The following is a 922,746-nucleotide window of genomic DNA, read 5'->3' as shown; positions in this document are numbered from 1 at the left end:
GTACCATTTTTTATCATCGCCCATTACATAAAGTGTTTTTTCATATTCACCAGCCGAATTAACCAAAGAAACAACGATATAAGCGCCTTCTCCCATATAGTTGTTCATTTGAAGCATGATTTTATATTTGCTCGATTGTGCTTGAGATTGGAAAGAAACTAAAAAGATAAAAGCGCTTGTAAAAGCAATTTTTAATATTGATTTCATGAAATTTAGTTATAAATTATAAATAATTAGTTATGAGTTTTGAATTATTTATGAGCTTCATTTTTAACTCCTAATTCATAACTCAAAACTCATAACTATGTAAAAGTTATTTTAAAAACTCAACTGAGATATTATTTTTGGTAAGCACTTCATTTTCTTTAGCCAAAGCGTAAGCCGTTTCGTCAAATTCTGTGCTGATGTCTTTTTTAGCTCCAGCAGAAACTAAATATTTTAAAATAGCATCATCTTTAGAAGTCATCGCCGCTCTGTGTAAAGCCGTTAAACCATCTTTATTTTTAGCATTGATGTCCACTTTTAAATCGGTAATTTTTTTAAGAAGCGAAACATCGTTTTTAGTAATCGCTAAATGATATAAAGTGTTTCCATCGTTTTGAGGAGCTGCTAAGTCCAAACCTTTTTCTTGAAGCAGTTTTGCTTTTGCATCAAAAGGATCTGTTGCAGCTTTTTCTCTTCCTGCCGGACGATAAGATTGTACTAAATAAACGCCTAAGTTGTTTCCGTCTTTGTCTTTTACATTTACATCAGCACCTTTAGCCAAAAGTAAATTTACAGCTTCTGGAGATCCGTTTTTTACAGCAAAAGTCAAAGCCGATTCTCCTTTCAGATTCTGAGCATTGATGTTTTTAACTTTTGGAAGGAAAAGTTCTAAAACTCCCGTTTCTCTTGCAGATGCAGCAGCCATTAATGGAGTATTTCCTTCTTTGTCGGCTTTGTTTAGATCAACTCCTTTTGCTAAAAAATATTGAATAATCTCTGTCTGATTTGGTTTTCCAGCCAAAAGATGCAATACGTTTTGTCCTGCTTTGTTTTGAGCTGTAGCTTTAATTTTTACTTCTTCAACCAAATATTTATAAGTTTCAAGAGTATTTGTCTCTCTTCGGCTTCCTTGTGCAGCAAATAAAAGAGCGGTGTCTGTTGGTTTAATTCCTTTTTCTAAAAGTTTTTTCAGAAGAGCAATATTTCCAGATCTTGCAGCATAAGTAAAAGCGGTGTTTCCGTCGCTGTCAACATCTTTTAAAGACATTCCTTTAGTAGAAAAATATTCTGCAGCTTTTAAATCCTTATCAGAAGCAATAGCCAAAAGCAAAAGGTTTGCGCCATTTGCATATTTTTTCGTCGGATTAAGACCTGCTTTAAAGAAAGCATCATACATTGCTGGATTTGACTGGCCATTTGAAGCAGCAAAATCAGCTGGAGCTGTTCCGTGGCTGTCTTCAAAGTTTACATCAGAGCCTTTTCCAATTAAATATTGTACTAATTCAGTATTGCCTCTATTGGCAGCCCAGTGCAGATAAATGCGATTATCGTGAGTCAGTTTTGTAATTGAGTTTCCAGGCTGTTCTACTAAAAATTTGATTGTTGCAAAAGGAGCATCGTTATTTATGGCTAAGGTAGTAACGTCAAACGCATTGGCATTAGCTTCAGCTGGGTTATTTCCTTTGGCGATTTCCGCCTGAACCGTTTCAACAGTTGGAGAAGTTTTCCAGAAAGCAGCATCTAACAATGAGTTTTTTTGCTGGGCACTTACAAATAAAGTAGCAGCAAATGCAAAAGAAACAAAAAGATTCTTTTTCATATTTTGATAATTTATGGTTTTTGAGTTGTACAAGATTAATTTAATTTGTTGGAAATTCTTATTCTATTTAGAATAAATAAAAATAAAAGCAAATGTAAAAATTTATATTCTTAATGCAAGAATAATTTACTGTAAAAAGGCATTTTAACTTCAGTTTTGCCCAAAAATTAAAAATTGCTTAAGTCCATTTTAATTTTGTTTTATTTTAATATGTTTTTGGACAATAATTGATGTCAGTTTTTAGGATTGTTTTCTTCTTTTAGGCGTTATGAATTTTGAAATGTTAATTTAGTTAAGCATTATAGTTTTTTATGCTGATTTTGCTGTGTTTTGAAAGCTTTTTGCAGATGTGTTTGTTTTAAATATCTGTAATAAAGAATGTTATGTTTTTCCGGTAAATGATATTATTTAGAATTATTATCAATAGAAAGCTTTTTTTCAATTGAAATTGTCTTTCAAATTTCTATTTTAAAAAAATTAAATGTTGATAACTGCTTTTGCTTTTGATCTCAAAAAGCACCTTTTTTCATGTTGATAACTTGACTTTAATTTTAGTGAAAATGCTAGTTCATTGCGAATTAGAACTTATTATTTTCATGTTGATAAGATTTCTAAAATCACTGTTTTTTGAAGTTTTAAAACTGTTGATAATTGGACAGATTTTTAACATCTAAAACTAGACAAAAGAATAACTCTGGGCTAAATTTGTAATTATAGAAATCACGCTAATACCACTCCCCAACTTGAGCGCTCGTATTTCTATTTCAAAGTAGTCACTTAAAACTCTATATATTATGTCAATTTTCGATAAAAGGATCAATTATAAACCTTTTGAATATCCTGAGGTTCTGCAATTTACCGAAGCGATTAATAAAGCTTACTGGGTACACACTGAAGTAGATTTTACTGCCGATACGCAAGATTTTCATGCGCATTTAAATCTGGCTGAAAAAACGGCAATCAAAAATAGTTTATTAGCAATCGCTCAGATTGAGGTAGCTGTAAAAAGTTTTTGGGGCAATATATATGAGCATTTTCCAAAGCCAGAATTCAACGGTTTGGGAACTACTTTTGCAGAATGTGAATTTAGACATTCTGAAGCGTATTCTCGTTTGTTGGAAGTTTTAGGTTATAATGATGAATTTGAGAAATTATTGGATGTTCCTGTTATCCGCAGACGTGTAGATTATCTTTCTAATGTATTAAAAGACACTAAATCTCAGGATAACAGAAAATATATGGTTTCGTTGATTCTCTTCAGTATCTTAATAGAAAACGTTTCGTTGTTTAGCCAATTTGCCATTTTGTTGTCTTTCACAAGATTCAAAGGTTATATGAAAAATGTGAGTAATATTATTGCTTGGACTTCAATCGATGAGCAGATTCATGCCAATGGCGGAATTTATATCATCAATAAAATCCGTGAAGAATTCCCAGAATATTTTGATACAGAAACTTTAGAATTGGTAAGAGAAACGGTTAAAGAATCTATTGGTGTTGAAGCTGATATTTTAGATTGGATTTTTGAAAATGGTGCTGTTGAAACTATAAATAAAGAAGATTTGGTAAACTTCATGAAATTTAGAATTGACGAGAGTTTGAAACAAATCAATATCGAAACTATTTTTAATGTTTCTCCAGAAGAATACTCAAAAATGACTTGGTTTGAAGAAGAGGTTTTTGCAAATAGTCTAGATGATTTCTTTGCAAAACGTCCTGTAGAATATACAAAACACGATAAAAGTATCACTGCAAACGATCTTTTTTAATACAAGCCTATAATACATTATGAATACAACAGACATAAACCCTGAAAACAACAATTTTGAACCACAAAACGGCACTAAAATGTGGTGGAAAAATTCTGAAAGTGAACAGATTTTAAACCGCGGTTATCTTTTAAAAGGAGAAACTGTAGAAGGAGCAATTGATAGAATTTGTACAGCCGCAGCTAGAAGGCTTTACAAACCAGAATTGAAAGAATCTTTCATGGAAATGATCGAAAGAGGTTGGATGAGTATCAGTTCGCCAGTTTGGGCCAATATGGGAACAGAAAGAGGTCTTCCAATTTCTTGTTTTAATGTGCATGTTCCAGATAAAATTGAGGGCATTACACATAAATTGGGTGAAGTAATTATGCAGACCAAAATTGGAGGCGGAACTTCTGGTTATTTTGGTGAACTACGCGAACGCGGAAGTGCTGTAACTGATAACGGAAAGAGTAGTGGAGCAGTGAGTTTCATGAAGCTTTTTGACACGGCTATGGATACCATTTCTCAAGGTGGAGTCCGTCGTGGTGCGTTTGCTGCTTATTTAGATGTCGATCATCCAGATATCGAGGAGTTTTTGAAAATTAAGAGTATCGGAAACCCAATTCAAAATTTGTTTACCGGAATCTGTGTGCCAGATTACTGGATGCAGGAAATGATCGATGGAGATGCAGAAAAAAGACAAATTTGGGCGAAAGTATTAGAAAGCCGTCAGCAAAAAGGATTGCCGTATATTTTCTTTAGTGACAACGTAAATAAAAATAAACCACAAGTTTATAAAGATCAAAATCTTAGAATCAACGCAAGTAATTTATGCAGTGAGATTATGCTTCCATCAACTCATGACGAATCATTTATTTGTTGTCTTTCTTCAATGAATTTAGAGCTTTATGAAGAATGGAAAGATACTGAAGCAGTAAAATTGGCGATCTTTTTCTTAGATGCTGTTTTACAGGAATTTATCGAAAAAACAGAAGGTAACTATTACCTTTCTGCAGCAAATAAATTTGCTAAAAGACACCGTGCGCTTGGTTTAGGTGTTTTAGGATGGCATTCTTATTTGCAGAAAAATATGATTCCGTTTGAAGGAATGGAGGCTAAAATGAAAACAACTGAAATTTTCAAACATATTAGTGATAAAGCCGATAAAGCAAGTCAAGAATTGGCTAGAATTTACGGTGAGCCAGAATTGCTAAAAGGTTACGGAAGACGTAATACAACTACAATGGCAATTGCTCCAACCACATCTTCTTCCGCAATTTTAGGACAGACTTCGCCAGGAATTGAGCCTTTCAGCAGTAATTATTACAAAGCTGGATTGAGCAAGGGTAATTTCATGCGTAAAAATAAATACCTTAAGAAGCTGTTAGAAGAAAAAGGTTTAGATAACGAAGAAGTTTGGAGAGGAATTATGTTAAACGGAGGAAGTGTTCAGCATATGGAACAATTGACTCAACAGGAAAAAGATGTTTTTAAAACATTCAAAGAAATCAGTCAGTTAGAAATTGTACAGCAAGCAGGAATTCGTCAGAAATTTGTAGATCAAGGACAAAGTTTAAATCTTAATATTCCAGCAGAATTGGCAATTAAAGATGTAAACCGTTTAATGATTGAAGCTTGGCAACAAGGAGTAAAAAGTTTGTACTACCAAAGAAGCCAAAGTGTTTCTAAAGAATTAGTAACAAGCCTTGTTTCTTGCAGCAGTTGTGAATCATAAAAATCAAAACCGGATCTTAAATTAGATTCGGTTTTTTTATTTAGAATGTGTCAGAAAGTTTCACGCAGATTTTACAGATTTAGCGGATTTTTAAGTAGAAGCTTTTACGTACTGTTTGTCATGTCGACGAAGGAGACATCTCCACAAGTCGCTCCGCAATCAAAATAAAAGATTTTATACTTGGAATTTCATACTGTTTGTCATTCCTGTAAAGGTTAGATAATTCGGTAACAAAATTTAACTTTAATAAATTTTGTTAAGATGAGAAATAATAGTCAAGATTCGACTTTAGAGCGAAACTATTTAGAGAAGTATCGTTTTTTAATAAAAGAATATGAACAGGTAAAAAACAAAACACATCCATTGTATAAAAAGGCAATGGATTTTTATGCAGCAAATGACACGTGCAGAAAAAGTTTTTTAAAATATTATAACCGCTATAAGCAAAGTGGCAAGGCTTTAGATTTATTGCCTCAAAAGCGGGGTCCAAAATATAAAACCAGACGTCCTTTGCCTTTTATAGAGCAAAAAGTAATTGAATTAAGAGAAAAAGGAAACAACAGATATGAAATTGTTAGTATCTTAAATCCCAAATTAGGAAAACATACACCATCATATTCTGGAGTTTACAATATTTTAAAACGACATAAAATAAATAGATTAACTCCGAAGATTAAAAAGAATCATCAGAAAATAATCAAAGAAAGAATGGGACAGCTGGGTCATATTGATTGTCATTATTTAAGTAAAAGCATAATTCGCGGAGAAAACAAAAAACTCTATTTAGTCTGTGTAATTGATGATTACAGCCGGATTGCCTGGGCAGAATTGGTTCCTGACATTACCAGTTTAACTGTAATGTTTGCGTCATTAAAATGCTTAAACATCCTAAGCAGCCATTATGAAATAAAATTTGAAGAGATATTATCTGATAATGGCGCTGAATTTGGAATAAAAACAAGTAAAGTAAAGCACCAGCATCCTTTTGAAAGAATGCTGATGGAACTTGGAATCATACACAGATATACAAGACCTTACCGTCCGCAGACAAATGGCAAAGTAGAAAGATTTTGGAGAACTCTGGAAGAGGATTTATTGAGAGATACAGATTTTGATTCTCAAGAAGAACTAAAAGAAGAATTGCTGCAATATTTATATTATTACAATCATGAAAGACCACATCAGGGAATTGATGGAAAAAAGCCAATCGAAATGATAAATCCGTTACCGAAATAAGTAACTTTTACAATTCCGAGGAACGAGGAATCTCGATAGTAGCTCCGCAATCAAAATCAAACTTTCGACTTCAACCGACTCAAAGTTTCCTGAGAAATATTAATATAAGAAGCCACAATTTTATTCGGCAATCTTTTTACAATCGCTGGATTTATTTTCAAAAGCTGATTATATCTTTCCAAAGCATCCATCGTGGTAAATGACATTAATCGATTGGCATTATTCACGTACGCTTTTTCCAGATAATTGCTGTAAAACTCACGCCATTGCGGAACAATTTCCATTAAATGATTAAAATCTTCATGGGAAATGCTCAGCAATTCTGATTTCTCCACAACCTGAATGTTTTCAAGCGCTGGCATTTTAGTTATAAAACTTACTAAAGCCGTAGCAAACTGATTTTCAAAAGCAATATATCGGGTGGCATCTTTTCCTTCTTCATTAATAAAAAAGATTCTTAAACAGCCTTTTGCAACAAAAAAAGTTTCTTGGCTAATTTGGCCTTGAGCCAGCAAAATCTCGTTTTTTCCTTTTTTGATAAGTTTAAAATAGGAGAGAATAGTTTCTAAATCTTCATCAGAAACATTTATGCTTTTTCGAATGGAATTGCCAAGTTGTTCGTATATCATTTAATTGTAATCTCTAACGAATTTGCGATAATAGATAATATCTTCAATAGATAAAACCGCCAAATCGCGTTCTTGTGCAAAGCTAATGATTTTGTCTAGTTTCGCAATGCTTCCGTCTTCGTTCATTAATTCGCAAAGGACAGCTTCGGGTTGCAAACCTGCTAATTTCATTAAATCGACACTTCCTTCTGTATGGCCGTTTCGTCCTAAAACGCCATTATCATTTGCTCTAAGCGGGAAAATATGTCCAGGTTTAGCCAGATCTTTTGGTTTTCCATTTTTTGCAATTGCAGTTTTTATAGTTGTAATTCTGTCTTTTGCAGAAACGCCTGTTGTTACTCCATTTTTTGCTTCAATCGTAATGGTAAAAGGAGTTTGAAAGCTGCTTGTGTTTTCTTTTACCATATAAGGAAGTTCCAATTCATCGGCTTTTTCATTCGTCAAGCAAAGACAGACAATGCCACTGCATTCGCGAATCATTAACGCCATATCCTGAACATTTATGTGTTGCGCAGAAAAGATAAGGTCGCCTTCATTTTCGCGATTTTCATCGTCGGTTACCAAAACTCCTTTTCCGCTTCTTAGCTGTTCCAAAGCATTTTCAACACGCTCTTTACTTGAAATTCCAAATTGCACTAACGGACTTAATTCTGTACTTATCATAAAAAGTTTTTAGAAATAATAAGAAACAAATCTAAAGCGGTTTAAAACCAAAAAGTTTGATATAAGTCAATAAATTGATGTTCTATTTTTTTAAGGTTAATCTAATTTAGTTGTCATAAAATCTTAATTTAGTACCCGAATTCTATCATCCAAAATCCAATAAATACCTTCAAATGGAGAATATTACTGTAATCATAATGCTGCTTTTCGGTGTAGCTTTTCTTAGTCTTGTTAGCAAAAGATACAATTTCCCGATTCCGATTGTTTTGGTCTTATGTGGCGTTGTAATTAGTATTGTTCCAGGACTTCCTGTAATTGCTTTAAGTCCAGAAATTGTATTTATAATATTTTTACCGCCTCTTTTATATCACGCCGCGTGGCACACTAGTTGGTCCGATTTTAAGCAATCGATTCGTCCGATAACTTTTGCTGCTGTAGGTTTAGTTTTTTTTACCACAGGATTAGTCGCTGTTTTTGCGCATTGGCTTATAGATGATATGTCTTGGCCATTAGCTTTTTTGCTTGGTGCCATTGTTTCGCCGCCAGATGCGGTTTCGGCAACAGCCATTACAAAAGGTTTAGGGCTTAATCCGAGATTAATCGCTATTCTAGAAGGAGAAAGTTTAGTAAACGACGCTAGTGGTCTTGTGGCATATAAATATGCGCTTACGGCAATTACAGCAGGGAATTTTGTTCTGTGGCAAGCTGGATTAAATTTTGTATTGATGTCGGTTTTGGGAATCGCAATAGGTTTGGCTGTTGGATACATCATGTTCTACATTCATAAAAGATTCGTTTGCGACGATATTATCGAAGTGACATTGACGTTATTGACGCCATTTGCTTCCTATTTGCTTGCAGAACATTTTGAAGGCTCAGGAGTTTTGGCTGTAGTGACAACAGGTCTTTTTCTGGCAGCAAGATCGGGAACCATCTTTTCTCACGAAAGCCGAATTATGACCAATACGATTTGGGATGTTTTAAATAATATTCTGAACGGTTTAATTTTTATTTTAATCGGACTTCAATTAAGACAGATTATTGCAGGAATCAGCAATTATTCTGGCAATTCTTTATTTATCTGGGGAGCGGTTATAAGTATCGTAGTGATTTTAGTTCGTTTCTTATGGGTTGTTCCTGCAACGATGATTCCGAGAATGCTTAGTAAAAGAATTCGTGAAAAGGAAGCATTTGACTATCGAAACATGATCATTTTTGGCTGGTCGGGAATGCGTGGAGTGGTTTCTATGGCAGCAGCTTTGGCGCTTCCGCTAATGTTGAATAAAACAGAAGAATTTCCGCTTCGAAATTTAATCATATACTTAGTTTTTTGCGTTATTCTTTCAACTTTGGTTATACAAGGTCTTACACTTCCGTGGCTGATTAAAAAGCTTAAAATTGAGCGTTATTCGATACTTGCAGAAGAATATAACATTCGAAATGTGATCGTCTCTGAAACTATCGCACATATTGAAGATAATTTCTCACTACTGAATGACGAACTTTTACATAATATTAAAAGCAAATATGAAGTAAAATTCAATCGCCTTCAAAAAACCGAACTTCCTGCTAATTTCTTCGGAAATGGAAAACTTCTTGGAGGAGAAATCTTTAATGATTTCACGAAAATTCAGATCGATTTACTGAATGTAGAACGTGCAAAATTAGAATCAATGCATAAATCGGGTTCTGTAAACGAAGAAATCTTCCGTAAAATAGAAAAAGAATTGGATTTGGAAGAAACCCGTTTGTGGATGGAAATGTACGAGGAAAATTAATTGTTAATGATTAATGGTGAATTGTAAATGGCGAATTGTGAATTAAGCTTTACGCAAAGTGTAAATTAATAATTCACCATTTACAATTAATAATTAAATAACCCCCATTTTCTGCATTAGGAAAGTTGCGCTTTTGTTTTTGCAGATTCCGTTTCGGAGTTTATAATCGAAATGTAAATCGTTGTTTCGAATCTCAACTTCGAAACATTGATTGGTTAAAATTTCAGGATATTCATTTGTGGTCAGACAAACTTCGATGTCGTGAGTTGCGATGGCGCCAATTGCTTTTTTAGAAATTATCTTTTTTACCACTTCTATTGTTCCATTTCTTTTATCATCAGAGTTTGTACCTCTTAAAATCTCATCCAATAAAACAAATGCAGGCTGATTTTCAAGTGCATCCATAATTTGTTTTAAGCGTTTGATTTCAGCAAAAAAGTAAGACTCAGAATCAGATAAAGAATCAGATAATCGCATTGAAACCAATACAGGAAGCGGATGCACTTTAGCTTCTGATGCACAAACTACAGAACCTATTCCGCTAAGTACCATGTTGATACCTAAACTTCTTAAGAACGTACTTTTTCCAGACATATTAGATCCAGTCAAAATCACAAAAGATTGTGGATGAAATTGAGTGTCGTTTCCAACTCTTGTGGCAGGATTCAATAATGGATGGCTAAGATTTTTAAACTCAATTTTATAATCAGAATTGATTTCAGGAAAAACGAAATCTTCATTGTTATACGCCAAATTTGCCAGACTGTTTAGCGCTTCAATTTCGCCAATAATAGAAACCCAATGATTCATTTCTGAAGCATAATCTTCTTTCCATTTTAATAATGCTTTTAAAACATGAAGATTAAATAAAAATGTTCCGTTGAATAAAGTGGCTGTTACAAAGTTATTTACCGTATCCATTCTTGAAAACAACTCAGAAAGCTGTTTTAAATGCTGGCTCGCTTTGGCATTCTTGAAATTCAATTGTTCTTGTAAACGAAGTAACTTTTTAGATTGGAAAGATTCACGTTCAATTTTTTCAATCAATAAACTATATTGCTTTATGATGTTAGCGACATTATCCGCTTTTGCAATTTCCGATTGAATTCTCTTTACAGCTCTTCCCAAAACAATTAAATTGGCAATAAAGACATACGTCAAATAAGAAAGTATAATGGTTTTTGATGTAATAAAATACGCAGCTAGAAATCCAAAAAAGGTTACTGGAAGAATAAATGATAGTGCAACTAAAACTTTAGGTAGCGAATTGTTTGTAAAAGAAGTCCAATGTTTTATTGCTTCGTAAGATTGTTTAGAATCTTCACTTATAATTGCTAAAGCCTGGAATTCCTGTCTCCAATCTACTTTATTTTTCAATTCGTTTATTGCTTCCTGATTTTCTAAAATTTCAGCTTCTGGAAGCGTATGAAGCAATAGTTCTGCAAGTGTTTTTTTTCCGATAAAAGAAGCTGTTCGGTTTAGATTTTGAAATAAAGAATGTTCTCCAAAAATATCCAAATCATAAGCATAAGGATGATGAAAATCGATAAATTCGGCTCCATTTTCAAAAGGTGTTTTTTCTCTTTTTAGAAAAGAAATTTCATTCTTATTGATTTTTAGCAGCGTTTCTGCAAGCAATCTTTGAAATGACACTCTCGAATGTATTCTCATAAAAAAAATAAAACCAGCAAAAGACAAAACAGCTAGAATAACATAAAGTATTTGATCTGTTTTGATGTAGTAAAACATAAAAAACAAGAAAAGGGCAATACTTAATAGCCTTAAAAGACTTATGCTGTTGTATTTTTTGTTGGTTTTATTGTAGAGTTCTGAGTATTTTGCAACGTTGTCTGGATATGCTTTCATTCTATTATTTTGCTTGAAATACAAATATAGCTTTTAAGTCACAAAATCGTCAATATTGTTGTTTAATCTTCGTGCATAACCAAAATCGGAATCGTAACTTCTTTGGCTATTTTTTTTGAAAAACTAGAATCGAAAAGGCTTTCAAAGAAAGAGCGTTTGTGTGTTATAGTAGTCAGAATATCGATGTTTTTGTAAAGCACAAAATCAAGAATAGTTTCTTTCACATCATCACTTGGCAGAACTAAAAACTCAACATTTTCTCCTGCGAATTCCTTTTCAAATTCTTTTCGTGTTTCTTCGGTAACATCAGAATTAGATGTTTTTACATATAAACTTTTAACCTTAGCATCAGTTTTTTTAGCAATCTTCAAGACTTTTTTCAGTTCTTTTTTGTCTTTCTCTCTGTAACGTGTGGTAAAACCTATTGTTTTGACCTTTTTGTATTTAGCATCAATAGGAATACATAAAACAGGAACTTCAACCCCTGAGATAACAGATTCAGTATTAGATCCCGTGAAGAATTTCGTCCAATCAGAAACGCTGTTTGTACCCATGATGACAAAATCGATGTTATCTTCTTCAACTGCGTTTTTTAGATTATAAATGAGGTCACCATCCATTAGGCGGTGTTTGATCACAATATCTTCTAAATTACGTTCTGCGGCAATAGTTCGTAGTTTCGGAATTTCATCCTTAAACATTTCAAATTTTGCTAGTTCGATGGAACTGTATATAGAAGCGTAATTCTCTGGGAAGAATTGGCTGTCGTAAACAGGAATCTCGAATGTATGAAGTAAGATTAATTCGGCGTTTACAACTTTAGCAAATTCTAAAGCATGAACAAATGCATTGGTAGCAGCGTCAGAGAAATCGGTTGGAAATAATATCTTTTTCATAGTATTTAAGATTAAGGTTTGTCTCTCAAATTTACTCATTCTGCGAAGAAAACAACCTGATATTTATCAGTATTTTAACACTTAATGATTTATTAATCTCAATTAATTTAAAGATTTCTTGTTTGAATGGAGTTGCTTTAACGCTGAAAAGAATTTGAGCGTTTTTTTATACCTTTGCAGCATGATAAATCAAGATTCTATAGTTGCTTTGGCTACGCCTTCGGGAGCTGGAGCTATCGCCATAATTCGTATTTCTGGAGCCGAGGCTATTACCATTGGTAATTCCGTTTTTAAATCTATTAAAAACAAAGATTTAACTAAGCAGAAAACGCATACGCTTCACCTAGGACATATTGTAGACGGAAGCAAAACACTAGACGAAGTGTTAGTTTCTGTTTTTAAAGGACCTAACTCTTACACGGGAGAAGATACAATTGAAATTTCTTGCCACGGATCGACTTATATTCAGCAACAGATTATTCAATTGTTATTGCGAAATGGCTGTAGAATGGCCGATGCGGGTGAATTTACTTTAAGAGCGTTCTTAAATGGAAAATTAGACTTATCACAGGCAGAAGCGGTTGCAGATTTGATTTCCTCAGATAATGAAGCTTCTCATCAAATTGCGATGCAGCAAATGCGTGGCGGATTCAGTAATGAAATTGCAAAACTTAGAGAAGAACTTTTGAATTTTGCTTCTTTAATTGAATTGGAATTGGATTTTGCAGAGGAAGATGTAGAATTTGCTGATAGAACGCAGTTTCATGAATTATTGAATCGAATTGAATTTGTTTTAAAACGTTTGATTGATTCGTTTGCGGTTGGAAATGTAATTAAAAACGGAATTCCAGTCGCGATTGTTGGCGAACCAAATGTTGGAAAATCAACTTTATTAAATGCTTTATTAAATGAAGAACGTGCCATTGTTTCTGACATTGCGGGAACCACTCGCGATACAATTGAAGATGAATTAGTGATTGGCGGCATCGGATTTAGATTTATTGATACAGCCGGAATTCGTGACACTAAAGATGTTGTAGAAAGCATCGGAATAAAGAAAACCTTCGAAAAAATCGATCAAGCTCAAGTTGTAATTTATTTATTTGACGGATTGAAATTCCAAACTTCAAGTTCAGAATTTGTAAATGAAATCGAACAGATTAAGAATAAATATCCGCTAAAACCGCTAATTATTGTGGTGAATAAAAAAGATATTTTATCTGCTGATGAAGTAGCGAATATTACCAATCAGTTAGAAAAATTAAATGCGAAACTGTTATTGATTTCTGCGAAAGAAAAAATAGGGGTAGAGGATTTAAAAAATGAATTATTGTCTTTTGTAAATACAGGAGCGCTCCGTAATAATGAAACGATTGTTACTAACACAAGACACTACGATTCTCTATTAAAAGCTTTAGATGAAATTCAGAAAGTGAAATTTGGTTTAGAGTCAGGTCTTTCAAGCGATCTTATGGCACTAGATATTCGCGAAGCTCTGTATCAATTCGGACTGATTACTGGGCAAGTATCTAATGATGAGTTGTTGGGGAATATCTTCGCCAATTTCTGCATCGGCAAATAGAGGACGCAAAGAAACACAAAGTAAAAATAAGTAAAAGAGCTAAAATGTTGGTAATTAACATTTTGGCTCTTTTTTTATTGAAATGTTTTTTGGAATATTTAGGTGTTGTTTTGCTAAAATTTGTACCTCATTTGTACCTCGGGTTTCGAGGTACAAACTTTGTGACAAAAAAGGGATGAATTATGGCACAGACCTGCAATTATGTTGGGTTGGCGAAATACGGATTTCTGTTAAAGAAGTTAGCAAAAACATTTAAAGCAACCATATCGTTTGTTATGTGTCCACAGATATTTCTATTGAATATATTAGAGAAAAAGATTATTTGGGAGATGATTGCGGCAGTTCAAAGAGCTTTTAGGTAATGTAGGAAACCTAAATTTTAAAATTATGAGTTCAAACATTAGGATTACCAAAATCTGCCAGTTCTGTAATAATGAATTTACGGCAAAAACAATCAAAACAAAATTCTGCTCCCTCGCCTGCGGGAGTAGGAGCTACAAAAAAAGGAGCAGGGAAAATAAAAAGGAGGCAGAAAGACTGCAAAGGGAATCGATTAATAATCCTGAGATTCAAAGGCTTGGAGAACTTGACTTTCTCAGCATTGATGAAGCCAGCATTTTTATAGGAATAAGCAGAAGAACACTTTACAGAGCCATATCTAGAAAAGAACTTAAGGCAGGTAAGTTTGGTTCAAGAACTTTTATCAAGCGGTCAGATATAGCTCAGTTTGTAGAAAATATGCATCAAAGCTGTACAGGCGAAGGAGCCGAAAGGATATTTCCTGGAATTGAAAATTGCTATACCATGTACGAAGCGCAGATAAAATTTAAGGTTTCCCCTTCGGCTTTGTATGGTATACTGAAGAGAAAGGGAATCTTGAAATACAATGAAGGCAAGTTTGTGTATGCTGCCAAGAGAGATTTAGATGAATTATTTAACATTGAGGGCCATGAGTAAAAGTATCGTAACACTTAGAAAAAAAAGTATTTCTCAGGGGAGGATGTCTCTTTATTTAGATTTTTATCCTCCTGTATGGAATTCGGCAACTAACGATTATACCAGACGCGAGTTTTTAAAAATCTACGTACATCAAAAGCCAGTCGACCAGTTCCAAAAAATGGCCAATACCGAAAATCTGCATACTGCCGAACTAATACGTGCAAGAAGACAGAATGAAATCAATAAGACTGAAATTTATTCTTCATTTGAAAAAGAGCAGTTGAAGGTTCTTGCAGTGGGAAGAGAATCTTTTCTCCAATACTATAAAAATTTGGGAGAGAAAAAGATCGGCAATAATTTATCAATATGGTCTTGCGCTATTATCCACTTTGAGGCCTTTTTAAAGGGGAAGGATTTAACATTTAAAGAGGTGACGGTTTCTTTAATTGAAGATTACAGGGATTATCTTTTAAAAGCCAAAAGTTTAAGAAAGAATAAGAAGCAGCTCTCACGCAATACTGCGTTGTCTTATTATAACAAGATTAAAACTACTTTAAAAGCAGCCTATAAAGATGATAAGCTGAAAACAGATATTAATGCAAAGATAGGATCGATAAAGGAAATGGAATCACAGCGGAATTTTATGACTATGGAAGAAACCCGAAGGCTGTTTGCAACACCGTGCCCGAAGTTGATTGTCCGAAGGATTTCGATGTTTTCGGTACTTACGGGCGTAAGGTATTCCGATATTGCCAAGCTGACGTGGTCAGAACTGCACTATATTAAGGGGGATGGCCACTATATCATTTTCAGGCAAAAGAAAACAGAAGGTACGGCATCCATACCGATCTCCGATGAAGCTTTCGAACTGCTTGGCAAGAGACGGGGAGAAAACGAGAAGGTATTTAAAGATTTAAATAAGTGGGATGTTGACCGTACGCTTCCTGTATGGGTGGCATTGTCAGGTATCAATAAGCATATTACCTTTCACTGTTTCAGGCATACTTATGCTACATTACAGCTGACGGCTGGAACTGATATTTTTACCATATCTAAAATGCTTGGTCATAAGAGTGTTAAGACAACGCAGATATATGCGAAGGTAATTGACCAGAAGAAAAGGGACGCAGCAGGCAGAATTTCTTTAGAATAAAGTTTTTTCTTTAGCAATTTTTTTAACGCTTTACCCAAATAGAGGTAAGGCGTTTTTTATTTTTTTTTATTAAATGATTTTTAGATTTTTTAGAAATTATTATTCAAAAAATTGCAGGTTTTACAATAGGTTATCTTTTTAGTTGAACACTTTAGCTTTATTTTCTTGTTTTTAATTTCGAGATTTTCATGTAAAGCTTCTTCTTTTGTAATTTTATTAGTTTCCTGATCTTCTAAGATTTTTTTAACGCTAATTCCAGCTATTAGCCTAAGAAATGACAATATTTCGGTTGCTTGTGCAAGACTAACATCCATTCCTTCGTCAGTTAACATTTTTAGTGCTTTTTCAGGTGTGATTTTTCCAGTATGATTTTGATTAAATTCCATTTTTCACTTTTTTATATTTTGTAATTAATGTAAAGATAGTCAATTGTTTATGTGGTTTTAGGAAGTGGTTTATTTTGTCCTGTTGGGGGACGGGGACAGGACAAATTTCAACATCATTTTTGGATGATTTGAAGAGATTGGCTTTCTAAATGTAATGTCTGTCTTTCATTGGCGTTAAAAAATTGGTTCGGATGTCCTGAGTAGGATTGATGCAAAAATTGTAAAAACTCAATTGATCCATCGCATTAAACTGATATATAAATTTACAATTTACAAAATTTATGCAGGATTTTAAAAGATTGTTTAAGTTAAGGCAGGATTGTCTTTCTTTGGCTGTATGAATTATTTGATTGTTGTTCCACTGGAGCATTTCTATCCTAATTGGTGCTTTTAAATGAGTTTTTCGTAAAAGCAATAAGCCCGAAACAAATCGGGCTTATTGTCTTCAAATTTAATTATAATTCTAAACTTTTGGATGCATCGTAATTAAACTAGTTTTTTGCAAGTTATGCAAGACTTTCTCCTATTCGGAGATGGGTACTGAGAACAACCCTGTTCCAAAGATTGATTGTTATGACGGCCGTTATTATATCTGCTATCTGGCTTTCACTGAAATACTGTAAGGCCTTTGTATAGGTTTCATCCGTTAATCCGTTCTCATGAATTAATGTTATCTCTTCAGTTACCGCGAGCACCACTTTTTCCTCTTCTGTAAAAATGTCCCCAGCTTCTCTCCAAGCACTTAAGAGAAAAATGCGCTGGTTTGACTCGCCGTTTTTAACGGCGTCCTGAGTGTGGATGTTGATGCAGTAGGCACAGCCGTTGATCTGCGAGGCACGTATCTTTATGAGTTCTTTGGCTGTCTTGGATATGGAAATTTTTGAAAGGTAGCTTTCAAGTCCTATCATCGCTTTTAGTGCATCCGGAGCGGCCTGCTTAATGTTAAGTCGTTTTTGCATTGTATTATTCTTTTAAAATTGTTCAATGCAAAATTCAATAATAGGGAAAGGAAAAAACTTAAACTGGTTTAAGAAAGAAGCCTTTTGCGTATTTCGCTCAAGTATTCGGGCGTGAATCCTAGATAGGAAGCGATGAGGTATTGGGGAACACGCTGGATGAATTCGGGGTGGTTTCTGACTGCCTGGAAATAAAACTCTTCCTTAGAGAACGAGAAAAGAAATTTGATGCGTTTCTGTGCGGCTGCATAAGCCCTCTGGTAGACAAAACGGAAATAGCGCTCCATTATCGGAAACTCTTCCAGCAGCTTCTGCTGCTTCTCCAAAGTGATGTAAAGCAATGTTGATTTCTCTACTGCCTGAATATAAAATTCTGTCGCGAGCTGGTTCTCGTAGGCAAAGTTATCGGTAAGCCACCATGTTTCTATGGCAAATTCCGTGGTTTGTTCGGTACCTTTCTCGTTAATATAAAACTTTCTAAGCAGGCCGTCCAAAACAAAATAATGATGACGGCAGATCTGTCCCTCCTTTAGCAGGTTCTCTTTTTTACACGTTTGTTTTATGTCGAAGAATTTTTTGATTTGCTCAAAGTCATTGTCTGATACCTGTGCAAATTTGGCTATATGGTTTTTGAGTATATTGGACATCTGGAGTAAATGACATATTGGTTTTGACTGTTCGGCCAGCTTTTTTAATCGGAATGGCATCGCTGGCAGGCTCTTAAGCAAATATAGCAATAATATACTTAAATACGTTTTGAAATCAGATTTCATTATTTGTCATTAAATAGTAATTGAAAGCAATTTGGAGATTATATAGAGTCAATTTCTATTATATTCTGGGGGTTCGAATCCTGTTAGGTTATCGATTGGCAGATCAACTATTTGTGCTGTTTTTTATATAATATATACTTTAATGCAATTTAGCTATTGTTTGAAATAAAGAAAAATAAAAGCAAAAATGATTGAAAGTTAGCGTATTTATTAGTGTAGATAAAAAAATGGCTCCAATTGTCTTCAATTGGAGCCATTTGGCGTTGTGACGGGGACGGGACAAATTACAACATCATTTTTGGATGATTTGAAGAAATTGGCTTACTATATTTAGTGTCTGTCTTTCATTGGCTTTGTAAATTTGGTTTAGATGTCCTGTTGGGGATTGATGTAAAAAAATATAAAAACTCAATTGGTTTATGGCATACAATTCTACAAATATTTATGGAGGATTTGAAAATATTGTTATCGTTAAGGTAGGATTGTCTTTCTTTAGCTTTATGAATTACTTTATGCGATTTAAGTTTTGTGGTACAAAAGTAATCCCTTTCATAGTATCAAGTCCAAAAAAAGTTTGGCACCAATGATACTCTTAAAATTCGTGGTTTTATAACCTATGTACGTGTAAAAAAAATAGAGCATAGTTGAAATACTTCTAGTAAATACTAAAACCTAACTTTGGTTGATTAAAAGCCTTTAATTCGATTAAAGGCTTTTTTATATAGCCAATCCAAATTTTTTACTGAGAGCTGTAATTGAATCGAAAAATGAAACAGCATGTTTTCAATAAAATACTTCGAAGGTTATTTTAGTAGTTCCTCAATTCTATTTTTATTTGATAGCCAACAGGTGTAAAATAATGCAGACAGATTATTTCTCCTTCTTAAGTGTGCCAACAAAAAGAATGCATGGCAAAACAGTATTTAGTTTTTATTTATTTGGAGCTTAAAGTGCAATGTTTTTTAAATTTATTGTTTTTTCCGATAGATTTGAACTTTCAATTACCCATCATGTATAATATGATGTTCCCGGACAGCACTATTTACAGTATAGCTACAAGTTTTGCCAATGTATTCGAATATTATTAAAGCGAAGCGACAAACCATAATTAGAAGGAGGGATTAATACCTAATGTGCCAGCCATAAAAATCCCTCCGATTCTGATTGCTTCGCGGCAAAAAACTGATGTTTTTTTGAGCTGGCATAAAAAAACTAATTTTAAATAAAGCGGTTCAGGCTAAATTTCATTCCCTGCACTTAATCGGCTATTGCTTTGCTGTTAGATAAAAGTCATATGAATATACATTATAAGGAAGCAGTTTTTTTGAAAAAAAATACGAAATTACAGTTCCAAGCGCAATAGGGACAAACAATAAATATCCGTTTGGAAGCAGATTACAGATCAGAACCAAAGAAGTTAAGGGAGCGGAAAGAGAAGCCGATAAAGCAGCCGCCGCCCCTACCAAGGCAAAGTTTAAAGGGATTAAATCTGCTGAAAAATAAGCATTGCCAATAGAGGCGACAAGCAGCCCTAGAAATGCTCCTGAAACAATGCTGGGCGCAAATACGCCTCCGTCTCCGCCTGCTCCAAGTGTAAGGGATGCCGCCAGGGGTTTTAGCATTGTAATGATTAATAAGAAAAAAAATGAAACGCCTGGTGCCTTTATGGATTCATGCAGCACCTCATGAAGGGCATCATAACTATCGCCGTATAAGCCTGGGTACAAGTAAATTAATGCACCAACAGTTAAAGCCCCTAAATTAACGCGTATGAAATTGTTCGAAATAGTCCCGAAAAGGCCTTTAATCCGGGTAACTAAAAGTGTGAAATAAACTGCCAATAACCCTGAAAGAAGGCTTAAAATAATAAAAAACGGAAAAGCCGTCCAATTCCAATCTGCAATGGTATATAAGAGCAAAGGCTTATTATCAAACAAAGAAATAAACAGCCAACTTGCCAATGCTGAACAGGTACAGGCGATAACCAGTGTTCTGTTTATTTTCCTTGCAATAACCTCCATGGCGAATAGCCAGCCGGCTAGAGGGCTGCAAAATAAAACAGCAACTCCCGCGGTCACTCCCGCGCAGATTAATTCCGTTTTATATATTTTTGCACACAGATCCTTTTTGTAGGCAAAGTTCCCAATAGTGGCCGCAGCCACTACAGTGGATACTTCTATACCTGTTGACCCTCCAAATATTACTGTTAGAAATCCATTGATGTAATGCGAGGGGATTTTAAATAGCGGCAAATGGTCTTTGCGCTGATCAAGTGTTTTATATATTTCGGTTATTCCTTTGTTTTTCCTATTCTTGAATGCATATTTTCTCAAAAAATAAATCGCGGTAATTCCAATGGTAGGAAATAAAATTATTCCTATTGAATAATTGCTGGCAATATTAAACAGGAAGCGTTCAAAAAATTCTGTCAGCTTTTTTAGTGAAAATGCGAGCAATGCCCCACAGAGCCCAACAAAAATAGATATAAGCATAAGTTTAAAGTAATTTCGATGAATTATCTTGTGTCTTTCCATTGAGCGGGTAAATATTTTTTGTTTAAAAAAAACAAGGTTATGTATTAAAATATGTTATTTATAATTTCTATTTTTTACGTAGAAATTTAGTAGTAGATTGTTAAAAGATTTTTTTAAAGCCAAAAGAGGTCTTCACATTCTTTATTATTTTATTTGTAAAAAAACCTTTCGTGTTTACTGTAATTTGATTAGATGCCATATTGTTTCTGATTAAAACAAATATATTTTTCTCTTCGAAACGTATTAAATATTTCAAGATCTTCCTCAATGCGGCTTAATGATTTTTCAATTTCAAGATTTTTTTTAAAATGTTTTTTTATTCTTCTGGCAGAGATAATGCTTTTTTTATGAGTTCATTTTCCATTCCTAATATAGGAAAAATAAATTCTTTCTCTATCTCAAAATGCTGGGCCAATTCATTGCTGTAATGCCAGTCGGCGTAATTTTTAATTCTTTAAGGGGCAATTTTCTGCCACGGATTGCCCAGCATAATTCTAACGACTGCTGGTGGTCTATATGCAAAGAACTAAGCAGATGCCGTAAATCTCTTGGGGCACCTGCATTAATTATAACTTCTTTAAAACTCATTTTTTTATCAATTTAATTAAAGGGTTTAATATCTCTAATATAATGCAGCAATTTCCATTCCGAATTAAAATAGACCTTCACAAAAGAAGGCCTATTTTCTGATGGAAATATTTATGAAAACTACTAATTCCAGCCGCCTCCCAATGCTCTGTAAACATTAACAAAGGCGTTCATCTGCTGTTTTTTGGTTTCGATAAGTTCAAATTTAGATTCTAAAGCATCTTTTTGAGTCAATAAAACTTCCATATAATCTGCTCTGGCAGAACTAAACAAATTGTTAGATATCTGAACAGATTCGTTTAAAGCATCAACTTGCTGTGACTTCAAGTCATAGCTTTTTGCCGTATTTTGAATTTTAGACAATTGGTTGGCAACTTCAACATAAGCATTTACCAATGTTCTTTCATAATTGTATACAGCCTGAATTTGCTTAGCTCCAGCGGTAAGATATTCTGCTTTTATTGCATTTCTATTAATTAGAGGAGCAACCAAATCGCCTGCTATAGAATACAACAGAGATTCTGGAGAAGTCAGTAAATATTTGGTATTAAAAGCTTCATATCCAATCCCTGCTGAAATGCCTAGCGAAGGGTAAAATTTCGCTTTAGCGGCTTTAATATCCAGTTTTGCGGCAATTAGTTCCATTTCTGCTTTTTTAATATCTGGACGATTTTCTAAAAGCTGGGAAGGTACTCCTGCGTGAATATCTGCCGGAGTAATAGTGCTGAAAGTATTGCTGCTTCTAGCAATTTTTTGAGGAAAACGCCCTAATAAGAAATTGATTTTATTCTCCGTTTCGGTAATCTGCTGCTGAATATCAAACTGAAGACTTTGCGTACTCAAAATCTGCGCTTCAAATCTACGTACAGCCAGTTCGTTCACTCTTGCAGCTTCTTTCTGTATTTTAACCACTTTTAAAGCATTGGTTTGAATGTCAATGTTTTGTTTGGTGATTTCTAGTTGATTATCTAATGCTAAAAGTTCATAATACGAATCGGCTATTTCTGCAATCAAATTGGTAATCACAAAATTCTTTCCTTCAATAGAACCTAAATAACGGTTTAAAGCGGCTTTTTTTGCATTATGAAGTTTGTTCCAAATATCTATTTCCCAACTTGAAGTCAGTGCAAAACGATAATTAGGAAGCGGATCAGGTGTTTCTTTGCCAGGCATAATATCTGTTGTTGCTTCGCCAGAACCTGTGCTGGTGTATCTTCCAGATTTGGTTAAATCGGCACCAGCGCTAAAACCAACAAAAGGCAAATATTCTCCTTTTCGTGCTTTTACTTCGCTTTTAGCAATTTCAATTTCCTGAAGCGTAATATTCAATTCCTGATTGTTTTTCAATGCAATATCAATCAGATTCTCCAAATTTTCATCTGTAAAATAGCTTCTCCATTTAACTTTTCCGGTATTTAGAGTGTCTAAACCATTATCAGCATAGTTTTCGGGTACCGTTTTATTTTCTGTTTTTTCTACAATAGAAGTTGTTTTACAACCCACTATAGAGAGTAATACGCAGATAAGACCTGCGTATTTTATATTTCTGTTATTCTTCATTTTCCTCCGTTTGATTGTTTTTTGAAAAATCATCTACATGATGTATGAAATCATCAGATAAAGAGCTTTCTTCTTCTCCTTTAATTAGTTTTCGGCCTTGTGCCAATGAACCAAAAATGTAATATAGTCCAGGAACTATGATTACTCCGAAAATGGTTCCGAAAAGCATTCCGCCAAGCGCAGATCCTCCAATAGTTCTGTTTCCAATTGCGCCTGCTCCAGAAGCAAAAATTAACGGTATCAAACCAGCAATAAAGGCAAATGATGTCATTAAGATGGGTCTAAAACGAACTTTGGCGCCTTCAATTGCAGCTTCGAGAATTGTCGCGCCTTGCGAATGTTTTAATACAGCAAATTCGACGATCAGTACGGCATTTTTACCAAGCAATCCGACCAGCATAATCAATCCGATTTGAGCGTAAATATCGTTTTGCAAGCCCATTATTTGTAGAATGACAAACGAACCTAAAATTCCAACAGGAATAGATAAAATTACAGACAACGGAATAATAAAACTCTCATATTGTGCAGCCAATACGAAGTAAACGAAAGCCAATACCACTAAAAAGATATAAAGCGATTCGTTGCCTCTTCCAGCTTCATCATAAGAAAGACCTTCCCATGCAATATCATACCCTTTAGGAAGTGTTTTAAGAGCGGTTTCCTGTACCGCTTTAATGGCATCTGCAGTAGTGTATCCTTTTGCAGGCTGACCCTGAATAGCAGCAGAATTATACATGTTGTAACGCGTGATCTCATTAGGTCCCTGTGTTTTTTTAAGAGTCATAAAAGCAGAATAAGGCACCATTTCTCCATGATCATTTTTTACAAAGAGATTCAATACATCTGATGGGAGTCTTCTAAATTTCGGGTCAGATTGCACATATAATTTAAAGAAACGTCCAAATTTGATAAAACCTTGTTCGTAGGTACTTCCAATTAAAATATTTAAGTTTTCCATTGCCTTACCAATAGAAACGCCTTTTTGCATTGCTAAATCATTATTGATCTCCAATTCATACTGCGGATAATTGGCGGCAAAGAAAGTAAACAAACCAGAAAGCTCTTTACGTTTGCCTAGTTCTGCCATAAACTGCTTGTTGATTTTATCAAATTCCTGATAATTGGTGCTGGTAGTTTTGTCTAGTAAACGCATAGAAAAACCGCCAGAAGAACCAAATCCTGGAATTGCAGGCGGTTCAAAAAACTCTACGACAGCACCTAGATCTTTAGATTTCTTTTCTAATTCTTCCATGATTTCTGTTACAGAATGTTTTCTGTCAGACCATGATTTTAAGTTAATCAAACAGGTTCCAGCATTAGAACCACGACCTTCTGTCATGATTTCATAACCTGCCAAAGAAGAAACAGATTCAACGCCTTCGACTTTTTCACAGATTTTCTGCAATTTTTGAGCAACCTGATTGGTTCTTTCTAAAGTAGCGCCAGGAGGCGTTTGAATGATTCCGTAAATGGTTCCCTGATCTTCACTCGGAATAAATCCAGAAGGAAGTACTTTATTTTCTATAAAAATAAAAGCACAGAAGGCAATTAGAATTCCGAAAGTTAAAACTCTTCTGCTTACAATTGTTTTTAAAACCACAACATAGCGGCCTGTAAGTCTTTCAAACCATCTGTTAAAAGCATCTAGAGATTTTGTCAGGATATTTCCTTTTTTCTGTTTTCTATGATTGTTTTTCAAAAGAATGGCACAGAGAACAGGAGTAAGGGTCAAAGCTACAATGGCAGAAATAATAATTGAGCTCGACATCGTAACCGAAAATTGTCTGTAGAAAGTTCCCACGGGACCAGACATAAACGAAACAGGAATAAATACAGAAACCATAACGGCTGTAATAGCAATAATGGCACCTCCAATTTCGCCCAATACTAATTTAACGGCATGATAGGGCGTAATATGCGGGAATTCTTCAAATTTGGCATGGACGGCCTCGACGACGACAATAGCGTTATCGACTACAATTCCGATTGCTAATACCAATGAAAAGAGAGTAACCAAGTTGATTGACATTCCAAACAGCTGAATCACAAAGAAAGCGCCAATTAAAGATACTGGAACGGCAATAATTGGAATTAAAGTAGAACGCCAATCTCCTAAAAATATAAATACAACCAAAGCAACCAAAATGAAAGCATCTCTCAAAGTATGAACAACTTGGTCGATAGAAGCATCTAAGAATTGCGAAACGTCATAACTAATTTTATAATCCATTCCTGGAGGAAAACTCGCTTTCATTTCTTCCAGTTTCGCTTTAACATCATTAATTACGTCACTCGCGTTACTTCCGTAGTTTTGTTTTAATACAATTGCTGCAGAAGGATGACCGTCTAGATTGGAGTAAATATCAAAGAATTCGCTTCCCAGTTCTACTTTTGCAATATCTTTTAATCGAATGCTTTCTCCTTCAGAATTGGCACGTACAATTACATTTTCATATTGTTTAGGTTCATCATATCTTCCTTTATACGTCAGCACATATTCTAAAGATTGTGCAGCAATACCAGAACTTTGTCCTAATCGCCCAGGACGACCAATAATGCTTTGTTCTTGAAGTGCTTGCATAACTTCTTCAACAGAAATTTTATAAGCTCTCATTCGATCTGGATTCAACCAAACGCGCATGGCGTATTTACGGCTTCCAAGAATCTGAGTTCTCGCAACACCTTTAACACGGCTGATTTCTGGAATCATTTTTACATCGGCATAGTTGTAGAGAAACTTCTCATCCATGCTTCTGCTCTTCGAGTAAAGGTTGATATACATTAACATACTCGGTTGAATAGGAGTAATAACGACTCCTTCACGCTGAACCAGTTCAGGCAGTAATGGCATTACCTGATCTACCCTTGTTTTAACTCTAATTACAGCTTCATTAGGATCGGTTCCTGGTTCAAAAATTATTCTAAGTGTTGCTTCTCCGGCACTCGTTGCATCTGTAGCCATGTAACGAACACCTTGTGTACCATTAAGCGAATTCTCTAAGGTAATTAAGGTAGATTTTACCAGTACATCGGCACTTGCACCTGGATAAGCGATAAAGATATTTACGGTTGTGGGCGCAATTTGTGGAAATTGCGATATAGGAAGCTGTTTGATGGACAGCGTACCTATAAAGACAATTATAATCGAAATTATAATTGCAAAAACGGGTCTATGTATAAATTTATTAAACATGTGTTCTTTTTTTAGATTCGGTTATTCTGCATACAATTCTAAATTGGACATAACCGATTGCGGTTTTACCACTTCGTAGTCTATTTTTTGATTTTCTTTTACAAGACGAAGCCCCTCTAAAAGTATTTTATCATGAACAGACAAACCTTCCTTTATTACAAATAGGTGAGGCATTTCGGCAGCAATAACAACCTCTCTAGATTTTACAGCATTATTTTTATCAATTACATACACATATTTTTTGTCTAAAACTTCAAATGTCGCTTTTTGAGGTATTAGCATAGCATTTTTAAGTTCGATAGGCATTTGAATGCTTCCTGTTTCTCCATGTCTCAATAATCTTTTTGGATTAGGAAAAACGGCTCTAAATGGAATATTTCCGGTTTCATTATCGAAATCCGCTTCGATAGTTTCAACCACTCCGGAATAAGGGAATTTTTTGTTATTAGCCATCAAAAGACTGACTTTCATCTTGCCGCTTTTTTCAGCCTTTTCCTGATAATCCAGATATTCAGATTCTGGAACGTTATAATATACCCACATTGAGCTGTTATCTGCCAATTCTGTAAGCAATTCTCCTTCATCAACTAAACTTCCCTGACGTACGTGAAACTTGTCAATGATTCCATCAAAAGGCGCTCTGATTTCTGTAAACTGAAGATGAACTTTGCTTAAAGCCATTTCAGCATTTGCTTTTTCTAATTTAGCTTTTGCCATTGCCAGTTCATTTAGAGAAACCACCTTTTCATCAGCTAACTTTTTAGCGTTTTGATATTCAATTGAACTGAAACTTACTTCAGCTTTTGATTTTTTCATTTCGGCTTCATAAAGAGCAGGCATGATTTTAAATAGGAGCTGGCCTTTTTTTACCATTTGTCCTTCGTCTACATATATTTTTTCAAGATAACCGCGCTCTTGAGCTCTTATCTCAATATGTTGAATAGAATGTATTTGTGACACGTAATCTTTTGTAATGGTAGTATCTTTTTCGATTGGATTTGTAACAAGAAATTTGGTTTTTTCTTCTTTTTCTTCTTCTTTTTTAGAATTGCAGCCCGCAAAAACTAAGGCGCATAAAGTCATGATCATGAAAATTCTCTTCATAATTATTTCAGCGTTAAAATGTAATTTATTTTTGATTTTAGATAAAAAGGTCTTTGGGAATAGACTATAGAAGTTCATATCCGTCTATTATCTAACTAAAGAACACAGAGGATAAAACTATAAAGTGATTGGCTATTGGCAAGCAATAGCGTTAAAAATCAAATTCTAAAAACCTGAAATAACAGATATACTTTATTGTCAAGTAAACTGAAAATTTTGCAGTTATTTACTTTTTGGGTAAAAGCAATCGCAGAAACGACAAAATGATTACTTGTATGAAAAATTAAAAAGTAGTTGTTTTTTACAAGCTGTTTTTGGGTAGCCGAAAAATTATCCTCGTTTTCTTCATTATCGAAAAGGCATATTTTTCTTTTAAAAGATTCAAATGAACGTCCTCGATTTAATTTGGATTCACTTTGAGTATGATCTGCAAGAGTACAGAACGAAAACTTTTTATATAAAACAATGTTATTGTGTGCATAAACATTCCCATATCCATTTAAGAGAATGACTATTGAAAGTAAAAATTTAGTGCACCAATTTTTCATAAGAGTCACAAATTTAAACAAACGATGCCATAAAAGCAATGGTTTGACTTTATTTATTAGAAAATTTTATTTGATATCTCCCGATTATCATGATTGAGAAGGATGGACAAAACAATTTTTGACTGCAGCTGGGCTGCAATAAATGTGTGGAAATAGGTGGGCGGTAAATGAGGTTATAAAGCTTAAATCTTTTTTGTTGCGATCAAAATAATTGATGAAATTTTGAAATTCTTTTCGTTTAGCCCAAATTGTAAACAATGACTTTTTTAGGGCTTCTTTAGTAATAACTCCTTTATTAATGTTTTTTTGCGCTTTCCAAACATCATAAATACCAGACTCAAATGAGATGGTATTAAAACCCATTTCTTGATGCAAGGACTCAACAATCTTGGTTTTCATTTCAAAAACATTTCCGTCAAAATGTGTTTTTTCGCCAAGCATTACCACTTGAGCTTCTTTTATTTCTTCCTTTAAAAAAGAGAAATCTTCTACCGAAGTGTTTTCAGGTAAAACAATAACTTTCTGATTTAAACTCTGCGCTTTACCAATCTGGCAAATTAAAATAACCAGTAGTAGAGTATTTTTCATTTAAATAAATTGAAATTATGTTGAATGTAGACAAAGAGAGTTATAAAGATCGTTAAAAACAAAAAAAAGCTTCAGGTTTCTTTTAAGCTTTTTGCCTTAGCGGGAAAAGGACTCGAACTCGTTCGTAAAAAAATATTTCGGATTTATTGGATGGACCGTTTCGAACCTAAATCTGTCACTACCGTATTTTTCTGAGCTTCTACTTTTTGATAACATGACGCGGCCAGATCATCCGGAAATGAATGCGGAGTAATCAAGAGCTGTTTTTATTGGGAAAACTACAATTTTTAACATACTTCACTATCTCGGAAAAAGATTAAATTTTATATTTGGGATGAGAATACAAAAAGTTTCAAACAACAGATCTTTTGCTATGGAAAAAGCTATACGATTAAAAGTGAGAAAAGATTTGGACCCCCGCCAGCAGCTCACCTTTATCAGATTAAAGGGCAGCCTTATATCAAAGGGCTATACAGAAATTATCCACATTATGGACCAGGACGATGAGTTTCATATTAACAGCTTTGAAACGCTACCCGAGCATCGCAGGGAAGTGGAGGAATATATTTCGGGATTCATCAGCTCGGAGAATCTTGCCGATACTATTTCCATAAACAGCTATTAAATTTAAAGCTGAGAAGAGTTAAACTGCCAGACAGGGAGAGATGAGCCTGCTGTCTGATGATGTGGTATGTTTTTTTATTGCAACGGAATTTTTTAAACCAAAATTTTAAGCACTAGGCGAGATTTGGCCTGCAAGCAGGGGTTGTCTTTTATTGGCATTATGAGTTTGGTGTGGGTGTACTGTTTGGGATTGATTTAAAAATCAATATGATTTCTTAAATTATTCCCGAGAAAATAATATGGGATAATTTGTTAAGTAAAATAGGTATTGTGAATTCTGTATTCTGAATAATAGAGTTTAAGGTAATTTAATGAATTCTATATTCCGGGCTCTGGACAGGCTCACTTTCATTGAGCTAATTTTATTTTTTTGTCTTTTAAAAAATAAAGACTTCCACCATAATCCATAATATTATAAGCATTTTGGCAAGTTGAAACTAATTGATATTCGTTCTATGGCTTTAATTGAAAAAAATAGTTTCCCTTCTTTTTGAAAGATCATTAGAGAAGCAAACCAAATTTTAGCTTCAGTAGAACAGTAGATTAATAAGTAGTTCAGTAAAAAAAAAGCAATCTGCCTATTCATTGAATGGTTTACATGATTTCTGATTTTTTAAAAAAGACGCTCTGCCATTCAAATCTCAGCGGTGAAGAGCTTGATTTTAAGGAACTAGGTGCAAGGTAAAGGCTTAAGGGCAGGATTCTGCCATAAAATTTGAAATGGAAAATTCTTTGCAAATCCGCCTAAACTTTTTGTGGTACTTTTGAAGGCAACTCCATATTTGATTTAATTCCTGTTTTTTATTTATTTTCTTTATATTTGTTAGGTAGGTCTGTTATCTTCTCTGTCAAAACTTCATTTGTAACAGCTTGTATTTAGTTTTATATTTCTTTGGAATTTAAAGTTAATATCGGATTTTTTCTGATTATTTTTCATTTAACCTAATTATTAGAAATTATATGCAGCAATTTCACAAAAAAAAAACAACACTTAGTATAGGTGTTACGGTGCCCAGTTTGGTTTTTATTATAGGAATTTGTGTGCTGTCGGCTATTTCTCCAGGCTTTACTGAAGATCTTCTGAATGTCATGAAAAATTTCATTTTTGTTAATCTGAACTGGGTATACGTTTGGTCAGTTACCATTTTTGTTTTGTTCTTGATTTATCTAATGATAAGCAAATACGGAAATATCCGGCTTGGAAGGAATAATAGCAAACCAGATTATTCTTTTTTCTCGTGGATTTCAATGCTTTTTGCTGCAGGAATGGGAATTGGTTTGATGTATTTTAGCGTTGCGGAACCGATGCAGCATTATTCCAATGAAATTTTTGCTGGAAAAACTCTTGTTCAAAGAACTCAGAATGCCCAGCTTTATACCTTTTTTCATTGGGGAATCCATGCTTGGGCAATTTATGGAGTGGTCGGGCTTTCCTTAGCTTATTTTACATACCGATACAGATTGCCGCTCTCGCTTAGGAGTTGCTTTTATCCTTTATTGAAAGATAAAATTAAAGGCAGGTGGGGAAATATAATTGATGTTTTTGCGCTTTGCAGTACATTTTTTGGAATTACTACAACGCTGGGCTTTGGTGTGGTGCAGATCAATTCAGGGTTACAGATGTTGAATGTTGTGCCTGAAAACAGTTTTGTTTATCAGGTTATGATTGTTGCCGTATTAGTTTCTTTGTCCATTTTTTCAGCGGTGAGTGGCTTGGATAAAGGAGTTAAAATTCTCAGCGGAATCAATATTGCAAGTGTAATACTTTTGCTTCTTTTTGTATTGATTCTGGGTCCGACGGTCTATCTTATTGGTAGTTTTACAGAAGGAATCGGGACTTATATCAATAGTTTTTTCAGCCTTACTTTTAATACGCACATTTATGAAGAAAATACCCAGCCTTGGTTTTATAACTGGACCATTCTTTACTGGGCTTGGTGGATTTCGTGGTCGCCTTATGTTGGACTTTTTATTGCTAGAATTTCTAAGGGCAGAACTATTAGAGAGTTTGTTGGCGCTGTTTTGATATTGCCGACCTTGTTTAATTTTATCTGGATGTCTGTTTTTGGCGGAAGCGCCATTTGGTTTGATTTGCATACAGCCAACGGCGCACTGAGTGCATTAGCGGGTAATCCTGATGCTTTGATGTTTAGTTTTTTGGAATATCTTCCTCTGACAAGAGCGTTGAGTTTCATTGTAATTTCGATCATTATTATTTTCTTTGTAACTTCAGCAGACAGTGGAATTTTTGTAATGAATAGCATTGCAACCAAAAATGCTGAAAATTCTCCTAAATGGCAGACAATAAGCTGGGGAATTCTTTTGGCAGTGCTTGCATTGATGCTTCTTAATGCCGGTGGTTTGGCAGCACTTCAGAGCATGACATTGATTACTGCACTTCCGTTTTCAATAATAATGCTGCTCTTTATAGTAAGTCTTATGAAAGCTCTTTCTATAGATAGAAAGTATTATGAAAAAGATTTTTCCCGCACTACCGTTCCCTGGTCGGGAGCATCTTGGAAAGAGCGCCTAAAGCAGATTGTTTCTTTTCATGATAAATCATCTGTTGATGAATTTATCAATACCAGTATACATGAAGCATTTATAGAATTAGAATCCGAATTTGCAAAAAGTAATATCCAGGCCAAAATTAATTCCTATGAAAACCCTCTATAGCACTTTTATAACATACCCCTGTAATAGTAATGGATATTACATCCATAAGAAGTGGAGTGGAATCGACAGAAATCAGTGGTAATTATGTAAAGAATTTAAGATACGAGATACGTATGCATGATAAAATCTTCCGATAGGCAATTGCTTATTTTTGATATTGACAATACTAGTGCTGAAGCCTGTTATTTTATTTGTTGCTACTAAAAATGAACGATGAATTCTACAGAACAAACCTTCAGGCAGTTTCTCTTGCATTTCAGTAATGGATTGGTAGGTCTTATAACATTCTGTAGTGGTAAAAATCAACAAATAATTGCCTTGAGATTCAAAATAGCTTATTTCTTCCAGAAAAAGTTTCACCATCTTTCTTTCACATTTCACAAAAATAAACGGATTTTCTTTCTCTTGTTTTTTAGAATGTAATATCGTTTCATTGAACTCTCTGGCTTTACTGTATTTATTTATAGCTTTCGTAAAACGTTCTAGAGAAATTGGTTTTAAAATATAATCGAGAGCATCAATCTCAAATCCTTGGACAGCATATTCTGTATAAGCAGTTGTGAAAATTACAGCGGTTTCTGCATGCAGACTTTTGGCAAATTCTATTCCTGATTTTCCCGGTAAATTTATATCTAAAAAAATAAGATCAATTTTGTGCGATTTTAAAATATTCTGCGCATTGGAAACACTGGTAAATTTTCCTTTCAAATCCAGAAAATCAAACTTCGCAATATGAAGTTCCAGTAAAATAGAGGCCGGTAATTCATCTTCAATTATAATACAATTAATTGCTGACATCTTTTATCTTTATTTTTAAGGAAACAAAAAAACTTAACATCTCATTTTTTATGGTCAAAGTATGTTTTGCAGGATATAGCAGCTCTAATCTCCTTTTTACATTTGCAATTCCAATTCCGCTGCGCACATTATCTCCTATAGTATTATAATGCTCAGGCAGGCTATTTTCAATTTTAACCACAAGCCATTCATCGCTTGCATTAATAGCAATTGTAATCCAGCCCTGATTGTTCTCATCTAAACAATGCTTATAGCTGTTTTCGATAAATGGAAGTATCAAAAAAGGCTCAATAAAATGATTCTCAACATTTCCATAAACGCTAAAACTCAATTGAAGCTGATTTTCAAAACGCAGCTGTTGTAACGAAATATAATTTTTGAGATAATCTATTTCGTTTTGCAGAGAGATACTTTTATTGTTCAAATCGTAAATCGAAAACCGAAGCAGATCCGATATTTTAATCACAATTTCAGCAGAATCATCTGATTTGTTCAAAATTTTAGAGTATAAGCTATTCAGGACATTGAATAGAAAATGTGGATGGAACTGGTTTCGGAGCGAGGATAATTCTGCTTGAAGCTTTTCGGATAAAATCGTCTGGACCTTATTTTTTTCTTCTGCTAAATAATATAAAAGTTTAAATGCAATTGGCGTTGTAACTACAAATTGTAATTTACTCACATTGTACAAAAAGACTGGTGCCGACAAAAGAGGTTCTCTCTTCCAGAAAGTCATATAATAACGTAATATTATATAATTGTCAATTAGTCGCTGCAAGAATGCAAAAACTAGAATCAGAAGAACATAGCAACCGATAAAAATGGCAGTTTTTTTCTTAAATAACAAATTAGGCATTAAAAACTCAACAATAATAGTCACGAACAGTATCTTAGGCAAAACGCTGTACCATTCGTTTCGCCAAGCCATAATGAAATCGTCTTCCGGAAGTCCCTGGATCATACTAAACAGTAAAATATAACCCAACCAGTACAAGGTATAGAGTTTTATCTTTTGAGATTTGTTTTCGGGATTGTAGCTGATTTGCCCCAATTGGTCAAGTTTTATATTAATGCAAAAATAAGGCTTTATTTCAAATCAAAATTGTTATCTGCAATGCAAATCATGTTGTTTAAATAAATTCTTTTTTTGGAATGAAAAAGAAAAATAACTTTCGTTCAAAAACTAACTTAAAAAATAACCAAAGATGAAAAAAAAAATCTTTTTTTTCTTGATTTTAATGTCTTTAGCATTTATTGCAAATGCTAGAAATTCTACAAGTCATAAAAAAAAACTAACCAAACCGAGCATGAAGCCAATGTATTTAATTGCAGTAATAGGAATTCTTTTTGGAATAAGCAGTTTACCAGTTTTTGGACAGCAGAAAAAAAACACAACTGTAAGTGTATTTCAAAATCGCGTTTTTAACGGAGATAAACACATGCTATTAGGCGATTTAAAATGGGCTTTTAAAACAAGTGGAAAAATATTTTCTTCACCTATTATTTATAATGGTATTGTTTATATAGGTAGTGAGGATGGCAATCTTTATGCTATCAATCAGAAAAGGGGCAAAACACATTGGAAATTTAAAACGGGAGGTGCGGTACACAGCTCTCCGGCAGTTTTCAAAAACACTGTCTATATTGGAAGTTTTGATGGCTACTATTATGCTCTTGATATCCACACAGGTCATATGAAATGGAAATTCAAAACAGGTGGAGAAAAGTGGTTTGACGAAATAGGTTTTCTGAGTTTTAAGCCTGTGGACAAATGCATGGATGATTTGTGGGATTTCTTTTTGTCCTCTCCTGTTATAAAACCCGACGATAAAAATCCAAGAATTTTCTTTGGCAGCAGTGATGGGAATGTATATGCACTCAATGCAAATACAGGAGAGTTGGAATGGAAATTTGCGGCAAAAGGATCGATTCACTGCAGTCCTGTCCTGTATAAGAACACACTCTATATTGGTAGTTGGGATGCTAATCTGTATGCCGTAGATACAGAGACTGGAAAAATGCAATGGAAATTTGCAACAGGAATGCAATTGGGCTTTAAAGGAATTGAATCTAGCGTAGCAGTTGCTAATGATATGGTTTATTTTGGCGCTCGTGATCCTTTTTTATTTGCGCTCAATGCCAAAACCGGAAAATTGGTTTGGAAGTATGACGCGGCTTATTCCTGGATTATCAGTTCGCCAGTTGTAGCGAATGACGTTCTGTATGTCGGCACATCCGACACTTTTGCACTGTTGGCCCTGGATGCAAAAAGTGGAAAAGAATTATATAAGTTTAAAGCAAACGGTTATGTATATTCTTCTCCGGCGATTGCTGGTGATACGGCTTACTTTGGAGATTTTACCGGTAATTTCTTTGCAGTAAACGTTCAATCTTCGGGCAAGCAATGGAACTGTTTCAGCACAGATAGCAGAATGTTATATGCCTCTGAAATATTAAATAATGGCTTCCTTGACTTTTCTTATGCTGCCAAAGGGGCTGATTTTTCTTTTTACGATGTCAATAAAACCGTGATGGATCAATTTTATAAATTGGGCTCCATTGTTTCTTCTCCTTTTATTTCCAATAACACTGTTTATTTTGGAAGCGCTGACGGGAATTGTTACGCAATTGGGCTAAAATCAAGAAATAATTCATACCCAAAATTCAAATAATTTAAACCCAAATAAAATTGTACGGCTATACAATGAAATGCGGTTTTTTTTCTGGCATTCCTATTCTCTTTTTATTTGTTTAGGATAGGATATTTCCAAAATCGAAAAGAAAGTTAATGCCATAAAATCATTAGGAACACGATGCCTGTTTGGATATTGAGGGGGCAAACAGATTTTATAGGAAATCTTTCTGATGAGAATACACCGCCAACAGAGCAGACGAAATCTAAAATACTCTGTGATTCCAAATTCCTGTACTTTGCTTTTAGATAATATGGTAATGAACCGGATAATCATAAAACGTTTGTCGAGAAGTGATGGCTTTGATGGCGGTCGGTTGACGTTAATACTGACAGCTACCATGATAAAAGACCGGGGTTCTCATTTGCCATAAATATCGAGAGTAAAGAGTGATTAATTTAAAGAACGGTTGGTCTCTCGGTATTCTGGAAAGTGTTACGGCAGACGAATATGTCAAAATCGATAACGGTCAAGAACGACAAGAAGTGCATATAGAACCGCTTACCAATAATCTTGTTGGTTATGTTAAAAGGATTTTAACGGCCGAAATAGTTTTTTGGGAGCAATTGTAACGGCAACCAGCAGAAATACGGATGAACCGCAATTTCTGCTTTTGCGAAAAGCAGCGTATTCCGGCGGATTGGATTTCAAGCACAATTGGAAAAACAGGAAATATTTTATTGGTGGAAATGCAATCTCCAGCCATGTCTTAGGTTCAAGAGAATCGATTACGAACACGCAGAGAGAAATTTCACATTTGTTTCAAAGAGTAGATGCTGATTATATTTCTGTTGATAAAAGCAGAACGTCACTTACGGGGACGGGAGGAAAGATTGAAGCAGGAAAGGCCGCTGAAGGACACTGGCGATATAATGCGACACTAACCTGGCCTTCGCCGGAATTGGAGCTCAACGATATTGGCTTCTGTGTCAGGGGGATGAAATCAAGCAGATTTTTTATGTAGTGATCAATCCTTAAAATCTTTTCATGATGATGCGTTTTGAGCCACGACTTTTGATTTTGGTGGATTTCATAATGCAAGATAATAATATTAAACTATAAACTTAATCTAAACAAAATAAACACAGAATGAATAAATTTTGGACTTTATTCCTTATTATCTGCCTTCCTGTACAACTATATTCTCAAGATGAAATTAATTCATTGTTAGATGAATTAGATGCTGCTATTGATAAAAGAGAAATCTATCATAATAAAAAGGAAACTGAAATAAGTAAACTTGTCAGTTTGAAGAAATTAACTTCTACGAACGTTCAGAAATATGAGATATTTGAAAAGTTATATAATGAATACAGGGCTTATCAGTCAGATTCAGCTTTAAATTATGCCCGTAGAAGTTTAATAGCGGCTAACATCTTAAAGGATTTAACCAAAATTAATACTGCAAAATTGAATTTAGCATCTATTATGGGAACTTTGGGGATGTATAAAGAAGCAACCGATATTTTGCAAGGGATCGATATACATTCTACGCCTGAAATTAAGAGCTTCTACTACGGCGTACAGAGTTCCCTGTATCTGTATATGTCCATATATGCCGCCTCCAAACAGGAAAAAAAAAGCTACGAACAATTGAGCGAACAGTTTCGGGATTCCGTTTTTAAGTACGAGTCAAAATCGAATGTTATTACTCAAGCGAATATTTTGTTTGAAAAAAGGCAATATGACAAGACCCTTCAAATGTTACACGATTATTTTTATAAAATGGATAAAAATGATCCTGATAGAGCAATCGTAGCCTATATTATATCTAGAACCTACCAAAAGAAGAAAAATTTCCATCAGGAGAAAAAGTGGTTAATCAAATCGGCAATTTCAGATTTGAAATTAGATAAAAGGGAATACATTTCACTTCGATCTTTGGCTTTTATCATGTATAAAGAAGATGATGTAGACCGGGCCTATAAATATATCCAACGCTCTTTGGAAGATGCGCTTTTTTGCAATGCCCGTTTGAGGACCTACGAAATTTCTAGAATGCTGTCTATCATCGATCTAGCTTATCAAAAACAGAATGAAACCAACCGTTGGCAATTGATAATGTTTTTAATAAGTGTGAGTATTTTATCTCTATTGTTAATGGTTGCTTTGGTTTTGCTATTTAAAGAGATGAAAAAAAAATCCGTAGCCAAAAGGGAAATTAGTTTGGCCAACAGTAAGCTCGTTGAATTAAATAAAGAGTTGAACAGTTTTAATGAAAGATTAAATTATGCCAACTCAACGCTTATAGAGGCTAATTTGGTTAAGGAAATTTACATTGGGCGTTATATGGATCAGTGCTCGCTATATATTAGCAAGTTAGAGGAATATCAGCGTAGATTGAATGTTATTCTTTCCAGTGGAAAAACAGCCGAATTAGTCAAAGCCGTGAAATCTAAAGAATTCATTGAAGTGGAATTAAAAGAATTTTACAAAAATTTTGACAAGACTTTTTTGTCTCTTTTTCCAAATTTCATTGAAGAATTTAATGAATTGCTTATTGATAATGAGTGTATTAAATTAAAACCCGGAGAGTTGATGAATACTGAATTGCGAATATATGCCTTAATCCGACTAGGAATTTCAGATAGTGTAAAAATTGCGGATTTTTTGCGCTATTCTTTATCTACGATTTATAATTACAGAACCAAACTAAGAAATAAAGCTTTAGGTCCTCGGGATAAATTTGAAGCAAATGTGATGCGAATAGAGACTAATATATAGTTTTTTTTAAAATTTGCCGCCTTTTTACTCTTCTTATAGTAAAAAGGCTTTTATTATTCTACCAAATTACTACTTTTTCGTAGGATTAAGTATCGTTAAGTTATTTAAAATAAATTCATTATGCTTTTTAGGGCTGACTTTTTGCTACCAAACCATCATAGCAAGAATTGTGGCCGAAAAAACGCTTTAAATTTGATGGAACTAAAAAAGCTAAAACAAACCATTAATTTTATTAACTCAATTCAAATGAAACATTTCTTACTATTGACCTTGCTGTGCCTGGCATCTAATAGCTTGTTGGCGCAGCAATTAAAATCTCCCAATCAAAAATTTCAAATGAAGTTTTCTTTACAAAGTGATGGCACACCCATTTATAGCTTGAATTATAAGGACAAGGTAGTTATTAAGCCGAGCAAACTGGGATTGGAGCTGAAAAATGATTCAAAATCATTACTGAATGATTTCACAGTTATTGATTCTGCCAAGAGTACTTTTGACGAAAACTGGAAGCCAGTTTGGGGAGAAGTAGCCAGCATTCGTAACCATTATAATGAATTGGCGGTAACCCTAAACCAAAAAGGAACCGATAGACAGCTGGTTATCCGTTTCCGATTGTTTGACGAAGGTTTAGGCTTTCGCTATGAATTTCCTTTGCAAAAAAATCTAACTTATTTTATTATTAAAGAAGAAAAAAGCCAGTTTGCAATGAATGGAGACCATACCGCTTTCTGGATTCCAGGAGATTATGATACTCAGGAATACGATTATACGACTTCTAAATTGTCTGAAATAAGAGGTTTGACTAAAAAAGCCACTACCGAAAATGTTTCGCAGCAATCTTTTTCGCCGACAGGAGTCCAGACGGCCCTGATGATGAAAACAGCAGATGGGCTTTTTATCAATCTGCATGAAGCCGCCTTAATTAATTATTCATGTATGCATTTGAATTTGGATGACAAGAATATGGTTTTTGAATCGTGGTTAACGCCAGACGCCAAAGGTGATAAAGGCTATATGCAGGCACCTTGCCAATCGCCTTGGAGAACTATTATGGCAAGTGATGATGCCACGGAAATTTTGGCTTCAAAAATGATTTTGAACTTAAATGATCCTTGTAAAATCGAGGATACTTCTTGGATTAAACCAATGAAATACGTTGGGGTTTGGTGGGAAATGATTACAGGGAAAAGCACTTGGGCCTATACCGATGAATATCCAACAGTGCAATTAGGGCTTACCGATTATGCAAAAGCTAAACCCAACGGAAAACATGGCGCCAATACGGCTAATGTAAAAAAATACATTGATTTCGCAGCTGCAAATGGGTTTAGTGCGGTATTGGTAGAGGGTTGGAACGAAGGCTGGGAAGATTGGTTTGGCCAGTCTAAAGATTATGTTTTTGATTTTGTAACCCCTTATCCTGATTTTGATGTAAAAGGAATTCAGGAGTATGCCAAATCGAAAGGGATTAAAATAATCATGCATCACGAAACTTCCGGCTCTACACGCAATTATGAACGTCATATGGACAAAGCTTATCGTTTTATGAAAGACAATGGTTATGATGCTGTAAAGAGCGGCTATGTGGGGCCAATCCTTCCGCGCGGTGAAAATCATTATAATCAATGGCTTGTCAATCATTATCAGTTTGCAATTGAAAAAGCGGCAGACTATAAAATCATGGTCAACGCACATGAAGCGATTCGTCCAACAGGGATTTGCAGAACTTATCCAAATTTAATTGGAAATGAATCGGCTAGAGGAACAGAATACCAGGCTTTTGGGGGATCCAAGCCTAATCACGTTACAATTTTGCCATTTACCAGATTAATTGGCGGCCCAATGGATTATACTCCTGGAATTTTTGAAATGAATATCAGCAAAATTAATCCAGAAAACAATTCGCATTTAAACAGCACCTTGGCAAATCAATTAGGATTGTACGTAACAATGTACAGCCCATTGCAAATGGCTGCTGACTTGCCGGAAAATTACGAGCGTTTTCCAGATGCTTTCCAATTTATTAAAGATGTTGCTGTAGACTGGAGTGAGAGTAAATATTTAGAAGCTGACCCTGGAGAATTCATCACAGTTGCAAGAAAAGCGAAAGGAACGGAGGATTGGTTTATAGGTAACGTAAATGGTGAAAAATCAAGAACTTCATCTATTACTTTGGATTTCCTAAAAAAAGGTAAAAATTACCAAGCAACCATTTATGCAGATGCAAAAGAAGCGCATTACAAAACCAATCCGCAGGCTTATATTATTCGAAAGATAAAAGTTGATAGTAAATCTAAATTAGCGCAATATACTGCTCCGGGAGGCGGTTATGCTATAAGTATTATTGAATTGAAATAGAGACTAATGACTTTGGAAATTAATTTTACCTATTTAATTGTTTAAATAAAATCAAAGCTGTTTTATTATCCCTAAACCCCTCAAAGCAATTTGAGGGGTTTTTATCTTCATTGTGCAAACAGTCCTATTCATATTCTTTTTACTTCAACTCGGAAAATTTCAATTCCAAGATGCATCCCCATAAGTACTTCCTAGAGTGCTTTCTTTCAGTTGAGCCTCCAACGATTATGGTGCTGAATATTTCTAGAAGTTTAGTCTCCTTCAAGTTTTTAATGATAGATGGCTTTTTAGCCATCAGCATTCAAAAGCGGACCATATTCACAATTAAAAGATATATTCGGTATATCAGCCTCAAAAGATCCCGCCATTTCGGCAAGGATGCTACTCTGAAAATTCAATTTCTGATCTGCCTTTGCGTATTTAGGCTGATAACTTAAAGTTTCTCCTTCCTGTTTTGTGACTTTTTTTTTGGAGATTCCTAGCAAGAAAAAACTATTGAAACAAACCTTTGGCGGTGGGCAGAATTAAAAATCTTCCTGCATATTCTGCATTATCAACACTTAAGGATCAAATCAGAAAATCTTCTACAAAATATATTAGATTTTGTGCCTTCAGGATTATTGAGAGAGATCAAACCAATTAGTTTTTTTAAGGCATTTTAATTTAAAATATTTCGATTGAAGCGCAGAGCATTAAAGAATTAACAATTTTTACTAGCGTAATAAATCTAATGTTAAACTAACTTTTTTGCAAATGCGATTTGCCTAGCTCAAATCTGATTTTTTACTACATAGGCACTACTTTTTACAGGTGTTAAATGGTGTTAATTGTTTGTTTTTAAGGTGTTTGCGCGTATGTAACAACTCGTTTAGCTACATTTTTTTTATTGTCAAAATTAAGACTTTAAACGCTTCATAATTTTGTGTCAGCGAAATCGAAATAATCTCTCCTTAGATCATAGCGATATTTGCAAAAACAGTATTACTAACAACCAAACTTATTTAAACCAAACTTATGAAAACAATTTACAGAAAGTTGTTATTTTTATTTCTATTGGTGCCTTTTACAGTATTAGCCCAGAACACGTTAAGCGGTACTGTTGCTGACAAAAGGACGGGTCAGCCAATACCGGGAGTAAATTTAAATGTACAAGGTGCTCCAAACGGTGCATCTACGGGATTTGACGGTAATTTCCAACTGTCAAATGTTAGAAGCGGAAACAAAATTGTTGTTTCTTTCATTGGATACAAAACCCAGACCATTGATTACATAGGACAAAAAACATTAAATGTTTTTTTAGAAGAAGATGCAAACCAGCTCAAAGAAGTTCTAGTTCAGGTAGGTTACGGAACTGTTAAGAAAAAAGATGCAACAGGTTCTGTTTCACAAATTGCAGCAAAAGACTTTAATAAAGGGATTAACGTTACTTCTGAGAGTTTAATTAAGGGTCGTATTTCAGGCGTGAATATAACAGGCGGAGGAGCGCCTGGAGCAAAAGCGGACATTAGAATTAGAGGAGGCTCATCGTTAAATGCTTCAAACGAACCTTTAATTGTAATAGACGGACTTCCCACTAGTAATGCGGTCCCTAACGGAGCTACAAGTATTTTGGCTACAATAAATCCTAATGATATTGAGTCGTTTACAGTTTTAAAAGATGCATCTGCGGCTGCAATTTATGGATCTAGGGCTGCAAATGGTGTAATTGTAATTACAACAAAGAAAGGCTCTAAGGCTGGAATGAAGGTTTCATTCAATTCTCAAACCGGCGTAGATACTGTTGCTGATACAGTCGATGTATTGAGTGCTGATCAATTTCGGAATTTAGTAAATGAAAAAGGTTCAGCAGCTCAGAAGGCATTGTTAGGCACTGCCAATACAAATTGGCAAGATGAAATTTTTCATACTGTACTGACAACCAACAATAATGTATCCGCAAGCGGTGCACTATTTGGCAAGCTTCCTGTTAGGCTTTCTTTAGGCAACACAAACAACCCTGGAATATTAAAAAATACAAGCTTTGAGAGGACTACTGCTTCATTGACTATGAATCCTGTTTTATTTGATAATCATTTAAAAGTTGATATTAACGGTAATTTGTCTTTTGGTAAAAATAGATTTCAAAATCAAGGCGCTGTGATTGGCAATGCAATAGGATTTGATCCTACGCAGCCAGTATACCAGACGGGATCTCGTTATGGCGGATATTTCGAATGGTTAGAAGCAAATGGCAATTTACCCTTATTGCCAGGAAGGAACCCTGTGGCTTTATTAGATCAGACGAACAACAGTTCAACCTCTACTAGAAAATGGGGAAATGTAAGGTTAGATTATAATTTGCATTTCTTTGAAGATTTAAGGGCTGTGCTTGAATTGGGCATTGATAAATTTGATAGCAACGGATTTATAGATATAAGCACTGAAAGTGCCACTGGATATCAGCCTAATGTTTTTAGCTCAGGAAATTGGGTGAATAAAGGAGGAAATACGCATTATACGGACTCGCGCCAAAATAAAAACTTAAATGCCTATTTTAATTATAGCAAAGATTTAGGAAAGTTTAAAACTGATGTTACGGCAGGCTATAACTATCAAATGTTTCAAAGAGAAGGATTTACAACTAATAATATAAGAGTTCCCGGTACTGAGCCTGATGTTCAAACGGATCCAGATATTAATTTGCAGTCTTATTTTGGTCGTGTAAATCTAGGATATGATGGCAGGTATTTATTAACATTGAATTATAGAAGAGACGGTACTTCGCGTTTTTCTGAAAAAAACAGATGGGGTAATTTTTCAGGCGCTGCTTTCGCATGGAACATTTCAAGTGAGTCGTTTTTGAAAGATAATAGTGCTTTATCAAATCTTAAATTACGATTAGGGTATGGTGAGACTGGACAGCAGGATATTAGTGCTTCGTACGATTATCTAAAAAGAGTGACTTTGGGCACGGTGAACTCTCAGTATATTTTTGGAAACACTATCTACAGGGTAGCAAGGACTGAAGGTTATAATCCAGACATTAAATGGGAAGAATTAGCTGAAGCCAATATAGGTTTAGATTATGGATTATTCAATAATAGAATAACAGGATCCATCAACTATTTTAATAAAAAGTCAAATGATCTTTTAGCTTTTATTGCTTATCCTGATGGCGCGAATATGAGAAATCAGGGTTTTTCTAACGTAGGCAGCGTAAAGACAGATGGTGTTGAATTTAGCATCGAATCAGACATTATAAAAAATGATAATTTAAACTGGAATTTAGCTTTTAATGCAACTTATATTAAACAGGAAATAACCAATTTAGGCTTTACTGTTCCGGGTTTTCAAGGATATACCACTGGAGGTATTGCAGGTGGTAATGGTAATCAGATACAAATTAACTCTGTAGGATTTGCTCCCAATACCTTTTATGTTTATGAGCAGCTATATGATGCAAACAAAAGACCGATCCAAGGAGCTTACGCAGATAGAAATAAAGACGGGCAAATTAACACCGAGGACCGTTACAGGCTTCACAAAGCGGCACCGGATTATACGTTTGGCTTTGTCAGCACATTGAATTACAAAAATTTTGATTTTACAATGAATTGGAGAGCTAGTTTAGGAAATTATGTTTTTGACAATATAAGCTCTGATAAAGGATACCTGCAGGCAGGCTTAAGAAGAGAAACTGATTTGGCCAATGTTACTATAGATTATTATAACACGGGTTTTGATGCTGAAACTAATTCAAATGGAACCCAACGCAACTATTCTGATTATTTCATAAAAGATGCATCTTTCATAAAATTAGATAACCTGACAATAGGTTATGCATTAGGGAAAAAGATATTAAAGTCTGCCGCATTGAGATTTTCTGCAGGAGTTCAAAATGTTTTGACTTTCACAAAATACGACGGTTTGGATCCTGAACAGTTTAATGGCATTGATGGTAATGTTTATCCAAGAGCCAGAACTTACTTCTTTGGAGTTAATGCCAATTTGTAATAGTACATTCATGAACAAATTTTAAAAAAATAAAAATGAAAATATCATTTAAATATATAGCTTATTTTCTTCTATTCATTTTTGGATTAAATATGGTGCTTACTTCGTGTACAAGCGACCTAGAAGTGACCCCAAAAGACGATGATGAATTTTTATCAGATTCCTTTTTTAAAGACCCCTCATCCTATAAACAAGGATTGGCTAAGCTGTATGCAGGTTTATATGTCGGAGGAAATGATGGTGATGGAATTGCTGATATTGCTGGAATTGGAGGAGATTTTAGCAGCTATTTGAGGTTATTGTTTGCAATGCAAGAGTTTACAACGGACGAAGCTATTGTATCGTGGGGAGATGATGGTCTGCCAGCATTAAATTTTCAGACGTGGAGCACCAATAATCAATTCTTATATGGATTGTATTCCAGAGCTTTTTACCATATTAGTATTGCTAATGAATTTTTAAGGCAAACCACAGATGAAAAATTAGCAGAAAGAGGTGTTGATGCCAGCCTGAAAAGTGAAATTACCACCTTTAGGGCAGAGGCCCGCTTCTTAAGAGCATTTTCATACTATAATTTGATGGATCTCTTTGGTAATGTGCCTATTATCACGGAGAAGGACCCAGTTGGTTTTTTCTATCCCGAACAAAAAGCAAGAGCAGAAGTTTTTGCATTCATTGAATCCGAATTGAAAGATTTAGACAAAAGCCTTGCCGCTTCAAGAGCAAATGAATACGGAAGAATAGATAAAACAGCTGCTAAATTTTTATTGGCGCAAATTTATCTTAATGCAAAAGTATATAGCGGAACGGCAAAGAATGATGAGGCAATAGCGGCCTGCAATGATGTTATTAATTCAGCTTACAGTTTTGCAGATGTGCCATACCGATATTTATTTGCAGCTGACAATAATGTCAATGGAGCGCAAAATGAATTTATTTTCCCGGTGATCAATGACGGTAATGCTATTAGAGCTACAGGCGGAGGTATGAGCTTCATTTTGCACGCTTCTATAGGAGGAACAATGGATGCCGCGACCCAAGGGATGGATGGGGGCTGGTCAGGCATCAGAACAAGAAAAGAATTTGTTCAATTGTTTCCCGATGAAAATGCTACTGGAGATGTCAGAGGCACTTTCTATACCAATGGACAAACCTTAGATATTGCTAACGTAGGTGCTTTTTCAAACGGTTACGCAGTTACCAAGTACACTAATGTAAATTCTGATGGAAGCGCAGCGCAAAGAAATGATATTCCAGATACAGATTTTCCGATGTTTAGATTATCAGATGCATATTTAATGTATGCTGAAGCAACTTTAAGAGGTGCATCAAACGGCAATATCGAAACAGCTTTAGGTTACGTGAATAAAATCAGAAAAAGAGCTAATGCAACTAGTATTTCAACTTCCGATTTAACATTAGATTTTATTCTTGCGGAAAGGGCAAGAGAATTGTTTTGGGAATGCCACAGGCGAACTGATTTAATTCGATTTGACAAATTTACCGGTTCAAGTAAACTATGGCAATGGAAGGGAGGCATTCAAAATGGGACTTCTACACAATCCTACAGAGATATTATGCCAATTCCCAGCACAACCATTCAAGCTAACCCGACTTTAAAACAAAACCCTGGATATAACTAACATATAAAAGATAATAAAATGAAAAATATATATAAAATTCTGGCTGCATTAATTGCCATATTAATAGTGTCATGTAATGCTGATGATGTTGAAAACAGACCGGTAATCACTGAGGGGATTGCGCCAGTACTGCTCACTCCGCAATCTAATTTTAATATTGTGCTCGAAAATGCCAATGCTACAAGCTTAGCGACTACTTTTGTTTGGAATGAAGCACATTATGAGGGAACTGAAACAGTTATTAATTATACAATTGAAGTGGCAAAAGCTGGTACCGATTTTAAAAATCCTACTATAGCGAGTGTAACCACCGCTACATTTAAAAGCTTTACAGTTGAAGAATTAAATGCCGTCGCTTTAAATGCTGGGCTTACATCTTTTGTCGAAGGAAAGCTGGATGTACGAATTAGATCTACAGTCGGTGCAGTTAACGCACTGCCGCAAACATCTAATTTTTACACTATCACCGTAACGCCATACCCTGCATGGCCAAACTGGGGCATAATTGGCAGCGCGACGGCAGCAACAACAGGTGGTGACGGTTGGACAGCCGATGCTGACTTAAATTATAATTCAGCTTCTAAAAAATATTCCATCACGATGGATTTAGCCGCGGGGGAAATCAAATTTAGATTAGATGATGACTGGGCAACAAATTACGGCGATAATGGAAGTGATGGAACTTTAGATGCAGGCGGCACGAATATTCCAATTGTAACAACAGGAAACTATACTATTGTAGTTGACTTCACTGCAAAAACTTACACTGTTACAAAAAATTATTAATTTTCCATTGTGATAAAAGGCCATCTTAGGATGGCCTTTTTTAATAATGCTATCGGGACAAATCGAAATTACTGCCAATCAATAGTTTGTTCGTAGTTAGGTTATATTCTTTTTTTTTTTGATAGCCCTCACTGCTGTAGCTACAATATTTTGAATCATAATGCTCACTTCTCGATCGGCTTCGCTGATTCTTTTTGTCATGTTATTTTCAGAATCAGGCAAGAAATTATTTTAACAATTTTTCTATTTCTTGATAGTAAATTTTATCAAGGGATAAGTGTAATTATTCTTTAATTGCATATCCTTTCTTATAAAAATCTTTGCCTTTTAAAAAAATCTTTGCCTTTTAAAAAAATCTTTGAACAAACTTATATTGCTCTCTTTTTTGTATGCTAATGCTAAATAGTAATATGTTTCCGCTAAATAGTCATCTATTATAAGTTATTTTTTTTCTGCTTTCAATCCGCAGAATTTTATCGAAATCTTCGAGGTCAAAATTTGACTGTATGTCCTGTAAGTTTGAATTAAGAACAGATTTTATTTTATTGATCGGTGTCTTTTTTTGACTAATGTTCTAAAAGCGTGTATCATAGTTCTGTAATTTTCTTCTGTAAGGATAAACCGCAAAATTAGCAAATCACTAGACAGACTATCGATAACAATTGTTTTAAAAAAAAGTTTTTATCGCCTGTTGAGAACCCTGATGAGCGATATAGATGTGATGCCTAAAATAGGAAGCAATGTAATGTTGTGGGATGACTTGTATGATTTAGGTACAGGTTCTAAGACATCCTTTTTCAATGAAAAACATTGTTTTTGAAACACTGCCTTCTTCCAGCAGTATGGTTCTGGCAGGAATCTCTATTGGAGCAAAAATCGGTATTAGAATACACCATCTGTCGGTATTGGTTTGTGTTTTTTCTGGCATGGCTGCATCTTTACTTGACCGAAAGGGTTATATTATATAACTGATGTTGATTTTTACTAAATTTATTGAAAACAGAATGATTATCTGCAGGGTTAAATGTACTTGTAATCTTCTGAGGTGCTATACCCGTGAGCTGCAATAGTTATATGGATGAGCTACTGACGTATTTGGACTATTGGTTTTCCGTACCCAAGGGTGGGCTTTCAAAAACTATGGCAAGGTTTATGTGCTTATGCATGGATGGTCAATAACTCGATTTATTATATATACAAAAAAATCAAGATGGATTTGTAAGAACCTCTTGTTTTTATTTTTAAAATTCTTGCCATCATGGCCGACATTTTCCGGTAGATCTGTGTTGCCATTTTATTTTTTTAATTATTTCTACTATTGTTTTTTGGAGGAAGGTTTGGACCAGTTATGCGGGTAACGCTTAAAATAGCTATCAGATAATCTGGCCAGTAAATTAATTAGGTATCAGCAATGGTCAGCGGAATCTAATTTGGGTGATCAGTATGATCAAGTGTATTTAATGTTTTTTTAGGTTTAATATTGTTTTTCATGAGCTTTTCCAACTATGCGTTCACAAAGGGATTTCCACTGCACATTAGCAAAACGAACTGGCGAAGCAATCGAGGAATAGCTGGTGGCATAGATGGTTTTGCGTCAATTAGCGGTGCATTCTCATGTACCGCTATTTGTAAAGGCAGCATTTATGCAGTATGACTTCGGTTAGATAATGTATGGTTTCTTGCAAAGCGGTGGCCTGCTATGAAATAGGGATTTTTAATTTGAATGCGTTTAACCTCAATACTTGTCTACCTCACCATATTTCTTTGCAATATCTCCATATTCCCGAATCTGTTTCCAATATTCCTCCATGTTTTTTGGCCTTGGCCTCCAATCAGGATCTGCTACATTTTCCTGGGCTTCATTCCAATTGCTCGCAGTTAAAAATTTCGGATCAATATCGCAACCAGAAAGTTTATTTATTGGTGCCAGAAATATATAGCCATCATAAAAATTTTCCAAAGTAAAGTCCTGATATCCCATTGAATAATAACTATTATCCTTAAGCTTTCCAAGTGGAGTATCAGCCAAATCGAAACCAACTGGTGTATTATTGATTTTCTCCATTATAATTTCGATTTTTCCATCTGCCGGAGAAATCAAATTCGGTTTTGTATCAGGACGATTACTGAAAGGTTTATGCAATAAAACAGAATAAACTAATCGTGGATATTTAGCATAAAGCTGATTCCCAAAATAGCCATCTTCAAATCTTATAAAATCAGTACCCAAAAAATCATAAACTGGAAATTTATACTTTGTAAATGCATGGACATCTCCGGTGAGAATCAAAATTTTCTCTCTCTTAGTAACAATTTCTTTCTCCACAATAGAGAATCGATATGTTTCAGTGTTTCCTTTGTAAAAAACCTTCTTCATTTTTTCAGAAGTTCGTTGTCCAGAAAAGGAAGACCAATCGTAACGATAGCTTAAATTTAAAATACGAAATTTTTTCGAAGATTTAGGAAGGGATCTATTAAATGACCATGCAGCCTCATACAAATCGGTATACCCCTTAAAAGCCCACCCTGAATTGTAGTTAAACATTAATTTTCGAGCTAAATCCTTGTTATATTCAGGAGCAGAAATTAAAGAATCTAATTGCGCTTGATTTTCACTTGCGCCAAATTCCATTCCTAAATTATATACTTTATTTTGATATAAAACAGGAATCAAATTCTTTACAAATTGAAGATTTTCCTTAACCCGATGCTCTTCTGACAGAAGGATTATATCCTTTTGAGCAAATTTTGAAGCAATATATTCCTCTGGCGTATTTTTGTTATTGGATAAATATTGGACTGATTTTTCAATCTCATCCGATTGCGAAAAGATACAAAGAGGAAAAAGAATCAGAAGTAAGAGTATATTTTTTTTAAACATTTTTTATTTTTTAGAGATTAGTTTTTTCTTCATAGCAAAAAGCGATAGGTCATTTTGAAAATAAATGTATTCTGCGGTTGTTTGCCTAAAATTTGTGTGTCCAGATTAACAAATAAATCGTCCATAGGATTTCCCGAACCATTTGTTCCTTGCGACCAAACCAAATAAATTTCTGAGCCTGGTATATATTCCCATCTTAAAACCAAATTGGAGCGGAACTGAACAAATGAAAAGTCAGGATTACGAAAGGAATAGTCTTTGGTCCCATTTTGATTTTCGTCAACATTATAAATATTTGTTGCACTATCAAATGAAATCTGCTTTTGATTGTATGTTACAACTCTATCTGCAAAATAGGCTGCACGGGGGTTGGTAACGTAATTAAAATCTGAATATTTTCCAGTTGACACAAATGGCTGTCCATAATACTGAATAGTAAAATTGGGATTTATGCTATAATTGAGCCGCAATGAAGCGCTTAATGTCTGCTGTTCCAAATGCGAAGTTATATATCGAATTCCGTTTTCATAATTTGATTGCGTTACATATTGTGTTTTACTCTGATTAACATTGAAATTTGGATTCAAAGTAATCGACAACGCATTTGTTGGCTGATACGTCACACTAGGATCTATTGCCTTATACGAGAAAGAATTGTTTTTTCCTTGGGCGAAAAACACTCCAGCTTGAAAACGAAGCTTTTTTCGCGGATCCGAACCAAAAGTATTATAGCTTACAAATTCTTCTGAAAATCTAAATTTTGGCCCGCCCTGCAAATAGGCATTATTATAGATTCTAGGTTTATAAGAAAAACCGATATTCGCCCACCAATAGTTCTTAAATTCTGATTTCCCCAAAAGATCATAATAAGTCCGATTGTGAAAACCTCCAAAATCGTAGGTTACAAAAGGTTCTAAACGCACCATTCCGCTTCTGAAAATCCCAAAAGGTTTTAAAGATTGATAGCTTACATAGAAAGTCTGCTTGATTTCATCCGCCTGACGCAGAAAGCCAATGTCATTGAGCTCCAATTCCGGCGAACGCCAGGTTAGTGTCGCATTATATCGCCAGTGTCCCTCAGCTGCTTTTCCTGCTTCAATCTTTCCTCCCGTCCCCGTAAGTGACGTTCTGCTTTCATCAACAGAAACATAATCAGCATCTGCTCTTTGAAACAAATGCGAAATTTCTTTCTGCGTGTTCGTAATCGATTCTCTTGAACCTAAGACATGGCTGGAGATTACATTTCCACCTATAAAATATTTCCGATTTTTCCAATTGTGCTTGAAATCCAATCCGCCGGTATATGCTGCTTTTCGCAAAAGTAGAAATTGCGGTTCATCTGTATTTCTGTTGGTTGCCGTTAAGATTGCTCCCAGAAAACTATTTCGGTCATTAAAATCTTTTTGAACACGGCCTACAAAATAATTGGTAAGCGGTTCTACATGAACTTCTTGTCGTTCTTGACCGTTATCGATTTTGACATATTCGTCTGCCGTAACGCTTTCCATAATTCCTAATGACCAACCATTTTTTGTTTTCCCGCTAAATTTTGCGGCACCCAAAATGGTTGTATTTTGAGGACGTTTGATAAAATCTTCTTTTTGAGTTGTAATTATCCCTTGCGGACTTCGACCGATACGTCTGGAATAAAAAAGATTGTCTTCATTGTTTCCAAAATTGCAATCGAAAATGTTTTTGTTTTCGATAAAAAAAGGACGTCTCTCTTGAAGAAATATCTGAAATCCATCCAAAGCAATTACAGCAGGATCGGCCTCAACCTGACCAAAATCAGGGTTTATAGTCAAATCCAGCGTCAAATCATTTGTAACTCCAATTTTAGCATCAAGTCCCGCATTTAATGTGAGATCTTCCCCGTCTCTAAATGGATTTCCGTTTTCTTGTTCATATGAATCAAGCTGCGTTAAAAAGTAAGGCTGAATTTCCAATTGTTTTTGGGGTTTAAGATTGGCTAAACCCTCTAAATTTCCAAATTCACTTACCCAGCCCGGCGCATCAGCCGGGATACGTTGCCAAACCGATCGCTCCTGTTTTCGAAAATACCTGCGCGTAGCTTGAAAACCCCAAATTTGATCTTTGCCCGCACTGAATTTTAACTGACTGAGCGGAATTTTCATTTCAGCAGTCCAGCCTTCTGAGTCAATATTTGTTTTTACATACCAAATCGGATTCCAGCTTGCATCCCAGTTATTCCCATTATCTGCAATAAATTCATCACTTTTAACTCCCGATGCCGAAATAGTAAACGAAAATCCAGTACGCTTGTCGTGATAACTATCAATATTCACTTCGACAAAATCGCCGTCAAAACCATCTCGTCTTGACAAACGTTTTACAATTTTTTCGGGCTCTTTATCATAACACTTGAAAGCAACATATAAAAATTTAGCATCGTAAAGAATTTTAAACTTAGTCTGCTCTGTTGGAGCTGTATTTTCATCGGGAAGATTCTCTATAAAATCGGTTTGCCAATCTACGATATCCCAGCTTGAATCGGTTAAAATTCCATCAATTATTGGAGCTTTATTATTTTCTAATGATTTTGTGGTATAACTTCTTTTTTCAATTTTAGACTGTTCCTGTGCTAAACAATATTGAATTGAAAAGAAGACTGTCAGCAAAATCTTTATTCGCTGTAAAGCCATATTGGTTATTTTTGCCGATTTTTTTATTTACTTAATTCCAGAACCCACATTTTTGTTGCTGGAATAACTGTTTTTTGAGAAGTCGAAATTTTTTCTTCTGTAATAACATTTTTAGCAGAAGCAAAACCGGCTGTCCTTTCATTATATTTTTGAAAATCAATTTCTTTTTCAGAATTGCTTGTATTCATCACACACATTATTGTTTGGCTGTCATCATATCTAAAATAAACATATAAGCCATCTACAGGCGTATAATGCATCATTTTTCCCGTTTTTATTGCTGATGCATTTTTTCTAAAATTAGCCAGCTTGCGAACCAATTCCTGTGTCGATTTTTCGTCATCAGTCATTCCTTTTCCTGTAAAAGCATTTTTCTCATCTTCTTTCCATCCTCCTGGAAAATCAGCTCTTAGTAAGCCATCTGGATTTTTAAATCCCTTCATCAAAACTTCAGAACCATAATATAGCTGTGGAATTCCTCTGCAGGTCAGCAGCCACTGAAACCCAATTTTTTGCTTTTCTGCATTTTCTCCCATTAATGAAAAAAATCGAGCCTCGTCATGATTATCTAAAAGCAATACTTTCTGCATTGGATTTTTACTCAAAAAATCACTGCTCAAAGTATAATACAATTGATTGACTCCGCCTTTCCACCCAAAAGGTTCTGTCAAAGCTGGAATGATTCCGTAATACAGACTCTGAAAATCTACAACTGAAGGCAAATTGCTTTTGAACGGTGTATCTATATTATTCTGCTCAAAATAAGCCTGATTTGCTACCCCGTGCACCATTATTTCGCCAAAAATGGAAATCTTTGGAAACTCATCCATTATAGCTTTGTTGCAGCGGTTGGCAAAATTCAGGTCATTATAGGTATAAGTATCAAGGCGAACTCCATCAATACCAAACTTTTCAATATGCCAAATGCAATTTTGGATAATGAAATTGGCCATAAACGGATTATCTTGATTAATGTCTGGCATTATTTTATCAAACCAGCCATCGCTCATTTTCTTTTTGTCAGATTTTGTTCCGTAAGGATCAAAAAGCGGAATCTCTCTATAATTGGTTTGAGTATATTCGGGCCAGCGGTGAACCCAGTCATTTGCAGGAGGATCTAATTCTAGAAAATGAAATGACCCAATATGATTATAAACAGCATCAAAAATAAGCTTCATTCCTCTTGAGTGAAGCTGATTGCTCAATTTTTCATACATCGCATCTCCGCCATATCTTTGATCAATTTTGTAATGATTTGTAATTGCGTAACCATGCTCTGTTCTTTTCTCCATATCATTTTCCATAACCGGAGTAAACCACAATGCTGTAACTCCAAGCCCCTGAATATAGTCCAGATTATTAATCACACCTTGCAAATCTCCTCCATGACGATCATACATTTCTTTTCGGTTAAGGGACTGGTCACGCATTCCTTTGATTTTATCATTGGCAGTATCTCCATTACTAAAGCGATCAACCATAATCAATTCGATAAAGTCGCTGGAAGTCACTCCCTGCGCATATTGTATTCCGTTACCAGCTCTTCGGTTGTATATAGGCCATTTTATTTTCTGTTTCCCAGATTTTTGATTCAATTCAATAATTACATCACCAGCAGCAGTTTCGGGTGAAATAGTAATATCTACCGCAATGTATTTTGAATTTGGAAAGGAATAAGTTTTGTTTATCGTTATTCCCGGATAATTGATGTTGATTTTATCTGTAGTAAAAGAGTCATCAGTACTTCGAATTAATAATTGAATGGAATTGGTCTTCATTCCTACCCACCAATTTGTTGGATAAACTTCTGTATTTTTAGCATTAATTGCTAAAGAAAAGCAGCATAGCAACATTAAAATAAAAGAGGTATTCTTCATAATATTTTTTTTAAAGTTAGAATAGTCGGCGAAGATATTATGCTTTTTAGCAATCAAAAAGGCAATTATTTAAACAGCATGATTTGTGTTGCAGACAGCAATCCAGAATCAATTATGCCATTTACAGAAGAAAACTGTTTTCTGGATCAGTCCAGTTTTTATTTTAAAACAAAAACATTAACTTTAAAATAAATGACAAGTTAAAACCAGCTTACTTATATCAAGAGGATGTTCGAGAATATTTTATATAAGCCGAATTCATAGAGAATCTTTGCACATTTAGAGTATAATTATACAGTGCGCAATTTGAAAAGATTTTTTTTTCAATAAACATGTAAAGCTGCATGTCCCAAAGAAATAAACAACAAAAATTTTTGTCTTTGCCTTATATTATATTTCTATAAACTGCAGCATTGATGCTGCATTCAAATATGGTCAAAGCCATTACGGCTTCATGACGGAGTGATGTTTCTATTGCTTCAAATCAGGTTTTTCGCATCGAAAGGATTGATATTGTTATTTCTAATAACTGATATGCAAAATGCTGCAATACACAATTCATTTTGGATCTTGTAGCTAAACAGACGGTTGCTTTAACTGATTAAATGCGAATTATCTCAAAAGACAAATGCATATATTAAACCTTATCACTTTTAACTGCATTGTTAGTTTTGGCTACAATAAAACTATTTTTGGATACATTTAGCGGTATAAGAACCCTGAACTTTGCTTCATAAATAATATTAGAGATGAAAGTATTTGTTACAGGCGCTACAGGATTCGTTGGAACAGCTGTAGTGCAGGAATTATTAGGAGCTGGTCACGAGGTTCTCGGACTTGCAAGATCGGAAGAATCTGCAAAGAAGTTAATTAAAGCAGGAGCAGAGGTTCACCATGGTGAGCTTACTGATTTTGAAGGTCTAAAATCGGGAGCTAATGCCGCTGATCCTGTTATACACTTAGGATTTGTTCATGATTTTGGCCGCTTTCAGGAAATGTGTGAATTGGATAAGCAAGTAATCGGCGCCATAGGAGATGCTCTGACCGGTACGGACAAGCCCTTTCTGATCACTTCAGGCACCGCGCTTTTTTCAAAAGATGGCATTACAGCAGAGCAGGATCGCAGTGTCAATAACGCGCATCCGAGGATTGCAACTGAAAATGCAGCAGACGATCAGGCCGCGAAAGGCGTGCGTGCCGCCGTTATTAGGTTACCGCCATCTGTGCATGGCCAAGGAGATAAAATCGGTTTTGTCCCGCTATTTATTAAAATTGCAAGGGAAAAAGGCGTTTCAGCAATCATTGCCGATGGATGTAACCGTTGGCCAGCTGTGCACCACCTGGATGCGGCAAGGCTTTATCGTTTGGCGCTGGAAAAACCATTTGATAGCGGAACCAGATATCATGCAGTATCGGAAGAGGGAATTGAGCTTAAGACTGTGGCCTCTGAAATTGCGGAGCGTTTAAATATTCCATTGATCTCACTGAATTCTCAGGAAGCTGAGCAGCATTTTTCGTGGTTTACTCATTTTGCAAAGCTTGATAACGTGAGTTCAAGCAAATGGACAAGAAATACGCTGGGCTGGAACCCGGTACATCCAACTTTACTGGAAGATTTAAAAGGTTCGTATTATTTTTCGGAAATCCGATAATCTGTATTTTTGTTCTCATCTATTTAACTGTAAAAGCAGATAATTCCATGTCCGATAATAAGCCCATTCGTATTAAGACCATTTCCGATTTTCACAAACTGCGCGGTTTGCCCGGACCTAAGCATCCGCTGATCAGTGTGATCAATTTTGATGATATGGCCGAGCATGCAAAGACCGGAAAACAGAGCCTGCTGTTTGATTTTTATATGATTTCTGTAAAACGTGACATGGACCACAAGTACAGGTATGGACAGAATGACTATGATTTTGATCAAGGCGTGATGTTCTGCATGGCCCCGCATCAGGTTTTAAGTGTAATACGTCAAGAACAGGGAAAGAATCCTTCCGGATGGATGCTGATGATCCATCCGGACTTTCTTTGGAATACGGCGCTTTCCGCTTCGATCAAAAGATATGAGTTTTTTGATTATTCGGTTAATGAAGCGCTGTTCCTATCAGAAGAAGAGGAACAAAAAATGCAGCAGGTCATCGAAAACATCCAGCAGGAATATCAGAGCAATATAGACCAGTTCAGCCAAAACATTATCATTTCCCAATTGGAGACCCTGTTTAATTATTCTGAGCGTTTTTATCAGTGTCAGTTTATAACACGTAAGAAAGGCAGTCATCAGTTTTTGGAGAAGCTCGAAAATTTCCTTTCGGACTATTTTGAAGGAAAAAACATTATCGAGCATGGCCTGCCTACGGTACAACTGCTTTCCGAAACGCTGAATATGTCTCCACAATACATGCGGGGACTGCTCAAATCGCTTACAGGCAAACAACGCAGCAGATCATCCATGAAAAATTAATCGAAAAAGCCAAAGAGAGACTTTCCACAACTGAACTTACCATAAGTGAGATCGCCTATGAATTGGGTTTTGAGCACCCGCAGTCATTCAATAAACTGTTTAAAGCAAAAACCAATTTTTCACCGCTTGAGTTCAGGAATTCATTCAATTGAGTTCATATTCGCCGTCTAAGAACATCATCGGACTTGATCAATGATGGCCTAATCATTATACTTCATACGCCATCGTCCGTTTGCCTTGTGTCAACCGTCTGACTTAATATCCCCGATGGGCATGGCCGAGCGCACCCCGAAACGTTGCGCCTCATAGGAGCAGGAGGCCACGACGCCCCTTTCGCCGCCGCCGATGATCAGCGGAATGCCGTTAAGCTCTGAATTGGCAAGCCTTTCCCAGGATACGAAAAACGTGTTCATGTCGATGTGTACAATTGCCCGGTTCATAATCTTGATCATTTTATGCTTGCCAAAATTAGTACAGGTAGTGACAATTTTTAAAAATAAAATGTTTTAAATGATAACAAAATTCAAAAACCCTTGTTTTTCAGGGCATCCAAAAAACAGCTTTTTGATGCATGAGCCGCTTTATTCAGAATTTTCAGAGGAGGGAATAATCAAAGAAAAGCCTGTGCTTATTTGAAGATTATTGCCTGCAGTTTTGGTTTTTATTCAATGGAATCGGAAGATCGTGTTAAAAAACTCAGTTATTACGCATGCAATGGTGTTTTGTTTGGATAAAATTCGTACATTTACAAGATATCAACCGCTCCACGGATATAATTAAATCGTTTATCGATTTACAAAGGCTTATATTTCTATATAGGCTTTTGCAGATTATTGGATTCTTGTCTTCTGTACTGCAAAAAAATATAGGCCATGTCCAAACTCCATGATTGCCAGAAAGTCATATTTATAGCTGCTGACGATGAAGACGACAGAATGCTGTTTTTGGATGCTGTCGAGGATTTAAATCTGCCTGCTGCCGTAAAGGCCGCGCGTGACGGACAGGAACTGCTCCATACCCTTGATAAGAATAAAGACTGCCTGCCTGATATGATCTTCCTGGACATCAATATGCCGATCAAGAACGGATTCGACTGCCTTGCGGAAATCCGAAGCAGGGAAGATGCCCTGAAAGAAGTGAAGATCATCATGCTCTCCACCAGCAAGAATGCTGACAATATAGAACTCTGCCATAAGCTCGGCGCTGATTTCTATGCCGTGAAACCCAGCTCTTTTCAGGGGCTGAAGGACCTGCTTCAGAAAGTATTTGAGATTGACGGGGGCAGCATCCAAAAAAGCGGCAGCAGATTCCAGCTTGCTTAAGCAGTATATGCGCATTACTTAGGGAATGACAGCTTTAGGTTTGTTTTTAGGATTGGTTATTTATATTAAGAGTATTTTTAGATTTATAATATTTTTTGGGAGCTTATCCCGCTATACGCTCCAATCTTCTGCGCCGGACCCCGGCGCAGAAGGATTTCCGCTGCTATCGGGGCTAAAAAAAATGCTGAAGGCTGTTGGTGGGAATACACAAATTTTTCGCGTTATCAGAACAACAGATCTATAGTTCTCAGTTAGTTAGTTAGTTAGTTAGTTAGTTAGTTAGTTAGTTAGTTAGTTAGTTAGTTAGTTAGTTAGTTAGTTAGTTAGTTAGTTAGTTAGTTAGTTAGTTAGTTATTAGTGTTTTGTGCGGAAATGCTCAACTTCGTGCGATTGAAAATGCTTATTAATTATAGAAGCTGTTTAAGTTTTTTTGGGAGCTTTTCCCGCTATTCGTTTCAATCTTTTCTGCCAAATACCGGCACAAAAGGATTTCGACTGCTATCGGGGCTAAAAAAGTTAAATCCATTTTATGGGTTTTGGCTTTTAGTTGTTCAATAATAACTTCAAAAGGTGTTGACAAAATGGTAATACAGTTTCGAACCTAAGGTTGCCAGACCTTGATTTTACTATTCTTATCGTTTCCTAAAACTGCAGGTGCCACGATTTTGCCACAAAACTCAAAGCTCTCATATAATATATTTTTAGAGTTCTACAGTTTCAAATAAACAGCCCTGCCGATGAAAAGCAGGGCTGTCGTTTTATAATAAAGCAGGTGAATTTTCAGGTCTTTTTTAGATGGATGTTTCGACTTCCGCTTTGGAAATTTCTTCGCTGATGACTTCGTCCGAATTGTTCTGCACAGGAGACTGTTCTTCGGCAATTTCTCCTGCAGCGCTTTCTTCCGATTCATTTCCTTCTGCAGCGGCCGTCTGCGGTGAGTTTTTTTTCATCAGGATATAAAAATCCCTCAGATGCCACCATGCCGGACATCTGTCCACAGGGCCGTTGAAGTTTCTGATGGTGCTGTAGCAGCTCCTCAGAAAAACCTGCGTATCGGTGATATTTGCCCATTCAGTGAGTCTTACTTCCTTGGGCGGGGGATTGTTCTCAAAATAGCGTTTTATTTCTTCGTGGTTCATGCTGCAAAATTAGATAAAAGCAGCACATAAGACAAGGCGGTTTAGGATGTTTATGCCTTGATGAGATTGGATTCCTGTTATAATTCTTTTCAATTTTTTTGAAAGCCAGCGGGCTGCTGTCAGATTTTTTTGTTGCGGTCTGATTTTTTGGAGCTTATCTCGCTATTCGCTGTAATCTTCTTCGCCGAACCCCGGCGCAGAAGGATTTCCGCTGCTATCGGGGCTAGGGGGCTTAGATTGCATAATTTTGTGAAGTATGATTCTAGTTAAGCGGTGATTACAAAACTGGCATGCTATGGGGATAAATTGTAATTGAAATGAAAAAAGTAAAAAGAGTATGACTGTGATGGAGAACAACAAAAACAGGCTTGGTATATGTCAGAGCTGTCAAATAAGCTGACAAATGTTCAAAATCAACTATCTCTTATTTTATAAAACCTGATATCTATAGAGCGTTATCATGAAATATGGTAGCAGGATAATGTATGGCACAGATTTTGAGTTATGTAAGTGCCTTCAGAATAGTCTGGAGGGTTGAATGTTTAAGTTGACTATTCTGCCTATCGCGACAGGCAGAATGTGATTGATGACATATACTGCAATTTCTGAACCAAAGGGAAAGAAATATTCCACTAAGATACGAAATATCAGCCATAATGTCAAGATTAAAGTTGCTTTCATAACATTTCTATTGTTTGTAAGATTTCCCAGGCTCTGTCTGGTATGTCCGAGCAGGTGTAAAACATTTCTGCAAGGTTTCAAGGTCCACAAAAGCAGTTCAGTCAGACTGCCGGTAATCTTGGGAAGGTTGGAATTAAAAAGCCAATCTGAAGTGCTGAGAACAAAATTCTATCAGCCAATGTGAGGATTAAGGCATGAATGGGCGTAAACCCCAAGACGATGGAAATCGGTCGTCTGCCAAGCAATGTTTAACATTGTACATCAGCAGGTATTGTTAATGACTGATACTGCTTTCCTGCTGGTGTCCCTATAAAATTGTAATGAAGCAAACTTCACTTTTTAATGAGGGTTTATGGGAGCGTTTTGTGGCAAAGACTGCCCAGAGCCAGGAGAGTTTTGAGCTTAAAACTTATCCCCATCTGGATCCGTATTTTAATTTCTTTAAACATAGCAGCGACATCAAAAAGCTCGTTTCAAATTTGGAGCTGATGGCAAAGCATCCTTTTCTTCCTTTTGTAAAAATACTTACTAAAACACCCAGGTTCAGATATCAGGAAAACGAAAAAACTTACGGACTGGAAACTAAGATAAGACCAATCGCTTTCGCTTCGCATTTCGACTCTTATATTTATGGCTTTTATTCTTTTGCTTTAACCGAAAAGTACCAAGAGTATATACACGAGAAAGGTTTCAGTGAATGCGTGCTGGCCTACAGGTCGGATCTTGATGGCAAATGTAATATACAGTTTGCTAAAGAAGCATTTGAAGCTGTAAGAAAAAAGACGTCGGCTAATGGACACTGCACTGCGATTGCACTTGATATTACCGGCTATTTCGATAATATTGACCACGCGATTTTAAAAAGCAAATGGTGTAAAGTATTAAACATTCAGGAGCTGACAAAGGATCAGTATAAAATTTTCAGATCTCTCACAAAATACAGCTACATGAGCGGTGATAGTATATTGAAGCATTTTAAAATAGATTTAAAAACAGCACCGCACTGGAATTCGCTTTTAGATCTTATACCTGACAATGCTGCCGGTCCAACGTTCAGCAATAAGTTTGATCTGTTTAGAAAAAGAAATCTTTTGACTGTCAATCTACCAAAAATTTCCCAGAGTGGTGAAAAAAGTTTGCGGGGAATACCGCAGGGGTCGCCTATGAGTGCACTGCTGTCCAATATTTACCTGATTGATTTTGATGAAAAAATATTTAATCTCAGCATTGAGCTTGACTTTACCTACCGCCGTTACTGTGATGATCTTCTGATAATCTGCGATTCTGAAAAAGCGGCTCATATCAATGAAACCCTTCTCAAGGAAATAGCCTCCTATAAGCTTGTTATCCAGTCTAAGAAAACAGAAATAATCCATTTCAGACCTGCGTTATCAGGCAAAGTCAGAGGATTTAACCAGAAGAAAATTGACAGATTTGCTCCTGTTTTCACTCCCCGGAATGAGCAGCAGTTTTATAAGAATCTGCAGTATCTAGGTTTTGAGTTTAATGGATCTTCCATTTATATCAGACCTGGAAGTCTTTCCCGCCATTTCAGGAAAATGAAGGGAAGGATTGTAAAGACTGTAATGATGGCCTACAGTGATAAATCAAAGAGGGATAAAATACTCAAAAAGCAGATATTTGAAAGATACTCGCATTTGGGAAAAAGGAATTTTCTTTCTTATGCCGTTAAGGCATCAAAGAAGCGTTATTATTCTAAATCAATGAAAGTCTATCGGGAAGGGATGGATTCCAAATCCATAAGAAAGCAGCTGTCTGCACATTTCGCAATTTTAGAAAAAGAGATTTTAATGAAATCTCTCTCGCGCCATGAGTTTAAAGAATATATATACACCAAAAAGAAAGAGCAGGGACGTAGGGTGAGCCGGAAAAATTTGAAGTATTGAATTTTATCAGTTCCATGCTTGCATTGTATTTTTTTTAAGGAGTTGTGGAAAAATTGAGTAAAAAGGCTGTTATCGGTTCGGCATTTTGTACTAAGTTAAAGATCTTACGTTTAACAATAATCAAGTTATAATCCTTTCATATAGTTATCGAATAATTCTTCTAACTCTTCCGTTGGATGGAAACCAGTTTCTGCCTTTCCATGTATAAATAAACCATCTTCATAAGTTACCTGTGCAAGTGAGTGGGATAGTTCGTCATCAGAAACTTTTTCTGCAAGATCAGCTATAGCTACGGGCTGCCATTCTCCATCTGCTTGCTCCAGATATACATAATCTGCCTTTGTCAGAACAAAAAGCATTCTCTTGTCTTTGGAAAATCCACTTTTCACAACTATATATTCTCCGTTATGGTTTCGGAAGAAAACAGCTCCCTTAATCAAACGTTCACTATATGCTGTTAACGGATCGCCCTCAAACACCTGCGGAGTGCTTGGGTATTCGTTTGGTTTATCCTCGAAGTTGAAAACAATGCGCTGCGCTGCATTCGGAGTCTTGGCTAGTATGTAATTAGGTCGTGCGGCAGGTGGATTCTCAGCAATCTCACGGTTAAAAATCCATTCTCCCAGCGAACCTCCCTGTGATGCCTTGTCGCTTTTTGCCCAAGTCAGCATCCGTTTTAAACTTGCCTGAGCTTCGTCAGCTGAAACAGCACACATCCACCCGTAGTTTGGCTCTGGGAATTTGTCGCGGAATTTTGAAGGGTCGGCAAGAAACTCTTCAATGCTTCCGCAGATAAGTTCTATTCGTCTTGCTGTAATAGGGTTCAGCAATATGTTTTCTAACCTTGTTACCCACCGTATATTGCTTGGCCGATTATTTTGTCTGTTGGTGTCAATATGGTCGGCAACATGCTCTTTTGTCGGCGGTTCCCCATGAAATGCAGTTGCGATTATTCTGTGGACGCGCTCAGAAGCAATATCTAGATACCCCGTCTTGATATTTAGTTTTCCAAAAGTCCAATTATTGTCGGTTGGACGAGGGCGTTTTCCTTCTGGCGGATGGCGCAATACTGCTCCGTTGTCACGAACAGAATAAAGTTCGTCTTTGTAAATGCATTCACTTTCTTCTTTAAAATCTTCCAAATCAACCATATTTACTCTTAATCTTTGAAGTTAGATGTTCATTTAGTATTAGCGGCAGTTATGGTCGATCGCTTCTTGAACTAAAATCTCACTTGTTCTATTCATTAATTCTTCATCCTTATCTCGAAAAATATTGTAGAAAAAATTAAGGATGAGCGGGCTTTTTTTTCTATGCTCAAAGATTTCGTCCTGAAGTCTTCTTGAGTCGATTATCATTGTATTATCGTCGCATGAGTTCTCCATGGCGTTATTCCATATTGTAACAGAATATAGGACAAGCTCATTTAACCTAGTAGCTGCATCCATATTGTCATTTCCTTGTTTAATGCAAAATTGAAAGAACGGTACCAGAGTGCTCAAAATTAAGGTAAACTCGAGTAAAGTTAGATTAATAATGTAACTCAAAAGAAGTAATAACGAAAAAGCTAATATAGAACTAAATTTTAGAAAATTTGATAACCGTTTTCTTAATTTAGAATCCCACCAACAATTTGTGCGTTGGCATAAAATTCGAGCAGTTTTAATTGATAATTGGCCTACACTAGGTGAATACCAATCTTTAATTTTTTCTACGTTTGTTTTAATTTTAACATGCGCATTATAATGTGTAAGTACTTCTTCGACAGTAATATCATCTACCGTTTTTAGAGGAGATTTTGGGATTTTTAAAACATCACAGTCAAATAACTCCTGAATTTTCGCCGCTTTAGTTTTCTTACGTGATATTTCAGGCTCAATAATCGAAATATCGAGGATAAAAGCCAATACACCAAAAATTGCTGATAGAGTAGCTAAATCTGTGTTTAATATTGAAACAATTGCTAAAATTACTGGAATAGCAACAGTGACTATAATTTGAATGATATGCAGTATTTTAGCGGACGAGTATAATTCTCGTTGTGCAGCAAGACGCTCTAACTGTTTTTGAGTATTTTGCTCAGTAGGTATTTGATTCATCGGCTTGGAAATTCATAATTAAAAAATAAATTCCACCAATAAAAGCAATCGTCTAAATTTGAAGTTCTGTTATCATAAGCTTTATCAGCGCGACTAAAAGCCGTTTTAACTTTTGATAATACATCTTGCCTTTTAGCTTGTGTGCTGCAAGCTGCAATGTAACCTGAAATCCCCATGGGATCATTTATGCTTGGTAAATCGTTATTATAAAGATATTTGATAATATGATGTAAGTCAATATCATAAACAATAACCGATTCGCCCTCTGCGTATTTGGTTGTCCGCAATTCTAGATAAAAAGAACTGATAGGTACATTGTTATAGAATTTCCACGCTTTTACCAACTGGATTAAAGGTTTTAATTTTCCATTTAGGCGATCGTTTTCTCTATTAACATAAGCAATATGCGCTCCTGGACTAGATTTCATCCAACCACCGCTATTGTTTGGGATGGCATACGAATATTTACTGCCAACAGGAGTATCTGATAAGCCATTCCGATAAGCTGGAGTTACTTCTAAGGTTTCAGATGCATATGTTCCAAAAGGGATTCTAACAGCGGGCCTGTTTACACAGATACCGCTTGTTCTCCAAAAAGTTGATTGTAGTGCTTCTTTTACTTTTGTGAGTGTATAAGCTGAATCTGTCCAAAGCTCATTGGCAGGACAAACTGCAAAATAGTCTGTATCACTATGATGTCTAACACCTGTACCATTGCCAAATGAGCCGGTTTCAAAAAGAGATGAGCATTTGAAGTTATTTTCCATACAACTCTTTACTGAATCTTTATGAGAACTAGCTTTGTTGTGTTCAGATGTTAGTGGTTGTAGCCAGCTAATAAAAGTATCGAATCCTTGTTCTAAAGTTTTTGCCATTGAGGTTATTTTGATAAACAAATATAAATGAATGTTTTACAAAAGGCATATTACGATTCGATAATTTCCAATTGCCGCTAAATATTATACCAGCCATAAAATGACACAATACAAATTTTTGTAGTTGGTTTTGTGCCATTAGTAAGATTTTTAAGCGAATATAAGAATAATATACTGAATCTTTTTAGCTGTGACCAATTAGCTGTCGCTAAGTATTTTTTAGCCCGTGTCCTTTACAATACTTTATAGGTTCATTAGGCAGCCTCATATATTCATGCCGAAGCTCACTATTTTTCTTGCTTAATGCCTTTTGTTCCAGGATCCCAATTGCTCCCCTCTTGCTTTTTATCCCATTTTTTATTGACTCTGTTATGGACGCTTTCAGAAGATCTCTTCCACATAAAATGCTTTCGACTAAAAAGCCAATTGAGTTTAATCCCATCACAAAGTTCGGGCACAGAAGGGCGGTTCGCCGCAAAAAATTCCCCCATAAATGCAGGACATCCGTCCTGCTTTATTGCGTTGCTTTCTGCGCTCGCTTTCCTCTGCCCGGTGCAGGTGCTGTTATTAATCTTAAATAGTAAAAGCCATGAAAGCAACAGAAAACAGCAGCTGGAAAACCGTATCGGAAATAGACCTGATCTATAAGACCAAAGTGAAGAGTGCCGACAGGCCCAAGATCACTTCCTCCAAATCCGCTTATGCCATCCTTATGGACTGCTGGGATCCCGACAAGATAGAATTCATCGAGCAGTTCAAAGTCCTGCTGCTCAACCAGTCCAACAGGGTGCTTGGCGTTTACCAGGCATCCTCCGGAGGCATAGCAGGAACTGTTGTGGATATCAGGCTGCTGTTTGCCTCCGCCCTTAAAGCCAATGCAGTAGGCATCATCATATCCCACAACCATCCCTCGGGTAAGACCGTTCCTTCTGAGGCAGACAAAGCCATCACCAGAAAGATCAAGACGGCAGGAGAGCTGCTCGACATCCAGCTGCTGGACCATCTGATCGTTACCGAACAGAAGTACTATTCCTTTGTGGATGAAGGCGCCTTGTAGGCGCTTTTTTTCTTTTTATAATTTCTTTTTTGTATTTCTTTTTGGATATTTTTTCCGCTTTTGGCATACAGGGTTGGAATACTGTAAGAGCAACGGAAGATCCTGTAAGACATAGCTGTTTATATTGTTGTAAATTTGCTTTATACTGGTAATGGCACTATAAAATCAGTCAGAAAAAACAGGGGACCGGCGGGGTTCGTCTGGAGGTTCTGTCCCAAATGATTTAGTTAATTACCTTATACTTTTCAGGCAACCGCCGGCCGCCTAAGGACTCCCTTTTTAAGGGAGTTTTTTTGCTTGGTACAGGCATTCCATATCAGAAACTAAAAGCTTATGGCAAGAGCATTCTCCATATCTAAAATCTCATAATTGGCAGACAGTCTGCTGCAGAATATGATTTTATCTTCGTACATGATGTAGTGCTTATAGGCAGGCTCCACAATGATTTGGTTTTTGGAATTGATGAGCCCCCAGAGCCCATCCTTGGCGCACCAGACACCATCTTCCTGTTCGCCCTGATAATAATACATCAGCCCTGTGGGGTTGATCAGAAATAAATCATCCTTAAAAGTATGCCCGATCCAGTTGTATTCGACAGGTATAAGAAGCTCTCCCTCATGATCGAAAGCGCCCCATTTTCCGCCGTCCAGCGTATAGTAGCATTCAGAGCCTTCTGCCTCCTGTGATTCGTAGTCGCGCCCTATGACTGCATTTCTTTTTTCGTAGGCCAGAATAAATTTTCCGCTTTTTAAAATCAGATCGTAAACGGGCGGTATTATAGTTTTAAAGCTTTGGTCCAGAAGTCCCTGCCTGCCGATCATAGAGGTCTGGTCCACATACTGGCCGTAGAATGCTCCGATGTCATAAACGGTGTAATGGGAAGGACTGTTTGCAAAATTTACCAGCCCGTATTCAAGTTTTTGGAGCATTATGCCGTTCCGGTCGTAGATCCAATATATGCTGCCTTCCGGATTTTCATCTTCGTTTTCAGTTTCTGTATTGATCTGTTCCCTGGCTTTGAAGATTTTCAGGGTTTTATTGTACTCGATTTCTCTGAACTTTAAGGGAATGATGATTTCAAATTTGGAATCAAGTATGCCAGCATAATCATCGATTACGGCCAGATAGCTGTCCTGGTTGATGTCATGCAGGGAGTCATATCGGGCGGGAATCAGTATTTCAAAATTCTCATCGAGCACGCCGGCCCTGGTGGTCTTCCAGCCGTCCGGCTTGTCCCTGAGCTCGCTGTAAAAAAGCACGTTTTTTTTCGTCTGGGACTGGTAGACCGAGTAGTATTCATGGGTGTCGATAAGAATCTCGGCCGTTTCGGAAACCTTCAGCACTCTTGTCTTTGCTCCCTGATCCTTGTAGATATTCAGTACAACGAATCCCCTGGTATCACGGAACCCGAAGAATTCACCGTATTTCAGGTTCAGTGTGCTGCAGATGAGATCAAAAATGCCTCTGGTCTGCTGCATTTCAGCCTGTCTTTCTTCAAATCCTTTTAATTCTTCAGCGGTCATGTTTATTTATTGGCTTCTTCAAAAATAGCATAAAAATAATAATGTTTTTGAAGCAATGCATAAGTGAAACATACCAATAAAAAAGCCGCTAAACTTTTCTCTTGGCGGCTTTCTTTCTGTTCTTCTACTGTTTTTTTTCCGCGGCGAGGCGGGCCAGTTTTTCATTGAGTTCAGCCAGTCCCGCCCTGCCGAGACAGTCTGCTGAAAGCTGTCTAATTCGTTAATATTTTCCTCTGCCGTGCGCTTTAAAAGCACCGAAGGGCTGCTGTCGTTTTCAAACAGTCCGCGCTCGATCACATGATGCAGGAGCAGCACGTTTTTTCTCGAAAACTTCAGATCAGTCCTTACCGGTTCGTTCATGCCCGGGATACTCATTATGGTATCAAAAACCTGGGCGGCATCATTTTCTGTCAGCATAATTCCTCGTTTTTAAATTAATAATCTTCTGTTTCAAAGATAGGCAGAAGCGCCTGAAACACCCCGTTCAAAATATGGACGGGATGTGAGGAATCCGCATGGCTTTTCTAATTTCGTTCTGAAGATGGTTTGGAAGAGGCTTTTTTAGGCTTTCCTGCTTAAGGAGGCTCAAAGACTTCCTCGTTCCTGCAGTCTGCCAGATGTCCGTTTGTTAAACAAACGCATCCGGCTGCCCTGTGCTCGGAACTCGCGGCAGTGATTTTGAAAATGAGGAATCTGGAAAAATGATGCTTAAAGAAATGAAAAGAGAAAGAAGATGGAGAAAGAAAATTCAAACCGGAACCGCATTGCGGCGGTGCGATTTACAGCCGCCGAGTATGCGCAGCTGGAAAGACGTTTTAAGGCAACCGCCTGCAGACAGATGAGCGAATACCTTAGGAAAAGCCTTCTGCATAAACCCGTTATCGTCAATTACAGAAATGAATCCCTTGATGAGGTTATGCTTGAATTGGTGTGCCTGCGCAGAGATTTAAACGGCCTTGTAAACAACTTTAACCAGACTGTCAAAAGGCTTCATACCCTGGGGCAGATTCCAGAGTTCAGGGACTGGATTATGCAGACGGAAGCCCAAAGGGAAGAGCTGGTGGAGAAGGTGGGATCCATTCAGAAATTTATGGACAAAACAGCCGTGAAATGGTTGCAGTAATCAAGACCGGACATTCGGTGCGGTGCATTTTCAATTACAGCGAAAACAAGGTGAAGCAAGGCAAGGCGGTGTGCATTGGGGAAGGCGGTTATCCGATGGCGGTTTCGCGTATGAACCCTTCGATGAAACTCAGCAGGCTGCTGCACCAGAATGCCCTTAATGGCAATGTGAAGAGGGGCAGCGTGCATATCTCGCTGAACTTTCATCCATCAGAGAATTACCCAGAGAACAAACTCATGGAAATTGCCCGCATCTATATGGAGAAAATAGGCTTTGGGGAGCAGCCCTATCTGGTGTATCAGCATCATGATGCAGGGCATCCGCATATCCATATCGTGTCGATAAAAGTAAGATCGGACGGCTCGAGAATCGACATGCAGAACATCGGAAAAAACCAGTCTGAGAAAGCCCGGAAAGAGATTGAAAAAGACTTCGGTCTGGTGCGGGCTGAAGATGCGGTTAAGCAGGTGGTTTCTGCACTCAAACCAGTTTCGGTTTCTAAAACTCAGTACGGGAAAATGGAATCCAAAAAAGCCATGGCGGGTGTTCTTCAGACCGTTGTTTCAGGTTATAAGTACACCTCCCTGGCAGAGCTCAATGCGGTGTTGCAGCTCTACAATATAAAGGCAGACAGAGGCAGCGAACAGTCTAGGATTTTTAAGGCGGCAGGGCTGGTATACAGGATAACGGACAAGAGCGGAAAACCGGTCGGTGTTCCCATTAAGGCAAGCGATTTTTCGATGCGTCCGACACAGGCTTTTCTGGAGCGGAAATTTGCTTCAAACAATACCGAAAGGGCCTTTGAAAAAAAGAGGATCCGCAGCGCAGTGGACAGCGCTTTTTTCGACAGGGAATTGAGTCTTGATACACTGGTTTCTCTGCTTCAAAAGGAGGGAATCAGCACGGTGCTGCGAAAGAGCGATGCAGGACAGCTTTATGGGATCACCTATGTGGATCATGCCACGAAATGTGTCTTTAACGGCAGCGGGCTGGGAAGAAATTACAGTGCTAAAGCGGTGCTGGAAAGATGCGCCGGGGGATCAGAAAAGGAAAAGATTTTGAACAGTGGAGAAGTACTGCTCAAGGGGATGAACAATGGACTGGATGAGTCTGATCAGACTGGGGTTCAGGGGATCAATATCAAAGGACTCGAAGAGCTCATGCGGCCCGAATGGCAGGGTGATTATGTATCCGGAAAGTTCAAGGGAAGAAAGAAGAAAAGAAAAAGAAAAGGACGTTCGGATCTGAACTGATCCGGAATGATCAATGGTAAATTTTGACAGTTATGCAGACGGGAGAAAACGAACAGGCGCTGAGAAAAATACTCGACATGACAAGACTGATGAGCATCACCATGCTGATGCTTCATTTTTATTATTACTGCTACGGGGCATTCCGGTCATGGGAGATGACGGGAGCTTTTGGCGATAAAATTTTAGATTCGGTTTATAAGACTGGACTGTTTAATAGTTTTCATCTCTCCAAGCTTTTGGCCTTGGGACTTCTGGCGGTTTCCCTGCTTGGGGCAAAAGGGAGAAAGGATGAAAAGCTGCAATTTAAAACAGCATTTTGTTATGTGATTTCAGGACTGCTGGTTTATTTTCTGAGCGGTCTGGTTCTGTTTTTTTATGGTTCTGACGTGTTGTGCGCGGTGCTGTATATGGTTATGACGGCATTGGGATTTCTGCTGGTGCTTTCAGGCGGCGCTCTGCTCTCGCGCATCATTAAAAACAGGCTTTCGGCTGCAGATGTTTTTAATGCGTTAAACGAGACCTTTCCCCAGGAAGAAAGGCTTCTGGAAAATGAATATTCCATCAACCTGCCGGCGCGGTATTACCTCAAAGAGAAAGTGCGAGCGAGCTGGATCAATATCATCAATCCCTTCCGCGGCCTGCTGGTGCTTGGAACGCCCGGATCGGGCAAATCCTACTTTGTCATCCGCCATGTCATCACCCAGCACATAGCCAAAGGCTTCAGCATGTTTGTCTATGATTTCAAGTACGATGATCTCTCGAAAATTGTCTACAACACCTTTGAAAAATTCAAGCATGCGTATGCCGTAACGCCTGAATGCTACTTCATTAGTTTTGATGATATCATGCACCGCTGCAATCCGCTGGATCCCTTCGGGATGGTGGATATTACGGATGCCTCCGAGTCGGCGCGTACCATTTTACTGGGGCTGAATCGGGAGTGGATTAAAAAGCAGGGAGATTTTTTTGTGGAGTCGCCGATTAATTTCCTATCGGCCGTAATCTGGTATCTCAGAAGATACAACGGCGGGGAGTTCTGCACGCTGCCTCATGTCATTGAGCTCATGCAGGCAGACTATGACAGCCTCTTTACCCTGTTGCGCACCGATAAGGAAATCGAAGTGCTCATCAACCCTTTTGTCAATGCATATCTCAATGATGCGATGGATCAATTGGAGGGGCAGATCGCCTCAGCTAAGATTGCGATGGCAAGGCTGTCGTCGCCCCAGCTGTACTATGTGCTTTCGGGAAATGATTTCACTTTGGATATCAATAATCCCGAGGAGCCTAAGATTGTCTGCATGGGGAACAATCCGCAGAAGCTGCAGATTTATGGTGCCGTGCTTTCGCTGTATGTTAACCGTCTGATAAAGCTGGTCAACAAGAAAGGAAAGCTCAAATCGAGCCTGATTTTTGACGAGTTTCCGACCATCTATCTCAACAATATGGACAGCCTGATCGCCACGGCCAGAAGCAACAAGGTCAGCACCTGCCTCGGCGTGCAGGACTTCAGCCAGCTTAGAAAAGACTACGGGCGCGAGCAGGCCGATGTGATTATGAACATCACCGGAAACATCATCTCGGGTCAGGTGACGGGAGATACTGCCAAACAGCTTTCGGAGCGTTTCGGCAAGATCATGCAGGACAGGGAGAGCTTGTCCATAAACAGTTCCGATACTTCGGTCAGCCGTTCCAGACAGCTCGATTCAGCGGTGCCTCCATCGAGGATTTCGTCATTGAGTTCAGGGGAATTTGTGGGGATGGTGGCCGATGATCCGCAGTGCAGGATCAAGCTTAAGACATTCCATTCTGAAATTTTAAATGACCATGAAGCGATTGGAAAAGAAGAAGAGAATTATAAAGAAATACCGCCTGTGAGAAAACTCGACAACGGGATGGTCCAGCAGAATTTTGCGCAGATCAAAAGGGATGTGCAGGAGATCATCTACACGGAGATGGACAGGCTTTTGAATGATCCCGCTCTGAAGCATCTGGTGGTGAAGAAGAAGAGGTGATGCGTTTTGGATTTTTCTGCGGAGCCTGATATAAAGGACTATCTGTATTTTGATTTTTATGGCGACAGCCTAAAATGTTATTTGGGTGTTTTAAGTTTATGAAAAAGAAGGTATAGCTGCCAGGCCAATTGCAGCTGAATTAAGAAAAAAAGCTTCAGAGGAATCTGAAGCTTTTTTTAGTAGCGGGAACAGGACTCGAACCAATGCTTTTCGATGATGATCTTAGAGTGCTGCAGTAAAGCTTTTTTTCTTTATTGGATGGTTTAAGTATGATTATCTAGGCATGATTTTGGACGGTGAGCGGGGTGGCTGGAATAAGATCCGATTTGATTGGAGATTATTTAGCCTTGCTCTAATTTCTGTTTGTGGCATGGAACATGCGGCATATTTATAATAATCCCCAATCATGTCTGATTGGGGATTTATGGCAACTGAATTTTTACTCTCTGCCTGTAATTTTGATGCGTGTGACAGTAAGGTTTCCATATCTTTCAGCATCTTCTTTAGTCCACTCGTATTCTTTTCCTTTGGGCCTTTTTTCAAAGCTCCAGTCCAGGGGCTCTTTCACATAAACATGCAGCCATGGTGTGCTGGACTGCGCAGAGGCATTGGCAAATTCCTCTCTGCTTACAAAACGGAAGGAGAAATAGGAAGGCGAGTCCACTGTGCCCAGAACAAATTTTATTTCGGGTTTTATCTCCTTCAGGAGATTTTTTAAAGGCCTGTTGATGAACTGCTGCTCGTTTGCTTTAAGTTTGGATACGTCAGCAGGCACTTGCACCATCTGCTGAGCCTTGCAGCCTATGCTTAGAAAAAGAGCTATGGCCGCTATAATTTTTACTGTATTTTTCATATTCTTTTTTATTTTCATTTCATCTTATTTGCAGGGAACCGGGATGAATGTCCCCGCTGCGTTTTTCTCTAATTTGAATCTGTTGAATTTGCCGGCAGCATCCAGTTTCATTAACGTTATTCCGGCATTGTTCTGGTCTAAAGCCCAAGCTATTGCCGCTGTGCGAGCCTCCAGCGAGTCTCCTAATTTTGACCTTACATCCAATACCTGGTCAAAGATGGCATCGGGGAATTCGGGCGGGTAATTTGGGGATATGTCGGGCGGAAAGTTTTTTACGAATTCCTTTGCGGCGGGCAGATTATTAACCACTATTGCATAAGTTTCTCCGCCTGTGAGGATTATTGAGGTAGAGAAGCCTGCGTTTTTAATGTTTAGCGATACTGCAGCATAGATGTCTCCTGTCGATAACGGAGTGTTGTTGGGGTGGTTATGCATAGCTGCAAATGCTCCCGGATGGGTTTCGTTTACAGGCACATCGTTTGGCCCCCCATTATTCATTTTTGCCTGCGAGTACGCCCCGCCAAATGGCGCCCCTAAAGTGATGCTGTGCTCGCGCCCGTCAGAACCCGCTTGCAATATGGCATTTCTTGCGTTTAAAAAGCCAGCATTTGCAGCCATGCCCGTAGCTATTGATGCGGCAACGCATGGATCCATCGGGGGGTAAACGAAGGCAGGGAGAGGTCCGGATATTCCAGGCATGTAACCAGGAGGCAGCGTTGTGGGATTGCCCGGGTTATAATCGGGAAGCCAGACCCAGTTGCTGCAGGTGGTGTAGTTCTCCACCGTCACATAGTAGGTGCAGACCAGCCTGCTGGTCTGATTTTCTCCGCTATCATAATTATGAAGCCCCGAGAATTCTCCATTTTGATATTTTCCCGAATAGGCAATGCTTCCGCCGATTTTCTGAATGGTGATATATCCCGAAAATTTGGTTCCGATATCCAGGATGTTAAATGACCTGTCAGTATTGTCAAATGACCGGTCGTCGGTGGTATAGTCAATACTGAAGGCCTTATAGGAACCGTCGGAGTTTTTGATGAGCAGCAGTCTCATAAAAGGCTTGTAGGCGCTGTCCTGCACAACGTTTGTGGCGGTATTGCCCATAAGGGACAATGGCACCTCTATTGCCTGCTCTCCATTGTTGTCAAGGACAATTGCATTATTCCAATTGATGGACTCGGTAAATTTTAAGGCTTCCAAATCCGGCGGGCTGCTTTCGAGCCATTCCCTTGCGTCAGAAACGGCCGATTTCTGTTCTGGGCTGCCCGAGTCGTCACTCTGGCAGCAGGCAAAAAATAGAGCGGTGCCTGCCATAAGAAATGAAAAGGGCTTTTGAAGTTTGTTTTTCATAGGGTTTAAAAAATATTGATATGCACTTATAGAGCCACGATATTGCGGCATTTGCCCTATTTAAGAATCCGTTGGCCATTCGGATTGGAAAATGTAGGGCAATAGAATCAGGAGTGCTGATTTAAAGGGCAAACTTAATTATATATTCTTACAATTTAAAAATTTTCCGGGTATTATTTATAATTATTTTAAATAATAAAAATAGATGCTTTTATTTCAGTGTTTTATAAAGTGCATTTTTAAATGACGGCGAAGATTATGAGCCTTTTTAGAAGGCTGCGGCACCAGTTATGATTGCTGAATCAATATAATGGCTGCAAAAAGATGTAGCAGACGGCACTTCTTCGGTATGAAGAGGAGAGCGGTGCCGAAGCGTTAGTTTTATTTATTTATTTATTTAGTTTTCTTTTTTTTAGATTGATTTCTTTTTTTTGTTTTGGCCGGCGATTTGGAGGTTGGTTGGAAAGGAAAATATTTTAAAGAGGTCGGAGTGTTATGCTGTTTGATTTCTGATGAGAGATAAACTGGAAACAATGAATAGGCATACTGTTTTTTTCTTATTGGAATTTGTTCGCTGCAGCTCAGCTGCGGTAAAATAATTCGGAAATTTTCATTTTTAGGCTTTTGTTTTTTCATGCATAGCAGGAATGTATTCATGCATTTTGAAGTTGCATTTTATAATCTGCAACCGCTTTTTTTTGAGTTTTAAAAACATGCTTTTGTAAATTTATGCTTCAAGATAAACCGTAAGCATAGGATGGTAATTTAAATAAAGCCATAACATGAAAAAGAAATCGCTGCAATTAGCCGTACTATTTTTGCCGGTAATGGGAATAGTGTCTTCTTGCAGAAAAAAATCTGGGAGGGAGAAGCGGTTAAAACAGAAGAATCATCAAGCTGGCGCTGCGCGCCATCCAAAAGAATAACATATATAAGCTGGCAGGCGGTATGATCCGCTTGCTGGATAATTCCGCATTGCGCTATGAAAACAGAAAAAAAATAGACAGGGCATCTTTGGAAGCAGTAAATAGGATTGTAATTTTAAAGGGACTTTTTCTGCAGGCAGGCTTTTCGCTGGTCCAGCTGGCATTGGAAACGGGAATTCCACGCAATGCGCTTTCACATTTAATCAATTCGCAAGCCGGACATAATTTTAATGAGTACATAAATTTGATGAGAATACGGCATTTCAAAGAAAAAGCGCTAACATCCGAATGGGACGGCTTTACAGTCAAAATGATGGCGAAAGCTTCGGGATTTTCCTGCAGGACTACCAGTTACAGAGCCTTTAAGCGGCACTTGGGGCTGGGGCCCGAGGAATATTTGAAAGCAATAAAAGAAGGGCAGGAATAAACGGCTTTTTAGCTGCAGTTGGGCAGCAGCTAAAACATGAAGATAGGGGCGTCAAATTTGGTTATGCGCTGATTTCTGAATTGTATTTTATAGTTAGCCGCCAAAAATTGGTTAGGCATAATTTATGAAAAAGTTAATCTCCGCATTATCCCATTCAGGGTATTCGAATTCTGCTGGATTAGAGAAAGACAAGCTTGAAATCATCTTGTTTTCTGCATAAGAGGTTCGCGGCTTTAAAAGGCATTTTATATAGAATCAAGCGAACCTTCTTGGTTTATGGATGGATTTTTTGCCTGTTTATTTATGATTTGATGTTTCATTTTATAATATGAAACCATTTTGGGATTGAAATGCTGCCATTTATGGGAATTGGTTTTTAATTTTATGATATGCTAATCACAATAAACCATAATTATGAAACAGAAAGCCATACTGTTAGCCGCCGCTTTAAGTGCATTTGCCTTTTTTTATGCGGAGGCCCAGACCAAAAAGAAGCCCAATATTATAATGGTCATCTCAGACGATACCGGCTGGGGAGACTTGGGAGTTTACGGAGGAGGTGTCGGGCGCGGAATGCCAACGCCTAACCTGGATCGAATGGCCAGAGAAGGGATGCAGTTCTGGTCCTTTTACGGTCAGCCAAGCTGCACGCCAGGAAGAGCCGCGATGCTTACGGGACGCATTCCGAATAGAAGCGGTATGACCACAGTTGCTTTTCAGGGACAGGGGGGCGGACTGCCAAAAGAAGAATGGACTCTGGCTTCAGTGCTTAAAAAAGCCAACTACAAAACGTATTTTTCTGGAAAATGGCATCTTGGAGAAGCAGATTATGCCATGCCGATAGCGCATGGTTTTGACAAAATGCAGAACGTGGTGTTGTACCATTTGAATGCTTATACGTATGCTTTCCAGTCTTGGAATCCAGAGATGTCTCCAGAAATGCTGGAGCTTTTCAAAAAAGTGACTATAGGTGTGCTTGAAGGCGAAGCAGGCGGAAAAGCTCGTGAGATAAGTAAAGTTACAGAAGAGAATATTGCCGAGCTGGACATGATGATGGTGGAAAATAACTTGAAGCAGCTTGATGAATACGGAAAAAGCAAAGATCCGTTCTTTATGTGCATCAATTTTGCTAAAAACCATCAGCCGAATCTTCCTTCAAAACAATTTGTGGGCAAATCTCCAGGCAAGAGCAAATATTCAGATGCTGTGGTGGAAATGGATTACAATGTAGGGCGTATTATGGATAAGATCCGTTCTTTGGGCATAGCAGAAAATACAATTGTCATTTATACAGTAGATAATGGCGCTTGGCAGGATGTGCATCCTGATTCCGGATATACTCCTTTTAGAGGGACCAAAGGAACAGACAGGGAAGGCGGAAGCCGCGTGCCTGCAATTGCTTGGTGGCCGGGACAGATTGAGGCGGGAAGCCAAAGCCATGATATTGTGGGCGGACTTGATCTTATGGCAACATTTGCCAGTCTTGCTGGCGTAGAGCTTCCTAAAAAAGACAGAGCAGGAGCTGACATGGTTTTTGACAGCTATGATATGTCAAACGTATTGTTTAAAAAAGGAACGCCGCTTCGCGATAGATGGTTTTATTTTACAGAAGCCGAATTGTCGCCAGGAGCAGTGCGAATCGGAAAATTCAAAGCAGTATTTAATACTCGAGGAGATAATGGCGCAATAGCGGGCAGTGACGCGCCAGGACAGCAGCTTGGCTGGAGAGGCGATGAAACTTATGTGGCAACAGTTCCCGCTATTTACAATTTGTGGCAAGATCCACAAGAGCGATATGATTTGTTTATGAACAGCTGGACAGAGAAAACTTGGACAGCCATAATTTTTAATCAGGCCATTGCTGATCTGATGAAAACCTATGCCCAGATGCCTCCAAGAGCGCCTCAGAGCGAAACTTTTACAGGCGAGATGCAGATAGAGCGTTTTAGGACTATAGAACAGGTGAAAAAAATGATGAATGAAAAGAAAGTGAATCTTCCGCCGCTAAGCGTAGATTCTAAGTGATCACACTTTTTAATTTTTAATCGGAAGAGACGGCCCTGGCCGTCTCTTTTCATTTCTGCAGGAAAAGTTTTTCTTTCTTTCTTTCTTTCTTTCTAAAGTTTTTTTAATTGCGATTTTGGCAGGCGATGCAAAAATTGATCCGGTTAGCGAATTTGTTTAAATGTATAGACTATTTAAAAGTTAGTTAGTTAGTTAGTTAGTTAGTTAGTTAGTTAGTTAGTTAGTTAGTTAGTTAGTTAGTTAGTTAGTTAGTGTTTTCTCTTTTTATTTTTTTTAGATTGGTTTAATTGTTTTTAGTTTTTTTGTTTTGGCCGGCGAGTGGGAGGTCGGTTGGAAGGGGGAGGTTTATTAAATGAAGAATTGTTTTTTAGAGTTTATTTGATGGGAGATGATTTAGTAAGATTTGCAAGAACTCTTTAGAAAGAGATTTTAAGTTTTCTCTATAGTTCTTTTATTTTTACTTTCAATTATTTTACCACAATGTGATTGTAAATCTTTACTTTGCCAAACGAACCTTGAGTGGAATTGAAGTTGGGCATATGTGAGGAAGAATCAGATGGTTAGTGGGCCAGAGATAACTATGTTCAAATCATTGTCTAAATTGGCGGCCTAAATTTTAAAGTGCTTAAATTCTTGTGTCTGATTCTGACAGATGCGACACAACCAAATCTTTTATTTATATACCTGAGACAGCGCAGTATAGTTTTTATCATAGCGATTGTTTGTCTTTTTCTGCAAATGCACAAATGATTGTAAAGAGAAACGCTGCCATTCATGGTACTCATGAAAGACAGCGTCGGTTAATAATAATGGAGTGTGCTAAACTGCGGATCGCTTATTGCTTAAGTTCTTAAACTAGCCACTATTTCATCCACTTTTCTGATAGTGAAATTAATATCCTCCTCAGTGGTATATTTGCCTATCGAAAAACGTATGGTGGACTGGGCTGTTTCAGGCTCCACTCCCATTGCTTTGAGCACATGGCTGGTATCCAGAGAAGAGGAAGAACAGGCTGAACCTGAACTGACAGCCACAAACTTATTTAAAGTTTTCAGCAGCCTTTTTCCGTCAATGTCCAGAAAAGAGATATTGGTCACGTGTGGAAGCCTTCCTGCATTTTTTCCGTTTAGCTTTGCGCCCTTCAGTTCTGTCAGATGTCCTTCGAGTTTATTGCGTAGGCGTATTATTTCGTGGCCGGCATCAGAACTGAGTTCTTTAGTGGCAATTTCTGCCGCTTTCCCAAATCCAACAATTGCAGGAACGTTCAGCGTGCCGCTTCGCATGCCGTTTTCATGCCCGCCTCCTGTTATCTGCGGCATGATATTCATTCGGCATCCTTCTCTGACATATAAAGCGCCTATCCCTTTAGGACCGTACATTTTATGTGCAGAGAAAGTCAGGATGTCGATGGGGTCCTGCTGAACATCGATCACAGTTTTACCGGCTGCCTGCGTGGCATCACACATGAATATGATATCATTTTTTCTGCAGAACCGTCCAATTTCTGCAAAGGGATGCAGCACTCCTGTCTCATTGTTGGCATACATGAGGCAGACAAGAATCGTATTGCTATTGACGGCATCTGCGAGTTCAGAAATGTTTATGGCGCCGTCAGTGTCAACATCCAGAAAAGTGACCTCCGCACCATTTCTGCGCAGGTATTCCAGAGTGTCAAGCGTTGCTTTATGCTCTGTCTTGCAGGTTATGATATGGTTTCCCCTTTCCCTGCAGGCTTCAAAGACGCCTCTTATCGCCAGATTATTGCCTTCCGTTGCGCCCGACGTAAATACAATTTCCTGAGGCTGCGCATTGATGAGTTTTGCAACCTGCTTTCGGCCGTTATCCACTGCTGTCCGGCTGTGCCATCCGAGCTGGTAATGCACGCTTGAAGCATTGCCGTACATACTCGTGAAATAGGGAAGCATTTCATTGACAACATCCTGATCGCAGGGTGTTGTTGCGTTATAGTCCAAATAAACCAGCTGATTTTGATTATCCATTTTTTATATGTTTTGGGTCTGGGGTTTATAAACTGCTTTTTTAATCGTATACTGCTCTGCTCCGAAATCGGTCATAAAGACATTGATAATGCCCACATTTGAAGCCGCATCCATTTCAGGCAGATAGACATTAAATGCCGTTTCAACCCCTCTGGTAACTTTATTGATGTCTTCAATTTCAGAGAAATCGATAATGGTGATATCTTCTGCCTCAGGAAACCTTTTAAGTATTTTGCCTAAGGTTCCGGTATAATGCTGCGCCATGATGGACGGGCATTTGGCAGTCCAGGTCACCGTGTTTTTTATCTCTGCAAGCTGGATCTGCTGCTGGTCTTCCGCCAGATAGTTCACCGACTGAGTGTCGCCGCTGTCCTGAACGGAAATGTTTGGGTGGGGCGTCTGGATCAGTTTTTTCAGAAAAGAAATCGTTTTGTTTTTGCAGTTTCTTTCGTTGGAAATGATAAGCTTGTCCCTTTTTACGATAAAATACTCTCCGAGTATGTTTTCTATTTCTGATGGAAGCTCTTGGGATAATTCCGAAGGTTTTTCCGCACCGCTGATCTCACAGCTGTTCTCCGTGCACTGGAGCCCAAGATTATCTACAAGAATGCCGATTACTATTCGGACTCTTCCCTTATAGACGGTTATAAGATTGTTGGCGATGTGCAGCACGTGGCGGAGCGAGTCTGTGGAAAATTCAGAGATCTCATAGCGTGGATCGTAATGCCCTCCTTCAAGGTAGATTACGGGAGCGGACGCAGTTTTGCTGTCTTTGATGTGCTGTGATGCGGACTGGAAAACCTCGTTCTCCAGTCTGCTGAGTTTCATAAGCGCTAATTTCATTATGATGCCGTTTTGAATTTATAAAGGTCAATAACAGAAATCAGCAGCGCTGCGATAATGACAAGTGCCCCTCCGACCGCAATCTGCGCATTTATTTTGTCTGAAAGCAGCACCGAACTGAAAATGACCCCTGCAATGGGTTCTATGTTGGCATAGACCCCGGCCTTGGCCATGGAGATTTTTTGAAGCCCGTAGTTCCAGAACAGATAGGCGCATGAAGTGCACAGGATTCCCTGAACGGTGAGCGAAATCCATACGGCTGTATCCAGATCAGTTGGAGGCATGCCGTAAAAAACAACCACCAGAGGAACCAATAGGGCAGTTCCCATCCAGAAGGTAAGTATAGTGGTTATTAAAGGGGAATAAGTATTCATTATTTTCTGGCTCAGGATAGTGCTGATGGAAAGCGTAATGAGGGATATTATAATTAGCAGGTTTCCTATCCAGCTGTTTCCGGCAGTCGGGCTTCCCACGACAAGCGCGATTCCAATAATGGACAGCAGCACAGAGAACAATACTGCTTTGCTTTCTTTTTTCTTGAAGGCAATGTAAGAGACCATGATAAAAATCGTTGGTGTCATTCCGATAATCAGCGAGGCATTGGTGCCGCTGGTAATCGAGATGCCTGCAAACTGCAGCAGGAAGGTGCAGGGAACCGTAAAGAATGCCGTAAGCAGGAATACCCTAAAATCTGCTTTTCCGGGCACTGCTATTTTTTTCTTAACCGCAAAGGGAATAAAAAACAGCGATGCAATCAGGAAGCGGTACATGGCAATGTGGGGGAATTCAAGCTGTTCGGTGGTCTGCTTGGTGAGAATGATAGCCAGTCCCCAGAGGATACAGGCCGACACGATTGAAATAATCGGCAGTAGTTTTTTGGTCATTTTAATAGTCGTTTTTTTGTTAGTTATTTTTTCAAAATGTTCCTGCTGCTCCAGCTGCGATGTAAGAAATAGATCAGGAAGTTTTGAAGGGTGTTGATTTTTTGCTAAAATATTTAAAAATGTAATATTTTAATTACGGCTTTCCGTAATATTGCTTTAATAGACAATAATTTACGTTTTTTGTGCCTTAAGATCTGTGCAATTGCCAGTATAGGAAAGGGCTTACGAGTTCGTAACTTTTTGATTCTTTTTTGTGAGAAAATAATAACAGAAATAAAATTAAGATGTAAATGCCATTAATGACGGGCTTTAAGCCGCTTTTAAGCATTTGCAATAGTATAAACTAATGTCAAATTTATTCTAAACTGTTGATCGTTCAATTTGGGATTGGAGCCACTATGTCACTTTAGATGCCGTTTCTTTCTTTCTTTCTTTCTTTCTTTCTTTCTTTCTTTCTTTCTTTCTTTCTTTCTTTCTTTCTTTCTTTCTAAAGATATATCTAATTATGATTTTGACCAGTGAAGGTAAAATTGATTAGGTTGGCGAATTTGTTTAAATGGATAGACTATTTAAAAGTTAGTTAGTTAGTTAGTTAGTTAGTTAGTTAGTTAGTTAGTTAGTTAGTTAGTTAGTTAGTTAGTTAGTTAGTTAGTTAGTTAGTTAGTTAGTTAGTTAGTTAGTTAGTTAGTTAGTTAGTTAGTTAGTTAGTTAGTTAGTTAGTTTTCTTTTTTGAGATTGTTTTTCTTCTTCTTCTTCTTCTTCTTCTTCTTCTTCTTCTTCTTTTTAGATTGTTTTAGATTGTTTTAGATTGTTTTAGATTGTTTTTTTGGCCGGTGAGAGGGGGGTGGTTGGAGCGGGAAGTTATTTGATTGGAGGATTACCGTAATCTTAATGTTTTTTGTCATGTAGCTTTTCAATAGACAAAAGAAGTATTAGAACCATCCTTCTCTAATTGCTTTTGTGATAAGTTCTGTGGTGTTTTTAGTCTGGGTTTTTCTAAGAATGTTCTTCTGTGGGTATTTACCGTTTCTATGCTAATAAATAGCTTCTCAGAAAGAGATCTTCTGTTATGACCTTCAATGAGTTTTTTTAGGATTTCCTTTTCCGTCTTGTTACGATTTCTTTGGCAGGCTTAAACACAGCCTGACGTTCAACATTATAATAGATAGATATTATATAATTTATTGCTTATATGATTTCTTTCTAATTTCAACTATAGTTGTAAATGCCTGCGAAGGCATTTTTTTTGAGCAAAAACAGGTAATTATACGTGATTTGTTTTTTTATTAAAGAGCTATTTTTCCACAAATGTTAGGGATTACGGAATGCCGTAATATTAAGTAATGTACGTTTTGTATGTTTGATGATTACGAGTTTGAATTTTAGATATATCCCTTAAAGATAAAAAGAAAAAAAGCAGAAATGCATTAAAAAGGCTGGATATGAAATTCATTCTAAAGGAAGCCGGCTATTTATATTCAACCCCGGCTAGCGGAACCGTAACCGCTGATGCTAGTATAAAAAATGAGGTAGCTTCATTAAGATTCCTGCCTATTTTATAGTTAAAACCTTTTTTTTGCTTGTTAAAAATAAATGACTCAATAAAAATAATGATTTAGAAATGGAGTTTAATAATACTGAAGAACTTATTAATAAGGTAAATGAAGCACTCGGAGAATTCTGTAATGAATTTGGAAGAGCAAGAAAAGAATTGGCAGGATTAGGAAAAGTGCCAAAACGTGGAATTTTATTTACCTATGATGCTGATAAAGGGAAAAATTGGGCGATAAACGAAGGAGGGGGAACGGAAGTCCAATATCACATTGTTTTTGATGCCGATAGTTTGGAAGTCCGGTACGGTTTAGGCTTTAATACACAGTATGTCCCTTTTGCGAACGAAATGGGTACAGTTGAGTATATGAAGCCATTCATGGATGGTTTTTTAAAATATGAGGATGAAATAAAAAAAATATTACCGGACTATTACTTCGTTTATGGAACTTTAAATAACCTAATAGATCCTAAGCATAATGAATATACTTTGTTTGGGAAAGCATTCAGTTTACAGAAAAAAGAAGATTATTATTTCATCGAAGATCCTGCTTTTGAAACAATCATTCAAGATTTAAAAAAACAATTTGCAGCCTATCAGATAATATTTAATGAGAAAGGAAATTTTAAAAAAATGAGTATGGATATTCAGAATAAAATTGAAATATTGAAAGAAAAAGGTCAAATCATTTTACAGGGGCCTCCAGGAACAGGTAAGACATTTACAGCTAAAGATATGGCCGAACAAATGCTTTTTTCAAAAGTTTCAGATAGCAAAAAGGAGCAGAAAGAGAAACTTGAAAACACAAGTCAATTCAAAATCATTCAATTTCATCCTGCATATTCATATGAAGATTTTGTGAGAGGTATTGTCGCTGAAAGTGATGATAATCAAATTAATTATATCACTAAGAATAAAATCTTTTCCAATTTTGCACTTGAAGCATATCAGAATTGGTTAGATCACACAAAAAGCCCGGAATTAATATCTAAGGAAGCTTATTTTAAAAAAATGCTAGGTGATTATTTGCAAAATGCTGGCTCAGCAATTGAAGAGGAAGGAGAATACATTTTAAATGGAACAGAAACTTATATAAGAAAGATTTTAAAAGATAGATTGTATTATTACAATAAAAGCTATGCGCCTCATTCATTTGGCTTTGATATTTTATTTTCTGACTTTCTGTTTATTTTTTTAAACCTCCCTTTTGATGCTGATTACAGTACAGTTGCTTTACCGGCTCGGCATTATAGAAAATTATTAATACCGCTGCTGGAGGACTTCAGATCCTTTATTAAAGAAATTCCTGAAAATTTTAGCGATCAAGGCATAGAAAATAAACTTTTAAATTATGTATTGGTTATCGATGAGATAAATCGCGCAAATTTGCCATCAGTTTTGGGAGAGCTTATCTATGCACTAGAATATAGAGATGAAATAGTGGAAAGCATGTATCCCATTGATGATAATAATCAGCTAATAATCCCATCAAACTTGTATATAATCGGAACAATGAATACTTCTGACCGAAGTGTGGGCCATATAGATTATGCTATTCGCAGACGATTTGCTTTTATAGATATTTTGCCTCAAGTATTGGAAGGAAATAGTTTCGAACTCGAATTGTTCAAAAAGGTTTCAGCATTATTCATTCAAAATTTTGATGAGTATAGAGATAATAGCCAGGTAAGATTAAAAAGGTCAGAACATTTGTCAGAAGAGTTTAGGCCTGAGGACGTGTGGCTTGGCCATAGCTATTTTATAAACAAAGGCAAAGGCTTTGAAATCCGCAGAAAGTATGAAATTGTTCCTATACTAAAAGAATATGTCAAGGATGGTATTTTAAAGGAAAGTGCGGAACTCATAATCAATACATTGTAAAAATGATAATATTAAATGAGCAGTATGGCTATAAAAATCCGAAATCAATAGAAAAAATTGAGATTTTTGCCGATGTTCTGAATAAGAAAAATTACGAAAAAGCTATCCACAAAGGAGATAATAGGGCCTATTGCTATAAAATCCATTACAAGGAGGAAGGATTAAATTCTTATAGGTTTGAAACATCTTATTTTGTAGGCATTGACTGGGTGGTAGATAATGTGCTTCCCATTTATGTTAAGCCCAAAATTGACAATGGTCTTTCCGAAGTTAATTATTTGAAAATGCTTTTTGATATTTTAAGGGAGCAGGAAAATTATTGCCATTTGGATGATTTATGTGAAATTAATTTTGAAAAGCCTGCAATTCCAATTCAGCAATCGGAAGACCTTCTAACGCCGCTATTGGTTATTCAGTATTTGAACGTATTAAAAAAAATCGTCCAAACCGGCTTGAAGAAGTCCTATTATACAATGAATGAAAACTTGAATAGTGCAATTAAGGGGAAGGTTCTTATTAATAAAACAATAAAAAAAAATCATTTTAATAACAGAAAAAATGTCAGCTATTGCCAGTTTACAGTATTTGGAGATAATAATATTGAAAATAGAATATTAAAAAAGGCTTTGAAATTCTCCGTTGCCGCAATTGCAAACATTAATGGTGTCAATACAGCAAAATTAAAAGAATTAGTAAATTATATAAAACCTGCTTTTTCAAATATCGGCGATGAGGTAAATATTGAGGAATTAAAATATGTGAGGCCCAATAAATTATACAAAGAATATGATCAGGCGCTGAAGTTTGCAAAATCTATTTTAAAGAGATTTGGCTACAATGTGTCAAATGTAAACTCAAAAATAATCAATACTCCGCCTTTTTGGATTGATATGAGCAAGCTGTTTGAACTGTATGTGTTCTCAAAATTAAAGGAGAGGTTTCCCCTTTACAAAGAAGTTAGCTATCATAAAAAGTTTAACTATCTAGAGCCAGATTTTATAATAAAATCTCAAGATGGTAATATCAAAATGATAGTTGATGCAAAGTATAAACCGCAATATTTAAATTCCAGCATAAGCATTGAGGATATTAGGCAAATTAGCGGTTATGCACGGCTAAAACAGATTTATGATTTTTTAGAAGTTGAAAAGGATAAAATTATTGATTGTCTTGTTGTCTATTCAAGCCAAGAGGCAAAAAGGGCAGATTTTAAAAACAGCAATTTTATGATTGAAGAGGAAAAAGAGTATGTGCAATTTTTTAAAATTGGAATTGAATTGCCCGTTAAATAAAGCAATTGGTTTCTTTAAACTTTGGTTAGTTAGTTAGTTAGTTAGTTAGTTAGTTAGTTAGTTAGTTAGTTAGTTAGTTAGTTAGTTTTGTATATTTTTTTTCTGAGACTTTTTTTAATTGTTGTTTTGGCCGGTGAAGGAGAGGTTGGTGAGAAAGGGTGTTTATTCAATGGAAAAGCGATTTAGTATCGTTTGTTGTTTTAGATTTCTTTTAGTCTAATTTTGAGTGACCGTCAAGTAGGCCGATAGAAGAAGAATTGCTGGATTGCAAATAAATAAATAAATAAATAAATAAATAAATAAATAAATAAATAAATAAATAAATAAATAAATAAATAAATAAATAAATAAATAAATAAATAAATAAAGCTCCAGATTAAATTCCAAGTAAGAATAAAGATTGGTAAAAAGACTTTAAAAGTAATCTGTAAATGGAATTCTCGATCAATTAAGAATTCATTTTACAGAAAAATTCTTTCTTATCAAAGAGAGCTTGGGCGCTCGTTTTGTAGATCAGTTCAGTTTCAGATACGATTTGCCAGTTTTGGTTTAAAGTTTCCATAATTTCTATATTTTTTAATTATGGAACATTCATTGGGAATCACTTAGCAAGCGCAAAAAGCAACCTAATAAAGCAAGATTTTTTTCCTGCATTTATGCGGGAATTTTTTACTATCGCCCGCAGGGAATTCTCGAACTTTGTGACAAAATTAATAATAGCTGCTGCTTACTCCGAGTATTTTGCACATGTTTGAAACTGGATAGTAGTCTGTCAGTCACTTACTGTGAAAATTATAACGTTTACTAATTCAATCAATTCATTTAATTAAAATATATTTATATTTATCAAATGATTAAGACCATTATTGTTGACGATGAATACAATGCCAGAGAGTTTCTGGAAAAGCTTTTGATTCGCTATTTTCCTGATAAATTTCTAGTACTTGATAAATGCGAAAGCGTAGATGAAGCAAAAATTGCTATTGAAAAATACAATCCTGAATTAGTTTTTCTGGATGTCCAAATGCCAAATAAAAATGGTTTTCAACTTTTTAAAGAATTAAATAAAGTAAAATTTGAAGTCATTTTTACGACTGCACATTCAGAATTTGCTATAGATGCTATAAAATGTAGTGCGTTGGATTATTTGTTAAAACCAATCAATTATATCGATTTGTTGGAGACTATCAAAAAATACAATGACAAACAAACTAAGGCATCACAACAAGAAAAACTAAGATTACTTTTAGAAAACATTGATACGGGAGGTTCAGAATTTAACAGAATAGCACTACCAACAGAAAAAGGATTTGAATTAATTAAAACTAATGCGATCCTGTACTGTGAAGCCGATAGTAACTATTGTAAAATTGTTTGTCTTGACGGAAGAAATATTGTCTTGTCTAAAACATTGAAATATATTGAAGATCTTCTTCCAACTTCTATTTTTCAAAGAATTCACAAATCATATTTAGTTAATCTTAATTACATTATTCGATTTAATAAAACAAATGAACTCCTTGTGGAATTAAGCAATGGAGAAACTTTACCAGTATCTGTTAGAAAAAAAGAAGAATTTATAAATGCTATTATTCAAAAAAAATAATCTATTATTGATTCTGCTTTTTGTTGTTAAAATAGCTTTTTCACAACAATTTCCATCAAAGAATTTTTCTACAATTGATGGATTACCAAACAATAGCGTTTATTCAATTTACAAAGACAGCCGTGGAATTCTTTGGGTAGGAACAGCAAATGGATTATCTGCTATCCAAAACGGAACAGTCAAAAACTATTATATTTCAGACGGTTTAGCGCACAATAGTTGTTGGGCAATTGTAGAAGATGCTTATCATAATATGTGGTTTGGTAGTCATGGTGGTGGTTTGACTTTTTATGATGGTAAAAAATATGAAGTCATCAATCAAAAAAAAGGACTTATTCATGATAAAATCAGACGATTATTTATCTACAAAAATCTTCTTTACATAGGAACTGAATTCGGTATTACTGTTTTGGATATCAAAACTCATAAAATCCTTTTGAGCAAGAAAATTATTGGTTGCAGGAACTTATTTCAAGTCATGGATTTTGTTGAAATAAATTCTAAAATTTATTTCGGAACTTTTAACGATGGTTTTTGGCGGGTTGATTTAGAAACAAAAAGTATAAAACTGATAAATCATAAACAACCTGATATATTTTCAATTCATAAGAAAAATGATAGTCTTTTTATTTGTCATAGTGATGCAATTGGTAAATCCATAAGCAAAATTAAAATTATCGATTATTTAAAAAATGAAGCATCCAACACTCATTTTGGGAGTAGCGTTTTTTGGAATTTTGTAACGGATAAAAGAGGAGTGACTTATGTAGCGGGTAATGGAATTAATTTTGCTACGGGGGGAATTTATAAGGAAGCAAATAATAAACTCGTTAATCTTAATAGAGAGTTTGGTATCGAAAGTTCTGAAGTTTGGAGTTTGTTTTACGATTCTTCAACTGACAACTTATATGTAGGGACTATAAATAAAGGACTATTTAAAATTGATTTGAAACAAGAGATTAAATATTATCCTTCATCATTTTATAATAAATCAAAACTAGATATAGTATGTCTTAAGAAGATGGGGAATAATGGGCTTATTCTACATAAGGATGGGCTACTATTTCTTAGCGGAAAAGAAATTACTACTGAAATCAAAAATCAGATGTTTTATAATTTTGCCAGTAAATGGTATAAAGAAAATTCAGCATTTCGATATTTTGAACATGATGTGTCTTCGGATGCAAAAGCGCTAAAAGGTATTGAGTTAAGAAGTATTCAGATAGTGAATTCAGTTATTTGGGTCAATTCGACGATTGGGTTGTTTGGAATTAATTCTAAAGGGCAAATAACACTTTATTTTCCATATTCCGTAAGTGCTTTTAATTTTTTAAATCAAAAGGCAATAATTTTCCAAGTTGCTTATGGTAAGTTTTATAAATCAGAAAATTTTAAAAATAATATAGATTTTAAAACATATGAGTTGACAGACGAAAATACTCCAAGGGATGCTTTCGCTATTTATTTTTTATATGGTAAATATTATATAGCTTCTTCATCAGGTGGGTTGTATATCTTTCAAAATGATAAATCCGTTTCTTGTGCTTTAAATAAAATATGGAATGAAAAAGAACTTGTTCAGGCTAAAGTTAATGATAAAAGTGAACTTGTAATTGCAAACTCTTTCGGAGATATTTTTTTTATTGATGTTTCAGAAGGATTTAAATTAATTAAAAAAATCAATAGGACAGAGTTAATTGGTAATTCAATTTCATTTTTAGAATGTTACAAAGACATTTTGTTTATAGGTACAGAAAAAGGATTAAATATTTATAAAAATGGTACTATTAGATTAATCGATGAAGAACAAGGATTAATAACTAAAGCCTTCACTTCTTCAAATATTGATGGAACTGTTTTGAAAATGGGAACTCAAAATGGTTATTATGAGTTTGATTTTAAGAGCTATATTAGAGATGAAAATGCTTCTGCAAAAATTAAAGTTACAGGAATTGATGTTAACTTCGAGAAGATAAGTCAACATCATTTTAAATGGTTAAAATATAATTCGGATAAAATTGAATTACCATATAATAAGAATACTATTTCAATTGCATTTGAACCTCAATCCATCATATACCCAAATAAGTTGGAATACCGTTATAAGGTATTCGGACTAAGTAATTCTAATTGGAGTAAATGGACAAAAGATAAAAATATCAATCTTACTTATCTGCCAAATGGGAGCTATGTAATTAGATTACAAATCAAAAATTTTTATTCTGGTAAAATATCTTCAGATGATATTTTAAATATTGTAATAACGCCTCCTTTTTGGAAAACATGGTGGTTTTTACTAAGCTGTTTTATTATTGTTTTTATTTGCAGTTATCTAATTTATATTAATCGCATACGTACTGTAAAAAAGCAGGAACGTGCAAAGTCTGAAATTCAAAAACGTTTAGCGGAAACAAAAATGGAGGCGTTACAAAGCCAAATGAACCCCCATTTTATCTTTAATGCAATGAACTCTATTCAGAACTATATCATTGATAATAACACGGATGATGCTCTTATGTATATGGGAGAATTTTCGAAGATAATTCGTCAAACATTAAACAATTCTTCAGTTCAAAAAATTGCATTATCCGATGAAATTGAATATCTAAAATCTTATGTTGCCCTAGAAAATATGAGATTTAGAAATCATATTCAGTTTGAGTTAATTGTAGATGAAGAATTAGATTTATTTGAAATTGAAATTCCTCCAATGTTAATTCAACCATTTATTGAAAATGTATTTGTTCATGCATTTGACTCTCATTCAGCAAATCCAAAATTAACTCTTTCGTTTACTAAGCGTAATAACTTTTTGTTATGTAAAATTATAGACAACGGAAAAGGAATGCAATTAATGAATTTAAATAAACTTCACACATCAAAAGGGATTGACTTAGCCAAAGAACGTATTGCCCTATTCGATGCTCATAATTCTAATCCTATAATAATTACTTCCAATTTAAAAGAAGGAACTACAGTGGAATTACGTTTTCAAATTCTATAATTTTTTACGATTAGTCATAAAACCTGTACGAAAACTAGTTGTTCAAATTTTAATTTTTTCTATAGAGTTAGTTTTGGATTATATTAATCTTAAAAACAATACAATGAATAATTTAAAATTACTTATGAAGATTTTTTTCTGTACTTTTCTTATAGTGCTATTTAATAGTTGTAGCAGTTCTGATGAAGATAATTCAGGAGACAATTTATTTTTGCAGGTAAATGTGTCAGGAAAAAATTACACAAGTGAAGGACTTTACGCTACAGGTTTTGGAGGACAGGAGAATTGTTTGGATGATGGGGATTTGTTTTTGCAATATGTTGGTGAAGTGGAGAATTCATCTTTATTTATTGAAGTTAGTTTTGCCCATTTTGAAAACTTAATTGACTATTCAAATACACAAAAAAACAACATTCTTAGCAGTAGGGTTGTTGATACTAATAGTATATGGACATTTTCTACAGCTGGAAGTAATAGTAATTTTTGTAATTTAAACAATGATTTGAGTATTATTTATGAAGATAAAAGTACCGATACCTATCTAAATTTAAAACCAAATACTCAAAGTACGCACAAAATAACCAAAGTTAATTTCTTGTCTGAGGACTCGCAATCTAAATTTTATATTATTGAAGGGAATTTTAACTGTACTTTCCTTAATAAGAATATTGATGTTCCTGTTAGTGGTAATTACAGAATTAAAATTGAAGTTTTAAAATAAGATATAAAATTGGAAATTAATCTAATGACTATAAAATACAAAGTCACAAAACTATTCTGAAAGGAATAGTTTTTTTATTTATTGTCAAACGTTAAAGCGATAAATCTATACGATAACTAATTCTTAATTTTTTGATAATTAATTTGCTGTAGGTTTGGGACTTTATTGAAAAACTAATGCGTTCTGGTCGTTGAAATAGCTTTAATAGAACATTACAGTTTTATATATAAAACATTAATTTATGCTTTGTAAAAATGCACAATTAAGGGAAGAATTTATCCAAAGAATTCTTCTGCAAAATCCAAATTATTCAAAGAACTAGTTGGAAGGGCAATAATTTTCTATTGCTCAAAAAGCTTCTAAATATTGAGGCTTGTGCGTCTTGATTAAACAACTACAGGTCATGAAATATGAATGAGAAGAAAAAAAATACTGTTCACAATCACAGTTCTTATAACTGTAAATTAATACTAAAAAAACACTAGTAAAAACTATTTAATGTGTTTATGCAATATAAAACCAATCCAATAAAAATATGAAATTTAAATATTCATTAATTATATCATTAATTCAATTACTCAGCTTCCATCTAATAACAGCGCAAACGGTTTATTATGATAATGCCAGCAAACTATATGGAATTATTGATAAAACGGGTAAAATTATTTTGAAACCGACAATTGAAGAAATGACAATGTTTGAATCCGGATTAAGCAGATTCAAAAAAAATGAAAAATGGGGATTGATAAATGAGACGGGAATGGTGGTTTTTCAACCTAAGTTTGATGACGAATATGCTTTTTGTAATCTTGGATTTAACGAAGGGCTAATTTCTGTTAGTATGAATGGAAAATTTGGATATTATTCTGAGAAAGGGATTCTTGTTATTCCCCATAAATATGATTCCACTGGACAATTTTGTAATGGGATAGCATGGGTTGAATTGAATGAGAAATATTGTTTTATAAACATGCAGGGAAAGTATATTTCTAATAAATGGTTTGATAATGTTAAGATTCTAAATGGTATCACTTACGGTATCGATGAAAAAAAGATTTTTGACAAAGATGGTGGTTACTATAATGAAGGTAAGCCTGATTATTATATAATAAATAAGGATGGCAGTATGTCTATTGCTGAAAACCAAGATTATCTACGTAATTATCAATCATATAATAGAACATACTGCGATATAGCTACCAAACCGTTGCCTAATATAGTCAGTTATGGTGATAATGGTAGAGATGGCTTTGGTTATAAAAATAGTAAAGGAGAAATTCTTAGTGAAAAAATATATTCGTTTGCAGGTGATTTTGATAATGGATTTGCAATAATAAGCAAAAAAGTACTGGATGGTTATAAAATTGTCAATGATGGATATTGTATAATCAATGAGAAATTTGAAATTGTTAAGGAATTAGACAAAGGTTATGAACCAATTTGGGGATCAGCGATAAAATTTGAAAATGGATTAATAGAATTAAGTAAAATAATTAGTAATCCTGATGATGAAATTCAGAAAAAAGAATATTATTTAATTAATAATAAAGGAGATATAATTAAAACAATGAATGCAGCAGTGTTCCCCGTTTCATCTGGTGGTTAATCTATTGTATTTCCTTTGATAATTAAAAAAATATAAAATGAAAGAAAAGCTATTTAGCATCATACTGTCACTGTTTTTATCATATGCCTTAAATGCACAAGTAAATGCATTCATTGGAAAAAAAACTAAAGCCGATTATAATGAAAAATTAAAGTTTGAAAAATTGATTTGCAAAGGGGATTCAATAATTGGATTTAATGCAAATTACTATTCTGTATCTTATAACCGAGGACATGACTGGCAATCGTTTGAATATAATGAAACAATTTTACCTTATAACAATATATTTCATGAAGACATTGACGAAAGTTTATTTATTAGAGAAAATGATTTGATAATTTTTAATTCAGAATTTTTAATTTCAAAAGATTTTGGAAGAAGTTTTAAAAGAATCAGCAAAAACAAAAAAGTTCAAGAGCAAAGGAGATTCTATAAAGGATATATATTTAATGATAATTATATAGGACTTTCAAATGAAGGACTCTATATATCAGAAGATTGCACCAATTGGAATAAAATAAAGACACCAGAAGGCATCCAAATAACCAAATTTACATCTTCAAATAACCAAATGTACATTGCTACTCTTAAAAACATTTATAAATCTACTGACAAAGGAATATCATGGTCAAAAATAGATGAAATTGTTTTTAAATATGATGTTGAAACAATGAGAAGCCTTGGTGGTATAAGTAGATTTTTAGCTTTTGATAATAAATTATACATTGACTATAACGAAAGTCGTAATGCACTCTATGATTGTATTAGTTATGTATATGATTTACAGCAAAAAACAGAAACAAAACTTGAAAAAGTCAGAAATGTATTTTTAAAAGACAATATTTTATTCATTCTTACTAATTCAAAAATGGATGAGAATCAACGAACAATTATAGAAAATGGCAAAATAGTATATTATAAAAATTCAATTGAAAATTCAAAAATAGATACATCTAAATTATGTAAAAGTAGTTTACGTTTACATTGTGGTATTTCTAATTTTTATATTAATTCAGATTATATAGTAATAGATGGGGAATTAAGTATTCCGAATTCATCAAATTTAGTCAGGTAGTATTAAATTCTTATACTTTATAAATTCACTTTTTCTTAATATAAATTTTGAAATAAAAAAAAATTATGGATAATGCAATATACTGTTCTTCCTGTGGGGCGTTAAATCAATTACCTGACGGTAAAAGCTCAATGTTTTGTGCTTTTTGTGGGAATCCTATCAGTAAACCAATTCCAAATCATTCAGTAATAAACAAAACATTAAGTACTGCCAAAATAAAAAAGGAATCTTCTTTAGCTTATGAAAATAGAGACATTCATAGTATTCAACAAATCACAGATTTATATCCTGATTCAGAATTAGGTAAGGCTAAGTATATATTTTTAAACAACAACAATATTACTTCAATAAAATATATTTCCAAGTTTAGAGCTGTATCATATAATTTATCAAATAACAAAATAGTAAATATTTCTGATGATGATATTTTAGAATTAAATAGTTTAAAATTTTGTGTTTTAGAATCAAACCTAGGAATTAATTTTATAAATAATCCTTTTAGTTCGCTTGAATGGTTAAGAAAATTCGATTATAAAAGAATATTATCTACTGCTACTGTAAATGCATCTCATTTGATTGGTGATAATAGAAATAAAGATTTTGACAATGTGGAAATTAACTTGTCTTTTTCAACAATAAAGGATTATAATGTTGATTTTTTAAAAGATGATAATATTAGAATAGTATCTAATGATAAAACAACTAAAATAACTTTTTATCATCCTGAAAATAATTTGAATCCTAAAAATCGTGATAAATATATAGAATCTATAGAGAAACAAACAACAGGTTCTTGTTTTATTGCAACTGCTACAATGGGAAACTACAATCATCCGTTGGTTATGGAATTAAGATATTTTAGAGACAATTGGATATTGCAAAAATATTGGGGAGATAGTTTTGTTCATTGGTACTATCTACACGGAGCAATAGTTGCAAAGTTTATAGAAAGAAGTTTTGTATTAAAGAAGTTGAGTTACATTTTCATTGTTAAACCCTTAGTTTGTTTATCTCGATTTTTAAAAAAACATTCCAATTAACCCGTTCTACTTTTTAAAATAAAAAATTATGAAATTAAGTTTTTGGAATTGGCTTCATTTAGCAGTACCCTATGTTATAGCATTATTTTGTTATTATAATTGGGAGGAGAATTTTTTAGCTTGGCTATTTTTAGGTTGTTTTTTAACTGAAATAATTACCATGGCTCCTTATATGGATAGAGAGGTGAAAACAGGCAGGTCATTTAACACCAGATATGGTAAAATTGTAGAATATCAAACTGTTAAAGGTGAAAGTGGTAGTGACATGGGGAATATAACGGAGAAAATTCATATGGTTCATTTCTTAGTATTGATTTTGATAATTATTTATGCCATATATTCCCTTTTTTCTTCTATAAATGTTGATAAGTCAAATACCGAAGGCATAGATCTTTTAAATAATAATGATAATAAGACCGAAATCAACAATCAAATTAATGAATCTGAAATTGAAGTAATTCCAGATGCTAATGACACTTTGTCAAAGGTTAAAGTGAGTGATGATAATTATTCTTCTAAAGATATTTCAGAAGGAGAAAATTCGACAGAAATTCAAACACCGAATAATGAAAACAAAACTAATAATAGTACTTATAATGCAAGTGAAATAAGTTATAATATTAAATCAGAAGACGAGCTTAAAATAGCTGATAAAAAATTGAATATTATTTACGAACAAGTTATGGCAGTCTTAAACGAAACTGAAAAAACTGCATTAAGACTTGAACAGAGAAAATGGATAAAACATAGAGATGTTTCTTGTGAAGAAGAAACTAGAGATTTGAGAGAGGGTAATCTTTACAATGGTTTTTTAAATAATTGTAAAAAAGAGGCAACAGAGAAAAGAATAGGTGAATTAAATGACATTCTGGAATCTAAAGAATAGGCTAGTGTTCTCATAAAAGATTATTGGGTTGGTAATGTTACAGATTAGGTGTTTTTATAAACTAATCATTTAACTAGCTGAAAAAGAATATTAAATTTAAATTATTGAAAAAAGAAAGAGACGACCTGATGGTCGTCTCTTTCTTTTTTTTGTCTTTTAATAAGCCTTAAAGTGCTTTTACCTCACCTTAGTGTTCCAAATTAGGTCATGAAAATAAAATGTAATTTTGCAGTGGTAAATGCATAAAAAATGGATTTCAATCTGTGGGTAATCAGCGATATAAATGTTGTGTTTGCAAAAAAAGACAGCAGATTGAGTATGGCTGCAACGCTTACAAAAAGGATATCAATCAGGAAATTTAAAGGAAGAATTATTAAATAGTTAGTTAGTTAGTTAGTTAGTTAGTTAGTTAGTTAGTTAGTTAGTTAGTTAGTTAGTTAGTTAGTTAGTTAGTTAGTTAGTTAGTTAGTTAGTTAGTTAGTTAGTTAGTTAGTTAGTTAGTTAGTTAGTTAGTTAGTTAGTTAGTTAGTTAGTTAGTTAGTTAGTTGGTTAGTTTTGTTTTGATTAATGTGTTTTTTCTTTTTCTTTTGGATTGTTTTTCGTTCTTTTTCTCTCTTCTTCTTCTTCTTTTAAGATTGTTTTCTTTTGTTTTTTGATTTTGGCCGGCGAGAGGAAGGTTGGTTGGAAAGGGGCGTTTATTTGAATGGAGAATTATTTTTAGGTTTCTTTGATTGGAGATGATTTAGTAAAATTTGCAAGAATGGAATAGACTCCTGTTCACACTGTATAGAGGTCTTAAGCTTTCTCTAAAGCTATTTTATTTTTACTTTCAATTATTTTTCGAAATATATGTTGTAAATGTATACCTGAAGATTATTGCTAAACTGAGATTGAAAATTGATTCGTTTCTTGCTGCGGGTTAAAATCAATCGACTCTTGTTTTTAAGTTGACAAGCGGTATGTCAATTTTTATGCCGATGCTCAGTATAAAAGCGTCAAATGTCTTATTGTTCACCAATATGCCTGTTTCGGATTTAGATGCTTTTAAAGGTAGAAATTTGGCGCTGGCAAAAGCGACAAATGGCGTTTTCCTAAGGCTGTAGATGGCACTTACGGCAGGACTGAAAACTTCTGAAAAATGGACATCTTTAGGATAGTTTGCGTCTGGTGAAACCAGATAATGGTTGACAATATTTCCCAGATCGATAATATCGGCGGTGAAACCAAAATTATCAGATTTTGGCCCTCTTCCAGACCATGTAAAGGCGAAGCCTATAGGTGCGGTTATTCCCGCCGTATATTGCTTTTCCAATGAGGAATCTTTGCCATTTGGAAAAATTTTGGAAGCTTGCGCGCCGACATACCCATTAAGATCGATTGATTGTCTGACTTTTCTTTTGAGTTTGTAGGATGTTGGGGGAAGAGCGTGCGAATCAATCACATTTGCTAAATCCTGCTCATTTTTCGCGGCCAAAATATCGCTGAAGAAAGCAGTAAGTTTGAACAGCTGGTCCAGATATTTATTTTTTGCTTTATCAAGATCGCTATTTGTAATTTCACTATCTCTGCCAGAATTTTGCTGGGAAGTGGACAAAGATGCCAATTTATTGCGATTTAAGGACAGCTGTTTTGAATTTACATCAACATCAGTAATTTCGTAAAGACTCAGCGCTTTTAAAAAGGCTATTTTCGAGTCCTTGTCCAATTTTAGGTGATCGCAGAAATCAGAAAGCCTTTTATTAAAGGAAGTATCCAGTTTTGTTATAAGGTCATAATTGTAATCTTTTTTTGCATTTCGTACAAAACCCAAAAAAGGCTGTATTTTTATAAAGTTTTCGATGGTCATGCTATTTTTGGAATCGCCATCTATTTTAATTTCCAGCTTTTTCCCGGACAAATTCAATGTTATGTGCTTTTGCACTCCTTTTTCAACAACAACAAAAGAGTCTGCTTTAAAGGAAATTTTTTTGCCCTGCATGTAAAAATCATTGCTTATTGCATTGGCGGAAATTTTTTCAATTACGCCCGTGAGCCCCTTAATTGCAGCCGAATAGTTTTTGGCTTGCATATGGTCATAGATGCCGATGCTGTTTTTGATGAGCGAGACGTCGAAATCTTTTGGCAGGCTGCTCAGATTTGCCGGACCGGAAAAGGAATAATTTTTATAGTTTAAATTGTCTATAATTTGGGAAGCAATCTGCCAGATATTGTAAAAGCCGTAGTTGGAGAGATCGTTTTTGTTTTCAAGGGCTTTCTGAAAGTCTTTGTTGACTTTGTCAAACTGGCTTAAAGACAGCAGCATATTGCCCAGCCATTTTGATATCTTATCCTTATTTGAAGCGATAAAAACGGGGGTAAAAAAAGCACTTCCTTGATCAAATCTGTCGCCATATTTGGCTTTTACAAGCTGGCCAAGCGCAATGAGCTGATTTTCGTTAAGGGAATTGATTTCCTCATAGGAAAGCAACCTGAAATTTTTTTCGCCTCCTACCGAATCGATACTGAAGAATTCATTGGTCAGGATGTAGAGCATGGACACCGATCTGTTTAAAGCCTTTTGGAAGGAATTATTTTTTTGCAGGTCGGAAGTGCTGCCGTTATAGTCAAAATTAGGGTTTGTATAAAAATATCTTATGATGTCTCTGTAGCTGTATTTTTCGGCAACAAGCCTGTTGAGATCGTAGCTGAAATTTACGCAGCTTGAGAAAATGGCGGCCTTTTCAGGGTTTTCCTCAAATAGCAGGTTTTTAACCCATGCGGATGCGGCAAGATTCTTAGGCATTCTGACAAAATCAGAAGAAATTGCATATCTCCAAGAAGCGCTGAAATTGGGAGTTTTATAATCTTCAAGGCCTTCTATGAGCTTTAATGTCTCGGGAAAAGCCTCAAAGATCAGGGGATTATTCATGTTTTCTCTCAGCTGGTCCATAAACCAGATTGCAGCCTCTTGTTGGGCCCTTTTGGCAAGGAAAATAGCCATGGCATTAATAAGGTCAGATTCGCTTGGTATGTTTATGGAATTTGTCCCGGCTCTCTGCTCTATGGGCTGCACGAAAGAATTTATTTGAATCTGCGTTGCGCTGTATTTTTGTTCGGAGGACTGAAGATTGCCGGATATGGCGGTATTCCCGCTTGGATAGAAGGGCAGACTGTTTACATAAAGCACTACTTCTTCGTCATATTGGACTTTTTCAATGGAATCATTTTTTTTGATTTCCTTAATTTTATCGGTAATTTGTATTGCCTCTTTTTTTATGGAATCTTCTGTTCTTCCGAGCAGCTCCTTGCTTTTTTTTCCTAATTTGATATAGGCTCCGCTTCTTTTTTCCAAACTTTGCAGCGTATCGATATCTTTCATTTTTTCAGCGTGCCTAGCGACATAAACATTATACTTTTTCTCGAGTACAGGCATATTTTTGTAAATGATGAAAGTTCCCGATTTTAGGTTTGTAATCATCTCCTGTTTTTTTATTTCTATGTTTTTTGTCCTGTTGTCAAGAAATGCGCCCAGAAAGTCGCGTGTTTTATCCGCATCGGATGCTCTGTGATAGTTTTGGAGCGCCTCATTGGCTTTGCTGGTTCCTAGACAGGCTATAAGCGCGTCATAAACCAGGTCTGATTGCTGGGCCTCAAGATTTGTGGGAATGTATCTGCTCAGATAGTAGAGGTTGTAAGGGGGTAAAGCCAGCGGCGTTTTATCGCCTTCGGTTTGAGAGAATATATTAAATGGTGCCAGTAGCAGTAAAATTACCGTTAGAATTGCGCGATCGTAAAAGTCTTTAATTTTCATGGTGCAGATTTAGGTGGCTAAAGAAAATTTTTTAGGCAAGTGTATGCTCGTGATGCAATATTGGAAAATTAGTACAATTTTAGTAATAAATTAGTTATTAAAAGTAGGTATTTATACTGTTTTATTATTTTTACAGTATTGGCGCCATGTTTATTTAAGGTGGTGATGCATGAGATTAGGGGGAGGTTTGCATATTAGCAATTTAAACTGCGTAAAGAGAATATAAATTTGCAATTTTTGAGTTTAAGGCTTGGCTCTAGACAGGACTAATCTGTTGCCATACAAGCTCGGATATTCAAGGAAAACTGCAAAAGAGCTTACCGTGTCGGAGATATTTAATTTTGAAGACGACAATAACTGTAAGACGTAGCTCAGAAAGGCGGTTGGATTCGGTTTGTGATTGGAGAAGGGAGGGAAGAATCTTTCTTTCTTCCTTTTTGTGATTGTTTTTCTTTTATTAGTTTTTCTATTTGATTTTGGTTGGCGAGGGGGTAGTTGGGAAAAGAATGCGGTTGATTTTATTGGGGAAGTATATTTGACAGTTATTCGATTGCAGATGGTTTAGTAAGATTGGTAAGATTATAATTTGAGTCATGTTTCCGATACAACAAAAAAAGCTTCAGAGAAATCTGGAGCTTTCGATATATTATTTTTGAGTATTGGCTTCAGGATTTATCTCAGTACTGTTGGTTGTTTTTTGTTTCCAGAATAGTATAGCGTATAAGAATGAAGCTGCATTGCAAAATGAAAATGCAGAGGATTTGGAGCAGATAAATTCTTGCGTCTTTTAAGCTGATAGCTCTCAGAAGATCAAACCCGCTGTGCTGCAGGCTAATTTTTAAGCTTTGCTTTCTTTTTTTCAGTTTTCTTTTTTATTAGTTTTTTCTTCTGGAAAAAATCGCTTAAAGCTTTTTCTTCGGTTGGTGTCAGAGGGTTTAGTCCGCCGATGCTGTTTATTTCCAAGTCTAATTTTTTTTGTTTTTATAATTATTTACTTTGAAAATATTTTTGTCATGTGCTTTGAAAGCAGCAAGCCACTGATCTAAAGAGTTTTTTTATTCTAAGTTAGTTAGTTAGTTAGTTAGTTAGTTAGTTAGTTAGTTAGTTAGTTAGTTAGTTAGTTAGTTAGTTAGTTAGTTAGTTAGTTAGTTAGTTAGTTAGTTATGTGTTTGTTTTTTTTAGATTTTTTTATTGTTGTTTTTGTTTTGGCCGGCGAAGGGGAGGTTGGCTTGATTGGAAAGTATTTTTAAAGTGTAGATTATTTTTGAATATGGCTTAAAAGAGTTAATGAACTATTAGTGAAACAGGAGTTGGATCTTTACTATACAGTTTCAAACCTAAAGTTGTAATGTGTTGATTTTGCTGGGTTTGTAGTTTTTAAAAACTAAAGTGCCACGATTCTTCCATAAAACTATTAATATAAAAAAATTAAAAAGGATATTCTTAATTTTTACAAAATAGTTAATTATATTGACTGATCGATGTTATTTTTATTAATTGAAAATAGTAGTTTAAGGGAATTATCGAATAAATTACTAATGATATTTTTGTAAGTTTTTTTTCATAATAAAAATAGCTTTGTAAAAATTATAAATTAATTGTATTTCAACGAATCTTATCTTTTATGAATAAAGGGGATTAGGTTTCCGCATCGGAAATTCCTCTTCAGATATAAATATGATTTTCTGCTTTGAATTAGCTCTATTATCTTCTATCAATTTTATTAATGCTTTTTCTTTAGAGGATAACTCAGTAAACTTTTCTCTATATACCAATTCTATCTCTTCTCTGCTGTTGCTTGATAATAGAATTAAACTTGTAATAGGAAATTTTTTTTGTATGAAACAGCATAGAATTGCATATTCTTTGAGCAAATGAAGGCGTTCTAAATCTGTATCATCTGGGTAGTACATGAATAAAATGCCAACACCATCAATTTCCATGAAATTGCTTGGTAATATAGAACCTTTAAAACCTTTGAAATGATCTTTAAAAGAGAAGTAACGTGCTGCAATGCTACGCCTTTTTAAGCGACTGAATGAAAGCAGTTTTTTTGCCACAGTTACTTTATCTGCTGGCAGATTTTTTAAAGTATTATTTTCAAGGATATCGTCTCTGATCAGGTCGTCTATAAAATAACTTACCTTATCAGCTTCCTCTCTGTTTTTTTTTTCTTGAGTCGCTGCAAAAGTTTCCCACTCCCTGTCAATTAGTAGGCTCATTTGTTTTTCATTTTTCTTGAGAACATTTGGAAAATTGTGGCCTCCTTTAAAATAGTATGCCAAAAGATCTTTTTCGCTTCCCGAGATCAGAATAGTAACCTTGTCAGGGTCTATGCCAATCGTGAAGAGCTCTTCTTTAGCGGCATCTGTAAAGTCAGATGTAGCTCCAGGGATAATAATCGTGTTTTTAGTTTTAAAGACCTGTTCCCTTTTTTCAAGATACTCTGTAAAATCAGGTATCGTATTCAGTTCGCTTATGATGGTTTCAAATGAAGATTTGTCAAAAAGTGTTACATAATCATTGTTTTTGGTCAGTGCATTGAAGGGATAAAAGCTGACGCCTTCTCCGAGATTTACCACAATTCTAAAAACTTTTTTTATTTTTTCACGGGGAAAAATTTCCTTATCCCTTTCTGGATGTTTTATGATAAGCTCTGGTGTCGCAAATAAGACTTTGCAAGCGCCATGAATCTGATTTACTGCTTTTTTTATAGTGTTGTTGAAGTACCTTTCATATTTTCCTTTGAATTCATAATTTTTGACTGAAATTATTATAACAGTCTCATGGAATATAATCAGTAGATCGCATATCTCTTTTTTGTCGCCGTTTTCAAATTTTGGACTTGGATAGCACCAGAATTTCAAAAGTGAATTATATGCCAGTTCGTTTACAAATTCTTCTCCTAATTTTCCTTTGTCATCCATATTTTTAACTTGATTGCTATTATGAGTTTAAGAAACATATTCCCGCAAAAGAATATGATGTTTAGATATTATATCAGATTGGCCATTGGATTGAATAGAACATTTTAAAGTACTTTTCTCCTAGTTCTTTTTCCACTGAATATACGAAAGCTATATTTCCAAAGAGCCAGTCTTTAAAATTTCTATTTGCAATATTGGATTTCAGTATATGATGGTTTACCCCATTCTTTATGCAATGGTGAAGATGATGCTCGATTTCCACTTTCTTCTTTCTTGGCACTGTTACCGTCTCATTATTTACAGAAAGCCCGGTTACGAAAAATGGACTTCCTCTTTTTAGAATTTTTGTTTTAGATAGATTTACAAACAGCTTTTCGTCTCTGACGATCCTGTAAATTATTTTTTTTACGTTTGCTAAAGTGTCGTAATCTCCAGAAAAAGTAAGATCATCAGCATATCTGGAGTAGCTTAGGCCGTGCTTCTCTGCAAGTTTCTTTAGTCTACTGTCAAGACTGAGGCAAAATAGATTGGAGAGTTTGGGACTAGTTGGTGCGCCTTGTGCAAGTATCCCGATCCTATGTTTTTCAATATGGTTTTTTAGGTGTTTTTCATGGTTTTTGAGTGAATCTAAAAGTAATCTGTCCGGGACTACGGTACAAATTTTTGCCATTGCAAAAGCGACGTTTCCGTGGTAGCCAATAGTTTTAAAAATTCGATAAACCTGCTTTTCGTCTATAGAATCAAAAAATCTTAAAAAGTCAATTTTTAGAATTGCTTCTTTCTTCAAATGCATTTCCGCATTGCTTTTAATGCTGTGATCTAAATCAAAGCCTTTGCAGGACTCATGCGACTGTTGCTTTTCAAGAATATTTTTTAATATCCATCTCTGCAGGAATTTTAGCTCGCTTTCAGGAGTATGTATAAGACGAAAGCCACCTTTCCTTTTCCTTAATTTGAAAGTTTTGTAAAAATAGCTCCTTGAACTTCCACATAAATTTACCACTTGCTGGATATTGACTCCAGCAAGCATGCAAAGGTGGGGTACAGAATAGATCACAGGCAGATCTTTTCCTGCCAATAGTTCTTCGTACTGTTTTATATCTTCAAGAAATTCTTTTGAATGGGAAATATTAGACATATTTTTTTCTCGAAATGCTGATTTGATTTGTAACGGAATGGTCACAATGGCAACTCTTTTATTTACTCGGCGACAGCATCACTGCACGAACCGGAGCTTGCGAGGATTTTGTGCAGTGAAGTTTGAAAAGTGACTTCACTAAATTCTTGGATAACTATCCAGGAAATCAAGTCTTGAATCTATAAATTGGACTTGAAACTGCTTGCCATTTATGACCTTCCATTAAATTGTTTGGGAATATATTGAATCTCCTTTATTTCAAAATTGATTTCTGAATCCAAAAGTAGCATTTTTTTGTTTCTATTAATGCATTTTTTCGCATCATAGAAAAGATTCAGTCCAAAGTCTGTTAATTTGCCCTGCTGGTCGAACAATCCCTTTGAGGCCCCTTTTTTAATATAGTCATCATAGTCTTTCTGCATGATTCCCAGTTTATGGCAGATATTGACAGGTAGGAAGCCTTCTCTTGAAAGTTTTATGATGCTGTAAATCGAAAAATCAGTGCTTGAAACTGTTGAAAACTCTTTTTGCCCTTTTTTTACTTTGAAAGTAAAAAAGCTCTCTTGCAGATTTTGGCTGCCATATTCTTTCAGGATTGAAAGTTCATGCGAAATATTCTTTCGGAGTTCTCTTGCTATTTCCACTTTATCGAGGGAAAATCGGGGAATCAAAGGAATCCATTTATCATTGCTGGCCCATATTATCGGCAAAGTGTTATTTGGGCTCCCGTATGCAAATGATACCAATGCCTGAGAATTTTCATAACCCAATGCATTAACAAACTTCTTTATTTTGCCAATTTTTTTTCTTTTGGGACTTAGTATTTTTCCATATTTAAATGCGAGGTCCCTATATGGAGCGTACTTCCGATAGCCAAAGTAGCTGGCGTCACGAGAAAAGGCCTTCTTAAAAATATTTGATTTCGGTACAACTATTTCTGCAAATAGGCTATTTAGATTTCGTATTCCCTTGTCCATGCCTGCAATTCCAATTAAATATATTTTTTGAAAGGCCGTCATGTGTTCACGGCTGATATTCCAGTAATCTCTTATGGAATCGCCTGAACCTACAAAATCATCCAGCATGATGAGCGAATAAGTATGTTCATCATCATATTCAACATTCGGCAAGCTGCTGGTAAGCTGTATGAAGTCAGAATTGTGGCTGTAAAAGGAAGTCTTCTGAAAAAAGTAAGTAATCATGCTTCCGCTTTTGCCAAATTCCCCAACTGAATTAACGATAAGTCTATGTCCGTCGGGAAGATTATCAGGAAATAAATGCTTGAAAGCATCATTTAAGGTGCTTTCAATTTCAAAAGTTGTATACAGAGTAAGATTAGAAATGAATTTTTTTGCAAGCTCAATTTCTGACTCTTCGAAATTTCCTAACCACTTTAGGATTTCAAGCGGACTGACTGCATGTTTGAGCCTTCCTGATAAAATTTCAAGTTCCGTATTGTCGATATCTATTTTAAATGGCATTTAATGAAAATTTTAATGATAAATAAACCAGCTGTCTATGTACAAAAAATAACTTTTATGTACGTTACAGATCAGCAGAGTCCAAATGCAAAACTTGATAAAATCTGAAATTCGCGAATCAAATTGCCAATTTACAGCTGGAGCTTCTGTCTGTCATCATAGGATCGCATTCAGATTTTGAAAGTAACACAATTATATGAAATTTTAAAATAGCATTTAGCAAAAAAAGGCCATCATATTTTGTCAAATTGAATTGAACTTGATATTGCAGTCTGGCATATTGTAATTGATATAGGGAATTTTTGCAGTAATAAGCCAATTTTAAATGCAGTTGCTAGATTTTATTAATTCAAATATAATTTGGCGATTCTTATAATCAAGGAGATTTTATTTAAGGCTGTTTAAATGTTTTCTTCGTACTTTTATGATCTGCAGAAACTGCTCTTTTTACTATTAGCTAAGAGCACATTGGCATAAGATAATTTAAGAACCCATATTGTATGTTTGATAGCCGTAGTAAAATGTTTTTAGAAATGGATAAAATAAATTCTCAAATGAGGGTTGTAGCAGCTGTAACGGGCCAATTTTCAAATTCATTTAAATTAAGCGAATGGACAATGCCTCGCAACGAGGCCACGATGCTGAAAGCCGTATTTGGAAATGCGTCGCATATGGTCGATTACATGTATTCCATGCCAAAAGCATCAGATTCAGTAAAGACAGCTTTTGGTAGTATAGCAGAGCGAAGCATGGCGATAATGCAACAGTATCAAAATTCTGTCAAGACTTCCATGCTCCAGAGCAACATAGCCCAAATGATAAATGCCACTGCATTGCAAGGCTCCACTGTGAGCAATTCATTAGCTGCTATGGCAGGTCAGCCCTTGATGAATACGAACTTGAATGAAAGCATCAGATTGGTTTCGCATACTAATGTAGCAAGGAGAGGTATGGTATCTCTTCAGGGGGAGGAAATTTTAAGACTCAAAAGCTACTTAAGAAATGGTGAAGCCGTTGGAAATCTAGAACAAGAAGACAAACTTGATAGCATAGATATTCGAGAAATGGTTACAGAGTCAATGGACCGCTATATCACAAATGTAGGACATGCAATCTCGGAAATTGCTGAGATGCATGATGATGATCTGTCGGATGTGAAGTTTGATATTGAGACAGCAATAAGGCAAGATGCCGCAATCGGTGCGGCGGTGCCACTAACTCTTTTCGTTCTTGATAGCGTATTGCGGACGTATAATAAAGTTCTTGAGTTATTGTCTGGTACAGGTCATATAAGTGAAGATTTTCTTCGTGAAGTGCTTCGCACCACAAATCCTGATTCCGCAAACTTCTCCGCTGTATCCTATATTTTTGTGCAATTAATAGTGACTTGGTCCTTAACTTATGGCTATGATGTTGTAAAGGGTATAGGCACAAAAAAGGAATCGATAAGCAGTTCTCCGATTAAGGCGTGCACTATTGTAAGCAAAACTGTCTTTACCAAGGCGCATGCCAACAGCAAGCCATTATGTGAGATATCTTGCGAGACCGAAGTGCAGCTGCATAATAAAAAAGGAAAATACATTTATATCAAATTTATCCACGATACGGAACTAAAGGAAGGATACACCTTAAACAAAGGCTTTAAATTGATGTAGGATTAGCCTTGTGATGTGAAAATTCTGAAAGTTGCCAAAAGGTTCTGTACTTTTGGAAAATGAAAATTCCTTTTTGTATTTAGATTTGTAATATGGCAGATTCTATTTTTTATGGCTCGCAGACTGATGATGTTCTATTTGAAATTAGAACTTTCAGCGATTTTGTAATTGAAAAGGATTTTGAGGGGCAGCAGGATGTTATATTTAATAATTGCACTTTCAAGGAGTTCGCTTCATTTGATAACATTACGACGAGCAAGCTTACCTTTAATGACTCCCATTTCGAGCAGGGACTATTTATAGGCAGATGCAATTTATTATATCAGCTTATGTTTTTAGATTGCGTACGAGGTAATTATAAAGCTGCTTGACCATCTGATAATTACAGAGGAAGTATTCTCCTTTGTGGATTAAGGCGTCTTATAAGCGCCTTTTTTTAAATGATAAATATAAAGATCAGGCAAAGCTTATTTTTTTAATCGTAATACTCTTCAAAATCTCTTCTCTGTTCATTTTGTATGTCTTTTTTCAGCCATTGAATATGCTGTTCCAGATACTTTACATGCGCCGCATACTTCAATATGTCAGGAAGCCCTTTTACCATGGAAAGAATATCACCTATAAATTCAATTTCCTTCTGTATGTACGGAACCCTGCTTCCTGTTGTAACACCTGATTTAGTAAGCCAGATTGATTTGAATAGTTTTATATCTTCATTCAAGAGTAAAAATTGTTTCAAAAAGGCTGCGAATTTGCTGTTAAAGCAATATAGGACAATGCTCAGAATCATTAAAGTTTTCTGAGAATCCTTAAAATTAGCATTTATGTAATCAGAAATATAATTGGATGCTTTTTCCAGCAGTTCCTCATTTTGCGATCCAAAAGTGAACAACACAGCAGAAGGATGTTTCCAATTGGAATATACAGGCATCTTATTGATTATTATATCAAGACACTTATCGATAATTTCGCTGTAATTTGGAAGCTGCCAGAGGCACTCAAGTTTATAGTTGTCAAATCGGAATGATAAGAAATCCGTGTCAGCAGCCTTTTGCTCCAAATATTCAATAAAGAAGAAACTGTCTAATTTTAAAACAGCCTCAAGCTCTTTGCCATCATAATCAAAATGCCTATCATTCTTTTTCAAAGCGATATATGCGGATTTTAGAAGATTTGCATGATTACTGAAATAAGTATGGCATTCACGGCAGAAATGGAATCCAAGCACATGGGCTCTTTCTGATTCTTTTTTGAGTATTATTTCTGTCAGACAGGTAATTATGTTATGGCTTCTTAGGTTTGCGCAGTCAGAAGAATTTTTGAAGTGCTCGAATTGGCTTTCAAATTTCAGATAATCCGTTAAGCGGTGTATGTATATTGGATCCCCTGATTTAAAAGTGTTCAGTAAAAGTTCTATTATTCCTGAATTGATTTGATTTTCAGGAACAGCCTCAAGGAGCGCTGTAATGCATGTCGTTTTATAGTGGCAGTTTGATTTTGCTATTAATTCTACAAGTTCCTCGGCATTTAAAATATTATTTGCGACAATATAATAGATTACCCTTGGCTGTATGGAAAATGAAAATGTATTATCGAAAACGGTAGACAGAGCTTTTTTTATCTGAATTTTGCTTTTGATAGCTATTCCTATAAAGACCTCTGATATTCCGCCTTCAATAAGATAGATATCCCTATCTTTCTGCTGTGCAAATAAAGAATCGATAGAATATAACAAGTTCTCTATTTCTCTCCAAGGTTTGTTTTTGATGAATTTGTGTATTTTCTGCCTCTTTGTCTCTTCTCTTTCCTGCCAGGATTTTCCATTTCTACCTTCCAGATAGTCGGTTTTAAGCAGTTTTGAAAGCCTCATCGCTTCTGAATTTATGAATATGCTCCATTCATCAGGAACATTAAGCCCCAATGCTGTTATTTTTTTTGTAAGCTGCTTTACAAATATACAGTGGGAGTATTGGTTGGCAGATAGTTTTTCAGAAATCAATCTGGTGAAAAATGGCAGTTCATCAATGAGGAACTGCTTTTGGATATTGCCGCCTGGAAAGATGATTTTATTCAAAATTTTCTCGGACTGCTCAGCATGCTGGTAAAAATTTTCAAGTAGAACCCCGTAAATTCTGGACCTTAAACTGTTAAGCCGTGAAGAATATGATAAATTGAAATTTACAATTTTAATGCCTATTCCTTTTGATCTAAGCTCTGTAAAATGGCCTCCCAATAAAACTTCGCCTATATTTAGGAATGTTCCGACTGCAATTTGCCTATGGATTGGAGTTCGGTTTTCATTTTCTAAAGCATCAAAAAGGATGTTTTGCCTTTGGTACGCGTCGTTTAGATCTTCAATTTTATAGCTGAAGTAATCGTTGATGAATTTTAGAAATTCTGGAACTCTGGAAGGCTGTTTGGCAGTTAATTCTAAGGCTAGATCTATTGATGGCCTTAAAAGCTCATTGGAATGGTTCCAAAAGTTAACCAACAGTTCAAAATATTTGGAAGCCTTGCTATGATTGTTATGCTCATAAATAAACCTAACTTCAGCCGGATTGGTTTCTGCGGGAAGATGATCAATCCATTTTTTCAGATACAATAAGGTGTCATAACCTGTGTAAAACCAGAATAGAGAATGGAAAGCATATAGTTTTTCTGCGCTTTCCTCATTGGAGATTATGCTCTCCAGCTGGGCAGCTACCAAGCCCTTAACGTGATGGTATCCAAAAGTATTATTTGCGTCAATTAAAGTATTTTTAATCCTGTTCGGGTATTTTCCTATAAACGCGGCAATCCAGTCTTTATAGGAAATACTTTTTGAAGTGCTGTCGATAAAACATTTATAGAAGGCATAGGAGGCAAGCACCTGATCGGAAACCTTCACTATCTCATTTGAATAGACATCTAAAATTTCATTCTCATGGAGCTGGAGAATGGCCGTCCATAACTCATCCCAGTCAACATCAAAATCTGCCTTTAGTATGTCTTGGAGCCTAGGGCTGTTTCTGTCCAGGGCTCCAAAAAAAGAAACTATGGCGAGAGCCTTAAAAATGATTGGTTTGCCGAACGATTCAATTTCTTCCGCCACTCTCTCAAAATATTTTTCATAAAGGAGAACAGGACTGTCCAAATAATTGATTTCGGAACCGGGAGTCACAGAATAGGTTGCCATTAAGGCTACCCTCGCATTCCCCTTTGATAGCTCAACAATCTTTCTCCTTATATCGTAGTAATATTCAAGATTAGGGAGCACATTCAAAATGATTTTTTCAATCTCATCATCTTTTAGCGTATCAATTGTTAACTCTTTATATGAAAAATCTTTTAGCTGCTGTGACACCAGATGCTTTACATAATCTCTTACCGTTATGATGACCTTTAATTTATTAGCTTTGGGTTTCTGGATAAAATTAAGCAGGTATATGAGGTTATGGACTGATTTATTTGCATCATCAAAGAGGATAATGTAATTCTTATTGTTCTGAAACAGATGTACAAAATCATCCCAAAGAGGCACAGCTGAACTTTGGATTACTATTGGAATAAAATTTTCTTGAAATTCCTCCAGAATTTTAGTAGCTAATTTTGATTTCCCTGCTCCAGCAGGACCCTGGAGAATTAGCACATCAGTATTTTGTAGATGTTCAATAGATTCTTTTAGTTCTTCTTCGCGTCCAAGAAAGAGATTCGTGAGTGAAGGCTGAAGACCTTTAGCTGTTTTGGCATAGAAATCAGGAAGATTATAAATTTCTCCCTTTATGATCCTGACGCCCAAATATTGTTCCGCCAATCCCGGAAAGTCATAGATTAGGAAAGGCAGATTTTGAATATTAAGAATTTCGATAGCTGTTTCTGGATTGAACTGTTTTACCTTATTGTTTATTTTGTCACATTCTTCTGCGGTTAGCTTAGAGGTGCAGGCCAAGATTATTTTCTGTATTTTTTCTATTGGAATATTCGTTTTGCTTTCATCAAAACAATGTTCAATATCTTTTTCCAGTTTCTCATTAAAAGACCTGGCTCCATCAAGCTTGTCTTTTGTCGTGCATTCTACAAATATGTACTTTCCATCCTGCTCAAAAAAGGAGTCGGGCGCACCTTTGCTCGTTTTTTCCTTGGCAATTGCCGAACCGGGAGCACCTATGAAGGTATTGCCCTGCACGTGGAGGAGATGGTTTATGAGATCTTGAAATCTTGCTTCATTGACTGCTTTTAAAGCACTTTCAATTTGTTTGATGAAATTCATCTGTTGTATTTTTTTATTTTGTAAATCAATTATTTTAGATCAGAAGATGAAACATCATTCAGCTCATTCTTTTTTCTTTGGTTTTCAAATTCATTCTGAATAATTATTTGAACCATAGGTGTAGCTTTTTTCCATTTTATTATGGTTTTAAAGATGATTCCCTGCCATACAGATTTGTGAAGATTTTTATCTCTTTCTGAAGGTTCATTTTCAATCAACAATCGTAACGTAGTATTTTCGTGAAGGTCAGAAACCGCTGCGTACACATTAAATTTTTCAATTATCGGTTTTGCTTCGTAAAGGTCAATGTTAGTTTTTTCAATATTTGCATATTCAATTTCAGGCAGTGATGATTTTGCAAGTATAAAAAGGGAGTTGGATATGCCGTACATGCGTCCAGGGAAGAACAGTATTTGTATTTTGTTGTAGTGATCCTTCTCCAATCCTGTTATTTTTAAATTTTCAATATAATAATTAATATTTATGAAACCGTAAGCTATTATGATATGTTTCTCAGGATCAAGGCTTAAGTTATCGACTGCCTTAAAAACATTTTCTTGATCAAAAACATATTTTTTAGTTGCAGCGTTATTGAAAACCTGAAAAAATCCATCGGAATGATTCTGCCTCACAGATTCTGCAAGAAAAGAATCAAAATTTAAATGCGCCACACCATCATCAGCGAAATCCGTTTTGGAAGTGATATTGACCAATCCCTGAATATTGAATATCAATCTATAATTACCAGGATCAGTGACAGTAGCATTATTAAGTTTGTCAAAATGCTCAAATGCTGGTCGCAAAATTTTTGAGGATGTTTCCATGAACTGCTCGACTTTATCCTTCTCAGGAATTAATTCCTGCTGGCTTTTTTCAAATTCTTCCAAGATATATTTCTCAACAGCATCTAAATGATCTAAATACAGATTTGAATCTGTTTTATAATTAAGATTTTCAAGAAGAGTAGGATTGTTGGACAAGACTTTCTCCAGTATCGGCTTGAAATATTTTATGTGCTCCGCCCAGGATCGCTTTTCCCTGAGAGATTCTGGCATGACTGGCATATCCATGGGATCCCAGTTGACATGAAAACTTTGCATATTAAGCTGCCTCATAAATAAAACAGCTATGTACTGACAGATCCAATCCTTAATGGTATGATCAGCATTTAAGCCTTCAAGACCAGGGAAGTCATATTTGTGCGTTATCCAGGGGAAATTACTGTCATAAGGATCAAAAAATTTGAAAAACATTTTTAAGATCTGTCCAAGATGCATTGGAAGTAGGGGATAATTAGGCGGACTGCTGGTTGTATAGTGAAATATTCTTTTTAGTAAATCAAGTCTGTCCTTGTAAAGCAGCAGGCCTCCAAGTGCATAATGAAATTCTAAAAATGACTCCCGCTCTTCATTTCTTTCATCGATCTCTTTCTTGTTTTTAATTTTGATTTCTTGAGCATCAAAAGCATAATCAGGGCGGATGTAGTCTAGATTAAAAGTAATGAATTGGTGTGTAGTGTGCCAGAAAGTTAAAATTAAATCCCCACGGTTACTGTTTACGCAGAGAGCTAGATTTTTCCAAAGCCAGTAGTAGGTTTCAGTACTGATTTTTTTAGCCTTAAATTCACTTAGAAGCCAAGTGCCTCCAGCAGTCTTAGTTTCTAGAAAGAGGAGGTTATTACGGTCCATTCCCACAATTTTTTCGGTTGCCCGATATACCATAAAATAAAGTTTGTCAGGATAGATAATACCATCTTTGGTAACATGTTTATTTTGGTAAGATTGAAACATTTTTGAAAAATAAGTGGATAGCTGTTTTGAAGCATTGGAATCTTGATTTTGAATGGACCAGCGCAGAAGATCAGACAGTCCTTCAAATGACGAGAAATCATTTTTCTCAATTACATTTTTTGATTGTAAATCTAAATGTTTTATAAGTGAGGAAGTTCTGTAAAAAATGGTAATGAGATTTGTGATAAGAAGAAAATTAATAATTAAAAATATTGTTAAGATAAAAACAATAATTCCTGCCGAGTTTTCTAATATGGAATTTAAAAAGTTATTTTCTGTGGAAAAAAGCACAGGTAATTTTAAAAGATAAATGCCGATGAAAAACAGAACAGCAATTAAATTCGGTATAAAAAGTTTTCTGCATCGATTTTTTTCAAAAAGATCTAAGATTTGCTCTGATGAATATTTATCATTGCTGGTTATCTGAATAAGTATGGGATAAGCAATCCCTAATAAAACTGAAACCAGAGTAAGGCAGACACTAAATGAATCCATTAAATAGTAATTTTTTGTTAGTAAAAATTGTTTAAATTAAGCAGTAAAGACTATAGTCAAATTTATATAAAATTAATCTTACTTTCTTAGCTGTTTTTACTAATTGATGTTTAAAAAATAATGAATGTAGCTTGGAATATTTTTTTTACATAAAAATAGACCAAATAATTAAGACTTTATGTAGACGAATAACTAAATCTGGGTCTATTAATATATGAAAGATGGCATAGCTATCAAGATCAATTGTAGCTGTTTAAGAAAAAAAGCTTCGACTTTAGTGAAGCTTTTTTATTGTTAACTTAATTTAGTTTTTTAAACCATTTTATGGCGTTATCCAATTAGGATTTCCTTTTTGTTCTCTATAATAATATCGTACTGCTCTAGTCTTTCAAAAAACTGATTGATATATAATACACTGTTGAGTTTATCTTGTATTACGCGCGCTTTGTCAAAAATAATATCAGGATTTGTTTTGAAATAATACAATTTCTTGATTCTCTAAATCAAATTTGATTGATAAATAACCGGGTAGTAAATCTAAAATTTAATTTGCACGCGTTGGTACGGTTTTCCGTAAAGGAGGATTAGATTCTGTTTTCATTCGAAACGGATAAAAAGGCAGCCAAGATAGCGCCAGCAAGTCTGCTGTATGCGCATAACGGATTCCACTCTCTTTCCATCCGCCCTTCGGGACTTATAGCATTCCGCGTCCTTTAGCTGCCTCTTGGTCTCTTGCTTTCTTTTTTCCGTTTTTCTTTTGAAAACAAATTTTTTAAAGGCGGAGCGGGAGTTAAGGGAAGCAGGCAGTCTGAGCATGGCTATTGGTTAAATGTTTCATTGGATTAATCATGAGCGGTTGGTCGGCTGGCAATTATTTATTCATTATTAAATTTTTAGGTTATGGAAATTACAGGAAGGGTTACTAGGGATTCGGCAATAAGAAGGGTGGGCGAGAAAGAGGTTTTGAGCTTCACCATAGCGGTCAATGACCGCTATAAGCCTGCGGGAAGTTCAGAGTATAAGGAGGTGGCAACGTTTATCAGATGCTCGTACTGGATAAGCATGAAGGCGGGGCAGTGGATTAAAAAAGGGGCTGTTGTGCTGTTGAGCGGCAGGTTGGGCATGCATGTGTATATAAACAACGATGGAAATCCAATCGGAAGCATTGATTTTCATGTCAATGCATTCAATATTCTGGCTTTTGCCAAAAGAAGCGCGGATAAGGAAGATCAAGGCGAAAGCGCCAGTATTGCTAAGAAAGGAAACGGCAGAACTGCCATTAAAAAGGATAATGGCAAAGTTGGGGATGAAATGCCTTTTTAACGGCGTGCTTAATTTAAAAATCAGAAATCATGGCACATCATATTTATTTTAATGATAATACAGGAAGACACAGCTTTTTCAGCGTGAAGGAAAAGCCTTGGCACAATCTGGGGCAGACAGTGAAAGAATATCCGACAAGCGCTGAGGCGATAGCTCATGCGGGGCTGGATTTTGAAGTGGAGAAAAGAAGGCTTTTTACGCCTTCAGCTCCGATTGTGACGCAGGACTTTATAACTGCTGGCAGGCTGGATGTTCCAGATTACTGCAGTACGGTGCGGACTGACACCGATACTGTGCTGGGCGTTGTGGGGAAAGATTACCATATCGTGCAGAACAGGGATGCATTTTCGTTTTTTGACAGCATAGTGGGCGGTGACGGCATCCTATATGAAACCGCTGGCGCTCTTGGGAACGGTGAGAAGATCTTTATCACGGCTAAGCTTCCCGATTATATCCGCGTGGGAAAGGATGATCTGATCGAGAAATATCTTTTTCTCAGCACCTCGCATGACGGGAGCGGAAGCATTACGGCAGCTTTTACGCCGATACGAATCGTATGCGCCAATACGCTTAACGCTGCCATGCAGTCTAAAACCAATACGGTGCGCATCCGCCACACATCAAATGCTAAAGACCGTTTGGAGCAGGCGCATAAAGTAATGGGGATATCAGATACATTGGCACACAGTCTGGAAGCTGTTTTTAACTACTGGACAAAGGCACGCATATCCGATAAGGAGGTTAAAAAACTGATCCAGCATGCTATGGCTCCCAGCAGTGAAGTGCTTAAAAAGCTGCAGGAAGGGCGAAGCGAAGAGCTCTCTGCCTGTTTCAATAATATGGTGGACAATGCGTTCGAATATGCGATGGCTCATCCCACCCAGCAGACAGCTACAACCAAAGGGACAGTATTTGGGGCTTACAATGCCGTGGCGGGCTATTTTCAGAATGTGAGAAAATATAAGGATGATGAGGCAAAGCTTTCTTCCATTTTAATGGGAGGAACGGCGCAGCTTCGCGGCCAAGCAGCCTTTAACTTATGCCTTGACTTTGCTGTTAAAGGGGTTGGCTCTTATATAATGCAGAATTGATTATGCTTTAAATCTGGAGTGCAGGTAGTTTATGCTGTCTGCATTCCATATATTTTAAGCGCAAGAATTGAGTTACTTTTTTTTGGCTCGGGCTATTTTTTTACGCGATTTCTATTTATCTTTCCAATGCAATTGATTTCTTTGATTGCCTATTTAGAAATAAAATTAAAATTAGCCGTAACCACTTAATTAGACACATGAAACACACTAAGATTATAATGCTTTTTTTGCTATTGCTTTCAGGATTCGCGCGTGCCCAATCAGGCGATACGATGGAAGAAGAGAAAAGGCTTACCAAAGCTGAATTGGCGGAAGCAAAACAGCTGAACATCAAAATGTCAAAAAGCGCAGAGTTTATCCGCAAAAATGAAATCTATAAAAGCATAAGCCCCATGCTTCAGAGCAGATCGCAGGACATAAGAGAATTTTTTAATGGGTACAAAGATTTAGACCAAGGCAAAATCCAAAATTGGGCGCAGAAAAATGCGCAGCCCGAGAAGCTTGATGAAGTGGTGAAGCTCATGGAAGAACAGGCCGCAGTGCTTAAGAAATTGGATAAGGACAATGTCAGGCTTAATGAGCTCTACCGAAAAGCCAGCTTTGATGAAGTTCAGGAAATAGCAATGTCGGCTTACTGATGTTAAGCTGATATTGGGATAATAGTGCGCGGCATTCAAGACGCGCTGTAAATCTAGCCGATTTACAGCGCGTCTTTATTTTTTTAGACAAACGGATTCTAAGTTAGCCTGTTTTTAAAAATTTTACGCATGATTTGGAAACGCTTTGTTAGAAATGGCTAATCTAAATTTGCATATGCTCAAATGAAAAGCAGAACTATTTAACTTAAATATTCAAAATCATGAATGGTAAAACCTTGCGCAAAAAAATAGCCGTTGAGATAATCTGTATTCTTTTTGTGATGCTGTTTGTGTACGCTGCCGTAAGCAAGCTGGCGGAGTTTGAAAAATTTCAGGTGCAGCTCGGGCAGTCCCCATTGCTGAGTGTGCACGCAGGGTGGGTATCTTGGGCTGTTATAGCCAGTGAACTCTTAATAGCGCTGCTTCTCTCCATTCCGAGATTAAGAACGGCGGCCCTGCTGGCCTCTCTTGGCATTATGGCAATGTTTACGGTCTATATATTTATTATTTTAAACTTCAGTTCTTTTGTGCCCTGCAGCTGCGGAGGAATACTGGAAAAAATGAGCTGGAGCGCCCATCTGGTTTTTAATGTTGTTCTGATGGCGCTCTCTGCACTTGGAGCAGCATTAAATGCCCAGCTTAGCCCAAATGCAAATCATCAGATTGCAATGGGAAAAATGATTGCGTTGGAAGCCGGCATAATAACGGCGGGCTGTCTGGCAGTTTCAGTGCTCTACCTCACATCAGAGAGTATGATGCATGAGAATAATCCCTTCTTAAGAAGATATCCGCAGCATCCAGTGGAATTCGTGAATTCGGTGGATTTAAGGCACAGCTCGCAATACATTGCAGGCACGTCAGCAGATAAAATTTATATAGGCAATTACGAATATCCCACCTATATGCTTCTGGTAGATAAGGATCTGAAGCGCAGAAAGCTGGAAAAAATGCATTTTGAAGCGGACAAGTATCCCTTTAAAATGATTACGGCCACAGTGCAGGAACCTTATTTTTATCTCTCTGACGGCATTGTGCCAGTTCTTTTGCGGGGCGATGCGGTAACGTGGAAAGCTACTAAGGAGATGGCTGGAGTTCCCCATTTTACAAGAGCCGTTCCCATTGACAGCACAAAGGCTGTCTTGAAGTCCAATAATTCAAAAAAACTGGCCAATGTGCTGGGGATTTTCAATTCAGATTCCATCCCTAAAATAGCCTACAAAAGGGAACTGCTGCAGGCGCAGGGAGATGGGATCTTTGATACGGACGGCATGCTTCTATACAGCAGGGAAACTGGGAGAATAGTCTATCTCTACTATTACCGCAATGAGTTTTTTACAGCCGATAAAGACGGGAAGCTGTTGAGCAGAGGGCATACTATCGATACAATTAGCCATGTGAGATTTAAGGTCTCAAAAATGAATAAGGGGAGAGAGTATACTGTAGCTTCTCCTGCTCTTGTGGTAAATGCCAATGCGGCTGTCTATAGAAACCTGCTTTTTGTGCATTCCATAGTAAAAGGAAGATATGAGAATCAAAAGCTTTGGAAGAAGTCTTTTATAATTGATGTTTATGATTTAGATACTAGTACGTACCGTCTCAGTTTTCCCATATATCATACCTCAAGCAGCCAGCTGAGCTGTTTTGCTGCAGACAGCGATAATTTATACGCCCTTATTGGCACTGATCTGGTAATATACAAGCTGAAAGATATTCTTAAAAAAGAATTTAAATGAATCATTTTATACTATTGATATACCGGCCGGTTTCAGGAAGCAGATCGAACACCTGTAGAAAAAAGTAGATCAGACTATTATTTAAAATTAATTACTATGAAAACCTTATTTATTAAAAATGTGATTCCAGCTGCCGCTGCAGTTCTGGCAATTGCAGGCGCTTTTGCAACCACTTCGATGCAGAGCGCAGAAAAAAGTAAAACAGCAGCCATACAGCAGGGGTATTATCCTGACTTTAATGGCAAATGTACCCAAGGTCCAGTAAACTGTTCGGATATTATCAAACCGCAGCTGTGCCGACTTAATGTTACTACGGGGCCTATTGTTTATGAAACCGATGACCAGGACAATTGCGTTGAGCCTTTGTATCGTATTATGAATGGGCAGTAGGTTCATTTTAAATCGGGAGAATGCAGTTCCAGTGATGGAACTGCATTTTTTTGTATTCTCCTGCGGGATTATTTTGTGTCTGCCATAATCCATGCAGGCTTATAATTGCCTTTCAAATAATAATTAAACCATTCCAGGATGCGGATTGTGATGTCCTTCTGGTTTTCTGGTTTGATTAGAACATGGCCTTCATCAGGGTAGAGAATCAGAGTGCTTCTTTTCTTCTGTCTTCGGAGTGCGAGATAAAATTCCTGGCTCTGGCGGAAATCGATCTGCGGATCATTTTTGCCAGACCAGAGTAGCACGGGGTTTTCAATTTTTGACACATGCCTGATTGGAGAGTTGGCATCATAGCGGTCAGGATAGTCGGCAGGCGATCCTCCCATATTGATCTGTTCCGCTTCAAATCGCCACATATCCGGTTTGCCTCCTCTGCCTACCGTATAATAAAAGCGGGAGAGGTCAGTCGGGGTGCCTCCGGCAGCAGATGCGGCAAACAGCGGTGTCTGCGTTACTATAAAAACAGATTCATATCCTCCGAAGGAATGGCCGTTAAGCCCTATCTTCTTTGGATCAACAAGATTTTTATCAATGACTTTTTTTACTGCTGATGCCACACAGTCCAATGCTGAAATTCCAGTGTTATGATTTTCTATTCTGATATCGGGAAGCAGCACAAAATAGCCGTTTAGTGTCATAAAGGTAGTGTTAAAACCACCCCCGTTGTATAAGGTAGGATTTTCATAGATGTGGAGTTCATTGGATTTTTCCTCGTAAATATTTACGATCATTGGATATTTTTTTTCAGGATGGTAATCGGCTGGATAAACCAGCACTCCATGCAGGGTATCTCCTTTGGAGTTCTGGAATTCAATAAGCTCTGATTTTCCCCAGAAATATTTTTCCTGCTGGGGATTGCTTTTATAGAAAACAGTTTCGGAGGAGGCGGAAGCGTCTACGGATACCAATTTCGGGGGCTGGTCAAAATTCTGCTCCCTGAATATAATCCGTTTTTTATTTTCCGTGAAGTGAAACTGATCAATGCTGCTGTCCCTAAAGGCGAGCGGCTTTACTTCGGAATTCTTTCTCCATATGAAGCAGCCTGTTTTTCCATCCGGGCCTTTTCCGCGCAGAAAGAGGGGTTTGGTGAGATCATATGTTTCGAGAAGCGGACCGTTGTAGATTACTTTCTGATGCCTGGTGTCGGGATTTATAATGCGGTAGACTATTTTTTTTTCCCTGCCTTTTGTCAATCTCTCTGCTTTTCTGTTCACAGGATTTATGCTCCATATGTCGTATTGGTCATAGAGTATAATTTCTTTATCGCCGGCAGTCCATCCAGGATTGCCGTACACGGATTCAGGAACAAGCTCCTGCTTTTTGCCATTGAATCGGACTCCAAGTCCAGCTGTGATGTTGGCATGGGAATCCGTATGGGGATTATAGGCCCACCAGCAGTTTTCTTTAAAATAGGCAAAGTACTTTCCTGCAGGAGACGGATTGAGGGCTTCAGTGTCCCACGGCTGTTTTTTAAGGAATACTTTTTTTTCAAAAGTTTTTAAATTGACGGCCTGAATGTCTCTTGGCCCTTCGTATTCAAACTGGGGCTCATATGCTTTCGGATTTGAAAGATAGGCATATTTCATGGCGCCGTCCATCATAATGGAAGGCGTTTCCTCAGAGGTCAGAAGATGGGCATTTCCTGAAAAAGGATTCCAGACCGCAGATTTTGAAGTGCCGCGAAGGCTCTTTTGCGATTTTTCATAGGGATAGATCCATTTATCCTCAGTGTTCCAAACTTCGACCGCAATTTTCTTTTGTCTGTCAATAGAATTCGTATTTTCCTTTACGGCAAAGAAGACATTCTGAAGATCGTCGGAAATTACAATTTTCCGCTGCGTATCGGCTGTGATATGCCAGTTTTTTAAGAACGCCGAATCGGTCTCATGGCCGAACTGGAATTTTTTTTCTGTCTGCGTGTCGAAGTACAAAAGCATATTTTGGCTCGGATCAGCATTTTCCTTTATGCACGCAACAGCCTGCCCATGCTTCTGCCATACCGGAGAGGTGAAATTCTCTGAAGAGTTTTGTTCCATCCAGACGGCCGCATCCGGGTTTTTGAGGCTTATGACTGCCGCGCCTTGACAATCGGCTGACGAAACCGTGTACCATAGTTTGTCCTGCTCGGGACTGAGCAGAAAGACGATTCCATTGTCAATCTTTTTGGTTCCGCCGCTTTTAAGGGAAAGGATTCCAATAAAACTGCTCTGGCCAGCTGCGCTACAGCGGTAGATGAGCTGCGCGTGCCTGTCACTGCACGAATAGGATTTTACATTTTTAATTATTTTTTCCTTTAGGGTTTTTAAATCAAGGATATGGAGGTCTCCGTTAATCAGGCATATAAAAGCGTGACCCATAAACCTGCCGTCTTCGCCGTCTGGAAAGGCAAATGAAGTTTTATTAAGAATGTTTCGGACAAATAAGGTATCGCTGCCTTGTTCATATTCCGTCTTAAAAGAGGCCCATTTTTCATCGGGGCTAATATTCTTCAATATAAGCTCGCTCCATTGGCTGTAGTCTTTGGGTGTGAGCATTTTTTTTTGCAATGCCTGCCCCCAAAGGGGACAGGCCACCAATGGCAAAATAAATAATATAAATAAAAAAAAGGTGCAATGCATCCTGCAGAATCTTTCGGTTCGGCAGTGCTTCTTTATGGTATTTGCTTGCATGATTCTAATTTTAATACCCCGGATTTTGAGGCAGAAGATTTGGATTTAAAGTAAGTTCGTTTTGCGGGAGGGGCAGCAGGCTATCTGTCGGATTCCAGCCTGGCTTAACGCCTTCCAGAACGCTGTCAAGCTTTCCGCTGCGCTTAAGATCAAAAAAGCGGTGCCCCTGTTCAGTGAACAGTTCATGCCTTCTTTCCATAAGCACAGCATCGATAATTTCCTGCTGTGTGGAGGCTGAAGTGTCATTCAGGCCTGCACGGCTTCTGATTCTGTTGAGGTCCTCTTTAGCTCCGATAAGATCTCCCTGATAGGCTCTTGCTTCCGCACGTATTAAATACTGTTCTGCTATCCTGAATACGATTGAATATTCCTTTGATGCGGGCGTGGCATTATTTTCCCTGTATTTATAGGCATGATAATAGACTGATGCATTTTTGGATACGCTTTTTATCCAGAGAGACCTGCGCAAGTCTCCAGCCTCAAAAGAATTCACAAGGCTGGCGGTAAGCGACACCTGAGGCGGGGGAACGGAAGTAAATGTAAAATATGCTGCCTCGGCGGTATTTTTCCCGGCAGCTCCTGCCTGAAGCTGCCAGATGGTTTCACGGGAGGCCAGCAGAAAAGCCTGATCTGGATTTTCAAGAGCATAAAGCCCTTCCTGATTTAGAACCGCAGATGCCGCATTTGATGCTTCGGCATATAATTTAGCATAGAGATAGATTCTGGATAAAAGAGCCTGTACTGCGTATCTATTGGGACGGACACGGCTGGGGCCGTTAGGCTGGGCAGGAAGAAGCTCTAGTGAATTTTCCAGATCAGAGATTATTTTTTTATTAAGAGCAGCAGCAGGAATCCTTAAAACGCTGCTGTTCTTTTTATAGTCAGTATCGGTAATATATGGAACATCCCCAAATAATTCGGACAGATAAAAATGGAGCAGCGCTCTGATAAAATAGGCCTCTCCCTGAAGCTGGTTTTTCTGGATCTGGCTCAAAGCTTCTGATTTCTGTGCGCCTTCAAGAATTGCGTTTGCGGCATAAATCTGGTTATAGGAGGCATTCCAAAAGCCGGTAACGGTTGTGTTGGACGGAAGCAGGGAATTTTTATAGAAATCCAGACTGAAATTGTTAGGCGCCTCGTTGCTGGCGAGCTCATCAGCATAATTGCCTAGAGTATTGGAGATTCCTTGGCCAGTGCCTGTTAGGATCCCTTTGTCGCGGATGCTGGAATAAATATTCAGAAGCGCAGCTTCTGCTGTGCTGTAGTCTTCAAATACTGCAGGTGCGGCAAGCTGCGATTTCGGGAGATCCACTTCCAGAAACGATTCGCAGGATGAAGGACAGATGCCCAGCATGCATAATAGAACAAAAAGCCTTATTTTAGATAATGGTTTCATAATCGATGGTTTAAAAAGTTAACTGTATGCCTGCAGTGATTACTTTAAGCGGTGGCAGAAAGCCGTAGGCGGTAAATTCAGGATCGCCATCAGGGTATTTTGTAAAAGTCAGCAGGTTCTGTCCCTGCAGCATGATTTTAAACTGCGTCTGTTTTAGGCTCAGGGGAAAAGTATAGGTGAGAGAGATGTTTTTCAGCCTGATGAAGGAGGCATCAGCAACAGAAGAAGTGCTCTCGTCATATAAATAGTTCCCCATAAGGGCGCCATCATTATAGCCGGTTGTATAGATCTGATAAGGGGCGGAGTTTCCAGCCTGCATCCAGCTGTCCGCTATCCGCTGCTGCTGGTTGGACATCATTCCCGCGGGTCCCATCGGATAGAGTTTGTTTTTTTGCTTTACAAACTGGAACAGGAAATCTAAAGCAATGCGCTTATAGGCCAGCTGGTTCTGTATGCCTCCGTAATATTTGGGGCTTAGATCTTCTGCTGTCTGTTTGTCCTCGGGAAATGTTATGAGCCCGTCTGCATTGAGGTCCTGAAATTGGTAAATGCCTGTCTGGGGATTGACGTCCTTGAAATTGTACAGCAGCTCAATGGTAACGGGTTTTCCGATTCGGTATCTCTCACTGTAGGTTGACGTTTCAAGATCTGGAAAAGAAAGCAGCTTATTTTTTGCAAAGGTTATATTGAAGTTGGTTGTCCATGAAAAATTGCTTCCATTAAAATTGACAGTGCGCAAGGTAAATTCCAGCCCGCTGTTTTCCACCACAGCGTTCAGATTGGCCTGTACGGAGGTAAAACCTGTCGTGGCAGGCAAGGGCATTCCAACCAGCTGGTCTGATGATCGGTTCCGGTACCAGGCTGCTGTTAAAAAAATGCGGTCCTGTAAAAAGCCAAGCTCTGCGGCGGTTTCAAATTTTTTATTTGTTTCCCATCCAAAATTGGCATTAAATAGGCGTGAAGGGGAAAGTCCAGCTGTGCCATTATAGATTACTCCCAAAGAGGTATAGGTGTCGAGATACTGGTAATCGCCAATCTGGTCATTTCCTGTTGTCCCGTAGCTTAAGCGCAGTTTTCCGAAGCTGAACCAGCTGCTATCCTTTAGAAAATTTTCTTTGGAAAAGAGCCATGCAAAACCTGCAGCTCCAAAGTTCGCATACTGGTTTCCAGGGCCAAACCGGCTTGATCCGTCTCTTCTTGCCGTTAGATTCAAGATGTAGCGCTGCCTGAGATTATAATTGAAGCGGCCGAAGAATGCCTGATATCTGTATTCTGTTTCGTCACTGCTCACTATGCGCACTGTTCTTGCTGCGGCCAGATTATAAATCAGGCTGTTAGAGCTGAAGCCTGTACCCGAAATTACGTTTCTTGTGCTGGTCTGGCTTTGGAAAGTTGCCCCAAAAAGAATATCCAGGCTTCCTGATCCCATGTCTTTCTTCCAATTGATCTGCGGTTCGGCAATCCAAGAAAACCTTTGTGCATCATTAAGAAACAGAATCGAGCTGGCGCTGGTTACATTCAGTGAGGGATTGTAGATAGTGGAAGGCACAATGCGCGTTTCTTCATTGAAAAGTCTTGTATAGCCAATATTGGCTTTAACGGACAATGCTTTTGAAAGATCATAAGATATTATTGTATTTGCTGTCAAGTCGCTGGTTTTGGATTTAAATTCAGCATTGAGATTCCTTAAAGGATTAGTCCACGTTCCATTCTCCCAGTTCAGTTCCCCTTCCGGAGTATAAAGCGCGGGGGCATTTGGAGGAAGCGATCTTGAATCATAGGTGAAGTCAAAACTCGGCTGGCTATTAGACTGCATATTGTACCCTGCTGAAAAGGAGAATCTGAATTTTGAATCTGAGGACTCATGATTAACGCTTATATTGCCGCCCGCTTTGCGGTACATAAAGTCACCGGGAAAAACGGTAGACTGCGTATGGTAAGCGCCTCCTGCCAGAAACTGCGTATTTTCGAAGCCTCCCGATATAGTAGCATTCAGATCTGTGATCTGCGCTGTACCGCCAAGAAATTCTTTCTGCCAGTCGGTATAGCGGTTTTGATCCCAAGTTCCATTGACATCATAATCAAGCGGGCCATATTCAGTGAGCCCATCATTTAAGAATGCCTGCTTTCGCATCTTGATGTACTGCTCCGTGTCCATCAGCTTTAAAAAACGGGTTACGGTTCCGGCTCCTGTTGAGGAATTCAGAGTAAATTTTGTCTGGCCTTTTTTTCCTTTTTTGGTTGTGATTAATACCACGCCATTTGCTCCTCTCGAGCCGTATATGGAAGTTGCGTCCGCGTCTTTTAGTATTTCAATGCTCTCTATGGCATCCGTATTGATTCCGTTAAGGGGACTGGTCTGCATCGGAAAAGAGGTTCCGGTTTGGGGAGAGCCGATGGTTTCGGAGGAAAACGGAACACCGTCAATAATATAGAGCGGAGCATTGCCGTCTGCGCGCAGGCTATTCTGTCCGCGGATTCTGATATCAAAACCTCCTCCGGGAACCCCTGTATGCTGGGTAATGCTGACTCCGGCCATTCTTCCCTGCATTGCGGCCAATATATTGGTTACTGGCTGGGTTTCTATATCTTTTGATGTAATGCGCGAAATGCTTCCTGTCCGCTCGCTTTCCTTTACGGAATAGTAGCCTGCATTAATTTTTACTTCCTGAAGTGTGGTGGTGTCATACTCGAGCTGGATATCAATTTTAGTGCGTCCCTGAACTGGCACATACGCTTTTTTGAATCCGATAAAAGAGACCACCAGCGTGTCATTGGAAGAGGCAGAAAGCGAATAGTGACCGTTGTAGTCAGTAATGGAGGCACCGTTAGTTTTGTTTTTTAGGGCAACAGTTACTCCAGGAAGAGGTGAGCTGCCATCTGTGACAGTTCCCTGAATCTCTATCTGCTGAAAAAATGACTTGTAGGACCGCTTTAAATTATTTGCGGAAGACGATGAAAAAGACAGCAGGATACCTGTAAAAAATAGGCAATAAAGAGCTTTTCCATCCTTGTAAAATGAAAAATAATTCATAATATTGGGATTGGTTAGTTAAATATGATTTGATTAGCTAAGGTCCTCTGCTCTAGTTTGGTCGCTGCAGCTGAGGGCCATTTTTTATGCTGAAATATTAATTTCTATGTTATATAACAAGATTTTTATTTGATCATAGACAAAACATATTGGTTAAACAATAATTGATTGCGAAGTTTGAAAGTTGAAGTAGTTATACTTAGAGTCAAGCTGATGGTAGCATCTTAAAATAAAAGAGACGTGGAACTCAACATATCCGCTTCCGAGGTACTGCTAAGAACCTTTTCACACGAATAAGTGAGCCCACGCCCTTTTTTTATAGGCGTGAGCATTTACACTTAGTCATCTCGCGTGATTAAAAATTAGCAGTTTTCGGAAACGAGACTCCAAGCGAATGCTTCAAATATTTTATTGGAAGTATCGCAAATATATTAATTCAAATACAAATATAACAAAATAGTTTGAATTTCGGATTTTAGTCCGAATTATTTTAAACTATAAAAAGTTACTTTGTTAAGTATGAAGGACAAGAATCGTATTATAGTTGACTATTTAGCAAGTGAATGGGTGGCGAAAGCAAAATCTCAAAGTGCTTTCGCTAGTGAACATAATATTGATGAAAAAACTGTTCGAAATATCAAGTATAATAAAGATTATAACATAAGTTTAAAAACATTAGTTAGAATTTGTGAGGCAAGGGAAATAAAGTTGTATGATTTTTTTAAATTACTTGATATTTAGTACAAGAAGGTAGGATTATTACTTAAAAGAATATAAGTTTAATATTAATTAGTTCATATTTGTATAACGCCCTTATATCCTTTCACTAGAATAATATAAGCATTTAAGGCTAGTGAAATGTTTAAATTTTTAATGCCAAAATTTATTTAATGTAGTGCTTATATAAGACAAAAGCCTTCGATATCGAAGGCTTTTTGAAATAATTATTTTTTAGATTCTTCAATAGAAACTTTTCTAAACTCTTTTAGTAGCTTTTCGATTTCTAATGATGATTTGCGGGCTCTTGCCCCTGCAGCTTTAACTCCTTTTTCTGATAGTGACTCAGATTCTGTTTTGAATGTTTCAATTTCAGCAGTGATTTTTGCCAATAAGTCTTTCATAAATGTCAAGTTTTTTTAATTACGTGACAAAAGTAGAAACTTACAGATGATTTCCAAATATGGGTTTTGAGAAAACTATTGCGTATTTTCTTTTTTTATTTCTGCAATAAAATAGGATGGCGCTATCCCGGTTTTGGCCAGAAAAGCTTTTGTGAAGCGTTCCGTAGTGCTGAAACCGGCTTCTTTGGCTAGCGATTCATATTTATAAAGTCTGAATCTAGGCTGTTTCCGCAGCAGCGATATGATATAGTCAATGCGGAGTCCGTTTATATATTCATTGATTCCTTTATCTCTGGAGTGGTCAAGTATGATGGATAAATATTTCGGATTGGTTTTAAATGCAGCGGAAAGAGTGGTGAGGTTCCAGTCTTTTTCTAGAAAACTTTTGTTTTTTTCAAAATTTTCTAAGTGCTTAAGAAGCAAAGAGACTGTCTCTGCATTTATATTGGTTATAGGGGATTTTTCAGATTTTGCCTTAGAATGGTTTTTCTTTGCATCAAGCTCTTCCATGAGCATTTCATAATTCTTTTTATATATTCTTCTTGTTCTGTGATGATACCACGTAACGCCAATAACAGCAAAGAACAGCATCAGTATCGCACCGGTAAAAATGCGGTCATAATGTTTTTTCCAAATGAGCTGTGCCGTCATGGTTTCATTGTCTTTTGCGATCCTTTCTTTTTCCAGCAGAAGTTCTTTTGTATCATACTGTTTATGGATTTTTCCTACGATGTATTCTTTGCTCTCTGTAAGCAGCGTGTCAGCCTTCAGCAGCTGGTCAATGTAATATAGCTGCCGTTTAAGGTCTTTTTGGGTTTTATAATAGCTGATCATTAGTTCAAAAGCCTGCCTCAAATCTCGTCTTAATATTCTTTTTTCGCTGAAGATTTTATCTACCAGTTCAAAATAGCTTGCCGCCTTTTCTTTTTGATTGAGCGCCCAGTAGCTTTTCCCAATATAAAAATATGCTATTTCCAGATTGGCATAATCATTATTTTCTTTTATGGCATAGATAGATGATTCAATATTTCTGATTGACGAGCTATAATTCTTTCTGGAGTATTCATTGATCCCTTCAGAATGCTTAAAGTAGGGTATCATTTCCTTAATTTGCAGCCTCGTGCTTTCCGAAATGCCCAAAGAATTTATTTTCGAACATTTATCATAATCTCCGAGCTTGCTATAGCAAAGTCCCAAGGAATGCAGGGAATTTAAGTATGGTCTCGATTGGCCGTCTTTGTAATAGTCTATGCATTGTTTGAGAAGTGAGACAGCCTCATCGTAGAAGCCAATGTAAAATTTGGTTTGGGCGATGCAGTATTTCACTTTATGGATTAAATACTGATTGCTAGTCTGCGAGATATAGCGGTTCGCGGCCAGATATTGATCCATTGCCTGCTGCTGCATTCTCTGTCCGTAATATACAGTCCCTTTAGTGAGATAAGAGCTTCCGATAAGCTCTTTGTCCTTTGATTTAGTGGCGTTATAGATCATGCTGTCTGCATATGCTATCCGCTGGTTTTGGGGAGACAAGTGGAGAAGGTTCTGATAGGCATTAATGATTTCTTTGCTGTTTTTCTCTTTTTTAGCCTTATTAAGAAATACATACGCATATAGCGAAGCGCGTGCGCTATCTTTTCTCAGCTCGTAGATTTTATTGTCGAGATATTCATAGCCCTTCAGCTTTAGGGAATCGGGAATGCTAAAAGCATGTTTTTGGGGAGAGGCTAGGACAGGGAACAGCAGAAAAAAAAGAAGAGCAATTTGAGTATTCATGGTTTGGAAGTTTTGGGGATAGTTTTGGATAATAGACAATAGAGCTATTTATTGTCGGAATTATTCTACTTTAAATTAATATAAAAATAGCATAAAGGATTGGATTATAGTTAATTGTTTGTTATAAATGCACTAAGGATTTCTCGAAAATCCATAGCGGAATTGCCGAAAACCCGCAGATATTGGCTTGCGGGAGATTTTAAAGCAGAATAGTTTTGCTGTGAATTCAAAAGCAAAATGTCCGGCAGGGTGCCGGGCAGAAGTTCTGCTTATCCGGATGAAATGGACTGGAAAGAGATTTCCATTCACATTCAAACATCAAAATCATGAAAACCATTCTATTATGCATTATCACATCAGTCTTTTTTTCTTCATGCTCTTCTGATTCAGATTTTAAAGGAGCTGAGAATCCATCCACTTATGCTCAGAACAGATCTGAAGAGCTTCTGTATCCTGCAAATCCTCATAATCCTTTTGACTTAAAAGGGAAGAAAGTTTATGAATCGCTGAAGGAATTCTATCGCGATAAGCCTGTTTCTAATTCTATTTCAGAACTGGCGGAGCAGATCAGTTACGTTTCGAGCAGGTTAGATGGAAGAGCTGCCGCGACCAGTAGGCTGATACCTTTTACCGATGAAATGGTACAGTCTATAATGTCTGATCCTGATAACAGCATGATTGCAATAGTGCAGAACAGCGTACTGCAAAGCTATGCGAAAACAAGCCTTATTGCTTTTCTGCAGGAGCTTATGGCTAAAAGGCAGGAGGAATTCAGCATTACCTATAACTATATTGGAGGGTATGAATCGGAAGTGGTAAATGACGCGATATTTACTGCGGAAGAAGCTGAAACAATACTGACAGTGGCATCTATTTCGAGGTATTCGCTGTATTCTGAAGAAGAACGCAAGGATAGGGATTGGGAAGTGCTGGTTGGGGGAAAACCGGTTGCGCCGTTTTTCGAGCGCAATGAATCTGCTATTATTTCGGTAATTGCTTTACTGGAAGGAGCCATTCGGAATTAGAAATACCGATATCTTTAAAATGAAGCTGCCCATTGTATTGTATATACTGCTTGTCTTGTTTAATCTGCTATGCCTTTATTTTACGATAGACTATTTGGGATGGGATGTAAGCGAGGATTTTTTTATGGATCGGCATCGAAGCAGATTGGCCAGATGCATAGCCTATCTCTTTTATGTCACCCTACTTTTGAATCTTTGCGGTTTAGCCTATATCGCAATAAAGAGAATATTTGAAGACTAGCCGGCAGCTTTTTCTAAAGTATCTGTCAAACAAACTGTGCTATGTTAAAAGATTTGCTTAATACCGAAATGGGGAGCCCTTTTTTTATGGGAGATGTCGCCGTTTGCTCGGTCAAACAATATGGTCCGAGATTTCCGGGAGGAAATTCTTTTGAAGTTAGAAACGCTGCAGTACTGCTGATGAAGTCAGGAACATTTAAAATACAGTCAGGAGAAACCGTTCAGGATTTGAAAGCGCATGATCTGTTCGTTTTCCCAAAGAAATCTTACTGCCATGAGATAGGAGCTGGCGGTGAGCTTCAGTTTTATTTGATACGGTTCTCCGCAAATGGGAACAGAGGGCGGAATGACTGTTTGCACAATAATTCTTTACTGGTTGCCGCACGGAAAGAGGCGTTGAAAATAAGTCTTGACAAGAACGATTATCTTGTGCTTTCGCTGATCTGCAGGCTGGTGTATGCGGAGGAAAATAATATGGAGGCGACTGATTTTGAAGCTGATTTGCGGCGGATTAGCTTTAATTTGCTTCTTTTTGAGCTGAAGTTCATTCATGCCAAATATTTTATTTCATCAGCACTTCATATGCCAAGAGCGGAAAAACTGGCTATTCGATTTTTAACCGTGCTTTCCATTCACTGCCGAAAACACCATACTGTGAAGTTTTATGCTGGCGTGCTGTATGTCACTTCAGGCTATCTGAACAGGGTAGTGAAGCAGGCTACTGGAAAGACAGCTAAAAGGATGATCGCTGAGGCAGTGCTTGCGCAGGCTGTAAATCTGCTGGAAGACTCTGATTTCAGTATTGCTGAAATAGCGGAAGAGCTGGAGTTCAGCTCCGCTTCTGCATTTGATATCTTTTTTAAGAAATTGATGCTTTGCACCCCATCTGAATACCGTTCGAAATGCCCTTAGAGATTTAAGAGTCGTTAGTTTTTAGTATTAACTGCAATTGAAAACATGAAAATGAAGAACAATAGATATCCTTTAGAATGGCTGGATAATCTGATATTGGAGCGTTTTGGCTCCAATACAATGGATGGCGAATTAACTCGAGAGCAGCTGGCTGCGATTTCAGAAGATGCGGCAAAAGAGTCGGTGAAGATCCAGGTGAGGATCAAAAACGAAATATTTGCCCTGAGGCGCAAAAGGCAGATTCGCCTTCTGGTCAGAAAGTACCATTCGACATTGATTTTCCTATTGGATGCAATGGCGGACAGGCAGAAACAGGATGCCTTTCAGAAGGCCGATGCGCAGCAGTGCGGCGAGGCGGTCATTGGATGTCTGGACGGTCTGCTGTCATTTTTGGAGCAGCGGTATTCGGGCTATTTGAGTTTGGATGAAAAGATGCCCATTGTGTATCTGCTGGTCTGCAGAAAAGAGGCGCGGCTCAAGCTGAAAAGGCTTCAGAAGCTTCAAATTGGCAGCGGGCAGGCGCAGCAGGCTTTAGGAGCGGTTGTGGAGGAACTGGCCAAATCTATTTCTATGCAGGGCAGCAGCAGAGCGACTTTCCGCCAGGCGATTTACGAGCGGACCCTTTTAAACGAGCTTTTGCAGATTGACTATTCCAAGGACGAAGCGATTATTGCCCTTTTGGACCGGAAGCTGGTCAGCCTGAATTTCAACAGCGCCGTTTATATCAATCTGCTGATAAGCCGTTTTATGTCCGGATTGGAAGAGAGGCAGAGCCTTTCTGAAAAGCTCGGTTTTTTATCCTATTATCTTAAAGAGGTCAGCCAGATTCCTTCCAGCGGAGAGCTGTTTTTTAATGCAGGCCTTGAGCCTGTAAAAACAGTATTGGAGAACTGGTTCAGACGCGAGCTTGAGTATCTGGAAAAACAGATGGAGCTTGCCGGGGGACAAGGCCTTGCCGGTTCGGCCCAGAAGCCTGAGAATAAGCTCGAATGCGATCTCTCGGCAGATCAGATCGGGATTATTCTCAGAGCTGCCGATGAGGCGCACGTGGTGAAGTCCAGATCGATGAGCCTTGTTTTCCAAAGGATAGTGCCCCATCTCTCCACCGCCTTTAAAAGGGATCTGTCCTACCAGTCGGTGCGCAGCAAATCCTATAATGCGGAGGAGAATGACAAGAATATTGCCATACTCACTCTGGAGAAGATGATCAGGAAAATCAGATCGTATTGAATGCCTATCGATTATCTGCTGCTCTTTTGAAACAAAATCTGCTAAGAGGCGTCTTACTTTTTAGAAATCTGAATTATTTTTTATCTACCATTAAAACCAAAAGACCATGATGACCTTAATTGCCATATTTTTTCCCTCACTGTCTTTTCTTCTGCGAGGAAAGCTTCTTACGGCTCTTTTATGCCTCATCCTTCAGATCACGCTTATCGGTTGGATTCCCGCGGCCATATGGGCTGTAGTGTCGCTTCAGAATTCAAGGGCCGATAGAAGGACGGCTAAAGTCATTAGGGCAATGAAGGCAAAGTAGAAGCTGTTTGATATTTTATGGACTGTATTGGGCGCTAATTATGGTTTGGGCAGTGAGGCTCCGCGTGATTGAGGTATATTATATTATTTTGGGATAATAAAATATAAGTTTATCTATCAGCGCAAGCATAAATTTATAACCTAGTTATGGATGCATTCCGCCGATTGATAAGCTGTCTTTTGGCTGGGGGCTTCATTGGAAAAATACGCTTCTTTATATGAAAATACTTCTTGTAGGGCCAGGAATAATGCCTATTCCTTCTAACGGATGGGGTGCCGTTGAAACCTTAATCTGGAACCAGAAAATCTATTGCGAGGCCCTTGGGCATACGGTTGACATTTTAAACGAAAGGGGGCTGGCTGCGGCACTGGCCGCAAAACCGTGGAATTATGACTTCGTTCATGTGCATTTTGATTCATTGGCCGAATTATGGAATACGCTTTCGGTCCATCTGGGTTTTAAGCTGGCGGTCACAAGCCATTACGGTTATGCAGCCTTTCCGCAAAAATGGGGCAGCGCATATGGGGCCACCTTTGGCTTTCTAATGCAGAGCCATCGGCTGATTGTATTAAGCGAGGACATACGCAAAGTGTTTGCTGAAAGGGGCTTTAAGGGTGAGATTAAGGTGCTGCCCAATGGAACCGAAACAGAGCAGTTTGCGTTTAAAAAAGAAGCATCGCTTAAGAGCGCAGTCTGCTTAGGCAGGATTGAAACGAGAAAAGGCCAGATGGAAGTGGCCAGGAAGATTTTAGGCAGAAGAAGCATAGCCTGCGATTTTGTGGGTCCGTCAGGCGGCCTTAAATTTAAAGCTGACAATAAACATGTCAGGTATTTGGGGGAATGGGACAGGCAGACGGTTCATGAGAGGCTGACGGAATACTCCTGTCTGATTCTGTTCAGCGATGGGGAGGCGCATCCTCTAGTTGTGCTCGAGGCGATGGCCGCCGGACTCTCGATTGTCATTTCAAAGCAGGCCTCAGCAAATTTGGACAGAAGCCTGCCGTGGATATATTTATGCGAGAATGCGGATGAAGTGGTGCAGCATGCAGAAAAGGCAATAAGGGAGAATTATCAGTATCGGGAGCAGATACGGAAATATGCCCAGGAAAATTTTGACTGCTCGGTTATAGCCCAGAAATACATTGAGATGATCAGTTAGCCGCCTCTGCTATATGAAGCTGCAGTGCTGGCAGAAGTTTAGACGCTATCTGCCGCAATTTCCTGCCAGGCAAAGCAGGCGAGAGCAATTGCGGCAGATCTTTGCTGCAGGTCCAAAGCATTGAATAGGATGTGCGCCATGGCGGAATAATCCTCAAAAGACAATTTTGCCTTTTCTGGCTCCATTAGGGATTTTTGGCAGTCAGCGGCTGTTTTGTGCCATAAAGCCTGCCATTTTTCTCTGTAGCCTTTTGCGCTGCAGCTTCTGCTTTCCATCAGGCATTGCGCGATGGCATTTTTATTGTCATCAAAGAGAATGGAATTTTCCAGTTTCATGTCCTCTGCGGTTTGGGGATCATATTTGAGATACTCATCCCTTAAGAGGGCGCCCAGCGCCATTTTGGAGTCTGCGGCATCCATCTCTAAAGCGTTGCAGAATATGAACAGGAGCTGAATGCCGATTTCGGCCATATTCTCCGGGGTTTCTTCCCCATAATGTTCAAAGAGCGCAAAAATCACTTTTGAGATCTGGCTTTCATATAGCAGAAAAGCATCGCTGCGGCGCGCATTGGGGATGTCCGAGGGGTACTCGAATGCGCCGTAATGGACGCTGTTGTTCTTAAAATTTAAAAAAATGCTGTTTTCCTCCAAGACCCTATCTTCTGGGGCGGATGGGGCTTTTAAAAGAAAAGCTCTAAGCCATGCGTCAATTTCAGATGCCAGCCGCATTCTGTCGGAATCAGTGCTGGGGATTATGACCATTCTGATATGGGAGCCGCCCAGATGGCTCAGCCTGACAATAAAGGTTTCGATGCCTTTTGCATTGTGGGGCAAAGGCATTATGGCTTGGCTGATGGCGTGATGCCACATGGCTTCATTATAATATAGAGAGATGCAGAAGGGTTTCATATGCTTTTAATCGATTAGTTTTATTCTGCCGAAAGAGCCATTGTTTGCTGAAATCTTTTTTTCCTTCAGATTTTTTTCCATAATCAGCCTGTTGCTGATTTGGGAGAAGAACATGGCCATATCGCTGAATGTTTTTTTTTCAGTGATGGGGTAGAATTTTTCCAAGGCGGGAGAGCGGGGAATCGGTCCGCTGCCTAAAGGCAGAATTTGCAAACCTTCTTCAGTGCAGAATCCGACTCCGTCTTCGGAACTCGTCCATGTCCCTTCTTTCCATGCATTGCCGTAAAGGCTATAGGAGAACTCAAATGGGGGCTCTTCGGCAAAAAGGCGGCTGGGAGATTCCGAGTTATATGTTTTATTGCATATTATTTTGCCTAAGTAGCACTTTCTGTCTCTAAAGAGATACAGCAGCTCAGATGCCGCATGGTCTATAAACCGGATATGGATCGACTCGATCCCTTTGGAGTTGCCTTCGTTTTGGGTCCGCTCTTCATCGCTGTGCGGCAATGCCCGGAGGAACCTGCGGTCTTCTATATAATGGGCCTCCCTGCCCAAGAGCTCTAGGCGGCCGCATAGGTCAAAATCATCAAATCCATATCCGTTCATAGTCTCATCATAGCCCCCGACGGCTAAAAAATCTGCTCTTATTGCGGCAATCCTTCCAAAACAGCCCTGCGGAGCATCTCTAGGGGCGCTTAAATAGATGTTTCTGTTCTCCATAAAGGCAGCATTGATATATGCTGCAAAACCGGCTCCGATGAAATTATCGGCATCCAAATTGCATATGATGTCCCCTGTGCTGAGCCTAGCGGCGGTATTCTTTGAATGGCTCATGTGAAAGTCTTGCGGCTCTGTGGTGCGGTAGTATTTTAGAATGCCTTTGTCCATGTAGCCTTTCATTTCTGATTTTATCCATTGGTCAAGAGCATCGGCTGAGTTGTAGTTAAGGACGACAAACTCGATGTTTTGATATCCTATATTGTCTTTGATATTTTGCGGAAGGGTCGCTTTGAGGTGGTGAAGACGGTTCATGCACACCGTGCAGAAGGAAATTTTCAAGCTTTTGCGTTTGATTGGATCCATGTTGTTTTTGATGTTCTGATGGCGCTTGGTTCGGGGCAGCTTATGGCATTAAGGCAAATAAAATTCTGGCGCTCGGTTCTAGATTGCCAGCTCCTGCATTTGGTAATGCTGTATGGCATTCTGCTTTAGCGGGCTGGAACTCCAGTCTTCCCAAACATTGGTGTAGGGGTCATAGCCGCATTTCAGCGGCTTTGAATAGGGATTTTCCGCATTCTCGACATAAGCCCTGCAGTCTGTGCAGATGTGGCGGAATTCGCAGTCCCTGCAGACCTCTATTTTATCTTTGCCGATATTCCAGTGTTTTTTGAAATCAGGATGGCTTAGAGCAGAGATCAGATCGGAAGACCGAATGTTGCCGAAGCTTTGCGCCATTGACGGGCAGTTTTTTATCTCACCGTTTGTGTCTATCGAAATTTTTCGGTTCAGGCAGGTGTTGTGGTTCTGCGATTCGGAAAAAAGCCTGATATTGGAATAGAAGTATTCCGGATTTATGATCCCGCAATGCTTTTCATTAAGGATGTTTTTCTTGACCATCATCACATATCCCATCTTCTGCCTTATTGGCTCATAGCTCTTCTCGGCTGGGGAATTGAACAGTATGATGGAATGCACTCTTCTGTTTTCTGCCAGAAACGAATTTATTGCCTTGAGATCAAACTCTTCATAGTAGGGCAGTATAAAATCAATTGAGGCAATTCGCGATTTTTCCCGGCTGAGTTTTGCGGCAATGCTTTTAAGATAGTCCAGACTGGCATGCTTATAGAAGCGAAGCTGGATATGCGAGCATTTGAGCTGTTCGAACTGGGGCACCAGACTCTCAAAATCATGCATGGTCTGGCCATAATCTATGATGATGTTGGTTATGGTCGAGGGCGAATCCCACTGAGGATCTATCTTGGGAAACAGATCCGGCTCGGCTGTAAAGAAAATAAGGCGGTTTTCTATCAGAAACTCAAAGTATTCATCAATTATTTCATCATACTGATGCTCAAAATGATTTTTAACCTCTTCTATAGTCTTCCCGCCGTAGATTTCCAGAAGGTCAAATAAGGCGTTGGGAATGAAATGGTATGCATTGCTTCTGGTGTCGCAGATTATGCTTCTGCTGAATCCTTTAACCGGGATGCAGTCTGCAAAAAGAATAAAGTTTGATGGCTTCAAATTATATTATTTTAGAGATGGGTTTTACAAATGGCTTGGAAATGTTTCGGGAATTCTGATAAGCCCGGATGGCAATGAAATTGCTTCTTTTTTCTTTTTCTGCGGCTGCTTCATTTTTTTGCATATCAGGCCCTTTCGCGATTTCGGCTTTGAGCCCGTTGAAAATATTGGCGGGTTTTTTATTTTCCATTTTTTAAAATTTCAGCTAGTTTTCTTTCGATGCGATAATTGCAGGCGTTATTGATAAAGCTGGCCTGCCCAGTTGGATTTATTTCAAGAAAATAGTAATCTCCCCCGCTGTACATAAGATCAGCCGATCCGTAATTCAGATTGAATTTTTTAAAGACTTTCTCCAATTTTTCCTGAATGGCTGCTGGAAGCCTAAAAGGGACTATCCTTGATCTGTCCGGCTTGGAAAATACGGTTCTGATGTCATCGGCATGCTCAAAAACATGGATGGCGGCGCAGTAAAAGTGGCCGTCAATGTAAATTGCGCGTATCTCAAAATCGGCAATGATTCTCTCCTGGAAAAGAGAGATGGTGAAGTCTTCGGAAATTTTGGTGAGGATCTCTGGGGTTATTGAGAAAGTAAGGTTGAAATTATAGGCAAAGGACTCGTCGCCATAGTGGAAGCTGTCCAGAATCCTTTTGCATACGATTCCATTCGCGCCAGAGAATCGGCCGTAAAAATTCTTCAGTTTTTTTTTGTTTCCCGTAATTACGGTATGCGGAATTTTTAACCCCTGCTTTTTCGCTTCAAGCATGATGTCAAGGCGGTTGGTCTCAAAATCGGCGATCCTTTTTCCTATTTTTTTTATGCTTTTCTGAAGGATAAAGGCATCGTTTAGAATTTCATGGCATTTTTCTTCGTAATAGCCGCCTCCTGAATTGATGCATCCGCCATTAAACCAGACGCTTTTGGCATTTTCCAATTCTGCGCTTTCCAGATAGGCGGTCCTTATTATGCAGGAATTGGCATCATTGCTGAAATCCATTGATTCTATGCTGGCTTGATCGGCTTCGCCTATCCTTATGAAATCTGTATCCAAATAGTCGATGACATCATTTACAAAGTCATCGACATCCTTGCTGTATATTATGACCATATCGTTTTTAATTTTCAAGCTGCTTCCAGTTATCGGTCAGTTTGGCAATAAATTCATAGTTTTTTTCATAGTAGTCATCCCATTGCTTTGGATTTTTAGAGTCATACTCCGAAACAATGAAATTGCCGTAGTCCATCACAAAGCTGTAAGGGTTATTGAAGCTGAAAATTATTTTTCGGACAGCCAGGCCGTCTTTGGCGCATGATTTCGAATTGTACAAATTGCCTTTATAAATGTGAAGGCAGGAATTGGCGGGGTCTACACCAATCAAGCTTCTTTTTCGGTCAAATTCAAGAGCTTTGGCGCTTTGGTCCAAGAGCCCATTTAGAGCAGTCAGATTCTTGGTTTTCTGCTGCAGGGCATGCGTGATCAAAACATAAAAGTCGGGATGGGTCGCCAGAATGGTGTCCCTTATCACAGAACAGCCGATTTTTTCTTCGGAAGGATACCCGTCTTTTTTTAGCAATTCAATAAATCTGTCTGTAATCTTCTCTGTGGTTTCATCCAGTTTTTTAGGATCTTTTCTATTTTTTAGCCCATAATCAGACTGATCTTCTCTAACTAGGCCATTTAGCTCCTCTTTCAGCTTGATGTTCAGCTTGTCCTGGGTGAGCTTTTGGATGGAATCATATCTTGTACTGAAGCTTTTCCATTGCGGATTTCTCTTTAGGCCAGTGAACATTTTGGAGTTGAAGTAAGGAAGGGCAACATTTTTATAGGCTAGCTTTTCAGCCCAATGAAAAGCGCTTCTGAAGTCCCTTGCGAGCATGGCGCATCGGATGGCGTTGTGGATATCGCGGGCAAATAAAGGCTTATGATTCTGCTGAAGCAGCTCATACTGTTCTTTTGCTTTATGGTACTGTTTGGCCAGGATATAGTTTTCAGCCATTTCTGCAAAAGAGTAATAAGGGCTCTGCTCTTTTTGGGAGTCTTCCTTTCCGGTATCGGAAACCATTCTATTTTTAACCATCAGAGTCCTGCAGTCGGGCCGCTCCTGTTTTTTTGTCTGGCTGTTCCTGCTGTTTTTCTCCGGATGGTAAACCATAGACCCAACATCAAAAATCTCAGAGTAGTGCGCGCGCGAGCCAATGGCAAAAAGAGTGTTTTCATTGGCTTTTCCGCTTATCTTAAAGTAATGCGGGCCTCTAGGGTCGGTGGTGCTATGCGAATAATTTTTCAGATAGAAGGCAGGAAATCTATCCAATGGCGTAGATTCGTCGATTTCAGAGCCATTGAGTCTTGCCACTGTAAGCTTTTTGTCTGCAATGCTGCGGTAGCATGCATTGCCGAAATAATAGGTGTTTATGGTGTCTTTTTTTTCTCCGAGAAACAGATCGATATGGTTTTGAATTTTTCCATTTTGCAGCTGCTCATTCATGTGGCCCGTCACAAAGCCTTCAATGCTTATTATGCTGTCTTTTGGGCTGTAGGTGCATTTATTTATCTCTATTTTGAGAAAGCACATGGAGGTGCTTTCATAAAAGTGGAAGTTTGTATAGTCCCTGTTTTTGAATGTTACCCCATAATTGACAATCCCTTTATAGTTTCTGTCATCCACAAAGTAGGCCAATGTGTCTTTAGCATTGGGTAGCCATATGTTTTTATGCCATCTCAATTGGTATGTTTCCTCAGATATCTTATTTCTTTCAAAGCTGCTCTGATTGTATCTGATCCCTTTGGAAATGTTCTGCCCCAAGGATATATTTATAAATGCGATATTTAATAATATGGTTAGCGATATTATAGCTGTTTTCTTCAAGATAAATGGTTTGAGGTTTAGTTGTCAGGCTGGATGAAAGAATGTTGATGGGAAGTCTGAATTGCGTGATGCAATTCAGACTTTGGAAAATTTTTAAAAGGCGGCTATCCGCCCTCTTAGCATGGAGTCACGTTGCTTCTGTTGTGAAAAGAGGTGTATGTTCCAGGTCCCGGATATCCTCCATATGAACCGTCTCTTGTGGAATCGTACCCGTAGTCATAAGACAGGCACTGCCCGGTAGCCCAGTCACTGATGTGTCCCGGTTCGGTATAAATGCCGCCTCCATTGAGCTTAAAGAGCTGGCTTCTTTTTAAAACGCTTTCTTTGAATTTTCCTGATTTCAATTTTTCCAGTTTCATAAATTTAAATTTAATGGTTAAAAATATTAGTCTTTATATGTATGCCTCATTGGGCTAATATCTGTGGGGTAATGCCTGCCTTGCAGTTATCATTGCCATACTGCTGAAAATCGATGTCTTCGGACAGATCATCCATAAAATGGATCAGGTCTTTTTTGTTGCAGTATGGCGGCACGTGATAGCCGCCGATAATTACTGCCGGCGTGAAATTTATAAGATTCAGCCGATTCCATTCAAACTGCCTCTGCAGTATTGACTCTGATTTTTCTGCATTATTTTGTTCTGCTGCCTGAATGGAGGCATTGGCTTTATTTTTATTTCTGTTTTGATATGCATTAGTTGTTAAGTCGGAATCGCTTCTGTATCTGTACCATTTATCGAGTGCTTCCATAAATAATTGACTTCCTTGAGTGAGATAGATTGAAAGCAGCTCCAAGTGGATTTTTTTTGAGTATTCATCGCTGCGAGTGCCATCAAAGTTGAAATGCAGGTCAATGCATGCCCTGTCAGAATATCTATGGAGGATTTTTTTGATCATGGCATGCGTTTCTGCGCAGAAGCTGCAGAAGGGGCTGATTATGAATGTGATTTTTAATGGGGCTTCAGGATTTCCCAAAGCAATGCTTTCTTCTAAGGGAATCTTGCAACCATCTTTTATCTTTTTTGATGCCAGCAGGTTATTTTTAAATGCCTCATAGCTGCGCGCAAAACGATTCAAAACTATGCTATGCTCTTTGAGTTTTTTATGGCTTTCCAATGCCTTTTTGAGCAGATGCCAGATGCAGCAGAGAGCTGATCCGATAAAACCGAGAAGGATTAATGGTTTTGGCTCGAAGTCATAAGAAGATTCGGTAAAGAAAAACAGATAGGCTGATTCAGACAGAATCAGGGCGATAATGGATAGGCATATTGGGCACCATTTGCGCTCTATGAATTTTTGGAAGCAGATTGAAACCAATAAAATGGGTAGGGAGCATATCAATGCTATTTTAAGAATGGCGATATAAGCGGGAACATTGCCCAATAGAAGAAATGCCGGCAGGCTGAGAAATTGGGAGATGAAGAATAAAAGGCTAAGGTCTGCAAAGTTTATTGCTTCAAAAAGTTTCCACTTCTTGGAATGCAGCACGGCTTTGCAGTCTGAAGAATCGCCTGCAGCGCATAACCTGTCAAGAGTTTGGCTCTCGATTGCAAAGAGGCCTTTTAATGCCATTGCTGAAAATAGAATCCCAAGAATTGAAAATGAAAATAAGAGATAGATTTCACCATTGGCTTTAAATTGTACAAGCATCAGGACAAGAAATAGTACGGATAAAACGCACAAGAAGAGAAATTTTCTGCTTATGGCTGATTTCTTTGAAATATTGCCTTCAGGCTCTTCTGCCAGCAGTACAATCTTTTTCCATTTTATGGCAAGTTCCTCTTTTGAGAGGCCGATCTTTCCTTTCTCTGCAACACAGATATAGGCATTGCCTTTTCTTTTGACGAAATAAAGCTGGGGCTGGTTATTCTCCATTTCAAGCAGCGCCAAAAAATGATCAGGCAGCAACTCTATCTGGTCTGTTTCTATAGATAGCGCGGCATTGCCGATGTTGAAAAAATTAAGCGTATCGGTGATTGAGATAAGATGCGGATAGTGCGGATGGGACTGGATCTGAAAACGAAATTCAGTTTTATTGATATAAATCTGCTCTGCTTCTAAATATCGGAATAGATGATTTAAATTTTCAGACATATTTAATTTTTTCGTAAGGCGTTAAACATTGCGCATCTGGCTTGCGGCGGTTAGCATCCATTTTCATTTTAAGGAAAGCATGTTTCATATTGTATCAGCAAGTGGCCTAAAGCCAAATGTAGCTTGTTTCTGGTTTTTTATGTAATGGTATGTTATCCATAAATTATATAATCTTATCCTAAAGAGGGGGGAAGCAAGAAGGATATGATGGCATGCCGCGTTATCATGATATGTGATGCTTATTTGCAGGTGCAACTGAAAGTAAGCGGTTTGCTTTTAGGATAAGATTGTACATTATAATGGTAACATATGATAAAAATAAGTGTTAAAAGCGATTGATATTTGCACTATGATCAGGCCTGTAGAGTTTTAAGACTTCCCAGCTATAAAGAATTCTGAAAACTCCGTCCGTGTTGGGAAAGGACACTGTCTTTATAGGCAATTTGTTTGGGAATCTGGAACGGCTTGCCGCCCAGGCTCCAGATTTATCAATGCAGTCCAAAATGACAGATAGAATGAATGCTTTAAAAATTATATCAATTCTCACAATTTTGACTTGTACACCTGTTTTTTGTCAAAATAAACCTATAGCAGGGGAGACTATAAATCAGGCGAAAAATGACACAATTTTGCTTGTCAACGGTTTAATGGGGGCAAAATGCTATGAATTGCCTGTAATAGTATCACAGGTCATAAACGGTCAATTCAAGATCGATGCCAGCCTGGCCTATCCGCAGATGTATTTTCTGTCATGGGAAAATGAAAAAGGGAACGCGCTCTTTTACGGGAATCCTTTTTTTATAGACAATTCTTCTTCGAAAATAATTGCTAGGGAAACAGGCTGCGAAACAAACGGAAATTCATCGTTAGAGTATAAAAAAGATTTCATTCCTTATATTTTAGCTGGGACCGGCTATGCTGATGTTAATGATTATTTCTTTGCCGATGTAAGCGGATTTGATATAAAGCTTGCAGGCTATGCTTGCCATAAGCCTGACTCCTATGTGGCTTTATGGTTTTTGGCCAGAAGGTTTTATGAAAATGGATATTCAGGACAATATATAGAGATTTTAAAGGTGTTTTCAAAAAAAATAAAATCTGAAAGGCTATGGATGGTTTTAAATGAGGAGTTTAAAAACATTGCAATTAGGGAGGGAGAAAAATTTCCAGCTTTGCCTTTGAAAAAAACTGATCTGACAGAAGAGATTCTGATCATTCCAAATTCAAAATATACTCTGATTGATTTTTGGTTCAGCAGATGCCGACCTTGTCTGGAACAGCTGCCGTTATTGAAGGAGATTTACAGCAGTTATAGTTCAAAAGGCTTTAATATTATTGGCATTTCAACCGATAAGAGCATTGACACGGAAATATGGAAAAAAAGGATTGCTGAAAAAGAAATTCCATGGGAGAATTATCTGGACGAAAATGCGGTTATAGCGGCCAGAGAAAAAATATTTTCATATCCCACCAATTTTCTGCTGGATGGAAACGGGAAAATTTTGAAAAAAAATATTAAACCCGATGAACTGCAGAGGTTATTGCTGGAAAAATTAAAAAAATAGCCTTCCATCATGTTGGATCCGCAAAAAAAAAACAGTTTGTCCGGGATGTAAAATAAAATACTTTAAACGCTTCGTGAGAAATTCCAGTTTTTTGTTTGAGGCAGATTATTTTAACGCAGGCAAATTTTTTCAGTTAATTTTTTCTTGCCATCTGTGGAAGCTTGTATCTTCCATGTAACGCTTTATTTTTAAAACGCGGCAAGTTTAAAAAGAAATATTATTAGGTACGCATTTAAAAAAAAGCAGCCATCGCTGAAAAGAATCACTGCATGCAATTGTCGTATTGCTTTGTGGCTGGTTCAGTTTTTTATTTAATAATGCTGGAGGGAGAACCGCCTAAATCTCTGCAGTTGTGAAGCAGCTTAAGCGGCCATTTTAAGCAGGAAATGAATGCTAAAAAGCTAATTGTCAGAATGTGGCAGCTCGTCAGGTTTTTGGTATAAATGTTAAAATATTGGTTTTCAATATATTTTTTTTATTTTTGTAAGGCGTTTAATACTATTTATGCTTTTTAAAATGTAAGAATTTATTTTGAGCATTTGGATTCTCGCAGGTTCTTTTTAAGAGATGCTGGAATGTCCGACTGGTTTTTATGGATCAAGCCTGGCATTAGACCCTCTTATCGGAACAAAAGCCTTTTTCCGTCTGATCAGCGGATAAGGCCATGTAAAGCCGTTTTCTGCTTTGTATTTATTTGCCAATTCTGCGCCCATAGTCAAATACCAGCCTTGTTTTTCTTCTTTGCCCTATGCATTTTTTCTGTTGTTTCCATTCTATTTTTTAGGATCCGTTTTTGGATCTGCTATACGCCAGACCTTTTGACAGCTTTACGGCTGAAGCGGCCAGACTGGATTGCCGGTCTTTTTTATTCTTTTGGCCGCCCCTGCAGAAAGCCTGTTCCCGCCGATATTCAAGATGCCGCATTTGAAGCCTCTTGAATCGGATTCCCCATTTATCGGTTATAATGCTAGAGAATATGTTCTCTATCAAGACCTAATGCCTATATGCGAACCATTAAAAGATGAGAATATGAGTCGAAAAATACTTTTAGTTTTCCTTTTGTCTGGGTATTGCGCCGTTTATGCGCAGCAGGATGCACAGTATACCCAATACATGTACAATACCATAAATATAAATCCTGCCTATGCCGGCTCTCGGGGCGTTTTAAGCATTTTTGCCCTGCATCGGGACCAGTGGGTAGGATTGGACGGCGCCCCGAAAACCAATTCCTTTTCTGTGAATGCGCCCATAAACGGCAGCAAGCTCGGGATTGGAGTGTCTCTGGTCAATGATAAGATCGGGCCCACGACAGAGAACCAGTTCTCGGTCGACCTTTCCTATACGGTCCCCACTTCAGAAACTTGGAAACTTTCATTCGGTATTAAAGGGACTGCTGATATTTTTAATTTGGATGTTACCAAACTAAATCCTTCAGATCAGGGAGATCCCCAATTCCAGAACTTGGATAATGATTTTTCTCCTAATGTTGGAGCCGGAATTTACTGGCATTCCAATAAAGCCTATATCGGATTTTCAGTTCCAAATTTCATTCAGACCAGCCGCTATGACGACAATGATGTGGCCATCTATAAGGACAAGATCAATTACTACCTGATGGGAGGCTATGTTTTTGATTTTTCTCAGGAAGTCAAATTCAAGCCCGCCGCGCTGATGAAAATGGTTGAAGGGGCTCCGCTGCAGCTGGATGTTTCCGCCAATTTTCTATTTTTCGAAAGGCTGACTCTGGGAGCTGCCTACAGATGGGATGCCGCGGTGAGCGCCATGGCCGGATTCCAGATTACAGAAGGCTTATATGTGGGCTATGGCTATGACAGCGAGACTACCCAATTGAGGCATTACAATTCAGGCTCGCATGAAATCTTCCTGCGCTATGAATTCTTCTCAAGCAAAAGCAGAATCACAACTCCCCGTTTCTTCTAATAAAATCAAGTGCCATGAAAAAAACAATACTTATCCTATTTGCAGTTGCCGCTTTTTTTTCATTCGGACTCCATGCGCAGCAGGCAAAAGTCAATTCAGGCGACAAGAAATATGACAGCTATGCCTACATCGATGCCATAAAGACCTATGAAAGGGTTGCCGCTAAAGGCTATAGGTCTGAGGACCTGTTCAAAAAGCTGGGAAATGCCTATTACTTCAACTCCGATTTCCAAAACGCCGGAAAATGGTATGCAGAGCTCTTTGCCATGAACGCGGATGCCGAGCCGGAATACTGCTATCGTTATGCGCAGTGCCTGAAATCGACGGGAGATATTGCCCAAGCCAAGAGATATCTGGATGAGTTTGATGCCAGATCAAAAAATGACAGCAGAGCAAGGCTTTATAAGGAAGATGTGAATTACATGGACCAGATTAAAGCCAATTCAGGACGGTATAATATCCAAGATGCTGGAGTGAACAGCAGGTACTCGGATTACGGATCATTTGTTTACGATAACAAACTGTACTTTGCTTCTGCCCGCGATACGGGCAGCTTCATCAAACGCAAGCATACCTGGACCGGGCAATATTTCACCAATATTTACAATGCCGATCTGGATCAGCAGACCGGAACTGCGTCAAAGGCGAAGAAATTCAAGTCGGCCATCAACACGAAATTCCACGAGGCTTCCCCTGTTTTTGCCAGCGACGGAAAAACGGTGTACTTTACCAGAAACAATTATATCGGCGGAAAAAGGGGCAGAGATGACAACAGAACCACTTTAATAAAGATTTACAGGGCGGAGCTGGGAAAAGACGGCAGATGGACAAACATTGCCGAGCTTCCCTTTAACAGCGATAACTACAGCACGGCCCATCCAGCCTTAAGCCCCGATGGGAAAACGCTGTATTTCGCTTCCGATATGCCCGGATCTGTCGGACAGTCCGATTTATACAAGGCAAGCATTAATCCAAACGGAGGATTTGGAACGCCAGAGAATCTCGGAAATGCCATTAATACGGAAGGGAAGGAAACCTATCCGCATGTGACTTCAGAAAACGAAATTTATTTTGCCTCGGATGGGCATCCCGGCCTAGGCGGATTGGATGTTTTTGCCGCCAATATCGACAGTGGCGGAAAAATAAGCAATATCCAGAACGTCGGAGCAGATGTCAATTCTCCCCAAGATGATTTTGCCTACATCATTGATCCCGAAACAAGAAGGGGCTTTTTCACTTCCAACAGAGACGGCGGACAGGGTTCTGACGACATCTATGCATTTTTGGAAACCAGAAGGCTCAAATGCATTCAGGAGCTCGAAGGAATCATTAGCGATGCCAAAACAGGAGCTATTTTATCGGGAGTGAAAGTCACGCTGCTGGGCAGCGACATGTCGGTTAAAGATGCCGCCGTTTCTGATGCATCCGGCAGATATAGCTTTTCTGTAGAATGCGGAAAAATGTATTATGTGAGGGCAGAAAAACCGGATTACAATACAAAAGAAGCCAATGTAACCATTGGAACGCAAAGCGGAAAAACGACTCTTCCGATCCAATTGGAAAAATCCATCTGCAAAGTTGCCGTAGGGGATGATTTGGGAAAATGCTTCGGCATCAAGATGATTTATTTCGATCTGGACAAATCTGACATCAGAACGGAAGCGGCTCTTGACTTGGAGAAAATATTGGATGTATTGAATAGCCATCCGACCATGAAGCTGGATATCCGCTCGCATACGGACAGCAGGGCATCGCATCAATATAACGAGGCCTTATCTGAACGCAGAGCAAAATCGACCGTCCAGTGGCTGGTTAAAAACGGGATTGCGCCAAACCGCTTAACCGGAAAAGGATATGGGGAAACGCAGCTTGTAAATAAATGTTCGGATGGCGTTCCCTGCACAGAAGAAGAGCATCAGGCAAACAGACGCAGCGAATTCATCATTACGGCTTTGTAGCATGAAATTGCTCTTAAATGATATATCTGTTATTAAAATTTTTAGATGATGAAAAAGATAAAGATAATTTTAGCATTTAGCGCCTTGCTGCTGATAACGGACGTATCGGCGCAAACCAATTACAGCTTTTCCATTGCCGATATTTTAAGCTCCATGCCGGCAGGCAAAAGGCTTCCAGACGGGACGGTGGTAAAAGCGCAGCTCATCACTACAGGCGGCGCGACGCATTCCACGGGGCCTTCAGGTTCGGGAACCGCAGGGCCCGATATAGGAGGGCTTTTTACGGGCAACACCCTTCCGGCATATGTCGGAGACCGCACCCCGACCAATTTTACGAAAATCCAGATGGCCAATACGCAGAATGCGGATAACGGCATGGGAAACAACTGCTCCTCAAGCATTGGCTTTAGGATCTATTTTGACAGGCCGATAGAAAGCATCAATTTTCTTGCTCTGGATATTGACGGGGTCCATGGAACTCCAAACGGAAATGCCGAATGGGTCGCCTTTTTCGGCTACAACGGGAACACTTTTGTGCCTTATGCCATCAGCGGGCCGACCACGCAGCTGGTGAACCAGTCCATCAACACTTCTTCGGCAACCCACAGCTGGAGGACACTGGTTGGAAACTCAATAGGCGCAGCCGCCGCGGCGGCTTTTCCCACCGCGATGACCATCAGAAGACAGACCGTAAACGGAGGTTCGGGAACCCCGGACGATTTAAACCATCAGGTGCTTTTCACGCCTCCTTCATCCAGTACCCATGTGACAGATTTTTTCCTGATGACGGGCATTTGGAGCGTTACGGGCCAAGCCAACGTCCAGGCATCGGGATTAAGCCCGATTGTCATAACCATCAGCTCTGATTTTGGAGATGCGCCGGACAGCTATAAGACGCTTCTGGCATCAGGGGGGCCTTCCCACGGCGTGGTGGGAACCCTTCTGCTTGGGGCCGCCAATTTCTCTGAACCGGACGGACTGCCTTCCGTTTTGGCTGATGCGTCCATAGACGATGACGGAGTTCCAGTTATTCCGCTAATAGCCAATAACGGCCAGACTATAAGCAGCTATACGGTGGCGGCAAATTTCACCAACAATACGGGTCTTCCTGCCAATTATGCCGCTTGGATAGATTGGAATAATAACGGCATTTTTGAAGCTTCCGAAGCGGCAACAGCGACTACTCCAGCGGGCACTGTCTCAGGGAGCGTGAACCTTACCTGGAATAATGTCGCCTTAACCAATACGGCCGGGCATGCGCAGACTTATCTAAGGGTAAGGGTTACTACAGAAGCCATAACGGCATCAGATTTTGGAGGCGCTTTCATTAATGGTGAGGTAGAAGATTATGCAATCGGCATTCCCGCGGCAACGCCTGATTTTGCCTGCTTCAATGCCGGGCTTTCCTCAGGATGGCTAGATGTTCTGGCAAACGATACAACGGGAAGCGCGATAGTTCCTGCATCTGTGGGCCTTGTAGATCCAGGCAATGGAACTAATCTTGTCATAGACGGTTTTGGCGATATTGTCGGGATAACAATTCCCGGAGAAGGAACATGGAAAGCAAATTCGGCTGGCCAGGTAAGTTTCGAACCCTTGTCGGCAAGCGTTATAAGTCCGACGCCAATGGCTTACCTGGGCAGAGATGCGCAAGGAAACACCTCAAACAGCGCACTGGTTACCCTGACTGCGGCAAGCATTCCAATTAACACTACTGCGGCAGCTCAAGGATGCTTTCCGGCTGTATTGGCCGCAACAGCCTCTGTTCCAACAGGACAGTCGGTGGTATGGTATGACGCTTTAACGGGAGGAAATGTTGTGGCATCTCCCGTTTTGAGTGCGGTGGGTACCGTAACGTATTATGCGCAAGGAAATAACGGAACATGCACCAGCGCCAGAACGCCGGTCACTTTAACCGTTACGGCACCGCCGATCCCAGGAAACCTGTCGGGAACACAAAATATCTGCCAAGGAAGCACAACTCCTTTTGCTTCAGACGGAGACGCAGGAGGAACCTGGTCAAGCAGCGACACCGCAGTAGCAACGGTTGACGGCAGCGGAATTGTGACAGGACTAGCGCCGGGAACTGCTATTATAACCTATACGGCAATTGGAGCTGGAGGCTGTTCAGATGTCTCGGCAACCCGGGCAATTACCGTTGAAGATGCCGCTGAGTCTGGCAATTTATCCGGAAACCAGAATATCTGCGTTGGCGGCACATCTGCCTTTTCATCAGATGGGGCTCCTGCCGGAATCTGGTCAAGCGATAATCCGGCTGTAGCTGCTGTAGATCCCGTAACCGGTTTGGTGACAGGGGTTTCCCGAGGCACTGCAACTATTCAATATACAATACCGCAAACGGGAAGCTGCGCCGTAATTCCTTCAGCAGTAACGGTAACTATTATAGAATCTAATCCCGGGACTTTATCAGGAAATCAGAATGTCTGCGTTGGAGAAACAACAGCATTTGCCACTGATGGAGATTTGGGAGGGGATTGGACTTCAGATAACAATGGCATTGCTTCTGTCGATGCAAATGGCGTAATAACGGGTAATGCGACCGGAACCGCAACCATAACCTATACCGTAAACGGTTCAAGCGGATGCCCTTCGGCATCCACTACAAGAACAGTAACGGTAAATGTGAATGCGCCTGCCACGGCAGCCGACATTACAGGCTCGGATAGTGAAATTTGTCCGGGAGCCGCCGCCATATTAAACGTGAGTTCTGCTACGGTAACCAATCCGATATTTACCTGGTATGCCGACCAGACCACTGCAGCAGCGCTTAATAGCGGCGCTTCCTATAGCGTTTCGCCAGCAGCAACCACAACATATTATGTGAGCGTAAAAGGAGATGGGGTTTGCGAAAATGATCCAAATACAAGAAAAGCAATTACAGTTGCGGTTAATGCGTTAGGAGCAGCTTCTGATATTGCTGCTGCGGATGCCACAATCTGTTTGGGCTCTTCGGCATCTTTAACGGCTTCTTCATCTACAGTTGCCAATCCCGTTTTCAGATGGTATGCCGATCAGACTTCGACAACGATTTTAAGCACTGGAGCTTCATACAGCCCAGCACCATTAACTGCAACAACCTATTATGTGAGCGTGAGCGGCGATGGGGTTTGCGAGAATGCCATAAATACCAGAAAAGCGGTGACGGTCAATATTACTCCGCTGGCAACTCAAGCAGAGATAACTGCCGATAGCCAGACCATATGCAATGGTTCGCCGATTTCGCTGACCGCTTCATCTTCTAATGTGACAAATCCCGTTTTCAGATGGTATGCCGATCAGACCAGCGCAACGGTTTTAAGCACTGGAGCTTCGTATACTGTCGCGCCAGCGGCTACGACCACCTATTATGTGAGCGTGAGCGGCGATGGATTCTGCGAAAATCCCATAAATGCAAGAAAGGCGGTAACAGTAACTGTAAACCCATTAGCGCAAGCATCAGATGTGACGATTTCAGATGCTGCGGCCTGTCCGGGTTCAGGAGCTGTTCTTACAGCTTCATCTGCAACTGTAACAGCGCCTGTTTTCAGATGGTATGCCGATCAGACCAGCACGACGATTTTAAGCACAGGCGCAACATATAGCCCTTCGCCAACCGTTACTACAACCTATTATGTAAGCGTAAGCGGAACAGGAGTATGCGAGAATGCGCCTAATGCCAGAAAAGCGGTAACAGTGACGATGAATCCGCTGGCAACAGCGGCAGATATCAATATACCAGACCAGACCATCTGCCAAGGCAATACAGCATTGCTCATTCCAACATCGGCAATTGATAGTCCAGAGTTTATCTGGTATTCAAGCCAGACTTCAACCGATCCGCTTTTTATTGGAGATTTTTATGATCCTGCACCGACGGCCACTACAACCTATTATATAAGCGTAAGAGGGACTAATGTCTGCGATAATGCCATTAATGCAAGAAAGGCAGTAACAGTAACAGTAAATTCTTTAGCAGCCGCTTCAGATATTACTGCAGCAGATCAAACAATCTGTTCGGGTTCTTCCGCATCATTGACAGCTTCATCTGCGACGGTTACAACGCCTGTATTCAGCTGGTATGCCGACCAGACCACCGCAACGGCATTGAGCACGGGAGCTTCGTATACTGTTTCGCCAACTGCTACGACCACATATTATGTGAGCGTGAGCGGAGACGGGTTCTGCGAGAATCTTCCGGGCACAAGACAGCAGGTGACGGTAACGGTTAATGCTTTAGGATTGCCTTCAGACATTGCTGCAACTGACGCAACAATCTGCTTGGGTTCTTCAGCATCATTGACAGCTTCCTCTGCGACGGTTACCACTCCAGTATTCACTTGGTATGCCGACCAGACTACTACGACAGCTTTGAGCACGGGAGCTTCATATACCGTTTCGCCAACGGCTACCACAACGTATTACGTGAGCGTGAGCGGAGATGGGGTCTGCGAGAATCTTCCGGGCACAAGAAAGGCTGTGACGGTAACGGTTAATGCTTTAGGTTTGGCTTCAGATATTGCTGCTGCTGACACGACAATCTGCTCGGGCTCTTCAGCTTCGCTTACGGCTTCTTCTGCGACGGTTACAACCCCAGTATTCACCTGGTATGCCGACCAGACCGTCGCAACAGCATTAAGCACGGGAGCTTCATATACCGTTTCGCCAACGGCTACCACAACGTATTATGTGAGCGTGAGCGGAGACGGGGTCTGCGAGAATCTTCCGGGCACTAGAAAGCCTGTGACCGTAACGGTAAACACTTTAGGATTGGCTTCAGATATTGCTGCGGCTGACGCTGTAATCTGCTCAGGCTCTTCAGCCTCGCTGACAGCTTCCTCTGCAACGGTTACAACGCCAGTGTTTATCTGGTATGCCGACCAGACCACCACAACGGCATTGAGCACGGGAGCTTCATATACCGTTTCGCCAACGGCTACGACCACGTATTACGTGAGCGTGAGCGGAGACGGGGTCTGCGAGAATCTTCCGGGCACTAGAAAGCCTGTGACCGTAACGGTAAACACTTTAGGATTGGCTTCAGATATTGCTGCGGCTGACACGACAATCTGCTTAGGCTCTTCAGCTTCGCTGACAGCTTCCTCTGCAACGGTTACCACTCCAGTATTCACTTGGTATGCCGACCAGACCGCTACGGCAGCATTGAGCACGGGAGCTTCATATACCGTTTCGCCAACAGCTACGACCACGTATTACGTGAGCGTGAGCGGAGACGGGGTCTGCGAGAATCTTCCGGGCACAAGACAGCAGGTGACCGTAACGGTTAATGCTTTAGGTTTGGCTTCAGATATTGCTGCTGCTGACACGACAATCTGCTCGGGCTCTTCAGCTTCGCTTACGGCTTCTTCTGCAACAGTTACAGCGCCAGTATTCACCTGGTATGCCGACCAGACCGCTACGGCAGCATTGGGCACGGGAGCTTCATATACCGTTTCGCCAACTGCTACCACCACGTATTACGTGAGCGTGAGCGGAGACGGGGTATGCGAGAATCTTCCGGGCACAAGACAGCAGGTGACCGTGACGGTTAATGCTTTAGGTTTGGCTTCAGATATTGCTGCTGCTGACACGACAATCTGCTCGGGTTCTTCAGCTTCACTTACGGCTTCTTCTGCAACGGTTACCACGCCAGTATTCACCTGGTATGCCGACCAGACCACGACGACAGCTTTGAGCACGGGAGCTTCATATGCTGTTTCGCCAACGGCTACGACCACGTATTACGTGAGCGTGAGCGGAGACGGGGTATGCGAGAATCTTCCGGGCACAAGACAGCAGGTGACCGTGACGGTTAATGCTTTAGGATTGGCTTCAGATATTGCTGCTGCTGACACGACAATCTGCTTAGGCTCTTCAGCTTCGCTTACGGCTTCTTCTGCAACAGTTACAGCGCCAGTATTCACCTGGTATGCCGACCAGAGCGCTACGGCAGCATTGAGCACGGGAGCTTCATATACCGTTTCGCCAACGGCTACCACCACGTATTACGTGAGCGTGAGCGGAGACGGGGTCTGCGAGAATCTTCCGGGCACAAGACAGCAGGTGACCGTGACGGTTAATGCTTTAGGATTGGCTTCAGATATTGCTACAGCTGACACGACAATCTGCTCAGGCTCTTCAGCTTCGCTTACGGCTTCTTCTGCAACGGTTACAACGCCGGTATTCACCTGGTATGCCGATCAGACCTCTGCTACAGCATTGAGCACGGGAGCTTCATATGCTGTTTCGCCAACTGTTACTACCACGTATTATGTGAGCGTGAGCGGAGACGGGGTCTGCGAGAATCTTCCGGGCACAAGACAGCAGGTGACCGTGACGGTTAATGCTTTAGGTTTGGCTTCAGATATTGCTGCTGCTGACACTGTAATCTGCTCAGGTTCTTCAGCTTTGCTTACTGCTTCATCTGCGACGGTTACAACGCCGGTATTCACCTGGTATGCCGATCAGACCTCTGCGACAGCATTAAGCACGGGAGCTTCATATACTGTTTCGCCAACGGCTACGACCACGTATTACGTGGGCGTGAGCGGAGACGGGGTCTGCGAGAATCTTCCGGGCACTAGAAAGCCTGTGACCGTAACGGTAAACACTTTAGGATTGGCTTCAGATATTGCTGCGGCTGACGCTGTAATCTGCTCAGGCTCTTCAGCCTCGCTGACAGCTTCCTCTGCAACGGTTACAGCGCCAGTGTTTAGATGGTATGCCGACCAGACCGCCGCAACGGCATTAAGCACGGGAGCTTCATATGCTGTTTCGCCAACGGCTACGACCACGTATTATGTGAGCGTGAGCGGAGACGGGGTATGCGAGAATCTTCCGGGCACTAGAAAACCTGTTACGGTAACGGTAAATCCGCTGGCAGCAGCTTCAGATATTGCGGTTGCTATTTCGAATGCAGCTGTCTGTACGGGAGGCACTTCCACCATTACCGCATCCAGCGCCATTAGCAATCCGATATACAAATGGTATCAGGATGCCAATTTATCAGTATTGCTTTATACGGGAGCTGTATTTGTGACGCCAGCTCTCACTGCAAGCACCTCTTATTACGTTACCGTTCAGAGTAATGCGGTTTGCGAAAACCCTATTGGAAATGCGCTTAAAGCAGATATTAATGTTATTTTGTGTTCTGATATTGCACTTTCTAAAACAGCCGGCAGCCTTTCTCCTTTTGTTGGAGACCGGATTGATTTTACAATTACGGTAACCAACTTTGGACCTGATAATGCAACAGGGGTAAGCGCCAATGATGCGCTTCCTTCCGGATACACTTTTGTAAGCGCAGACAGCGGAGGCGTGCTGACGGGCAATACCATTGCCTGGCCTGCATTGGAGATAGCAGCCGGAACATCAGTTCCGCTTAAATATACCGTGAGAGTCAATGCTTCTGCAGGAGCGGCGGATGAATATAAAAATGTGGCTCAGATCACTGCTTCAGATAATTTCGATCCAAATTCGACTCCAAACAATAATGACCCTTCAGAGAACGATCAGGATAGCGAAAATGTAACGCCAATTGTGCCAATGCCTGCAATTCAGGTTCTTAAAGATGGCACATTTTCGGCGGCAAATGACACAAACGGAAATGGTTTTCCGGAAGCAGGCGAAACGATCACATATGCATTTAGCGTAAAGAATGCCGGAAACATCAGATTGGAAAACGTAAAAATAAAAGATTCTTACATTGGCGTTACAGATCTTGCGGTGGCGCCAAGCACACTCGAGCCTGGCCAGACTGGAAGCGCGCAGATAAACTATATCATCACGCCGGCAGATATTGCAAATGGCGCAGTTTATAATAGCGCAATCGGACAGGGAAATACGCCTCCTACGGCAGACGACCCTTCTGGAACTATTGTCAATGACACTTCAACGGATCCCACAGACCCGACTGATCCGAGTGATCCATATTATGATCCCGCCTGTCCGGACTGCACTGTAGTGCCATTGCCTAATAATCCAAAAATCGCACTTGTAAAACAGGTGGAATCTTTTAGCGGAGACCTTAGCAATGCAAAAGCTGGAGATGTGGTAAGCTATCTCTTTACGGTTACAAACATTGGAAATGCAGCATTGGGCAATGTGCGGGTAAGCGATCCGATGCCCGGATTATCAGGTCCAGCGCTTGATCCTGCAAATAATGCCAATGGCACGGGAGATCTTAATGGAGACGGAAAACTAGATGTAAATGAAATATGGCTGTACAGGGCAAACTATGCCATTACCGCAAATGATATAGCCAAAGGCCAAGTGGTAAATCAAGCCCTTGTTGAAGCTGTAGGGCCGCCAACTCCTGCAGATCCAACTGGAAAAGATGTTTCAGACCTTTCTGATAATTCTTCAAAAACAGACAATGGTCCAACAGTGCTTGATATCCAAGGATGCCAGATAATCGCGCACAATGCGCTATCTCCAAATGGAGACAGCCGCAATGATATTTTTAAGATTGACGGAATCGAATGCTATCCGCAGAATACCGTTGAGATTTACAACCGATGGGGGGTTATCGTTTTCCATACCGACGGCTATGATAATCAGACCAATGCATTTAACGGCTATTCCAACGGAAGAGCGGTTGTAAAGCAGAGCGCAGGGCTGCCGACGGGAACCTATTACTACATAATCAGATATGTCGATTCTGACAGCAGGCAGCAGAGCTATGCGGGCTATCTTTATTTGAGCATGCAGTAGAGGCCCTCTTATATTTAAACTGCCATCCAAGCATTGGAAACAAAATAAAAATAGGAGGTGACGGGGGATTTTGGCTTTAGGCCCTTATGAGCCATGGTGCAGATTATGATCTGTGCCATGGCTTTGCAATTTTTGCCCGCATAGAAAAAAATGCAGTTTTATCCGGTTTATTGAAAGCATAATTCAGCGGAGTGTGATCCTCGGGATAAAGAATGTCCTGTTGCCGCAGCACAAGGATCATCAGGGAAACCTTCGGCGACGCTATTTTGCAGAGCCTAAAGGTTCCGTTAATGGCTGCAGCTATCGGCTGGAGGACGTTTTGCTTCGCAGCTGAAGAATGGGGTCTTTTTGTAAGATGCTGAAAATCTTAGATATATGTTTGTTTTGGGAAATGTTTATTTGATTTTAATCAAATTTTTAGCATCGCATTTAATTGTATTTTGGTCTTTGGAGACTCCTAGAATTGAGCGGCGGCTATTATCAGGATTTTAGCAGGATTTATTTGTTATGGAATTTTAGGGCCAGAGATTAGCCGCTAAATCTCTGGTTTTTTATTGGGACAAAATATGATATTGATTTTTTAACATGGCCTGGCTATTTTAAGCGCAGCGCGATTTTCCCCAGAAGGTTTTTTCTCAGTTTCGGCAAGCTATTTGAATTTCTGGGGGCTTGCTGCATTTTCTGTTCCTTTTTTTTGATTTAAATCAAATTTTATAAAGATATTAATCAGTTAAATATATTTTGACTCTCTATATTTTTGCCACTTGTCAAATTATTCCATTTAGCAGGGGAAATTAAGCCAACTGCAGCAGATGCAAAAGTATTTATAAAATGATTTTTGAACAGCTCAAGCAAAATAGATCCATTGATGATAGCGAGTTTAACCAAGTGTACCCTGTTAGGATAAAAAAGCTGGCGGCCCGCCATTGGACACCTGTAAAAATAGCCGGAAAAGCGGCTGGTTTTTTGGTGGACAAGCCCGGTAAAAGGGTATTGGATATAGGCTCGGGGGCTGGAAAATTCTGCCTTGTGGGGGCGGCTTTAACCAATGGGATTTTTTATGGGATCGAGCAAAGGGAATCGCTTATAAAATTATCGCGGAAAATTGCCGAAAAATATAAGATTGAAAATGCTGAATTCATACACTCGAATATTATGGAGATATCTTTTTTGGATTATGACGCTTTCTATTTTTTCAATTCATTTCAGGAAAATATAGATCTGACGGCCCGTATTGACAAATCAATTGATCCAAGCGAGGAACTGTATAATCTATATACGGCTTATCTTAAAGACCAGCTGGAGAAAACTCCCATTGGCACAAAACTGGTAACCTACTGGAGCAATTGCAGAGAGGTTCCAAAGAGTTTCAGCCTTGAATCCGTTTCGTACGGCGGGGTATTAAGCTTCTGGAGAAAAACGGCTTAAATTGGAGCATGAAATCTATAAGCGCTGCCAAATAAAATCAATTAAAATAGAGAGGGTGAAGAATATATGGATTTAGAATATGTTCTGAGAAGCCTTTAAGTTTTATTTCCAAATACAATAAAATGAAATTAGAGGAATTATTAAAAAAGAGAAGCGGAAATGTCTGCGAATTGAGCGACATCAATAAAAATCTAGTGGCTTATGAAGTTCCGCCGGCCCAAAATAAGGGGGCGGACGGTTGGATTTTAATCAATGAGAAGTGCCTTCGCCAAATTGAAAAAAAAGAGGAATTGGATGATGCTTTCTGGAAAAATTTTCTGCCGATATCAATGTGGAGCGAAGTGCCGGCAGTACAGGTGGTATCATGGCGCATGCTTAACCGGTTTCGCAATGAAAGCTGGGCATCCGATGCGCTGGATATGATGTATTTGGATGATGAAAATCTGCAATGGGCAAAAGCGACCGGAGACCATACCGGTGACGGGGCCATTAATTTGCACAAAGACAGCAATGGCAATATCCTGCAAAATGGCGATACGGTGACCCTTATCAAAGATTTGGATGTAAAAGGCTCTTCTTTAAATGCGAAAGTCGGCACGGCAGTTCGAAACATCCGTCTGGTCCATGATAACCATGAGCAGATCGAAGGGAAAATAGAGGGGCAGGCAATAGTGATTTTAACCAAATTTGTAAAGAGATAGCCCCTAAGGCATCAATAAAATTAAACCATGGCTCATGGATTCGGAGCTTTAAATGGATATTTCGAAATGAAGAAAGGAAGCAGATTAAATAGCATTTTAACGGGAAGCTGCCCTAAATGCCAGAATGGGAATATGTACGCGGATAAAAACCTGCTGCATTTGGGTTCTGTTTTAAAAATGCATGAGAAGTGCGGCCATTGCGGGCTCAGATATCAGATAGAGCCTTCTTTCTTTTTTGGCGCAATGTATGTAAGTTATGGGTTGAATGTCGGTGTTGGAATTGCTGTTTTTGCCATCTCATATCTTATTTTTGATTCCGGAATAAAAACATCGTTTCTTGCAATTACCGCAGTGCTGGTTGTTTTGTTTCCGATATTGCTGCGATTATCCCGAAATATTTATATCAATATGTTTGTCTGCTATGATCCGAAAGCGGCAATAAAAAAAGAATAATTAAAAAAACTCCCGGCAGGAAAAGGAAGAGCGTTTAACTGATGCTCTTCCCTTTTTTTAGATTATCTGATATGGCATTGGCAGTGGCGGCAGCCTTTCGCCTTATGCGCTATGATAGCGCACCTGTTTTGCATTGCCGGTTGCCAAGTTTTATAGCTATAGCGTTTGCACTGGCTGTTTCTTCTGTTTTTTTATCGGCCAGCATCCAGATTAGATAGGATTTCTTTAAATGCCCTTATGGCTCTTTGATTGGAAAATAGGTGCGCCGCTGGAGATTTCTTCATTGGCAGATTCTGTAAAGCTTTTAAAATTTGCGGCGGACAAGTCTGCAAGGCTCCGCGGCACGGCGGCATATGCCAGCTTATCATTTCAGGGCAATACTGTGAAAGCAAAGGGGTTTGAAATGGATCTAGCGGATTGAAATGGCATCTAAACTTGATTTAAATCAAGTTTTATATGGGGTAGGGAAAAATATTGTAGCTTTGAGACAGCTATGATTTCAAAATTCATCTTCAATAACCAGTATATTTTAAATGAGCTGCCCCAAAGCGATAGGAACCTGCTTGAAAAGGTGATGCAAAGCAGAAAGTATGCTAAAAGCCAGACAGTATTTACCGAAGGCACGCTGCCTACAGGCATTTTTTATATCCAGTCAGGCAAGATCAAAAAGCACAAGGTCGATAATGATGGAAGGGAGCAGATTATTTACATCTACAGTTCGGGAGAGTTTTTCGGCTATACGGCCATACTAAGCGAGAAGGCATATGGAGATAACGCTGTGGCCATTGAAAATTCAGTCATTTCATTTATATCCAAAGAGGATTTTTTTAATGTTCTCAATAATTCTGCAGTGTTTTCGCGCCTGCTTTTAAAATGCCTCAGCCATGAGTTTAGCGTAGTGGCAAATCTAATGGCTGTTTTATCGCAGCGGACCGTAAGGGAGCGCGTAGCGCTTAGCCTATTGATTCTGCATGATAAATATAAAACAGATGATGGCCAGAAAAATGTTTTCATTACCCTTTCCAGGGGGGATCTGGCCAAAATGGTAGGCACTGTAAATGAGACCCTGGCAAGGGTGCTCCATGATTTTAAGAATGAAAATCTTATATGGATGGAGGGGCGCAAGATCCAGCTGGTTAATTTCCAGCAATTGATCCGCATAGCCAATTTTTATTGATGGCAATGCTATGAAGATTAACCGATTTGGCTAGGCTGGGACAAAATTTTGCTTGAAGAGAGGAAAGCAGCCCCCTCTTTGCAGCGATATGTTAAGGCGGGGCAAAGAGAGAAACTGTCCTATTTATAAATGAAAGGCATTTTTAAAAGTAATGCTTCGCCAACTTATAAAAGCACTGCTGGAAATGTTTAAACACCAAGGAAAAAAAAGAAGTTTGAGGCACAATCTAAAAATTGCCGCCCTTCTCTCGTCTGTTGCCGGGATGGTAAATGTGGCAGGTTTTTTTTCAGTCCAGACCCTTACCACCAATGTGACGGGCCATTTTGCATTTTTCGTAGATGAAATCTTCAAGCTTGATCTCTTAGCGGCATTGATGTGCTTTGGCTATATATTTTTCTTTTTTATGGGCTCTTTCACATCGAGCCTTCTAATGGAGCTGGTAGTGCGCAAAAGAGAAAATATCGTGCATCTGGTTCCTGCATGCATTGAGATTGCAATTTTATTTTTTATTGCCTTCTTTGGAGATGGCTTAAAGGACGGTTTTCCAAATTTAATTGCCTTTATTCTGCTTTTTGCAATGGGAATGCAGAATTCTTTTGTTACAAGAATCTCAAATTCCGTAGTGCGGACCACACATTTAACAGGCCTGTTTACCGATTTGGGCATTGAGCTGTCCCAGCTTTTCTTTTATAGGGAGCAAAAGAGGAAAGCTGAACTTTCCTCTTCAATTAAGCTGCGGATAATTATTATCAGTTTTTTTTTCATTGGAGGCATTACTGGAGGCGTTTTTTATTCAAAAATAGGACTGCAGGCATTATTTCTTGGAGGGCTTATATTGTTTGCTGGCTTAATTTATGACAATATTAGGCTAAATGTAATTCTGCTTGCGCGCAAATTAAAAAGAAAACAATAGCAGATCAAATCCAATCCAATCTAATCTAATCTAATCTAATCTAATCTAATCTAATCTAATCTAATCTAATCTAATCTAAAATATAAGCTCTATTAAATCTTACCAAAATGGAATATAAATATTATATCAGCAGCCATAACGGCATCGAAACGCTCTATAGAATTAAAGAAGGCAGAATTGGAGATTCTGCAGGCACTTTGGAATCTTTCCAAAACGGACGGTGGAATGGCGATTTGAGCTCCTTAAAATCTTTTATGAGCAGGTATGCTTCGGGCTGGCTCGATGAAGGCGACGCCATGGATTATAAGACAGCCATAAGGGCATTAGGAAAAAAAGTGGATGAGGCCAGAAGTTTTGCGGCTGAAAAGCATGGAAACCAGAAATATGGAAAATACCCCTATGAGACGCACCTTATAAATGCAGTTAGCGTATTGCTGCGCAATGGCATTTTGCCTGACACTGAAATGAATATCGATTTATGGAGCAGCGCTTGGCTGCATGATGTGCTGGAAGATACAGATACGGACAGGGATGAAATAATTGACAGGTTTGGGATACATATTTTTGAAATAGTATGGTCCCTGACTGATGGCAAGGGGGAAAACAGGAAAGAAAGGAAACAGGCAATGTATGAAAAAATAGTCCTGAACCAGAATGCAATCATAATCAAACTCGCTGATAGGATTGCGGATCTGGAATTCAGCATCATTGGCAATAATCAGGAAAAAATCAAGCTGTATGCCGATGAAAATGATGAATTGAACAGCTATTTGGCCGGCAGGATTACTGAAAAAGATGGACTGGTGCTTCTGGATTATCTCAATGGCCTGATTGGCAGAATGAAACTGCAGCACTATAGCAGATTGGCTCCATAAAATCTTCACTAGCAAATTCATATCGGGGTGTGCCTGTTAAATCATCGGAAGGAGGGAAATCCAGAGAAGCGATGGCTCAGATTTTTTAGGCATATGCAATGCTTTTTTATGAGCTCTTCCCGCTATACGCTGCACGTGAGCGCTAGCGGACTGGTAAAGCAAGTTCCGGCGCACTATTTTGGGCACGGATCAGGCAAATGTGCCGGGCCGAAATTGGTTGGCGCAAAATTTTCAGCCGTTTATTTTGTCTATATGGTAGCGCGAGAGCCATTTTTCCATTTTCTGGAGCAGCTGTATTTCTTCAAGGTTGCCCATCGGATCTGAAAGCCCTGTTATGGTTCTGCTGTAATGGAATTTCCTGTCTTCAAAGAGGCAGGTGAACTTAGGCATTTCGTTATGGGAAACCATCCAGCTGTCTGGGGCTGTTTTTTTTATTTCAAACTTTTTCATTTTTCCTGATCTTCCGGGGAGCTGCATCTGCTTAGGCATTGCTGCTGTTCTGTGGTGTGTGTGCTTGTGGGGTTTAAACTGTAAAAATAGAATATTATTGCAGGTTGGGATCGTATAATTTTAAAGTTTAAATTTTTTTTGGAGCTCTTCCCACTATTCGCTCCAATCTTCTGCGCCCAGCCTCGACGCAGAAGGATTTCTGCGGCTATTAGGGGCTAGGTGGGTAATTTTATGGTTTTTATTAATCTATGGCATTCGAACTTCTATTGTGTTTTTTGCCCGTACAGAACGGAAGGGAATAAATGGACTTTTTGCTTCAGTCGAGCAACAATTATATATAATAAAAAAATGGCGCAAATTGTCTTCAATTGGCGCCATTTGGCTTTGTGAGAGGGACAGGACAAAGAAAAATTGGCTTGGGATTGAATGATTTTTCGGCAGAAAAGCCATCAGTTCCAAATTTATCTGCCTCAAAATCCAATCCTGCATTTTAATAAATGTCCTCAAGTTTGCTGGCTAAATTAGAGACAGCTCAAGCATTTTGCCTTTATAAATCCTAAGTTAGAGACATTGTTTTTTATTGGATAATATAAAAAAAATAATACAAAAGACCCTTTTCTCTGATACAAAACGAGACTATGCAGGCGCTTTTTTTTTATGACATTCGTGATAATCTGCAGCAAGCTTATTGAAGCAGTTTTTCGCAATCCAGCATAGATGTCCCTTGCTCATCTTAAAAGCATTTTTGGATTGGATTTTAAACTGTTGCCTGCTTTTTGCAAAAGTATTTATCCTAAAAATTAACCCGATGAACAAAACTTTTATTTTTCTGCTGTTTTTCTGCTGCAGTGTCTCGCAGGCGCAGGACAGAATCACTTTTTCTTATGATAATGCAGGCAATCAGATTCAGCGATTGCTGTGCATTAATTGCGCCACCTCAAAAATGGCTGATGAGAAAACGAAGGAGATTACTGCATTAGAAGATGAAGATTTACAAAAATTCTTCCCAGAAGATCTCATTTCATATTATCCCAACCCTGTAAAACAAGAGCTTTACCTTAAATGGGAACTCGTTGCAGACAAAATGGTCACTTCTGTCTATTTGTATGCCATGAATGGACAAGTTTTAAAAATGTACAATGATCTCAGTAAAGCAGATACTCTAAATATCCCTTTTTCATATTATCCTGCAGGAACTTATCTAGTGGTGTTGGTTTATAATGATGGAGAACAAAAAACAATAAAAATTTTAAAATAAAAAATGCTGTTGAGGAATACTCAAATCCAAAAACTTTAAAAATATTCTATGAAAAAACAATACATTTTCATTCTGCTTTTTGCCACCCATTTGATTTTAGGACAAACCCCGACAGGAAATTCAGCAGAAGTAGGCATTACCGACGGGCAATTATCCGTTTCCCTTTCAGGAGCAGCGACTTACAGCATTCCTGTTATAGCTGTTCCCGGAATTAACGGCATTATGCCCCAAACAAGTTTAGCTTACAACAGCCAGTCAGGAAATGGCGTGGCAGGATATGGCTGGAACATTACGGGAGTTTCTAAAATTACCCGAATAGCCTCAACAAAATACCATGACGGCACAATAGATCCGGTTGATTTTGATAATTTAGATCGTTTCGCTTTAGACGGACAACGGTTAATGGTTAAAAACGGCACTTCCGGTGCTTATGGAGCCAATGGAACCCAATATGAAACCGAAAGCTTTTCGAATGTGAAAATAACCTCTTACGGTGTGCATCCCAGCGGGGCTGCATATGGGCCTGCATACTTTTTAGCGGAATATCCTGACGGCTCTAAAGCCTATTATGGCAATTCAACAGATTCGAGAAGCATAATGGAATACGGCATAACATATTGGGAAAACCCCCAGGGACTCAGAATAAACTACACTTATATATTAACCAATAATGTTCTCAATATCTCTACTATCGGCTATGGTTCCCAAAATGCAGATCCTTCTTTAAGTTTCACAAAGTTTATTTATAAAACGCGCATAAGGCCGGAGCAGTACTATATAGGAGGACAAAGTTTTACTAACGGACAAATACTTGACAAAATTCAGGTAACCAGTCTGGGGGCAACTTTTAGAAGTTATCAATTGGCATATAATGCCAATGCTTCAGGCTATGAACGATTGATAAGCGTGACCGAAACAAAGGGGGATGTCAGCTATAATCCGACAGTTTTTACTTATGAAGACACGTCCGATTCGATATCTTATACTAATATTACAGCAAACTTAAATCTTGGAAGTATTACGACATTAAACACAGGGACTATTTCTGGGGATTTTAATGGGGATGAAAAAATGGAGTTTATACTTTATCCCACTGCAGGAACGGGCAGCAGAGCAAAATATTGGCTGTTTTCGAATATTAGTTCCGGTAATTCCACAAACATAGGCTACGAACATAATGTAGGCGCATTTGAATCTGTTTTTCCTACTATCTGGCTAGGTTTGAATAATAAGCTGATGCCTAAACAGGGATGGACTGTCGCTAAAAAAACAGATGCCAATTATACTTTCACTGTTTATTCAGCCGATCCTGTAAATACTGCTGCAATTGAACAATATAGCAGAATTGTAAATTTTCCAATTCAGCCATCCGGGAGTGGCTGTTACGATAATAAAATTATTCCTAAAAGTATTCTTTCAGGAGATTTTAATGGCGATGGGCTTACCGATGCGATTGCCATTGATAATGCATGCAGTTCTAAAAAAGTCTATTTTGTTGATTTAAAAAGAGACAATACGGCTAATTTTTTAGTCTATTCGGGAGAATTATCATTTGCAATAAATTCCTCTTCGAAAGTCGAAACAGCCGATGTGAATGGTGACGGAAAATCGGATTTCATGGTTTTTGAAAACGGAAAAGTAACCGGCTATACTCTGAATGATGCCAATCAATTGGTTTTATTATGGAATTATAGCGATGCAGACATCTCGATAGATAGCAGCAAGACAATTCTAATAGGGGATTATAACGGCGACGCAAAGGCCGATTTCATTATCCCCTCCGGATATGGATCTGCCACCTGGTATAAATACACTGCGACAGGATCCGGCCTAGTAAAGGCAACAGACACCTATTCCGGAATTTCTTACTTGCAGAATAGCTCAACAGTTACCTATAGCTATACTGCATCCGATTATGACAAGGACGGGAAATCAGATCTGATTTTAACAAAGAATGACCGAAATGCAGGCAACACGGCAGGCAGCTTAACAGTCACGTCCTATAAAAACAGTAATGGGATTTTCAGCAGCAGCAGCTCGACTGCAGCCAGCAGCCCTTATGTGTCTGATATTAGTCTCAATTCACTGCCTATATATCTGCCTACCGGCAAGGGAATCACAACAAGGGAAAAACCTTATAATCCAGCCCTGGAAATTGCTTTTCTGGGCAATAATAAAATTTTCTATTTTAATTCCAATAAGGACAATGCTAAAGACCAATTGCTCAAATCAATTACGACAGGCAATGGTGTAAAAGAATTGATTTCATATAAACCGCTGGATACAGGTTCCAATGAGGGCAGCAATGCGATATACAGCCACAGCGGCTATACCGAAAATTACCCCAATGCAGATATCCAGTCAGCCTCATCAGTTCATGTCGTGACCAAACTGGAAAAGCAGAGCGCGGCCATCTATAAAAAACGACTGTTTAGCTATTATGGGGCCGTTTCCAATCTGCAGGGATTAGGCTTTCTTGGTTTTAGGGCGGCCATGAGCACCAATTGGCATGATGGCAGCAATCCAATTATTTCTACCGTTGCTAAAAACGACATCAATTTGAGAGGGGCAAATATTGAAAATTACACAGCATTGGGATATGCATCCCCTTCGTCCGATACGCCGGCTGCTTTTATAGCAAAATCGGTTCTAACATACGAAAGCCAAGTATTGGGCAATAAGGTTTTTATACTTAAAAATACCATTGCGCAGCAGTATAACGGTTTAGAGAATACCAGCACCCAGACTACGGTTGTTTATGATAATTATAATAATCCCACACAATCGACAACTCTTATAAAAGAAGGGGGGACAACCCAACAGACTGCCATAAGCAGCATAACTTATGCCGCCCCTTCGGGTTCGCCTTATGTAGTGGGAAGGCCAATAAACAAGGCCAAAAGCGTAACAGTGCCTGGAGATGTGATGACTTCTGAAGAGCAATACGCATACAGCACAGGCGGCTTATTGACCCAGGTAAAGAAAAAAGGGCATAATACCAGCTTTATTACCGAAGATAATGACTATGACGGATTTGGCAATATTGTTAAAAAAACAATAACAGCTTCAGGATTGGCGCCTAGGGTGCTTAATTATGAGTACAAAACAGCGATGCCTTATTCCGGACGCTTTTTGACCGAAACCACAGATGCGGAAGGATTCAAAACAGCATATGAATACAACATAATGGAAGGGACCTTAACATCAGAAAATAGGCAGACCGAGCTCAGTTCCTGGAACAATGCCATCAAAACAAGCTATGCATATGATCCTTGGGGTAAAAAAACAAAAATCACCGATTATTTGGGGAAAAGCAAGACTTACAGCTACACCAAAATCAGCGGAAAATCAAAAACAGCAGTTACGGGAGATGACGGCAGCTACAGCGAAGAGCTTTATGATGACCTGGGACGAAAACTGACAGCCAGCGTAAAAGATCTCAATGGAAATATCTCCAGCATATCCTATCTCTATGATATTTATGATAGAAACTTTAAGGTAAGCGAACCGTATTCCGGCAGCGGTCCGACACAGTGGAACGAAACCCAGTACGATGTCTATGGCAGGCCAATTCAAAATAGCAGCTTTACCGGCAAAACTGTCAATATCATTTATTCCGGATTGACCGCTACGGTAAATGATGGCACTAAAATCAAAACAACAGCTAAAAATGCTTTAGGAAATGTGGTAAGCATAACCGATACTCCCGGAGGAACGATTACCTATAGTTATTTTGCCAATGGCAATCTCAAATCATCAAATTATGATGGAGTAGCCACAACAATTGAGCAGGACGGCTGGGGCAGAAAAATTAAATTGACAGATCCGTCAGCTGGTGAATATACCTATACCTACAATGATTTTGGGGAAATTTTAACGGAAACCTCGCCAAACGGAACTACAACCTACACGCTCGATGCGGTGGGAAAAGTAATAAAGAAAGCCATAGCGGGAACGAATACAAGCACTACGACGGCCTACACCTATGACGGCACAACAAAATTATTGGCGCTAAGTTCTCTGGTAAATGTTTCAGAGAACAATGCGGCCACAAATACGGCCTATACTTATGACGCTAATAAAAGGCTGCTTTCATCTGTTGAAACCATGCCTTATGGCACTTTTACAAAACAATTTACTTACGATGCTTTTGGCAGAGTGGACACTGAAACTTCCACAGCCGGCGCAGCTGGAAAAACAAGCAGCAAAACCGTTGTGCATACCTATAAAAATGGTTCCCATTGGCAGCTGAAAGATAATGCAACGCAGCAAGTGTTATGGCAGACCAATACGGTCAATGCTAGAGGACAGCTTACCGGCGCAACTATGGCTAATGGAAATATTGCTATTGCCAACACCTACGACTCTTTTGGTTTTGCCTCTCAATTCAAGAGCGACAAAACAGGCACCACCCCAATAAACATAATGGCGCTCACAACTGTATTTGACGCACAAAAGGGCAATTTGAGCAGCCGCACCAATAGCCTCTTTAATCAAATTGAAAATTTTGAGTATGACAGCCAGGACCGATTGACTGCCGCCACTGCGGAAAGAGTTTTTCTTCAGCAAAACGCTAACGATAACAATATTTCCGGTTATGAAACAGAAGCAGGTGCAACTGCAGCATATTCTGGGCCGGTACTTGTGACGCAGGCAACAGCTGCAGGGGCTGCCCTAAAAAAGACGCTTCTGACGGGAGCCGCAATTGGCGATAAAATCAGTGTAAATTTAATGATTTCCAGAGGAGCAGGTTCTGACATCTTTAAAATATACATTCAGGAAGTAGGCGCAGGCTCTACACTTTACTTCAAAAAAGAGCTCGCATCGGGAACAAATACATTTGAGCATACCGTAACGCAATACACAACGCTGGTTCTCAGGATTGAAAAAGCAAACACCACAGCAAACAATGTCTTTGTTATAACCGGTCTTACCGCCAATAGATTATTCAAACCAATCCAGGCTTATGATGACCGCGGCAGGATTACTCAAAATGAGCTGGGAACTTACAATTACGCCAATACAAATAAAGCGTATCAAAATACGTCGGTGACATTAAGTCCTGAAGCCCTAAGCCATTATCAGACATATCCGACACAGAATATTGCTTACAATGCCTTTAAGGCGCCTTTTCAGGTAGAAGAGGCAGGAAAAGACAAGATAAGCTTTATGTACAATGACAGCAATAATAGAAGCGCAATGTTCTATGGAGGCATACAAGCCGATAAACTGCAGCGCCAATATCGCAAATACTACTCTGCCGATGGCAGTATGGAGGCAAAACAGAATATCACGACAGGCGCGGTAGAATTTGTAACCTATATAGGAGGCGATGGCTACACTGCCCCTATAGTATTAAAAAGTGATGGCACTGTCCAAAATTATCTATATTTACATCGGGACTATCAGGGAAGTATTCTGGCAATTACAGATGCCGCAGGAGCGATTGTGGAAAAAAGGCTTTTTGATGCCTGGGGCGCTGTCATAAAAGTGCAGGATGGAGCAGGCAATACATTAAATGGTCTTACCATATTGGATAGGGGCTATACGGGGCATGAGCATTTGCAAAGCGTCGGTCTCATACATATGAACGGGCGATTGTATGATCCTAAACTGCACCGTTTTTTGCAGACGGATAATTATGTTCAGGATCCGGGCAATACCCAGAACTATAACCGATATGGGTATGTGCTGAATAATCCGTTGAAATATACAGATCCTAGCGGCTGGCTTACGGAAGAAGAGAAGGCTAAAAAAGCACAAAAGGACGAAGAGGAGCGATTAAAAAACGAATATGGCAGAGCGTATGCCGAATGGTATGGCAGGCAGTACGGTATTGGCGCAGATGGGATAAGCAATCAGCAATGGATGAGTCTGGGAGGTCAAGGATTAAATTCTCAAATGTATAATAGCTATGTCAATCAAAATTGGGACGGTATTAATAGCGGGCTCAATCATGGGATGCAACAGATAAGCGGGATTAAAGAAAAATATCCTGGTTTCTACAGAGTTCTTTCAAACTTGAAAACCTATGTAAATGATCATCCATCTGTTTTGGAGTCTATGTCTTTGTATAGTGGCTATTCTAACAAAGAAATATTAAATTTATTATCTGTAGTAAACCTTGTCAGTATGGTGAAAGTTGGTGGAACAGCTGAATGGGGACAGTTTTCTGGTTCGGGAGATAACAAAAATATTCATATCAGTGAACATTTAGTGTCAAGCTTAGACAAAGGTGGATTTGATTATGCAAAGTTTAAAATTTACGAAAATTTGAATGGAAGATCATTTTTGGCAGGTGTTACAGTTTTGCACGAATTGGTCCATTATGGCAGATACTGGAATGGATTACCTTCATTAGTTGACAAATATGAAGCAGGACAGATGTTTGAAAAAAGAGTTTTTGGATTAGTAAATGGGATTATAGGTTCAACAAAAATTGCCGAAATGTATGATTGGAAATTTTAAAGTATTAACAATAGTAATTATTTTATTATTGTTAGGTTGTAAAAAACAGAGTGAAACAATAGAAAACAGGAATTTAGTAATACAAAATATAAATATTTTAATTGATTCTGTTGAAAGTTTTGACATTAACAAAATGCCTGTTTCACAAGTTTCTCATAAGGATTTTAAAAATTATAAACCTGTCAGATTGAAACAAATGAGAATTAGTTTGTTAGATTCAATTTTAGTGACAGAGGATAAATTAAATACAAATGACGAGGTATCTTATTTAAGATTTAATTTGCGAAAAGAAGATTTGATTAATTTTAAATCAAATTACAGAATTAAGATTGTGAAAGTTGATAATTATGATACAAGTGCTTTGTTTGTAACTTTTTTTAATTTTAGTGTTCAAGGGAACAAATCAAGTATTGAAGTAAAAAAAAGAATGGGAATAAGTATGGTTCATCATAGATATTATTTTGAAAAAGAAAATGATGTTTGGATTTTTAAAAAGAAAATTTTAATTGGTCTGGGATAATTTTTGACAGAGATTGGAGAGACATCTGTTGTCAAATTCTTCAAATGATAATTTATATCGCTGTCGCATTCTATGACATATATAAAAAATAGAAATTTTTCAATTTCAGGTTGAAAAAGAAAAGTTAAAAGATGGTCAAGAGGTAGATTTAGAAGTTGTATCTCTTGAGAACAGATAAGTCCTTGCCTTCGGAAAACAGATTTCCTAGCGGCTGGCTTACCAAAGAAGAGAAGGCTAAAAAAGCCCAAAAGGACGAAGAGGAGCGATTAAAAAACGAATATGGCCGAGCGTATTCCGAATGGTATGGTAACCAGTTAGCAGATGGGGCAGATGGGGTGACCAGCCAGCAATGGATGAATCTTGGCGGAGCGGGAGCAAATTCACAGCTATATAATAGTTATGTTAATCAAAATAAGGTTGCGTATAATAATGCATTCAATTATGGGATACTACAGATTGATGCATTTGCAAAAGAGAAATTTGGAAATGACTATAAAGCAAAGTATGGTGTAACATCTCTTAAATGGGGAAGCCAGATGAAAAAAGGAGAAGTTGAAGGCTATAGTTATAATAGCAAGGAAATGATGATTGTTGGACCAGAAGGCCCCACAGGAGGGATTACTACTTCTGATCGTAGAATTTATATTTCTGACTATCATAAATTATATCCTGGTGAATTTTTGGAAGTTACTATGGGGCACGAATTCATACATTCATATCACCGTATGACATTTGGCAGTAATTATAATTTTTCTTTTTCTGAATATGCGGCATATCAGTATTCAATAGATTTTTCATTAGAACATAGTGACGTAATAGATGGAAGTATGGTAAAAGGATATATGGGGAATCAGTCTCATTACAGAAAAGATCCGACAGGAAGATATAATTATATAAATGTACCAGGTTTTTAAATATAGCAATATGAAAACAATTAATCTATTTAGGTTTTGTTTATTTCTTTTTATTTGTGTTGGGATGCAAAAAAAAGAAAATAAAATAGATATCTCTTATTTGGAGTATAGGTCAGATTCAATGGGATATATGAATTTTTTACTATTTGAATTGAGGAATAACACTAAAGACACTTTATTTATCTCTTCTGATAATATTTCAATGAATGTCTCTAAAAATGGGAAATCAATAAAAGAAGAACAAATACCTTGCCTTCCTTTTATCAAACCAAGGGTAAGAAAAAACTTCAAATGTGAAGAAAAAGAAGAGTATGATAAATTTTTAACATCTCTTAAATTAAGGTATGCCCAAAAATTATTTAAAAAGAATAGTATAATTAATAACAATCTATATGATAAAGAAAGTGTAATTGAAGGTATTGCTCAAAGAGTTATAGTATTAATGCCAAATGAATCTATAGACTATGAAATATTATTTTATAGTAAATTGTTTGACAAAACTTGTAAAGTGGATGTAAAATATTTAGATAGTAAGAGATTTATGTATTTTATAGATGATCGTGGGAAAAAGATTGATATTGACTATTGATAGAACCATCTAGTACTCACCGTGCTGCTTAAATTGCAAATTCCGAAATTTAAAATATACAGACTATAATTGGGTTCAAACAATTAGAACTGACCATCCTTTGTGCGGTACTTCACAAATATATACTGACCCCCCAAGACCTAATGATGATAATTTACCTTTTTATTACACAAGGTGAGAATTAGCGGGACAGACAAACACTTCTAGGGGTTATATTGTAGAGTTCTATGATAGTCCGAATAGAGGTGGAATTCGTAATTCTTGGTGGCAAGGAGAACTTTCTTTAGTGGGTAAATTTAATAATGCTTACCATGAGTTGCATACATTTAGTTATGGGTTTGATATGAGAAACTACCAATCTTTTGTAGCACCGCTTATGACAATAAAACCATCAAATTTTCTACTAAATTCTTTTTAAATATGAAGTTTCTAATTTTTTTAATGTTTTTTCATTGTAATACAAATATGAAAATGACCGACAATAATATTGATTCTAAAAAAGTAAGTATTGAGTGGACTGGGAATATTGACAAACCAATTCCTAAAATTATAATTTGTGCAAATTGTACAGATGAAAAAAAAACACTAAAAAAACATCAGTATAAAGTGAGCTCAAAATCTTTAAATGAAATTAATTCCATTTTTTTAACTGGAAATAAACCCGAAAGCGAGATTAAAATAAATGAAAAAAATAAGAAAATTTATTTATCTAAATTAAATGATGTTATATTAATTCTTATAAAAAGTAAGGAAAATGATTTATTAATAAAAGATATTAAAACCTTTGTAAATAGAATAGATTATTAAATAGGAACAGCAGATTATATGGCTTTATTCTGTAGAGAGTTTCTTAAAATTAAGGATGTTGTGAGAATAAACTCGTTGAAATACACAGATTCTAGCGGCTGGGTCTTGTTAGTGAGAACAGGTGTTTTATACAATAAAGAAACACCTGTATTGCCTTATCCGGAGCGTCTAACCTGGCTTGGGGCAATGCCGAACTTTTTCTTAAATGCATTGCTAAAGTGCTGCAATGAATAGTAGCCCAATTCAAATGCGATTTCAGAAGCCAGTTTTCTGCCGTCAAGCAGATCGTTTTTTGCCAGCTCTAAACGCAAGTCAGACAGGTAGGAGAAGGCTGTCTGATTAAACATTTCTTTAAAACCCCGCTTCAGCTTGTATTCGTTTATTCCTGCTATTTTGGCCAATTCAGCCAGTGTGGGAGGCGACTCAATATTTTTACCCAGATAATCGCGGGCAAATACGATCCGCTCTTTGTCGTAATCATGTTTTATGTATTGGGATTTTGAATTTTGAAAAGCATTGAATGATTCCGCCTGCAGAACAAGCAGCTCAATTGTTTTGGATAGAAGAAACAATCTTTTTAATCCGCTGGAGTACTCGCAATTCAAAATAGAATTGATGCAGGTCTGTATGGGCAGATTGATATTGAGATTGGAATTTGAAAAAGCCGAAGGGGTTCCCGAAGCTATTTTGCCGGCAAACCTTTTAAGGGATTCATTCCCGTCTTTGGACATTCTCAAAAAAGAATTCTTTTCGAATTGAATCATAAATGACTTCATCCGCAATTCATCAAATTTCATTTTGCCTTCAGCATTGGTGCCATAGAATAAATTATGCTGATTTTTATTCAGCTCAAAAGAATTGTCCATTCCATCCTGTTTGATGGAGGTTCTTCCCTGAAGGTTAAAATGCATGGCTACCAATTCCGTATCTCCTTTCCAGTCCAGTTCGGCAGGGTTGTCAAGATTAGTTTCAGAATATAGAATCTTGATGCCGTCAAAAAGCCATTGCCTGCCCATTACTTGCCCAAAAGGCAGGTTCATTTCAAAAACGTCTTCTTTGAAGCCGTGATTGCTAAAATCATTTTCATCAAAGGCTATTTCAAGCGCCTTTTTATCATTTTTTAATTCAAATCCCATTGCTCCTTAATTTGCCAGCCTGACTCCTTTTTTTGCAACTCCGTTTTCTGCAAGCTTGATAGTTTTGCATAGTGGGACAAAGCGAGGAACAGACCATAGCAAATTTAGAAAAAACTCTGCAGACTGATGCTTCACAGAAGGATTATTGAAGCTATGGCTTGCAGGAAAAGAGATACAATGGGGAAACTCAGGGTATTGCTGGATCAGTGTTTTGCGCTAATTATTTAAGGAATAAAACGGATTATAAATCAAATAGAAAAGCAATGGATAAAAAAGCGATTATAATAGGCGCGGGCGCAGCAGGGCCAATACTGGCTCTACAGCTGAAAAAAATAGGCTTTGAGCCTGAAATATTTGAATCGAGATCAGAAGAGAATATAAAAGAGGGCGCCTTTTTAGGCGTCACTCCCAATGGTCTTAATGTATTGAAAGAATTTGTTGATTTGAAGCTGCTCAAAGAAGATTATACTCCCGGTTCGATGAAGTTTTTTAATTCCAAAGGAAGACAGATAGCAGAACTGGGCACGGCCTATCAGAAGCAGCAGTATGGAGCAGAGACCATTCAGATTAAAAGGGCAAACCTGAACCGATATGTCCGGATGGCGGCAAAAGCTGCAGGTATAAAAATAAACTATAATAAAAAATTTCTAAGGTATAGTGAGGCAGACAGAAAAGTGACCGCATATTTTGCTGACGGAACTGAAGCCGTAGGCGATATTATGATAGGCTGTGACGGAATGTTTTCCGAGGTTAGAAAACAGCTGTTTCCTGGAGTTTCTGCTCTCAAATACACCAAACTTATCTCAACTGGCGGCTATGCGAAGATTTCTGAACTTTCAGAGCCGTTGGATTCAATACAGATGACTTTTGGCGAAAGGGGATTTTTTGCCTATTCGGTTTCTGATAAGGGGGAAGTCTGGTGGTTCAACAATTACTTTAGAGAGCTGCAGCCAATGCAGCAGGAAATGGAAAAAACGCTAAAAGCTGAAATTCAGAAACATTTAATGGATATCCATAAAAATGATGATCCTCTGTTCTCTAGAATAATAAAGAATAGCCATGAGATTATTGCCTATCCGATTTACGATGTGCCTAAGCTTCTGCATTGGCACAAAGGCAGGGTCTGCCTTATTGGAGATGCGGCGCATGGCATTTCTCCTCATATTGGGCAGGGAGCGTCATTGGCTTTAGAAGACACAATTGCAATTGCCGAGTCATTAAAATTGCATGGCGACTACAGCACTGCGTTTCGGATTTTTCAGTCTGAACGCCAGCCCAGAGTAGAAAAAATAATAAAAAGCGCCAGAAAAACAGGCGATTCTAAAACCAGGAGCAATCCAGTGGGAGCATGGTTTCGTGACCGCTTAATCGGCTTTTTTATAGGCAGACAGATCCAAAGGCTTGATTGGATTTATGGCTGGACCTATTCACGCAAGAATTAAATTTGAAGCGGTTAAAGACTGATAAAACGGCCATTCTTTTTTAGGATTAAAGCAATTTCAAGCTAGGATAAGTGCGCTTCTGGGGCCAGCTTTTAAAATAGGTAGAACTACTTGCGCAGGCTTGGCTTTAATTGCCGTAATTTACTTATGTTTAATGAATTAAAAACGGCTGGAATATGGAAAATGCAAACCAATCTGACGGACTGGAAACTTTTGAGCATATCGTGGTGCTTATGCTGGAGAACCGCTCATTTGACAATCTGTTAGGCTATCTCTACAAAAACGGCGAGCTGCCGCCTGAAAAGCCTTTTGACGGGCTTCATAATCCCAATATTGACTATGCGAACCCCATTCCCCCCAGAGCGGAGGGCTATCCAGAGAAAACGGGCATTTCCCCTTCGCGCGCGGTGAGCTATTCGATGCCCTATCCGGATCCGGGTGAGGAATACCCCCATGTCAATACCCAGCTTTTCAATTCCGTCATCCCTGAGAGCAATATAGGAGCGGCTGACTATAAAATGGCACGGCCCTATAATCTGCCGGCTTCTCCGGGCGCGCCAAGCATGAATGGCTTTGTCAACGATTACGAAAATACGCTCAGGTCAGCCTACAGCATTGATAATCCTTCCTATGAACAGTACAAGGTGATCATGCAGTGCTTTGAGCCGGACCAGATTCCTGCAATGGCCACTTTAGCCAAAGAGTTTGCGGTTTTTGACCACTGGCACTGTTCGGTGCCGAGCCAGACCTACTGCAATCGGGCATTCTGGCATGCGGCAAGCTCAGGGGGAAAAGTGATTAATCCCCTTGGTGAGGATGGAACAGGTTTTCCAGGCATTGATGGCGATCTGCATGGGATGGATTCGTGGATAAGGGATGTCTGGTCGCTGCCGACCATCTTTGACCGCATGAATGATAATAATATTTCATGGAAAGTCTATTCGCCTATTGCGCCTTTAAGCCTGACCTATATAGTCAATGGAACCGGTGAGGGAAAAGACAATACGCACGGGCATCTCGATTTTTTCTTCGATCTCGAGTTTGGCACCCTGCCGCAATACTCCTTTGTGGAACCCCAGTTTCTGCATAAGCACAATGACCAGCATCCATCGGCAGTGAACCATGAGTTGGCTGTCGGGACGGTGAAACTGGGAGACGAGCTCATCGGCGAAGTGTACAATGCCATCAGAAAGAGCCCTAAAAGGGACAAGATACTTTTGATCATCACCCATGACGAACACGGAGGCTGCTATGACCATGTGGCGCCGCCGGGTACGGTGCCGCCTGCTGCAGGCATGAAGGGGGAGTGCGGTTTCGGCTTTGACCGTCTTGGGGTGCGCGTTCCGATGATAATGGTGTCTTCCTATATCCAGCCGCAGACAATAGTCAGCGGACAGTTTGAGCATGCATCATTCATAAAGACGGTCTGCCAGAAATGGCAGCTGGATCCGCTGACCGATAGGGACAGGGATCCCCAAGTATTGCCCTTTACAGAAGTCTTTTCCGATCAGAAAAGGGCAGATTGGCCCGAAATTCCATCACAGATGGATTTAAGGGAGCTGCTTCCCGAACCGGACACCAGCGGCGATCCCTTAAACGGGCTTCAGAAAGCCATGCTCAATAGCCTTCTTCATATTGAAAAGGTGAAAGCGCTGGGCAATACCCAAAAAGAAGAGATACAGACCATTGGCGATATGATGGAATTTATAAAAAGGTTCCAGTGAAACCGATTGCCGGATGTTTTTAATCTGTCAGGCCCCTGAAAACGTATGTTTTCAGGGGCTTTTTTATTTATGGGCCTCATGGCGCATGCCGGTTTTTCTATGGGGTACAAAAGGGTACGGAAAAAGTTGTGCTTGCAGGGGCCCTTGCATAACTGTTCCTTTGTCCTGCAATGAAATCGGAATGGGTTCCGGTTTTCTGAAAGGATGTCTAATGTTTAAATGGGATGGTTATGCTTGGAGATATTTCATGGAAGGCTTTTATGGTTGCGGCCGCTGTTTTTCTTTTTTTGTGGTGCGGGTATGTGTTTTTTCGGTATTATCCGAAGAATTTCATTTCGAATTTAAGGGGCGGCTTCAGGCGCCGATCTTCCGCTGCAGAGGACATGAAAAGCGATAGCCCCTTTGCAGAATTCAAAGAGTCTTTCAGTACGCTTGAAGATGCAAAGGAGCTGTATTCCAAATTGTTGGATGCATTTATTGAAAGCGATGATAGAAATATATCTAAAGCCGAGTTCAAGCATTACGTGCAGTTTCTGCTTGCTGAATATCCCTATGTGAGACAGTCCGTTTTGCGGGATAAGATCAATTCTCTCATGGTGCTGCATAGCGATAGATACCCTTCGCTTCAGCTCAGCGCTCAGGAGATGGACAGCTTATGGGAAGAGGGGCCATAAATCTTATGCAGAGAAATTTCCCCTGTTCGCTCTAGTGCGGTATGGCAATTGTGACAAGGAGATAGCAGCTGTAACAGCGGTATTTCTCTGCTTTTAATTCAAGTGACGGTTTAATTTAAATGATGGGAGATGAAAAGGTGGAATTGGAGATTGAAATTCTTATGGAGAAGGCTTAAGAACATATCGGGCGCTTTAGCGCTGTCCCTGCTGATGCTTTATTCAGGGGCTCTTTACAGCCAAGACGGGGTGGCGGGCATCAATGAGGCCAACCAGAAGGTGCGCAGCTATTTTGATGCGGGCACCGAGCTGATGTATGCCGTGGGGGCCATATTGGGGCTTATCGGAGCGGTGAAGGTGTACCAGAAGTGGAATGCGGGAGATCCCGATACGGGAAAGGTTGCGGCCGCCTGGTTTGGCAGCTGCGTATTTCTTGTGGTGGTGGCTACGGTCATTAAATCCTTTTTTGGGGTCTGATGGCAAACAGCGTCTACAGGATCAATAAGGGCATTAATCAAAGCATTGAATTCAAAGGCCTCAAAGCGCAGTACATCTGGTATTTAGGTTTTGGCATAGTGGCGCTTTTGATACTCTTTGCCGTGCTTTTTATTGCGGGTGTGCCTTCGCTTGCTTGTGTGGGCATTATCGGAATTGCTGGCGGTTTTCTTGTCTTTAAGATATACAGGATGAGCGCCAGATATGGAGAGCATGGCATGATTAAGGCCGTAGCCGCAAAACGCATTCCCAAATGCATGAAGGTGCGCAGCAGGGGCGTTTTTATAAAGTTATAGCTATGGAACGTTAATTTATGGAAAGGGATGGAGAAGAGGATGGAAGAGCTCCTGCCTATTATGGCGGTGGAGCATGACTGCATATTGTCAAAGCAGGGGGACATAACTTTAGTTTTTAAGGCGGAGCTGCCCGAGATTTTTACGCTTTCAGACCAGGAATATGAGGCTTTCCACCAGTCGTGGATAAAGGCCATAAAGGTGCTGCCGAAGTTCTGCGTTTTCCATAAGCAGGACTGGTTTTTAGATAGGAAATATAAAGCTGATTTCTCAAGCGGGGACAGCAGTTTTCTGACCCGAAGCAGCGAGCGCTTCTTTAGCGAGAGGCCCTATCTGGATCATTCCTGCTATATTATGCTGACCAAGAAGCCTCAGGGAAAAAAGAATGCAACCTCGCTGTTTTCCAGTCTGCTCAGGAGTTCAATAGTTCCCGAGGAAACTTTAAAACCCCAGCTGCTTGAGGATTTTGTGGATGTCTGCGGCCAGTTTAAAAGGATTATGGAGGACAGCGGATTTATAAAGCTCGTTCGCCTGAAAAACGAATCGCTTAAAAGCGGGAGCAGAAGTATCGGGCTGGCGGAAAAATACTGTCTGCTATCAGAGCGGGAAGATTCATTTGTTTATAAGGACATCAAATTTGATGAAGGGCTCGAAGTGGGAGATAAACGCTGCCAGCTTTTTACTCTTGGCGACGCGGCCGATCTTCCGGGGCTATGCGGATCCAGAATCAATTTTGACCGCTATTCGACTGATAAAACCAAATTTAGCGTAGGGTTTGCCTCAGCTTTAGGGCAGCTTTTGTCGTGCAATCATATTTACAGCCAGTACATTTTTATTGAAGATGCGCAGAAAACGATCCAAAAGCTGGAGAGCAAAAGATTAAGGCTCCAGTCGCTGTCGGCTTACAGCAGGGGAAATATGATTGCCAGAGATGCCACTAATGGTTTTCTGAATGAAGCCGTGTCTGAGCAGAGGCTTCCCGTAAAGGCCCATTTTAATGTGCTGGCGTGGAGCACGGATAAAGAAGAGCTGAAGGACATTAAAAATAAGGTGTCATCAGCGCTTGCCCAGATGGATTCGGCGGCCAAGCTGGAAACGGTTGGGGCTCCGCAGATCTATTGGGCTGGAATTCCAGGCAATGGAGGGGATTTTCCAATGAATGACACTTTTGACACTTTCACAGAGCAGGCGGTCTGTTTTCTGAACATGGAGACAGGCTACAGATCTTCGCTGAGCCCTTGCGGCATAAGGCTTGGAGACAGGCTGACCGGAAAACCCGTTCACGTGGATATCAGCGATGAGCCTGTTAGGATGGGAATCTGCACCAATCGCAATAAGTTTATACTCGGGCCTTCAGGCAGCGGCAAGTCCTTTTTTACCAACCATATGGTGAGAAGCTACTACGAGCAGGGAACACATATCGTGCTGGTGGATGTCGGGCACAGCTACAAGGGGCTTTGCGATATGGTGGGAGGCTATTACTTCACTTACGATGAAAAGAATCCCATATGCTTCAACCCTTTTTATATTTCAGAAGGGGACTCTCTGGATACCGAGAAAAAGGAAAGCATTAAAACGCTGCTTTTGGCCCTTTGGAAAAAAGACGATGAAACCTTTAACCGAAGCGAGTATGTGGCGCTTTCAAATGCCCTGCAGCTGTATTATGAAAAGCTGGATGCCGATTCGGATATTTTTCCATGCTTTGACAGCTTTTATGAGTTTCTGAAAGGGGAGTTTGTTGTGATCCTATCGGATGATAAGGTAAAGGAGAAGGATTTTGACGTGAATAACTTTCTATATGTGCTGCGTCCTTATTATAAAGGCGGCGAGTTTGATTATCTGCTCAATGCAACGCAGAACCTCGAGCTGTTAAAAGAAAGGCTTATTGTCTTTGAACTGGATAATATAAAAGACCATCCGATTCTTTTTCCGGTTGTGACCATCATTATTATGGAAGTTTTTATCAGTAAAATGCGAAAACTCAAAGGCTTCCGCAAGATGATCCTCATTGAAGAGGCGTGGAAGGCCATTGCCAGGGAAGGAATGGCGGAATACATTAAGTATTTGTTTAAAACGGTGAGGAAATTCTTTGGAGAGGCAGTTGTGGTGACGCAGGAAGTCGAGGATATTATTTCTTCTCCTGTGGTAAAGCAGGCCATTATCAATAACAGCGACTGCAAGATTCTGCTTGATCAGAGCAAATACCAGAACAAGTTTGATCAGATTCAGGAGCTGCTGGGGCTGACCGAGAAAGAAAAAGCGCTTGTGCTTTCGGTAAATAAAGCCAATGATCCCGATAAAAGATACAAGGAGGTTTTTATCTCGCTTGGAGGCATGCTTTCCAAAGTTTACAGAACTGAAGTTTCACTGGAGGAATATCTGGCATACACTACTGAAGAAAGCGAGAAAGTGAAAATGAATGCCTACGCGAAAAAATTTGGCGGAGACATCAAAAAGGGAATAGCCGCAATGGCTCAGGATATAAGGGAAGGAAAACAATTAAATGAAAAGGGAAAATGAAAAAGAAATTAATTTCCGGTCTGGTCTGCCTGCTGCTTGTCAATGCTCCGGCAAGACCTGCAGAAAAAATGGCGGCATTGCCGATACTGGAGATTGTAAAGGCGGTTACGAAAAAAGTGATCAAAGCAATTGATCTGAGGATTCAGAAACTGCAGAACAAAACAATATGGCTTCAGAATGCGCAGAAAAAAGCGGAAAACGTGCTCTCCAAATTAAAGCTCGATGAGATCTCGGATTGGACTCAGAAACAGAAAGATCTTTATAAAGGCTACTATGAAGAGCTGGCAAAAGTAAAGTCAATTATTACCTACTACCAGAGGATAAAAGAGATTACCCAAAAGCAGACAAGGCTTATTCAGGAATATGAAAGAGCGTGGAATCTTTTCAGGCAGGATACCCATTTTAAAGACAGCGAAATCCAATATATGGAGCGTGTTTACACTGGAATACTAGAGGAAAGTGTGAAGAATATCGACCAGATTTTTTTAATTCTGGATTCTTTTGCCACCCAGATGAGTGATTTGAAAAGGCTGGAGATTATCAATAAAGCCGCAGATCAGATCGACGCCAATTATGATGACCTGATGCTGTTTAACCGGCAGAATGTAATGCTTAGCCTCCAGAGGGCTAAAACAGAAGCTGATGCGGATAAAGTCAAAGAATTTTACGGAATTCCCTAATTCAAAGAAAATATCATGAAAAATTTAATTCTACTGATGCTGGCTTCAATATTAATAAGCCATGGGAGTCAGGCTCAAGCAAAACAGAGAAAGGAACTGCTGCTGCAGATTGCTGCCCTTCAGGTTTACATGGATTATGCCAAGAAAGGATATTCAGCCGTTTCGAAAGGCCTTAATTTCATTGGTGATGTAAAGAAAGGGGAAGTTAATCTCCATGGCGATTATTTTGCATCGTTATTGAAGATTAATCCGAGGGTAAGAAACTATTATAAAACAGCGGAGATTATCTCCTTGCAGCTTAAGATAATGAAAATGCATAAAAGCACTTATGCCAAACTCAAGACTGATGATTTATTTCAGGGAAGCGAGCTCGATTATATTGAGCGTTCATTCGAAAGGCTAATGGAAAGCTGCGATGAAACTTTAGGCCAGCTTCTGGTTCTTACTGCTGATTCAGAACTGGAGCTTAAAGATGACCAAAGGATAGAGCGTATAGATGAGCTATACAAAACGATGGTTAGCAATTACGATTTCTGTCTGTCTTTTAGCAATGAAGCAAAGTTATTGTCATTGTCAAAATCTCATGAAAAAAGAAGTGCTGAATCCGCACAAAGCATTTACGGACTTAAAAATTAACGCCATGAAAAGGATATTGATTTTAGCATTTCTGGTCTTTTTTGGATTTGTCCCAAGCAGCATGAATGCACAGTCGGCAGAAATCCAGCAGCTGGTCTTGAACATTGAAAAACTCTCGCAGTTCAAAAAGATTCTCAGCGATATGAAAAAGGGATATGAGCTGCTTTCAGGAGGTTACAAAACAGTTAAAGACATGTCCGAAAGCAGCTTTAGCCTTCATAAAACATTTTTAGATGCCCTTATGCAGGTGAGCCCAACGGTAAAGAATTGCAAAAGGGTAGGAGATATCGTGAACTATCAAATACTGCTGGTAAAAGAAAGCAAAAAAGGACTTTCCAGATTTATAAAAAGTGAAAGTTTCAGTCTTCAAGAAATTTCATATTTCGAAAGGATTTACGGAAATCTTTTAAACCAAAGCCTTAGAAATCTTGATGAGCTGGCCACAGTTATGACTGCAGATAAACTTAGGATGTCCGATGATGAAAGGCTTCAGGCAATTGATGATATTTATATGGAGATGCAGGATAAACTTTTGTTTTTGAGGGATTTTAATAAGTCATCAGGCATACTGGCGCTGCAGAGAGCAAAGGAAAAGAAAGATGCATATGCTTCCAAAGAACTTCAGGACTTAAAAAACTAATGCTATGGATTTTTATAAATCTTTAAAGAGAATTCTGTTTTTAAATGCAGCAGTGTTTATGCCTTCTGCTATTCATGCTCAAGGACTCGGCGATAATATGCAGAGCATGCACTCGGTTTTAGACCGGCTTTATGATGAGATGATGCCTTTGTGCAGCAATCTTTTGGCTGTAGGGCAGGGAATAGCAGGTTTTGGAACAATCTGGTATATCGCTTCACGAGTCTGGCGCCATATTGCAAACGCTGAACCTATAGATTTTTATCCCCTGTTCAGACCTTTTGCGATCGGGTTCTGCATCATGATTTTTCCATCTGTCCTTGCTCTTATCAACGGGGTTATGAAGCCGGCTGTTACTGCTACGGCCGCTATGGTTACAGGTTCCAATAATGCTGTGGCCGTTCTTTTGAAAGAAAAGGAAAAAGCAGTCAGAGAAACCGATCCATGGAGGATGTATGTAGGGGTTTCCGGTACTGGGGACCGTGAGAGATGGTATAAATATACCCATGATGAAGACCCTTCCGATGAGGGCATGCTTGCCGGCATCGGAAACGATGTCAAATTTGCCATGGAAAAAGCATCCTATAATTTTAGGAACTCGGTGAAGGAATGGATGAGCGAAGTGCTTAGGGTATTATTTGAAGCGGCGGCTTTGTGCATTGACACGCTAAGGACATTCCAGCTTGTGGTGCTTTCCATTTTAGGGCCGCTTGTATTTGGCATAGCCGTATTTGACGGGTTTCAGCATACGCTCACCGTCTGGCTTGCCAGATACATAAACATTTATTTATGGCTTCCCGTTGCCAATATTTTTGGAAGCATCATTGGGAAAATTCAGGAACTGATGCTCAAACTTGATTTATCGCAGGTGGAGGCGAGCGGAGACACTTTTTTTAGCCGGACCGATATGGCTTACCTCATTTTTATGATAATCGGAATAATAGGCTATTTCACTGTTCCATCAGTTGCCAATTATATTGTCCATGCAGCTGGAGGCGGAGCTTTGGGCCAGAAAGTTACAAGTATGCTTGGCAGTTCTGCCAATTCAGCAATTGCCAAAACCTCGCATGGGGCCGGTATGGCAATGGATGCAATGGGAAATGCCGCGGGGCAAATCTCGCAGAGCATGTCTTGCTCAGCTGGCAATGCCCACTATTTTAAAGAGAAGGGTAATTACATGAATGATAAGCTTAAAGGAAATTCAAAACAGACTTAAAAACCAACGTCCCATGTTTACGAAAATGAAGAACATAGATGCCGCTTTCAGATATGTGAGAGGATTTACGATGCTGGTAATTGTTGGGTGTATGGCAGTGTGCTGTTATGCACTGTATAAAAGTTTCCAGACCGTAAGGGTGATGCAGGACAAAGTGTATATTCTGGCAAACGGCAAGGCGCTGGAAGCATTCGTCTCAGACCGAAAGGATAATGTGACTGTCGAGGCCAGGGATCATGTGAAAACCTTTCACAAGTTTTTCTTTACCCTTGACCCTGATGATAAAGCCATTAAAGCCAATATCACTAAAGCGCTGTATCTGTCAGACGAGAGCGCAAAGCGAATTTATGATGATCTAAAAGAGAACGGCTTCTATTCTGGAATCATTTCAGGAAATATCAGCCAGACCATCCTGATTGATAGCGTTAGCATTGATATCCGAGAATATCCCTATCGTTTTAGATGTTATGCCAGACAGAACATTATCCGTACAACGAGCATTATAAAAAGAAGTCTTATAACCCAAGGAAATCTGCGTAATGTTTCGAGAAGCGATAATAATCCGCATGGTTTTTTAATCGAGAGGTGGAATACCATCGAGAACAAAGATCTGGCTGTTGAAAATAGAAAATAGACAGCTATGAAACCATTAGTTAAAAAGCGGGAAGGGCCATTTGTCTACAGTAAGCATTACTTGTCTGTCCAAGACAAGTGGGTGCGAAAAATGGAATCTTTGACTGACAGGCTTTCTAAAAAGGCCCTCATTTGTCTGCTGGTTTTGTTTGCCGCTTTGGAGGGAGGGTATTTTCTCTATAATATATACGCAGCATTATCAAAGAAAAATTCTGAAATAAATAAAAACCCGCCAGCTATTTCAAAAATTAAAACAATCAATTTTAAAAAGTAATGTCATGGAGCAGAAAATAATATCACTCAAAGAATCTAAAAGAAGAAAAATGCTTTTGGTGCTGCCTGTTATAGCACTTCCTTTTATAACCATTTTATTCTACATCTTAGATGGTGGAAGAATGGAAGCGGAAATGGCCAAAAGTAAAGTCAAAAAAGGATTTAACTTTAGTCTTCCCTTTCCTGCATTTAAAGAAGATTCATCATTTGACAAGATGAGCTACTACGATCAGGCGGCAGTAGATTCTATCAAATTGCAGGAACAAATTAAAAAAGACCCTAATTATTCCAATCAAAAAATATTTGAAGAATCAATAGATGATTTTGCAGATAGCGATTTAGGTGGAAGAGGACTTACCGGTATTAATAAATCCGCCTATCAAGATGCTAACGAACAGAAAGTTTATCAAAAACTTAAAGCACTTCAAAAAGTAATCAGCCAGCCTGCGGTCTCTGATAATTATGGTCAGGATATGAGGGTGTTTGAAAATTATGGATCATCAAAAAGCGAATCAGATGCGATAAAAAACTTAGAGCAGATGATGTCGCAAATGGGCACTTCCGAGGAACCTGATCCAGAACTGAAGCAGCTTGGAGGGATGCTGGAAAATATTTTGGATATACAGCATCCTTCACGAGTGCAGGAAAGACTGAAGCAGATCGCTGACAGCAGAAAAGGAGAAAGTTTTGCAGTGAGCCGCAAAAAGGAAGCGGATAATATCACTTCGCTGCAGCAGGATGCGCTGTCTTTGGCTCCATTGAAATCAAATGCATTTTATGGCGCAGATTCGGTTCAGGCTTTGGAAGAATCTGGAAATTCCATTGAGGCGGTGATGCATGAAACGCAGACCATTGTCGATGGATCTCTGGTAAAGCTCAGGCTTATGGCTGACATGCTGCTTCAAGACGTCTTGATTCCAAGGAATGCTTTTTTGTATGGTACGGCCTCTTTAAAAGGGGAACGGCTGATAGTGAAGATTGTCAATATTAAGTTTAGGAGTTCCATTTTTCCCGTTGAGCTTTCGGTTTATGATATGGATGGGATTGAAGGGATCTATATACCGGGAGCCATCAGCAGGGATGTGGGCAAAGCTTCTGCAGACCGTTCCATTCAGAGTCTCGGGCTTTCTGGCGTGACGGACTCCTGGGGATTGCAGGCGGCGGAAATGGGAATAGGGGCGGCCAAGAGCCTGATAGGCAAAAAGGTAAAACTCGTTAAGGCTGTCGTAAAGGCCGGATATCAGGTATTGCTGCATGACGAGAAGAAGAAGAATTTGAATTGATTGGATGAGATGAGTATGAAAAAGATGAAGAGAATCAGAAAAAGGAGTTGGATGGTGGCACTGTGTCTGCTTTTAAGTGCTGCGGAAGCTTTTGGACAGGATAGCAAGGATGCTGCATTGAACCCCGAGCAGCTGAAAAACCTTCACATTGCCTATTCCAAAACAACAAGCATTATTTTTCCGTATGCTATTAAAAGCATAGATAAAGGAAGTGCGGATGTTTTAATCCAGAAAGCCAAAGGGGTAGAGAATATTGTGCTGGCCAAAGCGGCCATAAGGCATTTTGTCCAGACCAATCTCACCGTGGTAACGGCAGATAACAGGCTGTATGTTTTTATGCTGAACTATGATGAAGCATGTCCCGATTTAAATGTAAAGGCTGATTATTCCCATGCCGTAAATGAATCGGTTCTGTTTTCAAAGGAGTATGATAACCAGAAGGAAATTGAACAGTATGCCGCATTGGCCCTGTCTAAAAAAAGAAGTGTCGCAGGACTGAACAGCGCCAGGTTTGAAATGGAGCTTCGAGTCACTGGCATCTTTATCCATCGGGATGTATTGTATTTCAGGCTAGTGCTGGGCAACAGATCCAAAATCAATTATGATGTAGACCAGCTCCGCTTTTTTATCCGTGACCAGAGGAAGTCAAAACGGACTGCCTCTCAGGAAATAGAGATATTGCCTTTATACTGCACCTCTCTGCTCTCAGCAGTTTCGGACAGATCGGAAGTGGTTCTGGTCTATGCGGTATCCAAGTTTACCATCCCCGAGAAAAAACATCTCACGATCCAGCTCATTGAAAAAAATGGCGGAAGACAGATTGAAGTGGATATAGGGAATAGGGGCATCAGAAATGTGCATATACTGGGCAGCATGTAAAAAGAACACTAATTTTAAAATATTATATCATGAATCAGAAGAATTTAGAATTTTTGGCAGACCAGATCAAGTATGCTGGTTTTGGCGAAGCGCTGCAGCCCCTATTGAAAGAGCAGCTGGAGAAGGGCGGAAAGGAATTTACGGTGCTCCATGAAGCGAATTTTGAGAAGAGCGCCTTTAAATGCGAGCTGAGCTTTAAGAAATCCGACCGGAGCGATATGTATTTCTTCAACTCCTATAAGGCCATGCTCTCCAAGGAAGGGGCTCCCCATGCATTGGAGCAGATCTTCTATATGGGAAAGGATAATAATTTTACAATGAAGGAGGCTTTTAATCTGTTGGAAGGAAGATCGGTCAATAAAGATCTTATGGCCAAGGAGGGCGAGAAATATAATTCTTGGATTTCTTTGGACTTTAAAGATGCCGAGCCAAACGGGAACTTTAAGATGAGCCATTACCATCAGAATTACGGCTATAATCTGGAGGCGGCTCTTGAGAAGCATTCCATTAAGGAGCTTCAGACGCCCGAGTCCAAAGAGAGCCTGCTTGGCTCGCTTAAAAAAGGGAATATCCAATCGGTCACTTTTGTTGTGAGCGGCGAGGAAAAAAGAAGGTTTGTGGAGGCCAATCCGCAGTTCAAGACCATCAGGGTATATGACGAATCGATGCTCCGCATCAATGACAGACAAAGCAGGGAGCAGAAGCAGAAGGATTCCAAGGAGGATATCTCCAAAGGAGAGAAGAAGAACGCTGATGGGCAGGGAGATGATGATTTGGGGGAGAAGAAGGAAAAGAAGTCGAAAAGAAGATCCCAGTCGATTTAGTTCAAGGGATCATTGATGGATTATGGAAAGCGTGAAACCCTTGGCAGACTTCTTTTCTGCCATTGAAAAGGACGGGCGCATCGGCACGGCGCATATAGCCCTTTATGCGGCTCTTCTGAAGTTCAGGTCTGCCAAAGGCTTTGCCAATCCTGTTGAAGTCTTCAGAAGGGAATTGGCGCCCATAGCCAAGATATCCTCCTCATGCACTTACCATAAATGCCTGCGGGAGCTAGATGAATACGGATACCTGCGCTATGAGCCTTCTTTTAAAAAGACAAGGGCAAGCCGGATATATTTTTTTGATTTTGAGATGCGTAAATTAATGAAGCCGTGAAGCCTTTTGCTTTTGAGGATCTTCCCAATATACTCGGAACCCTTATGATGCGAATGGAGAGCATTGAACGAATGGTAAGAGAAATTAGGGACAATAAGCCTTCTGAGGATTTTGATCCGGGCCTAATGACCATCCTGGAGGCTTCAAAGCTTGTGAATCTCTCGGTGGCCACCATCTATTCGAAAGTATGCCGAAAGGAAATGCCGGCCAGCAAGAAGGGCAAGAAGCTCTATTTTATAAAATCTGAGCTTTTGGAATGGATAAAGTCTGGCAGGATCAAAACCATGTCGGAAATGCAGCGGGAAGCGGATAAGAGATTTAATAAATAGGATTATTTTGGAAAGCCTGCAGAAAATTTGCAGGCTTTTTGTTTTGTATCTTATTTGTGCCAGATGCTGTTGATTGCTTATAAATGCTGCTTTGTGAATTTCTGGAACTATTTCTCACTGTTATAGAAGTGTAAATTTATTTTGGATTTTATGAATGATTTTGAGAGATAAAATCGCTCACTACTGAATTTTACGGTTCTATCTCGAGTAGTCCCTTTATCTTATCTGCCTATTTCATTAAATGGATATCAGCAATTGGCTTTTTCGTCTATTTTTAATTCAATCATCTTCTTTGCATTTTCCCATTCAGAGTCGATAATGCTAAAAAATGCAGTATCTCTAGGATATCCATTTGGCTCAATCTTGTCTTTACGGAAAACGCCTTCGAAAACACCGCCGATTTTTTCGATAGCTTTTCTCGAGCGAATGTTATCAGCTTTAGCTCTAAACTGAACCCGATTTGCATTTAATACATCAAAAGAATAAGAAAGCAGAAGCAGCTTGCATTCTAAATTAACGATTGAGCCCCAATACTCTTTTTTTATCCACGTTACGCCAATTTCCAGTTTTTTATCCGATGGCATGATATCCAGAAATCTTGTTGTTCCGATAATTTCTTTTGTTGATTTATCAATGATTACAAAAGGGTAGACAGTCCCATTTTCCCGACCTTGCAGAGCAGCATTGCTATTGGAGTAAAATATCTCTGGGACAGAATAATTTACCGATGTCAATTCCCAAATTTCCTGATTTGAAGCAGCTTCCAATAACTTTTCGAAATTTTCAGCTTCTAATGGATGAAGCTCTACTGTCTTGCCTTGTAATACTATCGGATGATTAATCCATAGGTCATTCATAACATTTTATTTTGCGATCTAATTAAGTTTTATTTCAATTTCTAAAGCCAATGCTTGATTTGTTCTCGGAATATTTTTTTTAATCGGTACTCGTGCGCCTGCCTGTCTGCTTCAGTGGGGCTGTTTATCTGTTTTTTTATTTGAAAAAAAATAAATATCTGATGGTCAAAAGTACAAATTCTTAGTTAACGGCAGGGCTATTACAGAAATTATATTAAAAAATAAACAAGGGTATAGAAGTGTGGAAAATTTAAGAGATCCAACTTTTTCCGCTCAGTAAAGAGTTCATGATGAAAAGCTGTGCAAATGTCCCAGCTTGCCGAAAAGTTTATATTGGAGAGCTATGGCAATGTCTGTGACTCGGATCGGTAATCTAAATCAAATTTCAGTATAAAAAGAAAAGCTTCAGATTTCTTTGGAGCTCTGTCTTAGCAGCGGGAAAAGGACTATAAACCAGTCTAAATAAAAAACGGTTTTATTTCAATCGAGGCGATGCCTAATAATTCGAAGTAAAGCAAGTTGGATTAGGGTTTATCCAAAAAAAAGGAGAATTAGCACAATTATTAAATCTTTTTTGGCTTTATTTATTCAAATCACTGTTGCATCCTTCAAGTTACCTGAATTCAGGTAATTTATTTATTTAAGTTTCTGGTTATTAGGTTTTTGATGTTTTTTAACTTTAGTCTAAAAAAATAAAAGAAAAGTTTTTCCTACTTTTATGCCGATTTTTTAACAAAAAGTATCTTCTTAATATACTGGCATTTAAACATTAATCTATGGAGAGAAAACTACTTATGGGATTGCTATTTTTATTTGGCAGCCTTTCTTTATTATCGGCAAAAAACAGTGCTAATATTCCCATTCCGGATTCAGAATATCAGGCATTGGTAGATTTTTACAAAGCTACAGGAGAAGCCAACTGGACCAACAAATGGAATACAAAAGAAAACAATCTGCATGAAGTGCCATGGTACGGGGTTACAGTTGAGGACGGGCATGTTACAGCTATTAACCTTAATGGGACAAGCAATATTTCTGGCTCAATTCCGGCATCTTTTGGGAATTTAAAATTTCTTAGAACGCTTTCCATATACGGAGGCAATTATGCAAAAGATCTCAGCGCAACCGATTTAAATGTTTTTTCCGAATTGGAAGCTTTAGAATCTCTAGATTTAAGATATGCCAAGTTAAAAGGCATAATTCCGGCATCATGGGCGAAGTTAAAAAAGCTTAAAACCCTTTATTTGAGCAGCAACGCCATTACAGGTTTATCTCCAGAATTTGGCCAGCTTGAAAGTCTTGTAACGGCCGAACTTTCAGATAACCAGATCCCAGTTTTAATCAAAGAGCTGGAGAATTTAACAGCATTGAGAACCTTAAATTTAAGCAGCAATAAAATTGCTTCAGTTTTAGCTCTATTGCCGAGTACAGTAAATCTCAGCCTGCATTATCAAGCAGTAGACATTGAAAATATTATTTACAAAGGAGTAGATTTAAAAATAGATAACCTGCCTAATATTGTTACCTATAATAGAACTAAAAATGATTTTTCTGCCAGAAGGCAATTTGCAGTTTATGTTCGCGGCAGTGAAATTGGTAATGCCGTTATGGCTGCAGATGGCAGTTTGACAATTCCTGCAGCCTATTTATCTTCTTTAAAAAATGGCGACGAAGCATATTTGTACCAGCAGTACGACTCTTCAAGCGGAAGCGTTTCTTATTACAGCAAGGTTTATTTCACAAACATAAAAGTAAATCAGCCCGCTGTTTCTAATATAGAATATCAGGCATTAGTAGATTTTTACAATGCTATGGGAGGAAGCAGCTGGAATAATAAATGGGATATAAACGAAAACAATCTAAATGAAGGCGCATGGACAGGTTTAAGTATAGAAAATGGCCATGTCACAGGATTAAACCTTAATAATACATCTAATGTTTCCGGTTCAATTCCGGCTTCCTTCGGTAATTTAAAATATCTGAAAAATTTATCTCTTTACGCGGGAAACTATTCTAAAAACCTAACTGCAACTGATTTAAATGTTTTATCAGAACTGCAGTCTCTGGAAACATTGGATATGAGATACTGCCGAATACAAAATGCCATCCCATCTTCATGGATCAAGCTAAAAAAATTAAAAACGATTTATTTTTACAATAACTCAATTACCGGATTGCCTGAAGAATTAGGAGAAATGGAAAGCCTTGTTACTCTAGAAGCGCCATACAATCAGATAAAAACCATCCCAGCTTCTATTGGAAATCTTCAAAATCTGGTTACGCTCAATTTATCAGACAATCAGATTCAGGTTATGGCAAAAGAGCTGGAAAATGTTTTAACATTAAAAACATTAAATCTTGCAAGCAACTATATTTCAAATGTTGCGGCATTGCTTGGCAGCTCGGTCAATTTGCAGCTCCATTATCAAAATATCAATGCTGAAGGACTGGTTTATACAGGTTCTGATTTAACGGTTTCCAATCTGCCAAACACTGTTTATTACAACAGAAATCAAAATGATTTTTCTGCCAGAAGGCAATTTGGAGTCTATGTTGGAGGCAGTCAGGTTGGAAATAATGTAACAGCAGCTGCAGACGGAAGTGTAGTGATTCCTGCGGCTTATCTGGCTTCGCTAAAAACAGGAGATTCGTTTTATTTATATCAGCAGTATGACTCTTCAACAGGAAGCGTCTCTTACTATTCAAAAGTTAATTTTGTAAATGTAAAAGTAGATCAGCCAAAAATCCCAGATTTAGAATATCAGGCTTTAGTGGATATTTACAACGCAATGGGCGGTGCACGCTGGAATAATCAATGGAATATTGCCGAAAATAATCTGCATGAAGGCGCTTGGTATGGCGTAAGCATAGAAAACGGACACATCACTGGGCTTAGTTTTAATAATATTTCGAATGTTACGGGAGCAGTTCCAGCTTCAATCTCCAACTTAAAATTCCTTAAAAATCTTTCGTTTTACGCAGGAAACTACGGTAAAGATTTAAGCACAACAGATTTAAATGTTATTGGAGAATTAGAGTCCTTAGAATTTTTAGATTTTAGATACAGCAAAATCAAAGGTGATATTCCTGCATCGTGGAGTAAATTAAAAAAACTAAAGACACTTTATTTAGCATATAATGCTTTAACTGCATTGCCAGACAATATTGGCGCAATGGAAAGTTTGGTAACGCTTGAAGCTCAGAATAACCAAATAAAAGCGATTCCGGCATCGATTGGAAATCTTACTAATCTCGTTACTTTAAATTTATCTGATAATAAAATTCCAGTTTTGGTAAAAGAGCTTGAAAATATAGCTTCTTTAAGAACGCTAAATCTTTCTAGCAATAACATTTCTGATGTTGCAGGATTGCTCAATGCTAATGTTAGTTTGCAGCTTCATTATCAAACCATAAATATTGAAGGGCTTGTGTATACCGGCGCCGATGTAAAAATTGAAACACTGCCGAATATTGTTCATTACAACAGAAACCAGAATAATTTTTCGGCAAGAAGACAATTTGGCGTGTATGTGGGAGGCAGTCAAGTCGGCAGCAATATAGCCGCATCAGCAGACGGAAGCATTCTGATTCCGGCTTCTTATCTGGCATCAATAAAAACGGGAGACAGTTTTTATCTGTATCAGCAGTATGATTCTTCAACAGGAAGCATTTCGTATTATTCAACTGTAAATTTTGTAAATGTAAAAGTAGACCAGCCCAAAATTCCAGACGAAGAATATCAGGCTTTAGTTGATTTTTATACCGTTATGAATGGTGCAAACTGGACTAATAAATGGAATGTTGCCCAAAACAATCTTCATGAAGGCGCTTGGTACGGAGTAAGCATAGAAAACGGCCATATTACAGGTATTAATTTAAACAATAACAGTTCGGTTACGGGGGCTATTCCTGCCTCGATTAAAGATTTAAAATACCTGAAATCTCTGTCACTTTACGGAGGCAATTACTATAAGGATTTAAGTGCAGCAGATTTAGGTGTTTTATCAGAACTTGCCAATCTTGAATATTTGGATTTAAGATACACCAAAATCAAAGGCGATCTTCCAGCGTCATGGAACAAGCTGAAGAAAGTAAATACACTGCATTTAAACAACAATGCACTTACAGCGCTGCCTGAAGATTTTGGCGGCATGGAAAGTTTAGTAACCGTAAATGTATCATCAAATCAGATAAAATCAATTCCAGCATCTACAGGAAATCTTTTAAAGCTAGCCACTTTAAATCTTTCTTATAATCAGATTGAAGTGCTTGTTAAAGATCTGGAAAAAAATACTGCTTTACAGACTTTAAGCATTACTAGCAATAAGCTTTCGACTATTCAGGCATTGCTGCCAAGCCAGGTAAATTTAGAATTAACATCTCAAACGCTAACTATTCCTAATTTTTTATATGAAGGAAACGATGTAAAAGTGAGCGGCCTGCCAAATATTGTGCTTTACAACAGAACGGCAAATGATTTCTCGGCACAAAGGCCATTTCGACTGTTTGTAAAAGGAAACCAAGTTGGAAATAATTTAAGGGTGGCTTCAGACGGAACCATAACAATTCCTGCCGATTATCTTTCGACTTTAAAAACGGGAGACGAATTGTATTTGTATCAGGATTACGAAGGGGGTTCTTCTGCTTCTTACGATTCCAGAATTTATTTTGCCAATGTAAAAGTAGATCAGCCAAAAATTCCAGATGCTGAATATCAGGCTTTAGTTGACTTTCATAATGCTATGAATGGGGCAAACTGGAATAATAAATGGGTGACAGCAGAAAATAATCTGCATGAAGGCGCTTGGTACGGAGTAAGCATTAAGAACGGACACATTACAGGTTTAAACCTTAACAACAATTCGAATGTTTCTGGGACAATTCCAGCTTCGTTTGCCAATTTAAAATACCTGAAGAATCTTTCTTTATACGGCGGTAGTTATACAAAAAACTTAAGCGCAACAGATCTAAATATTATTTCAGGATTGGAATCTTTAGAATCTTTAGATCTTAGATACACAAAGTTAAAGGGAGTTATACCATCATCATGGAATAAACTGCAGGCTTTAAAAACGTTATATTTAAGTAACAATAATATCGAAGACGCAGATGAATCCTTGGCTCGTTTGCCACTTTTAAAAACAGTTGATTTTACGTATCAAGATATTACAATTCCAACTATCGAAGTGGGCGCAAACGAACTGGCAATTAATCTGCCTGTTTTATCAACGTTTTTATTTAATGCAAACGGAGGTGCTGTTAATAACAAAAACCATTTTACGCTTTACATTAATGGTGTAAACAAAGCATCGAATTATTCTAACAGCGAAGGAAAATTAATTTTTAAAGACATAGCTTTATTCGGGATTAAATTAACGGATAAAATTAGAATTGTCCAAAACGACGGAACAGCACAAGGAACAGCAATTAATTATACCCAGATTGTTTTTGGAAAGCCATTGGCAGACGAAGAATTCGAAATCCTGAAAAAAATCTATGCGAGTACAAATGGAGCGCAATGGACGCAAAAATGGGATATTTCGCAAAACAAACTTCACGAAGTAAGCTGGTACGGGGTAGGAACAAAAGACGGGCATGTAGTTTCGCTAAGTTTAGCTGCGAATAATTTATCAGGAACACTTCCTGCAGAATTATCCGGTTTGACTTATTTGGAAACTTTAAATCTGCAGTCGAATGCAATTGAAGGAACGCTTCCTTCTGATTTAGGAAGATTGGCAAACCTAAAAACGCTTAATTTGCAATCGAACAAATTTCAGGGAACACTGCCTGTTTTATCTGGAGTTTCTGGATTGAAAAAACTTTCAATTGCCGGAAATGGATTCAAAGGAACAATTCCGGGGCACTTCAACGATTTTGAAAATATCGAACAGATTGATCTTTCAAACAACGGTTTCGACGCTTTAGAAAAACCTTTTACCTACGATCTGGCCAAAGTGTATATTAACCTGAGAGGTCAGGTTATCGCAAAAGAGGAATATTTATATCTAAAAGGCGACGAAATTATAGCTGATCTTCCAGCGCTTGCAACCTACAACGAAACAGCACAGGATTATACAGGACAATACCAGTTTGAACTGCAGGCCAACAATTTCAAAATTTCTGAAGCGACGGCTGTAGGCAATACCATTACGTTTCCAAATATTTCTGTGGCCAGTGTTCCGGCAGGTGCTAAAATTGCCATTTGGCAGAAAAATGGGACGTCGCAAGGAACTTATATTCAGTTTAAAGGAATTGCAGACGGTTCTGAAACACCACTAATTGCAGAAGAATATGATGCTCTAGTTGCTTTTTTTCAAAATGCAGGCGGAACAGGATGGAAAGAAGTTTGGGATACATCATCTAACAATCTTCATGAAAAGAAATGGAAAGGCGTTACAACCAACGACGGACATGTGGTTTCAATCAATCTTCCCGACAACAATTTGACTGGAACGATAAGTGCAGAAATTGGAAAATTTAGCGAACTGCAAAATCTGAATCTTTCCAAGAACAAACTAAGTGGAGCCATTCCGGAAAGTATATCAAAAGTAACCAAGCTAAAAACGGTTGATCTTTCGGAAAATGAATTAACAGGGATCGATGCGGCATTTTTACCGGCGGTAAGCTTTAAAATCGATCGCCAGAAAATCAATTTAGGAGAACTGACTTTAACGGTAAATGCAGTTTTAAAAGATCAGAAAATCAATCATTACGACCATACAAATTCTATATTTAGTGCAACCCAATCCTATAACATGACTTTAAAGGATTATTTCCAAATGGTAACAGTTCCGGAAGACGGCATTAAATTAACGAATATTTTGAGCGAATGGAATGTTCCAAATAACCAGACTTTAGAATTAAGGCAAATTGCAGGAGCTGCAAGAAACAGTATTCTAAGTTATACCATTGCCTATAGGGAAGGAGATTCTAATTTAGACGGAATTGTAAATATTCTGGATATTCAGTCGACTTTAAATTATACTTTAAGCCAGAAGCCAAAATTCTTTAATTATGGTGCGGCCGATATCAATAAAGATAAGAATCTGAACGTATTGGATATTATTTCCTTAATTAATAAAATCCAAGCAGGAACTCTCGAAAATTCTGGCAGCACAAAACGCATGGCTTTGGCCAGCAATGAAGATGTGGTTTTAAGTATTGAAGATAATATGCTTTATATTGACAATCAGTCGGCTATAACAGCAGCATTTGACATTCGTTTAAAAGGCGGAAGTAAAACTGAAGTAAAAGAACTTCTTTCTGGCATTGGTTATACGGTTTCAATTGCAGAACATGAAGGCGAAATAAGCATTATAGGTTTTTCTATGAATAAGTCACTTTCAGGCAAGCACGCCATTGCTTCCTTATCTTCTAAAACAGCGATTGCTTCTGCCATGATTTCTAATGCCGATGCCCAATCATTGAGCTATAAAATAGCAGGAACTTTAGGAGTTGGCGATATAGATCAAGAAACCGCCGCTGTACTTGCAAATTATCCAAATCCATTTACTGATAAAACGGTGATTCAGTATCATGTTGCTGAAAACGCAGATCAAGCCATCTTAAAAGTTTTTGATGCAGCAGGAAGAACCGTTTACACAGAATCGGGTCTCGATGCATCGCAAGGAAAGCATGAATTTACTTTCCAGCGCAGAAATCTTGCTTCTGGAATTTACTTCTACAGCATCGAAGTGCAGAATAGGGTAAAACCTGTGTTTTTTAAAGGAAAAATGTTAATACAATAAACTTCACCATAATGATATCTAACGAATTGAAAACAATGAAAATAAAACCGTTTTTGGTGTTTATCTTCCTATTTATGGCTGCGTTTGCACAAGCCCAGAATAGTTTAAAAGTATTAAATGCATCAGCAGGACCAGGCGAAAAATCAAAAATTGCAATTGATCTGGCTAATGCCGATGAGGTCGTGGGAGCTGAGTTTACCCTTACGGTTCCGCCAGGATTAATTGTAAGCGAAAAAGACAGTAAAATTATCGAAAGCCGTAAAGGCGATCATGCTATTTATGTGAACATCGAAAAGAATAATCCGCGCAATTATCACTTTATTCTTCTCTCGCTAACAAGCACTTCTTTTAAAGGAAACAGCGGTGCTTTATTAGAAATTCCGATCGAGATTCCATTGAATTATACCTCGGGGCAGATACACAATTTAGACTTAAGCAGTGTTGTTTTAAGTTCTAAAAATGCTGTCGATATAGGGGCAAACCACGTAAACGGAAAGCTGACAATTGCCGCAGCACAATATCCTGATTTGACAATTTCAGGGATTAGCACAGCAGAATCTGCTATTGCTCCTGACGGCAAAATTAATGTATCATGGAAAGTAGACAATATTGGAGACCGAATCGCTTCTGGCGGATGGGTGGAGCAGATTAGCATTGTTTCGGATCAAACAGGTTTAGAATACAATTTAGGAGCCGTTTCGTATAGCCAAGATCTTGATAAACAAAATTCTGTAAACAGAACGGCAGCTTTTAATCTTCCTAAAATTTTAGGTCTTGACGGCAATATAAAAGTGAGAATCAATATTATCGCCAATACAGCGGTAAAAGAACCAGAATCTCTAAAGAATAACAATAAAGTTACTGCGGCAAGTTCTATTTTGCTTGAAAAACGTTTGTTTTTAACGCTTGACAGAAAGAGCATCGATGAGAACTCTACCGAAGTCATTAGAGCAACACTGCTGCAAAGCGGTGACCGAAGCAGTGATAAAATCTATAATTTAACCGCTTCTTTGGCTTCGCAGCTTCAGTTTGATTCCCCACTCAAAATTGTAAAAGACCAGTCTTCGGCAGTTTTTTATATCACACCGATCGATAATACAGAGAATGACGGAAACAGAACTGTTTCATTATTAATTGCAGGAAACGATTATCCTGCCGTCTCCGATAATATCGAAATTATAGATAATGAATTTTCAACCATTACGCTAAGTCCTTCAAAAAGTACAGCAACGGATGGCGAAACGGTAACGGTTACTTTAGAAACTGGTTTTGCCAAAACAAAAGATGTAAAATTTGCGATTACGGCAGACCAAAGTTCACGATGGACTGTTCCTGCAGAAGTTACGCTTCTGGCAGGAAGTAAAACAGCTTCGTTTACTGTAACCGTAAAAAACAATAAAGTTCCTGAGCAGACCGTAACAGGGAAATTAACGCTTAGGGCTGAAGGTTTTCAAGCAGGAAATGCAGAAGTAATTTTAAAAAGTTCGAATGTTCCAGCTTTCGAATTGGAGATTGCACCGCAAACTATTTCTAAAGGCGATGGAGTTTACGCAACTTATGCGACATTAAAGCGGATCAATAAATCAGAAATAAGCACATCAGTTCGCTTAAAAGCAAGTATCGCTAATGCTTTGATTTTACCAGATGCTGTTGATTTTCCTGCCAATGTAAATTCGAAGAAATTTAATATTGGAGCTGTAAACAATGGAATCGTAGATGGAACAAAAGTGGTGAGTGTAACAGCGGATGTTTATTCTGCATCATGCAACTGCACTATTTCTGCAGGAGACGGAAGCAGTGCCAGCAAAGATATTACCATTCTTGACAGCAATGGACCGGCTTTAATTGTAAAAGCAAATCCGGCAACAGTTAAGGCAGGAGTTCAAAAAGCGGCAAAAATTACCATTTCCAGAAATACAGTGGACACTTCTAAAGCCATTTTAGCAAAATTATCGTCAGATTCTCCAACTATTGTTTCAATTCCGACAGAAGTTTCAATTCCAGCCGGACAGCAAAGTGTTGAGGTAGAAATCAATACAATTATAGATCCGCTAAAAACAGGAGATCAGACCGTACGAATTCAAGCTGAAGCCGATACTTTCAGTTCAGGATTTGCTTGGATTTTGGTTACAGATCAAAACAAGCCAGATGCTGTTGCTAACTCGGTAAATACTGTAGCAGAAGCAAATGGTGAGGATACTATAGAAGTGACAGTTTCTATTGCCAATCAAGGTTTTGCGCTATTGGCAAAAGGTTCAAAAATAGAATATTTTCTATCTAAAGATAAATTAATTCAAAATGCAATTCCTGTATTTGCCTCACAGCTTGACAGCGATATCGAAGCAGGAAAAGCGCTGGATCTTGTAAAATCAATCAAACTCCCTCAGCAGGCCGGCGATTATTATTTGGTGGCAGCGGTAAATTCAGATCAAAAGATAAATGAATTATCGTATGCCAATAATCAGGCTTATTCGGCTATAAAATTACTTTCGAGTTATAGTGCCGTAAGTTCGGTTTCTAAACCGGTCTACAAATCGGGAGAAGTTGTTGCAATTACAGGATCGGCCAAAATGGCAAACAATTCTCCTGCTATAAATAAAGAAGTAGAAATTATTGTTGCGGCTGGAAGTTTTACACGCTCTTTTAAAGTAAAAACAAACGCTTCAGGAAATTTTGCCTACGATTTTGAACCCTTACAGGCAGAAAGCGGACATTATACGGTAAGTGCAGGATATCCTGGAACAAAAAACGCAGTTCAGGCAGAATTTGACATTGTTGGTTTTGAATGGACAAACAAACCTTCTGATTATTTAAAATGGGAAGTGGCAGCCAAAGCTCCGTATAAAGGTGAATTTGTCTTAAAGAATAACAGCAAGACACCATTAACCAATATTAATATTGAATTACCGGCAGAGGCAGGCTTCGCCATACAAACAGATCCCTTAACTCTGGCATCGGGGCAAGAAGCCGTTTTAAGTTATACGATATTGGCAGAAACAGCATCGGCAGAACAAAAATATTATGAAATCAATTTTAACATAGTTTCAAACGAAGGAGCAAAACTGCCTGTCTTGGCGTATTATCATGCTAAAGCGCAAACACCTAAATTGGCAGCAAATCCGGTAAGCATCAATACTACGATGATTAAAGGAAACTCTCGTTTTTATGAACTTACAATTTCGAACACGGGAGCAATAGACGCAGAAAACGTAAAAGTGGATGTTCCGAATCTGGAATGGATGAAGCTTAAAAGTGCAGCTGTTATTGATAAAATCGCGCCAAACGAATCTGCAAAAGTCATTTTGGAATTGGTGCCAACAGATAAGCAGCAATTAAATGTCCCATTAACCGGAAACTTAGCTTTAAATCCTTCAAATGGAGGAGGAGTAAGCATTCCTTTTAAAATAGAAACCGTTTCAGAAGCAACAGGTTCTTTAATAGTTGACGTTGTTGACGAATATACTTATAATACAGAAAAAGCTCCTCACGTAAAGGGAGCTAAAGTAACAGTGCGCCATCCGTTTTCTGGTGCAGTTTTGGCAGAAGGAATTACAGATGAAAATGGTTTGTTTGCCACACCTCAAATTCCGGAAGGATATTATACGGTAACGGTATCGGCAGATAAGCATGCCTCATATCAGAATAATTTGTTAATAGATCCAGGTAAAGTAACGACTCAAAAGGTATTTATTTCGTATCAGGCAGTAAGTTATGAATGGGTTGTAAAACCAACAGAAATTGCAGACGAATACCAATCTGATTTAGTAGTTAAATTCGAAACAAACGTACCAAAACCAGTAATTGTTATCGATATCGACAATCCTGTTCTAGATTTAAAAGCGGGCGAAAGCAGAATGAGTTATGCAACGGTTACAAATCACGGTTTGATCGCATTATCAAATGTGACTTTTAATGTAGATGCTCAGGGAGATTATAAGTTTAAACTCATGATCGATAAGCTTGGCATCTTAAATGCAAAATCGAGTATCATAGTGCCGATATTAATCACAAGACCGGCTTCGACCGCAAGAAGCGCAGCGGCAGCGGCGGCTGGGCAAAACTGCAGTTACAATTTAATTACAAAAGGAACTTATGTATGTGAAACCGAACAAGATTTAGCGGCGTTTAAACCGTATTATGTGCTGACTTGTTCTACACCAAGCACTCCCGTAGTAACCGGTATACCTAATTTTAATGGAAGCGGTTTTGGAGGATTGATTCCTATTGGAACAGCAATTGGAAATATCGTAACATCGCTTCCAACTATTTGCACTAATCCTTGCCTTACTTCGGTATTTGGTATGGTTATAGGATGTGCAGGTGGGCCGGCAGGAGCTGTTGCAGGATGTCTTCTTGGTCTGGCTACCATGAATGGAGAAACAATTAATCAAGTCATTGCCGTTGCTGGCTGTATTCCAGGGCCAATAGGCTGTGTTGCCAGTATGGTTGGAACATTAAAAGCTTGTATTTATGATCCTTTGGCATCAGGCAAAAAAGCGAACAGCAGCAGCAACAGTTTCCTTGAAAGCATGTATAATGATTTCTATGTCATGGATAATGCGCAAAAAGCTTTGAGCAGCAGGCTCAATGCTTATTTAGGGAATGGCAGAATTATAGACAGCCCTAATTTTCATGATTTTATGAAAGAAACGGCTCTAAATTTAGATACTCAGAAAGCATTTTCTGTTGCTGATATTGCCAGAATTAAAACGAATCTTTCCGGTTCTGATATTACAGGCCAGGAAATTGAAGCATTCTGTGCCAGATGGAATAAAACGGTAGAAGCATGGAATAAAAATATTAAAGCTCCAAATGCTGAATATCCGAATATTGTAAACAAAAACGATATTGAAGAGTATGACAGAGTAAGACAGCTATTAATTGATCTTGTAAAAAATAGAGGTTTTGCATCTGCTGAAAAAATGTATAATCAGGACATGGAAGATTTAAAAGAATATATTGAAAGATTGGCTTCTCAATCTTCCGTTTGCGCAAGCGTAACTGTAAAATTCTCTCAAAAAATCACCATGACCAGAGAGGCTTTTGAAGGTACTTTAACTTTAAACAACGGTAGCGAGACAAATACAATTAAAGATCTAAACTTAGATTTATTGATTAGAGACGAAGCTGGAAATGATATGACGCATCTGTTCCAGATCAACAAAGATGCTTTCCTTAGCGGAACAGGACTTGTCGGGCCAAACAGCAGCCAGTCAGGAACAGTAATTTTTATTCCTACTAAAGATGCGGCGCCAACTGTACCCAAGTCATATTCTTTTGGAGGAACTTTATCGTATTTAGATCCCAATACAGGCGACAGGGTGACGGTGCAATTATATCCGGTGACTTTAGAAGTAAACCCAAGCCCAGATTTGGTAATGCATTATTTTATGCAAAGGGACATTTTAGGAGATGATCCGCTTACAGATAAAATAGAGCCGATTGTTCCGGCAGAAATGGCTTTATTAATTAAAAATGAAGGATACGGAATCGCTAAAAATGTTCAGGTAGAATCTGTTCAGCCTGAAATTATAGAAAATAAAAAAGGCTTATTAATAGATTTTGAAATTATTGGAAGCAACTTTAACAACGAACCAAAACAATTAGGTTTGCTGAATGTTGATTTCGGAAACATCGAAGCTCAAAAAACAGCACTTGGACAATGGTGGTTTACCAGTACTTTGTTAGGCCATTTTGTTGAATATGATCTTAAAATTAAGCATTTAAGCAGCTATGGCAATAAAAACCTAAGTCTGATAAAAGCATCGTATGCCCACGAATTAATTAAGAGCGTAAAAGCATACGGTGCAGGTCAGGATAATATCAACGATTTCTTAGTAAATGATGCAGTCGATTTAAATGATACTCCAGATGCTATTTATTATTCAAACGGAGAAAGCGATGAAGTGTATAAAGCAGCAGCAGGAACGGTTTCGAATATTATTTCTCCAAGCCAGCTTACAACGACTTTAACCATGGATTCATCTAAAACAGGATGGAACTACGGTAACACAGCTGATCCAGGAGCAGATAAGTACAAACTCGAAAGAGTAGTCAGAATCAGCGATAATCTGGAACTGCCAATAGAAAACTTTTGGCAAACGCATGTAACGCTGAGAGACGGACTTGAGCCAAAGTATGAAAACAGACTTCATTTCCTTGATAAAATATCAGGATTAGAAAGATATACTTTGTATTACAGTGTCATCAATACCAACATTCCAAAAGTAGCATCTTTTGAAAGTTTGCCTGCGACAACCACAAAACCAGTAGAATCTGTTCAGGTAAACTTTAATAAAGCAATTAACCCAAGTACATTTGCAGCGCAGAATGTCAGTTTGATCCATCAGGGAACAAAAATTCCGTTTAGCGATAGTTTTATTGGAAAAGTAAACGATTCGACTTATGTTTTAAATATCAAAACACTATCACTTGCTTCTGGATATTATGAGTTAGCAGTTCAATGTGCCGGAATAAAAGATTTGGAAGGAAACGAAGGAAATGAAGGAAAAAGCATTTCATGGATTCAGATAATCGGCGAACTTGGGATTGTTCAATTTAAAACAGACCAAATAGAAGCACAGGCTGTAAATAGTGTCGAAATTGTATTTAACAAACCTGTAAAACCTGTTCAGTTTACAATAGATAAACTGACTCTGAACGGGAAACCGCTGGAGAATGTTTCTATTGTTACCGATGATAATCTAAAATATACTATTGTCGGATTAAACGGGTACAACAAAGAAAATGGCCAATATGAGCTGGCAGTTGATCTTCCGTCAATAAAAGCAGAAGACAACACTTTGGGATTAATTGTGCAAACCCAAAAATGGAAAGTGGATACCACTATTCCAGAAATTGATGCGTTTACTCCTAAATATCAGGGAGCAGTACACAGCCAGAACGTAACAGATATTTTCCTAACTTTAACTAAACCAATAAGCAGTTTTGAGAAAAACTGGGTTACACTTTACAAAGGCAGCATTAATTTAAATGCAAATCTAAATGTGATGAAACAAGACGATTTACATTATTTAATTTCTGGTTTAGGAGAATTTACTCAGGCCGAAGGCGGTTATAAAATTGTAGTAGACCAAACTGGCTTTAAAGATCTTTCTGGCAATTTTGGAACAGGAAATTCAAGCACAATGTGGGAAGTGAAGTTTGGAAAACCTTCTGCACCTTTCAACATGCGTATTGCGCCGGACAGAGGATCATCGGCTTTAGATAATATTACTTCCGGCAATGATTTATCGATTGCCCTAACCACTACTGGAAACAAACAAACTATCGAGCTGTATGCTGTAACGCCGACTGGAAGAACTTTGGTAAGCAGACAAAAACAGGAAACGGCAAAAGAAGTTTTAATTCCTATAAAAGGATATTTCGGGAAAAATACTTTTGAAGCGGTAGTTCTCGATGAGTTTGGAAACTCAAGCGATGTAAGCAGAATAGATGTTTATATTGACATTGTAGATCTTAATTGTACAGTTACTCCGTTGAGCGATGCAAATAATAATTGTTTTGAAACAGATATTTTGAAAGTGGTGTTTGCCGATGAAATTATGGCTTCGTCATTGAATAAAAATGATATTATTGTGAAATCGGGCGGAATTGCAGTTTCTAATGAAAACATAACTTTAACTAAAGTTTCGGACAAAGAATTTGAAATTGGAAACATAGAAAAGTTTGCAGGAGATCATACTTTTGGAGTTGATTTAACAAAACTGAGTAAAAAATCAAGTGGCCTGCAAGGAAAAGGAATTGTCTCTGTTAATGTTGAAACTGCTTTAAATAATACAGCGGCGATTACTGGTGACATACTTATTACCAATGATAATACAACAATAACGTATACAGCTACACCGTCTATGCAGCTTTATGCGTGGAATGTTACCGGTGGAGAAATTATAGAACAAAATAACAATATGGTAACCATTAAATGGACAGAAAAAGGAAATCAGACACTTTCTCTGAATTATTTAACTCAGGCATCATGCAGTAAAACAACAGCATTGGAAGTAAAAGTGGATGCATCGCTATCTGTGGAAAATCCGATTTCAGATAAAAAAGGTTTCTTCATTTCCCCAGTTCCAAATAATGGAAACTTTACTTTGCATCTAACTGGCGATCAGGGAACTTTTGATCTTATTATTTTTGATGCCGGCGGTAAAGCGGTTTACAGACAATCTGAGTTGGAAATCGATGGCGTTTTCAGCAAAGAAATAAAAACACATTTAAGAGCATCGGGAGTTTATTTCTTAATGCTGCGAAATGCAGATTCGAGTTATAAAACGAAGTTTTTAATCAAATAAAGAAAAAGGATAATGCATCAGGTTGCGCTAGGGGTTAACTATTGCATCTGGCATCCATAGATCATAGATGATTTATACCTAATATCACATGAAATAAAAAAACAGCCTTCGGGCTGTTTTTTCATTTTATATTGCCTTAAATCGAAAAAAATGGAGTCAGACCAGTTGCAGGTGTGTTGGTGCTATTCGAAAGATGATAAAGTATGGAAAGACAAAGTCGGGTAATCAAAGATATATTTGCAAAGCATGCGGGAAAACTAGAGTTGAAAATTATGCATATCTGGCTTATAAAGGAGATATAAATCAGAATATTATTCAATTAAGTAAAGAAGGATTGGGAGTAGGAAGTACGGCAAGAATATTAAAAATATCAACGACAACACTATTATATTACTTCACTTGGCAGCAGCTCTTTTTTTTATATTGCATTGCAATCCCATTTCTTTCATATATCTCTTTACCGTTGAAATCGAAATCTGAAAGCCCTCATTTTGAAGCATCGCAGCAATTCTAAGGGCGCCGTAACGCTGCTCTGCGATATAAAAAGCATCAATTATTTTCTGCTGCCTTGCCATTTTGAGCATTTGTGTCTTTGTAGGAAGATTTCTTTTCCATTTTTGGTAGAAAGATCTGTTAACATTTAATACGTTGCACATTAGCCTAATGCTGTACTTTTTTTCGTTTTTTAGGATAAAGTTCAAAAGTCCGGCCGCTTCTTCATTTAAGTATCGGCCAGCGGCTTTTAGAATCTGGAATTTTTCCTCTATTTGCTTTATTTTTTTTTCTAGCTCTTGAATTTTCCCATTCTCGAGACGAAGCCTCGAAAAGTATTCTGCCTTGAAATTGTCGTTTCCCCATTTCTCATGCTTCTGGCGCCAATCGGTCAGCAGGCCTCTATGTAGGCCAAATTCTTTCTCCAGCTTTATGATGCTTTTGTTTCCGTAACTCATGAGGACAAGCTTTTCTTTAAAATCAGGGTCGTATTTTCGTCTCATTATATTTCTAAATGCGAATTATAAATGGTTTGGTTTTCTGCTTCGAACTGTTCAATGCTCTTATACTTGAGATAGGAATGGATCCTTTTTCTATTATACCATATTTCTATAAAATCGTATATTTCTTTCCTCATCTGCCTTTGGCTGATTAGTTCGGTCTTCTGATGAACCAATTCGTTTTTTAAGGTGCTGAAAAAACTCTCGCATACCGCATTGTCATTGGAATCCCATTTTCGGCTCATACTTCGGATGCAGCCGAATGAATCAAGAATGTCACTGAAAACTTTGCAGGCATACTGAACTCCTCTGTCTGAGTGGAATACCATGTCCCGCAAAACTTTACGTTTTTTTATTGCCATCTCCCAAGATGGTAGGATGGTATTTTCCGCAGACATGCTGACGCTTAAATTCCAGCCTATTATTTTTCTGTCAAATAGATCCATTATTACAGTAAGATACATAAAGCGTTTTTTTGTTTTTATATACGTTATGTCTGAAACCCATACTTTTGAGGGGGCGTCCACAGTAAAATTTCTGTTTAAGACATTTGTGGCGATGTAATGGTTATGGAAGGAATCCGTGGTTGCCACAAATTTTCTTTTAGGAATCCTTTTCAGCTTCAGCTGTCGCATGTAGAAATCTACCTTGGATTGTTTCAGATTGCATCCAAGCTGATTTAATTCGGATGTGATTTGTCTGCTCCCGCAGCGTTTGTTTGAGTTAAGGAATATTTTAGTGATATTTTTTTTTAAAGCAATGATATGGCGCTTCTTCTCAGAGAGGCCGTTCTTTTTCCATATATTGTATCTTTTTTTACCCACATCCAGCACCTGGCACATCTGCATCAGGTCATATTTTTTATGGTTGTTTTTTATGAACTGGTAGATTTCCTCATTCCCGTTGTAGAGATGCGGAGTGGCATTTTGCAATATTTCGTATCTCAGTTCGGCTTTTTTTAATTTTTGTTCAAGTTCATATATGGTCTTTTGTTCAGGATGCACCCTTATTTGGCCTTTTCCGCAAAAGCTTCCATCGCCGTATTGTCTATGCTCCCTACGCCATCTCTGGATAAAATGCATTTCTATTCCCAATTCTTCGGCAGATTCTTTAGTGCTGTTCTTCTGATAGCTTAGCTTAATGGTATTTCTTTTGAAATCAGGGTAAAATACTCGTCGTTTTTCTGCCATAATACTCTTTTTTTAATATTATTAAGAGAGGAAATTTTAAAAAAAAATATTCAATTATAGCGGGAAGCGCTATAAAGTAATATGCTTATTCCTTTAAAAAACAAGATAGTTACAGGCATTTCTAGTCACTCCTTTTGGATCCTTCCCTATGAGCCGTCAGCAGCTTGATAAAAAGTTTTTAAAATGAGAGCCCTTCGGTTTCTCTTAAACAACTTCTGTATTTTCAGTATATGGTGACTTGCTAAAACTAATTATACATTTGTTTTTTGCTTAAAAAGTTTTAGCGTAGAGTTGGAAATTATGGGTTTGGACTAATAATTAGTCGTAATATCCTTAATGCTGATATAATATTATAATAAGGATCTGTAGATTTAAGGCTTTTTAATTGAAACACAAAGGCCTAATTCCCGCATGTACCTAGCCGTGGTTGAGCTTGAAATCTTGTAGCCTTTTTTTTGAAGTTCAGCGGCTATTCTCATATAACCGTATCTTTTTTTATTTTCATTAAAAAGAGCCGTTATGATCTGCTGTAATACTATTTTTCTTTTTTTTCTTTCGTGGATATAATGGCGGTTTTTCCATCTGCTGTAGGAACGCTGGTCTACGCTAAGAATTTTGCAAATTTGTTTTGCAGAACACTTTTTTTCAAATCTCTCAATGAAATGGTATATGGCGATTCGTCCCATAGAAAGATAAGGAACTGCATTTGATATAATTGAAGAATGAAGCTCTGCTTTCTCAATTCTTTTTTTGAGCAGATAAATTTTGTTGTCCTCGGGACTTTGTCTTAGGTTTCCACAACCTGGAAAACTTCCTTTGCCATATTTATTAAAATCCTGGCGCCATCGGTTCAGGAGTGTTTTTGTTATATTGAGTTCTTGCTCAATTTTTTCAATAGTACTTCCCTCATGACTCAATAATACAGCCATTTCTTTGAAATCACGGTCATAAATTCTCTGACTCTTTTTCATATTGGAATAAAAGTTTTGTCCGGTATGGAAATTAATAAATTTTATGGTTTATGCATCGCATTGAATTCTTCGATAGTCAGATAATTAAGGGCGGAATGTATTCTTATTTTGTTGTACCAATTTTCTATGTAATCAATAATCAATATTTCAAGATCTTTCTTAGGCAATAATTTGTTTTGATATATCAATTCTCTTTTAAGTGTATTGAAGAAACTCTCGGCAGGGGCATTGTCTAGTGAGTTTTCCCTGCGACTCATACTGCGGATGATGCCTTTGTATGATTGCAGTCTGTTGGTAAAAGCTCTGCAGGCGTACTGTACGCCACGATCAGAGTGAAATATTAACCCTTCTGAAACTGAGCGATTCGCAATGGCCATGTCCCAGGCAGCAATTGTGGTTTTTAGGGCAGACATAGTAGTGCTGAGGCTCCATCCAATTATTTTCCGGTCGTACAAATCCATAATGATCGTAAGGTATAAAAAACTTTTATCGGTTTGTATATAAGTAATGTCTGAAAACCAGACCATTGACTCAGATGTACTATTAAACTTTTGGTTTAGAAGATTTGGTGATGTGTAGTTATTGTGTTTGGAATCAGTTGTGATTTTGAATTTCCTTTTTGCTTTTGGACGCAATCGCATCTCTTTCATGTATAACCCTACCTGGGTGTAAGATATTTTTGTGCCATTATTGGTGAGTTCTTGAGCGATTTTAGTGCATCCATAAAATCCATGGGAGTTTTTAAATGTCTCTGCTATCTTTTCTTTTAGTAAAGTTATACGCTTCTTAGTATTTGAAATTGGCTGGGCTTTCCAAATACGATAACTGCTTTCGCATATTTGCAACACCCGACACATTCTATGAATGGTATATTTTCTTTCATTTTCTTTTATGAACTCAAATACGGCAAGTGAACCTTTACGAAAGTAGGGAACGCAGTTCTTTAAGATTTCACAGTTAAGCTCTGAATCGAGACTTTTTTTTTCCAGTTCAATTATTTGTTGGCGAGGCTCGTCTATTCGACTTCGGCCATATCCGCAGAAACATCCCGAGCCAAATTTTTCATAGATTTTGCGCCAGCTGTGAAGACGTCCATCTGGAATATTGAGTTCTCTTTCCATTTTTGAAATATTAGTGCTCCGATAACTTTGTTGGACCACTTCCTCCTTAAATTCAGGGCTAAAAAAAAGGTTCTTTGATGTTCGTTTTTTTTTGGATTGCTTAGCAATAACAAGACCCTCCATTTTTACTTTAGGTTTGCCTTTACCGGGGAAACAATAGTTTCCCAATAGTTCGTACTCCCTGCGCCATTTATGTAATAAGCCTTGAGGTATATTGAGTTCTCTTTCAGTTTTGCTGTTATTGTTTCGGGTGTAACTTAACAGTACTGCCTTTTCTTTAAATTCGGGATTAAAATAACGATGTGATGTTCCCATAGAGATTTGGTTTATTATTCTAATAAAACGTTTAGTGCATATCTACTGGGGGCATCTTAAGCAATTTACAACTTTTAATGTAATTGTTTGTGAAACAATATGTTAATTATGTTTCGCCAAATTTTAAAAAAAATCCAAATAGCAATACTAGAATAAAATACTATCATGTTAAATTATGATGACTATTCAAAGTTGTAAGATTATTTCGTATATATTTGTACTAACTACTATGTTAAATGTTCTCTTGAAAAACTAGCTATTTTACCAAATGATCGGACAGATAACAAATGATGTTTTTGTAAGACTTTATTTTGTAAAATTTGTACCTTATTTGTATCTCGACATTGCTTGCCTACGATAAAATAAGGAATGTTAATTTCTGCATCGGCAAATAGAGGACGCAAAGAAACACAAAGTAAAAATAAGTAAAGGGCTATGATGTTATGGACATTTTAGCCCTTTTTTCAATCATTTCTTTAGAGTAATTGAATGTTACTTTATACTTGTATGGTATTGAACTTGTTAAACTTAAAGTTAGGATTTTACAACCATTTTGCAATAATTTGTTTTAAAAAATAAAACAATCGGTTGTGTTACAGTGAATTTTTTTGCTAATATTGATGTCTTTGCACAATAAAAAAAAATTAATGAAAAGAGCTGGAGTTTTGCAGCATAGGGCATTTCCTAGCGGATCGTTCAAACATTAGTGGCAATAAAATCAAATCATATAAAATTAAATCATGAAAAAATTAGGTCTCTTGCTAATGATAGGGATGATTCCTGTGATTGCCTTTAGTCAAAGTGCAACTAAAGTATGGGAATCGGATTCTTTGTTTCTTAAACCAGAATCGGCGCTTTATGATTCTTCGAAAAAGATTGTGTATATCTCCAATATAAATGGGGAATACTTAGCCAAGGACGGAAATGGATTTATTTCTAAAATTAAAACAAATGGACAAATAGAAGTTCTAAAATGGATTGATGGACTGGACAATCCGCAAGGAATGGCTTTATTTAAAAATAAACTGTTTGTGGCTGATATTAATAAAGTTCTGCAAATAAATACCAATAGGTCTAAAATAGAAAAAGTATATAAAGTGGATTCTGCAAAATTTTTTAACGATGTTACATCAGATGCCAACGGAGACATTTACATATCGGATTGTTTTGATAATAAAATCTATAAAATATCTGATGGAGAAATAAAAGTATGGCTTGAATCTGATTTTCTTTCTATGCCAAATGGATTATTATCCAGAAAAGATGAAGTTTTAATACTGAATATGAAAAGCAGAAATGCTTTTGCGGTTAATAAATCGACTGGCAAGGCTTATGAAATGTTTAATGGAATTGATAATTTAGACGGTATTGCCAGTGATGGTGGTAACGGATTACTAGTGTCTGGAGCATGGCAGGGACAAGTGTTTCATATCGATGCAAAAGGAAATAAAAAACTCATTATTGATTTAGGAAAAGAAAAAATTGCTGCCGCAGATATTGAATATATCGCAGAAAAAAAGCTATTGATAGTGCCGACTTTAAATAAGACTGTAATCGGATATCATTTGGAGTAAAATTATTCTTATTGCAAGCCGTATTTCACACAACAGTGAAAATACAACATCTATGGCATTAACTGCCTCAAATGTGGCATTCTGTTTTTTTATATAAAGTTACTTTTAGTCCTTAATAGAAACTAAATAATAACTAAATAACATTTCATGAAAAAATTAAGTCAGGTTGCCTTAATGCTAACATGTGCTGTTGGATTTTCTTCTTGTTTTGAAAATTCAGGCACAGAGAAAAAACAGGATGAGATAAATGCAAACACGAAGACTAATAAAGCCGCAGGATCAGATTGGATAAAACAATTTGAAGACACTTTTGAGACAGATATTTCGCTTTCAAAGTGGACAAAAGTGCAACGTACCGACTATAATTCTAAATATTGCGATTACAAAAGTTCGGTGCCTTCAGTGCAATCTAGAGACGGAAAAGGATGTCTAGAAATTAAAACAACTAAGCTCAGCGCAACCAAATACCAGTCAGGACTTGTGAAGTCGCTTTATGAGTACACGCCTGAAAATAATACCGAATACAGATTGTCTGCCACGATAAAATTGCTGGCAATGGATGGGGCCAATTATAAGTCATTTACGCAAACATATGGCGCATGGCCGGCCTTCTGGACAGTTCAGGAAAATGGATGGCCTACACATGGCGAAATTGATATTATGGAAGGCTATTCTTTTGCTCCAAATGCTTCCCGATTTGCCTCTAATCTTTTTTACGGGACAGCTGTAGGGGTAAATCAATTGGGAAATCTGGCAGAAAGGCAATATCCTGGAAGTTTTAATATTGATGGAAACAATGGATGGCATTTATATGAATGTTTTATAAGAATGAAAGATAATGCGATAACCATAACAATAAAAATTGATGACACTATTGTTGCAACTTACGCAAACAGCGGCGTATCAAAATTGAATTTGAATAATTTCAAAAAGCATAATATTGTTTTAAATATGAATGTCGGGTCAAATGACTCCAGTTTTATAAATCCTGATAAAATAAATTTGTTTACAACTGCAATCATGTGGGTAGATCAAGTTTCGGTCTATAAAAGAGCGCTATAATAACTCTGCATTTTTCATATTGTTACTAACAAAAAACACCACTTAATAAGTGGTGTTTTTTTCTGGCAGATGATTGCCAATCCAATTCAAACTTGTTTCAATTTAATCTAAGCCTTCTAAAAATCCGGTGTGTGAGCTTTTAACCGCAAAATTAGAATCGTACAATAAAGGCCAGTCATTGCCTGGGTGATTCAGTTCAGTGCTGAACGGAATCCATGATTCATTATCTCTCATTCCCCAAATTGTCAAAGCGTATTTGTTCGCTGCTGGAAGAGCATTATAGAGTTGCACCATCTCTTTATATTTTGCTTTTTGAGCCAATCTTCTTTCATTTGTAAAAGTCGAAATATCATTAAACTGGTTTACCTGTATATCCAATTCTGAAACATGAATTTTTAAGCCTTTTGCTACTGCTTTGTTAAGATCTGCTTCTATTTGTGCTTTAGTTGGACTTAAATAGGTATTGTGCATCTGAAAACCAACACCGTCAATTACTTTAGCTGTTTTTAAATCATCCAGTAAACCAAAAACTTTGTCTTGTTTTGCTGTATTAGTTGAGGTAGCGTAATCATTATAGAATAATAATAAAGAAGCATCACCAGCAGCAACAGCGGCATTTCTTGCCCATTGAAAACAGTCTTTAACATAATTTGGTCCCATTCGCTGCAAGAAAATAGTATTTCTCATGGCACCACTGTCATCTACAGCTTCATTAACCACATCCCAAGATTTAACTTTGCCTGCATAATGTGTCACTACATCTGTAATGTATTTTTTTACTTCTGCAGCAAATTCGGCATTTGTGCCAGAAAAATCTTTAAGCCATTGTGGTACTGCATTATGCCAAACTAGAGCATGACCGTGTACGTTAATGTTATTGGCATTTCCATAGGCTACAATTTTGTCAGCTACCGTCCAGTTGTAAACACCGCTTGCAGTCGAGATCTGATCCATTTTCATTTCATATTCGGCAGAAATGCTGCTGAATTCATTTTTCAGAATAACATCATAAGGACTTTCGTTTGTCAATTGTGAAGCCTTTATCGCCATACCAACAAAAAACGGATTGGCTAGTTTATTTACTTTTACCTTTAAAAAAGTGGGATCTTCAGGAATACCGCTTGAGCCTGTCGTAACAACACTAATTACATTTGAATAATCTGAAATATGAGTTTCGTTTTTAGCTCTCACTCTGTAATAATATTGCGTTCCTCCAGTTAAACCTACTACGACTTCGTTTAAGTCAGTTACAGTTTTTGCATTATAATTTGGCAGAATAGAGGTGAAATTTTCGTCGGTAGAAACATCTAAAAGATAACTTTTAGAATAGGAAACATAATTCCACTTTGCTTTAAAACCATGATCATTTACATCTTTTGGAGCATTGGCAACTGGCGTTTCTAGAGTTTCAACAGTTTCGTTATCGTCTTTCGAGCATGCATTTAAAAAAAAGACGAGGCTGGCCAGCATTAATAAAAATTTACTTTTCATACTGTTTGTATTATGGACATTCTTTTTGAAAAGAATATTCTTGTTTATGATTATTTTTTCGATTTAATAAAAGAGGCTGTTTTTAGACCACAGCCTCTTTAAATTAAATTTCAGATTATTGGTAACGTATTTTTATATTATCAAATTTAATAGCGCTAGGGTTAGGGGTATCTCCCTGAGCAATTCCAACTTTAATTTCGTTGATTTTAGATGGATTTAAATTTGCAGCTGTATTAGATCCAAAACCATAGTTGTCTTTAAAATCAGCAATTGATATAGTTTTTGTAGTCCAGTTTACATCGGTAATTTTAAAATTATAGCCATAATTTACTCCGTCGATAGTATTTAATTGGATTGCAAATTGGGCACCCACAACATTTGCACTTACGTCAATATCAATATAAGCTTTTGCTGCATCTGTATTAGAAGCGCTTAGGAAACTAGCTCCTCCGCCGCCACTGCTTCCGTTATAGCCATTGGCGGTTGAACCTGCCCAAACTAATGTTGTGTAATTTCCAGTAGGACCTCCAGCTGTACTGGTGTTGAAACTTTCTACGTCTCCATAAGATGTCCAATCTTTTCTAGCACCATTTCCGTCAAAATCAGATACTAGAATAATTGTTGCAAAATCAATTGTCTTTTTTGTTGTTCCTCCTGGTGTAGTAATGGCAAGTTCTGATCCAGAAGCTGCATTTGCAGGTAAACCGATGATGATAGAAGATGACGATTTTACCGTATAGCTTACCTCTTTTCCTGCCAAGGTAATAGAGGAAATATTATAAAACCAAGTTCCTTCGATTTCTAACGGAAATCCTGGAGTTGCAACAGCAGGAGTTGTTTTGGTAATTGTAGGTACAGGCTGTAGAATCTCAATGTTTTTAGTAACAGAACCATTTGCAGTTGTAAAAGTAATAGGCTGCACACCAAATCTGCTTCCTAGTTTTTCATCAAAAGGAATAGTGAAAATAAACGATTTGTCTGAATTGTAATTAGGATTAAAAGCAATATTAATAGTATTATCGAGTGTAATCTTTTTTAATCCCGTTAAACCTTCTCCTTCAACTCTTACTTTATTGTTTGGAAAGGCCTGATTTAGTAAATCTCCCGGTTCGGCAACCATTGCATCTATGTTTGCGCTAGTTGCATCATCATTCTGGCAGGCTGTAAAAGAAGCCAGCACAAAAAGTAGTAGAATGCTATATTTTATTGTATTGATCATAGTTTAGTTATTAAAGTTAAAAGGAACCGGAGCTTCTAATAATGATGGATTGGTATCTATGGCAGACTGAGGCAATGGAAGTTCAAAATAATTGCTGCCAGGCGTTATTTTTCTTGAAACCAATTCTGTTCTGGCATCATCAGAATAAAAACCTACTTCCTGCTGCGAGATAATCGCAGTTGCTTCAGCCAGACCGCGGCGTTTTAAATCGAAGAAATATTGGCCTTCAAGAGCAAATTCAATTCTTCTTTCATTAAAAAGCTCATCTCTTGTAAGTACTGTTTTAATTGGCAATCCTGCTCTTTTTCTTACTTCGTTAAAAGAACTTAAAGCCGCTGCTGAAGTAGTGGAAGGTGCTCCAGCCATAATTGCCTCAGAATTCATCAATAAAATATCGGAATATCTTAAAATAATCGTGTTTTGAGAAGTTCTCATAAAGAATACATCGTTTCTTTCTGCAGCAGATCCTACTATATATTTTCTAAAATTAGCCGCCGTAGAAGAGTATATTTTTTTATAGGTAAAACCGCCTTGACTTTTTAATAATTCAGGGTAAAAATCGCCATCAGTCATAATGGTGCTCTTTTTTCTGATATCTTTTGGCTCAAATCCATTTTGCAGAGAAATAGAAGGAAGGTAAACTCCCCATCCGTCACCACCGCCTGTAATTCCTGTGCCTCCTGGAACTATATACGCCTGATTGGTATTTTGAGTTCCCCATTCTGTAGCAATAGCTTTCCATTGAAGCGCAAACATGCTCTCTGCACTATTATTATTTTCCGGACTGCTGAACAGATTTCCGTATTCTTGAATTAAAGTATACTGATTTCCGATAATTTTCTGGGTTAAAGCAGCACATTCAGCATATTCATTTAAAGTCAGATGCACTTTGGCTAAAATTCCCATTGCGGCATATTTAGTCACGTAACCTTTCTTTAATCCTTTTTCCGGTAAATTTTCTGCCGCGTATTCTAAATCCTGCTTGATGAATTTGTAAACATCTTCAACAAGATTTCTTTTTGGCTGTGCTGCAGATCCCGCTTTATTGATGATAGGCACAGCTCCAAAAGTTCTAACTAAATAGAAATAGGCATTGGCCCTCATGAATCTTGATATGGCAATTGCATTTTTATAAGAAGCCTCAGGAAGTTCGTTTTTTCTGGCTTCAACCAGACTCATTAAATTATTAGACTGGTCGATAACCGAAAACAAGGCCACGTATCCTTCTGTAAGAATCGGATTTTGAGATGTTACCTGAGCATCTTTAAACTGCGCATAAGCACCATCAAATGTAAAGGCGTTTCCGGCATACATGTCTCCTACAGCAATAAGGAATTTATCGTTAAAAGCAAACCAAGGCTTAAAGTACAAGCTCTCGGCGATTCCGTCAAAAGCGGTAACGCCTTCAGGCAGATCGCTTGGCGTTAATTGATTTTCAGATGGTGCATTCAAAAACTCATCTGAGCAGGAAAATAAAGACAGCAATGGTATAAGCATTCCCATCAAAAAAAGTTTAAAAAGTTTTTTCATAACTATATTTTTATGTTAATAACTGTAAGTCATTAAGTTGGATGTGTTTTTATAAAGCTTAGAATTCTAAATTTACCCCTATAGAAGTTATTCTTGGCACAGGATAACGCCCTAAGTCTATACCGCTCAGTGTTATATTCTGGTCTAGGTTTCCAAGAGCTGGATCAAATCCGGTATATTTTGTAAACGTGTACAAGTTTTGAACGTTTGCATACAATCTTACTTTAGATATGATAGAATTGTCGAAAATCTTATTTGGCAGATCGTAGCTTAAAGAAACATTCTGGATTCTTAAATAAGAACCGTCTTCAACAAATCTGTTCGAAATTCTTCCGTTGCCATTTGGATCATTAAGCGTAATTCTAGGAACATCTGTATTTTCATTCACTCCAGGTTCAAAAGCCTGCATTGCCTGTGTGCTTACGTTTCCAAATCGGTCTCCAAAACCAGGATAAATGCCATCAATATAATGACGCGTAAAGTTGTAGATCTTGTTGCCTTGGCTTCCTGTTAAAGAAACCGAAAAATTGAAGTTTTTGTATCTAAGATTATTCGTAATAGCGTAGGTAAAATCAGGAATAGCATCTCCTATGGCTGTCTGGTCTTTACTGTCTATTTTTCCGTCACCATTAAGATCTTTAAATCGAATGTCTCCCACGCCTGTTCCTGCTTCTTGAATTGGTCCAGCTGCCAGTTCTGCGGCATTTTTAAACAAGCCATCTGTTACATAGCCATAAAATTGTCCTACTGGCTGTCCTTCGGTAGTTCTGGTAACATTGTATAAATCAAACTGCACTTTTCCCAACAATGATTTGCCCTGACCTTGAAAACGAGTCAATTCATTATTGTATTTTGAAAAAATGATCGTTGTATCCCAGTTAAAATTTTCTGTAACGATATTTCTTGTATTTAAAGTAAGCTCAATCCCTTTGGTTACAATTTCACCTGTATTCAAATAATAATTAAGCGCACTTTGATTGGATTCATCGTTGATTTGTTTGGTCAAGAAATCTGAAGAATTTTTAATGTAATAATCAAAATCTAATTTTACTCTGTTGTTAAGCATTGCCAGTTCAAAACCAGTATTGAAAGATTTAAGAGATTCCCATTTTATGTCTGGATTTCCTAAATTATCGATCGTTGGCGAAACCCCACCAAATGGCGATGCTAGTAGCGATAAAATAGTTTGGTATCTGTTTGCCGGAATGTTTTGATTTCCTACAAGACCGTATCCAGCTTTTAATTTCAGATAATTGACGCTTTTTGACAAAGGCTCAAAGAATTTTTCGTTGCTAACTGTCCATCCTCCTGAAAATGAAGGGAAATATCCCCATTTGTGGTTTGGTCCAAAGTTGGATGAAGCATCCGCTCTTAAAGAAGCGGAAAAAGAGTAGCGGTCAGAAAAACTGTAATTTAATCTTGAAATATACGATGTCATAGACCAGCGTCCAGAACCGTTTCCGTTTAGGGCAGTGGCAATATCACCGATATTAAGATTGGTGAAATCTTTATTTAGGAAATCGCCTGTTCTGTAACCGCTTAAATATTCATAATAACTTTCCTGTGCTTCTTGCCCTAGTAAAAAAGTAAAATTATGTTTCTCGTTTAGCGTTTTGTTGTAAGTCAGATAGTTTTTGATATTCCAATAATAGCTCTGATCTTGCTGTTTGAACGATTTATTTAAAAGTTCAGTTACGTTTCCTAAAGTATATTTAGGCACAAAAGTGCTGTTTTTTGAGAAATTCAAATCGTATCCTAATTCTGATCGGAAAACCAATCCTTTTAAAATAGTAAAATCAGCAAATAGATTTCCATTGATTTTGAATCTTTCTGTAGTGGCATTATTGTATTCAGATAAGGCAATTGGGTTAGTGGCTTCATTTGCCGATGATCCCAAACCGGATGTTGGTCCCGCATAAGAACCATCTGCAGCTCTAACCGGCAATTCTGGAGACTGTCTTAAGGCATTCATAACCAATCCTCCTCTGTCATCATTTCTTACCACTTGCTGAGATGATTTGCTTATTGAGAGGTTGTTGCCAATTTTAAGCCAAGATTTTACATTGGAATCTACATTTAGACGCATTGCCAATCTGTTGAAATCTGAATTTAAGACAATACCCTCCTGATCAAAATAATTTAAAGAAGTATAAAAGCGTGTTCCATCTTTTTCGCCAGAGAAAGAAAGCTGGTGATTGTACATGGTTGCCGTTCTAAAAAGTTCATCCTGCCAGTTTGTGCCATTTCCAAGCAGATTAGGCTTTTGATATTGATACGGAACAGGCTCACCATTTAACTTGTAGATTTTTGCCTGATAAGCGGCATATTGAGGCAGGTTTAAAACATCAACCGTATTGTTTATCTGCTGAGTTCCTAAATAGGTTTCGTATGTAAATTTAGATTTTCCCTTTTTTCCTTTTTTAGTAGTAATCAAAACCACTCCATTTGCACCGCTTGATCCATATATCGCTGTTGCAGAAGCGTCTTTTAAGATATCGATTGTTTCTATATCTGAAATATTCAATCCAGACAAAGCAGAATTTTTAGTCTGTCCGTTTCCTCCGCCTAGAGCGCTAAACGAAAAGGAATCATTGTTCTTGTCTGCAAAAACAGGTGTTCCGTCGATCACATATAAAGGCTCATTCCCGTTAATAGAGGTAATTCCTCGAATCTGAACCGATATTCCCCCACCTGGAGTACCGGAGTTCTGCGTAACATTCACACCTGCGGCTTTACCCACAAGAGCCTGATCAATGGAAATAAAAGGCTTATCCTGAATTTCAGAAGCTTTAATAGAAGATACTGCACCATTTATGTCTTTTCTTTTTGATGTCCCGTATCCGATAACCACCACTTCGTTTAGTTTTTCGAGGTCGCTCACCATCACCACCTGCATATTCGGTTTGGCTTCAAGGATTAAATTTTTGTATCCTATATAAGTGAAAAGCAGCATTGCTTTTGGTTCAATATTATTCAATACGAATGTACCGTCAAAATCCGTGACTGTTCCATTTTTGGTTCCCTGTACTATTACACTAACGCCTGGAAGACTGTTTCCTCCCGATGTTACTTTACCTTTAATAGTTTGAGCGAAGAAAAAATTTCCCCACAAGCATACTATTAAGCACAATAGTCTTTTCAATGTTTTTTTCTGCATAAAGTTTGGTTGTTTAGTTTAAATTGAAATAATTAGTAATTCGTTAAGTTTTAAGAAAACATTTTAAAAATTGGATCTTTTGCCAGATAATTATTAGAGGTTTGGACAGCAGAACTTTTTCTTAAATATTTCTTAACGAAAGTAGATTCTAGAGGTGTTGCATTGTAGAACAGATGATGCATATTCTGCAACAGATGATGCAAAAAAAACGTCTAAACCCCTATAATGGGTAAAATAGCACCCTAAAGGCATTATTACCTGTGCTGAGATTTTGCTAATTTTTTCACCTAAAAAATATTGTTTGTTTAAAATATTAAGGGTTTAATTTTTATATACTGATTTTCAGCTGAAAATTAAAAGCTTAGATTTTGAAAAAAATCACTGACAAAAAAAGAGCTTCGGTTTAAACCGAAGCTCTCTGCCATTTGATGTTTAATTATGGATATTTTGCTATTCTTTCGTTCTTTTTTCCTGAGTGGGCAAATGGCCATATTTGATTTTATAGCATTTGGCAAAATAGGAGGGAGAAGTAAAACCAACTTTGAAGCTTATTTCGTTGATATTATTATTGCCTTGTTCAATCAGCTGTTTTGCTTTTTCTAATCGTACATTTCGGATAAATTCATTGACCGAAACACCCGTTAAGGTTTTTATTTTTCGATAGAGCTGGCTTCTGCTTAAAAAGATTTTAGAAGAAAGGAGTTCGACAGTTAATTCAGGTTCGCTGATGTTCTCATTAATGAAATGTAGAATTTTCTGAATGAAATCATTATCAAGCGAAGTTGTTTTTTCTTTTCCTTGTTTAGTGATGCCACTGTAAAATTTTTTAAACATAATCTGTCTGCTAGTGATAAGCTGCGCCAGACTCGATTTTAGAATATCCAGTTCAAATGGTTTGCTTAAATACATGTCAGCGCCAGAATCGATGCCTTCCAGTCGGTCTTTCACCATTGCTTTGGCAGAAAGCATCAATAAAGGAATATGGCTTGTTTTTAAATCGCCTTTTATTTTTTTGCACAATTCAAGTCCGTCCATGACTGGCATAATGACATCGGTTATGATTAAATCAGGCAATTTCTGTACAGCAAGATCGTAACCTTTTTGGCCGTTTTCTGCTGTAATTACTTTGTATGACTTGCTAAGTTCCTCTTTTAAATAGTTTCTCAGTTCTGTATTGTCTTCTACAATTAAAATGGTATATGCTTTTTGAGTTTCTGTCTCAGAATTATATTCTATTTCATTTTGAACAGGTTCAGATAAAAGTTCGTTTTTGTGCTCTATTTTATATTTCTGATCAATAATCTCACTTCCTTTATATAGCGAGCTGCCTAGCGGAAAAGTTATTTTAAAGCTTGTGCCTTGCCCAAGTTGGCTTTCAACTTCAATTTTTCCTTTATGAAGTTCGACAAATTCCTTTACAACCTCAAGGCCAATTCCTGTGCTTCCGTAATATTCCTTATTGAGATTATTGACTTGGTAAAAACGGTCAAAAATTTTGTTTAAATCTTTTTTTCGTATTCCCGAACCTGTATCCGCAATGGTTATTGAAAATGATGGCACTTTATTTCCGTCGATAATCAATTCATTTTCGGTCTCTGATGTGTTTATGGAAATATGAATCGAACCATTATCAGGCGTAAATTTAAATGCATTCGAAATAATATTAAACAGTATTTTTTCCAGCATTTTGGGATCCAGCCAATCTTCGAGCTCGTCTACAGGCGATTCAAAATTAACAGCAATGTTTCGAGCAGAAGCTTCTTCATAAAAGTAGCCTATAACGGCTTCTGTAAACGATACAACTTCAACTTTCTTGGCTTGAAGCGAAATTTTATTAAACTCTAATTTATTAAAGTCCATAAGCTCATTAATTAGTCTAGAGAGCCTATCAGAGCTTTTGTGCACTATTTTTAGTTTGTTGTATATCTCTGGAGATATTTTTTTACTTTTTAAAATATCTTCTAGTGGGTTGATAATCAGTGTTAAAGGAGTTCTGAATTCATGTGAGATATTGGTGAAAAACTGCAGTTTTTTATTGTTTAATTTCTCCAATTGAATGTTCTTTTCCTTTTCCAGAATGATAGCCTGTTTCGCTTTGAAACGGTTTTGATAGATCTTGTTAAGATACAGGATCAGGAAAATTAAAATAGAAGAATAGATTAAATAAGCCCAAATGGTTTTCCACCATGGAGGAAGCACTTTTATTTTCAGTTCTAATTGATTGCCGCTCCAAGTGCCGTCTGCGTTGGCAGATTTTACTTTAAAGGTATAATTTCCCGGAGCCAGATTGGTATAGGTTGCTGTTCTGTTATTTCCTACATAGTTCCAGTCTTTTTCAAAACCTTCGAGATAATAGGCGTATTGGTTTTTCTTAGAATAATTATAATTGATTCCCACATATTCGATTGTAAAAACAGATTGCGTGTAATTAAGTGTAATTTCTTGGGTCTGCGAAATTACTTTGCTTAATGGCGAGCCTTCTTCATTTGGCTTTACTGATTTATTGAATAATTTAAAATCACTGAAATAAAGGCGTGGGGCTTTTTCAGCTTTTTTAATTTCGTTTGGATTAAAATAATTTACTCCTTCATAACCTCCAAAATAAAGTTCTCCGTTCCCGTCTTTATAAACAGCATTGTTGTTAAAATCGTTATCAATAAGACCATCATCTTTATTAAAGTTGGTGCTTTTTCGGTTTTTAAGATCAAGTTTTGTAAGCCCAGATCCGCCGCTTAGCCATAAAGCGCCATTATTGTCTGAAATTATAGCACGAATTGATTTTTCCTCAAATCCAGGAAAATCATCATAATTGGAGAATGTCTTGTTTTTTTTATTGTAGCTAAACAGCCCTTGAGTATCTGTTCCTATCCAAATTGTTTTATCATTAGATTCATAAATAGATAAAATAATCTGAATGCTATTGTTTTTATTAATGCCGCCAAACATGGCATCGCGCATTTTTGTGACCTTAAAGCCAGACTCGTCCTTTATATTGATCTGATATAATCCTAAGATAGTGCCGACCCACAAAACATTATCAGAATCCACAAAAACTTTACGGATAAAAGCATTATCTAAACCGTTTTTGACAAATGGCTCAGTATCACAATGCACAAATGTGTTGCTCTTATTATCAAAGTAATGCAGTCCTTTTATAAAAGTTCCGATCCAGATTCTGCCTTTTGAATCTTCTGAAAAACTAAAAATTCGGTTCGATTTTAATCCAGGTGTATTTGCTGTATTATAGTTTATAAATCTGGAAGTTCCGTTTTTTAGAAAGTAGATCCCTCGGTCCCAGCTTCCTAGCCAGATGTTTTGCCTGCTGTCTATAAAAATGACTTGAATATCGACAGCATCTAAACCAGAGTAGTAACTTTGATTTGTTTTATTTACATGAATAAAGCTTTTATTGGCAAGGTTATATATGTCAAGTCCGCCTCCTTCGTTACTGATAAGCAGGTTTCCTTTTTTGTCTTTTGCAACTGAAGTGACATAACTTGTCTGCAGAGAATTTTCATTGTTAGCAAGCGATTCAAGAGAATTGAATTTATTATTTGGTTTGTCAAAAACGCCAAGTCCCTTATTGAAATATCCTAGCCACAATCTTTTTTCTCTGTCCTCGTACAAGGACCAAACCGAATTGGATTTTAAGCTGGCACTATTGTACTTGCTGTGCAGGTATTTTTTCAGCACTTCTCCCTTATAGTTCACAACCAGTAATCCGTCATTTTCAGTGCCGCAGACAATGTAACCCAAACTGCTTTGTACGATTGATAGGATCTTATTTTTGGTAATGGCATAGTTTTCAAACTGATAATTATCTGTTTCAGGCTTGATTTTTATGAGTCCGTTTTCGGTTGTGCCCATCCATAGGTATCCAAATTTATCTATAACAAGACTTTCAATGTCGTTAGTTAGAGGTTCTCGTTTAAATTTGTCTTTATAAACCTGTTTGGCTTTTCCATTGGTGTCAATTTCTAAAAGTCCGTAACTGGTTCCTAAATAAATAATTCCCTGTTTGTTTTTAACCGAGGATTTTATCAGAAAATTGGGCTTGTCCAGCACTTTTGAATGCACCAGAGAAGCTTTTAGAGTTTTTATGTTAAGTTTGAATAGTCCAAAACCGTAAGCGCCTAAGTATAGATTGCCATTATTGTCTTCAATAATTGTTTTTATCGTAATGGGCTGCGTGTATCCCTGTGTTATGGCATCTTCAATATTGATTCGGGTAAAGTTGTCCAAATCTCTGTTATATAAGCATAAACCCTGATCGGTGCCCACCCAAAGATTATTTTTGGAATCGATAAACGTCGAATAAATAAAGTTGCTGTTTACCGAGCCGGGTTTGTTATCGTATTTATATCCGAAATAATTTACGCCATCGTATCTATACAGACCAGCACCGCTTGTACCGATCCATATAAAATCATTTTTATCCTGAATGATAGAAGAAACAGCTCGTTTTGAAGCAGTTTCTTGTATGCTCCTAAACTGGTAGCTGTCAAATTTGCCTTGCGAAAACAGCGGGTTTGTAATGCTTAAAAAGAATAAAAGGATATAAGTTGTCTTTTTCATTTAGATGTAACAGTATGCATTATCCGGTTTGTTTAAGTGGATTTTTCAGGATATGGGTAACAATATTAATAAAACTAATTTGAACACTTATTTTTTTTTATTCAAATCTGTCTTATTGCCAAAATCCTGAGTACGATTATGAACCTTATTAAGGAATTATCGTACTCAGGATATAAAAAAATAAAAGATATTCGATTCTTGTTAAGACAGAATAATCCTTTTGGGCTTTATTTTTGGGCTTTTATTTTAGCTCAAATTTACCGTTAAGTCCATTATTAGAATTCCAGCCCACCATAATATTAAATTGGCCAGATTCAACTAAAAATTTACCGTTGTTGTCGTAGAATCCAAGTTCATTATTTGTCAATGTGAATTGAACTGTTTTGGTTTCTCCCTTTTTTAATTCGACAAGCTCAAAACCTTTTAATTCTTTTACAGGTCTTGCAATGCTTGCAACAGGATCATTTATATAGAGCTGGACGATTTCTTTCCCATCAAAATTACCTGTATTGGTCACATCAACAGAAACTTCTATTTTTTCTCCTTTTTGGAAAGAAGCTTTTGAAATCTTCAGGTTTTTATAGTCAAAAGAAGTATAGCTTAATCCGTAACCGAATGGGTATAAAGGAGTTTTTTCGACATCAGAATAGTGCGACCAGAAAACATTATTGTCTTTGTCTGTAGGTCTTCCCGTATTGTACAGATTGTAATAGATAGGGCATTGGCCTACGTTTCTTGGAAAAGACATTGGCAGCTTGCCACTCGGATTATAATCTCCATACAAAACCTGCGCAATCGCATTTCCAGATTGTGTTCCTAGTTGCCAAGCTTCAACAATAGCAGGAATATGTTCTGCCGCCCAAGGTATAGATAAAGGACGTCCGTTGTTTAATACCAGAATAATATTTGGATTTGCTTTATAAATTTCCTCCAATAATTGCTGCTGATTGCCTGGCAGTCCTAATTCTGTTCTGCTGCGCGCTTCGCCGCTTTGAAAGCCTATCTCGCCCAGCACCATTACTACAATTTCAGCCTCTTTGGCCGCTTTTTTAGCCGCTTCAAATCCAGAAAAGTCAGTTGTATTGACTTTTACTTCGTCTAAAAAGGATTGCTTGTTTGTAGCAACATCAGTCCCTTTTTCATAAACTAATGCGCTGTTTTTATATTGCTGCATTCCTTCCAGAACCGATACCGCAGTATTATCATCTGCGGCGATTCTCCAGCTGCCCAGAGGACTGTTTTTATCATTGGCCAAAGCGCCGATTAAAGCAATTTTAGCGCCTGACTTTTTTAAAGGCAGAAGATTTTTATCGTTTTTTAATAACACAATCGATTTTTTGGCCATATCCAGAACATCGTCGTTGTTTGCTTTACTGCCTATATTTGATTTTTCGCGAGTTTCATCACAATATTTATAAGGATTATCAAAAAGACCCAATTCAAATTTCACTCGAAGGATTCTGCGCACGGCATCATCAATTACGCTTTCTTTTACCGATCCATTTTTTACCAGTTTAGCCAGTTCTGTAACATATATATTCGATTCCATATCCATATCAGAACCTGCGAGAGCCGCTTTTTTAGCCGCATCCGCACCATCTGCTGCGTAGCCGTGAGTAATCATTTCGGCTATTGAAGCCCAATCAGAAACCACGAATCCTTTAAATCCCCATGCGCCTTTTAGAATATCTCTCTGTAAAAATGAATTTCCAGTCGCTGGAATTCCGTTTAAGGTATTAAATGAATTCATAAAAGTGCGGATTCCTGCGTCACTTGCCGCTTTAAAAGGAGGTAGCACCGTATTGTATAGTTTAGAATTGCTCATATCTACGCTGTTGTAATCTCGGCCTGCTTCTACAAAACCATAACCGGCAAAATGTTTTGCACAGGCGATGATTTTAGTATGGTCAAAACGCTCGCCTTGAAAACCTTTAACTCTTGCTATCGCAATTTTACTTCCCAAATAAGGATCTTCGCCAGCGCCTTCCATAACTCTTCCCCATCTTGCATCATTTGAGATATCTACATTAGGTGCAAAAGTCCAATTTAATCCAGATGCAGAAGCTTCCAAAGCAGCTACGCTAGCCGAATTTTTAATGGCTTCCAAATCCCAGCTGGCAGCTTCCGCCAACGGAATAGGGCTTAAAGTTTTGTAGCCGTGGATGACATCAAAACCAAAAAGAAGCGGAATTCCAAGACGGGTTTCTTCAATAGCCATTTTTTGCAAAGTTCTGACTTGGTTAACACCTCTAACGGTAAGAACAGAGCCTACCAATCCTTTCTTTATGTTATTGTATTTTTCTTCATTAGAGCCCGATTCTGGTTTAGGTCCGGTAACATCCCATGAACCGTTATACTGATTCATTTGTCCGATTTTTTCTTCCAATGTCATTTCTTTCATTAAAAGAGAAATTCTTTCCTCTATTGGTTTGTTAGAGTCAAGATGCTTTTTTGCTTGTCCGTAACTGGTTCCATAAACAATAAGCAGTAAAAATGCATATCGTTTAAATTGCTTTTTCATCATTGTGGTTTTAATTTTATTGTTGAGGTTTTTATAATAAGATTTGTTGCTTTTGTACAATGTAAATTCCTGCGAAGAAAATGCACAAAAAATAAAAGATGTAAATGTACTTTTAGGAAAGAAGTCTAAATAATAAATTTGAAGCATTATGTGCGACAAATGATGTATTTTCAGCCTTCGCGATAAGCAAAAACAAAAAATAAGTGACATTAGAAGGCGTGAGCGTTTTCTAAACTGCGCTTTTTATAAAATATCAGTGTAATGATAAAAAAGGAACCGAAATAGGCTTAAAACAAAAGGCAGTGTAAATCTACACTGCCTTTTGTTATGCTCTTAGACTGAATAATTTAATGCACAAGGGAATTAATGCGCAGGAAATGATAAGAAATATAATGACCCTGATATAATTGAGCGTCTGCCAAAGGGAAGTTCGTTTTGCAAGATCCTTTGCAAGTGAAGGATTTTCTGCTATTTTTTGAAAATCAATGATGTTTGGTGCAAAATAGGAGAGCGTCCATGCTCTAACTGCAAAATGTGCAGCAAATAAAACTAAAAGCCAGTTTCGTACGGGGTCAATTCTCCAGCAGAAAATAATGGCAAGGATAAAGGCGATTTCATGCAGAGAATGAAATATAATCCAGAAAACTTTCAGGCTAGCGCCTTTTCCATCCAGTAAAAGCTTAAAATTTTCAGGTGCCGATTCGGTCCATCTAGGCACAAAAACCAGAGTTTCGAAAATCTGTGCGCCATTCATTAAAAAGTAGATAAGTGTGGTGAGGCAGAGCCATATTTCAGCTCTGGTCAGGTAATTTGCAGTAAGACCTTCCATATTATTTTTTGTTTAAAATATCTTTTGTTTCTTCCATTATGGCTGTGGCTTTAATAAAATAGCTTTCTATAGTTTTGATCTGCTCTTCTGAAAAAGTGGCAAGCAATTCCATAGTTTTCTGCTGCAGTTCGTCAAAGAAAGGTTTGAGAAGCTTCATGCTGTTTTCGACATTTGGAACAATGATGACCTTTCTTCGGTCTTCTTTGGTGAAATGCCTTTCCACGAGCTTCATTTTTTCCAATCGGTCTATTAATCCCGTTACGGCACCTGTGCTTAAACCCGTAAGTTTTGAAATTTCTCCCGCGGTTATAGATTCGTAGGGAAGAATAAGCCCTAAATATTTGTGGTCGGTTCCCGAAAGCCCTGCTTTTCGTGCAATCGCAGCATGCATAAATGCAGATGCATCAGAATACTTTCTGCTCGCATTTTGGAATCTTAACAGTACATCTTGGTTATTAATTTCACTCATAAACTAAGTATCTTAGTCACAAAGATAAATAATTTATATGAGAATGTGAACTCTATTGAAACGTTATTCAGGAAGCATTATGCCAGACATCGGACATTCTCGTGAGAAATGCCGAGGAAGCTGTGCAGGGGAAGAAAGCAGTGAAGGATGGATTGCAAAGTGTGTAAATCCTTATACGTTGGCGTAAGTTCAGCCTATATTATTCCTTCTGCCAATTCATTTTTCTTTTTGTAATATAGCTGGACTAATCCAGTTTCAAATGTTTTTGCCGAAATAAATTCAAGCGTTTGTTCTGGTCTTCCATCTTTAAAAAGTCTTGTTCCGCCACCCAATAAAATGGGAATAACTGAAATTGTAAACTCATCTATCAAACTGTTCTTTAGAAGTTCATTTATGACTTCAGAGCCGCCATCACAATAAATATTTTTGCCTTTTTCAGATTTTAGTTTTTTCACAAGCTCGACTATGTTTCCTGTATAAAAAATTGTCCTCTCTATTTGTGGCCTTTCAGTTCGTGTGATGACATAAATATCTCTTTGACCGTTGTCGTAATGAGATGAACCAATTTCCTTTAGAACATAATCATAAGTTTTTCTGCCAATAATTAAAGTATCTACATTAGCAGTAAATTCTGCATATCCATAATCTTCATCTTTTTTTTCGACAAGTTTCAAAAAGCTTAGATCGTCATTTGGCTTTGCTATGTAGCCATCTAAGCTCATAGCGATGAAAAGTGATATTTTTCGCATTTTTTATTAAGTTTTAATGTTTTGTCAAATGTACTTTTGTGCCACCGATTATACTTTGTAAAAATGCGACAAATTACAATGATGATGGTGAAAGTCCAGTATTTCGCTTAATTTCATTACTGAGATGCGAATGGTCATAATAGCCACATTCAAATGCAATATCCGAAAGACTTCGATCTTGATTTGTTTTTTTAATAATATTTAAAGCATTTTGAAAACGAATGATATTTGAAAATTCTTTTGGTGAGAGTCCAATGTATTTCTTAAAATTACGTTCCAACTGTCTTACTGTTGTGCAATTCTTTTTAGCCAATTCGTAAATGCTGATTTGTCCGTTTGCTAAATCGATATCATTAATAACAGATTGCAGAGGAATGTTTTTATTTTTTAATCTATCCAAATAGAAGCGGTTAAAATAATCGAATGATTTTTCAACTACCGTATCAGTATGAAAGGAATTAGATTTTTCAAATTCAACAGTATTGTTTATCAATATACTTTGCGGGTCGTAGCTATAGAAATTGGCAAAAGCAGCTGGTTTTAGACATGCTCCTGCTAAATGAGTATCCATATCTATTAAACTGTCTTTATAAGAATCCATTGCACCAACAGCATAGGTTTTTCCAAACTCTAAAAAAAGAGAGCCATTATCGGTCAAACAGCTATTTCCTAAATTAATTATAATTCCACTGCAGCCGTCAGGATAAACTCGTTCCTGTTGTGATTTAGTATAGGTTTCCTTTCAGTTCCCAAAAGAAATGAATGTAAGGCTCTAATTCTTTACAAGGTTTTATTTTTTTGTACTCCATACATCCATTTTTTTGTTTCAAAAATAGGTAACCTTCGTTCGATATAGCAGATTGGTACGAATTTAAGCTTTAATTTCAAAAATGCCTATTAAATAGTCTGTGAAATATGTCTATGCTTTTGACTGATAAATCCATCTTATAGGACATCATTATATATAATTTTATTTTTCAGTTCAGGATCTCATGGTTTGGTTCTGGGTTTTATGTAAGACCGCTAATTATTAGTGAAAAATTTTTGTTAGGTTTTGTTTGTGCAGGGGAGATTAATTTAATTATTTAATCTCCTTTGCTTTATTAGGCTAAAGTAAATTAAGACAATTTAATAAATATATGATTTATATGAAAAGTGAGAATTTTAAAATTAAAAAGAGCAGTTTCCTGAAATTGACTGTTGTGGCTTGTATGCTCTTGTTTTGCGGTTCCGTAAAAGGGATTTGCCAAAATGAAGAAAAAACAAAAAGTGCTTTTGGGGTTATTGAAAGGCTTGTTGGGAGTCGCGTTAACGAATTTCAATTAAGCATTGAGGAAGACAAAAAAAGTAAATCGGACTGGTTTGAAATTGAAACAGATAATAATCTCGTAAAGATAAAAGCTTCTACTAATACAGCAATCTGTTATGCTGCATATAATTTTTTAAAAGACATAGGAGCAGTTTTAATTAGTTGGGAAGGAACAAGAATTGAACTGCCTAAAACATGGCCGAAATATTCAAAAAATGGAGATACGCCTTTTCAATACAGAGAATACCTCAATGCTTGTACTTTTGGCTATACAACTCCTTGGTGGGATTGGAAACGCTGGGAACAAGAAATTGACTGGATGGCTTTTCACGGGATAAATCTTCCAACTGCTATGGAAGGTCAAGAAGCGGTTTGGCAGGAACTGTGGAAAGAATATGGCTTAACCAATGCGCAATTAGAATCTCACTTTGCAGGCCCAGCCTATCTGCCTTGGCAGCGTATGGGAAATATTAATAGTCTAGAAGGACCGTTGCCACAGGAGTGGTTTTTTAAAAAAGAAGCTCTTCAAAAGAAAATCTTAGAACGAATGAGAGCTTTAGATATGCATCCTGTTGTACCAGCTTTTAGCGGTTATGTGCCAAAGGCTTTCGCCGAAAAACATCCCGAAGCTAAAATAACCGAACTTAAATCATGGTCAGGCGGTGGATTTGCAAGCACTTTTCTGTTAGACTCCAAAGATCCTTTATTCAAACAAATTGGAAAACGCTTTATTGAAATTTATACCAAAATGTACGGAAAGTCTAATTTTTATTTAGCCGATTCTTTCAATGAAATAGAACCTCCTGTTTCAGAACATAATAAATATGAAGAACTTTCTAATTATGGAAGTGCTGTTTATGAAACTATAAACGAAGCAGCTCCTGGTGCAGTTTGGGTTATGCAAGGATGGCTTTTTGGAGATAATAAAGAATTTTGGACAAAGGAAGCGACGAAGGCATTTTTAAGCAAAGTTCCAAATGAGAAAGTGATGGTTCAAGATTATGCCAACGATAGATATAAAGTATGGGAAAATCAAGAAGCTTTTTATGGCAAACAATGGACATACGGATATGTGCATAATTACGGAGGATCGAACCCTGTTTATGGAGATTTGAATTTTTATAAAGACGAATTAGCAAGCTTACTTAAAAATTCAAATAGAGGAAATATTGTAGGCTACGGAGCAATGCCTGAAGGATTAAATAACAATTCGATAGTTTACGAATATATATATGATCTGCCATGGACTAAAGCAGAACAGCCTTTAAATGATTGGATGGCTAAATATTTAAATGCAAGGTATGGGCAGACTTCAGAATCTGTTTTTCATGCTTGGGAATTATTGATCAAATCTGTTTATAATGTTAAATATTGGGAAACACGTTGGTGGAACGACTGGGCTGGAGCATATCTATTATTCAAACGTCCTACAATCAAAATTACAGAGTTTAAAGGAAATCCGGGAGACAAAAGCAAATTAAAAGAAGCTTTGGATATTTTGAAAATAGAAGCTAAAAAGTACAGTAAGAAGAATCTTATTCAATACGATTTAATCGATGTTTCAAGGCATTACAATTCACTTTCTATTGACGAAGAATTGATTGAATGCGTAAAAGCGTATCAGGAGAAAAACATTGCAAAAGGAGATCAATTGTTTAAACAGATCGAAAAACAAGTTTTAGAAACAGATAAGATGATGTCTGGACAACCTTTAAATAATTTAGACCAATGGGTTAAATCGGCCTCAGATTACGGAAGTTCGGCAGAGGTTTCTTCATTATATATCAAAAATGCTAAAACATTAATAACTCTTTGGGGTGGAGAAGGGCATCTTAATGATTATGCTTCAAGATCATGGAAAGGAATGTATAAAGAATTTTACTGGCCAAGATGGAAAATGTTTTTGCAAGCTTTAAAAAAGGCATCAGTTGGCAATACTTCTTTTGATGAAAGTAAGGAAAGAGAATCAATTAAAAATTGGGAAATTAATTGGACAAAAAACAAATAAAAGATTCTAAGATTACAATTAATGCGTATATAAACATAATTTAAGCTCATATTTATAAAATAACCTAAAGCGATACTATCTGTATGAAAAAGAAAAACTTTCGAAATCGATTTATTAGTCAGTTTTTGACTATATAATTGTAGAAAAAAAACTTTGCAAAGCCTTATTACCATTGACTTTATAGAAATTATCCATGTTTATGAATAACTTGTCCATTTGTTAACATTTCTTTAGCGCTAATTTCGTCAATACTTTAACTAATTAACCAATATTACAATGGAAAAACTTAAACTTTTATTATTAGCCTTTTTCTTTGGCTTCTCAATTAATACCTGGGCACAAAAAACAGATGTGTCAGGTGTGGTATTGGATGACAAAGGTATTCCTCTGCCAGCCGTTAATGTACTTGAAAAAGGTACAACTAATACTGTAACAACAGATTTTGACGGTAAATTTAAAATTACTGCTTCAAACAAAAATGCTACACTTGTATTCTCTTTTATGGGATTTGAAGATCAAGCTGTTAAATTAGACGGAACGAAAACAAATTATTCGATTAAATTGCTTTCTACTACAACCAATCTAGAACAAGTTGTTGTTGTAGGTTACGGTAAAGGATCACGTAAAAACTTAACCACTGCAGTTTCTTCTGTTAAGGCTGAAGATTTGAACAGAGGTGCAATCAGCGACGTTGGACAACTTTTGCAAGGAAAGGTTTCTGGTTTGAATATTTCTTCCAGTGGCGATCCAACAAAAACGGCTTCTGTGGTTTTGCGTGGGGCTTCAACATTAAATAGTTCTCAAGGACCGTTTTATGTAATTGATGGTATTCCTGGTGTAGACATTTCTGTGATTTCGCCAGATGATATTGCGACTATTGACGTTTTGAAAGATGCTGCTGCAACAGCAATTTATGGTAACCGTGCTGCAAACGGGGTTATTATGGTAACAACAAAAAAAGGAAGCAAGGGTAGAACGCAAGTGGCGTACAATGGATATGTTGGTTGGGAAGAAGTTTCAAACAATCTGGATATGATGAATGCAGATCAGTTGAGAGATTTTACAACAAGAAACAATTTAAATTTTACTCCAGAAAATGACAAAGGTGCCAACACGAACTGGCAAAAAGAAATTTTAAGACCTGGACGTGCCAAATCAAGCAGCCATAACCTTTCTATGAGTGGTGGAGGAGATCACGGAAGCTATACTGCAAGCATCACTTCGATTAATAAAGAAGGGGTTATGTTAAAAAGTGATTTCTCTCGTATAATTGCTCGTTTGTCTGTTGAACAATATGCTTTTGACGATAAAGTTAAATTTGGCTTGAACGTTACTAATTCAAATACGAAATATCAAAATGTACCGCAACGTAATACAGTGCTTTTGCAGGCAGCAAGTTATCTTCCTGTATCTCCGGTAAGAAATCCTGACGGTAGTCTTTTTGAAAATTTTGTGAGCCCAGGATATTTTAACCCTGTAGCCTTAATTGAGCATGGTACTGACGAAACTAGAACAGATAACCTTGTAGGGAATCTTACTGCAGAAGTAAAACTTCCTTTTGGAATTACGTATAATTTGAATTTAGCACATCAGAGATTAACTGCATCTCATGGAGAGTTTTATGACAGTTATTATTCTCAATACAACAGTGCCAACTTTTACAATAACCCAGATCCACCTTTGACAAAAACATTGGTTAATTTTGGTGTAAATGGTTCTGCATTGAGAAATTCGTATGAAACTAGAAATAATATTATAGAGAGTTTCTTCACATGGGATAAAACATTTGGAGATCATAAAATAAAAGCTGTTTTGGGTTACTCATGGCAGGAAAATACTTTAGGAGACGGTTTTCAAGCTACTACGACAAACTTTCCTGTAGATAATGTTGGATATAATAACTTAGCTTTAAGTAATTACACTTCAGTTAATGGTTATGTAGTAAATTTTGGAGATAGCAAAGCGTACCAAAAAACACGTTTAATCTCATACTTCGGACGTTTAAACTATAATTATAAAGATAAATATCTTTTGCAAGGATCTCTAAGAAGAGACGGTGGATCTATGTTTGGTGCAAATAACCAATGGGGATATTTTCCATCTGTAGGAGGTGCATGGAGATTAGATAAAGAAAGTTTTATGCAGAACCAGAATGTTTTTAGCGATTTGAAGCTACGTGCAAGCTGGGGAGTAACAGGAAATTCTTCTGGGTTTAATGCTTACACGGCTCAATTTATATCTGGAAGTTTAGGAACTTTTTATTACAACGGACAGCAGATTGGGGCTTATGGACCTAACCAGGCAGCAAATCCTGATTTGAAGTGGGAAAAAACAGCGACAGCAAATATTGGACTTGATTTCTCTATTGCAAAAGGAAAAGTAACCGGTTCTGTTGACGTTTACGACAAAAAGACAACAGATATGATCTTCAACTATAATGTTAATCCAGTATTGGTGCCAGTAGGAACAATTGTGGCAAATGGAGGTACAATGTCTAATAAAGGTATTGAGCTTAGCTTAAGCACAACTCCAGTTAAAACGGCAAATTTCAGCTGGAATTCTAACCTGAATTTGGCTCATAACAAAAATGAGATCGTGAAATTAACTAGTCCGTTTTTTGTTGGAGGTGACTCTATCCGCCGTGTACAGCCAGACGGAGGTGGACAAACAGGAAGTACTTTGCAGATTTTTAAAGAAGGAAAACCTCTTGGGCAATTCTTTACATTGAAATATGCAGGGAAAAATGCAGATGGGGTTTCTCAGTATTATGACAAAAATGGTGACTTGACTACAACACCGCAAATCGGAGTAGATTATCATTATGCAGGAAGTGCACAGCCTAAATTATTAATGGGATGGGCAAATAATTTTCAATACAAAAAATTTGATTTAAGTATTTTCTTCAGAGGAGTTTTTGGAAATAAAATTTTCAACGCAACTCGTGCCGATTTGTTTAGACCAAGCACGGCAATGACCAATAATATTTTGGTTGATGCAGGAAATGAATCTCCAAATGATTTAAACTCATTTAAATATTCAGATCGTTTTATCGAAGACGGCAGCTATATAAGATTGGACAACATGACATTAGGATATAATTTTGGTAAAGTGGGCAGATACATAAGCAGTCTTCGCCTTTATCACACGGTAAATAATGTATTTGTGATTACTAAATATACTGGAATTGATCCTGAGGTAGAACAAGGAGGAACAGCTCCTGGTGTAGATTCAAATAACTTCTATCCAAAAACAAGAACGTATTTGTTCGGTTTAAATGTGACCTTCTAAAAATTAAATGCTAAAAATTATGAAAAAGATATTAAAATATTTAGGACTCCCAGTACTTATGGCTGGTTTAGTATGGTCTTGCAGTGACCTTGATGTGCCTATTACAACACAATTGACACCTGATGTATTTCCTCAAAATTCAACACAATATGTTCAGGCTACGGGTCCAGTTTATGTAGCTTTCAGAGGAGAATTTTCTTTTGCTTGGTGGTGGGCTCAATCTTTAAGTACAGATGAATCTATTTTGCCTGCAAGAGGAGGAAACTGGTTTGATAATCGAAATTATATTGCCATGCATTACCATGACTGGAATGCTGACAATGGTATCATTGGAAGTCTTTGGGACTGGACATCTAAAGTGATTGGAACATGCAATCAGACGATTTCAATTTTAAGACAGACAATGCCTGAAGGAACAGAGAAAAAGACTCTGATTTCAGAGATCAAAACAATGCGTGCTATTTCTTATTTCATGTTAATGGATAGTTATGGAGATGTGCCTTTGGATACTTTGTATGGAGATTTTACTGCTCATGCTAAAACACCAAGAAAAGAAGTTTTTAATTTTATTGAAAAGGAATTAAAAAGTGCCGTTCCTAATTTGAATCCTGCATCTGGGGTTAGCACTTATGGACGACCAAACAAACAGACTGCCAATGCAATGCTAGCCAAATTATATCTGAATGCTGAGATATATTCAGGAACCTCACGTTATACAGATTGTATTGCAGCTTGCGATGAGGTAATTAATTCAGGATTATATGCTGTTGAGCCAAGAGCAACTTACCTGCAGATGTTTTACCCGACCAATGGACCACAAATGAAAGAGTTTATTTTTGCAGTTCCTTATGATCCAGCAGCAGTTACAGTTGGCTACAACGGACAAATGTATCACGCACGTTATGATGTGCCACGTTCTGAGAGAGCTAAATTTGGTCTTTCTTTTACGCCAAGTGCGCCTAGAAGTACGCTTCCTGAATTTTATGCTTATTTTAATGATCCTAATGATATTCGTAACAAACAGTGGTTGACTGGTCTTCAGTACATGAATGATGGCGTGACTCCAGTAATGGTTACAACAACTAAAAAAGGATATGACCAGTTTTACACAGGATCTGACGGAGGTGCTTCATACACTTATCAAGTAAATTTAACGCCAAATATTATACCTCGCCAGAGTGAAGCTTTATTTGATCTTGGAAACGATGAAATTGCTTGGAACATGGGGTATAGAAATATTAAATTCTACCCAGATGCCACTTCAACAAATCGTAATCAAAAGAATGATGTTCCTTTCTTACGCTATTCAGATGTGCTGTTAATGAAAGCAGAATCAATCCTTCGCGGAGGCGCTGTAACTTTAGGTCAAAGTGCAGATGCATTGGTAAACATGGTTCGTTCTAACCGTACAACATCTGCACCTGTAAGCGGCGTTACTTTAGAAGAGCTTTACAAAGAAAGAAGCCGTGAGTTTGCTTGGGAAGCTTGGCATAGAAATGATATGATCCGTTTTGGAAAATATGAAGGATCATGGGGCTATAAAACTAATACAGATGTTTATCGTCGTGTATTCCCGATTCCAACCAATGCTATGGTTTTAAATCCAGCTTTAATTCAAAATGACGGATATTAAAAATAAGGGTTTTAAATAGGTGCGAATTGTAACCCAATTTAATTTTGAAAGGAGAAGAGCACAAAATTCTTCTCCTTTTTACTAAAAGTAACATTGGTTTTTGCTATTTATAATAACCAATTCATTTTTGTTTCATTTTTAGAATGCTTGCAAAGCCTAATCAAATGTGTTTTTTGAAGATAAATGAGAGATTAAGCTTTGCAACATTCTTTTAATTTTTATTAAAATCATTATCAGCCCAATTTTGTCCCATCAATACACAGCATAAATGGAACTAAGTAAAATCTATAAAATAGGACATATTGCCATAAGTTTGACTTTAGTTTTTTTATTGTCATGCAACGCTCAGAAAACCAATTCTCTACAAAAGAAACAATTGTCAGATATGGTTTATCCGTTGTTGGACACCGAAAATTCAAGATGGTTTTACTTTTCATCAGCAAGCCGTCCTTTTGGTATGGTTAATTTAAGTCCCGATACTGAAATTAAAGGCGATTGGGGAGGCGGCTATAAATACACTACAGATACGGTTAAAGGTTTCAGCCACATTCACGAATGGCAGATGTCTGGTGTATCTATAATGCCAGTTACGATTTCTGACACGAATAAATCAACCGTTTTTAAAGATTTTTATTCCAAATTCAGCCATCAGACCGAAATCATAACACCAGGATACCATTCGTTGAAATTAGATAGATATCAGATTACAGCAGAATTGACCAGCACACCAAGAGTTGGATTTCATCAATATACTTTTCCCAAAAATGCACAAAAAGCCATTCTTTTTAACCTCAATACCATTTTAGGCCCTTGCGAAAATACCAATGGAAAATTAGAAAAAAACAATGATTTTGAACTTTCAGGATCATTAGTTTTGAGTACTAATTTCAGGCGTCCAAAACCATTGACCGTATTTTTTAAAGTCAAAACAAATCAGCCAATTGCTTCTGTAGAAAGAGATCCTGCAACGGGGAATTATTTAGTCCTTTTTAGCGGAACAAAAGAACAGATACTGATGAAAGTCGGCATTTCTTATACCGCAATAGAAAACGCTGCGATCAATATCGAAGCAGAATTGCCGCATTGGAATTTTAGCCAAACAGTTTCCAATTCAAGAAAAGAATGGAGTGCCTTATTAGGAAGAATAAAAATTGAAGGAGGTACAGAAACCGACCAGAGACGATTTTACACCGATCTATGGCATGCACTACAAGGAAGAAAAATAATCAGCGATGCAAATGGAGCTTATCCTGATAATACAGGAGCCCAATTCAGAGTGGGACGCTTGCCTTTGAATGCTGATGGAAAACCGAAATTCAACCATTATAATTCTGATGCTTTTTGGGGTGCACAATGGACGATTAGCAACCTCTGGGGATTGGTTTATCCTGAGATTATGGAAGAATTTGTGCATTCGCTAATGCAGTATTATAAAGATGGAGGTATTATTCCTCGGGGTCCTGCTGGCGGAAATGATACGTATGTAATGACAGGAGCATCGACAACTCCATTTATAGTGAGCGCGATCCAAAAAGGAATTGTAAAAGAAAATTTAGAAGAGATTTATACTGCACTCAAAAAAAATCATATGCCAGGCGGTATTATGGGAAAAGCTGGATATGAACACAATACCAATATTGGAGGCGGACTAAATTATTATTTGCAAAAAGGATATGTGCCGTATCCGCTTCCAGATGGGAATTTTGGCAGCCACCAAGACGGAGCAAGCCAAACTTTAGAATATGCCTATCAGGATTGGACTTTGGCACAGCTGGCAAAAAAACTGAACCATGAAGATGATTATTTATATTTCATGAAAAGATCCGAGAATTATAAAAATATATTTGATCCATCAATTGGCTGGATGCGTCCGAGAAATGCGCAAGGAGAATGGCGAGAGAATTACGATCCGTATCAGTATGAAAATGGATTTATTGAATCTAACGGAGCACAATCAACTTGGTTTGTTCCTCATAATATTAAAGGTTTAGCATCATTGATGGGCGGAAAAGAAAAAGCAACAGAAAAATTGAATATTCAATTTGAAACAGCTAAAGAGCAAAATTATACCTCAGGAACTTCACATGACGCAGAATTGCATCCAGAATTCAGCAGGATTCCTGTAAATTTCGGAAATCAGCCATCAATCCAAACTTCCAATATATTTACTCTTTTAGAAAGAGCCGATTTAACGCAGTTCTGGACTAGAAACGTAGTGAAAACCACTTTCAGCGGATTATCTCCTGCAACTGGCTATAATGGAGATGAAGACCAAGGTCTAATGGGAAGTTTAAACGTTTTGCTTAAAATAGGCTTGTTTCAAATGAATGGGGGAACAGACAAGGATGCAGTTTACCAAATAGGAAGCCCAATTTTCAACAAAATTACGATAGATTTGAATCCAGCATATTATTTAGGAAAGACATTTGTAATTAGAGCTCAGAATAATAGCTTAGAAAATTTATATATAAAAAACATCAGATACAATAATAAAGCAGTAGAAGACTTTACGCTTTCGCATCAACAGATTACAAATGGAGGTGAGTTAATCTTAGAAATGTCAGATCAGCCAAAATCTTAATACTAAAGAAATAATAAAGAATGAAAAATACAAAGTCGCTCATTTTTTTAGCAGCAAGTTTCTTTCTTGCCCTAAATAGCAGTGCTCAGCAGAATGTGCATCAATATGTTGACCCAATGATTGGTTCAGAAGGCGTGGGAAGAGTTTTTATTGGCCCGTCTTGTCCGTATGGAATGGTAAAGCCAAGTCCAGATTGTACTTCTAGTCCAAACAGCGGCTGGCTTCCAGAACCAAAAGAAGTAACGGGATTCAGTCAGGTGCATGTGAGTGGAACGGGGGGAGGACCAAAGTACGGGAACATACTGATTATGCCTTTTTCGGGTACTTTGGATAAAATGGATCAAACTTCTTTTAGAGCTGAAGAAAATGTAAAACTAGGTTACTACGAAACCATTTTCAAAGAAAATAATATCAAAACCGAAATCACAACAGGTGAGAAAGTTTCATTTTATAGAATAACATATCCAAAAAACAGTTCCAAAGAATTAAAAATAGACCCAGGATTTTTTCTCGGAGAAGAAAAGATTCCTGATGCTAGAGAAGCCCAGCAGTTTGTAGGTTCTCAGATCGAGATCGTTTCAGACACAGAAATCAGAGGTTACAGCAGAATTAGAGGCGGATGGAACAATGGAAGAGCTTACACGGTTTATTTTTATGCTGTTTTCGATCAGCCTATATCTAAATATGTAACTTTTAAAGACGGAAAATTCTATACCAATCAGAAAAGCCAATTTGACTCTGGCAAAAAAACTGCAGCATTATTGTCTTTCGGAAATGGAGGAAAAGAAGAGCTGAGCGTAAAAATCGGAATTTCTTTTTTGAGCGAATTAAAAGCGAAGAACAATATAGATATTGAAATTCCGCATTGGGATTTTAATAATGTATTGAACACATTACAAAATAAATGGGAGAATTTATTAAGTCGTATTCAGCTTTCAAAAGACACTTCAGACGAATATAAAAAAATGTTTTATACAGGTTTGTATCACACTATGATTATGCCTGTGGATAGAACAGGAGAGAATCCTTTATGGACAAATGATGAGCCGTATTACGATGATTTTTATACGATTTGGGACACATTTAGAACTTCAAGTCCGTTAATCACGCTAATTGACAGCAAACGAAAAGTAGATATAATCAACGCGATGCTTAATATTTACAAACGTGAAGGATATATGCCAGAAGGAAGAAGCGGAAATGATAATGGAAGAACTCAAGGCGGATCAAATGCTGAGGTGGTTATCGCTGATGCTTTTGTAAAAAACTTAAAAGGAATTGATTACGAATTGGCTTTACAAGCCATGATTAAAGACGCTACAGTGCCGCCGGGAGGAAATGAAGAAAGAGAAGGTCGAGGCGGACTTTTGGATTACCTTAAATTAGGTTACGTTCCTTACGGCACTGACCGCGCAGGAAACCGAACAATCGATTATTCGTACAACGATTATAATATTGCCACAGTGGCCAAAGGTTTAGGCAAAACAGAATTGTATAATCAATACATGAAACAAGCTGAAAGCTGGCAGAATTTATGGCGTGCCGACTATGAAAATAACGGAGCAAAAGGATTTATCATGCCAAAAGACAAAGACGGAAACTGGCTTGATGATGTCGTTTTTGGAGAATCTAAAATCCAGAAACCTACTTTTAAATATACGCCTGTTATTATCGAATCTCCTTGGTATGTATGCCATTGGTGCGTGTTTTTCTACGAAGGGACTTCTTGGGAATATTCATTTAGCATTCCGCATGATGTTCCAGAACTGATTAAAAAATCGGGAGGAGAGAAAGCATTTGAAAATAGGCTGGATATTTTCTTTGATCATAATTTGTTTAATGTCGCGAATGAGCCGTCATTTTTAACGCCATGTTTGTATCACTGGATTGGGAAGCCCTATTTGAGTAGTGACAGGATTAGAACCATTATAAAGAATAATTTTAATGCTTCAAGAGAAGGTTTGCCAGGAAATGATGATTCTGGCACTATGTCTTCTTGGCTGGCTTTCCACATGATGGGATTATACCCAAATGCAGGACAGCCTTATTATCTGATCAATACGCCTTTGATTAAAGAAACAGCAATCCAGCTGGAAAACGGTAAAAAGTTTACCATCTCAGCCAAAAAAATGACGGATAAAAACAGATACATAAAAAGTGCTCTACTAAATGGAAAACCATACAACAAAGCATGGATTATGCATGATGATATTAATAACGGTGGCGAATTGGTTTTAGAAATGGATTCAAAACCATCAGCTTGGGGAACGACAATTTTACCGCCAAATAAATAAAAAATGATAAACAGGATGAAAAATATATTTTTAATGCTTCTTTTCTGCATCGTTTATCAGAAAGGAACCGCACAGCAATACATTCCGACAATTAAAAATAACACACAGCTGCATTATGTATGCAAGCTTCACGGACAAACCAGAAGTCTGCAGCTCATAGCAGAAATAGCAACTGATAAATTAGCTTTTAAATTGGAAACCAGAGGCGTGAAAAGTAAAATTGTAATGCTTTCTGAAGCTGTGCAAAATGGAACCGAATTAAGTTTTAATCAAGGAGAATATGAACCTGTTTTAAATTTAAAACCAACAGAAACTTTTTTTATGATTTCTAGATCAGCTTATCAAGATTTAGTACAAAAAGGTTTCTTTGTTTATAATAATACAACCTATGTTCTAGATGAAAAAAATGCAGAAAGTGTTCTAATTGAAGGCAAACCAATTGATGCTCTGCATGTAAAAGCGAAGATTGATGAAACTGAAATGTGGATTGTAAAAAATCCAGATTTTCCCTTAATCTGTAAAATTACAAATAATCCATTAGGGATCAACCCAACGTTGGTAAAGGTTGTGGATTAATAAAGTTAACTATTGGGTAAAATTAATTTTAACACATAGAAACATAGACTATTTTATTGCTTTTGTTTAAGATTACCAAAAAAAGCAAGCTTTAACACATAGCTATGTGTTTTCAAATAAGTGAAACGCCTTTTTTAAAGTTTACAAAAGCTATGTTTCTATGTGTTAAAATTAATTTCACCCAAAGGGTTAAAGTTTCTGAGTTATAATAATGAACCATGGTATTTAAAAATTTCTGTTGGGTATTGATTTTTGCAGTTCTGATTTCCTGTAAAACAGAACAGCATTCGTACGACCAAAAAATAAAGATTGCTTTTATAGCCGATGCTCATTTACAGGATATTTTTGCCAAATTTGAAGACAGCAATTATCAAGGCATTCAAAACCCTGTAACGGGCGAATACGCGAACATTAGAACCATGAATGCGCAACTTCATTCAACCCGAATTTTTAATGAAAACTACTTTGCTTTTTTAGAAGCGTTAAATGACATTGCAAAAAGAGGCATAAAACAGGTAGTTCTTCCAGGTGACTTTAGTGATGATGGACAGCCCGTTCATGTTCGCGGATTACGAAAAATACTCAACGATTATTCTCAGAAATATGGTATTTCATTTTATGTAACCACAGGAAATCACGATGTTGTGAGGCCTTTTTCTCAAGATGCCGTTAAAACCGATTTTTTAGGAAAAGATGGAAAAGAACAGATTATTAGCAGTTCTGAAAACAATTTTAATGCAAGTAAAAGCGATCTAGTTCCCATTATAACTGCAGATATTCAAAACTGGGGCTATAAAGAAACGATTCAAGAAATGCGTGATTTTGGTTTCTTTCCTAAAAAGAATGATTTATACTGGGAAACACCGTTTTCAAATTATTCTTACGAAGAATATAATTTTGAAGAAGCTCAAAAAGAATCCGCTTTAGAAAAAAGAACGTATACAATTAAAAACACCAATTTGTTGCTGCCAGATGCAAGTTATTTGGTTGAATCTGTAAAAGGAATCTGGCTATTAGCAATTGATGCCAATGCGTATGTTCCGAATGAAAAATTATCAGGAAAACCAAATGATCCTCACAACTTTTCTGGAGCCAATACAGGGTACAATAATGTTCTGATTTATAAAAGCCATTTGCTAAAATGGGTAAAAAAAGTGGCAGAGCAAGCAAAAGCAAAAGGAAAAATACTAATTGCTTTTAGCCATTACCCAATGGTGGAATTTAATAATAATGCTTCAGCTGAATTGAAACAGCTTTTCGGTGCCGATAAAATGCAATTGCAGCGTGTTCCCAATGAAGATGTCGCACAGCAGTTTGCAGATGCGGGAATTCAGGTTCATTTTGGCGGACACATGCACATAAACGATACAGGCGTTAGAACGACAGCAAAAGGAAACACGCTGTTTAATATTCAGACTCCATCGCTTGCCGCTTATATGCCAGCTTATAAAATTTTGACCATTGATTCAGATTCTGAACTCGAAGTTGAAACTGTTGTAATTGGAAAAGTAAATAAATTCAATAGTCTATTTCCTTTTTATGAAGAGGAATATGCTCATTTAAAAGAAATAAAAAGCAAAGACATTTGGGATAAAGAAATTCTCAAAGCAAAAGATTATGAAGAATTTACCAATTGGCATTTAAAAGAATTGGTTCGTCTAAGGTTTTTGCCTGAAGATTTTCCTGCAGAATTTCTAAAATCTATTGTAAAGCTATCAGGAAGAGATTTATTAGAAAAGAACAAAAATAGGGAAGAAGTAGCTAAAGATTTGAAAGAGAATTCTCTGACTCTTTTAGATTTTGAATCTTGGAATGGTTTTGATATGATTTTCGATTTTTACCGTTTAAAAAGCGCTGATGAACTGGCATTTTCAAAAATTGGAAAAGAAAGATTAAAACAGTATGAAATCATATGCAGACAGTTAAAAAAATCAGATGATCCCAAACTGATTTTATGGTCAGAAATATTTCATAAAACGATGAATGGCGAACCTTCGGATCATTTTATGATTGATTTAAAAAACAGTAAAATTGATAATTTATCTGTTAAATAATTTTGATATTTTTTAAATCAAAAAAGATTAAATTGCATTTATAATTTATTTTCATGAGACTAAAATTCCTTATAGCATTCTTATTGTTTGGCAGTTTTTATTATTCGTATTCACAGAATATAAAATTTGCGCATTATAATGATAATAATGGACTGTCTCATAATTCGGTACGCCATATTGTTCAGGATAAAAAAGGCTTTATGTGGTTTGGAACATTCTCTGGATTAAACCGTTTCGATGGCTATCAGTTCAAGAATTATATGAGTTCTACTCCTGGAAAAAATAAATTATACAATGATGATATTACAGCTTTAGAATTAGATGAAGCTTCTAATAATTTATGGATCGGCACTCGAAAAGGATTGACGCTTTTTAAAATGGACACTCATGTCTTTACTACTTTTTTTCATAAAAAAGACGATCCAAACAGCCTGCCTGATGATGAAGTGAGATCGGTTTATGCTGATAAATTTAAGAGAGTTTGGGTGGGTACAAAGACCAAGGGAGTCTATTTGTTTTCTCTAAAAGAGAACCGATTTGAAAAAGTCCAGCTAAAAGGCTTTGATTATGTCAAAGAGATTTTTGAAGATAAAAAAGGCAATGTTTGGGTTGGTAGTTATGAAAAATCAGGTGTGGCTAAAATTACAATGGATGCAAAAGGGGCAATTGTCAGGATTATGACCTATACGCTCTCTGTACCAAATTCAAATGTCAAAAATCCCTATCTCAATTTTATTTATGAAGATGCCAAATCAGATATTTTTATCGGAACTAGAGAAGGATTGTATAAATTGGATAAAGCAAGAAATCAGTTTGTTAATCTATACATCGATAACAAACAGGTTAGAGGCGCTTTAGGTCCATATTTTCTATCTGTTGCAAAAGCCCCAGACGGGAAATATTGGGTTGGAACGTTAGGAGGATTGCTGGTTTGCAATGCGTTGGAAGATATTCAGAAAGGAAATTACAAATGGTATTATTCTATCTTGTCAGATGATAGTTCGCTGGTTGATAATTTAATAGCATCACTTTATTTTGATAAATCTGGTGTACTATGGATTGGAACCGAAGATGGTCTGGATAAATATGATCCTTATGAAAATCAGTTTACTTTAAACAAAGACATATCGCGTTCTATTGGAAATCAGGCGCCAAGAATAAGAGGTTTTGCAAAAACATACGATGAAAAAGTAATTGTTGCGACCTATCATAACGGACTTTTTATCTCCAATACAAAAGGCTCAGTCCCGTTGCATAATACAGGAAAAGATATTGCCAGCATTTATTCAGATGATGGAAAGATATTTTACTGCGGTCTTTGGGATGGAAATATTTTGGTGTACAATTACATGACAAATTCTTCAAGAGAAATACATACCGGATTTGATAATTCGCCTGTTTTTGCCTTTTCTAAAATTGATGAAGAATCTCTCATTGCGGGTTCATTTGGAGAAGGTGCTTTAATTTTAAATACTAAAACCCTGCAGGTACAGACCTCAAGTAAGCTTTTGCCAAACTTTCAAATCAATGCGATTGATAGAGATGCCAAAAATAATATATGGTTTGCTACAGAAACGGGAGTGGTAAAATACAATATCAATTCAGGGAAAATAGAAACCTATTCCTCTCTTTTTGTTAAAGAAAAGGGAGTTCCTCATGATGAAAATGTAAGCGATGTTTTAGTGGACGTAAAAGGCAAGATATGGGCTTCAACACGTTTTGGACTATGCTTATACAATCCGAAAAAGAACGAATTTGAACCCATAAAAAATCTGAAAGAACTTTCGGGAAAATGGATTACCGATATTCTTTCGGATGCAAAAGGGAATTTGTGGCTAAATATCAATAACAATAATATTGCTTTTGTTAAAGCTGATTTGAGAGAAATCAGTATCTATCATGTAAACAGCGGTAATAGATTGGACGTTTTCAGCTCCAGCGGCTTCTTTTATTTTAATAATTCGAATATTTTTCTGGGGGGGAAAAACGGAATTATTTCTTTTTCGCCTCCAGCTATGAAAAGAAACAAATGGTCGCCATTGCCGGTGATTTCTGAATTTAAAATTCAGAACGAAGAAGTTTTTCCAGAAATGGAAATCAATGGAGAAATACCGCTTTCAAAAGATCTGAATTATGGTAAAGAAATTGAGCTGAGCCATAAAAACCGCAATTTTTCTATTCAGTTTTCTACTCCTTCTTTTGCAAATGAAAAATTGAACAGGTTTCAATATATGCTAGAAGGCTTTGATAAACATTGGATTACGGCAAATAGTACCTCAAGAATCGTTCAATATACCAACCTTTATCCTGGAAACTATACTTTTAAAATCAGATCGAGCAATAGTGACGGATATTGGAGTAAAACGGTTTCTTATAAAATAAAAATCCTGCCTCCGTTCTGGCTCACGCCAACTTCGTTTCTAATGTTTTTTGCAATTCTGTTTGGCGTTTTTTATTTCATCAGAAGAGAGATTAAAAACAGGATAAGACTAAAACAAGAACTGCTTACCGAAAAAGTAAACAGAGAACATGATATAAAACTGAACAACGAAAAACTGCGTTTCTTTACGAATATTTCGCATGAATTAAGAACGCCTTTGACATTGATTTTGGGGCCTGCAAAACAGCTTTTGGAGGAAAACAGCAATGCAACCGATTATGAAAAAAGCAGATACAATCTGATTTATCAAAATGCAAGCCGATTGTTGAATCTGGTAAATCAGGTTTTAGATTTTAGAAAAGCGCAATCAGGTGAGTTGAAGCTAAAGGTGACACAGACGGATATTCTTTCCTATTCTAAGAATATTTTTGATTCATTTAAAGAAATGGCTTTCGACAAAAAAATCAAGCTCAATTTTATTTCTGAAGATGAGCAGATAAACGGATGGCTGGATAATGACAAGTATGATAAAATACTGTATAATCTTTTATCGAATGCCTTGAAGTTTACCAATAAAAACGGAAATGTAGATTTGTATGTCGGGCTTAAAGATACGGTTGAAGATATTTTGGTAATTGAGGTAACTGATGATGGAATCGGAATTCCATTCAAAAGCCAGAATAAAATTTTTAAACGTTTTTATCAGGCGTCTAACAGTCAGGCAAACAATACCGGATCGGGAATTGGCTTGTCGCTTGTAAAATCTTTGGTTTCAATTCATAAAGGGATTATTTCGGTTGAAAGCACACCAGGAAAAGGAAGTACATTTAGAGTCGAAATTCCGATAGACCGCACTTCTTATGAGAATAAAGAAGTGTTTGAATATGCTCTTAAAAATGACAATCTAAGCATGCTTATTCCAGAAAAAGCAGCTAAGAAAATCATACAAAGTACAGATTTGAAAGAAAAAATCTTGGTTATTGAAGACAATAGTGAACTAAGAAAATATCTGGTTGATTATTTGTCTGATTATTATAAAGTTTACGAAGCCGAAAATGGGCAGGAAGGTTTGAAAATCTGCCGACAAATTAAGCCTATCTTATGCGTTACAGATGTCATGATGCCTGTTATGGATGGACTAGAATTTTGTAAAGAACTTAAGAATGACGAATTTATCAGCCATATTCCGGTTATAATGCTGACGGCGCTTTCTGAAAATATGGATAAAGTAAAAGGTTACGACACTGGAGCAGATGGTTATCTGGTAAAACCTTTTGAGCCATTATTATTGAAAACAGTTATTGAGAATATGATCAAATCGAGATTGGAGCTCAAACAGAAATTTTCTGGAGAAGTGGAAAGCAAAGTAAGCATGCTCACACATTCGCCAATAGATGAAGAATTTATGGAAAAAGTGACCAATCTGATCAATGATAATTTGAGTGAAGTAGATCTTTCTACCGATTTCTTGTGTGATAAATTGGGAGTAAGTTCGTCTAAACTCTACAGAAAAATAAAAGAGCTTACCGACTTGGCACCAAACGAGTTTATAAGAACCATACGTTTGAAAAAATCAGCAGAATTGCTTAAAACTAAAAAGTATAATGTTTCAGAAGTGACCAATCTCGTTGGTTTCAATGATCCGTTATATTTCAGCCGATGCTTTAAAAAACAGTTTGGTTTCCCGCCTAGCAAACTGATATAATTAAGTTTTTTCTGCCACGAATTCACGATTTTTTTTAGCTCATATTAGATCGGATTTTTGTTCTAATTGCACTAATTTCTACAAATCGCTTATTTTCATTCCGACGAGAACCTGAGTGATAGCGAATAGGTGAAGTAAATTTCCATAAGTAACTCCGTAAAGATTTTAACTCCATTAAAAACATAGCCCAAGGTTTCAACCTTGGGTACAAAATATATTTCCATTTGCGGTATTCTGCGCTTAAACAATTATAAATATTCATCTAAATAATTTAGAAAAAATCCGTGTAATTTTTACTTAAAAAAGAAGTAGCATCTGTCTTCAAATAAAAATTCGTGAATTCGTGGCAAAAAACACATTGCCATAGCTTTTCGTTTATTTAGTGTGAAAAAATCCTACAATAATCAATTTTATCCATGTTTTTGATGTATTAGTCCATTTTGAAAGGAGTATGTAATTCTATTTTTGTCTTGTAACTTTTAACTATTAAGCATTATGAAAAAGCATATAGATACAGATAATCCTTTGAAAAATTTAGATGAATGGGAAGATGATTTACTAATGCGATATCCTGATCCTTCTGAAAAAAATGTAAAAGAAAAGCAAAAAGAAGAATTTAGGAATTATGTCGATTCAGAAAGGGTAGAAACAGTTAAGGAGTTTTATAGAATAAACCATACGTATCAAACCTATGATTTTGTTTGCAGTAAAGAACAGGAATTTCTGCAATTCAATAAAAAAGAAATGTCAATCTGGGAAGCTGTTGATTTTTTAAACACGCTTGTAGACGACAGTGACCCAGATATTGATTTAGATCAGACGCAGCATCTTTTACAGACTTCAGAAGCAATTAGAGCTGATGGCCATCCTGATTGGTTTGTCTTGACGGGTTTTATTCATGATTTGGGTAAAATATTATGCTTGTTTGGAGAACCGCAATGGGCAGTTGTAGGAGATACATTTCCTGTTGGATGTGCCTATTCGGATAAAATCGTGTACTCAGAATTTTTTAAAGAAAACCCAGATTACACAGATCCAAGATTCAACACCAAATTTGGAATCTACACAGAAAACTGCGGATTGGATAAGGTAAAGATGAGTTGGGGGCATGACGAATATTTATATCAGATTATGAAAGATTATCTGCCAGAACCAGCTTTATACATGATTCGTTATCATTCGTTTTATTCTCAGCACAAAGAAAATGCGTATTCACATTTAATGAATGAAAAAGACATTGAAATGTTTGACTGGGTTAGAAAGTTCAATCCTTACGATTTGTATACAAAAGCCCCAGTTAAACCCGATGTACAAGCATTGCTTCCTTATTATAAAGAATTAGTGGCTAAATATCTGCCTGAGAAATTGAAGTTTTAAAAAGGCCAGATAGATACATAGAAACATAGTTTTTTGAGCTAAAGATGTATTATAAGAACTAGTTTCCCACACATAGCTTGATATTTTATAATAAGTCAAACGCCTTTGAAATAAAGAAAAAAACTATGTTTCTATATATTTAAAAAAAAATAATGTCAGCTATCTAAAACCAAAACAAATGCAGAAAACCAAAACCAAAATACTTTTATTCAGCCTGCTTATACTTTGTGGCGCAGCTGTTTTGGCACAGGAAAAAGATCGCAACGATTGGGAAAATCCTCTTGTGTTTCAAATCAACAGAGAACCCGCAAGAGCAGCTTTTCTTCCTTATGCAGATGAAACTTCTGTAATCATTGATAAATATGAAAATTCACCTTGGTATTTTTCTTTGAATGGAAAATGGAAATTTTCATGGTCGCCAACACCAGACGAGCGTCCAAAGGATTTTTATAAAACAGATTTCAGCACTTTACACTGGAAAGAACTTCAAGTGCCTTCGAATTGGGAATTAAACGGATATGGAGTTCCGATTTACACCAACATAAAGTATCCTTTCGAAAAAAATCCGCCTTTTATTAATCATGGGGATAATCCGGTAGGATCTTATAAAAAAGATTTTGTGCTGCCTGAAAATTGGAAGAATAGACATGTTTTTCTTCATTTTGAAGCAGGAACAGCGGCAATGTACATTTGGGTAAATGGTGAAAAAGTAGGTTATACAGAAAACACCAAAAGTCCAGCTGAATTTGATATTTCGAAATATCTGAAACCAGGTAAAAACGATTTGGCTATTGAAGTTTACAGATGGAGTGATGGTTCATATCTGGAAGATCAAGATATGTGGAGACTTTCTGGAATTGACAGAAATGTGTATTTGTATAGTACAGACAATGTTCGCATTTCGGATTTCTTTGCAAAACCAGATTTAGATGCAAAGTATAAAAACGGAAGTTTAAATGTTGATGTGAGTTTAAAAAATCTGACTTCAAAAGCGGTAAACAATCAAAAGCTAATTGCGAAACTACTTGACGCCTCGGGTAAAAATGTTTTTAGCAAAGAGTTTAGTGTCAATTTTGAAGCTTCAAAAATTCAGAACATTAATTTTTCTCAGAATGTATCGAATCCGAAATTGTGGAGTAGTGAAACGCCGAATTTGTACACTTTGCTTTTGACTTTAAAAAATACAAAAGGAGAAATTGTAGAAACGGTTGGAACCCAAATCGGATTCAGAAAAGTGGAACTAAAAGGCGGGCAATTATTGGTAAATGGTGTCAGATTGATGGTTCATGGTGTAAATATTCACGAGCATAATCCAGAAACTGGACATTACCAGGACGAAGCTACGATGATGAAAGACATCAAAATGATGAAACAGCTAAATATAAATTCTGTGCGCTGCAGTCACTATCCAAACAATATTATGTGGGTAAAATTATGCAACAAATACGGTTTGTTTTTGGTCGATGAAGCCAATATTGAAAGCCATGGAATGGGAGTGGAAGGACAGCCTCTAAAGTGGATGAATCCAAAAACTAATCCGGGTTATCTTCCAGAATGGAGAGAAGCACATTTGGACCGAATTTATAGTCTTGTTGAAAGAGATAAAAATATGCCATCGGTAATCATTTGGTCATTAGGAAACGAAAGTGCTAATGGACCAGTATTTCATGAAGCATATAAATGGATCAAAAAAAGAGATAATAGCAGATTGGTTCAGTTTGAGCAGGCAAAAGAAAATGAGAATACAGATATCATTTGTCCAATGTATCCAACAATTGAATACATGAAAGAATATGCGGCAAGAAAAGAAGTGAGCCGTCCGTATATCATGTGTGAATATTCGCATGCAATGGGAAACAGCAGCGGTAATTTTCAGGAATATTGGGACATTATTCGTGGCAGCAAAAATATGCAAGGCGGATTTATTTGGGATTGGGTAGATCAGGGATTTTATGGAGTTGATGAAGCGGGTCGTAAATACTGGACTTATGGTGGCGATATGGGAAGTCAGAATTATTTAAATGATGAAAACTTCTGCCATAACGGATTAGTTTATCCAGATAGAACACCACATCCTGGGGCTTTTGAAGTGAAGAAAGTCTATCAGAATATTTTATTTAAAGCGGTAGATATCAAAAATGGTATAATCGAAATTAATAATGATTTTGGATTTACAAATCTGAACAAGTACAACTTTAAATATGAAGTTTTAGAGAACGGTAAAGTAATCAAACAAGGAAATTTGAATGTTGCTTTAGATCCAAAAACTAAAAAACAATTCAAGCTTGATTTGCCAAAATTAGAATCAAAAGAAGGAACAGAATATTTGTTGAATGTTTTTGCTTACACAAAAGAAGGTTCAGAATTATGGCCTCAAAACTTTGAAATTGCCAAAGAACAATTTGTAATTGAAGACGGTAAATATTTCGAAAAGTCTGAAAAACCAGCTTCTGCAAAAATTCAAGATGAAAAAGACCAATTTGTTTTGACTTCAGATAATGTTACAGTTAACATCAGTAAAAAAACAGGACTGATATCTTATTACAGTTTAAAAGGCGAGCAATACTTTACAGAATATCCTGAACCGAATTTCTGGAGAGCTCCAACTGATAATGATATCGGAAATAAAATGCAGATTAGAACCAATGTCTGGAGAACAGCTGGAAAAAACACTTCGTTAGAAAGTATTCAGCAAACAGAAGAAAACGGTAAAAAATATATCGTTGCAAAATTAAAATTGAATGATGTTGCTTCTGATTACACAATTAAGTATGCATTAGAAAATGATGGTGCTTTAGAAATTCAAGCCTTTTATAAAAAAGGCAATAATCCAGTACCAGAACTGCCGCGTTTCGGAATGATTTTCACCTTGAAAAATACTTTGGAGAATCTGGATTATTACGGAAGAGGTCCTTTAGAAAATTATCCAGATAGGAAAACTTCTTCATTCAAAGGAATTTATAATAGTAAAGTTGCAGACCAATATGTGCCTTATACACGCCCACAAGAAAATGGATATAAGACCGATATACGCTGGTTTAAATTGTCAAGCAATACAGGAAAAGGCTTGGAAATAAAAGGTCTGCAGCCTTTATGTATGAGTACTTTGAATAATTATCCGAGTGATTTTGATGGAGGAATTTCTAAAAAGAACATTCATTCCAGCGATATTACTACGAGAAATGAAGTAGTCGTATGTGTAGACTTGACTCAGCGAGGCTTGGGGGGCGACAACAGTTGGGGACAACCGCCACATGAACAATATGTATTAACCCAAAGCGAATACAGCTACGGATTTATTATTAAACCACTTTAAATAACCTGTTGTTTAGTTCTAGTCACAGTTTTCAGTAACATAAACACTGAATACTGCGACTGCGACTGAATACTGCGATAGAAAATTAAAACTAGAACTAAAAAATGAGTAACCCTACAAACGGAAGATTAATTTCTTTAGATGCGCTGCGCGGATTTGTAATGTTTTGGATTATGAGCGGCGAACATATAATTCATGCTCTAGCCAAGGCGGCTCCAATTCCTATTTTTCTATGGATGTCATCGCAATTGCATCATGCGGAATGGAATGGCATTACATTCTATGACATGATTTTCCCTGTGTTTTTGTTTGTAGCAGGCGTTTCTATGCCATATTCTTTTGAGAAGAAAATGAATTTAGCGGGAGTATCAACTCCGCAGGAATTGCCCTCAAAAGAAAAACGAAAAATATACCTTTCTATGCTGAGGAGAACTGGAATTTTAGTGGTTTTAGGCTTCGTGGTTAATGGACTATTGCGTTTTGATGGATTTGATCATACCCGTTTTGCTAGTGTTTTAGGAAGAATTGGAATAGCTTGGTTTTTTGCCGGAATGATTTATTTGAATTTTGATTTTAAAAAACAATTTATTTGGTTTTTAGGCATTTTGGTGGGATATTATGTAGCCATGAAATGGATACCGGTTCCTGAATTTGGAGCGGGAGTTTTAACCAAAGAGGGATCATTGGAAGGGTATATTGACCGCCTATTTTTACCAGGAAGACTTCACAGTACCGTTTATGATCCAGAAGGCATTTTTTCGACTCTTCCCGCGATTTCTACAGCTTTATTAGGAGTTTTTACAGGAACATTTTTAAAAGCAAAAAATCAGTTTTCAATCAATGCAAAGTTAATTTTGATGACTTTGACGGCTATATTGCTAATTATTGCAGGCTTAATTTGGAACATTGATTTTCCAATCAACAAGCATTTGTGGACAAGCTCTTTTGTCTGTTTTGTCGGCGGATTCAGTATTCTGTTTTTTGTCTTTTTCTATTTGATAATTGATTTGTCTGGTTTTCATAAATGGGCATTTCCGTTGATTTTAATTGGTTCAAATTCGATTTTAATATATATCGCAGCAGAAGGTTCTGTAGATTTTAAACATACCGCAGATTACTTTTTTGGAGGTATGATACAGTATTTGCCAATTGTATGGCAGCCAGTATTTGTTGCGCTCTCAGTAACTGGTGTACAGCTTCTTTTACTTTATTTTCTGTATAAAAGAAAATGGTTTCTCAAGATTTGATGCGATCAGATCTTACAATACATTTTACTATCTAACCACACAATAACCACACATTATGAATGTATTACAAACCGCAGATTACATTGTCTTCTTTATTTACTTTATCATAGTCACGGCCTATGGAATGTATATTTACAGAAGCAAGAAAACTGCAGCAACTAGTTCCAACGAATATTTTTTAGCAGAAGGCTCTCTTACTTGGTGGGCAATTGGAGCATCATTGATTGCGTCTAATATCTCAGCAGAACATTTTATAGGAATGAGCGGCTCGGGCTTTGCCATCGGACTTGCGATTGCTTCTTACGAATGGATGTCGGCTGCCACTTTAATCATAGTGGCTATGTTTATTTTACCAGTTTATCTTAAAAACAAGATATATACCATGCCTCAGTTTCTTGCTAAAAGGTACAGCGGTACGGTAAGTACAATTATGGCAATTATCTGGCTGTTGATCTATGTATTTGTAAATCTTACTTCAATTATATATTTAGGCGCTTTGGCGATTTCCTCTATTGCTCCGATAAGTTTTCAATTTTGCGTTATTGCGCTGAGTTTGTTCTCTGTAATTGTGACTTTGGGAGGCATGAAGGTAATTGGATATACCGATATGTTTCAGGTTATTGTTTTGATTTTGGGAGGTTTAGTCACCACTTATTTAGCTTTGACCTTACTTTCAGATCAGTTTGGTTTTGGAAAAGACATTTTAAAAGCACTTGCCATTATTGCTGATGAAGCACCAGGACATTTACACATGATATTAGAAAAATCCAATCCACATTACAATGAACTGCCAGGAATGTCGGTTTTAGTGGGCGGAATGCTAATTAATAATCTGGCTTATTGGGGATGTAATCAATATATCGTTCAGAGAGCTTTGGGAGCCGATTTAAAAACAGCACGCAAAGGAATTTTGTTTGCGGCTTTCTTAAAATTGTTAGTTCCAATTATTGCTGTTTTACCTGGTATCGCAATGTTTGTAATGCACGAGAACGGAATGTTTCAGCAGGAAATGGTGGATGCGGCAGGAGTTTTAAAACCAGATCAGGCCTATCCAACTTTAATGAATTTATTGCCTGCAGGATTAAAAGGCGTGGCTCTAGCAGCTTTAACAGCTGCAATTGTAGCTTCTTTGGCAGGAAAAGCCAATAGTATTTCGACTATATTTTCTTTAGATATTTATAAAAAATATTTTAATTCCCAAGCATCAGAAAAAAAGCTGGTTCGTACTGGAAGATGGTGTGTTGTGGTATGTATGATTATTGCAGCATTTGTAGCTCCAGCATTAAAATCATTAGATCAGGCATATCAGTTTATTCAAGAATATGTAGGTTTCTTTTCACCGGGAGTTTTAGCGATTTTCTTGTTGGGAATGTTCTGGAAAAAAACAACTCCAGCCGCTGGATTGGCTGGGGCATTATTAACAGTACCACTTGCGGCTATTTTGAAATTTCTGCCAATGTGGACAGAAGGTGCTTTTCCTGATTATCCTTTTTTGGATCGCATGACTATTGTTTTCTTTATCATCGTATTGATAATGGTCGGAATCAGTTTAGCAAAACCAGTATCAGAAGAGGAAGCTGAAGTTCATAAAATTGAAGTGGATAAATCGATGTTTAAAGTATCATCAGAGTTTATAGTTGGATCTTTTATTATCTGTGGAATTTTAGTGGCTTTGTACACTGTTTTCTGGTAATTTATGTTTTGCCACGAAGGCACAAAGACTCAAAGTTTATTTAAAAGGATTAAATTGAAAATTGCTCGAAAAAGCGTAAAGTTTATTAAGGAGAGAAGGTTTTAAAAAAAAACTTAGCGACTTAGTGTCTTTGTGGCATAAAAAAAATAACAAATGAAAAGAAATTTTGTAATCGTACTTTTTATTTTTTGTATTTCCTTATCTGTTTCAGCACAGAAAGTATTTGATATTAAAAAATATGGTGCTGTTGGAGACGGAAAAACTTTGAATACAAAGGCAATCCAAAAAGCAATTGATGCGGCCAATAAAAACAAAGGCGGTAGAATTCTTTTTTCTAAAGGAACCTTTTTATCTGGAAGTATTGTTTTAAAAAGTAATGTAGAATTGTTTTTTGAAGATGACGCCATTTTACTTGGTAGCACCAATCCAGAGGATTATCCAAAATATGAAGGAATTAGAGCTTTTATTATTGCGAATGAATCTAAAAATATTGCTGTAAACGGAAAAGGAATTATTGACGGACAGGGAAGAGAACTGGCTCTGGCAATTGATTCTCTGCATCACACGGGAGTTCGAATAGACCCAAAATATAATTACAGAAGAATGCGCCCTGAAGACGGAAGAGGAAAACTGATTTCGTTTGTAAAATGTGATTCTATCACGATGACTAAAATTACCTTGAAAAACAGTCCAGGCTGGACGCAGTGCTTTAGAGAATGCAAAAACATTGTTATTGATTTTATGAAAGTAGAAAGCCGTGCGTATTGGAACAATGACGGAATCGATCTTGATGGCTGTGAAAATGTACGAATTACAAACTGCAATGTGAATACTGCGGATGATGGAATTTGTTTAAAATCTGAAGTGCCAGGATTGCACAATAACAATATTTACATTGGAAATTGTACAATTAGATCAAGTGCCAACGCTGTGAAATTTGGAACGGGTTCTTATGGCAGTTTTAAAAATGTGACGATTGAAAACATCAAGGTGTTTGACACATTCAGATCTGCTATTGCAATTGAATCTGTTGATGGAGCGGAGATTGAAAATATTACAGTTTCAGATATAGTGGCAACCAATACTGGTAATGCTGTATTGATTCGTTTGGGACACAGAAATGGAGATAAACCAGGATATATCAAGAATGTATCGGTTAAAAATGTAAAAGTACAAGTCCCTTTTGGTCGTCCAGATATTGATTATGATATGCGCGGGCCTGAGGTTGATTATTTCCATAACCCATTTCCGTCTTCTATAGCGGGAATTCCAGGGTATTCAATAGAAAATGTGACTTTAGAGAATATTGAAATCGTTTATCCGGGAAGAGCTTCGAAAGGTATGGCATATCATCCTTTAAGCCGATTAAAAGATGTAAAAGAAAATATCAACGGATATCCTGAATTTACCATGTTTGGCGAATTGCCTTCATGGGGATTTTATGTCCGTCACGTAAACGGAATCGAAATGAAAAATATCAAACTGATTTTGGATAAAGAAGATTTTCGTCCTGCTTTTGCTTTTGATGATGTCAAAAATCTAAAGATGAAGGCAATTGATATTCCTTCCGATAAAGTCAGTCAAATTATTTTTAAAGATGTCATAGGAAGCAATTTGGATAGCGAAGCTGAAAAAAGAAAAATAGAACCAGAACAGAATAAATTTGAATTGCCTGCCCATTAAGGCTGCAAAGACGCTAAGAAGCAAAGTGTTTTTGTTTCACGCAGATTGAAAAAAATCTAAGCAGATTTAACAGATATTTTATAAAAAAAATCTAATTAAATCTGCCTAAATCTGAAAAATCTGCGTGAAAAAAACTTAGCGCCTTTGTGCCTTTGTGGCAAAAAAAATAAAAAATATGAAAAAGAAATCGATCATCACGCTGCTAATTTTCTGCCTTTCGTTAACCGTTTCTGCGCAGAAAATCTACGATATCAAAAAGTACGGAGCAAGAGGAGACGGAAAGACAAATGATGCTGCAGCCATCCAGAAAGCAATTGATGCCTGCAGCAAAACGGGCGGAAGAGTTTTGATTCCTGCACCTTTTACCTTTTTGGCAGGACCAATTGATGTAAAATCAAAAGTCGATTTGCATATTGAAGCAGGGGCAAAATTACTGGCAAGTCCAGATGAAAAACTCTATACAAAAAGTGCTTTCAGAACCAATCCGGGTGAAGGGACGATTTGGATTGGAGGAGAAAATATAGAAGATTTTACCATTAGCGGCAGCGGGAAAATAGACGGAAACGGAATTTCTTTTATGGGAGAGGAAGAAGAAGATGCTTATGTTTTAAAACCGTTTAATGTATTAGATCCAAGACCTCATGTGTTAACGATTATAGGTGGTAAAAATATTAGAATTAAAGATGTTCATATTGGAAATTCGGCCTACTGGACAGTTCATTTAATTGGCTGTAACGATGTTGTGATCAGCGGCATTACTTTATTAAACAGTTTGAAAGTCCGCAATAGTGACGGGATCGACTTGGATCATTCTAAAAATGTCAGAATCAGTGATTGTTATATCGAAAGCGGTGACGATTGCATCTGTTTGAAAAACAGAAGAGAATTTGAAGAATTTGGTGCCTGCGAAAATATTACAGTGACTAATTGTACTATGACCAGCAGTAGCTGCGCTATTAAAATTGGTTCAGAAAATATGGATGCTATTAGACAGGTAGTTTTCAATAATTGCATAATTAAAAACAGCAATCGCGCATTAGGAATTCAGAATCGTGACGAGGGAACAGTAAGCGATGTTATTTTCTCTAATATGATTATAGAAAGTAAATTAAACACGGATACTTGGTGGGGAAAAGCAGAACCGATTTATATAACAGCTTTCAGCAGAGCAAAAATAAATCATAAAGATGCCAATTGGCGTTTTCCAAAAGGAGCAACAGAAGGAAAAGTGGGCGAGATTAAGAATATTTATTTTTCTAATATCCAATGCACAGGAGAAAACGGTGTTTTTGTGAGTGGCGAATCAAAAGATAAAATCAAGAATATTGTTTTTGACAATGTTAGTGTTTTTATAGATAAAATGACTTCTTTTCCCGGTGGATTATACGACAGACGACCTGCAAATGTAGAGGGTTTTGTGAAGGGAAGCACTTCAGGATTTTATTTTGATAACGCTGAAAGTATAAAAGTTCAGAATTGCACAGTTCAATGGGGAAAAAACAAACCAGATTATTTTAAATATGCGGTTGAAAGTAAAAATGTCGATGTTTTGAAAGTAATCAATTTGGATGGAGAAGCCGCTTTCCCAAATAAGTATGAGGCAGTTAAAAAGTAATTTATTCTTGTGAGAAAAATATAAGTGTAAAAAATACAATAAAAATACGCTTTCAAAAGATTAATTAATAAATTGCAGGTGCATTCTCAATATAAAAACAAAACAATACAAATGAAAAGAAACGTAATTTCAACATTATTCATAGGAGGTTTACTATTTAGCAGTATTTACGGAAATGCCCAAAAAGCGGCTTTGGAGGTTGATGCTTCCAAAACGATAACTAAAATCCAGCCGACCATGTTCGGTTTGTTTTTTGAAGACATCAATTTTGCTGCTGATGGTGGACTTTATGCTGAAATGATTAAAAACAGATCTTTTGAATTTGAGAAACCTTTAATGGGATGGGAACAGCCTAAAAGCAACAGATCTTCCATGAATAAAGAATCTGGAATGGCACTGCCCATCAACGTGGCGTCAAATAATACTAATTTTTGCAGGGTTGAAATTAATAATGACAAAGGTTATGCTTTAATAAATGAAGGTTTTAGAGGAATGGGAGTGAAGAAAGATGCGAGATATAATCTTTCGTTTAAAGCAGCTAATCATAAAGCAGCCATCAAAAAGATTATTTTCCAACTGATTGATAAAGATCAAAAAGTGCTTGGAGAAACCAGTATAGTTCCAAAATCAGATGAATGGACCAATTATACCGCACAATTTACGGCAACTGAAACTGAGGCAAAAGCAAAACTGAAAATCACTTTTGAGGGAACCGGAACGATTGATTTGGATATGATTTCATTGTTTCCAGAAGATACGTGGAAGAATAGAAAAAATGGACTTCGTAAAGATTTAGTTCAGCTTTTATACGATGTAAAACCTGGATTTTTACGTTTTCCAGGCGGTTGCATTGTAGAGGGAAGAACTTTGTCAGATCGTTATCAATGGAAAAAATCGATTGGGAATATTGAGGATAGAAAAACCATGATGAACAGATGGAATGTTGAATTCAATCATAAATTAACGCCAGATTATTTTCAAAGTTTTGGCTTAGGATTTTTTGAATATTTCCAGCTTTCAGAAGATATTGGAGCAGAACCGCTTCCAATTTTGAGCTGCGGAATGGCGTGCCAGTACAATACAGGAGAATTAGCATCTATGGACGAACTGGATCCGTATGTGCAAGATGCTTTGGATTTAATTGAATTTGCTAATGGAGCTGTTACTACGGCTTGGGGAAAAATTCGTTCGGATATGGGACATCCAAAGCCGTTTAACTTAAAATATATCGGAGTTGGAAACGAGCAATGGGGCGCAGATTATATTGAAAGATATAAAGTTTTTGAAAAAGCTATAAAAGCAAAATATCCAAATATCATTATTGTATCAGGAAGCGGTCCTTCGCCAGACGGAGAACATTTTGATTATGCAATGGAAGAACTTAAGAAGCTGAATGCAGAATTGGTTGATGAACATTATTACCAAAGCCCAAAATGGTTTAGGGAAAATGCTGGCCGTTACGATAATTATGATCGCAAGGGGCCAAAAATATTTGCTGGAGAATATGCGGCACAGAGTGTTTCTGGGGCAAATCCAAACAATAGGAATAATTGGGAATGTGCTTTCTCAGAAGCGGCTTTTATGACAGGATTGGAGAGAAATGCAGAAGTAGTTCATTTAACGTCTTATGCACCTTTAATGGCTCATGAAGATGCTTGGCAGTGGACCCCAGATATGATTTGGTTTAACAATCTCCAGTCGTACGGTTCTGCAAACTATTATGTACAACAGTTATTCTCTACCAACAAAGGAACAGATTTATTAAATATTACTCAGGATGGAAAAGCTTTAATTGGTCAGAACAATTTATATGCATCGGCAGTAAAAGATGCAAATAGTAAAGAAATTATTGTGAAACTGGTTAATACTGCAGCCACAGCATCAGAAGTGAGTATCGACTTGAAAGGAGCAAAATTGGGATCAAAAGGAAGTATAATTAGTTTGGTAAGTCCAAATTTAGAAGATGAAAATACCTTTTCAGAACCTAAAAAAATTACTCCAAAAGAAAGCGATTATAAAATAACGAAAGGGAAACAGCAATTGAATCTTCCTGCTTATTCTGTAACTGTTTTGAAATTAAAAACGATTTAAATAATATCCATTTAAAATAAAATACATGCCGTATCATTCTCTTCAAAAAAACCTTTTTTTAGTGTTAACGCTGACAGGATTTTCTGTTTTCGCGCAAAAAGATTTAAAACTGCAATACAATCAGCCTGCCGTGGAGTGGACGGAAGCTCTGCCGATAGGAAATGGTACACTTGGAGCAATGGTTTTTGGAAGAGTAGATTCGGAGTTAATCCAATTGAATGAAGCTACTTTGTGGAGCGGAGGACCAGTGCATCAAAATGTAAATCCGGATGCTTTTAAGAATCTGGCTTTAATTAGAGAAGCTCTTCAAAATGAAGATTTTGAAAAGGCCAATATTTTGACTAAAAATATGCAGGGACCTTACAGCGAAAGTTTTATGCCTTTGGGAGATCTTATTTTGAAGCAGGATTTTGGCGGACAAAAAATAGAGAATTATAATAGAAGTCTGGATTTACAAACAGGATTGGCAGTAACAGATTTTACTGTTGCCGGCGTAAAGTACAAAAGAGAGATTTTTGCTTCAGCACCAGCACAATGTATTATCATTAAACTTTCGGCAGATCAATTAAAGAAACTTTCTGTTACACTTGATGCTTCAAGTCTTTTGAAAAATGAAAGAATAGTACAAAATCAGACTTTGGTTTTAAAAGGAAAAGCACCATCGCATTCTGATCCCAATTATATTGATTATAACCAAGAACCAGTCATTTACGAAGATCCGTCAGGATGCAGAGGAATGCGTTTTGAACTGATTATTAAACCAATAATAAAAGACGGAGAAATAAGCTCGGAGGGAAATAAATTAGTGATTAAAAATGCCTCAGAGATTTTGCTTTTCGTCTCAGTGGCAACAAGCTTTAATGGATTTGATAAATGTCCAGACAGTGAAGGGAAAGACGAACATAAATTTGCTGAAAGTCCAATTAAAAAGGCTGTTACGAAGAAATATGATAGTTTATTAAAAGAACATATCGCAGATTTTCAGAAACTCTTCAATAGAGTTTCCTTAAAGCTGAATGAAAAAGAAAACAGTAAATCTAATCTTGCAACAGACATAAGATTGGAAGAATATGCAAAAGGGCAAAAAGACGCTGGATTGGAAGCTTTGTTTTTTCAGTTTGGCCGTTATTTGTTAATATCTTCTTCGCGTACGCACAATGCACCCGCCAATTTACAAGGAATTTGGAACAATAAACTTCGTGCGCCATGGAGCAGCAACTACACTACAAATATCAATTTACAGATGAATTACTGGCCTGTAGAGTCGGGAAGTTTGCCTGAATTATTTTTTCCGCTTGACGACTATGTAAAAAATGCTTCTGTAACAGGAGCAGAAACAGCCAAAAGTTATTATCATGCCAATGGCTGGGTTTTGCATCATAACTCAGATATCTGGGCAATGACCAATCCTGTAGGCGATTTTGGAAAAGGAGATCCAATGTGGGCCAACTGGTACATGGGAGCGAATTGGCTGAGCAGACATTTATGGGAACATTATGAATATACTGGCGACAAATCCTACTTGAAAAAAGTATATCCAATTATCAAAGGAGCGTCAGAGTTTAGTTTAGACTGGCTTCAGAAAGACAAAAATGGTCATTTGGTCACAATGCCTTCAACTTCGCCAGAAAATATTTTCTATTACGACGGAAAGAAACAGGGAACTGTAACAACAGCTTCTACAATGGATATTGGAATTATTAAAGATTTGTTTGAAAATACGGTTGAAGCCTCTAAAGTTTTAAATACCGATTCAGAGTTCAGAGAAAAAGTAAAGAAGGCGGCAGAAGAATTACTTCCTTTTCAAATAGGAAGCAAAGGACAATTGCAGGAATGGTATAAAGATTTTGAAGAAGAAGATCCGCATCACAGACATACTTCTCATTTGTATGCTTTGCATCCTGCAAATTTAATTTCTCCGCTAAATACACCAGAATTAGCCGCGGCAGCAAAGAAAACATTAGAACTGCGTGGCGATGATGGAACAGGATGGAGTCTGGCTTGGAAGGTAAATATGTGGGCAAGACTTTTGGACGGAAATCATGCGTATACATTATTCAAAAATCAATTAAGATTGACAAAAGATAACGATCCTAAGTACAAACGACATGGAGGCTGTTATCCAAATTTGTTTGATGCGCACCCGCCTTTTCAAATCGATGGAAATTTTGCAGGAACTGCAGGCGTGATCGAAATGCTGATGCAGAGCCAGAATAAAGAAATTCATCTTCTTCCAGCATTGCCAGATTCTTGGACAGATGGTGAAATTAGAGGAATTACGGCAAAAGGCAATTTTACGGTGGATATAAAATGGAATGAAGGAAAAATGATTCACGCTAAAATTATCTCTAACATTGGGGGGACCTGTTCTATAAGATCCTCTCTGCCATTTGCAGTAGAAAAATTAAATATAAAGAGTGAGAAATCCTCCATTGGCTACACTGCAGTTTTTGAGACTAAAAAAGGTATTTCTTATAACATAACGCCCATAAAATAAGAGTAGATAATTAATGAAAAACAACAAAAAACAAAATATTGTGAACGCAAAAAAAATTTTACTGCCCATACTGCTCTTGTCTTGAAATTGGTCTCGGACTATTGCATTTTACGAGAAAAATGGATTTAATAAAAAGGCCCCAAACTAAGGCTTGATTAATTAGTTTTGAAATGCAGAATGAAAAATTAAAAATTTGGCCACATTAGAATTATTTCTTTCTCCCTTGCGGGAATCAATAAATACCCCTATCATAAATTATTAGGCAATTAACCAATTTTTTGCCTCAGTCGAGCAAAACATAATAATTGAAGATTTACTCCTTTAAATAAACATTACCGGAAAACCCATTTCAAGGCAGTCCAGTAAGAGGTAATTTTCAATGGCCTTTAATTAATAATGTCAATTTAACGGGATATTATTTTCAGGGAGTATTAATTAATCATTTAAATATAACTGAATATCCGATTAGAAACCCTTAAAATAAAAACTGTCTTATTCATTTCTTTTATAGCTATGCTAATTTTGAATTGTAAAAAGAAAAGTGATTTAGAAAATCAAATTACTGTAAAAATTAAAGCCATTGACAGTAAAACAAAACAGTATAGGGTTAATGCATCAGACACTACTGAAATTAGAATGGTTAAGCCTGGGTATTTAAAGAAAAAATTTGTTACGGTTGGCGAATATATAACAGATTCTACTGGTTCGGTTAAAGTTAGATTAGATTCTACCGAAGAATATCATAATTAGTCTTTATGGAACAAATGTTTTTGGCTGGGCCAATTTTAATAAAAATGATTTAAAAAATGGCCAAGAAATAATTATAGTAGCTTCACCTCCTGAAAAAAGATAAATATTCATGAGTACTAAAAAAAGCCAAGTGCTCGGCTTTATATTGTTATAATAATTATTGTTGTAAATCTGGCTTTATAATAGAAATATATTAGTTAGTCCCTACATTGTAACTAGCTCACTTTTATAATGAGGGCATGGATGGGCGCTTGTATGATCCTAAATTGCTCCGTTTGCAGACGGATAATTATGTTCAGGATCCAAGCAACACCCAGAACTATAACCGATATGGGTATGTGCCGAATAATCTTTTGAAATATACAGATCCGATCGGCTGGCTTACGGAAGAAGAGAAGGCAAAAAAGCACAAAAAGACGAAGAGGAGCGATTAAAAAACGAATATGGCCAAGCGTATGCCGAACAGTATGGCAGGCAGTTTCATAGCATTAAACCAATATATAAATTACAAAATTTATGGAGGATTTTAAAAGAATGTTTTAAGTTAAGGAAAGATTGTCTTTCTTTGGCTCTATGAATTACTTTATGCTATTTAGGTTTTGTCGCACAAATGTAATCCCTTTCAATAAAAATTTAAAACATTACTAAAAAGATTTGAACGGAGGCTTTTAAGATGATTTTGAAACTAAAAAGGCTGCCAAAAGACAGCCTTTAAAAACTAATTAAAATAAAAAAAAATAAAAAAATCGATAAGAATGTTTTAAACCTTGAAACTAAAAATGGATTTAAAATTGATTCTTACTTTGCTTTCATAAGCACTTGTACGCTGTTTGATTTCTTCAAGGCATTTACTGTAAATTCTTTTAAATCTTTCGCAGTAATGGTGTTTAATGTATTTTTAAGAAGTTCTATATCAAGAGGTGTTTCATCGTTGCGAACGTACGATGTGAGCACATTAAGCCAGTAACTGTTTTCTTTAATCTGTTCCTGATAATTTTTAATGATCGATTGTTTAATGTCTTCCAGCATGTTGGCAGGAATATTTTCTGTTTGTACTCTTGTTAGTTCTGCGTGAATGATTTTTATCAACGCATCTGCTTTGTCAGGATTACAGTCAAAATTGATTTCTAAAGAGTATAATGGAGAAGGGGATTGCGATAAATTGGCCGCAACTTGTACTCCGTAACTGCCTCCTTCTTCTTCACGAATGGTTTCTAAATAACGTTTTTTCAGCCACTCCGAAACTATAAAACTCAGAATTTGGTTCTTTTTAGAATAGATTACATCTTTATTTTCTAAATGAAGATAAACAGTCGTTTTGGGCGTATCCATCGTTCTGAAAATTGTTTTTTCAGTATTTCCATCTTTCATATAAATTTTATGGTCGACGTATGTTTCTGTTTTTTCGCTTGATGGAATATTGCCTAAATAGGTATTGATTGCTTCAATATCTTTCTCAGAAATGTTTCCTACGAAAAGGAAAGTAAAATCTGCAGCATTAGAAAAACGTTCTGTATAGAATTTCTTTGCTTTATTCAAATCAAAAGCATTGATGAAATCTTGTGATAATAACCAATTGCGTTTGTTATAATTGCTGTTTAAAACTGAAATCGTATCACTTAAAGCTTTTTCATTACTATTGTGAGCATTATTTAATTTGTTTTGATACTGCTCTTTGATTTTGTCGAAAGTGGTAGTATCAAATCTCGGATGCTGAAAATATAAATAAGTCAGTTGTAATAAAGTCGTTAAAGATTCTTTATTGCTGCTTCCGTTAAAACCTTCGTATAAGCCTCCAATATATGGGCTCACGGTAGCTGTTTTACCAGTTAGTTTCTTTTTTAAATCAGTAAACTTATAATCTCCTAAACCAGAATATGAAGCCACACCAGTAGCAATCTGAGATGACGGAAGATCCTGCCAGTCTGCAAGCGAATTTCCTCCTGCGCTGTAAGCCGAAAACAAAATCTGGTCTTTGCTTAATGTGGTTGGATAAATAATCACTTTTGCACCGTTGGCCAAAGTATATTCTTTCGCATTTGCGAAAGCTTTGATATCGCTGGTTTTTACAATCCCTTTTTCTGTCAATTGTTCTTTTACCAATGAAGCTGTAAGTTCTTCTTCTTTGTACGGTTCCAGTTTAGTGTTTGAAATGGTTTTTATGGCATTCCAATACTCGTTTGCTTCAGGAAATTTGGTTGCAGCATCTTCTGGGGCAGAAACCGATAAGATTAAACTTTGTTTTGGCTCTAAAGCTCTAAAAGCGGCATTTACCTGCTCGAGTGTAACTTTATCTAAGAAGCTGTTTATCCATTTGTACTCTTGATCCATTGTCATAACTGGATTGGCTTCTAGGAAATACATCTGAAATTGTTCTGCCCAGGATCCGTTGCTGATTTTATCTTTATTTGCTAGACGGTTGTCATAACTGCTACGCATTTTGGTTTTCAAGCGGTCTAATTCCTGCTGTGTAAAGCCGTTTTGAATGGCTCTTTCATATTCCCTATACGCTTCTGAAAAAGCTTCTAAAAACTTGCCTTTTTTAGGGGCAATATTCAATGAAAATTTGCTGTCTAATCTGGAAAGATTGCTATTAGATATTCCAAAAGATAAAGCAGCCGTTTCATTATTCAAGATATATTCTCCAAAACGAATATTCATTAACTGCATGGCAAGGCTTTCCTGCATGCTTTTGGTCATTTCAGTTTCGTTTTGCAGTAAAGGTTTTGGTCTGGTATAGGAAAGTGAAATCCCTGAGCGCTGTAATTCCTTATCGGTAGCTAGAACATAGCGATTTTCCTTTTGCGCCGGAATTTTTTCGTATTCTCTTTTGTTGATTTTCTTTGGAGTAGGTATCGAACCAAAAATCTCTTTAACACCTTTCTCGATAAACGCCACATCGATATCTCCGACAATAATGACAGCTTGGTTTTGAGGCTGATACCATTTTTTGTAATAGTCTCTTAAAACCTGATATTTGAAATTATTGATGACATTCAAATCTCCGATTACATTTCGTTTTGCATATTTTGAACCTTGAAAAACGACTTTGTCTATTTTTTCTCCGGCTCTGTAATCTGCGTTTCTTCTGGTGCGCCATTCCTCACGAATAACGCCTCTTTCGGCATCAATTTCGTTGTCGGCCAAAAGTAAATAACCTGACCAATCATGAAGTACATACATACAAGAATCCAGTAAAGTTTTGTTGTCAGCCGGAACATTGCTTATGTTGTAAACCGTTTCGTCATAAGCGGTATAAGCATTGATGTCTTTTCCAAAAGAAACACCTTGTTTTTCCAGCATATTGATAATTCCTTTTCCTTTAAAGTGTTCTGTCCCATTAAAAGCCATGTGTTCCAGAAAATGAGCTAATCCGTCCTGATCATCGTTTTCTAAAATTGCTCCAACATTTTGCACGAAATAGAAATCGGCTCTGTCTTTCGGCCATTCGTTGTGCATGATGAAATATTGCATTCCATTTTTAAGCGTTCCATGTGCGACTTCTTTGGGCAGTGGAAAAGTAGTTTTAAACTGCGCAGAAACCTGAGTTAAACCCAGAAATAGGAAATGCGCTAAAATTAATTTTGTTTTCATTGTTGATCCTTATTGTTCTTTTTTTTGATTGAATTTTAGTTGGAATAGGGTATAAGAAGTCCCTGCTATTCATTTGAAGGTCTCGAGAGAAACCCTCAAACAATAGTTTTTTTTTAACACATAGAAGCATAGTTGCTAGACTTATAAAAGGCGTTTCACTTGCATCAATTCACATAGTATTCTATGTGTCGAAGCTAGCTTCTTCTTTGCTCTCAAAAGAAAAAGAGAAAAAAATCTATGTTTCTATGTGTTTCATAATTTTAATTAAATTACATCCAGTCTGGTTTTGCGGCACCTTTTAAGTAGTAATCAAAATACTGCTGCATTTTGAGTGTCCAGTCTTTTCTATTGCTGGCATCGTCTAAGGTATGTCCTTCTTTTTTATAGTTTACCAATAAAGCAGGTTTTCCTAAACGACGAAGTGCAAAGAATAAAGATTGTCCTTCTTGATAAGGAACTGCGCGGTCATTATCATTATGGAAAATCAAAATTGGTGTTTTAATGTTTTTTGCAGCAAATAAAGGCGAATTTTTGATGTATCCGTCAAGGTTATCGTGCATTGAACTTCCCATACGATATTGATCGGCTTCGTATTTAAACATAGTCGAAATTCCATTGGATCTCATAACAGGATAATTGGCAGTAAAGTTGCTTACGCCAGAACCTACAATTGCACAAGTAAAAAGATCTGTTTTAGTGGTTAAGAAAGAAGTTTCGTAACCTCCAAAACTGTGTCCCTGAATTCCGATTTTACCTTTTTCAGTAATACCATTTGCAATTAAATAGTCGACACCGCTCATGACATCATTGTAAACGCTGTTTCCAACATCACCATAAACATAATGAACGTCTGGCTGAAAAACGATATATCCTCTGCTTAAATATGAAGGAATATTAATGTTTGAAGAACTAACTTCTGGCAGCTGATATGCATTAAATTCTGTTGTATGTTTTTCATAAAAATGAACAATTACAGGATATGTTTTTTTGCTGTCGTAATTGTCTGGCAGATAAAGATTCCCTTGGTTTTCTTTTCCGTTAAAGCTTTTCCATGTCAATACTTTTGCAGTTCCCCAAGCATAATCTTTCTGTTGCGGATTTATATCTGTCATTTTAGATTGTGAACCAAAATTAGCAGTGCCCCACCATAAATCTGGGAAAATAGTATAGCTTTCTTTGCTGAATAGTACACTTGAATTATCTCCAGAAACAGCTTCAATTCGCACATTATAATCAGCATTAGCAAATACTTTTGTAATCGTACTATTATTAGCTAATTTATATACTCCTTTTGATTTACTTGTGATATCAAAACCTATGAAAGTAATTGATTTTTTAGTGTCCAAATCTCCTATGAAGCCAGTTTCATTATAACGAAGCTCTACATTGTTTTTTCTTCCGTAACCTTGCGTCAGCGAATAAGCCTTTTTCTGATTCGTAAGATCGATTGCCCACAAATCAAACTGATCATAAAGAACTACTGTATTTCCGTTGTTTAACCAGCCAGCAATTCCGTAAGCCGTATTGGCCGATTTCATGTCTACGTTTTCATCTGAAACTGGAAAAGGAATTTGTGAACTTATGTTTTTAAACTGCAAAGAAGCAGAATCAAAAACTGTCCAAATTTTTTCTTTTTCATTATAATAAACAGCAAAACTTCCTTGCGGATTCCATGTTATACTTCCAAAAACTCCAGTTAGTACTTTTGTAGATTTTCCTGTCGAAGCATCAATCCAATATACATCGTTACGTTCATTAAAAGTCCAATCTACTTCTACAGCATATGGTTTTTTATCAATGGCAAAAACACCTTTGAAGTTTCCAGATTCTGGAATTAGAACCTGATCAAATTCGCCTGTTGAAGCAAGTTTTATAACTTTTTTATTTTGAATATCATAAATAAATTTCTGTTCACTTGGAAGCGTTTTCGTATTTCTTAGTAATTCCTGTCTGCGCTCCATAGTTCCCTGATTTGATCTCCAGATTTCAATATTCGATTTTGCAATCTGTGTATTTTCAGGACGTTTATTAGAATTTACTAATAGCGTAATAAAACGAGTGTTTTCGTTTAATCCGTATGCTGTTTTTGAAATCGAATAACCAGATTCGTCTAATTTAATATCATCATAGTTGAATGAAACTTTTGTAGAAGTATTATTCAGATTAAAAGAATAAACCACATTAAAATCGGAGCTGTTATTACCTTTCAAAGTAAAACTGCCGCCAATTTCTTTATCGTTTATTTGAAAATCGCCAAAATCTGATGCTTTTCCGCTGTAAATAGTTTCTTGTTTTCCGCCAATTGCTCCGTGTTTTAGAAAAACCTGATCCTTTTCAATCTGAACATACACGATCGATTTGTTCTTTAAAAAACGAGACGACTTAATGTTGCTTACAAAAGTACTGTCATTACTTTCTAAATTGTAACAAACCAAACGCTGCAAGAAGAATTTTCCTTTTGGAGTTTCAGGGCGAGTGTAGTACAGGAAATCGGTTCCGTCAAGTGCATTTGTGTAATGCTTGCTTTTCCAAAGTTTTTTAACTCCTGTTTTTAAATTCTGCAAAAGCGTGCTGTCATTTTTGCTGTACTGAATCCAGTCTTTTTTTCCGATGAACTTTAAATCACTGATATTCTCCAGCACCAATCGTTTTCCTTTTGGAGCTTCCTGAATAATAATCTGTTTTTTGTTTTCTTTTTCTTCATCTTGAAAAACAGTATTATACGACATCCATTTCCCATTATAAGAAATAGACTTGCTGTTAATTCGCTGCCACGATTGGTATGCCGATTCGTCTACTGCTTTTTTCTGTGCAGATAAACTATGCACACCCAAAGCGAGTGTACATAGTAAAACTATTTTTTTCATATTTTTTTGATTTTCAAAAAGCAATTATTCGTTTTTCAAAGCATTGATGACATTTGTAAGTTCATCTACTAATTGTCCTGGATTTCCAGAATATCCTTCAGATGTAAAACGGATTTTACCGTCTTTAATCACAACTTTTCTAGGAATACCGCTTGAATTAAAAATTTTGGCATATTGGCCAAAAGAAGCATTGTTTGTGCCACCGCCTTTTTTAACCAAATCAAAGTACGTATTGATTTTTAAACCTTTTTCTTTTAAATATGCCAAAGCTTCTTTTTTATAGCCTTCTTTAGTTTCCTGAGTACTGATAAAATAAATTTCAACTTGTTTATTATCTTTGAAATTGTTTACCAATTGCTGCATAGCTGGGAAAGCTTTTTTACAAGGCCCGCACCAAGTTGCCCAAAAGTCGATTACGATAATTTTACCGCTGTTTAAAGCCAAATCTTTTGTTTTGCCATCTGCTGACTGCACTTTAATTGGAGGAGCGGCGATATCAATCAGAGCGATTTTTTCTTCTGTTTTGTTTTCTTTTTTCAGCTGCTCCAAATAAGCAGGGAAATCAGCTTCTTTTTTGCCTTCTTTCAAATACAATTCTTTAAGTTTTGCAGTTGCGCCCTCAGATAAAGTATTGGCTCTTGCCGCATTTTTTAAAACCTCAATGATTGGTTTGTTGAAAGATTCTAATGCTTTGATATGGATATCGTTAATACTTGCTTTTTCATAACGTTTTTCAAATGGAAGCAATTCGAAAGTCTCTAAAACTTCTTTGTATTTTTTCAGCATATCATACATTCGAATCTGAATCACTAATTCGTTGTTAAGCTGATTTTTTGCATTTTCAGTGGCCTGATTTGGCGACCAATACAATCCTGACATATAAGACATGTCATTTACCTTTTCCTGCATCAGTTTAATCATAGGCACTGCCATAGTTTCAATAGTTGCAGCATCAACAGTTTTTAAGTACAGCGCTTTAGAAATATTCTGGTGATAAGCATCATTTAAATTAGCAAAATTCATGGTTGGAATCATGGCCAAAATGCTTTTATAATCTTTGTTTTCGAAATAATTAGTAAACTGCAATTTTACAATATTGTTATAAAAATATTTTTGAGACGACGGCACTTCAGAACTGTATGGAAAATCAGCTAAAAACTGTGCAATTAATTTATTTCTTTCTGCGGCATCTGCAGTAGGCGTAATTTTTTGATAAGCTTTTTGCCTTAAAAATGCTCCTTTTGGAAACTGTTTTACGATTACATTTTCAAGAGAATCTGCTTTTGTTTTGTTTTTTAGATCATTCAAATAAATGTGATACACTTTTAGATAAACTTCTTCAGGCATTCCTTTCATATTTTTTGTAAAATCCCCAAGGAAACGAGTGCCCAATTCCTGAAATTTTTCAGGTTTTTGAACTTTCAGAACTTGGAAATAAGTATCAAAAAACTCTGGAAATCTGTTGCCATTACTTGCTACTTCTTTTTTTAACCAATATTCTGTAGCATCGCCGTCAATAGAAAAATCTTTAAAATAACCTCCAAATTGGCCATTAAAATCCTTATTTCTAAAAGTTGCCCAAGCCAAATCTGCTCCTGGCATTTTTACTTTTGGTTCTTTAAAAGCAACCAGCATATATCCTGTATCCTGATTAGTATCGGTAACTAATCCGTTTTCGGTATTGCCATAGAATTTGAAAGCCATAAAAGCACAGTTTTTTGGAACTGTAAAATCGGCGCTGTAAACAGCGCCATTTTTTTTCATTTTCAGGTCTTCTATTTCCCATCTGTAATCATTAAAAACGTAAGCATAACCGCTTATATTTTTAACATTTTCTAAAGGTCCGCCTTTTGGATCATATGTCATGCTGAAAGTTGCTCCAGGAATCGGAATGTCGACCATTCCTTGTAATCTGGATTTAACTTCTTGGCTTTCGACCTGTAAGGTAAGGGCGCAGAACACCAATACCAATACTTTGATATTTATTAATTTTTTGAACATTGTAAGTTTTATTTGCCCAGTTCTGGGTTTAAATCGATATAATTTTGATTGATTGGGAAAACATATCCGTCGCTGTTTGGAGCTAGGGTATAGGTTTGGCCTTTGAAAACTCGGCTATAAGTTTTCTGATAAGTCGGATCTAAATTTAAGCGGCGCTGATCAAACCATCTGAATCCGCGTCCGATAAATTCTTTTTGCCTTTCAGTTAAAACCAAATCCAAAGCTTCCTTGTTTGTTGCTGCACTAACACTGTAAGCTGTTCCTGTTTTAAAACGTTTAGCTCTTAAGATATTTAAATAATCAACTGCTTTTTGTGGCTGTCCGCCTCGCGCATAACATTCTGCTGCGATAAGATACATTTCTGGCACTGAAACCCCGACGTTTATACCGTTTGTATTGCTGTAAGTCGCAATTCCAAATCCTCTTCCTGTGTAAGTAGGAGAGATGGCGATATTACCAGCAATTGTATAATAATCGTAGCGCAAGTCATTAGTTCCAAAACTGCTTAATAAATCAGGAGACAAAGGAGCTCTATTGTAGGTATTGAGTAAAGTTTTAGAAAATATTACTTCAGGATTCTGAATCAGAACGGGATAACTGTAGCCAGAAGCAAATGTTTTTAAATCAATCAGGCCATTTTGCATCTGTAAAGCTTTTTCTGCATTTTCAAGACTCAACTGATATTGCCCCATATATAGATATGTTCTGGCAAGTAATGCATACACCGCTTTTTTAGAAGGAAGCACATTAAATGGAGGAGAATCCTGAATATCATTGGCTAAGGCATTCTTTAAATCAGATATAATTTGATCGTAAACTTGAGCAACAGTGCTTCTGTCTAATGAAGAAAACAGTTCAGGTTTCAATAAAATAGGCACAGATTTTTCTGAATTCGCAGAAGCTGGATCAAATTGAGGTCCGTAAGTGTTTACTAGCTGCAAGTAAGCAAATGCTCTATGCACAAAAGCCTCAGCATAGATTTCTTTTTTTTCTGCATCTGTTCCTTTTTGGCTGCTCATTACGCCATCTAGGATTACGTTACTGTAATAAATTGCTTTGTATAATCCGATCCAGTCTGAATCGCCCTGAGAAGGATCGTAAATTCTGTCCTGCCAAGTATAGCTGTTTGCCCAAATTGTACTTACTCCGTTTTGATAAGTTGTCGGAAATTCAACATCAGCATTAGCAATAAGATAGATTCCTCCAGAAGAAGTCATATCGTTATAGCTGTTAGCTAATGCCCTGTAATCAGAAGTATATTTTAAAATTCTGTTATTTCCAACTTGTTCAACTTCAACATAATCTCGGCATGAGTTTAGTAAAAGCAAAGGAAGGATTATATATAATGCGGTTTTTAGAAATTTCATGATAATCTGTTTTTTAAATTAAAAAGTGCAATTAAATTGTAACGAGTAATTACGCTGTGGGGCAAGTGTATTGTAATTAGCGTTTGACAAGTATTGCGGATCGATTCCTAAATCATTTTTAACCCAAAGCAATCCAAGATTTCTAGCGGCAAAATTGAAACTTAATGACTTAATAAATGTTCTTTCTAACCATTGTGATGGCACATTATATCCTAACGAAATCTGCTGCAATCTAATATTGTCTGCAGGAAGCACATTAATATCTGCCATTTGGTAACGGTTCAAGCTGTTAAAGCTAATATTGGTTAGGCCAGGAACATTTGTAATAGCTTCGTCTCCTGCTTTTCTCCATCTGTCAGCCACTAGCTCGTCTTTAGCAACAGCTCCAGACTGTACGCCAGAATATGAAGGATAATTTTGCAATACGGTATTTCTAAATACGTGTCCTGCATAATAAGTTATTTGCACTCCTAATCTGAAATTTTTAAAAGAAAAATCATTAATAAAGCCTCCAAAATAAGGAGCAAAAGAAGTTCCCATTCTTTTCAAATCGTCTTTATCTATTGCTGCAATTCCTTGAGAAGAGTTAACGATTGTACCGTCTTTTTTATACACCTGAGACTGTCCAGTTGCATCCAGTCCAGCCCAGTTGTAAGCATAGATTGTTCCAATACTGTTTCCAACCATAGCTGCTGAACCAAAATATTGGTTAGTGCTGTTTAATACATAGCGAGAGTCTGTAACTTCATTGGTATTGTAGGAGAAATTAAGGTTGCTGTTCCATTTAAAGGCAGTATTTATAACTGTTCCTGAAAGAGACAGATCAACACCATGACCTTTTAAAGAAGCGGTATTATACGTTACAAATGGCCATCCATAAGTTGGATTAAAAGGAAGGCTTGCTAGAATATCATTCGTTTTTTTATAATATAAATCAAGACTTCCTCGTAAACGATTTTTGAAGAATCCGTAATCTAGACCATAGTTTAGTGTTGCCGTTGTTTCCCATTTAATTTCAGGGTTTTCAGGGATAGAAATAGAAGCTGTTGGTAATTGCGTGTTGAAATCGACAGATCCAATACTGATTACAGGACTCTGGCTTCCAAATCCTCCTGCAGGCGAACTTCCAGATTTTCCATAAGTAACTCTTAATGCTAAACCGCTTAACCAGTTTACATCGCTTAAGAAAATTTCTTTATTGATGTCCCATTTTCCGCCTACAGACCATAATGGCAATGCTCTGTTTTTTCTAGAAGCTCCCAATAGATTAAAATCATCAAAACGAATGCTTCCAGAAACATGGTAACGGTTCTTAAAATCATAAGAACCTAGTCCGTAATAGGATAAATAACGGTTTCTTGATTTGCTAATACTATTATCAGTGCTTCCAATAATGCTCTGCCATCCGTAAACAGTAGTATAATACACTGTAGGATTTACCGATTGTCCTGAGTTAGTATCAATATTGTAACCATAGTATCTTTGGCTTGAACCTTCTCTGCGTTCTTCTCTAATTTCAGAACCAGCTAAGAAATGCAGGCTGTTGTTTTCGTTAAAGTTCTTATTGATATTCATCTGAAAACGCATACTCTGAGTATCATTGCTGGAATTGGTATTATACAAATAAGATCCTAAGGGTATACCATAAACTAATTTTCCAGCTGTATTAACTGATGTTGCCTGATTAATCATATTTCGAGTATAATAGCTGTCTAATTCACTCAAAGATTTGATTTTGTTGGTAATATTAGTGTACATTCCAGACGCTTCAAAATTTAGCCAATCTGTAATTGTTGCTGTTAAACTGGCATTTAATCTTAAGTTAGCACCTTTGGTTATCACGTTAGAATAATTCAGCTCATCTAAATAATTGTAAGACCAAGGCAAGTATCCTTTTGCTTCAAATCCTTTTGCGACTTCTGGTCTGAAAAGGAAATAGCGGTCAATTCCTTTTCCGTTTTCATCAGCAATCATATCGTATGGTCGCAAGGCTGTGGCCGATACATTTGAAAGAGCTTCGTTTGCAACGTTATTGTTTTGATAGGTACTTGGAACGTAATTTACTCCTGTATTTAACTTTAAGTAGCTTTTAAGCTGAAAAGAATTGTTTAATGTGATATTATAAGATTGGGAATTGTTTCCTTGCATTGCAGCCTGATCTTTATTATAGCCTAAAGACAGATAATAAGTGCTTTTTTCGTTTCCTCCATTTATAGATAAATCGTATTGGGTCGTAACTGAATTTCTTAATAAATATCTGTTTATCTGCCCCAAATTATCATTTTGTGATAGCTGGCTCAATAATGCATCTCTTTCAGAAACAGAGATTTGCCCTCTTTTTTGTCTGAACATTATTTCTTGTGCTGCACTTGGATTAAGGGCTTGCCAGTTCGAAATATTATCAGCTACAAATCCGCCAGCCACAAGATCTTTTTCATAATCGATGTATTGTGCAGTATTCATAACACGAAGTTTTCCCAAGTCTATTTTTTCTCCAATACTTGTAGTAGTATTAAAAGTTATAGATGGTTCACCTTTTTTTCCTTTTTTGGTTGTGATTACAATAACGCCATTAGCAGCCATTGATCCCCAAATTGAACTTGCTGCGGCATCTTTTAAAACCGAAATGCTTTCTACATCATCTGGATTAAGAAAACTTAAAATAGAAGTTCCTGGTACGCCTCTTTTAGAAAATGCAAAATCTTCTCTTGACTGCGGAAAACCATCAATAACAATTAACGGCTGTCCTGTTCCGCCAAAATTATTTGTTCCTCTGACACTGATTGATCCTGTTCTTGGATCAACATTTACACCAGCAAGTTTTCCTTCTAGCCTTGACTGGATGTCTACTGTCGGAACCTCAGCAAGTTCTTTTGCGCCTATTACTCCAATAGCTCCCGTAACTCTTTCTCTCGGGATTTCAGTATAACCGTTAGAAGCAGGAATTTCAACAGAATGGAGTTCCATAACATCTGGTACAAGTGTAGTATTGATTACTCTTTTATTGTTAACGGCTACGGTTACAGTCTTATATCCTAAAGAGCTGAAAACAATGGTATCATAAGGAGAAACCCTCATTCGGTAATCACCTTCTTTTCTAGTAATATCCCAAGTTTGTTTTCCTTTTAGCACTACGTTTACGCCAACCATCGGAGCACCATTTTTGTCGGTAACTTTTCCTGTTAGTTCATATTCCAGCTGTTCTGCTTTCTTTTTATTTTTCTTTACAATTACTTGCTTATCAATAATATCAAAAGTAAGATTGTTGTTGGTGAAAGCATTATTTAAGATTTCTTCTAAAGTAGCATCTTTGTCCAATGTAATGGTATTGGCAGATTTAAGCACATCGTCATTATAGAAAAAGACATAGTTAGTCTGTTTTTCTAAAGTAGAAAATACCTCGGTTAGTGGCGTGTTCTTGAAACGAACATGTATTTTATTTTGTCCTAAAGAAGGGTTCGCATATAAACTACACATACTTATCCAAATAAATGCAGTAACAGATCTCATAAGCAGCAGATATAGGTAATAGTGGTATCGTTCAGAAAAATACTTTTCTGAATTATGTTTTTTATTCATAATTTTGTTTTGAATTTAAGATATAGTCAATTAGCGTTGACTACTGTTCTACAATGCCAAAAGATGGTTCCAACATCTTTTGGTTTTTTTTTGGTTAGTTTTTACAAATAAGGTTGATATGTTTATTTCTGGTCTTCTATCATAGGCTTTGGTGGTTTTAGAATTGATTTTTTTATTTATTTAATTGTAATAGTTCTTTGGTTTGCGTTAACAGTACAGCTGCTGTTGGTAATACTCGCTAAAGTACTCGCCAGCGAATTAAGGTTTTCATTTAAGGCAAATGATCCCGAATAATTGGCATCAAGGTTTAAATTATCGCCTTTGATAAATTCTATTTTATAATATTTTGAAAGTTTGCCTAAAATCGTATTCAATGACTGGCTTTTGAAAGTAAAATAGCCTTCTCTCCAAGACAATGCAGAAGCAACATCTTTTAGTTCGACTTTAATCTGCTTTTTATCTTTGTCGATTGTGGCCATCATTCCAGGCGTTAAATCTTCCTGAATTTCTTTATTGCTTAACAGCCCTTTTTTGTTATACGTAATTCGAACTTTTCCTTGCAATAAGGCAGTTTGGACTGTCTGGTCTTCAGGATAGGAACTTACATTGAAAACCGTTCCGAGCACACGGACATCGCATTCTTTTGTTTTTACAAAAAAAGGTTTGGCTTTGTTGTGCGCTACATCAAACGCCGCTTCGCCAGTTAAATACACTTCACGAATTGCTCCATCAAATTGAGCTGGATAAATTAAAGATGAACCTGAATTCAGCCAAACCTTTGTACCGTCAGTTAAAACAATCTGCGTTCTTTTACCGTAAGGAACTCTAACTGTATTAAAAGAAGTGCTGTTAGCATTTGTGTTAATTGACTGCGTTCCAACTGTTACCTTTTCACCGTTTTTTCCATAACTAATTACCGAACTGTCCTGTACAGCGATAGTTTTTTGGTCTTGCAGTACAAGAGAGATATTCTCTAAGTCTGCGTTAGACATTGTTGTTTCTCCTTTTTCAGCAAAAAGCTCTAAATCTGTTTTAGGTTTGCTTTCTGGAGTTCGACTAATAAACAATGCGGCTAATAATGCTACGCTGGCAGCCGCAGAAAAGGCGATTAATCTTTTCTTATTCCTGATTCTGGATTCTTTTTGCTCCAGTTCTATTAGTCCATGACGAATTTGACTCTTTAGAGAGTCTTTTTCATCGTTCGATATTTTGTTAAAGTTAATTTGCAAGGCGATGTTTTTATGGGGTATATAATACTAAGAGAACAACTCTTGTAAAACATAGACATAAAAAATAACCTTTTTTTAAAGTTTTTTTCTTAATTCTTTCAAACACCTGTAAATCAGTGTTCTGCAAGACTCGATAGAAATGCCCAAAATAGAGGCAATTTCTTCATAAGGTTTGTCCTCGTTAAATCTGTAGAATAATGCTTTGCGCTGTTTTTCTGTAAGTTCTTCCATTGCAAAAGCCAGTCTGGAGTTTAGCGCTGTATGATTTTCTTCTTCGATCAAAGCATCTTCAAAAGAAAGTTCTTTTAATATAACAGAATCATAATCAGTACTTAGGGAAAATATTTTCTGCGTAGCTTTATGTTTTTTTAAAACATTTCGTTGCGTGATTTTAAACAAATACGATTTTACATTGACACTTTCGGCAAGACCGCTTCGGTATTTGTAGATGTCTAGAAAAACATCATGAATAGCATCTTTAGCAATTGAAGTTTCGTTAGTATATTGTAAAGCAAAAGTTAGCAAAACATCAGCGTAGATATCATACAACTTCTCAAAGGCGGTAATATCACCTTTTTTAATCTGCTGCCATAAAAAAATATCTGTTGTGGTATTCTCCATTTAAGGAATGAAATTGCTTTTGATTTTTGAACAAATCTATAACTTTTATCAGTTGATTAGATAATATTTCGAATTTTTCGCATCATTTTGAAGATTTTTCTTGAAATAATGTGTATTATTTTGTTAAAATCAAACTAGTTTTCAAGGTTGCTTTTCTTGTTTTAGATGTTTTTAAATGTATTGGGTCTTAAAAGTTTTGAATCGACAAAATGAGTATTTAGCGGAATTAAAGTCTTGTCATTTTTTTGGGAAGGCTCAGATGATTGTAGTCAACGATAACTACGTTTAATCGATTTTGTAAATTGGACGGAACCCATATTGAGATGTACAATTATAAAACAAAGTCCATGAAATTAAATAAGATGAAATGAAGCAAAAACTGCAATTTACTCTATTATTAAATAAATGGATGTGCTAACGAAAAATGTAGTTAAAGTTAAGGGCACATTTTTGCTCCTTATTTTTTACAATCTCATGTTTAAAGTCAAAGGCTATTTTCAAATTCGCCTATTTTTTTGTGTGAAAAAAAATATGGAGTCTATACAGGTTCTTTCACATTATTTGGCTCTGATTAAAAAAATGAAATTAAAAGCAAAAATGATTCAGAATTACTTTGTTTATAGTCTCAATAAAAAATGGCGCCAATTGTCTTCAATTGGCGCCATCTGGCTCAGTGACCTCAACAAGATTCAAACCAGTTCTTTAAACTGGAGATTAGATTCTTTTTAAGGCAAAGATTTCTTTCTTTCTAAAGATTTTTTAATTGCGATTTTGGCCGACGATGCAAAAATTGATCCGGTTAGCAAATTTGTTTAAATGGATAGACTATTTAAAAGTTAGTTAGTTAGTTAGTTAGTTAGTTAGTTAGTTAGTTAGTTAGTTAGTTAGTTAGTTAGTTAGTTAGTTAGTTAGTTAGTTAGTTAGTTAGTTAGTTAGTTAGTTAGTTAGTTAGTTAGTTAGTTAGTTAGTTAGTTAGTTAGTTAGTTAGTTAGTTAGTTAGTTAGTTAGTTAGTTAGTTAGTTAGTTAGTTAGTTAGTTAGTTAGTTAGTCTTTGTTTTTTTTGAGATTTTTTTACTGTGTTTTTGTCGATTTAAAAAATTTACATGTACCAATATCCTAAGATTTTGATATTATAATTAGGACAGAGCAATTAGTATGGAAGGAAATTTGTCTTTTTGTGCATTTTGTTGGAGCTATTTAAATTAAATGTTTTTTTTTTGAAAACCTGTCATTTTATTTTAATTAAGAGACACATTACAAATGATGTTTTTTGTAAGATTTTAAATTGTATTTTTTTTCGTGCCTTATTTGTGCTCCGACCTAGTTTACCCGTTGTAAAATTAGGAAAGTTAATTTCTGCATTGGCATGTAGAGGGAGCTAAGAAATCCAAAATATAATTTAAAATAGAGTTTAAGATGTTCGTAGAAGTATTTAACTCTTTTTTTTGAATTCAAGAATGAAAAGACAATTAAGATTATTGAATTCTTTTTAAACGACTCTTTTTAAGTTACATAGTAATATTTTTTGTATTATTGTAGTATAGTACAGTATAGAACTGTTATTTACTAACTAATTAAGAAAACCATGCAAAAAATTACAAATGAAACATTACCAGTTAAAAACATTCTAGCTTTAATGCTTTTTTTATTAACAATCTGTAGCTGGGGACAGACTTACGAGTTTGAAAACGGTACTCGTACAGGAAATGCCGACATTCAGAATTGCGATTCCTGTTCAGGAAAAATAGTCGGTAACTTAGGTGGAACGGGAAGTGTCTCTGTAAACGTAAACGTAGCTACAACAGGCTGGTACAATCTGCAATTGTTTTACTGTACAGGAGATCCACGCACGATTAGGTTAACTGCAGGTTCAGCCACGGCTATTGCAATTCCATGTGAGCCAAGTGGAGGATGGAGTACAGCGGCGTCCAAAAATATAAGTGTCTATCTAAACAGCGGAATAACCACTCTGCTTTGGGATAATACGAATTCGTGGGCTCCTAATCTGGATAAGTTTATTTTGACACCATTAGCGGCAGGAACTAACCAAACTATCGCTTTTGGAACAAACAATAGTATTGTTTATAACCTCACTAATAAAACCTATAGCATAAAGTTTAATGGTGCAACTGTAATTAGCAATGCATCTGCTTATGCAAACAGTGATCAACAATACTTAAGCAGTAATTTTGCTTCAGCAGTTTATACTTCAGAACCGTTTGCAGACAATATAGGAAGCGGCACCAAACATATTTTTACTTTAAGTGGGAATTATAATCTTGGAATGCAACAGATTTTTTACACTTATACCAATAAAAACTATTTAGCTGTGCAAGTAGTCTTAACAGGAAACGGATCAAACTGCTATAAAATGTCGCCTTTAACCAGTAACCAGATAACGCCTAATTTTGGAACAGGAGATACAAGAGCCGTATTTGTTCCTTATGACAATGACGCTTGGATAAGATACAATGCTTATACTTTAAATTCGGCTGAGTTTACAGCATCAGAAGTAACCAATATTTATAACAATACCAATCGTAAAGGTTTGGTAATTGGTTCTTTGGAACATACAAAATGGAAAACAGGTGTTACGGTAAGCGGTGGAGGTTCTTCGTCGGCTTATGTTTCCGTTATTGCAGGATGGACTAAACAAGATGTGACCAGAGATGCAAGAGGACATGGTTGGGTGAATGTAGGGCAGACGAGCTGTCCTTCTCCAAAAATAATGATTAATGCTACGAACGACTGGAGAACAGGATTTGAAGAATTTGCGCAAGCCAACGCAGCGATGCAACCTAAATATATTTTTGATTGGACAGCTCCAAAACCAATTGGATGGAACAGTTGGGGAGCTATGCAGACCAATATTAACTTAACGAAGGCAAAAGCAGTTGTAGATTTTTTTCATAATGATTGCCCTGCATTTAAAACAGAAGATAATACTTTATTCATCGACTTGGATTCGTATTGGGATAATATGAGCGATGCCGAATTGGCACAATTTGTTACTTATGCAAAAAGTAAAGGATATAAGGCTGGAATTTATTGGGCTCCGTTTGTAGATTGGGGAAAATACAATCGTCAGGTTGAGGGAAGTTCGTATACTTATAATCAGTGTTGGACAAAAGTCAATGGAAACCCTTTAGAATTGGATGGCGCTTACGCTATGGACCCAACAAGTCCTGGAACTAAAGCAAGAATTCAGTATTTTATAAATCGTTTTAAAACGGCTGGATTCGAAATGATAAAGATTGACTTTTTGACTCATGCAAGCATTGAAGCAGACAGCTTTGCAAATAACCAATTGCATACAGGAATGGAAGCGTATCAAGAAGGAATGAAATTCTTGATTGACCAAATTGGAGGAACTATGTTGGTTCAGGCAGCTATATCTCCTAATCTCGCTACTGGTCCTTTCGTGCATGTAAGACGTATTGCATGTGATGCATACGCGACAATAAGTGATACTGATTATACTTTGAATAGTACAACTTACGGCTGGTGGCAAAATCAAATTTATGATTATATCGATGCAGATCACGTAGTTTTTGGAAATGCTTCAATTGGACAGAATCGTGCAAGATTATTAAGTAGTGTAGTTACAGGAACGGTAATTACTGGTGATGATTTTTCTGTTGCTGGACAATGGAAAACCACTGCGCAGAGCCTTTTGCAAAATAATGATGTAATGGATGTCGCACGTAACGAAATGCACTTTATTCCTGCAGATGGAAATACGGGATATAATGCGGCGAATGTTTTTTCGGCAACGCATAATAACGTTACTTATGTCGCAGTTTTTAATTACAGCAATTCGGCTACGACAAATAATATCAGTTTGAGTCGTTTAGGGCTTGGTTCAGGCAATTATACTGTTAAAGAACTCTATTCTGGAGCCACGAGTACAGCTCAAAGCACATTAAGTGTTCAACTACCTCAGGCTGATGCTGCGATTTATGCTATTTCTAGCGGGACATTAAGTACTCCAAGTTATAATAGGGCGAATGCTTCCACTAATTATGTTTTTCCTAATCCTGCGACAGACAGTTTTAGAATTAAGTTTGATCAGGAAATTAATGGTCCAACAGCAATCTCGGTGCATAATATAGCAGGAAAAGAAGTTTGGAAAACTACTGTTACGACAAATGGAACAATTAGTTCAGAAATTCCCGTAAACGGTCTTACAAAAGGCGTTTATGTAGTAAAAGTGAAAGCATCTGGACATCCGCAGCAAAATTTTAAATTTGTTAAGAATTAAAAATCTTTAAGTAACTTTTAAAAGTCCCGATTTTCATTATGTTGAGAATCGGGATTTTTTGTATCGACATTTTAGGATTTTCAAATGGCAAATTTGAAATAAAGTACTTCTTGTGCTATATATTTTTTATTTGTTTTTTTTTGAAATTTTTATCCGTTTATTGTCAGATTGACTATTTTGAGGAAAAAAATGCAATCCTTTTTAAGTGATTTTATTTGTTGATTTATAGGTGTTTATGTTTTTGTAATCGGAAAAAATGAGCACTATTTTTACTTATATTCTTGCAGGGTTAATTTTAATTTGTATTATTGTAGTATAGAATAGTATAATAAACCAAAAAGCTTATCTAATGAACCACTATCCTTTTCCTTTAAAAAAACTGTTTTTATCCATTTTTCTGGCAGTATTTTTTTGTGTATCAGCTTTAGCGCAAAAAAACATTACAATGAATTTTGGTAAAAGCGGAGTCATTATTTATGATGTGAAACAAAAAACTATTTCAGTAAGCCAATCTGGAAAAACTGTATTTAGCGGAGCAAAAGCTTCTGTTATAGTTAACGGAAAAACCATAACGACAGATTCATATCCGGATGCTGTTTTTGCAAAACAAACCATAAAAGATGATTTAGGTAATGGTTTAAAATATACTTTAACTTATAAAGAGAAAAATAACCCAACTTTAATTCAGAGTTTTTATACTTACACCAATAAGTCTTACTTTATAACTCAAATAGAAATAGTAAATAACGGAAAACAGATTGCGACCAATTATATTTCACCATTAGATTTAGGCAAAATTGCTTTTGATAAAATTGAAAATCTGCATAGCGTTTTTGTTCCTTATGACAATGATGCTTTTATAAGTTATAATTCTAAAAAACTAGATACTATTTCTCAAAATACTAGCGCAGAAGTTGGAATTATATTCAACAACAATTCAAGAAACGGTTTTATTGTAGGTTCGCTTGAACATACAGTTTGGAAAAGCGCTGTTAAAACAATCAATAAAAATAAAGAAGCACAATTTTCGGCTTGGTCTGGATTTTCAGAAAAAGAAATAACTAGAGATAGTATTGCGCACGGAATAATAAAAGGTGAAAAAGTTTTATCGCCTAAATTCTTCGTCGGATATTATTCTGATTGGAGAGAGGGAATGGAAGAATATGCAAAAACAAATCGTATTGTAGAGAAACCTTTTGTTTTTACTTGGGATAAACCAACTCCAGTTGGCTGGAATAGCTGGGGCGTTTTGATGGAGAAAATTAATTTTGAAAATACGACTAAAGTTGCCGATTTTTTTGCGAATTCAATTCCGCAATTTAGAGTAGGAAACACAGCTTATATTGATCTTGATTCTTTTTGGGATAATATGGTAAAAGGCGGATTTACAGGAGACTTTAGCAAATTAAAAGAGTTTGCAGATTACTGCAAAAGCAAAGGTTTAGAACCTGGAGCTTACTGGGCGCCTTTTACAGATTGGGGTTGGAAAGATGGACCAAACCGTAAAGCAGAAGGCAGTGATTATACTTTTGGACAATTGTGGACTAAAACCGGAAATACTTATTTTGATTTCGACGGTGCACGTGCCATAGATCCAACACATCCCGGAACTCTTAAACGCGTTGATTATGTTATTAATAAGCTAAAAGCATGTGGTTTTAAAATGATAAAAATTGACTTTTTAGGTCACGCCGCAGCAGAATCGACTTCATTTTATGATAAAAATGTAACCACAGGAATGCAGGCTTATAAAGTAGGAATGGAACATTTAGTAAAAGCACTAGATGGGCAAATGCTAATTTATGCTGCAATTTCTCCTAATATGGCTACAGGCCGTTACGCACACGTTCGTCGTATTGCATGCGACGCTTGGAAAACAATCGAGCAGACACAATACACATTAAATAGCGTCAATTATGGCTGGTGGCAAACGTATTTGTATGATTATATAGATGCAGACCATGTGGTTTTTGCAGATGTTACCGAAGGCGAGAATCGTGCAAGATTAATTTCGGCTGTCATTACTGGAACATTAATTACAGGAGACGATTACAGCAAAGAAGGAATCTGGAGCAAACGAGCTAAAGAATGGCTTCAAAATCAAGAATTGCTTAAAATCGTTGCCAATGGAGTAGCTTTCCGCCCAGTAGAAGGAAATACGGGAAAACTAACAACTGAAGTTTTCGAACAAAAAATAGGAAATGATTGGTATGTGGCAGTTTTAAATTATGGTTCAGCAGCTAAAAAATTTGCTCTGCCATTAGAAAGACTTGGTGTTAAGAACGGTAATTATAAATTGCAAAATCTTTTTACAGCCGAAATTGTTGAGATAAAAAACAACAGTATAGATTTAAATCTCGGTGCTAAAGATGCTGGTTTATTTAAGATAGTAAAACGTTAATTGATAGATTTATGAGAAAATATTTTTTTAAGAAAACGGCTTTAGTATTTACCTTATTTATTCTTTCCTCAAACGTAATAAACGCAACGGTTTCATTGCCATCTTTCTTTACAGATAATATGGTTTTGCAGCAAAAAAGTACAGTTCCGTTTTGGGGAGAAAGCGATAAAAAATCAGTGTCTGTTACAACTTCTTGGGATAAAAAGACTTATAAAGCCAATGTGGTAAACGGTAAATGGAATGTAGTTTTAAAAACTCCAGTTTATGGTGGCCCTTATACTATTGCAATAAATGACGGAGATTTAAAAACACTGCAAAATGTTTTAATTGGCGATGTGTGGCTATGTTCTGGACAAAGTAATATGGAAATGCCTTTGGAAGGCTGGGGAAAAATCGATAATTATAAAGAAGAAATTGCAAATGCCAATTATCCTCAAATACGATTATTACAAGCCGAACATATCGAAAGTACTTTACCCCTAAATACACTAAAAGTACAACACGATGGCTGGAATGTATGCAGCCCTAAAACTATTGCCGATTTTAGTGCGACAGCTTATTTTTTTGCTAGAAAAATTTATAAAGAAAAAAAGATTCCCATTGGATTGATTCATCCTTCTTGGGGCGGAACATTAATTGAAGCTTGGACAAGTTCGGGAGCGTTAAATACGATTCATGATTTTGATGCTCAGATTGAAGCGATGAAATCTGAAACAAGCAGAGAAACTTTAGAGAAAAAATACAATGCTGATTTAGCAGTTTGGGAAAAACATCTTGCTAATGCTGATAAAGGATATGAGAACGAAAAAGCAGTTTGGGCAACGTCTAAAATTGATGATTCATCTTGGAAAACAATGAAAGTGCCTTCGTTTTTTGACAGCAACGGTTTAGGAAATTTTGATGGAATAATCTGGTTTAGGAAAACAGTCAACATTTCGGATAATACTAAAGATTTTAAGCTGAGTTATTATGCCGACGACGATGATATACTTTGGGTAAACGGAAATTATATTGGTGAAACCAAAGGTTATAATGTAGAACGCCAGTATACAATTCCTGCAAAATATTTGAAGAAAGGTGAAAACCTAATAACAATAAGAGTTTTTGACGGATCAGGAAATGGAGGGATTTACGGAGATGAAAATATCGCTTTAAAATCAGAAAAAGAAACCATTGCATTATCTGGAGATTGGAAGTATAGTATTGGTGCAGACAGTAAAGATTTGCCTGCAAAACCTTATATGGCTCAAGGCCAAAACCGACCAAGCGCCATATACAATGCCATGATTGCGCCTTTGTTAGATTATAAAATAAAAGGCGTAATCTGGTATCAGGGTGAAAGTAATGCGGAAAGAGCGCATCAATATCAAAAGTTAATGCCACTCTTGATAAACGACTGGCGAGATAAATTTAAAGACAAAAATCTTCCTTTTTTCTTTGTGCAATTGGCTAATTATAAAGAGAAGAAAATACAGCCGGGAGATTCTGATTGGGCAGAATTAAGAGAAGCACAATTTATGGCTCTAAAAGTCCCTAATACAGGAATGGCTGTTACGACAGATATTGGAGACGGAAAAGATATTCACCCAAAAAACAAACAAGACGTTGGCGGACGCTTGGCAGATATTGCTTTAGCAAAAGTTTACAATACTAAAATTGATTATTCAGGTCCGCTTTATAAATCCTATAAAACAGAGCATAATAACATTATTCTGGATTTTGATTTTAATGTAGGAATTAAAGCCAAAGAAGGTTCGTTAAAAGGATTTTCTATAGCAGGATTAGACCAGAAGTTTTATTGGGCAGAAGCAAAAATAGTGGATGGAAAAGTAGTTGTTTATGCTCAGGAAGTTCCAAACCCTGTGGCTGTAAGATACAATTGGGCAGACAATCCAGACGGAAACTTAACCAATGCATCAGGATTGCCAGCATCATCATTTAGAACGGATAATTGGAAAGGAATTACAGAAGGAAAAAAATAAAAAAATAACATATAATAAAATGAAAAAACAAAGTATCAATTTAAGGCAGTCTTTTGCGATAGCATTTTTTATTCTCACGAGTTATTGCAGTACAGTAACCGCACAACAGATTATTGCTGTAAAAACAAAAACTAATGCATTAGTTTTACAAGTAACACCAGGAAAAGAAGTTAACACTATTTATTTAGGAGAAAAACTGGCAAACGATTCAGATTATGCTAAAATACAAAGTCAGTTTCGTCAAGGAACGGATTATTCAGGAATTTATAATGCGGCTTACACTGCTTCTGGATCAAAAAATTTATTAGAACCTGCAATTACAGTAACACATGCTGACGGAAACACTTCTTTGGATTTGCTATATGTAAGTCATAAAACGAATACAGTAACTACAGGAGTTTCTCAAACTGAAATTACATTAAAAGATCCTGTATATCCAGTTGAGGTTCATTTGTTTATCCAATCTTATTATGATACTGATGTGATTGAGCAATGGACAACGATTCAGCATAACGAAAAAGGAAGCATTACTTTAAATAAATATGCTTCGGCTAATTTGTATTTGAAAGGATATAAAAACTTTTATTTGAATCAATATCATGGAGACTGGGCAAAAGAAATGCAGCCGGAAGAAACTAAAATTACTCACGGAATCAAAACTTTAGATACTAAATTAGGATCTCGTACCAATTTATTCCAGCCTTCAGTATTTATGGTTTCTTTGGATAAACCAGCAACTGAAGACGAAGGAAAAGTTTTGTTTGCAGGTTTAGAATGGTCAGGTAATTTTAGAACCGATTTAGAGTTAGATCCATTGAACAATCTTCGTGTTATTTCTGGAATCAATAATGCGGCGGCAGCTTATAAACTGGCAAAAAGCGAAGTTTTTACGACTCCTAAATTTTGGTACACTTTATCATCAAAAGGAAAAGAAACTGCAAGCCGTAATCTGCATGATTGGTCAAGAACTTATAAAATCTTAGACGGAAAAGAAGATCGTTTGACCTTATTAAACAACTGGGAAGCAACTTATTTTAATTTTGATGAAGAAAAACTTAAAGTTTTAATCGCCGATAGTAAAAAAATAGGCGTTGATCTGTTCTTGTTGGACGATGGCTGGTTTGGAAATACGTATCCTCGTAACAATGATGATGCAGCTTTGGGAGATTGGGATGTCAATAAAAAGAAATTGCCAAACGGAATTGGAACTTTAGTAAAAACGGCCAAAGACAATCAAGTGAAATTCGGAATTTGGATTGAGCCTGAAATGGTAAATCCTGCAAGTGATTTGTATAAAAAACATCCTGATTGGGTAATCAAACAGCCAGGTAGAGCAGAACATTATTTCCGTAATCAATTGGTTTTAGATTTGGCAAATCCAAAAGTTCAGGATTTTGTTTATGGAGTGGTAGATAATCTTTTTACTGAAAATCCAGAATTGGCTTATATTAAATGGGATTGTAATGCTGTGATTTATAATGCTTATTCTAATTATTTGAAAGACAAACAGAATAATTTCTACACCGATTATGTAAACGGATTGTACAAAGTGCTGGAACGTATACGCGTAAAATATCCAAAAGTACCAATGATGCTTTGTTCTGGCGGTGGAGGAAGAGTAGATTATGGTGCTTTGAAATACTTTACAGAATTCTGGCCAAGTGACAACACAGATCCTTTAGAGCGTGTTTACATGCAATGGGAATACTCGTATTTTTATCCAGCACTTACAATCGCAGCACACGTTACAGATTGGGGAAAACAACCTCTAAAATACCGTACAGATGTTGCTATGATGGGAAAATTAGGTTTTGATATTGTAGTAAAAGATTTAAATGAGAAAGATTTAGCATTTACACAAAAAGCGATCAAAAACTACAATGCATTAAGCAATACAATTTGGCAAGGAGATCAGTATCGTTTGCAAAACCCTTGGGGTAACGATGCAGCATCGGTTATGTTTGTGAATAAAAATGGTAACGAAGCAGTAGTTTTCAGCTATTCTGTTAATTCAAGATATGAGGCAGGAACTCATCTTCCAATTAAACTAAAAGGATTGCAGGCTGGACAAAACTATAAAGTAGAAGAAATTAACGTGTATCCAGATAAAAGACCAGTGGTAGAAACCGCTGTATATTCGGGCGATTTTTTAATGCAGGTTGGGATTAATCCGAATGTTACTGCATCAAACAGCAGTGTTGTTTTAAAAATTACTAAGGCCTAAACTAAATTTCAAACATTAGTATATATTTGTAATACTATATTTTCTAAATAAATACCTATTAAAACGTTTATGAAGCAAATTATTCAGCAGATCAAAAATCTTGAATCTATAAATTCCTTATCTAAGCATGAGCAATTGGTTCAAGGAATAATTAATGCCATTGATGAAAAGGTAGTCGTAAAAGGCGATTTACTTCCGTCTGTAAATACTTTTATAAGCGAACTAGGTTTTGCAAGAGAAACTATTGCAAAAGCATACAAAGAACTTGTACACAGAGGAATTATCGAATCGAAAAACAGATTGGGTTATTTTGTAGCGACCAATGATGTAAAGCAAGAGTTAAAAGTGGCATTGCTGATATTTGCTTTTGATATTTTTCAGGAAATGTTTTACGAGAATTTTAGAAAAGGATTAGGTAAAAATGTGCAACTGGATATTTTCTTCCATCACAACAATTTTGATACGTTCGAAAATATAGTTCAAAGTATAAAAGGAAAATACGGAATGTTTGTTATCGCGCCGATTCCGAATAAAAAAACACCTGCTGTCTTAAAACAATTGCCTACAAACAGAGTATTGCTAGTAGACCGTTTTATAGAAACAGATGAAGATTACAATTATGTTGCACAAGAGTTTGGAGATTCGTCTTACAATGCTTTTGTGCAGCTTAAAGATAAAATTAAAAAATACGATGAACTTGTTTTCTTCTTCAAGCCATCGTCTGCGGAACCTAATGAAATCTTAAATTCTTTTAAAAAATTTATGAAAGATTATGATATCAAAGGTGTCATAAAAGAAGAATATACAGCAGGTTCTCTGGAAAAAGGAAAAGTATATTTTACCATTCACAATTTGGAGCTTTGGGAAATGCTGAAAGATTCTAAAATTAAAGGACTTAAGATAGGTAAAGACATTGGTTTTATTTCGCATAACGATGATATTGTAAAAGAGATTATTTTTGACGGAGTAACCACATTTTCTACAGATTTCTCTGAAATGGGAAGAAGAGCAGCCGATTTTGTGCTGAACAGAAAAAAAACTCAGGAAATTATTCCAACAGTTCTTATCGATAGAAATTCGCTGTAATTTATGAATGTTTTATCGATTGTTAGTTTCCTACTGATTACGGGTTTGGTTGCCGTTATTTCAGCAATAAAAACGCGAAAAAAAAAGGTACAGACAACAAGCGGACTTTTTTTTGCAGACCATAACAATAATTTTTTTATAGTTGGAGGTGCTTTACTGCTCAGTAATATAAGTGCTAATCAGTTTATAGGCGAAAACGAATCTATTTACACCAATAACATGAGCGTGATAGCATGGGGCGTAAGTTCTGTGCTGGCAATGCTTTTGGTTGCGGAATTTTTTCTTCCAATTTACTTTCGTACAGGCGCTATGACAATTCCTGATTATTTAGGAAAACGTTATGATGAATCGACCAAAAGATTGGTGTCCATCATATTTCTATGCAGTTATATCGTTAATTTACTTCCAGCTGTATTATATGGTGGTGCAGTGGCACTGACAGGAATGTTTAATTTTCTGTATCCATTAGAATTAACCTATTGGCAGAATATCTGGGTAATGGTCTGGCTAATAGGTCTTACAGGTTGCGCTTATTCAGTTTTGGGCGGTTTACGTGCCATATCGATCAGCGATACTGTTTTGAGTGTTGGTTTGCTGACTATTGGTATTGCATTTCCTTATTTTGGATTTAAATTCTTAGGAAACGGAGATTGGTTCAAAGGACTTCATATTCTGCTTTCAGAAAATAAAGAGCATTTAAATGCAATTGGTGGGCCTCATGATGAAATTCCGCTCAGCACCATCTTTACAGGTATGTTTATCATGAATCTGTATTATTGGGGAATGGAACAATTTATTGTACAGCAAGCACTTTCGGCAAAAAGTTTATCCCATAGCCAGAAAGGTATGGGGCTAGCTTGCTTAGGAAAGCTCTTATGTCCTTTTATTATCAATATTCCTGGATTGGTTGGAACACATCTTTATAAAAATTTAGAAAACACAGCAGAAGTTTTTCCGCTTGTCATTAAAGATACCATGCCTGGAATCATGATTGGTCTAACGGCAGCTGTTGTTCTAGGAGCAGCAATAAGCACTTTTAATGCAGGACTTAACAGCAGCAGTACTTTATTTGTTCTTAATCTTTACAAACCATGGTTAGAGAAAAGAAATAAAGAAGCGACAGAGAAACATTTGGTTTACACGGGACGTAAATTTGAAATTATTGTTTCAGCTCTAGCTATGTTTTCGGCACCATTCATCATTTTTAGTAAAGCTGGTTTCTACACTTACTTGCAGCAATTAGGCGGAATGTTTTGTGTGCCTATTTTTACTATTATACTGATTGGTTTTGTATTTAAAAAAGTACCGCCTCAGGCAGCAAAAACGGGTATGATTTTTTTCATTTTGAGTTACATTCTCTTTAATTATGTATTAGATATTAAATTGCATTATCTGCATATGTTGGCTCTTCTTTTTATTTTGACTTCATTCTTTATGCTATGGGTCTCTAAATTTTATCCAGCTTATCAGTACACCGAAATCAAATTAGAAACAGTAGAATTATCGCCTTGGAAAAATCGTTATTGGTATTTTGGCGCTTTGATAATCGGAATGATTGGTCTTTTTATTCTATTCTCAAAATGGGGAATAGCTTAGTAAAGGGGGCAGAGGTTCTGAGGGGCAGAGGTTCAAAGGTTTATCTGTAGAGACGCACTTCAGTGCGTCTTTTTTTATGTTTTTAGGTTAAACCTGACAGGTTTTTAAAACCTGTCAGGTTTAATTAATAGATAAATTTCTTGAGAATGAGTTCTTTAATTTGTACACTTTTTTCCTTGGTTTTAATTGAATTTTTCTTCTTTTTTGTCTGACATTTCTTTAAATTATCATATCCTTTATTTTCTTTTTTCTTTTTTAGATGCCGTATTTGTGGCAAAGCCGAAATAAATCAATAAAAAAAATAGCAAATTCTTAAAACATAAATTTGGATGTAATGAAAATATTTGTATGTTTGTAATGTTGTAGTATAGTATAGTATAAGTCAATTCGTTTTCTCGTATTTTAAATGCTCAATAAAGAACAAAAAACTAACTAACTAATTTATTAACTAAAAACCAAATTATTATGAGAATTGCAATAAGATACTTATGCTTCTTAGTAGTTATGTTGTATGCCGGTACACTTTACTCCCAAACCATAACTGGTAAAGTTAAGGATGAACAAAATTTACCTTTACCAGGGGCAACTATTCAGGTTAAAGGCACTCAGAATTCAACAGTAACAGACATTGATGGTAGTTACAAATTATTAAATGTAAAATCTGGTTCCACGCTTGAGTTTAGTTTTATCGGATTTGATAAGCAAACTGCAATTGCAAACAAGTCTGAAATTAATATCTCTTTGATTCCGAGCACTCAGGAACTGACAGAAGTGGTAATAGTTGGAGCTGCTATAAAAAAGGGAGATCTAACAGGTGCTGTCAGCAGTGTTTCTGGAGATAAGCTTAGAGAGGTTCCTACTCCAAACGTAGTGCAGGCGCTTCAAGGGCGCGCGTCAGGAGTCTACGTGCAGCAAAGTGCAGTGCCTGGCCAAACAGGCTCAATAAGAATTAGAGGGAATAATTCTCTCAACTTTGGCGGTAACCCAATATTTGTAATTGATGGTTTGATTACAGATAGTAATTTTGAAAACATAAATCCTGATGATATTGCGAGTATGGAAGTGCTTAAAGATGCTTCTGCTACTGCATTGTATGGCTCAAGAGCTGCAAATGGAGTAATCGTAATCACAACAAAAAAAGGTTCAAGATCAGGAGAAGCAAAAATACAGTATGACACATGGACTGGTGTATCTGAATTTGCAAGAACTATTCCTCTGATGAACGGCCAGCAGTTATTTGATTTAAGAGTTGACGCTTATGCAAATCGTTATATGGATGAGAATCCTGGTGCTGATCGTGCTGCTTATATTAATCAAATTAAGTCAGATGGTTCGACTGTATTTGCACCTTATGAATTGGAATCTTACAGAACTGGTAAAAGCTACAATTGGCTAGATCAGGTAACGCGTTCAGGTTTTCAAACCAATCATAATTTAAGTTTTAGCGGAGGAGGAGAAAAAGGAACTTATTTTGTGAGTTTTAATTACGTTGATCAGGAAGGGCTTCTTAAAAATTCTGATTTTAAAAGGTATAATGGAAAAATTAACCTTACACAGGATTTAAAATCTTGGTTGCAGTTTGGTACAAATACGACCTTTTCAAGAAGTCAGAGCAATTACCAAGAAGGAAGTGCCTTTGGTGTGGCATTGGGAGCAAACCCATTATTGCCTATAGACCCAAAAGCTACTTATCTGAGATATGGTGAAGTATTTGATCAAAATCTTTACAATCCAATTAAAAGTCTCGACATCATAAATTCAAGTACGCGCAATAGACTTACAAGCAGTAATTTTTTAAGCGCAAAACCAGTAAAAGGACTTGATATCAGAACGAATCTTTCTGTGGATGTTATAGATCAGGCAAATTTTGATTATGTGCCAAGTTATACTGGGCAATCACTTAGAAATTCTATGAATGGCGAGGCGCACCATTATAGATATTCGCAATTAAATTATCAATGGGATAATACCGTAAGTTATAGTAAAGTTTTTGCTGCAAAGCATGACGTAAGTATAATGGGAGGATTTTCTGTACTGAGTAATTCAGGTAATAGTACAGATGTAAGAGCTCGCGGATTTGTTAGTGATGACTTGACATACATGGCATTATCAGGAGCTTATCAAAAAGACAATGCGCAGTTAGGATCGAATTTTACAGATTATACAAACCAATCGTATTTTGCAAGAGCTAACTATACTTTTGATGGGAAGTATAATATTACAGGAACAATAAGAAGAGACGGTTCTTCTAAATTTGGACCTAATAACAAATGGGGAACTTTCCCTTCTATAGCGGGAAGCTGGGATATTGGTAAAGAAAATTTCCTTTCAGGATTTGAAAAATTAAGCCAACTTAAATTTCGCGTAGGTTATGGTATGGTAGGAAATCAGAATGTAGATGCTTACAGATACTTTGCATTATATAATGCACAAGTGAGCAATAATTCTGGAACTTACGTGTCTGATAATTACATCGATAATTTTGATTTAAGATGGGAAAAACAAAAACAATTTAATATTGGATTAGACGCTGGTTTCTTCCAAAACAGATTGACTGCAAGTGCTAACTATTTCCACATCAATAATGATGATCTTTTGATGTTGCGTAACATGCCAGTTTCTTCAGGATATAAATATAAGTTAGACAATATTGGTGCTACAACTAATGAAGGATTTGAATTAGAACTTAGCGGAGACATTATTAAAAACAAAGATTTTAAATGGAATGTTTCTGCTAATATATCATCAGCAAAAAATAAGGTTACAAAACTTTATGGAGATGCTACAGAGATATACAACTTAGGTGGTTATAGTAACAATGAAATCCAACGTACTGGGAACTTTTTCTTAGGGAAATCAGTAAACACAGTTTATGTATTTCAATATGATGGCATAGCACAGCAAGGAGAAGATCTTACTAAAGTAAATTATGGAAGCCGAACTGTTCAGCCTGGAGATATTAAAATTAAAGACCGTAATGGAGATGGCGTAATAAACGATCAAGACAGATATGTGGTTGGCGATTTGAATCCTGATTACTATGGTGGTTTTTCTACAGATCTTAATTATAAAGGTTTTGGATTAAATGCAGTATTTGCGTATTCAATAGGAGGTAAGAGACCAAGCGGCACTTACGAAAGCTATATGAACTCTGGAGGAATGAGTGCAGCACATACAGATCTTTTGGATCGTTGGACTCCAACAAACACCAATACAGATGTGCCAAGAGCTTATTATGGAGGAGGAAGATATACTTTAGGAGAAACAGATAAGGCAATACAAGATGCTTCATTCCTTAGATTAAATGCTCTTACATTATCTTATACATTGCAAAACAAAGTTGCAGAAAGTGTTTTTCTTAAAAATGCAAGATTTTATCTGACGGGATCCAATCTGTTTATTATAACTAAATATAAAGGATATGACCCTGAAGGAGGAGATTCTTATCCGATTTCTAGAGCGATAGTTATGGGATTAAATGTAACTCTTTAATCAAATTAATTCTAAAAATTATTTTTATGAAAGCAAAAATTATAGCCTTTATGGCCCTAACGATATTATCAGCTTCCTGTTCTTCAGATTTCTTAGATCAAGAACCAAAAAGTTCTCTTACTGCTGCACAAGCATACGGCAGTTTAGGTAAAATAGAACCTGTTCTTTTGGGAGCGATAACAAATTGGAGAAATATGCAAAAAGACCGTGCAGGACTTTATACTTCTCTTGGTACAGACGAAGCGCAACAAGGAGCATTGCAGGTGACAGGAGATGCAAACCAAGCGGGACTTGATTTATACAATGGTTTCTTAAGTCAGGAGAATCAGGCAATTGGACAATTATGGAATGACAGATGGCCAGTAATCGAAGTAGCAGCTCAGTCTATCAGAGCATTAGGAATTAATACCGAAGATGATAGTGCAAAACGCGATCTTTTAATGGGTGAAGCTAGTTTTTTGAGAGCAACGCTAATGTTTGAGCTTACGCAATATTGGGGAGAAATACCGATTAATGATAAAGCAAAATCGGCAGAGTTTGGATTAAAGCGTCAGCCTTTAGATTTGGTCTATTCTTATATAGTTGCCGATTTGGAAAGAGCAGTAGAGAAACTTCCTGTAACACAAAGCAATCCTGCATTTCCTGCAAAAGGAGTAGCTCAAGCGCTTTTAGGAAAAGTATATCTATATGCTCCAGAAGCATCAGGATACCGTGATTATAATAAAGCAAAACAATGGTTTGAAGCAGTTATTAAATCTGGAAAATATAGTTTATTGCCTAATTACGCAGATGTTTTTAGCCCAGACCACGCTAATTCTTCAGAATCTTTATACGAATGGCAATACAACAACAACTGGCCAGATAACAACCAGATACAATGGCAGACAGGTTCAAGAGTTTTGGCCAATATGGATCAATATGCCTATTTTGGTGGTTACGATCTTATTCTTCCTACTCAATATTGTTATAAAGACAAATCAGCTGGAGGAATATGGGAAGCTGGTGACACACGTAAAGCTGCCAGTATTCGTTATGATTTTACTTATAAGGGAGTTACGCCAACACTTCCTGCAGGTTTTGGTGGTGATGAGCTAGATCCACACATTAAAAAATACGAAGATATTCGTGTTGATGGAAAACAATCATTTTGGAATTCTGGTAAAAATAAAGCGTATATCAGATACTCTGATGTATTGCTTAGCTATGCAGAATGTTTAAATGAATTAGGAAGCACAACAGAAGCTGAAAGTTATGTGAATCAAGTTCGTACTAGAGCTTTTGGAGGAACATTGCCAGCAGGAATGGCTTGGAGCGGACTTTCTCAAACGCAGTTTAGAGATCAAATTCTAGATGAACGTATGCGCGAATTAGCTTTTGAAGGATGGAGAAGAATGGATCTTATTCGTACAGGAAAATTGGTAGAATTGGTAGGCGCTCGCAACAAATGGGCAAAACAAAACGGTACCATTGCAGCATTTCATAACCGTTATCCTATTCCAATTGGAGAGATTAAGCTTAACGATGAGATTGGCCCAGAGGATCAAAATCCGGGCTATTAATATCTAAAAAAAAATCAATAGTAATTTTTATTTTTTTGGTTCATGTGGTTCGGTTAATGCCACAGTTTTGATTTGTAATGCCATTTTGGGTATAGGTAGTAACAGTACTGAGTTCTTCTGTTCGAAAAAGCTTATTCCAAAATGGCATTCTTATTTCTTATAATTCAATAATTTTTAATCATTCAAATAACAGTATGAAATTTTATACTTATCAGGTTTATCTCTATTTATTTGTTTTAAATGCCATTTCGTTCAATTTTTACGCTCAGAATAAAGTAAGCCTAAACTCTTCTGATATTGTTTGGAAGGTAAAAGCACAAGCAGAAATAGGAAAAGACAGCCTTAAAATGTTTACTTCAAATTTCAGCGATTCAGATTGGGTAAAAGCAGTAGTTCCAGGTACCATTTTTAATTCTTATGTTGAAAGCGGTCTGGAGAAAGATCCCAATTTTGGCGACAATATCTATAAGGTTGATAAATCCAAATACGATCGCAGTTTTTGGTATCGTTCTGAATTTACTATTCCAGAAAATTTTTCCAAAGAAATCATTTGGCTCAATTTTGAAGGTATAAATCGTGAAGGAGAAATTTACCTTAATGGAAAAAAAATAGCAGTTTTAAGCGGAATGATGCAACGCGGCAAATTTGATATTACAAAGCTTGTAAACCGTAAAGCAAAAAATGTCTTAAACATTTTAGTAAGCATTCCGAAACAGCCATTAAATAACTACGGAAGTCCAACTTACATTTCTAGCGCAGGATGGGATTGGATGCCTTATGTTCCGGGATTAAATTCTGGAATTACCGACGATGTCTTTTTAACCAATACCGATAAAGTCACAATTGAAGATCCATGGATTCATACCAATCTGCCAACAAATGCACGCGCAGATCTGGAAATAAAAGTAGACTTAAAAAATACATCTGGACAAAATCAGGAAGGAGTTCTTACGGGGTTAATTATGCCTGGAAATATTATTTTTTCTAAAAAAATCAGTTTAGATGCTGATGGAATCACGAATGTAAAATTGACAAAAGAACAGTTTCCGGAACTTTCCATTCAAAACCCGAAACTTTGGTGGCCAAATGGTTATGGCAATCCTAATTTATATACTTGCCAATTTACTTTTAAAGTTGGAAATGTAGTTTCGGATAGTCAAAAGATAACTTTTGGAATCAAAAAATATACTTACGATACAGAAGGTGGCGTTTTGCATATTGCCATAAATGGGAAACGAGTTTTCTTAAAAGGAGGAAACTGGGGTATGAGCGAGTACATGCTTCGTTGCAGAGGTGAAGAATATGATCTTAAAGTAAAACTTCACAAAGAAATGAATTACAATATTATCCGTAATTGGTTGGGTTCAACAACAGACGAAGAGTTTTACGAAGCTTGTGACAAATACGGCATTATGGTCTGGGATGATTTTTGGCTAAATGCCAATCCGAATCTGCCATTGGATATTCATGTTTTTAATAGCAATGTAATCGAAAAAATAAAACGCGTTAGAAATCACGCCAGTATTGCCATTTGGTGCGGTAATAATGAAGGTCTTCCGCAGCCACCATTAAATGGCTGGATTGCCGAAAATATTAAAACGTTTGACAACAACGACAGATATTATCAGCCATGTTCGAATACTGGAAACTTAAGCGGTAGCGGACTTTGGGGCAATAAAGATCCGAGGTTTTATTTTACAAAATATCCAGAACCTTATGCAGGAACGGGCGACGGTCCAAGTTGGGGATTAAGATCTGAAATTGGTACAGCCGTTTTTCCTAATATCGAAAGTTTTAAAAAGTTTATTCCAGAAAAAGATTGGTGGCCAAGAAACGATATGTGGGACAAACATTTCTTTGGACAAAAAGCATTTAATGCCACGCCAGACAATTATGATAAAAGCATCACAGAACGTTACGGTAAACCAAATAATTTGGAAGAATATACTAGAAAAGCTCAACTGTTAAACATAGAAACCAATAAAGCCATGTATGAAGGCTGGCTGGATCATATGTGGGAAGATGCCTCTGGTATTATGATCTGGATGAGCCAATCTTCGTATCCAAGTATGGTTTGGCAAACTTACGACTATTACTATGATTTAACGGGAGCGTATTGGGGTGTAAAATCGGCTTGTGAGCCTATGCACATTCAGTGGAGTCCTGTAGACAATTCGGTAAAAGTAATCAATACAACAGGAACCGATTTTAAAAACCTAAAAGCAGAAGCTTTTGTATATAATTTAGACGGTAAAGAAATAGCAAAATTCAAACAAAATACAATTGTAGATTCTTATTCGAATACTGCAACAGAAAGTTTTGTAATTCCGTTTTATTCCAATCAGAAAGATTTGGCTTTTCAAAAAAATGTTACCGCATCTTCTACCGATGGAGGAAATACCAGAGATGTTGCAGACGGAGATTCAAATACGCGCTGGGCAAGTAATTCGACAGATAACGAATGGATTTATGTAGATCTTGAAAAAGAATTCATTATCAATCGAGTAGTTTTAAACTGGGAAAATGCCTTTGGAAAAGAGTACAAAATCCAAATTAGTTCTGACGCCAAAAACTGGACAGATGTAGGCGTGATTAAAGACGGAAAACAAGGACTGCAAAATATTTCATTTGATGAAACAAAAGGACGTTACGTTCGAATGTTAGGAATAAAACGCGGTTCAGGCTGGGGATATTCATTATACGATTTCAAAATTTTTGGAGCCGAAACCAATGTTGATACTTCCGATTTAAGTCCGGTTCATTTCATCCGATTAAAACTAAAAGATGCTTCAGATAAATTAATCAGCGAGAACTTCTATTGGAGAGGAACCAATATGAAAGATTTCACAGATTTGAATAAACTGCCAAAAGTGAACGTAAATGTTTCCAGTAAAGTGGTAAAACAAAATGGGAAATATGTGATAAAAGCCAAAGTTTCAAGTCCGTCTGGAATTGCTTTCGGAATTCATGTGCAACCAATAAATGATAAGTCAGGAACTCAGATTTTGCCAGCAATTATCAGTGACAGTTATTTTACTTTATTGAAAGGCGAAAGCAAAGAAGTAACAATAGAATTTGAAGAATCGGCATTAAAAAATGGAGAAAAACCAGTAATAAAAGCCATACCATACAACAACTAAATGGAGAGATCTATCCTAACAGGTTTCCAAAACCTGTTAGGTTTAATAGATTATGTTCTAATTAAAATCAATAAAAATTTATCACAGAGTAAAAAATCATTTAAATCCGTGTAATCTGTGGCTAAAAAATAAAACCATGAATATCAAAAAAATCAAAGCCCTGTTTTTTATACTAATACCACTTTTGGGTTATTCGCAAAATAATCCTTTAGTGTTATGGTATACAAAACCTGCTTCACAATGGGAAGAAACCCTGCCCTTAGGAAATGGCCGTTTAGGAATTATGCCCGACGGCGGAATTGAAACCGAAAAGTTAGTTCTAAATGATATTACACTTTGGAGCGGTTCTTCTCAGGATGCCAACAATTATAAAGCCTATACTTTTCTGCCTCAGATAAGAGAATTGTTATTGGCTAATAAAAATAGCGATGCCGAAAAATTGATTAATGATAATTTCGTCTGTACAGGGCCAGGTTCAGGAAGTGGAGATGGTGCAAATGTGCAATTTGGATGTTATCAGGTTTTAGGAAATATGACATTGAATTTTGATTATAAAACCAAATCAAAAGCGACCAATTATACACGAAATCTGGATTTACAAACCGCTTTAGCCTCAACACAGTTTATGATTGAAGGCGTAACGTATAAACGTGAATATTTTGCTGGTTTTGGTGATGATGTCCTTTTTGTAAAATTGACTTCAAGTAAAAAAGGAAAACTTAATTTTACCGTTCACTTAGACAGACCGGAACATTTCAAAACAATCAACGACAGTGACAATTCCTTAGTAATGACAGGTCAATTGAACAACGGAATTGACGGAAAAGGAATGAAATATAAAGCCAAAGTAAAAGCCAAAACAGCAGACGGAAGTGTTTTATATACTAACAATACAATTGAAGTAAAAAACGCAACAGAGGTCGTGCTTTATGTTTCTGCAGGAACAGATTTTAAAAATCAGAATTTTGAAACTGTTGTAGATAAAATGTTAGAAACGGCTGTGCAGAAAAAATACGATGAACAGAAGAAAACGCATATTCAAAACTACCAAAAGTTATTTAATCGAGTAGCTTTAAATTTTGGCAAAACAGCAAGAAATACATTGCCAACAAATGAGCGTTTAGATGCTTTTATGAAAAATCCAGATTCAGATACAGGACTTCCAGTTTTGTTTTACCAATATGGCCGTTATTTAAGCATCAGTAGTACAAGAGTAGGATTGCTTCCTCCAAATTTGCAAGGATTGTGGGCACATCAGATACAGACACCATGGAACGGAGATTATCATTTGGATGTCAATGTTCAGATGAATCATTGGGCTCTGGAAACAGGAAATCTGTCTGAATTAAATCTTCCTCTAAAAGATTTGGTTAAAGAAATGGTGCCTTACGGCGAAAAAACAGCCAAAGCCTATTACAATGCTGATGGCTGGGTAGCTCACGTAATTACCAATGTGTGGGGATTTACAGAACCAGGCGAAAGTGCCTCTTGGGGAATTGCAAAAGCAGGTTCGGGCTGGTTGTGCAATAATTTATGGAATCATTATTTGTATACCAATGATCAAAATTATCTATCAGAAATTTATCCAATCATAAAAGGAGCAGCGAAGTTTTACAACAGTATGCTGGTAAAAGATCCAGAAACAGGCTGGCTGGTAACTTCACCATCTGTATCGCCTGAGAATTCATTTTTCACGGAAAACGGTCAGGATGCTCACGTATGTATGGGGCCAACAATTGATAACCAAATCGTTCGTGAATTGTTCAATAATGTAATTGCAGCTTCTTCCAAATTAGGATTGGATAATGATTTAAGAACCGAACTGGAAAAACGATTAAAATTATTACCGCCATCAGGAATAATTTCGCCTGACGGAAGAATTCAGGAATGGTTAAAACCTTATAAAGAACCAGATCCACAGCATCGTCACGTTTCCCATTTATACGGACTGTATCCAGCACCATTGATTACTCCAGAAAGCACGCCCGATCTTGCTGAAGCAGCAAAGAAAACACTGGAAGTAAGAGGAGATGACGGCCCAAGCTGGTCAATTGCCTATAAAATGCTTTTTTGGTCGCGTTTGAAAGAAGGTAACCGAGCGTATAAATTATTAAAAACCATTTTGAGACCAACTTTAGCCACCAATATTAATTATGGAGCAGGAGGCGGAGTATATCCAAATTTACTTTCTGCTGGCCCGCCATTTCAGATTGACGGTAATTTTGGAGCCACAGCCGGAATTGGTGAAATGCTGATACAAAGCCACGCTGGATTTATCGAATTACTGCCTGCAATGCCCGATGTTTGGTTAAAAGAAGGCGAAGTAAAAGGGCTTAAAGCCGAAGGAAATTTTACTGTAAACATGAAATGGGAAAAAGGAAAAGTAACCCAATACGAGGTATTATCTCCTGTACCAACAAAAGTAAAAGTAAAAGTAAATGGAGAATTAAAAGAAATAACTTCTTCGAAGTTATAAGCAAGAATAGTAATCCTGCAAGGTTTTCAAAACCTTGTAGGTTTAGCTTTTTTATCTCGATTTAAAATATAATGCCTACAAGGTTTTGAAAACCTTTCAGGAATAAGAAAAGCAAGACCCGGCAGGTTTTTAAAAACTGTCGGGTCTACTGTTAAAAATAGTTACTAACTTAAATCGAAACCGATTCTTCGTTTTTCAATAAAGACAAATGAATCGTAACTCCTGAATGGCTTTTCTCTTCAGAAAGCACACTTTTAAAAGTTTCCTCAGCTGTTGCCTTTTTGTCAAGACCTAAAAGACCTAATCCTTTCATGTACAAACAGTGAATTTTGTTTCGCTTGTCTAAATCATCTTCCCAAATCATTAAATCGGGTAATGAAACAGCAAAATAATCAATCGTAACATGATCGTTTACATGTTTTTCTGCGTAAGTAACAAACTTTTCGAAACGTTTATTGGCTTCGGCTGAATTGTTTAATTTTAGATGAGCTAAACCTTGATAGAAAATTTTATCTGGCTGTTGGTCATTATAGAAAATCGCTGCTGTTGGTTCTTCTAATCCTTGAGTTGCTTTATGCCACCAGTTATTCGCTTCTTCTAAATTATTTTTCTTTTCGAAAGCAACTCCAAGCCAGTAATGAATATCATTTTCCTGCGCGCCCGGTAGTTTTCCTTCGCCTAAATTTTCTGGATAAATTTGAGCTTGTTCTAAAAGTTCAATTGCTTTATCATAATTGCCCTCAGAAATCTGTTGTTTTGCAATTTCAATTAAAGAAATAAGATACTGTCCGCTCACTTTTCCTTCACCGCCTTCCCACGGATGGAATTTTCGGTTTTGCAATAAAGTCAGCGCTTTGTCATGTTTGCCTAAAAGATTGTACAAAGCAGCTCTTTCTAAATAAACATCATCTCTTTGGATAACCAATTCTAAATGTTTTTCTAAGAAAGCCAGTCTGAAAACCAAATCTCTGTTCAAACGTTTGTACAGTTGGTCTAATTCCATTAAAATTCTGGAATCTTCTATATCTAGAGAAAATGCTTTTTCTAAACTCGTAAGTGCTTTTTGCTCATCATTCAATTTATTGTAATAAGCCAATGACAAGTTTCTGTGAACAGTGGGAAATGTATCATCTATTGTCACCGATTTTTCCCAACAGGAAATCGCATCATCATAAAATTTTGATGCATACCAAAAGTTTCCTAAATAATACAAAGCTTTCGCGTCATTAGTCTGTTTCTGAATTACTTCTGAAAGAACTAAAGCCGCTTCAATCTGATTTGGAAAACAATAATCCGGTTTTGCCTGAGAAGCCATTTTGAAACATTTTTCGGCTTGACCGAAATCATTTAACTTTTCATAAAATGAACCCGCAAAATACCAAGCCAACGGATACGTATTTTCATCTTTTAATCCTTCATTTAACAACGAAGCCGCTTCTGTATAAAAACCTGCTGCATTGTAGTCTAAAGCATATTCGATATAAGTATGAATGTTATTTCGAATAAGCGCATTTAGATAATCCAAATCCTTTTTATCATTGCTTAAAAGATATTTTTCATACAATAAACCAAAATTAAAACCGTCATTTTTTAAATAACTGTTGATCAGTTCAATTGCTTTTTCTTTTTGATTTAGCTTTCTAAGAAATGCTGCTTGCAAATGCACTGCTTTATGATCTTCGGTGTTTTTTGAAATGGCTTTTTGAATGTGTTCCAAAGCCAATTCATAATCGCCTTTTAAAGCGTCAAGTTGTGCCACATAAAAGTAACCTTGATTCTGCCAAGCCGCATTCCAAGTTGATTTGTAAAAAGCATCATAAGCCTGCTCATTTTTGTTTTGATATTTAAGACAAAGTCCCAAATTAAAATAAGCCTCACCGTCATACGGATTCGGATTTCGCTGTGTCAGCGTTTTGATAGCTGCTCTGAAATACGGCTCGCTTTCTGCAAATTTTGCTCTTCGCATCAGCCATAATCCTATTGCATTATTACATCGAACATCGCCAGAATCACGTTTTAAAGCTTCTTCGTAATAAGGAATCGGACTGTAAGTAGCGTGTCTGTATTGTTCTAAATGTTGTGCTGTCAGGAACAACTGTTCGTTATTTTCGATGTTTTCAGGAGCAATTGCAGGTTTGGCAGCTTCTGGAATTTCATCTTCATTTTGTCCTTCGTAAATCCAGTCAACTAAAACTTTGTTATCTGCGTCGGTTACAGAAATCGATAAGCCTTCTAAAGAAACATTCGCAAAATCAATAGTTTCTTCAAATGAATTGTTCGGAGAAGCGTCGTATTGTTTTTGTAACAAAACAACATCATTATTTTTTAAAGTAACAGTTGTTTTAGGATAAACGCCTGTTGTATAAGCTTTAATTACTAATTTATTGTCTATGCTTTCCAAATTAACCATGGCATTTTTGGTAGCATTTTTAACGATACCCAAATCGCGGTACGGCATAAAATATTGCGTAAATTCCTTTTGTTCACCAGGCATAATCCACGTAAAATCAGGCTGATTATCAGTATATACACCACACATCAATTCGATATACGGACCATCTTCATCCGTAAGATTGCGATCCCACGCGCGCCCGAAATCGCCGTGTCCCCAAGTCCATTGTTTTTTTCCTGGCGAAACGTGATGATTGGCAACATGAAGTAATCCGCCTTTTGAATCATTTTCGTAACCGCCCACAAAATTATACTTAGAGGCAATTGCCATATAAGAGGTAGGAACCGGAATATTTTTATAACGGGAAATATCAGTTCCTGGAGAATAATCTACTTTGTAATAGGTTCCTTTTGCAATTGGGAAAGAGGAAACATCGCGTTTGCCATGATCAAAAACAGCATTTACATCTGGCGGAAAAACCGACTGATAATCGTCGTTTACTTTAACTGCAGGATTGGCCCACCATAAAAAAGTCTGTGGGAATGATGTTCTATTGTACAATTGTGCTTTGATTTCCAAGTAAGCTTTGTCAGGATATAATCTAAAACCAGCCATACCTTTTGTTCTAAACATACGCTCGACTTCACTGCACCAAACGGTTGCGCTTCCGTCTTCATGTTCTTCGATTTTAAAATCAACAGGATCAAAAGTGGTTGGTCTATGGTGCTGAGGCCAGTTAAACTCAATTCCGCCAGAAATCCAAGGGCCTGTAAGTCCAACAAGTGCAGGTTTTACAACCTGATTGTAATACACAAAATGACGTTCTTTGGTTTTGTCATACGCCATATGAACACGTCCGCCCAATTCAGGCAAAATCATTATTTTAACAAACTCGTTTTCAAGGTAAACGGCTTGGTATTCTTTGTTGGTTTTTTCGTCAGCGATTTTTTCAATAACTGGATAAGGATATACAGATCCGTTACTTCCCTGATAAACTCTTTTCTCAATAAATACAGGATTTTTTTCAGGTTTGCCCACCTCATAAGTTGGCAGGATTATTTTTTCCTTCCAAACATTTACTTTTTGCATGATGTAATGAAATTTAAATTATTGAATATTCTTCGATTCTTTATCAGAAGCCATTAGTTTTTCAATCTCTTCGAGACTTTTATTTTTGGTTTCAGGAAGTTTTTTAGATACAAACAAAAATCCTAAGGCACAGATAATTCCGTAGATCCAGAAAGTTCCAGATGTGCCTAAGTATTCGTTGAAGATTGGAAACGTTTGTACCAAAAGTGCAGATGCAATCCAGAGTGCAAATGTGGCAACAGACATTGCAACACCTCTGATTCGGTTAGGGAAAATTTCAGATAAAATAACCCAGGTAATAGGAGCGAGGGACATGGCGTAAATAGCAATGGCTAATAATACCAATAAAAGCAATGGGAATCCAGTAACGCTGGTGTAATAAAAATATCCTAGTAAAGCATAAATAACAGCAAGTGCTCCAGAACCAAATAACATTAATTTTTTGCGGCCTAATTTGTCTACAGTTCCCATAGCAACTAAAGTGAAAACTAAATTAATGCTTCCTGTTATCACAATGTTCATGAAGAGATCATTGATGCTGTAACCAGCTGAGACAAAGATTTCTTGAGCATAATTGAATATAATATTAATACCGCACCACTGCTGGAAGGCAGCCAGTATAATTCCAATAAATAAGATCGAGAATGCTTTTTTGTCGAATAATATTTTGAAATCGGTTTTTTCGCTCTCGTGTGTAAAGCTTTCTTTAATTTTTGAAAGTTCTTCTTTTGCATAAGAAACTCCACCAATTTTAGCAAGAGTATCTTCTGCCGAATTTTGGCTGTCTTTTTTAGCCAAATATCTTGGACTTTCTGGAATTAAAAACATTAAAATGAAGAAAAGCACAGCTGGAAAAAATCCTGCCCAAAACATCCATCGCCATCCAGTTTGTCCGTTCCAAGACGCAAGAATTTGTTCGTGAGAATAACCAGTTGGAATCACTTCTGTGATTAGCATATTGGTAATCTGTGCTGCAAGAATACCAATAACTACTGTAAGCTGATTTATGGATACAAAAAGTCCTCTGGTTTCCTGAGGTGCAATTTCGGCAATGTATAAAGGTGAAATAGTAGAGGCAACTCCAATTCCGACTCCTCCAATAATACGCCATATAATAAATATGTTGAAAGTTTCTGAAGCTCCTGTTCCAATTGCAGATAAGGAGAATAATACGGCAGCGACAATAAGCAAAGGACGTCTTCCGTATGTGTCGGCTAGTTTTCCTGCAACAGCGGCACCAGCCACACAGCCAACAAGGGCGCTACTCATTGCCCAGCCCTGAAGAGCAGGAGAGTCTGAAATGCCAAAGTAAATTTCGTAAAATGGTTTTGCTCCGCCAATAACAACCCAGTCATAGCCAAAGAGTAAACCACCCAGTGCTGCAACCAGACTAATCGATAGTAAAAAGGTATAATTGTAATTTTTCATAAAAAGGTTTTAATAGCTTTTGTAAAATTAGCGGAATCGGAACCTTAGATTTATGGATATTTTTTTTGAATAGATGGATTATAGTCTGATTTTATGGCAGTATGTTTTAAAATACGAAAACATTTGCGTTACTGCTTGTATTCCGTGCGATATTGAATAGGTGAAGTGCTCATTATTTTCTTGAATAAACGAGAGAAATATAAAGGGTCATTAAAACCTAAATTAAAACTGATTTCTTTTATGCTCATAGTGGTAAAACTGAGATATTGGCAGGCTTTCTGCATTTTGAGATAATTGAAATAATGTATAGGAGAGTAACCAGTCTGCTTCTTAAATAAGGTGAAAAAATGAGAAGGAGAATAGTTGAAATAAGCGGCAACATCATTAATTTTTAAGGAAAGATCAAGATGTTTTTTCATGTAATCAATTGCCGATTCAATAGTATTATCCTCTGAAAATTTTCGATTTTTTTGAATAAAAAATTTCTCATACAAAAATGTATTCAGAAGCTGCCATAAAGAAAGATTTGCAAATTCGAGATTACTAGAACTGTAACCATCTTCCATTACATCCAATATATTGTCAAACAACTCTATGCGTCTTTCTTCAAGAGATAACTGAGGGGCTGTATCTGGATATTCGGTAATGAATTTATCGTAAAAGTGAGATGCTTGAGTGCCAGTGAAGTGAATCCAGTAAATGCTCCACGGATTTTGTTTTAAGGCATAATAATCATGTGCAACCTCTGGCGGAATAATGTAAAAGGTGTTGGCTTTGAGCGTAATAGTTTTGTTTTCTTTGCTAATGATGCCTTCTCCTTTGTAGCAATAAATCAAAATGTATTGTTTGCTTCCATGCTTTCGCTTCATAGAGTGGTGACTTGCGTTAGGAAAAACACCAATATCAGTAAAATATAAACCTGAAATCAAAGGTGTTTTTTTGATTATGGAAAGTATATTTTTAGGAATCACAATCATACGCTGTCCTAAAAAACCTTCTTTAACTTTTATTTTTTCCTTTTGAGATGTGTTTTTCATTTTTTCAGATCTAGTTTTTCAAATATCATAATTTAATCCATGCTTTCAAAAAAAATGTCCATTTTGAGAACAATAATCAAAACTAAATTTGAAATTCTATACTAACACTTCAGATTTTAACCTTTTTGTAAAACTATATGAATCCTACAAATAATATTGTTTGTGAGTCTTTTGGCTGGCATGGTGAAAAAGAAATTTTCAAATTTCAGATCACAAATAGTCACGGCAATTATGTCGAACTTATTAATTATGGTGCCATAGTAAAATCCATAGTAGTGTCAGATAAAGTTGGGAACAAAGAAAATGTGGTTTTAGGATTTCCAACTTTAGAAGGTTATGTAAAAGATCAATCTTATATAGGAGCAACTGTCGGGCGTTTTGCCAATAGAATTAGCAATGCGGCATTTTCTATCGAAAATAAAATCTATCATCTCGATAAAAACGATGGTGAAAACAATAATCATAGTGGTTCAGCTGGATTTAATAACAAAGTATTTGATTTTATTGTAGAAGAAGATGCCGTAATTTTTTCTCTTGAAAGTAAAAATGGAGAAGGAGGTTTTCCGGGGAATTTGAAAACAAAAGTGACCTATAAATGGACGGATAAAAACGAGCTCAAAATTGAATTTTTGGCAGAAGCCGATGAATCAACTCCATTAAACTTTACTAATCATTCTTATTTTAATTTATCTGCTTGCCAAGACAAAATAGTCAATCATAGATTAAGCGTTAAGGCATCAAAAATTCTGGAAAGTACAGCCGATTATATCCCGACAGGAAAGATTATACCAGCTGATGGATATTTGTTTTTGAATAATAGACTAGCTGATATAATGCAAGAAAAAGGATTAAATCTCTATTATGTTTTAGATAGAGATAGTGTTAATGAAAAACCTGTCTGCGAATTGTTGGAAGAAAAATCAGGAAGAATGATGCGTGTTTACACCTCTTATCCAGGAGTGCAATTATATACTGGAGATTATTTGAACTGCAATATTGTTGGAGAACATAATAAATTATACAGTTCGTTTGACGGGCTCTGTTTAGAATGCCAGTATTATCCTGACAGTCCTAATCATGAACATTTTCCGAATACGATATTCCAATCTGGACAAGTTTATCAAGAAACTATTATTTATGCTTTTGATGTAATCCAATAAAAAAAAAGAACTATCACCTCTAATAATTATATAAATGAAAAAAATGTTTCTTAACCGATCTTTAAGTATGCTGATACCCGCAGTATTTTTTATACTGACAAGTTGTGTCGCTCAAAATGAAGAACTTTCTTTAAAGTCTAAGGACAATCAAAATAAGATTGAACTGTCTTTAAGCCAAGACGGGAAATTGTCTTATAAAGTTACTCGCAAAGACCAAGCGATAATTTTAGATTCGCCTCTTGGATTAAATTTCGAGAACAATGATTTTACTGCAGGGCTATCTGTTGTAAAAGTTTCGCCAATTGAAGAAAAGCGCGAAAAATACGAACTTAAAGTTGCCAATAACAAAGTTGCAGATCATGTTTTTAGAAGCAAAAGTATTACATTCAAAAATAGCAAAGGCGCTTTAATGACAATAGATTTAATTGCAGGTCAAGAAGGTGTTGCTTTTAGATATAAGTTTCTGGAGCAGGAAAAACAAACTAGAATACTTAAAAATGAATTGACTGGTTTTCATATAGCTCAGAATGCAAAAGGATGGTTACAGCCTTATAACAAAGCAGGAGATTATACGCCAGGTTATGAAGATTTTTATATTAATGTCAAACCTGGAGATCCTATAAACGGTGCAAGAGGTGAATCTGTAGGTTGGTGTATGCCCGCGCTTTTTAATGTTAATGAAACTAAAAATTGGGTTTTAATTGCAGAATCAGGAACAGACGGTTCGTTTCCGGGCTGTCATTTAGATCCAGATTCTAAAGACGGAATTTACAGAATAGCTTTTGCTAAAAATGATGAAAAATTCACACTGCCTTTAGCTGATAAAGGAATTGCATATGCTGAATCAAACTTACCTTGGACAATGCCTTGGAGAGTAATTATGATTGGCGACAAAGCAGGAGATATTTTATTATCGACTATGATTACCGATTTGGCTCCAGCTTCTAAAATTACAGATACTTCTTGGATTGAAACAGGAAAAGCGGCTTGGTCGTGGTGGTCACATCCAGAAGATTTTACTCCTGAAATGTATAACAAATTTACTGACGTTTCGGCTTCATTCGGTTTTAAATATACACTTTTCGATGCAGGATGGGAAAAAGCGAACAAAGAAGGGAAAATTGTCGATTATGCATTGTCTAAAGGAGTTCAGCCATTAGTATGGGGATTTTCAGCGGAATACTTTGATCCAGAAAAGAGAAAAAAGAGATTTCAGGAATTATCTAAAATGGGAATAAAAGGTGTAAAAATTGACTTCTGGTGTTCAGATAGGCAAGAAGTTATGGCTGCTTTACAAGGGGTTTTTGAAGATGCGGCAAAAGAACATCTGTTGGTAAACTTGCACGGAACGACAGTTCCAAGAGGCTGGCATAGAACATGGCCTAATTTTGTAACAGCAGAAGCAATTTTAGGAACTGAAAGTTATTTTTATGAGCCAAGATTTCCTGAAAAAGCAGCAGAACAAAATACGGTGCTGCCGTTTACAAGAAATGTAGCAGGACCAGCTGATTACACACCATTTGCTTTAACTTTTAGAAAATATACTCGTTTAAATACAGCTGCACATGAATTGGCTATGGCAATGATTTATACTTCGGGAATTATCCATTTTGCCGATTCGGAAGAAGTTTTCAATTCACTCCCGAATGCATTGAAGAATTTGCTAAAAGAAATGCCTGCAACTTGGGATAAAACAGAGTGCATTATTGGTGAGCCAGGTAAGGCGTTAGTATTGTCACGCCAAAAAGATAATCTTTCTTATGTTGTTGGTATTAATGGGACTAATGCAAATCAGCCGATAACAATTGATCTGAAAAAATACGGAAAAGGTTTTTCAAAATTCAGAATTATTTCTGAAGGAAACGATAAGTTAATGGAATTTAAAGTAGAGACTTATCCTGTAACTTCAAACTGGAAATATAGCTTGGCTCCAAAAGGAGGATTTATTATCCAATTTATTAAATAGCAGAAAATAGAAAATGATCCCCATCATGAATTTGATGGGGATGTTTTTTGTTTAAAGTTCTAATATAGAATTTTTTAAAAAGTAGTTTTTTTTTATTCTATGCATGCTTATGATTTGATTAATTTTTTAGGATGAAAAAAGCTTATATCACTAATTTTACACAGATAGTTATTTTTTTATGAAAAAGCAATCGAAATAAATCAGCCGAGAATTTGGTTCACTCCCCGGATGTAGCTACAGTACTGTTGACCACAAATTAACAAGCGGTATATCAATTTTAATACCAACGCTAAAAATAGTAGCATCAAAAGCTCTTTCATTCAAAAGCTTGACAGAACCATCTGATTCTGTGATGCTTGAAGTTTTCAAAGGAAGGAGCTTACAGCCGGCAAAAACGACAAATGGTGTTTTGCGTAATGCATACATAAAACTAGCGGCCGGGCTAAATACTTCAGAGAAATGGACATCTTTGGAATAGTATTCATTTGAATTCACTAAATAATGGTTTACAATATTACCTAAGTCAATAATATCGATGGTAAAACCCCAATTGTCTGGTTTATTGTTTTTTAAGTTTGACCAAGTATAAGCAAAGCCAATTGGAGCAGTAATGCCTACAGTATATTGTGTTTCTAAAGAAGTTGAAGCTTTAGCCCAAATACGGGAACCTTGAATTCCTACGTAACCATTTAGATCAATTGATCTTGAAACTCTTCGTTTAAGTTTATAAGAGGTAGGCGGTAGTGCGTGGGAGTCAATAACATTTGCAAGATCATCCGCGTTTTTAGTAGCTAAGATATCTCCGAAAAAAGCAGTAAGTTTGAGAAGCTTATCTTGGTACTTAAGTTTAATGCGTTCCTGTTCATTATTTATCTTGGTGTTTGGAACAAAGCTGAATTGCTGTCTAATCAGTGAGTTCAATAATTTTTGGCTGTCTAGATCTCCATTTTTTTGTTTATTATCTTCCATTAAAACAAAGGCTTTCAGCATAAAAAGAACGGTTGAGTTTTTAATTTTTAGGGATTCGGACAATTGAGCAATGGTTGTGTTAAAATCTGGAGCTATAGTTTTGATAAGTTCGTCGTTACTGTTTTTTTTGTTTGGTTCAATGAATTTGAGAAAGGTTCTTATTCGTGCAAAATTTTGCAATACACAGATAGTATCCGTTTGATTTCTGACCATGTACAAATTTTGATTTTCAGGTTTGTTTTTCAAGTAATATTTAACGCCAGAAATTGCAAAATAAAATTCTCCATCTTTATAATTAAATTGTGTAGCATCATAATACATTTGTAAATGAGTATTAACTTTATCAGTTATTTTTATTTTATCAATCATTTCCAAAGTTTTATGAATGGCTTCTGAATAATTTTTGTTTTGAATGTTCTCATAAATAGAAATGCCCTGTTTTAATATTTCAATAGTATCTTTATTAGGGCTTATATCTGTGCTTAGATATTGCCTATAATCTAAATTATCGATAATCTGAAGTGTATTTTGCCATACATTATAAAAGTTGTCATTTTGTCCATTTTCTTTTTTTTCTAGTGTTTTTTGGTAATCTTTATTCACTTTGTCAAATTGACTAAGAGATAATAACAAATTACCTACCCATTTGGACAACGGTTCTTTGCATTCATTAAATTCATCATTGAAAAAACTTGCGAATTTTTCATTGCCGTATTTAAGTTGGATTAACTGTCCTAGCGTGCGCCATTGTATTTGAGTCATTCCGCTAATTTCTTCATAAGATAACAATCTGTAGTTTTTCTCTCCATTTACTAAGTCTATCGCAAAAAGTTCATTTGTAATAATGTATAAAATAGAAATAGAGTTTTTAAGCAATTCCTTCATTTGATTTTCATTACCCCTTTCTAGAAAATCATAATAAGGGTTGGTGTAAAAGTAACGGATGATATCTCTATAGTTGTACTTTTCTGCCACTAGGCGGTTGATATCATAACCGAAAGTTGTCGATGTAAGAAGAAGTTCTGTCTTTTTGAAATTATTTTCAAGAATAAAATTTTTAACCCAGCTGCTGTTTGCTAGATTTATAGGCATTTTAACAAAATCGGAGGCGATTGCATAACGCCAAGCCACACTGAAGTTAGGAGTTTTAAAGTCTTCTAAGTTTTCGATCAATCTGATTGTCTCTGGAAAGGCTTCATAAATAAGTGGGTTTTTCATGTTTTCACGGATTTTGTCCATAAACCAAATTGCAGTTTCCTGCTGTGCCCTTTTTGCTAAAAAGATAGCCATAGCGTTAATCATGTCAGATTCTGAGGGTAGACTATATGTTGGAGTGCCTGCCCGCTGTTCAGCGGTCTGTATCATTGAATTAATATGAATTTCTTTTTCTGAATTTGTAATGTCAGGATTAGTAAGATTTTTTAATTCAATATGAAATGTTTTATCATATTTCAAAGCATACATATCAGCGTATTCATATACGTTTTTATTGAATTGCTGGTGTTTTGTGTTATACTCATCGGTTAGTATTTTTAGTCTAGCAATTTCTTGTTCAATCTTTTTAGAACTAGATAGTTGGTTGATTTGTACCTTCTCCAAGAAAATTTTATTTTCAGCATCCAAAATGCTTAAAGAGCTAGTGTCTTGTGCTTCTAGATGAGTTTTATAAGTGTTTAATAAAGAAATCTTAATTTTAATACTATCATTTGCTGATTTCCCAGCCCTTATTTCTTTGCTTTTTTCTTCAAGAGAAATTAGTCTATCAGTCAAACTAGCAATTTTATCATAATCAGAAAAGTCATAAACGCTAAATTTTGAAATGATATTTTTTTTTATTAGTTCGCGCTGAATTCTATCATTATATAGAAAAGCACCAATATAGTTTGTTTCCTCTGTTTTCTGGGGGGGACTATAATTTAAAACTAAGGAATCAGCTTTAGTTGCAGATATGGAAGAAATTAACGAAGCGTAAACTTTACTTATTTGTGGAGAACTTAAGTTTTCCGAGGTTATGTATTTGCTCAAATAATACAGATTATATACTGGTAGTTCATCATTTGTCGAAGTAAGAGTATTAGACACGGTCTGTCCAAATGCCAGATTTACTGCAAGGCATAACATAAAAGGAAGTAAAGGTATTTTCATGACTCTAATTTTGGTTAGTTATTTTCTTGAAAAGGTATTTTTGGAAGGCAACTTTGAATTATTAGTGTTCCATTTTTTTAAATTAGTCGGTTATTTATGTTGTTTTTAATCTTGCCTGTCTTGTTAAGGCAGGCAAGATTTTAATTTTAAGTATGAAATTATTTGTTAGGGGCAATGTCACCACGGCGAATAGGCACATGGACAGCTTTGTACTGCGACGCAAATTTTCCGTTTTCTGAAGCAGCTTTAGCAGTAAAGAAATTCTCTAAAGCAATAGCGACCTGGAAAGAGAAATCGGTTGAATATACATTCGGATCCATAGAAGTTCCGCATTCTATATTCTGAAACCACTCCATCCATATTTTTCCTCCTCCTCCAGCAGGTGGGTTCACGCCTCCATCTGGAGCGGCATTAGGCGGAACAAGTGATGTCACCGCAGGATATTGAGCTGCATTGTGGCAAGACATGCAAGAAACCGTATTAAGATCGGCAGGACCGTCTAATCTTCCATTCCATCCAAGATGTTGTGGAGGCAGATTTGGACTTTCGAAAATTACTGTCTCTTTCAAATCTTTGTTTACTTCAGTTTTAATTGGAGGATAAGGTGATGTTTTGTTAATCTTGTTTTCAGGATCATTTCCCCATGTAAGTCCAACAGGCACAAGATTCATCAATTTGTTTTTCTTATTGAGCTTACCATTGTAGCAAAAAGTTCCAAATACCCATCCAGTTCCCTGAGGATTGCTTGGACTTCTGTCTGCTCTAGGATCGCGCACAGAGATATCCATCTGCAAAAGGTGTACATCAGAAACTACTCTCTTATCAGATTTCCAGAAATTTTCGGTTATATAAGCTTTCCAAGTCAATGGATTAACTAGGTAGTCTACGAAATCTGTGCCTTTTGGCGCATCGGTGAAAAGCAGTTTTATGAAGACAGTACCCGTTGGGAATCCGCCATTATCATAACGTTTGTCCAGTACTTTTATATTAGGATTTTGTGGAGATTTCCACATTTTACCCATAGCATAACCAGCTTTATCATTGATAAGGGTGATGGCATAAACAGAATAGTCACCTTCAATTCCTTTAAGGCCAGGGCCTAATTGAAGAGGTCCAAGAGGCGCTTCTTTAATTAAACCATGAAAGCCTTCCGTACCTCCGTTTGGCGGATAAGCATTTGGGCCTTCAACACTTGGATGTAGCCATGGAATGTGGTACCAATTACGAACTTTGTTTTTGTATGGATCCCATTCCTCAGTATTTCCTTCAAAACCATAGTCGCGTACAGCTTCGATATATTTTAAAGGTTCTTTCTTGAAATCTATATCAAGAAATTTTGGCATTTCTTCTGGCAATTCAGTTGGGAAATCTGTTTTTAGACGAAAGATCGGCTGATCAGAGTATTTATCTCTGTATTCCTGAGGACTTACCATGTAACCGAAGTCAGGAAATCCATCCTCTTCATAATTTTTCTGTTCCAATGCTGCTAGGGCAAGGTTCTTTTTTTCTGCGACAGGTTCTTCGCGTTTCTTGTCGCAGGAAGCAAACAAAATGGAAATTGCTATAATTAGCGGATTTAAATGTTTCATAAATTGAAGATTGGGTTAATAGTTTATTTATTGGCTAAATTGTTTTCAGTAATCTCACAAGCTCTGCGTACTTCCTGCACAGTAGCAGGAGCATCTAATCGAAATAGAGGAGATAGGCCACGCTCTACTCTTGAGGCTCTTATGGCATCTTTTATAGCAAAAAAGACACTGTTGGCAAGCACCAAAGGAGGTTCTCCTACCTCTTTGGCTGAAAATATCTGGTTAGGATCTTCAGGAATGCTCTGAACAGACTTTTCATCCCTTGGAAAAAGATAGGTATTCATTTCTAACGGAATTGTGGTTATAGCAGGAATTTTGTAACGCCAAGTGTTAGTTGAATTTAAACGTCCGATATCCGGACCTTCTGTTTCCGATACTAACTTTTCAGTTAATAGATATCCAATTCCTTGAACGAAAGCGCCTTCAATCTGTCCTATATCAATTGCAGGATTCATACTCCATCCCATATCATAAATAATATCAGAGCTGATGATTTTTACTTCACCAGTAAGGATATCTACTTCAGTTACAGAACATGCAACTGAATAAGTGAAACCCACAAAGGAATCAACACCGCCACCAAGTGAAGCATCTTTTATGCGTTCTACACCTGGAATATTTGGCTGATCTTTTTCGGTTTTAAATGTCATGGCAGGAATCTGTATTTCGCCGCCTTTTATTTTAGCATTAAAAGTGGCGATAAGATTTACCCTTTGAGAGGCGGCTAAACTGATTAGATTTTGCCATATCATGGCTTTATTTCCTGGATTTGGGGTAATTTTTTTAGCCCAACCTTTATTTTCGCCTGCGCCGTAATTCCAAAAATCTATATTTTTATTTTTGCACCATTCTTCGCCATTTTCATTTAGCATCTGATAGCCAAATTCCATAAGCCTAGATCGCATTTCCTCGCAGGTTTGTTTTACGGCTTCGCATGAATAAGGAGTTCCTGTAGAACCTCCAGTACTTGTTGGGTTAGGAGTGATGCTTGTATTTACATTGTCAATGAATATCATTTCCATTGGAATTCCCAACACATAAGAAGCTACCTGCTGTGCTTGTGTAACCAGACCTTGCCCAATTTCAACGCCACCCTGATGAATTACCACGGTTCCATCAGCTGGATTAATAGCCACAACAGCCGCTGATTGTTCCAGCATAAGTAAATTGTATCCTGACCCATATTTTACAGGAATCATAGAAATCCCCCTCTTAAACCATTTGTTTTCTTTGTTGAATTTTTGGACTTCTGCATATTTTTTTTCAAATTTTGAAACTTCTTTAGCGTAAGCCCATACCTGTTTCATGTAGCAGTAAGTAAGTGCCTGACCAAATGGAGTTACATCTCCGCGGTCATAAAGATTTTTTTCACGCAGATCTTCGGGTCTCATATTGATAGAAACAGCAGCATCATCAATGGCATTTTCTACAATATTTTTTCCTTGTACATCCCCAAAGGCGCGCATCGCTGTGCTAGGTGCGGTATTGGTTCTGCATACATCGATCTGGCTTTCAAAGTTTTTAATTCTGTAAGCATTGTCTGTACGCAACTGGATGCAATTGGAAACAATAAAAGAACAGTCATAAAAAGCACCGCCATCTCCCCACATTTTGAGCTGGAAACCATGAAGTATTCCTTTGTTTTCAGGTTTATATTCACCAGTGTCCACAGCAATTTCGTATTCACCATAATAAGCATGTCGTTTTCCTATCATAGCAGTATCTTCGTCACGCGGCATGGCTATTCTAACAGGCTTTTTCACAGCTTTCGCGGCAATAGCAGCAGGTCCGGCCACAAAACGAGTCTGTTCTGTTTTTCCTCCAAATCCACCTCCAACAGGCGGTACATTTACTTCTACTTGATGATGATACACTGCTAATGCCGAAGCAACTGTATCGTGCATTCCTCCAGGACTTTGAACAGATGGCTGCACTTTTATTCGGCCTTCATCTATAGGAGTTGCAATACAAGCTTGCGGTTCCATATAAAAATGAGCCTGTCCGCCACAAAGCTGTGAAGAGTTAACCACTAGGCATGGAATATTGTCTACTTTCTCTTTTCTTTCAGTTATGGATTGCTCACGCATTAAAGTTTCAAGTTTAGTTGGCTGCTCTTTTGTCCAATCAAACTGGCTTCCTGGACGAGTTATTTTCCAGATATGAGATATAAATGGAGTTGTAGTGGGCGCGTCGGGAAAGATGCTTTCTTTTTTGATTGCATCAAGAAAATCGAAAATAGGTTCACTCCATTTTCCTATCCAAGGCGTTCCTGGTTTTGTGTACTGAATATATTTTTCTGAAACCTCCGTAGCAATTCTGATTGCTTCCTGTTCGTTTGAAGCGAGTACCATAGCAATAGATTGACCAACATAACTCACTAGTTCTTCTGCAAAAAGTGGCTGGTCATTTCCCATTCCTTGATAATTACGTCCTCCGTTTTTAACATTTTCATAAGTTATGATATCACTAAAAGCAGGAAACTCTTTTTTAAGGTGTAGACGCAATTCTTCAATCTCAACTTTTTTATTATTTACTGCGAAAGAATAATTCATCAGGGCTTTTCGGCTTTGCACAAATGCTCCGTTTAAAGTTTGAGGAGGCACTGGAAGCTCATGTGTGTAATGAATCTGTCCTGAAGTCTGATACATGGCCGTAACCTTGATATAAGGCTGTGCAACTGGCGCTTTGTAATCTTGTGTTTTATAATGCTGGACACCATCGCTTGCAGGCCATTGGCTCCATTTATTTTCAGCCGCCGAAGTTAGGTTTTCTGGAATTTGGACTCCTTTAGCAAGTAGAGCGTTAATAATAGATTTGTAAAAAAAGGATACAGCTAACTGCGTTCGGTATTCTTTAGTGAAATCCTCATTAGGAACTTCTCTCATGCGCTCTTCCTGAAGATCGAGTTCTTTTCGTACTTCTTTTGCCAGAATTGCCGAAAGTGTAGCAGCATCTTTGAGTTCCAACTTTTTATTTATCATCGCTTTTTCAGTCTCTGTTGCTCTCCACGGATATGGAGCAATACCGCCCAGAGCAATTATTGCCGACTCCATAATCTTTTGATTATTAATTTTGAAATTAGTAGTAGCATTTACAATACTGTGCGCATTTACCTCACGAAGTGCCACTTTTTGAGCAAATACAATAGCATCCGAATTTTTCAACGGAATCTCATACGAGCTAAGAACAATATTGTCCGCAAGTTTTGAATCTTTTTTTATCGCTTCTAGAAGTTCTTCTGTTGTTTTTGTATAAGCTTTAAATTGACCATCTTTTTCTAATTGGAAATAACTGATTTTTATATCTAAGGCAAATAAGACAGTAAAAAGATCTGATGGAAATGGCTCGCCTGTGCCTTTTGGAATATGTTTTAGAACGAGCATCGTGTTTCCGCCAATTGTGGCAGCGTTACGGACAATTCGCCCAGCGGTTCTGCGTGCCATATAGTCTAATGCTTGTAGCGAAGTAACATCCGATTTGGATTTGCTTTTGGCACCTTCTTTTACTTCAATATATTCAGAAAGTATTTCAATAAAGCTGCTATAAGTAGTACTGGCTGATAGATGAATATGATCTTCGGTTATTTTATTATTCTCGTTTAATTCTGGAATAAATCGAATGTCAGCGTAAACAGTATTTGGCAGATACTCATTTTTATAAATTCCGTAAGAGGTGTTTGCGTGTACCAATCTAACGTCTTTGTTTTCTTTTAGAATTTCTGCAAGTTCCTCTAGTGTAGTGGGAGCAGCCCATCGGTTGGTAGAAACACCCATAGCCGAATTTTGTGCTTCTTTTGGGAAAGGTATTTCTAATTTACCAGGTAATTGGGCTTTACCCACAGGATCGAGCATGCAGGGCATCCTCTTTTCCTCATCATCCTTACTCCAGTCAGAAGCAAAAGTTTTCATTCCTGTAAGAATAGAACGATATCCTGTACAACGGCATAAATTACCGTCAAAAGCTTGTTCAATTTCTTTTTTGGTGGCGTTTTTATTATTGATTATGAATTCTGACATATTCATGACAAATCCTACGCTGCAGTAACCGCATTGGCTTCCGTTGTTAAGCGCCAATTGATAGGCGACTGGGTTTATCCCTGTATGTGTTTCTTCAGATGGAAAATCAGAAATATTTTTTATGAGTTTTATATCGGCTGTACTGTTTCCGTCTTTAGTGGCACGGGCAACTTGTTTTAGGACAGCAAGATGTTTAACTCCCGCTTGCTTTTCAGCCTCTTCCAATACTGGAGAATAATCTTCACCTGGAGGAGCAGGCATGCGGGTTGAGCTGGTTTTTTGTACAAAATGTTCTGGATCGGGTTTTCGGGCAGCTCCAGTTCCTTCAATAGTAGTAATAGAAAGGCCTCCTATAGAACATACGGGTCTTAGGCACGAGTTTATTGCCAGATGATTGGGTTTCTTTTCTTTATTATCCCATTCTGATAAGATAACTGTGCATCCACCGCAGCCCCCTTGTCCGCATGGTTTCTTTGGCCCGCAAAGAGCGACTTCGGGAGATCTTAAATAATCAATTAAAAGTAAATCAGGAGAAGGGTTCTCTATAACCGTAGGTTTCCCATTTAAAAAGAAATTTACCGTGTTTTTCATAGTAGCAAGAATTGATTTGGTATTTTGATTTTTTGATTTTTAATAAATGGAATAAATCAATATGTAATTCAACAGTAACCAGACAGGAAATGCTAGACGTATTGCATACAGATTTTTTTTGGCGCAGAGTTGTTTACTGCTATTGAAATTTTTCTGTCATGCATTTTCACAACAGGATTTCAACAGTATAGGAGTATAGAAATAGGGGATTTTAATAATGGTTTATCTTAGAAGAATATAACATTGGCTTGTCTAGAAACATTTCAGACAGTAAAATACATTAATCTGTAAATATTCGATTATTAAATCATAACAAATGTAAGACGACGTTTCAAATTACAATCAGGTAGTAATACGTGTTTTTTTAAGATAAACCCTATAAAATAGTTCTTGCAATAGGGAATTACTATATTGGGTAAAGAAAAGTAATCTGCAGTTTTCAGTAGTTTTGTTATGAATGATGAACTTCAAGGTGTAATCTATCTATCTATTTAATTAATGGAAAAAGATTCTTAGCTGTCTGGTAGATTTGGATCAAAAAAAAAAGGAAACAGTAAAGACTGTTTCCTTTTGATTATAAGATGGTTTTATTTATTTGCCACTAGATGCAGTTATTTTTCCTAGCTGTAGTCTGTAGTCTGGTCTTCTTGCATTGTAGATATCTACAAAGGTCTCTTTATTATCGGTTTGAGAATACACATTAGAGAAAATGCTGTTGCCATACCAATTTTCCAAATCTGAATTGTCAGAGCTGTTCTCCGTAAAGATGTTGCCAGTACATTGGTTGAAAAACATCTCTTCAAATTTGATCTTTTTCAGATTATCATTATTCATTTCAGTTTTGCTGTCCAACAATACTGCAGGATTAAAGCCTGATACAACACTTCTTTTCAATTCCAGAGCAGTATTTTCGCCAACATAAACAGCTTCTTTTACTAAACCAGCTTGGATATCGGCTTTAATATTTTCGCTATCATTAATAAGAGTAATGTTAGAAGCAGAAACGAAAGTCGATTTTCTAGTGAAATCTGTTTCGCTTTTCTTTTCATAAGCTTTTACCTCTAGACATCTTGAACCGTCTTTGTTACTTGATAGGTAAGAAGATCTCACTGCAAGTGAATTGAATAGACGACATTGCGCTCCTTGAGTGATTTTAAAATCATCATTGATAGATTTGTAAGAAACTAACTGTGACGCATTTAAATCTCCACCGTAAAAGGCAAAAGAATCGCCTCCTGAGAAACTTACCATAATGTTTTCTAAAACGGTTTTATTTCCTGCTCCAGCAACTGTAAGTCCGTTAAAGGTGTCTCCTCCTTTTACTTTTCTACCAGCAAATTCAATTCGGATATATTTTAAGATTCCTGAGCTGCTAGCTGTATTGTTGCCTCCATATACGGTAAGGGCAGGATCAAGATCCATGCTATAAGAGCCCGCGCCACCAAATTTATTTACAGGTGCATCACCTAAAACCACTACGCCACCCCAGTCGCCTGCTTTTTTCATGCTTGCATTTGAGGTAAATATGATAGGATCTGTTTCTTGGCCTTCTGCCATGATTTTAGCTCCTTTTGTGATAATTAGAGTTCCTTTGCTTGCTGCATCCCCAATAATAACTGTACCAGGATCAATAGTAAGAATGGCATTATTGGTTACATATACATTACCTTGAAGAATGTATACGTTTTTTTTCATCAGTTTAGTATTCTGAGTGATATTACCAGCTAGAATCTGATTTGCATCTTTAGATTCGGATTTTTGAGGTTTAAATTCTGTCCAGTTGTCCAACCAGTTAGCATATCCGATAATTCCTTTTTCTTGTTGTGCTTTTGCCGCTGTCGCTAACAGTAAACAAATCATTAGAGTAATTTTTTTCATAGTCTTGGGGCTATTAGTTATTACATTTTTTTGGCGCTTCTGAATCTAGTATTACTGTTTATAATTTTGCCAAAGCAGAAAATAGTAATGGCAATAAGAAACACAGATTTTTATTTTTGGAAGAGCTTATAGCAAATATACGCAAAAGATTAGACTTTATGGGGCTTTACTAATATTTAACATTTGTTGAAATGATTATCAGACAAAAAATAAGCTAATTTTTCTATAAGAAATTGTAATACAATGCCGAGAATCATGTCGGTGTTTGTTTTCTCTTTCTAAAAGGGATTGATTTAGACAGATTTTCTTGCATTTCTATGCTACTGGAAATTGTATAACATCTGCTTGATATTAAATGCTTTATGAACTTTTTTGGTTTGTAACTTTATGATTAGGTTAAAAAATCAATTATCAATAATAAAAAAGAAAGTTATGGCAGAAATTAAAATTGAAAAGAAGAAGCCTATTTGGTCATGGATTCTAGCCCTGCTTTTGATTGGTGCAATTGTATACTACATCTTTCTAAGAGACGATCAGATGCAGGATACAAATAGAACAGAAATCGAAAATTTTACTCCAACGAATACTATTGGAAATTAGTTCTGATTTGAGTTATAAAATACAATTTATAAAATTAGCAGAGAACATGGAAAGTAAAGATAGGAATTTATACATGCTCGATGAGCTTTCAGATTATAAAGTAGCCTCGGACATTCTGATGTAAGAGGATGGAAAATCGTACATGCCGATAATCGAACGATAGGTACCGTTGACAATCTCCGGGTAAACAAAGATATGCAGCGCGTTGTGTATCTAGGTGTAAAAGTCGATAAGACTTTAATTGAGGATAGTCAACGAGAGGTTCATGAAAATATAGCGGATGCAAATGAAAAAGAATTTATGTACCGTGATGGTGACAGTCATCTTATTATACCGATTGGTTCGGTGAATATTAATAAGGATACTAAGATTGCAATGGCAAGAGGTATTGGATATGATATCTTCAGAAGGACTGGTCGCTTCAATACACAGCAGCGATTTGACCGAAATTATGAAAGGGCGGTATTTAAATCGTGCTATCCGGATATTGATTAAGGTTTAGGTTATGACAGTGATGATGCTTTTTACAGTCGAAAAGAGTTTGGAGAGCGTTAAATACAATTTTTAGTTTAAATACTCTGATTAGATTGATTTTATTAAGAGGTTAAAGTTGAGATCAGATGTCTGAGGATATCATGTCTTTTTATTGGTCTCACATTCGGGTTTAAAACCCTGCAATTTATTGCATTGCTTTATTAATGCGAAAAAATATAAACTTTTGACTTTTTTTTGTTTTGATAAAAAGTTTAAAATTGAGAGACTTTTATTCTCTCGTCAAACAAACCTGTACACTTTCAGTTCAGAGTGGTTTAGTCATTTATGGTTTGTTTTTTTAAATCTTAGCCTTTTAATGAGTTTGTATGCTTCGAACCATAATACAGATATTGAAGCAATAATAACTGCTAAACCTAATTCTCTTATAGTGAGTCCCGTTAGATGGAAGAATTCAGATAAAGGATCTATATATAAAATGGCAAATAGTATAATAAGTGTTGAAAAGCTGAAGACAGGAAAAAGAATGTTTTTATTTTTGAAGCTTTCATAAAGACTGTAATAAAACGAACGGTTGGTAAGACTCAATAAAATATTGGCAAAAATTAATGTACTGAAAACCATTGCTCTAGTTTTTTCTTCACTCCCGCCATTTTGAACTGTATGTTGATAAATAAATAGAACGCCACCTGTTATTAATAATCCTTGAATAATACTGATAGAGAGTTCCTTCCAATTGAGAAAAGTGTCGGTCATTTTTCTCGGTTTATTTAGCATTGTATTGCGTTCCATAGGCTCATTTTCATATACAATAGAGCAGGTTGGTCCCATTACCAGTTCTAAAAAGATAACGTGGACTGGCGTAAATATCTGTGGAAATATCCAGCCTAGAAACAGGGGAAGAGAAACGGTAAGTATAATTGGGATATGAATAGAAATGATATACTGTACGGCTTTTTTTATATTAGCATAAATTCTTCTGCCTGAAGCAATGCCTACAATTAATTTATCCAGATCATCATTGGTAATTACTAAAGCCGCCGCAGCTTTAGCAATCTCAGTTCCTTTACTGCCCATTGCCACACCTATATGAGCTGCTTTGAGAGCTGGCGAATCGTTTACGCCATCTCCAAGCATAGCGACAACTTCCCCTTGCATTTTTAGTGCATTTACGACAGCAAGTTTGGCATCAGGAAACATACGTGTGAAAAGTATTTTTTCTTCAGCTGCTTTTAGGAGCTGTACTTCCGAATATTCCATTATGTCTTTTCCTTCTATGGCTTGAGAGGTCTGTTTTATTCCTGCCTGTAGTGCTATGCTTCTAGTTGTATCTATATTGTCTCCAGTAATTACTTTTACTTTTATTCCTGCATTATAGATATGGCTAAAAACATCCTTAATGCCTTTTTTCGGAGGATCATAAAAAATCACTAGCCCAAGAAAGTCAAACTTGAAATCCTGTTGCTTGTCGGGATAATTAGTACCATAAAAATCTGATCTAGCCACGCCTAAAATTCGAAATCCTTGACTGCCAAGGTTCTGAATGATACTGCGTACCTTATTTTTTTCATTTTCATTAAGTGCCGAAACATTAAGAATAGCTTCAGGCGCACCTTTTGCTGCTATAATCCGTTCCTTTTCTGTGTTTTCAAAAAGATGCGTCATCATTGGAGGTTTGCCTTCAAGCGGATATTCGTGTATCATTTGAAAATCTTGACGTCGATCGTCTCTTTGTGATAGCTCATACAAACGATGCAAGTTTTTTTCCATTGGATCAAATGGCACAGGCTCGCTACTCCACATGGCATAGTCAATAATTGTAGATAGGTTAGGATTATTAAAATCGTTTTCATCAAAAATTTTGTCCGATGCAAAATTGTAGATGTGTTTGAGCTGCATCGTATTTTCTGTGATAGTTCCAGTTTTATCAGTACATATAACCGTTGTACTGCCCAATGTTTCCACTATGTTGCTACGTTTGACAATAATTCCCTCACGCATTAGCTTCCATGCACCCAATGCCATGAAGGTAGAAAAAGCTACGGGAATTTCTTCTGGCAGAACAGACATGGCAAGTGTCAGCCCATTGAGTAGACTGTCTAGAAGGTTATCTGTGTGATAGTAATTAATGATGCATACCATTACAAATATAGCAATCCCTATAATAGCCATTCCCTTTACAAATAGTGCTATCTGTAGTTGTAAAGGCGATGTTTCTTCTTTTATTTCTGAAATAGAAACGCCTATTTTGCCTATCCGCGTTTCTTTTCCTATTTTTTCGACTTTGATTACGGCCAGTCCCGAAACAGCTAAAGTTCCACTGTAAACGTTATTGTCATCACTTTCATTGCTTTTAAAAACAGATAAGCTTTCACCTGTAAGAGAAGACTCATTCACAGAAAAATCATTGCTGTGCATAATTTCACCATCAGCATTAATCATCTTACCTTCTTCAATAATACAGAGATCTCCTATAGTAATTTCATGAGTGGGGATTTCAATAACATATGAGTTTCGGATAACTTTGCTTAAAGGTTCATTCAGTTTCTCTAGTGCTTCTAAAGCTTTTCTACTGCGATTATCCTGATATAATGAAATGGTGGTAACCGCGGCGATGGCCAATAACATAAAAATAGCCTCACCGTAATCTCCTACGATGACATAAATAATTGAAATAGCAAACAACAGCACAAGCATGGGCTCTTTAATTATATTCATAAGAAGCTCCTGCCACGTATTTTTATCAGCACTGTTTATCTGGTTGTAACCGTATTTTTTTTGTGCAACAGTTACTTCGTTATCGCTAAGTCCTTTGAGATGTTCAGGTATATTGTAAGACATAGATAATTAGGTTAATCCGATAATGATTTTTAAGGGATTGAAATTTAGTTGATTAATGCCTAATGTAATAGAAAATATAGTATAAATATAATGAATAATGTTGGAAATCAGTGTTTTGGGAAGTTAAAGAAACGATGGATGTTCCTAAAGCTTCATTAGTTCTTGTTTTTTAATTGTTTTTAATCTGAAAAAAGAAATACAACATAAAACGAAAAAGGTTTAAAAAATATTGATATATATTTTAAACCTTTTTAATACTTTAATTTAGCTTATCGTTAAATTTCTAAATACTTCAATATTTTAGTGCTAATATTTTCAGCTGTAAAACCGAATTTTTGATCTAAAACTGAAGCAGGAGCGGAGTAGCCAAAATGATCTAATCCGTATACAATTCCTTGAGAACCTGCTAAACCTTCAAGATTAATAGGAAGTCCGGCAGTTAAACCGAAAACCAGACCGTCTTTTGGAATTATACTTTCTTGATATTCTTTTGGTTGAGATCTGAAAATGCCCTCAGAAATTATAGAAGCAACATTTATTTTTAATTGCTTTGTTTTTTCCAATTCAGAAGCCGCTTCTAAAAGAGTGGCAACCTCAGATCCGTTTGCAATTAAAGTAAGATCTGGATTTTGGGTTTCTTTAATTAGATAACCGCCTTTTTTAGCTTGTGATGCCGTCTCGAACTTTGGATCCTTGTACGGAAGATCTTTGATGTTTTGTCTTGAAAGGATTAATGCAGTAGGAGTTGTTTTATTTTCAACTGCCATTTGCCAAGCTACCGAAGTTTCAGTTGCATCAGCTGGACGCAGTACCAAAAAGCTTTGATGACCCGAATGGTTTTTAATTTTTTCTAAAAGTCTGATCTGAGCTTCTTGCTCAATTGGCTGATGCGTTGGTCCGTCTTCTCCAACTCTAAAGGAATCGTGAGTCAACACATATTTAACAGGAAGCTCCTGAATTGCAGCAAGACGCATGGCTGGTTTCATATAATCAGAAAAAACAAAGAAGGTAGCTACTACAGGAATTACGCCGCCATGCAGAGCCATTCCGTTTGCAATTGCGGCCATTGTAAGTTCGGCAACACCAGCTTGAAGAAATGCTCCGCTAAAGTTACCTTTTTGCATCACTGATGTCTTTTTCAAGAAACCGTCTGTTTTGTCACTGTTAGACAAATCGGCAGAAGAAACAATCATGTTTTCTACTTTTTCAGCCAAATAACCTAAAACCTCCGCAGAAGCATCGCGTGTTGCGGCATTAGCCTTTTGAGATATAGAGCTAAAATCCATTTCAGGAAGTTCTCCGCCGAAAAACTGCTGGATCTTTTTAGCAGATTCAGGATTTTGACTTTCCCAAACCGAGATTTTTGATTTTCTTTCTTCAGCATCCTTAGTTTTTTGTTCTAAAACTTTTTTATAATGGTCTTCAACGCTGCTGTAAATGGCAAAAGAATCTTTTGGATCAGCGCCCAAGTTTTCAAGTGTTTTTATAAAATCTGCTTTTGTTGCTCCGATAGGTTTGCCATGAAGTTCGCATTGTCCTTCGTATAATGTCCCGTCAGAAGTAACACAGCCTTTTCCCATTATTGTTCTTCCAATAATAAGCGTAGGCCTTTTTAATTCGGCATTTGCGGCGTTTAGTGCAGAGCGTATCTGAGTATGATTGTGAGCATCAATAGTAATGACCTTCCATCCCCAAGATTCATATTTTGCGGCCGTATTTTCACTCGTTACTTCGTCGGTCATAGAAGATAATTGCACATCATTAGAATCATAAAACATTATAAAATTGTTTAATCCTAAATGTCCTGCAATCCTTCCAGCTCCCTGCGAAATTTCTTCCTGAACACCTCCATCTGTTATAAAACCGTATATTTTATGATCAAATAAATTATCGAATTTTTCAGATAGAAATTTAGCAGCAATGGCAGCTCCAACGCCCATAACATGCCCTTGTCCCAACGGACCAGATGTGTTTTCAATTCCTCTCTTTACATCAATTTCTGGGTGACCTGGTGTTACAGACTCCCATTGTCTGAAGTTTTCAAGATCTGTTTTTTCATAATTACCCAAAAGATAGTACTGAGCGTACATTAAAGCAGATAAATGCCCGGCATCCATAAAGAAACGATCTCTGTAAATCCAGTTCATTTCAGTTGGATCATATTTTAGATATTCAGAATATAAAATATGCATAAAATCTGCTCCTCCCATTGATCCTCCAGGATGTCCAGAATTGGCTTTTTCAACCATTGATATTGCTAAAGCTCTAATATTATCGGCTGATAATTGGTCTATTGTCTTGTTCATTACTACTAAATAATTATTTTTCTATTTCTAGAGTTTGAGTTATTATATTGGTTTTTGTTTGATTTTTTTCATCTGGCTGAGAGCCTCCAACTGCTATCTGAATTTTGCCTCCATACTGTTTTAAGCTTCCGTCTTCTGTCACATAGGAAAGATCTTCTGGAGAAAGATTAAATTTGACAATAGTACTTTCGCCAGGTTTCAAATTAAATCTTTCAAAGCCTTTAAGAGTTTTTAAAGGCGCTTTTATTGAGGTGTTTTGATTAATTATATACAGCTGAGAGACTTCTTCTCCTGCTATCTTTCCTGAATTTGTTACTTTGACAGAAATAGTAATTGGCTGTCCTTTTATTATTTTTGATGAAGTTTTTAATTCACTGTATTTGAACTCTGTATAACTTAATCCATAACCAAAGCTGTATAATGGAGTGCCTTTAAAGTAACGATATGTTTTATTATCCATTTTGTAATCAACAAAAGAAGGTAAATCAGAATCGTCTTTATAAAAGGTTACCGGAAGCCTTCCGGCTGGATTATAGTCTCCAAAAAGGACATCGGCAGAAGCCGTTCCAGCAGCTTGTCCGCCGTACCAAATATTAAGTATTGCTGGAATATTTTCTGCTTCCCAAGGCACAGCAATTGCACTGCCAGTCATCATTAGGAAAACTACTGGTTTTCCAGAAGATTGAAGTATTTTTAGAAGTCTTGTCTGTACTTCTGGAAGCAGGATAGAAGTGCGGTCTCCGCCATTAAATCCAGGCGCGTCAACAGGCATTTCTTCTCCTTCAAGTTGAGGTGAAATACCTCCAGCGAAAATGAAAACATCTGCATTTTTATGGCGTTCAATTAAATTATTGAAATCTGTTTTTATAAAATTCCCTGTCTGTAGAGATACTTCACCTTTTCCTTCACCTTGCCAGTATTCTAATACTAGCTTATATACCGTATTTTTCTTGGTTTGGAGTTTGTATGTTTTTTCTCCCCATCGGTTTTTGTCCCAAGCGTTTATGGCTTCTTTTCCATCAATTATAAATCTGTAGCCGTCATCTGCGCGAATTTCAAAAGTAATTGCGCCGTCTTCATCAGCTTTAAAATTTGTAGTATAGCGTGCTGAAAAATGATTTGCTTTGATATTTTTGGTAACCATTTCTCCTTCTTGCCAGAAATTATTTATTTCAGATTCTGTTCTAGTCGTTTCTGGCTGGCCCGATAAGGTTTTGTTATTGAAATAGTCTGCCTTAAAACCTTGTTTTCCTTCATAAGAATATTGATTTTTAAGATCTTTGTAAACTAGCAAAGTATCATTTGTAAAGTTGATGGCTTTTTCATAAACTACTTCGGTTTGTGGTCCAACTTTTTCTTTAATGCCTTGTAAAACTGTTGTTAGTTTGGAAGGTGTCCCGTTGTAATTGCCAAGTATAGAGATTGAATTATCTGCATTTGGACCTAGAACAACGATCTTCTTCAGTTTTTTGCTTAATGGAAGTGTATTTTTATCATTTTTAAGCAATACTATAGATTGTCTAGCCATTTTTAAAGCGTGATCCTTGTGTTCATCAGATTCTAGAACTGAATTAGGAGTTTGCGCATATTTAACCATTGATACAGGATCAAACATGCCTAGTCTGAAACGGATCATAAAAAGACGTTTTACGGAAACATCAATTTGTTTTTCAGTGATTTGACCATTTTTAACAGCTTGAACAAGCGATTTGTAAGCATCTGTTCCGCAATCAATATCTGTTCCATGAAGTACTGCATCGGCTGAAGCTGATGCAGCATCAGGATGTGTTTTATGATTTTTGAAAAAGTCATCGATGGCCCAGCAGTCAGATGTGACATAACCCGTAAAATTCCATTGATTCCTTAGAATATCATTCATCAAAATATCGCTGGCACAGCACGGCTGTGTTCTAAATGCGTTATAGGCACACATCACCCCTGCAACTTTAGAGCTTGTAATTAACTTTTTAAAAGCAGGCAAATAAGTGTCCCAAAGTTCGTATGGGGTTACATCCACATCAAAAGTGTGGCGTAGAGATTCTGGTCCGCTGTGTACCGCGTAATGCTTTGCACAGGCCGCAGCTTTTAGGTATTTAGGATCATCTCCTTGAAGACCTTTTACAAAAGCATCTCCTAGCATGGCTGTCAAATAGGGATCTTCTCCATAAGTCTCTTGTCCGCGTCCCCATCTTGGATCTCTAAAAATATTAATATTTGGAGTCCAATATGTTAGCCCTAGATAACGTTCGTTTGTTCTTTTAAGTTCAACCGCTTTATTGTAAATGGCTCTGCCTTCTAAAGCAGAATAATCGGCCATTTTGAAAAGCGAGTTTTTATCGAAAGTAGCGGCCATGGCAATTGCCTGAGGGAAAACGGTTGTTTTAAAGGGAGTTCTTGCAACGCCGTGAAGCGTTTCGTTCCACCAGTCATAAGCAGGAATTCCCAGCCGTGGTATGGCAGGTGCCGCATTTAACATTTGCGCTACTTTTTCTTCCAATGTTAATTGGCTCACCAAGTTTTCCACTCGTTCTTCAAAACTAAGATCAGTATTTTGAAATGGAAATTTAGGGTCTTTGTTTTGTGCCGTACACCAAAGCGAGATTAATACCAGAATTTGATACTTTAATTTTTTTGTTTTCATATGAATAATTTTTACTGATGTTGCGAACTGATGGAGTGCTGTATTTTATTAAAAAATAAATTGCAACCGATTGTGTAAAGAAAAGAAAAATATTTTAACTTTAGATCATTATTTAAAAAATAATGCCTTTTTACTGTGGTATTGATGATTTTTTATGATAAAAATTTCATTTTATATTGATTTTCAGTAAATTCGTTGGTAAAGTGGAGAATAATAGTGTTGAAATACTTGACCGATTTTTTAAATTATATTTAAAATTTACGACTAATCATATAGTAAATGGAAGAACACAGACATGTAACAATTTATGATATTGCAAAGAGACTTAATCTGGCTACATCGACAATTTCAAGAGCTTTAAAAGACCATCATACCATAAGTGATAAGACTATTAAGAAAGTTAAAAAGACAGCCGAAGAAATGGGATTTGTTCCCAATACTTTGGCAGCGGGGCTACGAGGGAACAAATCTAAAACTATTGGCGTTTTAATTCCAACTATCACACAGCCCTTTTTATCATCTTTAATTAGTGGTATTGAAATCACTGCCAAAAAATCTGGCTACTCCGTTATTATTATGCAATCACACGATTCTTATGAAGAAGAGGTTAATATGACCAAATCTCTTTATAGCAGTAGAGTTAGCGGTGTTGTTTGTTCACTGGCGATGGAGACAAAAGACACTTCTCACTTTCAGCAATTTTCAAATAATAATATTCCTCTTGTATTTGTTGATCGTGTGCCTAAGGACTTTAATACATTTAGGGTGGTGATTGATAATTACACTGCTGGATATAAAGCAACAAAACACCTTATTGACCAAGGTTGTAAAAGAATTGCACATATGACTGCAGGTGCAGAATTTGGTAATCTTTATAATGAAAGAAAAAGAGGCTATATAGATGCACTGACAGATCATGGACTTCCATTAAAAGATGAATTGATTATAAATTTGAAAGCCATGACTTATGATGCTGGTGTTAAAGCCTGCAATAAGCTGTTTGGACTAAAGACACTGCCGGACGGTCTTTTTGCACCAGGAGATATTCTTGCGGTAAGTGCCGTGCAAACTGCAAAAAAGAAAGGAATAAGAGTTCCGCAGGATTTTGCTGTAATTGGTTTTAATAATGATCCCATTTCTGAAATAATCGAACCGAATATCACAACTATCACGCATCCCGCAGAAAAAATGGGAAAAGCGGCAGCCAATATTGTTATTGATACGATAGAATCTCATAAAGAAGAAGAAGCAAAAGAAATTACATTTCTAAATACTGAAGTACTGATCCGAGAATCTTCAAAGAAAATTTAAAATTTTTGTCCTTTAAAAAACCGCTATTGCATTTTATGTAATCGGTTTCTTTTGTTGTATCAGATTAAATTTTAATGGAATAGCTGCTTAGACTTTTTCCATTTGAAAAGCACAGAAAGACTAGGTAAAACCAAAATAAAAGAGTTTTTTTTAGAATAATTAGCAATCGGTTGCTGGATGAGAATTACCTAATTAAAGCAAAGTAAATTTGTATTATATGTTTTTTTGTATAATTTTACACAACCGATTGTTTTTTTATTGAATCCAATATTATTTTTGCCATTCTAAAAAATGACATCACTTGCAACAATTTTAAGAGAAGCAAATTGCATTACGAACAAAGAATAAATTTAGCTCAGAGAATTTGATTTCGTGATATTTACGAGACCTGAATATTAAACAGCTATCACCATTTAGTGCAGATCGAAACTGAGCTTAAAGAAAGAAGAAGTTAATTATTAAAAGAAAAATATCCCTATGCCTGAAGACAGCATTGAACACATTAATTTTGAAGAAATCAATAATCAGGCTATTTCGAAGCCTTTAGTATCCCATATCTACACTGCCGATCCATCGGCGCATGTATTCAACGGGAAGATTTACATTTATCCGTCGCATGACATTGATGCTGGAATTCCGTTCAATGACAACGGCGACCATTTCGGAATGGAAGACTACCATGTTTTTTCTATGGAAGACATTTCATCGGAAGCTGTTGACAATGGCGTTGCGCTCCACGTTGATGATGTTGCCTGGGCCGAAAAGCAGATGTGGGCGCCCGATGCCGCGTATAAGGACGGAAAGTATTATTTGTATTTTCCAGCCAAACGCGCCAGCGGAATTTTCCAGATTGGCGTTGCTGTTTCAGATTCTCCCGTAGGGCCTTTTGTTCCTGAAAGAGATGCCATAAAAGGCAGCTACAGCATTGATCCTGCGGTTTTTGAAGATGAAGATGGGAAACATTACATCTATTTTGGAGGAATCTGGGGCGGACAGCTTCAGAAATACCGCAAGAATAAATATCATGAAAACAATGAAGAGCCTCTTGCGGGTGAAAAAGCCTTGGGGCCGATTGTGGCTTTGTTAAGAGACGATATGCTCGAGTTCGCTGAAGAGCCGAGAGAAATCCAGATTTTGGACGAAAACGGAAATGGGCTTCTGGCAGGGGATAATGGGCGTCGTTTTTTTGAAGCTTCGTGGGTGCACAAATACAACGGAAAATATTATTTCTCCTATTCGACGGGAGACACGCATTTCATCTGCTATGCTATCGGAGACAGTCCGTACGGACCATTTACGTATCAGGGAAGAATTCTGAATCCAGTAATCGGGTGGACATCGCACCATTCGATCTGCGAAGTGGAAGGCGAGTGGTATCTGTTCTATCACGATTCAAGCCTTTCAAAAGGGGTGACGCATTTGAGAAGCATGAAGGTTACCAAAATAGACTATCTGGAAGATGGTTCGATCGTAACGATTGATCCCTACGGAATAAGAAGATTATTTGATTAGAAGAGAGTTTTAATTTTATTTTCTATGAAAAAAGAAGACTCAGAAGAGAGAGTAGGTTTTAATTTAAGTCAAGAAAATAAGATAGAAATTGACTGTGTAATATTCTGTTTTGAAGACAGAAGCCTAAAAGTTTTGCTTGTCAAAAATGAAAATGATGCAACGAATGGTAACTGGAGATTGCCTAGTGCCAGTTTGGAAGAGGGGCAGACAATATTAAAAACGGCACAAAAGATTTTGAAAAAGTATATTTCAGAAGATGACTTCTTTTTGGAACAATTACGGGCATTCGGCTATGACTCATCAGCATCATTTCGCGAAAATATCTCAATCGGATATTATGCAATGGTTAGCAAAGAAAAAAAAATAGATGATGACGAATTGCAATCTAATGTGATCTGGGTTGACGTACACAATATAGCTGATTTAGAGAAAAAATATATGACAGTAATTGATTTCAGCATTAAGGAATTGCGAAAGAATATTTGCTGTAGCGCAGTTGGCTTCAATCTCTTACCTGAAAAATTTACTTTGCTTCAAGTAATTCATTTATATGAAATAATCTTAGGCATTAAAATCAATAAGACTAATTTTAGAAGAAAGATTTTGCAGAGAAGATTAGTTCGCGGTCTTGCTGAAAAAGAAGAGGGCGTATCAAACAGGGCTGCTGAATTTTATAGTTTGAATGTGCCAAAACATGAAATATTTTGGAATGCAAAATTCAATTTTAATTTTTAAAGGAATTTATTTTGATTTGTTAATATTAAAATCATTAATTCTAATTTGAGCTATGTGATAGCCAAAGAACGTTATAAGTGTGTTATTGTTAAAATGTATAATAGATGTAAATAGCTTACGATGATTGGCGTTACTATAATCGTGCATTTTTATAGAAATACTTTAGTAGCGATTGTTTAGAAGACAAAAAGTTTATTTCTTAGAATTTGTTTTAAAAACCTTTCATGAAAATGAAAGGTTTTTTTACGAAAACAAACAATCGATTGTTTTAAAGATGGTTTTTTAGAATTTTAATGATTGGTAAATCAGATTATTACTTTGTAATGTACGATTTTACTGGTATTTTTTGTTGGTTTATCACCCTTCAATCTCAATAATTCTATTTTTTTTAGATAAGAAAGCAGAATTTTTCATTTTTATGTTTTCTTTAAGAATATCCCAAGAACACATAATTTTCATTAAAGATAGCTACAACGTTATAGTTTGTTTTGTTATATTCTTATATTTTTAGGATTAAATATGAAGTAACTATTTTTTTAAGGCATATTTTTTTTATACTTATCAATAAAAAATTACACAACCGATTGTGTTTCTGAAATATTTTTCTATATTTGTAATAAATACACTTATTAATTTTAACTTTTATAGTGCAAAAAAAATAACTAACTAACCAATTAATAATTAAATCAATTTTTTATGACTAACCACTTTACTGCAAGTAAACACAGACATTTAAAATGTTTATGTTTTTTTATGCTGATGTTTGCGTTTTCATTTCAATCTAAAGCACAGACAACAGTTACGGGAACGGTAACTGATGCTAGCGGACCGATTCCGGGGGCTAATGTTAATTTAAAAGGAACCAAAAACGGTGTGAGCACTGGTTTTGATGGTACTTATTCTATAAATGTGCCGGCAAACGGAGTACTTATTTTTAGTTTTATTGGATTAAAAAGCAAAGAAGTAGCTGTAAACGGGCAGAAAAATATTAATGTAACGCTTGAAGAAGACGCCAATGACTTAAAAGAAGTTGTGGTAATCGGCTACGGTACACAGGTTAAAGAAGCTGTTACAGGATCGGTTGCATCATTAGGAGGAAAAGAATTAAATGAAGTTCCGGCCGCTAATATTACTCAAGCTTTACAAGGAAGGCTTCCAGGTGTTGAGATGACGCAAACTTCTTCTAAACCTGGTGCCGCGATGCAGATAAGGATTCGCGGGACTAGATCATTGACAGGAGGTAACGATCCTTTGGTGGTATTGGATGGAGTTCCATTTGCGGGCTCTATAGGAGATATTAATCCGGCCGATATTAAATCTGTGGACATCCTGAAAGATGCTTCTGCTACAGCTATTTATGGTTCTCGAGGAGCCAATGGTGTAATCTTAGTGACTACTTTAAAAGGAAAGAAAAATCAGAAAGCTACATTTACTTATAATGGTTTTAGTGGAATTAAACAGGTTTTCTCAAAGTATCCTATGATGGATGCTGTTAAATTTGCTGCTCTACGTGATTATTCAGATTTATATGAGGATGGTGTTGATGAGAAAAGAAATGTAAATACAGATTGGCAGGACTCATTGTACGGTTCTGGAGAAATGATAAGTCATGATGTTGGCGTTTTTGGAGGAACCGAAACAGGAGCTTACAATGCAGGTTTAGGATATTACAAAGAAGAGTCAGTTCTTCCTGGTCAAAGCTATGAGCGTTTTAGTCTAAGAGCAGGTTTAGATCAGCAGATTAATAGATCTATACGCATGGGATTTAATACCAATAGCAATTACACGATCACAAATGGTGATAATATTGGACCAGGAACTGTTCTAGCGACTTCTCCGCTTGCTAATCCATACAATGCAGATGGTTCTTTAAAAAGAACAGTTAGGATGGCTGCAGATGATCAATGGGTCTATACTAGACAATCCATTAAAAATTTAGGAGATGCTTATGTTAATCTGAATAGAGGTTTCAGTTCTTATAATAATATTTTTGCGGAAGTGAAAATTCCGGGTGTTGATGGTTTAAAGTACAGACTGAATACAGGTTTGAATTTCCGTACCTCTAACACAGGATATTATGAAGGGCAGGGAGTTTTTGATGTAAATCCGGGAACAATTTCGAATGCAGCAATCACAAACGGTTGGTCTACGCAATGGCTTTTAGAAAATTTATTAACGTACGATAAAACTTTTGCACAAAAACACACTATAAATTTTGTTGGATTGTATTCAAATGAACAATATACAGGACAGAGTTCAAGAGTAATTAGAAATGGTATTACTTCTGATGCATTCCAATTTTATAATTTGGGACAGAGCGAGGAAGAAGCGGTAATTAGACCTGACGAACAGGATTATACACAGTGGGGATTAACTTCTTACATGGCTAGGTTAATGTATTCTTACGATAATCGTTATTTCATTTCGGGAACAGTGCGTTCTGATGGTTCATCAAGACTTGCTCCTGGTCACAAATGGGTCACTTATCCAGCAGTTTCAGTAGGATGGACGCTTTCAAATGAGTCTTTCCTTAAAAATGTAAATTATATTAATTTATTAAAACTGAGAGCGGGATATGGGGAAACGTCTAACCAATCAGTGGATCCGTATAAAACTCTAGGAGCTTTAAGCACAAGACCTTATAATTTTGGAAGCACTAATTCAACTGGTGTGTATGTAACAGAGTTGCCAAATCCTAATTTAGGATGGGAGTTTTCGACGACATGGAATTATGGGTTAGATTTCGGATTCTTCAACAATCGCTTATCAGGTACAATTGAATATTATAAAACCAATACAAAAAATCTATTGCAACGTGTGAGACTTCCATCAACATCCGGCGTAGATAGCTATGTAGCTAATGTGGGAGAAACGCAGAATAAAGGTTATGAAATCTCATTGAACGGAGTTATTTTAGATAATCCTAAAGGTGTGACTTGGACTGTTGGGGTTAACTTCTACAGAAATGAAAACAAGCTGGTATCTCTCGCATCTGGAGCTAGCCGCGATGAAACCAATAACTGGTTTGTTGGATATAATATCAATTCTATATATGATTACCAAAAGGTAGGAATTTGGCAGGAAGGCGATCCGTATATGTCAATTTATGAGCCAGGGCCAACTGGAATTAATGATCAAGGAACAGTTGTAGGATCTATTAAAGTCAAATACACAGGAGATTATAAGCCAGATGGTTCACCAGCCCGTGCTATTAATCCAAGCGATCGCCAGATTATTGAAACAGATCCAGATTTTCAGGGAGGTTTTAATACTAGTGTAACCTATAAAGGATTTGATTTTAATGCAGTGGGCGCATTTAAGAGTGGAGGAGTATTAATTAGCACACTGTATGGAGGTGCAAGTTATATGAATTTGTTAAACGGGCGAAGAAGTAACATTGATGTAGATTATTGGACTCCAGATAATAGAGATGCAGAATTCCCTAACCCTAGAGGTATTAGAGCTGGTGATAATCCAAAATATATGTCTACTATGGGATATTTTGACGCTTCTTATTTGAAAATTAGAGCAATGACTCTTGGTTATACGATCGATCCCAACTTTACAAAAAATGTAGGCATCGATAAATTAAGACTTTATTTTACTGTGCAGAATCCATTTGTTTTATTTTCTCCATATCATGATAAATCTAGAATGGATCCAGAAACGAATTCATTTGGTAATGAAAATCAAGCTGTTGCATCCTATCAATCAAGATTTCCCGTTATTGGTACTAGTACCCCTGCAACAATAAATTATTTATTTGGGCTTAATTTAACATTTTAATCAAACGCAGACATGAAAAAATATATTTTTAAAAATTTAATTATGGGGTCAGCGGTTTTATTCTCCTTAGCTGGTTGTTCGGATATATTAGAAGAAAAACCTCATGATTTTTATGAACCAGGCTACTTTAAAACAGAGCAGGGAGTTAAACAGGGATTAACTTCTCATTACGCACATTTACGCTGGATTTACGGACAAGCTTATTTTTATAATGCATGCCAGACAGGAACAGATGAGGCAACATATGCGCAAAGTGCAGACGGAAATTTCAAGGATCACGATTTATCTGGTGTGGGTATCATTAATCCGACTTCAAGCCGTTCGGATGTTTTGTGGAATAACTCTTATTATGATATCAATACTGCGAGCGGTATTATCGAAAATGGTGCAGCCGTAGGAGTTGCCAGCAGTTTAATTGCTGAATCTAAATTTTTTAGAGGATTTGATTATTTCCTGCTTGTGCAAACTTTTGGAGGGGTGCCGTTAGATCTAGGAGCTGGAGAATTAAAGTTTAACAGCAAACCTTCAAGATATTCTAAACGTAATACGGTTCCTGAAGTATATACAAAAGCCATTTTTCCAGATTTGGTTGCAGCAGTTAATGATCTTCCAGATACACCTAGATTGACTGGTACAGTAACTAAAACTGTAGCGCGATTATTTCTGGCAAAGGCATATCTTACTTATGCTTGGTGGTTAGAAAACCCAAATAACATCCCAACTTATCCAGATGCTCCAAGAACAGATCCCGACGGACATAACTCGCAGTGGTACTTTCAAAAGGCTTATGACCTGGCTGTTGAGGGAATAAATAATCCAGGGTCTTATGGGCTATTAGATTCTTATTATGATGTTAATGCGGGAGCAAATGATAGAAATAAAGAAGTAATGCTTTATGCAGATCATACACAAGAAAGCGAATATTACAATGGTGCAAGTCTTACGTACGGTAGTGGTGGTGCTCCAGATAACTTTTCAGGCTGGATGGTAACTTGGAACTATACAGCTATTAGAAGTAAAAATGGAACCGACGCGGTATCTTCAGTTCAAAGAGAAGCAAATCAATTTCTAGGACGTCCGTGGACAAGAATGGCGCCACCAATCGAAGTTTTTACCAACACTTTTGCGGATAAGACTAATGATTCAAGATACGACGGAACATTCGCAACTGTTTATAGAGGCAATTGGAATCTTCTTCAAACAGGTCTTACAAATGTCTTAACGTTAACAAACGCAAATGGCTTGACAATTAAACCTGGAGATGCTGTTTTAACTTTCCTTAATGATGAGCCTGCAACGGCTATAACTTATCCTTCTGGACAAGGAGATAGCGGAGTGGGCGCTGGAGTCTTGCCGGGAAGAGCAGACTATGTGATTTCTCCAAAAGGCATTAGCAGAATCGTATATCCAGGTTTCTGGAAACTTGGACCATACAGAACAGATAATGCTGGAGGATTAGGACAGCCGAATGCAGGAAGTACGAGACCGTTTCCAGTAGCAAAATTCTCTGAATTGTATTTGGTTGCCGCAGAAGCAGCCGTTAAAGGAGCTACAGGATCTTGGAGTGCCAGATCACTTGTAAATGTATTAAGAGCTAGAGCAGGAAAATGGAAATGGGATAATAATGGAAATACTGCTAAAATTCAGGATAATAGTGTTGCTATGACCAATGCAACTCCAGCCGTAATTGATATTAACTACATTCTTGCTGAACGTTCACGTGAATTTTTTGGCGAAGGATACCGCTGGTATGACTTAGTAAGAACACAGAAATGGAATGAAATTGCTGGGAAATATTCTATAGGAGGATCTAACTACGGACAACACACACCTGAAGTAGTGACCAGATCAATTGATCCGCACCATTACCTAAGACCGATTCCGCAAGGACAGATGGAGGGGATGGAAATGTCGGATGCCGAAAAAGCTACTTACCAAAATCCAGGATATTAAGTTTTATTTTTCTAAAAACTAATGTTAAGCAAATAAGGCCAATTTTATGAATTATCTTATTAGGGTTTATTAATTTAGTTTTAAACAAGCCGGGAGTAACCCTCTCGGCTTTTTAATATTTTTTCGAAATGCACTTTAACAGACAATATAAAATGAGCAATAAAAAAAAGATTCTTATATCATTTGCTTTTCTGTTTTGCTTCATCGTTATGCAGGCTCAGGAAAGCACTATCCAAAAAAAGAAAAGCAGTAAAGATCCAATCTTTTCAAACGTAACTTACGTAGGAGATGATCAGATTTACAAAAGCAATCCATTAAAAGAAGATGAATTTTATTCTCCGATTCTTCAGGGATGTTATCCAGATCCTGCCATTACAAGAAAAGGAGACGATTATTATATGGTGTGTTCTTCGTTTGCCATGTTCCCTGGAGTGCCCATTTTTCACTCTAAAGATTTAGTAAACTGGACCGATTTGGGTGGGGTATTAAATAAAGTTTCAGAGTTTAATCCTCATGATACAGGAATCAGTGCAGGAGTTTATGCACCTGGAATTACGTACAATCCTCATAATGATACTTTTTATATGATTGTTACTGCTTTTACAGGCGGTTTAGGAAATATCATTGTAAAAACCAAAGATCCTAAAAAAGGTTGGGGTAGTCCAATTAAATTAGCTTTTGACGGAATAGATCCTTCTATTTTCTTTGATGACAACGGAAAAGGTTATGTGGTGCATAATGATGCTCCTGATAAAGGAAAAGAATTGTACCAAGGACATCGCGTAATTAAAGTTTGGGAATATGATTTAGAAAAAGATCAGGTAATTCCGGGAACAGATAAAATTATTGTAGATGGTGGAGTCGATCTTTCTAAGAAACCAATCTGGATCGAAGCCCCTCATTTGTATAAAAAAGACAATCATTATTATTTAATGTGTGCTGAAGGCGGTACAGGAGGAAATCATAGTGAGGTTGTTTTTGTTAGTGATAATCCAAAAGGCCCTTTCAAGCCATCATCTAATAACCCAATCCTAACACAGAGGTATTTTCCCCAAAATAGACCAAACAAAGTTGATTGGGCAGGACATGCAGATTTAGTGCTTGGGCCTGACAATAAATATTATGGAGTGTTTTTAGGAATCCGTCCAAACGAAAAAGATAGAGTAAACGCAGGGCGTGAAACCTTTATGCTACCTGTAGATTGGTCAGGTACTTTTCCTGTTTTTGAAAATGGTTTAGTGCCAATGGGGCCAAAATTAAAAATGCCAAAAGGTGTTGTAAACAAAACGGGCAAAGATGGTTTTTTCCCTAATGGCAACTTTACATTTACCGAGAATTTTACATCAGAAAAGTTAGATTACAGATGGATTGGATTGCGAGGACCAAGAGAGCATTTTATTTCTATTGTTAAAAAAGGTCTGCAGATTACACCATTCGCAGTAAACATAAAAGAGCTAAAACCAACGTCTACATTGTTTTACAGACAGCAGCATAATACTTTTTCTTTTTCAACTACTTTAGAATATAAACCAGAATCAGAAAAAGATCTGGCAGGAATTGTATGTCTGCAGAACGAAAGCTACAATTACGTTTTTGGTATAACTAAGAAAGGAAAAGACACCTATATACTGTTAGAAAGAACAGAAAAAGGACAATCAGAAATTTTGTCAAGTGCAAAAATAGAAATGAAAGGAGCAATACGTTTGCAAGTTAAAGCAACAGGCGACAATTATCAGTTTAGCTATGCTTTAAACGGTGCTGATTTTGAAAATCTTGGAAATCCAGTTTCAGGAGATATTCTTTCAACAAATGTTGCAGGCGGATTTACAGGAGCTTTGGTGGGTTTATATGCCACTTCATCAAATAATTCACATCCGAAATAAAATTTACAACTCCCATTTATTTCAATTTAAAAAATGATTTATGGGAGTTGTTTTTTAGGATAGCAGCAGTCATCAAATTTTAGTAGAAATGATAAAAAGATATTTTAAATATTTATTGCTTTTACAGCTTTTCACTTTAATAATAGGATGTAAGGCCAATCAGCCACTAGCAAATTCTTCTGAAAAGACGAATGATGAAAACTGGGTCGGATCATGGGCTTGTGCGCCAATGCTTGTAGAACCAAACAACATGCCTCCAGCCCCAGGTTTGGCCGAAAATACACTTCGTCAAATTATAAAAGTTTCTATAGGAGGAGAACACATTAGACTGCGTTTTTCAAATATATTTAGTGATCAGCCTACCGTTTTAAAAAAGGTTAGCATAGCCAATGTGCTTAATGCTTCAGCAATTGATAAAAACACGCAAAAAAATCTCAGCTTTAATGGAAATCAAGAAGTAACATTAAATCCAGGTCAGGAAGTATTTTCAGATAAACTGAATTTTCAGCTAAAACAAGGTCAATTACTAGCCATAACCATTTATTATGGAGCTGCGTCGCAAAAAACAACAGGACATCCTGGATCGAGAACAACATCTTATATTTTATCGGGAGACAATCTCAATAATGATGTTTTCTCAGGAGCTGTAAAAACAGATCATTGGTATTCTATTGTTGGCGTCGATGTTGTGGCATCAAAAAAGGCATCTAATATTGTTTGTCTAGGAAACTCCATTACAGATGGCCGCGGTTCTGGAACAAACAAACAAAATCGCTGGACCGATATTCTAGCCGCTAGATTGGTTGCCAATAAAGCCACTCAAAATATTGGAGTTTTAAATTTAGGGATAGGCGGAAATTGCGTTGTAAAAGGCGGATTAGGCCCAACGGCATTAGATCGTTTTGACCGTGATGTACTTTCGCAGACAGGTACAAAATGGCTTGTAATATTGGAAGGAATAAATGATATAGGAGGAATTAAACGTGCAGAAGATGCTCCTATAAAAGCACAAGAAATTATAGACGCTTACCAAATTATGATAGAAAAAGCACACGCGAAAGGCATAAAAGTCTATGGCTGTACGATTCTGCCTTTTCAAAAATCATTTTACGACGCACCTTTCAAACAAGAAGCAAGAGATATCGTAAATGCATGGATTCGAAATAATCATTTTGATGCAGTAGTAGATTTTGATAAAGAAATGGCTTCGGAAACCGATTCTAAAACTATTTTATCAAATATGCATGACGGCGATTTTTTGCATCCTAATGAATTAGGATATCAAAGAATGGGAGAAGTAATAGACTTGAATTTATTTAAGTGAAATTCCATTTAGTATTAAAATAATTTTAATAAAAGTCATGAAATCAATAATTAGATTTTTCGCAATAACAGTCCTTTTTTTAACGGGACAGCATGGATATTCTCAGGATCCAAATTTTCATGTTTATTTAAGCTTTGGACAGTCCAATATGGAAGGTGCAGCTCCAATAGAAGCTGAAGACAAAATAAATGTAGATCCTCGCTTTCAGGTTCTGGAAGCAGTAAATTGCCCTGATTTGAATCGCGAGATGGGAAAATGGTATACCGCAATTCCGCCATTATGCAGATGTAAAACAGGATTAACATTGACAGATTATTTTGGAAGAACTATGGTGGCCAATCTTCCTAAAAATATAAAAGTTGGAGTAGTAAATGTTGCTGTGGGCGGATGTAAAATAGAACTTTTTGATAAAGATAATTTTGATAATTATATGAAAACAGCGCCAGATTGGATGCTGGGTATGATCAAAGAATATAATGGCAGTCCGTATGCAAGACTTGTTGAAATGGCAAAAATTGCGCAAAAGAAAGGAGTGATAAAAGGTATTTTACTGCATCAGGGAGAATCTAATACAGGAGATACACTATGGCCGAAAAAGGTTAAAATAGTATATGATAATCTGATGAAAGATCTAAATCTTGATCCTAAAAAAGTCCCATTGCTTTCAGGTGAAACTGTTCATGAAGAACAAAATGGAAAATGCGCCAGCATGAATAAAATCATCGCAACGCTGCCTCAGACCATTCCAACTTCTTATGTTATTTCATCAAAAGGCTGTGCAGTAGCTCCAGATTTCCTTCATTTTAGTTCGGCAGGATATAGAGATTTAGGAAAGCGTTATGCCGAAAAAATGCTTTCGTTATTAGGGTATAAATCCAATAGCACAAATGATCCTTTTATAGTTCAAGCACCATTTGGATTTGACCAGTTAAATCCAGCAGTTCCAGCAGGAAAAATAGAAACGGTAAGTTATAATTCGAAGACAGTTGGAACAGTAAGAAAAGCTACTATATATACGCCGCCGGGATTTAGTAAAAGCAAAAAATATCCAGTTTTATACCTTTTGCACGGAATTGGTGGAGATGAAAAAGAATGGCTAAACGGAGGAAGTCCGCAGATTATATTGGACAATCTTTATGCAGAAGGAAAATTAGAACCAATGATTGTGGTAATGCCAAACGGAAGAGCCATGAAAGATGACAGCGCTACTGGAAACATAATGGCGCCAGACAAAGTGCAGGCATTTTCAGATTTTGAAAAAGACTTATTGAAGGATTTGATTCCTTTTATTGAAAAGAAATATAATGTTTACAAAGACAGAGAGCATCGTGCCATTGCAGGATTATCTATGGGAGGCGGACAATCTCTCAATTTCGGATTAACCAACTTAGACAAATTTGCTTGGATTGGTGGATTTTCATCAGCTCCAAATACAAAGAAAACAGAAGAATTGGTGCCAAATCCAGAGGAAACAAAAAAGAAACTAAAATTGCTTTGGATTTCCTGCGGAGATAACGATTGGCTGCTGGAAAACAGCAAACGAACACACGATTATTTATTCAAAAACAATGTTCCGCACATCTATTATCTGGAACCAGGAGTTCACGATTTCAAAGTATGGAAAAACAGCTTGTACATGTTTTCGCAGTTATTGTTCAAACCGGTTGATGAATCAAGTTTTGCAAAATATACGGTTTTAGGAGCCACAGCTCAAACCAATATACGTAATGCCAAATATCCTCAGATTCTGCCTGATAACAGAGTAATCTTTAAAGTCAATGCACCTGACGCATCAAAAGTGCAGATAGACCTTGGGAAAAAGTACGACATGCAGAAAGATGGTCAAGGAGTGTGGAATGTTACAACCGATGTGATAAACGGCGGATTTAATTATTACTCGCTTTTGATTGATGGTGTGGCAGTTGCAGATCCGTCAAGCGAAACTTTTTACGGAATGGGGCGCATGGCCAGTGGAATAGAAATCCCGAAAAAAGATAGTGATTTTTATGAATTGAAAACTGTTCCGCATGGTGAGGTAAGAATAATGAAATACTTTTCAAAAGGAACTAATTCTTGGCGTGAAATGTATGTGTATACGCCACCAGGATACGAAACCTCTTCAGAAAAATTTCCTGTGCTGTATCTTTTACACGGAGGTGGTGAAGACCAAAGAGGATGGAGCACTCAAGGAAAAGCAAATTTGATTTTGGATAATTTAATTGCAGAAAATAAAGCAAAGAAAATGCTTATTGTAATGCTTGATGGCAATATGGGCAATACCGGAGGAATAGCAGGTTTTGGAGAAGAAACCTTAAAAGCATTTGAAAACGAACTGAAAAACGGAGCCATACCTTTTGTAGAAAGCAATTTTAAAGTTGCGACAGACAGCAAAAGTAGAGCTTTAGCTGGTTTATCAATGGGCGGATTGCAGACACTTTACGCTGGAATTAAAAACTCTAATATGTTTTCAAGTCTGGGCGTTTTCAGTTCAGGATGGTGGGCAAACAATCCGAAATTATCAGATCCTCAATATGAGTTTATAAAAAATAATGCACAGTCTATTAATGCTAATCTAAAAGATTTTTGGATTTCGATGGGCGGAAAAGAAGATATCGCCTATGAAAACTGTAAAATTATGATGCAGAAATTCGATCAATTTGGAATAAAATATAACTATAGTGAATATTCTGGTGGACACACATGGCCGGTGTGGAGACATGATTTGTTCCTATATTCGCAGTTATTATTCAAATAATAAAACAAAAAACGGAATGTGAAGATCTTGATTTTGAATAAATTAGGTCTGTAATCGATTGACAAAAAATACCTGATGAAAAACTATTTTAAATTTATAAGCACTTTAATTATTGTTTTGTTAAGCACTATGTCAAAGGCTTCTCAGCCTTTTATAACGGAAAATAAAAGTCAGAATGTTATGGTGCTGAAAGAAAAATCGTTGTCACTTTCTTTTTTTATAAATCCAAATTTAGATGCAGGTATTTTGCGTGCTGTAAATAATCTTCAATCAGATTTTGAAAAAGTTACAGGCCAGCGTCCGCTTATTTTAAACCAAAATCCTAATGGATCTTCACCTCTTATTATCATTGGAACGATCGGATTTAATTCGGTTATTGATGATTTAATTAAACAGAAAAAAATTGAAGGAAAAGAGCTTAAAGGTAAAAATGAAAAATTCATTATACAACACGTTAAAAATCCTTTCAAAGGCGTAGATGAAGCACTCGTAATTGCAGGAAGCGACAAACGCGGCACGATTTACGGAATTTATGAATTATCTAAACAAATTGGTGTTTCACCATGGTATTACTGGGCTGATGTGCCTGTAAAACACAAAGAAAATATTTACTTCATTAAAGGAACGTACACAGAGGGTGAACCTGCTGTAAAGTACAGAGGCATTTTTCTTAATGATGAAGCTCCAGCTTTAAGCGGTTGGGCAAAAGCAACTTTTGGTGGTTTTAATAGCAAGTTTTATGAAAAAGTTTTTGAATTAATCCTTAGACTGAAAGGCAATTACATCTGGCCTGCCATGTGGGGAAATGCATTTTATGATGATGATGCAGCCAGTGGTCCTTTAGCAAACGAAATGGGAATTGTAATGGGCACTTCGCATCACGAACCAATGGCTTTAGCCCAGACAGACTGGCGCCGATACATTAAAAAAAATAATTTGCCCAATATTTGGGATTACTCCAAAAACAAAACGGTTTTAGACGAATTCTGGAAAACGGGAATTCAGCGAAGCAAAAATTGGGAAAAACTGGTAACCATTGGGATGCGTGGAGATGGAGACGAAGCGATGAGCGAAGACACTAATATAAGTCTGCTGGAAAATATTGTAAAAGAACAGCGCAAAATTATTGAGAAAGAAACAGGGCAAAGCGCCAATAAAACACCTCAGGTTTGGGCTTTGTATAAAGAAGTTCAGGATTATTACGATCAGGGAATGCGCGTTCCTGATGATGTAATTCTTCTGTTTTGCGATGATAACTGGGGAAATGTCCGCAAACTTCCAGATCTTTCCAAACCGCTACACAAAGGCGGTTACGGAATGTATTATCATTTTGACTATGTTGGAGGTCCAAGAAATTCAAAATGGATAAACATAAGTCCGATACAAAGGGTTTGGGAGCAAATGAATCTTAGTTATGAAAACGGAGTCGATAAAGTCTGGATTGTGAATGTTGGTGATTTAAAACCAATGGAATTCCCAATCAGCTTCTTTTTAGACATGGCTTGGAATCCAAAAGATTTCAATTCTCAGAATTTATTCCAATACACAGAAAACTGGGCAGCAGAACAGTTTGGAAATAAATATGCTAAAGAAATTGCCAGATTATTAAATGCCTATCCAAAATTCAATCGTCGTGTAACTCCAGAAATGTTAGACAGTAAAACCTATTCATTAGAAAACTATAATGAGTTTGAAACGGTTGTCAACGATTATAAAAACTTGGCATTGGATGCTTACAGAGTTTACAACGATCTTCCCAACGAATATAAAGATGCTTATTTTCAGCTAGTTTTATATCCAATAGATGCTTGCTGCAATCTTTATGAAATGTATTTTGCACAGGCAAAAAATAAAAAACTGACAGAGCAAAAAAATAGTCTTGCCAATTATTATGCAGATGAGGTTAAAGTAAAATTTGAACGCGATTCTATTCTTCAAAACAAATACAATAATGAAATTGCAGGAGGCAAATGGCCTCATATGATGGATCAGATGCGAATAGGATATAAAGCTTGGCACGATGGCCCAAAAAATATTCTTCCTGAAGTAAAATATTTTTCAGATAGCGAAATTGTTGTTCCGAAAGTTTTTGTAGAAAAAGAGGGTTATGTTTCGATCCATGCAGAACACTTTTCTAAAGCCAATAATTCAAAAAAAATACATTGGGAAGTGATTCCAGATTTTGGAAAAACGTTGAGTGGAATTACGACATTTCCGCAAAATATTTACCCAACAGCAGAAGATAATGTTTTTGTAGAATATGAAATCAATTTTGCTTCAACGGGAGAATTTACAGTAGAACTTTTATTGGCTCCAACATTGAATTTTAACAGCAATAAAGGCCTTCGATATGAAATATCTTTTGATGGAGAAAAACCGCAACTTGTAAATTTCAATGGACATTATAAAGGAGAATTAGGCAAATGGCAGGCAGAGCACATGATTCATTCTGTAACTAAACATAACATCTTGAAATCGGGAACGCACAAGCTTCGTTTCAGAGTTTTAGACCCAGGAATTGTGCTTCAAAAAATACTAATTGATACAGGAGGTTTGAAGCCTTCTTATTTAGGAGCTCCTGAAAGCGAAAGAGTGTCTCAATAATTTTTTAGGCTCGTTTGCCAGCTAGGAATAATATTAAAATGAGTAATTAAAATATGAAAAAGCATTTGTTTAATCTCCTGTTTTTCTTCGGAATTTCCATGTTAGCTCAAGAGAAATCAGATCTAAAGCTTTGGTATAAAGCTCCTTCTGGTGATGTTTGGGAAAACGCATTGCCAATAGGAAATGGTTTTCAGGGCGCCATGGTTTATGGGAATGTCGGAAAAGAAACTTTTCAGCTAAATGAAAGCACAGTTTGGAGCGGAAGTCCTAACCGAAATGATAATCCGCTGGCAAAAGAAGCTCTGGCTCAGATAAGACAATTTCTTTTTCAGGGAGCATATCAAAAAGCCGAAAAACTGATCAATGAGACTATCATTACCAAAAAATCTCATGGGCAGATGTTTCAGCCTGTCGGAAATTTGGAACTGAATTTCCCAGATCAGAAGTATTCCGATTATTATCGCGAACTGGATATTGAAAATGCAGTTGCAAAAACAATGTATAAAGTAAACGGAGTGACTTTTACAAGAGAAGCTTTTACTTCTTTTGCAGATAGAGTTTTGGTCATTAAACTTTCAGCCGATAAACCTGGACAGCTATCATTTACAGCTGGTTTTACATCAGAACATAAAAAACAGAAAATTGAGCTTAACGGTAATAATGAAATCTCACTTTGGGGAAACACCAGCAATCATGAAGGAGTAGAAGGAAAGGTTCAGTTTAATGCATTAGCAAAATTAAAAGTCGAAGGCGGAAATATAAGCACTGTTGGTAATGCGTTGAAAGTCGATAAAGCAGATTCAGTAGTAATCATGGTTTCTATAGCTTCCAACTTTGTAAATTATAATGATTTAAGCGGCGATGAAAATAAACTGGCTCAATCTTATCTGGATAAAGCGTTTGTTAAGAATTATGATAAGATGAAAACCGCTCATATTGCTGCGTATCAAAAATATTTCAACAGAGTGAAATTGGATTTAGGAACTACAGAACAAGCTAAATTGCCAACCAATGAAAGATTGTCCAATTTTAGAAATGTTCAAGATCCATCTTTTGTAACCTTATATTATCAGTACGGCAGGTATCTCCTAATTTCTTCTTCACAGCCAGACGGGCAGGCTGCAAATTTGCAGGGAATCTGGAATCGCAGTATGACACCGGCATGGGATAGCAAATATACCATCAATATTAATACGGAAATGAATTACTGGCCAGCCGAAAAAACAAACCTTTCTGAAATGCATGAACCTTTATTAAAAATGATTCAAGAGCTTTCGCAGACAGGACAGGAAACGGCCAAAGTAATGTACGGTGCTAGAGGATGGATGGCACATCATAATACCGATATTTGGAGAATAAATGGTGCTGTTGATGGCGCAACGTGGGGAGTGTGGAATGCAGGCGGAGGATGGCTGAGCCAGCATGTTTGGGAACATTATTTATATACTGGAGATGCGGCATATTTAAAATCTGCTTACGAAATATTAAAAGGAGCTGCTCTTTTTTATGCTGACTTTCTTGTTGAAGACCCTGCAAACGGATGGCTGGTCATAGCACCTGGGAATTCACCTGAAAATACGCCAATAGCGCATCAAAATTCGGCAATGACAGCAGGTTCTACCATGGACAATCAAATTGTTTTTGATGTTTTTAGCACGCTTATAAAAGCTTCAGAAGTTTTACAGAAAGACAGAGAATTTGCAGATAGTCTTAGAGTACTGAGAAAAAAACTGCCTCCTATGCAAATTGGAAAATACAATCAGCTTCAAGAATGGCTTGATGACGTAGATGATCCAAAAGATAATCACCGCCATATTTCGCATTTATATGGTTTGTATCCGTCCAATCAGATTTCGCCATATAGAACTCCAGAGCTTTTTGCAGCTGCAAAAAACACACTGCTGCAAAGAGGCGATGTATCTACAGGATGGAGTATGGGCTGGAAAGTAAACTGGTGGGCAAAAATGCAGGACGGCAATCATGCCTACAGCTTAATTCAAAATCAATTGACACCGCTTGGCGTAAATCACGAAGGAGGCGGAACCTATAATAACCTTTTTGATGCGCATCCGCCATTTCAGATCGATGGTAATTTTGGCTGTACTTCGGGTATTACCGAAATGCTGATGCAAAGTTCAGATGGCGCCATTCATCTGCTTCCTGCTTTACCAGATGCTTTAAAAGAATACGGATCAATAAGTGGTTTAAAAGCAAGAGGAGGTTTTGAAATAAAAGATTTAAAGTGGAAAAATGGAAAAATAATCGCTTTAACCATTTATTCTAATCTTGGCGGCAATCTAAGATTAAGAACTCCTAATGAGCTTATTCTAAAAAAGAACAAAAATTTAAAAATAGCAACAGGGGAAAATTCAAATCTATTTTATAGAGTGGAGGAAACCGAAAAACCAATTATCTCTAAAGATTCAAACATTCAATTGCTGAATATCCAAACATCTTACTTGTATGATATCATGACAGAAAAAGGGAAAACCTATATTTTTTACTTTCAATAAATTCAAATTAAATCTATAATGAAAAACAACATTTTATTTTGCCTATTCGCCTTAATGATAGGAGCCAATGCATCGGCTCAAATGAAGTTATTTGATTTAAGCGAAGTAAAACTAAAAGAAGGACCATTTAAAAATGCTCAAAATGTAGATCTAAAGTATATTTTAGCTTTAGATCCTGACAAACTTCTAGCGCCTTATTTATTAGAATCTGGGCTTGCGCCAAAGGCAGATCGTTATGGCAATTGGGAAAGTATAGGATTGGATGGGCATATTGGCGGACATTATCTTTCGGCTTTAGCTATGATGTATGCATCTACTGGAAACAAAGAGCTTAAAGATAGATTAGACTATATGCTTTCAGAATTGGCGCGCTGTCAGGCTAAAAATGGCGATGGCTATGTTGGAGGTATTCCGCAAGGCAAAGTTTTTTGGGATCGAATTCATAAAGGAGATATTGACGGAAGCAGTTTTGGACTCAATAATACGTGGGTTCCTATTTATAATATTCACAAACTTTTTGCTGGTTTAATTGATGCTTATCAATACACCGGAAGTGAGCAAGCAAAAAATATAGTAATAAAACTTGGAGACTGGTTTATAGAATTAATCCGTTCGCTTTCTGATGAACAGATCCAGAAAGTTTTGGCAACAGAGCATGGAGGCATAAATGAATCTTTTGCCGATTTGTATATCATTACAAAAGACAAAAAATACCTTGAAACGGCCGAAAAATTATCGCATAAAGCTTTATTAAATCCATTACTGCAAAAAGAAGACAAACTCACAGGACTTCACGCTAATACTCAAATACCAAAAGTGGTTGGTTTTGAAAAGATTGCCGCTCTTTCTGATAATAAAGAATGGTCAGATGGTGTGCAATATTTTTGGGATAATGTAACCCAAAAGAGAACAGTTGCATTTGGAGGAAACAGTGTTGCAGAACATTTTAATCCAGTTAACGATTTTAGTGGTATGGTAAAATCGAATGAAGGGCCAGAAACCTGCAATTCGTACAATATGGAACGTCTTGCTAAAGCTTTGTTTCTCGATAAAAATGATGAGCATTATCTGGATTTTTACGAAAGAACACTTTACAATCATATTCTTTCGAGCCAACATCCAGAAAAAGGAGGTTTTGTGTATTTTACGCCTATTCGTCCAAATCATTATCGCGTATATTCTCAGCCTCAGACCAGTATGTGGTGCTGTGTGGGAACGGGACTTGAAAATCATACCAAATATGGAGAATTAATTTACAGCCATACACAAAATGATCTTTTTTTAAACCTTTTTATTCCATCGGTTTTAAAATGGAAAGAAAAAGGTATAGAGGTGGAACAAACCACAAAATTTCCTTATGAAAATGAGACCGAATTAGTTGTAAAACTTAAAAAAGCAAAAAGCTTTGCTTTGAACATTCGTTACCCAAAATGGGCTGAAAGTTTTGAAATACTCATTAATGGAAAAGAACAAAAAATCGAACCCAAACCCTCTGAATATGTTGCGATTTCAAGAAAATGGAAGTCGGGAGATAAAATAAGTGTCAGATTTAAAACGTCAATACATTTAGAAAATCTGCCAGACGGTTCCAATTGGAGTGCATTTGTCAAAGGGCCAATTGTGCTGGCGGCCAAAACTTCGACAGAAGGATTAGACGGCTTGTTTGCAGATGACAGTAGAATGGGGCACGCTGCAAGAGGAAAATTTATTCCGCTTGATAAAGCCTATGCATTGGTTGGGGATAAAGCAGATTATATATCAAAACTTAAAGAAACAGGGAACTTAAGATATAGCTTAGATTCATTAGAATTGGAACCTTTTTTTGAAGTGCACGATGCCCGTTATCAAATGTATTTTCAGACGTATTCCAAAGAAGAATATAAAGAAAAGCAGGAGTTGCTGAAGAAGCAGGAAATTGAAGCAATGGCACTTGAAGCCAAAACAATAGATAAAATAAATTGCGGTGAACAGCAGCCAGAAGTCGATCATTTGTATAAAGGAGAAAAAAGCAATTCGGGTTACGAGGATGGAAAGTTCTGGCGAAATACACGTGCTTATATTTCTTATCAAATGCAGAACAAAAATAGCAAAGGTCAGTTCTTGAATATAAGTGTTTTAGATGAGTTCAATAGCGATAATAGTATTATTTTAATCAATGAAAAGCCAGCGGTAGTAACATCATCTGATAAAAAGACCATCAATATAAAAATAGATAACAAGGAAGTGCTGAACATTAAAATTCTGGCAAAAGACGGAAAAGTCAGCCCAAAATTTTCTCAGCTTAGAATTGTTACGAATTAAAGAATAATATCTCTATTAGACATTTTTCAGAGATCCAGAAAAGAAACAAAAACGATGAAAACAAAAGATTTTATATATGTTTTTTTTGCGATTACATTTACTATTGTGACAAGTCATTCTCAAAAAGTAAAAGCCCAAAATCCCATTATTTTTGCAGATGTTCCTGATTTATCTATAATCAGGGTTAATGATGCTTATTATATGAGCAGTACCACAATGCATATGAATCCTGGGATTCCTATTATGAAATCTAAGGATTTAGTGAATTGGAATTTGGTTAATTATGCCTATCAGACCTTAGAAGATCACAACGACCGACTGAATTTAGATAATGGAAAAAATGACTACGGAAGAGGTTCATGGGCGAGTAGTTTGCGTTATCACAATGGCGTATATTACGTGAGTACTTTTTCTGGCACGACTGGCAAAACTTATATTTTCTCTACAAAAGATATTGAAAAAGGACCGTGGAAGAAAATTGTTTTAAACAATTCCTATCATGATCATTCTCTTTTCTTTGATGATAATGGTAAAATTTACCTTGTTTGGGGTGGTGGAAAAATTCAAATTGTAGAATTAAAAGAAGACTTATCAGAAGTTAAAGAAGAGACTAAGAAAGTTTTAATAGAAAATGCCAATGCTCCACCGCAGAGTGATATTATGCTGCCGGCAGAAGGATCACAGCTTTTTAAAATTAACGAAAAGTATTATTTATTTAATATCTGCTGGCCCAAAAACGGCATGCGCACTGTAATTATACACAGAGCAGATACTATTGCAGGGCCATGGGAAGGAAAGATTGGATTGCAGGATTTGGGCGTTGCTCAAGGCGGACTTATTGATACTCCAGACGGCAGATGGTTTTCGTATTTATTTAGAGACGCTGGCGGTGTAGGGCGTATTCCGTATCTGGTTCCTGTAAAATGGGAAAATGGTTGGCCAATATTGGGAGAAAATGGTAAAGTGCCTCAAAATTTAGATCTTCCTGCCAATAAAAGCCTTATTCCCGGAATCGTAAACTCAGACGAATTTAATCGTAAAAACGGAGAAAGTGATCTGCCTTTGGTTTGGCAATGGAATCATAATCCTGATAATGCAAACTGGTCTATAAAAGAAAGAAAAGGGTATTTAAGATTAAAAACATCAAGAATAGACAGCAGTTTTACGCAAGTAAAAAATATTTTGACACAAAGAACTTTTGGACCTGTATGTTCGGGAACTACTATACTTGAGCTTTCAAATATGAAAGAAGGAGATTTTGCAGGTCTTTCGCTGCTGCAAAAAGATTTTGGTTTGGTTGGAGTAAAAATAGGTGATGGGGAAAAAAGAATTGTGATGGTGGATGCCGAAAAAGGAAATCCAAAAGAAGTAGAAAGTATCCCATTAAATAAGAACAAAATATATTTTAAAGCCGAATGCGATTTTAGAAATCAAACAGATCAGGGAAGATTTTATTACAGTTTAGACGGTAAAAAATGGATCAGCATTGGAAAATCTATTAAGATGCCATATACCATTCCGCATTTTATGGGCTATAGATTCGGACTGTTTAATTACGCTACTAAAACTGCAGGAGGTTTCGCCGATTTTGATTATTTCAGAATTGATGAAAAGATTTTAGAAACGAATTAGCTTCTAATTAAAGTTCTAATGGTGATTTAAAATAGAATTAATGAAAATATATCATATAATGTATTTAAAAAGAATAAAATTTCTAGCATTTATCATTCCTGTATTTGGTTTTGCTCAAAATCCTATTGTACAGACAAGCTATACAGCAGATCCGGCGCCAATGGTTTACAATAATAAACTGTATTTGTATACTTCGCATGACGAAGACGATTCTACTTGGTTTACTATGAATGACTGGAAATTGTACACTACAGAAGATATGGTAAACTGGACAGATCATGGAGCGGTATTATCGTATAAAGATTTTAGCTGGGCTAAAATGAATGCTTGGGCAATTCAATGCATAGAAAGAAAAGGCAAGTTTTATTTGTACGCTCCAATTACAGATAATCAAGGTCGAAATGGCATTGGTGTAGCAGTATCTGACAGTCCGTATGGGCCATTTATAGATCCGTTAGGAAAACCTTTGGTGCAAAACAGCGACGCCGACATTGATCCGACCGTTTTTATTGACGATGATGGGCAGGCATATTTATTGTGGGGAAATCCTGTTTGTCATTATGTGAAATTAAATGAAGACATGATTTCTTATAGCGATGAGGTAAAGATATTTACAAACACAATTGAATCATTTGGAAAGCGAATAGGAAAAGAAGATCCCCGCAGACCTACCACTTATGAAGAGGGACCATGGCTTTATAAAAGAAACAAATTGTATTATTTGTTTTTTGCTGCAGGACCTATTTCTGAGCATATAGGTTATTCTACAAGCAAAAGTCCGCTTGGGCCGTGGAAATATCAAGGAGTTGTAATGCCAACTCAAGGGGAGAGTTTTACAAACCATCCTGGTGTAGTAGATTTTAAAGGAAAAACCTATTTCTTTTACCATAATGGCGCTTTACCAGGAGGTAGTGGTTTTACAAGATCTGTGGCTGTTGAAGAATTGTTTTTTAATTCTGATGGTAAAGTTAAAGAAATGAACATGACAGAAGGCATTAAAAAAGGAATTGGAACTCTGAATCCTTATGCTAAGTCAGAAGCAGAAACGATTGCTTGGTCTAAAGATGTAAAATCTATGCAGAATAAAGAAGTAGGTGTTTTTATTACTGCCTTAAAAAACAATGCATTTACTAAAGTGAAAGATGTTGATTTTCGCGAATCAGGTGCTTCAAAATTTACGGCTCGAATAGGTACTACGCACAATGGAAATGTATCAATGGAAATTAGACTTGATAGCATAGATGGGGAATTGATAGGAACAGTAAAAGTTCCTATGACAGGAGGAAATGACAGATGGACTCTAGTTACAACAGACATTAAAAAAGTTTCAGGAGTGCACGATCTTTATTTTATATACAAAGGCAACGCTACTGAAAAAATCATGTATTTCGATTATTGGATGTTTTCTAAATGACAATTAGCTAACCATACTTCAATACGAAGAGTTCAATCATTAACAAAAAGGTAAATCTTAAAAGGTTATGAATCTTAAAAATTTAATATTCTTGTTTTTAGTTAGTTTCTTTAAACTAAGCGCCCAATCAGTGGTAAAAAGTCCGGACGGAAAGCTTGCGGTGTCGGTTTCTGCAGATAACGGAATGCCCCAGTATAGCGTAACATTCAATGAAAAAACATTTATAGAAAAATCGCCATTAGGCTTAAAGACAAACGCGGGAGATTTCAGCTCTGGATTAACTTTGGAAGCAAATAGCATCCAGAACAAAATTGACGAATCGTATCAGCTGCGCAACATCAAAAAAAGCAGCGTGCATTATACGGCCAGCGAAGCTGTTTTTTCGTTCACAAAAGAGGGAAGGACGGCTCTTGATGTGATTTTTAGGGTGAGCAATAATAATCTGGCATTCAAATATAAAGTGTATCCGCAGAAAGAAACGCTTTCGTGCGTGGTTCAGGAAGAGGCTTCGGGATTTCTGATGCCTAAGGGAACCACTACATTTCTGTGCCCGCAAAGCAATCCGATGACCGGATTCGCAAACACAGCTCCGAGCTACGAGACTTCCTATACATTAGATGATGCTGTCGGAAAAAATGGCTGGGGAAACGGATATACGTTCCCGTGCCTGTTTAAAGTAAACGGCGGATGGGTCTTGATTTCTGAAACGGGAGTCGACAGCGGCTATTGTGCGAGCCGCTTGATAGGCCATGAGAACGGATTATATTCAATCGGATTTCCGATGCCGGGAGAAAACAACGGAAACGGAACGACATCGCCGGGAATTCCGCTTCCGGGAGAAACGCCATGGCGCACCATTACAATTGGAGAAACGCTTGCTCCGATAGTGGAGACCACGATTCCTTTTGACTTGGTTAAGCCAAAATATGAGGCATCTAAAGAATACCGGTACACAAAAGGCACTTGGAGCTGGATCATCAAGATGGATAATAACACCACATTTCCCGTACAAAAGCAATATATTGATTTCAGCGCTTCACTGGGATATGAAACCATTTTAGTCGATGCGCTTTGGGATACGCAGATAGGCCACGACAAAATAGAAGAATTAGCGGCATACGGAAAGCAGAAAGGCGTTGGGCTTTATTTGTGGTACAATTCAAACGGATATTGGAATAATGCTCCGCAAGGCCCGAGAGGATTGATGGATAATGCGGCCATCAGAAGAAAAGAAATGGCTTGGATGAAAAGCATCGGAATTAAAGGCATAAAAGTGGACTTTTTCGGAGGCGACAAGCAGGTGACCATGAAACTGTATGAAGACATTCTGACTGATGCCAACGAATTTGGAATAATGGTTATTTTTCACGGCTGCACATTGCCTCGAGGCTGGGAACGCATGTATCCGAATTATGCCTCCAGCGAAGCGGTTCTGGCAAGCGAGAATCTGCATTTCGGACAGCAGAGATGCGATAATGAAGCTGTAAATGCGGCAACGCATACTTTTATAAGAAATGCGGTGGGAAGCATGGATTTTGGCGGAAGCGCTTTGAACAAATTCTACAATAGCGATAACATTCCCAACAAAGGCTCTAAAAGAATGACTTCAGATGTGTTTGCTTTAGCCACTTCAGTGCTTTTTCAGAGCGGCGTGCAGCATTTTGCTTTGGCGCCTAATAATTTAAATGATGCTCCAGACTGGGCCATAAAATTTATGAAGGAAGTGCCGACAGTCTGGGATGAAGTCCACTTTCTGGAAGGATATCCAGGCAAATATGTCGTGCTGGCCAGAAGAAAAGGAGAAAAATGGTACATAGCTGGAATTAATGCTGAAAATAAACTATTAAAGATAAACGTGAAGCTAGAAATGCTTAATTCTGGTGCGAAGGTAAATTATTATGCAGACGATTATCAGCTAAACGGAAAAGTAAGTTCACTCAAGATTAGCAAAAACAAAGAAGTTGAAATAAAAATCCCTAAGAATGGAGGTATAGTGATAACAAATTAAAGGAATAATGTAATCCACTTAATTTATAATAGCCAATTCAGAATTTGAATTGGCTTTTTTATGCTATAAATTTTGATAGCAGTATGAATAATCTTATTTCTTTTTATTGTAGTTAAAATGTTTCTGTAAGCTAAAAGATCAATTTTACTAATGAAGGCATAATCAAAAATGTACTTGAAATAAAAGAAAAGATTTGCGATTACGTTTGAGGAATTATTACCAACAAAAAGAAACTACTGGCCGTCTCTTCACGAAAACGAGCTTTCTTTAGCCCTAAACTAATTTATGTTAGATAAATGTTAAGTAATAATTATTGGTAGCTCGATGCAATTGTATCGGGCTTTTTATGAAAATAGCTTTCGCAAGCAAAAAACTGAATTTCTTTTTAGCAACCGATTGTTATTTTGGCTTTTTCCATTTCTTTTTAAATCAATATTGCTATGAGATTAACTCTAAAAGTTGTTTTTTTAACTCTTTTTAGTAAAGATTTACTTATTATTTAATGGTTTTTGAAAGTTTTATCTTCTTTTTTAAATATTTATATTTTTTGTAGAAAATGAGTCAGTTGACTAATGATTTTTTATTTTTTATTTTAAAATTATTTTTAAAATATATAATTGTCATTTTTTTTGGTTTAAAAATATTTTTAATGTTTTTATTTATGCTATTTTTTGAGTTTTTTTTAAATAATTTATAAAGCAACCGATTGTTTTATAAGTTGTTTTTTTATATTTGTGATGATCTCTTGTTTATTAATGGATTCGTTATGGAAATCGTCTTTTGCACAAAAGATTTAATATAAACTGAATAAATAATATATGAACCCTTACTAATAAAAAAAACAAAACCATTAACTATTTAAACCAAACAAAAACAATTAATATGAAGTTAAAACTCAAAATTGCACTAATCGGACTGCTGTTAGTTGGCAGTCATAGTATAATGGCACAATCAAAGACCATTACTGGAGTGATTACCGACCCTTCAGGGTTTCCATTGCCAGGTGCCAGTATTAATGTAGAAGGTACGCAGAATAGCGCATCAACAGATTTTGACGGTAAATACTCTTTAAAAGGAGTTAATCCTACCGATAAAATAACGTATTCTTATGTTGGCTTAGTTTCGCAGACAATTACTGTAGGCGAAAGAAGCTCAATCAATGTCACACTTGTTCAAAATACCCAAAATTTAAATGAAGTTGTAGTGGCCTACGGTACTCAAAAGAGAGCTAAGGTAACAGGTGCAATTTCAACGGTAAGCTCAAAAGATATTGCCGCCGTGCCTATTACCAATGCTGAATCTGCTTTGCAAGGACGTGCAGCGGGGGTTACAGTTGTAAATGGTGCTCCCGGCTCTAATCCTACCGTTAGCATTCGTGGTTTAGCGACAATGGGAAATAGTGCTCCTCTATATGTAATTGACGGAGTTTTAACTGGGAATCTTTCTGGTTTAAGCCCTAATGACATCGAGAGCATTTCCGTTTTGAAAGATGCTTCTACAACAGCTTTATATGGTTCTAAAGCTTTTAACGGGGTTATTATGGTAACAACTAAAAAAGGAAAAAAAGGCCCAGGGCAGTTATCTTTTAGCACTTACGTTGGTGGACAGGAAATTACAAAACGATACAATGTTTTAAACACGCAACAATATCTTCAGTATGCTAAAGATTTAGGAAGCGATTTAACAGCTAGGGCAGCAGAGTTTGGAAATATCAATACCAACTGGCAAGACCAGATTTTTCAAACTGGAGTTATGCAAGATTACAACTTGAGTTTTTCAAACGGTACAGAAACTTCAACAGGACGTTATTCTGCGGAATATATGAAACAGGATGGAGCTGTTATCAATACGGGTTTCGAGCGTTATTCTTTTAGAGCTAATAATACACAAGATATTGGCAAACTAAAAATAGGAAGCAACATGGGGATTTCTTTCAGCACTATTAATCCAGAACGCAGCTCAGGCGGAAGAACATTATTAGAACACGCTATTAAAATGGCTCCTTATTTGCCAATTTATAATGAAAATAGTTTAGGCGGTTATCAAGGCCCTAGCGCCATTGATGGAAATGATGCTGAAAACCCAGTGCGTGTGGCTAATTTAGGATATCAAAAGATTAATAACCTTTCTATTATCGGAAATATTTATGCAGAATTGGAAATTTACAAAGGATTGAAATTCAGATCGCAAGTTTCTTTAGATTACTTTACAAGTAAAGACCATACTTTTATTCCGAGTTTTCAGGATGGTGGAACGCATAAGCAGGGATTTTCTTCAACAAACGAGACAAATTCGCAAGGGCAAACCATCGTTTTTGATAATAGTTTAACGTATAAAACGACGATTGCTCAAAAACACAACCTTGAAGTATTGGGAGTTATTACTAAAATTGACGGAAAAGGACAAAGTTTAGCAGCAGGAAGCAAATACTACATTTCAAACGAAATTGATCAGTTAAGATATAATGAGGGAAGTTTAGGATCTGCAAATTATGAAGAAAAAAACATTGGTTACATTGCTCGTATCAATTATGACTATGATGGCAAATATCTTTTAGCTCTTTCAGGGCGTAGAGATGCATCTTCTCGTTTTGGAGCAAATAACCGTTGGGGGAATTTCTATTCAGTGGCTTTAGGTTGGAATATTGCGAAAGAAAACTTTATGCAAAATTCTATTTTTAGCACTTTAAAACTTAGAGCTAGTATAGGAACAACTGGAAATGATAGAATAGATAATTATCAATACAGCGCTTCATTATTGGCAAACTACAATTATCCAATTGGTGGAGAAAACGCCCAAGGTGTTTCTTTGAATGTTGCTGCTAACCCAGATTTAAAATGGGAATCAAAATTAGATAGAAATATAGGTTTAGATTTTGGTTTATTTGATGATGCGTTAACGGGTTCATTTGAGTATTTTAACAATAAAAGTAGCGATATTCTTTTTCCAGTTCCTTTGGCTGCTTCTGTTGGCTCTGCAGGTGGCGGAACTCAAATTCAGAATATTGCAGATGTAAAAGTAAGCGGTTTTGAAGTTTCTATTGGTTACAATGACAGAAAAGGAGACTTTACATGGTCGGCAGTTGCAAATTTAGGAACAAGTAAAAACGAGGTGGTTAACTTAGCGCCTGGAGTAACAAGCGTTTTAGGAGGTCCATCGCCAAGAGCTGGTTTAGAAAATTTCTCTAGATTAGAAGTAGGACAGCCATTATTCTATTTTTATGGATACCAGACTAATGGAATTTACCAAAATCAGGCAGAAGTAGATGCTGTTTTTGGGCCAGGTCAGACAACTATAAAACCAGGTGATATTAAACTTGTAGATCGCGACGGTAATAAAGTGATCAATTCAGATGATAAAACAAACATCGGAAATCCGTACCCTGATTTTACTTACGGTTTAAACTTAAGTGCAGCATATAAGAACTTTGATTTCAATTGTTTTATCACGGGAGTTGCAGGAAACGATATTTATAATGCAAACACTTTTGACCTAAAAGGAATGAACCGTTTGTTTAATGCAAGTACAGATGTTTTAGATAGAGCAAATGTTGTAAATGGAGTTGTTACCAATCCTTCGGCTACATTACCAAGAGCTCAAGGGGCAGATATCAACTGGTCATCTGCAAACCAACGCTATATCGAAGATGGTTCTTTTACAAGATTAAAAAACATCGCTATAGGATATACATTAACAGGAGATGCTTTTAAAAGTTACTTCTCAAAAGCGAGGTTCTACTTAAGTGCACAAAACCTTGTTACAATTACAAAATACTCTGGTTTAGATCCAGAAATTGCAAGAGCAGATGGTAATGCAAATTCAGCAGGTATCGATTTAGGAAGATATCCACAGCCGAAATCGGTAATTTTTGGAATTGATGTTACATTTTAATATTTAAAGACGATGAAAAAAATTAAATATATACTTATAGTACTGTCTGGAGCTTTAACGCTAACTTCATGTGACAGTAGCGAATTAGAATTGACTAATCCCAATGCTTTATCGCCTGAAACTTTCTTTAAAACTGAAACTCAGGTGCAGTCTGCCGTAAATGCTTCATATGCAAATCTTCAGACAAGAGGACTTTATGGCAGAAATCTTTTTTTCGCAATGGACCTTATGGGACATGATGCTTTAGGAAATCCGCAGTTGGAAGGTAACAAGAAACCTTTTCAGGATTTTTCTTTTAATGCAGGAAATGATATTATTCAATACTATTGGGAGTCTTGTTTTACGGGAATATCTAGGGCTAATTTTGTGTTGGATAATGAGCCTAAAATCAATGCTCTTCCCGATAATGTTTTGTCTCAGGAAAAAAAGAACAAGTATTTAGGAGAAGCTCATTTTTTAAGAGCCTACTATTATTTCCTATTAGTAAGACGTTTTGGCGATTTGCCAATTTATAAAACAGGTACTATTGTAGGAAATGCAAGAAGTCCTAAAGCAGAAGTGTATGCCTTAATTGAAGAGGATTTGGTATTTGCAACACAAAATCTTTTGCCAAAAGGATCAGAATCTGCAGGGAGAGCCAATAAAGAGGTAGCTTATGCACAATTAGGTAAGGTATTATTGTACCAAAAGAAATATGACGAAGCTTTAGCGGCGCTTAACAATGTGACTGGTTACAGCCTTGAAGATAAAGGTAGTTTTTACAACAACTTCATGCAAGAAACAGAACATGGTAAAGAGTCGATTTTTGAGATCGAGTTTGATGAAAAAAATGGAACTGGTGATCAGTGGGGAGCTGTTGGTGATAGTGGAGGAACTGGTTTTGATGAGTCAACGCTTAGAGGTCAGGAATATGGTAATCTTAGCTGGTATAATGTTTATCCGTCAGATGAACTTTTAGATTCTTATGAAGTAGGTGATAACCGTTTTGGAGATACTTTTTATGTACCAGGTTCATCTTATTTAAAAGGAACCAAGGTAATGGTAGCAAGTAACTTTACTACTTCTGCTGGTATTAGAAGAGCGGGTTGGAAAAAATACCAAAACTATTACAGCAGAGAGGATGAAGCGACACGATCAAGCATTAACTTTAAAGTAATGCGTTATGCAGATGTATTGCTCATGAAAGCAGAATGTGAAAACCAAAGAGATGGCGGTTCTCAGACAGCAGCAATAGCTTATATTAAAGAAGTTCGCGACAGAGCAAATCTGACAACTACTATTGCACCAACAAAAGAAGCGGTTTTTGCTGCAATTGTGCACGAACGTCAAGTTGAATTTGCTGGAGAACAATCTCGTTTTGATGATCTTATAAGATGGGGTATAGCTGCGACTGTATTGCAAGGTACAGGTTTTACAGCTGGTAAAAGCGAGCTATGGCCAATACCAAATAGAGAAACATCTTCTAATCCGAAAATAAAACCAAGCGATAACAATCCTGGTTATTAAGATAATTAAATTTTGGTTAGTTTAAGTTAAATAAAGTCAAGTTAAGTTAGTTTTTTTATAAACAGCGCATTTACTGCGCTGTTTATTGTTTAGAGAAATACAACTGAAGAAAAAAAAGATTGCATTCTAGAACCATTTAATTAAATGAAAACAAAAATGAAAAATACAGGTAAAATTTTATTTGTGCTTCTTTGTAGTTTATTTACCGCAAATACAGAAGCACAAAACCCTATAATCAAAGATATTTTTACTGCTGATCCGGCTCCTCTGGTGCATAAAGGTACTTTGTATTTATATACTGGGCATGATGTGGCAACTCAGGAAGATACCAATTATAAAATGTCCGACTGGCATGTATTTTCTACAACCAACATGAAAGATTGGAAAGATCATGGAGCATTACTTTCGCCCAGTACATTTTCTTGGGCAACAGGCGATGCATATGCTGCTCAGTGCATAGAAAGAGACGGAAAATTTTACTGGTTTGTTTCTACATTTCATAAAAAAGATGAGGTAAGCCAAGGTGGCGCTGCAATAGGTGTTGCGGTTTCAGACAGTCCTATTGGACCTTTTAAAGACGCCATTGGAAAAGCGCTTATTACAAATGAAATGACAACAGATATGAAATATGGTTGGGATGATATTGACCCAACAGTATTTATAGATGATGATGGACAAGCCTATATGTTTTGGGGGAATGGAAGCTGTAAATGGGTAAAACTTAAGAAAAACATGATAGAATTGGATGGAGAAATTACCACTTTCAAACCTAAAAATTATATCGAAGGACCTTGGGTGTACAAAAGAAAAGGACTTTATTATTTAGTGTATGCCAGCGCTGGAACAAAACCTGAAATGATAGAATATTGCACTGCAAAAAGCATAACGGGACCATGGAAGTATCAGGGAATTATTCAGGAAAATGTGCCGAATAGTTTTACCACACATCCTGGAATTATTGACTATAAAGGAAAGTCATACTTTTTTTACCACAATGGAAGCTTGCCAACAGGTGGCAGTTACAGACGTTCAATTTGCGTAGACTACATGCATTATAATAAAGACGGAACTATTCAAAAAATTATACAAACCACAGAGGGTGTAAGTTCTGTAAAATAAAATCTCATTTTGTTTTTTCTGATGAGGAAACATTATTTAAACAGATAGATATGATGGCATATAAAAAATTAAGCATAAAAATTTTAACTTTTGTGACGATCTTCATGCTCACAGCACCATTATCGATAATTGGGCAGAATAAAAAGAAGAAAGCTAAAACAGAATCCGAAAGGCCTCAATATAGAAATCTTTTTAAGGAAGCGGGTTATAGTCAAGATGATATAGACAAGAAATTGGCCAAAGCCTATTTTGATATATTCGAAGGACCAAATAAAGTATATTTTGAAGAGGGAGATTCTCTTGGATACGTTTCTGATGTCAAAAATAAGGATGCTCGTACTGAAGGAATGTCCTACGGAATGATGATTGCTGTTCAGCTTAACAAAAAAGAAGTTTTCGATCGTCTATGGCGCTGGTCTGTAAAATACATGCAGCATCAGGATGGACCAAGAGAAGGTTATTTTGCATGGAGCGTGAATCCGCTGACTAAAAAACAGAATTCTCCAGGCTCTGCTTCAGATGGGGAATTATACTATGTAACCAGCCTACTTTTCGCTTCCAATAAATGGGGAAATAATACAGGAATAGACTACTACAAAGAAGCCAGAAGAATATTGGATGCAATGTGGAAAAAAGACGGTACGGGAAATGTGCACAATGTTATAAATACTGAGCATAAACAGATTTCATTTGTTCCTGAGGGAGGTGGCTATAATTGGACGGATCCTTCTTATCATGTTCCGGCATTTTATGAAATATGGGCATTGTATGCAAAAGATGGGCATGAACAATTTTATAAGGAATGCGCAGAGGTTTCTCGTAACTTTTTGCATAAAGCGTGCCACCCTGTAACAGGTCTTAATTCCGATTATACTGAGTTTTCTGGAGAACCGCATCCAACACCTTGGATGCCTGCAGGATTTCGCTATGACTCTTGGCGAGTGCCTATGAATATAGCAATGGATTATACTTGGTACGGAAAAGATAAAAAATGGCAGGAAGAATACGCTAAACGATTCCAAAATTTTCTGAGATCTAAGGGATTGGACAAATTCGAAGATCAATTTAATCTGGATGGTTCCACTCCTGATTTTATTCTTCAGGCTGGTCCAGTGAAAAAATTAAGACATTCCATCGGATTGGTGGCAACTTCGGCTACAGCGTCATTGGTCAATCACGATAAAGAAAGTATAGATTTTGTTCATGCTGTATGGAATGCTAAGCTTGAACCTTACGAAGATGGCTACTTTGATCCCTACTATGACGGTCTGATGTATCTTTTTAGCTTAATGCATCTTAGCGGAAAATATCAAATTATAGTTCCAGAAGTAAAATAACTTTTTAAACAAAAAATTATGAAACAGTATAAAATTACTTGCTTATTAATTTTATTGGGATTTGTTGGGTTCGCACAGCCAACCGCGACATCGATTATTGAAGATTTTAAGCCTTCGTCACTCAATCAGCCAGGACAGGAATATCCAAAAGTTAATTCACAAGGGTACGCACGATTTCAAATTTTAGCTCCCGATGCCAAATCGGTAGTAGTAAGCCTAGGATTGGGAGGAGCAAAAGGAGGGACTGTTTTGGAAAAAGATCAGGATGGCTACTGGAGGGGTATTACAGCAGGCGCAATGGATGAAGGGTTTCATTATTATCATGTAACTATTGATGGAGGCATTTTTAATGATCCTGGCGCGCTTAATTTTTATGGATCGACACGTTGGGAAAGCGGTATCGAAATTCCGGCGCATGATCAGGATTTCTATGCATTGAAAGATGTTCCGCACGGAAATGTACAGCAAATTCTTTTCCCTTCAAAAAGTACCAATACATCACGAAGAGCATTTGTCTATACTCCGCCAGGATATCATAAAGATAAGAACGCCAAATATCCGGTTTTGTATTTGCAGCACGGTTGGGGAGAAGATGAAACAGCATGGAGTAATCAAGGACGAGTAAATTTAATTATGGACAATTTGATTGCAGAGGGCAAAATAAAGCCATTTATTGTCGTGATGACCTACGGAATGACAAATGAAGTAAAATTCGGCGGTCTGTCAAGCTTTAAAATAGAGCCTTTTCAAACGGTTCTGGTAGATGAGCTAATTCCGTATGTTGATTCAAATTTCCGTACAATTTCCAATCAGACAAATCGTGCCATGGCAGGTCTTTCAATGGGCGGAATGGAAACGCATTCTATTACGCTAAATAAACCGGATGTTTTTTCTCATTATGCACTTTTAAGCGGTGGCACATACAAACCTGAAGAGATTAAAGACAAGTCAAAAGTAAAGCTAATTTTTATAAGCTGTGGCAGCCGCGAAAGACCAGAATCTGTGCAGAATGCCGTAAAAACACTTAAAGATGCAGGATTTAATGCTGTTTCTTATATCTCTGAAAATACGGCTCATGAATTTTTGACTTGGCGCAGAAGTTTCAAAGAATTGGCTCCTCTTTTATTTAAATAATATCGAATTGGCATAAAACGATAAACTAAAAATAAAAAATATGAGACTATCTATTATCGCAGTGATTGTAATTTTGAATTTGTGTTTTCAGTCAGTAAATGCTCAGTCAGAACAGACCATAACTGAAGATTTTAAACCTTCATCGTTGAATCAGCCAGAAAGAATATTTCCTCAAGTTAATTCGCAACGACGTGTTCGTGCCAGTATTTCGGCTCCAAATGCCAGCAAAGTGCAGCTTGACATTGGCGGCGTAAAATATGATATGCGAAAAGACGATAAGGGCGTGTGGACAGGAGAGTCAAATCCGCAAGATGAAGGATTTCATTATTATCAGTTAAATATTGATGGAGCTTCGGTTCCTGATCCTGGAAGTTTATATTTTTATGGTGCAGGGAGACTAGGAAGCGGTATAGAAATTCCGTCAGCAGATCAAGACTTTTTTGCTCTGAAAAATGTACCTCACGGTTTGGTAAGCGAGAATATTTACTTCTCAAAACTGACCAATTCCTTTAGACGCTGCTTTGTTTACACTCCTGATGGTTACAATGAAAATATAAAAGAACGTTATCCAGTTCTTTATTTGCAACATGGAAGTTTCGAAGACGAAACGGGTTGGTCATCACAAGGCAAAGCAAACCTGATTTTAGATAATTTGATTGCTTCGAAAAATGCAGTTCCCATGATTATTGTAATGGATAATGGTTACGCTTATAAAACTCAAGATGGTAATTCTTCGGATAAAAACAAGCCTAAGGAATCTATTTTTGAAGAGGTGCTTATTACCGAAGTTATTCCTATGATTGATGCTAAATTCAGAACAATTCCAAAACGTGAAAAAAGGGCTATCGCGGGGCTTTCAATGGGAGCCAATCAGACCATGAGAATTATGATGAATCATTTGGATACTTTTACATATTATGGAGGATTTAGTGGTACAGCAAATTACCCAAATTTTGATGCAATTGATGCTTCTACGTTTTTAAAAGGGAAGTATAAAGACGGAAATGCTTTGAACAAGCAAATTAAACTCTTCTGGCTCGGATTAGGGACAAAAGAACCTGTGCCATTTCCTAAATCAGTTGGTGCGTTTCGAAATATGCTAGAACAACAGGGAATTTAGTATCAATATTACGAATCGCCTGAAACAGCCCACGAATGGCTCACTTGGCGAAGATGTCTTCATCAGTTTGTGTCTAAATTATTTAAATAAAATGGTAAAATATTAGATCTGGCCTGTTTATCATTAATAAAAAATAATGATAAACAGGCCAGATTTCATTTATCAAGTTGATGAAATAGATTGAAAAAAACTTTAAATTTTTCTAATAAAAAATATTTAAAAATTCAGATAGTTTCTCTTTTATTGAACCATTTTTTTGATTTTCTATCTTTCGTAAAATCTAAGCGAAGTAGATAATCTATACTATATTAACCCTAAATTGGCATATATTATCCGATTGACGATGAAATAATATTATGGTGAAATAATCTTCTATTTTTAGTGAAATTTCAACAAAATACATGGAACCAATACAACTTATTTCAGATCATTTCATTGAAGAAAAATGCAATTTTAAAGAACTTATAGAAAGACTTCGGGCAGGATTTTCGACCTCAGATATCAATGTGCCCATGCGCCATCATCATGATTATTCTAATCCTGAGGAAGGCAAAGATTCAACATTACTACTAATGCCGGCGTTTCAAGCAGGCAAAGATTTAGGCGTAAAAATAGTTACAGTAAGTCCTAACAATGGTAAATATAACTTGCCTTCCATTCAGGGAACCTATATTTATCTAGATGGACATAAAGGAAATATAAAGGCAATTCTTGATGCAAAATCATTGACAGGCAAACGCACTGCTGCAACATCTGCCTTAGCAAGCAGCTATCTTTCAAGAAAAGATGCTTCATCTTTGCTGATGATTGGCACTGGAGCATTGGCCATTAACTTGATTCAGGCGCATGCAAGTGTTAGACCAATAAAAGAAGTTTATGTTTGGGGAAGAACGGTAGAAAAAGCACAATTAGTTTGCGATGCACTTAAAAATTCTTCACTGATCTGCAAACCGGTTTCAACCATAGAAGAAGTTATTTCTGAAGTTGATATTATTTCAGCAGCGACTTTATCGCCTGTTCCGCTTGTTTTAGGAAAATGGCTAAGAGCTGGACAGCACTTAGATCTTGTAGGGGCATATAAAAAAGATATGCGAGAAGCAGACGATGAAGCAGTTTTTAAATCAAGCCTATTCCTTGATACTTATCAAGGCGGACTAAAGGAAAGTGGCGATATTTTGATTCCGCTTACAAATGGAATCATTACAAAAGAAACAATCAAAGCAGATTTATTTGAACTATGTAGCAATGCAAAGCTGGGTAGAACATCAGATGATGAAATTACCTATTTTAAATCTGTTGGACATGCGCTGGAAGACCTTGTTGCAGCGGGATATTTTTATGAAGAGTATAATATAAAAACAAAAAAAAATGCTTAATACTTACCAAAATATTTGCAATAATACAGATTATAAAGCAGATACTTCTGTACTGCAGATAAAAACCATTGATATGCATACAGGTGGTGAGCCATTGCGTGTAATTGTTTCTGGTTTTCCAGAGCTTAAAGGAAATACTGTTTTAGAATACCGAAGAGATATAAAAGAAAATTATGATTATTTACGAACAGCATTGATGTTTGAACCTCGCGGACATGCTGATATGTATGGTTGCATTCTGCTTCCGCCAAATGATGAAGGGGCCGATTTTGGTATTCTTTTCATGCATAATGAAGGATATAGCAGCATGTGTGGTCATGCTATTATTGCTATAAGTACTTTGGCGGCCAAAATGAATTGGATAAATGTGAAAGAGGGTGAAAATGAATTGATAATTGATGCTCCTTGTGGCCGAATCTTTTCGTTTGTTAATGTATTAAATGGAGAAGTAACAGGAGTGAAGTTTCATTGTGTGCCAAGTTTTGCAGTTGGTTTAGATCGTATTGTAAATGTTGAAGGTATTGGCAATATTGTATATGATTTGGCTTACGGAGGTGCTTTTTATGCTTATGTTGATTTGAGAAAAAATACGCATTTGAATTTTGGTTTAACCGAGGAAAATTATCGCGCAATTATTCAAACAGGTGTAGATATAAAACATGCAGTAATGAATCAAGACAAAGAAATTGTACATCCGTTTGAGGAGGACTTGAGCTTTTTATACGGAACTATTTTTATCGATGAACCAATGGATATTTCCAATCACAGCCGAAATGTTTGCGTTTTCGCCGATGGAGAAGTAGATCGTTCTCCGACAGGTTCTGGTGTTTCAGGAAGAATAGCAATTGAAAGAGCTAGAAATGCCATAGATACGAATAAATTTATCACGATAGAAAGTATAACGGGAAGTACATTTATTGGGTCGCTTGTGAGAGAAGAAAAATTTGGATCTTTCAACGCTGTAATTCCTCAAGTTGAAGGAACTGCTTTTGTAACGGGAATAAATACATTTTTAATAGACCCGAAAGATCCTATGAAGAATGGTTTTATACTAAGATAGTTACGATTTAATTATGTTTTTTATTCGAAAATTCCATAACAAGAGAAATTTTTCTTTTGTTATGGAATTTTGCCATTTATAAAAGAAATGCGGTATTACATTTTGGTATAAAATAGAATAAGCATTATAGCGCTAGTACTTATGGTTTTGAAGAATATAAATCTTTTAGAGAAATAGCGATGCCATTTTTAGAAATTTCACATTTGGCATAAGCATTTTTATAAACCTTAAAAGTAAATTTTATATCGCTTGGAGAAGTGCTTTCATTTAATTTTCTAAAAGCGCTTAAAATTTCAATAGGAGACAGTTCATATTGAATGATGTATTTCTTTTTCTTTTTATCCTCCCAATAGATATAAAATATTTTCGGAATGTTACGACTTGAAACAGTATCAGCATCTTCTGAAATTTCTATTCTGTTGTCTTTAAATGAATATGCATAAAAACTTGTCAACACCTCGTGTTCTCCCATTTCGACTTTTGCAGACCATTTGTAATGATTTTGAAGCAAATCAGAATAATCAGTTATGTTTTCAATGCTTTCAAAACGATTGTATTTTTCTCCTAAAGATTCTTCATAAACCAGCATATCCAAATTTCCTGTGGTTTCTTTTGCAGTAAATGCTTCCAAAAGCTGGGGTTCAGTATTTGCTTTTTCGTTTCGAATTATTTTTAAAAAGATTTTACCCTTAGGTTGTATTTCTAATATTAAAATGGGAGCGGCATCTTTTTCGGTAACCAAATCTTTCATTTTTTCATATGGAACCAAAGTTTGAAGCTTATAAAATATGCGTTCATGCACAGAGAAATACTTTAGGTTGAGAGAATCTGGTAGAAGCTCTTTCTGCCAGATTTTGAAAAAAACAGAATTCTCACTTTTGAAATTCGTTACTCGTTTTGATTCAGAATCGATATTACTTTCAGAATGGTTGAAAGTATTAAAAAAAGTAGCGTCTATGATTTGAATGATATTTGAATTTTCTGCTGTTGGATTTTCTAAATTGCTATGAATTTCGGCATTCCAATACATTTTGTCCTGTTCTTTATTTTTAAACCTTGTTGAAAAATAAAGAGTAATGACTGAAATAAGAATTACAACTAAGAAGATGTTGATATAATCAAGTTTTGTGTTTTTCATGGTCTTCAATTAATGTTGATAAGCTTTTCCTAAAGCTCCTAGATACGAGAATGTCACAAAGGCAATAATTGAAATAACAACCAGAAATATAGAAAAGTATCTGAATTCTTTTTTATAAGGAATATTGCTGAAAAATATCGAAATCAAAACTGAAATTGCTGGAATTGAAAAGCAGAAAGCGAGCGCGAATAAACCATTATATTTAGATGAGACTGACATTAAATTCATGTAATCTAAATAATTGTATAGCGCTACTTCTATGCAAAACAATAAGATAATTGTGATGAAAGGATTATTTTTCATGAATAAATGATTATATAGATTATTAAATTTAGTAAATGCTGCGGTTTATTTTGCATTAATCTGTGAATAGATTTTGCCTTTCCAAAATAGAGGCTTGTCTAGGTTTTCGGGATGTTCAAAAATAAAGTCAAATTTTGCTTTTAGAATTCCGTTATTCCATAAATCTCGGTCAATCTTAATACATCCTTTTTTGCAAGCATAAATCTGTTTTCCTTTCGAACCTGAAATGCTATTTAACTCAATTACAGGAATACATTTATCCTTTGTAATTTTCAGAATCAGACTGCTATGAGCTGCTGCATTTTTATTAGTAAAACAATAAATGGTATCTCTGCTCATTCTTTTAACGGTTGCAAAATTTGAAACCCTCCATTCATAACTGTTGGTTTTAGATTTAATCGAATGAAATATGTGAGTAGTGTCTACCAGCTGATAAAATTTTGCCAAAGAATCTGTATAGATTTTTCCATTCTCATCTTTCATCCTGTCTGTTTCTGGCAGACAAAATCCATCGCAACTTAATTGTCCAAAATCGTTTTTATAAACTCCTTCCGGATAATCCCAGTTTTTTGTAAAAGAAAAATCGCCAGATACATTTTTCTGCCAATTGATTTTAATTTCTCCATTTTCTAAGATTTCTTTTTTGCCAATTACAGAAATGCTAAATAGAAAGATGATGATCAAAAAAGTGCAAAATAAAAACTTTGTCATTCTGATTTTGTAAATGTGAGATATTTTTCACCGCATTGCGTAAAATGTGCATATTCATTCATTGAATTTCCGTAATTCTGAATTTGTATTTTATTGGTCTCATATATTCCGCCAATTTTTCCAAAAGAGAGATAAACAGTTTCATCTTCAGTCTGTTTTTCAACTTTATCTTTTGAAATTATTTTATTTCTGTCAAAAATTAAAAATGAATATTCTTCAGCTTTTTTTTCGATTTTAATCTTGAATCTTGAATTCTCGCAAGATGTCAAAGCATACACGCCAGTAATTTCTCGATCATTATTGGAATATGAAACCGCAGATTCCTTTTTTTGTAAAGCATTGATAAAAAGAAAAAGGCTCGATAGAGTACAAAGGATAAAGTTTTTGTAAATCATGATATTAAATAAAATAGTAAACTGATATTACAAATTTGAAAATAAAAGATTTGCAGATTTACGCTAATATAAATTCGCTGAAAAATTAAGGAGATTTGCCATATTCTTTTTTAAAAATGAAAAAAATATATCTAGAATACAGCATTCAAGACATTGAAATAAAAAATTATATATTCGTACTACAAATTTTGAACTTAATAAAGAACCACTGTCTAAACGTTTTTATTAGAGTAAAGAATTTAATTTGTAAAACTGTTATTTCCTAGTATGAACAAAATACGGACCTTAATAATAGAAGACGAACCAGCAATTAGAAAAGAATTGCAATGGTTAGTCTCGCAAGAAGATTCTCTAAAACTTGAAGCAATGGCAGCTTCGGTAAAAGAATCAGTGCAAATCTTGAAAGCTACAGACATCGATTTGATTTTGATGGATATTCAGCTTACTGATGGTACAGCTTTCGATATATTGAACCAAATAGAAGAGACTTCTTTTCATATCATTTTTATCACTGCTTACAATCATTTTGCTATAAAAGCCATTAAATATGGCGCGCTTGATTATCTTTTAAAACCAATCGATAATGATGAATTTGTGGCAGCAATACAAAAAATAAAAAAAGTAAAAAAGACTGACTATTTGAATCAGATTAATCTTTTGAAGGACTATAATATTGCAAAAACTATTGATATGAGTTCCAGGATCTGTATCTCGTCTTTGGACTGTATGCAGATTGTACGTCTCAACGAAATTGTCTATCTGTCAGGCGAAGGATCTTATACGCAAATTCATTTGGAAAATAAAAAAGTAGTAACAGCTTCTAAACCATTAAAATATTATGAAGATATTCTGCCTGAGAACTTTTTCATAAAAACCCATCAGTCTTATATTGTCAACAAAGATTTTATTGATAAGTATATAAAAACAGGCATAATTGTCATGAAAAATAACTCCGAAATTCCTGTTGCAACCCGAAGGAAAGAGTTTGTGATAAATCATTTAAATCCTTTGAGATAATGAAAAAAACATTGTTTTTTTTTTGCTGCTGACTGTTATTTCTTGTCAGCAGAAATCTGAAAAAGTTTCGATTCATCCAGAAAAAATACTTGAAAAATTACAGACAATCAGCGATAGTCTAGATCAGAATCCCGATGCTGATAAATTGGCTTTCTGGTCTGGCAAACTCAAAGAAAAAGATTTTTCAAAAACAAGTCCAGCTTTAGCATTTATACATTACAATCTAGCTAAAAACCTAGTGAAAAAAGATATTGACAGTGCCAAACAGCATATCAATTTTGCTTTAGGTATTGTAGAAAAAGAAAAGGAATTCAATGCGCTAAAATTTACCATTTACAATGGAGCAGGTTTAATTTCAGAACTTGAAGGAAAATTTTATCAATCGGTTTATTATTTCAATAAATCTGCTGCCATCATTATGAATGACGATTCGCTAAAATGCAAACCAATGGCAAAAGTCATCTGTTTGCTAAATGCGGCTCAGGACAACAATAAAATCAGCCAATACCAAAAATCAATTGAACAGAATCAGCTTGCCTTAAAAATCTTAAAAGGACTTCCTGAGGATAATTATAAATATAACTTCAGAGCTTATTCGCAATTGTTTACAGCTTGTGAAGAAAGTAATATTTATAAGCCAGATTCGCTTCTTTTTTACATTAAAAAACTCAAACAGATTTCGGTAAAAACAAATGAGCCAATGCAGGTTAGATTTACTAATGAGCATATGGCGCATTATTATTTGCTAAACAATCAGTACGATAAAGCGATAGATCATTACAATTTGGTAAAAGAATATGATGAAGAAGGTCTATCAGCAAATCCTGAAAGTCCTGTAATGATTAAAAATCTCTACACGACTATTGCCAATCTAATTGATCTTTATGTTCAAACCAAACGTTTTCCTGAGGCAGAAAACTTAATTAAACAAGCTGATAAAATTGAAAACCAGCACTTGCAACTATTATCTTATTATGAAAAATGTCTGAATAAGAAAGCCAAAATGCATTATCATTTTGCCAAAGGAAACAAAGAGGAAGCTCTTGAAGAAGCAGATGAGATATTGGCTCTTAAAGATAATATCCTTAGAAATTCGGGTATTCAGGCGACAGAAGAAATGGCTACGATTTATGAATTGCAGGCCAAAGACAGGTCTATTCATGGGTTAAATAAGACGATCGATAATACTGAAAATCGTCTTGAACGAAATCAGTTATTGTTGCTCGTTGTTGGTTTATTGTCGCTGTTGGCCATTTCTTGGATATTCTTGCTTTATTTTTTCCAAAGACAAAAAAGACAAAAACAAGAAAAAGAGAAAATTCTGCTGCAACAGCAATTGTTGAGAACACAAATGGAACCTCATTTTATTTTTAATACTTTGTCTGCCCTGCAAAGTTTTATCAGATTTGATGAAAATGAAAAATCTATAAAATATTTAAGCCAGTTTAGCCGATTGTTGAGAAGCAGTTTAGAATTAAGCCGTAAAAATTATGTGCCCCTGGATCAGGAAATCGAAGCGATTGAAAATTATTTGAGCTTGCAGCAGATGCGTTTTGAATATGCTTTCGCTTACAAAATAGTAGTGCCAGAGATGGATACTTCGTCTTTGCTGATACCTCCAATGCTGATTCAGCCTTTTGTTGAAAATGCCATTATTCATGGTATTGGAAATCTTTCTGATCAAGGATTGATAACATTGGAAATCGCAGTGCAAGAAAATCAGATCGTGGTGAAAATTGCAGATAACGGAAAAGGCTATCAGGATAAATCAAATGTCGATTCTGATCATCAATCATTATCAGGTACTATAGCCCGAGAACGTTTGGAGATTTTAGCTAGAGAAAATAAAATTAAAACCAACATAGAAATTTCTTCAAATGAGCACGGAACAATAGTTTTACTGACTCTTCCTCTTAAAAACTAAAAACTCAAGTACGGATTTATAAAAAATGTTTACGAATATTCAATAACAGCATGCGGATTTATATCGGTCCAAATCTGTATGCTTATATTTTTCAAATTTGTCTTGAAGTAGAAAGACAAAAACAAGAATAATTTGGAAGCTAAAAGCAATTTAATAGGTGTCGTGCTGTGTTTACTTTTGTTGACGGCATGTTCTAAAAAAATACTAACCGACAATCCTGAACCAGAGGCAATGCTTTATGAAATTAACCATAAAGAAGATGTCAGTTTGGTTTTCTTTGATCATAATCAGGAAGATGGTTTAGAAAAGCATTTAAAAATATACAAGAGATTTGCCGAAGCTTTTGATACAATTCAAGACGTGCAGGTGTTTCATGTCAATGAGGATTGTGTAATCGAGTTTAGGAATTACGGCTACTATTATTTTTATAACCATGATTCCAAACTCAAATCAGGAATGATATTATCCAATGGTGTCGATAAACCGATTCTAGTGACCAATCCAGATAAGTATATTGAAACTTACGAATCGTATTTTAAAGTTCCTTTTAATGATAAAGTTTATTATGGCAAGTTGCGAGTGGCCGAGATTGCAGAAAGACAAAAGGAATCGGAAAAAGAATTAAAATCAAAATTTAAAGTAGATCAAAACTACGCTGATAATTTGATACAAAATTCAAGCATTTCTTATTATCCAAAGCCCAATGCTTTTTTGGGCTGTTCTACAGGAAAAGTAACTGCAAAAGCATTTAGAGAAAGTACCAAAACTGCTAAGAGTTTTTTGCAGATAGAAACACTGTATGACAAAAATGGATTGATAAAACAATATTCGACTATTATTAATGGCGCACTGTATTCCGAAGATTTGTATTATAGAAATTCATACCATTTGATTGACAGTATAGTGCGAAGAAATGAAAAGGGAGAAAAATCTAAAGATGTTTTTAAATATAGCAAAAAACAATTCAGCATCATTTCTGTAGATCAGAAAAATGTAATGATTGCTAAAGTGTTTCATCTTAATGATAAATTTCAGTGCGCAAAGAGCGAAACAGTAAATGGGAGCGGAGATGTGGTTGCTATTACTTTTTTCGAGTATGATGAATTTGGAAGGATTGTAAAAGAGGTTAATGCAACGCAGAAACTGGTCTATGAATATAAAAACGACCAAGAAGTTTTTTATTCTAAAATGAAAATTTACAGCATAAAAGATAATGCATTGCTTTCTGAGAACATAAGATATTCAGAAGGTAAGAAAGACATTTTTATAGCGAAGGAAGGAAACAAGATTTTAGCAAAAACTGTTTCTTTAAATAATTCCAACGGTTGTATTAAAACGGTATACAATTACAACTCTGACAATAAATTGAGTGAAGCATATGAATATTCATATGAGAATTAATTCCTTTTTTCTAATCAGATTTTTTAGCAAACCAACTTCTAATAGACAAAATATATGAGGCTTATCATTTTTATTTTTCTTGCTTTCACATCTTTAACAGGTATTGCGCAGGAAAAAATCCAAAAAGAGATTAATTATATCCGCAGTTTCCGTAAAGAATCCGATAGAATTGTTGTAGAGTTGGGCGTTAAGCCGAGGCTATGTTTTATACCAACAAAAAATAATCCAAATTATGTCAAGTTTAGTGCATTAGTGCAACCGTATCAAAAGAAAGAAAATTTATATGAGATCGGAATTGAAGAGCAGACGGGGAAAATAAAATCGCTCAGAATTTTGAATAAGAACGAAACAGTACAAAACCAATCTATAAAACCGTTTTTTCCTGCTGCCGTTGCGGCAGTTTCAGCAAGCCAATTACCTGAAAAATATTATGATGAAGCACTAGAATTATATAACAAAGAACAATATCAAGAAGCGATTGAAACTGTAACCAAGTCGATAGAGATAAATACTCAAGACCCAGAATATCATCAGCTAAAAGCGCTTTGTTTGGCCCACCTACAGCAATATAAAGATTCTACTGATGAAGCAGAATACGCACTCGAAATGGATATGGCAAATGCTGAATTGTATGAATTGATTGCAAATAATTATTATTTTTTAAAGGATAACGAAAATGCAATTAAAAATTTTGAGAAAGCGATTGAATATGATATAAACATTATAGTTAGGATTTATCATAATTATATCAAATGTCTAATTGATATTCCTATTCCGCAACGGGCTATAGAAATTTACAAACTGTACAAATATCGTTTAGACAGTTCAAATAACTTTGGAGATAATTCGGGAGATTTTGCAGATGATTTAGAATTCTACGCCGGTCAGGCATATCAACAGATAGTAGATTGGGGGACTGCTGCTGAAATTTATGACCGGCTAATTGTTGTGCATCCTGATGTTTACGGATACCGAGCACAAAGGGGAAGACTTTATCAAGAAAAAGGGGAATTTCCAGCAGCCATCAGAGATTTTGAAATAGCCCTAAAATTGGATGAAAACGAGAATATTTTACTGACCAATTTGGCCGCGATCTATCAGGAACTTTATGACTATAAAAAAGCTGAAGCTGCTTATAATAAATATTTGAGCAAAAATCCTGACGATGCTGTGCAAATAAGCAATTACGGATATCTGTTATTGGATGAGAAGCGTTATAAAGAAGCACAGATAAAATTTGAAACTTCTTTTAAAATTGATTCCACCAGTATTGATACGCATATCGGAAGAATACTTGCTGCGTATTTGCTTGGCGATTCAAGAAAGAAAAATATCTTTATTGCTGAAGCAAAATCTCAATTTCCTAATATCGAGATTAATGTTGCTACCTTAAATGCTCTTATAATAACAGGTAATTATTATTATTCCGAGAAGATTATTGGCATTTGGAAAGAGGCGGTTAATTAAAGTTTTAAAGTACTAGAATTAGAATTTAAATATTACGTTTTATTTACAGAAATATTAAAAAAACATCATGCGCATCATATTCATTATTTTTTTGTTTTTATCATCTACTGTAAGATGTGTTTCACAGGATTTACAAGTTTATTCTCCTTCAAAAAAAGAAAAGCTTTCAACAGAAGCATACGAAGTTTTTAGAACCAATAAGTTTTTAGATTTTAAAGATAAAGACAGCTTGATTGAAAAGATTGACGGAGCTATTTATAAGAAAACCAATTTGAATACATTTTTCCAGCATAAAAAAGATTGGGGAAAAATTCAGAAAGAAGATACTGCTTCTTATGCAAAAAAAGGAAATGCAAAATATGCGTATAAAGACAATTCGATGATTGAAACTTATTTAGAGTTTGGCAGTTACAATGTTCGAAAAGAAATAAAAACGGTTTACAATCCCAAAAGTTTTATCCTGCTTTATGAGAAGAAATATTTTGTGGGAGAAAACTACAATCGCACTGAAAGCATTGTTAACGAATATGATAATCAAAATAGGGTGATTAAAATTACAAAGCGAACTGAATACAGTAAAAAAGAAAATAATGAAGAATCGATAACTACTATAAAATATGAAAATGAAACCGCTGCCATCACAAATAAAAATGGAACTATTATCTGCAAATTAATTAGCAATAGAAATCTTTCGAAAAGTTCTGCTAAGAAAGAATCTTTATTAGCATTGCCATTTGATTATATGAAATATATGGAGGAATGTTATCTTGAAGAAAATATAGAGTGTGATATAAAGTATCCGAGAGTCGAAGGAAACGAATTAAAATCGATATCAAATTTGGTTTATAAAAAAATCAATAAAAATACTCCCAATGCGATATATCGTATAGATAATGGAGGATTGCCATTTCAGACCTATATTTTAAATATTCGTGATGAAAAAGAGGATTATTTCTTAGATCATTTGGTTATAAATGTAAAAAATCAAGAGTTAATATCAAAGCAGCTTATTGGTATTGAGGCAGATGGTGAAATACAGGAAGATGCTAGTTATATTGCTAAGTCTTTTGTAATAAATAAGGATTTAACGATTAGTATTTTTGAAATTAGATTTTCAAAGATTTATAAGAAGCTAAATGAAAACTATAGAATAACAACTGATGGAAAAATATTAAGTTTAAGAAGCAAATCTATTGATAAGGAAGAAGTGCATCCAAATTCTAAAATGAATGATTGGTCAGGAAAATATAACTTTAAAAGAAAAAACAAAGATGATCTTGTTACCAGTTTTTCGATAGATATTAAAAGTCTAGAAGATATTACTATTATTTATGTAGGTGATAGCGAAAAAGCAGAAGTTTATAAGAATCTAAAGGCAGAGGATGTAGGTGAGGATAAAATTAAAATAGTATTCAATAAAAAATACGATGAGCTTGGAATTATCTACATTCAAAAAAATGATAATCAATACATAATTTCAGGAGAGCCCATTGCAAACATTAATCCTGGGAATGACGAATATGTGTTAAAGAAAATGAATTAGGAAACTTGTCTAAATTGTTATTAAGAACGCGGTTTGGACAAATTTCTATCATACATAACAATAGTTCCCGCCACAGCTACATTCAAGCTTTTTTCTGATTTAAACTTTACTAAATGATGGCATTTTTCCATTACTTTTTTGGATAAGCCGTGATCTTCTGCGCCTAATATATAAACACAACGTCTAGGATGTTCGAAAGTTTCCAAATCGGCAGCTTTTTCAGATAATTCAACGCCAACTAATCTTGCGCCTTTTGGTAAATTTTCAAAAAAAGCTTCAAACGTATCGTAATGGAAATAAGGAATTGCTTTTACTGCGTCATGAGTATCACAGGCTTGTTTGGCATATCGATTTCCGATGGTAAATATAAAAGTAGCGCCTAAGTTTTGGGCCGATCTCCATAAAACACCTAAGTTTTCTGGAGTTTTACCATTTTGTATTCCTATACCAAAGTATTCATTTGTAAAATTGTCGCTCATAAGGCAAAAGTACAAACTGTATGGAGAAAAATCAATACTTTATAAAATGATAGGATATTCTTTATTGAAACAAAGCTTTCGAGAAATTTAATAATTGATATTAAAAGAATTAGATTTTATTGAGGCGTTACAATTAGTTAAAATAACTATCTTAAAAAAGCATCAGTTGTTGCATTTGTCCTTAATTCGGCTAAGTGTAAAGTTTTATTGCCAGAAACAGGTATATTAGCATATGTATCTTTACGAACACCATCGCCAGTACCAAATTTTTCGGCAAGGAAATCTGTTTTTGCATTAACAGTTGGTGTTTCGTCATGGTTTTCTAGGCGTTCTGCAATTTTGGTTAGACAAGCAATAGCCTCTGTTTCAGCCGCTTTTTTAAGACTTGTAGTGCCGCCTTTAACAGCAGTATCTAGCTTAGTATGCGCTTCTCTCATAGCTGTAATGCCTGTGTTTTCCCCTTTAACTTCTTTTGGAGGCGTATATTGAGGTATGCTTGTCAAGATGTCTCGCGCTACTTTATCTTTTTCAGATAATATAATGCTTCTTAAATCATTTTGGGCTTGATGATTTCCTTTCACTGCCGCCAAAGTTATATTAGGTACATTATCTTTAACCCAGATACCATGTAAATCTTTGACATGAGAATGTAAATCACCGGTAAACCAAGGTTTTCTGGTCTTTGCAACTAAACTCAATGTTGGAATAGCTATAGCATTAGAAATACCTTTGGCTAATAACAATAATGCAGTATCTATTTCAGTTTTCGGAGATTCTAATCCTTTATATACCTCACTATCATGAAAACGCTTAAGGATTTTATTATAAACAGCTTCTTGATTATTGTCTGCTCCTGGAGAATCTTTTTGAAACTGTTCGGTTATCTCATGTGGAGTAAGTGCTATGTTTAATTGATAGCCGATTTGGTTTGTTTTTCCTGCCCATTTATTTCTTGCTGTTGCAACTCTAATTAAGGCTGCAGATGCAGTCCATTTCCATCCAGTACCTATATGATCATTGAATGGTAAAGCATTTACATGAGTATTTGCTGTGGCATGTGTGCCTCTAAATGCAACTAAAGCATTAATAAACAAAGTATGTACTTGTGATATGAATGCTTTGTTTATTATTCCATTTGCTCCTCCTGCTAAGAGAGGAGGAGCAACTAGTTCTAACTCTTTTTGAGCATCTGTTTCTAATATAAATGAGGTATTAAACAAAGGGCTAAAAGGAGCAGATTTTCCTACTTCTGTATGCGAAGGAACATCAACGGTATTTGGAGGCGCTAGTTCCCATGTTGCAAATTCATATTCAAAACCGAAACTGCGGTGTACAGAAAGTATAGCTGACATAGGTACTGCATTTTCAGATAAAAAATTCTGCCATTCTTTTTGTGCATCGAGTAAAGCGGTTAATCCGCTACCTGCGTTCTGAGATTCTCTGTATAAACGTCTTGCTTTGATTTTAGTAGCCTCGTCTGTTAAATTAGCGGATGCTAAAAGTGGATCTATAATAGGATCTATATTTTGCCTTATATGTTTCCAACCGTTTCTTATCGAGTTAATTAATACTGCGTTTCCTTGTAGATCCGTATTTACTTTTCCTCGTTGTTCAGAGGTCAGTTCATCACTTTCTACTATTTGCCCCGTTGCATGAGAATCTGGATAATAGGTTCCGTTGTCTAATTTAATACGTACGAGCTGACGCACTGTTTGTAAATTTAAAGAATTGGTATAATGAACATTCTTTTGCGATCCATCATTTACAAATTGTAGTGCTTTCGTCCCCATAACATCAGCCTCCTTTTCCAAGCCTTTGTCATCATTTACATTGACTTTGCCTTTCATCTGCAGAGTAGGCTTTACTCGCCCTTGTTTTTGCTGTACCACATGCCACGCTTCGTGTGGCAAATGTTTTTCTTGTCCTGAGGCAATATGAATATCTGAACCTTGCGCATAGGCATGAGCATTAAGTTGGGCAGGTTTGTCTGAGTTATAATGTACTTTAACATCATCCATAGAATGACCAGAGAGGTTTTCTATGCCTGATTTTAGATTGTCTGGCAAACCAGTATTATTGACTTTTTTTTGTAAAACAGAAATAGGACGATTATCCTTAAGTTCTCTTGCCTTATTTTGAATAACTTTTTCGCCAGAACTATTCGCGGCAGATTGCGTTTTTGTTTTATCAGTTGAATATTCCATAAAAACTAATTTTAAATGCTATTAGTTATTTTTAGATTTAAGTTTTATCTTCTTTTTTTACTTGGTCTGCGCATATAATTTTTTGCAATTTTTTTTCTATGCAGTGCATGATATTTTTTGAAACCTGTTACTCCTACATTTGCTCTGTTTCCTCTGGATGTATTGCATGTTCCGCAAAAAATTCTGCCGTTTCTCATGTTATTTTTACCACCTTTTGATGCAGGTTGTATGTGATCAACGTGAAATTGTCCATCGCCCATTCTCCTTCCTTTAAAGGTAGCATAGTGTATTTTTTTGTGTTGGAATCCACAATTCGTGCAGGTATGAAAGCCTCCGTTACTCTTTTTATTTGCCGCTAATTTTTTTTCGCGTTGCTCTTTGGTGAAATTTATCCGTCCCAATTGCACAACATTAGAATTAAAATTGGCAATCGCTTGATTAGATTTTAATTGCCTAACGGAAATATTGGTATTGGTTAAGGTCGAAGACGAAACACGATTATCGGCCAACTGAAAAGTGTTGCCAATAGTATTTCTATTAGGAGTAAGACTGGTTGCCGCTCCTTGATAATCATTTTCTTTTGGAACTTTACTATAGCTATTCATAATGCCTTTCTTTTTATTAAAATTGCGATGAGGAATATATTAGAATATATAGTTTCTACGCTATTATGCCAGAACCGCCTGATCCTGAATCAGGATCATAACGAAAATCTTTATAAAAACCTTTATTTTCAGGTTCATCATCTGGTGCGTGGTATCCGTCTTCGTCATCATCACTTTCATAATCGACTTTTTTCTTTCTCTCATATTTATGGCTTTCATTGCATACTTTGCAAAAAGCCCTAAGACCGTCTGGATCATTGTGATCTTCTTTCATTTCGTTATCACTGGCTCCTCTAGATTTCAAGTCACGTTCGCGTTGATCCCAAGTAGGAAAATGGTCTAATGCTAGAGCACGTTGCTCGTGATAATTGCCGCTTTTACTTGTATAAGCATACCTTGTTAATTCCAGCTTTTTGCCTCCTTTTTTTGTATAAGCTAAAGGCCGTCTACAAGCAGGACAAGTATATATTTCGTCATATCTGTTATTTACATTAACACGTTTATGAGCAGTGCTTTTTATAACTTGTTCAGTAATATCTGTCGGAACATGAAATCTTTTCTGTTTTTTGGCTTGTGGAGGAATAAATTCGCCACTGCTATCTTCATCGCTTTCAGAATCTTGTCGTTTTCTTTTCTTTTTGTTTTTTTTCTTCTTTTTTTCTTCTCCATCACCTTTTTTTAATTGTATAGATGTAGTATTATATAAGGTTTTTTCTTGAAGTTTTCTTTGAACAACAGAGAATACTCGATTATCCCGTAATTGGGAAGTATTATTTCTTTGAGTCGCATTTGCAGCAATTACAATTGTCTGATTTTCGGATATTTTTTTGTGTTGTTGCGTCATTTTCTTCTTTTTTGAATTGGATAACTGCTTACTCTTCCGAGTCTATTTGATCTTTAAACGATGTGACTTTTACAGGACCAATACCACCTAAATAATGAATTGCCGAACAAAAAGGATGATTGTGAATCATAGTTTTTAAATTCTCAAGGTTTTGATCAAAATAGGGGAGTTTTACTTTTTTTCCTGTAATGAGTTTTATCAAATGATCATTTTCTAAAGGATATATTTTAAATAAAGGTTTTCTTGCGGCGTAGAAAAGACTTTCATCATCAGCAATAAAAGAAATTTCATTACGGTTTTCTTTTAGTTTTTGAGGATTGTTTTTTAATAAATGAATAATCTTAGCCTCAATTTTACTTACCATTTCATCTACACTTTTTTCAGTAGTTTGTACAACCAAATAAAGATTTTGGCTTGTAATAAGATATCCGTTTATGAAAAAAAAGATTTTGTCGTCGAAATCATTTAAAGCCATTGCAATGATGGTGTTGACATAATTGGAATCGAAATATTTTTTCCAGCTTCCAATTTTAAGAGTCACTTTAAGGCGATGTAATTGAGGTGCAGCAACGGCAACTTTTTTTATGTTTTCGTTCTTTTTCATAATGCGTCAATTCATTTGAGTAACCACGAGTGTTTTATTCTCCTTTTTAAATTCACGTCTAATGCCTTCCAATAAATCCTGCTGACTCACTATAGTTTCATTTTTCTGAATCGCAGCCAGAGCGCAAAAACGCAATACATTAATAATGGCACCACCAGCCAATTCATACTCTTCAGCAATATTTTCGATATTAATATTTGGATCAAGCTGGCATTTTCCTGAAAATGCTTTTTCCCACAATAGCATTCTTTCTTCGGCGGTTGGCATTGTAAAATGAATCATCGATTGAAACCTTCTAGAGAAAGCTTCATCCATGTTTTCTTTTAAATTGGATGCGAGAATAACTACTCCAGGGAAATCTTCGATTCTTTGCAGTAAATACCCCGTTTGCTGATTGGCGTGCCGATCGTTTGAAGATGTGGCAGTAGTTCTTTTTCCGAAAAGCGCATCGGCTTCATCAAAAAATAAAATCCAATCTTTGTGTTGTGCAACATCAAATATTTTAGACAGATTCTTTTCGGTTTCACCAATATATTTTGAGACAATCATAGAAAGATCAACTCTATAAACTTCTCTATTTGTGCTTTTTCCGAGTAAAGTTGCTGTAAGCGTTTTACCGGTTCCAGGTGGTCCATAAAAAAGTGTTCGATAGCCAGGTTTTATTTTGTTTTCAAGACCCCATTCTTTCATCAAAGTCTCGCCATGATTAAGCCAAGCATTAATTTCCATGACCTGATTCATAACATGTTCTTCGAGAACCAAATCGTCCCAGTTTAAATTGGTCGAAATTTGTTGAGCTGGAAACGAAACACTATGTTCCAATTTAGGCAGAGTGCCCGTTATGAAAAAGTTTAGCCAGCGTTCATTAATCGAAAGAACCTGATTCAGAATAGGAATATTAGATTCTGTACTTTCCAAAACCAAAACCTGTTCTTTGGAAAGAATATTTGATGTGTTTAAAATGTTGAGCAATTCAATTCGTAATTCTGGATTAACAGCTGTAATCAAAAAAGAAAGCGTTTGGCCTGTTGGCAGAAAACCGCTATGGTTTTTATTGACAACACCGCCAAATTCAGTAAAACCACGATCATACATCGCATTTTTGCTAAAGAAAATATCTAGAACTTCAGGTTTAATCTGAGGCGCTAGAATCAAAGCAAGACAAAGCCGTTCGTAGAGATTCAAGTTCCATTCGGCTAATTTTTTATAATAAACGCTTTCTTCAGTATCTTCATTGGCTTCAGGAAATGGAATATCTTGCCATCGGTTTTCGTGGCCTTCTTGAAGCAGATAACTGCAAATAACCTGATCGATTACCTTTTGCAGCCAATCCATTTCATTATACAAAACCAAAATATTGGAATTAGTTTCCATACGCTCCGAATAGTTTTTCTACATCGTCCAAATTAGCATCAGCCCATTTAAAGTATAACAAAGCTGTATTAGGATTTAGCTCATTGCATTGCAGCATATCCAGATAAAAACCCTGTGCATTTTGCATGATCATCTGAGTGTTGTAATCAACATCATTATGAAAATTTGAATCAAAAAAAGAATCTGTCCAAGCGCTTACATTGTTTTCTCTGGCAATAAAATCACTAATGAAATACGATAGTTTTTCGTCTTGAACAACTAATTTTTTAGCTTTAAAATAAGCGGGTTTTCTTTTGGTTTCTCTGTGGTAATATTCAATATCTTTTGACTGAATTGTTTTGGTTTTAGGATGTCCAAAAATATCTGTCAAACCAAAGTTTTCTGCTTCACAAGCCAGTTCCAATTCTGCATTTGCTTCCCCAGCTGTAGCGAGAGTAGTGTTTTTGGCTGTTGCACTTTCTGTCACTACGTACAATTCTCTGAAAGAATATAAGGTTTGCGTTAGTTTTATAATTAACTGCTGCTGGATTTCGTTCCAATTATTAATTTTTACAGATTCTGGTTCTTCGGCTTTAAAAATGAAACTTCCTTTATGGGCAAAAGCCAGTATTTGCTTGCTGAATTCAAAATCACCTTCAATAGAACCATGTGCAAGCGATCTTCCTGAATAAGGTTTTGAAATGCCATCGCTAAAATTCCAATTGGCATCATTTAAGGCAATTGTGCTGCTAATATCTGCGTCGTGATGCGATATAATGCCATTGCGATAAATGTTTCCCAGAAGAATGATTTCGCCATTTTTGATTTGGAAATAATCACCAGGAAAAAGACTTTTATTCAACGGTTTTGTAGGCAGAAATCCTCCTGTTTTTAGATAAAACTGTCTGTAAAAATTCTTGTTAGTATGATTCATAACCTTAAAAAATTAGAATTAAAGTCCACTGAATGCAGGATTGAAACAGTGGACATTTTAATATATTTTAAGAAGCATAAGCCGCAGCAGTTGCCGCAGCTAAACTAGATTGAAGCGACTGAAGCTTGATTTGCGCTTTGCTTAAATTGCTTGTTGCAATAACCAATTGTCTTCCAGTTTCATCATTTGCAGTATTTGCCTTTTCGTAAGCAATCTGAGCATTTTTATACGCATTGTATATTAATCCTCTAATAGAAGAATCCGAAGGGGATGGTGCAGGCAAAGTTGCATCTAAAGATTTGCTGTTTGTTAAAGTAAAATACAATTTAGCTGCTTGTTTAGTCTCTAGAGTTATTGCTTCTTCAGATTCAAGAACAGAAGCTTCTGCTGCCAACGTAGATTTTAAAGCAACAAGCGTAAGAGCAACGGCATTGTTTGCATCTGTGCCTGCGGTGTTGATTCTGGTGATTAGATCATCAGAAATTAACGGATTAAGCGCTTTTTTGCGAATAACAAGATTAGACAGTTTATTAATTATTTCTACAGAATAAATCAATTTGCTAATCAAATCGCTAATCCAAATGCTCACTCTTTTTGAATCCTGAGTTGCAGTTGCCGTTTTTGAAAAGGCATTTTCTGAATTAACCGCCAAATCGTATGCATTTTGAACAACTTGATCGATTAAATTTTTATTGCTTAAAGTATGAGAACGATTACTTTCTGAAACCAATAAATAACCTTGATATCTCGTTGCTTTTTCATTCAGCGAGTTTACAATGGTTTGCTGCTGCTGTACAATTGCAGTTGCATCAACCACTTGATTTTTAATCAAGTCTAGTTCAGCTTTTTTCTTTTCAGTAATTCCGTATCTCTGCAAATTAGGACTTGGTGATAATATAGTTTCCATATAGTTGAGGTGTTAAATGGTTGATGAAGATTTCAGATTTTCTTTTGTAGAATAAGGTATTGGCGTTGTGTTTTGCCAGTCAGAAAGACTGTTGGTGTATTTGGTTTTAGCGTTTTCACTGCCTTTGTAGTAAGACAACACAACAGGAATATAACTTTTATCCTCAATTAGCGGATTTCCAAAATTATCTGTAGTTGTAGTATCAATATGTACACTAAATTCTTGACCAGAAGCTGCTTTGTGGTGTTTAGCACTCGTAAAGTTTCCAGCAGGAATGTTTTCTGCTAAATTTAAATTGAAGTAAAAAGCATTGCTGTTTTTAACCGGTTTAGGAGATTTCTCTTTAACCTCTTTCAGTTTAGCATTCAAATCTGTCAATTGGCTTTTTGCAATGCGTAATTTCTCTTTAGCATCGGCCAAAGCACTTTTCAGACTAAGGCTCTTTTGCTTATCCTGATCCGTTTCTTTATCTTTTTTAGCTCCGTCGGCATTAGCTTGACTAGCAGAATTGTTTAAAGTTTCTATTTCTTCATTAAGAGATTTAATTTCTGCGTCTACAGCTTTAATTTCTTCTTCTAACTCCATTGTTTCAATTTTGTACTCTAGAGTTTCCAAATCTTCGTTTGTAGCAATATCATCAGGATAAGGCAAGAAGAAACATCTGTAATCAATTTCATTTGCTTTTAAAACATCTTCTTTATCTACGGTAAAAGTGATTTTAGACAAATCTTCAGATGCTTGCTCTCTAGAATTCGCTATATTCTTAGCAGTTTTTAAAGTATAAGTTAAAGCAAACGTCTCAGAAGGAGCAGACAGATATTCATCAAACGTATTGATTTCTTTTTTGTAGTTTTCTGTAAAGATGATTAAAAGAAATGCAACATAATTTTCGCCAAGCACAAGAGGATCATTGTCAGAATCTCTAAGTTCTTTGTAGGCTATAGACGATTTATATTTTCCTTTGGCATCTGGATTCTGAGAAGCAGGAATACTTTTGCATTGAGATGAATTGCCCACCAACAATTCTGCATTAGAAGCGTTAAAAAATGATTTTTTGCTGTCTTTTACCATAATGATATTATAGCTTAAAACAGGATTGGCCAATCCTTTGTTTTGTGTTCCTGGATCTCTGTCTTCTGGTGAAAAAGGACTTCTGTAAGCATCAAATGAAACGCTAAAAGTGCCTGCTGAAGGATCAAACTGCTTTGGTACTTCTACAACCAAATTTTGGTTAAATAATGCATTGTTATAGTTGTATGCTTTTTTAGAAGCATCATATTCTACCTCACTACATTTTATGGCGCCTTCTGCAGCTCTTGTGGCAATACTTGCTTTAGCTTTTGTGTCGTTATCTGTTGTTAATACAGCAGTCGTTGCTGTTAAATCAGCAGTTGTTACCTGCAATAAATTGTTGACAGAGGTATTCGTTAACTTAGCGCCGTCAGCAACTGTTGAGGTTGAAACTTCAGCAATCGATGCTGTAGATTCCATAGCAAATTGCGAAGTCTGTTCAGCGATATAAGCCGTTTTGTTAATCAGATTGTACGCCTCAAGAGCCTGCTGGTAAATTTGAGTTCCATAATCCGCAGCATTGATAATGCTATAAATGCTTCCGATATCACTTGCCAAACGCACAATAGAATTTGACGCAATTTGAATGTTAGAAGCACAAACCGCCATATTGCTAACGGCTTGTGTGACATACGTTTTTTGCTGATTTGCAGATAACAATAAGTTGTCTGCCATGTTCTTATTCTTAACAACTACATTATTTATATGTTGCTGTTCTTTGTACATTTTAGTCGTTGCATCGAGTTTTTCCTGCGCAACAATTTCAGCTCCCTCGGCATAATAAAGAGTAAACATTGAAGTGCTCAATTGTGAACTCAATTGTTTTTTGGTCATCTCCTGACTTTCTAATGATGACAATACACTAGAATGCAGATTTTCATTGTAACTGTTCATAATAGTTTTTTTAGTTGATTAATTTATATTTCAAGATCGTATTCAATGGTTTTTTATTCAATAGATTACCTTTCGACTTCGTTCGGGATGACCTATTGTTTAATAAGGCCAAATGACATGCAAAGGCTTATCCATCCAATGGTATTTCATAATCGAAAAGGCAAAGGGAGATCTGTTGATCAAAATATCATAAGCTCTTTTCTCTACAGTAAGTTCCCATTTGTCTTCCAATTCTACCAGAATTCCGTCACGTACAAGCCAGTTTCCTCTAAAGCCATCTATGGAAGAATCTCCAATATCTGGCCAATGCGAAATAGCTGCTTGTATTAACCCGTTTATTAATTGCTTTTCCTGATCAGATATTTCTACAAAATCGGGTACTGTGTCTGTCAATGGTAAACCGCACAAAACTTTGTTCAACGGCAGATAAACCTCTTCAGTTTCCTGCATTCCCGTAATAACGTACTGTAAATACTGCACAGCTCTAACCTGATGTTCGTTGCTGATAAATTTTTTTTCTGATGTCAGATTCAAACGGTCAAACAGCATTGCGATATAATCGTTTAAGAGCACAATTCCTGCGTTTCTAACCACAATACCCTGCTTGAGGTTAGTTTTTGGTTTTTCTTTAATTTTATTTGATTCCATTTTTGATAGTATTTCGGTTTGTTTTAAAATTGGCGAAGTTTGTTTTTCTGTTCGAAGAATTTCTTTGAAACCAAGCTGTAAAGCTGGTGGAAAATGATAGATATATTTTTCCATGTCGGCCAAAAAGTTTTTCTTAGAAATTCCTTTTTTAGTCACCACTTCCCAGATTAGTTCATTCCATATTTTATCAATCGCGATAAGCCTCCAATTGTCATTGACAACAGCTTTTAAAAGTTTTCGAAGCAAAAGATGCTGCATTTCTTTAGAAGCCAAACCTTTGATGGTTACAGATCCCAAAACCTGATTGAACTTTTCTAGAATTCTCAAATACGATTCTCTGTTTTTATCCAATTGGCTTACGGCATTGCACAAATTATGAAAGCTGATATTGCGGCAAAGCCAATCCATTTGGGCTTCGGGAATAAATTCTTTTTTCATTATTCTAAAGAAAATCTGAGGCTCTTTTACCATAATGAAATTCAGAATATCTTTGATTTCTATTGTTTTAGAAATGCTGAAAACATTAGGAATCTGACGTTTGATAATAATGGAAGAAAGCCATTTGTATTTTTCTTTTTCTGATAATTCCTGAATTTCAAAAGATAGGTCTGAACTGATAGATTCTGAAATTCCATTAGAAAAAGTATAACTTGAATTCATTTCGTTTTCAAAAAAATGTTCTGATTCTGTTACAGAGTTTGCTGATTCAAAAGTTTTTGTTTCGTTCTGGAGATGTACTTTTTCTTTAGCAACAGTCTTTTTCAAATACAATTTCAGTTCTTTCTGAAGCAGTTTTTCAAATAAGATTTCATTGCCTTTATAAGACGAATATTTTAAAATTGTGTTCCAGAAAAGCTCGTTTAATTCCCAAGTAATTTTAGTTTTTGAAACCGATTTTACGCTATTAATAATGACAGCAGACGTTTTCTGAATCCATTTCTTTTTCAGCGCAACACCATTTGTCAAGAAATAATGCAATAGATTTTCGCTTTCCTTTCTGTCTTGTTTTCGCAGTTCTATAAAACCCGAATCATTAAAATTGACAGTTAGCAATTGCGCTAATTCTTGCTGATTTTGCTGAGATGTATTCTGAATAAGCAATGCAAGTGAAACGGTATCAATTGAACTTGTATTTTTTAATTGATTTAAAAATGTCTTCTTGATAGCAACTCCAAAAGATTTAATTCGTTTGGACTGAATCAGTTTTGCGATAAATTGAAAATAATCGTTGCGTCTTGTGTCGGTTACTTTTTTGGATAACTGAATGATAATAGTTTCCAGAAACAAAGAGGAATTATGTTCGGGATGAAACAGTATTTCCTGCATTCCGAGAAGTAATAAATTATCCGTCATCAATTCTTCTGGAAAATCATATTTATCCTTTTCGTTCAGGATTTCATAAACAACCTGAATGGTCTGTACGAGTTTTGTCTTTTTATAATTGGCAGTTTTTACCAATAATTGCAGCATTTCACGATTAAGGACCAACGGAAGTATTTTCTTTAAAACTTCTTTATTTCCGTATGAAAGCATTACCTCAAAAGCCATTTTAGGATGCAATAAAATGGTTCTCGTAAGTGATCTTTGCAAATCAATAAAAAAGACGCTTTTGCTGCTGTTTTTCTGCAATTCCAGTTCTAATTTGGCAACAAGATTATTAAAATGAACAGCTGGATAATTAGAATTATTACGGTTTATTTCCTTGCAGTAAATCGCATTGAGATTGGTATAAATGGTTGCCGAATTATTGTTTTTTACCGCAGCAGGAATTTTAGCATTGGTAAACATCGCCAATAAATGTTCGTGGCTCAGATTATTTTTTCTACCTAATTCCTTAATGCAGAAAAACAGAAACGCACTATTGTCAGCATTTTTATTTTTAATTAAAAAAAGCATTCCAATTTCCCATAAAGCCTTACTGTTTGTTTTGAGTTTAAAAGTCTGGCTCAGTTTATTCAAATACGTTATAGATTCCATTTGAAGAAGCGATGGAGTAGTGTCTAATCTTGAAAAAAGTACTTTTATAGAAGTTTCGTTTAAATCATGAAGCAATGAAGCAAGCAGATTTTCTTCTTTAAAAATGGGCTGAATAAGGGCATTAAATTTTGTTTTGTTTTCAGTACTTAATGCCACAATCAATTCGTTCAAATTGTCTTTGTCTGCCTTAAATTTTCTATTGTTTTTATTTTGAAGTAATTGTTCAAGTAAACTCCAATAATTAATTTTATAATCAGGTAGATGATTTTCAACTTTTTGTGTTTCATATTCCTGAGTCAGTATTTTTAGGCAAGCAATAAAATTGTTGTTTTGAGAAGTTTTATCAGAGAGTTTTACAATCGTATTTTCGATCAAAACAATCAGTTCTGCATAAGCAATATTGTAATGATTTGCCATTTGAAGAATACTGCTTTTCATGAAAGCGAGCTTATTAAATAGAGTCCCGCGTTCCAGCAGTAAAAAGTTAAGAATAAAGAACCAAAGATTCTTTTTGAAACTGATTGTACTCGTCTGAATAATAGTTTCCTTAACCTGAATGTTCACCATAATGGAGCTAAACTCAATTATCGAACTGCTATTATTAGGTTCAAGCGCTGCAATTATTTTGGTTATATTTTTTTCGTCAAACTGCCACGCAATTCGCTTTCTAACTTCTTCATGCGTCATTCCAGTTTCCTTGATAATCGCAATAACCTCAGCTAGATTATTCTGAAGCAATTCTGCCATAATTTGGTTTACAGAACCTTCTTTATTCTGGTAATTCCATGGCAGATAACCTTCTAATAAAAAGACCATCAGATTTTCCAGAATCGATTTTTCTTTATTGTAAACCGCGATTCCGTTTTGCTTCTCACTGTTTTGATACAGAATTAATTCGGCTATTTTTTCTCTTAATAAATTGCGTATTTTTCGACTTAAGTCAAATTCAAGATCGCCATAATCGCAAGAGCCAAGATCAAGTTCCAGAGATTCAATTCGCCAGCTTTGTTCCTGCGGACATAATTCATTAAAAATAGTCGCGACTTCTCTAGGCAACGAGATTTTGCTCCAGGCACTCAAACGTTCCTGAAGCCTGTAGCTTTCTTTTTTCTGGTCAAAAGTTGTGTCCCACTTTAGACTCGATACAATATGGCTATTTATTTCTTCCATTTTTCGTTTCTAAAATTGAGGTTAAACTATTGATCAAATTCACTGAAGAAATCTCAGGATTTGCTGTTTCTAAATTATTTTCCTGTTTATTGAGTAAATCCTGAGTATTTTTAAAACGCAAGCTATCATGCCAGCCACTGTAATTTGGTATTAGAGTTTCCAGTTCTTGAAGACTTACAAACAGACATTCGCATTTTATGTTTGTTGGAAGGCATATTGAAAGAAACAGTTTTAAACGTTTTTTGAATTCAGGAGTTTGCAATTCTGGGATAAAATCAGGAAACATTAAAATTGCATTTTTCTTAAAAAGTTCATCATTGATTGTAATGATTCCGTTTCCAGAAGAAACCGTAATTCGAAATGCATAATCTGATAATTTGCTTTTTGTATAATCTGGAGTTGTTACAGTTTGAGAATTGTTCGAAACCAAAAGATATTTCTCCGAAGCAAACTCCAAGTAACCATTTTGAAATTGAGTGTCCAAAACATTTTGGTTCAGACTATTTAGAATATAATTTATATTAGTTACTGATTGAAAATCAATATTCTGAATTGTGTAATTTAAACTATCACTTTGATTTACGATTTCTATGTTATATTTTAATTGATTTAAAAGAATAGAGGTTTCAATAAAGATGCTGCCTTTTCTTTTTTCTTTAAACCAATATACTTTTTGTATAGTTTTATTGGCGCTCAATTGGTCTTCTATAGAATGTTGTGAAGCTTCAAATTGAGCCGTAATAAAATTGTTATATATGTTTTTTAATCCGAAAAGGAGATTCAGTTTTAATTCAAATCCTGAAAAATTGCTGAAATCGGGTTTACTTAATTTTTCTTTTTTATTGAGATGTTCTGATTTAAAAATAAAATCAGACGTGTTTTCATTGATGTAATCGTAATGATCGTTTTTAATATTGTGATTATGAGTCGGAGTTATTTTTGAAGCCGTCAGAAAATTGCAGGCTTTTATTCTGTTGTACGTTAATAAATCAAGGTTTTGAAGATATAGACTCTTCAAAATGATCTGATCTTTTTTCTTATTTCCCGTATAAATTGTACCAGCAATTATGGCATCAATAACTTTAGGCGATTCGCCATGTCTGGCAAGCAAATGATCTAAAATTGTATTTCTTCTTTCAAAATTGACATCTTCTTCCTCCATGATTTTCATCATTCCAAAGATGTAAGCATTGTAAGGATCTTGCTGATATTCTAGCCAGCTTTTTTCTTTTAGTTCTTTTTTAGTTTCGTCGCCATAAGTGTATTCAAACACATTATTGTTTTTCAATAAAGGCTTGATATGAGGAACGTTGTACAGTGACTGATAAAAATAGCTTGGAGAAAACATTTTGTACGGAACAGGATATTCTAAATGTTTTTTCTCATACTTATCTTTTAGCGCATAAAAAGCATCTTTGTCTGATGGCGAACCGCATACAGAATTGGTAAAAGAAAATAGTTTTGAAACATTGGCCAATTGCGAAAACTGATTGGCCAAAACCTGATCAAATAGAGTTAAATAGCCTTTTAGCTGACGTGATTGCGCGACTTGTATGGGAGCAGAATCATCTTCAATTTTATCATCGCCAATGCCATATTGCTGTGGAAATGTATTTTGGATAGAATAATAGCTATTAATGTCTCTAAAACTGCTTTTTGGCAATTTTATCGCAGGTTTGTTATTTAAACTTATCGCTGTTTCTTGATATTTACTGAGATTAATTTGCAACGGACTTAAACCATCAGTTTGTACTTCTTTTCCGTTGCTGATTAACAATAGTTTTTTTTCTCCATAAGAAGCCAGAATATCTATGGCTATTATCTGACTGATAGTCGATTGCAATGCTTGAACATGATTATTGTTCTGATAAAGTTGGACTCCTAAAACTGAAATAATACCAGCTACAGACTCAATTACTGGAATTAGATCAATAGTTTTGAGAGTATCTTTTTTATCTAATATAGATTCGCTTAAAATCCAGCCATTTTTTAGATAAGGCCCATCATATATTTCGGCAGCATTATATCCATCTTCTTTTAGAGCATCATAATTTACCTGAGCTATTTTCGGAAAAATATAAGTGCGAATTTTGTCTTGCAGTTCTAATAAAATGGCTTGTTCGTCTGCGTCTTTTTCAATTTCAATTTTTCCGCCAATCAAGCAGTTTTGTGGCTGTAGAGCAATTGGCATATTAAAAAGTTCGCCAATATTTCGGCTTTGATTAAGGTAATAAAATGACGATTTACAAATAGTATCTCGCTGAATGCTATAGGTAATATCGGGATTTATATAAAGATATACTTGATATACTCTGCTAAATGGTGGAAGATTGTCATTGTAAGTTACTATTTCGGCATTATAAACTTCTTCGATCCCGTCAATGATGTATTTTTTGTAATCATCAATTGTATACGGCGAAGTAGTCAAAATTTTATAAGGAAGATAGAACTGATTTTCTATTTCCATTTTCCCTGTAGAATCGGTCAAAATATCGGGAATAGAAAAATCGATACAATAACCTAATTCTGTAAGCGCATAACAAACCTGATCCAAAATGGTCATTCCAGGATCGCTAGGATTAAAGTTGGTCCATTCCGTACCAATATGATTTTGGATATAATCAATAGCTTCGTCTTTCAGGAAATTAAAATCCTGATGTGGCGGAAGCTGTGTTTTTGTTATTTGATTATTAGTATCCATTATATCAGATTTGAAATATTATGATTGGGAACAGAAACTAAAAGCGTTGCTTGTCCGTATGGCATTAAAGTTTTTTTTTCGCTTTTTAAAGCGGTTTGCACTCCTGAAACGGGATTGATGTAATAGCTTGAAAAGGAAACATTCTCAACAGAAAGAACGCCTTCAATAGTTTGAACGAATGTGCTCACTTTGGCATCAACAAGCGGTTTGTCGATTTCGATTTCAGAGGGGCAATTGGAAATCCATGGCGATAAGTACTTCTTTAAAGCTAGATTAACATTTTTGTTTACCAACGTTTTTTGATAGTTTGGATCGACTATAATGGAGATATTGATGCAAACATATTCCAAGTTAAAATTGGAAACGTTCAGATTTATGAACGGCGACGAATTGGCGTTTAAATATTGTTTTACCTGAATCTCAATTGAATTGGTTACCAAAGGAATAAAAGCGTTTGAATCGTTATCTGATGCTATTTTTTTGACTAAATAAACATTAGTGCTGTTGTCGCTTTTTTTAGTAACTACTTTTGAATAGTATACGGTATCAAATTTTTCGGCAATCAGCGTATAATAATCGGTTAGTGTACTGGCTCTGTTTTTGGTTTTAATGCTATTGCTTACTCTTTTGTTTCTATCGGTTTTGTCTTCCGCGGCTTTTCCTCCAAAAGAAGCGAATGGCTGAATGATTGTGCCTATTTCTGGAATCTTGGTTTCCGGTTTTGTGATTGCATTAGCCTCTATCTGCGGACTTTGTGTATCGGTCAGAAATGAAGTTCCTGTTCGTTGTACACTAAAACTGTTGGTTTGCATAAAAGTGGTTTTAGAAAACGAAGCAAGATTGCCAGTAGCCGCAATAGAAATCCAGTTTTTGGTTCCAGGCATTATCGTGCTGTTATTATTGCAATCTGCCGGAATAGGAATTTCTATAATTCCAGAGCATCTAAACTGACTTGTCTGATCAGATAATGGGTGAATGTTTTTCCACCCTGAATCGCTTAAATAATAATACATAATACCATTCTGATTGGTAAGTGCAGTTGAATTTCTGGCCAATTCAAAATAGAGATTCAAAGTGCTGTCGCAAATGAGATTATCCAGTTCAATAAAAAGTGCTCCATTATAGTTGAAAGAAGGATAAAGCGGAAAACCTTTTGCGGCATCGCTTTCAGAACTTCCAATGATTTGGGTATTAAATGTATTGGTTTTGGTTTGGTCAGCTGTTTCACTATCAAATACGGTATAGTTTGTAAAAGGAGCATAAATAAAATACTGCAGCGGATAATCGCCAACCGTACCATCAAGTTTGTAGGTTACGCTAGCATTATAAATAGCTGAAAAGGATTGTATTTTTGGAGCAAACGGTACATTGGCGGCAGCAATAAAATCTTTTACTTCCTTGTCTTTTGCCATTGCAAGTTTATTGCCGTTTTGCAAAGCTATGCTAGCTACAACATTTGCATACAATTCTGAGCCAAAACCGTATTCCGGACTGGACAAAGTCATTTTTATAAATCCCGATGAACTTTCTTTTGTAAACTTTAAAGCTTCTTTTTGGATGTTTGGATCGGGTTTCCATGCTTTAATATCAGTTTCTGTAGCATTTAAATTTGAAGGTGATTTAGAATATACGTAATAACTGCTAGATGAACTTAACATATTATTTTTGGCATCTTCAGGTACAAGATCAAACAAATAAACAGGCTGTGGAACTTCGTCAGTTGGAATAAAAACCTTATCAACATCGCTGCTTTCTATTTTTGTCATCTTAAGACCTTCCCATGATTTGTCTTGCATCACATCAAAGCATGCCATAAAGCTAGCATTTCTAAATTCGGGTAGAATTAGAAGAGGATGATTTTTGGGATGGAACATTTTAATTTTTTTTAAAAGCGCTGATTTATCAGCTTTACTCGGTGGTTTTAGATAATCATTGTATTGTTTGTAATACGCTTCAAAATTGGCTGGTCTTTTATCCCAATCTATTTCTACAATAAAACTGTCTAGAGGTTTGCTTAAGATTTCATTGTTTCCGATAATAAAATTGGCATTCACTAACGGAATTGGTCCAAAAGGAGTGAAGGGGTTCTTAGTATTTAATTCCCCAAAATCATTATACAATTGAAAGGTTTTAACACCCGTAACTTTTAAAGCAATAGTTATCGATGTAATTTTAGGAGGCTCTTGCGGATTTGGAACATCCTGAAACAAAATCTTCATCATTGGCCAGTCGCTTTTTAGTCCGTCAGGATTAATTAAAAAAGGTTCGATCGCAGCCACAGTTGGGTCAAGATTTATTTTTATGGTAAAAACAGTATTTTGTTTTTTAGCGTCTGCTGTAAAATCTGTAGAAGCCAAATCTAATTTTAGCCATTCTTTTTGCGTGCTCAAAAAATAACTGGCTTCTTGCAGGATTTTTATATCTATGGAAGAATCAAATTCCAAAGTCAGGTTTACTGTTCTTTCTCCTTCGCGCAATAATAACATTGGTGAAGCAAATCCAATTCCGATTAAAGAAGGATTTAGAGAAAGGTCATCTGAACCGAAAGTTTCCCAACTGATTGCTTTATTTTCTGCGTCTAATTGAATTTCTGTTGGCTTATCAACAGTTTGTAAATTATAAAAAGCATTGTTTTTATCTTGATAAGAAAGCTTATGCACGCTTGCAATTGCAGCAGGATTTAGGTTTACATTTTTTTGAGAAGCAAACAGAATAGGATTCTTTTGCGCATCGACTCCAGCATTAAACAAGGTTCCGGCTGGCAAAGTAAATACAGCTGTTGGCTTTGTAAGCGTCGCACACAAAAAGGTGTGATCGGCAACTGCAGGGAGTTTAGTCTGTTTTAGAATATCTCTATAATAAAAATCAAGATGTTTTTCAGAAAGACCATTCATGCGATCTTGCTGCACTTTTAAAACTTTTACAAAAGAGCGCAAAAGAACAGTATCTGGAAAATGTCCTTTTTTAAGATTTAATTTCTTGAATTCTTTTCCTGCATGATGAATTATGGTTTCTAAAAACTGAAATAGCTTATCTCCAATTTTTGTTAGAATATCTAGACTAAATGCCGTTATTGAACTTGTTTCCTGTAAAACGGAATGTTCTGTTTCAAATCCGAAAACCTGCCAAAAAGGAGTTTTGTCTTTATTGATATACCAAATGCTTTTGTCAAAAGAGTTAAAATCTTGCAGAGGCGCTGAAGCAATAGACAAACCATCAATAGCTAATTTGTTTAAATATTCTCTAAAAGACTGAATTGCCCAGAAATCAATGCTTAATCTTGTTCTAACTTCTTGTAAAATATAAGTTTTAAGATCGTAGATTTCGCTATTTCTCAGCATATAATGCGTCCAGCGTTCTATAATTTTATAAATGGCCGTAATGCGGTCAAAAAGATTGTTTAAAGCATTTGAATGCGGAATTCCGCCGTTTTCGTTTTGAACTAATCTTTGAATTTCAGTACAGCTATTTTTATAATCTGAATGTAGTTTTTTGTAATTTGTTTTTGAAATTGAAGCCATCAGAAAGACAGGATCTTTTAGCAAAAATGGACTCCAATTGCCATGAATGGTATTGCTGTCATTATAGAAATTGATCAATTTGCTGAATTCTGTCAAAAAGTACAGCCAGTCTTGCTCGGTTCTTCCGTCTATTAAACGCGGATTCGGAACGAGTGCTTCGTTGAGAGAATTTATAGCGGTATTTTGATCAATTAAAATCATTTTTTCTTGTCTAAGTTTGTTCCTTCTTTTACATAAAATGGGAACACATAGTTGTGTCTTGTATTGGTTTTGGAATAGATGTAGCTAATCAGTATTTCTATTTTTCCGTTTGCAACATCAGTCGATGCAACTTTTACATCCTGCACCAATATTCTTGGCTCGTAACGCAGTAGGGAAAACTTGATAGCTTCAATAATTTCGCCTTTAAGCGTGCTGTCAATTTTTCTAAACATAAATTGCTGTATTCCTGAGCCAAATTCGGACTCAAGAGTGCGTTCGCCTTTTCGGGTATTTAGAATAACATGAATAGATTCGTTAATGTTGGTTTCATTAGCAGACAAATTCAGCTGATAGTTATCTGCAGAGAATGACACAGGAAATGCCCATCCTGAACCTAAAAAGGCAGTTTCAGTATGTTCCAAATTATCCACCGATCATCACATTAAATGCTCCTAGCATAATTGAGCCTCCGTGGGCTGTTGTATCTCCCATTCTTGCGGCTGGCATACCGCAAATCATAACTGTCGCAGATCCTTTTATAATAGAATCTGGTGGCCCTACACAAACCAGCGTATCGCCAACTTTAGCTGCTGGTAATCCACCGATTAAAACAGTTGGCGCACATGGTCCTACTATTGGTCCGCCTACATGCGGAACTGGTGGCACTCCCGGAGTAACCATAGGACATTGATGAAAGTCTGTAAGTCTTGCTGCTGGTGGCATAGTTTTTTTGTTTAATTGGTTAGTTGTTTATTTGTTTAATCGATGCTGTGTAGCTTTGCCAAAGTTTTAAACTTTGATAAAGCTTAAATTGTAATCATTCGCAATTCATAACTAATAACTAATAACTCATAATTCATAACTCATAATTAGTTAATCATGACCATCGCGCCTTTCAAGGTCAATTGCATTCCGCCTGAGACTTGTGCCATTTGTCCGCCTTGAGCGCTGTATTGCATATCTGCGTTTTCTTTGATGTTAAGGCCTTTTATAGCAACATCTCCGCCACTTGACTGTATGTTGACACCTTGATTTCCTTTGATGGTAACATTTTGATTTGCCGAAATGTTGATGTTTTTTTGGCTTGATAAATCAATTCCACTGTTAGACATTACGATACTGTTATTGTTTTCGTCCTGAATGGTGATTTTTTTGTCTTTATCACTAATGATGATGGTGTTTTTATTCGGTGTGGCAACAGTCCATACTTTGTTTTCATCATCAAACTGCACCGATATTCCTGATTTGGAAACAATAGCTTTTATTGAGTTTTTCTGATTTGGATCTAAACCTGTAAAAGGTTTTATGCTTGTACTGCTGTAGACGCTTCCGAGAATTATAGGATAACGCGGATCTTCATTTATAAAACCTAAAATGACTTCGTCTCCAATTTCGGGCATAAAGAAAGCACCAGCTCCACTTGTCGAATAAAAATTGGTAAGCCTTGCCCAGATTCCTTGCCCTTTTGGATCCAATAACGGAACATCGACTAAAACTCTATATTGAGAATCAGGATCTTCATACATTTGTTTTACGGTTGCATTAAAGAGACCTTTTGCCCCAGGAACGAGACCAGAAGCGGGTGGTGCCATAACATCTGGCTCTTCAGTAAACCAAAAAGGAGAAAGTCCAAGCGAAACTTCAGAAACCCAGTTTCCTTGCGACAAATCGTGTACAACTCCTGCAATTAAGTAATCGCCATTAAAGCGATCTCCAAGACCGGCGAAGGTCATATATTTTCCGGGATCAACTAAATTTGTGCCTTGAAATTTGGCTTCTCCCATTATTTTAGAATATTCACTTTTAATAATCTGTGCTTTTGACCAATTGGTTAAATCTGCGTTTTCTAGTGGGGCAGAAGTCTGCAGTTGATAGGTCGAGAGTCCGACAACTTCAGAAAGTTTTTTTGTAGTTAAATTTCCTGATCCGCTAACATCTGGTGTTGCATTACCCGTTACAACGGCTTGGGTTTTAAAATCCCAGCTATTGGCGGCCACATTTCCTAACTGCGTAACGGCATTTAGTTTGGCATTAAATTCAAGCAAAGTATCGCCATACGTTACGGTAAGTACCGATGTAGTAGTTTTATCAGGAGGAAATACAGAAATTTTTCCGTTTAAAGTGGTTACGATTAGTCCATTTGCTTCGGCAAGAGCCAAAAGATAATCCCAATCGGTAACATAAAATTGTACTTGTTCTGGCCAAGTTGTGCTTGTAGCAGTAACATCTGCGCTTAATCCCGAATAGTTTCCTATAAGAGACGTCATAATATCACTGTCTTTTTGTTTTGAATAAGTAAGGCTTTTTCGGCCCACAATCATTTTTATGGCGTTGTCACGGCATTCAACTTCTAGAGCCGATCCGACAAGATTATCAACGCGAATGGTCTGGCTCATAATTACACCAGAGAAAATAACTGCGTTGGTATTATCATATCCAGCTTCAATGCTGATTGATGCTCCTGGAACAAAAGTTGCGGAAGAACTAGCATCAAATTTACCAGTATTGGGTTCTCCGTCTAGAATGGTAACTTTTGCAGAAGCAATTCGGTTTACTTTTTTTTCTATATGTACAGAAAGCACACTTAGTTCATCGGCTATTGGTGAACCGTTGACTTTCACAACAAATGTTGCGATTCCGCCACTTTTTATTTCGGTTGAGGCACTCATTAATTAGAAGGGTTTATAGGTGGAAAAATTAATTTGTCGATACCATTTAGGTTTCTGAATTTGTTAAGTTTATTATACTCTGCGACCTGTATGTAATACGAATCATCGTTCCATACTTTCTGGCACAGCTGTGGCAATGACATTCCTTCGGAAACACTTACAATGTGGGTAAGATCTGGAGATTCTGGAGCATCTGTTCTAGTTACTGTTTTTGGAGAAATGTAACGGCTAAATGACAGCGATATCTTAGCTCTAAGCGGACTTCCGTCTGGTTTAAACAGAGTGTAAGAGATGTCAATAGAATCGAGTACTCCGTTGAATGTGATATTCTGTCCCCATTGTACTTTTACAAAATTCGGACGGTGTATTTTTCCGTTGTAAGTGTAAATAATCGTTTCTAAAGCAGTTATTTCTTTGGCCATATCGGTACGTTTGGCATCTATAATTCCGGTACAGTCTATTACCATTTCAAAGCTCAGTTTATCGCTTGGAGTGCTTTTGTACTTTTGCGAAGCCGAACTTGTTGCGGGTGCTTGCTGCTCGTTGTATTCGATGCTTTTCTGTATTTTGATATTGTCAGGATTAATCATAAAGGCATACGGACTTCCAGAGAATTTGTTTTGAAATTCTTCGTCTGTGTATCCCGTAATTTTCATTAATTCTAAACTTGCCATTGGTTTGTTATTTTAAGTTTAAATTTTTTAAAGCCTGTTAAATATTTTCTCTCGCAGATTTCGCAGATTTTTTTTAATCCTTTTGATTGTGGTTAAAATTATTTCACGCAGATTTTAAAATGGATTTAAGCAGATTTTGCAGATTTATTGTTTTTAATCCTTTTAGTCCTTTATCCCGATTGCTATCGGGAGTTGCTTAACGTTTATAGCTATTCTCCTGATTTTTCTCTGCAATTAATCTTTTACATTCTTCCAGTAGCTGTTTTCTCAAAATGGAAAATTCTCTTTCTTTGGTCAGAGCCAAATTCTTCGCATTTGTTGTTACGATTTCTGTTTTGATAATAAGTTCTCTTATTTCGATTGGCATATGGGTCTAAGTAAAAAGTTTATTAAAGTTGGTATCCTTAGAAATGTCAAAATAGGTGTAAGCCAGTTCAATAGATTCTATCGCAATATTGCTTTCCTGAGAGTTTAAGTCAGAAACAGAATATTTTACCGGATAAGCATTGTTAAAAGTCCATTGCATGCATACTACACCAGAGGCATTGAGCAATTTTAAGATTACATTTTTGGGCTGTATTGGGTTTGATAATCCTTGATCGATGCAGTTGGCGCACCAATTGACCAACTGAGATCCTGCAGGTACCATGGCTCTTTTAAGCACTAAGTTCTGACTGCTAGAAATGGTTGGGAGGCGATATTTAAATCTATTTTCGCCTCCGCAAACAATTTCTTCTACGCTTAGTTCTTTAGAAATTCCAGATACCTCTTTGAAAGCCGCATCTACACCCGCAAAAGAGAGTGTAAAATAAAAGCTTACAGGATAATCATTACTTACCGCCATTTTTAATGATCAGTTGTTCGTGTGCAATTTCTATAGTGTCTACTGCAACCTCGTTACCGTCAGATTTCAAATCGGTGCTGGTGATTTTGGTTGGCCAGGCATTGTTTAAAGTCCATTGCATGGTGACACCGCCTTTTTCGTCTAACAATTTTATTAGAACGGTTCTTCTTTTAATGGTGTTCATTACGACTTGCTGATGCCAATCCCAAAAAGTATTATCGTTTACAAAAATTCCGCGTTTCATGGTTACGTTTCCATATTTGGTAATGCCAGGCATTTTTTCTACAGAAAAAAGAGGACTGTTACTTTTGCGATATTCTATAATTTGATTTTCGACATCCATTCCTGTAACTTCCTGAAAAGCTACTTTTGTCAATTCTGTTCCAAGATCTACTTCGAATCTAAACTTTGGCATGGGCCATGTTGCGCCTTGTACGCTTCCGTCATCTGTTGCCATATTATTTTATTTTAAATTAAAAATTTGCTTAATTAAGAGTATTATTTGATTAACTAGAAGTTGCCATTTGCTGTTGAAATGTCAGAACGATAAATTCGGCAGGATGAACAACAGCAACTTTTACAGTTACATTCATGAAACCATTTAGTATATCATCTGCAGTCATTGTCGAACCTAATCCGCAGGCTACAGAAAAGGCTTCAGAAGCGCTCGCTCCCTGTAAACCTCCTTGTTTCCAAATAGAACTAAGAAAACTGCTGATCATAGAAATTACAGCTTCCCAAGTGTTTTTATCATTAGGCTGAAACACGTAAGCCTGAGCTGCGAGTTTACAAGATTGCTCTAAGAAAATCATAGTTCTTCTCACAGGGATATATCTCCAATCCTGACTGTTTCCGTCTAATGTTCTGGATCCCCAGATTAAAATGCCTAGACCGTTAAATGTTCTAATCGCATTAATTGATTTACCAGAAACAGCATCAACGTTTAAATTGGCTTGCTGGCTTTCAGAAAGAGAAATTGGCAATGATGATACACCAACAAAAGAAGTATTTGCAGGAGCTTCCCACGGACCAACAGCATTATCTACAGTAGTAATAACTCCTGCCATAGCTCCACTTGGAGGAAGAATATTGGCATCGGCCAAAATATGCTTAATCATGAGAGAGTAAGTCTGGCTGGCAATAAGCAATGCATTGTGATTTTGTGTCACAGTCAAAGTGCTTGACGGACTTTGGATATTGGCAATAATCGATGCAGCGGCTGGGTTAGGAGCGCTTGGTGGATTAAGAACTGCTTCAAGCTGTTTCAAATCTCCGCCAAATAAATTTGTATAATCAATATCAGAAGTCTGCATTATCGTAGTTCCTATGAAAGGATAATAAGCCATTCCATAGTTTAACCCAACAGAACCTGTATTCATTCTGAAATTGGTAATATCTTCAGTATACAAAATAGGATCAGGAGCATCACCGCCAATAATGTCAAACAAACACATTGAAGTCTGCATTTGTGTAGCCTGAAGCAGCATAGATTGCATTAGAGTTCCGTTGTTTTCTACGCTTAACAAAGTAGCTTCTGGGCAAATGTACATGGTTGGCTCTTGTTCATTCAGCAATAAAGAAAGACCTTTTGTCAAATCATTCAGCTGTACATTTGGATTTACAACCGGAATGCCTGGAGTTCCTGCTTTTTGTGACGGAGGGCCATAAGAACCAACAGAAACAATATAAGCATCTCCACCGCCATTTTCATAAAATAGTCTTACGCTATTGTATAAATAATAAACCGTGTTAGGATCTGGAACAATTGAATAATATGTTCCTGCAATCAGCATGTAGTCTCCCTTTAAGGGCTGACTCTTTTCTGCTACCAGATAGTATTCAGGGCTGTATTGTTTTGACGGACTTGCTGGCGCAGGTGGATCCGGCAAACAGAAAAAAGCCTGAAAATCAGCAAAAGATGTGATTTTTACTGGCACATTCGTATACGATTTTCCTTCGTATGCGGCCTGTGGTGTGTACCCTATAAATGCTGGTATAGCCGTAGCAACTCCAACAACAGAATTGGGAAAAGCATTTAATTCTTGAATGTAAACACCAGGAGTTTGAATGGTAGATAAATTCATTGATTTTAGTTTTTAATGTTCATTTTTAATAGTTTTTTATAGATAGATATACATTGGTGATGCGACTTGATTTTGGTCGCTATTCTCGATAATTCCGACTCGGGAGACATCTGGACACGGAAGTCCTTTTATAATGACTTTGGGCTTTATATTGTTTTGATTTGCAGATGATGAACTGTTTACCAAATCAAATTTATATTTTGGCTTTTCGCTAAGTGTGATATAGGTTTTATTGGAAGTAAACAATAATGCGGATTCTCCGGTTTGGATTGTTACATTTTGCGGTCCGTCAAATTGTATGTTTTCCTTTTCTGTAATCGAAGGATTATTAAGCTGTACAGCATTTTTATTGATAAAATAATATTGCCATTGTGTTGCCCTTGCGATAAAGTTTATTTCAAAAAGAGGAGAATGGGCTGTTAGTATATCTTCGAAATAAATTTTTAAATGTCCAAAATGAGAAGAAACTGGTTTGTTTTCTAATGTTTGGTTTAAAATTATTTTACCATTATTGTTTAAGTTTTTAGGATCCTGACTGGAATACGTAATAGCTCCAATCCAATTGATTGGCAATGTGGTAAAGAGAATAAAGTTTGGATTGCTGCATTTGATATCAAACTCAAAATAATTTTGCTGCGTTGTCGTAGAAATATAATTTAATAAGTCTGATAATGAAGATTTTGTGTTAGAATACAAATCAAATCCGTTGGAGGCAACATTCATTTTGAATCCGAATTTTTTTAATGTTTTGTCAGTCTTATGATTGGGAATAAAGTGGAGACAATTGCATTTTCCGTTATCAAAAAAAGTATGATAAGCAGCAATGCTAAAGATTTGTATGTAATTGCTCTGTATCATTTGACGATTTTATTACTGGTATTTTTTACAGACGGTATGATTTCCATAATTTCGTGCGCCTGAACTTTTATCAGTTTCATTTTATAAATAATCGAAGGCTGATATTTCGCTGCCATCGCTGTCCATAAACTGTGCATCTGATGGTAAGAGATCTTCTCGTATTCAAATTCTAACCTGCTTAAACCGTCTGGAATAGAAGAGGAGGACGAAGCATCGATATAATTATTAATCTGAAAGAAGACAATTATGGCGTCTAGAAATTTTAAAGATTCGGTATAATCTTCAAAATTACTGCTGATTAGCAAGTCTATATTATATCTTTCTGTTGGATTGAAATTGGAATAGTTGCCGCTTTCTAACTTCTGATTTCTGATATAAAAAGGCTGATTGGTTTCTTTTTCAATATTGATAAGAGATAAAACCACTTTGTTCTGATTTGCTTTTGGCAAAGTCCCGCTTGGTTCAATGAGATAATTTAAGACGGTTTTGTCTTCGGTCAAACCAAAACTGTTTTTTAAAAACTGTCCCAGTAATTTATTCGTAAATTGAAGTGCCTGGTTGATCATCGCATTTAACTCTAAGAATTAATGAAGTGCCGTAACTATTAAGTTAGCTATTGGTTCTTGTAAAAGTAGCTGAGAATTAGATTTGTAGGGAAAATTGGCAATGTACTTTTTGTAGACAAAACCATAAGCGATTATCTATTTTTTGTAGACAAAATGTAGACAAAGTTTTTTTTGTCTATACTTTGTTGCAGATTGCAGTTTAAAGCCATAAAATTCCGTTCTGCACGTACAGAAATATTTTGAGAATAAGTATAGATTTAAAGAAATGAAAAAAATAAAAATTGAAAGCGCGAAGCTATTTTTGTAATGCTGAGGTATAAGAAAAGCATACAAATATTAGAAAAAATGAAGGAAGAATTTTAAGAAACTGTTCTTAGGTATGAAATGATATCATCTTCTTTTTTAAGCGTTAATTTCTTTTTAAGACGATATTTATGAGTGCGAACGCTATCTTGATTTATGCCAAGCAGATTGGTAATATCATTGTTGCTCATATTCATTTTAATATAGCAGCAATATTTTAAATCCCTAGAACTTAAAGAAGGATGTTTTTTGGCAAGAGCAAGAAGAAAATTAGGATTTGACTGTTCAAAATAGATTTTAAAATCATCCCAAAGTTTATTGTCGTTTGCAACGGTTTTGATAGAATTTACAATAGACATTAATTCAATTCTCGTCGCATCGTCAACATTGGGGTAGAGGTAAGAAATGCGTTCTTTTATCTTTAAGAGAACTTCAACCTTTTGATCAAGTTCCATTACATAATGGCTTAATTTGTCGGAATCGTTTTTCTGAATTGCTGCTTCTGCAAACGATGCGGCATGTGTGTTTCGTGATTCTGTTTTTTTTAAAAGAAAAATAGAGCGTATTCTATAAATTAGAAAATCAGTATTCTGAATCTGATTAAACGGATAAGTGAAAACGATACTTTGTTTAGACCAGCATAAGGATTCGCATTCATAATTTTGAGTCAGATATAAAATTGGAAGATCCCTTTTGTCAGAACTGAAATTGGTGTCATTTAAAACAAGTTTGTTTTGTTTAAAACCCAAAATTACCAAATCAGGATTTAAAGAGTTTATCGTATTCTTTAAATCAACTCCTCTCGAAACTGTGACCGTAGAAAAAGCATAATCAGAGACTATAGATATTGCATTCAATATCACAGTCAATATAGTGATATCGTCACATCCAATTACTATAGATTTTTTTTCGAGCATCTTTGGGGTGTTTGTTGCTTCTTATGTAATATTAATTTTTAATACGACATACGAAATGAAAAATAAATAATAATATTTTCTTGCCATAAAGCCGATTTAATATCCAATAGAGTTTAACTAATAGTTTTTAATACAAAAAGTCATTTCTCTACTAAACATTAAAATGGTTTTATAACTTGATTTAAATTCAATTAAAATATTTGGATTAAATAGCGGCTTGTAAAAAGGAGTGTAAATTTATTTAATCTATAGGAATATTACTATGAGTAGTATTACGTGTTTTTGCATTTTCTGTGTTAATTAACATTTTTTTAATCAAATAGAAAGACTTTCAAGAAGACCAGATTATATTTTGGACTAATTGATTTAGAAAGAGAAGTTTATGATAGAAAATTAGGCAGCGCCTTTGTGGTATTTCTTTTTGTATTCCATGGGCGGAAGTCCGGTAATTTTTTTAAATGCGTCTCGAAAGGCTTTTACATCAGAATAGCCAACTTCGTACATAACTTCATTTACCGTTTTGCGGTCTGTTTCAAAAGCTTTTTTTGCCGCTTCAATTTTTACTCTTTGAAGGTATTCGCTTGGAGTATTTCCAGTTGCCTTAATAAATCTTCGATCAAAATTCCTTCTGCTCACATTAAATTTATTAGAAATATCGCTCATAGATAATTTTTCTCCCAAATTTTGCTCTATATAAGATTGCGCAAGAAGCACCATCTCATCTTCATGTTTCTTCTGACCAGAAAAAATAATAAATTGAGATTGTGTACTTCGGTTCATTTCAATCTGAAACACCTTTGCACAATAAACTGCTGTAGCCCTGCCGTAATATTTTTCGATTAAGTAAATCATTAGATTTAGAAAAGAATAGGCACCGCCATTGGTATAAATTCCATTTTCATCTGTAATTAATTCGTCAATTTGCAGGTTTATTTTTGGAAACATTTTGCTGAAATTTTCCTTGACAGACCAGTGTGTTGAACAGCTTTTTCCATCCAGAAGTCCAGATGCGGCAAGCATAAACGCGCCTGTACAAATAGTGGCAATTTCGGCACCTTTTGTATATTGTTTTTGAAGCCATTGCACCAATTCGTCATTATGTTCAAGGGCAAGATTATAATTATGGTTTAATGAAGGAATAATGATAAGATCGGTTTTATTGACCTGAGAAATATGAAGATGAGGTTTTACAGTAAAGATTCCTTGGTTGAATTCTACTTTTTCAGAAATTCCAGCAAGCTGAATATGAAACAGTTCTTTTTGCCATTTGCTCTATAAAAACCATTTGCTTTTGTAAAGATTTCATAAGCGCCCGATATGCTAGAAAGATTATTATCTCCTTCAGGAACTATTATAGTAAGTTGTCTCATTTTCTTTTTTTATATAAAGGTATTAAAAGTTGCTGTCCAAATACACCATTAAGAATGTCTATTTTTCATATTAAACAGTTCAAGATTTGCCCTTAAATTTACTTTATGCAATTGTCTAACATTCTAAACAAATCCATATCATGGCAAAAATGACTGTAATTTACAAAACGCCAAAAGACATCAGTTCTTTCGAAAAACATTATTATGAAGTGCATATTCCATTAGCCAAAAAACTTCCAGGATTAATAAAATATGAAGTAAGCAATGGTTCAGTTCGGTCAACAACGGGACATTCGGATGTATATCTGGTAGCCAATTTATATTTCGATTCTTTAGAAACGATGATGGAATCTTTTAAGTCAGATATCGGACAGCAATGCGCCGCTGACCGCAGGATTTTAGCCAGTGATGATGAGGTGCAGATTTATATCTATGATGTGAAAAATACCTAATTTTTCATTGTTTCATTTTAACGGTTCAAGGTTCATTTTACTATTTCTGGTTTCAGATTATAATCTGAAACCATTTCCAAAGGTTCAAAAAGAAAGATTAACATTTTTCATTTTAATTTTAAGTATTCTTTCAATGCAAACTATTTTATGGTATAGAATAAAGGATTGATTGAAAACAGACAATGCTTAAAATTGAGTATTGCAATATGAACTTTTAAGGTAGAATACAGTATTAATTTAAATACAAAACCTATGGCCGCCATTCCCGACGAATTGTACAATGTTAAGTTTGCAGCGTATTTTGATTCAATGAAAGAATTGTATATACTCGATCAAAAATTTAAGGTAATATGTGATGCTTACTGTGTAAGTACTGCTAAAACTGAACTTTACAAAGATAGAAGCGAGAAAAACTATCGTCGTAAGATGAAGTATGAAAATTTGTCAAGGGAATTAGAAGAAGAAATTCTTTTCTACATTATGCGTAATAGGTAATTGTTGGCGCTATTAATCTTCATTTTTTGAAAGCCCTATTTTCGATACGGCTTTCCACTGTTCCATTTTTTCAGCTTTGGTTAAACCTGCATTTAGTCCGCTAGTAGAGGGTAGGATTGTATAAGTAATTCCTTCTTGCGGTACAGTATGTTTGTGAAAATATTTTGCTGCGGCTTTGCTTTCAAAAAAGACATACTTGATATTCGGAAACTGTTTGTGTAGACTTTCAAAATCATTAATAGTTTCTTCTGTTATTTTAGCGTCGCTACTTCCTTCTCTTTTGCAGCTTTTAAGAACATTCCAAAGACCAATATGGTATTTTGCTAGAAATGCTTTTCTATCTTCATAAGAAGTACTGAATTCTTCTTCAAAAACAGCAAACATAATCTTCCAGAAAAGATTGCCCCTGTTGGCATAGTATTCTTGCTTTGCAATAGATTGCTCACCTGCCATAGTACCCATAATTAGGATAATTGTGGAATTGTCTATTAATGGTTGGAGGGCTTGTTTTAGCATTACTTTTTTCTGTTTTTTTTTATTGCCTTGTAAAATTAAGGATAACTGAAAAGCTATGCAATCTCAAAAGCTTTCGGGATTGCGCAGCACTAGCAGAAACACTTTGCGTAGCAGAGGGAAGAATAATGAAAAAAGAAATTTTCAATAAATGATATTCGCAGATTCAAGATAAAGTATGGTTTATAGGAACTACCTTTAGACATGATTATTTAATCGAATCTTCATAAACTCGTCAATATCTATTAAATCTTCGAGATGTAATCTAAACCATTCTCCACGAATTCGTTTATCACTGTATTTTTTGTGCAATTCTTTTTCGACTTCCTTACTGCATTCCCATACGGCTATCAAATGAATCGCAGGTTCTTGAGAATGAAGTGTTTTTTCTCGATAGACTGGTTTTTTACTTGTTCCTATTTTAATTAAAGCAGTATCATCATTTACCATTAAATAAACATATTCTTTGCCACTTGTTGTAGTTATCCGATAGTTATTATTAAAAAAATCTCTATACAGTTCTACTCGATTAATCATTTCAATATTTTTTACAGGTGAGGTGCTTACTAAAACAGCATCTTTTCCTTGATAGTTTTTCAGTTCAAATGAAGTTGTAGTGAAAAAACCTTTTTTCTCTAAAAATGAGCGTACATAATTCTGAAAGATGTTGAAAGCATTTATAGCATCCAAGTCATTATAATCTTTGGCTAGAAGGTTACAAAAACGTAAAAGAAATTCAAAATAATCAGCATCATCTAAATCTAAACAGAGAATGTCGCCCTTTAGTTCATAGTCATGATTGATGTAAAACATTTCAACTTTATTTGGTTCGTCATCAAATGACCGAACTCCAAAGCAATGCTTGCTTATCCTAGAAATAACATTATTAATATCTCCCGTGTTTGCTGACTGATTCATTGCAAGAATGTCTTCTCTTGATAGTGTAAAACAAACATGGTTAAATCTGTCCGGCAAGTCAGTTAATTGTTGCATGTGATCTTAGTTAATTTTCGAATAATAATGTCTCAAAATGTTTTATGAATTGAAAAAAAATCTGTTTGTATTCTTTGAGTCAAATTTATTATAAATTCCTTGATTTTTAGTTTTATTAATTAAAATCAAAAATTAGCAAGTATTAGCATTTTAGATTGATTAATTCATTCCTAATTTGTCCGAAATATAGTTTATAAATACTACTTAAGTGTGCTGAGTATAGTAATAATATCATTTATGTTATGAGATGAAATATAATCTAAAATATAATTCTCGACCTCATTTTTATTATTTGATGAAGTTATAAAAGTATTTAAGTGTAAATCTTCCTTTTCATCGGCGATGTGGATAATTTCAGTATAGCTTCTGGAAATTAAAGTGCCCCGCTCTCCAAAGAGTTCCATGTGAAAAGCTGCGCAATCCCGAAAGCTTTCGGGACTGACTTTGCGCATTTTTTTTGCCTTAGAAATTATATTCTTGCTAAATCACTTTTTAAAAATAAAAAACATAAAAAAAGATACTTAAAAAAGTCTCTCTTATATATCGAACCAATATTTTGTATAAATCTTATTTGCTAATTAATTTCTCAAGCCTAGCCATCATTTCATCTTTTTCTTTCAGCATACGCTCATATAAAGCGATTTTCTCTTCGTGTAGTTTTTTTAATTCTTCTAATGGATTGATGTTGAATACAGGTTTAGCATTCCCGATGTAAGCATCTTTTTCAATATTGAAAGTATTAGAAATAATATTCACAGCCTGTTCTTCATCAAAATTCTGAAAAGCTTCAACAGGAATTTTTAATATAGCTGAGATTTGCTTAAGCAGGCTTTCTTCAATTGTATCTTTTTGTTCCAATATAGAAATTTTCTTTTGGCTCCAGTCTTCTCCAAGATCATAAGCCAATGCTTCTTGCTTAATGTTAAGCATTTCTCTGAAGCGTTTTATGTTTCTTCCCTGATGAATTTTCTGTTCCATATTGCGTTTTATTTTTCTATTGGCTCAAAGATAAAGCCATTTTGATGAATTTCAAAGATAGAAAAATATCCTATAAAATATTTTTTTGTCAGATATTATATCTGCTTTTAAATCACAGTACAAGCACTTTTATTTTCTGGTTCTTGAACTAAAAAAAACTGCACTATCCTGAAAATTTTCGAGATTGTGCAGTTTTACGGGCTATAAAAGGGTGATTAAAACTCGTTTTGAATTACAGAACAACTACTTTTACTTTCTTTAACCAAAGGTTTAAGCCCAAGATTCTGAAACATTTGCATATCTTCAGACAATCCAGGATTTGGCGTTACCAATAACGTTTCGCGTTCTCCCGTAAAAATAGAATTGGCGCCCGCCATAAAACACCAAGCTTGCTCTTCTTCGGTCATTTCGATGCGTCCTGCACTTAAACGAACAATAGACGCTGGCATAACAATACGCGCTGTAGCTATCATTCTGACCATATCCCAAAGAGGCACTTTTGGGTTGTTTTCTAAAGGCGTTCCTTTTACTCTCGCCAAAGCATTTACAGGAACAGATTCTGGATGAACAGGCATGGTAGCTAACGTTAATAGCATAGAAACTCTGTCGGCATTAGATTCTCCAAGACCAATAATTCCGCCTGAGCAAACCGTGATTCCTGCTTTTCTCACGTTGTTAATCGTATCCAAACGCTGATCAAATTTACGCGTGCTTATTATTTCATCGTAATAACTTTCAGATGTATCCAAATTATGGTTATACGCATACAGACCCGCTTCTTGAAGACGAATAGCCTGTTCTTCGGTAAGCATTCCGAGCGTGCAGCAAACTTCCAGTCCAAGATCGTTTACACCTTTTACCATTTCGATAACGCGATCAAAATCTTTATTATCTCGAACTTCGCGCCAAGCGGCAGCCATACAAAAACGAGAAGAACCGCCATCTTTTGCTTTTTGCGCATGTTCTAATACTTTTTCTGTCGGAAGAAGCGCCTGCACTTTAATATCGGTATGATAACGCGCTGCTTGTCCGCAGTAAGAACAGTCTTCTGGACAACCGCCTGTTTTTATAGAAAGTAATGTGCTAACCTGTATTTCTGAAGGTTTATGAAACTCTCGATGTACAGTAGCAGCCTGATAAACCAATTCTAACAAAGGCTGATCGTAGATAGCTTGAATTTCTTCTTTCTTCCAGTCGTGTCTTATTTGCGTGTTCATTTTATTTTGATATGCTTTAATGATTTTTAGTCAAAAGTATCATTTTGCTGTATCATCAAATTGTACCACTTTTTATATTTTGGGTAGACCGGTTACTAATGGCAGATTTGTTCTTCTTCAAAACCAAAATAACGATACCGAAACATTTTTGAGAAATAAAAGTTTTTTTTCTAATATAGTATCTTCAAATACTAAGCAGATGAATAAGATATTAGTTACGGGTGGAAACGGACATTTAGGAAAATATGTTGTTAGTGCATTAATAGAAAAAGGTTTCCAAACAGCAGTATTAACAACTCAAGCAAATTGTGAAGTTCGAAATGATGTGGAGTTTTTTACTGGAGATTTGGCTCAAAATCTTGGATTAAAAGAAGCTGCAAAAGGAGTAGAGGTCATTATTCATTGTGCAAGCAATCCGAAGAATTCTCAGCAGGCAGATATAAATGGCACTAAGAATTTGCTTGATGCAGTAGATAAAAATACAATAAAACACTTTATTTATATTTCTATAGTTGGAATTCACAAAAGCGATTATCCTTATTATCAAGCAAAATTAGAAGTAGAAAATGCCATTGCAAAAAGCGGTATCCCTTTTACCATTCTTAGAACCACTCAATTTCATGATTTTGTTTTTAATATCATTAAGGGATTAGATCAAAATGCCGAAAGCAATTCCATAACAATTCCTTCGAAAATGAGGTTTCAATCTGTAGCTGTACATGAAGTTGCCGAGTTATTGGCTTCTCTTGCATTAGAATCTCCAAAAGGTTTAATGGAAGATTTCGGTGGTCCAGAAGTGCTTCATTTTGAAGAAATGGCCAAAACTTATTTCCAAGTCACTCAGAATACTAAAAAATTAAAATTAAAAGAACCAAAAGATATACGCCACAAGTTATTTACTATGGGAATAAATCTGTGTCCAGATAATAATTTTGGAAAACAAACTTGGCATGAATATGTAATCAAACGATAATAAAACAGTTAGGTTTATACAGGAAGATTTTTCTCAAATGCAGAACCAAAAGAGAAAAAAGAATCGGTGCTTCCAACACCTTCAATTTGGTGAATTTGTTCGTACAATATTTTACGAAGTTCTTCATTGTTTGCCGCTACAATTTTGATAAATAAAGCATAATTGCCAGAAACCCAATGGCATTCTACCACTTCGGGAATTTGCTTTAGTTTTTCTGCAATTGAATAGGAGAAATGAGCTTCTTTTGTAACAATTCCGGTGTAGGTAATGGTTTCAAAACCAACTTCTTTTGGATCCAATTTTACAGAAAATCCAGTGATAACGCCAGATTCTTGCAGTTTACGAACTCTTAAATGTACCAACGAATTGGAAATGTTTAATTCGCGTGCCAAATCAGAAAAAGCTATTCTTCCGTTTTCGCTCAGTTTCTGTATAATTTCTCTATCTAAAGCATCAATATTTTCATTCTTTTTAATCGTTGCCATATGCTGTGCTGGTTTATGGATTCTATTATTTTGACAATTCTTTCGGTCAAACTCGTTTTCAAAGTGTCAAAATTACAAAAAAAAGAGTTCAAAGTGTCGAATTGTAAATAATCGTACAGGTATAATGTTATAATAACAGTATTATCTATAGATTTGTGTCAATATAACACTATCTAATAAACTTAAAAATGGATAAAAATCAACTACTTACGAAACTATGGGAGCAATATATTGAAATTACTCCATCGGCTTTAAAAATACATGAATTACTGGAAGAAAAAGGTGAAGAAATTTTAAACGACCATATTGCAATTCGTACTTTCAATGATAAACGTGTAAATATTGAAGTATTAGAAAAAGCTTTCATAAATGTTGGCTACGAAGCAAAAGGCGAATATTATTTTGAAACCAAAAAACTATATGCTAAACATTATGAAAATGCTTTAGATAAAAATGCACCAAGAATTTTCATTTCAGAATTAGAATTAGAAAAATGTTCTATTGAATTGCAAGAAACAGTGCAACAGCTTTTAGACAGTTGTGATCAAAATGTATTTAATGATCCAGATTTGGTATTAAGCGGAGCGGTTTGGAAAGGAAATTCGCAAGCGGTTTACAAATCATTGCTAGAAGAGTCTGAATATGCGGCTTGGATGTATGTTTATGGTTTTAGAGCCAATCATTTTACAATCAATACCAATGCTTTAAAAGGATTTAAAACTTTAGAAGAATTAAACAATTTCTTAGAAGCTAGCGGATGGGAACTAAATGCTTCTGGCGGAAAAATTAAAGGAACCCCAGAGCAGCTTTTAGAACAATCAAGCACATTGGCGGATTTGTACGATATTGATTTTGAGGAAGGAATATTAAAAGTGCCTTCATGTTATTATGAATTTGCGTTGCGTTATCCAATGTCAAACGGAGAATTATATCAAGGTTTTGTGGCGTCATCGGCAGATAAAATATTTGAAAGTACCGATGTAAAACTTCAAAAAACAATATAATATTCAGTTAATAGAACACGCACAACTAAAAAGTTTATAATGGCAATCGAAGAATTAGAAACTACTATAAAAGAAGCTTTAAAAGAATTAAATATAAAAGACATAAATGAAGGAACTTCAACAGGATTGAATAACTTTTCTAATGGAGAAATTCTAGAAAGTTATTCTCCTGTTGACGGAAAATTGATTGGAAAGGTTAAAACATCAACAGCAGCTGATTATGAAAAAGTGATGGAATCGGCTAACGAAGCTTTTAATCAATTCCGATTAATTCCTGCGCCAAAACGTGGCGAAATGGTACGTCAGTTTGGTGAAAAATTACGCAAGAACAAAGAAGCATTAGGAAAACTGGTTTCGTACGAAATGGGTAAATCTTTGCAGGAAGGTTACGGAGAAGTTCAGGAAATGATCGATATCTGTGATTTTGCGGTTGGGCTTTCGCGTCAGCTGCACGGACTAACGATGCATTCGGAGAGACCGGGACACAGAATGTATGAGCAATATCATTCTCTTGGAGTTGTCGGAATTATTTCTGCATTTAATTTTCCAGTAGCCGTTTGGGCTTGGAATACCGCTTTGGCTTGGGTTTGCGGAGATGTTTGTGTTTGGAAACCATCTGAAAAAACACCGCTTTGTGCCGTTGCCTGTCAAAATATTATGGCAGAGGTTATAAAAGAAAATAATTTGCCAGAAGGAATTTCGTGTTTAATTACGGGAGATTATAAAATTGGTGAATTGCTGACGAATGACAAACGTATTCCGTTAATTTCTGCTACAGGTTCTACTAGAATGGGTAAAATTGTTGCGCAGGTAGTTGCAGGACGTTTCGGTAAATCATTACTAGAATTAGGAGGAAACAATGCCATCATTGTAACACCCGATGCAGATTTGGAGATGACGATTATTGGCGCCGTTTTTGGCGCCGTAGGAACAGCGGGACAAAGATGCACTACTACACGTCGTTTGATTATTCATGAGAGTATTTATGATAAAGTAAAAGAAGCTCTTGTTTCAGCATACAAACAATTGCGTATTGGAAATCCGTTGGACGAGAAAAATCATGTCGGACCTCTTATTGACAAACAAGCAGTTGAATTGTATAATGAAGCTTTGAAAAAGGTTGTCGCGCAAGGAGGAAAAATTCTGGTTGAAGGCGGTGTGCTTTTTGGAGAAGGATACGAAAGCGGCTGTTACGTAAAACCTGCCATTGCAGAAGCTGACAACTCTTTTGAAATTGTACAGCATGAAACTTTTGCGCCTGTATTGTATCTGTTGAAATATTCAGGAACAGTAGAAAATGCGATTGAAATTCAGAATAATGTTGCTCAGGGATTATCTTCTGCAATTATGACAAATAATTTAAGAGAAGCCGAATTGTTTTTATCAGTTGCAGGTTCTGACTGCGGAATTGCGAATGTAAATATCGGAACATCTGGCGCTGAAATTGGTGGTGCTTTTGGAGGTGAAAAAGAAACTGGAGGAGGAAGAGAATCTGGATCTGATGCTTGGAAAATTTACATGAGAAGACAAACCAATACAATCAATTATGGTGTTGGCGTGGCATTATCTCAAGGCATAAAATTTCATTTATAAAATGAATTTTGCCAGTAATAGAACAAGTCCTATATTTAAATAAAAAACACCTCACAAAAATGAAATAACATGTACAAAAAGAAATTTTTTTTGATTCTTGTATCCTTTTTCATCATCTCGTCGGGCTGGTCTCAAAAAGACTTTCCCATTTTAGAATCAGCTAAAAACAGTATTAACTTTAAAGGAAATCCAGCAAATGCAACAGACAGAAAATCTCTTGCGTTTTCTGATAAAGGCGCTTGGTTCGCCTTCGGATTTTTAGATGCTTCAAATATTCAAGCAGGATTTTCGGGGCCATTTTTAATGACCGAACAAAACGGCGTTTGGTTAAGTTCTTCTTTTGTTTCATTGCAATTAAAAGATGAAAAAGGCCAAGATATTATCGACTGGAAAAGTTCGTTGGTAGCACAGGACAGTTACAATAGTCATCTAGAACAGCAGTTTAAAAATGAAAAATTAGAAGTAAAACAGCAACTGGTGTTTTTATCTGGGCATTCGGCTCTGCAAAGAACAAGCATTACCAATAAAACGGCAAAGACAATTACGCTTTTTCCGTCTTATAATGCGTCTCTTTTTTTAGATGATTTGCAATTGTCTAATGAGAAAAACACTTTAAAAATTGTTTCTTCAAAAAGTATCGCGGTTGGTTACATTCAGTTTCTAAAATCAAATCCAGAAATTGAAATAACTAAACAAGGATATAAAGTGCAAACGGAGAAACTGGTTTTAAAACCAAATGAAACTAAAGAAATTGTAGTTTCTCAAAGTTTTATTTTTCCTCAATATTCTTGGAAAACAGAAAATGAAACTATACAGGAAACAGTATTTACTACACTGTTAAACAACACACAAAAAGAAAAAGAAAAACAATTGGCACAGCTTATTGCCAAAAAGAAAAGTATTTACAAAGACCAGAGTTATTCAGATTTGGTTGCAAAATTGGTTTTGACCTTACAAAATAATACCAGAATTGCTGCGGAAGGATTGAAACATGGAGGTCTTTTCCCTAGTTACAATTACGAATGGTTCCATGGTTTTTGGGCATGGGATAGCTGGAAACATGCCGTTGCAGTAACCAATTATGATGCCGAATTAGCCAAAAATCAAATGCGTGCTTTGTTCGATTATCAAGATCCAAATGGTTTTATTCCGGATTGCGTTTACAGAAACAATCTTCTTGAAGAAAACAATTATCGCAATACAAAAGCACCGCTTGCTGCTTGGGCTGTTTGGAAGATTTATGAAAAAACAAAAGATAATAATTTTATAAAAGAGTTTTACCCAAAGCTAACTTTATACCACAATTGGTGGTACAAAGAACGCGATCACGATCAAGATGGTTTATGTGAATTTGGTTCGACAGACGGAACTGTGATTGCTGCAAAATGGGAAAGCGGAATGGATAATGCTGTACGTTTTGACGATAGCAAAATCTTGAAAAATGGCGAAAAAGCGTATTCATTAGATCAGGAAAGCGTTGATTTGAATTCGTTCTTATTTGCTGAGAAAAACTATCTCAGTAAAATGGCATCAGTTTTAAAATTAACTGATGAAGCTAAAAAATGGGAGGATGAAAGCGATGCATTAAAACTCAAAATTCAAGAGCAATTTTGGGATCCAGAAACAGGCTGGTTTTATGACACAACAATTGACGGCAAAACATTGATAAAAGCAATGGGATGCGAAGGATATTGTCCGATTTGGGCAGAAGTAGCTACAGCCGAACAAGCCAAATCAGCAAAAAACAATATGGTTGATCCAGCGAGTCTGAACACTTTTGTGCCTCTACCAACATTGGCTGCGAATCACCCAAAGTTTAAACCAGATAACGGATATTGGAGAGGACCTATTTGGCTTGACCAAAGTTATTTTGGCATCAACGGATTGGAAAAATACGGTTACACAAAAGAAGCAAACGAACTTGCATATAAATTGATGCACAATGCTGAAGGCGTTATGGACAAAGGAACTTCTATCAGAGAAAATTATCAGCCCGTAAACGGAAAAGGATTGGAAGCTTACAACTTCAGCTGGTCGGCTTCGCATTATTTAATGCTGCTTTTAGAGGATAAATAAATAAAGGTTGGTTTTTAACACATAGAAACATAGTTTACTAGACTCATAATTGTAGCGGTGAAAGACGTTACACTTTTTTTAAGCAAACATAGCTATGTGTTAGAAACTAGTTTCTTTCACTTTATCTTTTTTAGAAATAAAACTATGTTTCTATGTGTTTAATTCAATTTAATAATTATAGATTCTTTTAAGTGGTAATCCACAACAACAACAACAACAACAACAACAACAACAACAACAACAACAACAACAAACTAACATGTCTAACCACAAAACTTTAACCAAAATTATATTAGCAGGATTGCTTATGGCAAACTGCAATTTGACACCTGTTTTTGCTCAGAACAAAAAGGGAGCAATTTCAGAAAAACAAGATCCGCAACGTTTTTTCTCCAAGCACGATTTAATGCAGATTGGAGTTTATTATTATCCCGAACAATGGCCTAGAGAACAATGGGAACGTGATTTGAAAAACATCAAAAAACTTGGTTTTGAGTTTACGCACTTCGCTGAGTTTGCGTGGACTTTTATGGAACCAGAAGAAGGAAAATACGATTTTAAATGGCTGGACGACGCATTGGCAATTGCCGAAAAACAAGGCTTGAAAGTCATCATGTGCACACCAACGCCAACTCCTCCAGCATGGATGGGAGAAAAATATCCCGAAATTTATCTGGTTGATGCAAGCGGAAGACGCAGAGAACACGGCAACAGAGCCAATCAATCTGTTTCTAATGAAAAATACAGAGAATTTGTGGCCAAAATTGTTACCGAGCTCGGAAAAAGATACGGCAATAATAAAAACGTTATAGGCTGGCAGGTTGATAACGAACCTGGTGCGCCAGACGATTTTAGTCCATCGGCACAAAAAGGATTTCAGAAATGGCTAAAAGCAAAATACGGAACAATCGAAAAATTAAATGCTGAATGGGTGGCGAGTTTCTGGAGCATTAGATATAATAATTTTGAGCAGATTGCGATTCCAAATGCAGAGATTTATTCTGAAGATAAACTAAGTCCGCATGCTGTTTTAGATTTTAAACGATACACAGCCGATTCTCAAGCAGAATATTTGAATTTGCAAGCTGAAATACTTCGAAAGTATATCGATCCAAAACAATGGATTACTACAAATTATACCAATGTAGTTTACGGAGCTGATCCAAGGAAAACAGATAAAATGGATTTTGTCACGTATACGATGTACCCAGTAAGTGGCAGAAACAATTTAGGCGGACAAAATTTCAGAATGGGACATCCTAATAAAATTTCGGAAGCAAATGATTACTATAGATCTATAAATGGCGTTACAGGAGTAATGGAAATGCAGCCGGGACAGGTAAACTGGGCGAGCATTAATCCGCAATTATTGCCAGGAACGGTCCACATGTGGATTTCTCAAGCTTTTGGCGGAGGCTGTTCTTTTACTTGTACTTACCGATACAGACATCCTCTCGGAAGCAGCGAAATGTATCATGACGGAATTGTGGGTACAGATGGAGTGACGTTAACAACTGGCGGAAAAGAGTTTGTTCAGTCAATTGAAGATATGAAACTGCTTCGCAAAGAATACAATCCAAAAGCAGTAATTCCACAGGAAATTGCAAAAAGAAAAACGGGATTTTTATGGAGCCACGAAAATCTGTGGGATTTAGAAAACCAGAAACAAACCGAATTTTGGAGCACTTGGAGACATAGAAACATCTATACTTCAGCTGTAAAATCGACTGGTGCGCCAATGGATTTTATTACAGAAGAAAGTGATTTTTCTGCTTATCCGTTTATCGTTGCGCCAGCATATCAATTAATTGATCAGAAACTGGTGGACAAATGGACGAAATATGTTGAAAATGGCGGAAATTTAATCCTTTCGTGCCGAACTGGCCAAAAGGATAAAAACGGTCATTTCTTCGAAGCCAACTGGAGCGGACCAATTGTGCCTTTGATTGGAGCAGATGTCGAATTTTTTGATATGCTCGTTGAAGATGTAAACGGAACTATAAATGCTGGAAACAATACTTATAAATGGAATGTTTGGGCAGATGTTTTAAATCCGAAAGAAGGAACTGAAGTTTTGGCTTCTTATGCAGATCAGTTCTACAAAGGCAAAGCTGCAGCGATTACCAGAAAATTAGGAAAAGGAACGGTTACTTATATTGGAGTAGAAAGTAAAGATGGAAATTTGGAAAGGCAAGTGGTACGAACTGTATACGAACGTGCAAAAGTTGCTATTGAAGATTTTCCAAAAGGCGTATATGTAGAATGGCGTGATGGTTTTTATGTGGGTGTGAATTATACCAATGAAACGATAAATCTGCCAATTCCTGCTGGAAGCAAAATATTGGTGGGAAAAAATCCATTAGAACCAGCTCAGGCTGTTATTTGGAAATAAGGTTTTCCACGAATATTTTTTTAATAAAGTTGCCACGAATTACACAAATTTGCACTAATTTTTAAAGTCTTTAATTCGTGTAAATTCGTGCAATTCGTGGCTAAAAAAAAAAGAGACAAAAACAATTTAATAGAATAGCAATGATTTTTTCAGAAGCAGTTATTCAGGACTTAGTAAAAGAGCATTACGGATTAAATGTAACCGTAAAAACATTAAATGGATACGATGAATTGAATTTTCTTTTGTCCGATGATAAAAACGAAAAATATATTCTAAAGGTATCAAATGAAAATCATTCGTTTCCATTTTTGGAGGCTCAGGCCGCCATTATGAGGCATCTTTCCCAAAGTGATATTTCAGATTATTTTCAGCATTTTTGTCGCAATAAAAGAGGTAAGGAGTTAACTGATATTATAATAGATTCTCAAACCTATCATATTAGAATTTTAAACTTTCTAGAAGGCACTTTTTGGGTAGATGAAAAGAACAAAAATAGTGAACTGCATTACAATTTGGGTTCATTTTTAGGGAATATGGATGCTGTATTGGCCGATTTTTCGCATCCAGCAATGCATCGCAATTATACTTGGGATATTAGCCGTGCAAGTGAAGCAGGAGATAATTTAAAGTATATTTTAAATCACGAAAGAAGACGTATTGCAGGTTATTTTTTATTGCAGTTTGATACAGAAGTGGTACCGCAGTTACATCGCCTCAGACATGCTTATATTCATAATGATGCCAACGATTATAATGTTTTGGTAAAAGACAATCGCATTAGCGGATTGATCGATTTTGGAGATATGGTTTACACCGCTTTAATCAATAATCTAGCGATTGCTTGTATGTACGCGATGCTCGATGAAGAAGATCCATTAGCTGTAGCGGCAAAAATTGTTGAAGGATATCATAATTCGTATGCACTTACTGAGCAAGAATTGGATCTATTGTATTATCTAATTGCAGGAAGGCTTTGCATCAGCGTGACACAATCTGCTTATAATGCATCATTGGATAGTAACAATGAACACCATTTTGTTACCGAAAAACCAGCTTGGGATTTGTTATATAAATGGATAAAAATAAACCCAATCAAAGCACAAGACACTTTTAGAAAAGCATGCGGTTTTGACGGATTAATCAATAATGATGATTATTCTGAACTTCTTGAAATTAGAAAACAGAAAATTGGACGAAATTTAAGCATTGGTTACAAAGACAAATTAAAGATTGTAAAAGGAGCTTTGCAATATTTATATGATGACAAAGGGAGAACGTTTGTTGATTGTGTAAACAATCCATCGCATGTTGGACATTGCCACCCGGTTGTGGTAAGAAAAATGCAGCATCAAATAGCGACTTTAAATACAAACACAAGATATTTGAATGATGCAATAACTGATTATGCAGAAAAATTGACGGCAACTTTACCGGAGAAATTAAGCGTTTGCTATTTTGTCAATTCTGGTAGCGAAGCCAATGATTTGGCTATTCGTATGAGCCGTCATTTTACCAAACAAAAAGATATTATCGTACTCGATCACGCTTATCACGGAACTTCGACGGTCGCAATGGAAATGAGTCCGTATAAATTTGACAGCAAAGGCGGTTCAGGGCAAATGCCTTGGATTCATAAAGCAATTAATCCAGATTTGTATCGCGGCCCTTATAAATATGGTGATGCAAAGGCAGGAGAAAAATATGCTGCAGATGTACAGCAAATTATTGAAGATTTGAAAAAAGAAGACAAAGCGCCAGCAGTTTTTATCTGTGAAACTTTATTGGGAGTTGGAGGTCAGATTCCGTTGCCAGAAAACTATTTAAAAACTGTATATGAATATGTTCGTGCAGCAGGAGGAGTTTGCATTGCAGATGAAGTTCAAGTTGGTTTTGGAAGAATTGGCGATCATTTTTGGGGCTTCGAATTGCAAAATGTCGTTCCTGATATTGTTGTCTTAGGAAAACCAATAGGGAACGGGCATCCGTTGGCAGCTGTAATTGTTACCGAAGAGATTGCTGAAGCTTTTAATAATGGCTTGGAATACTTTAATACTTTTGGAGGTAATCCTGTTTCTATGGCTACAGGATTGGCTGTTTTAGAGGTAATCGAGCAGGAAGAAATGCAGCAGCATGCTTTGGAAACTGGTAATTATTTAATGGATGGATTAAAAAAATTAATGCATAAATATCCGATCATTAGTGATGTTCGAGGACACGGATTATTTATTGGCGCAGAAATGGTAAAAGATAGAACGACTATGGAACCTGCTATTCCTGAAATAGATATTGTAGTTGAGAAACTAAAAGCCAAAGGTTATTTGTTAAGCACAGATGGGCCTCTACACAATGTTTTAAAAATAAAACCGCCAATGCCGTTTAATAAACAAAATGCTGACGAAATGGTTGAGTTATTAGATATTGCATTAAGCGAATTATAGATTTTTTTTAACACAGAGAGACATAGTTTTTTATTTTGCGGGAACGTTTCACTTAACATAAATGCACATAGCAATGTGTTAAGAAACGAGTTTCTTTTTTTATTACCTTTTTTAAGATAAAATCTATGTTTCTATTTGTTAAAGCACTAGTTAACAATAATAAAAATGAATAATAATATCCTTCCAAAGATTTCTGCAAAACTTGAAGGTTTAGAAAAGAAATTAGAGGGCAAATTATTTTATGATCATACTATGCGTCTGCTTTACGCAACAGACGCAAGCGCTTACAAAGAAATGCCTTTGGCTGTAGCCATTCCGAAAACTAAAGAAGATATTCAGAAAATTATTGCTTTTGCTCAAGAAAACAAGAGCAGTATCATTCCTCGTGCGGCTGGAACTTCATTGGCTGGACAAGTGGTTGGAAACGGAATTGTTGTGGATATTTCGCAAGAATTCACCAAAATTATTTCGGTAAATCAGGAAGAAAAGTTCGTTTGGGTAGAACCTGGCGTTATTCGTGATGAACTGAATCTGTATTTAAAACCGTATAAACTTTTTTTCGGCCCAGAAACCTCTACAAGCAATCGCTGTATGATTGGCGGAATGGTAGGAAATAATGCTTGCGGAGCTCGATCTGTTGTGTATGGATCTACTCGTGAACATGTGCTTGAAATACAAGGATTTTTAGCAGATGGAAATGAAGTTGTTTTTGGTTCTCTAACCAATGCTGAATTTGAAGATAAATGCAACGGAATTAATGTTGTGAGTCCCTTAGAACAGGAAATTTATGTTCAAGCCAAAGAAATATTATCATCTGAAAATAATCGAAATTTATTTGAAGCTAATTTTCCTAAAAAATCAATTCCAAGAAGAAATACAGGATATGCTTTGGATTTATTGGCAGATAGCAGTCCGTTTAATGGTTCTGATGAAAAGTTTAATTTCTGTAAATTGATTGCAGGTTCTGAAGGAACACTGTTTTTTTCTACAGCCATAAAACTGAATCTGGTTGATGGCTTAAAACCTTATTCAGCTTTGGTTTGTGTGCATTTTGAAAGCATTCATGAATCTTTAAAAGCTAATATTGAAGCGCTGAAATTTAATCCAGATAGCGTGGAGCTGATTGACCATTATATTCTAGAATGCACCAAAGAAAATATCGAACAAAGCAAGAATCGTTTTTTTGTAAAAGGTGATCCTCACGCTATTTTAGCGGTCGAATTTTTAAGAGATTCCCAAGAGGAAATTGACAGCATTGCAAAAGAGATGGAAGCTTTGATGCGTTCTAAAAATCTCGGATATCATTTCCCGATTGTTTATGGCGAAGACACCAATAAAGTTTGGGCGTTAAGAAAAGCTGGATTAGGATTATTGTCTAATATTCCCGGTGATGCGAAGGCAGTTGCTGTGATCGAAGACACAGCGGTTGACGTAAATGATCTGCCTGATTTTATAGAAGATTTTAATGCTATTCTAAAAAAAAGAAATCTCAACTGTGTGCATTACGCGCACGCAGCAACTGGCGAATTGCATTTGCGTCCGATTATAGATTTAAAAACTCATGAAGGAGCAGCACTTTTTAGAACTATTGCAACCGATATTGCACATTTGGTCAAAAAATACAAAGGCTCACTGAGCGGAGAACATGGAGACGGAAGACTTCGAGGCGAATTTATTCCGCTAATGTTGGGAGATGAGATTTATCAATTATTTGTTCAAATAAAAAAGGTGTGGGATCCTTGGGGAGTTTTTAATCCTGGAAAAATTGTGAACACGCCTCCTATGGATACGAGTTTGAGATATACGGCAGGGCAAGATACGCCAATGCCTGAAACTTATTTCGATTTTTCGGAACACAACGGAATTCTTCGTGCGGCTGAAATGTGCAATGGATCTGGCGATTGCAGAAAAACTGAGAAAAGCGGCGGAACAATGTGTCCAAGTTATATGGCTACCCGAGATGAAAAACATACAACTCGAGCGCGTGCTAATATGCTGAGAGAAACCATAACAAACTCAGTAAAAGCTAATAGGTTTGATGATGAAAATCTGCTGGATGTTTTAGATTTATGCCTCAGCTGTAAAGGATGTAAGTCTGAATGCCCTTCAAACGTAGATATGGCAAAATTGAAAGCTGAAACTTTGCAGCAATATCATGATAAAAACGGTGTTAAGTTTAGATCGAAACTTATTGGAAATACGCCAAAAATAAATCAGTTGTTTGCTTCAGTTCCGCGGATGTATAATTTGTCTACCAAAGGAATTCTCGGAAATTGGATTAAAAAAAGTACCGGTTTTGCTATAGAAAGACAATTGCCTTTGATGCATAAAATTACGTTTGTCAAATGGATAAAAAACTATAAACAGATAGGTAGTTTTTTTAATGGAAATGTGTATTTATATAATGACGAATTCCTGAATTATTATGACGTAGAAATAGGGCAGACGGCCGTAAAACTTTTGAATCGATTAGGGTATAAAGTTTTGGTTCCTGAAATAGGAATAAGCGGGAGAACCTATCTCTCGAAAGGAATGTTGAAAGAAGCACGTGAAATTGCAGAACAGAATATCAAAGATTTTGAAAAAGCGATTCCAAATGATGGTATTTTGATCGGAATTGAACCTTCGGCGATACTTTCTTTTCGTGATGAATATCCTGATTTGTGCCGTGGAGATTTAAAAGAAAAAGCGAAAGCAGCAGCGAAAAGAACTTTCTTGATAGAAGAATTTCTAGCTCAAGAATTAGAAACTGGACGTATTATATCGGATAGTTTTACAGAACAGACAGAAAGAGTTCGCATGCATGGACATTGTTTTCAGAAAAGTTTGTCTTCTTTGGTTCCGCTGAAAAAGATACTTTCTCTTCCTAAGAATTATACTGTTTTAAATATTCCAAGCGGCTGTTGCGGCATGGCTGGTTCTTTTGGTTATGAAAAAGAACATTATGATATTTCAATGAAAATTGGAGAATTGGTATTATTTCCAACAATTAGAAAAGAAGAAACAGTTACTTTAATTTCTGCATCAGGAACGAGTTGTAGACATCAAATTGCTGATGGAACAGGAAGAAAAGCATTGCATCCGGTAGAAATATTGTTTAAGGCTTTGAAATAAAAAAACAAACCTCCAAAATATCTTGGAGGTTTGTTTCAAAAACAATAATTCAAAAAAAAAATTATAACTTAATATTTATTGTGTTGCCATCTTTAATAACTTTACTGATAGCTAGCTTTTTTCCATCATTTATTTTTAACTTTAGATTTTTGCCGGCTCTTTCAACTGTAATATCAAAATCACGTTCAAATGCATGAATATGCTTTAGTTTCATAGTAGACCAAGATTTAGGAAGTCTTGGCGTAAAATCGAAACTGTGTAAACCTGTCGGGCGAATACCAAATAATCCTTCTGTAAAAATTCGGCAATACAAACCGCTTTCAGCCGAAAGATGACGCTGATCGCCTTCTGGATATGCTTCTACAGGATATGGCACGTGATCTCCCAATAAACGTCGGTTAGAATAATAATGCAAGAAATCCAGCGCTTTGTCTGTTTCGCCAGCAGCAAGTACGCCTCTTAAAGCATACAATGTAGAACGATCCCAGAATATTTTATCTCCGGCAACACTTGCTAAACCATCTTTAGTCCATAATCTAGAAGAAAATAAGGCATCTATAGTTCCGTCTTTTCTATCATAAATTCCCATGGTAAGCGGGGTGCAAATCCAAGCTCTTAAAACATCATTTTCTTTATAATATTTATAGGTGTCAAAACCTTCTACTTTAGCGCCAAAATACTTTTCTATAGCAGTTCTTAATTTTTCAGCTTCCGCTTTATATGCTTTCAGCTGCGTTTCGTTTTTCCCTAAAACTTTACCTAGATAAATGGCGGAATTTAATGCATCATAATACAGAGAAGAAGTATTAAGATTGGCTTTTCCTGCAGGAAGACGTCCTTCCAATTCATCAGAATCTGAAGCGACTACGCCGTCAGCATTTATTTTTCTGTGGCAATATTCTAAACACCATTCAATTAATGGCCATAATTGTTTTGCTTCATCAGCATTTCCTCTCGAAAGCGCGTAGCGAGCAGCTCCGTAAGCAATCATAGCGCCATCTCCGCGATCTCCTGCGCCAGCCCAAATATCTGTTCCTTCTGCCACAATCGAACTCGGAATAGGTTTGTAATCTTTATTCATGAATTTGGCAAACTGAAGATAGGCATTTAATGAAGCCTTGTTTCCATAGTCATATCCTAAATACGGGAAGAATGGACCAATATATTCCGCTTGATCGTTTGCCCAAATGGCAGCATAATACGATTCTCCACCTGGACCGTGCATTGGACCGCCTTTGGTTTCAAAAATACTTTCAGCCGCTCTGATTTTCGCGAAAGCAAATTCGGTATTCAAAACCTGATCTGGAGTTTCCAAAATCAATTTGTTCCATATTTCGCTAATCAATTCTAAACGTTTGTTTTTTTCTTCTTCAGCATTTACACCAGGAACTGTTTCGTTTGCTTTTACGCCTGAATAGACAACAGAAAAGCTAACCGATTCATTTGGTTTCAGATTAAAACTTCCATTATTAATAAGATCTGCATGTATTGCATAACTGCCTTCAGTTCCTTTTGCAGGATCTGTGGTATAAACCGCATTTGATTTTGGAATTTCTACAGTGCAGTTTTTATCAGAGCTGTTTTTAATGGTATAAATTTCGTTATAAACCGCCAAAGCTGTAGAAGGAAAAAACTGTCTGGTAAGTTCAAGTTTGTCTGTTTTGCTTTTGACGAATAAGGTTCCGTTTAACGTTAATGAAACTGTTTTTTCTGCTGGAATTGGTTTGTAATTTACAGTAACAAGATCAAAAGCATCCTGCGCAAACTGACGTGTTAAGCTCGCATGAGTATTATTCGGAATGGTTCTTAGCATTGGCCAAACCAAGCTGCGGGTTGCATGAAAAGAACCATCTGCCGAAACGCCATATCTCAGAACGCACGAGATTCTTTTACCGCTCATTTCGATATGATCATCATGCGGAATTGTATTGTTTATTTGCCAAGAAATCGAACCGTCGGTATTAATTTGCCAACGTTGGTCGTTTTGCGAAAATGCAGTATTTGTAATAAAGCATAAAGCAATAAGGACAAATAAAATAGATTTAAGTTTTTTTCTAGAAGATATCTTCATAGCGTTTATTTTTAAATTGTATCCTTTGTATTAGTAGTACATTGGACGAGTTGTTTTAGCGACAGGCTGCCGTTATTTTCTGGCCAGGATTCACACGAATTGTAATAGCAGTGTAGAGATTTCCCTTGTTGTCCTTTTCATGAGTTACGGCAGCTTTTTTATCATTTATAAAAATAGAATTATAATTTCCAGTAAACATAGCTTTCCATTCTATAAATTTTTCGCCTTTGTTGTGTAGTGTTGTAGTGGTTTGTTTTTCGTGTTTTACAGCTAATGTTGTCTGTAACACGGGTAAATTATCGACCTCAGAAATGCTCTCTTTTTTTCCTCGATGTGTTGTTGTTATTGTTCTTTTTGAAGCATCTGGCTCTATGCCCATACAGCCATGTATAATGCCTTCAATTACGCTGAATGAAACTTCTGGATATTCTCTTCTTTTGGTTTCAGGGTCAGTTAAATGTAAAATGTATTCGTATGCTTTGTCTTCGTAGCCATATTTGTATAACAGAAATGGAAGATAAGAAGCATTTTCGACATTGCTCTTTTCTGAAAGAATGTGTTTAATCGTTTTTTCTGTTCTGTCTGCATCTGTCAAGGCATCAAACCATAATAAAAATAATTCGCCAAAATCTTTGCTGAATTTGCCGTCAGCGGTATAAATTACATTGTAGGCCGATGCGTTTTGATCCCACCAGATTTGTTCGATCTGCTCTTGGTATTTTGCTGCTTTTTTTTCAAATAAAGCTGCTTTTTCAAATTCTCCTTTTTCTTTTAAAATAGAAGAGTAGGTAAGAAGACCGCGATAAATGGCCGCTACAAGATCGACTCCCATTTTTAAACCCGGAATGCCTTCGGAATAAGAAGCTAGTCCACGGCATTTATGAAAATCGTCTTTGCTATTGAACGGAGTAGGAGTGTTTACAAATTCTGGTCTGGTTAATAGTGAATCGGCTTCTAAAACCCAGCGCTCAATATATGCTGTTGAAGATTTTTCGAAGAAATTTTCAAACTCAGGATTTTTGATATAATCTTCATCACCTGTCCATAAATACAATCTCCAACAAGCAAATATGACATCAAAATTGCTATTTAGGTTGTACCAGAATTCTTTATCATTTCTATAATCTTCAGGAGCTGGTTTTCCGTATTTATTAATTTCCCAATAAGAGCACCAGTCTTTACTTTCTGAAATGTTTTTAGCAAATAGCGAAAGCATATTTTTATTTTCCTTACTCAGTCCAAGGATTTCTGCTCCAATGCTTTGATGCGACACGTCACGCATGCAAAATGCAGATCGAGAAGGTAGAGCCGCTTCGTACCATGGTCCAACAGGATCATTCGAATCTCCTTTATAACTTAAAGCCATACTTTTGGCACGTTCAAATGCCAGCTGCAGTGCAGGATCTGTAGATCTGAAAGTAATTGTTTCCTGACTGAATGAATTCAAAAAGAAACAGCAATTTGCCACACAAACAATAAAATGATTTTTCATAACGCTATTTTCAATTTGGATTGATTTCTAAAGAAATTTTAAAAGCAAACCCATCCCTCTAGATGGGTTTGCTTAATCGGTTATAGTTTAATTATAACCAGGGTTTTGGGGTAAACCTGTTCTGTTAATTTCATCTCTCGGAATTGGGAGCAAATAATGCTGTGGTTTGAAAATCCTTTCCTGAACTTTAGCGTAGGTATACGTTTTAGAACCGTCATTATTTTTGGTAATAATTACTCCCATTAAAGGTTTGTTTTCAGTTTCTTCGGCAATTTTCCAACGGCGTACATCATAGTAACGGAATCCTTCAAGACATAATTCTACTTGTCTTTCGTTACGGATTTTATTTTCTAAAGCTGTTCCAGTCAAACCTGTTAAAGGATTTGTAATTCCTGCACGCTGTCTGATTAAGTTAAGATATTGAATGGCAGTTCCTTCGTTTCCTAATTTAAATTGCGCTTCGGCATAGTTTAGATAAATTTCTCCTAAACGAGATATAATCCAAGCTTTATTAGTTTGCGTTTCATTATTGTAATTGTACGTTGTATCGCAATATTTACGGAAAGTGTAACGTGTTTTACTGGCATTCCAAGTATCCCAACCTTGTGGAGAATCTAAACCGCCTTCGTAAAATTCGGCTTTATTTGAACTTCCTGCATCGTAACGATCTTGAAAGAATTCAGGTTTTCCGTAAGCACGTCCGTCATAAACAATGTTTTTGTAAAAACGAGGATCTCTGTTTACATAAGGTTTTTGAGGATCATAACCAGATGTTGGATCTGTAATGTCTTTTCCGTCAGCTGTTCCGTAAGCATCGATATGGCTTTGGCTTGGTGCAAAATTAGCCCATCCGTGAAAACCACTTGGCGAATTAAACATTTCTACACCATTAAAAGCACTCCATTGCGGATCTTTGCTAGACAAACGAGAGAAGATCACTTCTGAATTGTTGGTAGTAAAAAGATCTTCGTACTTTTTGTCGTATAGCGAATATATATTTAAATCCATAACTGCTTTTGCAGCGTCTGATGCTTTTTTCCATTTTGTTAAATCATTAGAAGGATTCCATTGCGGACTTGCAGCATAAAGTAATGTTCTTGATTTTATAGCTAAAGCTGCGCCCTTTGTTACTCTTCCTAAATCTTTAGCAGTTAAAGGAAGCAATTCAGCAGCTTTGTCCAATTCTGTGACAATAAAATCGACACATTGGTCATAAGTGCTGCGATCTACTTTAAAATTACTGTTTAAGTCAAAAGGTGTAGTAACAAGAGGAACTCCTCCGTAATCACTAATTAATTTGAAATACGCATAAGCTCTTAAGAAAAGCACTTCACCTTTTAATCTATTTCTCCAAGCTTCGTCTCCTGGCACGTTATCAATTCGGGACAAAAAGATGTTGCAGTTTTGAATGGTAGCATAAGTAGGTTTCCAAGTGTTGAAATCTCCTGCGTTGTCTGGAGTAAGAGCTCCAGAATTTAAATTCCATACATCATAATCGTTAAAATTATTGAATGCTTCATCACAAGCAGTAGATAAAATCCAACTGCGGTTGGTTCTGTCGTTCCAGTTGTGCTGCGTACTTGGTAAAACTGTATAGAGATTATTAGCAAAAGCTTCAGTAAGTTTTAAGTCATTCCACACATTTTCATCTGTATAAGAATCCAAAGGCGCTTTATCTAAAGGGTCTTCACTACAAGATGTTACAGTGGTAACTGTGATAAAAAGAGCAGCCGCAATAAGAGCCTTCTTTTTTATATTTATTAGTTTATTGATTTTATAATTTTTCATGTCTTGATCTTTTTACCTTGTTATAATTCAATGCTTACACCGATTCTGTAAATACGAGTTTGCGGATAATTTACTCCTGTCGTATTATTGGTCTCAGGATCTAAATTGTACTGTTTCATGTGGTCGATAGAAAACAAATTGGTTCCTCCCGCATAAAATCTCGTATTTAATATTCCGAATCTAGACAAGACTTTTTCTGGTAATGTATAGGAAATCTCCAAAGATTTTAATCTGAAGAATGAAGCGTCTCTTAACCAGAAGTCGGCTGGAATGTTGTTTCTTGGATCAGAATCATTAAAGGCAACAGGGTATTTAGAATTTGGATTATCTGCAGTGTATCGGTCTTCATATAACCATCTTGGTGGTGCCACAATAGCTCCCTGAGCTTGCGGAAGAATCATTTGTCTCGCTTTTGCCTGACCTGTCCAAAGCATATCTACAGAAAAACCTTTGTATTCAGCTCTGATTGGAATACCGTAAGCAATTTTTGGCGTTGCCGATTCAGGAATTCTCACTTTATCATTAGAAGTGATGCTTCCATCACCATCAATATCTTTTACCCATAAATCACCCGGTTTTGCTCCTTCAAAATGAGGAGAATTGTCAACTTCTGCTTGAGTACGGTAAATTCCGTTTGTTTGATATACCATCCAAGAATCAATAGCTCTTCCAGTTGATTTTTGCCAAGCTGGAATATTTGCCGCTTCATCGCGGAATAATACTTCACTTTGTGCATAAGTAAAATTAAAACCAGCACTATATTTAAAACTATTGATATTGTCTGCGTAGTTAATAGACCAATCAGTACCTCTGTTTACCGTTTTTCCAATATTTTCTTTTGGAAGTGATAATCCTGTGTACAAAGGCACAGAAGCATTTCTTGCAGCAAGAATGTCAGATCTTTTATTGCTGAAGTAGTCAAAAGTCGCTGTTAATTTATTTTTAAAGAATCCGAAATCAAAACCGATGTTTTTAGAATCTTGAATTTCCCAAGTAATATTTGGGTTTGGAGTAGAAGAAAGATAAATACTGTTGTTTAATGTATAATCTGATCCAAAATAGCTGTACAACTGCTGATCTGTTGTTAACTGATATCTTGTCAAGAAAAGATATTGATTAAGATATTCTACACCATTAATAGTTTCTCTCAAATCGTCATTACCCATTCTTCCCCAAGAAGCTCTTATTTTTAGTAAATCAAATCCTTTAATATTGTTTTTAAAGAAAGGCTCTTCAGAGATTTTCCAACCTGCGCTTATAGCAGGAAACATACCCCAACGTGTTGAAGAAGGGAAATTGAATGATCCGTTATAACGTGCAGAAACTTCGGCAAAATATTTATCATCAAAATTGTAAGCCACTCTTCCAAGGAAACTTTCGCGTCCGTCCTGATAAGCGCCGCCAGTAGCGTTTTGTCCTTTAGTGCTTCCGGTAAAAATCTGATCCAATTGATCGCTTAGTAAATCTCTTCTGTAAGCATATGTTTGGGTTTTGTCCATTGTAGTTTGCTCGTATCCTACAAATGCATTTACCGAGTGTTTGTTGAATTTACGATCGTACGCTAATTTTGCGAAATACGTATTTTGATTTGCAATTCGCTCATCTTGCATTACACTTGTTATGCTAGTGCTGTTTTTTACGTTGTTATAACTATCGTTCGTTTTGTCATAAGAATAAGCATCCCAAGGTTTTGTGAATCTCTTTTCGTTGCGCACATTATAATCAAATGCTGCATATCCGCTTAATGTTAATCCTTCAGTTATTCTTGGAAGTTTCAGTTCAAATCCAATTTTTGGATTTACAATTAAGTTTACCACGTGATCATAACCTGCTGCTGACGAAGACATTAAAATTGGGTTTCTACCATTTGTAATACCAGACGACGGAAGTCCATTTTTCCAATATGCAGGAATAAAAGGATACATGCTAACTGTCTCGTGCATAATGCTTCCAATGCTTACCGCAGGATAGTTTCTGTCTTCTTTACGAGTAGCAATATCTAAGTTTACTTTAAAGTTTGAAGTGATATTAACATCAATATTAGATCTTAAATTGAATTGTCTGTATTTCTCGTCGCTATATCTAAGGTTACTTTCCTGATTTAAATATTGTCCAGAAAAGAAATATTTAACCTGCTCGTTACCTCCGTTAACAGAAAGAGAAAGATTAGCCTGTGGAGCATCTTTTCTATAAACTTGTTTTAACCAATCTGTACTGGTATAATTTGGGTCGTTTCCTGCTTTATATTTGTCAATTTCTGCCTGAGTGTAAGGGAGCGTAGTCCCTTTATGAGCATTAAGTTCGTTATAGTACGTCATGTATTCCCAAGAGTTAACTCTTTCGCTCATTCTGGTTAACTGCTGAATCCCATACGATCCGTCAACTTTGATTGTCGGAGCGCCTACTTTTCCTCTTTTAGTCGTTACTAAAATTACTCCATTTGCAGAACGAACTCCATAAATAGCTGCTGATGCATCTTTCAAAACCGTTACAGATTCAATATCGTCAGGGTTAATTCTGTTCAAATCACGATCAGGAATACCGTCTACAACTACAAGCGGACTTGTACCTCCGCCAAATGAATTAAATCCTCTAATCAAAAGGCTCGAACTGTCATCGCCAGGTCTTCCAGAACGGTTATTGGCAATTACCCCAGACATACGTCCAGCAATTCCGTTTGATACGTTTGCAGATGCATTTTGAGTCAAAACACCTCCTTTAATAGAAGCGATTGCTCCCGTTGTAGAAGCTTTTTTCTGAGTTCCGTACCCAACGACAACCACTTCATTTAAAGTTTGATTCTGTTCTTCAAGTTGAATGCTTACAGCGTCGTCAGCGCGAACTTCTTTCGTTAAAAATCCGGTGTAAGAAAAAACAAGAATACTGTTGGAGTCTGGAACTTCAATAGTAAAATTACCGTCAAAGTCTGTTGTTGCCGTTATTTTTGTTCCTTTTACAAGAATGTTTACACCAGGAAGCGGTTCTCCTTGCGGGCCTGTTACTTTTCCTTTTACTAGTTTTTCTACAAACACTGAAGCGTTGTCATCTTTTGCCAAAGTTAGATTACTGCTCAGTTTAGTGGAGAATTTGGTTTCTTTTAACTCAGCAGCAAAAGAACTCTGTAGAGCGAGTGCCAGTAAGGCTCCAGATGTTAGTTTGGTAATCTTCCATGTCTCAGAAGAAAGCCACTCTTTTGTCGGTTTTTGTTTGGTCATGTTTTAGTGGTTTTTGTTAGTTAGTAATTTATTCTCGTGGTCCGTTTTCATCTTTTTCATTTTGGAGAAACAAAATGCTTTGAGCTCGTGCAGATTGTTTATTAAAAAAGAGATAAATGTGAAAACCAAAAGTATAAATGTTTCTAAACCAGCACATACCAGTACCTACCAGTTTTTTGAGATATGCGTAAAAAACATACCTTATTTAAGATAATTTAAAAATTAAAGTGGGTAATATATGCATAAAGTGTAAGTTAAAGTCAATTAGACTAATAGATGTGAGTTTTATTGTTATTAAAAGCTTATTTGTTCTGTTCGATTCTTAAAATCAATTTTTGGAAAAAACAATGGAGATTTTGAGAAGTCAAAAAATGATTATTTTGATTTTTGAAAGTGGATAATATAGTATCAGAATTTTTTTTGCAGAATAATTTTGAAATTTTTGGTCAATTTTATTTTTTCGACCATACCAGTGGCAAATTTGAGCTAATATGTAAGACTAAGCTTGCAGATATTTTAGCCAGTTTTACGATTAAGAACCTTTTTTAGGTAATAAAATATCATAATCGGTAAAAATTGGTAGAAAAATCATCAAGTTTCTATTTTTTGAAACATATTTATTTAATGTTAAAAAAATAAAACCAGTAGGAATAAATATACTTTCAATTATATTTTCCTATTTTTGAATTTCATTTCTTCATAACATAAAATGGTTGAATTAGAGCTCAAAACCATTTTCTTGTGAAATTATACGCAATAGCACTTTTTATTGGTATAACTAAATGATCTGTTTCTCGTGGTTTAATTGATAAATGTGATGTTCGGAGTTTTAAGATGAATTACAATTGATTGTATTGTAATCTTTTAAAATCTCCCAAAAAAAACATTATTTATTATTAATTAAACTTTTATGAAAAAAGCACTTCTCATATTAGTCTTAACCATTTTGTTTTGGAAGACTAATGCACAAAATGATCCCATTGCCATTGAAACCCAGAATACAGCATTAATTCTAAAAGTGGCAAAAAACGGCTTGCTTTACCAATCTTATTTAGGCACAAAACTAGAAGCTTCGGCATATAATGCGCTTTCAAAAGAAACCGAAAGAACCTTTGTTATAAACGATGGAAATCCGTTACTAAATCTAAGACACGAGGCTTATCCGACTTACGGGACAAATAATTTGTTTGAGTCTGCTATCCGAATGACTCACAATGACGGAAATCCTGCTTTGGAGCTGATTTATGTTAATCATCAAACAAAAAAATTAGATAGCAATACGACTGAAACTAGTATAAAAATGAAAGATCCAGTTTACCCTGTTGAAGTGACATTGTATTATAAAGCTTTTTATAAGGAAAATGTTATTGAACAGTGGACAGATATTGTGCACCGCGAAAAGAAACCTGTAACGCTGTACAACTACGCTTCGTCTATGCTGCACTTTGATGCCGATAAATATTGGCTGACTCAGTTTCATGGTGATTGGGCCAAAGAGGTAAGAATGCAGGAAAGCGAATTAACGAGCGGTGCGAAAGTAATTGATTCGAAGTTGGGTGTAAGAACCAATATGTATCAGACACCAGTTTTCTTTTTAAGTTTAAATGAAAAAGCTAAAGAAAATACTGGAGAGCTTGTTGCTGGAACCATTGCATGGTCTGGAAATTTTAAGTTTACTTTTGAACTGGACAATAAAAACTCTCTTAGAATCAGTTCTGGAATTAATCCGTTTGCTTCAGAATATATCCTTCAGCCTGGAGAAGTATTTACAACTCCTTCTTTTATTTATACTTTTTCAAATAAAGGAAAAGGACAGGCCAGCAGAAATTTACATTCGTGGGCAAAAAATTATGGCGTAAAAGATGGAGACAAATCTCGCTTGACTTTATTGAACAATTGGGAAACTACCTTTTTTAATTTCGACGAAAAGAAATTAACCGAAATGTTTGAAGATTCTAAAACATTAGGTGTCGATATGTTTTTATTAGACGACGGTTGGTTTGGAAATAAATATCCGAGAAGCGGAGATAAATCTGGATTAGGAGATTGGCAGGCCACAAAAACAAAACTGCCAAATGGTTTAGGTTTTCTGATGCAGCAGGCAGAAAAAACAGGAGTTAAATTCGGAATTTGGATTGAACCCGAAATGGTAAATCCGAAAAGTGAATTGTATGAAAAACATCCAGATTGGATTTTAAAACTGCCAAATAGAGAAGAAAGTTATTACAGAACACAATTGGTTTTGGATTTATCGAATCCTAAAGTGCAGGATTTTGTATTCAAAACGGTAGATGACATTATGCAGACCAATGGAGGAGTGGCATTCTTTAAATGGGATTGTAACCGAATGATGACTAATGCGTATTCTATCTATTTAAAAAATCAGCAGTCACATTTATTTATTGAATACACCAGAGGTTTATATAAAGTTTTAGAAAGAATTAAAGCAAAATATCCGCATTTGCCAATGATGCTTTGCGCGGGAGGCGGAGGAAGAACTGATTATGCTTTCCTAAAATATTTCACTGAGTTTTGGGCAAGTGATAATACAGATCCTTATAATAGAGTATTTATTCAGTGGGGTTATTCGCAGTTCTTTCCGGCTTTTTCGATTTGCAATCACGTAACTTCTTGGGGTAATCAGTCTATTAAATTCAAAACTGATGTTGCCATGATGGGCAAATTAGGTTTTGACATTAATGTAAAAGAACTGAAAGAAAAAGAATTAAAATATACTCAGGATGCAGTTGCCAATTATAAAAGATTAAGTTCTGTAATCTGGCACGGCGATATGTATAGAATCGTTTCTCCTTATGAAGACAGTCGCGCGGTATTAATGTTCGTTGACGAATCAAAAGACAAAGCAGTTTTATTTTCGTATACGCTTCATCCGCTTTATGATCCGCAATATAACTTGGTGCGTTTTCAAGGTTTAGATGCCAATAAAACCTATAAAGTTGAAGAAATCAATTTAATGCCAGAAGCAAAGAAAACGCTGCAAGAATCTGGAGAATCTTTTACAGGAGATTATTTAATGAATGTAGGTTTAAGAGTTTCATCTTCGAAAGTTGAATCAAGTGTTGTGCTTGAAATAACAGCAGTTTCGAAATAAATAGATTTGAAATAAATCAGCTGTCTGATCTCATTTAAAACAATGAGAGTAAACAGCTGATTTTTTTATCGATTTCATTAAAAAAATCTAATTTAATCAGCTGAAATCTGCTAGAATCTGCGTGAAATTTTTTTGCGTTTAGATTTTTCACGCTCCCGATAGCTATCGGAAGCATGAAACATTCGTACTCATGAATTACAAATTCAGTTTTCTATACTGCAAAGGCGAAAGCTGTTTTAATTCCTTAAACTTTCTATTAAAATTGGAAATATTATTAAAACCGCACAATTCGGCAATTTCCAAAACAGAGAGTTCTTCATTATTCGATAATAATTTTGCGGCTCTCTCAATGCGGACTTCAATTAGAAATTGAAAAAAAGACTTGTTGGTCCGGACTTTAAAATACCGGCAAAAGGCATTTTTGGTCATACTGGCAATCGAAGCAATTTCATCAAGCGTGATATTTTTATGGAAATTAGTCATGACATATTCAAACACGATCTGCATTCTTTTTCCTTCGTTATCCGTGATTTTCTTTTGATATAAATAATTGGAAAGCGGAGTATATTCAGATGTGGAGAGCCATTTCATAATATCTAGAAATAATATAAAACGCGTATAGCTGTCAGCTTTTTTCAGCTTTTTAAAATATTTGACAACTTTCTTCGGTGCGTTATGAATAATGAATCCATTTTTGCTGCTTTCTAAGATTGGCTGAATATTTCGAAAAGTAGAAAGCTCAAAAAAATCTTTACCAAACGAATTGAAAGTAAAAAACAAAGTGCGCATTACAGAAATCACATTTTCCTGAACGTCGCTTCTAAAAACATGAGGCAGATTGCTTCCAATTACCAATATATCGCCCTCGCGATATTGCGAAATAGTATCGCCGGCAAAAACGGCTCCTTCTCCTTTTTCTATAAAACTAATTTGAATTTCTTCATGCTGGTGCAGTTTATCATAAAATGATACTTCTATATCTTCTTGATATATAAGGGGATCTTCTCCAGATTTTGGAATTTTAAATGGAAAAACTTTCATATAGTGGTTAGTTAGTTACAATCAAATATATTGCATTTGATCAAAAAAATGATGCTATAATGTTCTGTTTTTTAAGTTTTATTTCTATACAGGGTAATATAGTATCATTTTGTGGTAATTTTTAAAGGGTTAGCTCTCTGGTTTCTAGATAATTTTGGCTTTAATAAAAAATTAAAAATATGAGTATTCAATGGAATGGCGTGATGCCAGCGGTGACCACAAAATTTACCGCAGATGATAAATTAGACTTCAACATGTTCGAAGTTAATATGAAAGCACAATTAGATGCTGGAGTATCGGGAATTATTTTGGGAGGAACTTTAGGAGAAGCCAGCACACTTTTAGAAGAAGAGAAAAGAGAATTAGTAAAACATACCGTTTCGCTAACAGAAAATAAAGTACCTGTAATTATGAACATTGCAGAGCAGTCTACAAAAAATGCCATTTTAGCTGCTAATAAAGCTGAACAAGATGGAGCAAAAGGATTAATGATGCTTCCTCCAATGCGTTATAAAGCGTCTGATTTTGAAACAGTTACTTTTTATAGTGAAGTCGCAAAAAATACGTCACTTCCTATTATGGTTTACAACAATCCAGTTGACTACAAAATTGAAGTTACATTAGATATGTTTGAAGAATTACTGAAATACGATAACATTCAAGCAGTAAAAGAATCAACTAGAGATATTTCTAATGTTACAAGAATGATTAACCGTTTTGGAGATCGTTTAAAAATATTATCAGGAGTTGACACATTAGCATTAGAAAGTCTATTTATGGGGTCTGATGGATGGGTTTCTGGATTAGTTTGCGCTTTCCCTGAAGAAACAGTGGCAATTTACAAATTAGCAAAAGCAGGAAGATCTGACGAAGCTTTGAAAATCTACAGATGGTTCTTGCCTTTATTAGAATTGGATATTAATGCATTTTTGGTTCAGAATATCAAATTGGCAGAGGTTGCAACAGGAATTGGTTCAGAATATGTTCGTGCCCCAAGATTGCCATTGCAAGGAGCAGAACGAGAAAAAGTTCTAGCCATTATCGCTGAAGGATTACGCACCAGACCAACTTTACCAGATTATAAAAATTTATAATAGCATATTTAAAGAGATTGGCTTTGCTTTTTTAGTTTTCAGTCTCGGATTTCAGCTTTCAGTCGCAGTCTCAGTTTTCGGTTTCCATTTACAGTCAGGGTTTTCGGTTACTGTTTTTACTGGGGCTGCGACTGAAAGCAGAGGTTAAAAACAGACTCGAAATAACTGCACTTATTCATTCATAAGACAAAAATCATGATTACAGGAAAAAATTACATAGGAAGCCAGCTAAAAGCAGGCGGTACAAAAACACTAAAGACGTTTAATCCAATATTGAACATAGAAAATCCATGGGTTTTTACAGAGGCAACTCAAGATGAAATTGATGAGGCAGTAACCTTGGCCAATCATGCATTTGCGAGTTATAAAAACTATTCGGGTATAGAAAAAGCTAAATTTTTAAATGCCATTGCTGACGAAATTTTAGCATTAGGAGACGATCTTTTGGTTCAATACTGCACCGAATCGGGTTACCCGAGAGGAAGAGCAGAAGGAGAACGCGGAAGAACAATCGGCCAGTTGAAAGCTTTTGCCGATATGCTTACAGAAGGAAGCTGGGTACAAGCGACAATAGATACTGCAATAATTGACAGACAACCTGCCCCAAAAGAAGACTTACGCAAAATGTTAACACCTTTAGGGCCAATTGTGGTTTTTGGATCAAGTAATTTTCCTTTTGCATTCTCTACAAGCGGAGGAGATACAGCTTCGGCTTTGGCTGCAGGTTGTCCAGTTATTGTAAAAAGTCATTCCATGCATATAGGAACTGGCGAAATGGTGGCCTCAGCAATTATTAAAGCGGCTCAGAAAACTAATATGCCAGAAGGTGTTTTTTCTAACCTTATTGGTGATGGAAGAACGCTTGGAACAAGTTTGGTGAAACATCCATTAGTAAAAGGAGTAGGTTTTACAGGAAGTATTAAAGGCGGACGCGCTTTGTGCGATTTAGCGGCACAGCGTCCAGAACCAATTCCGGTATTTGCCGAAATGGGAAGTATAAATCCAGTAGTATTATTACCTAATGCTTTAAAAATAAATAGCCAAAAATGGGCATCAGCTTATGCAGGTTCGATCACTTTGGGAGCAGGGCAGTTTTGTACAAATCCTGGATTATTATTAGCTTTAAAAGGAGAAGAACTAAATGACTTTGCTGAAAATCTTAATGAGGCAATAGAAAAAATTACGCCAGGCTGTATGCTTCATCCTTCTATTTACGCTGATTTTAATAATGGAATTTCAAAAATAGAAGAGCAGAATGGAGTTTCAAGAATAGCTCAATTTAAAGGTGAAGTAACACCAAATCACGGTGCTTCAACTGTGCTAAAAGTTGATGGAAAAGAATTTTTAAAAAATGCAGTATTGCACAATGAGGTTTTTGGTCCTTTTTCAATTTTAATTGAATGCGAAAATGAAGCAGAATTAATAGAAGTGATTTCTAAGTTGGAGGGACAGCTGACAGGAACAATTATAAGTGAGGAAAACGAAATTGAATCGCATAAAGGAGTAATTGCTGCATTACAGAATCGTGTAGGTCGTTTGATCTATAATGGCGTGCCTACAGGAGTAGAAGTTTGCGCTTCAATGCTTCATGGCGGACCTTATCCTGCATCGTCAGATTCGCGTTATACTGCAGTAGGAATAGATGCGGTTTACAGATGGGTGCGTCCTATTAGTTTTCAGAATTGGCCAGATCATTTGCTGCCAGCTGAATTGCAAAACGAGAATCCGCTGCAGATTGTTCGTACCGTAAATAATAAACTAACACTATCTCAAATATAAAATGGTAAAGAAAACTTTTTTTTGTGTAGATGCTCATACGTGCGGGAATCCAGTTCGGGTTGTTGCTGGCGGTGGGCCAAATCTGCAAGGCAATTCGATGAGCGAAAAACGGCAGCATTTCTTAAAAGAATATGACTGGATTCGTAAAGGATTAATGTTTGAACCTAGAGGCCATGATATGATGAGCGGCAGCATTTTGTATCCGCCAACAAATCCTGAAAATGACTTTGGAATTTTATTTATAGAAACTTCTGGCTGTCTGCCAATGTGTGGCCACGGAACAATTGGAACTATTACAATTGCTGTCGAAGAAGGTTTGGTGACGCCAAAAGTTCCTGGAATTATCAAAATGGAAGCGCCTGCAGGTTTAGTGCATATCGAATATCAGCAGACTGGCAAAAAAGTAGATTGGGTACGTCTGACCAACGTAAAATCATATCTAGCGGCAGAAGGTCTTACGATTGATTGTCCTGAGTTGGGCGAAATTGTTTTTGATGTGGCTTACGGAGGAAATTACTACGCCATTGTAGATCCGCAAAAGAATTTTTCTGGTGTTCAAGATTTTACAGCAAGCAAAATTGTTCAGTATAGCCAAGAAGTGCGCAAAAAGATTAATGAAAAATATCCAGATTATTTCATTCATCCAGAAAATGATACAATTCGAGATGTATCACATATGTTATGGACGGGATCGCCTATAGATTCAACATCGTCTGGCAGAAATGCCGTTTTTTATGGTGACAAAGCAATAGATCGTTCGCCTTGCGGAACAGGAACATCGGCTAGATTGGCACAATTGCACGCTAAAGGAAAATTAAAAAAAGGAGAAGAGTTTATTCACGAAAGTTATATTGGAAGTAAGTTTATTGGAAAAGTGGTAGAAGAAACTTCTATTGGAGATATTCCAGCTATTGTTCCAAGCATTCAAGGCTGGGCAAAAGTGTACGGATATAATACTATTATAATTGATGAAAGCGACGATCCATATGCATTTGGATTTCAGGTTATTTAAAAATCAGTTTATAATATAATTAAGCTGTTGGTCAAATTAAATTATTGTTTTTTTGAATAGCCCGTAGTTTTAACTAGGGGATTTTAGAAATAGTAAATAGGATGGCTTTAGCCAAATTAACGTGGTTGTTGTTGAAGCTAAAACCATCTTTTACAATTTTAATTCTTAATGCAACATATAATTTCATCCAACAGATTTAAAATATAATTAGTAGTTCAAAGAACTCTTAACGAATTAAAATTTATGAAAAAAGTTGCTGTTATTGGCGGTGGAATTATTGGCTTATGTTCAGCTTATTATCTCGCAAAAGAAGGTTACGAAGTAAGCGTATATGATGAGTCAGAAATGGATAATGGCTGTTCGTACGGAAACGCAGGTATGATTGTGCCTTCACATATTATTCCGCTAGCACAGCCCGGAATGATTGCACAAGGAATAAAATGGATGTTTGATAGCCGTAGTCCGTTTTATGTGAAACCGCGTTTAAGCAAAGATTTATTAAGCTGGGGAATGCAGTTTTATAAACATGCCAATTTACGTCACGTAGAAAAAGCAATGCCTGCTTTACGCGATCTTTCTTTATTGAGCAAAGAATTATATCAGGATTTTGCCAAAGAAAATAATTCTTTCTTTTATGAAGAAAAAGGACTTTTGATGCTTTATAAAAGCGATAAAGTAGAAGAAGAAATGTATCACGAAGGCAAAGAAGCAGAACGTCTTGGATTAGAGGTAGATTATCTGTCGAAATCTCAAGTATCACTTTTAGAAAAAGGAACGGCTACCAACGTAATTGGAGGCGTTCATTATAAAAGCGATGCTCATTTGTATCCTCAAAAATTTATGGCTTTCATAAAAGAAGAATTATCTCGTTTAAAAGTCGAAATTCATTCCAAGACAAGTGTTACGGATTTTGTTTTAGAAGGAAATAAAATAGAAAAAATTGTAACCGATAAAGGGCTTTTTAGAGCTGATGAAGTGGTTTTGGCATCAGGATCTTGGAGTCCTTTTTTGGCTAAAAAACTAAATATCTCGATTTCTATTTTACCAGGAAAAGGATACAGTTTTACTTTAAAAGATAAGGCTCAAAAGCCTAGTATTCCGTCTATTTTATGTGAAGGGAAAGTAGCCGTAACTCCAATGTCTAATGATATAAGATTTGGTGGAACTATGGAAATTACACACACCAAGGACAATAAAATAAACGCAAACAGGCTTCAAGGAATTATAAACAGCATCAATGATTTCTATCCAGATATGAAAGTGGAAATGCCAAAAGCAGAAGACACTTGGTTTGGATTCCGCCCATGCACGCCATCTGGAATGCCAATTATTGCCAGAGACAAAAAAGTTGTAAATTTGACCTTAGCAACAGGACACGCCATGATGGGATTAAGTCTCGCACCGGCAACGGGAAAAATTATTACGGAGATTATTTCTGGCAAACCGACCTCTGTTGCTATAGACAGATTCCAAATATAAAATATGAGATACAACCAGATTCCGGTTTCTTTGTTTTTAGAAAACCGAAAAAGATTTACCGAAAAAATGAAGCCAAACAGTTTGGCTATTTTGACTTCAAACGACGTCATGCCTAACAATGCAGACGATGTTATGGGCTTTGCACAAAACAACGATTTGTTTTATCTGTCGGGAATTGATCAGGACGAAACCATTTTGGTGCTTTATCCAGATGCATTTAAAGAAGAAAACAGAGCCATACTTTTTGTTAAAGAGGCAAACGAACATACGCTCATTTGGGATGGTAATTTTTTAACCAAAGAACAAGCAACAGCTATTTCCGGAATCCAGAATGTCAAATGGCTTCACGAATTTGAGAAGAGTTTGCAGCTCTTTGCATTTGAAGCTGATATTTTTTATTTAGGTCACAATGAGCATATCAAAAGGGTAACTGCTGAAATGGAAACCAGGCAAGACCGAATGATTAAATGGTGCAAAGAAAAATATCCATTGCATCAATACGAACGTGCGGCAAAAATAACCCGCGAATTACGCCCAATTAAATCGAATGAAGAAATTGATTTAATCAAAAAAGCAACCGCAATTAGTGTTGAAGGTTTTCATAGAATTTTGAATACTATTCGTCCAAATATAAACGAATACGAGTTAGAAGCCGAACTTTTATATGCAACCGTAAAAAATGGAGGTACAAGACAGGCATTTAAATCAATTGTTGCATCTGGAATAAATGCATGTTCACTGCATTATAACACTAACGATGATGTTTGTAGAGAGAATGAAATGGTGCTTCTTGATTTTGGAAGCTGTTATGCCAATTATAATTCAGATACTACAAGATGTATTCCGGTAAACGGAACTTTCAGCGCTAGACAGAAAGAGGTTTACGAATCTGTTTTGCATTGTTTGAAAGAAGGTTCAAAATTGCTGAAACCTGGAGTTTTATCTAAAGATTACGAACTTCAAATGGCTAAATTAATTGAAGCCGAATTGGTAAAACTGGGATTGATTACAGAAGAGGAAATTAAATCTCAAGATCCAGAAAAACCAGCGTACAAGAAATATTTTATGCATGGAACGGCACATCATTTAGGATTGGATGTTCACGATGTTGGCTTTTATTCACGACCTTTTGAAAAGGGAATGGTGCTTACTTGCGAACCTGGAATTTACATTAGAGAAGAAGCAATAGGTTGCCGTTTGGAAAATGATTACTTGATAACAGAAGACGGAAACATCAACCTGAGTGAAGCACTGCCAATAGAAATTGCCGAAATTGAAAATTTAATTAAAAACAAAAAATAAGATGAAAAAGTATTTGTTGTTTCTTTTGTTTATATGCACTTCTGTTTTTGCACAGAAGATTGATATCAACAATCTAAATTGGTTGCCAAATTCTCATTCGTTTTGGGTGAATAATGATAACAATGTAGTCATTTACGATGTCGATAAGCTGGATAAACAAAACATTATTTTATCAAAAGCACAATTAGCGGCATCTGGATTTAGTGGTGAAATTGAGCAATTGGTCTGGAACGATCTAAAAACAAAAGTATTAGTTTATACAAATTCTAAGAAAGTTTGGAGAGACAACACCCGAGGCGACTATTGGTATTTTGATTTGGCTACAGGAAAAGGAAAACAATTAGGCAAAAACTTGGACGCTTCATCATTAATGTTTGCTAAATTTTCAAGCGATAATGAAAATGTTGCCTATGTTTCAAAACACAATATTTATGTTGAAAATCTGAATTCTGGAAAAATTACACCCATTACAACAGATGGCACAGATAAAATCATCAACGGAACTTTTGATTGGGTTTATGAGGAAGAACTAGCTGCGCGTGATGGATTTAGGTGGAGCCCAGACGGAAAAAGCATTGCTTTTTGGAGAGTAGATGCAACGTCTACCAAATTTCATTATATGATTAATAATACCGATTCGTTGTATCCGACAATTATTCCTGTAGAATATCCAAAAGCAGGAGAAAGACCATCTTCGGTTAAAATCGGAATTGTGAATATTGATTCTTTGCAAACCAATTGGCTAAACATTCCGGGAGAGCCAGATAATAATTATTTGGTTCGAATGAAATGGATTAATAACGAGTCTGTTATGGTGATTCAGTTAAACCGAAACCAGAATCAGGTAACGATGTACGATTGCAATCCAAAATCGGGTGCGGCAAGAGTAATTTATAAAGAAGAGTCAAATTCTTGGATAGATGTTTTTGATATTTCTTCAGGACTATATGATACTTTTCCATGTCAGTTTGTGGATAATGGAAAATCCTTTTTATGGAGTTCTGATGCCGACGGATGGATGCATATCTATAAAATAAGTTTGGACGGAAAATCAAAAGAATTAATAACCAAAACTAATTTTGATGCTTATTATAAAGCCTATAACGAAAAAACAAAAACAATCTATTTCATAGCCAGCCCAGAAGATGCCACACAGCGTTATTTATATGAAACGAATTTGAACTCTAAAAAGACAAAAAGAGTAACACCAGCTATTTTTGAAGGTTCAAACCGATATATCTTTTCTACTGACGCAGCTTACGCTCAGCATACCAATGCAAGCATTTCGAGAGATTATAATCAGAGATTGATCGCTTTGTCTGGACATCAAAAGATTTATCCAAAAGAAGCAGATGTTTTTTCTGCTCCTCATAGAGATTATTCGTTAGAAAAATTTAAAGTGAAAACAGTTGATGGCATTGATATTGACGGAATCATGGCAAAGCCATTAGATTTTGATGCTTCAAAAAAATATCCAGTTTTCTTTTATGTGTATGGAGAACCAATGGCTACGGTTGCCAATGACAGACCATATTTTAATGAATTTATCGCTGCTTTAATTCCAAAAGGATACATCGGAATTGCTATGGATAACAGAGGAACTCCTGCAATGAAAGGAACACAGTGGAGAAAATCAATTTATAAAAATATCGGAATTATCAATACGCACGATCAGGCAATGGCGGCTAAAGAAGTTCTAAAATGGGATTTTATTGATGCCGATCGTGTAGCAATTCACGGTTGGAGTGGCGGTGGAGCTGTAACTTTAAATTTAATGTTTCAATACCCAGATATTTATAAAACGGGAATTGCGATTGCAGCAGTAACAGATCAGCATTTTTATGATAACATTTATACAGAACGTTATATGGGATTGCCTGAGGAAAATGAAGCAACTTATATTCAGGCTTCTCCTGTAACTCATGCTAAGAACTTAAAAGGAAATCTGCTTTATATTCATGGTACAGGCGATGATAATGTACACTATAAAAATGCAGAAGTCCTAATCAACGAGTTGGTGAAGTACGATAAAATGTTTGATTTAATGATTTATCCAAACCGTTCGCATAGCATTGATGAAGGCGAAGGAACCTCACAACATTTAATGGATACTTTTGTGAGATATACAGAAAAAAATTGCCCGCCAGGAGCGAAATAAAAAAAGTAATATATTATAAAAAGAGGAGAATTTCAACTTGATGAAATTCTCCTCTTTTTTTTTTAGGCTTTCTGATTTTGATTTGAGTTAATTGTTTGATTTTGAAATCTTTTCTAAAAGATAATATGGTAATTGTGCGATTGCGAAATTGTTATTTATAGGGTAATATAATCAGGTTTTTCGGTAATATATTATCATAATAATTATCTAAAAAGCAAAATATTTGCCACATTAATTATAAAACCATTTTATGAAATTGAAGATTAATTTTAGAAAAATTGCAGTACTCTTTTTTGTACTGTTGACTAAACTGACTTTTGCCCAAGATCGGGTTGTGTCGGGAATTGTTTCAGATGAGAATGGAGTTCCGCTGCCAGGCGTTGGTGTCTTGGTTAAAGGAACTCAGAATGGCTCTCAAACTGATTTTGATGGAAAATATTCAATAAAAGCTGATGCAAATGCTGTGCTTGTGTTTAGTTTTATTGGAATGCAGACTAAAGAAGTTCAAGCACGCGATAAAAACGTAAACGTAAAAATGTCTGCAGGTTCTACACAATTGCAGGAAATCGTAGTTACAGCATTAGGACTTAAGAGAGAGAAAAAATCTTTGGGTTATGCTACACAAGAAATAAATGGAGATCAGCTAACTAAAATAAATACTGGTAACGTTTCGAATAATATTTCAGGAAAAATTGCTGGAGTTGAAATCAGAAGAAATAACAATATTGGCGGTTCTACCAATGTTGTCATTCGTGGTACTACTTCATTAACGGGAAACAATCAAGCTTTATGGGTTGTTGACGGAATTGTATTGAATAATGATAATACCAATTCGGCAGATCAAAAATCGGGAGGAAACGTAGGAGGTTACGATTACGGAAATGCCGCTTCAGATATTAACCCTGATGATATAGAAACGATGAACGTTTTAAAAGGTGCGGCTGCAACCGCATTATATGGTTCTAGAGCATCAAACGGTGTTATCATTGTAACGCTTAAAAAAGGAAGCAAAACAAAAGGCGGATTAGGATTTGATTTTAGTTCTGGTGTAAATGTTGGAGTTGTAGACAAGAAAACTTTACCAGAATATCAAAACCAATATGGGGGAGGTTATGGCGATTTTTATGGTACAGTTGATTTAGGCAGTGGAGTTCATCCTTACACGGCTACTGATGATGCAGCTTGGGGACCAAAATTTGATCCTTCATTGTTGGTTTACAACTGGAATTCGTTTTATCCAGAATTGCCAACTTATGGAAAAGCGACGCCTTACACCGCTGTAAAAAACAATCCAAATAGTTTTTATCAAAACAGTTTAACATATATCAATAGTATCGCTTTTTCGGCAGCAAATGATCAGGGAGACTTTAGATTTGGTTATACGAATTACAATCAACAGCAGGGGATTCTTCCTAATAGCAACAACAGAAAAGACAATTTTAATTTTTCTGGAAGTTATAAAGTTACACCTAAAACGAGAATTTCAACTTCAGCCAATTATTTGACTTCTAATGCCATTGGAATGAACGAAACAGGATACGGAGATGGAGGAAATAACTATTTGAGCAGCGTAAGACAATGGTATACGACTAATGCTGATTTTGGAGATCTAAAAGAAGCTTACGAAATAACAGGTAAAAACACAACATGGAACGTTGGTTCTCCAGACAATTTAGCAGTTCAGTTTCACGACAATCCTTATTTTCAGCGTTATAATAACTACAATTCATTAAAAAGAGATCGCTTCTTCGGTAATGTTGTGGTAAAAACAGAAGTTACCAATTGGTTTGATATCATGGGACGCGGTGCAGTAGATTTTTACCATCAATTGCAGGAAGAGCGTATTGCTGTAGGTTCTAAAAGAACACCAAATGCTCTTGGCCAATATTCTAGATATGATAAAAATTTCCGCGAAATCAATTTAGATTTAGTATTGAATTTCAAAACAGCCATCACAGACGGAATCAATTTTAATGGTATGTTAGGAGGAAACACGAGACGTTCTGTTAATAATTCTATCTACGCGGTAACAAATGGCGGATTGGTTGTGCCGGGGATTTATGCCTTGACCAACTCAATTGATCCAATTAACAGTCCTGACGAGATGCAGCAGACATTGGGAACCAATAGTGTTTATGGTATGGCAAGTTTTAATTTCTTAGATACTTATTTTCTTGAAGGAACTTATAGAATAGATCAATCATCTACTTTGCCAAAAGATAATGATACCTATTCTTACCCATCGATTACAGCGACTTATATTTTTAGCAATCATATTAAAGCAGATTGGCTTTCATTTGGTAAACTGCGTTTGAATTATGCTGAAACAGGAAACGATGCTCCGTTTGCGGTAACTTCTACGCTTTATCCTAAAAATACCAATTTTGGGCCAGGGGGAATCCGTTTTTCTACAGATAACAGCAGAAGCAATTCTGATTTAAAAAGTGAGTTGACCAAAGGAGTTGAGGCAGGTCTTGAACTTAAGTTTTTCAAAAATAGGTTAGGCGTTGATTTTTCATATTATAAAACTAACACAACGAACCAGATTCTTTCTATAGAAACTCCAACACAAACAGGATATACAAGAGCTTGGATTAATGGTGGAGATGTTCAAAATAAAGGATTTGAGGTTACAGTAAATGCTACTCCTATAAAAACTAAAGATTTCTCATGGCAAGCTACAGTAAACTGGTCAACCAATAAAAATGAAGTAATCTCTTTAGGAGGAGCGAGTCAGATTTCGTTAGGATCATTCCAAGGAGTAAACTATGTGGCTGAAGTTGGTAAGCCAGTAGGGCAGTTGGTTGGTTCTGGTTTTACTTATTTAAATGGAGAAAAAGTAATTCGTTCTAATGGAAGATATCTGCAAAGTGCAGGAGTTGTCATCGGAAATGTAGCTCCAGATTGGATTGGCGGTTTCAATAACGTTTTAACGTACAAAAACCTTTCTTTCAATTTCTTAATTGATGTGAAAAAAGGTGGAGATGTATATTCTCTAGATCAGCAATACGGACATACGACGGGAATCTACGAAAGTACGGTAAGCAATAACCATAATGGAGTTCCTCAGCGTGAACCAGTTGCTCAAGGCGGTGGTATATTGTTGGACGGTGTAAAACAAGACGGAACGCCAAATAATGTAACAGCTAGTGTAACGGGAACTGATGGATATTATTTTTATAATTCTATGCCACAGCAGCAATATGTATATGATGCGTCTTATGTAAAGCTTCGCGAAATAGGTTTGAGCTATAAACTGCCAAAAAGATTTATAGAAAATACCTTTATCAGCAATATGGTTTTTGCTTTAAACGGAAGCAATCTTTGGATCATTCACAAAAACCTGCCTTATGCAGATCCTGAGGCAGGAGCATCTTCGGGTAATTTACAAGGTTTCCAGACTGGAGTACTTCCAACTACAAAGGAGTACAGTTTTACCATGAAAGTTCAATTCTAAAAATAATAAAACATGAGAATTATAAAAACAATATTTTTTGCAGGTGCCGTTTTATGTGCAGTAGCTTCATGTGATAACTTAGATGACATGAACAAAAATGAAAAGGCTTATGAAACCGCTTTGCCAAGTGCGTTGATGACTAGCGCACAGGTTAATTATGCTTACTTTCTAACCAATGCTTCGGTAAATTCAAACAATTTTAGAGCCTATGCACAGCATTGGTCTACATCTACCTATACGGATGAAGCCAATTATAATCAGGCGAAAAGAAATTTAGGAAGTTCACATGCTGTACTGTTATACCGTGATGTGCTTCAAGATCTAGTAAATGCACAAAAGCAAATTCAAAACACAAAAGTATTAGGGCCAATTGAAGAAGGCATAAAGAAAAATCAGCTTGCTATTTTAGAAGTGCAAATTGTAATGGCTTATCAAACTCTAGTAGATTTATTTGGTAATGTCGCATATTCTGAAGCGTTAGATATTAAAAAATTTCCGCTTCCAAAATATGACGATGCAAAAACAATCTATTTTGATTTGGCTTCTCGTTTGGATGCTGCTATTGCGGCTTTGAATGATGAAAATGGAAGTTTTGGAAATGCCGATTTGATTTTTCACGGAAATGTGGCAAAATGGAAAACATTAGCCAATAGCGTAAAACTAAAAATGGGCTTGCACCTTGCTGATGTTGATGCTGTAAAGGCAAAAGCAATGGTAGAAAGTGCTTTTAATTCAGGAGTTATGAGTAAAGAAGCTGATACGGCATTGTTTCAGTACTTTTCTTCAATAACAGACATGAATCCATTGTATGACAGTTTGGTAAACGAAAGCCAGATTAATATTGCTGAATTTTTTGTAAATGAATTAAATGGAAAAGAAGATCCGAGACGCGATTTTTTCTTCAATCCAAATTCAAAGGTAAACGGGCAATATAAAGGAGCTCCTTACGCAAAACAGGTTAATTATGCAGATTATTCAAATACTGGTGCAAGATTAAAACAGAAAACAAATCCAGGAGTTATATTCGATTATACCGAAACTTGTTTTTTACTGGCAGATGCGGCAAGCCGAGGCTTTAACGTTGGAGCTGATGCTGCAACATATTATACTAAGGGGATAGAAGCAAGTATGAAATTTTGGGGAGTTTCTGATGCTAAAATTCAAACTTATTTAGCACGTCCAGATGTTGCTTTTGCAACAGCAACGGGAACAGACAAACAAAAAATTGCGTACCAGCTTTGGATAGCTTACTACAATCGTGGTTTTGAAGCGTGGACTGAATACAGAAGGTTAGATTATCCAATATTGGTGGCGCCTCCAACAGCAGTGCAAGAAGCAAATGGTAAAGTTCCGGTTAGAAATATTTACTCAACATCTGATAAAACTTTGAATACGGCCAATTATGAAGCAGCTTCGACAGCAATAGGTGGAGATCTAATGACAACGAAGATTTTTTGGGACAAATTTTAATTTTGAGTTAGTTTAATTTGTTTTTGAGCCAGCACTTTTAAGTGCTGGTTTTTTGTTTTTATAGCATTTGTAGGGGAAGAGTAAGGTTTTTAATACACTTGCTAAGGTTTGTTTTGTGTGTTTAATTATGAATATTTTTTTATTATATATTTTTTTAAGGTTAAAAATATGATAATTATGTATTATTTCTGAGTAAAATACTATCAAAAAGATAGAAGCTTGTGCGGTAATTTTGATTGTTACTAATTAAAAAACCTAAACAAATGAAATTAAAATTACTAATCTGCTTTCTGATTTTCAGTTCAGTGAAAGTTAGCGCACAAGGTTTGCCTTGTCGGACAAGCGAAGAAAATGAAAAAGTGTATCGGAATAACCCGCATGCACTTCAAGAGAAAAAGAACTTTGATGTTTTCAGCAAAAATTTTGCGGCCCAGCGCAAATCTTCAACGGCAAAAACAGCTGCAACTACTTACACAATTCCAGTGGTATTTCATATTTATGGAGATGTGCAAGGCGGAAAAACAGTTACGTACGAAAAAATCGTAAATCACCTAGCTCAGCTTAATGATGATTTTAATGGACGTAATGCCGATTTTCAGACCGTTGAATCGTTTTTTCAGGCACGACGCGGAACTTTGAATATTGAATTTAAGCTTGCTAAAAAAGATCCGAATGGCGGCTGTACGACAGGAGTAGTTTTTCATCCAACTAAAAATGGTTACGGAAATGGAGGCGGATATGATGACCAAATCGCTGCGGATGCTTGGGATAATACCAAATATATGAACGTCTATATACAGAACGATTTGTACAATGACGGAGCAACAAATAATTCAGGGGTGGCTTGGTATCCCAGTTCAGACATGACAGCAAACAATACAGCTCGTGTTGTTTTTAATGGAGCATATTTGTATGATAACTCCTACAGTAAAGAATTCTCTGCAACGCTTACTCACGAGTTTGGTCATTTCCTTAACCTAATCCATACTTTTGAAGGAGGATGTACTGGAACTGATGAAGTTGCCGATACTCCAGCGGAAGACGGAAAACATACTTTAGGCTGTACTCCCGGAACAAATTGCAGCGGAGACAAAGTAAATTTCGAAAACTACATGGGGTACAATGGAGCGCAAGGCTGCTACAAAATGTATACTCAAGGTCAGATTGATAGAATGTTGGCTGCTTTAGAACACCCTGCGAGAAAATCACTTTGGCAGGCGCAAAACTTAATTGATACTGGCGTAAATTCTACAGGAAGCACGCTTACTGCTTCGGCTACAGCTTTTAAAGAAGCGATTATAAACGACGGTTCTTTTGACACTTCATCCATAATCAAATTAAACGGAACTAAAACTTTTGCTGTTTCTTCTGGAACTTTGACAGCAGGAACTCATTTTACGCATACTTTCCCAGCAGGAATTACACCTGTGCTTACTGTAAATTCCAACAATCAAATTACAGTTACATTAACTGGAAAAGCAACTAATCATGCATTAAGCAATAATACTTCAGGTGGAATTAGCTTTTTACCAGCTGCATTCACAGGAGGAACAGCTGATTTATCTTGCACATCTTTATTCTTTAATTTTAAATTTTCAGATCCATACGGAATCTTTTTTGTAGACATGCCAGATGTGACGGTTTCGTCGGCATTGACATGGAAATATTTTGAAATAGCAAAAGGAGATGATCGTGCATTTGGAGGCTGGCGTTATGCTGCAAATGCTTTAAAAATTGAAACTTATGCCAAGAGATTAGTTTGCGAAACTGGCACTAGAAATATCTCTTTATTAAATTCAAACACAGCCGTTGGTCCAACAAGCAATATGACTGCTCCGGGTGCATATCCAAATCAATTAGATTTAAGAACAGCGAGTTACACAGCTTGGGACGGAAAAACAGGTTACGTAGGATTCGATTATTTAATGGATGGCCTTACTTGTTATGGATGGTTTAAAGTAAAAGTAAATGCGGATGGTGATGGATATACAATTTTGGAATATGCATACAATACAAAACCAAACACTCCAATTTATACAGGAATGACCGATAAAACGGCGACAACTTTATCTCCAGATACATTGTATGAAGCAGAAGTAAATGATGGAAGCATAACTTCTACAGCGACAATTGCTTTGAGTACTAATAATGGTACATTTACAAAAAGCAACGGTACTTTTACAGCAGGAACTGATTATACTATTACAGGTGTTCCGGCTGGTTTAACTGCAGTTTTAACTCTTGAAAGCAATACTAAAACAGTACTTTCTTTTACAGGAAAAGCAACTGCGCACAACACAACAAACGATGCTGTTGTTACAGTTACGTTTAAAGATGCAGCAATTACTGGCGGTATAGCTACTTTGGATACCGCTACAAAAACAATCAATTTGAAATTTGATGCGCCTTATGGAGTGTTTTATGTAAACAATCCAGATTATACGGCTAATGCAGCATCGACTTGGCAATATTTTGATTTGGGTATTGGAGACAATACGGAGTATGGAGCATGGCAATACGCAGCCGCAGCTTTAAAAATGGAAACTTACGGAAAAAGATTAGTTTCTGAAGCTGGAACAAGAAATATATCATTCTTAACACAAGGCATGTCTATTGGAGCTTCTAGTAATTTTGCAGCGCCAGGGGCATATCCAAATCAATTGGATTTGAGAACCGCTACCTATACAACTTGGGATAATAAAACAGGATATGTTGGTTTTGAATATACAAGCAGAGGACGTGTTTGCTACGGATGGATGCATATAAAAGTTGAGGCCGGAGGAGTAGGATATACCGTTTTGGATTTTGCTTATAACACCAAACCAAACGAACCAATTCTAGCAGGAGTACAAACTACCAATACAGTATTGGCGCCAACAAATTTAACAGCAACAGCCAATGCAGCAAATTTAGAAACCGTTCTTAATTGGACTAACAATGCTACGAATGCTTCAAATGTAATTATTGAGAGAGCGGGAGCAGATGATGTTTATGCAGAAATTGCTACGTTAGCTAACACTGCATCAACTTATACCAATACAGGTTTAACAGCTGGAAACACTTATAAATATAGAGCGAGAGCAAAATCTGGAACTGATTATTCTGCGTATTCTAATGTGGTTTCTGTAACAATTCCGGTTGCTCCACCGTGCACTGCGCAAGGAACAAACGGTTATGAATACATAAGTTCTGTAGCAGTAGGAAGTTTTGTAAATGCATCTGGAAAAGAAACAAACGGTTATGCCGATTATACTTCTAAAGTGATTACGCTGAATCCGAATGCAAATACAAGCGTTATCTTAACTCCAGGTTTTACTGGTTCTGCTTACACTGAATATTGGGGAGTTTGGATCGATTACAATAAAAACAATCAATTTGAAGCATCTGAAAAAGTAATTAATAATATTTCATCAAATGGTGCGGTTACGGCAAGTTTTACGCCTCAATCATTTACTGGAACTACCAGAATGAGAGTGGTGATGAAATATAATACTAATCCGTCTTCAACATGCGGAAATCTTGGGGATGGTGAAATCGAGGATTATACTGTTCAAGCAGGAACATCTGTTCCACCAAATCCAGCAACTTTGACAATTCCTGCTAATCTTGGAAATGCAGGCGTATATTCGTCAGGATTTTATGCTTCTTGGGCAACATCAACAGATGCTGCGTCTTATGAAGTGCAATTAAATACTTCATCAGGATGGACAGCGGCAGGAACTTCTACAACATATTATTTATGGATTCCAAAACAAGGAACTCAAACTGTATATGAATTTAGAGTAAGAGCAATAAATGGAACGGCTTTTAGCGAATGGAGCGCTTCTCATACAATCGATTTGCAATCTGGAAGCACTGGTTTGCCAGGCATAAATACAAATACGGCGAAAGCATTTACAATGTATCCAAATCCAGCGTCAGACGTTGTGAACTTTACTTTTGATAACATTGATGTCAATAAAGTGAAAGTGTCAATTTACAATAGTACAGGTCATTTGGTAGATACTGTTCATAATACAACTGTTTATTCTCTTAAATATTTAAATAAAGGAGTTTATATTGTTGTGGCTACTGATGGAAAGTTTGTAGAAAAGAAAAAATTATTGGTTGAGTAATAAGTTAATTTAGTTAAAATGAGAAGGGCTGTTTACGAAAATGGACAGCCCTACTTTTTTTACCCTTTATTAATGATTTAATATTTCGACCCGCTGGGGCTTTTTTATATTTGGAAATTGTATTTTTTCTATAAATATTCTGCTTCTCCGAAGCATTTAAACTATTAGAAAAAACTTTTGAGGAGTAGATATTTTATAAAAATCAAGTTTAAATTTAAACAAAGTCAATGGGTTTCAGCCATTGGAACGCAAAGAGAATCATCAATCATTTGTTTTCTAAGAACGAAAAATAGAGTTATGTTTAAAAATAATTGCACAAGAACAGAAAATTCAATTTACCAAAAATTAGAAAGCTTCGGAGAAGCAAAATATTTATAGAAATTGCAATTCTCAGAGATGAAAAAGCTCCGGAGGAGCGACATATAATTTATAAAGAAAAAAAGCTGTCTAAACAAACAGCTCTTTCTAAAATATTAAATCAAAATTATTTTAAACCTCTAATCCAAACGGATTATCAATACTCTGCATTGGCTCCGTAAACCATCTTGGACCTTCGGCAGTCATATAAAAATGATCTTCGTGACGAATACCAAATTGACCCGGCATACAGATCATAGGTTCATTACTTACTACCATTCCTTCTTTTAAAATGGTTTGATTTCCTCTTACTAAATAAGGATATTCATGAATGTCCAAACCAGTTCCATGTCCTACACGATGCGGTAATCCAGGAATTTCGTAATCTCCGCTTAAGCCCGCTTCTACTAGAACTTTACGTGCAGCATCATCTACAGATCCGCATGTTGCTCCAATTTGTGCAGCATCAAAAGCCGCTTTTTGAGTTGCTTTTTCAAGATTCCAGATTTTTCTGTGTTGCTCACTTGGAGTTCCGTATACATAAGTCCTTGTGATATCAGACAAATAACCTTCCAAACGGCATCCGGTATCAATCAAAACGACATCATTGTCAACTAAATTTTGAGGAGAAGTAACTCCATGCGGATATTGTGAATCTTCTCCAAAAAGAACAATGCAGAAATAAGAACCTGACGGAATACCAGCTTTAATATGTGCCTTATGTATAAAATCAACAACAGTGCTTACGGCAATTCCTGGATGTAGAATGCGAGCCGCTGCTTTTTGAACAGTCATGGTTATATCTTTTGCTCTCTGAATTATAGCAATTTCATTAGCCGATTTATGCATTCTGCAACCCGCAGTTATAGGTTGAGCGTTTACAAAACTGAAATTTGTATTTGCTTTTGAGATTGCATCAATTAGAAAAAAAGCAGCCGATTCATCCAGCGCAATATTTCCATCAGTTACATTTTTATTTTTCAGAATACTCCCAAACAATTCAGAGGGGCTTTCATGTTCTTCCCAGAAATTTAAGTTTCCCTCGATTTTCATGAAAGTTTTAAAAGTTCCCTCTTCAAATTTCGGAACAATATATTCAACTGTTTCATCTTCAAAAATTAGAGCGCCAACCATACGCTCAGACGGATTCCATTTTGTCCCTGTAAAATAATACAGATTGGTTCCAGCATTTACATAAAGCGCTTTGCAATTTTGTTCTTTCATTAAAGCAACCGCTTTTTTAATACGCTGTTTATACTCGGGAAGTGCGATTGGCACAACACCAAGCGTCATGTTTTGTATTTTTTCTAATTCAATATCTACAGTTGATCCGCCAACTCCAATTGCCATTTTTTTATTTTTTAAGTTAGTATTTAATGTGGTGTAAATTATATAACTGACGTAAAGTTCAATTTTTCATTAAAAGTAAAGCATTATTTCGATTTTGTCCTATGTTGATATAAACTAGATAAAATATTACATTTTAAGGGTAATATAGTATCAGTTTTTGCTTTGTATTGCACTTACTTTTAAAATTTAAAAATAACAAGATTAAAATGAATCGAAAATCCTTTATTATTACGCTGTTCTTTCTTTGCCTGAATTATTTTGCCGTTTCTGCTCAGGAATCTTCAGTAAATCTACAGCAAAAACTAACCGAATTATTTCCAAAAGCCATTATTACTCGAATAGATAATTTAGAAAATTATACCGAATCGTATCAGCTTATTTTAGACGAACCTCTTGATCATAAACACCCAGAGAAAGGCACTTTTCAGCATTATATTTATCTATCGCATTTAGGTTACGACAGACCGACTGTAATTGAAACACATGGTTACAAAACTGAAAATATTAAAAGTGAAGTAAGCAGTTTGTTGCAGGCCAATCAGGTTGCGGTTGAATATCGTTTTTATGGAAAATCAAGACCAAATCCGATTCAATGGGAATATTTAACCAATGATCAGGCTATTGAAGATTATCATAACATTGTCACTAAGCTGAAAAAAATATACTTGGGAAAATGGATTTCAACTGGAATCAGTAAAGGAGGAGAAACGGCTTTAATTTATAAATCAATCTATCCAAACGATGTAGATGTGGCAATGCCGTATGTTGCACCGCTAATTAATACTTGCGAAGATCCAAGAACGATAGAGCATACAAGAACCGTTGGAACGCCTGAATGCAGAGCAAAAATAACAGCGTTTCAAAGAGCTGTCTTGCAAAATAGAGAAGCTGTCTTAGATGTTTTTAAAGGTTTTTCAGTTGAGAAAAAGATGCAATTTACGGAAGTTCCTTTCGCGGAAGCGTTGGAATATGCTGTTCTAGAATTTCCTTTTTCGTTTTGGCAATGGGGTGGCAAATGCGAGGAAATTCCGCCAGTAAATGCCTCTGCAAAAGAGCTTTTTGATTATTTGAATAAAATTGTTGGAGTAGGGACTTACAATGATAAAATGTCATTTGTCTATCTGCCGTCTTATTACCAGCATTTGAGCGAATTAGGCTATTATGGTTTTGATCTTGAACCTGTTTCAGATCTGTTAACTATTGTAAAAAGCAGTTCCAATGCACGATTCGCACCAAAAGACGTTACAATAAAATATAATCCAAAGTATATTAAGAAAGTGCGCAAATACGTTGAAAACAAAGGCGATAAAATACTTTACATTTATGGAGGCTATGATACTTGGTTTTCGTGTTCTCCAACTCCAAAGCCGAATGTTGATGCTTTAAAAATGGTGCTTCCGCAAGGAAGTCATTCAACAAGAGTCAAAAATTTTCCTGAAAATGATCAAAAACTGATTATGGATACATTAAAAAAATGGCTGGATTAGAAGGCTCAAAAAAAAATTACTAATTGCGTTTATGTTTCTAATAATTTCTGTCAAGTGGCTTTCACTTGGCAGATTTTTTTTATGCTTATTCGCAATAAATCAATAGAAAGGAAGTTACATTGAGATAATATTAACACGTTTTAGCATGAAATGTGGTCTGTTAATCGAATTTTAACATATAATATTGTAGTTTTCAGATATTTATAATATCTTTAACTTATGGTATGGGAATTGTATAAGATTTGTGTATAATTTTGCAACAGAAAAAATTATCAATGACCCCAAGTCATAACTATTAACTTAACATTTTGCCGGGCATGAGAGTATTTTTATTGGCACTGCTTTTTTCCTTAAGTTCGTTTACCTCATTAAGTATGTGGGACGAAGATGAAATTTTAGATGAAGTTGAATTTGCGAGACTCAATGAGCACGTAAATGAAATAAAGGCTTTTACAGCATCAAATCACAAGTATAACAATAAAATTGCTTTTCTTGTGGACATGAAAATTAAATCTGGGAGAAATCGCTTTTTTGTTTACGATCTTCAAAATAATCAAATTCTCGATCAAGGTTTGGTGGCACACGGAAAAGGTTCTGAAACTGGAATAAAAGGAGATATTCTTCAATTTAGCAATTCACCAGAATCCAACTGCACTTCACTTGGAAGATATTCGGTAGAAAAACCATACAAAGGTATATTCGGAAAAGCTTTTAGATTGGCAGGATTAGATGAAACCAATAGTAATGCTATGAAACGTGCCATTGTATTGCATTCTTATAAAGAAGTTCCATCTGATGAAAAAGAATACTACATTATCAACAGTCACGGCTGCCCAATGGTTAATCAGGAATTTTTAAATAGACTTTCAAAATATATCGAGAGTTCAAATTCTAAAATCTTATTGTCTGTTTATTATTAAATAGAAACCAAAAAATAAATGTAAAGAGAGCTTAGGTTCTCTTTTTTTATATCAATACATTAGATTTCCATTTTTTTCTTACCCCAAATTATTACCGCTTTCTATATAAAAGCCTATGTAGGCTATAAATTAGGATAAACTTAACTTGTGTGATAAACCTTATAAAAAATGCAAGTTGTAAATTAGTAGAATAGTAATCAAAAGTTTATTTTATGAAAGCAGTACGTTTTTTTGGGCACAAAGATGTCCGTGTAGTTAATGATATAGAAAGACCTGTTCCTAAAGGTGATGAAGTGTTATTAAAGATTGGCGGCGCTGGTGTCTGCCACTCAGACGTGCATATTATAGATGAAGGGACGGTAGTTGGAACAGTTTTTACGCTAGGACATGAAAATGCCGGATGGATCGAAGAAATTGGCGAAAATGTAGAAGGTTATAAAAAAGGAGACGCAGTACTCGTATATGGTCCTTGGGGATGCGGACATTGCAAACCTTGCCAGCAATCCAAAGAAAATTATTGTGATCATCAATCTGAACAAGCTTACGGCGGCGGTTTAGGTTTAGACGGCGGTATGGCCGATTATATGCTTGTGCCATCTTCTAGACTTTTAGTGCCTATATATGATTTAGATCCTGTTATTGCTGCGCCATTGACAGATGCTGCGCTTACTCCTTATTCTGCAATAAAACGTTCGCTTCCTAAATTAATGGCTGACGAATATGTAGTAGTAATTGGCGTTGGCGGATTAGGTCACGTTGCTTTACAGATATTAAGAGAAATAAGCGGAGCAGAAATTATTGCCTGCGATGTTACTGAAGATAAACTAGCTTTTGCAAAAGAATTAGGAGCGGCTTATGTAATTAATTCTAAAGACGCTGATGCAGCAGAACAAATTCAGAAAATTACAGGAATCAAAAAAGCCAAAGTGGTTCTAGACTTCGTAGGAGCAACTTCTACCATAGATTTGGGAACAAAAGTAGTGAGTCTTGACGGAGATCTTACCATTGTTGGTCTTGGCGGAGGACATTATCAATACAGCATGAATGGTTTGCCTTTTGGCGTAAGCATGACTAATCCTTATTGGGGATCAAGAACAGAACTGATGGAAGTTGTAGGTCTGGCAAGACAAAAGAAAATCCATATAGAAATTGAAAAACATAGACTTGATGATGCCAACGAAGTTTATGATAGAATGAGACAAGGAAAAATAAAAGGCAGAGCCGTTTTAGTACCTTAAAACTCAAAAGTAAATAAATCCGTTGTAAAAGACGGATTTTTTGTTTGTTATAATTAATCTTTGCAGATTAAAAAATATCAATATATTTGCGCAACAAATCAAGCAAATGAAAAATAGCATTAACATCGTTTCAATTATTATCACAATTATCATTCGATAGTAGTGAAGGGGTGTTATATAAATAAGTAAAATATACAATTTAGAAAAACCTCCCTTTTACGGGAGGTTTTTTTGTTTATAGCAATATGAAAAATTCTATCCAGAATAGCATTATTATTTCAATTATCATTATTCGTATCACATGACGAGTCAGGATTCTATTGTCTATTCATAAAAGCCTTTCTCAGTCAAATGTGAAAGGCTTTTTTTATTTCCCTTAAAACACCATCAAAAACAAATAAAAACAGCAATGAAAAACGAATTTACACTTACTATTTATTCTGAAGATCAAATAAGGTTAATCACTAAGCTAAGCTCAATGTTTATAAGAAAACAAATCAATATTTTGAGTCTAAACATGTCTATTTGTGAAATCGATAAAATGTACAGACATACAATTGTCGTAAATGAAACGCTAGATCAAGTTATTAATTTAACTGCCCAGATAGAGAAAATTATAGAAGTTTTTAAATGTTATTATTCTTGGAATGAAGAAATTGTTTCGTCACAAACTGCTTTGTTTAAGATTTCGACAGACATATTTATGGCTGATGAAAAAATGGGGTTTTTAATTCGTGAAAACGATCTTAAAATTTTAGAAATCCAAAAAGATTATACAATATTAGAAACGACAGGAACAGATGAAAAGATTGCAAGCGTAACTGAAAAGTTCAATCAATTTGGATTAATTGAATTTGTAAAGAGCTCCAAAATTGCCCTTATAAAATCTAGTGAAGGTTTTGAAGTGGAATTTTAAAAAAGACACAGCAAATAAATTGTTTTCTTGCCGAAACGTTTTGTTTTTCTGCCATATTTCTTACTTTTAATAGTCTAAGTCACTAAAGCAAAAAATATGATTTTGGGTACTAAACGTTTATTGTCTTTTTTATTGCTCGCATCGGCATTATTGATGATTCCTTCTAAGCTAGAAGCCCAGCTTTTGGGAACATCTAAGACTGCAGCCGAAGAACCAGTAAAAATTCCTGACGATTCGCTAGGAAGAAGAACACCTCAAGGAACGGTCAACGGATTTATAAAAGCAATTGGAGATCAGAATTATCTGCGTGCAAGCCAGTATCTTGTTCTTAGCAAGCGTTCTTATCGTAAAACGGCTGAAAGGATAGAAATAGCAAAGACTTTTCAGAAGCTCTTGGATCAGGGAGGTAATTTTTCGCCATCATCTATTTTAAGTAATAAAGAATTAGGACGTTTAGATGATAATCTGACAACAGGCATTGATCTGGTTGGAAATATATCCACGGATAAAATAAATATACAGCTTTATTTAGAAAATCAGTCAGATGACAGCGAGCCAGCATTATGGCTTTTTTCGGCAGAAACAGTAGAAGCAATTCGTGGAGCGGATGTAAGCGGAGAAAAAACTTTTTTGGATAGAGTATTGCCGAGAGTTTTAAAAGAAAGAAAATTAGAAAATGTTCCCATTGGACATTGGGGAGTTGTCGTAATCATGTCAGTCGTCACTTATCTATTGTCGAGACTGCTTATTTTTATACTCATTTTCCTGATTCAGAAAATATGGAAAAAAGCCGATACAGAAAAAGGCACTGCTATTATAGACGCACTGACTCTTCCTGTTCAAATGTATATTACGGTGATTTTATTTGTTGCCTTTACGCAGCGAATGGGTATTTCGATTATAGTGCGTCAGCGCTTTAGCATTATAATAATTACTATTGGAATTTTAGCTTTTTTAATCCTGCTTTGGCGAATGACCGACTTTGTGAGTATGTATACGCGAAGCAGAATGAATAGTAGAGGACGCGCATCTGCAGTATCTGCCGTACTGTTTTTAAGCCGTACCATGAAAGCCGCAATTGTCGTAATCGGAATTATAGCAATCTTAGGAATTATAGGAGTTGATGTTACAGCCGGACTTGCTGCACTGGGAATCGGAGGGATTGCGTTGGCTCTGGGAGCACAAAAAACTATAGAAAACTTTGTTGGAAGTGTGAGTCTTATTGCCGATCAGCCGCTGCGTGTTGGAGATTATTGCCGAGTTGATGATATAAAAGGAACTGTAGAATCTATCGGTATGCGCTCTACAACGCTTCGTACAGCGGCACGCAGTATTGTAACGATTCCGAATGGCCAATTATCGGCAAGTAAAATAGAAAATTACGCGCATCGTGACCGTTTTATATTCAATCCCATTTTTGGTTTTAGAATGGAAACCACTCCAGATCAAATGCGTTATCTGCTTGTAGAATTAAGATCTTTGCTCTACGCGCATCCTGCTGTTTTAAACACGCCACCTATAGTTCGTTTTACTGGAATTACTGCAGATGCTTTAAAAGTTGAAATTACAGCTTATATAGAAGCTATAAACGTCGAAACATCACAAGAAGTTCAAGAAGATCTTTTATTGAGAATGATGGATATTATAGAAAAAAGCGGAACTTCATTGGCTTATCCATCACAAACTTTATACATGGCGCGAGATACCCCTTTTTCAAAAGAAAAGGCGGATGAAATCTCTGAAACAGTTAAAAAATGGAAGGAAAACAACGAACTGCAGCTTCCGAAATTTGATCCGAAAAGAGTAGAAGAATTGAAAGATAGCATTCAATATCCTGGCAAAGGCAGTTTTAATCCTGATGATGATGATACCTTATTATAAAAGAAACGAGCTTCAAATTTTTGAAGCTCGTTTTATTTTAAGAAAAATATAAATTAGCTTTTAGATTCTTTTACAATTTCCATATTTCCGTCATTTTGTTTTATAATTTTCCAATCTGGATTTAGCTCTATTTCATAAAAATCGCTTATAATTTTCCTGCCTTCAATTTTCGATGGAAGTGAAAATACAAAATACGTTAGTCCATCTTTATCATAACTTAAAATACCCGCTTTGCCCAATTGATTTTTACCTTCAACTGTGGCAAAATTTCCAAAATTGTTTCCTGATTTATCTCGCCCTTTAATGCTAGAATACACAATTCCTTTATCGTTTAAAGTCAATGTTCCGTTCATATTAAACGTGCGTCCGTAATGCTCAATATCGGCAAGTGCTACTTTTAGCGTTGGTTTATTAATTAGTAAATCTGTATAATAAGAAATTAGCTTTTTTTGTTCTTCTTCTCGGGCAATTTCCTGTTTATTTATTTCATTAAAATTGTTTCTGAATTTGGCTGATTCTAACTCTTTTTTGGTTATAGTTATTTTTGATTTTAAAATCATAACTTCATATATATCAGCGAAATTATATGTTTTATCTAAACTATTTCTCCAGCTTATATTCAAATAATCGAAAATCAATCCGTAGGCAGGCCCAGTGGCATACGGAAAAGGTCTCGTGTATGTTTTGGCTTCTTCTCGTTGGTTAATTTCTTCAATCGCTTTTTCATATTTATTGTCACAAGAAGACAAAACAAAACCGGTGTAATTTGCCAAACCTTCCAAAGTTTCTATTTCCAATTCATCATTTAAATATTTTGAATATTGCTGTTGTCTTTCTTTTCTAAAAATTACAGCATCCTTCAAATAACTTTTAATCACATCTGTTTTTCTTTTTTCGATAATTGCTTTTAAAGCATTTTTTAATGCCTGATATTCCAATCGCAATAAAATGCGGGCGTTAGTTTCGTCAAGATACTCAATTGGATTTCCATTAAACTTTCTGTATTTCATTTGCAGTAAATGAAATAATTCATGGATAATTGTAGCACTTTTATCATCCAGATAATTATTGAGAACAGTTGCATATTCTTTCCCTTCATATTTCTGAGTGGTATTAACAAAAACAAGCGAATTAGGTTCCATAGTTTTAGAAAATAAAATACCATTGTCGGTTTTGCTATTAGGTAGCTTTACCAAACTATAAATTGAATTGTCAAAGTCGATTACAATGATGCTGTCGTTCCAGATTCGTTTTCCCCAAAGCTTCCCATTATCTTTTTCTAAAAGTTCTTTTGCTTGCAAAAGGCAGGATTGAATATTTTGCCTGTTTTTAAGAGCTTTTTCTGATTCTTGGGCTGTAGTAAATTGCAGAATGGTGATGAAGATCAGCAATAAGAGTTTTTTTTTCATTTCCGATTGATTTAAGATTTCGGAAACAAAATTAGATTGGACAATTTTGAAAATCAGTTATGCAGAGGTTGAATTTGGGACTAATCCCAAGTATGATTTTTCAATTTAGATGCCAATTCATGACGGTTTGCGACATCCAGTTTCGCATACAGATTTCGAATATGAGTTTTTACTGTACTCAGCGAGATAAAAAGCTCATCGGCAATTTCTTTGTTTGATTTATCTTCTAAAATCAATTTGGTAATTTTCTCTTCCTGATTGGTCAAGGTCAGATTTGAAATTTCTTGTATCGCTTTTTGAGGTTTGAGAGCTTTTAATTTTCTGAATTGAAAAATAGAAATAAGAGCTAGAATGAAAACTAGTATAACTAAAGTATAATTGAGCTTTTTCTGAAAGACATATTTCTGCTGTAAAATAACGTTAGAAATTTTTGAAATTTCATCTTGATATTGGAGATAATAAGAAGTTTCTCCGTAGTAGTTTTTTAGTGAATTTAAAATGCCATCATAAAACACTTCATTTTTTTCAAAGTCATTTTTGATATTAAAATCATTTCGTTTAATGTCTGAAAAAGCCAAAAGTTTTAACAACGGATGTTTAATGTTCTTTTCGCTGTATGATTTTACTCTTTCAGCAAAATCATTTACGGCTTGCTGCTGTGCTTCCTTGTTTTTGATTTGGGCATTATTTTTTTCTAACTGCTCTTCAAAAGATTTTAATTTTCTCCATTCTTTATCAGTCAAATTGCTGTTTTTAGATTCGCTAAACCAATTGTTGCCAGATTTAGAAAAATGAATCGTATCTCTGTTTGAAAAAATAAAATTGTGATAATTGCTTTTCTCATTATCGCTAACCAATTGCAGTCCTTTGATCGTATTAATATTGGAATGAATGCGATAGAGTTTGTCTTTTTCGGACAACAGTTGGCCTTTAAATTCAAAATAACCAGAGTTATCAGTTTGAGTCGAAAAAAGAATCTGATTTTCGGTAATCATGGTTTCTTCATCATATTTTAGCAGACTCAAATAAACTGTTTTGTTTTTCTGTTCAGCATCAATATATCCCGAAATCTTATATTGTCCATAACAAGTCGGAACCGCACAAAGCATAAGGATTATCAAAAATAAAACTCTGGATGTTTTTTCTTTTAGCATTTTAAATCAAGTAATAGAAAAGCTTACGAATGATTAAAAATACAAAAAAAGATTAAAGGTTAAAGGACTGTTTTTTATTTGATAAGCACAAATATAAGCATTAAAGCTTCGGCGAAACCAAATTGTCTAAGTCTGAAAGTTTATAGAATTTAAGATCATTCAATTTCATGTATTTGCAGATAAATTCTAAAGTCTCGATTTTAACCTGATAATTTTCGGTTACTTCTTTAACGGGTTTATGACCGCATAGAAGAAGAATTTTATTGTTCTTTTTGGCATAATCCAATAATTCAAGTACGTACGGAATGCTAAAATGTATATGGCTATTGTCAATATCAAAAGCAAATACAATTTTTGAATTATCGAAATAACTGTCTTGTTTCTCTGGAATTTCACCTCCAAACGCTCTTCCTCTAATAATTTTAAAGAGAGGTGATAAAGCCTGATCCAGAGAATCTGATCTTTCTCCGTACGGATAGGCAAAAGAAGTAACGTTGAAACCTTTCTTTTTCATGGAAACAATCATAGGATCGATTTCTTGTTTCAGGTATTTCTTAACACTAAATTGCTTTGTAAACTTAACCGCATTGTAATGATGATAACCATGTCCAGCGATTTCGTGACCATATTTCTGCATTTCTAAAAGTGTTTTAATTTCTGGAGCACCAATAGAATCTATTCTGCAGACATTAAAAGTGGCTTTCCAAGAATACTTTCGCAAAACCTGATCTGCTTCTGACCATTCGTCAACGTAAGCATCATCAAAAGATAAAATTACACCGGCTTTATACGTTGGTTTTGCTGCAGGTTTAGGTTTTTTATTTTCACATGAAAAGAAAGATAAGAACAACAAAAATAATACTGCTTTAGTAAAAAGTATTCTCATAGATTTTAGATTGGTACCGAATAAAATTTTATTCAAAATTAAAGATTTTTCTTATTATTACTATTGTTATTCCAAACAAAAGAAGATTTTCTTATATTCTTAAAATTACCCGTTTTTCAAATCTTCCATGATGACTGATTGAAATATCACAAAGAATATTGTCTACTTTCAAAAATGGAATACCGTTTTCGTCTTTAATAATTTCTTGATTTTCAACTTCAATTACATTATTGACGTTTGCAAAATTATCGACCGCAATCGTGTGAATGCTTTCTAAAGAAAATATGCTTTTGGTATAATATCTATTTTCATTGCAAATTACTTTACCCAATGCGAGATTACAATTGATAAAATCTAAAGAACAAGAAAGTTTCTTGGGACTGAATTCCCGTATTTTAGTCTGCCGATTATAAATTTTATACGCAGCCTCTTTCATGCTCCATAAAAGCCAAACCATAGTTTCAGGCTTATCATAATCTTTTATATACTGCTGTTCTTCGGCTGTAAAAAGCTTTTCTATAAAACCTTTTCTTTGCCAATTGCTTTCTATACGCGACTGTGCAAGATCTATAACATCATTGCCAATCATTTTTCTGCTAGTTTGGTTTCAATGATTTCAACAGCAGTTTTTACATCAAGCATGCGTTCCATATCGGCATTATCGATCACAACATCAAAATTTTCTTCAATGTCCAGTACAATATCAACTAGATTGGCCGAATTGATATTCAGATCTTTAATAAAATCCGTTTCCTCAGTCAGATTTTCAAAAGCTTCTTTGTTAGTTGCAAAAGGCTTGATAATTACTTTTAATTCCTTGATAAGTTCAGTTCTGTCCATGTTAGTTTTCAAATTTTTTAAATAATATACATGCATTTACATCGCCAAAACCAAAACTGGCTTTTGCAATTATTTTTGAGTTGATTTTAATAGTTTCTAAAAGAACTTTTGACGGATCGATAAGCGTTGCAATTTCAGGATGAAGATCAGAACAATTTTTATTTCCAAACAAAAATCCTTCATGAAGCTGTAATACAGTGGCAACACTTTCGATACTTCCAGAAGCGCTTAAGCAATGGCCAGTTAAGCTTTTTAGAGAATTAATGTACGGAAAATCAGTGCCATTTCTCCCCAATGCTTTTGTCCAGTTTTCAATTTCAAGACTGTCTTTTGTTGTGGCTGTCAAATGCCCGTTGATTGCATCAATTTCGTTCGAATTAATTCCAGAATTCTCGATAGCGGTTTTAATGCATCTTTGCACCGCCGTGCTGTTTGGAGCCGTCATGGTTCCGCCGTCTCTTTGTCCACCCGAATTGACGTGTCCTCCCAAAATTTCGGCATAAATTGTTGCTCCACGTTCTAAAGCAGTTTCCAAATCTTCAATAACAAAAGCGCCAGCACCGCTTCCGGGAACAAATCCTGCCGCTGAAGCACTCATTGGTCTTGAACCTTCTTCGGGTTTGTCATTAAATTTGGAAGAACAGACACGAAGCGCATCAAAACCGCCCCAAATATAAGGACCACTATCAGATGTGCTTCCTGCCAAAATTCGTTTTGCCTGCCCAGATTGTATTCGATCATAAGCCATCAAAATAGCTTCAGCTCCCGTTGTGCATGCAGAAGAATTGGTTGTAACTTGATTTCCTAATCCGATTTTACCGCCAAGGTAGGCGCTTACACCGCTGTTCATGGTTTGTGCAACAACAGTGCTCCCTAATCTTCGGACTTGCAGTTCATCAATTTTATAAATGCTTTCGCGAAATTTATCTATTCCTGATGTTCCTGATCCAAAAATAGCACCGCTGTCCCAATCTGGATTTTCATTGAATGGCAATCCTGCATTATGCCAAGCTTCTAAACCTGCAATAACGCCATATAAGATTCCTGTGCTGTTAAATCCGCGAAGTTCAAGTTCTGTAAAATATTGCGCTTTCAGTTCCTCAGTTATTTGGGGCTGACCAGCAATCTGACAAGAAAATTGTAATTCTTCAAGCTGAGCATCATGTCGAATACCAGAAATGCCGTTTTGCAGCGCATGAGTAAATGCAAGAATTCCAACACCATTTGGCGCAGCAACTCCAAGACCTGTTATTACAACTCGCTTTTTCATAATCTTTTTGTTATCATTCCTGCCAGAACACCTCTGCAAACTTCTTGTCCAGCTTCATTTTTCATTACTGCATTGCATTTTAATTTTCCAAAACGAAAGAACAATTTCTCAGAAGTTACTGTTACTTTTTCATTTGGATAAACAGGTTTCAAAAATTCCATGTCGGCAGAAGTAAAAGCGATTACGGTATTTTCTCCCAAATCATTTCCTAAAAGAAATATTCCTAAGCAAACCATTCCGATCTGAGCCATCGTTTCGGTCAGAATAACGCCTGGAGTTACAGGATTATCTTTAAAATGCCCTTTATAAAAGTCAAGATTCTCTCGAAATGTATAAGTTCCTGTCACACCATTTTCGTCAGCATGAAGCAATTCATCGACAAACAAAAAAGGTTCGCTGTACGGAAGCTGTGCGATAATATCATCTAATTTCATAAGCTTTCAAATTACCATTGCAATAAAACTCTTTGTGCCGAAAATCCTGGGCCAAAACTTAGCATTAAACCTTTTTCTCCTTTTTTCGGATTTCGGTTCATTATATTTTCTAAAACGTACAAAACGGTAGCGCTCGACATGTTGCCATAATCTCTGAGGATTTCTTTTGTATCATCAATATTTTTCTCCAATCCAGCAAAAAGCGATTCAACGGTTGTGACGATTTTTTTTCCGCCCGGGTGGAAAATCATGTGGTCAATATCTTTTATTTCTAAATTATTTTGTTTTAAGAAAGGATGAATAATATCTCCAAAATGCGAAGCGATTGTGTCTGGAACTTCAATATCCAGAACCATCTGCAATCCGCTGTTGGTTAGTTTGAAACCCATCATATGTTCGGCATCATAAAAATGATACATCTGTTCGTCAAGAATTTCGGGGCCAGAATCTTCTTCTTTTGATGATAATAAACAACAAGCAGCACCATCTCCAAAAATGGCAGCGCTGACAATATTTGGCATCGAGAAATCGTCGAGCTGAAAAGTGGCTGTTGGTGATTCTACAGCAATTACAGCTGCACGTTTGCCAGGATTTGATTTGAGGAAATTCTTAGCATAAATAATTCCAGATATTCCAGCAGCACAACCCATTTCGGTTACAGGAAGACGAACAATATCCTGTCGTAATTTCATTTTATTAATCAGATAAGCGTCAAGCGAAGGAATCATAATTCCGGTGCAGCTTACCGTAATAATATAATCTAAACTTTGCGGATCCCAGCCTGTTTTTCCTAATGCTTTTTCTAGAACCTGATGTCCTAAAATGATCATTTCACGGCTATAAATATCATTTTTTTCTTCAAATGAAGTGGCAGTAAAAACCTCCGAAGGTTCCATGATAGAATAACGTTTATCTACAGAAGCACCTTCAAATATCTTTTTTACTTTTTTGATGAAACGCTCTTCCTGACCTTCAAGCCACACATCGACAAGCGGAAGGATTTCTTCTGTTGTTCTGGAATATTGCGGAAGCTGTTTAACAGCTGTAATTATTTTGACACTCATATTTTTGTAATTATCCACTGGTAGCGAAAAGCCCATTTCCAGTTTATGGAATAGTTTTTTAAATTTAATTTTTTGGATAAATGCTCTAATTCTTTCTTTTTAAATCCTTTAAGAATAGAAATTAGTCCATCATTGCGAGACATGTCATTGAGATTGAAAACAAAACCAATCAGTTCAAATAATCGGTAAGCCAATTTACTTCTGTGCAGATCATTTACTACAATACCGATTGAAGCATTTTTGTTTAAAACATCCATTACTTCTTCAATTTGATTTGTTGAAAAATGGTGAAGAGTAAGCGTACACAAAACAATGTCATATTTTAAAAGGCCAAATTCTTCGCTAAAAATATCCATACAGAGATATTCAATGTTTGGAAAATTTTTAGACAATGTTTCCGCATAACTAATTGTAAAAGCATTGGCATCGATACCAATTAACTTAAAGTTGAGATTACGTTTTTTTCCATATTTCGCGAGCATTCTCAACATATCGCCATTTCCGCATCCTATATCTGCGATTACTATCGGTTTTGAAATATCAGTTTTGGTTAAAAGTTTTTTTATGCCATGAAGCGTTAATTTATTGCCTCCAAGTAATTGATTGATAGAAGCAATCTGATCTAATGCGCCGATCAATTCTTCGCCTTCAAGCGAAAAATCGTCCATGATTTCAATTTCCTCGGTTCTATGTTTGGTGTTTACACTCATTTATTCAACTGTTATGGGACGGCCGTGTGTTTGTTTTACAATAAAGGAAAGTAATGACGGAATTGAAGCCGCTACAGTTGTCATTACATGCGTAAAGTTTTTGTATGTGAGCGCTTTGGCTAATAGACGCCCAAAGAATAATCTTTTACTGAAATGCTTTTTCCATTCTTGAATATACTTTTTTTCCAATTCATTTCTGGATTCTATTTTTCCGTAATAAAAATCCAATACTAATTCAGAAGCAATTTTGGCGCTGTGAATCGCCATTGCCATACCGTTGCCGCACATGGGATGAATTAATCCTGCGGTATCGCCAATCATTAAAATATGGTTTTCTACAGGTTCTTTTCTGTCAAATGAAATTTGGCTTATGGTTAATGGTTTTTCAAATAGGGGATTGCTGTTTTCAAAAACAGCTTTGAGTTTCTTGTTTTTATAAAGTACAGATTTCTGATACTCTTCAATGTTTTTATACTTTTTAAAAGTTTCAAAATCGGCTAGGTAGCAAATGTTTATGACATCATTTTCAACTTTTGAAACACCGCAATAACCACCTTGAAAATTGTATAAAGCGACAAGTTTTTCATCAAAATTTCCAGAATAGTGCCCTTTAACAGCCAGCCACGGTGATTTTTTAGAAATAAAATCTCTTGACAAAACCTGATCTATATTGGATCTTTTTCCGTAAGCACCCAGAACTATTTTTGCAGAAAGCATTTCTTCAGAAGTGGTTACGGTAAAAATGTCGTTTTCAAAAGAAATATCCGTAACTGTTTCTGTTATAATAGTACAGCCATTTTCTACAGCTTTTTGAAATAGAAAATGATCCAATTCATAACGGCTGATTCCAAAACCGCCTAATGGAAGTTTAGTTTTTGCCATTTTGCCGTTTTGTGCTATGAATTCAAAATTAGAAATACTTGTTGGGTGGAGTTCTCTAACATCTAAATCTAACCAAAATAAATAGGGCAGAATTTCATTTGAAATATATTCTCCGCAAACTTTATGTTTTGGATAGGTATTTTTTTCGATAAGAACAACCTTCAATCCTTTTTTGGATAAGTGTAGAGCGCCTGCAAGACCAGCAAGACCGCCGCCAATAATAAGTACATCGGGATTTGTTCTCATACCACCAATTTAGTTATAAAATCTTAAATGAACTTTACTTAATTCGATAAGAAATTAACAAAATTTCAACTTTTATCTTAAAAAGTTAAAATGAGTTTTGGCTTGAAACAATGAGAGGAAAATCGATTTAAAAGATAATTTTTACTTTTGCCAAAAAATAGCAGCATTCATAAATGACAATACAAGATCTAGTAGGCACTTTTTCGGTTTCGGGAAGCAATCAGGACGAAAGCAATGAGATAACATACAAAGGTGTTTTGACTTTAACTTTAGACAAAAACAATAGAATTAAAGCAAATTGGGTTATCAATTCGCATCAGCAAAAAGGAACTGGCTTTTTTAAAGACAATATTTTAGTAATTAATTTCAATTATAAAGGCGACGACCATAAAATTTATAAAGGTGTTGTAGTTTACAGGTGTATCACTAAAGATGTTTTAGACGGTTTTTGGTCAGAGAAACATGGAAATCCACTTTATTTAGGAAGTGAGCATTGCTTAAGAATGGAAACAACAGAAAGGCTTAATTAAAAAAAAAAATAGCGCAAATCTTAAAGTTTGCGCTGTTTTTTTTGCCACTGATTAAGGGATTTTCACTGATTTAAAATCTGCTAAATCTGCTAAATCTGCGTGAAAAAATTATTCTTTTAGTTTCTGCAGAAATTATCTCAATTGCCTGCAGAATTAAGTTAAGCAGGATTTACAGCAGTTTTGTATTTTCTGTTGTAAAGAATAATAAAACCAATCCAGATTACTAATAAAATTGCGATTAGCGTAAGTTCAGTTTCATGCAAACCGTTGCGAAAGAAATTGTTTAGTGAATGCACTCCTGCCACAGCCAGCAATGATCCTGTAGAAGAATATACTTTTCCGATTCCCCAAGTTCCAAAGAAAATGATTCCAAGAAAAATCATGTTACTTGGAGTGGTTTCCAGATTTAAGTGCCATGCAAACCAAAGAACAGCAATAATCACTATAGAAGTAAATTTAGGAAGCGATTTTAATTGTTCCTGTAAAAATCCTCGCCATCCAATTTCTTCCAAAAGTCCGTAAGCTAGAACGGTAAACATTAATAAAATTGGGAATTTTCCAATAGTAACATAATAAACTCCTGCAATTAAAACAGCAGGGAGCAGCCAATATATGGCAAAAGGAACAATGGCATTTTTGTATATTCCTTTTAAAGACATTGGATTGTGAAGTGAGAATATTTTGATTGCAGCCAAAGCTCCTAAAGCGGGACCAACACCGCGAAGTAAAATCACTAAAAACGGATTTTCTATTCCAGATAATAAATTGGTTTTTACCGCAGCATATCTGCAAGCAACAGCAATTACGTAATATACTATGATAGCTCCAAAGTTGATTTTATTTTTCATCGTTTACTATTTTGTTTGGTTTAGTAAAGCAAACTTAGCGAGGCAAAATGAAAATAAAATTGACTTTGGGTAAGAAATCATTTTTCCATAACTCTTTTTCGAATTCGGCTTAAACTTTCGGCTGTTAATCCGAGATATGAGGCAATGATTTTAAAAGGCGTTCTCTGAAAAATTTCTGGACGGCCTTCAATCAGTTTTAAATAACGTTCTTGAGGAGAAAGCGTCAAAAGATTAATCTGTTCCTGCTGTTTGCGTACATAGAGCATTTCAGAAATGGCTTTTCCAATTCGCAAGCCTGTTTCAGATCTTTGGTATAATTCATTTAAATCTTGATGAGAAATAGACCAAAGCATTACATCTTCTAAAGCTTCAGTTTTAATAACTGATGGCTGCTGATTTAAGAATGACATATAATCGCTTATAAAACTATTTTCATACAATAAATTAATGCAAATGTCTCTCTTTCCGTCCCAAACAAACAATCCCGCAGATCCTTTAATGATGATGTTAAGATATTTTTCGACACCGTGATAATCTTTTATAATTTCTGATTTCTCAAATTCACGGACTTTAATTTTCTCCGAAAACCCTTTCCAGATATTCATATCGGCAGTAAAGTAATTTTCGAAAACTCGTTTTACATCTTCTGGAGACGGACTTTGTGGCATTTTATTAAATTATGAGTTTGGAATGCCAATATAGGTTTAATCTTTCAAAATAAAAACAGCTGTGTTATCCTGTTATCATTTTTGTGAAGTGAGTTCAACTTTGTCAAAGTTTTAAACTTTGACAAAGTTTGACATTTATGACCACAATAATTGTCATTTCGACGAAAGAGAAATCTTCGCAAGAAACTCCGTTCCTAGAGTTGACAATCTTTGTCGAGCTACTTATGGAGATTTCTCTTTCGTCGAAATGACAAAAATACGCAAATCGAGACTATATACTTAAATTAAACTATTATAAGTCAATATTTTAAATTAAAGAGTTAGGCTGTAGTTCATTATCATATTTTTCAGGATCTGAAGCGGCATATTCATTTTCTGGTTCTGGAATAACATGAATTTTAGAATCGCTGATCGAAATTACAGCAGAACAGACATAAATACCAATTTTTCCTTCATTGTATTTAAAATCCAATAAAGTCAGTTTTACGATATCATTTATTGAGAGTTCATAATAATTTCCGTAGCGGATAATTTTAAAAGAAATTTGTTTTTCTTCTCCAATTTCGAACTGGTTAGTTTGAATGTTTTCGAAGATAAAATTATTCTTGACGTCTTTTTCATTAAATCCCCAAGCTCTAAACTGCACAAAACCATTCATGAAGTCAATCGAAATATAATATCCCGTTCCTTCTTTATCACATTCAATCACAAAACCTGTTTTTCCCATTCCTTCTACAGACAATGTTCCTTCCCAGACAAAATCATTAGAAGGTTTTTCGAAACCGTATATTTCATAACCGCTTCGGCATCCAAAACGCCATTTGCTTTCATTTTCTAAAACAAAATCGGCTGTTGGATTTCCTAAAATAGGCAAGGGAAGAGGAAGATCTTTTTGAAGAATGGTTTTCTTATAGAGTTTCTGCCAATAATAATAGCTCTTTAATAAAAGTCTTCCGCTTTTGTCGACATCGAGTTCTTTTGGAGGCGGAATTACTCGATGCGTGTTGACATTTCCGTCTGCGAAATAGAAATTATAAACCAGATAATGTTTTCCTTCTTTGACCACTCTTGCGGCATAATTTCCTTGAGGCATTAAAACGTTGTTGTGAAAAGCAGAATATTCACCCCTAAATTCTGAAGAAGACCAATATCGGACTTTAATATCTTCCCTGATGGATCCTAAAAGATAATGAGTTCCTTTAATCTCAAAAACACACGGACATTCTACATCATCATATACATACGGAATATGAAGCGGTTTCTGCAACACAAAACCTTCTTTTTCTCTTTTGGCAACACCAATACAGCCCCTGCGGTATGTTGGTCCAGAGGCGCTTCGGGCGCAGATTAGCAAATAATCTTCGCCTTTGTATTGGTATTTAAATGGATCTCTAAAACTAATCCATTGACGTGGATTATTGTTTGAACCTTCATAATGTGGCGCTTCACTTTTAAAAGGAAGTCCGTATAGATTTTCTTTTTTCCAAGTAATTAAATCGGGAGAAACAGCACGACCTACTTTTTGTTCAATTCCTTTATCCTGACGTTTTAAACCAGTATAATACATTTCGTAACCTTCACCATCCGATTTTTTGCTGATGTGCATTGTCCATAACATATCATCGTCCCATTCTCCTGGATCGCCTACAAATAAGGCATTTTTTACTCGTTTCCACGAAAGGCCGTCTTTTGAGACTGCATGTGCGATATAATCGTGATTGGGAATGATTAAATGAAATAAATGATGAATTCCTTTTTCATCTATAAATACATCAACATCTCCAATTTCCCAGTTGCTAAATCCTGAACCTGAATACATTTTATTATTTATTTTAAACTGTTAGTATATTTTTTTATTTTTTAAACACATAGAGATACAGCTTTTTTGTGCTGAAAAGGCGTTTCACTTTGGCTAACAAACATGGAAAGCATTTTTGTCATCTCGACGAAGGAGAGATCACACTAGAATTTCCGTTCCAATATTTGTCAATCTTTGTCGATTTACGAGTGAGATTCCTCGTTCCTCGGAATGACATACTTTGCGTTTCTGTGTGTTTAAATTTTTTAGCTCAAAGTTTTTACTTAATAATCTTATAATATTTTAAACCTTCCAAAATTCCTTCAGAAGCCGAAGTTTTGGCTACATAAATGCTTTTTGTGGTTTCATAATCTGCCAATTCCGCGCTTCGATTCCCAACAATAATTCCTTTTATAGGACCTCTAAACATATCGACATCATTTCCTGAATCTCCAGCGGCAATTACATTGCTTAACGGAATAGACCATTTTCGGCATAAAAACTTAATTGCATTTCCTTTTGATGCTCTTTTGGGAATAAAGTCCAAAAACTGTCCGTGACTCGGAATAATATTGACTTTATACCATCCTGTTCCTAAAACAGTAATCAGTTCATCATGATTGTACTGTTCTTTCTCATAATAATAAGAGATTTTATACGGATTCTGAGCTTCTTCTTCCTGCAGTTTGATCCATTTAATGGCTTTAAGTTTATTGACAATTTCTTCTCTTTTCCATCTTCCAGAAAGGAATTTTGCCCAACCTTTGTCCAAAATATAATCCTTTCCGTTGGTGTAATAGATTTCAGTTCCGACAGAACAGATTATAAAGTCGGGTAGAGGAAATTCTTCTTCATCAATTACCTTTTTTACTAATGCTAAATTTCGTCCAGAAGCCATTGCAAAAGCCATTTTATCGGTGCGATTGATCAAATGTGCTTTTAATTCTTTCAAACCCGGATTTGCCAATTTGGGTTCAATCAATGTTCCGTCAATATCGGAAACCAATAAATGATCGATTTTTCTTTTTAATCGGCTGATGTTGATATTGGGATAATGCTGTTTTTTGATCCCAGCTCCAGATGAAAGGGAAAGATTTTCTTTAACCAATTCTACATAATGATTGACGTGGCTAATCCAGCTATAGTGTTTCTGAATGTTGATGGCTCCATTATTCGAATAATATTTCCATTGATTTTCATCGGTTAAAATATTACGAAGTGCTTTTTTAATCTGACTTTCTTCTTGCGGATTGACTAATTCTCCGTTCTGGCAAACTGGAATAATTTCTGAAGGCCCGCCGTTTTTTGTCACCACAACAGGAAGCCCTGAACTAGCCGATTCTATAACGGTTAAACCGAAATTTTCATGCAAAGCTAAATTGACAAAAACACCTCTTTTTTCTGCTGCATATCTATAAATGATAGAAACTTCATTTTCCACATCATGCTTTTTCGGTATAGCCATTTTTCCGTACAAATCGTATTTGTCCATTAAAAGAAGCAAATCGGTCAGAACATTTTTCTCCGATTCTGGCATTTTAGCAATGTCTTTTCGAATACCAGCAAAAATGACCAGATTGGCAATGCTTTGCAGTTCTTTGTCTTTTCCGTAAACTTCAATTAGAGTATTCAAGTTTTTATGGCGGTCAGGTCTCGAAAGTGCCAGAATAATAGGTTTATGCGGATTGGTAAGGAATTTAGAAATGGATTCAGCAACCCAATATTTTCGCTGTGCTTCTTCCATATGTTTGTCAGAATCGTTTTCCTGATAGTAATAAGGAACAAATTTTCGGGTATCGATTCCTGGAGAAATGGCGTGGTATTTTCCTAATTCGAAGTTTTTATAGGCTTTGTAGGTTTCAATTTCTTGTTCTGTAGAAGTAACGATAAATTCTGCGAGTTCTAAGGTTCTCTCTTCTGCAGAAATTCGGGCTTTAAACTTGAATTTTTTCTCCAATTCTTCTTCAGTTTCACCGCTTTCAATTAGTTTTTTCTTTTTATAAAAACCTAATGAATGTCCCGTATGAGCAAAAGGAATATTTAAAACTGCTGATAATTCGGCTGCAGCGTATCCCGCATCTGCATAATGGGAGTGGATCCAATCGGGGAAAATATTGTGCTGTTTGATGTGCTGCATCGCGCCATTTACAAAAAGATCAAGACCTTCCCAAAGCTGTTCTTTAGCTTTGTATTTTTTTCCCAGAAACGGAATTCTTCTTATATCCAATTTATCATTGATAATTTCGACAGGTACCGCGTATTCGGGCGAAAGTGCAGGATCGTCTATTAATCGGGTAAAAAGATGAACGTGTTCTACATCTTCATGCTGCGATAAAAATTCGGCTAATTCGTATATGTATTTGGTTTGGCCTCCATTGTCGGCATCTCGTCCGATTTCTAAACCAGAACCTTTCAAAAGTCCGTGAATATTGATAAGTGAAATTCGTAATTTTTTCATCATTCTTCCTTAAATTATTTGGATTCACAAGGTACTGCGCCCATATAGATTAGGAAGAAATAATTTCATTTAAAATTTACATAGTTCCCATGTTTGAATGGAGAAGGTAATGATTTAAGTATAAAAAGGAGATTGTATCAAAAAGATGGCTTGTTGAACGGAATTTTTATAAATTTTATTTTACAGTAAAACCCCAGCGGGGTAAAATATTTATAGAATTACAATGAAGAATAAAAGAAAGCTCCAGCGGAGCGACATATTTAAGGGTAAAATATGTCGCTCCGCTGGAGCTTTATGTTGTAGCCATTTATCCCTTGCTATAAATATTTAGCTTCTCTGAAGCTTACAAACAAAGATTTATCCTTTATGTAGCGTATTTTTATTTTCTTTTAATTTTTATTAATTAAATTCTCAATATCAAATATTGAAATTTTAGGATTTCCGCCAACTGATCCAGCAACTAAAGCACCAGTTGCGCACGCAAAATTTAGAGCTGCTTGCGGTTCTTTTCCGTTTAAAAGAGAAGTGACCAAAGCGCCTAAAAAAGAATCTCCTGCACCGACAGTATCCTCAACTTTTACGGTATAACCTTCATTTTCATAAAGATGTTTATCCCACAATAATAAAGCGCCATCTTTTCCTCTTGTCACGCAAATCGCTGTAGCATTGCTGAGAGAACAGATAAAATTCATGTTTTCTTCTAAAGTTTTATAAGGCGAATTGAAAGCGGCACTGATTTCCATAATTTCTTCATCATTAAATTTGATGAAATTAGCAGACTGCATTAAATGCTGTAGGATTTCGTAATTATAATGCGGTTTTCGAAGGTTCACATCAAAAACTTTATAAGTATGAGTTTTAAGCAATTCGTCCAATGCTTCTCGAGAAACTTCATCTCTGCAGACCAAACTTCCGTAAATTAAAACATCTGAATTTACTACTAATTCTCTCGCTTCTTCGTTAAGAATAATTTTGTCCCAAGCAGAAGGATAAAGAATTTCGTAAGTAGCCGATTTGCTTTCGTCTAACGTTACGTTTACCAATCCTGTTGGAAAGTGATCAGATTTTAAAATAGTATTGGTATCCAATCCTAATTTATTGACTTCGATTATAATTGCTTCCCCATCTTCATCATTTCCTACGCAGCTAATCATATTTGAATCAACGCCAAGAGCTTTCATTCGAAGTGCTACATTTAAAGGCGCTCCGCCAATTTTCTTTTGATCGCCAAAAATATCCCAAAGTACTTCTCCGAAAGCGACAGCTTTTAGTTTTTTGTCGTTACTCATTTTAATTTTTTCTTGTTTTTAGAACATTATATCAGATGCTTAGTGTTTCATCAGATTTTATAAAAATAAAAAACAATAACGGCTTTTGCAACCTGTTTTTTGTCTAAAATGGATTGATTATTTGATTTAGTATAACTAAGAAAGGCAATCGTATATGATTGCCTTTCTTAATTTTAAAAAATGAAAATGAATTATCCATGCGCTTCAACTGAAACATCGTTCCATTTTTCCCAGCTTTCTAATCTTTGATCGTAGCTTTGTTTTACGAACGGAAATGCCACTTTTCCAAGTAATAAACGTAAAGGAGGATTTTCGTTTTCTACCAAGTTTACAACCGCTGGAGCTGTTGCTTCAACTTTACCGAATATGTTTTCTCTTTCAGATAAAGCTTTTTTGATTTCGTCATAATACGGTAAACTTTTGCTGGTAATTCCAGTATGCCAGATGTTAGATTCATAACCGTTTGGTTCTAATAAAGTAACATTGATTCCAAATTGTTTTACTTCAGATGCTAAAGTTTCGCTTAAACCTTCAATAGCAAACTTAGAAGCGCTATAAAGTCCCATTCCTGTTGGTAAAGTTGCCAATCCTAAAATAGACGATACCTGAATAATGTGACCGCTTTTTTGCTCTCTCATTATCGGAATAACAGCTTGTGTCAACCATAAAGTTCCGAAGAAATTGGTTTCAAATTGTTCTCTAGCTTCTTGTTCGTTTGCTTCTTCTACGGCACCTGTAAGCGCATAACCTGCATTGTTGATCAAAACATCAATTGTTCCAAAATATTGTTTTACTTTCTTAACCACTTCTAGAGATTCCTCACGAATGTTGACATCTAGTTTTAATGGCAAAATTTTACTTGCGTACTTTTCTTTTAGATCGTTTAAAGTATCAAGATTTCTTGCTGTTGCAGCAACGTTGTATCCTTTAGCTAAAAAAGCTTCTGTCCAAGCTCTTCCAAATCCTTTTGAAGCTCCTGTAATTAAAATTGTTTTTGACATGGTATTTGTTTTTTATTATTAATACTAAAATTTAAACATGACCAATCGGTCATTTTTATAATAAAAAAAATTATATCAATTTTTCAGATATAATTTTTTTAAGCGTTTTTTCTATTGTTTTCATATTATCGTTATTGCCAGACACTCGAGACATTAAATGTCCTCCTTCAAGCATAGCAAAAAGGGCAGTGGCAAATTCTGATGAGTTCCAGTCAGGCGTAAATTCTTTGTCAGCGATTCCTTTTTCTATAATCGAAGTTAAAAGAGACTGACCTCGCTTGATAGCATTGTTAACTTTCTCTTTTACAATTGGATTGGTATCGTCAGATTCTGTTCCAAAGTTTAACAAAGGACATCCTCCAATTACTGGCGGATTGATCGGATTACTAAAAAACTCGATATAAGCAAAAAGTTGCTCTTTGGCACTTTTTCCGTCTCTAAGTGCCGTTTCTAGTTTAGTGCTTAATATTTTCATGTTATGATCTACAGCTGCGCAGGCCAAAACATCTTTGTTTTCAAAATGAACATACATACTTCCTTTAGACAATTTAGTCGCTTCCATAATATCGCTCATAGAAGTAGCTGCAATTCCTTTTGTGTTAAAAATAGGAGCGGCTTTTTCTATAATAAATTGTCTGGTTTCTTCACCTTTTGTCATGATAGATTGTATTTAACGATGCAAATATATGACCGATTGGTCATATATGCAAATTTTAGTTGATTTTTTTAATTTTAAATACAGAAATGTTTCGAAACGTATCATAAATAAGAAATTCATATGTCTATATTTGTTTGAAGTAAAGACTCATAATTTAAAGATAAATAATGAAGAAATTCGAATTGTACTGGAGAGATCTTAATATCGGATCGATTGTTAAAACGTATTTTGATATGAGAGATTTTGGAGTAATCACCTATAAGTTCAATTATTTAGCTGAGCTTCCTGAAAATAAACATCTTGCAGATTTTATTAAACATTCTATATTGGAAAGTATTCTTATAGAAGAAGGAGATGAGGAAGCTAATGATAAGATGGCTGAAATAGCAGAAAGAGAATTTCTTGATTTAATTAATACAACAGATTGGTACCTTATCAATGAGAAAGGAGAGAAAAAAATAATTCTTTGTCCGATGTTTCATGAAGATGATGGAATAACTTGGATGCTGGATTCGGATTATTTTTAATTTTGTTTTAGTCGCTTGCTGTAGAAAGTGTCTAGTTATTTACATTTATCAACGTTATTTTTCTGTTTATATAATGTGATTTAAAATAATTGCTTTTAAATAATTGAAATATAGTTAGTTACTTGTGTTTTTTGATTAAATTTATCTAAAAAAAATGCAATATGGTAACAGCTATACTTAGAGAACATCCTGAACTGGCACTTTTTTTATGCTTGGCTCTTGGATTCTTAATCGGGCGCATTAAAATTGGAACATTTAAAATTGGTGTAGTATTAGGAACCTTATTCGCTGGTGTTCTAATTGGTCAGCTGGATATTGAAATTCCCGGTATTGTAAAAACCATTTTCTTTGATTTTTTCCTGTTTTCAACGGGATATAAAGTTGGGCCTCAATTTTTTCAAGGTTTTAAAAAGAATGCATTTCCGCAATTGTTGCTCACTTTGGTAATATGTTTGGCTTGCTTGTTAGTGGCATATTCTGTTTCTGTTTTTTTAGGTTATGATGTAGGAACAGCAGCAGGATTATTAGCAGGAGCGTTTTCTGAATCAACTGTAATTGGTACTGCTTCAGATGCTATAAGCCATTTAAATCTTGATGATGCAGAAAAAACTAGATTAATTAACAATATTCCGGTAGCCTATTCTGTAACTTATTTGGTGGGAGCAACATCTTTTGTCTTTTTTCTGACCGCAATTGCTCCAAAATTGCTTGGTATTGATTTAGTTAAAGAAAGTGAACAACTGGCTGAAATCATCTCAGGAGAAACTGAACAGGAATACGGTCCAGGAATGAAAAGCGCTTATCAGAGGTGGATTATTCGGGCATATAGAATTACCAATGAGAAATGGATTGGAATTAGTATAAGCGAGTTTGAGAGATTAATATCCAACAAGAACATTGTTATTCAGAGAATACGCCATAAAGATCAATTGCTAGATCCAAAACCAGACACCATAATTCATAAAGATGATGTAATGGTAATTATGGGACAGCATGGAATCATTTTGGACAGCCTCTTTTCTGTTGGGCCAGAAGTTTTGGATGAAGAATTGTTGAATTTCCCTCTAGCACATTTAGATGTTACAATCACCAATAAAGCAATTGAAGGCATGACAGTAAAGTCTCTTCGAAAAAGTAGTTTTTATCATGGATTAATGCTAAATAAAATAACTAGAGAAAACCATGAAATACCGCTTGAATCTAAGACGGTTTTAAATAGAGGCGACATTTTGAATCTTTCAGGCAGACCAGCAAAACTAGAAGAAGCAGCAAAAGAAATAGGTTATCTGGATCGTTTAAGTCCAGAGACTGATATTATTTTTGTTGGTTTGGGTATTGTACTTGGTGGACTATTGGGCTTGCTTTCGGTTACATTATTTGGAGTTTCAATAACTTTAACAACAAGCGGCGGTGCATTGGTAATGGGACTCATTTTTGGCTGGCTGCATTCAAGAACACCTGTTTTTGGCAGAATTCCAGAGCCCGCCTTGTGGATATTTGACAACGTAGGTCTTGCAGCATTTATTGGACTTGTTGGTCTTGCTGCGGGTCCAAGTTTTATTTCTGGTCTTAAAGAAACCGGTTTTGGCATTTTGCTTGCCGGCGTGGCTGTTGCTTTAATTCCTCATATCATCGGACTGTATTTTGGAAGGTATATATTAAAAATAAACCCGATAATCTTACTTGGCGCACAAACCGGCGCAGGTACCTCAACAATTGGATTAAAAGCAGTTCAAGATGCATCAGGAAGCAAGTTTCCAGTTTTAGGCTACACTATTCCTTACGCATTAGCTAATATATTATTGACTGCTTTTGGGCCAATACTTGTCGGTATGATGTCTTAATTGCAATGAATTAAATGTGGTAATGTGTCAATTTTGTGGTTTTCCTATTTATCATTTTTTAATCCAGACAATCATAGAAACCGTTTTCAATCTTTTCTTTTACTTTCTTTACGAGCTTACGGTAGTATCTGCTATTTTGTCTAGCGGCTTTTTTGCTTTGAAAATAAATCAGATCATCCAATATAACTGTATCTAGGTTAATTTTATAACAGTTTTTATTTGTAATTAAAATCTTTTTGGTTTTAATAAACGGCCCGCTAATCATTAACGTATCACCTTCTTTTGCTTCAACTTCAAATTTACCGTCATTGTCGGTGACTATTTTTATTTTTGTTCCGATTATTTCAATTGGAACTTCAGATACAGGTAAAGGAATACTTGAAAAATAGGAATTATCAAAAATAAATCCATGTATTAATCTGGTTTTTGCCACTGGCTGCTGTCCAAACGATAAAATGCTCAAATGGCAGAATAATATACATATAATAATTTTATTCATAAACTTATCGAAGTTTACTTGAAATGTTTGAAATCTTGCTTTTGCGTTCGTGCAATTTTGAAAAGTTAATTTGCCGATATAAATATAGAGCCTTTAAAATTAAAAAAGGTTGGAAAATTTTTAAATCCCACCATAACGCAATGTTGATCCTAAAACCAGCATTGCAACACCAATTGAAGTAACAGTTAAAATAATTGCAGCCATTTTGTTGATATTATTTGGTCTAAGTTTTGGAATAATGAAAAATTGTGCACACACGGCACAAAAGAAAGTACAGAAAAGAAAAATTAATTTCATTGAAACTACTTTTTCAAATCCGCTTGAAAAATGAAACCAGGTTTCTGCTGTTATGCCAAAATCATATGCCATCCAGATTCCAGTTATAATGAGTAAAGCGAGAGAAGACATTCCGAGTTTTTCATACTTTTTTTCGAAATTTAAAATAATCTGCGGATCTTTTTTCTTCAATGCTGTTGGAAGGTAGCAAATAGCTAAAAGCAAATGACCGCCAACCCAGATTGTAGCAGCCAAAAGATGAAGTATTAATACAAAATGATGTAAAGTCATAACAAGTTCATTTTGAGTTATTAATCTCTAAAAATAACTTTTATTTTTGGAGTAGAGAAGTTTTTAAGTTGGATCTCTTTAGTCGAATGGTCTAGCTTTGAAAGTGTTGGCACATTATTTATAAAGTGTTGCACATAATAATTTCCTTCAAAATTTTGACTTTCAAGATATTTGATCATTTCAATAAAATCACTTTCTGTAATTAAAGAAGAATGAAAAGTAGTACGAACTTCAAACGGAATATTCGATTGAATCAAAAGCTTTAAGCTTTCTTCAAATTCAGAAAATAAGCCTGACTGCGTTAGGTGTTTAAAGGTATGAGGAAGACTTTTATAATCTAACGCGACGTAATCAATTAATTGACCACGAATCAGGCTATTCAATATTTTTGGACTGGAACCGTTGGTATCAATTTTAACCGCAAATCCCATTGTTTTGATTTCTTTTATAAAATCAATTATATTTTTGTGCAAAGTGCATTCGCCACCGCTTAAAACCACTCCGTCTAATAATCCTTTACGAGTTTTAAGGAACGAAAGAACTGAATCAAAATCAATCTTTCCTTTTCCTAAAACAATATCTGGATTGTAGCAGTATAAACACCGCATGTTACAGCCCGCAAACCACACAATGCAGGCTGTTTTATGCGGATAGTCTAATAAAGTAAAAGGTGTGAGGCTAAATATTCCTTTATTAGATAATAGTTTCTTCGAAATGTGTACGCTGTTGGTGTTCACCTTTTTTTCCAATATTAAAACTTTCTACAGGTCTGTGATACCCCATTACACGGGTGTAAACCAAACATTTGCTTCTTTGAGATTTGTTTTCTTCTAGAACTTTAAGTGTTTTCGTTTTCATAAGCCAAGTGTCTTTGATTGTTTTTATTGAGTAAAATTTCATCGCATTTTGGACAATATTCATGTTCGCCGTCTAAGTAACCATGAATAGGGCAGATGCTGAAAATTGGTGTTACGGTTATATAGGGCAATTTAAAGCAGGTTAGAACTTTTTTTACGAAGTTTTTACAGGCTTCTGGACTGCTTATTTTTTCTCTCATATAAAGATGCAAAACTGTACCGCCAGTATATTTGCATTGTAATTCATCTTGAAGCAATAGCGCTTCAAAAGGATCGTCAGTATAATCGACAGGAATTTGTGAACTATTTGTATAGTATATGTTTTCATTTTGTCCTGCTTGCAGAATCTCTGGAAAACGCTTTTTGTCTTCTTTTGCAAAACGATACGTTGTTCCTTCTGCCGGAGTTGCTTCGAGATTGTAAAGGTTTCCAGTTTCTTCCTGAAATTCTTTCATTCGCAGTCGAATATGATCTAGAATTTCGGTTGCAAAATGTATTCCCGAAGTGTCGGTTATATTTTGTTTTCCTTCAGAAAAATTTAGTACCATTTCATTCATTCCGTTTACGCCAATTGTAGAAAAGTGATTTCTAAAATGTTTCAAATAGCGCTGTGTGTACGGATAAAGTCCGCGGTTATACATTTGCTGAATAAAGATTCTTTTCTTTTCTAAAGTCGATTTAGCTATTTGGAGTAATTCATCCAAATGTTCAAACAAAGTAATGATGTTTCCTTTATGAAGATATCCAAGGCGCGCCATATTGATGGTTACTACGCCAATGCTTCCCGTCATTTCGGCACTTCCAAAAAGACCGTTTCCTCGTTTTAATAATTCTCTTAAATCGAGCTGTAATCGGCAGCACATACTGCGTACAGCATTTGGTTTGTAGGCGTCAGGGTTTTCAGTGCGGTTTCCTTTTTCATCCAGAAGATATTGACTTCCAATAAAATTCTGGAAATAAGACGAACCAATTTTAGCGGTGTTTTCAAAAAGCAAATCGACATTTTCTCCATTCCAATCAAAATCTTCTGTAATGTTTACTGTCGGAATCGGGAATGTAAACGGTTGTCCGTTTGCGTCTCCTTCAGTCATAATGGTATAATATGCCTTATTGATAAGATTCATTTCTTTTTGAAAATCAGCATATTTTAAATCTATCAATTTTGAAACGCCTCTTTTTTTAGCTTCTTCAATCAGATTTTCATCAGTAACTTTTAGAAATAAGTGCTCATCATTTCGGGTCGGAATCTGTTCTTTTAAATCTTCGGGTACATTCCAATCTAAAGTGATGTTTGTAAAAGGCGATTGTCCCCAACGTGCAGGCACATTTAAATTGTAAACAAAACTTCTAATTCCTTTTAGCACTTCTTCATAAGAAAGCTGATCTTTAAAAACATAAGGAGCCAAATAGGTGTCAAAAGAACTGAAAGCTTGAGCGCCTGCCCATTCGCTTTGCAGAATTCCCAGAAAATTTGCCATTTGACCTAATGCTTCTCTAAAATGAGAAGGAGGTCTGCTCTCGACACGGCCACGCACACCGTTAAAACCTTCATTTAACAGCACACGCAAGCTCCAACCAGCGCAGTATCCGGTAAGACAATCCAAATCATGGATGTGTATGTCGCCATTCCTGTGAGCAGAACCTTCTTCTTTATTATATATTTTATCTAACCAGTAATTGGCGATTACTTTTCCCGCGGTATTACTGACTAGTCCCGCGTTTGAATACGAAATATTCGCATTTGCATTAATTCGCCAATCTGACTGGTTGATGTATTCTTCAACAGTTTGCGTATTGTCTATATAAGTAGTGTCGTCGTTTAAACCATTAATATGTTCTCGCTGTAATTTTCTCGTATGGCGATAAATTATAAACGAACGCATGGTTTGGAAATATCCATTCTCAAAAAGCACTCTTTCTATAATATCCTGAATTTCTTCTACAGGCCACGAGTATTTTGCCTCAAGACCAGAAAGAACGATTTTGAAAATTCTTTTGTCTACAGGCTGGCTAACGCTCTGAAAGGCTTTTTGAATGGCATCCTGAATTTTATAAGCTTCAAAAGGCTTATAATCTCCGTTGCGTTTGATTACATATTTTTCCATGGTTCTGATTTTATTTAAGACACTTTTTCAAATGTTTTTTCAAGCTCAATGGCTTTTGGAAACAGAATATTGTTTTCCAGATGAATATGCTTCTTTAAATCTTTGTCAAATTCTTCCAGCATGAGAAAAGCTACTTTATAAGTGTTGCATGAGTCAATAGGCGGTGTATAATTATTGGTTAAAGCTGCAATTCTCTTAAAACGTTGTCCTTCTGTAACATGATCGTCTTTTAAGGTTACAATTGGAGCTTCAATAGATAAAAAAGGCGGTGTTTCCAGTTCTGTACCTTTACTGTGTGCGGCATTCATTTTTTTAATAAAAGGAAAAACAACCAACTCTTCTCTTTTCATATGAGCCGTGAGATCCAAATACGTTTTTGAAAAAATAGTATGAATTTCATGAAGCTCTGGATGAATCGCACCGTGAACACCGCACAATTTATTTAAGTATTCCAAAATAGTAGGAGACTTTTCAGCAACATACCTATGATGGGTTTTGGTTATATAATCTGCAATCATGTCTGCTGTCCAATTTTTATAATCAAAAGACTGGTTGGCAGAACTGCTTCTTGCTTTTTCAATATGTTCAATAAGAACGCTTTCTTCAATATCTCTTTTTTTGCAAACTTCTTCGATTGTACGATGGCCTTTGCAACAGAAATCAATATGAAATTTTGTAAAAACTGCTGCTGTTTTGAAATCGTCAGCAACGATTTCACCAATAGTGGTTTTGCTTGTTAGTTTCATAATGGTAGGGGTGTATAGATTAATTTGGGTTTCAGCATATTTTTTGATCTTTAGCAGCTTTGCATTGTTTAACGATAAGCAAAGAAGCAGCAATCATATTTGAAAATTCGATAAACGGAATCGTAATTTCATGTGTTTCTGTAAGCGAAACAGCATAATTATTAAGCTCTTTTATTTTTTCAAAAGTCAAATCGGCGTCTCGTTCTTCACTAGTGTAAAATGAAGTGACCAATTTTTGCAATTCCTTTTTAAGTACTTCAAAAGCTAGATAATCATCGACATTATGCGCCTTTGGAAATTTCGGAATCAATATTTTGGATGAATAAATAAATTCTGCAATAGTTCTATCCACATTTTCTGAAGCCTGATGTGCAAATACCAAAGCCTCAAGAAGTGAGTTTGATGCTAAACGGTTTTTACCATGAAGTCCTGTTCTCGCGCATTCCCCAATTGCGTAAAGATTTTTTATTGTGGTAACTCCATTTTGATCTACTTTAATCCCGCCACATTGATAATGTGCAGCAGGAACAACAGGAATTAAATCTTTCTCAGGATAGATTCCCAATTCGTTGCAATGCGCTGTGATAACAGGAAATTGATTTGCAAAAGCTTTAGGATCAAGATGTCTGCAGTCTAAATAAACATGATTTTTTCCACTCAATTGTAGCTCTTTACTAATAGCATTAGAAACCATGTCTCGTGTAGACAATTCGCCCCTGATATCATATTTAAATAAAAATCTTTTTCCCTCTTCATTTACAATATGAGCTCCAAAACCTCTAACAGCTTCTGAAATTAAAAACAGCTGATTTTCTTTTCCTGTATACAAAGCCGTTGGATGAAACTGAATGTACTGCATATCGACAATTTCTGCGCCAGCTCTCGCCGCAATTGCCAATCCGTCTCCGGTTGCTATTTTCGGATTTGTTGTGTTTTCAAAAAGCTGTCCGCATCCGCCTGTGCTTAAAACAATGGTTCTAGCTCTAATATATTTTATTCGATTGTGTTTTTTTTCAAAGAAAAAAGCTCCGGTACAAGTTGTTTTAGCTTTTTTTGTTTCGGTATTTAAGTCAATGACCATATGATTTTCTAGGAGTTCAATATTGGGCATTTTCTTGATCATTTTGAGCAGTTTCTGCTCGATTTCCTGTCCGGAGCTATCTTTATGATGTAATATTCTATGTTGTGAATGTCCGCCTTCTAGACCTAAATCCCATTGGCCTTTTTCATTTTTGTCAAAAGAAGCTCCTATTTCAATTAATTCCTGAAGTCTTTCCGGAGCTTGTTTAATAACCATATTAACGACTTCTTTATCGCATAAACCACCTCCAGAACGAAGCGTATCATGTATATGTTTATTGAAACTGTCTTTTATAAGGTCTGTCACCACTGCAATACCGCCTTGAGCCAGTCTTGTATTGGTGTTTTTGGCTGTTTCTTTCGTCATTATAACAATGGATAGATCTGGGCGTTTTTTTGCCGTTTTCATAGCAAAAAATAATCCCGAAATACCAGAACCGATGATCAATATATCTGTTTTAAGCATGTTATTTTGATTTAGAGTTATTGCATTTTTTATGATAGTTCAAGCATCCTTTCGATAGGCTTAAGTGCTTCTGTTCTCAGTTTTTCTGAAACCTGCATTTCTGGTCTTTCATTTTTAAGGCACAAATACAGTTTTTCGAGTGTATTCATTTTCATATAAGCACATTCGCTACAAGCACAGCTGTTGTCATCTGTGGTAGGAGCCGGAATCAGCGTTTTATCAGGTACAGCTTTCGTAAGCTCATGCAGGATACCGGCTTCTGTGGCCACAATGAAAACGGCAGTAGGATCCGTTTTAATGAAATTAATAATTCCCGAAGTTGAGCCAATGTAATGTGCTGCTTTTAAAATATGGTCTTCAGATTCAGGGTGTGCTGCAATTTTTGCAGTCGGATTTTTGTTATATATCTCTATTAATTTGTCTAATGAAAAGGCTTCATGCACAACACAAGAGCCTTTCCACAAGACCAGTTCGCGTTTGGTTTCTTTTTGAAGATATCTGCCCAAGTTTTCGTCTGGAGCAAATATGATTTTTTGTTCTGCCGGTATCGATTCGATTATCTTTTTGGCATTTGCCGACGTACAGACTAAATCGCTCATAGCTTTTATTTGTGCAGAACAATTGATGTAAGTGACTACAATATGATCTGGATACTGATCTTTGAATAATTTGAAATCTTCAGGTGGACAGCCATCGGCCAAGGAACAGCCCGCATTCCAATCAGGCAATACTACTTTTTTATTTGGGTTTAAAATTTTTGCCGTTTCTGCCATAAAATGAACTCCTGCAAAAACAATGATATCAGCATTGGTATTTTGTGCTTTTTTAGCCAATTCGAGACTATCACCAATGAAATCTGCTATTTCCTGAATATCCTCATCTTGATAATAATGAGCCAGGATAACGGCATTTTTTTCTTTTTTCAATCGGATTATCTCCTGTACTAAAAAGTTCTTGTCCATCTTAATTCTTGAATTTTCTACTACGTCGCTTTATGAAAGCTAATGGTGTTGTCTTTTAAACCTGCTTTAAAATATATTTAAATACATAATTTTAATAGGGTAAATATATTATCATCATTTTTTTCAAAACATGATTCTAATCATACTGTTTTATATTTGTTTGTATATGTTAACCTTGAGAATTGAATCTTAATTGAAAGTGAAAGTGAGATTTATAAAGATGTTTGGAAATATTAAGAATCATAATTTCCAGTATATAAATGAAAAGTATTTTTTACAAATCTTGAAGGTAAAGCTTAGATTAAGTCTAGAAAATATACAGTTGTTTTCGGGCTTATTAGCTGATTTGAATTGCTATAAAAAAGAAAAAGCATGAAAAAGAGACGAACTCTTTTATCATGCTTTTTACAATTGTAATTTAAAAAAATTATTTTGCGTCTATCAGAGTAAGTGAAACTCTTCTGTTTTGGGGTTTATTTTCTGCTGGAGTATTTGGAACTAAAGGTTCGCTTTCTCCTTTTGAGAATAAATGCATACGGTTAGACTCTATTCCTTTGTTCTGTAAATAATCTGAAACTGCCTGAGCTCTTTTCATTCCAATTTCAAGATTGCGTTTTTCAGTTCCTATATCACAAGTATATCCAGTAATATTCAGATCTGTGTCTTTGTTTGATTTTAGAATTTTAGCAATTTCATCCAATCTTGTTGCCAATTCTGGAGTTACGCTAGTATTTCCAACTTCTTGGAATGCAAGAGGCTGTTTTTCAATATAGTTTCTTTCCTCTGAAGTCAGTTCTTTTTTAGCAGGAACTGCTTCTACAACTTTTTGCTGTACAGGAATCTCTTTCTGAACAGGAGCCGTTTCTGTTTGAGTAAAAGTTTCTTCTTTTGCCTTTACGGGTTCTGATTTGTCTTTAGCTAATGAAAAACCTAATTTTAATTGAACACCAGCAGATAGATAACGGCTTTCCTGAACGATTCTGCTATTTCCAATTGTACCGTTTGCCTGAATATTGTCAAGTCCGTTCGGATTGTAAGCCACAATATTGGTATTTGGAGTTTCTTTTGCCAAATCTGTTAAACCGTAATCAACGTATAAACCTGTATAAAGCTTTGTTTTTTCTGCTAGTTTGAATGTTAGACCAGTTTCAAAACTTAACATAAAAGCAGGATCTAAGCTTACAGTTGTTTTATCCTGCCAATTGGTTACTTTTCCGAATCCGTGAGATGGTAAATCGTCAACCAAAAGATTCACATCTGGATAATAGCCGCTCAGCTGTAACTCAGAAGCTGAAGCTTTTACAGTTTGTTTTCCTGGGAACATAATTTTTCCTCCGAATCCAAAGTACAATTGTGTCTGAGATGCAATTGATGTTCTGTATTGCATCATTAGCGGAATCGCGAAACCAATAAAATGCTGCTCTTCTTTGTAGTTTGTAGGAGTGACCCGATACTCAAATGCAGAAGTTTGGTCATCCACTTCATAGGTTGAAATTGTCGTTCCGTTATTTAATTCAAAACTATTTTGATTATAAGTAACATCAACACCTGTCGAAATTCCCCAGTGATTGCTGAAGAAGTAGGTGTATCCAACACCTATTCCTCCGCCAAACTTTAGTTTACCGTCTCCGATATTGCTATCGTATAGAATTCCAGACGGACCGCCGTTAATTTTAAAATTAATTTCCTGTGCTTTTATCGTGACGCTAAACAGTGTTAGTATAGCTATGGTGGCTTTAATTTTCATTGCTTGTAATTTTAAATTAAATCTCATTTTTATTTAACCAATAAGTTGATTGTTTTTAACTGACCGTCAGCCAGTTTAAGAACAACAATGTATAAGGCTGTCTGTGATGGAGCGATAATTTGATTTTTTGGTTTTACATTTGAAATAGTCTGAACTAATTTCCCTGCAATGTCATAAATAACCACCTCAGATCCATTTAATTGAGATTCGCTAAAATCACACTCTAAAGTAAACTCGGCATTAGGCTTAACTGGGTTCGGATAAATTTTGATTTTCTTGGTGAAAACCGTTCCAGTAGTTTCAATTGGACAAGATTTGATAGAATTTCCGTTTTTGTCTTTTGCAATTACATGATAAGTACCATTTAAAGGCTGAATTTCGCTATAATACTGACGAGTTGCACCAGAAATAGCAGCTCCGTTTTTATACCATTGCCAAGCGACAAAATTATTTGATTTATTATCAAAGAATAGAACGTTTGCCCATTGCTGAATAACAAGTCCAGATTGGCTTATTTCAATTGGTTTAACAACGGCTGTGGCAGCATTATGATTCTGATCTCCAATTTGAGTTGCAGTAATGGTTGAGTTTCCTGATCCTGTAATGTTTAAAGTTGATCCAGAAATTGTTCCCAATGCCGCATTTGCTATTGTATAAGAAACTGGCAGGCCGCTGTCTGTTGTAGCAGTTAAAGTTACATTGTTTGAATCTGCGCATCCAAATTCTAAAGTTTGATTCCAAGTAATTGTTTGGTTGGCTTTAGTAATTTCAAATTCTGCACCAGTAAAAGTAATTATGTAATCTGCACCAGCATTAATTGTTCCTAATTTAATGTTGTATTTTCCAACATTTTCTCCCGCATCTCTTGTAAGCAGACCGCTAAGTATGGAGTTTGTATCTCCGTTAGCAAAACCTAAAGCTGTGTAATTGAATACAGGATCGGCTGTACCATATACTTTGGTATGTCCTGTTGCTGCAGTTATAGTAAGAGTATATTTTTGTGTTGTAAAACTTATTTCGTTTCCATAATTAATAAAACCGTTACTGTTTATAGCATAAGTTCTAACGTAATAGGTTCTGTTTCCTCTAAGACCTGTTAAAGAGTTTGTAAATGTTCCTAATGCAGCAGTAACATTGATTTTTGTATCAGCTGTAGTAGGATTGGCATGTTGAGCATATACAAAACCTACTTCTGTCAAGCAAGATCCACTGTCAGTGTTTATTCCGTCAGAAGATGCTGTACCAGATAATGAAGCAGTTGTTGTAGTTATTCCAGATACCACCGCCGTATTTAAATTGACTGGATTAGCAGGCTGAATTACTTCAACAGTTGCAGTAGCTGTACAAGAATTATCATCTGTAACAGTTACAGTGTAAGTTCCTGCTGCAAGACCAGTTGCAATTGCGGCATTTCCTCCAGATGGAGCCCAAGAGTAAGTATAAGCTCCTGTACCGCCTGTTACGCTTACTGTAGCCGATCCGTTATTTCCGTTATGGCAAGATACAGCTATAGGAGTTGCAGTTAAGGTTAAAGCATCTGGCTCTGTAATTGTGATGGTATTTGTTGTAGAACATGAATTTTCATCTGTAACCGTTACGGTATATATTCCTGCTGTAAGGCCGGTTGCAGTTGCTGCACTTCCGCCAGACGGAGACCAAGAGTAAGTATAAGCTCCAGTTCCTCCAGTTGCAACTACAGATGCTGTACCATTATTGCCTCCGTTGCAAGACACATTAGTATGTGTGTCAGTTGCTGAAAGTGTTGTCGGTTCTGTAATTTGTACAGACTCTGTTACAAAACATCCGTTTTCATCAGTTACAGTTACAGTATAAGTATTTGGACTTAATCCAGTCGCTGTTGCGGCAGTTCCTCCAGATGGTGACCAAGAATAGGTATAAGATCCGGTTCCTCCTATAGGAGTTACAGTAGCTGTTCCGTTATTTGCCTGATAGCATAAAACGTCTGTTTTAGCTACCGTTGCTGTAAGAACAGGAGGTTCAGTAATAGTTACGCTTGCCGTAGTTTGACATAGGTTGGCATCTTTGACAGTAACTGTATATGTTCCTGCTGGTAAACCAGAAGCAGTTGCGGCAGTTCCTCCAGAAGGAGACCAAGAGTATGTATAAGTTCCTGTTCCTCCAGTAACATTTACTGTTGCAGATCCGTTAGAACCTCCATTACAAGAAACATCAGTTTGAGAAATTGTTGCAATAAGTGCATCAGGTTCTTTAATTTGCACCGTTTCTGTTATAGAACATCCATTAGAATCGGCAATTGTAACAGAATATGTATTCGGACTTAATCCCGTCGCTGTTGCTGCTGTTCCTCCAGATGGTGACCAAGAATAGGTATAAGTTCCAGTTCCTCCAGAAGGAGCTACTGTAGCTGTTCCATTATTTGCGTGATTGCATAAAACATCCGTTTTTGATATTGTTGCTGTAAGCGCGTCAGGTTCTGTAATTTGTACAGACTCTGTTACAAAGCAGCCATTTTCATCGGTTACAGTTACTGTGTAAGTGTTTGGACTTAATCCAGTCGCTGTTGCTGTATTTCCTCCAAATGGAGACCAAGAGTATGTGTAAGTTCCAGTTCCTCCGGAAGGAGTTACAGTAGCTGTTCCGTTGCTAGCCTGATGGCATAAAACATCTGTTTTTGCTATTGTTGCTGTAAGGACTGGTGGTTCAGCAATAGTAACACTAGCTGTTGTTTCGCATAAGTTAGCATCTTTTATTGTAACCGTATAGTTTCCAGCAGTAAGGCCAGTGGCAGTTGCATTAGTTCCTCCAGCTGGTGACCAAGAATAAGTGTAAGTTCCAGTTCCCCCAGTGACATTTACTGTTGCAGATCCGTTAGAACCTCCATTACAAGAAACATCTGTTTGATATGTTGTCGCAGTAAGTGCATCAGGCTGAATTACTTCAACAGTTGCAGTAGCTGTACAAGAATTATCATCTGTAACAGTTACAGTGTAAGTTCCTGCTGCAAGACCAGTTGCAATTGCGGCATTTCCTCCAGATGGAGCCCAAGAGTAAGTATAAGCTCCTGTACCGCCTGTTACGCTTACTGTAGCCGATCCGTTATTTCCGTTATGGCAAGATACTGTTGTCGGAGTTGCAGTTAAGGTTAAAGCATCTGGTTCTGTAATTGTGATGGTATTTGTTGTAGAACATGAATTTTCATCTGTAACCGTTACGGTATATATTCCTGCTGTAAGGCCTGTTGCAGTTGCTGCACTTCCGCCAGACGGAGCCCAAGAATAAGTATAAGCTCCAGTTCCTCCAGTTGCAACTACAGATGCTGTACCGTTATTGCCTCCGTTGCAAGACACATTAGTATGTGTGTCAGTTGCTGAAAGTGCTGTCGGTTCTGTAATTTGTACAGACTCTGCTACAAAACATCCGTTTTCATCAGTTACAGTTACAGTATAAGTATTTGGACTTAATCCAGTCGCTGTTGCGGCAGTTCCTCCAGATGGTGACCAAGAATAGGTATAAGATCCGGTTCCTCCTGTAGGAGTTACAGTAGCAGTTCCGTTATTTGCCTGATAGCATAAAACGTCTGTTTTAGCTACCGTTGCTGTAAGAACAGGAGGTTCCGTAATAGTTACGCTTGCCGTAGTTTGACATAGGTTGGCATCTTTGACAGTAACTGTATATGTTCCTGCCGGTAAACCAGAAGCAGTTGCGGCAGTTCCCCCAGAAGGAGACCAAGAGTATGTATAAGTTCCTGTTCCTCCAGTAACATTTACTGTTGCAGATCCGTTAGAACCTCCATTACAAGAAACATCAGTTTGAGAAATTGTTGCAATAAGTGCATCAGGTTCTGTTATGGTAACACTTTGTGTTTTAGTGCAAGAGTTAGCATCTTTTACTGTTACGGTGTAAGTTCCTGCTTTAAGACCAGTTGCAGTAGCTGTTGTTTGAGCAGGTGTTGTATCCCATGAATAGGTATAGCCGCCAGTTCCTCCAATTACAGAAACAGTTGCAGAACCATTGTTTCCGCCATTGCAGCTAACATTTGTTTTAGCGCCTGGTGTTATTACAATAGCTGATGGCTCAGTGATTGTAAAGTTTTTTATAATAGAGCATCCATTGCTAGCAGTGATTGTTACAGAATAGTTTCCTGCAATAAGGTTGTTTGCAGTGTCAGAAGAACCTCCAGAAGGAGACCAACTATAAGTAAACGGTCCAGCGGCTCCTGAAGGAATAACTGAAGCAGAACCAGTGTTGGATCCATTGCATAGCACATTAACTTGATAAGTAGCAGCTACTAGTGTATTAGTTGTATTGATGATAAAGTTTTTAGTGACTGTACATCCATTTCCATCTGTAATGAGGCAGCTGTAATTGCCTGCTGCCAAGTTGGTAATATTTTGCGTGGTAGCACCTCCTGGTGTCCATAAATAACTATAATTACCAACACCGCCAAATGGTATTACAGAAGCATCTCCACCCGCAGAACAAGTTGCATTTGTCTGCGAGGTAGTAGCGCCTAAAACTGAAGGTTGACCTATAACAAATGTTTTGGTAATGGAACAGCCATTTGCATCCGTAATTACGCATGTGTATGTGTCGGCAGTAAGCCCAGTAGCTGTGGCTGCAGTTCCTCCAGATGGCGACCATAAGTAGGTATAATTTCCAGCCCCACCTGATGCTGTAACTGTAGCAGTTCCTGTTGCTCCGCCATTACATAAAACTTCTGTTTGAGATTGTGTTGCGTTTAAAACTGTAGGTTGTGTAATGGTAAAAGTATGTGACTCTTGGCAATTATTCTCATCAATTACAGTTATAGTATAAATACCAGCCATAAGACCACTTATTGATGTGCTATGGGCTCCAGTACTCCAGTTATAAGTGTAAGCACCAGTACCACCTGTAACAGTTACAGAAGCTGAGCCATTCGATCCTCCGTTGCAAGAAACATCGTTTTGGCTAGGGGTTATTGTAAGTGCAGGAGGCTGACTTACAAGAATATCACTAATAGTTTTAGTACAAGAATTGCTATCGGTAATGGTAACAGAGTATGTACCTGCCGTAAGTCCAGATCTGTTTTGTGATGTTACTCCACCAGTCCAGCTATAGGTGTAGGGAGAAACACCTCCTGTAACGGTAAGACCAATAGAACCGTTTGCCCCTCCATAACAAGAAACATCATTGACTGATACATTTCCTGAAAGTGCTGAAGGTTGCGTAACTGCAATATTGTTGAAAGTTTTACTGCACGAGCTATTATCAGTAATTGTAACTGAATAAGTGCCAGCTGTAAGTCCTGTTCTGTCCTCACTTGTTACTCCGTCATTCCATAAGAAAGTATAAGGTCCAACACCTCCAGATGGCGTAATGTTTATTGCTCCTGTTGCTGCACCATTACAAGCTATGTGTGTTATGGCAGTTGTGGTGGCAATAGTTGCAGGTTGTGATACTTGTATGCCAGATATTGTTTTAGTGCAACCATGATTGTCAGTAATAGTAACTGAATAAGTGCCTGCTGCAAGTCCTGTTCTATCTTCAGTAGTTACTCCGCCACCCCAGTCAAATGTATAAGGTGCCGTACCGCCAGTTGGCGTAAGGTTTATGGCTCCTGTATTGCTGCCATTACAAAGTATAGGAGTTACAGTTACTGTGCCATCAAGGGGTGCAGCAGGTTGACCTACTGCAATATTGCTTATTGTTGCCGTACAGCCATTGGCATCCGTAATAGTAACGGCATAAGTGCCTGCAATAAGTCCAGTTCTATCTTCGGTAGATGCGCCACCTACCCAGTTGAAAGTATAAGGGCTAACACCCCCCGTAGGAGTTAGGTTAATGGCACCATTAGATCCTCCAAAACATGAAGCATCAGTTACGACTGTAGTGCCTCCAAGAGCAGATGGCTGATTGATTGTAAAACTAGGTAATGTTTTTGAGCATGAATTAGAATCAGTTATGGTCACGGTATAAGTACCTGCTGTAAGTCCTGTTCTGTCTTCTGTAGTTGGTCCATCGCTCCATGCAATAGTATATGGACCCACACCTCCGCTAGGAGTAAGGTTTATAGCTCCTGTATTTCCTCCAAAACAAGCAATATGAGTAGGAACTATAGAACCAGAAATTGGAGAAGGTTGAGTTACCTCAATGCTGTTTATAGTTGCTGAACAACTTTTAGAATCTGTAATTGTAACTGAATATGTGCCAGCTGTAATTCCTGTTCTGTCCTCACTTGTTACTCCGTCATTCCATAAGAAAGTATAAGGTCCAGTACCTCCAGTTGGAGTAAGATTTATAGCTCCAGTATTTGCTCCATTACACAATACATTAGTTATAACTGTTGTTCCGCTTACCGCCGCTGCAGGCTGGACAACCGCAATATTACTTACGACCACGCTACAATTGTTAGAATCGGTAATAGTAACAGAATAAGAGCCAGCAGCAAGATTTGTTCTATCCTGTGTTGTTATTCCGCCTCCCCAGTTATAGGTATAAGATCCGCTGCCTCCTGTAGGAGTAAGATCTATAGTTCCGTTATTTCCTCCAAAGCAAGATACATTAGTAACAGTATATGGCCCTTGTATAGCCGAGTCTTGTCCTATAGTAAAAGTTTTGGATGTCATAGTTCCTTCGCTATCTGTTATATTAACCGAATAATTAGAAGGCATTAAACCTGTTATTGTTGCTGCAGTCGAACCAGTAGACCATGCATAAGTGTAAGGAGCTTTTCCTCCTGAAGGAGTTACTGTCGCGGTTCCGTTATTAACGCCATTGCAAGCATTTTTTTGTGACTGTGTAGCAGATAAGGGGGCATTAGTCATAAATGATGCAGGAGTGCCATAAGCGGTTCCAGCCGAATTCGAGGCATAAGCTCTATAATGTATAGTAGTACCCGATGGAAGAAAAGTCGCATTTACAGTAAAGGAGCCAGTACCTATACTTGCTGACAAATTTGTTACATTCGAATCGCCGATAACAGGATTTGGCATAAGAGACCAGACAATACCTCTGCTTAGTACTGTGTCACCACCGTCAGTGTTTGAACCTTTTAACTCGGCAGTTAAAGCCCCGTAGTTTGTTACAGGAGCAGTGGTGGTTACTGTTGGAACTGATGTACAAGTCACACTTGGAGTATAATTGCTAGGTAAAATTCCTTGAGTAGTCCCAGGAGGAACAGAAGTTGCAGATGTGAAAGTCCAATTCGCATAGTTATTAATACTAGCTCTTAAAACAGCCGAAGTACCAACTAAAGTTCCTGTATATTTTGCGAAATACTGACTTTCTTCATTAGTCCCAGGAAATAAGGCAACACAATTTACTCCGTTAGTTAATCCTGGTGGTATGATACTTTCAGCACCTCCAAGACCAATTTTTTTTTCGGGGTCATTCCAATGCGTTGTAGGATCATAATTGGCAGAATTGAAATCGCCATGAATACCTGCTAAAAAAGTAATCGTTGCTGCCGAAACTGCAGGTCTTACAGTATTGTCAGCACTTTGATAAGCTAACATTTGATCGCCTGCAGATAGGTTAAAACTGTAACCAGCACCATCTGGATTAAGTACAAAGTCACTTGCTTGGCCCCCAGTTACAGTAAAGGTTTGAGCGCTAGTTTCTATAACAGAAATAATTTTTCCGCAAGTCACCCCAGGAGGTATTGTCCATTTGATGTGCGGCTCGCCACTACCGATCCAAGTAGATTTGTCGGAATTATCTTCATAGAGACCTTCTTCGGTAAAGTAAACAATTTCTCCTGCTGGTAAATTTTTTAGGGCAATAAAACTAAACCCATCTTGACCTCCAGTATCAAAACCAATAAAAGCGATATCACCTGGCCCTAAAGTCTGTCCTTTTATATTTTGATGTAAACCAAAGACGCAAAAGAACGTTAAAAATAAAAGTAATTTTTTTTTCATAACATACAGTTTAGTTAATGACATAGATAAGCATTGTCCCAGCCTCCCACATAATCAGGTTTTGTCTGTGAGGCAAAAGCCTTAATAAAATCCCCATCGTTTATCAATGTTTCAATTTTTCTAAAGCTTATATTATTTAAGGGATCTAAGTTTAATTGGTATATATAATGGTTAAATCGTGTTCTGTTAGTATCCTTATCAAATCGGATAGTGCCTCTCGGGCCTTCAATATTTAATCTGTGTATTTCTTCAATTAAAGAACTTGTTTTTAAATTTCGGGCATTTAAAAGTAAATTCTTTAATATCAGACCATTTTCATAACCTAAAACCGAAAATAGAGATGGATTTTCATTATAAACTTCCTTATATCCCGAAGTAAAATCTACTGACTCTGTATCGTTTGGCATCCAGCTGCTGACTACATAAAGTTCATGAGGATTATTTTTATATTCATCCAAAATTTTATCATTGATAAAAAAAGGCGTTACATAAAAAGGATATTTTTGAGTAAGTTTATTTTGTTTTAAAAAATCAGCATTCTCGTCTGCATATAAACCGCTATAAAAAGCAAAAACAGCATTGGGTTGCTGCGTATTTATAATCTGATCCATATATGACGCTTCATTTTCTCTAGGAATAAAAGGAGTAATATAATGGCCCGTAAAATGAGTTTTTTCTTTAAACGCATATTCTAAAGCATGAAGCATTCCATATCCCGAATCATAGAATGAAGTAGAAGTTGATATTTTATATTTTTTATCTGAAAAATATTTACCCAAATGATAGCAAGAATCAGTTAGTCCTAATGAATTTATAAATATTCCTTTGTGTCCAGAGGTTTGATAATGAGTTGTTGCTCCCAAATCTGCAACCAATAATAAAATATCATTACTAGAAGCATATTTATAGACTTCAGGTATATTACGATGTCCCAAAAAGCCAATAACAATTGATATATCTTCTTGAAAAGTAAACTTCTGAAGTTTATCAATTATTAGTTTTTCATCTGCACCAATACCAATACTTTCAACAAAAAATTTTACGTTTAGATTATTGAGTTTCAAACCCCTTATAAAATCTTTATTTAATGAAGGATATTGTTGCGACTTTGGAAGTAAAACACCTATTTTAATGTCGTTATCCATAAAATGAGATTAAAAAAATAGAGGCAAAAAATGCCTCTATTTTAAATTATTAGTTTCTAGATGGAAAAATTCCTTGTAATGCGATACACATGTTAACAGCAAGATATGGATTGTGTAAATCAAAAGGTTGAGTTCCTCCAGCTATACTTGTATTTCCTCCTAAAGTTGCACTCGCAGTAATACCGCCAATTTTAGAAGTTCCAGTTCCTGGTTCACTGTAGATATTTGGTGTTGAACCGCCTGAAGATAAAGAGTTATTTCCATTATCTGTGTCGTTAGTAATCGTTCCTCCAGTTGCAGAATTAGTAGTCAAAGCTAAAGAAACAGTACCAGTTGTAAGGCTATGTACGTGGGCAGGCATGTTTGCTGTCAATAAAGTCATCGTTTCGCTACCTGCTCTTTGACCTATTACATAATTACTAAGACCAGGTCCTTGACCAAAATGAATAGGAGCTCTTCCTCTTAGATCAGGCAGAGCAAATGTAGTAACACCATCTCCACCATAAATTGTTCCAAGTAGTGAAAATAAAGCTGAATTCTGTGCAATTGACATGATTTGTCCATTGCAAAAGGCAAATCCTTTTGGGTTAAAATTAAATGCAAAACTCAAAATTGTTCCAAGGTATACTTCCGGCATAATTTTTTAAGATTTAATAGTTAATGTTAGTTTTCGTAGTATTTTACTACAGTGCTAAATTACTTTATAACTAAATTATGGGTACACGGGTTTATACGTGTTTTTTACTAAAGTGCTATTATTTAACATAATACCTTAAAAGTGAGGAAATAAGTTCAATATTTTGACTCCAAGAAAAATGTTTTGGGCAATAAAAAAGGCAGTAATTCGTTACTGCCTTTTTCTGTGTTTTAACTTGAGAATGTCAAGCCTTTATTTTTGAAGCTTACATAAAGCTCTTGTCTTGCGGAACTTATCGTTTCTTCGGTTCTGTAAATACTGCACCAGAACTTGATTAAAAGTTTATATTTTCCATCAGAAATTGAGCTGTAGTATATTTGTGATGGTTTTGAATTGTTTACCAACGGAAGATTGGCAAGAGTTTCATTTACCGTTGTATTAATCTCCTCAGGAATGGTTTCTCCATTAATTTCAAAAGTAATTTCAACCAATTTGAAATTGTCAGTATACGTCCAATTGGTAATATTTTGAGATAATAAGTTACCATTCGGAATAATGATTTCGGCACCATTTGGAGCATTGATTTTAGTCGTTCGCAATCCCATCGATTTGATGCGGCCAGATTCTGAGCTAATTTCAACCACATCTCCAACTTGAATTGGTTTATCAAAAATCAAGATGATTCCCGATACAAAATTATTGACAATGTTTTGGAGCCCAAGACCGACACCGACACCTAAAGCTCCTAAAAGAATACTAAGTTTATCTAGTGGCATACCAGACGCGGCAACAGCAATTAGATAACCGCTTATGAGGACAACCAATCGTGTAATAAGCAGTTTTGAATGCTGTCTTTTATTGATGTTTTCTTCATTTTCATCATCAATTTCACCAAAGAAATAAGCAACATATTTCTGCAATAAGTGCGCAGCCCAGATAATAATAAAGAATAAAACGATATTACCCAGCGTAAAGGTAATACTTCCGATTGTATTTGGAAGGCTTAATAGTTTTGTCAAAGCAGCACGAAGCGATTCCCAAATATTCAAATTAGAAGCAATTACAATTAGCCACATATAGCTAATCACAATGATAAAAGGTCTTTTCAAAGTATCTGATAAACTTTCATAATCAAACATTTTTTCAATTCCTCTTTTTACTCTAGTAGTATAAATTTGAAGCAAAATAATTTCCAAAATAATCTTCAAAAGCACACTTAAAGCAACAATTTGAGTAAGCGATATAAAAGCTGTAAGACTTAACATATTAGAAAGAGAAACTCTTCCGAATAAATTATAAAGAATAGACAAAATATTTAGCCCAATAAAAATGATACTTGCCCATTTAAAAAAGCCTTTTATATAAAGTTCTTCTTTAAGTGTTTTGATTTGAACTAAACCATAACGGATTCCTAAAATATTGATCGCTACAAACGCAAAACGTTGCGATAATCCGATGGTGATAAACAAATCCAAAAAGCAAAGCGCAAAAAACAATCCTAAAAGGAAAAGCCAGTTTCTCATAGCAACGCCTGACCACTGATTTTTAAAAAGGAATATTAAAACCCCAAGCAAGAAAAGCTGAATCAATTCTAAAAATAGAGCAGGAGCATACAAATTGGTAACCACAGCAATATTTAATGCAATAACCAAAACAGGAAGTAAAGCGCCGCGATTTAAATATTTGAAATTTAAAAGTAAAAGATTGTCAGCATAACCATTTGTTTTAAGGTATTTGATGTTACGGGAAATATACCAAAACAAAAGTCCCATAAAGAAGCATAAAGTAATAAGTCCGCCAGCTTTATAGCTTAAGTAATAAGCCGCAACATTTTCTTCAATTATAATCTTTGCTTTAATGTTGTGAGTTACCCTTTTTTTAGCCGCAGAGTCGTTAATTTGCCATAATGACGGATATTCTTTCTTAAAAATGCTTATTCCAGATTTTTCCAGTTTGCTTTCAACAGTCGCCAAAGCATTAGAAACTGCGATTTTTCGCTGTACGGTAAGTCTTTTTTTATTGTTTAAAGTAGTCTGATTTTGAGTCATCAGGCTATCAGTTGCAACATATCTTTTCCTAAGATTTCCGAATTCTTTCTTGAATTGCTTGCGGCGAATAGTGTCTTTTAATAAAGTAATTAAAGTTTTGTCTTTGCGCAGATCAATTACACGTTTCTTTATGTTTTCAAGATTTTGATTTCGGTCATTGATGGCCTTATTTTGTTCTTCCAATTCCTGCTGAATTTCCTGAAGAACAATGCGGTACATTTGCTGATTTCGCACATTTGGATTGGCTCCTTTTAAGCTGGCTAAAATTAAATCTAGTTTGCTTTCTGTGCGTTTCATGTCGCCAAAAAGATGACGGGTATCACCAGCGAAATCAATATCATTGTAAGCAGATTCTAATACTTCACCTGCTTTTTCTATTGCCATTAAATAATCGCTATCTGTAGCAGTCGTGTCGTTGAATAATCTTCCGCGACTTTCTTGTTTGACAGGTTTTTGCTCTTGAGCATAATTAACTTGCGAGAAAAAAAGAAGTAAAAATGAAGAAAGAAAATAAAAAAAACTTTTTTTAATGATCATAATGTAAGGGGCTTATATTGTGAGTTCCAAAATTAATTTTTTTAATAGACTTTTAGCTAAGAAAAATTAAATTTAAAAACCATAACTGAACATTTATTAGTATTTCTATTCTGGATCTCGTGAAGCAATTTCCTGCTGGATTTTTTTAAGAAAAGTAGATTTGGCAATAAGAAAGCCATTGGTAAAGTAAATATCATTAAACTTAACAGTCCTTTTGCGAGGAATATTAATACAATAATGATTAGCGATAAGATGGCAATTAATATCAAAAAATTAATTGTTGTCTTAATCGTTTTCTATATTTTTAAAGATCTTCAAAGCTCATTTAGCTAGGTTTCTTGGTTTTCATTTTCTATTTTTACTTTAGAATTACAACAAATTTTATTTAGAAAACTTTGCAAAACAATAAGTCAGTTTTTTTGACTACCCGATAAAATTATGGAAGAAAAAGAAACTTGTCCAGCACAAAGACTATTGAAGATGTTATCTGGAAAATGGAAAGCAGAAATTTTTCGTCTCGCTGTAGAATCTCCTTTGCGATTTAATAACTTGCTGCGTCAGATTCAAGGTTCGAACAAACAATCTTTATCTACAGCTTTAAAAGAGTTGGAAGAAGAAGGACTTTTGGAAAAAATTACCATTAAACAAAAACCACTGCATATTGAATATAATTTGACAGAGAAAGGAAAAGCTTTAATTCCTGTTTTTCAGCATTTGGAAGGATTGTCCCAATAATTCTAAATTGTTAAAAGATATATTCAAACTATTTTTCATAGTGAAAAATTATATTATTTAGGTTAAGTTTGCATTGTGCGAAAACAAATTGTCTACATATTTATTTTTCTAATAGCTTCAAACAGTAGTTTTGTACAGCAATTTTACAAATTGCCAATACTGATTGAGCATTATCAAGAACATAAAAAACTGATGGACTTAACTTTCATCGATTTCTTGTCTATGCACTATTGGGGAGAAGATTTGAAAGACAATGATGCTGATCGCGATATGCAGCTTCCTTTTAAAACAATCAGCAGCAGCGCTTTTCACTTTGTTTTTATTTTAGACGACAAAGATTTGCTTCCAGTTCCTTTTAATCTGGAATTGCCTCAATCAAAAATTCCTACTTATAGATCAGATCTTTTTTCAGATCCAAATCTGCTATACCTATTTAGACCTCCTATCGCATAATTATTTTTTAAAATTTTTATTGAAGCAGCTGAAACATTTCGTTTTACAGCCGCTCATCTATTATTTTTTAATTAATATATTATGCTCAATAAAGTAATTCAGTTCTCAGTTAAGAACAAACTGGCAATTGGAATCTTTACACTGCTGTGGATTATCTACGGCGTGTATGAGGTTACCCAGTTGCCAATTGATGCCGTGCCAGACATCACAAATAATCAGGTACAAATTATCACTACAGCGCCTTCCCTTGGAGCCGAAGACGTAGAAAGATTAATCACTTTCCCGATTGAACAAGCTATTAGCAATATTCCGCATCTTAAAGAGAGCAGAAGTATTTCTCGATTCGGACTTTCATTAGTAAGTGTTGTTTTTGAAGATGATGCCGATGTGTATTGGGCTAGACAGCAAATTACTGAAAGACTGCAGCAAGTAGAAATAGACCGAAATGCTAACAGGCCAGAAATGGCTCCAGTAACCACTGGTTTAGGAGAAATTTACCAATATGTTTTAAAGCCAAAACCAGGGTTTGAAGAAAAATATTCTTTAGAAGATTTAAGAACAATCCAAGATTGGACAATCAGGAGACAGCTTTTAGGAACAGCAGGAATTGCTGATGTTTCTACTTTTGGCGGAAAATTGAAACAGTATGAGATTGCTGTAAATCCTGCCAGATTGAAAGCTCAAAATCTAACTATTAGCGAAGTTTTTACTGCTCTAAATAGCAGTAACGAAAACACTGGAGGAGCTTATATTGAGAAAGGACCAACAGTATCTTATATTAGAAGTACTGGTTTAGCTAAAAGTATTGAAGATATTGAAAACATTGTGGTTAAAAGTACACAAGGCGGACTTCCAATTTTAGTAAAAGATGTTGCTGATGTTAAGATTTCTTCGGCAATTCGTTACGGTGCATTGACGACAGACGAATATGGTGAATCTGTCGGCGGAATTGTTATGATGCTGAAAGGAGAAAATGCTAATAATGTTATTGTCAACGTAAAGGACAAAATTGCCGAAATTGAAAAAATTCTTCCAGAAGGTTTAAAAATTGAGCCATTTTTAGACAGAACAAAAATGGTAGACAACGCCATTGGAACTGTCGAAAAAAACTTAATTGAAGGGGCGTTAATTGTGGTTCTGATTCTGGTTTTATTTCTTGGAAATCTAAGAGCAGGTTTTATCGTGGCTTCAGTTATCCCGCTGGCGATGCTTTTTGCTATCATTATGATGAATACTTTTGGCGTAAGCGGAAACCTAATGAGCCTCGGTGCCTTAGATTTCGGATTAATTGTCGACGGAGCCGTTATTATTGTGGAAGCCATTCTGCACCATCTTCATAGTTCAAAAAAATACAAAGCAATAGATTCTATTTCGCAGGAAGAAATGGACAAAGAAGTAACGGGTTCTGCCGCGCGAATGATGAATGCCGCCGTTTTTGGACAAATTATAATATTGATTGTTTATCTGCCAATTCTTTCTTTACAAGGAATTGAAGGTAAAATGTTCAAGCCAATGGCGCAGACTGTTGCTTTTGCAATTTTAGGAGCTTTCATTTTGTCATTGACTTATGTGCCAATGGTGAGCGCTTTATTTTTGAGCAAGAAAATCAGCCATAAAAAGAATCTTTCGGATCGTATTATGGAAAGATTAGAAAAAGCTTATGAAGGTTGGCTTACTAAAGCTTTAGGTATTAGAAAGGCAATTGTAATTGCTGCCTTTGTACTTTTTGGAATAGCACTTTTATTATTCGGAAGAATGGGAGGAGAATTTATTCCGCAATTAGAAGAAGGAGATTTTGCTGTAGAAACTCGTTTGCTTTTGGGAACGAATCTCTCTACAACTACCGAAACCATCACGAAAATTTCTAAAGAGCTAAAGAAAGAATATCCCGAAGTGCAACAAGTAGTTTCGAGAATTGGTAGTGCAGAAATTCCAACTGATCCAATGCCAATTGAAGGTGGAGATATGATTATTGTTCTAAAAGACAAATCGGAATGGACAAGCGCTTCTTCGTTTTCTGAATTAGCCGATAAAATGACGAAAACCGTTAAAAGAATTGCGCCAGGAGTTACAACCGGATTTCAATTTCCTGTTCAAATGCGTTTTAACGAATTAATGACGGGAGCAAAACAAGATTTGGTTTGTAAAATTTACGGAGAAGATCTTCAGAAACTTTCTGAATATGCTGAAAAATTAGGAGCAATTAGTAAAACCGTTGAAGGCGCAGCCGATCTTTATGTAGAAAAAGTAACAGGAATGCCTCAAATTGTAATTGACTATAATTGGGCTGAAATGGCAAAATATGGCTTGCGCGTAGCTGATGTAAACAGTACAATTAATGCCGCTTTTGCTGGTGCTGTTGCTGGAAGTATTTACGAAGGTGAAAAGCGTTTTGATATGGTGATTCGTGTAGAAGACAACGGAAGAAAAGGTATCGAAGATGTTAGAAATCTTTTAATTGCAACACCATCAGGAATGCAGATTCCGCTTTATCAAGTTGCTAAAGTAGATGAAGTGGAAGGTCCAAACCAGATTCAGAGAGAGAATGCAAAACGAAGAATTATTGTCGGATTTAATGTTCGAGGAAGAGACGTGCAGTCTATTGTCGAAGAATTACAGCAAAAGGTAAACAAACAAATCAAATTTGATCCAGGTTATTATATCACTTACGGTGGGGCTTTTGAGAATCTTCAGCAGGCAAAAGCGAGATTAGGAGTTGCAGTTCCTGCCGCTTTATTGATGATTTTCGCCTTGCTTTATTTCGCTTTTAGATCATTTAAAGAAGGAATTATCATTTTTACAGCCATTCCGCTTTCTGCAATTGGCGGTGTGTTTGCTTTAGTCTTGCGAGATATGCCTTTTAGTATTTCGGCTGGAGTTGGGTTTATTGCACTCTTTGGTGTAGCGGTTTTAAACGGAATCGTATTAATCTCCGAATTTAACCGAATTCAAAAACACGGAGAAATCACAGATCCTTTTGATATTATTTTATTAGGAACCAAAAATAGATTACGTCCAGTTTTAATGACAGCTGCTGTGGCTTCATTAGGATTTCTTCCAATGGCTTTGAGTAACGGAGCAGGAGCAGAGGTTCAGCGTCCGCTGGCAACAGTCGTAATCGGTGGATTGGTAACAGCAACACTTTTAACTCTTTTTGTACTTCCAGCTATTTATTTGATGACTTATCACGCAAAAGGATTTTCTAAAAAAAGAAAAAAACACATGAACAATCTAACCATTTTATTGAGCATTCTTTTTATTGGTAGCATGGCAAATGCACAGCAATTGCCAATTTCGCTAGACGAATCGATTTCAATTGCGATTCAAAACAACAGAACCATTAAATCGGCTAAATTAAACGAACAGTCTAAAAGCCATTTGCAAAAAACGGGATATAATCTTCCGCAGACACAAATCGATGCCGATTACGGACAGTTTAACAGCGCACAGAAAGACACGAGATTTGGAATTAGCCAAACTTTTGCTTTTCCTACCGTTTACAGCAATCAGAAAAAAGCATTTCAAGCCGATTTTAATAAAGCAAAAGCTGAAGTTCAGCTGACTTCTCAGGAAATTAAAACCAGAGTCAGAAATGTTTATTATGATTATTTATGGCTTCAAAGTAAAAAAGAACTTTTGGTTTACGCTGATTCCATTTATAGAATCATGGAAAAGAAATCGGATTTGAGATTTAAAGCGGGTGAAGCCAATGTTTTAGAAAAAAGTGCTTCGCAATCTGCGAGACAATTTTATAGCAATCAATTGGTAATGGTAAACAGAGATATCGAAATTGCTTTAAATTCTTTTAATGCTATTCTTCAGGATAAAGTCGAACATACTCCTAAAAAGCAAAAATTAAAGGCAGTTTTAAGTCGAGCATCAATCGAAAATTTAAAGACAGAAAATCTTCCTGCTGTTCAGCGTTCGCAATTTGAATCGGAATCTGCCAAATGGAGATGGAAAACTGAAAGTGCCAAAATGCTTCCTGAAATTACTTTAGGCTACAATAATTTAAGCATTATCGGAAGTCAAACTAACTCTTCAGGTCAGGAAATTTATTATGATAGTTCACAAAGATTTAATTATGTAAATGCAGGACTTTCAATCCCTATTCTTTTTACCAGTCAGTCTGAACGAAAAAGAGCCGCAAAGGCAGAATATGAAAGTTATGCAGAGTTGTCTGAAGCTTTAAAAATAGAGGTGAAAACTAATATTGAAAATGCAGATCGCGAGCTGAAAAAATACGAAGAAAGCTTGGCGTATTATGAAACGGACGGATTGAAAAATGCTCAAACCATTATCGAAGCTTCAAGCAGCCAATTGCAAAATGGAGATATCGATTATTTGCAATGGGTTTTAGTAGTAAATCAGGCCATTACAATTAAAAGTGAATATCTAGACGCGTTGAATGCATATAACAAAGCAGTCGTGACACTTCAAAATCTAAATAACATCTAAAATGAAAAAATATATTGCAGCGTTTATAGGCGCTATATTTCTAATTTCTTGCGGAAATAAGAAAAATGAGGAAACTAAAAGTGCTGAAAATAAAAGCATTGATATTATCAAATTAAGTCCTGAACAAGTAAAAAACGCTGGACTAGAAAGCGGTAATCCGACTATAAAAAATGTCAAAGAGATTTTACAGCTTCAAGGAACTGTAACGGTTCCTCCAAAAAGTGTTATCAGTATTAGTATTCCGCTGGGAGGTTATGTAAAAAGTACAAATCTTATTGCGGGAATGAATGTTCAGAAAGGTCAGGTTTTGGCCATTTTAGAAGATATGCAGTTTATCGAATTGCAGCAGGATTATCTTATGGCAAAAGAAAAGTTTGAATTGGCTCAAAATGAACATAGAAGACAGAAAGAATTGAATGTAAACAAAGCGGCAAGCGATAAGGTTTTAGAGCAGATTACTACTGAAATGAGAACTCAACGAATTACAATGTCTTCGTTAGAACAAAAATTAAATTTATTAGGAATTAATGCTAAAACATTAAATGTCAACAATATTAGCAAAACCATAAAAGTAGTTTCACCTATTAATGGTTTGGTTTCTAAAGTAAATGTCAATATCGGAAAATATGTAAATCCGACTGATATGCTTTTTGAACTAATCGATAAAAAAGACATTGTTTTAACTTTAAATGCATTCGAAAAAGATGTTACTTCTCTTTCGATTGGGCAGAACGTTACGGTTTATGCAAATGCTTCTGACACTAAGAAATACGGAGCTAAAATTGCGTTTATCAATCAAAGTTTGAACGGAGATCGTGCGGCTGAAATTATCTGTAAAGTAAATGCATACAATCCGGCTCTTCTGCCAGGTTTATTTATAAATGCGGAAGTTGAAGTTGAAAATCAAAAAGCGCTGACAGTTCCAGAAGATGCTGTTGTGCGTTGGGAAGGCAAATTTTATGTATTTACAGAACTTGGCAATAACCAGTTTCAAATGGTAGAAGTGAAATCTGGAGTTAAAAACGAAGGATATAATCAGATTATCTCTGATGTTATTTCTAGTTCTTCTAAAGTGGTAATAAAAAACGCTTACACTTTATTGATGTCTGCCATGAATAACGATGAACAATAATGTTTAATTTCTGATTGCAATTTAGAGTAAACATGAGAACCCAGTAAATTTAGTTATACTGGGTTTTTTAATTTAAATAAATAATTCATTCCGTCGGAATGTTTCGTCGGTAGAAAAAAAATGAATTGTGATTCTACGTTCCGTAGGAACGTTTGATTAATTAATGATTTGCTTTTTATGTATAATCAAGTGTCCCTACAGGACACTCACAAACGAATACGTTTTTTTTCTACCGACGAGATTATTGATGATAGAAATTAATTATTTATCAAAATAATTTCATCTCCAGCAATAGCAAAAATAGTATGATCTGATTCAGGTTTCATAATAAATTTCCCTGTAAATTCTCCAAAAGCAGGCAATATCATTTGGTTGCTTTTTTGGAAAAAACATTTCAGTTTTAAACTTTGAAGCCCTAATCCGCGTAAAATTACTCCAGGATGAATATGTCCAGAAAAATTAAAAAAATCTTCTTTTTCTGTTGGATGATGGGTAAACAAAAAATAGTCAATTTCTAGAGAGTCAACAACAAGAATTCCAATTTCATAATAATGTTTTTGGTCGATTATATCATGATTCCCTGCCACTAAATACGTTTCTTGATTATGATTGGAAATCCATTCTTCAAATAAATTCCATTCGGTGTTTTTGGCGCTGTGAAATAAATCTCCTAAAAAAATGATTTTTTCGGGAAGAAAATAATCTAGAACTTCTGTGATTTTTTTGAAATTTTCTGACACCGCACTTTGTGGAATAGCGATTCCGTGTTTTCTAAAATGCGTTACTTTTCCTAAATGCACATCAGAAATGATAATCATTTTTTTCGATTCCCAATAAACAGCTCCGCTTGGATGGAGTATAAAATTTTCGTTTTTGATTTGAATTTTCATAAGCTGTTATTTCATGTAGGAAGCTGTCATTTTTTGAATTCTTTCTGCGAGAGTTTCACTAGAAAGTTTTTCCCGCAATCGATCTGTAATGATAGGAAAACTAAAAGGAGTTGGTTTCAAACATTGTTTCCAGATGATTTTCTGATTTGCAATTCTTTCTAAAGCCAAAATTAAACGCCCTTCTTCCAGCTGATGTTCAAAGGTTTCGCGATAAGCTTGATGCAATAATAAATTATCGGGTTCAAAATCTCGAAAGACTTCAAACAGCAATTGCGAACCGCTTTGTAAATGCTTCGTCTTAACCATTTTTCCTGGAAAACCTGTAAAAACCAATCCCGAAATTACGGCAATATCTCTAAATTTTCGTCTTGCCATTTCGGTTGAATTTAGACTTTTCTGCAAATCATGATGCACATATTCTGTAGAAAATAAATTATTATCTAAAACCGCTTCGATATCAATTTCCTGATCCGAAAGCAATTCAAATCCGTAATCATTATATGCCAAAGAAAAAGTGATTGATTGTAATAAACTAATTCTAAATGCCAATAAACTGGCTAAAGCCTCGTGCACAAAACGTCCTTCAAACGGATAAAAAATAGCATGAAATCCTTCGCGGGTTTTAAACGTTTCGATTAAAAATTCATCTGAACTTGGCACAATAGACTCTTTTCGCTGTCTTTTGAATAAAGGCTGTAAAGCTTTTAATTCTGGTGAAAGATTGTCGGTATTAGCTCGATACAATTCTTTCCGAAGCAATTCGCTCATTTGGGAAGATAAAGCCAAACGTCCGCCCATCCAGCTTGCAATTTTAGATTCTTTTTTTGGACTCGCTTTTTTAACCAGAACCTGCATATTCCTGATTTTGAATAATTCCAGCTTTTTTCCAGCAAAAATAAAAGTATCTCCAGGTTTTAGTTTCGATATAAACCATTCTTCAATCGTTCCGATATAACCACCACTCATATATTTTACATTCATTACAGCATCGCCAACAATAGTTCCAATCTGCATTCTGTGGTGCATGGCAATCATTCTGCTATTTATTTTATAACAGCCGTTCTCATCAATTTCAACTTTTTTAAATTCATCATACGCATGTAAGCTCTGACTTCCTTGAGTAATAAAATTTAAAATCCAATTCCAGTTTTCGTCGCTAATAGTTTGATAACTGAAAGTTCCCTGAATTTCTTTTAAAATTTCATTTGGATAAAATCCGTCAGAAACTGCCAGAGTGTTTAAATATTGCACCAACACATCCCAACTATTCAAATACGGAACACGATCTTCGATCACACTGTTTTCAACCGCTTTTTTCAAAGCAGAAGCTTCTATTAATTCAATAGCGTGAGTAGCAAGAAAATAAATAACGCTTTCCTTTCCAGGCTGATGTCCGCTTCGTCCGGCACGCTGCATAAAACGAGCAACGCCTTTTGGACCGCCAACTTGAATAATCGATTCGACAGGAGCAAAGTCAACACCCAAATCTAAACTTGAAGTGCAGACCACGACTTTTAATTCTTCATTTCGAATGGCATTTTCTACCCAAAGTCTGGTTTCTCTGTCAATACTTCCGTGATGCATCGCCATTTCGCCAGCGAATTCAGGATATTTTTCTAATAATCTCTGATACCAGATTTCACAAGCCGAACGGACATTGGTAAAAATAAGCGTGGTTTTACTTGATTTTATGATTTTAGCTGCTTCATCAATCAGATGCAATCCCATATGTCCGCGCCACGGATATGCATCCATTTTCTCTGGAATTATCGAAACAACTTTTATTTTTTTATTAATGACCGCTTTGATTAAAACAGAATTATGAAAGGCTTCAGAATCAACTCCTAGCAAGACTTCTTGTGCTTGTTGTAAATTGCCAATTGTAGCTGAGATTCCCCAAATTCGAATATTTTTAGCAATTGTTTTGAGCCGCGATAATGCCAATTCTACTTGAACACCTCTTTTTGTTCCCAATAATTCGTGCCATTCATCAATTACTATTGAACTGCAATTTTTAAAAATACTTGTATAACCTTTTGTTGCCAAAAGCAATTGCAGACTTTCTGGAGTTGTAATCAGTAAATCTGGCATTTTGTTTTTTTGCTTGGCTCGTTCAGCAGATGAAGTATCTCCAGAACGAATCCCGACTGTCATTGGAATATCTAAATCGGTTAGAACTCTTTCTGCCGCTTGTTTGATTTCAACAGATAAAGAACGTAAAGGCGTAATCCAAATGGCTTTTAATCCTGAATTGTGCTTGGTTTTGTAATTCGGATTTTCTTTAATGTAGTTTAAAATGATAGGAAGCCAAAGCGCATAGGTTTTTCCGCTTCCAGTTGGAGCATTTAGCAAGCCATTTTTTCCCTGCAAAAAAGCAGTCCAAGTCTGTGTCTGAAACGGAAAAGGTTTCCATCCCTGACTTTCAAACCAATTATTGGCAATATTAAATAACTGCTCTCTATTCATTATGAAATCATATTTTTTAAATCTTCTATCGAATTGGCGTCTTCAATTTTTTTATCGTGTCGCCATCTTAAAATTCGCGGAAAACGTGTTGCAACTCCGCTTTTGTGTCTTTTGGAAAGCGCTATGCCTTCAAAACCAATTTCAAAAAACAATTTTGGAGTCACGCTTCTCACTGGACCAAAACGTTCTAAAGTGTTTTTTTTGATGAAATCATCAACCATTCTAAATTCAGCATCGGTTAAGCCAGAATACGCTTTCGCGAAAGTCACGAGTTCTCGTTCGTTATTTTCATTTTCCTGCCAAAGAGCAAAAGTATAATCGGTAAATAGATTGGAACGTCTTCCGTGACCGCGCATAGCGTAGGTGAGGACTGCGTCTATGGTTAAAGGTTCGATTTTCCATTTCCACCAATCGCCTTTCTTTCTTCCGACTAAATATGGAGAATCTTTTCGTTTCAGCATCAAGCCTTCGCTTCTCATTTCGCGAGATTTTAATCTTTCGTTTGCGACTTCTTCCCAAGTCGAAAAATGAATTCTTTCTGAAAGCTGTAACGGAATTTCTTTTCCAATTAAACTCGTAAATAATTCTTCTAATAAAGTACGGCGTTTTTCGTAAGGCAGATTCCGAATGTCATTTCCCTGCCATTCCAATAAATCATAAGCTTTAATAATAACAGGCGTATTTTTTAAAACAGAAGCTGATACATTTTTACGGCCAATTCGGGTTTGCAAATCATTAAATGTCCCGATTTGATTATCAATGAAAGGAAGAATTTCGCCATCAATAACAGTTCCGTCTGGAATATTTCCAATGAAAGATTGAAATTCAGGATACTTATCGGTTACCAATTCTTCGCCACGGCTCCAAACATAAATTTCATTGTCACGAATAATAGTCTGCGACCGAATTCCGTCCCATTTATGTTCTGCACTCCAGTCTTCTGGATTTCCTAAACTTTCCGGTTCGCCTTCAATTGGATAAGCCAAATAAAACGGATAAGGTTTCGATAAATAATCGCTGCTTTTTTCATCCAAAATTAATTCTTGAAATGTAATTGTATTCGGATTCCAATCGCCCATTAATTTATAAGCGAGCGTATCTTCGTCAATATTTTCAGCTTTGGAAAGCGCTCGTGTCATCAACTTCTGACTTAAACCAATTCTGAAACTTCCTGTGATTAATTTAGTGAAAACGAATCTTTCGTAATAATTTAAATTCAGCCAATTGGTTTGTAAGTATTCTTTTTTCTCTGAATCGTTTTTCTTTTTTAAAGCGATGATTTCTTGTAAAAATTCGGTCAGACTTTTATCGGAATGTTCTTTTGTAGTAGGAATAACCAACGCAATTGTTTCTGCCAAATCTCCCACAATATGATAGCTTTCTTCAAAAAGCCAAAGCGGAATATTAGCCAATTCGTTTGCCCATAAACGCAATAAAGTAGTATTGACTGGGCGAGGAGGACAACGATGCGAAAGAATTGCAATTGTCCAGACTTTATCTTCATCGCTTGCCTTTAGAAAATAATTAGTCAGCGCATCAACTTTTACCGATGTTTTATTAGAACTATCTAAGGTTTTTATAAGCTCGGCAAAGTTTTTCATTTAATTATGAATTTTGAGTTATTAGATATGAGTTTGACATTAATAATTTACAATTCACAATTCATCATTATTTACATCATTTGTTTCTCCTTCGTATTGTGTGTTTGCGGTTCTGGCGTCGTAACCTAATTCTCTTAGATATCTCGAAAATATATCTGAATATCCGTGAGTACAGATTACTTTTTCGGCTCCTGTTGCTTTTATGCTTTCCAATAGACCTGTCCAATCACAGTGATCGCTTAAAACAAATCCGCGGTCAACGGCGCGTCTGCGTCTGGCTCCGCGAAAAGCCATCCAGCCGCTTGCTGTTCCGGTTACAAAAGGAGTCATTTTTCTAATCCAAGTGCTTCCGTGCGCGCTTGGAGGTGCAATTACTATATTGCCAAGTAAATCTTCTTTTTTAGTTTCAGATGTTACTCTTATAGTTGGAGGAAGATCAATCATCGGACGGACAATATTGGTCATATTTTCTATTGCACCATGAGTATAAATTGTTCCAATATTAGGATCTAGATTTTTTAATAAGCGTTGCGCTTTTCCTAAAGAATAACCAAATAAGACAGATGTTTTTCCTTCTGCGCGATTCTCAGCCCACCAATTATTAATTTCTGTCATGACATCAGCTTGCGGTTCCCATTTAAAAGCGGGAAGGCCAAAGGTGCATTCTGTTATAAAAGAATGGCATTTTACCACTTCGTACGGGACAGAAATTCCGTCATCTTCTGTTTTGTAATCTCCAGTGAAAACCCAAATTTCACCTTTGTATTCAACCCTTATTTGGGCAGAACCAATAATATGGCCTGCAGGATGAAAAGAAAATTTCACTCCATTTATCGTAAAAGTTTCATTCCAATTTTTTCCTGAAACATTAATTTCCCCCAAACGATGTTTTATAATCGGAATATTTGAATAATGTGTGATGTAATTTTGATGCCCCCAACGCGCGTGATCAGAATGGCCATGTGTAATAATGGCATTTTTTACTGGACGCCAAGGATCTAAATAGACATCAGCCTGCTGACAGTAAATTCCTTTATCGTTAAATTGAAGTAATGGCTGATTCATTTTTTAATTGGATAATTAGAAAATTCGGCAATTATGTAATTGTTTTATGCACTTGCTGCAATGATAAGATAGGCAATAAGTGATATGCTCAATACAAACAGCATCATAGTAATAAAGGTAAGCATTGCTGTTGAATATTGATACTTTCCCTTTTTTAATAATTTGACTGTGTGACTATAACGCAGATAGGCCAGTAAAATAGTCATAGCTCCAGCAATCAATAAACCGATTCCTAAATAAATAGTAAAATTGCTATTTGGCGGTATAGTTTCGGCAAGATATTTTGCAGGAAGCTGTTTTAGAAATAATGAAAATTTTACTGCGACAAATCCGAAAACCATTATTCCAATTCCTGTACGAAGCCATGCCAACAAAGTTCTTTCGTTTGACAAGTATTCGTTCATAATTTCCTGATCATTCTTTGGCGACATAGTTGTTATGGAGTTTTTTAGTATTCAAAATTTCTGTATGGAGGACAGTTATATTTATCATCTTCGTTATCTAAATTATAACTGTTATAAGGATTTGTATCATCATAAGAAGAATAGGGCGTATTGTCCTCAGCCAAATTTAGTCCGCTTTCTATGATTTCATAGCAATTCTCTGAATGATCACATTGATTGCGATAATGAGTATCGTGGTTTTGTCCCGAAGTAAACTCTTCATCCATTGCTTCGTTTTCATGTGCTGTATCTATATGATCTGGTTTACTGCATTTAAAATCATTTAATCTTGCAGTTTTTCTGTTGTCGGTTTCTGTTCTCATAGCTGCTATTTTAAATTAGTAAATACTTTTCTTAAAAGGTACATACAAATTTGAAAATTAGATGCTTGAAAAAATTATAAGATTCAAATTGATTTTTACATGATTTGATTATGCAATAAATTTAACTTAATTCTTATTTTGTAATAATGAAATATAATTCTGTAAACCAATTGCTTATGTGTTTTGCAACTTTGTATATATAAATAATTTAAAAAATTATACATTATGGAAACTTCAAGAAAAGATTCGAAATCTGGAATGAAAGATTCTGGAAAAACTCAAAAATCAACATCTGGTTCTAGAGGAAAAAGCACTACTACAAAATCAACTGATTCAAAAGGTAGAGCTGGACATTAATTTTTTAGTTCATTAAATGACTAAATAATAAAAGCGTGCTGTTTATTTATAGACAGCACGCTTTTAAATTTTATTGTGAATGGGAATTACTTTAAAACTTCTTGAATTGTTTTTACAAATGTTTCTACAGGTTGAGCGCCAGAAACCGCATATTTTCGATCAAATACAAAGAAAGGAACACCTTGAACGCCAATTTCACCTGCTTCTTTAATGTCTGATTGAATTTCTTCTAAAAATAAATCTTCACTCTCTAAAACTTCCCTAATTTCATTTTCTTCTAAACCAGCTTCAATTCCTAATTTGATTAGGGTTTGACCGTTATTTAAATCCTCTCCGTCAGTGAAATAAGCTTTAAAGAAAATCTCTTCCATTCTGTCGCCTATATTTTTGGTTTTTGCCAATTGAATAATTCTGTGGGCATTTAAAGAATTTGAAATAACTGCTTTATCAAAATTATAATCTAAGCCAACACTTTTAGCGCGTTCTGCAACGCCATTGTGCATTTCTTTAGATTGTTCAATCGACATACCTTTTCTTTCTGCTAAATATGTATAAACGTCCACATCAGGCTGAGATGTGATTGTTGGATCCAGCTGAAAGCTTTTCCATTCAATTTCAAAATTATCATTGGGAAATACAGCAAGTGCAGTTTCCAATTGTCTTTTTCCGATATAACAAAACGGACACATGATGTCCGACCAAATTTCTATTTTCATATTGCAAAGATACGGAAAATTGTTTGTTTCATGTTTTAGGTTTCATGTTGAGATGATTTGTGTTTTTTTTACCGCAAAGTGCGCTAAGATTACGCAAAGGTCACAAAGTTTTTTTTAAGCTGAATGAGATAATCTCCCAAGGTCGCGGAGTCGCAAAGTTTTTACATAAAGCTTAGCGAACCTAGTACAAATCTTAGCGACCTGTGCGGTTAAACTATACATCTAGTATATCAACTTGAAACTTGAAACAAAAACTAATCTCAAATAAAAAACCGCAACTCTTTATGGGAATTGCGGTTTCTAGGTATAAAAAATGGTTGGTTAATAGCGATATCTTTTTTTTTACAATGATATATCTTTTATTTAAAACTAAAAAATATCCCTGTAACAGAAAGAAACTTTAATGTTAACTATTTAACATTACAGGCATTACAAGCATAGTAACTGTTTCTCCTTCTTCTAAACCATCAACTGGAGTTAAAATACCAGCTCTGTTTGGTAATGACATTTCAAGCATAATCATGTCAGATTGAAGGTTAGTCAGCATCTCTGTCAGGAAACGTGAGTTAAAACCAATTTGCAAGTCATCTCCTTGATAATCACAAGTCAATCTTTCTTCTGCTTTGTTTGAGTAATCGATGTCTTCTGCTGATACATTCAATTCTGCTCCAGCAATTTTTAAACGAATTTGGTGTGTAGTTTTGTTAGAGAAAATCGCAACACGTTTAACTGAACTTAAGAATAAAGAACGGTCAATCATTAATTTGTTCGGATTTTCTTTAGGAATTACCGCTTCGTAGTTCGGGTATTTTCCATCAATTAAACGACACATTAAGATATAGTTGTCAAATGAGAAAGTCGCATTTGAATCGTTGTATTCAATTTTCACTTCAGCATCAGAAGTTCCTAAAATACTTTTCAAAATATTTAAAGGTTTTTTAGGCATAATAAAATCCGCAACTTGAGATGCTTTTACATCTGTACGAGCATATTTTACCAATTTATGAGCATCTGTAGCTACGAAAATTAATCCTTCTGGCGAAAACTGGAAGAAAACCCCAGACATTACTGGACGTAAGTCATCGTTTCCAGCTGCAAAAATAGTTTTGCTTACTGCAGTTGCTAAAACTTCTGCAGGAACAAGCGTTACAGATGGATCTTCAAGACTTACTGCTTTAGGAAATTCTTCTCCTGCTGCGTAAGCCAATGCATATTTACCTGAATTTGAGCTAATCTCTACTGTATTGTTGTCTTCAACAGTAAAAGTTAACGGCTGTTCTGGGAAAGTTTTCAAAATTTCAAGTAAAAGTTTAGCCGGAACAGCTACACTTCCTTTACTTGTAGAATCGATCGATAATGTAGCCGACATTGTTGTTTCAAGATCTGAAGCCGAAACGGTCAACTCATTGTTGTTTAGTTCAAATAAAAAGTTGTCTAAAATAGGCAACGTATTATTACTATTGATTACATTACCTAAAACTTGTAATTGTTTTAATAAGTACGAACTCGATACTATAAATTTCATCTGTTTTATTTTATTTTTTGATGGATGCTTTAGCAAATAAAGGGCTAAATATACGGATTACAAATATATCTTAAACTATCCAAAGTATTACATTTTTTTATTAACATCTATTTGCTGTATTTTCTTTTTCTTACAAAAGTAAATACTAGTCCAAAAACTGTTAAAATTAGAATTGGTACTCCGATAGTTATGACTTGAGTCTGAGTATAGCTTTCATAAACTTTTTCTTTGTCCAATAGAGGCAGTTCAACATCTTTGCTTCTAATGTTAATAAGTCCTGTATCATCAAGAAGATAATTGATGCAATTCATGATGAAGTCTTTATTGTCGTATAAATTTCCAGTTCTTTGGTCGTAACCTAATTCCACTGGCATCATGTTCTTGTCCAATTGGTTTTTTGCAATATCCCCGTCAGCAATAACAATCATTTTGTTCGGCTTTCCTTTTGCTGTAAAGGAATTGTCTTTGAATGGCAAAACTCGATTTTCAAAAGCAGAATGGAAAGAGCCTTCTAATAAAACGGCAAGATTCTGATTTCCTTTATTCAAATAATCTTGAGGAGTAGATTTCTCGGTTACCATATTCAGATTAATTTCTGCTGGTGTTCCGATAGTTTTGGAATATTGAGAAGACTGTAATAAAACTGTTTTCTTGATTCCGTTTTTCAACGTGTCAATAGGATTCGCAAAATCAAATTTGATTCCACCTAGATTTTTTACAATTGGATGCTGGCTCTTTGGGTAAACCTGTGGAGCAAATTTCCAAATAAAATCTTGATATTGCGTTGCGCTCCCTTGTTCGCCAGTTGCCAATTTTATCGGGCTTCCATATTCATCTTTTATCAAATCAGGATTAATTCTGAATCCGTATTTGAAGAACATGTCGTTTAGATTTAAATCTCTCGGATAAGCTAAAGTTGCACCTGCATCATTGTACAAACTGTCCATGTCGGCTGCTACTTGATCAATTAGCCAAATGGTTTTTCCGCCATTCATAATAAACTGATCCAGAACTTCTTTTTCTTCATCAGAGAATTTTTCTGTTGGTTTAGAAATAATGGCTAAATCATATTTTTTCAACGCATTTAAAGTTCCGTTTGGATCTTTTGCAACTGAGTCTAAAGTGAAAGGTCCAATAAAGTAACTTTCACGAATCTGCATCAGCATTTTGGCGATATGAATTTCGTTCAATTCGCCATTTCCTTTTATAATGGCAACTTTTTTCTGTTTGTTTTTAGTTACTTTATTTACGGCATCAGCAATTGAATATTCAAGATGCTGAATAGAACCGATTACTTTTTGCGTAGTTGAAGCTCCCATAATGTTTTTCAATAACGGAATATTCACTTCTTTACCGTTATAAACCGCAATTGCCCAAGGAAAAACCATTGCTTGAGATTGTTTTCCTTTGTCGTCAACCGTAATGTTTACGGGAGTTAAACCTTTTTGGAAAAGTGATTTTGTCAGTTCTTCGCTTTCATCTTCATTTTCTAAAGGATCAACAAATTCGAAAACAATATTGTTGTTATAGGCCTGAAATTCTTCTAATAATTGTTTGGTTTCCTGCTGTAAACGTCTAAAATCGGCTGGAAGATCTCCGGCCATATAAATCTTTATAGAAAGCGGATTTTGAACTTGTTTTATAATGCCCAACGAAGTTGGAGATAATGTATAACGTTTGTCTTTCGTTAAATCAAAACGATGGAAAAATAGAGTTCCAAGTACATTTAAAACTACTAAAATAAAAATAGTAATACCTAATGTTTTTAAATTTTGCTTTATAGATGGTTTCATTAGGCTTTATAAGATTTTAATTGGTAAACAGTAAAAGACAAAAAAGCAATGGCAATGCTTAAAAAGTAAATAATGTCGCGAGTATCAATTACACCACGACTCATACTTTTAAAATGATTTTGCATTCCTAAAACCGAAATGAAATTGTTTGAACCTGGAATTAGTGAACTCAGACCTTCAAAGCCAAAATAAAAGAAAAAGCAAAGAAAAACGGCCACAATAAAAGCTACAATCTGATTTTCTGAAAGGGTAGAAGTAAAGATTCCGATTGCTGAATAAGAAGCAATTAAAAACAACAACCCGAAATAAGAACCAATTGTGCTGCCCATGTCGATATTGCCTTCTGGCGAACCTAAATCTGAAATTACTTTTACGTAAATTAACGTTGGAATAATCGCTAGAATAATCAGTAAAAATGAGCCGAAAAATTTACCGTTTACAATTTCCCAGATTGACAAAGGTTTTGTTAGAAGCAATTCTAAAGTGCCTTGTTTTTTTTCGTCAGAGAAACTTCTCATGGTTACGGCTGGAATTAAGAAAATCAAAATCCATGGCGCCAATGTGAAAAACGGAGTTAAATCGGCATAACCTGTATTTAGAATGTTATAGTCTCCTTCGAACACCCATAAAAACAGTCCGTTGCTGATTAAAAAAACAGCGATGACCAAATAGCCAATTGGAGAGCCAAAAAAGGATTTTATTTCTCGTAAAATAATTGATTTCATTTGTGTTTTTTGTTTTTATTGTTTCAAGTTTCAAGTTTCAAGTTTCATGTCCGTTGGGTTAACTTGAAATCTGAAACTTGAAACGAAATTTTAATTTAAGCTCACCAATTTATCAACGCTCCACGCTTCTGGTTTTGCATTGAATAGTTTTTTTGTAAAATCCCAAACCGTATTAAAAAGTTCAGAATTTCTGTAATTTTCTAAATCTTCTTCAGTTTCCCAATAACTGTAAGTGAAAAAGATGCATTTGTCATTTTTATCCTGATACAATTCTAAAAAACGATTTCCTTCTGCATTTCGTATTTTTTCTTTCACCGATTCAAAATTATCTAGAAAATCAGGAATTTTTTCTTCGTGAAAACTCATTTTTACTATTCGAACAAACATGTTTGTAATTTTGGATTTCTGATTTTAGATTTTAGATTATAAATCTGCTTACAGGTGCGCAAAAGTACCAAAATTGATCGTAATAAAATGAAATTCCAATTTTGAAATTCTAAATTCCACTAAAAATTTAAATTTTAATTATTTAAGACACTTTTTACTTGATTATAATTGAGTTTGTCTTTAAAAAAAGTAAAAGGAGGCCTGCCATTTGGCTGAGTGTTAACGAGTATTTTTTCTTTTGTAATTCTTATTATAGTCACGGTTTGACTTTCATAGCTGTAAGAACTATTAGTTCTAAGTTGAATAACTCCATCACTCCAATTTGTTAATATCCAACCATTTTTCTCTAATAGTTTTCCTATTTCAAGAGTAGATAAGTCCTTTTTAAAAAGTAATTCTCTGAATTTTCTTTCGCTTTCTATTCTGTAGATTATATATATAAATGAAATAATCCCAGCTCCAATTAGATTTAATTCAACATTATTATCAGTAGATTTACCCAACCCTGCATAAATCATTATAAAAGGAAAAAACATAATAAAGTATTTGCCAAGGTAATCTAAGCTTGTAATTGGCCATTTTAAATTTTCGATTATGTATTTTTTAGTTTTGGAAGTCATTTGTAGTTTAACTAAGAAAACTTAATCGTAATCACATCACGATAATTCAATCCTAATAAACTATTTGCAGAACCCACTTTAGAAGGATTACTTCTGAAAATAGCAATTTCAAGAAAACCGGCTTCATTAAAAATGGCTAGTTTTTCTCCTTCATAGGTTTTAATCGGATATTTGTCAGAAGTGGCAATAGCCGAATAATTTGGAAGAATTGTTTTGATACTCTTTGGTTTCATCACAATTTCATACGGACGCCCGCGCGAAATTTCTAAGAATTGTTTTTTAGAAATATTGGTTACAACGTTTCCAAAATGATCAATATAAATGATGTTTCCTTTTATAGAATTTCCGTCATCAGCAACAAGAGCCTGCAATTCGGTAGCTTCTTTAATAGAAGAAATTTCTTTTCCGATAACATTCAATAAACCGCCTCTAGATAAGTGAGAGGCAACCTGAATAAAAATATCCAAATCTGTCGATTCAATCGGGAAGCGATCATGAATATTGATTGCCACAATTTTCTGCGGAACAATTTTCTGCGTAAGCATGCTCAAGATTCCATTATCGGCACAAATAAAGTAATGATCGTTCCATTGCATGGCGATATGCTGGTTTTCTTTATTACGCTCGATATCGACACCGATTAAGTGCACAGTTCCTTTTGGGAAACTCATATAAGCCGCACCAATAATGTAACTCGCTTCGGCAGTATTAAAGGGATCAATGTCATGAGAAATGTCAATGATTTGAACCTTTGGATTTTCAGAAAGTATTTTACCCTTCAGCGACCCCACAAAGTGATCTTTTAAGCCGTAGTCTGTAGTAAGGGTAATTATTGACATATTTTTGTTTATAACTATTGATAGTATTTAAATCTAATTTTCATTAAATTTGAGAAATGCAAAGCTAATAATAGTAAACACAAATTGAAAGAAAGAAAAGACAAATTATGATTTTTAAAGTATTTGCAAGTTACAATATTCAGAAACAAAGTTTTAAGATTATTTGGATAAACTGAGACTGCGACTGAACACTGCGACTAATAAAAAAGACCCGACAGCCACTAAATATTAAAAGGAATTATTTTAATTTAAAACAACTTCATTTGAACGAAAGAATAATCGAGCTAGTAGATATTGCACCAAAAGAATTTTGGGGCGCGCAGGACAGCCATTTAGAAATTATTAAAAAGTATTACCCAAAGCTTAAAATCGTAGCGCGAGGGACAACTTTAAAAGCATTTGGCGAAAAAGAAGTTTTAGACGAATTCGAAAAAAGATTTCAAAGATTAATGCTTCACTTTACACGTTACAACAATATTGACGATAACGTAATTGAGCGCGTAATAATGAGTGATGGTCAGGATGAAAAGAGAGCTTACGATCATGATAAAATCTTAGTTCACGGTGTTGGCGGTAAAATTGTAAAAGCAATGACACCAAATCAGCAATTGCTGGTTGATACCGTAAAAAAGAACGATATGGTTTTTGCAGTAGGTCCCGCTGGAACTGGTAAAACATACACAGGAGTCGCTATGGCGGTAAAAATGCTGAAGGACAAAGAAGTAAAAAGAATTATTTTGACGCGTCCAGCAGTAGAAGCGGGCGAAAATCTAGGTTTCTTGCCTGGAGATATGAAGGAAAAACTTGATCCTTACATGCAACCGCTTTATGATGCCTTGCGAGATATGATTCCAAACGAAAAGTTGGAAGATTATATTCTGAAAGGAATTATCCAGATTGCACCTCTAGCTTTCATGCGCGGACGAACTCTTGACAATGCTTTTGTAATTCTTGACGAGGCTCAGAATACCACACATTCACAAATGAAAATGTTTTTGACCCGTATGGGGAAAAATGCCAAATTCATGATTACTGGTGATCCAGGTCAAGTCGATTTGCCGAGAAGAACAATTTCTGGTCTTAAAGAAGCGCTTTTGGTTCTAAAAGACATTGAAGGCATCGGAATTATTTATCTAGATGATAAAGATATTGTTCGCCACAGATTGGTTAAAAAGGTAATTGATGCCTACAAGCAAATAGAAAACCACGATTAAGTTTAATTTAGTCAAATGTTAAATGTAAAACGTGAATTGTGTTTTAACATTTATTAATATTCGTTTTGTATGTTTTCTTTAGAAAAATGCAAAACGAATATTTTTTTGACTGCTATATAATTAAGAATCAATGAAAGTACGAGTTTTAGGCGTTTTAATTTTGATTTGTTTTTTTTCATGCAAAAAAGCAGAGATACCTGTAAATAAATTTGTTGGAATTTGGCACGATACAGAATGCATTGTCCCAGGTAAGCATTTGTTAAAAATAAATAAAGACAGCACTTTTTCTTATAAAGGAGCAGGGTGCGACTGGAGAGTAATTTCCAAAGGAAAATGGAAGATAGTAGGGGATTCTATTGAATTAAACAGTACGAGCAGCGATACATGTTATAGAATGTTTCCATATACAAGATGTATAAAATTTGGGGAAACTAGAACAAAAGACACGTTGACTATTCCAAATTGTAATCCTAAACAAAATGCCGACTTTTTAATTTTTTCAAAAGAAAGATTCTATCTCAAAAAAGATTCTTTAGTTTATGAATTTAAAGCTAGTTCTAATTGTTCGGGTTATGACACGTTAAAAAGAGTTTATGCACGTACTAAGAAAATTAGAAAAAATTATTATTATAATGAACCACCTAGATGATTTCTACCTAAACCAAGAAGAATCCATAAAAGGGATATTTTTGGCATTAAAAGAAATCATTCTTAAGCAAGACACAAGTATTACAAACAGTTTTAAATATGGAATGCCGTTTTTCTCTTATAAAGGAAAAATGTTCTGCTATTTATGGATGCATAAAAAACTCCAACAGCCTTATATCGGAATTGTAGAAGGAAAACATTTTGAGGAAGCTTTTTTGATTCAAGAAAATCGCTCAAGAATGAAAATTATGATGTTTGATGTTCATGAAGATTTGCCCTTGGAACAGATTGAAGCGATAATTCAAAAGGCTATAAATTTATATAAAACTGGAATTGTTAAGATTTAAACTGATTATATAGCAATATTTAACCGAATAGTTAAATAAATAATAAACTTCCCTCAATTTTGGCTTTCAAACCGTCTATTCTTTGTCTAAACGAGCTTAAAACCGTAATTTTGCATATCATCGAATTTGACAATTAATATGACAAAACTTAAAAATATAAAAGTTGTAGTAAGTGACCTTGACGGAACTTTACTTAACCCACAACATACTATTTCAGATTACACTAAATCAATCTTTCAAGAACTTCATAATCAAGGATATCTTATTGTTGTAGCTACAGGTCGTCATCACTTAGATGCAATGGCAATTATCGATAAATTAGAAGTGCCAGTTTATTTAGTAAGCTCAAACGGAGCTAGAATTCATTCGCCAAACAAAGAACAGCTTTTTGCTTTTAATTTAGACAGTGATGTTGTTAAGGCTGCTTTGAACGTTGAAATTGATCCAGAAATCACGGTAGTTTTATTTAAAGAAAATGTTTGGCAGACCAATAAATGGAATGAAAAACTGAATTCTTTTCAAACAGAATTAAAATATCGTCCCGAACTGGTAGATTATAAGAATTTAGAAGATTTTGGAGCAATTAAGATTTTCTTCTCTTGCAGCGACCACGAAAAATTAGTCAAATTAAAAGATGCCATTTTAGCAAATTCTTCAGAACATTTGCATCATGCTTTTAGTCTCCCAACTTGTTTAGAATTTATGGACAAATCTATAGATAAAGCAGTTGCAATTGAGCAAGTGTTAGAAAGGGAAGGATTTACATTATCAGAAGCGGTTTCTTTTGGTGATGGATTTAACGATGTGCAAATGTTATCTTCATCCGGAAAAGGATTAATTATGGGAAATGCTCCATCAATTTTAAAAGAAACATTGCCAGATTTAGAAGTGATTGAAACAAATGCCGAAGACGGCGTTGCAAGGTATATTGCCAGAAAAATTTTGAATAAAGAATTTGCAGCAATTTAATTGCGAGTATTTTATATTCAGACTATTGCTGGATACTAAATAATAGTTATTTTTATAAGAGCTAATTCACAGTGAGTTAGCTCTTGTTTTTTTTAATTTAACTATTTGACCATGAAAAATTTTTTACTACAAGCTGAACGGAATTTGATTTCGGGAGCATTGGTGTTATTGCCACTTTTAGTTTTTTTTATTTTATTGGGAAAAGTCTGGAAGTTTTTTCAGAATTATGGAGAAAAATTTGCGCACTTCCTGCGTTTGGATTTGATATTAGGAAAATACGCTACCGATATCGTGGGCGGAATGATTTTGGTGGTTTTAATTTATTTAAGCGGCTTTTTAATGCGTTTGGCTATTTTAAAGCGATTTACAAATTGGGTAGACGAGAAGCTAATGATCTTTTTGCCCGGTTATGAAAAAAATAAAAAAGAGGCAGAAGAAAAACTTTTGAAAAGAAATCATGAGCCTAAACCTGTTACAGATTTGCCTATTTTGTTTAAAAATGGAGATTTTTGGCAACCAGCTCATTTAATTGAAGAAGATGAAAATGGTTCAGCTGTAATTTTTATTCCAAATGCACCAGCTAAGGATCAAGGACAAATTTTAATCGTCAAATCGACCGATTTTAAAAAACTTTCAGACACGACACTTGGAAGTCTTGATGCATCAATAAAATCTTTTGGTAAAGGAATTTTGAGTTTTAAATAATTCACTAAAATTGAAGTAATATTTTCTTTGTTTGCTCTGCCAAATAGTTTTAAATTTGCCTTCATAAAAAACAACACAACTAGATAATGAGTAATACAATCACAACTACAAATTTTAATTTCCCGAACCAAAAATCAGTTTACCGCGGAAAAGTTAGAGAAGTTTATAATATTAACGACGAACTTTTAGTAATGGTAGCTACCGATAGGCTTTCGGCTTTTGATGTAGTTTTGCCAAAAGGAATTCCATACAAAGGACAAATCTTGAATCAGATTGCAACAAAATTTATGGAATTGACACAAGATATTGTTCCAAACTGGCTGATTGCTACTCCAGATCCAAACGTTGCTGTTGGACATTTATGCGAACCTTTTAAAGTAGAAATGGTTATACGTGGTTATTTGTCTGGCCACGCAGCTCGTGAATATGCAGCAGGAAGAAAACAAATCTGTGGTGTTACTATGGCTGAAGGTTTAAAAGAAAACGACAAATTTCCAGAGCCAATTATTACACCAACTACAAAGGCAGACAACGGTTCTCATGATGAAGATATTTCTCGCGAGGATATTTTGGCAAAAGGAATTGTTTCGGAAGAAGATTATTTAGTTTTAGAAAAATATACTAGAGCTTTATTTCAAAGAGGAACTGAAATCGCTGCTAAACGCGGATTGATTTTAGTAGACACGAAATATGAGTTCGGAAAAACAAAAGATGGTGTTATTGTTTTAATTGACGAAATTCATACACCAGATTCTTCTCGTTATTTCTACGCTGATGGATATGCTGAAAGACAAGAAAAAGGAGAGGAGCAAAAACAATTATCTAAAGAATTTGTGCGTCGTTGGTTAATTGAAAATGGTTTTCAAGGGCAAGAAGGACAGCAGATACCAAATATGACAGACGAATATATTGAATCTGTTTCTGAAAGATATATCGAATTGTTTGAAAATATCTTAGGAGAAAAATTTGTAAAAGCGGATATTGCTAATATTGATCAGCGTATTGAAAGAAATGTATTGGGCTATCTTTCTTCAAAATAACAATTTGAATTTAAGCTAAAAACGAAATATAAAAAGCCTTGTTGTAACAAATTCAGCAAGGCTTTTTTCGTGTAAATAGATTTGCGATATGAAACCCAATTTGGAATTATCCAAATTTTATTATGTAAAAAATGCAATTGAGCCTATCTGATTGCGCTTCTATATCTTTTTTCAAGAAATTTCATCTTTTTTTCATTTTTAATGCAACGTTTTGTGCATAATGAGCGTCTAACAAGTAATCATCACAATCATTAATCACTAAACAAGCAATCAATCATGAAAAAAACAGTAATCGTTTTAGGAACGGCTTTGACCTTATTTGCAAATTTTGCAACAGCTTCTAACTTGAAGTTAGAAAATAGAAATCAAATTGAAATTCCTTTTGATTTATCCTCACCTTTGCATTTGGCGGTATGCAACGGAGATCTTGAAACCGTAAAGAAAAGCATTGAATACGGCGCAGATGTAAATAAAATTGTTCGTAATATGACACCTTTGATGCTCGCTGCTCGTTATAACCATGTTGAAATTGTAAAAATTTTGTTGGCAAATGGGGCTAAACCGTCAATAGAAAACGCTCACGGACTAAGAGCGTTGGATTATGCTAGATACGCAAAATCAACTGAGTCTGCAGAGATTTTGAAAGGGCTTAGGTAAAATTTTAATAGTTTTAAAAAAAAAGGAAAGCGTCATCTTTTAGAAGAATGATGCTTTTTTTATTTCTTTTTTTCAAAAATGTGAAACCTAGTTTCTTCTTTGGTCGTCTAAAGTATAAAATGTTTCATCATCAATCATTAAAAAAGAATAATCATTATGAAAAAAGCAATAATTATTTTAGGAGCAGTTTTCATTTTTACAAATGAATCAAAAGGGGCAAACTATCAGTTGTGTATTAAAGATCAAATTGAATTTTTAATTTATTCAAATTCTCCATTTCATCTTGCTATAAGTAAAGGTGATGTTGAAAGTGTAAAAAAATTTATAATGTATGGTGCGGATGTCAATAAAATTGTAAATAATATGACACCTTTAATGGTGGCGGCGCGATTTAATCAAGTTGAAATTATAAAAATTTTGATTGAAAAAGGAGCGGATCTTTCAATTGAAAATGAAAAAGGTCTTACTGCTTTGCAGTTTGCAGAATTTGGAAAATCAATTGAGTCCATTGTTATTTTGAAAGAGAAGAAAGCTAAAAACAATAAAAGACGTAAATAATAAACAAGGCAATTCAATCAATTGAATTGCCTTGTTTAATCTATAGCATTTATTCCATCCTATCTTTTAAATTTTCTAAACCTTTCTGCAAATCATTTCCAATCATTTGATCCATTCGCAAAATGGGAAGAATAATATTTGTTGGATACGGAATTGCTCCACTGATTCCCCATTTTACTTTTGTCTGATTCTCAGAAATAGGTTCTGTTGACATAAAACCGACAGCAGTATCTTGCACTGGTTTGTTAAAACGCAGTACAAAGTCTAAACGTCTGTTTTCTATTATTTTTGTAATTTCCTGTTCGCCATCACCAACTTCTTTAACACTACTCTCCCAAGAAGAAACTGAACCTACCATTCCATCAATTCCTCTATAATGGACTTTCATTTTTGGATCTATATTAGCCCATATGCTAAACTCGTTTTGATTTCTTAGTGAACGAATATATTTAAAAATACTATCAGTAGGTTTATTTATAATTACCTCTCTTTCAATTAAGTATTCTCTAGGCATAAAATAGGCGACTATCAAAACAATAGATATAAATAGAATTAAAACGACTAGTGTTCTTTTGATAAAAATCATGATTCTTGATTTAATATGGTTCTTTTAAATATTATTTTCTCTTAGAAGTATTGATTTTATTGACACATAAAATTATAACGCTATGTTTTTGATTTTAAAGGCTATAATAAATTTAAAAAAATTAAACCAAGTATTCTACTAACTTTTATTTTTAAAACAGAAAAAAATAAGATTTGTTGTAACATTTTTTCTTTTTAGTAGTCTATTATAGTAAAATCAATAATTTGATAACAGTTGGGGTCTTTAATTATTGCTTTATTAAGTGAATGTTAAGAATTAGTTAAAACATAGTACTTTGTAATGCATAATACATTAAAATATTTTACCTTTACATCATCAAATTAAAATCATCATCAATCATTTAACAAACATCAATCATTATGAAAAAATCAGTAATTTATTTAGGACTAGCCTTAGTAACATTTGGAAATGTGGCAATGGCTTCAAATGAAATTTCAACTGCTAAAAATCCAGTTGAACTTAAAAGTTATGTAGGAACTCCATTAAATGTTGCTATTAGCAAAGGAGACCTTGAAACTGTTAAAAAATTTATCGAATACGGTTCAGATGTAAACCAAATATCAGAAGATTTTACACCTTTAATGATCGCTGCACTTTACAATAAACATGAAATCATTAGGGTTTTATTGGCGAATGGAGCAAAACCTAATATTAAAAATGAAAAAGGTTATACAGCATTAAAATATGCGCAAGCGTCAAATGCTTCAGAATCAATTGAGCTTTTGAAAGATTTGAAATAACAGTTTAAGAGTTTTGAGTTAGTTAAAAGACCTTTCTGAGCAAAAGGTCTTTTTTTTTGCTTTATATTGAACTCAAATATAAACAAAAAAGCATCATTACGAGAATGATGCTTCTTCTTTTTTAAATCCCAACAAATTGATTTAAAACTAAATATTATAATTGTTTATTCTATTGGCACATGTTTTTTTCTGTTGAATATCCAGAATAAAATTGGAAATACTAATAGTGTTAAAACAGTTGCTGTCATAAGTCCGCCAATAATTACAATGGCAAGCGGTTTTTGCGATTCGGATCCAATTCCTGTAGAAACTGCGGCAGGCATTAATCCAATAGAAGCCATTAATGCTGTCATCACTACGGCTCTGGTTCGAGCTTTTACTCCCCTAAAAATGGACTCTTCAAGAGAATATTTGACTTTCAGATTATGATGAAATTCAGATATTAGAATTACTCCGTTTTGAATACAAATTCCAAGAAGCGCTATAAATCCAACTCCAGCAGAAATTCCAAAATTCATTCCTGTAACATGCAACGCAATAATTCCTCCAATAATCGCAAATGGAACGTTAGCTAAAACAAGTAGGGAATCTTTGAAATTACCAAAAAGAATAAATAATAGCACAAAAATTCCAATTAAACTGATTGGTACAACTTGCGCCAGACGTGCACTTGCACGAACTTGGTTTTCAAATTCTCCTGTCCATCCAGTTGTATAACCAGTAGGAAGCTTAAGTTGATTTACTTTTTGTTGTGCTTCGGCAATGGTGCTTCCTAAATCTCGATCACGAACAGAAAATTTTACTCCAATAAAACGTTTGGTATTGTCTCTATAAATAAACGCAGGACCTGTAATAGTTTTAATATCACAAATTTCTTTTAAAGGAATCTTGATTCCGCTGATGGTTGGAACTTTAATTTCTTCCAAATCTTTTTCGTCTTTTCTATATTCTTTAGAAAAACGAACTCGGACATCAAATTTCTTTTCATCTTCATATTTTTCAGTTGCTGTTTTTCCTCCAAAAGCCAATTCTAAAACTGCTTGAGCGTCACTTAAAGTTACTCCGTAAGCAGCCATTTTTTCACGATCTAGAATTACGCTGATTTCAGGCTGGCCAACATTTCTTAGAATACCAACATCTTTTATACCTGGAATATTTTTAATTTGTGCTAAAACTTCATTTGCAAGCTGATCTAGTTTGTTCAAATCATCCCCATAAATTTTAACGGCATTAGAAGCCTTGAATCCTGCTACAGATTCAGCAACATTATCAATTACAGGTTGCGAATAATTATAGGTAATTCCTTGATGAACTTTGAGTTTATTATCCATTTCATTAATCAGATCATCCATCGAAATTTTACGTTTCCATTCTGCTTTTGGCAATAAGTCAACCTGAAGCTGAATAAATCCAAACCCATTCGGATCGGTTCCATCGTTACTTCTTCCAGTCTGAGAAAGAACTTTTTTAACTTCTGGGAAACTTTCCAAGTCTTTTCTAATCATTGCTGCCGTTTTAACACTTTCAGGGAGAGAGGTACTCATTGGCAATTCTGCTGTTACCCATAAAGCTCCCTCGTTTAATTGCGGTAAAAACTCAGTTCCTAAGAAACCTGCTGAGAAGAAAACAGCTGCTAACAATCCTAATGATGCAATTAAAGTTTGTACTTTATGCTTGAATGTCCATTGAAAACCTTTGCCTACTATTCGATCCCAAAAATTCACAAACGGATTGTGTTTTTCCTTCACATTTTTATTTAGTAAAATATGAGAAAGAACAGGAACCAAAGTCAAGGTAAAAATAAGTGCTCCCAGCAAAGCAAAACCTAATGTAAAGGCTAGGGGAGAGAACATTTTTCCTTCTACTTTCTGGAAAGAGAAAATGGGAAGCAAAGCCGTAATAATAATCAGTTTTGAGAAAAAAATAGCCTTGCCCATTTCTGTTCCCGTTTTTTTAATCAAGCTTCCTTTTGCAATTTTATTAAATTTCTCCATTCCCAGCTGATGGGCTCGATGGTCTAGAACAACAAATAAACCTTCAACCATTACTACAGCTCCGTCAATAATAATTCCGAAATCGACTGCACCTAAACTTAATAAGTTGGCGCTCATTCCCATCATTTTAAGACATAAAAAGGCAAATAATAAAGAAAGTGGAATGACAATAGAAACGGTAAAAGTAGTTCTCCAATCGGCCATAAAAAGGAATACTACAACAGTAACAAGGATAATACCTTCGAACAAGTTATGCATTACTGTTTCGGTCGTAAAATTCATCAAATTATCACGATCGTAAAATGTTTCAATTTTAATGTCTTTTGGCAAAACATTATCATTAAGATCTTTGATTTTGGCTTTTATTAAGGCAAGTGTTTCCTGCGGATTTTCACCTTTTCGCATTACTACAATTCCTTCAACAGCGTCGTCATTATTTCCAATACCTGTTTGTCCAACTCTTGGCATTGAACTTTCGTAAACGTCAGCTAAGTTTTTAACCAAGATTGGATTTCCTGCTGCGTCATCTACGATAATATTTCCAATATCTTCTTTTGATTTTAATAAACCGACACCGCGAACAACAAATGCTTGCCCGTTCTTTTCAATAACATCACCACCAACGTTTAAGTTTCCAGCATTTACGGCATTGTAAACCTGTAAAGGGGTAATGTTGTATTTTGCCAATTTGATAGGATCAACTCCTACTTCATAAGTTTTAGTTTGACCTCCAAAAACATTTAAATCGGCAACGCCAGGCAGAGAACGCAATTGTTTGTCTATAACCCAGTTTTGGTAAGTCAATAATTCTCTACTGTCTCTGCTATCGCTTTTTACAATATATCTGAAAATTTCACCTGTTGGGCCGTATGGGGGCTGTACGTCTGGTTCCACATCATCAGGAAGAGAAACATTTTTTAATAAATTATTTACCTGAAAACGAGCAAAAGTATCGTCTACACCATCGTCAAAAATAATTTTAATAACAGATAGACCAAACATAGTAATGCTTCGCACACTTGTTTTTTTCTGCACAGAGTTCATAGCAATCTCAATTGGAGACGTCACAAAACGTTCTACTTCTTCAGCGCTTTTTCCATTCCATTGTGTAATAATAATAATCTGCGTATTGGTAACATCTGGAAATGCATCAATAGGCATATTTTTGAATGAAATAAATCCAGCAACAGCCAATAATCCAACCCAAAAGAAGGTAAATGCTTTATTCTTTAGCGAAAAAGCAATAATATTTTTTATGAATTTGTTCATGTCTTAATTATTTAAAGCACCATAAATAAATAGCTGATTGTTTGTTATTACTTTTTCATTTTCCTTTAAACCACTTGAAAGATAGGTGGTATCTCCAACCACTCTGTAAACTTCTACTTGTCTGGTTTCAATATTATTTCGGTCTTTAAATACCACAACGAAGTTTTTACTTCTATCAAAAACAATCGCTTTACTAGGCACGGCTATCATAGATTGATTTTCATTAAAAGACAGTTTGATATTAGCATTCATATCGGGTTTAAGCATGTAATCTGGATTATTAAGCTTAATTCTAGCCTGCATGGCTTTCGTTTCTGGATCAATAACATTATAAATTTTATCTACTTTTCCATAAAACGTTTTATCTGGATAACTCAAAGTGGTTACTGCAGCATTGGTTCCTAATTTTACTTTATTGATATCAATTTCATTAATATTCGCCATTGCCCAAACTTCACTGATTTCTGCAATATCAAATATGTTTTCAGAACGGTCGTTACGTAAAAGCATATCTTGGTTGATGCTTTTTTGAATGATAAATCCGCTTATCGGAGCTGTTACTTCGTAAATTGAACCAGCTTTAATATTATAAATTTTATAGGTTTCCTGAATTTTGCTTAATTGCGACTGCGCTTTATTTACTTCAGATTTTGCCTGAAGAACATCGCTTTCAGAGTTTAATTTACCATCAAATAATTCTTGTGCTACTTTCAAGTTATTTTTAGCGACAAGCAAATCGCTTTTAGCATCAATGGATTGTTTTTCAAAATCGGCTACATCGGTACTTTTTATGGTTGCCAATACTTGTCCTTTTTTTACATAATCACCAAGTTCAACATTTACTTTCATTACGTTTCCACCAACTAATGGATAAACATCAATCATTTTATTATTGTCAGCAGTAATTTTACCGTAAAAACTAAGTTCGTTCTTTAATGGCTGAGATTTAGCTTCTGCAGTTGTAGTGCTTTTAAGCATGGTATTGCTCAAAACAAAAGAGGTATTTGTTTCAGGATTTTCAACTTCTTTTTTGCAGCTCGTAAGAGATAAGCCTGCTAGTGCGATTCCGATGAATAATATATGTTTCATTTCTGTAATTTTTTAAAATAAATCTTTGTTGATGGTGCTGTTTAATTCTTCGCCTGCAATCACTACTTTTTTCTTTAATTCATTTAACTGAATTATAGCCTGATTGTAACTTTCCATAAAATCGGTAAATTCTAAAAGGCTTACGTTTCGTTTTTGAAAGTTGGTAAGCATTCCGTTATAAACTGCTTCAAAATCTGAATTTACAGTTGGCTTTATAACGGTATAATTTTGTCTAGATTCATCCCATTTGGTCCATGCTGACGTGATTTCTGTTTTGAGTTGCAGCTCGAAGTTTTGTTTTTCAATTTTAGATTGCTCCAAAATTGTTTTTGCATACTTAATATTTCCTTTATTTTGATTCCAAAGTGGTAAAGGAATTCCAACAATTAAATTGGCTTCATTGTTAAAAGCGCCGCTTCGCTGATCATAATTTGCTCCAAGCGTAATATCTGGAACTGAAAGTGATTTTTGTAATTTCACATTCAGCTCATTAGCATCGATTTCTTTTTGTTTTGCTAAATAATCAGGTCTATTTGCTATGGCTTGTTCTTCAAAATTTTTAAGATCAAAAGCTATAACTTTTAGATATTTATCAGAATCATCTTTGCTTACAACTGGAACTACATTTTCAGTTTCGTTTAATAGCAATTTTAAATTAGCCTGTTCTTCTATGTTGTTATTAATTACCTCCAATCTTTCGTTTTTGAAATTAAGATAGAGTGATTGTAGACGAACAACGTCTTTTAGAGGAATATTTCCTTTTTGAGCTTGAATCGAATAAGAATTAATTAAATTTTCGATATGAGCCAGTTGCTTATCTGTATTGTCAAGATTTTTAGTATTATAATATACAGTGAAAAAGCTTTTACGCAATTGCAATTTTAAAGTCCTAAGCAAGTCGTTAAACTGAAGTTCTGCCAGTTTTTCATTAGTTTGTGCTAATTTAACCTCATTGCGCTTTTTGCCGCCAAGATAGATCAGTTGTTCTATCGCAAAAACTTTCTGACCATCTTTGCCAATATCAAAAAATTTGTCTCGTTCAGGATTGTAGGCATTCAACTCTGCTGAGAGCGTGGGATTGTCCCAAATACGAGCCTGAATGGTAAGTGCTTTTGAGGCATCAAGATTATATTGAGATGCCAGTAAAAATAGATTCTTTTTTAAAAATTGACTTTCACAGTCTTGGAGAGTAAGTGATTTTTGTGCTATTGCAGCTTGATTTAAAAGTGCAAATAACAGCAATGCGAATAACTTTTTCATTGTATCATCTTTAAGTTGTACAAATATGCTATCAACAGGCTTTAAGAGAGCTTAAAATCTACCTTAAAAATAGCTTAAAATTGTTTACAAATTAAAAAATAACTGAAATAAATTCGTGTTAATATTTGAAGCAGAGTAAGTTATGTTTGCTTTGTGCAGAATTAGGATGCGTTGCACAATTCTTAAGCCAAGTCCAAAACCAGAAGTTCCTTTCGAATTTCGGCCACGCATAAAAGGCTGAAAAAGATTTTTTTGTTCTTCTTCATTTAAGGTTTCCCCTGTGTTGGATACAGAAATGATAAGATGTCGATGATCGGAGCTTATATTTACTTTTGCCTGCTTATTATCTGAATAAACACAAGCATTCTTTAAAATATTGGTTAAAGCTATCTCTAAAAGATTTCTATTTCCTTTTACTTCTAAAGCAGTATCAAGATCATCACTTTCTTCCATTTCAAAAAGAATAACGAAATCAGGGAAAGTTTTATTTATTTTTTCGATAGAAGAAAATAAAATTTCATCTATTCTCTGCACTTCACGATAATCTGCTTTTCTGTTATCAATTTTAGAAAGGATAAGTAGAGAATTGATTAATTCACTTAAATGATTGACATCATCTAAAATCAAATTCAAAAATGACTTGTCTTTCGGCTGAAGTTCTGGGTCGGCCATAGCATTTTCTATCTGAGAAGTCATTCTAGAAAGCGGTGTTCTTAATTCATGCGATGCGTGAGCAGTAAATTCTTTTTGTTTTTGATACGAAAGTTCAATCCGATCCATCATGAAATTAAATTCATCTGCAATTAAATCGATTTCATTTTTAGTGCTTTGAGATTCAATTCTGGTATCGAGATTATTTTCGTTTATATTTTTTATTTTCTGATGAAAAGCATGAAGCGGATTTATAGCTTTTCTTACCATAAATGAAGTTAACAGCCAGCAAAGTGTTGTAAAAAAGATATACGAAATGACTAATGTATAACGTAAGAAAAGCAGTTTACGATTTCCGTAATCATCAGTAGCAGAAATTAAGGCATAAAAATCTTTGTCGTTCGTATCGTAGAAAACACCATAAACTTCATAATTACCCTGCTGCTTAAAAAAGGTCTTGTTTTTTTTAAGGTATTTTAAATCATCAACAGACCAGTTGATTTTAGCATCGTCAATACTACTGTAAATTAGTTTATAATTTGAATCAAAAACCAAAGTTTTTTCGTCATACAATTTGTTGATTGAATTCTGGTCTATTATTTTTAAAAGTTGATTATCAACCTGTTTTACATTAACTAATAACTTAATATTAGATAAAGCTTTGATTTCTAATCGATCGCGAAACTCTTCTTTTCGGTAATTGGAATACAAAATGAATATCACCGTAGATGCCAATCCAAAAAGAATGGTAAACAGCAAGCTTACTAAAAGTGATATTCGATTTTTTAATGTCATTCCTGGTCGCTTAGATAATATCCGTAGCCTACTTTGGTTCTAAGAAGTTTTATTTCGTGGTCTTTATCAATTTTTTTCCTTAAAAAGTTAATATAAACCTCAATGGTATTCTGATTGGTTTCAATATGATAATCCCAAAGTTTCTCGGCTATAAATTGTTTAGAAAGTACTTTTCCTTTGGCATGCGCCAAAATCAGAATTAATTTGAATTCTTTCGGAGTAAGTTTAATTTCTTCACCCGCCCTAAAAACTTTCATATCTTCTTCAAAGATTTCTAAATCTTTAATGACGATTTTATTTTCTATTTGCTGAGGAACTTCTTTCCTTCTTAAAAGTGATTGTACGCGCGCGTATAATTCTTCAAAATGGAAAGGTTTTACAAGATAATCATCGGCACCATTATCAAAAGAAGACAATTTATCTTCAATTTCGCTAAAGGCAGTAAGCATTATAATAGGCGTTTTTTTATCAGTTTCCCGTATCCCTTTGCAAACGTCAATTCCATTTATTCCCGGAACGTTTATGTCTAGAATAATTAAATCATATTCGTACGGAAAGTATTTTTTCAAAAGCAAAGAACCATCATAATAAGGGACACACTCGAATTCTTTTGAAGTAAAGAATGCGGAGATTTCTTTTGATAAAGTAAAATCGTCTTCGAGCAGTAATATTTTCATGCTTGGTTTATAATTTGCAAATCCGATTCAATAACTCAAATCGGATTTACATTAAAGTATATTATTTAAAATAAGAAAAAGTCTCGTTGTTCTCAATTTTCAATAAAGCTTCATAAATAAGTTGAATTACATTTTCAACATCGTCTTTATGAACCATTTCTACAGTCGTGTGCATGTATCGTAACGGAAGAGAAATCAAAGCAGATGGCACACCGCCATTGCTATATGCAAAAGCATCGGTATCTGTACCCGTTGCGCGAGAAGTAGCATGTCTTTGAAATGGGATTTTATTTTCTTCAGCAGTTGCTACAATCAAATCACGTAATTTATTTTGAATAGCAGGAGAGTAGCCAATAACAGGGCCTTTTCCCATTTTTAGATCACCTTCTACCTTTTTATCAATCATTGGAGTAGTGGTGTCGTGACAAACATCAGTTACAATAGCAACATTTGGTTTTATACGATGTGCAATCATTTCAGCACCTCTCAGACCAATTTCTTCCTGAACAGAATTTACTATATATAAACCAAAAGGAAGTTTCTTTTTATTTTCATGTAATAAACGGGCAACTTCTGCAATCATAAAACCGCCCATTCTATTATCAATAGCACGACAAACAAACTTATTTTCGTTCAAAACCATAAATTCATCAGGATATGTAATCACACATCCCACGTGAACACCTAGCGCTTCGACTTGTTCTTTGTTTTCACAGCCTAAATCAATAAATATGTTACTCAGTTTCGGAATCTCTTCTTTGTCACGCAAACGAGTATGAATAGCAGGCCATCCAAAAACACCTTTTACAATTCCGTTTTTGGTATGAATATTAACTCTTTTTGAAGGGGCAATCTGATGGTCTGAACCTCCATTTCGTATTACATATATTAAGCCATCTTCTGTAATGTAGTTTACATACCATGAAATTTCATCTGCATGCCCTTCAATTACCACCTTATAAGGAGCATCGGGATTAATTACACCAACAGCAGTTCCATAAGTATCTGTAATAAATGAATCTACATAAGGTTTTAGATAATTCATCCAAAGTTTTTGACCCTCACTTTCGTAGCCAGTAGGGGAAGCATTATTAAGGTAGCTTTCTAAAAAAGCTATAGAAGCATTGTTTAAGATAGAATTTGTGCTCATAAAAATATTTTTTCGCTAAAATATAAATTTGGTATTAGAGTTGTGTATAAATATATAATTTTACATTTAAATTATGATTCAATGAGACTAACCACCTTTTTATTTATACTACTAGTTTGTTTTTCTTCCAAAGCCCAAGTTACTCCAAAAGAGAATGAACAAATGGGATATATTATAACCGAAAAAGATTCTATCTTAAGTGATACTATTCAGCTGCCTGAAATAATTATTTCAAAAGGGCAGAAGATGAGTGCAGAAGAGATGAAACAATTTCAAATCCTTCAAAACAGAGTTTACAAGGTATATCCTTATGCAAAATTAGCTTCAGAAAGATTAACAGCTTTAAATAACGGAATGGCTCGCTTAAAAACAAGCCGAGAAAAAAAGAAGTATTTTAAAATTGTGGAAGACTATTTGAATAATGAATTTGAAGAAAGACTAAAAAAGCTATCTAGAAAGCAAGGACAGATTTTAGTAAAACTAATTCATCGTCAAACAGGAATTACCACTTATGAACTTATAAAAACGCTCAAAAGCGGATTTAAAGCTTTTGTATCTAATACGACAGCCAATTTATTTGATATAAGTTTGAAAGAAGAATACAAACCATACGACGTAAACGAAGACTATCTAATTGAAACAATCTTAGTGAGAGCTTTTGAATCAGGCCGATTGGTAAATCAGAAACCTGCTAATCCTGTTAATTATGAAGATTTATCAGAGAAGTGGCAGCAAAGAGCTAAAGAATTAAATAAGAAATAATTTTATACATAATATATATAGTATAGCAACCCGACAGTTTTCCAAAACCTGTCGGGTTTGTTTTTTTGGTGTACATATATAAGGTAAAAAAACTTGCTTGTCTTGCTGAGCGGAGCCGAAGCATTCAAAGTTTGGTAATTGTAATTTTATCATTTCATCTTTAATGTTTGTCAGGAGCTTTTTCCCGCTATGCGCTTCAATCTTTTGGGGCCGAACCCCGGCCCCAAAAGGATTTCCGCTCCTATCGGGGCTAGGGGTTGGGTTTTCAGATGAAGATTTTTTGTAAAGCTTGGCGTCTTTAGGGGCCGAAAAGCGGAAAAAACAGGCTTCGCGCCCTAGCGCCTTTGCGGCAAAACAGCCCGATTCCGGGGGTAACGAAGAAAAGCCTTACGTTCTGTGAAAAATATCCAAAATATAAACTCCTTGTTATGAGAAGGTTATGGATTGGCGGGAAAAAAGATTGAAAAAAGTCTGGGAAAAGTGTTGGAAAAGCGGAAAAAGGCACTACTTTTGCACCCGCAACGGCGAAAAGCGCTCTTAGACATTCCGGCAGCCTGATCACATTTTAAGGAAAGAGATTTTCGAAAAAAAAGATTGAAAAAAGCTTGCGGGAAAAGAAAAAGCTTTTTACATTTGCACCCCGCAAAACAGGGAAGCTCATTGAAAGATTGGAAGAAAAAGTTGAGAAACTGAAGCGAAAAAAAAGCTTCAGAAATTTTTCAAGTTTTTCTTGCGAGAAACAGAAAGAAGTTTTAGTTTTGCACCCGCTTTGAAACACAAGCGGAAAAAGAAAAAGACACGTTCGTAGACATATTGAATTGACAGCCGTTTTGAAAGAGATTTCAAAACAAGATAGAATAAGAGTAATGGAATCGAAAGATTCGAAAAGAACCGATAGCAAGGCGTCGCATATACATTATTAAAATATACGATGAAGAGTTTGATCCTGGCTCAGGATGAACGCTAGCGGCAGGCTTAACACATGCAAGTCGAGGGGTAGAGTTCTTCGGAATTTGAGACCGGCGCACGGGTGCGTAACGCGTATGCAATCTGCCTTCCACAGAGGGATAGCCCAGAGAAATTTGGATTAATACCTCATAGCATAACCGGACCGCATGGTTCGGTTATTAAAGTCACAACGGTGGAAGATGAGCATGCGTCCCATTAGCTTGTTGGTAAGGTAACGGCTTACCAAGGCAACGATGGGTAGGGGTCCTGAGAGGGAGATCCCCCACACTGGTACTGAGACACGGACCAGACTCCTACGGGAGGCAGCAGTGAGGAATATTGGTCAATGGGCGCAAGCCTGAACCAGCCATGCCGCGTGCAGGATGACGGTCCTATGGATTGTAAACTGCTTTTGTACGGGAAGAAACACTCCTACGTGTAGGAGCCTGACGGTACCGTAAGAATAAGGATCGGCTAACTCCGTGCCAGCAGCCGCGGTAATACGGAGGATCCAAGCGTTATCCGGAATCATTGGGTTTAAAGGGTCTGTAGGCGGTCTTGTAAGTCAGTGGTGAAAGCCCATCGCTCAACGGTGGAACGGCCATTGATACTGCAGGACTTGAATTATTGGGAAGCAACTAGAATATGTAGTGTAGCGGTGAAATGCTTAGAGATTACATGGAATACCAATTGCGAAGGCAGGTTGCTACCAATGGATTGACGCTGATGGACGAAAGCGTGGGTAGCGAACAGGATTAGATACCCTGGTAGTCCACGCCGTAAACGATGGATACTAGCTGTTGGGGGCAACTTCAGTGGCTAAGCGAAAGTGATAAGTATCCCACCTGGGGAGTACGAACGCAAGTTTGAAACTCAAAGGAATTGACGGGGGCCCGCACAAGCGGTGGAGCATGTGGTTTAATTCGATGATACGCGAGGAACCTTACCAAGGCTTAAATGCAGACTGACCGATTTGGAAACAGATCTTTCGCAAGACAGTTTACAAGGTGCTGCATGGTTGTCGTCAGCTCGTGCCGTGAGGTGTCAGGTTAAGTCCTATAACGAGCGCAACCCCTGTTGTTAGTTGCCAGCGAGTAGTGTCGGGAACTCTAACAAGACTGCCAGTGCAAACTGTGAGGAAGGTGGGGATGACGTCAAATCATCACGGCCCTTACGCCTTGGGCTACACACGTGCTACAATGGCCGGTACAGAGAGCAGCCACCCCGCGAGGGGGAGCGAATCTATAAAGCCGGTCACAGTTCGGATCGGAGTCTGCAACTCGACTCCGTGAAGCTGGAATCGCTAGTAATCGGATATCAGCCATGATCCGGTGAATACGTTCCCGGGCCTTGTACACACCGCCCGTCAAGCCATGGAAGCTGGGGGTGCCTGAAGTCGGTGACCGCAAGGAGCTGCCTAGGGTAAAACTGGTAACTAGGGCTAAGTCGTAACAAGGTAGCCGTACCGGAAGGTGCGGCTGGAACACCTCCTTTCTAGAGCCCAAAGTGTTAGCCGGAAGGCACGCTTGGGAAATAAGATGCCTGTTTTAGGTTTTGGATCGTGAAATTGCATTACTCTTGCTGTTAATTTAAAGAAATAAACTTTTAAGTAAAAAAAAACAGAGTCTCGTAGCTCAGCTGGTTAGAGTACTACACTGATAATGTAGGGGTCGGCAGTTCGAGTCTGCCCGGGACTACTTTTTAAAGCTTGAAGAGAAGGAAATTCTAGAGTTGAAGCGTTATGAATCTTAATTCATAATTCATAATTCACAATTCATCATTAGATTTGGGGGATTAGCTCAGCTGGCTAGAGCGCCTGCCTTGCACGCAGGAGGTCAACGGTTCGACTCCGTTATTCTCCACGAAGCTGCCGTAAAAACGGTAGGTAAAAGTTCATTGACATATTGGGATAAGAAAATAATAAGAAAGTAGAAAGCGTTTTTATCGGCAATGATAAAAACAAAAAAAACGGTCTTGTTCTAACAGGCAAGATTGGTGCAATAAGCAAAATAAGGGCGCATGGGGGATGCCTAGGCTCTCAGAGGCGATGAAGGACGTGATAAGCTGCGAAAAGCTGCGGGGACGGGCACACACCGATCGATCCGCAGGTATCCGAATGGGGCAACCCGCTATATTGAAGATATAGCACACCGATAGGTGGGCAAACCCGCTGAACTGAAACATCTAAGTAGGCGGAGGAGAAGAAAACAAAAGTGATTCCGTAAGTAGTGGCGAGCGAACGCGGATTAGCCCAAACCGGCATTGTTACGGCATTGCCGGGGTTGTAGGACCGCGACATTTCATGCGCAAGGAACCGGAAGCTTCTGGAAAGGAGCGCCATAGAGGGTGACAGCCCCGTATGGGCAACGAGCGTAATGGATAGCGGCATCCTGAGTAGGGCGGGGCACGTGAAACCCTGTCTGAATTCGGCGGGACCATCCGCTAAGGCTAAATACTCCTGAGAGACCGATAGTGAACCAGTACCGTGAGGGAAAGGTGAAAAGAACCGTGAATAACGGAGTGAAATAGATCCTGAAACCATGCGCCTACAAGCGGTCGGAGCCCTTTCGTGGGGTGACGGCGTGCCTTTTGCATAATGAGCCTACGAGTTAACGCTGCTGGCAAGGATAAGTGGTTAAGCCATGGATCCGCAGCGAAAGCGAGTCTGAATAGGGCGCTTTAGTCAGTAGTGTTAGACGCGAAACCGTGTGATCTACCCATGGGCAGGTTGAAGCTGTGGTAACACACAGTGGAGGACCGAACCGGTTGACGTTGAAAAGTCTTCGGATGACCTGTGGGTAGGGGTGAAAGGCCAATCAAACTCGGAAATAGCTCGTACTCCCCGAAATGCATTTAGGTGCAGCGCTGATAATAGTTATATAGAGGTAGAGCTACTGATTGGATGCGGGGGCTTCACCGCCTACCAATTCCTGACAAACTCCGAATGCTATATAATGTTTTGCAGCAGTGAGGGCTTGGGTGCTAAGGTCCAAGTCCGAGAGGGAAAGAACCCAGACCATCAGCTAAGGTCCCCAAATATATGCTAAGTTGAAAGAACGAGGTTTGTCTGCCCAGACAGCTAGGATGTTGGCTTGGAAGCAGCCATTCATTTAAAGAGTGCGTAACAGCTCACTAGTCGAGCGGACGAGCATGGATAATAATCGGGCATAAGCATATTACCGAAGCTATGGATTTGCATGTATGTGCAAGTGGTAGGGGAGCATTCTGACAGGGCTGAAGGTGTATCGTAAGGTATGCTGGACCGGTCAGAAAAGAAAATGTAGGCATAAGTAACGATAATGCGGGCGAGAAACCCGCACACCGAAAAACTAAGGTTTCCACAGCTATGCTAATCAGCTGTGGGTTAGTCTGGACCTAAGGCGAACCCGAAAGGGACAGTCGATGGCCAACGGGTTAATATTCCCGTACTTCTTATTGCTGTGATGGGGTGACGGAGTGATGAAAGCGCCGCGAACTGACGGAATAGTTCGTTAAAGCACCTAGCTATAGGCTCTCTAGGCAAATCCGGAGAGTTTGGTGAAATGCGATAGTACTCGGAGTCTTCGGACAAAGAGATAGTGCGCCTAAGGGCTTCCAAGAAAAACCTCTAAACTTCAGGCAGTAAGAACCAGTACCGTAAACCGACACAGGTAGTTGAGGAGAGAATCCTAAGGTGCTCGAGAGATTCATGGCTAAGGAATTAGGCAAAATAGACCTGTAACTTCGGGAGAAAGGTCGCCCCGAGCAATCGGGGCCGCAGTGAAGAGGTCCAGGCGACTGTTTATCAAAAACACAGGGCTCTGCAAAATCGCAAGATGAAGTATAGGGCCTGACACCTGCCCGGTGCTGGAAGGTTAAGAGGAGATGTTATCTTCGGAGAAGCATTGAATTGAAGCCCCAGTAAACGGCGGCCGTAACTATAACGGTCCTAAGGTAGCGAAATTCCTTGTCGGGTAAGTTCCGACCTGCACGAATGGTGTAACGATCTGGACACTGTCTCAGCCATGAGCTCGGTGAAATTGTAGTAACGGTGAAGATGCCGTTTACCCGCAGTGGGACGAAAAGACCCTGTGCACCTTTACTATAGCTTAGTATTGACCTTGGATAAATGATGTGTAGGATAGGTTGGAGACTGTGAAGTGGCGTCGCCAGGCGCTGTGGAGTCATTGTTGAAATACAACCCTTTGTTTATCTGAGGCCTAACCCCGTGTTGCGGGGGACAGTGCTTGGTGGGTAGTTTGACTGGGGTGGTCGCCTCCAAAAGAGTAACGGAGGCTTCTAAAGGTTCCCTCAGTACGCTTGGTAACCGTGCGTAGAGTGCAATGGCATAAGGGAGCTTGACTGAGAGACATACAGGTCGATCAGGTACGAAAGTAGAGCATAGTGATCCGGTGGTTCCGCATGGAAGGGCCATCGCTCAAAGGATAAAAGGTACGCCGGGGATAACAGGCTGATCTCCCCCAAGAGCTCATATCGACGGGGGGGTTTGGCACCTCGATGTCGGCTCGTCACATCCTGGGGCTGGAGAAGGTCCCAAGGGTTGGGCTGTTCGCCCATTAAAGTGGCACGCGAGCTGGGTTCAGAACGTCGTGAGACAGTTCGGTCTCTATCTACTGCGGGCGTTAGAAATTTGAGTGGATCTGATTCTAGTACGAGAGGACCGAATTGGACTAACCTCTAGTGTATCTGTTGTCCCGCCAGGGGCACCGCAGAGTAGCTACGTTGGGAAGGGATAAGCGCTGAAAGCATATAAGCGCGAAACCCACCACAAGATGAGATTTCTTTTAAGGATCGTGGAAGATGACCACGTTGATAGGCTACAGATGTAAAGGCAGTAATGTCACAGTCGAGTAGTACTAATAATCCGTAAGCTTATGCACAGACTTTTCCTCCCCGCCCTGCGGGGAGGAAGGAACTTTCTTAACTAGAAAAGCTTATTTGTTTCTTTATCCCAGTATGTTAAAATATTGTCTGATTGATCATTAACAATTCACAATTGATAATTAACAGTCGGAAGCTGCTTGCAGCGAATAGCCTTAAGGTGGTTATTGCGGCGGGGCTCACCTCTTCCCATCCCGAACAGAGAAGTTAAGCCCGCCTGCGCAGATGGTACTGCAGTCATGTGGGAGAGTATGTCGTCGCCTTTCTTTTGAAAACCCTGTTTTTTAAACGGGGTTTTTTATTCAAATTTTTGCTTATAGAAATATAAACAATAAGGTACCTTAGCTCAGATGGTAGAGCAATGGACTGAAAATCCATGTGTCCCTGGTTCGATCCCTGGAGGTACCACATCATGCTCGGATGGTGAAATTGGTAGACACGCTGGACTTAAAATCCAGTGAACAGCAATGTTCGTGCGGGTTCAAGTCCCGCTCTGAGTACTAAAAACTTCAATTAGCTTTTGTTGATTGAAGTTTTTTTTTGCTCTAAACTGAAATAGGTTTTTCTCTTTATCACTATTCTAAAATATTAAACTTCAAAAGCTGTTTTAATCAGAAATTTTATATTTTTACTTCTCTATTTAACTTTAACTATTACTTTCAGCGATGCAAAATGTTTTTCTTAAAGAAGATTGTGATCAATTTATAAGTAGAATTAATCAGCTTACAGCTAATACACAACCACTTTGGGGTAAGATGTCTGTAGATCAGATGTTGGCTCACTGCAATGTAACGTATGAAATGGTTTATGATAATATTCATCCTAAACCAAACGCTTTAATGAAACTTCTTTTAAAACTATTGGCTAAAAACAAAGTAGTAAGCGAATCTCCTTATCCAAGAAATCTTAGTACAGCTCCGCAATTTATCATTAAAGGAGATCGTGATTTTGAGCTGGAGAAAAGCAGATTGATTTCTTATATTCAAAAAACGCAAGAATTAGGAGAAAAAGAATTTGAGGGTAAAGAATCGCTTTCTTTTGGTGTATTGTCTTCTAAAGAATGGAATAATATGTTTGCAAAACATTTAGACCATCATTTTTCTCAATTTAGTGTTTAATTTAATCTACGATTATGAGAATTTATATAATCATTCTTTTTCTTCTTTTAGGGCTATCTTCTAATGCTCAAAAACAAGAAGCTCAAAAATGTATCGAATCTTTTTTTGAAGGATTCCATCAAAGAGACACAACAAAGATTAAATTAGTTTGTGCAGATAAAATGATTTTGCAGTCTATTAGCGAAAGCATTGTAAAAGGGAATAAATTGTCCAATGAAAGTGCAAAAGAATTTTATAAATCTATTGCTTCAATTCCTACGAGCATGAAATTTCAAGAGAAAATTTTAAGCTATAATATTCAGATTGATGGTAGTATGGCACATGTTTGGACTCCCTACGAATTTTATATCAATGATAAATTGAGTCATACAGGAGTGAATGCTTTTACATTATTTAAAGAAAAAGATTCTTGGAAGATTATTTATTTAATTGATACAAGAAGGAAATAGTTAGATTACTTCTGTATTATAGTAAAGGCAAATGTCTGCTAATAGGCATTCAAGACATTTAGGTTTTGGTCTGCAGGTCTCTCTTCCTAAAAAAGAAATTGCCATTCCAATTTCTGACCAAATATTCTTAGGAAGAACTTGCATTAAATCTTTTTCTACTTTGTTTCCGTCTTTGCTTTCTTTTATAATTCCGATTCTAGGGGCTACACGAATAACATGTAAGTCAGCGATAATTCCTTCTGCAGGTTTATTGGTTTCTCTCAGAATAACATTCGCAGATTTTCTTCCAACGCCTTTTAGTGCTGTTAATCCTGACATTGTTAGTGGAATATTTGAGTCTTCTTTAATAGTTTTTGCTATATCTAGAATCCATTGGGCTTTTGTAGTGTAATTTCGAACTTTAGTAATATGTGATGTAAAAGTTTCTATATCAGTTTGAGATATGCTTTTTAGTGTTGGATATTTTTCAAATAATTTTGGTGCTATATTATTTATATTGGTATCAGAATCTTGTGCTGAAAGAATAACCATTACAAGCAATTGATAAGTGTTATGATATTCCAAAGGATGTTTCTTTCCTTTGTATTTTTTTAAAATGGGTTTTAATTTTGTTTCCCAATCCGAAGTCCGTTCAAATAAATCCATTTGGTTTTTAAGTTTAAAATATTGATAATTAGTTTTTTATATTTATAAATTTACGGATTTTGTATGAATTCTAGAATTTTTTTAATAACACTATGATTTCCTAAAATTTTCCTGTGACCAAGACCATCAGTTAAAAATAAAGAACCATTTTTAAGGTTTTCGTGAATATGTATTCCAGCTTTAACAGAAACTTCAGGATCATCATTATCATGCATAACTAAAACAGGAATTTCTACCTTTTGAGCAGCTTTATAAGCAGAAAAATCATCCATTTTAACCTGATACATATTTTCAAAATAGACTCTTAGGTGTATGCTAATTTCTTTCTTTAATCCTAGTTTAAATGTAAATTCATCTAAAATATCTTGAACAATATCGCCGCTTCCTATAATTACTGCTTTTTCTACTTTAAGTCCATCTTTTATCGAATTTAAAACAGACATTCCACCTAAAGAATGTCCAATTGCAAATTCAAAAGGACCAAATTGTTTTTCTATTTCCAATATAGAAGCTATAAATTCAGACATTATAGTTGTCTTGCCTTTTGATTTTCCATGTGCTGGGGCATCAAAACTAACTGTCGAATAGCCATTTGCTAAAAGTTCATCAGCTATTTTAAAAAGTTGTGTTCCTCTTCCAGACCAGCCATGAACCAATAATACTTTGCGTGGGTTATCGCCATATATATAAGTAACTACACTTTTATCGATAGCAGGGACATAAACCAACTTTTGCTGACTTTTTGAATCCATTTCCAATTCCCGTTTGGGAACTTTATGCTTTATAGGCGTTGTGAAAATCTTTGCAGCAAATTTTGTGACTAAATTTGTTGAAATAAATGCGCAAATTTTCGCAGAAATTATAATAATCTTAGGAATTTTTAATGATTTAGTAGGATTAATTGCCTTTTTTGCCATTTCAATAAAACTTGTTTAAACTAAAGATTTTGCTTGATTTTTTGCTAAATTTAGAAAACATAAAAGTAGTATTTAAATGATTGCTTATTATCTATAATCATAAATTAATTTCTTGAATGGAAATATTTCATATTAGTGCAGAATGCTACCCTGTGGCAAAAGTTGGAGGCTTGGGAGATGTAGTTGGTGCATTGCCAAAATATCAGCAGTCTGCTGGACATGAAGTTAGAGTTGTAATTCCTTGTTACGACACAAAGTTTAGGCACGAAAATGATTTTGAATGTGTCCATTGGGGTACAGTTAAATTAGGAGATTTTAATTTTCCGTTTAGCGTTTTAAAGGAAACAACAGATAAATTAGGGTATGAGCTATATCTAATAGAAATTAATGAATTATTCAATCGTCCGAATGTCTATGGGTACGAAGATGATATAGAAAGATTTTTGTCATTTCAAATTGCTACACTCGATTGGATTATAGCACGAAATAAAATTCCAGATATTATTAATTGTCATGATCATCATACTGGAGTTATTCCGTTTTTACTGCAATTTGCCTATAAATATGAGAATTTGAAGAACGTAAAAACTGCCATAACAATTCATAATGGTTTGTATCAAGGATGGTTTGGTTTTGATAAGTTATATTATTTGCCAGAATTTGATTTAAAACATGTTGGATTTTTAGAATGGAGTAATTCAATTAACTCTCTAGCTGTAGGAATTAAATGCGCAAATGCTGTGACTACAGTTTCTCCAAGTTATTTAAATGAAATTAATATTTCGGCAAATGGTTTAGAATCGTTGTTTAATTCTGTAAGAAATAAATCAAAGGGAATTTTAAATGGAATCGATATTGAAGTTTGGAATCCGATAAAAGATAAAATGATTGTAGAAAATTATTCAATTGAAGATTTTGAAACAGGAAAAAGAATAAACAAAGAAAAGTTGTGCGAAGAATTTGATTTAGATCCTACGAAACCATTATTTAGCTTCATTGGCAGATTGTTTGAGGAAAAAGGAGGCGATTTGCTTCCGCATGCTTCTGCTTTGGCTTTGTCAGAACATTTTGAAGAAATTAATATTTTGATTTTGGGATCAGGAAATGCTTCAATTGAATCCCAGCTGACTCAGTTGCGAAATGATTATAAAGGAAATTACAATGTTTTTATAGGTTATAATGAAGAATTGGCGCATTTGATTTATGCAGGTTCAGATTATATTTTAATGCCCTCAAGGGTAGAGCCATGCGGATTAAATCAGATGTATGCGATGCGTTACGGAACAATTCCAATTGTTAGAAGAACTGGAGGATTGAGAGATACGGTTATTGATTTTGGTGATGAAGGAAACGGAGTTTGTCATGATCAAGCTTCTGTGGCTGATATATGCTATTCAATAAATCGTGCTGTTAGGTTGTATGAGGATAAAATAAACTTCAATAAAGTTTTAAAAAGAGGAATGTCAGCAGATCATTCCTGGGAAAGAGTTTGCCAAGAATATATCGAAATATACAACTTAATAATTCAGCAAGATGAAATTTAAAAAGAAAAATGTAGTCGCCATTATTTTAGGAGGTGGACAAGGTTCACGTTTATTTCCATTGACAGAAACAAGATCAAAACCGGCAGTTCCGATTGGAGGAAAATACCGTTTGGTTGATATCCCGATTTCGAATTGCATCAATTCTGATATTTTTAAAATATTTGTTTTGACACAATTTAATTCTGCGTCACTAAATGCTCACATTAAAAACACTTTTAATTTCAGTATTTTTAGTCAGTCTTTCGTTGATATTTTAGCTGCTGAACAAACTCCAGACAATCCAACTTGGTTTCAAGGAACGGCCGATGCTGTGAGACAATGTATGTCACATTTTTTGAAACACGATTTTGATCACGCTTTAATTCTTTCTGGAGATCAATTGTATCAAATGGATTTTAATGAAATGCTCGAAGCGCATATTGCTGCTGACGCTGAAATTTCTATTGCAACTTTGCCTGTAAATGCAAAGGATGCACCTGAATTTGGTATTCTTAAAACCGATCACGAAAACAATATTCATGCATTTATAGAAAAACCTCATGCTTCTTTATTGCCAGAATGGGAATCTGAAGTGAGTGAGCAAATGCAGGAAAAAGGCAAAAAATATCTGGCTTCTATGGGGATTTATATTTTCAATAAATCATTGCTTGTAGAATTAATGGCTGACCAAGAAACAAAAGATTTTGGTAAAGAAATAATTCCCCAATCTGTTGGAAAACATAAAATCTTAAGCTACCAATATGAAGGATATTGGACTGATATTGGAAATATCGAATCATTTTTTGAAGCAAACATTGGTTTAACAGCAGATATTCCAGAGTTTAATTTGTTTGATAACGAGAATAAAATTTTTACAAGACCTAGATTACTGCCTCCATCTAAATTTAGAAATTCGATTATCAATCAATCTCTGATATCAGAAGGCTGTATTATTAATGCCAAAGAAATCAAAAGTTCAGTAATAGGGATTCGTTCCAGAATTGGAGAAGGAACCGTTTTGGAGAACTGCTACGTTATGGGTAATGATTTTTATCAAGATCTTGACGAATTAAACCATGAAAGTAGTATTAATAAAATTCATGTCGGAATTGGCGAAAACTGCTTTATTAATAATGCTTTAATTGATAAAAATGTTCGTATTGGAAATAATGTTCACATTAGTGGAGGAAAACATTTAGACAATTTTACTAATGAATTGTATAGTATAAAAGATGGTATTGTTGTCATCAAAAAAGGAGTTACGCTTTCAGACAACTTTAGAATTGAATAAAACCTGAAAAAATATTATAAAAATCCCAAATTCCAAATTTCAATCGCCTTAAAAATCAAACATGACTAAAGTAATCGCACATTCTCTTTTTACCGATTTTGACATAGATTTATTCAAAGCTGGGAAACACTTCAGATTATATGAAAAATTAGGAGCTCATTTAACTGAGGTGAACGGAGTTAAAGGTGTTTACTTTGCAGTTTGGGCTCCAACTGCGCAGTCGGTTTCTGTTGTGGGCGATTTCAATTATTGGACTCAGGGCGAACATAATCTAAATGTGCGTTGGGATTCTTCTGGAATTTGGGAAGGATTTATTCCTGATATTTCAAAAGGAGCACTTTATAAATATAAAATCCGATCTAATATCAATGGTGTAATTACCGAAAAAGCCGATCCCTTTGCACTTTATTGTGAAAAACCGCCTCATACAGCTTCTGTTGTTTGGGATTTGGATTATAAGTGGAAGGATGAAAATTGGATGCAGAAACGTCAGGATTATAATGCATTAGATAAACCATATTCGGTTTATGAAGTACATTTGGGGTCTTGGAGAAGAGCAGAACATAATCGGTTTTTGACTTATTTGGAACTTGCAGATGATTTAGTAAAATATGTAAAAGAAACTGGTTTTACGCATGTTGAGTTCATGCCTATTATGGAATATCCGTATGATCCTTCTTGGGGGTACCAATTAACGGGATATTTTGCACCGACTTCACGCTTTGGCAAACCACAAGATTTTATGCTTTTGGTGGATAAATTGCATCAGGAAGGAATTGGAGTAATTTTAGACTGGGTTCCATCGCACTTTCCTGATGATGCGCACGGTTTAGGATTTTTTGACGGCTCACATTTATATGAACATCCGGATCGCAGAAAAGGGTATCATCCTGATTGGAAGAGTTTAGTTTTTAATTATGGAAGAAATGAAGTTCGAGCTTTTCTAATCAGTAACGCTGTTTTTTGGCTTCAAAATTACCATATCGACGGACTTAGAGTCGATGCTGTGGCTTCTATGCTTTATTTGGATTATTCCAGAAAAGATGGAGAATGGGAAGCCAATGTTTTTGGAGGAAGAGAAAATCTTGATTCCATTAGTTTTCTTAAAGAATTTAATGAAGTAATTTATTCTAATTTTCTTGGAATTCAGACTATTGCTGAAGAAAGCACCTCGTTTCCTATGGTTTCAAGACCCACTTCTATAGGTGGTTTAGGTTTTGGAATGAAATGGATGATGGGATGGATGCACGATACTTTAAAATATTTTCAGAAAGAAACCGTCTATAGAAAATACCATCAGAATGAATTGACTTTTTCGATGACGTATGCTTTTACAGAAAATTTTATGCTTCCATTTTCGCATGACGAAGTGGTATATGGCAAAAATTCGCTTATTTATAAAATGCCTGGCGATGAATGGCAACGTTTTGCAAATTTGAGATTACTGTATGGCTATATGTTTACGCACCCTGGAACAAAACTTCTGTTTATGGGAGCTGAATTTGGTCAAACTTCAGAATGGAATTTTGAACAAAGTTTAGACTGGCATTTACTGCAATATGATTTTCATTCTGGAATAAAAAGATTGATTACAGATTTGAATCAATTGTATAAGTCACAGCCAGCTTTATACGAAAAGCAATTTAGAGGTGATGGTTTTGAATGGATTAATTATTCAGATCAACAAAATGCGATTTTATCTTACATCCGAAAAGGAAATAATCCTGATGAGAATTTAATTGTGGTGTGCAATTTTACTGAAGTTGTTCGAGAAATTTATAGAATAGGTATTCCCCAAAAAGGCAAATTGAAAGAGATTTTTAATAGCGATGCCACAATTTACGGTGGAAGTGGCGTAGAAAATTCTAATACATTAAAAATAGAAACAGTTGCTTATGATGGAAGAGATTTTTCTGTTGCATTAATCTTACCGCCTTTAAGTGTTACTGTATATTCTTTGATTGAATAAAAAATCTTGAACTAAGGTTTTGTCATTATATCGTTTCAAAATTATCAAATTGCTGATTTTTTGTTTTGTAATTTGAAACTCATTCAGAAAAAACGTTTTCGTGAATAAACCTTTTATTTATAGGGTGTTACGAACTTTTTTTGTATGTTTGAATAGAAGGAAAATGTTAAATTAATTCATTTGAGATATGATTACAAACACTTCATTAGAATACAAAGGCGATTTATACCCATCAAAAATTGTCTCTTATGAACATGAAGGAGATTCGATTTTCTTTAATACCGACAACAAAGTAATTTTAAAAGTTACTGTTCTTCGTGATAGTCTAATCCGATTTCGTTTTACAACAAAAGGATATTTCAGTAATGATTTCTCATATGCTATCGATAAAAGTCAGCTTCACGGTTATAATTTTTTGGAACTTACTGAAGAAGAAACGTATTTCCAGATTAGGACAAGTAAAGTAAAATGTAAAATCCAAAAAGCAGATCTTCGTCTCTCCATTTATGATTTAAACGATTTTCTTATTCTAGAGGATGAACTTGGTTTTCATTGGGAAGAAAGTTATGAATATGGCGGAAACATTGTAAAAATGAGTAAATATTCTAAAGATGGTGAATGTTATTACGGTCTTGGAGATAAAGCGACTCAAATGAATCTTAAAGGCAAAAGAGTAGAAAATTTTGCTACAGATCAATATGCTTACCAAAAAGATCAGGAACCTTTATATAAAGTTGTTCCTTTTTACATTGGCTTGCACAACAAACAGTCTTACGGAATATTTTTTGACAATACCTTTAGAACTTTCTTTGATTTTTGTCAAGAAAGAAGAAATATTACCAGTTTTTGGGCAGAAGGCGGCGAAATGAATTATTATTTCATTTATGGCCCACAAATGCAGGATGTTGTAACTACTTATACTGATTTAACTGGAAAACCAGAATTACCGCCACTTTGGGTTTTAGGCTACCATCAATGCAAATGGAGTTATTATCCAGAAAGTAAAGTAAAAGAAATCACATCAAAGTTTAGGGAACTTCAAATTCCGTGTGATGCCATTTATCTCGATATTGATTATATGGATGGTTTTAGGTGTTTTACTTGGAATAAAAACTATTTTCCAGATCCAAAGAAAATGGTTGCTGAATTAGCCGAAGATGGTTTTAAAACTGTTGTAATCATTGATCCCGGAATTAAAATTGATAAAGATTATTGGGTTTACAAAGAAGCTTTAGAAAAAGATTATTTCTGCAAAAGAGCCGATGGTCCTTATATGAAAGGAAAAGTTTGGCCAGGCGAATGCAATTTTCCAGATTATACAAATCCTGCAGTTAGAGAATGGTGGGCTGGTTTATTTAAAGAATTAGTTTCAGAAATAGGAGTAAAAGGAGTTTGGAATGATATGAATGAACCTGCCGTAATGGAAGTTCCCAATAAAACATTTCCAATGGATGTTCGCCATTTTTACGATGGAAATCCTTGCAGCCATAGAAAAGCACATAATATTTACGGAACTCAGATGGCAAGAGCAACTTATCATGGTGTGAAACGATTTGCTTATCCTAAACGCCCATTTGTCATTACAAGATCGGCTTATTCTGGAGCGCAACGATATACGTCTTCTTGGACAGGAGATAACGTAGCAACTTGGGAACATTTGTGGATTGCAAATATACAAGTGCAGAGAATGTCTATTTCTGGAATGGGATTCACAGGTTCTGACATTGGAGGATTCGCAGAACAGCCTTCAGGAGAGTTATATGCGCGTTGGATTCAATTAGGCGTTTTTCATCCGTTTTGTAGAACACACTCTTCAGGAGATCACGGAAATCAAGAACCTTGGTCATTTGACGAAGAAGTGATTAATATTACCCGAAAATTTGTTAGCCTTCGCTATCAATTGCTTCCTTATTTATACACCATGTTTTGGCAGTATATTGAAGAAGGAGTTCCGATGTTAAAACCATTAGTTTACTATGATCAGGACGATACGCAGACACATTATCGCAATGATGAGTTTATCTTTGGAAACCAAATTTTAGTTTGTCCAGTACTTGAACCTAACGCTGTAGGTAGACGTATGTATATTCCTAGAGGTGAATGGTATAACTACTGGACAAATGAGCTTTTTATTGGCGGAAGAGAGATCTGGATTGATAGTAAATTTGATGAGATTCCGGTTTTTGTAAAAGCGGGTGCTATTATTCCTAAATATCCAGTTCAGCAATATGTGGGCGAATTAGAATTTGATGAATTGACACTAGACGTTTACTATAAAAACGGTAAAGAGCAGTCGGCAGTTTATGAAGATGCTCAAGATGGCTATGATTATAAAAAAGGACGTTACAGCTATTTGTCACTTAGAAATATTGGAAAAGAAAAAGAGCTTATTATTCAGCTTCATAAAGAAGGGAAATACGAAACGCCATACTCTAAGTATAAAATCAATTTGATTGGACTTCCATTTAAAGTTACAGAAATTGAAATTGACAATGAAAAAATTGAGTTTGACAAAATTAGTTTCGAGCAAAATAATTTCTTATTGGTTGATAAAGAGTTTAATGAGCTTCACATTATTGGCGAATAGTTAAATTTTGATATTTTTTTGACTTATCGTGTAAAACATTTTATGTTTTTTAATCGTATTTTTGTTATAAAAATAGCTCGAATTATGAAAAAATATGTGTTTTTAGGGGTTTTTGGAGCACTTATGATGAGTTGCGCAACAAATCCAATTACAGGAAAACAAAACTTGAATTTTGTTTCAAATAGCGAATTATTTCCATCTTCTTTTCAGCAATATAACCAGTTTTTAACAGAGAACAAAGTTATTACGGGAACAGCAGATGCAAAACTTGTGGAAACTGTAGGGTTTAAGATAAAAGCTGCTGCAGAAAAATATTTAAATTATTTAGGACAGACCCAATACTTGAAAGATTATCGCTGGGAATATAAATTGGTTGATAATAAAGAAGTAAATGCATGGTGTCTTCCAGGCGGTAAAATTGTGGTTTATTCTGGAATTTTGCCAATTACACAAAACGAATCAGGTTTGGCAACGGTAATGGGGCATGAAGTTTCTCACGCTTTGGCAAATCACGGTGCACAAAGAATGTCTGCGGCACAATTACAGCAAATAGGTGGTGCGGCTTTAGGAGCGGCAACTAGCGGAAAATCTGAAGCAACACAACAAATATTTGCGCAAGCTTACGGAATTGGTTCTGAAGTAGGAGTTATGTTGCCATTTAGCAGAAGTAACGAAAGCGAAGCTGATAAAATCGGTTTGACTTTAATGGCAATTGCAGGTTACAATCCAGATGATGCTGTTGCTTTTTGGAGCAGAATGGCTGCTAAATCTGGAGGATCAGGAACCCCTGAGTTTATGAGTACACACCCTTCTGATGCTACAAGGATTGCTAATATTAAAGCCTTGATTCCAGAAGCAAAAGCTATTGCGCTTAAAGTGGGAACGATAAAATAATACATAAAAAGTATATTTAAAAGCTATTCTTTGGAGTAGCTTTTTTTGTTTTAGTATACTTGATAATTTAATAATACACGAATTGAAGAATTTCTATTTGATTATGATAAAAAATAGATAAATTCGTAGCCTATTTAACAAACCATTTCTATGAAAAACCTACAAAAAGGAGATAAGAAGCTTTTAAATGCTTGGGCATTTTATGATTGGGCAAATTCAGTTTATACACTTACAATCGCTTCGGCAGTATTTCCAATTTTTTATGAAGCGTTATTCAGCGATCGTGATCATTACATTGATGTTTTCGGTCTTCATTTAAAAAATTCAGCATTAATTAGTTTTATCACAGCGGCGGCCTTTTTGGTTGTTTCTTTTATTTCTCCACTATTATCAGGTATTGCCGATTATGTTGGAAATAAGAAATCCTTCATGAAATTTTTCTGTTACATGGGAGCTTTATCATGTATGGGATTATATTGGTTTGATCTGGATAATATTTATGTCGGATTAGCATTCTATTTTCTTGGATTATTAGGATACTGGGGAAGTTTGGTTTTCTATAATTCATACTTGCCAGATATCGCATTTGAAGAACAACAAGACAGAATTAGTGCAAAAGGATATTCTTTAGGATATATAGGAAGTGTTCTTTTGTTGGCTATCAATTTATGGATGATAATGGGGGCCGAAAATGATATTGCAAGAATGGAAGCGATGAAATATTCTTTTGTGATGGTAGGAATATGGTGGATTTTATTTAGCCAATATACTTATTATTATTTGCCAAAAGGAAGTAAAGAAACAGGACAGAAACTAACAAAAGCTGTTGTGTTTAATGGTTTTAAAGAATTAAAAAAGGTTTGGGCATTATTGCAGAAAAATATTCCTTTAAAGCGTTATTTAGGAGGTTTCTTTGTTTCTAGTATGGCAGTTCAAACTGTAATGCTTGTAGCAACTTATTTTGGAGCTCAGGAAATTCAATGGTCTTCAAAAGAAGAAAGTACAATAGGTTTAATAATTTGTATTCTATTAATTCAGATTGTAGCTGTTTTTGGAGCACTTTTAACTTCTTATGCTTCTTCTAAATGGGGTAACGTTCCAACTTTGATTTTTATCAATGCGATTTGGGCAGTTTTCTGTGCTTTAGCTTACTTTATAACATTGCCAACGCACTTTTATATTATGGCAACTGTTGCTGGATTTGTAATGGGAGGAGTTCAAGCTTTATCACGATCTACATATTCTAAATTGTTGCCTGAAACAGAAGATACAGCATCATTTTTTAGTTTTTATGATGTGGCTGAAAAGATCGGAATCGTAATCGGAATGTGTGTTTACGGAATCATCGATCAGATTACAGGAAGTCCGCGTGCGGCTATTGTGATTTTGGCGATATTCTTTGTAACCTCAATTTTCCTTTTAAGAAGAGTACATAAAAAAGACGTTTCAAATTAATGAAACGTCTTTTACAATAACCAATATCACGAATTGCAAGGATTGTTTGATTGATGATTTCTTTTGTAATTCGTGATATTTTTTTAGAAAATTAACCTTTTGTAATAGTTCCAGATCCAGAAACTTTTACATCTCTTTTCTCAGGATTTCCTATATATTTTATATTTCCAGAACCAGCAACTCTAGCTGTAATACTTTCGGCACAAGTTACTTTGCTGTTTCCAGAACCAGAAACATTTGCTTCTACAACTTTAGATTTTAAGTTCGAAGCATCAATATCTCCAGAACCAGAAAGTTTGGTGGTAAGTTTATCTGCAGTTCCTTTTAAATGAATATTTCCAGATCCGCTAACATGCAATTCTAAGTTATTTGTGTCAACTGGCAAATTGAAATTTCCGGAACCAGATAATTTCACGGCAAGATTATCATTTTTAATTACGTCTTTTGATTGAATATCTCCTGAACCAGCTAAACTTAATTCTGAAATCTTTTCAAATGGAACGGTAACTTGAATTTTACCTGAACTTGTACGGATTTGAGTGCCTTTTTCTACATAAATTTTTAGCGAATTATCTTCAACTTCAACTTTGATAACGGCTAATAAATTTTCTTCTCCTTTGATTGTGATTTTTCCCTCTTTTCCAGATACTAAATCCACATCAAACGAACCTGCTATTTTAATACCGTCGTAATCTCCAGTAGATCTTGTTTCAGTAACTATCTTTCCGTTACCTTGTACTTTGTTTTGCGCATTAATTGTGCTATTTGTAAAAAATACAGCTAGCGCTAGTAGTAAAATTGACTTTTTCATTGTTTTGATTTTTAGATGATTAATTTTTTGTTAGCGAAATATTTCCGTAGTTCGAATTGATATTGATTTTATTCTGGCCTTTTTTCTTGTAAAAACCCGCGATTCTTTTGCTGTTGCTTTTAACTTCAGAAACTGAAACTTCTAGAGAATTATCATGTTTGATATTTGAATATCTCGCCGAAATGTCAAAGTCAAAAGCGTAGTTTGGCACATAACCAATTGTAATGTCTGTATATCCTGAGTTTATGCTAATATTTCCAGCTTTTTCAGTCACTGTTCCAATACTGATTTTACTGTAATTGGTATCATAAATAAAGTTACTTGACACTTCGCCAATAATAAAAGTCAGATAATTTCCAGAACCGCTTAAAGAATTGATTTTTTGAAATTTAAACGTTCCATAATTACAATCCGCTTTAATGTTTTGACCGTCATTTAGGTTGATATCTGTGTAGTTTGCATTAATATTTAGGTTTCCAGAATCATTAATTTTAAGATTTGAATATCTAGCGTCGATATTTCCTGCTTTTATGTAATCAATACTTGAATTTTGGCAGTATTGAATCGATATTTGATTGCTAGACCCGTTTAATTTTCCCAATGTAACTTTTCCATATTTACATTCGATATCTGTAGAAGATTCTGCACTGGGAATAGAAATATTTCCATATTTATTGGCTAATTTAATTGAACCATTTTTTGGAATTTTAATAACATAGTTAATTTCAAAACTGTTATTGCTTCCTTTACTTTTAACATTAGAACTTCCTAAAGACGTTACAGCTGTCACCATGCTTTTAAGAGCTGTGATATCTACATCAATGCTATTTAATCGTTCGTTAACCCAATTTTCGTTTGGCCCATTAACTTTTATCGTAATGTCGAGATCAATTTTATCTTCATCCCAAGTGGTTACAGTGATGCTTCCGTATTTGTTATCAATATCGATTCCTGCGTTCGAATTTACGATATACGTTTTTTTAATGCTTTTTTGTTTCGTTATAAAAGAGTCATCGTTTGAAAATCCCAAGAAAGGAATCAAAAGAAATAAGATGAGTAAATTATAGTGTTTTTTCATTAGAGGTGTTTTTTAGTTTTTCGTTGTCTTCAATTCTTTTTAAAACGGTCTGTAAAAAAGAAATACGTGTTTGGAGATTACTAATCATTGCGTAAATAATCTGCTTGTTCTCACCATTTTTCTGCAGTTCATTTATGATTTTTTGATAATCAGCGTCGAAGGTTTTCATCTGCTTCATTGCATCATCAATAATCTGCTGATTTTCTGGCGAGTTTTTCTCTTTCAATTTAACCAGTTCGTTGTCAATTAGAATATTGAAAATAGAATCGGTGCGTTTAGTTTCTTTAGAAGCAAATTTGAATTCTTTTGGTTTTTCATTTTTATAAAAAAGAGATATTCCAAGCATTAATACGATCGAAGCTGCAATAGCAGTCACGAACCAATATCTTTTCTTAGGCTCTTTTTTGTTTAGTTTTTGAAGAAAATCCATCTGATGATCCGGATTTAATTCCTGAATGTCCCATTGGTTTTCAAATCTGTTGAATAATTCGTCTAAGTTGTCTTTTTCATTTTTCATAATTCCAATTCATTTTATATCTCTTCCAATTTTTTTCTCAAACTATCTTTGGCTCTGCTCAAAGTTGTTCTGCAATTTGCATATGTGATGTTTAAAATTTCGCAGATTTCTTCTTGATCGTAACCTTCTATATAAAAAAGTGTCAGCACCATTCTGTAATTATCTTTCAGCTGCAGAATTGTATCTAAAACCTGTTTTACTTTTAGAGAGTTTAAGTCAATATTTTCAGAAATAATTCCGTCGTTTTCTTCGATTTTATAAAGCTGTTTACTTAAATCTTCTACATGAAAAGAGTTGTTTTTCTTGTAAAAATCGATGCTATAATTGATGATTATTTTTTTTAACCATGCTCCAAAAGCCACTTCTTGTTTATAGTCATTGATTTTTGTAAAAGCTTTTAAGAAACCTTCCTGCATGACGTCTTGTGCAAAATGTTCGTCTTTTACAATACGAAAAGCCACGTTATACATCGCCTTACAATAGCGATTGTATATTTCAAATTGCGCTTTTTGATTGTTGCTTTTGCAAAGCGCAATTAGTTCTTCGATATTTTGGTTGTTTATATTCAAGTAGTGGCTTTTGGTTTTTTATTAAGGACGGCACTTTTTTTTGTTTGTTACACTTTTATAAAATTAATTTTAATTTTTTTTAAATTCATTAAGACAGAAAGTGAAAATATAATTTTTTAGAACTGACTTCTTTTGGTTTTGGCACAATGATTGTCTATTTTTATGCCCTATCTTGTAATTGAAAAACGAAACGCGTTTTCAGTAAAAACTTCAATAAGCAATACTCTTTTTACAGATAGCATAACAATTTTAATGACAAAACGACTTATATTTTATTATGTCAAACCATAAAATACTTACCATTGACAATCTGTCACTTCAAGAATTTGACTCAGAGGCAGAATTAATTCCATTGTTGACGCCAGAAGACGAGGAGGAAATGAACAATGAAGAACTTCCTGTTTCGCTTCCAATTTTACCTTTACGTAATACTGTATTGTTTCCAGGAGTTGTTATTCCGATTTCTGCAGGAAGAGATAAGTCTATCAAACTAATTAATGATGCTAACGCTGGCGGAAAAATTATTGGTGTTGTATCTCAAATTAATGAGGAAGACGAAGATCCGTCAAAAGATGATATTCATAAAGTAGGAACTGTAGCGCGTATTTTACGTGTGCTAAAAATGCCTGACGGAAACGTTACCGTTATTCTTCAAGGAAAAAAACGCTTCGAAATTGACGAAGTTGTTTCTGAAGAACCTTATATGACAGCAACTATTAAAGAAGTTGCCGAAGAGCGTCCAGACGAAAATGATACTGAGTTTACAGCGATTTTAGATTCAGTAAAAGAACTGGCAATTCAGATTATTAAAGAAAGTCCAAATATTCCTTCTGAAGCTACTTTTGCTATCAAAAACATTGAAAGCCAGTCGTTTTTGATAAACTTTGTTTCTTCAAACATGAATTTGTCTGTAAAAGAAAAACAAGGGCTTTTATCAATAAATGGATTAAAAGAACGCGCTTTAGAGACATTGCGTTATATGAATGTTGAACTTCAAAAATTAGAATTGAAGAATGATATTCAGTCAAAAGTTCGTTTTGATTTAGATCAGCAGCAAAGAGAATATTTCCTTCATCAGCAAATGAAAACCATTCAAGAAGAATTGGGTGGCGTTTCTCAGGAAGAGGAAATGGACGAAATGGGGCAGAAAGCGAAAACCAAAAAGTGGGACGAGAAAACGCAAAAACATTTCGAAAAAGAATTGTCTAAAATGCGTCGTATGAATCCACAATCGCCAGATTTTGGAATTCAGCGTAATTATTTAGAGTTATTTTTAGAATTGCCTTGGGGTGAATATTCTAAAGATAAGTTTGATTTAAAACATGCACAGAAAGTTTTAGATAAAGATCATTTTGGTCTTGATGAAGTAAAGAAAAGAATGATTGAGCATTTGGCAGTTTTAAAATTGCGAAATGACATGAAATCACCAATTATATGTTTAACAGGGCCTCCGGGAGTTGGTAAAACTTCTATTGGTCGTTCTGTGGCAGAAGCTTTAGGAAGAGAATATGTTCGTATCTCTTTAGGCGGTTTGCGTGATGAAGCAGAAATTCGCGGTCATAGAAAAACGTATATCGGAGCAATGCCAGGACGTATCATTCAGAGCTTGAAAAAGGCAGGAACATCTAATCCTGTATTTATTTTAGATGAGATTGATAAACTGTCAAACGGAAACAGCGGCGATCCATCTTCAGCTTTATTGGAAGTTTTAGATCCAGAGCAAAACAGTGCTTTTTATGATAATTTCCTTGAAATGGGATACGATTTGTCTAAAGTGATGTTTATTGCGACTTCAAATAACATGGCAGCGATTCAGCCAGCTTTGCGTGACAGAATGGAAGTAATCAAAATGTCAGGCTACACAATTGAAGAAAAAGTAGAAATTGCGAAAAGACATTTATTTCCAAAACAATTGGAAGCTCATGGTTTAACTGCAAAAGATTTAACTATTGGCAAAAAACAATTAGAAAAAATCATTGAAGGTTATACTAGAGAATCTGGCGTTCGTAACTTAGAAACTAAAATTGCTCAAGTTATCAGAAATGCAGCAAAATCTGTTGCAATGGAAGAGGAGTACAACAAAAAAGTTACAGATGAAGATATTGTAGCAATTTTAGGGGTGCCAAGATTAGAGCGTGATAAATACGAAAACAATGATGTTGCCGGTGTTGTAACAGGTTTAGCTTGGACAAGCGTTGGCGGAGATATCTTGTTTATTGAATCTTTAATTTCTGAAGGAAAAGGTTCATTGACGATTACAGGAAATCTTGGAAATGTAATGAAAGAATCTGCTACAATTGCATTAGAATATATTAAAGCAAATGCTAAGAAATTAGGTATTAGCACAGAATTATTCCAGAAATACAACATTCACTTGCACGTTCCAGAAGGAGCAACTCCAAAAGACGGACCAAGTGCTGGTATTGCAATGCTTACTTCATTGGTTTCGCTTTTGACTCAGAAAAAAGTGAAGAAAAGCCTAGCTATGACAGGAGAAATCACTCTTCGCGGAAAAGTGCTTCCAGTTGGCGGAATCAAAGAGAAAATCTTAGCTGCTAAAAGAGCTGGAATTAAAGAAATCATTCTTTGCCACGAAAACAAAAGCGATATTGATGAAATAAAAGCGGAGTACTTAGAAGGTCTTTCTTTTCATTATGTAAAAGAAATGAGTGAAGTTCTAGCAATCGCTTTGACTGATCAAAAAGTTAAAAATGCTAAAGAATTAAAGTAAATTTTAAAAACTTTAAATTGTCAAATTCCAAATTCCAATTTTCTCATTGGGATTTGGAATTTTTTTATTTGACTTTATTTTAAGAGGGATATAATTTTATATTTGCAGTTGCGTTATTCCCATATAGGTGCGCCAAAAACAAATGCTTAAAAAAGTTGTTTTATTTTCTGTGATCTTAATTTGTTCGTATTCTTTCGGACAAGTAGGAGGGCGCTACACCTATCAATTTTTAAATCTAACCACTTCACCAAGACAGGCCGCATTAGGAGGAGATATAATTACGATCTATGATGAAGATGTCAATCAAGCCATGTCAAATCCGGCACTTATAAATGCAGATATGGACAATCATTTAGCATTGAATTATGGAAGTTATTACGGCGAAGCTTCATACGGAACGGCATCGTACGCCTATACTTATGATAGGCATGTTCAGACTTTTTATGCTGGCGTTACGTATGTAAATTACGGTACATTTGAAGGTTATGACGAAAATGGTCAGGCAACTTCTAACTTTACAGGAAGCGAAGGTGCTTTGTCGCTTGGATATGCATACAATGTTCCTTTTACAGACTTTTATATAGGAGCAAGTGCTAAATTGATAACGTCATCTCTAGAAAGTTATAATTCGATTGGTGGCGCAGTTGATTTGGGGTTTCTATATGTAAATGAAATGAATGATTTGAATTTTGCTCTTGTGTTTAGAAATATGGGAACACAGTTTACGACGTATTCAGGGATTAAAGAAAATCTTCCGTTTGAAATTGTAGCTGGTATTTCGCAAGAATTAGAACATGTGCCCATTCGCTGGCATCTTTCTTTGGAAAATTTGCAGCAATGGAATATCTCTTTTTCGAATCCCAATCGCGGAGAAACCAACATTGACGGATCTACAAGTCCTGAGAAAGTTTCTTTTGTAAACAATGCTTTGAGGCACGTGGCTTTTGGAGTGGAGCTTTTTCCAAAAAAAGCATTCAATTTTCGTGTAGGATATAATTTTAGAAGAGGCGAAGAATTAAGAGTGGATGAACAGCGCAATTTTTCGGGTGTCTCATTAGGTTTTGGTTTAAGAATGAATAAGTTGAAATTTAATTATTCGTATTCTAGATATACATTGGCGGCCAATACAAGTCTTTTTGGCTTGACTTTGAATTTTCAATAATTGCATGAAACGGTTTTTATTGGGCTTTTTTTATTGCCAGATAATAAAGTTTTTGTTTTATGATTTATTCGTGATAAAACAAATAATTTAGATGCTTTATATAAAAATAAAGATGGCTACATTTGCATTAGTTTTGACTGTTTTTGACTTGAAGCAGTCTTTAATAGAATAAAAATTTAAAAACAAAAAATTGAAAAAAATTACCATTGCGATCGACGGATTTTCATCTACAGGAAAAAGTACTCTTGCAAAACAATTGGCAAAAGAACTAGAGTATGTTTATGTAGATACTGGAGCGATGTATCGGGCAGTAGCGTATTTTGCCATGCAACATAATTTGATTGGAGCAGATTTTTTTAAGAAAGAAGCTTTGATTGAAGCATTAGCCGATATTAAACTTGAATTTAGATATAATGCAGATTTGGGTTTTGCCGAAATGTATTTGAATGGTGAAAACGTGGAGAAGCAGATTAGAACTATCGAAGTTTCTAATTTTGTAAGTAAAGTAGCGGCAGTTTCAGAAGTTCGTGCTAAATTAGTAGAACAGCAGCAGGAAATGGGAAAAAATAAAGCCATCGTGATGGATGGTCGTGATATTGGAACCGTTGTTTTTCCAAATGCAGAACTTAAAATTTTCATGACAGCAAGCGCTGAAACTCGTGCGCAAAGACGTTTTGACGAGTTACAGGCAAAAGGAGACAATGTGTCTTATGAAGATGTTTTGAAAAATGTTATCGAAAGAGATGATATGGATACGCACCGTGCAGATTCTCCTTTGGTCATTGCTGATGATGCGATTGAGATTGATAATTCTTACTTAAGTAGAGAAGAACAATTTGCTGCAGTTCTTGAATTAGTGAATGATGTTGTTAAAACAGCATAATTTTTTGCAGATATTATTTTAAATGGTAGTTTTACCGCTTCATTTTTACTAAAGAACAATTTTAATTATATGGGGATTAAAAATAGATTGATTTTAATGAGCTTTCTTCAATTTTTTGTTTGGGGAGCCTGGCTTATAACAATTGGAAATTATTGGTTTGGCACAAAAAACTGGGAAGGAACTCAATTTGGACTAGTTTTCGGAACTATGGGAATCGCTTCTCTTTTTATGCCAACTCTAACAGGTATTATTGCCGACAGATGGGTAAATGCTGAAAAGCTTTACGGAATTCTTCATATTTTATACGCTGCAGTTTTATTTGGAATTGCGCAAGTTACTACACCAGATACTTTTATTATAGTTATGCTTTTGGCAATGTGCTGCTATATGCCAACAATTGCTTTAAGTAACTCTATATCTTATACTTCGCTTAAGTTAAACAATAAAAACATTGTAAAAGATTTTCCGCCAATTCGTGTTTGGGGTACAATTGGTTTTATTGTTGCCATGTGGATTACAAATTTGAGCGGAAGTAAAGCAACTGAATATCAGTTTTATATTGCTGGAGCAGGCGCTTTAATTTTAGGTTTATACGCTTTTACATTGCCAAAATGTGAACCACAACGTTTAATTAAGGAAAATGCAACTTGGATTGAAACTTTTGGTTTAGAATCGTTTAAACTTTTTGCTAATTACAAAATGGCTTTGTTTTTTGTTTTTTCTATGTTTTTAGGAGGAGCGCTTCAATTAACAAATGCTTATGGAGATGTGTTTTTGGATGAATTTAAACATTTTCCTAAATATGCAGATTCATTTGTGATTAAATATTCGACTATTATTATGTCGATTTCTCAGGTTTCTGAGACGTTGTTTATTTTGGCAATTCCGTTTTTCTTGAGACGTTTCGGAATCAAACAAGTTATGCTGATCAGTATGTTGGCTTGGGTTTTACGTTTCGGATTATTTGCTTTTGGAGATCCTGTAAATGGTTTATGGATGATTATACTTTCTTGTATCGTTTACGGAATGGCATTTGATTTCTTCAATATTTCAGGTTCTTTATTCGTAGAAAGCAATACAGATTCTAAAATTCGTTCTTCAGCACAAGGTTTATTTATGATGATGACCAATGGAGTAGGAGCGGTTTTAGGAAGTTTGACTTCTGGTTGGGCAATTGATCGTTTCTTTACAGAATCGTTTGCTAATACTACAGAATTAGCAGGATTTTTACAAACAGATGCTACTAATGAAAAGATGGTAGAATTTGTAAAAAGTCAAGGAAACTCTATTTCTGCAGACGGAATTTTTACAAATCCAGTTTTAATGAAAGACTGGCACACAATCTGGCTTTCGTTTGCACTTTATGCTTTGGTGATTGCAATTGCTTTTGCTGTTTTGTTTAAACACAAACATGATCCAAAAGAGATTGAGAATTTGAGTCATTAGTATTAGAAATAATCTTTGTTGAATTTTAAAACTACAACAAAGATAGTTGCACATAGTAAGCCCGACAGGTTTTTAAACCTGTCGGGTTTCGTTTTTAAGGTTCTTATGAAAACGAGACTTTCTAATCTAGCCCCGATAGAAGTGGAAATCCTTTTGTGCCGGTGTTTGGCACAAAAGATTGCAACGGATAGCGGGACTAAGCGTCTTTTGAAACCCCAAATCTTCTGCTTCTTAATAATCAACTGATAATCAATCAGAAAATATTTTGTAAATCCAAATATTTGTAGTAATTTTGCAAACCTTTTGGCAGAGAAGAGTTTCCTTTAGGTATCAACCATTTATGTAAAACAACTTCTGTATTTTCTATCGCATAGAGAAACTCGAGAAAAACAGAATACAAATTTTTTTATCAGCATGTCTGAACAAACAAAATCACAAGAAGAGTTTTTAGCAAATTTTAACTGGCACAACTTCCAAGAAGGAATCGATGCAGTAGATGAAAAAAACTTACAAGAGTTTGAAGAACTAGTATCAAAAACTTTCATCGCTACAGATCAAGAAGAAGTAGTTGAAGGAGTTGTAGTTAGAATTACAGATAGAGACGTTATCGTTGATATCAATGCTAAATCTGAAGGTGTTATTTCTTTAAACGAATTTCGTTACAACCCAAACTTAAAAGTAGGTGACAAAGTAGAAGTATTAATCGACATCCGTGAGGATAAAACAGGTCAATTAGTATTATCTCACAGAAAAGCACGTACTATCAAATCTTGGGATAGAGTTATTGCAGCTAATGAAACTGGAGAAATCGTTAACGGTTTTGTTAAATGTAGAACTAAAGGAGGTATGATTGTTGACGTATTCGGAATCGAAGCGTTCTTACCTGGATCTCAAATTGACGTTAAGCCAATTAGAGACTACGATGTATATGTAAACAAAATGATGGAATTCAAAGTGGTAAAAATCAACCACGAATTCAAAAACGTAGTTGTATCTCATAAAGCGCTTATCGAGGCTGACATTGAAGTACAGAAAAAAGAAATCATCGGTCAATTACAAAAAGGACAAGTATTAGAAGGTGTTGTTAAAAACATTACTTCTTATGGTGTGTTCATTGACTTAGGTGGTGTTGACGGATTAATTCACATTACTGACCTTTCTTGGAGTAGAATCAACCACCCAAGTGAAGTTCTTGAATTAGACCAAAAATTAAACGTTGTAATCCTTGATTTCGATGATGAGAAAACAAGAATTCAATTAGGATTGAAACAATTAAACGCTCACCCATGGGATGCTTTAGATGCTAACTTAACTGTTGGTGACAAAGTTAAAGGTAAAGTAGTTGTAATCGCTGATTATGGTGCTTTCATCGAAGTTGCTGAAGGTGTTGAAGGTTTAATCCACGTTTCTGAAATGTCATGGTCAACTCACTTACGTTCTGCTCAGGACTTCGTGAAAGTTGGAGATGTTGTTGAAGCAGTTATCTTAACTCTTGACAGAGAAGATCGTAAGATGTCATTAGGTATCAAACAATTGACTCAAGATCCATGGACTGACATTACTTCTAAATACCCAGTAGGTTCTAAACATACAGGTATCGTTAGAAACTTTACAAACTTTGGTATTTTCGTAGAATTAGAAGAAGGAATTGATGGATTAATCTACATTTCTGACTTATCTTGGACTAAGAAAATTAAACACCCATCTGAGTTTGTAAACGTTGGTGAAAAACTTGATGTTGTAGTATTAGAATTAGATGTTGAAGGACGTAAATTATCTTTAGGTCACAAACAAACTACTGCTAATCCTTGGGATCAATACGAAGATTCTTTCGCTGTAGGAACTATCCACAACGGTGAGATTTCTGAAATCGTTGACAAAGGAGCTACTGTAGAATTCGGAGATGATATCGTTGCTTTCATTCCTACTCGTCACCTTGAAAAAGAAGACGGAAAGAAATTGAAAAAAGGTGATACTGCTGATTTCAAAGTAATCGAGTTCAACAAAGAATTCAAAAGAGTAGTTGCTTCTCACACTGCTATCTTCAGAGAAGAAGAAGAGAAAAACGTGAAAGCTGCTGCTGAAACTACTGCATCTGCATCTACAAACGCACCAGCTGCTACTTTAGGTGATAACAATGATGTATTAGCTGCTTTAAAAGCTAAAATGGAAAAAACTGAGAAAAAATAATTCTTAGTTTCATCTAAATAGAAAGTCCCGCAGAAATGCGGGACTTTTTTTGTTTTCTTTTTTTTTGTTTTGTTTGAAAATTTAATAATAAAAATTGTGTTATTGTAGTAAAAAGTTATTTTTGTTTTAAAATTTCTTGATATGAAAAAACTCTACTTTTTATTCCTTGTTTTATTCTTGTACAATAATATAAGTGCTCAAAGTATTACTTTTGGAAGCCCTGCTTTTAAAAACCGTTTATTAGCTGCTGATACACAAAATGGTTATGCCAAGGATAAAAACGGTAATAATATTAAAATTGATAGTAACGGAAATAAAGAAATTGAAATTTCTGAAGCATTAGAAGTTTATTATCTGGATGCTAGTGGTAATAATACTGATCCACAATTTTATAATATATATGGTATTGAATATTTTACAAATCTTAGATCTTTAAATTATAGTTCCAATAGAGTTTCAGGGGCGGATTTAAGGACATTAATTTATTTAGAAGATTTAGATTGTAGTTATAACACTGATTTTCCTGTTGGAATTAATCTTGAAGGACTAAATTTAAAGAAACTTAACGCATCAGGTACAGGTTTAATGAAGCCTTTTTTGACGGCAACTGATGGAAATGTTGGGCTTTCTCAGTTTCCAAATTTAGAAACTCTAATCTGTAACAGTACAGTTCTTACATCTATAAATTTATCAGGTTTAAAAAAACTTAAAACCTTAGATATTGGCAGTAACTTGCTAACAAACTTAAATTTGAGTGAATTAAGTAGCTTAGAAAATTTATATTGTTCTTTTAATTCATTAACTGAATTAGATTTATCGGCTTGTAAAAATCTAGTTAATGTAATTGCTTATAAAAATAAATTTGCTAGTCTATCAATCAAAGACATGCCAAAATTAGAAAATCTTGAATTGCATCAAAATTCTCTTCTAAAACTAGCAAACTTTGAAAACCTTCCAGCTTTAGGGAAGTTAACTGTATATGATTGTGCTTTAACATCATTAAGTCTTTCAGACCTAAGTTCATTAAAACAATTAAATTGTAGCAACAATAAACTAGTAAGTTTAAATTTAGAAAAATGCCCAAATTTAAAAAATGTAACTTGTAATTTCAACACCTTATTAACTACACTTAATATTTCAGCATTAGAAAATTTAGAGACATTAAATTGTTCTAATACTTCTTTAACAGCTTTAGATTTAAAAAATAACTTGAATTTAGAGATTCTTACAGCTTCACAGACTAAAGTTGAGTTTTTAGATTTATCACCATTGAAAAAACTACTTGATGTAAGTCTAACAGGAAGTAATTCATTACTTTACTTATTGTTAAAGAATGGGAGAACATATAAAAATTATTTCTTAAACGCCCCAAAACTTAAGTATTTATGTGTAGATGATGAAAACATTGAGTATTATAAACAGGTATTGACCCAGAGTGGAATCGATAATTGTGAGATCAATACTTATTGTAGTTTTGTTTCGGGTAAAGAACATTATATTATTAAAGGGATTAATAAATATAATGTTGATAATAAAGGATGTACAGCAAATAATTCATTATTTTCAAATATTAAATATACTGTTGCGAACGGAAGCAATATTGGTGATTTTTATTCGACCAAAGATGGCTCTTATTCTATAGCTGTACAAGAAGGAACACTAACTATTACACCTAATATTGAGAATCCTGAATATTTTGTTGTTTCTCCTTCTTTTGTAAATGTTACTTTTCCTGCTCAAAGTAGCCCTTTTATACAAGATTTTTGTATTTCTTCAAATGGGAATCAACCTGATTTAGAAGTGGTTTTAATTCCTATAGATGTTGCACGTCCAGGTTTTGATTCAAAATATAAAATAGTATATAGAAATAAAGGAAATATTACTCAAGCAGGTGTTGTTAATTTTACTTTTAATAATGATATTTTGGATTTAATAGCTTCCAATCCATTAGCAGAGAGCAAAACATATAATAAATTATCTTGGAATTTTACCGATTTGACTCCATTTGCAACTAAAGAAATTATTTTAACCCTCAAAGTTAATAGGCCAACAGACACACCGGCAGTTAATAATGGCGATGTGCTAAAATATACAGTAGCTATTACTTCGCAGAATAATGATAAAACTCCTTTGGATAACAATTTTACTTTGAATCAAACAGTTGTAGGTTCTTATGATCCAAACGATAAGACTTGCTTGGAGGGTTCCATTGTCACTCCAGACCTAATAGGAGATTATGTTCATTATATGATTCGCTTTGAAAACACAGGCACATATCCAGCGCAAAATATTGTAGTGAAGGATATTATTGATTTGAGTAAGTTTGATATTTCAACTTTGATTCCAACAAGTTCTAGTCATGCTTTTGTGACTAAAATTTCAGATGGAAATAAAGTAGAGTTTATATTTGAAAATATTAATTTGCCTTTTGATAACGCTAGTAATGATGGGTATATTGCTTTTAAAATAAAGACAAAACCTACATTGACAGTAGGAGATTCATTTACTAATGATGCGAATATTTATTTTGATTATAATTTTCCGATTTTAACTAATAAGGCAACTTCAACTTTTAAAACTACTTTGACAACTAAAGATTTTGATTTTTCTAAATACTTTGTTTTGCATCCAAATCCAAGTAGTCAAATTTTAAATATTTCAAAAACTGACAATATAGATATAGAGTCATTTGAAATTTATGATGTTTTAGGTCAATTACTAATCGCTGTTCCAAACGCAAAAGCAACTTCAAATATTGATATTTCTAAACTTAGAACGGGTAATTACTTTATAAGAGTAAAATCAGATAAAGGAAGTTCCAATATGAAATTTATCAAGAATTAAACAGAAAGCCCACAAATATGTGGGCTTTCTGTTTGTAACGTCTTGATTCAAGTTATATTTCTATATTGTCGAGAGGGAGTTGAGAACCTTTTTGGAAACGATATTTATTGAATTAGTTTGAAGCTAACAATTTTGATTCTTCTGCACTAAATTCATCCACTATTGAATAGGTTTCAATATTGGCAACCTTCATCAGATCGAGTATGTTTACTAAATTACCGTAGTTTGATTTTTTACTTGGCTTTATTATTACAATTACACCATTCATTGGTTTTCCTACTGAAATCATATAATCATGAACTTCTTTCTTTTTACGGAATACTTCTTGGTTAATTTCATTTTTCCCAGATTTAAATTCCTTTGGCGTTTCCTTGGGAAATTCTAATATTCCAGAATAAGTTATTATTTTATCGTTTTCGTCTAATAATATGGTATAGACCCTATCAGCTTTGATACATGCATGACTCCATCTGCATAGATCTTTTTCAGGTAAAGCAAGATCCATTGCTTTTGATTTCGATAATTCCCCAACAACCATAAAAAAGATAATCAACAAAAATGAAACACTAACCATGGCCGTCAAATCCACTCTTGAATTTAACTTTCTGCTTCTGACTTTTTGAGGTAGATTTTTCATAGGCTTTTTGATTTAGAATTGTGACACAATTGAATTAGTGTGAGGCCAATAATTTTGATTCTTCTTGAGTAAAATCATTTACTATTGAATAGTTTTCAATATTGGCAATTTTCATTTCATCTACGATATTTACTAAGCTTCCATAGTTTGAATTTTTACTAGGTTTTATAATAACAATTACTTCACTCTTTGGTTTTCCTTCGGAGGTCATATAGTTATGAACTTCTTCCTTTTTACGGAAGATTTCTTGTCTAATCTCATTTTTTTCAAAATTAAACTCTTTTGGTTTGTCGATTGGAAACTCTAGCTGACCTGAATAAGTTATTATTTTACCATTTTTATCTAACAATATTGTATATAATCGATCAGTTTTGACACATCCAATATTTTCTAAATAGACATAGTTTTCTGGGAAAGAAAGATTCATTGTTTCAGGCTTTAATAATTTCTTAGCAGCCATAAAAAATACAATCAGTAAAAAACAAACACTGACCATTGCGGTTAAATCTACTCTTGAACTTAACTTTCTGCTTCTGATTTTTTGAGAAAAATTTTTCATGATTAGTAAGTTTTGTTTTTAAATTTAATAATAAAATCGATACAAAAATTAGGAGTTTTTATATTTTTTAGAAAAAATTTTAGAATACTTTAATGTCTTGTTTTACGGGAGGCTTAGGAGAAAATCAGATTTTTTTGACTTAAAATAATTTTCAAATTAAAACCAAAACAATTTTATCTGCGTAAATGAGCTTATAACTTAAAATCATTTAAATATGAAAACTAGAAAATTTTTAGCCCTTGCAGTTTTAGCTTTAGGATTTGCATTTACATCAAATGCACAAAAATCAGTAATGGTTGGTGGTGCAGCTATGTATCCAAACAAAAATATTATTGAAAACGCTGTAAATTCAAAAGATCATACAACATTGGTTGCAGCTGTTAAAGCCGCCGATTTAGTTGAGACTTTAAAAGGAAAAGGCCCTTTTACCGTTTTTGCTCCAACAAATGAAGCCTTTGATAAATTGCCAAAAGGAACCGTAGAAACATTGTTAAAACCAGAGAATAAAAAGCAACTTCAAAACATTTTGACTTATCATGTTGCTGCTGGAAAATGGAATGCTTCTGATATTGCAAAAGCAATAAAAGAAGGTAAAGGAAAAGCAACTATAAAAGCGGTAAATGGCGGAACCCTAACAGCTTGGATGAAAGGAAAAGACTTATACATTACGGATGAAAATGGTAATAAAGCAAAAGTTACTATCGCAGATGTAAATCAATCAAATGGAGTAATTCATGTTGTTGATGCAGTACTGCTTCCTAAAAAATAATAGGTTCAAATTCCAACTTAAAAATTCCAAATTCCAAGCATATTGGGATTTGGAATTTTGAATTTAGGACATTTTCAAATTATTTTTTAGCAGTCAAAGTACTTCCTGCTGAAGCGATTACAACACAAATTACGGCTAGAATTTCATAAAGATTCAAACTTTCGTTAAGAAAAATAAAAGCACAGATGGAAGCGGCTGCCGGTTCTAAACTCATTAAAATGCTAAAAGTACGAGGAGGAAGTTTTCCTAAAGCTTTCATTTCTAAGGTAAACGGAATTGCACTCGATAATAAAGCAAGAGCAACGCCCATTCCGAATAATTTTGGCGTAAGATTGCTTAATCCGCTGTCTAGAAATCCAAATGGCAGAACCAAAAGAGCGGCAAATAACATTCCTGTTGTCACCGCGTAACCGTCATTCATTATTCTTGATACTTTGCCTCCTAAAACAATATAAGCGCTCCAAAATGCTCCTGCCAAAAGAGCGCATATAATTCCGATTGGATCTAAACGATCATTTGTCCAAGGTGCAATTAATAAAATACCAATTGCAGCAAGCAATACCCAACAATAATCTACCAAACGTTTTGAACCAGCAATTGCAAGTAATAGAGGTCCAACGAATTCTAAAGTTACCGCTAAACCAATTGGAATTCTTTCTATCGCGATGTAAAAAATTAAATTCATCGCGCCTAGTGACAAACCATACGGAATTACAATTTTCCACTGTTGCGGAGTTATTGCTTTTAGATTTGGTCTGTATGCCAATAATAAAATTAATGCCGAAACGCCAATGCGTATAGATGCCGTACCAGCTGCGCCAATTGTAGGAAAAAGTGTTTTTGCAATTGCGGCGCCACATTGCACACTAATAATCGCTAATAATACTGCTGGAACAGGAGGGAGACTTATTTCTCTGTTTTTCATAAAAAGGGTGACAGAAAATAAAGGTTTATTTCTGTCGGGTATATAAAATGTATTCTAAATTAATTGCCTAATGCTTTTTTGGTAACATAGGCGCGGTAACCAATAATTGCCATTTGCCATTTCTTTGCTTTAGAAATATCTAGACCTTGTTTGGTAAAGCTTGGCAAAAGTAGTTTATTTAGTTTGGCTAATAATTTATACATAGTAGATTTGTTTCGTCAAAGATATAAAAAAAAGACTTTGTGTTTGAAGCAAAGTCTTTTGGCGATAAAATGAAAAAAGTATTTAAATTTTGAGAATCAGGTTCTCATGTCCATCTGTTTCACGATTTATAGCATTTTTTGGAGCTTCCATCCAGCCAGTTTTGTTGATGACAAATTTAAAAAGATGTGTTTTGTCTTTTCCAAGTTGTGATTTAGGAATTGACAATTCAAAGGTATTTTTGTTTTTCTGAATCATTTGAAAATTGCTGTCATTTGGATTCCATTTGTCAAACGAACCTGCAATTGAAACACTTTTTACTAGATTAGGGTCTAGGTTTTTATCATGTTCGTACACAAATACGATATTGTCATTAACGATTTTGTAGCCATAGATACCGGTTTGTTTTTTATTCTCACTCAATAACTCATTTGAAAGTCTAATAATAGCTTCTCCTAATGCATTTGCGGTATTTTCGTCACTAATATTTACAATAATAGAAATGCCTAATTGGCGTTCGGGATAAATAACCAGCATGTTTTGAGTTCCAAATGCGCCGCCATGTTTCCAGCAGTTTTTTCCGTTTTCATCTACTTGAATATAATCCCAAAAATAACCATTCCATATTGTTGGGCTGTTTAAAAGATTTCGCTGCGATTCTTGTACAATTTTATTCTTTGTATTTAACTCATAAGCAATAAATTTGGTTAAATCACCTAAAGTAGATTTTAGCATTCCTGCAGCTCCCCAAAGATTATCTGAAATGTTTGGCATCAAAACTCCTTTCTGATTGTATCCGTTTGCAATTATATTTGAATTCAAATTGATACCGCTTGATTTCATATCTAATTTTGAAAAAATGTTCTCTTTCAAAAGCGTTTCATAACTTTTCTGATAAACATTTTCTAGAATATGCGCTGTCAAATTAAGGCTTCCGTTGCTATATTTAAATTTAGTTCCAGGTAAAGTGTCTAATTTTATGGTTCTAAGATCTTCAAAGAATTTTTCACGAATATAATCTTCATCCATTTTTTTGAAAGCGAGATAACTGCTATCATTTCGATTTTTTCGTAATTCAGAATTATCAGGAAGATCTTTATTGAATCCTGTTCTAAACGAAACTAAATCCTTAATTGCTATAGGTGTTCCGTTGTATTCTAAATTCGGATAAGAGCCTGTAATATATTTTCTGATATCCTCATCCAGATTTAATTTTCCTTCTAAAACTGCTTGTGCAGTAAGTAATCCTGTAAAAAGTTTGGTTATAGACGCAACTTCAAAAACAGTATTGTTGTTGGCAATGTTTTCCTTTCCTTTATCAATTTCTCCGTAATGTCTGGTATACGTTTTTCCCTTTTTTACAACACCAATCGAAATTGAGTTTCCTTTTGATTTTTCTGAAAGAATAGACGCTGTTTTGTCCATTGCAATAAAAATATCTTTTTCTGTTGCATTTTTCTGAGCCCCAATTGAAAAACTAATGCACAGAAATAAAATTGAAATATATTTTTTCATTTGTGTGTTTTTAGGTTTTAATTAATGTTTAAAAAGAAAAACCAGTGTCTAAGCACTGGTTTTTCTTTTTACAATTGACATGACTATGCTTTTTTGTTTTGTTTTTCCATTTCCTTCATGTCTTTTTCATGTTGCTTCATATCCTTTTCATGCTGTTTCATATCTTTAGCATGTTGCTTCATGTCTTTAGCATGCTGTTTCATATCAAGCTCATACTGTTTCATATCTTGTTCGTATTGCTTCATACTGTTTTCATAGTCTTTAGAATCATCTCCAAAGTTAAACTTAAAGTCATAGCTGAACTTTTCCATTTGCGTATTGAATTTTTCCATTGCAAGCTCATATTTAGCCATTTCTTTCTCATAAATAGCTTCTCTTTGAGACATAATAGTTTCAATTTGTTTCTCATACGCATCCATCTGAGGTTCCCATGCTTCCATTTGTTTTTCAAAAGCTTCCATGTCTTTTTCAAATTTAGCCATAGCCACTTTATCTTTTGGGTTTTTAGGAGCAACTGGAGGTTTAGGCATTTTTGACATATCAACTGCAGGAGCAGGAGGCAGTGGTCCTGAAGGAAATGCTGGTGGCGTTGGCGGTGTTGGAGGAGCGATATCTCCATTACGAACAATAACTCTTTCGTTTCTAATTATTACAGGGACTTTAAAGTTTTTGTCTGTGTTAATGTTAATCGATTTTGCTCCATTTTCATCTGTTCCAATGGCCAGTTCGCAATCTTTTATTGCTTCGTCTCCCTCAATTTTGATGGTTTGTTTTTTGCCAGAGTCCGATTTTACTTTGATCTGAATCGCAGTCAACTCTTCTTTAGTATTTCTTTTTACATCTGAAATCTCAACGTCAAGATTATGATTTGCTTTTAACTTTCCAGGAAGTTCGTTTAATTCCTTGTCAGTTGTATTTTTTGTTATTTTGATTGTTTCATCAGAATCTTTGATGGTATCTCTTTGAACAGCAGTTTCATTTTGTTTCTTTTCTTGTGCAATAGTTCTTATTTGAAATAAAAGAACAAATGCACCAAGAGCAGGAATTACTGCCGAATATTTCCAGTAGTTTCTTTTCTTTGATTGATTTTTGTTTAACATGACAATTCGTTTTTTGATTAATGATTGATAAAAATGATTGGTGATTGCAACGCAAGTTTCATGCGTTGTGATTTTTAAAAGTGTGTATTGATAGGCTTTTTTGTCTGCAATTTTTTTAGAAGCTTCACTATCAGCGATAAATTCAAGATTTTGCAAAATTGCTTTTTTGTAAAGCCAAACAATTGGATTAAACCAAAAGAGGATGCAGAAAACCCTAGAAATCAAAACATCTACAGTGTGTTTTTGATCGCTGTGCACTTTTTCATGTTCTAGAATATTCTCTAATTCTGTAGCTGTATATAGTGATGAGTTATATACAATGTAATCGAAATAGGAGAAGGGAGCAATGTTTTCATCCACATCAATGAATTTAAAATCACTTTGCTGTTCAATTTTCTTTCCTTTTAAAACAGAGTTTAAGCTGTAAAAATCTAGAGCAAATTTGATCATAAAGGCCAAGAAACCAATTCCGTAAACTACAGCTAGAACTAAACTCCAATTGATTTCAAAATTTTTCTCCTCAACAACTGTAACCTTTGTTGGTTTGTACTGAGGTGTGTAAACAATGGCATCTTGATTTGAAACGAGAATGTTTTTTACAGCATTTTCCGTAGTTGTAATAATTGGAGCAGGAGCAATCGCGGGCGGTGCTTCAACCAAAACCACTTTGGTGTAAACTACAAAAGGCAGTACAACAGAAGTAATTAAACCAGCAATTAAAAACCAGCGGCTGCTGTTGAAAAAAGTCTCTTTGCGAAGTAAAAAAATGTAAGCAAAATAAAACATTGCTAGTAACCCGCTTGATTTTAGGATAAAAATGAAAAGTGCTTCCATACTATTTTGATTATTTACCTTCTTTTGGATTTTCGATCATATCTAAGATTTCACGTAGTTCATCTGCCGAAATTTTTTCTTCTTTGGCAAAAAATGAAACCATACTTTTATAAGAACTATTGAAATAATTGTCAATAGCGGTGCTCATAAAGCCTTTTCTATAATCTTCAATGCTTACAGCCGGATAATACTGATGCGTATTTCCAAAAGCATTGTGCGCGACATAACCTTTCTCTTCCAGATTACGAACAATGGTAGACAAAGTATTGTAATGTGGCTGATCTTCTAAAATCTCTGCTTGGATTTCTTTTACAAAAGCCTTTTTCAGCTTCCATAAAATATGCATGATTTCTTCTTCTTTGTTGGTTAGTTTTTGCATTTTTTTCTATTTAAAAAAATATAAAACGATTTAGTTTTTAGTTTCAATTTCAATTACTCCATTTGCGGCTTTGCTTCCGTATTTTTCAGTTGCATTAGCTTCTGTAAAAATACTTACAGATTCGATATTGTCATTTGGAATACTTTTTACATCAAAACCAGCAGGCATTTCTTCTCCGTTTACAATTACAAGTGAAGAGTTTATTTTTACATTAGTTTTTGCGCCATTAGAAACAGCGACCGCTGTACTTGTGCCAGTCGTAATAACTTTAGTATTGTTGTCTTTGTTTATTATTACAGTAGTGCTAATATTTGTATTAGTATCACTGTTAGTTTTTGTACTAGTAATAGAATTAGTGTTAACATTGCTTTCTGTATTAGTAGTTATGGTTTTTCTTTCCGAATTTTTATTAGTTTTGCCGTCCATAGAAACTTTTTTGCTGACAGTGATTTTCTCATCAGAAGTTTGAATGCCAGCTTTTTTCTTTCCATTTTTGTCTGTTATGACAATTATCCCAAAATCTTTAATGGTTTTATCTCCTCCTGTTTGTATAGATTGAGATTTGTCACTTCCATTAATTATGTCAACTTTAATTGAAGTTAACTCGTTTTCTGAGTTTCTTTTGATTTGAGAAACTTCAAAGTTGATGTTGTGCAGTTTCTTTAACTTTTCTTTTATCTCTTTTAGTTCTGCATCTGTTGAATTTTTCAAGATTTTGTACACATCTACAGACTCAATTTCTGTTGAAACTACTTTTGCGTTTGGTTGTCTTTCTTTTGCAACTACTTCAATCTGAAATAATAATACAAATGCAACAAGAGCAGGAATTACAGCATAATACTTCCAGTAATTCCTTCTTTTCGATTGATTTTTGTTTAACATGACGATTCGTTTTTTGATTAATGATTGATAAAAATGATTGGTGATTGCAACACAATTTTCGTGTGTTGTTATTTTTAAAAGAGTGTACTGATATGCTTTTTTATCTTGAATTTTTTTTGCCGCTTCGCTATCGGCGATAAACTCAAGATTTTGCATTATGGCTTTTTTATAAAGCCAAACAATCGGATTGAACCAGAAAATAATGCTGAATATTCTTGAAACTAGCACATCTAACGTGTGATTTTGATCGCTGTGTACTTTTTCATGTTCAAGAATGCTCTCTAATTCTGAAGGCGTGTAAAGTGATGAGTTGTACACGATATATTCAAAATAGGAGAAAGGAGCAATGTTTTCGTTTATATCTATAAATTTGAAATCTGCTTGCTGTTTGACTTTTTTTCCTTTAATAATCGAATTTAAACTGTAAAAGTCGATTCCCAGTCTTATAAGAAAGATCAAAAGTCCAATGGCGTAAAGGCCAAAAACAATATAATTCCAATTAAGATCTATTGATTTTTCTTGAGAAGTATTTAAAACTACAGTTTGAATGTTTGAGTTAAAGTTTGGAGAAGCATTAATCCATATCACCTTTGTGTAAATCAATAGCGGTAAAATTATAGAGGTCATTAAACCTGACAAAAGAAACCATCTGTTGCTGTTAAAGAACGTTTCTTTGCGCAATAAGAAAAAATAAGCGCAATAAAACAAAAGCATTAAACCACTTGATTTGATAATGTAGATGAAAAGTGCTTCCATAATCTGAATTATTTATCTTCTTTTTTATTTTCGATCATCGATAAAATTTCACGCAATTCGTCTGCCGAAATTTTTTCTTCTTTAGCAAAAAAGGAAACCATGCTTTTATAAGAACTATTAAAGTAATTATCGATTGCGGTTTTCATAAATCCTTTTCTGTAATCTTCAATCGGCACAATTGGAAAGTACTGATGTGTGTTTCCAAAAGCATTGTGGCCAACATATCCCTTTTCTTCCAGATTACGCACAATAGTAGATAATGTGTTGTAATGTGGCTGATCTTCTGTGATTTCAGCTTGAATTTCTTTTACAAAAGCTTTTTTCAGCTTCCATAAAATCATCATAATTTCTTCTTCTTTGTTTGTTAACTTCTGCATCTTCTCTAATTTTAATTCAAACCTACAACTATTTTTTTAGTTACACAACTATAAAAATAGTTATTTAACTAAAAATTAAGTTTGATTTCGGTTTTGGACGCAGAAAAGCTATTCAAATTTAATGGTAATAAATTGAATTATAAGGTTTTAAAAAGTTAAAAGTTGTTTATGAAGCTTTTTGGTTGATCAAAGCATTTTTTATCCAGATGCAGCATCCCGTTGCAACAACTCCAATGCAAGCCATAAAAAGCCAGTTGGTTTGGTAACTAAATCGGGTAATGATTTCAAAGCCGAGTTTAGAACTAATAATATGAGCAAGACTAAAACTCATGGTATAAAGTGCCATATAGCGTCCTTCTTGTCCGCGTGGCGCACGGCTCAATGCAAATGCGTTGGAAAAAGGAAAAGTAAGGACTTCACCAATAGAAATACAAACCATACTTACAACCAATATTCCTGCCCAGAAATTAATAAGAAGCAAAAAGAAGCTTGAAGCCATTACAAAAGAGCCCACAATTATAATTCTAATTTTAGGAAAAGCTTTTCGTTCTAAAAACCCAACAGTTGGCATTTCGAGAGAAAATATTAAAAGTCCATTTAGAGTCATTAAAAGGCCAGTTTGGAATTCGCTTAAACCAAACTTTTCATTATGATATAAAGGTAGAGTTGTAAAAAGCTGAAAGAAAATCATAGCCGTGATAAAACTTACGAATAAGAAAACCCAAAAAATCTTATCATGAAAAACCGATTTTACATCAGATGCACTTTCTGTTTTATCGTCATGAGTGGCTTTTTTCTTTTCTTTTACCAATAAAGCAAAAATGGAGATCGAAATGATACATGAAGCTCCGTCAACCCAAAACAAACCTGAATATCCCATTCCCATGATAATTAAACCTCCAAGTGCTGGACCAGCAGCAAAGCCTAAATTTACGGCAAGACGAACCAATGTCAATGCACGGGTTCTGTTTTCTGGTTTAGCATAGGCTCCTAAAGACACAAACATAGCAGGACGAAACATATCTGCAATGGTCATAAGGATAAACATTGCAACACAAAGCGCCCAGAAAGTAGTAATATATTGTACAAAGAAAAGGGAAACTCCACTCGTAAATAAACTAAAAATCATTATTTTATAGAATCCGATTTTATCTGATAGTTTACCTCCCAACCAAGAGCCAAGCATTGACCCAAAACCAAATGCGACCATAATCCATCCGACTTGATTGTAGGTGAAATGAAGATCTTCTTTTAAATATTTTGATAAAAAAGGAAGAACCATTGTCCCAGCGCGGTTGATAAAAGTAATGATGGCAAGAATCCAAACTTCTCTGGTAAAACCTCGAAAGTTATTGATGTAGTGGGTTAGGGCTGTTTTAAGCATTTTGTGTGATAGATTATCGTCACAAAGTTAGCAAACTTTGTCTCGTTAAGTGGTTGTTGTTTTGTTACTTTTGAACTATTTTTGCAGAAAATTTCTAAGATGAAAACTATAAACGCCCTAGCTTTATTGTTGGTTTTTAATTTTGGCTTTGCACAAAAAAAGTTTAGTAAAACTGATGTTCAGAAGTTTCAAAAGAAAATCAACTCTGAATATGCTGATCCTAAGACAAGTCCATTGATGGCTGAAGATCTAAAAACTTTTAAAAGCTTAGATTTTTTTCCTATTTCTGAAACTTATTTTGTGAACGCAACTTTGGTAAAAGCCAAAGGCGGAAAAGTTTTTGAAATGAAAACTTCTGGAACGCGTACTCCAAAATATACTAAGTACGGAACTTTACATTTTAAAATAAATGGAAAACCTTTTCAGCTTGCAGTTTACCAAAGTTTAGATCTTATTGTACAGGAACAATATAAAAATCACTTGTTCTTGCCTTTTTCAGATTTAACAACGGGCAAAGAAAGTTACATCGGAGGACGTTATATTGATTTAGAAATTCCGAAAGGAAATACAATAGCAATCGATTTCAATCAAGCTTATAATCCGTATTGCGCTTATAACTACAAGTATTCTTGTCCGCTTGTGCCACAGGAAAATGATTTAAAAATTGAAATCAAAGCGGGTGTAAAGACTTTTCATTAATGGAATATTTTAATCTTCATACGCATCAATTTACCAATCAATCAGATGTTTTAGAATTGGTTAATCAATATCCAAAAGATTTTGATGAGTCAATTCCATTTTATTCGATAGGAATTCATCCGTGGTATATTGACGAAAATAGGCTTGATGAAGATTTGAAGATTATTGAAGAAAAACTGCCAACCCAAAATTGTCTGGCAATAGGCGAATGCGGTTTGGATAAAAGAATTGAAGTACCGTTTGATTTACAGGTTTCAGTTTTTGAAAAGCAATTGGAATTAGCTCAAAAATTTAAAAAACCTGTAGTAATTCATTGCGTTGCCGCTTTTCAAGAAGTAATGGCAATCAAGAAAAAAATGAAGATAAGTGTTCCAATGATTATTCATGGTTTTTCAAAAAATAATCAGTTGGCAGAACAGTTAATCGCCGCAGGATTTTATCTTTCATTTGGGAAATATTTATTGAAAAATCCAGATTTGAAATCGGTTTTTCAAAATGTTCCCAACGATCGTTTTTTCTTAGAAACAGATACTATTGAAGAATCAATTAAGCAAGTTTACGAAATAGCTTGTGAATATAAAGGATTAAAATTAAAAGAATTAGAAGGTATTATTTCAAGTAATTATAGAAATGTATTTGAATAATCAAATGTGAAATGTCAGGCTGAGCGGAGTCGAAGCCTCATTCCAATTGGAACGCCCTTCGACTCCGCTCAGGGTGACAACAGTAAAAAACTTGAAACATTAAACTTGAAACAAAAAGAATAAAAACAACAAAAAAGAATATATGGCAGAATGGACAGAAAGAGCTGAGCTTTTGTTTACTAAAGAAGGATTAGAAAATTTACAAAAATCTAATGTTTTAGTTGTAGGACTAGGAGGAGTTGGATCGTTTGCAGCTGAATTTTTAGCAAGAGCAGGAGTAGGTAACATGACAATTGTGGACGGAGACGTTGTAGATATCACGAATATTAACCGTCAATTACCAGCTTTACATTCAACAGTTGGTCAGCCAAAAATTAAGATTGTGGGTGATCGTTTGATGGATATTAATCCAGAATTAAATCTAACTCGTGTTCAGGAATTTCTTTCTCCAGAACGTGCTTTTGAAATTGTTTCTCCAGAATTTGATTATGTTTTGGACTGCATCGACAGTATTACTCCAAAATTAAATCTGATAATTGCTGCAAAACGCAAAAGAGTAAAAATTATCAGCAGTATGGGGGCTGGCGGAAAAATGCTGGCTTCAAAAGTAAAAGTGAGTGATATTTCAAAAACGATTAATTGCTACTTTTCAAAAACAATTCGCAAGCGTTTAAAAGAAGCAAAAATCAATAAATTGAAAGTAGTTTTCTCTTCTGAAATTCAAGACGAAAAAAGCTTAAAATTGACAGACGGCAAAAACTTCAAAAAATCATTTTACGGAACAAATAGTTATATGCCAGGATTATTTGGCTTGCACGCTGCAGAAACGGTGATTAGACATTTGTTGAGCAAATAAGATGCTAAGATTCTAAGTTGCTAAGTTTTTTGTAGCTGTGAAAATGAATCTTAATTTTTAGACCTTATAAATAAAACTCAAAGCAAACTTTGTCAAAGTTTAAAACTTTGGCAAAGTTAACACACAAAAGAGAAACCTTAGAATCTTAGCATCTCAGAATCTCAGAATCTCAGAAACTTAAAAAAAAATGATTAAAACAGTAATTTTTGATATGGATGGTGTAATTGTTGACACAGAACCCGTTCATCGTTATGCCTATTATTTGCAATTTTCAGAATTGAATATCGAAGTTCCTGAAGAAATGTACACCACATTTACAGGATTTTCGACTAGAAATACATTTCAGACTCTAAAAAGTTATTTTCCGACTGTAGAACAAGAAGTAGAAGATTTGATTCAGAGAAAAAGAACTATTTTTAATGATGCTTTTGATACTAAGGAAGATTTACATCTTTTGGATGGTGTCGAAGATTTGATTAAAGATTTGTACCACAACGAAATACAATTGATTTTAGCTTCTTCGGCTTCAAAAGTTACTATCGATCGCGTTTTTACAAGATTTAATCTTCATCAGTATTTTACGCATATTGTGAGTGGTGAAGATTTTCCTCAATCAAAACCAAATCCAGCGATCTTTATTCACGCAGCTTCATTGTCGATTGCGCCAAAAGAAGAATGCATCATTATTGAAGATAGTACAAACGGAGTGAAAGCTGCAAAAGGTGCAGGTATTTATTGTGTGGGCTATAAAAGCGAACATTCGCATTTGCAGGATTTATCTGAAGCAGACTTGGTTATAAATCATTTTAACGAATTAAATGCTGAAAAAATATCACAGCTTAAAGCTTGAATTATATAAAATTTAACATTTCTTAGCTGATTGAATTTGTAAATTTGAATAAAATAAAAACTTAAAATAATGAAGAAACTACTTATTGCTTTAGCCCTGATTATCGCTCCATTAGCATCAGAAGCACAAGTAAAAACGCCGCAAGCAAGTCCAAAAGGATATATTAAACAAACTGTTGGTTTAACTGATGTTGAAGTTACGTATTCAAGACCAGGAGCAAGAGGAAGAGCTGTGTTCGGAAATTTAGTTCCGTTTGGGAAACTATGGAGAACAGGAGCAAATGAAAATACAATCATAAACTTTAGCGATGATGTTGTAATTGACGGGAAAACGCTAAAGAAAGGAAAATATGCCATCTATACCATTCCTAGAATTGAAAGCTGGGATATCATTTTTTATCTTTCTACAGACAACTGGGGATTGCCAGAAAATTGGAGCGATGCGTATGTTGCTTTGAAAACTACGGTAAAAGAAGATGCATTGCCAACTCCTGTTGAAACATTTACAATCGGAATTAATGGTTTAGATCCAAATTTTGGATATTTAGATATTTCTTGGGAAAACTCTCATGTAGCTTTAAAATTTGAAGTTCCAACTGCTAAAATTGCTACTGCAAGTATCGATAAGACTTTGTCTGGTCCAACTTGGAATGATTATTTTGCAGCATCTCAATATTTATTCCAATCAAACGGAAATATTGAAACAGCAAGAACTTATGTAGACAAAGCGCTTGATATGAGTTCAGATAAACCTTATTATGTTTCAAGATTAAAATCATTGATCCAAGCAAAACAAGGTGACAAAAAAGGTGCAATCGAAACGGCAAAAGCTTCTTTGGCATCTGCTGAAGCTGCAAACAATGCAGATTACGTTAAATTGAACAAAGATAGTATCGCTGAGTGGAGCAGATAATAATTCTTCCGAATTATTAAATTCCAATTATAAAAATTACAAATTCCAAAGCTTTCGGGTTTTGGAATTTTTTTTTCACAATAAATATAGACAGACTTGTCTGTTTGTTTGAATTTTTATTACATTTGTAACTGTTTAGCTTTAGTTCAGAGCGATATATATAGAAATAATACATTTTAAGATGCAGCCTAAAGAACGAATTTTAGAAAAGACTTTTACTTTATTTCATAGGCAAGGTTATAATGCTACAGGAATAAATCAAATTATTGAAGAGGCAAAAGTGGCTAAAGCCAGTTTTTATCAGCACTTTAAATCTAAAGAAGATTTGTGTGTTGCTTTTCTAGAGCAGCGCCATTCTTTTTGGTTTAACGAATTATTGAAATTTACTTCAAATGCTCAAGATTCTAACTTGAAGGTTATTGCATCATTTGATTTTTTGATTTACATTAATAAAAATGAAAATTTTAGAGGATGCAGTTTTCTGAATATACTTTCAGAAATCCCGTCTGATAATGTTAAGATACTCAACGTTATTCAAAGTCATAAAAGTGATTTGCGAGTTTATTTTAAAGATATTTTAAAAGATGATTTGCTAGCAGATCACATCTATTTATTATTTGAAAGCTGTATAATCGAAAGTCAGTTGTTTAAATCAAATCAGTTAATCGAACAATCAAAAAAGATAATTCAAACTTTAATTTTAAAATAATGGAACAGAAATTACCGCTGCCTCCGTTCTCTTTAGAAACGGCATTGGAAAAAATCCAATTGGCAGAAGACGCATGGAATAGTCAAGATCCCGAGAGAGTTTCAAAAGCCTACACGATAGACAGCGAATGGAGAAACAGGGACAAATTTGTAAATGGTCGTGATGAAATCATTCTTTTTTTGACTGAAAAATGGAAAAAAGAAAGAAACTACAAATTGAAAAAGGAATATTGGGCTCATACCAAAAACAGAATTGCTGTACGTTTTGAATATGAATACCAGGATATTGATGGAAATTGGTTTAGAGCTTACGGAAATGAAAACTGGGAGTTTGACGCAAACGGTTTAATGCAGAAAAGATTTGCAAGTATAAACGATCTTCAGATTTCTGAACAAGACAGAAAATTTAAATAAAGCGAAACAAAAACTAATTCATACTAGGCGGTTCAGGAATTTTAATTTTCTGCTTGATTTTCTTCACAATCAAAAGATAAAAAGTAATGCCGCCTAAAATAATCAATAAAGCAATTTGAAGTTGGCCTAAACTATTATTTCTGCTGTACATCGCATTCGCAGCTGCAAGTTTAGCTTTTCCTTCTTCGATCTGAATTTGAGAAAGGGATTCAAGCGTTTTTAGAGCTTCTGCGCTGGAAATGGCAATTTTATCCCAGTTTTTGCTTTCAACTTGCTTATTTATTTCTTTGCAGGAAAGCAAAAAGGCATCAAAATATTGTTTTTCTTTATTTGTTAAAACGGTTTTAGCATACAAATCGTCAATATCATGAATAATATCAAGTGTGTGAATGATTTCATTTTTTTTAATATTGTCGCTTAAATTGAGTTTTTCGGCTTCAGCTTTTATAAAATGAAGTTCTTTTGAATATTGAAAAATATAATGTGCCACAACCAAACGATCTTTGTAAATCGCATTGATATTGTCGTTTACATTTTTGGAGTTTCGCAGCGTATTAAAGTTACCAAGCAGAATGATAAGCATTACGACTAGTAAAATAAAAGCTGCTTTAGTTTTATTGCTGTATCTTCTGTGATCTTTCATAGCTTTTTGGGAAACTAAAATTTTAATCAATCATTTTGTTTTCTACGAGTGCAATGTTTTTTATGGATGACAAAGGAGTAATTTTTATTTTTTTGTCTCCTTTAATGAGATAGAAATAATACAAGCTATTATTTCCAATAATAAAAACATTCTTAGAATCTCCTTCATTAAAATCCAGCTGATAGCTGTAATCCAATCTGTTTTCTTTTAGCTTTTTCGTAGTAAAATAACCTCCAGCGAATCCGTAACCTAAAAAAAAGGATAGTAAAAAAATGATAAGCGATTTTATGGCAATACCGTTATAATAGCTTTTAGTTTCTTGAGGTGATAATTCATCAGTAGATTTTAGTTCAAAAGATTTTTTTACAAATGGCAAATCTTTATTCTTGGCTAAGAAGGAAGGAAGATAAAAATGAAGCAAAAAAAGTAAAATAATTGCTCCTAAAATCACTGGGTTTGAAGTAAATTCAGCAATCGGACTAATTAATATATCCATTATTGTAGAATACCGCAATATGTTAATTCCAAATTGGTAGTAAAATATACTATCCTTTAATATTCCCATTAATATTAGAAATAAATATCCAAAAGGCAATAGCTTTTCTAAATCGTCTGAAATCTTCATTTCTCTAGCTTAAGATTAGTTTGGTCAGTTTTACAACTTACTAAAATAGTCTTTTTTACTTACAATAAAGGGAGAAATTATATTCTAATGAAAAAAAAAGATATTTATAAAAACAACTTTAGAATCATATTTTATTCAAGAATTAACTCATTATCATCCGTTTTTCCTTTGAAAAACAAAAACTGCAATAAAAGCGCTAATACAATTGTCAAAATTGCTCCAATAAAATTCAGCCATAAATAGCCTAATTTTTCCTGACGGTAAATCATGAAATAATAAATGACAAAAATGGTAAGTTGGCTTATAATGGCGCTAATAAACATTGGCTTTGCCTGAACTTTTTTGGTGTAAAAGCCAACAAGAAAAATTCCTAAAACAGTTCCGTAGAAAATTGAACCAATAATATTTACGAGCTGAATTAAATTTTCAAACAAAGTTCCAACGCAGGCAAAAAGTATCGCTACAATTCCCCAGAAAAGAGTAAAAAACTTAGTGACATGCAAATAATGCTTCTCTGATTTTTCTTCTTTCTGATTTCGTTTGTAAATATCAATTGCAGTTGTAGAGGCCAAAGCTGTCAAACCAGAAGCTGTAGAAGACATCGCTGCCGAAAGAATAACGGCCAATAACAATCCGATAAGTCCTTTTGGCAAATAATGTAGAATGAAATGGAAGAATACGTAATCTTTATCATTCGTTTCAGAATTACTATCGGCTCTCGAAATGATTTCTTTGGCTTTATCACGAAGATCTTTCTCTTTGTTTGATAATGCAACCAATTCTTTACGTAAAATTGGATTATCATAATCCTGATTCAGCTGATCGATATACAATAAGTTTATAACCTTTTTGTCTTCTGAAAGTTTTACCAGTTTTTCTTCTAAAACATGATATTCCTGTTTAAAGGCAGATTTTTCAATAGCAATTTTATTATTCGGATTAAAATTTAACGGCACAGGATTGAATTGAAAAAAGACAAAAACCATAACTCCCGTTAAAAGTATAAAGAATTGCATTGGCACTTTCAGCAATCCATTCATGATTAATCCCATCTGACTTTCACGAACTGATTTACCCGATAAATATCGTCCAACCTGCGATTGGTCTGTCCCAAAATAGGCAAGAGCCAGGAAGAAACCTCCTGTAATACCGCTCCAAAAAGTATATTTTTCTTCAGGATCAAAAGAAAAATCAACAATATTCATTTTATCATTTGCGCCTGCGATATGTAGTGCGCTGTTGAAAGTCATATCGTTTGGAAGATAGTGCAGAATTAAGAAAAATGTGATAAACATTCCAGACATTATGACAAACATCTGCTGTTTTTGGGTTACGTTTACTGCTTTTGTACCTCCAGAAAAAGTATAGATTATTACCATAACTCCAATAATGATGTTCATTACAGTTAAATTCCATCCTAAAAGAGCTGATAAAATAATGGCTGGCGCATAGATGGTTAAACCGGTTCCTAAACCTCTTTGAACCAAAAACAAAATAGCAGCAAGTGAACGTGTTTTAACATCAAATCTTCGTTCTAAAAATTCGTAAGCTGTAAAAACTTTACTTTTATGATAAAGCGGAATAAAAGTCAAACAAATGACAATCATGGCAATTGGCAGACCAAAATAAAACTGAACGAACCCCATTCCGTCGTGATACGCTTGTCCTGGCGTAGATAAGAAGGTAATTGCGCTGGCTTGTGTGGCCATTACAGAAAGTCCGACAGTATACCAAGGCGTTTCATTGTTTCCTAAAATGAAATCTTCTACGTTTTTACTTCCTCGAGTTTTCCAAGAGCCGTATCCAACAATAAATAATAATGTGACAATAAGTACGATCCAGTCAAATAGCTGCATAGGTTATGAGTATAATTGCATGATTAAAAGAAAAATAGCTATGTAGATCGCATTAACTACCAATACATAAGTGTAGCTTTTTTTCCATTTTTTTGTTTTTTTGGCTTCCATATTTTATTGCTTTAAATCTTGTTTTGGAGCTTCAATGGGCTGTTTTAGAGAAATGATATTCGATAATAATCGATATGCTCCAGAAACACCTTCTGGCAATTCTCTAAAGAAACTCAAACCGGTGTAAATATAGTATCCTTTTCCGTACGGTGCTACAAGTAAAGCTCCATCTTTTGCAGATTCTCCTTTGTCATGCGATGAAATAATAGGAGTGAAGGCAGGATCGTATTCGTTTGGATAATATAAACCTTGCTCTTGTGTCCAGCCTTGAAAATCTTTTTCAGAGATTTTATTTGGAGTATTTAAAACAGGATGATTTGGCGCTAAGAATGTAATTTTAGCATTTTCTTCTGTCACGCGGTCGTTTGACAATTTTAACGGATATGGCGCTATTTTATCAGTAACTAGTTTACCATTTGTATTGTACTGTACAATCATATTTTTACCGCTCTTAACAAAATTGAATAGTATATTTTGTTTGTTTGCCAAAGCATTTACGGTATTGTAGGCACGAACTCCTGTAATTACAGTGTTGAAAGAATCTAGCTTTTGAGGTGTAATTTCTTCTGGTTTTAAGATAGAAACTTTGTATCCCATTTGGGTTAAACTTTCCGGAACTTCGTCACCAGCCCCCATAATATAGGCAATGGCATCTCCAGAAATTTTCAAATCAATTCTGATGCATTTTGATTCTGCTGGTTTCAAAACCATTTGTTTGGTAATATGAGGGAAATCAATGATCGTTTGGTCTTTATCAAAACGTTTATTGTCAACAATAGCAACACTTTTTGCTATAACTTCTTCTGGATTTACTGGAGGGGTTACTTCAAAGTAATAGATTTGTTCTGTGCCTTTTTTGTCTAAAGCAAACGGAATTTCTTTTGGAGAAACATTCCAACTTTTTGGCAATTCTAACTGCAGATTTCCTTTTACATCGTCTTTTCCTGCACGAACTTTTACTGGAACCATTTTGCTTTTGGTGTTTCCAAAAATCAAAACTCTTTCTAATATCGAAGTAGTAACTTCTGGCACAATATCGAGGAAATTATACATTTCGCCTTTTACGCCATCATTGTATTTGTAAACAACAGTTCGCTCAAATGGAATTTCAACATCATTGATTTTTACATTAAAAACTACTTTTGTGTCTCGTATAATATCAGGAATGCCGATGTTTTCTTGATTCAAAACAGTATACATTCCAACTGTAGCTTTTTCTTTAAGCCAATAAGGTTGAGTGTATTCAATATTGTTTGGAAGCTGTAATTGTAAATTGATTTTCTGATCGTTATTGTTTTTTAAAACGATATTTTGGGCTGTTGTCTGATTATCTGGAAGTGTTGTCACGCTAACTAACTGCATTCCAACAGAACATCTGTTTATTGCTTCAAGACTTAGTTTAATAGTGCTTCCTGGAGTTGCTTCTTGCTCATTGGCAACAGCTTCAAGATATAAACCAGAACAAGATGCAATAATGTTTTTTATCGCTGCCGATTTAATTTCTTTCCAATGTGTATCGTCTAAAGCTTGAATCATACTATAAGCTTTAACTAAATCAGGAATACTTGCAGAAGGATGGCTGAAATCGTATTTTGAAATGATTGAAGAAATTAAGTCGCCAACTGGTTTTCCGTTTTTAACGCGGTTCCAGCTTGTATCAATTCCGTCAAATAAATTATCGCGCTCTTTTGGAGTTTCACCATTAATTAGTTCTAAATATTCGGTTTCTTCACCTCGAACTCCCGTGCTACCAAAACCTTGCGATTGGTGGCGGCTTCGGCTTAAAGCAGCAATTTCCTGATTTGATTTTCCGATTCCTGTGTAGTAAACACCAGTTTCTAGCTTTGTAAATTTAGATTTATTAGCGGCATCAAATTTTTCTTGGCTTCCGTAAAACCACCAAGAAGGGTTAAAAAATTGGCGTTTTACTTGCCAAGGCGAAACGTATTTTAATTGTTCAGGATAAATTTTAGGATCGTTTGTCAGTTTGAAACTTTCAACGCTCAGCATTGCAGAAGAGGTATGATGACCGTGTGTTGTACCTGGCGAACGGTGGTCAAAACGATTGATGATAATATCTGGCTGGAATTTTCTGATTGTCCACACTACATCGGCAAGGACCTTATTTTTGTCCCAAATATCTAAAGTTTCGTCAGGATTTTTAGAAAAACCGAAATCATTTGCTCTTGAGAAAAACTGTTCTCCTCCGTCAATTTTTCTAGCTTCAATTAATTCTTGAGTTCTAATTACACCCAGTAATTCACGCAATTGAGGTCCGATTAAGTTTTGCCCTCCATCACCGCGGGTCAATGATAAATAACCAGTTCTGGCGTTCATTTCATTGGCTAAATACGAAATCATTCTAGTATTTTCATCGTCAGGATGTGCGGCAACGTACAATACAGAACCTAAAAAGTTTAGCTTTTTGATTTGATTGTAAATTTCAACTGAATTTGGCTTTTGTGGCTGTTGTGCAAATGAAACCTGAAAACCGATAAAAAATAAAAGAAAGATCTGAACCTGTATTTTTCGCATGGTGAATGTTAGATGTTTTTTGAAATCATTTCAAAAATAGTAATTATTTTATGTAAGATTATTTAAATGAATTGTTAACGCTCAATAATTATACCTTTCTTTAAATTTATAAAACAAAAAAAGCTGTTAGAACCTAATTCTAACAGCTTTAATATAAGTGTTTTTGAATTTTACTTCAATTTGTTTTCAGTGTCTTTGTAAGTTCCTGTAATGGTTACATTGCTTCCTTTTGTAACTTTTCCGTAGATTGTTATAGAAGAGCTATTTCCGATAAAGTTAATTTTAGCACCGCTGTTTAATCTTAAATCTCCCCAGATTACAACAGAACCTTCAACTTGCAAAAGAGCATTATTATTGATAATTAACTCGGTCGGATTCGATTGCTGGTATTTTCCTTGAGACAAACTCCCTGTCATGTTGAAAGTGCCACCGCTATTTAAAATCAAACTATTTTGAACAGTAATTGATCCGCAATGTGTTAAAACTGCATTAGAATTAATAATTGCTGAGTTAATAGCAGTCGCACCTTGATATGATTTTATGTCGTTTGAATTCAAAATCAGATCCTTACCTTGATTGTAAATGCTATATGAGGTACAGTTTGCAAAAGTTGTGTTTGGTTTTTCCATTTTTATGATTTTCAAACCACCTGTTCCGCTCGCAACATAAATATAATTGCCGCTTGATTTTACATAGTTTGACGAACCTGCAATTCCAACAGAACCTAATAAATTAAGTTGTGTTGCAGATTGGTACACATTCAATCCAAGAGCACCGTTTGCCACAAAAGCATAACCATCATTAAAAGAAACAGCATTTGTTACATTATCTTCTCCAGCTGTTGCAATTGCAATGCTTTGCAATTTAGAACCGCTGTTGATATCGTATACGCCAAGACCGTTTGGACCTTCAGAAACAAAAAGTTTGGTTCCGTCAATATCCATTGTTCTTTTTGCTCCGCTAACATCAGTAGAGGTTGTAAAGCTTTTTTGCAGAGCAAGAGTCGATTGATTGTAAATATTAACGCTTTTTGTACCGCTTAAAGTTACCACTTTATCGCTTGTTAAAGCAATAGAACGTAAATCGGCTACAGCAACTTTTCCTGTGATTTCTTTTGTAGAACTGCTTAATTTAAATAAACTTCCGTTGTCTCCAGTCACAGCAAAGTAATTAGAAACATTGGCCGCAACGTCAGTTGTAACTCTGCTTTCTAAATAATTGGTTTTGAATTTATCTGTAAGCATTCCAGAACTTAATTCCATATTAAGCACAATAGCAGGATTGTTTGTTAGAAGCGGATCTTTATCAACATCTTTCGCTGCTCCGATAATTAAATTTGAACCAGAAAAAGTTAGAGATGTAATATCTGTATTAGGAATTAGGGCAGAAGCAACCAATTTTGGTTTGTACGGATCTGAAACATCAATTACATCAATAGCTCCAGAATAAGCATCGCCTCTCATAATATAAGATACATAAGCATAATTTCCGTTGACAGTTACATGGCTCGCTTGAAGCGTTCTTCCGTTAGCATCAACTGGAGGTTTGACTTCGGCAATTTGAACTAAAGGAAAAGAAGTGTTAGAATTTTCAGTTGCTTTTCCTGTTAGAGAACCATTTTCGATTGAAATTACCCCTGAATTGGTTAAGTCAAGTCTTTGATTCAATGTAGATTGATCTGAGGTAATAGTAATGTTATTTGACGATTGTCCATCGTTTTTGTTGTCATTATTATCGTCACAACCTATTAACAGTGACATAGCTAAAAATGAAAGCAAATAAACATTCTTTTTCATAAATTTCTTTTTTGGATTTAAAAATTCGGCGCAAAGATATATCATAATCACATTAAACAAAGGTTAATTCTGCTAAAACCTATTCTTTTACAGTGATTTATACATGAATTATAAATTTTTAACAAAACTTCGAGATTTAGTTGGCATAAAAAAAGAGAGTATCATGTTTTTGATACTCTCTTGTATTGATTACTAATAATTTAGCAATTATCTTCTTCCGTGTCCGTGACCATGGTCGTGATCATCATCGTGATCGTGACGATCATGTTTTCCATGGTGTTTATCGTAATGTTTGTCATAACGTTTGTAATCTCTTCTGTCGTCATAACCATATACAGGTCTTGGTCTGTAAGGTCTTTGTGGAGCTCCATAATAGCCTTTGTAGTATTTCACTTTATGACGATCAAAATATACATAAGGAGTTCTACCGTGATAGTCTGTTAAAACTACTTTATAACCTCCATATAAATCATAATTTCTATATTGTCTTGGCAAGTAAGTTGCTCTTACCCATCTTCCTCCTCCGAAATAGATAAACTGAGCAGCACGAACATCGTAGTAAGCTTCAATATCTGGAAGATAGTAATATTCCATGTCTGAATATCCTACTGGTCCCCAAGCAGGTGGAGTACCTATATTTACATTTACTGATACTTGGGCTTGTGTGGCGTTTGCAATCATTAGAAATAATCCGGCTATTGCTAATTTTATCGTTTTCATCTTTTTTGTTTTTTTAATGTTAATCTTGAATAGGGATACTCATATACTGTGCCAAAAAAACATTGAGATGTATTTTGTCGAATAAAAATGCATTTCATCGAATAAATAAAAAGTTTAAACAGTTGTAATTTATTGATAATTAGTGGTTTTGTTTGTTTTTGAATTTCTTAAAAAAAATATAAATTATTTGTAATTGACAACACGAGGTTTGGTAAGTTCAAAACTTTGAAGTCGATAATCGGTTGTTTCAAAAGTATTGGTCTTAAACACATTGTCTCCTTCCTGCGGAATACTAGGATAATATGACAATGATAGTTGGAATGAACTGAAAACCAAATAATCATTACTAATTAAGAGTCCTACGGTAAGCTTAGAGTAAGCTTTACTCTTTGTCATTGCCATTTCAGGACTCCCCAATACTGCAATTGAATAGTTAAAAAATGGGTTTAAACGGAATCCTAATAAAGAATGTGGAGAATATGTTTGTGTCTGAAGTGATAAAATAGCTTTACTGGTTCCGTACAAGTAGCTGTTAAACCCTGCCAAACCATTTTGTTCATTTATATTTAATTGATCTCCAACAATATCATCCCGATTTATTCCAATTACTACTTTGGGATTTATGAATTGTCTAAGTTTCCAATTTCCGATGCTGAATAATTTGGTAAAATAATTGGTTTCAAACAAAAAAGAAGTTTGATAAGTTTTAGACTGATGGAAAAAAGTTCCCGCTTCAAAATTCATACTTAGAAAACCTAAACGGTAGTAATTTCCAAAAGAAAACTGAGCTCCAATGTAGGGCCTCCAAAAAGTATTTTTATATTGATAACCAAAAGTTATACCATATATTCTACCTATCGAGACGTCTTCTGTTTGCCCATTCCTAAAAATGTAACTGTCTTTGATAAATTTTCTTGTATTAAATCCAATTCCGCTAAGAATTAGTTTCTCAGAAGAATAAAAATGATTGGGATCATAAAGTTCTGAAGGCGATTCGCTATAATTGACATTCAGAAATCGAGCAGTTGTGATTAGATTTGTAATTGCTTTATTATTGTCTTCGAATACTTTAAAAGCACGACCAACCCAAACATCTTGTGATGTATATTTCTTAGGCTGATAAGCAAATGTAGAGTCTGGAGCTTGAAGCGTATCTCTTCTAAAATTTTCATCCATATATAAACCACCAGCCCATTTTGTTAGAGGAGAGTAAAAGTCTCGTTCAATATCAATGCTTTTAATGTAGTTATTGTCCAAATCCATTTTATAATGGAAAACAGTTCCGATATAGGTATTCTTAATATTAGGAACTGTATAAGTTGCTTCATTGCCATTTTGGCCATCATCAAAGCGGTTGGTAAAACGATATTCCAATTGCTGGCCTGTTCCAAAAAAATCTTTTTCCTTAAACCCAATAGAAACCTGATTACTGGAAATAGAGAACCTCGGAATTGTGCTCCAAGAATCTAAAACTCGAATGGTGACATCTACAGAATCTGAGGCTTTACCAACACTCTGATTGGAAATTTTAACCGCTGTTACATAACGCTGCGCACGAATTAAACGTTCAGTCTCTAAAACTTTATAGGTGTTATAAGGTGTGTTTTTCTTAAAAAGCAATAAATTATAGATTGCTATTTTTTTTGTTTTAAGGTGAAGCCTATTACCCATTCTTTCTCCCCAATTTTTAGGAATTTGAGTAGTATCGGAAATAGAGTATCCAAAAGGATCTAAAGTAACAATATTAATCTTTCTAATAATTTTGCCTTCATAATTAGTAGAATCAATAGAAACAAGCAATTCGTCTTTTTTCTTAGGTTTCTTAGATCTAAAGAATAATTTATGCATTGCCTGCGTAAACTTATTTTTTTTAGAATAATTTCTAATTTTAGTATAGATTTCTGTAGTATCTTTTTCCTTTTTTGATTCTTTTCTACTACCTTCTACCTGCGCATGTCCACTTTGTAAACAAAAGCAAAGCAAAATGAAAATCAGTATTTGGTTGTGTTGAGACATTCAGTAGTTTTCTTCTAATAAATTTTAGTTTTATGAATATAATGAATAAATAAATGCTATGCTAGCATAACGCTTTTTTTAATTTTCTGTTTTAATTTTTCTTTTTCTCCAAACAAATTTTCTTGGAACATGATTTCCCATAAGATAACCCCAAGCCGAGAGCGATTCAATTCGATCAAAAATGATTTTTAAAATAGCTAAAAGAGGAATAGCTAAAAACATTCCGGCAATTCCAGCTGCGGCGCCTCCAACAATGATTCCCATAATAGATACAAAAGCATTTATTTCTACTTTAGAATTAATGATTAATGGCACAAGCAGATTATTATCAATAAACTGAACAATAATATTTACAATAAGAATACCTAGGATTACCGATATTTCTCCAGATCCAGTTAGTGAAGCCAAAACGGTGATAACTCCAGCAATAAAAATTCCGATATAAGGTATTAGATTCAGAATTCCTGTGATTAGTCCGAGAAGAATAAAATATTTAACGCCAATAATCCATAAACCAAGACTGGTCAATACCGAGACAACAATCATTTCGATAATTAAACTTACAATGTAATTGTTGATAGAAACTTTTATCTGAGATAAAATATCCTGCAAAACAGCATGATTTTCCTGTTTGATTAATTTCGCAAAAAACAGTTTGAAATGTTCTTTGTAAATCAGAAACAAAAAGGTGTAAATAATCATAATGGTGCTGTCTAAAACAACATCGCTTATAGATATAATAAACGAGCCTAGTTTTGCTTGACCTGTTTTTACAGAATCTTTTGTCACAGAATCCAGATATTTTTTCTGTTCTCCAATGCTTACCTCAAAATTTTCTCTTATAAATTTATGAATTTCAAGAATAAATGAGTTTGCGTTTTTCTTTATGGTTTCAAAATCATTTGCCATATAAGTGACTTGATAGGAAATAAAAACCAATATTCCGACAATAATGGAGATAAAAATGGCAAGACAGATTATTGCCGCAAGATGCCTTGGAAATTTAAGCTTTGTATTTAAAAAAGTAAAAATCGGAAGTAATAAAACGGCAAATAAAAATGCCATTAAAATAGGAGTAAGGATATCTTTTCCGAGGCAAAAAATAAATGCAAAACAAATTAAGGTAACAAGAATAAAAGAAAGTTTTGCGTAAAAGGGTAATGTTACGGGCCGAGTCATTTTTTATTTTATTTAGCTGAATTTATAAAACAAATATTACACTTTATTTGTCTTTTTGCGTTCCAGCTTTTTGACTGCCCGTTATAAAATTCCCATTATATTTTAGTCGAAAAACTCACGCTCTTCGTACTTTGCAGGAATAATCGAAATCCCTTTTTGAAGTAATAGATTATTTGGAAAAATTATTTTTTCACCTTCTTTTGTTTTTAAGCTTACATGAAAGGTATTTATGTCTTCGATTTCAGCTTCGATAGGAAAATCTTTGTCGTGTATTTTTATAGTATCTCCAATTCTAAAAGGAAAGGAGAAAAATAAAATCATTCCGGAAGTAATATTGCTTAAAATAGACCATTGGGCAAACATCGCTACTCCAATTACAGTTGCAATGGAAGAAATGGTAATAAAAATATCTTCTGTCTGAACTCCCCAGATTACTATTAGAGTGGTTACAACCAGTATATTCATTAAGATATTAATATACTTTATAACCAAATTAGTTCGGTGTTCAAATAATTGGCTTGTAGCGGCAAAACGTCTTATTAGTTTAGCGATTACCATTCGCAATACAATCAAAACTCCAATAAGAATGATTGTTGCTATTATTTCTCGGCTATACTCTTTAAAAGAAAACATAAATAGATTTTTACACTAATGTAGTCAAAAATTCATAAACTTTGGCTGTCGGAAGTCCCATAACATTGGTATAAGAGCCTTCTACTTTTGCAACTGCCATAAAACCAAACCATTCTTGTATGCCATATGCACCAGCTTTATCGTAAGGTTTGTAATTTTCGATATAATACAAAATAGCTTCATCTGACAAGTCATTGAAAGTTACTTTAGTAATATCGTGCAAAAGAGTAGAGGAGTCTGCGGTTTTAAAACAAACCGAGGTAATTACTTCATGCGTTGCATTTGACATCGATTTTATCATAGCAAAAGCTTCTTCGGCATTTTTTGGTTTTCCTAAAGCTTTGTTCTGATGCCAAACAATAGTGTCGCTTGTAACCAAAATTTCATTTGCTGCCAGTTCACCTTCAAATGCATTAGCTTTTAATTCAGCCAGATAATCTGTGATTTCTGCAGCTTTTAATTCTGGCGGATAGATTTCTTCAACATCTTTTAAACGAATTTCGAAATCTAGATCTAAATCCTTAAAAAACTGTTGTCTGCGAGGCGAACCCGAAGCTAAAATAATTTTATATTTTTTTAATTTTTCTTTAAGCATTGTATTTGATATTTAAAGCAATAACTAGAATTGATAAAATTCCGAAGAACAAAATAAGTTTTAAAATACTGCTTAAATGATGAAATTCTTTCTGAGATTTGGCACTAAATATTTTTACAATAAAATAAAGCAAAGGCGCCAAAACAGTTGCAAAAGCATAAAATACTGTAATGTAAAGTTTGTTTTGCATGAAATAAGTATTGCAATAAAGACCAGATAGAATAAATGCAATGACCGCAAAACCTAAAGCTATTTTTGCTGCTCGGTTAACTCCAATTGCAACTGGCAGAGTATTCATTCCCATATTGTAGTCACCATTTACATCTTCAATATCTTTTACAATTTCTCGAATAAAATTGATCATAAAAGCAAATAAAGCATAATCAATTAAAATAGAAAATAAACTTGCCATTTGCGCCTGATTTTCGGCTGTAGTAGCAGGAAAAAGATCAAAAACTCCTATAATCAAAACACTCACAGCCAAAAGCAACGCAACGACAAAATTGCCTAAAATCATGATTTGCTTAAGAGTTGTTGCATAAAAATATAACAGCGACGCGATTAAAATAAAAAGCGAAGCAAAAGTAGGCCTCATAATGATATTCGACAGAATAAAACCAATTGCAACTCCAGAAATATTCAGACCTATATAAATGTTATAAGCAGCCGTTTCTGTAATTCCTTTTCCAACCACAACATCATTTGGTTTGTTGATGCTGTCGGTTCCTACATCATAAATGTTATTGATAACGTAACCTGCAGCAGCCAATAAAACAGTGCTTAAAACGAGTAATCCGTATTGCCAGTCAGATAATGCCAGCGGAATTTCCTGCTGTTTTAAAAAGGCATAACGAAAAAGTAGCTGCATAAAAGCAAGCATTAAAAGGTTTTTGTAACGAATAAGTTTGAGGAATTTCATTTCTTTAAGGTTCTGAGGGGCTAAGATTCTAAGATGCTAAGTTTTTTAATTAACAATTTATAATTCACAATTCACAATTAAATTAATCGTGCTTTCCGTTAAAATATTCCATCCATTTTCCTTGCACTTTCATTACTTGCTCAATAACATCTCTGGCAGCGCCGCGTCCGCCTTTTACGTGCGAAATATATCGGCATATTTTTTTAATTTCTGGACTTGCATCTTGCGGACATGTAGGAAGTCCAACTAATTTCATGACATGAAAATCTGGAATATCGTCTCCCATATATAATACATTTTCAGGTTTTATATTATGAGTTTCTATATATGCCGTAAAAGTTTTTACTTTATCAGGAGTCCCTAAATGAATATCTGTGATACCTAAGTTGCGAAGACGAATACGTACGCCTTCATTGCTTCCTCCAGAAATAATGCAAACATGATAACCGCTTTCGATTGCCGCTTTCATTGCAAATCCATCACGAATATTCATTGTTCTTAACATTTCGCCTTCATTGGTCACAAAAACAGAACTGTCTGTAAGTACGCCGTCTACATCAAAAACAAAGGTTGTGATGTCATTCATTAATTCTTTATAACTTTTTGCCATTATGCTGTATAGATTGTGTTAGGATTTTATAGATATTTTTTTTGTTTTCGTCTTGTAAAAAAGCCAGATGCGCATTTGTGGTATTTGAATCGTGGCGTATCGCTGGCCCAGTTTGGGCGTCAATAGGATCTAGAGTGTTGATTTTATCAGCGGTTTCTTGAATTAATGGTCTTAAAACAGCAAAAGGTACTTGATTTTCTTCACAGATCTCCTGTCCCATTTGGTATAAATGATTCGTAAAATTGCTTACAAAAACGGCAGCAACATGAAGTGCTTTTCGCTGTTCTGAACTGATAGAGTAAACTGCAGTTGAAACGCTTTTTGCAATAGTTTCCAAAAGTTTAAAATCGGCTGTGTTTTCTGCTTCCAAACAAAAAGGCACAACAGAATAATCAATTGCTTTATTTTTAGAAAAGGTCTGTAGCGGATAAAAAACACCGCGTCGATTTTTGGAATTTAATAACTCGATAGAAGATGTTCCAGATGTATGAACCACCAATTGATTATTAAACGGAAGTTGGTCTGAAACTTCTGTAATAGCATTATCAGAAACCGAAATAATATGTAAATCAGCAGGTTCTAATGCTGCAAAATCAGTTATAATCTTTTCAGAATCAATTAAATGAAGTAAGGCTTCTTTCTTTCTCGAAAAAACCTGTTTAATTTCAACAATTTTGCTGGCAGAAAAAGCCTTTATCAAATGCTGCGCAACGTTGCCGGAACCGATTATTGTTATCTGAATCATGAAAGCAAAATTAGTATTATTTTTTTTAATCAATAGTCTATTGGTTACTGATAATGCATTTTTGAAGTTTTTATTGCCTTTTGTTTTTGTTAGAATTCTAACACAATTTGAATAAAAAGAATGAATCAAAAAATGTATATTGCTTTTGTAAGTTTAAACTTTCTATATTGTCAATTCGTTTAAAAAATAGTCCTTATTTTTGGTTTTTATTAACAAAAGGCAAAGCCTGCTAATCAACATTTTTAAGTACTTTTGTCGCACTTTTATACAATGTAATCCCTAAAAAATGGATAAAAAAATATTCTCTTTTTTGTTTTCTACACGATTAATGGCCGTTCTTTTTTTAACATTTGCAATTGCAATGTGTGTTGGAACTTTTATCGAAAGTAAATACAATACCGATACGGCTAGAATACTAATTTACAATACATGGTGGTTTGAGGCAATTATGGCCATCTTTATGATCAATTTCTTCGGAAACATCAAAAAATACCAACTGCATAAGAAAGAAAAATGGGCAACTCTACTATTGCACCTTGCTTTTGTTTTTATCATTTTAGGAGCTTTTATTACTCGTTATATAAGTTATGAAGGAATGATGCCAATTCGCGAAGGCGCGGCAGAAAATCAAGTTTATTCAGATAAAACTTTTCTAACCATTTTTGCTGATGGCGAATACAAAGGTGAAATGAAAAGAAGAGTTTTTGAAAAAAGCCTTTTGCTTTCTCCTGCAACCAATAACGATTTCAGCATTTCAGGAAAATTTGATGAAACTCCTTTTGAAGTTAGCTATTCTAACTACATTATGGGAGCGAAAGAAGTGGTTAAACCAGATCCAAACGGAACGTTATATCTTAAATTAGTTGAAGCTGGTGCTGGCGGACGTGAAGAACATTATCTGAAAGAGGGTGAAGTTCAAAATATTCACAACGTTTTATTTGCCTTAAATAAGCAAACAGACGGTGCAATTAATATCAATACTACTGGTAAAGAATACACTATTCAAACTCCTTTTGAAGGTGAATTTATGCGAATGGCAGATCAGTTTAAAGGTACAGTTACTAAGGATAATGTACAGCCTTTAATGATGCGTTCGTTATACAGCATTGGAGACATTAGAATTGTATTTCCAGAGCCTCCATTGAAAGGAAAAGTAGATTACGAATCTAATAATGACTTTAAAGCCAAGTCTCATAGAGATGCTTTGGTTGTAAAAGTAAAAGCAGAAGGACAAGAAAAAGAAGTAATGCTTTTTGGTTCTAAAGGACAAATTGGAGAACCAAAAACAGTGAAAATTGGTAAAATTGAGTATTCTTTATTCTACGGAAGTAAAGCTTATGTTTTACCATTTAAAATTCGTTTAAACGATTTTATTGCAGATAAATACCCAGGAACAGAAAAAAGTTATTCTGCTTTTAAAAGTAAAGTAACTGTTCAGGATTCTACAGAAACTTTTGATGCCGATATTTTTATGAACCACGTTTTAGATCATAAAGGATATCGTTTCTTTCAGTCTTCATTCGATCCAGACGAAAAGGGAACAGTTTTATCTGTAAATCATGATTTCTGGGGTACTAATATTACTTATTTAGGTTATTTTCTGTTATACATTGGTTTAATGGCAATTATGTTTACTAAACACTCTCGTTTTGGTGATTTGAAACGCAAGCTTGATGCTATTCAAAAGAAAAAAGAAAAACTAATCAGTATTTTAGTTTTATTGATTGGTTTGAACGGTTTTGCACAGCAAACGCCTCATGTTCATTCTCATGATCACGCACATTCTGCAGATCCAAATGATCATGCACATCATGTTACAGCTCCTCCTAGTCAAAAGCAATTAGATTCTTTATTGACTATTTACAAAGCTCCAGAAGCTCACGCTGCAAAATTTGGCCGTTTGATTATTCAGGATGCTGGAGGTAGAATGAAGCCAATTAATACGTTTTCATCTGAATTGCTTAGAAAAGTAAGTCATAAAGACACGTACAACGGAATGAATTCTGATCAAGTATTCTTATCTATGACGCAATATGCTCAGGTTTGGATTCAGATTCCATTAATTTATATTAAATCAGGAAACGATAGTATTCGTAAAATTATCGGAATTGATTCAAAAGATCAGTATGCACCATTTGTAAAATTCTTTGATGAGCAAGGAAACTATAAATTATCGCCATATTTAGATGAAGCTTACAAAGCTGCAAATCCGAATAATTTTGAGAAAGATTTTGTCGAAACAGACAAAAAAGTCAATCTAATGGAGTCCGCTTTGAGTGGTCGTATTTTAAAAATATTTCCTGTTCCAAATGATCCCGGAAACAAATGGGTTTCTTATTTAGAACGTGACAATGCAGGTTTTAAAGGAATGGATTCGACTTATGTGCAACAAATTCTGCCATTATATTTTAGCGCTTTAAATAACGGTTCAATTCAGAAAAACTTTGATACTGCTGATAATTTAGTAGAAAGCATCAATGGTTTCCAGAAAAAATTTGGTGCTAAAGTAAGACCAAGCGAAGATAAAATTGATGCTGAGATTGCTTATAACAAGTATGACGTTTTCAAAGTATTGCCTTATTGGTACATTACAGCGTCTATCCTTATGTTAATGTTTACTATTCTTAGTATTTTCTTTGAGAAAAAATGGCTTAGAATTACTGTAAACGGTTTCCATGCTATTGTTGGATTATTATTTTTAATTCACACCTTAGGATTAATTGCACGTTGGTATATTTCGGGTCACGCACCGTGGAGTAATGCTTACGAATCGATTGTTTATGTGGCTTGGTCAACAATGTTCTTCGGATTGGCTTTTGACAGAAAATCGAAACTTACAGTAGCTTCGTCAGCATTCGTAACAGCAATGATTTTAATGGCCGCTTACATGAACTGGATCGATCCAGAAATTGCAAACTTACAGCCGGTTCTTAATTCTTATTGGTTAATGATTCACGTTGCGGTAATTGTAGCTAGTTATGGTCCAACTGCATTAGGAATGATTTTAGGTTTTGTGGCTCTTTTATTGATTTTCTTTACGAATGATAAAAACAAAGCCAAAATGGATTTACATATCAAAGAAGTAAGTTACATTAACGAAATGGCATTGACAATCGGTCTTATCATGTTGACGATTGGAAACTTCTTAGGCGGACAATGGGCAAACGAAAGTTGGGGGCGCTACTGGGGATGGGATCCAAAAGAAACTTGGGCTTTAATCTCGATTATGGTTTATGCTTTTGTAATTCACGCTCGTTTTGTTCCAGCTTTAAGAGGAAAATGGTTCTTTAACTTAATGAGTATGTATGCTTTCGTTTCTATCTTGTTTACCTATTATGGAGTAAACTTCCACTTAGTTGGTTTACACTCTTACGCAAGCGGTGAAGCGCATTCATTAAATTGGATTTATTATTGCTTAATTACAATTTCTATAATTGGAGCTATTACTTATCCAAAATATAGAAAATACTATAAAACGAAAAAAGTAAAAAAATAATCAAGTTGATTGATATAAAAAAAGGGTTCAAAAATTTGAACCCTTTTTTATTGCTTAAAATTTTGTTTCTCAAGAAAACTTTCCACTTAATAAAAACACAATCGTTATGAAAATAAAAAAAGAAATGAAAAAAATTAGGTGACTTAAAATAGATAACAAAAAAGCCTTTGTTTTTGACATTTTATTAAAAAATTGAACATTGGTCCAGAATATCAATATTAAGCCGATAGCATAAGTTATGCTTGAAAATTGCTGTACATGTTCTGTTTTGTTTAGATATAGTAAAACTGGAAACATCAAAATTTGAACAAAAAGTCTTTGAGACGCCTTAAATGTATTGAGCACAAAAAACTCTACAAAATTGTATCCTTGATTTCTAAAAACGGCATAAGTTCCTATAGTATAAAACGGAATTGTAGCGATTGTAACCCAAGAAAAATGAGTAGCAAACCATTCATTCAAATGATTATAATCTAAATATTCACTTGACGAATTTTTGAAAAAATTAATTTCAAAATAATGGCACATAAATCCGTACAGTGTCGCAAGCAGCACAACTAAAGACAAAGGCTTAAAATGACGAACTCTTTTTCCTTCAATAAATTCTCGAATAGAATGTCCTGGTCTGGTAAATAATTGTTTTAATGAATATAATATTCCTTTGTCAAAATGCAACAAACCATGCTGAATATCGTGCCACAAAAAATGAGCATTTATTTTATGCGTTTCTGCTGTCTGCCCGCAATTATTACAATAATGACCTTTAAAAATCTGATAGCAATTCTTGCACATTATTTCCATTTCAGTTCAATATTTTATTTATGAATTACCTTTTCTTGAAATTCCATTCGGATACATAATTGCTAATAAAACGATTATTAGCAGAAAATTATATTCTACACCGTTTCTTCCGCCGCCTACAACAAACCAGCCTTCTTGGAAATGAACCAAAACGATCCCCATAATTAGAATAAAAATGGTGATAAAACCTGCTGGCATAATATATTTATTTGACAGTAATAAAATAGCTGCTATAATATGCGAAATCTTAATTGACCAAGCGAGAAATACACCAAAAGGAGCAAAACCAATTTGATTTAAGTATAGATTTCCAAAATCATTGATTCCGCCGTTAAACATTCCAAAAACAGAATGTGTAAGAAGTATAATAGCAGTAGCAATTCTTAGTAGTAGAGTTCCGTTCATGATTATTTAATTTTGGATTATAAAAAACGCATATTAAAATTAATTAATATGCGCTTAAAGTTTACAATTGAGTTTATTTTAAACTTTTCCTAAAGTATAAAGTTGTTCCATTGTTGGAGTAAGACTTCCGCCAGCTGGCTCGAGAGTGATTCCGAAAGCCTCTGCTGAATCGGTTTGATTTACAGCAAAGATTTTTTGCTTGTTGCCTTCAAAATTATCCAGTAAACCAATGCTTGTTGGAGTAAGTACAGGACTTAGTTTTAAAGACCAAACCTGATAAACCATTCCTTTCGGAGGAGTTGGCAATCCAGCAGCATCAATATAAGTCGTTTTAGTCTGTTTGTTCCAGTAAACTTTAGCAAAAGAAGTTGGAGAAACAGCTTGCCCTCCAAGAGTTACACCCGTATTCTTGATATCTCTAACAATACTTAAGTTTTTCTCGGTTTGCTTATTTTGCTGATCTAAAAAGGCATATTCTCTTTGAATCTTGTTCTTTTCATTCCCAACAGTAGAAATCGCTTCTTTAGTTTTTGTCAATTCTAAAGTCTGATATCCTAAACCAAGTAGTAATAATACTGCAGCTGCCCAGCCTACATATTGCGACCAATTTGAAGTTGGTTTCATTTCAACTACTTTCCCGTGTTTAAGTTCAAGGCGGGCTTTAATTTTCTCGAAATTTTCTACAGAATGGAAAGGAGAGAAGCTCGATGAAAGAGCAATAACAGCCTTTTCAATAGAAATTATTTCTTGATCCACTTCAGGATTATTTTTTGCCAATTCGGCAATTTCTAGGTTTTCTTTTTCACTTAATAAGCCATAAACGTATAGCTCTAAAATTCCTGATTCTATATATTCTTGTGCTTCCATTATATTTTCAAATAATTACGTAAATCGTTAATACAGTTTCTGTTTTGAGTTTTTATGGTTCCCAGTGGCAATGCCAATTCTTCTGAAGCTTCTTGCTGGGTATACCCTTTAAAGAACAACAAATTGATTATTTCGATACATTTTGGTTTTAGTTTTTTTACAAATTCTTGAATTCCAATTGCATCAAGTTTATGACTCAATTTATTACTCTCATCTAAAAGATTTACGAAATTATCTGATGAAAGGTTTTTTTGGCTGTTATTATAGTCTTTAGAACGAAGTTTATCGATCGACGTATTTCGGGCGATATTAAGGATCCACGTGTAAAATCGTCCTTTGCTTTCGTTATAAGAATCTATGTTTTTCCATATTTTGACAAAAACGTCTTGAAGGACATCTTCTGCTTCTTCGCGATTCTTGATTAGCACATGAATGACTGAAAACAAGCTTTTTGAATACATGTCATATAAATGTGTAAAAGCTTTTTCGTCCTTTTTGTAAATTAAAACTAGCAGTTCTTCTTGACTCATAGATTGGGATTTTTAAGTTTAAACTTTAGAAATTAAAAGCATTATATGTTAAGCAGTTATAAAGTTAATTTATTTTTTCATCATTTTTTTATTTTTTTTAACAGTCTAAAACCTAGGAAAATAAAGGCTTCAGAAAAAAAATGCGTTTTTTTTTACTTTTTTTAAAACCAAAAACAATCCTATTACGTAAATGTAGTTAAAGAGATCAGAAAAATCTTAGACACATTATTAAAATTCAAAAAAGCTGTTGTTAAAATAGTATTGAGAATATGATGGATAGCAAAATAATAGTCAAAATATTAATAGTAGGATTAACAACAGTTTTGTCATTGACCATTTTTACTGAAAAAGATTTTGTGAAAGAAACTTTATCAGGTTACATAAACAGCAGGCATCCAGCAATTGATGCTTAATAAGATTTGATTATAAAAAAATATTTTAAAATATTATATAGTTGATGCACTCGGACTTCCAGACAGAAGATTTTTTTAATATGTCAACTTTACATCATTACAAGCCATTTGATTATTTGAAAAACACAAGACATATAGGGGGTAAATAAATTTTCGACATAACCGAGTCATCAACTATAACTTATAAAAGGTTACATAATAATTAATTCATGGTTTGATTTGTTTGTATGGGGGGAAGCCTAACGTCTGATTAACGTTAGGCTTCATTTTTTATTTAACTTTTGATTAGCAAAAAAAAAGTTTTTGTAAAATGGATTTTAGCTAATTTTATAAAAAATTATAAGATGAAAAAAATACTTTTTATACTATTTGGAGCAGCAGTTTTATCTGCAACAGGATTAAATGCTCAAACCAGTTCAAACAAATTATCTAAAAAAGATAAAACCATGACAAAAGAAACAATCTATCAATTTAAAGTAGAAGATTTATCAGGAGATACTTTTGACTTTGCATCTTTGAAAGGCAAAAAAATCATGATTGTCAACACGGCTTCAAAATGTGGTTTAACTCCACAGTACAAAGATTTAGAAGCGGTTTACAAAGAATATAAAGATAAAGGTTTTGTAATTGTTGGTTTCCCTGCAAATAACTTTGCATCTCAGGAGCCAGGAACAAATAAAGAAATCGAAACTTTCTGCCAGCAAAACTATGGTGTTTCTTTTCCTATGATGAGTAAAGTTTCAGTTAAAGGAAGCGATATGTGTGATGTCTATAAATTCTTAACTGAAAAATCAAGAAACGGTCTGCAAGATTCTGAAGTTGAATGGAATTTTCAGAAATACTTAATCAACGAAAAAGGAGAATTGGTAAAAGTAATTAAACCAAAAACTTTAGTAACAGAACCAGAAGTTATCAATTGGATTAAAAGCTAAATTTAAAAAAAAAACACAAATTTGAATTTTCAAATTTGTGTTTTTTTTAGGTCCAAAGTTACAAAGAGGCAAAGGGAAAGAGTTTTTAGATACTTTGCGAACTTTGCGTATTCTTAGCGTGCTTTGCGGTTAAACCAAAATAAGCTGCATAAAAACTAAATCCAACCAGTGGTCAAATTTATAGCCTACTTCGCGAATTGTTCCTGTAGCAACAAATCCGAATTTTTCATGAAAAGCAATACTTCCTGCATTATCAGCGTCAATAGCGCCAATCATAACATGATATCCTTGTTCTTTAGCCAAACGGATTAATTCTGTCAAAAGTTTAGAACCAATTCCTTTTCCTATTATATTATCGACCACGTAAACAGAATGTTCAACAGTATATTGATAGCCAATCTTTTCTCTAAACTGCCCGTAACTCCCAAAACCAACCACTTCGCCGTCTAAATCGGCTACAATTACAGGAAGATTTTTAGCCATTTTATCTTCAAACCATTTTGTTTGAACTTCCAAAGTCTGAATTTCATAACTATAATTAGCAGTAGTATGTAATATGGAATGATTTACAATTTCTAGAATTTTTTGCAAATCGTTTGTTGTTGCAGGTCTTAATATAATGCTCATTGGTATTATTACAGTTATTTGGTATTCAATTCAGCTAATAAAGTGTCTACTTCTTTAGAATTCCAGTCCATTTCTTTGGCTATGGCTTTGGCATTTTTGGCGTATTCTAAAGCTTTCTTTTTGTCTTTTATTTTATTGTAAAGTTTTGCTTCAAGCAAATTACCGTCATACGAATCATTTAATTCTAAAGAACGATCTACCCAAGAGATGGCTTTTTTTAAACTCTCTTTATCATTAATATGTTTAAAATAAGTGTTTCCGATATCTTTTAAAAAGCTCGCATCATTCCAAACCAATTTTTGGGTTTCTTCGAGCGTAACTTTTTTGTAAAAGTCCCATTTTTCAGTTCTTTCTGCCAATGTTAAATCATATTTAAAAACCAAAGAATCAGTTTTTTGCAATCTAATCGACTTAGCAACTTCTCTTTGTTTGTAATAGTTTACGGTATCTAAATTGTCAACCAAAGGACGAAGCAGTTCGTTTACAATACTTTCAATTTTACGGTCAACTCGATTTTGAGAAGCAACAGCCGCAAACTCTTTCTGATGATTTAAAACATACTGAAATTCTCTAGATTTAATATCAGTAACTCCATTTGCAATAACTCGCCAGTTTACTTCGCTAACCAATTGCTTGTCTGTTTGAGTATTCAGATAAATATGCGTTGGTATTGACAATTCTGTTCTGTCTTTTCCTTTCTTTAAAGTATTCAAATAAACAAAGAATTTATCTGAATTACTAGGATCCGCAAGAAACTGCTTTTCCAAATAAGGTAATTGCACTCTCGGATTCAAAGCATTGTTGAGTTCATTTAAGAATTCAGGCTTTTTCATTTCGCCTTTTAATGCATAAATTAAAGTTTCATTACTATCAAGAAATAAGAAAGTAGGAAGCGATTTGGTATTGAATTTATTCTTTAATGCAGTTCCTTCTTCTTTTTCAATGTTTTTATAAGTGCAAACAAAATTTTTATTCAAAAAATCCATAACAGCAGGATCGCTCAAAACTTCCGCTTTCATTAAATTACAATGTGGACACCAATCTGCATAAAGCATAACAAAAAGCGGTTTTCCTTCTTTTTTAGCATTTTCTAAAGCCGTTTTGTACGGAACATCTACAGGAACAAATTGACTCTGTGAAGTTATAGTTTGAAAAGTAACAGATAAAAAAAGTATAAATAAGAAACGCATATTGTGTCAGGCTTTTATTAATTATTCGATTTTACAAATATATTCCCTTTTTTGAGAAAGAGCCTTAATATATTCCTAATTATAATATAAATCAAGTGCGAAGTTTGTAACTTTGTAAGCAAGATGAGGAAAAACGAATTAAAGAATTTTCTTTAAAAAAAAGTAATACACCACAGGAATGATTTACCCCAAAATAGCGCTTGCACAAAGCATTATCGAAATTTTATCTGCCAAAGGCATTGTCAATATTATAATTTCTCCAGGATCTAGAAATGCACCATTAACCATCGGGTTTGCTCAAAATCCAAACTTCAACTGTTACAGTATTGCAGACGAGCGTTGTGCCGCTTTTTTTGCTTTAGGAATTGCACAGCAAACCAAACAGCCAACGGCAATAGTCTGTACTTCAGGATCAGCTTTATTAAATTATTATCCTGCTTTGGCAGAAGCGTTTTACAGTCAGATTCCACTGATTGTCATTTCTGCTGACCGTCCGCAGAACAAAATTGATATTGGTGACGGACAAACCATTCGTCAGGAAAATGTTTTTGCTAATCATTCTGTTTTCAATGCGAATTTAACCGAAGAAGCATCAGAAGAGAATGATCTGAAAATCAATCTGGCAATTGAAACTGCAATTCTTAAAAAAGGCCCCGTGCATATTAATGCGCCTTTTGAAGAACCTTTATACGAAACAACAGAAGAACTTTCTGTACAGCCAAAAATTACAAATCCAAAGCCAGAAGCTTTTCCATTAATAATAGAAAATAGTGAAGAAGTAGTTTCTGTTTGGAATACTGCGAAACGAAAATTAATCTTAGTTGGAGTTAACGAAGCGAATACAATTGATAAAGAAATTATTGAAAATTTAGCTTTAGATCCGTCAGTTGTCGTGCTTACAGAAACAACTTCAAATCTTCATCACGAAAGTTTTATTAATTCAATAGATACTTTAATTACACCATTTGATGATTTTGATTTTAAGAAATTTAACCCTGAGGTATTAGTGACTTTTGGCGGAATGGTAGTTTCAAAGAGAATAAAAGGATTTCTGCGAAAATACAAACCAAAATATCATTGGCATGTAGATACATTGCGTGCTTATGATACATTTGGAGCATTGACAAAACATTTTGAGATGCAGCCAAATGATTTCTTTAGAGACTTGCTTTCGAAAACATCTTTTGTAAAAAGTAACTATTTTAATAATGTTAATACTGTTTACCAAACAAGATTAGAGAGAAGAAAAGACTATTTAAATAAAATCGAATTTTCAGATTTTAAAGTTTTTGAAAAAGTAATCGAATCATTGCCTAAAAACAGCATGCTACAGATTAGCAACAGTTCTGCTATTCGTTATGCACAGCTTATTGATATTGATAATTCTATAGAAGTTTTTTGCAATCGAGGAACAAGCGGAATTGATGGGAGCACTTCTACAGCAATCGGCGCGGCGGTTGGAAACGAAAAACAAACCATTTTTGTTACTGGAGATATAAGTTTCATATACGATAGCAATGCTTTGTGGAACTCTTATATTCCTAAAAACTTCAAAATTATTTTAGTTAATAATGGAGGAGGAGGGATCTTTAGAATTCTACCTGGTCATCAAGAAAAACCGGTTTTCAATACCTATTTTGAAACTTCGCATAAATTGACTGCTGAGCATTTGGCAAAAATGTATGGTTTAAATTATTTTATAGCTCATGATGTTCCATCATTAGAAAACGGAATCAATTCTCTATATGATTCTAACGAAACTCCGTGTATTCTAGAAATTTTTACGCCAACAACTGAAAATGACCTTATTTTAAAACAATATTTTAAATACTTAATCTAAAATTGAAAGAAAATATTTGTTAAAATTATTGTTTTAGATCTTCGTTAATTATACATTTGGTCTATTATTCACCAATTATATAATTATGAGCAAGAGAGAAGAATTAATTAAAAAGTATGCTTCAGATTTGAAGGATAAATGTGGAGTAATTCCAAACATGGATTTATTGACTAAAGTTACCATTGGCTGTGGCCCTTCTATATATAATGATGATGCATCAGTTGTAGCAGGATCTCAAGAATCTGAATTAGAGACGGTAAAAAATAATTTTTTAGTTAAAAAGCTAGGTTTAAAAGATAGTCCAGAATTATTTGGAGCAATTCACGCTGTATTAGAGAAATACGGAAAATCTAACAAACACAAATACAGAGCTGTTGTGTATTATTTATTAACAGTTCACTTTAAAAAAGAAAGTGTTTACAAATAATATGCAATTGGCATAATTTAAAATCCCTTTATGACAACTGTTGTAAAGGGATTTTCTATTTTTTTACTGCAAATCAAGTTTTGTTAAAATTAATTTCTTTGTACCGCGCCAAACTTCGTACCTTTGCGTCTCAGAACTTAGCAGTTCGACTGCTTAGAAACTTATAAAAATGCTAGAAATAGGAAAATACAATACGCTAACTATATTACGTGATACCAAAGTTGGTTTATTTTTAGGAGATCCGGAAAATGATCCAGATGGAGTTCACGACGTTTTGCTTCCAAATAAATATGTGCCAAAAGTATTTGAAATTGGCGAAGAATTAATCGTTTTTGTTTACTTAGATCACGAACAGCGTCCAGTTGCAACCACTTTGGTTCCATACATTTTATTGAATGAATTTGCTCTTTTACGTGTAAACTACATCAATAATGTCGGCGCATTTATGGACTGGGGAATGGAAAAAGATATTCTTGTTCCGTTCAAAGAACAGGCGCGTCCAATGGAAAAAGGAAAACGCTACTTGGTGTATTTATACATGGACAAACAGACGAATCGTTTAGTCGCTTCAAGCAAAACCAATCAATTTTTGAGCAACGATACGTTGACAGTTGAAAAAGGCGAAGAAGTTGATTTAATCGTTTCTCATATTACAGATATGGGAATCAATGTTATTATAAACGAGCGCCACAAAGGTCTTTTATATAAAGATGAAGTTTACGATGATTCGATAAGAACAGGAGACAGAATGCGCGGTTATATCAAAAACATTCGTCCTGACAATAAAATAGACGTTGCGCTTCAAGCACAAGGCTTTGAAAGCATAGAACCAAATGCTGAAAAAATATTAAGCGAGCTAAGAGCTAGCAGAGGGTTTCTTAGATTGAATGATAATTCTCATCCCGAAGACATTAAAACCGTTTTGAAAATGAGTAAAAAATCATTCAAAAAAGCAATCGGAGCTTTATACAAAGAAAAACTGATTGAAATTAAAGAAGACGGGATTTATTTGGTAAAGGAATAGAAATTCCAATTTAAAAATTCCAAATTCCGAGACTGATTCAACACAATCCATTGGAATTTGGAGTTTAAAATTTGGAATTTATTTTGTGTTAGCAAAATTATTATAACACAAAAGGCTGCTCATTACAAGCAGCCTTTCGCTTTTTATTCAGTTTTAAAAAAAATTGTAATTAAAAAAAAACAGAAATAAAATAATTCGAGTCCATCTCAGAACAATAGCTTTACGAATTTTAGAAATTATTCTATTGATGGGTATGTCTTTTAAATAATAAATGTACCTATCTCAAAAGCAAAAAAATAAATTTCACGGCTCATCCATTGGTTTTATAAAATAACTTTTAGAAAGTGCGAATTAGTACTTTTTTCCTCTTTTCGTTATCATTTCTATACTAATTATAGATACAATTCTAACATTTAACCTTAGGTGTTACTTTTTTCTTTTTGAAGTTTCGACAAACACATAAATCATTTGCTCTTTTAATTGAGGTTTATTCGTGAAAACCCTAAAAAAATGAGCGACAAATTTTTTAAATTTTCTCAAAAAAATCATTTTTTAGGTTAATAAATCAGTGAAAGAAAATCAATCTGAAATCTTTGAAATATTTTCTATCTCATTGATTTCTAGGGTGTAAAATTAATTATTATTTTTCTAAACTAATGTTAAAAAATGTTATTTTTTGTAAGTAAATACCAATTGTTAACATTGAAGGGTAATTTAGCAAAGACTTAAGGCAGATTGAGTAGGTAAAGTAGTAAAAATGCTTTATTTTTACCGTATAATTATTAAAACAAAAAATCAAAATGGATTGGATTACAGCCAGAGAATTTGAAGATATAACTTATAAAAAATGCAACGGAGTAGCAAGAATTGCCTTTAACAGACCAAATGTTAGAAATGCATTCCGTCCTAAAACTACTTCAGAATTATACCAAGCTTTTTACGACGCGCAAGAAGACACTTCAATTGGAGTTGTTTTACTTTCTGCTGAAGGACCTTCAACAAAAGATGGAGTTTATTCTTTCTGCAGCGGCGGAGATCAAAATGCACGCGGACATCAAGGATATGTCGGAGATGATGGACAGCATCGTTTGAATATTCTAGAAGTGCAACGTTTAATTCGTTTTATGCCTAAAGTTGTGATTGCAGTTGTTCCAGGCTGGGCTGTAGGTGGCGGACACAGTTTGCATGTAGTTTGCGATATGACGCTTGCTAGTAAAGAACACGCCATTTTTAAACAAACTGACGCTGACGTAACTAGTTTTGATGGTGGTTATGGATCGGCATATTTGGCTAAAATGGTAGGGCAGAAAAAAGCACGTGAGATTTTCTTTTTAGGTAGAAACTATTCTGCTCAAGAAGCTTTTGAAATGGGAATGGTAAACGCAGTAATTCCTCATGACGAATTGGAAACTACTGCTTACGAATGGGCTCAGGAAATTCTTCAAAAATCACCAACATCTATAAAAATGCTAAAATTTGCAATGAACTTAACAGATGACGGAATGGTCGGACAACAAGTTTTTGCAGGAGAAGCAACTCGTTTGGCTTACATGACCGAAGAAGCTAAAGAGGGAAGAAACGCTTTCTTAGAAAAAAGAAAACCAAACTTCGGTGAAAATAAATGGATACCTTAATAATTTTAGATTTCTGATTTTAGATTTTCAATCTATAATTTTAAATCAGAACATAATAATCTAAAATCTATATTCTAAAATCTAAAATTAAAACATGAAACATTGGATTGAAGCCGCTAGATTGCGCACATTACCTTTATCAGTTTCCGGAATTATAGTTGGAAGTATTTATGCTTTGTCAAATCCAACCGAAACTATCAATACGCCAACCGAAGTATTCAGCTGGAAAGTTTTTGGTTTTGCCTTATTGACAACTTTAGGATTACAGGTTTTATCCAATTTTGCAAATGATTATGGCGATGGAGTAAAAGGTACTGATAATGCAGATCGAGTAGGGCCGCAACGTGCTATTCAGAGTGGTGTTATTACGCCGCAGGCAATGAAAAAAGCCATTATTATTACTTCACTTTTGACTTTATTATCTGCTATAATCTTGATCTATTTTGCTTTTGGAAAAGATAATTTCGGATATTCTATCTTTTTTCTTCTATTAGGAATCGCAGCTATTGTAGCGGCAATTAAATATACCGTAGGTAATTCAGCGTATGGCTATAGAGGACTAGGAGATGTATTCGTTTTCATTTTCTTCGGATTAGTGAGTACTTTAGGGGTTAACTTTTTGTATGCAAAAGAAGTCGATCCTCTTTTAATCCTTCCAGCTGTAGCAATCGGATTATTAAGCGTTGGTGTTCTGAACTTAAACAATATGCGCGATCAGGAATCTGATAAAAAATCAGGAAAAAATACTATTGTAGTACAGATTGGAGCTCAAAATGCCAAAAAATATCACTTTTTCCTGATCATTACAGCGATGGTTTTGGTGGTTGTATTTGCTATTTTAAGCGATTATAACTTTGACCAATACTTATTTGTACTGGCTTATATTCCGTTGACAAAACATTTAATCACGGTTTACAAAAACCAAGACCCAAAATTATTAGATCCAGAATTGAAAAAACTGGCATTGAGTACATTTTTGCTTTCTATATTACTTACAGTGTGTATGATTTCGCTGATTTCAGACATCATTGTAAACCTCTTTTTAGGAGGAAGATAAAAACAAATGTTTAATTTAAAAAAGGTAACAAAATGAAAATTACATACTACGGACACGCTTCATTAGGAATTGAAGTAGGAGGAAAATACATTATTGTGGATCCATTTATTACCGGAAACCCACAAGCTGCATCAATCAACCTTAGCACAATAAAAGCCGATTATATTTTACTAACGCATGCACACGCTGATCACGTTTTAGATGTTGAGGCCATTGCTAAAAACACGAATGCAGTAATTGTTTCAAACGCTGAAATTGCAAGCTACTATGCCAAAAAAGGATTCAACTCACACCCAATGAATCATGGCGGAAGCTGGAAATTTGATTTCGGAAAAGTAAAATATGTAAACGCCATTCACTCAAGTAGTTTTCCAGACGGTTCTTACGGAGGAAATCCTGGAGGTTTTGTAATCGAAGGCGAGCATAAAAACATTTACATTGCTGGAGACACGGCATTGACCTATGACATGAAATTGATTCCGCTTCGCACAAAATTGGATTTGGTAATTCTTCCAATTGGAAACAACTTTACAATGGATGTTGAAGACGCTATTATTGCTTCAGATTTTGTAGAATGTGACAAAGTTCTAGGATATCACTATGATACTTTTGGTTATATCGAAATCAATCACGAAGAATCAATCCGTAAATTCTTTGATAAAGGAAAAGATTTAATGCTTTTGCCAATCGGAGATTCTATTGAATTATAAAATCATCCTGAGCGGAGTCGAAAGAAGGAGCTAATCCCGCTTTCGGCTAAATTCCCGATTAACAAAAACTACGGCTGAAAAAGCCTTGTTTTGTTAATCGGGAGATACCGCCTCTATCGGGGCTAGGGCACTCTATTCCATAAGAAAGTTATTTGGCATAATCTATGTTAATTGAATTAAAGTTTTTTAAAATAAAAATCATTTTAATCTGTGAAATCTGTGGCAATTAAAGCATCATCACAAAATACAACTTTCAGAAAAAACATTTTATTACTATTTATCGCAATTTCCTGTAACGCGTTTGCTCAAAAAGACGGTTATTGGGATAAAGAACGTGCTACAACCAAAGAAATTATGGTTCCGGCACGCGATAGGATTTCTATATCAACAGAAGATTTACCTGTTGGAACTACAGAAATTGTCTATAGAATTACCCTTTTAGATAAAAATCAAGAAATGGCCAATAGTTTGGTTTCCTTATTAAAAGCAATTCCAGATCCAACAGGCGTTAGTCAAGGTTCTGCAGGTGCTGTTTTCTTGATGTCAAAAATTTCAGGTGATGATGAATGCACCTATTCGATTTTTACCTCTAATGAAAATGCAAAAAAGTATGTTACAGATGGTAAAATTGATAAAGCTTGCTATTCTCAGGCAGAACCTGTTAGCAAAGATGCTAAACGCTTATCTGTAAATAAATCGTCTTGTTTAAAAGAAAACATCAGCACAATTTGGTTTGGTTTTGAAAGCAAAAACTGGCTTTTAAGTCAAAAAGTAGTTTTAGAAGTAGTGCCTTGGGTAGATACAAAACTAAACCGTGGTTGGAATCAGGACAATAAAAACGAAATTATAAGTTTGTGCAAAACATCTACAATGGCACAGAAAATGGCCAATTCTGATGATTTTTGCGTTTGTATTCTCAATAAAATCATGAAACAATATCGTTATGATGAGTTTCAAAAATTGTTGGCTGTCGAAAAAACAAAAGTGTATAAAGATTTTGGAAACAGCTGTTACAAAGATGCTGATATTTCTAAAAATGTATTCAACGATTTAAGAACACAAGTGGCGTCTTTAATAAAAGCTCAAAAATACAACGAAGCAATTCCGAAATTAAATACAATTGTAAACGAAGGAAAAGCAACTGCATTAGATTACAGTTCGCTTGGATACTGCTATATTTTGACCAAACAATATGCAAAAGCCTTAAAAGCGCTTCAAGAAGGAGAAAAGCTGGACGATACAGAATTATTAGTCAAATTAAATTTAGCTCATACTTATTTAGTGAGCGATGATTACAGTGCTGCCAAAGCCATTTACAAAAAATATCAAACTCAAAATGTAACTGATAGCTTAAGCTGGATTGCAAAAACGAAACTTGATTTTCAAGTATTTGAGAAAGCAGGTTTACCATCGAAAGATTTTGAAAAAATCTTAAAATTGTTTAACTAAGTTGCTGAGATACTAAGTTACTAAGATGCTAAGATTCTAAGTAGCTTAGATGTGAGATGCTTTTTAAAGCATCTTCTTTCAACTCCGTATTTCAGAACTTAGTATCTCAATAACTCAGCATCTTAGCAACTTAAAAAAAAATGAACGCATCTTATCATAAATACTTACTAGAATTTAAACGTCCGTCAGGAACTTCACGAGGAATAATGACCGAGAAAGAAACTTGGTTTATAGTACTGGAAGAAAATGGAAAAAAAGGAATTGGAGAGTGTGGTATTCTGCGTGGCTTAAGCGCAGATGACCGTTCAGATTATGAAGAGAAACTAAAATGGGCTTGCGATAATATTCATTTAGGAGAAACAGCTCTTTGGAATGCTTTATTAGAATTTCCCTCCATACAATTCGGAATAGAAATGGCTTTTTTATCTCTTAAAAGTGAAGATCCATATCTATTATTTCCTTCTGATTTTACCAATACTTCAAGTTCAATTCCCATAAACGGATTAGTTTGGATGGGTGAATCTGCTTTTATGAAACAGCAGATTGAAGAAAAATTGGCCGATGGTTTTAGCTGTATAAAACTTAAGATCGGCGCTATTAATTTTGATAAAGAATTAGGATTACTGCAATTTATCAGAAGTCATTTTTCTGCGGAAGAAATAGAAATCAGAGTAGATGCAAATGGTGCTTTTTCTCCAACCAATGCTTTAGACAAACTGAATCAATTAAAACAATTTCAGCTTCATAGCATAGAACAGCCTATCAAAAAAGGTCAAATTGCTGAAATGGCTGAATTGTGCAAACAGACACCATTTCCTATTGCTTTAGATGAAGAACTCATTGGTGTGTTTTCATTTGAAGAAAAAGAAAAATTGCTTCAGGATATTAAGCCTCAATATATCATTTTAAAACCAAGTTTTATCGGCGGTTTTCGCGGCACACAAGAATGGATCACTTTAGCAGAAAAATATAATATTGGCTGGTGGATTACATCTGCATTAGAAAGCAATATTGGACTAAACGCAATTGCACAATGGACATTTACATTAAATTCAAACATGCCGCAAGGTTTAGGAACTGGAGCATTATATACTAATAATATAGATTGTCCACTTGAAGTAAAAAAAGGCCAGCTTTGGTACAATTCTTCTAAGAGTTGGGAAAAGTTTCTAAGATTCTAAGATTCTGAGTTTCTGAGTTTTTAAGTCTTTAGTTATCTAGTAATTAAATCTTAGCGTCTTAGAAACTCAGCATCTTTTTTAGTCACTCTTTTCCACCCAACAAACTATCTTGCCAATCTTTCAATTCCTTCCATTTTCCTTGATAAGCCATTAATGCTTGTTTTGCCCAAGTACTCGGATTATGCATAGCGTAGTTTTCACCGCCGGCATCCAAAATAGCCTGTAACTTTTCTGTTGAAGCTTGCGAAAGGTTTTGCCACGTCTTTATTCCTGCCTCAATAAATAAGGATTCTATCTTTGGTCCAATTCCTTCCACTATTTTCAAGTCATTTTCCTTTACTTTTTTACCTAAAGCATTTAAGGCTAATGTAGGCTCGAAAGGAATTATTTCAGGAACTATTGTTTTGTTTTTTGCGGCAAGTTCAGCTTCTAATTTTAAGATTCTTGCATTTAAATTTTTTGTATGCGCTTTGCAAACATCTAAATCGGCTTGAAGAGACGTTGAAAGGGCATTATCATTCTTAAAAGTAATTTTTCCTAGTATGTAACCTAAAATCCCGCAGATTACACCTAGTGCTATTGGTATTACAACATAAGGTACATTCATGATCGTTCTATTTTAGAGTTTAAACTGTAGTAAGTTTTTAGTTATGCGTAAAATTGTCTTAGACTGATAACTAGTTGTTTGACGAGGAATTAATTCTATCAAAATTACTTAAAATAATAATTACAAGATGTTAATAATCAGTTATTTTGATTCCTTTTGGTTTTGGATAAAAAATAATGAATTAACATATTTTTCATTTTTTATAAGCTCAAAGGCTTGATTAAAATGAGTAACTTGCATAAAAAATAATCTAAAATTAAGATGGTTGAAATAGAAAGAAAGTTTCTTGTAAAATCTGACGTTTACAAGAATCAAGCTTTTACTCAGAATAAAATTGCTCAAGGCTATTTGAGTTCTGCTCCTGAGCGTACAGTTAGGGTTAGAATAAAAGGGCATAAAGGCTATATAACCATAAAGGGAATAAGCCATAGCGGCGGTATGTCTCGTTTTGAATGGGAAAATGAAATTCCGCTTGATGAAGCACAGGAATTATTAAAACTATGTGAAAAGGGTAAAATTGAAAAAACGCGTTACGAAATACAATCTGGAGAACATGTAATTGAAGTCGATGAATTTTATGGAGAAAATGAAGGCTTAGTAATGGCTGAAATTGAACTAAATTCTGAAGATGAAGTTTTTGAAAAACCAGAATGGCTTGGAGAAGAAGTTACAAACGACGAAAGATATTATAATGCTTATTTAAGCAAAAATCCTTATAAAGACTGGCAAAAATAAAATGACGAAATCAATATATGACCTTATTATTGTAGGAGGCGGACCGATTGGCCTTGCCTGTGCAATAGAAGCTGAAAAGAAAAAATTAAAATATGTAATTATAGAAAAGGGCGCAATCGTTAATAGTATTTTTAACTATCCGCTTTACATGACCTTTTTTTCTACCGCAGAAAGATTAGAAATTGGCGGAATTCCGTTCAATTGTCTAGCGCCAAAACCAGGACGACAAGAAGCTTTGGAATATTATAGAAATATTCACCGCTATTTCAAATTCAATATTAATTTATTCGAAAAAGTTCTTGATATTCAGAAAAATCAAGAAATTTTCAAGATTGCAACGGATAAAAACAATTACGAATCAAAGAATGTTATAATCGCAACTGGCTTTTATGATATTCCGATTGAAATGAATGTTTCAGGGGAAAATCTTCCAAAAGTCCGACATTATTATAAAGAAGCACACGAATATGCGTTCAGAAAAGTTTTGGTTGTCGGAGCCAATAATTCTTCTGTAGATGCTGCTTTGGAATGTTGGAGAAAAGGAGCAGAAGTGACAATGGTTATTCGTAAAAACGAAATTAATAACCGCGTAAAGTATTGGGTAAAACCTGATATCGAAAATCGAATTGCCGAAGGAAGCATTAAAGCTTATTTTGAATCTAATATTATCGAAATCCGTGAAAATGAAGTAGAAATTCAAACACCAAACGGAAAAGTTACAATTGAAAATGATTTTGTTTTGGCGCTAACGGGATATAAACCAGATTTGAATTTTCTTGAAAAAATCGGAATTCAGCTTTCTAATGACGAACTGAAAATCCCTGTTTATAATCCAGAAACGATGGAAACTAATGTAGAAGGTTTATTTCTTGCCGGAGTAGTTTGTGGCGGAATGCAGACTCATAAATGGTTTATAGAAAACTCGAGAGTTCATGCTAATATGATTATAGATTTTATAAGCTCAAAGTAAAAAGTTTGCCACGAATTGCACGAATTTGCACAAATTTTATAAGTTTAGTTTTTACTTTATAAAAAGGAAATTAGCGTAAATTCGTGTAATTCGTGGCAAAAAAACTTTTAGGAACTACAAGACAACATAGAACAGCCAACCTTAGTTCTAGCCCAATCTGGGCGTTTTGCAAACCATTTTTCAGATTCTGGTTGTTCGTCATATGGATTTTTCAAAAGCTGAAATAATTCATCAACCAAAGAATAATCGTCTTTATCAGCTGCATCAATGGCTAATTGCGCCATATAATTTCGCAGTACATATTTTGGATTAATCTGGTTCATTTTTTCAGCACGTTCTTCATCAGAAAGCTCTTCTGTATTTAATCTTTTTAGATAAACGGTAAACCACTTTTGCCAAGCATCAAGAATGTTTTCTTTTATTTCTTCAGGAATATAAAATGCATATTCTATTTTTTCGAATGCTTGTTCTACAGAATCATCTTTTTTAATCTTGCTGAGATTTCTAAAAAAGATAGTCATATCAGTTTCTGATAACTGCAAAATTTCTTCCAAACCTTTAATGATTTTATCATCAGCTTCACTTGAAGTAAATATTCCTAGTTTACTCAAAAACATTGTTTTGTAATCCTTTTCAAAGTCAGTTATAAATGTGTCTAGGATTTTCTCTAAAGGGGCAGCTTCATTAATTAATGGATAAAGAGCATTTGCCAATTGAAACAGATTCCATTGAGCAACATGAGGCTGATTTCCGAAACGATATCTTCTGTTTTGACTGTCTGTTGTGTTTGGAGTCCAGTCAGGGTCATAATTTTCTAGCCAACCATAAGGTCCGTAATCTATCGTAATTCCATGAATCGACATATTGTCTGTGTTCATTACTCCATGAACAAATCCAACTCGTTGCCAATGCAAGATCATTTCACGCGTTGTATCAGCCACTTTTTGGAAGAATTGCAAATACTGTTCTTTTGGTTCTCCTGTGATTTCAGGGAAATAATGCTTAATAGTAAATTCTACAAATTGTTTAAGATTTTTCAATTCATTTCTAGCTGTAAGCATTTCATAGCTTCCAAAACGAATAAAAGAAGGAGCTACTCGGCAAACTACCGCACCTTTTTCATAAGCCGGATTTCCGTTGTACAAAACATCCCTTAAAACCTGATCTCCTGAGAGGGCAAGTGAAAGCGATCGAGTAGTGGGAACTCCCAAATAATGCATTGCTTCGGCACATAAATACTCTCTTATTGAAGAACGTAAAACAGCCAAACCATCTGCAGTTCTTGAATATGGAGTTTTTCCAGCACCTTTTAATTGAAGCGTATAAAATTGATTGTTATTTTCAACTTCTGTTAAATTGATAGCACGGCCATCGCCCAATTGTCCTGCCCAATTTCCAAACTGATGTCCCGCATAACACATAGCATAAGGATGCGTATCTGGTAAAATCTCTTTTCCAGAAAAAACGTTCAAAAACTCTTCTGATTGGATTTCATCTTTAGAAATACCAACCAATTCAGCTACTTCCTCAGAAGCATGAATCAATTTTGGATTTGAAGGTTTTGTTGGATTTACATACGAAAACAGCGTGTTTTTAACTTGACGAATTTCATTTGTCAAGTCAGGATCTGCTGGTAATTCGGCAGTAAATCGATTATTTATTTTTAGATTTTTCATTTTGTATCTTTCTTATTTTTGCCACAAATTAAAAGGATTATTTAGATTTCTCTTTTTTAAAAATCATTTTAATCTGTGTAATCTGTGGCAAAAAACTTTTATCCAATCAATCGGTCAGCGTACATTTTTTTAAGTTTTTGAATTTTTGGATCAATTACCACTTGGCAATATCCAGCTTCTTGATTTTCATTATAATAGTTTTGATGATAATCTTCGGCTTCGTAAAAAACTTCAAAAGGTTTTAATTGCGTTACAATAGGATCTGCATAAGCAGGTTGCACTTCTTCAAAAACTTTTTCTGCAATTTCTTTTTGCGTATCATCGTGATATAAAATTATGGAACGATATTGAGTTCCGCTATCGCCTCCTTGGCGATTTAAAGTTGTCGGATCATGACTTGTCATGAAAATGAAAATTAAGTCATGATATGAAATTATGTCAGGGTTGAAAGTCACTTGAATCACTTCTGCATGTCCGGTTCTGCCTGTACACACTTCACGATAAGCAGGATTCTTTATAAATCCGTCTGAATAACCCGATTTTATTGATTCTACACCTTTTAAACGCTGAATTACAGCTTCTATACACCAAAAACATCCGCCACCAAAGGTAGCTACAGATAAATTTCCCATAAATAATACTTTCTTTAAAATTTAATGCCTATTAATTCGATAGGATATTATGATAATTTATTAAAAAAAAGTTGTTTTAACTAAAAATACTAAACGGTAATATAGTGTTTGAAGTTTACTATTGATAAATTCGCAATTTTATAAAAAAACTATATATTTGCAATCAAACACAAGGCACAACTAATGAATAGCAAAAATAGTACCATGACACTGGAAACTTACTTCCAGGAATTTAGACAAAATATTGTCGGTATAAATCAAGAATTTACATCGCCTTATGGCAGAAAATCAATAATTTACACGGATTGGACTGCCAGCGGAAGACTATATCGTCCGATTGAAGAAAAACTATTAAATCAGTTTGGTCCTTTTGTCGCTAATACTCATACCGAAACTACTGTATCTGGTACTGCTATGACAAAAGCATATCATCATGCCAGACATATTATAAAGCGTCATGCCAATGCAAACAACGATGATGTTTTAATTACGGATGGAACTGGAATGACTGGAGTTATCAATAAATTTCAGCGTATTTTAGGTCTGAAAGTTCCTGAGAATTTAAAGAGTTTTACCAATGTTCCTGCAGAAAAAAAACCTATTGTTTTTATTTCTCATATGGAACACCATTCTAACCAAACTTCATGGTTGGAAACTATTGCAGATGTTGAGATTATTCCGTCTTGCGAAAAAGGTCTTTTTAATTTAGAGAATCTTGAAGCTTTACTAGAAAAATATAAAGATAGAACTATCAAAATTGCTTCTATTACTGCCTGTTCGAATGTTACGGGTTTAAGAACTCCTTTTCACGAAGCGGCAAAGTTAATGCATCAATATAATGGTGTCTGTTTTGTTGATTTCGCTTGTTCTGGTCCTTATGTGGAAATTGATATGCATCCAGCTGATCCAGAAGCTTATTTGGACGCCATTTTTATGTCACCTCATAAATTCCTTGGTGGTCCTGGAACTTCAGGCGTTTTAATTTTCAATAAAAAATTATACAATAACATGATTCCTGACTGTCCAGGCGGAGGAACAGTAAGCTGGACAAATCCGTGGGGAGAGCATAAATATATTGATAATATTGAAGATCGTGAAGATGGCGGAACACCTGGTTTTCTTCAAGTTATCAAAACTGCGTTGGCAATTGAGCTAAAAGAAGAAATGGGAATTGAAAACATTATGGAGCGTGAACATGAAATTGTCAATTATGTTTTCTCTGAATTAGATCCTATTTCAAATATTAAAATTTTAGCTGGACAACATAAAGAACGTCTTGGTGTAATTTCGTTTTTTATTGATGATCTTCACTTTAATTTAGGGGTTAAAATTTTGAATGATCGTTTTGGAATTCAGACTAGAGGAGGGTGCAGCTGCGCAGGAACTTATGGACACTATTTACTGCATGTTGATCAGGAAACTTCTAATAAATTGGTCAACGAAATTACAATTGGTGATTTGATTAAAAAACCGGGATGGATTAGAATGTCAATTCATCCAACTACAACCGATGAAGAGATTGCTTTTGTTTGTAAAAGCATTAAAGAATTGGCTGCCAATCATAAAACTTGGGCTTTGGATTATTCTTATGATAAAAATCGCAATGAGTTTATTCATAAAGACGCTACTTCGTTTGAAGACGAATTGGTTGAAAGCTGGTTTAAATCTTAGATTTTACTAAAAAAGCCAATAAAGATTTTTTAGCCACAGATTATACTGATTAGCGCAGATTTTTTTAAATCCTTTTAATCTTTATAATCTGTGGCTAGTTTTTTTAACGCAAAGAGCGCAAAGATTTTTTTTTAAGCTTTCTTGATTATCTCTGTGGTTATTGAGGTCGCAAAGTTACAAACGCGAAAGGTTTAAAAACCTGTCGCGTTTGTTTTTTTAATTTTTAAAAGGAAATTAAATCTTTTGAAATTGTTTCAGCGCAGAAAGAGCTTGCGATTGCACTTTTTTCTGAAAGAAACCAGTCCAGCCTAATAAATAACCGGTAAGTCCAAAGGCTTGTTTAGACCATTTCCAGACATCAAAATTATCGGTATGTTTGATAATTAATCCGTCTTGAAAGATAAATTCGGCTGATATTTTATTGATGACTTTTCTGTTTGTTTTACTAAAATTATAGGTAGCTGTCCAATTTGCAGAACCGGTAGAATCATCAGCTTTTACATTTGAAAATTCAATTTTTAAATTGCCTTTACTTTTTAACAACAGCATTTCCCACATTTTAGAAACCTGTTCTTCTTTTAACAAACCAAAAGCTGGATCTATAAAATGAACTTTCGGATGATAGCATTCGCTCATTGTTTTGGCATCAGCATTCGCGAAAGCGGTATAAAATTTTGTAATCAAGGCTTCGTTTGAGTTCATAAAAAAATATTTATGTTAAATATAAGATTTATTATATTAAAAAATCACTACAAAACACTAATTTCTTTAGCTGTATCAAATGTTTTTTTAGATTTATCAAACGCTGTTGAGAAATATTTCACTTTGCTATAAGCTGTAAAATGTCCCGTTAGATTTCCTGAAATATCTGGGCCGCCTGCAATGATAAATCTTATAGCATAAATATCAGTTTTTTTAAGCTTCTGCCATTCTGCTGGTGTAAAATAATAGTAAGCAGTTGTTTTGCCGTCTGCAGATTCTTTTACATTTTTGTCTGTGCAAGCAATAACATCGGCATTTGTCAAATCAACATAAACGCCTCCAGCAATTTTTGCTTTGTCGCTTGCTGTAGAAATGGTCAGTTTTAAAATACCACCTTTATCTGTTTTGGCTATTTGTACATTTATTTCACCAGAATAAGCATATTTTTCGCAGATGAAAGTATATTCTTGTGTTGCTGGATATGGCGCAGAACCTTTTACACTAATAGTTTGCTGTGCTGAAGCAAACGTTGAAACAAATAATAAAAGAAGAAGCGGTAGTTTAAAATTCATAAGTATCGTAATTTATTGATCGGCTAATTTGGCATCAAATTTCTCATCCCAATCCATAGATTTTATGGCAGAAATGAGATTGTCTTCATTTACAAAGATGCGCAATTCTTTATTGGCAACTTTTTTGGTGTACAAAGCATGATAGCGGTAAATGACTTCATGTTTGGTTTTGTAAACTCCATCTAATTTTAAATCTATAAAACTTCCATAGTATTGTCTAAATCTTTGACAGGTTTTGGTTAAACGCTCTTCTGTTGTGTTTTCCATAACCGTTTTAGTTACTTCAGTTTCATTAAAAGGTTTAAATTTTGAAGTATTACAAGTTTCTAAAACTCTCTTTCCTAAATCATACGCTTTACGCTGCTGATTTGCATTTACATCTGCTCCAGAAACCTTTTTAATTTTCAAATCTTCTGTATCTCTGCTAACGGTTTTAGATTTACATCCAATTAATAACAACAAACATATAATCAATCCTGCTTTCTTCATAACTATTTAAGTAATTTTTAATAATAAGTTAGGATCGGGACAATTTTCGATATAGAAGTTTAGGTCTTTTGTGTTGCAGACTCCAGGATAGTCTCCCCAATAATCTCCAATGTTGTGGATAATCTGAAAATGGACATGAGGTGCATAATCGCCATTTACAGAGGCTTTTCCTAAGGTTGCAATTTTTTCACCTTTCTTAAAATTGTCTCCGACATTTAAATTCTCTATACTTTCTAACGACAAATGTCCGTATAAAGTATAAAATTTCTCATTTTCTACTTCATGTTCCAATATAATAGTAGGACCATAGTCGCCCAAACCAATATTATTTTTAAAACTATGTACTTTTCCATCAAGTGCGGCAAGCACAGCAGTTCCAGCTTCTGCCCACAAATCTAATCCGATGTGAATATTGCGTTCGGGTTTTGAGGCATCTAAAAAAATAGGACTTCTTTGATATAAAAATCTTCCTTCTATATAACCGCCAAATGCAACTTTGGCATTGTTTTCTTTTAGAAAACTTGAAATATATCTTTCAAAATCTTCCGAAGTATCTAATTTCTGATTTGCCAGTTCTTGATTCGAAACCGATAAATTTAAAGGTACATATTCGGATAGATTAATTGAGGTGTCAATAACTTTAGTAGGTGGTAAGGCGTTTAAAATTGAGGCAAGGGGTTTCATAAAATTAAGCTACTTTATTTATAATTATTAATTCGTTATGTATTTCTATGCGAGGCAGCATCTTGGTTTTGAACATTTTCGGATTTACTTCAGCAACATATTTTCTGTTTCTAACATTGTGCGCTTCTTCTAATATCATGGTGTTGAACAAAACAAAGCCATTATCTTTTAAAATAGTGCAGACTCTATCAACAAAAAACTTTTCAAACAAAAAATTCGGCATATGCGTATCTTCAAAAATGTCTATAATAATGAGATCGTATTTGTCTTTTGTCTTGAGCACAAATTCAAATGCGTCATCAATAACAACTTCTAACTGTTTAATTTGATTAAGATTAAAATACTCATTGGCAATCTGAATCATATCCGGATCGATTTCAACTCCTGTAATTTTTTCTTTGTAAGCAATCTCGTCTACTAAGGTTTTGACCACACTTCCGCCGGCAACTCCCAATAGCAGAATATGTTCCATTTCTAAGATTTTATCGTAACCAATATTTCGAAGTCCATACCTTAATATGCGTTGTAAACTTCCGTATGAATAATTTGTGTTTTCAGTGTCCAATACTAATTCGCCATTTGCCCATGTAACTTCGATCATTTTGCTTCTAGCTGATTTTTTCTTAAATATTTTTATTGGAATTATATAACTGAAAAATTTTCGAATCATTTTTTATGCTTTTACTCAAATTTACCATTAAATCTTTTATTTTGCACCAAATATTAAATCTTTCATGAAAAAACTATTATACAAATTCATCTTTTACAAGCTAATGGGCTGGAAGATAGTGGGAATGGAAAATGCTGAAGTAAAAAAATGTGTATTAGTAGTAATGCCTCACACCAGTAATCATGACTTTTATATAGGTCTATTAACTCGCGGCATATCTGGATTGCAGATGAATTTTGTAGCAAAGAAGGAGTTATTTAAATTTCCCTTTGGTTTTTATTTTAGAAATGTGGGAGGAGAGCCACTAGATCGTACTGGCGGATTAAATAAAGTGGATGCAATTGCTTCTATTTTTGATAGAAAAGAAATCTTTCGTTTGGCTGTTGCACCAGAGGGAACTAGAAAAAAAGTTACTGAAATAAAAACTGGATTTTATTTTATTGCGCTTAAAGCGAATGTGCCAATTGTTCCCGTTGCTTTTGATTGGGGTAAAAAAGAAGTTAATCTAGGCAAAGCAATTTATCCAACCGGAAATTATGAAGCCGATTATGAAATTTTGAAGAAGCATTATGAAGGTGTTTTAGGAAAAATTCCTGAAAATGGCATAAAATTGTAATTTCTGAGAATTTTTCCAAACGCGTGAGAATCGCGTATTTGAAAATTTTCTGGACAAAGATTCAAATACGCGCTAATTTTTGCGTTATGAAGAATAGGCCTTAAATGTGCCGTTTTTATAGAACAAGACAATTTTTTCAATTTGATCATCTTCCAAACTGAAATTTTCGTTTTTTAGAATAGGAGATTTTTTAGTTTCTCTTTTTTCTTCTTCCAAATTTATTTCTACAGCCGAGAATAAATCATTTCCCATATTTTCATTCGATAGAATAGGAGAAGAAGATTTATGAGTTTCAACTGATTCTTCATTATTGATTTTAGGAAAAGTTCCTCTTCCTATCAAAATCCAATATAAATCTACATCTGGAAAAACTTCTAGAATTTTCATTACAAAATCTAAACTTGGCCTATTTCTTCCTGACAAAAGATGCGACATACTAGAACGTTGCACGCCAATTTTATCAGCAAAAGCAGATGCGTTTAAACCATAATATTCCAATACAGATTCAAGTCTTTTTACAAAATCATCTATGTTTACCATTGTAAATTTGTGCTTTAAATTCTTCCATTTACAAATGTAAACAAAAAGAAAGAGTATTTGAATATTATTGTTGTAATTTTAATTAGAGTTCATTTTTATGTTAAATTTAAAATTTAAATAGATAATTATAATTAACTGAAATTTATTTATTTAGATGTTTATCTATGATATAAAAATCTCAATTAAAAGAAGTTATACGCATTAATGTTACAACTCTTCAAAAACTGTTTACAATTCTAAATTATTATTTTTTTTATCAGTTTACAATTGTAAAAATAAAGATGTTTACTTTTGTAAACTAATCGAAATGCAATGAATTTAGAACAGCTTTTTACACAATACAAAGAACAGTCCATATCTGGCAGATATCTAACTTTAGATCATATTAAACCACTTTTAGATAAGTTAAATACAAATGGTCAAGTACAGATTATTGGCACATCTGTTTTGGGAGAACCTATATATAGTTATCAAATTGGAACGGGAAAAACGCGCGCATACCTATGGTCTCAAATGCACGGAAATGAAAGTACAACTACAAAAGCTTTATTTGATTTCATTAATTTACTGAATGACGATACCGATTTTGCTAAACAAATGCTGAATACGTTCACATTTTACTGCATTCCGATGCTTAATCCTGATGGTGCAAGACTTTATACTAGAGCAAACGCAAACGAAATTGACTTAAATCGTGATTCGCAAGATTTGACTCAACCTGAAAGCAATGTGTTACGCCAGATTTTTGAAGAATTTAAACCTGACTTCTGCTTTAATCTTCATGATCAGCGTACTATATTTGGAGCAGGAACAACTGGAAAACCTGCAACTGTTTCTTTTTTAGCTCCTTCATATAATGAAGAAAGAGACATAAACGATAATAGATTAAAAGCCATTAATATAATTGCAGGAATCAATGAAGAACTGCAAAAATATATTCCCGGACAAGTTGGACGTTTTGATGACTCCTTCAATATTAACTGTATAGGAGACACTTTTCAGTTTTTAGGCGTTCCAACTATCTTATTTGAGGCAGGACATTTTCCAGAGGATTATGAGCGAGAAATCACTAGGAAATTCATATTTTTCGCGTTAATTTTAAGCTTTAAACTGATATCCGAAAACGATTTAGTTGACAATAGATTTTCCGAATATTTGAATATTTCACAAAATAATGTGGTTTTTTATGATTTTATGTATAAAAATGTCAAAATAAATTATGATGGTATCGAAATTATTACGAATTTTGTCGCACAATACAAAGAAGAATTAATCGAAAATAAGATTCATTTTAACGCTTACATAGTTGAAGTAGGCGAGTTGGAAAATTATTTTGGACATTACGAATACGACGCAAAAGGCGCAGAATATTCGGACGATTTCCAAAACTTTCCTAAAACGGGTCAAAAAGCAAATTTTTATTTAAATAAAAATGTTAAATTTGTTAACGGATTAATAAAAAGTTAATTTTTATGTGAATTTGTTGTTTTTTATATATAATTTTATACTTTGTAATAGCAATTAGTAATATTAATTAAACAATTATGAGTAAATTTCGTTTAGATGAAGTAGATCACCAGATTTTAGATATGTTAATAGACAACACGAGAGTTCCGTTTACTGACATTGCAAAAAAACTTTTGATATCTGCTGGTACAGTACACGTTAGAGTTAAAAAGATGGAAGATGCCGGTATCATCATGGGATCTTCATTAGCCTTAGATTACGATAAATTAGGTTATTCATTTATTGCTTATGTAGGGGTTTTTCTTAATAATACATCTCAAACTAAATTTGTATTAGAGAGAATCAATCAAATTCCATTCGTAACTGTAGCTTCTGTAACTACAGGAAAATTCAACATCTTTTGCAAAATTAGAGCAAAAGACACTAAGCACGCGAAAGAAGTTATCTTTATGATTGACGATATTGATGGTGTTTACAGAACAGAAACTATGATTTCATTAGAGGAAAGTATAAACGATAAGAAGCGTTTGATGCATACTATTTTCAAAAATATGTAAGAACTTTTCTTGAATGCTATATTAAAATATAACCTCAAGTTTATTCTTGGGGTTTTTTTATGACTAATTAACCAACCAACTATAACACGATTATGTATACGTTGCCCAAAATTGAGCGTTTTAATCAAGACGTTCTCTCAAAATACCACATTTATAATAGTGTTTTTATAACATTACCGTTTGATTCTATAGATAATACAGGAGTTTTACTTCCTTTATTTACAGAAACTTGCGAAACAGGCTTTAAAAAACAGGAAACTCCTAAAGAAATTGTAGATTTCTTCTCAAATAAATTCTTAAGTAACGCTTCTGAAGAAGAAAAAATCGATCTTATGTTTCGATTTATTCAATATATCGAGCGCCAGATTGTATTGTTTGATGCTATCGAAGACGCTGCTTTTCCTGAAGTTAACAACATGGAAGGACGCGGATCTCTTCGTGACATCAAAGAGAAATCTGATGCTAAAGAAAAAGACGAAGAATTAAGTGAATTTCTAGAAAGTTTTAATGTTCGTACCGTTTTAACGGCGCATCCAACTCAGTTTTATCCTGGTCCCGTATTAGGAATTATAAATGATTTGACGGAAGCAATTCGTCAAAATGATTTGCTACAAATTAAACAATTGCTTGCTCAATTAGGAAAAACACCTTTCATTCAGAAAGAGAAACCAAATCCTTATGATGAAGCAGTAAGTTTAATTTGGTACCTTGAAAATGTATTTTATGCTACGGCAGGAGAAATTGTTCATTATCTCCAAAAAAATATATTAGAAGGAAACCCGATTCACAACCAATTGATCAAACTTGGTTTCTGGCCAGGAGGTGATCGTGACGGAAATCCTTTTGTTACGACAGACATTACGCTTAAAGTTGCAGATCGTTTGCGTACTTCAATTTTAAAATGCTATTATGTAGAAATGAGAAACTTAAAGCGTAAGCTAACTTTCTCAGGTGTAGATGATTTAGTAGCCGAACTTGAACATAAACTTTATCGTTCTGTATTCTATTCTAAAGGAGATATTTTTATCACATTAGAAGAATTATTGACACAATTGAACAAAATTCGAACTATAATTATTGAGAAACATCAATCTTTGTACTTGGACGAATTAGATGCGCTTTTAGTAAAAATTAATTTATTCGGATTCCATTTTGCAACTTTAGATATTCGTCAGAATAGTAAAATTCACAATGCAGTTTTCAAAGATGTTGTGAATTACTATTTGAATTCTGGTTCAGATGTTTTTCCGAAAAATTATTTCGAATTGACAGAAGATCAAAAAATCAATGTTTTATCGAAAGTTAAAGGAAATCTGAATCCAGCTGATTTCGAAAATGAAATTACTAGATATACTTTAGAATCTGTTCAGGCTATTAAAACGATTCAGCAAAACAATGGCGAAGAAGGAGCAAACCGTTATATTATTAGTAATAACGAAAGTGCTTTGAACGTTATGGAAACTTTTGCCATGATTCGTTTGAATAATTGGGAAAAACCAACAGTAGATATTATTCCGCTTTTTGAGTCTGTAGACGATTTGCAAAATGCGCATACCATTATGGAGCAGTTGTACACAAATCCAGAATATGCTAAACATTTGAAATCGAGAGGAAACAAACAAACTATCATGCTTGGATTCTCTGACGGAACTAAAGATGGCGGTTACTTAATGGCAAACTGGAGTATTTATCAAGCTAAAATTTCGTTGACTAAAATTTCTAGAGAATACGGAATTAAAGCGATTTTCTTTGATGGGCGTGGTGGACCTCCAGCTCGTGGCGGTGGAAAAACTCATAAATTCTATGCGTCTCTTGGACCAAAAATTGAAAACAACGAAATTCAGATCACAGTTCAAGGTCAAACGATCAGCTCTAATTTTGGAACTTTAGATTCTTGCCGTTATAATATCGAAAACTTATTGAGTGCTGGTGTTACAAACCAAGTATTTAGTAAAGAGAAAAACGAATTGACTGCAGAAGAAACTCAAATCTTAACTGATTTGGCTAATTTGGGTTATGATAAATATTTAAGCTTCAAAAATCATCCGAAGTTTATTCCGTACTTAGAAAAAATGAGTACACTAAAATATTACTCAAAAACTAATATTGGAAGCCGTCCTTCTAAAAGAAGCAAATCTGAATCATTGGATTTTGCTGATTTAAGAGCGATTCCGTTTGTAGGTTCATGGAGCCAGTTAAAACAAAACGTTCCAGGATTCTTTGGAGTAGGTTCTGCTTTAAAACATTTTGAAGAAACTGGACAATGGGATAAAGTAAGTGATTTGTATCATAATTCATTATTTTTCAAAACATTGCTAGAAAATAGTATGATGTCATTGGCAAAATCATTCTTGCCGTTGACAGCTTACATGAAAAATGATCCTGAGTTTGGTGAATTCTGGCAGATTATTTATGATGAATTCTCAGAAACAAAACGTCTTTTATTGAAAATTGCTGGGCACAAAACGTTGATGGAAAATTATCCTGATGGTATTGCTTCAATTCAGATTAGGGAGCGCATTGTTTTACCGTTGCTGACTATTCAGCAGTATGCTTTATTGAGAATCAACGAATTAAATAAAGCAGAAACTCCAAACGAAGAATTGGTTAAAGTTTATGAGAAAATCGTAACGAGATCATTATTTGGAAATACGAACGCAAGTAGAAACTCAGCTTAAAATATAAAAATGAGAGCATCAGAATTATTAGATAATGAATATTCAGGTCATTTTGGTACTTATATCAAAGCGGCTGGCGATGGAATCTTAATAGAAGAATTAGAAATTTCGCTTCATGAGTTTATCCGATTTGTTCAAAATATTCCAATGGATAAATTTGATTATCGTTATGCAGAAGGCAAATGGACGATAAAAGACATTATTCAGCATGTTATAGATACAGAGCGAATTTTTGCCTATCGCGCTTTGCGTTTTTCAAGAAATGATAAAACGCCTTTACCAAGTTTTGAAGAAAATGATTATGCAGATAATACAGATTCAAACAAGAGAAGCATTCAAGATTTGTTAACCGAATTTTCAGCTGTGAGACATTCAACTTTATTATTTTACAAAAGTTTATCTGATGAACAGCTAAAGCGAATTGGAACTGCTTCAGGAAATCAGATTTCTGTTCGTGCTTTAGGTTTTGTCATGATTGGACATCAAAAGCACCATCAGAAAGTTTTTGAAGAGAGATATTTGTAAAAAAAGAATATTTGAAAATTTAAAATCCCAAAATCCATATCGTTGGAGTTTGGGATTTTTACATTTTGTAAACCCGACAGGTTTTTAAAACCTGTCGGGTTTGATATTTTGTATAATTATTGCATTCTGGAAAACGAGAACTTCGACTCCGCTCAGTCTGACAATTGTATTATAATTATTGTGTCGGGCTGAGCGGAGTCAAAGCCTTTTTTACGCCTTTTGATTCTTTCTCTCCAAAAAAGCCAAACCAAATCGAATTTTATCATAAGACATTTTTTCTTCAAAATAATCGAAGTAAGGTCTTAATGCATTTGGATTCTCTAATTCTGTTTGAGCTTTTTCTATTTGAAGGATTTCATCTTCTGAAACAAACTGACTTAAATCTAAATCGTGGCCATCAACATATAATTTTGCTAAATGCGAAATAATTGTGGTTGGATTTAAATCTCGCTGTTCAGCAATTTCTTCAACCGAAACTCCACTCTGAAATAATTCCAGTGTTTTTTTATAAGTATTGTCTTTTTTCTCTTTTTTAACAACAGATTTATTTCTTTCAAACTCAATAATGGCTTTGATAAAATCTGCTCCGTATTTTTCTAGTTTTGCTTTCCCAACACCTTCAACAGCAAGAAACTCTTCGTCACTCATTGGTCTTAAGATTTCCATTTGACGCAATGAAGCATCACTAAAAATAACATAAGCCGGAACTTCTTCTTCCTGCGCAATTTCATAACGCAATTTGCGAAGTGTCTCAAATAAAGAGTTTTTAGTTGCTTTTGGTTTTGCTTCTTTAGTTTCACTTTTCTCAATTGTTTTCTTAACAACTGTTGTCAGTTTCACTTTTTCGCCTTCAAATAAAACTTTCTTTGCAAAAGGAGTTAGTAGAATTTTATTATGCTGGTGAAAAGCAATTTCGCAATAACCTAAATTGATCAGCTGAATAAGATATTGATTCCAGTCGTACCAAGAAACGTCATGGCCAATTCCGTACGTTTTTAGCTCTTGATAATTTTTTTCGTAGATATATGCGTTTCTCGAGCCTCTTAAAAAATCGACAATTACAGCCAAAGGTTCAGATTCTTTTAAACGCACGATAGCAGACAAAGCTTTCTGCGCGAGAATCGTCCCATCGAAAAAAGTTGGCGGATTTTTGCAAATATCGCAGTTTCCGCAATTCTCGGTGACTAATTCGCCAAAATAAGACAGCAGAATTTTTCTTCGGCAACTTACAGCATCGGCGTATTGCTTCATTCGATCCAACTTCGCCAGCTGAATGTCTGAGTTTAATCCATCCGAGGCAAATTTCTGCAATTGAATCACATCGGCATAACTTTCAAACAAAACGGTTTCGGCGGGAAGGCCATCACGTCCAGCACGTCCAATTTCTTGATAATATCCTTCTATATTTTTTGGGAGATTGTAATGAATTACCCAACGAACATTCGATTTGTCAATTCCCATTCCGAAAGCAATTGTTGCGCAAACTACCTGACAATCATCATTTATAAACTGATCCTGAGTTTTTGCACGTGTTTCATTGTCTAAACCAGCATGATACGCTTTAGCTTCAATACCATTTTTTCTCAATTTTTCAGAAAGCTCTTCTGTTGCTTTACGACTCAGACAATAAATGATTCCTGATTCATTTGGCTTGTTTTCAATAAAATCAATTATTTGTTTTACGCGATCCAAAGCTGGACGAACTTCAAGACTTAGATTTTTACGATCAAAAGAAGCTATGAATGTTTTCGGATTCTTAAGATTCAATTGTTTGGATATGTCTGTTCGTGTTGCTTTATCGGCTGTAGCAGTTAATGCTAAAATTGGAGTAGAAGGGAAGCGGCTTTTTAAATACCCTAAATTAGTATAAGCAGGTCTAAAATCATGACCCCAAGAAGAGATACAATGCGCTTCATCGATTGCTATTAAGCTAATATTCAATTCGCTAAAAGCCATATCAAGATAAGAAAGGCTTTCTGGTGCCACGTAGACTAACTTAAAGTGATTCGATTTTAAGTTGTCGATATAATATTGCTGTTCTTGTGATGATTGGGTGCTATTAATATAACACGCAGAAATTCCGTTTGTTTTCAAACTATCAACCTGATCTTTCATTAAAGCAATCAGTGGTGATATTACAATTGTGATTCCTGGTAAAATTAAAGCAGGAAGCTGAAAACAAATCGATTTTCCTCCGCCTGTTGGCATAATTGCCAATGCATCTTGTCCAGATAATACGGTATTAATTATAGTTTCCTGATTGGGCCTGAATTTTTCAAAACCAAAATTTTCTTTTAATGTAGCGTGTAAAATTTCTGAGGTCATAGGCATGTATTTTTTGTTTAAGATTTAAATGTAAAAATAATCCTATAAAAACAAAAATATAAATTTAGTAATTTATTATAAAAAAAGGAACTCCAAAAAGAGTTCCTTTTTTTTTTATTAGAAAGAAAATGAATTAATCTTCATCATCTTCGTCTTCTTCATCATAGTCAGTATCAGCTTTGTCATCATCATCGTCATCATCGTCACCACCGTCAGTATCTGGCTTGTCAATGTTGTCATCTTCATCATCATCGTCACTAATATCATCATCAAGATCTATACCTTTAACTGGCGCAATTGCATCTACATCAACATCTAAATCGTCATCTTCATCGTAGTTTTCAATTCTGTCAGCAAGTTTAGTACTAATTTTTACTAAGTAAATAGTGTCTTCAGTACGAACTTCAACAGCTTCAACCAATTCGTTTTTAGCATTTCTAAAACGGATTACATCCGAATCATCATAACCATCAGGAAATTTTTCAACCAAAAGGTTTAAAATTTCGTTGGTAAGTTTGGCGTAGTCTACTATAACTCTTTTCATAAATTATCTTATAAATCTAATAAGTATGCAAAAATTAACGGAGCAACAATTGTTGCATCCGATTCAATAATAAATTTTGGGGTTTTGATGTCTAATTTACCCCAAGTGATTTTTTCATTTGGAACTGCCCCAGAGTAAGAACCATAACTAGTTGTTGAATCTGAGATTTGGCAGAAATAGCTCCAAAATGGCACATCGTGCATTTCCATATCTTGGTATAGCATAGGCACTACACAGATAGGGAAGTCACCCGCGATACCACCACCGATTTGGAAGAATCCAATTCCGTTTGAACTGTTTTTAGAATACCAATCCGCAAGGAAAGTCATGTATTCAATTCCAGATTTCATGGTAGATGCTTTTAAATCTCCTTTAATTACGTATGAAGCAAAGATATTACCCATTGTGCTATCTTCCCATCCAGGAACAATAATTGGTAAATTTTTCTCTGCAGCTGCATACATCCAGCTATCTTTTAGATCAATTTCATAATATTCTTCTAAAACGCCAGATAACAACATTTTGTACATAAATTCGTGTGGGAAGTAGCGCTCACCTTTGTCGTCAGCATCTTTCCAAATTTTGTAAATATGTTTTTGTAAACGACGGAAAGCTTCATGCTCAGGAATACAAGTGTCTGTAACACGGTTTAATCCTCTTTCCAATAAAGCCCATTCGTCTTCTGGTGTTAAATCACGGTAGTTAGGAACTCTCTCGTAGTGTGAATGAGCTACTAAATTCATGATATCTTCTTCTAAGTTTGCTCCAGTACATGAAATAATATGCACTTTGTCTTGTCTGATTACTTCGGCAAAAATTTTACCAATTTCTGCTGTACTCATTGCGCCAGCCATACTTACCAGCATCTTTGCACCATCGGCTAATTGCTGTTCGTATGCTTTTGCAGCATCTACTAACGAAGCAGAGTTAAAATGCAAATAATGTTTTTCAATAAACTGACTGATTGGTCCTTTCATTTTTTTTGTTTTTTTTTTGAATTAAAAAGTTTTAACCTTTTTGGATCTTAATGCAAATTAAGAATTTTTTAAGAAAAATTATAACTTAATCTGCCGTTTTTTTTACACCTTTTTTTTGTAGCCTAGAATCTTTAAAACATCGTCTGAAGTCTGTTGTTCTGAGAACACTTCGGTTGCCAGAATTCCATTTTCGTCACGATCAATCAAGATGTGTTTCGGCTGCGGAATCAAACAGTGGTGTAGACCGCCGTATCCTCCAATTGTTTCTTGATAAGCGCCAGTATTAAAGAAACCAATATACAAAGGTTTCTCTTTGTTGTATTTAGGCAAATAAATGGCGTTCATGTTTTGTTCAGAATTGTAATAATCGTCACTATCACAAGTAAGACCTCCTAACAGAACCCGTTCGTAAGTATCATTCCAGCGATTGATAGCCAGCATAATAAAACGTTTGTTTATAGCCCAAGTATCTGGTAAAGTGGTAATGAAAGATGAATCAATCATATTCCATTTTTCTCTATCATTTTGTTGTTTTTGATACAAAATCTGATAGATTGCACCACCGCTTTCGCCTACTGTAAACGAACCAAATTCCGTAAAAATATTTGGAACATCAACTTCGGCTTCATCACAAGCAATTTTAATCTGATTGATAATTTCATCAATCATATATTGATAATCATACTCAAAAGCAAGTGAGTTTTTGATAGGGAAACCACCGCCAATGTTTAGTCCGTCTAGTGTAGGACATTCTTTTTTAAGAGCAATATATACTTTGATACATTTTACAAGCTCATTCCAATAGTATGATGTATCGTTAATTCCGGTATTGATAAAGAAGTGAAGCATTTTCAGCTCTAATTTATCATTCTCCTGAATTTGTTTTTTATAAAACGAAACTATGTTTTTGTAACCAATACCTAATCTAGAAGTATAAAACTCAAATTTAGGCTCTTCTTCAGCAGCAATACGGATTCCGATTTTGAATTTTCCTTTAATTTCTGCTTGAAGCAAATCTAACTCTTCGTAATTATCAATAATCGGAATAGTATTTTTATGTCCGTTATTGATTAATCTACCGATGTTAGTAATGTATTCGTCTCTTTTAAAACCATTACAAATTACATACGTACTTTTGTTGATTTTGCCATTTTCTAATAAATTCTCCACAATATTAACATCAAAAGCAGATGAAGTTTCGATGTGAATGTTATTCTTGAAAGCTTCATTCATAATATATTCAAAATGAGAGCTTTTTGTGCAATAACAATAGTAATATTTAGCGTCGTATTTATTTTTTTCCATCGATTTTCTGAACCAAGCTTTTGCCTTGTTGATGTTTTCAGAAATCTGAGGAAGATAAGTAAACTTTAATGGCGTACCATATTGTTCAACCAATTTCATCAAATCGATATTGTGAAACAATAAGTTGTCTTTGTTCAGTTTAAATTCCTCTTGTGGAAAGTAGTATGTTTGGTTTATTAGATCAGAATATTTTGTATTCATTTATTTGTCAATGTTTAGAGATTGTAATTATAATTTAATTTTAGGTTTTTGGGGACTTAATCTTAAATTCAAACTCTAATATTGGCAAATATAATAGGCAGTTTTTCATGCTCTGCTTTTGTACATTGGAATACATCAAAACAGAAAGGACTTTTACTATTATAGAAACGGTTCAACATTCTTAATAAAGAACTGCTGAGTCTGTTTCTGTAAGAGCTGAAGTGCCTTTGCTGATTGTTTGTTTTCATGGCGCAAATGTAAAAAATAATATATACCAAATGCAATGCTTTTGATTAAAAAAAGTTTAAGATTTATAATCCTCAAACGCTTCTAGAATCAATTTATTTTCAACGGATTGGTTAATTTTTATTTTTCCGATTCCTTCAATTAATGCAAATTGAATTAAACCGTATTCATTTTTTTTGTCGTGAATTAACAATTCTAAGATCGGATCAATGTCATTTTCTTCAAAAATTACATCGTCGTAAATGTCTTTTATCACCGCTTTGATTTCACGATATTCTTCTGCAGAAATTAATCCTTTTTGAAGCGAAATATAACTTTCTAAAATCATTCCAACAGCAATAGCTTCTCCGTGCAGTAAAGTTGTTTTTTCTTCGCTTTCCAAGAAATAACCTTCAATTGCGTGTCCTAATGTATGCCCGAAATTTAAAGCCTTACGAATGTTTTTCTCCGTTGGGTCTTGAATAACGATTTCATTTTTAATTTCAACAGAACGATAAATCAATTGATCCAATTCATCAAAAACAATTGATTTTAAATCTGAAAACTGTCTCCAATATGGAGCATCATATATTAAACCGTGTTTCAGCATTTCAGCCAAACCAGAGCGCATTTCGCTTTGCGGTAAAGTTTCTAAATACTGTGTATCGATTAATACCATTTGCGGTACATTAATAACCCCGATTTGATTTTTAAGATTTCCTAAGTCAACGCCTGTTTTTCCTCCAACAGAAGCATCAACCATAGATAATAGAGTAGTAGGGATATTGATAAAATCTACACCTCTTTTAAACGTAGAAGCAACAAAACCTCCTAAATCAGTTACAACACCGCCACCTAAATTAATAATAAGTGATTTTCTGTCTGCTCCAAGTTCTGTCAAGATATTCCAGATCTCAATACAAGTTTCGATATTTTTATTTGCTTCACCAGCTTCAAATTCTATAATTTCGATTGCCAAATCTGTTTCCAAAAGCGGAATAAATTTAGACAAACAATGCTCATTGGTCTGATCATCAACAATTATAAAAATATTAGAATATTTACTTTCTCTTAAATGTTTATTTAAAGCTTCGTAAGCATTCTCATTAAAATGTACGAGGTAGTTATTGGCTTGAATAGATTGCATAATTCTTTAGTTAATTGAAAGCGCAAAATAAGGCATTTTTAGCTTAATAATATTCAAACTTTAAGCCTAATTTGTTTAAAATGCAGGTTTGCTTCTTTAAAATTAAGATAAAATTATTCAAGAAATAAACATTTACTTCATAAATTAACATTTGCAATGTTCTCGTTAAGAATATTGAAAAATATGACACCGTTTAGTGAAAAATATTCAAAACACTCTCTATATTTGCATAAAAAATAAATTTTAATGGAAAAGATATTCGATAATACACAGGTTGCATTTTCACTAAAGAGTGACACTGAACTTGATAGAGCTTATTTTCTTTTCAAAATGATTGACAGCGAGCCTTTAGTACGAATAGGAACTGCTGTAACTAATTTTGCAATTAAAGCTCATTTACCAGTAGAAGGATTAATTCGAGCAACTGTTTTTGACCATTTTTGTGGTGGTGTAAACGAAAATGACTGTCTTACTGTAGTAGACAAAATGTTTACAAAAGGAGTTTCTTCTGTTTTAGATTATTCTGTAGAAGGAAAAGAAGAAGAAGAGCAATTTGATGCTGCTTTAGAAATGACTTTAAGGACAGTAGATTTTGCTAAAGAACGTTTGGCAATTCCATTTGCTGTTTTCAAACCAACAGGTTTAGGACGTTTTGAATTGTATGAAAAATTAGGAGAGAAACAAACTTTAAACCCAGCTGAACAAGCAGAATGGGAGAGAGTTGTGGCTCGTTTTGACAAAATATGCAGCGAAGCGCACAAAAAAGATGTTGCATTATTAATTGATGGTGAAGAAAGCTGGATGCAAGATGCAGCAGATGATTTAGTTACAGATATGATGCGTAAATACAATAAAGAAAAAGCAATTGTATTTAACACTTTGCAAATGTACCGTTGGGATCGTTTAGATTACTTGAAAAAACTTCATGAAGTTGCTAAAACTGAAGGTTTCTATATCGGAATGAAATTGGTTCGTGGCGCTTACATGGAAAAAGAGAACAAAAGAGCCGAAGAAAAAGGTTATGTTTCTCCAATCTGCGTTTCTAAAGAAGCTACAGACGTAAATTATGATAATGCTGTACAATATATGTTAGAGCATATCGATAAAATGGCCATTTTTGCAGGAACTCATAACGAATTAAGTTCATACAAATTAATGGAAATGATGGCTCAGAAAGGAATCGCTAAAAACGATTCTAGAATCTGGTTTGGACAATTATATGGAATGAGTGATAATATTAGCTACAACTTAGCTGAAAATGGTTATAATGTTGCAAAATATTTGCCATTTGGACCTGTAAAAGATGTTATGCCATACTTGATTCGTCGTGCTGAAGAAAATACTTCTGTAGCAGGTCAAACAAGCCGCGAATTGTCTATGATTAAAACTGAACGTAAGAGAAGAAAAGGGAAATAATTTATAGTTTTCAGTTTTCTGTCTCAGTTTACAGATATAAAAAACTCCAATCTAAAAAGATTGGAGTTTTTTTTGCTAAAAATAAAACCCGACAGATTTTAAAAACCTGTCGGGTTTGAACTAGAGTTTAATTGGAATTTAGTTAAGAGTTACTAAACTGCAAGTTGCTTAAATTCTTATAAATTCCGTTTTCTAAGTTTATTAATTCCTGGTGCGTTCCTTCTTCAGAAATTTTTCCGTTATCTAAAACTAAGATTTTATCAGCATTTCTGATTGTTGAAAGCCTGTGAGCAATAATAATGCTTGTTCTTCCTTCCATCAATACTTCTAAAGCTTCCTGAACCAGTTTTTCGCTTTCGCTGTCTAAAGATGATGTAGCTTCGTCTAAAATCAAAATGCTCGGGTTTTTAAGCAACGCTCTCGCAATCGCAATACGCTGGCGCTGACCTCCAGAAAGTTTAACGCCGCGTTCTCCAACCAAAGTTTCAAATTTCTCCGGAAAACTATCCACAAAATTAAATGCATTTGCTTGTTTTGCTGCTTGCATAATTTCTTCATCAGTAGCATCTGGTTTTCCGTATGCGATGTTTTCTCTAATGGTTCCTCCAAATAAAATTACATCTTGAGGCACAATACTCATATTGCCACGAAGGTTTTCTAAGTCATAATCGTAGATATTTTTTCCGTCAACCGTAATTTCACCAGAAGTAATATCGTAGAAACGAAGCAAAAGAGAAGAAATAGTCGATTTTCCAGCACCACTAGGCCCAACAATCGCTATTTTCTGTCCAAACTCTGCCGAGAAGTTCACATCTTTAAGAACTTGTATTTCTTGACGTGTAGGATAGCTAAACGCAACATTTTTGAATGTAACATTTCCTTTAATTTTCTCTTGATTCTTGTTTAAATCTGAGTTGATTTTCTCAGGACTTTCGTCTAATAATTCAAAAACACGTTCTGTTGCACCAATTGCTTTCTGGATTTGAGCATATAATTCGGCAATTCCACCGAAAGAAGCACCAACAAAAGTTGAATATAATACGAATGAAATCAATTGCCCAACGCTCATTTCTCCAGCAATGCTCAAACGAACTCCGTACCAAACTACGGCAACAATTGCACCAAATAAACAGAAAATAATAAACGAAGCAAAATAACCACGGTATTTACCGCCTTTAATGGCTAATTTTACCACTTCGCTGATTTTTCCTTTATAACGTGCAATTTCGTACCATTCGTTAGCAAAAGCTTTCACGATACTAATCCCTTGCATCGTTTCTTCAACAATTACTTGACTTTCGGCAACCTGATCTTGCACTTTTTTAGAATACTTTCTAATGAATCTTCCAAACACAACTGCAGCAATTGCTACTAACGGAACTACAGAAAGCATTAATAAGGTCAATTTAAAGCTTTCTGTTGCCAAAAGAATAACTCCACCAATAATTAAGATAAACTGGCGTAAGAACTCTGCAATAGTTGTAGTTAAGGTATCTTGAATTTGTGTAATATCGGCACTAATACGGCTGTTTAATTCTCCAACTCTTTTTTGAGAGAAGAAAGTCATTGGTAATTTTACCAAATTAGTATATAATGCCAAACGCAGGTTTGCTAATGTATTTTCGGTAAAGTTTACAAACAATGAAAGTCTGAAAAATGAAAAGAAAGATTGTAAAAATAGAATTGCAACCAAGCCTATAGCTATCGTATTTGCTTCGTCATTATTCTTGTTTTTTACACAGTCTACAAGCATTCCCATTAATTTAGGAAAGGCTAGGGCAGTGGCACCGGTAAGCAAAAGAAAAATCAAACCAATAAAGAATTTCCATTTGTGATGTCCTGCGTATGTAAAAATTGTTTTTGCTTTATTAAGAGAAGTAGCCGTTATTTTTGATTTAGGCAAATCATTTTCTTTAAATCGTGCCATTAGATTTTACTATTTTTAGGTTTACAAATGTATAACTAAGTCGAGTCACTACAAAGGAATATTACGAATTAGAGTTCTCAACTTAACTTTTTAACGAAATTATAAGAAAACCTAAAAAAATATTCATTTTTAAGTAGCTTAAAAATAGAGATCTAGAAAAAAGTTTATTTTTTTTTCTCAAAAATGCTTGCAAATACAAAATCTAGCTGTACATTTGCACTCGCAATCACAAAATGATAGCAGCCTAGTAAAATAGGGCGATTAGCTCAGCTGGTTCAGAGCACCTCGTTTACACCGAGGGGGTCGGGGGTTCGAACCCCTCATCGCCCACAAAATTTTTCAAAAAAAGGCTTGTAAATATAAATTCTAAATGTATATTTGCACTCGCAATCACAAAATGATAGCAACCTAGTAAAATAGGGCGATTAGCTCAGCTGGTTCAGAGCACCTCGTTTACACCGAGGGGGTCGGGGGTTCGAACCCCTCATCGCCCACAAAAGACTCCTTAAGCAATTAAGGATTTTTTTTTTTTGAATTTCCTGAATGTAATAATTACACTCAGTTTTGGGGAGATACTCAAGCGGCCAACGAGGGCAGACTGTAAATCTGCTGTGTGAACTTCGCAGGTTCGAATCCTGCTCTCCCCACGAAAAACAACAAAGCCTGTAAATCGAGAGATATACAGGCTTTTTGCTTTTTCAGTAAGTTTATTTTATTACTATACTTCCGCACCAAATTTCTTTATCTCTTATTTTATAAAAAAGTTTTTCTCCTTTTAAAGTAAGTTCTGTTCGCAATATACCATATTGATCACCTCCAATCAAACGAAGTGTTACAACATAAAATCCAGTCGATTCTTTTGGTTTAATAGTTCTTTTTAATGAAGATGGTTTATCGATACTCTTATCAAAAAAAGATTCTAAACTTGCCAAACCATAATTAAACAAAGGTGCTTTCTGAATCGTCATCGTGTCAGGCGGAATCAATGTTTTATAATATTTGCCTGGAAAAGCTGGAATTTCATAAGAATCAATAGGCAGTTTAATTTTAAACTCAATCAGTTTATCGGTTTCATTAATAATTCGAGTCCAAAATATGGCATAAGCGTATTGATTTCCTTTAGAATCAGTATATCGCATTCCTCCTTTTGGCAGACTATTTTGCACTACTATACTTTTTCCTTTAGAATAAGTATATTCATATTTAGTATAAATGCTTTTCTCAATAGGAGACAGGACTTTTTCTTGAGCATTTTTTAGTGAAAAATTTGCGACTTTTGTCCCGTCAGCATTGGAAGCAGATTCGTTTCTTTGTTTGCAGAAAAAAAGTACGGCTGCTAAAATCAGTAATAGTGATCTTTTTTCATTTTATGGCTAACTATGAATAATTGCGTTGATTTCGATTTAAGTAATTTAAAAAACATTTTAAATCGATTGATGCTTTAGAAGAAATTAAATGTTTAAATACTGAGCTTTTAAAAGCTAAAGATGAACATATTAAAGCTTAAGAAAAACTAGTTAAAGAGAAATAATTTTTAAGCATATAAAAAGAAAAGTAGGCTTTAGGGTCTCTTTTTCTTTCTATATGTTTAATACATTCTAATTACAGAATTAATCCCTTTATAATATTTCGCAACTTCAAGAAGCTTTATCAACTTTGATAGTCGTTCGATTTTTTTCTCTTTAAAGAATATTTTTTTGACTATAAACGTATTTCCTAAAATGTTTATTTCATCTTTATTCTTCAATGTTATTTTTTGAGATGTATTATTAGAATAGTTATAAAGTTCAACTTCATCTATTCTGTTATCAATCGTATTATAGGTGTCTACTTTAAACTTTTCATCATTGATAGTAAATCTGTGGAGAGTTGAAGTTAAGTTATCAAACTCCAAACTGTAGAAATATGTATTTTCGTTAGAATTTTGATAATATTCAATTAATTTGGTGCTGAAATCAAGAACTAATTGATTAGGCAAACTAATTTCGGGAAGAAGCCTCAATAAAGATTCATCATCATTTAAGCTTAATTTTCGAAAAAGATGCAATGTTGTTTCATCAAAATCAATCTGATTGATATTTTCATATAAATCTCCGACTATATTTCCACGAACCAATTCTTCCAAATCAATTTGAAACTTATAATATTCATCTTTTTCGATATAAAAATAATCATCAGCTTCTTCAAGGTCAGTAATATTAGAAATAGGCTCTTTACCTTCTAAATCTGATCTATAAATGTTTGTGTAAAATTTCATTCTTCGTTTTTATAAGGTTTACAATTTTAAAAAGAAATCATCGTAACTTTTTTTATTAGATTTTTGATAATCATTGATGTAAACATCTAAAAAACCGCTATGTTTTAAAAACAGCAAAGGGTCTTTTATATTTAAAATTTCTTCAATAGCTTTTTGCTTATCTTTTTGTTTGTTAAAGTAAGCTTCGATTATTTTATAGCCAATCCAATATCCTAGATCATTTGGTCTGCCATCTTTTTTAGAAGTACCATATAACCAATCCTGATAATCGCTATTTTTTAATCTCTCAACAAATTCTTGGCACAATTTATCCTTATTTTGTTCTCCATATTGATATTCGATTTTATTGATGGATTCGCCAGAGATAAGTTCACCAATAAAATCAGCGCCGCCTTCCATCACACACCATTTTAAGAGCATGTCTTTGCCAGTGATGTTTTGCTGATAATGTATAAGTTCGTGTGCAATTAAACCGGAAATTCCGTCTAGGTTTTGAAGTTTTTCTGTTCCTATAACAATTCCTTCTGGCGCAGAAGTTCCGCCGGAATTAAATCTTCCGTAAACGAAGTAAATAGGAGGGAACTTAGCCTTTGGATACCAATACTTCAGTGCGCTATAAATTGCTCTTACTCTTTTTTCTTTTGTAGAAATACCATTTAAAACATTTCTTGAAAGTTCATAATCTGCTTTTCTTTTTTTTACAACTGCAAAAAGAGAATCAGCATTTATTATTCTGTTTTCAGTAAATGCTTTAACACCTGGTGAGCCTTTCTGCATGTATTCTACGAAGGGATTTCCTTTTGATTTCTCCATTTTATCAAAAGCTTCCCAAAAGTTTTTTGAATCTTTTGTTTCAAAAATTGCATCTAAAGGATTATCTGAAAAATTACTTTGCCCAAAGACTGCATTTTGAATAAAAATTAAGATAAGAATGATTAACTTTTGCCTCATTTTGTTTGTTTTAAAATATTAAGTTTTTCAATACTATCTCTAAAATTAAATACATTAGACAAATATTTTTTCTGTTTATCTTCTAAAATTAATAAACTATTAAAGTAAGTTATTTCAAATCGCTTACTTTCTAAAAATAGGTGCTTTAATCTATAATTATATTCTAATTCTTTTTGAATGCTAGTAATTATAGATAAAGATTCGGCTTCTTCAATTTTAAACCATTCACCAATATTAATTGGCTTGCGGGTTTCAGAAATTACTTCAATATCATTCTCTTTTCTTTTAAATAAATCGAGACAAAAATGATAAACTATTTCTTCTGGCACCAAGAGTCTTTTCTCTCCAAAATGCAAATTATAAGTAATTACAAAACCTCCTTTATTTTCAGGCTGGATTTTGATTTTATTTATTTCATTAATAAAAATAATGGAATCCGAGAGAACGTCCGCCTTGTGCTCGAAATTCTCTGACAGAATTCTTAGATTCTCAATAATTGTTAAAGCCATTGATATAGAAGGATTGAATTTCTTTAATATCTCGCTAATATAAATAAAACCTGATTACTTTATATTTCAACTTTAGCAAAACATTCTTTGTCATTCTATATCAATGTTTTTTTTTAGTTTTTATATTGGCAGATAGGCTTCAACCCCACTTTCAAGCCACAGAAATTTCTCTTTTACATCAGACTTCCCAATTTCACTTTTTAAAGATTTTACAGATTGCTTAAAGTGCCACCAGCCTTCGTAATGTATCGGCATTACGATTCTTGGTTTTAAAAGTTGAGCTGTCGCAATTGCTTCTTCGCCATTCATGGTAACTCTTAAATTCTTTTTTAAGTATGGAAATGCTCCAGCTCCTAGATGCAAAATAGCTATATCGACTTTTTTTCTTTTCTCCAATTCATACAATCCTTCAAAAAGAACTGTGTCTCCAGAAATATAAATGCATCCGTTGGCTTGTTTTTGCCATTCTATTGTAAAACCAATAACACTCCCCATAATTTTATTCAATCTTCTTATATTGGTATGTTGAGCAGGTATCGCTGTAATTTTTAGATTTTCTACTTTTTCGGTTTCAACATTATATTCTTGCCAGTTGTCAAGCCCAATGGTTTTGGTGTTTTTTAAGCGTTTTACAGCATCTGTAGTAGAAAGAACAGTTGGAACTGTTTGAATAAAAATGCGTCCTTTTTTATCTAAATTATCGCTATGATGATCGTGACTTAACAAAACCAAATCTATTTTTCCAATTTCTTCAATAGATAATGAAGGACTGCAATACTTTTTTGAAAATGCCATCGGGCTGCTGACATATTGCGGAAAAAATCCATCTTTTTTATTTAAAGTAGGATCTGTCAAAATTTTAAATCCATTTATGTTTATCAAAACGCAAGCCGTGTCGATATGTGTAATTGTAACTTCCATTTGCATTTAATTTTAATTGTTAAAATGTTCATGCAAATCTGAGTCTAATAAATGGTCTGCAAATTGACTTTGGTCAAGAAATGCGTTTTCTTATTCGACTTAAAGTCTCTGGTACAACTCCAATATAAGATGAAAGATATTTTAGCGGAATCTGCTGAATGTATTTCGACTGTTCTAGCAACAGTCTTTCATATCTTTCTTGCGGTGTTTTTGTCAAAAGATCTAGTTCTCTTTTTACTTTTTTTTCAAGAAGATATTCAGTTGCGATACGTCCAAGTTTCTTTGCTGTTTCGCACTTTTCGTAAAGACGCTGTAAACTTTCATATGATATAGAATACAATTGGCAATCTGTTAAGGCCTGAACATAAATTTCGGTTTTAGCTCTATTATAGAATGAGTCGTATGCGCAATAAAAGGAATTTTTAAATGCAAAATCAAATGTAATTTCTTTATCATTCGCAACAACATAATACCTAACAACTCCTGTATCGATAAATGATAAATAATTCTCGAGTTGTCCTTGAGCAAGAATCAGCTCATTTGAAGAAAATTGTCTTGTTTTTATGCAACTTAAAAACTCAGCTAAAGTATGTTCTGGAAAACCCAGTTTTTCAAAATATTCTATTAAAGATGTCATTTTAAATAATTCAATATTTATTCTAGGCTAATATACAATCATTCCAACAACTGAAAATATAGAACAATATGCTAAATTGTTGCAAATGTTTAGAAAAAGTTCTAAATTACATTCAACCTAAAAAAATCAAAATCATAGAATGAAACAGCAAAAAGATTGGTCAATAGACGAAATTCAAAATACTTGGCAATTAGTTTCAAAACTTCACGACGGGCAAAAATATGGCGGAAGCAATGAAGGCGAAAGAGTAGAATACATCAATCACATTGGAAGTGTTTTTTTTGAAGTTTTAAATGCCAGCCGATTTACAGAAAATATGAATACTGATTTGGCTGTAAAATGCGCTATGCTTCATGATACTATAGAAGATACGGCATTTAATTATGAAAAAGTTAATGATTTGTTTGGGAGCGAAGTAGCATCTGGAGTTATGGCATTGACCAAAAATGAAAAAATTGAGGATTCGTTTGAAAAAATGCTTGATAGTTTAAACAGAATCAAACAACAGCCAATAGAAGTTTGGGCTGTTAAAATGGCTGACAGAATCTGCAATTTATACGAACCTCCGTACTATTGGAATGACGAGAAAAAGTTAAAATATATTGAAGAAGCTGAAATTATACATCAGGAATTGAAAGACGGAAATGAATATTTAGCAGAAAGATTAAAGAATAAAATTAGGGAGTATAATCGTTTTCTTAGCACTGCTAACCAATTATAAATATCAAAAAACTCCAAAGCCTTATGATTTTGGAGTTTTTTTTGCTTTATATCTTTTTATGAATTTTAGTATTTATATATTGTTTAGTCAAAGCAAAAATAGATACTACACCGGATTCACTTACAATTTAAAGGAGAGACTCATTCGCTATAATTAGAAAAGTAAGGATTTTACAGGAAACGTCAAGTATTGCAAAGCTTTTTCTAAATCTAATTATTTTTTATAACGCTTTATATTTACAGCATTAAAAGAATATGACACCATTAAATAACTCCAAAATGCAAGTTTGGTTTCATCTTGTATTTTAGGTAAATATTTCATGGAATTAGTTGATTTGTAAAAAGAAAAAGCATAATTCACTTCAAGTTCCTTGATTGGAGTATATTTTAAAGAAAGATCATTTTCAAATCCAAGAAACTTTTTCACTTCTTCTCCCAAATCATTCGTAAGAGGATATTGAGTGTAGAAAAGATGAAAATCTGAACGAACTGATAGTTTACTATTTAATGGGATTAAAGCAAATAAATAGGGATTGACAAGCCCTTTACCATTAACATCGTTTGGAAATCGAGTAAAGACATTCATATTCCCATTAAACTTCCAAGTAACACCATATAAAACATCAAAATCTCCAGATCTATCAATAGACAATTGAGGACTGCTTCCGCTAATTATTTCAGCACCTAAACGCCAAGTAGACTTTAAAAGCGATAATTTTACTTCTGGCTGAAAATAGTAAGCTAATAAATTTTGGCCTTTTACATTACGGCCAAATTGAAAATACGAATTCAAAGTATAATACCAGCGCTTCTTAGTCAATTCTAGCCTGCCTCCAGTTGTTGCGCGTGTGTACAGTTGTCCTGAATTGGTGTTTTCTAAAAAATCAACAGCATTTAAAGAATTAAATGAAAAACCTTTAGCATTATTATAACTGAAATTATTAACCAACAGATATTTATATTTATTGGGTGCGACAGGAGAATAAGTAGATTCAAATTCAGTATTATAGTTTCGAGTGAACAAGATAAAAAAATCGTTAGAGAAATTTTTAGAACTCTTCATTATGCGTATTCCCTCATGAGCCCTTCCTTGTTGTGCCCAAGGAGCATCTGAGAACAATCTTCCGTTATCTAATAGTACGCTTTGCCTTCCTAATCTTACATTGATAGATTTAAATTTGGTCTCCAAGAATAATTGGTAAAAATTAATGCTTCCCACTTTAGAAACTTCATTATTCTGACCCCAAAGATGAATTTCTTGCAAATCTGATTTTACAAACCATTTTTCTCTTGCATATAGCATAGAAACTCTATTTCTCTGTGTAATGTAAAAATATGGGTCGATTGAATCGTTGGGAGGAAGAATATAATTTGAAGTGTATTCTGCTCTAGGCCTTATTTCAACATTCATTAAGAATTGCTGAGCCAAGACGCTGTTTTCTTGAGCGCTTAAGAAAGTGGCAAATAAAAGAAAAAATAGTATTATGCTATTATTGGATGGCGTTTTAGTCAGCATATTTCTTTTTATCCTATAGATATAGTATGTAAAAATAACGATAGTAAATTTATTTTAGCTAACATTTTTTTTTTGTTTCCTTCATTATGAATTATTTTGTTAAAAATAAAGATTTCTAGGGACTTAAATAAAATTTATGAGGTGAACATTAATTTTATAAGCATTCATTGTACTGATTTTAGAACGAAACTCTTTTTATTCCTTCGTCAATCTATCCAGTTCTTTCAGCAAAGTCGGCATTCTAAATTCTCCATGCATCCCTTCGACTTTTTTATAAGCTTCATCCAAATCAATTCCGATAGAAGTAATGTATAACGGTTTCTTGCTATCGCCTCTAAAAAGCGCTTTTTTATTCTTTTCTATAGAAGCAAAATTTGTTTTAGCAACACCAACAATCGGAATCTCTTTATTTAGTTTTTCGTACAAATAACCGCCCAAGCCATATTTCTTTTCGTCATCTAAATACACAAAACCATCAACAACGATTGCTTCAACTTTAGACAAATCTATTTGGTTTAATAAACTCAAAATGCATGGCAATTCTCTTTTATAAAATTCGCCCGGAATATATTCTGCTACATTGTCTATTGTTTCAGAATGAATTTTAAAGTTTTTGTCTTCATTCCATTCTGCAAATTCAAGACAGATTGTTTTTGCTTTTTGGTCAAAGTAATAAGTATCAAAGGCTAGAATCATAGGTTATTTCTATAAATATTTAAAGTCTAAAAATAGAAAAAGCTTTACAAAAGAATTGCTCATTTTTAGAAAAACATCAAATCTTTTTTAATTGGAATCTCTAAAGTTTAAAACTTAAGCTTTTGAAAAAATCCTAAATAAAATGTAGTTTAGCTAAAATTTTAAGAAACAATCTAATACGTATTTCCAAATGAAATGGATAACCAGAGAAAGACCCAAAATAGATAGGATCGCCTGTCCGTGGCTGATTCGAAAGTTTGTTGACTCTGAATCTGAATTTATTTATGTTCCGTTTGATGATGTATTAACAAAGGCAAAAGAACTTAATGCCATTCCGTTTGATGTGCCAAATGTTGAGTTTACGCATTATAATGAAGAATGCACTTTTGATTACATCGTAAAGAAATACGAGATAAAAGATCCAGCCGTTAAAATTATTGCAGGAATTGTGCGTGGAGCTGATACTGACAGACACGAAATCGCTAAAGAATCGGCAGGACTTTGGGCTATTTCCGCTGGATTGGCTTATAATATAAAAGACGATTATGAACTATTAGAAAGCGGAATGATTTTATATGATGCCTTATATAGCTGGGCTACGCATTTGTATCAGCAAAATCATTTACAGAACAGTCCATTTGAGAAATTACTTCATGAGGTTTACAATAAGTTTTTAAAAGACAAAAAAGCATCATCCAAAACACCATCATGGGTAAAAGATCTAAAAGATATCATTCAAGATCAAATCGATGCTCAGTTTGCTTTTGATTTAAAGAAAATTTCGAGCGAATTAGATTTAAATCCATCTTACTTATCACGAGAGTTTTCAAAACATTTTGAAGATTTGAATTTTGGAGAATATGTTAGAAAACTCCGCATCGAAAAAGCAATCAATCTCATAGAGAATTCGTCTCATACTTTAACTGAAATAGCTTATATGACCGGCTTTTCAGACCAAAGCCATTTTACTAGAATTTTTAAACTTCATACAGGAAAAAATCCTTCTGCTTATAGAAAAAAAACAAAAAAGTAAAGGAGATACAAAAGGTAAATTGAGTTCTATTTTTTGACGGTTAATGCTTTTAGTTTTGTTCTAACGAATTAAAAACTAGAAATAATGTCATTCAAGAACACTTTCTTTATTACCGTATTACTTGCAGGTTTTACAGCTTTTTCACAAACTACTTATCCAAAAGTAACAGGATATTTTGGCATCATGCATCCTATTGTAACATTTAACAGTGATGAAACGACTGTAAACTTCAGAGATTATTACGCTGTAGGTTTTCCTACGGGAATAAATATTTGGAAAAATGAAAAAATCGGATTTTCATTTGAAATGGTTCCCAACATAAAAGACGATCAAGGAACAAGCAAAGTGACCAATTTATTATTTCATCCTGGTGTTTTGGTTGCTCTTGGGAAAGGCTACACATTTGCCGGAAGAGCTGCTTTTGAAAGTAGCGGTAGATACGGATTTACACCAGTTTTTAATAAAACAATTATAAAAAATCCTAGCTGCAGTTATTACGTAGCCGTGCCGCTTCCTGTTCGCTTTGGCAACGATCATCCTGCTAGTTTTACGGTAGGTTTTCAGTTTGGAATTGCTTTTTAGCAATTTCTAAATCAAAAAACTTTCTAGAAATTTAATTGATTATCAATACCTTAGTTACAATCAATTAAAACTAAAGTTTATGAAAACTAAAATGATATGGGCCAACTTGGTTTCAAACGATTTGCAAAAAACAATTAAATTTTATACCGATTTAGGATTCAAACAAAACGGACAAAACACAGAGGAAATCGTGAGTTTTTCTATTGCGGAGAATAATTTTATAATCAACTTTTTTACAACCGATAGATTTAAAACGGCCTTAAAAGGCAATTTAGTAAATGCTAAAAATGAGAACGAAATTATCTTTTCGCTTTCTGCAGAGAGCAGGGAAGAAGTAGATCTTTGGTATGACAAAGTCAAAAAAGCTGGTGCAACCATTTTTTCTGAACCCGAAAATTACCAAGTAGGCTATACTTTTGGTTTTGCTGATCCAGATGGACATAAGTTTAATTTTCTTTATTGGCCAGGAATGTAAAACAAGAAGGCCTCAAGTCTGTTTCTAATCTGGAAGTTTATATGGAACTTAAAATCCTACATGTTATAAGAATAGTGAGAAAGTTTATTTCTTTTTTGCCATATGGCAAATTTTCAATAAAAACTTATGTCTAACTTTCGTCCATGAAAGAATTAGTAAATTATATATTGCAGTTTGGCAATTTAAATCAGCATCAGATTGATTTAATTTTAACTAAAGCCAAAGAAAAAGAAATCAAAAAAGAAGAATATTTTTCTGAAGCCGGAAAAATCGCTTCTGAAGTTGGTTTTATCATAGATGGAATAATGCGTGTCTGTTACTACAACAACAAAGGCGAAGAAATTACCAAATACTTTATAGACGAAAATAATCTTGTAGTAGATTTGGAAAGTTTTGATAATAATATTTGTTCTTCTGCTTATGTTCAAGCAGTTACAGATTGCAAGATTATTGTGTTTTCTAAAGCCAGTTGGCAAGAATTACTAGATACAATTGTCGGTTGGGATACAATTGTGCATAAAATTATTTCAAAAGCGTTAATGCAGAAAGTCGCTAGAAGAAGTCCGCTTGTTTCAGAAGACGCGACAACTCGCTATCTGTCTTTTATGGAGATGTTTCCAAATGTAATTAATAGAATCCCGCTTTCTTATTTGGCTTCATATCTCGGAATCACACAATCTTCTTTGAGCAGAATTAGAAAAAATATCCGTTGAAATCGCTTTTTGTCATATGACAAATGTTTTTCTTTTTCATTGACGGAACTTTGCTTCAAATAATTTAAAAAGATAAAAAATGAAAACAGTATTAATTACAGGTGCAAATAGAAGTATTGGTTTAGAAACAGCGAAACAGCTTTCAGAAAAAGGATTATTTGTTTACCTAGGAACACGAGATCTTACAAAAGGAGAGGAAGTTGTAAAAGAATTAAATGCGAAAGGATTACAAAATATTCAAGCTATTCAAATTGATGTTACAGACGCAGAAAGCGTTTTGGCCGCAAAAAACATCATTGAGAAAGAAAAAGGCAAATTGGATATTCTAATAAATAATGCTGGAATTTTAGGAGATATTCCGCAAAACCCTTCTACAACTTCTATAGAAGATATTCAACGAGTTTTTGATACAAATTTCTTTGGCGCAATAACGGTTACACAGACTTTTATTGAACTATTGAAAAAATCAGATAGTCCAAGAATCAGCAATATTACATCTGGACTTGGATCTCTTACTTTACACAGTGATCCAACTTGGAAATATTATGCAATAAAAGCAATTTCGTATGTATCTTCTAAAACAGCTTTAAACGCATTTACCGTTACTTTGGCTCATGAATTGAAGGATCTTGCATTCAAAGTTAATTCAATCGACCCAGGTTATACAGCAACAGATTTTAATCATCATAATGGTCCAGGAAGTGTTGAAAGCGCCGCAAGTTTCATCATAAAACATACTTTAGTTGATGAAAATGGACCAACTGGAAAATTCTTCAGCAACGATATTGAAGACGAAAGCGAAGAAAGTCCGTGGTAAAAAACTTTTAATACCTAATAAAAACTCCAAAATCTTATGACTTTGGAGTTTTTATTTTGGATTGTAATCGTTTTTAAAACTTAAATTGCAGTCAATAAAAAGTAAAAGCGGTAAATTAGCAGTCTGAAAATTTCTAAAACAAAAGGTATGTCTATTACAACAGAAGCAGAATTAGCCGGAATGAAAAAAGCCAGCGAGGCCGTTGCATTTACTTTAAAAGAAATGAGAAAATTTGCCAAAGCAGGTATGTCAACCAAAGAATTAGACGAATATGGCGGGCAGATACTGAAAAGTTTCGGAGCTAAATCTGCGCCTTACGAAACTTATGGTTTTCCAGGCTGGACTTGTATTAGCGTTGATAATGAATTCTGTCACGGTATTCCTTCTGAGAAAAGAATTCTGCAAGAAGGAGATTTGATCAATATCGATGTTTCTGCCGAATTAAACGGTTTCTGGTCTGATAATGGAGGCTCTTTTGTGATTGGAGAAGATATAAACGATCATCAAAAATTGATTGAAGCTTCTAAACAAATTTTGCATAAAGCGATTCACAACATAAAAGGCGGCGTCCGCATTTCTGATATCGGATTTTTAATTGAAACAGAAGCAAAGAAAAAAGGCTATAAAGTCATTAAAAACCTAACGGGACATGGAGTGGGGAGAAGCCTTCATGAAGCGCCTCATGAAATTGCCAATTACAGAGACCGTTTTAATGTGACGAGATTTAAAAAGAATTCGGTCGTTGCAATCGAAACTTTTATTTCAACGACTTCTACTTATGCAGAAACAATGAAAGATGGCTGGACAATGGTTGGAAATAAAGGCGGTTTTATGGCTCAGCACGAACATACAATTGTTGTGACAGAAGGCAAGCCGATAATTTTAACCGAAATGAATGAAATTTGGAATTAACTATTCCCAATACACAAAAAAACTCCATTAGAAATAATGGAGTTTTGTATTTTAAGAAGTTTTATTTTGCGCATTAAACACTGCAACTAATTTTTTATTTGCTTCAATAATTTTCTGAGGATTAATCATATTTGAGTTAAATATGAAATCATAATTTTCATCTTTTGGCTTAAATTGATTTACGCCATAAGCTACACTATTCGCCGGAATACTTTTGGTTATAATAGCTCCCGCGCCAATTACCGAATTTTCTCCAATAACTATTGGCCCTAAAATTTTGGCGCCATCGGCAATAATCACATTTTTAGCAATAATTGGATTTCCGACGTTTTCCCATTCATTCGTAATTTTATTGTACTTCAAATTGGCTCCAATAGAAACATTTTGAAAAATAACCACATTTTCGCAGATTTTAGATGCTACGATGGTGCATCCGCGCCCATGATGCGCAAACAAAACGGTTTTATCCATTTCTGCACAGTTTATTTCACAGCAGTATAATTTCTCTAATAAATTGCCCGCAATGTATTTTAAAAGACTATTTTTTGAATGGCAATTGATTTTAACTAATGTATTAAACATATTGTTTTTAAACGTTTAGCAATAACTCATAATTCATAACTCATAACTCAATTTAAGGTTCCCAAAGTTCAATTTTATTGCCTTCCGTATCCATAATGTGTACAAACTTACCATATTCGTACGTTTCGATATTGTCGAGAACCGTAACTCCGTTTGCTTTCAGTTTTTCTACAAGACCTTCAATATTCTGAACACGGTAGTTTATCATAAATTCTTTTTTAGACGGAGAAAAATATTCATCTCCTTTCTTAAAAGGACACCATTGCGTAGATTCTATCTGTTCTGGATTATCCATATTTCTAGATTCGAAACTTGAAGAACCCCATTCATTGATTTCTAATCCTAAATTTTTAGCATACCATTCTTTAGTTTCTTTTGGATTATCCATAAAAAAGAAAATACCGCCAAGTCCAGTCACTTTTGGTGTTGTATCGTTTGAATTGTTTTCCATAAGAAAGTTTTTAAGGTTATTTTTCGAGAATCTAAGATATTAAATATTGCTTGCATTTTTATTCTGTTTGCTTTTGAATTATATTTACATAAACGTATTTCGACTTAAATCAAACTAAATGAAAACGGAAAGAATCTACAAAATCCTATTTTCTAGCGTATATCCTTTATACATTCAAAAAGTTGAAAAAAAAGGAAGAACTAAAGAAGAATTAGATACGGTAATAAAATGGCTTACAGGATATAGCGACGAACAAATTAAAGAGCAGATTGAAAAGAAAGTGGACTTTCAAACATTCTTTGCTGAAGCTCCAGAAATCAATCCGAATGCTTCTAAAATTACTGGCGTAATCTGTGGTTATCGTGTAGAAGAGATTGAAGATCCTTTAATTCAAAAAATGCGATATCTAGACAAATTAATTGATGAAATCGCCAAAGGACGAAAGATGGAAAAGATTTTAAGAGAATAAAAAAGCTGATCAGAATACAACTATACAAAATATATTCCGTAGGAATATCTCATAGGTAGAAAAGGAAAATAGCGTCTACATTGTGTCCTGTAGGGACACCTGATTTTATGAAAATAGCATATCAAAAAATCAAACGTTGCTACGGAACGTACTCTCTAAATCAATTTAGTTCTACCGATGAAACATTCCTAACGGAACGAATTCTTTTAAACTCTTAATAAACCGCGAAATCCTCTCGCAGCATAATACGATTCTGCTCCATTATGATAAACAAAAACGGTATTATATCTGAAATCTGAGAAAATCGCACCACCTAATTTCCTAATCTCTGACGGAGTTAAAATCCAGCTTGAAGTTTTAGTATCAAATTTTCCTAATTTTTGCAGCTCTTTATATTGCTCTTCGTTTAAGATTTCAATTCCCATTTGTTCCGCCATATTTATAGCGCTGTCAGCTGGTTTATGCTCTTTTCTTTTTTCCAGCGCTTCATGATCATAACAAACACTTCTGCGCCCTTTCGGACTTTCAGCAGAACAATCCACAAAAAGATATTCGTCAGTTTTAGCATCATATCCAACTACGTCAGGCTCACCTTCAGTTCTTTCCATCTCGTCAAGAGACCATAGTTTTAATGGATTAGCTTTTAGTTTAGCTTCAATTTTTGCCCAATCTAGATTTTCGTGACGGTTTTTATTCTTTTCAAAACGTTTTTCGAGTATGGTTAATAATTCGTCTTGCTCGTTTATAGTAAGTTGCTTTTTCATTTTCTTAAGGTTTTAATTAGAACTGCATCTTCTTGTTTCTGGTCTGAAATACCAAGAAACAACTGTTAGAACAATTAGCAATATTGGTCCAAAAAGTGCTGACGCGTCATCTTTTATAGCCAAATGTGAAACCACAGCTCCAGACATGGCAAAAAAGAAACCTGCATAAGCCCATTCTTTCAATAAACCGAATTTCGGAATCAGGATTGCAATTACTCCCAAAAGCTTCCAAACGCCCAAAAGAGTTAAAAAATAAAGCGGATATCCTAAATGCTGTATCATTTCTGCTTCTTCTTTGAGAGGAATAAGCTGTACGATTCCTGTTGATGTCATTCCTAAAGCCAGCCATAAAGTGGCAACCCAATAGATAATCTTATTTCTTTTGCTCATGATTCTTATTTTAGTTTAGTTACAATTTCTTCCAATCGGTTGTGTGCCATATTTAATCCTTGTGCAAATGGCAATTTTAACTGCGTTGTTCTATGTTCGATAGATTTGTAAATAATCTGCATGGTCAATTTGCTGGTATCATCAGATAATTTTTCAAACTCTAAAAATTCTAATTGAGGTGCAAAATTGGCGTTATCCATTTCAAAAGTGCGCACTATTTTTTCATTCGGAACAAAATCATGAAAAACACCATTAGCTCTAAAAACTATATTTCCGTTAGGATCGCTGGTTTCATACTCCCATCCGCCGTATTTTTTGCTTTCCAGTTTCAAGACTTTTGTCCCCATCCATTGCGCTACAATTTCAGATTCGGTATGAGCTTTAAATAATAATTCTACTGGCAGATCAAATTCTCTTGTAATCACAAGATCCAATCTGTCATCTTCGGCGTGAATTTTTGTTTTCTTTTCCATGGTTTATTTTTTATAGTTTTTCATAATTGATTCTAACTTATTAAAACGATCGTCCCACATTTTTCTGAATGGTTCGATGAACTTGTCAATTTCTTTCATTTTTTCTGGATTTAAATGATAATAAATTTCTCTTCCGTTTTGTGTCTGGTGTAATAGTTCACATTCGTTCAAAATCTGAATATGTTTTGAAATAGTCTGTCTTGACGAATTAAAATTCTCGGCAATTGCCCCAGGCGTCATAGCCTGAATGGCAACTAAACTTAAAATAGCTCTTCGGGTAGGATCGGCTATGGCTTGAAAAACATCTCTTCTAATTTCCATTATGCAGTTATTTGACTGCAAATATAATGAAGTCATTTGACTGCGCAATATTTTTTTCAATTTTTTTTCAAAAAGAAAACCTTCAAACTTTTCAATTTGAAGGTTTTATGGTGTTTGTTTTACTTAGAAAAAGTGTTTTTTAATCTAATCCAGCAAACTGAAAAGGCTTTGTTTCCTTGAAATTAATCAAAGAGTCACCTGAATAATTCTCATTATTTGCTAAACTTAATTTTTTGATTTTTCCTTTTTCACTAAAATCAATTTTACTGAATTCAACCCAAATTACATTCGGATTTAAAACATTATCAAAATAATACACTAGATTTTTTTGGTCGGCAACCGTTCTCCAGCGGGTAGAGGAGATGTTTGGTTCAGTTTCTGACGAAATTCCTAAAGGAACAGAACAGTTTCTAATGACACCAAAAACACTAGATAAAGCTGTTCTGATATTATCTGTCTTCGGAATAGCATCAATATAATAAGAAGCTCGTACAAAGCGATCTGCGGCACGATTGGTTCCCGGAAGCATAATTGTGCCTGGAATTCCTTTCCAATACGCATTGATGGCTAATTGCTGCTCAAAAATAGGAGAATTGGTCATGGCTACATATTTTCTATCATGATGAATAACCAACTTTCCGTTTATATATTCAAAAATAGCATTATCTCCAGTAGAATCAGAAATAGAAAGATGCACTGTAGCATAAATATTCGTTCCCGGAATATGTGAAGAGGTTATTACAAAATCATTCTTACCAAGAGCCGCAACTGTTTCTGCAACAGTAGAAAAATTATCTAAAACATATTGAAGCCATAAAGAAACAGCCAGACCTTTTACTTTTCCATTCTTTTCAAACGGAGGATATTGCGATTCTACCAACCACAAAAGATTGCCCACAAGTCCTTTTTCGTTCATACCATCAGAAGAAGCAATGTCCCAAGAACTGGTAATAACGCTTCCGTATTTAGATTTCCATTTAATCGAACTGGTTCCAACTTCACCAGATCTTTCAATTCCACGCGGGAAAATCCATAAATTAGCCGGAATTTCACCTTTCCAATCCATCGATCGTGCAGTAATAATTGTTCCGTTTAAGCCTTCGTAAACTATCCTTGTGCAAGGAAGTACAGTTTCGGTTATTAATAATGTAAAAGCAAGTAGGGCAGGAAAAATTCTGTTTTTTGGTTTCATAAAATTTTGGATTTTAATTAAACATGCGACTTGAATTTATCAGTTTTTACTGCAATTTACGGAATTTTTATTTTAATTATTTGTAAATGAAACCAATACTAAAAGAAAAGCGCCAAGATAATTCTCAGCGCTAATAGTTTTTATTTTAAAGCGAAATGCTTTTCTCTATATTGATTTGCTCCAAAAATGATTGATCGTGTGAAATCACAATCAAAGTTCCTCTATATTCATTAATTGCGGCAGTTAATATTTCAATGTTTTGAATGTCAAGATTATTGGTTGGCTCGTCGAGAATGATAATTTCAGGCGATTCATTGCTAATAGTCAGACAGCACAGCATCAAACGCATTCTTTCGCCTCCGCTTAATGCACTGCAAGGTTTATCCCAATCATTTCTAGAAAAAAGAAAGCGATTTAATCTCATTTTTATTTCATGCTCTTCTAAACCGCAGTCATTAAAAGCCTGAGCTTGTTCATAAATTTTAAGATTCTGATTCAATAATGAATAATCCTGATCAATATAAATTGCTTTTTTTGCTAATAAAGTGGCTTGACCTTGCGTTGGAATCAATTCTCCAAGAATAATTTTGATTAAAGTTGTTTTTCCAGAACCATTCAATCCTTTTATGGCAAGGCGTTCTCCAGAAAGAATTTCAAAATTGAAATTTTCTTTCCAAAGAAATTGATCTGTATAAGCATAATTAACATCAGAAGCCTTAAAAAGAGTTTTTCCTTTAAGAAAAGAATTGTTTTCAAATCCAAACTTCATCTGATCTATAGCAGGAAGAGACGAACGCAACTGTCTCAAATCTTCTGAAATTCCGCTGATTTTTTCCGCATGAACATCTTTCAGTTTAGAACTGCTATTTTCAGCTTTATTTCGAAGTGTATTCATCATAATTCTGGCAACACCCGATTTTTCCTGTTTCTTTTTTCCTCTAGAATCTAGTTTATTTTGGCGTTCAATAGTTTCTCTTTCTTTTTCCTTAGCTTTTTTCAATGCCTTTTCTTTGCTCTGAACATCTTGTTCTAAAGCATTATGTTCAATTTTCTTCTGTTCGCTATAAAAATCATAATTGCCGCCATAGACTGAAACTTCATTTTTTGTCATTTCTAAAGTCTTATTCAAAAGATTAAGCAGTGTTCTGTCATGACTAACTACTAAAAGTGTACTAGAAGTAGATTTTATGAAATCATACAATAATGTTCTGCCAGCAAAATCTAAATGATTGCTTGGTTCATCTAACAAAACTAGATCGGGTTCATGAATCATAATTCCAGCCAAAAAGACTTTTGTTTTCTGACCTCCGCTTAAAGTTTCCATTTTTTGGTTCAAATCCAAATCATGGAGTTGCCAATACGCTAGAGCTTCGTTACAGCGTTCCTCGATTGTCCAGTCATCATTGAGAAACTGAAGATTTTCTTCGGTTACGATACCTTCAAGTATTTCTTTAAGTGAAGTTATTTTTTCCTTTATTTGTAAGGCTTCTGCAATAGTTAAATCGTTAAATTGTCCGAATAGCTGCGGAACAAAATAAGGTTTTGAATTATGAATGATCTGCCCTGAAAAAGACTGTAGTTGACCTGCAATAATTTTTAATAAGGTAGATTTTCCAACACCATTATTCCCGACCAAAGCGGTTTTATCGTGATGATTTAGTGTAAAACTAATGTTTTGAAACAGCATGTCTTTATTCTCATGCTGATAGGAGATATTTTGAAGAATAAGCATAATTCCTTTCTTTTATAGATAAATAATCTAGCAGCCACAAAAGAGCGGTTGCCTACTACATTTTCCTGAAAGAAATTATTTTTCACATAGAGCGATGCTTATTTAAAGAAGTGCAAAGATATTTATTTTAGCTTTAAAAATCAAAAAACCATTCTTTACAATTGTAGCGAATGGTTTTTTGTATTGAATTAGGAGACAATTCTCCGTTTAAATTTTATCAAATGTTAGTTTGGCTTCTTTGAGATCTAAAACCAGTTTATCTTCTGTTATAGTACTTTCACAAACATAAGGAGTTCCAACTTCGTCTTTTATAACCAGTTTTTTACCTTTTTGCGTTAATGCGTAAGTTCCATCTGTGATTTCACGAAGCAAGTATCCTGTTACATGGCCATCTTCTGTAAAAGTGAGCATCCCATTGGTTAAAATCGCGTTTTTTACAGAATCAGAAACAGGTTCTTTTGCTTCTACACCGGTAACTTTCCATGAATTCACAAGCTTGTCTCTTTTAAGATGGCATGAAACAATTAATACGACGACAGCAATGGCAATTACGAGGGTAAATAATTTAGAGTTTTTCATGATTTTGTGATTAAAAGTTAAACAGGAAAAAGTTACAAAAAAAAATGACATTAAAATATTCGAAATCAAATATTTATAAAGATTTTTTTTACTTCTAAAATTGAATTGCTTTTAATACTGAAAGTCTCTGTTTTCTGCACTTTTACTGATAACCAGTTGTTTATAAACTAGCTCTAATAAAAGTCAAAATTAGTCTGATTGGCTTTTTGAGGCTTACTAATTTAGGGTTAAAGCTCCTAAAATTTCTTCATACATAAATGGACCGCCAGGATAACTTGCGGTATAATCGAGGTTCATCCAAACTTGCCCGCGTTCGTCTATATGGTAATGCAGTTTTTTACCATAACTCTCTTTTACAAAGAGAACATTCTTAATCAGATAATTGACTTTTTCCAGATCAATCATCGAACCAATTAATATTTCAGGATAAATATGTCCTTTGGTATGGATAAGACGCGGAGTTCCGCCAATGGAACGCACAGCTGCCGCCATCAAAATAGAGTGATCATCGCAATCGCCAGAGAAATATTCTAAAGATTCGCTGGCGGTTGCAATATAATCACCGTCTTTTGGATCGTTTACATAATTCCATCTGCCGTTTATTTCTTTAAAAACAGCAAAACACTGAATTATAGTACGATAATCTGAATAGCCTCTAATCCCTTTAAAATGCTTTGAAGTTGCCATAATAGCAAAATTTCGCACTTTCGGATTTTGGTATTCTATAGCATTAATAATCTTTGTTTTATTTGGAAACGGAAGCAGTTTTGCTACAATAATATCCTGCGGATAGGGATTATCAGACATGGTGTAAATCATAGAATTATAATCTTCTGAGATTTCGTTAAAACCATAATTTCCAATTACAGATCCATAAAACAGAATTAATAAATAAACTGCAACGCACAGAATGATAATTGTTCTGAGATACATCAGAAGAAAAAATACAGTGGCAAAAACAAAAATAAAGATGAATATACGATCTAAATTGAATGCCCATTCCAGATCTATCAAATTTTGATGCAGTATGATGAAAATCGGAATTGTGATTAAAAGACTTAAAATCGAAATAATAATCCTGTCCCACGGTGATTTCACCTGTAGTTTAGATTTTAATCTCGGTAAGTCAATTTTAGGGAATTTCATCATACGAATCAAAAAGCAGTATTTACAATGCTTTTACTGTTTCTACAAAAATACTTTTTTTATCAATAATTCCCAGATCAAATAATTGATTTTGAATTTTATTAAAAGATTTTTCTGTCAAATTTTTCTGTGACCATTGAGTCAATTTCAGCCATTCTTTTATATCTTCTGCTTTTTGATTGAACAGTTTGGATAACTTTTTGTCTATATCTGGGATTTCTTTAAAATCGACTGTTGTTTTGTTTATTATTTTAAGGATCGTTTCTACTGTTTTAGCATTCTTTTTTAAAAATTCATCACGTACTACAATGATAAATGAAGGCCAAGGAGTAGGGCAGTCGTCAATGCGTCTGAAAACACCTTTATCTACAAGCGGTTTCGTCATAAAACGTTCCCACATAAAATAATCTGCTTTTTTATTGGTTAGAGCATCTACAGCGCCATCAATTGTATTCACAATTTCGAATTCAAGATCATCCATTTCCCAGCCTTGTTCATTTGCATTTACATAAGCCATTAATTGTGATCCCGAACCGATTCTCGAAATCGCTGCTTTTTTGTTCTTTAGGTCTTTCAGTGTTTGAAAATCTGATTTTGCATCAACGTGAATTCCCCATATTAAAGGAGATTGCACATAAACCTGAACAATTTTGCTCGGATTCCCGGCCGCAATATCTTTAAGAATTCCTTCGGTTAGAATAACAGCCAAATCTGTTTCTCCGTCACGAAGCATTTGACACATCTTCCCGGTTCCTTCGGGAACATTTGTCCATTGTAAATCGATGTTCTCTTCTTCAAATTCGCCATTTTCAATGCATAGATGCCATGGCAAATTGAAGTGTTCCGGAACACCCGCAATTTTGACAGTTTTCATTTATTTTAAGTTTAAGTTAAGTTGCTTGGTATGCGTATGCGTAATCTTATGGTTAAATTTGGTTAGTTTATTTGTTTTACAAAGTTATTTCAACACATAGAAACATAGTTTTTAAAACTTTTAAAAAAAGACGTTTCACTAATTTCAGTAAACATAGCTATGTGTTAAAGCTTGCTTTTCTGTACTCTTAAACAGATTCAAATAAAATCTATGTTTCTATGTGTTAAGTTAAATTTTAGTTTTTTAATAAATCTGCCCTGTGTTTTTCTGAAAGGCAAGGCTCTGCAAATTCTATAATGTCTTGTGATTCATATTCATTCAAAATGCTTCTCACCAAGGAATAATCTACATCTTTGGCTATTTCTACGGCAAAAAAGGTTTCATTTAATGCCTCAGATAAACAATTAATTGTTTTCAATTTTTCTCTGATAATTTCTTTATCAAAACCTTTTTCTAAAACAGCAACCTGAACAATAGAATTTCCAGAATTCTGAATCGTTTTTCTATGCATAAAACGTTCTTCTGTTTCATCATATTCGGCATAAAAAATGTCATCTGTAGCAATTAAAGGTCCGAAAAAAGGAATGTTATCCAACCTGAAAAGACCTTTCTCCAGATCGATAATTTCTGCCCACATCGTTTCAGAAACGACTTCATCTAGATAATCACTATAGTATTTAAATAATATTTTTTTATGAGTTTCCTGTTCCATTATTCAATTTCGCTAATTACAGCTTTTAAAGGAGATATTACGATTCTATAACCATCTGGATCCTGAATCATTTTTCCGTTTTCATTCCAGAAAGGATTCAGCGACGGTATAACTGCAATATTTTGCTGCGTTAATTTGTTCACTAATTTATCGTAATCTGCAATAGTTTTTGGGTATAAGACCATAACATCGTCTTCATAAAAAGTATGTTTGGCTTTAACATCTGATTGAGTAAACTCAAAATGCCAGTCTAAGCCAGGTTTTCCTATAAAAACGCCATCATAATTATTGTGATGTTCAAATCCGCCTAAGCGTTCAAATCCGAGTACATCAACATAAAAATTTTCAATTTTTTCTAAATCATTCGTATGTCTGGCCACTCTCAAAAACATAATTTATGCTCTTATTTGATTAATATGATATTCTAAATGTTCAACATAATCGGTCATTAAAAACCTTAAATCTATTTCGGATTCGTCGGCCAAAATGATTTTGTAATCTAAAGCCTTTTCATCAACAGACTTCATCAATCTTACCATCTGTTTGTTTATGGTAAACCACAACTGCGTAAGTTCCTGAATGTCTATTTCCTGATACTGATTTAAATTTACTAAATCCATTTGATTATACGGTCTGTGGCGATATGGTTTTTCTGCATAATTGATCTCCGTAAAACGAACCAGATTATGAATTGCAGAATCTACCAAATGCCCTAAAATCTCTTTTTTAGACCATTTTCCATGATTTTTTACTTCTAAAATTTCATTGTTTATTGTCGGAATATAATTCACATTTTCCTTCAATAATTCTTCAAATTTAAGAATAGCGTTTTGCATATATTTTATTAAATTTCTTACTCAATTTTTCCTATAAAAATTATAAATAATATCCAGAAAAACATTCCAACAAATCCATTTTTTTCGGCTGTTGTAAAACCATTTTTATCTATAATTTTATTTCTTTGATCTAAATAATATTCTAAATCTTTAGGATACTTTTCTTCAATGGCTGCATTTAAAAATCGAAAAAATAACCATCTGGATAAACCACCAATACCTAATGTAAAGCGTTTTACAGGTTCCATTATGATATGACCAATCATCATTTGTTTATTGCTAATTTATTCAATGTATAAGCAATCAATTCGTCAACAGCTTTGTACGGATCTGCACTGAAAGTTCCAGAAGCACGATTAGCAATAATAGCGTTCAACGATAAAGCATTGTGGCCTAAAAGGGCAGAAAGTCCATAGATTGCTGCTGTTTCCATTTCTAAATTAGTGATTTTAGTTTCGTTAAAACTAAAATTATCCATTTTGTTATTTAATTCCTCATCTTGAATATTCAGACGCAAAACTCTTCCTTGCGGCCCGTAGAATCCTCCAGCAGTTGCTGTAATTCCTTTAAAAATTCGATCTGATTCAATTAATTGTTCTAATTTTTCTGAACACTGGGTAACATAAGGTTTTCCTTTTTTGGGATCCCAATTGGTATGTTTTACAAATGCATCTTCCATTTCTGTAATAGAAACATCGTCGATTAAGTAGGAGCGAAGCATATTGTCTAACCCCAAACCAAATTTCGACATTACAAAACTATCCACTGGAATATCTTCTTGCAGAGAACCTGAAGTTCCAATTCTGATAATATTCAAAGAAGTTAATTTTTCTTTTGGCTGACGCGTTTTCAAATCAATGTTTACTAAAGCATCTAATTCGTTTAACACAATATCAATGTTATCAGGCCCAATTCCTGTAGAAACCACAGAAATTCTTTTTCCTTTATAGATACCGGTTTGGGTTTTAAATTCTCTTTTTTGAGCTGAATATTCGATTGAATCGAAAAATTGAGTGATTTTTTCTACTCTGTTTTGGTCACCAACAAAAATAATGTCGTGTGCTATATGTTCAGGACGAAGGTTTAAGTGGTAAACGCTCCCGTCTGGATTAAGTATTAATTCTGATGATTGTATCATTTCTTTATAAGTTGCTAAGGTTCTGAGATACTGAGGTTCTAAGTTTTTTTTTTGTTTCAAGTTTCATGTTTCAAGTTATTTGGACAACTTGAAACTTTAAACCTAAAACCTGAAACTTTTTAGCCTCCGACACGTTTGGTTTTAAATCCTTTTTCTTTTAAGATTGCCATTATTTTATCTCGGTAATCGCCTTGAATTATAATTGAATCGTCTTTAAAAGTTCCGCCAACGCTTAATTTGGTTTTGATTTCTTTGGCTAAGATTTTAAAATCTTCATCAGAGCCTTCATAACCTTCAATTATAGTGATTGGTTTTCCTTTTCTTTTTTCAAATTTACAAATCATAGGTTCTTTCTGAACATAAAGAACGTGTTCTTGTTCTTCAACTTGTTCAGGCTCATTTGATTCAACATGATCTGGAAATAGATTCTTTAATTGATCTTTTAAGTCCATATTTTTTTTATTCTAAAAATAAATTTTCAAGCATAAAGATATCTAAAAATTAAATTCCAAACCCCAAGAAAAACTTGGAATTTGGAATTTTTATATCTAGAAAATATTTAAGCTTATTTTTTGATTAAGCCTAATTCTACTAAACGTTCGTATAAGAACTCTCCAGCTGTAATATCTTCGTATTTCTTTGGGTTTTCTTCATCAATGCAATTTTCAAGGCAATCTAAACGCATATCGCTTACTGGGTGCATGAAAAACGGAATTGAATAACGTGAAGTTCCCCACAATTCTCTTGGCGGATTTACCACTTGGTGAATTGTAGATTTTAGTTTATTGTTGGTGTGTCTAGACAACATATCTCCAACATTGATTACCAATTCGTCATCTTCAGCAATAGCATCAATCCAATCGCCGTTGTGGTTTTGAACCTGTAACCCTTTTCCTTGAGCTCCCATCAACAATGTGATTAAGTTGATGTCACCGTGAGCCGCCGCACGAATGGCGTTTTCTGGCTCAGAAGTAATTGGAGGATAGTGGATTGGTCTTAAAATTGAGTTTCCTTCTTTTGCATAATTATCAAAATAAAACTCATCTAAACCTAAATGTAAAGCCAAAGCTCTTAAAACATAAACACCCGTTTTTTCCAATTTTTGGTATGCCTCTTTACCAACCGCATTAAAACGTGGTAATTCGGTAACTTCAACATTGTCTGGGTATTCAGAAGCCCATTTTGAATCTTTGTCAACGTATTGACCAAAATGCCAAAATTCTTTTAAATCTCCTTCTTTGCGTCCTTTAGCATGTTCTTTTCCAAAAGAAACATAACCTCTTTGTCCGCCGATTCCAGGAATTTCATATTTATGCTTAGTTTCTATTGGCAAGGCGAAGAAGTTTCTAATTTCGCCATAAAGTTCGTTTACCAATTGGTCATCAAGAAAATGACCTTTTAAGGCTACGAAGCCAATGTTTTCAAATGCACTGCCGATTTCATTTACAAATTTTTGTTTACGTTTCGGGTCGTCCGAAAGGAAATCACGTAAGTCTACACTAGGAATGTTTTGCATACTTTACATTTTTATTTTAAAAGAAAAAAGGTGTCATAAGCACCTTTCGCTAACAAAGGTAGATAATATTTTAGAAAATAATCTTAAGCTCAGGCATTAAAAGCAGGTTTATAGTTAAATTTTATTTTAGATTCTAATAAAACAGCAACAATTTGTTATATTTGAAACACCTAAAAATAAAAAATTACATGATCTTTTACCGCCAAAACCTGACTGACGCGCAATTATTAGATTTATACAAAAAAATATTAAAACCCCGACTGATCGAAGAAAAGATGCTCATCTTGATTCGACAAGGAAAAGTATCTAAATGGTTTTCTGGAATAGGACAAGAAGCTATTGCCGTTGGTGTAACCGCAGTTTTAGATTCATCTGAATACGTACTTCCAATGCACCGAAATCTTGGTGTTTTCACTACTAGAGAAATTCCGCTTCATCGCTTATTCTCGCAATGGCAAGGAAAAGCAAACGGTTTTACCAAAGGCCGTGATAGAAGTTTTCACTTCGGTACGCAAGAATACAATCTTATAGGAATGATTTCGCATTTGGGTCCGCAGTTAGGAATTGCTGACGGAATCGCTCTTGCAAATAAACTTCAAGACAATAAAAAAATTACCGCTGTTTTTACAGGTGAAGGCGCAACAAGTGAAGGCGATTTTCACGAAGCGCTAAATATTGCAGCCGTTTGGAAACTGCCTGTAATGTTTGTTATTGAAAATAATGGTTACGGACTTTCAACGCCAACCAACGAACAATATGCTTGTGAAAACCTTGCTGATAAAGGAATTGGCTACGGAATTGAAAGCTGGATTATTGACGGAAATAATATTGTAGAAATTTACAATAAACTGTCTCAACTAAAGAAAGAAATGCAGGAAGATCCGCGTCCGATTTTATTGGAGTTTAAAACCTTCAGAATGCGCGGGCACGAAGAGGCGAGTGGTACAAAATACGTTCCTCAGGATTTAATGGATCAATGGGAACTGAGAGATCCTGTTACGAATTACAGAAAATATTTGACCGAAAATGGAATTCTAACGGCTGAATTAGACGAACAATTTCATACAGAAATCAAACAGGAAATTGATGAAAATTGGGCAATTGCAAATGCTGAACCTGAGATTGAACCAACTTACAGCGGAGAATTAGATGATGTTTACGAAGAATTTCAATATGAGGAATATAGCCATAATTCAGATTCAGAAAATGTTCGGTTTATAGATGCCATTAGAAATAGTTTAGAGCAGTCTATGTGGCGCCATAAAAACCTTGTGATTATGGGGCAGGATATTGCTGAATATGGAGGAGCTTTCAAAATTACAGAGGGTTTTGTTGATGCCTTTGGAAAAGATAGAGTACGCAACACGCCAATCTGCGAAAGCGCCGTAATTTCAACTGGAATGGGACTTTCTATAAATGGTTATAAAGCGATTGTAGAAATGCAATTTGCAGATTTTGTTTCTTCAGGATTTAATCCGATTGTGAATCTTTTGGCTAAATCTCATTATCGTTGGGGCGAAAAAGCCGATGTTGTCGTTCGTATGCCTTGCGGCGGAGGAACTCAGGCGGGGCCATTTCACTCTCAAACCAATGAGGCTTGGTTTACTAAAACTCCAGGTTTAAAGGTAGTTTATCCAGCATTTCCTTATGATGCAAAAGGACTTTTGAACACAGCAATTAACGACCCAAATCCTGTTTTATTCTTCGAACATAAATTATTATACCGCAGTATTTATCAAGATGTTCCTAAAGATTATTATACCATTCCTTTAGGTAAAGCGGCTTTGGTAAAAGAAGGGAAATCGGTAACGATTATTGCTTTTGGAGCTACTGTTCATTGGGCTTTAGACACTTTAGCGCAACATTCAGAAATTGATGCTGATTTAATTGACTTAAGAACTTTACAGCCTTTAGATACCGAAACTATTTTTGCTTCCGTTAAAAAAACAGGAAGAGCCATAATCTATCAAGAAGACACTATGTTTGGCGGAATCGCAAGTGATATTTCGGCTTTAATTATGGAAAATTGCTTCGAATGTCTAGATGCTGCTGTAAAACGCGTAGCGAGTTTAGATTCGCCAATTCCATTTACAAAAGCACTTGAAGATCAGTTTTTGCCTAAAAGTAGATTTGAGGAAGTTTTGTTAGAGTTACTAAGATACTAAGACGCTGAGTTGCTAAGTTACTAAGAAAAAAACTTAGTATCTTAGCAACTTAGAAGCTCTAAAATTATTTCGCTTCCACTTCAAATAACTGCACTTGATTTTTCAATCGGTCAATTAATAAATTCATCATTCGTTTATTTAAATCAGAAGAATTTTGAATATAAGTATTGTATTCGTCTACAGTAAAAAGCGCCATTACGATTCCTTTTAATGAATTTCTGAATTTAATATCTTTTTGGATGGAATTTTCGATGGCCTGAAGTTTCTTTTCAACCGAATAAGAATAAAAATCAGGTTTGTTTTTGTTTACGTAATTGATAAAAACGGCAATGAACAAGTCGTTTTGAAGTTTTAAAATAGGCCTGATGCTCTGGTTTTGAAAGATCTCATCTGCTGAAGATTGAGCACTTACGGTTCCTAAAGTTTCGCCTCTGAATTCTTTTAAAAAAGTGTCTCTATCTTCCATGGGGTTTTGTTTTTAGTTTTCTTTAAAGTTAAAGAAATAATCCCACAGTAAAAACCTATTTTTGTTTTTCTAAAAATAAATTATGCGATTATTTCTGTTTCTGTGCTTATTATTAGCTTCTTGCAATTCTAAAGAAGATAAAGAAAAATACAATCACCAATTATATCGTGCTGTAAACAATAAAGACACAGCGATTTTGGATATCCATATAAACAATAAACGTTTTTACGGACGCTATGAAATTAACCACTACGGAACCGGAAAAGATTCTGGAGATGTACGAGGCGATTTAAGAGGCGACACTCTGAGAGGCGATTACCATTATATTTCTTTTGGCGGAGCTTGGAAAAGAGTTCCTTTAGCACTTTTAAAGAAAGATGGAAAGCTTTATTTAGGAAAAGGAGTAATCGGAACTTATTTTAATCTTCCATGTTACGTTCCAGAAGTTCCTATTGAATATCAAAATCCTGAGTTTCTTTTTGAGAAAATAGAGGAGGAATAGATATTATAAAATTCCAAATTTTAAATTCCAAATTGCAAACTTGAATTACTTTGGGTATTTTACCGCAATCCCGATAGCTATCGGGAGCAAGGTTTTTTGACATACTAAGCCTTAAAAACGCAAAGTTCGCAAAGCTTTGTCTAAAAAACTTTGCGAACTTTGCGTAAACCTTTGTGAACTTTGCGGTAAAATACACACAATCTATTTCAACTTCAAACCTGAAACTTGAAACAAAATCTAACTTAACGTAGAAGGCAATTCAAAAATTTCAAGATCAAAGTATCTTACAGATGCCATTACGTGATCAAAAATATCGGCCATGATATATTCGTAATTTGCCCAGCGTTTGTCGCTTGAAAATACATAAATTTCCAATGGAACTCCATGTTCCGTTGATTGCAGCTGTCGGCACATAATATGCATATTTTTATTCAATCCCGGATGGTCGTGTAAATACTGCATAATATACTTTCTAAACAATCCTAAATTGGTCATATTTCGGCCATTTAGTGAAAGCGTTTTATCAATTCCTCGGAGGTCATTATATCGATCAATTTCCGCTTGACGGCTGTCAATATAAGAAGTGATGAGCTGTACTTTTCGCAATTGACGCAAATCTTCATCGTTTAAAAAACGAATTGTGCTGCTTTTAATTAAAACATGTCTTTTAATTCGTCTTCCATCAGATTTCTGCATTCCACGCCAGTTCTGAAACGAATCTGAACTTAAAGCGTAAGTCGGTATTGTGGTAATGGTGTTGTCAAAATTTCGAACCTTTACCGTTGTCAAATTGATTTCAATAACATCTCCATCAGCTCCAAATTTATCCATTGTAATCCAGTCGCCAATACGAACCATATCGTTTATGGCAACCTGAACGCTTGAAACAAATCCAAGGATTGTATCTCTGAAAATCAAGATGATAATTGCCGAAAGTGTTCCTAGAATAGTTAAAAGTTCACCTTTTTTAATTCCGAATAAAGTCGAAATAATCATGGCAACTCCAAAAATCCAAAGCACAATCATAATAACCTGAACAAAGCTGTCAATTGGTTTGTCGCTGTATTCTGGTTTTTGTTTTAAATAATCGCGTAGCGAATTAAAAACAGTTCGAACAATCCATAATCCAAGCAATACAATATAGATACCGACTATTTTTCCAAACATGGATTCCCAATATTCATATTTATCAAGAATAACAGGAACTGCTTTATAAATAAAGAAAAACGGAATTAAATAAGCGGTATATCTTGTCGTTTTGTTTTGAATTAAATAATCGTCAAACTTTGTTTTGGTACGCTGTGCAAAAATGGCGGTCAAAGTAACCAAAAGAAATTTGGCAGCATAATAAATTACGTAAGCCAATGCTATTAAAATAGCGATATTAAAGATCAGACTGGTATAAGACGCCACATTGCGGCTCATTCCCCAATCTCTAAAAACAGGATATAAAAAATTAAATATTTTCTCCAAAAACTTATGCATTTGCTTTAGTTTCTAAATATTTTTTCTCAATGTAAAAAGTTCCAAACGGAATAAGAGAAGCCACTAAAATAATTGCAAAAGTTTTTAAATCCCAATTCATTGATTTTTTCAATAAAAAGGCTAAAAGAATGTATCCGATAAATAAAACACCGTGGGTCATTCCTAACGGACGTAATAATGTATGATAAAGTTCAGGATTATTATTTTTGATAATCAACATATTAGCGAATAATACTAAATAAGAGATTCCCTCTAAAATGGCAGTAACTTTGAAAATCTTGAGCATGTATATATTTTTTAAGTTTTATGCCAGCAAAATTAAGGATTCTGGATTGATTTTAGGATTTAAAAATTCACAAATTAAATCAGTTTAATAGGCTGAAAATTGGAATTTGGAATTTAAAATTTTGAAAATTACCTTTACTCTATGAGTAAAAGAGATTTAAAAAAATATTTAGGCGAATTATCAAAAGAGCAATTAGAAGAACAATTGATAGAATTGTACGAGAAATTTGCTCCTGTAAAGGTGTATTATGACTTTGTTTTTAATCCAAAAGAAGACAAATTGCTTCAGGAAGCAAAAGTCAAAATCTCGCACGAATATTTCCCAATCAAAAAATCTGGAGCAAAATGGCGTCCAAAAGCCAAAATGAGAAGATCTGTTGCTCAGAAATTAATCAAACATTTTATGATGTTGGGTGTAGACTCGTATGTTGTAGCCGATATTATGCTTTACAATATTGAAATTGCGCAAACGTTTTCTTCGCAAAATTTCATCAAGCAGGAATTGTTTTACAAAAGCCTCTTTAATTCTTTTGAACAGGCAGTAAATTACATTGTTTCAAACGGAATTTTTAATGATTTTAAATTACGAATTAATGCCATTTTGGAGGAAACTTTAAATCAAAAATGGAAAAATAGATACGAATTTGAGGCAATTTTAGAGAAAATCGACTACTAAAACCCTTTCTCATAAAAAATCTTTATTCAAAAAAAATATTTATTTTAGGTTAAAAGAGGATGAATAACTGTTTTTTCGATGTATTTTTGCAAAAATCCAAAAATAAACAATGTCTCAAACTTTAGAAATACAAAGAGAAGATAAAAAAGAACTGTATGCATACCAAAAAGGCGATATTGACGCTATTTTTGACCGTTTAGATAATGCTCCTCCGAAACACCACTTACTGTATCAGCTTCCAACTGGAGGAGGAAAAACAGTAATATTTTCTGAAATCGTACGCCGCTATTTGTCTAATAATGATAAAAAAGTGGTGGTTTTGACGCACCGTATTGAACTTTGTAAACAAACTTCAAAAATGTTAACAGGTTTTGGCGTTACAAACAAAATAATCAATAGTAAAGTAAAAGAATTGCCAGACCAGAATGATTTTTCATGTTTTGTGGCAATGGTTGAAACTTTAAAAAACCGTATTAATGATGAAAAACTTCATCTAGATAATATTGGTTTGGTTATTATTGATGAGGCACACTACAACTCATTTAGAAAATTATTAAACTCATTTAAAAATGCTTTTATCCTTGGAGTAACGGCAACGCCTTTGAGTTCTAATATAAAATTACCAATGCACCAAAGCTACCACGAACTTATTGTTGGTGATACAATTGGTTCATTAATCGAAAAAGGTTTCTTGGCAAAAGCAACAACATACAGCTATGACGTTGGTTTGACTTCGTTAAAAGTGGGTATCAATGGAGATTATACTGTAAAATCTTCAGACGATTTGTATACCAACACTTTGATGCAGGAAAAACTGCTTCATGCCTATACAGAACGTTCTTTAGGAAAGAAAACCTTGATTTTCAATAACGGTATTCATACTTCTTTATATGTATATGAAACGTTTAGAGAAGCGGGTTATGACATCAGACACTTAGATAACACAAGCAGTTCTGAAGAGCGTAAAGACATTCTGCAATGGTTTAAAAAGACTCCAGACGCGATTTTAACTTCTGTCGGAATTTTGACAACTGGTTTTGACGAACCAACTGTAGAAACTATTATTTTGAACAGAGCAACAAAATCGTTGACGTTATATTTCCAAATGATCGGTCGTGGTTCTCGTAAATTACCAGGAAAAGACGAATTTACGGTTATTGATTTAGGAAACAATGCCGCACGTTTCGGTTTATGGAGCGATCCTGTAAACTGGCAGCACATCTTTAAATCGCCAGAGTTTTATTTGGAAAATCTTCGTGATGATCACGAAATTGAGATGTTCTTTAAATACAGCATGCCACCAGAATTGCGCGCAAAATTCAGCAAAACGGCAGATGTTAGTTTTGATGTTGATGAAGAACACAAATTAATCATTAAACAGAATCTTCGTTCTAAAGTCGTTTTGGATAAATCTCTAGATCAGCATGCTTCGATGTGCGTTGATAATACCGAAACACTTCAGGAAGCAAAAATGCTTGCGAGAGAATTAGAAGATGATATCGAAGATCGCATCAAACGCTATTCTAAATGTTTAAGCCAATGCAGTAAAAACTACCGCGAATGGCTAGTTGACGATTACAAACAAAGATTAACGTTATTAATTGGTAAAAAGTATCGTGAGAAAATCATGAACGAACCGGATTGATAATTTCAATTAATACAAAAAATTATATGATCTTTGTCAAAGTTTAAAACTTTGGCAAAGATTTTTATTTTCAAGTCATCCCAAAAAAACATTCAAATATTGAGTAATCTGCATCAAATCTAAAATCTAAAATCAGAACTCAAAAATCTAAAATAATTATGTCTAAACCATTCTCAACATTAGGAATTTCAGCTCCAATTTTAAAAGCTTTAAGCGAATTAAACATTGTTGAACCAACAGAAATTCAACAAAAAACAATTCCGTTATTTTTGAGCGAAACCCATGATATTGTTGGTTTAGCCAAAACAGGAACAGGAAAAACTGCCGCTTTTGGATTACCTTTATTGCAATTGGTTAATACAGAATCAACAACGGTTCAAGCTGTAATTTTGGTTCCAACAAGAGAATTGGGACAGCAGATTTTTAGAAACTTAGAAAGTTTTTCAAAATATATTCCTAATATATCTATTGCTCAAATTTGCGGAGGAACTCCGATAAAACCACAAATAGAAAGATTAAAAGAAGGTGCTCAAATCGTTGTGGCAACTCCGGGACGTTTAATCGATTTGATTCAGAGAGAAGCTATCAATTTAAAACAAACTGAGTATTTGGTTTTGGATGAAGCTGACGAAATGGTGGCGATTCTTAAAGAAAGTTTAGATCAAATTATTGCTGAAATTCCAAAAAAACACCGCACTTTATTATTTTCAGCGACACTTCCTGGAACGATAAAACAGCTGATTCAGAATTATTTGCATAAAAATGTAGTTCAGATAAGTGCCAACATGGAAACTGTTGGAAACGAAGGAATTGATCACGAATATATTGTAGTTGATCCGATTGAAAAACTGGAAGTTTTAATGCATTTCTTGAATTCTAGAGACGGCGAAAGAGGAATTATTTTCTGTAAAACGAAAGCTGCCGTTAATAAACTAGCAAAAAATTTAGCAATCAATAAATTTTCTTCGGGAGCGCTTCACGGAAGTTTAACGCAAGGAATTCGTGATAGAATTATGGAACAGTTTCGCGAAGGGCATATCAATATCTTAGTTGCAACCGATTTGGCAGCGAGAGGAATTGATGTAAAAGAAATCTCTTATGTGATAAACTACCACTTACCTGATACTTACGAAAATTACGTTCACCGAAGCGGAAGAACCGCAAGGGCAGGAGCAAAAGGGCTTTCTTTGACGGTTTTGCAGCAAGAAGAAGTTTTTGAAATTGCCGATTTTGAAAGAGAATTAGGAATTCAGTTTTCTGAGTTTAAAAAACCTTCAGCTGCAAGTGTAGAAGAAAATAATATGCTTTTGTGGGCAAGACAAATCTTTAAAACAAAGCCAAATCATGAACTTTCGGCTGATTTAAAAACGAAAGTAAAAACTGTGTTTCATCATTTAACGAAAGACGAACTAATCGAGAAATTAATGGCAAGTTATGTCTTACAGAACAAAATCGATATAGTTGAAAAAACAGTTAAAAAAATTAAAAAGTAGCAAACATGACAATTGTCATTGCATATTAAAGTTGTATATTTATAAGGAATTATTTTATAATCCTACTTAATACAACATATATGAAAATAGTCATTATTGGAGGTGGATTTGCAGGAATTAATCTGGCAAAAGAGCTTGTAAATCAGCCTCAAATACAAGTAACGCTTGTAGACAAGAATAATTATAACTTTTTCCCACCACTTATATATCAAGTTGCCACGGCATTTTTAGAACCATCGAGCATTAGTTATCCGTTTAGAAAATTTTTTGCTGGTAAAAAAAATCTTAGTTTTCGTTTAGGCGAATTATTATCTGTTTCTCCTGCCGAAAAGAAAATCACTCTAAGCAACGGAGAACTAGAATACGATTACCTTGTTTTTGCTACTGGAGCAGAAACAAGCTATTTTGGTATGGAAAACGTGATGAAAAACGCTATTCCGATGAAAACCTTAAATGATGCCATCGTAATGCGTAATACATTGCTTAAAAACCTTGAAAAAGCTGCTATTTGTAAAGATATGCGTAAAAGACGTAAATTACTTACAATTGTAGTAGCAGGAGGAGGGCCAACAGGAGTGGAGGTTTCTGGAATGTTTGCCGAAATGAGAAAAAATATTCTGTTAAAGGAATATCCAGAATTAGATACTTCTGCGAGCAATGTTTATTTGGTTGATGGCGGCGATGCACTTTTGGCGCCAATGAGCAAAGATTCTCAAAAAGATACTCTAGAAGCTCTAACAAAACTTGGAGTTGTGGTAAAACTAAACACTAAAGTTGTAGATTACGTTGATGACACGGTAGTTTTTGAAAATGGAGAAACCATCAAAACCAAAAACTTAATTTGGGCTGCTGGTGTTTCTGCTAGAATTTTCGAAGGAATTCCTAAAGAAAGTTATGGACGCGGACGACGCATGGCAACTGATGAATTCAATAAAGTTAACGGCGTAGATAATATTTATGCAATTGGTGACACTGCTATTTTAGCAGGAGATAAAAATTTCCCTGATGGTCATCCGCAGGTTGCACAAGTAGCTATTCAGCAAGGTTTGAATCTGGCTAAAAACTTCAAGGCTATGGTTGCCAACAAACCGCTTAAACCTTTTGCTTACAAAGACAAAGGATCTATGGCGATTATCGGAAAAGCTAAAGCCGTTGTTGATTTGCCAAGTCCAAAATGGCATTTCAAAGGTTTCTTTGCTTGGATCATCTGGCTGTTTATTCACTTAATTTCTTTGATTACTTACAGAAACAGATTAAATACTTTTTGGAACTGGATGGTCGCATATTTCGCAAAGGATCAATCGCTTAGGATGATTATCAGACCAGATAAAAAGACACAAAATTAGAGTTTTAAATTCCAAATTCCAATGTATTGAAAAATAAAAAAGCCAAAAACAAAGTGTTTTTGGCTTTTTGGTATTTAACGCTTTCCAATTCTGTAATTTGGAATATTAATTATTTATTCAGCAGTAGTTGGGTCGATTATTCCTGTGACCTGATTTACAGAATTGGCTGGAAAACCTCCTAATTTAGCGTGTTCATAAACCATTTCTTCATTTGGCGCTATATAAATGCAATATAATTTATCGTTTGTAATATAGCTGTTTACCCATTGAATTTGAGTTCCTAGTTGACTAAGTACGCCACAGGAGGCCTGCGAAATACTTTTTAATTGATCAGATGTAAGTTTACCGGCATTTGGGATTTCTCTTTCGATAACATATTTAGGCATAATCTTTAGAAATTTATTCCTACTCATGTGGCTTTTCGGTTTCGCCCCGTTTTTAAAATGGTTTCTGGATTCCATTTCATTTTAGTCCTATAAAATTACTGAAATAAAAGCGCAAAATCAATTATTACCTTTTGATTTTTAATCACTTGCGTTATAATTCAATGAACAGAAGCAATGCTGTCATCTTCAGACAATTCTACTTTTTGCTTGATAAATCGTTTGCCGATACTTAAAATTATAAATGCGGTTATAGTTGTAGTCGTCATAATCGCAACCATTGGCGTTACTGAATCCTTCACAAAAACACCAACTGCAAACGAAGCCAAAGCGCCAATTCCAAGCTGAATGGCACCCATTAATGCAGAAGCGCTTCCGGTATTTTTAGCAAAAGGAGCTAGCGTCAATCCAGCAGTATTTGGATTTGAAATTCCTAAACATGCCAGAAACAAGAATAACATTCCGATAGTTTGATACAATCCTAAAAGGTCATTTAAAGCCAAAATCAAGAATATTATACTAATGACAGATTGAGAAATCAAAGCTCCAAAAATCATCTGTTCGCTCGAAAATCGCTTCAAAAGCATAGAATTCAACTGACTTGAACCAATAAAACTAACTGACATAAGAGCAAAAATCCATCCGTAAGTTTTAGCATCAACTTTATAAATATCCATAAAAACTAGTGGAGAAGCCGCTACATAAGAAAACAATCCGGAAAAAGCGACAGCGCCCGTAAACGCATACGTATAAAACTGAGGCTCTTTTATTACCAAAAGAAAATTAGACAGAATCGGTTTCGGCTTTAACGAAATGGAAGTGTCTGGCTTATATGTATTTGGAAGTCCGAATTGTGAAGCAGCCAAGATCACGATTCCCATACACATTAGTATAAAAAATACAGCATGCCAACCCAAATCTTCTGTCACATAACCGCCAATAGTTGGCGCCAGCATTGGAGAAAGTCCCACAACAAGCATTAAAAGTGAAAAAACTTTCGGAATATCTTTTACAGGAAACAAATCTCGAACCATTGCTACAGAAGCTACAGTTGCAGCACAGCTACCAATAGCTTGAACAAAACGAAGCATTATAAAAGCATCAATATCAGCCACATAAATACATCCTAAAGAAGCTAAAATGTAGATCAAAAGGCCAACAAACAGAGGTTTTTTACGTCCGAAACGGTCTAATAAAGGCCCATAAAGCAATTGTCCAGCAGAAATTCCGATGAAATAACTGGATAAACTCATCGAAACTTTAGCAACAGTAGTATTTAAATCTTTTGCAATTCCCGAGAAACCAGGCAGGTACATATCGATTGAAAAAGGGCCTAGAGCGGTTAAAGAACCCAATATCAGTATAAGCTGAATATATTTTTTTGTTGTCATTATCTTAAAAAGTGGCTTATAATTTTTTGTAAAGGTAAAGATTTCATACCTTGTAGTATAACTTGAGAAAGTATATAATAATAAATTAAAGTAATTGCCAACATTATTTAGTGTAACTGTTTATTAATCTTTAAATTAAAAATTATGAAAAAGTACCTTTTACTAGCTGCAGTTTTATGCACATCAATTACATTTGCACAGACCATTACATCTAAACAAGAAGAAGCTAGTATTGAACAATACGAACTCTTAAAAAAAGTAAACCAATATTATCCGGATATTACCTTAAGCAAATCGGTCACGAATTTTTACGCTGACGGTAAAATTATCGATTCGCAACAGGATTTTGATTTAAGAGGCACAAAATTTTCAAGTTATAAATTAGGAATCGAACCAGGAAACAAAAAAGTAAAATTTGATTATACTTCTAATGAAACTGGACATGTGTATGGCGACGTTACAATATTTAACGGAAATGCTTTACGAACTACGTTTAACGAAAAAACAAATCAGGTTGACGTTTCGTTAAATGGAAAATCGGTTTATTTGAAAAAATTATAGGTTTAAAAAAACTTTAGAAAAAGCATCGCAAACCTGTGATGCTTTTTTGATTTATATTTGGTTCAGATTTTAATAAAACAAACTACAATGAAAAAATTTCTTTTCCTGGCATTTTTAATTTCCATGCAAGCATTCTCACAGCAAAACAAATTCTCAGGTACTTGGGGAAGCCAAAAATGCAAAGACTGCAAGAAAGAATATCTTTTTACGATTACAATAGCTCAGTCAAATTATAAGATTTTTGGAACCGCTGAAGTTACAAGCGAACACAAAGATTTAAATTCAGGAATTTTAGAAGTTTCCGGACATGTTTATCCGCACGGAGATAAAGCGCAAATAAAACTAAAAGATAAAAACGGAGTTACAGCTAGCGCAGTTTTATTTGTAAACGACAACGTAATCCAGTTCAATAAAAATGGCGGAGGTGATGTTGTACCAAAAGAAATGATTTTGAATAAATTATATGAATAACATTCTTTTGTGTTATTAATTAATCATCTTTAAACTATGAGAGAAGAAGCTTGAATCTGATGGAAATTATAAAAATGTTGATTTGAATGGTGAAGTATTATTCCAATTAACGATTGATGACCAACTAAGTATTGGTTAAATGATTTGAATCTAGTTAAACACATAAAGTTTTAAAATAAAATGAATGAAAGAACAGATACAACTTTAGAAGAATTATTGAAAGAAATTCAAGAAGCTAAAGACGAAATTAAAAATGGAAAAATTATCCCACACAGTGAAATGATTAAAAGGATAAAAGCGAAAAAAGAAAAATCATTAGAATAAATTTTTAATTGCTTTTTGCCGGTTATCGTAAAATGCAAAAGGTATTATAAATAGCAGTGAGAGAAAAAAGTAACAAATATGAAAAAGAATCTAAATAGTTTGATTTTACAAAGCCTTGATCCTCAATCTTAACTATTAAATTCTGACCTATAATTTATAGTATGTTTTGACGATTTAATATTTTTTTTTATATTTGTCATAGATTTTTATCAATGAGAGGCGAGGTACTTGCGATACCGTTCGAGCCTCTTTTTTTTTTGAACTATTTTTTCAATATTTCTGCATTTCCTTTGTAAACTTGTTCTTTATTTACAAAGACCCAACATTCACATGTTTTCTCGTTACAAGACGTTATACTAAGAAAATAATTTACTCCATTTATCTTTAAAGTGCCTTGTTCAGTTACAGCTTGACCTTTAATTTTTAGCGTTATAGTGTATTCAATAGTCCCACTAGGATATATATACACTACACATGTTTTATCTTCTGAACTTAACTCTGAAGTAGAATATAGCAGAACTTTTCCATTATCATAATATCGTTTTATGTTTTCACTAGCGGAAAAATTGGGATGAATAGAAGCTATATACTTAAAATTATCATACTCTGAATAAGAAATTTTTTCATCTTGATGGGTTAAAAAATGTATCTGCGAAAAAGCTGAAAATGAAATAAAAAATAGTAGTAATGTAATTTTCTTCATGATTTAGTTTTATAATTAGTTTTCTTTATTGTTTTACCAACCAGCTTTTATTCTTCCTCTAGTAGAAAAATTTGGTTTTGCATCTATAAAATCTCCAAACTTATAATAGCAGAGTACAGCACGAGTTCGTCTGACATACACCAAAATATAATCCCACTGTACTGACTGTCTTTTTAACCAATGGGTGTAATGGTAAATTGAGTGCACATACTCCGTGAATAATCTCTTTTCGTTATTGTGATAAACCGTTACCGAGTAGTCGTTTTTATTTTTAAAATCTTCCATGTCAAATAGGGGTAAGAGATAAAAAAAAAATTACAGTTGTAGCAAAAAAAGATAGTACCGAAAATACGGTACTATCTCCTATAGTAAGATAGTCATGTTTCATGATACTTGATTTTTATCGCCGAGAGAAACACTTGCGATGCTTTTATCTCTCCTTGAAGTTTTGCCAAATATACATATAATTTTTAATTTTCTTGTTAAAATTCTGCTATACGTAGAATGATGTCAGGTCGTACGTATGACTTATATGTCCTGTTGTCTTGTTCTTAAAGTACATCGATTTAAAATTAGGAATCGAATTGCTATTAGAAACATCATCCCTAAATTTCATATCCAAATGGAAACCAATCAAAATGTGGCCTGCCTCTAAGTCATAAGCAGTACCGCCAAATACATTTCCGTCTTGCGCGTCTCCCTCTGGACTATGCCAATAGTCAAAATCGAAAACAAATCTCTCTGGGTAAGCCACTCCATCAACTGAAAAAAGAGCCTGCAAGCCTGTTTGGTCAGTATCCACAATTGACAGATGCTGTGTTCCTTCATAAATATGAATCTTAGGCTTAAAATCAAAACTTAAATATACGGGGTCGATTGGACACAAAGGTATGAGATAAGTGTTTGCACGCCTAAAATCTGCCTGTTTTACCAATTCTACATCATTAAATTGCGACTGCATAATTAAACGCTCAATATCTGTAAAAGCAATGCACTCATGAGGCTCTTTAATAAAATTGATTCCTTTTCTCAAATCCGAAAAAACCAAGTCTTCAGGGATTAAAATAGGAGCGTCCAAAGTTTCCGCTTTTATCGTTCCTATCTGTAAGTTTCTATTTAAATAGTATAGTGTATACATCTTGTTTTCTTTATTTTAAAGCCAATTATAGCCTTTAGATTTATAGAATTTTGCCAAATCATTATATTCTGACTTTGAAAGATATTTAATGATATCGTTTCTCAAATTTTTCGATTTGGTCGCTGTTTTATAATAGACATCTTCCAAAATCGTAAATGTACCCGTATGCTTTTTTAAGTACTTGATTGCTGTGGCTTCATCCTCAGTCATAGCCTTAATATTGTACAAATCAATTGTACCGCCAAAAAGTACATGATTGTCGTCAACATTAGTTCCGAAAGCTTCCGCAATCTTAAAAGCAGAAGCAACAATCATATCCATTGTTTTAGATGGAATAGTCGGGTATTTTTTCTTTATATCCCCAACTTTAGCCTTAATAATAGTAGGGTCGGCTTTACCGTTTTCGCTTGAATTCTGCGCTTTCTTAGATTCCAGATTAGTATCCTTTACCATATCAATTGATTTCTTAATGTACTTGTAGACAAAAGGAAATACTAGAAAAAGGATTACCAAAAAAATCCCGTACTTTTTAAAGAACGGGACAAGTTTAGAATCTAAGAAGCTAGGTTTTCTATTCCTAGTGTTTCTCATTACTTTTGATTTTGTTTAATTTTTGTATAAATAAAATATGCTACTAAAGCACCCGCAACGATTAAAATCGCTTTAGTGTTTTCTTGCCAAAATTGTTTTAATTTCTCCATCTTCTGTGAGTTTTTAAATTGTTATTGTTACGTATGAATAAAAAAAAAGACCGATTGTGATTAACGCAGGAATTATGTATTGTTTTGCTAATTCAAATTTGTTAATCACGACTTTTAATGTCGGTGTCGATACATCTCCAAGCATTGTAATTGCTTTGATAATATCGGTATCAGTTATTAATTTATGATACTCTTTACCTAGCTCGACCTTTAAAATAGCCCTTGATAGACTAAGTAGAAACGCAGAGTTAATCTGCGTAAGCCTTGCAGTAGGAGACACCCCCAATGTTGTAGAAACAGATTTAATATAAGAATCTGTATCGTTATTATCGCTTTTAGGTGCATATTCAGAAATTAAAAGTTTTACGGTGTTTTTTCCTTCGTTAATGTCATTTATCAAATCTTTGAGCATTGCTCTAATTCCATAATGGACATTTACAAACTGCTCATAACCTTTGCCCTTGTTTTCGCTATTTGGTATTTTTCCCTGCCAAGCGATATTCGTCAATCTTAAATTGCCAGGATTATTATTTCGCAACCCAAGAGGCAACCCCGTTTTATTCAGAAAGCTTTTCGACATTCTCAGCAGGTTTTGGAGCGTTATTTTCTTCGCTCAGTTTAACAAATTCGTCATGCGCATATTGCACGACTTTTACAGCTACAGCAATGTATGCACCGTATTTCACAATAATTTTAAGAACGTTTGTAATTGTACTAATAGATTTCATTTTCCTCCTTTTTTAACTGTTGATTTTTGCGCTCTCTGCGCTCTTTTAGTTTCTCGATAATTACCTCTGCTATCTCATGGATAATCAAAGGCAATAGCTTTGCAAGTCCTCGGAAAAACATTACATCGAGCTATGCTGAGCCTGTTTTTTGACTTGTGTCACTTTCAGCCAATATAAAACTCCCTCTTTATTCGCTTGAGACGGTTCCAACTTGTAAAGTTTACCGCCTAATTCAACGTACCCAACTGCGAAACCGTTTTTGTTTTCTTTACATCCAATTAACTGATATGGATTACCAAATCTGTCCGTGCTAATTCTTCTTTTTGCCATTTTGTTTTTAAAATAAATGTTTTACAATTGCGATTAAATCGCCTAATTTCTTTAGAAGAAGTATTACCGTGTCTATCAGGAAAATCAAACCGTAGATGCGATAATACTTCATTTTAAACTTGTTATCGTCTGCCACGTCTGCGAGGATTTTTATCCATATTCTTTTTAATAAGATAAAGAACCCCAACAACGCTAAGAGCGATTAAAATGTGCTTCCAATGTTTTTGAAACCAAGCTTTTATCCCTTCATCCGCAATACTTGCCGATGCAGTTCCAAGCCCCTGTTTAGCCCCATTGGATAAGCCGTCATAAGCTCCTTCAACAACTGCTTTTCCGAACATATTCGCGCCCGCATTAGCTATTGCACCCGCATTTTTAGCAGCATAAGCGATAATTTGCTGTTGCTGTTGTTCAGCGGCTGCTAAAGCGTTTGCGTCATTATCTCGCTGAGCCTGTTTTTTTGCCTCGTGTGAGGCCTGCAATCCTTCCGAAACGTTCTGCAAAGTTCCCCCGACAAAAGGAATAGCACCCATTACAGGAGTAGCCACTTTTACAAGGTTCTTAAACGAAACATTCTTTTTGATTGCTTTACCAATTTTTTTGAAAAATCCCATACGCTACAAATGATTTCTTAGAATTAAGTTAATTACAGTACCCCCAACACCGCCAAGCTTTCTAATATTGACATTAGAAACGGCAACAAGAGGTAACTGAATCTTATCAGGAAAAGAACTCAAAACAGTTCCATTTTTCTTCACATAAGAAACAGGGTCAATTGCTCTGCTCATGCACTCCAATTCGTAAAGAGAGTATTTTACCACCTGACCGTTCTCAAATGTGAAGTTGATTTCCTCAATTGTATCGGATTTATCCAACACAACAATGTCATAACCCGAAACGCTAAAATCTTTGTTTGTATCATCCGCACTCATACTCTTATGCTCAAAAGAGTAAATTTCTGTGCTTGTTTGCGGTTCTTCAATACCATTCAAAGCATAAGTTTTTGTAGTATCTAAACCACCCATAGTGATTTTGATTACATCTTTTTCAAATAAATGGATTGAACCCTCGTTACAGATTTCACAAACGGCAATCAAACCGTAATTTCTCACGGTATCTGAAACAAAAGCATCTTCTCCGTAAGTATTTGCCAAAACAAAATCCTTTAAAAACATCGAACCTTTAGTAATTTCGAAGTTTGAGCCGTTCGCGCGCTCAACCTCTACACGAATAGTTTCCGTGGTCAGCTGGTTGTACTCCAAGTCAGTAGCTACAATGATTGTAGAAATGCTTTTGGTCAACAAAATTGTACCTGTTGTAGTTTTGCCCGTACCTTTGTAAATTTCCATTCTCGTTTTTTTTATCGTTTATAAATAATTTCAAATCAAAATTGGACATAAAAAAACCCTACAATTTTGATTTGCAGGGTTTTGACAGATTTTGACGGTTTTTCATTAGTTTTTGGCACTAATTTTGAAATATTGGTGAATATGATTTAAACAGACTATCTTTATCTCATATTCCTGCTTAATGTCCTTTAAATAGCGCTCGGCAGTTGAATTACTAACGCCCATCAATGAAGCCAATTGTTTGGCTGTAATTACCTTAAGGTTTTCCATACTTTAAAATTTGGGTTTTGATAGAGGAGGGGTGCGACCCTCCTCTTATTTTAATAAATCGTCATTATGTTCATTTGTTATATCTATTACAGCAATTACCCAAGCCATAAAATAAACACCTCCTAATACTAATCCTATCATGCTAAAATAGTGTTGGTTGATCAAAATTAATTTTCAGTTTTTTTGCCTTGCTTAAATTTCTGTAATGCTCATTCTTTTGCATTGTTGGTTTCAATTTGCCCAATTCGTCAAAATAGGTGTGCTGTACAGAAGTCCAGCAACTAATATTTTTTTCTTCTAAAGGAACGTTTTGAAAAAATTTCATGCAGAAGCCATTATCTTTATTTGACTCATCATCTTTGTGATAATTCAATTCGCAATTTCCGCAGTTCTTACATTGGAAAGTTGGTAAAATTCTAGAATCTTCCTTTTTTGGCTCAATTCCGTTAAAAACCTGATGCCATTCAATTTTTTGATTTTTCATATTAATAAAGGGTATTGATTTTTATCTATTTCTATATCCAATTCATTGAAATCTTTGAAGTATGTCAAGAGGTTGTAAACTCCCTCTAATCCATTCTGTTTGTACTTATTAAGCACTAAAGGCTGTAAATCATTTTTGCAAATCTTCTTCCAGATCGGAAGAGAAATTTTTAAAAGAACTTCCTCAATTGTAACCTCGTTTACAATTTCTTCATCCGTCTTATTAAATTCGTCCATAAATTCGCTATATTCTTTTCTCAATGAATTTGAGATATTTACAAAGTGTTTGCCTTGTGTCTGTTCCACATAACAGCTATATATGCCATAAAGCCTGTGTTTTTCCATGTGGTCAGCATAATCACCGCACGCCAATTTTGCTAGAGCCGTGAAAGGGGTTAAGCCCTTAGAACTTTTAATCTGTCCTTTGGTCATTTCCGAGGTGATATCGTACTTAGCCATATAATCGGAAATATCGTGGGTAAGCATTTTTTGGCATTGCGCTTTAATAAGCGAATCATTGTCTTTGTACGAGACCCATTTTTTTATAAATTCTTTTTGAAATTTCTCAATCATTTTATTATCTGAATTATTGTAGAAAAATAAAATGTGTAAATGCGGATGCCAACCGTTAGTTTCTGAGTATGTAATCTCCAATGTTTTTACTTGTCCAATCAATCCAAAATCATTTTTATTTCGTGAGAAAAATCTTTGATTTTGGAAACTTCTGTAATTTTTTGAAATTTTTTCAAGCGTTTTTTTTAGAGTGTCAACTTTAGAATGCCTCACAGTAAGCGTAAGAAATCCAATTGAAAGGCCTTTCAATTGGTGTGCACCGATAAGTCCGCTTAAGAGTTCTTTTTTATGCTCTGAAATCTTAAGCGCACAGACTGGACAACGCCAATAACCGCCACAGTTGGCAACGCCATTGAAAAACAATCCGCCTTTGTCATTCCTGCATAGCTTAACAGGCTGATTGACATTAGCGTTTACGGCGTAGCCACAAAATTGAATTCTCGGCTTGCGCTTTTCCTTAGTTTCTTTAATCGTGTAATTCTTCTTTGCAATATTTCTCATTCTATGTAAAAGTGTTTTATACACCGAAGATATATCTGTTTCATGTGCTATGTGGCGTACCAAAACCGTATTATTATCAAGGGGCGTGGCGACCTTGTAACGTTCAGATTTAAAATACTGATTATCAAATATTTGCGCCAATTCTTCTGACCTATAATTTATATTATGTAAAATAGAATATTTTAGAAACTGCTCTATAATGCGCTGTATGCTTTTCTTTTGAAAATATTTTCAAATATGAGATTTTCACTTCTTTACTTCTTAGTGTGATACTAATAAATAATTTTTTCTTTAAAAATGAAAATTTCATAACTCGTATAAATACGCTGTACGGTTTTTGTTTTAAAAAATTTTCAAATATTGAAAATTTGGACTATCTTGATTTATGATAACTAGATTGATCATTATAGCAATTTTCTCAAAATTCAAATCGATCATAAATACGCTATATGATTTTTAAAATAAAATATTTTCAAATATTGAAAAATTAGCTTGATGGATTTCGGGCAATAATTTTCAAACTGAACCAATCATAAATGCGTTATATGATTTTCAAATCAAAAAATTTTCAAATATTGCAAAATCATAAAACTTGATCCGGATTATTTATTTTTCATGAAATCAAACATCTTTTTCAAAATCCATAAATATTTGAAATTTCAAATAGTAAAACTTTTTCAGGTCTTATTACTATTATCTTTTAACATTTCTTTAAAATAATTAGTTTCTACTCAAGAACCTTTCATTGTAAGACTTTATTTTACTATTTTTACATTCGATACTTTAAAAATAAATTATCACACATATGAATACAGTTGCTGAACATATTGCAGATTTTTTAAAAGAATACAAACCGTTTGATAATTTAACCTTTCAGGAATTATCAGATATTGCCACGAATATCCGTGTCATCAATTTAGAAAAGCATGCGGTATTATTTCAAAATAACGATCCGCTTCATGAAAGTTTTTATGTTGTAGCTTCTGGTGTCATTAATCTTACGACTATTGCAGACGCCGAAGAAACCATTATAAACAAATGTCACGAAGGCGATATTTTTGGTTTACGCCCGTTTTTTGCAAAAAATAACTACATGATGACAGCTAAAGCACGTGAGGAAAGCATTATTTATGCTATTCCAATCGCTGTATTTAGACCATTCGTAGCCAATAATTCTGATGTGTTGAACTTTCTTTTGGAGAGTTTTGCTGTAAATTCGCGCCACACAAAAGACAGCGTGAGCTCTAATGGCAAGCTCGTTTCTGATAGCGATTACATTGATCAGCAGACAGAAATGCAATATATCCAGTCACTTAACTATAATAATTCGCCTCTAACAACTCAGGCCACATCTATCATTAAGGATGTTGCACTTTTAATGACTGATTCTATGGTAGATAATATCATAATCTGCGGCGAGAAAAATCATCCAATTGGAATTGTCACCAATGCTGATTTGTCTTCAAAAATTGCAACTGGACGCTATCCTATTACTGAAACCATTGACAAGATTATGTCATCTCCGGTTGTTACAGTTTTAGAAAATGTGTCTTTGGCAGAAGCGCAATTGTTAATGCTGAAACATAATGTAACTCACTTATGCGTTACTAAAGATGGTACTAGTAAATCTGTTGTAAAAGGAATTATTTCTGAACATGATCTTATTGTTGCTCAAGCTAGTAACCCAGGTGTATTAATCAAAGAAATTAAGCGTTCTCAGCTTCCAAAAGATTTAAAACAAATACGTGATCGTCTATCTGATCTGATTCAGAACTCGATTCAAAAGAATATTCCAATCTCACATGTTAGCAATATAGCAAGTGAGATTAACTTAGCTATCATTAAAAGAGCAGTTGAATTATCAATTTTAGATTTAGGCTCCCCTCCTGCACGCTTTGCATGGTTAAGCATTGGTAGTCAAGGGCGTAAGGAGCAATTATTGCTTACAGATCAAGATAGCATTTTAATTTTTGAAGATGTTACTCCCGAGAAATACAGAGAAGTAAAAGATTATTTCTTGAGATTGGCAAAACGCGCTACTTCTATATTAGAAAAAGTAGGTTATGATTATTGTCCAAACGGACACATGGCGAGCAATATGCTTTGGTGTAAATCATTGAGTGACTGGACAAAACAGTACAACAGTTGGATGAATACTCCAGGTGAAAACAGCAATGATTTGAGCAGTATTTTCTTTGATTACGAAATTGTTTTTGGAGAACCAAAAATTGAAGAAGCGATAGAAAGCGTGATTTTCAAAAATGCAGTAAATAATACTTTGTTTTTTGACTTTTTAGGAAATGATGCATTAAAAAGAAATTCTCCTTTAAGTTTCTTCAAGAAATTTATCACAGAAGAAGATGGCCCTTATAAAGACAAATTTGACATTAAAACAAGAGCTTTAATGCCATTAATTGACGGCGCACGTTTACTAATATTAAACGCTAACATAAAAGGAATTCAAAATACTTATCTAAGATTCAAACAATTAGCAATTACAGATTCTAAAAATGCCGAAATATATTTAAGTTGTGCGGAAGCATTCTTGACACTTTCGAAATTTAGAACTGTTGAAGGATTAAAAAATGACGACTCTGGCCAATATATTAATCTAAGAGAAATGTCAAAATCTGACAAAGAGAAATTAAAAAATGCATTGTCCCCAATGAAAGACCTGGAGGAACTGATTAAGAGTAAATTTCAATTGACACAATTCTCATAAAACATGCTAGACTGGTTAAAAAATATCAATAAAGACTATCCAGATTTCTGGAAAGACTATTTAACTAAATTCGAAACTAAACCTAATAAGTTTGTTGTTTTATCAACAGAAACTTCTGGCTTAAATCCGGATAAGGATGTTATATTATCGCTTGGAGCCTTTTCTGTTATTGATGACAGCATTGTTATTAAAGAAAATTTTGAAACGGTTTTATTACAATACAAATATCTTCAGGACAACGGACTTTCAAATGAATTTATTATTGAAAGCAAAATGATGAAAATGCCTGAACCTGATGCACTTGAAGCTTTTGTCAATTTTATTGGAAATTCAATTTTAGTAGGACATCACATTAATTTTGATATAGAAATGCTGAATGCCGCTTTGGAACGTTTAGATTGCGGTCGATTAAAAAATGAAGCGCTCGATGTAGATGTAATGTACAGAAAATTGACTGACATAAATGATAAACAATTTTCTCTTGACGATTTGTGCGGAATCTATAAAATTCCGAAAAGTGATAGAAATTCTTCTTCGGAAGATGCCTATAGAATTGGACTTCTATTCTTGAAATTAAAATCTAGATTGGGAATTAAATAAATTAAAAATAATCAATTTTGTACGATATAAAAATGCCTCTTAAATTTTTAAGAGACATTTTGTTTATTTAAGCTTTAACACAAAATTATAAGCTCACATATTTTTCAAATTAAGTAAAACTGTAATTTTATATCAAATTATATTTCCAAAAAACAAACAAAAACACAGTCTATTTTTTAATTAAAAAAAATCTATGAAAAAGCTTTTATTTATGTTGCCATTGCTGTTTTTTGTTTCAGCAATTTTTGCTCAAAATCAAGATCCTTCTTCTAAACGAATTTTAGGGAATTGGTATTCTAAAACAAATCCAAATATCAAATGGACTTTTACGATGGATGGAAGAGTTTACAATTACAACCAAGATAGAATGGCTGTGATGTATAAATACACCATTTCGCATAGTTGCCAAAATTTCACGGATGATACAGCAGAATTTATAACTTTAATGGACAAAGATGGTAATCAATTCTGTTTTAAAATAAATGGAATAAATGAAAACAAAAATGGTATTTTATCGCTTACGAACTTAAGCAATATGCAACAGCTTGTTTTTGTAAATGATGCAAACTTAAAAAACGCACAACAGATACAATAAAAAAAGCCTCTTAATTTAAGAGGCTTTTTTAGTTTTATATTTTTTACTTAAGAAATTCTTTCTTTCATAATTTCTTCAACCACTTCTGGATTTAACAAAGTAGTTGTATCTCCAAAATTAGAAAAATCTCCTTCTGCTATTTTACGCAGAATTCTACGCATAATTTTTCCTGATCGAGTTTTTGGCAAACCAGAAACAAATTGAATTTTATCTAACTTAGCGATTGGTCCAATATGATCTGCAATGTATTGGTTAATCTCTTTTGATAAATTTTCTTTATTTCTAACTTCTCCTGTTTCTTTTAGAATTACGTATCCATAAAGAGCATTTCCTTTTATTTCATGTGGGAATCCAACAATAGCAGATTCTGCTACAGCTGGGTGTTCGTTGATAGCATCTTCGATTGGAGCCGTTCCTAAGTTATGACCAGAAACAATTACTACATCATCTACTCTACCGGTGATTCTGTAGTATCCAACTTCGTCTCTTAACGCTCCGTCACCTGTAAAATATTTTCCTGGGAAAGCAGAGAAATAAGTGTCTTTATAACGCTGGTGATCACCCCAGATGGTTCTTGCGATTCCAGGCCATGGAAATTTAATACACAAACTTCCAACTACTTGATTTCCTTCAATTTCATTACGTTTCTCATCCATTAAAACAGGCTGAATTCCAGGTAATGGCAAAGTTGCATAAGTTGGCTTTGTTGGTGTTACAAAAGCAATAGGTGAAATCATGATTCCTCCTGTTTCTGTCTGCCACCAAGTATCTACAACTGGACATCTTTTATCTCCAACGTGGTCATTAAACCAGTGCCAAGCTTCCTCGTTAATTGGTTCTCCAACAGATCCGATAACTTTAAGTGATTTAAGAGGGTATTTTTGAATGTAATCTAAACTTTCTTTTGCCAATGAACGGATTGCTGTTGGCGCAGTATAGAATTGTGTGATTTTATGTTTTTCGATAATATCCCAAAAACGGCTAAAATCCGGATAAGAAGGAACTCCTTCAAAAATTACTGTTGTAGCTCCATTTAACAATGGTCCATATAATATATAGGAGTGTCCAGTAATCCACCCAATGTCTGCTGTACACCAGAAAATATCATTTTCTTCGTAGTTGAAAACATTTTTAAAAGTATACGCTGTATAAACCATATAACCAGCAGTAGTATGAACCATTCCTTTTGGTTTTCCTGTTGATCCTGAAGTATATAAAATAAACAACGGATCTTCTGCATCCATAATTTCTGCAACACTATTGTCTAAAGCTGCGTCTAATAATGGTTGCAACCAAATATCTCGGCCATCTTTCATTTTAACATCAGTATTAGTTCTTTTTGCAACTAAAACTTTTGTTACAGAAGGACAAGTTTCTAGAGCTTCATCAACAATTCCTTTTAGATCAATTGTTTTGTTTCCTCTATAACCTCCGTCTGATGTAATTACCATTTTACACTCGCAATCGTTAATCCTTGCAGAAACTGCAGAAGCAGAAAATCCAGCAAAAATAACTGAGTGAATAGCTCCAATTCTAGCACAAGCTAAAACAGAAACTGCCAATTCTGGAATCATTGGCAAATAAATGCAAACTCTGTCTCCTTTACGAACACCTTGCTCGCGAAGAACGTTTGCCATTTTTGAAACTCTTTCGTATAATTCATTATACGATATATGTAAAGCCTCTTCAGAAGGATCGTTCGGTTCAAAAATAATTGCCGTTTTCTCTCCTCTTTTGCTTAAATGTCTATCAATACAGTTTTTGGTAATGTTAACTTTAGCATCTGTAAACCATTTTACTTCAGCCTCAGCCATATTAAAATCAACAACTTTTTCCCATTGCTGGTACCATGTGAAATTCTCCTCTGCTATTTTTCCCCAAAATTTTCTTGGCTCTCTTATTGACTTATTGTAATGTTTAAAGTATTGTTCTAAATTTTCAATTTTGTAATAGCTCATCGTTTGTTGAATTTTTTTATAAATGTATTAAATCTGAACGTATCCGTGAAATAATTTAATTCATAAATTTTACCAAAAAAAAACATTTATTTAATAAAATATGATAATTATTTGAAATTATTTTAAAACTTTATTTTTTATTACTACTTAAGGGCAAAAAAGGCATAATAAATAGATATTATGCCTTTTTTAATTTAACAAATTTCAATAACAATTAATTTTGTAAATGCGTTGCAAAATTTTTCTCTATTTTGAAAATAGCAGCATCCTTATTAATTAAAACAGAAATTTCAACAAGTATATTTTTTTCAAAATATACCCCATTTTAGGGATCCGCTTCACTTAACTTGCTTACTCTCTGAAGTTAAGTGAATGCAATATGCATCTATATCTATTATCTTAATAAGTGCTTACTAATTCAAAATATTACAAATCATTGATACAGTGCAAATTCCGCAGAATCGGATTCTGCGAAAATTCCCAATTTTTTATTATCCAATTTTTTTCATTGCTGTCATAGATTCTCTCAACCAAGCTCCTACTTCTTCAATAGGATGCTGACGGATTGCTTTATTTACAGCAATTAATACAGTATTATCTACTTCGTTTGAAGTTGAAAATGGTTTACCGATAATATTAGTTTCAACTTTTTTCATAAAGTCAGCTAATAATGGTTTACATGCATGATCAAATAAATAACATCCGTACTCAGCAGTATCAGAAATTACACGATTCATTTCGAATAATTTCTTTCTTGCAATTGTGTTTGCAATTAATGGTAATTCGTGTAATGACTCGTAATAAGCAGATTCTTCGATAATTCCAGCTTCAGTCATTGTTTCGAAAGCTAATTCAACACCAGCTTTTACCATTGCAATCATTAATACTCCATTGTCAAAATATTCTTGCTCAGAGATTGGAGCTTCTTGTGGAGCTGTTTTTTCGAAATTAGTTTCTCCTGTTGCAGCTCTCCATTTCAATAAATTCACATCGTCATTTGCCCAGTCGATCATCATAGTTCTAGAGAATTCTCCAGAAATGATATCATCTTGGTGTTTTTGGAATAACGGACGCATGATATCTTTTAATTCTTCAGCCAATTCGTAAGCTTCAATTTTTGAAGGATTGTTTAAACGATCCATCATATTTGTAATACCACCGTGTTTTAAAGCTTCAGTGATAGTTTCCCATCCGTATTGGATTAATTTTGAAGCATATGCAGCATCGATTCCTTTTTCAACCATTTTATCAAAACATAAAATAGATCCAGTTTGAAGTAAACCACAAAGAATAGTTTGCTCACCCATTAAATCTGATTTTACTTCAGCTACGAAAGATGATCTTAAAACTCCAGCTCTGTGTCCTCCAGTTGCTACAGCGTAAGCTTTTGCTTGATCTAAACCAAATCCGTTTGGATCGTTTTCTGGGTGAACAGCGATAAGAGTTGGAACTCCAAATCCTCTTTTATACTCTTCACGCACCTCAGAACCTGGACATTTAGGAGCACACATAATAACAGTAATGTCTTTACGAATCTGCATTCCTTCTTCTACAATGTTGAATCCGTGGGAATAAGACAAAGTAGAACCTTGTTTCATTAATGGCATAATAGCAGTTACCACAGCTGTATGTTGTTTATCTGGTGTAAGGTTGCAAACTAAATCTGCTGTTGGAATCAATTCTTCATAAGTTCCTACTTTGAAACCATTTTCAGTTGCATTTTTATAAGAAGCTCTTTTTTCTGCAATTGCATCTGCACGCAATGCATAAGAAATGTCTAAACCAGAATCTCTCATGTTTAAACCTTGATTCAAACCTTGTGCTCCACAACCAACAATTACAACTTTTTTTCCAGCCAATGCTGCAATTCCGTCTGCAAATTCAGATTGCTCCATAAATTCGCAAACTCCTAATTGTTCTAATTGTAATCTAAGTGGTAATGTATTGAAATAATTTGCCATTTTTGTTTTAATATTTAATGAAATGAAATTTTAATATTGATTTTATATAACTAAGATTTTATTATTTAAAGGTTTCTAGCAATGCAGAAATCTCCATTTTTTGTTTAGAAACCGATATTCTTCCCGAACGCACAAACTGCATAATTCCGTATGGTTTGAATTTTTGGTATAATTCTTCAATTTCAGAACGTCTTCCTGATTTTGAAATCACAAAGAAATCACGAGAAACCGTTACAATCGTAGACTGGCTTTCTTTGATGATATTCTGAATTTGCTTCTCGTCAAACAACAAACTTGAAGCGATTTTAAACAAAGCATTTTCTAAGAAAATAGTCTCTTCATCTGTGTGATAAAATGCTTTTATTACTTCAATTTGTTTTTCAATTTGTCCCACAATATTCTGAACCCATTTTTCTGTCGTATTTACTACGATGATAAATCTTGAAACATTCTCTATTTCTGATTCTGAAACATTTAGACTTAATATATTAATGTGACGCTTTAAGAATATTCCCGATATTCTATTTAATAAACCCACATTATTTTCTGAGTATACCGATATGGTAAATGTTTTATCTTCCATTTGTTTTTTAGTTTTTTTTTGTTTCACGTTTCAAGTTTCACGTTCTCACCAGAACTTGAAACCTGAAACTTAAAACTTGAAACTTTTTCCTTAACTTAATCTAATTTCTGATACACAAGCTCCTGTTGGAATCATTGGGAAAACGTTGTTTTCTTTTTCGACTACAACTTCTAAGAAGTATGAATCTTTTGAAGCCAGCATCTCAGCGACCGCGGCATCAAGATCTTCACGTTGTGTAACTTTTTTAGATTTGATATGGTATCCTTCAGCAATTGCAATGAAATTTGGATTAATCATTTTTGTTGAAGCATATCTGTTATCAAAGAATAATTCTTGCCATTGGCGAACCATTCCTAAGAATTCGTTGTTTAAAACCACAATTTTTACTGGAACTTCTGTTTGGAAAATAGTTCCAAGTTCCTGAATTGTCATCTGGAAACCTCCATCACCAATAATCGCCACTACTTCACGTTCTGGTTTTCCCATTTTTGCACCAATCGCCGCTGGCAATGCAAATCCCATAGTTCCTAAACCTCCTGAAGTAATGTTACTTTTAGTCGAATTGAATTTAGCATAACGACAAGCAAACATTTGGTGCTGACCAACATCAGAAACGATAATGGCATCTCCTTTTGAGTGTTTGTTGATCATTTCGATAGTTTCTCCCATCGAAATTCCTTTTCCGTTTGTTGGATTTAATTCTTCTTTTATTACTGAATCAAATTCAACTTTACTTAACTCTTTGAATTCATTATGCCAAGCATCGTGAGATTTTGCATCTAATAATGGCAATAAAGCAGCTAAAGATTCTTTTACATCTCCTAAAACAGCAATTTCTGTTTTAACGTTTTTATCAATCTCAGCAGGATCAATTTCGAAGTGAACTACTTTTGCCTGTTTTGCATAAGTGCTTAATTTGCCCGTAACACGGTCGTCAAAACGCATTCCGAAAGCAATTAAAACATCACATTCGTTTGTTAGTAAATTTGGAGCATAATTTCCGTGCATTCCAAGCATACCTACATTCAAAGGATGATCTGTTGGTAAAGCTGATAATCCTAGAATCGTCCAAGCTGCAGGAATTCCAGCTTTTTCTACTACTGCTTTAAACTCAGCTTCTGCCTGACCTAAGATAATTCCCTGACCGAAAACAATAAGCGGTTTTTTTGCACTATTGATTAAAGCTGCAGCTTCTGCAACTTTGTCTAAGTTTAATTTCGGTACCGGAACATAACTTCTGATTCCTGTGCATTTTTCATAACTAAATTCGAACTCGTCAAATTGAGCATTTTTAGTAATATCAACCAATACAGGCCCTGGACGACCAGAACGAGCAATGTAAAATGCTTTTGCTATAATTTCAGGAATTTGAGAAGCTTCAGTTACCTGAAAGTTCCATTTTGTTACCGGAGTTGAAATTCCGATAATATCAGTTTCCTGAAATGCATCAGATCCTAATAAATGTCTTCCAACTTGCCCAGTAATACATACTAATGGAGTTGAATCGATTTGAGCATCTGCAATACCAGTTACTAAATTTGTAGCACCTGGTCCAGAAGTAGCAATCGCTACACCTACTTTTCCTGTAGCTCTCGCATAACCTTGAGCTGCATGTGTTGCACCTTGTTCGTGACGTACTAAAACGTGGTGTAACTGATCTTGAAATTTATATAATTCGTCGTAAACTGGCATTATAGCTCCACCTGGATAACCATAAATTAAATCTACTCCCTCTGCTAATAAACATCTTATAACGGCTTCTGCCCCTGATATTTTCATAGTATATTTTTTTTATCAATTTCAATGCTTTTGAAATTGATTTTTGATTTTTTATAATTATTTATCGGTTACACATCCTGTTGATGCACTAGAAACCGACTTAGCGTATTTAAGTAAAACCCCTCTGTCAACTTTTAAAGCTGGCTGAACCCAAGCCGCTTTTCTTGCTGCAAATTCTTCGTCAGATATCTTCAGGTCGATTGTATTTTTCACAGCGTCAATAGCGATCATATCTCCATCTTTTACTAGTGCAATACCACCACCGTCATATGCTTCTGGTGTAACGTGTCCTACCACGAAACCGTGCGAACCGCCCGAGAATCTACCGTCTGTAATTAGCGCACAGCTGCTTCCTAATCCAGCACCAATAATAGCAGATGTAGGCTTCAGCATTTCAGGCATTCCCGGACCACCTTTTGGTCCACAACCCCTGATGACGACTACATTACCTGGTTTAATTTTTCCGGCTTGAAGACCTGGAATTACTTCAAATTCACCTTCAAATACAACAGCTGGCCCTTCGAAATATTCTCCTTCTTTACCACTAATTTTTGCTACAGCACCTTCAGTAGCAAGATTTCCGTATAATACCTGAATATTTCCTGTTGGTTTTAATGCTTTTTGAATTTCATGAATTACTTCTTGTCCGTCTTGTAAATCTGGAGTTGAAGCTAAGTTTTCTGCAACTGTTTTTCCTGTTACAGTTAAACAGTCTCCGTGAATAAGTCCAACTTTCAATAAGTATTTCATAACTGCAGGAATACCTCCCACTTCATGGATATCTTCCATCATATACTTACCACTTGGCTTCATATCTGCCAATACTGGTGTTCTATCATTAATTGCTTGAAAATCATCCAAAGTAATCGTGATTCCAACTGAGTGAGCCATTGCAATTAAGTGCATAACAGCATTTGTAGAACCACCTAAAACAGCTACAATTGTAATAGCGTTTTCAAAAGCCTTGCGAGTCATAATGTCTCTTGGCTTAATATCTTTTTCTAATAATATTTTGATTGCTTTTCCAGCTTCAAGACATTCGTCTCTTTTTTCTTGGCTTAAAGCAGGGTTAGAAGAACTGTAAGGTAAACTCATTCCTAATGCTTCAATAGCAGAAGACATTGTATTTGCAGTATACATTCCTCCGCAAGCACCTGCTCCTGGACAAGCATTTTGGATAACACCTTTAAAATCTTCTGGAGTAATTTCGCCTTTTACTTTTTTCCCTAAAGCTTCAAAAGCAGAAACGATATTTAAAGATTCTCCTTTCCATTTCCCAGAATGGATAGAACCTCCGTAAACCATAAGAGATGGGCGGTTTAACCTTCCCATTGCAATTAAAGCACCTGGCATATTTTTATCGCATCCAGGAATTGCAATTAAACTATCATACCATTGCGCTCCTACAACTGTTTCGATAGAATCTGCGATTACATCACGAGAAACTAGTGAGTAACGCATACCCTCAGTTCCGTTAGAAATACCGTCACTGACACCAATGGTATTAAAAATAAGTCCGACAAGATCTGCATCCCAGACACCTTTTTTAACATCTTGTGCTAAATCATTAAGGTGCATGTTACAAGTGTTACCATCGTAACCCATGCTCACAATTCCAACTTGTGCTTTTTTTAAATCTTCTTCAGTTAAACCAATTCCGTACAACATCGCTTGTGCCGCTGGCTGTGTTTGATCTTGTGTGATGGTCTTGCTGTACTTATTTAATTCCATTATAGTTTTATTTTTTTTTAATTTTTTGTTCAAAAAAAAACCTTCCAGTATTTGGAAGGTTTGTAATATAGTCTTTCAATTATATTTATAACATTCCCGATGCAGATGTGTGAATCACATTGACAACAACGACAGAAGTAATAATAATTGAGATTTGCATCATTTATCTTTTTAGTGTCACAAAAGTAAATAAACTTCTGGAAGTAAAAAAATAAAATCTCAACATTTACAATACTTCTTGTGATTATCTTCACATTTTAACAAAAAATATTAAACAATTGTAGATTGTCCAATACTTACATTGTCATTATTGAAATAAAGCAAATCATCTTTGCTGAAAATAAAATTAGAAACGAATTCTCCTACTTCGTTAGTTCCGAATTTTGAGTCTGGTTTCAAATCAACTGTAACTACTTTGTATTCAATTGCTTTTTCTACTGCTTTATAGATTACATGCGCTTCTTTAGTTAATCCAAAATGCTCCAACAAAAGCGCCGCTGCCAAAATAGAAGCAATCGGATTGGCAATGTTTTTTCCTTTTGCCTGCGGATATGATCCGTGAATTGGCTCAAATAAAGCATTTTTTTCTCCTAAAGATACCGATGGCAATAAGCCAATTGAACCTGTAATTACGCTAGCTTCATCAGATAAGATATCTCCAAACAAGTTTTCAGTCAAAATCACATCAAACTGCTTTGGATTTAAGATTAACTGCATTGCTGCATTATCCACAAATAAGAAATCAAGTTTAACATCTGAATACTCTTCGCTCACTTTCTGAACTACTTTTCTCCACAATCTTGAAGTTTCTAAAACATTTGCTTTGTCTACCATTGTTAGCTTTTTACGTCTTTTTTGCGCCGATTTAAAAGCTAAATGTGCAATTCTTGTAATTTCTTCTTCTGAATATTCACATAAATCTGAAGCATGTGTTCCTGCTTCATTAAGTGTTTTAGTTCCGAAATAAGCTCCACCAGTTAATTCTCTAAAGATGGTAAAATCAGCTCCTTCAATAATTTCTCTTTTTAAAGGAGAAGATTCAATTAAGGCTTTGTAAGGTTTAATAGGACGAATATTAGCAAACAATCCTAATTCTTTTCGCAATTTTAATAATCCTTGTTCTGGACGAACCTTTGCATTTGGATTGTTATCGTATTTAGGATCTCCAATAGCACCAAGCAAAACTGCATCTGTATTCAAACACAGATTCAAAGTCTGCTCTGGCAAAGGACTTCCTGTTTTATCGATAGCAACCGCTCCCATCAGTGCTTCTTCAAAAACAAATTCATGATTATACACTTCGCCAATGGCGTACAAAGCTTTTTTAGCCTGTAATATTACTTCAGGTCCAATTCCATCTCCTGGTAAAACTGCAATTTTTAAATTCATAATCTCTCGCTCTTTATGTCTTTAAATCCTTATTGTTCCTTAAACTCTTATTTTTATACTATTTTAGTTTCTGATTAAATCTCCTTCTATTTTAGAAGCTTCTATAATTTGGTGGATATCTGCGTCTACAACTTCTTTTTTAATATCTGCGAATTTCAAGAATTCGATGTAAACGATATCCAATTGTGTTTTTGTCAATTCGTAACCTACTTTTTTAGCACGGTAAGCCAAGGCTGCTCTTCCGCTTCTTGCTGTCAAAATAATTGAAGATTCATTCACTCCCACATCTAGCGGATCCATGATTTCGTAAGTTGCTCTGTTTTTGATTACACCATCTTGGTGGATACCAGAACTGTGCGCAAAAGCATTTGCTCCAACAATTGCTTTATTTGGCTGTACAATCATTCCCATACTTTCAGAAACTAAACGGCTCATTTCGTTTAATTCTCTTGTATTAATGTTTGTATCTAAATTTAAGTAAGGGTGCTGTTTGAAAATCATTACCACTTCTTCAAGTGCTGTGTTTCCAGCTCTTTCACCAATACCATTAATAGTACATTCAATCTGTCTTGCTCCATTTATAGCTCCTGCAATTGAGTTTGCAGTTGCCATTCCTAAATCATTATGACAGTGGCATGAAAGGATTACGTTTTCAATTCCTTTTACGTTTTCTTTTAAGTATTTAATTTTTGCTCCGTATTCTTCTGGAAGACAATATCCAGTCGTATCAGGAATATTCAATACAGTAGCTCCAGATTTGATAACTTCTTCACAAACTTTAGCAAGGAAAGCATTGTCTGTTCTACCAGCATCTTCAGCGTAGAACTCAACATCTTCTACATAAGATTTAGCGTGTGATACAGCAAATTTTGCTCTTGCAATAATATCTTCAGGCGTAGTATTTAATTTGTGGAGTATATGAGATTCCGAAGTTCCGATTCCAGTATGGATTCTAGGTTTCTTAGCATGCTTTAAAGCAGCTGCAGCAACATCAATGTCGTTTTTTACGGCTCTTGTTAGTCCGCAGACGGTTGCATTTTCTACAATTTTACAAATCTCAGAGACCGATAAAAAATCGCCCGGACTTGACACAGGAAAACCTGCTTCGATAATGTCAACTCCCATTTTGTCTAGTCGTTCTGCGATAACTAATTTCTGTTTAGTATCTAACTTACATCCTGGAACTTGTTCACCATCTCGCAAAGTGGTGTCAAAAATTTGAACTTTCTCTCTATTCATATTCATTAATTTAATGTAATTTCACATCTTGATAACAAATATATATTGTACTATTACTGTATGAAATTCATTTTAATGAAATTATACTGTTCATAAAACGTTTTATCCTATATTAACAAACTTAAAATCAATAAGTTACATTATTATTTTTTACAATGGCTAACCATCAAAAAGATTTCTTATTTGTTCTAATCAAGTCACTTTCGAAATCAGAAAAAAGGCAATTTAAAATTTTTGCAAGCCGATTAGAAACGAGTTCAAATACAAAATTTATCGAATTATTCAATATTCTAGATAAATCTGAAGTTTACGATGAAAAACTTATTCTGAAAAGCGGAGTTATCCAAAAAGTACAGTTATCTAACTTAAAATCATACTTATACAAACAAATCCTAGTGAGTATAAGACTAAATATTCCTAGTCAGAATATTCGTTATCAGCTTCGAGAGCAAATGGATTTTGCTGTTATTCTTTATAATAAAGGATTATACAAACAGAGTTTAAAAATATTAGACAAAACAAAACAACAAGCTCTAGAAAATGATGAAAAATACATGGCCTATGAAATTGTAGAGTTTGAAAAACTAATTGAATCGCAATACATCACCCGAAGTATTCAAGGTCGTGCTGACGAATTGGTAGTTCAGGCTAAAGAATTAAATTATAGAAATACAATTTCAAGCAAATTATCCAATTTATCTCTTCAATTATACGGAATCATGCTTAAAACAGGTTACGTAAAAAATGACGAAGAATATCGATATATTGATGATTACTTTAATAAGCACATTTCTAAACTTGACGAGAGTAAATTTGGTTTCCGCGAAAAGTATTGGTTTTACAATGCCAATCTTTGGCGAAGCTTTCTAGTACAAGATTTCTTGGCGAGTTATAAATTTGCCTATAAATGGGTTCAGCTTTTTTATGATAATCCAAATATGATTTATCTGAATCCTGTTTTCTTCTTAAAAGGAAATCATTATTTCTTAGAATCGCTTTATATGTTAAAATATAAATCGAATTTCAAGAAATATCTAAATCTTCTGGAAGAAACAATCGCTGATCCTAAATTTCCTGTAAATGATAATCTTGCCTCATTGTCTTTCTTATATGTTTATAACAATAAATTGAATCTGCATATATTAGAAGGAACATTTGCAGAAAGCGAATATCTAATTCCTGAGATTTTAAACAAACTAAAATTGCACAGCGAACATCTAGATGAGCATCACGAAATGTTGTTTTTCTATAAAATTGCTTCCATTTATTTTGGTAACGAAAAGTATAATGAATGCATTAATTACTTAGATAAAATCATCAACAATAAAAACTTGACAATGCGCGAGGATTTAATGTGTTTTGCGCGATTACTTTCATTGATTGCTCATTATGAACTTGGTAAAGATTATTATTTAGAAAATCATTTAAAAAGCACTTACAAGTTCTTATTGAAAATGAACGATTTGCATGAAGTTCAAAAAGAAATTATCAAGTTTTTAAGAAACCTAAACAACTTTTACCCTGCCGATATCAAAAAGGAATTCAAGAAAATGCATACTCGTTTTGTTGAGCTTGAAAAGAATACTTATGAAAAAAGGGCTTTCTTATATTTAGATATCATTTCTTGGCTCGAAAGCAAAATCGAAAATAGGAAAATTGCTGATATTATTAAGGAGAAAGCGAAATTGAATAATCGATAAGATTTAAATTTCGATATTTACTCTGAGATTTCGGAATCAAATTCTAATAAAAAAAGCTCTGAAAAATAATTTTTCAGAGCTTTTTGTCATTTCGACGAAGGAGAAATCTCCGTAAGTAGCTCGCCAAAGTTTGGCATTTTTAGGAACGGAGTTACTTGCGGAGATTTCTCCTTCGTCGAAATGACATACTATACGCATAAAAACAAACCTGACAGGTTTTTAAAACATGTCAGGTTTACTAAACGCAGACAATTCAAATCTTAATAAAAAATCCCAAATCCCAATCGTAAAATTGGAATTTGGGATTTTTCTATTGAAAATTAAAAGAATTTATTCGACTATATTAGAAGTAGTAACATAGAAGTTTTTATCTACTTCCAGTTTTCTGTCTTCATTATCTGTTTTTATTGACTGCCATTCTGTGGTTGGTTTTAACCAAGTTTCTACTCCATTAATTTTAACTTTTACTGGCATATCAAATTTAGAAACACAATTAGTCCAATGGTAACCAAAAGTTCCGTTTTTAAACATATATTCAAAAACCGGAATTTGGGTTGTGGTTAAATATTGTGCAAAAACTCTATTGAAATTAATTCCAGATTGTTCGTTAATAGAATCTTGAATCTGTTTTCCTGTAACGGTTTGATGATAAAAAGTCTTATTCATGCCTCTTAAAATCGATTTCCATTTAGCATCATCATTAATTATTTGACGAATTGTATGAAGCATATTGGCTCCTTTTGGATACATATCTCCAGATCCTTCATTATTTACATCATAATGCCCGATGATTGGCTTGTCATTTTCAATATTCTGTCTGCATCCAATAACATATTCAGCACCAGCTTCTTTACCATAATAATACTCTACAAAAAGGCTCTCAGAATAATTGGTAAAACTCTCATGAACCCACATATCTGCAATATCTTTGTAGGTAATATTGTTAGCGTACCATTCGTGTCCAGATTCATGAATGATGATAAAATCAAATTTTAGTCCCCAACCTGTTCCACTTAAGTCACGTCCTAAATAACCTTGTTTATATTGGTTTCCATAAGTTACAGAACTTTGGTGCTCCATTCCTAAATAAGGCACTTCTACCAATTTATAGCTGTCTTCGTAAAAAGGATATGGTCCAAACCAGCTTTCAAAAGCTTTCAACATTTTTGGAGCATCTTTGAAATGTTCTTTAGCTAAAGCTAAATTATCTTTAAGAACATAATAATTACAATCTAAATTTCCTTTTTCACCTTTAAATACTTCAGAGAAATTTACATAGTCACCAATATTGATGTTTACACCGTAATTGTTAATTGGATTAGAAACATACCAATTGAAAGTTTTAGTTCCGTCTTTTTCTTTTTTAACGCTTTTCAGTCTTCCGTTAGAAACCTCCGTTAAATCTCCTGGCACATTCACGCTGATAAGCATATTTTCTACTTCATCATACATATGATCCTTACAAGGCCACCAAACACTAGCGCCTAAACCCTGACAAGATGTAGCAACAAAATCTTTTCCGTTTTTATCTTTTTTCCAAGAAAAACCTCCATCCCATGGTGCTCTTACAGCTTCTTTCGGTTTTCCTTCATAATAAACTATAATCTCCTTAGTATCACCAACTTTTTGTTTTTCAGTTAAAGTAATAAAAAACGCATTTCCATCTCTTTCAAATTTTAATTCTTTTCCGTTCTGCGTTACCTTGGTAATATTCATTGGCTGCTGCAAATCGATCTGCATGCGGTTACTTTTTGTCAAAACAGTATAACGAACAGTATTCGAACCTGAAATTGATTTTTCTTTTGGATTTACCTTTACATTAAGATGATAATATTTTAAATCCCACCAAGCTCTTTCCTTTGTGATGCTTCCGCGTAAAGTATCCTGATGTGTAAAAACGGTTTCTGACTTATTTAAAAGTCCCTGAGCATTGGCCGCAAAACCAACTAAAAAGGCGATAAATGCCCCACAAAAGTGTTTTTTCATTATTTATAAATTTGAAATAAATAAGGTTGTCAAACCTGTTTTAATCTTCAACAAATGTAAACATTCATATCAAACTTTTTAAATTTTTATCATTTTAACAATCAAAAACAATAGATAAACGCATTTTCTTTACTTTAGCTATTCAATTATATTTAGTGTTTTATGAAATTGCAATACATTACTATTGTTTCGCTTTTATTCTGCCAATTATCCGTTTATTCTCAGACATTTCCTGTTCATAAAACAAATGGCAAAATTAATATTGATGGCGATTTATCAGAGTGGAAAACGCCTTTTCTTGGCCCGTTTGCAATTCATAACACAGGCGAGAAAGCTTCCCAACAAACTTTTGTTTCACTTTCGTGGAATAGCAGAAACCTATATATAGCTTATAAATGCACTGATTCTAAAATTATTGGAACGTCGCAAACAAAAGATTCTCAAATATTCAACACCGATGATTTAGCTGAAATTTTTCTAGATCCAGATGGAGATGGCCAGAATTATATTGAAATTGGAGTGAATGCATTTTCTACAAATTACGATTTGGTTTTAAAATGCATTTCGCCAGAATGTGGAGGATGGAATACGGCAATGGATTTCGATATTAAAGACTTAGAATCTGTGAGTAAAATAACTCCTGAAGGTTACGTAGTAGAAATCAAAATCCCTTTTTCTAGCCTCAAAAAAATTGAAAATGGCGGTTTTAAAAAACCGAAAACTGGGACAAAATGGCGAGGAAATGCTTTTAGAATTGATTACGGTAAAACCAATGAATATCTTGCTTTACAGCCTTATAAAACTTCAGTTTTTGGATTTCATCAGCCGCAAAAATTTGCGGTTTTTGAGTTTGTGGAGCAATAACTTTGTTTCAAGTTTCAAGTTTCAAGTTGCTCACAGAACATGAAACTTGAAACTTGAAACTTGAAACAAAATATTTTACTTCTGACGTTTTTTCAAAACTTCAACAACGTCATTCAGTTTATAACCTTTCGCTTGTAATAAAATCAAATAATGAAATAGTAAATCGGCGCTTTCGCTAAGGAATAAATCGTCATTATCATCTTTTGCTTCAATCACTACTTCTACCGCTTCTTCTCCGACTTTTTGAGCAATTTTATTGATTCCTTTTGCAAACAAAGAAGCCACATAACTCTGTTCAGAATCAGCATTTTCTCTACGGGTTTTAATTGTATTTTCTAATTGTGAAATAAAACCATAATTCGCATCATTTGGTTCCTGCCAACAGGTATCTGCACCCGTGTGACACGTTGGCCCAATAGGTTTTGCCTGAATTAAAAGCGTATCGCCATCGCAGTCGTTTTTAATGCTTACCAGATTCAAAAAGTTACCACTCTCCTCGCCCTTTGTCCAAAGTCTTTGCTTTGAACGACTAAAGAAAGTTACTTTTTGTGTTTCTATTGTTTTTTGAAGCGATTCTTCGTTCATATAACCCAACATCAAAACATTTTTTGTTTCTGAATCCTGAATTATCGCCGGAATTAATCCGTGTGCGCTTTTGATATCGATTTCCATTTTAATTTTAGATTTTAGTCCCGATAGCTATCGGGAAGATTTTAGATTAATTTCTAAACTCTGATTATTGGAATTTGGAATTTAAAAATTGAATTTTTTTCTCAAATTCTCACTTCTATATTATTATTTCTTAATTCTTGTTTTAGGGCTTTAATTTCAATTTCTTTAAAGTGAAAAACACTCGCTGCTAAAGCTGCATCTGCTTTTCCTTTTTGAAACGAATCTACAAAATGCTGAATATTTCCAGCTCCTCCAGAAGCGATGATTGGAATATTTACTAATTCTGAAAGTTTAGCCAAAGCCTCGTTTGCAAATCCATTTTTAGTTCCGTCATTGTCCATCGAAGTGAATAAAATTTCGCCTGCCCCGCGTTCTGCAACTTCAACAGCCCAATCGAAAAGATTTAATTCTGTTGGCACTTTTCCGCCAACTAAATGCACAATCCATTGCCCGTCAATTTGTTTGGCATCAATTGCTACAACAACACATTGACTTCCAAATTTCTGAGCCAGATCATTAATCAATTGCGGATTTTTAACTGCAGATGAATTGATTGAAACTTTATCAGCTCCGTTATTCAGCAGAATGTCAACATCTTCAACAGATGAAATTCCACCGCCAACTGTAAACGGAATATTGATTTTTTCTGCCACGCTTCGCACCATATTTACCAGTGTTTTACGTCTTTCTTCTGTTGCCGAAATATCCAGAAAAACCAATTCGTCTGCGCCTTCAGCTGAATAAATCGCAGCCAATTCCACAGGATCTCCTGCATCGCGCAAGTCAACGAAATTAACGCCTTTTACGGTTCTTCCGTTTTTTATATCTAAACAAGGTATTATTCTTTTTGCTAACATTTATCTAATGTGTTAATTAGAGAATTAGTCAATTAGATAATTACTTCACATACTGTGTAAATTATCTAATTATCAAATTTTCTCATTTTCTAATTATAAAATCCTCAAGTTGTTTCAAAGTAATTCTTCCCTCGTAAATCGCTTTTCCGATGATTGTTCCTTCACAACCTAATTCAGCTAATTTTGGTAATTCATCGAAAGTTGAAATTCCTCCTGAAGCGATTAATTTGATTCCTTTTGCTTCCGCTAAAATTTTGGCATACAAATCAAAACTAGGGCCTTGAAGCATTCCGTCTTTTGCAATATCCGTGCAAATAACATAATCAATTCCTTTTGATTGATAATCTTGTATAAACGGAACTAAATCTTCATTTGATTCTTCTAACCAGCCCGAAACGGCAATTTTTTCGTCTTTTGCATCAGCTCCAAGAATAATTTTATCAGAACCGTATTGTGAAATCCATTTTTCGAAAATCACTCTATTTTTTACTGCAATACTTCCGCCAGTAATTTGATTAGCACCGCTTTCAAAAGCAATTCTCAAATCATCATCCGATTTCAATCCGCCACCAAAATCAATTTTTAAGCTGGTTTGTGTAGCGATTTGTTCTAAGATTTTATAATTGACAATTCTGCTTGATTTTGCACCGTCAAGATCTACTAAATGCAGATATTCGATTCCATGTGCTTCAAATGATTTTGCCACTTCAAGTGGATTCTCGTTGTAAATTATTTTCGTATCATAATCACCTTTGGACAAACGAACGCATTTTCCTTCAATGATATCTATGGCTGGTATTATTCTCATTCTTATTTATTTTAGATTTCTGATTTTAGATTTTAGATTCTAAAAATTGAAATTGATTTTTGATATTTTGATTGATATTGAAGTTTTTACATTTTTAAAAAATTACCTAGAATCTTTTCGCCAACATCACCGCTTTTTTCTGGGTGAAACTGTGTTCCGTAAAAATTATCTTTTTGTAAAGCTGACGCGTATTCAACATCGTAATTTGTTGTTGCAATCGATTCTGGACAATTTGGTGCATAAAAACTATGAACCAAATACATGAATTCATTTTCAGAAATGTCTTTAAACAAATCAGTCTTTAAATCATAAATCTGATTCCATCCCATTTGAGGCACTTTTACGTTGTTTGAAAATTTCAAAACATCAACATCAAAAATCCCCAAGCCTTTTGTGTTTCCTTCTTCAGTTTTATTGCACATCAATTGCATTCCGAGACAGATTCCTAAAACAGGCTGTTTCAATTCTGGAATCAGGCTATCCAAACCGCTTTCACGAAGTTTAGCCATAGCTGAACTCGCCTCGCCCACGCCAGGAAAAATCACTTTATCAGCCGATTTAATTTCCTCTGAATTATTACTCAAAACAGCCTTAAAACCCAATCTTTCAATAGCAAACATAATGCTCTGAATATTTCCTGCTCCGTAATTTATAATTACTATTTTCATTTAATTTTAGTCTTAAAGTCCAAAGTCGAAAGTCTTAAAGTCATTCTGATCTTCCATAATCTAGGAATCTTTGGACTTTATGACTTTTCGCTTTCGACTAATTTAAAGCATTCCTTTCGTTGAAGGCAAAATCATTTTTTCGGTATCTCTTTTTACGGCTACTTTTATCGCTTTTGCGAAAGCTTTAAAAATTGCTTCGATTTTGTGGTGTTCGTTGATTCCTTCTGCTTTGATATTTAAATTGGCTTTTGCTCCGTCTGTGAATGATTTAAAGAAATGATAAAACATTTCTGTTGGCATTTTCCCCACCATTTCACGCTTGAATTCCGTTTCCCAAATCAGCCAGTTTCTTCCGCCGAAGTCAATTGCTGCTTGGGCTAAGCAATCGTCCATTGGAAGACAGAATCCGTAACGTTCAATTCCTAATTTATTTCCTAACGCTTTCGCGAAAACTTCACCCAAAGCAATTGCTGTATCTTCGATTGTATGGTGCTCATCGACTTCTAAATCGCCTTTTACCGTGATTTCCAAGTCCATTTGCCCGTGACGTGAGATTTGATCTAACATGTGATCAAAAAAAGCAATTCCGGTGTCGATTTTGCTTTTTCCTGTTCCGTCAAGATTTAAGTTGATATAAATATCGGTTTCATTCGTTTTACGAGTTATTGATGCCGAACGTGCTTCAAGTTTTAAAAACTCATAGATTTTCTTCCAATCCATTGTCTGTAAAACGATTGTCTCGTTTAATTCTTCACGTTTTGATGAAATTTCGTTGCTTCCAATTCCATCTGTATCATTCATGAAAATAGCTTTTGCACCAAGGTTTTTAGCCAGTTCTACATCTGTCAAACGATCACCTAAAACAAAAGAGTTTTCTAAATCATATTCTGGATTATTCAAGTATTTAGTTAGCATTCCAGTTCTTGGTTTGCGAGTTGGTGCATTTTCTTCTGGAAAAGTTCTGTCTACAAAAATTTCATCAAAAACAACTCCTTCGTTTTCAAATGCTTTTAGAATAAAATTCTGCGTTGGCCAAAATGTATCTTCTGGAAAACTATCAGTTCCTAAGCCGTCCTGATTCGTTACCATTGCAAGTTCGTAATCTAATTCAGCAGCAATTTTAGCCAAATATTGAAATGCTTTTGGGTAAAACTCTAGTTTATCTAAGCTATCTAATTGATAATTTTCAGGTTCTAAAACAATCGTACCATCACGATCGATAAAAAGTACTTTTTTCATATGTATTTTGTTTTGCCACTGATTTCACAGATTAATATGATTTTTTTGCCACGAATTCACGAATTTCTCTAATTTAATTCGTGGTAATTTGTGTAATTCGTGGCTAAATCACGCACAGAAAAAAAACATTTTAATCTTTCTAATCTGTGGCTAATAATTTCTAATTCAATAATTTCAATTCTCTAATTACAACAGCATTTTCTTCCTTTGTTCCAATGGTAAAACGAAGACAATTTTCACATAAAGGTTGTGTTGTTCTATTGCGGATAACGATTCCTTTTTCAATTAACTGGTCGTATCTTTTGTTAGCGTCATCTACTTTTGCCAAGATAAAATTGGCTTCTGTTGGATATACTTTCTCAACAAAATTTACTTCAAGCAATACTTTAAGCAATTCTTCTCTTTGCTCAATAATAGAAACAATTTCTTGTTTAATTTTATCAGAATCTTTTAAACGCTCTTTAGCTCTTTGCTGCGTAAGTTCGTTTACATTATAAGGCGGTTTGATTTTGTTTAGAATTGAAATCACTTCTTCAGAAGCGTAGCAAATTCCTAAACGTATTCCAGCCAAACCATACGCTTTGGAAAGAGTTTGAGTAATCACTAAATTCGGATATTCGTCGATTTCTGTCAGCCAGCTTTCTTTATCTGAAAAATCAATATAAGCTTCATCAATTACAACCAAACCTTTGAAGTTTTGAAGTAATTTCACAACACTTTCATCTGAGAAAGAATTTCCCGTTGGATTGTTCGGAGAACATAAAAAGATGATTTTCGTGTTTTCGTCAACGGCTTCTAGAATCTTTTCTACTTGTGGCTGAAAATCAGTTGAAAGCAAAACTTCTCTATTTTCTACTGCATTGATATTTGCCAAAACTCCATACATTCCATATGTCGGAGGAAGCGAAATAATATTGTCTTTGTTAGGTTCGCAGAAAGCTCTAAAAAGCAAATCTAAAACTTCATCACTTCCGTTTCCTAACAAAATCTGACTTTGCTTTACTAAATTATTCTTGGCCAAAATCGCTTTAACCGAATTCTGCTGTGGATCTGGATAACGATTCACTCCATTTTGATACGGATTTTCATTGGCATCCAAAAAAATCATTTCGGCTGTATCAAAATCTTCAAACTCATCTCTCGCAGAAGAATAGGGTTTTAAAGATTTTACGTTTTCACGTGTAATTGTATTTATATCGAATATGTTCATTTGTTGTTGTTTTTTGGACTATTAGAAACAAGAGAAAAGACTTCTTATCTTACCCACTCAATATCTTTCTTCTTGCTTCTTTTCTTTTTCTTATTCTAAACTCTTTAATCTCAGCGTCACAGCATTTTTATGCGCTTGTAACCCTTCGGCTTCAGCCATCAATTCTATCGCTTTCCCAATGTTTTGAATTCCTTTTTCTGAAATTTTCTGAAATGTCATTGATTTCATAAAACTGTCTAGATTTACACCGCTGTAATTCTTCGCATAACCATTTGTTGGCAATGTGTGATTGGTTCCTGAAGCGTAATCCCCAGCACTTTCAGGCGTATAATTTCCGATGAAGACAGAACCTGCATTTACAATTCCGTTGCAATAGAAATCATCGTATTCTGAGCAGATTATAAAGTGTTCTGGGCCATATTCATTGATTAAATCTAAAGCAATCTGATCATTTTCGACATAAATCAATTTTGAATTTTCAATAGCTTTTTCTGCAATCACTTTTCTTGGAAGCACTTCCAATTGTGACTGAACTTCTTTTTCTACTTCTGAAATTAGCTTTTTTGAAGTCGAAACTAAAATTACCTGACTGTCAGTTCCGTGTTCTGCTTGAGATAATAAATCTGACGCTACAAAAGCCGGAACCGCTGTATCATCAGCAACAATTAACAGTTCTGAAGGCCCTGCAGGCATATCAATTGCAACACCAAATTGAGTTGCCAACTGTTTAGCCACAGTCACAAATTGATTTCCTGGTCCGAAGATTTTATATACTTTAGGAATTGATTGTGTTCCAAAAGTCATTCCTGCAATAGCTTGGATTCCACCAACTTTTAGAATTTTAGTTACACCACATAAGTTTGCAGCGTATAAAATTGCCGGATTAATTTTCCCCTTTTTATCCGGCGGAGAACACAACACAATTTCTTTGCAACCCGCAATTTCAGCAGGCACAGCCAACATTAAAACAGTCGAAAACAAAGGCGCTGTTCCTCCAGGAATATACAAACCGATTTTTTGAATTGGTCTTTTTTCCTGCCAACAGTTTACACCTTCTATAGTTTCAACAGAAACACGATCTGTTTTTTGAGCATTGTGAAATTTATAAATATTGTCTTTCGCTAATTCAATAGCTTCTTTCAGCTCGTTCGGAATCAAACTAATTGCTTCATCAATTTCTGCTTGCGAAACTTCATAATTGTCTTGAGAAATTCCGTCAAAAATCGAAGTGTATTTTGCAACAGCTTCATCTCCTTTTCTTTGAACTTCTTTGAAGATTTCTTTTACCGTAAGTTCTATATCATCTACAGTTTTAGTCGGTCTTTTTAATATTTCTGACCAGATTTCTGGTTTTGGATTATCTATTTTATTCATAATATTTTCAATATTAAATTCCAAACTTCTAAAATTCCAAATTCCAATACTTTAAAGATCAACGCTAAGCTTGGAATTTAGGATTTAAAAATTGAAAATTCTTTTTTATAGTACCATTTTCTCAATTGGGCAAACTAGAATTCCTTCTGCTCCTACTTCTTTTAACTGATCTATTACATCCCAAAAAGTATCTTTGTCAATTACAGAGTGAACGCTGCTCCAGCCTTCTTGCGCCAACGGAAGAACAGTTAAACTTCTTAAAACTGGAAGAATTTTTCCAACTGCTTCAATTTTGTCATTTGGAACGTTCATTAGAATATATTTTGAATTTCTAGCTCTTAAAACCGCTTGAATTCTGAATTTTAAAGTGTCAATGTGTTTCTGTATTTCTGGAGAAACTTTTGGAGAAACTGCTAAAACTGCTTCACTTTTCAAAATAACTTCAACTTCTTTTAAGTTGTTTTTGAATAAAGTGCTTCCGCTTGAAACAATATCTACAATCGCATCTGCAAGACCAATATTTGGCGCAATTTCCACAGAACCAGATATTTGGTGAATATCTACATTTATACCAAATTTATTAAAATATTCGGTAACTGTATTTGGATAAGAGGTAGCAATACGAAGATTAGCTAAATCTTGTACCGAATTGTATTCGAAGGTTTTAGGAACTGCTACAGAAACTTTACATTTTGAGAATCCTAATTTCTGAACCACTTCGATTCCTTTTCCTTTTTCTACCAAAAGATTATCGCCAACTATAGCTAAATCTACCACTCCATCGATTAAATATTGAGGAATATCTGAATTTCTTAGATATAAAACTTCAAGAGGAAAATTTGAAGCTTCGGCTTTTAACTGGTCTATTCCGTTGTTGATTGAAATACCGCAGTCTTTTAGAATTTGAATGCTGTCTTCGTTTAAACGCCCAGATTTTTGAATTGCAATTTTTAAAGTACTCATTTTTTTAGTTGTTTGTTGAATTAATAGTTTGAGTACAAAGAGAGCTTGAATTAAAAAACCCGTTTGATGTACTCAAACGGGTTTTAAAATATGATGATTTACACGCATACCATTAACACATCGCTTGAGAGCAATAATGTAAATGATGATGATGTAATTGAATTGAAATCATGATTTGTTTTGTTTTTTACTTCTTTGATTCGGTTGCAAATATACTAGATAAAATAATTAAAAAGCAATTTTTATTTTAACTTAACGATAGTTTATTGTTAAAAATCGTTTTGAAGCACATTTTGCTTAATAATTTTAAAATTACTTTAACGAATTATAATATTCTTCAAAAACCAATAAAACTTGTGTTCCTTTTCCAATTTCGCTTTCAATTTTAAACTTAATATGAAGCAGATCGGTCATTCTTTTTACAATAAACAAACCAAGCCCAGTCCCTTTAATTTCTGAATGATTGAGCGAGTCTGATCGAAAAAACGGATTTAAAATTGACTCAAGATCTTTCTTTGCAATTCCGATTCCCTGATCTAAAATATTGCAGATAATTTTATGATTTTCTCTAGATAAAGAAATGCGGATTTCACTATTAGATTTTGAATATTTCACTGCATTTGAAATGATATTTCGAAGAATTGTTACTGTTAAATAAGTATCCGAATAAATATAAAATTCTTCTGGTGCATCTAAAATTACATTTATTCCTCCCAATTTAATTTTCTCTGTATTTAATTTCAGCACATCTAAAATTACAGCATTTAAGTAGATATTTTCTTTAAGAATATTCTGTTTTTGATTCTCAAAACGAGCCATCATAAGCAACTGATCAACAAGCGAATTCAAGTGATCAACTTCACTGATGCAATAATTAATTTTTTCTTCGTATTCTTTATTGTCACGAGGTTTACGAATGAGTACTTCAAGTGTTCCTTTAATAACTGTAAGGGGCGTTCTTAACTCATGTGAAGCATCAGATGTAAACTGTTTTTCACGTTCAATTGCATCTTCAATTCGGTTCAATAAATTATTAATGGTCTTAGAAAGCGTAAACAATTCGTCTCTTGTTTTTGGCAACGGAATTCGCGCTTTAAGATTATCTTTAGTAATAACTTTTGAGGTTTGAATGATATTATTTATTGGCTTGATGCTTCTTCCTGCATAAAATCTAGCTAAGAAAAACAAAATCAGCAAAATGATGGGAAATGTTATCAATAAAGTATCCATTAGATTATCCAAAACTTTTGAAGAATCTGAAAGTGACATGGCGATAATCAGATAACCAACTTTCTTGGATTGCACATGAAGCGGAACCTGAATCTGACGAATTTTATTACCTAATAATTTAGTGTCAAAAGGATGAAAATGATCTTTTTTTCCGTGAAAAACGAGTTTTTCATTCTTTAGATTAGGTGATTTTTCAATGATTTGTTTGTTCACATTCAAAAACTGAACAAAAATAGGATTTACATCTACTGAATTATGTTCTCTTTCTTCCCATTCTTCAGCATCCATAAAGATAACTTTACCTTTCTCAATTCTCAGTTCTTTCAAATGATCTTGAATTTCAATATTCAAGTTTTCGTCAATATGGTTATAAACCGTAAGTTTTACAATAAAATAGATAGCAGAAAAGACCGCTAAAACCAACAGTCCGGTTCCTACAATATAATTTAATGCTATTCTGTCTTTAAAAGATAACGATGTCATTTGTTAATCATTGGCAATATATCCAATGCCTCGGATGGTTTTAATATAATCTTCTTCGATTTTAAGGTTCAGTTTTTTTCGAATGGCATTCATAAACACGTCTATAACACCTGTATCGTACTCAAAGTTAATTTCCCAAACGTCCCTTAAAATTTGATTTCTAGTGCAGACTTTTCCTTTATGCTGAATTAGATAAGCCAATAATTCAAATTCGCGTTGAGTTAACGAAATTTCTTCCTCTGCTTTCAAAACAATATGTCTGGATAGGTCCATCGTAATGTTTCCGAGAGTTAAGTTTTCAGTTTGCTTTTTATTTCTAAAGTGGACTTTAATTCGCTCTACTAATTCTTCAAAACTAAAAGGCTTTTTGATATAATCGTTGGCGCCCGCTTTTAAACCTTCAATAGTTTCCTGAACTGTGTCTTTTGCAGTCAAAAAAATGATTGGCGTGCTTTGGTCTTTAATTCGAATAGCTTTGCACAAATCCAAACCGTTAATCTTTGGCAACATCCAGTCTAAAAGAATTAAGTCAAATTTTTGCTCCTGAACCAGTTCAAAACCTTTGGAACCGTCGACTGCCGTTGTAATTTGATAACCTTCTTCTTGCAAACCTTGTTTTAGAAATTGAACAATTCCTACTTCGTCTTCAACTATTAAAATATGCATTTATCGTATCTGATTAAATTTGAATTTCATTTTTTCAATTCAAAGATAGATAATTTACCTCTCAGAAATAGTCCGACATATCAATAAATAAAGAAAACCAGTATCTTAAGCAAACTTTAAGTTAATGTTAAGTAAGGTAAAAGTTGAACTTAATCTGGTGTTAATCATTAGAAATTAATTTTGTAAAAAAATAAATCCGATGAATTTTTACAAAAAACTTTCGCCTTTCTACAATCTTGCTTTACTGTACTTTATAGTAAGTTTTACACTTAGACTGGTATTGCTTTTTCATCCCATTACCCAGAGTTCGTTTACCTTTGCAGAGAGCTTAAAAATATTCTCGCTAGGTTTACTGTCAGACTTTTTTGTATTCGTGTTAGCGTCGGTTTTCTTATGGCTTTATCTCATTTTTATTTCAAACTCAAAATACAATAAACCTTACGGATATATTATACTCGCAGGTTTTCTAGCACTTTTAATTTACGTAGCTTCTGGAAAAAGCATTTTTGATGAATACGGTGGCGCTTTGCCAAAAATCGTTTTGATTTTTGTTTCTTTAAAAACACTTTTGTTTTCGCTTTTCCTTTTCCTTCCAAAACACAGAGATAAAATCAGATTTTGGCTTTTTGCTTTTGTGATTTTTCTATATGTTTTACTGATTCTTCAAAACGCAATCAGCGAATTTTTCTTTTGGAACGAATTTGGAGCAAAATACAATTTCATTGCAGTTAATTACCTGATTTACACCAATGAAGTCATTGGAAACATTATGCAGTCGTATCCTGTAATTCCTATATTTTCTGCTTTGTTTATCATTACAGGAATTATTACTTATTTCATCATTAAAAGATCTAAAAATTACATAGATGAGATTCCTAGCTTTAATGAAAAATTACAAATTACAGCCTTATATGCTGTTCTATTTGTTATTTCTTTACTAGCCACTCCTCAATTGGCTAAAACAGAAAATTCTAAAAATGTATTTGTTAATGAACTGCAATCAAACGGTATTTACAAATTCTATCTGGCGTTTCAGAATAACAAATTGGATTATTTTAAATTCTACAAAACAATTCCGAACGAAAAAGCATTTGCTATATTAAAGCAAGAACTTCCAAATATTGCAGGGACAAATACATTGCGAAAAATAAAAGAAGATTCTTTGGAACAACGTAAAAATGTTGTTTTAATAACAATCGAAAGTTTAAGTGCTGACTTTATGAAAATGTATGGAAATGAGCAGAACATCACACCTTTCCTAGACAGTTTGGCACAAAAAAGCTTGCTTTTTACGAATTTATATGCTGCAGGAAACCGAACAGTACGTGGTCTTGAAGCCGTAACTTTATGCCTGCCTCCAACCGCTGGAGAAAGTGTTGTAAAAAGAGAAGACAACAAAAACAAATTCTCAACAGGATCTGTTTTTCTTCAAAAAGGCTATAATGTAAAATTCATGTACGGTGGAGATGCATTTTTTGACAACATGCAGAATTTCTTTACCGGAAATGGCTATCAAATTATAGACAAATCAAGTTTCGCAGAAAACGAAATCACTTTTTCAAACGTATGGGGAGTTTGCGACGAAGACATGTACAATAAAGCAATTAAAGTTATGAATGATGAAGCAAAACAAAATAAGCCTTTCTTCAATCATATTATGACTGTAAGTAATCACAGACCTTTTACTTATCCTAACAATAAAATAGATATTCCTGGAAACATCAAATCTCGTGATGGAGGTGTAAAATATACCGATTATGCTCTTAAACAATTCTTTAAACAAGCTGAAAAACAGCCTTGGTTTAAGAATACAGTATTTGTAATTGTAGCCGATCATTGTGCTTCGAGTGCAGGAAAAACAGAACTTCCGTTAGACAAATACAGAATTCCAGCTTTGATTTATACGCCAGAAATGAAGCCTGAAAAATATACCAAATTAATGTCACAGATTGATATTATGCCAACATTATTTGGGCTTTTAAATTTTGATTATGAAAGCAAATTCTTTGGACAAGATGTATTTCAACCAGATTATCAGCCACGAGCCTTTATAGCAACTTATCAGGACTTAGGTTTAATAAAAGACAATGTCTTGACGATTTTATCTCCAAAACAACAGATAAAACAGTTTCAGCTGAAACTTAATGAGAAAACTGGCATTGCTCCTGAATTTCAAATTCATTACGATGAAATTCCACTGAAAACTGAGAACAAGGAATTGCTTGACGAAACCATTTCTTACTATCAATCAGCATCGTATGTTTTGAAAGAGAAAGAATATCAGTTTAAAGATTTGGCAGATAAGAATAAAAAATTATATGCAAAAGTTCGTTAAAATTTTAAAATAATCCAAAAGGTTAAAAAAATCTGTTAGGGTTTGTTAAATTATAAAAGCCTCAAATTCGTAAAGAATCTGAGGCTTTTTATAATTTTCAGTTCAACTTGAAACTTGAAAACTTCAAACAAAAATTAATCATTTTGATTTTTCATTCCGAATAAATTTCCTTTCTGGTACAATTTTAAATCATCCTGTAAAAATTGGTAGTTTCTTTGAGTAACAGCTGGCGAATCTAAATCACTTAAATCTGGTTTTCCTGCATTTACCCAAGCTGTATACCAAAAACTTGCTGTTGCAGCAATTGCTTTTCTCATTTGGCTTTCTACCATTCCGTTTAATTCTGCATGCAATTTTGTAGCATATTCATCAGAAAACTTAGAAGTATTGTATTTTGTTTTAGCGATCTTACCATCAGCATCCATTTCAAAAACTTTGTTTTCAGGAGTTGCTGTTCTTAGCTTTTTATCAATATCCAATAAAGGCTGCGCAAAGCTGTGCGTATCATTTATCATATCCCAAATCGCTTTATGAACATCAGTATAATACTGAGCTTCTGGAACATTTAATTTGTAATTTTTAACGAATAATTCCGGCAATCTGCTTTCCCAAAGCGAATGAATTCCTTTTTGATCAGTCAATTGTCCGTCGTGATTTTTAGAAGTATGCAAAGGCATGTGCGCATCGCCAATATAATGACCTAAATCTGCAGCAAGAAATAAGATTTCAGCTCTATTTTTCTCTTTAAAAGCTTTAGTCAATTTTGTCATCATATCCTCGATATACCAAGGTAAAATTCCGTTATCGCTTAAAAATTTGGCATCATATTTTTGTTTTGCTTCTTCTAATGTCTGTGGATATGTGTCAGCGGCTCCAAAGTTTTCCATATCAAAATAATGCCTTGGGCCTTCTTCTTTATAATTTAAAGCATACTTACGGATATCTGGAACCGAAGCTTCTTGTGTAATAAAATCAATGTGATTGTAAAAAAAGATCTGTAATTGTTTTGGTAAAGCCATTACAGCTGCTTTGTTAATACGCTCATGGCCAACATTTCCCCATGACAGCATAATAAACCCAATAACTAAAGCTCCGAAAGCGATTAGTTTTGGTCTCATTTGGATTTTCTTCATTTGTTTTTTTATTAGAGGGAGCAAATTTAGCTTTAATTAAAGAATACGCAAAAAATACTGTTATTAAGATTCTCATAATTTAGCATTTTGATATTTTACGGCTTAAAATCGACAAGAAGCCCGTATTAACAATAAATTTCTTTATATATTTGTTTTCATAATTTAAATATATTTTTATGCGCCAAATTACCTTAAGCTTCTTCCTGCTAGCCTCTTCATTCTGCTTTGCTCAAGAAACTGATTTACAGCTTAAAAACGTTACAGATACTATATTAAACACCAAACGGACTCTTAAAGTTTCTGAACCTTTTGACGGCATAAAAACAATTCAAAAATTGTTTCCTGGTAATCTATATCATCTTTCAGATAAAAATACTTTTATAAGCTGGAAATGCAAATCTTGCAAACCTTCACCTTTTTTGGACGTAAACGGTGTTGAAGGCGATCAATTGTTTCCATATTCTGAAGGTGTTGCAACAAGACTTTTAGCTAATATTGACTATTCTGATTCAAAAGGAAATCAATTTAAAATATTAGCTTTTAATCATTCTGTTCATGATGAAGACGGACTTCAGACAGGACGTTTTTCTGGAGGATTGTTAGGTTTGGCTAAGTTTGCAAAAAATGGCAATTCTTGGTATATGAGATCTTTTCAGCCTGCAGTTGCTGCATTTGGTGCTTTTGCGCAATGCCCAACTCCAAAATTGGTTGAAATTGGAGAGGATCAATTTGCTTTTACCTTATTGCATGTTAATGGTGGCGCGGGCGGACCTTTTGAAGGCTGGCTGTATCTGGTTGCTGGTTTTGACGGAAAATATCAGCCTATAATGGAAGTTGATAATTATCAGCTTACCAATGTTGAAAGCGTAAAATGGTCTGGAACTTATACGGTTGTAAATGATAACACCAAAAAACATTTTAGAGATATTATCATAAAAACAACAGGAACATTTAATAAAGCTTTAAAAGCACAAGACGAATTTGAAACAAATGTTCCTGAAGAAATTGCAATAATGGCGAAAACGAAAAAATCATTTAATTTTGAGATTGAAAGACGTTATGCTTTCAAAGGAAAATTTTACAAAATGATTGACAAACCAATTGTAAAATTCTCCAATGTAAAATAATAGCAAAAAAACTTTGCGAACTTTGCGTAATTCTTTGCGCTCTTTGCGGTTAAAAAATATTAACCCAAATAAAGAATTGAAAACAAAGCTAAAACGGCTATAAAAACCCAAAGAAAAACCCCTTGAAGTAAAGGCTTTACTCCTACTGTTTTTAAAGTGGCAAAATTTAAAGTTGCTCCAATTAAAAACAAAGTTATGGTCAAATCTATTTTAGCAATTCCTACAATATGTCCAGTAAAAATGGCTGTAGAAGGAACGTAGGTATTTACTAGCATCGCCAAAACAAACAATCCAATAAAATAAGGAATTTTTATTTTTGAATTCTTACTCTTAAAAAGGAAAGCGGTTAGGATTGAAATGGGAATAATCCATAATGCTCTGGCTAGTTTTACAGTTGTAGCAACTTGCAAGGCTTCTGCACCATATTTATTTGCCGCACCTACTACAGAACTCGTGTCATGAATGGCAATGGCACACCATAAACCAAAATCTTTTTGTGATAAACCCAATTGATGTCCGATAAACGGAAAAACAAATAAGGCAATTGAATTCAGTATAAAAATAACTCCTAAAGCAATTGAAGTCTGATTTTCGTTTGATTTGATTACAGGTGAAATCGCTGCGATAGCGCTTCCTCCGCAGATTGCTGTTCCGCAAGAGATTAAGTGCGATGTTTTTTTCTCTGTTTTAAGCCATTTCCCTAACAAAAATCCGAAAAGCAATGTACTGAATATTGAAAAAACAGTTAAGACAAATCCCTCTTTTCCAGCTGAAACTGCGCTGTTGGCGTTCATTCCGAATCCTAAACCAACTACAGAGAACTGCAATAAAAATGTAATGGCTTTATGATTGAATTCTGCAAATGGATTTCCGAAAAGATTCACAATCAAAACGCCTAACAAAAGTGCAATTGGCGGAGAAATAATCGAGAATAAACATAGTAGAATTACGGCAAGAAAAAGCACTTGCTGTAAAGATTGATTAATTTCAAATAATTGTGCTGTGGTTTGTTCTTTTGTTTTCAAAATAAATGGGTATTGATATTATGTCGCAAAGTTCCGCCGTTTATATTGAAAACACCAATCGTAAATTACAATCGGCTATAACTTCAAGTTATAATGATTTGCTAAATTTTGAATAAACAGTTCTGATAATGAATCTGATTTTCCTTGTAAAGTGGCAATGTAAAAATATCTTTCTACAGATAATTTCTCCACATCTAAAACAATCAATTCTTTGTTTTTCAATTCTTTATTCACTGCATGAATAGACATAAAAGCAAAGCAATCCGAATTTAGCAAATATGATTTTATGCTTTCTGTACTTCCGAGCTGCATTTCGATTTGTAAATCTGAAAATTTTAAACCCGCTTTTTTTAAGGCAAATTCTATAACTTCAAGTGTTCCTGATCCGCGTTCTCGAGTTATAAATTTCATTGATTTTAAATCGCTTACCGAAATTTCATTTTGTTTGACAAAAGGATTATTGCTATTGCAGACCAAAACCAGTTCGTCTTTTAAAAACGGAATATATTTTATGGATTGATTTTTAGAATGCCCTTCTACAATTCCAATCTCGATTTCTTTATTGATTAAAGCATTTTCGATTTGTTCTGTATTTCCATTTAGCAGATTGACTTTTATATCTTTTTGCTTTTGATGAAAACTAGCTAAAACTGGAGAAATAATATATTGTGAAATGGTAGTACTCGCTCCAAGTCTCAGCAAGCCTTGGCGTTCTGCATTAAATGAGCTCATTTCAAAATCTATTTCTCGATAAATATCAAAAATACTTTTAGTATACTTTAGAAGTATTTTTCCCGCTGGGGTTAAAGCGATTTTAGAACCGTTTCGCTCAAAAAGTTTGGTTTTGTATGTTTCTTCTAATTCTTGAATATGTTTAGAAACTGCCGGCTGAGTAATATACAATTCTGTTGCCGCTTTAGTAAAATTAAGGCGGAGTGCAACAGTGTAGAAAACTTTTAACCGAAAGTCCATGATTTCTCTATTTAATATTTTCCAATTGCTTCAACACCTGTATCTGAAAATCTTAAAATTTCTGTTGTAATCGGATATCCAGAGTTATTATATTCATCAAGAACTACAGAACCAAGGCGTTGCGAAAAATATTCAAAATCTTTTTCAGCAAAAATATAACAAAAATCACTTACCGGAATTACAGCATAAAAAGGAAAACCAATATTATTTTCAACTAGATTTTTTATCTTAGAAGAAAAAAGACAAGAACTTTTTAGTGACACTTCTTCAACATTAATCATTCCTAGTTTATGATTGTCTATATCTTCAAATTCTATCTTTACTTTATCTAATAGAATCCCTAAATTAAAATCTGCTTGTTTTTCTAAATCTGTAACGTCTATTTTCCAATCTGATAAATCGTCATTAGTTATAAACGAAAAACCATTATTAAGATTTAATGCAAAAACTTTACTAAATTCACTAGTTACCTTTTCATTTATAATATTTTCAAACTCAAAGTCATTTGGAACAAACTGCAAATATATTTTGTCTTTTACTTGTTCCCAATCTTCAATTTTAAATGAATGCTGCACAATTACTTCTACTAAATCAGCAATATGTCTTTCATCAAAATCTCTTTCGTAATTTCGTCTAACATTCTCTAAACTAACTTTCAGATCAGTTTCTCCGATATTGACATAAATGAACCCATCCGCATCAATTGACTCAATTCTTAATCCATTTCTTTCTAGTTGTTTTTGAAATTTATTAAAAACAACATCATCTTTCTGATTATTATTTGCGGAAAAATTAGACATAATTATAAAAGTTAGTTTAAACTAAAAACTACAAAAGCCCATTATATTTCCTAACAAACCATTCCGTTGTTAAGAGAGCTGCAATCAAAATCAATAACCAAACCCAGTCAATAATTGGAGTTTTACTTGAAATATTTTTTTCAATTGATTTATATTCTTTGTTTTCTAAAAGTGTATTAATCAATTGATCTGCTTGATCTTCGAAGAATGCTTTTCCTCCAGTTTGCTGTGCCAATTGCTGCAATTTAGCTACATCAGGATTTACAAATTGTTTTTCGATATCAAAATCTAAAATCTCAAAATGACTTGCGTATGAAGTATTTGAATTTAATTCTTTTACTGTAAAGTTATATTTTCCAGCTGGAAGCCCTTCCAAATTAGCCGAAAAAGAATTGCTTCCTTTTAGTAAATCGTAATTTTTAGTTTGTTTGGTTGCTGCATTTACAACGCTGATTGTAAGTCTGGCTTTTTCGTCAAACTCATAATTTTTATTGAAATACTGTGCGTTGATGATAATTTCTTCTCCAGAATTATAAAAGCTTTCATGTGTTACTACCAAAGATTTTTTTGAAGCCGATGATGCTAAATATTGAACTATTTTATCAATAAAAACATCATACTTTTCAAATGACTGATTGTCAACATGACTTTGCAAACGCCATTTCCAGCTATTTTCTCCAAGAAGAAAAGCAGTTCTTTTTCCTTGATTTTCGGCGAAAGCCAATAATGGAGCATTAGTAGAAACGTTTCTAATTTTTGATGAAAGCAAAACAGATACATTTCCATTTGTGCTGATATTTCCGAACGGATTTTGCAAAGGCGGGAAATTTTCAAAACCAATATCGTCAATGGCAAAAAGATTAAAATCAGAGTGGAATTCGCTAAGGAAATCTTCTCGCTGATTGCTCATTTTAAAAATCAGATTATTTTGCTGCTGATTTAAAAAATTGAAATCGGTATTGCTTCCTGTTATAATAAAGGTGTTTGTGCCTTTTAATTTATTATTATCAAATATCGGCTTGAAAGCTGTTGTCGGTTGATATAAAACTAAAACAGAAATATCTTGTAAATCATTAATTTGGTTTGGTTTAACCAATATCACTTTACGTTGTGCATTAACCTCAATTGAACGTTTTAAAGATGCAATATCTGGATGATTTATAGCCGAAACAATAGCGATTGTTGACTTTTGATCGATAATTTCAACTGCAAAATTTTTGATATTGTTGTAGCTATTTTTTTCTTTAGCCGAAGATTGAATACTGGCTTTATAAATCTGTAATCCTACTTTATCGGCAGGAAGAAGCAAATTTAAAGAAGCTGTTTTCTCTGATGGTGAAAACGAAAGCTTTTCTTTTGCCACAACAGTATTTCCTTGCGAAATGGTAAATTCTGCATTGGCCGTTTTGTCGCCGGCATATTGCAGAAAAACTTCGACAGGAAATTTATTTTTATGAAACGCGTATTTGTTTACATTAAGCTGATTTATTTTTAAATCAAAAAAAGTGGTTGTATCTCCCACAACCAAAGGATAAACTTTATTGACAGGATCGAATCTATACACATAGTCGTTTCCTGTAGTTTGATTTCCGTCTGTAATAATTACCGTTGGGAAAATCAGATTTTTGTTGATGCTTTTTAAATTCTTCGCTGCTTCATCTAAATTGGTTTGATTTCCCTTAAAATCAAATTTATCTGAAGTTTTAAAATCGTTATCAAACTGATACGACTGAATTTCGAATTTTTCTTTTAAAGCAGGATTTGAAACTAGTTTTTGATATAATTCAACCGCTTTTTTATCAGATTTTAAAGCTACGATTGAGCTTGAATTGTCGACAACAATTGCCAAAGGCGTTTTGGTAACCTCTAAAGAATTTTTAGAAATTATCGGATTAATCAATAAAACCAATAATCCGAAAATGGCTAGAAAACGTAAAAAAGCCAAAAGTATAATCACATTAGATTTACTTTTGGCTTTGAAAAAATATTGAAAGTACGATAAACCACCAGCAATTACTAAAGAAAGCAATAATAAAAGAATCGTGTTTGTCGTCATATTTATTTAGTATTCAGTATCAGTTTGCAGTAAGCAGATTAAAAATTGTGATCTTTCCTGAGTCAGCTTAAAAACTTAGTACCTCAGAATCTTAGCAACTTAGAATCTTAGGTAAGCATTCCTCCGCAAACATTAAGAACTTGTCCTGTTACATAAGCACTCATATCAGAAGCTAAGAAAAGACAAGCGTTTGCCACGTCTTCTGGAGTTCCACCGCGTTTCAACGGAATACCTTCTCTCCATCCTTTTACTACGTCTTCTGATAATTTTGCAGTCATTTCAGTTTCGATAAAACCTGGAGCGATTGCATTGCAACGAATGTTACGAGAACCTAACTCAAGAGCTACAGATTTAGTAAATCCGATTGCACCAGCTTTAGATGCTGCGTAGTTTGTCTGACCTGCGTTTCCAGAAACTCCAACAACAGAACTAATGTTAATGATAGATCCAGCTCTTTGTTTCAAGAAAGTTTTCTGAATCGCTTTTGTCATATTGAAAACCGATTTCAAGTTCACATCAATTACTTGGTCAAAATCTGCCTCAGACATACGCATTAAAAGGTTGTCTTTTGTAATTCCAGCATTATTGATTAAGATATCTACAGTTCCAAAATCTGCTAAAACAGCGTCAACAAAAGTTTGAGCTTCGTTAAAATCTGCTGCATTAGATTGGTATCCTTTTGCTTTAACGCCTAAACTATTTAATTCTGCTTCTAAAGCTTCTGCAGATGCTGCAGATGAGCTATATGTAAAAGCAACATTTGCTCCATGTTTAGCAAAAACTTCAGCAATTCCTTTTCCAATTCCACGGCTTGCACCAGTAATAATTGCAACTTTTCCTTCTAGTAATTTCATATTAAGGTATTCGTTTTATTTTTTGAATTACAAATATAGATTATTTGAGCATTTAATAAAATTTGTAATCCAAAAAATGGCTTAAGAATTTCAGATGCTACTAAAACAAAAAAAACAGCTCATTTTATGAGCTGTTTTCCGAAAGTAAAAAACCATTTCGAAATTTGAAACGTTTTTTTTAATCTAATTATATTGATTATGGCAAATCAAACTCTGGAACAGGAATGATTTCAACAGGCTGATCAATACATGGTGCAATATACGGCGGCGTCATTACACCACCTTCTCCTGTTTGGCAATCCCAAAAAAATTCTCCAGCTTTAATACTTCTTTGCTCATCGCGATTCAAAATCTCTACTCCTTTAAAATTTAAAATTGATTTTAACATAATAATTAGTTTTTTGATTTTTGCTAACTCAATCCTTTTTTGTCTGTTGAGTTTTCAGACATTTTAATATTTCGTCTAAATATAAGAAAATAAACGCAATACATGTTTAAAAAGAAAGTTTTAACTTAAAAAAATAAAAAACAGCTCATAAAATGAGCTGTTTCCCCCCAAAATAAAAAAACAAAACTAAAAAAGTTTAAATGTGATTTTGTTTCGTTACAAAAAATATTACAATCATGACTATTGACATAATTAACATTCTATAAATAGCATGTTGAAATTCTTTCGTTCCACTAATTTTATCATTTTTTCTCTTTTGAATTAGACTCCATATCGTTACTGGAATAATTAACAGTATGGAAACGTACAAATAAGGCCTTAAATACTCATAATAATATCCATTTATAATAAGTAAACCTGTTCCCCAAAACAGTATTGCAATAGTTGCTGGTGAAAGTATTCTTTTAATCATAATATTCAGAAATTTTAAAGTGATACTATTTTGCTTCAGAAATTATGTTGGGAAAAGCAGCTCAAAGAATGAGCTGCTTTTTTTTATATTATTGAAGTTTCCAAGTTGTCATTCTAAACGGACTTGACGCACTTGTAAAAGTGTAAACAGGATCAGAATAGAACAATCTGAAACTTTCTGCTTTTACGTAAAGCCCTTCAGGATCCATAAAATATTTATCTATACTCGCTAAGAAAGCTGGTGTTGCTACAGTAGTATTTCCGTTCCATGATTTATGTTTTAAGATTGCTTTTTTACCTACTGCATCTTCTTGGACAGTCACATGATGTTGCAATGGATTTCTTCCAACAAAAGTGTAATAAATAAAAGTTCCAATAGAATGATTTGCATATATTTGGATTGATGCAATTCTTTGTCCTGCTGGTAAAGCTGCATTTACTTTTTCTAACTCAGCATAGAACAATGGTGAATTCGCAGGAGAATCTATAGTATAATCGTCTACAAAGAATCCAAACCATGCCAATGGCTGGCCAGGAAGCAAGAATTTATAATCGTCTGTAAGAACTAAAGGCTTAGTTGTATATTTAATTACAGCAGATACACCGCCTGTTCCTGTTGCTGTAAAACTTCCGTCGGCATCATTATATGTAAAATCCGACAACTTTTGTCCGCCTACTTCAACTGCTGGACTTACAATTATTCCTGTTGGAGTATAACCAACTCCCATGTTATAACTTACAGAATAACCGCTCTCAATAGAATTTGAATTGGCAAAACGGGTAGCCGCTGTAAATGAAAAATCAAATTTATGAACGGTTGTTCCATCATTGGTTTCCAGTAATCTAAAAAGCGGTCTTTCTTCACCTCCAATAACATTTTGCTCCATTACAAGATTTTGATCTAAATTCAGCCAATCTTCTGCAGTTGCTTTTACAAAACGCAGTTCTCTGTTATTTCTATTGGTTCTGAAAATGATTTCTCCATTTTCTTGTCCATAATATAAGAACTGAAAATCCCCTAAATACCCTTTCGCTCTTAAAGCTGGAATTGGATAGTTGTCTGAATCTGATAAAAGGTGAATTCTATTTTTTGTCGTAAAAGTCAAACTTACTGTACTTCCTACTTGAATTGCATACTCACTTTTATACGTTTTTGTATCAGCATCAAAATCAGAAGCCATTTGTACAGTTCCATCTTCTGCGAACCTAAACAAATGAGTATATCCTCCTAAAACTGTATTGTCTGTAAAATAAACCGCTTTCCATCCGTATTGCGATGAAAGTAATGCATCATTCAACTCAGACTTTTGCTGGTTTAAACGCGCTGTCGGTGTTTCATTAAAAAGTTGTTCTGCATCTGTATTATTATTACATGCAGTCAATTGCAGTATTAAAATAGCTGCAAATAAATACTTATATAGTTGTTTCATTTTCATAATGCTAATTTTAATTTAGTACAGATGTTGTATTCTTTTCTGCTTCATCTCTTAAAGCATAAAAATCCATATTGAATGCTTCTTTGAAATATTTTACCACAATCGCTTCTTTTGCTTTTAAAGCTTGAAGAGCAAATGGACTCTGAATGCCAGCTAAAAATGCAGCATATTCATCTTTTGTGTAAATTAGAATCATTGCAGCTGTTTCTGCAAAATCTTCATTAATATTAGATCTTGCATAACTTGTAATAAATCCAAGCTCATTAGATTCTTCGATTTCATAATTGTACCAATCTGCTGTGTAACCTCCTGGTGTCAACGTTTTCCAAGTTTTTTCATCAAAAGGTTTATTTTGATTTAAAATATGGATATACTCGTGCTGAATCGTGTGTATAAACTGCGATACGTTTTCACGGTCTGCTTTATCGATATAATCTGTTTCAAATAAAGTAACTCTCTGCCCTCCTTCGGCTAAACCTAAAGTTTTTGTTCCAACACTATTTAAATTAACTCCACCGACCAATACAATTTCTCTTGGAGCAATCTTCTTTACAAAGTCTGGACCTCCGATTGCTGCATAACTTTTTAGCCATATTGTTTCTACGATTTCAAGTGCAGGTTTTACTTTATCAACTTCGGGCGGGAATAAATAACGACTATTATCTACAGTGTTTTGATTCCATTTATATTGTACGTTAATATTGTATGGGTTTAAATACGTAACATCAATCCAGTTATCTAAACTTGTTTTTTCTGGCTGCGTAAAGTCTAACTGGCTTTCTCCTGGAAGGTCATCACTTCCACATGAAAACAGCGTTATTGAAACTAGTGCTAAAACCGCAATTTTATTATATTTTAATAATTTCATAATTTTCATTTTTAAGATTATCTAGGATTTAGTTCTAAGCCAGTGCTTGAAGCGTGCAACGGAATCTGCAAAGCTCTTCTGTTGTCGTCTTTTACTAATATGTTAGCCGGCTTGTTTGATGTTTCGTGTTTTACTACAATATTAAAACGTTTAATATCAAACCATCTAAGTCCTTCGTGTATAAAATCTCTTCTTCTTGTTTCTGCAATTGCTTTTACATAAGAAGTCTGCACAGGCGTCATACTGTAAAATGGAGTATACTCATCTGCAATTACAGGAAATTTTGCCACTACTTTAGCCTCAGTCAATCGATCTGTTGTTGGGTTATATGTCGGAGTTCTTGTTGCCAAGAAATACTCCAATTCTTCGGTAGCTGTATCTATTTCTCCTTTCATAACGTGAGCTTCAATTCTGTTCAAGAAAAACTCATCATTGCTTAGCAAAACTTCAGCAACATAAGGATCTCCAATTCCTGCAGTTACATTAGAATACTTAAAGTATTCATAAAACTTAGGAAGAAACAATGTAATACTACCGTTTGAAGAATAGAAATTATAATAATACGCTTTATTAAAAAGATTTGTTGTACCCCCAAAAATTTCTGGACGACGTAAACCTGATAAATTAAAGCGGTTTAAAGAATATAATCTTCCTACAATAGTGTTTGCTGAAACGATTAATAAATTGGTTTCAACATCACTTGCTCCGTATTTTAATTGTTGGTCTTCTACACCGATAGATTCGTAAGTAGAAAAATCTCTTAACTTCCCTATTGGTCTTGATCCTAAATCATTAGACAACTCAATTACTTTATCCCAGTTTCCTTTTACTAAATAAAATCTACTCGCAAAAGCTTTTGAGGCTGCTATATTAAAATGAAATTTTGGTTCTTTATAATCGTTTGTCACATATTTCAAACCTTCTTCGATGTCTTTTTCAATAAAAGCGAAAACTTCAGCAACTGTATTCCTTTTGTATTTTACCATTAGCTCTGTTTCTGGTTTTGTCACATAAGGAACTCCTAAATCAGAATCGGCAGTTGCTGGATTGTAACGTTTTGACCATAATGAAACTAGCATATAATGAGAATAAGCTCTAGCCATCAATGCTTCACCTTTTTGTGGATTTAAACTTGCTGGACTACCTAGTTCTTCTATTGCTTCTAGTGCTTTGTTTGCGTGTGCGATTGCTTTATAACAAGCATCCCAATAATACGCTTGAGTATCAATATCAGTTGCTTCTGTATTAATTTCCCAATTGTAGTTCTGCTCGTTTCTTACTAATGTTGTAGCTAATCCACTATCAAAAACATTATCAGACATAGTTTCAGCAATCTCAAAATAACTCATTTGAGGATAAGCTTCTACTAATAATTCTTTAATTTTCTCTGGTGTATCAATTTCTGTTCTATTATCTGGTTTCTCTGATAAGAAATCATCACAGCTAGTAATACAAATCAGTATTATTAGGGATAATGCTATTTTTAAGTTTTTCATGATCTTGACTATTATAATGAAAGGTTTAAAGTAAATGTGTATTGAGATGTTACTGGTAAAGCAACCCCTCCAGAATTACGAAACTCAGGATCTTGCCCATTTAATCTTTTATCAGAATAAATTAACCAAGGATTTACTGCCGAACCTTTTAATGTAAAAGTGCTCACTCCAATTTTTTTCTTGAAATCACTTGGGAATTCCCAGCTTAATGATATATTTTTCAATCTGATAAAATCTCCATCTGCAATGCGAACATCTGAATAATTGTAGGTATTATAAGCTCTTGCCAAAGTACGCTCACCACCATAATTGGCATTCAGGCGTTTGTCTGCGATAACTGGCACATTTGTGTAATTTTCATCACCTGGATTAATCCATCTGTTTGTAAAATCTTTTGTAAATACTGTCAAGTCGTCATAAGTACTATCATAAACAGGGTTTAAACGAACTTTATTTCCTCCTGAACCTACAATGAATACATATAAAGACCAGTTTTTATATGTGAATGTGTTTGCTAAACCAATTGATTTATTTGGCTCAATTGATCCCTCATACTTTAAATATTTTGTAACATTTAAATTATCCTGAAAATTGGCGTCAGTAATATTGTTTTCGGCTCCATCTTGCAATTTGAATGTTGGAAGACCTTGATTGTTTAAACCTGTAAACTGATAAGAATACAATGAATTTCTAGGATGTCCAACTGTATTACCTCCGTTTGCATCAATTAAATCAAATGCGGTTGGCGTATTTTGCAATTTTGTAATTTCTTGGTGGTAAATAGAAAAATTAAGGTTTGTTGACCATTTAAAGTCCTTACCATTAATGTTTTTACTTGTAATTCCAACCTCCCAACCTTTAGTCTCCATGTCGGCATTATTACCTTGTCTGATTCTCTGACCTCCAATTCCAGATGTAATTACGTAATCAACCAAATCAAAAGCTTTACGACGATAAACATCTGTTGTTAATTGAAGTCTGTTATTGAACATTCCAAGATCAAGCCCGATATTTGTTTCGTATTGTTTTTCCCAAGTTAAGTTTCCGTTCTGCAATTCTTCAATACGAATTCCAGACTCTCTGTCGTCAAGTCCAAAACGGTCTGTAATAGCACTTTTGTAAATAGCCAAAGAGTTTGTTGCCGGTCCAGCAGTTGCTGTTAAACCATACGATGCTCTTACTGCTAATGTATTGATTGATGAAACATCTTTCATGAAGCTTTCTTCGGCAACATTCCATTTTCCACTAACAGTATACGTTGGCAGCCATCGTGATGAATCACTATTTCCTTGTCGGTTAGATCCGTCATAACGCCCTGTAAGAGAAGCTGTATAACGACGATCATAAGTATAACCTACTTTACCAAAAAAACCTACAGTTCTTTCTTTTTCTTCGTTAAATCCATAATACGAATCCCCCGCATTAATTATTTTTTCAATAATTCGTGGATCTGTAAAAGCTGTTAAACCTCTATCGTATTGTAATCCTGCTGCAGTAAATTGATCGCTGGTTCTATCCACCACTCTCATTTCAGTTCCAAATAAACCTTCTACCTCATGTTTTTCGCTGAATATATTTCTGTAACTAACACTGTTTCTTAAATTATAAGAAGTCATGTCATTGGTAAATTTTCTTAGGAATCCTCCGTTTGGCAATACAGATTCTTTTGGAGCCGTTAAATCATTAGGGTCTTGGTATAAAAATATGTTTTGATCTCTTACAAGAGTATTTACTCCATCTTCACCAATTGCTGTTCCTGCTCTGTAGGCACCAACAACGTTTGAACCTTCTAAGATTTTATGCTCACGGCTTGTGTTTGCATAACGAGCAGAACCTGTTAAATTATAAGTCAAATGCGGATTAATTTTGTAATCTAGATCCAATTGAAAACGAATATCTTTTACTTCAATTTCCATGAAATTATTAGCTAATTCGTTTATGATATTCATTCTAGCCCAGTTATTTCTGTAATACTCTAAATTGCCATTCTCATCATAAGGGCGTAAAGTTCTACTTGTATTTAAAACATAATTAAACGGGTTAATATCAAAGTCACGAGTTACTTTACCAAAAACGACATCTTTTTCGCTTTCATAACTTCCTGGAGCACCTTGATCTCTAATAGACGCTAATGTAGATAATGTGATGTTCAACTTGTCATTTACGTAGAATGTCCCTTTTATATTACTAGAGATTTGTTTAACATCATCGGCAATAGTCCATCCTGGATCTGTATAGTAACCCAATGATGCATAAAAAGTATTGTTTTTTCCTCCACCAGAAAAGCTTAAAGAGTGGTTTTGTGTAATTGAAGGTCTAAATAATACATTGAACCAATCTGTATTTGCCTGCTCGTATTTTTTTAAGAAATTGTTACGGCTTACTGGATCATTATTAACTAAATAAGTTCCTGTTTCTGTATTATATGTATTTATTGCTCTTCCTAAAATGTTATATGCGCCGCCATATCTTCCGTTAACTGTAGAAGGCAAATCTAAATAACCTTTAGCTTCCATTTCTTTAAAAATACTCATGGACTCTTGAGAATTTAAAATATCAAACTGGCTATAATTCGGAACTGTCCTAACCGTTTGTTCTAGTCCATAAGAAATTTTTAATGGAGAATCTCTACGTCCTTGTTTTGTTGTTACAACCACAACTCCATTTAATGATCTCGAACCATAAATCGAAGTAGCCGATGCATCTTTAAGAATCTCAATACTTTGAATATCATTTGCACTTAAACCAGCTACAGATGAGCTTAATAAAGTCTCCGAATTTCCAGATGCTAAATCTGCAAATGACATATTAATAATATCTTCTTGAACAACACCATCGATAACCCATAATGGCTTTGTATCTCCAAAAATTGAAGAAGAACCACGAACTGTAATTTTAGGTGCCGTACCAAAAGTTCCTGTAACATTTTGTACTGTAACCCCCGCTGCTTTTCCTTCGATCATTCGGCTTACATCAACCACACCGTCAACTTTTAATTCAGTGCCAGAAATTTTACTGATCGCTCCAGTGAATGTTCTTTTTGAAGTTTTCTCGTAACCTGTTGTAACGACAACCTCTTTAAGATTTTGCCCTGCCTCTGTCAAAACAATTGTTGGATTGGGATTACTAATTCCAATTTCTTTTGTTTCCATTCCTACATAAGAAATAACCAAACGATCTACATTAGCAGGCATTTCAATAGAAAAGTTTCCATCAAAATCTGTTAAAACAGCAGTTTTTGTTCCTTTTGCCATTACGGTAGCACCAGGAAGAGGCGAACCACTCTGATCTGTAACTTTTCCTTTAATGATTGGACCAAAAGCTAAAACTTCAAATAAGGCATCATGATTATTTGCATAAGAAAACGAACTTGCAGAATTCTTTTGCAATACAATCTGGTTACTCACTTCAGAAAAAGTAATATTAAAAGGAACCAATATTCTGCTCAAAATACTAGACAGAGTTTCTTGATTTGCTTCTATACTTACTTTCTCTCCAAGTTGAGGAAGTCTTGAGTTATAGGAAAATTTTACATGAGCAGATTTCTCGATTTTAGATAAAGCATTGTCTAAAGTTAGGTTATCAACTGTAATAGTTACTTTAGTATCTAATTTTTTCTGCCCATTTACATTATTTGCGAGGGTAACGCTTGAAAATACAAGCGCTAACACAAACTGAAACAGCGTTATTTTCATGATTTGGTGAAGTAATCGTTGCTTGACAACAGGTTTTTTCATAATTTTGGTTTGTTTTGATTAATACTATTCGAGTGTATTTTAAGAAACATCATAAATTATCCTTTACAGAGAGTAATTTATTCAGATTTAAGTGTCGATAATGTTACAGCATTCTCGGCACTTTTTTTATGTATTCGTTTTTCACATAGGCAATTACAAATTATTTTTTTTTAGTTTTTAATTAGTTTGATTTTGGATTTTTTTGTTTTTATCTTAATTGAATTAAGAATTCTAGTTACAGCCAGAAGTCGTAATTACAATCTGATTTCCATTCATCTCATAATTGGTGTCGTTTCCGATACTTTTACAGATTATTTTAAGTTTTTCAGCTAGAGGCTGATCACTCAATGAAGTTGTTAAACGGCAGTCTTTCAATTTGTCGTGAGGAAAATCTATATCTACCAAATAAGCCTGTTCAATAGTTTCAAGAATCTGTGCTACAGGGATATCTGTAAATTCAAAACTTAATTGTTCGATATTTCTAACACTATTCACTAAAATTGGATCTTGTGTTATATTGGTTATTTTATTAAAAACCATTTCTTTACGAACAAAACGCAATGCTTGATTAGGAAGAAGAACAATTTCTTTGTTTTCAACAGCACGAACTAAATCGTTTGACTTTACCTTAACTTTACCGGTGCGAACAAGAACTTCAACGTTTTGCTGGTCTGGATAAGCCTTTATTCTAAAGCTTGTTCCAACAACGCGAGTTACAATCTCGTTAGCGTAAACAAAAAAAGGCTTTTTAGGATTTTTACTAATTTCAAAGAAACCTTCGCCGGATAAATACACCTTTCTTTCGTTTCCGGTAAAGATTTTAGGGTAACTTAATTTACTATTGGGCTGTAATAAAACCGAACTTCCGTCAGACAAAGTGATTATCTGCGATTTTTCAGAATTGTTGGTTTGTTCTACCAAACCTTCATCATTATCCTGAACTAATTCATTGTACGTAACGACATTATCGTTAGTTATTATGCTATTTTTAAAAAACCAAGTAGAAAAAACACTAACCAATACAGCTGCAGCAATACCAGTGATCCAGTATCTTTGTATTTTAAGTTTTTTAATTTTTGAGGTTTGTTTAGAGAGTCCTTCTCTATGCTCAATTTTACGCCAAGTTTGCTGTAAGGCTTCATGAACTTCATTTGAAGAAAGTTTAGACTCTGGAACTCGCATTGCTAGCAATACAAGTCTAGCATCTTCAACAAGTTTAGCTCTCTGAAGATTTTCTAAAGTCCATTCTTCCCAGCCTTGCTCATCAACTTTTGATAAAATCCATAGTTGAAAAGATTCATCAGCCAAGAAGTCTTCTATTTCGATATAATTGTTACGTTTTTGCATCTTATTATTAAGGTTACAAAAACATAGAGGACAGTTTTTATATTATATACTCACTTATTTAAGATTTTTTTTTGATTTTTTCTTAAATTTTTAAAAAACCCCTGAAGATATAAGGACTAGAAACGGAATACTGCCTTTCCATTCCTTACGAAGATTTAACAAACCACGATGAAGAAGATTACTAGCAGACTGATAATTCATCTCCAGTAAATCGGCAATTTGATCAACGCTCAAACCTTGGTGGTAACGTAAATATAAAGCCTCTTTTTGGCGTACAGGCAAATCATTTAGTAATTTATTTAAAAGAAGAACACGTTCGGCTGTTACTTCATCTTCAACCAAATCATTTTCTATAGAAAAATCAAAAAGGAATTCCAAAACATCTGTGGTTGTGGTCTTTCTAAATACATGATCTCTTTCATGCAAACGTGCAATTCTCTTTCTAACGCTGGAAAGCAAGTATGCCTTAGCAACAACATTATCTTGAAGAGAATCTCTATAAAGCCAAATATCTGCAAAAACATCCTGTATACAATCTTGCACCTTTTCAGCGTACGGGCAAAGTGAATTGCCGTAACTAATTAGATCTCTATAATATTTTTCAAAAAGCAGAGAGAAAGATTTCTCATTTCCATTTTTCAAATTATTCCATAGAATAAAATCGTCTAAAACCTTGTTTTTTAAAATTTGGCTCATATAAGATACTTTGGGCAAAAAATCCAATCATTTTAGATCATTCTTAAAAGAAGATTAATTGCAAGAGATTAAATCGTAAATGAAAATTTGATTCTTAGATATTCAAATGGTTTATAATAAACATTATTTAACAAAAAATAAATAAGTCTTTTACATTTCACCAAGCTTTGACCATCTCAAAAGAATTAAATTTTAACATTAATTTTTGTTTTTGTGTGATAAATATAGAAAAGCAAATGGTTAAAACCCAATAAATCGCTAAAATTTGCTTCTTTTTCCAAATTCATCAGTTTTTACCTTATTTTTTTGATTAAACTTAAAGTTTACGATAATTTAAATTTTTATTAACAGAATTATATGACACAATTGACAAGTTTCATAGTTATTTATCAAATAAAATCTCAAAAAAAAAAAGCCTTACAAAAAGTAAGACTTTTTCTTGAGTGTAAAAACACTTTCAAATTTTAACGAACTTCATAATTGAGCCTCCAGACGCAGTTTTGACTTGAAGAATATAGTTTCCTGATTGAAATTTTGAGACATCAATTTTAGAAATATTTTGAGCATTTGGTATCACTTCAATCACTTGCCCTAAAACATTATAAACATATATTGATTCAATTTCTACTAAATCTTTAGATTCTATTTGCAAATAATTTCGAACTGGATTTGGGTAAATATTTAAATGGGATGAAAGTTCGAAATCTGGTCTTCCTAATGTTTTAAAAGTTGATGTTGCCTTGTTTGTTAAAATTGGAAAATTATAATCAAAATAAATATTAGCCTCATTTTCAAATGAATCACCTACCTTTAAAGTTGGCAAAGTTTTAATTTTAAAGGCAATATAGCCATCATTATGAGCATCATCAAAAGGAAGATCTATCTTTTTGAAGATAAATTCTATCTTGTTTACATCAGAAACTTTCACTTCATAAGCATGACTTGCACTAGTAGGAATTAAAGTCGAAATATCAAATTTCGATATATCAATCACATCTTTAATCACTACATTTTCAGCATTATAAGTTCCCGTATTTTCAAAACGAATTAGATAGTGAACATATTGACCAATAAGTTCAGGTTTAATAACTTTTCCTTCTAAACAGATTTTATCATTTGGATCATAAGAACCCACAACCGTTTGAGCAAGTTCAAAAACATTATCTTCAGATGTTTCATCAGTTTCTGCAGAATTAATGATAGCTTTATACTTCAATATTTCTCCAATATTTATTGCTGGAGTTTCAACAGGAGAATTGACGTTTAAAACTAAATCAATTTCTCTGCTTTCAAATGGTTTTAGATTTGAAAAATTCCAAACTAATTTACCAGAGCTTTGACTAGAAACCACAGAGTTTGAAGAAACAAAATCCAAAATTGAATCGTCAAAATTAAGATTTACAGTTCCTGATTGAACCGTATTCCCTTTGTTTTTGTAGACTAATTTATATTTTGCATCAAAACCAGGTCTAGCGGCATCGATCGGTATAATATTGATTTCTAAATCGTTATGGACACCATTTGGAAAAATGCAAAAATTTTGATTAAAAGGGCTTACCTGCGTAGGGAAAACAACATCCGCATAAGATGGTAAAACCGTAAAATAACTAGAATTTTCAACAATAGGAGTTACTTTATAAGAACCCGCAGGAATCTTCAAAGCATATTCGCCATTAGAATCTGCGGTAAAATACTCCAATTTTGTACCATCAAAAATTGAAAATTTTAAGTACTTAGCTCCTATATCACCAGTATCACAGCCATTACTATCAACATCAATCTGGCTTTTGCCTTTTATAGTGTAGTTTGTTCCGCCTGGCTCAAATGAGCAATAATTTCCAACTAAGCAATTTTCATATCTATATGGTGCTATTTTTTCTGTAACCAATGCCAGATTAAAATCGTCATCGCAAATATATTGCAGATTAGGACAATTTGACAAATTAAAACCATTGTAGCCTAACGAACTTAAAGGTGTCTCTAAAAAACTTAAATTTTTAACAGCTCCGTTTTTAATATTAAGAAACTCTAAATTTGGACAATCTGATATATTTAACTCTTTTAAGTTTTTCGAACTACTAATATCTAAGGTTTTAATTAATGTATGCCCAATCCATAAAGTCTCTAAAAGCACTTGATTTGATAAATCAATAGATTCAATTGGATTTGCCCCACCGTAACAATCTGTTATTATTTTAGAATTTGAAAAATCGAGAAAGGTTATTTTATTATCCCAAAAATCTAAATACTCAAGTCCAGGCAATTTTGCGATATCTAGGCTTGGCAATAAATTTTGTGCACATTTAAAAAACCATAATACTGTTGAATTAGGGAGCTTTAACTCAGTAAGCTTGTTTTTGTAGCAAACGAGTTCTCGCAAATGCGAACTATTCGAAACATCCAGAGATTGCAAATCATTATTGTTGCACTCAATTATGTTTAATTCTGTTAAGTTACTAACATTCAATGAAGTTAATTTGTTTTGCCCGCAAATAAGTGAACTTATTTTGCTTAAATCTGAAAGATTTAAGTCACTAATTAAATTTGAAGAGCAAACTAATCTAGTAAGTTTTTTTAAACTACTGACATCTAAAATTCCCAAATTATTATTAGAACAATTAAAATCAGTTAGATTAGAAAAGTTCGACAATTGATCCAGCGATGCAATATTAGAATCTCTTAAATCTAAATAGCTTACATTTAAAGCTTCAGCTATTTCAATTTCACCATTGTTGTTAGAATCAATTTTAAAGTAATTTGAATTTAAATCTTTTGCGATTGTGTTATAACCATTTGCTTGAAGCAATTTTGCCTTGAAATTGGCATCTGGAAAAGTAATTATTTGCGCTTTTGATGAAGAAAAAAAGCACAAAGTCAGTAATAGCAGGTAGTTTTTTATCATAGGGTTGTTAGTTTTTGGTGTTTAAATATATAAAACCCAAAATTAAAAACCTATAGCCTTATAAAAAAAACCTTACTAATTTACTTAATAAGGTTTTTTATAATCTGATGTATAAAAGTAACTTAAAAAGCTACATTCCATCTTGGCAATTTACCATTTTCATCCAAGAAATTTTGCAAAACTTGCCCTTCAACAGCTGTTGGAATAGCTTTTGCATCACCCGCAAAAGTTTCATACCAAACTACTTCAAGCTCAGAAATATTCTCTAATTTCATTTGAGCCGGCCAAGAATATTTTCTTCCTGTTTTAGCAAACTGATGACCGTTTACTATTTTATCGTAAAGTCCGCCATTTTTGCTTTTTAAAGTTCCGTCATTCTGAACAGTTCCTGTAGAACCAACCATAATCAGTTCTTTTGTATCACCTTCAACAGCATATACAATAAAGATTCCAGCGCTTCCTTCTGGCGCGTTGCAAGCTTCTTCTAAACTATCATTTACTGTAAAAGTAAAACTGTTTGTTGATTTAAATTTTTCTAATTCTTTGTACATAATTCTTTTTTAAGCTTCTAAGATACTGTCCCGATAGCTATCGGGATCGATGCTGAGTTTTTTTTTTATATTTATCCTCAGTATTTTAAAAATGTAAAAAAGTCTCAACAAGAAATTGAGACTTTTTTAAAATTTGTTATTTTGAGACTTGAAAATTATCCAAGTACTTCTTTTACTTTTTTACCAATTTCAGCTGGCGAATCAACAACGTGAATTCCGTTGTCTCTCATGATTTGTTTTTTAGCAGCAGCTGTATCATCAGAACCACCAACGATTGCACCTGCGTGCCCCATTGTTCTACCAGCAGGAGCAGTTTCTCCAGCGATAAATCCAATAACTGGTTTACGGTTACCATCAGCTTTTACCCATCTTGCAGCATCAGCTTCTAATTGACCTCCAATTTCACCAATCATGATGATAGCTTCAGTTTCTGGATCATTCATTAATAATTCAACAGCTTCTTTAGTTGTAGTTCCAATAATTGGATCTCCACCAATACCAATAGCAGTAGTGATTCCTAAACCTTGTTTTACAACTTGGTCAGCAGCTTCGTAAGTTAAAGTTCCAGATTTAGAAACGATACCAACTGTTCCTTTTTTGAAAACGAAACCTGGCATAATACCAACTTTAGCTTCACCTGGAGTAATTACACCTGGGCAGTTTGGTCCAATTAATCTAGAATTTCTTTCTTTAACATAATTATTTGCTTTAATCATATCTGCTACAGGAATTCCTTCTGTAATAGCAATAATTACTTTAATTCCAGCATCAGCAGCTTCCATAATTGCATCAGCAGCAAAAGCTGGCGGAACAAAAATGATAGAAGTATCAGCACCAGCTTGGTCAACAGCATCTTTTACTGTATTAAAAACTGGACGATCTAAATGGCTAGTACCACCTTTTCCTGGAGTTACACCTCCAACAACATTAGTACCGTACTCAATCATTTGAGAAGCGTGGAAAGTTCCTTCACTTCCTGTAAATCCCTGAACAATTATTTTGGAATCTTTATTAACTAAAACACTCATGATATATATTTTATGTAGTTTTTAAATTTGTGTTGCAAAAATAAGGTTTTGTAATGTATTTTGACTCTTTTATTGTCAAAAAAATATTAAGAAAATTGACTCATTTGATAACCTCTATAAAGTTTATCATCTTTTATTTGCCAAATGGTTGCGAAATGTGCTAAAAGCATCTCTTCTCTCGGATTCTCGATTGTTTTTACAAAATGAGAGTAACGCACTGATACTAAATCATCTTCACTAATAATATGGCTAATTCTAACCTTAGAACGCACGTAAGCACGACTAAGCTCATTCGCCATTTCAATTATCGAATCATAATCCATTTGAATAAAACCTTTGCTGCTGTTCCATTCAAGCGTTACATCAGGATGCAGATATGTTTTTAAAATTTCGCTATCAATTAAGGCATCTGACTTATAAAATTTCTGAACAAATTCTTTAATAGACATATTACTTCAATTTATTTAAAATTTCAGGAATCTTCTTAATGTTGGCTAATTGTTTCAATTTTTCTCTAGATTCTTCAATTGGTGTCCCAAAATACGATTTTCCTCCTTCAACTGACTTAGTTACACCAGTCTGCCCCATAACAACGGCTTTTGCTCCAATTGTTATACCGCTTGTTGTACCTACTTGCCCCCATAAGGTTACTTCATCTTCAATAATCACACAACCTGCAATACCCGTTTGCGAAGCAATCAGACATTTTTTTCCAATTACAGTATCATGACCAACATGTACTTGATTATCTAACTTAGAACCTGCACCGATAGTTGTATCTCCAGTAACCCCTTTATCTATCGTACATAAAGCACCAATACCAACATTATCTTCAATAACAACTCTTCCGCCAGAAACTAATTGATCAAATCCTTCTGGGCGTTTTTTATAATAAAAAGCATCTGCTCCTAAAATAGTTCCAGCATGTATAATTACATTGTCTCCGATTACAGTATGGTCGTAAATAGACACATTAGAATGTATTAAGCAGTTCTTACCGATTTTAACATTATTCCCAACAAAAGTATTTGGCTGAATTACAGTACCTTCTCCTATCTCTGCAGAATCAGCAATTGCAACATTAGCAAACTGGAAAGGTCTAAAATGTTTTGTAAGAATATTGAAATCTCTAAAGGGATCATCAGAAATTAAAAGGGCCTTACCTTCTGGACATTCTACTTCTTTGTTTATTAAAACAATGGTCGCTGCCGATTGCAAAGCTTTATCATAATATTTTGGGTGGTCAACAAAAACAATATCACCAGGCTCCACAACATGTATTTCATTCATGCCTAAAACTTGAAAGTCTTTGTCTCCAATAAATTTGCAGTTAAGCAAATTAGCAATTTCTTGTAAAGAATGACTCTTTGGAAATTTCATATAGTATAATTAGAAAATTTGTCAATTAGAAAATGAGTCAATTAGAATGTGAATATACAAAATTATGTCGATTCACAGATTATCTAATTGACTCATTGTCAAATTTATCTTAATTAAAAGACTACTCTTTTACACGCTCCATATAAGAACCTGTAGCAGTATCAATTTTAATTTTATCTCCTTCATTAATAAACAAAGGAACGTTGATGTTTGCTCCTGTTTCTACTGTAGCATTTTTTGTAGCATTTGTAGCAGTATTTCCTTTTACACCAGGCTCAGCATAAGTAACTTCTAAAATAACAGATGCAGGCATATCTACTGATAATGGTAAATCTGTTTCTGTATTAATTTGAACCATTACATTTGTACCTTCTTTTAATAATTCTGGAGCATCCAGAATGTTTTTATTTAAAGAAATTTGCTCAAACGTTTCAGCATTCATGAAGTGAAATTCATCTCCTTCTGGATATAAAAACTGGAATGTGTGCGTTTCAACACGAATAACGTCAATTTTGTGACCTGCAGAAAATGTATTATCTAATACTTTTCCTGAAGTTAAACTTTTAAGTTTTGTTCTTACGAAAGCTGGACCTTTTCCAGGTTTTACGTGAAGGAATTCAATAATTTTATAGATATCGTGATTAAATTTAATACACAATCCGTTTCTAATATCTGATGTAGATGCCATTTGTTTTTTTTATTTTAGATTTTAGAATGTAGATTTCAGATTCTTCATAAAGAATCAATCTTCATTTTTTATTTAATATTTATTTCAAAGTTCAGAAATCTATCCCGCTAGCTATCGGGACTAAAATAATTAATAGTTTCCTGAGTAACCTTTCATAATTCCTCTTGATGAATTTCTAATAAAATCTAGAATTTCATCTCTTTCAGGAGTCGCTTCCATTTCAGCTTCAATAATACTTAAAGCCTGAGTTGTATTATAATTCTTTTGGTATAAAATTCTATAGATTTCCTGAATTTCTCTAATCTTTTCAGTTGTAAAACCTCTTCTTCTTAAACCAACTGAGTTAATTCCAACATACGATAATGGTTCTTTTGCTGCTTTCGTATAAGGCGGAACATCTTTTCTAACCAAAGATCCTCCAGAAATCATAGCGTGATCTCCAATATGGATAAACTGGTGAATTGCTGCCAATCCTCCAATAACTGCATGATTTCCAACAACTACGTGACCTGCTAAAGCAACACCATTTACAATAATCGCATTGTTTCCGATTTCACAATCGTGTGCAATGTGAGCATAAGCCATTACTAAACAATTATTTCCAATTACAGTCTGACCAGAAGCAATTGTTCCTCTATTTATAGTTACGCATTCTCTAATTGTACAATTATCACCGATAATAGCAAGAGAATCTTCACCTCCGAATTTTAAATCTTGTGGCACTGCAGAAATTACAGCTCCTGGAAAAATATTACAATTCTTTCCAATTCGAGCACCTTCCATAATGGTCACGTTTGAACCAATCCAAGTACCATCACCAATAACAACATTATTGTGAATTGTTGTAAATGGCTCTATTACAACGTTTTTAGCGATTTTCGCGCCTGGATGAACATATGCTAATGGTTGATTCATCTGTATGTTTTATATTTTTAATTAAAATATTCTAATTTGAAGCAACAAACCTAAACAATAAATTTGATAATTTATTATTGTTTTCTTGCTATTTGTGCCATTAATTCTGCTTCAGTAACCAATTTACCATTTGCATAAGCATTTGCCTGCATATGACAAATTCCTCTTCTGATAGGAGATATTAACTCACATTTAAAAATTAAAGTATCACCTGGCAATACTTTGTGTTTAAATTTAACATTATCAATTTTCATGAAATATGTCAAATAATTTTCAGGATCTGGAACAGTGCTTAATACTAATATTCCTCCTGTTTGCGCCATTGCTTCAACAATTAATACACCCGGCATAACTGGAGCTTCTGGAAAATGACCTACAAAGAAATTCTCGTTCATAGTAACATTTTTCAATCCTACTACGTGACGATCAGACATTTCGATAATTCTGTCAATCAACAAGAATGGTGGTCTGTGAGGCAGCATAGACATGATTTTATGAATATCCATCAATGGTTCTTGATGCAGATCGTAAGTAGGAACATGATTTCTCTGCTCTATTTTAATGATTTTAGCCAATTTCTTTGCAAACTGAGTATTTACAAAGTGTCCTGGTTTATTAGCAATAATTTTTCCTTGAATACGAACTCCAATTAAAGACAAATCTCCAATTACATCAAGCAATTTATGTCTTGCAGCTTCGTTTGGATAGTGTAAAGTCAAGTTATCCAAAACTCCATTTGGTTTAACAGAAATTTCATCTTTACCAAATGCTTTCTTTAAACTCTCCATTGTAGACTCAGAGATTTCTTTATCTACATAAACGATTGCATTATTTAAATCTCCACCTTTAATAAGTCCGTGCTCTAACAATGACTCTAATTCGTGAAGGAAACTAAAAGTTCTAGAACTTGCAATTTCAGATTTAAAATCTGATAAACTTTTAAGAGTAGCGTTTTGAGTACCTAAAACTTTTGTACCAAAATCTACCATTGTTGTAACCTGATATTCATCGCTTGGCATAACAAGGATTTCGCTTCCTGTAGCTTCGTCTGTAAAAGAGATTACTTCTTTTACTACATAAACATTACGTTGCGCATCTTGCTCTTCGATTCCAGCTTTTTCAATCGCTTCAACAAAATATTTTGATGAACCATCCATAATAGGAAGTTCAGAGGCATTCAATTCAATAATAATGTTATCCAAATCGCAGCCAACTACTGCAGCTAAAACGTGTTCTGGTGTTTGAATTTTTACTCCTAATTTCTCAAGATTTGTTCCTCTTTGAGTATTAACAACATAATTAGCATCAGCCTCAATGACTGGTTGACCTTGCAAATCTACTCTTACAAAAGTGAAACCATTATTAACGGGTGCAGGTTTAAAAGTCATTGTAACTTCTTTTCCAGTGTGTAAACCAACTCCTGTTAGCGAAATTTCATTTTTGATGGTCTTCTGTTTAACCATTATTTCCATTTTTTGGGTTTATTATTTGTTTTTTTAATTCTTCAACTTCAGCCACAATTTTAGGCAGATTCTTAAAATGAACATACGATTTGTTAAAATCTGTATATCCAAGAGATGGAGTTCCTTGCAGAACTTCATCATCTTTAATGTTTCTGGCTACACCCGACTGCGCTTGAAGCCTTACATTATTTCCTATTGTTAAATGACCTGCAATACCTACCTGTCCACCAATCATACAGTTTTCGCCTATTTTTGTAGAACCTGCTACACCGCTTTGAGCCGCTATCACAGTATTTTTTCCTATTTCTACATTATGGGCAATCTGAATCTGATTGTCTAATTTAACTCCCTGTCTAATTACAGTAGAACCAAGAGTTGCTCTGTCAATTGTTGTATTAGCGCCAATATCAACATTATCTTCTATAATAACATTTCCGATTTGAGGCACTTTACTGTATTCTCCGTTTTCATTTGGAGCAAAACCAAAACCGTCTGCACCTATAATAACACCAGAATGCACTGTGCAATTATTGCCAATTACAGTTTCAGAATAGATTTTTGCACCAGCAAAAATGAATACATTATCCCCAATAGTAACATTGTCACCAATAAAACTATTTGGATAAATTTTTACATTATTACCTAAAACCACATTTTGTCCGATATAACTAAAACTACCTAAATACAGATTCTCGCCATATTTAGTTCCCTCAGACATAAAAGACTGAGGCTCGATACCGTTTTTGTTTAATTTTACCTGATTATAAAAATGTAAAAGCTTAGAAAACGCCGCATAAGCATCTTCTACCTTTATAAGTGTAGTATTAATTTCCTGTTCAGGAACAAAGCTATCATTAACAATTGTTACTGTCGCTTTTGTCGTATATATATAATTGATATACTTTGGGTTAGCCAAAAAAGTAAGAGATCCCTCCTCACCTTCTTCGATCTTAGAAAGCTTAGAAACTTCTGCATTGGGATTCCCAACAACTTCTCCTTCTAAAATTCCTGCTATTTGTTCTGCTGTAAATTTCATCGCGACAAAAATATAAAAAATAGGTTTTAAATGTTAATTTTATATAAGTTGTTTTGGAAAACAGATGTAATATTTTGTTACCAATTTAGATAACGATTTCAAATTCAGCTGGTCAGAAGCCTCCACAACATCCTCAATTGTTTTATCTTTTTTCAAAATACGAATTGGTTCTGCTTCTTTGCTATATGCTTGGTTTTTAATTTTTCCTCTAAAAATAAAATATCCTGCATCTACAGCCGAAATATGATGTGCTTCTGCAAACTCTTCTTTTAAAGATTGTGATTCTTCCATTGGAATCTTTTCTGCACTTAGCTTTATTTTCAACAAATCTCTATTAATGATCATTTTACTTAAAGTAGAAAGTATAAAATCATTATGTCCCTGCCAGGCCTTTAAGGCACTTATAATATCAAAGTCATCTAATTGTGAGAACAAATCTAATTTCTCAGCATCAAAATCTTCAAGTGTAATTTTATTTTGCATGAAATACATTAGAGGTTCACTGCAAGGTAGTTTAACACCTTTTAAAGTCAACTCTTTTGCCCTTTTCAGCACTTTCATTAAAATTAATTCGGCAACCAAACTCGTCTTATGCAAATAAGCTTGCCAATACATTAATCTTCTAGAAAGCAGAAACTTTTCAACAGAATAAATTCCTTTTTCTTCAATCACCAAAACATCATCTTCAACATTCATCATCTGAATCAATCGTTCAGAATTCACGTTTCCTTCTGCAACACCTGTATAAAAACTATCGCGTTTTAAATAATCCATTCGATCCATATCCAATTGACTAGAAATCAACTGTAACATGAACTTTCTGTGATATTCTCCTTTAAATACCTGAATCGCCAAACTTAATCTCCCGTCAAATTCTTCATTAAGCTGATTCATAAACAATAATGAAATAGCTTCATGATGCACATCTTCTACAATACTTTTTTCCATTGCATGCGAAAATGGCCCATGTCCTATATCATGAAGTAAAATTGCTATTAAAAGCGCATTTTCTTCTTCTTCAGAAATAATGACATCTTTAAAACGAAGCGTATCAATAGCCTTTTTCATTAAATGCATGCAGCCTAAAGCATGATGAAAACGGGTATGATTGGCTCCTGGATACACCAAATATGATAATCCCATCTGTGAAATACGGCGCAAACGCTGAAAATAAGGATGCTGAATTAAGTCGTAAACCAGCTCATTCGGAATCGTAATGAAGCCATATATAGGATCGTTGAATATTTTTAATTTATTGATCTGAGTCACAGTCTGGTTATTTTTTAGGTCAACAAATATAAGTAAATAAGTATAAAGAGCTTGGTGTTTTTTATTTAAAAATCACAGTACAAATTGCCATGATTATCAATAAAATACATTTAAAAATGTTAAATTTCAAAATAAAATCATGCTTCATCTTTGGTAATTTTATACTATTTTTAATACTTTTTAAGTTCTATAACTTTAAATTGCAGTAAAATTAAATTGATTTATGGATAAGATAAAAATACTTTGGGTCGACGATGAAATCGATCTTTTAAAGCCTCACATATTATTTTTAGAAAAAAAGAATTACGAAGTTACGACTTGCAATAACGGACTCGATGCGATTGCGCTATTTGAAGAAGATAATTTTGATATTGTATTTTTAGATGAAAACATGCCTGGAATGAGCGGATTGGAAACGCTTTCTGAAATGAAAGAAAAAAAATCGGCCATACCAATGATTATGATCACAAAAAGCGAAGAAGAATATATTATGGAAGAAGCCATTGGTTCTAAAATCGCCGATTATTTGATTAAGCCTGTAAATCCGAATCAGATTCTGTTAAGTTTGAAGAAAAATCTGGATGATTCGAGATTGATTACAGAAAAAACAACCTTAGATTACCAGAAAGAATTCAGAAAAATTTCGATGGAATTGGCAATGGTTAATTCGTATGAAGACTGGATTGAATTGTATAAAAAATTGCTTTTTTGGGAACTAAAACTAGAAGACATCAACGATACAGCGATGATTGAAATTCTAGAATCTCAAAAAGTCGAGGCGAATTCTCAATTCGGAAAATTTATCGAAAGAAATTACGAAGACTGGTTTGCTCCAAAAGCAGATAAACCTATACAATCTAATACTTTATTTAAGGAATTAGTTGTTCCAGAAATAAAAAAGAAAGACAAACCGATTCTTTTTGTTGTAATTGATAATCTTCGTTACGATCAATGGAAATCTTTTGAAAGTGTAATTTCAAATTATTATAAGCTAGAGAAAGAAGTTCCGTACTACTCTATTCTTCCAACGGCTACACAATATGCTAGAAACTCTATTTTCTCTGGTTTAATGCCTTTAGAAATGGAAAAACAGTTTCCTGAATATTGGAAAAATGATGTGGAAGATGGCGGAAAAAACCTTTACGAAGCAGAATTTTTATCAGCTCAATTGAAACGTTTAGGCTTAAATATTAAGGAAGATTATTTTAAAATCACGAATTATGCTGGAGGAAAAAAACTGGCAGAAAACTTTAAGGCCTTAAAAGGAAACGACTTAGTAACGGTAGTTTACAACTTTGTTGATATGCTTTCGCACGCTAAAACCGAAATGGAAGTCGTAAAAGAATTGGCTTCAGATGACAAAGCATATCGTTCTTTGACTTTAAGCTGGTTTAAAAATTCACCTTTGTTAGAAATCATTCAACAAGCACAACTTTTAGGTTTCAAGCTGATTCTAACAACAGACCACGGAACAATTAATGTAAAAAATCCGTCGAAAGTTGTGGGAGATAAAAATACAAGTCTAAATTTGCGTTACAAAACTGGACGCAGCTTAACATACGAGCAAAAAGACGTTTATGTAGTTAAAGAACCTAAAACAATTGGTTTGCCTGCAATAAACATGAGCAGTTCGTTTATTTTTGCCAAAAATGATTTTTTCTTGGCTTACGTAAACAACTACAATCATTATGTGAGTTATTACAAAAACACCTACCAGCACGGGGGAATTTCATTAGAAGAAATGATTATTCCGTTCTTGGTATTTAACCCGAAGTAAAAAAATTTTCAGTCGCGGTTTTCAGTTTTCAGCAGTGAATACAATTAAATAAAAATAATTTTTGCCACAGATTTCACAGATTAACACTGATTAAAAAATCCTTTTTTATCTTTTAATCTGTGGCATTAAAAAATAATTCGCGAAAATTTGTGAAATTCGTGGCAAAAATTAAATAACAATGAACATCGTTTTTTCATTAGATCAAATTCAAGAAGTTGCAGAGCAGATTATAGCTTCAAATCCTAATAAAATTATCCTTTTTAATGGAGAAATGGGGGTTGGAAAAACCACTTTGATCAAACAGTTATGCAAAAGTCTTGGAATTACTGACGCAACTAGCAGCCCTACTTTTTCTTTAGTAAACGAATATCAAATTCCAAGCGGAAAAAAAGTCTATCATTTTGACTTTTACAGAATAAAACAAGAAACCGAAGCGCTAGATATGGGAGTTGATGATTATCTATACTCTGGAAACTGGTGTTTTATTGAATGGTCTGAAAAAATTGCAAGTTTAATTCCAGAAGAACATTCTACATTAAACATCAAATTACTTTCAGACGGAAAAAGAGAATTAGAATTGGTTTAAAACATTCAATCAATACTTATTATTGATAGTTATTATATTTCTTAACTTTTCGCTTTGAGTATTAGCACAATTTTTACACTAATTTTAAAACTTTTTACGTAATTTGTACTCTTAATTTTTTGCACTATCCATGTCAATCACGTTAACTCCATTTACAAAACAACAATTAATACCGCAGGAAGAAAAACTTGAGGTTGGTCGTTTTAAAAGAGAACTTTTTATAGGAATCCCTAAAGAAACAAGTTATCAAGAACGTCGTATCTGTCTTACGCCCGATGCAGTTGCTTCCTTAACTTATGAAGGGCATCGCGTTATGATAGAATCTGGCGCTGGAGAAAGTTCGAGTTATACTGATAAAGAATATGCAGATGCTGGTGCAGAAATTACAAAAGATACCAAAAGAGTTTTTGGGTGTCCGTTTCTATTAAAAGTAGAACCGCCAACTTTAACTGAAATTGAAATGATAAATCCTGAAACGGTAATTATTTCTGCTATTCAGCTAAAAACCAAAAAGAAAGAATATTTTGAAGCTTTAGCAAAAAAGAAAATCACTGCCTTAGCTTTTGAATATATAAAAGACGAAGACGGCTCTTATCCTGCTGTAAAATCTTTAAGCGAAATTGCCGGAACTGCTTCTATCTTAATCGCAGCCGAATTAATGATTACAAACGAGTTCGGAAAAGGGCTTTTATTCGGAAACATAACAGGCGTTCCTCCTACTGAAGTTGTAATTCTTGGCGCTGGAACTGTTGGCGAATTTGCCGCTAAAACCGCAATTGGATTAGGTGCAAACGTAAAAGTTTTCGATAATTCGATTACCAAATTACGTCGTCTGCAAAACAATTTAAATCAAAGAATTTTCACATCAACCATACAGCAAAAAGGCTTATTAAAAGCTTTAAGGCGCTGTGACGTAGCGATTGGAGCAATGCGCGGAAAAGAGCGTTGTCCGATTGTGGTAAACGAAACAATGGTTGAACACATGAAAAAAGGTGCTGTAATTGTTGATGTCAGCATTGATACCGGAGGTTGTTTCGAAACATCTGAAGTTACGACTCATGAGAAGCCAACATTCATAAAAAACAATGTTCTGCATTACTGTGTACCAAATATCCCTTCAAGATATTCTAAAACTGCTTCATTATCAATCAGTAATATCTTAACACCTTATCTGCATCAGATAGCCGAAGATGGTGGCATTGAAAGTGCAATTCGTTGCAACAAAGGCCTTAAAAACGGAATTTATCTTTATCACGGAATTTTAACTAACAAAGCTATTGGCGATTGGTTTGATCTTCCAGATAACGATATTAATTTACTTGTATTTTAAGGGAACTTTAATGTACCTTTGCAAAAATTTTATTTCATGAAGTTCGTACACCGTTTTGCATATTACCTGGTTGGTCTCGTTATGGGATGTTTTATTGTATCAGGATTTTTTATCGGAAAAGACACCCGTTGCAATTATTTTCCAAATGCCCGAGTTTTAAACAATCTTAGAACAAAACCTTTTCAATATTCTCCAAAAGCGGTTCAGACTTTAAACGAAAAATGGGTTGACACAGCAGATATCAAAAATACTTTAACTTACGGAGACGTAGATTTTGACCAAAGCAATGTTCCGTTCAAAAAAGGAAAACTGTATATCATTGAAGGAAAAACAGTAAAAAATCAGGAAATTATTCTGAAAGTGGTTAATTACGAAAACAAAGCCGTTTTAGAAGAAATCGTAAAAAAATAAAAAAAATCTTTTGTTTCTCGCTCCCGATAGCTATAGGGATTGCAGATTCAAAAGATTTTTTTTTAGCTGTAAATATTTCTCGCAAAGCCACAAAAACACAAAGTTTTTTTCCCTTTGTCTCTTTGCAACTCTGAGCCTTTGTAACTCTAAAAAATTACCATTCAATTTCTTTCAATCCTTTCGATTTCAAGAATTCATTAGTTTGGCTAAAATGTTTATTTCCAAACCAAAAACCTCTATTGGCGCTCAAAGGCGAAGGATGTCCCGATTTTAAAATGTGATGTTTTGATGCATCGATCAAAGAAGCTTTCTTTTGAGCAAAACCGCCCCAAAGCAAGAAAACAACATTTTCTTTTTCAGCAGAAATTTGTTTGATCACTGCATCAGTAAATTTTTCCCAACCTTTTCCCTGATGACTTCCTGCCTCAGATTGTCTAACTGTTAAAGTTGCATTTAAAAGAAAAACACCTTGATCTGCCCAACGTTCCAGATTACCTGTATTAGGCATTGGTATATTGAAATCATCCTGAATTTCTTTAAATATATTTTGAAGTGATGGCGGAAACGGAATTCCATCGTTCACAGAAAAACACAAACCATTTGCTTGGTTTGGCCCATGATACGGATCTTGCCCAATAATAACCACTTTTACTTCATCTAAATGACAATGATCAAAAGCAGAAAAAATCTGGTTCCCTTTTGGGTAACAAACTTTTGTGGCGTACTCAGATTTTACAAATTCTATTAAATCGTTGAAATATGGTTTTTCGAATTCTTCATTCAAAATAGGCTTCCAAGAAGAATGCATTTTTACGTCCATAATTTTTTTTATGCGAATTTCTGAAATAAATACTACAAATCATATTTACCAAAAGAAAAATATCGAAAGTCAAAAATTAAAACGATAGCAAAGAAAAAAGCTCATAATTCATAACTCATAATTCACAATTCATTATTGTTTTCGTACTTTTGTGATTGCTTTCATAAAGAAATTAAATGATCAGTATTACCGAAAAAACATTACAAGACTTACAATTTCCAACCGTTCTCGAAACCATTTCTGATGGTTGCAATACCGATATTGGAAAAGAAAAGGCTTTACAAATAAAACCATTTAGAGATAAAGAAGAATTAATGCAAGCTTTGATGCAAACATCAGAGTACGTGTCTTCTTTTCAAAATAATAACGCCATTCCGAATCACGGATTTGACGCCATAACGCATGAAATTAAGTTTCTTGCCATCGAAGACAGTTTTCTTGAAGTAGGGAGTTTTAGAAAAATAGCCAATCTTTCTGCTACTACAAATGTTCTATTGAATTTTTTAAAAAAGTTTGACGACTATTATCCAAACTTAAATGCTAGAGCTTCAAGAGTAGAATTGACCAAAGATATCATAACTGCTATTGATGCAATTGTAGATAAATATGGCGAAATAAAAGACAATGCTTCTCCTGCTTTGTCTGGAATTCGTCAGAATATGAATTTGGTTCGCGGAAAAGTAAACCAAAGTTTTGGTGTAGCTTTAACTCAATATAATAGTTTAGGTTATCTGGACGATATTAAAGAAAGTTTTGTTCAAAACCGTAGAGTTTTAGCCGTTTTGGCCATGTATCGCCGAAAAGTAAAAGGCTCAATTCTAGGAAGTTCCAAAACGGGAAGCATTGCTTACATCGAACCCGAAGCGACTTTAAAATATTCTAGAGAATTAGCTAATCTGGAATATGAAGAAAAGGAAGAAATTACACGAATTTTAAAGAATTTATCTAATGTAATTCGTCCGTATCTTCCTTTATTGATTGAATATCAAGACTTTTTAAGTGATATAGATGTTGTTGCCGGAAAAGCAAAATATGCAAATCGCATAAATGGAATCCTGCCAACAATTACAGAAGAAAGAAGATTATTCTTTAGAGAAGCTTATCATCCGATTTTGTATTTGAATAACAAACAAAAAAAGGAAGTCACATATCCACAAACTATTGAGTTAAAACAAGAAAACAGAATTATTGTAATTTCTGGACCAAATGCGGGAGGAAAAACTATTTCCTTAAAAACAGTTGGTTTATTACAATTGATGTTGCAATCCGGAATCTTAATTCCGGTTCATGAAAGAAGTGAAACTTTCTTGTTCGATAGAATTTTAACTGACATTGGAGACAACCAATCTATTGAAAATCATTTAAGTACTTATTCATATCGTTTAAAAAATATGAATTACTTTTTAAAGAAATGTAATCGAAAAACGATGTTCTTGATTGACGAATTTGGTACTGGTTCTGATCCTGAACTTGGTGGGGCTTTGGCTGAAATTTTCTTGGAAGAATTTTATCACCGAGAAGCTTTCGGAATTATTACGACGCATTATTCAAATTTAAAAATTTTAGCAAACGAATTGCCTTATGCAACAAATGCTAATATGATGTTTGATGAAAAGTCACTTGAACCAATGTACAAATTGGCACTAGGTCAAGCTGGAAGTTCGTTCACTTTTGAGGTGGCTCAAAAAAATGGTATTCCGTTCGGATTAATTAATCGTGCGAAAAAGAAAATCGAAGTTGGAAAAGTTCGTTTTGATAAAACCATTGCTACTCTACAAAAAGAACGTTCGAAGTTGGAAAAAACTTCTTTAAATTTAAAAGAAGAGGAAACTCGCGCTCGTGAAGAAAGTAAAAAGATGGAAAACATCAATACTAAAATTCAGCAGAAATTGGAAAGCTATCAGGAATTATATGATAGCAATCAAAAAATAATTTACATCGGACAAAAAATTGATGATATCGCTGAAAAATATTTCAACAATAAAAACAAGAAGGAACTGATTGGCGAATTTTTGAAAATTGTTGAAATTGAAAATTCAAAACGTAAAAAAGCAACTCCGAAAGAAGTAAAAGCAAAAGTTGAAAAGCAAAAAGAAATTATTGCTGAAGTTCAGGTAAAAGTTGAAGAAATTCGAAAAGAGAAAAAAGAGAAAAAACTTAAACCAGTTGTAGAAAAACCAAAACCTATTTTAAAAGTTGGCGATCGAGTAAGAATGCTTGACGGAAGATCTGTTGGAAGTATCGATTCTATAGAAAAAAATAAGGCAACTGTAAATTATGGAATTTTTACTTCGAAAGTAAGTTTGGATGAATTGGAATTGGTAGAGGCTGTTAAGAAATAAAGTTTTCAGTCGCAGTGACAGTTTTCAGTATAAAAAATTGATCAAAAAACGCCAAAATTAAAATAAAGCGATTTAAGCAATTGTTTTAAAAATTACGAAAAAGTAGATCAACATTTTTTAAAAATTCATTTAAAACAATTTATGAATGCCGTTTTTGATTTGATAAATTTATACAAAAACAAAACTCAATAGACAAAACCAATTTACTAATATTAGATAACTTTTTTAAAGTTTTACTTTTAAAGTCGTATAATGGAAAGCCTTCCCATAAATAAAAAAATAGTTCTTTTTGACGGAGTTTGTAATCTCTGCAGTTCCGCGGTACAATTTATTATAAAACATGACCGAAAAGACATTTTTAGATTTGTCGCATTACAATCTGACTTAGGTATTTCCATTTGTAAACATCTGGGAATCAGTTTTTCAAAAATGGATAGCATTATTTTGTATGATCCTGGAACAGCTTATTTCTACAAATCTTCTGCGGTTATTGAAATAGCTAAAAATTTTGGCGGACTTTGGAAATTAATTCCAATTTTTAGAATCGTTCCAATTTTTATAAGTGACAGAATTTACAATTACGTTGCCAAAAACAGATACAATTGGTATGGCAAAAAAGAAAGTTGCATGATTCCTACTCCAGAGTTAAAAGCTAAATTTCTTTAAAAAATTCCAATTTTTTAAATTTCAAATTCCAACAGTAAAACTTCAATCTCCGCAATATTGTCATTTCGACGAAGGAGAAATCTTCGCAAGTAACTCTGTAACGAAAATCCAATCTTTGTGGAGCTTCTCGAGAAGATTTCTCCTTCGTCGAAATGACAAACTAGATGGTAAAATAAAAAATCCCAAACTCCGATAAATTTGGAATTTGGGATTTTTTATATTTGAAATTTCCAGATCTTTTTATCTGATCAATTTTCTGTATTTAATACGTTTTGGAGTTATATCATTACCAAGACGTTTCTTTTTGTTTTCTTCGTATTCTGTAAAACTTCCTTCAAAGAAATAAACTTCAGAATCTCCTTCAAAAGCTAGAATGTGTGTACAAATTCTATCTAAAAACCACCTGTCATGAGAAATAATCACAGCACAACCAGCAAAATTCTCCAAACCTTCTTCAAGAGCACGAAGTGTATTTACGTCAAGGTCGTTTGTAGGCTCATCCAGCAAAAGTACGTTTCCTTCTTCTTTCAGAGTCATAGCTAAGTGTAAACGGTTACGTTCCCCACCAGAAAGCATTGATACTTTTTTGTTTTGCTCGCCACCACCAAAATTGAAACGAGATAAGTAAGCTCTTGAGTTAACTTGCTTTCCTCCCATCATAATCAACTCCTGACCATCGGCAAAATTTTCCCAAATCGATTTGTTCGGATCAATGTTAGCGTGAGACTGATCTACGTAAGCAATTTTTACTGTTTCGCCAACTGTAAATTCACCGCTATCTGTAGCTTGTTCGCCCATAATCATTTTAAAAATAGTCGATTTACCAGCACCATTTGGTCCGATAATTCCAACAATACCAGCTTGTGGTAAAGTAAAATTCAAATTATCATATAATAATTTATCACCAAAAGCTTTGGCAACATTTTTAGCTTCAATAACATTTGTTCCTAAACGAGGACCATTTGGAATGTAGATTTCTAATTTCTCATCCAATTGTTTTTGATCTTCATTCAATAATTTGTCGTAGTTCTGTAAACGCGCTTTTTGTTTAGTCTGACGACCTTTTGCACCTTGACGGACCCACTCCAACTCACGCTCTAAAGTTTTTCTACGTTTAGAAGCCACTTTTTCTTCTTGAGCCAAACGGTTTGATTTTTGATCCAACCAAGAAGAATAGTTTCCTTTCCATGGAATACCTTCTCCTCTATCCAATTCAAGAATCCAACCAGCCACATTATCAAGGAAATAACGGTCGTGCGTTACAGCAATTACAGTTCCCGAATATTGTGCTAAGTGCTGCTCTAACCATAAAACTGATTCAGCATCAAGGTGGTTGGTAGGCTCATCTAATAACAATACATCTGGCTGCTGCAATAACAAACGACATAAAGCTACACGACGACGCTCACCTCCAGAAAGGTTTTTAATTGGCGTATCACCTTCTGGCGTACGCAATGCATCCATTGCGATTTCTAATTTTGTATCGATTTCCCAAGCACCAAGAGCATCAATTTTGTCTTGTAATGCCGCTTGACGATCCATCAATTTATCCATTTTATCTGGATCTGAGTAATTTTCTTCAAGACCAAATAAATCATTAATTTTATTGTATTCCTCTAAAACGGCCATAGTTTCCGCCGCACCTTCACGCACAATTTCGATAACAGTTTTAGAATCATCAAGAATTGGTTCTTGTTCTAAATATCCTACACTATAACCTGGCTGAAAAACAACATCTCCCTGATAGTTTTTATCAACTCCAGCAATAATTTTTAAAAGTGAAGATTTTCCAGAACCGTTAAGACCTAAAATACCAATTTTTGCTCCGTAAAAGAAACTCAAATAAATATTTTTAAGAACTGGTTTGTCTGCTCCTTGATAGGTTTTACTCAATTTCTGCATTGAGAAAATTACTTTCTTATCGTCTGACATATTATGTTATTATTTTTTGTTTATTATTTATTGTTTATTGTTGAATCACTTGAATTTAAGTCCCTTGAACTCACAATTCCTTAAATAATTCATCATTGCTCCTATCTTATTTTTTTCTATTTCAGCCATTTCATTTAATTTCAAATGTTGCTCTTCTGAAATCAATTTTTTATCAAAAGCTCTGTAAGATTGTGATTTTACTTCTCCTGCTGAACCCTTTGCAATACTTAAAAATTGTAAAAATTCTCTATTCCCATTTCTTTCAAAACCTTCTGCAATATTATCCATTATCGATCCTGAACTTCGATCGATTTGATCTTTGAGTGAATAATTTGTTTTTAAAATTGTTGTTTGAATTAATAATTCAACATATTGGCATAATTCTCTGGCCTTTTGCCAAATCTCTAAATCTTCAAACTTATTTATTTTTGCCATAACAACAAACTACAAACTAAAAACTAAAAACTAAAAACTTAAACCCTGCCTTTCAAAGCATTGAATACCCAGGCATTTGCAAAAAAACCAACTCCAACAGCACCAAATCCCCAGCCTGAAACATCACTGTACCTAAAGATTCCAAGACCTATAAGCAACAATCCCATAAGCACCATTATTAAAGTAGCCCATCCTAAAATGGTATTTTTATTCATTCCCATAGTTTTATAAATATTTTAATGCAAGATTTTTAGAAAGGCAAATATCGTGAATTTTAATGGCTTAATTAAAAATTTTATACAGCATTTCTTTTAACAAATCTGATTGCGGTAAAGCGTTCGCTCCCATACCTTTACTCTTCACATCAATATCTCGTAAAGCACCAACAATCTGACTTACTTTTCGCATTGGATAATTTTTTACTGCCAAATCGTACTCTTTTAAAAAGAATGGATTTACACCAAGTACTGAAGCGACATTTTTTGGGTTTTTATCCTTTAAACCGTGATATTTTAAAAGCTGTACAAAAAAACCGAATACCAAACCTGTAGTCATAACCAAAGGATATTCTTTTGGATTGTGAGCAAAATTTTCTGCAATTTTATACGCTTTCAATTGGTTGCGTTCTCCAATAGCTTTTCTAAGTTCAAACACATTATAATCTTTACTAAAACCAATATTTTCCTCAATATGTTCTGCTGTAATCATTGTTCCTTGAGGTAAAATAATCTGCAGTTTTTCTAGTTCATTATTGATTTTACTTAAATCTGTTCCTAAAAATTCCACCAACATAGCATTGGCTTTTGGATCAATAGTATATTTTTTTCCAGCCAAAACACGTTTAATCCAATCTCCAACCTGATTTTCGTATAATTTTTTGCTTTCAAAGACAACACCTTTCTGTCCTAACAGTTTAGTGACTTTTTTACGTTTATCCAGCGTTTTATATTTATAGCAAAAAACCAAAACAGTAGTCTGCATCGGATTTTCAACATAGGATTCGATTTTGTCAATTGTTCTGGATAAATCTTGAGCTTCTTTCACTATAACAACCTGACGTTCAGCCATCATAGGATAGCGCTTGGCCGTTGAAACAATATCATCAACCGATACATCTCTTCCATATAAAACTGTCTGATTAAAACCTTTTTCTTCTTCAGCTAAAACATTCTCTTCAATATATTCCGATAATTTATCAATATAATAAGGTTCTTCACCCATTAAGAAATAAATCGGTTTAATATTTCCGGCTTTTATATCGTTAACAATTTTTACTACTTCGTCCATTCAATCTTTTTGTTTCAAGTTTAAAGTTTCAAGTTCTCGTTCCAAAACTTGAAACTTTAAACTTGAAACCTGAAACTATTTTATATTTTTGCTTTATGCTTAAACTTAATTTCCCTGCTTACAGTTTCCGATTCAAAAATAGCGAAAATAAAGTGTCTATTTTTGATGAAATCAGGAAAAAATTTATAATTCTTACGCCAGAAGAATGGGTTCGCCAACACGTTGTTCATTTTCTGATGCATGAAAAAAAATATCCCAAATCGCTTATTAACGTAGAGAAAGTTTTAACTGTCAACGGATTACGAAAACGATACGATGTCGTCGTATTTAATCCAGACGGTTCTATACATATATTAGTAGAATGTAAAGCACCAGAAGTTAAAATATCTCAGGCAACTTTTGATCAAATTGCTCGTTACAATATGACAATGCAGGCACGGTTTTTGAATGTGACAAACGGACTAAACCATTTTTATTGTCAAATGGATTTTGAAAACGAAAAATATGAGTTTTTGAGAAGCCTGCCTGACTATAAAGAAAACCATTTATAAAGAATAAATAATTAAGTACTTTTGGATAAAATAGCAGTTGTAATTTTAAATTGGAACGGAGTAAAATTGCTGGAGCAGTTTTTACCATCTGTTATTCAGTTTTCAGAAGGCGCAGCAATTTACGTTGCTGACAATGATTCTACGGATAATTCTGTTGCATTCGTTACAGAAAATTTCCCTACAGTAAAAATTGTAAAAAACTCAGGCAATCATGGTTTTGCAAAAGGCTATAATGATTCTCTAGAACATATTGATGCAGAAATATATGCATTGGTAAATTCAGATATTGAAGTTACAGAAAATTGGCTTCAACCTATTCTCGATACTTTCGAAAAAGAAAAACAAACAGCCATAATTCAGCCTAAAATTCTTGATTTTAAGAATAAAGAGTATTTTGAATACGCAGGAGCTGCCGGAGGTTTTATTGATAAATATGGTTTTCCTTTTTGCAGAGGAAGAATATTTGAGACAGTTGAAAAAGATAACGGACAATATAATGACAACATTGAATTGTTCTGGGCTTCGGGCGCTTGTTTCTTTATAAGAAAAAATGTTTATCACGAATTAGGCGGATTTGACGAAAGCTTCTTTGCGCATCAAGAGGAAATTGATCTATGCTGGAGAGCTGCTAACGAAGGACATATTATAAAGTATAATTTTCAATCTGTTGTTTACCATGTTGGCGGCGCAACATTACAGCAAGGAAATCCGAAGAAAACGTATTTAAATTTTAGAAACTCATTATTAATGATGGTCAAAAATCTGCCCAAAAGAGGATTGTTTTGGGTAATTTTCTTCCGTATGATTTTGGATGGAATTGCAGGTATCCGTTTTCTTACGCAGGGTAAAATCGGGCATACTTTTGCCATTTTAAAGGCACATTTTTCATTTTATTGCTTATCTTTAAAATATCTCAAAAAACGAAAAGATTTTCAGATTCAGCAATACTATATGGTAAAAAGCATCGTTTTCCTTTACTATATCAAGAAATTGACCTTATTTAAAGAAATCTTTAACAGTATTCAAAATATTAAAAACTAAATTTGTAATCAAGTCTAATTAAAATTAAATTTATGAGAAAAATAGTTATCGCACTATCAGTATTAATGGCACTGACATCATGTGTTTCTAAAAAGAAATATGCTGAGTTGGAAGCTAAAAACAAAGAGACTCAAGATTTGTTAAACTCATGTACTGTAAAATTAAACACGTGCTTAGAAGAAAAAGCTGGATTGGCTGCAACAGCAGAGAGCTACAAACAACATAATCAAGATCTGATCAATAGTTCTAAAGATTTAACTATCTTAACTACTAAAGGTGCTGAAAACCTTGAAAAATCTCTTGAAAGTTTAAAAGAAAAAGATTTAAAAATTGCTAGACTTCAAGACGCTTTAACTAAAAAAGACAGTGTTACTTTAGCATTAGTTACAAGCTTGAAAGGCGCTGTAGGTATCAACGATCCAGACATCGAAATCAATGTTGAAAAAGGAGTTGTATTTATCTCTATCGCTGATAAATTATTATTCAAAAGCGGAAGCTACGACGTAAGTGACAAAGCTAAATCTGTATTAGCTAAAGTTGCTAAAGTTGTAAATGACAAACCTGATTTCGAGTGTATGGTTGAAGGTCACACAGATGATGTTCCTTACAAAAGCAACGGAATTATCTTAGACAACTGGGATTTAAGTGTTAAACGTTCTACTTCTATCGTTCGTGTTTTAACAAACGATCTTGGTGTTAACCCAGCTAAATTAATTGCTGCTGGTAGAAGTTCTTACGTACCATTAGTTGCTAATGATTCTGCTGAGAACAAAGCGCGTAACAGAAGAACTCGTATCGTAGTTATGCCAAAAATCGATCAATTCTATGATATGATTGAAAAAGAAATGAAAAAACAAGCAAAATAGTTCTTGTTTCACATACTATAAAAACAGAAAAAGCAGGTCTATTGACCTGCTTTTATGTATTCTTAATCTTTTTTTAATAACCAATTAAATACAATTAAGAATAGCATTATTATTAAGTAACTAACTAAATTTTAACATAATAAAGTTACTCATTATTTTTTTACTATTATACTTTTAGTGTATTTTTTTACAAAATATCAATATCTCCCTTACCTTCTCTTACTATAACCGGCTCATGTTCAGAAAGATCAATAATAGTTGATCCCACATTATCTCCGTAACCACCATCGATTACCATATCAACCAGATGCTGCCATTTTTCAAAAATCAATTCTGGATCCGTAGTATATTCGATTACATCATCTTCATCACGAATAGAGGTTGAAACAACAGGATTTCCTAACTGGCGAACAATTTCTAATATGATATTATTATCAGGAACACGAATACCAACTGTCGTTTTCTTTTTAAACTCTTTTGGCAAGCTATTGTTTCCAGGCAAAATAAAAGTATAAGGCCCAGGAAGTGCTCTTTTTAAGATTTTAAAAGTAGATGTATTAATCTGACGCACATAATCGGATAAATTACTCAAATCATGGCAAATAAAAGAAAAATTGGCTTTCTCTAATTTCACTCCCTTTATTCTAGCAATTTTTTCCAACGCACGCGAATTGGTAATATCACAACCTAAACCATAAACAGTATCAGTTGGATAAATTACCAAACCACCATTCTGAAGCACTTTTACAACTTTGGCAATTGCAGCTTCACTAGGTTTGTCTGGGTATATTTTTATAAATTCTGCCATAATTTTTTAGTTTATTTTGTTTCATGTTCCAACTTTCAAATTACCTTACACAACCTGAAACCCGAAACGTGAAACAATAATTTTATCCTACGACATCTAATTTAGCAAATCTTAACAACAATTTCTTAATTCCGCCTACTTCAAATTTAATTTCTGCTTTTCTGTCTGCTCCTACGCCTTCAAGATTGATCACTTCACCTTTTCCAAAACGCTCGTGCATTACAACATTTCCAACAGTCAGTTTGCTGTCAAATAAATTCGAATTGCCATTACTTGGCGCATTTCCAGAAACCGGTTTAAGTTTTCTAATATTCAAATCTGGTTTCGGACTATTGTCTGTAACATGTTTTGGAGGAGTTCCGCCAACTGGCTTGCTTAGCCTTAATTTTGATTTATCAACATCTCCAAAAATGTCACCATCAATTGGTGATTTATAGCGATAACTAGTTTCTGCTGGCGTTAAATATTCCAAATACTGCCCATCTATCTCTTCAATAAAACGTGATGGTTCACTATCTGTAAGTTTTCCCCAGCGGTAACGAGATTGCGCATAAGTTAAATATGCTTGGTGCTCAGCTCTTGTTAAGGCTACATAAAATAAACGACGTTCTTCTTCCAATTCGCTTCTAGTACTCATACTCATGGCACTCGGAAACAAATCTTCTTCCATTCCCACTACAAAAACGTGTGGAAACTCTAATCCTTTTGCTAAGTGAATCGTCATCAAAGCCACTCGGTCTTCATCGTTCGTATCTTTATCCAAATCTGTTGCTAGAGCTACGTCTTCCATAAATTCAGAAAGTGCTCCTCTTGCACCGTCAATTTCTCGTTGACCTTCAGTAAAATCCTTAATACCGTTTAAAAGTTCTTCAATATTCTGAATTTTAGCCATTCCTTCAGGAGTAGCATCTTTCTTCAGTTCCTGAACTAATCCTGTTTTTTTAGCAACGTGATCTGTCAAATAAAAAGCATCCTGATTCTGATCAATAACCTGAAAACTCTGAATCATCGTTACAAAATCCTTCAGTTTATTCTTCGTACCGGCATTCAGCTTCAAATCGATTTTATCAATATTCACCATCACTTCCCAAATCGAACGTTTGTAATGATTAGCCGCAATAGTCAATTTTTCAATAGTGGTATCTCCAATTCCACGAGCTGGATAATTAATAACACGAATCAAAGCCTCTTCGTCTTTCGGATTTAGAACCAAACGCAAATAACATAAAACGTCTTTAATCTCTTTACGCTGATAGAAAGATAATCCTCCATAAATTCTATATGGAATATCACGCTTTCTCAACGCGTCCTCCATCGCACGCGATTGTGCATTAGTACGATACAATATGGCAAAAGATCCGTTATGAAGTTGGTTTTGCATTTTATGTTCAAAAATCGTACTGGCAACAAAACGCCCCTCTTCAGCATCGGTCAAACTTCTATGAACCTTAATTTTTGGTCCAAATTCATTAGCTGTCCAAACCACTTTATCTAGTTTCGTTTTGTTGTGATCCATAACCGTATTGGCAGCTTCCACAATATTTCTTGTTGAACGGTAATTTTGCTCCAGACGAAACATCACAACACCTTCGTAATCTTTCTGGAAGTTTAGGATATTATTGATATTCGCACCACGGAAAGCATAAATACTCTGTGCATCATCTCCAACCACACAAATATTCTGAAACTTATCAGACAAAGCTCTTACAATCAAATACTGAGAGTGATTTGTATCTTGGTACTCATCAACCAGAATATAGCGGAAACGATTTTGATATTTTGCTAGAACCTCAGGGAAACGAGTCAGTAATTCATTAGTTTTCAATAACAAATCATCAAAATCCATTGCGCCGGCTTTGAAACAGCGCTCCACATATTGCTGATAAATTTCTCCCAATCGAGGTTTTTTAGACATCGCATCAGCCTCCATTAATTCTGGATTGTTGAAATACGCTTTTACTGTAATCAAACTGTTCTTATAACTTGATATACGTCCTAAAACCTGTTTTGGTTTATAAATATCACGATCCAACTGCATTTCTTTGATAATCGAAGAAATCAATCGCGCCGAATCCTGAGAATCGTAAATGGTAAAATTAGAAGGATATCCTAAAAGTTCAGATTCCGCACGAAGAATACGCGCAAATATTGAGTGAAACGTTCCCATCCAAAGATTTTTTGCCTCAGATGCTCCCACAATATCTGCAATTCTATGCTTCATTTCTCTTGCCGCCTTGTTGGTAAAAGTAAGCGACAGAATATTGAATGCATCAATTCCCTGATGCATCAAATAAGCAATTCTAATTGTTAAAACACGGGTTTTTCCCGAACCTGCACCAGCAATAATAATCATTGGCCCGTCTTTCTTTAGAACAGGCGCTCTCTGCGCTTCGTTGAGCTGGTCAATATATTTCTGCATGTAATTTTCTCCTTTTAGGCAAAAATAAGAATTAATACTTTAAATAGCTACTAAGATACTGAGGTTCTAAGATGCTAAGTTTTTGTTTAGACAAAAGAGAGAAAACTCAGCAACTTAGCATCTTAGAATCTTAGTAACTCATTTAAAAAACACATCGTAAGCAAATCGAATCAATGTTCCAACAACCACAATCAAAAAGAAAATTCTAATAAATCCGTTGCCTTTATTGATCGCTAGTTTTGCTCCGAGCCATCCGCCAAGTCCGTTGCTGATTGCCATTGGAATTGCGATTGCCCAAATGATCTTTCCTTTTATCATAAATAAACAAATCGAACCGAAATTGGTTGCCAGATTTACCATTTTAGCATTCGCGGAAGCGTGAAGAAAATCGAAACCTAGAAGTGCAATAAAAGCCACAACAAAAAAACTTCCTGTTCCTGGACCAATAAATCCATCATAAAATCCGACAATCATACTAATAACAACAGCGTACATTATCTGCGTCGTCGCAGAATGATCTTTAGCAACATGTTGTCCGAAATTTTTCTTGGCATAAGTATAAATGAATAGTAATGACAAAACAACCAATAAAAGCGGTTTCATAAAATCATTACTAACAAGCGTTAAAACAGTTGATCCTAAAAAAGCCGAAAGAACAGCCAGACACATCATTATAATTAACAATTTCCATTGAATAACAACTTTCTTCAAATATTGAAAAGCAGCAAAAGCAGTTCCGCTAAAAGCTGGAATTTTTAATGTACCGACTACGGTCGAAACTGGAAGATTTGGCAATAAAATTAGTCCCATTGGTGTTTGGATTAATCCGCCACCGCCGACAATTGCATCAATAAAACCAGCCGCAAAAGCTGCCAAACAAAGAAAAAGTATTATATATGAATCCATTAAAAAGATATTTCGGTCTCAGTAAAAAACAAGTTGCAAAAATACATCTTCCTTTTTGTTTATTGCCATAAATTTAAAGTTGATTTTTGATCAAAAAGTATATTTTTGCTTAAAAATTATTCCAATGGATTTCAACAAAATAATAGAACTTGCGAGTTATACTTTACCAGCCTTAGTTACAGGAGTTGTAGCGTATCGTTTCTTTGAATTACACATTAAAAACAATGACAGAAAACGTGCTTTTTTATTAAACAAACAAGCTCACAAAGAGTCTCTTCCTGTGCGTTTGCAAGCATACGAACGTATGACTTTATTTTTAGAACGTATTAATTTGACAAAATTGTTAATTAGAATTGCTCCTATTTCGCAAAACAAAAATGATTACGAAAATTACTTAATTGACCTAATTGAGCAGGAATTCGAACATAATTTAACTCAGCAAATATATATGTCCGAAGAATGTTGGACAATCATTACAACCGCAAAAAATGCTACAATCCAAATGATTCGTAAAGCTGCTATGAGCGATAAAGTGGACAATGCCGATAAACTCCGCGAAGTAATCTTAAATGATTTATTGGAAAAACAATCGCCAAGTAACGCTGCTTTAAGTTTTATTAAATCTGAAGTTGCAGAACTTTGGTATTAATAATATTTTAGAATTCAGATTTTAGACTTTAGATTTTAGACTTTAGACTTTAGATTTTAGACTTTAGATTTTAGACTTTAGATTTTATATTAAAACTTTGTAATTTATCACTTATTATGACAAGAATTGGCATTTCTAGCAATACTGCAATTCCATGTTTTCAGGTTATTAGATCTAAAGGGTATTCTATATCTTCAAAAATTTATTTCATTGAAGATATAATAGAAGACGCAACATATGAATTTATTGCCGAAAAAGATGGAAATGAATTTGTTGCTGATAATTTAGAAGAAGTATTAGGATTAATAACGATGTGGGAACATCGTGGGAACACTAATAACAATATTGATTGGCGCGCAAATCATGATGAGCATTTAGAATATAGGAAAGTTTTAGATAATTCAAAGATTTTTGATAAAAATGGTAATGAAGTTAATGAAGATGAATTATAAATTCATCTTCATCTAAATCAATATTTTATTATCACTCATAACCTCAGACTTATTCTGAGCATATTCATAACCTTGCTCCCACCATTCTTTCATTACCTCTTTATTAAAAATCAAGGCATTATCGGTTAATTTTATTGGAGTGTAATATAAGTTCAATTTCACATTCTTATTGTTTGCCATAAGTTTTCCTATAGCAATGTCGTGTTTTTCTACCTGATCTAAAGCAATTCGGAACAAATCGATCATTAATGAAAATGGATTTTTACCAATTACTGTTTTTGTTGTATTTACCTCTGTCTCAAGTACGATTACATCAATTTCTGTTGCTCCTCTGTTAATTGCTTCACGAATTGGAACTAAGCTTGAAAATCCGCCATCACCATATTCGCAATTGTTTTTTTCAACCAAACTCATAAAAGGAACATAATTACTCGATATCCAAGACCATTCGCAAAACTCTTCATAACTACAGTCTTTCACCGATTTATACTCAGATTCGTTTTTAGTAAAATTGGTCACCGTAACAATAACGTCGGTTTTAAGCTTTTTAAGTTTATTAAAATCTGAAAGTGAAAAATTATTTTGGATATACTTTTTCAATCCTTTGCTTTCTCCAAAAGTACGTTTCCCTTTAAAAAACTGACGCAATACATTAAGGTGATTAATGGTCACAATATCAACGCCATCCTTATTCTTTACTACAAACGGACAAATATTAAAAATACTTGACATCGTTACATTGGTATAAACAGAATGAATTTTTTTTATATGACCGAGAGCTAAATGCGGAATCAATAAACTTCCTGTAGAAGTTCCTATAAACAAATCGTATTCATGTTTTTTCTCTTCTATTAAATACTGGGCAACACCACCGGCAAAAGCGCCTTTACTGCCACCTCCTGAAATAACCAATGCTCTCATAAATTGTAATGTAGGTTTTATTTTTGGGATATTTTTTTGGACTCAATAAGAGGAAAGAAGCAAGAAGCAAGATTATTTTTAAATCCTTTTCTGTGAATCTTGCTTCTTGCTTCTTTCCTCTTTTCACTCTAATTTACTCTTTCAATAAACGATTCAATTGGAATTGCTCATCGGGTGTCAAATTAGGTAAAATTCTATTAAAAGAAGCACGCATTTCAGGATTTTTTAACAGGAGCCTTATCGTATCTCTTCCAAATTTCGAAAACTGCCACATATGGTGCGTAGTAGCGCCAACTAAATTACTCAAAACGTGATCGTTAATAATTTTAAAAGCGATCAGTTTTTCTAGAGCATTTTGTCTAGTTGTCGCTTCATATTTTGTTGATGAAAATGCAATCAGTTCATTTGCTAGAGAATCGGTATCGCTACTGTAATTTGGCGTCGACAAAGCAAGAGAAAGCCATAAAGTCCTCAAATTATAATCGTTGAAGCCAATCCAACTTTTAGATTTATCCAAGTATTCTGTTCTATGATCTGGAAAGTTTCGCCACAGCCAATAAAGTGCTATTTCTTGTGTTTGATATGATTTATCATCCAAAAGCGTTTCATAATTTGCTCTAAAATCTTCAGGAATTTTAGTTAGAGATCCTGCCAGATTTTGACGGACTCTGATGTTATTAGTCTGCAATGCCAAAAGCAGAAGAGCTTTTTTGTCTTCGTATTTCTCATTTTCCAATTGATCAACAACGGCTTCTTTTACTGATTGATATACATCAGACTCTAAAGTAGATTTCAAAATATCTTTTTTCTCTGCAATAGGTGTTTTTTTCAGTTTATCGATTTCAAGCCGCTTTTGAATCGCTTTGTTTTTGCTCAATAATGCATTTGCCATTGGCGTATCAAAAACTGTCGATTCTAACCAAGTTTTCTGAAACTTCTCTAGATCAAAATCGGAAACTTTTTTAATTTCATCAAAGAAATTCTGTGTGTTTACAGTTTGATAAGCATATTTATTCAGATAGCTTTTAATTGCTTTTTTAAATGCTTTATCGCCAATTGATTCGTGCAGAACAAACAATGCCCAAGCGCCTTTTTCGTAAAACGTAAGCGAACTTGCTTTTGCATTTAAAACAGGAATTGTGTCCGTTCGAGACGCAAACTTTATTTGTTGCGCTGTGTCGTATAATTTAGAGTAAAAATAATCTTCTCCATAAATGTCTTTTTCAGCAAGCAACGCAAAATAAGTGGCAAAACCTTCTTGAAGCCAATGATGCGTACTGCTTTCGGCGGTAATAAGATCTCCAAACCAATGATGCGCTAATTCATGAGCGTCTACATTGGTATAATTTCGATCACAAAAACCAGTTGAATCTACGACATAACGGGTCGCAAAAAGAGTCGAAGTGGTATTTTCCATTCCTGCATACAAAAAGTCTCTAACTGGAATTTGTCTGTTGATTTTCCAAGGGTATTTTACACCGATTTCTTTTTCAAGGAAATCAAAAATGCGTTTCGAATAACGATACGTTGGCTCAAAACGGTCTGCATCTTTTGGTTCGTAATAATATTCTAAAGAAATTCTACTCTTAGATTTAAATTCTTTTTTATCAAATTTCCCAATAGCCAGCATCAATAAATACGAACTCATTGGTTTTTCCATTTCAAACTGCCAATGATTCAGATTTCCATTTGCTGTTTTTGCTTTTAAAACTCCGTTAGAAACTACCTGATACTCTTTGTCAAAAGAAATCCCTAAATTGAAAATCAATTTTTTATTTACATCGTCAAAACTCGGAAACCAATTGCTTGTATATCTGCCCTGCCCTTGTGTCCAGATTTGCACTTCGTCATTGCCCATATCTACAAAGTACAAAGCTTGTTTTGGTTTTGCTGTGTAATTGAATGTCAAATGATTTTGCCCTTTTTTAAACGGAAAAACCAATTTTAATTCTTTATTGGTATTAACAAACGTAATTTCGTTTTCATTGACTTTTACATTCGAAAATGACATGTTTTTAGCGTCAAGCGAAATTGTATCGGTATCCTGCAATACCTCAAATTGAAAATCGACAGTTCCAGAAATCAATTTATCTTTTGGGTTTATAGACAATTGCCCCGAAACCGATTTAAAATCAACGTATTGAGTTTGCTGAGCAAATAGAAAAGTGGTGAATAATAGAAAAATGTATTTCATTGAAACAATTTTGAAGGCGAAATCCCAAAGTTACAAAGGTTTCCTTTACAAATAGAATGAAATTTGTATGTTTACAGTATTAAAATGCCAAATCGTGTCTGAACCTCAAAAAGCCTTATTTAACTGGAGCAGCGGAAAAGATTCTGCTCTCGCTTTGTACAAAACACTCCAAAATACTGATTTTAAAATCGAATGTTTATTGACAAGCGTAAACCAGCAATATCAAAGAATTTCGATGCACGGAATCCGTGTTGAATTACTGCACGAACAAGCGCAGAGCATCGGAATTCCGTTAAAAATTCTAGAAGTACCCGAAATGCCGACAATGGAAGTTTACGAAAAAGTGATGACTGAAACGTTAACCGAACTAAAGCAAAATGGCATAACGCATTCTATTTTTGGAGATATTTTTTTGGAAGATTTGCGTCAGTACCGCGAGAATCAATTGGCAAAAATCGGATTAACAGGTGTTTTTCCGATTTGGAAAATACCAACACAGAATCTAATTCAAGAATTTATTTCATTGGGTTTCAAAACAATTGTGGTTTGTGTAAACGAAAAATATCTCGATAAAAGTTTTGTAGGCAGAATTATCAATCAAGATTTTATAAATGATTTGCCTGAAAATGTTGATGTCTGCGGTGAAAATGGTGAATTTCATACTTTTACTTTTGATGGACCAATATTCTCTAAACCTATTGATTTTGAAATTGGAGAGATTGTTTATAGAAAATATGAAAAACCAGCAAAACAAGATTCATCCAATACAGCTTGCGATACTAATGATGACACAGCTTTTGATTTTGGATTCTGGTATTGTGATTTAATTAAAAGGTAATGAAGTTTTTCTTTAAATTAGTTTTACTAATCCTTGTGTCTTTTTCTCTTCAAAGCTGTTTGGTCAGCAGATGCAGGAGACCTCAAATAACGGGATACATTTATGATGCAGAAACGAAACGGCCTATTGAAAATTGTAAAGTTGGCGAGACTTTAACTCAGTCAAACGGTTCTTTTTCATTAAAAGAAAAACGCTATCGCCAATTTACTTTCTTTGGTTTTGAAGCGCCTACTTTGTCTGTAAATGAACCTATACAAAAAGAAGGTTACGAACCTCAAAACATTCAATTTATGCAGCCTTTTGGCGGTGGAATGAAAAAAGGAGCTTTTCATAGTGCAGATACTATTTACATCAAGAAAAACATTTTAAAAACAAACTGACATGGATTTAAAAGAAAATGAGGAAGTAAAAAAAGTAATATTCTTTTTGAGGGAAATTGGAATTGATATTGTCGAAAAAGAGCTTGGAGAAACTTTTTTGCCTGGATTGGATTTAGGTCCTGACTGCATTTATATTGATTACAATAAATTATTATATCCTGGCGATATTCTGCATGAAGCCGGGCATCTTGCTGTAACGATTCCATCTGAGAGAAAACTAGTTGGAACCGTAGAAATCTCTAAAGATTGGCCAACTCAAGGCGACGAAATTGCGGCGATTTTATGGTCTTATGCGGCTTTAAACTATTTAAAGCTTTCACCTGAATTCGTATTCCATCCAAATGGTTATAAAGGTAGTTCTGAATGGTTTATTTCAAATTTTACTTCAGAAAATTATATGGGTTTGCCTCTTTTGGAATGGATGGGAATGTGTCTTGGAAAAGAAAAAGCTGAAAAAGAACAAAAAATGCCTTTTCCAGCTATGCAAAAATGGATTCGAGAATGACATTAAGTCGATTGATCGTCAAAAGTTTTCAAGAACCATTTATTATCTTTTAATTCAAAAATATAATCAATATAAATTCCGTTATCGAGTCCGCGCTGTTCAAGAGTGACTTTATTTTTCTTTACTAACAATGTGCGTTTTAAATATTTTTCATCACCTTTATTATTGAGATGAAGAACTTTATACCCTTCTTTAGCCATTGTGTAATCTGTCAATTCAAAATCATCATTGTTTGCTTTGTACTTTAGCGGAAAAATAACTCTGCTAACTTGAAATTTAGCATCTGCATTGAATTTCTTAAAAAACTCATTAAAATCTTCTGAAGTTGCTTTTGAGGTTTGAGCCAGAGTTACTGAGCTTAGTCCTAAAAGGAACATCATAAAAAAAAACTTTTTCATTACTCATTATACATTTTAAGCAAGTTCGTAACCGTATTCCAGTTGCGAATTGTTGCTGTTACATTTAGTTTTTTCTCGATATATTTTTGGTCAAAACGAGTTTTTCCAGCGCCAACAGCATATTTAATAAATATTCTATTTTCATCAATGCTGGCTTCGTCTGGCTTGAATTGGCTTATTTTTAAATCGTTTATACTTTCCTTTTTCAAATTCATTGAAACAAAAGCAACATAAAGTTTTTTCATATCAATGTCTTTTTCTTTTAAGAACGGATTATTGGCAAAACACGATTCCAAGTTTTCTTTGGTAATCATCACTACAGGAACTTCATGACCGAAAACTTTAAAGATTTCCTGTTTAATCATAAAACCAACTTTTGAAGCTTCTTCTTCGCTATCCACAAAAACATTTCCAGATTGCAAATACGTTCGTACATTTTGAAAGCCAAGATTCTCCAACATTGCTTTCAAAGCTTCCATTTTCATCATATTATGCCCAGAAACGTTGATTCCGCGTAAAAGTGCTAAATGTGTTTTCATTCTTTTAATTTTTTTCAAAGATAAAAAACACTATTCATCTTCCTCGCTAATTTCAATGCCAAACTTTACTAAAAAGTCGTTAAACTTTTGTTTATATTTTGTCTGTGCTTCTTCTACAATTTCATCTGCTTCTTCGTTAGAATCTATTGCATCCAAATTAAACTCTTCTTTCACCCATTCGCGAAACTCCTCCTTATTTTCACTTTCTTCGTAATATTCTTCGTCTTGATAAAAATAAGCTTTATCAAAATCAACAGAAATTTCGGTATCCAATGTTAGAAGCTGAATCAGTTTTTGAGTGTTTTCTGCTACGATGTGAACTCCGCCTTCATCTCCAAAAACAACAATTGGGCAATTATTCAAATCTTTATCAACAATCCAATAGGCATAAGAGCTTCCTGAACCGTTTGCGCCTGCAAATTCGATAAAGCTGTTATAGAATTCTTCCTCTTCAGACCAAGTTTTTATACCCGTTTTATCATCAGTTATGGTAAGCCCAAAACATTCTGAATACGTTTCTACGCCATATTTCTGCTCAAAATCAAATAGCTTTACTAAATCTTCTGGTAGTTTATAATTGCCAAACTGAGAAGCATATTCTTCCAATGAAAATCTATTATTGTAATCCGAAAATTCTGTTTCATCTTCTTCGTCGTTATCCTCAACAACTTCAGCTGTCAATATTTCAAAAGTTCTCATGACAGCATTTTTTACACAGAAAAGTTCAATTCCTGGAGCATTTTCGTCATTCATCCATTGGTATTTTGGATCTCCGTTTTCGTCAAGATATTCCAAAATAAGCATAATTTCTTGGTCTTCATGACACCATAAAGCGCGCATTCTGATGCCAAAACCATTCGAAATTTCTTCAGAAATCTGGCTGTATTTTTTTCCTTCATAATCAAACGGAATAAACAAATAAGTTGTTCCTGAGATATGTCTAACGATTTTTCCGTTTTCTTTCTGTTCTTCAGTTTCAGACAGAACTTCGACCATATTAATAAACTGATTTCGGAAATCAGCATACATATATTTGTCCTTTTTGTCGTAATCTAAAATTGAAAGACCTTCTTTAAAAACATCTAAATAATTATTGCCTAATATTTCTTCGTTATAATCTGTATTTTCGACAAAAGAATCTTCTACAATATCAGATAATTTATGCGTTGAAGGAAGATAATTTTCAACAGTTATGATAGATCCGTCAGTATCTTGAACATTGCTGCAAATTAGAATGTCAGGTCTGTTGGCACTGATAATTGCCTGAACATCTGTAAAACGCTCAAAATGAAATAGCATATCATCACTATAAACCAGCCACGCCGTAAGATCTCCTTTTACAAAAAGTTCTCCGTGATTGTATTCTCCAGCAAGTGTATCGCATTGCAGACCACCACCCAAATAATGCACACTTCCAAATAAGTTAATATTTACTGTTGTAGTTTTTCCTAAAACGATTAAAGCCGGAGAATTATCGGTATCATAAGAACTGATAAGCTTGGTAACCGTTAGATTTCCTTTAAAAATAAAGCCTAGAATAAAAATATCTGGATGTTCTTCGGTGCTGAAATCCATTTCAAATAAATCCATTTCTACGTCGTCTTCAGCTAATAGAAATATGGGATTCTCTTCATAATCAGGAAAACGCCAAGTGTCTTCAAAAACATTGTAGATTTTCTGATTCTTGAAATCGGTAAGATCTCCAATGATATTATGCGCTTCATGTCGGTTAATTACTTTGAATGTAATGCCAGAAAATACCACTGTTTCAAAAGGAACTTTTTCTTCTTTAATCATAATTTGAGGCTTATAATTTGAATGTTTGAACAAATCTAGTAATTATCTTTTTTATTAAAACAATACTGACGTTAAATAAAAAACCCCGTCAGGAAACTAACGGAGTTTGACAAGTTGTAATATTAAATTTTAATTTAATTTCGTAAATACGAAACTGGCATCACATGCACGAGCATCATCTATTAATTTTGCCGACTTGTCCAGAGTAAAACTTTCTATCAAACCACCTCCACAGCTCGAAATAAATGAATTGTCCTTTTTCTCTTTATAAGTTAATACAAAACGAGTAAGATTATCTTTGGTTATAATCTCAAAAGTTCCTGTCAGCGTTACATTGATATTTTCATATACTCTGGTTTTTGAAAATGTATTATCCTTATTAAAAATATAAGAATACTGATTTGAAGAAGGATGATCATTCTTAGGTTCATTATACTGCACCCATTTTCCATAATAATCTGTAATAGCTGTATCTGCCTTATTGTTTGAATCGTCATTTGAGCAAGAAATTAAAGAAGCAAACATTACAATTAAAAGTCCAATTTTTTTCATTTTTAAAGTTTTTGATGGTTAACTATTATTATTAAGATTTTACTTTCTTAAAATGGTTGCGTCTGCATTTAACTATTTAACGATAAGTTAATATTCAAATAGTTGAAAACGATAATTCATTTTCAAAATTCCCAATTAAAATTTATCTTCGCTTTCTAAAAAGAGAAAAGAATATAGAACAAAGAGAAAAGACAAACATTATCTTTTTCTTTCTTCTTGCCCCTTTTAATCTTGCTTCAAAAAAAATCTAAATCTTCGAATGTCTAATAATCTTCTCGAAACTCCAATTGAATACTTAAAAGGTGTTGGTCCCAGTCGTGGTCAGCTTCTTCGTAAGGAATTGGGCATTCATAAATATGGAGATTTAGTTAATCTTTTTCCAAATCGATATATTGATAGAACGCGTTATTATAAGATTAACGAATTGCAGAATACGGGTTCTGAAGTTCAGATTATCGGTAAAATAATCAACATTAAAACCGTTGAATTTGCTAAAAACAAAAAACGCCTTGTGGCTAGTTTTGTTGATGACACAGGACAAATTGATTTAAATTGGTTTCAAGGTCATAAATGGATCCGCGAAAGTTTAAAGATCAATGAACCCTTAGTAATTTTTGGAAAATGTTCGCTTTACGGAAGTCAATTCAGCATGGCACATCCTGAAATTGAATTGCTTAGCGAACACGAGAGAAGTTTACGCTCGGCTATGCAGCCTGTTTATCCTTCGACAGAAGCTTTAGCAAACAAAGGCATTTCGAATCGTACGATTAATAAATTAATGGAACAGCTTTTTTTGGAAACACAAGCGCTGTTTACCGAAACTTTTCCTCCATTCTTGATCGAAGAATTAAAGCTGATTCCGAAACGTGCGGCATTATTCAATATTCATTTTCCGAAAAGCGCTGAGATTTTAGCGAAAGCGCAATTCAGACTGAAATTTGAAGAATTATTCTTTATTCAGCTACAGTTAATTACAAAAAATCTTATTCGAAAACATAAAATAAAAGGGCATCCATTTGATAAAGTGGGCGAACTTTTTAATGAATTTTATAAAAATCACCTTCCTTTTGATTTAACGAATGCTCAAAAAAGAGTAATCAAAGAAATCAGAACCGATATGGGAAGTAACGCCCAAATGAATCGTTTACTTCAAGGTGACGTAGGTTCTGGAAAAACGATTGTAGCATTTATGAGCATGCTTTTGGCTATTGACAATGGTTTTCAGGCTTGTTTGATGGCACCGACAGAAATCTTGGCCAATCAGCATTTTTTGGGTTTGTCGGAATTTGCCAAAACATTAAATATTAATATTCGAATATTAACGGGTTCTACAAAAACTTCTGAAAGAAAAATTATCCATGACGAATTGGAGAGCGGAGAACTTAAAATTCTCATTGGAACTCATGCTTTACTGGAAGATAAAGTGCAGTTTCAGAATTTAGGTTTGGCTGTGATTGATGAACAGCATCGTTTTGGCGTGGAGCAAAGATCGAAGTTGTGGAAGAAAAATGATATTCCGCCACACGTTTTGGTTATGACCGCCACTCCTATTCCGAGAACATTGGCAATGAGTTTATATGGTGATTTGGATATTTCGGTTATTGATGAATTACCGCCAGGAAGGAAACCGATTCAAACTGTACATCGCTATGACACAAATCGCTTGAAAGTTTGGAAATTTCTTCGAGACGAAATTGCAAAAGGAAGACAGATTTATATTGTATATCCGCTGATTCAGGAATCTGAAAAAATGGATTATAAGGATTTGATGGATGGTTACGAAAGCATTTCTCGTGATTTTCCATTGCCTCAATATTCTATTTCGATACTTCACGGAAAAATGAAACCTGCAGATAAAGATGCAGAAATGAAGCGTTTCTCTGAAGGAAAAACCAATATCATGGTTGCTACAACCGTAATTGAAGTTGGTGTAAACGTGCCAAATGCCAGTGTAATGATTATAGAAAGTGCCGAAAGATTTGGTCTTTCGCAATTGCACCAGCTGCGCGGACGCGTGGGGCGTGGTGCAGAACAAAGCTATTGCATCTTAATGACTGGCCATAAATTAAGTTCTGATAGTAAAACCAGAATGGAAACCATGGTACAAACCAATGACGGTTTTGAAATTGCCGAAGTAGATTTAAAACTCCGAGGTCCAGGAGACATGATGGGTACACAGCAAAGTGGTGTATTACACCTCCAAATTGCAGATATTGTAAAAGACAGGGAAATTCTTTCATTGGCAAGAAATTATGCCATGAAAATCTTAAGAGAAGATTCAGCTCTTCAAAAACCTGAGCATGCTGTTTTAAGAAATATCTTCATTGAGTTAACTAAGAAAAAGAATATTTGGAATTATATTAGCTAGATTCTAAGATCCTTAAAAAGAAAGGTTCAAAGGTTAATAATCAACCTTTGAACCTTTCCACTTTTAAAAAAGCTTAACATCTTAGAAACTTAGCATCTTTTAAAAAAAATACTTCATTGAATTCTAATATTCATGTGATTTAGTTTTGCTGGGGGACAAATTTTAGTTGGGGTCGAATATTTTTTTTAGAAACAATGAAGTATATAGTTGATTATTTCTTTTTTACATCATTCTTTTTTCAAAAAGCCCGCTGAACAAACCTTTGCTTATTTTGTTTTTATCGTCTTTACCTGTTGCGATTAAATGATCGATATATTCCATGTAAGTTTTCTTTCTTTCTTCTAGAAAACCTACCAAATACTCTTCTGAAGCGTGCATACCACTGGTTTCTTCAATCTGCAAAAGTTTCTTGTACAAAGGCTCTATAAATTTTACAATGATATCGTTCGGAACCGATTTTCGTGTACAAAAGAAACCTACAATCTCACCATCGGTATCTGCTACAATTTTAAAATCGGTTACAACCCAGTAATAACGGCCTGTTTTAGCCATGTTCTTTATGATGACATGGATATTTTCGCTAGACTTAATGCTATCCCACAAGAATTTAAAAATAACCTTAGGCATATCTGGATGGCGAATTATGTTATGCGGCTGACCCACAAGTTCAAATTCATCATAACCAGAAACATCTATAAAGTCTTCATTCGCGTATAAAATGGTTCCCTTTTTATCAGTTTTACTTAGCAGTACTTTATTTTTATTCCAGTCCACTTCTCTATCAGAAGGTGTAGGACGGTGTAATCTGGTATCCATAAATTTTACATTTAAATTAATTTACAATTCAATAAGCGTATAAAATGAATCCTTAAACCTTCAATTTGACTCGATCTCCAAGACAAGCAGAATATTCCTGATTTTACGAAAAACTGCTTCTAGCTCATTTTCCAGCCATTCTGGAATCTGATTATTGACAGCAAGGTTCAGATTACGAATATCATTCACGATCTGAATAAGCTTTTTATACTGAAAATCAATATTGTACACATTAGAATTATTTCGATAGTCTTTGAAAATTTCTCTGACTTCCATTTCAAACTCAGACTGAGCGCTAATTTTTTCAATTGAATTTAATGTGATACTTTCGTTTAAAAAATCATCAATAATTTTTTTAAGATTGTGCAGCGTAGGTACTGCTGTAGGCAAATCATGCTTAAACATATAGCAGGTTTAAAAATTAATATTATCTTATTTTTGGGGAAAAATTGATTCCAATTTTAATCGGAAGATAAAATTTTAATTTCTGCTGTTTGTAGATTTTACATGTATGTCATTGACTAAATCATCAATTTTCTTTGCACTTTCTCTCATCATTTCAAGATAACTAAGCAATTTGTCGTTATCTGTATGCCCTTTTGAAACATCAATTAGTTTTAAAACAGAATTTACAGGCAGTTTTAAATCTAAAGTTGTTCTATGAATAAAATCATTATAATCTTTTGTAGCTGACATTGAACTGTATTTTGCAGAAGCCAGTTTCATGTTTTCCAATTCATATTCATCTGAAATTTTTGAGATATGATTTTCACTGTGTTCTTTAAAATAATATGCCCAATAGCCGTTCATAAAAAATACTACAGCAGCCAAAATAGTATGAATAATTAGGGTTTCAAGATCAAAATTTACCTGAGAAAAGTAAACCTGAAATCCGTTGGCATCATTATAAATATAGTTTTGAAGATAAGCTAATCCAGCATGATGTAGAACAACAAGTAAAGTAAGCGGAATTTGAAGTTTCCAGTTCTGATAAATAATCAAGATTGTACTCGCTATAAATACAGTAAAATGCATTTCGAACATGCCATGCATCTGATAGATGTATTGTGCCATAAAAATAGCTAAGACAACTGATAAAACGTACTGGTAAAATTTAGAGTTTTTCATAAAAAATTTTGCCGAGTAGTACAACAAAAGATTTAGCGTTCCAACACCAACGCCAATTTCAAAAGTATCGTATTTAAAAGACAGTCCGATACCCAGAAGAAAATATACTGCAAGTACATAATTAATAATCGTATCTGATTTTTGTGTCATTGTAGACATAAAACTGTGCAGATAATCTTGTTCGTTTAAGCTAGCTTTTGTTTTCATAGGTTTTAGTTTTTGGGTTTTTGGAAAAATAGTTATTTAGTACATTTTGGTAATGAACATCCGTAAGCTCTGAGAGCCAAAGCGTTAAAAGACGGATTGTCTTTTCGGCTTAAAAGAGAATCTATCGCCATTTGAGCATAATTGCTCTGCAAATCGGTGCAATATCTGGTTTTATTGTAATTGCCCCTGTAATACAAATTATGCGACTGATCTAACAAAACTGCCTGAGGTGTCGAAATTACGCCACAATTTTTAGCAATCGATTCATCAAAATAAACAGGAATTTTAGCATCAAATTTTTCTTGAATTTCATCTATGGTAAAACTCTTCTTTTTGTTTAACACCACGATTTTAAAATTGATCTGATCTCCGTATTTTTTTATCAAACTTTTTACATGTGGTACATTGAATCGCGAACAGGGACATTCGGGATTAAAAAAATGTATGAAGATGGGTTTATTATCAAAAGCACAACATGGACCAAGTTCTACTTTAGATCCCATTGCTATTGCATGATAGTTCTTTGGTATGGGAGTTGGAAGACTGTATTTAAACTCATTCTGCCAAAACAGATAACCAATTGCAAGAAGTAAAAATGTAAACCATAAACCGAGAAGTAATTTTTTCTTCATAAATTATTTTTTTTAACATTATTCAACAACAAAGAATAAACACTTGTTAATATAATTATTCATTATATATAATCAAAAACCAAAAAAAACAACTTCTATATACGTATTTTAACATAAAAACGAAACGCAACCGTTAGCTTTTATGTTAAACTTTTTCATTTTGTTTAACATATCAATGTTACAAATAAAATCGATAAAGTGCAAAAAAAATCAGACAAATTGTGTAAAAATTCTTGCATCGCAGAAACAGCCTGCCTTTAGAGAATATACCAAAACATACTTTTACTAAAGTTTTATTTATTTCCGCTAAAAAATTAACTTTTAATTAAACCTTTTTGTTCACATACAGTCTAAATGCAAACCTTTGTACATACAAATGTTAAATAAAAGCTAACGGCTTCCGATTTCACATCAAAAAGTTAAATTTGTAAGCTTGCTAAAAGACAAAAACCTAAAATCTATATTCACCTCAATTTTATGAAAGTAAAACACCTCATTTACACCCTTTTAATTATTACAATTGGAGGATTTATTACCTACAGAATTATATCTAATAAGGGCAAAAACGATGAATCTAAAAAGTTTAATGACAAAAAATCTCCAACAACTGTTAATGGAATCGTAATAAAAACTGCCACTTTTGACAATAATTTAGCATTATCAGGATCTATTGAAGCAAATGAACAAGTAGAAATTCATAGTGAGGTGTCAGGAATTGTTGAAGGAATATTTTTTAACGAAGGTGCCAATGTTACAAAAGGACAAGTTCTTCTTAAGGTAAATGATATTGAACTAAAAGCGCAATTAAGACAAGCTTTAACCAAAGAAGATTTGGCTGCTGAAAACGCTAGAAGAGCCAAATTACTGTTGCAAAAAGAGGCAATCAGCCAAGAAGAGGCAGATGTTGCAAAAGCCGACCTTGCTTCTGCCCAAGCTCAAAGCCAATTAATAAGAGCTCAAATTTCTAAAACTTCTGTGAGAGCTCCTTTTTCAGGAAAAATAGGTTTGCGTAATATTTCACCTGGAACTTATATTACTCCAACTGTTTTAGTAGCCAAACTGGTGAATACAAGCAAATTAAAAATCACTTTTTCAATTCCAGAAAAATATGCTTCAGAAGTAAGATCAGGATCTGTAATCGATTTTAAGGTTTCCGGTTCTGACAAAACTTACAATGCAAAAATTTATGCTATCGAACCAGAAGTAGCTGTGGCAACGCGCACACTTCAAATTCGCGCCCTTGCCGACAATATTGACGGAAAACTTTTTCCTGGAACTTTTGCAGATATCAAATTGCCTTTAAATATCATTAAAGATGCCATAGTTGTTCCTTCTCAAGCTATTGTACCTGTTCAAGACGGTAAAAAAGTATATATCGCTAATAATGGCCAAGCTAAAGAAGTAATGGTTGATGCAACAACAAGAACAGATTCTTCAATTTTAATTTTAGCAGGATTAAAACCTGGAGATACTTTGATCACAAGCGGTGTTATGTCATTAAAAGACGAAGCTCCAATTAAAGTTAAAGTAAAATAATTCAAAGTTATGAGTTTTGGATTATGAGTTATGAGTTTTTAAAACTTATTATTCTAAAATCTGAACTTTAAAATCTAAAATTACAAATGAGTTTATCAACTACAAGTATAAGAAGACCTGTTTTAACCATAGTACTGAATTTATTAATTATATTATTCGGTTTTATTGGTTATACTTTTTTAGGTGTTCGAGAATTCCCTTCTATTGACCCTGCGCAAGTATCTATTCGTACCAATTATACTGGTGCCAATGCCGACATTATTGAATCGCAAATTACAGAACCTCTTGAAAAAGCAGTAAATGCAATTGACGGAATTAGAAATATTACGTCCTCAAGTAACCAAGGAAGCAGCAATATCACAATTGAATTTAATCTTGATAAAGATTTAGAAGAAGCGGCAAACGACGTTCGTGACAAAGTTTCACAAGCCATTAGAAATCTTCCTCAGGATATCGATGCGCCGCCAGTGGTATCAAAAGCAGATGCGGATAGTGATGCTATTATTTCGATGACTGTTCAGAGCGATTCAAGAAATTCTCTAGAATTAAGCGATTATGCAGAAAATGTTATTTCTCAACGTTTAGAAACCATTCCAGGAGTCAGCGGAGTACAGATTTGGGGACAAAAACGTTACGCGATGCGTTTATGGATTGATCCTGCAAAACTTACTGCTTACGGTTGTACAGTAGCAGATGTGCGTACAGCTTTGAATGCACAAAATGTTGAGCTTCCATCAGGAAAACTGACTGGTAACAACACCGAACTTACAGTAAAAACTATTGGAAATCTTTCTAAGGCAGAAGAATTCAATAACATCATTATTAGAACAGACGGAGATAAAATTGTTCGTTTGAGTGATGTCGGAGGTGCTGAGCTAGGTCCAGAAAATATCGAAACCAAATTAAGCCAGTCTGGCCTGCCAATGATTGGTTTGGCCATCGTGCCAATGCCTGGAGCAAATTATCTAGATATATCGAAAGAATTTTATAAAAAATATGAGGCCTTAAAAAAAGATCTCCCAAAAGATATTAAATTAAATATTGCTCTTGACAATACTATTTTCGTAAAGAAATCAGTACTTGAAGTTGCTGAAACATTAGGAATTTCAGTGATATTGGTAATCATCATTATTTATCTTTTCTTTAGAGACTGGGCGATCGCTTTTAGACCTTTAATTGATATTCCGGTTTCGTTAATTGCTACATTCTTCATAATGTGGTTATTTGGATTCTCAATTAACGTATTAACTTTATTAGCAATTGTTTTGGCGACAGGTCTGGTTGTGGATGATGGTATTGTGGTAACCGAAAATATCTTCAAAAAAGTCGAAGAAGGAATGTCGCCAATTGAAGCAGCGATTAAAGGTTCTAACGAAATTTTTTATGCTGTAATTTCGATTTCTGTAACACTGGCAGCGGTATTTTTACCTGTAATCTTCTTAGAAGGTTTCGTTGGAAGACTTTTTAGGGAATTTGGAGTTGTAATTGGTGCCGCAGTATTAATTTCTGCCTTTGTATCATTGACATTAACGCCAATGTTGAATGCTTATTTAATGAAAGGCGGCGAACAGAAAAAGTCAAAATTTTATATTAAAACTGAGCCTTTTTTCGAAAAAATGAATAGCAGTTATGCTGAAGCGCTGACTAAATTCATGGATAGAAAATGGATTAGTTTCCCAATACTAATTGCTTGTTTCGGGTTAATTTATTTATTCTTTACCATTCTTCCAAAAGAAACAGCACCTTATGATGATAGAAGTTCTGTAACAATGCGTATGACCATGCCTGAGGGTTCATCATACGAGTATACAGACCGTTTTATGCAGGAAATTTCAAAATTAGTTGACGATTCTATTCCTGAAAAGAAAGTAAGCTTAGTTATTACAGCACCTGGTTTTGGAGCATCTGCCACCAATACAGGTTTTATTAGGCTCTCGTTAAAAGAACCAGATGAAAGAACTGTTTCTCAAAAAGATATTGCCGACAAATTAACCAAATGGACCAAACAATATCCTGATGCTAAAACCGCAGTAATACAGCAGCCTACAATTGCAGTTAACAGACGTGGAGGATTGCCAATACAATACATAATTCAGGCTCCAAATTTTGATAAACTTCGAGAAAAAATTCCTCTTTTTATGAATGAGGTAAACAAAAGTGATGTGTTTTCGACAACGGATGTCAACTTGAAATTTAACAAACCTGAAATAAACGTTTCTATTGATCGAGCAAAGGCAGAAAGTTTAGGAATCTCTATTCTTGATATTGCCCAGACTTTACAGCTTTCCTTAAGCGGACAGCGTTTTGGCTATTTTATTAAAAACGGAAAACAATATCAGGTAATTGGCCAATTTGACCAAAAAGACAGATCTAAACCTCTGGATTTGACATCTATCTTTGTGAAAAACAAAAACGGACAATTAATTCAAATGGATAATGTTGTGAAAGTTTATGAACAAAGCAATCCGCCGCAATTATATCACAATAATAGATACATGTCTGCAACTGTTTCAGCTGGTTTAGCGCCAGGAAAAAGTATGGGAGAAGGTATCGAGGAAATGAACCGAATTAAAGCCAAAGTTTTGGATGAAAGTTTTACTACCGATTTAGCTGGAGAATCGCGAGATTTCGTAGAAAGTAGCTCTAATACTTCTTTTGCTTTCGGATTGGCATTGTTGCTTATTTTCTTGATTCTTGCTGCACAGTTTGAAAGTTTTATAGATCCGTTTATCATCATCCTGACGGTTCCTATGGCTGTTGCTGGAGCTTTATTTTCACTATGGCTATTCAACCAGACATGGAATATTTTCAGTCAGATTGGTACGGTAATGCTTATTGGTCTGGTAACCAAAAATGGTATTTTGATTGTAGAATTTGCTAATCAGTTGCGAGAGCAAGGCAAGCCAAAATTAGAAGCTATTTTAGAGGCTTCTGAAGCACGTTTACGTCCAATTTTAATGACCAGTTTAGCCATCGCTTTAGGAGCGCTTCCTATCGCATTGTCACTTGGTGCAGCGTCAACCAGCAGAATTGGTATGGGAGTTGTAATTGTGGGAGGAACAATCTTTTCATTGGCTTTAACGCTTTTTGTAATTCCTGCAATTTATTACATGTGGTCAAGAGCTAGAAAACATTATCCAGAATTTGACCATATTGACGAATACGAAAGAGAAAGCATTAAATAGAAACCAGAACATCATTTTTGGTTAAAGAAAATAAATATGAATATCAAAAAAATATATTGTACAGTACTAATCCTCTTCCTTTGTATCATTCAGGCAAAGGCACAGGAAGTTCTTAATATTGAACAAGCTATGACTATAGCTTTGGAAAATAATTTTGAAATTAAAATTGCTAAAAACAATTCCAAAATAAACGAAACAAACGTAACAATTGGAAATGCAGGAATGCTGCCAACAGCAACGGCAAATATTACAGACAATAATAGTCTTACCAATTCAACCCAAGTTCGTCAGGATGGCACTTCCACTACATTAAATAATGCAAAAAATAACAGTTTGTCTTATGGAGTTAGTTTAGGATGGACTGTTTTTGACGGAATGAAAATGTTTGCCAAATTAGATCAGCTAAAAGAGCTTCAAAAATTGGGCGATGCTGAACTTAAAAGAACTATTTTGCTTAAAATAGCTCAGGTAAATTCGTCTTATTATGATTTGGTACAGCAGCAGCAGCAATTGGCCGCATTAGATACTACAATTGTAATTTCTAATCAGCGTTTAACTTTGGCGAAAAATCGTTTCAGCATTGGAAAAGCTTCAAAACTAGAAGTTTTAAACGCACAAGTTGATTTAAATTCAGATCAAGTGGCTTTATTAAGACAAAAAGAATCTTATGCGAATGCTAAAATTTTATTGAACCAATACTTGGCTCGCGACCCAAAAATTGACTTCAAAGTTACAGACGAGGTAAAAGTGGACAATAAATTAGTTTTGGCTGATTTAATGGAATTGGCGCAAAAACAAAACCCTGGTTTAGAAACGCAAATAATCAATAAACGCATTGCCGAATTGCAATTGAAACAAGTAAAAGCTGACCGCTATCCTACTTTACGTTTAACAACAGGCTATAATTTCTCTGAAAGCCAATCCAGTTTAGGTTTTACGAGCGAAACATCTTCAAAAGGTTTAAATTATGGTTTTAACGCCTCAATGAACATCTTTGACGGTTTCAATCAGCATCGTAATGAAAAGGTAGCCAAATTACAGATTGAAAACTCACAGATTGCCATCGAACAGCAAAACACGATTTTGAGTACACAATTAAGCACTGCTTTTCAAACGTATTTAACAAACTTAGAACTAATTGATCTAGAAGAAAACAATGAAACTATTGCTAGACAGAATTTAGAAATCACATTGGATAAATTCAAAATCGGAACTATTACAACGCTTGATTTTAGAACTGCTCAACTGAATTATGTGAATGCTAAAGTTCGTTACAGCAATGCACAATATGAAGCAAAATTATCTGAAATTGCCTTAAAAGAATTAGCAGGAAATATTAATTTTTAGCTTTCCTAATTAAAAAACTACATATTATCTGCTGGATCTCCTAAATCTGCGTGAGAAAAAATAGCTCGCAGATTTAGGAGACCCAGCAGATTTTTTTTAATTACCAAAAATCTGGAATTTCTAAAAGACTATCTTTTGCCTAAACACATGAATAAATGTCTATGTCTATTCTAAATGTGCTAAAATATTTTCTTCCGTTTTACGTTCAGTAGGTAATTTTTAATTTAAATTTGTTTCAAAACACATTTCAATGATTACATACAATACCAAAGATTGGTTTACATTTATTTTTCATTTTCATAAATCGGATACTGTTCGAAAACTGTTTACGATTATGATTGCAATTGGAATATATGCTGCAATAATATGTTATCTTGAACTTCATTATTTTAAAGTAACCAAAAACGATTATATCCACAACATTCCAATTATGCATGGAATGTTAGGATTTGTAATTTCGCTTTTACTTGTTTTTAGAACCAATACTGCTTATGACAGATGGTGGGAAGGCCGCAAACTCTGGGGCGGACTTGTAAATAACAGCCGTAATTTTGCCATAAAACTCTCAGCCATTTTAAAAGATGAAAATGACAGAAAGTTTTTCAGAAAATATATTCCCATGTATGCTGATATTCTTCATCAGCATTTAAAAGATGAAGACACCAGCAAACAACTTTTTGAAGATGTTGATTTGGAAATTGACCATCATAAGCACAAGCCAAATCAGCTGAAAAGAATTATGTATCACAAAATCAATGATTTGTATGAAGCTGGAAAAATAACTGGAGAACAATTGATTACTATAAATGACGAATTAGTTGCTTTTACAGATATTTGTGGAGCTTGCGAGCGTATCAAAAACACGCCTATTCCCTACTCTTACAGCGCTTTTATAAAGAAATTTATCTTCTTTTACACGATGACGCTCCCGTTTGGATATTCTGTTAGTTTAGGATATTTAGTTGCGCCTGTTGTCGTTTTTATCTTCTATGTTTTGGCGAGTTTAGAGCTAATTGCTGAAGAAATTGAAGATCCTTTTGGAGATGACGAAAATGACCTTCCTACGAGAAAAATCTCCGAAAATATCAAGAAACACGTAGAAGAATTAATATAAATTCAAAACACTTACAAAAACCTAAAAAAACAAGTATTTAAGCGATAAAAAAACTCGTTTGACGAGTATTTTTTGAAATCTAATAAATAAGTCATAAAATTTGTAATAGTAATTTAAAACCCCTTATTTAAAGCTACCCTTTAATTGTTACTAATTTTTAACTCCTTATTACGATGAAAAAAATTATTACACTTGTGGTTTTTGCTTTTCTGATTGTCAATTGTACCAATGAGCCTCTAAGTACAGACATTCAAACTGAGGCTAAACAATCGAATAGCTCAACTTCTGCTACTGCAAAAGGAACTTATTCAGAATGCGATCCAATATCAATTAACATTATGGCTGGCCAGTTTACTAACGCTGGAAAAATTTTAGTTGAAAATGACGCTACGAATCTCTACGTAACCTATTCTGCGCTTACAAATTGGTATTTTAGTGAACTTCATTTGTTTGTAGGGCCATATGCCAATGTACCGATAAAAAATGGAAATCCAATTCCTGGACAATTTCCATATAACAAATCTTTTAATCCATTAATTCAAAGTTATACTTTTACTATTCCCCTTTCTTCAATAATTCTAGATGACAATAGATGTTTATTTATTGCTGCTCATTCAAGCATGAAAAATATTGTAAACGGAAATGTCGTAAGAACAGAAACTGGCTGGGCAGGCGATATAAAATTCCCTGGAAAAAATTGGGCAACTTACTTTAAATACTGCTTGCGAAACTGCGAAACTCCTCCACCAGTTATCAACTGCGATACAGCTTATATGTTCGGAAACAACACATTCATTGGCTTAGAAATTTCTGACAAATGGGGATGGGCTACTTATTATGATAATGTTGCAGACGGCACTTATAACTACAACTTATATGCAGGTGCTGGACAAAACAATATTAATAATGGCTATTTAGCAGGAACGGTTACAATTGTAATTCAAGGCAGCAGTGTAAAAGTAACGATCATCGCTACTCATCCCGGAACAGTATTTACAGAAACTCATGTTTATTTGTCTGATGATAGGCCTGCTACTGCTGCACCAGGTCTATATGGTAATCAGCATACTTTAAACAATACTACCACAGATAGTTACAATTTGACTTACAGCGGAGACGGAAGTTTCTGGATAATTGTTCATGCGGGAGTTTGCACCACCGAATAATTTTTAATTACTATATAAATTAGGAGAAAAAGAGAGGACCAAAAATTCTCTCTTTTTTATTCTATACGATCCTATACAAGTCATAAAAAAGGCTTAAATATTCATTCTGTATACATATTTTCATTAAATTTAAAGTCTCCACCAAAAACTTAAATTTAATGAACAGTCAACGATATTTAGTTAATCCGCTTCAATTATCGCAAGAGAAATCATTAAAAACTCTTGTAGAAAACAGAACGATTTACAACCTTAATAATTGTGAATTAAATTTATTTGAAACCTACGAATCAACTCAAAAAGTTCCTTTAAAATTTAATGATTTAGTGGTAACTAGTATGTTGAGAGGCAAGAAAATCATGCATCTTTTTGACGATCCTGAATTTGTTTATCTTCCAGGTGAAACGGTTATTGTTCCTTCAAATGTAGAAATGAAAATTGATTTTCCTGAAGCTTCAAAAAACAATCCCACACAATGCCTAGCATTAGCAATTGATCAGGATAAAATTGTAGAAATATTAAACTTCTTAAATGAACAATATCCGAAAGAAGGAACTAATATGTACTGGCAATTAAATTATCAAAACTACTTCTTTTACAATAATGTAGAAATGGCAGCTACAATTAATAAACTCATAAAAGAATGTATGAGCACTTCTGTAGCCAAAGATATTTTTGCAGATTTGACTTTAAAAGAATTATTGATTAGAATTATTCAGACGCAAACGGTAAAATCTATAGACGAAGGAAAATTTCTAGACGCAAATAATCCCATAAAAGAAGTTACAGAATACATCAAACAGAATCTGAAAGAAAATATGAGCTTAAAATCACTTAGTGAAAAAGCCTGTATGAGCACCGCTTCTTTCTATCGTTTCTTTAAACGCGAACTTGGAATGAGTCCGATTGAATATATTTTGAATGAGAAAATAAAATGTGCTAAAAATCTTTTGAAGAATCCAACTCTTCAAATTAACGAAGTCTGTTATTTAGCTGGCTTTGAAGATGCCAATTATTTTATTAGATTGTTTAAAAAATACGAGGGAATTACTCCAAAACAGTATCAGTTACTTTATATTAATTAAGATGCTAAGGTTCTGAGATGCTAAGATTCTAAGTTTTTTTATTGTAGACTGAAAACTGAGACTGAAAACTCTTTATTCAATCCTAAAAACAGGTTCCAAATCTTTCTCTTCTTCTGGAGTAAAAATGCGGTATTCTATTTGAAATGTCTTTTTTAATGGCGTTTCTAATGAAAAGCCTCCTACTCCAAATGCATCAATTACAGTTAGAGTAAAATGCGCATGTTTCCAGTATTCGAATAAATCTTTGTCTACCCAAAATTCTGTGTCTTCAATTATACCAATGCAAACATCGCCTGTTCGCTGATAATAACCGCCTTTTTCAAAACACTGTGGTTGCGTGCCTTCACAGCATCCGCCTGCCTGATAAAACATCAGGTCACCGTGTTTTTCTTTCAGAACTTTAATCAGTTCAATGGCTTTTTCTGTAGCATCAATTCGTCTAATCATCACTTTCAAAATTAAAAAAAGCAGCAAATTCAATTAAGAATTTACTGCTTCAACATAAACCAACTATTTATGATTGTGCTATGTCAAGCACAACTCTACCTTCTATTTCACCTTTTTTCATTTTGTCAAAAACATTATTAATGTCTTCCAATTTTGTAGGTGTTACAGTAGCTTTGACTTTACCGTCAACGGCAAATTCAATCGCTTCTTTCATATCTTTTCTGGTTCCGACAATAGAGCCTCTTATGGTAATTCTATTTAAAACAGTATCAAAAATTGACAAATCAAAATTACCTGGAGGAAGTCCGTTTAATGCCATTGTACCTTTTCTTCTCAATGTTTCAAGCCCTTGTTTGAAAGCAATTGGAGAAACAGCGGTAACCAATGCCCCATGCATTCCACCGACTTCTTTCTTTAAGAATTCTCCAGGATTTTGATTTTTAGCATTGACCACCAAATCGGCGCCTAATTTTTTTGCCAGTTCCAATTTATCGTCTCCAATATCAATAGCCGCCACATTCATTCCCATAGCTTTTGCATATTGCACAGCAACATGCCCTAAACCTCCAATTCCTGAAATTGCTACCCATTCGCCAGGTTTCACCTCAGTTTCTTTCAATCCTTTATAAACTGTAACACCAGCGCATAAAATCGGAGCCATTTCGATAAAATTCACATTAGAAGGCAAAATTCCAACATATCTGGCATCTGCAATAACAAATTCTGCAAATCCGCCATCTACACTATAACCGCCATTCTGCTGGCTTTCGCATAAAGTTTCCCAGCCTGTAATGCAGTGATCGCAGCCTCCGCAGGCGCTATATAGCCAAGGCACACCAACAGCATCACCTTCTTTTACGTTTTTTACATCTGGCCCAACTGCTGCAACATAACCAACAGCTTCGTGTCCTGGAATTAAAGGCATTTTAGGTTTAACTGGCCAATCACCTTCTACAGCGTGTAAATCGGTGTGACACACTCCGCTTGCAATTACTTTTACAAGAATTTCATTTCTACCTGGGCGTTTTACTTCGACTTCTTCAATTTTTAGAAGAGAACCAAATTCTCTCACGACCGCAGCTTTCATTGTTTTTGGAAGCATAATTCTATGGTTTTAAGAGAATAGAAAACTTATTGAGCTTTCTATCCTCAAGTTTATATTCTCTTTAGAAGAATCCTAATTTCTTTTTATCGTAAGAAATCAGCATGTTTTTGGTTTGGCGATATTGGCTTAGCATCATTTTATGGTTTTCACGACCAATTCCAGATTGCTTGTAACCTCCAAACGGAGCGCCAGCAGGATAAGAATGATATTGATTAATCCAAACACGACCAGACTGAATTGCTCTCGGAACCTGATAAATTTCGTGCGCATCACGTGTCCAAACTCCTGCACCTAATCCGTACATGGTATCATTGGCAATTTCAATAGCTTCTTCAGTAGTTTTGAAAGTGGTAACGGCTAAAACAGGTCCGAAAATCTCTTCTTGGAAAATTCTCATTTTGTTGTGACCTTTAAACAAAGTCGGTTTAATGTAATAACCGCCTTCTAAATCTCCACCCAATTTATTTTCGTCACCACCAGTCAATAATTCTGCTCCTTCTTCTTTTCCTAATTTGATATAGGACATGATTTTTTCTTTCTGAACAATCGAAGTCTGAGCTCCAATCATAGTCGATTTATCCAACGGATTTCCGGCTATAATGGCTTCAGTTCTTTCGATTACTTTTTTAATAAACTTGTCGTAAATATCTTCGTGAATTAATAATCTGGAAGGACAAGTACAAATTTCACCTTGATTTAAAGCAAACAATACAGCGCCTTCTACCGCTTTATCAAAGAAATCATCATCATGATCTGCTACAGAAGGGAAGAAAATATTTGGTGATTTTCCGCCTAATTCCAAAGTTACCGGAATAATATTTTCTGTTGCATACTGCATCACCAAACGTCCTGTAGTAGTAGAACCTGTAAATGCGGCTTTTGATACTTTTTTATTGGTTACTAACGGACGTCCTAATTCGGCTCCAAATCCGTTTACAATATTTAAAACTCCAGGAGGAAGAATGTCGCCAATTAATTCCATTAAAACCATAATAGAAATCGGCGTGCTTTCAGCTGGTTTTAAGACGATTGTATTTCCAGCCGCAAGAGCTGGAGCAATTTTCCAGACTGCCATTAAAATTGGAAAGTTCCACGGAATAATCTGCGCTACAACTCCAATAGGTTCGCTTAACGCAATAGAAACCGTTTGCGAATCTAGTTCTGAAATAGCACTTTCTTCTGCACGAATTACACCTGCAAAATATCTAAAATGGTCAATTGCCAACGGAATATCAGCAGCAAGAGTTTCACGGATTGGTTTTCCATTATCTACCGTTTCAACTGCTGCAATATATTCTAAATTGTCTTCAATTTTCTGTGCAATCTTATTTAGTAAAATACTCCTTTCGGTTACAGAAGTTTTTCCCCAAGTCTTAAATGCTTCATAAGCAGTATCTACAGCCAATTCTAGATCTTCTTTTCCAGAATGCGCTGCTTTTGTAAATACTTTTCCATCAATAGGAGAAACTACATCAAAGTATTCTCCTGTAATTGGTGCGGTAAATTTTCCACCAATATAGTTATCGTATTTTGCCTTAAATTCAGGTCTTTTTACTGCGGTACTCATAATATTCTTTTTTTGATTTACTCCAAATTTAGTTTCATAAAAAGAAACAGAATAGCACTTTTCATTCATCTTGTAGCACAAAAATTACACATTCGATTTTTTTAGACTTTTATAATAATCATTTAGCAAAATTTTAGTCGATAAATTGCTAAATAATTAGTAAGCAGCATTTTTCGGTCAATTAAAAACAACTAGAAAAAACTACTCAATTTTTTCCTACTCCAACGCGCAATCCTTATATTTGTAACCTCATACAAAGAATTAAAGAACTACAATGAAAATATCTTACAACTGGTTAAAACAATTTATTAAAACAGATTGGACATCTGAGCAGACTTCTGAATTACTAACAGATTTAGGTTTAGAAGTTGAAGTTGTCGAAAAATATGAATCTATTAAAGGAGGCTTGGCAGGCGTTGTTGTTGGACACGTTTTGACTTGCGAAAAACATCCTGATGCTGATAGATTGAAAGTTACTACAGTTAATATTGGTTTAGAAGCTCCTGTACAAATTGTATGCGGCGCTGCAAATGTGGCTGCAGGACAAAAAGTGCCAGTTGCTACCATTGGAACCGTTTTATACGATAAAGAAGGTGCAGAATTTACCATTAAAAAAGGAAAAATCCGCGGACAGGAAAGTCACGGAATGATCTGTGCTGAAGATGAATTAGGTTTAGGAACCAGCCATGACGGAATTATGGTTTTGGCAGAAGATTTAGTTCCAGGAACTCCTGCATCTGAAGTTTTCCAAATTGCAAATGATGAAGTTTTTGAAATCGGATTGACGCCAAACCGTGCCGATGCAATGAGCCATTTTGGAACTGCTCGTGATTTAAGAGCGGGAATGCTGCAACGCGGTGTAAACGTAGAATTGATTACGCCTTCTGTAAGCAATTTTAGAGTGGACATGCGTACGCTAAAAATCGACGTAAACGTTGAGGACAATCATTTAGCTCCAAGATATTGCGGTGTAACTATCTCTGGAATTTCTGTTCACGAATCTCCAAGCTGGTTACAAGACCGTTTAAAAGCTATCGGATTAACTCCAAAAAATAATATTGTTGACGTTACTAATTATGTTTTGCACGAATTAGGACAACCTTTACACGCTTTTGACGCTGCAAAAATCAACGGAAAAATAATTGTAAAAACAGTTGAAGAGGGAACCAAATTTGTAACTCTTGACGATGTTGAAAGAACGCTTCATAAAGAAGACTTAATGATTTGTGACGAAAAAGGCCCGCTTTGTATTGCTGGAGTTTTTGGAGGTAAAAAATCTGGAGTTTCTGAAGGGACAACTTCTATTTTCTTAGAAAGTGCTTATTTTGATCCAGTAAGCATTCGTAAAACAGCAAAAAGACATCAATTGAGTACAGATGCTTCTTTCAGATTTGAAAGAGGAATTGACCCAACGATTACAGAATATGCATTGAAACGTGCAGCACTTTTAATTCAAGAAGTTGCTGGCGGAAAAATCACTTCTGATGTTGTGGAAGTGTATCCTAAAAAAGTAGAAGATTTCTCTGTTTTATTGAATTTTAGCCATGTTTCTAAAATCATTGGACAGGAAATTCCGAAAGATACCATCAAAAAAATCTTGGTTTCTTTAGACATTAAAGTAAACAGCGTTTCTGATACCGGTTTAGGTTTAACAATTCCAGCATATCGCGTTGACGTTCAGCGTGAAATTGACGTAATAGAAGAAATTTTAAGAGTTTACGGTTACAACAATATTAATTTCTCTAAGAAATTTAATGCTACTGTAGCAAATTCGCCAAGAACAGAAGATTACAAAGTACAGAATGTAATTGCTTCTCAATTGAATTCTCAAGGCTTCCACGAAATGATGGCCAATTCATTGACAACTGCAGCTTACGCGAAATTATCTGCTTCTTTAAAAGAAGAACACAATGTATCGATGTTGAATCCGTTAAGCAGTGATTTAGCAACGTTACGCCAGTCGTTATTGTTTTCTGGTTTAGAAGCGGTTTCATACAACATTAATAGAAAAAATTCGGATTTAAAATTATTTGAATTCGGAAAAACATACCATAAGTATTTAAACGGATACGAAGAGCATAAACACCTTTCTTTATTAATTTCTGGAAACAGAAACAAAGAAAGCTGGACAAATCCGCAGAAAACAACAGATTTCTTTTTATTGAAAGGATACGTAAAAGCGATTTTATCTCGTTTGGGAATTGAAAAAATTTCGAATGCGCCTGTTCAGTCAGATGTTTATTCTGAAGGAACTGCGATTACTTACAACAATGATATTTTGGTTGAAATGGGTGTTATTAAAAAGCCTATTTTGAAGCATTTTGGTATTAAACAAGATGTTTATTATGCTGATTTTAACTGGGATTTGGTTTTAAAAATCATTACAGGAAAAATTAAGTACACTGAAATCCCTAAATATCCTGAAGTTCGTAGAGATTTAGCTTTATTAATCGATGAGAAAACGACTTATGAAAGCATTTTCAATTTGGCAAAACAAACGGAAAAAACACTTTTAAAAGACGTTAACTTATTTGATGTTTACCAAGGAAACAAATTGCCAGAAGGAAAAAAATCGTATGCTTTGAGTTTCACTATTCAAGACAACACGAAAACCTTAACTGACGCTCAGATCGACAAAATCATGTCTAAATTACAACAGACATTTGAAACTGAGCTTGGAGCGAGTTTAAGATAAAATCTCGTTATATTAATATACAAACCCGACTTGTTTTTGAAAGAACTAGTCGGGTTTTGTTTTTTGCTTTAGGTTTCAGGTTTCAAGTTGATATACTTTGAGTATAGTTTTACCGCAGAGAGCGCTAAGATTTACGCAAAGTTTCGCAAAAGGCTAAATTCTCAATTTTTAATTCTCACGCATATTTATGATACGCTTTCATCAGCTTTTCATCATATTTATTGGTTTTATAGGCTAGTCCGTTGTATTTTAAAGCAAACGATGCCCAATTCTTGCTTCGCAGCAATCCAATCAGATTATTTTTCTCAAGAAATCGTCCGAAGGCTTTTAGATGTTCTCCTTCGTTAAGATTCATTTTATCTACAAATTCATCAATACTGCTATATCCGATAGAGACCGCACTAAAGCCCATAATTTGAAAAAGTCCCCAAGAAGCTGAACAATTTGCCGCATCGGCAATTTTTTTGTCTGAGCCGAGCTTTTTTGCCTTTTCTAAGCGTACATATTCTGCTGTGCCACCAACATAATACTTCTTAGTATATTTTTCGAATAAAATGTCCTGTGTATTGGCATTCACATACGTTTTCGGATCGATATTTCTTTTCTTCAATTCATTCCAAAAAATATGTCCTTCAAATAAAATCTTCGGACGTCCGTCAATTAAAAAGCCTTTTCCGTTGCTTTCTACTTCGTTTACAGCTTTTACAACAGCAAGTTCTAATTTAAACTGATTCGAAAAATCAATTAAATCCTGCTCAGACAATAATTTATTGTTTGCCTGAAAACCATTCTTACTTTTCTCTAAAAGTGTCGACCACGTTTTAAGTCCCACTACTCCATCAACCACAAGATTGTTTTTTAACTGAAAATCTTTGATTGCTTTATCTGTTTCCTTTCCGAAATAATCGGAAACAATTACACTGTATTTTAATTTAGCCAAAAGCTCATTTAAGTAATAAACTTCGGGAGATTTTGTTCCTGCTTTAATAGTTCTCATTAGGTTTGTTTTTGGTGATAATTGATGCTTGAAGAAATAAAAAACATCTTTTTACAATTGATGCACTGTAAAATAAGAGCAATATTGTTCGTGATACCTTTATGAAAACTGAACAATATGAGGGTCGAGAATTGAGATATTGATTGCAAAACAGCCAACTTAACTCAAAACTAATATCGGTTGCAGTATGTTCTCAAAAAATAAGTACTAACAGCCAACATTTTTGAATGCCTGTTTTATCTCAAAACTGGCGATGTAAAATTATATTTTCACAAAATACTAAACAACAGCACTTTAACCCGATTTTTTAAATAATTTTACCTAAACAAAAAAGGGTATATTTCCCCTTGCCGAAATTTTCTGTTTCAGATAATTTTGCCCTGTAAACAACTCAAAAATCTGTTAACTAAACATTTAAACCAATTAACAATAAAAAACTATGAAAAATCCACCCGCAAAGCCTAGCCAATTAATTACAAAAGAATTTGCTAGACAATTAAATTCAAATTACAACAATAAAAGAGCTTCTCTTGTTGCTGGGAAAGAAGAAAAAGAAGATGCCAATGCTATTTGGTATTCTTTAGAAGAATTGGAAAACTATATTCATTATATAAAAACTAACGGCGCAAAAGACGGCTACAATGTTGACGGAATCCGTTTTTATTTTGGAGTTTATCCAGATGATGAAAAGCATGGAGAAAAAGCAGGTTTAACTACCTTGTTTTTAGTTCCTACAGGCAAAAAAGCAGAAAAGAATACAGAAGCTCAAAGTTTTGCTTTAATGAGAGAAGCTGCTTCTTCAGACATAGAAAGCCTAGATCCAATGAATTACGGAAACATCGGAAGACCGCCAAGCTTAATTTACTAAAAAAAATATGTTCGAATTTTTAAGATCTTATATCATTTATATGGCTTTATTGTCAGGAACGATTGGTTTGTTTGCACTGCCAAAACTTCCTAGCAATAAAGCTAAATTTTTAGTACTTTTAATCTGGTTTTCTATCGTAATCGAAATTATAGGCTATTATTTCACCGAATGGACGGGTTTGCTGAATTTTTACGTTTATAATTTCTACATGCTTGCCAGCCTTTCTGCCTATATTTTACTTCTAAGAGCCTTATTGACTAAAAAAGATCATAGAATTTCGGCTATTCTTTTTTTAATTCTATTTATTGTTTCTTTCTTTTTAAATATTTTATATTTCAAAGACGACATAAACCGTTCTTATACTTATAGTTTTGCAATTGGTGTATTAGTAGTTTTAATATTATCCTGTCTGTACCTGATCGAGATATTCAATTCAGAAAAAATATTGAATTTTAAAAAATCGGTTTTTTTCTGGTATATACTCGGCATACTTGTTTTTCATGTTCCTTTTACACCCTTTATGCTGGCTATCAATTGGTTTCTAATCAAGCAGGACGATTCTATCTTTAGTTTGGTCTTGTTTATTCTAAATTTTCTGGCGCATAGCTGTTTTATTATTGGATTTATATGGAGCGAAAAGAAATACAACTATTAGTTATTTCCCTGGGTATTGTTTTCTTTACCCTAATCGTTATTTTGCTTGTAATTTTCTTCTATTTTTTAAAGAAAAAAAATAAGTTTTTAGTAGAAAAAATGGAAGCTGATTTGTATTTCCAATCTGAATTGGTGAAAACAAGAATTGAAATAAAAGACCAGACTTTATCAGAAATTAGCAAGGAACTGCATGATAATATTGGACAAATTATTTCGGTTGCTATTATGCAGCTTAATATCTGCATTAGCAGCAAGGATGTCCAAATGAACGAACTTAAAGATTTAAAAACTCTTCTAGCAAAATCTTTAGACGAATTACGAATTCTTTCAAGAATTATCAATAAAGACAATTTACTTCAAAACAACTTTCTCGAAGCTATTCAGCAGGATTTAGAAAGGATTAAAAAGCTCAAAAAAATTAAATTCAATTTTAACCAAATTGGAGCAGTTCCTACAATAAATAAAGAGCACGAACTCATTATTTACCGAATTTTCCAAGAAGCGCTTCACAACAGCTTAAAACATTCTAGAAGCGATTTATTTGACGTTCATATCGAAACCACTGATTCTCTTTTTATATTAAAATTAAAAGACTTTGGAATTGGTTATGATCTAGAAAAGTCAAATTCAGGAATCGGACTAAATAATATGAAATTAAGAGCCAAACTTATTGGCGCCGAATTAATTTTAAATTCAGACAGCACCGGAACCAGTGTTACTATCGAATATCCTTTAACCCAAGACCATGAAGACTAACTCTAAAAGAAAAATAATAATTGTAGACGATCATTTGCTTTTTTCCCAGTCACTTGAACTGCTGATTAAAAGTTTTGGCGACTATGAAGTCGTAGAACGTTTTGAAAACGGAAAAGTTTTTATAGACTATCTGGAACAAAATAATTCTACTGAAATTGATCTTATTTTATTGGATGTCAATATGCCTGTTCTCGATGGATTAAGTACAATGCAATGGCTTAAAGACAATAGACCTGATCTAAAAGTTATTGCTTTGTCTGTTAATGATGACGAAGAAATTATTATTAAGATGATTACAAACGGAGCAAAAGGCTATCTGCTGAAAGATACTTCGCCTGAAATTTTTAAAGAAGCAATCGAATGTGTCATCGAAAAGGGCTTTTATTTTACCGAACTTGTCTCTGGAATGTTGATTAATAAAGTCAACAGCGATAACAAAAAAATCTGTTTAAAAGAAAAAGAGATTGTTTTTATCAAACACGCCTGCACTGAAATGACGTATAAAGAAATCGCATCAGAAATGTGCTTAAGCCCAAAAACCATTGACGGTTACAGGGAATCGCTTTTTGATAAACTGGAAATAAAAACCCGAATCGGACTGGTGCTTTATGCCATTAAGCATAAAATTGTTTTTGTTTAGTCTAATAGGTTAGTGCCGCAAAAACAGAGTATTCTTTTATTTTTTCTCTTCCGTTAAGAAAAGTCAGTTCCATCAAGAAATTGCACTGCACGATTTCGCCTCCTAGTTTTTCTACCAATTCACAAACAGCTTTTGCGGTTCCTCCAGTAGCCAATACATCGTCGTGTATTAAAACGCGATCTCCTTTTTTAATGGCATCAATGTGCATTTCTAAGCTGTCGGTTCCATATTCTAACTCATAAGAAGCCGAAATGGTATCAAACGGAAGCTTTTTTGGTTTCCTTACGGGAACAAATCCTGCGTTTAATTCTTGTGCAAGCAACATTCCGAAGAAAAAGCCACGTGATTCAGCACCGACAACCTTATCTATTTTTTGATTTTCTAAAGAGTTCACCAAAATTCTTAGGCAATTTGTTCGTGCTTCAGGGTTAATTAACAAAGGAGTTATATCTTTAAACAAAATTCCTTCTTTTGGAAATCCTTGAATATCACGTATATAATTTTCAATCTTCATTTTTTTTTATTTTTCTGTTATTTTTTGCTTGTATATGTCACTTTTATGTCTATCTTTGCACCCGCAATAAGCAATCAACAAAGCTACAAAAAAATAGCTAATTGATAACAAAAAGGCCTCGTGGCGCAACTGAATAGCGCATCTGATTACGGCTCAGAAGGTTACAGGTTTGAATCCTGTCGAGGTCACCAAAAATCCCTATGTATTTGATACATAGGGATTTATTTGTTTTGTTACTAGATTCAAACCTATCCAGTATCTTTACACAAGACCACTAAAAATCAACATATTAACATTTTAATTTAAAAAAAATAATGATGATTTTACCATTCCCACTTCCCAAAAACTTCCCACATCTATATAAGAATTTTATAATGTCTTTTTCAAAAAATTTAATATCTAATTAATAAATTAAATATTGACTAAATAAGAAAAAAGTAAACTCAATTAACTATGACCGATAACAATACTTCAATAAATCTAGCTATAGTTTTAGCTGTCAGCAAATATGAAATGCCCGGAAATGATATAATAGCTTCAAAAAAAGATGGAAAAATTATAAATGAAATTCTATTGGCTACAAAAAAATACGATGATATTTTATATTTAAACGAAAATGAAACAAGTTTACAGGTCAAAGAATTAATCAGCAGTTTCTTTGTTAAACACAAAGAGAAAAATATTAATGAACTATTTTTTTATTATTCTGGACATGGCGAATTCTCTAATGATAAATTTTATTATTTGCTAGCCGATTATGAAGAAAAGAGAAAAAATCAAACAACTCTGCAAAATGAAGAAATAGACAATTTTATTAGAAATTTGAGTCCCGAATTAGTTGTCAAAGTCGTAGATGCTTGTCAGTCTGGAGCACGATATATAAAGGACTTTGACATAATGCCAAAGTATATAAATAAATCTACGAAAGGTTTCAAAAACTGTTATTTTCTATATTCATCCCTTAGCGATCAATATTCTTTTGCAGATGATAATTTGAGTTATTTCACAAAAAGTTTTATCGATGCAATAAAACTTTATCCATCAGATGAAATTAGTTATAAGCATATAATTGAATTTATTAACGATGAATTTCAAAATATTGGCGAACAGAATCCTTTTTATGTCATTCAAGCAGAAATGACTGAGAAATTTTGTAAATACGATAATGATTTTAGAGCTTTTCTTGACAAACTTAATTTATTTGAACAAACTGGTTCAAATACCGAATCAGAAGCTAAAAAAATTTCACTTTTCGAAATTGTCAAAAATGATGCAAAAGAGTATGTTGATAGAGACGGTGCAATTAAAGCTATGCAATTCTGCGAAAAACAATTCAAAAAAGTAGCTTTTGACAATGATTTAACTGAATTATATGACGTTGCGATTAATTTTGGCCTTCTCAATAATTCATTAGAAGGTGCTAGGGCAATTGGAAAATGGCTAAATGAAAATAGTCACGAATATTTCGCTAAACCAGACTTTGATTACGTTTTTGATTTCGAAGACGCTTCTATTGTTGGTTATGATTTTTTAGTTGAAGGAGCGCCTTATAATTCATTAACAATTGAAATTTCAAGCAAATTTCCTAATTTAAAATCTTACAAATGCAATGTAGCTGTATTAGTATCTAAAAAGGAAATTTCATTTTTTTATTCCTTACTAAAATATTTGGAAAGCGGATGGGATTCTAAGGAACTAGAAACAAGCAAAATTAGTTGGAAATACAATATTGCAAAAATTGCTGATAATAATGCAATGAAAATAGCCATTGAAAGTATATATGGATTTCTAAATAAAGAAATACGAAGTGAAATAGAAAATCATTTCGGATTTGATTTATTCTGATAACTGTAAACTGATTGCAAACAAAATTCCCACAAACTTCCCAATACAAGATTATGAATACTGATTTACAACACATTAAAACGTATGTTTGAATCCTGTCGAGGTCACAACGCCAAATGGCGCCAATTGAAGACAATTGGCGCCATTTTTTATTAAACATAATTGCTGATGGACTACAGCTGAAAATTGATTTATTCCTCACTAAAATAAAGCACAAAATGGCCCCGATAGCAGCGGACATCCTTTTTGCGCCGGGGTTCGGCGCAGAAGATTGAAGCGAATAGCGGGAAAAAGCTCCCAAAAAAACAAACCTAAAAAAACAAAAAATCAGCATAAGAATTCCGCTTCAAAAAAACACCTGAAGCGCATCATTTATAGATATGCCCTATATGCCCGGCTCTGCCTGGTCTTTGAATTCCAGTTTATTTTTATGACAGATCGATTTTGTATTTTTCTTCAATTGGTGAAGAAGATTTATCTGGTGCAAACTGCCCTATTTGGAATACTTTTTCAATAAATTCAATGCTCTAGGTCCAATGACGTATTTTCGTCTTTTAAATGGCTTGCAAAATGGCCTATTAATTTTTGGATAATCCTCGAACTGATCAAATCCATCTGAACTTCATCAAAATTGATTGTTTTCTTCTTTTGAAAAGCAAACTCAGCCGACACAATATCATTCAGTTTGGTTTTTAATGCATGGATGGTCGGTGCGCTTTTTCGGCCGTTTACCCATGTATTCAGTTCTGATTTCATATCCTCAATAATGGCTTCTGCAGCAGGAATATGCTGTTTTCTTCTTTCCAGCGTGTCATCGGCAATTTGAGATAAATGATCCAGATGTATTAAAGTTACACCGGGTATCTCTTCCACATCGGAATCTACATTGCACGGAATGGACAGGTCCAGAATTAATAAGGGTTTATGCAGGGCAAGCGATGTCTTGTCAATAGTGGGGCTTTGTGCTCCTGTAGCCACAACCAGCACATCTGTCCGCTGCAGTTCTTCTTTCAGATTGCAGTAATCCTTTACGATGACATTCAGTCTTCGCGCCAGTAATTCAGCTTTGTGTTTTGTTCTGTTTATAAGGGCAATATGTCTGTTTTTAGTATGCTTTAATAAATTTACGCAGGTATTCCTGCCTATTTTTCCTGTTCCGAACAGCAAAATATTTTTGTTCCCGGCATCTGCGACATTTTGGATTATATACTGCACCGATGCAAAAGAAACCGATGCAGCGCCGGAAGAAATTTTTGTCTCTGTCTTAACTTTTTTGCTTGCCTGGATTACAGTATTTACCAAACGTTCCAGAAATGTGTTTGCCAAACCTTTCTCTTTGCTGTGGTTAAAAGCAGTCTTAATCTGGCTGATGATTTCAAAATCACCCAAGATCTGGCTGTCTAAGCCTGTCCCTACCCGGAACATGTGGCTCACGGCTTCGTTATTTTTATAGATGTAGCCAGACTGCTGAAATTCCTCCACGCTGCCTTTTGTATGGCTGCAAAGCAGTTTTATCAATTCATAGGGATGAGAAGCCCAGCCATAGATTTCAGTCCTGTTGCAGGTGGAAATCACAAGTAATGACTCTATTCCTTCATCTTTAGCCTGCGCCAGCAGTTCAGTCTGTGCTTTAGGGTCCAGGCTGAATTTTCCCCTGATCAGGGCATCTGCTTTTTTATAGCTTAATCCTAAGGCGTAAAAGGTCGTGTTTTGGGACAGCTTAAAATTTTCCATGGGATAACTTTAATTTAAGATTCGACAATTTAGGGAAGTCTGCGTTATAACATCAATTCGCAATGATGTTTTTGCAGGTATGCCGATAAACGGCTCCAAGGCAAAGCCCGTGGCAATCATTTCAATCCATGTATCATGATATGGCCAAAGATGGCATAAAAGAAATTTATACTGAAAAGGGGTTTCTTTAGGCAGGCATGCTCATTTTGGAATAAAAAAATGTTTAAAACAAAAACGCCACCCGCAGAAAAAGGCGGCGTTTTTTTGGAAAGATTACTTATTTTTGGACGATAGGCGTTCTCAATGATTCCAAAACTGCCACAATATCCGTATAGAGTTCTGTGTTTGAGGCAACGCCGTTCGCATTGGCCGCCGCTCCCACATAACCTTCGAATTTTGTATAGTCCGCACTGCTGGATTTTGTTCCCATTCTAGGATTTGTCGCAGGGTTGTGCGCCGCCGCCATGCTCAGGCCCGAATACGTATTTACTGCATTGGTGCCTCCGGTGTTGAATGAAAAGAAATCAGTCAGGTTATCGGATAATTTTGCAATATTTGTAGCTTGGGTTGTTCCGGTTTCGGCCAAAAGGGGTGCAAAATGAGCCTGCAGGTTTCCTGATGCATTGGACTGAATATCGGCAACTATCAATCCGATGGTTGAATTGACCACTTTACGGAAGCTCAAGCGCCCCTGCTCGATCATCTGTCCTGAATTATCAGGATCTGCGACCATTTTAGTGCCTCCCAATCGCTCATATATGGATGCTTTTACAGGAGCCGGAGTCTCATCATCATTGCTGCAGGATGTAAAAACAGCTGCTGAAAGGAATAACACGCTTAAGGCAATTTTAGAATAATTTTTCATAACAATTATATTTAAAGGGTTAATTAAAAAAATGATTGATCTTCTGGGACAACTTATAGCCCAGACTGTTTTGGTCCATAGGACAAACTTCTTTGGAAGCCAGATTTTCAGGCAGTATATAAGGCTGGGCATCATAATGCCTTTTGGCCATCAGCTGCGCATAGATCTTTTTCGAATTGGTGATTCTGTTATTATGGAAATAAACCACCACGTTTCTCTTGATAATGATGGAATCTGAGGTCAGCCCTTTAATGGATCTCAGATCAGCGCAAATCTGTATGGCCTGCGCAGAATCGATAGCTTCCTTGAAATCAATCCGGCTCACCTGCAGGTTTGGAGTTTCATAAACCGCAGGCTTGGCAGTAATGATATGGAAAAGAAGAATTGCCGAAAATAGGACCGTAATTCCCATTGCGATCCAAAGTGCTTTTTTGATGTACTTGTTGATTTTCATATGTGATTTTTATAGCGGTTAGATTTAAGGTCATATACGGAAACTTTTTTAGGATGGTTTTAACAAGTAAAAAGAAAACTTTAGTTTAGAATTATTTTAAATAGTTTGAATCTTTTCCCCAGCATCAGATACGATAAAAACAGCATCCCTCACGCTCTATTTTTTATACAGCCCGTAAAAGTCTTAATCTGAATTTGAATGGATAAAAAAAGTACTTCTTAAAATCTGTAAAATAAATTTTGACGTATATAGGTGAAAAGCATTCCTTGAGATGAAAATCAAGTCTGCTTTGTAAACTAAAAAAACACGTTATGAAACTACAAAAAGCATGTGCCGTTTTATTAGCCGCCATAATCCTTGCAGGCTGCTCAAATGATGATTCCTCCGCTCCAATGAACACCAGCGCGCCTGCCGGATCAGTAACATATGACAAGGATGTAAAAACAATTATTGACAATAACTGCATTGTCTGCCATGCGGCGGTTCCTACAAACGGTGCCCCTATATCTCTTGTCACATATGCCCAAGTCAAAGATGCTGTTTTAAAACGAAGCCTCATTATCCGAATTTCCCTGGAAAACGGCAATAGTGTGCTGATGCCTAAAGGAGGCCCAAGAATGCCCCAGGAAACTATAGATATAGTCAAGCAATGGGAAAAGGATGGATTATTTGAAAAATGATTTTATCTGCAGGCTTTTTCAAAAATAATGCAGTCCAGGGAAATTTAGTCGATAAATCTCCATAAAAGCCCTGAACTGCTCCATTTCGGTCTGCGTAAAACAGACCGCATGTTTATCCTGCGCCTCAATCCTGTTCCATCTAGTGCCAGCCAGCATTTTCACGCAGGCAGGAAGACAGGCAGGCAAAAAAGGCAAGCCGGGTATAATTGAAAGAGCACTTCATAAGACATTCTTTTTTTTGCATAAATCTCACACGGCAGTAGGAATCTTCCTTTTAATTTTGGGCTAACAAAGAACGATATACAATATAAATATAATTTCCTATTAAATTTAGAATCATTCTAATGGTATTATTCTCATATCCAAAAAGGATTTAAGTTAATTTTATTATGAATTTCAAGCCGGCTAAAATGAGCATTGCTGATAAAGACCATGTGCAGAGAGCCCTTACAGGCATAGATAAAAAAATAAACAGTGTAAAAACAATTTTGGAGGCACAGAAAAAACCTCTGAAGACCGTGACTGGGTAAAACTGCTAAATAAAAATTATGGAATCTGAGGTTCATTATATTAACAGAAGCGGCTGGCTCCGGGCGGCAGTACTTGGAGCCAATGATGGGATACTTTCAACCACCAGTCTTACGATTGGCGTCGCAGCGGCAAGCACAGCCAGAGAGCCTGTTCTGCTTGCTGCAGTTGCTGGACTGGTTGCAGGCGCGCTGTCCATGGCTGCCGGGGAATATGTATCGGTCAGTTCGCAATCAGATGTTGAATCAGCTGATCTCGAAAGGGAAAAATTGGCACTGCAGAATATGCCGCAAGAGGAACTTGAAGAATTAGCGGAGATTTATATACGAAGGGGGCTGAATGAAGAACTGGCTAGGCAGGTGGCCTCTGAATTGATGGCTCATGACGCCCTTGAAGCACATGCAAGGGATGAATTGGGGATCAACGAAATCACGCAGGCCAATCCTCTAGCAGCTGCATTTGCATCGGCGGTATCTTTTATTATTGGAGGTTTTCTTCCCCTGCTGGTAGCAATTTTTGCCCCCATTAAAGACATGATTTTCTGCCAATATGCCTTTTCAATTCTTTTTCTGGTTTTCTCAGGGATTCTTGCCGCTAAGGCTGGAGGCTCAAATATCCTTAAATCAGTCCTTCGGATCTGCATCTGGGGTACTTTTGCTATGGCTGCCTCAGCCCTGGTCGGATATATTTTTGGAGTCCAGACTGCCTGAAACAAGAAAACAGGGCTTGTAACCACTTAAAAATATTAATCCAATCTTAAGCGAGCCGCAAAAATAACAAACCATGCTTTTCGTTATTTCGTATATACAAAAAAAAAAAAAAAAAAAATGAAACTGATAACTATATTCCTTGCACTGACAATGACGCTTTCCATAAACTGGGAACCTGACTTTAATAATGCAAAAAAAACTGCAAAAGAAAAACACAAATTAATCCTCTTGAATTTCTCGGGTTCTGACTGGTGCGGACCTTGTATCGTGACGCGCAAGAACTATCTAGAAAGCGCAGTTTTTACTGCTATGGCAAATGAAAACTTAGTACTTGTCAATGCTGATTTTCCAAGAAAAAAGAAAAATATTGGAACTCCAGAGCAGGTAAAGCGAAACGAGGATTTAGCCGAAATTTATAATAAGGAAGGAAGTTTTCCTCTTACGCTTCTTCTGGACGCAGATGGCAAGGTAATCAAAACCTGGCATGGAAAACCGGAAACGACTCCTGATGAGTGGACAGCCGAAATAAAAGCGATCTGTGAGAGCCGAAAATAACATATCTGAAAATAAAAAATATTCCCAGTCCCTAAAACTCATGGGCAACAGCTTTACCATTACGGTTGTCGCACATAATGAGAAAACAGGAAATGAGAATATCAGCCTGGCTATTGAAGAAATCAGGCGGATTGAAAAACTTCTGACTACTTACAAAGAAGACAGCCAGACCAATCTCATAAATGAGAATGCGGGAATCAGGCCAGTTGAAGTCGATCTGGAAGTCTTCAACCTCATCGAAAGGTCCATCGGCATTTCAAAGATCACCCAGGGCGCCTTTGACATTTCCTATGGAAGCATAGACAAAAGCCTTTGGAATTTTGACAGGGCCATGACCAAATTGCCCGATGTGCAGACTGCAAAAAAGATGGTGCATCTGATCGATTACCGAAAAATCATCCTTGACAGGGAAAACACGACAGTCTTTCTAAGGGAAAAAGGGATGAGGATAGGCTTTGGAGGAATCGGAAAAGGATATGCCGCCGAAATGGCCAAACAGGTCTTGCTTAAGCGGGGCGTGCAAAGCGGCATCATTAATGCCAGCGGAGACCTTTCTGCCTGGGGGCTGCAACCCGACGGCCGGAAGTGGACAATCGGAGTGGCAGATCCGGACTCTCCCAATGCCGCATTCTCCTACATGGAGATATCCGACAAAGCGGTGGCCACTTCGGGAAACTATGAAAAGTACATAACTATAGACGGCAAAAAATATTCGCATACAATTGACCCAAAAACAGGCCTTCCGATAAGAGGAATAAAAAGCGTCACTATTATCGCCTCAAACGCGGAATTTGCAGATGCCATGGCTACACCCATAGCTGTTATGGGCATCAGGGCTGGATTATTCCTAATAGATCAGATCCCTGATCTGTACTGCATAATAATTGATGACCACAATAAAATTTACACATCCAAAAACATTAATCTGAAATGAAAAAGCCAAAGCAAAAAATTCCCGTACCATTATGCGGTACTGCTCTTGCCGTGCTGCTGCTTGCCTCCTGCACTTCGGTAAAGGAATACCAGAAAGGAAAACTCAACGATTCCGAAATGGTGCTTTCGAACAGGAAAATCGAAAAAACGGAACTCAGTTTCCAATCCTACCGAGAAGGAGCTTCCGGGGCAAATGCAGGAAAAAGCGGCGGAGGCTGCGGATGCAACTAATATTCATACGCTGCAAAATGAAAAGAATATTCATAACAGGATATGCCTTATTGGCGTTGTTCCAATTGAGGGCACAAAACGTTCCCGCTGATTCAACGGCTTATAAAAGCAAAAAATTAAAACTCGAAGAGGTAAATCTCGTATCGAGCTATTACAGCCAGAATGGCGATCATTCCGCCGTAACTGGAGGCATCGGAACCCAGAAGCTTACCGATATTGCCAACACCATTGATGTCAAACTGATAAAATATGGGCAGACAGGCATCAAGCATACCTTTGACATCGAAGCGGGAATTGACCACTATACCTCTGCCTCTTCTGATATGATCGACCTGAGTGCCAACTCTTCAGCCTCTTCATCAGATAACAGGTTTTATCCATCGCTGACATATCTTAGGGAGAACGAACAGAAAGGCCGCACTATTGGTATTGGCGTTTCTTCTTCCACTGAGTTTGACTACCAGTCCTTTGGGGGAAACATCAGTTTTTCTCAGAAAACAAAAGACAGGAACGGAGAGTTTACGGCACGCTTCCAGACTTTTATCGACCAGCTGAAGCTTATTGAGCCTATAGAGCTTAGAGATCCTGGCAGTGAAGGTTATGGCAGTGCCAACAGAAACACCTTTGCCGGAACCCTGGGCTACTCACAGGTTATCAATCAAAGGCTTCAGGTAATGCTTGTCGGGGATGTAATCAGCCAGAATGGGTATTTAAGCCTTCCCTTCCACAGGGTTTATTTTGCAGACGGCTCAGTGCATCAGGAAAAAATGCCCGATACGCGTTTTAAAATTCCTCTCGGAATCAGGGCCACCTATTTTATGGGGGACAACATCATCATAAGGGCCTACTACCGCTATTATACCGATGACTGGAATCTAAAAGCGCATACTGCTGATCTTGAAATTCCTGTAAAACTGACCGAGGCTTTTTCGCTCAGCCCGTTCTACAGGTATTACTCTCAGAGTGCGGCTAAGTATTTCAAACCATACGGCGAACATACTGCCGCTGATGAGTATTACACTAGCAACTATGACTTATCGAAATTCAACAGCAGTTTTGTGGGAATGGGGTTAAAATTTACCCCGCCTGACGGTATTTTTGGACTGAAACACTGGAATACACTGGAGATACGCTACGGCCATTACAATAGATCCAATGACCTGGCTTCTGATATAATAAGCATCAATATCAAATACAGATAAGCCATCAGGCAAAAGAGAAGACTTGCCTGAAACTTCAAATCAGGTGCAGTCTTAACGAGAGTCAAAAAAAATTCCGTTATCATCCTTTGATGTTAGATCCCGGACAGCTGGAAAAGTTCTCCGGGATACTGCAATAGAAAAAAGAAAACCTTTGATTTATTTCTTTTGGCGGTAGATACATCCAGAATTGTATTGATAAAATCTGAAAAGAATAAAAAAACAGGTAAAGTTACCTATTTAACTAATGCTTATTTGAAAACAATAATTATTAAAATATTATTTGGGAAATCAAATATATTTTCAATCAATACCCGAAAGGACATCTAAACCAAATTTACAAAGACAATGAAAGACAGACACCAAATATAGTAAGCCAATTTCTTTAAATCATCCAAAAATGATGTTGTAATTTGTCCTGTCCCCGTCACTTAAGGAGACAACTAGCAATTAGTTGTCTCTTTTTTTATGCTCTAATGTATAGATTTTTCAAGCCTTTACAGCCTAACATTTACGGTTCGATTTTTTCACAAGAAATTCATAGTCTGTTTGAAATAAACAGTCTTAAAGTGGCGCTATCGGAGATTTAATCGAAGCTGAACGATGGTTCGAAATCCCGCTAAGGATATAGGATTTTTTTCTCTTTTGGTTTATCGTAATTTTTTGATATTAAATATTGTCGTTCAACTGAAGTTAAAAATTGGTTTATTTCTTGTTTTAATTGCTGCTCATCTACAACTAAAAATTGGTTATTCCTACTCTGTTCTTATTGTTTTTAAGTATTCCTCGGGCCCCAGCCCTAAATGCCGCTTAAATGACCTGTAACTTGTAGTCCTGCAGGTAAATCCTGAAGCTTCCGTCATCATTTTGACTGTAAAGCCATTCCATTCGGATGTAAGTACTTTTTCTTTGAAATATCTTATTCGCATCAAATTTATGTAATCATTAAAATTATACCCAGCTTGCGAATTAATTAAATATGAAAGCACGTTGCGATGAATTACCGTTTCCAAAGACAGCTGGTCGAGTGAAAAGCCGGCCTGCAAAAAAAGTTTCTTTAAAATTACAGCTTTATTTACGGCATCCAAAGATACTCCATCTAATGTTTTACTGTTTTTCATAGCCTAAAGCGCAATTATCCAACAAGCGGACCATACCGACTGCCAGTTGCTATATATTATTTTTTGGATGTCACACAGTTCTGACTTATTGAAGCCCTATTATTATTTTCCTGAATTCTATTGCACAATCCTAATTTTCAATCCAATTTTTCCCAAATTCTTATCGTGCTATCAAAAAATGACTTGAAATTGTAAAATAGCCTGCCAATTTCCGATTAAATCTGGTCTCACTACATTATAAAAAGCTTGAGCGCCTGCAGAATAAAAAAGTTTGCTTTTTTGTCCTATTTGGAATGTTTTTCCTGGGCCTCCGCCAATGGGAACCAGCCATTTATCATTGTCTGATGCCAGCCAGTTGACTTCAACCGTAGCATTGCTTTCAATAAACCATCCCTTAGAAAAGTTATAATAAGCGATATATTGAATACTTCCTGAATTTACTTTGTTTGCTTCATCGCCTCCGAGCGACCAATAGTTTTGAGCTACAATTCCGCCTGAAAATTTATCGCCAGCCAAATACAATAAAGCAGTTGGTCCAACACTTAGTTGATTGCTTCCTAAAGCAGGATTTGTTCGTGTCGGAATTTGCATTGCAGGTCCAATACCCCAACTGAACTTGCCCTTTTTTTGAATGCTTGAAAAATAGCCGTTAAATAATATATTTCCCATTCCTCCTTCATGTGTACCGCCAGGAGTTAAAGGCGGTACACTTTGAAAAGGAATAATAGTATAAGTTATCAATTTTAGATTACTTCCTAATTTAAAAGGATAAACGGGTTGTATTGAGAATGAACTCGCTGTGCCATCTGCAACGGGCAATAAAACTTCCTGCAGAAAAACACTTCGCAAACCACTTACGGGATCTTGTCTTTTTTTGCTCATTTCTTCGATAGAAGTTTTTTCTGGTTCATTCCCTTGGCTGAAAACCGGAAGCCAAAAGCAACTAAATAAAAAGATTAAAATATATGATTTTAAATTCATTGCTTATCATTTTATTAGTGATGTAGGTTTAATCAAACTATTCAAATTTTTCAAAATCGCCCGGCACCCAAGAGTTATCCAGTGCTTTTTCGGTTGGGCCATATAAACGCAGAATAGCGAAATAGCCTTTACCCGGAACCGTTTTTAGCCAATTTTTAGTTTTGCCCTCCGGTGCTTTTGGACCAACATATAAATCAGTAGAGCCGTCTGCATTTTGTACCGGTTTATCTTTTGAACCAAGTGATGGGAAAGGCTGACCATTAGCATAACCAGAAGCATTTTCAGCTTCATATAAAGTAAGTGACCAGAAATTCGCAACCGGCACATTAGCAGGAAGTGTTACTTTATATGTTGTAGAAGGATTAAGATATTTGCCTTCTTTATCGCGGAAACCTACCACATATTTAGCACCTTTACCCGGTGTTTGCGATGCCATTCCAGGACTCCAAGAATAATAATCCGTAAAGAACCATATACGTGTATCAAGATCCATATATCCTCCTTCTTTACGTTTCCAGTCCAACTCTTTCGTAAAAGGCCCAGAAATATTATCGCGAGTAGCGCCAGTCATTGGATTTACCCATTGGCGATCAGGATACATTAAAAACGAACGTCCACTAACTTTGTTGCTCATACCTACTACACGACTCATTCTATAAGCGGCTTTGGCTGCTTTATCAAGAATATCCTTAGTATGCTGATCAGGATTAAAAGGCTGTCCTTTTACTATGCCTAATGAAGCCAACATTCCTAGCCAGTCTGCTGAACCAACGTTTGCAGAATCTTCTGTATCAACAAGATGTTTTAATTGTTCGAATGCTGAAAAATCACGAGCAGGAAGCATATTCGCCTTTACACCCGAAGCATCCGGAAATTTCATTGGCAATGCACTGCTTTCTTTACCTAAAGGATAAATTTTAGATTTCTCTACCAAAGAAACTGCAGGTGTCAAATCTGTAGGTAATTCATAAAAAGAACGAAGGAAAATAAATAGATTATTAGTTTGCGAACGATACACAAAATAACCTGAAGGTACGGTTCCTTTGTAATTTGGTGGCAATATCAAAAATTTACCTCCTTTACCCGCATCTGGACCAAAAAAGCCAAGATCTCCAAAATATTTGCCTCCATCTACTGGAATTGGACGTTGCCAAAAATCCAATAAAATTCCTTGCAACATGGGCGGTGCTTCAAAAACGATTGGTCCATCTTTACCTAGATCAACATAACTCATGCATAAATAACATCAGAGTTTGGTGTTGTTACTAATGTGTTAGCATCCAATCTTTTTTTCCATATTGGCAAAACATTATAGCCTGCTCCAAAGGTTTTTTCTGAACCTTCTTTCATACTAATTGTATTGATTAAAGGCAAAGCCCAAAGATACGTTTGGCAAGCGCGTTGAAACAATAATTCATCTGCTAGTATTTTTGCTTGTTCGTCTGTTGGACGATTCTCTTCAAAAGACATATTGGCCAAATCACCAAATTTTGAACTTCCATCTGATGAAACTGTTTGCACTTCTGTAGTTTTATTTTGCTTGCAGGCTACAACTAATGCTATCGATATTAATGCAATTACAATTTTGTTTTTCATGATTTACTTTTTAAATTTATATTCATTAATTCATATTTCTTAAACATCTCGTAAAATGCTCTGATGTTACTCAAATCTAATATTCAAAAAATTAAGATGTCCTTAAAGAATAAATTTACAACAGCATGTTTTATAAACTAAAAAAAAGTGGTTGCAGATTATAATCTGCAATATCAAAATGTATATTATATCGTAATTATATATCAAAGGAAAGCATAGGTCAATTTTTAAATCATTTTCATCATAGCTAATTTATAGTCAACAAATTTTGAAATGAATAATATTAGAAATATTCATTATTTTTAAATAATAATCAACTCTAATTTATTTTAGTGAAATGATGAAGGTCAATCAATGTATTAATAAATAAAACTAAAACTTTTTCATCTTTAAAGCATATAACCCCTACGATACATACAAACCGCTCTTGAATAAAAATTAACAGTGATTATCTTACAAATTTACTTGAAAATAAGCCAATTTCTTTAAATCATTCATAAAATGGTTTGTAAATTGTTCAGTAAGGGTCACCACACTGCCAAATGGCGCCAATTGAAGACAATTGGCGCCATTTTTTTATAATCCTGCTTATTTATTTATCTAACAGCCGAGCTCCTAAGCAGCCCTAGACCTCAATAGCAGTGGAAATCCTTTTGTGCCGAGGCTACGCACAAAAGATTGCTTCGCCAGTTCTCTAGCGCTCGGGTGGAACATATAGCGGAAAAAGCTCCAAAAAAAATATTAAATCTAAAAATAATATTAACACCAAACACCTTTTACATTGATATAGGTTCCCTCCGATCTCCAACTCTCCCCATTCTCCCTTCTCCTCTTCATCTCTGACTTAACCAAAAGCGTAAATTTATAAACCCAGCGCTGAATAACGTCATGATCAACAGAACTCATCGCATATTCATGCCGATAGCTTAATGTAAACATAATAAAATATACGGCATGCCTAAATAATAGACTTTGGATAGCAATGGTCTTAGTATTCATGAGTTTAAGAGTTTAAAAAGACAAAGATAAAACTTAGCTTAGATTCGACAGAACCTCCAAAACAAGTTAATGTTTTGAGGTTTACAATCAAAAAAACTAAACGACTCTGCATTTAAAATGCAGAATGGTTTAGTTTTACAAGAACCTCAAAGTCCTCAATTTTAATTTTTATCAGCAAAATAAGCGTTACGGCAAGCTATAAATCTGCTCCATCTTCAGCCACTTTTCTCCCTGTTTTGCTAAAGGAGGCGCCTGCTGAAATTTCCACATTAGCTGCTCCCACTTCTGAACATCAGGATTTGCAATATCCATCAGCTGTTTCCTCTCGGGAGTAAAAGTTTCATCCACCTCCATAATCATAAATAATCTATTGCCTAAGAGGTAAATTTCCATAGACACTACTCCAGCATCTTTAATGCTTTTCGTGATTTCAGGGCGTGCATTTTCTGCAAGATGATACTTTTTATATTCTTCTATAAGTTCCGGATCATCAATCAGATCGCAGGCATAACATATCCTTTTTAACTGCATATCTTCCTTGCTTAAAGTTTACATTCTATTTTTTTTCCTTTATAAACCAAAACTTTTTTAGTGCCATCTGGCAGCACAATGCTAAAAGTCCTTTCAGATAGCATCCCTTTATACTGTCCTCTTCTATTTGAAAGCGTTAATTTTTTCAGCTTATCATTATATGTAAAATCAATTTCTGTATAGGCACCTTTTTCATAATTGTAATTATCAAATTCATCTTCATAAAGGGTAAAGAAACCATCCTTTCCCGGATATACTTTTATTTGAAGATTGTCCCATTTTTTTTCCTCAGCAAACTGCACTTGAGGTCCCATTGGAATAATAGCGCCTTCCTTAATAAACAGCGGTATCATATCCAGCTTTGTTTTTCTGGTAATTTCCTGACCGCCTTGCAATTTTTCATTTGTCCAGAAATCGTACCAGCCGCTTCCAGCAGGAAGATAAACGATTCTTGATTTTTCTGCTGTAAAATCTATATTCTGCTCTTGATTCTGGCTTTCTTTTATTTTTTCGGGTGTATATTGGGCCTGAACCACCGGTGCAACCAAAATAGATTTTCCGAACATAAACTCATCCTTAACATCCCAGCTCTTAGAATCGGCGGCAAAATCCATAAATAATGCCCTCATAAAACTGGAATCTTTATGGGTTACTTCCCATGATGCCGAATAAATGTAAGGCAACAGGGAATAACGCAGATTTATAAATTTCTCAATCGCATCATATACCGGTTCGCCTTTCTGACCAAAATTATAGATCTCGCGAGGTATATCTGTACCATGAGAACGCATCATCGGGTTAAAAGCTCCAAATTGCAGCCAACGAACATAAAGCTCGCGAAACAAAGGGCTATCCGCTCCTGAAACTTCTCCTTTTTGGTTATAAGCACCAGCAAAAAAACCTCCAATATCTGAATTCCAATGTGGCATGCCTGTAAGGGTAAAATTAAGTCCCGCCGGAATCTGTGCACGTAGGTTTTCCCAACTAGACTCTACGTCTCCTGTCCATGTATTGGCACCATAACGCTGCTGGCCAGCGAAAGCAGATCTTGTTAGAATGAAAACCCGCTTATCTGAAGTCTCTTTTCGCTGATGATCGTAAACCCCGCCCACAGCCATAAGGGGATAAGCATTTCGCACTTTTCTGAAAGTTCCAAAATATGTTTTGGTATCATAATCTTCCGGCTTTACCCAAAGATGATCCGGCTCTGTGGAATCCATCCACCAGCCGTCAATTCCTTTTGCAAAAAGGCCTTCACTTGCATATTTCCAATAAATGTCTCTTGCCTTTGGGTTGTAAGCGTCATAAACGCGCACTCCCGAAGGATAATCTTTTTTTGGTGGAAAAATTTCGCTGCCCGATTCTGGCCAAGTTAGGAAATCAAACAGCATTCCGTTGCTATTCAGCTCATTATAAGGCTTTGTTTTGGGTCCAAATGAAGACCAGATCGAAATAATCATATGGGCATTCAGACCGTGAATTTCATCCACCATCTTTTGAGGCTCGGAAAATTCAGGATTAAGAAACTCCATCGCATTCCACAGATAATTATTCCCCCAATACTGCCAGTCTTGAATTATTCCGTCCAAAGGCACTCCCAGTTCACGGTATTTTTTTACTACACCTACTAATTCATTCTGGCTCTTATAGCGTTCTTTGCTCTGCCAGAAACCATAGGTCCAAAGCGGGAACATAGGCACTGTTCCGGTTAGCTTTCTCATTTGCGAGATCACTCCATCGGCATTTTTACCATACATAAAGTAGTAATCTACCCCATCGCCCACAAGAGATTCAAAAGATGTCCCATTGGCATTGTCTTTAAATTCTGTCGGAGCATAATTATCCCAAAAAAGGCCATACCCTTTTACCGACTGAAAAAAAGTCACAGCATCTTCTGTATTTCCCTGTTCCAAACGATAATTTTGATTTCTTTGGTTTAAATCTCCCCTCTGGTGCTGTCCTAAACCATATATAGGTTCTTCTTTCTCCAAATCAAATGCCTGATAAACGGTATAAGAATCGGTATCGGTATCTTTTACGGGTTTAAATTTTGTTCCCTGTTTTTTCTCACGAAGCAAAATCCGGTCTGAACTAGCAAATGAGATTTCTCCAGTTGGAAACTGCACCGTAACATTCAAACTTTCGGATTTTAAAACCAATTGGCTGTTTTGGCTTTTTACTGTAAAAAGAGTTGCCGACGGTTTCACGTTTACTGAAAGGCTTTCTTTGGAATAGACTCCCGCTGTTGGATATTTTACAACTCTTACAATGGAAGGAGTGTAAAACTGAATTTCTATTGTATTTCCATCTGCTTGCGTCTTGATTCCCAGATTGTTTTTCTCATATTTCTGGGCGTAGCCGGCCGCACAGAAAAACAGCGGGAAAATTAATCGATAAATAAATTTCATTTGGTTTAAGTTATTTTAATTAGTAAGATTATGCTAAAATATATTCGCTATTTATTGCTTCAATTCTGAATAAATCCATAATGAGCCCTAAAGATTTTAGTTGGTTAACAGAACACCGCCATTACAGGGAACTTTTATGGGCACTCCAATCTTTGATCTGTATTTAATGTCCATAATTTTTCCATTTAATAATTCGTCATCCTGATAACATCTAAGAGTGGTGCCCTCCGAGATCATGGGCAGCTTTAATTTTAGTTCCAAAGGTTCTTTCTGCGCATTAATTCCGGCGATATACCACTTTGCCCCCTTTCGTCTGGCCAGCACAACATATTTGCCTGGATATCCTTCCAAAAAGCGGACTTCATCCCAGACTGTCGGCACTTCCTTCATAAATTTTATGGCCCAGTCTGGAGCATCATATAAATTATTAGGCGCCAAAGCAAAATGCTGCACGCCGCTCTGAAAAAGCACTGAAGTGGCTAAAGCAAACACATCTGAAGTCATTCTTTTAGAGCCTTTGTTGGGAATGTTATCGCTATTGTAGAATTTGTTCAAAGCGCTTCCGCCAAAATCCATGCTTCCCACTGCGTTTCTTATAAAAGTATGCGTTGCCGCATTTACAGCTTCATTATCGCAGCTCTGCTGTCCGAAATGCAGATTCTCGCTTGCCAGAACCGCTTCGCTGGAGGCATAATTCGGATACATGCGTTCCCAGCCTCGAGGCAATGTGCAGCCGTGAAAAATAACCATTATTCCAAATTCGTTGGCATCCGTCAAAATGTCTTCATACAGTTTCATGGTCACCTGCTTGTCGCCTCCGAAAAAGTCCACTTTTATGCCTTTAATTCCGATGCTTTTCATCCAAGCCATTTCTTTTCTTCTGATGGCCGCATTATCCATCAATCCTCTCGGGCCTTGCGGAGCATTATTCCAATATCCGTTTGAATTGTACCATAAATAAAGCCCGACTCCTTTCTGCTTTCCGTATGCCGCTAACTCTTCTATTTTATCACGGCCTATCTGCGTATCCCAAAGAGCATCAACTAAAATGGTTTCATATCCCAGTGAAGCGCTGAAATCAATATATTGCTTTTGTACGGGAAATGTGGTGTTATTATCCATCTTGATGATCCAGCTCCAAGTGCCTTTTGTGTACCGGTATTCTTTAGATGCCTCATATTTTGGCTTAACCAAGTCAAAAGGAATCGTGGTCTCCACTATCGGAGCAAGCGTTTCTCCAATTGTAATGGTGCGCCATGGCGTTTCTCCCGGAAGCGGGATTCCCGGCGATGTCGTTCCGTTTCCGTTATTTTCTCCCGGCATCGGAAATCCGATTGAATATAATCCGTTCTCATGGCCTATCAAGCGGCTCGCACAATAGCCGCTGTCGACTCCCGTTTCAGAAATCAAGACCCATCCGCCGTTTACTTTAAACAGGCATGGAAAGGTGTATCCGTTTCCCCAGCCATTTTTTCCGACAGCATCATCTAATGCATAGGAAGTCTCGTAGCTCGGAGCCGTGTTTGCGAATCCTGTCATCGGATTGCTTTGCGGGCACAGAAATGCAGCGGTTCCCTTAGGCATCAGAAATCCCGATACTTCTTCCTGAACCACGCACGAAAGCGTTTCCTTCTGCGGATAGACTTTATATTTGAACGCCAGATTATTATTGCTCACCCTAAAAATCACATCAAGAGCCGCTCTGCCTTCTTTTGTGAACGAAAAAACAGCTTCGTTGGCCGTGTAATGCACGCTGCTTTTTTTGATGTTGCGCAGCTGATACGATTCGTCGATTTTGTTTTGGATGCTATTTGCCTGCAAAGCCAGTCCAGAACTGAAATCTCCCGCATTTGTCTTTAAGCCTAATGGCGATTTTTCTATAAACGTTTTTTCATTGAATGTTACGCTATACTGGGGTATTCCCTTGTTTACAGAAACCGAAACCGCAAGTTTTCCGTCCGGACTTTTTACCACCGATTGGGCGTTTAGTTTAAAGAAACTTACAAGCAATAAACATATGCTAAATTTTATATTCATAATTATAGAGGTTGGTTAGTCAGTTTATTTTTGATTTCAAGATGATTCTGAACAGCTGCTTCTTCTTCATAATCCTCAAGTAGGCTGTTCGGTGCTCCAGCTCTGAAACTTCACAGATGCTAATGTACTCTTTACTTTGAATGCTCAAAAGCAATAATACATTTCCGCCAGCCATAAAATACATTCTGCCCCCTTTTACAGCATCCAAAAACCTGATAATACATAAGAGCCTCTCAAATAACACATTTACGCCCCCTGTCCTTTTACATTAAAAGATATTTTTACACCCCAGCATTATCAGCTGCCAATACAACTTGAATGAGCCTCATGCAGTCACCAAAAAATGCAGATTGCCATTTGACTTTTACAGCTTGCCATCGTTTGGAACCCATTTGAAATTTAGCTCGACTGAATATAGTAACTTCTAGATCGGGGAAAACATAAATCGCAAAAACTGCTAATTATCATATAAACTATTCTTAACCAAAAAACATGAAAAAAAACACAATCGCTTTAGGTCTTTCCGCCGGATTGCTCTTGGCATCGTGCGCTGTTAAAAATTACACCAAAACAAATGACAGTGTGTTTATAGACTTGAAACCAAACGCAGAAAACCAATTGCGCACACTGCGTCTGCAGGTTTTAGGCAATGATCTGATACATGTTGCTGCGTCAGCCAAAGAATCTGTGAAAGATTCCAGCCTGATTATTGTTCCCGGCCAGCAAACTGTCCCCTTCAAAATCAGTCAATTAAAAGACTCCATTAAACTCGCAACCAAGACTTTAAATGTAATGGTTTCGGCAAAAGATGGAGGAATCAAGTTTAAAGATAAAAACGGCAAAATGCTGCTGGCTGAAAAAGCAGGCGGCGGGAGGACTTTTCTTCCTATAGAGGCTGATCAGACAAAAGGCTATACGGTGCGACAGATATTTGAATCGCCTAAAGATGAAGCGTTTTATGGGCTGGGACAGCATCAGTCGGATGAATTCAATTACAAAGATAAAAGCGAAGAGCTTTTCCAATACAATACCAAGGTATCGGTTCCTTTTATTGTATCAAATAAAAACTATGGCCTTTTATGGGACAGCTATTCCTTAAGCCGATTTGGAGACAGCCGTCCTTATGAGCAGCTAAACAAGGTTTTCAAATTATATGGAAAAAATGGCGAACCAGGCTTCTTAACGGGAACCTACATCACGCCAGAGAAGAAAAATGCACCACTCATCCGTCAAGAGCAGTCTATTTTTTTTGAAGACGTTAAAAGCATTAAAAATCTGCCAAAAGATCTGCCTTTAAAGAATGCTGCTGTTGCTTATGAAGGGGAAATCGAAGCGCCGCAAGACGGAGAGTATAAATTTACTTTATATTATTCCGGATATGTAAAAGTCTATCTAGACAATCAATTAGTGGTTCCTGAGCGATGGAGAACAGCTTGGAATCCTAATAGCTACAAATTCTCTATGAATCTGAAAGCAGACAAGCGCACTGCTTTAAGAATAGAATGGAAACCGGACGGTTCAACATCCTATTGCGGATTAAGGGTAAGAACGCCTCAATTGGCTGAGGAAAAAAACAGCCAGGTCTGGTGGAGCGAAATGAACAAAAAAATCGATTACTACTTTATTCATGGCAATTCCATGGACAGCATAATTAAGGGATATAGAACCTTGACGGGAAAATCCCAAATTATGCCCAAATGGGCAATGGGCTATTGGCAGAGCCGCGAGCGATACAAAACCCAAGATGAAATCTTAAGCAATTTAAAAGAATTCAGAACGCGCCAGATTCCAATTGATAATATAGTTTTAGACTGGAATTATTGGGAAGATGATGCATGGGGAAGCCACAAATTTGATCCTAAGCGTTTTCCTGATCCAAAAGCCATGACAGACTCCATCCATTCGATGAATGCCAAAATGATGATCTCCGTCTGGCCTAAATTTTATAAAACCACAGACCACTTTAAAGAATTCGACCAAAAAGGATGGATGTATCAGCAGGCCATTAAAGACAATGTACGCGACTGGGTTGGCCCAGGTTATGTAGGCTCTTTTTATGACGCTTATGCAAGCGGTGCACGCAAACTGTTTTGGAAGCAGATTTATGAAAATTTATATCCTATAGGAGTTGATGCATGGTGGATGGATGCAAGTGAACCTAACGTATTGGACTGCACAGATATGGAGTACCGTAAAAAATTGCAGGGACCAACCGCTTTAGGGTCTGCAACAGAGTATTTCAACACTTACGCCCTAATGAACGCCGAAGCAATATATGACGGACAAAGGGCTATAGATCCTAATAAACGTGTATTTCTTTTAACTAGATCAGGTTTCGCTGGACTGCAGCGTTACTCAACAGCAACCTGGAGCGGAGATATTGCAACGAGATGGGAAGATTTGAAAGCGCAGATTTCGGCAGGCCTTAATTTTGCCGCAAGCGGTATTCCGTACTGGACGATGGATATAGGAGGATTTTGCGTTGAAGACCGCTATGTGAGCGCACAGCAGCACTACGACAAAAGTGGAAATGAAAATTCCGACAGCAAAGAATGGCGCGAATTAAACACGCGCTGGCATCAGTTTGGGGCATTTGCTCCTTTATACCGTTCTCATGGGCAATTTCCATATCGCGAACCTTGGAACATCGCTCCTGAAGGCCATCCTGCCTACGAATCAATTGTATTTTATGACCGTTTGCGTTACAGACTAATGCCATACATCTATACTATGGCCGGTATGACGCATTTTAACGATTATACCATTATGCGCCCTTTGGTGATGGATTTTCAAAACGATAAAAATGTCGTTAACATCAGCAGCCAATTCATGTTTGGGTCTTCTTTTATGGTGTGCCCTGTTTACCAATATGGAGCCAGAAAAAGAGAAGTATATCTTCCTGCTGGCACAAACTGGTATGATTTTTATACGGGCAAGCATGTGTCAGGAGGGCAGACTCTACAGGCTGACGCTCCTTATGGACGCATTCCCCTCTTTATTCCTGAAGGCGCTATAGTTCCCTTTGGCCCTGAAATCCAATACACCGATCAGAAACCTGCTGATAATATGGTGCTGTATGTTTATAAAGGCCGCGACGGAAGCTTTACCTTGTATGAAGATGAAGGTGTTAACTACAATTACGAAAAAGGCAATTATGCCACGATAAGCTTCAATTATGATCAAAAAAACGAAACTTTAACCATTGGCGAGCGCAAAGGAGATTTTAAAGGCATGCTAAAAGACCGAAAATTTAAAATCATCGCTGTCGATCCATCTAATCCGAAAGCATTCCTTTCTGATGCTTCTGGAAAAGAAATCCATTATAACGGAATGCTTCAAGCCATTAAAATTTAATTATTCTAAAACAATCACATCGAACACCTGCATTAAGACAACTTAATGCAGGTCTCGATGCAAGTGAGAAAAATATAGATCCATGGAAGTAAAAAAATATATCATTTATTTATTGCTGCTGTCTTCAGCAGGCATAATGGCACAAAAGTCCCCAATTTTCTTTCCTAAAGAAAATCTGATGGCAATGGGAATTTATTATTACCCAGAACATTGGAATAAAAAAGACTGGGAAAGAGATATCAGCAACATTTCTAAGATTGGTTTTGAGTTTATCCATATTGCGGAATTCGCTTGGATAGAGATGGAACCCGAAGAAGAAAACTACCAATTTGAATGGCTTGATGAAGTGATAAATCTTGCCGGAAAATACAAATTGAAGGTTATTCTAGGCACCCCTACAGCAATTTCTCCTGTCTGGATGGGCATTAAATATCCTGAAATCTATCTGATGGACAGCCATTACCAAAGGGCTGAGCATGGCACAAGAGCACAGCAGTCTTTGAGCAATCCCGTATGGAGAAATTTTTCTAAAAACATCATTAGTAAATTGGCGGCACGCTACGGCCATAATCCAAATGTAATGGGATGGCAGCTCGACAACGAACCGGAAGCCAAAGAAGACTATAGTCCTTCCTCACAAGATGCTTTCCGCAATTGGTTGGAAAGTAAATACCGCACCATAAGCGCTTTGAATACTGCATGGGGAACTGCCTTTTGGAGCCAGACTTACAGCAGTTTTGGCCAGATTAAAATTCCAAATGCAAATCTTGTTGGATGGTGGGGAATCAATCCGCATGCCTTGCTGGACTATAAACGATACACTGCCGATACGCAGGCCGATTTTTTAGATTTTCAGGCAGACATTATCAGGCCTTTAATTGCTAAAAATCAATTTGTAACAACAAATTATACCGCTACTACTCCATCAGCAGATCCAAGAAGAACAAAAAAACTCGATTTTAATGCTTTTACCAGTTATCCGAATAAAGGAGTTCCTAATATAGGAGAAAAGGGTTTTCGTCTTGGCGATCCAGGGGAACTTTCTTTTGCGCTGAGTTTTTTCAAAACTAAAGACAACATTTCTGGCATAATGGAACTCCAGCCTGGTTTTGTCAACTGGGGAAATGTTAATCCTTTGCTTCAGCCTGGAGCGGTGCGCATGTGGCTTTATCATTGTATGGCTGAAGGAATGTCCTTTGCGTGCTCCTATCGTTACCGCCAAATAAATTATGGCGCTGAACAATACCACAGCGGGATTACCAAACTTGATGGAACCACCTTATCGCAGGGAGGAAAAGATTACCAGCAGACCATGCAGGAAATGAAATCATTGAGAAAAGCTTATAATCCTAAGACAGAAATGCCTAAAGAAATACAGGCTCGAAAAACTGCCTTATTATGGAATTATGACAATTTATGGAGCATGGGACGCCAAGGGCAGACAAGCCAATGGAATACCCTAGCTTTTTTCCAGAAATATTTGGAAATCGTAAAATCATGCGGCGCGCCGGCAGAAATAATCTACGAAAACGAGCCATTAGATTCTTATAAGGTGGTGATTGCCCCTGCTTATGAGCTGGCAGACGAGAAACTTATCAATAAATGGACAGAGTATGTAAAACAAGGCGGGCATTTAATCTTAACGGTGCGCACCGCCGTTAAGGACAAAAACGGACATTTATTCCAAGGGTGGGGAAATCCGATATACGACCTAATAGATGCCAAAATTGAAGATTTTGACCATCTTCTACCCTACGCAAAAGGCACAATCCAATGTTTCGGAAAGGAGTATTACTGGAATAACTGGGCAGATCTAGTAAAAGCCAATAAACCTGAAAATGTGCTTGCTAAATATACCAATCAATTCTACGCAGGTACAGCATCTGCAGTAACCAACAAAATAGGAAAAGGAACCATTACTTATATTGGCACTGATACAGACGATGCCCAACTTGAAAAAGACGTTCTGCAGCATGTATACAAGCAGGCTGGAATTGCTGTTGAACAGTATCCTAAAGGTGTTTACATTAATTGGCGTGACGGTTTTTGGATCGCGGTAAATTATTCTTCAGAAGATTATCAGATAGAAAAAATATCCAGTACAGCAAATATACTAATTGGAGGCAAAACTTTGCCTCCAGGCGGTGTAACAGTTTGGCAGCAATAATTTTTTTTTAACAATTACAGCCTTTGAACATCCCTGCAACTCTTGCTGCAGATTTAATGCTAACTATAAATTTAAACCAACCAAAATGAAAAAAAAATTAATCACTTTGCTTTTTGCGCTGAGTTTATGCGCAAATGCTAATGTAAAAATGCCGCTGCTTTTTAGCGACGGAATGGTCTTACAGCGCAATAAACCCATTTCTGTTTGGGGCTGGGCCGATTCAGGAGAAAAAATTGAAGTCGCTTTTAATAAACAGATCCAAAGAACCAAAGCAGACAAAAATGGAAAATGGCTTTTATACTTAAAGCCTGAAAAGGCAGGCGGGCCTTTTAAAATGACGATTAAAGGAAAGAACAGCATTACCATTGAGAATGTTCTAGTCGGAGAAGTTTGGATCTGCAGCGGACAGTCTAATATGGAATGGACCGTTGGCCAAGCTCAGAATGCTGATTATGAAATCAGTCAAGCAGATAATCCTTGGATACGACAATTTTTAGTGGACAAAGATTTAAATTCGACACCTAAAGAGGAGATCAAAGCTGGCAGCTGGAAAGAAAGCAGCAAAAAAAATACGGGCGCCTTTACAGCAGTGGGCTATTTTTTTGCAAAAAAAGTGTACAATGAATTAAAAATCCCGATTGGAATAATAAATGCTTCTTGGGGAGGCACGTGCTCAGAAACTTGGACCAGCAGAGAAGCTTTTGAAAAAAGCCCTGAGTTCAGCAGCATGATTGCCGATCTTCCAAAAAGCACAATGGATTCATTTCTAAAAAATAAACTGGATGCGCTTACAGCAAAAATTGAAGCTCTTCAAAAATCTAAAATAACTTCAAACTCGCAAAGCCAGTACAAAACAGCAAGCTTTGACGATAGCGCATGGCCAGAAATACATGCCCCACAATTATGGAACCAACAATTAGGCAGTTTAGACGGCACGGTCTGGATGCGCAAGTCTTTTATAATTTCAAAAGAAGAGGCCAGTAAAGAAGCTTTACTGGAGCTAGGCAAAATAGACGATGAAGATCTTTCTTATGTAAATGGAATTGAAGTGGGGAAAAATACCCAATGGGACAAAAAAAGAATATACAAAATACCTTCTGGAACGCTTAAAGAAGGCATTAACACGGTTGCAGTGCGAGTAACGGATTACAGCGGAGGGGGCGGCATTTTTGGCGATGAAGCTGATTTAAAATTAACTGTAGGCACGACAATTGTGCCACTTGCAGGAAAATGGAAATTTCAGGTTACAGAAATCAAAACAGACCTTTCTCCAAACAGCTATCCCTCTCTTCTTTACAATGCCATGATCAATCCTTTGGTTCCCTATTCTTTTCAGGGTGTGCTTTGGTATCAAGGCGAGGCAAATGCTACACGCGCCGAACAATATAAAAAAGCTTTTCCGTTACTAATCAATGACTGGAGAACAAAATGGAATCAAGGTGATTTTCCTTTCTTTTTTGTCCAGCTGTCTTCTTTTAATGAGTTTGGAGGAAACAGCAGCGTTGGCAGTTATTGGGCAGAATTAAGAGAAGCGCAAGCTTTCACCCTTAACAATGTTGCCAATACTGGCATGTGTGTTACTGCAGATATTGGAGATCCAAAAGATATTCATCCAAAAAATAAACAAGAGGTAGGATATAGACTAGCGGCCATTGCCTTAAATAAAGTGTATGAAAAAGGAAATGTTTTCAGCGGACCAGCATACAAGTCTATGGAAACAAAAGGCAACCAAATTCTCTTAACATTTGACAATGCCGAAAGCGGTTTAACTGTTCATGATAAATACCAATATGTAAAAGGATTTGAAGTTGCAGGATCTGATCATGTTTTTCATTACGCCAAAGCCCAAATAAAAGGCAGTCAGCTTTTGGTCTGGAGCGATCAGGTACAAAATCCTGAAGCTGTCCGCTACGGCTGGGCCGATGATGCTAGCGACTGTAATCTTTATAATGCAGAAAATTTCCCTGCTGTTCCTTTTCGAACAGACAACTGGGATACCATCTCAAAAGGCATTAAATACAGCTTTGAAAAATAAATATCTTTAATAAGCCAAGTGTATTGCATATTTCAAATTTCACTATCGATTCTAAAAGAAAATAAAATCGATAGTGATTGAAATAATGACTGTGATTTTACATAAAAACAGTTCTTTTGATACTGCAGCTGCAGATAAATGATTAATTTAGACCGAATGAAAAAACATAAAGCCCTCTTATTATTTCTTGCTGTTTTTGGAATAATTTCGTTCCAGAGCATTCTTGCGCAGTCCAATTATATTTTTCATCAGTTGAAAACCAGCGAAGGGTTTTCGAGCACCAATGTCAAGACATTTCTAAGGGACAGTTACGGTTTTTTATGGATTGGCACCGAAACCGGACTTAATAGATATGATGGCTACGAATTCAAGGTTTACACTACCAACTCTAAAAAGCCCAACAGCCTAATTTCAAATGATATTTTAGGCCTTCAAGAAGACGGCATGGGCAATATATGGGTCAATTTTGGGCATGATAATGCGATATATAACAGAGATAAGGACTGCTTTATTACTGACATCACTTCTTTTTTAAATAAGTTGCACATTCGCGCAGATAGCAACTGTAAAATTTATGTGGATAAAAAAAAGAATTTATGGGTTTTCAATAAAAAAAATATTTCTTTCTACGACATAAAAAAAAGGCATACTTCCATCTTTACAGGCGTAAGCATTGAAGAACCTTTTTTTATTAGTGTAACAGATAATGGCGAGTCTGTATATTGCATTGAAAATTCTCAAAAATGCTGGCAGTTAAACAGTACTACAGGTCATATTAAAAACATTCCACTCCCAGTTTCAAGCAGAAGAAATGGAACTGATGAATGGCATATCGTTTTTCTGGACAGCAACAACGGATTATGGACTTATTTCAACAATAGTCCGAATGAAGTTTTCTATCGCAATGATCAGACGAAAAAATGGAGCTCTATAACATTAAAATCCAGTGTAGACAGCGACATTAATTTCGTTAGCAGCATTATCGAAAATAAGCCAGGCGAAATATGGATTGGAACAGACCATAAAGGGCTTTTTATTTTTGACAAATCAAAAAACAGCATAATAAACTGTGTTCAAAACTCAAACAAAGACAATTCTCTGCCATCCAACAATATAACCTGCATGTATCGCGACAACGATAGGACCATCTGGATTGGACACAGCAAAAAAGGGCTCTCTTTTTTTAATGAAAGCTTTAAAAATTTCATCAATTTCAAACACCCGGAATGCTCTGATATTAGCACCATAATGGAGGATCACAACGAAGATCTCTGGATTGCAACAGATGGGAAAGGACTTTTTAAAAAAGATAAAAAATCAGGAAATACTTCTCGAATTCCATTTCCCAAAGCAGCTATCACCTGTTTATTGGAAGATCGCAAAAACCGCATTTGGATCGGCACTTATCAAAATGGGCTGTTTTGCTGGCAAAATGGCGCCATAACCCAATATACCACGAAAAACAGCAAACTAAGCAACAACAATGTCTGGAACTTAAAACAGGACCGTTACGGAAATATCTGGATAGGGTCTATGGGAGGAAAAATACAGCAGCTTCCGTCAGATGCCACAAGTTTTGATTCTGTGATTTCTGTATTTGAAGATCAAGTCTTTGCGCTCGATATGTTTTACGATTCAGGTGATGAGCTTCTGCTGGGCACAGGTTACGGGCTTTTCAATATTGATATTACCAATAATAAGAAAATCGTATCGTATGGCAATAAAAAAGGAACGCAAAAATTCAAACACTTTCAGATTTCTGCGGTCTACAAAGACAAACGCAATATTTTATGGATTGCCCATAATGATGGACTGAATATCTGGGATCCGAAAAAAGATACCATTTATTACTTCAACAAATCAAATGGCCTTTGCGACAATTCTGTAAGCGGCATATTGGAAGATAACCGCAATAACATCTGGGTTACAACCCCTAATGGACTTTCCATTTTAACTGTCAGTTATGATGCCAATGATAATTTATCCATAAGCAGCAAAAACTATTCGGTTAGAGATGGACTGATGGATAATTATTTTAACAAACACTCTATACTGCAATTAAGAAACGGTGATATTTTGCTTGGCAATCTGGACGGATATACCATAATCAACCCTAACAAACTGCTAAAAGAAAACAAGCCGGTTTCAAAAATTATTTTTACAGGGCTAACTCTTGGAAATCAGACTATAGAGGTGGATTCTGTCTATAATGGACATAAATTGCTGCAGCATTCGACAGAACTGCTTTCCAAACTTACTTTAAGGCACGATGACAGACTTATTACTCTTAAGTTTACGAGTACTGATTTATTAAATGCCGATAAGGTCAAGTATTTTTACAAGATTGAAGGTTTTAATTCGGAATGGATTCCCATTCAGGACAATAAAATTGCAATTTCTGCCTTGCCAGCCGGCAATTACAAACTTTTGGTAAAAGCATATGATAATGCTTCGGGTTGGAACGATAATATCAAAGTATTGGCTTTAAGTGTACTGCCTCCTTTTTATTTAACTATCTGGGCGTATCTTTTTTATGGGCTAACGATCGCGGCCCTAATATGGTATACCGTGCGCAGATCAAAAATCCGCCATCATTTAAAATTAGAGGAACAGCGCGAGAAAATGAATCGTGAGAAGGAATGGCAGATTAACGAAATGAAGCTGAACTTTTTCACCAACATAAGCCATGATCTGAGAACTCCCCTAACCCTTATCATAACGCCTCTGCAAGTGCTCTTGAATGATTCTAGGGATGAGGTTATGCGAAAGAAAATAAATGTCATCCATAAAAATGCGCAGCAGCTTCTTTCCTTAATCAATTCTCTGCTAGATTTTCGCAAATTAGATGCAGGAATCGTCAGCTTAAACTTAAAGGCATCAGAGTTTGTAAGTTTCGCCGAGGATATCTGCAGTTCGTTTAATGTGTATGCCGCTGAACGCAATATCCAATTATCTTTTGAAAGCGAAATAGACAGCCTGCTTATGGAATTTGACAAGGATAAGATACAAAAAACACTTGCCAATCTGCTTTCGAATGCTTTTAAATATACTCCCGATGGAGGAAAAATTCAGGTAAAAATTAGCCGCAACGATACTCAAGTCTGCGTCAAAGTTCTGGACACTGGTCCGGGAATCAACGATAAGGATAAACCGCTCGTATTTGAGAGATTTTATCAAGGAGAACAGAGCCAGAATGAAACCGGCAGCGGTCTTGGACTGCATATTGCAAATGAATACATACAGCTTCATGGCGGCACCATAACCATTGAAGATAATATTCCACATGGGTGTGCATTTACCTTTAAAATCCCAATTAGAGAAAGCTCTGAAAAGAATTTGATGCTTAATCCTGCTCAAGCAGATATTATAACCATTGAAGAAGAAGAAGAAAAAACAGAAAGTCCTGCCCAGCAGCTCGTTCTTTTTGTGGATGACAATAAAGACCTGTGCGAATTTATAGAAGACAACCTAAAAGATGACTTTACGGTGCTGACGGCCCATAATGGACAAGAGGCTATTGAACTGCTGCAAAAACACAATATTACAGTTATTGTAAGTGATGTAATGATGCCTATAATGGATGGCATTGAGCTTTGCAAATTGGTCAAAACCAATATCTACTGGTCACATATTCCTGTAATTCTCCTAACAGCTCGCACTGCTGAGGAATATCACATTGACGGACTAAAATATGGAGCAGACGATTATATCACCAAACCATTTAATATCCATATTCTAAAACTTCGAATTAATAAATTTATCGAATGGACCAAAAAGAGCCATGCCGCATTTAAACAAAAAATAGACGTTAATCCGCAGGAGATTACCATTACCTCTCTAGATGAAATTTTTATCGAAAAAGCGATAAAAGCGGTCGAACAGCATATTAGCGATACTGAATTTTCTGTAGAAAATCTTGGAGACACTTTAGGTTTGAGCCGAGGGCATCTGTATAAAAAACTAATGTTTATAACAGGCAAAGGCCCTGCCGAATTCATCCGTACAATCCGATTGAAAAGAGGAAGACAGCTTTTGGATAAAAGCCAGCTGCAGGTTTCGCAAATAGCCTACGAAGTTGGATTTAATTCGCCGAAAAGATTCTCAAAATATTTCCGTGAAGAATTTGGCTTGTCTCCTTCTGAGTATTTAAAACTTCACAAAAAACTATAAAAACAACGCAATAAAAAAGCAGCCTTTAATATCATCATTAAGGCTGCTTTTTTTTATTTTCTCAGACTATATACGTTTTATTTAAAAGCGTTTTAAAAAAGAGCTATAAACTGCTTAAAAGAATTTTTATTTAAAAATATGCTGCGAGAAAAGATACAGATTGTTGGCCCATTCTACATCATCGTGCGCATTGCCATCTACATGCCACACATGAGGCACTTGATTTGCTTTTAAGCAGCCATGAATGCGCTGGCTCACATTGAAAAGCCAGTCTTTACTGCCGCAAGAAACCCACAATACTTTAAGATTTTTTCTTGCTGCTTTTACGTCTGGCACAAGCTTAAGAGTCGAAAGTCCCCCGACTTCATTTGTATTGGGAGCTGATGAAAAACCTCCAATAAAAGCAAAAGTATCGATATGGGAAAGGCCAATGTTTAGAGATTGCCCGCCTCCCATAGACAAACCTGCTAAAGCTCGCTGCTCTCGATTTCGGTATACAGCATAATTTGATTCAATATACGGAATGATATCCTTCAGCAGATCTTTCTCAAAAGATACTCCATAACTTTTATATCCCATTTCTTTCTCCTTTTCTTGGTCAGGAGCCGGATTTTCAACAGTGACACTTGAGTTGCAGTTGGGAAAAACCACCAGCATTGGCTTGATTTTTCCGCCACGGATTAAATTATCTATAACATCCTGGGCACGAATCCAATCCGTCCATTGCCCTTTATCTGAATTAAGGCCATGGAGCAGATAAAGCACCGGGTATTTTTTATCAGCTGCATAACCTGCAGGGGTGTAAACTGCCATTTCGCGGCGCGTGCCCAATGTTTTGGAATTGTACTGGACCACAGTAAGTTTTCCCGAAGCTAATTCCGCGTGCTTGTCCCTAAATCCTTGTGGCGGATCTTCAAATGCCGGTTTGTCGTCGGCATTGAATACTATTGGCTGCAGGTTTAATTTTTTATCTGCAGCATTCTCTGTTTGGGAGTGTCCTATAGACCAGCAGAACAAGGCCAGCATAGCAATTAAAAATGGTTTGTTTTTCATTTTTTATCTTCTTTGTAATAGTTATTTATAATGTGCCAAGCTTTTTTCTTTTCTCCATTTTCAGAGATCAATCCTTTCCTATTATATCCCTTCTGATACACAGGGTGCATCCTTCCCAGTGATCTGTAATCATACAGTAGCCATGGGCAGACACCTCTTAAATTTGGAATAGTCTTAAACATTTCAATCTGATTTTTATAAACCTGCTCCTGATATTCTTCAGACCAGTAGGCAGCTTGATCTGCAGGAACATTTCTGGTTCCATATAATGCCTCTGCTCCAAATTCAGAAATAAACACGGGTTTATTAGAAAAATCTATTTTCCACTTCACTTCTGAAGGTTTTCCTTGCCAAGGAATATACCAGCCTATATACTCATTAAGAGCAATTAAATCAGAATAATTATAAAGCGGATCCCAAACATGAAATGCATTATTGGCATAACCTTGCGTATTGATAACATGGGTAACCAATCTTGTAGAATCGATCGCTTTACATTCTTTTGTTAAATCAATAAGCGCTTTATCTCTATTTGGAGTGCCCGGATATGTTTCGTTCGAAAGGCTCCAGACTACAACTGCACATCGGTTTTTGTCTCTAGCAATCATTTCTTGCAGCATATGCCGCATTTTTTTGGGAACCAAACTATCGGAAAACTTAACATTCTGATAGATCGGAAGCTCGCTCCACACCATCAGACCCATTTTTTCAGCTTCTTTAATCATGTCTTCATTGTGCGGATAGTGTGCCAATCTCACTAAATTACATCCTAGCTCTTTGGCAGAATTAAGCAATAGCCTGTCATCATCCAATGAAAATGCTCTTGCTTTTTTCATCGGGTTTTCTTCATGAATGTTTATGGCCTTAATGAAAAGAGGTTTTTTATTAAGCAGAATTTCACTCCCTTTGGTCTCAATGCTTCTAAAACCGATTTCATCAGCAATGGAATCGGTGTCGCATTCCACAATTACATGGTATCGTTTAGGATTTTGAGGCGACCATAGCTGGAACTTGGACGAAAATTCAAGCTTTGCATAACCGTTGCTATTGGTCTTTGTCTGATAAACAATATTTAATTCTGGTATTTTAACTATAATTTTCTGGCTCAAATTCTCGCCGTTTAATCGAATCCATCCCAGCACATTGCTCAGACTGCCTTTTTCTAGCTGGATGGAATAATCCTCAATGTATGTTTTTGGGGTTTCAATAATTTTCACCTCGCGAGTAATTCCTCCATAATTCAGCCAGTCATATCCTAAACCGGGAATTCCGTTCTCTAAACGCCTATTGTCTGCTTTTACAATTATGGTATTTTCGCCATCCTTTATTTTGTCTGTAATTTCAAATTGGAACGGAGTGAAGCCTCCCTCATGGCTTCCCAGTTTTTCTTCATTCAAATACACGTCAGCGCTATAATTTATAGCTCCAAAGTACAGAAACTGTCTTGAATTTTTCTTTTTAAGAGTAACCGTTTTTTTGTACCATACAGCACCTTCATAAAAAGCAAGCTCGCATAATTGCGAATTGAAGTCGCCCGGAACATTCAATTCTGGCGCACCGTCAAATGAATATTCAAAAAAATCTGTTTTCTTCTGCGGTTTTGGCTCTATCCAAACTTTCTTCCAGTCGCCAGCAGCTCCCGGATCAGACAGCACTTTCCATTTCCCATTCAAACTTGTTGAGTTTCTAGATGCAGCATTGGCCATTGCTGTTTGGGCATTTGTCGTGCTGGCTAAAAAAACTGCCAATAAAACGTTTATTATCTGAGCTTTGCAGATTTTTTGCAGTCGATCCATTTTCTATTCCATTTTACCCGGTTTATATGTGAAACTGTCAAAATCCGCAAAGGCTTTGGTATTCTTATTTTGAGATGAGGCATACAGTCCAACATACACGCCAGTAAAACCTCCATTTGTCTCAGAGCTTAGATACCAAACATTGATTTTATCCAAAAACTTAAATTCCTTTCCATCCAAAGAATAATAGAAGCTGTAAAAATCCTTATTGCCTTCCACTTTCAAATAAATTGTATCGGCAGGAATTTCCACTTCAGATGCGGTATGATTCAATATGCCCATTTTATAACGCAATACTAGTTTGTTTTTGCCTTTTTCTGTTTTTTTCAAAGAAAGATCATAATGAGCCTGACTCGAATAGAAGATGGTCATTCCAGCTTCATCTTTTGCTTTTGCATTATTCAATGACATCACGGTGGAAGCTGAAAAATCAATGTGTTCCTGTCTGCGTCCTGCAAAGGTTGGCGAATCATTATCGTCTAAAGATACCGAAGTGGCTTTTAATCGCAATGAACCTTTCTTTTCGGTAAGCGAGTATTGCGGCATGAAAGGATTTCTGAGATAATTCCAATCCACACCGAGCTTCATTTCATCAAAACTCGTAGAAAAATCATGAGGTTTTACAGCCTGCAAAGGTAAAGTAGGCGTATTCATATCTATATTAACCGTGCCATTGCCATTTATTACGGGCCAAGCATCTGCATCCCATCTTACAGGAGCCAAAAAGGTTTCTCGGCCTAAAACATGGTGCAGCAGACTTTGCGGACGGAAAGCCAGAAAGACAATCCACCAAGAACCATCATGCGCCTGAATAAAATCACCATGCCCAGTCCCTTGAATCGGATTGCTTTGAGCAATTTCGTTAATATGCGTCAGAATCGGATTGGCAGGATTGGATTCGTAAGGTCCGTAAATGTTCCTGCTTCTCGCTATGGTTATTTTATGGCCGTATTCTGTACCTCCTTCAGAAATAAGCAAATAGTACCAGCTGTCTTTTTTATAAATGTGCGGCGCTTCAGGATAACGTCCTCCTGTTCCATTCCACACCGTTTGTCCTTTGGTGAGTTTTTTTCCTGTTTTAATATCAATTTCGCAAATGGTAATGCCATTCTGATTCGATACAAAATAAGATTTGTCCCCTTCGAAATATAAAGAAGGATCTATACCGCCTTGATCGACAAAAACGGGTTCTGACCATTTTCCTGCAGGATTATCAGTATGCACATAAAAATTTCCTCCGCCCGATACATTGGTCGTGACCATATAAAAACGCCCTTCATGATAACGGATTGTTGGAGCATAAATCCCAGCTGAAGGAGCGCATTTGTCTAATTTGAGCTGAGAAGCACGCGTAAGACAATGCCCAATTTTGGTCCAATTGATTAAATCTTTACTGTGAAAAACAGGAACTCCCGGAAAGTACTCAAAGCTGGAAGTCACCAGATAATAGTCATCTCCTACTCTGCAAACGCTCGGATCGGGATGAAATCCAGAAATAACTGGATTCTTATATCCTTGCGCATTCAAAAAATGGCAGCATCCGACTATAGTAATTAAAAGGAAAATTATTCTTTTCATAATTGTAAATTATTGTAATGCTTTATTTTAAATTAAAATCTGCCACACCTCTAATATCAGTAGCCGAAGCTCCAATCATTATTCTGAATTTGCCTGGTTCTGCAATCCATTCTTTTTTAGTGTCGTCGTAATAAGAAAGATCTTTTTTTGTTAAAATAAAACGCACTGTTTTTTCTTCTCCCGGCTCAAGCGAAATTTTTTCAAATCCTTTTAATTCTTTAGTAGGACGAGGCAGGCTCGATGTTTCGTCATTAACATAAAGCTGCACAACTTCTTTTCCTGCCACTTTTCCTGTGTTTTTTATGGAAACTGTTACCTCTAAAGAGTCGGCAGCTGTAATCGTTTTTGATGAAACAGCTGGCTTTCCGTACTGGAATGTGGTGTAGCTCAATCCATATCCGAATGGGAAAAGCACAGGGATTTTTTTAGTATCGTACCAGCGGTATCCTACCAAAATATCTTCTTTATAATAGACATTATTTCCATCACCTGGATAACAAAGCTGGTCAAAAGAATGTGCCCCTACGTCTTCCAGTTTTTTAGGAAATGAAATAGGGAGTTTTCCTGATGGGTTTGCTTCACCCGAAATAATATCGGCCAAAGCATTACCTGCTTCCGAGCCAAGATACCATCCTTGCACAACGGCTTTTGTTTTGTTAAGCCAAGGCATCAAAACTGCATTTCCGCTTAGTAAAACAACCGCAACGTTATGATTCACTTTCTGAATTTCTTCAATAAGCTTATCTTGACCAAACGGCAGGCTCAGTGATTTACGGTCTCCGCTTTCGCAATCTTGAAAATAATTTTTATTCAACCCTCCAACAAAGAGCACTATATCTGCGTGACGAGCAGTTTCAATTGCTGCGTTTTGCAAAGAATCAAGATTTAATTTAGAGGGCTCTTCGGCGCCATAAAGCGGTCGTCCCGAAGCATATCCCATACTGTAAACAATATTATTTTCGCCGTATTTATTTTTTAATCCCTGCAAAGGAGAAATTTCGTAAGCCGCTTTCAATGACGTAGAACCTCCGCCAACAATCAGGCTTTTCACGGCATTTTCACCTATCACAGCAATTTTTTTATATCTGCCTTGTGGAATAGGCAAAAACTGTTTCTCATTTTTAAGCAGTACGATTCCTTCCTGTGCTATTTTTCGGGCTGCATCGCTATGCTCAGGAGAAACAAAACGGCCATAAGGACGATTGGCGCTCATAGTGGTGCGGAAAATCATTCGGAGAATTCGGCTTGCTTTATCGTCAAGTTTTGACATTTCGTATTGGCCCGATTTAATTCCCTTTAAAAAAGGATCGGCTAAATAATAGCTCGAAAAATGAAAATGGCCTTGCGTGGTCAATCCGTTTGTATAAGTGCCCATTTCAATATCAAGTCCGCCATTGACCGCTTCATCCGTATTATGGACACCTCCCCAATCGCTAACCACTACACCATCAAATTTCCAGTCGGTTTTTAAGATTTGGTTGAGCAAGATGTCGTTATGGCAGCAGTGTACTCCCCATATTTTGTTGTATGCTCCCATGATAGACCATACCTTTCCTTCCTGAACTGCTGCTTTGAAGGCTGGAAGATAAATCTCATGCAAGGCGCGATCGCTTACATTGACATTAATTTCACCACGAGCAATTTCCTGATTGTTCAGGGCGAAATGTTTTACGCACGCCGCCACTCCATTAGACTGCACGCCTTGCACGTATGGAACTACCAATCGCGAAGCCAAAAAAGGATCTTCGCCCATGTATTCGAAATTTCGCCCATTAAGTGGCGTACGGTAAATATTGACGCCAGGCCCCAATAGCATGGTTTTGTTTCGGTATCGGGCTTCTTCTCCTATGGATGCCCCGTAAAGCTGTGCAATCTTTGGGTTGAATGTTGCCGCCAGGCAGGTTAAAGCCGGAAAAGCAGTGCAGGAATCATTGGTCCATTGTGCCGAGTTCCATTCATCCCACAATTTTTCATCGCTCACTCCATGCGATCCGTCTGATGACCATACATCTGGTATGCCCAAACGCGGAACTCCTTTGGAGCTAAACTTTGACTGGGCATGGCAGAGCGCCACTTTTTCTTCTACCGTCATTCGCGATAAGGCATCCTTTACACGAACTTCGATCGGTTGGCTTTGATCTAAATAAAGAGCCTTTTGCGCCCATCCAAAAAATGGTGAGAGGAAAAAATATAATAATAGCAGTACAGTGATATATCTTTTTTTCATTATGGTATACTTTCTAATTCATTATCAGGTTACAGAACAATACTTGCCTCAATAAGCAAGAGATTCATTCCGAGATATTTTAACTATTTTTCTGGGTTAATTATAATCGCAAAACCACCTCCAGGTGCCATTTGCACTTTCAGTTTGCTGGCATTGGTCACTTTAATTATTTTGCGTTTGTAATCTGTTGGGTCCTTTTCAGCATTCAATCCGTCTTTAAAAATTTCTGCTGTAAAGCTTCCTTTTCCAAGGAAAGATAAATCGATCTCTATTTCTCTAGCCGACCAATTGGTTAATCCGCCTACAAACCATGTATTGCCTTTTTTTCTGGCAATGGCCGCATATTGGCCCACTTTTCCATCCAACGCAACAGTTTCATCAAAAGTGGTTGGAATTTGAGATATAAATGTGGTGCTTTCCTGCTCTTTCATATAAGCTGTTGGACTATCTGCCATCATTTGCAGCGGCGCTTCATAAAGAACATACATTCCCAACTGATGGCATCTTGTACCTTGGCTCATAGGCAGTGAATTGCTTGGACGAAAATCTGCTTTTGTAGCATTGCGCATTGCTCCCGGCGTATAATCCATAGGGCCGGCCAGCATTCTTATGAAAGGTATGCTTGTTTCATAATGTGGCATGTCATCATGTGGCGTCCATTTGGCATTTTCCAATCCTTTAACGCCTTCAAAATTCACAATATTAGGATAGGTTCTTTGAATGCCCGTTGGCTTATACATTCCGTGATAATCAATAAGAAGTTTGTAAGAAGCTGCTTTATTGGCAATATTATAAAGAGAGTTAACCATTTTTTGATCGTCACGGTCTATGAAATCTATTTTAAAGCCTTTCACTCCCATATTCGAATACTTCGCAAATGCATCATCTAAAACCTGATTTATGGCATACCATGAAGCCCAAAGGATGATTCCGACATTTTTTTTCTTACCGTATTCGATAAGCTCCTTAATGCCCATAGCAGGCGAGATCTTCAAGATATCGGTTTCTTCACTCCATCCCTCGTCTATCACCACATATTCAATATTGTTTTTAGAGGCAAAATCAATATAATATTTATAAGTCTGCGTATTGATTCCGGCCTTAAAATCTACTTTCGATATATTCCAATCATTCCACCAGTCCCAAGCAACTTTACCGGGCTTTATCCAGCTTATATCGGAAATTTGTGAAGGCGAAGAAAGTTTCTGAACCATATCATTATTCAAAAGCTCGCTGTCGTTTTCGCTTATTATGACTGCCCTCCAAGGAAAACTTCTGCTGCCATTTGTTTCAGCAATGTAGTTCTCTCTCTCAGAGACCATGTAATTCATTTTATTATAGCCTCCTAAACGTTCTTTTTTTGGATAACGGGCAAATATTCCCTTCAGGCCATATTGTGCCTCATTATTGCGTGTTAAGAACATCCCAGGATAATCTTGGAGTTCAGCCTCAATAATAGCTGCTTTTTTTCCATTCCCTAAATCAACAAGAAGCGGAGAAATAGCCAATGAATCTTTGACGAATTTAGAAAGCGGAATTTCATCATAAAGCGCTTCAAAAGCAGAAGTGTACATGTCTTTTTCTCTTAAATCGCGAACATAGGGCACAAAAGCTTTATGGTCTTGGCTGAAGTTAAAACTGGCTTCTTCAGATGCAATGACAATTTTTTTATTCTTATTTGTAAAAAAACGATACGCTACACCATCATTATAGGCTCTTAGTATCAGGCCAAAATTCCCTTTAAAATTCACAATCAGCTGATTGTATTGGTCGACAACCGTTTTCTTTTTATAAACAGGCGTTTCAAAAATGGTGTTTGAAGCCGAATTTTTAGTGCTTGCAATTTTGGCATTGTTTCCTAAAACCTCTCCGCTGCCCAAGGTTAGTGAAATAGCAGAAGGAGCAACGACTTCTGTATTGTTATGTTTTACAGACCATCGGATTTTGGTGCCGTTTTCTAATTCCATCTCAATCTTTCCGTTGGGAGACTTGAGATGAAGCACTTGCGCCGATCCGCTTGCTGATAAAAATATAAAAATAATTGCCTGTAATAAAGTCCTGTTCATTTGATGTGTGGTTATTCTAGTTAGTAATTACATGTTTTTTAGTGCGCTTTGAAAAAACTTAAAAACGTTCGCGTAAGCGTTATCTCTTTTGGAAAACTATTTTTGACATCTCGCTGCACAAATTAATATTGGCGCTTTGAATTATAGCTTCGAAGTTTTTTCAACGGGCAAATTTGACAAGAAAAAATAGCTGATTACGGTACGCTTTGTATTAAAAAAGGGCAATAATTGTTGTAATCATCAATATTTTAGACCATATAAAGATGAATTGATTGGTTTTCCAAAAAGATCTGCTTCCGCAAATAGATAGTGGCTGAGAAATTAAATATAGGTTCTTGCCCGTTGGGTGCAATTGCTCCAAATTTAATTTTAACACATAGGAACATAGATTCAGAAAAGCTTAAAAAAGGCGTTTCACTAGTTTAAATGCACATAGTAGCTATGTGAAAGAAATAAATTTCTCTTTTGGAGACTTTAAAAAACATAAAATCTATGTTTCTATGTGTTTAAAATTTTTATACCAACGGGTTAGGTTCTTTTAATTGATCAAGCCTTTTGCTTTAAGCCATCTGCCGCATGCCAGACTCCAATCAGATTCTGTGCCGCCAGATTTGCCAAGTCCATAGCCATGTCCTCCTTTTTCGTAGATATGGAGTTCGCAAGGAATTTTATTTTTCTTTAGCGCTAAAGCATATTCGATACTGTTTTCTACGGGTACAGCACCATCATCCATCGAATGCACTAAAAATGCTGTCGGAGTTTCACTATTGACTTGCAGCTCATTTGAAAAATTATTAACCTGCTCCACTGATGGTTTTTCACCTAAAAGGTTGATTCTCGATCCCATATGTGTGATATCTTCACGCATTGATATTACAGGATATATCAGCAATGAAAAATCTGGACGCGCACTAGTCGCATCTGCATCATCATATACTTTTGCATTAAAATGCGTAGAAAGAGTAGATGCCAAATGCCCGCCGGCAGAAAACCCCATAATGCCAATCTTTTTAGGATCGATTCCCCACTCTTTGGCCCTGCTTCTAACCAAACGGATGGCACGCTGTCCGTCTTGCATAGGACCAACCGATTTATCAGTCATTATAGCAGTATCTGGCAATCTGTATTTTAGTACAAAAGCCGTAATGCCAAGACTATTGAGCCATTCTGCAACCTGTTTTCCCTCATGCCCGATAGCCATTCCTGAGTAACCTCCGCCAGGACAGATAATGACAGCTGTACCTGTTGCTTTTTCTGCAGGAGCAGGATACACGTCCAATCTCGGATTTGTGACACGCTGCATCCAGCTATCGTCTGAATTGGTCTCTTTATAACCGGCATTAGCTATAGCGCCTGGCGCTTTCTTATCCCATAGATTAATGGTTTTACTTTGTCCAAATGTCTTTCCTGCAACCATCAGAAAAATAAGCAATGCGGTTCTAATTCCTTTTGTTTTCAAAATGCTTTTATTTTAATTGTCAATATTCTAACTATTTTATTACCCCTGTAAACCCTCCTCTTGGCAGGCACTCAATTTTTAATACACTGCCTTTTTTTACCTTTATTATTTCAGAAGAAAAAGATTTATCGTCTTTACCGTCTTTTATAAGTTCAAAACTATAAGTTCCTTTGCCAAGGAAATCAAATGTTACAGTTAAAGTCTGAGTCTGATCTTTACCGTTTAAGCCTCCAATGTACCATTTATCTGCCTTTTTACGGGCGATAATAACTTTTTCTCCGGGATAGCCGTCAATTAATTGCGTATCGTCCCAACTTACCGGCACTTTTTTCAGAAATTCTTTGGCCGGTTCAGGCAATGATCTGTATGCCGATGGCCTATCGGCAAAATGCTGCAGGCCTGATTCAAAAACGACTGCCAAAGCCAATTCGTGGCCATAAGAAGTTATATGCGGATGCTGAGAATTGGAAAAAGTAACAGGAGTGTAATCCATCGAGCCTACTACATTTCGAGTAAAAGGGAGCGTGGTATTGTGTACAGCCGCTTTATCTGTAAGTTCAGCCGTATTGTTGTACCATTCTGCTCCATAAACTGCCTCGGTGGACATCAGATTCGGATAGGTTCTTGCCCAGCCTCGAGGAACAGTAGCACCATGAAAATTTACCATCAGATGATATTTAGCGGCATCCTCTAAAATAGCGATATAATACTGCATCATTTCTTGCTGATCGCCTGCAAAAAAGTCGACTTTAATGCCATACACTCCAATCTTATTTAGCCAAGAAAATTCTTTAGCTCGTTTTTCAGCTGTTTGCAAACGATCGTTTGGTGTAGGTTCCATCCAGCTTGTGCCAGAATTGTACCATATCATAGGCTTTATTGATTTGCTTTTGGCATAGTTTACCGCATCGATAATACTGCCGCCATTTGCCATTACATCCCATTCCCAGTCAATGAGCACGTATGGCCAGTTCATCTCAACAGCCAAATCGATATAATCCTTCACAATCTGAAAATCCTTAGACCCTCGGTTGTTGGCCCAGTAAATCCACGAAACGGCACCTGGCTTAATCCATTGGGTATCTTTCACGCGGCTAGGCGCACTTACATCTGTAATAAGAGTAGACTCTACAATATCTGAAAGTTTGCCAATTACTACGGTATGCCATTGGGAATGCCACGGCTGTTCTGATTGCGCAGCAGAAGGATATGCAATTTGATATTCATCAGCATTTGAAGTGCTCGTTAATCTGGCACCGCAGTTGCCCTCGCTGATATCAGCTTCAGAAATCAGTGCCCAAACTGGTTGGTCTTGAATCTTATACAATGCTGGAAATCCGTATTGCTGTGCCTTATCTGCTGCTGATTCGCCTGTGCTATAAGGGAAAAATCTTTCGTAAGAAGGATCGTATGGCTGCATCCATCGGTCTGCTTTTTTCGGCAGGCTGTATGTCGTAGCTTCTCCAGTAATGCTAAGTTTAGAATCGGAAGCATCAGGAAATACATAACGAAAGGCTACTCCGTTGTTATAAACCCTGAAAATGATATCTAAAGTCTGATTGTTTGTGTTTTTAAAATGAAATGTTTTTTCGATCGCTGTATTTTCGCAATGCTTGCGCTTGCCACAAATCATCTCGTACGTATCTTTCACCGAAACAGATTCGGATTGCCCAACAAACAATAGATTCCCCACAAACTGCTGATCCTCTCGTGTGATGCCTAATTTTGATTCGCGCACCACTTCAGAAAGGGTCGTTTCGCTTTGGTATAAAACTTTATAAGAAACACCATCAGGCTTGTTTTTATCTGGCAGGTTTAAAATAACCTGCATGCGTCCATCAGGAGAACTGATCTTTTGGGCGTCTATACAGGATGAACATAAAAAAAGGATTAAAAAAAGGCTTTGCCTTGCTGCTGATATCATATTCTTTTAATTATTTGATGTAATAGTAATGGTCTGCGGTTGTAATCCATCTCCTGAAACCGTTAGTTTGATTTCCCCTTTTTCATGTGTGCTTCTTACAATTGCCAATGCTCTTCCGTGCCAAGCTTTTCGAGTAAGAAATTGATAGGGTTCAAAATCCTTTAGATTCGCGTTATCGATTGCTTGGATAGATCCAGGCCCCTGAATTTTAAAAGTAAGGCGTCCATCTGCATTAGGATTCAAAACTCCTTCCCGATCCAGTAGTTCAACTGCAATATAAGTTAAATCTTGCCCGTCGGCTTTGATCTCCTTTCGGTCGGCTGCCAATTTAATCTGCACCGCCTCACCTGCAGTCTTCAGCGTAACGGATTCCTGTTCTTCTTCATTTGCTAAACCAACCGCTTTCAAGGTTCCTGATGCGTAAGGTACGACAAAAACAGTTTTAAATTCTTGCTTCTCTCCTGTTTCCTTCTCTCCTAAAAGCTGGCCATTAAGATACAGTCTAACCTTCGGGTATTTTGAATACACTTCGACCTCAACATTTTTACCAATATATTCCGGCCATGTCCAGCTTTCCCAAGTCGGATATACCGACCACCAGGTCTGTTTGATTTCAAGAGGTTCAGGTGCCGGCTCTCGAACAGCCATATAGAGTTTTTCTTTTTCGTTATAGAGCATACTTCTATAGTGTGCTATAGGTTTTCTCCATCCAATCAAATCTATATCTCCGCAATAAGCGCCATGCCATGGAAAAAAATCATTTTCCCAATGCTCTCCAGGCACCTCTCCAGAATAATAGTAGCGTCCAATTCCCGATTCTCCCAGATAATCCATGGCTGTCCATACAAAATCTCCAATGATGTACTTGTTTTTCTGCACGAATTCCCAGTTTTTAAAAGCATCTTTAGGATACGATTCTGTTTGAACTATAACTCGAGAAGGCACTCTTATATGATCTTGCGGCGCTTTATCTAAGTTGTAGTTGTATCCCGCAACATCATGCTGAGCCATCAAAGGATCAAATATATCCCAATTTTTACCGCCATTAACAATAGCCGATGTTATCGGACGACTTGTATCGATTTTCTTTATTTCTTCAGAAAGCATTTTGGCCGTATTCACTGCATCAGGATCTTCCCTTTCTGGTATTTCATTTCCAATGCTCCACATAAAAATACTCGGATGATTGCGGTCGCAGAGTACCATGGCCTGCAAATCGCGTTTCCACCAGGCATTGAAATAGTTTGAATAGTCATATTTATTTTTCCCAATCTTCCAGCAGTCAAAAGATTCGTCCATAACCAGCAAACCTAATCTGTCGCAAGCGTCTAAAAAGGCTTCTGAAGGTGGATTATGAGAAGTTCTTACAGCATTGAATCCGCTGGCTTTTAAAAGCTCCACTTTGCGCTGTTCTGCACGGTCAAAAGCAGCGGCACCCAGAGAACCGTTGTCGTGATGCACGCACCCTCCGTTGAGCTTAATTGTTTTTCCGTTGAGCTGAAATCCATTCTCAACTGTAAATTTAAGAGAGCGGATTCCAAAATCGACAATACTCTCATCAAGGATTTTCTTCTGTTTTGAAACCTTTATTAAAGCTTTATACAAAAAAGGCTGCTGCGGGCTCCAAAGTGCCGGATTACTTACTTTTATAAGCTGAGTCACGACTTTTTCGCTCTTTGGAGAAAGCGCCACTTTTGTTTCCTGACGCCCCGCGGTATTGGAATTCGGATTTTGGATTAATGCTGTAACAGTAATTTCCTGTAACGATTCGGTTTCATTGATCACTTTGGTTTCCACACGGACTGTGGCTTTTTTGGGAGAAATCTCGAAAGTGCTGATTCCTGTTCCCCATTGTGCTATATGGACTGGATCAGTATGAATTAGCCAGACGTGCCTATAGATTCCCGATCCGCTATACCAGCGGCTGTTCATCTGCTGCGAATTATCTACTCGCACCGCAATCACATTCTGTTCTCCATATTTGAGATGCGGAGAAAGATCATAGCTGAAAGAGGAATATCCGTACGGATAAACCCCAAGCGACTTGCCATTAATAAACACTTCGGAATTCATATAAACCCCTTCAAAATAAATCGCTGTTTTTTTGGTCTTCCAGCTGTCAGGCACCGTAAAAGTTTTTCTGTACCAAGCGACTCCTGCCGGAAAATATCCTCCTCCTGCGCCAGTAGTGTTTTTTGGATGAACTTTACCTTCAATGCTCCAATCATGAGGCAGATCAAGCTTTCGCCAATCTTTATCATTGAAATTATCAGATGACGCTTTAGTTTCCTCTCCTAAAAAAAATCTCCAATCATCGTCAAAAAGCTGTTCTCTCTTTAAGTTTTCCTGTGCATGCACAGATAAAAAATTTAGAAGCAGCATGCATAAAAGCAGCATGCTCTTCTTTAGATAATGTATATGATGCAGAATTAGATTATTCATTTTTGTTATTTGATTTTATGCTGTTCTAAAATAATGCAGCTAAGATGCTACTGCTTTTGGAGATATTCTAAAGTAAATCCAAACTCATACGGTTTGCTGCCAGAATTGGTATATTTTTCCATTGTTTTTGCCCCCCAGGAATCATTGCCTCCAACACCATGTATATTTAGATCAATATTTAGGTTTATAAAATCGCGTCTGGCCAGCTCATAGTCATGTCTGGCATTTTCCAAATCTTCTTCTGCATAAGGCCAAGCGCGGAAATTCAGCGGCTGCAATCCCGTTACTTTAATACTGTTTCCGTTTGGAGATTCAAGCGAAAACCAACGTACATCACTGCGATTTGCATTATCTTGCGGAGCTGGATACGGAACAATAAAATGTTCCAGATCTTTGTGATACGCTCCTAAAAAAGAAGCTGTTTTTCGGTCTGGGTAATTCTCATAAGGGCCTCGGCCATACCAATTTACAGCATTATAATTTTTGGGAATGCGAAGTCTCATTCCAAATTTAGGAATTTGCCCGATAGTATCGTTTAATGGCCTATAAAAAGCTTTTGTGCCTAATTTTCCATCTCCGTTGAGCTGATATTCCAGTGTATAATTGGCTCCAATACGGGGAAAATTGATATCAAACTTTACCGTAGCTAAGGAATCTTGTCTGGTTACAGAAACCTTTTTAACCACTCTATCGGCTGTCGCGTTTTTCCATTTTGAGAATTCTTTTGCATAACCGCTCTGCTTCTGGTTATCGTTTGGCGTTTTCCAGAAATAAGGTTCCAAAGGCCCCACTAACAGCTCCTGATCTTTAATCTTCCAACTTGTCAAATTACCATTGGTTTTATCGAAAACAAAATTCATATCATCCGTTTTAAGCTCAATAGCAGCAGGGCTTTCCTTTACTTTAACAGTCTTTGCTCCAGAAACATTATTTTTCCATTGATAAGGTTTAATGACAAACTGCTCGCGGGCGATGCAATAGCCTGTTTCTGCCCAAAGCGCGGCGTCTTTTAGCCTTACATAAATATTGAGGCAGATTTCAAAACAGGTTTTCTGTTCGTTCTGAAGATATGGAAGATCAATAACAGAAGAAGCGCCTGGCAAAACAGAACCAAAGTTCAGAAGGCCTTTCTGCAAAGATTTTCCTTCGCAGACATATTCATATTCGATATCGAAATTTTGAAGCGGCAGAAAATCAAAACGATTGGTGGCTTTAATGCTTGTTTTCTTTTCATCCTGCATCTGGAAAACGACAGGCTGATAGACTTTCTGCACCTCATAATAATGCGGATACGGTTTTCGATCAGAAGAAACCAGTCCTCTCATGACAAAATTGCCATCGTTGGGCTTGTCTCCAAAATCTCCGCCATACGCCCAAAATTCACTGTCTTTTAATGTATAATCGTCAGGATGCTGGGTAAGCTTAAACGGAGAACCATCTTTAGCTTTTGGCAGTCCGTGCTCGTCCCATTCCCAGATTGCTGCACCGCATAGGCTTGGATCTGCATAAATTACATCCCAGTATTCCTGCAAATTACCGCCTGAATTTCCCATAACATGGGCATACTCGCGCATAATTACGGGTTTGTCTTTTATCTTTTCGCCCAATTTTTTAAAATCTTCAGGATGCAGATAACTATCATCATAAAGATCTGATATTTCTCTGTGGGTATCCGAGAAAACAAGACGCGTCTTATCAAGTTTGCGAATGGTATCTGCCATTGCTTTCATATTTTCTCCTTTACCGCCTTCATTGCCAAGAGACCAAATGATCACACACGCATGATTTTTGTCTCTTCCAACAAGCGATACTGCACGTTCTATATGAGAAGTTTTCCATAGAGGATCTTCACCCAGCTCTTTATTCCCGAGACCGAAAGCATGGGACTCCTGATTCGCCTCGTCCATTACATAAAACCCGTATTTATCGCAAAGCTCATAAAACAGCGGATCATCGGGATAATGACTTGTGCGTATCATATTGATATTGGCCTGCTTCATGAGCTCCATGTCTTTCACCATGAGCTGGCCGCTGATATATTTTCCGGTACGCGGATGCATTTCATGCCTATTAATGCCTTTCAATTTCACTGCTTTTCCATTGATGTAAAATACGTCCCCGCGCACTTCAATGCTGCGAACGCCAAAATAGCATTCGGCTCTGTCTACAATCTCATTTTTCTTATTTTTAAGCTCTAGCACAAGCCTGTACAAATCCGGAGTTTCTGCTGACCACAGTTTTGGATTCTCAAGTATGGCGCTAATCGTAAAGGTGCTTTTATCTGATGATGAAACAGGCGCTTTTGCCTGAAACTGTTTTTCTATATAATCTCCTGATTTTGAATACCCGCTTATGGCTGCTTCAACTTTCAAACCTGAAACATGCTCCTTATGCCTATTATCCAAACGGACATCAATGGCAACTACTGCTTTTGAATATGATTTGTCAGGAATTGCCTTTACAAAATAGTCTCCGATAAAGGTCTTAGGTCTTGCAATCAGATCCACATCTCGAAATATCCCGCCCAATCGCCAGATATCCTGATCTTCCATATAACTGCCGTCGCAGTATTTGTAAACCTCTACAGCCAGTTTATTTTCCCCTTTCTCTATGTAGGGAGTAATATCGAACTCGGCAGGCGACATAGAGTTTTCGCTATAGCCAACTTTATGTCCGTTTACCCACAGATACATTGCCGACTGGACTCCACCAAAATTAATAAACACCTGTTTATTAAACCAATTATCTGGAACAACGAAACTTGTTGTATAACTCCCTACCGGATTCCTTTCTTTATAAGCTGTAAAATCTTTATCGGGCTCAGCGCTTACTCTTGGAATATCTTTTTTGAAGGGATAGGCGACATTGGTATAAATTGGCGTTCCAAATCCCTGCAATTCCCAACTCCCAGGCACCAGAATAGCATTCCATTTATCTGTAGAAAAATCTTTGGCATAAAATCCAACCGGTCTAGACTGGGGATCAGCAGACCAGTTAAATTTCCACATCCCATTTAGGGACCTAAGCATTGGATTATTTTTTTTCTTCTCGGCAAGAAAACCATAAGCATGGGGTTTTTCCTTATTAATGCCATTAACCGCTGGATTCTCCCAATCATTTACCAGCTGGGCATCTGCAATATTAACCGCAAGAAACACGGCAATGAGAAAGATTTTTTTTATCATGTCAATGGGTTTGAACAATTTTGTATGTTCCTAATTATTACTAACTTTTGGCAGCGCCTTAATACTGTATCTTAAAAACTACCGCTATGGCATTCGGGATAACTTTTGGTTTGGCAATTGCCAGCGAATCATTATTCTGTTTCCATGATATTTTTTCATTGCTTCCCAGCACTTTAATGCTTTTTATTTTTCTGCTTTCTTTTGCTTTGCCAAGAGATTTTACGATTATATCTTCTGAAGGCGCTCCCATAACTGAAACATAAAGCAGATTGCCTTTCTGGTTGAAACGAATGTCTTTCTCAGTTAAGCTGGCCTTGCCTTCATTAAAGCCTGCATCTTTTATTGGATTGCTTGTCTCAGCAATCGGCCCTTCTCCAAAAACTTTCCAAGGGCGGGTATCAAAAATACTTTCTTTGTTTACATCCATCCATTTGGCTATATCTTCAAGAATTGCAATTTCTTTATCATCAATAGAACCATCTCCGCGCACTGGAATATTTAACAGCAAGTTTCCATTTTTGCTGACAATATCAATAAGCATCTGAATAACCGTTTTGGCTGATTTATATCCGTTGTTGTCATAAATTGCCCTGCTGTAATGCCAGTCGCCAATACAGGTGCAGGTCTGCCAAGCTTCGTTTTGAATCTGGTCGGGCACTCCTCTTTCCACATCCCAAACCATACATTTTTTCTGTTCTGGAGTCAGCACTTTTCCAAATAGAACTGCTTCCAGCTTGTTATCATGGGCCGCCATGTTGGTATTGTAGTAATGGGCCGCTATTTTGAGGCCTGCATCACTTACCGGATAAAGCGGAAGTCCCGTATCATCAAAATAAAGAAGGTCTGGTTTGTAAATATTGATTAAATCCATCGTGCGGTTATAAAAGTTTTCGCAATATTCTACAGAAGGAATAGAGGCTCCATTGTCCCAGTTCCACTGTCCCCATAAGGAGGTAATGCTTTGCTCGCTTCCAGCGCTTAGCGGATGGTTTTGCGCATATAAAGCCTGAGGATCTAACCCTTCCCACCAAGTGCCAATTCCGTCTTTCTTGGTAAGTTTTCCATCGTAAGGAATTCCAGCATAAGGCCCTTTTTTGTCTGAGCGCTGCGATGTTTCAAACCAAGTCCAAGCATGAGCTGCATGAACACTTAATCCAAATGGCAATCCTTGTTTTTTAGCCGCCGCAGCCCAGCCTGAAATAATATCTTTTTTAGGGCCGACTTTTACAGAATTCCACGCTTGGTATTTGCTGTTCCATAAATCGAGATTGTCATGATGGTTGGCCATGGCAAAAAAATACTGTGCTCCAACTCGTTTATAAAGCGCTACAATTTTCTCAGGATCCCAGTTTTCAGCCTTCCAATCCTTAATAACCTCCTTAAACCCTGCTTTAGACGGGTGTCCGTAATGTTCTACATGCCATTTGTACTGCGCTCCGCCTTCATCATACATAAATCGGCCATACCAATCTCCCTGCTCCGGCTGGCATTGTGGTCCCCAATGCGCCCAAATTCCAAACTTAGCATTACGAAACCATTCGGGAGTTTTATACTGCTGGAGAGATTCCCAAGTTGGTTTAAATTTTCCCGAAGCGACTTTTTCAGTGTTTTCTGCAACCGGCGACTGGTATTTTTGCTGTGCCTGTAAAAAACTGGCGCAGAGGATACATAAGGCTGTAAATAATTGGTTTCTTTTATTCTTTTTATACATTTTGATTTTTATTTTTTGTTAGCCCTGAGCTAACGTGTTTTTAAATTTTTCTTTTCGGCTTTTATTGCAAAAGATTATTGGCTTTCTAATCTACAGCACATTCTGCTGATACAGGTACATAATCTCTATATGAAAGTCCTAACAGAGATTATTCTACTGTTAGGACTTCTGTCAATTTAATTTATCTAGTTTTCTTAATCATTTTAAATGATTGGAGAAGATTGCCTCCAGTTCCTTCCACTTTTACGATATAGAATCCCGACTGAAGCGTATTTCCCATTGACAGCTGGCTTTGGTCTTTGACTTGCGCAGACTCAACATTTTTTCCGTTAATATCAAAAATTCGCACGCTTATCGGTTCCTTATAATCGTTTATTTCAATTTTAAAGCTGCTTGTAAACGGATTTGGAGAACAGATTACAGTAATTTTTTGATCTTGCAGGTTTTCTGCATTAGCACTTAACCTCAAAGTTGCGCTCGATACCGCAGTAAGAGACCATTGCTGGTTATTACTTGAACTGAGACTCCATTGGCTTAAATCGGCTCCGTTAGTTGCATTTCCTAAACCATCCAAGTACAATCCGGTCGCCTTATTTTTAAACTTGATATAGCCTGAACCAGCATCTTCCTGTATCCATTTCTGCGCTTCACTTCCACTATAAGCCCATTGTCCAGCGATTGATGGATTTGCTGTTCTACTCATTCCGTCGATGTACAATCCAGTAGCTCTGTTTTTAATCATAACTTCGCTGCCGTTATACTCTAAAGACCATTGCTGAGCACTGCTTCCGCTGTAGTTCCATTGTCCTGCGTTACTTCCATTTGTGGTTCTACTCATTCCGTCTATCAGCAGTCCAGTGCTTCTATTTGAAATGGTATAATAAGATGCGGTTTCAGCAAGATCGTCACCATAAACAAGTCCTCTTCCAACAGTACTCATATATACACGTCCGTAAATATTCATGTCTCCCATTACGAAGTTTCCATTTCCAGTACCTCCATATTCATGCGCATCATCGTTAACGCGAGTCCAATTGCTGCCTTGGTCTACTGAACGGAAAACTCCCGTAACGCCGCTTACAGTACCCCAGATGTAAATAGTTGGATAAGAAGCGCCAGCCTTCGCTTTACCAATTCCGACTGCTGAAGCATTACTTACAGCTGTTGAAGGTGTACTAAAACTAGTTCCGCCATCAACTGACCTTATTAGTCCTCCAGAATTCTTAGCAATCCACAAGTGCCCAGCATACCCAGGAACTGTTCTAATCAGGCTAGATCCCCAAGCTCCAACATTAGAAACCGTATTGAAAGAAGCTCCTCCGTCTGTACTTACTTTTAAATCTCCGTTACTTCCGTTGTAGGCATAAAATTTATTGTTCGTAACAGCATCAGATACGGCCACCGTATTGAAATTAATTCCTGTTACAGTCGTCCAGCTAGCTCCATTATTGGTGGAACGGTACATAGTGCTGGAAGATTCCGGAACATGCAGAATAGTTGCGCCGTCATACGAAAGTGCCACCGTTCCGCGTGGTCCTGCTAAGTTTGCAGTTGTCTTTATCCAATCAGTTCCTTGATTGTTGGAATAGTACATATATTCTCCAAGTCTTACAATTTTATTGGTATTTCCTGATGCATAAGCCAATCCAGATGTGGTTCCCATTGCAGGCTTATATTGTGGTGCATATACCGAAACATCAGTATGTTTAAATCCGTCATAATCTCCAATGACACTCATTAAAGGTCCGCCTGGAATGCTGATTAAACCTAGTGGAACACTCTCTTCAAGGCCAATAGCATCAAACTTCCAAGAGGTTTTTGATGCATTAAGATCATCACAGGTAAAAATGCCGTTTCCAGATATTACGCTTGCCTTATTGGTATTAAAAGGATTAAATTTGATATCGCCAGTCCAGTGAATGGATGCTGAAGATCCTGAAATCCAAGTACAGCCATTGTCTAGGACATTGATTCCTGAATTTCCAACCAGATCTCTCCATGATGCACCTCCATCTGTACTTAAAAAGAAACGATCTGCATAAATTATATTGCCTTGTGCATTGGTATACTGCGCCATATAAGTATTCATCGAAGAGGCAATCAGACGCTGCGAATTGGAAGGGTCAACATCAATTCCGCCAAAAGGCCCCGAAAAGCCTGATGGCGTAATATTGGTCAGAGCCCCTGCACTAGAAAGCTTCCAAATCTGCCCTGAAGAAGGATTCCAAGGCCCTTCCTTATCAGCATAAGTGATTAATAAAGCCCTGTTGGAATCTAACACTGCGCGCTGAGGCATATAATTTACTGTGGCTCCCGAAACGGCATTCCAAGTATTTCCAGCATCTGTACTTTTATAAAGATTGGAAGCTCCAGTTCTGGAAACGCCAGCATAAATAGTCTGGGTGATGCCTCCAGAAACCGATGCAGAATCAAAAATTACAAAACAGATTCCGTTATCATTTGCTGTTGCCGTAACCGGAAATGACGATACCTTAGACCAAGTCGAACCACCATTAGTGCTTTTAAACAATCCATCGCGTCTGCTTCCGCAGAAAAGCACATTAGAATTGTTGGGATCTACAGCCAATCGCTCGCCATTAGATCTTCCCATACCGTTCCCATGCGCCTTAAATTGTGAGGTCACTATAGTTTCAGTAAAATTAACGCCTCTGTCAGTTGATTTTAAAATCGCTGTTTTCTGGCCATTAAAATAATCGGTTCCTACCAGCATATATACCACATTATTATTCTGAGGGTCGATAGCCAATGATTCCACTCCCTGATACCCCAGCTGGTCTACACTGGTCCAGTCCAACAAAGGTATCCATCTGCTGCTGGATGAATCCCATCGATAGGCTCCCCCCACATCTGTACGGGCGTATTTTAAATTGGCATCTGTTTTACTTGGAATAATGCCGGTAACAAAACCTGCTCCTCCAATCTGAACATTTTTCCAAACGCTCTGGGCTTGGGAAGCAAAAACTGATAAAATCAATACACATAATAAGTAAGCTTTTTTCATCTTGATTTGTTTTTAAAAGTTTAAAATATTATCATCCTTACAATCTATTCTTACCTGGCCAATACTTTTAATTCTCAGCATTTTGGCATTGATAAGAGTTGCCGCATCAGAAATGCGGCAATATGCTCTATAAATTCTTTTTGATTATTATTTAATCCCTTCTTTCAATGCCGTGACCATAGCTTGATCTCTTATTGCATTATTTTTTCTGTCTATTACATTTCCTACTTCCCAATAAAAAGGCACCACACCATTGATCTTACATTGTCTGGTTACAAAAGTTGTCCAATAATCCACCGATTTATTATGTAGCGCTATATCTTTAGGCTGGTGTTTCCCATTTATCGTGCGTCTCATTGCCGCATATTCTCCCAATACAACAGGAATTCCTTTACTGACAAACTTTTCTTTAAGTTTTCGGAACGATTCTAAAATGGCGTCTTCTTCACCATAAGTAGGATTTCGGTCTGGCTCAAGAGTAGAATGATTTCCAGTCCCCCAATAGAAAACCATTTTTCCCCAGCTGACATCTTCGTCTAGAAAACAAAACTGCGACGGCGTGTATTCGTGAACCTCAACCATAAGACGGTTGGGAACAGCATCATAGGGAATTTTGTTCATCAACTCATAAGAAAGTCCCGCATTTGTAGATGGCCCCTGAACCACTAATGTTCTATAACTGTTCTTTCCTCCTGTTTCGCGAACTGCTTTTATAAAAGTTTCATGATAACTATTTAGGATTTCCATTTCCTGAGCATCATCTGCAGGCGGTTCATTAGAACCAGCAAAAATCAAATGTTCGTCAAATTCCCGCATTGTGGTGGCAATCTGTTCCCAAAGCGCTTTCTGCTTTGCATTGGTCACTTCTTTTTTAGCCAGACTGATGTTTTCATCAAGCCATCCGCCGTCCCAGTGAATGTTCAGCATCACATACATGTCATTGTTCACGCAGTACTGGATTACCTCTTTGACCCTGTTAAGCCAAGCTTGGTCAATCTTCATTTTGGAGGCATCACTCAGATAACCGTTAACCCAAGAACAAGGAATTCGTACCGCAGTAAAACCGCTGTTTTTTAAAAATTTTATATACTCTTCAGTAATCTTTTCATTGCCCCAAGCGGTTTCACCACCGAGTGCCTCCATAGTATTACCAATATTAATTCCCAAAGTCATTTTGGAAGCCAATTCTGAAGCTGTGCTGCTCATTCCAGCAGCATCTGGAGCTTTGGGAGAAATATTGTAGCTAGGATATAAATTAGCAGTCTGTGTTACTGTGATTCGTCTTGCCTGTCCGTTATCTGCTGTAACAGTCAGCACAGCCGAACGGCTAACTCCGCTGTTATTGGCAGAGGCAGTGAATGTGGTCTTGTCTGTCCCTTGAGCACCACTTAATTTACTGATTTGCAACCAAGATGAGGCTGAATTTGTTATAGTCCATTTGCTGTTTGCTTCTATAGTAATTGGTTCAGATGTGCCTCCCTCAGGCATAAAAGAAACTGATTCTGACGAAACTGTCAAAAACGGCTCTTCATCTGCATTTTTAGAACAGCTAAATGAGGATGCGCTGATCATAAAGAGCAGCAGCATCTGATATAAAAATTTATGTTTCATTTTATTTATTTTAGAATTAATGAATTTTATTTAAACCTTGCGAAAAAATTCAGATATTTAGAATATCCGCAGGCTTAATTCTTTAATTACTTTGCTCATTAATAATTTTTACCACTCTTATATTATCAAAAGCAGCTTTAAAAGCTATACCTGAAGCTCCATAATTATGCAGATATATCTGACATTCGGATTTTCCTTCTGCTCCAACCAGCTCTGTAATATTTTTCACGATGTCACCTTTTCCATTTCCTCCATCACGAAACTGTGCAAAAGGAATCGTTACAGTCTGCCAGCCTGTTGTTTTAAAACCTGTTGGAGAACCTTGCCAAGGCTCATATCTTGCTAAATAATTTCCTGTTGAAGCAGCAACCATTATAGAACCGCCCAACCAAGGATTTGGAACGTTTATTTCAAATTTTAAAGCCCAATTATCAACAGGATCTGAAAGATTTTCGGCAGGTATCCATTGTGTTTGACCAATTCTGACCGCATGGCTCCAAGACTGTCCGTCTCCAGCGGATAAAGAAGCAAAATCCATAACAAAGAAATTCGTTACATTTCCTCCAGGAAAATTAGAATTACCCGCGCCATTAACAACTTGCGCACCTCCCCAATATGGCCAATTGAAGATATTATCTGCATTTGATATCACACCAGTTGTTTTATCATTCACATTAAATGCGGTAAGAATTTCACCTGACTCTGTTGTTATTTTTAAAGGCCCGCTTGTCGCAATACTAGGCATTATAAAACTGACTGATGTTCCGTCATCTGAACCTGTAAATTCCTGTACTGACACGCCTGCAAAAATGAGTTCGCTGATATGGAACAAATTTGTTCCGTACACAACCACCTCTTCTCCTGGCAGAGCATTTTCATTTGATATGCGATCCAGCGCGGGAGGTCCAGCCATTATATCAATATCAAAAATCACTTTCCCTTTTGGAGTGACAAGCTCAATGGTGTTTAAATCATTTTCAGCAACAGAAGGAAATGGAATCACTGCCGGCACCTGTACAACTGCATAATTGTCTGCAAACAGACCGCCATTAAAATCGACCGCTATACCATTGAAGGCAATCTTTACGGCGTCCTTTAAATTGGATCCTTTTAGGACAACCCACTGTCCCGGAACCAGTTTATTAACCAATGTGTCATTAGGAGCCGCCGCATAATTGCGCACTTCTGTGATCACCGGTCCGGAACCTGAATCTTCATCATTGTTGCAGGACACAAACATTGCCGCCACAAGCATCATGCTTGCAAAAAACAGGCGTGCAAAACTATTGTCTATTATTTTTTTCATAGCTGTCATTATTTATAGTATGGAACTGACGGTTCATTTAGTTTAGGATTCACTACAACTTCTGTCGTTGGAAGCTGCAGGGTAAAAGTGGCAGATGTTGCAGGCGATATCGTTCCAATAGGATCCTTTGGCGTTGCTGTTTTTGAATCCTTGTCATAATCAAACAATACTCTCTGCTGATCAGTTAAAAGCTGTACTGCTTTTTGGGGATTATAATATGACAGCCTTACCAAATCATACCAATATTGTCCCTCGCAAGCAAATTCCACTCTTCTTTCGTTCAAAATGATATCTTCATTAATTGAGGTAAGAGGATTCACACCAGCACGCGTTCTTACTTTATTAAAATAGAGGAGCGCATCGGCATCACTTGTTGAAACATCATTTCCAAGCACTGCTTCTGCATATACCAGATATACATCTGCAAGTCTGAGAAGAGCGTTATGTTCAATAGATCCCAAGTAAGACATAGCAGGAGAATTATTGTCGGCTTCATTGCCTATGATATGCTTTTTCATTCCAGGAGAAGCAGCCGTATAACCGCCTCCCGCAGCATTAAGCTCAGGATAATGGTCTCCTGGCAGCATAAAGCTTGCTTTGCGTCGGATAGAATCCTGTTCTGTATAAGCTAAATACAAATCGTAGCTCACGCCTGGAGAACCCCAAGCGCCCCCTTTTTGAGGATTAATGTCATTGCTCGGCGAATAGGTCAGCAGATGATTGCCCTGCATCCATTCGGTAGTGGCAGACCACTGCAGCGCAAAAAGTGATTCCTGATTGTCGTTAAACTTGGTCTTAAAAAGATCTGCATAACTAGGCAGCAGGCTTAGCCCGCTGTTTGCAATGACATCTTTGGCATAGGTCTTTGCCAGATTTAAATACTCCTGATTGCGGCTTCCTCCTGTCTGGCCAACTCCTGCTCTAGTCAGATAAACCTTGCTTAACATTCCTTTAGCAGACCATGACGTAACTCGGCCTGGCTGATCAGTTTTAGGCAGTTTTTCTGCTGCAAAAGTTAAATCCTCAATTACAAATCTGTACACATCCTCTATTTTGTTTTTATTGATTAGAGGCGATTTAATCAGTTTGGTGTTATCTTCTATAATAGGCACTTCTCCCCAAAGCATCGCCAAATGATAGTAAGCCATGGCACGTATGAATCTTGCTTCGGCTATTGCAGCATTTTTATCTGCAGCTGAAACTGTTGATGGGGTTCTCTCATTAATGGCATTAATAGTCGTATTGCAGTGTGCCACGATAATGTAAAGTGCTGCCCACCCGGTTGTCAGTCGTCCATTGGATCCCGAAAGGGTAAAAGTATTGAGTTGCACCAGATCGGAACCCTGATATTGCAGAATAAGATTACCACTTAATATATCTCCTAAAGGCAGATAAGCCGTATTATTCCATTGTGCCCATATTCTTCCTCCATACAAGGCTGCAGTAGCCAAACGAAGCTCCTCTTTTGTCTGGTAAAAGTTCTCTGTACTTATTTCTGATTGCGATGGACGATCAAGAAAATCGTCTTGGCATCCAGCAAGCACTGCCGAAGCAAGCAGGCTTAAAATGATATTTTTATAAATAGACCTCATATTGTTCTGTTTCATTTTTTAGTTAGTTAATCCCAGATTAAGTCCAAATGTAAAGCTTCGGGATTGCGGATAGAAACCATTATCAATTCCCGCCTGCAGAGGATTCCATGAACCCACCTCCGGGTCCATTCCCGTATAGCTGGTAATTAAAAAAGGATTGTTGACATTCACATACAGCCTAAGGGAGCTTATATGTATTTTTTTCATCATCTCACTTGGAAAAGAATATCCTAAAGTCATGTTTCGGCATCTTATAAAAGAACCGTTTTCTACATATCGGTCAGAAAAACGGTTGTTTCTGTTGCTGTCATTGTTTTTCAGTCCCACAATAGACGTTTCCGGATTGGTCACATACACGTTATTGACATCTGAAGCTGAACCGTTAGGATCAATTAAAGCCAATACAGCGTGATCTTTTAAAGACTTCAAATAGCCGTTATTGGTAAGCGGATTGTCTCCATTGATTCTCATTCCGTTTACGACCTCGCTTCCCTGGTTGGCTGTAAAGAAAATATTCAGATCAAAACCTTTGTAGGTGAAAGTATTGCCAAGTCCAAACTGAAATTGCGGAACAGGCGATCCTAAAAATGTCTGATCTTTTTCAGTGATTACTCCATCTCCGTTAAGGTCTTTAAATTTGAGATCTCCATACCATACTCCGCCCGAATTGGGAGTAATCGGCAGCACTGTTCCGTCGGTATTGGTTGGCAGCGCATGGTTTTTAAAATCTTCTGCTGTAGCAAATACGCCATCTACTTTGTAACCGTAGAATGCTCCAATTGAACCGCCTACTACAGTTCTAGACACAACATCTCCCCCATAGTATCCTGGAAGGAAAGCTCCGTCTGTATTTAATTTCATTACCTTATTTTTATTATGGGATAAAGTAAAATCTGTAGTCCATGTAAAATCTCCACGCTCCATATTTTTTGAGCTCAAATGAAGATCTATACCTCTGTTGCGGACCTGTCCAATATTTACATAAGGGGCATTGATGGCTCCGGGAGAATACCCCACAATAGTTCCCGAATATAATGGAAGAGGAATCTGCATCAATAGTCCATCAGTCATACGGTTGTAAACATCGACAGATAGATTAAGCTTCCATCCAAACAGCGCAGCATCAAGCCCTATATTTCCGTATTTGGTTTTTTCCCATTCCACTGCGGGATTTGCAATATTGGTAGTCATTTGCGCGTTGCCTGAAAGCCCTGTTGATACCGATTCTAAGGTTGACAGGTAGGCATTGTTTCTGACATTTTGATTGTTGGTAAGGCCATATCCTGTTCTCAATTTCAATTCATTGACTATTTTAGAGCCTTTTAAGAATTTCTCATTGTTTAATTTCCATGCGAATGCTCCGGAATATGTGGTTACCCAACGGTTGTCAGGCGCAAATTTTGATGAGCCGTCAGCACGGATATTTGCCGTAAAAAGGTATCTGTCATCATAAATGAAATTTAAACGTCCAAAGTACGATTCCAGTGCGCTGTCCCCTTTGGTACCTCCATTGGTTGCAGTGGTCATATCGCCGCTTCCGATATTGGTTACATTGTTGGAGATGAAATTTCTTCTGCCCGCAGAAACATTTTCAAACTGTGTAAGCTGCGCCTCATGTCCTAAAAGAGCATTGAAATTATATTTTTTATTAAAGACTTTTGAATAGGTGAAGAAACTTCTAAATGTGGTAAAATAATCCTGATTGTATGAGTAAAAAGCTTCATTGGTCACTTTTTCGGCTAAACCGAATTTATAGGTGGGGCTAAACCTGTCTTCTGTCTTGTATAGAAAATTGCCTGAGATCTCGTTACGGAAAGAAAAGTCTTTTGTGAAAGCGATATCTAAATAAAAATTGCCAAAAAACTGATTTCTCTTTGGATTATTTTTATTGATAAGCGCCAATGCATAAGGATTTACACGCTTTGCAATCCATCCTTCACTGCTTTCTTCCCCTGCAAAGCTTCCGTCTGCATTTCTCACGGGAATGTCCGGTGTCTGGCTTAGCGCTTCCTGAATAACGTTTGATCCGGTAGAGTTCACATTCTCATCAATGTGGGTCAGCTGCAGACTGGTTCCTAGCTTTAGCCAGCTGGTTGTCTTATTGTCTAGGTTCAATCGCACTGATGCTCTTGTAAATTCAGACCCCAAGGCTATACCTTCCTGATTAAAATACGATCCTGAAAGCAGATACTGCGTTTTTTCAGAACCTCCGCTTAAAGTTAGGACATGATTCACCATAGGGGCTTTGCGAAACAATTCTTCCTGCCAGTTTGTGCCTTCGCCCAAATAATTTGGATTGGCAAACTCAGGCCTATCATCAAAACCCCAAACTGCCGCTCTCTGATTAATAAATGTGGCATATTCCCTTAAATCCATGGTCGGATACTGCTTGATAAGCTCTTGGAATCCCGTTGAAACCTCATAGGTTATTTTAGGAGCTCCTTCCTTGCCCCTTTTGGTAGTAATCACAATTACGCCATTTGTGGCCTGCGAACCATAAATTGCGGTTGCCGAAGCATCTTTCAAGACATCAACCGATTCAATATCCGAGGGATTTATGGTTGCTAGTGGATTGGTGCCATTACCGCTGTCAAAACTTTGGCCAATGATAACCCCGTCAATTACATACAATGGCGAGCTGCTGCCAAACGAAGACATACCTCGTATCTGTATGTTTACACCTCCTCCAGGCTGCCCTGAAGTCTGCTGTACTACTACACCGGCTACTTTTCCTTGGAGCGCTTGGTCAAAAGTAACAGGCTGTGTCCTGCGGAGTTCATCTCCGCTGACAGAGGATATGGCTCCTGTAAGATCTTTTCGCTTGGCTTTTCCGTATCCGATTACCACCACTTCATTTAGCGCTTTTAAATCCTCTTTCAATTTGATTGTGAGCTGCGTATCGGTAATTTTCACTTCTTCCTTGACAAAACCCAGATAGCTAAATACAACAGTTTCACCTATTCTAGCTGTAATGGAAAAACCTCCATCGGCATCTGTTGCTGTTTTCTGATTGGTTCCTTTAAGTTGGACATTCACCCCAAAAAGAGGCTGGCCATCTGTTTCTGATGTGACAGTGCCCTTGATTTTTTTCTGGTCAGAATTTTGAGCTGACATCAATCCGGCATACAATAGCATTGCTATTATGATGCCTGCATTAAAAAGACTGCAGCTGCGCTTTTTAATGCATCGCATTTTTTTTTCATTCATAATTGGTTGGTTAGGTATTAGTTAATAAGCTGGTTTGCCTCTTTAGAAAAATTCTTAGAGACAGGGAACAAATTAACAATAAAGACTAGCCAAACTATGGTTCTATTTGTATCAGAAAAAGGGTCAGATTGTAATTATTACAGAACTTATAATAAAAAAAGCCAACTATTTATTTCATTAAAATATTTTATATCTTAATTTTTTAGGATATTATCAATATCGTTTTATCTTCTTTACACGAACTCAGGAAACAGTAAAGTATCAGTTTTCTATCATTCTTACACCATTAATATGTAGATAGTCAAAAAACATTTTATACAGAAAAAAGATTTTTTATACAATTTATTTATCTTTGCTACTAAGATACTTAGTTTATGAGCAAAATTAACGACCAAAATATACTGTTAAGATTCCAAAATGCGAGCAGAAAGTATTCTGATGCATCTGCATTTATGCATGCTGCGATTGCACGAAAAGCAGGGCTTTCGGGAACCGACCACAAATATCTAGGGCTTATTCTTCCCTACGAATCTATAACCGCGGGAGAAATTTCAAAACTTACGGGTTTAAGCACAGGTGCCGTAACGGGATTAATAGACCGATTGGAAAAAATGAAGCTCGTGGAAAGGCATTTCACCAAAGAAGACCGAAGAAAGGTCATCATTGTTCCAAATGTCGAAAACAGCATGAAGCTTCTCAAGCCTTCCTTTGATGAACTGCAGCAGAAAACTATGGAATTGCTTGACACTTTTTCAGAAGAGCAGATCAAAACTATAGAAAGCTATTTTACTAAAGCCACAGCCATAATGGAAGAAACAAAAGATAATTTAAACAAAAAATAATATGGAAGGTCTTACTGCAAATTACCTGACCAGAGCTGAAATATGGCTCTGCATTACCACCCTTATCTACTTTGTAATGAATGGCGCACAGATTTTCGAAACTCTGGTTTTTGTGCCTAAATGGACCGAATCGGCACCTGAAAATTTTAAGCTTTTACTGGATGGAAAAGGCGCTAGCCTGAAAGTTTTCTGGATTATATTTCATTCTCTGCATGAAATCGCCTTTATCCTTGCCATTATTTTCTGCTGGAGAATTGACCCCGTTAGAAACTGGCTTTTACTTTTATTTGCTGCTCATTTTGCAGTTAGAGCATGGACGCTCTCCTATTTTGCACCAAACATCATTGATTTTCAAAAAATAGCAGAAAATCCTTCACTTGCAAAGGATCTTGCAAAACGAACTTCCCTTTGGCAGACTCTCAACTATATCAGGGTCTCCATATTTCTTGTCATTTCCTGCGCATTAATTCCCTTGTGCATTAAATTATTCAGTCTAAGAGCATAACAAAAGGCAGTGTAGATTTACACTGCCTTTTGTTTTATGCCTATTACGGTTCCTTTTTTATCATTACACTGATATTTTATAAAAAGTATAAATCACAGAAAGTAAAATCATAGAGCCAAAGAAAGACAATTCTGCCTTAATCATAACAATCTTTTCAAATCATAGATAATAGCTCTAGAATTGCATATTATTTTAATACCATAAACCAACTGAGTTTTTATATTTTTTTGTAACAATCCCCAAAAGGACATCCAAACCAAATTAACAAAGCCAATGAAAGACAGACACTAAATACCCCATTAATAAAAGAAGTGTTTATATAAAAAGCTAGGCAAATTTAGAATCAGCGTTTTATTAAACACTAACCAAAATAATTTCTCTATTTGGAAAATCGGATTCTTTTCTAAAAAATGCCCCAAATATTGCCTAACTTTTTGGGGCATGTTCATTTTGATATCAGGCTTAACTTCAAAAAAACAGGTATGGCAATTAATCAAATACCATGAGTCTTTTTGTAAATAACTTAAATTTTAGTTGCAGCCATTAAATTTTCAATCTTAGAATTTGGAACTTCCGGATTTGCGCCAGGCGCTTCAGCAACAAGCGCACCTACAGCACAGGCAAAATCAATTGAATTCTGAGGATCTTTTCCGGTTAATAATGAAGTGATTAAAGCAGCCAAGAAAGAATCACCGGCACCTACCGTATCGGCAACTTCGATTGGATAACCGCCGTTTTCGTAAATTTTTCCTTCCCACATTAATAAAGCCCCGTGTTTTCCCTTAGTGACACACATCGCACGCACATTGTTTTCCTCTGCAATAAAACGCATATTGTCTTCCAGACTTGTAAAAGGAGAATCCATAGTCCCCACAATCTCAAGCAATTCTTCATCATTAAATTTTACAAAATCAGCCGATAGCATAAGTTGATTCAGAATTTCATAGGTATAATGAGGTTTTCTTAGATTCACATCAAACACCTTATAAACATCATTGTCAAGCAGTTCATCCAAAGCTTTTCTTGAAATATCGTCGCGACAAACCAAACTTCCGTAAATCAATACATCTGCTGTTTTCACCGTTGCTTTTGCCAATTCATTCAATTCAATTTTATCCCAGGCAGACGGATAACTGATTTCATAAGTTGCCGATCCACGCTCATTCAAGGTAACATTAACCAAACCAGTTGGAAAATCTTCAGAAACTACGATTGTATCCGTTTCAAGTCCCAGTTGTTTCACTTGCTCTTTTATTGCTCTCCCATCTTCATCATTGCCTACACAGCTTATCATGGCCACTTCGCAACCTAACGTTTTCATGCGCAAGGCTACATTCAATGGAGCTCCGCCAATCTTTTTTTCATTGGCAAAAACATCCCAAAGTACCTCTCCGTATGCCACCACCTTAAGGTTTTTTCCGTTATTCATTCTAAAATATTTTATTATTGTTCTTATTCAGGCTGGGTTATCTGAAGATTTGAGATTGTACTCGTTTGTCCTTCAGCAATTAAACCCCATTTGTTTTTGTCTCTTCCATAAATGCGGTTGGTAAGTGCTACTTTTCCGTCAATATAAACTACTACAACACTTCCTTCAGCAATTATTTCAATAGTGTATTTTGTATTGATTTGAAAAGCAAATGGCAAGCGTGTCATTTCCTGTGAAGCCGAATTATAACCGTTTATTTTAGCATTAGCAATATCTAAAACTACTTTATAATAGCTTCCTGTATCATTTGTATGAAAAACAAATCCGGTTGTTCCGCTAGCTTTCGCTAAAGTGACTTCGGCTTTTATTTTGACTTTCTTTCCAACGCTTTTAAAAGTAACCATTGCTTTTTCTGCCTCTCCTGATAAAGAATAAGTTCCATTATTGGCTGTCGCATTTGATGAAATAGCATCTACTTCTGCAGTAGCATTCTTTTTCGAAAATAAATCCTTAACCGATTTCGGCGATTGCGTTCCTAAAGTTCCATCTGAATTTTGAACCAATTCATGAATAACCATATTTCCCGCCCAATCCTTGTTTCCTAAATCATTCTCAGGCGTTTTTCTCGCATTCCATCCAAAAACATATCTTTTATTCCCGTCAGAAGCTGTTTTTCCAGCATAAAAATATTCTCCGTCAATTCTGTCATTTTCCGGTTTTGTCCACGGACCGTTTATAGATGATGAAATTCTGTAGTGCGTTCCTTTGTTGCCACTCCAATTCTCAGAAAAAATCAAATACCAATTGCTTCCCATTTTGAAAATATCCGCACATTCCATCATCAGATAATTATCTTCAGGCGTTGTGGTATAAATTGGAGCTTGAACATCCCATTTTCCTGATGCAGGATCTGCGCTTGTAAAATGCAGCAAAACAGCTTTTCTTCCCGGTTCTGTCTGCGTACTTACCAGCATTGAATATTTTTTCAATTCATCATTATAAAACACATTCGGATCTCTGAAATCATAGTTGTAATATCCCGCCGGAGCTGTAATCTTAAAAGACGGAACTTTTGTCCATTTTTTCAAATCGCTGCTGGTTGCACATAAAACACTTTCTCTTGCATTCGACTGGACAAAAGCCGGATTTTCATTGTGCCCTGTATAATAAAAGTAATAAACATTACCCACTTTGAGAACCGATCCTGTACCTATTGCAAAATCTGGTTCCAAAGTTGTACCATACGGAATGGTTTGGCCTTCATAGGTAAAGTGCGATAAATCTGTGCTCTGGTATTCATGAATATCGTGAAATCCTTTTCCAGCAGGTTTATTCTGTGCGTCATGCAAAAAATAAATATGAAATTTTCCGTTGTCGAAAAAAGGCATAATATCTCCCGTATAACCCGCGCTGTAATACGGATCGGTTGTGCCCATCCATTGCGCTGGCGGAACAGGAAAAACACTTGTAATTTCAGAATTTCCTCCTGAAATAGAACCTCCAATATAATTTTCATCCTGACTGCAAGAAACAAGTGAAAAGAAAATAAAGGCAATTGTGATTATATTTCTATATTTCATTTTAATTAAATTCAAAGTGGATTATTTTGCTGCTAAATAATTGATACTGTTTTGTGTCAACAGTTTGATGTTTGTGATAAACTCATTTGCCTGACTTGGCACTCCGCTACTATTCGTTTCATTGTACCAATCGTAAGCTCCCATAGAAATAACAATTACATTTTTATTTGTACTTGTATTTGGAAATTCTGCAATGGTAACCCTTCCGTTAAGTTCATTATCCCACGCTTCACTTGCCAGATTGGTTCCTCCAGTCTGGTTTCTCCAGCCTTCTCCATTATTGTATCCGCCCCATTCCGGTAAAAACCACCATGCCGTATGGTTTAATCTGAAAGTGCCACTTTGCAGTAAATTGGCTTTTCCGGCTTCAAAAGTGATTAAACCTTGAAATATTGGATGATCTTCATGACCAACGAATGACATTCCCCATGAATTTCCGTCTACAAAACCGTTTGGAAGAAAATCTCCAAAAACATTATTCGGTCCTTTTCCTGACGGAACAATTCCTAAAGCATCGACATATTGTGAAGCAAAAGAAGTCAAAAGCAAGTTTCCTCCATTTGTTCTGAAATTTTTCAATGCATTAGTAACGTTAGGATTATAAGCCACAGAAGGTAAATTTGTAGCCGAATCAAAATGCCACCAAATCACATCAATATCACTTAAATCGGCACCGTTTTGAATACTTTCAAAAGAAATGTATTTCGCTCCCGGGAAATTATCAAACAACCAGTTTGAAGCCGTAACTTCATCCATATTTGTAATTCCTGATCTTGTAGCCGCAGTTCCTAAAAATGCCACAGTTAATCCTGTAACTGGAACTCCAACATTTGCTGTATAATTAACACTTTTCCCGTTTGATGTTATTACAAAAGTAACTGCATTTGTAAAATCAACTGTTGCTCCTGAAGCAGGTGAAATCGTAACACCAGCAGTTGTTTCAATTACTGGTTTTAGCGCTGTCAAATCTGTATTTTCAGGAAGCGTCATATTAATGGTTTTACTAATGTCGTTTACAGTTGCTGCAACGCCATTAATTGTAAAACTCTTAATTGGACTCAAAACGGTTGTGGTTACCGTATAATCTTTATATAAATTACCATTAACCACTCTAAATTTTACCGGATTTGTAAAATTCATCGCCGAATTTAATTCCGGGTTTGATGTTGCGCCTTCTACAAAAACAACTTCCGGTTTTATAGCAGTTATATCTGATCCATAAGGCATTACAACAGTAATTTTTCCTGTTGCCTGATCAATGTTCCCTGAAACTCCGTTTAACTTGAATGAAAGCACATTGGATGGCGAACTCACATCAAATCCGCCAGTTTCAAAACCATTTTCGCAGGCAGTAATCATAAAAATCATCGCCAATGCTATAGACACTTTGGTCCAATATTTATTTAAAGCTTTTTTCATATTGCTGATTCTTTAAAGATTAATAACCTGGATTTTGTTTGTACAATCCCTGACTGAAATTAATTTGCTTCAATGGAATTGGACAATATTCTTCTTTATGTGCATCAAAAAAGGCATCCTGATAATAGGTACGTTTTGTTTTTTCTTTTGCGTAAAAATCATTCATGACCTGATCTGTAATTCCCCAGCGAACAAGGTCAAAGAATCGGCTTCCTTCCATGGCCAATTCCAAACGACGTTCCCAACGAAGAGCTTTACGGGCAAAATCCTGTGTCCAGTTGCAATTGCTTCCGTCAACATAAGTACTAATTTTGAAATTGCTTACATACGGAAGTCTTCCTGTACTCTGCGCCGCTCTTTTTCTGATTTCATTAATCAACGGCAAAGCTTCAGATTGTCTTCCTAATTCAATCAAAGCTTCGGCACGCATCAAAATCACATCGGCATAACGAATCTGAATTCTGTTTTTAGAATTTCCGTAAAACGGATCAATATTTACAACGCAGCTACAGTTTGGAGCAACGTTTTCTTTTAATGAAGCATAATATCCGTAAGTTCCAGGCGATCTTACCCAAGCTTCAACATACAGAAATTCAGGATCGTATTTATACGGCAATCCAGGCATCGCTACGGTATGATACAATCTTGGATCAACTGTATTGGCATCTATATTTTTATAATCAAAATCTTCATTGTTGTATGTATCAAACTCAGGCAAACCATTTGCTCCGGTTTTAAAAGCATTCACTAGGTTTTGACTAGGTTTATGAAAATCACAACAGCCCAAACCTTGCGGTGTAGAAAGAACGTCTGAAAAATTCAATCTTCCATAAAGCGTTCCGTCATTATCTGAAAACTGAATCGAGAAAATAGATTCCGGCCCGTTTTCATAAGTTCCCGGTAAAAAGTTGTTGGCAAAATCTGGTTCTAAAGACGCTTTTCCAATTACTTTATCCGTTGCTGCAATTACTTCTTGTAAATGTTGCTGATTGATTCCTGTAACTTTAAATGTTTCATCCTGCGTATACGCCTGATACAATCTTGTTTTTGCCAAATATGCATAAGCTGCTTTTTTATTGGCGCGTCCAACTTCTGGTTGCGTATCTGGCAAGTTATCGGCTGCTGCCTGAAAATCTTCAGCGATTTTACTCCAAAGATCTTCGTTTGAAAGCGCTTTGTTTGAAATCGTTTTATAATCTTCAACCGGAATATCTTCGGTAATATAAGGTACATTTCTGAACATGATTTTCAGCATGAAGTAAAAATGTCCTCTCAAAAAACGCATTTCAGCCATTCGTGTTTTCTTCAACGGATAATCGGCTTCTGAGATTTGTTCCAAAGCTTTCAATGCTTTATTGGCTCTCGAAACACCAACATAACTGATGTACCAGAAACTATCCAATTCGCCAAAATCTGGACGGATATTATTTGAAACTTCGAAAAAGTGAAAATCCTGAATATCGTTTGTACCGCTTCCTCCTTTGTAAGCGTCATCGGAACGAACATTTCCAAACGGCCACAAACTGTAAGGAGAATCATAATGGTCATTTCCTAACTGTGCATAAGCCGCATTCATAAATCCTTCAACATTCTCAGGCGTAACAATATCTTTTTCTGACAACACGCCACGTGGATCATTCTCTAAAAAATCAGAACAGGAAGCAAAGAAACCCAACACTGCAAATCCTGCTATATATAGTATTTTTTTCATTTTTAAATCTTTTATTATAAAGTAAAATTAAGACCAGCAGTAAAAGTTGTTGGTTGCGGATATCCAAAACCTGCATTTTCAGGATCTACTCCCGTGAAGCTTTTCGCATCAAGAATCAATAGATTCTGACCACTGATATAAAACCTGAAACTTTCCATGCTTAATTTTTTCAGTAAATCTTTTGGTAGACTGTAGCCAAACTGTAAAACTCTAAGTTTAAGGTAACTTCCGTTTTCTACATAATAAGTCGAGAATCTTGACTCCGCATTTCTATCTACTGTTGTCAATGCCGGAATAGTTGAATTTGGATTATCCAAAGACCAAGCATTCAGCAGACGAGTTCCTTTATTTGATCCAACATCATCGACACTCCAGAAATCAGTTTGATACTTTGTGTTATTGATGACATCAACATCTGTCGCACCTTCCCAAAAGGTAGTGAAATCAAAGTTTTTATAAGACAAATTCAAATTGATGCCGTACAGCAATCCTGGGTTTGGGTTTCCAATCCATGTGCGGTCTTTGTCTGTAATTACGCCATCTCCATTTAAGTCTTTATAGCGAATTCTACCAAGTCCTTTTCCTTCCTGAATTGGCGAATTATCAACCTGATCCTGACTTGTAAACAATCCATCAGTAACATATCCGTACATCGAATTAATTGGTCGTCCTAAAATATTATCATCCAGTCCGTTTCCTCCATAATTGTTTTTTACTTCATCCGGCAGTTTTGTGATTTTATTTTTGTTTGCTGAAATGTTTCCTGAAATATCATATTTCAATCCAAATGAAGTTTCGTCATGATACCCCAAAGAAAATTCCCAACCTTTATTTTCCATCGAAGCTCCGTTTACCCAACGATTTCCACCTTCTCCTATAACTCCTAAATACGGTGGCAATACCAAAATATCATCTGTTTTTTTGATATAATAATCTACAGAACCGCTTAGTTTTTGCTTGAATAAACCAAAGTCCAAACCAACGTTGGTCTGTGTCGTAGTTTCCCATTTTAAATCATCATTTCCTGACTGCGTTGCGATAAAACCAGACGGAAGCAATCCGTTTCCGTTTCCTGCAATATCATAAGCCGTTCCAAAAGAAGTTGCCCAAGTCGGGCTTCCGCCTGCGTAACTTGCCAGATATAACGAGTAAACCGCTGTATTACTGATTTCCTGATTACCCGTTTGCCCCCATCCTGCTCTTAATTTTAAATCAGAAATAGCAGTTATTTTATCTTTTATGAAACTCTCATTACTGATTCTCCATCCTGCAGAAACTGCTGGAAATGTCCCAAACTGATTGTTTTTACCAAAACGAGAAGAACCATCACGGCGAATAGTAGCCGAAACTAGATAACGATTATCAAACTCGTAATCTGCTTTTCCAAAATACGAAAGCAAAGAATATACGGTCGAAGTTCCACTGGTAAAAGATTCTCCTGTTCCTGCATCCGGATACATATAATCCGGCGTTTCGATCAAAAAGTCATTTTTACGCAACGTGTTTGTATCATAAGTATCTTTATACATCTCCGTTCCCGCCATCAAATTCAGATTGCTTTTTCCAAAATTTAAGCTATAAATTGCTGTATTCGTCCAAGTCCATTTGTCACTGATTGACTGATCAATTGTAACAGAAGTCTGATCATTTTGGAGATAACCCGATTTGTAGCTTCTTTGTAACGTGCGTTTTTTATAAAAACCATAATCCATTCCGAAACTGGTTTTGATGTGCAGGTTTTTAATGATTTCCAAATCCGCGTAAGCGTTACCAAAAAGGCGCAAATAATCGTATTTGTTGTCTTTATTATATTCTAAAAGACGAACCGGATTTTGTCTGTCGTTCATTCCCCCAACAGGTCCTCCCCAACCTATTCCATCTACAGTGTGTACTGGAATAATTGGTAAAGCTCTAAGTGCAGGATCTAAAACACCTGGATCAGTAACTTCGTTTGTACGGTTTAAACTGAAATTTTCGCCAATAACTAATTTTCCGTCAAAGTACTTGTATGAACTATTCATTCTGGCAGAAATTCTTTCGAAATCAGTCGTTTTTACCACCCCTTCATTTCCGTAATATCCTAAAGAGAAAACATAATTCCCTTTCTCAGAAGCATTTGAAACCGATAAATCATAAGAATTGGCAACTCCAGTTTGAGAAATCGCATCGTACCAATCGGTATTTGAAGCTTTTAGCGTTTGCTGAGCATCTAAATATTCCGGAACCAAAACTTTGTTCAATTGCGGTTTATTGTTGTTTACTGACCAGTCAAACTGATAACGCAAATTGTTATTATTCGGATTCAATCCGTCGTTAATATTTGCCTGCCAAAGTGCCTGTCCAAACTGGTTTGCATTTAGCACATCCAACTTTCTTGAATAATCAGAAAATGAGGCATACGTACTGAAATTGATTCTCATTTTACCTTCTTTTCCCTTTTTGGTTGTAATGATAATTACACCGTTTGAAGCTCTAGAACCGTAAATACTTGCTGAAGAAGCATCTTTTAAAACCTGAATGGTTTCGATATCATTCGGATTCAATTCATGCATGCCGGATTTTGTTGGCATTCCGTCGATTACATAAAGCGGATCTGTATTGTTCAAAGTTCCAACACCGCGAATCACCACTTTTGTATTTCCTCCGCTTGGCGAGCCATCAGACGACACTTTTACTCCGGCAATTCTTCCCTGCAAAGCTTTGATTGGGTTTGGCTCCGGCTGTTTCATAACGTCTTTCATGTTTACAACGGCAACTGCTCCTGTGATATCCGTTTTCTTTTGTTTAGAATATCCTGTTACCACAACTTCATTCAGTTGATTGTTATCGACTTTCAGCGTTATGTTGATTGTTTTTTGCCCTTTAACTGAAATGGATTGCGGACTGTAACCTACAAAAGAAACTACAAGTACAGCATCTGAAGCAACGCTGGGAAAGGAAAAATTCCCGTCAAAATCGGTAACCGAACTGATATTGGTTCCCGAAATCATTACTGTGGCACCTGGAAGCGGCATTCCGTCATCAGATGAAACTACCGTTCCTTTTATTCCGTTTTCCTGTGCCATCATGATGAGCATTGGAAAAAAGAAAAATAGAAAATAAAAAATCTTATTTCTCATAAATTTTGGTTTGGTTAAGGTTATTTTAATAGTTAGTGATGTTTTACTGCCATTCCCTAGCAGTTTTTTTATTTTGCAAATAGATGCAACGAGCCTGAAAGAGATTATCCTTCTAACGGTTGTACGATTTGTTTTTGGATTGAATTAGAAAAATTCTATTCGATTTTCTTATTGCTTTTTATTAATGTCCAATACTTGAATAATCCCATTTTTTAGTTCTATTTTCTGCTTTGAAGAAATAGTAAGGGCTGAAAATGGTTTGTTCAGGAAAAAGATCTCCGTCATCACTTTCTCGCCATTGTTATAAAAAATTTCAATTGAAGTTTTATCCAGAATAATTTTAAAAGCGACATTTTTTTGGCTTCCTTTCAAAAATGCTTTGCTTACTGGTGTCGCAAACTTATCCGAGAAATCAATTTTTCCCGCTTTAGAACGATCAACAAATAAATAATTTTCTTTATTGTTTAGACCAAAACTTAAAGATTCTCCATTTGCATTTGAAAGTGTAAAAGTATAATCGTCCTGCTTCAGGTTTTTTAAATCCAGACTAATAACGGCTTTTGTTAAATCTGCTTTTCCGCTTTCGATTACTTTTAAAGTTCCTTTTCCGTTCAAACTTTGCACTTTAAGAGTTTTAGCAACATAATTATTTAATTCTCTTACTGGTTTACTCTCCAAGTTATAGTGGTTTCCTTTTTTTACCAATTGCAGTTCGCGCGGAATTGTGGTGCTGCTTCTCCAAGTCGTTGTTGGAACCTGCTGTGCATATTCCCAGTTTGACATCCATCCGATAAATAATCTTCTTCCGTCTGAAGATGGAATATTATTCCATGTCACTCCTGCATAATTATCTTTTCCATAATCTGCCCAAACTGCTTTTTCGTTTTGTACTCTTTCAGCAAAACCGGCGTCCATAGTAAATGTTTTTCCATCAAAATGGCCAACAAAATATTGAACTCCGGAACCTCCATTTGGCCCGCCGGGATTCAGATTTACTATTAAAACCCATTTGGTTTCCTTTGTTCCTTCCACTTTTATTTCGAAGAAATCAGGACATTCCCAAACGCCGCCATGAGCACCGATATTTTTTCCGAATTCAGATGCAAATTCCCAATTTTTCAGATTTGACGATTTGTAAAACTGTATTCGATCCTGTGCAGCCAAAGCCATGATCCATTGTTTGTGTGTCTTGTCCCAGGATACTTTTGGATCTCTAAAATCTCTAATTCCAGGGTTTTTCACAACAGGATTTCCTTCCTCAAATTTCTGCCATGTAAAACCATTATCGTTAGAAAAAGCAATATCCTGCTGTTCCACATCCATTTTACCTGCTTTTTCCTTTGTCATATCATGCAACGTATAAATGGCAACAATCGGAGCTGTTTTTCCTGTTCCTAAGCCAGATGTGTTTTCCGTATCGACAACAGCACTTCCTGAAAATATATATTTGTCCTTATTTGGGTAAAGCGCAATTGGCTGTTCTTCCCATTTAATTAAATCTTTAGAAATCGCATGTCCCCAATGCATTGGTCCCCATGTGTTTCCATCAGGATAATGCTGGTAAAACAAATGATAATATCCGTTGGCAAAGAACATTCCATTAGGATCGTTCATCCAGCCTTTTTTTGGTGTAAAATGAAAATGTGGGCGATACATTTGTTCTTCCGCTGTGTTCGATACAGTTGTGGCAACAGTTTGTGCAATTGCAGAAGACGGTTTTAATCCTATTATCGACAGTAAGGCAGCACTATAAAGAGCTAACGGCAGATGTTTCTTTGATTTCATTTTTGTGGTTGTTTTTGTTAGTTAGTGTTTCGCTTAAAGCTTCTAAAGAGAGTCCTTTTGTTTCCGGCATTAAAAACATAACAAATAATAATTGCAATACCATCATCAATGTAAAAATAAGGAATACAACTTCGGGGCCGATTTCTGAGAACAACATCGGAATTAAAGACGGAATAATAGCTGCCAAAACCCAATGTACGGAACTTCCAAACGCTTGTCCGGATGCGCGAATATGATTTGGGAATATTTCGGAAATAAAAACCCAAATTACAGCGCCCTGACCAATTGCATGTGAAGCAATAAAAAGGAAAAGAAAAATAGGAACCGATAAACCTCCCCAATTGTAATAAAAAGAAGCCGATACTAATCCGAGTGAGATAATATATCCAACAGAACCAATGTACATTAACAACTTTCTTCCTAATTTGTCGATTAATGCTACACCAATTAAGGTGAAAATAAGATTTGTAACTCCAATTCCGATACTGCTTAACAACGCTGTATTCTGCCCCAATCCGGCTTCTTCAAAAATTCTTGGCGCATAATATAGAAATGCATTAATTCCCGAAAACTGATTGAAAAAGGCAATTAAGAAAGCCAGAATTAAAGGGAAACGATATTTCTTCATGAAAATGTTTTCGTGTTTGGCAACACCGTTTTCACGGGAATCGTCTATTAAGTCAGCAATATTTGCAGACGGATCAATCGTATATAAAACTTTACAAGCTTCTTCGTCACGGTTTTTAGACAAAAGCCATCTTGGACTTTCGGGAATTGTCAAAATAAAAAGAATATAAATTAGAGAAGGAATTGCCTGAACGCCAATCATCCATCTCCAGGCATTTTCGCCAATATCTTTTAGAAGGTAATTAGATATAAAAGCAATTAAAATTCCTAATACAATATTAAACTGATACAAGGCTACCAATCTTCCGCGTTTGTCTGCCGGAGCAATTTCTGATACGTAAGCCGGAGCAGCAATAGTAGAAGCACCAACTCCTAAACCACCAATAAATCTAAAGGCAGCAAAAACAAACGGATCATTAGCGAAAGCGGCACCAATTGCCGAAGCGAAATATAAAATTCCAATCCAGAACAACGTTTTTTTACGTCCTATTTTATTAGTTGGGATTCCTCCAAAGATTGCACCAACTACAGTTCCCCATAATGCCATTGCCATAACAACTGAACCATGAAAGGCATCTGATGAGTGCCACAGAAGCTGTAATTGTTTATCAGCTCCAGAAATAACTACGGTATCAAAACCGAAAAGAAAACCTGCCAACGCAGCAGTAACAGACCAAATCAATATCTTATTCATTGTACATGTATTAAAAACTTGTTGCTAAGATATCTGCAAAAAAAACAACTTATTTTTAATGATGTTACAATTTATTTCTATAAATATTGATAGTTTAGCATTTTAAACCCAAAACCTTTATTTACAAGGTTTTACGCAAATTAAAAAACTTTTACGAAAACCATGTAGTTTCAATTATGTTACATAACCTTCAAAATTGATACTTTAAATGAAACAATTTTAAAGACAAATTAGCTTGACGTTTTATATTCTTTAGGAGAAATTCCAAATTTATTCTTAAAGGCTGTAGAAAAATAGTTTGGAGAAGAGAAACCTAATGAGTATGCAATTTCAGAAATATTCATCTCATTTGACTTCAAAAGTTCTGCGGCTTTCTCTAATTTGACATTATTAATATGATCGCTAATATTAATTCCAATAATTGCTTTCACCTTTCGATACAGCTGAACTCTCGAAACGCCCAATTTGTCCGCCAAATCTTCAACTGAAAACTTTGGATTTTCGACATTCTTTTTAATAATGTCATTCATTTTGGTAATAAATGATTGTTCCTGATTTCCAAACTTAGATTCAGGTTCAACTCTGTAAATATTATTGGTGTAATAATAACGTAGTTTTTCTCTGTTGAAAAGCAAACTCGATAGCGATTGTTTTAGAATTGAAAGACTAAAAGGTTTTGTTAAATATTGATCTACTCCACTCTGCAAACCTTTTAAAACCGATTCTTTATTGCTTTGAGCCGTTAGAATTATAATAGGAATATGTGAAGAACGAAGATCTTTCTTTAGTTCTTTGCTAATTTCGTAACCATCTTTATCTACTAAATTAATATCACAGATAATAATGTCTGGAATAATTTCTAAAGCCTTTTCAATCGCATCGCTTCCGTCCGAATTATAAACTACATATTCATTTGACAGTTTGGCTTTCAAAAAGTTAACCAGATCTACATTGTCTTCTATAATTAATAGCGAATGTTTTTCAGCATCAGAAATTGGGTTTGATTTTTTTAAATCGGCTTCTATGTTTAAATTATCGGTTATTAAACTTGGAATACTGGTTAGGTTTTCCACTTTGTGAGTAATTTGTGCTGGTTGCAAATGACTGCTTCCTTTTAATAAGGTAATCACAAATTCACTGCCTTGTTTTGATTTCAATTCAATCGTTCCCTGATGCAAAAGCACAAACTCTTTTGAGAGATGAAGCCCAATTCCTGAACTATTCTTATTGTTATTTGAAGCCCTGAAAAAGGGATCAAAAACATTTGAAAGTTCATCATCAGGAATTCCAATTCCGGAATCTTTAAAATGTATCTTGACTGTATTATCCTGATTTTCGACAATTGAAATACTAATTTTACCATTGTCTGGGGTAAATTTAAAGGCATTTGACAATAAATTGAAATACACTTTATCCATTAAACCGCGATCAATAAACAGCTCCAGATTTTTGTTTTTACAAACCAATTGAAAATCAATATTTCTTCGGGCCGCTTCGCCTTTAAAGTTTGCCATGACTTCATTTGTGAAATCGTAAATCTTTGTATTGGAAGCTCTCAGCGTAAACTTTTGCTCTTCAATTTTCCTAAAATCCAGTAATTGATTGATCAATCGAAGCAATCTGTTTGAGTTCTTGTGAATCAGTTTTACTTCATCTATCAATGCGGTACCTTTAATTTTCTCATTTTCGATTAACGATTCCACATAACTCATTATTAGAGTAATAGGCGTTTTAAATTCATGCGAAAGTCCGGTGAAAAAATTCAGTTTTGCTTCATTGCTTTTAGCTGCGATCTGAGCCATTTCCTGAATTTCATTATTCTGGTCAATTACCGTTTGATTGATTCTTTCCAGTTGTTTTTTCTTTTTTGAAATCGAAATTGTAGAATAAATACTGTAAATCGTTAAGCTCAAAATAATTACAAGAAAAAAGCTAAGCAATCTTACCAAATTATTCTGCGAAGCATATTCTCTTTCCTGTACTTTGATTGCTCCTTGCTGCGATTCGATAACCAACTGTTGCTGATCGACTTTATCCATTTGGTTTTCGATAATTTCAGCATTGTTCTTATCAATAACAATCGTATTCAGAATGTTGTTTCTCGAAATTGACTCCTTGTTGTACATTTTTAGTGCCAGCTTCAGCGCTTCATTTCCTCCGGTTGGATATAAAATCGTTCCATCAAGAACGCCACTTTTCACCAATTCAATTCCTCCATTTACGGAGTTCAGGGCATCCACGCCAATAAACTTGATTTTCTTTTCAAGCCCGAGGGTTTTGGCAGTTTCCCAGGCACTCAAAGCCATTCTGTCATTATGAGCGAAAATATATTCAATATTTGGATTTTGCAGCAGAATTGCCTTCAAAGGCGCCTTAACCGATTCTTTTTCCCAGTCGCCCTGAATGGTGTTTACAATCTTAAAACGCTTATTCTCGTTGATAATCTGATTGAAACCAAGTGTTCTTTCATAAGCTGGAGATGATCCGCTGGCACCTGTGATTTCTATAATATTACCGTAACCTTTACTGTGCGAGATAATGTAACGACCAGCGATTCGGCCAATTTCAATATTATCGGCTCCCAGATAAGCCGTATAACTTTCCCCTTCAATTTTTCGATCGACAACAAGAACAGGAATTCCCGCTTTTATCGATTTTTCTACAACTGCCGTTAAAGGTTTGGACTGGATTGGCGATACAATAATAACATCCACTTTATTCGAAATAAAACGCTCGATATCTTCGATTTGTTTCGCAACGTTATTATTGGCGTCTTTGATTGTTAAATCTACTTCAGGATGCAAGGAAGCTTCAATTTTTATTGAACTATTCATTTGCTTGCGCCAATCATCGGTCGTCATCGCCTGTGAGAAACCAACTCTAATTTTGTCACCCTGTTTTTGTTTACAGGAGATTAAACTTAAAGATGCTAAAAAGAGCATCAAAATATATTTTACAAATTGATACATGAATTTTGGGTTTTGTAAATAAAAAATAAGCACTTAAAATGCATTCTTAAATCGCGTTTGTCTAAATAATTAGGAAGGATTATTTTTTAAAAGACAAGGAGAAAAGCTGTATGGTTTAAAAAGTAAAATTAAACTTTTATTTCATGTACACAAATGAGCAAACGATATATCCGGTGTAATATAATAAAAATACTAATATTCATTTAATCAATTTAGAATCAAATAAATTTTCCCATGAATCCCCGACGAGACATCTAAACCAAATTTATAAAACCAGATGAAAGACAGACACTATATATAGTTAGCCAATCTCTTCAAATCATTCAAAAAAGATATTGAAATTTGTCCTGTCCCTGTCACTCTTGAAATACGTTAAAACGAAAGTTTCAGCTTTTTTTTGATTGCTTCAATTATTTAACCAATTTCAACCCACAAATAATACTAGGCGGTTTACAGACCCCGTTAAGTTAATTACTCAGGATTCAAACCTTTGTTTCACACAGTAAACACTAAGATCAAAAACGTGCTCCTAATCATATTTTAACAGACCTTACAATAAAATTCTTCTCAAATTAATTAGCCACCTAAAAATAATAACATAAAATCATTGTCTATTAAATTTAATATCGTAATATTGCAATATAAATATAAACCAATGGGAGCAACAAAAACAGATCACTTCACAGAAAGCCAGAACGAGCTGGCTATTTTGGCCAAAGCGTTGGGTCATCCTGCGCGTATTGCTATTATAGAATATTTATTAAAAGTAGATGCCTGCATCTGCGGAGATATTGTAAACGAACTTCCACTCTCGCAACCTACAGTTTCGCAGCATCTTAAAGAATTAAAAAATGCAGGTTTAATAAAAGGAAGTATCGAAGGAAATTCAATTTGCTATTGCATCAACGAACCTGGACTCGAAAAGATAAAAGGATTCTTTGAGCATATATCAAATCATCTTGCCAAAAAAAGAAACGAATGCTGCTAATTTAAGAGATATGGAAATAAGAAATCTTTTAACCGAAGACTGGGATCAAGTAAAAAAAATATATCAACAAGGAATGGATACTGGCAATGCCACTTTTCAAACCAACGCACCATCATGGGAAGATTGGGATCAGTCACATCTTAAGTCTTGCCGAATTGTAATGGAAGAAGATCGTAAAATAATCGGATGGGCTGCCCTTACCCCTATTTCTTCACGCTGCGTTTATGCAGGAGTTGCAGAAGTAAGCGTATATGTCGATCTTGCACATTCAGGAAAAGGAATCGGACTTGCCCTTTTAAATGAACTTGTCCGACAGAGCGAAAAAGAAGGAATATGGACACTTCAGGCAGGGATTTTTCCGGAGAATACTGCAAGTCTTCGCATCCATGAAAAAGCAGGCTTCAGCATACTGGGAATAAGGGAAAAAATTGGAAAACAAAATGGCATCTGGAGAGATACTGCACTTCTTGAAAGAAGAAGCTCTATTATTATTTAATAAAAATATAGTTTAACTAAATATAAAAACATCATGAAACTTTCAGAAATTAAAGAACTGCTTAAAACAGTTGAGGCTGTGAATTTTGAGTTGCCAGATGGCACATTTGTACCAGAATATTTTCATGTAACGGAAGTAGGCTTGATTACCAAAAACTTCATTGACTGCGGTGGAACAGTAAGAAAAGAAACTGTTGTAAACTTCCAGCTTTGGGATGCCAATGATTATGAGCATAGGCTTAAACCTCAGAAACTGATTCATATAATTGAACTTTCAGAAAAAGTATTAGGAATTGAAGATCATGAAATTGAGGTAGAATACCAAAATACTACAATCGGTAAATACGATTTAGATTTTAATGGCAAAAACTTCACTTTACTCAACAAAAAGACGGCCTGTCTTGCTCAGGAACAATGCGGTATTCCTTCTGATAAACCAAAAGTCAAATTATCACAATTACATGCTGATAATGCCAATTCTTGCACTCCAGGCGGAGGCTGTTGCTAATTCAAACACTTATGAGTAGAAAAGAACATTGGGAAAACGTTTTTTCCACTAAAAAAGAAAATGAAGTAAGCTGGTATCAAGTAAATCCTGAAACGTCTGTAAAAGCTATTCTAAAAGCTAATTTGCCAAAAAATGCAAAAATTATCGATATTGGAGGAGGCGACAGCTATCTGATTGATAAATTGATTGATTTAGGATATACCAATCTTTATCTTTTGGATATTTCTGAAAATGCCATCAATCGAATCAAAAATCGTCTGAAAGAGAAATCTCAGCATGTAACATTTATTGTTTCGGACATTTTAGAGTTTATTGCTGATGAATCATTTGATTTTTGGCACGACCGAGCTTCATTTCATTTCTTAACTTCCAAGGAAGAAATAGAAAAATACAAGGCAATTGCCGAAAAATATACAAATGCAAATGCCAATCTTTTTCTGGGAACTTTTTCAGAATCTGGCCCCTTGAAATGCAGTGGGCTCGAAATAACACAATATTCTGAATCAAAACTAGATAAGATTTTTTCTAATACTTTTCTCAAAATGGAATGCTTCACCGAAAATCATCAAACTCCTTTCGAAACAGTACAAAATTTTATTTTTTGCCATTTTAAAAAGAAATAACAATGTATGCAGATTTAACAAAAACAATTGAATCTTTGCCATTTGAATTCTTGTCTGAAGACAGAAAACAAATATTGTTGCCCCTTATTGAATTTATTCAAGCCAGAACAATTAAGCAACAGGAAGTACGACTTAACTTTATTTGTACCCATAATTCTAGAAGAAGCCATTTGTCGCAGATTTGGGCACAGACTGCCGCTGCCTATTATGATATAAAAAATGTCACATGCTATTCTGGGGGAACCGAGGCCACTGCTCTTTTTCCGATGGTAGCCCAAACTTTAGGCGATTCAGGATTTAAGATCAAAACGCTTTCAGAAGGGGCAAATCCTGTTTATTCAATAAAATATTCAGCCAATGAACTTCCCATTATCGGTTTTTCTAAAACCTATGATGATGATTTCAATCCAGAAAGTGGATTTGCCGCAATAATGACCTGTTCGCAAGCAGATGGCGGATGCCCTTTTATAGCAGGTGCCGAAAAAAGAATCCCGATCACTTTTGAGGATCCAAAAATTTCTGACGGAACTCCTCAGCAGAATGAAACTTATCTGGAGCGCAGCCTGCAGATAGGAACTGAAATGTTTTACGTATTCTCACAAATTTAAAAATAAAATGTCAGCAACTAATTGTGCGCCAGCCATAGGACGTAAAAAATTAAGCTTCCTAGACCGCTTCTTAACCCTTTGGATTTTCCTTGCTATGGCAATAGGCGTTGCAACAGGACACTTTATTCCTTCAAGCGCAGACCTCATCAATTCTTTTTCCAGCGGAACAACAAACGTTCCATTGGCTATAGGACTTATCCTGATGATGTATCCGCCGCTGGCAAAAGTAAAGTATGAGCATATGGGACAAGTTTTTAAAAACACTAAAGTCTTAGGCGCCTCGTTGTTCTTGAACTGGATTATAGGTCCTGTCTTGATGTTTTTATTGGCTCTCCTCTTTCTAAACGGATATCCCGAGTATATGATCGGGGTAATCCTAATTGGTCTGGCGCGCTGTATAGCTATGGTTGTCGTATGGAACGATCTGGCAGACGGAAACCGCGAATATGCTGCAGGACTTATTGCTCTTAACAGTATTTTTCAGGTGCTGCTTTACAGCGTATATGCATACATCTTTATAACCATCCTCCCTCCCTATTTTGGATATGATGGTTTCGAGATAAACATCAGCATTGCGCAGATTGCCGAGAGTGTGGGTATCTATTTAGGTATTCCTTTCGCTCTTGGAATCATAAGCCGTTATAGTTTTATAGCTTTAAAAGGTTCTGAATGGTTTGAAACTAAATATGTGCCGTTTATTTCGCCAATTACCCTTATTTCACTGCTTTTTACAATAATCGTAATGTTCAGCCTGAAAGGGGAACTAATTGTTCAGATTCCGATGGACATTGTACATATTGCAATACCTCTTATGATTTATTTTACTTTGATGTTTGTCATCAGCTTTTTCACTGGGAAATATTTTGGGGCTGACTATTCAAAAGCGACCTCTATTGCATTTACTGCAACAGGGAATAATTTCGAGCTAGCTATTGCGGTGGCAATTGGCGTATTTGGTATAAACAGTGGGCAGGCTTTTGCAGGTGTAATAGGTCCTTTAGTGGAAGTGCCGGCTCTTATTGCATTGGTTAACCTTGCATTTTGGTTTAGAAAAAAATATTATTCAAACTGAGCTTTAAAATAATTTTTCCGTTATTTTTTCTCTTTATCGAAATATAGATAATTTAAAGCTTATACAAATCAGGATGGTCTGCAACTTTTTAGAACACTACTGCCACTGCTTAGAACTTGGTTTAAAGGATTATTTTTTTGCTGATTTACCTCTAAAAAGGAAACCTAAAACAAATACATGCAATATAAATTTCCGAATAACTTTTTTTTAAGCGAAAGTTATAATATTATTTCGGTAAAAATGAGCCTCGAATCAATTCTGGTATCCACATACAAAAATTCTCTCTTTTCAGCCATTAAGACGAGTAGATTCTAAAATCTTCTATTGCAGTTCTCGAAAGTCCTTTTACCTTCCCTTATTTTGAGTTTCTAAGTTCTAATTCCTTTTGCATTTCTCTGCACAACATTTCATTATTCTTCGAATTTCTAATTATTATATATGCAATTATTAAGGGAAAGAAAGTAAAAAAAACGAAACCTTTTTGGACAACGCTGTAAATGGCAATTCCAATTGTAAATCCAATAATTAAAGCGTCAACTATTTTATTGTTCTTTATTGTTTTTACTTTTTGCAAAAGTTCTTGGTCACTTAATTCTGTAAAGCACTCAGGTTTCATAGCTGAAATTTTATTATTACTGTTAGATTTATTACATAAACTCAATACGCTACAAATTTTCAAAAAAAGATAAAGGAAATTTAAGCAGATATAAATTAGCTACTACTTATTCGATATTCGTAAAGATCTCTTATAAATTCGTTATAATAGCTCGCTTCTAGAATTACATCTTTAACCAATTAAAGATTTTCAACATTATCTCTGTTTAAGTTTTCCTTGTAATCAACAATTAAAACAAAAGCACAACAAACTTAAAACCAGTATATTAACTCTATAAAAAAGGGGGATTTTCCCCTTTTTTGGTACATATGCATTTATCTAATTTAGTCGAATCTTAAAAGCCCCGGTTAGAAGCGTATTTTCTACTACATTCTTTGCCCTATAAATCTTATCTCTTAAAATAAATTTCATTTAATACTTATAATAAATTTTATCAAAAGATGATTTTTGAAGTAATACAAATAATTACAGAACAAGTAAACAGCTATCTCGAAGAAATTGGGTTAGAGAAATCTGTTGTTCCCGAAAATATTGCTTTTTTAGAATCACACAATGATGATATTACTGACGCGTTAAAAAATGCCGTGGCTCTAACGATAATCAATTTAGATGAAGAAGCAACTTTAAAAAACTTCCCAAATCATACAATTGAAAATACCAAAACAATTTATAAAAATAGTGTCGTCAATTTAAATCTCTTTATACTTTTTAGCGCCAACAGAGACAAATATGTGAATTCGCTCAAGGACATTTCAAAAATTATTGAGTTTTTCCAAGGGAAAAAACTTTTTACCCAAGCCAATACTATTTTTAATAGAAACAGCAGCGCCATGAGCAATGTAGACAATTTTAGATTTACGGTTGAACTCTACACTCCCACTTTTGAAGAATTAAATTATATCTGGGGAACACTTGGCGGAAAACAGCTTCCGTCGGCTTTATACAAAGTCAGCATGATCCAAATTGAACGCAACATTGCGCAAGCAGAAGGACAGCTTATTGGTGAATTTACAGGAATAACGAAAAAGAAAGAACAGTCATGAGTTATTCTTCTACATATGGTTTGCTGTTTCAAGTGACGATTCTTCATAATTATTTTTTGAATAATGGAGAAGAGACTTTTGCAAGCATGACAGATGATAAAAAAGAGAAAATGCTACAGCAATTTAGTGCCGATGCATTTATAACAGTAACGCCAACTTTAGATACCAACATTGTACTTAAAAACTACAAAATGGTATTTAAAAAAACCAAAACAGGTTTCGGAGTATATGTGAAAGTGAAAGATGAATCAGACCCTTTTATTAAAGTCCCTGCCGATTTGAACCTAAAGTTTTTAATTAATATTAATGATTATCAATTTGAAAATTATACTAATCTTGATTTTGCTCTTACTCAAGCATATCTTTTCAGTAATGTAAAACCGTTGACTGAACCCGTTTCATTTAAATATCTTCCAAAAATAAACGACAACAAACTGATTTCAAATGCCTATTTAGTGTCTGAAAAAACTACTGCCGACTTACTTTCAACACTGCAGCCTTCAGAACAGCAAAATGTCTTTGGAATTATTTCGCTTACCGCTAAAGGCGACAACAGCTCGGAAGATATCATAGACAATTCGGATAAAATGTTAAGCCCAAACTTTAAAATTCATTTTGATAACCGAAAAACGTTTTGGCGATACATCAACCGTAAATTAAAAACCGAAATTAAAACCAAAACCGCAAAACCATTAACGCGATCTGGTTTTGTGGAAATAGACCCTGTTAACGATTTGGATCCTTCACAACCTGCAGAAAGTCAATATCCAAATCCGTCTGTAAAATCAATAACAAAAATCGATAGTGATTACTATTCAGAAATATTTATTTAATAATTAAAAAACAAATCAATTATGGCAACAACTTACAAAACGCCTGGAGTATATGTTGAGGAAATCGTAAAGTTCCCTCCTTCTGTTGCCCAGGTAGAGACAGCGATTCCGTGTTTTATTGGCTATACTGAAAAAGCCACGAATAAGATTAATGGAGATTTGAAATTAAAACCGACAAGAATAACATCTCTTTTAGAATATGAGCGTTTTTTTGGCTTTGCAAAACCAGAGACAACAATTAGCGTAACCATTAATGATGTTTCAACTGAAAATGGAGACACAAGATCTATTGTTGTAGATCAGCCAACTGCAAAACAGCCTTTTTTGATGTATTATTCATTGCAGCTGTTCTTTGCAAATGGCGGTGGTCCTTGCTACATTATTTCGGTTGGGCGTTATGGAAATGATTTAGATGAAGAAGACACTCCAGTTACATCAATCAATAGCATTGCTAAATTGGCTGAAGGACTGACAGAATTAGAAAAAGTAGACGAACCAACTTTAATTCTTTTTCCAGATGCAACGCAAGTAAGCGGAATAGATAAAGCTAATTTCTACGGATTATATAATAGCGCATTAATGCAATGCCAAAATCTTCAGGATAGATTTACCATAATAGATACTTTAAGTTATGATGAATCTAGCCCAACAGATCCAAATATAGATGATTTAAGAGGTGTAATAAGTGCCGAAAAAGACACTGTTAAATATGGCGCTGCTTACTATCCTCACTTAGAAACCATCTTGGACTATGCATTTGACAGCAGTAAAATTATATTAAAACATTACTCCTTTACGGCAAATGCATATGATCAAATTGCTGTGGGACTAGAATCAATTGAAAATGTAACGACAGGAATTGATGCAACTGTAGCCAAATTGGTCGATGTTACTGCCATTGCACCTATTAATATTTCTGGACAAATAAGCGATTTATTTTTACAGATGTACAGTAATGATGCAACTGGTTTTGATTTAGGAGGAACTTTCATTAGCAACCCTGCCAAAAAAACTGCTTTCATGACTAAGCTAAATGATTTGCTTACTTCTTTAGAAACGTTATCTCTTTTAAGAAATTCGCTAAACGACGAAGCTAATGCAGCTATCAGTACAATATCTGATGAAGATGCAGTTATTGCAAATAACATTACAAGTGCTCTGACCGCATTTAATGCAAATTTTACCGCTCCAAATAAAATTGACTCTGTATATAAAAACTTAAAAACATTAAAGAAAAAAATACAGGACGAAAACGCTCCAACAAAAATGCTTAAAATTATATCAACTGATGCTGTAAGTTTTGATAAGGAATTAAAAAAACTGGTAGACTATACCGATTTGAATACTCAAACCGATATTACTTTAGTTACAAATAATTTTTCAGACATTAAAGCAAACCTGCTTACCCTTTTAAATGCTATCAAATCTGTGAGTGGAAAAGATGTAAACAATGGAGCATTAAACGGAAGAAAATTAAGCACTTTAGAAACTATCGATAATGTGACTTTCAACAAAATCCTCACTGAAATTTACAACTTACCAATAACTCTTCCGCCAAGCTCTGCTATTGCTGGGGTTTATGCAAGAGTTGACAGAGACAGAGGCGTTTGGAAAGCTCCTGCAAATGTAAGTTTGAACTATGTTATAAAACCAACAGTTAAAATAACTAATACCATTCAGGACAACTTAAATGTTGATACTGTTGGTGGTAAATCTATAAATGCTATCAGAACATTTACCGGCAAGGGAACCTTGGTTTGGGGGTCAAGAACCTTAGCCGGTAACGATAGTGAATGGCGTTATGTACCCGTTCGCCGCTTCTTTAATATGGCTGAAGAATCGATTAAAAAAGCAACTGAACAGTTTGTTTTTGAACCTAACGATGCCAATACTTGGATAAGAGTGAGAGCTATGATTGAGAATTTCTTAATTCTTCAATGGAGAGCTGGAGCTTTGGCTGGAGCAAAACCAGAACAAGCATTTTACGTAAGAATCGGTCTGGGTCAAACCATGTCTGCAATGGATATTTTAGACGGTAAAATGATTATCGAAATTGGTATGGCAGTAGTCCGTCCAGCTGAGTTCATCATTCTTCGTTTCTCACACAAAATGCAGGAATCTTAATTAAAACATCATTAAAAAATATAAATCATGAGTTATCCGTTATCAAAGTTTCATTTCTCAGTTGACTGGGGTGGAACAAAAATAGGCTTTACAGAAGTTTCCGGATTAGATGTAGAAACTGAAGTTATTGAGTACCGCCAGGGCGCTAGTCCAGAGTACAGTAAAATCAAGATGCCTGGCATGCAAAAGTTCTCTAACATTACGATGAAAAGAGGCACTTTTAAAAGCGACAATGAATACTACGCTTGGTGGAATACGGTAAAACTGAACACCATCGAAAGAAGAGATATTACCATCAAATTGCTTAACGAAGAACACGAACCAGTGATTACTTGGAAAGTAAAAAATGCATGGCCAACAAAAGTGCAGTCAACTGATTTAAAAGCTGATGGAAACGAAGTAGCCATCGAATCTATTGAATTGGTTCACGAAGGTTTATCTATTCAAAATGACTAATCATGGCTAATTATTATCCACCCGTAGGTTTTCATTTTCTGGTTGAATTTGACCAACTAGGCACAAAAGAAAAAGACCATCAATTTCAGTCGGTATCAGGGCTTTCTGTAGATCTTGAGACAGAAGAATTTGTTGAGGGTGGAGAAAACAGATTCAAACACAAACTTCCTGTAAAAACCAAATATCCCAATTTGGTATTAAAAAGAGGAATTCTTATTGATTCTGATGTAATTGAATGGTGCAGAAAAGCAATTGAAAACTTCGAATTTAAGCCCGTTGATTTAACCGTAAAACTCTTGAATCAAGATCACGAACCGTTAATGCACTGGAAAGTGGTACATGCTTATCCAGTAAAATGGGCTGTTGAAGATTTCAGTGCTTTAGAAAGCAAAATTGTTGTTGAAAGCTTTGAGCTTGCTTATAATCATTTCACCCTTCATAAAAAATAATTTAGCCATGCCAATTGAAATCAAAGAGCTTCACATTAAAATAAATGTGAACGAAAGTCCAAGTTCGGGTGCAAAACCAGCTTCACCATCTTCTTCTTCTACAGAAAAAGATAATGTAGCTGAATGTGTCGAGCAAGTAATGAAGATCATTGAACGAAAAAAAGAACGCTGATATGACAACTGGTGAATTAAAAAAACTGAAGATTATTGCCTATAGCGATCCGCAATTCAATAGTCCCATTTCGGATATTGAAGAGTTCGTTACTTTGATGAATCCTGAGAAATATACTTTTCATTACAAAATCGAGCAAGATACGACTCAAGCCGCTGGAACGAGCAGTCCTGCGCCAAGGTTTACAGCGATTGCTCCAGAGGAATTAGAATTGGATTTTGTTTTTGATCGAACTGGAGTTATTGCCGGCAAAGAAAGCACTGAAAATGGTGTTATTGAAGACATTGAGCATTTTAGAAAAGTAATTTTAGAATATAACGGTACAGAACATAAGCCAAATTATTTAAAAATTGCTTGGGGAAGCCTGCTGTTTAAAGGATCTCTCACCGAAATGACCATTGAATACAAACTTTTCAGGCCAGACGGAACGCCAATTAGAGCTATTGCAAAAGGAAAATTCAAAGGAGTTGTGGAAGATGAGTTAAGAGCCAAACAGCAGAACAATCAATCTCCTGATTTAACACACACTAGAACTGTAAAAGCGGGAGATACGCTTCCGCTAATGTCTTTTAAAATCTACGGCGATTCAAAATATTATCTCGAAGTAGCAAGAGCCAACAAGCTCATCAATTTCAGAAAATTAAAAATTGGTCAAAAAATATTTTTCCCTCCACTGCAAAAACAACAATAGATGAACAATAGTGACGTCATACAAACCAGTAAAAGTGCCGATTTAGTAACGCACAAATTGCTCATTGAGGGAACTGAGCTGTCTGGCGTTTACCAAGTAATGAGCATTGTAGTGCATAATGAGGTAAACAGAATACCTATGGCGCAGATTATTTTGACTGATGGAGATGCCGCTTCAAGAGATTTTAAATTAAGTAATGAAGATTTGCTTATTCCAGGTAAAAAGATAGAAATCAAAGCGGGTTATCACAGTGACGAAGAAACTATTTACAAGGGAATAGTGGTAAAACATTCCATAAAAATAAAAGACAATTCGTCCCTATTGATTGTAGAATGTAAAGATGAAGCCGTAAAAATGACCATTGGAAGAAAGAGTAAATATTTTTATGATGTAAAAGACAGTGATGCTTTTGAAGATATTATTGGCACTTACGGCTTGCAAAAAGATGTAGAAAGTACAAATTATAGCCACAAAGAATTAGTGCAGTACAATACTTCTGACTGGGATTTTATTGTCTCACGTGCACAGGCTAATGGAAAATTATGTTTTGTTGAAAATGGCAAAATCTCTGTAAAAAAACCAGATTTGGCTTCAGAATCAGTTGAAACAGTTGCTTTTGGCGCCACAATGCTCGATTTTGATGCCGAAATTGATGCTCGAAATCAGTTTGCTAAAGTTTCATCTTACAGCTGGAATGCATCCAATCAGGAATTATTAGAAATTGAAGCCAAAGATCCGAGTGTAAGTCTAAACGGAAATTTATCTGCTTCTGATTTATCTGATATCGTAAAATTGGAAAACTTAGAATTGCGTCATGGCGGTCATGTTACTGATACCGAATTGCAAGATTGGGCCGATGCAAAACTATTATTTCAGCAGCTGTCAAAAGTTCGCGGAAGAGTAAAATTTCAAGGTATTCCCGCTGTTAAACCCAATACCATTATTACACTTGAAGGTGTTGGAGATCGCTTTAATGGCAAAGCATACGTTACTGGAGTTTTCCATGAAATAGCAAATGGTAACTGGACTGTAAATGTGCAGTTTGGATTAAATCCTGAATGGTTTTCTGAAACGTATGATGTCAATACGCCATCGGCTTCTGGAATAATTCCGTCCATAAAAGGACTTCATATTGGTATTGTAACACAGCTTCAAGACGATCCTGATGGCGAGGACAGAATTTTGGTCAAAATCCCAATCATCAATAACGAAGAACAGGGCATTTGGTGCAGAGTCGCAGCTCTAGACGCAGGTGATAACAGAGGCACATTTTTTAGGCCAGAAATTGAAGACGAGGTGATTATTGGCTTCATCAATGAAGATCCCAATGATGCTATTGTTTTAGGAATGCTCCACAGCAGTGCAAAACCTGCTCCGCTAAAAGCATCAGACGATAACCATCAAAAAGGGATTTTTACAAGAAGTGAAATGAAAGTGCTCTTTGACGATGAGAAAAAATCAATAGCTATTGAAACTCCGGCAGGAAAAAAAATAACGCTAGATGAAGACAAAGGATCTATAGTGGTTGAAGACGAAAATTCAAATGTGATTACAATTGACAGCGCAGGAATAAAAATGGAAAGCGCAGGCGATATTTCAATAAAAGCAACAGGAGATGTAAAAATTGAAGGCACCAATGTAAACTTAAAAGCAACTGCCCAATTTAAAGCCGAAGGAAATGCTGGAGCAGAAATGTCATCGGCTGCAGTAGCGATTGTAAAAGGCAGCATTGTTCAGATTAACTAACTCATTATCTGAACTATATTACCAAAAACTTAAACAAAAGGTTAACTATAAAAAATAGTAGTTATGGGAGCACCAGCCGCAAGAATTAACGACATGCATGTTTGCCCAATGGTAACGGGAACTGTGCCTCATGTCGGAGGACCAATATTACCTCCAGGTTCGCCTACAGTATTAATAGGCGGTCAACCTGCAGCTTGTTTAGGAGATATGATTGTTTGCACAGGACCACCAGATAGTATTATAGCTGGTTCAAGCACAGTGCTGATTGGAGGAAAACCAGCCGCAAGAATGGGAGATTCAACTGCGCATGGCGGAACAATTGTATTGGGATGTGCAACTGTTTTAATAGGCTGATTATGGAAAATAAAGAAGCTTTTTTAGGAACGGGATGGAGTTTTCCGCCAGAGTTCAAAAAGAACAATAAAGCAGTCGTAATGACATCTGACGAAGTAGACATCAAAAGCAGTCTAGAAATACTGCTTTCTACCAAAATCGGCGAACGCATTATGCTTCCCAGATACGGTTGTAACATGGATGAACTGCTTTTTGAAACATTAGACAGAACACTCAAAACTTATGTTTCAGAACTTATAAAAACTGCGATTTTGTATTACGAACCGCGAATTGATGTTGAAAAAATCGATATCACGCAAAGTGATGATTTAGAAGGAGAATTATTAGTCATAATCGACTACAGAATAAGAAGTACAAACTCAAGAAGCAATCTTGTTTATCCTTTTTACAAAGAAGAAGGCACTAATGTTTAAAAGTTTATAAGCTATGAGCACTAACGGCAGCCAAATAGACAATGTTATTTTTAAAAGAAATGGAGTTAATCAGGAAGAACGCTTTAGTGACGCACTAGAGCCAAGCAACCTGAAACTTCATGATTTTACTATTGAAGACTGGCTGTTATTTGCTTATAATTTAGCCAAAGAGGTCAACTTTTTCGACATAAATAACGATACAAAACCAGAAGGAAATTGGCAGGAGTTTTTTAATTATTTTGGCTTCTCACAAGAAAATCTTCCAAATGGCATCATCCCGAAAAGAACAGAAAGCCAATATGCCGTTTTAAAAGAAAAGATCACCAAAACATTATCGACTGCCAAGATAAATCAAGACCTTACTCCTCACCTAACCTTGTTTGTGTGCTTCTTGAAATTATTGGAATTATCCCAAAACAAACTTAATCTCATTACCAAGAAGCATTTAGATTTCTTCTACAAAGACATACTTCAAATTGAGAAACTGCCTGCAAAAGCAGATAAAGTCAATATCATTTTTGAACTGGCAAAAAAAATTGCTGAAGAAAAAATTGCTGTAAACACAGAACTTGATGCAGGAAAAGATCCCGATGGCAAAAAATTAATCTATAAAACCACAGAAGAGTTTATTGCTAACAAAGCCAATATAGCATATTTAAAAAGTGTATATAATGACGTTGATCGAGGCGAAATAAAATACAGCGAAATTGCCAATTCTCTAGACGGAAAAGGCGAACCTTTAAAAGAAGATTCTCCTTACTGGTTTCCTTTTGGATATACTTCCAATGAAGAAAAATATCCAGAATTAGACGATGCCAAATTGGGTTTTGCAATAGCTTCAGAATTATTTAATCTTAAAGAAGGCGACAGAAACATTGACATTACAATTGCTTTTGATGAGGCTTTGGCTTTTCATCATCCGCTAAATGCTGATGATCTTTTGGATAATATCAGCATTCTATATAGTGGAAAAAAAGGATGGGTTGGCGGTTTTAAACTTAGCGATAGCCTTGATTTTAAAACTGCAAATTTATCTTCCAGCATTAGCAGCAACCAATTAAAACTGGTTTTTCAAATATCAAAAGACAATCCTGCAATTATTAACTATGATCAGAAAGTTTTGGGGGAATTTTTCTCTACAGAACTGCCTATAATTCGATTTTTAATTAATACAGAAGATCCAAAAGGTCATACTCTTTTTAGAAGTCTGGTTACAAAACCCATAACTAGTATTAAAGCAAGGGTTGAAGTTAAGGATGTAAAATCTTTAGTATTAGAAAGTGACACTGGTCTGCTTAATGCTGCAAAACCTTTTTTCCCTTTTACAACTCAACCCGAAAAAAATAGTTCATTTATAATCAACTATCCTGAGATTTTTTCTAAAAAATGGACTGACGCGTATATTAACATAAAGTGGAAAAATACTCCTTTATCGTTTGTAACTCATTATGCTGCTTACAAAAATAGTTTCCTTGAAACCATAAGTAAACAAAGTTTTATTGATGCCATTTTCATCAAGGATAGCGTTAAAAAAATGATGAATGCCAACCAGCCAGAAGATGGAATTGCCAAAAAAAACAATTCGGAAATAAAAGCTCCTGTCGTAGAAATTAATGATACAATTGAAGCTGTTGAAGAAACACCCCACGCGCCTGAAATAGACCCAGACGGTGGAATTGTTGTAGAAGATTATTTTAAGGCAACCTTATCAGTTTTAAACAAAGAAGTTTGGAATGAACAAGATAAAAAAGTCAATTTATTTGACGCTGATGATGAGAAAGATAATGCATTCGAATCGAATATCAATGTAAAAGGAAACTATGAACTTGGCAAAAGCGGTCCCATTCGATTGACCCTAAATCAGTCATTTTTGCATTCGTTATTTCCAAAAATATACACTTTGGCGATAATGAATGTGGAGAAAGAGCCAACAACGCCTATCCCAAATGAACCTTACACTCCTGTTGTAGAAAGCATAAGTCTGGATTATTCTGCTGAAGAAACTATTGATTTTGCCGTTTCTGCCTACGAATCTAACCGAATAAAACTATTTCATGAAGCTCCTTTTGGTCAGCAAGAAGAACATTCATATTTGAAACAGCAAGCCATCAATAATGAAATTTTGGATCCTTCCACTCCAATTACCAATTGTCTGGTTCCTGATTATTGCAATGGAGGCGAATTTTACATCGGTCTTCAAGATGCCGAAATATTACAACAGATTTCATTATTATTTCAAATATTAGAAGGAAGCGAAAACACCAAAGTACCCACTTTTACAGGAAAACAAAAAGTAGAATGGTACATATTGTGCGATAATTATTGGAAAAATCTTGATAAGGATATTTTAGCAAATGGCATAGATAACTTCTTAAAATCTGGTATCGTAAAATTTGGCATTCCAAAACAGGCGACTAATGACAATACGCTGTTTCCTGCCAATACTATTTGGATAAAAGCAAAAATGCACAAAGCCTATGATGCTGTTTGCAAAATTATCGATGTAAAAACAAGAGTTGTTACCGCCCAGTTTTTTGATAATAACAACAATCTAGCCCATTTAGACAGCACATTACCTGCTAAAACAATATCTAAATTAATTACTAGAGTTCCGCAGATTAAAAGCGTTGAACAGCCTTTTAATTCGTTTGATGGAAAACCATTAGAGTCTGATGCTTCTTATTATCTGCGTGTAAGCGAACGTTTGCGCCACAAAAACAGAGCGATAACACTTTGGGATTATGAGCATCTTATTTTACAGGAATTTCCAAGTGTTTTTAGAGTAAAATGCCTTAACCATACTTTTATTTCGGGTACAGAAACCTCGTTTTTATCTCCAGGAAAAGTAACGTTAGTCGTAATTCCAGATATCGTAGACAAAAATGTATTCGATATTTATGAGCCAAGAGTTAGTACAGCCACATTAAACAGCATTGAGAGCTTTATTAATTCCAAAAACTCCATGTTAGTGTCTGCAAAAGTAATTAACCCTGATTATGAAAAGGTTATAATCAAATTAGGTGTAAAATTTTATCCAGAATACGATGAGAATTTCTATAAAAAACAGCTCAACGAAGATCTTATAAAATTTTTATCGCCTTGGGCATTTGATACCTCAAAACAAATCATATTTGGAGTTGAGCTGCAACGAAGCATTGTTATAGAATACATCGAAAATTTATATTACGTAGATTTTTTATCTACTCTGGAAATGGCGATATACATTGACAAAAAAACAAATAAGGATAATCCTCAGCCATTAGAAGACACAGAAAATAATGAAGCCAATGTTCCTCTTTTGGACTTTCAAACCACTTTGTCTCCATCAAGTCCAAAAAACATTTTAGTCTCTGTTAAAAACCATATTGTCAGCACCAACATCATAACCTGTAAACCAACAACCCACGAAGAACCTGAAAAATGTCGCTACTAAATCAACATATCACCATTCCTAAAAAATCATCTTCAGAGGACGATTTGGATTTCTTTTATCTAAGAAAAAAAGGAATCGAATACATCGAGTCTTTTGGCAGTAAATTCTGGACCGATTTTAATGAGCATGATCCTGGTATTACAATGCTGGAAATGCTTTCTTATGCCATTTCAGATTTGGGCATGAGACTTAATCTTCCTATAGAAAATATACTAGCATCTGATGACATCAATAAAGGCATTCCGAAGCAGTTTTTTAAAGCCTCAGAGGTATTATCTTCCAGCCCTGTTACGCAAAATGATTACCGAAAACTATTTATAGACATAAAAGGAGTTAGAAATTGCTGGCTCGCCAAACACGAGAAAAAGGTTTATGTAGACTGCAAAAAAAATCAGCTTTCTTATGATGTTAAGGATTATAATAATCTACCAGATAACCTAAGAAAATCTTTTGAGCTAAATGGTTTATATGATTTGTATGTAGATTTCGAAAGTTCAAAACCATCAGAAATAGAAGCTGTTAAAGAAAAAATAAGAAAGCAGTATCATGCCAACAGAAACCTTTGCGAAGATCTTGTCGATATCAAAAAAGTAGTAGATTATCCCATCAAAATCTGCGCAGATATTGAAGTAAATACCGAAGCCGATGAAGAATTGGTTCATGCCAATGTTCTTCATGCTCTTGAAAGTTACTTATCGACAACGGTCAATTTTTATTCGTTAAAACAAATGATTGACAAAGGATATTCGACTTTGGAAATTTTTGATGGTCCATCTTTAGAGAATGGTTTCATTGATACCAAAGAATTGCTTACCGCAGATTTGAGAAATGAAGTGCGTCTTTCAGATATCATGAGAATCATCATGTCGGTGCCAGATGTAATCTTAATTAAAGATATTTCTTTAGGAAACTGCAATGGTGATGACTTGGAAAACAAATGGCTTATCTGCCTTGCGCCTTATCAAAAACCAGTTATTTGTGTCAAAAGTGTTTTCAATTACAACAAAGGATTATTGCCTCTGAATATCAATCAGGCTCAAGTAAAAATTTATTTAGATGCCATAAAAGCCGAAAAAGACAAAGCTACAACCAACGCCAGCCAGAATAAAGAATTAGAAATACCAAATGGCGAATACCTCAACACCGATTTTTATACCACCATACAAAATGATTTTCCTGAAACTTATGGAATTGGCGAAGTAGGTCTTCCAACCCGAGCATCTGTTGAACGTAAATCCAAAGCAAAACAATTAAAAGGATATCTTTTATTTTTTGATCAGATATTAGGGAGTTATTTTAAGCAATTAGGTCAGGTAAGCGAATTGCTTTCGGTAAGCGGAAATTTGACCCGAACTCTTTTTACTCAAGTCGTAAAAGATATTGAAGGCGCGAATGACATTGTTGACGGATATGATAATTACACTGACGACAGCATTACAGAACTGCTTTTTGACCAACAGGACAATAACATCGAAAGAAGAAATAAAATTTTGGATCATCTTTTGTCTCGTTTTGCCGAAAATTTCTCAGAATACGTTTTTGTCAATAAAACTATTTATGGCAATACTACAGATCAAGTGGTATTGCGCGACAAAGAAAACTTTTTGAAAGATTATAAAGTTGTAAGCAAAGACCGAGGCAATGCTTTTGATTATTACAAACAGCCTATTGCCAATTTATGGAATACAAATAATGTTTCAGGAGCAGAAAAAAGGATTTCAAGACTCATTGGCATTAAAGATTACAGCAGAAGAAATCTTTCCAACTCTTTTGTTCAGATGTACAATTTTATCGATTCAGACAATCAATCGGTTTATAGATGGCGCATTGTGGACAAGAATAATGAAATTGTACTTTCTTCAACCGCTGAATACTTTGATACTTCTGCTGCAAATAAAGAGCTTTATTTTGCTGTTTTACAGATTATTCAGACTCGGGAATATAAAATAAAAGAAGCCTTTAAAAACGGCACTGTAAAAGATTTATCCATTATCGACAATATCTTAATTCAGAAATCAGACGCTGGAAAATATTCATACGACATTATAAATCCTGCTATTAATGACAAGAAAAATCCAGACCGCATTATCGCCCGCAGGTATGAATATTATACTGATTTACATGATTTAGAAAAGTCAATTCTGGATTTGATTCAATTCATGAAAGAAGATTTTACTGAGGAAGGAATGTTTTTGGTAGAACACATGATGCTTCGTCCAGATGTAAATCAGATCACAGTAAATCCAAATACTTTCATGCCTATCTGCGCCGAAGAGTGTGGTGATTGCGAACCTATTGACCCTTACTCCTACCGCGTGAGTGTAGTGCTGCCGGGATACACATTGCGATTTGCCAATACCGATTTCAGAAACTATATAGAAAAAATAATCAAAGAAGAACTGCCAGCTCACATTCTGGCAAAAATATGCTGGATTGGCTATAGGGAAAAAGATGTGAAAGACCCCGCAGAAAACCAGCTCGTTCAATTTGAAAAAACATACAAAGACTACTTGATTGCCAAAACCAATTTGAATCAAGAGCAGCCAGAACCTCAATTAATTAGTTTTATTAAATCACTTACCAGTTTAGACAATGTTTACCCAACAGGACGACTATTTGACTGCAGTGATGAAAACGAAAGATTGTCAGATAAAATTATACTAGGAAAAACGAATTTAGGATCACTATAAAAACTATTCCAATGTCAGCTAAACTTTCAACAATAACAACACAATACCGACGATTCACAAAGAATCAGGTACTTACTGAAGGAAACCTTAATGAGGTTGTCGACTTTTTTGACGATCAGGATCGCCTATCCCGCATTTACCTGAGTGGCGTTGGTATAGTTTGCGGACTTTATCCTTCTTATAATGAAGCACAAAAAACGATTTCAATAACGCAAGGAACTGGCATAACTACAGATGGTGATCTTTTTAAGTTATATCAGGCAGATGTGTTGGGAAACAAAAAAATCGATTTTGACTCTAAAACCTATACGCATTGCAAAGTTTATGATAATACAAAAGCGGCGTATAAACCTTTTTTTTATGGAGGAGCAAACCAACAATTGCCTCTTTTTGAACTCTTAACAGAAGAACAGCAAAAAAAAGAAAAGGATCCAAATTTTGCTTTAGCAGAATTTACGTCAAATACAAAATTTGATATTAAAGAAGCTGTAATTATTTTGTATCTAGAGTCTTATGAAAAAGAATCTGACCTTTGCGTAAGCCTTTCATGCGATAATCAGGGATTGGAAATTGTAGGCAATTATAAAATTTTAATTGTCAGCAAAGACGTTGCCAAAAAAATAATGAATTATGACAGTATGATTGGCAAAATCAATTATGTCAATTTATACTATACATTACCAGATCTAAAATCGAATAGAATTGTTCTAAAAAAAGACGATTTTGTTCACCTTGAAGCATTAAAACAAACTTTTACAAAAGGTATTTTCAAAAATAATGTAGTTAAGAATTTGCAGGATGGCTACAACAAACTTCTGACAGGCTTAAATATGCCAATAGTTTTAGATGTTATTCAAAAAAAAATAACCGAACTATTTAATTTTGATGGAGATCCAATACTTCCTTCAGATTTTCAATATCGATATGATCTCCTTAACGATCTTGTGGATACTTACAACGAAACGAGAGCGCTTTTACTCAATTTAGAGGATAGTTACTGTTATCCTGATATTAATGCTTTTCCGAAACACTTAATGCTGGGCGAACTATTCAAATCAGAACCTTGTTTTGAATTTCGTCATGCTTTCTACAAATCGCCTTTGCTTACAGGAGAAAGCCTTACTCCTTGCAATGATTGCCTTGAAGACGATACTGATTCTGAAGAAAAAGACATCACATCAGATGAACTGAAAATATGCTATGGCGAAGACACGGCAAAACAAAGAATGTACAGTCTAATTCTAAGAAGTGCCGAATTATTAGAAAATTACAATACATCGTATGATTTTATAAAAATCACGCCTTCACTTCAATTGAGCAAACTGGGCAAAAAAGCCATTCCTTTTTACAATGATGTAAACGACTCGCTTATTAAGGCTTGGGATTTTGAAAAAACGATTTTAGGATTGCAAAAAAACAATGTTAGTTATCACGATGACTTATTGAATACTAAAAAACCGCTTGAAATACATCTTGATAGTGATTTTTATAGAATTGAAGGCCATCAAGGACGCAATTACAAAGAAGCACTAAAAGTAATCCAGCAAATCAGGTTAGATAATGGTCTTGGATTCAATATAATGATTCTAGCAATAAATGCTAATGAATTGGATAAAACGATCCAAAAATTCACCGAGTATTACCTTAACAAAAATCATGGCTACGAGCATAAAGCAGGTGTAATTCCAGGAGGAACATTCATAATGATCTATTTGGAAGAAAAAGTACCGTATTACTATTATTATAACACCCGAAAACCATCTTTAACTGGAGATTTTGAAAAATTTACAGAAGGCACCCCTATTTTAAATCCAATTGTTGCCGATTTTTCGTTGCCTTATTTATGTTGCGACGAAAACAACATAGGCCTTAGTTTGCCTGTAGATAAAATTTGTTTTGACAGCAAAACACCTCCTCTGCCTTTTAAAGTATCTCCGTCGGGAGGTTTTGTAAAAGCCAATGTTAGACCTGACCAAAATGGAGGAATAGCCGTAAACGAATATGGCGCACTTGTTTTTGATCCAAATTTAGTCAGCAAAGAGTTGATTGGCCAACCGATAACTTTTACAGTCAACAATTTTGATACGGATTGTAAGATAACCATTTTCGAAAAGCCAAAATTCGATTTTACAGCCGTTCCTTCAAAATCTCCAGGAGCTGACGAAACGGAAATCATTTTTACCATAACTGGAGAAAATATTGAAGGAAATAAGTTTACTTGGGATTTTGGAGACAAAACCGATTGGGTTACAGATGATAAAACCGAAATAACACATATCTACAAGTATAATAGCGAATCACAAAAGAAATTCACGTTTGATGTTACACTTTATGCAGACAATGGCAATTGTGATTTTAAAGTAACACATCCAGTGACATTTGAAATTTCAGATCCAAAAGTACTGGTCGATGGTAAATTACTTAACAAAATATCTTTTTGCCGAAACGATAAACCTGTGGAACTTACTCTAGAACCTAATGTAAAAGGAGCACAAATTTTAGGAGAAGGAGTTCAAGTTACATTCGGAGAAAAATATATGTTTGTTCCAGGTGAAGTATCTAAAGATGTCCAAACTGTAATCATTTTTATAGACGACAAACCATCCAATCTTACCATTACACTTTTAGATCTGCCTATTGCTAGTTTTAGTTACAATGTAGATGCTACAACAGGAATTCTAACCCTAAACAACAATTCTCAAAATGCTGCGGCCTATACTTGGCACATTGACAAGGAAGTAATTGTAACAGATAAAAAAGATCCGATAACGCGACAAACTTCCATGTATAACGAATCTTCAATCTCTGTTTCATTAATTGCTGAGGGTAAATGTGGTTCGGTAACCGATGGCCCAAGATCAATAGAGATTAGAAAAACCGTTGAAGAGAATACATGTCTTGATAATGCAGGTTTATTTATAAATAACTCCATTGGAACGATCTCCAATCTAAGAGAAATTGCTGTTGTAAATAAATTCAATAGAGAAACCAATCGCTTAATTTCTGAAACGGAAAACAGATTGGCTGAAGTTCAAAAAAATCTTGAGAGCTACATTAGCGGTAAATTAAATGATACTTTATCTGAATTATTCACACAAGAAAATTTCAATTTAATATCCACAGTTGTTAGCACTGCCATCAAACTACAAAATCCAGAACTGATTGCGGCAGTACAAACGCTTATATCGCTTAACACCTCATTGTTTTATACGATTTTAAGATGTCAAGATCCAGAAACTTTGAAAGCATCAGAAAAACAGATTATTCCAGTAGAATTACTTTTCAATAATTTGTTTACAAGTTTTATCGAAATCAAATTCAATAGCGATAAAGACGGAACATTGAAAGCGTTTTTGACTAGTATGCTGAAGGTATTTCCAAAAATCGATTTTATCATATCTTCTTTAAACATACAAATAGAAGCCCTTACAGCCAATGCAAAACTTAGATAAACATATCATCAATAAAGTTTTCCTTGAGATAAATACCAATTCTAAAGAGAAAGGATATTATCTCAAGGACAATATTGATGCGTTTTTGCAAAAAGAAGTATTCACGCTTTTAGAAAATTATTTTAACGAAGTGGATTCAAAAAATCCTTCACATAGCATACAATTAGACAAGCTCAACCTTGATATTGCTATAAATCAAAATTTAGATTTCGAAAATTTCAAAGAGCAAATCCTAAAAAATATTACCAAACAAGTTGAGGAAGTTTTTGAAAAAGAAGAGAAAAACATTGAAGGTTATAAACTTATTAATCCGCAAGAAAAGGCAATAGAAAGCTTCTTTCATTTTCTTGAAACTGGGACAAATACTTGGTGGACAACTTCAAATCATGATTTCAAAGTAGTAAACGACACCACATTTGATGAAATCTTAAATAATGAGAGCTTTTCTTTTAAATGGAACAATTCTCTTCAAAAGCCAATTGTGAGAGCACGATTTATCAAACAATTTAGTGATGTCCAAATTGTAAACATTATTAAAAAGGGAATATTACTCAAAAAAAATAGCGTCGAAAGCAGAGCAAAAATAATCTGCATTGAATCAATACAAAAACAGATTGAAGCCAGCATTGCCAAAAATCAATTGATTCCAAATCAAAGGTTTTTGGTTTGGGAAATAGTTCTTTTAAACCTTTTGGAAACAAATAATGCAAGTAAAGCAATTGTAAAAGAAAAGCTTTTGAAATTGTTTTTAAGTGTATTGGAATTTCATAAAAAGAACCACTTTTTTCAGTACAAAGAACTTTATATAAAAGAAATTGAAAATCAGATAGAAAATCAAAATGAACTAGAATTATTGGCTCATCTGGATACTACTGTTTCGATTATCGAAAAAAAATTAGAGCAAGTTATTTTAAAAGAAAAAGAAACAGAGCTAAATACTATCTCAAATGATCAAGTGACGATACAAACTGAGACAGAGATAAAAAATGCAAGAGAAGCAGAAAATGAAGCAAAAATTGAAAATGCAGCGAAAGATGAAAGCGAGACCGAAATAGAAAATGCAATAAAAATAGAGAGTCGGACAGAATCAGAAAGCGATACAAAAATAGATTTAGAAAGAATTCACGAAAATAACGAGAATCTAGCGCAAGATCAGAGTTCGATTTTGTTTAAAAGCAAAGATGCTACTATTAGCGATGGTAATAAAAGTAGCGAGAGCCTATCAAATAAATCAAAAGAAGAAACTCTTAACACTCACGAAAGAGCAATTGATAAAAAGGATTCTAATTTGGAGAAAGAAAAAGTCAAAAACGAAAACCGATTTGATGAGAATAACATTATTGGCGAATCATATGTTGACAATGCAGGTCTAGTATTAATTCATCCCTTTTTGAAATCTCTTTTTGAAAATTGCAAACTGCTGAATAAAGACAATACTATAAATGATCCTGAAGTTGCCGCACATCTCTTGCATTATGTAGCCACGGGAAAAGAACAGGATTATGAAAATGCTATGGTCTTCGAAAAGTTTTTATGCAATATTCCGATAGCTGAACCTATTGAAAGAAACATTACACTCTCAGAAGAAATGAAGAAAGAAGCCTTCACAATGTTGCAAGCGGTATTAAGCAATTGGGATATTATGAAAAAATCATCAGCAGAATTGCTTCAAAACGAATTCTTGCAACGCCCAGGGAAATTAGACATTAATGGTGACGAAAGTCCTGTAATCACCATGGAGCGAAAAACACAAGATATTTTGTTAGACAAATTAAACTGGAATTTGAGCATCATCAAATTAGCTTGGAAAAAACGAATCATATATGTTAACTGGTAAATATTAGAAATATGAATATTGATAACACCTCTTTTTTAGAATACGACAAAAAAAATATTCGCAGCCTTCAGCAAATGGCTTTAGAGTTTTTATTCAATAATGTAAATCTTTCTAAAGTAGTCTTTTGCGGAGGTGTTGCAGACTATCTCAATCTTCGCGAATATTATGACATTACCATTAATGATATCGATCTGATTTTTGAAAAGGAACTGGATTTACAGCCCATGATGAACAAATTGGAGACAAAAAGATACCTCTCAAAATATTATAAAACAAAAAATGGCGAAGCGTTGGTACATATTTTCAGAATTGGGGAAAATTCAATTAATATAGACAGCTTTCAAAGGGATTTTTTGAATTCAACTTATATACAATCGCCTTTGTTAGGCAAAATGGTCTGGCATACCTCATTTGAAGAAAGTAAAAAAAATCATAATACTGAGATACATCTCAACACTTCAGAAGTTAAAGGTGTAGATTATCAATGGAGACGATTGTACAAGCACAGCCGTAAAGCTTCTTTGTACAACAATGTAACTTTTCTGGAAGAGAAAAACTTAATTCATACCATTAAAAAAAATATTTTATGAAGGAAGAGCCTAGAATAATTTACAGCTTAGATGCATTTCCTATCAGCAACAATAGATGGAATGAAGGCAATAAATTTAAAGAAACTATTTATTCTACTGCTCTAAGCATACTATACAGCCACTTATGGTATAAGGATATTGAACTTTATGCTGATGAAACGGCTTATAAGTTTCTGTATATGCTTCCTTGCAGAGTGACTAAAATTAGCAGCAATAAAGACGCTGTCATTTGGATGAAATCGAAGATTGATGTTATGGAAAAACAAACTAAACCTTTTATTCATCTTGATAATGACGCCTTTATAAAGAAAAAAATAAATTTTGATTTTGATAAAGTAATTGTTGAACAAAATGATTACGAACTGTACGGCATGTATCAATATCGATTGGATTTTTTTAATAAATACACTCAGGATCTAGATTATTGGAAACCCGATTTAGGATATGCTTTCAATTGTGGCGTATTAGGTTTTAGAGACTTAGAACTTCGAGATCAGTTTTTAAAAGCCTACTATGCTTTAGAAGAAATTTTTATAAAAAACAATAATCCAGGCATAACAAGAATAGAACCTTGCATTGTTTTGGAGCAGTATAATCTGGCCGCATTATTACATCATAAAAATATTAAGCCGACCTTATTGCTGTGGAAAAAAAACCTGTTCGAGAACAGCCAGCTGGCAGATAGAATTGGTTACACGCACATTGCAGGGCAAAAAAAATACAGAATTGACATTGTTCAGGAAATAGAAAATAGGCTTTCTAAACTGTTTCCGTATTGGTACAAAGAAGTAAAGAATGCTTTGGAGAAAGAAGGCATAACTTAAAATAAAACGGTATGAAACAACGACACAAGATGATTTACAGCCTTGATGTGCTTCCTATAACAAACAACAGATGGAATATGGGAGACAAATTAAAGGAAACGATCTACATGACTGCTCTAAGTATACTATATAGCCATTTGTGGTATGATGAAATTGAGCTTTATGTAGACGAAATAGGCTATAAATTCCTGTATATGCTTCCTTGTGCTGTTACCAAAATGCAAAACGATAATAGAATTGAACTTTGGATGAAATCAAAAATCAACGCTATGGAACTTCAAACAAAACCGTTTATTCACATAGACACCGACATCTTTATTAAGAAAAAGATAGATTTTAGTTTTGATGATGTCATAGTAGAACGCAAAGAAGATACTTATGAAGTCCACTATAAGAAGCAGGTAGAGTTTTTTAATAGATACACTAAAAATCTTCCTTACTGGCACACCAACTTGGGCTATTCTTATAACTGCGGCATATTTGGTTTTAACGATCTCAAGCTCCGTGATGAATTTATAAAAAGCTATTACGACTTGGAGAAAATATATATCGAAAACCAAGAAGGCTTTAATTCATTAAAACAAGAAGGTTATGAAACCTGCATTTTAATCGAACAATATACGCTTGCATCGCTATTAAATTATAAAAACAATAATCCGACAATGCTTTTGAAAGGTGACAATATAACCGAACATGGAAAACATGCCGATAGTATTGGGTATTCTCATTTTTTCGGAATGAAAAAATATGACAAATATGTTGTTGATGAAATTGAACTTCGACTCTCTAAAATATTTCCGTATTGGTATAAGCAAATAAAAAATGCATTAGGGAAAGAAGGTGTTATCGCGAATAATCTGCAGTTTGTTTAGAGAAACAATTTA

The 922,746-nt window shown here is 35.4% G+C and carries 684 protein-coding genes, 8 tRNA genes, 3 rRNA genes and 7 pseudogenes (1 of these 702 cut by a window edge); 333 read left to right on the top strand and 369 right to left on the bottom strand.

The annotated features are described in order from the left end of the window. Nucleotides 1-207, bottom strand: partial view of a DUF2271 domain-containing protein gene (locus ACNRYB_RS18420; RefSeq protein WP_473728259.1) — the 5' portion only. It extends 276 nt beyond the left edge of the window; only the first 207 of its 483 coding nucleotides appear in the window; its start codon is at nucleotides 205-207; its stop codon lies beyond the left edge, outside the window. A gap of 106 nt (nucleotides 208-313) precedes the next feature. Further along, complete coding sequence (locus tag ACNRYB_RS18415) at nucleotides 314-1,804, bottom strand: ankyrin repeat domain-containing protein (RefSeq protein WP_473728258.1); 1,491 nt, start codon at nucleotides 1,802-1,804, stop codon at nucleotides 314-316. 794 nt (nucleotides 1,805-2,598) lie between these two features. On the opposite strand from ACNRYB_RS18415, the gene ACNRYB_RS18410 reads away from it, so the two are divergent. From ACNRYB_RS18410 to ACNRYB_RS18400, 3 genes are all read left to right on the top strand, one after another. Beyond that, complete coding sequence (locus ACNRYB_RS18410) at nucleotides 2,599-3,573, top strand: ribonucleotide-diphosphate reductase subunit beta (RefSeq protein WP_473728257.1); 975 nt, start codon at nucleotides 2,599-2,601, stop codon at nucleotides 3,571-3,573. A 19-nt stretch (nucleotides 3,574-3,592) separates the two neighbouring features. Next, nucleotides 3,593-5,290, top strand: a complete 1,698-nt coding sequence (locus ACNRYB_RS18405; protein WP_129746983.1) for a ribonucleoside-diphosphate reductase subunit alpha — start codon at nucleotides 3,593-3,595, stop codon at nucleotides 5,288-5,290. Nucleotides 5,291-5,551: 261 nt separating this feature from the next. Beyond that, complete coding sequence (locus ACNRYB_RS18400) at nucleotides 5,552-6,526, top strand: integrase core domain-containing protein (RefSeq protein WP_473728256.1); 975 nt, start codon at nucleotides 5,552-5,554, stop codon at nucleotides 6,524-6,526. Between the two features lie 56 nt (nucleotides 6,527-6,582). Here the strand turns inward: ACNRYB_RS18400 and ACNRYB_RS18395 are convergent, their stop codons facing one another. Together ACNRYB_RS18395 and ribB are read right to left on the bottom strand one after the other, a co-directional pair. Beyond that, complete coding sequence (locus tag ACNRYB_RS18395; protein WP_185957099.1) at nucleotides 6,583-7,155, bottom strand: Crp/Fnr family transcriptional regulator; 573 nt, start codon at nucleotides 7,153-7,155, stop codon at nucleotides 6,583-6,585. After that, on the bottom strand, nucleotides 7,156-7,818 hold the full coding sequence (ribB, locus tag ACNRYB_RS18390; RefSeq protein WP_473728255.1) for a 3,4-dihydroxy-2-butanone-4-phosphate synthase: 663 nt from the start codon (nucleotides 7,816-7,818) through the stop codon (nucleotides 7,156-7,158). Between the two features lie 173 nt (nucleotides 7,819-7,991). Here ribB and ACNRYB_RS18385 point away from each other — a divergent pair, with 173 nt between their 5' ends. Further along, nucleotides 7,992-9,596, top strand: a complete 1,605-nt coding sequence (locus ACNRYB_RS18385) for a Na+/H+ antiporter (RefSeq protein WP_473728254.1) — start codon at nucleotides 7,992-7,994, stop codon at nucleotides 9,594-9,596. 93 nt (nucleotides 9,597-9,689) lie between these two features. Here the strand turns inward: ACNRYB_RS18385 and ACNRYB_RS18380 are convergent, their stop codons facing one another. Continuing rightward, nucleotides 9,690-11,462, bottom strand: coding sequence for a MutS-related protein (locus tag ACNRYB_RS18380; RefSeq protein WP_473728253.1), 1,773 nt, complete (start codon nucleotides 11,460-11,462; stop codon nucleotides 9,690-9,692). Between the two features lie 62 nt (nucleotides 11,463-11,524). Next, nucleotides 11,525-12,358: a universal stress protein gene (locus ACNRYB_RS18375; RefSeq protein WP_473728252.1), complete on the bottom strand. Its 834-nt coding sequence runs from the start codon at nucleotides 12,356-12,358 to the stop codon at nucleotides 11,525-11,527. Nucleotides 12,359-12,539: 181 nt separating this feature from the next. Between ACNRYB_RS18375 and mnmE the strand changes: the two genes are divergently transcribed. From mnmE to ACNRYB_RS18360, 3 genes are all read left to right on the top strand, one after another. Further along, on the top strand, nucleotides 12,540-13,940 hold the full coding sequence (gene mnmE / locus ACNRYB_RS18370) for a tRNA uridine-5-carboxymethylaminomethyl(34) synthesis GTPase MnmE (RefSeq protein WP_129746988.1): 1,401 nt from the start codon (nucleotides 12,540-12,542) through the stop codon (nucleotides 13,938-13,940). 387 nt (nucleotides 13,941-14,327) lie between these two features. Continuing rightward, a complete protein-coding gene (locus ACNRYB_RS18365) occupies nucleotides 14,328-14,897 on the top strand; it encodes a helix-turn-helix domain-containing protein (RefSeq protein ID WP_473728251.1) in 570 nt (189 codons plus the stop codon). Continuing rightward, the gene (locus tag ACNRYB_RS18360) at nucleotides 14,890-16,032 is read left to right on the top strand and encodes a site-specific integrase (RefSeq protein ID WP_473728250.1); all 1,143 of its coding nucleotides are present in this window, start codon (nucleotides 14,890-14,892) and stop codon (nucleotides 16,030-16,032) included. Before ACNRYB_RS18365 ends, ACNRYB_RS18360 begins: the two co-directional genes overlap by 8 nt. Before the next feature lie 89 nt (nucleotides 16,033-16,121). On the opposite strand, the gene ACNRYB_RS18355 is transcribed toward ACNRYB_RS18360, so the two are convergent. The 9 genes from ACNRYB_RS18355 to ACNRYB_RS18315 form a co-directional block, all read right to left on the bottom strand. Continuing rightward, nucleotides 16,122-16,418 carry a hypothetical protein gene (locus tag ACNRYB_RS18355; protein WP_473728249.1) on the bottom strand — a complete coding sequence of 99 codons (297 nt, stop codon included), beginning with the start codon at nucleotides 16,416-16,418 and terminating at the stop codon, nucleotides 16,122-16,124. A gap of 506 nt (nucleotides 16,419-16,924) precedes the next feature. Beyond that, entirely contained in the window at nucleotides 16,925-17,377 is a 453-nt protein-coding gene (locus ACNRYB_RS18350; protein WP_066034741.1) for a carboxymuconolactone decarboxylase family protein, read from the bottom strand. Between the two features lie 68 nt (nucleotides 17,378-17,445). Further along, complete coding sequence (locus ACNRYB_RS18345; protein ID WP_473730256.1) at nucleotides 17,446-18,021, bottom strand: Crp/Fnr family transcriptional regulator; 576 nt, start codon at nucleotides 18,019-18,021, stop codon at nucleotides 17,446-17,448. Nucleotides 18,022-19,412: 1,391 nt separating this feature from the next. Beyond that, entirely contained in the window at nucleotides 19,413-20,681 is a 1,269-nt protein-coding gene (locus tag ACNRYB_RS18340; protein ID WP_129746993.1) for a chloride channel protein, read from the bottom strand. Between the two features lie 711 nt (nucleotides 20,682-21,392). Continuing rightward, nucleotides 21,393-22,829, bottom strand: coding sequence for a TolC family protein (locus ACNRYB_RS18335; protein ID WP_473728248.1), 1,437 nt, complete (start codon nucleotides 22,827-22,829; stop codon nucleotides 21,393-21,395). Continuing rightward, nucleotides 22,819-26,025: an efflux RND transporter permease subunit gene (locus tag ACNRYB_RS18330; RefSeq protein ID WP_473728247.1), complete on the bottom strand. Its 3,207-nt coding sequence runs from the start codon at nucleotides 26,023-26,025 to the stop codon at nucleotides 22,819-22,821. The genes ACNRYB_RS18335 and ACNRYB_RS18330 overlap by 11 nt, the downstream gene beginning before the upstream one ends. A gap of 21 nt (nucleotides 26,026-26,046) precedes the next feature. After that, on the bottom strand, nucleotides 26,047-27,129 hold the full coding sequence (locus ACNRYB_RS18325; protein WP_473728246.1) for an efflux RND transporter periplasmic adaptor subunit: 1,083 nt from the start codon (nucleotides 27,127-27,129) through the stop codon (nucleotides 26,047-26,049). 158 nt (nucleotides 27,130-27,287) lie between these two features. Next, a complete protein-coding gene (locus ACNRYB_RS18320) occupies nucleotides 27,288-27,677 on the bottom strand; it encodes a hypothetical protein (RefSeq protein ID WP_473728245.1) in 390 nt (129 codons plus the stop codon). 87 nt (nucleotides 27,678-27,764) lie between these two features. Next, entirely contained in the window at nucleotides 27,765-28,265 is a 501-nt protein-coding gene (locus tag ACNRYB_RS18315; protein ID WP_129746995.1) for a TraB/GumN family protein, read from the bottom strand. A 373-nt stretch (nucleotides 28,266-28,638) separates the two neighbouring features. Between ACNRYB_RS18315 and ACNRYB_RS18310 the strand changes: the two genes are divergently transcribed. Together ACNRYB_RS18310 and ACNRYB_RS18305 are read left to right on the top strand one after the other, a co-directional pair. Beyond that, the gene (locus ACNRYB_RS18310; RefSeq protein WP_129746996.1) at nucleotides 28,639-28,890 is read left to right on the top strand and encodes a hypothetical protein; all 252 of its coding nucleotides are present in this window, start codon (nucleotides 28,639-28,641) and stop codon (nucleotides 28,888-28,890) included. Between the two features lie 959 nt (nucleotides 28,891-29,849). Then, the gene (locus ACNRYB_RS18305) at nucleotides 29,850-31,565 is read left to right on the top strand and encodes a BCCT family transporter (protein WP_473728244.1); all 1,716 of its coding nucleotides are present in this window, start codon (nucleotides 29,850-29,852) and stop codon (nucleotides 31,563-31,565) included. A 72-nt stretch (nucleotides 31,566-31,637) separates the two neighbouring features. Here the strand turns inward: ACNRYB_RS18305 and ACNRYB_RS18300 are convergent, their stop codons facing one another. Further along, the gene (locus tag ACNRYB_RS18300) at nucleotides 31,638-32,363 is read right to left on the bottom strand and encodes a LytR/AlgR family response regulator transcription factor (protein ID WP_111376076.1); all 726 of its coding nucleotides are present in this window, start codon (nucleotides 32,361-32,363) and stop codon (nucleotides 31,638-31,640) included. Beyond that, the gene (locus tag ACNRYB_RS18295; protein ID WP_473728243.1) at nucleotides 32,350-33,414 is read right to left on the bottom strand and encodes a sensor histidine kinase; all 1,065 of its coding nucleotides are present in this window, start codon (nucleotides 33,412-33,414) and stop codon (nucleotides 32,350-32,352) included. Before ACNRYB_RS18295 ends, ACNRYB_RS18300 begins: the two co-directional genes overlap by 14 nt. Before the next feature lie 154 nt (nucleotides 33,415-33,568). Here ACNRYB_RS18295 and ACNRYB_RS18290 point away from each other — a divergent pair, with 154 nt between their 5' ends. The 5 genes from ACNRYB_RS18290 to ACNRYB_RS18270 all read left to right on the top strand — a co-directional run bounded on the left by ACNRYB_RS18290 (nucleotide 33,569) and on the right by ACNRYB_RS18270 (nucleotide 40,138). Further along, a complete protein-coding gene (locus tag ACNRYB_RS18290) occupies nucleotides 33,569-35,035 on the top strand; it encodes an outer membrane protein assembly factor BamB family protein (RefSeq protein WP_473728242.1) in 1,467 nt (488 codons plus the stop codon). Nucleotides 35,036-35,445: 410 nt separating this feature from the next. Then, complete coding sequence (locus tag ACNRYB_RS18285) at nucleotides 35,446-35,628, top strand: hypothetical protein (protein WP_473728241.1); 183 nt, start codon at nucleotides 35,446-35,448, stop codon at nucleotides 35,626-35,628. Then, complete coding sequence (locus tag ACNRYB_RS18280; protein ID WP_026729733.1) at nucleotides 35,613-36,020, top strand: hypothetical protein; 408 nt, start codon at nucleotides 35,613-35,615, stop codon at nucleotides 36,018-36,020. The genes ACNRYB_RS18285 and ACNRYB_RS18280 overlap by 16 nt, the downstream gene beginning before the upstream one ends. 125 nt (nucleotides 36,021-36,145) lie before the next feature. Then, nucleotides 36,146-37,780 (top strand): DUF6377 domain-containing protein, encoded by a 1,635-nt coding sequence (locus ACNRYB_RS18275; protein ID WP_129747001.1) that lies wholly within the window; start codon nucleotides 36,146-36,148, stop codon nucleotides 37,778-37,780. Between the two features lie 246 nt (nucleotides 37,781-38,026). Then, nucleotides 38,027-40,138: a glycoside hydrolase family 97 protein gene (locus ACNRYB_RS18270; RefSeq protein ID WP_026729735.1), complete on the top strand. Its 2,112-nt coding sequence runs from the start codon at nucleotides 38,027-38,029 to the stop codon at nucleotides 40,136-40,138. Nucleotides 40,139-40,425: 287 nt separating this feature from the next. On the opposite strand, the gene ACNRYB_RS18265 is transcribed toward ACNRYB_RS18270, so the two are convergent. Continuing rightward, a complete protein-coding gene (locus ACNRYB_RS18265; protein ID WP_473728240.1) occupies nucleotides 40,426-40,623 on the bottom strand; it encodes a hypothetical protein in 198 nt (65 codons plus the stop codon). 529 nt (nucleotides 40,624-41,152) lie between these two features. On the opposite strand from ACNRYB_RS18265, the gene ACNRYB_RS18260 reads away from it, so the two are divergent. The 3 genes from ACNRYB_RS18260 to ACNRYB_RS18250 are packed head-to-tail and all read left to right on the top strand — an operon-like array spanning nucleotide 41,153 to nucleotide 46,560. Further along, complete coding sequence (locus ACNRYB_RS18260) at nucleotides 41,153-44,131, top strand: SusC/RagA family TonB-linked outer membrane protein (protein WP_473728239.1); 2,979 nt, start codon at nucleotides 41,153-41,155, stop codon at nucleotides 44,129-44,131. Nucleotides 44,132-44,166: 35 nt separating this feature from the next. Next, nucleotides 44,167-45,774: a RagB/SusD family nutrient uptake outer membrane protein gene (locus ACNRYB_RS18255; RefSeq protein WP_026729737.1), complete on the top strand. Its 1,608-nt coding sequence runs from the start codon at nucleotides 44,167-44,169 to the stop codon at nucleotides 45,772-45,774. Between the two features lie 18 nt (nucleotides 45,775-45,792). Beyond that, complete coding sequence (locus ACNRYB_RS18250; protein WP_026729738.1) at nucleotides 45,793-46,560, top strand: SusE domain-containing protein; 768 nt, start codon at nucleotides 45,793-45,795, stop codon at nucleotides 46,558-46,560. Nucleotides 46,561-47,329: 769 nt separating this feature from the next. Here the strand turns inward: ACNRYB_RS18250 and ACNRYB_RS18245 are convergent. The 4 genes from ACNRYB_RS18245 to ACNRYB_RS18230 all read right to left on the bottom strand — a co-directional run bounded on the left by ACNRYB_RS18245 (nucleotide 47,330) and on the right by ACNRYB_RS18230 (nucleotide 53,981). Next, nucleotides 47,330-47,488, bottom strand: a complete 159-nt coding sequence (locus ACNRYB_RS18245) for a hypothetical protein (RefSeq protein WP_204251866.1) — start codon at nucleotides 47,486-47,488, stop codon at nucleotides 47,330-47,332. 807 nt (nucleotides 47,489-48,295) lie between these two features. Then, nucleotides 48,296-49,441: a ChaN family lipoprotein gene (locus ACNRYB_RS18240; protein ID WP_129747002.1), complete on the bottom strand. Its 1,146-nt coding sequence runs from the start codon at nucleotides 49,439-49,441 to the stop codon at nucleotides 48,296-48,298. 29 nt (nucleotides 49,442-49,470) lie between these two features. Beyond that, entirely contained in the window at nucleotides 49,471-52,104 is a 2,634-nt protein-coding gene (locus tag ACNRYB_RS18235; protein WP_473728238.1) for a DUF5916 domain-containing protein, read from the bottom strand. A gap of 23 nt (nucleotides 52,105-52,127) precedes the next feature. Beyond that, nucleotides 52,128-53,981 carry an alpha-amylase family glycosyl hydrolase gene (locus ACNRYB_RS18230; protein ID WP_294957232.1) on the bottom strand — a complete coding sequence of 618 codons (1,854 nt, stop codon included), beginning with the start codon at nucleotides 53,979-53,981 and terminating at the stop codon, nucleotides 52,128-52,130. Nucleotides 53,982-54,730: 749 nt separating this feature from the next. Here ACNRYB_RS18230 and ACNRYB_RS18225 point away from each other — a divergent pair. The 3 genes from ACNRYB_RS18225 to ACNRYB_RS18215 are packed head-to-tail and all read left to right on the top strand — an operon-like array spanning nucleotide 54,731 to nucleotide 56,597. Next, nucleotides 54,731-55,633 carry an SDR family oxidoreductase gene (locus tag ACNRYB_RS18225; protein WP_473728237.1) on the top strand — a complete coding sequence of 301 codons (903 nt, stop codon included), beginning with the start codon at nucleotides 54,731-54,733 and terminating at the stop codon, nucleotides 55,631-55,633. Nucleotides 55,634-55,680: 47 nt separating this feature from the next. After that, entirely contained in the window at nucleotides 55,681-56,445 is a 765-nt protein-coding gene (locus ACNRYB_RS18220; protein WP_473728236.1) for an AraC family transcriptional regulator, read from the top strand. After that, nucleotides 56,379-56,597, top strand: a complete 219-nt coding sequence (locus ACNRYB_RS18215) for a helix-turn-helix domain-containing protein (RefSeq protein ID WP_473730255.1) — start codon at nucleotides 56,379-56,381, stop codon at nucleotides 56,595-56,597. Before ACNRYB_RS18220 ends, ACNRYB_RS18215 begins: the two co-directional genes overlap by 67 nt. A 114-nt stretch (nucleotides 56,598-56,711) precedes the next feature. Here ACNRYB_RS18215 and ACNRYB_RS18210 read toward each other — a convergent pair. Further along, nucleotides 56,712-56,885: pseudogene (locus tag ACNRYB_RS18210) on the bottom strand (Y-family DNA polymerase); the annotation flags it as partial. A gap of 432 nt (nucleotides 56,886-57,317) precedes the next feature. Here ACNRYB_RS18210 and ACNRYB_RS18205 point away from each other — a divergent pair. Continuing rightward, nucleotides 57,318-57,767 carry a response regulator gene (locus tag ACNRYB_RS18205; protein ID WP_473728235.1) on the top strand — a complete coding sequence of 150 codons (450 nt, stop codon included), beginning with the start codon at nucleotides 57,318-57,320 and terminating at the stop codon, nucleotides 57,765-57,767. A gap of 791 nt (nucleotides 57,768-58,558) precedes the next feature. On the opposite strand, the gene ACNRYB_RS18200 is transcribed toward ACNRYB_RS18205, so the two are convergent. Continuing rightward, nucleotides 58,559-58,906 carry a DUF6965 family protein gene (locus ACNRYB_RS18200; RefSeq protein ID WP_473728234.1) on the bottom strand — a complete coding sequence of 116 codons (348 nt, stop codon included), beginning with the start codon at nucleotides 58,904-58,906 and terminating at the stop codon, nucleotides 58,559-58,561. Nucleotides 58,907-59,907: 1,001 nt separating this feature from the next. Between ACNRYB_RS18200 and ACNRYB_RS18195 the strand changes: the two genes are divergently transcribed. Further along, nucleotides 59,908-61,494, top strand: coding sequence for a reverse transcriptase/maturase family protein (locus tag ACNRYB_RS18195; RefSeq protein ID WP_473728233.1), 1,587 nt, complete (start codon nucleotides 59,908-59,910; stop codon nucleotides 61,492-61,494). 125 nt (nucleotides 61,495-61,619) lie between these two features. Here the strand turns inward: ACNRYB_RS18195 and ACNRYB_RS18190 are convergent, their stop codons facing one another. Genes ACNRYB_RS18190 through ACNRYB_RS18180 form a run of 3 tightly spaced genes read right to left on the bottom strand, consistent with a single transcriptional unit; the run spans nucleotide 61,620 to nucleotide 64,468 of the window. Then, nucleotides 61,620-62,636 (bottom strand): HNH endonuclease signature motif containing protein, encoded by a 1,017-nt coding sequence (locus ACNRYB_RS18190; RefSeq protein WP_473728232.1) that lies wholly within the window; start codon nucleotides 62,634-62,636, stop codon nucleotides 61,620-61,622. 48 nt (nucleotides 62,637-62,684) lie between these two features. Then, on the bottom strand, nucleotides 62,685-63,593 hold the full coding sequence (locus tag ACNRYB_RS18185) for an S-4TM family putative pore-forming effector (RefSeq protein ID WP_473728231.1): 909 nt from the start codon (nucleotides 63,591-63,593) through the stop codon (nucleotides 62,685-62,687). Continuing rightward, a complete protein-coding gene (locus ACNRYB_RS18180) occupies nucleotides 63,590-64,468 on the bottom strand; it encodes an SMODS domain-containing nucleotidyltransferase (RefSeq protein WP_473728230.1) in 879 nt (292 codons plus the stop codon). Before ACNRYB_RS18180 ends, ACNRYB_RS18185 begins: the two co-directional genes overlap by 4 nt. A 589-nt stretch (nucleotides 64,469-65,057) precedes the next feature. Here ACNRYB_RS18180 and ACNRYB_RS18175 point away from each other — a divergent pair. Then, complete coding sequence (locus tag ACNRYB_RS18175; protein ID WP_473728229.1) at nucleotides 65,058-65,525, top strand: JAB domain-containing protein; 468 nt, start codon at nucleotides 65,058-65,060, stop codon at nucleotides 65,523-65,525. Between the two features lie 323 nt (nucleotides 65,526-65,848). Here ACNRYB_RS18175 and ACNRYB_RS18170 read toward each other — a convergent pair whose 3' ends face one another. After that, nucleotides 65,849-67,048, bottom strand: a complete 1,200-nt coding sequence (locus ACNRYB_RS18170; protein ID WP_473728228.1) for a WG repeat-containing protein — start codon at nucleotides 67,046-67,048, stop codon at nucleotides 65,849-65,851. Between the two features lie 18 nt (nucleotides 67,049-67,066). Continuing rightward, complete coding sequence (locus tag ACNRYB_RS18165; protein ID WP_473728227.1) at nucleotides 67,067-67,465, bottom strand: hypothetical protein; 399 nt, start codon at nucleotides 67,463-67,465, stop codon at nucleotides 67,067-67,069. A gap of 316 nt (nucleotides 67,466-67,781) precedes the next feature. On the opposite strand from ACNRYB_RS18165, the gene ACNRYB_RS18160 reads away from it, so the two are divergent. The 3 genes from ACNRYB_RS18160 to mobC are packed head-to-tail and all read left to right on the top strand — an operon-like array spanning nucleotide 67,782 to nucleotide 71,439. Next, nucleotides 67,782-68,171 (top strand): plasmid mobilization protein, encoded by a 390-nt coding sequence (locus ACNRYB_RS18160; RefSeq protein WP_473728226.1) that lies wholly within the window; start codon nucleotides 67,782-67,784, stop codon nucleotides 68,169-68,171. Continuing rightward, nucleotides 68,159-69,424, top strand: coding sequence for a relaxase/mobilization nuclease domain-containing protein (locus ACNRYB_RS18155; RefSeq protein ID WP_473728225.1), 1,266 nt, complete (start codon nucleotides 68,159-68,161; stop codon nucleotides 69,422-69,424). The genes ACNRYB_RS18160 and ACNRYB_RS18155 overlap by 13 nt, the downstream gene beginning before the upstream one ends. A gap of 32 nt (nucleotides 69,425-69,456) precedes the next feature. After that, nucleotides 69,457-71,439, top strand: coding sequence for a conjugal transfer protein MobC (gene mobC, locus ACNRYB_RS18150; RefSeq protein WP_473728224.1), 1,983 nt, complete (start codon nucleotides 69,457-69,459; stop codon nucleotides 71,437-71,439). Nucleotides 71,440-71,878: 439 nt separating this feature from the next. Here the strand turns inward: mobC and ACNRYB_RS18145 are convergent, their stop codons facing one another. Beyond that, entirely contained in the window at nucleotides 71,879-72,292 is a 414-nt protein-coding gene (locus ACNRYB_RS18145; RefSeq protein WP_473728223.1) for a hypothetical protein, read from the bottom strand. A gap of 24 nt (nucleotides 72,293-72,316) precedes the next feature. Beyond that, entirely contained in the window at nucleotides 72,317-73,642 is a 1,326-nt protein-coding gene (locus tag ACNRYB_RS18140; RefSeq protein ID WP_473728222.1) for a hypothetical protein, read from the bottom strand. A 782-nt stretch (nucleotides 73,643-74,424) separates the two neighbouring features. Here ACNRYB_RS18140 and ACNRYB_RS18135 point away from each other — a divergent pair. The 3 genes from ACNRYB_RS18135 (at nucleotide 74,425) to ACNRYB_RS18125 (ending at nucleotide 77,020) form a co-directional block, all read left to right on the top strand. Then, nucleotides 74,425-74,568, top strand: coding sequence for a hypothetical protein (locus ACNRYB_RS18135; protein WP_473728221.1), 144 nt, complete (start codon nucleotides 74,425-74,427; stop codon nucleotides 74,566-74,568). A 22-nt stretch (nucleotides 74,569-74,590) separates the two neighbouring features. Then, on the top strand, nucleotides 74,591-74,995 hold the full coding sequence (locus tag ACNRYB_RS18130; protein WP_473728220.1) for a helix-turn-helix domain-containing protein: 405 nt from the start codon (nucleotides 74,591-74,593) through the stop codon (nucleotides 74,993-74,995). 414 nt (nucleotides 74,996-75,409) lie between these two features. Further along, entirely contained in the window at nucleotides 75,410-77,020 is a 1,611-nt protein-coding gene (locus ACNRYB_RS18125; RefSeq protein WP_473728219.1) for an arylsulfatase, read from the top strand. A gap of 842 nt (nucleotides 77,021-77,862) precedes the next feature. Here the strand turns inward: ACNRYB_RS18125 and ACNRYB_RS18120 are convergent. The 4 genes and pseudogenes from ACNRYB_RS18120 to ACNRYB_RS18105 all read right to left on the bottom strand — a co-directional run. Continuing rightward, nucleotides 77,863-79,020, bottom strand: a complete 1,158-nt coding sequence (locus ACNRYB_RS18120) for a cysteine desulfurase family protein (RefSeq protein WP_473728218.1) — start codon at nucleotides 79,018-79,020, stop codon at nucleotides 77,863-77,865. Between the two features lie 3 nt (nucleotides 79,021-79,023). Then, complete coding sequence (locus ACNRYB_RS18115) at nucleotides 79,024-79,863, bottom strand: hypothetical protein (RefSeq protein ID WP_473728217.1); 840 nt, start codon at nucleotides 79,861-79,863, stop codon at nucleotides 79,024-79,026. Further along, nucleotides 79,863-80,747: a DMT family transporter gene (locus tag ACNRYB_RS18110; RefSeq protein WP_473728216.1), complete on the bottom strand. Its 885-nt coding sequence runs from the start codon at nucleotides 80,745-80,747 to the stop codon at nucleotides 79,863-79,865. The genes ACNRYB_RS18115 and ACNRYB_RS18110 overlap by 1 nt, the downstream gene beginning before the upstream one ends. A gap of 913 nt (nucleotides 80,748-81,660) precedes the next feature. Continuing rightward, nucleotides 81,661-81,846: pseudogene (locus ACNRYB_RS18105) on the bottom strand (LuxR C-terminal-related transcriptional regulator); the annotation flags it as partial. A gap of 522 nt (nucleotides 81,847-82,368) precedes the next feature. On the opposite strand from ACNRYB_RS18105, the gene ACNRYB_RS18100 reads away from it, so the two are divergent. The 10 genes and pseudogenes from ACNRYB_RS18100 to ACNRYB_RS18055 all read left to right on the top strand — a co-directional run. Further along, entirely contained in the window at nucleotides 82,369-84,180 is a 1,812-nt protein-coding gene (locus ACNRYB_RS18100) for an AAA family ATPase (RefSeq protein ID WP_473728215.1), read from the top strand. 2 nt (nucleotides 84,181-84,182) lie between these two features. After that, nucleotides 84,183-85,472: a 5-methylcytosine restriction system specificity protein McrC gene (locus tag ACNRYB_RS18095; RefSeq protein ID WP_473728214.1), complete on the top strand. Its 1,290-nt coding sequence runs from the start codon at nucleotides 84,183-84,185 to the stop codon at nucleotides 85,470-85,472. 850 nt (nucleotides 85,473-86,322) lie between these two features. Next, a complete protein-coding gene (locus tag ACNRYB_RS18090) occupies nucleotides 86,323-87,078 on the top strand; it encodes a LytR/AlgR family response regulator transcription factor (protein ID WP_473728213.1) in 756 nt (251 codons plus the stop codon). Beyond that, nucleotides 87,056-90,082, top strand: coding sequence for a sensor histidine kinase (locus ACNRYB_RS18085; protein ID WP_473728212.1), 3,027 nt, complete (start codon nucleotides 87,056-87,058; stop codon nucleotides 90,080-90,082). The genes ACNRYB_RS18090 and ACNRYB_RS18085 overlap by 23 nt, the downstream gene beginning before the upstream one ends. A gap of 124 nt (nucleotides 90,083-90,206) precedes the next feature. Continuing rightward, nucleotides 90,207-90,803 (top strand): hypothetical protein, encoded by a 597-nt coding sequence (locus tag ACNRYB_RS18080; protein WP_473728211.1) that lies wholly within the window; start codon nucleotides 90,207-90,209, stop codon nucleotides 90,801-90,803. Between the two features lie 535 nt (nucleotides 90,804-91,338). Continuing rightward, nucleotides 91,339-92,409 (top strand): WG repeat-containing protein, encoded by a 1,071-nt coding sequence (locus ACNRYB_RS18075; protein WP_473728210.1) that lies wholly within the window; start codon nucleotides 91,339-91,341, stop codon nucleotides 92,407-92,409. Between the two features lie 37 nt (nucleotides 92,410-92,446). Continuing rightward, a complete protein-coding gene (locus ACNRYB_RS18070; RefSeq protein WP_473728209.1) occupies nucleotides 92,447-93,484 on the top strand; it encodes a WD40/YVTN/BNR-like repeat-containing protein in 1,038 nt (345 codons plus the stop codon). Nucleotides 93,485-93,549: 65 nt separating this feature from the next. Continuing rightward, nucleotides 93,550-94,524, top strand: a complete 975-nt coding sequence (locus ACNRYB_RS18065) for a CFI-box-CTERM domain-containing protein (RefSeq protein WP_473728208.1) — start codon at nucleotides 93,550-93,552, stop codon at nucleotides 94,522-94,524. 28 nt (nucleotides 94,525-94,552) lie between these two features. Continuing rightward, on the top strand, nucleotides 94,553-95,410 hold the full coding sequence (locus ACNRYB_RS18060; RefSeq protein ID WP_473728207.1) for a lysozyme inhibitor LprI family protein: 858 nt from the start codon (nucleotides 94,553-94,555) through the stop codon (nucleotides 95,408-95,410). A 207-nt stretch (nucleotides 95,411-95,617) separates the two neighbouring features. Further along, a pseudogene (locus tag ACNRYB_RS18055) lies at nucleotides 95,618-95,769 on the top strand (IS1 family transposase); the annotation flags it as partial. A gap of 566 nt (nucleotides 95,770-96,335) precedes the next feature. Here the strand turns inward: ACNRYB_RS18055 and ACNRYB_RS18050 are convergent. The 4 genes from ACNRYB_RS18050 to ACNRYB_RS18035 all read right to left on the bottom strand — a co-directional run bounded on the left by ACNRYB_RS18050 (nucleotide 96,336) and on the right by ACNRYB_RS18035 (nucleotide 104,746). Next, entirely contained in the window at nucleotides 96,336-99,200 is a 2,865-nt protein-coding gene (locus tag ACNRYB_RS18050) for a hypothetical protein (protein ID WP_473728206.1), read from the bottom strand. Between the two features lie 1,622 nt (nucleotides 99,201-100,822). After that, nucleotides 100,823-102,127 (bottom strand): hypothetical protein, encoded by a 1,305-nt coding sequence (locus tag ACNRYB_RS18045; protein ID WP_473728205.1) that lies wholly within the window; start codon nucleotides 102,125-102,127, stop codon nucleotides 100,823-100,825. 73 nt (nucleotides 102,128-102,200) lie between these two features. After that, nucleotides 102,201-103,265 (bottom strand): reverse transcriptase family protein, encoded by a 1,065-nt coding sequence (locus tag ACNRYB_RS18040; protein WP_473728204.1) that lies wholly within the window; start codon nucleotides 103,263-103,265, stop codon nucleotides 102,201-102,203. 209 nt (nucleotides 103,266-103,474) lie between these two features. After that, complete coding sequence (locus ACNRYB_RS18035) at nucleotides 103,475-104,746, bottom strand: phosphoribosyltransferase-like protein (RefSeq protein WP_473728203.1); 1,272 nt, start codon at nucleotides 104,744-104,746, stop codon at nucleotides 103,475-103,477. Nucleotides 104,747-105,246: 500 nt separating this feature from the next. Between ACNRYB_RS18035 and ACNRYB_RS18030 the strand changes: the two genes are divergently transcribed. Together ACNRYB_RS18030 and ACNRYB_RS18025 are read left to right on the top strand one after the other, a co-directional pair. Further along, the gene (locus ACNRYB_RS18030) at nucleotides 105,247-106,401 is read left to right on the top strand and encodes a hypothetical protein (RefSeq protein WP_473728202.1); all 1,155 of its coding nucleotides are present in this window, start codon (nucleotides 105,247-105,249) and stop codon (nucleotides 106,399-106,401) included. A gap of 92 nt (nucleotides 106,402-106,493) precedes the next feature. Beyond that, nucleotides 106,494-106,772 (top strand): hypothetical protein, encoded by a 279-nt coding sequence (locus ACNRYB_RS18025; protein WP_473728201.1) that lies wholly within the window; start codon nucleotides 106,494-106,496, stop codon nucleotides 106,770-106,772. A 104-nt stretch (nucleotides 106,773-106,876) separates the two neighbouring features. On the opposite strand, the gene ACNRYB_RS18020 is transcribed toward ACNRYB_RS18025, so the two are convergent. Both ACNRYB_RS18020 and ACNRYB_RS18015 read right to left on the bottom strand, forming a co-directional pair. Beyond that, nucleotides 106,877-110,650 carry an nSTAND3 domain-containing NTPase gene (locus tag ACNRYB_RS18020; RefSeq protein ID WP_473728200.1) on the bottom strand — a complete coding sequence of 1,258 codons (3,774 nt, stop codon included), beginning with the start codon at nucleotides 110,648-110,650 and terminating at the stop codon, nucleotides 106,877-106,879. Nucleotides 110,651-110,679: 29 nt separating this feature from the next. Beyond that, nucleotides 110,680-112,935: a hypothetical protein gene (locus ACNRYB_RS18015; protein WP_473728199.1), complete on the bottom strand. Its 2,256-nt coding sequence runs from the start codon at nucleotides 112,933-112,935 to the stop codon at nucleotides 110,680-110,682. A 900-nt stretch (nucleotides 112,936-113,835) separates the two neighbouring features. On the opposite strand from ACNRYB_RS18015, the gene ACNRYB_RS18010 reads away from it, so the two are divergent. The 5 genes from ACNRYB_RS18010 to ACNRYB_RS17990 all read left to right on the top strand — a co-directional run bounded on the left by ACNRYB_RS18010 (nucleotide 113,836) and on the right by ACNRYB_RS17990 (nucleotide 118,110). After that, complete coding sequence (locus tag ACNRYB_RS18010) at nucleotides 113,836-114,258, top strand: single-stranded DNA-binding protein (protein WP_473728198.1); 423 nt, start codon at nucleotides 113,836-113,838, stop codon at nucleotides 114,256-114,258. Between the two features lie 29 nt (nucleotides 114,259-114,287). After that, a complete protein-coding gene (locus tag ACNRYB_RS18005; protein ID WP_473728197.1) occupies nucleotides 114,288-115,349 on the top strand; it encodes a DUF932 domain-containing protein in 1,062 nt (353 codons plus the stop codon). 197 nt (nucleotides 115,350-115,546) lie between these two features. Beyond that, on the top strand, nucleotides 115,547-115,987 hold the full coding sequence (locus ACNRYB_RS18000; RefSeq protein ID WP_473728196.1) for a hypothetical protein: 441 nt from the start codon (nucleotides 115,547-115,549) through the stop codon (nucleotides 115,985-115,987). Nucleotides 115,988-116,208: 221 nt separating this feature from the next. After that, nucleotides 116,209-117,720 (top strand): MauE/DoxX family redox-associated membrane protein, encoded by a 1,512-nt coding sequence (locus ACNRYB_RS17995; RefSeq protein ID WP_473728195.1) that lies wholly within the window; start codon nucleotides 116,209-116,211, stop codon nucleotides 117,718-117,720. Between the two features lie 96 nt (nucleotides 117,721-117,816). Continuing rightward, the gene (locus ACNRYB_RS17990) at nucleotides 117,817-118,110 is read left to right on the top strand and encodes a DUF6520 family protein (protein ID WP_473728194.1); all 294 of its coding nucleotides are present in this window, start codon (nucleotides 117,817-117,819) and stop codon (nucleotides 118,108-118,110) included. A 68-nt stretch (nucleotides 118,111-118,178) separates the two neighbouring features. Here the strand turns inward: ACNRYB_RS17990 and ACNRYB_RS17985 are convergent, their stop codons facing one another. From ACNRYB_RS17985 to ACNRYB_RS17975, 3 genes are read right to left on the bottom strand one after another with little or no spacing between them, the layout of a single operon-like run. Beyond that, nucleotides 118,179-120,839 (bottom strand): alpha/beta hydrolase family protein, encoded by a 2,661-nt coding sequence (locus tag ACNRYB_RS17985; RefSeq protein WP_473728193.1) that lies wholly within the window; start codon nucleotides 120,837-120,839, stop codon nucleotides 118,179-118,181. Nucleotides 120,840-120,849: 10 nt separating this feature from the next. Then, nucleotides 120,850-122,235: a RagB/SusD family nutrient uptake outer membrane protein gene (locus ACNRYB_RS17980; RefSeq protein ID WP_473728192.1), complete on the bottom strand. Its 1,386-nt coding sequence runs from the start codon at nucleotides 122,233-122,235 to the stop codon at nucleotides 120,850-120,852. Nucleotides 122,236-122,245: 10 nt separating this feature from the next. After that, nucleotides 122,246-125,269 (bottom strand): SusC/RagA family TonB-linked outer membrane protein, encoded by a 3,024-nt coding sequence (locus tag ACNRYB_RS17975; protein ID WP_473728191.1) that lies wholly within the window; start codon nucleotides 125,267-125,269, stop codon nucleotides 122,246-122,248. A gap of 519 nt (nucleotides 125,270-125,788) precedes the next feature. Here ACNRYB_RS17975 and ACNRYB_RS17970 point away from each other — a divergent pair. Continuing rightward, nucleotides 125,789-126,010 (top strand): helix-turn-helix domain-containing protein, encoded by a 222-nt coding sequence (locus ACNRYB_RS17970; protein WP_473728190.1) that lies wholly within the window; start codon nucleotides 125,789-125,791, stop codon nucleotides 126,008-126,010. Between the two features lie 203 nt (nucleotides 126,011-126,213). Here the strand turns inward: ACNRYB_RS17970 and ACNRYB_RS17965 are convergent, their stop codons facing one another. Together ACNRYB_RS17965 and ACNRYB_RS17960 are read right to left on the bottom strand one after the other, a co-directional pair. Further along, a complete protein-coding gene (locus ACNRYB_RS17965) occupies nucleotides 126,214-126,390 on the bottom strand; it encodes a histone H1 (RefSeq protein ID WP_433811337.1) in 177 nt (58 codons plus the stop codon). Nucleotides 126,391-126,465: 75 nt separating this feature from the next. Then, entirely contained in the window at nucleotides 126,466-128,166 is a 1,701-nt protein-coding gene (locus ACNRYB_RS17960) for a helix-turn-helix domain-containing protein (protein ID WP_473728189.1), read from the bottom strand. 326 nt (nucleotides 128,167-128,492) lie between these two features. Here ACNRYB_RS17960 and ACNRYB_RS17955 point away from each other — a divergent pair, with 326 nt between their 5' ends. From ACNRYB_RS17955 to ACNRYB_RS17935, 5 genes are all read left to right on the top strand, one after another. Beyond that, nucleotides 128,493-129,191 (top strand): hypothetical protein, encoded by a 699-nt coding sequence (locus ACNRYB_RS17955; RefSeq protein ID WP_473728188.1) that lies wholly within the window; start codon nucleotides 128,493-128,495, stop codon nucleotides 129,189-129,191. Between the two features lie 282 nt (nucleotides 129,192-129,473). Continuing rightward, nucleotides 129,474-130,343, top strand: a complete 870-nt coding sequence (locus tag ACNRYB_RS17950; RefSeq protein WP_473728187.1) for a helix-turn-helix domain-containing protein — start codon at nucleotides 129,474-129,476, stop codon at nucleotides 130,341-130,343. 51 nt (nucleotides 130,344-130,394) lie between these two features. Then, the gene (locus ACNRYB_RS17945; protein ID WP_473728186.1) at nucleotides 130,395-131,573 is read left to right on the top strand and encodes a hypothetical protein; all 1,179 of its coding nucleotides are present in this window, start codon (nucleotides 130,395-130,397) and stop codon (nucleotides 131,571-131,573) included. A 106-nt stretch (nucleotides 131,574-131,679) separates the two neighbouring features. Continuing rightward, on the top strand, nucleotides 131,680-131,880 hold the full coding sequence (locus ACNRYB_RS17940; protein WP_473728185.1) for a YqaE/Pmp3 family membrane protein: 201 nt from the start codon (nucleotides 131,680-131,682) through the stop codon (nucleotides 131,878-131,880). 217 nt (nucleotides 131,881-132,097) lie between these two features. Next, nucleotides 132,098-133,039 (top strand): glycosyltransferase family 4 protein, encoded by a 942-nt coding sequence (locus ACNRYB_RS17935; RefSeq protein ID WP_473728184.1) that lies wholly within the window; start codon nucleotides 132,098-132,100, stop codon nucleotides 133,037-133,039. Nucleotides 133,040-133,077: 38 nt separating this feature from the next. On the opposite strand, the gene ACNRYB_RS17930 is transcribed toward ACNRYB_RS17935, so the two are convergent. The 8 genes from ACNRYB_RS17930 to ACNRYB_RS17895 form a co-directional block, all read right to left on the bottom strand. Further along, nucleotides 133,078-133,947, bottom strand: coding sequence for a hypothetical protein (locus tag ACNRYB_RS17930; RefSeq protein WP_473728183.1), 870 nt, complete (start codon nucleotides 133,945-133,947; stop codon nucleotides 133,078-133,080). 6 nt (nucleotides 133,948-133,953) lie between these two features. Continuing rightward, nucleotides 133,954-135,030 carry a glycosyltransferase family 2 protein gene (locus ACNRYB_RS17925; protein ID WP_473728182.1) on the bottom strand — a complete coding sequence of 359 codons (1,077 nt, stop codon included), beginning with the start codon at nucleotides 135,028-135,030 and terminating at the stop codon, nucleotides 133,954-133,956. Between the two features lie 78 nt (nucleotides 135,031-135,108). After that, complete coding sequence (gene gwsS, locus ACNRYB_RS17920) at nucleotides 135,109-136,191, bottom strand: grasp-with-spasm system SPASM domain peptide maturase (RefSeq protein WP_473728181.1); 1,083 nt, start codon at nucleotides 136,189-136,191, stop codon at nucleotides 135,109-135,111. A gap of 1 nt (nucleotide 136,192) precedes the next feature. Continuing rightward, nucleotides 136,193-136,381, bottom strand: coding sequence for a hypothetical protein (locus ACNRYB_RS17915; protein ID WP_473728180.1), 189 nt, complete (start codon nucleotides 136,379-136,381; stop codon nucleotides 136,193-136,195). Further along, on the bottom strand, nucleotides 136,371-137,297 hold the full coding sequence (locus tag ACNRYB_RS17910) for an ATP-grasp domain-containing protein (protein ID WP_473728179.1): 927 nt from the start codon (nucleotides 137,295-137,297) through the stop codon (nucleotides 136,371-136,373). The genes ACNRYB_RS17915 and ACNRYB_RS17910 overlap by 11 nt, the downstream gene beginning before the upstream one ends. Nucleotides 137,298-137,304: 7 nt before the next feature. After that, the gene (locus ACNRYB_RS17905; RefSeq protein WP_473728178.1) at nucleotides 137,305-139,056 is read right to left on the bottom strand and encodes a hypothetical protein; all 1,752 of its coding nucleotides are present in this window, start codon (nucleotides 139,054-139,056) and stop codon (nucleotides 137,305-137,307) included. A gap of 116 nt (nucleotides 139,057-139,172) precedes the next feature. Beyond that, nucleotides 139,173-139,415, bottom strand: coding sequence for a hypothetical protein (locus ACNRYB_RS17900; RefSeq protein WP_473728177.1), 243 nt, complete (start codon nucleotides 139,413-139,415; stop codon nucleotides 139,173-139,175). A 46-nt stretch (nucleotides 139,416-139,461) separates the two neighbouring features. Continuing rightward, a complete protein-coding gene (locus ACNRYB_RS17895; protein ID WP_473728176.1) occupies nucleotides 139,462-141,150 on the bottom strand; it encodes a thioredoxin domain-containing protein in 1,689 nt (562 codons plus the stop codon). Between the two features lie 515 nt (nucleotides 141,151-141,665). Here ACNRYB_RS17895 and ACNRYB_RS17890 point away from each other — a divergent pair. The 10 genes from ACNRYB_RS17890 to ACNRYB_RS17845 all read left to right on the top strand — a co-directional run bounded on the left by ACNRYB_RS17890 (nucleotide 141,666) and on the right by ACNRYB_RS17845 (nucleotide 160,870). Continuing rightward, nucleotides 141,666-142,715 (top strand): TlpA family protein disulfide reductase, encoded by a 1,050-nt coding sequence (locus ACNRYB_RS17890; protein WP_473728175.1) that lies wholly within the window; start codon nucleotides 141,666-141,668, stop codon nucleotides 142,713-142,715. 1,029 nt (nucleotides 142,716-143,744) lie between these two features. Continuing rightward, complete coding sequence (locus ACNRYB_RS17885) at nucleotides 143,745-144,656, top strand: PorP/SprF family type IX secretion system membrane protein (RefSeq protein WP_473728174.1); 912 nt, start codon at nucleotides 143,745-143,747, stop codon at nucleotides 144,654-144,656. 14 nt (nucleotides 144,657-144,670) lie between these two features. Then, nucleotides 144,671-146,614: an OmpA family protein gene (locus ACNRYB_RS17880; protein ID WP_473728173.1), complete on the top strand. Its 1,944-nt coding sequence runs from the start codon at nucleotides 144,671-144,673 to the stop codon at nucleotides 146,612-146,614. Between the two features lie 48 nt (nucleotides 146,615-146,662). Then, the gene (locus tag ACNRYB_RS17875) at nucleotides 146,663-155,323 is read left to right on the top strand and encodes an Ig-like domain-containing protein (RefSeq protein WP_473728172.1); all 8,661 of its coding nucleotides are present in this window, start codon (nucleotides 146,663-146,665) and stop codon (nucleotides 155,321-155,323) included. An 831-nt stretch (nucleotides 155,324-156,154) separates the two neighbouring features. After that, nucleotides 156,155-156,751 carry a class I SAM-dependent methyltransferase gene (locus tag ACNRYB_RS17870; protein WP_473728171.1) on the top strand — a complete coding sequence of 199 codons (597 nt, stop codon included), beginning with the start codon at nucleotides 156,155-156,157 and terminating at the stop codon, nucleotides 156,749-156,751. 122 nt (nucleotides 156,752-156,873) lie between these two features. Further along, complete coding sequence (locus ACNRYB_RS17865) at nucleotides 156,874-157,452, top strand: PhnA domain-containing protein (protein WP_473728170.1); 579 nt, start codon at nucleotides 156,874-156,876, stop codon at nucleotides 157,450-157,452. A 27-nt stretch (nucleotides 157,453-157,479) separates the two neighbouring features. After that, a complete protein-coding gene (locus tag ACNRYB_RS17860) occupies nucleotides 157,480-157,905 on the top strand; it encodes a DUF983 domain-containing protein (protein ID WP_473728169.1) in 426 nt (141 codons plus the stop codon). 493 nt (nucleotides 157,906-158,398) lie between these two features. Further along, on the top strand, nucleotides 158,399-159,082 hold the full coding sequence (locus ACNRYB_RS17855) for a Crp/Fnr family transcriptional regulator (RefSeq protein WP_473728168.1): 684 nt from the start codon (nucleotides 158,399-158,401) through the stop codon (nucleotides 159,080-159,082). Between the two features lie 151 nt (nucleotides 159,083-159,233). Beyond that, on the top strand, nucleotides 159,234-159,995 hold the full coding sequence (locus tag ACNRYB_RS17850) for a YoaK family protein (protein ID WP_473728167.1): 762 nt from the start codon (nucleotides 159,234-159,236) through the stop codon (nucleotides 159,993-159,995). A gap of 107 nt (nucleotides 159,996-160,102) precedes the next feature. After that, nucleotides 160,103-160,870 (top strand): HD domain-containing protein, encoded by a 768-nt coding sequence (locus tag ACNRYB_RS17845; protein WP_473728166.1) that lies wholly within the window; start codon nucleotides 160,103-160,105, stop codon nucleotides 160,868-160,870. 231 nt (nucleotides 160,871-161,101) lie between these two features. Here ACNRYB_RS17845 and ACNRYB_RS17840 read toward each other — a convergent pair whose 3' ends face one another. Further along, nucleotides 161,102-161,359 carry a hypothetical protein gene (locus ACNRYB_RS17840; protein WP_473728165.1) on the bottom strand — a complete coding sequence of 86 codons (258 nt, stop codon included), beginning with the start codon at nucleotides 161,357-161,359 and terminating at the stop codon, nucleotides 161,102-161,104. A gap of 769 nt (nucleotides 161,360-162,128) precedes the next feature. Here ACNRYB_RS17840 and ACNRYB_RS17835 point away from each other — a divergent pair. The 6 genes from ACNRYB_RS17835 to ACNRYB_RS17810 all read left to right on the top strand — a co-directional run bounded on the left by ACNRYB_RS17835 (nucleotide 162,129) and on the right by ACNRYB_RS17810 (nucleotide 171,876). Continuing rightward, the gene (locus tag ACNRYB_RS17835; protein ID WP_473728164.1) at nucleotides 162,129-162,578 is read left to right on the top strand and encodes a T9SS type A sorting domain-containing protein; all 450 of its coding nucleotides are present in this window, start codon (nucleotides 162,129-162,131) and stop codon (nucleotides 162,576-162,578) included. Between the two features lie 48 nt (nucleotides 162,579-162,626). Then, a complete protein-coding gene (locus tag ACNRYB_RS17830; protein WP_473728163.1) occupies nucleotides 162,627-169,046 on the top strand; it encodes an RHS repeat-associated core domain-containing protein in 6,420 nt (2,139 codons plus the stop codon). Further along, the gene (locus ACNRYB_RS17825) at nucleotides 169,030-169,566 is read left to right on the top strand and encodes a hypothetical protein (protein WP_473728162.1); all 537 of its coding nucleotides are present in this window, start codon (nucleotides 169,030-169,032) and stop codon (nucleotides 169,564-169,566) included. Before ACNRYB_RS17830 ends, ACNRYB_RS17825 begins: the two co-directional genes overlap by 17 nt. A 164-nt stretch (nucleotides 169,567-169,730) precedes the next feature. After that, nucleotides 169,731-170,480: a hypothetical protein gene (locus ACNRYB_RS17820; protein ID WP_473728161.1), complete on the top strand. Its 750-nt coding sequence runs from the start codon at nucleotides 169,731-169,733 to the stop codon at nucleotides 170,478-170,480. A gap of 10 nt (nucleotides 170,481-170,490) precedes the next feature. Further along, entirely contained in the window at nucleotides 170,491-171,069 is a 579-nt protein-coding gene (locus tag ACNRYB_RS17815; protein ID WP_473728160.1) for a hypothetical protein, read from the top strand. Between the two features lie 471 nt (nucleotides 171,070-171,540). After that, nucleotides 171,541-171,876 (top strand): hypothetical protein, encoded by a 336-nt coding sequence (locus ACNRYB_RS17810; protein ID WP_473728159.1) that lies wholly within the window; start codon nucleotides 171,541-171,543, stop codon nucleotides 171,874-171,876. 155 nt (nucleotides 171,877-172,031) lie between these two features. Here the strand turns inward: ACNRYB_RS17810 and ACNRYB_RS17805 are convergent, their stop codons facing one another. Then, on the bottom strand, nucleotides 172,032-173,012 hold the full coding sequence (locus ACNRYB_RS17805; protein ID WP_473728158.1) for an AraC family transcriptional regulator: 981 nt from the start codon (nucleotides 173,010-173,012) through the stop codon (nucleotides 172,032-172,034). 263 nt (nucleotides 173,013-173,275) lie between these two features. Here ACNRYB_RS17805 and ACNRYB_RS17800 point away from each other — a divergent pair, with 263 nt between their 5' ends. The 17 genes from ACNRYB_RS17800 (at nucleotide 173,276) to ACNRYB_RS17720 (ending at nucleotide 187,881) form a co-directional block, all read left to right on the top strand. Then, nucleotides 173,276-174,454 carry an FAD-dependent oxidoreductase gene (locus ACNRYB_RS17800; RefSeq protein ID WP_473728157.1) on the top strand — a complete coding sequence of 393 codons (1,179 nt, stop codon included), beginning with the start codon at nucleotides 173,276-173,278 and terminating at the stop codon, nucleotides 174,452-174,454. Between the two features lie 176 nt (nucleotides 174,455-174,630). Beyond that, the gene (locus tag ACNRYB_RS17795; RefSeq protein WP_473728156.1) at nucleotides 174,631-176,178 is read left to right on the top strand and encodes an alkaline phosphatase family protein; all 1,548 of its coding nucleotides are present in this window, start codon (nucleotides 174,631-174,633) and stop codon (nucleotides 176,176-176,178) included. Between the two features lie 230 nt (nucleotides 176,179-176,408). Next, nucleotides 176,409-176,852, top strand: coding sequence for a hypothetical protein (locus ACNRYB_RS17790; protein ID WP_473728155.1), 444 nt, complete (start codon nucleotides 176,409-176,411; stop codon nucleotides 176,850-176,852). A 210-nt stretch (nucleotides 176,853-177,062) separates the two neighbouring features. After that, nucleotides 177,063-177,326 (top strand): DUF4134 domain-containing protein, encoded by a 264-nt coding sequence (locus ACNRYB_RS17785; protein WP_239452901.1) that lies wholly within the window; start codon nucleotides 177,063-177,065, stop codon nucleotides 177,324-177,326. Then, nucleotides 177,326-177,640, top strand: coding sequence for a DUF4133 domain-containing protein (locus tag ACNRYB_RS17780; RefSeq protein ID WP_473728154.1), 315 nt, complete (start codon nucleotides 177,326-177,328; stop codon nucleotides 177,638-177,640). The genes ACNRYB_RS17785 and ACNRYB_RS17780 overlap by 1 nt, the downstream gene beginning before the upstream one ends. A 27-nt stretch (nucleotides 177,641-177,667) precedes the next feature. Beyond that, nucleotides 177,668-180,157: a TraG family conjugative transposon ATPase gene (locus tag ACNRYB_RS17775; protein ID WP_473728153.1), complete on the top strand. Its 2,490-nt coding sequence runs from the start codon at nucleotides 177,668-177,670 to the stop codon at nucleotides 180,155-180,157. Next, entirely contained in the window at nucleotides 180,154-180,837 is a 684-nt protein-coding gene (locus ACNRYB_RS17770; RefSeq protein WP_473728152.1) for a conjugal transfer protein TraI, read from the top strand. Before ACNRYB_RS17775 ends, ACNRYB_RS17770 begins: the two co-directional genes overlap by 4 nt. A gap of 15 nt (nucleotides 180,838-180,852) precedes the next feature. Further along, a complete protein-coding gene (locus tag ACNRYB_RS17765; protein ID WP_473728151.1) occupies nucleotides 180,853-181,473 on the top strand; it encodes a hypothetical protein in 621 nt (206 codons plus the stop codon). Nucleotides 181,474-181,477: 4 nt separating this feature from the next. After that, the gene (locus ACNRYB_RS17760) at nucleotides 181,478-182,113 is read left to right on the top strand and encodes a TerB family tellurite resistance protein (protein WP_473730254.1); all 636 of its coding nucleotides are present in this window, start codon (nucleotides 181,478-181,480) and stop codon (nucleotides 182,111-182,113) included. A gap of 58 nt (nucleotides 182,114-182,171) precedes the next feature. Continuing rightward, entirely contained in the window at nucleotides 182,172-183,326 is a 1,155-nt protein-coding gene (gene traJ, locus ACNRYB_RS17755; protein ID WP_473730253.1) for a conjugative transposon protein TraJ, read from the top strand. A gap of 25 nt (nucleotides 183,327-183,351) precedes the next feature. After that, nucleotides 183,352-183,960: a conjugative transposon protein TraK gene (gene traK, locus ACNRYB_RS17750; protein ID WP_473728150.1), complete on the top strand. Its 609-nt coding sequence runs from the start codon at nucleotides 183,352-183,354 to the stop codon at nucleotides 183,958-183,960. A 6-nt stretch (nucleotides 183,961-183,966) separates the two neighbouring features. Further along, nucleotides 183,967-184,233, top strand: a complete 267-nt coding sequence (locus ACNRYB_RS17745; RefSeq protein WP_473728149.1) for a hypothetical protein — start codon at nucleotides 183,967-183,969, stop codon at nucleotides 184,231-184,233. 4 nt (nucleotides 184,234-184,237) lie between these two features. Next, entirely contained in the window at nucleotides 184,238-185,515 is a 1,278-nt protein-coding gene (traM, locus tag ACNRYB_RS17740) for a conjugative transposon protein TraM (RefSeq protein WP_473728148.1), read from the top strand. Between the two features lie 15 nt (nucleotides 185,516-185,530). Further along, nucleotides 185,531-186,394, top strand: a complete 864-nt coding sequence (gene traN, locus ACNRYB_RS17735) for a conjugative transposon protein TraN (protein WP_473728147.1) — start codon at nucleotides 185,531-185,533, stop codon at nucleotides 186,392-186,394. A 29-nt stretch (nucleotides 186,395-186,423) separates the two neighbouring features. Beyond that, nucleotides 186,424-187,218 (top strand): hypothetical protein, encoded by a 795-nt coding sequence (locus ACNRYB_RS17730; RefSeq protein ID WP_473728146.1) that lies wholly within the window; start codon nucleotides 186,424-186,426, stop codon nucleotides 187,216-187,218. A 22-nt stretch (nucleotides 187,219-187,240) separates the two neighbouring features. Continuing rightward, nucleotides 187,241-187,552, top strand: coding sequence for a hypothetical protein (locus ACNRYB_RS17725; protein WP_473728145.1), 312 nt, complete (start codon nucleotides 187,241-187,243; stop codon nucleotides 187,550-187,552). Continuing rightward, complete coding sequence (locus tag ACNRYB_RS17720) at nucleotides 187,549-187,881, top strand: helix-turn-helix domain-containing protein (protein WP_473728144.1); 333 nt, start codon at nucleotides 187,549-187,551, stop codon at nucleotides 187,879-187,881. The genes ACNRYB_RS17725 and ACNRYB_RS17720 overlap by 4 nt, the downstream gene beginning before the upstream one ends. A 248-nt stretch (nucleotides 187,882-188,129) precedes the next feature. On the opposite strand, the gene ACNRYB_RS17715 is transcribed toward ACNRYB_RS17720, so the two are convergent. Beyond that, nucleotides 188,130-188,738 carry a GNAT family N-acetyltransferase gene (locus ACNRYB_RS17715; RefSeq protein WP_473728143.1) on the bottom strand — a complete coding sequence of 203 codons (609 nt, stop codon included), beginning with the start codon at nucleotides 188,736-188,738 and terminating at the stop codon, nucleotides 188,130-188,132. Between the two features lie 776 nt (nucleotides 188,739-189,514). Between ACNRYB_RS17715 and ACNRYB_RS17710 the strand changes: the two are divergent. From ACNRYB_RS17710 to ACNRYB_RS17695, 4 genes and pseudogenes are all read left to right on the top strand, one after another. Beyond that, nucleotides 189,515-194,500: pseudogene (locus ACNRYB_RS17710) on the top strand (leucine-rich repeat domain-containing protein); the annotation flags it as partial. Between the two features lie 993 nt (nucleotides 194,501-195,493). Further along, the gene (locus tag ACNRYB_RS17705) at nucleotides 195,494-196,486 is read left to right on the top strand and encodes a T9SS type A sorting domain-containing protein (protein ID WP_473730252.1); all 993 of its coding nucleotides are present in this window, start codon (nucleotides 195,494-195,496) and stop codon (nucleotides 196,484-196,486) included. An 11-nt stretch (nucleotides 196,487-196,497) separates the two neighbouring features. Next, nucleotides 196,498-204,801 carry a CARDB domain-containing protein gene (locus ACNRYB_RS17700; protein ID WP_473728142.1) on the top strand — a complete coding sequence of 2,768 codons (8,304 nt, stop codon included), beginning with the start codon at nucleotides 196,498-196,500 and terminating at the stop codon, nucleotides 204,799-204,801. Between the two features lie 193 nt (nucleotides 204,802-204,994). Next, a pseudogene (locus ACNRYB_RS17695) lies at nucleotides 204,995-205,189 on the top strand (IS1/IS1595 family N-terminal zinc-binding domain-containing protein); the annotation flags it as partial. Nucleotides 205,190-205,196: 7 nt separating this feature from the next. Here ACNRYB_RS17695 and ACNRYB_RS17690 read toward each other — a convergent pair. The 4 genes from ACNRYB_RS17690 to ACNRYB_RS17675 form a co-directional block, all read right to left on the bottom strand. Next, complete coding sequence (locus ACNRYB_RS17690; protein ID WP_473728141.1) at nucleotides 205,197-205,796, bottom strand: IS3 family transposase; 600 nt, start codon at nucleotides 205,794-205,796, stop codon at nucleotides 205,197-205,199. Further along, the gene (locus tag ACNRYB_RS17685) at nucleotides 205,796-206,983 is read right to left on the bottom strand and encodes an IS3 family transposase (RefSeq protein WP_473728140.1); all 1,188 of its coding nucleotides are present in this window, start codon (nucleotides 206,981-206,983) and stop codon (nucleotides 205,796-205,798) included. Before ACNRYB_RS17685 ends, ACNRYB_RS17690 begins: the two co-directional genes overlap by 1 nt. A gap of 371 nt (nucleotides 206,984-207,354) precedes the next feature. Further along, nucleotides 207,355-207,954 (bottom strand): IS3 family transposase, encoded by a 600-nt coding sequence (locus ACNRYB_RS17680; RefSeq protein ID WP_473728139.1) that lies wholly within the window; start codon nucleotides 207,952-207,954, stop codon nucleotides 207,355-207,357. A 41-nt stretch (nucleotides 207,955-207,995) separates the two neighbouring features. Further along, entirely contained in the window at nucleotides 207,996-209,390 is a 1,395-nt protein-coding gene (locus ACNRYB_RS17675; RefSeq protein WP_473728138.1) for an IS3 family transposase, read from the bottom strand. Nucleotides 209,391-210,130: 740 nt separating this feature from the next. Here ACNRYB_RS17675 and ACNRYB_RS17670 point away from each other — a divergent pair. Then, entirely contained in the window at nucleotides 210,131-210,964 is an 834-nt protein-coding gene (locus ACNRYB_RS17670) for an SMP-30/gluconolactonase/LRE family protein (RefSeq protein WP_473728137.1), read from the top strand. 147 nt (nucleotides 210,965-211,111) lie between these two features. Beyond that, on the top strand, nucleotides 211,112-212,026 hold the full coding sequence (locus tag ACNRYB_RS17665) for a glycoside hydrolase family 16 protein (protein WP_473728136.1): 915 nt from the start codon (nucleotides 211,112-211,114) through the stop codon (nucleotides 212,024-212,026). Nucleotides 212,027-212,128: 102 nt separating this feature from the next. Here the strand turns inward: ACNRYB_RS17665 and ACNRYB_RS17660 are convergent, their stop codons facing one another. The 8 genes from ACNRYB_RS17660 to ACNRYB_RS17625 form a co-directional block, all read right to left on the bottom strand. Further along, a complete protein-coding gene (locus ACNRYB_RS17660; RefSeq protein WP_473728135.1) occupies nucleotides 212,129-213,517 on the bottom strand; it encodes an endo-1,4-beta-xylanase in 1,389 nt (462 codons plus the stop codon). A gap of 115 nt (nucleotides 213,518-213,632) precedes the next feature. After that, the gene (locus ACNRYB_RS17655; protein WP_473728134.1) at nucleotides 213,633-214,736 is read right to left on the bottom strand and encodes a hypothetical protein; all 1,104 of its coding nucleotides are present in this window, start codon (nucleotides 214,734-214,736) and stop codon (nucleotides 213,633-213,635) included. Nucleotides 214,737-214,739: 3 nt separating this feature from the next. Continuing rightward, entirely contained in the window at nucleotides 214,740-216,266 is a 1,527-nt protein-coding gene (locus ACNRYB_RS17650; RefSeq protein ID WP_091134995.1) for a RagB/SusD family nutrient uptake outer membrane protein, read from the bottom strand. A gap of 58 nt (nucleotides 216,267-216,324) precedes the next feature. Beyond that, nucleotides 216,325-219,423 carry a SusC/RagA family TonB-linked outer membrane protein gene (locus ACNRYB_RS17645; protein WP_473728133.1) on the bottom strand — a complete coding sequence of 1,033 codons (3,099 nt, stop codon included), beginning with the start codon at nucleotides 219,421-219,423 and terminating at the stop codon, nucleotides 216,325-216,327. Nucleotides 219,424-219,873: 450 nt separating this feature from the next. Further along, nucleotides 219,874-223,998, bottom strand: a complete 4,125-nt coding sequence (locus ACNRYB_RS17640) for a hybrid sensor histidine kinase/response regulator (protein ID WP_473728132.1) — start codon at nucleotides 223,996-223,998, stop codon at nucleotides 219,874-219,876. A gap of 241 nt (nucleotides 223,999-224,239) precedes the next feature. Further along, complete coding sequence (gene bglX / locus ACNRYB_RS17635) at nucleotides 224,240-226,519, bottom strand: beta-glucosidase BglX (RefSeq protein WP_473728131.1); 2,280 nt, start codon at nucleotides 226,517-226,519, stop codon at nucleotides 224,240-224,242. A 325-nt stretch (nucleotides 226,520-226,844) separates the two neighbouring features. Beyond that, nucleotides 226,845-227,348: a transposase gene (locus ACNRYB_RS17630; protein WP_473728130.1), complete on the bottom strand. Its 504-nt coding sequence runs from the start codon at nucleotides 227,346-227,348 to the stop codon at nucleotides 226,845-226,847. Between the two features lies 1 nt (nucleotide 227,349). After that, nucleotides 227,350-227,817: a MarR family winged helix-turn-helix transcriptional regulator gene (locus ACNRYB_RS17625; protein ID WP_473728129.1), complete on the bottom strand. Its 468-nt coding sequence runs from the start codon at nucleotides 227,815-227,817 to the stop codon at nucleotides 227,350-227,352. Nucleotides 227,818-227,872: 55 nt separating this feature from the next. On the opposite strand from ACNRYB_RS17625, the gene ACNRYB_RS17620 reads away from it, so the two are divergent. Next, the gene (locus ACNRYB_RS17620; RefSeq protein ID WP_473728128.1) at nucleotides 227,873-228,004 is read left to right on the top strand and encodes a hypothetical protein; all 132 of its coding nucleotides are present in this window, start codon (nucleotides 227,873-227,875) and stop codon (nucleotides 228,002-228,004) included. Nucleotides 228,005-228,011: 7 nt separating this feature from the next. On the opposite strand, the gene ACNRYB_RS17615 is transcribed toward ACNRYB_RS17620, so the two are convergent. Together ACNRYB_RS17615 and ACNRYB_RS17610 are read right to left on the bottom strand one after the other, a co-directional pair. Continuing rightward, a complete protein-coding gene (locus tag ACNRYB_RS17615; RefSeq protein WP_473728127.1) occupies nucleotides 228,012-228,566 on the bottom strand; it encodes a dihydrofolate reductase family protein in 555 nt (184 codons plus the stop codon). Nucleotides 228,567-228,639: 73 nt separating this feature from the next. Beyond that, nucleotides 228,640-229,245 carry a helix-turn-helix domain-containing protein gene (locus ACNRYB_RS17610; protein ID WP_473730251.1) on the bottom strand — a complete coding sequence of 202 codons (606 nt, stop codon included), beginning with the start codon at nucleotides 229,243-229,245 and terminating at the stop codon, nucleotides 228,640-228,642. Nucleotides 229,246-229,714: 469 nt separating this feature from the next. Between ACNRYB_RS17610 and ACNRYB_RS17605 the strand changes: the two genes are divergently transcribed. From ACNRYB_RS17605 to ACNRYB_RS17520, 18 genes and pseudogenes are all read left to right on the top strand, one after another. Beyond that, complete coding sequence (locus ACNRYB_RS17605) at nucleotides 229,715-231,883, top strand: alpha-N-acetylglucosaminidase (protein ID WP_473728126.1); 2,169 nt, start codon at nucleotides 229,715-229,717, stop codon at nucleotides 231,881-231,883. Nucleotides 231,884-232,159: 276 nt separating this feature from the next. Further along, nucleotides 232,160-235,171: a SusC/RagA family TonB-linked outer membrane protein gene (locus ACNRYB_RS17600; RefSeq protein WP_473728125.1), complete on the top strand. Its 3,012-nt coding sequence runs from the start codon at nucleotides 232,160-232,162 to the stop codon at nucleotides 235,169-235,171. A gap of 19 nt (nucleotides 235,172-235,190) precedes the next feature. Further along, entirely contained in the window at nucleotides 235,191-236,804 is a 1,614-nt protein-coding gene (locus ACNRYB_RS17595; RefSeq protein ID WP_091134444.1) for a RagB/SusD family nutrient uptake outer membrane protein, read from the top strand. A gap of 268 nt (nucleotides 236,805-237,072) precedes the next feature. Continuing rightward, on the top strand, nucleotides 237,073-239,385 hold the full coding sequence (locus tag ACNRYB_RS17590; protein ID WP_473728124.1) for a GH92 family glycosyl hydrolase: 2,313 nt from the start codon (nucleotides 237,073-237,075) through the stop codon (nucleotides 239,383-239,385). Between the two features lie 20 nt (nucleotides 239,386-239,405). Then, nucleotides 239,406-241,679, top strand: coding sequence for a GH92 family glycosyl hydrolase (locus tag ACNRYB_RS17585; protein ID WP_473728123.1), 2,274 nt, complete (start codon nucleotides 239,406-239,408; stop codon nucleotides 241,677-241,679). 15 nt (nucleotides 241,680-241,694) lie between these two features. Further along, nucleotides 241,695-242,255: a hypothetical protein gene (locus tag ACNRYB_RS17580; protein WP_473728122.1), complete on the top strand. Its 561-nt coding sequence runs from the start codon at nucleotides 241,695-241,697 to the stop codon at nucleotides 242,253-242,255. A gap of 218 nt (nucleotides 242,256-242,473) precedes the next feature. After that, the gene (locus ACNRYB_RS17575) at nucleotides 242,474-244,309 is read left to right on the top strand and encodes a metallophosphoesterase family protein (RefSeq protein ID WP_473728121.1); all 1,836 of its coding nucleotides are present in this window, start codon (nucleotides 242,474-242,476) and stop codon (nucleotides 244,307-244,309) included. Between the two features lie 53 nt (nucleotides 244,310-244,362). Next, complete coding sequence (locus tag ACNRYB_RS17570) at nucleotides 244,363-248,394, top strand: hybrid sensor histidine kinase/response regulator transcription factor (protein WP_473728120.1); 4,032 nt, start codon at nucleotides 244,363-244,365, stop codon at nucleotides 248,392-248,394. Between the two features lie 495 nt (nucleotides 248,395-248,889). Then, the gene (locus tag ACNRYB_RS17565; protein ID WP_343706881.1) at nucleotides 248,890-249,771 is read left to right on the top strand and encodes an inositol oxygenase family protein; all 882 of its coding nucleotides are present in this window, start codon (nucleotides 248,890-248,892) and stop codon (nucleotides 249,769-249,771) included. Between the two features lie 178 nt (nucleotides 249,772-249,949). Continuing rightward, nucleotides 249,950-253,087 carry a beta-galactosidase, LacZ type gene (gene lacZ, locus ACNRYB_RS17560; RefSeq protein ID WP_473728119.1) on the top strand — a complete coding sequence of 1,046 codons (3,138 nt, stop codon included), beginning with the start codon at nucleotides 249,950-249,952 and terminating at the stop codon, nucleotides 253,085-253,087. 104 nt (nucleotides 253,088-253,191) lie between these two features. Further along, nucleotides 253,192-254,334 carry an acyltransferase family protein gene (locus tag ACNRYB_RS17555; RefSeq protein ID WP_473728118.1) on the top strand — a complete coding sequence of 381 codons (1,143 nt, stop codon included), beginning with the start codon at nucleotides 253,192-253,194 and terminating at the stop codon, nucleotides 254,332-254,334. Nucleotides 254,335-254,389: 55 nt separating this feature from the next. After that, nucleotides 254,390-256,027: a sodium/sugar symporter gene (locus ACNRYB_RS17550; protein WP_473728117.1), complete on the top strand. Its 1,638-nt coding sequence runs from the start codon at nucleotides 254,390-254,392 to the stop codon at nucleotides 256,025-256,027. Nucleotides 256,028-256,180: 153 nt separating this feature from the next. Next, nucleotides 256,181-257,710, top strand: coding sequence for a glycoside hydrolase family 28 protein (locus ACNRYB_RS17545; protein ID WP_473728116.1), 1,530 nt, complete (start codon nucleotides 256,181-256,183; stop codon nucleotides 257,708-257,710). A 175-nt stretch (nucleotides 257,711-257,885) separates the two neighbouring features. Beyond that, on the top strand, nucleotides 257,886-259,325 hold the full coding sequence (locus tag ACNRYB_RS17540; RefSeq protein WP_473728115.1) for a glycoside hydrolase family 28 protein: 1,440 nt from the start codon (nucleotides 257,886-257,888) through the stop codon (nucleotides 259,323-259,325). A 111-nt stretch (nucleotides 259,326-259,436) separates the two neighbouring features. Then, nucleotides 259,437-261,416 (top strand): alpha-L-arabinofuranosidase C-terminal domain-containing protein, encoded by a 1,980-nt coding sequence (locus ACNRYB_RS17535; RefSeq protein WP_473728114.1) that lies wholly within the window; start codon nucleotides 259,437-259,439, stop codon nucleotides 261,414-261,416. Nucleotides 261,417-261,441: 25 nt separating this feature from the next. Beyond that, nucleotides 261,442-263,913, top strand: coding sequence for a glycoside hydrolase family 95 protein (locus ACNRYB_RS17530; protein ID WP_473728113.1), 2,472 nt, complete (start codon nucleotides 261,442-261,444; stop codon nucleotides 263,911-263,913). Between the two features lie 513 nt (nucleotides 263,914-264,426). Continuing rightward, entirely contained in the window at nucleotides 264,427-264,663 is a 237-nt protein-coding gene (locus ACNRYB_RS17525; RefSeq protein WP_129748327.1) for a hypothetical protein, read from the top strand. Between the two features lie 239 nt (nucleotides 264,664-264,902). Next, nucleotides 264,903-265,040: pseudogene (locus ACNRYB_RS17520) on the top strand (RHS repeat domain-containing protein); the annotation flags it as partial. Nucleotides 265,041-265,461: 421 nt separating this feature from the next. Here the strand turns inward: ACNRYB_RS17520 and ACNRYB_RS17515 are convergent. The 7 genes from ACNRYB_RS17515 to ACNRYB_RS17485 all read right to left on the bottom strand — a co-directional run bounded on the left by ACNRYB_RS17515 (nucleotide 265,462) and on the right by ACNRYB_RS17485 (nucleotide 279,921). After that, nucleotides 265,462-268,257 carry a M16 family metallopeptidase gene (locus ACNRYB_RS17515; protein WP_473728112.1) on the bottom strand — a complete coding sequence of 932 codons (2,796 nt, stop codon included), beginning with the start codon at nucleotides 268,255-268,257 and terminating at the stop codon, nucleotides 265,462-265,464. Between the two features lie 269 nt (nucleotides 268,258-268,526). Beyond that, nucleotides 268,527-271,124, bottom strand: a complete 2,598-nt coding sequence (locus ACNRYB_RS17510) for an alpha/beta hydrolase family protein (RefSeq protein ID WP_473728111.1) — start codon at nucleotides 271,122-271,124, stop codon at nucleotides 268,527-268,529. A 24-nt stretch (nucleotides 271,125-271,148) separates the two neighbouring features. Further along, entirely contained in the window at nucleotides 271,149-273,125 is a 1,977-nt protein-coding gene (locus tag ACNRYB_RS17505; protein WP_473728110.1) for a TlpA family protein disulfide reductase, read from the bottom strand. A gap of 8 nt (nucleotides 273,126-273,133) precedes the next feature. Beyond that, nucleotides 273,134-274,492: a RagB/SusD family nutrient uptake outer membrane protein gene (locus ACNRYB_RS17500; protein WP_473728109.1), complete on the bottom strand. Its 1,359-nt coding sequence runs from the start codon at nucleotides 274,490-274,492 to the stop codon at nucleotides 273,134-273,136. An 18-nt stretch (nucleotides 274,493-274,510) separates the two neighbouring features. Beyond that, nucleotides 274,511-278,071, bottom strand: coding sequence for a SusC/RagA family TonB-linked outer membrane protein (locus tag ACNRYB_RS17495; RefSeq protein ID WP_473728108.1), 3,561 nt, complete (start codon nucleotides 278,069-278,071; stop codon nucleotides 274,511-274,513). A 176-nt stretch (nucleotides 278,072-278,247) separates the two neighbouring features. Next, entirely contained in the window at nucleotides 278,248-279,300 is a 1,053-nt protein-coding gene (locus tag ACNRYB_RS17490) for a FecR family protein (RefSeq protein WP_473728107.1), read from the bottom strand. Between the two features lie 75 nt (nucleotides 279,301-279,375). After that, entirely contained in the window at nucleotides 279,376-279,921 is a 546-nt protein-coding gene (locus tag ACNRYB_RS17485; protein WP_129748334.1) for an RNA polymerase sigma factor, read from the bottom strand. A 579-nt stretch (nucleotides 279,922-280,500) separates the two neighbouring features. On the opposite strand from ACNRYB_RS17485, the gene ACNRYB_RS17480 reads away from it, so the two are divergent. The 11 genes from ACNRYB_RS17480 to ACNRYB_RS17430 all read left to right on the top strand — a co-directional run bounded on the left by ACNRYB_RS17480 (nucleotide 280,501) and on the right by ACNRYB_RS17430 (nucleotide 304,138). Beyond that, the gene (locus ACNRYB_RS17480) at nucleotides 280,501-280,650 is read left to right on the top strand and encodes a hypothetical protein (protein WP_473728106.1); all 150 of its coding nucleotides are present in this window, start codon (nucleotides 280,501-280,503) and stop codon (nucleotides 280,648-280,650) included. An 856-nt stretch (nucleotides 280,651-281,506) separates the two neighbouring features. Then, the gene (locus ACNRYB_RS17475; RefSeq protein ID WP_473728105.1) at nucleotides 281,507-284,182 is read left to right on the top strand and encodes a T9SS type A sorting domain-containing protein; all 2,676 of its coding nucleotides are present in this window, start codon (nucleotides 281,507-281,509) and stop codon (nucleotides 284,180-284,182) included. A gap of 445 nt (nucleotides 284,183-284,627) precedes the next feature. Then, nucleotides 284,628-286,583 (top strand): alpha-galactosidase, encoded by a 1,956-nt coding sequence (locus tag ACNRYB_RS17470; RefSeq protein ID WP_473728104.1) that lies wholly within the window; start codon nucleotides 284,628-284,630, stop codon nucleotides 286,581-286,583. An 11-nt stretch (nucleotides 286,584-286,594) separates the two neighbouring features. Beyond that, nucleotides 286,595-288,565, top strand: coding sequence for a sialate O-acetylesterase (locus ACNRYB_RS17465; protein WP_473728103.1), 1,971 nt, complete (start codon nucleotides 286,595-286,597; stop codon nucleotides 288,563-288,565). A 19-nt stretch (nucleotides 288,566-288,584) separates the two neighbouring features. Further along, a complete protein-coding gene (locus ACNRYB_RS17460) occupies nucleotides 288,585-290,789 on the top strand; it encodes an alpha-galactosidase (RefSeq protein WP_473728102.1) in 2,205 nt (734 codons plus the stop codon). Nucleotides 290,790-290,858: 69 nt separating this feature from the next. Next, nucleotides 290,859-291,875 (top strand): winged helix-turn-helix domain-containing protein, encoded by a 1,017-nt coding sequence (locus ACNRYB_RS17455; protein WP_473728101.1) that lies wholly within the window; start codon nucleotides 290,859-290,861, stop codon nucleotides 291,873-291,875. Between the two features lie 3 nt (nucleotides 291,876-291,878). Then, a complete protein-coding gene (locus ACNRYB_RS17450) occupies nucleotides 291,879-293,471 on the top strand; it encodes a solute:sodium symporter family transporter (RefSeq protein WP_473728100.1) in 1,593 nt (530 codons plus the stop codon). Nucleotides 293,472-293,936: 465 nt separating this feature from the next. Beyond that, nucleotides 293,937-296,963: a SusC/RagA family TonB-linked outer membrane protein gene (locus tag ACNRYB_RS17445; protein ID WP_473728099.1), complete on the top strand. Its 3,027-nt coding sequence runs from the start codon at nucleotides 293,937-293,939 to the stop codon at nucleotides 296,961-296,963. Nucleotides 296,964-296,989: 26 nt separating this feature from the next. Then, nucleotides 296,990-298,522, top strand: a complete 1,533-nt coding sequence (locus ACNRYB_RS17440) for a RagB/SusD family nutrient uptake outer membrane protein (protein ID WP_473728098.1) — start codon at nucleotides 296,990-296,992, stop codon at nucleotides 298,520-298,522. Nucleotides 298,523-298,716: 194 nt separating this feature from the next. Continuing rightward, nucleotides 298,717-301,662, top strand: coding sequence for a discoidin domain-containing protein (locus ACNRYB_RS17435; protein ID WP_473728097.1), 2,946 nt, complete (start codon nucleotides 298,717-298,719; stop codon nucleotides 301,660-301,662). A gap of 136 nt (nucleotides 301,663-301,798) precedes the next feature. Next, nucleotides 301,799-304,138, top strand: a complete 2,340-nt coding sequence (locus tag ACNRYB_RS17430; RefSeq protein WP_473728096.1) for a glycoside hydrolase family 95 protein — start codon at nucleotides 301,799-301,801, stop codon at nucleotides 304,136-304,138. A 169-nt stretch (nucleotides 304,139-304,307) separates the two neighbouring features. On the opposite strand, the gene ACNRYB_RS17425 is transcribed toward ACNRYB_RS17430, so the two are convergent. The 3 genes from ACNRYB_RS17425 to ACNRYB_RS17415 all read right to left on the bottom strand — a co-directional run bounded on the left by ACNRYB_RS17425 (nucleotide 304,308) and on the right by ACNRYB_RS17415 (nucleotide 310,084). Then, nucleotides 304,308-307,619: a DUF5107 domain-containing protein gene (locus ACNRYB_RS17425; RefSeq protein ID WP_473728095.1), complete on the bottom strand. Its 3,312-nt coding sequence runs from the start codon at nucleotides 307,617-307,619 to the stop codon at nucleotides 304,308-304,310. Nucleotides 307,620-307,637: 18 nt separating this feature from the next. Further along, nucleotides 307,638-309,047, bottom strand: coding sequence for a sugar porter family MFS transporter (locus ACNRYB_RS17420; RefSeq protein ID WP_473728094.1), 1,410 nt, complete (start codon nucleotides 309,045-309,047; stop codon nucleotides 307,638-307,640). Between the two features lie 128 nt (nucleotides 309,048-309,175). Next, on the bottom strand, nucleotides 309,176-310,084 hold the full coding sequence (locus tag ACNRYB_RS17415; RefSeq protein WP_473728093.1) for an AraC family transcriptional regulator: 909 nt from the start codon (nucleotides 310,082-310,084) through the stop codon (nucleotides 309,176-309,178). A gap of 137 nt (nucleotides 310,085-310,221) precedes the next feature. On the opposite strand from ACNRYB_RS17415, the gene ACNRYB_RS17410 reads away from it, so the two are divergent. Together ACNRYB_RS17410 and ACNRYB_RS17405 are read left to right on the top strand one after the other, a co-directional pair. Further along, entirely contained in the window at nucleotides 310,222-311,244 is a 1,023-nt protein-coding gene (locus tag ACNRYB_RS17410; protein ID WP_473728092.1) for an aldose epimerase family protein, read from the top strand. Between the two features lie 34 nt (nucleotides 311,245-311,278). Beyond that, entirely contained in the window at nucleotides 311,279-313,210 is a 1,932-nt protein-coding gene (locus ACNRYB_RS17405; RefSeq protein WP_473728091.1) for a glycoside hydrolase family 97 protein, read from the top strand. A gap of 234 nt (nucleotides 313,211-313,444) precedes the next feature. Here the strand turns inward: ACNRYB_RS17405 and ACNRYB_RS17400 are convergent, their stop codons facing one another. From ACNRYB_RS17400 to ACNRYB_RS17385, 4 genes are all read right to left on the bottom strand, one after another. Next, nucleotides 313,445-316,324, bottom strand: a complete 2,880-nt coding sequence (locus ACNRYB_RS17400; RefSeq protein WP_473728090.1) for a hypothetical protein — start codon at nucleotides 316,322-316,324, stop codon at nucleotides 313,445-313,447. Nucleotides 316,325-316,482: 158 nt separating this feature from the next. Then, nucleotides 316,483-317,913 (bottom strand): hypothetical protein, encoded by a 1,431-nt coding sequence (locus tag ACNRYB_RS17395; RefSeq protein WP_473728089.1) that lies wholly within the window; start codon nucleotides 317,911-317,913, stop codon nucleotides 316,483-316,485. Nucleotides 317,914-317,936: 23 nt separating this feature from the next. After that, complete coding sequence (locus ACNRYB_RS17390; RefSeq protein ID WP_473728088.1) at nucleotides 317,937-322,520, bottom strand: molybdopterin cofactor-binding domain-containing protein; 4,584 nt, start codon at nucleotides 322,518-322,520, stop codon at nucleotides 317,937-317,939. A gap of 591 nt (nucleotides 322,521-323,111) precedes the next feature. Then, nucleotides 323,112-324,398 (bottom strand): hypothetical protein, encoded by a 1,287-nt coding sequence (locus tag ACNRYB_RS17385; RefSeq protein WP_129748353.1) that lies wholly within the window; start codon nucleotides 324,396-324,398, stop codon nucleotides 323,112-323,114. A gap of 432 nt (nucleotides 324,399-324,830) precedes the next feature. On the opposite strand from ACNRYB_RS17385, the gene ACNRYB_RS17380 reads away from it, so the two are divergent. Next, a complete protein-coding gene (locus ACNRYB_RS17380; RefSeq protein ID WP_473728087.1) occupies nucleotides 324,831-324,998 on the top strand; it encodes a hypothetical protein in 168 nt (55 codons plus the stop codon). 135 nt (nucleotides 324,999-325,133) lie between these two features. Next, entirely contained in the window at nucleotides 325,134-325,493 is a 360-nt protein-coding gene (locus ACNRYB_RS17375) for a PRC-barrel domain-containing protein (RefSeq protein WP_473730250.1), read from the top strand. Nucleotides 325,494-325,811: 318 nt separating this feature from the next. Here the strand turns inward: ACNRYB_RS17375 and ACNRYB_RS17370 are convergent, their stop codons facing one another. The 3 genes from ACNRYB_RS17370 to ACNRYB_RS17360 form a co-directional block, all read right to left on the bottom strand. Continuing rightward, on the bottom strand, nucleotides 325,812-328,331 hold the full coding sequence (locus tag ACNRYB_RS17370; protein WP_473728086.1) for a cation-translocating P-type ATPase: 2,520 nt from the start codon (nucleotides 328,329-328,331) through the stop codon (nucleotides 325,812-325,814). A gap of 275 nt (nucleotides 328,332-328,606) precedes the next feature. Next, nucleotides 328,607-330,637 carry a transketolase family protein gene (locus ACNRYB_RS17365; protein ID WP_473728085.1) on the bottom strand — a complete coding sequence of 677 codons (2,031 nt, stop codon included), beginning with the start codon at nucleotides 330,635-330,637 and terminating at the stop codon, nucleotides 328,607-328,609. Nucleotides 330,638-330,650: 13 nt separating this feature from the next. Beyond that, nucleotides 330,651-333,278, bottom strand: coding sequence for a glycoside hydrolase family 3 C-terminal domain-containing protein (locus tag ACNRYB_RS17360; RefSeq protein WP_473728084.1), 2,628 nt, complete (start codon nucleotides 333,276-333,278; stop codon nucleotides 330,651-330,653). Nucleotides 333,279-333,557: 279 nt separating this feature from the next. On the opposite strand from ACNRYB_RS17360, the gene ACNRYB_RS17355 reads away from it, so the two are divergent. The 22 genes from ACNRYB_RS17355 to ACNRYB_RS17250 all read left to right on the top strand — a co-directional run bounded on the left by ACNRYB_RS17355 (nucleotide 333,558) and on the right by ACNRYB_RS17250 (nucleotide 373,552). Then, a complete protein-coding gene (locus ACNRYB_RS17355) occupies nucleotides 333,558-334,589 on the top strand; it encodes a LacI family DNA-binding transcriptional regulator (RefSeq protein WP_473728083.1) in 1,032 nt (343 codons plus the stop codon). Nucleotides 334,590-335,066: 477 nt separating this feature from the next. Beyond that, on the top strand, nucleotides 335,067-336,101 hold the full coding sequence (locus tag ACNRYB_RS17350) for a glycoside hydrolase family 43 protein (protein ID WP_473728082.1): 1,035 nt from the start codon (nucleotides 335,067-335,069) through the stop codon (nucleotides 336,099-336,101). 24 nt (nucleotides 336,102-336,125) lie between these two features. Beyond that, nucleotides 336,126-336,836: an NUDIX hydrolase gene (locus tag ACNRYB_RS17345; RefSeq protein WP_473728081.1), complete on the top strand. Its 711-nt coding sequence runs from the start codon at nucleotides 336,126-336,128 to the stop codon at nucleotides 336,834-336,836. 696 nt (nucleotides 336,837-337,532) lie between these two features. Next, the gene (locus ACNRYB_RS17340) at nucleotides 337,533-340,622 is read left to right on the top strand and encodes a SusC/RagA family TonB-linked outer membrane protein (RefSeq protein WP_129748360.1); all 3,090 of its coding nucleotides are present in this window, start codon (nucleotides 337,533-337,535) and stop codon (nucleotides 340,620-340,622) included. Nucleotides 340,623-340,634: 12 nt separating this feature from the next. Continuing rightward, complete coding sequence (locus tag ACNRYB_RS17335; protein ID WP_473728080.1) at nucleotides 340,635-342,575, top strand: RagB/SusD family nutrient uptake outer membrane protein; 1,941 nt, start codon at nucleotides 340,635-340,637, stop codon at nucleotides 342,573-342,575. Between the two features lie 152 nt (nucleotides 342,576-342,727). Beyond that, nucleotides 342,728-344,458, top strand: a complete 1,731-nt coding sequence (locus ACNRYB_RS17330) for a glycoside hydrolase family 43 protein (protein ID WP_473728079.1) — start codon at nucleotides 342,728-342,730, stop codon at nucleotides 344,456-344,458. Nucleotides 344,459-344,546: 88 nt separating this feature from the next. Next, a complete protein-coding gene (locus ACNRYB_RS17325; protein ID WP_473728078.1) occupies nucleotides 344,547-345,782 on the top strand; it encodes an SGNH/GDSL hydrolase family protein in 1,236 nt (411 codons plus the stop codon). A 37-nt stretch (nucleotides 345,783-345,819) separates the two neighbouring features. After that, entirely contained in the window at nucleotides 345,820-348,537 is a 2,718-nt protein-coding gene (locus ACNRYB_RS17320; protein WP_473728077.1) for an alpha/beta hydrolase-fold protein, read from the top strand. A 75-nt stretch (nucleotides 348,538-348,612) separates the two neighbouring features. Then, nucleotides 348,613-351,141, top strand: a complete 2,529-nt coding sequence (locus ACNRYB_RS17315) for a glycosyl hydrolase 115 family protein (RefSeq protein WP_473728076.1) — start codon at nucleotides 348,613-348,615, stop codon at nucleotides 351,139-351,141. A gap of 53 nt (nucleotides 351,142-351,194) precedes the next feature. Beyond that, complete coding sequence (locus ACNRYB_RS17310) at nucleotides 351,195-353,654, top strand: glycoside hydrolase family 95 protein (protein ID WP_473728075.1); 2,460 nt, start codon at nucleotides 351,195-351,197, stop codon at nucleotides 353,652-353,654. Between the two features lie 18 nt (nucleotides 353,655-353,672). Next, complete coding sequence (locus ACNRYB_RS17305; protein WP_473728074.1) at nucleotides 353,673-355,955, top strand: glycoside hydrolase family 127 protein; 2,283 nt, start codon at nucleotides 353,673-353,675, stop codon at nucleotides 355,953-355,955. Between the two features lie 54 nt (nucleotides 355,956-356,009). Then, nucleotides 356,010-357,587 (top strand): glycoside hydrolase family 43 protein, encoded by a 1,578-nt coding sequence (locus ACNRYB_RS17300; RefSeq protein ID WP_473728073.1) that lies wholly within the window; start codon nucleotides 356,010-356,012, stop codon nucleotides 357,585-357,587. Between the two features lie 40 nt (nucleotides 357,588-357,627). Beyond that, complete coding sequence (locus ACNRYB_RS17295) at nucleotides 357,628-359,001, top strand: glycoside hydrolase family 43 protein (protein ID WP_473728072.1); 1,374 nt, start codon at nucleotides 357,628-357,630, stop codon at nucleotides 358,999-359,001. Between the two features lie 67 nt (nucleotides 359,002-359,068). Beyond that, nucleotides 359,069-361,009: a glycoside hydrolase family 97 protein gene (locus tag ACNRYB_RS17290; RefSeq protein WP_473728071.1), complete on the top strand. Its 1,941-nt coding sequence runs from the start codon at nucleotides 359,069-359,071 to the stop codon at nucleotides 361,007-361,009. A gap of 882 nt (nucleotides 361,010-361,891) precedes the next feature. Further along, nucleotides 361,892-364,900 (top strand): SusC/RagA family TonB-linked outer membrane protein, encoded by a 3,009-nt coding sequence (locus tag ACNRYB_RS17285; protein WP_473728070.1) that lies wholly within the window; start codon nucleotides 361,892-361,894, stop codon nucleotides 364,898-364,900. A 12-nt stretch (nucleotides 364,901-364,912) separates the two neighbouring features. Continuing rightward, the gene (locus ACNRYB_RS17280) at nucleotides 364,913-366,406 is read left to right on the top strand and encodes a RagB/SusD family nutrient uptake outer membrane protein (protein ID WP_473728069.1); all 1,494 of its coding nucleotides are present in this window, start codon (nucleotides 364,913-364,915) and stop codon (nucleotides 366,404-366,406) included. Between the two features lie 156 nt (nucleotides 366,407-366,562). Further along, on the top strand, nucleotides 366,563-367,525 hold the full coding sequence (locus ACNRYB_RS17275; protein ID WP_473728068.1) for a glycoside hydrolase family 43 protein: 963 nt from the start codon (nucleotides 366,563-366,565) through the stop codon (nucleotides 367,523-367,525). 50 nt (nucleotides 367,526-367,575) lie between these two features. Then, on the top strand, nucleotides 367,576-368,862 hold the full coding sequence (locus ACNRYB_RS17270; protein ID WP_242502581.1) for a family 8 glycosyl hydrolase: 1,287 nt from the start codon (nucleotides 367,576-367,578) through the stop codon (nucleotides 368,860-368,862). An 18-nt stretch (nucleotides 368,863-368,880) separates the two neighbouring features. Continuing rightward, nucleotides 368,881-369,996, top strand: a complete 1,116-nt coding sequence (locus ACNRYB_RS17265) for an alpha/beta hydrolase-fold protein (RefSeq protein WP_473728067.1) — start codon at nucleotides 368,881-368,883, stop codon at nucleotides 369,994-369,996. Nucleotides 369,997-370,036: 40 nt separating this feature from the next. Beyond that, nucleotides 370,037-371,116: an alpha/beta hydrolase-fold protein gene (locus ACNRYB_RS17260; protein ID WP_473728066.1), complete on the top strand. Its 1,080-nt coding sequence runs from the start codon at nucleotides 370,037-370,039 to the stop codon at nucleotides 371,114-371,116. Nucleotides 371,117-371,517: 401 nt separating this feature from the next. Next, entirely contained in the window at nucleotides 371,518-372,492 is a 975-nt protein-coding gene (gene lhpI / locus ACNRYB_RS17255; protein ID WP_473728065.1) for a bifunctional Delta(1)-pyrroline-2-carboxylate/Delta(1)-piperideine-2-carboxylate reductase, read from the top strand. Continuing rightward, on the top strand, nucleotides 372,485-373,552 hold the full coding sequence (locus ACNRYB_RS17250; RefSeq protein ID WP_473728064.1) for a proline racemase family protein: 1,068 nt from the start codon (nucleotides 372,485-372,487) through the stop codon (nucleotides 373,550-373,552). The genes lhpI and ACNRYB_RS17250 overlap by 8 nt, the downstream gene beginning before the upstream one ends. 139 nt (nucleotides 373,553-373,691) lie before the next feature. Here ACNRYB_RS17250 and ACNRYB_RS17245 read toward each other — a convergent pair whose 3' ends face one another. Genes ACNRYB_RS17245 through ACNRYB_RS17230 form a run of 4 tightly spaced genes read right to left on the bottom strand, consistent with a single transcriptional unit; the run spans nucleotide 373,692 to nucleotide 376,099 of the window. Further along, on the bottom strand, nucleotides 373,692-374,690 hold the full coding sequence (locus ACNRYB_RS17245; protein ID WP_473728063.1) for a hypothetical protein: 999 nt from the start codon (nucleotides 374,688-374,690) through the stop codon (nucleotides 373,692-373,694). A gap of 9 nt (nucleotides 374,691-374,699) precedes the next feature. Continuing rightward, nucleotides 374,700-374,993, bottom strand: a complete 294-nt coding sequence (locus tag ACNRYB_RS17240) for a hypothetical protein (RefSeq protein WP_129748295.1) — start codon at nucleotides 374,991-374,993, stop codon at nucleotides 374,700-374,702. A 45-nt stretch (nucleotides 374,994-375,038) separates the two neighbouring features. Beyond that, complete coding sequence (locus ACNRYB_RS17235) at nucleotides 375,039-375,704, bottom strand: hypothetical protein (RefSeq protein WP_473728062.1); 666 nt, start codon at nucleotides 375,702-375,704, stop codon at nucleotides 375,039-375,041. After that, nucleotides 375,701-376,099, bottom strand: coding sequence for a hypothetical protein (locus ACNRYB_RS17230; RefSeq protein WP_473728061.1), 399 nt, complete (start codon nucleotides 376,097-376,099; stop codon nucleotides 375,701-375,703). The genes ACNRYB_RS17235 and ACNRYB_RS17230 overlap by 4 nt, the downstream gene beginning before the upstream one ends. Nucleotides 376,100-376,366: 267 nt before the next feature. Here ACNRYB_RS17230 and ACNRYB_RS17225 point away from each other — a divergent pair, with 267 nt between their 5' ends. The 5 genes from ACNRYB_RS17225 to ACNRYB_RS17205 all read left to right on the top strand — a co-directional run bounded on the left by ACNRYB_RS17225 (nucleotide 376,367) and on the right by ACNRYB_RS17205 (nucleotide 383,451). After that, nucleotides 376,367-377,116, top strand: coding sequence for a LytR/AlgR family response regulator transcription factor (locus ACNRYB_RS17225; RefSeq protein WP_473728060.1), 750 nt, complete (start codon nucleotides 376,367-376,369; stop codon nucleotides 377,114-377,116). A 22-nt stretch (nucleotides 377,117-377,138) separates the two neighbouring features. After that, nucleotides 377,139-379,040: a histidine kinase gene (locus ACNRYB_RS17220; RefSeq protein WP_473728059.1), complete on the top strand. Its 1,902-nt coding sequence runs from the start codon at nucleotides 377,139-377,141 to the stop codon at nucleotides 379,038-379,040. A gap of 132 nt (nucleotides 379,041-379,172) precedes the next feature. Continuing rightward, the gene (locus ACNRYB_RS17215; RefSeq protein ID WP_473728058.1) at nucleotides 379,173-380,441 is read left to right on the top strand and encodes a hypothetical protein; all 1,269 of its coding nucleotides are present in this window, start codon (nucleotides 379,173-379,175) and stop codon (nucleotides 380,439-380,441) included. Nucleotides 380,442-380,495: 54 nt separating this feature from the next. Continuing rightward, a complete protein-coding gene (locus tag ACNRYB_RS17210) occupies nucleotides 380,496-381,908 on the top strand; it encodes a tetratricopeptide repeat protein (RefSeq protein ID WP_473728057.1) in 1,413 nt (470 codons plus the stop codon). Nucleotides 381,909-381,975: 67 nt separating this feature from the next. Continuing rightward, a complete protein-coding gene (locus ACNRYB_RS17205) occupies nucleotides 381,976-383,451 on the top strand; it encodes a hypothetical protein (RefSeq protein WP_473728056.1) in 1,476 nt (491 codons plus the stop codon). Between the two features lie 20 nt (nucleotides 383,452-383,471). Here the strand turns inward: ACNRYB_RS17205 and ACNRYB_RS17200 are convergent, their stop codons facing one another. From ACNRYB_RS17200 to ACNRYB_RS17080, 25 genes are all read right to left on the bottom strand, one after another. Next, a complete protein-coding gene (locus ACNRYB_RS17200; protein WP_129748288.1) occupies nucleotides 383,472-383,930 on the bottom strand; it encodes an RNA methyltransferase in 459 nt (152 codons plus the stop codon). Nucleotides 383,931-384,076: 146 nt separating this feature from the next. After that, nucleotides 384,077-386,134, bottom strand: a complete 2,058-nt coding sequence (locus ACNRYB_RS17195) for an eCIS core domain-containing protein (protein WP_473728055.1) — start codon at nucleotides 386,132-386,134, stop codon at nucleotides 384,077-384,079. Nucleotides 386,135-386,178: 44 nt separating this feature from the next. Continuing rightward, on the bottom strand, nucleotides 386,179-386,739 hold the full coding sequence (locus tag ACNRYB_RS17190; RefSeq protein WP_129748287.1) for an HNH endonuclease: 561 nt from the start codon (nucleotides 386,737-386,739) through the stop codon (nucleotides 386,179-386,181). Nucleotides 386,740-386,794: 55 nt separating this feature from the next. Then, nucleotides 386,795-387,583 (bottom strand): GH-E family nuclease, encoded by a 789-nt coding sequence (locus tag ACNRYB_RS17185; protein WP_473728054.1) that lies wholly within the window; start codon nucleotides 387,581-387,583, stop codon nucleotides 386,795-386,797. A 28-nt stretch (nucleotides 387,584-387,611) separates the two neighbouring features. Then, on the bottom strand, nucleotides 387,612-388,187 hold the full coding sequence (locus ACNRYB_RS17180) for a hypothetical protein (protein ID WP_473728053.1): 576 nt from the start codon (nucleotides 388,185-388,187) through the stop codon (nucleotides 387,612-387,614). 6 nt (nucleotides 388,188-388,193) lie between these two features. Continuing rightward, nucleotides 388,194-389,561 (bottom strand): ATP-binding protein, encoded by a 1,368-nt coding sequence (locus tag ACNRYB_RS17175; RefSeq protein WP_473728052.1) that lies wholly within the window; start codon nucleotides 389,559-389,561, stop codon nucleotides 388,194-388,196. Further along, nucleotides 389,551-390,474 (bottom strand): hypothetical protein, encoded by a 924-nt coding sequence (locus ACNRYB_RS17170; RefSeq protein WP_473728051.1) that lies wholly within the window; start codon nucleotides 390,472-390,474, stop codon nucleotides 389,551-389,553. The genes ACNRYB_RS17175 and ACNRYB_RS17170 overlap by 11 nt, the downstream gene beginning before the upstream one ends. Before the next feature lie 67 nt (nucleotides 390,475-390,541). After that, nucleotides 390,542-391,381: a hypothetical protein gene (locus ACNRYB_RS17165; RefSeq protein ID WP_473728050.1), complete on the bottom strand. Its 840-nt coding sequence runs from the start codon at nucleotides 391,379-391,381 to the stop codon at nucleotides 390,542-390,544. 12 nt (nucleotides 391,382-391,393) lie between these two features. After that, the gene (locus ACNRYB_RS17160; protein WP_473728049.1) at nucleotides 391,394-393,346 is read right to left on the bottom strand and encodes a hypothetical protein; all 1,953 of its coding nucleotides are present in this window, start codon (nucleotides 393,344-393,346) and stop codon (nucleotides 391,394-391,396) included. A 99-nt stretch (nucleotides 393,347-393,445) separates the two neighbouring features. Further along, nucleotides 393,446-397,141: a contractile injection system tape measure protein gene (locus ACNRYB_RS17155; RefSeq protein ID WP_473728048.1), complete on the bottom strand. Its 3,696-nt coding sequence runs from the start codon at nucleotides 397,139-397,141 to the stop codon at nucleotides 393,446-393,448. Beyond that, nucleotides 397,125-399,842 carry a hypothetical protein gene (locus tag ACNRYB_RS17150; RefSeq protein WP_473728047.1) on the bottom strand — a complete coding sequence of 906 codons (2,718 nt, stop codon included), beginning with the start codon at nucleotides 399,840-399,842 and terminating at the stop codon, nucleotides 397,125-397,127. Before ACNRYB_RS17150 ends, ACNRYB_RS17155 begins: the two co-directional genes overlap by 17 nt. After that, nucleotides 399,842-403,564 carry a hypothetical protein gene (locus ACNRYB_RS17145; protein ID WP_473728046.1) on the bottom strand — a complete coding sequence of 1,241 codons (3,723 nt, stop codon included), beginning with the start codon at nucleotides 403,562-403,564 and terminating at the stop codon, nucleotides 399,842-399,844. Before ACNRYB_RS17145 ends, ACNRYB_RS17150 begins: the two co-directional genes overlap by 1 nt. Continuing rightward, nucleotides 403,561-403,995 (bottom strand): GPW/gp25 family protein, encoded by a 435-nt coding sequence (locus ACNRYB_RS17140; RefSeq protein WP_473728045.1) that lies wholly within the window; start codon nucleotides 403,993-403,995, stop codon nucleotides 403,561-403,563. The genes ACNRYB_RS17145 and ACNRYB_RS17140 overlap by 4 nt, the downstream gene beginning before the upstream one ends. After that, on the bottom strand, nucleotides 403,988-404,287 hold the full coding sequence (locus ACNRYB_RS17135; RefSeq protein WP_008469168.1) for a PAAR domain-containing protein: 300 nt from the start codon (nucleotides 404,285-404,287) through the stop codon (nucleotides 403,988-403,990). Before ACNRYB_RS17135 ends, ACNRYB_RS17140 begins: the two co-directional genes overlap by 8 nt. Before the next feature lie 146 nt (nucleotides 404,288-404,433). Further along, a complete protein-coding gene (gene vgrG, locus ACNRYB_RS17130) occupies nucleotides 404,434-406,233 on the bottom strand; it encodes a type VI secretion system tip protein VgrG (RefSeq protein WP_473728044.1) in 1,800 nt (599 codons plus the stop codon). After that, nucleotides 406,233-406,907 carry a CIS tube protein gene (locus tag ACNRYB_RS17125; protein ID WP_008469165.1) on the bottom strand — a complete coding sequence of 225 codons (675 nt, stop codon included), beginning with the start codon at nucleotides 406,905-406,907 and terminating at the stop codon, nucleotides 406,233-406,235. The genes vgrG (ACNRYB_RS17130) and ACNRYB_RS17125 overlap by 1 nt, the downstream gene beginning before the upstream one ends. 196 nt (nucleotides 406,908-407,103) lie before the next feature. Beyond that, entirely contained in the window at nucleotides 407,104-407,274 is a 171-nt protein-coding gene (locus tag ACNRYB_RS17120) for a DUF5908 family protein (protein ID WP_164085593.1), read from the bottom strand. Nucleotides 407,275-407,280: 6 nt separating this feature from the next. After that, the gene (locus ACNRYB_RS17115) at nucleotides 407,281-407,751 is read right to left on the bottom strand and encodes a phage tail protein (protein ID WP_129748275.1); all 471 of its coding nucleotides are present in this window, start codon (nucleotides 407,749-407,751) and stop codon (nucleotides 407,281-407,283) included. Further along, complete coding sequence (locus ACNRYB_RS17110; RefSeq protein WP_008469163.1) at nucleotides 407,738-408,208, bottom strand: phage tail protein; 471 nt, start codon at nucleotides 408,206-408,208, stop codon at nucleotides 407,738-407,740. Before ACNRYB_RS17110 ends, ACNRYB_RS17115 begins: the two co-directional genes overlap by 14 nt. A gap of 49 nt (nucleotides 408,209-408,257) precedes the next feature. Next, the gene (locus tag ACNRYB_RS17105) at nucleotides 408,258-409,835 is read right to left on the bottom strand and encodes a phage tail sheath family protein (protein ID WP_473728043.1); all 1,578 of its coding nucleotides are present in this window, start codon (nucleotides 409,833-409,835) and stop codon (nucleotides 408,258-408,260) included. Nucleotides 409,836-409,871: 36 nt separating this feature from the next. Next, nucleotides 409,872-410,693, bottom strand: a complete 822-nt coding sequence (locus tag ACNRYB_RS17100; protein ID WP_473728042.1) for a hypothetical protein — start codon at nucleotides 410,691-410,693, stop codon at nucleotides 409,872-409,874. Beyond that, nucleotides 410,690-411,259 carry a Pvc16 family protein gene (locus ACNRYB_RS17095; RefSeq protein WP_473728041.1) on the bottom strand — a complete coding sequence of 190 codons (570 nt, stop codon included), beginning with the start codon at nucleotides 411,257-411,259 and terminating at the stop codon, nucleotides 410,690-410,692. Before ACNRYB_RS17095 ends, ACNRYB_RS17100 begins: the two co-directional genes overlap by 4 nt. A 359-nt stretch (nucleotides 411,260-411,618) precedes the next feature. Further along, nucleotides 411,619-412,479 (bottom strand): helix-turn-helix transcriptional regulator, encoded by an 861-nt coding sequence (locus ACNRYB_RS17090; protein WP_473728040.1) that lies wholly within the window; start codon nucleotides 412,477-412,479, stop codon nucleotides 411,619-411,621. A 393-nt stretch (nucleotides 412,480-412,872) separates the two neighbouring features. Further along, nucleotides 412,873-413,679: a GlxA family transcriptional regulator gene (locus ACNRYB_RS17085; RefSeq protein ID WP_473730249.1), complete on the bottom strand. Its 807-nt coding sequence runs from the start codon at nucleotides 413,677-413,679 to the stop codon at nucleotides 412,873-412,875. A 14-nt stretch (nucleotides 413,680-413,693) separates the two neighbouring features. Beyond that, nucleotides 413,694-413,849: a hypothetical protein gene (locus tag ACNRYB_RS17080; RefSeq protein ID WP_473728039.1), complete on the bottom strand. Its 156-nt coding sequence runs from the start codon at nucleotides 413,847-413,849 to the stop codon at nucleotides 413,694-413,696. Nucleotides 413,850-413,989: 140 nt separating this feature from the next. On the opposite strand from ACNRYB_RS17080, the gene ACNRYB_RS17075 reads away from it, so the two are divergent. Both ACNRYB_RS17075 and ACNRYB_RS17070 read left to right on the top strand, forming a co-directional pair. Continuing rightward, nucleotides 413,990-414,301 (top strand): EthD family reductase, encoded by a 312-nt coding sequence (locus ACNRYB_RS17075; protein ID WP_129748269.1) that lies wholly within the window; start codon nucleotides 413,990-413,992, stop codon nucleotides 414,299-414,301. Nucleotides 414,302-414,553: 252 nt separating this feature from the next. Continuing rightward, on the top strand, nucleotides 414,554-414,796 hold the full coding sequence (locus ACNRYB_RS17070; RefSeq protein ID WP_473728038.1) for a hypothetical protein: 243 nt from the start codon (nucleotides 414,554-414,556) through the stop codon (nucleotides 414,794-414,796). A 12-nt stretch (nucleotides 414,797-414,808) separates the two neighbouring features. Here the strand turns inward: ACNRYB_RS17070 and ACNRYB_RS17065 are convergent, their stop codons facing one another. The 5 genes from ACNRYB_RS17065 to bioB form a co-directional block, all read right to left on the bottom strand. Beyond that, nucleotides 414,809-415,312 carry a DNA-deoxyinosine glycosylase gene (locus ACNRYB_RS17065; RefSeq protein ID WP_473728037.1) on the bottom strand — a complete coding sequence of 168 codons (504 nt, stop codon included), beginning with the start codon at nucleotides 415,310-415,312 and terminating at the stop codon, nucleotides 414,809-414,811. A 195-nt stretch (nucleotides 415,313-415,507) separates the two neighbouring features. Further along, entirely contained in the window at nucleotides 415,508-416,227 is a 720-nt protein-coding gene (locus ACNRYB_RS17060) for a GIY-YIG nuclease family protein (RefSeq protein ID WP_473728036.1), read from the bottom strand. Between the two features lie 275 nt (nucleotides 416,228-416,502). Further along, nucleotides 416,503-416,754 (bottom strand): hypothetical protein, encoded by a 252-nt coding sequence (locus ACNRYB_RS17055; protein ID WP_473728035.1) that lies wholly within the window; start codon nucleotides 416,752-416,754, stop codon nucleotides 416,503-416,505. A 115-nt stretch (nucleotides 416,755-416,869) separates the two neighbouring features. Continuing rightward, complete coding sequence (locus tag ACNRYB_RS17050; RefSeq protein ID WP_473728034.1) at nucleotides 416,870-417,280, bottom strand: XRE family transcriptional regulator; 411 nt, start codon at nucleotides 417,278-417,280, stop codon at nucleotides 416,870-416,872. A gap of 215 nt (nucleotides 417,281-417,495) precedes the next feature. Continuing rightward, on the bottom strand, nucleotides 417,496-418,497 hold the full coding sequence (gene bioB / locus ACNRYB_RS17045; protein ID WP_473728033.1) for a biotin synthase BioB: 1,002 nt from the start codon (nucleotides 418,495-418,497) through the stop codon (nucleotides 417,496-417,498). Nucleotides 418,498-418,696: 199 nt separating this feature from the next. On the opposite strand from bioB, the gene ACNRYB_RS17040 reads away from it, so the two are divergent. Continuing rightward, the gene (locus ACNRYB_RS17040) at nucleotides 418,697-419,470 is read left to right on the top strand and encodes an SDR family oxidoreductase (protein WP_473728032.1); all 774 of its coding nucleotides are present in this window, start codon (nucleotides 418,697-418,699) and stop codon (nucleotides 419,468-419,470) included. 14 nt (nucleotides 419,471-419,484) lie between these two features. Here ACNRYB_RS17040 and ACNRYB_RS17035 read toward each other — a convergent pair whose 3' ends face one another. Then, complete coding sequence (locus tag ACNRYB_RS17035; RefSeq protein ID WP_008469149.1) at nucleotides 419,485-419,955, bottom strand: Lrp/AsnC family transcriptional regulator; 471 nt, start codon at nucleotides 419,953-419,955, stop codon at nucleotides 419,485-419,487. Nucleotides 419,956-420,143: 188 nt separating this feature from the next. On the opposite strand from ACNRYB_RS17035, the gene ACNRYB_RS17030 reads away from it, so the two are divergent. From ACNRYB_RS17030 to ACNRYB_RS17005, 6 genes are all read left to right on the top strand, one after another. Continuing rightward, nucleotides 420,144-420,959, top strand: coding sequence for a 2-oxoadipate dioxygenase/decarboxylase family protein (locus ACNRYB_RS17030; protein ID WP_473728031.1), 816 nt, complete (start codon nucleotides 420,144-420,146; stop codon nucleotides 420,957-420,959). A gap of 39 nt (nucleotides 420,960-420,998) precedes the next feature. Further along, nucleotides 420,999-422,552 (top strand): L-piperidine-6-carboxylate dehydrogenase, encoded by a 1,554-nt coding sequence (amaB, locus tag ACNRYB_RS17025; protein WP_473728030.1) that lies wholly within the window; start codon nucleotides 420,999-421,001, stop codon nucleotides 422,550-422,552. A 69-nt stretch (nucleotides 422,553-422,621) separates the two neighbouring features. Beyond that, nucleotides 422,622-424,628, top strand: coding sequence for an MGH1-like glycoside hydrolase domain-containing protein (locus ACNRYB_RS17020; protein ID WP_473728029.1), 2,007 nt, complete (start codon nucleotides 422,622-422,624; stop codon nucleotides 424,626-424,628). Nucleotides 424,629-424,887: 259 nt separating this feature from the next. Then, the gene (locus tag ACNRYB_RS17015) at nucleotides 424,888-427,020 is read left to right on the top strand and encodes a beta-galactosidase (RefSeq protein WP_473728028.1); all 2,133 of its coding nucleotides are present in this window, start codon (nucleotides 424,888-424,890) and stop codon (nucleotides 427,018-427,020) included. 140 nt (nucleotides 427,021-427,160) lie between these two features. Continuing rightward, nucleotides 427,161-429,458 (top strand): aminotransferase class III-fold pyridoxal phosphate-dependent enzyme, encoded by a 2,298-nt coding sequence (locus ACNRYB_RS17010; RefSeq protein ID WP_473728027.1) that lies wholly within the window; start codon nucleotides 427,161-427,163, stop codon nucleotides 429,456-429,458. 165 nt (nucleotides 429,459-429,623) lie between these two features. Next, nucleotides 429,624-432,572 (top strand): FAD-binding and (Fe-S)-binding domain-containing protein, encoded by a 2,949-nt coding sequence (locus ACNRYB_RS17005; protein ID WP_473728026.1) that lies wholly within the window; start codon nucleotides 429,624-429,626, stop codon nucleotides 432,570-432,572. A gap of 61 nt (nucleotides 432,573-432,633) precedes the next feature. On the opposite strand, the gene ACNRYB_RS17000 is transcribed toward ACNRYB_RS17005, so the two are convergent. The 4 genes from ACNRYB_RS17000 to ACNRYB_RS16985 all read right to left on the bottom strand — a co-directional run bounded on the left by ACNRYB_RS17000 (nucleotide 432,634) and on the right by ACNRYB_RS16985 (nucleotide 441,138). Then, entirely contained in the window at nucleotides 432,634-434,643 is a 2,010-nt protein-coding gene (locus tag ACNRYB_RS17000; RefSeq protein WP_473728025.1) for a hypothetical protein, read from the bottom strand. Between the two features lie 55 nt (nucleotides 434,644-434,698). Further along, nucleotides 434,699-436,135, bottom strand: a complete 1,437-nt coding sequence (locus tag ACNRYB_RS16995) for a hypothetical protein (RefSeq protein ID WP_473728024.1) — start codon at nucleotides 436,133-436,135, stop codon at nucleotides 434,699-434,701. Nucleotides 436,136-436,222: 87 nt separating this feature from the next. Then, nucleotides 436,223-437,923, bottom strand: a complete 1,701-nt coding sequence (locus tag ACNRYB_RS16990) for a RagB/SusD family nutrient uptake outer membrane protein (protein WP_473728023.1) — start codon at nucleotides 437,921-437,923, stop codon at nucleotides 436,223-436,225. A gap of 20 nt (nucleotides 437,924-437,943) precedes the next feature. Next, nucleotides 437,944-441,138 (bottom strand): SusC/RagA family TonB-linked outer membrane protein, encoded by a 3,195-nt coding sequence (locus tag ACNRYB_RS16985; protein WP_473728022.1) that lies wholly within the window; start codon nucleotides 441,136-441,138, stop codon nucleotides 437,944-437,946. A gap of 910 nt (nucleotides 441,139-442,048) precedes the next feature. Here ACNRYB_RS16985 and ACNRYB_RS16980 point away from each other — a divergent pair. Continuing rightward, a complete protein-coding gene (locus ACNRYB_RS16980) occupies nucleotides 442,049-444,250 on the top strand; it encodes an alpha-galactosidase (RefSeq protein WP_473728021.1) in 2,202 nt (733 codons plus the stop codon). Nucleotides 444,251-444,445: 195 nt separating this feature from the next. On the opposite strand, the gene ACNRYB_RS16975 is transcribed toward ACNRYB_RS16980, so the two are convergent. Next, nucleotides 444,446-445,291, bottom strand: a complete 846-nt coding sequence (locus ACNRYB_RS16975) for an AraC family transcriptional regulator (protein ID WP_473728020.1) — start codon at nucleotides 445,289-445,291, stop codon at nucleotides 444,446-444,448. Nucleotides 445,292-445,470: 179 nt separating this feature from the next. Here ACNRYB_RS16975 and ACNRYB_RS16970 point away from each other — a divergent pair, with 179 nt between their 5' ends. From ACNRYB_RS16970 to ACNRYB_RS16930, 9 genes are all read left to right on the top strand, one after another. After that, nucleotides 445,471-446,385, top strand: coding sequence for a dihydrodipicolinate synthase family protein (locus tag ACNRYB_RS16970; RefSeq protein ID WP_473728019.1), 915 nt, complete (start codon nucleotides 445,471-445,473; stop codon nucleotides 446,383-446,385). A gap of 195 nt (nucleotides 446,386-446,580) precedes the next feature. Continuing rightward, on the top strand, nucleotides 446,581-448,164 hold the full coding sequence (locus ACNRYB_RS16965; RefSeq protein ID WP_473728018.1) for an aldehyde dehydrogenase (NADP(+)): 1,584 nt from the start codon (nucleotides 446,581-446,583) through the stop codon (nucleotides 448,162-448,164). Between the two features lies 1 nt (nucleotide 448,165). Then, nucleotides 448,166-449,176, top strand: coding sequence for a 4-hydroxyproline epimerase (locus ACNRYB_RS16960; RefSeq protein WP_473728017.1), 1,011 nt, complete (start codon nucleotides 448,166-448,168; stop codon nucleotides 449,174-449,176). 243 nt (nucleotides 449,177-449,419) lie between these two features. Then, the gene (locus ACNRYB_RS16955; protein WP_473728016.1) at nucleotides 449,420-450,655 is read left to right on the top strand and encodes an NAD(P)/FAD-dependent oxidoreductase; all 1,236 of its coding nucleotides are present in this window, start codon (nucleotides 449,420-449,422) and stop codon (nucleotides 450,653-450,655) included. Nucleotides 450,656-450,658: 3 nt separating this feature from the next. Continuing rightward, nucleotides 450,659-451,957 (top strand): aminopeptidase P N-terminal domain-containing protein, encoded by a 1,299-nt coding sequence (locus tag ACNRYB_RS16950; protein WP_473728015.1) that lies wholly within the window; start codon nucleotides 450,659-450,661, stop codon nucleotides 451,955-451,957. A 1-nt stretch (nucleotide 451,958) separates the two neighbouring features. Next, a complete protein-coding gene (locus ACNRYB_RS16945) occupies nucleotides 451,959-454,115 on the top strand; it encodes a S9 family peptidase (protein ID WP_473728014.1) in 2,157 nt (718 codons plus the stop codon). 250 nt (nucleotides 454,116-454,365) lie between these two features. Beyond that, entirely contained in the window at nucleotides 454,366-457,572 is a 3,207-nt protein-coding gene (locus tag ACNRYB_RS16940; protein ID WP_473728013.1) for a SusC/RagA family TonB-linked outer membrane protein, read from the top strand. Nucleotides 457,573-457,584: 12 nt separating this feature from the next. Further along, the gene (locus ACNRYB_RS16935; RefSeq protein WP_473728012.1) at nucleotides 457,585-459,042 is read left to right on the top strand and encodes a SusD/RagB family nutrient-binding outer membrane lipoprotein; all 1,458 of its coding nucleotides are present in this window, start codon (nucleotides 457,585-457,587) and stop codon (nucleotides 459,040-459,042) included. A 263-nt stretch (nucleotides 459,043-459,305) separates the two neighbouring features. Beyond that, complete coding sequence (locus ACNRYB_RS16930; protein WP_473728011.1) at nucleotides 459,306-463,157, top strand: M43 family zinc metalloprotease; 3,852 nt, start codon at nucleotides 459,306-459,308, stop codon at nucleotides 463,155-463,157. 489 nt (nucleotides 463,158-463,646) lie between these two features. Here the strand turns inward: ACNRYB_RS16930 and ACNRYB_RS16925 are convergent, their stop codons facing one another. Next, nucleotides 463,647-464,864: a M24 family metallopeptidase gene (locus ACNRYB_RS16925; RefSeq protein ID WP_473728010.1), complete on the bottom strand. Its 1,218-nt coding sequence runs from the start codon at nucleotides 464,862-464,864 to the stop codon at nucleotides 463,647-463,649. A gap of 206 nt (nucleotides 464,865-465,070) precedes the next feature. On the opposite strand from ACNRYB_RS16925, the gene ACNRYB_RS16920 reads away from it, so the two are divergent. The 5 genes from ACNRYB_RS16920 (at nucleotide 465,071) to ACNRYB_RS16900 (ending at nucleotide 471,306) form a co-directional block, all read left to right on the top strand. Further along, the gene (locus ACNRYB_RS16920) at nucleotides 465,071-466,351 is read left to right on the top strand and encodes a S28 family serine protease (protein WP_473728009.1); all 1,281 of its coding nucleotides are present in this window, start codon (nucleotides 465,071-465,073) and stop codon (nucleotides 466,349-466,351) included. Nucleotides 466,352-466,668: 317 nt separating this feature from the next. Then, the gene (locus ACNRYB_RS16915; protein WP_473728008.1) at nucleotides 466,669-467,271 is read left to right on the top strand and encodes a murein L,D-transpeptidase catalytic domain-containing protein; all 603 of its coding nucleotides are present in this window, start codon (nucleotides 466,669-466,671) and stop codon (nucleotides 467,269-467,271) included. Between the two features lie 212 nt (nucleotides 467,272-467,483). Continuing rightward, nucleotides 467,484-468,509 (top strand): NAD(P)-dependent alcohol dehydrogenase, encoded by a 1,026-nt coding sequence (locus tag ACNRYB_RS16910; protein ID WP_473728007.1) that lies wholly within the window; start codon nucleotides 467,484-467,486, stop codon nucleotides 468,507-468,509. 409 nt (nucleotides 468,510-468,918) lie between these two features. Then, a complete protein-coding gene (locus tag ACNRYB_RS16905) occupies nucleotides 468,919-469,425 on the top strand; it encodes an acetolactate synthase small subunit (RefSeq protein ID WP_473728006.1) in 507 nt (168 codons plus the stop codon). 96 nt (nucleotides 469,426-469,521) lie between these two features. Continuing rightward, the gene (locus ACNRYB_RS16900; protein ID WP_473728005.1) at nucleotides 469,522-471,306 is read left to right on the top strand and encodes a mechanosensitive ion channel family protein; all 1,785 of its coding nucleotides are present in this window, start codon (nucleotides 469,522-469,524) and stop codon (nucleotides 471,304-471,306) included. A 53-nt stretch (nucleotides 471,307-471,359) separates the two neighbouring features. Here the strand turns inward: ACNRYB_RS16900 and ACNRYB_RS16895 are convergent, their stop codons facing one another. From ACNRYB_RS16895 to ACNRYB_RS16850, 10 genes are all read right to left on the bottom strand, one after another. Continuing rightward, nucleotides 471,360-472,715: a hypothetical protein gene (locus ACNRYB_RS16895; protein ID WP_473728004.1), complete on the bottom strand. Its 1,356-nt coding sequence runs from the start codon at nucleotides 472,713-472,715 to the stop codon at nucleotides 471,360-471,362. 80 nt (nucleotides 472,716-472,795) lie between these two features. Beyond that, entirely contained in the window at nucleotides 472,796-473,869 is a 1,074-nt protein-coding gene (locus tag ACNRYB_RS16890) for a response regulator transcription factor (RefSeq protein WP_473728003.1), read from the bottom strand. A 100-nt stretch (nucleotides 473,870-473,969) separates the two neighbouring features. Then, a complete protein-coding gene (locus tag ACNRYB_RS16885) occupies nucleotides 473,970-474,755 on the bottom strand; it encodes a polysaccharide deacetylase family protein (protein ID WP_473728002.1) in 786 nt (261 codons plus the stop codon). 91 nt (nucleotides 474,756-474,846) lie between these two features. Further along, the gene (locus tag ACNRYB_RS16880) at nucleotides 474,847-475,344 is read right to left on the bottom strand and encodes a 4'-phosphopantetheinyl transferase superfamily protein (RefSeq protein ID WP_473728001.1); all 498 of its coding nucleotides are present in this window, start codon (nucleotides 475,342-475,344) and stop codon (nucleotides 474,847-474,849) included. Further along, the gene (locus ACNRYB_RS16875) at nucleotides 475,341-475,595 is read right to left on the bottom strand and encodes an acyl carrier protein (protein WP_008469108.1); all 255 of its coding nucleotides are present in this window, start codon (nucleotides 475,593-475,595) and stop codon (nucleotides 475,341-475,343) included. The genes ACNRYB_RS16880 and ACNRYB_RS16875 overlap by 4 nt, the downstream gene beginning before the upstream one ends. Nucleotide 475,596: 1 nt before the next feature. Next, complete coding sequence (locus ACNRYB_RS16870; RefSeq protein ID WP_473728000.1) at nucleotides 475,597-476,865, bottom strand: beta-ketoacyl-[acyl-carrier-protein] synthase family protein; 1,269 nt, start codon at nucleotides 476,863-476,865, stop codon at nucleotides 475,597-475,599. Then, the gene (locus ACNRYB_RS16865) at nucleotides 476,862-477,299 is read right to left on the bottom strand and encodes a 3-hydroxyacyl-ACP dehydratase FabZ family protein (protein ID WP_473727999.1); all 438 of its coding nucleotides are present in this window, start codon (nucleotides 477,297-477,299) and stop codon (nucleotides 476,862-476,864) included. Before ACNRYB_RS16865 ends, ACNRYB_RS16870 begins: the two co-directional genes overlap by 4 nt. A gap of 11 nt (nucleotides 477,300-477,310) precedes the next feature. Then, nucleotides 477,311-478,363, bottom strand: coding sequence for a type III polyketide synthase (locus ACNRYB_RS16860; RefSeq protein WP_473727998.1), 1,053 nt, complete (start codon nucleotides 478,361-478,363; stop codon nucleotides 477,311-477,313). Continuing rightward, entirely contained in the window at nucleotides 478,360-479,073 is a 714-nt protein-coding gene (locus ACNRYB_RS16855; RefSeq protein ID WP_473727997.1) for a methyltransferase domain-containing protein, read from the bottom strand. The genes ACNRYB_RS16860 and ACNRYB_RS16855 overlap by 4 nt, the downstream gene beginning before the upstream one ends. Next, on the bottom strand, nucleotides 479,074-480,201 hold the full coding sequence (locus ACNRYB_RS16850; RefSeq protein ID WP_473727996.1) for an NAD(P)/FAD-dependent oxidoreductase: 1,128 nt from the start codon (nucleotides 480,199-480,201) through the stop codon (nucleotides 479,074-479,076). Between the two features lie 173 nt (nucleotides 480,202-480,374). On the opposite strand from ACNRYB_RS16850, the gene ACNRYB_RS16845 reads away from it, so the two are divergent. Continuing rightward, nucleotides 480,375-480,731 carry a hypothetical protein gene (locus ACNRYB_RS16845; RefSeq protein WP_473727995.1) on the top strand — a complete coding sequence of 119 codons (357 nt, stop codon included), beginning with the start codon at nucleotides 480,375-480,377 and terminating at the stop codon, nucleotides 480,729-480,731. Between the two features lie 158 nt (nucleotides 480,732-480,889). On the opposite strand, the gene ACNRYB_RS16840 is transcribed toward ACNRYB_RS16845, so the two are convergent. The 7 genes from ACNRYB_RS16840 to ACNRYB_RS16810 form a co-directional block, all read right to left on the bottom strand. Continuing rightward, nucleotides 480,890-481,579 carry a CPBP family intramembrane glutamic endopeptidase gene (locus ACNRYB_RS16840; protein WP_369014717.1) on the bottom strand — a complete coding sequence of 230 codons (690 nt, stop codon included), beginning with the start codon at nucleotides 481,577-481,579 and terminating at the stop codon, nucleotides 480,890-480,892. A 77-nt stretch (nucleotides 481,580-481,656) separates the two neighbouring features. Continuing rightward, entirely contained in the window at nucleotides 481,657-482,247 is a 591-nt protein-coding gene (locus ACNRYB_RS16835; RefSeq protein ID WP_473727994.1) for a Crp/Fnr family transcriptional regulator, read from the bottom strand. A gap of 307 nt (nucleotides 482,248-482,554) precedes the next feature. After that, on the bottom strand, nucleotides 482,555-484,066 hold the full coding sequence (locus tag ACNRYB_RS16830; RefSeq protein ID WP_473727993.1) for a glycoside hydrolase family protein: 1,512 nt from the start codon (nucleotides 484,064-484,066) through the stop codon (nucleotides 482,555-482,557). Nucleotides 484,067-484,325: 259 nt separating this feature from the next. After that, a complete protein-coding gene (locus ACNRYB_RS16825) occupies nucleotides 484,326-486,506 on the bottom strand; it encodes an HAD-IIB family hydrolase (protein WP_473727992.1) in 2,181 nt (726 codons plus the stop codon). 386 nt (nucleotides 486,507-486,892) lie between these two features. After that, the gene (locus ACNRYB_RS16820; RefSeq protein ID WP_473727991.1) at nucleotides 486,893-487,792 is read right to left on the bottom strand and encodes a carbohydrate kinase family protein; all 900 of its coding nucleotides are present in this window, start codon (nucleotides 487,790-487,792) and stop codon (nucleotides 486,893-486,895) included. A 191-nt stretch (nucleotides 487,793-487,983) separates the two neighbouring features. Continuing rightward, nucleotides 487,984-488,793, bottom strand: a complete 810-nt coding sequence (locus tag ACNRYB_RS16815) for an SDR family NAD(P)-dependent oxidoreductase (protein WP_473727990.1) — start codon at nucleotides 488,791-488,793, stop codon at nucleotides 487,984-487,986. Nucleotides 488,794-488,863: 70 nt separating this feature from the next. Next, nucleotides 488,864-489,451, bottom strand: a complete 588-nt coding sequence (locus ACNRYB_RS16810) for a TetR/AcrR family transcriptional regulator (protein ID WP_129748223.1) — start codon at nucleotides 489,449-489,451, stop codon at nucleotides 488,864-488,866. A gap of 167 nt (nucleotides 489,452-489,618) precedes the next feature. Here ACNRYB_RS16810 and ACNRYB_RS16805 point away from each other — a divergent pair, with 167 nt between their 5' ends. Next, nucleotides 489,619-489,978 (top strand): hypothetical protein, encoded by a 360-nt coding sequence (locus ACNRYB_RS16805; protein WP_129748222.1) that lies wholly within the window; start codon nucleotides 489,619-489,621, stop codon nucleotides 489,976-489,978. 161 nt (nucleotides 489,979-490,139) lie between these two features. Next, complete coding sequence (gene aspT, locus ACNRYB_RS16800; RefSeq protein ID WP_129748221.1) at nucleotides 490,140-491,822, top strand: aspartate-alanine antiporter; 1,683 nt, start codon at nucleotides 490,140-490,142, stop codon at nucleotides 491,820-491,822. Between the two features lie 58 nt (nucleotides 491,823-491,880). Here aspT and ACNRYB_RS16795 read toward each other — a convergent pair whose 3' ends face one another. From ACNRYB_RS16795 to ACNRYB_RS16735, 13 genes are all read right to left on the bottom strand, one after another. After that, entirely contained in the window at nucleotides 491,881-492,321 is a 441-nt protein-coding gene (locus tag ACNRYB_RS16795; RefSeq protein WP_473727989.1) for a hypothetical protein, read from the bottom strand. A gap of 120 nt (nucleotides 492,322-492,441) precedes the next feature. After that, a complete protein-coding gene (locus tag ACNRYB_RS16790) occupies nucleotides 492,442-492,888 on the bottom strand; it encodes a copper resistance protein CopD (protein ID WP_473727988.1) in 447 nt (148 codons plus the stop codon). A gap of 20 nt (nucleotides 492,889-492,908) precedes the next feature. Then, nucleotides 492,909-493,625, bottom strand: a complete 717-nt coding sequence (locus tag ACNRYB_RS16785) for an anaerobic ribonucleoside-triphosphate reductase activating protein (protein WP_473727987.1) — start codon at nucleotides 493,623-493,625, stop codon at nucleotides 492,909-492,911. Then, nucleotides 493,582-493,746: an anaerobic ribonucleoside-triphosphate reductase gene (nrdD, locus tag ACNRYB_RS16780; RefSeq protein ID WP_129748219.1), complete on the bottom strand. Its 165-nt coding sequence runs from the start codon at nucleotides 493,744-493,746 to the stop codon at nucleotides 493,582-493,584. Before nrdD ends, ACNRYB_RS16785 begins: the two co-directional genes overlap by 44 nt. Next, nucleotides 493,727-495,850 carry a ribonucleoside triphosphate reductase gene (locus tag ACNRYB_RS16775; protein WP_473727986.1) on the bottom strand — a complete coding sequence of 708 codons (2,124 nt, stop codon included), beginning with the start codon at nucleotides 495,848-495,850 and terminating at the stop codon, nucleotides 493,727-493,729. The genes nrdD and ACNRYB_RS16775 overlap by 20 nt, the downstream gene beginning before the upstream one ends. Nucleotides 495,851-495,864: 14 nt before the next feature. Then, a complete protein-coding gene (gene ric / locus ACNRYB_RS16770) occupies nucleotides 495,865-496,596 on the bottom strand; it encodes an iron-sulfur cluster repair di-iron protein (protein ID WP_473727985.1) in 732 nt (243 codons plus the stop codon). A gap of 31 nt (nucleotides 496,597-496,627) precedes the next feature. Next, nucleotides 496,628-498,142 (bottom strand): L-aspartate oxidase, encoded by a 1,515-nt coding sequence (gene nadB / locus ACNRYB_RS16765; protein WP_473727984.1) that lies wholly within the window; start codon nucleotides 498,140-498,142, stop codon nucleotides 496,628-496,630. A 29-nt stretch (nucleotides 498,143-498,171) separates the two neighbouring features. Further along, nucleotides 498,172-499,104, bottom strand: a complete 933-nt coding sequence (gene nadA / locus ACNRYB_RS16760) for a quinolinate synthase NadA (RefSeq protein ID WP_129748215.1) — start codon at nucleotides 499,102-499,104, stop codon at nucleotides 498,172-498,174. A 427-nt stretch (nucleotides 499,105-499,531) separates the two neighbouring features. Then, the gene (locus ACNRYB_RS16755) at nucleotides 499,532-500,851 is read right to left on the bottom strand and encodes an OmpA family protein (RefSeq protein WP_473727983.1); all 1,320 of its coding nucleotides are present in this window, start codon (nucleotides 500,849-500,851) and stop codon (nucleotides 499,532-499,534) included. A gap of 29 nt (nucleotides 500,852-500,880) precedes the next feature. Continuing rightward, nucleotides 500,881-508,734 carry a T9SS type A sorting domain-containing protein gene (locus ACNRYB_RS16750; RefSeq protein WP_473727982.1) on the bottom strand — a complete coding sequence of 2,618 codons (7,854 nt, stop codon included), beginning with the start codon at nucleotides 508,732-508,734 and terminating at the stop codon, nucleotides 500,881-500,883. 14 nt (nucleotides 508,735-508,748) lie between these two features. Further along, entirely contained in the window at nucleotides 508,749-509,879 is a 1,131-nt protein-coding gene (locus ACNRYB_RS16745; protein WP_343707002.1) for an ABC transporter substrate-binding protein, read from the bottom strand. Nucleotides 509,880-509,928: 49 nt separating this feature from the next. Beyond that, nucleotides 509,929-510,516 carry a phage tail protein gene (locus ACNRYB_RS16740; protein ID WP_343707003.1) on the bottom strand — a complete coding sequence of 196 codons (588 nt, stop codon included), beginning with the start codon at nucleotides 510,514-510,516 and terminating at the stop codon, nucleotides 509,929-509,931. Between the two features lie 230 nt (nucleotides 510,517-510,746). After that, nucleotides 510,747-513,101 (bottom strand): mechanosensitive ion channel family protein, encoded by a 2,355-nt coding sequence (locus tag ACNRYB_RS16735; RefSeq protein WP_473727981.1) that lies wholly within the window; start codon nucleotides 513,099-513,101, stop codon nucleotides 510,747-510,749. Between the two features lie 438 nt (nucleotides 513,102-513,539). Here ACNRYB_RS16735 and ACNRYB_RS16730 point away from each other — a divergent pair, with 438 nt between their 5' ends. From ACNRYB_RS16730 to ACNRYB_RS16715, 4 genes are all read left to right on the top strand, one after another. Further along, complete coding sequence (locus ACNRYB_RS16730) at nucleotides 513,540-513,836, top strand: winged helix-turn-helix transcriptional regulator (protein WP_473727980.1); 297 nt, start codon at nucleotides 513,540-513,542, stop codon at nucleotides 513,834-513,836. Between the two features lie 192 nt (nucleotides 513,837-514,028). After that, entirely contained in the window at nucleotides 514,029-514,289 is a 261-nt protein-coding gene (locus tag ACNRYB_RS16725) for a hypothetical protein (RefSeq protein WP_473727979.1), read from the top strand. An 81-nt stretch (nucleotides 514,290-514,370) separates the two neighbouring features. Further along, a complete protein-coding gene (locus ACNRYB_RS16720; protein WP_473727978.1) occupies nucleotides 514,371-518,747 on the top strand; it encodes a CusA/CzcA family heavy metal efflux RND transporter in 4,377 nt (1,458 codons plus the stop codon). 1 nt (nucleotide 518,748) lies between these two features. Further along, a complete protein-coding gene (locus tag ACNRYB_RS16715; RefSeq protein WP_473727977.1) occupies nucleotides 518,749-519,879 on the top strand; it encodes an efflux RND transporter periplasmic adaptor subunit in 1,131 nt (376 codons plus the stop codon). Between the two features lie 257 nt (nucleotides 519,880-520,136). On the opposite strand, the gene pdeM is transcribed toward ACNRYB_RS16715, so the two are convergent. The 6 genes from pdeM to ACNRYB_RS16685 are packed head-to-tail and all read right to left on the bottom strand — an operon-like array spanning nucleotide 520,137 to nucleotide 526,667. Beyond that, a complete protein-coding gene (gene pdeM, locus ACNRYB_RS16710; RefSeq protein WP_473727976.1) occupies nucleotides 520,137-520,769 on the bottom strand; it encodes a ligase-associated DNA damage response endonuclease PdeM in 633 nt (210 codons plus the stop codon). Between the two features lie 6 nt (nucleotides 520,770-520,775). Beyond that, nucleotides 520,776-523,235 carry a ligase-associated DNA damage response DEXH box helicase gene (locus ACNRYB_RS16705; protein ID WP_473727975.1) on the bottom strand — a complete coding sequence of 820 codons (2,460 nt, stop codon included), beginning with the start codon at nucleotides 523,233-523,235 and terminating at the stop codon, nucleotides 520,776-520,778. Continuing rightward, on the bottom strand, nucleotides 523,235-524,836 hold the full coding sequence (locus tag ACNRYB_RS16700) for an ATP-dependent DNA ligase (RefSeq protein ID WP_473727974.1): 1,602 nt from the start codon (nucleotides 524,834-524,836) through the stop codon (nucleotides 523,235-523,237). The genes ACNRYB_RS16705 and ACNRYB_RS16700 overlap by 1 nt, the downstream gene beginning before the upstream one ends. Before the next feature lie 54 nt (nucleotides 524,837-524,890). After that, on the bottom strand, nucleotides 524,891-525,901 hold the full coding sequence (locus ACNRYB_RS16695; RefSeq protein WP_473727973.1) for a ligase-associated DNA damage response exonuclease: 1,011 nt from the start codon (nucleotides 525,899-525,901) through the stop codon (nucleotides 524,891-524,893). A gap of 44 nt (nucleotides 525,902-525,945) precedes the next feature. Next, entirely contained in the window at nucleotides 525,946-526,332 is a 387-nt protein-coding gene (locus tag ACNRYB_RS16690) for a YidH family protein (protein WP_129748976.1), read from the bottom strand. A gap of 17 nt (nucleotides 526,333-526,349) precedes the next feature. Next, on the bottom strand, nucleotides 526,350-526,667 hold the full coding sequence (locus ACNRYB_RS16685; RefSeq protein ID WP_129748975.1) for a hypothetical protein: 318 nt from the start codon (nucleotides 526,665-526,667) through the stop codon (nucleotides 526,350-526,352). Nucleotides 526,668-526,892: 225 nt separating this feature from the next. Here ACNRYB_RS16685 and ACNRYB_RS16680 point away from each other — a divergent pair, with 225 nt between their 5' ends. Next, nucleotides 526,893-527,024, top strand: a complete 132-nt coding sequence (locus ACNRYB_RS16680) for a hypothetical protein (protein WP_255596598.1) — start codon at nucleotides 526,893-526,895, stop codon at nucleotides 527,022-527,024. Between the two features lie 86 nt (nucleotides 527,025-527,110). On the opposite strand, the gene ACNRYB_RS16675 is transcribed toward ACNRYB_RS16680, so the two are convergent. The 7 genes from ACNRYB_RS16675 to ACNRYB_RS16645 form a co-directional block, all read right to left on the bottom strand. After that, on the bottom strand, nucleotides 527,111-527,740 hold the full coding sequence (locus ACNRYB_RS16675; RefSeq protein WP_129748974.1) for a DsbA family oxidoreductase: 630 nt from the start codon (nucleotides 527,738-527,740) through the stop codon (nucleotides 527,111-527,113). Nucleotides 527,741-528,146: 406 nt separating this feature from the next. Next, complete coding sequence (gene dnaN, locus ACNRYB_RS16670; protein WP_473727972.1) at nucleotides 528,147-529,265, bottom strand: DNA polymerase III subunit beta; 1,119 nt, start codon at nucleotides 529,263-529,265, stop codon at nucleotides 528,147-528,149. A gap of 107 nt (nucleotides 529,266-529,372) precedes the next feature. Continuing rightward, complete coding sequence (gene gldG / locus ACNRYB_RS16665; RefSeq protein ID WP_473727971.1) at nucleotides 529,373-531,058, bottom strand: gliding motility-associated ABC transporter substrate-binding protein GldG; 1,686 nt, start codon at nucleotides 531,056-531,058, stop codon at nucleotides 529,373-529,375. Further along, nucleotides 531,058-531,783, bottom strand: coding sequence for a gliding motility-associated ABC transporter permease subunit GldF (gene gldF, locus ACNRYB_RS16660; RefSeq protein ID WP_091134400.1), 726 nt, complete (start codon nucleotides 531,781-531,783; stop codon nucleotides 531,058-531,060). The genes gldG and gldF overlap by 1 nt, the downstream gene beginning before the upstream one ends. Before the next feature lie 90 nt (nucleotides 531,784-531,873). Further along, entirely contained in the window at nucleotides 531,874-532,170 is a 297-nt protein-coding gene (locus tag ACNRYB_RS16655; RefSeq protein WP_129748971.1) for a putative quinol monooxygenase, read from the bottom strand. Between the two features lie 134 nt (nucleotides 532,171-532,304). Further along, the gene (locus ACNRYB_RS16650; protein ID WP_473727970.1) at nucleotides 532,305-532,790 is read right to left on the bottom strand and encodes a hypothetical protein; all 486 of its coding nucleotides are present in this window, start codon (nucleotides 532,788-532,790) and stop codon (nucleotides 532,305-532,307) included. 11 nt (nucleotides 532,791-532,801) lie between these two features. Then, a complete protein-coding gene (locus tag ACNRYB_RS16645; RefSeq protein ID WP_473727969.1) occupies nucleotides 532,802-533,629 on the bottom strand; it encodes an SAM hydrolase/SAM-dependent halogenase family protein in 828 nt (275 codons plus the stop codon). A gap of 263 nt (nucleotides 533,630-533,892) precedes the next feature. Here ACNRYB_RS16645 and ACNRYB_RS16640 point away from each other — a divergent pair, with 263 nt between their 5' ends. From ACNRYB_RS16640 to ACNRYB_RS16605, 8 genes are all read left to right on the top strand, one after another. Continuing rightward, on the top strand, nucleotides 533,893-534,843 hold the full coding sequence (locus tag ACNRYB_RS16640) for a PhoH family protein (RefSeq protein WP_008469028.1): 951 nt from the start codon (nucleotides 533,893-533,895) through the stop codon (nucleotides 534,841-534,843). Between the two features lie 130 nt (nucleotides 534,844-534,973). After that, nucleotides 534,974-535,492: a hypothetical protein gene (locus ACNRYB_RS16635; RefSeq protein WP_473727968.1), complete on the top strand. Its 519-nt coding sequence runs from the start codon at nucleotides 534,974-534,976 to the stop codon at nucleotides 535,490-535,492. Further along, on the top strand, nucleotides 535,476-535,838 hold the full coding sequence (locus tag ACNRYB_RS16630) for a DUF1801 domain-containing protein (RefSeq protein ID WP_473727967.1): 363 nt from the start codon (nucleotides 535,476-535,478) through the stop codon (nucleotides 535,836-535,838). The genes ACNRYB_RS16635 and ACNRYB_RS16630 overlap by 17 nt, the downstream gene beginning before the upstream one ends. A 138-nt stretch (nucleotides 535,839-535,976) precedes the next feature. Beyond that, on the top strand, nucleotides 535,977-536,807 hold the full coding sequence (locus ACNRYB_RS16625; protein WP_129748967.1) for a Cof-type HAD-IIB family hydrolase: 831 nt from the start codon (nucleotides 535,977-535,979) through the stop codon (nucleotides 536,805-536,807). 111 nt (nucleotides 536,808-536,918) lie between these two features. Continuing rightward, the gene (locus tag ACNRYB_RS16620) at nucleotides 536,919-537,512 is read left to right on the top strand and encodes a hypothetical protein (RefSeq protein ID WP_473727966.1); all 594 of its coding nucleotides are present in this window, start codon (nucleotides 536,919-536,921) and stop codon (nucleotides 537,510-537,512) included. A gap of 86 nt (nucleotides 537,513-537,598) precedes the next feature. Beyond that, entirely contained in the window at nucleotides 537,599-538,552 is a 954-nt protein-coding gene (locus ACNRYB_RS16615) for a phosphoribosylaminoimidazolesuccinocarboxamide synthase (RefSeq protein WP_473727965.1), read from the top strand. A gap of 276 nt (nucleotides 538,553-538,828) precedes the next feature. Beyond that, nucleotides 538,829-539,209 (top strand): ankyrin repeat domain-containing protein, encoded by a 381-nt coding sequence (locus tag ACNRYB_RS16610; RefSeq protein WP_473727964.1) that lies wholly within the window; start codon nucleotides 538,829-538,831, stop codon nucleotides 539,207-539,209. Between the two features lie 156 nt (nucleotides 539,210-539,365). Then, nucleotides 539,366-539,767 carry an ankyrin repeat domain-containing protein gene (locus tag ACNRYB_RS16605; RefSeq protein ID WP_129748963.1) on the top strand — a complete coding sequence of 134 codons (402 nt, stop codon included), beginning with the start codon at nucleotides 539,366-539,368 and terminating at the stop codon, nucleotides 539,765-539,767. A 49-nt stretch (nucleotides 539,768-539,816) separates the two neighbouring features. On the opposite strand, the gene ACNRYB_RS16600 is transcribed toward ACNRYB_RS16605, so the two are convergent. Continuing rightward, nucleotides 539,817-540,281 carry an SRPBCC family protein gene (locus tag ACNRYB_RS16600; RefSeq protein WP_473727963.1) on the bottom strand — a complete coding sequence of 155 codons (465 nt, stop codon included), beginning with the start codon at nucleotides 540,279-540,281 and terminating at the stop codon, nucleotides 539,817-539,819. 452 nt (nucleotides 540,282-540,733) lie between these two features. On the opposite strand from ACNRYB_RS16600, the gene ACNRYB_RS16595 reads away from it, so the two are divergent. Then, entirely contained in the window at nucleotides 540,734-541,114 is a 381-nt protein-coding gene (locus ACNRYB_RS16595; protein WP_129748961.1) for an ankyrin repeat domain-containing protein, read from the top strand. A 164-nt stretch (nucleotides 541,115-541,278) separates the two neighbouring features. Here ACNRYB_RS16595 and ACNRYB_RS16590 read toward each other — a convergent pair whose 3' ends face one another. The 6 genes from ACNRYB_RS16590 to ACNRYB_RS16565 form a co-directional block, all read right to left on the bottom strand. Next, a complete protein-coding gene (locus tag ACNRYB_RS16590) occupies nucleotides 541,279-544,377 on the bottom strand; it encodes an efflux RND transporter permease subunit (protein WP_129748960.1) in 3,099 nt (1,032 codons plus the stop codon). A 3-nt stretch (nucleotides 544,378-544,380) separates the two neighbouring features. Further along, the gene (locus ACNRYB_RS16585) at nucleotides 544,381-545,466 is read right to left on the bottom strand and encodes an efflux RND transporter periplasmic adaptor subunit (protein ID WP_473727962.1); all 1,086 of its coding nucleotides are present in this window, start codon (nucleotides 545,464-545,466) and stop codon (nucleotides 544,381-544,383) included. A gap of 12 nt (nucleotides 545,467-545,478) precedes the next feature. Further along, on the bottom strand, nucleotides 545,479-546,726 hold the full coding sequence (locus ACNRYB_RS16580) for a TolC family protein (RefSeq protein ID WP_473727961.1): 1,248 nt from the start codon (nucleotides 546,724-546,726) through the stop codon (nucleotides 545,479-545,481). Between the two features lie 84 nt (nucleotides 546,727-546,810). Beyond that, nucleotides 546,811-548,172, bottom strand: coding sequence for a sensor histidine kinase (locus tag ACNRYB_RS16575; protein ID WP_129748957.1), 1,362 nt, complete (start codon nucleotides 548,170-548,172; stop codon nucleotides 546,811-546,813). Next, complete coding sequence (locus ACNRYB_RS16570) at nucleotides 548,169-548,849, bottom strand: response regulator transcription factor (protein ID WP_129748956.1); 681 nt, start codon at nucleotides 548,847-548,849, stop codon at nucleotides 548,169-548,171. Before ACNRYB_RS16570 ends, ACNRYB_RS16575 begins: the two co-directional genes overlap by 4 nt. 61 nt (nucleotides 548,850-548,910) lie before the next feature. Further along, nucleotides 548,911-549,999 carry a M42 family metallopeptidase gene (locus ACNRYB_RS16565; protein WP_129748955.1) on the bottom strand — a complete coding sequence of 363 codons (1,089 nt, stop codon included), beginning with the start codon at nucleotides 549,997-549,999 and terminating at the stop codon, nucleotides 548,911-548,913. An 81-nt stretch (nucleotides 550,000-550,080) separates the two neighbouring features. Between ACNRYB_RS16565 and ACNRYB_RS16560 the strand changes: the two genes are divergently transcribed. The 10 genes from ACNRYB_RS16560 to ACNRYB_RS16515 all read left to right on the top strand — a co-directional run bounded on the left by ACNRYB_RS16560 (nucleotide 550,081) and on the right by ACNRYB_RS16515 (nucleotide 558,157). Continuing rightward, a complete protein-coding gene (locus ACNRYB_RS16560; protein ID WP_129748954.1) occupies nucleotides 550,081-550,761 on the top strand; it encodes a DUF4294 domain-containing protein in 681 nt (226 codons plus the stop codon). 928 nt (nucleotides 550,762-551,689) lie between these two features. Then, nucleotides 551,690-553,203: ribosomal RNA gene (locus ACNRYB_RS16555) — 16S ribosomal RNA — on the top strand. A gap of 129 nt (nucleotides 553,204-553,332) precedes the next feature. Further along, nucleotides 553,333-553,406: transfer RNA gene (locus ACNRYB_RS16550), tRNA-Ile, on the top strand. Nucleotides 553,407-553,497: 91 nt separating this feature from the next. After that, a tRNA-Ala gene (locus tag ACNRYB_RS16545) sits at nucleotides 553,498-553,571 on the top strand. 135 nt (nucleotides 553,572-553,706) lie between these two features. Then, a 23S ribosomal RNA gene (locus ACNRYB_RS16540) occupies nucleotides 553,707-556,589 on the top strand. Between the two features lie 157 nt (nucleotides 556,590-556,746). Further along, nucleotides 556,747-556,856 (top strand): 5S ribosomal RNA (rrf, locus tag ACNRYB_RS16535). Together the 16S, 23S and 5S rRNA genes with 4 tRNA genes alongside form the textbook arrangement of a ribosomal RNA operon. A gap of 69 nt (nucleotides 556,857-556,925) precedes the next feature. Further along, a tRNA-Phe gene (locus ACNRYB_RS16530) sits at nucleotides 556,926-556,998 on the top strand. Nucleotides 556,999-557,004: 6 nt separating this feature from the next. Continuing rightward, nucleotides 557,005-557,090 (top strand) — tRNA-Leu (locus tag ACNRYB_RS16525). A 165-nt stretch (nucleotides 557,091-557,255) separates the two neighbouring features. Then, entirely contained in the window at nucleotides 557,256-557,708 is a 453-nt protein-coding gene (locus ACNRYB_RS16520; RefSeq protein ID WP_473727960.1) for a DUF1569 domain-containing protein, read from the top strand. A gap of 14 nt (nucleotides 557,709-557,722) precedes the next feature. Continuing rightward, nucleotides 557,723-558,157, top strand: a complete 435-nt coding sequence (locus ACNRYB_RS16515) for a nuclear transport factor 2 family protein (protein ID WP_129747230.1) — start codon at nucleotides 557,723-557,725, stop codon at nucleotides 558,155-558,157. On the opposite strand, the gene ACNRYB_RS16510 is transcribed toward ACNRYB_RS16515, so the two are convergent. Together ACNRYB_RS16510 and ACNRYB_RS16505 are read right to left on the bottom strand one after the other, a co-directional pair. Beyond that, nucleotides 558,158-558,802, bottom strand: coding sequence for an endonuclease III domain-containing protein (locus tag ACNRYB_RS16510; protein WP_473727959.1), 645 nt, complete (start codon nucleotides 558,800-558,802; stop codon nucleotides 558,158-558,160). It abuts the gene before it with no gap. Nucleotides 558,803-558,852: 50 nt separating this feature from the next. Beyond that, a complete protein-coding gene (locus ACNRYB_RS16505) occupies nucleotides 558,853-559,719 on the bottom strand; it encodes an alpha/beta hydrolase (RefSeq protein ID WP_473727958.1) in 867 nt (288 codons plus the stop codon). A 116-nt stretch (nucleotides 559,720-559,835) separates the two neighbouring features. On the opposite strand from ACNRYB_RS16505, the gene ACNRYB_RS16500 reads away from it, so the two are divergent. From ACNRYB_RS16500 to ACNRYB_RS16475, 6 genes are all read left to right on the top strand, one after another. Then, on the top strand, nucleotides 559,836-561,263 hold the full coding sequence (locus ACNRYB_RS16500; protein ID WP_473727957.1) for a glycogen synthase: 1,428 nt from the start codon (nucleotides 559,836-559,838) through the stop codon (nucleotides 561,261-561,263). Next, nucleotides 561,253-562,533, top strand: coding sequence for a glucose-1-phosphate adenylyltransferase (locus ACNRYB_RS16495; RefSeq protein WP_119791109.1), 1,281 nt, complete (start codon nucleotides 561,253-561,255; stop codon nucleotides 562,531-562,533). The genes ACNRYB_RS16500 and ACNRYB_RS16495 overlap by 11 nt, the downstream gene beginning before the upstream one ends. Nucleotides 562,534-562,594: 61 nt before the next feature. Beyond that, entirely contained in the window at nucleotides 562,595-564,502 is a 1,908-nt protein-coding gene (gene glgB / locus ACNRYB_RS16490) for a 1,4-alpha-glucan branching protein GlgB (protein WP_473727956.1), read from the top strand. A 187-nt stretch (nucleotides 564,503-564,689) separates the two neighbouring features. Further along, nucleotides 564,690-567,089: a glycoside hydrolase family 31 protein gene (locus ACNRYB_RS16485; protein ID WP_473727955.1), complete on the top strand. Its 2,400-nt coding sequence runs from the start codon at nucleotides 564,690-564,692 to the stop codon at nucleotides 567,087-567,089. A gap of 84 nt (nucleotides 567,090-567,173) precedes the next feature. Then, entirely contained in the window at nucleotides 567,174-567,983 is an 810-nt protein-coding gene (locus tag ACNRYB_RS16480) for a M48 family metallopeptidase (protein ID WP_473727954.1), read from the top strand. A 150-nt stretch (nucleotides 567,984-568,133) separates the two neighbouring features. Further along, nucleotides 568,134-569,438 (top strand): MFS transporter, encoded by a 1,305-nt coding sequence (locus tag ACNRYB_RS16475; RefSeq protein ID WP_473727953.1) that lies wholly within the window; start codon nucleotides 568,134-568,136, stop codon nucleotides 569,436-569,438. 91 nt (nucleotides 569,439-569,529) lie between these two features. Here the strand turns inward: ACNRYB_RS16475 and ACNRYB_RS16470 are convergent, their stop codons facing one another. The 4 genes from ACNRYB_RS16470 to ACNRYB_RS16455 are packed head-to-tail and all read right to left on the bottom strand — an operon-like array spanning nucleotide 569,530 to nucleotide 572,413. Then, a complete protein-coding gene (locus tag ACNRYB_RS16470; RefSeq protein WP_473727952.1) occupies nucleotides 569,530-570,249 on the bottom strand; it encodes a head GIN domain-containing protein in 720 nt (239 codons plus the stop codon). Nucleotides 570,250-570,268: 19 nt separating this feature from the next. Further along, a complete protein-coding gene (locus ACNRYB_RS16465) occupies nucleotides 570,269-571,327 on the bottom strand; it encodes a hypothetical protein (protein WP_473727951.1) in 1,059 nt (352 codons plus the stop codon). Then, nucleotides 571,311-571,844, bottom strand: coding sequence for an anti-sigma factor (locus ACNRYB_RS16460; RefSeq protein ID WP_473727950.1), 534 nt, complete (start codon nucleotides 571,842-571,844; stop codon nucleotides 571,311-571,313). The genes ACNRYB_RS16465 and ACNRYB_RS16460 overlap by 17 nt, the downstream gene beginning before the upstream one ends. A 14-nt stretch (nucleotides 571,845-571,858) precedes the next feature. Beyond that, the gene (locus tag ACNRYB_RS16455; protein ID WP_160783829.1) at nucleotides 571,859-572,413 is read right to left on the bottom strand and encodes an RNA polymerase sigma factor; all 555 of its coding nucleotides are present in this window, start codon (nucleotides 572,411-572,413) and stop codon (nucleotides 571,859-571,861) included. Between the two features lie 277 nt (nucleotides 572,414-572,690). On the opposite strand from ACNRYB_RS16455, the gene lon reads away from it, so the two are divergent. From lon to ACNRYB_RS16425, 6 genes are all read left to right on the top strand, one after another. Continuing rightward, the gene (lon, locus tag ACNRYB_RS16450; protein WP_473727949.1) at nucleotides 572,691-575,144 is read left to right on the top strand and encodes an endopeptidase La; all 2,454 of its coding nucleotides are present in this window, start codon (nucleotides 572,691-572,693) and stop codon (nucleotides 575,142-575,144) included. Nucleotides 575,145-575,286: 142 nt separating this feature from the next. Beyond that, on the top strand, nucleotides 575,287-576,306 hold the full coding sequence (gene porQ / locus ACNRYB_RS16445) for a type IX secretion system protein PorQ (protein WP_473727948.1): 1,020 nt from the start codon (nucleotides 575,287-575,289) through the stop codon (nucleotides 576,304-576,306). Between the two features lie 190 nt (nucleotides 576,307-576,496). After that, complete coding sequence (gene cmk, locus ACNRYB_RS16440) at nucleotides 576,497-577,189, top strand: (d)CMP kinase (RefSeq protein WP_129747215.1); 693 nt, start codon at nucleotides 576,497-576,499, stop codon at nucleotides 577,187-577,189. Nucleotides 577,190-577,258: 69 nt separating this feature from the next. Continuing rightward, a complete protein-coding gene (locus tag ACNRYB_RS16435) occupies nucleotides 577,259-578,635 on the top strand; it encodes a nucleoside permease (protein ID WP_129747214.1) in 1,377 nt (458 codons plus the stop codon). A 414-nt stretch (nucleotides 578,636-579,049) separates the two neighbouring features. After that, the gene (gene rpsA, locus ACNRYB_RS16430; RefSeq protein ID WP_012024823.1) at nucleotides 579,050-580,825 is read left to right on the top strand and encodes a 30S ribosomal protein S1; all 1,776 of its coding nucleotides are present in this window, start codon (nucleotides 579,050-579,052) and stop codon (nucleotides 580,823-580,825) included. A 141-nt stretch (nucleotides 580,826-580,966) separates the two neighbouring features. Next, the gene (locus ACNRYB_RS16425; RefSeq protein ID WP_473727947.1) at nucleotides 580,967-583,669 is read left to right on the top strand and encodes a DUF7619 domain-containing protein; all 2,703 of its coding nucleotides are present in this window, start codon (nucleotides 580,967-580,969) and stop codon (nucleotides 583,667-583,669) included. Nucleotides 583,670-583,781: 112 nt separating this feature from the next. Here ACNRYB_RS16425 and ACNRYB_RS16420 read toward each other — a convergent pair whose 3' ends face one another. Continuing rightward, nucleotides 583,782-584,306 carry an ExbD/TolR family protein gene (locus tag ACNRYB_RS16420; RefSeq protein ID WP_473727946.1) on the bottom strand — a complete coding sequence of 175 codons (525 nt, stop codon included), beginning with the start codon at nucleotides 584,304-584,306 and terminating at the stop codon, nucleotides 583,782-583,784. A gap of 34 nt (nucleotides 584,307-584,340) precedes the next feature. Further along, complete coding sequence (locus ACNRYB_RS16415) at nucleotides 584,341-584,865, bottom strand: ExbD/TolR family protein (RefSeq protein ID WP_129747211.1); 525 nt, start codon at nucleotides 584,863-584,865, stop codon at nucleotides 584,341-584,343. Nucleotides 584,866-585,079: 214 nt separating this feature from the next. Here ACNRYB_RS16415 and ACNRYB_RS16410 point away from each other — a divergent pair, with 214 nt between their 5' ends. Beyond that, entirely contained in the window at nucleotides 585,080-585,634 is a 555-nt protein-coding gene (locus ACNRYB_RS16410) for a fasciclin domain-containing protein (RefSeq protein WP_066034571.1), read from the top strand. Nucleotides 585,635-585,713: 79 nt separating this feature from the next. Here ACNRYB_RS16410 and ACNRYB_RS16405 read toward each other — a convergent pair whose 3' ends face one another. From ACNRYB_RS16405 to ACNRYB_RS16370, 8 genes are all read right to left on the bottom strand, one after another. Next, the gene (locus ACNRYB_RS16405; protein ID WP_129747209.1) at nucleotides 585,714-586,559 is read right to left on the bottom strand and encodes an EamA family transporter; all 846 of its coding nucleotides are present in this window, start codon (nucleotides 586,557-586,559) and stop codon (nucleotides 585,714-585,716) included. A gap of 59 nt (nucleotides 586,560-586,618) precedes the next feature. After that, nucleotides 586,619-586,762, bottom strand: coding sequence for an SsrA-binding protein (locus tag ACNRYB_RS16400; RefSeq protein ID WP_111368963.1), 144 nt, complete (start codon nucleotides 586,760-586,762; stop codon nucleotides 586,619-586,621). A gap of 82 nt (nucleotides 586,763-586,844) precedes the next feature. Then, nucleotides 586,845-588,275, bottom strand: coding sequence for a serine hydrolase (locus ACNRYB_RS16395; protein WP_473727945.1), 1,431 nt, complete (start codon nucleotides 588,273-588,275; stop codon nucleotides 586,845-586,847). Nucleotides 588,276-588,358: 83 nt separating this feature from the next. Then, complete coding sequence (locus tag ACNRYB_RS16390) at nucleotides 588,359-590,209, bottom strand: M56 family metallopeptidase (RefSeq protein ID WP_473727944.1); 1,851 nt, start codon at nucleotides 590,207-590,209, stop codon at nucleotides 588,359-588,361. A 10-nt stretch (nucleotides 590,210-590,219) separates the two neighbouring features. Beyond that, on the bottom strand, nucleotides 590,220-590,588 hold the full coding sequence (locus tag ACNRYB_RS16385; RefSeq protein WP_008468912.1) for a BlaI/MecI/CopY family transcriptional regulator: 369 nt from the start codon (nucleotides 590,586-590,588) through the stop codon (nucleotides 590,220-590,222). A gap of 30 nt (nucleotides 590,589-590,618) precedes the next feature. Further along, nucleotides 590,619-592,226 carry a M56 family metallopeptidase gene (locus ACNRYB_RS16380; protein ID WP_473727943.1) on the bottom strand — a complete coding sequence of 536 codons (1,608 nt, stop codon included), beginning with the start codon at nucleotides 592,224-592,226 and terminating at the stop codon, nucleotides 590,619-590,621. 8 nt (nucleotides 592,227-592,234) lie between these two features. Then, entirely contained in the window at nucleotides 592,235-592,603 is a 369-nt protein-coding gene (locus tag ACNRYB_RS16375; RefSeq protein ID WP_066034576.1) for a BlaI/MecI/CopY family transcriptional regulator, read from the bottom strand. A 166-nt stretch (nucleotides 592,604-592,769) separates the two neighbouring features. After that, a complete protein-coding gene (locus tag ACNRYB_RS16370; protein ID WP_473727942.1) occupies nucleotides 592,770-593,987 on the bottom strand; it encodes an MDR family MFS transporter in 1,218 nt (405 codons plus the stop codon). A 99-nt stretch (nucleotides 593,988-594,086) separates the two neighbouring features. Here ACNRYB_RS16370 and ACNRYB_RS16365 point away from each other — a divergent pair, with 99 nt between their 5' ends. The 7 genes from ACNRYB_RS16365 to ACNRYB_RS16335 all read left to right on the top strand — a co-directional run bounded on the left by ACNRYB_RS16365 (nucleotide 594,087) and on the right by ACNRYB_RS16335 (nucleotide 599,070). After that, entirely contained in the window at nucleotides 594,087-594,686 is a 600-nt protein-coding gene (locus tag ACNRYB_RS16365; protein ID WP_473727941.1) for a DUF1684 domain-containing protein, read from the top strand. Then, entirely contained in the window at nucleotides 594,686-595,330 is a 645-nt protein-coding gene (locus ACNRYB_RS16360; protein ID WP_473727940.1) for a TatD family hydrolase, read from the top strand. The genes ACNRYB_RS16365 and ACNRYB_RS16360 overlap by 1 nt, the downstream gene beginning before the upstream one ends. A gap of 142 nt (nucleotides 595,331-595,472) precedes the next feature. Further along, a complete protein-coding gene (locus ACNRYB_RS16355) occupies nucleotides 595,473-596,186 on the top strand; it encodes a tRNA threonylcarbamoyladenosine dehydratase (protein WP_129747202.1) in 714 nt (237 codons plus the stop codon). A gap of 187 nt (nucleotides 596,187-596,373) precedes the next feature. Beyond that, nucleotides 596,374-597,036: an HAD family hydrolase gene (locus ACNRYB_RS16350; RefSeq protein WP_473727939.1), complete on the top strand. Its 663-nt coding sequence runs from the start codon at nucleotides 596,374-596,376 to the stop codon at nucleotides 597,034-597,036. Between the two features lie 69 nt (nucleotides 597,037-597,105). After that, nucleotides 597,106-597,948, top strand: a complete 843-nt coding sequence (locus ACNRYB_RS16345; protein ID WP_473727938.1) for a DUF2911 domain-containing protein — start codon at nucleotides 597,106-597,108, stop codon at nucleotides 597,946-597,948. Between the two features lie 181 nt (nucleotides 597,949-598,129). Beyond that, nucleotides 598,130-598,657 (top strand): TetR/AcrR family transcriptional regulator, encoded by a 528-nt coding sequence (locus ACNRYB_RS16340; RefSeq protein WP_473727937.1) that lies wholly within the window; start codon nucleotides 598,130-598,132, stop codon nucleotides 598,655-598,657. Beyond that, the gene (locus tag ACNRYB_RS16335; RefSeq protein ID WP_473727936.1) at nucleotides 598,657-599,070 is read left to right on the top strand and encodes a DUF1348 family protein; all 414 of its coding nucleotides are present in this window, start codon (nucleotides 598,657-598,659) and stop codon (nucleotides 599,068-599,070) included. Before ACNRYB_RS16340 ends, ACNRYB_RS16335 begins: the two co-directional genes overlap by 1 nt. A gap of 13 nt (nucleotides 599,071-599,083) precedes the next feature. Here the strand turns inward: ACNRYB_RS16335 and ACNRYB_RS16330 are convergent, their stop codons facing one another. From ACNRYB_RS16330 to ACNRYB_RS16270, 13 genes are all read right to left on the bottom strand, one after another. Beyond that, on the bottom strand, nucleotides 599,084-599,713 hold the full coding sequence (locus ACNRYB_RS16330) for an MCP four helix bundle domain-containing protein (protein WP_129747197.1): 630 nt from the start codon (nucleotides 599,711-599,713) through the stop codon (nucleotides 599,084-599,086). Between the two features lie 22 nt (nucleotides 599,714-599,735). After that, nucleotides 599,736-600,209: a hypothetical protein gene (locus tag ACNRYB_RS16325; RefSeq protein WP_473727935.1), complete on the bottom strand. Its 474-nt coding sequence runs from the start codon at nucleotides 600,207-600,209 to the stop codon at nucleotides 599,736-599,738. 260 nt (nucleotides 600,210-600,469) lie between these two features. Then, nucleotides 600,470-602,194, bottom strand: coding sequence for a sodium:solute symporter family protein (locus ACNRYB_RS16320; RefSeq protein WP_129747195.1), 1,725 nt, complete (start codon nucleotides 602,192-602,194; stop codon nucleotides 600,470-600,472). Between the two features lie 114 nt (nucleotides 602,195-602,308). Next, nucleotides 602,309-604,840 carry a PIG-L family deacetylase gene (locus tag ACNRYB_RS16315; protein ID WP_473727934.1) on the bottom strand — a complete coding sequence of 844 codons (2,532 nt, stop codon included), beginning with the start codon at nucleotides 604,838-604,840 and terminating at the stop codon, nucleotides 602,309-602,311. Nucleotides 604,841-605,010: 170 nt separating this feature from the next. Next, nucleotides 605,011-606,636 carry an LVIVD repeat-containing protein gene (locus tag ACNRYB_RS16310; protein ID WP_473727933.1) on the bottom strand — a complete coding sequence of 542 codons (1,626 nt, stop codon included), beginning with the start codon at nucleotides 606,634-606,636 and terminating at the stop codon, nucleotides 605,011-605,013. A 207-nt stretch (nucleotides 606,637-606,843) separates the two neighbouring features. Then, nucleotides 606,844-607,356, bottom strand: a complete 513-nt coding sequence (locus ACNRYB_RS16305) for a hypothetical protein (protein ID WP_129747192.1) — start codon at nucleotides 607,354-607,356, stop codon at nucleotides 606,844-606,846. Between the two features lie 183 nt (nucleotides 607,357-607,539). After that, entirely contained in the window at nucleotides 607,540-609,372 is a 1,833-nt protein-coding gene (locus ACNRYB_RS16300; protein ID WP_473727932.1) for a hypothetical protein, read from the bottom strand. Between the two features lie 78 nt (nucleotides 609,373-609,450). Then, nucleotides 609,451-610,551, bottom strand: coding sequence for an AI-2E family transporter (locus ACNRYB_RS16295; RefSeq protein ID WP_129747190.1), 1,101 nt, complete (start codon nucleotides 610,549-610,551; stop codon nucleotides 609,451-609,453). A gap of 102 nt (nucleotides 610,552-610,653) precedes the next feature. Continuing rightward, nucleotides 610,654-611,184 carry a mechanosensitive ion channel domain-containing protein gene (locus ACNRYB_RS16290; protein WP_129747189.1) on the bottom strand — a complete coding sequence of 177 codons (531 nt, stop codon included), beginning with the start codon at nucleotides 611,182-611,184 and terminating at the stop codon, nucleotides 610,654-610,656. A gap of 10 nt (nucleotides 611,185-611,194) precedes the next feature. After that, nucleotides 611,195-611,779, bottom strand: coding sequence for a Maf-like protein (locus ACNRYB_RS16285; protein WP_473727931.1), 585 nt, complete (start codon nucleotides 611,777-611,779; stop codon nucleotides 611,195-611,197). After that, nucleotides 611,772-612,647 (bottom strand): geranylgeranylglycerol-phosphate geranylgeranyltransferase, encoded by an 876-nt coding sequence (locus tag ACNRYB_RS16280; RefSeq protein ID WP_473727930.1) that lies wholly within the window; start codon nucleotides 612,645-612,647, stop codon nucleotides 611,772-611,774. The genes ACNRYB_RS16285 and ACNRYB_RS16280 overlap by 8 nt, the downstream gene beginning before the upstream one ends. Nucleotides 612,648-612,780: 133 nt before the next feature. Continuing rightward, complete coding sequence (locus tag ACNRYB_RS16275; protein ID WP_129747186.1) at nucleotides 612,781-613,308, bottom strand: KdsC family phosphatase; 528 nt, start codon at nucleotides 613,306-613,308, stop codon at nucleotides 612,781-612,783. Continuing rightward, the gene (locus tag ACNRYB_RS16270) at nucleotides 613,292-614,053 is read right to left on the bottom strand and encodes a Rossmann-like and DUF2520 domain-containing protein (RefSeq protein ID WP_473727929.1); all 762 of its coding nucleotides are present in this window, start codon (nucleotides 614,051-614,053) and stop codon (nucleotides 613,292-613,294) included. The genes ACNRYB_RS16275 and ACNRYB_RS16270 overlap by 17 nt, the downstream gene beginning before the upstream one ends. Before the next feature lie 286 nt (nucleotides 614,054-614,339). On the opposite strand from ACNRYB_RS16270, the gene ACNRYB_RS16265 reads away from it, so the two are divergent. Next, nucleotides 614,340-617,549, top strand: a complete 3,210-nt coding sequence (locus ACNRYB_RS16265; RefSeq protein ID WP_473727928.1) for a cytochrome c biogenesis protein — start codon at nucleotides 614,340-614,342, stop codon at nucleotides 617,547-617,549. Nucleotides 617,550-617,618: 69 nt separating this feature from the next. Here ACNRYB_RS16265 and ACNRYB_RS16260 read toward each other — a convergent pair whose 3' ends face one another. From ACNRYB_RS16260 to ACNRYB_RS16245, 4 genes are all read right to left on the bottom strand, one after another. Further along, nucleotides 617,619-618,350, bottom strand: coding sequence for a DUF3667 domain-containing protein (locus ACNRYB_RS16260; RefSeq protein WP_473727927.1), 732 nt, complete (start codon nucleotides 618,348-618,350; stop codon nucleotides 617,619-617,621). 18 nt (nucleotides 618,351-618,368) lie between these two features. After that, nucleotides 618,369-618,755, bottom strand: a complete 387-nt coding sequence (locus ACNRYB_RS16255; protein ID WP_473727926.1) for a DoxX family protein — start codon at nucleotides 618,753-618,755, stop codon at nucleotides 618,369-618,371. A gap of 78 nt (nucleotides 618,756-618,833) precedes the next feature. Then, nucleotides 618,834-619,622, bottom strand: a complete 789-nt coding sequence (locus ACNRYB_RS16250) for an anti-sigma factor (RefSeq protein WP_129747181.1) — start codon at nucleotides 619,620-619,622, stop codon at nucleotides 618,834-618,836. Continuing rightward, nucleotides 619,622-620,152 carry an RNA polymerase sigma factor gene (locus tag ACNRYB_RS16245; RefSeq protein ID WP_111369022.1) on the bottom strand — a complete coding sequence of 177 codons (531 nt, stop codon included), beginning with the start codon at nucleotides 620,150-620,152 and terminating at the stop codon, nucleotides 619,622-619,624. Before ACNRYB_RS16245 ends, ACNRYB_RS16250 begins: the two co-directional genes overlap by 1 nt. A gap of 269 nt (nucleotides 620,153-620,421) precedes the next feature. Between ACNRYB_RS16245 and ACNRYB_RS16240 the strand changes: the two genes are divergently transcribed. Together ACNRYB_RS16240 and ACNRYB_RS16235 are read left to right on the top strand one after the other, a co-directional pair. Beyond that, nucleotides 620,422-620,565, top strand: a complete 144-nt coding sequence (locus ACNRYB_RS16240; protein WP_473727925.1) for a hypothetical protein — start codon at nucleotides 620,422-620,424, stop codon at nucleotides 620,563-620,565. A gap of 344 nt (nucleotides 620,566-620,909) precedes the next feature. Continuing rightward, nucleotides 620,910-621,497, top strand: a complete 588-nt coding sequence (locus tag ACNRYB_RS16235) for a glutathione peroxidase (protein WP_343706537.1) — start codon at nucleotides 620,910-620,912, stop codon at nucleotides 621,495-621,497. Nucleotides 621,498-621,626: 129 nt separating this feature from the next. Here the strand turns inward: ACNRYB_RS16235 and ACNRYB_RS16230 are convergent, their stop codons facing one another. Together ACNRYB_RS16230 and ACNRYB_RS16225 are read right to left on the bottom strand one after the other, a co-directional pair. Beyond that, a complete protein-coding gene (locus tag ACNRYB_RS16230) occupies nucleotides 621,627-622,124 on the bottom strand; it encodes a GNAT family N-acetyltransferase (protein WP_008468951.1) in 498 nt (165 codons plus the stop codon). Nucleotides 622,125-622,138: 14 nt separating this feature from the next. Then, entirely contained in the window at nucleotides 622,139-623,314 is a 1,176-nt protein-coding gene (locus tag ACNRYB_RS16225) for a thioredoxin family protein (RefSeq protein ID WP_473727924.1), read from the bottom strand. Between the two features lie 178 nt (nucleotides 623,315-623,492). On the opposite strand from ACNRYB_RS16225, the gene menD reads away from it, so the two are divergent. The 8 genes from menD to ACNRYB_RS16185 all read left to right on the top strand — a co-directional run bounded on the left by menD (nucleotide 623,493) and on the right by ACNRYB_RS16185 (nucleotide 632,636). Continuing rightward, entirely contained in the window at nucleotides 623,493-625,154 is a 1,662-nt protein-coding gene (gene menD / locus ACNRYB_RS16220; RefSeq protein ID WP_473727923.1) for a 2-succinyl-5-enolpyruvyl-6-hydroxy-3-cyclohexene-1-carboxylic-acid synthase, read from the top strand. Nucleotides 625,155-625,239: 85 nt separating this feature from the next. Then, nucleotides 625,240-625,581 carry a DUF2853 family protein gene (locus tag ACNRYB_RS16215; RefSeq protein ID WP_473727922.1) on the top strand — a complete coding sequence of 114 codons (342 nt, stop codon included), beginning with the start codon at nucleotides 625,240-625,242 and terminating at the stop codon, nucleotides 625,579-625,581. 169 nt (nucleotides 625,582-625,750) lie between these two features. After that, nucleotides 625,751-626,605 carry a CvfB family protein gene (locus ACNRYB_RS16210; protein WP_008468957.1) on the top strand — a complete coding sequence of 285 codons (855 nt, stop codon included), beginning with the start codon at nucleotides 625,751-625,753 and terminating at the stop codon, nucleotides 626,603-626,605. Nucleotides 626,606-627,405: 800 nt separating this feature from the next. Next, entirely contained in the window at nucleotides 627,406-628,239 is an 834-nt protein-coding gene (locus ACNRYB_RS16205; RefSeq protein WP_129747177.1) for a 1,4-dihydroxy-2-naphthoyl-CoA synthase, read from the top strand. Nucleotides 628,240-628,333: 94 nt separating this feature from the next. Continuing rightward, nucleotides 628,334-629,296 (top strand): 1,4-dihydroxy-2-naphthoate octaprenyltransferase, encoded by a 963-nt coding sequence (gene menA, locus ACNRYB_RS16200; RefSeq protein ID WP_129747176.1) that lies wholly within the window; start codon nucleotides 628,334-628,336, stop codon nucleotides 629,294-629,296. 32 nt (nucleotides 629,297-629,328) lie between these two features. Further along, the gene (locus tag ACNRYB_RS16195; RefSeq protein WP_129747175.1) at nucleotides 629,329-630,006 is read left to right on the top strand and encodes a metal-dependent hydrolase; all 678 of its coding nucleotides are present in this window, start codon (nucleotides 629,329-629,331) and stop codon (nucleotides 630,004-630,006) included. A gap of 210 nt (nucleotides 630,007-630,216) precedes the next feature. After that, complete coding sequence (locus ACNRYB_RS16190; RefSeq protein ID WP_473727921.1) at nucleotides 630,217-631,455, top strand: tetratricopeptide repeat protein; 1,239 nt, start codon at nucleotides 630,217-630,219, stop codon at nucleotides 631,453-631,455. A 140-nt stretch (nucleotides 631,456-631,595) separates the two neighbouring features. Further along, nucleotides 631,596-632,636, top strand: a complete 1,041-nt coding sequence (locus tag ACNRYB_RS16185; RefSeq protein ID WP_473727920.1) for an o-succinylbenzoate synthase — start codon at nucleotides 631,596-631,598, stop codon at nucleotides 632,634-632,636. An 82-nt stretch (nucleotides 632,637-632,718) separates the two neighbouring features. Here ACNRYB_RS16185 and ACNRYB_RS16180 read toward each other — a convergent pair whose 3' ends face one another. Further along, nucleotides 632,719-633,243, bottom strand: a complete 525-nt coding sequence (locus ACNRYB_RS16180) for a hypothetical protein (RefSeq protein WP_129747172.1) — start codon at nucleotides 633,241-633,243, stop codon at nucleotides 632,719-632,721. A 261-nt stretch (nucleotides 633,244-633,504) separates the two neighbouring features. Between ACNRYB_RS16180 and ACNRYB_RS16175 the strand changes: the two genes are divergently transcribed. Both ACNRYB_RS16175 and ACNRYB_RS16170 read left to right on the top strand, forming a co-directional pair. Beyond that, on the top strand, nucleotides 633,505-633,978 hold the full coding sequence (locus ACNRYB_RS16175) for a CYTH domain-containing protein (protein WP_473727919.1): 474 nt from the start codon (nucleotides 633,505-633,507) through the stop codon (nucleotides 633,976-633,978). A 1-nt stretch (nucleotide 633,979) separates the two neighbouring features. Then, nucleotides 633,980-634,948: a YpdA family putative bacillithiol disulfide reductase gene (locus ACNRYB_RS16170; protein WP_473727918.1), complete on the top strand. Its 969-nt coding sequence runs from the start codon at nucleotides 633,980-633,982 to the stop codon at nucleotides 634,946-634,948. 107 nt (nucleotides 634,949-635,055) lie between these two features. On the opposite strand, the gene ACNRYB_RS16165 is transcribed toward ACNRYB_RS16170, so the two are convergent. Together ACNRYB_RS16165 and msrA are read right to left on the bottom strand one after the other, a co-directional pair. Continuing rightward, complete coding sequence (locus ACNRYB_RS16165; protein WP_473727917.1) at nucleotides 635,056-636,624, bottom strand: protein adenylyltransferase SelO; 1,569 nt, start codon at nucleotides 636,622-636,624, stop codon at nucleotides 635,056-635,058. A gap of 98 nt (nucleotides 636,625-636,722) precedes the next feature. Then, nucleotides 636,723-637,256, bottom strand: a complete 534-nt coding sequence (gene msrA / locus ACNRYB_RS16160; RefSeq protein ID WP_473727916.1) for a peptide-methionine (S)-S-oxide reductase MsrA — start codon at nucleotides 637,254-637,256, stop codon at nucleotides 636,723-636,725. A gap of 183 nt (nucleotides 637,257-637,439) precedes the next feature. On the opposite strand from msrA, the gene ACNRYB_RS16155 reads away from it, so the two are divergent. Continuing rightward, complete coding sequence (locus ACNRYB_RS16155; protein ID WP_473727915.1) at nucleotides 637,440-638,927, top strand: aminotransferase class V-fold PLP-dependent enzyme; 1,488 nt, start codon at nucleotides 637,440-637,442, stop codon at nucleotides 638,925-638,927. A 234-nt stretch (nucleotides 638,928-639,161) separates the two neighbouring features. On the opposite strand, the gene ACNRYB_RS16150 is transcribed toward ACNRYB_RS16155, so the two are convergent. The 5 genes from ACNRYB_RS16150 to ACNRYB_RS16130 are packed head-to-tail and all read right to left on the bottom strand — an operon-like array spanning nucleotide 639,162 to nucleotide 642,044. Further along, nucleotides 639,162-639,629: a nuclear transport factor 2 family protein gene (locus ACNRYB_RS16150; RefSeq protein ID WP_473727914.1), complete on the bottom strand. Its 468-nt coding sequence runs from the start codon at nucleotides 639,627-639,629 to the stop codon at nucleotides 639,162-639,164. 47 nt (nucleotides 639,630-639,676) lie between these two features. Further along, entirely contained in the window at nucleotides 639,677-640,201 is a 525-nt protein-coding gene (locus tag ACNRYB_RS16145) for a hypothetical protein (protein ID WP_473727913.1), read from the bottom strand. 12 nt (nucleotides 640,202-640,213) lie between these two features. Further along, nucleotides 640,214-640,690: a hypothetical protein gene (locus ACNRYB_RS16140; RefSeq protein WP_111369054.1), complete on the bottom strand. Its 477-nt coding sequence runs from the start codon at nucleotides 640,688-640,690 to the stop codon at nucleotides 640,214-640,216. A gap of 6 nt (nucleotides 640,691-640,696) precedes the next feature. After that, on the bottom strand, nucleotides 640,697-641,374 hold the full coding sequence (locus ACNRYB_RS16135) for a peptidoglycan DD-metalloendopeptidase family protein (protein ID WP_129747164.1): 678 nt from the start codon (nucleotides 641,372-641,374) through the stop codon (nucleotides 640,697-640,699). A gap of 4 nt (nucleotides 641,375-641,378) precedes the next feature. After that, entirely contained in the window at nucleotides 641,379-642,044 is a 666-nt protein-coding gene (locus tag ACNRYB_RS16130; protein ID WP_473727912.1) for a spermidine synthase, read from the bottom strand. A 64-nt stretch (nucleotides 642,045-642,108) separates the two neighbouring features. Between ACNRYB_RS16130 and ACNRYB_RS16125 the strand changes: the two genes are divergently transcribed. After that, nucleotides 642,109-642,660: a 1-acyl-sn-glycerol-3-phosphate acyltransferase gene (locus tag ACNRYB_RS16125; RefSeq protein WP_473727911.1), complete on the top strand. Its 552-nt coding sequence runs from the start codon at nucleotides 642,109-642,111 to the stop codon at nucleotides 642,658-642,660. 84 nt (nucleotides 642,661-642,744) lie between these two features. On the opposite strand, the gene ACNRYB_RS16120 is transcribed toward ACNRYB_RS16125, so the two are convergent. Further along, nucleotides 642,745-643,200 carry a helix-turn-helix domain-containing protein gene (locus ACNRYB_RS16120; RefSeq protein ID WP_473727910.1) on the bottom strand — a complete coding sequence of 152 codons (456 nt, stop codon included), beginning with the start codon at nucleotides 643,198-643,200 and terminating at the stop codon, nucleotides 642,745-642,747. 312 nt (nucleotides 643,201-643,512) lie between these two features. Between ACNRYB_RS16120 and ACNRYB_RS16115 the strand changes: the two genes are divergently transcribed. The 4 genes from ACNRYB_RS16115 (at nucleotide 643,513) to ACNRYB_RS16100 (ending at nucleotide 648,427) form a co-directional block, all read left to right on the top strand. Further along, nucleotides 643,513-644,667: a M14 family metallopeptidase gene (locus tag ACNRYB_RS16115; RefSeq protein ID WP_129747160.1), complete on the top strand. Its 1,155-nt coding sequence runs from the start codon at nucleotides 643,513-643,515 to the stop codon at nucleotides 644,665-644,667. Nucleotides 644,668-644,744: 77 nt separating this feature from the next. Then, entirely contained in the window at nucleotides 644,745-645,224 is a 480-nt protein-coding gene (locus ACNRYB_RS16110) for an Lrp/AsnC family transcriptional regulator (protein WP_008468989.1), read from the top strand. Between the two features lie 92 nt (nucleotides 645,225-645,316). Then, nucleotides 645,317-647,902, top strand: a complete 2,586-nt coding sequence (locus tag ACNRYB_RS16105; RefSeq protein WP_473727909.1) for a phosphoenolpyruvate carboxylase — start codon at nucleotides 645,317-645,319, stop codon at nucleotides 647,900-647,902. A 9-nt stretch (nucleotides 647,903-647,911) separates the two neighbouring features. Beyond that, on the top strand, nucleotides 647,912-648,427 hold the full coding sequence (locus tag ACNRYB_RS16100; RefSeq protein ID WP_473727908.1) for a DinB family protein: 516 nt from the start codon (nucleotides 647,912-647,914) through the stop codon (nucleotides 648,425-648,427). A 210-nt stretch (nucleotides 648,428-648,637) separates the two neighbouring features. Here ACNRYB_RS16100 and recQ read toward each other — a convergent pair whose 3' ends face one another. The 5 genes from recQ to aroB all read right to left on the bottom strand — a co-directional run bounded on the left by recQ (nucleotide 648,638) and on the right by aroB (nucleotide 655,151). Beyond that, on the bottom strand, nucleotides 648,638-650,752 hold the full coding sequence (gene recQ, locus ACNRYB_RS16095; protein WP_473727907.1) for a DNA helicase RecQ: 2,115 nt from the start codon (nucleotides 650,750-650,752) through the stop codon (nucleotides 648,638-648,640). 133 nt (nucleotides 650,753-650,885) lie between these two features. Beyond that, on the bottom strand, nucleotides 650,886-651,296 hold the full coding sequence (locus ACNRYB_RS16090; RefSeq protein WP_473727906.1) for a DNA primase: 411 nt from the start codon (nucleotides 651,294-651,296) through the stop codon (nucleotides 650,886-650,888). A gap of 8 nt (nucleotides 651,297-651,304) precedes the next feature. Then, entirely contained in the window at nucleotides 651,305-652,273 is a 969-nt protein-coding gene (locus ACNRYB_RS16085; RefSeq protein WP_057117936.1) for a deoxyhypusine synthase family protein, read from the bottom strand. Nucleotides 652,274-652,375: 102 nt separating this feature from the next. After that, nucleotides 652,376-653,779 (bottom strand): type III PLP-dependent enzyme domain-containing protein, encoded by a 1,404-nt coding sequence (locus ACNRYB_RS16080; protein WP_111369071.1) that lies wholly within the window; start codon nucleotides 653,777-653,779, stop codon nucleotides 652,376-652,378. A gap of 304 nt (nucleotides 653,780-654,083) precedes the next feature. Then, nucleotides 654,084-655,151: a 3-dehydroquinate synthase gene (aroB, locus tag ACNRYB_RS16075; RefSeq protein WP_473727905.1), complete on the bottom strand. Its 1,068-nt coding sequence runs from the start codon at nucleotides 655,149-655,151 to the stop codon at nucleotides 654,084-654,086. A gap of 246 nt (nucleotides 655,152-655,397) precedes the next feature. Here aroB and ACNRYB_RS16070 point away from each other — a divergent pair, with 246 nt between their 5' ends. Next, nucleotides 655,398-656,567 (top strand): proline dehydrogenase family protein, encoded by a 1,170-nt coding sequence (locus tag ACNRYB_RS16070; protein WP_473727904.1) that lies wholly within the window; start codon nucleotides 655,398-655,400, stop codon nucleotides 656,565-656,567. 142 nt (nucleotides 656,568-656,709) lie between these two features. Here the strand turns inward: ACNRYB_RS16070 and ACNRYB_RS16065 are convergent, their stop codons facing one another. Next, nucleotides 656,710-658,494 (bottom strand): ABC transporter ATP-binding protein, encoded by a 1,785-nt coding sequence (locus ACNRYB_RS16065; RefSeq protein ID WP_473727903.1) that lies wholly within the window; start codon nucleotides 658,492-658,494, stop codon nucleotides 656,710-656,712. Between the two features lie 255 nt (nucleotides 658,495-658,749). On the opposite strand from ACNRYB_RS16065, the gene ACNRYB_RS16060 reads away from it, so the two are divergent. The 3 genes from ACNRYB_RS16060 (at nucleotide 658,750) to ACNRYB_RS16050 (ending at nucleotide 659,141) form a co-directional block, all read left to right on the top strand. Then, nucleotides 658,750-658,824 (top strand) — tRNA-Val (locus ACNRYB_RS16060). Between the two features lie 89 nt (nucleotides 658,825-658,913). After that, nucleotides 658,914-658,988, top strand: a tRNA-Val gene (locus ACNRYB_RS16055). Nucleotides 658,989-659,060: 72 nt separating this feature from the next. Further along, nucleotides 659,061-659,141, top strand: a tRNA-Tyr gene (locus ACNRYB_RS16050). A 60-nt stretch (nucleotides 659,142-659,201) separates the two neighbouring features. Here ACNRYB_RS16050 and ACNRYB_RS16045 read toward each other — a convergent pair. The 6 genes from ACNRYB_RS16045 to ACNRYB_RS16020 form a co-directional block, all read right to left on the bottom strand. Continuing rightward, nucleotides 659,202-659,660 carry a hypothetical protein gene (locus ACNRYB_RS16045; RefSeq protein WP_473727902.1) on the bottom strand — a complete coding sequence of 153 codons (459 nt, stop codon included), beginning with the start codon at nucleotides 659,658-659,660 and terminating at the stop codon, nucleotides 659,202-659,204. Nucleotides 659,661-660,082: 422 nt separating this feature from the next. After that, complete coding sequence (locus tag ACNRYB_RS16040) at nucleotides 660,083-660,751, bottom strand: hypothetical protein (protein WP_473727901.1); 669 nt, start codon at nucleotides 660,749-660,751, stop codon at nucleotides 660,083-660,085. Nucleotides 660,752-660,769: 18 nt separating this feature from the next. Further along, complete coding sequence (locus ACNRYB_RS16035) at nucleotides 660,770-661,702, bottom strand: DUF2268 domain-containing putative Zn-dependent protease (protein ID WP_473727900.1); 933 nt, start codon at nucleotides 661,700-661,702, stop codon at nucleotides 660,770-660,772. Further along, a complete protein-coding gene (locus ACNRYB_RS16030; RefSeq protein WP_129747151.1) occupies nucleotides 661,699-662,211 on the bottom strand; it encodes a hypothetical protein in 513 nt (170 codons plus the stop codon). The genes ACNRYB_RS16035 and ACNRYB_RS16030 overlap by 4 nt, the downstream gene beginning before the upstream one ends. A gap of 120 nt (nucleotides 662,212-662,331) precedes the next feature. Further along, nucleotides 662,332-663,132, bottom strand: coding sequence for an MBL fold metallo-hydrolase (locus ACNRYB_RS16025; protein WP_473727899.1), 801 nt, complete (start codon nucleotides 663,130-663,132; stop codon nucleotides 662,332-662,334). A gap of 73 nt (nucleotides 663,133-663,205) precedes the next feature. Continuing rightward, nucleotides 663,206-663,769: a Crp/Fnr family transcriptional regulator gene (locus tag ACNRYB_RS16020; RefSeq protein WP_473727898.1), complete on the bottom strand. Its 564-nt coding sequence runs from the start codon at nucleotides 663,767-663,769 to the stop codon at nucleotides 663,206-663,208. Nucleotides 663,770-663,908: 139 nt separating this feature from the next. Here ACNRYB_RS16020 and ACNRYB_RS16015 point away from each other — a divergent pair, with 139 nt between their 5' ends. Further along, a complete protein-coding gene (locus ACNRYB_RS16015) occupies nucleotides 663,909-664,490 on the top strand; it encodes a bifunctional (p)ppGpp synthetase/guanosine-3',5'-bis(diphosphate) 3'-pyrophosphohydrolase (protein ID WP_473727897.1) in 582 nt (193 codons plus the stop codon). 213 nt (nucleotides 664,491-664,703) lie between these two features. Here the strand turns inward: ACNRYB_RS16015 and ACNRYB_RS16010 are convergent, their stop codons facing one another. After that, entirely contained in the window at nucleotides 664,704-666,005 is a 1,302-nt protein-coding gene (locus tag ACNRYB_RS16010) for a hypothetical protein (RefSeq protein WP_473727896.1), read from the bottom strand. A gap of 195 nt (nucleotides 666,006-666,200) precedes the next feature. Beyond that, nucleotides 666,201-666,701: an endonuclease V gene (locus tag ACNRYB_RS16005; protein ID WP_473727895.1), complete on the bottom strand. Its 501-nt coding sequence runs from the start codon at nucleotides 666,699-666,701 to the stop codon at nucleotides 666,201-666,203. 190 nt (nucleotides 666,702-666,891) lie between these two features. On the opposite strand from ACNRYB_RS16005, the gene ACNRYB_RS16000 reads away from it, so the two are divergent. From ACNRYB_RS16000 to map, 6 genes are all read left to right on the top strand, one after another. Next, nucleotides 666,892-667,734 carry a chromate resistance protein ChrB domain-containing protein gene (locus ACNRYB_RS16000; protein WP_473727894.1) on the top strand — a complete coding sequence of 281 codons (843 nt, stop codon included), beginning with the start codon at nucleotides 666,892-666,894 and terminating at the stop codon, nucleotides 667,732-667,734. Between the two features lie 84 nt (nucleotides 667,735-667,818). Next, complete coding sequence (locus tag ACNRYB_RS15995; protein ID WP_473727893.1) at nucleotides 667,819-668,316, top strand: hypothetical protein; 498 nt, start codon at nucleotides 667,819-667,821, stop codon at nucleotides 668,314-668,316. Between the two features lie 79 nt (nucleotides 668,317-668,395). Beyond that, the gene (locus tag ACNRYB_RS15990) at nucleotides 668,396-668,791 is read left to right on the top strand and encodes a VOC family protein (RefSeq protein ID WP_473727892.1); all 396 of its coding nucleotides are present in this window, start codon (nucleotides 668,396-668,398) and stop codon (nucleotides 668,789-668,791) included. Nucleotides 668,792-668,934: 143 nt separating this feature from the next. After that, nucleotides 668,935-669,504, top strand: a complete 570-nt coding sequence (locus ACNRYB_RS15985; RefSeq protein WP_473727891.1) for a Crp/Fnr family transcriptional regulator — start codon at nucleotides 668,935-668,937, stop codon at nucleotides 669,502-669,504. Nucleotides 669,505-669,583: 79 nt separating this feature from the next. Continuing rightward, nucleotides 669,584-670,321, top strand: a complete 738-nt coding sequence (locus tag ACNRYB_RS15980) for an SDR family oxidoreductase (protein WP_473727890.1) — start codon at nucleotides 669,584-669,586, stop codon at nucleotides 670,319-670,321. A 147-nt stretch (nucleotides 670,322-670,468) separates the two neighbouring features. Then, a complete protein-coding gene (gene map, locus ACNRYB_RS15975; RefSeq protein ID WP_473727889.1) occupies nucleotides 670,469-671,233 on the top strand; it encodes a type I methionyl aminopeptidase in 765 nt (254 codons plus the stop codon). A 51-nt stretch (nucleotides 671,234-671,284) separates the two neighbouring features. Here the strand turns inward: map and ACNRYB_RS15970 are convergent, their stop codons facing one another. After that, a complete protein-coding gene (locus ACNRYB_RS15970) occupies nucleotides 671,285-671,815 on the bottom strand; it encodes a serine O-acetyltransferase (protein WP_473727888.1) in 531 nt (176 codons plus the stop codon). A gap of 52 nt (nucleotides 671,816-671,867) precedes the next feature. Further along, nucleotides 671,868-672,266, bottom strand: a complete 399-nt coding sequence (locus ACNRYB_RS15965) for a VOC family protein (protein WP_129747142.1) — start codon at nucleotides 672,264-672,266, stop codon at nucleotides 671,868-671,870. Between the two features lie 118 nt (nucleotides 672,267-672,384). Between ACNRYB_RS15965 and ACNRYB_RS15960 the strand changes: the two genes are divergently transcribed. Then, nucleotides 672,385-672,735 carry a DUF2200 domain-containing protein gene (locus tag ACNRYB_RS15960; protein ID WP_008464157.1) on the top strand — a complete coding sequence of 117 codons (351 nt, stop codon included), beginning with the start codon at nucleotides 672,385-672,387 and terminating at the stop codon, nucleotides 672,733-672,735. Between the two features lie 206 nt (nucleotides 672,736-672,941). Here ACNRYB_RS15960 and ACNRYB_RS15955 read toward each other — a convergent pair whose 3' ends face one another. The 16 genes from ACNRYB_RS15955 to ACNRYB_RS15880 form a co-directional block, all read right to left on the bottom strand. Continuing rightward, nucleotides 672,942-673,499 carry a DUF4256 domain-containing protein gene (locus ACNRYB_RS15955; RefSeq protein ID WP_473727887.1) on the bottom strand — a complete coding sequence of 186 codons (558 nt, stop codon included), beginning with the start codon at nucleotides 673,497-673,499 and terminating at the stop codon, nucleotides 672,942-672,944. Between the two features lie 12 nt (nucleotides 673,500-673,511). Next, nucleotides 673,512-673,889: a DoxX family protein gene (locus tag ACNRYB_RS15950; protein ID WP_473727886.1), complete on the bottom strand. Its 378-nt coding sequence runs from the start codon at nucleotides 673,887-673,889 to the stop codon at nucleotides 673,512-673,514. A 5-nt stretch (nucleotides 673,890-673,894) separates the two neighbouring features. After that, the gene (locus ACNRYB_RS15945) at nucleotides 673,895-674,362 is read right to left on the bottom strand and encodes an SRPBCC domain-containing protein (RefSeq protein WP_473727885.1); all 468 of its coding nucleotides are present in this window, start codon (nucleotides 674,360-674,362) and stop codon (nucleotides 673,895-673,897) included. Between the two features lie 3 nt (nucleotides 674,363-674,365). Further along, a complete protein-coding gene (locus ACNRYB_RS15940) occupies nucleotides 674,366-674,683 on the bottom strand; it encodes an ArsR/SmtB family transcription factor (RefSeq protein WP_008464153.1) in 318 nt (105 codons plus the stop codon). 139 nt (nucleotides 674,684-674,822) lie between these two features. Then, a complete protein-coding gene (locus ACNRYB_RS15935; RefSeq protein ID WP_473727884.1) occupies nucleotides 674,823-675,875 on the bottom strand; it encodes a linear amide C-N hydrolase in 1,053 nt (350 codons plus the stop codon). A 145-nt stretch (nucleotides 675,876-676,020) separates the two neighbouring features. Next, nucleotides 676,021-677,607 carry a ribosomal protection-like ABC-F family protein gene (gene abc-f, locus ACNRYB_RS15930; protein WP_473727883.1) on the bottom strand — a complete coding sequence of 529 codons (1,587 nt, stop codon included), beginning with the start codon at nucleotides 677,605-677,607 and terminating at the stop codon, nucleotides 676,021-676,023. Nucleotides 677,608-677,814: 207 nt separating this feature from the next. Then, complete coding sequence (locus ACNRYB_RS15925) at nucleotides 677,815-678,186, bottom strand: hypothetical protein (RefSeq protein WP_473727882.1); 372 nt, start codon at nucleotides 678,184-678,186, stop codon at nucleotides 677,815-677,817. A 216-nt stretch (nucleotides 678,187-678,402) separates the two neighbouring features. Next, entirely contained in the window at nucleotides 678,403-679,335 is a 933-nt protein-coding gene (locus ACNRYB_RS15920; protein WP_473727881.1) for a transglutaminase-like domain-containing protein, read from the bottom strand. Between the two features lie 19 nt (nucleotides 679,336-679,354). Next, nucleotides 679,355-680,206, bottom strand: coding sequence for a substrate-binding domain-containing protein (locus ACNRYB_RS15915; protein WP_129747134.1), 852 nt, complete (start codon nucleotides 680,204-680,206; stop codon nucleotides 679,355-679,357). Nucleotides 680,207-680,441: 235 nt separating this feature from the next. After that, entirely contained in the window at nucleotides 680,442-680,918 is a 477-nt protein-coding gene (locus ACNRYB_RS15910; RefSeq protein ID WP_343706496.1) for a DUF4265 domain-containing protein, read from the bottom strand. Then, nucleotides 680,918-681,310, bottom strand: coding sequence for a VOC family protein (locus ACNRYB_RS15905; RefSeq protein WP_473727880.1), 393 nt, complete (start codon nucleotides 681,308-681,310; stop codon nucleotides 680,918-680,920). Before ACNRYB_RS15905 ends, ACNRYB_RS15910 begins: the two co-directional genes overlap by 1 nt. A 3-nt stretch (nucleotides 681,311-681,313) precedes the next feature. Beyond that, on the bottom strand, nucleotides 681,314-681,754 hold the full coding sequence (locus tag ACNRYB_RS15900; RefSeq protein ID WP_473727879.1) for a DinB family protein: 441 nt from the start codon (nucleotides 681,752-681,754) through the stop codon (nucleotides 681,314-681,316). Nucleotides 681,755-681,771: 17 nt separating this feature from the next. Continuing rightward, nucleotides 681,772-682,023, bottom strand: a complete 252-nt coding sequence (locus tag ACNRYB_RS15895; protein ID WP_129747130.1) for a hypothetical protein — start codon at nucleotides 682,021-682,023, stop codon at nucleotides 681,772-681,774. Next, nucleotides 682,020-682,892, bottom strand: coding sequence for a nucleoside phosphorylase (locus ACNRYB_RS15890; RefSeq protein WP_129747129.1), 873 nt, complete (start codon nucleotides 682,890-682,892; stop codon nucleotides 682,020-682,022). The genes ACNRYB_RS15895 and ACNRYB_RS15890 overlap by 4 nt, the downstream gene beginning before the upstream one ends. Before the next feature lie 119 nt (nucleotides 682,893-683,011). Next, nucleotides 683,012-683,344, bottom strand: coding sequence for a translation initiation factor (locus ACNRYB_RS15885; protein ID WP_473727878.1), 333 nt, complete (start codon nucleotides 683,342-683,344; stop codon nucleotides 683,012-683,014). Nucleotides 683,345-683,457: 113 nt separating this feature from the next. Continuing rightward, nucleotides 683,458-684,408: an isopenicillin N synthase family dioxygenase gene (locus tag ACNRYB_RS15880; RefSeq protein ID WP_473727877.1), complete on the bottom strand. Its 951-nt coding sequence runs from the start codon at nucleotides 684,406-684,408 to the stop codon at nucleotides 683,458-683,460. A 188-nt stretch (nucleotides 684,409-684,596) separates the two neighbouring features. Here ACNRYB_RS15880 and ACNRYB_RS15875 point away from each other — a divergent pair, with 188 nt between their 5' ends. Next, on the top strand, nucleotides 684,597-686,573 hold the full coding sequence (locus ACNRYB_RS15875; protein WP_473727876.1) for an alpha-ketoacid dehydrogenase subunit alpha/beta: 1,977 nt from the start codon (nucleotides 684,597-684,599) through the stop codon (nucleotides 686,571-686,573). Nucleotides 686,574-686,637: 64 nt separating this feature from the next. Here ACNRYB_RS15875 and ACNRYB_RS15870 read toward each other — a convergent pair whose 3' ends face one another. Next, on the bottom strand, nucleotides 686,638-687,039 hold the full coding sequence (locus tag ACNRYB_RS15870) for a glyoxalase (protein ID WP_473727875.1): 402 nt from the start codon (nucleotides 687,037-687,039) through the stop codon (nucleotides 686,638-686,640). Between the two features lie 82 nt (nucleotides 687,040-687,121). Between ACNRYB_RS15870 and ACNRYB_RS15865 the strand changes: the two genes are divergently transcribed. Next, complete coding sequence (locus ACNRYB_RS15865) at nucleotides 687,122-687,541, top strand: hypothetical protein (RefSeq protein ID WP_473727874.1); 420 nt, start codon at nucleotides 687,122-687,124, stop codon at nucleotides 687,539-687,541. Between the two features lie 237 nt (nucleotides 687,542-687,778). Here the strand turns inward: ACNRYB_RS15865 and ACNRYB_RS15860 are convergent, their stop codons facing one another. Next, complete coding sequence (locus ACNRYB_RS15860) at nucleotides 687,779-689,026, bottom strand: mechanosensitive ion channel family protein (RefSeq protein ID WP_473727873.1); 1,248 nt, start codon at nucleotides 689,024-689,026, stop codon at nucleotides 687,779-687,781. After that, a complete protein-coding gene (locus ACNRYB_RS15855; RefSeq protein WP_008464118.1) occupies nucleotides 689,019-689,312 on the bottom strand; it encodes a DUF3817 domain-containing protein in 294 nt (97 codons plus the stop codon). Before ACNRYB_RS15855 ends, ACNRYB_RS15860 begins: the two co-directional genes overlap by 8 nt. A 141-nt stretch (nucleotides 689,313-689,453) precedes the next feature. On the opposite strand from ACNRYB_RS15855, the gene ACNRYB_RS15850 reads away from it, so the two are divergent. The 4 genes from ACNRYB_RS15850 (at nucleotide 689,454) to ACNRYB_RS15835 (ending at nucleotide 694,471) form a co-directional block, all read left to right on the top strand. Continuing rightward, on the top strand, nucleotides 689,454-689,987 hold the full coding sequence (locus ACNRYB_RS15850; RefSeq protein ID WP_473727872.1) for a DUF6155 family protein: 534 nt from the start codon (nucleotides 689,454-689,456) through the stop codon (nucleotides 689,985-689,987). Nucleotides 689,988-690,096: 109 nt separating this feature from the next. Then, entirely contained in the window at nucleotides 690,097-691,632 is a 1,536-nt protein-coding gene (locus tag ACNRYB_RS15845; RefSeq protein WP_008464114.1) for a DEAD/DEAH box helicase, read from the top strand. Nucleotides 691,633-691,790: 158 nt separating this feature from the next. Next, entirely contained in the window at nucleotides 691,791-693,125 is a 1,335-nt protein-coding gene (locus tag ACNRYB_RS15840; protein WP_473727871.1) for a DEAD/DEAH box helicase, read from the top strand. Nucleotides 693,126-693,205: 80 nt separating this feature from the next. Continuing rightward, a complete protein-coding gene (locus ACNRYB_RS15835; RefSeq protein WP_473727870.1) occupies nucleotides 693,206-694,471 on the top strand; it encodes an NAD(P)/FAD-dependent oxidoreductase in 1,266 nt (421 codons plus the stop codon). 113 nt (nucleotides 694,472-694,584) lie between these two features. Here ACNRYB_RS15835 and ACNRYB_RS15830 read toward each other — a convergent pair whose 3' ends face one another. Together ACNRYB_RS15830 and ACNRYB_RS15825 are read right to left on the bottom strand one after the other, a co-directional pair. Beyond that, on the bottom strand, nucleotides 694,585-694,884 hold the full coding sequence (locus ACNRYB_RS15830; RefSeq protein ID WP_237421293.1) for a DUF4242 domain-containing protein: 300 nt from the start codon (nucleotides 694,882-694,884) through the stop codon (nucleotides 694,585-694,587). A 131-nt stretch (nucleotides 694,885-695,015) separates the two neighbouring features. Next, nucleotides 695,016-696,245: a multidrug effflux MFS transporter gene (locus ACNRYB_RS15825; protein WP_473727869.1), complete on the bottom strand. Its 1,230-nt coding sequence runs from the start codon at nucleotides 696,243-696,245 to the stop codon at nucleotides 695,016-695,018. Between the two features lie 144 nt (nucleotides 696,246-696,389). On the opposite strand from ACNRYB_RS15825, the gene ACNRYB_RS15820 reads away from it, so the two are divergent. From ACNRYB_RS15820 to ACNRYB_RS15810, 3 genes are all read left to right on the top strand, one after another. Next, complete coding sequence (locus tag ACNRYB_RS15820) at nucleotides 696,390-696,806, top strand: hypothetical protein (RefSeq protein ID WP_129747119.1); 417 nt, start codon at nucleotides 696,390-696,392, stop codon at nucleotides 696,804-696,806. 87 nt (nucleotides 696,807-696,893) lie between these two features. Then, complete coding sequence (locus ACNRYB_RS15815; protein ID WP_473727868.1) at nucleotides 696,894-697,277, top strand: hypothetical protein; 384 nt, start codon at nucleotides 696,894-696,896, stop codon at nucleotides 697,275-697,277. Between the two features lie 180 nt (nucleotides 697,278-697,457). Then, nucleotides 697,458-697,601 carry a hypothetical protein gene (locus tag ACNRYB_RS15810; protein ID WP_473727867.1) on the top strand — a complete coding sequence of 48 codons (144 nt, stop codon included), beginning with the start codon at nucleotides 697,458-697,460 and terminating at the stop codon, nucleotides 697,599-697,601. Between the two features lie 262 nt (nucleotides 697,602-697,863). Here ACNRYB_RS15810 and ACNRYB_RS15805 read toward each other — a convergent pair whose 3' ends face one another. The 11 genes from ACNRYB_RS15805 to ACNRYB_RS15755 all read right to left on the bottom strand — a co-directional run bounded on the left by ACNRYB_RS15805 (nucleotide 697,864) and on the right by ACNRYB_RS15755 (nucleotide 704,377). Further along, nucleotides 697,864-698,304: a hypothetical protein gene (locus ACNRYB_RS15805; protein ID WP_473727866.1), complete on the bottom strand. Its 441-nt coding sequence runs from the start codon at nucleotides 698,302-698,304 to the stop codon at nucleotides 697,864-697,866. A 493-nt stretch (nucleotides 698,305-698,797) separates the two neighbouring features. After that, nucleotides 698,798-699,442, bottom strand: coding sequence for a hypothetical protein (locus ACNRYB_RS15800; RefSeq protein WP_473727865.1), 645 nt, complete (start codon nucleotides 699,440-699,442; stop codon nucleotides 698,798-698,800). Nucleotides 699,443-699,457: 15 nt separating this feature from the next. After that, a complete protein-coding gene (locus ACNRYB_RS15795; protein WP_473727864.1) occupies nucleotides 699,458-699,895 on the bottom strand; it encodes a hypothetical protein in 438 nt (145 codons plus the stop codon). 261 nt (nucleotides 699,896-700,156) lie between these two features. Next, the gene (locus tag ACNRYB_RS15790; protein WP_473727863.1) at nucleotides 700,157-700,723 is read right to left on the bottom strand and encodes a hypothetical protein; all 567 of its coding nucleotides are present in this window, start codon (nucleotides 700,721-700,723) and stop codon (nucleotides 700,157-700,159) included. Further along, nucleotides 700,701-700,871 carry a hypothetical protein gene (locus tag ACNRYB_RS15785; RefSeq protein ID WP_473727862.1) on the bottom strand — a complete coding sequence of 57 codons (171 nt, stop codon included), beginning with the start codon at nucleotides 700,869-700,871 and terminating at the stop codon, nucleotides 700,701-700,703. The genes ACNRYB_RS15790 and ACNRYB_RS15785 overlap by 23 nt, the downstream gene beginning before the upstream one ends. Nucleotides 700,872-700,991: 120 nt before the next feature. Beyond that, the gene (locus ACNRYB_RS15780) at nucleotides 700,992-701,201 is read right to left on the bottom strand and encodes a hypothetical protein (RefSeq protein ID WP_473727861.1); all 210 of its coding nucleotides are present in this window, start codon (nucleotides 701,199-701,201) and stop codon (nucleotides 700,992-700,994) included. Nucleotides 701,202-701,323: 122 nt separating this feature from the next. After that, nucleotides 701,324-701,815 (bottom strand): hypothetical protein, encoded by a 492-nt coding sequence (locus tag ACNRYB_RS15775; protein WP_473727860.1) that lies wholly within the window; start codon nucleotides 701,813-701,815, stop codon nucleotides 701,324-701,326. A 3-nt stretch (nucleotides 701,816-701,818) separates the two neighbouring features. Then, nucleotides 701,819-702,550: a hypothetical protein gene (locus ACNRYB_RS15770; RefSeq protein WP_473727859.1), complete on the bottom strand. Its 732-nt coding sequence runs from the start codon at nucleotides 702,548-702,550 to the stop codon at nucleotides 701,819-701,821. Nucleotides 702,551-702,655: 105 nt separating this feature from the next. Beyond that, nucleotides 702,656-702,820, bottom strand: a complete 165-nt coding sequence (locus tag ACNRYB_RS15765) for a hypothetical protein (RefSeq protein ID WP_473727858.1) — start codon at nucleotides 702,818-702,820, stop codon at nucleotides 702,656-702,658. 142 nt (nucleotides 702,821-702,962) lie between these two features. Further along, nucleotides 702,963-703,304 carry a hypothetical protein gene (locus ACNRYB_RS15760; protein ID WP_473727857.1) on the bottom strand — a complete coding sequence of 114 codons (342 nt, stop codon included), beginning with the start codon at nucleotides 703,302-703,304 and terminating at the stop codon, nucleotides 702,963-702,965. Further along, a complete protein-coding gene (locus tag ACNRYB_RS15755; protein ID WP_473727856.1) occupies nucleotides 703,301-704,377 on the bottom strand; it encodes a protein rep in 1,077 nt (358 codons plus the stop codon). The genes ACNRYB_RS15760 and ACNRYB_RS15755 overlap by 4 nt, the downstream gene beginning before the upstream one ends. Nucleotides 704,378-705,182: 805 nt before the next feature. Here ACNRYB_RS15755 and ACNRYB_RS15750 point away from each other — a divergent pair. The 3 genes from ACNRYB_RS15750 to ACNRYB_RS15740 all read left to right on the top strand — a co-directional run bounded on the left by ACNRYB_RS15750 (nucleotide 705,183) and on the right by ACNRYB_RS15740 (nucleotide 708,294). After that, the gene (locus ACNRYB_RS15750; RefSeq protein ID WP_473727855.1) at nucleotides 705,183-707,099 is read left to right on the top strand and encodes a DUF294 nucleotidyltransferase-like domain-containing protein; all 1,917 of its coding nucleotides are present in this window, start codon (nucleotides 705,183-705,185) and stop codon (nucleotides 707,097-707,099) included. Nucleotides 707,100-707,102: 3 nt separating this feature from the next. After that, complete coding sequence (locus tag ACNRYB_RS15745; RefSeq protein WP_129747116.1) at nucleotides 707,103-707,699, top strand: 3'-5' exonuclease; 597 nt, start codon at nucleotides 707,103-707,105, stop codon at nucleotides 707,697-707,699. 193 nt (nucleotides 707,700-707,892) lie between these two features. Next, nucleotides 707,893-708,294 carry a hypothetical protein gene (locus tag ACNRYB_RS15740; RefSeq protein ID WP_473727854.1) on the top strand — a complete coding sequence of 134 codons (402 nt, stop codon included), beginning with the start codon at nucleotides 707,893-707,895 and terminating at the stop codon, nucleotides 708,292-708,294. 47 nt (nucleotides 708,295-708,341) lie between these two features. On the opposite strand, the gene acs is transcribed toward ACNRYB_RS15740, so the two are convergent. The 7 genes from acs to ACNRYB_RS15705 form a co-directional block, all read right to left on the bottom strand. Beyond that, entirely contained in the window at nucleotides 708,342-710,252 is a 1,911-nt protein-coding gene (gene acs, locus ACNRYB_RS15735) for an acetate--CoA ligase (protein ID WP_473727853.1), read from the bottom strand. Between the two features lie 491 nt (nucleotides 710,253-710,743). Further along, on the bottom strand, nucleotides 710,744-712,213 hold the full coding sequence (gene ilvC, locus ACNRYB_RS15730) for a ketol-acid reductoisomerase (RefSeq protein ID WP_129747113.1): 1,470 nt from the start codon (nucleotides 712,211-712,213) through the stop codon (nucleotides 710,744-710,746). A 61-nt stretch (nucleotides 712,214-712,274) separates the two neighbouring features. Further along, nucleotides 712,275-712,796 carry an acetolactate synthase small subunit gene (gene ilvN, locus ACNRYB_RS15725; protein WP_111291077.1) on the bottom strand — a complete coding sequence of 174 codons (522 nt, stop codon included), beginning with the start codon at nucleotides 712,794-712,796 and terminating at the stop codon, nucleotides 712,275-712,277. Between the two features lie 90 nt (nucleotides 712,797-712,886). Beyond that, a complete protein-coding gene (ilvB, locus tag ACNRYB_RS15720; protein ID WP_473727852.1) occupies nucleotides 712,887-714,575 on the bottom strand; it encodes a biosynthetic-type acetolactate synthase large subunit in 1,689 nt (562 codons plus the stop codon). Between the two features lie 57 nt (nucleotides 714,576-714,632). Continuing rightward, nucleotides 714,633-716,306, bottom strand: coding sequence for a dihydroxy-acid dehydratase (gene ilvD / locus ACNRYB_RS15715; RefSeq protein WP_473727851.1), 1,674 nt, complete (start codon nucleotides 716,304-716,306; stop codon nucleotides 714,633-714,635). 270 nt (nucleotides 716,307-716,576) lie between these two features. Next, nucleotides 716,577-717,695 (bottom strand): 3-isopropylmalate dehydrogenase, encoded by a 1,119-nt coding sequence (gene leuB, locus ACNRYB_RS15710; RefSeq protein WP_473727850.1) that lies wholly within the window; start codon nucleotides 717,693-717,695, stop codon nucleotides 716,577-716,579. Between the two features lie 63 nt (nucleotides 717,696-717,758). Next, nucleotides 717,759-718,934 carry a 2-isopropylmalate synthase gene (locus tag ACNRYB_RS15705; RefSeq protein WP_008464093.1) on the bottom strand — a complete coding sequence of 392 codons (1,176 nt, stop codon included), beginning with the start codon at nucleotides 718,932-718,934 and terminating at the stop codon, nucleotides 717,759-717,761. Between the two features lie 155 nt (nucleotides 718,935-719,089). On the opposite strand from ACNRYB_RS15705, the gene ACNRYB_RS15700 reads away from it, so the two are divergent. After that, nucleotides 719,090-720,634, top strand: coding sequence for a hypothetical protein (locus tag ACNRYB_RS15700; RefSeq protein ID WP_008464092.1), 1,545 nt, complete (start codon nucleotides 719,090-719,092; stop codon nucleotides 720,632-720,634). Nucleotides 720,635-720,964: 330 nt separating this feature from the next. On the opposite strand, the gene ACNRYB_RS15695 is transcribed toward ACNRYB_RS15700, so the two are convergent. Further along, the gene (locus ACNRYB_RS15695) at nucleotides 720,965-722,620 is read right to left on the bottom strand and encodes a M1 family metallopeptidase (protein WP_473727849.1); all 1,656 of its coding nucleotides are present in this window, start codon (nucleotides 722,618-722,620) and stop codon (nucleotides 720,965-720,967) included. Between the two features lie 162 nt (nucleotides 722,621-722,782). On the opposite strand from ACNRYB_RS15695, the gene ACNRYB_RS15690 reads away from it, so the two are divergent. Next, nucleotides 722,783-723,484: a carbohydrate-binding family 9-like protein gene (locus ACNRYB_RS15690; protein ID WP_473727848.1), complete on the top strand. Its 702-nt coding sequence runs from the start codon at nucleotides 722,783-722,785 to the stop codon at nucleotides 723,482-723,484. 75 nt (nucleotides 723,485-723,559) lie between these two features. Here ACNRYB_RS15690 and hisIE read toward each other — a convergent pair whose 3' ends face one another. From hisIE to ACNRYB_RS15640, 10 genes are all read right to left on the bottom strand, one after another. Then, entirely contained in the window at nucleotides 723,560-724,162 is a 603-nt protein-coding gene (gene hisIE / locus ACNRYB_RS15685) for a bifunctional phosphoribosyl-AMP cyclohydrolase/phosphoribosyl-ATP diphosphatase HisIE (RefSeq protein ID WP_473730248.1), read from the bottom strand. 95 nt (nucleotides 724,163-724,257) lie between these two features. Then, nucleotides 724,258-725,013, bottom strand: a complete 756-nt coding sequence (gene hisF, locus ACNRYB_RS15680; protein WP_119790946.1) for an imidazole glycerol phosphate synthase subunit HisF — start codon at nucleotides 725,011-725,013, stop codon at nucleotides 724,258-724,260. A gap of 82 nt (nucleotides 725,014-725,095) precedes the next feature. Further along, nucleotides 725,096-725,821 (bottom strand): 1-(5-phosphoribosyl)-5-[(5-phosphoribosylamino)methylideneamino]imidazole-4-carboxamide isomerase, encoded by a 726-nt coding sequence (gene hisA / locus ACNRYB_RS15675; RefSeq protein ID WP_473727847.1) that lies wholly within the window; start codon nucleotides 725,819-725,821, stop codon nucleotides 725,096-725,098. 86 nt (nucleotides 725,822-725,907) lie between these two features. Then, the gene (hisH, locus tag ACNRYB_RS15670) at nucleotides 725,908-726,489 is read right to left on the bottom strand and encodes an imidazole glycerol phosphate synthase subunit HisH (protein ID WP_473727846.1); all 582 of its coding nucleotides are present in this window, start codon (nucleotides 726,487-726,489) and stop codon (nucleotides 725,908-725,910) included. A gap of 102 nt (nucleotides 726,490-726,591) precedes the next feature. Beyond that, nucleotides 726,592-727,728 (bottom strand): bifunctional histidinol-phosphatase/imidazoleglycerol-phosphate dehydratase HisB, encoded by a 1,137-nt coding sequence (hisB, locus tag ACNRYB_RS15665; protein ID WP_473727845.1) that lies wholly within the window; start codon nucleotides 727,726-727,728, stop codon nucleotides 726,592-726,594. A 160-nt stretch (nucleotides 727,729-727,888) separates the two neighbouring features. Continuing rightward, a complete protein-coding gene (gene hisC / locus ACNRYB_RS15660) occupies nucleotides 727,889-728,938 on the bottom strand; it encodes a histidinol-phosphate transaminase (protein ID WP_129747103.1) in 1,050 nt (349 codons plus the stop codon). Between the two features lie 90 nt (nucleotides 728,939-729,028). After that, nucleotides 729,029-730,312, bottom strand: coding sequence for a histidinol dehydrogenase (gene hisD / locus ACNRYB_RS15655; RefSeq protein WP_473727844.1), 1,284 nt, complete (start codon nucleotides 730,310-730,312; stop codon nucleotides 729,029-729,031). Between the two features lie 105 nt (nucleotides 730,313-730,417). Continuing rightward, nucleotides 730,418-731,275: an ATP phosphoribosyltransferase gene (hisG, locus tag ACNRYB_RS15650; RefSeq protein ID WP_129747101.1), complete on the bottom strand. Its 858-nt coding sequence runs from the start codon at nucleotides 731,273-731,275 to the stop codon at nucleotides 730,418-730,420. A gap of 312 nt (nucleotides 731,276-731,587) precedes the next feature. After that, nucleotides 731,588-732,988, bottom strand: a complete 1,401-nt coding sequence (locus ACNRYB_RS15645) for a sensor histidine kinase (protein WP_473727843.1) — start codon at nucleotides 732,986-732,988, stop codon at nucleotides 731,588-731,590. A gap of 3 nt (nucleotides 732,989-732,991) precedes the next feature. Then, the gene (locus ACNRYB_RS15640; RefSeq protein WP_473727842.1) at nucleotides 732,992-733,654 is read right to left on the bottom strand and encodes a response regulator transcription factor; all 663 of its coding nucleotides are present in this window, start codon (nucleotides 733,652-733,654) and stop codon (nucleotides 732,992-732,994) included. Between the two features lie 199 nt (nucleotides 733,655-733,853). Here ACNRYB_RS15640 and ACNRYB_RS15635 point away from each other — a divergent pair, with 199 nt between their 5' ends. Next, nucleotides 733,854-735,989 (top strand): LTA synthase family protein, encoded by a 2,136-nt coding sequence (locus ACNRYB_RS15635; RefSeq protein ID WP_473727841.1) that lies wholly within the window; start codon nucleotides 733,854-733,856, stop codon nucleotides 735,987-735,989. 134 nt (nucleotides 735,990-736,123) lie between these two features. Here the strand turns inward: ACNRYB_RS15635 and ACNRYB_RS15630 are convergent, their stop codons facing one another. Beyond that, nucleotides 736,124-737,122 carry a zinc dependent phospholipase C family protein gene (locus ACNRYB_RS15630; protein WP_473727840.1) on the bottom strand — a complete coding sequence of 333 codons (999 nt, stop codon included), beginning with the start codon at nucleotides 737,120-737,122 and terminating at the stop codon, nucleotides 736,124-736,126. A 176-nt stretch (nucleotides 737,123-737,298) separates the two neighbouring features. Between ACNRYB_RS15630 and ACNRYB_RS15625 the strand changes: the two genes are divergently transcribed. Beyond that, on the top strand, nucleotides 737,299-738,249 hold the full coding sequence (locus tag ACNRYB_RS15625; RefSeq protein WP_473727839.1) for a hypothetical protein: 951 nt from the start codon (nucleotides 737,299-737,301) through the stop codon (nucleotides 738,247-738,249). 59 nt (nucleotides 738,250-738,308) lie between these two features. Here the strand turns inward: ACNRYB_RS15625 and ACNRYB_RS15620 are convergent, their stop codons facing one another. From ACNRYB_RS15620 to ACNRYB_RS15515, 22 genes are all read right to left on the bottom strand, one after another. After that, entirely contained in the window at nucleotides 738,309-739,274 is a 966-nt protein-coding gene (locus ACNRYB_RS15620; RefSeq protein ID WP_473727838.1) for a YeiH family protein, read from the bottom strand. Between the two features lie 75 nt (nucleotides 739,275-739,349). Continuing rightward, on the bottom strand, nucleotides 739,350-740,246 hold the full coding sequence (locus ACNRYB_RS15615) for a LysR family transcriptional regulator (protein ID WP_129747094.1): 897 nt from the start codon (nucleotides 740,244-740,246) through the stop codon (nucleotides 739,350-739,352). 11 nt (nucleotides 740,247-740,257) lie between these two features. Next, nucleotides 740,258-741,046 carry a hypothetical protein gene (locus ACNRYB_RS15610; RefSeq protein WP_129747093.1) on the bottom strand — a complete coding sequence of 263 codons (789 nt, stop codon included), beginning with the start codon at nucleotides 741,044-741,046 and terminating at the stop codon, nucleotides 740,258-740,260. 28 nt (nucleotides 741,047-741,074) lie between these two features. After that, a complete protein-coding gene (locus tag ACNRYB_RS15605) occupies nucleotides 741,075-743,102 on the bottom strand; it encodes a hypothetical protein (protein ID WP_473727837.1) in 2,028 nt (675 codons plus the stop codon). Between the two features lie 107 nt (nucleotides 743,103-743,209). Next, nucleotides 743,210-743,956 (bottom strand): 3-oxoacyl-[acyl-carrier-protein] reductase, encoded by a 747-nt coding sequence (gene fabG, locus ACNRYB_RS15600; protein ID WP_008464066.1) that lies wholly within the window; start codon nucleotides 743,954-743,956, stop codon nucleotides 743,210-743,212. Between the two features lie 196 nt (nucleotides 743,957-744,152). Then, nucleotides 744,153-744,344 carry a hypothetical protein gene (locus ACNRYB_RS15595; protein WP_129747091.1) on the bottom strand — a complete coding sequence of 64 codons (192 nt, stop codon included), beginning with the start codon at nucleotides 744,342-744,344 and terminating at the stop codon, nucleotides 744,153-744,155. Nucleotides 744,345-744,904: 560 nt separating this feature from the next. Beyond that, the gene (locus tag ACNRYB_RS15590; protein WP_473727836.1) at nucleotides 744,905-746,245 is read right to left on the bottom strand and encodes a DUF4302 domain-containing protein; all 1,341 of its coding nucleotides are present in this window, start codon (nucleotides 746,243-746,245) and stop codon (nucleotides 744,905-744,907) included. 16 nt (nucleotides 746,246-746,261) lie between these two features. Beyond that, entirely contained in the window at nucleotides 746,262-747,119 is an 858-nt protein-coding gene (locus tag ACNRYB_RS15585) for a zinc-binding metallopeptidase (protein ID WP_129747089.1), read from the bottom strand. A 17-nt stretch (nucleotides 747,120-747,136) separates the two neighbouring features. Next, the gene (locus tag ACNRYB_RS15580; RefSeq protein ID WP_129747088.1) at nucleotides 747,137-748,615 is read right to left on the bottom strand and encodes a RagB/SusD family nutrient uptake outer membrane protein; all 1,479 of its coding nucleotides are present in this window, start codon (nucleotides 748,613-748,615) and stop codon (nucleotides 747,137-747,139) included. Nucleotides 748,616-748,626: 11 nt separating this feature from the next. After that, entirely contained in the window at nucleotides 748,627-752,352 is a 3,726-nt protein-coding gene (locus ACNRYB_RS15575; protein ID WP_129747087.1) for a SusC/RagA family TonB-linked outer membrane protein, read from the bottom strand. A gap of 231 nt (nucleotides 752,353-752,583) precedes the next feature. Then, nucleotides 752,584-753,699 (bottom strand): FecR family protein, encoded by a 1,116-nt coding sequence (locus tag ACNRYB_RS15570; RefSeq protein ID WP_473727835.1) that lies wholly within the window; start codon nucleotides 753,697-753,699, stop codon nucleotides 752,584-752,586. Nucleotides 753,700-753,789: 90 nt separating this feature from the next. Continuing rightward, nucleotides 753,790-754,395, bottom strand: a complete 606-nt coding sequence (locus ACNRYB_RS15565) for an RNA polymerase sigma factor (protein WP_129747085.1) — start codon at nucleotides 754,393-754,395, stop codon at nucleotides 753,790-753,792. A 457-nt stretch (nucleotides 754,396-754,852) separates the two neighbouring features. Further along, nucleotides 754,853-757,297: a DUF7619 domain-containing protein gene (locus tag ACNRYB_RS15560; protein WP_473727834.1), complete on the bottom strand. Its 2,445-nt coding sequence runs from the start codon at nucleotides 757,295-757,297 to the stop codon at nucleotides 754,853-754,855. A 122-nt stretch (nucleotides 757,298-757,419) separates the two neighbouring features. Beyond that, nucleotides 757,420-757,848, bottom strand: coding sequence for a hypothetical protein (locus ACNRYB_RS15555; protein WP_091131824.1), 429 nt, complete (start codon nucleotides 757,846-757,848; stop codon nucleotides 757,420-757,422). A gap of 155 nt (nucleotides 757,849-758,003) precedes the next feature. Then, on the bottom strand, nucleotides 758,004-758,876 hold the full coding sequence (sucD, locus tag ACNRYB_RS15550) for a succinate--CoA ligase subunit alpha (protein WP_057118027.1): 873 nt from the start codon (nucleotides 758,874-758,876) through the stop codon (nucleotides 758,004-758,006). A gap of 86 nt (nucleotides 758,877-758,962) precedes the next feature. Next, nucleotides 758,963-759,325 (bottom strand): nuclear transport factor 2 family protein, encoded by a 363-nt coding sequence (locus ACNRYB_RS15545; RefSeq protein WP_008464044.1) that lies wholly within the window; start codon nucleotides 759,323-759,325, stop codon nucleotides 758,963-758,965. 1 nt (nucleotide 759,326) lies between these two features. Then, nucleotides 759,327-760,256 (bottom strand): UDP-3-O-(3-hydroxymyristoyl)glucosamine N-acyltransferase, encoded by a 930-nt coding sequence (locus ACNRYB_RS15540; RefSeq protein ID WP_129747083.1) that lies wholly within the window; start codon nucleotides 760,254-760,256, stop codon nucleotides 759,327-759,329. A gap of 121 nt (nucleotides 760,257-760,377) precedes the next feature. Then, nucleotides 760,378-760,944, bottom strand: coding sequence for an elongation factor P (gene efp, locus ACNRYB_RS15535; RefSeq protein WP_008464042.1), 567 nt, complete (start codon nucleotides 760,942-760,944; stop codon nucleotides 760,378-760,380). A 129-nt stretch (nucleotides 760,945-761,073) separates the two neighbouring features. Beyond that, on the bottom strand, nucleotides 761,074-761,859 hold the full coding sequence (gene lpxA / locus ACNRYB_RS15530; RefSeq protein WP_008464041.1) for an acyl-ACP--UDP-N-acetylglucosamine O-acyltransferase: 786 nt from the start codon (nucleotides 761,857-761,859) through the stop codon (nucleotides 761,074-761,076). Between the two features lie 74 nt (nucleotides 761,860-761,933). Continuing rightward, complete coding sequence (locus ACNRYB_RS15525) at nucleotides 761,934-763,322, bottom strand: bifunctional UDP-3-O-[3-hydroxymyristoyl] N-acetylglucosamine deacetylase/3-hydroxyacyl-ACP dehydratase (protein WP_129747082.1); 1,389 nt, start codon at nucleotides 763,320-763,322, stop codon at nucleotides 761,934-761,936. Further along, nucleotides 763,315-764,358 carry a UDP-3-O-(3-hydroxymyristoyl)glucosamine N-acyltransferase gene (gene lpxD / locus ACNRYB_RS15520; protein WP_473727833.1) on the bottom strand — a complete coding sequence of 348 codons (1,044 nt, stop codon included), beginning with the start codon at nucleotides 764,356-764,358 and terminating at the stop codon, nucleotides 763,315-763,317. The genes ACNRYB_RS15525 and lpxD overlap by 8 nt, the downstream gene beginning before the upstream one ends. A gap of 39 nt (nucleotides 764,359-764,397) precedes the next feature. After that, nucleotides 764,398-765,627, bottom strand: coding sequence for an HD domain-containing protein (locus ACNRYB_RS15515; protein WP_473727832.1), 1,230 nt, complete (start codon nucleotides 765,625-765,627; stop codon nucleotides 764,398-764,400). A gap of 223 nt (nucleotides 765,628-765,850) precedes the next feature. Between ACNRYB_RS15515 and porX the strand changes: the two genes are divergently transcribed. From porX to ACNRYB_RS15495, 4 genes are all read left to right on the top strand, one after another. Continuing rightward, a complete protein-coding gene (gene porX, locus ACNRYB_RS15510) occupies nucleotides 765,851-767,404 on the top strand; it encodes a T9SS response regulator signal transducer PorX (protein ID WP_119790901.1) in 1,554 nt (517 codons plus the stop codon). Nucleotides 767,405-767,582: 178 nt separating this feature from the next. Beyond that, complete coding sequence (tsaE, locus tag ACNRYB_RS15505; protein WP_473727831.1) at nucleotides 767,583-767,990, top strand: tRNA (adenosine(37)-N6)-threonylcarbamoyltransferase complex ATPase subunit type 1 TsaE; 408 nt, start codon at nucleotides 767,583-767,585, stop codon at nucleotides 767,988-767,990. A gap of 130 nt (nucleotides 767,991-768,120) precedes the next feature. Continuing rightward, nucleotides 768,121-769,320, top strand: coding sequence for an alanine dehydrogenase (locus ACNRYB_RS15500; RefSeq protein ID WP_008464031.1), 1,200 nt, complete (start codon nucleotides 768,121-768,123; stop codon nucleotides 769,318-769,320). Between the two features lie 36 nt (nucleotides 769,321-769,356). Beyond that, nucleotides 769,357-769,731, top strand: coding sequence for a DUF4258 domain-containing protein (locus ACNRYB_RS15495; protein ID WP_473727830.1), 375 nt, complete (start codon nucleotides 769,357-769,359; stop codon nucleotides 769,729-769,731). Nucleotides 769,732-769,885: 154 nt separating this feature from the next. Here the strand turns inward: ACNRYB_RS15495 and ACNRYB_RS15490 are convergent, their stop codons facing one another. After that, a complete protein-coding gene (locus ACNRYB_RS15490) occupies nucleotides 769,886-770,551 on the bottom strand; it encodes a uracil-DNA glycosylase (RefSeq protein WP_473727829.1) in 666 nt (221 codons plus the stop codon). Nucleotides 770,552-770,727: 176 nt separating this feature from the next. Between ACNRYB_RS15490 and ACNRYB_RS15485 the strand changes: the two genes are divergently transcribed. Together ACNRYB_RS15485 and ACNRYB_RS15480 are read left to right on the top strand one after the other, a co-directional pair. After that, nucleotides 770,728-772,893 (top strand): endonuclease MutS2, encoded by a 2,166-nt coding sequence (locus ACNRYB_RS15485; RefSeq protein WP_473727828.1) that lies wholly within the window; start codon nucleotides 770,728-770,730, stop codon nucleotides 772,891-772,893. 252 nt (nucleotides 772,894-773,145) lie between these two features. Beyond that, entirely contained in the window at nucleotides 773,146-773,559 is a 414-nt protein-coding gene (locus ACNRYB_RS15480) for a thiol-disulfide oxidoreductase DCC family protein (RefSeq protein WP_473727827.1), read from the top strand. A gap of 240 nt (nucleotides 773,560-773,799) precedes the next feature. On the opposite strand, the gene ettA is transcribed toward ACNRYB_RS15480, so the two are convergent. From ettA to holA, 4 genes are all read right to left on the bottom strand, one after another. Next, on the bottom strand, nucleotides 773,800-775,491 hold the full coding sequence (gene ettA / locus ACNRYB_RS15475) for an energy-dependent translational throttle protein EttA (protein ID WP_473727826.1): 1,692 nt from the start codon (nucleotides 775,489-775,491) through the stop codon (nucleotides 773,800-773,802). Between the two features lie 45 nt (nucleotides 775,492-775,536). Beyond that, nucleotides 775,537-775,926: a four helix bundle protein gene (locus ACNRYB_RS15470; RefSeq protein ID WP_473727825.1), complete on the bottom strand. Its 390-nt coding sequence runs from the start codon at nucleotides 775,924-775,926 to the stop codon at nucleotides 775,537-775,539. Nucleotides 775,927-775,964: 38 nt separating this feature from the next. Next, nucleotides 775,965-776,147, bottom strand: coding sequence for a CAL67264 family membrane protein (locus tag ACNRYB_RS15465; protein ID WP_008464023.1), 183 nt, complete (start codon nucleotides 776,145-776,147; stop codon nucleotides 775,965-775,967). Between the two features lie 61 nt (nucleotides 776,148-776,208). Continuing rightward, nucleotides 776,209-777,213, bottom strand: coding sequence for a DNA polymerase III subunit delta (holA, locus tag ACNRYB_RS15460; protein ID WP_473727824.1), 1,005 nt, complete (start codon nucleotides 777,211-777,213; stop codon nucleotides 776,209-776,211). A gap of 95 nt (nucleotides 777,214-777,308) precedes the next feature. Between holA and ACNRYB_RS15455 the strand changes: the two genes are divergently transcribed. From ACNRYB_RS15455 to ACNRYB_RS15445, 3 genes are read left to right on the top strand one after another with little or no spacing between them, the layout of a single operon-like run. Next, on the top strand, nucleotides 777,309-777,764 hold the full coding sequence (locus tag ACNRYB_RS15455) for a type I restriction enzyme HsdR N-terminal domain-containing protein (protein WP_473727823.1): 456 nt from the start codon (nucleotides 777,309-777,311) through the stop codon (nucleotides 777,762-777,764). 21 nt (nucleotides 777,765-777,785) lie between these two features. After that, on the top strand, nucleotides 777,786-778,805 hold the full coding sequence (locus tag ACNRYB_RS15450; RefSeq protein ID WP_473727822.1) for a glycosyltransferase: 1,020 nt from the start codon (nucleotides 777,786-777,788) through the stop codon (nucleotides 778,803-778,805). A 32-nt stretch (nucleotides 778,806-778,837) separates the two neighbouring features. Beyond that, on the top strand, nucleotides 778,838-779,671 hold the full coding sequence (locus ACNRYB_RS15445; RefSeq protein WP_111369233.1) for an OmpA/MotB family protein: 834 nt from the start codon (nucleotides 778,838-778,840) through the stop codon (nucleotides 779,669-779,671). 187 nt (nucleotides 779,672-779,858) lie between these two features. Here the strand turns inward: ACNRYB_RS15445 and ACNRYB_RS15440 are convergent, their stop codons facing one another. The 3 genes from ACNRYB_RS15440 to ACNRYB_RS15430 form a co-directional block, all read right to left on the bottom strand. Next, nucleotides 779,859-780,479, bottom strand: coding sequence for an L-threonylcarbamoyladenylate synthase (locus tag ACNRYB_RS15440; RefSeq protein ID WP_473727821.1), 621 nt, complete (start codon nucleotides 780,477-780,479; stop codon nucleotides 779,859-779,861). A gap of 82 nt (nucleotides 780,480-780,561) precedes the next feature. After that, the gene (locus tag ACNRYB_RS15435) at nucleotides 780,562-782,898 is read right to left on the bottom strand and encodes an ATP-dependent helicase (protein ID WP_473727820.1); all 2,337 of its coding nucleotides are present in this window, start codon (nucleotides 782,896-782,898) and stop codon (nucleotides 780,562-780,564) included. A 138-nt stretch (nucleotides 782,899-783,036) separates the two neighbouring features. Further along, nucleotides 783,037-783,804, bottom strand: a complete 768-nt coding sequence (locus ACNRYB_RS15430) for a sulfite exporter TauE/SafE family protein (protein WP_473727819.1) — start codon at nucleotides 783,802-783,804, stop codon at nucleotides 783,037-783,039. Between the two features lie 124 nt (nucleotides 783,805-783,928). On the opposite strand from ACNRYB_RS15430, the gene ACNRYB_RS15425 reads away from it, so the two are divergent. Further along, a complete protein-coding gene (locus tag ACNRYB_RS15425; RefSeq protein ID WP_129748821.1) occupies nucleotides 783,929-784,453 on the top strand; it encodes a DUF7935 family protein in 525 nt (174 codons plus the stop codon). A 116-nt stretch (nucleotides 784,454-784,569) separates the two neighbouring features. Further along, nucleotides 784,570-784,905 carry a hypothetical protein gene (locus tag ACNRYB_RS15420; RefSeq protein WP_129748820.1) on the top strand — a complete coding sequence of 112 codons (336 nt, stop codon included), beginning with the start codon at nucleotides 784,570-784,572 and terminating at the stop codon, nucleotides 784,903-784,905. Between the two features lie 12 nt (nucleotides 784,906-784,917). Here ACNRYB_RS15420 and ACNRYB_RS15415 read toward each other — a convergent pair whose 3' ends face one another. Further along, entirely contained in the window at nucleotides 784,918-785,826 is a 909-nt protein-coding gene (locus tag ACNRYB_RS15415) for a patatin-like phospholipase family protein (protein WP_129748819.1), read from the bottom strand. A 133-nt stretch (nucleotides 785,827-785,959) separates the two neighbouring features. Further along, nucleotides 785,960-788,020, bottom strand: coding sequence for a M1 family metallopeptidase (locus ACNRYB_RS15410; RefSeq protein ID WP_473727818.1), 2,061 nt, complete (start codon nucleotides 788,018-788,020; stop codon nucleotides 785,960-785,962). A gap of 67 nt (nucleotides 788,021-788,087) precedes the next feature. On the opposite strand from ACNRYB_RS15410, the gene ACNRYB_RS15405 reads away from it, so the two are divergent. The 3 genes from ACNRYB_RS15405 to ACNRYB_RS15395 are packed head-to-tail and all read left to right on the top strand — an operon-like array spanning nucleotide 788,088 to nucleotide 789,743. Further along, nucleotides 788,088-788,858, top strand: a complete 771-nt coding sequence (locus ACNRYB_RS15405) for a Dph6-related ATP pyrophosphatase (protein WP_473727817.1) — start codon at nucleotides 788,088-788,090, stop codon at nucleotides 788,856-788,858. Continuing rightward, entirely contained in the window at nucleotides 788,858-789,238 is a 381-nt protein-coding gene (locus tag ACNRYB_RS15400) for a hypothetical protein (protein ID WP_473727816.1), read from the top strand. The genes ACNRYB_RS15405 and ACNRYB_RS15400 overlap by 1 nt, the downstream gene beginning before the upstream one ends. A 1-nt stretch (nucleotide 789,239) precedes the next feature. Then, nucleotides 789,240-789,743 carry a hypothetical protein gene (locus ACNRYB_RS15395; protein WP_473727815.1) on the top strand — a complete coding sequence of 168 codons (504 nt, stop codon included), beginning with the start codon at nucleotides 789,240-789,242 and terminating at the stop codon, nucleotides 789,741-789,743. Between the two features lie 2 nt (nucleotides 789,744-789,745). On the opposite strand, the gene ACNRYB_RS15390 is transcribed toward ACNRYB_RS15395, so the two are convergent. The 4 genes from ACNRYB_RS15390 to ACNRYB_RS15375 form a co-directional block, all read right to left on the bottom strand. Further along, nucleotides 789,746-790,141: a DUF4348 domain-containing protein gene (locus ACNRYB_RS15390; RefSeq protein WP_343706431.1), complete on the bottom strand. Its 396-nt coding sequence runs from the start codon at nucleotides 790,139-790,141 to the stop codon at nucleotides 789,746-789,748. After that, the gene (locus ACNRYB_RS15385) at nucleotides 790,141-790,680 is read right to left on the bottom strand and encodes a DUF1697 domain-containing protein (RefSeq protein ID WP_008463998.1); all 540 of its coding nucleotides are present in this window, start codon (nucleotides 790,678-790,680) and stop codon (nucleotides 790,141-790,143) included. The genes ACNRYB_RS15390 and ACNRYB_RS15385 overlap by 1 nt, the downstream gene beginning before the upstream one ends. Nucleotides 790,681-790,710: 30 nt before the next feature. Beyond that, on the bottom strand, nucleotides 790,711-792,477 hold the full coding sequence (locus tag ACNRYB_RS15380; RefSeq protein WP_473727814.1) for a hypothetical protein: 1,767 nt from the start codon (nucleotides 792,475-792,477) through the stop codon (nucleotides 790,711-790,713). Nucleotides 792,478-792,606: 129 nt separating this feature from the next. Then, nucleotides 792,607-793,029: a hypothetical protein gene (locus tag ACNRYB_RS15375; protein ID WP_129748812.1), complete on the bottom strand. Its 423-nt coding sequence runs from the start codon at nucleotides 793,027-793,029 to the stop codon at nucleotides 792,607-792,609. Between the two features lie 259 nt (nucleotides 793,030-793,288). Between ACNRYB_RS15375 and recG the strand changes: the two genes are divergently transcribed. Beyond that, a complete protein-coding gene (gene recG / locus ACNRYB_RS15370) occupies nucleotides 793,289-795,397 on the top strand; it encodes an ATP-dependent DNA helicase RecG (protein WP_473727813.1) in 2,109 nt (702 codons plus the stop codon). 222 nt (nucleotides 795,398-795,619) lie between these two features. Here recG and ACNRYB_RS15365 read toward each other — a convergent pair whose 3' ends face one another. From ACNRYB_RS15365 to ACNRYB_RS15350, 4 genes are all read right to left on the bottom strand, one after another. Beyond that, the gene (locus ACNRYB_RS15365) at nucleotides 795,620-796,213 is read right to left on the bottom strand and encodes a PAS domain-containing protein (protein WP_473727812.1); all 594 of its coding nucleotides are present in this window, start codon (nucleotides 796,211-796,213) and stop codon (nucleotides 795,620-795,622) included. 60 nt (nucleotides 796,214-796,273) lie between these two features. After that, nucleotides 796,274-796,618, bottom strand: a complete 345-nt coding sequence (locus ACNRYB_RS15360; RefSeq protein WP_473727811.1) for a hypothetical protein — start codon at nucleotides 796,616-796,618, stop codon at nucleotides 796,274-796,276. A 75-nt stretch (nucleotides 796,619-796,693) separates the two neighbouring features. Next, the gene (locus ACNRYB_RS15355; RefSeq protein ID WP_129748808.1) at nucleotides 796,694-797,548 is read right to left on the bottom strand and encodes a histidine kinase; all 855 of its coding nucleotides are present in this window, start codon (nucleotides 797,546-797,548) and stop codon (nucleotides 796,694-796,696) included. A 32-nt stretch (nucleotides 797,549-797,580) separates the two neighbouring features. After that, nucleotides 797,581-798,180: a DUF6436 domain-containing protein gene (locus ACNRYB_RS15350; protein ID WP_473727810.1), complete on the bottom strand. Its 600-nt coding sequence runs from the start codon at nucleotides 798,178-798,180 to the stop codon at nucleotides 797,581-797,583. A 477-nt stretch (nucleotides 798,181-798,657) separates the two neighbouring features. Here ACNRYB_RS15350 and ACNRYB_RS15345 point away from each other — a divergent pair, with 477 nt between their 5' ends. The 6 genes from ACNRYB_RS15345 (at nucleotide 798,658) to ACNRYB_RS15320 (ending at nucleotide 807,610) form a co-directional block, all read left to right on the top strand. Continuing rightward, nucleotides 798,658-799,716: an efflux RND transporter periplasmic adaptor subunit gene (locus ACNRYB_RS15345; protein ID WP_473727809.1), complete on the top strand. Its 1,059-nt coding sequence runs from the start codon at nucleotides 798,658-798,660 to the stop codon at nucleotides 799,714-799,716. An 86-nt stretch (nucleotides 799,717-799,802) separates the two neighbouring features. Then, a complete protein-coding gene (locus tag ACNRYB_RS15340; RefSeq protein ID WP_129748805.1) occupies nucleotides 799,803-802,901 on the top strand; it encodes an efflux RND transporter permease subunit in 3,099 nt (1,032 codons plus the stop codon). A gap of 36 nt (nucleotides 802,902-802,937) precedes the next feature. Continuing rightward, on the top strand, nucleotides 802,938-804,248 hold the full coding sequence (locus tag ACNRYB_RS15335; RefSeq protein WP_473727808.1) for a TolC family protein: 1,311 nt from the start codon (nucleotides 802,938-802,940) through the stop codon (nucleotides 804,246-804,248). A gap of 250 nt (nucleotides 804,249-804,498) precedes the next feature. Then, nucleotides 804,499-805,362 carry a bestrophin family protein gene (locus ACNRYB_RS15330; RefSeq protein WP_473727807.1) on the top strand — a complete coding sequence of 288 codons (864 nt, stop codon included), beginning with the start codon at nucleotides 804,499-804,501 and terminating at the stop codon, nucleotides 805,360-805,362. A 173-nt stretch (nucleotides 805,363-805,535) separates the two neighbouring features. Beyond that, nucleotides 805,536-806,528 (top strand): hypothetical protein, encoded by a 993-nt coding sequence (locus ACNRYB_RS15325; protein WP_473727806.1) that lies wholly within the window; start codon nucleotides 805,536-805,538, stop codon nucleotides 806,526-806,528. A gap of 158 nt (nucleotides 806,529-806,686) precedes the next feature. Next, nucleotides 806,687-807,610, top strand: a complete 924-nt coding sequence (locus ACNRYB_RS15320) for an AraC family transcriptional regulator (protein WP_473727805.1) — start codon at nucleotides 806,687-806,689, stop codon at nucleotides 807,608-807,610. Between the two features lie 72 nt (nucleotides 807,611-807,682). Here the strand turns inward: ACNRYB_RS15320 and ACNRYB_RS15315 are convergent, their stop codons facing one another. The 3 genes from ACNRYB_RS15315 to ACNRYB_RS15305 form a co-directional block, all read right to left on the bottom strand. Next, nucleotides 807,683-808,057: a DUF779 domain-containing protein gene (locus tag ACNRYB_RS15315; protein ID WP_473727804.1), complete on the bottom strand. Its 375-nt coding sequence runs from the start codon at nucleotides 808,055-808,057 to the stop codon at nucleotides 807,683-807,685. Between the two features lie 67 nt (nucleotides 808,058-808,124). After that, entirely contained in the window at nucleotides 808,125-809,159 is a 1,035-nt protein-coding gene (gene adhP, locus ACNRYB_RS15310) for an alcohol dehydrogenase AdhP (RefSeq protein WP_343706419.1), read from the bottom strand. Nucleotides 809,160-809,223: 64 nt separating this feature from the next. Then, on the bottom strand, nucleotides 809,224-810,729 hold the full coding sequence (locus tag ACNRYB_RS15305) for an aldehyde dehydrogenase family protein (RefSeq protein ID WP_129748798.1): 1,506 nt from the start codon (nucleotides 810,727-810,729) through the stop codon (nucleotides 809,224-809,226). Nucleotides 810,730-811,003: 274 nt separating this feature from the next. Between ACNRYB_RS15305 and pheT the strand changes: the two genes are divergently transcribed. Next, nucleotides 811,004-813,424, top strand: coding sequence for a phenylalanine--tRNA ligase subunit beta (gene pheT, locus ACNRYB_RS15300; RefSeq protein WP_473727803.1), 2,421 nt, complete (start codon nucleotides 811,004-811,006; stop codon nucleotides 813,422-813,424). 175 nt (nucleotides 813,425-813,599) lie between these two features. On the opposite strand, the gene ACNRYB_RS15295 is transcribed toward pheT, so the two are convergent. Further along, complete coding sequence (locus ACNRYB_RS15295) at nucleotides 813,600-814,421, bottom strand: N-acetylmuramidase domain-containing protein (RefSeq protein WP_473727802.1); 822 nt, start codon at nucleotides 814,419-814,421, stop codon at nucleotides 813,600-813,602. A 439-nt stretch (nucleotides 814,422-814,860) separates the two neighbouring features. Here ACNRYB_RS15295 and ACNRYB_RS15290 point away from each other — a divergent pair, with 439 nt between their 5' ends. The 4 genes from ACNRYB_RS15290 to ACNRYB_RS15275 all read left to right on the top strand — a co-directional run bounded on the left by ACNRYB_RS15290 (nucleotide 814,861) and on the right by ACNRYB_RS15275 (nucleotide 817,339). Continuing rightward, the gene (locus ACNRYB_RS15290) at nucleotides 814,861-815,289 is read left to right on the top strand and encodes a hypothetical protein (protein ID WP_119790865.1); all 429 of its coding nucleotides are present in this window, start codon (nucleotides 814,861-814,863) and stop codon (nucleotides 815,287-815,289) included. Between the two features lie 7 nt (nucleotides 815,290-815,296). Next, nucleotides 815,297-815,944 (top strand): hypothetical protein, encoded by a 648-nt coding sequence (locus ACNRYB_RS15285; RefSeq protein ID WP_119790863.1) that lies wholly within the window; start codon nucleotides 815,297-815,299, stop codon nucleotides 815,942-815,944. A 98-nt stretch (nucleotides 815,945-816,042) separates the two neighbouring features. Then, the gene (locus ACNRYB_RS15280) at nucleotides 816,043-816,699 is read left to right on the top strand and encodes a sensor histidine kinase (RefSeq protein ID WP_473727801.1); all 657 of its coding nucleotides are present in this window, start codon (nucleotides 816,043-816,045) and stop codon (nucleotides 816,697-816,699) included. Then, nucleotides 816,689-817,339, top strand: a complete 651-nt coding sequence (locus ACNRYB_RS15275; RefSeq protein WP_473727800.1) for a response regulator transcription factor — start codon at nucleotides 816,689-816,691, stop codon at nucleotides 817,337-817,339. Before ACNRYB_RS15280 ends, ACNRYB_RS15275 begins: the two co-directional genes overlap by 11 nt. Before the next feature lies 1 nt (nucleotide 817,340). Here the strand turns inward: ACNRYB_RS15275 and ACNRYB_RS15270 are convergent, their stop codons facing one another. Continuing rightward, nucleotides 817,341-817,853 carry an adenine phosphoribosyltransferase gene (locus ACNRYB_RS15270; protein WP_473727799.1) on the bottom strand — a complete coding sequence of 171 codons (513 nt, stop codon included), beginning with the start codon at nucleotides 817,851-817,853 and terminating at the stop codon, nucleotides 817,341-817,343. Nucleotides 817,854-817,967: 114 nt separating this feature from the next. Here ACNRYB_RS15270 and ACNRYB_RS15265 point away from each other — a divergent pair. Together ACNRYB_RS15265 and ACNRYB_RS15260 are read left to right on the top strand one after the other, a co-directional pair. Beyond that, nucleotides 817,968-818,044: transfer RNA gene (locus ACNRYB_RS15265), tRNA-Arg, on the top strand. Between the two features lie 262 nt (nucleotides 818,045-818,306). Then, entirely contained in the window at nucleotides 818,307-819,698 is a 1,392-nt protein-coding gene (locus tag ACNRYB_RS15260; protein ID WP_473727798.1) for a caspase family protein, read from the top strand. A gap of 428 nt (nucleotides 819,699-820,126) precedes the next feature. Here the strand turns inward: ACNRYB_RS15260 and hemA are convergent. The 3 genes and pseudogenes from hemA to ACNRYB_RS15245 all read right to left on the bottom strand — a co-directional run bounded on the left by hemA (nucleotide 820,127) and on the right by ACNRYB_RS15245 (nucleotide 822,751). Beyond that, nucleotides 820,127-821,432: pseudogene (gene hemA, locus ACNRYB_RS15255) on the bottom strand (glutamyl-tRNA reductase). 277 nt (nucleotides 821,433-821,709) lie between these two features. After that, nucleotides 821,710-822,297, bottom strand: coding sequence for a globin family protein (locus ACNRYB_RS15250; RefSeq protein WP_066034731.1), 588 nt, complete (start codon nucleotides 822,295-822,297; stop codon nucleotides 821,710-821,712). Between the two features lie 19 nt (nucleotides 822,298-822,316). Continuing rightward, nucleotides 822,317-822,751 carry a hypothetical protein gene (locus tag ACNRYB_RS15245; RefSeq protein ID WP_129748778.1) on the bottom strand — a complete coding sequence of 145 codons (435 nt, stop codon included), beginning with the start codon at nucleotides 822,749-822,751 and terminating at the stop codon, nucleotides 822,317-822,319. A gap of 311 nt (nucleotides 822,752-823,062) precedes the next feature. Here ACNRYB_RS15245 and ACNRYB_RS15240 point away from each other — a divergent pair, with 311 nt between their 5' ends. The 6 genes from ACNRYB_RS15240 (at nucleotide 823,063) to ACNRYB_RS15215 (ending at nucleotide 827,590) form a co-directional block, all read left to right on the top strand. Next, the gene (locus tag ACNRYB_RS15240; protein ID WP_473727797.1) at nucleotides 823,063-823,431 is read left to right on the top strand and encodes a hypothetical protein; all 369 of its coding nucleotides are present in this window, start codon (nucleotides 823,063-823,065) and stop codon (nucleotides 823,429-823,431) included. A gap of 548 nt (nucleotides 823,432-823,979) precedes the next feature. After that, a complete protein-coding gene (locus ACNRYB_RS15235; RefSeq protein WP_473727796.1) occupies nucleotides 823,980-824,669 on the top strand; it encodes a VIT1/CCC1 transporter family protein in 690 nt (229 codons plus the stop codon). Between the two features lie 117 nt (nucleotides 824,670-824,786). Continuing rightward, nucleotides 824,787-825,224: a thioredoxin family protein gene (locus ACNRYB_RS15230; protein ID WP_129748775.1), complete on the top strand. Its 438-nt coding sequence runs from the start codon at nucleotides 824,787-824,789 to the stop codon at nucleotides 825,222-825,224. Next, entirely contained in the window at nucleotides 825,208-826,158 is a 951-nt protein-coding gene (locus ACNRYB_RS15225; protein WP_473727795.1) for an FAD:protein FMN transferase, read from the top strand. Before ACNRYB_RS15230 ends, ACNRYB_RS15225 begins: the two co-directional genes overlap by 17 nt. Further along, nucleotides 826,155-826,388 (top strand): DUF4266 domain-containing protein, encoded by a 234-nt coding sequence (locus ACNRYB_RS15220; protein WP_473727794.1) that lies wholly within the window; start codon nucleotides 826,155-826,157, stop codon nucleotides 826,386-826,388. The genes ACNRYB_RS15225 and ACNRYB_RS15220 overlap by 4 nt, the downstream gene beginning before the upstream one ends. Nucleotides 826,389-826,405: 17 nt before the next feature. Beyond that, nucleotides 826,406-827,590: a DUF3570 domain-containing protein gene (locus ACNRYB_RS15215; RefSeq protein ID WP_473727793.1), complete on the top strand. Its 1,185-nt coding sequence runs from the start codon at nucleotides 826,406-826,408 to the stop codon at nucleotides 827,588-827,590. Nucleotides 827,591-828,342: 752 nt separating this feature from the next. On the opposite strand, the gene ACNRYB_RS15210 is transcribed toward ACNRYB_RS15215, so the two are convergent. The 7 genes from ACNRYB_RS15210 to ACNRYB_RS15180 all read right to left on the bottom strand — a co-directional run bounded on the left by ACNRYB_RS15210 (nucleotide 828,343) and on the right by ACNRYB_RS15180 (nucleotide 837,260). Next, entirely contained in the window at nucleotides 828,343-828,708 is a 366-nt protein-coding gene (locus ACNRYB_RS15210) for a helix-turn-helix domain-containing protein (RefSeq protein ID WP_473727792.1), read from the bottom strand. Between the two features lie 171 nt (nucleotides 828,709-828,879). Further along, nucleotides 828,880-829,689 (bottom strand): hypothetical protein, encoded by an 810-nt coding sequence (locus tag ACNRYB_RS15205; RefSeq protein WP_473727791.1) that lies wholly within the window; start codon nucleotides 829,687-829,689, stop codon nucleotides 828,880-828,882. Between the two features lie 37 nt (nucleotides 829,690-829,726). Further along, entirely contained in the window at nucleotides 829,727-830,923 is a 1,197-nt protein-coding gene (locus ACNRYB_RS15200) for a DUF1214 domain-containing protein (RefSeq protein ID WP_473727790.1), read from the bottom strand. Beyond that, nucleotides 830,920-831,285: a hypothetical protein gene (locus tag ACNRYB_RS15195; RefSeq protein ID WP_473727789.1), complete on the bottom strand. Its 366-nt coding sequence runs from the start codon at nucleotides 831,283-831,285 to the stop codon at nucleotides 830,920-830,922. The genes ACNRYB_RS15200 and ACNRYB_RS15195 overlap by 4 nt, the downstream gene beginning before the upstream one ends. Nucleotides 831,286-832,470: 1,185 nt before the next feature. After that, the gene (locus ACNRYB_RS15190) at nucleotides 832,471-832,815 is read right to left on the bottom strand and encodes an L-rhamnose mutarotase (protein ID WP_473727788.1); all 345 of its coding nucleotides are present in this window, start codon (nucleotides 832,813-832,815) and stop codon (nucleotides 832,471-832,473) included. 11 nt (nucleotides 832,816-832,826) lie between these two features. Next, nucleotides 832,827-835,223: a glycoside hydrolase family 31 protein gene (locus tag ACNRYB_RS15185; RefSeq protein WP_473727787.1), complete on the bottom strand. Its 2,397-nt coding sequence runs from the start codon at nucleotides 835,221-835,223 to the stop codon at nucleotides 832,827-832,829. A 96-nt stretch (nucleotides 835,224-835,319) separates the two neighbouring features. Further along, complete coding sequence (locus ACNRYB_RS15180) at nucleotides 835,320-837,260, bottom strand: glycoside hydrolase family 97 protein (protein WP_473727786.1); 1,941 nt, start codon at nucleotides 837,258-837,260, stop codon at nucleotides 835,320-835,322. 492 nt (nucleotides 837,261-837,752) lie between these two features. On the opposite strand from ACNRYB_RS15180, the gene ACNRYB_RS15175 reads away from it, so the two are divergent. The 4 genes from ACNRYB_RS15175 (at nucleotide 837,753) to ACNRYB_RS15160 (ending at nucleotide 848,986) form a co-directional block, all read left to right on the top strand. After that, nucleotides 837,753-840,614, top strand: coding sequence for a glycoside hydrolase family 31 protein (locus ACNRYB_RS15175; protein ID WP_473727785.1), 2,862 nt, complete (start codon nucleotides 837,753-837,755; stop codon nucleotides 840,612-840,614). 82 nt (nucleotides 840,615-840,696) lie between these two features. After that, entirely contained in the window at nucleotides 840,697-842,781 is a 2,085-nt protein-coding gene (locus tag ACNRYB_RS15170; RefSeq protein WP_473727784.1) for a beta-galactosidase, read from the top strand. Between the two features lie 85 nt (nucleotides 842,782-842,866). Then, nucleotides 842,867-844,816, top strand: a complete 1,950-nt coding sequence (locus ACNRYB_RS15165) for a sialate O-acetylesterase (protein ID WP_473727783.1) — start codon at nucleotides 842,867-842,869, stop codon at nucleotides 844,814-844,816. Between the two features lie 156 nt (nucleotides 844,817-844,972). Next, nucleotides 844,973-848,986, top strand: coding sequence for a hybrid sensor histidine kinase/response regulator (locus ACNRYB_RS15160; RefSeq protein ID WP_473727782.1), 4,014 nt, complete (start codon nucleotides 844,973-844,975; stop codon nucleotides 848,984-848,986). Nucleotides 848,987-849,112: 126 nt separating this feature from the next. Here the strand turns inward: ACNRYB_RS15160 and ACNRYB_RS15155 are convergent, their stop codons facing one another. The 15 genes from ACNRYB_RS15155 to ACNRYB_RS15085 form a co-directional block, all read right to left on the bottom strand. Next, nucleotides 849,113-850,039 carry an alpha/beta hydrolase gene (locus tag ACNRYB_RS15155; protein WP_473727781.1) on the bottom strand — a complete coding sequence of 309 codons (927 nt, stop codon included), beginning with the start codon at nucleotides 850,037-850,039 and terminating at the stop codon, nucleotides 849,113-849,115. Next, complete coding sequence (locus ACNRYB_RS15150; protein ID WP_473727780.1) at nucleotides 850,036-851,835, bottom strand: glycoside hydrolase family 2 protein; 1,800 nt, start codon at nucleotides 851,833-851,835, stop codon at nucleotides 850,036-850,038. The genes ACNRYB_RS15155 and ACNRYB_RS15150 overlap by 4 nt, the downstream gene beginning before the upstream one ends. A 3-nt stretch (nucleotides 851,836-851,838) precedes the next feature. Beyond that, on the bottom strand, nucleotides 851,839-853,413 hold the full coding sequence (locus tag ACNRYB_RS15145) for a glycoside hydrolase family 43 protein (RefSeq protein ID WP_473727779.1): 1,575 nt from the start codon (nucleotides 853,411-853,413) through the stop codon (nucleotides 851,839-851,841). 22 nt (nucleotides 853,414-853,435) lie between these two features. Continuing rightward, nucleotides 853,436-855,640 carry a beta-glucosidase gene (locus tag ACNRYB_RS15140; RefSeq protein ID WP_473727778.1) on the bottom strand — a complete coding sequence of 735 codons (2,205 nt, stop codon included), beginning with the start codon at nucleotides 855,638-855,640 and terminating at the stop codon, nucleotides 853,436-853,438. An 83-nt stretch (nucleotides 855,641-855,723) separates the two neighbouring features. Next, nucleotides 855,724-857,706 carry a glycoside hydrolase family 97 protein gene (locus tag ACNRYB_RS15135; RefSeq protein WP_473727777.1) on the bottom strand — a complete coding sequence of 661 codons (1,983 nt, stop codon included), beginning with the start codon at nucleotides 857,704-857,706 and terminating at the stop codon, nucleotides 855,724-855,726. 538 nt (nucleotides 857,707-858,244) lie between these two features. Then, the gene (locus ACNRYB_RS15130; RefSeq protein ID WP_473727776.1) at nucleotides 858,245-859,165 is read right to left on the bottom strand and encodes an alpha/beta hydrolase; all 921 of its coding nucleotides are present in this window, start codon (nucleotides 859,163-859,165) and stop codon (nucleotides 858,245-858,247) included. A gap of 31 nt (nucleotides 859,166-859,196) precedes the next feature. Then, complete coding sequence (locus tag ACNRYB_RS15125; protein ID WP_473727775.1) at nucleotides 859,197-861,089, bottom strand: glycoside hydrolase family 97 protein; 1,893 nt, start codon at nucleotides 861,087-861,089, stop codon at nucleotides 859,197-859,199. Between the two features lie 6 nt (nucleotides 861,090-861,095). Then, nucleotides 861,096-863,531 (bottom strand): glycoside hydrolase family 2 TIM barrel-domain containing protein, encoded by a 2,436-nt coding sequence (locus tag ACNRYB_RS15120; RefSeq protein WP_473727774.1) that lies wholly within the window; start codon nucleotides 863,529-863,531, stop codon nucleotides 861,096-861,098. A 47-nt stretch (nucleotides 863,532-863,578) separates the two neighbouring features. After that, nucleotides 863,579-866,716, bottom strand: a complete 3,138-nt coding sequence (locus tag ACNRYB_RS15115; RefSeq protein ID WP_473727773.1) for a glycoside hydrolase family 2 TIM barrel-domain containing protein — start codon at nucleotides 866,714-866,716, stop codon at nucleotides 863,579-863,581. A 58-nt stretch (nucleotides 866,717-866,774) separates the two neighbouring features. Beyond that, nucleotides 866,775-868,427, bottom strand: a complete 1,653-nt coding sequence (locus ACNRYB_RS15110) for an alpha-L-fucosidase (RefSeq protein ID WP_473727772.1) — start codon at nucleotides 868,425-868,427, stop codon at nucleotides 866,775-866,777. A 181-nt stretch (nucleotides 868,428-868,608) separates the two neighbouring features. Beyond that, the gene (locus ACNRYB_RS15105; RefSeq protein WP_473727771.1) at nucleotides 868,609-871,449 is read right to left on the bottom strand and encodes an RICIN domain-containing protein; all 2,841 of its coding nucleotides are present in this window, start codon (nucleotides 871,447-871,449) and stop codon (nucleotides 868,609-868,611) included. A 147-nt stretch (nucleotides 871,450-871,596) separates the two neighbouring features. Further along, nucleotides 871,597-873,060 (bottom strand): cellulase family glycosylhydrolase, encoded by a 1,464-nt coding sequence (locus ACNRYB_RS15100; RefSeq protein WP_473727770.1) that lies wholly within the window; start codon nucleotides 873,058-873,060, stop codon nucleotides 871,597-871,599. A gap of 82 nt (nucleotides 873,061-873,142) precedes the next feature. Beyond that, entirely contained in the window at nucleotides 873,143-874,366 is a 1,224-nt protein-coding gene (locus ACNRYB_RS15095) for a glycan-binding surface protein (protein WP_129749021.1), read from the bottom strand. Nucleotides 874,367-874,374: 8 nt separating this feature from the next. Next, nucleotides 874,375-875,958: a RagB/SusD family nutrient uptake outer membrane protein gene (locus ACNRYB_RS15090; RefSeq protein ID WP_129749035.1), complete on the bottom strand. Its 1,584-nt coding sequence runs from the start codon at nucleotides 875,956-875,958 to the stop codon at nucleotides 874,375-874,377. An 18-nt stretch (nucleotides 875,959-875,976) separates the two neighbouring features. Further along, on the bottom strand, nucleotides 875,977-879,165 hold the full coding sequence (locus tag ACNRYB_RS15085) for a SusC/RagA family TonB-linked outer membrane protein (RefSeq protein WP_473727769.1): 3,189 nt from the start codon (nucleotides 879,163-879,165) through the stop codon (nucleotides 875,977-875,979). A gap of 374 nt (nucleotides 879,166-879,539) precedes the next feature. Here ACNRYB_RS15085 and ACNRYB_RS15080 point away from each other — a divergent pair, with 374 nt between their 5' ends. Further along, nucleotides 879,540-880,007 carry a MarR family winged helix-turn-helix transcriptional regulator gene (locus tag ACNRYB_RS15080; RefSeq protein WP_473727768.1) on the top strand — a complete coding sequence of 156 codons (468 nt, stop codon included), beginning with the start codon at nucleotides 879,540-879,542 and terminating at the stop codon, nucleotides 880,005-880,007. Between the two features lies 1 nt (nucleotide 880,008). Beyond that, entirely contained in the window at nucleotides 880,009-880,512 is a 504-nt protein-coding gene (locus ACNRYB_RS15075) for a transposase (protein ID WP_473727767.1), read from the top strand. Nucleotides 880,513-881,035: 523 nt separating this feature from the next. Here the strand turns inward: ACNRYB_RS15075 and ACNRYB_RS15070 are convergent. The 8 genes from ACNRYB_RS15070 to ACNRYB_RS15035 form a co-directional block, all read right to left on the bottom strand. Further along, nucleotides 881,036-881,941 (bottom strand): carbohydrate kinase family protein, encoded by a 906-nt coding sequence (locus ACNRYB_RS15070; protein ID WP_473727766.1) that lies wholly within the window; start codon nucleotides 881,939-881,941, stop codon nucleotides 881,036-881,038. 23 nt (nucleotides 881,942-881,964) lie between these two features. After that, nucleotides 881,965-883,521, bottom strand: coding sequence for a glycoside hydrolase domain-containing protein (locus ACNRYB_RS15065; RefSeq protein ID WP_473727765.1), 1,557 nt, complete (start codon nucleotides 883,519-883,521; stop codon nucleotides 881,965-881,967). Between the two features lie 21 nt (nucleotides 883,522-883,542). Further along, nucleotides 883,543-884,940, bottom strand: coding sequence for a DUF4960 domain-containing protein (locus tag ACNRYB_RS15060; RefSeq protein ID WP_473727764.1), 1,398 nt, complete (start codon nucleotides 884,938-884,940; stop codon nucleotides 883,543-883,545). Between the two features lie 19 nt (nucleotides 884,941-884,959). After that, nucleotides 884,960-886,651 (bottom strand): RagB/SusD family nutrient uptake outer membrane protein, encoded by a 1,692-nt coding sequence (locus ACNRYB_RS15055; RefSeq protein WP_395441033.1) that lies wholly within the window; start codon nucleotides 886,649-886,651, stop codon nucleotides 884,960-884,962. A gap of 14 nt (nucleotides 886,652-886,665) precedes the next feature. Next, entirely contained in the window at nucleotides 886,666-889,770 is a 3,105-nt protein-coding gene (locus ACNRYB_RS15050) for a SusC/RagA family TonB-linked outer membrane protein (protein WP_473727763.1), read from the bottom strand. A gap of 168 nt (nucleotides 889,771-889,938) precedes the next feature. After that, nucleotides 889,939-891,555 (bottom strand): glycoside hydrolase family 32 protein, encoded by a 1,617-nt coding sequence (locus ACNRYB_RS15045; RefSeq protein ID WP_473727762.1) that lies wholly within the window; start codon nucleotides 891,553-891,555, stop codon nucleotides 889,939-889,941. Next, nucleotides 891,518-892,876 (bottom strand): sugar porter family MFS transporter, encoded by a 1,359-nt coding sequence (locus ACNRYB_RS15040; protein WP_129747630.1) that lies wholly within the window; start codon nucleotides 892,874-892,876, stop codon nucleotides 891,518-891,520. Before ACNRYB_RS15040 ends, ACNRYB_RS15045 begins: the two co-directional genes overlap by 38 nt. 230 nt (nucleotides 892,877-893,106) lie before the next feature. Then, complete coding sequence (locus tag ACNRYB_RS15035; RefSeq protein WP_473727761.1) at nucleotides 893,107-895,845, bottom strand: substrate-binding domain-containing protein; 2,739 nt, start codon at nucleotides 895,843-895,845, stop codon at nucleotides 893,107-893,109. Nucleotides 895,846-896,500: 655 nt separating this feature from the next. On the opposite strand from ACNRYB_RS15035, the gene ACNRYB_RS15030 reads away from it, so the two are divergent. From ACNRYB_RS15030 to arsB, 6 genes are read left to right on the top strand one after another with little or no spacing between them, the layout of a single operon-like run. Next, a complete protein-coding gene (locus ACNRYB_RS15030; RefSeq protein WP_129747628.1) occupies nucleotides 896,501-896,833 on the top strand; it encodes an ArsR/SmtB family transcription factor in 333 nt (110 codons plus the stop codon). Between the two features lie 10 nt (nucleotides 896,834-896,843). Next, on the top strand, nucleotides 896,844-897,329 hold the full coding sequence (locus ACNRYB_RS15025) for a GNAT family N-acetyltransferase (RefSeq protein WP_473727760.1): 486 nt from the start codon (nucleotides 896,844-896,846) through the stop codon (nucleotides 897,327-897,329). 33 nt (nucleotides 897,330-897,362) lie between these two features. Continuing rightward, nucleotides 897,363-897,836, top strand: coding sequence for a DUF6428 family protein (locus ACNRYB_RS15020; RefSeq protein WP_343706310.1), 474 nt, complete (start codon nucleotides 897,363-897,365; stop codon nucleotides 897,834-897,836). 11 nt (nucleotides 897,837-897,847) lie between these two features. Continuing rightward, nucleotides 897,848-898,459: a class I SAM-dependent methyltransferase gene (locus ACNRYB_RS15015; protein ID WP_473727759.1), complete on the top strand. Its 612-nt coding sequence runs from the start codon at nucleotides 897,848-897,850 to the stop codon at nucleotides 898,457-898,459. Between the two features lie 2 nt (nucleotides 898,460-898,461). Continuing rightward, on the top strand, nucleotides 898,462-899,067 hold the full coding sequence (locus ACNRYB_RS15010; RefSeq protein ID WP_129747624.1) for an arsenate-mycothiol transferase ArsC: 606 nt from the start codon (nucleotides 898,462-898,464) through the stop codon (nucleotides 899,065-899,067). A 7-nt stretch (nucleotides 899,068-899,074) separates the two neighbouring features. Continuing rightward, nucleotides 899,075-900,139, top strand: coding sequence for an ACR3 family arsenite efflux transporter (arsB, locus tag ACNRYB_RS15005; protein ID WP_129747623.1), 1,065 nt, complete (start codon nucleotides 899,075-899,077; stop codon nucleotides 900,137-900,139). A gap of 355 nt (nucleotides 900,140-900,494) precedes the next feature. Here the strand turns inward: arsB and ACNRYB_RS15000 are convergent, their stop codons facing one another. Beyond that, nucleotides 900,495-900,755: an FUSC family protein gene (locus ACNRYB_RS15000; RefSeq protein ID WP_129747606.1), complete on the bottom strand. Its 261-nt coding sequence runs from the start codon at nucleotides 900,753-900,755 to the stop codon at nucleotides 900,495-900,497. A gap of 440 nt (nucleotides 900,756-901,195) precedes the next feature. Here ACNRYB_RS15000 and ACNRYB_RS14995 point away from each other — a divergent pair, with 440 nt between their 5' ends. From ACNRYB_RS14995 to ACNRYB_RS14915, 17 genes are all read left to right on the top strand, one after another. Beyond that, nucleotides 901,196-901,798, top strand: coding sequence for a Pvc16 family protein (locus ACNRYB_RS14995; protein WP_129747604.1), 603 nt, complete (start codon nucleotides 901,196-901,198; stop codon nucleotides 901,796-901,798). Then, entirely contained in the window at nucleotides 901,795-902,631 is an 837-nt protein-coding gene (locus ACNRYB_RS14990; RefSeq protein WP_129747602.1) for a hypothetical protein, read from the top strand. The genes ACNRYB_RS14995 and ACNRYB_RS14990 overlap by 4 nt, the downstream gene beginning before the upstream one ends. A gap of 21 nt (nucleotides 902,632-902,652) precedes the next feature. Continuing rightward, a complete protein-coding gene (locus tag ACNRYB_RS14985; protein ID WP_473727758.1) occupies nucleotides 902,653-904,755 on the top strand; it encodes a phage tail sheath family protein in 2,103 nt (700 codons plus the stop codon). 27 nt (nucleotides 904,756-904,782) lie between these two features. Beyond that, on the top strand, nucleotides 904,783-905,211 hold the full coding sequence (locus tag ACNRYB_RS14980; protein WP_008463601.1) for a phage tail protein: 429 nt from the start codon (nucleotides 904,783-904,785) through the stop codon (nucleotides 905,209-905,211). A 2-nt stretch (nucleotides 905,212-905,213) separates the two neighbouring features. Beyond that, nucleotides 905,214-905,660 (top strand): phage tail protein, encoded by a 447-nt coding sequence (locus tag ACNRYB_RS14975; RefSeq protein ID WP_066034800.1) that lies wholly within the window; start codon nucleotides 905,214-905,216, stop codon nucleotides 905,658-905,660. Between the two features lie 7 nt (nucleotides 905,661-905,667). After that, nucleotides 905,668-905,832, top strand: coding sequence for a DUF5908 family protein (locus tag ACNRYB_RS14970; protein WP_202393912.1), 165 nt, complete (start codon nucleotides 905,668-905,670; stop codon nucleotides 905,830-905,832). A gap of 1 nt (nucleotide 905,833) precedes the next feature. Continuing rightward, entirely contained in the window at nucleotides 905,834-906,523 is a 690-nt protein-coding gene (locus ACNRYB_RS14965; protein ID WP_066034801.1) for a CIS tube protein, read from the top strand. After that, on the top strand, nucleotides 906,524-908,269 hold the full coding sequence (gene vgrG, locus ACNRYB_RS14960; RefSeq protein WP_473727757.1) for a type VI secretion system tip protein VgrG: 1,746 nt from the start codon (nucleotides 906,524-906,526) through the stop codon (nucleotides 908,267-908,269). It begins immediately after the preceding gene. A 63-nt stretch (nucleotides 908,270-908,332) separates the two neighbouring features. Continuing rightward, on the top strand, nucleotides 908,333-908,623 hold the full coding sequence (locus ACNRYB_RS14955) for a PAAR domain-containing protein (protein WP_129747594.1): 291 nt from the start codon (nucleotides 908,333-908,335) through the stop codon (nucleotides 908,621-908,623). Between the two features lie 2 nt (nucleotides 908,624-908,625). After that, nucleotides 908,626-909,036 carry a GPW/gp25 family protein gene (locus ACNRYB_RS14950; RefSeq protein ID WP_473727756.1) on the top strand — a complete coding sequence of 137 codons (411 nt, stop codon included), beginning with the start codon at nucleotides 908,626-908,628 and terminating at the stop codon, nucleotides 909,034-909,036. Nucleotides 909,037-909,049: 13 nt separating this feature from the next. Then, nucleotides 909,050-912,469 (top strand): baseplate J/gp47 family protein, encoded by a 3,420-nt coding sequence (locus ACNRYB_RS14945; protein ID WP_473727755.1) that lies wholly within the window; start codon nucleotides 909,050-909,052, stop codon nucleotides 912,467-912,469. Continuing rightward, nucleotides 912,457-915,159, top strand: a complete 2,703-nt coding sequence (locus ACNRYB_RS14940; protein WP_473727754.1) for a hypothetical protein — start codon at nucleotides 912,457-912,459, stop codon at nucleotides 915,157-915,159. The genes ACNRYB_RS14945 and ACNRYB_RS14940 overlap by 13 nt, the downstream gene beginning before the upstream one ends. Nucleotides 915,160-915,170: 11 nt before the next feature. Continuing rightward, nucleotides 915,171-918,611: a hypothetical protein gene (locus ACNRYB_RS14935; protein ID WP_473727753.1), complete on the top strand. Its 3,441-nt coding sequence runs from the start codon at nucleotides 915,171-915,173 to the stop codon at nucleotides 918,609-918,611. Then, nucleotides 918,595-920,448, top strand: a complete 1,854-nt coding sequence (locus ACNRYB_RS14930; protein ID WP_473727752.1) for a contractile injection system tape measure protein — start codon at nucleotides 918,595-918,597, stop codon at nucleotides 920,446-920,448. Before ACNRYB_RS14935 ends, ACNRYB_RS14930 begins: the two co-directional genes overlap by 17 nt. A gap of 11 nt (nucleotides 920,449-920,459) precedes the next feature. Beyond that, nucleotides 920,460-921,038: a hypothetical protein gene (locus tag ACNRYB_RS14925; RefSeq protein ID WP_343706253.1), complete on the top strand. Its 579-nt coding sequence runs from the start codon at nucleotides 920,460-920,462 to the stop codon at nucleotides 921,036-921,038. Then, complete coding sequence (locus ACNRYB_RS14920) at nucleotides 921,035-921,862, top strand: DUF6734 family protein (RefSeq protein ID WP_473727751.1); 828 nt, start codon at nucleotides 921,035-921,037, stop codon at nucleotides 921,860-921,862. The genes ACNRYB_RS14925 and ACNRYB_RS14920 overlap by 4 nt, the downstream gene beginning before the upstream one ends. Before the next feature lie 11 nt (nucleotides 921,863-921,873). Beyond that, nucleotides 921,874-922,734: a DUF6734 family protein gene (locus tag ACNRYB_RS14915; RefSeq protein WP_473727750.1), complete on the top strand. Its 861-nt coding sequence runs from the start codon at nucleotides 921,874-921,876 to the stop codon at nucleotides 922,732-922,734. Nucleotides 922,735-922,746: the final 12 nt, after the last annotated feature.

It is taken from the genome of Flavobacterium sp. CR10 (genome assembly GCF_055814415.1).
Note: the sequence above shows the minus strand (reverse complement) of the source record. Positions and strands in the feature narration are given on the sequence as shown.

Excerpts from the sequence above, each read along its gene's own strand:
- ACNRYB_RS18415 (WP_473728258.1), bottom strand. The coding sequence starts at position 1,804 with ATGAAAAAGAATCTTTTTGTTTCTTTTGCATTTGCTGCTACTTTATTT.
- ACNRYB_RS18410 (WP_473728257.1), top strand. The coding sequence starts at position 2,599 with ATGTCAATTTTCGATAAAAGGATCAATTATAAACCTTTTGAATATCCT.
- ACNRYB_RS18405 (WP_129746983.1), top strand. The coding sequence starts at position 3,593 with ATGAATACAACAGACATAAACCCTGAAAACAACAATTTTGAACCACAA.
- ACNRYB_RS18400 (WP_473728256.1), top strand. The coding sequence starts at position 5,552 with ATGAGAAATAATAGTCAAGATTCGACTTTAGAGCGAAACTATTTAGAG.
- ACNRYB_RS18395 (WP_185957099.1), bottom strand. The coding sequence starts at position 7,155 with ATGATATACGAACAACTTGGCAATTCCATTCGAAAAAGCATAAATGTT.
- ribB (WP_473728255.1), bottom strand. The coding sequence starts at position 7,818 with ATGATAAGTACAGAATTAAGTCCGTTAGTGCAATTTGGAATTTCAAGT.
- ACNRYB_RS18385 (WP_473728254.1), top strand. The coding sequence starts at position 7,992 with ATGGAGAATATTACTGTAATCATAATGCTGCTTTTCGGTGTAGCTTTT.
- ACNRYB_RS18380 (WP_473728253.1), bottom strand. The coding sequence starts at position 11,462 with ATGAAAGCATATCCAGACAACGTTGCAAAATACTCAGAACTCTACAAT.
- ACNRYB_RS18375 (WP_473728252.1), bottom strand. The coding sequence starts at position 12,358 with ATGAAAAAGATATTATTTCCAACCGATTTCTCTGACGCTGCTACCAAT.
- mnmE (WP_129746988.1), top strand. The coding sequence starts at position 12,540 with ATGATAAATCAAGATTCTATAGTTGCTTTGGCTACGCCTTCGGGAGCT.
- ACNRYB_RS18365 (WP_473728251.1), top strand. The coding sequence starts at position 14,328 with ATGAGTTCAAACATTAGGATTACCAAAATCTGCCAGTTCTGTAATAAT.
- ACNRYB_RS18360 (WP_473728250.1), top strand. The coding sequence starts at position 14,890 with ATGAGTAAAAGTATCGTAACACTTAGAAAAAAAAGTATTTCTCAGGGG.
- ACNRYB_RS18355 (WP_473728249.1), bottom strand. The coding sequence starts at position 16,418 with ATGGAATTTAATCAAAATCATACTGGAAAAATCACACCTGAAAAAGCA.
- ACNRYB_RS18350 (WP_066034741.1), bottom strand. The coding sequence starts at position 17,377 with ATGCAAAAACGACTTAACATTAAGCAGGCCGCTCCGGATGCACTAAAA.
- ACNRYB_RS18345 (WP_473730256.1), bottom strand. The coding sequence starts at position 18,021 with ATGTCCAATATACTCAAAAACCATATAGCCAAATTTGCACAGGTATCA.
- ACNRYB_RS18340 (WP_129746993.1), bottom strand. The coding sequence starts at position 20,681 with ATGGAAAGACACAAGATAATTCATCGAAATTACTTTAAACTTATGCTT.
- ACNRYB_RS18335 (WP_473728248.1), bottom strand. The coding sequence starts at position 22,829 with ATGAAGAATAACAGAAATATAAAATACGCAGGTCTTATCTGCGTATTA.
- ACNRYB_RS18330 (WP_473728247.1), bottom strand. The coding sequence starts at position 26,025 with ATGTTTAATAAATTTATACATAGACCCGTTTTTGCAATTATAATTTCG.
- ACNRYB_RS18325 (WP_473728246.1), bottom strand. The coding sequence starts at position 27,129 with ATGAAGAGAATTTTCATGATCATGACTTTATGCGCCTTAGTTTTTGCG.
- ACNRYB_RS18320 (WP_473728245.1), bottom strand. The coding sequence starts at position 27,677 with ATGAAAAATTGGTGCACTAAATTTTTACTTTCAATAGTCATTCTCTTA.
- ACNRYB_RS18315 (WP_129746995.1), bottom strand. The coding sequence starts at position 28,265 with ATGAAAAATACTCTACTACTGGTTATTTTAATTTGCCAGATTGGTAAA.
- ACNRYB_RS18310 (WP_129746996.1), top strand. The coding sequence starts at position 28,639 with ATGGAAAAAGCTATACGATTAAAAGTGAGAAAAGATTTGGACCCCCGC.
- ACNRYB_RS18305 (WP_473728244.1), top strand. The coding sequence starts at position 29,850 with ATGCAGCAATTTCACAAAAAAAAAACAACACTTAGTATAGGTGTTACG.
- ACNRYB_RS18300 (WP_111376076.1), bottom strand. The coding sequence starts at position 32,363 with ATGTCAGCAATTAATTGTATTATAATTGAAGATGAATTACCGGCCTCT.
- ACNRYB_RS18290 (WP_473728242.1), top strand. The coding sequence starts at position 33,569 with ATGAAAAAAAAAATCTTTTTTTTCTTGATTTTAATGTCTTTAGCATTT.
- ACNRYB_RS18275 (WP_129747001.1), top strand. The coding sequence starts at position 36,146 with ATGAATAAATTTTGGACTTTATTCCTTATTATCTGCCTTCCTGTACAA.
- ACNRYB_RS18270 (WP_026729735.1), top strand. The coding sequence starts at position 38,027 with ATGAAACATTTCTTACTATTGACCTTGCTGTGCCTGGCATCTAATAGC.
- ACNRYB_RS18260 (WP_473728239.1), top strand. The coding sequence starts at position 41,153 with ATGAAAACAATTTACAGAAAGTTGTTATTTTTATTTCTATTGGTGCCT.
- ACNRYB_RS18255 (WP_026729737.1), top strand. The coding sequence starts at position 44,167 with ATGAAAATATCATTTAAATATATAGCTTATTTTCTTCTATTCATTTTT.
- ACNRYB_RS18250 (WP_026729738.1), top strand. The coding sequence starts at position 45,793 with ATGAAAAATATATATAAAATTCTGGCTGCATTAATTGCCATATTAATA.
- ACNRYB_RS18245 (WP_204251866.1), bottom strand. The coding sequence starts at position 47,488 with ATGCCAGAAAAAACACAAACCAATACCGACAGATGGTGTATTCTAATA.
- ACNRYB_RS18240 (WP_129747002.1), bottom strand. The coding sequence starts at position 49,441 with ATGTTTAAAAAAAATATACTCTTACTTCTGATTCTTTTTCCTCTTTGT.
- ACNRYB_RS18235 (WP_473728238.1), bottom strand. The coding sequence starts at position 52,104 with ATGGCTTTACAGCGAATAAAGATTTTGCTGACAGTCTTCTTTTCAATT.
- ACNRYB_RS18230 (WP_294957232.1), bottom strand. The coding sequence starts at position 53,981 with ATGAAGAATACCTCTTTTATTTTAATGTTGCTATGCTGCTTTTCTTTA.
- ACNRYB_RS18225 (WP_473728237.1), top strand. The coding sequence starts at position 54,731 with ATGAAAGTATTTGTTACAGGCGCTACAGGATTCGTTGGAACAGCTGTA.
- ACNRYB_RS18220 (WP_473728236.1), top strand. The coding sequence starts at position 55,681 with ATGTCCGATAATAAGCCCATTCGTATTAAGACCATTTCCGATTTTCAC.
- ACNRYB_RS18205 (WP_473728235.1), top strand. The coding sequence starts at position 57,318 with ATGTCCAAACTCCATGATTGCCAGAAAGTCATATTTATAGCTGCTGAC.
- ACNRYB_RS18200 (WP_473728234.1), bottom strand. The coding sequence starts at position 58,906 with ATGAACCACGAAGAAATAAAACGCTATTTTGAGAACAATCCCCCGCCC.
- ACNRYB_RS18195 (WP_473728233.1), top strand. The coding sequence starts at position 59,908 with ATGAAGCAAACTTCACTTTTTAATGAGGGTTTATGGGAGCGTTTTGTG.
- ACNRYB_RS18185 (WP_473728231.1), bottom strand. The coding sequence starts at position 63,593 with ATGAATCAAATACCTACTGAGCAAAATACTCAAAAACAGTTAGAGCGT.
- ACNRYB_RS18180 (WP_473728230.1), bottom strand. The coding sequence starts at position 64,468 with ATGGCAAAAACTTTAGAACAAGGATTCGATACTTTTATTAGCTGGCTA.
- ACNRYB_RS18175 (WP_473728229.1), top strand. The coding sequence starts at position 65,058 with ATGAAAGCAACAGAAAACAGCAGCTGGAAAACCGTATCGGAAATAGAC.
- ACNRYB_RS18170 (WP_473728228.1), bottom strand. The coding sequence starts at position 67,048 with ATGACCGCTGAAGAATTAAAAGGATTTGAAGAAAGACAGGCTGAAATG.
- ACNRYB_RS18165 (WP_473728227.1), bottom strand. The coding sequence starts at position 67,465 with ATGCTGACAGAAAATGATGCCGCCCAGGTTTTTGATACCATAATGAGT.
- ACNRYB_RS18160 (WP_473728226.1), top strand. The coding sequence starts at position 67,782 with ATGGAGAAAGAAAATTCAAACCGGAACCGCATTGCGGCGGTGCGATTT.
- ACNRYB_RS18155 (WP_473728225.1), top strand. The coding sequence starts at position 68,159 with ATGGTTGCAGTAATCAAGACCGGACATTCGGTGCGGTGCATTTTCAAT.
- mobC (WP_473728224.1), top strand. The coding sequence starts at position 69,457 with ATGCAGACGGGAGAAAACGAACAGGCGCTGAGAAAAATACTCGACATG.
- ACNRYB_RS18145 (WP_473728223.1), bottom strand. The coding sequence starts at position 72,292 with ATGAAAAATACAGTAAAAATTATAGCGGCCATAGCTCTTTTTCTAAGC.
- ACNRYB_RS18140 (WP_473728222.1), bottom strand. The coding sequence starts at position 73,642 with ATGAAAAACAAACTTCAAAAGCCCTTTTCATTTCTTATGGCAGGCACC.
- ACNRYB_RS18135 (WP_473728221.1), top strand. The coding sequence starts at position 74,425 with ATGAAAAAGAAATCGCTGCAATTAGCCGTACTATTTTTGCCGGTAATG.
- ACNRYB_RS18130 (WP_473728220.1), top strand. The coding sequence starts at position 74,591 with ATGATCCGCTTGCTGGATAATTCCGCATTGCGCTATGAAAACAGAAAA.
- ACNRYB_RS18125 (WP_473728219.1), top strand. The coding sequence starts at position 75,410 with ATGAAACAGAAAGCCATACTGTTAGCCGCCGCTTTAAGTGCATTTGCC.
- ACNRYB_RS18120 (WP_473728218.1), bottom strand. The coding sequence starts at position 79,020 with ATGGATAATCAAAATCAGCTGGTTTATTTGGACTATAACGCAACAACA.
- ACNRYB_RS18115 (WP_473728217.1), bottom strand. The coding sequence starts at position 79,863 with ATGAAATTAGCGCTTATGAAACTCAGCAGACTGGAGAACGAGGTTTTC.
- ACNRYB_RS18110 (WP_473728216.1), bottom strand. The coding sequence starts at position 80,747 with ATGACCAAAAAACTACTGCCGATTATTTCAATCGTGTCGGCCTGTATC.
- ACNRYB_RS18100 (WP_473728215.1), top strand. The coding sequence starts at position 82,369 with ATGGAGTTTAATAATACTGAAGAACTTATTAATAAGGTAAATGAAGCA.
- ACNRYB_RS18095 (WP_473728214.1), top strand. The coding sequence starts at position 84,183 with ATGATAATATTAAATGAGCAGTATGGCTATAAAAATCCGAAATCAATA.
- ACNRYB_RS18090 (WP_473728213.1), top strand. The coding sequence starts at position 86,323 with ATGATTAAGACCATTATTGTTGACGATGAATACAATGCCAGAGAGTTT.
- ACNRYB_RS18085 (WP_473728212.1), top strand. The coding sequence starts at position 87,056 with ATGCTATTATTCAAAAAAAATAATCTATTATTGATTCTGCTTTTTGTT.
- ACNRYB_RS18080 (WP_473728211.1), top strand. The coding sequence starts at position 90,207 with ATGAAGATTTTTTTCTGTACTTTTCTTATAGTGCTATTTAATAGTTGT.
- ACNRYB_RS18075 (WP_473728210.1), top strand. The coding sequence starts at position 91,339 with ATGAAATTTAAATATTCATTAATTATATCATTAATTCAATTACTCAGC.
- ACNRYB_RS18070 (WP_473728209.1), top strand. The coding sequence starts at position 92,447 with ATGAAAGAAAAGCTATTTAGCATCATACTGTCACTGTTTTTATCATAT.
- ACNRYB_RS18065 (WP_473728208.1), top strand. The coding sequence starts at position 93,550 with ATGGATAATGCAATATACTGTTCTTCCTGTGGGGCGTTAAATCAATTA.
- ACNRYB_RS18060 (WP_473728207.1), top strand. The coding sequence starts at position 94,553 with ATGAAATTAAGTTTTTGGAATTGGCTTCATTTAGCAGTACCCTATGTT.
- ACNRYB_RS18050 (WP_473728206.1), bottom strand. The coding sequence starts at position 99,200 with ATGAAAATTAAAGACTTTTACGATCGCGCAATTCTAACGGTAATTTTA.
- ACNRYB_RS18045 (WP_473728205.1), bottom strand. The coding sequence starts at position 102,127 with ATGGATGACAAAGGAAAATTAGGAGAAGAATTTGTAAACGAACTGGCA.
- ACNRYB_RS18040 (WP_473728204.1), bottom strand. The coding sequence starts at position 103,265 with ATGTCTAATATTTCCCATTCAAAAGAATTTCTTGAAGATATAAAACAG.
- ACNRYB_RS18035 (WP_473728203.1), bottom strand. The coding sequence starts at position 104,746 with ATGCCATTTAAAATAGATATCGACAATACGGAACTTGAAATTTTATCA.
- ACNRYB_RS18030 (WP_473728202.1), top strand. The coding sequence starts at position 105,247 with ATGTTTGATAGCCGTAGTAAAATGTTTTTAGAAATGGATAAAATAAAT.
- ACNRYB_RS18025 (WP_473728201.1), top strand. The coding sequence starts at position 106,494 with ATGGCAGATTCTATTTTTTATGGCTCGCAGACTGATGATGTTCTATTT.
- ACNRYB_RS18020 (WP_473728200.1), bottom strand. The coding sequence starts at position 110,650 with ATGAATTTCATCAAACAAATTGAAAGTGCTTTAAAAGCAGTCAATGAA.
- ACNRYB_RS18015 (WP_473728199.1), bottom strand. The coding sequence starts at position 112,935 with ATGGATTCATTTAGTGTCTGCCTTACTCTGGTTTCAGTTTTATTAGGG.
- ACNRYB_RS18010 (WP_473728198.1), top strand. The coding sequence starts at position 113,836 with ATGGAAATTACAGGAAGGGTTACTAGGGATTCGGCAATAAGAAGGGTG.
- ACNRYB_RS18005 (WP_473728197.1), top strand. The coding sequence starts at position 114,288 with ATGGCACATCATATTTATTTTAATGATAATACAGGAAGACACAGCTTT.
- ACNRYB_RS18000 (WP_473728196.1), top strand. The coding sequence starts at position 115,547 with ATGAAACACACTAAGATTATAATGCTTTTTTTGCTATTGCTTTCAGGA.
- ACNRYB_RS17995 (WP_473728195.1), top strand. The coding sequence starts at position 116,209 with ATGAATGGTAAAACCTTGCGCAAAAAAATAGCCGTTGAGATAATCTGT.
- ACNRYB_RS17990 (WP_473728194.1), top strand. The coding sequence starts at position 117,817 with ATGAAAACCTTATTTATTAAAAATGTGATTCCAGCTGCCGCTGCAGTT.
- ACNRYB_RS17985 (WP_473728193.1), bottom strand. The coding sequence starts at position 120,839 with ATGCAAGCAAATACCATAAAGAAGCACTGCCGAACCGAAAGATTCTGC.
- ACNRYB_RS17980 (WP_473728192.1), bottom strand. The coding sequence starts at position 122,235 with ATGAAACCATTATCTAAAATAAGGCTTTTTGTTCTATTATGCATGCTG.
- ACNRYB_RS17975 (WP_473728191.1), bottom strand. The coding sequence starts at position 125,269 with ATGAATTATTTTTCATTTTACAAGGATGGAAAAGCTCTTTATTGCCTA.
- ACNRYB_RS17970 (WP_473728190.1), top strand. The coding sequence starts at position 125,789 with ATGAAGGACAAGAATCGTATTATAGTTGACTATTTAGCAAGTGAATGG.
- ACNRYB_RS17965 (WP_433811337.1), bottom strand. The coding sequence starts at position 126,390 with ATGAAAGACTTATTGGCAAAAATCACTGCTGAAATTGAAACATTCAAA.
- ACNRYB_RS17960 (WP_473728189.1), bottom strand. The coding sequence starts at position 128,166 with ATGAATACTCAAATTGCTCTTCTTTTTTTTCTGCTGTTCCCTGTCCTA.
- ACNRYB_RS17955 (WP_473728188.1), top strand. The coding sequence starts at position 128,493 with ATGAAAACCATTCTATTATGCATTATCACATCAGTCTTTTTTTCTTCA.
- ACNRYB_RS17950 (WP_473728187.1), top strand. The coding sequence starts at position 129,474 with ATGTTAAAAGATTTGCTTAATACCGAAATGGGGAGCCCTTTTTTTATG.
- ACNRYB_RS17945 (WP_473728186.1), top strand. The coding sequence starts at position 130,395 with ATGAAGAACAATAGATATCCTTTAGAATGGCTGGATAATCTGATATTG.
- ACNRYB_RS17940 (WP_473728185.1), top strand. The coding sequence starts at position 131,680 with ATGATGACCTTAATTGCCATATTTTTTCCCTCACTGTCTTTTCTTCTG.
- ACNRYB_RS17935 (WP_473728184.1), top strand. The coding sequence starts at position 132,098 with ATGAAAATACTTCTTGTAGGGCCAGGAATAATGCCTATTCCTTCTAAC.
- ACNRYB_RS17930 (WP_473728183.1), bottom strand. The coding sequence starts at position 133,947 with ATGAAACCCTTCTGCATCTCTCTATATTATAATGAAGCCATGTGGCAT.
- ACNRYB_RS17925 (WP_473728182.1), bottom strand. The coding sequence starts at position 135,030 with ATGGATCCAATCAAACGCAAAAGCTTGAAAATTTCCTTCTGCACGGTG.
- ACNRYB_RS17915 (WP_473728180.1), bottom strand. The coding sequence starts at position 136,381 with ATGGAAAATAAAAAACCCGCCAATATTTTCAACGGGCTCAAAGCCGAA.
- ACNRYB_RS17910 (WP_473728179.1), bottom strand. The coding sequence starts at position 137,297 with ATGGTCATAATATACAGCAAGGATGTCGATGACTTTGTAAATGATGTC.
- ACNRYB_RS17900 (WP_473728177.1), bottom strand. The coding sequence starts at position 139,415 with ATGAAACTGGAAAAATTGAAATCAGGAAAATTCAAAGAAAGCGTTTTA.
- ACNRYB_RS17895 (WP_473728176.1), bottom strand. The coding sequence starts at position 141,150 with ATGTCTGAAAATTTAAATCATCTATTCCGATATTTAGAAGCAGAGCAG.
- ACNRYB_RS17890 (WP_473728175.1), top strand. The coding sequence starts at position 141,666 with ATGAATGCTTTAAAAATTATATCAATTCTCACAATTTTGACTTGTACA.
- ACNRYB_RS17885 (WP_473728174.1), top strand. The coding sequence starts at position 143,745 with ATGAGTCGAAAAATACTTTTAGTTTTCCTTTTGTCTGGGTATTGCGCC.
- ACNRYB_RS17880 (WP_473728173.1), top strand. The coding sequence starts at position 144,671 with ATGAAAAAAACAATACTTATCCTATTTGCAGTTGCCGCTTTTTTTTCA.
- ACNRYB_RS17875 (WP_473728172.1), top strand. The coding sequence starts at position 146,663 with ATGAAAAAGATAAAGATAATTTTAGCATTTAGCGCCTTGCTGCTGATA.
- ACNRYB_RS17870 (WP_473728171.1), top strand. The coding sequence starts at position 156,155 with ATGATTTTTGAACAGCTCAAGCAAAATAGATCCATTGATGATAGCGAG.
- ACNRYB_RS17865 (WP_473728170.1), top strand. The coding sequence starts at position 156,874 with ATGAAATTAGAGGAATTATTAAAAAAGAGAAGCGGAAATGTCTGCGAA.
- ACNRYB_RS17860 (WP_473728169.1), top strand. The coding sequence starts at position 157,480 with ATGGCTCATGGATTCGGAGCTTTAAATGGATATTTCGAAATGAAGAAA.
- ACNRYB_RS17855 (WP_473728168.1), top strand. The coding sequence starts at position 158,399 with ATGATTTCAAAATTCATCTTCAATAACCAGTATATTTTAAATGAGCTG.
- ACNRYB_RS17850 (WP_473728167.1), top strand. The coding sequence starts at position 159,234 with ATGCTTCGCCAACTTATAAAAGCACTGCTGGAAATGTTTAAACACCAA.
- ACNRYB_RS17845 (WP_473728166.1), top strand. The coding sequence starts at position 160,103 with ATGGAATATAAATATTATATCAGCAGCCATAACGGCATCGAAACGCTC.
- ACNRYB_RS17840 (WP_473728165.1), bottom strand. The coding sequence starts at position 161,359 with ATGCCTAAGCAGATGCAGCTCCCCGGAAGATCAGGAAAAATGAAAAAG.
- ACNRYB_RS17835 (WP_473728164.1), top strand. The coding sequence starts at position 162,129 with ATGAACAAAACTTTTATTTTTCTGCTGTTTTTCTGCTGCAGTGTCTCG.
- ACNRYB_RS17830 (WP_473728163.1), top strand. The coding sequence starts at position 162,627 with ATGAAAAAACAATACATTTTCATTCTGCTTTTTGCCACCCATTTGATT.
- ACNRYB_RS17825 (WP_473728162.1), top strand. The coding sequence starts at position 169,030 with ATGATTGGAAATTTTAAAGTATTAACAATAGTAATTATTTTATTATTG.
- ACNRYB_RS17815 (WP_473728160.1), top strand. The coding sequence starts at position 170,491 with ATGAAAACAATTAATCTATTTAGGTTTTGTTTATTTCTTTTTATTTGT.
- ACNRYB_RS17810 (WP_473728159.1), top strand. The coding sequence starts at position 171,541 with ATGACCGACAATAATATTGATTCTAAAAAAGTAAGTATTGAGTGGACT.
- ACNRYB_RS17805 (WP_473728158.1), bottom strand. The coding sequence starts at position 173,012 with ATGGGATTTGAATTAAAAAATGATAAAAAGGCGCTTGAAATAGCCTTT.
- ACNRYB_RS17800 (WP_473728157.1), top strand. The coding sequence starts at position 173,276 with ATGGATAAAAAAGCGATTATAATAGGCGCGGGCGCAGCAGGGCCAATA.
- ACNRYB_RS17795 (WP_473728156.1), top strand. The coding sequence starts at position 174,631 with ATGGAAAATGCAAACCAATCTGACGGACTGGAAACTTTTGAGCATATC.
- ACNRYB_RS17790 (WP_473728155.1), top strand. The coding sequence starts at position 176,409 with ATGCTTGGAGATATTTCATGGAAGGCTTTTATGGTTGCGGCCGCTGTT.
- ACNRYB_RS17785 (WP_239452901.1), top strand. The coding sequence starts at position 177,063 with ATGCTTTATTCAGGGGCTCTTTACAGCCAAGACGGGGTGGCGGGCATC.
- ACNRYB_RS17780 (WP_473728154.1), top strand. The coding sequence starts at position 177,326 with ATGGCAAACAGCGTCTACAGGATCAATAAGGGCATTAATCAAAGCATT.
- ACNRYB_RS17775 (WP_473728153.1), top strand. The coding sequence starts at position 177,668 with ATGGAGAAGAGGATGGAAGAGCTCCTGCCTATTATGGCGGTGGAGCAT.
- ACNRYB_RS17770 (WP_473728152.1), top strand. The coding sequence starts at position 180,154 with ATGAAAAAGAAATTAATTTCCGGTCTGGTCTGCCTGCTGCTTGTCAAT.
- ACNRYB_RS17765 (WP_473728151.1), top strand. The coding sequence starts at position 180,853 with ATGAAAAATTTAATTCTACTGATGCTGGCTTCAATATTAATAAGCCAT.
- ACNRYB_RS17760 (WP_473730254.1), top strand. The coding sequence starts at position 181,478 with ATGAAAAGGATATTGATTTTAGCATTTCTGGTCTTTTTTGGATTTGTC.
- traJ (WP_473730253.1), top strand. The coding sequence starts at position 182,172 with ATGCCTTCTGCTATTCATGCTCAAGGACTCGGCGATAATATGCAGAGC.
- traK (WP_473728150.1), top strand. The coding sequence starts at position 183,352 with ATGAAGAACATAGATGCCGCTTTCAGATATGTGAGAGGATTTACGATG.
- ACNRYB_RS17745 (WP_473728149.1), top strand. The coding sequence starts at position 183,967 with ATGAAACCATTAGTTAAAAAGCGGGAAGGGCCATTTGTCTACAGTAAG.
- traM (WP_473728148.1), top strand. The coding sequence starts at position 184,238 with ATGGAGCAGAAAATAATATCACTCAAAGAATCTAAAAGAAGAAAAATG.
- traN (WP_473728147.1), top strand. The coding sequence starts at position 185,531 with ATGAAAAAGATGAAGAGAATCAGAAAAAGGAGTTGGATGGTGGCACTG.
- ACNRYB_RS17730 (WP_473728146.1), top strand. The coding sequence starts at position 186,424 with ATGAATCAGAAGAATTTAGAATTTTTGGCAGACCAGATCAAGTATGCT.
- ACNRYB_RS17725 (WP_473728145.1), top strand. The coding sequence starts at position 187,241 with ATGGAAAGCGTGAAACCCTTGGCAGACTTCTTTTCTGCCATTGAAAAG.
- ACNRYB_RS17715 (WP_473728143.1), bottom strand. The coding sequence starts at position 188,738 with ATGAATGACCTATGGATTAATCATCCGATAGTATTACAAGGCAAGACA.
- ACNRYB_RS17705 (WP_473730252.1), top strand. The coding sequence starts at position 195,494 with ATGACTTTAAAGGATTATTTCCAAATGGTAACAGTTCCGGAAGACGGC.
- ACNRYB_RS17700 (WP_473728142.1), top strand. The coding sequence starts at position 196,498 with ATGATATCTAACGAATTGAAAACAATGAAAATAAAACCGTTTTTGGTG.
- ACNRYB_RS17690 (WP_473728141.1), bottom strand. The coding sequence starts at position 205,796 with ATGAGACGAAAATACGACCCTGATTTTAAAGAAAAGCTTGTCCTCATG.
- ACNRYB_RS17685 (WP_473728140.1), bottom strand. The coding sequence starts at position 206,983 with ATGGCAGAAAAACGACGAGTATTTTACCCTGATTTCAAAAGAAATACC.
- ACNRYB_RS17680 (WP_473728139.1), bottom strand. The coding sequence starts at position 207,954 with ATGAAAAAGAGTCAGAGAATTTATGACCGTGATTTCAAAGAAATGGCT.
- ACNRYB_RS17675 (WP_473728138.1), bottom strand. The coding sequence starts at position 209,390 with ATGGGAACATCACATCGTTATTTTAATCCCGAATTTAAAGAAAAGGCA.
- ACNRYB_RS17670 (WP_473728137.1), top strand. The coding sequence starts at position 210,131 with ATGAAAAAATTAGGTCTCTTGCTAATGATAGGGATGATTCCTGTGATT.
- ACNRYB_RS17665 (WP_473728136.1), top strand. The coding sequence starts at position 211,112 with ATGAAAAAATTAAGTCAGGTTGCCTTAATGCTAACATGTGCTGTTGGA.
- ACNRYB_RS17660 (WP_473728135.1), bottom strand. The coding sequence starts at position 213,517 with ATGAAAAGTAAATTTTTATTAATGCTGGCCAGCCTCGTCTTTTTTTTA.
- ACNRYB_RS17655 (WP_473728134.1), bottom strand. The coding sequence starts at position 214,736 with ATGATCAATACAATAAAATATAGCATTCTACTACTTTTTGTGCTGGCT.
- ACNRYB_RS17650 (WP_091134995.1), bottom strand. The coding sequence starts at position 216,266 with ATGAAAAAACTTTTTAAACTTTTTTTGATGGGAATGCTTATACCATTG.
- ACNRYB_RS17645 (WP_473728133.1), bottom strand. The coding sequence starts at position 219,423 with ATGCAGAAAAAAACATTGAAAAGACTATTGTGCTTAATAGTATGCTTG.
- ACNRYB_RS17640 (WP_473728132.1), bottom strand. The coding sequence starts at position 223,998 with ATGAAAAAGACAACTTATATCCTTTTATTCTTTTTAAGCATTACAAAC.
- bglX (WP_473728131.1), bottom strand. The coding sequence starts at position 226,519 with ATGAAAAAGCAATTTAAACGATATGCATTTTTACTGCTTATTGTTTAT.
- ACNRYB_RS17630 (WP_473728130.1), bottom strand. The coding sequence starts at position 227,348 with ATGGAAGGTCTTACTGCAAATTACCTGACCAGAGCTGAAATATGGCTC.
- ACNRYB_RS17625 (WP_473728129.1), bottom strand. The coding sequence starts at position 227,817 with ATGAGTGAAATTAATAACCAAGATGTACTGTTAAGATTCCAAAATGCG.
- ACNRYB_RS17615 (WP_473728127.1), bottom strand. The coding sequence starts at position 228,566 with ATGCGAAAAATATCACTTTTCATCGCTATGAGCTTAGATGGCTACATA.
- ACNRYB_RS17605 (WP_473728126.1), top strand. The coding sequence starts at position 229,715 with ATGAAAAGTGAGAATTTTAAAATTAAAAAGAGCAGTTTCCTGAAATTG.
- ACNRYB_RS17600 (WP_473728125.1), top strand. The coding sequence starts at position 232,160 with ATGGAAAAACTTAAACTTTTATTATTAGCCTTTTTCTTTGGCTTCTCA.
- ACNRYB_RS17595 (WP_091134444.1), top strand. The coding sequence starts at position 235,191 with ATGAAAAAGATATTAAAATATTTAGGACTCCCAGTACTTATGGCTGGT.
- ACNRYB_RS17590 (WP_473728124.1), top strand. The coding sequence starts at position 237,073 with ATGGAACTAAGTAAAATCTATAAAATAGGACATATTGCCATAAGTTTG.
- ACNRYB_RS17585 (WP_473728123.1), top strand. The coding sequence starts at position 239,406 with ATGAAAAATACAAAGTCGCTCATTTTTTTAGCAGCAAGTTTCTTTCTT.
- ACNRYB_RS17580 (WP_473728122.1), top strand. The coding sequence starts at position 241,695 with ATGAAAAATATATTTTTAATGCTTCTTTTCTGCATCGTTTATCAGAAA.
- ACNRYB_RS17575 (WP_473728121.1), top strand. The coding sequence starts at position 242,474 with ATGGTATTTAAAAATTTCTGTTGGGTATTGATTTTTGCAGTTCTGATT.
- ACNRYB_RS17570 (WP_473728120.1), top strand. The coding sequence starts at position 244,363 with ATGAGACTAAAATTCCTTATAGCATTCTTATTGTTTGGCAGTTTTTAT.
- ACNRYB_RS17565 (WP_343706881.1), top strand. The coding sequence starts at position 248,890 with ATGAAAAAGCATATAGATACAGATAATCCTTTGAAAAATTTAGATGAA.
- lacZ (WP_473728119.1), top strand. The coding sequence starts at position 249,950 with ATGCAGAAAACCAAAACCAAAATACTTTTATTCAGCCTGCTTATACTT.
- ACNRYB_RS17555 (WP_473728118.1), top strand. The coding sequence starts at position 253,192 with ATGAGTAACCCTACAAACGGAAGATTAATTTCTTTAGATGCGCTGCGC.
- ACNRYB_RS17550 (WP_473728117.1), top strand. The coding sequence starts at position 254,390 with ATGAATGTATTACAAACCGCAGATTACATTGTCTTCTTTATTTACTTT.
- ACNRYB_RS17545 (WP_473728116.1), top strand. The coding sequence starts at position 256,181 with ATGAAAAGAAATTTTGTAATCGTACTTTTTATTTTTTGTATTTCCTTA.
- ACNRYB_RS17540 (WP_473728115.1), top strand. The coding sequence starts at position 257,886 with ATGAAAAAGAAATCGATCATCACGCTGCTAATTTTCTGCCTTTCGTTA.
- ACNRYB_RS17535 (WP_473728114.1), top strand. The coding sequence starts at position 259,437 with ATGAAAAGAAACGTAATTTCAACATTATTCATAGGAGGTTTACTATTT.
- ACNRYB_RS17530 (WP_473728113.1), top strand. The coding sequence starts at position 261,442 with ATGCCGTATCATTCTCTTCAAAAAAACCTTTTTTTAGTGTTAACGCTG.
- ACNRYB_RS17525 (WP_129748327.1), top strand. The coding sequence starts at position 264,427 with ATGCTAATTTTGAATTGTAAAAAGAAAAGTGATTTAGAAAATCAAATT.
- ACNRYB_RS17515 (WP_473728112.1), bottom strand. The coding sequence starts at position 268,257 with ATGAAAACAAAATTAATTTTAGCGCATTTCCTATTTCTGGGTTTAACT.
- ACNRYB_RS17510 (WP_473728111.1), bottom strand. The coding sequence starts at position 271,124 with ATGAAAAAAATAGTTTTACTATGTACACTCGCTTTGGGTGTGCATAGT.
- ACNRYB_RS17505 (WP_473728110.1), bottom strand. The coding sequence starts at position 273,125 with ATGTTCAAAAAATTAATAAATATCAAAGTATTGGTATTGGTGTTCTGC.
- ACNRYB_RS17500 (WP_473728109.1), bottom strand. The coding sequence starts at position 274,492 with ATGAAATTTCTAAAAACCGCATTATATATAATCCTTCCTTTGCTTTTA.
- ACNRYB_RS17495 (WP_473728108.1), bottom strand. The coding sequence starts at position 278,071 with ATGAATAAAAAACATAATTCAGAAAAGTATTTTTCTGAACGATACCAC.
- ACNRYB_RS17485 (WP_129748334.1), bottom strand. The coding sequence starts at position 279,921 with ATGGAGAATACCACAACAGATATTTTTTTATGGCAGCAGATTAAAAAA.
- ACNRYB_RS17480 (WP_473728106.1), top strand. The coding sequence starts at position 280,501 with ATGAAATTAAAAGCAAAAATGATTCAGAATTACTTTGTTTATAGTCTC.
- ACNRYB_RS17475 (WP_473728105.1), top strand. The coding sequence starts at position 281,507 with ATGCAAAAAATTACAAATGAAACATTACCAGTTAAAAACATTCTAGCT.
- ACNRYB_RS17470 (WP_473728104.1), top strand. The coding sequence starts at position 284,628 with ATGAATTTTGGTAAAAGCGGAGTCATTATTTATGATGTGAAACAAAAA.
- ACNRYB_RS17465 (WP_473728103.1), top strand. The coding sequence starts at position 286,595 with ATGAGAAAATATTTTTTTAAGAAAACGGCTTTAGTATTTACCTTATTT.
- ACNRYB_RS17460 (WP_473728102.1), top strand. The coding sequence starts at position 288,585 with ATGAAAAAACAAAGTATCAATTTAAGGCAGTCTTTTGCGATAGCATTT.
- ACNRYB_RS17455 (WP_473728101.1), top strand. The coding sequence starts at position 290,859 with ATGAAGCAAATTATTCAGCAGATCAAAAATCTTGAATCTATAAATTCC.
- ACNRYB_RS17450 (WP_473728100.1), top strand. The coding sequence starts at position 291,879 with ATGAATGTTTTATCGATTGTTAGTTTCCTACTGATTACGGGTTTGGTT.
- ACNRYB_RS17445 (WP_473728099.1), top strand. The coding sequence starts at position 293,937 with ATGAGAATTGCAATAAGATACTTATGCTTCTTAGTAGTTATGTTGTAT.
- ACNRYB_RS17440 (WP_473728098.1), top strand. The coding sequence starts at position 296,990 with ATGAAAGCAAAAATTATAGCCTTTATGGCCCTAACGATATTATCAGCT.
- ACNRYB_RS17435 (WP_473728097.1), top strand. The coding sequence starts at position 298,717 with ATGAAATTTTATACTTATCAGGTTTATCTCTATTTATTTGTTTTAAAT.
- ACNRYB_RS17430 (WP_473728096.1), top strand. The coding sequence starts at position 301,799 with ATGAATATCAAAAAAATCAAAGCCCTGTTTTTTATACTAATACCACTT.
- ACNRYB_RS17425 (WP_473728095.1), bottom strand. The coding sequence starts at position 307,619 with ATGCAAAAAGTAAATGTTTGGAAGGAAAAAATAATCCTGCCAACTTAT.
- ACNRYB_RS17420 (WP_473728094.1), bottom strand. The coding sequence starts at position 309,047 with ATGAAAAATTACAATTATACCTTTTTACTATCGATTAGTCTGGTTGCA.
- ACNRYB_RS17415 (WP_473728093.1), bottom strand. The coding sequence starts at position 310,084 with ATGAAAAACACATCTCAAAAGGAAAAAATAAAAGTTAAAGAAGGTTTT.
- ACNRYB_RS17410 (WP_473728092.1), top strand. The coding sequence starts at position 310,222 with ATGAATCCTACAAATAATATTGTTTGTGAGTCTTTTGGCTGGCATGGT.
- ACNRYB_RS17405 (WP_473728091.1), top strand. The coding sequence starts at position 311,279 with ATGAAAAAAATGTTTCTTAACCGATCTTTAAGTATGCTGATACCCGCA.
- ACNRYB_RS17400 (WP_473728090.1), bottom strand. The coding sequence starts at position 316,324 with ATGAAAATACCTTTACTTCCTTTTATGTTATGCCTTGCAGTAAATCTG.
- ACNRYB_RS17395 (WP_473728089.1), bottom strand. The coding sequence starts at position 317,913 with ATGAAACATTTAAATCCGCTAATTATAGCAATTTCCATTTTGTTTGCT.
- ACNRYB_RS17390 (WP_473728088.1), bottom strand. The coding sequence starts at position 322,520 with ATGAAAAACACGGTAAATTTCTTTTTAAATGGGAAACCTACGGTTATA.
- ACNRYB_RS17385 (WP_129748353.1), bottom strand. The coding sequence starts at position 324,398 with ATGAAAAAAATTACTCTAATGATTTGTTTACTGTTAGCGACAGCGGCA.
- ACNRYB_RS17380 (WP_473728087.1), top strand. The coding sequence starts at position 324,831 with ATGGCAGAAATTAAAATTGAAAAGAAGAAGCCTATTTGGTCATGGATT.
- ACNRYB_RS17370 (WP_473728086.1), bottom strand. The coding sequence starts at position 328,331 with ATGTCTTACAATATACCTGAACATCTCAAAGGACTTAGCGATAACGAA.
- ACNRYB_RS17365 (WP_473728085.1), bottom strand. The coding sequence starts at position 330,637 with ATGAACAAGACAATAGACCAATTATCAGCCGATAATATTAGAGCTTTA.
- ACNRYB_RS17360 (WP_473728084.1), bottom strand. The coding sequence starts at position 333,278 with ATGAAAACAAAAAAATTAAAGTATCAAATTCTGGTATTAATCTCGCTT.
- ACNRYB_RS17355 (WP_473728083.1), top strand. The coding sequence starts at position 333,558 with ATGGAAGAACACAGACATGTAACAATTTATGATATTGCAAAGAGACTT.
- ACNRYB_RS17350 (WP_473728082.1), top strand. The coding sequence starts at position 335,067 with ATGCCTGAAGACAGCATTGAACACATTAATTTTGAAGAAATCAATAAT.
- ACNRYB_RS17345 (WP_473728081.1), top strand. The coding sequence starts at position 336,126 with ATGAAAAAAGAAGACTCAGAAGAGAGAGTAGGTTTTAATTTAAGTCAA.
- ACNRYB_RS17340 (WP_129748360.1), top strand. The coding sequence starts at position 337,533 with ATGACTAACCACTTTACTGCAAGTAAACACAGACATTTAAAATGTTTA.
- ACNRYB_RS17335 (WP_473728080.1), top strand. The coding sequence starts at position 340,635 with ATGAAAAAATATATTTTTAAAAATTTAATTATGGGGTCAGCGGTTTTA.
- ACNRYB_RS17330 (WP_473728079.1), top strand. The coding sequence starts at position 342,728 with ATGAGCAATAAAAAAAAGATTCTTATATCATTTGCTTTTCTGTTTTGC.
- ACNRYB_RS17325 (WP_473728078.1), top strand. The coding sequence starts at position 344,547 with ATGATAAAAAGATATTTTAAATATTTATTGCTTTTACAGCTTTTCACT.
- ACNRYB_RS17320 (WP_473728077.1), top strand. The coding sequence starts at position 345,820 with ATGAAATCAATAATTAGATTTTTCGCAATAACAGTCCTTTTTTTAACG.
- ACNRYB_RS17315 (WP_473728076.1), top strand. The coding sequence starts at position 348,613 with ATGAAAAACTATTTTAAATTTATAAGCACTTTAATTATTGTTTTGTTA.
- ACNRYB_RS17310 (WP_473728075.1), top strand. The coding sequence starts at position 351,195 with ATGAAAAAGCATTTGTTTAATCTCCTGTTTTTCTTCGGAATTTCCATG.
- ACNRYB_RS17305 (WP_473728074.1), top strand. The coding sequence starts at position 353,673 with ATGAAAAACAACATTTTATTTTGCCTATTCGCCTTAATGATAGGAGCC.
- ACNRYB_RS17300 (WP_473728073.1), top strand. The coding sequence starts at position 356,010 with ATGAAAACAAAAGATTTTATATATGTTTTTTTTGCGATTACATTTACT.
- ACNRYB_RS17295 (WP_473728072.1), top strand. The coding sequence starts at position 357,628 with ATGAAAATATATCATATAATGTATTTAAAAAGAATAAAATTTCTAGCA.
- ACNRYB_RS17290 (WP_473728071.1), top strand. The coding sequence starts at position 359,069 with ATGAATCTTAAAAATTTAATATTCTTGTTTTTAGTTAGTTTCTTTAAA.
- ACNRYB_RS17285 (WP_473728070.1), top strand. The coding sequence starts at position 361,892 with ATGAAGTTAAAACTCAAAATTGCACTAATCGGACTGCTGTTAGTTGGC.
- ACNRYB_RS17280 (WP_473728069.1), top strand. The coding sequence starts at position 364,913 with ATGAAAAAAATTAAATATATACTTATAGTACTGTCTGGAGCTTTAACG.
- ACNRYB_RS17275 (WP_473728068.1), top strand. The coding sequence starts at position 366,563 with ATGAAAAATACAGGTAAAATTTTATTTGTGCTTCTTTGTAGTTTATTT.
- ACNRYB_RS17270 (WP_242502581.1), top strand. The coding sequence starts at position 367,576 with ATGATGGCATATAAAAAATTAAGCATAAAAATTTTAACTTTTGTGACG.
- ACNRYB_RS17265 (WP_473728067.1), top strand. The coding sequence starts at position 368,881 with ATGAAACAGTATAAAATTACTTGCTTATTAATTTTATTGGGATTTGTT.
- ACNRYB_RS17260 (WP_473728066.1), top strand. The coding sequence starts at position 370,037 with ATGAGACTATCTATTATCGCAGTGATTGTAATTTTGAATTTGTGTTTT.
- lhpI (WP_473728065.1), top strand. The coding sequence starts at position 371,518 with ATGGAACCAATACAACTTATTTCAGATCATTTCATTGAAGAAAAATGC.
- ACNRYB_RS17250 (WP_473728064.1), top strand. The coding sequence starts at position 372,485 with ATGCTTAATACTTACCAAAATATTTGCAATAATACAGATTATAAAGCA.
- ACNRYB_RS17245 (WP_473728063.1), bottom strand. The coding sequence starts at position 374,690 with ATGAAAAACACAAAACTTGATTATATCAACATCTTCTTAGTTGTAATT.
- ACNRYB_RS17240 (WP_129748295.1), bottom strand. The coding sequence starts at position 374,993 with ATGAAAAATAATCCTTTCATCACAATTATCTTATTGTTTTGCATAGAA.
- ACNRYB_RS17235 (WP_473728062.1), bottom strand. The coding sequence starts at position 375,704 with ATGACAAAGTTTTTATTTTGCACTTTTTTGATCATCATCTTTCTATTT.
- ACNRYB_RS17230 (WP_473728061.1), bottom strand. The coding sequence starts at position 376,099 with ATGATTTACAAAAACTTTATCCTTTGTACTCTATCGAGCCTTTTTCTT.
- ACNRYB_RS17225 (WP_473728060.1), top strand. The coding sequence starts at position 376,367 with ATGAACAAAATACGGACCTTAATAATAGAAGACGAACCAGCAATTAGA.
- ACNRYB_RS17210 (WP_473728057.1), top strand. The coding sequence starts at position 380,496 with ATGAGGCTTATCATTTTTATTTTTCTTGCTTTCACATCTTTAACAGGT.
- ACNRYB_RS17205 (WP_473728056.1), top strand. The coding sequence starts at position 381,976 with ATGCGCATCATATTCATTATTTTTTTGTTTTTATCATCTACTGTAAGA.
- ACNRYB_RS17200 (WP_129748288.1), bottom strand. The coding sequence starts at position 383,930 with ATGAGCGACAATTTTACAAATGAATACTTTGGTATAGGAATACAAAAT.
- ACNRYB_RS17195 (WP_473728055.1), bottom strand. The coding sequence starts at position 386,134 with ATGGAATATTCAACTGATAAAACAAAAACGCAATCTGCCGCGAATAGT.
- ACNRYB_RS17190 (WP_129748287.1), bottom strand. The coding sequence starts at position 386,739 with ATGAATAGCTATAGTAAAGTTCCAAAAGAAAATGATTATCAAGGAGCG.
- ACNRYB_RS17185 (WP_473728054.1), bottom strand. The coding sequence starts at position 387,583 with ATGACGCAACAACACAAAAAAATATCCGAAAATCAGACAATTGTAATT.
- ACNRYB_RS17180 (WP_473728053.1), bottom strand. The coding sequence starts at position 388,187 with ATGAAAAAGAACGAAAACATAAAAAAAGTTGCCGTTGCTGCACCTCAA.
- ACNRYB_RS17175 (WP_473728052.1), bottom strand. The coding sequence starts at position 389,561 with ATGGAAACTAATTCCAATATTTTGGTTTTGTATAATGAAATGGATTGG.
- ACNRYB_RS17170 (WP_473728051.1), bottom strand. The coding sequence starts at position 390,474 with ATGAATCATACTAACAAGAATTTTTACAGACAGTTTTATCTAAAAACA.
- ACNRYB_RS17165 (WP_473728050.1), bottom strand. The coding sequence starts at position 391,381 with ATGGAAACTATATTATCACCAAGTCCTAATTTGCAGAGATACGGAATT.
- ACNRYB_RS17160 (WP_473728049.1), bottom strand. The coding sequence starts at position 393,346 with ATGAACAGTTACAATGAAAATCTGCATTCTAGTGTATTGTCATCATTA.
- ACNRYB_RS17155 (WP_473728048.1), bottom strand. The coding sequence starts at position 397,141 with ATGGAAGAAATAAATAGCCATATTGTATCGAGTCTAAAGTGGGACACA.
- ACNRYB_RS17150 (WP_473728047.1), bottom strand. The coding sequence starts at position 399,842 with ATGGATACTAATAATCAAATAACAAAAACACAGCTTCCGCCACATCAG.
- ACNRYB_RS17145 (WP_473728046.1), bottom strand. The coding sequence starts at position 403,564 with ATGATTTTAATTGATCAAAATACCGCTATAAATTCTCTCAACGAAGCA.
- ACNRYB_RS17135 (WP_008469168.1), bottom strand. The coding sequence starts at position 404,287 with ATGCCACCAGCAGCAAGACTTACAGACTTTCATCAATGTCCTATGGTT.
- vgrG (WP_473728044.1), bottom strand. The coding sequence starts at position 406,233 with ATGAGTGCCTCAACCGAAATAAAAAGTGGCGGAATCGCAACATTTGTT.
- ACNRYB_RS17125 (WP_008469165.1), bottom strand. The coding sequence starts at position 406,907 with ATGGCAAGTTTAGAATTAATGAAAATTACGGGATACACAGACGAAGAA.
- ACNRYB_RS17120 (WP_164085593.1), bottom strand. The coding sequence starts at position 407,274 with ATGCCAATCGAAATAAGAGAACTTATTATCAAAACAGAAATCGTAACA.
- ACNRYB_RS17115 (WP_129748275.1), bottom strand. The coding sequence starts at position 407,751 with ATGGCGGTAAGTAATGATTATCCTGTAAGCTTTTATTTTACACTCTCT.
- ACNRYB_RS17110 (WP_008469163.1), bottom strand. The coding sequence starts at position 408,208 with ATGGCAACAGATGACGGAAGCGTACAAGGCGCAACATGGCCCATGCCA.
- ACNRYB_RS17105 (WP_473728043.1), bottom strand. The coding sequence starts at position 409,835 with ATGAATTTATCTACCATTCAAACTCCTGGTGTTTACATTCAAGAATTA.
- ACNRYB_RS17100 (WP_473728042.1), bottom strand. The coding sequence starts at position 410,693 with ATGATACAGAGCAATTACATACAAATCTTTAGCATTGCTGCTTATCAT.
- ACNRYB_RS17095 (WP_473728041.1), bottom strand. The coding sequence starts at position 411,259 with ATGATCAACCAGGCACTTCAATTTACGAATAAATTACTGGGACAGTTT.
- ACNRYB_RS17090 (WP_473728040.1), bottom strand. The coding sequence starts at position 412,479 with ATGCTCGAAAAAAAATCTATAGTAATTGGATGTGACGATATCACTATA.
- ACNRYB_RS17080 (WP_473728039.1), bottom strand. The coding sequence starts at position 413,849 with ATGAGACAACTTACTATAATAGTTCCTGAAGGAGATAATAATCTTTCT.
- ACNRYB_RS17075 (WP_129748269.1), top strand. The coding sequence starts at position 413,990 with ATGGCAAAAATGACTGTAATTTACAAAACGCCAAAAGACATCAGTTCT.
- ACNRYB_RS17070 (WP_473728038.1), top strand. The coding sequence starts at position 414,554 with ATGGCCGCCATTCCCGACGAATTGTACAATGTTAAGTTTGCAGCGTAT.
- ACNRYB_RS17065 (WP_473728037.1), bottom strand. The coding sequence starts at position 415,312 with ATGCTAAAACAAGCCCTCCAACCATTAATAGACAATTCCACAATTATC.
- ACNRYB_RS17060 (WP_473728036.1), bottom strand. The coding sequence starts at position 416,227 with ATGAATCAGTCAGCAAACACGGGAGATATTAATAATGTTATTTCTAGG.
- ACNRYB_RS17055 (WP_473728035.1), bottom strand. The coding sequence starts at position 416,754 with ATGCGCAAAGTCAGTCCCGAAAGCTTTCGGGATTGCGCAGCTTTTCAC.
- ACNRYB_RS17050 (WP_473728034.1), bottom strand. The coding sequence starts at position 417,280 with ATGGAACAGAAAATTCATCAGGGAAGAAACATAAAACGCTTCAGAGAA.
- bioB (WP_473728033.1), bottom strand. The coding sequence starts at position 418,497 with ATGAACACGCAAATAAGACACGACTGGAAGAAAGAAGAAATTCAAGCT.
- ACNRYB_RS17040 (WP_473728032.1), top strand. The coding sequence starts at position 418,697 with ATGAATAAGATATTAGTTACGGGTGGAAACGGACATTTAGGAAAATAT.
- ACNRYB_RS17035 (WP_008469149.1), bottom strand. The coding sequence starts at position 419,955 with ATGGCAACGATTAAAAAGAATGAAAATATTGATGCTTTAGATAGAGAA.
- ACNRYB_RS17030 (WP_473728031.1), top strand. The coding sequence starts at position 420,144 with ATGGATAAAAATCAACTACTTACGAAACTATGGGAGCAATATATTGAA.
- amaB (WP_473728030.1), top strand. The coding sequence starts at position 420,999 with ATGGCAATCGAAGAATTAGAAACTACTATAAAAGAAGCTTTAAAAGAA.
- ACNRYB_RS17020 (WP_473728029.1), top strand. The coding sequence starts at position 422,622 with ATGTACAAAAAGAAATTTTTTTTGATTCTTGTATCCTTTTTCATCATC.
- ACNRYB_RS17015 (WP_473728028.1), top strand. The coding sequence starts at position 424,888 with ATGTCTAACCACAAAACTTTAACCAAAATTATATTAGCAGGATTGCTT.
- ACNRYB_RS17010 (WP_473728027.1), top strand. The coding sequence starts at position 427,161 with ATGATTTTTTCAGAAGCAGTTATTCAGGACTTAGTAAAAGAGCATTAC.
- ACNRYB_RS17005 (WP_473728026.1), top strand. The coding sequence starts at position 429,624 with ATGAATAATAATATCCTTCCAAAGATTTCTGCAAAACTTGAAGGTTTA.
- ACNRYB_RS17000 (WP_473728025.1), bottom strand. The coding sequence starts at position 434,643 with ATGAAGATATCTTCTAGAAAAAAACTTAAATCTATTTTATTTGTCCTT.
- ACNRYB_RS16995 (WP_473728024.1), bottom strand. The coding sequence starts at position 436,135 with ATGAAAAATCATTTTATTGTTTGTGTGGCAAATTGCTGTTTCTTTTTG.
- ACNRYB_RS16990 (WP_473728023.1), bottom strand. The coding sequence starts at position 437,923 with ATGAAAAATTATAAAATCAATAAACTAATAAATATAAAAAAGAAGGCT.
- ACNRYB_RS16985 (WP_473728022.1), bottom strand. The coding sequence starts at position 441,138 with ATGACCAAACAAAAACCGACAAAAGAGTGGCTTTCTTCTGAGACATGG.
- ACNRYB_RS16980 (WP_473728021.1), top strand. The coding sequence starts at position 442,049 with ATGAAAAAAGCACTTCTCATATTAGTCTTAACCATTTTGTTTTGGAAG.
- ACNRYB_RS16975 (WP_473728020.1), bottom strand. The coding sequence starts at position 445,291 with ATGAAAGTTTTTCCATTTAAAATTCCAAAATCTGGAGAAGATCCCCTT.
- ACNRYB_RS16970 (WP_473728019.1), top strand. The coding sequence starts at position 445,471 with ATGAGTATTCAATGGAATGGCGTGATGCCAGCGGTGACCACAAAATTT.
- ACNRYB_RS16965 (WP_473728018.1), top strand. The coding sequence starts at position 446,581 with ATGATTACAGGAAAAAATTACATAGGAAGCCAGCTAAAAGCAGGCGGT.
- ACNRYB_RS16960 (WP_473728017.1), top strand. The coding sequence starts at position 448,166 with ATGGTAAAGAAAACTTTTTTTTGTGTAGATGCTCATACGTGCGGGAAT.
- ACNRYB_RS16955 (WP_473728016.1), top strand. The coding sequence starts at position 449,420 with ATGAAAAAAGTTGCTGTTATTGGCGGTGGAATTATTGGCTTATGTTCA.
- ACNRYB_RS16950 (WP_473728015.1), top strand. The coding sequence starts at position 450,659 with ATGAGATACAACCAGATTCCGGTTTCTTTGTTTTTAGAAAACCGAAAA.
- ACNRYB_RS16945 (WP_473728014.1), top strand. The coding sequence starts at position 451,959 with ATGAAAAAGTATTTGTTGTTTCTTTTGTTTATATGCACTTCTGTTTTT.
- ACNRYB_RS16940 (WP_473728013.1), top strand. The coding sequence starts at position 454,366 with ATGAAATTGAAGATTAATTTTAGAAAAATTGCAGTACTCTTTTTTGTA.
- ACNRYB_RS16935 (WP_473728012.1), top strand. The coding sequence starts at position 457,585 with ATGAGAATTATAAAAACAATATTTTTTGCAGGTGCCGTTTTATGTGCA.
- ACNRYB_RS16930 (WP_473728011.1), top strand. The coding sequence starts at position 459,306 with ATGAAATTAAAATTACTAATCTGCTTTCTGATTTTCAGTTCAGTGAAA.
- ACNRYB_RS16925 (WP_473728010.1), bottom strand. The coding sequence starts at position 464,864 with ATGGCAATTGGAGTTGGCGGATCAACTGTAGATATTGAATTAGAAAAA.
- ACNRYB_RS16920 (WP_473728009.1), top strand. The coding sequence starts at position 465,071 with ATGAATCGAAAATCCTTTATTATTACGCTGTTCTTTCTTTGCCTGAAT.
- ACNRYB_RS16915 (WP_473728008.1), top strand. The coding sequence starts at position 466,669 with ATGAGAGTATTTTTATTGGCACTGCTTTTTTCCTTAAGTTCGTTTACC.
- ACNRYB_RS16910 (WP_473728007.1), top strand. The coding sequence starts at position 467,484 with ATGAAAGCAGTACGTTTTTTTGGGCACAAAGATGTCCGTGTAGTTAAT.
- ACNRYB_RS16905 (WP_473728006.1), top strand. The coding sequence starts at position 468,919 with ATGAAAAACGAATTTACACTTACTATTTATTCTGAAGATCAAATAAGG.
- ACNRYB_RS16900 (WP_473728005.1), top strand. The coding sequence starts at position 469,522 with ATGATTTTGGGTACTAAACGTTTATTGTCTTTTTTATTGCTCGCATCG.
- ACNRYB_RS16895 (WP_473728004.1), bottom strand. The coding sequence starts at position 472,715 with ATGAAAAAAAAACTCTTATTGCTGATCTTCATCACCATTCTGCAATTT.
- ACNRYB_RS16890 (WP_473728003.1), bottom strand. The coding sequence starts at position 473,869 with ATGCTAAAAGAAAAAACATCCAGAGTTTTATTTTTGATAATCCTTATG.
- ACNRYB_RS16885 (WP_473728002.1), bottom strand. The coding sequence starts at position 474,755 with ATGAGAATACTTTTTACTAAAGCAGTATTATTTTTGTTGTTCTTATCT.
- ACNRYB_RS16880 (WP_473728001.1), bottom strand. The coding sequence starts at position 475,344 with ATGATTGGCAATGATGTTATAGATCTTGCACAGTCGCGTATAGAAAGC.
- ACNRYB_RS16875 (WP_008469108.1), bottom strand. The coding sequence starts at position 475,595 with ATGGACAGAACTGAACTTATCAAGGAATTAAAAGTAATTATCAAGCCT.
- ACNRYB_RS16870 (WP_473728000.1), bottom strand. The coding sequence starts at position 476,865 with ATGAAAAAGCGAGTTGTAATAACAGGTCTTGGAGTTGCTGCGCCAAAT.
- ACNRYB_RS16865 (WP_473727999.1), bottom strand. The coding sequence starts at position 477,299 with ATGAAATTAGATGATATTATCGCACAGCTTCCGTACAGCGAACCTTTT.
- ACNRYB_RS16860 (WP_473727998.1), bottom strand. The coding sequence starts at position 478,363 with ATGAGTGTCAAAATAATTACAGCTGTTAAACAGCTTCCGCAATATTCC.
- ACNRYB_RS16855 (WP_473727997.1), bottom strand. The coding sequence starts at position 479,073 with ATGAGTGTAAACACCAAACATAGAACCGAGGAAATTGAAATCATGGAC.
- ACNRYB_RS16850 (WP_473727996.1), bottom strand. The coding sequence starts at position 480,201 with ATGAGAACAAATCCCGATGTACTTATTATTGGCGGCGGTCTTGCTGGT.
- ACNRYB_RS16845 (WP_473727995.1), top strand. The coding sequence starts at position 480,375 with ATGACAATACAAGATCTAGTAGGCACTTTTTCGGTTTCGGGAAGCAAT.
- ACNRYB_RS16840 (WP_369014717.1), bottom strand. The coding sequence starts at position 481,579 with ATGAAAAATAAAATCAACTTTGGAGCTATCATAGTATATTACGTAATT.
- ACNRYB_RS16835 (WP_473727994.1), bottom strand. The coding sequence starts at position 482,247 with ATGCCACAAAGTCCGTCTCCAGAAGATGTAAAACGAGTTTTCGAAAAT.
- ACNRYB_RS16830 (WP_473727993.1), bottom strand. The coding sequence starts at position 484,066 with ATGTATTCAGGTTCAGGATTTAGCAACTGGGAAATTGGAGATGTTGAT.
- ACNRYB_RS16825 (WP_473727992.1), bottom strand. The coding sequence starts at position 486,506 with ATGATGAAAAAATTACGAATTTCACTTATCAATATTCACGGACTTTTG.
- ACNRYB_RS16820 (WP_473727991.1), bottom strand. The coding sequence starts at position 487,792 with ATGAGTAACGACAAAAAACTAAAAGCTGTCGCTTTCGGAGAAGTACTT.
- ACNRYB_RS16815 (WP_473727990.1), bottom strand. The coding sequence starts at position 488,793 with ATGTCAAAAACAATTTTAATTACAGGAGCTTCAAAAGGATTTGGAAGA.
- ACNRYB_RS16810 (WP_129748223.1), bottom strand. The coding sequence starts at position 489,451 with ATGACAAAAGGTGAAGAAACCAGACAATTTATTATAGAAAAAGCCGCT.
- ACNRYB_RS16805 (WP_129748222.1), top strand. The coding sequence starts at position 489,619 with ATGAAGAAATTCGAATTGTACTGGAGAGATCTTAATATCGGATCGATT.
- aspT (WP_129748221.1), top strand. The coding sequence starts at position 490,140 with ATGGTAACAGCTATACTTAGAGAACATCCTGAACTGGCACTTTTTTTA.
- ACNRYB_RS16795 (WP_473727989.1), bottom strand. The coding sequence starts at position 492,321 with ATGAATAAAATTATTATATGTATATTATTCTGCCATTTGAGCATTTTA.
- ACNRYB_RS16790 (WP_473727988.1), bottom strand. The coding sequence starts at position 492,888 with ATGACTTTACATCATTTTGTATTAATACTTCATCTTTTGGCTGCTACA.
- nrdD (WP_129748219.1), bottom strand. The coding sequence starts at position 493,746 with ATGAAAACGAAAACACTTAAAGTTCTAGAAGAAAACAAATCTCAAAGA.
- ACNRYB_RS16775 (WP_473727986.1), bottom strand. The coding sequence starts at position 495,850 with ATGGAAAAATATGTAATCAAACGCAACGGAGATTATAAGCCTTTTGAA.
- ric (WP_473727985.1), bottom strand. The coding sequence starts at position 496,596 with ATGAAACTAACAAGCAAAACCACTATTGGTGAAATCGTTGCTGACGAT.
- nadB (WP_473727984.1), bottom strand. The coding sequence starts at position 498,142 with ATGCTTAAAACAGATATATTGATCATCGGTTCTGGTATTTCGGGATTA.
- nadA (WP_129748215.1), bottom strand. The coding sequence starts at position 499,104 with ATGGACAAGAACTTTTTAGTACAGGAGATAATCCGATTGAAAAAAGAA.
- ACNRYB_RS16755 (WP_473727983.1), bottom strand. The coding sequence starts at position 500,851 with ATGAAAATTAAAGCCACCATAGCTATACTAACACTGTTTAGCGTCACG.
- ACNRYB_RS16750 (WP_473727982.1), bottom strand. The coding sequence starts at position 508,734 with ATGAAAAAAAAATTACTTTTATTTTTAACGTTCTTTTGCGTCTTTGGT.
- ACNRYB_RS16745 (WP_343707002.1), bottom strand. The coding sequence starts at position 509,879 with ATGGATAACGACATTAAAATAGGTGTTTTACTTCCAAAGTCGCAACAA.
- ACNRYB_RS16740 (WP_343707003.1), bottom strand. The coding sequence starts at position 510,516 with ATGCCGGAAGTATACCTTGGAACAATTTTGAGTTTTGCATTTAATTTT.
- ACNRYB_RS16735 (WP_473727981.1), bottom strand. The coding sequence starts at position 513,101 with ATGATCATTAAAAAAAGTTTTTTTTATTTTCTTTCTTCATTTTTACTT.
- ACNRYB_RS16730 (WP_473727980.1), top strand. The coding sequence starts at position 513,540 with ATGGAAGAAAAAGAAACTTGTCCAGCACAAAGACTATTGAAGATGTTA.
- ACNRYB_RS16725 (WP_473727979.1), top strand. The coding sequence starts at position 514,029 with ATGGACTTAACTTTCATCGATTTCTTGTCTATGCACTATTGGGGAGAA.
- ACNRYB_RS16720 (WP_473727978.1), top strand. The coding sequence starts at position 514,371 with ATGCTCAATAAAGTAATTCAGTTCTCAGTTAAGAACAAACTGGCAATT.
- ACNRYB_RS16715 (WP_473727977.1), top strand. The coding sequence starts at position 518,749 with ATGAAAAAATATATTGCAGCGTTTATAGGCGCTATATTTCTAATTTCT.
- pdeM (WP_473727976.1), bottom strand. The coding sequence starts at position 520,769 with ATGAAAATTCAAATCAAAAACGAAAATTTTATACTCCATCCAAGCGGA.
- ACNRYB_RS16705 (WP_473727975.1), bottom strand. The coding sequence starts at position 523,235 with ATGAATAGAGAGCAGTTATTTAATATTGCCAATAATTGGTTTGAAAGT.
- ACNRYB_RS16700 (WP_473727974.1), bottom strand. The coding sequence starts at position 524,836 with ATGAAAAACTTTGCCGAGCTTATAAAAACCTTAGATAGTTCTAATAAA.
- ACNRYB_RS16695 (WP_473727973.1), bottom strand. The coding sequence starts at position 525,901 with ATGAATCAGCCATTACTTCAATTTAACGATAAAGGAATTTACTGTCAG.
- ACNRYB_RS16690 (WP_129748976.1), bottom strand. The coding sequence starts at position 526,332 with ATGTCGCCAAAGAATGATCAGGAAATTATGAACGAATACTTGTCAAAC.
- ACNRYB_RS16685 (WP_129748975.1), bottom strand. The coding sequence starts at position 526,667 with ATGAGAACAGAAACCGACAACAGAAAAACTGCAAGATTAAATGATTTT.
- ACNRYB_RS16680 (WP_255596598.1), top strand. The coding sequence starts at position 526,893 with ATGGAAACTTCAAGAAAAGATTCGAAATCTGGAATGAAAGATTCTGGA.
- ACNRYB_RS16675 (WP_129748974.1), bottom strand. The coding sequence starts at position 527,740 with ATGAAAATAGAAATTTGGTCGGACATCATGTGTCCGTTTTGTTATATC.
- dnaN (WP_473727972.1), bottom strand. The coding sequence starts at position 529,265 with ATGAAATTTATAGTATCGAGTTCGTACTTATTAAAACAATTACAAGTT.
- gldG (WP_473727971.1), bottom strand. The coding sequence starts at position 531,058 with ATGAAACCATCTATAAAGCAAAATTTAAAAACATTAGGTATTACTATT.
- gldF (WP_091134400.1), bottom strand. The coding sequence starts at position 531,783 with ATGAAATCAATTATTTTACGAGAAATAAAATCCTTTTTTGGCTCTCCA.
- ACNRYB_RS16655 (WP_129748971.1), bottom strand. The coding sequence starts at position 532,170 with ATGTTTGTTCGAATAGTAAAAATGAGTTTTCACGAAGAAAAAATTCCT.
- ACNRYB_RS16650 (WP_473727970.1), bottom strand. The coding sequence starts at position 532,790 with ATGACTTCCAAAACTAAAAAATACATAATCGAAAATTTAAAATGGCCA.
- ACNRYB_RS16645 (WP_473727969.1), bottom strand. The coding sequence starts at position 533,629 with ATGTCAATAATTACCCTTACTACAGACTACGGCTTAAAAGATCACTTT.
- ACNRYB_RS16635 (WP_473727968.1), top strand. The coding sequence starts at position 534,974 with ATGAAAGTACGAGTTTTAGGCGTTTTAATTTTGATTTGTTTTTTTTCA.
- ACNRYB_RS16630 (WP_473727967.1), top strand. The coding sequence starts at position 535,476 with ATGAACCACCTAGATGATTTCTACCTAAACCAAGAAGAATCCATAAAA.
- ACNRYB_RS16625 (WP_129748967.1), top strand. The coding sequence starts at position 535,977 with ATGACAAAACTTAAAAATATAAAAGTTGTAGTAAGTGACCTTGACGGA.
- ACNRYB_RS16620 (WP_473727966.1), top strand. The coding sequence starts at position 536,919 with ATGAAAAATTTTTTACTACAAGCTGAACGGAATTTGATTTCGGGAGCA.
- ACNRYB_RS16615 (WP_473727965.1), top strand. The coding sequence starts at position 537,599 with ATGAGTAATACAATCACAACTACAAATTTTAATTTCCCGAACCAAAAA.
- ACNRYB_RS16610 (WP_473727964.1), top strand. The coding sequence starts at position 538,829 with ATGAAAAAAACAGTAATCGTTTTAGGAACGGCTTTGACCTTATTTGCA.
- ACNRYB_RS16605 (WP_129748963.1), top strand. The coding sequence starts at position 539,366 with ATGAAAAAAGCAATAATTATTTTAGGAGCAGTTTTCATTTTTACAAAT.
- ACNRYB_RS16600 (WP_473727963.1), bottom strand. The coding sequence starts at position 540,281 with ATGCCTAGAGAATACTTAATTGAAAGAGAGGTAATTATAAATAAACCT.
- ACNRYB_RS16595 (WP_129748961.1), top strand. The coding sequence starts at position 540,734 with ATGAAAAAATCAGTAATTTATTTAGGACTAGCCTTAGTAACATTTGGA.
- ACNRYB_RS16590 (WP_129748960.1), bottom strand. The coding sequence starts at position 544,377 with ATGAACAAATTCATAAAAAATATTATTGCTTTTTCGCTAAAGAATAAA.
- ACNRYB_RS16585 (WP_473727962.1), bottom strand. The coding sequence starts at position 545,466 with ATGAAACATATATTATTCATCGGAATCGCACTAGCAGGCTTATCTCTT.
- ACNRYB_RS16580 (WP_473727961.1), bottom strand. The coding sequence starts at position 546,726 with ATGAAAAAGTTATTCGCATTGCTGTTATTTGCACTTTTAAATCAAGCT.
- ACNRYB_RS16575 (WP_129748957.1), bottom strand. The coding sequence starts at position 548,172 with ATGACATTAAAAAATCGAATATCACTTTTAGTAAGCTTGCTGTTTACC.
- ACNRYB_RS16570 (WP_129748956.1), bottom strand. The coding sequence starts at position 548,849 with ATGAAAATATTACTGCTCGAAGACGATTTTACTTTATCAAAAGAAATC.
- ACNRYB_RS16565 (WP_129748955.1), bottom strand. The coding sequence starts at position 549,999 with ATGAGCACAAATTCTATCTTAAACAATGCTTCTATAGCTTTTTTAGAA.
- ACNRYB_RS16560 (WP_129748954.1), top strand. The coding sequence starts at position 550,081 with ATGAGACTAACCACCTTTTTATTTATACTACTAGTTTGTTTTTCTTCC.
- ACNRYB_RS16520 (WP_473727960.1), top strand. The coding sequence starts at position 557,256 with ATGCAAAATGTTTTTCTTAAAGAAGATTGTGATCAATTTATAAGTAGA.
- ACNRYB_RS16515 (WP_129747230.1), top strand. The coding sequence starts at position 557,723 with ATGAGAATTTATATAATCATTCTTTTTCTTCTTTTAGGGCTATCTTCT.
- ACNRYB_RS16510 (WP_473727959.1), bottom strand. The coding sequence starts at position 558,802 with ATGGATTTATTTGAACGGACTTCGGATTGGGAAACAAAATTAAAACCC.
- ACNRYB_RS16505 (WP_473727958.1), bottom strand. The coding sequence starts at position 559,719 with ATGGCAAAAAAGGCAATTAATCCTACTAAATCATTAAAAATTCCTAAG.
- ACNRYB_RS16500 (WP_473727957.1), top strand. The coding sequence starts at position 559,836 with ATGGAAATATTTCATATTAGTGCAGAATGCTACCCTGTGGCAAAAGTT.
- ACNRYB_RS16495 (WP_119791109.1), top strand. The coding sequence starts at position 561,253 with ATGAAATTTAAAAAGAAAAATGTAGTCGCCATTATTTTAGGAGGTGGA.
- glgB (WP_473727956.1), top strand. The coding sequence starts at position 562,595 with ATGACTAAAGTAATCGCACATTCTCTTTTTACCGATTTTGACATAGAT.
- ACNRYB_RS16485 (WP_473727955.1), top strand. The coding sequence starts at position 564,690 with ATGATTACAAACACTTCATTAGAATACAAAGGCGATTTATACCCATCA.
- ACNRYB_RS16480 (WP_473727954.1), top strand. The coding sequence starts at position 567,174 with ATGAAAAAATATGTGTTTTTAGGGGTTTTTGGAGCACTTATGATGAGT.
- ACNRYB_RS16475 (WP_473727953.1), top strand. The coding sequence starts at position 568,134 with ATGAAAAACCTACAAAAAGGAGATAAGAAGCTTTTAAATGCTTGGGCA.
- ACNRYB_RS16470 (WP_473727952.1), bottom strand. The coding sequence starts at position 570,249 with ATGAAAAAGTCAATTTTACTACTAGCGCTAGCTGTATTTTTTACAAAT.
- ACNRYB_RS16465 (WP_473727951.1), bottom strand. The coding sequence starts at position 571,327 with ATGAAAAAACACTATAATTTACTCATCTTATTTCTTTTGATTCCTTTC.
- ACNRYB_RS16460 (WP_473727950.1), bottom strand. The coding sequence starts at position 571,844 with ATGAAAAATGAAAAAGACAACTTAGACGAATTATTCAACAGATTTGAA.
- lon (WP_473727949.1), top strand. The coding sequence starts at position 572,691 with ATGTCAAACCATAAAATACTTACCATTGACAATCTGTCACTTCAAGAA.
- porQ (WP_473727948.1), top strand. The coding sequence starts at position 575,287 with ATGCTTAAAAAAGTTGTTTTATTTTCTGTGATCTTAATTTGTTCGTAT.
- ACNRYB_RS16435 (WP_129747214.1), top strand. The coding sequence starts at position 577,259 with ATGGGGATTAAAAATAGATTGATTTTAATGAGCTTTCTTCAATTTTTT.
- rpsA (WP_012024823.1), top strand. The coding sequence starts at position 579,050 with ATGTCTGAACAAACAAAATCACAAGAAGAGTTTTTAGCAAATTTTAAC.
- ACNRYB_RS16425 (WP_473727947.1), top strand. The coding sequence starts at position 580,967 with ATGAAAAAACTCTACTTTTTATTCCTTGTTTTATTCTTGTACAATAAT.
- ACNRYB_RS16420 (WP_473727946.1), bottom strand. The coding sequence starts at position 584,306 with ATGAAAAATCTACCTCAAAAAGTCAGAAGCAGAAAGTTAAATTCAAGA.
- ACNRYB_RS16415 (WP_129747211.1), bottom strand. The coding sequence starts at position 584,865 with ATGAAAAATTTTTCTCAAAAAATCAGAAGCAGAAAGTTAAGTTCAAGA.
- ACNRYB_RS16410 (WP_066034571.1), top strand. The coding sequence starts at position 585,080 with ATGAAAACTAGAAAATTTTTAGCCCTTGCAGTTTTAGCTTTAGGATTT.
- ACNRYB_RS16405 (WP_129747209.1), bottom strand. The coding sequence starts at position 586,559 with ATGAAAAACAGAGAAATAAGTCTCCCTCCTGTTCCAGCAGTATTATTA.
- ACNRYB_RS16400 (WP_111368963.1), bottom strand. The coding sequence starts at position 586,762 with ATGTATAAATTATTAGCCAAACTAAATAAACTACTTTTGCCAAGCTTT.
- ACNRYB_RS16395 (WP_473727945.1), bottom strand. The coding sequence starts at position 588,275 with ATGAAAAAATATATTTCAATTTTATTTCTGTGCATTAGTTTTTCAATT.
- ACNRYB_RS16390 (WP_473727944.1), bottom strand. The coding sequence starts at position 590,209 with ATGGAAGCACTTTTCATTTTTATCCTAAAATCAAGCGGGTTACTAGCA.
- ACNRYB_RS16385 (WP_008468912.1), bottom strand. The coding sequence starts at position 590,588 with ATGCAAAAACTAACCAACAAAGAAGAAGAAATCATGCATATTTTATGG.
- ACNRYB_RS16380 (WP_473727943.1), bottom strand. The coding sequence starts at position 592,226 with ATGGAAGCACTTTTCATCTACATTATCAAATCAAGTGGTTTAATGCTT.
- ACNRYB_RS16375 (WP_066034576.1), bottom strand. The coding sequence starts at position 592,603 with ATGCAGAAGTTAACAAACAAAGAAGAAGAAATTATGATGATTTTATGG.
- ACNRYB_RS16370 (WP_473727942.1), bottom strand. The coding sequence starts at position 593,987 with ATGCTTAAAACAGCCCTAACCCACTACATCAATAACTTTCGAGGTTTT.
- ACNRYB_RS16365 (WP_473727941.1), top strand. The coding sequence starts at position 594,087 with ATGAAAACTATAAACGCCCTAGCTTTATTGTTGGTTTTTAATTTTGGC.
- ACNRYB_RS16360 (WP_473727940.1), top strand. The coding sequence starts at position 594,686 with ATGGAATATTTTAATCTTCATACGCATCAATTTACCAATCAATCAGAT.
- ACNRYB_RS16355 (WP_129747202.1), top strand. The coding sequence starts at position 595,473 with ATGGCAGAATGGACAGAAAGAGCTGAGCTTTTGTTTACTAAAGAAGGA.
- ACNRYB_RS16350 (WP_473727939.1), top strand. The coding sequence starts at position 596,374 with ATGATTAAAACAGTAATTTTTGATATGGATGGTGTAATTGTTGACACA.
- ACNRYB_RS16345 (WP_473727938.1), top strand. The coding sequence starts at position 597,106 with ATGAAGAAACTACTTATTGCTTTAGCCCTGATTATCGCTCCATTAGCA.
- ACNRYB_RS16340 (WP_473727937.1), top strand. The coding sequence starts at position 598,130 with ATGCAGCCTAAAGAACGAATTTTAGAAAAGACTTTTACTTTATTTCAT.
- ACNRYB_RS16335 (WP_473727936.1), top strand. The coding sequence starts at position 598,657 with ATGGAACAGAAATTACCGCTGCCTCCGTTCTCTTTAGAAACGGCATTG.
- ACNRYB_RS16330 (WP_129747197.1), bottom strand. The coding sequence starts at position 599,713 with ATGAAAGATCACAGAAGATACAGCAATAAAACTAAAGCAGCTTTTATT.
- ACNRYB_RS16325 (WP_473727935.1), bottom strand. The coding sequence starts at position 600,209 with ATGGATATATTAATTAGTCCGATTGCTGAATTTACTTCAAACCCAGTG.
- ACNRYB_RS16320 (WP_129747195.1), bottom strand. The coding sequence starts at position 602,194 with ATGCAGCTATTTGACTGGATCGTACTTATTGTCACATTATTATTTATT.
- ACNRYB_RS16315 (WP_473727934.1), bottom strand. The coding sequence starts at position 604,840 with ATGCGAAAAATACAGGTTCAGATCTTTCTTTTATTTTTTATCGGTTTT.
- ACNRYB_RS16310 (WP_473727933.1), bottom strand. The coding sequence starts at position 606,636 with ATGAAAAAGAATGTTTATTTGCTTTCATTTTTAGCTATGTCACTGTTA.
- ACNRYB_RS16305 (WP_129747192.1), bottom strand. The coding sequence starts at position 607,356 with ATGAAAACGATAAAATTAGCAATAGCCGGATTATTTCTAATGATTGCA.
- ACNRYB_RS16300 (WP_473727932.1), bottom strand. The coding sequence starts at position 609,372 with ATGTCTCAACACAACCAAATACTGATTTTCATTTTGCTTTGCTTTTGT.
- ACNRYB_RS16295 (WP_129747190.1), bottom strand. The coding sequence starts at position 610,551 with ATGACTCGGCCCGTAACATTACCCTTTTACGCAAAACTTTCTTTTATT.
- ACNRYB_RS16290 (WP_129747189.1), bottom strand. The coding sequence starts at position 611,184 with ATGTTTTCTTTTAAAGAGTATAGCCGAGAAATAATAGCAACAATCATT.
- ACNRYB_RS16285 (WP_473727931.1), bottom strand. The coding sequence starts at position 611,779 with ATGCTTAAAGAAAAATTAAAAAAATATAAAATTATTTTAGCTTCGGGT.
- ACNRYB_RS16280 (WP_473727930.1), bottom strand. The coding sequence starts at position 612,647 with ATGCAGCTACTTTTTCGTTATGCCTTTTTAAAACAGCAGGAAATTCCG.
- ACNRYB_RS16275 (WP_129747186.1), bottom strand. The coding sequence starts at position 613,308 with ATGGCAAAAAGTTATAAAGAATTAATGAATGACATCACAACCTTTGTT.
- ACNRYB_RS16270 (WP_473727929.1), bottom strand. The coding sequence starts at position 614,053 with ATGATTCAGATAACAATAATCGGTTCCGGCAACGTTGCGCAGCATTTG.
- ACNRYB_RS16265 (WP_473727928.1), top strand. The coding sequence starts at position 614,340 with ATGGATAAAAAAATATTCTCTTTTTTGTTTTCTACACGATTAATGGCC.
- ACNRYB_RS16260 (WP_473727927.1), bottom strand. The coding sequence starts at position 618,350 with ATGGAAATAATGTGCAAGAATTGCTATCAGATTTTTAAAGGTCATTAT.
- ACNRYB_RS16255 (WP_473727926.1), bottom strand. The coding sequence starts at position 618,755 with ATGAACGGAACTCTACTACTAAGAATTGCTACTGCTATTATACTTCTT.
- ACNRYB_RS16250 (WP_129747181.1), bottom strand. The coding sequence starts at position 619,622 with ATGGAAGCACAAGAATATATAGAATCAGGAATTTTAGAGCTATACGTT.
- ACNRYB_RS16245 (WP_111369022.1), bottom strand. The coding sequence starts at position 620,152 with ATGAGTCAAGAAGAACTGCTAGTTTTAATTTACAAAAAGGACGAAAAA.
- ACNRYB_RS16240 (WP_473727925.1), top strand. The coding sequence starts at position 620,422 with ATGATGGATAGCAAAATAATAGTCAAAATATTAATAGTAGGATTAACA.
- ACNRYB_RS16235 (WP_343706537.1), top strand. The coding sequence starts at position 620,910 with ATGAAAAAAATACTTTTTATACTATTTGGAGCAGCAGTTTTATCTGCA.
- ACNRYB_RS16230 (WP_008468951.1), bottom strand. The coding sequence starts at position 622,124 with ATGAGCATTATATTAAGACCTGCAACAACAAACGATTTGCAAAAAATT.
- ACNRYB_RS16225 (WP_473727924.1), bottom strand. The coding sequence starts at position 623,314 with ATGCGTTTCTTATTTATACTTTTTTTATCTGTTACTTTTCAAACTATA.
- menD (WP_473727923.1), top strand. The coding sequence starts at position 623,493 with ATGATTTACCCCAAAATAGCGCTTGCACAAAGCATTATCGAAATTTTA.
- ACNRYB_RS16215 (WP_473727922.1), top strand. The coding sequence starts at position 625,240 with ATGAGCAAGAGAGAAGAATTAATTAAAAAGTATGCTTCAGATTTGAAG.
- ACNRYB_RS16210 (WP_008468957.1), top strand. The coding sequence starts at position 625,751 with ATGCTAGAAATAGGAAAATACAATACGCTAACTATATTACGTGATACC.
- ACNRYB_RS16205 (WP_129747177.1), top strand. The coding sequence starts at position 627,406 with ATGGATTGGATTACAGCCAGAGAATTTGAAGATATAACTTATAAAAAA.
- menA (WP_129747176.1), top strand. The coding sequence starts at position 628,334 with ATGAAACATTGGATTGAAGCCGCTAGATTGCGCACATTACCTTTATCA.
- ACNRYB_RS16195 (WP_129747175.1), top strand. The coding sequence starts at position 629,329 with ATGAAAATTACATACTACGGACACGCTTCATTAGGAATTGAAGTAGGA.
- ACNRYB_RS16185 (WP_473727920.1), top strand. The coding sequence starts at position 631,596 with ATGAACGCATCTTATCATAAATACTTACTAGAATTTAAACGTCCGTCA.
- ACNRYB_RS16180 (WP_129747172.1), bottom strand. The coding sequence starts at position 633,243 with ATGAATGTACCTTATGTTGTAATACCAATAGCACTAGGTGTAATCTGC.
- ACNRYB_RS16175 (WP_473727919.1), top strand. The coding sequence starts at position 633,505 with ATGGTTGAAATAGAAAGAAAGTTTCTTGTAAAATCTGACGTTTACAAG.
- ACNRYB_RS16170 (WP_473727918.1), top strand. The coding sequence starts at position 633,980 with ATGACGAAATCAATATATGACCTTATTATTGTAGGAGGCGGACCGATT.
- ACNRYB_RS16165 (WP_473727917.1), bottom strand. The coding sequence starts at position 636,624 with ATGAAAAATCTAAAAATAAATAATCGATTTACTGCCGAATTACCAGCA.
- msrA (WP_473727916.1), bottom strand. The coding sequence starts at position 637,256 with ATGGGAAATTTATCTGTAGCTACCTTTGGTGGCGGATGTTTTTGGTGT.
- ACNRYB_RS16155 (WP_473727915.1), top strand. The coding sequence starts at position 637,440 with ATGAATAGCAAAAATAGTACCATGACACTGGAAACTTACTTCCAGGAA.
- ACNRYB_RS16150 (WP_473727914.1), bottom strand. The coding sequence starts at position 639,629 with ATGAACTCAAACGAAGCCTTGATTACAAAATTTTATACCGCTTTCGCG.
- ACNRYB_RS16145 (WP_473727913.1), bottom strand. The coding sequence starts at position 640,201 with ATGAATTTTAAACTACCGCTTCTTCTTTTATTATTTGTTTCAACGTTT.
- ACNRYB_RS16140 (WP_111369054.1), bottom strand. The coding sequence starts at position 640,690 with ATGAAGAAAGCAGGATTGATTATATGTTTGTTGTTATTAATTGGATGT.
- ACNRYB_RS16135 (WP_129747164.1), bottom strand. The coding sequence starts at position 641,374 with ATGAAACCCCTTGCCTCAATTTTAAACGCCTTACCACCTACTAAAGTT.
- ACNRYB_RS16130 (WP_473727912.1), bottom strand. The coding sequence starts at position 642,044 with ATGATTCGAAAATTTTTCAGTTATATAATTCCAATAAAAATATTTAAG.
- ACNRYB_RS16125 (WP_473727911.1), top strand. The coding sequence starts at position 642,109 with ATGAAAAAACTATTATACAAATTCATCTTTTACAAGCTAATGGGCTGG.
- ACNRYB_RS16120 (WP_473727910.1), bottom strand. The coding sequence starts at position 643,200 with ATGGTAAACATAGATGATTTTGTAAAAAGACTTGAATCTGTATTGGAA.
- ACNRYB_RS16115 (WP_129747160.1), top strand. The coding sequence starts at position 643,513 with ATGAATTTAGAACAGCTTTTTACACAATACAAAGAACAGTCCATATCT.
- ACNRYB_RS16110 (WP_008468989.1), top strand. The coding sequence starts at position 644,745 with ATGAGTAAATTTCGTTTAGATGAAGTAGATCACCAGATTTTAGATATG.
- ACNRYB_RS16105 (WP_473727909.1), top strand. The coding sequence starts at position 645,317 with ATGTATACGTTGCCCAAAATTGAGCGTTTTAATCAAGACGTTCTCTCA.
- ACNRYB_RS16100 (WP_473727908.1), top strand. The coding sequence starts at position 647,912 with ATGAGAGCATCAGAATTATTAGATAATGAATATTCAGGTCATTTTGGT.
- recQ (WP_473727907.1), bottom strand. The coding sequence starts at position 650,752 with ATGACCTCAGAAATTTTACACGCTACATTAAAAGAAAATTTTGGTTTT.
- ACNRYB_RS16090 (WP_473727906.1), bottom strand. The coding sequence starts at position 651,296 with ATGAAAAGAGTTATAGTAGACTACGCCAAACTTACCAACGAAATTTTA.
- ACNRYB_RS16085 (WP_057117936.1), bottom strand. The coding sequence starts at position 652,273 with ATGAAAGGACCAATCAGTCAGTTTATTGAAAAACATTATTTGCATTTT.
- ACNRYB_RS16080 (WP_111369071.1), bottom strand. The coding sequence starts at position 653,779 with ATGAATACAAAATATTCTGATCTAATAAACCAAACATACTACTTTCCA.
- aroB (WP_473727905.1), bottom strand. The coding sequence starts at position 655,151 with ATGCAATCTATTCAAGCCAATAACTACCTCGTACATTTTAATGAGAAT.
- ACNRYB_RS16070 (WP_473727904.1), top strand. The coding sequence starts at position 655,398 with ATGGAAAAGATATTCGATAATACACAGGTTGCATTTTCACTAAAGAGT.
- ACNRYB_RS16065 (WP_473727903.1), bottom strand. The coding sequence starts at position 658,494 with ATGGCACGATTTAAAGAAAATGATTTGCCTAAATCAAAAATAACGGCT.
- ACNRYB_RS16040 (WP_473727901.1), bottom strand. The coding sequence starts at position 660,751 with ATGAAATTTTACACAAACATTTATAGATCAGATTTAGAAGGTAAAGAG.
- ACNRYB_RS16035 (WP_473727900.1), bottom strand. The coding sequence starts at position 661,702 with ATGAGGCAAAAGTTAATCATTCTTATCTTAATTTTTATTCAAAATGCA.
- ACNRYB_RS16030 (WP_129747151.1), bottom strand. The coding sequence starts at position 662,211 with ATGGCTTTAACAATTATTGAGAATCTAAGAATTCTGTCAGAGAATTTC.
- ACNRYB_RS16025 (WP_473727899.1), bottom strand. The coding sequence starts at position 663,132 with ATGGAAGTTACAATTACACATATCGACACGGCTTGCGTTTTGATAAAC.
- ACNRYB_RS16020 (WP_473727898.1), bottom strand. The coding sequence starts at position 663,769 with ATGACATCTTTAATAGAATATTTTGAAAAACTGGGTTTTCCAGAACAT.
- ACNRYB_RS16015 (WP_473727897.1), top strand. The coding sequence starts at position 663,909 with ATGAAACAGCAAAAAGATTGGTCAATAGACGAAATTCAAAATACTTGG.
- ACNRYB_RS16010 (WP_473727896.1), bottom strand. The coding sequence starts at position 666,005 with ATGCTGACTAAAACGCCATCCAATAATAGCATAATACTATTTTTTCTT.
- ACNRYB_RS16005 (WP_473727895.1), bottom strand. The coding sequence starts at position 666,701 with ATGATTCTAGCCTTTGATACTTATTACTTTGACCAAAAAGCAAAAACA.
- ACNRYB_RS16000 (WP_473727894.1), top strand. The coding sequence starts at position 666,892 with ATGAAATGGATAACCAGAGAAAGACCCAAAATAGATAGGATCGCCTGT.
- ACNRYB_RS15995 (WP_473727893.1), top strand. The coding sequence starts at position 667,819 with ATGTCATTCAAGAACACTTTCTTTATTACCGTATTACTTGCAGGTTTT.
- ACNRYB_RS15990 (WP_473727892.1), top strand. The coding sequence starts at position 668,396 with ATGAAAACTAAAATGATATGGGCCAACTTGGTTTCAAACGATTTGCAA.
- ACNRYB_RS15985 (WP_473727891.1), top strand. The coding sequence starts at position 668,935 with ATGAAAGAATTAGTAAATTATATATTGCAGTTTGGCAATTTAAATCAG.
- ACNRYB_RS15980 (WP_473727890.1), top strand. The coding sequence starts at position 669,584 with ATGAAAACAGTATTAATTACAGGTGCAAATAGAAGTATTGGTTTAGAA.
- map (WP_473727889.1), top strand. The coding sequence starts at position 670,469 with ATGTCTATTACAACAGAAGCAGAATTAGCCGGAATGAAAAAAGCCAGC.
- ACNRYB_RS15970 (WP_473727888.1), bottom strand. The coding sequence starts at position 671,815 with ATGTTTAATACATTAGTTAAAATCAATTGCCATTCAAAAAATAGTCTT.
- ACNRYB_RS15965 (WP_129747142.1), bottom strand. The coding sequence starts at position 672,266 with ATGGAAAACAATTCAAACGATACAACACCAAAAGTGACTGGACTTGGC.
- ACNRYB_RS15960 (WP_008464157.1), top strand. The coding sequence starts at position 672,385 with ATGAAAACGGAAAGAATCTACAAAATCCTATTTTCTAGCGTATATCCT.
- ACNRYB_RS15955 (WP_473727887.1), bottom strand. The coding sequence starts at position 673,499 with ATGAAAAAGCAACTTACTATAAACGAGCAAGACGAATTATTAACCATA.
- ACNRYB_RS15950 (WP_473727886.1), bottom strand. The coding sequence starts at position 673,889 with ATGAGCAAAAGAAATAAGATTATCTATTGGGTTGCCACTTTATGGCTG.
- ACNRYB_RS15945 (WP_473727885.1), bottom strand. The coding sequence starts at position 674,362 with ATGGAAAAGAAAACAAAAATTCACGCCGAAGATGACAGATTGGATCTT.
- ACNRYB_RS15940 (WP_008464153.1), bottom strand. The coding sequence starts at position 674,683 with ATGGAAATTAGAAGAGATGTTTTTCAAGCCATAGCCGATCCTACCCGA.
- ACNRYB_RS15935 (WP_473727884.1), bottom strand. The coding sequence starts at position 675,875 with ATGAAACCAAAAAACAGAATTTTTCCTGCCCTACTTGCTTTTACATTA.
- abc-f (WP_473727883.1), bottom strand. The coding sequence starts at position 677,607 with ATGCTTATTCTTCAAAATATCTCCTATCAGCATGAGAATAAAGACATG.
- ACNRYB_RS15925 (WP_473727882.1), bottom strand. The coding sequence starts at position 678,186 with ATGAAAAACTCTAAATTATTTACCCTCGTAATTGCCATTGCTGTCGTC.
- ACNRYB_RS15920 (WP_473727881.1), bottom strand. The coding sequence starts at position 679,335 with ATGATGAAATTCCCTAAAATTGACTTACCGAGATTAAAATCTAAACTA.
- ACNRYB_RS15915 (WP_129747134.1), bottom strand. The coding sequence starts at position 680,206 with ATGAAAACTGTCAAAATTGCGGGTGTTCCGGAACACTTCAATTTGCCA.
- ACNRYB_RS15910 (WP_343706496.1), bottom strand. The coding sequence starts at position 680,918 with ATGGAACAGGAAACTCATAAAAAAATATTATTTAAATACTATAGTGAT.
- ACNRYB_RS15905 (WP_473727880.1), bottom strand. The coding sequence starts at position 681,310 with ATGTTTTTGAGAGTGGCCAGACATACGAATGATTTAGAAAAAATTGAA.
- ACNRYB_RS15900 (WP_473727879.1), bottom strand. The coding sequence starts at position 681,754 with ATGCAAAACGCTATTCTTAAATTTGAAGAATTATTGAAGGAAAATGTG.
- ACNRYB_RS15895 (WP_129747130.1), bottom strand. The coding sequence starts at position 682,023 with ATGATGATTGGTCATATCATAATGGAACCTGTAAAACGCTTTACATTA.
- ACNRYB_RS15890 (WP_129747129.1), bottom strand. The coding sequence starts at position 682,892 with ATGATACAATCATCAGAATTAATACTTAATCCAGACGGGAGCGTTTAC.
- ACNRYB_RS15885 (WP_473727878.1), bottom strand. The coding sequence starts at position 683,344 with ATGGACTTAAAAGATCAATTAAAGAATCTATTTCCAGATCATGTTGAA.
- ACNRYB_RS15880 (WP_473727877.1), bottom strand. The coding sequence starts at position 684,408 with ATGCAAAACATTCCTAGTGTAGACTTACGTGATTTCCTTTCGGACGAC.
- ACNRYB_RS15875 (WP_473727876.1), top strand. The coding sequence starts at position 684,597 with ATGATCTTTTACCGCCAAAACCTGACTGACGCGCAATTATTAGATTTA.
- ACNRYB_RS15870 (WP_473727875.1), bottom strand. The coding sequence starts at position 687,039 with ATGGAAGATAGAGACACTTTTTTAAAAGAATTCAGAGGCGAAACTTTA.
- ACNRYB_RS15865 (WP_473727874.1), top strand. The coding sequence starts at position 687,122 with ATGCGATTATTTCTGTTTCTGTGCTTATTATTAGCTTCTTGCAATTCT.
- ACNRYB_RS15860 (WP_473727873.1), bottom strand. The coding sequence starts at position 689,026 with ATGCATAAGTTTTTGGAGAAAATATTTAATTTTTTATATCCTGTTTTT.
- ACNRYB_RS15855 (WP_008464118.1), bottom strand. The coding sequence starts at position 689,312 with ATGCTCAAGATTTTCAAAGTTACTGCCATTTTAGAGGGAATCTCTTAT.
- ACNRYB_RS15850 (WP_473727872.1), top strand. The coding sequence starts at position 689,454 with ATGAGTAAAAGAGATTTAAAAAAATATTTAGGCGAATTATCAAAAGAG.
- ACNRYB_RS15845 (WP_008464114.1), top strand. The coding sequence starts at position 690,097 with ATGTCTCAAACTTTAGAAATACAAAGAGAAGATAAAAAAGAACTGTAT.
- ACNRYB_RS15840 (WP_473727871.1), top strand. The coding sequence starts at position 691,791 with ATGTCTAAACCATTCTCAACATTAGGAATTTCAGCTCCAATTTTAAAA.
- ACNRYB_RS15835 (WP_473727870.1), top strand. The coding sequence starts at position 693,206 with ATGAAAATAGTCATTATTGGAGGTGGATTTGCAGGAATTAATCTGGCA.
- ACNRYB_RS15830 (WP_237421293.1), bottom strand. The coding sequence starts at position 694,884 with ATGAGTAGGAATAAATTTCTAAAGATTATGCCTAAATATGTTATCGAA.
- ACNRYB_RS15825 (WP_473727869.1), bottom strand. The coding sequence starts at position 696,245 with ATGACAACAAAAAAATATATTCAGCTTATACTGATATTGGGTTCTTTA.
- ACNRYB_RS15820 (WP_129747119.1), top strand. The coding sequence starts at position 696,390 with ATGAAAAAGTACCTTTTACTAGCTGCAGTTTTATGCACATCAATTACA.
- ACNRYB_RS15815 (WP_473727868.1), top strand. The coding sequence starts at position 696,894 with ATGAAAAAATTTCTTTTCCTGGCATTTTTAATTTCCATGCAAGCATTC.
- ACNRYB_RS15810 (WP_473727867.1), top strand. The coding sequence starts at position 697,458 with ATGAATGAAAGAACAGATACAACTTTAGAAGAATTATTGAAAGAAATT.
- ACNRYB_RS15805 (WP_473727866.1), bottom strand. The coding sequence starts at position 698,304 with ATGAAGAAAATTACATTACTACTATTTTTTATTTCATTTTCAGCTTTT.
- ACNRYB_RS15800 (WP_473727865.1), bottom strand. The coding sequence starts at position 699,442 with ATGTATACACTATACTATTTAAATAGAAACTTACAGATAGGAACGATA.
- ACNRYB_RS15795 (WP_473727864.1), bottom strand. The coding sequence starts at position 699,895 with ATGGTAAAGGATACTAATCTGGAATCTAAGAAAGCGCAGAATTCAAGC.
- ACNRYB_RS15790 (WP_473727863.1), bottom strand. The coding sequence starts at position 700,723 with ATGTCGAAAAGCTTTCTGAATAAAACGGGGTTGCCTCTTGGGTTGCGA.
- ACNRYB_RS15785 (WP_473727862.1), bottom strand. The coding sequence starts at position 700,871 with ATGAAATCTATTAGTACAATTACAAACGTTCTTAAAATTATTGTGAAA.
- ACNRYB_RS15780 (WP_473727861.1), bottom strand. The coding sequence starts at position 701,201 with ATGGCAAAAAGAAGAATTAGCACGGACAGATTTGGTAATCCATATCAG.
- ACNRYB_RS15775 (WP_473727860.1), bottom strand. The coding sequence starts at position 701,815 with ATGGGATTTTTCAAAAAAATTGGTAAAGCAATCAAAAAGAATGTTTCG.
- ACNRYB_RS15770 (WP_473727859.1), bottom strand. The coding sequence starts at position 702,550 with ATGGAAATTTACAAAGGTACGGGCAAAACTACAACAGGTACAATTTTG.
- ACNRYB_RS15765 (WP_473727858.1), bottom strand. The coding sequence starts at position 702,820 with ATGGAAAACCTTAAGGTAATTACAGCCAAACAATTGGCTTCATTGATG.
- ACNRYB_RS15760 (WP_473727857.1), bottom strand. The coding sequence starts at position 703,304 with ATGAAAAATCAAAAAATTGAATGGCATCAGGTTTTTAACGGAATTGAG.
- ACNRYB_RS15755 (WP_473727856.1), bottom strand. The coding sequence starts at position 704,377 with ATGAGAAATATTGCAAAGAAGAATTACACGATTAAAGAAACTAAGGAA.
- ACNRYB_RS15750 (WP_473727855.1), top strand. The coding sequence starts at position 705,183 with ATGAATACAGTTGCTGAACATATTGCAGATTTTTTAAAAGAATACAAA.
- ACNRYB_RS15745 (WP_129747116.1), top strand. The coding sequence starts at position 707,103 with ATGCTAGACTGGTTAAAAAATATCAATAAAGACTATCCAGATTTCTGG.
- ACNRYB_RS15740 (WP_473727854.1), top strand. The coding sequence starts at position 707,893 with ATGAAAAAGCTTTTATTTATGTTGCCATTGCTGTTTTTTGTTTCAGCA.
- acs (WP_473727853.1), bottom strand. The coding sequence starts at position 710,252 with ATGAGCTATTACAAAATTGAAAATTTAGAACAATACTTTAAACATTAC.
- ilvC (WP_129747113.1), bottom strand. The coding sequence starts at position 712,213 with ATGGCAAATTATTTCAATACATTACCACTTAGATTACAATTAGAACAA.
- ilvN (WP_111291077.1), bottom strand. The coding sequence starts at position 712,796 with ATGGAAGATAAAACATTTACCATATCGGTATACTCAGAAAATAATGTG.
- ilvB (WP_473727852.1), bottom strand. The coding sequence starts at position 714,575 with ATGAAAATATCAGGGGCAGAAGCCGTTATAAGATGTTTATTAGCAGAG.
- ilvD (WP_473727851.1), bottom strand. The coding sequence starts at position 716,306 with ATGGAATTAAATAAGTACAGCAAGACCATCACACAAGATCAAACACAG.
- leuB (WP_473727850.1), bottom strand. The coding sequence starts at position 717,695 with ATGAATTTAAAAATTGCAGTTTTACCAGGAGATGGAATTGGACCTGAA.
- ACNRYB_RS15705 (WP_008464093.1), bottom strand. The coding sequence starts at position 718,934 with ATGAATAGAGAGAAAGTTCAAATTTTTGACACCACTTTGCGAGATGGT.
- ACNRYB_RS15700 (WP_008464092.1), top strand. The coding sequence starts at position 719,090 with ATGGCTAACCATCAAAAAGATTTCTTATTTGTTCTAATCAAGTCACTT.
- ACNRYB_RS15695 (WP_473727849.1), bottom strand. The coding sequence starts at position 722,620 with ATGAAAAAACACTTTTGTGGGGCATTTATCGCCTTTTTAGTTGGTTTT.
- ACNRYB_RS15690 (WP_473727848.1), top strand. The coding sequence starts at position 722,783 with ATGAAATTGCAATACATTACTATTGTTTCGCTTTTATTCTGCCAATTA.
- hisF (WP_119790946.1), bottom strand. The coding sequence starts at position 725,013 with ATGTTAGCAAAAAGAATAATACCTTGTTTAGATATAAAAAACGGAAGA.
- hisA (WP_473727847.1), bottom strand. The coding sequence starts at position 725,821 with ATGAGAATAATACCAGCCATAGATATCATTGAAGGAAAATGCGTTCGT.
- hisH (WP_473727846.1), bottom strand. The coding sequence starts at position 726,489 with ATGAAAATAGTAATTATAAATTACGGAGCAGGAAATATTCAGAGCATT.
- hisB (WP_473727845.1), bottom strand. The coding sequence starts at position 727,728 with ATGAAAAAAGTACTTTTTATCGATCGTGATGGTACGATTGTTTTAGAA.
- hisC (WP_129747103.1), bottom strand. The coding sequence starts at position 728,938 with ATGAACATATTCGATATAAATACAATTACACGTGAAAACGTAAAATCT.
- hisD (WP_473727844.1), bottom strand. The coding sequence starts at position 730,312 with ATGAATAAAATAGATAATCCAAAACCAGAAATCTGGTCAGAAATATTA.
- hisG (WP_129747101.1), bottom strand. The coding sequence starts at position 731,275 with ATGAGTACTTTAAAAATTGCAATTCAAAAATCTGGGCGTTTAAACGAA.
- ACNRYB_RS15645 (WP_473727843.1), bottom strand. The coding sequence starts at position 732,988 with ATGACATCGTTATCTTTTAAAGACAGAATAGCATTAAATTATATTGTA.
- ACNRYB_RS15640 (WP_473727842.1), bottom strand. The coding sequence starts at position 733,654 with ATGCATATTTTAATAGTTGAAGACGAAGTAGGAATTGTTCAATTTCTA.
- ACNRYB_RS15635 (WP_473727841.1), top strand. The coding sequence starts at position 733,854 with ATGAATTTTTACAAAAAACTTTCGCCTTTCTACAATCTTGCTTTACTG.
- ACNRYB_RS15630 (WP_473727840.1), bottom strand. The coding sequence starts at position 737,122 with ATGAAGAAAATCCAAATGAGACCAAAACTAATCGCTTTCGGAGCTTTA.
- ACNRYB_RS15625 (WP_473727839.1), top strand. The coding sequence starts at position 737,299 with ATGCGCCAAATTACCTTAAGCTTCTTCCTGCTAGCCTCTTCATTCTGC.
- ACNRYB_RS15615 (WP_129747094.1), bottom strand. The coding sequence starts at position 740,246 with ATGGACTTTCGGTTAAAAGTTTTCTACACTGTTGCACTCCGCCTTAAT.
- ACNRYB_RS15610 (WP_129747093.1), bottom strand. The coding sequence starts at position 741,046 with ATGTCTAATTTTTCCGCAAATAATAATCAGAAAGATGATGTTGTTTTT.
- ACNRYB_RS15605 (WP_473727837.1), bottom strand. The coding sequence starts at position 743,102 with ATGACGACAAACACGATTCTTTTATTATTGCTTTCTTTAGTAATTGCT.
- fabG (WP_008464066.1), bottom strand. The coding sequence starts at position 743,956 with ATGAAATTACTAGAAGGAAAAGTTGCAATTATTACTGGTGCAAGCCGT.
- ACNRYB_RS15595 (WP_129747091.1), bottom strand. The coding sequence starts at position 744,344 with ATGTTAAAATCAATTTTAAATTTTAAAGGAGTAGAGATTTTGAATCGC.
- ACNRYB_RS15590 (WP_473727836.1), bottom strand. The coding sequence starts at position 746,245 with ATGAAACAACTATATAAGTATTTATTTGCAGCTATTTTAATACTGCAA.
- ACNRYB_RS15585 (WP_129747089.1), bottom strand. The coding sequence starts at position 747,119 with ATGAAATTATTAAAATATAATAAAATTGCGGTTTTAGCACTAGTTTCA.
- ACNRYB_RS15580 (WP_129747088.1), bottom strand. The coding sequence starts at position 748,615 with ATGAAAAACTTAAAAATAGCATTATCCCTAATAATACTGATTTGTATT.
- ACNRYB_RS15575 (WP_129747087.1), bottom strand. The coding sequence starts at position 752,352 with ATGAAAAAACCTGTTGTCAAGCAACGATTACTTCACCAAATCATGAAA.
- ACNRYB_RS15570 (WP_473727835.1), bottom strand. The coding sequence starts at position 753,699 with ATGCAAAAACGTAACAATTATATCGAAATAGAAGACTTCTTGGCTGAT.
- ACNRYB_RS15565 (WP_129747085.1), bottom strand. The coding sequence starts at position 754,395 with ATGAGCCAAATTTTAAAAAACAAGGTTTTAGACGATTTTATTCTATGG.
- ACNRYB_RS15560 (WP_473727834.1), bottom strand. The coding sequence starts at position 757,297 with ATGATAAAAAACTACCTGCTATTACTGACTTTGTGCTTTTTTTCTTCA.
- ACNRYB_RS15555 (WP_091131824.1), bottom strand. The coding sequence starts at position 757,848 with ATGTACAAAGAATTAGAAAAATTTAAATCAACAAACAGTTTTACTTTT.
- sucD (WP_057118027.1), bottom strand. The coding sequence starts at position 758,876 with ATGAGTGTTTTAGTTAATAAAGATTCCAAAATAATTGTTCAGGGATTT.
- ACNRYB_RS15545 (WP_008464044.1), bottom strand. The coding sequence starts at position 759,325 with ATGTCTATTAAAGAATTTGTTCAGAAATTTTATAAGTCAGATGCCTTA.
- ACNRYB_RS15540 (WP_129747083.1), bottom strand. The coding sequence starts at position 760,256 with ATGAAATTTCCAAAGAGTCATTCTTTACAAGAAATTGCTAATTTGCTT.
- efp (WP_008464042.1), bottom strand. The coding sequence starts at position 760,944 with ATGGCATCTACATCAGATATTAGAAACGGATTGTGTATTAAATTTAAT.
- lpxA (WP_008464041.1), bottom strand. The coding sequence starts at position 761,859 with ATGAATCAACCATTAGCATATGTTCATCCAGGCGCGAAAATCGCTAAA.
- ACNRYB_RS15525 (WP_129747082.1), bottom strand. The coding sequence starts at position 763,322 with ATGGTTAAACAGAAGACCATCAAAAATGAAATTTCGCTAACAGGAGTT.
- lpxD (WP_473727833.1), bottom strand. The coding sequence starts at position 764,358 with ATGAAATTTACAGCAGAACAAATAGCAGGAATTTTAGAAGGAGAAGTT.
- porX (WP_119790901.1), top strand. The coding sequence starts at position 765,851 with ATGGATAAGATAAAAATACTTTGGGTCGACGATGAAATCGATCTTTTA.
- tsaE (WP_473727831.1), top strand. The coding sequence starts at position 767,583 with ATGAACATCGTTTTTTCATTAGATCAAATTCAAGAAGTTGCAGAGCAG.
- ACNRYB_RS15500 (WP_008464031.1), top strand. The coding sequence starts at position 768,121 with ATGTCAATCACGTTAACTCCATTTACAAAACAACAATTAATACCGCAG.
- ACNRYB_RS15495 (WP_473727830.1), top strand. The coding sequence starts at position 769,357 with ATGAAGTTCGTACACCGTTTTGCATATTACCTGGTTGGTCTCGTTATG.
- ACNRYB_RS15490 (WP_473727829.1), bottom strand. The coding sequence starts at position 770,551 with ATGGACGTAAAAATGCATTCTTCTTGGAAGCCTATTTTGAATGAAGAA.
- ACNRYB_RS15485 (WP_473727828.1), top strand. The coding sequence starts at position 770,728 with ATGATCAGTATTACCGAAAAAACATTACAAGACTTACAATTTCCAACC.
- ACNRYB_RS15480 (WP_473727827.1), top strand. The coding sequence starts at position 773,146 with ATGGAAAGCCTTCCCATAAATAAAAAAATAGTTCTTTTTGACGGAGTT.
- ettA (WP_473727826.1), bottom strand. The coding sequence starts at position 775,491 with ATGTCAGACGATAAGAAAGTAATTTTCTCAATGCAGAAATTGAGTAAA.
- ACNRYB_RS15470 (WP_473727825.1), bottom strand. The coding sequence starts at position 775,926 with ATGGCAAAAATAAATAAGTTTGAAGATTTAGAGATTTGGCAAAAGGCC.
- ACNRYB_RS15465 (WP_008464023.1), bottom strand. The coding sequence starts at position 776,147 with ATGGGAATGAATAAAAATACCATTTTAGGATGGGCTACTTTAATAATG.
- holA (WP_473727824.1), bottom strand. The coding sequence starts at position 777,213 with ATGGACGAAGTAGTAAAAATTGTTAACGATATAAAAGCCGGAAATATT.
- ACNRYB_RS15455 (WP_473727823.1), top strand. The coding sequence starts at position 777,309 with ATGCTTAAACTTAATTTCCCTGCTTACAGTTTCCGATTCAAAAATAGC.
- ACNRYB_RS15445 (WP_111369233.1), top strand. The coding sequence starts at position 778,838 with ATGAGAAAAATAGTTATCGCACTATCAGTATTAATGGCACTGACATCA.
- ACNRYB_RS15440 (WP_473727821.1), bottom strand. The coding sequence starts at position 780,479 with ATGGCAGAATTTATAAAAATATACCCAGACAAACCTAGTGAAGCTGCA.
- ACNRYB_RS15435 (WP_473727820.1), bottom strand. The coding sequence starts at position 782,898 with ATGCAGAAATATATTGACCAGCTCAACGAAGCGCAGAGAGCGCCTGTT.
- ACNRYB_RS15430 (WP_473727819.1), bottom strand. The coding sequence starts at position 783,804 with ATGGATTCATATATAATACTTTTTCTTTGTTTGGCAGCTTTTGCGGCT.
- ACNRYB_RS15425 (WP_129748821.1), top strand. The coding sequence starts at position 783,929 with ATGGATTTCAACAAAATAATAGAACTTGCGAGTTATACTTTACCAGCC.
- ACNRYB_RS15420 (WP_129748820.1), top strand. The coding sequence starts at position 784,570 with ATGACAAGAATTGGCATTTCTAGCAATACTGCAATTCCATGTTTTCAG.
- ACNRYB_RS15415 (WP_129748819.1), bottom strand. The coding sequence starts at position 785,826 with ATGAGAGCATTGGTTATTTCAGGAGGTGGCAGTAAAGGCGCTTTTGCC.
- ACNRYB_RS15410 (WP_473727818.1), bottom strand. The coding sequence starts at position 788,020 with ATGAAATACATTTTTCTATTATTCACCACTTTTCTATTTGCTCAGCAA.
- ACNRYB_RS15405 (WP_473727817.1), top strand. The coding sequence starts at position 788,088 with ATGTTTACAGTATTAAAATGCCAAATCGTGTCTGAACCTCAAAAAGCC.
- ACNRYB_RS15400 (WP_473727816.1), top strand. The coding sequence starts at position 788,858 with ATGAAGTTTTTCTTTAAATTAGTTTTACTAATCCTTGTGTCTTTTTCT.
- ACNRYB_RS15395 (WP_473727815.1), top strand. The coding sequence starts at position 789,240 with ATGGATTTAAAAGAAAATGAGGAAGTAAAAAAAGTAATATTCTTTTTG.
- ACNRYB_RS15390 (WP_343706431.1), bottom strand. The coding sequence starts at position 790,141 with ATGAAAAAGTTTTTTTTTATGATGTTCCTTTTAGGACTAAGCTCAGTA.
- ACNRYB_RS15385 (WP_008463998.1), bottom strand. The coding sequence starts at position 790,680 with ATGAAAACACATTTAGCACTTTTACGCGGAATCAACGTTTCTGGGCAT.
- ACNRYB_RS15380 (WP_473727814.1), bottom strand. The coding sequence starts at position 792,477 with ATGATTAAAGAAGAAAAAGTTCCTTTTGAAACAGTGGTATTTTCTGGC.
- ACNRYB_RS15375 (WP_129748812.1), bottom strand. The coding sequence starts at position 793,029 with ATGAAAAAAATTGGACTTTTAATTGTAATGTTTGCTTCTTTAATTTCT.
- recG (WP_473727813.1), top strand. The coding sequence starts at position 793,289 with ATGTCTAATAATCTTCTCGAAACTCCAATTGAATACTTAAAAGGTGTT.
- ACNRYB_RS15365 (WP_473727812.1), bottom strand. The coding sequence starts at position 796,213 with ATGGATACCAGATTACACCGTCCTACACCTTCTGATAGAGAAGTGGAC.
- ACNRYB_RS15360 (WP_473727811.1), bottom strand. The coding sequence starts at position 796,618 with ATGTTTAAGCATGATTTGCCTACAGCAGTACCTACGCTGCACAATCTT.
- ACNRYB_RS15355 (WP_129748808.1), bottom strand. The coding sequence starts at position 797,548 with ATGAAAACAAAAGCTAGCTTAAACGAACAAGATTATCTGCACAGTTTT.
- ACNRYB_RS15350 (WP_473727810.1), bottom strand. The coding sequence starts at position 798,180 with ATGAAGAAAAAATTACTTCTCGGTTTATGGTTTACATTTTTACTTCTT.
- ACNRYB_RS15345 (WP_473727809.1), top strand. The coding sequence starts at position 798,658 with ATGAAAGTAAAACACCTCATTTACACCCTTTTAATTATTACAATTGGA.
- ACNRYB_RS15340 (WP_129748805.1), top strand. The coding sequence starts at position 799,803 with ATGAGTTTATCAACTACAAGTATAAGAAGACCTGTTTTAACCATAGTA.
- ACNRYB_RS15335 (WP_473727808.1), top strand. The coding sequence starts at position 802,938 with ATGAATATCAAAAAAATATATTGTACAGTACTAATCCTCTTCCTTTGT.
- ACNRYB_RS15330 (WP_473727807.1), top strand. The coding sequence starts at position 804,499 with ATGATTACATACAATACCAAAGATTGGTTTACATTTATTTTTCATTTT.
- ACNRYB_RS15325 (WP_473727806.1), top strand. The coding sequence starts at position 805,536 with ATGAAAAAAATTATTACACTTGTGGTTTTTGCTTTTCTGATTGTCAAT.
- ACNRYB_RS15320 (WP_473727805.1), top strand. The coding sequence starts at position 806,687 with ATGAACAGTCAACGATATTTAGTTAATCCGCTTCAATTATCGCAAGAG.
- ACNRYB_RS15315 (WP_473727804.1), bottom strand. The coding sequence starts at position 808,057 with ATGATTAGACGAATTGATGCTACAGAAAAAGCCATTGAACTGATTAAA.
- adhP (WP_343706419.1), bottom strand. The coding sequence starts at position 809,159 with ATGCTTCCAAAAACAATGAAAGCTGCGGTCGTGAGAGAATTTGGTTCT.
- ACNRYB_RS15305 (WP_129748798.1), bottom strand. The coding sequence starts at position 810,729 with ATGAGTACCGCAGTAAAAAGACCTGAATTTAAGGCAAAATACGATAAC.
- pheT (WP_473727803.1), top strand. The coding sequence starts at position 811,004 with ATGAAAATATCTTACAACTGGTTAAAACAATTTATTAAAACAGATTGG.
- ACNRYB_RS15295 (WP_473727802.1), bottom strand. The coding sequence starts at position 814,421 with ATGAGAACTATTAAAGCAGGAACAAAATCTCCCGAAGTTTATTACTTA.
- ACNRYB_RS15290 (WP_119790865.1), top strand. The coding sequence starts at position 814,861 with ATGAAAAATCCACCCGCAAAGCCTAGCCAATTAATTACAAAAGAATTT.
- ACNRYB_RS15285 (WP_119790863.1), top strand. The coding sequence starts at position 815,297 with ATGTTCGAATTTTTAAGATCTTATATCATTTATATGGCTTTATTGTCA.
- ACNRYB_RS15280 (WP_473727801.1), top strand. The coding sequence starts at position 816,043 with ATGGAAGCTGATTTGTATTTCCAATCTGAATTGGTGAAAACAAGAATT.
- ACNRYB_RS15275 (WP_473727800.1), top strand. The coding sequence starts at position 816,689 with ATGAAGACTAACTCTAAAAGAAAAATAATAATTGTAGACGATCATTTG.
- ACNRYB_RS15270 (WP_473727799.1), bottom strand. The coding sequence starts at position 817,853 with ATGAAGATTGAAAATTATATACGTGATATTCAAGGATTTCCAAAAGAA.
- ACNRYB_RS15260 (WP_473727798.1), top strand. The coding sequence starts at position 818,307 with ATGACCGATAACAATACTTCAATAAATCTAGCTATAGTTTTAGCTGTC.
- ACNRYB_RS15250 (WP_066034731.1), bottom strand. The coding sequence starts at position 822,297 with ATGAAAAATTATTCTAAAATTGCCTTAAGCGTGTTATTCCTTTCAGCA.
- ACNRYB_RS15245 (WP_129748778.1), bottom strand. The coding sequence starts at position 822,751 with ATGAAAATCAACAAGTACATCAAAAAAGCACTTTGGATCGCAATGGGA.
- ACNRYB_RS15240 (WP_473727797.1), top strand. The coding sequence starts at position 823,063 with ATGAAACTACAAAAAGCATGTGCCGTTTTATTAGCCGCCATAATCCTT.
- ACNRYB_RS15235 (WP_473727796.1), top strand. The coding sequence starts at position 823,980 with ATGGAATCTGAGGTTCATTATATTAACAGAAGCGGCTGGCTCCGGGCG.
- ACNRYB_RS15230 (WP_129748775.1), top strand. The coding sequence starts at position 824,787 with ATGAAACTGATAACTATATTCCTTGCACTGACAATGACGCTTTCCATA.
- ACNRYB_RS15220 (WP_473727794.1), top strand. The coding sequence starts at position 826,155 with ATGAAAAAGCCAAAGCAAAAAATTCCCGTACCATTATGCGGTACTGCT.
- ACNRYB_RS15215 (WP_473727793.1), top strand. The coding sequence starts at position 826,406 with ATGAAAAGAATATTCATAACAGGATATGCCTTATTGGCGTTGTTCCAA.
- ACNRYB_RS15210 (WP_473727792.1), bottom strand. The coding sequence starts at position 828,708 with ATGAAAAACAGTAAAACATTAGATGGAGTATCTTTGGATGCCGTAAAT.
- ACNRYB_RS15205 (WP_473727791.1), bottom strand. The coding sequence starts at position 829,689 with ATGAATTTAAAATCATATATTTTAATCTTTTTATTTAGTTGCTTTTGG.
- ACNRYB_RS15200 (WP_473727790.1), bottom strand. The coding sequence starts at position 830,923 with ATGAGTTATGTTGATCTAGGTAAAGATGGACCAATCGTTTTTGAAGCA.
- ACNRYB_RS15195 (WP_473727789.1), bottom strand. The coding sequence starts at position 831,285 with ATGAAAAACAAAATTGTAATTGCATTAATATCGATAGCATTAGTTGTA.
- ACNRYB_RS15190 (WP_473727788.1), bottom strand. The coding sequence starts at position 832,815 with ATGCAGTTAAAAAGGATATGTTATGCCTGCGATCTGATTGATGATCCG.
- ACNRYB_RS15185 (WP_473727787.1), bottom strand. The coding sequence starts at position 835,223 with ATGAAATTTATTTATCGATTAATTTTCCCGCTGTTTTTCTGTGCGGCC.
- ACNRYB_RS15180 (WP_473727786.1), bottom strand. The coding sequence starts at position 837,260 with ATGAATATAAAATTTAGCATATGTTTATTGCTTGTAAGTTTCTTTAAA.
- ACNRYB_RS15175 (WP_473727785.1), top strand. The coding sequence starts at position 837,753 with ATGAAAAAAAACACAATCGCTTTAGGTCTTTCCGCCGGATTGCTCTTG.
- ACNRYB_RS15170 (WP_473727784.1), top strand. The coding sequence starts at position 840,697 with ATGGAAGTAAAAAAATATATCATTTATTTATTGCTGCTGTCTTCAGCA.
- ACNRYB_RS15165 (WP_473727783.1), top strand. The coding sequence starts at position 842,867 with ATGAAAAAAAAATTAATCACTTTGCTTTTTGCGCTGAGTTTATGCGCA.
- ACNRYB_RS15160 (WP_473727782.1), top strand. The coding sequence starts at position 844,973 with ATGAAAAAACATAAAGCCCTCTTATTATTTCTTGCTGTTTTTGGAATA.
- ACNRYB_RS15155 (WP_473727781.1), bottom strand. The coding sequence starts at position 850,039 with ATGAAAAACAAACCATTTTTAATTGCTATGCTGGCCTTGTTCTGCTGG.
- ACNRYB_RS15150 (WP_473727780.1), bottom strand. The coding sequence starts at position 851,835 with ATGGATCGACTGCAAAAAATCTGCAAAGCTCAGATAATAAACGTTTTA.
- ACNRYB_RS15145 (WP_473727779.1), bottom strand. The coding sequence starts at position 853,413 with ATGAAAAGAATAATTTTCCTTTTAATTACTATAGTCGGATGCTGCCAT.
- ACNRYB_RS15140 (WP_473727778.1), bottom strand. The coding sequence starts at position 855,640 with ATGAAAAAAAGATATATCACTGTACTGCTATTATTATATTTTTTCCTC.
- ACNRYB_RS15135 (WP_473727777.1), bottom strand. The coding sequence starts at position 857,706 with ATGAACAGGACTTTATTACAGGCAATTATTTTTATATTTTTATCAGCA.
- ACNRYB_RS15125 (WP_473727775.1), bottom strand. The coding sequence starts at position 861,089 with ATGATATCAGCAGCAAGGCAAAGCCTTTTTTTAATCCTTTTTTTATGT.
- ACNRYB_RS15120 (WP_473727774.1), bottom strand. The coding sequence starts at position 863,531 with ATGAATAATCTAATTCTGCATCATATACATTATCTAAAGAAGAGCATG.
- ACNRYB_RS15115 (WP_473727773.1), bottom strand. The coding sequence starts at position 866,716 with ATGATAAAAAAAATCTTTCTCATTGCCGTGTTTCTTGCGGTTAATATT.
- ACNRYB_RS15110 (WP_473727772.1), bottom strand. The coding sequence starts at position 868,427 with ATGTATAAAAAGAATAAAAGAAACCAATTATTTACAGCCTTATGTATC.
- ACNRYB_RS15105 (WP_473727771.1), bottom strand. The coding sequence starts at position 871,449 with ATGAAAAAAGCTTACTTATTATGTGTATTGATTTTATCAGTTTTTGCT.
- ACNRYB_RS15100 (WP_473727770.1), bottom strand. The coding sequence starts at position 873,060 with ATGAAACATAAATTTTTATATCAGATGCTGCTGCTCTTTATGATCAGC.
- ACNRYB_RS15095 (WP_129749021.1), bottom strand. The coding sequence starts at position 874,366 with ATGAAAAAAATAATAGACAATAGTTTTGCACGCCTGTTTTTTGCAAGC.
- ACNRYB_RS15090 (WP_129749035.1), bottom strand. The coding sequence starts at position 875,958 with ATGAGGTCTATTTATAAAAATATCATTTTAAGCCTGCTTGCTTCGGCA.
- ACNRYB_RS15085 (WP_473727769.1), bottom strand. The coding sequence starts at position 879,165 with ATGAATGAAAAAAAAATGCGATGCATTAAAAAGCGCAGCTGCAGTCTT.
- ACNRYB_RS15080 (WP_473727768.1), top strand. The coding sequence starts at position 879,540 with ATGAGCAAAATTAACGACCAAAATATACTGTTAAGATTCCAAAATGCG.
- ACNRYB_RS15075 (WP_473727767.1), top strand. The coding sequence starts at position 880,009 with ATGGAAGGTCTTACTGCAAATTACCTGACCAGAGCTGAAATATGGCTC.
- ACNRYB_RS15070 (WP_473727766.1), bottom strand. The coding sequence starts at position 881,941 with ATGAATAACGGAAAAAACCTTAAGGTGGTGGCATACGGAGAGGTACTT.
- ACNRYB_RS15065 (WP_473727765.1), bottom strand. The coding sequence starts at position 883,521 with ATGAAATATAGAAATATAATCACAATTGCCTTTATTTTCTTTTCACTT.
- ACNRYB_RS15060 (WP_473727764.1), bottom strand. The coding sequence starts at position 884,940 with ATGAAAAAAGCTTTAAATAAATATTGGACCAAAGTGTCTATAGCATTG.
- ACNRYB_RS15055 (WP_395441033.1), bottom strand. The coding sequence starts at position 886,651 with ATGAAAAAAATACTATATATAGCAGGATTTGCAGTGTTGGGTTTCTTT.
- ACNRYB_RS15050 (WP_473727763.1), bottom strand. The coding sequence starts at position 889,770 with ATGAGAAATAAGATTTTTTATTTTCTATTTTTCTTTTTTCCAATGCTC.
- ACNRYB_RS15045 (WP_473727762.1), bottom strand. The coding sequence starts at position 891,555 with ATGAAATCAAAGAAACATCTGCCGTTAGCTCTTTATAGTGCTGCCTTA.
- ACNRYB_RS15040 (WP_129747630.1), bottom strand. The coding sequence starts at position 892,876 with ATGAATAAGATATTGATTTGGTCTGTTACTGCTGCGTTGGCAGGTTTT.
- ACNRYB_RS15035 (WP_473727761.1), bottom strand. The coding sequence starts at position 895,845 with ATGTATCAATTTGTAAAATATATTTTGATGCTCTTTTTAGCATCTTTA.
- ACNRYB_RS15030 (WP_129747628.1), top strand. The coding sequence starts at position 896,501 with ATGGGAGCAACAAAAACAGATCACTTCACAGAAAGCCAGAACGAGCTG.
- ACNRYB_RS15025 (WP_473727760.1), top strand. The coding sequence starts at position 896,844 with ATGGAAATAAGAAATCTTTTAACCGAAGACTGGGATCAAGTAAAAAAA.
- ACNRYB_RS15020 (WP_343706310.1), top strand. The coding sequence starts at position 897,363 with ATGAAACTTTCAGAAATTAAAGAACTGCTTAAAACAGTTGAGGCTGTG.
- ACNRYB_RS15015 (WP_473727759.1), top strand. The coding sequence starts at position 897,848 with ATGAGTAGAAAAGAACATTGGGAAAACGTTTTTTCCACTAAAAAAGAA.
- ACNRYB_RS15010 (WP_129747624.1), top strand. The coding sequence starts at position 898,462 with ATGTATGCAGATTTAACAAAAACAATTGAATCTTTGCCATTTGAATTC.
- arsB (WP_129747623.1), top strand. The coding sequence starts at position 899,075 with ATGTCAGCAACTAATTGTGCGCCAGCCATAGGACGTAAAAAATTAAGC.
- ACNRYB_RS15000 (WP_129747606.1), bottom strand. The coding sequence starts at position 900,755 with ATGAAACCTGAGTGCTTTACAGAATTAAGTGACCAAGAACTTTTGCAA.
- ACNRYB_RS14995 (WP_129747604.1), top strand. The coding sequence starts at position 901,196 with ATGATTTTTGAAGTAATACAAATAATTACAGAACAAGTAAACAGCTAT.
- ACNRYB_RS14990 (WP_129747602.1), top strand. The coding sequence starts at position 901,795 with ATGAGTTATTCTTCTACATATGGTTTGCTGTTTCAAGTGACGATTCTT.
- ACNRYB_RS14985 (WP_473727758.1), top strand. The coding sequence starts at position 902,653 with ATGGCAACAACTTACAAAACGCCTGGAGTATATGTTGAGGAAATCGTA.
- ACNRYB_RS14980 (WP_008463601.1), top strand. The coding sequence starts at position 904,783 with ATGAGTTATCCGTTATCAAAGTTTCATTTCTCAGTTGACTGGGGTGGA.
- ACNRYB_RS14975 (WP_066034800.1), top strand. The coding sequence starts at position 905,214 with ATGGCTAATTATTATCCACCCGTAGGTTTTCATTTTCTGGTTGAATTT.
- ACNRYB_RS14970 (WP_202393912.1), top strand. The coding sequence starts at position 905,668 with ATGCCAATTGAAATCAAAGAGCTTCACATTAAAATAAATGTGAACGAA.
- ACNRYB_RS14965 (WP_066034801.1), top strand. The coding sequence starts at position 905,834 with ATGACAACTGGTGAATTAAAAAAACTGAAGATTATTGCCTATAGCGAT.
- vgrG (WP_473727757.1), top strand. The coding sequence starts at position 906,524 with ATGAACAATAGTGACGTCATACAAACCAGTAAAAGTGCCGATTTAGTA.
- ACNRYB_RS14955 (WP_129747594.1), top strand. The coding sequence starts at position 908,333 with ATGGGAGCACCAGCCGCAAGAATTAACGACATGCATGTTTGCCCAATG.
- ACNRYB_RS14950 (WP_473727756.1), top strand. The coding sequence starts at position 908,626 with ATGGAAAATAAAGAAGCTTTTTTAGGAACGGGATGGAGTTTTCCGCCA.
- ACNRYB_RS14945 (WP_473727755.1), top strand. The coding sequence starts at position 909,050 with ATGAGCACTAACGGCAGCCAAATAGACAATGTTATTTTTAAAAGAAAT.
- ACNRYB_RS14940 (WP_473727754.1), top strand. The coding sequence starts at position 912,457 with ATGTCGCTACTAAATCAACATATCACCATTCCTAAAAAATCATCTTCA.
- ACNRYB_RS14935 (WP_473727753.1), top strand. The coding sequence starts at position 915,171 with ATGTCAGCTAAACTTTCAACAATAACAACACAATACCGACGATTCACA.
- ACNRYB_RS14930 (WP_473727752.1), top strand. The coding sequence starts at position 918,595 with ATGCAAAACTTAGATAAACATATCATCAATAAAGTTTTCCTTGAGATA.
- ACNRYB_RS14925 (WP_343706253.1), top strand. The coding sequence starts at position 920,460 with ATGAATATTGATAACACCTCTTTTTTAGAATACGACAAAAAAAATATT.
- ACNRYB_RS14920 (WP_473727751.1), top strand. The coding sequence starts at position 921,035 with ATGAAGGAAGAGCCTAGAATAATTTACAGCTTAGATGCATTTCCTATC.
- ACNRYB_RS14915 (WP_473727750.1), top strand. The coding sequence starts at position 921,874 with ATGAAACAACGACACAAGATGATTTACAGCCTTGATGTGCTTCCTATA.